Origin of the sequence: Brevundimonas sp. S1H14 (assembly GCF_047716865.1) — a bacterium.
GTDB classification, from domain to species: domain Bacteria; phylum Pseudomonadota; class Alphaproteobacteria; order Caulobacterales; family Caulobacteraceae; genus Brevundimonas; species Brevundimonas naejangsanensis.
On record NZ_CP136679.1, the window covers coordinates 1,439,832 to 2,339,627 of the forward strand.

General features: G+C 66.5%; 859 protein-coding genes, 19 tRNA genes, 1 other RNA gene, 3 pseudogenes and 1 riboswitch (2 of these 883 running past the window's edge). Of the genes and pseudogenes, 440 read left to right on the forward strand and 442 right to left on the reverse strand.

Annotated features, from left to right (window positions below; translation table 11 throughout):
- The 3 genes from RSD66_RS07065 to RSD66_RS07075 all read left to right on the forward strand — a co-directional run.
- On the forward strand, positions 1-662 hold the 3' portion of the coding sequence (locus RSD66_RS07065; protein ID WP_024353116.1) for a cytochrome c1. Its footprint begins 214 nt before the window's first position; only the last 662 of its 876 coding nucleotides appear in the window; its start codon lies beyond the left edge, outside the window; it ends in the stop codon at positions 660-662.
- Positions 663-807: 145 nt separating this feature from the next.
- Positions 808-2,457 carry a M28 family metallopeptidase gene (locus tag RSD66_RS07070; protein WP_415289447.1) on the forward strand — a complete coding sequence of 550 codons (1,650 nt, stop codon included), beginning with the start codon at positions 808-810 and terminating at the stop codon, positions 2,455-2,457.
- Between the two features lie 106 nt (positions 2,458-2,563).
- Positions 2,564-4,168, forward strand: coding sequence for a M28 family peptidase (locus tag RSD66_RS07075; protein ID WP_415289448.1), 1,605 nt, complete (start codon positions 2,564-2,566; stop codon positions 4,166-4,168).
- Between the two features lie 76 nt (positions 4,169-4,244).
- Here the strand turns inward: RSD66_RS07075 and RSD66_RS07080 are convergent, their stop codons facing one another.
- The 6 genes from RSD66_RS07080 to RSD66_RS07105 all read right to left on the reverse strand — a co-directional run bounded on the left by RSD66_RS07080 (position 4,245) and on the right by RSD66_RS07105 (position 11,248).
- Positions 4,245-5,516, reverse strand: a complete 1,272-nt coding sequence (locus RSD66_RS07080; RefSeq protein ID WP_415289449.1) for an O-acetylhomoserine aminocarboxypropyltransferase/cysteine synthase family protein — start codon at positions 5,514-5,516, stop codon at positions 4,245-4,247.
- Between the two features lie 130 nt (positions 5,517-5,646).
- Positions 5,647-6,744, reverse strand: coding sequence for a redox-regulated ATPase YchF (ychF, locus tag RSD66_RS07085; RefSeq protein ID WP_025978095.1), 1,098 nt, complete (start codon positions 6,742-6,744; stop codon positions 5,647-5,649).
- 73 nt (positions 6,745-6,817) lie between these two features.
- Positions 6,818-7,309, reverse strand: a complete 492-nt coding sequence (locus RSD66_RS07090) for a copper chaperone PCu(A)C (RefSeq protein ID WP_415289450.1) — start codon at positions 7,307-7,309, stop codon at positions 6,818-6,820.
- Positions 7,310-7,323: 14 nt separating this feature from the next.
- Positions 7,324-8,712, reverse strand: a complete 1,389-nt coding sequence (locus RSD66_RS07095) for a PepSY-associated TM helix domain-containing protein (RefSeq protein WP_415289451.1) — start codon at positions 8,710-8,712, stop codon at positions 7,324-7,326.
- Positions 8,712-10,781, reverse strand: a complete 2,070-nt coding sequence (locus RSD66_RS07100) for a TonB-dependent receptor family protein (protein WP_415289452.1) — start codon at positions 10,779-10,781, stop codon at positions 8,712-8,714. Before RSD66_RS07100 ends, RSD66_RS07095 begins: the two co-directional genes overlap by 1 nt.
- Before the next feature lie 80 nt (positions 10,782-10,861).
- On the reverse strand, positions 10,862-11,248 hold the full coding sequence (locus RSD66_RS07105; protein ID WP_415289453.1) for a DUF2946 family protein: 387 nt from the start codon (positions 11,246-11,248) through the stop codon (positions 10,862-10,864).
- A gap of 130 nt (positions 11,249-11,378) precedes the next feature.
- Between RSD66_RS07105 and RSD66_RS07110 the strand changes: the two genes are divergently transcribed.
- On the forward strand, positions 11,379-12,794 hold the full coding sequence (locus tag RSD66_RS07110) for a DUF4139 domain-containing protein (RefSeq protein WP_415289454.1): 1,416 nt from the start codon (positions 11,379-11,381) through the stop codon (positions 12,792-12,794).
- 3 nt (positions 12,795-12,797) lie between these two features.
- On the forward strand, positions 12,798-14,393 hold the full coding sequence (locus RSD66_RS07115; protein WP_415289455.1) for a DUF4139 domain-containing protein: 1,596 nt from the start codon (positions 12,798-12,800) through the stop codon (positions 14,391-14,393).
- A gap of 165 nt (positions 14,394-14,558) precedes the next feature.
- Here RSD66_RS07115 and pth read toward each other — a convergent pair whose 3' ends face one another.
- The 4 genes from pth to RSD66_RS07135 form a co-directional block, all read right to left on the reverse strand.
- Entirely contained in the window at positions 14,559-15,164 is a 606-nt protein-coding gene (gene pth, locus RSD66_RS07120; protein WP_119411740.1) for an aminoacyl-tRNA hydrolase, read from the reverse strand.
- A gap of 127 nt (positions 15,165-15,291) precedes the next feature.
- A complete protein-coding gene (locus RSD66_RS07125; RefSeq protein ID WP_119411741.1) occupies positions 15,292-15,909 on the reverse strand; it encodes a 50S ribosomal protein L25/general stress protein Ctc in 618 nt (205 codons plus the stop codon).
- A 150-nt stretch (positions 15,910-16,059) separates the two neighbouring features.
- Positions 16,060-17,124 carry a hypothetical protein gene (locus RSD66_RS07130; RefSeq protein WP_415289456.1) on the reverse strand — a complete coding sequence of 355 codons (1,065 nt, stop codon included), beginning with the start codon at positions 17,122-17,124 and terminating at the stop codon, positions 16,060-16,062.
- A 107-nt stretch (positions 17,125-17,231) separates the two neighbouring features.
- The gene (locus RSD66_RS07135) at positions 17,232-18,167 is read right to left on the reverse strand and encodes a ribose-phosphate pyrophosphokinase (protein ID WP_119411743.1); all 936 of its coding nucleotides are present in this window, start codon (positions 18,165-18,167) and stop codon (positions 17,232-17,234) included.
- Between the two features lie 211 nt (positions 18,168-18,378).
- Between RSD66_RS07135 and RSD66_RS07140 the strand changes: the two genes are divergently transcribed.
- Both RSD66_RS07140 and recN read left to right on the forward strand, forming a co-directional pair.
- A complete protein-coding gene (locus RSD66_RS07140; protein WP_415289457.1) occupies positions 18,379-19,260 on the forward strand; it encodes an outer membrane protein assembly factor BamD in 882 nt (293 codons plus the stop codon).
- A 95-nt stretch (positions 19,261-19,355) separates the two neighbouring features.
- The gene (gene recN, locus RSD66_RS07145) at positions 19,356-21,053 is read left to right on the forward strand and encodes a DNA repair protein RecN (RefSeq protein WP_415289458.1); all 1,698 of its coding nucleotides are present in this window, start codon (positions 19,356-19,358) and stop codon (positions 21,051-21,053) included.
- Here recN and RSD66_RS07150 read toward each other — a convergent pair.
- The 5 genes from RSD66_RS07150 to RSD66_RS07170 form a co-directional block, all read right to left on the reverse strand.
- Positions 21,010-21,837 carry a hypothetical protein gene (locus tag RSD66_RS07150; protein ID WP_415289459.1) on the reverse strand — a complete coding sequence of 276 codons (828 nt, stop codon included), beginning with the start codon at positions 21,835-21,837 and terminating at the stop codon, positions 21,010-21,012. The two genes, recN and RSD66_RS07150, sit on opposite strands and share 44 nt — an antisense overlap.
- 48 nt (positions 21,838-21,885) lie before the next feature.
- Complete coding sequence (locus RSD66_RS07155; RefSeq protein WP_415289460.1) at positions 21,886-22,806, reverse strand: cobalamin biosynthesis protein CbiG; 921 nt, start codon at positions 22,804-22,806, stop codon at positions 21,886-21,888.
- A gap of 75 nt (positions 22,807-22,881) precedes the next feature.
- The gene (locus RSD66_RS07160) at positions 22,882-23,424 is read right to left on the reverse strand and encodes a hypothetical protein (RefSeq protein WP_415289461.1); all 543 of its coding nucleotides are present in this window, start codon (positions 23,422-23,424) and stop codon (positions 22,882-22,884) included.
- Between the two features lie 3 nt (positions 23,425-23,427).
- On the reverse strand, positions 23,428-24,213 hold the full coding sequence (xth, locus tag RSD66_RS07165; RefSeq protein WP_415289462.1) for an exodeoxyribonuclease III: 786 nt from the start codon (positions 24,211-24,213) through the stop codon (positions 23,428-23,430).
- Positions 24,214-24,323: 110 nt separating this feature from the next.
- Entirely contained in the window at positions 24,324-25,232 is a 909-nt protein-coding gene (locus tag RSD66_RS07170; protein ID WP_415289463.1) for a hypothetical protein, read from the reverse strand.
- Positions 25,233-25,365: 133 nt separating this feature from the next.
- Between RSD66_RS07170 and RSD66_RS07175 the strand changes: the two genes are divergently transcribed.
- The 6 genes from RSD66_RS07175 to RSD66_RS07200 all read left to right on the forward strand — a co-directional run bounded on the left by RSD66_RS07175 (position 25,366) and on the right by RSD66_RS07200 (position 30,270).
- Positions 25,366-26,439, forward strand: coding sequence for an MBL fold metallo-hydrolase (locus tag RSD66_RS07175; RefSeq protein ID WP_415289464.1), 1,074 nt, complete (start codon positions 25,366-25,368; stop codon positions 26,437-26,439).
- Positions 26,436-27,209 (forward strand): enoyl-CoA hydratase, encoded by a 774-nt coding sequence (locus RSD66_RS07180; protein WP_024353093.1) that lies wholly within the window; start codon positions 26,436-26,438, stop codon positions 27,207-27,209. Before RSD66_RS07175 ends, RSD66_RS07180 begins: the two co-directional genes overlap by 4 nt.
- A 63-nt stretch (positions 27,210-27,272) precedes the next feature.
- A complete protein-coding gene (locus RSD66_RS07185) occupies positions 27,273-27,785 on the forward strand; it encodes a GNAT family N-acetyltransferase (protein ID WP_415289465.1) in 513 nt (170 codons plus the stop codon).
- 48 nt (positions 27,786-27,833) lie between these two features.
- The gene (locus tag RSD66_RS07190) at positions 27,834-28,394 is read left to right on the forward strand and encodes a DUF1285 domain-containing protein (RefSeq protein ID WP_415289466.1); all 561 of its coding nucleotides are present in this window, start codon (positions 27,834-27,836) and stop codon (positions 28,392-28,394) included.
- Entirely contained in the window at positions 28,391-29,065 is a 675-nt protein-coding gene (locus tag RSD66_RS07195) for a CoA pyrophosphatase (RefSeq protein WP_415289467.1), read from the forward strand. Before RSD66_RS07190 ends, RSD66_RS07195 begins: the two co-directional genes overlap by 4 nt.
- Positions 29,062-30,270, forward strand: coding sequence for a CCA tRNA nucleotidyltransferase (locus RSD66_RS07200; protein ID WP_415289468.1), 1,209 nt, complete (start codon positions 29,062-29,064; stop codon positions 30,268-30,270). Before RSD66_RS07195 ends, RSD66_RS07200 begins: the two co-directional genes overlap by 4 nt.
- On the opposite strand, the gene RSD66_RS07205 is transcribed toward RSD66_RS07200, so the two are convergent.
- Positions 30,251-31,201, reverse strand: a complete 951-nt coding sequence (locus RSD66_RS07205; RefSeq protein WP_415289469.1) for an endonuclease/exonuclease/phosphatase family protein — start codon at positions 31,199-31,201, stop codon at positions 30,251-30,253. The two genes, RSD66_RS07200 and RSD66_RS07205, sit on opposite strands and share 20 nt — an antisense overlap.
- Before the next feature lie 216 nt (positions 31,202-31,417).
- On the opposite strand from RSD66_RS07205, the gene RSD66_RS07210 reads away from it, so the two are divergent.
- From RSD66_RS07210 to ssb, 13 genes are all read left to right on the forward strand, one after another.
- Positions 31,418-32,905: a DUF2793 domain-containing protein gene (locus RSD66_RS07210; RefSeq protein WP_415289470.1), complete on the forward strand. Its 1,488-nt coding sequence runs from the start codon at positions 31,418-31,420 to the stop codon at positions 32,903-32,905.
- 4 nt (positions 32,906-32,909) lie between these two features.
- Positions 32,910-33,101: a hypothetical protein gene (locus RSD66_RS07215; protein WP_119411755.1), complete on the forward strand. Its 192-nt coding sequence runs from the start codon at positions 32,910-32,912 to the stop codon at positions 33,099-33,101.
- A complete protein-coding gene (locus tag RSD66_RS07220; RefSeq protein ID WP_415289471.1) occupies positions 33,098-33,355 on the forward strand; it encodes a hypothetical protein in 258 nt (85 codons plus the stop codon). The genes RSD66_RS07215 and RSD66_RS07220 overlap by 4 nt, the downstream gene beginning before the upstream one ends.
- Complete coding sequence (locus RSD66_RS07225; protein WP_415289472.1) at positions 33,352-33,735, forward strand: M15 family metallopeptidase; 384 nt, start codon at positions 33,352-33,354, stop codon at positions 33,733-33,735. The genes RSD66_RS07220 and RSD66_RS07225 overlap by 4 nt, the downstream gene beginning before the upstream one ends.
- Positions 33,732-34,154 carry a hypothetical protein gene (locus tag RSD66_RS07230; RefSeq protein ID WP_415289473.1) on the forward strand — a complete coding sequence of 141 codons (423 nt, stop codon included), beginning with the start codon at positions 33,732-33,734 and terminating at the stop codon, positions 34,152-34,154. The genes RSD66_RS07225 and RSD66_RS07230 overlap by 4 nt, the downstream gene beginning before the upstream one ends.
- 4 nt (positions 34,155-34,158) lie before the next feature.
- Positions 34,159-34,338 (forward strand): hypothetical protein, encoded by a 180-nt coding sequence (locus RSD66_RS07235; RefSeq protein ID WP_415289474.1) that lies wholly within the window; start codon positions 34,159-34,161, stop codon positions 34,336-34,338.
- Positions 34,339-34,597: 259 nt separating this feature from the next.
- A complete protein-coding gene (locus RSD66_RS07240; RefSeq protein WP_415289475.1) occupies positions 34,598-35,383 on the forward strand; it encodes a flagellin in 786 nt (261 codons plus the stop codon).
- A gap of 92 nt (positions 35,384-35,475) precedes the next feature.
- Positions 35,476-35,757 (forward strand): flagellar protein FlaG, encoded by a 282-nt coding sequence (locus RSD66_RS07245; RefSeq protein ID WP_415289476.1) that lies wholly within the window; start codon positions 35,476-35,478, stop codon positions 35,755-35,757.
- Positions 35,758-35,901: 144 nt separating this feature from the next.
- Positions 35,902-36,789, forward strand: coding sequence for a flagellin (locus tag RSD66_RS07250; RefSeq protein ID WP_415289477.1), 888 nt, complete (start codon positions 35,902-35,904; stop codon positions 36,787-36,789).
- Between the two features lie 249 nt (positions 36,790-37,038).
- A complete protein-coding gene (locus RSD66_RS07255; protein WP_415289478.1) occupies positions 37,039-39,750 on the forward strand; it encodes a transcriptional regulator in 2,712 nt (903 codons plus the stop codon).
- An 81-nt stretch (positions 39,751-39,831) separates the two neighbouring features.
- Positions 39,832-40,500 carry a hypothetical protein gene (locus RSD66_RS07260; RefSeq protein ID WP_119411763.1) on the forward strand — a complete coding sequence of 223 codons (669 nt, stop codon included), beginning with the start codon at positions 39,832-39,834 and terminating at the stop codon, positions 40,498-40,500.
- Between the two features lie 2 nt (positions 40,501-40,502).
- Positions 40,503-40,925 carry a hypothetical protein gene (locus tag RSD66_RS07265; protein WP_415289479.1) on the forward strand — a complete coding sequence of 141 codons (423 nt, stop codon included), beginning with the start codon at positions 40,503-40,505 and terminating at the stop codon, positions 40,923-40,925.
- Positions 40,926-41,016: 91 nt separating this feature from the next.
- A complete protein-coding gene (gene ssb / locus RSD66_RS07270) occupies positions 41,017-41,511 on the forward strand; it encodes a single-stranded DNA-binding protein (RefSeq protein ID WP_119411765.1) in 495 nt (164 codons plus the stop codon).
- 39 nt (positions 41,512-41,550) lie between these two features.
- On the opposite strand, the gene RSD66_RS07275 is transcribed toward ssb, so the two are convergent.
- Positions 41,551-42,120, reverse strand: coding sequence for a nucleoside 2-deoxyribosyltransferase domain-containing protein (locus RSD66_RS07275; RefSeq protein WP_415289480.1), 570 nt, complete (start codon positions 42,118-42,120; stop codon positions 41,551-41,553).
- A 62-nt stretch (positions 42,121-42,182) separates the two neighbouring features.
- Here RSD66_RS07275 and RSD66_RS07280 point away from each other — a divergent pair, with 62 nt between their 5' ends.
- Positions 42,183-43,142, forward strand: coding sequence for a DMT family transporter (locus RSD66_RS07280; RefSeq protein ID WP_051130203.1), 960 nt, complete (start codon positions 42,183-42,185; stop codon positions 43,140-43,142).
- 6 nt (positions 43,143-43,148) lie between these two features.
- On the opposite strand, the gene RSD66_RS07285 is transcribed toward RSD66_RS07280, so the two are convergent.
- Positions 43,149-43,760, reverse strand: coding sequence for a superoxide dismutase family protein (locus RSD66_RS07285; RefSeq protein ID WP_415289481.1), 612 nt, complete (start codon positions 43,758-43,760; stop codon positions 43,149-43,151).
- 156 nt (positions 43,761-43,916) lie between these two features.
- Here RSD66_RS07285 and gyrA point away from each other — a divergent pair, with 156 nt between their 5' ends.
- The 5 genes from gyrA to RSD66_RS07310 are packed head-to-tail and all read left to right on the forward strand — an operon-like array spanning position 43,917 to position 49,785.
- Positions 43,917-46,658, forward strand: coding sequence for a DNA gyrase subunit A (gyrA, locus tag RSD66_RS07290; protein ID WP_415289574.1), 2,742 nt, complete (start codon positions 43,917-43,919; stop codon positions 46,656-46,658).
- A 6-nt stretch (positions 46,659-46,664) separates the two neighbouring features.
- Positions 46,665-47,468 (forward strand): aminotransferase class IV, encoded by an 804-nt coding sequence (locus RSD66_RS07295; protein WP_415289482.1) that lies wholly within the window; start codon positions 46,665-46,667, stop codon positions 47,466-47,468.
- Positions 47,469-47,522: 54 nt separating this feature from the next.
- Positions 47,523-48,008, forward strand: coding sequence for a pantetheine-phosphate adenylyltransferase (gene coaD, locus RSD66_RS07300; protein WP_024353068.1), 486 nt, complete (start codon positions 47,523-47,525; stop codon positions 48,006-48,008).
- 26 nt (positions 48,009-48,034) lie between these two features.
- Positions 48,035-48,868 (forward strand): peptidylprolyl isomerase, encoded by an 834-nt coding sequence (locus RSD66_RS07305; RefSeq protein WP_415289575.1) that lies wholly within the window; start codon positions 48,035-48,037, stop codon positions 48,866-48,868.
- Between the two features lie 32 nt (positions 48,869-48,900).
- Positions 48,901-49,785 (forward strand): peptidylprolyl isomerase, encoded by an 885-nt coding sequence (locus tag RSD66_RS07310; protein WP_415289483.1) that lies wholly within the window; start codon positions 48,901-48,903, stop codon positions 49,783-49,785.
- Between the two features lie 7 nt (positions 49,786-49,792).
- Here the strand turns inward: RSD66_RS07310 and RSD66_RS07315 are convergent, their stop codons facing one another.
- Positions 49,793-50,902, reverse strand: a complete 1,110-nt coding sequence (locus RSD66_RS07315; RefSeq protein ID WP_024353065.1) for a Ppx/GppA phosphatase family protein — start codon at positions 50,900-50,902, stop codon at positions 49,793-49,795.
- Between the two features lie 201 nt (positions 50,903-51,103).
- On the opposite strand from RSD66_RS07315, the gene phhA reads away from it, so the two are divergent.
- The gene (gene phhA, locus RSD66_RS07320) at positions 51,104-51,979 is read left to right on the forward strand and encodes a phenylalanine 4-monooxygenase (protein WP_024353064.1); all 876 of its coding nucleotides are present in this window, start codon (positions 51,104-51,106) and stop codon (positions 51,977-51,979) included.
- Positions 51,980-52,343: 364 nt separating this feature from the next.
- On the opposite strand, the gene astB is transcribed toward phhA, so the two are convergent.
- The 4 genes from astB to RSD66_RS07340 all read right to left on the reverse strand — a co-directional run bounded on the left by astB (position 52,344) and on the right by RSD66_RS07340 (position 57,515).
- Complete coding sequence (gene astB / locus RSD66_RS07325; RefSeq protein WP_415289484.1) at positions 52,344-53,678, reverse strand: N-succinylarginine dihydrolase; 1,335 nt, start codon at positions 53,676-53,678, stop codon at positions 52,344-52,346.
- Entirely contained in the window at positions 53,675-55,093 is a 1,419-nt protein-coding gene (gene astD, locus RSD66_RS07330; RefSeq protein ID WP_415289485.1) for a succinylglutamate-semialdehyde dehydrogenase, read from the reverse strand. The genes astB and astD overlap by 4 nt, the downstream gene beginning before the upstream one ends.
- A 153-nt stretch (positions 55,094-55,246) precedes the next feature.
- The gene (locus RSD66_RS07335; RefSeq protein ID WP_415289486.1) at positions 55,247-56,254 is read right to left on the reverse strand and encodes an arginine N-succinyltransferase; all 1,008 of its coding nucleotides are present in this window, start codon (positions 56,252-56,254) and stop codon (positions 55,247-55,249) included.
- Between the two features lie 4 nt (positions 56,255-56,258).
- A complete protein-coding gene (locus tag RSD66_RS07340; RefSeq protein ID WP_415289487.1) occupies positions 56,259-57,515 on the reverse strand; it encodes a hydrolase in 1,257 nt (418 codons plus the stop codon).
- A gap of 117 nt (positions 57,516-57,632) precedes the next feature.
- Between RSD66_RS07340 and RSD66_RS07345 the strand changes: the two genes are divergently transcribed.
- From RSD66_RS07345 to RSD66_RS07355, 3 genes are all read left to right on the forward strand, one after another.
- Positions 57,633-58,091: a hypothetical protein gene (locus RSD66_RS07345; RefSeq protein ID WP_415289488.1), complete on the forward strand. Its 459-nt coding sequence runs from the start codon at positions 57,633-57,635 to the stop codon at positions 58,089-58,091.
- 26 nt (positions 58,092-58,117) lie between these two features.
- Positions 58,118-58,459: an ArsC/Spx/MgsR family protein gene (locus RSD66_RS07350; RefSeq protein WP_415289489.1), complete on the forward strand. Its 342-nt coding sequence runs from the start codon at positions 58,118-58,120 to the stop codon at positions 58,457-58,459.
- A 971-nt stretch (positions 58,460-59,430) separates the two neighbouring features.
- Positions 59,431-59,784: an ArsC family reductase gene (locus tag RSD66_RS07355; RefSeq protein WP_415289490.1), complete on the forward strand. Its 354-nt coding sequence runs from the start codon at positions 59,431-59,433 to the stop codon at positions 59,782-59,784.
- 3 nt (positions 59,785-59,787) lie between these two features.
- On the opposite strand, the gene RSD66_RS07360 is transcribed toward RSD66_RS07355, so the two are convergent.
- Positions 59,788-60,024, reverse strand: a complete 237-nt coding sequence (locus tag RSD66_RS07360; protein ID WP_415289491.1) for a DUF2188 domain-containing protein — start codon at positions 60,022-60,024, stop codon at positions 59,788-59,790.
- 191 nt (positions 60,025-60,215) lie between these two features.
- On the opposite strand from RSD66_RS07360, the gene RSD66_RS07365 reads away from it, so the two are divergent.
- From RSD66_RS07365 to RSD66_RS07395, 7 genes are all read left to right on the forward strand, one after another.
- Positions 60,216-60,599: a DUF6249 domain-containing protein gene (locus RSD66_RS07365; RefSeq protein WP_024353055.1), complete on the forward strand. Its 384-nt coding sequence runs from the start codon at positions 60,216-60,218 to the stop codon at positions 60,597-60,599.
- Positions 60,600-60,624: 25 nt separating this feature from the next.
- Positions 60,625-61,182 carry an RNA polymerase sigma factor gene (locus tag RSD66_RS07370; RefSeq protein WP_119411784.1) on the forward strand — a complete coding sequence of 186 codons (558 nt, stop codon included), beginning with the start codon at positions 60,625-60,627 and terminating at the stop codon, positions 61,180-61,182.
- Positions 61,172-61,594, forward strand: a complete 423-nt coding sequence (locus RSD66_RS07375; RefSeq protein WP_415289492.1) for a hypothetical protein — start codon at positions 61,172-61,174, stop codon at positions 61,592-61,594. The genes RSD66_RS07370 and RSD66_RS07375 overlap by 11 nt, the downstream gene beginning before the upstream one ends.
- A gap of 146 nt (positions 61,595-61,740) precedes the next feature.
- Complete coding sequence (locus tag RSD66_RS07380) at positions 61,741-62,520, forward strand: tetratricopeptide repeat protein (RefSeq protein ID WP_119411786.1); 780 nt, start codon at positions 61,741-61,743, stop codon at positions 62,518-62,520.
- A gap of 24 nt (positions 62,521-62,544) precedes the next feature.
- The gene (locus RSD66_RS07385; RefSeq protein WP_415289493.1) at positions 62,545-63,966 is read left to right on the forward strand and encodes a PQQ-binding-like beta-propeller repeat protein; all 1,422 of its coding nucleotides are present in this window, start codon (positions 62,545-62,547) and stop codon (positions 63,964-63,966) included.
- 31 nt (positions 63,967-63,997) lie between these two features.
- Positions 63,998-65,623 carry a ribosome biogenesis GTPase Der gene (gene der / locus RSD66_RS07390; protein WP_415289494.1) on the forward strand — a complete coding sequence of 542 codons (1,626 nt, stop codon included), beginning with the start codon at positions 63,998-64,000 and terminating at the stop codon, positions 65,621-65,623.
- 65 nt (positions 65,624-65,688) lie between these two features.
- The gene (locus RSD66_RS07395) at positions 65,689-66,036 is read left to right on the forward strand and encodes a hypothetical protein (RefSeq protein WP_415289495.1); all 348 of its coding nucleotides are present in this window, start codon (positions 65,689-65,691) and stop codon (positions 66,034-66,036) included.
- 23 nt (positions 66,037-66,059) lie between these two features.
- On the opposite strand, the gene RSD66_RS07400 is transcribed toward RSD66_RS07395, so the two are convergent.
- The 6 genes from RSD66_RS07400 to radA all read right to left on the reverse strand — a co-directional run bounded on the left by RSD66_RS07400 (position 66,060) and on the right by radA (position 72,117).
- Positions 66,060-67,355 (reverse strand): O-antigen ligase family protein, encoded by a 1,296-nt coding sequence (locus tag RSD66_RS07400; RefSeq protein ID WP_415289496.1) that lies wholly within the window; start codon positions 67,353-67,355, stop codon positions 66,060-66,062.
- A 37-nt stretch (positions 67,356-67,392) separates the two neighbouring features.
- A complete protein-coding gene (locus tag RSD66_RS07405) occupies positions 67,393-68,154 on the reverse strand; it encodes an SDR family NAD(P)-dependent oxidoreductase (protein ID WP_024353047.1) in 762 nt (253 codons plus the stop codon).
- 81 nt (positions 68,155-68,235) lie between these two features.
- Complete coding sequence (locus tag RSD66_RS07410; protein ID WP_119411790.1) at positions 68,236-68,577, reverse strand: VOC family protein; 342 nt, start codon at positions 68,575-68,577, stop codon at positions 68,236-68,238.
- Between the two features lie 6 nt (positions 68,578-68,583).
- A complete protein-coding gene (purF, locus tag RSD66_RS07415; RefSeq protein WP_415289497.1) occupies positions 68,584-70,089 on the reverse strand; it encodes an amidophosphoribosyltransferase in 1,506 nt (501 codons plus the stop codon).
- 81 nt (positions 70,090-70,170) lie between these two features.
- Positions 70,171-70,707 carry a CvpA family protein gene (locus tag RSD66_RS07420; RefSeq protein ID WP_119411791.1) on the reverse strand — a complete coding sequence of 179 codons (537 nt, stop codon included), beginning with the start codon at positions 70,705-70,707 and terminating at the stop codon, positions 70,171-70,173.
- A 36-nt stretch (positions 70,708-70,743) separates the two neighbouring features.
- The gene (gene radA, locus RSD66_RS07425; RefSeq protein WP_119411792.1) at positions 70,744-72,117 is read right to left on the reverse strand and encodes a DNA repair protein RadA; all 1,374 of its coding nucleotides are present in this window, start codon (positions 72,115-72,117) and stop codon (positions 70,744-70,746) included.
- A gap of 161 nt (positions 72,118-72,278) precedes the next feature.
- Between radA and RSD66_RS07430 the strand changes: the two genes are divergently transcribed.
- Positions 72,279-72,896: a Yip1 family protein gene (locus RSD66_RS07430; RefSeq protein ID WP_415289498.1), complete on the forward strand. Its 618-nt coding sequence runs from the start codon at positions 72,279-72,281 to the stop codon at positions 72,894-72,896.
- A gap of 46 nt (positions 72,897-72,942) precedes the next feature.
- Here the strand turns inward: RSD66_RS07430 and alr are convergent, their stop codons facing one another.
- The 8 genes from alr to rpsF all read right to left on the reverse strand — a co-directional run bounded on the left by alr (position 72,943) and on the right by rpsF (position 80,793).
- Positions 72,943-73,992: an alanine racemase gene (gene alr, locus RSD66_RS07435; RefSeq protein WP_415289499.1), complete on the reverse strand. Its 1,050-nt coding sequence runs from the start codon at positions 73,990-73,992 to the stop codon at positions 72,943-72,945.
- An 89-nt stretch (positions 73,993-74,081) separates the two neighbouring features.
- On the reverse strand, positions 74,082-75,584 hold the full coding sequence (locus RSD66_RS07440) for a replicative DNA helicase (RefSeq protein ID WP_415289500.1): 1,503 nt from the start codon (positions 75,582-75,584) through the stop codon (positions 74,082-74,084).
- Between the two features lie 120 nt (positions 75,585-75,704).
- Entirely contained in the window at positions 75,705-76,106 is a 402-nt protein-coding gene (locus RSD66_RS07445; protein WP_415289501.1) for a hypothetical protein, read from the reverse strand.
- 53 nt (positions 76,107-76,159) lie between these two features.
- Positions 76,160-76,531, reverse strand: coding sequence for a hypothetical protein (locus RSD66_RS07450; protein ID WP_415289502.1), 372 nt, complete (start codon positions 76,529-76,531; stop codon positions 76,160-76,162).
- 179 nt (positions 76,532-76,710) lie between these two features.
- A complete protein-coding gene (locus RSD66_RS07455; RefSeq protein ID WP_415289503.1) occupies positions 76,711-79,155 on the reverse strand; it encodes a TonB-dependent receptor plug domain-containing protein in 2,445 nt (814 codons plus the stop codon).
- Positions 79,156-79,542: 387 nt separating this feature from the next.
- Positions 79,543-80,127 (reverse strand): 50S ribosomal protein L9, encoded by a 585-nt coding sequence (rplI, locus tag RSD66_RS07460; protein WP_024353036.1) that lies wholly within the window; start codon positions 80,125-80,127, stop codon positions 79,543-79,545.
- A gap of 1 nt (position 80,128) precedes the next feature.
- The gene (gene rpsR, locus RSD66_RS07465; RefSeq protein WP_415289504.1) at positions 80,129-80,404 is read right to left on the reverse strand and encodes a 30S ribosomal protein S18; all 276 of its coding nucleotides are present in this window, start codon (positions 80,402-80,404) and stop codon (positions 80,129-80,131) included.
- 11 nt (positions 80,405-80,415) lie between these two features.
- A complete protein-coding gene (gene rpsF, locus RSD66_RS07470; protein WP_024353035.1) occupies positions 80,416-80,793 on the reverse strand; it encodes a 30S ribosomal protein S6 in 378 nt (125 codons plus the stop codon).
- A gap of 303 nt (positions 80,794-81,096) precedes the next feature.
- Here rpsF and RSD66_RS07475 point away from each other — a divergent pair, with 303 nt between their 5' ends.
- The 9 genes from RSD66_RS07475 to RSD66_RS07515 all read left to right on the forward strand — a co-directional run bounded on the left by RSD66_RS07475 (position 81,097) and on the right by RSD66_RS07515 (position 89,396).
- Positions 81,097-82,524 (forward strand): fibronectin type III domain-containing protein, encoded by a 1,428-nt coding sequence (locus RSD66_RS07475; RefSeq protein ID WP_415289505.1) that lies wholly within the window; start codon positions 81,097-81,099, stop codon positions 82,522-82,524.
- A gap of 83 nt (positions 82,525-82,607) precedes the next feature.
- Positions 82,608-83,552 carry an ACP S-malonyltransferase gene (fabD, locus tag RSD66_RS07480; protein WP_415289506.1) on the forward strand — a complete coding sequence of 315 codons (945 nt, stop codon included), beginning with the start codon at positions 82,608-82,610 and terminating at the stop codon, positions 83,550-83,552.
- Between the two features lie 107 nt (positions 83,553-83,659).
- Positions 83,660-84,400 (forward strand): 3-oxoacyl-[acyl-carrier-protein] reductase, encoded by a 741-nt coding sequence (fabG, locus tag RSD66_RS07485; protein WP_346522736.1) that lies wholly within the window; start codon positions 83,660-83,662, stop codon positions 84,398-84,400.
- 186 nt (positions 84,401-84,586) lie between these two features.
- A complete protein-coding gene (locus RSD66_RS07490; protein ID WP_003165440.1) occupies positions 84,587-84,826 on the forward strand; it encodes an acyl carrier protein in 240 nt (79 codons plus the stop codon).
- A gap of 118 nt (positions 84,827-84,944) precedes the next feature.
- Positions 84,945-86,225: a beta-ketoacyl-ACP synthase II gene (fabF, locus tag RSD66_RS07495; protein ID WP_415289507.1), complete on the forward strand. Its 1,281-nt coding sequence runs from the start codon at positions 84,945-84,947 to the stop codon at positions 86,223-86,225.
- A 1-nt stretch (position 86,226) separates the two neighbouring features.
- The gene (gene mltG, locus RSD66_RS07500; protein WP_415289508.1) at positions 86,227-87,423 is read left to right on the forward strand and encodes an endolytic transglycosylase MltG; all 1,197 of its coding nucleotides are present in this window, start codon (positions 86,227-86,229) and stop codon (positions 87,421-87,423) included.
- Positions 87,420-88,307, forward strand: coding sequence for a YicC/YloC family endoribonuclease (locus RSD66_RS07505; RefSeq protein WP_415289509.1), 888 nt, complete (start codon positions 87,420-87,422; stop codon positions 88,305-88,307). The genes mltG and RSD66_RS07505 overlap by 4 nt, the downstream gene beginning before the upstream one ends.
- Positions 88,297-88,938, forward strand: a complete 642-nt coding sequence (gene gmk / locus RSD66_RS07510) for a guanylate kinase (RefSeq protein ID WP_119411801.1) — start codon at positions 88,297-88,299, stop codon at positions 88,936-88,938. The genes RSD66_RS07505 and gmk overlap by 11 nt, the downstream gene beginning before the upstream one ends.
- Positions 88,939-88,943: 5 nt before the next feature.
- A complete protein-coding gene (locus RSD66_RS07515) occupies positions 88,944-89,396 on the forward strand; it encodes a nucleoside deaminase (RefSeq protein ID WP_415289510.1) in 453 nt (150 codons plus the stop codon).
- Here the strand turns inward: RSD66_RS07515 and RSD66_RS07520 are convergent.
- The 9 genes from RSD66_RS07520 to RSD66_RS07560 form a co-directional block, all read right to left on the reverse strand.
- Positions 89,393-90,439 carry a L,D-transpeptidase family protein gene (locus RSD66_RS07520; protein WP_415289511.1) on the reverse strand — a complete coding sequence of 349 codons (1,047 nt, stop codon included), beginning with the start codon at positions 90,437-90,439 and terminating at the stop codon, positions 89,393-89,395. The two genes, RSD66_RS07515 and RSD66_RS07520, sit on opposite strands and share 4 nt — an antisense overlap.
- Positions 90,440-90,475: 36 nt before the next feature.
- Complete coding sequence (locus RSD66_RS07525) at positions 90,476-91,633, reverse strand: pyridoxal phosphate-dependent aminotransferase (RefSeq protein ID WP_415289512.1); 1,158 nt, start codon at positions 91,631-91,633, stop codon at positions 90,476-90,478.
- Complete coding sequence (rsmA, locus tag RSD66_RS07530; RefSeq protein WP_253108192.1) at positions 91,630-92,436, reverse strand: 16S rRNA (adenine(1518)-N(6)/adenine(1519)-N(6))-dimethyltransferase RsmA; 807 nt, start codon at positions 92,434-92,436, stop codon at positions 91,630-91,632. Before rsmA ends, RSD66_RS07525 begins: the two co-directional genes overlap by 4 nt.
- Positions 92,433-92,864, reverse strand: a complete 432-nt coding sequence (locus RSD66_RS07535; protein ID WP_415289513.1) for a DUF559 domain-containing protein — start codon at positions 92,862-92,864, stop codon at positions 92,433-92,435. The genes rsmA and RSD66_RS07535 overlap by 4 nt, the downstream gene beginning before the upstream one ends.
- A 43-nt stretch (positions 92,865-92,907) precedes the next feature.
- The gene (gene pdxA / locus RSD66_RS07540; RefSeq protein WP_415289514.1) at positions 92,908-93,927 is read right to left on the reverse strand and encodes a 4-hydroxythreonine-4-phosphate dehydrogenase PdxA; all 1,020 of its coding nucleotides are present in this window, start codon (positions 93,925-93,927) and stop codon (positions 92,908-92,910) included.
- Positions 93,924-95,291, reverse strand: a complete 1,368-nt coding sequence (locus RSD66_RS07545; RefSeq protein WP_199683605.1) for a peptidylprolyl isomerase — start codon at positions 95,289-95,291, stop codon at positions 93,924-93,926. Before RSD66_RS07545 ends, pdxA begins: the two co-directional genes overlap by 4 nt.
- A gap of 102 nt (positions 95,292-95,393) precedes the next feature.
- Positions 95,394-97,886, reverse strand: a complete 2,493-nt coding sequence (locus tag RSD66_RS07550; protein WP_415289515.1) for an LPS-assembly protein LptD — start codon at positions 97,884-97,886, stop codon at positions 95,394-95,396.
- A 40-nt stretch (positions 97,887-97,926) separates the two neighbouring features.
- Positions 97,927-99,030 carry an LPS export ABC transporter permease LptG gene (gene lptG / locus RSD66_RS07555; protein WP_119411808.1) on the reverse strand — a complete coding sequence of 368 codons (1,104 nt, stop codon included), beginning with the start codon at positions 99,028-99,030 and terminating at the stop codon, positions 97,927-97,929.
- The gene (locus RSD66_RS07560) at positions 99,027-100,160 is read right to left on the reverse strand and encodes an LptF/LptG family permease (RefSeq protein ID WP_415289516.1); all 1,134 of its coding nucleotides are present in this window, start codon (positions 100,158-100,160) and stop codon (positions 99,027-99,029) included. Before RSD66_RS07560 ends, lptG begins: the two co-directional genes overlap by 4 nt.
- A 158-nt stretch (positions 100,161-100,318) precedes the next feature.
- Between RSD66_RS07560 and RSD66_RS07565 the strand changes: the two genes are divergently transcribed.
- The 4 genes from RSD66_RS07565 to RSD66_RS07580 are packed head-to-tail and all read left to right on the forward strand — an operon-like array spanning position 100,319 to position 102,957.
- On the forward strand, positions 100,319-101,794 hold the full coding sequence (locus tag RSD66_RS07565; protein ID WP_415289517.1) for a leucyl aminopeptidase: 1,476 nt from the start codon (positions 100,319-100,321) through the stop codon (positions 101,792-101,794).
- A gap of 25 nt (positions 101,795-101,819) precedes the next feature.
- Positions 101,820-102,281: a DNA polymerase III subunit chi gene (locus RSD66_RS07570; RefSeq protein ID WP_119411811.1), complete on the forward strand. Its 462-nt coding sequence runs from the start codon at positions 101,820-101,822 to the stop codon at positions 102,279-102,281.
- Positions 102,263-102,634, forward strand: coding sequence for a hypothetical protein (locus tag RSD66_RS07575; RefSeq protein WP_415289518.1), 372 nt, complete (start codon positions 102,263-102,265; stop codon positions 102,632-102,634). Before RSD66_RS07570 ends, RSD66_RS07575 begins: the two co-directional genes overlap by 19 nt.
- Positions 102,635-102,651: 17 nt before the next feature.
- Complete coding sequence (locus tag RSD66_RS07580; RefSeq protein WP_415289519.1) at positions 102,652-102,957, forward strand: hemolysin; 306 nt, start codon at positions 102,652-102,654, stop codon at positions 102,955-102,957.
- Between the two features lie 63 nt (positions 102,958-103,020).
- Here RSD66_RS07580 and RSD66_RS07585 read toward each other — a convergent pair whose 3' ends face one another.
- A complete protein-coding gene (locus tag RSD66_RS07585) occupies positions 103,021-103,266 on the reverse strand; it encodes a DUF2164 family protein (protein WP_415289520.1) in 246 nt (81 codons plus the stop codon).
- Complete coding sequence (locus RSD66_RS07590) at positions 103,266-105,152, reverse strand: ABC-F family ATP-binding cassette domain-containing protein (RefSeq protein WP_415289521.1); 1,887 nt, start codon at positions 105,150-105,152, stop codon at positions 103,266-103,268. Before RSD66_RS07590 ends, RSD66_RS07585 begins: the two co-directional genes overlap by 1 nt.
- Positions 105,153-105,255: 103 nt before the next feature.
- On the opposite strand from RSD66_RS07590, the gene ndk reads away from it, so the two are divergent.
- Positions 105,256-105,675, forward strand: coding sequence for a nucleoside-diphosphate kinase (gene ndk, locus RSD66_RS07595; RefSeq protein WP_024353012.1), 420 nt, complete (start codon positions 105,256-105,258; stop codon positions 105,673-105,675).
- A 186-nt stretch (positions 105,676-105,861) separates the two neighbouring features.
- A complete protein-coding gene (locus tag RSD66_RS07600; RefSeq protein ID WP_024353011.1) occupies positions 105,862-106,074 on the forward strand; it encodes a hypothetical protein in 213 nt (70 codons plus the stop codon).
- A gap of 81 nt (positions 106,075-106,155) precedes the next feature.
- Here the strand turns inward: RSD66_RS07600 and RSD66_RS07605 are convergent, their stop codons facing one another.
- Positions 106,156-108,213 (reverse strand): M13 family metallopeptidase, encoded by a 2,058-nt coding sequence (locus RSD66_RS07605; protein ID WP_415289522.1) that lies wholly within the window; start codon positions 108,211-108,213, stop codon positions 106,156-106,158.
- Between the two features lie 109 nt (positions 108,214-108,322).
- A complete protein-coding gene (gene purN, locus RSD66_RS07610) occupies positions 108,323-108,913 on the reverse strand; it encodes a phosphoribosylglycinamide formyltransferase (RefSeq protein ID WP_415289523.1) in 591 nt (196 codons plus the stop codon).
- 203 nt (positions 108,914-109,116) lie between these two features.
- Here purN and RSD66_RS07615 point away from each other — a divergent pair, with 203 nt between their 5' ends.
- Positions 109,117-110,709 carry a S10 family peptidase gene (locus RSD66_RS07615; protein ID WP_415289524.1) on the forward strand — a complete coding sequence of 531 codons (1,593 nt, stop codon included), beginning with the start codon at positions 109,117-109,119 and terminating at the stop codon, positions 110,707-110,709.
- A gap of 197 nt (positions 110,710-110,906) precedes the next feature.
- Here RSD66_RS07615 and purM read toward each other — a convergent pair whose 3' ends face one another.
- A complete protein-coding gene (gene purM / locus RSD66_RS07620) occupies positions 110,907-111,944 on the reverse strand; it encodes a phosphoribosylformylglycinamidine cyclo-ligase (RefSeq protein ID WP_024353007.1) in 1,038 nt (345 codons plus the stop codon).
- Positions 111,945-112,025: 81 nt separating this feature from the next.
- Here purM and rnd point away from each other — a divergent pair, with 81 nt between their 5' ends.
- Positions 112,026-113,180, forward strand: a complete 1,155-nt coding sequence (gene rnd, locus RSD66_RS07625; protein WP_024353006.1) for a ribonuclease D — start codon at positions 112,026-112,028, stop codon at positions 113,178-113,180.
- Positions 113,181-113,207: 27 nt separating this feature from the next.
- Here the strand turns inward: rnd and RSD66_RS07630 are convergent, their stop codons facing one another.
- The 3 genes from RSD66_RS07630 to RSD66_RS07640 form a co-directional block, all read right to left on the reverse strand.
- Positions 113,208-114,698 (reverse strand): Ppx/GppA family phosphatase, encoded by a 1,491-nt coding sequence (locus tag RSD66_RS07630; RefSeq protein WP_415289525.1) that lies wholly within the window; start codon positions 114,696-114,698, stop codon positions 113,208-113,210.
- Complete coding sequence (locus tag RSD66_RS07635; RefSeq protein ID WP_119411819.1) at positions 114,695-116,929, reverse strand: RNA degradosome polyphosphate kinase; 2,235 nt, start codon at positions 116,927-116,929, stop codon at positions 114,695-114,697. The genes RSD66_RS07630 and RSD66_RS07635 overlap by 4 nt, the downstream gene beginning before the upstream one ends.
- 221 nt (positions 116,930-117,150) lie before the next feature.
- Positions 117,151-117,810, reverse strand: coding sequence for a chromosomal replication initiator DnaA (locus tag RSD66_RS07640; protein ID WP_415289526.1), 660 nt, complete (start codon positions 117,808-117,810; stop codon positions 117,151-117,153).
- A 196-nt stretch (positions 117,811-118,006) separates the two neighbouring features.
- On the opposite strand from RSD66_RS07640, the gene aspS reads away from it, so the two are divergent.
- Positions 118,007-119,839 carry an aspartate--tRNA ligase gene (gene aspS / locus RSD66_RS07645; RefSeq protein WP_415289527.1) on the forward strand — a complete coding sequence of 611 codons (1,833 nt, stop codon included), beginning with the start codon at positions 118,007-118,009 and terminating at the stop codon, positions 119,837-119,839.
- A gap of 63 nt (positions 119,840-119,902) precedes the next feature.
- Here aspS and RSD66_RS07650 read toward each other — a convergent pair whose 3' ends face one another.
- From RSD66_RS07650 to RSD66_RS07660, 3 genes are all read right to left on the reverse strand, one after another.
- The gene (locus RSD66_RS07650; RefSeq protein WP_415289528.1) at positions 119,903-120,814 is read right to left on the reverse strand and encodes a pentapeptide repeat-containing protein; all 912 of its coding nucleotides are present in this window, start codon (positions 120,812-120,814) and stop codon (positions 119,903-119,905) included.
- 65 nt (positions 120,815-120,879) lie between these two features.
- Positions 120,880-121,374, reverse strand: a complete 495-nt coding sequence (locus RSD66_RS07655; protein WP_119411823.1) for a pentapeptide repeat-containing protein — start codon at positions 121,372-121,374, stop codon at positions 120,880-120,882.
- Positions 121,375-121,476: 102 nt separating this feature from the next.
- Positions 121,477-124,092: a TSCPD domain-containing protein gene (locus RSD66_RS07660; RefSeq protein ID WP_415289529.1), complete on the reverse strand. Its 2,616-nt coding sequence runs from the start codon at positions 124,090-124,092 to the stop codon at positions 121,477-121,479.
- Positions 124,093-124,311: 219 nt separating this feature from the next.
- On the opposite strand from RSD66_RS07660, the gene RSD66_RS07665 reads away from it, so the two are divergent.
- The gene (locus tag RSD66_RS07665; RefSeq protein WP_024352998.1) at positions 124,312-124,704 is read left to right on the forward strand and encodes an NADH:ubiquinone oxidoreductase subunit NDUFA12; all 393 of its coding nucleotides are present in this window, start codon (positions 124,312-124,314) and stop codon (positions 124,702-124,704) included.
- Complete coding sequence (locus tag RSD66_RS07670) at positions 124,701-125,399, forward strand: DUF2155 domain-containing protein (protein WP_346522761.1); 699 nt, start codon at positions 124,701-124,703, stop codon at positions 125,397-125,399. The genes RSD66_RS07665 and RSD66_RS07670 overlap by 4 nt, the downstream gene beginning before the upstream one ends.
- Here RSD66_RS07670 and aat read toward each other — a convergent pair.
- From aat to RSD66_RS07695, 5 genes are all read right to left on the reverse strand, one after another.
- Positions 125,366-126,061: a leucyl/phenylalanyl-tRNA--protein transferase gene (gene aat / locus RSD66_RS07675; protein ID WP_415289530.1), complete on the reverse strand. Its 696-nt coding sequence runs from the start codon at positions 126,059-126,061 to the stop codon at positions 125,366-125,368. The genes RSD66_RS07670 and aat overlap by 34 nt on opposite strands.
- A gap of 6 nt (positions 126,062-126,067) precedes the next feature.
- A complete protein-coding gene (accC, locus tag RSD66_RS07680) occupies positions 126,068-127,420 on the reverse strand; it encodes an acetyl-CoA carboxylase biotin carboxylase subunit (RefSeq protein WP_415289531.1) in 1,353 nt (450 codons plus the stop codon).
- A 5-nt stretch (positions 127,421-127,425) separates the two neighbouring features.
- On the reverse strand, positions 127,426-127,914 hold the full coding sequence (gene accB, locus RSD66_RS07685) for an acetyl-CoA carboxylase biotin carboxyl carrier protein (protein ID WP_415289532.1): 489 nt from the start codon (positions 127,912-127,914) through the stop codon (positions 127,426-127,428).
- Between the two features lie 40 nt (positions 127,915-127,954).
- Positions 127,955-128,410, reverse strand: coding sequence for a type II 3-dehydroquinate dehydratase (aroQ, locus tag RSD66_RS07690; protein WP_119411829.1), 456 nt, complete (start codon positions 128,408-128,410; stop codon positions 127,955-127,957).
- 179 nt (positions 128,411-128,589) lie between these two features.
- Complete coding sequence (locus RSD66_RS07695) at positions 128,590-129,165, reverse strand: hypothetical protein (protein WP_415289533.1); 576 nt, start codon at positions 129,163-129,165, stop codon at positions 128,590-128,592.
- A gap of 176 nt (positions 129,166-129,341) precedes the next feature.
- On the opposite strand from RSD66_RS07695, the gene thiS reads away from it, so the two are divergent.
- Together thiS and RSD66_RS07705 are read left to right on the forward strand one after the other, a co-directional pair.
- A complete protein-coding gene (thiS, locus tag RSD66_RS07700) occupies positions 129,342-129,539 on the forward strand; it encodes a sulfur carrier protein ThiS (protein WP_003168098.1) in 198 nt (65 codons plus the stop codon).
- Positions 129,540-129,730: 191 nt separating this feature from the next.
- A complete protein-coding gene (locus RSD66_RS07705; protein WP_415289534.1) occupies positions 129,731-130,519 on the forward strand; it encodes a thiazole synthase in 789 nt (262 codons plus the stop codon).
- Positions 130,520-130,544: 25 nt separating this feature from the next.
- On the opposite strand, the gene RSD66_RS07710 is transcribed toward RSD66_RS07705, so the two are convergent.
- Genes RSD66_RS07710 through RSD66_RS07720 form a run of 3 tightly spaced genes read right to left on the reverse strand, consistent with a single transcriptional unit; the run spans position 130,545 to position 135,580 of the window.
- A complete protein-coding gene (locus RSD66_RS07710; RefSeq protein WP_415289535.1) occupies positions 130,545-131,342 on the reverse strand; it encodes a thioredoxin domain-containing protein in 798 nt (265 codons plus the stop codon).
- A gap of 45 nt (positions 131,343-131,387) precedes the next feature.
- Positions 131,388-132,812, reverse strand: a complete 1,425-nt coding sequence (locus tag RSD66_RS07715) for a M48 family metalloprotease (RefSeq protein ID WP_415289536.1) — start codon at positions 132,810-132,812, stop codon at positions 131,388-131,390.
- A 53-nt stretch (positions 132,813-132,865) separates the two neighbouring features.
- Complete coding sequence (locus tag RSD66_RS07720; protein WP_415289537.1) at positions 132,866-135,580, reverse strand: Rne/Rng family ribonuclease; 2,715 nt, start codon at positions 135,578-135,580, stop codon at positions 132,866-132,868.
- Between the two features lie 449 nt (positions 135,581-136,029).
- Here RSD66_RS07720 and RSD66_RS07725 point away from each other — a divergent pair, with 449 nt between their 5' ends.
- Positions 136,030-137,238 (forward strand): N-acetylmuramoyl-L-alanine amidase family protein, encoded by a 1,209-nt coding sequence (locus tag RSD66_RS07725; protein WP_415289538.1) that lies wholly within the window; start codon positions 136,030-136,032, stop codon positions 137,236-137,238.
- A 4-nt stretch (positions 137,239-137,242) separates the two neighbouring features.
- On the opposite strand, the gene RSD66_RS07730 is transcribed toward RSD66_RS07725, so the two are convergent.
- Together RSD66_RS07730 and RSD66_RS07735 are read right to left on the reverse strand one after the other, a co-directional pair.
- Positions 137,243-137,887, reverse strand: coding sequence for a uracil-DNA glycosylase (locus tag RSD66_RS07730; protein WP_415289539.1), 645 nt, complete (start codon positions 137,885-137,887; stop codon positions 137,243-137,245).
- Positions 137,884-138,465: an NYN domain-containing protein gene (locus tag RSD66_RS07735; RefSeq protein ID WP_415289540.1), complete on the reverse strand. Its 582-nt coding sequence runs from the start codon at positions 138,463-138,465 to the stop codon at positions 137,884-137,886. Before RSD66_RS07735 ends, RSD66_RS07730 begins: the two co-directional genes overlap by 4 nt.
- Positions 138,466-138,487: 22 nt before the next feature.
- Here RSD66_RS07735 and folK point away from each other — a divergent pair, with 22 nt between their 5' ends.
- The 11 genes from folK (at position 138,488) to RSD66_RS07790 (ending at position 148,434) form a co-directional block, all read left to right on the forward strand.
- Complete coding sequence (gene folK, locus RSD66_RS07740; RefSeq protein ID WP_119411847.1) at positions 138,488-139,042, forward strand: 2-amino-4-hydroxy-6-hydroxymethyldihydropteridine diphosphokinase; 555 nt, start codon at positions 138,488-138,490, stop codon at positions 139,040-139,042.
- A 130-nt stretch (positions 139,043-139,172) separates the two neighbouring features.
- A complete protein-coding gene (rpoZ, locus tag RSD66_RS07745) occupies positions 139,173-139,532 on the forward strand; it encodes a DNA-directed RNA polymerase subunit omega (RefSeq protein ID WP_024352982.1) in 360 nt (119 codons plus the stop codon).
- Positions 139,533-139,702: 170 nt separating this feature from the next.
- Positions 139,703-141,856: a RelA/SpoT family protein gene (locus tag RSD66_RS07750; protein ID WP_169469179.1), complete on the forward strand. Its 2,154-nt coding sequence runs from the start codon at positions 139,703-139,705 to the stop codon at positions 141,854-141,856.
- Between the two features lie 36 nt (positions 141,857-141,892).
- A complete protein-coding gene (locus tag RSD66_RS07755; protein WP_415289541.1) occupies positions 141,893-142,672 on the forward strand; it encodes a TIGR00730 family Rossman fold protein in 780 nt (259 codons plus the stop codon).
- Between the two features lie 45 nt (positions 142,673-142,717).
- Positions 142,718-143,302 carry an orotate phosphoribosyltransferase gene (pyrE, locus tag RSD66_RS07760; RefSeq protein ID WP_024352979.1) on the forward strand — a complete coding sequence of 195 codons (585 nt, stop codon included), beginning with the start codon at positions 142,718-142,720 and terminating at the stop codon, positions 143,300-143,302.
- A gap of 15 nt (positions 143,303-143,317) precedes the next feature.
- The gene (locus RSD66_RS07765; protein WP_415289542.1) at positions 143,318-144,076 is read left to right on the forward strand and encodes a pyridoxine 5'-phosphate synthase; all 759 of its coding nucleotides are present in this window, start codon (positions 143,318-143,320) and stop codon (positions 144,074-144,076) included.
- Positions 144,073-144,474: a holo-ACP synthase gene (gene acpS / locus RSD66_RS07770; protein WP_415289543.1), complete on the forward strand. Its 402-nt coding sequence runs from the start codon at positions 144,073-144,075 to the stop codon at positions 144,472-144,474. Before RSD66_RS07765 ends, acpS begins: the two co-directional genes overlap by 4 nt.
- Positions 144,475-144,586: 112 nt before the next feature.
- Positions 144,587-145,513, forward strand: coding sequence for a signal peptidase I (gene lepB, locus RSD66_RS07775; protein WP_415289544.1), 927 nt, complete (start codon positions 144,587-144,589; stop codon positions 145,511-145,513).
- Entirely contained in the window at positions 145,513-146,229 is a 717-nt protein-coding gene (gene rnc / locus RSD66_RS07780; RefSeq protein WP_415289545.1) for a ribonuclease III, read from the forward strand. Before lepB ends, rnc begins: the two co-directional genes overlap by 1 nt.
- Positions 146,226-147,191 (forward strand): GTPase Era, encoded by a 966-nt coding sequence (gene era / locus RSD66_RS07785; RefSeq protein WP_415289546.1) that lies wholly within the window; start codon positions 146,226-146,228, stop codon positions 147,189-147,191. The genes rnc and era overlap by 4 nt, the downstream gene beginning before the upstream one ends.
- Positions 147,192-147,195: 4 nt before the next feature.
- Positions 147,196-148,434, forward strand: a complete 1,239-nt coding sequence (locus RSD66_RS07790) for a serine hydrolase domain-containing protein (RefSeq protein ID WP_415289547.1) — start codon at positions 147,196-147,198, stop codon at positions 148,432-148,434.
- 15 nt (positions 148,435-148,449) lie between these two features.
- Here RSD66_RS07790 and RSD66_RS07795 read toward each other — a convergent pair whose 3' ends face one another.
- Entirely contained in the window at positions 148,450-149,958 is a 1,509-nt protein-coding gene (locus RSD66_RS07795) for an acetyl-CoA hydrolase/transferase family protein (protein WP_415289548.1), read from the reverse strand.
- 194 nt (positions 149,959-150,152) lie between these two features.
- On the opposite strand from RSD66_RS07795, the gene RSD66_RS07800 reads away from it, so the two are divergent.
- Both RSD66_RS07800 and recO read left to right on the forward strand, forming a co-directional pair.
- Positions 150,153-150,608 (forward strand): nuclear transport factor 2 family protein, encoded by a 456-nt coding sequence (locus tag RSD66_RS07800; RefSeq protein WP_024352971.1) that lies wholly within the window; start codon positions 150,153-150,155, stop codon positions 150,606-150,608.
- Positions 150,608-151,339 (forward strand): DNA repair protein RecO, encoded by a 732-nt coding sequence (recO, locus tag RSD66_RS07805; protein ID WP_415289549.1) that lies wholly within the window; start codon positions 150,608-150,610, stop codon positions 151,337-151,339. The genes RSD66_RS07800 and recO overlap by 1 nt, the downstream gene beginning before the upstream one ends.
- A gap of 31 nt (positions 151,340-151,370) precedes the next feature.
- On the opposite strand, the gene RSD66_RS07810 is transcribed toward recO, so the two are convergent.
- On the reverse strand, positions 151,371-152,438 hold the full coding sequence (locus tag RSD66_RS07810) for an NAD(P)H-dependent flavin oxidoreductase (protein ID WP_415289550.1): 1,068 nt from the start codon (positions 152,436-152,438) through the stop codon (positions 151,371-151,373).
- Positions 152,439-152,541: 103 nt separating this feature from the next.
- Between RSD66_RS07810 and parC the strand changes: the two genes are divergently transcribed.
- The 3 genes from parC to RSD66_RS07825 all read left to right on the forward strand — a co-directional run bounded on the left by parC (position 152,542) and on the right by RSD66_RS07825 (position 156,630).
- Complete coding sequence (parC, locus tag RSD66_RS07815; RefSeq protein ID WP_415289551.1) at positions 152,542-154,755, forward strand: DNA topoisomerase IV subunit A; 2,214 nt, start codon at positions 152,542-152,544, stop codon at positions 154,753-154,755.
- Between the two features lie 270 nt (positions 154,756-155,025).
- The gene (locus RSD66_RS07820; protein ID WP_024352967.1) at positions 155,026-155,595 is read left to right on the forward strand and encodes a LemA family protein; all 570 of its coding nucleotides are present in this window, start codon (positions 155,026-155,028) and stop codon (positions 155,593-155,595) included.
- A 6-nt stretch (positions 155,596-155,601) separates the two neighbouring features.
- Positions 155,602-156,630, forward strand: coding sequence for a M48 family metallopeptidase (locus RSD66_RS07825; protein ID WP_415289552.1), 1,029 nt, complete (start codon positions 155,602-155,604; stop codon positions 156,628-156,630).
- Positions 156,631-156,658: 28 nt separating this feature from the next.
- Here RSD66_RS07825 and RSD66_RS07830 read toward each other — a convergent pair whose 3' ends face one another.
- On the reverse strand, positions 156,659-157,390 hold the full coding sequence (locus tag RSD66_RS07830) for an arginyltransferase (protein WP_346522779.1): 732 nt from the start codon (positions 157,388-157,390) through the stop codon (positions 156,659-156,661).
- Positions 157,391-157,523: 133 nt separating this feature from the next.
- Positions 157,524-158,426: a flagellar motor protein MotB gene (locus RSD66_RS07835; protein ID WP_024352964.1), complete on the reverse strand. Its 903-nt coding sequence runs from the start codon at positions 158,424-158,426 to the stop codon at positions 157,524-157,526.
- Positions 158,427-158,552: 126 nt separating this feature from the next.
- Here RSD66_RS07835 and RSD66_RS07840 point away from each other — a divergent pair, with 126 nt between their 5' ends.
- Positions 158,553-159,059 (forward strand): flavin reductase family protein, encoded by a 507-nt coding sequence (locus RSD66_RS07840; protein ID WP_003168128.1) that lies wholly within the window; start codon positions 158,553-158,555, stop codon positions 159,057-159,059.
- Between the two features lie 14 nt (positions 159,060-159,073).
- Here the strand turns inward: RSD66_RS07840 and hemB are convergent, their stop codons facing one another.
- On the reverse strand, positions 159,074-160,075 hold the full coding sequence (gene hemB / locus RSD66_RS07845; protein ID WP_415289553.1) for a porphobilinogen synthase: 1,002 nt from the start codon (positions 160,073-160,075) through the stop codon (positions 159,074-159,076).
- Positions 160,076-160,386: 311 nt separating this feature from the next.
- Here hemB and RSD66_RS07850 point away from each other — a divergent pair, with 311 nt between their 5' ends.
- The 8 genes from RSD66_RS07850 to RSD66_RS07885 all read left to right on the forward strand — a co-directional run bounded on the left by RSD66_RS07850 (position 160,387) and on the right by RSD66_RS07885 (position 167,722).
- Entirely contained in the window at positions 160,387-161,523 is a 1,137-nt protein-coding gene (locus RSD66_RS07850; protein WP_415289554.1) for an isobutyryl-CoA dehydrogenase, read from the forward strand.
- Positions 161,520-162,572: an enoyl-CoA hydratase/isomerase family protein gene (locus RSD66_RS07855; RefSeq protein ID WP_415289555.1), complete on the forward strand. Its 1,053-nt coding sequence runs from the start codon at positions 161,520-161,522 to the stop codon at positions 162,570-162,572. Before RSD66_RS07850 ends, RSD66_RS07855 begins: the two co-directional genes overlap by 4 nt.
- Positions 162,573-162,623: 51 nt before the next feature.
- A complete protein-coding gene (locus tag RSD66_RS07860) occupies positions 162,624-163,994 on the forward strand; it encodes a class II 3-deoxy-7-phosphoheptulonate synthase (RefSeq protein WP_346522785.1) in 1,371 nt (456 codons plus the stop codon).
- The gene (locus RSD66_RS07865; RefSeq protein ID WP_415287185.1) at positions 163,991-164,557 is read left to right on the forward strand and encodes a prephenate dehydratase domain-containing protein; all 567 of its coding nucleotides are present in this window, start codon (positions 163,991-163,993) and stop codon (positions 164,555-164,557) included. Before RSD66_RS07860 ends, RSD66_RS07865 begins: the two co-directional genes overlap by 4 nt.
- 311 nt (positions 164,558-164,868) lie before the next feature.
- Positions 164,869-165,630, forward strand: coding sequence for a chorismate mutase (locus RSD66_RS07870; RefSeq protein ID WP_415287186.1), 762 nt, complete (start codon positions 164,869-164,871; stop codon positions 165,628-165,630).
- A 48-nt stretch (positions 165,631-165,678) separates the two neighbouring features.
- The gene (locus tag RSD66_RS07875) at positions 165,679-166,314 is read left to right on the forward strand and encodes an SPOR domain-containing protein (RefSeq protein ID WP_415287188.1); all 636 of its coding nucleotides are present in this window, start codon (positions 165,679-165,681) and stop codon (positions 166,312-166,314) included.
- 120 nt (positions 166,315-166,434) lie between these two features.
- Complete coding sequence (locus RSD66_RS07880) at positions 166,435-167,268, forward strand: division plane positioning ATPase MipZ (RefSeq protein ID WP_024352955.1); 834 nt, start codon at positions 166,435-166,437, stop codon at positions 167,266-167,268.
- Positions 167,269-167,293: 25 nt separating this feature from the next.
- Entirely contained in the window at positions 167,294-167,722 is a 429-nt protein-coding gene (locus RSD66_RS07885) for a molecular chaperone DnaJ (protein ID WP_415287190.1), read from the forward strand.
- 11 nt (positions 167,723-167,733) lie between these two features.
- On the opposite strand, the gene RSD66_RS07890 is transcribed toward RSD66_RS07885, so the two are convergent.
- Positions 167,734-168,504, reverse strand: a complete 771-nt coding sequence (locus RSD66_RS07890; RefSeq protein ID WP_415287192.1) for a tRNA1(Val) (adenine(37)-N6)-methyltransferase — start codon at positions 168,502-168,504, stop codon at positions 167,734-167,736.
- 43 nt (positions 168,505-168,547) lie between these two features.
- On the opposite strand from RSD66_RS07890, the gene RSD66_RS07895 reads away from it, so the two are divergent.
- Together RSD66_RS07895 and RSD66_RS07900 are read left to right on the forward strand one after the other, a co-directional pair.
- Complete coding sequence (locus RSD66_RS07895; protein WP_119412398.1) at positions 168,548-169,621, forward strand: polyprenyl synthetase family protein; 1,074 nt, start codon at positions 168,548-168,550, stop codon at positions 169,619-169,621.
- Positions 169,621-170,034, forward strand: coding sequence for a hypothetical protein (locus RSD66_RS07900; RefSeq protein ID WP_024352951.1), 414 nt, complete (start codon positions 169,621-169,623; stop codon positions 170,032-170,034). The genes RSD66_RS07895 and RSD66_RS07900 overlap by 1 nt, the downstream gene beginning before the upstream one ends.
- A 4-nt stretch (positions 170,035-170,038) precedes the next feature.
- Here the strand turns inward: RSD66_RS07900 and RSD66_RS07905 are convergent, their stop codons facing one another.
- Complete coding sequence (locus RSD66_RS07905; RefSeq protein ID WP_024352950.1) at positions 170,039-171,244, reverse strand: pyridoxal phosphate-dependent aminotransferase; 1,206 nt, start codon at positions 171,242-171,244, stop codon at positions 170,039-170,041.
- A gap of 122 nt (positions 171,245-171,366) precedes the next feature.
- Between RSD66_RS07905 and RSD66_RS07910 the strand changes: the two genes are divergently transcribed.
- From RSD66_RS07910 to RSD66_RS07945, 8 genes are all read left to right on the forward strand, one after another.
- Complete coding sequence (locus RSD66_RS07910; protein ID WP_415287195.1) at positions 171,367-172,089, forward strand: TVP38/TMEM64 family protein; 723 nt, start codon at positions 171,367-171,369, stop codon at positions 172,087-172,089.
- 13 nt (positions 172,090-172,102) lie between these two features.
- Complete coding sequence (locus RSD66_RS07915) at positions 172,103-172,720, forward strand: glutathione S-transferase family protein (protein ID WP_119411869.1); 618 nt, start codon at positions 172,103-172,105, stop codon at positions 172,718-172,720.
- Between the two features lie 253 nt (positions 172,721-172,973).
- The gene (locus tag RSD66_RS07920) at positions 172,974-174,014 is read left to right on the forward strand and encodes a rod shape-determining protein (protein ID WP_003168146.1); all 1,041 of its coding nucleotides are present in this window, start codon (positions 172,974-172,976) and stop codon (positions 174,012-174,014) included.
- Positions 174,015-174,133: 119 nt separating this feature from the next.
- Positions 174,134-175,222 carry a rod shape-determining protein MreC gene (gene mreC, locus RSD66_RS07925; protein ID WP_415287198.1) on the forward strand — a complete coding sequence of 363 codons (1,089 nt, stop codon included), beginning with the start codon at positions 174,134-174,136 and terminating at the stop codon, positions 175,220-175,222.
- Positions 175,219-175,737 carry a hypothetical protein gene (locus RSD66_RS07930; RefSeq protein WP_415287200.1) on the forward strand — a complete coding sequence of 173 codons (519 nt, stop codon included), beginning with the start codon at positions 175,219-175,221 and terminating at the stop codon, positions 175,735-175,737. The genes mreC and RSD66_RS07930 overlap by 4 nt, the downstream gene beginning before the upstream one ends.
- On the forward strand, positions 175,734-177,737 hold the full coding sequence (mrdA, locus tag RSD66_RS07935; protein WP_119411872.1) for a penicillin-binding protein 2: 2,004 nt from the start codon (positions 175,734-175,736) through the stop codon (positions 177,735-177,737). Before RSD66_RS07930 ends, mrdA begins: the two co-directional genes overlap by 4 nt.
- Positions 177,734-178,891 (forward strand): rod shape-determining protein RodA, encoded by a 1,158-nt coding sequence (rodA, locus tag RSD66_RS07940; protein WP_119411873.1) that lies wholly within the window; start codon positions 177,734-177,736, stop codon positions 178,889-178,891. The genes mrdA and rodA overlap by 4 nt, the downstream gene beginning before the upstream one ends.
- Before the next feature lie 26 nt (positions 178,892-178,917).
- Complete coding sequence (locus RSD66_RS07945) at positions 178,918-179,409, forward strand: DUF6173 family protein (protein ID WP_415287202.1); 492 nt, start codon at positions 178,918-178,920, stop codon at positions 179,407-179,409.
- Positions 179,410-179,457: 48 nt separating this feature from the next.
- Here RSD66_RS07945 and pip read toward each other — a convergent pair whose 3' ends face one another.
- Together pip and RSD66_RS07955 are read right to left on the reverse strand one after the other, a co-directional pair.
- The gene (gene pip / locus RSD66_RS07950; protein ID WP_415287204.1) at positions 179,458-180,429 is read right to left on the reverse strand and encodes a prolyl aminopeptidase; all 972 of its coding nucleotides are present in this window, start codon (positions 180,427-180,429) and stop codon (positions 179,458-179,460) included.
- 24 nt (positions 180,430-180,453) lie between these two features.
- Positions 180,454-180,825, reverse strand: a complete 372-nt coding sequence (locus RSD66_RS07955) for a DUF423 domain-containing protein (RefSeq protein WP_415287206.1) — start codon at positions 180,823-180,825, stop codon at positions 180,454-180,456.
- Positions 180,826-180,872: 47 nt separating this feature from the next.
- Here RSD66_RS07955 and RSD66_RS07960 point away from each other — a divergent pair, with 47 nt between their 5' ends.
- Positions 180,873-182,042 carry an MFS transporter gene (locus RSD66_RS07960; RefSeq protein ID WP_415287207.1) on the forward strand — a complete coding sequence of 390 codons (1,170 nt, stop codon included), beginning with the start codon at positions 180,873-180,875 and terminating at the stop codon, positions 182,040-182,042.
- Here RSD66_RS07960 and RSD66_RS07965 read toward each other — a convergent pair.
- The 3 genes from RSD66_RS07965 to RSD66_RS07975 all read right to left on the reverse strand — a co-directional run bounded on the left by RSD66_RS07965 (position 182,028) and on the right by RSD66_RS07975 (position 185,643).
- A complete protein-coding gene (locus tag RSD66_RS07965; RefSeq protein ID WP_346523596.1) occupies positions 182,028-182,627 on the reverse strand; it encodes a hypothetical protein in 600 nt (199 codons plus the stop codon). The genes RSD66_RS07960 and RSD66_RS07965 overlap by 15 nt on opposite strands.
- 90 nt (positions 182,628-182,717) lie before the next feature.
- Entirely contained in the window at positions 182,718-185,306 is a 2,589-nt protein-coding gene (locus tag RSD66_RS07970) for a tipN (RefSeq protein ID WP_415287209.1), read from the reverse strand.
- A 145-nt stretch (positions 185,307-185,451) separates the two neighbouring features.
- The gene (locus RSD66_RS07975) at positions 185,452-185,643 is read right to left on the reverse strand and encodes a hypothetical protein (RefSeq protein ID WP_029673146.1); all 192 of its coding nucleotides are present in this window, start codon (positions 185,641-185,643) and stop codon (positions 185,452-185,454) included.
- A 153-nt stretch (positions 185,644-185,796) separates the two neighbouring features.
- Between RSD66_RS07975 and RSD66_RS07980 the strand changes: the two genes are divergently transcribed.
- Positions 185,797-187,275 carry a phospholipase D-like domain-containing protein gene (locus RSD66_RS07980; protein ID WP_415287211.1) on the forward strand — a complete coding sequence of 493 codons (1,479 nt, stop codon included), beginning with the start codon at positions 185,797-185,799 and terminating at the stop codon, positions 187,273-187,275.
- On the opposite strand, the gene RSD66_RS07985 is transcribed toward RSD66_RS07980, so the two are convergent.
- From RSD66_RS07985 to folD, 5 genes are all read right to left on the reverse strand, one after another.
- On the reverse strand, positions 187,260-188,018 hold the full coding sequence (locus RSD66_RS07985; protein WP_415287213.1) for an endonuclease/exonuclease/phosphatase family protein: 759 nt from the start codon (positions 188,016-188,018) through the stop codon (positions 187,260-187,262). The two genes, RSD66_RS07980 and RSD66_RS07985, sit on opposite strands and share 16 nt — an antisense overlap.
- 70 nt (positions 188,019-188,088) lie before the next feature.
- Positions 188,089-188,772, reverse strand: coding sequence for a TPM domain-containing protein (locus RSD66_RS07990; protein ID WP_415287215.1), 684 nt, complete (start codon positions 188,770-188,772; stop codon positions 188,089-188,091).
- The gene (locus tag RSD66_RS07995) at positions 188,772-189,632 is read right to left on the reverse strand and encodes a TPM domain-containing protein (RefSeq protein ID WP_415287217.1); all 861 of its coding nucleotides are present in this window, start codon (positions 189,630-189,632) and stop codon (positions 188,772-188,774) included. The genes RSD66_RS07990 and RSD66_RS07995 overlap by 1 nt, the downstream gene beginning before the upstream one ends.
- Before the next feature lie 7 nt (positions 189,633-189,639).
- Positions 189,640-190,326 carry a LemA family protein gene (locus tag RSD66_RS08000; RefSeq protein WP_024352932.1) on the reverse strand — a complete coding sequence of 229 codons (687 nt, stop codon included), beginning with the start codon at positions 190,324-190,326 and terminating at the stop codon, positions 189,640-189,642.
- Positions 190,327-190,423: 97 nt separating this feature from the next.
- Complete coding sequence (folD, locus tag RSD66_RS08005; RefSeq protein WP_415287219.1) at positions 190,424-191,347, reverse strand: bifunctional methylenetetrahydrofolate dehydrogenase/methenyltetrahydrofolate cyclohydrolase FolD; 924 nt, start codon at positions 191,345-191,347, stop codon at positions 190,424-190,426.
- 93 nt (positions 191,348-191,440) lie between these two features.
- Here folD and RSD66_RS08010 point away from each other — a divergent pair, with 93 nt between their 5' ends.
- From RSD66_RS08010 to RSD66_RS08020, 3 genes are read left to right on the forward strand one after another with little or no spacing between them, the layout of a single operon-like run.
- Positions 191,441-193,255: a PPC domain-containing protein gene (locus RSD66_RS08010; RefSeq protein ID WP_415287221.1), complete on the forward strand. Its 1,815-nt coding sequence runs from the start codon at positions 191,441-191,443 to the stop codon at positions 193,253-193,255.
- A gap of 35 nt (positions 193,256-193,290) precedes the next feature.
- Positions 193,291-194,304: a type 2 isopentenyl-diphosphate Delta-isomerase gene (fni, locus tag RSD66_RS08015; protein WP_199683673.1), complete on the forward strand. Its 1,014-nt coding sequence runs from the start codon at positions 193,291-193,293 to the stop codon at positions 194,302-194,304.
- A 50-nt stretch (positions 194,305-194,354) separates the two neighbouring features.
- Positions 194,355-195,116 carry a peptidase gene (locus tag RSD66_RS08020; RefSeq protein WP_415287223.1) on the forward strand — a complete coding sequence of 254 codons (762 nt, stop codon included), beginning with the start codon at positions 194,355-194,357 and terminating at the stop codon, positions 195,114-195,116.
- Positions 195,117-195,150: 34 nt separating this feature from the next.
- On the opposite strand, the gene RSD66_RS08025 is transcribed toward RSD66_RS08020, so the two are convergent.
- From RSD66_RS08025 to hutU, 3 genes are read right to left on the reverse strand one after another with little or no spacing between them, the layout of a single operon-like run.
- Positions 195,151-195,651 (reverse strand): hypothetical protein, encoded by a 501-nt coding sequence (locus RSD66_RS08025; protein WP_415287225.1) that lies wholly within the window; start codon positions 195,649-195,651, stop codon positions 195,151-195,153.
- Positions 195,652-195,707: 56 nt separating this feature from the next.
- Entirely contained in the window at positions 195,708-197,240 is a 1,533-nt protein-coding gene (hutH, locus tag RSD66_RS08030) for a histidine ammonia-lyase (RefSeq protein ID WP_415287227.1), read from the reverse strand.
- Between the two features lie 4 nt (positions 197,241-197,244).
- Positions 197,245-198,921, reverse strand: a complete 1,677-nt coding sequence (gene hutU / locus RSD66_RS08035) for a urocanate hydratase (protein ID WP_415287228.1) — start codon at positions 198,919-198,921, stop codon at positions 197,245-197,247.
- Between the two features lie 86 nt (positions 198,922-199,007).
- Between hutU and RSD66_RS08040 the strand changes: the two genes are divergently transcribed.
- From RSD66_RS08040 to RSD66_RS08065, 6 genes are all read left to right on the forward strand, one after another.
- On the forward strand, positions 199,008-199,709 hold the full coding sequence (locus RSD66_RS08040) for a UTRA domain-containing protein (RefSeq protein ID WP_415289576.1): 702 nt from the start codon (positions 199,008-199,010) through the stop codon (positions 199,707-199,709).
- Between the two features lie 20 nt (positions 199,710-199,729).
- Entirely contained in the window at positions 199,730-200,632 is a 903-nt protein-coding gene (locus RSD66_RS08045; RefSeq protein ID WP_415287230.1) for an agmatinase family protein, read from the forward strand.
- Positions 200,633-201,077: 445 nt separating this feature from the next.
- A complete protein-coding gene (gene hutI / locus RSD66_RS08050) occupies positions 201,078-202,295 on the forward strand; it encodes an imidazolonepropionase (RefSeq protein WP_415289577.1) in 1,218 nt (405 codons plus the stop codon).
- A 167-nt stretch (positions 202,296-202,462) separates the two neighbouring features.
- A complete protein-coding gene (locus RSD66_RS08055) occupies positions 202,463-205,840 on the forward strand; it encodes a class I SAM-dependent DNA methyltransferase (RefSeq protein ID WP_415287232.1) in 3,378 nt (1,125 codons plus the stop codon).
- Positions 205,841-205,977: 137 nt separating this feature from the next.
- The gene (locus RSD66_RS08060; RefSeq protein WP_415287234.1) at positions 205,978-208,731 is read left to right on the forward strand and encodes a valine--tRNA ligase; all 2,754 of its coding nucleotides are present in this window, start codon (positions 205,978-205,980) and stop codon (positions 208,729-208,731) included.
- A 4-nt stretch (positions 208,732-208,735) separates the two neighbouring features.
- Positions 208,736-209,461 (forward strand): TlyA family RNA methyltransferase, encoded by a 726-nt coding sequence (locus RSD66_RS08065; protein ID WP_415287235.1) that lies wholly within the window; start codon positions 208,736-208,738, stop codon positions 209,459-209,461.
- Positions 209,462-209,534: 73 nt separating this feature from the next.
- Here the strand turns inward: RSD66_RS08065 and RSD66_RS08070 are convergent, their stop codons facing one another.
- Positions 209,535-210,188, reverse strand: a complete 654-nt coding sequence (locus tag RSD66_RS08070) for a glycine zipper 2TM domain-containing protein (protein WP_415287236.1) — start codon at positions 210,186-210,188, stop codon at positions 209,535-209,537.
- Positions 210,189-210,345: 157 nt separating this feature from the next.
- On the opposite strand from RSD66_RS08070, the gene RSD66_RS08075 reads away from it, so the two are divergent.
- Positions 210,346-211,587: a class I SAM-dependent RNA methyltransferase gene (locus RSD66_RS08075; protein WP_415289578.1), complete on the forward strand. Its 1,242-nt coding sequence runs from the start codon at positions 210,346-210,348 to the stop codon at positions 211,585-211,587.
- Here the strand turns inward: RSD66_RS08075 and RSD66_RS08080 are convergent, their stop codons facing one another.
- The 4 genes from RSD66_RS08080 to RSD66_RS08095 all read right to left on the reverse strand — a co-directional run bounded on the left by RSD66_RS08080 (position 211,588) and on the right by RSD66_RS08095 (position 219,101).
- Positions 211,588-212,664, reverse strand: coding sequence for a PA0069 family radical SAM protein (locus RSD66_RS08080; protein ID WP_415287238.1), 1,077 nt, complete (start codon positions 212,662-212,664; stop codon positions 211,588-211,590).
- Positions 212,665-212,750: 86 nt separating this feature from the next.
- Complete coding sequence (locus tag RSD66_RS08085) at positions 212,751-216,989, reverse strand: translocation/assembly module TamB domain-containing protein (RefSeq protein WP_415287239.1); 4,239 nt, start codon at positions 216,987-216,989, stop codon at positions 212,751-212,753.
- Positions 216,986-218,773, reverse strand: a complete 1,788-nt coding sequence (locus RSD66_RS08090) for an autotransporter assembly complex protein TamA (RefSeq protein ID WP_415287240.1) — start codon at positions 218,771-218,773, stop codon at positions 216,986-216,988. Before RSD66_RS08090 ends, RSD66_RS08085 begins: the two co-directional genes overlap by 4 nt.
- Positions 218,774-218,828: 55 nt before the next feature.
- Positions 218,829-219,101 (reverse strand): hypothetical protein, encoded by a 273-nt coding sequence (locus RSD66_RS08095; RefSeq protein ID WP_024352914.1) that lies wholly within the window; start codon positions 219,099-219,101, stop codon positions 218,829-218,831.
- 240 nt (positions 219,102-219,341) lie between these two features.
- Between RSD66_RS08095 and RSD66_RS08100 the strand changes: the two genes are divergently transcribed.
- A tRNA-Lys gene (locus tag RSD66_RS08100) sits at positions 219,342-219,418 on the forward strand.
- 88 nt (positions 219,419-219,506) lie between these two features.
- On the opposite strand, the gene RSD66_RS08105 is transcribed toward RSD66_RS08100, so the two are convergent.
- The 4 genes from RSD66_RS08105 to RSD66_RS08120 are packed head-to-tail and all read right to left on the reverse strand — an operon-like array spanning position 219,507 to position 225,437.
- The gene (locus RSD66_RS08105) at positions 219,507-220,646 is read right to left on the reverse strand and encodes a hybrid sensor histidine kinase/response regulator (protein WP_346522819.1); all 1,140 of its coding nucleotides are present in this window, start codon (positions 220,644-220,646) and stop codon (positions 219,507-219,509) included.
- Positions 220,643-221,218, reverse strand: coding sequence for a chemotaxis protein CheB (locus RSD66_RS08110; protein WP_024352912.1), 576 nt, complete (start codon positions 221,216-221,218; stop codon positions 220,643-220,645). The genes RSD66_RS08105 and RSD66_RS08110 overlap by 4 nt, the downstream gene beginning before the upstream one ends.
- Entirely contained in the window at positions 221,215-222,039 is an 825-nt protein-coding gene (locus RSD66_RS08115) for a CheR family methyltransferase (RefSeq protein ID WP_024352911.1), read from the reverse strand. Before RSD66_RS08115 ends, RSD66_RS08110 begins: the two co-directional genes overlap by 4 nt.
- 8 nt (positions 222,040-222,047) lie before the next feature.
- On the reverse strand, positions 222,048-225,437 hold the full coding sequence (locus RSD66_RS08120) for a response regulator (protein WP_415289579.1): 3,390 nt from the start codon (positions 225,435-225,437) through the stop codon (positions 222,048-222,050).
- Positions 225,438-225,643: 206 nt separating this feature from the next.
- Here RSD66_RS08120 and RSD66_RS08125 point away from each other — a divergent pair, with 206 nt between their 5' ends.
- The gene (locus RSD66_RS08125) at positions 225,644-226,192 is read left to right on the forward strand and encodes a hypothetical protein (protein ID WP_024352909.1); all 549 of its coding nucleotides are present in this window, start codon (positions 225,644-225,646) and stop codon (positions 226,190-226,192) included.
- On the opposite strand, the gene tgt is transcribed toward RSD66_RS08125, so the two are convergent.
- The 4 genes from tgt to queA form a co-directional block, all read right to left on the reverse strand.
- Entirely contained in the window at positions 226,189-227,304 is a 1,116-nt protein-coding gene (tgt, locus tag RSD66_RS08130; RefSeq protein WP_415289580.1) for a tRNA guanosine(34) transglycosylase Tgt, read from the reverse strand. The genes RSD66_RS08125 and tgt overlap by 4 nt on opposite strands.
- 103 nt (positions 227,305-227,407) lie before the next feature.
- Positions 227,408-227,875 carry a hypothetical protein gene (locus RSD66_RS08135; RefSeq protein ID WP_415287241.1) on the reverse strand — a complete coding sequence of 156 codons (468 nt, stop codon included), beginning with the start codon at positions 227,873-227,875 and terminating at the stop codon, positions 227,408-227,410.
- Positions 227,872-228,288, reverse strand: coding sequence for a hypothetical protein (locus RSD66_RS08140; RefSeq protein WP_415287242.1), 417 nt, complete (start codon positions 228,286-228,288; stop codon positions 227,872-227,874). Before RSD66_RS08140 ends, RSD66_RS08135 begins: the two co-directional genes overlap by 4 nt.
- 23 nt (positions 228,289-228,311) lie before the next feature.
- On the reverse strand, positions 228,312-229,397 hold the full coding sequence (queA, locus tag RSD66_RS08145) for a tRNA preQ1(34) S-adenosylmethionine ribosyltransferase-isomerase QueA (protein WP_415289581.1): 1,086 nt from the start codon (positions 229,395-229,397) through the stop codon (positions 228,312-228,314).
- Positions 229,398-229,511: 114 nt separating this feature from the next.
- Between queA and RSD66_RS08150 the strand changes: the two genes are divergently transcribed.
- The 3 genes from RSD66_RS08150 (at position 229,512) to RSD66_RS08160 (ending at position 233,098) form a co-directional block, all read left to right on the forward strand.
- Positions 229,512-229,970, forward strand: coding sequence for a MaoC family dehydratase (locus RSD66_RS08150; RefSeq protein ID WP_415287244.1), 459 nt, complete (start codon positions 229,512-229,514; stop codon positions 229,968-229,970).
- 667 nt (positions 229,971-230,637) lie between these two features.
- On the forward strand, positions 230,638-232,320 hold the full coding sequence (locus RSD66_RS08155) for a lysine--tRNA ligase (RefSeq protein WP_415287245.1): 1,683 nt from the start codon (positions 230,638-230,640) through the stop codon (positions 232,318-232,320).
- A 298-nt stretch (positions 232,321-232,618) separates the two neighbouring features.
- Positions 232,619-233,098 (forward strand): SH3 domain-containing protein, encoded by a 480-nt coding sequence (locus tag RSD66_RS08160; RefSeq protein ID WP_003168192.1) that lies wholly within the window; start codon positions 232,619-232,621, stop codon positions 233,096-233,098.
- Between the two features lie 62 nt (positions 233,099-233,160).
- Here the strand turns inward: RSD66_RS08160 and RSD66_RS08165 are convergent, their stop codons facing one another.
- From RSD66_RS08165 to RSD66_RS08185, 5 genes are all read right to left on the reverse strand, one after another.
- On the reverse strand, positions 233,161-233,796 hold the full coding sequence (locus RSD66_RS08165) for a S24 family peptidase (RefSeq protein WP_415287246.1): 636 nt from the start codon (positions 233,794-233,796) through the stop codon (positions 233,161-233,163).
- Between the two features lie 41 nt (positions 233,797-233,837).
- Positions 233,838-234,272: a hypothetical protein gene (locus tag RSD66_RS08170; RefSeq protein WP_024352901.1), complete on the reverse strand. Its 435-nt coding sequence runs from the start codon at positions 234,270-234,272 to the stop codon at positions 233,838-233,840.
- Between the two features lie 89 nt (positions 234,273-234,361).
- On the reverse strand, positions 234,362-234,697 hold the full coding sequence (locus RSD66_RS08175; RefSeq protein WP_003168195.1) for a hypothetical protein: 336 nt from the start codon (positions 234,695-234,697) through the stop codon (positions 234,362-234,364).
- A gap of 115 nt (positions 234,698-234,812) precedes the next feature.
- Positions 234,813-235,217: a PaaI family thioesterase gene (locus RSD66_RS08180; protein WP_024352900.1), complete on the reverse strand. Its 405-nt coding sequence runs from the start codon at positions 235,215-235,217 to the stop codon at positions 234,813-234,815.
- Positions 235,214-235,693 carry a PaaI family thioesterase gene (locus tag RSD66_RS08185; RefSeq protein WP_415287247.1) on the reverse strand — a complete coding sequence of 160 codons (480 nt, stop codon included), beginning with the start codon at positions 235,691-235,693 and terminating at the stop codon, positions 235,214-235,216. The genes RSD66_RS08180 and RSD66_RS08185 overlap by 4 nt, the downstream gene beginning before the upstream one ends.
- Positions 235,694-235,765: 72 nt before the next feature.
- On the opposite strand from RSD66_RS08185, the gene RSD66_RS08190 reads away from it, so the two are divergent.
- On the forward strand, positions 235,766-236,803 hold the full coding sequence (locus RSD66_RS08190; RefSeq protein ID WP_415287248.1) for a ligase-associated DNA damage response exonuclease: 1,038 nt from the start codon (positions 235,766-235,768) through the stop codon (positions 236,801-236,803).
- Positions 236,804-236,810: 7 nt separating this feature from the next.
- On the opposite strand, the gene RSD66_RS08195 is transcribed toward RSD66_RS08190, so the two are convergent.
- Positions 236,811-238,397 (reverse strand): response regulator, encoded by a 1,587-nt coding sequence (locus RSD66_RS08195; protein ID WP_024352897.1) that lies wholly within the window; start codon positions 238,395-238,397, stop codon positions 236,811-236,813.
- Between the two features lie 199 nt (positions 238,398-238,596).
- Here RSD66_RS08195 and queC point away from each other — a divergent pair, with 199 nt between their 5' ends.
- Positions 238,597-239,313 (forward strand): 7-cyano-7-deazaguanine synthase QueC, encoded by a 717-nt coding sequence (gene queC, locus RSD66_RS08200; RefSeq protein WP_029673141.1) that lies wholly within the window; start codon positions 238,597-238,599, stop codon positions 239,311-239,313.
- Positions 239,310-239,945 carry a 7-carboxy-7-deazaguanine synthase gene (gene queE, locus RSD66_RS08205; protein WP_415287249.1) on the forward strand — a complete coding sequence of 212 codons (636 nt, stop codon included), beginning with the start codon at positions 239,310-239,312 and terminating at the stop codon, positions 239,943-239,945. The genes queC and queE overlap by 4 nt, the downstream gene beginning before the upstream one ends.
- Before the next feature lie 4 nt (positions 239,946-239,949).
- Here the strand turns inward: queE and RSD66_RS08210 are convergent, their stop codons facing one another.
- From RSD66_RS08210 to RSD66_RS08220, 3 genes are all read right to left on the reverse strand, one after another.
- Positions 239,950-240,216 carry a hypothetical protein gene (locus tag RSD66_RS08210; protein WP_415287251.1) on the reverse strand — a complete coding sequence of 89 codons (267 nt, stop codon included), beginning with the start codon at positions 240,214-240,216 and terminating at the stop codon, positions 239,950-239,952.
- 96 nt (positions 240,217-240,312) lie between these two features.
- Positions 240,313-241,269 (reverse strand): RcnB family protein, encoded by a 957-nt coding sequence (locus tag RSD66_RS08215; protein WP_415287253.1) that lies wholly within the window; start codon positions 241,267-241,269, stop codon positions 240,313-240,315.
- A 153-nt stretch (positions 241,270-241,422) separates the two neighbouring features.
- Positions 241,423-241,959: an RcnB family protein gene (locus RSD66_RS08220; RefSeq protein ID WP_024352891.1), complete on the reverse strand. Its 537-nt coding sequence runs from the start codon at positions 241,957-241,959 to the stop codon at positions 241,423-241,425.
- Between the two features lie 191 nt (positions 241,960-242,150).
- Here RSD66_RS08220 and RSD66_RS08225 point away from each other — a divergent pair, with 191 nt between their 5' ends.
- The 3 genes from RSD66_RS08225 to RSD66_RS08235 all read left to right on the forward strand — a co-directional run bounded on the left by RSD66_RS08225 (position 242,151) and on the right by RSD66_RS08235 (position 242,946).
- On the forward strand, positions 242,151-242,453 hold the full coding sequence (locus RSD66_RS08225; protein ID WP_003168207.1) for a hypothetical protein: 303 nt from the start codon (positions 242,151-242,153) through the stop codon (positions 242,451-242,453).
- Between the two features lie 92 nt (positions 242,454-242,545).
- Positions 242,546-242,851: an ETC complex I subunit gene (locus RSD66_RS08230; protein WP_415287255.1), complete on the forward strand. Its 306-nt coding sequence runs from the start codon at positions 242,546-242,548 to the stop codon at positions 242,849-242,851.
- 18 nt (positions 242,852-242,869) lie between these two features.
- A tRNA-Arg gene (locus tag RSD66_RS08235) sits at positions 242,870-242,946 on the forward strand.
- Here RSD66_RS08235 and metC read toward each other — a convergent pair.
- Positions 242,905-244,100: pseudogene (gene metC, locus RSD66_RS08240) on the reverse strand (cystathionine beta-lyase). The gene RSD66_RS08235 and the pseudogene metC sit on opposite strands and share 42 nt — an antisense overlap.
- A 247-nt stretch (positions 244,101-244,347) precedes the next feature.
- Here metC and RSD66_RS08245 point away from each other — a divergent pair.
- A complete protein-coding gene (locus RSD66_RS08245) occupies positions 244,348-246,558 on the forward strand; it encodes a TonB-dependent hemoglobin/transferrin/lactoferrin family receptor (RefSeq protein ID WP_415287256.1) in 2,211 nt (736 codons plus the stop codon).
- A gap of 62 nt (positions 246,559-246,620) precedes the next feature.
- Positions 246,621-247,592, forward strand: coding sequence for a DUF6607 family protein (locus RSD66_RS08250; protein WP_415287257.1), 972 nt, complete (start codon positions 246,621-246,623; stop codon positions 247,590-247,592).
- 165 nt (positions 247,593-247,757) lie between these two features.
- Here the strand turns inward: RSD66_RS08250 and RSD66_RS08255 are convergent, their stop codons facing one another.
- Both RSD66_RS08255 and RSD66_RS08260 read right to left on the reverse strand, forming a co-directional pair.
- Complete coding sequence (locus tag RSD66_RS08255) at positions 247,758-249,179, reverse strand: hypothetical protein (RefSeq protein ID WP_415287259.1); 1,422 nt, start codon at positions 249,177-249,179, stop codon at positions 247,758-247,760.
- Between the two features lie 18 nt (positions 249,180-249,197).
- Positions 249,198-251,306, reverse strand: coding sequence for a TonB-dependent receptor domain-containing protein (locus RSD66_RS08260; protein ID WP_233551804.1), 2,109 nt, complete (start codon positions 251,304-251,306; stop codon positions 249,198-249,200).
- Positions 251,307-251,575: 269 nt separating this feature from the next.
- Here RSD66_RS08260 and RSD66_RS08265 point away from each other — a divergent pair, with 269 nt between their 5' ends.
- Positions 251,576-252,484, forward strand: coding sequence for a LysR family transcriptional regulator (locus tag RSD66_RS08265; protein WP_415287260.1), 909 nt, complete (start codon positions 251,576-251,578; stop codon positions 252,482-252,484).
- A gap of 51 nt (positions 252,485-252,535) precedes the next feature.
- On the opposite strand, the gene RSD66_RS08270 is transcribed toward RSD66_RS08265, so the two are convergent.
- Both RSD66_RS08270 and RSD66_RS08275 read right to left on the reverse strand, forming a co-directional pair.
- Positions 252,536-253,870 carry a sigma-54-dependent transcriptional regulator gene (locus RSD66_RS08270; protein ID WP_415287261.1) on the reverse strand — a complete coding sequence of 445 codons (1,335 nt, stop codon included), beginning with the start codon at positions 253,868-253,870 and terminating at the stop codon, positions 252,536-252,538.
- Positions 253,867-255,624 (reverse strand): sensor histidine kinase, encoded by a 1,758-nt coding sequence (locus tag RSD66_RS08275; RefSeq protein ID WP_415287262.1) that lies wholly within the window; start codon positions 255,622-255,624, stop codon positions 253,867-253,869. Before RSD66_RS08275 ends, RSD66_RS08270 begins: the two co-directional genes overlap by 4 nt.
- 307 nt (positions 255,625-255,931) lie before the next feature.
- Here RSD66_RS08275 and RSD66_RS08280 point away from each other — a divergent pair, with 307 nt between their 5' ends.
- The 6 genes from RSD66_RS08280 to RSD66_RS08305 all read left to right on the forward strand — a co-directional run bounded on the left by RSD66_RS08280 (position 255,932) and on the right by RSD66_RS08305 (position 265,121).
- Positions 255,932-257,215: an MFS transporter gene (locus RSD66_RS08280; RefSeq protein WP_415287263.1), complete on the forward strand. Its 1,284-nt coding sequence runs from the start codon at positions 255,932-255,934 to the stop codon at positions 257,213-257,215.
- An 84-nt stretch (positions 257,216-257,299) separates the two neighbouring features.
- Entirely contained in the window at positions 257,300-259,837 is a 2,538-nt protein-coding gene (locus RSD66_RS08285) for a TonB-dependent receptor plug domain-containing protein (protein WP_415287264.1), read from the forward strand.
- Positions 259,838-259,901: 64 nt separating this feature from the next.
- Positions 259,902-262,064, forward strand: a complete 2,163-nt coding sequence (locus tag RSD66_RS08290; protein WP_415287265.1) for an acylase — start codon at positions 259,902-259,904, stop codon at positions 262,062-262,064.
- Between the two features lie 59 nt (positions 262,065-262,123).
- Entirely contained in the window at positions 262,124-263,590 is a 1,467-nt protein-coding gene (locus RSD66_RS08295) for a CRTAC1 family protein (protein WP_415287266.1), read from the forward strand.
- 77 nt (positions 263,591-263,667) lie between these two features.
- A complete protein-coding gene (locus RSD66_RS08300) occupies positions 263,668-264,390 on the forward strand; it encodes a cytochrome c oxidase assembly protein (protein WP_119411922.1) in 723 nt (240 codons plus the stop codon).
- Complete coding sequence (locus RSD66_RS08305) at positions 264,387-265,121, forward strand: cytochrome b (protein WP_415287267.1); 735 nt, start codon at positions 264,387-264,389, stop codon at positions 265,119-265,121. The genes RSD66_RS08300 and RSD66_RS08305 overlap by 4 nt, the downstream gene beginning before the upstream one ends.
- Here the strand turns inward: RSD66_RS08305 and RSD66_RS08310 are convergent.
- Positions 265,114-265,569, reverse strand: a pseudogene (locus tag RSD66_RS08310) (c-type cytochrome); the annotation flags it as partial. The gene RSD66_RS08305 and the pseudogene RSD66_RS08310 overlap by 8 nt on opposite strands.
- Before the next feature lie 239 nt (positions 265,570-265,808).
- On the opposite strand from RSD66_RS08310, the gene RSD66_RS08315 reads away from it, so the two are divergent.
- The 7 genes from RSD66_RS08315 to RSD66_RS08345 all read left to right on the forward strand — a co-directional run bounded on the left by RSD66_RS08315 (position 265,809) and on the right by RSD66_RS08345 (position 271,988).
- Complete coding sequence (locus tag RSD66_RS08315) at positions 265,809-266,162, forward strand: c-type cytochrome (protein WP_415287268.1); 354 nt, start codon at positions 265,809-265,811, stop codon at positions 266,160-266,162.
- Positions 266,152-267,102 carry a cytochrome c oxidase subunit II gene (gene coxB, locus RSD66_RS08320; RefSeq protein WP_415287269.1) on the forward strand — a complete coding sequence of 317 codons (951 nt, stop codon included), beginning with the start codon at positions 266,152-266,154 and terminating at the stop codon, positions 267,100-267,102. The genes RSD66_RS08315 and coxB overlap by 11 nt, the downstream gene beginning before the upstream one ends.
- Positions 267,099-269,645 (forward strand): cbb3-type cytochrome c oxidase subunit I, encoded by a 2,547-nt coding sequence (locus RSD66_RS08325; RefSeq protein ID WP_415287270.1) that lies wholly within the window; start codon positions 267,099-267,101, stop codon positions 269,643-269,645. Before coxB ends, RSD66_RS08325 begins: the two co-directional genes overlap by 4 nt.
- The gene (locus tag RSD66_RS08330) at positions 269,642-269,938 is read left to right on the forward strand and encodes a hypothetical protein (protein WP_415287271.1); all 297 of its coding nucleotides are present in this window, start codon (positions 269,642-269,644) and stop codon (positions 269,936-269,938) included. The genes RSD66_RS08325 and RSD66_RS08330 overlap by 4 nt, the downstream gene beginning before the upstream one ends.
- Before the next feature lie 96 nt (positions 269,939-270,034).
- Positions 270,035-270,259: a hypothetical protein gene (locus tag RSD66_RS08335; protein ID WP_003168221.1), complete on the forward strand. Its 225-nt coding sequence runs from the start codon at positions 270,035-270,037 to the stop codon at positions 270,257-270,259.
- Positions 270,256-270,672 carry a DUF2231 domain-containing protein gene (locus RSD66_RS08340; protein ID WP_415287272.1) on the forward strand — a complete coding sequence of 139 codons (417 nt, stop codon included), beginning with the start codon at positions 270,256-270,258 and terminating at the stop codon, positions 270,670-270,672. Before RSD66_RS08335 ends, RSD66_RS08340 begins: the two co-directional genes overlap by 4 nt.
- Positions 270,669-271,988 (forward strand): PQQ-dependent sugar dehydrogenase, encoded by a 1,320-nt coding sequence (locus RSD66_RS08345; RefSeq protein ID WP_415287274.1) that lies wholly within the window; start codon positions 270,669-270,671, stop codon positions 271,986-271,988. The genes RSD66_RS08340 and RSD66_RS08345 overlap by 4 nt, the downstream gene beginning before the upstream one ends.
- A 275-nt stretch (positions 271,989-272,263) precedes the next feature.
- Here RSD66_RS08345 and RSD66_RS08350 read toward each other — a convergent pair whose 3' ends face one another.
- The 3 genes from RSD66_RS08350 to RSD66_RS08360 all read right to left on the reverse strand — a co-directional run bounded on the left by RSD66_RS08350 (position 272,264) and on the right by RSD66_RS08360 (position 274,120).
- Positions 272,264-273,460 carry a DUF6880 family protein gene (locus RSD66_RS08350; RefSeq protein WP_415287275.1) on the reverse strand — a complete coding sequence of 399 codons (1,197 nt, stop codon included), beginning with the start codon at positions 273,458-273,460 and terminating at the stop codon, positions 272,264-272,266.
- A 91-nt stretch (positions 273,461-273,551) separates the two neighbouring features.
- The gene (locus RSD66_RS08355; protein WP_415287276.1) at positions 273,552-273,812 is read right to left on the reverse strand and encodes a helix-turn-helix transcriptional regulator; all 261 of its coding nucleotides are present in this window, start codon (positions 273,810-273,812) and stop codon (positions 273,552-273,554) included.
- Between the two features lie 233 nt (positions 273,813-274,045).
- Positions 274,046-274,120: transfer RNA gene (locus RSD66_RS08360), tRNA-Asn, on the reverse strand.
- 111 nt (positions 274,121-274,231) lie between these two features.
- Between RSD66_RS08360 and RSD66_RS08365 the strand changes: the two genes are divergently transcribed.
- Positions 274,232-275,047, forward strand: a complete 816-nt coding sequence (locus tag RSD66_RS08365; protein WP_415287277.1) for a TrmH family RNA methyltransferase — start codon at positions 274,232-274,234, stop codon at positions 275,045-275,047.
- Between the two features lie 49 nt (positions 275,048-275,096).
- On the opposite strand, the gene RSD66_RS08370 is transcribed toward RSD66_RS08365, so the two are convergent.
- Positions 275,097-275,170, reverse strand: a tRNA-Cys gene (locus tag RSD66_RS08370).
- A 131-nt stretch (positions 275,171-275,301) separates the two neighbouring features.
- Here RSD66_RS08370 and RSD66_RS08375 point away from each other — a divergent pair.
- The 3 genes from RSD66_RS08375 to RSD66_RS08385 all read left to right on the forward strand — a co-directional run bounded on the left by RSD66_RS08375 (position 275,302) and on the right by RSD66_RS08385 (position 278,381).
- Complete coding sequence (locus RSD66_RS08375) at positions 275,302-275,931, forward strand: protein-L-isoaspartate O-methyltransferase family protein (protein WP_024352868.1); 630 nt, start codon at positions 275,302-275,304, stop codon at positions 275,929-275,931.
- A gap of 136 nt (positions 275,932-276,067) precedes the next feature.
- Entirely contained in the window at positions 276,068-277,642 is a 1,575-nt protein-coding gene (locus RSD66_RS08380) for a TolC family outer membrane protein (protein WP_024352867.1), read from the forward strand.
- A 169-nt stretch (positions 277,643-277,811) separates the two neighbouring features.
- Positions 277,812-278,381, forward strand: coding sequence for a DUF2497 domain-containing protein (locus RSD66_RS08385; RefSeq protein WP_024352866.1), 570 nt, complete (start codon positions 277,812-277,814; stop codon positions 278,379-278,381).
- A gap of 35 nt (positions 278,382-278,416) precedes the next feature.
- Here the strand turns inward: RSD66_RS08385 and recG are convergent, their stop codons facing one another.
- Positions 278,417-280,507: an ATP-dependent DNA helicase RecG gene (recG, locus tag RSD66_RS08390; RefSeq protein WP_415287279.1), complete on the reverse strand. Its 2,091-nt coding sequence runs from the start codon at positions 280,505-280,507 to the stop codon at positions 278,417-278,419.
- 87 nt (positions 280,508-280,594) lie between these two features.
- Between recG and RSD66_RS08395 the strand changes: the two genes are divergently transcribed.
- Both RSD66_RS08395 and mfd read left to right on the forward strand, forming a co-directional pair.
- Positions 280,595-280,924 carry a succinate dehydrogenase assembly factor 2 gene (locus RSD66_RS08395; RefSeq protein ID WP_415287280.1) on the forward strand — a complete coding sequence of 110 codons (330 nt, stop codon included), beginning with the start codon at positions 280,595-280,597 and terminating at the stop codon, positions 280,922-280,924.
- The gene (mfd, locus tag RSD66_RS08400) at positions 280,924-284,373 is read left to right on the forward strand and encodes a transcription-repair coupling factor (protein WP_415287281.1); all 3,450 of its coding nucleotides are present in this window, start codon (positions 280,924-280,926) and stop codon (positions 284,371-284,373) included. The genes RSD66_RS08395 and mfd overlap by 1 nt, the downstream gene beginning before the upstream one ends.
- Here mfd and RSD66_RS08405 read toward each other — a convergent pair.
- Positions 284,370-286,646 (reverse strand): fused MFS/spermidine synthase, encoded by a 2,277-nt coding sequence (locus RSD66_RS08405; RefSeq protein ID WP_415287282.1) that lies wholly within the window; start codon positions 286,644-286,646, stop codon positions 284,370-284,372. The two genes, mfd and RSD66_RS08405, sit on opposite strands and share 4 nt — an antisense overlap.
- Positions 286,647-286,719: 73 nt before the next feature.
- Between RSD66_RS08405 and RSD66_RS08410 the strand changes: the two genes are divergently transcribed.
- Positions 286,720-287,214: a CinA family protein gene (locus RSD66_RS08410; protein WP_415287283.1), complete on the forward strand. Its 495-nt coding sequence runs from the start codon at positions 286,720-286,722 to the stop codon at positions 287,212-287,214.
- The gene (locus tag RSD66_RS08415) at positions 287,211-287,453 is read left to right on the forward strand and encodes a sulfurtransferase TusA family protein (RefSeq protein WP_415287284.1); all 243 of its coding nucleotides are present in this window, start codon (positions 287,211-287,213) and stop codon (positions 287,451-287,453) included. The genes RSD66_RS08410 and RSD66_RS08415 overlap by 4 nt, the downstream gene beginning before the upstream one ends.
- Here the strand turns inward: RSD66_RS08415 and RSD66_RS08420 are convergent.
- Positions 287,419-288,348 (reverse strand): YihY/virulence factor BrkB family protein, encoded by a 930-nt coding sequence (locus tag RSD66_RS08420; RefSeq protein ID WP_346522951.1) that lies wholly within the window; start codon positions 288,346-288,348, stop codon positions 287,419-287,421. The genes RSD66_RS08415 and RSD66_RS08420 overlap by 35 nt on opposite strands.
- A 181-nt stretch (positions 288,349-288,529) precedes the next feature.
- Here RSD66_RS08420 and RSD66_RS08425 point away from each other — a divergent pair, with 181 nt between their 5' ends.
- Positions 288,530-289,837, forward strand: a complete 1,308-nt coding sequence (locus RSD66_RS08425) for a diguanylate cyclase domain-containing protein (RefSeq protein ID WP_415287285.1) — start codon at positions 288,530-288,532, stop codon at positions 289,835-289,837.
- A 6-nt stretch (positions 289,838-289,843) separates the two neighbouring features.
- On the opposite strand, the gene RSD66_RS08430 is transcribed toward RSD66_RS08425, so the two are convergent.
- Positions 289,844-290,986 (reverse strand): bifunctional 2-C-methyl-D-erythritol 4-phosphate cytidylyltransferase/2-C-methyl-D-erythritol 2,4-cyclodiphosphate synthase, encoded by a 1,143-nt coding sequence (locus RSD66_RS08430; RefSeq protein WP_415287287.1) that lies wholly within the window; start codon positions 290,984-290,986, stop codon positions 289,844-289,846.
- 65 nt (positions 290,987-291,051) lie between these two features.
- On the opposite strand from RSD66_RS08430, the gene dusB reads away from it, so the two are divergent.
- The 7 genes from dusB to RSD66_RS08465 all read left to right on the forward strand — a co-directional run bounded on the left by dusB (position 291,052) and on the right by RSD66_RS08465 (position 299,933).
- On the forward strand, positions 291,052-292,101 hold the full coding sequence (gene dusB / locus RSD66_RS08435) for a tRNA dihydrouridine synthase DusB (RefSeq protein WP_415287288.1): 1,050 nt from the start codon (positions 291,052-291,054) through the stop codon (positions 292,099-292,101).
- Complete coding sequence (locus RSD66_RS08440; RefSeq protein ID WP_024352855.1) at positions 292,101-294,350, forward strand: sensor histidine kinase NtrY-like; 2,250 nt, start codon at positions 292,101-292,103, stop codon at positions 294,348-294,350. The genes dusB and RSD66_RS08440 overlap by 1 nt, the downstream gene beginning before the upstream one ends.
- Positions 294,351-294,360: 10 nt before the next feature.
- Positions 294,361-295,767, forward strand: coding sequence for a sigma-54-dependent transcriptional regulator (locus tag RSD66_RS08445; RefSeq protein ID WP_415287290.1), 1,407 nt, complete (start codon positions 294,361-294,363; stop codon positions 295,765-295,767).
- Positions 295,767-296,627, forward strand: a complete 861-nt coding sequence (locus tag RSD66_RS08450) for a D-amino-acid transaminase (protein ID WP_415287291.1) — start codon at positions 295,767-295,769, stop codon at positions 296,625-296,627. Before RSD66_RS08445 ends, RSD66_RS08450 begins: the two co-directional genes overlap by 1 nt.
- Before the next feature lie 110 nt (positions 296,628-296,737).
- Positions 296,738-296,983 (forward strand): RNA chaperone Hfq, encoded by a 246-nt coding sequence (hfq, locus tag RSD66_RS08455; RefSeq protein ID WP_003164861.1) that lies wholly within the window; start codon positions 296,738-296,740, stop codon positions 296,981-296,983.
- The gene (gene hflX, locus RSD66_RS08460) at positions 296,984-298,297 is read left to right on the forward strand and encodes a GTPase HflX (protein ID WP_415287292.1); all 1,314 of its coding nucleotides are present in this window, start codon (positions 296,984-296,986) and stop codon (positions 298,295-298,297) included.
- Positions 298,298-298,304: 7 nt separating this feature from the next.
- Positions 298,305-299,933: a Na+/H+ antiporter gene (locus RSD66_RS08465; protein ID WP_119411954.1), complete on the forward strand. Its 1,629-nt coding sequence runs from the start codon at positions 298,305-298,307 to the stop codon at positions 299,931-299,933.
- Position 299,934: 1 nt separating this feature from the next.
- Here the strand turns inward: RSD66_RS08465 and mazG are convergent, their stop codons facing one another.
- The gene (gene mazG / locus RSD66_RS08470) at positions 299,935-300,723 is read right to left on the reverse strand and encodes a nucleoside triphosphate pyrophosphohydrolase (protein ID WP_415287294.1); all 789 of its coding nucleotides are present in this window, start codon (positions 300,721-300,723) and stop codon (positions 299,935-299,937) included.
- A complete protein-coding gene (locus RSD66_RS08475) occupies positions 300,724-302,109 on the reverse strand; it encodes an MFS transporter (RefSeq protein ID WP_415287296.1) in 1,386 nt (461 codons plus the stop codon). It abuts the gene before it with no gap.
- Positions 302,110-302,228: 119 nt separating this feature from the next.
- Between RSD66_RS08475 and RSD66_RS08480 the strand changes: the two genes are divergently transcribed.
- From RSD66_RS08480 to ygiD, 3 genes are all read left to right on the forward strand, one after another.
- Complete coding sequence (locus tag RSD66_RS08480; RefSeq protein WP_415287297.1) at positions 302,229-303,086, forward strand: D-alanyl-D-alanine carboxypeptidase family protein; 858 nt, start codon at positions 302,229-302,231, stop codon at positions 303,084-303,086.
- The gene (locus RSD66_RS08485) at positions 303,083-303,547 is read left to right on the forward strand and encodes a hypothetical protein (RefSeq protein WP_415287298.1); all 465 of its coding nucleotides are present in this window, start codon (positions 303,083-303,085) and stop codon (positions 303,545-303,547) included. Before RSD66_RS08480 ends, RSD66_RS08485 begins: the two co-directional genes overlap by 4 nt.
- A 121-nt stretch (positions 303,548-303,668) precedes the next feature.
- Complete coding sequence (gene ygiD / locus RSD66_RS08490; RefSeq protein ID WP_415287299.1) at positions 303,669-304,424, forward strand: 4,5-DOPA dioxygenase extradiol; 756 nt, start codon at positions 303,669-303,671, stop codon at positions 304,422-304,424.
- Between the two features lie 21 nt (positions 304,425-304,445).
- On the opposite strand, the gene RSD66_RS08495 is transcribed toward ygiD, so the two are convergent.
- Both RSD66_RS08495 and RSD66_RS08500 read right to left on the reverse strand, forming a co-directional pair.
- A complete protein-coding gene (locus tag RSD66_RS08495; protein ID WP_415287300.1) occupies positions 304,446-304,859 on the reverse strand; it encodes a DoxX family protein in 414 nt (137 codons plus the stop codon).
- Between the two features lie 82 nt (positions 304,860-304,941).
- Positions 304,942-306,498, reverse strand: a complete 1,557-nt coding sequence (locus RSD66_RS08500) for an AMP-binding protein (RefSeq protein WP_415289582.1) — start codon at positions 306,496-306,498, stop codon at positions 304,942-304,944.
- A gap of 217 nt (positions 306,499-306,715) precedes the next feature.
- Between RSD66_RS08500 and lipA the strand changes: the two genes are divergently transcribed.
- The 16 genes from lipA (at position 306,716) to gcvA (ending at position 320,481) form a co-directional block, all read left to right on the forward strand.
- Positions 306,716-307,690 (forward strand): lipoyl synthase, encoded by a 975-nt coding sequence (lipA, locus tag RSD66_RS08505; RefSeq protein ID WP_024352843.1) that lies wholly within the window; start codon positions 306,716-306,718, stop codon positions 307,688-307,690.
- Positions 307,691-307,694: 4 nt separating this feature from the next.
- The gene (locus RSD66_RS08510) at positions 307,695-308,147 is read left to right on the forward strand and encodes a type II toxin-antitoxin system RatA family toxin (RefSeq protein ID WP_003169367.1); all 453 of its coding nucleotides are present in this window, start codon (positions 307,695-307,697) and stop codon (positions 308,145-308,147) included.
- 4 nt (positions 308,148-308,151) lie between these two features.
- Positions 308,152-309,273, forward strand: coding sequence for an NAD(P)/FAD-dependent oxidoreductase (locus RSD66_RS08515; RefSeq protein ID WP_415287301.1), 1,122 nt, complete (start codon positions 308,152-308,154; stop codon positions 309,271-309,273).
- 148 nt (positions 309,274-309,421) lie between these two features.
- Positions 309,422-309,604, forward strand: a complete 183-nt coding sequence (gene rpmF, locus RSD66_RS08520) for a 50S ribosomal protein L32 (RefSeq protein WP_024352840.1) — start codon at positions 309,422-309,424, stop codon at positions 309,602-309,604.
- Between the two features lie 112 nt (positions 309,605-309,716).
- Positions 309,717-310,322 (forward strand): hypothetical protein, encoded by a 606-nt coding sequence (locus RSD66_RS08525; protein ID WP_415287303.1) that lies wholly within the window; start codon positions 309,717-309,719, stop codon positions 310,320-310,322.
- An 82-nt stretch (positions 310,323-310,404) separates the two neighbouring features.
- Positions 310,405-311,682, forward strand: a complete 1,278-nt coding sequence (gene eno, locus RSD66_RS08530) for a phosphopyruvate hydratase (protein WP_003169372.1) — start codon at positions 310,405-310,407, stop codon at positions 311,680-311,682.
- 153 nt (positions 311,683-311,835) lie between these two features.
- Positions 311,836-312,156, forward strand: a complete 321-nt coding sequence (locus tag RSD66_RS08535) for an FtsB family cell division protein (protein WP_029673127.1) — start codon at positions 311,836-311,838, stop codon at positions 312,154-312,156.
- A gap of 113 nt (positions 312,157-312,269) precedes the next feature.
- Positions 312,270-313,298, forward strand: a complete 1,029-nt coding sequence (pdhA, locus tag RSD66_RS08540) for a pyruvate dehydrogenase (acetyl-transferring) E1 component subunit alpha (RefSeq protein ID WP_024352836.1) — start codon at positions 312,270-312,272, stop codon at positions 313,296-313,298.
- Between the two features lie 3 nt (positions 313,299-313,301).
- A complete protein-coding gene (locus tag RSD66_RS08545) occupies positions 313,302-314,657 on the forward strand; it encodes a pyruvate dehydrogenase complex E1 component subunit beta (protein WP_024352835.1) in 1,356 nt (451 codons plus the stop codon).
- Positions 314,654-314,971 (forward strand): DUF5076 domain-containing protein, encoded by a 318-nt coding sequence (locus tag RSD66_RS08550; RefSeq protein WP_024352834.1) that lies wholly within the window; start codon positions 314,654-314,656, stop codon positions 314,969-314,971. The genes RSD66_RS08545 and RSD66_RS08550 overlap by 4 nt, the downstream gene beginning before the upstream one ends.
- Positions 314,971-315,279, forward strand: a complete 309-nt coding sequence (locus tag RSD66_RS08555; protein WP_415287305.1) for a DUF5076 domain-containing protein — start codon at positions 314,971-314,973, stop codon at positions 315,277-315,279. Before RSD66_RS08550 ends, RSD66_RS08555 begins: the two co-directional genes overlap by 1 nt.
- Entirely contained in the window at positions 315,276-316,553 is a 1,278-nt protein-coding gene (locus RSD66_RS08560; protein ID WP_415287306.1) for a pyruvate dehydrogenase complex dihydrolipoamide acetyltransferase, read from the forward strand. Before RSD66_RS08555 ends, RSD66_RS08560 begins: the two co-directional genes overlap by 4 nt.
- A gap of 15 nt (positions 316,554-316,568) precedes the next feature.
- On the forward strand, positions 316,569-317,048 hold the full coding sequence (locus RSD66_RS08565; protein WP_024352831.1) for a glutathione peroxidase: 480 nt from the start codon (positions 316,569-316,571) through the stop codon (positions 317,046-317,048).
- 2 nt (positions 317,049-317,050) lie between these two features.
- Positions 317,051-318,457 (forward strand): dihydrolipoyl dehydrogenase, encoded by a 1,407-nt coding sequence (lpdA, locus tag RSD66_RS08570; RefSeq protein ID WP_415287308.1) that lies wholly within the window; start codon positions 317,051-317,053, stop codon positions 318,455-318,457.
- Positions 318,458-318,523: 66 nt separating this feature from the next.
- A complete protein-coding gene (locus tag RSD66_RS08575) occupies positions 318,524-319,525 on the forward strand; it encodes a cysteine synthase A (RefSeq protein WP_415287310.1) in 1,002 nt (333 codons plus the stop codon).
- On the forward strand, positions 319,525-320,481 hold the full coding sequence (gene gcvA / locus RSD66_RS08580; protein ID WP_346522972.1) for a transcriptional regulator GcvA: 957 nt from the start codon (positions 319,525-319,527) through the stop codon (positions 320,479-320,481). Before RSD66_RS08575 ends, gcvA begins: the two co-directional genes overlap by 1 nt.
- 104 nt (positions 320,482-320,585) lie before the next feature.
- Here the strand turns inward: gcvA and RSD66_RS08585 are convergent.
- The 3 genes from RSD66_RS08585 to RSD66_RS08595 all read right to left on the reverse strand — a co-directional run bounded on the left by RSD66_RS08585 (position 320,586) and on the right by RSD66_RS08595 (position 322,875).
- Positions 320,586-320,660 (reverse strand) — tRNA-Val (locus RSD66_RS08585).
- Between the two features lie 104 nt (positions 320,661-320,764).
- The gene (locus tag RSD66_RS08590; RefSeq protein WP_415287312.1) at positions 320,765-322,054 is read right to left on the reverse strand and encodes a dicarboxylate/amino acid:cation symporter; all 1,290 of its coding nucleotides are present in this window, start codon (positions 322,052-322,054) and stop codon (positions 320,765-320,767) included.
- A gap of 134 nt (positions 322,055-322,188) precedes the next feature.
- The gene (locus tag RSD66_RS08595; protein WP_415287314.1) at positions 322,189-322,875 is read right to left on the reverse strand and encodes an HAD-IA family hydrolase; all 687 of its coding nucleotides are present in this window, start codon (positions 322,873-322,875) and stop codon (positions 322,189-322,191) included.
- 75 nt (positions 322,876-322,950) lie between these two features.
- Here RSD66_RS08595 and glmU point away from each other — a divergent pair, with 75 nt between their 5' ends.
- Both glmU and rpiA read left to right on the forward strand, forming a co-directional pair.
- The gene (gene glmU / locus RSD66_RS08600; protein WP_415287316.1) at positions 322,951-324,321 is read left to right on the forward strand and encodes a bifunctional UDP-N-acetylglucosamine diphosphorylase/glucosamine-1-phosphate N-acetyltransferase GlmU; all 1,371 of its coding nucleotides are present in this window, start codon (positions 322,951-322,953) and stop codon (positions 324,319-324,321) included.
- Positions 324,318-325,001, forward strand: coding sequence for a ribose-5-phosphate isomerase RpiA (gene rpiA / locus RSD66_RS08605; RefSeq protein ID WP_415287318.1), 684 nt, complete (start codon positions 324,318-324,320; stop codon positions 324,999-325,001). The genes glmU and rpiA overlap by 4 nt, the downstream gene beginning before the upstream one ends.
- On the opposite strand, the gene RSD66_RS08610 is transcribed toward rpiA, so the two are convergent.
- A complete protein-coding gene (locus RSD66_RS08610) occupies positions 324,991-325,941 on the reverse strand; it encodes a hypothetical protein (protein ID WP_119411976.1) in 951 nt (316 codons plus the stop codon). The genes rpiA and RSD66_RS08610 overlap by 11 nt on opposite strands.
- A 240-nt stretch (positions 325,942-326,181) precedes the next feature.
- Between RSD66_RS08610 and gor the strand changes: the two genes are divergently transcribed.
- The 15 genes from gor to RSD66_RS08685 all read left to right on the forward strand — a co-directional run bounded on the left by gor (position 326,182) and on the right by RSD66_RS08685 (position 340,176).
- Positions 326,182-327,579, forward strand: a complete 1,398-nt coding sequence (gor, locus tag RSD66_RS08615) for a glutathione-disulfide reductase (protein WP_415287320.1) — start codon at positions 326,182-326,184, stop codon at positions 327,577-327,579.
- A gap of 95 nt (positions 327,580-327,674) precedes the next feature.
- Positions 327,675-328,418, forward strand: a complete 744-nt coding sequence (locus RSD66_RS08620; RefSeq protein ID WP_415287322.1) for a class I SAM-dependent methyltransferase — start codon at positions 327,675-327,677, stop codon at positions 328,416-328,418.
- 83 nt (positions 328,419-328,501) lie between these two features.
- The gene (mmsB, locus tag RSD66_RS08625; protein WP_415287323.1) at positions 328,502-329,398 is read left to right on the forward strand and encodes a 3-hydroxyisobutyrate dehydrogenase; all 897 of its coding nucleotides are present in this window, start codon (positions 328,502-328,504) and stop codon (positions 329,396-329,398) included.
- A 176-nt stretch (positions 329,399-329,574) separates the two neighbouring features.
- The gene (hemA, locus tag RSD66_RS08630; RefSeq protein WP_415287324.1) at positions 329,575-330,801 is read left to right on the forward strand and encodes a 5-aminolevulinate synthase; all 1,227 of its coding nucleotides are present in this window, start codon (positions 329,575-329,577) and stop codon (positions 330,799-330,801) included.
- Complete coding sequence (locus RSD66_RS08635) at positions 330,798-330,983, forward strand: DUF6898 family protein (RefSeq protein ID WP_415287325.1); 186 nt, start codon at positions 330,798-330,800, stop codon at positions 330,981-330,983. The genes hemA (RSD66_RS08630) and RSD66_RS08635 overlap by 4 nt, the downstream gene beginning before the upstream one ends.
- 79 nt (positions 330,984-331,062) lie before the next feature.
- Positions 331,063-332,346 (forward strand): serine hydroxymethyltransferase, encoded by a 1,284-nt coding sequence (gene glyA, locus RSD66_RS08640; RefSeq protein ID WP_415287326.1) that lies wholly within the window; start codon positions 331,063-331,065, stop codon positions 332,344-332,346.
- Positions 332,347-332,358: 12 nt separating this feature from the next.
- Entirely contained in the window at positions 332,359-332,832 is a 474-nt protein-coding gene (nrdR, locus tag RSD66_RS08645; protein WP_024352817.1) for a transcriptional regulator NrdR, read from the forward strand.
- The gene (locus tag RSD66_RS08650) at positions 332,832-333,611 is read left to right on the forward strand and encodes a RibD family protein (protein ID WP_415287328.1); all 780 of its coding nucleotides are present in this window, start codon (positions 332,832-332,834) and stop codon (positions 333,609-333,611) included. The genes nrdR and RSD66_RS08650 overlap by 1 nt, the downstream gene beginning before the upstream one ends.
- A 77-nt stretch (positions 333,612-333,688) precedes the next feature.
- Complete coding sequence (locus tag RSD66_RS08655) at positions 333,689-334,279, forward strand: riboflavin synthase (RefSeq protein ID WP_003169440.1); 591 nt, start codon at positions 333,689-333,691, stop codon at positions 334,277-334,279.
- Positions 334,276-335,412, forward strand: a complete 1,137-nt coding sequence (ribB, locus tag RSD66_RS08660; RefSeq protein WP_415287329.1) for a 3,4-dihydroxy-2-butanone-4-phosphate synthase — start codon at positions 334,276-334,278, stop codon at positions 335,410-335,412. Before RSD66_RS08655 ends, ribB begins: the two co-directional genes overlap by 4 nt.
- Positions 335,409-335,870: a 6,7-dimethyl-8-ribityllumazine synthase gene (ribH, locus tag RSD66_RS08665; protein WP_415287330.1), complete on the forward strand. Its 462-nt coding sequence runs from the start codon at positions 335,409-335,411 to the stop codon at positions 335,868-335,870. Before ribB ends, ribH begins: the two co-directional genes overlap by 4 nt.
- Positions 335,867-336,403, forward strand: a complete 537-nt coding sequence (gene nusB, locus RSD66_RS08670; protein WP_415287331.1) for a transcription antitermination factor NusB — start codon at positions 335,867-335,869, stop codon at positions 336,401-336,403. The genes ribH and nusB overlap by 4 nt, the downstream gene beginning before the upstream one ends.
- Positions 336,390-337,379 carry a thiamine-phosphate kinase gene (thiL, locus tag RSD66_RS08675; protein ID WP_415287332.1) on the forward strand — a complete coding sequence of 330 codons (990 nt, stop codon included), beginning with the start codon at positions 336,390-336,392 and terminating at the stop codon, positions 337,377-337,379. The genes nusB and thiL overlap by 14 nt, the downstream gene beginning before the upstream one ends.
- A 40-nt stretch (positions 337,380-337,419) precedes the next feature.
- On the forward strand, positions 337,420-337,842 hold the full coding sequence (locus RSD66_RS08680; RefSeq protein ID WP_415287333.1) for a hypothetical protein: 423 nt from the start codon (positions 337,420-337,422) through the stop codon (positions 337,840-337,842).
- Between the two features lie 183 nt (positions 337,843-338,025).
- Positions 338,026-340,176: a sodium-translocating pyrophosphatase gene (locus RSD66_RS08685; RefSeq protein ID WP_346522994.1), complete on the forward strand. Its 2,151-nt coding sequence runs from the start codon at positions 338,026-338,028 to the stop codon at positions 340,174-340,176.
- Positions 340,177-340,295: 119 nt separating this feature from the next.
- On the opposite strand, the gene bamE is transcribed toward RSD66_RS08685, so the two are convergent.
- Positions 340,296-340,775, reverse strand: coding sequence for an outer membrane protein assembly factor BamE domain-containing protein (gene bamE, locus RSD66_RS08690; RefSeq protein ID WP_003169448.1), 480 nt, complete (start codon positions 340,773-340,775; stop codon positions 340,296-340,298).
- A gap of 90 nt (positions 340,776-340,865) precedes the next feature.
- Between bamE and RSD66_RS08695 the strand changes: the two genes are divergently transcribed.
- From RSD66_RS08695 to RSD66_RS08725, 7 genes are all read left to right on the forward strand, one after another.
- Positions 340,866-341,393, forward strand: coding sequence for a ubiquinol-cytochrome C chaperone family protein (locus RSD66_RS08695; RefSeq protein ID WP_119411990.1), 528 nt, complete (start codon positions 340,866-340,868; stop codon positions 341,391-341,393).
- Complete coding sequence (locus tag RSD66_RS08700) at positions 341,390-341,923, forward strand: YceD family protein (protein ID WP_415287334.1); 534 nt, start codon at positions 341,390-341,392, stop codon at positions 341,921-341,923. Before RSD66_RS08695 ends, RSD66_RS08700 begins: the two co-directional genes overlap by 4 nt.
- Positions 341,924-342,020: 97 nt before the next feature.
- Positions 342,021-343,103 (forward strand): phosphate acyltransferase PlsX, encoded by a 1,083-nt coding sequence (gene plsX / locus RSD66_RS08705; RefSeq protein ID WP_415287335.1) that lies wholly within the window; start codon positions 342,021-342,023, stop codon positions 343,101-343,103.
- The gene (locus tag RSD66_RS08710) at positions 343,100-344,077 is read left to right on the forward strand and encodes a beta-ketoacyl-ACP synthase III (RefSeq protein WP_346522998.1); all 978 of its coding nucleotides are present in this window, start codon (positions 343,100-343,102) and stop codon (positions 344,075-344,077) included. Before plsX ends, RSD66_RS08710 begins: the two co-directional genes overlap by 4 nt.
- Before the next feature lie 68 nt (positions 344,078-344,145).
- Positions 344,146-344,454 (forward strand): integration host factor subunit alpha, encoded by a 309-nt coding sequence (locus tag RSD66_RS08715; protein WP_003169453.1) that lies wholly within the window; start codon positions 344,146-344,148, stop codon positions 344,452-344,454.
- Positions 344,455-344,459: 5 nt separating this feature from the next.
- Positions 344,460-344,876, forward strand: coding sequence for a MerR family transcriptional regulator (locus RSD66_RS08720; RefSeq protein ID WP_415287337.1), 417 nt, complete (start codon positions 344,460-344,462; stop codon positions 344,874-344,876).
- 72 nt (positions 344,877-344,948) lie between these two features.
- A tRNA-Pro gene (locus tag RSD66_RS08725) sits at positions 344,949-345,025 on the forward strand.
- A 93-nt stretch (positions 345,026-345,118) separates the two neighbouring features.
- Here RSD66_RS08725 and RSD66_RS08730 read toward each other — a convergent pair.
- From RSD66_RS08730 to RSD66_RS08750, 5 genes are all read right to left on the reverse strand, one after another.
- Complete coding sequence (locus RSD66_RS08730) at positions 345,119-348,145, reverse strand: DUF3857 domain-containing protein (protein ID WP_415287338.1); 3,027 nt, start codon at positions 348,143-348,145, stop codon at positions 345,119-345,121.
- 310 nt (positions 348,146-348,455) lie between these two features.
- The gene (locus RSD66_RS08735) at positions 348,456-349,466 is read right to left on the reverse strand and encodes a tyrosine-type recombinase/integrase (protein WP_415287339.1); all 1,011 of its coding nucleotides are present in this window, start codon (positions 349,464-349,466) and stop codon (positions 348,456-348,458) included.
- Between the two features lie 247 nt (positions 349,467-349,713).
- Complete coding sequence (locus RSD66_RS08740) at positions 349,714-350,976, reverse strand: hypothetical protein (RefSeq protein ID WP_415287340.1); 1,263 nt, start codon at positions 350,974-350,976, stop codon at positions 349,714-349,716.
- Positions 350,973-351,296 carry a hypothetical protein gene (locus RSD66_RS08745; protein ID WP_415287341.1) on the reverse strand — a complete coding sequence of 108 codons (324 nt, stop codon included), beginning with the start codon at positions 351,294-351,296 and terminating at the stop codon, positions 350,973-350,975. Before RSD66_RS08745 ends, RSD66_RS08740 begins: the two co-directional genes overlap by 4 nt.
- Entirely contained in the window at positions 351,286-355,782 is a 4,497-nt protein-coding gene (locus RSD66_RS08750) for a hypothetical protein (RefSeq protein ID WP_415287342.1), read from the reverse strand. Before RSD66_RS08750 ends, RSD66_RS08745 begins: the two co-directional genes overlap by 11 nt.
- Positions 355,783-355,916: 134 nt before the next feature.
- On the opposite strand from RSD66_RS08750, the gene RSD66_RS08755 reads away from it, so the two are divergent.
- Genes RSD66_RS08755 through RSD66_RS08770 form a run of 4 tightly spaced genes read left to right on the forward strand, consistent with a single transcriptional unit; the run spans position 355,917 to position 361,654 of the window.
- On the forward strand, positions 355,917-357,218 hold the full coding sequence (locus RSD66_RS08755) for a hypothetical protein (RefSeq protein WP_415287343.1): 1,302 nt from the start codon (positions 355,917-355,919) through the stop codon (positions 357,216-357,218).
- Positions 357,205-357,828 carry a hypothetical protein gene (locus RSD66_RS08760; protein ID WP_415287344.1) on the forward strand — a complete coding sequence of 208 codons (624 nt, stop codon included), beginning with the start codon at positions 357,205-357,207 and terminating at the stop codon, positions 357,826-357,828. Before RSD66_RS08755 ends, RSD66_RS08760 begins: the two co-directional genes overlap by 14 nt.
- A complete protein-coding gene (locus RSD66_RS08765) occupies positions 357,825-358,988 on the forward strand; it encodes an SIR2 family protein (RefSeq protein ID WP_415287345.1) in 1,164 nt (387 codons plus the stop codon). The genes RSD66_RS08760 and RSD66_RS08765 overlap by 4 nt, the downstream gene beginning before the upstream one ends.
- A complete protein-coding gene (locus RSD66_RS08770) occupies positions 358,985-361,654 on the forward strand; it encodes a hypothetical protein (protein WP_415287347.1) in 2,670 nt (889 codons plus the stop codon). The genes RSD66_RS08765 and RSD66_RS08770 overlap by 4 nt, the downstream gene beginning before the upstream one ends.
- An 8-nt stretch (positions 361,655-361,662) precedes the next feature.
- Here the strand turns inward: RSD66_RS08770 and RSD66_RS08775 are convergent, their stop codons facing one another.
- From RSD66_RS08775 to RSD66_RS08800, 6 genes are all read right to left on the reverse strand, one after another.
- Positions 361,663-363,030 (reverse strand): hypothetical protein, encoded by a 1,368-nt coding sequence (locus tag RSD66_RS08775; RefSeq protein WP_415287348.1) that lies wholly within the window; start codon positions 363,028-363,030, stop codon positions 361,663-361,665.
- Positions 363,031-363,390: 360 nt separating this feature from the next.
- Complete coding sequence (locus RSD66_RS08780; RefSeq protein ID WP_415287349.1) at positions 363,391-363,648, reverse strand: hypothetical protein; 258 nt, start codon at positions 363,646-363,648, stop codon at positions 363,391-363,393.
- 11 nt (positions 363,649-363,659) lie between these two features.
- Positions 363,660-364,049, reverse strand: coding sequence for a hypothetical protein (locus tag RSD66_RS08785; protein WP_415287350.1), 390 nt, complete (start codon positions 364,047-364,049; stop codon positions 363,660-363,662).
- Between the two features lie 39 nt (positions 364,050-364,088).
- Positions 364,089-365,126 carry a TniQ family protein gene (locus RSD66_RS08790; protein WP_415287351.1) on the reverse strand — a complete coding sequence of 346 codons (1,038 nt, stop codon included), beginning with the start codon at positions 365,124-365,126 and terminating at the stop codon, positions 364,089-364,091.
- A 45-nt stretch (positions 365,127-365,171) separates the two neighbouring features.
- The gene (locus tag RSD66_RS08795; protein ID WP_415287352.1) at positions 365,172-366,095 is read right to left on the reverse strand and encodes a TniB family NTP-binding protein; all 924 of its coding nucleotides are present in this window, start codon (positions 366,093-366,095) and stop codon (positions 365,172-365,174) included.
- The gene (locus tag RSD66_RS08800) at positions 366,092-367,780 is read right to left on the reverse strand and encodes a Mu transposase C-terminal domain-containing protein (RefSeq protein ID WP_415287354.1); all 1,689 of its coding nucleotides are present in this window, start codon (positions 367,778-367,780) and stop codon (positions 366,092-366,094) included. Before RSD66_RS08800 ends, RSD66_RS08795 begins: the two co-directional genes overlap by 4 nt.
- A 204-nt stretch (positions 367,781-367,984) precedes the next feature.
- Between RSD66_RS08800 and RSD66_RS08805 the strand changes: the two genes are divergently transcribed.
- Genes RSD66_RS08805 through RSD66_RS08815 form a run of 3 tightly spaced genes read left to right on the forward strand, consistent with a single transcriptional unit; the run spans position 367,985 to position 370,158 of the window.
- The gene (locus RSD66_RS08805) at positions 367,985-368,263 is read left to right on the forward strand and encodes a hypothetical protein (protein ID WP_415287355.1); all 279 of its coding nucleotides are present in this window, start codon (positions 367,985-367,987) and stop codon (positions 368,261-368,263) included.
- A 21-nt stretch (positions 368,264-368,284) separates the two neighbouring features.
- On the forward strand, positions 368,285-369,781 hold the full coding sequence (locus RSD66_RS08810) for a sensor histidine kinase (RefSeq protein ID WP_415287357.1): 1,497 nt from the start codon (positions 368,285-368,287) through the stop codon (positions 369,779-369,781).
- Complete coding sequence (locus RSD66_RS08815; protein ID WP_119411994.1) at positions 369,781-370,158, forward strand: response regulator; 378 nt, start codon at positions 369,781-369,783, stop codon at positions 370,156-370,158. Before RSD66_RS08810 ends, RSD66_RS08815 begins: the two co-directional genes overlap by 1 nt.
- A gap of 21 nt (positions 370,159-370,179) precedes the next feature.
- Here the strand turns inward: RSD66_RS08815 and RSD66_RS08820 are convergent, their stop codons facing one another.
- The 4 genes from RSD66_RS08820 to kdsA are packed head-to-tail and all read right to left on the reverse strand — an operon-like array spanning position 370,180 to position 374,697.
- Positions 370,180-371,280 carry a DUF3089 domain-containing protein gene (locus RSD66_RS08820; RefSeq protein WP_415287358.1) on the reverse strand — a complete coding sequence of 367 codons (1,101 nt, stop codon included), beginning with the start codon at positions 371,278-371,280 and terminating at the stop codon, positions 370,180-370,182.
- Positions 371,280-372,281, reverse strand: a complete 1,002-nt coding sequence (gene rfaD / locus RSD66_RS08825) for an ADP-glyceromanno-heptose 6-epimerase (RefSeq protein ID WP_415287359.1) — start codon at positions 372,279-372,281, stop codon at positions 371,280-371,282. Before rfaD ends, RSD66_RS08820 begins: the two co-directional genes overlap by 1 nt.
- 34 nt (positions 372,282-372,315) lie before the next feature.
- Complete coding sequence (gene rfaE2, locus RSD66_RS08830; RefSeq protein WP_415287360.1) at positions 372,316-373,776, reverse strand: D-glycero-beta-D-manno-heptose 1-phosphate adenylyltransferase; 1,461 nt, start codon at positions 373,774-373,776, stop codon at positions 372,316-372,318.
- 18 nt (positions 373,777-373,794) lie between these two features.
- A complete protein-coding gene (gene kdsA / locus RSD66_RS08835; RefSeq protein WP_415287362.1) occupies positions 373,795-374,697 on the reverse strand; it encodes a 3-deoxy-8-phosphooctulonate synthase in 903 nt (300 codons plus the stop codon).
- Positions 374,698-374,840: 143 nt separating this feature from the next.
- Between kdsA and sseA the strand changes: the two genes are divergently transcribed.
- On the forward strand, positions 374,841-375,671 hold the full coding sequence (gene sseA, locus RSD66_RS08840; RefSeq protein ID WP_415287363.1) for a 3-mercaptopyruvate sulfurtransferase: 831 nt from the start codon (positions 374,841-374,843) through the stop codon (positions 375,669-375,671).
- Here the strand turns inward: sseA and RSD66_RS08845 are convergent.
- Together RSD66_RS08845 and RSD66_RS08850 are read right to left on the reverse strand one after the other, a co-directional pair.
- Positions 375,668-376,987 (reverse strand): dicarboxylate/amino acid:cation symporter, encoded by a 1,320-nt coding sequence (locus RSD66_RS08845; RefSeq protein WP_415287364.1) that lies wholly within the window; start codon positions 376,985-376,987, stop codon positions 375,668-375,670. The genes sseA and RSD66_RS08845 overlap by 4 nt on opposite strands.
- Before the next feature lie 31 nt (positions 376,988-377,018).
- Complete coding sequence (locus tag RSD66_RS08850; protein ID WP_415287366.1) at positions 377,019-378,128, reverse strand: amino acid ABC transporter substrate-binding protein; 1,110 nt, start codon at positions 378,126-378,128, stop codon at positions 377,019-377,021.
- Positions 378,129-378,285: 157 nt separating this feature from the next.
- On the opposite strand from RSD66_RS08850, the gene RSD66_RS08855 reads away from it, so the two are divergent.
- Positions 378,286-378,906 (forward strand): TetR/AcrR family transcriptional regulator, encoded by a 621-nt coding sequence (locus RSD66_RS08855; protein ID WP_415287368.1) that lies wholly within the window; start codon positions 378,286-378,288, stop codon positions 378,904-378,906.
- Positions 378,907-379,018: 112 nt separating this feature from the next.
- On the opposite strand, the gene RSD66_RS08860 is transcribed toward RSD66_RS08855, so the two are convergent.
- Positions 379,019-379,819 (reverse strand): hypothetical protein, encoded by an 801-nt coding sequence (locus tag RSD66_RS08860; RefSeq protein WP_415287369.1) that lies wholly within the window; start codon positions 379,817-379,819, stop codon positions 379,019-379,021.
- 111 nt (positions 379,820-379,930) lie between these two features.
- Between RSD66_RS08860 and RSD66_RS08865 the strand changes: the two genes are divergently transcribed.
- Together RSD66_RS08865 and RSD66_RS08870 are read left to right on the forward strand one after the other, a co-directional pair.
- Positions 379,931-380,536, forward strand: coding sequence for a TIGR00730 family Rossman fold protein (locus RSD66_RS08865; RefSeq protein ID WP_024352770.1), 606 nt, complete (start codon positions 379,931-379,933; stop codon positions 380,534-380,536).
- A 115-nt stretch (positions 380,537-380,651) separates the two neighbouring features.
- Positions 380,652-380,945 (forward strand): CC_3452 family protein, encoded by a 294-nt coding sequence (locus RSD66_RS08870; protein ID WP_415287371.1) that lies wholly within the window; start codon positions 380,652-380,654, stop codon positions 380,943-380,945.
- A gap of 75 nt (positions 380,946-381,020) precedes the next feature.
- Here RSD66_RS08870 and gltX (RSD66_RS08875) read toward each other — a convergent pair whose 3' ends face one another.
- The 3 genes from gltX (RSD66_RS08875) to RSD66_RS08885 form a co-directional block, all read right to left on the reverse strand.
- Positions 381,021-382,355, reverse strand: coding sequence for a glutamate--tRNA ligase (gltX, locus tag RSD66_RS08875; RefSeq protein ID WP_415287372.1), 1,335 nt, complete (start codon positions 382,353-382,355; stop codon positions 381,021-381,023).
- Positions 382,356-382,436: 81 nt separating this feature from the next.
- Positions 382,437-382,871 (reverse strand): RNA polymerase-binding protein DksA, encoded by a 435-nt coding sequence (gene dksA, locus RSD66_RS08880; RefSeq protein WP_081650853.1) that lies wholly within the window; start codon positions 382,869-382,871, stop codon positions 382,437-382,439.
- A 187-nt stretch (positions 382,872-383,058) separates the two neighbouring features.
- Entirely contained in the window at positions 383,059-383,487 is a 429-nt protein-coding gene (locus tag RSD66_RS08885) for a flagellar assembly protein FliX (RefSeq protein WP_346523019.1), read from the reverse strand.
- 183 nt (positions 383,488-383,670) lie between these two features.
- On the opposite strand from RSD66_RS08885, the gene RSD66_RS08890 reads away from it, so the two are divergent.
- From RSD66_RS08890 to RSD66_RS08905, 4 genes are read left to right on the forward strand one after another with little or no spacing between them, the layout of a single operon-like run.
- Positions 383,671-384,789, forward strand: a complete 1,119-nt coding sequence (locus RSD66_RS08890) for a flagellar basal body P-ring protein FlgI (RefSeq protein ID WP_415287373.1) — start codon at positions 383,671-383,673, stop codon at positions 384,787-384,789.
- Positions 384,789-385,097, forward strand: a complete 309-nt coding sequence (locus tag RSD66_RS08895; protein WP_415287374.1) for a rod-binding protein — start codon at positions 384,789-384,791, stop codon at positions 385,095-385,097. The genes RSD66_RS08890 and RSD66_RS08895 overlap by 1 nt, the downstream gene beginning before the upstream one ends.
- Positions 385,094-385,534: a flagellar basal-body protein FlbY gene (locus tag RSD66_RS08900; RefSeq protein WP_415287375.1), complete on the forward strand. Its 441-nt coding sequence runs from the start codon at positions 385,094-385,096 to the stop codon at positions 385,532-385,534. The genes RSD66_RS08895 and RSD66_RS08900 overlap by 4 nt, the downstream gene beginning before the upstream one ends.
- A 48-nt stretch (positions 385,535-385,582) precedes the next feature.
- Positions 385,583-387,184, forward strand: coding sequence for an EAL domain-containing protein (locus RSD66_RS08905; protein ID WP_415287376.1), 1,602 nt, complete (start codon positions 385,583-385,585; stop codon positions 387,182-387,184).
- Here the strand turns inward: RSD66_RS08905 and RSD66_RS08910 are convergent.
- Together RSD66_RS08910 and RSD66_RS08915 are read right to left on the reverse strand one after the other, a co-directional pair.
- Positions 387,157-388,758, reverse strand: a complete 1,602-nt coding sequence (locus RSD66_RS08910; RefSeq protein ID WP_415287377.1) for an ABC-F family ATP-binding cassette domain-containing protein — start codon at positions 388,756-388,758, stop codon at positions 387,157-387,159. The genes RSD66_RS08905 and RSD66_RS08910 overlap by 28 nt on opposite strands.
- Complete coding sequence (locus RSD66_RS08915; protein ID WP_415287378.1) at positions 388,724-388,861, reverse strand: hypothetical protein; 138 nt, start codon at positions 388,859-388,861, stop codon at positions 388,724-388,726. The genes RSD66_RS08910 and RSD66_RS08915 overlap by 35 nt, the downstream gene beginning before the upstream one ends.
- 155 nt (positions 388,862-389,016) lie before the next feature.
- On the opposite strand from RSD66_RS08915, the gene RSD66_RS08920 reads away from it, so the two are divergent.
- Entirely contained in the window at positions 389,017-389,556 is a 540-nt protein-coding gene (locus tag RSD66_RS08920; RefSeq protein WP_415287379.1) for a group III truncated hemoglobin, read from the forward strand.
- Positions 389,557-389,652: 96 nt separating this feature from the next.
- Positions 389,653-392,592 (forward strand): excinuclease ABC subunit UvrA, encoded by a 2,940-nt coding sequence (gene uvrA, locus RSD66_RS08925; RefSeq protein ID WP_415287380.1) that lies wholly within the window; start codon positions 389,653-389,655, stop codon positions 392,590-392,592.
- 65 nt (positions 392,593-392,657) lie between these two features.
- On the opposite strand, the gene RSD66_RS08930 is transcribed toward uvrA, so the two are convergent.
- The gene (locus RSD66_RS08930) at positions 392,658-393,548 is read right to left on the reverse strand and encodes a hypothetical protein (RefSeq protein ID WP_415287381.1); all 891 of its coding nucleotides are present in this window, start codon (positions 393,546-393,548) and stop codon (positions 392,658-392,660) included.
- Between the two features lie 109 nt (positions 393,549-393,657).
- Between RSD66_RS08930 and trmFO the strand changes: the two genes are divergently transcribed.
- On the forward strand, positions 393,658-395,076 hold the full coding sequence (gene trmFO / locus RSD66_RS08935; RefSeq protein WP_415287382.1) for a methylenetetrahydrofolate--tRNA-(uracil(54)-C(5))-methyltransferase (FADH(2)-oxidizing) TrmFO: 1,419 nt from the start codon (positions 393,658-393,660) through the stop codon (positions 395,074-395,076).
- Here the strand turns inward: trmFO and RSD66_RS08940 are convergent.
- Positions 395,073-396,278, reverse strand: coding sequence for an MFS transporter (locus RSD66_RS08940; protein ID WP_415287383.1), 1,206 nt, complete (start codon positions 396,276-396,278; stop codon positions 395,073-395,075). The two genes, trmFO and RSD66_RS08940, sit on opposite strands and share 4 nt — an antisense overlap.
- Before the next feature lie 64 nt (positions 396,279-396,342).
- Here RSD66_RS08940 and RSD66_RS08945 point away from each other — a divergent pair, with 64 nt between their 5' ends.
- Complete coding sequence (locus RSD66_RS08945; RefSeq protein ID WP_415287384.1) at positions 396,343-396,834, forward strand: MarR family winged helix-turn-helix transcriptional regulator; 492 nt, start codon at positions 396,343-396,345, stop codon at positions 396,832-396,834.
- Here RSD66_RS08945 and RSD66_RS08950 read toward each other — a convergent pair.
- The 10 genes from RSD66_RS08950 to serS form a co-directional block, all read right to left on the reverse strand.
- A complete protein-coding gene (locus tag RSD66_RS08950) occupies positions 396,831-397,364 on the reverse strand; it encodes a rhodanese family protein (protein ID WP_415287385.1) in 534 nt (177 codons plus the stop codon). The two genes, RSD66_RS08945 and RSD66_RS08950, sit on opposite strands and share 4 nt — an antisense overlap.
- A 28-nt stretch (positions 397,365-397,392) precedes the next feature.
- Positions 397,393-397,710, reverse strand: coding sequence for an ArsR/SmtB family transcription factor (locus RSD66_RS08955; protein ID WP_415289583.1), 318 nt, complete (start codon positions 397,708-397,710; stop codon positions 397,393-397,395).
- A 66-nt stretch (positions 397,711-397,776) separates the two neighbouring features.
- Positions 397,777-398,403, reverse strand: coding sequence for a squalene/phytoene synthase family protein (locus RSD66_RS08960; protein ID WP_415287386.1), 627 nt, complete (start codon positions 398,401-398,403; stop codon positions 397,777-397,779).
- 104 nt (positions 398,404-398,507) lie between these two features.
- Entirely contained in the window at positions 398,508-399,500 is a 993-nt protein-coding gene (secF, locus tag RSD66_RS08965) for a protein translocase subunit SecF (RefSeq protein ID WP_024352751.1), read from the reverse strand.
- Complete coding sequence (gene secD / locus RSD66_RS08970; protein ID WP_024352750.1) at positions 399,500-401,098, reverse strand: protein translocase subunit SecD; 1,599 nt, start codon at positions 401,096-401,098, stop codon at positions 399,500-399,502. The genes secF and secD overlap by 1 nt, the downstream gene beginning before the upstream one ends.
- Before the next feature lie 48 nt (positions 401,099-401,146).
- The gene (yajC, locus tag RSD66_RS08975; RefSeq protein ID WP_029673113.1) at positions 401,147-401,461 is read right to left on the reverse strand and encodes a preprotein translocase subunit YajC; all 315 of its coding nucleotides are present in this window, start codon (positions 401,459-401,461) and stop codon (positions 401,147-401,149) included.
- A gap of 147 nt (positions 401,462-401,608) precedes the next feature.
- Positions 401,609-402,682: a peptidoglycan DD-metalloendopeptidase family protein gene (locus RSD66_RS08980; protein WP_415287387.1), complete on the reverse strand. Its 1,074-nt coding sequence runs from the start codon at positions 402,680-402,682 to the stop codon at positions 401,609-401,611.
- Positions 402,683-402,797: 115 nt separating this feature from the next.
- Positions 402,798-403,442, reverse strand: a complete 645-nt coding sequence (locus tag RSD66_RS08985) for a protein-L-isoaspartate(D-aspartate) O-methyltransferase (RefSeq protein ID WP_003167066.1) — start codon at positions 403,440-403,442, stop codon at positions 402,798-402,800.
- Positions 403,439-404,230, reverse strand: a complete 792-nt coding sequence (gene surE, locus RSD66_RS08990) for a 5'/3'-nucleotidase SurE (protein WP_415287389.1) — start codon at positions 404,228-404,230, stop codon at positions 403,439-403,441. Before surE ends, RSD66_RS08985 begins: the two co-directional genes overlap by 4 nt.
- 160 nt (positions 404,231-404,390) lie before the next feature.
- Positions 404,391-405,842, reverse strand: a complete 1,452-nt coding sequence (gene serS, locus RSD66_RS08995) for a serine--tRNA ligase (protein WP_415287391.1) — start codon at positions 405,840-405,842, stop codon at positions 404,391-404,393.
- A 171-nt stretch (positions 405,843-406,013) separates the two neighbouring features.
- Between serS and RSD66_RS09000 the strand changes: the two genes are divergently transcribed.
- Complete coding sequence (locus tag RSD66_RS09000; RefSeq protein WP_415287392.1) at positions 406,014-406,709, forward strand: pirin family protein; 696 nt, start codon at positions 406,014-406,016, stop codon at positions 406,707-406,709.
- A 53-nt stretch (positions 406,710-406,762) separates the two neighbouring features.
- Here the strand turns inward: RSD66_RS09000 and gatB are convergent, their stop codons facing one another.
- From gatB to gatC, 3 genes are read right to left on the reverse strand one after another with little or no spacing between them, the layout of a single operon-like run.
- Positions 406,763-408,256, reverse strand: coding sequence for an Asp-tRNA(Asn)/Glu-tRNA(Gln) amidotransferase subunit GatB (gene gatB / locus RSD66_RS09005; protein WP_415287393.1), 1,494 nt, complete (start codon positions 408,254-408,256; stop codon positions 406,763-406,765).
- Positions 408,257-408,258: 2 nt separating this feature from the next.
- On the reverse strand, positions 408,259-409,737 hold the full coding sequence (gatA, locus tag RSD66_RS09010) for an Asp-tRNA(Asn)/Glu-tRNA(Gln) amidotransferase subunit GatA (RefSeq protein WP_415287395.1): 1,479 nt from the start codon (positions 409,735-409,737) through the stop codon (positions 408,259-408,261).
- Positions 409,738-409,740: 3 nt separating this feature from the next.
- A complete protein-coding gene (gene gatC, locus RSD66_RS09015; protein WP_003167060.1) occupies positions 409,741-410,028 on the reverse strand; it encodes an Asp-tRNA(Asn)/Glu-tRNA(Gln) amidotransferase subunit GatC in 288 nt (95 codons plus the stop codon).
- Between the two features lie 171 nt (positions 410,029-410,199).
- Here gatC and RSD66_RS09020 point away from each other — a divergent pair, with 171 nt between their 5' ends.
- From RSD66_RS09020 to dprA, 7 genes are all read left to right on the forward strand, one after another.
- On the forward strand, positions 410,200-410,499 hold the full coding sequence (locus RSD66_RS09020; protein WP_119412422.1) for a DNA-binding protein: 300 nt from the start codon (positions 410,200-410,202) through the stop codon (positions 410,497-410,499).
- 200 nt (positions 410,500-410,699) lie between these two features.
- Positions 410,700-411,164: a Holliday junction resolvase RuvX gene (gene ruvX, locus RSD66_RS09025; RefSeq protein ID WP_415287396.1), complete on the forward strand. Its 465-nt coding sequence runs from the start codon at positions 410,700-410,702 to the stop codon at positions 411,162-411,164.
- A 1-nt stretch (position 411,165) separates the two neighbouring features.
- A complete protein-coding gene (locus RSD66_RS09030) occupies positions 411,166-412,089 on the forward strand; it encodes an AEC family transporter (RefSeq protein WP_415287397.1) in 924 nt (307 codons plus the stop codon).
- Positions 412,090-412,112: 23 nt separating this feature from the next.
- Positions 412,113-413,096: an aspartate carbamoyltransferase catalytic subunit gene (locus RSD66_RS09035; protein WP_415287398.1), complete on the forward strand. Its 984-nt coding sequence runs from the start codon at positions 412,113-412,115 to the stop codon at positions 413,094-413,096.
- Positions 413,093-414,406, forward strand: a complete 1,314-nt coding sequence (gene pyrC, locus RSD66_RS09040) for a dihydroorotase (RefSeq protein WP_415287399.1) — start codon at positions 413,093-413,095, stop codon at positions 414,404-414,406. The genes RSD66_RS09035 and pyrC overlap by 4 nt, the downstream gene beginning before the upstream one ends.
- 14 nt (positions 414,407-414,420) lie before the next feature.
- Positions 414,421-415,059 (forward strand): glycerol-3-phosphate 1-O-acyltransferase PlsY, encoded by a 639-nt coding sequence (gene plsY, locus RSD66_RS09045; protein WP_415287400.1) that lies wholly within the window; start codon positions 414,421-414,423, stop codon positions 415,057-415,059.
- Entirely contained in the window at positions 415,056-416,144 is a 1,089-nt protein-coding gene (dprA, locus tag RSD66_RS09050; protein ID WP_415287401.1) for a DNA-processing protein DprA, read from the forward strand. The genes plsY and dprA overlap by 4 nt, the downstream gene beginning before the upstream one ends.
- Here the strand turns inward: dprA and RSD66_RS09055 are convergent.
- The gene (locus RSD66_RS09055; RefSeq protein ID WP_119412029.1) at positions 416,141-416,326 is read right to left on the reverse strand and encodes a hypothetical protein; all 186 of its coding nucleotides are present in this window, start codon (positions 416,324-416,326) and stop codon (positions 416,141-416,143) included. The two genes, dprA and RSD66_RS09055, sit on opposite strands and share 4 nt — an antisense overlap.
- A gap of 152 nt (positions 416,327-416,478) precedes the next feature.
- Here RSD66_RS09055 and topA point away from each other — a divergent pair, with 152 nt between their 5' ends.
- Positions 416,479-419,112, forward strand: coding sequence for a type I DNA topoisomerase (gene topA / locus RSD66_RS09060; protein WP_415287402.1), 2,634 nt, complete (start codon positions 416,479-416,481; stop codon positions 419,110-419,112).
- Between the two features lie 94 nt (positions 419,113-419,206).
- On the opposite strand, the gene RSD66_RS09065 is transcribed toward topA, so the two are convergent.
- Entirely contained in the window at positions 419,207-419,578 is a 372-nt protein-coding gene (locus tag RSD66_RS09065) for a hypothetical protein (RefSeq protein ID WP_346523047.1), read from the reverse strand.
- A gap of 222 nt (positions 419,579-419,800) precedes the next feature.
- On the opposite strand from RSD66_RS09065, the gene RSD66_RS09070 reads away from it, so the two are divergent.
- The 3 genes from RSD66_RS09070 (at position 419,801) to RSD66_RS09080 (ending at position 423,268) form a co-directional block, all read left to right on the forward strand.
- Entirely contained in the window at positions 419,801-421,282 is a 1,482-nt protein-coding gene (locus tag RSD66_RS09070) for a DEAD/DEAH box helicase (protein WP_415287403.1), read from the forward strand.
- Between the two features lie 80 nt (positions 421,283-421,362).
- Complete coding sequence (locus tag RSD66_RS09075; protein ID WP_119412032.1) at positions 421,363-422,421, forward strand: GGDEF domain-containing protein; 1,059 nt, start codon at positions 421,363-421,365, stop codon at positions 422,419-422,421.
- A gap of 49 nt (positions 422,422-422,470) precedes the next feature.
- The gene (locus RSD66_RS09080) at positions 422,471-423,268 is read left to right on the forward strand and encodes a lysophospholipid acyltransferase family protein (protein ID WP_415287404.1); all 798 of its coding nucleotides are present in this window, start codon (positions 422,471-422,473) and stop codon (positions 423,266-423,268) included.
- Here RSD66_RS09080 and RSD66_RS09085 read toward each other — a convergent pair.
- From RSD66_RS09085 to RSD66_RS09135, 11 genes are read right to left on the reverse strand one after another with little or no spacing between them, the layout of a single operon-like run.
- A complete protein-coding gene (locus tag RSD66_RS09085; RefSeq protein ID WP_415287405.1) occupies positions 423,265-424,074 on the reverse strand; it encodes a MetQ/NlpA family ABC transporter substrate-binding protein in 810 nt (269 codons plus the stop codon). The two genes, RSD66_RS09080 and RSD66_RS09085, sit on opposite strands and share 4 nt — an antisense overlap.
- Before the next feature lie 19 nt (positions 424,075-424,093).
- Entirely contained in the window at positions 424,094-424,750 is a 657-nt protein-coding gene (locus RSD66_RS09090; RefSeq protein WP_024352729.1) for a methionine ABC transporter permease, read from the reverse strand.
- A complete protein-coding gene (locus RSD66_RS09095) occupies positions 424,750-425,739 on the reverse strand; it encodes a methionine ABC transporter ATP-binding protein (protein WP_415287406.1) in 990 nt (329 codons plus the stop codon). The genes RSD66_RS09090 and RSD66_RS09095 overlap by 1 nt, the downstream gene beginning before the upstream one ends.
- A 1-nt stretch (position 425,740) precedes the next feature.
- Positions 425,741-426,139 (reverse strand): HesB/IscA family protein, encoded by a 399-nt coding sequence (locus RSD66_RS09100; RefSeq protein ID WP_025977137.1) that lies wholly within the window; start codon positions 426,137-426,139, stop codon positions 425,741-425,743.
- 10 nt (positions 426,140-426,149) lie between these two features.
- Positions 426,150-426,551 carry an SUF system Fe-S cluster assembly protein gene (locus RSD66_RS09105; protein ID WP_346523054.1) on the reverse strand — a complete coding sequence of 134 codons (402 nt, stop codon included), beginning with the start codon at positions 426,549-426,551 and terminating at the stop codon, positions 426,150-426,152.
- Positions 426,552-426,556: 5 nt separating this feature from the next.
- Positions 426,557-427,810, reverse strand: a complete 1,254-nt coding sequence (locus RSD66_RS09110) for an aminotransferase class V-fold PLP-dependent enzyme (RefSeq protein WP_415287408.1) — start codon at positions 427,808-427,810, stop codon at positions 426,557-426,559.
- On the reverse strand, positions 427,789-428,811 hold the full coding sequence (gene sufD, locus RSD66_RS09115) for a Fe-S cluster assembly protein SufD (protein ID WP_415287410.1): 1,023 nt from the start codon (positions 428,809-428,811) through the stop codon (positions 427,789-427,791). The genes RSD66_RS09110 and sufD overlap by 22 nt, the downstream gene beginning before the upstream one ends.
- Entirely contained in the window at positions 428,808-429,557 is a 750-nt protein-coding gene (gene sufC / locus RSD66_RS09120; RefSeq protein ID WP_415287411.1) for a Fe-S cluster assembly ATPase SufC, read from the reverse strand. Before sufC ends, sufD begins: the two co-directional genes overlap by 4 nt.
- Before the next feature lie 20 nt (positions 429,558-429,577).
- Entirely contained in the window at positions 429,578-431,044 is a 1,467-nt protein-coding gene (gene sufB / locus RSD66_RS09125; protein WP_346523058.1) for a Fe-S cluster assembly protein SufB, read from the reverse strand.
- Between the two features lie 3 nt (positions 431,045-431,047).
- A complete protein-coding gene (locus RSD66_RS09130; RefSeq protein ID WP_415287412.1) occupies positions 431,048-432,184 on the reverse strand; it encodes a cysteine desulfurase family protein in 1,137 nt (378 codons plus the stop codon).
- Positions 432,181-432,639, reverse strand: coding sequence for an Rrf2 family transcriptional regulator (locus tag RSD66_RS09135; protein WP_415287413.1), 459 nt, complete (start codon positions 432,637-432,639; stop codon positions 432,181-432,183). Before RSD66_RS09135 ends, RSD66_RS09130 begins: the two co-directional genes overlap by 4 nt.
- A gap of 159 nt (positions 432,640-432,798) precedes the next feature.
- Here RSD66_RS09135 and RSD66_RS09140 point away from each other — a divergent pair, with 159 nt between their 5' ends.
- Complete coding sequence (locus tag RSD66_RS09140) at positions 432,799-433,449, forward strand: alpha/beta hydrolase (protein WP_003167032.1); 651 nt, start codon at positions 432,799-432,801, stop codon at positions 433,447-433,449.
- Between the two features lie 69 nt (positions 433,450-433,518).
- On the opposite strand, the gene RSD66_RS09145 is transcribed toward RSD66_RS09140, so the two are convergent.
- Both RSD66_RS09145 and RSD66_RS09150 read right to left on the reverse strand, forming a co-directional pair.
- Positions 433,519-434,475, reverse strand: coding sequence for a DMT family transporter (locus RSD66_RS09145; protein ID WP_415287415.1), 957 nt, complete (start codon positions 434,473-434,475; stop codon positions 433,519-433,521).
- Positions 434,475-435,614: an anhydro-N-acetylmuramic acid kinase gene (locus tag RSD66_RS09150; RefSeq protein ID WP_415287416.1), complete on the reverse strand. Its 1,140-nt coding sequence runs from the start codon at positions 435,612-435,614 to the stop codon at positions 434,475-434,477. The genes RSD66_RS09145 and RSD66_RS09150 overlap by 1 nt, the downstream gene beginning before the upstream one ends.
- A gap of 179 nt (positions 435,615-435,793) precedes the next feature.
- On the opposite strand from RSD66_RS09150, the gene tyrS reads away from it, so the two are divergent.
- From tyrS to RSD66_RS09165, 3 genes are all read left to right on the forward strand, one after another.
- On the forward strand, positions 435,794-437,074 hold the full coding sequence (tyrS, locus tag RSD66_RS09155) for a tyrosine--tRNA ligase (protein ID WP_415287417.1): 1,281 nt from the start codon (positions 435,794-435,796) through the stop codon (positions 437,072-437,074).
- Between the two features lie 10 nt (positions 437,075-437,084).
- Positions 437,085-437,552, forward strand: a complete 468-nt coding sequence (locus RSD66_RS09160) for a peroxiredoxin (RefSeq protein ID WP_415287418.1) — start codon at positions 437,085-437,087, stop codon at positions 437,550-437,552.
- Positions 437,553-437,685: 133 nt separating this feature from the next.
- Positions 437,686-438,249: a bactofilin family protein gene (locus RSD66_RS09165; protein ID WP_119412048.1), complete on the forward strand. Its 564-nt coding sequence runs from the start codon at positions 437,686-437,688 to the stop codon at positions 438,247-438,249.
- Positions 438,250-438,322: 73 nt separating this feature from the next.
- On the opposite strand, the gene prfB is transcribed toward RSD66_RS09165, so the two are convergent.
- The 4 genes from prfB to dapA all read right to left on the reverse strand — a co-directional run bounded on the left by prfB (position 438,323) and on the right by dapA (position 443,408).
- Positions 438,323-439,436 (reverse strand): peptide chain release factor 2 gene (prfB, locus tag RSD66_RS09170; RefSeq protein ID WP_415287420.1). Its coding sequence is split into 2 segments (ribosomal slippage): positions 438,323-439,366 and positions 439,368-439,436, totalling 1,113 coding nucleotides; the frame shifts between segments, so codons are not numbered across the junction.
- A 125-nt stretch (positions 439,437-439,561) separates the two neighbouring features.
- Positions 439,562-441,952, reverse strand: a complete 2,391-nt coding sequence (locus RSD66_RS09175) for a penicillin-binding protein 1A (RefSeq protein ID WP_415289584.1) — start codon at positions 441,950-441,952, stop codon at positions 439,562-439,564.
- A gap of 101 nt (positions 441,953-442,053) precedes the next feature.
- Positions 442,054-442,524 (reverse strand): SsrA-binding protein SmpB, encoded by a 471-nt coding sequence (gene smpB / locus RSD66_RS09180; protein ID WP_024352712.1) that lies wholly within the window; start codon positions 442,522-442,524, stop codon positions 442,054-442,056.
- A complete protein-coding gene (gene dapA / locus RSD66_RS09185) occupies positions 442,524-443,408 on the reverse strand; it encodes a 4-hydroxy-tetrahydrodipicolinate synthase (protein ID WP_415287421.1) in 885 nt (294 codons plus the stop codon). Before dapA ends, smpB begins: the two co-directional genes overlap by 1 nt.
- A gap of 114 nt (positions 443,409-443,522) precedes the next feature.
- On the opposite strand from dapA, the gene RSD66_RS09190 reads away from it, so the two are divergent.
- Positions 443,523-445,553: a transglycosylase SLT domain-containing protein gene (locus RSD66_RS09190; RefSeq protein ID WP_415287422.1), complete on the forward strand. Its 2,031-nt coding sequence runs from the start codon at positions 443,523-443,525 to the stop codon at positions 445,551-445,553.
- On the opposite strand, the gene RSD66_RS09195 is transcribed toward RSD66_RS09190, so the two are convergent.
- From RSD66_RS09195 to RSD66_RS09210, 4 genes are read right to left on the reverse strand one after another with little or no spacing between them, the layout of a single operon-like run.
- On the reverse strand, positions 445,544-446,311 hold the full coding sequence (locus RSD66_RS09195; protein WP_415287423.1) for an ABC transporter ATP-binding protein: 768 nt from the start codon (positions 446,309-446,311) through the stop codon (positions 445,544-445,546). The two genes, RSD66_RS09190 and RSD66_RS09195, sit on opposite strands and share 10 nt — an antisense overlap.
- Complete coding sequence (locus RSD66_RS09200) at positions 446,308-447,297, reverse strand: iron ABC transporter permease (protein ID WP_346523067.1); 990 nt, start codon at positions 447,295-447,297, stop codon at positions 446,308-446,310. The genes RSD66_RS09195 and RSD66_RS09200 overlap by 4 nt, the downstream gene beginning before the upstream one ends.
- The gene (locus tag RSD66_RS09205) at positions 447,294-448,091 is read right to left on the reverse strand and encodes an ABC transporter substrate-binding protein (protein ID WP_415287424.1); all 798 of its coding nucleotides are present in this window, start codon (positions 448,089-448,091) and stop codon (positions 447,294-447,296) included. The genes RSD66_RS09200 and RSD66_RS09205 overlap by 4 nt, the downstream gene beginning before the upstream one ends.
- On the reverse strand, positions 448,088-448,720 hold the full coding sequence (locus RSD66_RS09210) for a TetR/AcrR family transcriptional regulator (protein ID WP_024352706.1): 633 nt from the start codon (positions 448,718-448,720) through the stop codon (positions 448,088-448,090). The genes RSD66_RS09205 and RSD66_RS09210 overlap by 4 nt, the downstream gene beginning before the upstream one ends.
- A 123-nt stretch (positions 448,721-448,843) precedes the next feature.
- On the opposite strand from RSD66_RS09210, the gene RSD66_RS09215 reads away from it, so the two are divergent.
- From RSD66_RS09215 to RSD66_RS09225, 3 genes are read left to right on the forward strand one after another with little or no spacing between them, the layout of a single operon-like run.
- Entirely contained in the window at positions 448,844-450,244 is a 1,401-nt protein-coding gene (locus RSD66_RS09215; RefSeq protein WP_415287426.1) for a glycosyltransferase family 2 protein, read from the forward strand.
- 16 nt (positions 450,245-450,260) lie between these two features.
- On the forward strand, positions 450,261-451,157 hold the full coding sequence (locus RSD66_RS09220) for a class I SAM-dependent methyltransferase (RefSeq protein WP_415287427.1): 897 nt from the start codon (positions 450,261-450,263) through the stop codon (positions 451,155-451,157).
- A complete protein-coding gene (locus RSD66_RS09225; RefSeq protein WP_415287428.1) occupies positions 451,157-451,969 on the forward strand; it encodes a TrmH family RNA methyltransferase in 813 nt (270 codons plus the stop codon). The genes RSD66_RS09220 and RSD66_RS09225 overlap by 1 nt, the downstream gene beginning before the upstream one ends.
- Here RSD66_RS09225 and RSD66_RS09230 read toward each other — a convergent pair.
- A complete protein-coding gene (locus tag RSD66_RS09230) occupies positions 451,966-453,255 on the reverse strand; it encodes an MFS transporter (RefSeq protein WP_415287429.1) in 1,290 nt (429 codons plus the stop codon). The two genes, RSD66_RS09225 and RSD66_RS09230, sit on opposite strands and share 4 nt — an antisense overlap.
- Positions 453,256-453,321: 66 nt before the next feature.
- Positions 453,322-455,757, reverse strand: a complete 2,436-nt coding sequence (gene hrpB, locus RSD66_RS09235; RefSeq protein WP_415287431.1) for an ATP-dependent helicase HrpB — start codon at positions 455,755-455,757, stop codon at positions 453,322-453,324.
- Positions 455,758-455,912: 155 nt separating this feature from the next.
- Here hrpB and RSD66_RS09240 point away from each other — a divergent pair, with 155 nt between their 5' ends.
- Together RSD66_RS09240 and RSD66_RS09245 are read left to right on the forward strand one after the other, a co-directional pair.
- Positions 455,913-457,574 carry an amino acid permease gene (locus RSD66_RS09240; protein ID WP_024352700.1) on the forward strand — a complete coding sequence of 554 codons (1,662 nt, stop codon included), beginning with the start codon at positions 455,913-455,915 and terminating at the stop codon, positions 457,572-457,574.
- A 180-nt stretch (positions 457,575-457,754) separates the two neighbouring features.
- Positions 457,755-457,839: transfer RNA gene (locus RSD66_RS09245), tRNA-Leu, on the forward strand.
- Positions 457,840-457,844: 5 nt separating this feature from the next.
- Here the strand turns inward: RSD66_RS09245 and RSD66_RS09250 are convergent.
- Complete coding sequence (locus RSD66_RS09250; RefSeq protein WP_119412060.1) at positions 457,845-458,672, reverse strand: NAD(P)H-hydrate dehydratase; 828 nt, start codon at positions 458,670-458,672, stop codon at positions 457,845-457,847.
- Positions 458,673-458,790: 118 nt separating this feature from the next.
- On the opposite strand from RSD66_RS09250, the gene RSD66_RS09255 reads away from it, so the two are divergent.
- A complete protein-coding gene (locus RSD66_RS09255; RefSeq protein WP_003167003.1) occupies positions 458,791-459,129 on the forward strand; it encodes a P-II family nitrogen regulator in 339 nt (112 codons plus the stop codon).
- A 59-nt stretch (positions 459,130-459,188) separates the two neighbouring features.
- On the forward strand, positions 459,189-460,598 hold the full coding sequence (gene glnA, locus RSD66_RS09260) for a type I glutamate--ammonia ligase (protein WP_415287432.1): 1,410 nt from the start codon (positions 459,189-459,191) through the stop codon (positions 460,596-460,598).
- Between the two features lie 60 nt (positions 460,599-460,658).
- Here glnA and RSD66_RS09265 read toward each other — a convergent pair whose 3' ends face one another.
- Genes RSD66_RS09265 through RSD66_RS09280 form a run of 4 tightly spaced genes read right to left on the reverse strand, consistent with a single transcriptional unit; the run spans position 460,659 to position 463,043 of the window.
- Entirely contained in the window at positions 460,659-461,306 is a 648-nt protein-coding gene (locus RSD66_RS09265) for a CatB-related O-acetyltransferase (RefSeq protein WP_415287434.1), read from the reverse strand.
- A 53-nt stretch (positions 461,307-461,359) separates the two neighbouring features.
- Positions 461,360-462,247 carry a twin-arginine translocase subunit TatC gene (gene tatC, locus RSD66_RS09270; protein ID WP_346523074.1) on the reverse strand — a complete coding sequence of 296 codons (888 nt, stop codon included), beginning with the start codon at positions 462,245-462,247 and terminating at the stop codon, positions 461,360-461,362.
- A complete protein-coding gene (gene tatB, locus RSD66_RS09275) occupies positions 462,244-462,804 on the reverse strand; it encodes a Sec-independent protein translocase protein TatB (RefSeq protein ID WP_415287436.1) in 561 nt (186 codons plus the stop codon). Before tatB ends, tatC begins: the two co-directional genes overlap by 4 nt.
- 23 nt (positions 462,805-462,827) lie before the next feature.
- On the reverse strand, positions 462,828-463,043 hold the full coding sequence (locus tag RSD66_RS09280; protein WP_024352693.1) for a twin-arginine translocase TatA/TatE family subunit: 216 nt from the start codon (positions 463,041-463,043) through the stop codon (positions 462,828-462,830).
- Positions 463,044-463,158: 115 nt separating this feature from the next.
- Between RSD66_RS09280 and rnhA the strand changes: the two genes are divergently transcribed.
- Positions 463,159-463,611: a ribonuclease HI gene (gene rnhA / locus RSD66_RS09285; RefSeq protein WP_024352692.1), complete on the forward strand. Its 453-nt coding sequence runs from the start codon at positions 463,159-463,161 to the stop codon at positions 463,609-463,611.
- Here the strand turns inward: rnhA and RSD66_RS09290 are convergent.
- The 3 genes from RSD66_RS09290 to RSD66_RS09300 are packed head-to-tail and all read right to left on the reverse strand — an operon-like array spanning position 463,608 to position 465,585.
- Positions 463,608-464,066, reverse strand: coding sequence for an NfeD family protein (locus tag RSD66_RS09290; RefSeq protein WP_346523077.1), 459 nt, complete (start codon positions 464,064-464,066; stop codon positions 463,608-463,610). The genes rnhA and RSD66_RS09290 overlap by 4 nt on opposite strands.
- A 3-nt stretch (positions 464,067-464,069) precedes the next feature.
- Complete coding sequence (locus RSD66_RS09295) at positions 464,070-465,080, reverse strand: SPFH domain-containing protein (protein WP_415289585.1); 1,011 nt, start codon at positions 465,078-465,080, stop codon at positions 464,070-464,072.
- A gap of 52 nt (positions 465,081-465,132) precedes the next feature.
- Positions 465,133-465,585, reverse strand: coding sequence for an NUDIX hydrolase (locus RSD66_RS09300; RefSeq protein WP_415287438.1), 453 nt, complete (start codon positions 465,583-465,585; stop codon positions 465,133-465,135).
- A gap of 77 nt (positions 465,586-465,662) precedes the next feature.
- Here RSD66_RS09300 and RSD66_RS09305 point away from each other — a divergent pair, with 77 nt between their 5' ends.
- From RSD66_RS09305 to RSD66_RS09320, 4 genes are all read left to right on the forward strand, one after another.
- A complete protein-coding gene (locus tag RSD66_RS09305) occupies positions 465,663-467,066 on the forward strand; it encodes an FAD-binding oxidoreductase (protein WP_415287439.1) in 1,404 nt (467 codons plus the stop codon).
- Between the two features lie 95 nt (positions 467,067-467,161).
- Entirely contained in the window at positions 467,162-467,935 is a 774-nt protein-coding gene (gene yaaA, locus RSD66_RS09310; protein ID WP_346523627.1) for a peroxide stress protein YaaA, read from the forward strand.
- A 65-nt stretch (positions 467,936-468,000) separates the two neighbouring features.
- Positions 468,001-468,798, forward strand: coding sequence for a 3-hydroxybutyrate dehydrogenase (locus tag RSD66_RS09315; protein WP_415287440.1), 798 nt, complete (start codon positions 468,001-468,003; stop codon positions 468,796-468,798).
- 39 nt (positions 468,799-468,837) lie between these two features.
- Positions 468,838-469,863, forward strand: a complete 1,026-nt coding sequence (locus RSD66_RS09320; protein ID WP_415287441.1) for a patatin-like phospholipase family protein — start codon at positions 468,838-468,840, stop codon at positions 469,861-469,863.
- On the opposite strand, the gene RSD66_RS09325 is transcribed toward RSD66_RS09320, so the two are convergent.
- On the reverse strand, positions 469,860-470,798 hold the full coding sequence (locus RSD66_RS09325) for an L-threonylcarbamoyladenylate synthase (RefSeq protein ID WP_415287442.1): 939 nt from the start codon (positions 470,796-470,798) through the stop codon (positions 469,860-469,862). The two genes, RSD66_RS09320 and RSD66_RS09325, sit on opposite strands and share 4 nt — an antisense overlap.
- A 137-nt stretch (positions 470,799-470,935) precedes the next feature.
- On the opposite strand from RSD66_RS09325, the gene RSD66_RS09330 reads away from it, so the two are divergent.
- Positions 470,936-472,720, forward strand: coding sequence for an acyl-CoA dehydrogenase (locus tag RSD66_RS09330; protein WP_415287443.1), 1,785 nt, complete (start codon positions 470,936-470,938; stop codon positions 472,718-472,720).
- Between the two features lie 69 nt (positions 472,721-472,789).
- Positions 472,790-473,653, forward strand: coding sequence for a hypothetical protein (locus RSD66_RS09335; RefSeq protein WP_415287444.1), 864 nt, complete (start codon positions 472,790-472,792; stop codon positions 473,651-473,653).
- On the opposite strand, the gene RSD66_RS09340 is transcribed toward RSD66_RS09335, so the two are convergent.
- Entirely contained in the window at positions 473,638-474,441 is an 804-nt protein-coding gene (locus RSD66_RS09340; RefSeq protein WP_415287445.1) for a S1 family peptidase, read from the reverse strand. The genes RSD66_RS09335 and RSD66_RS09340 overlap by 16 nt on opposite strands.
- 72 nt (positions 474,442-474,513) lie before the next feature.
- On the opposite strand from RSD66_RS09340, the gene RSD66_RS09345 reads away from it, so the two are divergent.
- Together RSD66_RS09345 and RSD66_RS09350 are read left to right on the forward strand one after the other, a co-directional pair.
- Complete coding sequence (locus tag RSD66_RS09345; protein ID WP_415287446.1) at positions 474,514-476,691, forward strand: S9 family peptidase; 2,178 nt, start codon at positions 474,514-474,516, stop codon at positions 476,689-476,691.
- A 197-nt stretch (positions 476,692-476,888) separates the two neighbouring features.
- Positions 476,889-476,965 (forward strand) — tRNA-Asp (locus RSD66_RS09350).
- 229 nt (positions 476,966-477,194) lie between these two features.
- Here the strand turns inward: RSD66_RS09350 and RSD66_RS09355 are convergent.
- Complete coding sequence (locus RSD66_RS09355) at positions 477,195-480,380, reverse strand: TonB-dependent receptor domain-containing protein (protein ID WP_415287447.1); 3,186 nt, start codon at positions 480,378-480,380, stop codon at positions 477,195-477,197.
- A 286-nt stretch (positions 480,381-480,666) separates the two neighbouring features.
- Here RSD66_RS09355 and RSD66_RS09360 point away from each other — a divergent pair, with 286 nt between their 5' ends.
- Together RSD66_RS09360 and RSD66_RS09365 are read left to right on the forward strand one after the other, a co-directional pair.
- Positions 480,667-481,200, forward strand: a complete 534-nt coding sequence (locus RSD66_RS09360; RefSeq protein ID WP_415287448.1) for a hypothetical protein — start codon at positions 480,667-480,669, stop codon at positions 481,198-481,200.
- Between the two features lie 38 nt (positions 481,201-481,238).
- Positions 481,239-482,156, forward strand: a complete 918-nt coding sequence (locus RSD66_RS09365; RefSeq protein WP_415287449.1) for an MBL fold metallo-hydrolase — start codon at positions 481,239-481,241, stop codon at positions 482,154-482,156.
- On the opposite strand, the gene RSD66_RS09370 is transcribed toward RSD66_RS09365, so the two are convergent.
- Together RSD66_RS09370 and RSD66_RS09375 are read right to left on the reverse strand one after the other, a co-directional pair.
- On the reverse strand, positions 482,153-482,833 hold the full coding sequence (locus tag RSD66_RS09370) for a DUF1499 domain-containing protein (protein ID WP_415287450.1): 681 nt from the start codon (positions 482,831-482,833) through the stop codon (positions 482,153-482,155). The two genes, RSD66_RS09365 and RSD66_RS09370, sit on opposite strands and share 4 nt — an antisense overlap.
- Before the next feature lie 17 nt (positions 482,834-482,850).
- Positions 482,851-484,482, reverse strand: a complete 1,632-nt coding sequence (locus RSD66_RS09375) for a long-chain-fatty-acid--CoA ligase (protein WP_415287451.1) — start codon at positions 484,480-484,482, stop codon at positions 482,851-482,853.
- Between the two features lie 172 nt (positions 484,483-484,654).
- Between RSD66_RS09375 and udk the strand changes: the two genes are divergently transcribed.
- Both udk and RSD66_RS09385 read left to right on the forward strand, forming a co-directional pair.
- Positions 484,655-485,299, forward strand: coding sequence for a uridine kinase (gene udk, locus RSD66_RS09380; protein WP_415287452.1), 645 nt, complete (start codon positions 484,655-484,657; stop codon positions 485,297-485,299).
- An 83-nt stretch (positions 485,300-485,382) separates the two neighbouring features.
- A complete protein-coding gene (locus tag RSD66_RS09385) occupies positions 485,383-485,997 on the forward strand; it encodes a TetR/AcrR family transcriptional regulator C-terminal domain-containing protein (protein ID WP_415287453.1) in 615 nt (204 codons plus the stop codon).
- Positions 485,998-486,007: 10 nt separating this feature from the next.
- Here the strand turns inward: RSD66_RS09385 and pdxH are convergent, their stop codons facing one another.
- Positions 486,008-486,664 (reverse strand): pyridoxamine 5'-phosphate oxidase, encoded by a 657-nt coding sequence (gene pdxH, locus RSD66_RS09390; protein ID WP_415289586.1) that lies wholly within the window; start codon positions 486,662-486,664, stop codon positions 486,008-486,010.
- 163 nt (positions 486,665-486,827) lie between these two features.
- On the opposite strand from pdxH, the gene RSD66_RS09395 reads away from it, so the two are divergent.
- Positions 486,828-487,559, forward strand: a complete 732-nt coding sequence (locus RSD66_RS09395; protein WP_415287454.1) for a J domain-containing protein — start codon at positions 486,828-486,830, stop codon at positions 487,557-487,559.
- An 11-nt stretch (positions 487,560-487,570) separates the two neighbouring features.
- Entirely contained in the window at positions 487,571-488,656 is a 1,086-nt protein-coding gene (aroC, locus tag RSD66_RS09400) for a chorismate synthase (protein WP_415287455.1), read from the forward strand.
- A gap of 10 nt (positions 488,657-488,666) precedes the next feature.
- Here aroC and RSD66_RS09405 read toward each other — a convergent pair whose 3' ends face one another.
- Positions 488,667-489,971, reverse strand: coding sequence for a YceI family protein (locus RSD66_RS09405; RefSeq protein ID WP_415287457.1), 1,305 nt, complete (start codon positions 489,969-489,971; stop codon positions 488,667-488,669).
- Between the two features lie 74 nt (positions 489,972-490,045).
- Positions 490,046-490,750, reverse strand: a complete 705-nt coding sequence (locus tag RSD66_RS09410) for a YceI family protein (RefSeq protein WP_415287458.1) — start codon at positions 490,748-490,750, stop codon at positions 490,046-490,048.
- Positions 490,751-490,964: 214 nt separating this feature from the next.
- Here RSD66_RS09410 and mutL point away from each other — a divergent pair, with 214 nt between their 5' ends.
- Positions 490,965-492,887 carry a DNA mismatch repair endonuclease MutL gene (gene mutL, locus RSD66_RS09415; protein ID WP_415287459.1) on the forward strand — a complete coding sequence of 641 codons (1,923 nt, stop codon included), beginning with the start codon at positions 490,965-490,967 and terminating at the stop codon, positions 492,885-492,887.
- A gap of 36 nt (positions 492,888-492,923) precedes the next feature.
- Entirely contained in the window at positions 492,924-493,394 is a 471-nt protein-coding gene (locus RSD66_RS09420) for a low molecular weight protein-tyrosine-phosphatase (RefSeq protein WP_415287461.1), read from the forward strand.
- Here the strand turns inward: RSD66_RS09420 and RSD66_RS09425 are convergent.
- The gene (locus RSD66_RS09425; protein WP_415287463.1) at positions 493,384-494,400 is read right to left on the reverse strand and encodes a Kelch repeat-containing protein; all 1,017 of its coding nucleotides are present in this window, start codon (positions 494,398-494,400) and stop codon (positions 493,384-493,386) included. The two genes, RSD66_RS09420 and RSD66_RS09425, sit on opposite strands and share 11 nt — an antisense overlap.
- A gap of 189 nt (positions 494,401-494,589) precedes the next feature.
- On the opposite strand from RSD66_RS09425, the gene RSD66_RS09430 reads away from it, so the two are divergent.
- Positions 494,590-494,865: a YjhX family toxin gene (locus tag RSD66_RS09430; RefSeq protein ID WP_291782242.1), complete on the forward strand. Its 276-nt coding sequence runs from the start codon at positions 494,590-494,592 to the stop codon at positions 494,863-494,865.
- On the opposite strand, the gene rsmD is transcribed toward RSD66_RS09430, so the two are convergent.
- Entirely contained in the window at positions 494,848-495,423 is a 576-nt protein-coding gene (gene rsmD / locus RSD66_RS09435; RefSeq protein ID WP_415287466.1) for a 16S rRNA (guanine(966)-N(2))-methyltransferase RsmD, read from the reverse strand. The genes RSD66_RS09430 and rsmD overlap by 18 nt on opposite strands.
- Before the next feature lie 3 nt (positions 495,424-495,426).
- Positions 495,427-496,968 (reverse strand): pseudouridine synthase, encoded by a 1,542-nt coding sequence (locus RSD66_RS09440; protein ID WP_415287467.1) that lies wholly within the window; start codon positions 496,966-496,968, stop codon positions 495,427-495,429.
- 12 nt (positions 496,969-496,980) lie between these two features.
- Here RSD66_RS09440 and tadA point away from each other — a divergent pair, with 12 nt between their 5' ends.
- Together tadA and RSD66_RS09450 are read left to right on the forward strand one after the other, a co-directional pair.
- Positions 496,981-497,451, forward strand: a complete 471-nt coding sequence (gene tadA, locus RSD66_RS09445; RefSeq protein ID WP_373561200.1) for a tRNA adenosine(34) deaminase TadA — start codon at positions 496,981-496,983, stop codon at positions 497,449-497,451.
- Between the two features lie 31 nt (positions 497,452-497,482).
- A complete protein-coding gene (locus RSD66_RS09450) occupies positions 497,483-497,899 on the forward strand; it encodes an MliC family protein (protein ID WP_119412089.1) in 417 nt (138 codons plus the stop codon).
- On the opposite strand, the gene RSD66_RS09455 is transcribed toward RSD66_RS09450, so the two are convergent.
- From RSD66_RS09455 to RSD66_RS09465, 3 genes are read right to left on the reverse strand one after another with little or no spacing between them, the layout of a single operon-like run.
- A complete protein-coding gene (locus tag RSD66_RS09455; protein ID WP_415287468.1) occupies positions 497,896-498,483 on the reverse strand; it encodes a GNAT family N-acetyltransferase in 588 nt (195 codons plus the stop codon). The two genes, RSD66_RS09450 and RSD66_RS09455, sit on opposite strands and share 4 nt — an antisense overlap.
- Complete coding sequence (gene aroB, locus RSD66_RS09460; protein ID WP_415287469.1) at positions 498,480-499,598, reverse strand: 3-dehydroquinate synthase; 1,119 nt, start codon at positions 499,596-499,598, stop codon at positions 498,480-498,482. The genes RSD66_RS09455 and aroB overlap by 4 nt, the downstream gene beginning before the upstream one ends.
- A complete protein-coding gene (locus RSD66_RS09465; protein WP_415287471.1) occupies positions 499,595-500,164 on the reverse strand; it encodes a shikimate kinase in 570 nt (189 codons plus the stop codon). Before RSD66_RS09465 ends, aroB begins: the two co-directional genes overlap by 4 nt.
- A gap of 67 nt (positions 500,165-500,231) precedes the next feature.
- Here RSD66_RS09465 and RSD66_RS09470 point away from each other — a divergent pair, with 67 nt between their 5' ends.
- From RSD66_RS09470 to RSD66_RS09485, 4 genes are all read left to right on the forward strand, one after another.
- Complete coding sequence (locus RSD66_RS09470) at positions 500,232-501,134, forward strand: tyrosine recombinase (RefSeq protein WP_415287472.1); 903 nt, start codon at positions 500,232-500,234, stop codon at positions 501,132-501,134.
- Between the two features lie 85 nt (positions 501,135-501,219).
- A complete protein-coding gene (locus RSD66_RS09475) occupies positions 501,220-502,170 on the forward strand; it encodes an acetyl-CoA carboxylase carboxyltransferase subunit alpha (protein ID WP_415287473.1) in 951 nt (316 codons plus the stop codon).
- A gap of 96 nt (positions 502,171-502,266) precedes the next feature.
- Positions 502,267-502,842 carry a response regulator gene (locus RSD66_RS09480; RefSeq protein ID WP_024352655.1) on the forward strand — a complete coding sequence of 192 codons (576 nt, stop codon included), beginning with the start codon at positions 502,267-502,269 and terminating at the stop codon, positions 502,840-502,842.
- Positions 502,839-503,318 carry a hypothetical protein gene (locus RSD66_RS09485; RefSeq protein WP_024352654.1) on the forward strand — a complete coding sequence of 160 codons (480 nt, stop codon included), beginning with the start codon at positions 502,839-502,841 and terminating at the stop codon, positions 503,316-503,318. Before RSD66_RS09480 ends, RSD66_RS09485 begins: the two co-directional genes overlap by 4 nt.
- A gap of 7 nt (positions 503,319-503,325) precedes the next feature.
- Here RSD66_RS09485 and RSD66_RS09490 read toward each other — a convergent pair whose 3' ends face one another.
- From RSD66_RS09490 to RSD66_RS09515, 6 genes are all read right to left on the reverse strand, one after another.
- Positions 503,326-505,212 carry an ABCB family ABC transporter ATP-binding protein/permease gene (locus RSD66_RS09490; RefSeq protein WP_415287474.1) on the reverse strand — a complete coding sequence of 629 codons (1,887 nt, stop codon included), beginning with the start codon at positions 505,210-505,212 and terminating at the stop codon, positions 503,326-503,328.
- 50 nt (positions 505,213-505,262) lie between these two features.
- Entirely contained in the window at positions 505,263-506,279 is a 1,017-nt protein-coding gene (locus RSD66_RS09495; protein WP_415287476.1) for a threonine aldolase family protein, read from the reverse strand.
- A gap of 3 nt (positions 506,280-506,282) precedes the next feature.
- Entirely contained in the window at positions 506,283-507,263 is a 981-nt protein-coding gene (locus RSD66_RS09500; RefSeq protein ID WP_415287477.1) for a mechanosensitive ion channel family protein, read from the reverse strand.
- A gap of 43 nt (positions 507,264-507,306) precedes the next feature.
- Positions 507,307-509,001: a cisplatin damage response ATP-dependent DNA ligase gene (locus tag RSD66_RS09505; RefSeq protein WP_415287478.1), complete on the reverse strand. Its 1,695-nt coding sequence runs from the start codon at positions 508,999-509,001 to the stop codon at positions 507,307-507,309.
- 65 nt (positions 509,002-509,066) lie between these two features.
- Positions 509,067-510,872: a response regulator gene (locus tag RSD66_RS09510; protein ID WP_415287479.1), complete on the reverse strand. Its 1,806-nt coding sequence runs from the start codon at positions 510,870-510,872 to the stop codon at positions 509,067-509,069.
- 107 nt (positions 510,873-510,979) lie between these two features.
- A complete protein-coding gene (locus RSD66_RS09515; protein ID WP_415287481.1) occupies positions 510,980-511,279 on the reverse strand; it encodes a BolA family protein in 300 nt (99 codons plus the stop codon).
- Between the two features lie 44 nt (positions 511,280-511,323).
- On the opposite strand from RSD66_RS09515, the gene RSD66_RS09520 reads away from it, so the two are divergent.
- Complete coding sequence (locus tag RSD66_RS09520) at positions 511,324-511,992, forward strand: J domain-containing protein (RefSeq protein ID WP_024352647.1); 669 nt, start codon at positions 511,324-511,326, stop codon at positions 511,990-511,992.
- On the opposite strand, the gene RSD66_RS09525 is transcribed toward RSD66_RS09520, so the two are convergent.
- On the reverse strand, positions 511,952-512,224 hold the full coding sequence (locus RSD66_RS09525; RefSeq protein ID WP_024352646.1) for a hypothetical protein: 273 nt from the start codon (positions 512,222-512,224) through the stop codon (positions 511,952-511,954). The genes RSD66_RS09520 and RSD66_RS09525 overlap by 41 nt on opposite strands.
- 133 nt (positions 512,225-512,357) lie before the next feature.
- Here RSD66_RS09525 and RSD66_RS09530 point away from each other — a divergent pair, with 133 nt between their 5' ends.
- Both RSD66_RS09530 and cobS read left to right on the forward strand, forming a co-directional pair.
- The gene (locus RSD66_RS09530) at positions 512,358-512,786 is read left to right on the forward strand and encodes an organic hydroperoxide resistance protein (protein ID WP_025977218.1); all 429 of its coding nucleotides are present in this window, start codon (positions 512,358-512,360) and stop codon (positions 512,784-512,786) included.
- Between the two features lie 75 nt (positions 512,787-512,861).
- Positions 512,862-513,872: a cobaltochelatase subunit CobS gene (gene cobS / locus RSD66_RS09535; RefSeq protein WP_415287484.1), complete on the forward strand. Its 1,011-nt coding sequence runs from the start codon at positions 512,862-512,864 to the stop codon at positions 513,870-513,872.
- A 77-nt stretch (positions 513,873-513,949) separates the two neighbouring features.
- Here the strand turns inward: cobS and RSD66_RS09540 are convergent, their stop codons facing one another.
- Positions 513,950-515,005, reverse strand: a complete 1,056-nt coding sequence (locus RSD66_RS09540; protein WP_346523113.1) for a COX15/CtaA family protein — start codon at positions 515,003-515,005, stop codon at positions 513,950-513,952.
- 138 nt (positions 515,006-515,143) lie between these two features.
- Between RSD66_RS09540 and RSD66_RS09545 the strand changes: the two genes are divergently transcribed.
- Together RSD66_RS09545 and RSD66_RS09550 are read left to right on the forward strand one after the other, a co-directional pair.
- The gene (locus RSD66_RS09545; protein ID WP_025977221.1) at positions 515,144-515,395 is read left to right on the forward strand and encodes a hypothetical protein; all 252 of its coding nucleotides are present in this window, start codon (positions 515,144-515,146) and stop codon (positions 515,393-515,395) included.
- Positions 515,395-515,589, forward strand: a complete 195-nt coding sequence (locus RSD66_RS09550; RefSeq protein ID WP_415287485.1) for a DUF2842 domain-containing protein — start codon at positions 515,395-515,397, stop codon at positions 515,587-515,589. Before RSD66_RS09545 ends, RSD66_RS09550 begins: the two co-directional genes overlap by 1 nt.
- Before the next feature lie 46 nt (positions 515,590-515,635).
- Here the strand turns inward: RSD66_RS09550 and RSD66_RS09555 are convergent, their stop codons facing one another.
- The 7 genes from RSD66_RS09555 to RSD66_RS09585 all read right to left on the reverse strand — a co-directional run bounded on the left by RSD66_RS09555 (position 515,636) and on the right by RSD66_RS09585 (position 523,623).
- Complete coding sequence (locus RSD66_RS09555) at positions 515,636-517,585, reverse strand: TonB-dependent receptor plug domain-containing protein (RefSeq protein WP_415287487.1); 1,950 nt, start codon at positions 517,583-517,585, stop codon at positions 515,636-515,638.
- 131 nt (positions 517,586-517,716) lie between these two features.
- Positions 517,717-517,928: riboswitch (cobalamin riboswitch) on the reverse strand.
- Positions 517,929-518,057: 129 nt separating this feature from the next.
- A complete protein-coding gene (locus RSD66_RS09560) occupies positions 518,058-519,329 on the reverse strand; it encodes a dicarboxylate/amino acid:cation symporter (RefSeq protein WP_346523115.1) in 1,272 nt (423 codons plus the stop codon).
- 143 nt (positions 519,330-519,472) lie between these two features.
- Entirely contained in the window at positions 519,473-520,294 is an 822-nt protein-coding gene (locus RSD66_RS09565; RefSeq protein ID WP_119412106.1) for an MBL fold metallo-hydrolase, read from the reverse strand.
- On the reverse strand, positions 520,291-521,076 hold the full coding sequence (locus RSD66_RS09570; protein WP_415287488.1) for a TatD family hydrolase: 786 nt from the start codon (positions 521,074-521,076) through the stop codon (positions 520,291-520,293). Before RSD66_RS09570 ends, RSD66_RS09565 begins: the two co-directional genes overlap by 4 nt.
- 15 nt (positions 521,077-521,091) lie before the next feature.
- Entirely contained in the window at positions 521,092-522,072 is a 981-nt protein-coding gene (locus RSD66_RS09575; RefSeq protein ID WP_415287489.1) for a DNA polymerase III subunit delta', read from the reverse strand.
- A complete protein-coding gene (tmk, locus tag RSD66_RS09580; protein ID WP_119412108.1) occupies positions 522,069-522,695 on the reverse strand; it encodes a dTMP kinase in 627 nt (208 codons plus the stop codon). Before tmk ends, RSD66_RS09575 begins: the two co-directional genes overlap by 4 nt.
- A gap of 40 nt (positions 522,696-522,735) precedes the next feature.
- Entirely contained in the window at positions 522,736-523,623 is an 888-nt protein-coding gene (locus tag RSD66_RS09585) for a septal ring lytic transglycosylase RlpA family protein (RefSeq protein ID WP_415287491.1), read from the reverse strand.
- A gap of 140 nt (positions 523,624-523,763) precedes the next feature.
- Here RSD66_RS09585 and RSD66_RS09590 point away from each other — a divergent pair, with 140 nt between their 5' ends.
- Positions 523,764-524,696 carry a DMT family transporter gene (locus RSD66_RS09590; protein WP_119412110.1) on the forward strand — a complete coding sequence of 311 codons (933 nt, stop codon included), beginning with the start codon at positions 523,764-523,766 and terminating at the stop codon, positions 524,694-524,696.
- Positions 524,697-524,762: 66 nt separating this feature from the next.
- Positions 524,763-524,852 (forward strand) — tRNA-Ser (locus tag RSD66_RS09595).
- Positions 524,853-524,999: 147 nt separating this feature from the next.
- On the opposite strand, the gene RSD66_RS09600 is transcribed toward RSD66_RS09595, so the two are convergent.
- A complete protein-coding gene (locus RSD66_RS09600) occupies positions 525,000-526,505 on the reverse strand; it encodes a carboxylesterase/lipase family protein (protein ID WP_415287493.1) in 1,506 nt (501 codons plus the stop codon).
- 475 nt (positions 526,506-526,980) lie between these two features.
- On the opposite strand from RSD66_RS09600, the gene RSD66_RS09605 reads away from it, so the two are divergent.
- The 4 genes from RSD66_RS09605 (at position 526,981) to RSD66_RS09620 (ending at position 534,318) form a co-directional block, all read left to right on the forward strand.
- Complete coding sequence (locus RSD66_RS09605; RefSeq protein WP_415287494.1) at positions 526,981-528,384, forward strand: flavin monoamine oxidase family protein; 1,404 nt, start codon at positions 526,981-526,983, stop codon at positions 528,382-528,384.
- A gap of 22 nt (positions 528,385-528,406) precedes the next feature.
- Positions 528,407-530,764 (forward strand): TonB-dependent receptor, encoded by a 2,358-nt coding sequence (locus RSD66_RS09610; protein WP_415287495.1) that lies wholly within the window; start codon positions 528,407-528,409, stop codon positions 530,762-530,764.
- 225 nt (positions 530,765-530,989) lie between these two features.
- Complete coding sequence (locus RSD66_RS09615; protein WP_415287496.1) at positions 530,990-533,302, forward strand: TonB-dependent receptor; 2,313 nt, start codon at positions 530,990-530,992, stop codon at positions 533,300-533,302.
- A gap of 92 nt (positions 533,303-533,394) precedes the next feature.
- Complete coding sequence (locus RSD66_RS09620; RefSeq protein WP_415287498.1) at positions 533,395-534,318, forward strand: DUF1838 family protein; 924 nt, start codon at positions 533,395-533,397, stop codon at positions 534,316-534,318.
- A gap of 60 nt (positions 534,319-534,378) precedes the next feature.
- Here RSD66_RS09620 and RSD66_RS09625 read toward each other — a convergent pair whose 3' ends face one another.
- Complete coding sequence (locus RSD66_RS09625) at positions 534,379-534,819, reverse strand: hypothetical protein (RefSeq protein WP_415287500.1); 441 nt, start codon at positions 534,817-534,819, stop codon at positions 534,379-534,381.
- A gap of 100 nt (positions 534,820-534,919) precedes the next feature.
- On the opposite strand from RSD66_RS09625, the gene RSD66_RS09630 reads away from it, so the two are divergent.
- The gene (locus tag RSD66_RS09630) at positions 534,920-535,714 is read left to right on the forward strand and encodes an enoyl-CoA hydratase/isomerase family protein (protein ID WP_199683641.1); all 795 of its coding nucleotides are present in this window, start codon (positions 534,920-534,922) and stop codon (positions 535,712-535,714) included.
- Between the two features lie 4 nt (positions 535,715-535,718).
- On the opposite strand, the gene RSD66_RS09635 is transcribed toward RSD66_RS09630, so the two are convergent.
- The 4 genes from RSD66_RS09635 to RSD66_RS09650 are packed head-to-tail and all read right to left on the reverse strand — an operon-like array spanning position 535,719 to position 541,120.
- Positions 535,719-537,047, reverse strand: coding sequence for an amidase (locus tag RSD66_RS09635; protein WP_415287502.1), 1,329 nt, complete (start codon positions 537,045-537,047; stop codon positions 535,719-535,721).
- A gap of 13 nt (positions 537,048-537,060) precedes the next feature.
- Positions 537,061-538,455 carry a phenylacetate--CoA ligase family protein gene (locus RSD66_RS09640; RefSeq protein WP_415287504.1) on the reverse strand — a complete coding sequence of 465 codons (1,395 nt, stop codon included), beginning with the start codon at positions 538,453-538,455 and terminating at the stop codon, positions 537,061-537,063.
- On the reverse strand, positions 538,452-539,822 hold the full coding sequence (locus RSD66_RS09645; protein WP_415287506.1) for an MmgE/PrpD family protein: 1,371 nt from the start codon (positions 539,820-539,822) through the stop codon (positions 538,452-538,454). The genes RSD66_RS09640 and RSD66_RS09645 overlap by 4 nt, the downstream gene beginning before the upstream one ends.
- Positions 539,819-541,120, reverse strand: coding sequence for an MmgE/PrpD family protein (locus tag RSD66_RS09650; RefSeq protein ID WP_415287508.1), 1,302 nt, complete (start codon positions 541,118-541,120; stop codon positions 539,819-539,821). The genes RSD66_RS09645 and RSD66_RS09650 overlap by 4 nt, the downstream gene beginning before the upstream one ends.
- A 97-nt stretch (positions 541,121-541,217) precedes the next feature.
- Here RSD66_RS09650 and RSD66_RS09655 point away from each other — a divergent pair, with 97 nt between their 5' ends.
- A complete protein-coding gene (locus RSD66_RS09655; protein WP_024352621.1) occupies positions 541,218-541,934 on the forward strand; it encodes a GntR family transcriptional regulator in 717 nt (238 codons plus the stop codon).
- Positions 541,935-541,957: 23 nt separating this feature from the next.
- On the opposite strand, the gene RSD66_RS09660 is transcribed toward RSD66_RS09655, so the two are convergent.
- The 8 genes from RSD66_RS09660 to RSD66_RS09695 all read right to left on the reverse strand — a co-directional run bounded on the left by RSD66_RS09660 (position 541,958) and on the right by RSD66_RS09695 (position 548,869).
- Positions 541,958-543,067 (reverse strand): CaiB/BaiF CoA transferase family protein, encoded by a 1,110-nt coding sequence (locus tag RSD66_RS09660; RefSeq protein ID WP_415287511.1) that lies wholly within the window; start codon positions 543,065-543,067, stop codon positions 541,958-541,960.
- Positions 543,067-544,218 carry a CaiB/BaiF CoA transferase family protein gene (locus RSD66_RS09665; protein ID WP_415287513.1) on the reverse strand — a complete coding sequence of 384 codons (1,152 nt, stop codon included), beginning with the start codon at positions 544,216-544,218 and terminating at the stop codon, positions 543,067-543,069. The genes RSD66_RS09660 and RSD66_RS09665 overlap by 1 nt, the downstream gene beginning before the upstream one ends.
- Positions 544,218-545,405, reverse strand: a complete 1,188-nt coding sequence (locus tag RSD66_RS09670; protein ID WP_415287515.1) for an acyl-CoA dehydrogenase family protein — start codon at positions 545,403-545,405, stop codon at positions 544,218-544,220. Before RSD66_RS09670 ends, RSD66_RS09665 begins: the two co-directional genes overlap by 1 nt.
- Complete coding sequence (locus tag RSD66_RS09675) at positions 545,405-545,926, reverse strand: MaoC family dehydratase (RefSeq protein ID WP_119412123.1); 522 nt, start codon at positions 545,924-545,926, stop codon at positions 545,405-545,407. Before RSD66_RS09675 ends, RSD66_RS09670 begins: the two co-directional genes overlap by 1 nt.
- 10 nt (positions 545,927-545,936) lie before the next feature.
- Positions 545,937-546,740 (reverse strand): HpcH/HpaI aldolase/citrate lyase family protein, encoded by an 804-nt coding sequence (locus tag RSD66_RS09680; RefSeq protein WP_415287516.1) that lies wholly within the window; start codon positions 546,738-546,740, stop codon positions 545,937-545,939.
- Positions 546,741-546,810: 70 nt separating this feature from the next.
- On the reverse strand, positions 546,811-547,722 hold the full coding sequence (locus RSD66_RS09685; RefSeq protein ID WP_024352615.1) for a polysaccharide deacetylase family protein: 912 nt from the start codon (positions 547,720-547,722) through the stop codon (positions 546,811-546,813).
- Positions 547,722-548,558: an SDR family NAD(P)-dependent oxidoreductase gene (locus RSD66_RS09690; RefSeq protein WP_415287518.1), complete on the reverse strand. Its 837-nt coding sequence runs from the start codon at positions 548,556-548,558 to the stop codon at positions 547,722-547,724. Before RSD66_RS09690 ends, RSD66_RS09685 begins: the two co-directional genes overlap by 1 nt.
- Positions 548,558-548,869 carry an REDY-like protein HapK gene (locus tag RSD66_RS09695; RefSeq protein ID WP_024352613.1) on the reverse strand — a complete coding sequence of 104 codons (312 nt, stop codon included), beginning with the start codon at positions 548,867-548,869 and terminating at the stop codon, positions 548,558-548,560. The genes RSD66_RS09690 and RSD66_RS09695 overlap by 1 nt, the downstream gene beginning before the upstream one ends.
- A gap of 99 nt (positions 548,870-548,968) precedes the next feature.
- On the opposite strand from RSD66_RS09695, the gene RSD66_RS09700 reads away from it, so the two are divergent.
- Genes RSD66_RS09700 through RSD66_RS09710 form a run of 3 tightly spaced genes read left to right on the forward strand, consistent with a single transcriptional unit; the run spans position 548,969 to position 551,444 of the window.
- Complete coding sequence (locus tag RSD66_RS09700) at positions 548,969-550,195, forward strand: class I SAM-dependent methyltransferase (RefSeq protein ID WP_415287519.1); 1,227 nt, start codon at positions 548,969-548,971, stop codon at positions 550,193-550,195.
- Positions 550,192-550,557: a hypothetical protein gene (locus tag RSD66_RS09705; RefSeq protein ID WP_024352611.1), complete on the forward strand. Its 366-nt coding sequence runs from the start codon at positions 550,192-550,194 to the stop codon at positions 550,555-550,557. The genes RSD66_RS09700 and RSD66_RS09705 overlap by 4 nt, the downstream gene beginning before the upstream one ends.
- Positions 550,557-551,444 (forward strand): hypothetical protein, encoded by an 888-nt coding sequence (locus RSD66_RS09710; protein WP_415287521.1) that lies wholly within the window; start codon positions 550,557-550,559, stop codon positions 551,442-551,444. The genes RSD66_RS09705 and RSD66_RS09710 overlap by 1 nt, the downstream gene beginning before the upstream one ends.
- Here the strand turns inward: RSD66_RS09710 and RSD66_RS09715 are convergent.
- Both RSD66_RS09715 and RSD66_RS09720 read right to left on the reverse strand, forming a co-directional pair.
- Positions 551,435-552,691 carry an MFS transporter gene (locus RSD66_RS09715; RefSeq protein WP_415287523.1) on the reverse strand — a complete coding sequence of 419 codons (1,257 nt, stop codon included), beginning with the start codon at positions 552,689-552,691 and terminating at the stop codon, positions 551,435-551,437. The two genes, RSD66_RS09710 and RSD66_RS09715, sit on opposite strands and share 10 nt — an antisense overlap.
- A 52-nt stretch (positions 552,692-552,743) precedes the next feature.
- Entirely contained in the window at positions 552,744-553,790 is a 1,047-nt protein-coding gene (locus RSD66_RS09720; protein ID WP_415287524.1) for a nitrilase-related carbon-nitrogen hydrolase, read from the reverse strand.
- 88 nt (positions 553,791-553,878) lie between these two features.
- Between RSD66_RS09720 and RSD66_RS09725 the strand changes: the two genes are divergently transcribed.
- Both RSD66_RS09725 and RSD66_RS09730 read left to right on the forward strand, forming a co-directional pair.
- Entirely contained in the window at positions 553,879-554,682 is an 804-nt protein-coding gene (locus RSD66_RS09725) for a GntR family transcriptional regulator (RefSeq protein WP_051130192.1), read from the forward strand.
- A 59-nt stretch (positions 554,683-554,741) separates the two neighbouring features.
- Positions 554,742-556,211, forward strand: coding sequence for an aldehyde dehydrogenase family protein (locus tag RSD66_RS09730; protein WP_415287525.1), 1,470 nt, complete (start codon positions 554,742-554,744; stop codon positions 556,209-556,211).
- Positions 556,212-556,265: 54 nt separating this feature from the next.
- Here the strand turns inward: RSD66_RS09730 and RSD66_RS09735 are convergent, their stop codons facing one another.
- Entirely contained in the window at positions 556,266-557,027 is a 762-nt protein-coding gene (locus RSD66_RS09735; protein WP_415287526.1) for a FadR/GntR family transcriptional regulator, read from the reverse strand.
- 116 nt (positions 557,028-557,143) lie between these two features.
- On the opposite strand from RSD66_RS09735, the gene RSD66_RS09740 reads away from it, so the two are divergent.
- Both RSD66_RS09740 and RSD66_RS09745 read left to right on the forward strand, forming a co-directional pair.
- Entirely contained in the window at positions 557,144-558,892 is a 1,749-nt protein-coding gene (locus RSD66_RS09740) for an acyl-CoA dehydrogenase (RefSeq protein ID WP_415287527.1), read from the forward strand.
- Positions 558,893-558,928: 36 nt separating this feature from the next.
- Positions 558,929-560,107, forward strand: a complete 1,179-nt coding sequence (locus tag RSD66_RS09745; protein ID WP_415287528.1) for an acetyl-CoA C-acyltransferase family protein — start codon at positions 558,929-558,931, stop codon at positions 560,105-560,107.
- A gap of 48 nt (positions 560,108-560,155) precedes the next feature.
- Here the strand turns inward: RSD66_RS09745 and RSD66_RS09750 are convergent, their stop codons facing one another.
- The 7 genes from RSD66_RS09750 to RSD66_RS09780 form a co-directional block, all read right to left on the reverse strand.
- Positions 560,156-561,331 (reverse strand): acetyl-CoA C-acyltransferase, encoded by a 1,176-nt coding sequence (locus RSD66_RS09750; protein WP_415287529.1) that lies wholly within the window; start codon positions 561,329-561,331, stop codon positions 560,156-560,158.
- Entirely contained in the window at positions 561,328-562,212 is an 885-nt protein-coding gene (locus RSD66_RS09755; protein WP_119413482.1) for an SDR family NAD(P)-dependent oxidoreductase, read from the reverse strand. The genes RSD66_RS09750 and RSD66_RS09755 overlap by 4 nt, the downstream gene beginning before the upstream one ends.
- Before the next feature lie 37 nt (positions 562,213-562,249).
- A complete protein-coding gene (locus tag RSD66_RS09760; protein ID WP_415287531.1) occupies positions 562,250-563,845 on the reverse strand; it encodes an AMP-binding protein in 1,596 nt (531 codons plus the stop codon).
- Between the two features lie 70 nt (positions 563,846-563,915).
- A complete protein-coding gene (locus tag RSD66_RS09765) occupies positions 563,916-564,704 on the reverse strand; it encodes a TetR/AcrR family transcriptional regulator (RefSeq protein ID WP_415287532.1) in 789 nt (262 codons plus the stop codon).
- Between the two features lie 14 nt (positions 564,705-564,718).
- Positions 564,719-566,371 carry a carboxylesterase/lipase family protein gene (locus RSD66_RS09770; protein ID WP_415289587.1) on the reverse strand — a complete coding sequence of 551 codons (1,653 nt, stop codon included), beginning with the start codon at positions 566,369-566,371 and terminating at the stop codon, positions 564,719-564,721.
- On the reverse strand, positions 566,371-567,708 hold the full coding sequence (locus RSD66_RS09775) for a spinster family MFS transporter (RefSeq protein ID WP_415287534.1): 1,338 nt from the start codon (positions 567,706-567,708) through the stop codon (positions 566,371-566,373). The genes RSD66_RS09770 and RSD66_RS09775 overlap by 1 nt, the downstream gene beginning before the upstream one ends.
- 3 nt (positions 567,709-567,711) lie before the next feature.
- Positions 567,712-570,000, reverse strand: a complete 2,289-nt coding sequence (locus RSD66_RS09780) for a TonB-dependent receptor (RefSeq protein ID WP_415287535.1) — start codon at positions 569,998-570,000, stop codon at positions 567,712-567,714.
- A gap of 153 nt (positions 570,001-570,153) precedes the next feature.
- Between RSD66_RS09780 and RSD66_RS09785 the strand changes: the two genes are divergently transcribed.
- Together RSD66_RS09785 and RSD66_RS09790 are read left to right on the forward strand one after the other, a co-directional pair.
- The gene (locus tag RSD66_RS09785) at positions 570,154-570,921 is read left to right on the forward strand and encodes an SDR family NAD(P)-dependent oxidoreductase (RefSeq protein WP_415287537.1); all 768 of its coding nucleotides are present in this window, start codon (positions 570,154-570,156) and stop codon (positions 570,919-570,921) included.
- A gap of 183 nt (positions 570,922-571,104) precedes the next feature.
- Complete coding sequence (locus RSD66_RS09790) at positions 571,105-571,314, forward strand: DUF2945 domain-containing protein (RefSeq protein WP_346523158.1); 210 nt, start codon at positions 571,105-571,107, stop codon at positions 571,312-571,314.
- A gap of 16 nt (positions 571,315-571,330) precedes the next feature.
- Here the strand turns inward: RSD66_RS09790 and RSD66_RS09795 are convergent, their stop codons facing one another.
- The 4 genes from RSD66_RS09795 to tpiA all read right to left on the reverse strand — a co-directional run bounded on the left by RSD66_RS09795 (position 571,331) and on the right by tpiA (position 574,558).
- Complete coding sequence (locus RSD66_RS09795; protein WP_255413932.1) at positions 571,331-571,456, reverse strand: hypothetical protein; 126 nt, start codon at positions 571,454-571,456, stop codon at positions 571,331-571,333.
- A gap of 70 nt (positions 571,457-571,526) precedes the next feature.
- The gene (locus RSD66_RS09800; RefSeq protein ID WP_024352593.1) at positions 571,527-573,179 is read right to left on the reverse strand and encodes a CTP synthase; all 1,653 of its coding nucleotides are present in this window, start codon (positions 573,177-573,179) and stop codon (positions 571,527-571,529) included.
- 123 nt (positions 573,180-573,302) lie between these two features.
- Entirely contained in the window at positions 573,303-573,734 is a 432-nt protein-coding gene (gene secG / locus RSD66_RS09805; protein ID WP_415287539.1) for a preprotein translocase subunit SecG, read from the reverse strand.
- A 74-nt stretch (positions 573,735-573,808) separates the two neighbouring features.
- Complete coding sequence (gene tpiA, locus RSD66_RS09810) at positions 573,809-574,558, reverse strand: triose-phosphate isomerase (protein ID WP_415287540.1); 750 nt, start codon at positions 574,556-574,558, stop codon at positions 573,809-573,811.
- Positions 574,559-574,688: 130 nt separating this feature from the next.
- On the opposite strand from tpiA, the gene RSD66_RS09815 reads away from it, so the two are divergent.
- Both RSD66_RS09815 and trpE read left to right on the forward strand, forming a co-directional pair.
- The gene (locus RSD66_RS09815) at positions 574,689-576,593 is read left to right on the forward strand and encodes a peptidylprolyl isomerase (RefSeq protein ID WP_415287541.1); all 1,905 of its coding nucleotides are present in this window, start codon (positions 574,689-574,691) and stop codon (positions 576,591-576,593) included.
- Positions 576,593-578,110: an anthranilate synthase component I gene (gene trpE, locus RSD66_RS09820; RefSeq protein ID WP_415287542.1), complete on the forward strand. Its 1,518-nt coding sequence runs from the start codon at positions 576,593-576,595 to the stop codon at positions 578,108-578,110. Before RSD66_RS09815 ends, trpE begins: the two co-directional genes overlap by 1 nt.
- Here trpE and RSD66_RS09825 read toward each other — a convergent pair.
- Complete coding sequence (locus tag RSD66_RS09825) at positions 578,107-578,295, reverse strand: hypothetical protein (RefSeq protein WP_024352588.1); 189 nt, start codon at positions 578,293-578,295, stop codon at positions 578,107-578,109. The two genes, trpE and RSD66_RS09825, sit on opposite strands and share 4 nt — an antisense overlap.
- Before the next feature lie 124 nt (positions 578,296-578,419).
- Between RSD66_RS09825 and RSD66_RS09830 the strand changes: the two genes are divergently transcribed.
- Genes RSD66_RS09830 through trpC form a run of 3 tightly spaced genes read left to right on the forward strand, consistent with a single transcriptional unit; the run spans position 578,420 to position 580,847 of the window.
- The gene (locus tag RSD66_RS09830) at positions 578,420-579,010 is read left to right on the forward strand and encodes an anthranilate synthase component II (protein WP_415287543.1); all 591 of its coding nucleotides are present in this window, start codon (positions 578,420-578,422) and stop codon (positions 579,008-579,010) included.
- Positions 579,007-580,044, forward strand: coding sequence for an anthranilate phosphoribosyltransferase (gene trpD / locus RSD66_RS09835; RefSeq protein WP_415289588.1), 1,038 nt, complete (start codon positions 579,007-579,009; stop codon positions 580,042-580,044). The genes RSD66_RS09830 and trpD overlap by 4 nt, the downstream gene beginning before the upstream one ends.
- A complete protein-coding gene (gene trpC, locus RSD66_RS09840) occupies positions 580,044-580,847 on the forward strand; it encodes an indole-3-glycerol phosphate synthase TrpC (RefSeq protein ID WP_415287544.1) in 804 nt (267 codons plus the stop codon). Before trpD ends, trpC begins: the two co-directional genes overlap by 1 nt.
- A gap of 159 nt (positions 580,848-581,006) precedes the next feature.
- Here the strand turns inward: trpC and lpxB are convergent, their stop codons facing one another.
- The 18 genes from lpxB to RSD66_RS09930 all read right to left on the reverse strand — a co-directional run bounded on the left by lpxB (position 581,007) and on the right by RSD66_RS09930 (position 600,777).
- Positions 581,007-582,173, reverse strand: a complete 1,167-nt coding sequence (gene lpxB, locus RSD66_RS09845) for a lipid-A-disaccharide synthase (protein WP_415287545.1) — start codon at positions 582,171-582,173, stop codon at positions 581,007-581,009.
- Complete coding sequence (gene lpxI, locus RSD66_RS09850) at positions 582,170-583,009, reverse strand: UDP-2,3-diacylglucosamine diphosphatase (protein ID WP_415287546.1); 840 nt, start codon at positions 583,007-583,009, stop codon at positions 582,170-582,172. The genes lpxB and lpxI overlap by 4 nt, the downstream gene beginning before the upstream one ends.
- Positions 583,006-583,794, reverse strand: coding sequence for an acyl-ACP--UDP-N-acetylglucosamine O-acyltransferase (lpxA, locus tag RSD66_RS09855; protein WP_415287547.1), 789 nt, complete (start codon positions 583,792-583,794; stop codon positions 583,006-583,008). Before lpxA ends, lpxI begins: the two co-directional genes overlap by 4 nt.
- On the reverse strand, positions 583,791-584,255 hold the full coding sequence (gene fabZ / locus RSD66_RS09860) for a 3-hydroxyacyl-ACP dehydratase FabZ (RefSeq protein WP_024352581.1): 465 nt from the start codon (positions 584,253-584,255) through the stop codon (positions 583,791-583,793). The genes lpxA and fabZ overlap by 4 nt, the downstream gene beginning before the upstream one ends.
- The gene (gene lpxD, locus RSD66_RS09865; RefSeq protein ID WP_303683062.1) at positions 584,252-585,271 is read right to left on the reverse strand and encodes a UDP-3-O-(3-hydroxymyristoyl)glucosamine N-acyltransferase; all 1,020 of its coding nucleotides are present in this window, start codon (positions 585,269-585,271) and stop codon (positions 584,252-584,254) included. The genes fabZ and lpxD overlap by 4 nt, the downstream gene beginning before the upstream one ends.
- A gap of 8 nt (positions 585,272-585,279) precedes the next feature.
- Positions 585,280-585,864: an OmpH family outer membrane protein gene (locus tag RSD66_RS09870; RefSeq protein WP_024352579.1), complete on the reverse strand. Its 585-nt coding sequence runs from the start codon at positions 585,862-585,864 to the stop codon at positions 585,280-585,282.
- Positions 585,865-585,898: 34 nt separating this feature from the next.
- A complete protein-coding gene (bamA, locus tag RSD66_RS09875) occupies positions 585,899-588,277 on the reverse strand; it encodes an outer membrane protein assembly factor BamA (RefSeq protein WP_233551823.1) in 2,379 nt (792 codons plus the stop codon).
- A gap of 52 nt (positions 588,278-588,329) precedes the next feature.
- Entirely contained in the window at positions 588,330-589,556 is a 1,227-nt protein-coding gene (locus RSD66_RS09880) for a M50 family metallopeptidase (protein WP_415287550.1), read from the reverse strand.
- A 13-nt stretch (positions 589,557-589,569) separates the two neighbouring features.
- Positions 589,570-590,766, reverse strand: coding sequence for a 1-deoxy-D-xylulose-5-phosphate reductoisomerase (gene dxr / locus RSD66_RS09885; RefSeq protein ID WP_415287551.1), 1,197 nt, complete (start codon positions 590,764-590,766; stop codon positions 589,570-589,572).
- Complete coding sequence (locus RSD66_RS09890) at positions 590,763-591,581, reverse strand: phosphatidate cytidylyltransferase (protein WP_415287553.1); 819 nt, start codon at positions 591,579-591,581, stop codon at positions 590,763-590,765. The genes dxr and RSD66_RS09890 overlap by 4 nt, the downstream gene beginning before the upstream one ends.
- A gap of 1 nt (position 591,582) precedes the next feature.
- Positions 591,583-592,341 carry a polyprenyl diphosphate synthase gene (gene uppS, locus RSD66_RS09895; protein ID WP_024352574.1) on the reverse strand — a complete coding sequence of 253 codons (759 nt, stop codon included), beginning with the start codon at positions 592,339-592,341 and terminating at the stop codon, positions 591,583-591,585.
- Between the two features lie 34 nt (positions 592,342-592,375).
- Complete coding sequence (frr, locus tag RSD66_RS09900) at positions 592,376-592,933, reverse strand: ribosome recycling factor (protein ID WP_024352573.1); 558 nt, start codon at positions 592,931-592,933, stop codon at positions 592,376-592,378.
- Between the two features lie 40 nt (positions 592,934-592,973).
- Positions 592,974-593,711, reverse strand: a complete 738-nt coding sequence (pyrH, locus tag RSD66_RS09905) for a UMP kinase (RefSeq protein ID WP_024352572.1) — start codon at positions 593,709-593,711, stop codon at positions 592,974-592,976.
- A gap of 145 nt (positions 593,712-593,856) precedes the next feature.
- Positions 593,857-594,795, reverse strand: coding sequence for a translation elongation factor Ts (gene tsf / locus RSD66_RS09910; RefSeq protein ID WP_024352571.1), 939 nt, complete (start codon positions 594,793-594,795; stop codon positions 593,857-593,859).
- Positions 594,796-594,893: 98 nt separating this feature from the next.
- The gene (rpsB, locus tag RSD66_RS09915) at positions 594,894-595,784 is read right to left on the reverse strand and encodes a 30S ribosomal protein S2 (protein ID WP_415287554.1); all 891 of its coding nucleotides are present in this window, start codon (positions 595,782-595,784) and stop codon (positions 594,894-594,896) included.
- A gap of 227 nt (positions 595,785-596,011) precedes the next feature.
- On the reverse strand, positions 596,012-596,380 hold the full coding sequence (locus RSD66_RS09920) for a GFA family protein (RefSeq protein ID WP_415287555.1): 369 nt from the start codon (positions 596,378-596,380) through the stop codon (positions 596,012-596,014).
- Positions 596,377-599,832 carry a DNA polymerase III subunit alpha gene (gene dnaE / locus RSD66_RS09925; RefSeq protein ID WP_415289589.1) on the reverse strand — a complete coding sequence of 1,152 codons (3,456 nt, stop codon included), beginning with the start codon at positions 599,830-599,832 and terminating at the stop codon, positions 596,377-596,379. The genes RSD66_RS09920 and dnaE overlap by 4 nt, the downstream gene beginning before the upstream one ends.
- 231 nt (positions 599,833-600,063) lie before the next feature.
- Positions 600,064-600,777 carry a response regulator transcription factor gene (locus tag RSD66_RS09930; RefSeq protein ID WP_415287556.1) on the reverse strand — a complete coding sequence of 238 codons (714 nt, stop codon included), beginning with the start codon at positions 600,775-600,777 and terminating at the stop codon, positions 600,064-600,066.
- A gap of 45 nt (positions 600,778-600,822) precedes the next feature.
- On the opposite strand from RSD66_RS09930, the gene RSD66_RS09935 reads away from it, so the two are divergent.
- On the forward strand, positions 600,823-601,272 hold the full coding sequence (locus RSD66_RS09935; protein WP_415287557.1) for a hypothetical protein: 450 nt from the start codon (positions 600,823-600,825) through the stop codon (positions 601,270-601,272).
- On the opposite strand, the gene RSD66_RS09940 is transcribed toward RSD66_RS09935, so the two are convergent.
- The 4 genes from RSD66_RS09940 to RSD66_RS09955 are packed head-to-tail and all read right to left on the reverse strand — an operon-like array spanning position 601,269 to position 604,958.
- Entirely contained in the window at positions 601,269-601,982 is a 714-nt protein-coding gene (locus RSD66_RS09940) for an ABC transporter ATP-binding protein (protein ID WP_346523186.1), read from the reverse strand. The two genes, RSD66_RS09935 and RSD66_RS09940, sit on opposite strands and share 4 nt — an antisense overlap.
- A 22-nt stretch (positions 601,983-602,004) precedes the next feature.
- On the reverse strand, positions 602,005-603,318 hold the full coding sequence (locus RSD66_RS09945; RefSeq protein WP_415287558.1) for a lipoprotein-releasing ABC transporter permease subunit: 1,314 nt from the start codon (positions 603,316-603,318) through the stop codon (positions 602,005-602,007).
- On the reverse strand, positions 603,315-604,631 hold the full coding sequence (proS, locus tag RSD66_RS09950; RefSeq protein WP_415287559.1) for a proline--tRNA ligase: 1,317 nt from the start codon (positions 604,629-604,631) through the stop codon (positions 603,315-603,317). Before proS ends, RSD66_RS09945 begins: the two co-directional genes overlap by 4 nt.
- A gap of 60 nt (positions 604,632-604,691) precedes the next feature.
- The gene (locus RSD66_RS09955; RefSeq protein ID WP_346523192.1) at positions 604,692-604,958 is read right to left on the reverse strand and encodes a DUF1467 family protein; all 267 of its coding nucleotides are present in this window, start codon (positions 604,956-604,958) and stop codon (positions 604,692-604,694) included.
- A gap of 74 nt (positions 604,959-605,032) precedes the next feature.
- Here RSD66_RS09955 and RSD66_RS09960 point away from each other — a divergent pair, with 74 nt between their 5' ends.
- On the forward strand, positions 605,033-605,386 hold the full coding sequence (locus RSD66_RS09960; RefSeq protein WP_415287561.1) for a 5-carboxymethyl-2-hydroxymuconate Delta-isomerase: 354 nt from the start codon (positions 605,033-605,035) through the stop codon (positions 605,384-605,386).
- A gap of 172 nt (positions 605,387-605,558) precedes the next feature.
- On the opposite strand, the gene RSD66_RS09965 is transcribed toward RSD66_RS09960, so the two are convergent.
- The 21 genes from RSD66_RS09965 to RSD66_RS10065 form a co-directional block, all read right to left on the reverse strand.
- Positions 605,559-605,897: a DUF3088 family protein gene (locus RSD66_RS09965; RefSeq protein WP_415287562.1), complete on the reverse strand. Its 339-nt coding sequence runs from the start codon at positions 605,895-605,897 to the stop codon at positions 605,559-605,561.
- On the reverse strand, positions 605,897-607,573 hold the full coding sequence (locus RSD66_RS09970; protein ID WP_415287563.1) for a ribonuclease J: 1,677 nt from the start codon (positions 607,571-607,573) through the stop codon (positions 605,897-605,899). The genes RSD66_RS09965 and RSD66_RS09970 overlap by 1 nt, the downstream gene beginning before the upstream one ends.
- A 6-nt stretch (positions 607,574-607,579) precedes the next feature.
- Positions 607,580-608,374 carry a type III pantothenate kinase gene (locus RSD66_RS09975; RefSeq protein WP_415289590.1) on the reverse strand — a complete coding sequence of 265 codons (795 nt, stop codon included), beginning with the start codon at positions 608,372-608,374 and terminating at the stop codon, positions 607,580-607,582.
- Complete coding sequence (locus RSD66_RS09980) at positions 608,371-609,117, reverse strand: biotin--[acetyl-CoA-carboxylase] ligase (RefSeq protein WP_415287565.1); 747 nt, start codon at positions 609,115-609,117, stop codon at positions 608,371-608,373. Before RSD66_RS09980 ends, RSD66_RS09975 begins: the two co-directional genes overlap by 4 nt.
- 6 nt (positions 609,118-609,123) lie before the next feature.
- Positions 609,124-610,566 carry an NADH-quinone oxidoreductase subunit NuoN gene (gene nuoN, locus RSD66_RS09985; RefSeq protein WP_415287566.1) on the reverse strand — a complete coding sequence of 481 codons (1,443 nt, stop codon included), beginning with the start codon at positions 610,564-610,566 and terminating at the stop codon, positions 609,124-609,126.
- 7 nt (positions 610,567-610,573) lie between these two features.
- Positions 610,574-612,061: an NADH-quinone oxidoreductase subunit M gene (locus tag RSD66_RS09990; protein WP_415287567.1), complete on the reverse strand. Its 1,488-nt coding sequence runs from the start codon at positions 612,059-612,061 to the stop codon at positions 610,574-610,576.
- A 5-nt stretch (positions 612,062-612,066) separates the two neighbouring features.
- Entirely contained in the window at positions 612,067-614,145 is a 2,079-nt protein-coding gene (nuoL, locus tag RSD66_RS09995) for an NADH-quinone oxidoreductase subunit L (RefSeq protein WP_415289591.1), read from the reverse strand.
- A 14-nt stretch (positions 614,146-614,159) separates the two neighbouring features.
- On the reverse strand, positions 614,160-614,468 hold the full coding sequence (nuoK, locus tag RSD66_RS10000) for an NADH-quinone oxidoreductase subunit NuoK (RefSeq protein WP_003164596.1): 309 nt from the start codon (positions 614,466-614,468) through the stop codon (positions 614,160-614,162).
- Complete coding sequence (locus RSD66_RS10005) at positions 614,468-615,094, reverse strand: NADH-quinone oxidoreductase subunit J (RefSeq protein WP_415287569.1); 627 nt, start codon at positions 615,092-615,094, stop codon at positions 614,468-614,470. Before RSD66_RS10005 ends, nuoK begins: the two co-directional genes overlap by 1 nt.
- Before the next feature lie 114 nt (positions 615,095-615,208).
- Complete coding sequence (gene nuoI, locus RSD66_RS10010; RefSeq protein WP_003170180.1) at positions 615,209-615,700, reverse strand: NADH-quinone oxidoreductase subunit NuoI; 492 nt, start codon at positions 615,698-615,700, stop codon at positions 615,209-615,211.
- The gene (locus RSD66_RS10015) at positions 615,700-615,915 is read right to left on the reverse strand and encodes a hypothetical protein (RefSeq protein ID WP_415287570.1); all 216 of its coding nucleotides are present in this window, start codon (positions 615,913-615,915) and stop codon (positions 615,700-615,702) included. The genes nuoI and RSD66_RS10015 overlap by 1 nt, the downstream gene beginning before the upstream one ends.
- Complete coding sequence (locus tag RSD66_RS10020; RefSeq protein WP_415287572.1) at positions 615,912-616,139, reverse strand: hypothetical protein; 228 nt, start codon at positions 616,137-616,139, stop codon at positions 615,912-615,914. The genes RSD66_RS10015 and RSD66_RS10020 overlap by 4 nt, the downstream gene beginning before the upstream one ends.
- A complete protein-coding gene (nuoH, locus tag RSD66_RS10025; protein ID WP_119412171.1) occupies positions 616,139-617,215 on the reverse strand; it encodes an NADH-quinone oxidoreductase subunit NuoH in 1,077 nt (358 codons plus the stop codon). Before nuoH ends, RSD66_RS10020 begins: the two co-directional genes overlap by 1 nt.
- A 3-nt stretch (positions 617,216-617,218) precedes the next feature.
- Complete coding sequence (gene nuoG / locus RSD66_RS10030; RefSeq protein ID WP_415287574.1) at positions 617,219-619,264, reverse strand: NADH-quinone oxidoreductase subunit NuoG; 2,046 nt, start codon at positions 619,262-619,264, stop codon at positions 617,219-617,221.
- Positions 619,265-619,269: 5 nt separating this feature from the next.
- Positions 619,270-620,583: an NADH-quinone oxidoreductase subunit NuoF gene (gene nuoF, locus RSD66_RS10035; protein WP_119412173.1), complete on the reverse strand. Its 1,314-nt coding sequence runs from the start codon at positions 620,581-620,583 to the stop codon at positions 619,270-619,272.
- 6 nt (positions 620,584-620,589) lie between these two features.
- Positions 620,590-620,859, reverse strand: a complete 270-nt coding sequence (locus RSD66_RS10040; RefSeq protein ID WP_119412174.1) for a hypothetical protein — start codon at positions 620,857-620,859, stop codon at positions 620,590-620,592.
- Positions 620,859-621,533, reverse strand: coding sequence for an NADH-quinone oxidoreductase subunit NuoE (nuoE, locus tag RSD66_RS10045; protein WP_024352545.1), 675 nt, complete (start codon positions 621,531-621,533; stop codon positions 620,859-620,861). Before nuoE ends, RSD66_RS10040 begins: the two co-directional genes overlap by 1 nt.
- Positions 621,530-622,708 carry an NADH-quinone oxidoreductase subunit D gene (locus RSD66_RS10050; protein WP_233551885.1) on the reverse strand — a complete coding sequence of 393 codons (1,179 nt, stop codon included), beginning with the start codon at positions 622,706-622,708 and terminating at the stop codon, positions 621,530-621,532. Before RSD66_RS10050 ends, nuoE begins: the two co-directional genes overlap by 4 nt.
- 92 nt (positions 622,709-622,800) lie before the next feature.
- Complete coding sequence (locus tag RSD66_RS10055) at positions 622,801-623,424, reverse strand: NADH-quinone oxidoreductase subunit C (protein ID WP_024352543.1); 624 nt, start codon at positions 623,422-623,424, stop codon at positions 622,801-622,803.
- Positions 623,421-624,020: a NuoB/complex I 20 kDa subunit family protein gene (locus RSD66_RS10060; protein ID WP_119412176.1), complete on the reverse strand. Its 600-nt coding sequence runs from the start codon at positions 624,018-624,020 to the stop codon at positions 623,421-623,423. The genes RSD66_RS10055 and RSD66_RS10060 overlap by 4 nt, the downstream gene beginning before the upstream one ends.
- Positions 623,990-624,367 carry an NADH-quinone oxidoreductase subunit A gene (locus RSD66_RS10065; protein WP_003164585.1) on the reverse strand — a complete coding sequence of 126 codons (378 nt, stop codon included), beginning with the start codon at positions 624,365-624,367 and terminating at the stop codon, positions 623,990-623,992. The genes RSD66_RS10060 and RSD66_RS10065 overlap by 31 nt, the downstream gene beginning before the upstream one ends.
- A gap of 208 nt (positions 624,368-624,575) precedes the next feature.
- Between RSD66_RS10065 and RSD66_RS10070 the strand changes: the two genes are divergently transcribed.
- Positions 624,576-626,192 carry an AbgT family transporter gene (locus tag RSD66_RS10070; protein ID WP_024352542.1) on the forward strand — a complete coding sequence of 539 codons (1,617 nt, stop codon included), beginning with the start codon at positions 624,576-624,578 and terminating at the stop codon, positions 626,190-626,192.
- Between the two features lie 94 nt (positions 626,193-626,286).
- A tRNA-Asp gene (locus RSD66_RS10075) sits at positions 626,287-626,363 on the forward strand.
- 112 nt (positions 626,364-626,475) lie between these two features.
- Here RSD66_RS10075 and RSD66_RS10080 read toward each other — a convergent pair.
- Complete coding sequence (locus RSD66_RS10080) at positions 626,476-627,726, reverse strand: glycosyltransferase (protein WP_415287576.1); 1,251 nt, start codon at positions 627,724-627,726, stop codon at positions 626,476-626,478.
- Between the two features lie 313 nt (positions 627,727-628,039).
- Here RSD66_RS10080 and RSD66_RS10085 point away from each other — a divergent pair, with 313 nt between their 5' ends.
- From RSD66_RS10085 to lexA, 3 genes are all read left to right on the forward strand, one after another.
- On the forward strand, positions 628,040-631,321 hold the full coding sequence (locus RSD66_RS10085) for an autotransporter domain-containing protein (protein WP_415287577.1): 3,282 nt from the start codon (positions 628,040-628,042) through the stop codon (positions 631,319-631,321).
- 117 nt (positions 631,322-631,438) lie between these two features.
- On the forward strand, positions 631,439-633,526 hold the full coding sequence (locus RSD66_RS10090; protein WP_415287578.1) for a prolyl oligopeptidase family serine peptidase: 2,088 nt from the start codon (positions 631,439-631,441) through the stop codon (positions 633,524-633,526).
- A gap of 154 nt (positions 633,527-633,680) precedes the next feature.
- Positions 633,681-634,385: a transcriptional repressor LexA gene (gene lexA, locus RSD66_RS10095; protein ID WP_119412180.1), complete on the forward strand. Its 705-nt coding sequence runs from the start codon at positions 633,681-633,683 to the stop codon at positions 634,383-634,385.
- Between the two features lie 182 nt (positions 634,386-634,567).
- On the opposite strand, the gene RSD66_RS10100 is transcribed toward lexA, so the two are convergent.
- Both RSD66_RS10100 and RSD66_RS10105 read right to left on the reverse strand, forming a co-directional pair.
- The gene (locus RSD66_RS10100; protein ID WP_415287580.1) at positions 634,568-636,181 is read right to left on the reverse strand and encodes a ComEC/Rec2 family competence protein; all 1,614 of its coding nucleotides are present in this window, start codon (positions 636,179-636,181) and stop codon (positions 634,568-634,570) included.
- Positions 636,166-636,657, reverse strand: a complete 492-nt coding sequence (locus RSD66_RS10105; RefSeq protein WP_415287581.1) for a DUF4131 domain-containing protein — start codon at positions 636,655-636,657, stop codon at positions 636,166-636,168. The genes RSD66_RS10100 and RSD66_RS10105 overlap by 16 nt, the downstream gene beginning before the upstream one ends.
- A gap of 58 nt (positions 636,658-636,715) precedes the next feature.
- Here RSD66_RS10105 and gltX (RSD66_RS10110) point away from each other — a divergent pair, with 58 nt between their 5' ends.
- The 5 genes from gltX (RSD66_RS10110) (at position 636,716) to RSD66_RS10130 (ending at position 642,485) form a co-directional block, all read left to right on the forward strand.
- Complete coding sequence (gene gltX, locus RSD66_RS10110; protein WP_415287582.1) at positions 636,716-638,131, forward strand: glutamate--tRNA ligase; 1,416 nt, start codon at positions 636,716-636,718, stop codon at positions 638,129-638,131.
- 65 nt (positions 638,132-638,196) lie between these two features.
- Positions 638,197-639,498: a citrate synthase gene (gene gltA / locus RSD66_RS10115; RefSeq protein ID WP_025977401.1), complete on the forward strand. Its 1,302-nt coding sequence runs from the start codon at positions 638,197-638,199 to the stop codon at positions 639,496-639,498.
- Between the two features lie 137 nt (positions 639,499-639,635).
- Positions 639,636-640,025, forward strand: a complete 390-nt coding sequence (locus RSD66_RS10120; protein WP_346523224.1) for a cupin domain-containing protein — start codon at positions 639,636-639,638, stop codon at positions 640,023-640,025.
- 172 nt (positions 640,026-640,197) lie between these two features.
- Positions 640,198-641,448, forward strand: coding sequence for an acyl-CoA dehydrogenase family protein (locus tag RSD66_RS10125; RefSeq protein WP_415287583.1), 1,251 nt, complete (start codon positions 640,198-640,200; stop codon positions 641,446-641,448).
- On the forward strand, positions 641,445-642,485 hold the full coding sequence (locus RSD66_RS10130; RefSeq protein ID WP_415287585.1) for a phosphotransferase family protein: 1,041 nt from the start codon (positions 641,445-641,447) through the stop codon (positions 642,483-642,485). Before RSD66_RS10125 ends, RSD66_RS10130 begins: the two co-directional genes overlap by 4 nt.
- Here the strand turns inward: RSD66_RS10130 and RSD66_RS10135 are convergent.
- The 4 genes from RSD66_RS10135 to RSD66_RS10150 form a co-directional block, all read right to left on the reverse strand.
- The gene (locus tag RSD66_RS10135) at positions 642,482-642,844 is read right to left on the reverse strand and encodes a hypothetical protein (protein WP_415287587.1); all 363 of its coding nucleotides are present in this window, start codon (positions 642,842-642,844) and stop codon (positions 642,482-642,484) included. The genes RSD66_RS10130 and RSD66_RS10135 overlap by 4 nt on opposite strands.
- Before the next feature lie 26 nt (positions 642,845-642,870).
- The gene (locus RSD66_RS10140) at positions 642,871-643,692 is read right to left on the reverse strand and encodes a TIGR02587 family membrane protein (protein WP_415287588.1); all 822 of its coding nucleotides are present in this window, start codon (positions 643,690-643,692) and stop codon (positions 642,871-642,873) included.
- A 37-nt stretch (positions 643,693-643,729) separates the two neighbouring features.
- Complete coding sequence (locus RSD66_RS10145; RefSeq protein ID WP_415287589.1) at positions 643,730-644,005, reverse strand: SemiSWEET family sugar transporter; 276 nt, start codon at positions 644,003-644,005, stop codon at positions 643,730-643,732.
- Positions 644,006-644,107: 102 nt separating this feature from the next.
- The gene (locus RSD66_RS10150) at positions 644,108-644,713 is read right to left on the reverse strand and encodes a cysteine hydrolase family protein (protein WP_415287590.1); all 606 of its coding nucleotides are present in this window, start codon (positions 644,711-644,713) and stop codon (positions 644,108-644,110) included.
- A 60-nt stretch (positions 644,714-644,773) separates the two neighbouring features.
- Between RSD66_RS10150 and RSD66_RS10155 the strand changes: the two genes are divergently transcribed.
- Complete coding sequence (locus tag RSD66_RS10155) at positions 644,774-645,685, forward strand: nucleotidyltransferase family protein (RefSeq protein WP_245559386.1); 912 nt, start codon at positions 644,774-644,776, stop codon at positions 645,683-645,685.
- Positions 645,669-646,460 (forward strand): metallophosphoesterase family protein, encoded by a 792-nt coding sequence (locus RSD66_RS10160; RefSeq protein ID WP_415287592.1) that lies wholly within the window; start codon positions 645,669-645,671, stop codon positions 646,458-646,460. The genes RSD66_RS10155 and RSD66_RS10160 overlap by 17 nt, the downstream gene beginning before the upstream one ends.
- A 4-nt stretch (positions 646,461-646,464) precedes the next feature.
- Here the strand turns inward: RSD66_RS10160 and RSD66_RS10165 are convergent, their stop codons facing one another.
- Positions 646,465-647,358: an SDR family oxidoreductase gene (locus tag RSD66_RS10165; RefSeq protein ID WP_415287593.1), complete on the reverse strand. Its 894-nt coding sequence runs from the start codon at positions 647,356-647,358 to the stop codon at positions 646,465-646,467.
- 125 nt (positions 647,359-647,483) lie between these two features.
- Here RSD66_RS10165 and RSD66_RS10170 point away from each other — a divergent pair, with 125 nt between their 5' ends.
- The 5 genes from RSD66_RS10170 (at position 647,484) to RSD66_RS10190 (ending at position 650,144) form a co-directional block, all read left to right on the forward strand.
- Positions 647,484-648,584, forward strand: a complete 1,101-nt coding sequence (locus tag RSD66_RS10170) for a flavodoxin family protein (protein WP_415287594.1) — start codon at positions 647,484-647,486, stop codon at positions 648,582-648,584.
- Positions 648,585-648,602: 18 nt separating this feature from the next.
- Complete coding sequence (locus RSD66_RS10175; RefSeq protein WP_415287595.1) at positions 648,603-648,848, forward strand: hypothetical protein; 246 nt, start codon at positions 648,603-648,605, stop codon at positions 648,846-648,848.
- 125 nt (positions 648,849-648,973) lie between these two features.
- On the forward strand, positions 648,974-649,213 hold the full coding sequence (locus RSD66_RS10180) for a hypothetical protein (protein WP_415287596.1): 240 nt from the start codon (positions 648,974-648,976) through the stop codon (positions 649,211-649,213).
- Between the two features lie 24 nt (positions 649,214-649,237).
- Positions 649,238-649,825, forward strand: a complete 588-nt coding sequence (locus RSD66_RS10185) for a DUF4142 domain-containing protein (protein ID WP_415287597.1) — start codon at positions 649,238-649,240, stop codon at positions 649,823-649,825.
- 70 nt (positions 649,826-649,895) lie between these two features.
- The gene (locus RSD66_RS10190) at positions 649,896-650,144 is read left to right on the forward strand and encodes a hypothetical protein (RefSeq protein ID WP_415287598.1); all 249 of its coding nucleotides are present in this window, start codon (positions 649,896-649,898) and stop codon (positions 650,142-650,144) included.
- Here RSD66_RS10190 and RSD66_RS10195 read toward each other — a convergent pair.
- From RSD66_RS10195 to clpX, 4 genes are all read right to left on the reverse strand, one after another.
- Positions 650,139-650,215, reverse strand: a tRNA-Val gene (locus RSD66_RS10195). The genes RSD66_RS10190 and RSD66_RS10195 overlap by 6 nt on opposite strands.
- A 47-nt stretch (positions 650,216-650,262) precedes the next feature.
- Complete coding sequence (locus tag RSD66_RS10200) at positions 650,263-650,538, reverse strand: HU family DNA-binding protein (protein WP_415287599.1); 276 nt, start codon at positions 650,536-650,538, stop codon at positions 650,263-650,265.
- Positions 650,539-650,660: 122 nt separating this feature from the next.
- Positions 650,661-653,060: an endopeptidase La gene (gene lon, locus RSD66_RS10205; protein ID WP_415287601.1), complete on the reverse strand. Its 2,400-nt coding sequence runs from the start codon at positions 653,058-653,060 to the stop codon at positions 650,661-650,663.
- A gap of 274 nt (positions 653,061-653,334) precedes the next feature.
- The gene (gene clpX / locus RSD66_RS10210; protein ID WP_024354171.1) at positions 653,335-654,603 is read right to left on the reverse strand and encodes an ATP-dependent Clp protease ATP-binding subunit ClpX; all 1,269 of its coding nucleotides are present in this window, start codon (positions 654,601-654,603) and stop codon (positions 653,335-653,337) included.
- Between the two features lie 196 nt (positions 654,604-654,799).
- On the opposite strand from clpX, the gene RSD66_RS10215 reads away from it, so the two are divergent.
- Positions 654,800-655,447: an HAD-IB family hydrolase gene (locus tag RSD66_RS10215; RefSeq protein WP_415287602.1), complete on the forward strand. Its 648-nt coding sequence runs from the start codon at positions 654,800-654,802 to the stop codon at positions 655,445-655,447.
- A gap of 13 nt (positions 655,448-655,460) precedes the next feature.
- On the opposite strand, the gene RSD66_RS10220 is transcribed toward RSD66_RS10215, so the two are convergent.
- From RSD66_RS10220 to tig, 4 genes are all read right to left on the reverse strand, one after another.
- Positions 655,461-656,003, reverse strand: coding sequence for a cytochrome b (locus RSD66_RS10220; RefSeq protein WP_415287603.1), 543 nt, complete (start codon positions 656,001-656,003; stop codon positions 655,461-655,463).
- A gap of 101 nt (positions 656,004-656,104) precedes the next feature.
- Entirely contained in the window at positions 656,105-656,746 is a 642-nt protein-coding gene (locus RSD66_RS10225) for an ATP-dependent Clp protease proteolytic subunit (RefSeq protein ID WP_024354168.1), read from the reverse strand.
- 108 nt (positions 656,747-656,854) lie between these two features.
- Complete coding sequence (locus RSD66_RS10230; RefSeq protein WP_415287605.1) at positions 656,855-657,760, reverse strand: hypothetical protein; 906 nt, start codon at positions 657,758-657,760, stop codon at positions 656,855-656,857.
- Between the two features lie 120 nt (positions 657,761-657,880).
- On the reverse strand, positions 657,881-659,224 hold the full coding sequence (gene tig / locus RSD66_RS10235; RefSeq protein WP_415287607.1) for a trigger factor: 1,344 nt from the start codon (positions 659,222-659,224) through the stop codon (positions 657,881-657,883).
- Between the two features lie 172 nt (positions 659,225-659,396).
- Between tig and RSD66_RS10240 the strand changes: the two genes are divergently transcribed.
- On the forward strand, positions 659,397-660,110 hold the full coding sequence (locus tag RSD66_RS10240) for an MBL fold metallo-hydrolase (protein WP_415287608.1): 714 nt from the start codon (positions 659,397-659,399) through the stop codon (positions 660,108-660,110).
- A gap of 1 nt (position 660,111) precedes the next feature.
- Here RSD66_RS10240 and RSD66_RS10245 read toward each other — a convergent pair whose 3' ends face one another.
- Complete coding sequence (locus RSD66_RS10245) at positions 660,112-660,408, reverse strand: hypothetical protein (protein WP_415287610.1); 297 nt, start codon at positions 660,406-660,408, stop codon at positions 660,112-660,114.
- Between the two features lie 183 nt (positions 660,409-660,591).
- Here RSD66_RS10245 and RSD66_RS10250 point away from each other — a divergent pair, with 183 nt between their 5' ends.
- Positions 660,592-660,825: a general stress protein gene (locus RSD66_RS10250; protein WP_029673451.1), complete on the forward strand. Its 234-nt coding sequence runs from the start codon at positions 660,592-660,594 to the stop codon at positions 660,823-660,825.
- A 78-nt stretch (positions 660,826-660,903) separates the two neighbouring features.
- On the opposite strand, the gene egtB is transcribed toward RSD66_RS10250, so the two are convergent.
- Together egtB and RSD66_RS10260 are read right to left on the reverse strand one after the other, a co-directional pair.
- Positions 660,904-663,069 (reverse strand): ergothioneine biosynthesis protein EgtB, encoded by a 2,166-nt coding sequence (egtB, locus tag RSD66_RS10255; protein WP_415287611.1) that lies wholly within the window; start codon positions 663,067-663,069, stop codon positions 660,904-660,906.
- Positions 663,070-663,623: 554 nt separating this feature from the next.
- Positions 663,624-663,929: an SCP2 sterol-binding domain-containing protein gene (locus RSD66_RS10260; protein WP_415287613.1), complete on the reverse strand. Its 306-nt coding sequence runs from the start codon at positions 663,927-663,929 to the stop codon at positions 663,624-663,626.
- A 199-nt stretch (positions 663,930-664,128) separates the two neighbouring features.
- Here RSD66_RS10260 and RSD66_RS10265 point away from each other — a divergent pair, with 199 nt between their 5' ends.
- Positions 664,129-664,305 (forward strand): hypothetical protein, encoded by a 177-nt coding sequence (locus RSD66_RS10265; RefSeq protein ID WP_169469200.1) that lies wholly within the window; start codon positions 664,129-664,131, stop codon positions 664,303-664,305.
- Positions 664,306-664,338: 33 nt separating this feature from the next.
- Here RSD66_RS10265 and RSD66_RS10270 read toward each other — a convergent pair.
- Positions 664,339-664,430 (reverse strand) — tRNA-Ser (locus tag RSD66_RS10270).
- Between the two features lie 132 nt (positions 664,431-664,562).
- Between RSD66_RS10270 and RSD66_RS10275 the strand changes: the two genes are divergently transcribed.
- Genes RSD66_RS10275 through RSD66_RS10290 form a run of 4 tightly spaced genes read left to right on the forward strand, consistent with a single transcriptional unit; the run spans position 664,563 to position 669,446 of the window.
- Positions 664,563-666,116 (forward strand): exopolysaccharide biosynthesis polyprenyl glycosylphosphotransferase, encoded by a 1,554-nt coding sequence (locus RSD66_RS10275; RefSeq protein ID WP_415287614.1) that lies wholly within the window; start codon positions 664,563-664,565, stop codon positions 666,114-666,116.
- Positions 666,116-667,567 carry a lipopolysaccharide biosynthesis protein gene (locus RSD66_RS10280; RefSeq protein ID WP_119412217.1) on the forward strand — a complete coding sequence of 484 codons (1,452 nt, stop codon included), beginning with the start codon at positions 666,116-666,118 and terminating at the stop codon, positions 667,565-667,567. The genes RSD66_RS10275 and RSD66_RS10280 overlap by 1 nt, the downstream gene beginning before the upstream one ends.
- The gene (locus RSD66_RS10285) at positions 667,564-668,496 is read left to right on the forward strand and encodes a glycosyltransferase family 2 protein (protein WP_415287615.1); all 933 of its coding nucleotides are present in this window, start codon (positions 667,564-667,566) and stop codon (positions 668,494-668,496) included. The genes RSD66_RS10280 and RSD66_RS10285 overlap by 4 nt, the downstream gene beginning before the upstream one ends.
- Entirely contained in the window at positions 668,493-669,446 is a 954-nt protein-coding gene (locus RSD66_RS10290) for a glycosyltransferase (RefSeq protein ID WP_415287617.1), read from the forward strand. Before RSD66_RS10285 ends, RSD66_RS10290 begins: the two co-directional genes overlap by 4 nt.
- On the opposite strand, the gene RSD66_RS10295 is transcribed toward RSD66_RS10290, so the two are convergent.
- Together RSD66_RS10295 and RSD66_RS10300 are read right to left on the reverse strand one after the other, a co-directional pair.
- Positions 669,439-670,140, reverse strand: coding sequence for a hfsB (locus RSD66_RS10295; protein WP_415287618.1), 702 nt, complete (start codon positions 670,138-670,140; stop codon positions 669,439-669,441). The genes RSD66_RS10290 and RSD66_RS10295 overlap by 8 nt on opposite strands.
- Before the next feature lie 84 nt (positions 670,141-670,224).
- Positions 670,225-671,670, reverse strand: coding sequence for a GumC family protein (locus tag RSD66_RS10300; RefSeq protein ID WP_024354155.1), 1,446 nt, complete (start codon positions 671,668-671,670; stop codon positions 670,225-670,227).
- Between the two features lie 125 nt (positions 671,671-671,795).
- On the opposite strand from RSD66_RS10300, the gene RSD66_RS10305 reads away from it, so the two are divergent.
- Together RSD66_RS10305 and RSD66_RS10310 are read left to right on the forward strand one after the other, a co-directional pair.
- Positions 671,796-672,524 (forward strand): polysaccharide biosynthesis/export family protein, encoded by a 729-nt coding sequence (locus tag RSD66_RS10305; RefSeq protein WP_415287619.1) that lies wholly within the window; start codon positions 671,796-671,798, stop codon positions 672,522-672,524.
- A 190-nt stretch (positions 672,525-672,714) separates the two neighbouring features.
- Positions 672,715-673,113: a hypothetical protein gene (locus RSD66_RS10310; RefSeq protein ID WP_415287620.1), complete on the forward strand. Its 399-nt coding sequence runs from the start codon at positions 672,715-672,717 to the stop codon at positions 673,111-673,113.
- A 135-nt stretch (positions 673,114-673,248) separates the two neighbouring features.
- Here RSD66_RS10310 and RSD66_RS10315 read toward each other — a convergent pair.
- From RSD66_RS10315 to RSD66_RS10345, 7 genes are all read right to left on the reverse strand, one after another.
- Positions 673,249-673,325 (reverse strand) — tRNA-Pro (locus RSD66_RS10315).
- 68 nt (positions 673,326-673,393) lie between these two features.
- Positions 673,394-673,873 (reverse strand): DUF192 domain-containing protein, encoded by a 480-nt coding sequence (locus tag RSD66_RS10320; RefSeq protein WP_415287621.1) that lies wholly within the window; start codon positions 673,871-673,873, stop codon positions 673,394-673,396.
- Positions 673,874-673,894: 21 nt separating this feature from the next.
- Positions 673,895-674,434: a cold-shock protein gene (locus RSD66_RS10325; protein ID WP_303718325.1), complete on the reverse strand. Its 540-nt coding sequence runs from the start codon at positions 674,432-674,434 to the stop codon at positions 673,895-673,897.
- A 182-nt stretch (positions 674,435-674,616) separates the two neighbouring features.
- Positions 674,617-674,691, reverse strand: a tRNA-Glu gene (locus RSD66_RS10330).
- A 183-nt stretch (positions 674,692-674,874) separates the two neighbouring features.
- Positions 674,875-674,949 (reverse strand) — tRNA-Glu (locus tag RSD66_RS10335).
- 115 nt (positions 674,950-675,064) lie between these two features.
- Positions 675,065-676,867, reverse strand: a complete 1,803-nt coding sequence (gene recJ, locus RSD66_RS10340; RefSeq protein WP_415287622.1) for a single-stranded-DNA-specific exonuclease RecJ — start codon at positions 676,865-676,867, stop codon at positions 675,065-675,067.
- A gap of 182 nt (positions 676,868-677,049) precedes the next feature.
- A complete protein-coding gene (locus tag RSD66_RS10345) occupies positions 677,050-677,499 on the reverse strand; it encodes a hypothetical protein (RefSeq protein ID WP_346523272.1) in 450 nt (149 codons plus the stop codon).
- Positions 677,500-677,587: 88 nt separating this feature from the next.
- On the opposite strand from RSD66_RS10345, the gene phaC reads away from it, so the two are divergent.
- Positions 677,588-679,558, forward strand: coding sequence for a class I poly(R)-hydroxyalkanoic acid synthase (gene phaC / locus RSD66_RS10350; protein ID WP_415287623.1), 1,971 nt, complete (start codon positions 677,588-677,590; stop codon positions 679,556-679,558).
- On the forward strand, positions 679,555-679,932 hold the full coding sequence (locus RSD66_RS10355; protein ID WP_415287625.1) for a hypothetical protein: 378 nt from the start codon (positions 679,555-679,557) through the stop codon (positions 679,930-679,932). Before phaC ends, RSD66_RS10355 begins: the two co-directional genes overlap by 4 nt.
- Positions 679,933-679,951: 19 nt before the next feature.
- On the opposite strand, the gene argC is transcribed toward RSD66_RS10355, so the two are convergent.
- The 3 genes from argC to rplM form a co-directional block, all read right to left on the reverse strand.
- Positions 679,952-680,887 carry an N-acetyl-gamma-glutamyl-phosphate reductase gene (gene argC / locus RSD66_RS10360; protein WP_415287626.1) on the reverse strand — a complete coding sequence of 312 codons (936 nt, stop codon included), beginning with the start codon at positions 680,885-680,887 and terminating at the stop codon, positions 679,952-679,954.
- 106 nt (positions 680,888-680,993) lie between these two features.
- On the reverse strand, positions 680,994-681,482 hold the full coding sequence (gene rpsI, locus RSD66_RS10365) for a 30S ribosomal protein S9 (protein ID WP_024354145.1): 489 nt from the start codon (positions 681,480-681,482) through the stop codon (positions 680,994-680,996).
- Positions 681,483-681,484: 2 nt separating this feature from the next.
- The gene (gene rplM, locus RSD66_RS10370; protein WP_181409293.1) at positions 681,485-681,958 is read right to left on the reverse strand and encodes a 50S ribosomal protein L13; all 474 of its coding nucleotides are present in this window, start codon (positions 681,956-681,958) and stop codon (positions 681,485-681,487) included.
- A 278-nt stretch (positions 681,959-682,236) separates the two neighbouring features.
- Here rplM and RSD66_RS10375 point away from each other — a divergent pair, with 278 nt between their 5' ends.
- From RSD66_RS10375 to RSD66_RS10415, 9 genes are all read left to right on the forward strand, one after another.
- Positions 682,237-682,848: a TIGR02466 family protein gene (locus RSD66_RS10375; protein ID WP_415287628.1), complete on the forward strand. Its 612-nt coding sequence runs from the start codon at positions 682,237-682,239 to the stop codon at positions 682,846-682,848.
- Positions 682,849-682,932: 84 nt separating this feature from the next.
- Positions 682,933-683,862, forward strand: a complete 930-nt coding sequence (locus RSD66_RS10380; RefSeq protein ID WP_415287629.1) for an alpha/beta hydrolase — start codon at positions 682,933-682,935, stop codon at positions 683,860-683,862.
- A 113-nt stretch (positions 683,863-683,975) separates the two neighbouring features.
- Positions 683,976-685,643, forward strand: a complete 1,668-nt coding sequence (ettA, locus tag RSD66_RS10385; protein ID WP_024354141.1) for an energy-dependent translational throttle protein EttA — start codon at positions 683,976-683,978, stop codon at positions 685,641-685,643.
- Positions 685,644-685,862: 219 nt separating this feature from the next.
- Positions 685,863-686,792 (forward strand): 2-hydroxyacid dehydrogenase, encoded by a 930-nt coding sequence (locus RSD66_RS10390; RefSeq protein WP_415287630.1) that lies wholly within the window; start codon positions 685,863-685,865, stop codon positions 686,790-686,792.
- 136 nt (positions 686,793-686,928) lie between these two features.
- Positions 686,929-687,891, forward strand: a complete 963-nt coding sequence (locus tag RSD66_RS10395) for an ArsR/SmtB family transcription factor (RefSeq protein WP_415287631.1) — start codon at positions 686,929-686,931, stop codon at positions 687,889-687,891.
- Positions 687,891-688,838, forward strand: a complete 948-nt coding sequence (gene metF, locus RSD66_RS10400; protein WP_415287632.1) for a methylenetetrahydrofolate reductase [NAD(P)H] — start codon at positions 687,891-687,893, stop codon at positions 688,836-688,838. Before RSD66_RS10395 ends, metF begins: the two co-directional genes overlap by 1 nt.
- Positions 688,839-689,915 carry a homocysteine S-methyltransferase family protein gene (locus tag RSD66_RS10405; protein WP_415287633.1) on the forward strand — a complete coding sequence of 359 codons (1,077 nt, stop codon included), beginning with the start codon at positions 688,839-688,841 and terminating at the stop codon, positions 689,913-689,915. It abuts the gene before it with no gap.
- 138 nt (positions 689,916-690,053) lie between these two features.
- Entirely contained in the window at positions 690,054-692,768 is a 2,715-nt protein-coding gene (gene metH, locus RSD66_RS10410; protein ID WP_415287635.1) for a methionine synthase, read from the forward strand.
- An 87-nt stretch (positions 692,769-692,855) separates the two neighbouring features.
- The gene (locus tag RSD66_RS10415) at positions 692,856-694,007 is read left to right on the forward strand and encodes an amidohydrolase (protein WP_415287636.1); all 1,152 of its coding nucleotides are present in this window, start codon (positions 692,856-692,858) and stop codon (positions 694,005-694,007) included.
- 22 nt (positions 694,008-694,029) lie between these two features.
- Here RSD66_RS10415 and RSD66_RS10420 read toward each other — a convergent pair whose 3' ends face one another.
- Complete coding sequence (locus RSD66_RS10420; protein WP_415287637.1) at positions 694,030-694,443, reverse strand: metalloregulator ArsR/SmtB family transcription factor; 414 nt, start codon at positions 694,441-694,443, stop codon at positions 694,030-694,032.
- Positions 694,440-695,066, reverse strand: a complete 627-nt coding sequence (locus RSD66_RS10425; RefSeq protein ID WP_415287638.1) for a peroxiredoxin — start codon at positions 695,064-695,066, stop codon at positions 694,440-694,442. The genes RSD66_RS10420 and RSD66_RS10425 overlap by 4 nt, the downstream gene beginning before the upstream one ends.
- A 107-nt stretch (positions 695,067-695,173) precedes the next feature.
- On the opposite strand from RSD66_RS10425, the gene RSD66_RS10430 reads away from it, so the two are divergent.
- The 4 genes from RSD66_RS10430 to RSD66_RS10445 are packed head-to-tail and all read left to right on the forward strand — an operon-like array spanning position 695,174 to position 698,677.
- A complete protein-coding gene (locus RSD66_RS10430; RefSeq protein WP_415287640.1) occupies positions 695,174-696,130 on the forward strand; it encodes an MBL fold metallo-hydrolase in 957 nt (318 codons plus the stop codon).
- A 40-nt stretch (positions 696,131-696,170) separates the two neighbouring features.
- Entirely contained in the window at positions 696,171-696,584 is a 414-nt protein-coding gene (locus RSD66_RS10435) for a TIGR01244 family sulfur transferase (RefSeq protein WP_415287642.1), read from the forward strand.
- A gap of 3 nt (positions 696,585-696,587) precedes the next feature.
- On the forward strand, positions 696,588-697,883 hold the full coding sequence (locus RSD66_RS10440; protein ID WP_415287643.1) for an FAD/NAD(P)-binding oxidoreductase: 1,296 nt from the start codon (positions 696,588-696,590) through the stop codon (positions 697,881-697,883).
- Complete coding sequence (locus RSD66_RS10445) at positions 697,883-698,677, forward strand: sulfite exporter TauE/SafE family protein (protein WP_024354129.1); 795 nt, start codon at positions 697,883-697,885, stop codon at positions 698,675-698,677. Before RSD66_RS10440 ends, RSD66_RS10445 begins: the two co-directional genes overlap by 1 nt.
- 20 nt (positions 698,678-698,697) lie before the next feature.
- Here the strand turns inward: RSD66_RS10445 and hemA (RSD66_RS10450) are convergent, their stop codons facing one another.
- Positions 698,698-699,945, reverse strand: coding sequence for a 5-aminolevulinate synthase (gene hemA, locus RSD66_RS10450; RefSeq protein WP_415287645.1), 1,248 nt, complete (start codon positions 699,943-699,945; stop codon positions 698,698-698,700).
- Positions 699,946-700,074: 129 nt separating this feature from the next.
- Here hemA (RSD66_RS10450) and RSD66_RS10455 point away from each other — a divergent pair, with 129 nt between their 5' ends.
- The 3 genes from RSD66_RS10455 to RSD66_RS10465 are packed head-to-tail and all read left to right on the forward strand — an operon-like array spanning position 700,075 to position 703,657.
- On the forward strand, positions 700,075-701,631 hold the full coding sequence (locus RSD66_RS10455; protein WP_415287646.1) for a PLP-dependent aminotransferase family protein: 1,557 nt from the start codon (positions 700,075-700,077) through the stop codon (positions 701,629-701,631).
- 54 nt (positions 701,632-701,685) lie between these two features.
- Entirely contained in the window at positions 701,686-702,480 is a 795-nt protein-coding gene (locus RSD66_RS10460) for a YggS family pyridoxal phosphate-dependent enzyme (RefSeq protein ID WP_415287648.1), read from the forward strand.
- Between the two features lie 19 nt (positions 702,481-702,499).
- On the forward strand, positions 702,500-703,657 hold the full coding sequence (locus tag RSD66_RS10465) for a DegT/DnrJ/EryC1/StrS family aminotransferase (RefSeq protein ID WP_415287649.1): 1,158 nt from the start codon (positions 702,500-702,502) through the stop codon (positions 703,655-703,657).
- A 78-nt stretch (positions 703,658-703,735) separates the two neighbouring features.
- On the opposite strand, the gene pdxY is transcribed toward RSD66_RS10465, so the two are convergent.
- The 3 genes from pdxY to RSD66_RS10480 form a co-directional block, all read right to left on the reverse strand.
- Positions 703,736-704,536 carry a pyridoxal kinase gene (gene pdxY / locus RSD66_RS10470; protein WP_415287650.1) on the reverse strand — a complete coding sequence of 267 codons (801 nt, stop codon included), beginning with the start codon at positions 704,534-704,536 and terminating at the stop codon, positions 703,736-703,738.
- Positions 704,537-704,549: 13 nt separating this feature from the next.
- Entirely contained in the window at positions 704,550-705,818 is a 1,269-nt protein-coding gene (gene glyA, locus RSD66_RS10475; RefSeq protein ID WP_415287651.1) for a serine hydroxymethyltransferase, read from the reverse strand.
- A 108-nt stretch (positions 705,819-705,926) separates the two neighbouring features.
- Positions 705,927-706,163 (reverse strand): thioredoxin, encoded by a 237-nt coding sequence (locus tag RSD66_RS10480; protein ID WP_415287653.1) that lies wholly within the window; start codon positions 706,161-706,163, stop codon positions 705,927-705,929.
- Positions 706,164-706,280: 117 nt separating this feature from the next.
- Between RSD66_RS10480 and RSD66_RS10485 the strand changes: the two genes are divergently transcribed.
- Complete coding sequence (locus tag RSD66_RS10485) at positions 706,281-707,717, forward strand: PLP-dependent aminotransferase family protein (protein ID WP_415287654.1); 1,437 nt, start codon at positions 706,281-706,283, stop codon at positions 707,715-707,717.
- A 5-nt stretch (positions 707,718-707,722) separates the two neighbouring features.
- Here RSD66_RS10485 and RSD66_RS10490 read toward each other — a convergent pair whose 3' ends face one another.
- The 3 genes from RSD66_RS10490 to RSD66_RS10500 form a co-directional block, all read right to left on the reverse strand.
- Positions 707,723-708,208, reverse strand: coding sequence for a peroxiredoxin family protein (locus RSD66_RS10490; protein ID WP_415287655.1), 486 nt, complete (start codon positions 708,206-708,208; stop codon positions 707,723-707,725).
- Positions 708,209-708,290: 82 nt separating this feature from the next.
- Positions 708,291-708,364: transfer RNA gene (locus tag RSD66_RS10495), tRNA-Cys, on the reverse strand.
- 190 nt (positions 708,365-708,554) lie between these two features.
- Positions 708,555-708,628 (reverse strand) — tRNA-Gln (locus RSD66_RS10500).
- Positions 708,629-708,846: 218 nt separating this feature from the next.
- Between RSD66_RS10500 and RSD66_RS10505 the strand changes: the two genes are divergently transcribed.
- From RSD66_RS10505 to RSD66_RS10545, 9 genes are all read left to right on the forward strand, one after another.
- A tRNA-Pro gene (locus RSD66_RS10505) sits at positions 708,847-708,923 on the forward strand.
- 76 nt (positions 708,924-708,999) lie between these two features.
- Positions 709,000-709,548: a DUF924 family protein gene (locus RSD66_RS10510; protein ID WP_415287656.1), complete on the forward strand. Its 549-nt coding sequence runs from the start codon at positions 709,000-709,002 to the stop codon at positions 709,546-709,548.
- Positions 709,549-709,615: 67 nt separating this feature from the next.
- Positions 709,616-710,932, forward strand: a complete 1,317-nt coding sequence (locus RSD66_RS10515) for a hypothetical protein (protein ID WP_415287658.1) — start codon at positions 709,616-709,618, stop codon at positions 710,930-710,932.
- A 102-nt stretch (positions 710,933-711,034) separates the two neighbouring features.
- Positions 711,035-711,982 (forward strand): CsgG/HfaB family protein, encoded by a 948-nt coding sequence (locus RSD66_RS10520; protein ID WP_415287659.1) that lies wholly within the window; start codon positions 711,035-711,037, stop codon positions 711,980-711,982.
- Between the two features lie 114 nt (positions 711,983-712,096).
- A complete protein-coding gene (locus RSD66_RS10525) occupies positions 712,097-712,954 on the forward strand; it encodes a thymidylate synthase (protein ID WP_415287660.1) in 858 nt (285 codons plus the stop codon).
- 7 nt (positions 712,955-712,961) lie between these two features.
- On the forward strand, positions 712,962-713,261 hold the full coding sequence (locus tag RSD66_RS10530; RefSeq protein WP_003167209.1) for a hypothetical protein: 300 nt from the start codon (positions 712,962-712,964) through the stop codon (positions 713,259-713,261).
- Between the two features lie 91 nt (positions 713,262-713,352).
- Positions 713,353-714,024 (forward strand): aquaporin, encoded by a 672-nt coding sequence (locus tag RSD66_RS10535; RefSeq protein WP_415287662.1) that lies wholly within the window; start codon positions 713,353-713,355, stop codon positions 714,022-714,024.
- 55 nt (positions 714,025-714,079) lie between these two features.
- Positions 714,080-714,607, forward strand: coding sequence for a dihydrofolate reductase (locus RSD66_RS10540; RefSeq protein ID WP_415287663.1), 528 nt, complete (start codon positions 714,080-714,082; stop codon positions 714,605-714,607).
- A 15-nt stretch (positions 714,608-714,622) separates the two neighbouring features.
- Complete coding sequence (locus RSD66_RS10545; RefSeq protein ID WP_415287665.1) at positions 714,623-714,943, forward strand: YbjQ family protein; 321 nt, start codon at positions 714,623-714,625, stop codon at positions 714,941-714,943.
- Between the two features lie 2 nt (positions 714,944-714,945).
- Here the strand turns inward: RSD66_RS10545 and RSD66_RS10550 are convergent, their stop codons facing one another.
- Together RSD66_RS10550 and RSD66_RS10555 are read right to left on the reverse strand one after the other, a co-directional pair.
- Positions 714,946-715,368, reverse strand: a complete 423-nt coding sequence (locus RSD66_RS10550; RefSeq protein ID WP_029673443.1) for a universal stress protein — start codon at positions 715,366-715,368, stop codon at positions 714,946-714,948.
- 29 nt (positions 715,369-715,397) lie between these two features.
- Positions 715,398-716,468, reverse strand: coding sequence for an Mrp/NBP35 family ATP-binding protein (locus tag RSD66_RS10555; protein WP_415287666.1), 1,071 nt, complete (start codon positions 716,466-716,468; stop codon positions 715,398-715,400).
- Positions 716,469-716,555: 87 nt separating this feature from the next.
- Here RSD66_RS10555 and miaA point away from each other — a divergent pair, with 87 nt between their 5' ends.
- The 4 genes from miaA to RSD66_RS10575 all read left to right on the forward strand — a co-directional run bounded on the left by miaA (position 716,556) and on the right by RSD66_RS10575 (position 718,996).
- Positions 716,556-717,437, forward strand: a complete 882-nt coding sequence (miaA, locus tag RSD66_RS10560; protein WP_415287668.1) for a tRNA (adenosine(37)-N6)-dimethylallyltransferase MiaA — start codon at positions 716,556-716,558, stop codon at positions 717,435-717,437.
- Positions 717,438-717,450: 13 nt separating this feature from the next.
- Positions 717,451-717,818: a transfer-messenger RNA gene (ssrA, locus tag RSD66_RS10565) on the forward strand.
- Positions 717,819-717,917: 99 nt separating this feature from the next.
- Positions 717,918-718,415, forward strand: coding sequence for an SspB family protein (locus RSD66_RS10570; protein ID WP_415287669.1), 498 nt, complete (start codon positions 717,918-717,920; stop codon positions 718,413-718,415).
- An 80-nt stretch (positions 718,416-718,495) separates the two neighbouring features.
- Entirely contained in the window at positions 718,496-718,996 is a 501-nt protein-coding gene (locus RSD66_RS10575; RefSeq protein WP_415287670.1) for a hypothetical protein, read from the forward strand.
- 54 nt (positions 718,997-719,050) lie between these two features.
- On the opposite strand, the gene RSD66_RS10580 is transcribed toward RSD66_RS10575, so the two are convergent.
- Positions 719,051-719,401 carry a RusA family crossover junction endodeoxyribonuclease gene (locus RSD66_RS10580; RefSeq protein ID WP_024354096.1) on the reverse strand — a complete coding sequence of 117 codons (351 nt, stop codon included), beginning with the start codon at positions 719,399-719,401 and terminating at the stop codon, positions 719,051-719,053.
- A gap of 105 nt (positions 719,402-719,506) precedes the next feature.
- On the opposite strand from RSD66_RS10580, the gene fumC reads away from it, so the two are divergent.
- A complete protein-coding gene (fumC, locus tag RSD66_RS10585) occupies positions 719,507-720,898 on the forward strand; it encodes a class II fumarate hydratase (protein WP_415287672.1) in 1,392 nt (463 codons plus the stop codon).
- A 63-nt stretch (positions 720,899-720,961) separates the two neighbouring features.
- Here fumC and RSD66_RS10590 read toward each other — a convergent pair whose 3' ends face one another.
- Together RSD66_RS10590 and RSD66_RS10595 are read right to left on the reverse strand one after the other, a co-directional pair.
- Complete coding sequence (locus RSD66_RS10590) at positions 720,962-721,357, reverse strand: YccF domain-containing protein (RefSeq protein ID WP_303683724.1); 396 nt, start codon at positions 721,355-721,357, stop codon at positions 720,962-720,964.
- A 110-nt stretch (positions 721,358-721,467) separates the two neighbouring features.
- On the reverse strand, positions 721,468-721,701 hold the full coding sequence (locus RSD66_RS10595; protein ID WP_003167222.1) for a DUF2171 domain-containing protein: 234 nt from the start codon (positions 721,699-721,701) through the stop codon (positions 721,468-721,470).
- A 123-nt stretch (positions 721,702-721,824) separates the two neighbouring features.
- Between RSD66_RS10595 and RSD66_RS10600 the strand changes: the two genes are divergently transcribed.
- On the forward strand, positions 721,825-722,010 hold the full coding sequence (locus tag RSD66_RS10600; protein ID WP_415287674.1) for a DUF4169 family protein: 186 nt from the start codon (positions 721,825-721,827) through the stop codon (positions 722,008-722,010).
- On the opposite strand, the gene RSD66_RS10605 is transcribed toward RSD66_RS10600, so the two are convergent.
- Positions 722,007-722,951, reverse strand: a complete 945-nt coding sequence (locus RSD66_RS10605) for a DMT family transporter (RefSeq protein WP_415287675.1) — start codon at positions 722,949-722,951, stop codon at positions 722,007-722,009. The two genes, RSD66_RS10600 and RSD66_RS10605, sit on opposite strands and share 4 nt — an antisense overlap.
- Before the next feature lie 129 nt (positions 722,952-723,080).
- Here RSD66_RS10605 and RSD66_RS10610 point away from each other — a divergent pair, with 129 nt between their 5' ends.
- Genes RSD66_RS10610 through RSD66_RS10620 form a run of 3 tightly spaced genes read left to right on the forward strand, consistent with a single transcriptional unit; the run spans position 723,081 to position 724,468 of the window.
- Positions 723,081-723,497 (forward strand): YbaY family lipoprotein, encoded by a 417-nt coding sequence (locus RSD66_RS10610; protein ID WP_415287677.1) that lies wholly within the window; start codon positions 723,081-723,083, stop codon positions 723,495-723,497.
- A gap of 3 nt (positions 723,498-723,500) precedes the next feature.
- Complete coding sequence (locus RSD66_RS10615; RefSeq protein WP_024354090.1) at positions 723,501-723,740, forward strand: ribbon-helix-helix domain-containing protein; 240 nt, start codon at positions 723,501-723,503, stop codon at positions 723,738-723,740.
- On the forward strand, positions 723,737-724,468 hold the full coding sequence (locus tag RSD66_RS10620) for an SIMPL domain-containing protein (protein WP_415287679.1): 732 nt from the start codon (positions 723,737-723,739) through the stop codon (positions 724,466-724,468). The genes RSD66_RS10615 and RSD66_RS10620 overlap by 4 nt, the downstream gene beginning before the upstream one ends.
- A gap of 16 nt (positions 724,469-724,484) precedes the next feature.
- Here RSD66_RS10620 and RSD66_RS10625 read toward each other — a convergent pair whose 3' ends face one another.
- From RSD66_RS10625 to RSD66_RS10635, 3 genes are read right to left on the reverse strand one after another with little or no spacing between them, the layout of a single operon-like run.
- Complete coding sequence (locus tag RSD66_RS10625; protein WP_415287680.1) at positions 724,485-724,826, reverse strand: DUF488 domain-containing protein; 342 nt, start codon at positions 724,824-724,826, stop codon at positions 724,485-724,487.
- A gap of 10 nt (positions 724,827-724,836) precedes the next feature.
- Positions 724,837-725,142 carry a hypothetical protein gene (locus RSD66_RS10630; protein ID WP_415287681.1) on the reverse strand — a complete coding sequence of 102 codons (306 nt, stop codon included), beginning with the start codon at positions 725,140-725,142 and terminating at the stop codon, positions 724,837-724,839.
- 3 nt (positions 725,143-725,145) lie between these two features.
- Positions 725,146-725,331 (reverse strand): hypothetical protein, encoded by a 186-nt coding sequence (locus tag RSD66_RS10635; protein ID WP_119412266.1) that lies wholly within the window; start codon positions 725,329-725,331, stop codon positions 725,146-725,148.
- Positions 725,332-725,503: 172 nt separating this feature from the next.
- Between RSD66_RS10635 and RSD66_RS10640 the strand changes: the two genes are divergently transcribed.
- The 4 genes from RSD66_RS10640 to RSD66_RS10655 all read left to right on the forward strand — a co-directional run bounded on the left by RSD66_RS10640 (position 725,504) and on the right by RSD66_RS10655 (position 733,176).
- A complete protein-coding gene (locus RSD66_RS10640) occupies positions 725,504-727,840 on the forward strand; it encodes an ATP-dependent helicase (RefSeq protein WP_415287682.1) in 2,337 nt (778 codons plus the stop codon).
- Positions 727,837-729,084: an O-antigen ligase family protein gene (locus RSD66_RS10645; protein ID WP_415287684.1), complete on the forward strand. Its 1,248-nt coding sequence runs from the start codon at positions 727,837-727,839 to the stop codon at positions 729,082-729,084. Before RSD66_RS10640 ends, RSD66_RS10645 begins: the two co-directional genes overlap by 4 nt.
- A 68-nt stretch (positions 729,085-729,152) precedes the next feature.
- Positions 729,153-731,267, forward strand: coding sequence for a DNA topoisomerase IV subunit B (gene parE, locus RSD66_RS10650; RefSeq protein WP_415287685.1), 2,115 nt, complete (start codon positions 729,153-729,155; stop codon positions 731,265-731,267).
- A 91-nt stretch (positions 731,268-731,358) separates the two neighbouring features.
- Positions 731,359-733,176 carry a copper resistance system multicopper oxidase gene (locus RSD66_RS10655; RefSeq protein WP_415287687.1) on the forward strand — a complete coding sequence of 606 codons (1,818 nt, stop codon included), beginning with the start codon at positions 731,359-731,361 and terminating at the stop codon, positions 733,174-733,176.
- Positions 733,177-733,277: 101 nt separating this feature from the next.
- Here RSD66_RS10655 and RSD66_RS10660 read toward each other — a convergent pair whose 3' ends face one another.
- On the reverse strand, positions 733,278-733,433 hold the full coding sequence (locus RSD66_RS10660) for a hypothetical protein (protein WP_415287689.1): 156 nt from the start codon (positions 733,431-733,433) through the stop codon (positions 733,278-733,280).
- Positions 733,434-733,436: 3 nt separating this feature from the next.
- On the opposite strand from RSD66_RS10660, the gene RSD66_RS10665 reads away from it, so the two are divergent.
- On the forward strand, positions 733,437-734,357 hold the full coding sequence (locus tag RSD66_RS10665; protein WP_415287691.1) for a copper resistance protein B: 921 nt from the start codon (positions 733,437-733,439) through the stop codon (positions 734,355-734,357).
- An 18-nt stretch (positions 734,358-734,375) separates the two neighbouring features.
- Here RSD66_RS10665 and RSD66_RS10670 read toward each other — a convergent pair whose 3' ends face one another.
- The 8 genes from RSD66_RS10670 to RSD66_RS10705 form a co-directional block, all read right to left on the reverse strand.
- Complete coding sequence (locus tag RSD66_RS10670) at positions 734,376-734,954, reverse strand: helix-turn-helix transcriptional regulator (RefSeq protein WP_024354079.1); 579 nt, start codon at positions 734,952-734,954, stop codon at positions 734,376-734,378.
- 395 nt (positions 734,955-735,349) lie between these two features.
- The gene (locus RSD66_RS10675) at positions 735,350-736,231 is read right to left on the reverse strand and encodes a hypothetical protein (RefSeq protein ID WP_415287693.1); all 882 of its coding nucleotides are present in this window, start codon (positions 736,229-736,231) and stop codon (positions 735,350-735,352) included.
- A 16-nt stretch (positions 736,232-736,247) separates the two neighbouring features.
- The gene (locus RSD66_RS10680) at positions 736,248-738,863 is read right to left on the reverse strand and encodes a fimbria/pilus outer membrane usher protein (RefSeq protein ID WP_415287694.1); all 2,616 of its coding nucleotides are present in this window, start codon (positions 738,861-738,863) and stop codon (positions 736,248-736,250) included.
- Position 738,864: 1 nt separating this feature from the next.
- A complete protein-coding gene (locus RSD66_RS10685) occupies positions 738,865-739,602 on the reverse strand; it encodes a fimbria/pilus periplasmic chaperone (protein ID WP_119412274.1) in 738 nt (245 codons plus the stop codon).
- 69 nt (positions 739,603-739,671) lie between these two features.
- Complete coding sequence (locus tag RSD66_RS10690) at positions 739,672-740,262, reverse strand: hypothetical protein (RefSeq protein ID WP_346523357.1); 591 nt, start codon at positions 740,260-740,262, stop codon at positions 739,672-739,674.
- A gap of 174 nt (positions 740,263-740,436) precedes the next feature.
- A complete protein-coding gene (locus tag RSD66_RS10695; RefSeq protein WP_415287696.1) occupies positions 740,437-742,722 on the reverse strand; it encodes an ABC transporter permease in 2,286 nt (761 codons plus the stop codon).
- The gene (locus RSD66_RS10700) at positions 742,719-743,771 is read right to left on the reverse strand and encodes an HlyD family secretion protein (RefSeq protein WP_415287697.1); all 1,053 of its coding nucleotides are present in this window, start codon (positions 743,769-743,771) and stop codon (positions 742,719-742,721) included. The genes RSD66_RS10695 and RSD66_RS10700 overlap by 4 nt, the downstream gene beginning before the upstream one ends.
- Positions 743,768-745,291, reverse strand: coding sequence for a TolC family protein (locus tag RSD66_RS10705; protein WP_415287698.1), 1,524 nt, complete (start codon positions 745,289-745,291; stop codon positions 743,768-743,770). The genes RSD66_RS10700 and RSD66_RS10705 overlap by 4 nt, the downstream gene beginning before the upstream one ends.
- Positions 745,292-745,473: 182 nt before the next feature.
- Between RSD66_RS10705 and RSD66_RS10710 the strand changes: the two genes are divergently transcribed.
- Both RSD66_RS10710 and RSD66_RS10715 read left to right on the forward strand, forming a co-directional pair.
- Positions 745,474-747,150 (forward strand): FAD-binding dehydrogenase, encoded by a 1,677-nt coding sequence (locus RSD66_RS10710; RefSeq protein WP_415287699.1) that lies wholly within the window; start codon positions 745,474-745,476, stop codon positions 747,148-747,150.
- Positions 747,151-747,171: 21 nt separating this feature from the next.
- A complete protein-coding gene (locus tag RSD66_RS10715; protein WP_415287700.1) occupies positions 747,172-748,041 on the forward strand; it encodes a bile acid:sodium symporter family protein in 870 nt (289 codons plus the stop codon).
- A 6-nt stretch (positions 748,042-748,047) separates the two neighbouring features.
- On the opposite strand, the gene RSD66_RS10720 is transcribed toward RSD66_RS10715, so the two are convergent.
- The 9 genes from RSD66_RS10720 to RSD66_RS10760 all read right to left on the reverse strand — a co-directional run bounded on the left by RSD66_RS10720 (position 748,048) and on the right by RSD66_RS10760 (position 760,970).
- The gene (locus RSD66_RS10720) at positions 748,048-749,775 is read right to left on the reverse strand and encodes an AMP-binding protein (RefSeq protein WP_415287701.1); all 1,728 of its coding nucleotides are present in this window, start codon (positions 749,773-749,775) and stop codon (positions 748,048-748,050) included.
- A complete protein-coding gene (locus RSD66_RS10725) occupies positions 749,772-751,058 on the reverse strand; it encodes an acetyl-CoA C-acetyltransferase (RefSeq protein WP_415287702.1) in 1,287 nt (428 codons plus the stop codon). The genes RSD66_RS10720 and RSD66_RS10725 overlap by 4 nt, the downstream gene beginning before the upstream one ends.
- Entirely contained in the window at positions 751,052-751,939 is an 888-nt protein-coding gene (locus RSD66_RS10730) for a MaoC family dehydratase (protein ID WP_415287703.1), read from the reverse strand. Before RSD66_RS10730 ends, RSD66_RS10725 begins: the two co-directional genes overlap by 7 nt.
- Positions 751,936-753,264 (reverse strand): 3-oxoacyl-ACP reductase, encoded by a 1,329-nt coding sequence (locus tag RSD66_RS10735; protein WP_415287704.1) that lies wholly within the window; start codon positions 753,262-753,264, stop codon positions 751,936-751,938. The genes RSD66_RS10730 and RSD66_RS10735 overlap by 4 nt, the downstream gene beginning before the upstream one ends.
- Positions 753,264-755,756: an acyl-CoA dehydrogenase gene (locus RSD66_RS10740; RefSeq protein ID WP_415287706.1), complete on the reverse strand. Its 2,493-nt coding sequence runs from the start codon at positions 755,754-755,756 to the stop codon at positions 753,264-753,266. Before RSD66_RS10740 ends, RSD66_RS10735 begins: the two co-directional genes overlap by 1 nt.
- Before the next feature lie 75 nt (positions 755,757-755,831).
- The gene (locus RSD66_RS10745) at positions 755,832-756,281 is read right to left on the reverse strand and encodes a DUF2147 domain-containing protein (RefSeq protein WP_415287707.1); all 450 of its coding nucleotides are present in this window, start codon (positions 756,279-756,281) and stop codon (positions 755,832-755,834) included.
- The gene (locus tag RSD66_RS10750; protein ID WP_081650941.1) at positions 756,278-757,003 is read right to left on the reverse strand and encodes a Coq4 family protein; all 726 of its coding nucleotides are present in this window, start codon (positions 757,001-757,003) and stop codon (positions 756,278-756,280) included. The genes RSD66_RS10745 and RSD66_RS10750 overlap by 4 nt, the downstream gene beginning before the upstream one ends.
- A gap of 410 nt (positions 757,004-757,413) precedes the next feature.
- Positions 757,414-757,896, reverse strand: a complete 483-nt coding sequence (locus RSD66_RS10755) for a protein activator of alkane oxidation PraB (RefSeq protein ID WP_415287708.1) — start codon at positions 757,894-757,896, stop codon at positions 757,414-757,416.
- Between the two features lie 89 nt (positions 757,897-757,985).
- Positions 757,986-760,970 carry a TonB-dependent receptor gene (locus RSD66_RS10760; RefSeq protein WP_415287710.1) on the reverse strand — a complete coding sequence of 995 codons (2,985 nt, stop codon included), beginning with the start codon at positions 760,968-760,970 and terminating at the stop codon, positions 757,986-757,988.
- Positions 760,971-761,352: 382 nt separating this feature from the next.
- Between RSD66_RS10760 and RSD66_RS10765 the strand changes: the two are divergent.
- Positions 761,353-761,520 (forward strand): annotated as a pseudogene (locus tag RSD66_RS10765) (TetR family transcriptional regulator); the annotation flags it as partial.
- Between the two features lie 33 nt (positions 761,521-761,553).
- Entirely contained in the window at positions 761,554-761,961 is a 408-nt protein-coding gene (locus RSD66_RS10770) for a hypothetical protein (protein ID WP_415289617.1), read from the forward strand.
- 209 nt (positions 761,962-762,170) lie between these two features.
- On the opposite strand, the gene guaA is transcribed toward RSD66_RS10770, so the two are convergent.
- The 5 genes from guaA to guaB form a co-directional block, all read right to left on the reverse strand.
- Positions 762,171-763,733: a glutamine-hydrolyzing GMP synthase gene (guaA, locus tag RSD66_RS10775; RefSeq protein ID WP_415287711.1), complete on the reverse strand. Its 1,563-nt coding sequence runs from the start codon at positions 763,731-763,733 to the stop codon at positions 762,171-762,173.
- Positions 763,730-764,425 carry a 5'-methylthioadenosine/S-adenosylhomocysteine nucleosidase gene (locus RSD66_RS10780; RefSeq protein ID WP_415287712.1) on the reverse strand — a complete coding sequence of 232 codons (696 nt, stop codon included), beginning with the start codon at positions 764,423-764,425 and terminating at the stop codon, positions 763,730-763,732. Before RSD66_RS10780 ends, guaA begins: the two co-directional genes overlap by 4 nt.
- Positions 764,422-765,717 (reverse strand): RsmB/NOP family class I SAM-dependent RNA methyltransferase, encoded by a 1,296-nt coding sequence (locus tag RSD66_RS10785; protein WP_415287713.1) that lies wholly within the window; start codon positions 765,715-765,717, stop codon positions 764,422-764,424. The genes RSD66_RS10780 and RSD66_RS10785 overlap by 4 nt, the downstream gene beginning before the upstream one ends.
- 1 nt (position 765,718) lies before the next feature.
- On the reverse strand, positions 765,719-766,117 hold the full coding sequence (locus RSD66_RS10790) for an MAPEG family protein (protein WP_343829036.1): 399 nt from the start codon (positions 766,115-766,117) through the stop codon (positions 765,719-765,721).
- A gap of 65 nt (positions 766,118-766,182) precedes the next feature.
- A complete protein-coding gene (guaB, locus tag RSD66_RS10795; RefSeq protein WP_415287715.1) occupies positions 766,183-767,643 on the reverse strand; it encodes an IMP dehydrogenase in 1,461 nt (486 codons plus the stop codon).
- A gap of 128 nt (positions 767,644-767,771) precedes the next feature.
- On the opposite strand from guaB, the gene RSD66_RS10800 reads away from it, so the two are divergent.
- A complete protein-coding gene (locus tag RSD66_RS10800) occupies positions 767,772-768,332 on the forward strand; it encodes a DUF2061 domain-containing protein (protein ID WP_415287716.1) in 561 nt (186 codons plus the stop codon).
- Here RSD66_RS10800 and RSD66_RS10805 read toward each other — a convergent pair.
- Positions 768,329-769,051 (reverse strand): RlmE family RNA methyltransferase, encoded by a 723-nt coding sequence (locus RSD66_RS10805; protein ID WP_415287717.1) that lies wholly within the window; start codon positions 769,049-769,051, stop codon positions 768,329-768,331. The genes RSD66_RS10800 and RSD66_RS10805 overlap by 4 nt on opposite strands.
- An 80-nt stretch (positions 769,052-769,131) precedes the next feature.
- On the opposite strand from RSD66_RS10805, the gene RSD66_RS10810 reads away from it, so the two are divergent.
- Positions 769,132-769,596, forward strand: a complete 465-nt coding sequence (locus RSD66_RS10810) for a peptidylprolyl isomerase (protein WP_003167307.1) — start codon at positions 769,132-769,134, stop codon at positions 769,594-769,596.
- Between the two features lie 23 nt (positions 769,597-769,619).
- Here the strand turns inward: RSD66_RS10810 and RSD66_RS10815 are convergent, their stop codons facing one another.
- The 3 genes from RSD66_RS10815 to RSD66_RS10825 form a co-directional block, all read right to left on the reverse strand.
- Entirely contained in the window at positions 769,620-770,135 is a 516-nt protein-coding gene (locus RSD66_RS10815; protein WP_415287719.1) for a hypothetical protein, read from the reverse strand.
- Positions 770,132-770,755 carry a methyltransferase family protein gene (locus tag RSD66_RS10820; RefSeq protein WP_119412294.1) on the reverse strand — a complete coding sequence of 208 codons (624 nt, stop codon included), beginning with the start codon at positions 770,753-770,755 and terminating at the stop codon, positions 770,132-770,134. The genes RSD66_RS10815 and RSD66_RS10820 overlap by 4 nt, the downstream gene beginning before the upstream one ends.
- 89 nt (positions 770,756-770,844) lie before the next feature.
- Entirely contained in the window at positions 770,845-771,810 is a 966-nt protein-coding gene (locus RSD66_RS10825; protein ID WP_415287721.1) for a M28 family peptidase, read from the reverse strand.
- Between the two features lie 147 nt (positions 771,811-771,957).
- On the opposite strand from RSD66_RS10825, the gene ligA reads away from it, so the two are divergent.
- Positions 771,958-774,285, forward strand: a complete 2,328-nt coding sequence (gene ligA / locus RSD66_RS10830; RefSeq protein ID WP_415287723.1) for an NAD-dependent DNA ligase LigA — start codon at positions 771,958-771,960, stop codon at positions 774,283-774,285.
- Positions 774,286-774,408: 123 nt separating this feature from the next.
- A complete protein-coding gene (locus RSD66_RS10835) occupies positions 774,409-774,831 on the forward strand; it encodes a DUF2147 domain-containing protein (RefSeq protein WP_415287725.1) in 423 nt (140 codons plus the stop codon).
- A gap of 62 nt (positions 774,832-774,893) precedes the next feature.
- On the opposite strand, the gene RSD66_RS10840 is transcribed toward RSD66_RS10835, so the two are convergent.
- From RSD66_RS10840 to RSD66_RS10850, 3 genes are all read right to left on the reverse strand, one after another.
- Positions 774,894-775,877: an aldo/keto reductase gene (locus tag RSD66_RS10840; RefSeq protein ID WP_415287727.1), complete on the reverse strand. Its 984-nt coding sequence runs from the start codon at positions 775,875-775,877 to the stop codon at positions 774,894-774,896.
- Positions 775,878-775,950: 73 nt separating this feature from the next.
- A complete protein-coding gene (locus RSD66_RS10845) occupies positions 775,951-777,777 on the reverse strand; it encodes an aminopeptidase P family protein (RefSeq protein WP_415287729.1) in 1,827 nt (608 codons plus the stop codon).
- Positions 777,778-777,949: 172 nt separating this feature from the next.
- On the reverse strand, positions 777,950-778,816 hold the full coding sequence (locus RSD66_RS10850; RefSeq protein WP_415287731.1) for a 50S ribosomal protein L11 methyltransferase: 867 nt from the start codon (positions 778,814-778,816) through the stop codon (positions 777,950-777,952).
- 81 nt (positions 778,817-778,897) lie between these two features.
- Here RSD66_RS10850 and RSD66_RS10855 point away from each other — a divergent pair, with 81 nt between their 5' ends.
- Positions 778,898-779,518, forward strand: coding sequence for a hypothetical protein (locus RSD66_RS10855; protein ID WP_415287732.1), 621 nt, complete (start codon positions 778,898-778,900; stop codon positions 779,516-779,518).
- Between the two features lie 78 nt (positions 779,519-779,596).
- On the opposite strand, the gene RSD66_RS10860 is transcribed toward RSD66_RS10855, so the two are convergent.
- The 3 genes from RSD66_RS10860 to RSD66_RS10870 all read right to left on the reverse strand — a co-directional run bounded on the left by RSD66_RS10860 (position 779,597) and on the right by RSD66_RS10870 (position 781,406).
- Positions 779,597-779,806, reverse strand: a complete 210-nt coding sequence (locus tag RSD66_RS10860; protein ID WP_003167318.1) for a DUF3126 family protein — start codon at positions 779,804-779,806, stop codon at positions 779,597-779,599.
- A 121-nt stretch (positions 779,807-779,927) separates the two neighbouring features.
- Positions 779,928-780,749: a serine O-acetyltransferase gene (cysE, locus tag RSD66_RS10865; RefSeq protein WP_415287733.1), complete on the reverse strand. Its 822-nt coding sequence runs from the start codon at positions 780,747-780,749 to the stop codon at positions 779,928-779,930.
- Between the two features lie 27 nt (positions 780,750-780,776).
- Positions 780,777-781,406 carry an NUDIX domain-containing protein gene (locus tag RSD66_RS10870; protein WP_415287734.1) on the reverse strand — a complete coding sequence of 210 codons (630 nt, stop codon included), beginning with the start codon at positions 781,404-781,406 and terminating at the stop codon, positions 780,777-780,779.
- 45 nt (positions 781,407-781,451) lie between these two features.
- On the opposite strand from RSD66_RS10870, the gene RSD66_RS10875 reads away from it, so the two are divergent.
- On the forward strand, positions 781,452-782,054 hold the full coding sequence (locus RSD66_RS10875) for a nitroreductase (RefSeq protein WP_415287736.1): 603 nt from the start codon (positions 781,452-781,454) through the stop codon (positions 782,052-782,054).
- Positions 782,055-782,231: 177 nt separating this feature from the next.
- Here the strand turns inward: RSD66_RS10875 and RSD66_RS10880 are convergent, their stop codons facing one another.
- From RSD66_RS10880 to queF, 3 genes are all read right to left on the reverse strand, one after another.
- Positions 782,232-783,041 carry a DUF817 domain-containing protein gene (locus tag RSD66_RS10880; protein WP_415289592.1) on the reverse strand — a complete coding sequence of 270 codons (810 nt, stop codon included), beginning with the start codon at positions 783,039-783,041 and terminating at the stop codon, positions 782,232-782,234.
- Between the two features lie 78 nt (positions 783,042-783,119).
- On the reverse strand, positions 783,120-784,127 hold the full coding sequence (locus RSD66_RS10885; protein WP_415287738.1) for a DUF4062 domain-containing protein: 1,008 nt from the start codon (positions 784,125-784,127) through the stop codon (positions 783,120-783,122).
- 97 nt (positions 784,128-784,224) lie between these two features.
- A complete protein-coding gene (gene queF / locus RSD66_RS10890) occupies positions 784,225-784,686 on the reverse strand; it encodes a preQ(1) synthase (RefSeq protein ID WP_024353990.1) in 462 nt (153 codons plus the stop codon).
- Between the two features lie 392 nt (positions 784,687-785,078).
- Between queF and RSD66_RS10895 the strand changes: the two genes are divergently transcribed.
- From RSD66_RS10895 to RSD66_RS10910, 4 genes are all read left to right on the forward strand, one after another.
- Positions 785,079-786,005: an NAD(P)H-dependent flavin oxidoreductase gene (locus tag RSD66_RS10895; RefSeq protein WP_415287740.1), complete on the forward strand. Its 927-nt coding sequence runs from the start codon at positions 785,079-785,081 to the stop codon at positions 786,003-786,005.
- A 35-nt stretch (positions 786,006-786,040) separates the two neighbouring features.
- Positions 786,041-786,733 (forward strand): TorF family putative porin, encoded by a 693-nt coding sequence (locus tag RSD66_RS10900; protein WP_024353988.1) that lies wholly within the window; start codon positions 786,041-786,043, stop codon positions 786,731-786,733.
- A 61-nt stretch (positions 786,734-786,794) separates the two neighbouring features.
- Positions 786,795-787,001 carry a hypothetical protein gene (locus RSD66_RS10905; protein ID WP_003167328.1) on the forward strand — a complete coding sequence of 69 codons (207 nt, stop codon included), beginning with the start codon at positions 786,795-786,797 and terminating at the stop codon, positions 786,999-787,001.
- 168 nt (positions 787,002-787,169) lie between these two features.
- Positions 787,170-787,382: a cold-shock protein gene (locus RSD66_RS10910; RefSeq protein WP_003167329.1), complete on the forward strand. Its 213-nt coding sequence runs from the start codon at positions 787,170-787,172 to the stop codon at positions 787,380-787,382.
- An 85-nt stretch (positions 787,383-787,467) separates the two neighbouring features.
- Here RSD66_RS10910 and RSD66_RS10915 read toward each other — a convergent pair whose 3' ends face one another.
- From RSD66_RS10915 to RSD66_RS10925, 3 genes are read right to left on the reverse strand one after another with little or no spacing between them, the layout of a single operon-like run.
- Positions 787,468-788,694 (reverse strand): mechanosensitive ion channel family protein, encoded by a 1,227-nt coding sequence (locus RSD66_RS10915; protein WP_415287743.1) that lies wholly within the window; start codon positions 788,692-788,694, stop codon positions 787,468-787,470.
- 56 nt (positions 788,695-788,750) lie between these two features.
- Positions 788,751-789,914 carry a cystathionine gamma-synthase gene (locus RSD66_RS10920; protein WP_415287745.1) on the reverse strand — a complete coding sequence of 388 codons (1,164 nt, stop codon included), beginning with the start codon at positions 789,912-789,914 and terminating at the stop codon, positions 788,751-788,753.
- Positions 789,915-789,918: 4 nt separating this feature from the next.
- The gene (locus RSD66_RS10925) at positions 789,919-791,322 is read right to left on the reverse strand and encodes a pyridoxal-phosphate dependent enzyme (RefSeq protein ID WP_415287747.1); all 1,404 of its coding nucleotides are present in this window, start codon (positions 791,320-791,322) and stop codon (positions 789,919-789,921) included.
- Between the two features lie 111 nt (positions 791,323-791,433).
- Between RSD66_RS10925 and rnr the strand changes: the two genes are divergently transcribed.
- Complete coding sequence (gene rnr, locus RSD66_RS10930; RefSeq protein ID WP_415287748.1) at positions 791,434-793,749, forward strand: ribonuclease R; 2,316 nt, start codon at positions 791,434-791,436, stop codon at positions 793,747-793,749.
- A gap of 178 nt (positions 793,750-793,927) precedes the next feature.
- Positions 793,928-794,635, forward strand: a complete 708-nt coding sequence (locus RSD66_RS10935; RefSeq protein WP_415287749.1) for an NUDIX hydrolase — start codon at positions 793,928-793,930, stop codon at positions 794,633-794,635.
- An 18-nt stretch (positions 794,636-794,653) separates the two neighbouring features.
- Here RSD66_RS10935 and RSD66_RS10940 read toward each other — a convergent pair whose 3' ends face one another.
- The gene (locus RSD66_RS10940; protein ID WP_415287751.1) at positions 794,654-795,268 is read right to left on the reverse strand and encodes a hypothetical protein; all 615 of its coding nucleotides are present in this window, start codon (positions 795,266-795,268) and stop codon (positions 794,654-794,656) included.
- Between the two features lie 127 nt (positions 795,269-795,395).
- Here RSD66_RS10940 and rpmG point away from each other — a divergent pair, with 127 nt between their 5' ends.
- The gene (gene rpmG, locus RSD66_RS10945) at positions 795,396-795,563 is read left to right on the forward strand and encodes a 50S ribosomal protein L33 (protein WP_003164451.1); all 168 of its coding nucleotides are present in this window, start codon (positions 795,396-795,398) and stop codon (positions 795,561-795,563) included.
- A 92-nt stretch (positions 795,564-795,655) separates the two neighbouring features.
- On the opposite strand, the gene RSD66_RS10950 is transcribed toward rpmG, so the two are convergent.
- On the reverse strand, positions 795,656-797,017 hold the full coding sequence (locus RSD66_RS10950; protein WP_024353981.1) for a PleD family two-component system response regulator: 1,362 nt from the start codon (positions 797,015-797,017) through the stop codon (positions 795,656-795,658).
- Between the two features lie 3 nt (positions 797,018-797,020).
- Positions 797,021-797,386 (reverse strand): response regulator, encoded by a 366-nt coding sequence (locus RSD66_RS10955; RefSeq protein ID WP_003167338.1) that lies wholly within the window; start codon positions 797,384-797,386, stop codon positions 797,021-797,023.
- A gap of 123 nt (positions 797,387-797,509) precedes the next feature.
- Here RSD66_RS10955 and RSD66_RS10960 point away from each other — a divergent pair, with 123 nt between their 5' ends.
- From RSD66_RS10960 to RSD66_RS10975, 4 genes are all read left to right on the forward strand, one after another.
- Positions 797,510-798,784, forward strand: a complete 1,275-nt coding sequence (locus RSD66_RS10960; RefSeq protein ID WP_415287754.1) for a DNA polymerase IV — start codon at positions 797,510-797,512, stop codon at positions 798,782-798,784.
- 54 nt (positions 798,785-798,838) lie between these two features.
- Positions 798,839-799,297 carry a RidA family protein gene (locus RSD66_RS10965; RefSeq protein WP_415287756.1) on the forward strand — a complete coding sequence of 153 codons (459 nt, stop codon included), beginning with the start codon at positions 798,839-798,841 and terminating at the stop codon, positions 799,295-799,297.
- A 163-nt stretch (positions 799,298-799,460) separates the two neighbouring features.
- Positions 799,461-800,699, forward strand: a complete 1,239-nt coding sequence (locus RSD66_RS10970) for a GNAT family N-acetyltransferase (protein WP_415287757.1) — start codon at positions 799,461-799,463, stop codon at positions 800,697-800,699.
- A gap of 87 nt (positions 800,700-800,786) precedes the next feature.
- Positions 800,787-801,092, forward strand: coding sequence for a CsbD family protein (locus RSD66_RS10975; protein WP_024353977.1), 306 nt, complete (start codon positions 800,787-800,789; stop codon positions 801,090-801,092).
- 71 nt (positions 801,093-801,163) lie between these two features.
- Here RSD66_RS10975 and clpA read toward each other — a convergent pair whose 3' ends face one another.
- From clpA to RSD66_RS10990, 3 genes are all read right to left on the reverse strand, one after another.
- The gene (gene clpA, locus RSD66_RS10980) at positions 801,164-803,467 is read right to left on the reverse strand and encodes an ATP-dependent Clp protease ATP-binding subunit ClpA (protein WP_415287759.1); all 2,304 of its coding nucleotides are present in this window, start codon (positions 803,465-803,467) and stop codon (positions 801,164-801,166) included.
- 12 nt (positions 803,468-803,479) lie between these two features.
- Complete coding sequence (gene clpS, locus RSD66_RS10985; protein ID WP_003164443.1) at positions 803,480-803,809, reverse strand: ATP-dependent Clp protease adapter ClpS; 330 nt, start codon at positions 803,807-803,809, stop codon at positions 803,480-803,482.
- A gap of 171 nt (positions 803,810-803,980) precedes the next feature.
- Positions 803,981-804,451 carry a phasin family protein gene (locus RSD66_RS10990; RefSeq protein ID WP_415287761.1) on the reverse strand — a complete coding sequence of 157 codons (471 nt, stop codon included), beginning with the start codon at positions 804,449-804,451 and terminating at the stop codon, positions 803,981-803,983.
- A 264-nt stretch (positions 804,452-804,715) separates the two neighbouring features.
- Between RSD66_RS10990 and RSD66_RS10995 the strand changes: the two genes are divergently transcribed.
- Positions 804,716-806,122 carry a D-alanyl-D-alanine carboxypeptidase gene (locus tag RSD66_RS10995; protein WP_415287762.1) on the forward strand — a complete coding sequence of 469 codons (1,407 nt, stop codon included), beginning with the start codon at positions 804,716-804,718 and terminating at the stop codon, positions 806,120-806,122.
- 11 nt (positions 806,123-806,133) lie between these two features.
- Here RSD66_RS10995 and RSD66_RS11000 read toward each other — a convergent pair whose 3' ends face one another.
- A complete protein-coding gene (locus RSD66_RS11000; RefSeq protein ID WP_415287764.1) occupies positions 806,134-806,721 on the reverse strand; it encodes a DUF2239 family protein in 588 nt (195 codons plus the stop codon).
- Between the two features lie 72 nt (positions 806,722-806,793).
- On the reverse strand, positions 806,794-807,150 hold the full coding sequence (locus RSD66_RS11005; RefSeq protein WP_415287765.1) for a phage holin family protein: 357 nt from the start codon (positions 807,148-807,150) through the stop codon (positions 806,794-806,796).
- 113 nt (positions 807,151-807,263) lie between these two features.
- Here RSD66_RS11005 and RSD66_RS11010 point away from each other — a divergent pair, with 113 nt between their 5' ends.
- The gene (locus tag RSD66_RS11010; protein ID WP_119412321.1) at positions 807,264-807,701 is read left to right on the forward strand and encodes an HIT family protein; all 438 of its coding nucleotides are present in this window, start codon (positions 807,264-807,266) and stop codon (positions 807,699-807,701) included.
- 7 nt (positions 807,702-807,708) lie between these two features.
- Here RSD66_RS11010 and RSD66_RS11015 read toward each other — a convergent pair whose 3' ends face one another.
- The gene (locus tag RSD66_RS11015; RefSeq protein ID WP_415287766.1) at positions 807,709-808,059 is read right to left on the reverse strand and encodes a DMT family protein; all 351 of its coding nucleotides are present in this window, start codon (positions 808,057-808,059) and stop codon (positions 807,709-807,711) included.
- A gap of 51 nt (positions 808,060-808,110) precedes the next feature.
- Here RSD66_RS11015 and RSD66_RS11020 point away from each other — a divergent pair.
- The 3 genes from RSD66_RS11020 to RSD66_RS11030 all read left to right on the forward strand — a co-directional run bounded on the left by RSD66_RS11020 (position 808,111) and on the right by RSD66_RS11030 (position 809,447).
- Positions 808,111-808,186: transfer RNA gene (locus tag RSD66_RS11020), tRNA-Thr, on the forward strand.
- 19 nt (positions 808,187-808,205) lie between these two features.
- Positions 808,206-808,832 carry a TetR/AcrR family transcriptional regulator gene (locus RSD66_RS11025; RefSeq protein WP_024353970.1) on the forward strand — a complete coding sequence of 209 codons (627 nt, stop codon included), beginning with the start codon at positions 808,206-808,208 and terminating at the stop codon, positions 808,830-808,832.
- Positions 808,833-808,916: 84 nt separating this feature from the next.
- Positions 808,917-809,447, forward strand: coding sequence for a c-type cytochrome (locus RSD66_RS11030; RefSeq protein WP_119412451.1), 531 nt, complete (start codon positions 808,917-808,919; stop codon positions 809,445-809,447).
- 79 nt (positions 809,448-809,526) lie between these two features.
- Here RSD66_RS11030 and RSD66_RS11035 read toward each other — a convergent pair whose 3' ends face one another.
- The 4 genes from RSD66_RS11035 to RSD66_RS11050 all read right to left on the reverse strand — a co-directional run bounded on the left by RSD66_RS11035 (position 809,527) and on the right by RSD66_RS11050 (position 815,574).
- Entirely contained in the window at positions 809,527-812,763 is a 3,237-nt protein-coding gene (locus RSD66_RS11035; RefSeq protein ID WP_346523638.1) for an efflux RND transporter permease subunit, read from the reverse strand.
- Positions 812,763-813,908, reverse strand: a complete 1,146-nt coding sequence (locus RSD66_RS11040) for an efflux RND transporter periplasmic adaptor subunit (protein WP_415287769.1) — start codon at positions 813,906-813,908, stop codon at positions 812,763-812,765. The genes RSD66_RS11035 and RSD66_RS11040 overlap by 1 nt, the downstream gene beginning before the upstream one ends.
- A gap of 110 nt (positions 813,909-814,018) precedes the next feature.
- A complete protein-coding gene (locus RSD66_RS11045) occupies positions 814,019-814,807 on the reverse strand; it encodes a hypothetical protein (protein WP_415287771.1) in 789 nt (262 codons plus the stop codon).
- Positions 814,804-815,574: a class II aldolase/adducin family protein gene (locus tag RSD66_RS11050; protein WP_346523437.1), complete on the reverse strand. Its 771-nt coding sequence runs from the start codon at positions 815,572-815,574 to the stop codon at positions 814,804-814,806. The genes RSD66_RS11045 and RSD66_RS11050 overlap by 4 nt, the downstream gene beginning before the upstream one ends.
- A gap of 176 nt (positions 815,575-815,750) precedes the next feature.
- Here RSD66_RS11050 and RSD66_RS11055 point away from each other — a divergent pair, with 176 nt between their 5' ends.
- The 3 genes from RSD66_RS11055 to RSD66_RS11065 are packed head-to-tail and all read left to right on the forward strand — an operon-like array spanning position 815,751 to position 818,199.
- Positions 815,751-816,851: a DUF2336 domain-containing protein gene (locus RSD66_RS11055; protein WP_415287773.1), complete on the forward strand. Its 1,101-nt coding sequence runs from the start codon at positions 815,751-815,753 to the stop codon at positions 816,849-816,851.
- 31 nt (positions 816,852-816,882) lie between these two features.
- The gene (locus RSD66_RS11060) at positions 816,883-817,662 is read left to right on the forward strand and encodes an NAD kinase (protein ID WP_024353963.1); all 780 of its coding nucleotides are present in this window, start codon (positions 816,883-816,885) and stop codon (positions 817,660-817,662) included.
- A 60-nt stretch (positions 817,663-817,722) separates the two neighbouring features.
- The gene (locus tag RSD66_RS11065) at positions 817,723-818,199 is read left to right on the forward strand and encodes an Hpt domain-containing protein (protein WP_415287775.1); all 477 of its coding nucleotides are present in this window, start codon (positions 817,723-817,725) and stop codon (positions 818,197-818,199) included.
- Positions 818,200-818,250: 51 nt separating this feature from the next.
- Here the strand turns inward: RSD66_RS11065 and RSD66_RS11070 are convergent, their stop codons facing one another.
- Both RSD66_RS11070 and RSD66_RS11075 read right to left on the reverse strand, forming a co-directional pair.
- A complete protein-coding gene (locus RSD66_RS11070; protein ID WP_415287776.1) occupies positions 818,251-819,390 on the reverse strand; it encodes a DUF2336 domain-containing protein in 1,140 nt (379 codons plus the stop codon).
- 90 nt (positions 819,391-819,480) lie between these two features.
- The gene (locus RSD66_RS11075) at positions 819,481-820,278 is read right to left on the reverse strand and encodes a transglycosylase SLT domain-containing protein (protein ID WP_119412330.1); all 798 of its coding nucleotides are present in this window, start codon (positions 820,276-820,278) and stop codon (positions 819,481-819,483) included.
- Positions 820,279-820,428: 150 nt separating this feature from the next.
- Between RSD66_RS11075 and RSD66_RS11080 the strand changes: the two genes are divergently transcribed.
- A complete protein-coding gene (locus RSD66_RS11080) occupies positions 820,429-821,169 on the forward strand; it encodes an energy transducer TonB family protein (protein WP_415287777.1) in 741 nt (246 codons plus the stop codon).
- Here the strand turns inward: RSD66_RS11080 and RSD66_RS11085 are convergent.
- Both RSD66_RS11085 and RSD66_RS11090 read right to left on the reverse strand, forming a co-directional pair.
- Entirely contained in the window at positions 821,166-822,188 is a 1,023-nt protein-coding gene (locus tag RSD66_RS11085) for an NAD(P)/FAD-dependent oxidoreductase (protein WP_415287778.1), read from the reverse strand. The two genes, RSD66_RS11080 and RSD66_RS11085, sit on opposite strands and share 4 nt — an antisense overlap.
- Positions 822,189-822,240: 52 nt before the next feature.
- Positions 822,241-824,088, reverse strand: coding sequence for a phosphoenolpyruvate carboxykinase (GTP) (locus RSD66_RS11090; RefSeq protein ID WP_024353957.1), 1,848 nt, complete (start codon positions 824,086-824,088; stop codon positions 822,241-822,243).
- 209 nt (positions 824,089-824,297) lie between these two features.
- On the opposite strand from RSD66_RS11090, the gene RSD66_RS11095 reads away from it, so the two are divergent.
- Positions 824,298-824,933 carry a DUF938 domain-containing protein gene (locus RSD66_RS11095; RefSeq protein ID WP_415287779.1) on the forward strand — a complete coding sequence of 212 codons (636 nt, stop codon included), beginning with the start codon at positions 824,298-824,300 and terminating at the stop codon, positions 824,931-824,933.
- Here RSD66_RS11095 and RSD66_RS11100 read toward each other — a convergent pair.
- Positions 824,930-825,421, reverse strand: a complete 492-nt coding sequence (locus RSD66_RS11100; protein WP_233551859.1) for a hypothetical protein — start codon at positions 825,419-825,421, stop codon at positions 824,930-824,932. The genes RSD66_RS11095 and RSD66_RS11100 overlap by 4 nt on opposite strands.
- A 321-nt stretch (positions 825,422-825,742) precedes the next feature.
- Here RSD66_RS11100 and RSD66_RS11105 point away from each other — a divergent pair, with 321 nt between their 5' ends.
- The gene (locus RSD66_RS11105) at positions 825,743-826,501 is read left to right on the forward strand and encodes a pseudouridine synthase (protein ID WP_415287781.1); all 759 of its coding nucleotides are present in this window, start codon (positions 825,743-825,745) and stop codon (positions 826,499-826,501) included.
- 5 nt (positions 826,502-826,506) lie between these two features.
- Here the strand turns inward: RSD66_RS11105 and RSD66_RS11110 are convergent, their stop codons facing one another.
- From RSD66_RS11110 to crcB, 4 genes are read right to left on the reverse strand one after another with little or no spacing between them, the layout of a single operon-like run.
- Positions 826,507-827,268, reverse strand: coding sequence for an ATP12 family chaperone protein (locus tag RSD66_RS11110; RefSeq protein ID WP_415287782.1), 762 nt, complete (start codon positions 827,266-827,268; stop codon positions 826,507-826,509).
- A gap of 9 nt (positions 827,269-827,277) precedes the next feature.
- Entirely contained in the window at positions 827,278-827,952 is a 675-nt protein-coding gene (locus tag RSD66_RS11115; RefSeq protein ID WP_024353951.1) for an HAD-IA family hydrolase, read from the reverse strand.
- Positions 827,949-828,944 carry an RluA family pseudouridine synthase gene (locus RSD66_RS11120; RefSeq protein ID WP_415287783.1) on the reverse strand — a complete coding sequence of 332 codons (996 nt, stop codon included), beginning with the start codon at positions 828,942-828,944 and terminating at the stop codon, positions 827,949-827,951. The genes RSD66_RS11115 and RSD66_RS11120 overlap by 4 nt, the downstream gene beginning before the upstream one ends.
- The gene (gene crcB / locus RSD66_RS11125) at positions 828,941-829,339 is read right to left on the reverse strand and encodes a fluoride efflux transporter CrcB (protein ID WP_415287784.1); all 399 of its coding nucleotides are present in this window, start codon (positions 829,337-829,339) and stop codon (positions 828,941-828,943) included. The genes RSD66_RS11120 and crcB overlap by 4 nt, the downstream gene beginning before the upstream one ends.
- A 43-nt stretch (positions 829,340-829,382) precedes the next feature.
- On the opposite strand from crcB, the gene RSD66_RS11130 reads away from it, so the two are divergent.
- Positions 829,383-829,820: a DUF2214 family protein gene (locus RSD66_RS11130; protein WP_415287786.1), complete on the forward strand. Its 438-nt coding sequence runs from the start codon at positions 829,383-829,385 to the stop codon at positions 829,818-829,820.
- Positions 829,821-829,823: 3 nt separating this feature from the next.
- On the opposite strand, the gene RSD66_RS11135 is transcribed toward RSD66_RS11130, so the two are convergent.
- The 5 genes from RSD66_RS11135 to RSD66_RS11155 all read right to left on the reverse strand — a co-directional run bounded on the left by RSD66_RS11135 (position 829,824) and on the right by RSD66_RS11155 (position 833,552).
- On the reverse strand, positions 829,824-830,318 hold the full coding sequence (locus RSD66_RS11135) for a CC0125/CC1285 family lipoprotein (protein WP_024353947.1): 495 nt from the start codon (positions 830,316-830,318) through the stop codon (positions 829,824-829,826).
- Between the two features lie 78 nt (positions 830,319-830,396).
- Positions 830,397-831,122 (reverse strand): RluA family pseudouridine synthase, encoded by a 726-nt coding sequence (locus tag RSD66_RS11140; RefSeq protein ID WP_415287787.1) that lies wholly within the window; start codon positions 831,120-831,122, stop codon positions 830,397-830,399.
- Positions 831,123-831,182: 60 nt separating this feature from the next.
- Entirely contained in the window at positions 831,183-831,623 is a 441-nt protein-coding gene (locus tag RSD66_RS11145; RefSeq protein ID WP_233551861.1) for a hypothetical protein, read from the reverse strand.
- A 75-nt stretch (positions 831,624-831,698) separates the two neighbouring features.
- Positions 831,699-832,118, reverse strand: a complete 420-nt coding sequence (locus tag RSD66_RS11150) for a hypothetical protein (RefSeq protein ID WP_415287789.1) — start codon at positions 832,116-832,118, stop codon at positions 831,699-831,701.
- 123 nt (positions 832,119-832,241) lie between these two features.
- Positions 832,242-833,552: a replication-associated recombination protein A gene (locus RSD66_RS11155; RefSeq protein WP_415287791.1), complete on the reverse strand. Its 1,311-nt coding sequence runs from the start codon at positions 833,550-833,552 to the stop codon at positions 832,242-832,244.
- A 67-nt stretch (positions 833,553-833,619) separates the two neighbouring features.
- Between RSD66_RS11155 and RSD66_RS11160 the strand changes: the two genes are divergently transcribed.
- Positions 833,620-834,039 (forward strand): VOC family protein, encoded by a 420-nt coding sequence (locus tag RSD66_RS11160; protein WP_415287792.1) that lies wholly within the window; start codon positions 833,620-833,622, stop codon positions 834,037-834,039.
- Between the two features lie 202 nt (positions 834,040-834,241).
- Here RSD66_RS11160 and RSD66_RS11165 read toward each other — a convergent pair whose 3' ends face one another.
- From RSD66_RS11165 to RSD66_RS11175, 3 genes are all read right to left on the reverse strand, one after another.
- Positions 834,242-835,630, reverse strand: coding sequence for a Do family serine endopeptidase (locus tag RSD66_RS11165; protein ID WP_024353941.1), 1,389 nt, complete (start codon positions 835,628-835,630; stop codon positions 834,242-834,244).
- A 95-nt stretch (positions 835,631-835,725) separates the two neighbouring features.
- Positions 835,726-836,967, reverse strand: coding sequence for a TCR/Tet family MFS transporter (locus tag RSD66_RS11170; RefSeq protein WP_415287793.1), 1,242 nt, complete (start codon positions 836,965-836,967; stop codon positions 835,726-835,728).
- Between the two features lie 69 nt (positions 836,968-837,036).
- Positions 837,037-838,272: an ectonucleotide pyrophosphatase/phosphodiesterase gene (locus tag RSD66_RS11175; RefSeq protein ID WP_415287794.1), complete on the reverse strand. Its 1,236-nt coding sequence runs from the start codon at positions 838,270-838,272 to the stop codon at positions 837,037-837,039.
- A gap of 106 nt (positions 838,273-838,378) precedes the next feature.
- Between RSD66_RS11175 and RSD66_RS11180 the strand changes: the two genes are divergently transcribed.
- Both RSD66_RS11180 and RSD66_RS11185 read left to right on the forward strand, forming a co-directional pair.
- The gene (locus RSD66_RS11180) at positions 838,379-839,278 is read left to right on the forward strand and encodes an ABC transporter ATP-binding protein (protein WP_119412453.1); all 900 of its coding nucleotides are present in this window, start codon (positions 838,379-838,381) and stop codon (positions 839,276-839,278) included.
- The gene (locus RSD66_RS11185) at positions 839,275-840,138 is read left to right on the forward strand and encodes a hypothetical protein (RefSeq protein WP_415287795.1); all 864 of its coding nucleotides are present in this window, start codon (positions 839,275-839,277) and stop codon (positions 840,136-840,138) included. The genes RSD66_RS11180 and RSD66_RS11185 overlap by 4 nt, the downstream gene beginning before the upstream one ends.
- A 21-nt stretch (positions 840,139-840,159) precedes the next feature.
- Here RSD66_RS11185 and RSD66_RS11190 read toward each other — a convergent pair whose 3' ends face one another.
- Genes RSD66_RS11190 through RSD66_RS11200 form a run of 3 tightly spaced genes read right to left on the reverse strand, consistent with a single transcriptional unit; the run spans position 840,160 to position 842,145 of the window.
- Positions 840,160-840,633, reverse strand: a complete 474-nt coding sequence (locus RSD66_RS11190; protein WP_415287797.1) for a GNAT family N-acetyltransferase — start codon at positions 840,631-840,633, stop codon at positions 840,160-840,162.
- Positions 840,630-841,187 carry an NADPH-dependent FMN reductase gene (locus RSD66_RS11195; RefSeq protein WP_415287798.1) on the reverse strand — a complete coding sequence of 186 codons (558 nt, stop codon included), beginning with the start codon at positions 841,185-841,187 and terminating at the stop codon, positions 840,630-840,632. The genes RSD66_RS11190 and RSD66_RS11195 overlap by 4 nt, the downstream gene beginning before the upstream one ends.
- A 1-nt stretch (position 841,188) precedes the next feature.
- Complete coding sequence (locus RSD66_RS11200) at positions 841,189-842,145, reverse strand: LysR substrate-binding domain-containing protein (RefSeq protein WP_415287800.1); 957 nt, start codon at positions 842,143-842,145, stop codon at positions 841,189-841,191.
- 126 nt (positions 842,146-842,271) lie between these two features.
- Here RSD66_RS11200 and RSD66_RS11205 point away from each other — a divergent pair, with 126 nt between their 5' ends.
- From RSD66_RS11205 to RSD66_RS11215, 3 genes are read left to right on the forward strand one after another with little or no spacing between them, the layout of a single operon-like run.
- Positions 842,272-843,144: a pirin family protein gene (locus RSD66_RS11205; RefSeq protein ID WP_119412352.1), complete on the forward strand. Its 873-nt coding sequence runs from the start codon at positions 842,272-842,274 to the stop codon at positions 843,142-843,144.
- Positions 843,145-843,204: 60 nt separating this feature from the next.
- Positions 843,205-844,101 carry a pirin family protein gene (locus RSD66_RS11210; protein WP_415287802.1) on the forward strand — a complete coding sequence of 299 codons (897 nt, stop codon included), beginning with the start codon at positions 843,205-843,207 and terminating at the stop codon, positions 844,099-844,101.
- A 14-nt stretch (positions 844,102-844,115) separates the two neighbouring features.
- Positions 844,116-844,511 (forward strand): OsmC family protein, encoded by a 396-nt coding sequence (locus tag RSD66_RS11215; RefSeq protein ID WP_415287803.1) that lies wholly within the window; start codon positions 844,116-844,118, stop codon positions 844,509-844,511.
- A gap of 28 nt (positions 844,512-844,539) precedes the next feature.
- On the opposite strand, the gene RSD66_RS11220 is transcribed toward RSD66_RS11215, so the two are convergent.
- The 7 genes from RSD66_RS11220 to RSD66_RS11250 are packed head-to-tail and all read right to left on the reverse strand — an operon-like array spanning position 844,540 to position 855,044.
- On the reverse strand, positions 844,540-846,552 hold the full coding sequence (locus tag RSD66_RS11220; RefSeq protein WP_415287804.1) for a TonB-dependent receptor: 2,013 nt from the start codon (positions 846,550-846,552) through the stop codon (positions 844,540-844,542).
- Positions 846,553-846,587: 35 nt separating this feature from the next.
- Complete coding sequence (locus RSD66_RS11225; protein WP_415287805.1) at positions 846,588-847,358, reverse strand: 2,3-dihydro-2,3-dihydroxybenzoate dehydrogenase; 771 nt, start codon at positions 847,356-847,358, stop codon at positions 846,588-846,590.
- On the reverse strand, positions 847,355-851,245 hold the full coding sequence (locus RSD66_RS11230) for an amino acid adenylation domain-containing protein (RefSeq protein ID WP_415287806.1): 3,891 nt from the start codon (positions 851,243-851,245) through the stop codon (positions 847,355-847,357). The genes RSD66_RS11225 and RSD66_RS11230 overlap by 4 nt, the downstream gene beginning before the upstream one ends.
- A gap of 10 nt (positions 851,246-851,255) precedes the next feature.
- A complete protein-coding gene (locus RSD66_RS11235) occupies positions 851,256-851,519 on the reverse strand; it encodes a phosphopantetheine-binding protein (RefSeq protein WP_024353927.1) in 264 nt (87 codons plus the stop codon).
- Positions 851,516-852,163 carry an isochorismatase family protein gene (locus RSD66_RS11240; RefSeq protein WP_415287808.1) on the reverse strand — a complete coding sequence of 216 codons (648 nt, stop codon included), beginning with the start codon at positions 852,161-852,163 and terminating at the stop codon, positions 851,516-851,518. Before RSD66_RS11240 ends, RSD66_RS11235 begins: the two co-directional genes overlap by 4 nt.
- Positions 852,160-853,788 (reverse strand): (2,3-dihydroxybenzoyl)adenylate synthase, encoded by a 1,629-nt coding sequence (locus tag RSD66_RS11245; RefSeq protein WP_415287809.1) that lies wholly within the window; start codon positions 853,786-853,788, stop codon positions 852,160-852,162. The genes RSD66_RS11240 and RSD66_RS11245 overlap by 4 nt, the downstream gene beginning before the upstream one ends.
- On the reverse strand, positions 853,785-855,044 hold the full coding sequence (locus RSD66_RS11250) for an isochorismate synthase (RefSeq protein WP_415287810.1): 1,260 nt from the start codon (positions 855,042-855,044) through the stop codon (positions 853,785-853,787). The genes RSD66_RS11245 and RSD66_RS11250 overlap by 4 nt, the downstream gene beginning before the upstream one ends.
- Before the next feature lie 146 nt (positions 855,045-855,190).
- Here RSD66_RS11250 and RSD66_RS11255 point away from each other — a divergent pair, with 146 nt between their 5' ends.
- The 4 genes from RSD66_RS11255 to RSD66_RS11270 all read left to right on the forward strand — a co-directional run bounded on the left by RSD66_RS11255 (position 855,191) and on the right by RSD66_RS11270 (position 858,912).
- Positions 855,191-855,862 (forward strand): response regulator transcription factor, encoded by a 672-nt coding sequence (locus tag RSD66_RS11255; protein WP_081650917.1) that lies wholly within the window; start codon positions 855,191-855,193, stop codon positions 855,860-855,862.
- On the forward strand, positions 855,840-857,246 hold the full coding sequence (locus tag RSD66_RS11260) for a sensor histidine kinase (RefSeq protein WP_415287812.1): 1,407 nt from the start codon (positions 855,840-855,842) through the stop codon (positions 857,244-857,246). The genes RSD66_RS11255 and RSD66_RS11260 overlap by 23 nt, the downstream gene beginning before the upstream one ends.
- A 57-nt stretch (positions 857,247-857,303) precedes the next feature.
- The gene (locus RSD66_RS11265) at positions 857,304-858,512 is read left to right on the forward strand and encodes an MFS transporter (RefSeq protein ID WP_415287813.1); all 1,209 of its coding nucleotides are present in this window, start codon (positions 857,304-857,306) and stop codon (positions 858,510-858,512) included.
- Positions 858,513-858,591: 79 nt separating this feature from the next.
- Entirely contained in the window at positions 858,592-858,912 is a 321-nt protein-coding gene (locus RSD66_RS11270; protein WP_415287815.1) for a YdeI/OmpD-associated family protein, read from the forward strand.
- A 34-nt stretch (positions 858,913-858,946) separates the two neighbouring features.
- On the opposite strand, the gene RSD66_RS11275 is transcribed toward RSD66_RS11270, so the two are convergent.
- Entirely contained in the window at positions 858,947-860,743 is a 1,797-nt protein-coding gene (locus RSD66_RS11275; RefSeq protein ID WP_415287817.1) for a DUF885 domain-containing protein, read from the reverse strand.
- Between the two features lie 53 nt (positions 860,744-860,796).
- On the reverse strand, positions 860,797-863,262 hold the full coding sequence (locus tag RSD66_RS11280) for a zinc-dependent metalloprotease (protein WP_415287819.1): 2,466 nt from the start codon (positions 863,260-863,262) through the stop codon (positions 860,797-860,799).
- A gap of 236 nt (positions 863,263-863,498) precedes the next feature.
- Between RSD66_RS11280 and RSD66_RS11285 the strand changes: the two genes are divergently transcribed.
- Positions 863,499-863,672, forward strand: a complete 174-nt coding sequence (locus RSD66_RS11285; protein WP_024353917.1) for a DUF1328 family protein — start codon at positions 863,499-863,501, stop codon at positions 863,670-863,672.
- A gap of 47 nt (positions 863,673-863,719) precedes the next feature.
- Here the strand turns inward: RSD66_RS11285 and RSD66_RS11290 are convergent, their stop codons facing one another.
- Both RSD66_RS11290 and RSD66_RS11295 read right to left on the reverse strand, forming a co-directional pair.
- Positions 863,720-865,054, reverse strand: coding sequence for an ATP-binding protein (locus RSD66_RS11290; protein ID WP_415287820.1), 1,335 nt, complete (start codon positions 865,052-865,054; stop codon positions 863,720-863,722).
- Positions 865,051-865,704 carry a response regulator transcription factor gene (locus RSD66_RS11295; RefSeq protein ID WP_346523508.1) on the reverse strand — a complete coding sequence of 218 codons (654 nt, stop codon included), beginning with the start codon at positions 865,702-865,704 and terminating at the stop codon, positions 865,051-865,053. Before RSD66_RS11295 ends, RSD66_RS11290 begins: the two co-directional genes overlap by 4 nt.
- Positions 865,705-865,766: 62 nt before the next feature.
- Between RSD66_RS11295 and dsbD the strand changes: the two genes are divergently transcribed.
- From dsbD to RSD66_RS11350, 11 genes are all read left to right on the forward strand, one after another.
- Positions 865,767-867,737 carry a protein-disulfide reductase DsbD gene (gene dsbD / locus RSD66_RS11300; protein WP_415287822.1) on the forward strand — a complete coding sequence of 657 codons (1,971 nt, stop codon included), beginning with the start codon at positions 865,767-865,769 and terminating at the stop codon, positions 867,735-867,737.
- Positions 867,734-868,528 carry a prolipoprotein diacylglyceryl transferase family protein gene (locus RSD66_RS11305; RefSeq protein WP_415287824.1) on the forward strand — a complete coding sequence of 265 codons (795 nt, stop codon included), beginning with the start codon at positions 867,734-867,736 and terminating at the stop codon, positions 868,526-868,528. Before dsbD ends, RSD66_RS11305 begins: the two co-directional genes overlap by 4 nt.
- 137 nt (positions 868,529-868,665) lie before the next feature.
- Entirely contained in the window at positions 868,666-869,304 is a 639-nt protein-coding gene (locus RSD66_RS11310) for a DsbA family protein (RefSeq protein ID WP_415287825.1), read from the forward strand.
- Positions 869,305-869,432: 128 nt separating this feature from the next.
- Positions 869,433-869,570, forward strand: coding sequence for a hypothetical protein (locus RSD66_RS11315; protein WP_158584910.1), 138 nt, complete (start codon positions 869,433-869,435; stop codon positions 869,568-869,570).
- 100 nt (positions 869,571-869,670) lie between these two features.
- Positions 869,671-870,168 carry a GAF domain-containing protein gene (locus RSD66_RS11320; protein ID WP_415287827.1) on the forward strand — a complete coding sequence of 166 codons (498 nt, stop codon included), beginning with the start codon at positions 869,671-869,673 and terminating at the stop codon, positions 870,166-870,168.
- A 12-nt stretch (positions 870,169-870,180) separates the two neighbouring features.
- Complete coding sequence (locus tag RSD66_RS11325; protein ID WP_415287828.1) at positions 870,181-871,074, forward strand: ROK family protein; 894 nt, start codon at positions 870,181-870,183, stop codon at positions 871,072-871,074.
- 63 nt (positions 871,075-871,137) lie between these two features.
- Entirely contained in the window at positions 871,138-871,815 is a 678-nt protein-coding gene (locus RSD66_RS11330) for an SDR family NAD(P)-dependent oxidoreductase (protein WP_415287829.1), read from the forward strand.
- A complete protein-coding gene (locus RSD66_RS11335; protein WP_415287830.1) occupies positions 871,815-872,633 on the forward strand; it encodes an HpcH/HpaI aldolase/citrate lyase family protein in 819 nt (272 codons plus the stop codon). The genes RSD66_RS11330 and RSD66_RS11335 overlap by 1 nt, the downstream gene beginning before the upstream one ends.
- Before the next feature lie 213 nt (positions 872,634-872,846).
- A complete protein-coding gene (locus tag RSD66_RS11340) occupies positions 872,847-874,910 on the forward strand; it encodes a capsular polysaccharide biosynthesis protein (protein WP_415287831.1) in 2,064 nt (687 codons plus the stop codon).
- A gap of 149 nt (positions 874,911-875,059) precedes the next feature.
- A complete protein-coding gene (locus RSD66_RS11345) occupies positions 875,060-876,205 on the forward strand; it encodes a beta-ketoacyl-ACP synthase III (protein ID WP_415287832.1) in 1,146 nt (381 codons plus the stop codon).
- A 98-nt stretch (positions 876,206-876,303) separates the two neighbouring features.
- Entirely contained in the window at positions 876,304-876,570 is a 267-nt protein-coding gene (locus tag RSD66_RS11350) for a hypothetical protein (RefSeq protein WP_024353905.1), read from the forward strand.
- A 73-nt stretch (positions 876,571-876,643) separates the two neighbouring features.
- On the opposite strand, the gene RSD66_RS11355 is transcribed toward RSD66_RS11350, so the two are convergent.
- The 3 genes from RSD66_RS11355 to ppdK form a co-directional block, all read right to left on the reverse strand.
- Positions 876,644-877,171, reverse strand: a complete 528-nt coding sequence (locus RSD66_RS11355) for a porin family protein (protein ID WP_024353904.1) — start codon at positions 877,169-877,171, stop codon at positions 876,644-876,646.
- A 213-nt stretch (positions 877,172-877,384) separates the two neighbouring features.
- Positions 877,385-877,918 carry a porin family protein gene (locus tag RSD66_RS11360; protein WP_415287833.1) on the reverse strand — a complete coding sequence of 178 codons (534 nt, stop codon included), beginning with the start codon at positions 877,916-877,918 and terminating at the stop codon, positions 877,385-877,387.
- A gap of 220 nt (positions 877,919-878,138) precedes the next feature.
- A complete protein-coding gene (ppdK, locus tag RSD66_RS11365; protein ID WP_415287835.1) occupies positions 878,139-880,829 on the reverse strand; it encodes a pyruvate, phosphate dikinase in 2,691 nt (896 codons plus the stop codon).
- A gap of 225 nt (positions 880,830-881,054) precedes the next feature.
- On the opposite strand from ppdK, the gene RSD66_RS11370 reads away from it, so the two are divergent.
- From RSD66_RS11370 to pcaD, 16 genes are all read left to right on the forward strand, one after another.
- Positions 881,055-881,849, forward strand: coding sequence for a YgfZ/GcvT domain-containing protein (locus RSD66_RS11370; RefSeq protein WP_415287837.1), 795 nt, complete (start codon positions 881,055-881,057; stop codon positions 881,847-881,849).
- Between the two features lie 104 nt (positions 881,850-881,953).
- The gene (locus tag RSD66_RS11375; RefSeq protein WP_415287838.1) at positions 881,954-882,418 is read left to right on the forward strand and encodes a hypothetical protein; all 465 of its coding nucleotides are present in this window, start codon (positions 881,954-881,956) and stop codon (positions 882,416-882,418) included.
- Positions 882,415-882,615 carry a helix-turn-helix transcriptional regulator gene (locus RSD66_RS11380; RefSeq protein WP_415287840.1) on the forward strand — a complete coding sequence of 67 codons (201 nt, stop codon included), beginning with the start codon at positions 882,415-882,417 and terminating at the stop codon, positions 882,613-882,615. The genes RSD66_RS11375 and RSD66_RS11380 overlap by 4 nt, the downstream gene beginning before the upstream one ends.
- Positions 882,616-882,661: 46 nt before the next feature.
- Entirely contained in the window at positions 882,662-883,630 is a 969-nt protein-coding gene (locus RSD66_RS11385; protein ID WP_415287842.1) for a TraB/GumN family protein, read from the forward strand.
- A 166-nt stretch (positions 883,631-883,796) separates the two neighbouring features.
- On the forward strand, positions 883,797-884,435 hold the full coding sequence (locus RSD66_RS11390; RefSeq protein WP_415287843.1) for a DNA-3-methyladenine glycosylase I: 639 nt from the start codon (positions 883,797-883,799) through the stop codon (positions 884,433-884,435).
- A 105-nt stretch (positions 884,436-884,540) separates the two neighbouring features.
- Positions 884,541-884,852, forward strand: a complete 312-nt coding sequence (locus RSD66_RS11395; RefSeq protein WP_415287844.1) for a hypothetical protein — start codon at positions 884,541-884,543, stop codon at positions 884,850-884,852.
- A gap of 54 nt (positions 884,853-884,906) precedes the next feature.
- A complete protein-coding gene (locus tag RSD66_RS11400; RefSeq protein WP_415287845.1) occupies positions 884,907-886,172 on the forward strand; it encodes a TolC family protein in 1,266 nt (421 codons plus the stop codon).
- Positions 886,172-887,362: an efflux RND transporter periplasmic adaptor subunit gene (locus RSD66_RS11405; protein ID WP_415287846.1), complete on the forward strand. Its 1,191-nt coding sequence runs from the start codon at positions 886,172-886,174 to the stop codon at positions 887,360-887,362. Before RSD66_RS11400 ends, RSD66_RS11405 begins: the two co-directional genes overlap by 1 nt.
- A gap of 12 nt (positions 887,363-887,374) precedes the next feature.
- Positions 887,375-890,596, forward strand: a complete 3,222-nt coding sequence (locus RSD66_RS11410) for an efflux RND transporter permease subunit (protein WP_415287847.1) — start codon at positions 887,375-887,377, stop codon at positions 890,594-890,596.
- Between the two features lie 189 nt (positions 890,597-890,785).
- Positions 890,786-891,952, forward strand: a complete 1,167-nt coding sequence (locus tag RSD66_RS11415) for a muconate/chloromuconate family cycloisomerase (protein WP_415287848.1) — start codon at positions 890,786-890,788, stop codon at positions 891,950-891,952.
- A 4-nt stretch (positions 891,953-891,956) separates the two neighbouring features.
- Positions 891,957-892,247 (forward strand): muconolactone Delta-isomerase, encoded by a 291-nt coding sequence (gene catC, locus RSD66_RS11420; RefSeq protein WP_046654385.1) that lies wholly within the window; start codon positions 891,957-891,959, stop codon positions 892,245-892,247.
- Positions 892,248-892,285: 38 nt separating this feature from the next.
- On the forward strand, positions 892,286-893,179 hold the full coding sequence (locus RSD66_RS11425) for a dioxygenase (protein WP_415287850.1): 894 nt from the start codon (positions 892,286-892,288) through the stop codon (positions 893,177-893,179).
- An 18-nt stretch (positions 893,180-893,197) separates the two neighbouring features.
- On the forward strand, positions 893,198-893,911 hold the full coding sequence (locus RSD66_RS11430) for a CoA transferase subunit A (RefSeq protein WP_119412387.1): 714 nt from the start codon (positions 893,198-893,200) through the stop codon (positions 893,909-893,911).
- Positions 893,908-894,555, forward strand: coding sequence for a 3-oxoacid CoA-transferase subunit B (locus RSD66_RS11435; RefSeq protein ID WP_415287851.1), 648 nt, complete (start codon positions 893,908-893,910; stop codon positions 894,553-894,555). Before RSD66_RS11430 ends, RSD66_RS11435 begins: the two co-directional genes overlap by 4 nt.
- A gap of 49 nt (positions 894,556-894,604) precedes the next feature.
- A complete protein-coding gene (gene pcaF / locus RSD66_RS11440; RefSeq protein WP_415287853.1) occupies positions 894,605-895,807 on the forward strand; it encodes a 3-oxoadipyl-CoA thiolase in 1,203 nt (400 codons plus the stop codon).
- Positions 895,804-896,592 (forward strand): 3-oxoadipate enol-lactonase, encoded by a 789-nt coding sequence (pcaD, locus tag RSD66_RS11445; protein ID WP_415287855.1) that lies wholly within the window; start codon positions 895,804-895,806, stop codon positions 896,590-896,592. The genes pcaF and pcaD overlap by 4 nt, the downstream gene beginning before the upstream one ends.
- On the opposite strand, the gene RSD66_RS11450 is transcribed toward pcaD, so the two are convergent.
- Complete coding sequence (locus RSD66_RS11450) at positions 896,573-897,529, reverse strand: LysR family transcriptional regulator (RefSeq protein WP_119412391.1); 957 nt, start codon at positions 897,527-897,529, stop codon at positions 896,573-896,575. The two genes, pcaD and RSD66_RS11450, sit on opposite strands and share 20 nt — an antisense overlap.
- Positions 897,530-897,684: 155 nt before the next feature.
- Here RSD66_RS11450 and RSD66_RS11455 point away from each other — a divergent pair, with 155 nt between their 5' ends.
- The 4 genes in view from RSD66_RS11455 to RSD66_RS11470 are tightly spaced (at most 2 nt apart) and all read left to right on the forward strand, a layout consistent with a single transcriptional unit that may run on beyond the window.
- On the forward strand, positions 897,685-897,972 hold the full coding sequence (locus RSD66_RS11455; protein ID WP_415287857.1) for a phenol hydroxylase subunit: 288 nt from the start codon (positions 897,685-897,687) through the stop codon (positions 897,970-897,972).
- Positions 897,969-898,985, forward strand: coding sequence for a phenol hydroxylase (locus RSD66_RS11460; RefSeq protein WP_415287858.1), 1,017 nt, complete (start codon positions 897,969-897,971; stop codon positions 898,983-898,985). The genes RSD66_RS11455 and RSD66_RS11460 overlap by 4 nt, the downstream gene beginning before the upstream one ends.
- Positions 898,982-899,251, forward strand: coding sequence for an MmoB/DmpM family protein (locus RSD66_RS11465; RefSeq protein WP_024353882.1), 270 nt, complete (start codon positions 898,982-898,984; stop codon positions 899,249-899,251). The genes RSD66_RS11460 and RSD66_RS11465 overlap by 4 nt, the downstream gene beginning before the upstream one ends.
- Positions 899,252-899,253: 2 nt before the next feature.
- A protein-coding gene (locus RSD66_RS11470) for an aromatic/alkene/methane monooxygenase hydroxylase/oxygenase subunit alpha (RefSeq protein ID WP_415287859.1) crosses the window boundary here: on the forward strand, positions 899,254-899,796 show its 5' portion. It continues 984 nt past the right edge of the window; 543 of the gene's 1,527 nt are visible here — the first part of the coding sequence; the start codon lies at positions 899,254-899,256; its stop codon lies off the right edge, out of view.

Consider the following 899,796-nt stretch of genomic DNA (forward strand, 5'->3'; position numbering starts at 1 on the left):
CCTGCCACGGCATGGATATGGTGCACTTCCGCAACCTGGGCGATAAGCACGGCCCGTTCTGGAATCCGAAGTATCCGAACCCGAACGACAACCCGGTCGTGAAGGCGCTGGCCAAGGAAATCCAGGTCGGCGACATCGACTCGGAAACGGGCGAGGCCCTGATGCGCGACGCCACCACGGCCGACCGCTTCCCCAACCCCTATCCGAACCCGACGGCTGCGGCTGCGGCCAACGGCGGCGCCATGCCGCCGGACCTGTCGGTCATGGCCAAGGCGCGTCACGACGGCGCCAACTACATCTACTCGTTGCTGTCGGGCTATTCCGCTCCGCCGGCGGGTCTGAAGATGACCGAGACCCAGCACTACAACCCCTATATGGCCGGCGACATGACCCCGTTCTGGACCGGCAAGGGCGACGTGCCCAAGGGCGGCTTCATCGCCATGCCGCCGCCGCTGAGCGCCGGCCAGGTCACCTATGACGACGGCACCGAGGCGACGGTGGACCAGATGTCCAAGGACGTCGCCGCCTTCATCGCCTGGACCTCCGAGCCGAAGATGGTCGAGCGCAAGCAGATGGGCTTCGGCGTCATCATCTTCCTGCTGGCCTTCGCGGGCGTGACCTACGCCAGCTACCGCCGCATCTGGAAGGGCGTCGCCCACTAAGGCGCGATTGTCTGATCGAAACGAAAGAACCCGCCGGAGCGATCCGGCGGGTTTTTTCATGGCTGCTCAGCGCCTTTCGGCAGTCGACACCTGCGAGCGGGCTGACTACGGTCCCAGCATCGAATTCTCCGAGGGGTGAGCCTGTATGCGTATTTCATCTTCCATCGCCGTTCTGGCCTTTGCCGCCGCTCTGGGCGCGGCGGCCGCCGTACAGGCCCAGACCGCGCCGGCCTTCGACGCCGCGCGCATTTCCGAAGACATCCGCGTCCTGTCGGATGACAGCTTCGAGGGACGCGGCATCGCCACCCCGGCCGAGCAGAAGGTCATCGACTATCTGAGCCGCCAGTACGCCGCCGCTGGCTTCGCGCCGGGCGGTGAGAACGGCGGTTGGACCCAGGCGGTCGGGCTGAACCGTTTCGCCGTTTCCAACGTGGCGGGCCGGCTGAAGCTGGGCGACTGGAGCCAGTCGCTGACGCAGGGCCAGGAAGTCACCATGACGACGCGCCTGCCGGGCGCTGCGGTCGACCTGAAGGACAAGCCGCTGGTCTTCGTCGGCTATGGCATCAGTGCGCCCGAGCGTGATTGGAACGACTTCAAGACCGACGTGCGCGGCAAGGTCATCGTCGTCCTGGTCAATGACGCCGACTTTGAAGACCCGTCGCTGAACACCTTCGGCGGCGAGGCCATGACCTACTACGGCCGCTGGACCTACAAGTTCGAGGAAGCCGCGCGTCAGGGCGCTGCGGGCGTGCTGATCGTGCACGAGACCAAGCCCGCTTCCTACGGCTGGACCACGGTCGCCAACTCGTGGGGCGTGCCGCAGTTCGACATCGTGCGCGCTGATCCGGCGTCCGAACGCGTGGCGATGGAAGGTTGGATCCAGCGTGATCTGGCGGTCGATCTGTTCCGCCGCGCCGGGCTCGATTTCGAGCAGGAGAAGATCAAGGCGCGCAGCCGAGACTTCCAGCCGGTTGAGCTGAAGGGCGCGACGGTCGACGCCAGCTTCGACGTCGCCACCGACCGCATCGTCACCCACAACGTCGTGGCCAAGCTGGAAGGCTCGACCCATCCGGACGAGACCATCCTGTACACCGGCCACTGGGACCACATCGGCATGGGCGAGCCGGACGCCAACGGCGACCGCATCTTCAACGGCGCCATCGACAACGCATCGGGCACGGCCGGCCTTCTGGAACTGGCGCGTCAGTGGTCGGCCGGACCGAAGCCGGAACGCACCATCGTCATGATCAGCTTCACCGGCGAGGAAAGCGGCCTGCTGGGGTCGGAATTCTACGCCGCAAACCCGCTGTATCCGCTGGAGAAGACCGTCGGCGGCTTCAACCTGGACTCGGCCGCCGTGTTCGGCCGCATGAACAAGCTGGGCGTGACCGGCTATGGCCATTCGGAGCTGGACGAGCCGGTGATCGCGGCGGCGGCGGCGCAGGGACGCGGCTTCGTCGGCGATGCTGGGGCCGCAGCGGGCATCTACTTCCGCTCGGATCACTTCCCGCTGGCCAAGAAGGGCGTGCCGATGGCCTATCTGTCGTCGACCGGCGATTTCGTCGATGCGCCGATCGAGCCGCGTCAGGCCAAGGCCGCCGACTATCGCGCCAACCGCTACCACCAGGCGGCAGATGAGTGGGAGGCCGATTGGGACTACGCCGGCATGCTTCAGGACCTGGAAGTCATGTTCAAGGTCGGCCAGGACCTGGCTAACAGCCGTGACTGGCCCGAATGGAAGGCCGGTTCGGAGTTCGGCCCCGAGCGCGCCAAGAGCGCCGCTCAGCGCCGCTGATCCGTCTTTCGCGACGAACATGACGAAAATGTAAGGGGCGGCCTCGCAAGAGGCCGCCCTATGACTATCAAAACGGGCCTCGTGGGGGAGGCTGAAGGGAATCGCCATGCACCACCGCTTCATTCGCGGCGTCGCCGCCGCCGCCCTGCTGCTGGTTGCAGGCGCGGTCTCGGCCCAGGACTTTTCGGCCCAGCGCCTGTCGGATGAGATACGCATCATCAGCGCCGACGATTTCCAGGGCCGCTATCCGGGCACTGAGGGCGAGAAGAAGACGCTGGACTGGCTGCAGGCTCAGTATGAAGCCATGGGGATGGAGCCGGGCGGTCCTGACGGCCAATGGCTGCAGATCATCGACCTGAAGCGGCTGACGCCCAAGGGCCAGCCGACGCTGACCTGGTCTGGTGCGACGTCTCAGGGGCGAGCCCTGATCGCGGGCACGGACTTCACCCTGCGCGCGATGAACGATGCGGCGGCCGGTGAGGTGGCGAACGCACCCGTCGTCTTCGCCGGTTACGGGATCCATGCGCCCGAAAGGGGCTGGGACGACTATGGCGATCTGGATGTGACAGGGGCGGTCGTCCTGGTCGTGGCGGGCGAGCCTGACGGCGACCTGTTCAACGGCCCCTACGCCACCAACTATCAGTCCGCCGCCTACAAGGCCGACGAGGCCGAGCGGCGCGGCGCGGTCGCGGTTCTGACGATCATCGACGGCGACGCGGGCGCCGCTGCGTGGCGCCGCGAAACGGGCGGGGCGACGCGGACCCGTACCCTGACGCCCGGTTCGGCCGAACTGACGCTGAGCGGCGCCGTCAACCGTGATGCAGCCGCCGAAATGGGCGTGGATCTAGCGACGCTGAAGCCCCGGCTCCAGACCGGCGATTTCCGCGCCTTTCCGCTGGATGTGCGGATCACCGCCGCGGCCGAGGAGACGGTCGAAATCCTGCGCACCCACAATCTGCTGGCCCGCATCACCGGCAGCGAGCGCCCGAACGAGGTCATCATCTATTCGGCCCACTGGGACCATGTCGGCGTCAATGAGAATACCGCAGGCGACGACAAGATCTTCAACGGCGCCTGGGACAACGCCTCGGGCACCATCGGCGTGGTCGAAATGGCCCGTCAGTTGAAGGCCGCGCCGACGCCGAAACGCAGCATCGTCTTCGCCCATATGGCGGCGGAGGAAATGGGCCTGCTGGGCGCCTACGCCTATGTCGCCGATCCGGTCTATCCGCTGGAGACGACTGTAGCTGACATCAACATCGACATGCTGCCTCTCAGCGGCCCGACGAAGGACGTGCCGATCTTCGGCAAGGGGCAGAACAGCCTTGAGGACGACCTGCAGGCCCTGGCCGAGAAGGAGGGGCGTTATGTCTCCGACGACGGCCAGCCGGAGCAGAACTTCTATTATCGCTCGGACCACTTCCCCTTCGCCCGCGCCGGGGTCCCGGCCCTGATGCCGTGGCACGGCGTGGACTGGGTCGAGGGCGGACGCGAAGCGGGACTGGCGGCGTGGAAGGCCAAGTTCGGCGCCGACTATCACCGTCCCAGCGACGAATGGTCGGCGGACTGGGATCTGCGCTCAGCGGTCGAGAATCTGACTCTGCTGTATCGACTGGGTCTGGATCTGGCCAACGGCGACGAGTGGCCGACGTGGAAGCCGACGTCGGAGTTCGGCCAGGTCCGCGACCGCAGCGCGGCGGCGAGACGCTAGAGGCGGCTTAGGCGCAAGAAGAAAGACCCTCTGTCCATCGCCGGGCAGAGGGCCTTCTCATGTCAGCCTTTGACGGTCAGACCGCCGCCAGCGCCTGCTCCAGGTCGGCGATCAGGTCGTCGATGTGCTCGATGCCGACCGACAGACGGACGGTGTCCTCAGTCACGCCCGCCTTCTTCAGTTCATCGGGCGACAACTGGCGGTGGGTGGTCGAGGCTGGGTGGCAGACCAGCGACTTGGCGTCGCCGATGTTGACCAGTCGGGTGAACAGCTTGACCGCGTCCTGGAAGCGGGCGCCGGCCTCGCGGCCGCCCTTCACTCCGAAGGTCAGCAGACCCGAGGCCTTGCCGCCGAAATACTTCTGGATCAGGGCGTGATCCTTGTGCTCGGCCAGGCCCGCATAGTTGACCCAGTCGACCTTGGGGTGCGCCTTCAGCCACTGGGCGACGGCCGTGGCGTTCTCGACGTGGCGGTCCATGCGCAGGGCCAGCGTCTCCAGCCCCAGCAGGATCAGGAAGCTGTTGAACGGCGAGATGGCTGCGCCGGTGTTCCTCAACAGCACCGTACGCACCCGGCCGATGAAGGCCGCCGGGCCGAAGGCCTCGGTATAGACTACGCCGTGGTAGCTGACTTCCGGCTCGTTCAGGCGGCGGAAGCGTTCCTTGTGCTCGGCCCAGGGGAAGGTCCCGCCGTCGATGACGGCGCCGCCGATCGAGGTGCCGTGGCCGCCGATATATTTGGTCAGGGCGTGGACGACGATGTCGGCGCCATGCTCGATCGGCCGGGTCAGGTAGGGGGTCGGCACGGTGTTGTCGACGATCAGCGGCAGGCCTTGCGCGTGGGCGGCGTCGGCCAGGGCGGCGAAGTCCACCACATTGCCCAGCGGATTGCCGATGGATTCGCAGAAGACCGCCTTGGTCCGCTCATCCGTATTGGCCGCCACCGCCGCGATGTCGTCGGCGTCGATGAAGCGCACCTCGATGCCGTACTGGGGCAGGGTGTGGGCGAACAGGTTGTAGGTGCCGCCATACAGGGCGCCCGTGGCGATGATGTTGTCGCCGGCCTCGGCGATGGTCAGGATGGCATAGGTGATGGCCGCCATGCCCGAGGCCACGGTCAGGGCCGCGACCCCGCCCTCCAGCGCCGCCAGACGCTGCTCCAGCACGTCCGAGGTCGGGTTCATGATGCGGGTGTAGATGTTGCCCGCCACCTTCAGGTCGAACAGGTCGGCCCCGTGCTGGGTGTCGTCAAAGGCGTAGCTCGTGGTCTGATAGATGGGCACGGCCACCGATTTGGTGGTCGGATCGGGCGTATAGCCCGCGTGCACGGCGAGGGTGTCGAACTTCATGGCTTCCCTGGAGAATTTTCAGCGTCAGTCGGGCTGATTCATCCAGGGCTTCGGCGATACCCGCAAGGGCATAAGTTTTCAGCAATTCTATCAGGGCGGTCAGATTTTCTAACCGCCCTGAGAAAACGCCCTAGTTGTTGAACAGGAAATGCATCACATCCCCGTCCTTGACGATATAGGCCTTGCCTTCGGCGCGCATCTTGCCCGCTTCCTTGGCGCCCGCTTCGCCCTTCAGCGCGACATAGTCGTCGAAAGCGATGGTTTCGCCGCGGATGAAGCCCTTTTCGAAGTCGGTGTGGATCACGCCCGCCGCCTGCGGCGCGGTGGCGCCGACGGGGATGGTCCAGGCGCGCGCTTCCTTGGGGCCGACGGTGAAGTAGGTCTGCAGGCCCAGCAGTTTGTAGGCCTCGCGGATCAGGCGGTTCAGACCGGGCTCTTCCAGACCCAGGGTTTCGAGGAACTCTTTTTGCTCCTCGTCGTCCAGGACGGCGATTTCCGACTCGATCTGGGCCGAGATGACCACTGAGTTGGCGTTGTCCTCGGCGGCGCGCTTGGCGACCAGGTCGGACAGCTCATTGCCCTTGTCGGCCGAGCCTTCCTCGACGTTGGCGACGTAGAGGGCGGGCAGGGCGGTCAGCAGTTGCAGCATGTCCCAGGCCTTCTTGTCCTCCTTGGACACCTCGGCCAGACGCGCGGGCTTGCCGTCGCGCAGCTTTTCGAGCGCGGCGTCGATCAGCTTCAGGTTCAGCTGGGATTCCTTATCGCCGCCCTTGGCGCGCTTCTCGATCTGGACGCGGCGACGCTCCAGGCTCTCGAGGTCGGCCAGCATTAGCTCAGTCTCGATGATCTCGAGGTCCGAGATGGGGTCGATGCGGTTCTCGACGTGGGTAATGTCGTCATCGACGAAGCAGCGGGCGACGAAGGCGATGGCGTCGCAGTCGCGGATGTTGGCCAGGAACTGGTTGCCCAGGCCCTCGCCCTTCGACGCGCCGCGCACCAGGCCCGCCACGTCGACGAAGGTGATCCGCGCGGGGATGATCTCCTTGGACCCGGCGATGCCGGCCAGGACGTTCAGCCGCGGTTCCGGCACGGCCACGTCGCCGGTGTTCGGCTCGATGGTGCAGAACGGATAGTTGGCCGCTTGGGCCGCCGCCGTCTTGGTCAGGGCGTTGAACAGGGTGGACTTGCCGACGTTGGGCAAGCCGACGATCGCGACTTTCAGGGCCATGGTATTCCTCGTGAGCGCGAGCCTTTAGCCGGTTCGGGCCGGTTTGTCAGGCTCGCGCCGCCAAGAGAGCTTCTTACTCTTCCGAATCCACCACCGGGGGCTGCTTGATCGCCGCGTGGACGCTGATCGGACCGGCTTTTTCGAACGTCAGGGTGAAGGAGGCGATCCGGCCATCGACCAGAGGATCGCGCAGGCCCATCAGCATGATGTGGTTGCCGCCCGGCTTCAGCTCGACCGGCGTTCCGGCGGGCAGGGGCAGGCCGTCGTGCAGGTGGGCCATGCTCATGACGCCGTTCTCCATCTTCATCTCATGCACCTCGGCCGACTGGGCCAGAGCGGTCGAGACGCTGACCAGACGGTCGTCGGAACCCGCCGTCAGGGTCAGATAGCAGCCCCCGGCCTTGGCGCCGTTGGGCGTGGGGCGGCACCAGGCGTCGGCGACCTGGACCGTGCCGGGGGCGACCGTCGCGTCGACGACCTCGGCCGTTTTCTCGGCGGGCTGGCCGCAGGCGACGAGTGTGAGGGCGGCGGCCGACAGGGCGGTCAGGGCGAACAGACGTTTCATGTTGAAGCTCCTTATCAAGAGGCTGCGACGGGCTTGGACCCGGTGAACGCACGCACCGCTCGGTCGAGCAGCAGGGCGGCCACGAGGCTCAGTCCCGTCAAGGGATAGAGGATGGACAGGGGGATGACGATGCACAGCACGGCGATTCTTGCGCGCGAGCCGGGCGGAGCGGGCGGGGCGCCGGAATTGCGTCGCGACAGGCTGGGCGGGCGGCGCATCCACCACATGATCAGGCCGCTGATCGCCAGCAGCCAGACGGCGATGCAGCCGATCAGCATGACGATGCGGTTGATCCAGCCGTATTGCAGTCCCTGATGGACGGCGATGCCCCACTCAAAACTCTTGGCCATGACGCCGAACTGGCTCCAGCGCAGGTCGGCCTTCACCTCGCCGCTGACGCCGTCGACATAGAGGCTGCGGGCGTCCTCGGCCTTGCGGGTCTGGCGGGCGACGGTCCAGGCTAGATCGGAGGATTGGGGGATGCTGACGGTGAAGGGGCGCGGCAGGCCCTGTTCGTGGGTCGTCTGAAGCACGCGCGTCAGACTGGGAGCTGAGTGTGAGTGGCCATGCGCGTGGCTGTCGGCGGACAGGACTGCGTTCTCCAGCGTCCAACCCACGCCTGCCGGGGCGTCGTGAGGCTTGGCATGGCTCCAGGGGCTGGCGGCGGCGGGCGCGGGCGGGCGGCCCAGTCCGGTGCCGCGCATGACGCCCATGAACTGATCGCCCCAGACGGCCGACCACGGCATCCCCGTGGCCGCGAGGAAGATGATCACCCCGCCGACGTAGAAGCCGGTCAGGGCGTGGACATCGCGCCAGAAGGGACGTCGACGGGCGTCCGTCTCGCTGGGCTTCAGCACGGCGCCGGCGCGGCGGCGCGGCCACCACAGATAGAGGCCGGTGGCGCACAGGATGATGGCCCAGCCCGCGACGATCTCGACCAGAATGTTCAGCGCCGTGCCGATGGGGCCGCCGAACAGGCTGAGGGAGTGCAGCTTCTTGATCGTCTCGGTCACGCCGCCATAGGCGGTGACGCCGGTGACCGTGGCCGTATGCGGATCGACGAAGACGGTGCGCTGGGCGCCGTCGGGCCGGTCGACGCGCACGCGCACGGCCTGATCGGCGCGGTCAGGCACCAGCACATTCGCTGCCCGGCCTTCGCCCGCGCGGGCGGCGGCGGCCAGCCACTGATCGGGATCGGCCTGCTGAGCGCTGACCGGAACCTCGATCATGGAGCGATAGACGGCGTGGTCGATCTCGTCCTTGAACAGATAGAGGCCGCCCGTCAGCGTCAGCAGCATCAGGAACGGCATGACCAGCACTCCGGCGTAGAAGTGCCAGCGCCAGACGGTCCGATAGGCGCCGGACATCATGTCCGGCGCCTTGTTCTTGAGAGAGACGGTCATCAGTAGGCCAACCGCAGGCCGATGAAGACCGAACGGCCCTCGCCGGGGAAGAAGACGGCCGTCTGTGTTGTGCTGGCGTCCGTCACAGCCGAGAATTCGCCGACGTAGCGCTTGTCGGTCAGGTTGCGCGCGTCGATGTAGACTGAGGCGTTCGGGCCGATGTTGAAGCCGCCGGTCAGGCCCAGCACGACGTAGTCCGAAGCCTTCATGGTGTTGGCGTAGTCGACATAGGGGCTGGACAGCCGCCACTCGACCGACGGGGTGACGAAGACGCCCGTCGGATGGCGCCACGTCAGTTCGGCCCGGTATTGGTGCTCAGGCACGACCGGCAGGCGGTTGTCGCCCCAGCGCGCGTCGCCGTCGAAGCGGAAGTCGCTCCAGTTATAGACCTGACGCAGCATCAGCGACCCGTCCGCCAGTTCGACCGGCAGGGTCCAGTCCAGCCCGGCCTCGACGCCTTGGTGGATGGTCTTTTTGGCGTTGAAGGTGGCGGCGGGAATGTCGGGGCCGGTGATGAAGTTCAGCATCTCGCCCTCGATCCGGCTGCGATAGGCGACCAGATCCCAGGCCAGAGGCCCGCGACGGCCGCGCGTGCCGATCTCGCCGGTCCAGGCGTCCTGAACCTCGACCGGGGCGAAGCCGGCCAGCGGCGCCTGAACCAAGGCTCCATAGGTCGGCGGCTCGACCGAGCGGGTCAGGTTGGCGAAGACCTGGGCGCCGCTTTCCGCTTCCCACAACAGGCCGATGCGCGGCGAGAACCAGTCATAGGTCCGGCTGGCGTCATTGGCCGGGGTCATGCGGTCCAGATAGTCGCGCGTGGCGCGTCCCCAGGAACCACCCGCGACCAGGGCCAGTTGTTCGGTGACGAACAGCCGCCCCTCGGCGAAGACGTCCAGGCCGGAGGCGTTCTGACGCGCATCAGCCGTCTTGACGTCGCGCTGGCCCGCCAGGTTCACATAGCGCAGGGCCTCGACTTCTCCTTCGCGCCACGAGAAGCCGTAGAAGGCGTCGGCGCGCAGGCCGCCGACATTGCCGGTCCAGTCGATGCGGGCGAAGGCGCCGCGCGTCGTGCTGTCCTGATCCATCACCTGGAAGATCGGGTGATACAGCGACTTCTCCCAGCCCCAGATCGCGCCCTCGAACAGGGTGGATTCATTGAAGCGCCAGCGGGTCTGAAGCGTCAGCCGCTTGACCGTCAGGTCGCGGGCCTGATCGCCGGACAGGGCGCTGGCCGAGGCCATGCGCGGGGTCTCCAGCGCCTGTTTCAGGGTCAGGGAGCCGGGCATGTCCTGTTTGATGTCGGCGGCCTGAGCGATCAGGCGCACCTCGCGGTCTTCGCCGAACGAGCGGCCCGCATTGACCGTCAGGCGCCCCTGCGACTGCTGGCTGTGGTCGCGCCAGCCGTCGCCCTGCATCGCCGTGGCGGCGGCGTAGACATCCCAGTCGCCATAGGTCTCGGCGACGGCGCCGTGGGCGCGCGCGAAGCCGTAGCTGCCGCCCTCGACCTGCATCAGGGCGCGCTGGTTCGCCGTGCGGCCGGTGGGGGTGATCAGGTTGATCGCCCCGCCCAGCTGCGCTCCCCCGAAGCGCAGGGTGTTGGCGCCCTTCCACACCTCGACATAGCGGGCGCTGAGGGAGTCCACGCTCTGGAAGTCGGAAAAGCCGTCGGCGTCGGCGAAGGGCACGCCGTCCTGGGCGAACAGGACGCCGCGCTGGTGGAAGCCCTGGGCGATGCCCGACCCGCGAATGGACAGACGGCTTTCCTCGCCGAACCGCTTTTGCGCCAGAACGCCGGGGACATTGCGAAGAGTGTCGGAAAAGCCTTGGACGAAGCGGTCGGAGTAGCTTTCGGCCGACACCACGGCCACGGCGCCGGGGGTGCGGCTGAGACGGTCGCGGGCCTCCGCCACGACGGTCGGGTCTTCGGCGTTGCGGCGGCCGGTGACGATGATGCTGTCGACGACGGTGGGGCTGTCAGCGCCGGGCAGGTCGTAGGCGTGGGCAAGGGCGGGCGCCAGGCAGGCGCCGATCAGCAGGGCGCACGGCGCCGCAGCGGTCTTGAGAAACATGAAACTGAAGTCCTGAAAACAGAGGTGCAATCGCAGGCGTCGCTATTGGACGCGAGCGAGGCGGCAGGGGTTTCTGGTTTTCAGGCGTGAGGCGGCGCGCGCGACGGCGGACGCGGCGGAGCCCGGGCCGGGGGCGGCGGGCTGGCGATGAAGGGGGCGTAGACGACGGCCTGCGACAGACGCACGACCGGCGACGGCTCCGGCGCAGGAGGCGCAGGCAGGGCGGCCAGCAAGGGCATGATGCAGGCGGCGCATTTGGCGCCCATCTCGGCCTTGATCGGGCCGTCGACGCCGCCGGACTGGATGGTCTGGGGACCATCCGCTGAGCAGATGACGACGGGCTGGCCGGGCGTGGAGGCGGCCAGAGCCGCGAACGGCATCAGGCTGCCGATGACGATGGCGAACGTCGCGGCCAGGAAGGCCAGCGAGCGCCAGGTCGACCAGTTTTCTGCCTGAGAGCGGATCACGATGCAGGCCCCTTAAACCTTCCCATGCAGGGAAGCCAGACCATGCGGAGCGACCGACGGTCGCGCGGCGCCTCGACAATGCCGCTTTACCCGTGCCAGCGTGGCGGTCGAATAGCCATCGAGGATACGCATGATCCGCGCCATCGGACCCTTCGCTCTCGCCCTGCTTCTCGCGGCGCCCGCAAACGCGCAACAGGTGGAGGAGGGGCCGGGCGGTCCCGACCGCGTCTCACTGACGGTCTATAATCAGAACATCGCCCTGGTTGAGGACGTGCGGAACCTGAACGTGCCCGCCGGACGCTCTCGCCAGGAGTTTCCGGGCGTATCCGCCAGCATCCGGCCCGAGACGGTGGGGCTGTCGGGGCGCGGTTTGTCGGTGGTCGAGCAGAACTTCGACTATGACCTGCTGACGCCCGGCAAGCTGATGGAAAGCGCTGTCGGCAATGAGATCGGCATCGTCCGCACCAACCCCGGCTCGGGGGGGCAAACGACCGAGCGCGCGCGCGTGCTGGCGGCGAATCAAGGCGTGGTGCTGCAGATCGGCGACCGTATCGAGGTGCTGCGCGACGACGGCGTGCCGACGCGCGTCATCTTCGACCGGGTGCCGCAGAACCTGCGCCCCCGCCCGACGCTCAGCGTGACTCTGGACGCCGAAGGGGCAGGGCGGCGCGAGACGACCTTGTCCTATCTGACCAGCGGTCTGACGTGGAAGGCGGACTATGTCGCCCGTTTCGACGAGAAGGCGGGCAAGCTGGACCTGACCGGCTGGGTGACGCTGACGAACAACTCCGGCGCGACCTTCAGCAACGCCCAGACGCGGGTGGTGGCGGGCGACGTCAATCTGATCGGCAATCAGGGCGGCTATAATCCGCGCCAGCCGGTTCGCGGCGGCGGCGTGCGCGGCAATGGAACCCAGTCGGGCGGAGAAGGCGCTCTGGCCGACGTCTATGTCTATCCGCTTCCTGAGGCCGTCACCGTGGCCAACAATCAGACCAAGCAGGTCGGGCTGATCGACGCGGCCGGCGTGCCGGCGACCAAGCGTTATCTGCGGGTCATCAACGGCTTCTCCACCGCCGAACAGCCGATAGCGGCCGAGGTCGGGGTCATCTTCGCCAACGGATCAGGCGCCGCCGCGCGCGCCCTGCCTGCGGGCGTCATCCGCGTCTATGTGAAGGATGAGGCGGGCGAACCGCGCTTCATCGGCGAAAGCCAGGTCGATCACTCGCCCGCCGGGTCCGAGATCGTGGTGACGACCGGCGACGCCTTCGATGTGACGGTGCAGCCGCGTCTGGTGTCGTCCGAGCGGGTGTCCAAGCGGTTGGTCGACTATTTCCGCACCCGCTATGCGATGGAGTACACCGTCCGCAACGCCCGGCCCGAGGCGGTGACGGTCGAGGTGCGCCAGCGCGGTCTGGGCCGCGACACCGAACTGACGGACCAGAGCATCGAGGGCGAGATGCGCGATGCGCGCACCGTCGTCTGGCGCGTGCCGGTGCCCGCCAACGGCGAGACCAGGCTGACCGCGACCATCACGACGGGCGGCTGATCCATGCGCCGCCTTCTGGCGATCACCACGGCGTTGAGCCTTCTGGCCCCCACGGTTTGGGCCCAGACGGAAAGCGTGTCCGCGCGTCCCGACGGGGCGACGGTGGTCATCTATCGCGACCAGCCGGTCGATACGGTCGTCCTGATGGAACAGTCGCGGCAGTCGTGGAACCGGATGGACCGGCAGGGCCTGGCCCTGATCGTTGAGACGCGCACGGTCGATCTTCCCGCCGGGGAGGGGATCATCCGCTTTCGCGGACTGGCCACCGGCGTCGTGCCGCAGAGCGCGGTGCTGGAGGGGCTGCCCGCCCATGTGGTCGAGCGCAACGCCGACTTCGACCTGCTGTCGCCCGCTAGTCTGATGGAAAAGTCGGTGGGCGAGGTGGTGCGCGTCGTCCGTACCAACCCTGCGACCGGCGAACAGGTCGAGAAGGCGGCCGTCATCCGCGCGGGCGGCCAAGGGACGGTGCTGGAGATCGACGGCCAGTTCGAGGCGCTGGACTGCTCGGGCCAGACCGAGCGGGTCGTGTTCGACCGCGTGCCCGAGGGGCTGGGCGACCAACCGACCCTGTCGGTGCGCACGCGCGCCGAGCGGGCGGGGCGGCACACGGTGACGCTGGCCTATCTGACGACAGGGCTTCAGTGGTCGGCCGACTATGTGGCGCGTCTGGATCCGAGTGACGGCACGCTGGACCTGACCGGCTGGGTGACGCTGGCCAACTTCGGCGGCACGGGCTTCCCCGACGCGCCGGTGCAGGTGGTGGCGGGCACTCTGAGGAAGGATGCAGGCACCACGCCGGTCGAGCCTCTGGTCCGTTATCAGCAGAACCAGTGCTGGCCACAGGGGACGACGACGTTCGGATCGGGACAGTTCACGGGCTATGGCGGGGCTCCGCCGCCTCCGGCGCCTTCTGCTCCCATGCTGCGGATGGTCGCCAATGAGGCGATGGATGCAGTGGTTGTGACCGGAAGCCGGATCGCCCGGCAAGGCGAACTGGGCGACTACAAGATCTACACCCTGCCCGAACCGACGACCGTCGCGGCGCGCCAGACCAAGCAGGTGCGTTTCCTGGAGCGCGACAGCGTGGCCTATGAGCGGGTCTATCGCGCCGGACTGCTGGATCAGGACGAGGAATCCCGTCCGATGGGCGTGGTCCTGAAACTGCGCAATGAGGCGCGCGCCGGGCTCGGCGTGGCCCTGCCGGGCGGCTCGGTGGCGGTGATGCAGCCGGATGGCGCAGGCGGCGTGCTGCTGGCCGGTCAGGACCGGTTCGAGGACAAGGGCGTGGGCCTGCCGGTGCGGCTGCACTTCGGTCAGTCGCCGGATGTGCAGGTGCAGACGCGGCTGGTGAAGTCGGACAGCTCTCGACGGGGGGCGGTGACGACGCAGCGTTCCGAAATCGAGACTACGGTCACCAACGCCCGCTCGGAGGCGGTCACCGTGGAACTGGTCGCCAACGCCGCCATGCAACGCGGCTTCCGCATCCGCAGCCAGTCGGTGCGCAGTCGGATTGACGACACCGGCTATCCGGTGTGGACGCTGGCCGTGCCCGCGAACGGCGCGGCGACGCTGAAGGCGGCGTGGACGACGACGGATTGAGCTGTGTTTCTCCCTCCCCTTCATGGGTAGGGTGGTCGCGCAGCGACCGGGTGGGGAGGGCTAGGCGATCGACCCTCAGCGCCTGAATAGCCTCGCCGCCCCCACCCGACTTCGGCCTTACGGCCTCAGCCACCCTCCCCATGAAGGGGAGGGAGAGGCTTTGTACTACTCGCCCCTGGCCGCCTGTCTGGGGCTGAACTTCGGCGCGGGGGCCAGGCGCATGACTTCGCCCTGATAGCGCTCGTCGTCGCCGTTCACCGCGAAAGGCAGGGCGTCGGCGCAGGCTTGCAGCAGCGCATCCAGCCACGGCTTGTCGGCCTTATGGAAGTCGCCCAGGACGTGGTGCATGACCAACTGCGGCTCGCCGGGGTGGCCGATGCCCATGCGGGCTCGGCGGAAATCGGCGCCCAGGTGGCTGATCAGGCTGCGCACGCCGTTCTGGCCCGCTGCGCCGCCGCCCTGCTTCATGCGGAAGCGGCCGGGCGCCAGATCGATCTCGTCGTGGAAGACGATGACGTGCTCGGGCTTCACCTTGTAGAAACGCGCCGCCTCGCCCACGGCCCGGCCGCTCTCATTCATATAGGTCTGGGGCTTCATCAGCAGGACCTTGGTCCCATCGACCTCGCCGTCGGCGACGATCGACTGGAACTTGGCGCGCGACGGGCCGAAGCGCCAGCGGCTGGCGATCTCGTCCACGGCCATGAAGCCGATGTTGTGGCGGTTCTTTTCGTATTTGGCGCCGGGGTTGCCCAGGCCTGCGATGATGATCATGCGGTCCTCATGCCCCGAGGTTCAGACAAAGAAAAGCCCCGCCGGATGAACCCGGCGGGGCTGTGTCTTGTTGTTCAAACCCCTCAAGCAGCCCTGTGCCGCGCGCAGGGCGATAGGGGAGGAAACATCAGGCCTCTTCGGCTTCGGCTTCCGCGGTGGTGTCGCCGGCGTCCGACTGGCCAGCGGCCGAGTTCTTGATCGCGGCGATCATGAAGTCGCGGTCAGCGATGGTCGGCGCGGCGCCTTCCGGCAGCTGGATGTCCGAGATGCGGATGTTCTCGCCGATCTCGCGGCCCTTCAGGTCCACGACCAGTTCCGACGGGATGCGGTCGGCGCGGACCATGATCTCGACGGTGTGGCGCACGACTTCCAGCATGCCGCCCTGACGGGTGTAGGGGGCTTCGTCGGCGTTGACGAAGGCGACCGGGATTTCGATCTTGATCTCTTCCTTGGCGCCGACGCGCATCAGGTCGAAGTGCAGCGGGCGGTCGCTGACCGGGTCGAACTGGATGTCCTTGGCGATGACCGGCTGCGATTCCTTGCCATGCTTCAGGGTCACCAGGTGACCGATCAGCTTGCCGGTGTACAGCGACTTGCGGAACTCGCGTTCGTTCACGGAGATGGCCACCGGGGCCTTGTCGCCGCCGTACAGGACGCCGGGCACAGCGCCGTCGCGACGCGCGGCGCGGGCGCCGCCGGTGCCCACGTTCTCGCGGACATCAACGTTCAGAATGATCTCGGCCATCGGGCTCGCCTTCAATACAAGTAAACGCCTGCGCGGAACCGGGGCCCGCGCGGCGGGGTCATGAACCCTTCGAATTCAAGAGGGCGGGCTATTACACGGAACACGGGGCGGACGCAACCGTCCCGGCTCAGCCCGCAGCGATATTCAGCCTCAACCGTGCGGCGAAGGCGTCGGCGTCGACTGGTTCTGCGCCTGCGCCATCGGCGTGGGCGCGCCCGCAGGCGGCACAGCCACGGTGATGGTCGGCATGGGGCCTGTGTACTGGGCCGTGCACTGAGCCATGTCGCGCACGATGTGGCGACCGGCGCAGAAGATGTCCTCATAGTTCGGCTTGGCCGCCGCCAGACACTGGAACAGCATCAGCTTGGACATGCTGAGGCAGAACTCATTGTTCGATTCGGTCGTCAGGGCGTCGGTGTTCGCCTTGGCGTCCTCGCCCGCCGCGCCAAGCGCCGCCAGGGCCGCAATGGCCAGGGAGTTGACGATGGCCGGGGTGAAGGGCGCGCCGCGCTGTGCGGCGGACAGGTTCAGGCCCGAGCCGCTGTTGGCGGCGGCGAACAGGCGGGCGCTATCCTCGGCCGAGGGCAAGCGAGGCACGGCCGATAGGGATTTGGCGCTCTCCAGCCGACCGTTGCGGTCGGCGACAGGCTGGGTGGCCCAGCGGCGACGAGGGTCTGTGCGCTCCTGAATCGTATAGGCGTCCGTCTCGACCGCCTCGGCCAGGGCGGTCATGATTTCGGCGTCCTTGCCCATGGTGCTGGCGATCAGGCCTGCGGCTGATTCGGCGCCGGGCAGGGTGGCGGCGTAGGCGGGATCGGCAACGATTCGCGCCACCATCTGTTGGCGCTGGGCCGGATCAGCAGCGTACTGGCGAACGCCGGCGACATACTCGGGCGACTGCAGGGCCAGGATGGCGCCATAGGCGATCATGCCGCGCGACAGTTGGCCAGCCTCGACGGCGGCGCCCTTGCGCACAGCCGCCTGAATGGTCTCGGCGTCAGGGAAACCGGCCTGGATCGAGCGGACTTCGCGCACAAAGGCGACATAGACCGATGCGGCCTCGGCCACGCTCTGATTCAGCGCCAGCGCCGGAGGCGGCGGCGGGGGAGGAGGCGGCGGCGGGGCTTCCGGTTCCGGCGTCGAACAACTGGCCAGGACGGCGGCTGCGGCGACGGCGGCGACAGAGAGGCCGTGGCGCAAGAAGGCCTGGGTCATCGGCGGTCTTCCCTTGATTAAGCGATACGCACTTGGACAAGCGTCCGAGGCGCGCGCCGCCTCAGACTACAGGCCCTTATATCGCCGAGGGAATGGTTAGCCGAACCTTAATCGAACAGCTTGGAGACCGACTCTTCGTTGGCGATGCGCCGAATGGCCTCGCCCATCAACGGCGCCACGGACACGCGGCGGATCTTGGAGCAGTTCAAAACTTCGTCAGGCTGTTCGATGGAGTCGGTGATCACCAGTTCCTTCAGCGGGCCGTTGGTGACGCGATCCACCGCCGGACCGGACAGGACGCCGTGGCTGATATAGGCTGACACCTCGGTCGCGCCCCGGTCGATCAGCGCCTTGGCCGCATTCACCAGCGTACCGCCCGAATCGACGATGTCGTCGAACAGGATGCAGCGGCGCCCTTCGACGTCGCCGATGATGTTCATGACCTCGCTCTCGCCCGCCTTGGGGCGGCGCTTGTCGACGATGGCCAGGTCGGCGTCCAGGCGGCTGGCCAGGGTGCGGGCGCGCACCACGCCGCCGACGTCGGGCGAGACGATCATCAGATCATCGCCGCGCGGATAGTTTTCCTTGATGTCCTGCGCCAGCACGGGCGTGGCCACCAGATTGTCGGTGGGGATATCGAAAAAGCCCTGAATCTGGCCTGCGTGCAGGTCCATAGTCAGGACGCGGTCGGCGCCCGCGCGAGTGATCAGATTGGCGACCAGCTTGGCCGAGATCGGGGTGCGGCCCCCGGTCTTACGGTCCTGACGGGCGTAGCCGAAATAGGGCATGACGGCCGTGATCCGCTTGGCCGAGGCGCGCACCAGCGCGTCGGTCATGATCAGCATTTCCATCAGGTTGTCGTTGGCCGGATAGGAGGTCGACTGGATGATGAAGACATCCTCGCCGCGCACGTTTTCCTCGACGACGGCGAACACTTCATTGTCCGCGAAACGCTTCACCTGGGCCTTGGTCAGCGGCATGTCCAGATGGGAAGCAATGGCCTGGGCCAACGTCCGGTTCGAATTGCCTGCGAGCAGCTTCATTGACCGGTCATCCTTTCGCCGTCATCGCCCCGCCAATAGTCGCGGAGGCGTTTCTGGACGCGCTCTCTAGGCGGCGAACGGGGCGGCGTCCAGCCGTGTTCCGGACGTATCTTCGATTTCAGCCGATTGGCTTGGACGCGGGCGCTGTTATAGAGGACGCATCCTGCTAACGAGGGCGCGTGTCGCGTGTCCGCGTCCCGAAGGCATCTTGATGAGGTCGCACTTGCCTGCTTCGAACACTCGGCTCGCTTCGAAAACCCGGTCCGGCCTGATCCTGCTGACGGCGGCCGCCGCGGTCCTGACGGTCTCGGCCTGCTCGGGCACCAAGCCCCGCCAGCGCCTGGCTTATGAAGAGCGTCCGGTCGAGGCCCTGTACAACACGGGCTATCAGCGGCTGCAGTCCAGGCGCTGGATGGACGCCGTCGACTATTTCCAGGAAGTCGAACGCCAGCACCCCTATTCGGAATGGGCGCGCCGGGCGATCCTGATGCAGGTCTACGCCTATTATCAGAACAACGCCTATCAGGACGCGATCGCGGCGGCGGACCGCTTCATCGCCCTGTTCCCCGGCAATCCCTCGGCGGGCTACGCCTTCTACATGAAGGCCGTCTGCAACTTCGAGCAGATCGTCGATGTGGGCCGAGACCAGGGTTACGCCGAGGCCGCTCTGGCGGGCCTGCGCGATGTTGTGCGCCGCTATCCCGGTTCGACCTACGCCACCGATGCGCGGGTCAAGATCGACATGGTCAATGACCAGCTGGCCGGCAAGGAAATGGCCGTGGGCCGCTTCTATCAGCGCGCCAATCAGCCGCTGGGCGCCCTGAACCGCTATAAGGCGGTGATCAACAACGAGGCCTTCCAGCGCACCTCGCATACGCCCGAAGCGCTCTACCGTCTGGTTGAGGTCAATCTGAGTCTTGGTCTGACCGAGGAGGCGACGCGCAACGCCGCCGTCCTGGGCCACAACTATCCGGGCAGCCCCTGGTACGCCGAGGCTTACGCCTTGCTGAACGAGCGGGGGCAGGGCCTTGACGTCAAGCCTGAGGGCAAGCGCGAATCCTGGCTGCAACGCCTGATTCCCGGCGGCGCCTGATCCGGTCGCAGCAAAACAGGCGCGCGGTGATTAAGTCGCTGCGTTCCTGTTCTGTTTCCGGCTAGGATGCGGCGAAACCTAGAATCAGATCGTCCATGCTGACCACGCTCTCGATCCGCGACATCGTTCTTGTCGACGCCCTGGACCTGGAGGTCGAGGACGGCCTGACTGTGCTGACGGGCGAGACCGGTGCGGGCAAGTCCATCATCCTTGACGCATTGGGCCTGGCGCTGGGCGCCCGCTCCGACGCCGGACTGGTGCGCAACGGCGCCAAACAGGCCTCGGCCACGGCTGTTTTCACGGCGCCTGACGATGAAGCCCTGATCGCCCTGCTGTCCGAGCGCGGTTTCGAGGTCGCGCCGGGCGAAGACCTGATCCTGCGCCGGGTGGTGTCTGCCGACGGCCGCAGTCGCGCCTATGTCAACGACCAGCCTGCCGGGGTGACGGCTCTGCGCGAGATCGGCGCCCTGCTGGTCGAGGTGCACGGCCAGCATGAGACGGTCGGCCTGCTGGACTGGAAGACGCACCGCACCCTGCTCGACAATTATGGCGGGTTACAGCCGCAGCTGACGGGCGTGGCGGGGGCGGCCGAGCGTCTGAAAACGGCGCAGGCTCATCTGGACGAGCTTGAGGCGTCCGCAGCCGAGGCGGCGGCCAGGGCTGAGGAAATCGCTCTGAATCTGGCGGATCTGGACGCCCTGGACCCCAAGCCGGACGAAGAGACGGAACTGGCGGGCGAACGGGCCATCCTCGGCGCGGCGGAAAAGGCGGTCGCCGATCTGGCCGACGCGCGCAATCTGCTGGGCGGCGACAAGCTGAGCCAGCGTCTGGCTTCGGCCCTGCGCGCAGTGGAGCACGCGCGCCAGCGGGCGGTGCAGGCGGGCGCCGAGGGCGACAACCCCATCATCGTCAAACTGGCCCAGGCCGCCGAGGCGGTGGACCGGGCGCTGGTCGAGGCGACCGAGGCCGTGGCCTGCGTCGACACCGCCGCCGACGCCTTCGACTTCGAGCCGGGCCGTCTGGACAAGGCTGAGGAGCGGCTGTTCGCCCTGCGCGCCGCCGCACGCAAACTGAACACGACGGTCGAGGCTTTGCCGGCGCTGCGGGTGAAACTGCGCGAGCAACTGCGCCTGATCGAGGACGGCGAAGAGGCGCTGACCAAGGCCCGCCGCGACGTCGCCGTAGCGATCGAGGCCTATGATGTGGCGGCCATGCTGCTGACTTCGGCGCGGGAGGCGGCGGGGGATCGTCTGGTCGCTGCCGTCATGGACGAGCTTGGCCCGCTGAAGTTGGAGCGGGCGCGGTTCCGCGTGACGCTGGAGCCGGTCGAGGGGCGCCGTGGTCCGCTGGGCGTCGAGACGGTGCGGTTCGAGGTGGCGACCAACGCCGGGACCGCCTTCGGCCCGCTGGATACGGTGGCCTCGGGCGGGGAACTGGCGCGCTTTGCGCTGGCGATGAAGGCGGCGCTGGCCAGCCGCGAGGACCAGCGCCAGCCGGTGATGATCTTCGACGAGGTGGATCAGGGCGTCGGCGGCGCCGTGGCCGAGGCCGTCGGCGGGCGCCTGCAACGCCTGTCGCGCGGAGCGCAGGTGCTGGTGGTGACGCACAGTCCGCAGGTCGCGGCGCGGGGCCACGCCCACTGGAAGGTCCGCAAGGCCGACGTGGAGGGCCACACGCGGACCTCTATCGACGTACTGGAGGAAGGTCCGCGTCAGGAAGAGATCGCGCGGATGCTGTCGGGCGCCGAGATCACTGATGAAGCGCGGGCGGCGGCGAGAGTGCTGATCGGGTAGGGGCGATCACGTCCTCCCAATCCATGCTGTTGCAGACGACACTGGCAGAGCGGGCGACGCCCTGTTGGTGCAACTTCTGCGCGCGGGAAGGCTGTAGCGGGCCGCGGTTCAGGGCATCCTGAAAAGGAAGGACTTCAACGCCGCCCAGACAACTACGCGCCATTTTTTCTTCTACGACATAAGCGTGGGTTGAGGCTGAGGAGCCCTCCCAGACGCCATCCAGCGCGTCGGTCGTGGCGCGACCGGCCTGACGATATAGAAGCCAGCCTGGATGGATTGCATTTCGTCGGGCGAAGTCCAGTTGTAGCTCGGCGAGTTGGGACAAGGCCGCCACGACCAGTTCGGGTTCGCCTTCGTCACGCATTTCTTTGACCAGCATGGGGTCTGCGCCTCCATGAATCACGATCAGCGCGCCGGGTTCAACGATCAACTGACCCGCAAGGGGCAGGAAGTAGTTCGCGCATGAGGAACTGCATTCATTGCGAACGCGCATTGCGAGGCCATGTCCCTCGAAATGCTGCGCGATTGTGATCGCGGCTTCGACTGAGCCGCCTCTGCTGTCCAAAAGCAGCTCAGTCGTTGATGGCTGAAAGCGGGCCTTCACGCAGGCGGCCATCGCATCGTCGATCTCGCCCTGGATGACGAAAACGGTCGGCGAATCCTGGCGGCAATGTTCGTCGTCAGCGTGAGCGGTTGCTGGAAGCGCAGACGTCAGCGCTACCGCCATGAGGAGGCAGGTCCAGTGCATCATGAGGTTGATGATGAAAGGACGGTGTTCGTTCATATCCTGAAGTGAACACACAACGCCATCAGCCTCAATCGGCGGTGGAGGTCAGACCCCCAGGATCCAGCCTTCTTCGCTTTCGACCTGGGCGATCAGCGCGTCGTCAGCACTTGCAGGCGGTGCAAACGCCTTTTGCAGGTCGCCGGCGTCGTCCATGCGGGCGAAGGCTTCGGCGGCGGCGCGGACCTGGGCCTGGGTCTTGTATTCCTTGACGCCCTCGGCGTTCACGCCGCGCTTGGCTTCATAGAGGGCGGGCCAGACTTCGACGACGACGGCCGACAGGGGCGCGATGTCGGCCTCGGTCAGTTCGCGCCAGCCGGTGCCGAACGGCCAGACGGCCGCAGAGGCGCCCAGAGTGTCCAGCAGGCGGCGCAGCATGGGCACGCCGACCAGCGTCAGGCCGCCGATGGCGCCCGCGCCGTGCATCTGCCAGACGCTCTTGGGCGGCAGCTTGTCCTTGCGCGCGGCCAGTTCAGTGGCGCGGAACTCGGGGATGTCGGCGCCGGCGCCTTCGGGCGGCTTGGTCGTGGTCAGCCAGCGCTGGGCCTGGCTGGCGGGCGCGCCCCAGAAGGGCCAGGGCTCGTCCGTCATCAGGCGGTTCATCTTGGCCGCGACCTGATAGCGGTTGTTCGCGTTATCGGCCTTGTCGACGATGTTGGCGGCCAGGAACTTGCCCATCGCGTCCCACGGGCGGCCGTCCAGATTAAGTCGCGCGGCGGTTCCGGCCGGGAATCCGAAGTCGAAATCGAAGCCCACCAGTACGCGGTCGCCGCGCTTGCGGTGTTCGGCCAGCAGGTCGGCGATCAGCTTTTCGCCCTCGGCGCGCGTGGCGACGTTGTGCGTCTCGGCATAGAGTCGGAAGCGCACGTCGCGTTTGGCGACGCCGACCCACAGGGTCTGTTCGCCCAGCTTCTTGCCTTCGGCGGCGGTCCAGTTGGCGATGATGTAGGCGTCGAAAAGGCGGGCCACGGGGGCTCCTGAAGAAAGAAAGTAAAAAGCAGGACGAGGGGTTCTAGCCGTCCGGACTCAAGCCGTGAAGGGCGATCAGCGTTGCATCAGGGCTTCGACGTGCGACAACCAGCGGCGCCCCAGCCGCAGACCCTCGCCCGGCGAGCGGGCACCGCTGGTTTTTTCGGCCTCAGAGGCGGGCGCGGTGCGCGTGCCGTTCCACAGGGCCAACTCGAACTCGGCGTTGTGCGGGTCGCTGAAGATCAGCCGCAACACGACCAGTTCGGCGTCGGGCGCGTCCAGGTCGATTTCCTTGCGCATCTGGCCGCGCAGGACGCGGGCGACGACATGGCCGTCGACGATGATCTCTGCGCCCAGCACTTCTTCGAAGGCGTAGACAAGGCCCATTGCGCCCCGGTTCCACAGCACGACCAGTTGGCCGCCTTCGAGGTCCAGCCCGGCCGCGCGGCCTTCATGGGCCGACAGAGCCAGGGTGTCGGCCGGGGCGCCCAGCGCCTTCTTCATCGCCCGCCGCAGTCGCCGCTCGGACTCCATCCACCAGGAAAACAGCAGGACGCCGGTGGTCAGGAAGGCGGCGATCAGGGCGATCAGCAGAATAGCCCTGAACGTGTCGCCCATGGATCAGGCCTCCAGATCCAGATCGACCACGACAGGGACATGGTCGCTGGGCTTGTCCATGTCGCGCGCGTCGCGGTGCGTCTCGATGGCGCGGAAGCGGTCTGCGGCCTGAGGCGACAGCATGGCGAAGTCGATGCGGATGCCGTGGTCCCGACGCCAGGCTCCTGCCTGATAATCCCAGAAGGTGAAGGTTCCGGCGGGTTCGCGGCCCAGTTCGTGTGAATCGGCCAGGCCCAGCCATTTCAGCGCGCGGAAGGCCTCGCGGCTCTGCGGCTGGAACAGGGCGTCCTCGGCCCAGGCGGCGGGGTTCTTGGCGTCTTCGGCCTCGGGTATGACGTTGTAGTCGCCGCACAGGGCCAGCGGCTCTTCCAGCGCCAGCAGTTCGCGCGCGTGATTCTGCAACCGCTGGAACCACGCCAGCTTGTAGGTGAATTTTTCTGTCCCGATGGGATTGCCGTTGGGCAGGTAGATGGAGGCGACGCGGATCGGCCGGGGCGCCTCGATCAGGGCCTCGATATAGCGGGCCTGTTCGTCCGTGCCGTCGCCGGGCAGGCCGCGCCGCACGTCCGACAGCGGATACTTCGATAGCAGGGCGACGCCGTTGTAGCTCTTCTGGCCATGCGTCTCGACGTTGTAGCTCAGGTCCTCGAAGGCCTCGCGCGGGAACTTCTCGTCCACGCATTTGATCTCCTGGAAGCAGGCGACGTCGGGATTGGCGGCCTGAATCCACTCCAGCACCGTAGGCAGGCGGGCGTTGACCGAGTTCACGTTCCAGGTGGCGATGCGCATGGGACGCAAGGCTAAGGTGAGCCGCCCCTTTCGGGAAGAGGGGCGCCCAAAACAAAGACGCCGCCGGATCGCTCCGGCGGCGTCTGGAAACTTCAGTCTGATGCGAAGGATCAGCTGTTCGGCGTTGCGGCCGGAGGCGTGGTCGTCAGCTTGCAGCCGCCGCCGATCTGGGAGGCGGTTTCGCAAGGGTAGACCTGTTGCACGGCGTTCTCGGTGTTCACGCGGGCGATCAGGCCGTCGGCGCCGTTACAGGCGGCTTCATAGAAGGCGCCGTTGGCGTTCTTGCCCATGTAGCGGACCTGGGTCACGTCGCACGAAGCGGCGTCCGACCCGGCCAGCATGGCCTTGACCGTGGCGGCTTGCTCCTGCTCCGTGGTGAAGCGGCAGGTCGAACCGGCCGAGGCCAGTTCCAGGCAGTCCACGACTTCCCAGCCGGCGCCGCTCTTGTTGATCTGGGCGCCGTCGACGCCAGCGCAGCCGATTTCATAGACCACCGCGCCGCCTGGCTTGGCGCCGATGATGCGGCCCTCGTCGACCGTGCAGGTCAGACCGGCTTCCTGAGCGAAGGCGGTGAAGACGGCCATGGCGTTGTCGTTGGCTGGCAGGGTGCACTGCGAGCCGACATCGGCGTTGGGGTCGCGTGCGCGGGCCTGTTCGGCCGAGGAGGCGAGCACCATGCAGTCCGTGGCCTGCGGCGGGGTCGAGGTCAGCAGCAGGTAGCCGGGGCCGGTGGCGCACGACACTTCGTACAGCGACTCCTTGGCCGCGGACTGACCGAGCAGCTTGGACTCGGTCATCTGGCAGTTGGTGTTGGTCGCCGTCAGCACGGCCTGGGCGCCGGCTTGAATTTCTTCGGCGCTGGGCGGCTTGGGCTGGTTGCGCGGCTGGCGTTCGCGGTTGCGCGAAGTGCGGCTCTGCGCCTCGGTGACCCGGACGCCGTCCTGATCCTGGGCGGAGCGTTGGGCGAAGGCGGGCGAGGTCAGGCCGGAGATCAGGACCGCCGCGGTCACAGCGATCATAGTACGAGCATTACGGGACACGGGGGCGCTCCTTAAGAAAGTTGCATATCCCTGACCGCGCTGACGCCTCGGGTCAAGAATAGACGCGACCTGGAATCCGTCATAAGAACCATAGTTGCGATTGGAGACGGACTTGTCTGACGGCGAAACCCTTGCAGGAACCCGCACGGAGCGCGGTCTGACTTATCCCGCCCTGGCGATGCCCGCAGCGGGCGAAGCGACCGTCGTGGCGCCTGGCGTCCTGTGGTTGCGCCTGCCGCTGCCGATGGCGCTGAACCACATCAACCTCTACGCCATCGAAGATGGCGAGGGCTGGGCGGTCGTCGACGCCGGGCTGGCGACGGATGCGTCGCGCGACGGGTGGAACACGGCGTTGGAGGGCGTGCTGGGAGGGCGGCCGATCACCCGCGTCATCTGCACCCATATGCACCCGGATCACATCGGACTGGCGGGCTGGCTGTGCGAGCGGTTCGACGCGCCGCTGCTGATGTCGCGGACGGAGTATGTGACGGCGCGACTGCTGATCGGCGACGAGGCCCTGGGGCCTCCGGCGAGCGCTGAGGCCTTCTATCGGGCGGCTGGCTGGTCGGACGAGCAGGTGGCGCGCTGGCGCGACGGCTATGGCGGTTTCGGCCGCATGGTGCAGGACTTTCCGCGCGACTATCGTCGGGTGCAGGATGGCGAGGCGCTGATCATCGGCGACGACGAATGGCGCGTGGTGGTCGGCGAGGGCCACAGCCCTGAACACGTCTGTCTGTGGCGCGAGAAGGACGGCGTTTTCATCGCCGGCGATCAGATCCTGCCGCGCATTTCCTCCAACATCTCGATCTGGCCGACGGAGCCGCAGGCCGATCCGCTGGGCGACTGGCTCCGGTCGCTGGCGGCGCTGAAGGAACGGTTGCCGGGCGATCTGCTGGTGCTGCCGGCGCATGGGGAGCCGTTCTATGGCGTGACCCTGCGGCTGGAAGCGCTGATGCGCGGGCATGAGGTGGCGCTGAAGCGGCTGGAGAAGACGCTGCGGACGCCGTGCCGCGCCGTGGATGTGTTCGGCGCCCTTTTCGCGCGGCCGGTGGGCGACGCCGTGCTGGGCATGGCGACCGGCGAGGCGCTGGCGCACCTGAACTATCTTGAACGCCAGGGACGTGTCCGCCGCGAGCGGGACGGGGACGGCGTGGACTGGTGGAGCCTTTCGGAGACAGGCCAATGAGCGAACATATTCGGACCCATCTGGAGGGCGGCGTCCTGACGGTCGTCTTCGACCGCGCCGATAAGAAGAACGCCATCACGCAAGCGATGTATACGGCGCTGGCCGATGCGACGGAGAAGGCGAAAGCTGACGACGCCGTCCGAGTCATCCTGTTCCGAAGCGAGGGCGATTCCTTCTCGGCGGGCAACGATATCGCCGACTTCATTTCCCTGGGCCAGACCGAAGGCGATCTGGTCGAGATGGGGGTGTTCCGCTTCCTGAAGGCGCTGGCCGATCTGGACAAGCCCGCCGTGGCGGCGGTGCGCGGCCGGGCGGTGGGGATCGGCCTGACGCTGCTGCTGCACTGCGACATGGTGGTGGCGGCCGAAGACGCCCTGCTGTCCGTGCCGTTCGTCAATCTGGCGCTGGCGCCGGAGGCGGCTTCGTCGCTGTTGCTGCCGCGCGTGCTGGGGCATCAGCGGGCGTTTGAACTGTTCGCCCTGGGCGAGGCGATCGACGGCAAGACGGCGCTGGCCTGGGGGCTGGCCAACCGCGCGGTTCCGGCCGATCAGGTCGAGACGACGGCGGCGGATCTGGCGAGCAAGCTGGCGGCGCGGGCGCCCAACTCCATCCGCAAGACCAAGGCCCTGATGCGCGACGCCGAGGCCCTGTGGGGCGTGATGCAGATGGAAGCCAAGGCGTTCGGCTCTCAGATGCGCAGTCCCGAGGCGATGGAGGCCTTCATGGCCTTCAGCCAGAAGCGGGCTCCGGACTTCTCCAAACTGGGCTGATTTCCGGCGGTTTCGCCGAAGATCGCGATTGATTCGGCGGGCGTGGGGGACTAGGGGCCGCGCATGAACGCCGCGCCCGCCTCCGCCCCTTCAGACGACCCGCAGATCGCGGGGCCGATTACGCGTGAGACGACGGCCGATGCGGCGGCTGTCGACGCCCTGGTCATCGCCGCCTTCGGCCCCGGCCGCTTCGCCAAGACGGCCGAACGTCTGCGCGAGCGGGCGCCGCTGGCGGCCGGGTTCTGCCTGCATGAAGACGGCCGCCTGATCGGTTCGGTACGGTTGTGGTCGATCCTGACGGGCGAGGCGCGCTCGGTTTTTCTGGGGCCGATCGCCGTGGACAAGGCCAGCCGCAGCACCGGGCTGGGCGGCGAACTGGTGCGCGCCTGCATCGAAGAGGCGAGGGCGCTGGGGCTGGACGGCATTCTGCTGGTCGGCGATCCGCCCTATTTCTCGCGCTTCGGGTTTGAGCCGGCGCCGGACGCCGTGCTGCCGGGGCCGGTGGACCAGCGCCGGGTCATGTGGCTGCCTTTCACTGATGCGGCGCCGGTCGGAGCGGTGCGCCCCGACGCCTGAGCCGGGCGCGGCCTTCCTTTGGAGGGCGACGCATCCCATAGTTCAGACATGACGAACCCACCGACATCCTCGGGTCTGACAGGCGTGGCCGAGGCTGCCCGTCAGGCGCCGGGGCGAGGTCTGCCTCCAGTTCATCTGTGGCATCCTGAACATTGCGGCGAGATCGACATCCTGATCCGCGCCGACGGGGTGTGGATGCATGAAGGATCGCCCATTGGCCGGTCCGAGCTGGTGCGGCTGTTCTCGACGGTGCTGAGGAAGGATCCGGACGGCTATCACCTGGTCACGCCGGTCGAGAAGCTGAAGATCGCGGTCGAGGATCTGCCGTTCCGCGCCGTGGCCGTGCGCGAAGAGGGTGAGGCGCTGGTCTTCACCACGGATCAGGGCGACGAGGCCGCCGCCGGTCCCGACCACGCCATCGTCGTCGAGACGGACGCGGCGACCGGCGAGCCTGCGCCGCGTGTTCATGTGCGCGGCGATCTGTGGGCGCGGATCGCGCGGCCGGTCTTCTATGAGCTGGTCGAACGGGCGCAGGAGGCGGGCGGACGGCTGGCGGTGCGCTCGGGCGGGGTGACGTTTCCGCTGGGGCCGGAAGGGGCGGGGCTTTGACCTGTTCCGGCTTGAAGGCGCGGCTGCAACAGAAGCTGGACCCGGTATCGGCGTGGTCGCCGCAGCGTGGGGCGGTGCGGTCCGACTATGACCTGAACCCCGATTTCAGCCGTCCGAAGGTCAAGTTGAGACCGGCGGCGGTGCTGATCCCCATCATCGCGCGCGAGGACGGCCCCAGCGTCCTGCTGACGCGGCGATCCGACAGTCTGGCCAGCCATACGGGGCAGATCGCCTTTGCGGGCGGACGACTCGATCCGGGCGAGACGGCGCTGGACGCGGCTTTGCGTGAGGCGTGGGAGGAGATTGCGCTGGACCCGGCCGTGGTCGAGCCCTTGGGGCTGGGCGATCCGTATGAGACGGGCACCGGCTTTCTGGTGACGCCGGTGGTCGGCTGGCTGACGGCGCCGCCCGCTGTCACCCCGTCGCCCGCCGAGGTGGCCGAGGTGTTCGAGGCGCCGTGGGACTTCCTGATGGACCCGGTGAACCATCGCCGTGATTATTACGATCAGGAGAACGGGCCGCGCCGCTGGTTCTGGGCCATGCCTTATCGCGAGCGCTACATCTGGGGCGTGACGGCGGGCATTCTGAAGGGACTGTTCAACCGCCTCTATGGCGAGGAAGCCGCGCCGCATCAGGCCGCCGAGGCCGACGCGAGCGAGCGCGTGGGATGAGCCGCGTCCTTGAGGGGCAGGACTGGCTGACGGCCGACGCCACGCGTGCGGTGATGGCGGCTCTGGCGGCGGCGGGCGGGGCGGACTGCGCCCGCTTCGTCGGGGGCTGCGTGCGCAACGCCGTGCTGGGCGCGCCGATCGACGACGTGGACATCGCCACGGTCCTGATGCCCGAGGCGGTGGTCAGGGCGCTGAAGGCGGCGGGGCTGAAGAGCGTGCCGACCGGCATGGAGCACGGCACGGTCACGGCCATATCGGAGCGCCAGCCGTTCGAGATCACCACCCTGCGCCGCGATGTCTCGACGGACGGACGGCGCGCCACTGTCGCCTTCACCGACGACTGGGCCGAGGACGCGGCGCGGCGGGATTTCCGCCTGAACGCCCTCTATGCCGATGCGCAAGGCGTGATCCTCGACCCGACCGGGGCGGGCTATGACGACGCGCTGGCGGGAAGGATCGTCTTCGTCGGCGAGCCGGAACAGCGCATCGAAGAGGACTATCTGCGCATTCTGCGCTTCTATCGCTTCTTCGCCTGGTATGGGCGAGGCGCGCCGGATGCGGCTGCGGTGGCCGCCTGCGCCGCCCTGGCCGAAGGGGTCGAGCGGCTGTCGGCCGAGCGGGTGTCGAAGGAGATGCTCAAGCTGCTGGCCGCGCCCGATCCGCGTCCGGCGGTGCGGCTGATGCAGGATGCGGGGGTCCTGGGCCGTATCCTGCCGCCGTCTGATAGCCTGACGTTGTTCGAGGCGATGGTCGGGGTCAGCCCGGACCCGGTGCTGCGGCTGTCGGCCCTGTTGCCGGCGGACGTTGAGACGGTGCGCGCATCAGCGAACCGGCTGCGGCTCTCCAACGCCCAGAAGGACCGGCTGATCGCCGCCGCTAGAGCGCCGCTTGACCCGGATATTAGCGACGCGCGCGCGCGCGCCGTCATATGGCGCGAGGGGCGGCAAGCGTTCGAGGATCGCGTGATGCGCGCCTGGGCGGGGGGCGGCGAGGCGGCGAGGATGCAGGCGTTGCTGGCCCTCGCGGCCGACTGGACGCCGCCGAAGCTGCCGGTCGGCGGGCGTGATCTGGCGCGACTGGGTCTGAAGCCGGGGCCCGAGACAGGCCGCGTCCTGAAGGCCTTTGAAGACGGCTGGATCGCCGACGACTTCCCCGACCACGGTCATGAGGCGCGGCTGAAGGCGCTTATTGCGTCGCCCGCGTAAGCTCGACGATGACGGGACGGTGGTCCGAGCCGGTCCTGTCGCCCAGCCGCCGGTCGAGCAGGGCCAGATCGGGCGAGCGCCATACATGGTCGATGGTGACGCCCAGCGGCGAGGGCGCCACGGCGGGCCAGGTGCCGGGCCAGGCCGGGGCGGGGATCAGGCCGGATTGCGCCTTGATCTGACGGCCGATGCGGCCGCTGGAGACGCTGTTGAAGTCCCCCGCGATGACGACCGGCTCCGTCAGTCCGTGGTGCAGTCCGGCCAGCCGCTCGGCCTGACTGATCTGGCCGTAAGGATGCTGGAAGGGCCAGGGGCGGGTCATGTGGACGGCGATCAGATGGACCGGCCCCAGCGCCGTCTCGGCCTCGGCGACCAGGGCGGCCAGCCCCTGACCGTCGGCGTCGCGCACGCGGCGCAGCGGCCGTTTCGAGGCGATCACCGAGCGCGCTGCGCCGCTGGGCCGATCCTTGCGCGGGGTGGCGACGCGGTGGGGATAGGCCGCCAGAACCTCGTCCAGCCGGGCGTTGGGGCCGTCGCCGAGCTCGATCAGCATGACGATGTCGGCGTCTGCGGCGGCGATGGAGCGGGCGACCGCGTCCGCATCATTGTTCCGCGCCCACAGGTTGGCGGAATAGAGGGTGAGCGTTGCGGCGCCATCGGCAGGCGTCCCGCGCGGCGGCGTCCACTGCGGCCAGACGGCGACCAGCAGCAGTCCTGCGACGACCCCGCCCAGCGCCGCCATGTCCCACAGCCTCAGCAACAGGAAGACCTCGCACACCGCCACCGTCGCGATCAGGGCCGGAGCGGTGAACTGCGTCAGCAGATCAGGCAGCCGGTGGCCGATGCGGCTGAGCGCCGAGACGGCGACCAGGGCGGGCGGCGCCAGAACGGCCAGGGCGGTCAGGCGCGTCAGGGCCTGAAACAGGGTCATGCAGCAGATCGCGAACGGCGGGAGTGGGCTGATCCGGTTAGCCGCCGATCCGGGCGCTGTCGAGGCGGCCGTTCCGCGCGCAGAAACGGCGCGGCTATCGCGACCGAATACGCCGATGCCTGAAAATTCCCGGCTTTGGCGACGCCTCGATCCGATCGACGCGCCTGCATGGGGCGGCTGCACAGACTGACATCTCCTGATCCACGGAGACTGAACATGAGCATCGACGCCAGCGCGCGGCTGGGCCTGCCCTATCTGGCGGCCGGACAACTTCAGAAGCACGTCACCCTGAACGAGGCGCTGACCTTTCTGGACGCCCTGACCCAGACGGCGGTGGTCAGCCGGACGACGGCCATCCAACCCGCCGAGGCCTCGGACGGCGACCTCTACATCCTGCCGGAAGCGGCACAGGGTGATGACTGGTCGGGCCGGGCGGCGGGGGCGCTGATGCGTCATGAGCTGGGCGGCTGGACCGTGACGCCCACGCCGGATGGACATCTGGCCGTGGTGCTGGACAGCGAAGAGATCGTCGTGCGCCGTAATGGCGACTGGACGCCGCTTCAGACCGCGACGCCGGACGAACTGCAGCAGATCACCCGCCTGGGCGTGAACGCCACGGCGGACGCGACGAACGTAGTGACGGTGCGGGCGAACAAGGCCCTGTGGACCGCGCTGGAAAGCGAGAGCGGCGGCGACGGCGATCTGCGCTTCACCTTCAACAAGCAGACATCGGCGGACGTGCTGTCCCTGCTGTTCCAGAGCGGCTGGGGCGGCCGGGCCGAACTGGGCCTGATCGGCGACGACGACCTGCGGTTGAAGGTCAGCGCGGACGGCGGAACCTGGCGCGAGGTGCTGATGGCCGACCGGCACACCGGCCGCGCCTGGTTCGCCCGCGGCGCGACGCGGCGTGAGACGACGACCCTGACGACCGGCGGGCCCTGGTCGCCTCCTGAATGGGCGCGCTGGGTCGAAGCGGTCTGCGTCGGCGGCGGCGGAGGAGGCGGGGCCGGGCTGGCCGGTCCGGCCGGGACCAGCCGCCACGGCGGCGGCGGCGGCGGCGCGGGCGGGGTGATGAGCGCCCTTTGGCCTGTCGAGGCGCTAGGCGCCGGATTGAGCATCGTCGTCGGGGCAGGCGGGGGCGGTGGTTCCGGCTCGGCCGCTGCGGGCGAGCCGGGCGCCGATAGCCGCATCACACTGGGCGGCGTGACGCTGTTGACCGGCGAGGGCGGGCGCGGCGGGGCGGGCGGCGCGTCCGCGGCCGGGCTTGGCGGCGCCGGCGGCGGCGGCCTGATGGCATCCAATGGGGGCGGAGCCTCTTCGGTCACGGCGACGGGCATGGCGGGCCAGTCCGGCGCGCGGCCTGATGGACCGGGCGGCGGCGGCGGCGGAGGGGGCGTCGGCGCGGCGAATATCATCCAGTCGGGCGGCGCCGGGGGCGATGGCGGCCTGTTGTCGGTCAAGGCGACCGGCGGGGCGGGCGGCGCTGGCGTCGGAAACGCCGGACAGAACGCGCCTCTAAACGATCTGCACTGGGCGGGCGGCGGCGGCGCGGGGGGCGGCGCTCAGGCGTCCGGAGCCGGGCGTGCAGGGGGCGACGGGGGCCTTTACGGCGGCGGCGGCGGCGGGGGCGGCGCGGGCGTGACGGCGGCGGGCGCAGGCGGCGCGGGCGCGCCCGGCTTGGTCCGGCTGACGGCGATCGGGTGACGTCATGACCCAGCGCCTGCATCGCATCATTCAAACTGTGGAGCAGTGGGACGAGGCCGCGCCTCCTTTGCCTGAACTGCCGGACGAGGAGACCTGGTCCGCGCCTGACCGGCTCAGCGCCGACGACTGTTTCGACCATCTGGGCGCCGACTGGCGGGTCTCCGCCGCGCCCTTTGATCCGGAGGACGACCAATGATGACGCCCAAGGAACCGACGCATGATCTCGCTGAGGGCCGCTGGCTGTGGCGGCGGATCTATGTCTATGCGGCCAGCCTGGCCCTGTGGCTGTTGCTGCGGCTGGCGGTGAGCCGGGCTGAGGCCTCGGACCTGCCGCGTATTGCTGACGGCCTGATGGGACTGATCGCCCTGATGCTGTTGCTCTATCTGGTGGCGCCCAGCGCCCAGCAGATCGTCAATATGATGCGTCTGCGCGCGGGCGGGCGGCCATGAGCTTCCGGCTTTCGCAACGCTCGCGCGCCGCGCTGCAGGGGGTGCATCCCGACCTGGTGGCCGTGGTCGAGGCCGCCATCGAGCTGACGCCGGTGGATTTCATGGTCACCGAGGGCCTGCGCACGGCGGCGCGTCAGGCGGAGCTGGTGCGGGCAGGGGCCAGCCGGACGCTGAACTCGCGCCACCTGACCGGGCACGCCATTGATGTGGCCGCCTGGGTCGATGGGCAGGTCCGCTGGGACTGGCCGCTTTATCCGCGCATCGCCGAGGCCTTCAAGGCGGCGGCGAAAGGGCGGGGCGTGCGGTTGATTTGGGGAGGCGACTGGCCGCGTCTGCGCGACGGCCCGCATTACGAACTGGACCGGGGGGCCTATCCATGAGCGGCGGCGTTCTTCGCACCCTGACGCCGCTGGGCTGGCTGGCGGCGTTCGGCGTCGTCGTAGTTCTGATTCTGATCGTCGGGCGAGGACTCGGGGTGCGGTGGGATCCGCTGCATCTGCAGGCGCGCCGTCTTGAAACTGTTCAGCGCCGCGCGGATCAGGCCGAGGCCCTGGCGGCCGCCCGCGCCCTGGAGGCCGCCGCGCGCGGTCGCCAGCTCGAGGCTCTGGACGCCTTTCACCATCATGCCGAGGCCGTGGCGCGGGCGACCGCGACGGCTGAAACCCAAGCAAGGACCGCCGATGACGCCGATACGCCTCTGGACCCCGCTCGCGCTCAGCGCCTGCGTGATCATGACCGCGAACTGTGCCGCCTTGCCCCAGCCGTCGCCGGCTGCACCGCCGCGTCTGATCCTTCCTGACGCCGTGACGCGGCCCTGTGATCTGGCGGTGCTGCCCGAGGCGGCCACGACGGCGGATCTGGAGGAGGCCTATGTGCGGCGCGGCGGGCAGATCCTGACGTGCGATGCGGCGCGGCGACTGGCGGTTGAGACGCTTCAGGCCGAACGCGCCCTGATCGACGCATGGGTGCATTCCCGTCCGTGAGTTTGTCTTTTCGATAGGACAGCAGGCGGCATTTTTTGCCGATAAGCCCGGCACTTATTGCCGTCTACGCTCGCTGACGGCAGGAAGTGCCGGGCGTTCTGATATGGTTTCCAGAATCTAACATTGAAAAATCAATGCGCTGGCTTCTGGAACCAGCGACGCTCTGTTGGCCCGCCACTTGCGACCTGACCTTCCGAGCAGAAAGCTCCCGGCAGCCAAAATGGCGTCGGACATCGTCTGAAGACAAAGGACAGCCAAAATGGCTAACAGCATCAACACGAACGTTGGCGCCCTCGTTGCGCTGCAAAACCTGAACGCGACCAACCGTGACCTCAACGTCACGCAAAACCGCGTGAACACGGGCTTCAAGGTCGCCACCGCCAAAGACAACGGCGCGATCTTCGCCATCGCCACCAACCAACGCGCTGACATCGCCTCGCTGGACGCAGTCAAGAACTCCGTCTCGCGCGGTCAGTCGCTGGTGGATGTCGCCCTGGCGGCCGGCGACACCGTCGTCGAAGCCTTCAAGGAACTGAAGAGCATCGCCGTCGCCCTGGAAACCGTCGAGACCGGCAGCGCCGCCGAGACGGCCTATCAGGCTGACTATGACGCGCTGGTTGCAGAAATCGACTCGGCCATTGAAGGCGCGAAGTTCGACGGCATCAACCTGTTCGACGGCACGGTTACGACCGTGCGCACCGGCCTGGATTCGACCGCAACTTACGACGTGGGCTTTGCTGCTGCTGTCACCTCGGGCGTCACGGCCGCCACCTACGACTCCGCTGATGACATTCAGACGGCGATTGAGGGCTTCACCGCCAATCTGGCGACGCTGGGCACCCAGTCCAAGTCGCTGGGCCGTCAGAACGTCTTCGTCGGCAAGCTGCAGGACGCCCTGGAAGTCGGCGTCGACAACCTGGTGGCCGCCGACCTGGCCAAGGAAAGCGCTCGCCTGACGGCTCTGCAGACCAAGCAGCAGCTGGGTGTGCAGGCGCTGTCGATCGCGAACCAGTCCAGCTCGATCCTGCTGGGCCTGTTCCGCTAATCCGATGCGATTAGGAAGGGGGCGGGCCGTAAGGTTCGCCCCTTTCTCGTGTCGTTCGATACGGGAGGCGCGGCGCGTCCGCGCGAAAGGATATGGCTGACAATGTCGCGGGAGTGTCCAGCGTAACCTACCTCGATCGCGAGCCCCAGGGCGGCGCTATCGAGGCGCAGCAAGCTGTGCAGGGCGCGCAGAAAGATAGCGACGACGCAGGTCGTTACCGATTGACGATCGAGCGCGAGTCGACCGGCTACGTCTATAAGACCCTGGATCGGGTCACCGGGGAGGTGGTTCGCCAGTTCCCTCGTGAAGAAGTCCTGAAGCTGCGTCAGAGCCCGGCCTATGACGTTGGCAAGATCATCAAGACCGAGATCTGAGCGGCGGTCTGGGCGACGGAAGGCGGCTTGACGCCCCTCGGCGGCGCCGGGCGGCGTTAACAGGCGTTGCGGCGCCGTTAACCATACGCTCAGGAATCAGCGTCATTACTACTCGCCAGAATCGGATCTGAGGCGAGAACGGCCATGACCAACAGCGTAATCACCAATGCGTCGGCGCTTATCGCGCTTCAGAACCTGAACGCCACCAACTCCAAGTTGGCGGCGACCCAGAGCCGGGTGAACACCGGGCTGAAGGTCCAGGGCGCCAAGGACAACGCCGCCACCTGGGCCATCGCCCAGAACCAGCGCGCCGACATGAACGCGCTTGAATCGGTCAAGACCAGCCTGAACCGGGCGACCTCGGTCGCCGATGTGGCCCTGGCGGCTGGTCAGCAGATTTCAGATATCCTCGTCGAACTTCGTCAGAAGGCCACCGCGGCGGCCGACCCGTCGGCGTCGGACGCGACGCGCAAGGCCTACAACGATGAGTTTCAGTCGCTGCTGAAGTCCTTGCAGTCGTTTGCGGACAACGCCTCATTCGATGGCGAGAATATCCTGAACGGCAAGGTGAACGGCGTCAGGGCAGCGACGCCTGCCGATTTGACCCCGCTTAACTTCCTTGCGAATGCGGATGCGTCCGAAACCATCACCATGAACCGGCAGGACCTGTCGTTGCGCGGGCTTGGTCTAGCTGTCGCGGGCGCTGCGCCGACGGACCCGGACGTTATGCCTGAGCTGCTGACGCAGGCGGACGCTGAGGCTGCGCTGGCTCTGGTTGAAACCGCTTTGACCGGCGCCAGCGGCAAGCTCGCTGAACTGGGCGCTCAGTCCAAGCAGATCGAGAAGCACACCCTGTTCGTCACCAAGCTGATGGATTCGCTGGAAGTCGGCGTCGGCAATCTGGTGGACGCGGACATGGCGCGTGAAAGCGCACGTCTGCAGGCCTTGCAGGTGCAGCAGCAACTCGGCGCTCAGGCTCTGTCGATCGCCAACCAGGCGCCGCAGATCATCCTGTCGCTGTTCAAGGGCTGAAGCCGCTAACCCATTCGCCGGGTCGGCCCATAGCCCAGAGTGACGGGCGGGCGCCGGCGGCGCGGCGCGGGGCGGGGCATCAGGCCGTAAAGGCTCATCAGCCGCATTAAAAGCCAGCGTACGCGCGACATGAACATCTCCACATCAGGCTGCAGACAAGAGTGAACTGCGGCTGACGCGGGGCGGTTGCGTGCGGGGGTTAAACAATTCGTTACCGTGCCTGCGGCAAGCTGGCCTGCGGAGGCTTTCGTGGCGGTGATCAACAACAGCTATCTGCTGGGCCTTTACGGTCTCGCCGGAGGAGCGGGCGCCTCGTCGTCCGCGCAGTCCGCGCCCAAGCCGAAGACGCAACCGACCGCGCCGTGGACCTTGAGCGGCAAGGAAAAGCCCAGCCAGTCGGACCTTCTGCGTACGGCCTTGAGCGGGCGAAAGCTCGTCAACGAGGACAATGCCGTTCTTGACGTCAAGGGCGTCTCCTCAAGCGACTACCGCAAGATTTTCGCCCTGTATCAGGGGCTGACCATGCTTGAGGCCCTGACGAACCGCGCGGGCGAACGCGGGGTCACCCGTATGGAATCCGAGCAACTGTCTCGACGGTTCGCTTCCGGCATGACGGAGGTGATGGATTTCCTGAATTCCGCTCAGTTCGAAGGCGTGCGCGTGGTTCAGGGCGTCTCGGCCTCGCAGAGCCAGTCGACAGCGGCGGTGCCGCGCGACAATCCCAAATATCTGACCGGCCCGATTCACGACGGCGCCCTGACCGACGAGGTCGCGGCTTTCCAAGGCGACGTGCGTTTCGGCATCACGGTGAAGACCACGACCGGAAGCCAGACGGTCGATATCGACCTGGCTGAGATGGGGGCGACGCCGCGTACGATGGATGCGGTGGTGCAGCACATCAACGGCAAGCTGGAAGAGGCGGGCGTGCAGACCCGCATCCATCGGCAGACGATTGAGGCCGAGCCGCGCACGGTCAAGGCGGGCGACAAGACCATCACCCTTCCGGCCGGGCCGGCGCGCTGGGGGCTGACGGTCGCCGGCGTCTCGCTGGAGACGATCAGCTTCACCCCCGCCGAGGCGCGGGATTCGATTCAGGTCGTACAGGGGGCAGGCAGCAAGGGCGCCCATGAGGTGCTGAAGTTCGACCCGGACGGCAATCCGGTGGCGGGCTCCGGCGGCGGGTTCTGGGTCGAGGGCCGCAGCGGCGTCTCGTCCCTGCCGGACGGCGTCGAGACGGTGCGGGCCAGCGCGGCCGGGCCGGACGGTTCGATGTGGATTGTGGCCGATGTCAGCGCCGGCGCCTCGACCCAGCCGATCAAGGGGCAGGGCGACGTCGTTCTGATGAAGCTGGATTCGGCGGGCAATGTGGTCGTCAGTCGCGCTCTGGGCGCGGCGTCCAAGGCCAGCGGCTACGCCATCGCCGTGGATGCGGACGGGCGGGTGGCCGTGGCCGGATCGGTGATCGGCGCTCTTGTGCCCGGCGAGGCAGGCGCCTCCGCCACGACGGCCGACAGTTTCGTCACCGTCTTCGACGCTCAGGGGCGCGAACAGTGGACCCAGAGGCGCGGCGCCAAGGCCGAGGATGAAGCGACCGCCGTCTCCTTCGGCGCCGACGGGCGGGTCTATGTGGCGGGGCGGGCCAAGTCGGCCATGCCGGGGACCTTGGCCGTGGGCGGCTGGGACGGCTATGTTCAGGCCTTCAGCGAAAGTCAGGTCCACAGTCTGGCGCCGATTACGGCGACGGCGACAGGGGCGACCCAGTTCGGCACGGCCGGCGACGACAACGTCCAGGCCATGACTGTCGACGGCGACAATCTCTACACGGCGGGCGTCGAGAACGGCGCCTTTGTCGTGCGTCATTTCCGTATCGGCGCGACGGGCGCGCCCGAGCTTCTGAGCGTGCGTAATCTGGGCTCCTCTTCGGGCGGCGAGATCGCTGGCCTTGCGGTGGCGGACGGGCGGCTGATCATCTCGGGCGCGACCGGCAACGGCGCCCTGAATGCGGGTCAGGTCGCCAATGCTCATGCCGGAGGTCAGGACGCCTTTGTCGCTGTCCTGTCCACGGACCTGGCCGCCTCGGGCGCGGATCGGGTGACCTATTACGGCGGGGCGGGCGACGACACCGCCGCCGACGTCAAGGTGCACGACGGCAAGGTTTGGCTGACCGGCGTGTCGGATCGCGCCATCGGGGCCAAGGCCGAAGACCCCTCGCGCGGCTATCTGGCGCGACTGGACGTGCAGACGGGGCAGGTAGAGTGGAGCCAGACATGGACGGCGGCTGACGGCCAGGCCAAGCCCCTGGCCCTGACCGTGTCTTCGGGCGGCGCCAGCGTGCTGGATCGGTGGGGCATGCCGCAGGGCGAGATCAGCCAGAGCCAGTCCAAGACCCTGGTGGATGCGACGGCCGTCCGAGCGGGCGACCGGTTCTATGTGCAGAACCCTTTGACCGGCCGGAAGACGGCCGTGACGATCGACGCCAAGGACACGCTGCAGTCGCTGGCGCGCAAGATCGAAATGGCGTCGGGGCGTTATCTGAAGGTCACGATCAAGACCGACCGCGACTATGTGACCGGCATGGACGGCGACGCACGGGTGACCAGCGGCGGGGTCCAGCGCCTTTCCATCACCAGCGCCGACGGGAGGGCCGGAGCCGTTCTGACGCCGGGCGAGGCCGGGCGGGACGCCCTGGCGGGACTGGGCCTGACGCCCGGCTTCATCGGCAAGACACAGGACAAGAGCAAGACCTTCGGGATCGACCTGTCGCCCTTGCTGAACCTGTCCAGCGCAGAGGCCATCGCCAAGTCGCGGGATCAGGTGCAACTGGCGATCAAGGCCATGCGCGACGCCTATCGCGCCCTGGACCCGGCAAGCGACAAGCCCAAGGTGACAGGCCAGGCTCCGGCCTATCTGCAGGCGCAACTGGCCAACTATCAGGCTGCTCTGGCGAGACTCACAGGCTAAGCCGGGGTTGAGGGCGCTTTCGGTTGACGGCTGTGGGGCGCTCGGGGTTAGTGGGGCCTTCTTTGGCGCGTTGAGAGCTGCATGGCCCTTTCGAAAGACAATCGTACGGTTCTGATCGTCGGCGCGGGTCTGGCCGTCGTCGGCGCCGTGGCCGCCGCCCTGGTCTTCAGCGGCGGCAAGGGCGCGCCATCTGAGCCGCCGCCTGCGTCCAAGGGCGGACTGACCATCGACGTGGCCGAGGCCCCGACGCTGGAGCCGACCCGGGAACTGCGCTGCTTCGTGGACGGCCAGTTCGTCGGCCTGGCCACCCTGGCCGACTGCGCCAAGCGCAACGGCGTGGCCACCAGCGCCCTGGATGTGGGGCTGGACGCTTCCGGCTCGCTGGTCGCGGCGCCGACGGCCTCCTTCGCGCCGCCGCCGGAACTGCCTTCGACCCCGGCCGTCGAGATCGCCCCTGCGGGCCAGCCGGGCGCCGCCGAGGATACGCGCGCGGCGCCTTCTACCTCGGGCACGGCCTGCCTGCGCCACACCGGTTCGGAATGGCGCCAAGTGTCGGGCAATATGAGCCTGGCGGCCTGTGTCCAGGCTCTCTATTCGGGAACCTGCGTCGCGCCGGGCGAGGCGCGTTACGGGCGGTGGGGGGACACGACCCTGCGTCTGGTCCCGCGCCGCGTGGAGCAGTCGACCGACAACAACCGTTTCCGCACCCTGGCCCAGCAGGACCGCCAATGTCAGTTCCCGGAGCTGTGAGCATGAGCCGCGCTTCGATCACCCTGCTGGCGATTGTCGCGGTGTCTGCGGCTCTGAGCGCCTGCGCCAAGAAGGCGGAGGCGCCGGGCGGAACGGGCGTCTGCTACCACATGGGCCAGGACGCCGAGGGCGGGGGCGTGCGCTTCAACGTCGTCGCCCGCGACCAGCCGCAGATCGAATTCTGCGCAGCGCGACTCGAAGAGATGCGTCTGAAATTCCTGCGTCTGGGCGGCAGCAAGACCGAGATGGTCGGCGCCTATCAGGGGCAGTTCATCTTCATCGACCGCGCTGGGGTCAAGTTCGGCAAGAGCCTGGACGGCCCCCGGTTCTTCGCCCTGGCGCGCACCGGGGACGGCCGCCTGGCCATTCCCGGCGCGATTCAGCGCCAGATCGACGGAAGCCCGGTCGCGGTCGCTCCGAACTGATTTCAGCGCCCGGAATTGGGCGTGAACAAAACTGGAACATCTCGTCGAAATCCGCTAGGACTCGGCGCAAGAACATAAAAGGACATTCGTCATGGCGGGCAGCGTCAACAAGGTCATCCTCATCGGCAATCTGGGCCGCGATCCGGAAATCCGTTCGCTGAACAACGGCGACCGCGTCGCCAACCTGCGCATCGCCACCTCGGAAACCTGGCGCGACAAGTCGACCGGCGAGCGCAAGGAAAAGACCGAGTGGCACTCGGTGGTCATCTTCAACGACAACATCGTCAAAGTGGTCGAGAACTATCTGAAGAAGGGCTCGACCGTTTACATCGAAGGCTCGCTGCAGACCCGCAAATGGACCGATCAGCAGGGCGTCGAGAAATACACGACCGAGATCGTCATCCAGCGCTTCAACGGCCAGCTGACCATGCTGGGCGGCCGTGGCGATAGCCAGGGCGGCGGTGATCGCGGCGGCTACGGCGGCGGTCGCGACGACGACTATTCCTCGGGCTTCTCGACCGGCGGCGCCAACAAGCCCTCGGGTCCGAAGGAAAGCTACGACCTGAACGACGACATTCCGTTCTAAGGTTCGCCCCAGCCGGGGCGCGGCTTTTTTCATGGAGGGTCAGCGTGCGAAGCGGCCTTTCTCGGCGGCTTCGGTCAGGGCCTGACGGACGGCGGCGGTCAGTTCGTCCATGCTCTGCACCTGACGCACCCCATAGGCGCGGGCGGTGATGTCGACATTGCCCTTGCGCCAGAACCCTTCGGGAGCCAGCACGATCAGCTTTCCGCCGCGGGCGTGCAGGCCCATTTCCAGCAGGCTGATCGGGCTTTGCGTGCCGGGCGCGAAATACATGACGATGACGTCGGCGCTTTCCAGCGCGGCCAGCTCCCATTCGACCTGACGCAGGAATTCAGGCTCGTCCGCTTCGGGCCGCCAGGCGGGGTTCCAGTCGGGGCGGCGAGGATTCAGGACGGTGACGTCCATGTCGGACAAGGCCTGCGTCAGCGCCCCCTGCCAGTCGGGCGCGCCGCCCATGTCGATGCTGCCGCCCAGGAAGACGCGCGGACGGTCGTTGTCGATGGGCAGGGGCTGAGGCGAAACCACGACGGTCGGCTCGGCGCTCACAGGCGCAGCGCCGATGCAGACGGTCAGGACGGCGAGGGCGGACAACAGTAGGGCAGGGATCTTCATGGCGGCTTCTATAGCCGGTTCGCGGTCGTGGGGCATGACATGCGGCGGGGTAACCTGTGGTCATGCTTCGTGAGAGGCAAAACGTCGCGCCTTGTGGCAAGCATGGAGGCGTGTCCAGCTCCTCCTCCTCCTCCCCGCACGCGCTGACGCCGCTTGAAATCGCCGCCATCGTGGCCGTTCTGGTCATCTGGGGCGTGAACAACGCCGCCGCCAAGGTCGCCACCGAGATGCTGCCGCCGCTGATGACGGGCGCCTTGCGCTTTGCTATCGCCGCCGCCTGTCTGGTCTGGTTCGTGCGACCGCCGTTCCCGAACTGGAAAAGCCTGCTGATCATCGCCGTGGTGGGCGGCCCGATCCACTATGGGCTGATCTACCTGGCCTTCTGGCTGGCTCATGACGTTAGCCCGGTGACCATCGCCACCCAGTTGTGGATTCCCCTGACGTCCCTGTTCGCCTTCCTGATGCTGGGAGAGCGGATTTCGAGGATGGCCGCCGTCGGCTTGGTCATCGCCTTTGCAGGCGTGGCGTGGATGACGCTGGATCCCCACGCCCTGAACGACTGGAAGGCCATTCTGGTGGGCGCGCTGGGCGCATCGGCCTGGGCGTTGACGACGGTGATCGCGCGCCGGACGACCTCGATCCCGCCCTTGAAGATGCAGGGCCTGCTGGCCCTGATGGCATTTCCGGTGCTGACCCTGGGGTCGGCCCTGTTCGAGAACGGGCAGTGGGAAGCGGCCAAGGCCGCGACGCCGCTGGTATGGGGCACGCTGATCTGGGCGGGGGTGATTTCGTCCGTGTTCGCCACCAGCCTGATGTTCTGGCTGGTCCAGCGACGCGAGGCCGGGCGGGTGACGCCCTATCTGCTGGGCTCGCCCTTGGTGTCGATCATGATCGGCGGCCTGTTCATGGGCGACGTGCTGACGCCGCAGATCCTGACGGGTGTCGCCATCGCCTTGCTGGGCGTGGTCACGGTGGCCCTGGGGGAGCGCGGCCTTCGCGCCGGCGCCCCCGCCAAGGTTTAGGTCTGCTTACTGCGCCTTGATGACGGCGCAGGCCACGCGGTCGCCCGCGCCGCCGATCGGCTGGCTGGAGTGGTCGTCGGCGTTGGCGTGGATCACCAGGGCCGAGCCGTCGTCGTCCAGCAGCCACTGACCCGGACCGGCATCCGCCAGACGGGCGCGGGTGGTGAAGACTTCGGCATTCACGGCGCCCTTCGCGTCGGCGAAGACGTTGGGCAGGTCGCCGTCGTCAGGCCCGTCGGCGTTCAGCAGGCCGTGCGGCTTCTGGGGATCGCCGTGATTGATATGGGCGCCGGCCGAGGTGAAGGGAGCCTCGCACTGGCCCGTGGCGTGGATGTGGATGCCGTGCCAGCCGGGCGTCAGGCCCGTGGCCTCGACCTTGATCAGCAGGCCTGTGGCTCCCTGAGTCAGGGTCGCCTTGCCCGTTTCGGCGCCCTGGCCGTTGATGATGGCGACCTGCGCCGTTTGGCCCGGCGCAGCACGCTCGGCGGCCTCGGCCGGGGCTGCCGGCGGGGCCTCTGAAGCCGGCGGCGTCGCCGGGTTCTGGCTGCAGGCGGCCCCGGCGACGAGCACCACGGCGAGGGCGCTGGGAGCGATCAGTTTCGAAGCGGCTAAACGCATGGCTTTCCTGTCCTTTTCGGCATGGGGATTTCAGCGGCGTTTCTTTGCCACCACGGCCCCCGGATGATAGAAACCGGAACAGCGGATCACGTTCCGATTCCGGCCATTTAAAGCCTGATTTCCTTGACCGACGACAGTTACCAAAACGCCGCCCCGATGGCGCCGGGCGATATTTCGACCATCACCATCGAGGATGAGCTGAAGCGCTCCTACCTCGACTACGCCATGAGCGTGATCGTCAGCCGCGCTCTGCCGGACGCGCGCGACGGTCTGAAGCCTGTGCATCGCCGCATCCTGTACTCGATGCACGACCTGAACATGACGCCCGAGCGGTCGTACTCGAAGTGCGCCCGCGTGGTCGGCGACGTGCTGGGCCGCTTCCACCCGCACGGCGACGCCTCGGTCTACATGGCCCTGGTCCGGATGGCCCAGGACTTCTCGATGGGGCTGATGCTGGTCGACGGCCAGGGCAACTTCGGCTCGGTCGACGGCGATATGCCGGCCTCCATGCGTTACACCGAGGCCAAGATGGCCCCGGCCGCCGTGGCCCTGCTGACCGACATCGAGAAGGACACGGTCGATTTCCAGCCGAACTATGACGAGAAGGAGTTGGAGCCTGTCGTCCTGCCGGCGCGGATTCCGAACCTGCTGGTCAACGGCGCGGGCGGCATCGCCGTCGGCATGGCGACCAACATCCCGCCGCACAACCTGCGCGAAGTGATCGACGCCTCGGTCGCCCTGCTGGACGATCCGAACGTCTCGGACGACGCCCTGCTGGACATCGTGCCGGGTCCTGACTTCCCCACGGGCGGTGAGATCATGGGCCGCACGGCCCCGCGCAACGCCCTGCGCGACGGGCGCGGCTCGGTCATCGTGCGCGGCAAGGCCTCGGTCGAAGAGATCCGCAAGGATCGCGACGCCATCATCATCACCGAACTGCCGTTCCAGGTGAACAAGCAGACCCTGATCGAGCGCATCGCCGAAATGGTGCGCGAGAAGCGTCTGGAAGGCATCGCCGACGTCCGCGACGAGTCGGACCGCGCCGGGATGCGCATCGTCATCGAGCTGAAGCGCGACGCCTCGGGCGATGTGATCCTGAATCAGCTGTATCGCTATACGGCGCTGCAATCTTCGTTCGGCGTCAATATGCTGGCGCTGAACCACGGGCGACCCGAGCAGATGGGCCTGCGCGCCCTGCTGGAAGCCTTCCTCGAGTTCCGCGAGGAAGTGGTGGTCCGCCGCGTCAAGTTCGAGCTGGCCAAGGCTCGGGATCGGGGCCACGTCCTGGTCGGTCTGGCCGTCGCCGTCGCCAACATCGACGAGGTCATTCACATCATCCGCAGCTCGGCCGACCCCGCCGAGGCGCGCGAGCGGCTGCAGGCCAAGGCCTGGCCGGTCGGGGACATGATGGCCCTGGTCGAGCTGATCGCCGACCCGCGCACCGTGCTGGTTGAAGGCGGCAAGATCAGTCTGACCGACGAGCAGGCCCGCGCCATCCTGGCCCTGACGCTATCGCGTCTGACCGGCCTGGGCCGCGACGACATCTTCGGTGAGGCCCGCAGCCTGGCCGACACCATTCAGGGCCATCTGACCATCCTGTCGGACCGCAAGAACGTCCTGGCCATCATCCGCGAAGACCTGCTGTTGGTCAGGGCGCAGTTCGGCGTGGATCGCCGCACCCTCATCGGCGAAGGCGACGCCGAGATGGAGGACGAAGACCTGATCCCGCGCGAGGACATGGTCGTGACCGTCACCCACTCGGGCTACGTCAAGCGCGTCGCCTTGAACGCCTATCGGACCCAGCATCGCGGCGGCAAGGGCCGCAGCGGCATGTCGATGAAGGACGAAGACGCCATCACCGGCGTGTTCAGTGCTTCGACCCACACGCCGGTCCTGTTCTTCGCCACCAACGGCAAAGCCTATAAGCTGAAGACCTGGCGCCTGCCGCTGGGCAATCCGCAGTCGCGCGGCAAGGCCTTCGTCAACCTGCTGCCGATCGAGCCGGGCGACAGCATCATGAACGTGCTGCCGCTGCCCGAGGATGAGGCGACCTGGGGCGACTACGACATCATGTTCGCTACCCGCTCGGGCGACGTGCGCCGCAACAAGCTGAGCGACTTCGCCACAGTGAACCGCGCGGGCAAGATCGCCATGAAGCTGGAAGACGGCGACGGCATGGTCGGGGTCGGCTTGTGCACGGCCGAGGACGACGTGCTGCTGACGACCGCGCTGGGCCGGGCCATTCGCTTCAAGGCCGACGACGTGCGCGTGTTCAAGGGCCGCGATTCCACCGGCGTGCGGGGCATCCGCCTGCAGGACGGCGACACGGTCATCTCGATGGCGATCCTCGGTCGCGTCGATGCGACGCCGGAGGAACGCGCCGCCTACGTCAAACACGCCAACGCCATGCGCAAGGCGCTGTCCGGCGCCGATGCAGAGGACGAAGGCGTCACGGTCGAGGCGGACGAAGAGGATGCGGGTGACGCCGCCCTGTCCGTGGAGCGCATCGCCGAACTGGGCGCGGCCGAGCAGTTCATCCTGACGGTCACGGAAACCGGTTTCGGCAAGCGGTCCTCGGCCTATGAGTATCGTCGCACGGGTCGTGGCGGGCAGGGGCTGACGGCCCACGGCCTGGGCGGTCGTGCAGGCACGCGTCTGGCCGCCGCCTTCCCGGTCGAGGAGTCGGACGATCTGATGCTGGTCACCGACGGCGGCCAGATGATCCGCACTCCGGTCGGACAGGTCCGCATCGTCGGCCGCTCCAGCCAGGGCGTGACCATCTTCCGCACCGGCAAGGACGAGAAGGTCGTCTCGGTCGAACGTCTGGCCGATTCCGGCGGCGATGATGAAGACGGCGACGCGGGCGACGCCCCGGCGGTCGAGGGCGGCGAGGCCTGATCCTGTATGGCCGTCGCTCCTGAGCTCTGGATCGACGGCCGTCCTGCCGGGCTTGAGGATCTGGGCCATCAGGCCCTGATCAACTACGGCGCCCTGACCTCCTTCGTCGTGGAGCAGGGCGGCGTGCGCGGGCTGGACCGGCATCTGGACCGTCTGAACCGTTCGGCGCTGGAACTGTTCGGCGAGGCTGTCGCCGAGCAGCGCCTGCGCGAACAGATGCGGGCGGCTCTGGCCGGGCGGACTGGAGCCTGGCTACGCATCAGCCTGTTTTCCCGCGAACTGTCCCTGCGTCAGCCGGACTGGATCGGCGCGCCGCAGGTGATGATCAGCGTCTCGTCGCCGCCGTCGCCTCTGCCGCACGGCGTGCGTCTGCAAAGCCAGACCTATGGGCGCGAGGCGTCGCATCTGAAGCATGTCGCCACGATGGGCCTGCTCAGGGCGCGGCGCATGGCGCGGCTGGCAGGCTATGACGACGCCCTGTTCACGGACGCGGAAGGCCGGATTTGCGAAGGCTCGCTGTGGAATGTCGGCTTCATTCAGGGCGATACGGTCGTCTGGCCGGACGCGCCCATGCTGGACGGCGTGGCGCAGGCCCTGATCCGCGACGCGTTGGAGCGCGCCGGAGCGCCGCAGCGCAAGGCGGTGGTGAGGCTGACCGATCTGTCCCGCTTTGATGGGGCTTTTCTGTGCAACAGCGCTACGCCCGCAGCCGAGATCGCGGCCATCGACAACCATGTTTTCAGCGGCGCGGCTGATGCAGTGCAACAAATAGGCGCCCTTTGGCGATCACAGCCGCGTCAGAAAATCTAGGCCGTTCATTTCGCACCTGCTAAACGGACCCAAACGATGGGGAGGCCGCTGGCCATGCGTATCGGACTTTATCCGGGCACCTTCGATCCGGTTACCAACGGTCATCTCGATATTATCGGGCGGGCGGTCAAGCTGGTGGACCGTCTGGTCATCGGCGTGGCCCAGAACGACGACAAGGGCCCTCTCTTCTCGACCGCTGAGCGGGTCGAGATGATCAAGGCCGAGGTCGCGCGCTTCAACGCCGACATCGAGGTGCGGCCATTTTCCAGCCTGCTTATGCACTTCGCCGAGGAACTGAACGCCAGCGTTATCGTGCGCGGCCTGCGCGCGGTCGCCGATTTCGAGTATGAGTTCCAGATGACGGCGATGAATCAGCGCCTCAACAGCGACATAGAGACGGTGTTTCTGATGGCCGATCCGCGGCATCAGGCGATCGCCTCGCGACTGGTGAAGGAAATCGCCCGGCTGGACGGCCGGATCGACAGCTTCGTCAGCCCCGCGGTCGCCGCGAGCGTGTTGGCCAAGGTCAAGAAGGATTGAGGTCGGGTTTGAAGATCAAGTCTGTGATGGCGCTGGCGACGGCGACTGCCCTGCTGGCCGGAGCTGCGATGGCGCAGGCGACCAGCCAGTCTAGTGACTGGCGCACTGTGTCGCCCGAGAACCTGTGGGTGATCGACACGGCCAGGGGGCGCATCCTGGTGGAGCTGGAGCCGCGCGCGGCGCCGAACCACATCGAGCGCATCCGCACCCTGACCAGTCAGGGCTTTTATGACGGGCTGAAATTCCACCGCGTCATTCCCGACTTCATGGCCCAGACCGGCGACCCCAAGGGCACGGGCGAGGGCGGCAGCGAATTGCCGGACCTGAAGGGCGAGTTCACCTTCCGGCGCGGACGCGACAGCGGCTTCGCCCCGGTCGAGAACAGCGGGCCGGGCCTGCGCGGCGTCATGGGCTCCATTCCCATCGTGACCCAGCCGGACGCCCAGATGTTCGTGACGGCTGACTTCAAGACCTCGGCGCAAGGGTTGTTCTGTCCCGGCGTGGCGGGCATGGCGCGCGCCGGTTCCCCCGACAGCGCCAACAGCCAGTTTTTCCTGATGACCGGCCAGAACGATAATCTGAACGGCTCCTACACGGTCTTCGGACGCGTGCTTCAGGGGCTGGACGTGGTGAAGTCGCTCAAGAAGGGCAATGACGCCAGCGACGGCGCCGTCGGTCCTGATGCCGACGCGATGGGTCGCGTGCGTCTGGCCTCGGCCATGCCGGAGGCCGAGCGGCCGACGATGCGCGTGGCCGTGCCCGGTTCGGCGCCGTTCAACGCCGCCGTCGAGGCGGCGCGCGCTGAAAAAGGCGCCTCTTTCACTATCTGCGACGTTCAGCCGCCTGTGCAGGGCGGCTGAGCCGCGCGCCACGCTCGGGGAGGGGCGGGGACATGAAGCGGGGAGTTCACACTATCGGGGCGGCGTTGCTGGCCGCCATGCTGGCGAGTTCGGCCGCTGCTCAGGACGCTGCGGCGATTGCGGATGAGCAAGACCGGGCGGCGGCCATCGCCGCCCGCGACTGGCGCTCTGTGGCGCCGGACAATCTGCTGATCATCGACACCAACAAGGGCCGTATCCTGGTCGAGATGACGCCCGAGGCGGCGCCCGGCCATGTCGCCCGCATTCGCCTGCTGACCAAGGCGGGCTTCTATGACGGCATACCCTGGCATCGGGTCATCGACGGCTTCATGGCGCAGACCGGCGATCCGCTCGGCACCGGCGAGGGCCAGAGCTGGCATCCAGACCTGAAGGCCGAGTTCACCTTCCGCCGCGACGCCCAGACGCCTTTTGCTCCCGTGGCTGCGCCGGCGGGCGCGCTGATCGGCTTTATGCAGTCGCTGCCGGTCCAGACTCAGCCCGACGCCGTGATGGCGACGACGGCGGATCGCAAGGTTCACGCCTGGGGCCTGTATTGTCCGGGCGTGGCGGGCATGGCCCGCGACGATGCGCCCGACAGCGCCAACAGCCAGTTCTTCCTGATGCGCCAGCCCTATCCGGCGCTGGAGAAGCGTTACACCATCTGGGGCCGGGTCGTGTCGGGGCTGGATGTGGTGCGCGCCCTGAAGTTCAGCCCCAATCCGGACGGCATCGTCACGGACCCTGACCGGATGACGCGGGTGCGCGTGGCGGGCGACCTGGCGGAGGGCGAACGACCGTCCGTGCGTGTGCTGAGCACAGACAGCGCCCGTTTCCGCACCCTGGTCGAGAGGACCAGAGCAGCCAGAGGGGCGGACTTCTCGGCCTGCGACATCGAATTGCCGGTCGAGGTGGATTAGCCGCCGTCTATTCAGCGACGCCGCTGTTTCCGCCGCCGCGCTTGCGACGCCTGCGACGGCGCGGCTTCTGCTGCCGATCCTCGCGCATTTTCTGCAACAGAAGCCCTTCGCGCAGGCCGCGATCGGCGACGCGGACACGCTCGCACGGCCAGGCGCGCTGGACGGCCTCCAGAATAGCGGCCCCGGCCAGGACCAGATCGGCGCGGTCCGGCCCGATGCAGCTTTCCGCCGCCCGTCCTGCGGGGCCGAGCGCGATCAGGCGGTCGGCGGCTTTTTCGCAGTCGCCGCGCGTCATCCACAGGCCGTCGACCAGATCGCGCTGGTATCGCCTCAGCCCCAGATGAATCCCGGCCAGACTGGTGATGGCGCCCGAGGTGCCGACCATATGGCCGCGCCCCGCCTCGATACGGGCCAGGAATTCAGGACCCGGTCCGCCAGAGGCGATGGCGGCGCCGAAGTCCGCGACCATGGCCTCATACCATTCGCTGGTTCCGTCCTTGGGTTCAGGGTGGCGTTCGGCCAGACTTACGACGCCCAGCGGCGCCGACATCCACGCCACGGTTTCAATCCCGCGCGCGCCCTTCATCAGCCAGGACAGTTCCGTCGAGCCGCCGCCGACGTCGATCACCAGCACCGCCTCGGCGCGCGGATCGAACAGGTTCAGGCAGCCCGCGACCGACAGGGCGGCTTCCTCCGCCGGGTCGATGATCCGCAGGCGAAGGCCGGTGCCGCGCCGTACGCGCTCGACAAAGGCGGGGCCGTTTTCGGCCATGCGGCAGGCCTGGGTGGCGACGGCGGTCAGGCGCTTGGGATCAACGCCCTTGCGCACCAGACGCTCGGCGCACAGGGCCAGGGCGTCATAGGCCCGGTCCATCGCCCGGTCGTCCAGACGGCCGGTGCGCGACAGGCTTTCGCCCAGGCGCACGATGCGACTGAAGGAATCCACCACGCGAAATCCGTCACGCGCCGGACGCGCGATCAGCAGGCGGCAATTATTGGTCCCCAGGTCGAGCGCGCCGTACAGAGGGGCGTCTCGATCGATGCTCCCGCCGCTGCGGGAACGCCGAGGCAGGGACCGCGAGTCGCGCCGTTCAGGCGCGCCAGGGGTCTCCGGCATGGGCCGAGCTTTCATGTGGGCGGTCCGAAGCGGCGCCCGTCCCCGACAGGTTAGACCGCGACTCCCTGTCGCGCCAGTCCGTCGTCGCATGCGGTGACGAATGAGGCGGCTTGGTCCAGCGTTGCAACAGTCATGCGTGACGACTGCGAACCGCCGCGCTAATCTACCCCGAAAGGCCATCAGAGCCGTGAGGAGCGTTCCATGTCCGACTTCGAGCACGTTTTCGAGCAGCCGCCGGAAGGCGCCGCCGCCGACTGGACCATCCCCCAGAACTGGTCGGCCTATACCGAGGTCGAACACCAGACCTGGAACACCCTGTACGAGCGGCAGATGAAGATCCTGCCCGGTCGCGCCAGCGAAGCCTTCCTGCGCGGTCTGGACGCGCTGGACCTGAACGCGGGCGGCATCCCCGACTTCGACGTCATCAATCCGAAGCTTCAGGCCCTGACCGGCTGGACCGTGGTCTGCGTGCCGGGATTGGTGCCGGACGAGGTCTTCTTCGACCACCTGGCCAACCGCCGCTTCGTCTCGGGCCAGTTCATCCGCAAGCCGGATCAGCTGGATTACCTGCAGGAGCCGGACATTTTCCACGACGTGTTCGGCCATGTGCCGATGCTGACCGACCCCGACTTCGCCGCCTATATGGAGGCCTACGGCAAGGGCGGGCAGCGGGCGGCGTCGCTGGGGATGCTGCCGAACCTGGCGCGCCTGTACTGGTACACGGTCGAGTTCGGTCTGATGCAGGAGGCGGACGGCCTTCGCATCTATGGCGCGGGCATCGTGTCGTCGGCGACCGAGAGCGTCTTCAGCCTTGACGACCCCTCGCCGAACCGGCTGGGCTTCGACCTGGAGCGCGTGATGAAGACCCTGTACCGCATCGACGACTTCCAGCAGGTCTATTTCGTCATCGACAGCATCGAGGCGCTGAAAACGGTGACGCTGCAGGACTTCGGACCGGTCTATGAGCGGCTGAAGGGCGCCGAGGCCCTGCCGATCGAAGCTGTGCTGCCGACGGACAAGGTCTTCACGCAGGGCACTCAGGCCTACGCCAGGAAGGGCGGGCGGTTCGCGGCATAGACGGCGCATCTTCTCCCTCCCCTTTATGGGGAGGGTGGTCGCGTAGCGACCGGGTGGGGAGGGCCAGGTGATCCTGGGTTCAGCGCTTGAATAGCCAAGCCGCCCCCACCCGTTTTCGCCCTGCGGGCTCAACCACCCTCCCCATAAAGGGGAGGGAGAAAAACAGAGTCCAATTCGTCTGAATCGTCTGAAATCTCCTTCGCGGCGCGGGCGGGGAGGCGATGATGGCGCGCGGTGAAGGGCGGGCGGGCTAAGGCCTGCGGGACGCCCACAAAGCCCGTGCTTTTCAGGGATTGGGAGGCGGTGTTGCGATGGCTGCAGGCGCCTCTGTCGCCTCTTCCGTCTCCGATTGTGGGCTAAGGGCTTAAGTGCGCTGGAACGGGTAGAAGCCGCCGCCCAGGTCGAGGATCTGCGTCAGCTCGTCCAGCGCGCCGCGCGTCTCGTCCAGCAGGGCGGGGTCGGCCAGGTCGCGCGCCGTCAGGCTGTCGCGATACCAGCGGCGGCCCCAGTCGGACAGGCGGGCGTGCAGGGTGTCGGTCAGGCGCATGGCCGGGTTGGTCGCCGCCAGTTCGGCCTCGGTCAGGACGACGCGCAGACGCAGGCAGGCGGGGCCGCCGCCGTTGCGCATCGACTGGCGCACATCAACGTATTCGACATGGCCGATCGGGCCGTTGGAAGCGGCGAGGCTTTGCGCCACCGCATGACTGCGCGGGTTGTCTCGCGTTTCGGTCGGGCAGATCAGGGTCAGGCGGTCCTGGCCCGGAACCCGGATCAGCATGGAGTTGAACAGATAGGAGCTGATGGCGTCGGCCAGCGGCAGGTCGGCGGCCGAGACCTCGACGAACTGCGGCTCGAAGCCGACGGCGGCGGCGCGGATGGCGGCCTTGGTCGCGTCCGTGTTTTCGAAGGCCAACTCATGGAAGAAGAGGGTGTCCAGCGCCCCGACGCAGACCACGTCGTTGTGAAAGGTCCCGCCCGCGATGGCGGCCTTGCCCTGACGCGCCAGAACGGCGCCGGACGCTGCATGGCGGCGCATGATGGCCTCGGACGCTTCGCGCGTCTGGCGGGCGGGGAAGGGACCGTCCCAATGTTCCCAGGCCTCGCGGCCCCAGACCATCAGATTGACGCCCGCCTCGCCGTGATCGCGGCACAGGCGGACGTGGTTGGCTGCGCCTTCGTCCGCCAGATGGGCGACCGAGGGCAGGGCGTCATGAACGGCGAACCGGCTGGCGTCGGGGAAGAGGGCGTCCAGCGAACGCTTGGTCTGATCGTGCTCCAGACTGCGGTGCAGGTTGGTGATCAGGTTGGCGGGGGTGAAGTGGACGCGGCCGTCGGCGGCGTCGGCGCTGGGCGTCACCGTGGCGGCGTTGGCGGCCCACATGGGCGAGGCCGAACAGGCGGCGGCGGCGAAGGAGGGGGCGTCCTTCCACGCCCGCTCCAGCACCTGGGCGTCGGAACCGGTGAAGCCCAGCGACCGCAGGAAGGGAATGTTCGGCCGCTCATGCGGGGGGAGGACGAACTGGGGCAGGCCCAGGTCGGCCAGCAGTTTCATCTTGTCGAGGCCTTGCAGCACGGCCGCGCGCGGGTTCGACGCCTCGCCCTTGTTCAGGCTAGACGCCAGATTGCCCGGCGATAGCCCGGCGTAGGAGTGCGTCGGCCCGATCAGGCCGTCGGCGTTGGCTTCGACCGCGGAAGTCATGCGCGCAGGCCCTTGATCTCGCTTTCGATATTCTTGATCGCACCGGCTTCGAAGCTGGCGACCGGATAGGCGCAGTAGTCGGCGGCGTAGTAGGCGCTGGGGCGGTGGTTGCCGCTGGCGCCGAGGCCGCCAAAGGGCATGTCGCCCGCCGCGCCCGTGGTCGGACGGTTGAAGTTCACCACGCCCGCGCGGATGCGTTTGATGAAGCGGTCCCAGTTCTTCGCATCGTCGCTGACCAGACCGGCGGACAGGCCGTATCTGGTGGCGTTGGCGGCGGCGATGGCGGCGTCGAAGGTGGGGACGCGCAGCACCTGCAGGAAGGGGGCGAACATCTCTTCGTCCTCGACCGCGACGCCGGTGACGTCGATGATCGCAGGCTTCAAGAAGGCGCCCGGAAGGTTGTCGACGGGGCCAGAGGCGCGGATCACGCTCGCGCCCGCGTCGATGCGTTGTTGCAGGGCGGCCAGCGCAGCGGTCGCCGCCTTTTCCGAGATCAGCGGCCCGGCGTAGGGCTCGGGATCGCTGTCCCAGGGGGCGAAGTTCAGGCGATCCGACAGGGCGGCGACGGCCTCGACGATCGCGTCACCCGCTGCGCCCTCCGGCACGATCAGGCGGCGGGCGCAGGAGCAGCGCTGGCCGGTGGTGACGAAGGCGGACTGGACCACGATGCCCGCGACCGCTTCGGCGTCGGCGGCGTCCCACACGACCAGCGGATTGTTGCCGCCCAGCTCCAGCGCCAGGATGACGTGCGGATCGTCGGCGAACTTGCGGCGGAAGTGGGCGCCTGCCGCGCCCGAGCCGGTGAACATCAGGGCGTCGATCGGCTGATCCAGCAAGGCCGCGCCGGTCTCGCGCCCGCCCTGCACCATGTTGAACACGCCCTTGGGCAGGTCTGCGGCCTCGAGGCATTCGGCCATCAGCTGGCCGGTCAGGGGCGTTTCCTCGGACGGCTTGAACACCACTGTGTCGCCCGCCAGCAGGGCCGGAACGATGTGGCCGTTGGGCAGGTGGCCGGGGAAGTTGAACGGGCCGAGCACCGCCGAGACGCCGTGCGGGCGGTGGCGAAGGACGGCGCGGCCGAAGGCGGTGTCGTTCGACCGCTCGCCGGTGCGCTCGTCATAGGCGCGGATCGAGATGTCGACCTTGCCCTGCATGGAGGCCAGTTCGGTTTTCGTCTCCCACAGGGCCTTGCCGGTTTCTCTGGCGATGGCCTCGGCCATTTCGGGCGCGCGTTCTTTCAGGATGGCCTGATAACGTTTCACCGCGTCGATGCGATCACCGCGCGGGCGGTCGGCCCAGTCGGGGAAGGCGGCGCGGGCGGCCTCGACGGCGGCGCCGACCTGTTCTGCCGTGGCGGCTTCGCCTTCCCAGACGGTTTCGCCGGTGGCGGGGTTGGTGGAGGTGAAGTGGGTCATATCAGTATCCGCTCATCCCGGCGGACGCCGGGACCCAGTACTTTGGCCGCATCTGAGCGGCGGGACGAAAGGCCAAGTCAAGTCGGGAGGCGTTGTGCGCGGGGTTCTCACTGGGTCCCGGCGTCCGCCGGGATGAGCGGGAAATCCCGAGGATCACGACTTCACCCGCACCGTAGCGCCGTCCTTGATCTTCAGGGCGGCGGCGACATCGGGACTCATGCGGGCCAGATCGCCGTCGACCAGGACGCGGGCGCGGACGGCGCGGAAGGCGGCGACGCTGTCAGTCGAGACGAGGGAGGGCAGGTCGACCTCGACCTCGTTTTCGATGCACGCGGTCAGGACGCGGGCGTCGCGCACGGTGCGGATGTTGTCGCGGCCGCAGGCCACGGTCGGGCCGGCGTCGAAGATGTCGACCAGACCGTTGGGGCGGAAGCCTTCGCTTTCCAGCAGGGCCATGGCGGGCACGCCCTGGGGGTGGACCTTGCCGATCACGGCGCGGGCCGGTTCGGGCAGCAGGTCGATGTAGATGGGGTGGCGCGGGGCCAGGTCGAGGATGAACTGCTTGTCGGTCGAGCCGGTCATGCGATCGGCGTCGTCGAAGTCCATCGGGAAGAACTTGTGCGCCACATGGTCCCAGAAGGGGCAGTAGCCGTCGGGCGTGAAAACGCCGCGCAGTTCGGCCAGCACATTGTCCGCGAACAGCTCGGGCTGGGCGCCGATCAGCATATAACGCGACTGGCTGAGCAGACGCCCGGCGCCGCCCTTGCGCCGGTCGGCTTTCAGGAACAGGGAGCCGACCTCGGTCCAGCCGGTGCATTCGTTGACCAGCACCAGCGTCTGATGGTTCAGTTTCACGTTCAGGGACGGCGACTGGACGGTGTTGTTGACCACGCGGAAGCTGAAGAAGGGCCGCTTCAGCCCCACCGTCGCCTTGACCGAGCCGATGCCGTCGATGTCGCCCGTGTCGCCGTCTTCCAGCATCAGGGTGTACCAGGCCTCTTCGGGCGCGATCCTGCCTTCAAAGCTGGCCTTGCTGAGTTCCAGCCGCTCGCTCAGGACGTCGGCGTCCTCGGGCAGGCTGGTGAAGCCGGGGCCGGACAGGATGGCCAGTTCGAGCAGGTGATGGAGGTCGGCGGGACCGGCGGGGCGAACAACGAGCATGCGGTTACATCGTCTCCAGTCGGAGCTGTTTCAGTTTGAGGGCGTCGATCTCGCCCGAGGCGATCTTGCACAGGATCAGGGCGGATAACTGTGCCCGTTCGACGAAGCTGGCGGGCCAGGCGAATTCCTGATCCGAATGAATCTCGCCGCCGACGACGCCCAGGGTGTCGACGTTGGGCAGGCCCGCGGCGTGCAGGTTGTTGCCCTCGCAGACGCCGCCCGAGGGCTTCCAGGCGATGGTCTGGCCCAGCAGGTCGCCCGCGTCGCGCACGGCGTGGAACAGGGCGGTCTGGCTGGCGTCCATCGGCTTGGGCGCGCGGGTCATGCCGCCGTGCAGGTCCAGCGTCAGGCCGGAGAATGGCGGCTCGGCGGCGAGGGCGCGCACCGCCTCGTCGATCCATGTCGCGCTTTGGGCGTCCGGTACGCGGACGTTGAAGCGGACCACGGCGTTGTCGGCCACGACGTTCAGGGGGCCGCCGCCCGCGATCTTGGCGACATTGACGGTGACGCCCTCGCGCTGGCCGTTCAGGGCGTGCAGGCGGGCGGCGATGATGGCGGCGCCCGCGACGGCGTTGGCGCCCTCGTGGAAGGCGCGGCCCGCATGGGCGGCCTTGCCGGTGACGATCAGGTGGAAGTTGCCGCTGCCCTTGCGCTCGCCCGCCAGGGTGCCGTCGGACAGGGCGGGCTCATAGGTCAGGCCCACGTGGCCGCGCGCGCCCAGTTCCGCCAGCAGGGGGGCAGAGGCGGGAGAGCCGATCTCTTCGTCGGGGGACAGCAGGACGGTCCAGCCGACGCGGGCCTTGTCGGGATGGGTCTCGAAGGCTTCCAGCGCGGCCAGCATGACGCTGATCCCGCCCTTCATATCGGCGATGCCCGGTCCGTTCAGGGCTCCGTCGTCGCGCGTGATGACGCTCTGGAAGGCGCTGTCGGCGGGGAAGACGGTGTCGTAGTGGCCGGTCAGCACGACCTGAAGCGGCGCCTGGGGCCGGGCGGTGATCTTCAGGCAGTCGGCGTAGCTCTCGGCGATCACCGCGCCGCTGTCGGCGACGGTGGTCGAGCCCTGGGTCGGCACGCGCTCGACCGTGGCTGTGCCGAAAGCGGCGCGCGCTGTCGCCTCCAGAACGTCGAGAACCCGCGCCAGCCCTTCGGCGTGGCGGCTGCCTGAGTTGATGTCGGACCAGTCGATGGCGCGTTGAACAATGGCGTCGCCACGGGCCGCGACGTGGTCCAGCACGGCCTGATCCTGAGGTTCGATCCGCATGGCGGCGAGCCTAGACGTGCGCGGGAAAAAGGTGAAGGCGGGGCGATATCTCTCTCACGCCCTTGGGATTTCGGGCTTCGGCGGGATAGTTTCGCCGCCTCAGTCAGGGAGTCGCGCATGAACCGTCGGATCGCACCGCCTCAACCCTTCGCCCCGGTCGATTCGGCCGAGACGGCGGCGGCGCTGGCGCGCGGCAGCGCCATCGCCTTCTGGATCTGGGGCGCGGTCGGCCTGATGCAGGCGGCCCTGGTCTGGTTCATGGGAGCGCCCGAGCATGAAGCCATGCGCGGGACGACGGCGGGTTTCGCCGTCTTCTTCGCCGCCATCGCCTTTCTGTTGGGTCGGGTGCAGTGGCGGCGTCCGAACCGGCTGCTGCCCGGTTTCGGCATGGTGTGGGCGGTCTATGAGCTCAGCGCCCTGTCGGTCAGCCTGATGGTCGGCGCGCCGCTGGGCGCGGCGGGCATGCCGGGCTGGAGCTTCGGCGTGGCGGGCACCGCCATGATCCTGTGCCTGTTGCTGCACATCGGAGGCCTGCGCGGGGCGACGGCGCTGGCGAAAGACGGCCCCACGGCCTAGGTCAGGGGACAGACAGGAGTTCGCCCATGACCGTCACCCTATACCACAACCCGAAATGCTCGACCTCGCGCAAGGCGCTGGAGCTGCTGCGTGAACGCGGGATCGAGCCGACGGTGGTCGAGTATCTGAAGACCGGCTGGGACGCCGAAACGCTGAACCGTCTGGCGCGGGGGACGGGCGGCGGGCTGAAGGGCCTGCTGCGCAAGAAGGAGGCGAAAGCCGCCGAACTTCTGGCCGCCGATGCCGACGATGCGACGGTTCTCGCCGCCATGATCGAGAGCCCGGTCATTGTCGAGCGACCTATTGTGGAAACAGCGAAGGGCGCGGTGATCGGTCGGCCGCTGGAGGCGGTGCTGCAGGTGCTGTGAAGGCGCGAGTTGCTGAGTTTCAACTATAGGTGTGTTGTCGATATTGCCCAAGTTGTATTGTGCGTCTATCCAGTCATCAGAGATCGGTTGCCCGGAAACCGCCGTAGAGTTGGTCGTTCGCGATAACCGAAGTCAGCAATGGCATGTATCGCTTGGGGAGTTGGTCAGACGGCGTTGCTGTAGAGCGACATGGAACGGACGACGATGCGTTACTCTTTCAGTTAATTGAGAACGCCGAAAAGCTATCGATGTGAACCGCGCAATGGGTGAGAATCGGCCAATGCTATGACTCCCATAAGTGCAGCATCGCCACTGCCTTATGATAGATTGTTTCGAGCGCTGGAAGCTCATCATCCTTCAAATTGATTGTGAGCGCCAAGTCGTCAACGGCGAGTGTTGCCGAGCAAAGACCGGAGCGCCCTTTGAAGCAACTTACAAATGGAGCGTGTGTTCCGGAAGATGTATTCGGGCTGTAGGTCCAGTAGGTATCATCGCCAGCCTTGATCCACTCGTGGCCTTGCCATTCGATTGTATTCGGGCTGCAAATGGTTTTTGAAACGTATCCACCCCCATTAGCCCGTCGACATAGCTCTGTCCTGTCTTCAACTAGGACAAGTATATGTTGTCGCAAGTCATCTGCAGGGTTGAGGATGAATATGAACCCTTCGTCTTTCGGCTTAGGAAGGAAGAATGGAGTAGAACTCCTGGGAACTAGATTAGCGACGGGCACATTGTAGCGATGACCAGAGACACGCTGCTGTTCATTGGTGCAGCTGGCCAAAAGCAGAGCCGTCGCGCCTACAGCCAAACTGACAGCTAACGATTTTTGGCGAGCAGCACTCATAATCCAACAATAACGGCTCTCGGGAGAGACCGCTACGGTCGAAAGCGGACCTTCCACGCGCCCCCAAATTGACCCCTCCGCGCTTCGATGCCAGACCCCGGCTGTTCGTCACGCTTGGAGTTCGCCCATGACCCGCACCCTGTATGGCATCAAGGCCTGCGACACGATGAAGAAGGCGCGCGTCTGGCTGGATCAGAACGGCGTGGCCTATGATTTCCATGACTATAAAGCCGCAGGCGCGGATCGCGCCGATGTGGAGCGCTGGGTCACCGAGCATGGCTGGGAAAAGGTGCTGAACCGGGCGGGCACGACCTTCCGCAAGCTGTCCGACGCCGACAAGGCCGATATCGACGCCGCCAAGGCGGTTGAGCTGATGCTGGCCCAGCCGTCGATGATCAAGCGGCCGGTGCTGGATCTGGGCGACGGGCGGACGCTGCTGGGCTTCAAGCCGGACATCTACGCCGAGGCTCTGAAGGGCTGAGAGTCAGTCCTCGACGGCCGTGTCGGGGCGGTCGTGGCCGTCCGCGCGTTCGGTGATCCACTGGCCCGAGGCGTCTTCATACTCGATCCAGGAGGTGCGGTCCGGCACGCGTTGTTCGCGCGCCGCCGCCGAGGCGGCCGCCAGCGCCGCCGCGTGGCTGGGAAAGGTCTCGGAATAGCTGTCGCCCAGTTGATAGGCCCAGCCGCCGTCGTGCGGGACGATGCGATAGGTGATGTTCATTCGGCGTCTCCGAGGGGTCTGGCGACACCGTTGAACGCGGCCCGGAGCGTGTCGAGTCACGCTGTGGTGACGCATTACGAAGAGTTCATGCGCGCGACTGCATCCGTAGGCCATCATCGCCGCCTCTTGTGATCAGAAGGCCGCCATATCAGGTTCGGCCTAACCAGGTTTCACACTAGGGGCGACAACCCATGAACGGCTTTGAAATCCTCATCCCCCTGGCGCCCTTCCTCATGGTGGTCGCCATCGTCGCCATCCCCGCCTGGCTGAAGAGCCGCGACCGGCGCGAGATGCAGGCCACGCTGCGGGCGGCCATTGAAAAGGGCCAGCCCCTGCCGCCTGAAGTGATCGAGAGCATCAGCAAGGAAAACGCCAAGCCGCCGGCGACGGCCGCGCGCGATCTGCGCACCGGAGTCATCCTGGTGGCGGTGGCCGTCGGCATCGGCATCTTGGGCTATGCGGTCAGTTTCGCCGAGATGGACGCCTACTATCCCATCGTCGGGGTCGCCGCGATCCCGGGCATGATCGGTCTGGCGTTCATCATCCTGAGCTTCTTTAACAAGAACAAGGGTTAAGGCGGATCGGGGCAGGGAAGCCGTCATGGCCAAACCTTTACGCGATCTGCACGATGTCGAGCTGGCCGGGCTGGCGGCCGGGGGCGGCCGCCGCGAGTTCGGCGAGCTGGTTCGTCGGCATGGCTCGGCGGTGCGGGGCCTTCTGCGCCGCATGGGCGCCCAGCCGGCGCTGGCCGACGACGTGGCCCAGGACGCCTTTCTGCTGGCGTTCGAGAAATGCGCCGAGTTCAGGGGCGAGGGCACCTTCGCCGCCTGGATCAAGCGCATCGCCGCGCGCCTGTATCTGAAGCGTATCTCGAAGGAGGCGCGCTATGTGGCTGAAAGCGAAACGGAACATGTCGCGCCTGTGGTCGACAGCATCGGCCGCGTCGATCTGGACGAGGCGCTCAAGGGGCTCAGCGAGGCTGAACGCCTGTGCGTTTCCCTGTGCCACGGCGCGGGGCTGTCGCACCCGGAAATCGCCGCGGCCATGAATTTGCCGCTCGGAACGGTGAAATCTCATGTCAAGCGTGGTCTGGATAAACTTCGGGCCCGGCTCCAGCCGGGGCCGGTTGCACTCGGGAGCGCATCCCATGTCGGCTGATGAATTCGATCCTGCGATCGAGCGCCTGTTCGCCCAGGCGCCGCAGTTCCCCGATTCGGTCTTCTTTGAAGCCGATGTGGCGGAGCGGCTGAACAAGGCGTCGCGGTTCCGCTCAATGGCCCTTTCCGTGGCGGGGCTGGCGGGCGGCGTCATCGCCGTGCGCGAACTGCTGAACGTCAACTTCCATCTGGGTCCGAACAGCTTCACCGCCGAGGCGGGCGCGGGGTCGCTTGATTCGGCTGGCGCTCAGGGCGGGCTGGCGCTTCAGTCGCTGCTGGAGCGGTCAGGACTGGGCGATGCGGCGCTCAGCGCGATGGGCTCAATGGGCGGGATGCAGATGTTCTGGGCCACGGCCGGGGTGCTGGTCGCCCTGCTGGCGGCGGGGGCGGTGAAGCTGTCGCAACAGATCTGAGCGCCGTTTTCCCGCCCCAGTCCCGGCTTAGGGCTGGAAAAAGCCGTTTCGCGCCCAACGCCTGCGTTGCGGCGATGACGCCGAACCTCTAGGGTCGCGGCGTTTTTAATGTTCGGCCTTGGCTGCATTTTTTGGGGCGACGCTTCGTGGTTGATGTCTTCGAACAGGTCGAGGAGGAGCTTCGCTCCGAACGCTATCGGCGTCTGGCCCGCACCTGGCTGCCCGTTCTGGGCGGCGTTCTGGCGGTCGCCCTGGTCGCGGCGCTGGCCTGGTGGGGCTGGCAGTCCTATGTGAGCTCGCAGGCCGACAAGGCCTCGGCCGCCTATGAAAAGGGCGTCGAAGCCCTGCAGTCGGGCAAGTCGGCTGAAGCCGACGCCGCCTTCGCCGAGGCCGCCAAGGTCGGCGGCGGCTATAAGGTCCTGGCCCTGATGCAACAGGGCGGTCTGGCTCTGGCCGAGAAGAAGACGACTGAAGCCGTCGCCCTGTTCGACGAAGCCGCCAAGGCGACGCGCGATCCGATCCTGTCGGACATGGCCGCGCTGAAGGCCGCCTTCCTGGTGATGGACACCGGTTCGCTGGAAGACGTGCAGAAGCGTCTGGAGCCGCTGGCCGGCGACAAGCGCCCGCTGCAGCCGTTCGCCCAGGAAGCGCTGGCGATGGCGCAGCTGCAGCACGGCAAGACCGCCGAGGCGCGACAGGCCTTCGTCCAGCTGCAACTGGGGCAGGACGTGCCCGACCCGGTGCGTCAGCGCGCCCAGGCGGCCGTTCAGGCGATCGACACCGGCACGGCGGCCAGCCTGGCCGCCATCGTCAAGGCCGCTGCGGCCCTGCCGACGACCGCCGCGGCTGCCGCTGGGGCTCCGGCCGCGCCGGTCGCTGAGGCCGACGCCGCTCCCGCCGCTGCGGCTCCGGCCGCTCGCCCTTGATTTGACGCCTTCGGGACGATTCGCATGAACAAAACCCTGAAAGTCGCTCTGCTGTGCGGTCTGGCGATGACCGTCGCCTCCTGCGGCACCGTTCGCAAAGCCCTGCCGTTCGGTCTGGGCGGCGGCAAGGATCCGGTGGCGACCGCCAGCGAAGGTCAGCGGATTTCCATTCTTGAGTTCGAACAGCAGTTGACGCCTTCGGCCGCTCTGTCGGGCCGCGATTTCTTCCTGCCCGGCCCGCAGGCGGTCACTAGCTGGAGCCAGCCGGGCGGCAACGCCGAAAACGCCGTTGAACACGTTATCGCCGCGCCGGATTTCGCCGTCGCCTGGCGTCGTGACATCGGCGCGGGTTCGGGGCGCACCGATCAGGTGATGTCGCCGGTCGTCGCCGACGGCGGCAAGATCTTCGTACTGGACGGCGAGGCGGGCGTGACCGCCGTCGACGCCGGCACCGGTCAGGTGGCCTGGAAGGCCAGCGTCAAGGTCGAGGAAGTCGATCGCGGTCGTCGCATCCTGGGCGTCGGCTTTGGCCGCGGGGCGGGCGGCGGCGGCTTCGGCGGCGGTCTCGCCGTCAGCGACGGCAAGGTTTTCGTCTCGTCCGGCTATCGCGTGATGACGGCGTTCGACGCCAATACGGGCGCCGAGCTGTGGCGCACCCCGGTCGATCTGCCGATCCACGGCGCGCCGACGGTGTCGGGCCAGCGGGTCTATGTCGTCGACGTCGACAACCAGTTGATGGCCTTCAACGTGGCCAACGGGCAGCAGGACTGGTCCTATCGGGGCATCACCGAGCCGGCCCGCATCATGCGCGCCTCCAGCCCGGCGGTCAGCGGCGGTACGGTGGTGGCGCCCTTCTCCTCGGGCCAGATCGTGGCCCTGCAGGCCTCGAACGGCCAGCCGGTGTGGGAGCAGGTGCTGTCGCGCACCAGCCGCACCAGCGCCCTGTCGGAACTGCGCGACATCGCCGGTCGCCCGGTGGTCAGCCGCGGCCAGGTCTATGCCGTCAGCCAGTCGGGCGTGCTGCAGTCGATGGATCTGCGCAGCGGCCAGCCCAAGTGGTCCCTGCCGGTGGCGGGCGTGAACCAGCCCCTGCCGGTCGGCGACGTGCTCTATGTGGTGTCCAAGTCGGGCGAACTGACCGTGGTCAACCGCGAGACGGGGCAGGTCTACTGGACCCGCGACCTGAACGAGGGCCGGGTGCGCAAGGAAGGCGGCTTCCTGGGCTTCGGCAAGCGCACCGTGCGTCCGGTCTGGTCGGGTCCGATCCTGGCGTCCAACCGTCTGGTGCTGGTCAACTCGGACGGCGAGGCGGTGGCCTTCGATCCGAAGACCGGCGCGCAGACCGCCAGCCTGAAGCTGGGTTCGGCCGCCTATATCGCCCCGGCCGCCTATAACGGCACCCTGTATGTCCTGACCGACAAAGGTCAGCTGGTCAGCATCCGCTGACCTTTCCCCCGATTTAAGCTAGAAGGCCGACATGGCTCTGAAGGTCGCCATCGTCGGCCGCCCCAATGTGGGCAAGTCGACACTGTTCAATCGTCTCGTCGGCAAGCGCCTTGCGCTGGTCGATGATCGCCCCGGCGTGACCCGCGACCGCCGCTACGCCGACGGCGTGATCGGCGACATGGACCTGACCCTGATCGACACGGCGGGGTATGAGGACGTCACCGACGAAAGCCTGGAAGCCCGGATGCGCGAGCAGACCGAGGCGGCGATCGAGGACGCGGACCTGATCCTGTTCATGATGGACGCGCGCGAAGGCGTGACCTCGCTGGACCGCATCTTCGCCGATCGCCTGCGCAAGGTGCACAAGCCCATCGTCCTGCTGGCCAACAAGTCTGAAAGCCGCGAGAGCGGCGGCGGCGTGGGCGAGGCGCACGGCCTGGGCTTCGGCGAGCCGGTGCCGATCTCGGCCGAGCACGGCGAGGGCATGGCCGACCTGTATCAGGCGGTCGTGGCGGCGTCCGAAGACATCTTCATCGAGGAAGTCGACGAGCCTGAAAAGCCGATCCGCATCGCCGTCATCGGCCGTCCGAACGCGGGCAAGTCGACTCTGATCAACCGCCTGATCGGCGATGACCGCCTACTGACCGGCCCGGAAGCCGGGATCACGCGCGACTCCATCTCGGTGGACTGGGTCTGGGAAGGCCGCAACATCCGTCTGATCGACACCGCCGGGATGCGCCGCAAGGCCCGCGTCCAGGAGAAGCTGGAAAAGCTGTCGGTCGCCGACACCATACGCGCCATCACCTTCGCCGAGGTGGTGATCATGGTGATGGACAAGGACGACGCCTTCGACACCCAGGACCTGCAACTGGCCGATCTGGTCGAGCGGGAAGGGCGGGCGCTGGTCTATGTCGCCGCTAAATGGGATCTGGAGGAAGAGCCTCAGTCGCGTCTGGCCGAGCTGAAGCGTCTGGCCGACGACAAGCTGCCGCAGCTGCGCGGTTCGCCGTTTGTCGCCCTGTCGTCGTTCAACGGTCGGGGCGTCGAGCGTCTGATGCCCGCCGTGCTGGAGGCCTATGACACCTGGTCGGTCAAGGTGAAGACCAAGGACCTCAACGACTGGCTGTCCCTGGCGACCCAGAGGCACCCGCCGCCCGCCGTGGACGGCAAGCGCATCAAGCCCAAATACATCGCCCAGACCAAGGCGCGTCCTCCGACGTTCGTGCTGATGGCCAGCCGGGCCGAGGCGATGCCGGATCACTACAAGCGCTATCTGGTCAACTCGATCCGCGAGAGCTTCGACCTGCAGGGCACGCCCATCCGCCTGAACGTCAAGTCGGGCTCGGCCAACCCCTATGCCGCGGGCGGCGCCAAGTCGGGGCCGGAACGGTTCAAGGGCGACGCCAAGACGGCGCCGCGTCGGGTGATCAAGGCCGAGAAGGCCGAGAAGCTGTCCAACCTGCCCGGCAAGGCGCTGGAGCAGAAGGCCAAGGCCGGCATCAAGCCCAAGGTGAAGCCGCTGGGCGGGCTGAAGGCCAGCGCGTCCAAGAAGTCCGGCTCGAACGCCTTCGTCGGCAAGGGCGCGCGCGGCGGCGCCCGTCAGGTGTCGCGCTCGGGCCGCGTCCGCACGGGCCAGAAGGGCGGCGCCAAGCGCTAAGGCGCCGCTTCTTTTATGCGGGCTTCGCCAAGTCTGCGTCTGCAGGGTTGATGAAGGAGGGTTTTATGCTTGCAGCGGTTCTGATGCTGGCGCTCGTCGTCCAGGCCGGAGAAGCGGCGGCCGTAACAGCGGAGTGCCGGGCGCCCGAAGCGCCGCCGGTGATCCGCCCGGTCAAGCCCACGCGACCTGCGACGCCGTCATGTGTCGATGAGGCGCGGGCGCGGCATAACTGCCGTCCGGCGGCCTATGCGGCTTTCGAGCGTGAATTGGCGGCCTATGGCGAGGCCTTCAACGCCTATGTCGATACGCTGAACGACTATACGGCGGCCTTGGCCGACTATGCGGCGGCCGCCAACCGCTATTCGATATGCGAACGTAAGCTGGCTGGGCCAGAGGGTCTGATACAGGGCTGACGCCCCGTTCATTCCGTAACAGGCTACCTGCGCGATAGCCGTCTTGGCGCGGTTTGGTTCGGGGTCTCGGGCTCGTCGCCCAGGGCCAGCTTGAGCGCGATGGCGACGACGACCACCCAGCGCAGCTCATGCCAGTTCATGGCGATGCTCTCGGTCATCATGGTGATGGTGTAGGAGGTCATCATCGGCAGGACCAGCCATCCTGCCGGGCTGGTATAGGCGGCCCAGAAGGACTGCGCCCAGATCTGCAGCAGGAAGAGGGCGAACAGGATGACGCCGCCCAGACCCAGGGCGATGTAGAGCTCCAGCCAGCCGCTGTGGGCGTCGGCGGGAATGAAGTGGGCCTGATAGCCGATCCACGCCTTGGGGCCGGTGAAGCTGGGGTCGTCCCACACCGCGCCATAGCCGAAGCCGCGCCACGGGTGCTCGGACATCTGCTGCATGATGCCGGACCAGATTTCGGTCCGGCCGGTCAGGGTGGCGTCCTTGCCCAGCAGGGCGAAGAAGGTATCCGTCTCCATTGCGATCAGCAGGCCCGCGCCGATCACCACTACGACCGCCAGCCAGGTAGCGATGACGGCGCGCAGCGGACCGGATTTCACGATCGCTACAAAGCCCATGGCGGCCATCGACAGGAACAGCACCACAAGGGCGGTTTTCGATGTCGACAGGATGATGAGCATGACGGGCAGGATGGCGAGGCCGAACCAGAGCTTGCGTCGTTCCGGCGCCATCATGCCCGCGGCGATCATGAAGACGGCGGATTTCACCATGACGTTGCCGAGTGAGTTCTTTTCCAGCCACAGTCCGCGCCAGGCGCCGGGGAAGAGTTCCTGCATCCGGCCCATGTCGGGCAGCAACAGGCCCAACAGGAAGGAAATCACCGCCAGCACCGCCAGCGTCCCGGCTACGATTTCGGTCAGGCTTTTCCAGCTCCAGCGCGACGCCAGCGCCACGCCGGCCAGAGTAGTGAAGACCAGAGCGGGAATGCGCCGCGCCGTCAGGTCCGGCATGATCGACCAGAAATAGGTCGCGGCCGTCAGCAGCAGCAAGGCGATCAGCAGCGGCGAGCGCAGCATCCCCTTCAACGCGCGGCCGGGGCGCATACAGACCAGCACCAGCGCCAGCAGATAGGCCGGATAATAGAAGTTGCGCAGGAAGTCGGCCGATCGCGCGCCATAGCCGGTCAGCGGCGCGCTCCAGAAGCCGACATAGGTCAGGATCAGGCCGATCGAGGCGATGACCGCCACGATATCGGCCAGAGGGGCGGCGCGGATGAGCGGAAGCGAGGGACGCTTCTCCGCTGGGGCCAGGATCATCTGGTCTTCTGCGCCCGCTCCCCCGGACATCCGGGTGTCAGACCAGGGCGGCCGCCGACAGGCCCTGCTTCCATTCCTTGAAGCTGACCGTCAGGGGCGGGGTGAAGTCGGGGCGGGCCAGTTCGACCATCAGGGGGCCGATCTCCGAAGGATGAGGCAGGACTTCGGGATCTTCGCCCGGAAAGGCCTGAGCGCGCAATTGGGTCCGCATCCGGCCCGGATCGACGATGCAGGCGCGCACCGGCGTGCTTTCGATCTCGTCCGCCCAGCATTTGACCAGGGCTTCGGCGCCCGCCTTGGTCGCGGCGTACATGCCCCAGAAAGCGCGCGGCTGGCTGGCGACGCTGGTGGTCAGGTGGATGGCGCGACCGGCGTCGGAGGCGCGCAACAGAGGCTCCAGCGAGCGGATCAGGCGATAGACGCCGGTGAAGTTGATCTTCTCGACCTTGGCGAACTCGCGCGGCTCAGCGTGGGCGACCGGGGTCAGGCCCGATGGGCCCATTGTGGCGGCGGCCTGAACCCAGATGTCCAGCTTGCCGAACCGCTCGAACAGGGCGCCGCCCAGACGGTCGATGGCGCCGCCGTCCACGAGGTCGAACGGAACCAGGCTGGCGTGCTGGCCGGTGGCGGCGAAGATTTCGTCGTCCAGCTCCTCAAGCGCGCCCTGGGTGCGGGCGGCGGCGATGACATGGGCGCCGGCCTTGGCCAGGGCGAGGGCGGCCTCGCGGCCGATGCCGCGCGAGGCGCCGACGACCAGGGCGACGCGATTGGCGAGGGGGAGGGAAGCATTCTCGGACATGGCCCGCTGATAGCGCGGCCGGACGCAGGGTGGAAGGGCGCGACAGCTTCCCTCTCCCGCCGGGAGAGGGAAGCCTGATCTTCAGTAGCCCGGTGCGGGCTGCCACAGGCTGAAGCTGACCCCCTGGTCGTCGCTGACGACGGCGGACAGGCCTGACGGGCTTTCGGCGGGCACGGCGCATCGGCCGCCCAGTTCGACCACCCGGGCGCAGGCCGCCTCTATGTCGTCGACGCGGAAATAGAGGTTGGGGAAGGCCTTCTGCTCGCCCTTGGTGATGCCGAATGCAGGATCGGACTGGGCCACATGGGCGTAGGTCGGGCTGGACGAGGCGTCGTCGAAGCGCCAGCCGAACAGGCCCGCATAGAAGGCGCGGGCCTTGTCGACGTCAGGTGTGTCGAGCGTGAAGTAGCCGAGCTGGATCATCCAGCCTTAAGCGGTCACCAGCAGAGAAAGTTGCTTCCCGCGCGGATCGCGGCCGCCTTCCTCGATCTCGCGGTCCAGCAGGCGGGTCGGATAATCGCCGGTGAAGTAGTGGTCGGTGAACTGCGGGCTCGCCGGATCGCGCGGCCCGGCGCCGAGCGCGTCGTACAGGCCGTCGATGGACAGGAAGCCGAGCGAATCGACCTCGAGAACCGCGCGCATCTCTTCCATGCTGTGGGTGGCGGCCATCAGCTGCGAGCGCTCGGGCATGTCGATGCCGTAGAAGTCGGGGTAGAGGATCTGCGGGCTGGCCGAGCGCAGGTGCACCTCCCTGGCGCCCGCCGCGCGCACGGCGCGGACCAGTTTCAGCGAGGTCGTGCCGCGCACGATGGAGTCGTCGATCAGCACGACGCGCTTGCCTTCCAGGGCGGCGCGGTTGGGGCTGTGCTTCATCCGCACGCCCTTCTGACGGGCGCCCTGGCTGGGCTGGATGAAGGTGCGGCCCAGATAATGGCTGCGGATGATGCCCATCTCGTAGGGCAGGCCGCTTTCCTGCGCATAGCCGAGAGCGGCGGGGACGCCCGAGTCGGGCACCGGCACCACGACATCGGCCTCGACCACATGTTCGCGGGCCAGGCGACGGCCCATCTCCTTGCGGACCTCATAGACGGCGCGGCCGTTCACGACCGAGTCGGGGCGGGCGAAGTAGACGTACTCGAACAGGCAGGGACGGGCGGCGCGGGCGGCGAAGGGCTTGATCGACGTCAGGCCCTCGTCGTCGATGACCACGACCTCGCCGTGCTCGACATCGCGCACGAAGGTGGCGCCGATCAGGTCCAGCGCACAGGTCTCGGACGCCAGCACCCAGGCCTCGCCGACCTTGCCCAGCACCAGCGGGCGGATGCCCAGCGGGTCGCGTGCGCCGATCAGCTTCAGCCGGGTCTGAGCGATCAGGGCGTAGCCGCCCTCAATCCGGCTGAGGGCGTCGATGAAGCGATCGACGATCTTGGCCTTTCGGCTGCGGGCGATCAGGTGGAGGATGGCCTCGGAGTCCGACGTGGACTGGAAAATCGCACCTTCAGAGACAAGTTGCGCATGCAGGTATTTGAAATTCGTCAGATTTCCGTTGTGGGCGATGGCGATGCCGCCCTGGTCCAGATCGGCGAACATCGGCTGGATGTTGCGCAGGAAGCTGCCGCCTGCGGTCGAGTAACGGGTGTGGCCGATGGCGGCCGTGCCGGGCAGACGCTTGCTCAGCTCGGCATTACCGAAGGCGTCGCCGACCAGGCCCTGATGCCGCTCGGTATAGAAGAGTTCGTCGTGGACGCTGGCGATGCCGCAGGCTTCCTGCCCGCGATGCTGCAGGGCGTGCAGGCCCAGGGCGACGATGGACGAGGCTTCGTTTTTCGGCGCCCCCCAGACGCCGCAGACGCCGCATTCGAGGCGAAGCTGGTCATCGCCCGGCTCACGCCAATGCTCACGGTGAACGACGGGTTCGGCGATATGGTGGCGCATCGTCAGGCTCCGATGACCGGGGGAAGATAACTCAATGGGCGGCGACGCGCACGTAGTCTGCGAATGCGTCGGGGGCAAGGCTCATTGCGACGAAAACCCTTCGCGGACGGAAGAACCGACCACGGGCGTCAGGGCGTCGGCGCCCTTTCCAAGCGTGGGCAGCACGATCTGGATGGCGCGGGCGGCGCCTTCGCTGACGGGGGCTGTGGCGGCCTCGGAAAGCCAGCGCGGCGGGTTGTCCTGCATGGCGCCCATGATGATCAGGTGGACAGCGCCGATCAGGGCCAGGGCGCGAACCAGTCCGACAGCCAGACCCAGCGTCTGATCCAGCACGCCCAGGGCGTGGCCGCGCGCGCCCTGCGAAATGGCCGAGCCGATAAAGCGCAGGCCGAAATAGAGGATGACGAAGACCAGCCCCACGGCCAGCACCGACCCGGCCCAGTCGGGATCGACCAGAGAGCGCCCGACCGGCGCCGTCCACGGCAGGGTGATCAGAGCCAGCAGGGCCGCCAGCAGGAAGCTGAACAGGGCCGTGATCTCGCGCATGCCGCCCCGGAACCATCCGGCGGCGCCCGAGGCCAGCAGGGCCAGGATCACGAAGACGTCGTAGCCGGTCACGCGCTCTGCGGCCTCAAGGAGGATGGGGAACGCGCCCTAATAGCGGTTCTGGGAGATTCGCTCGACCGCGTCGGTCAGGCGGGTGACGACGGTCAGGGCGACGTCGCCCTTCTTCACCTTTCCATTGGCCTGTGGCGGGGCGAGGGCGCGCTCGAAGCCGAGCTTCTGGGCCTCGCGCAGGCGGGCCTCGGCGCGCCCGACGGCGCGGACCTCGCCCGACAGGCCGATCTCGCCGAAGACGACACAGCCCTGCGGCAGGGGCATGTCCAGCGCCGATGAGATCAGGGCGGCGGCGGCGGCCAGATCGGCGGCGGGCTCGTTGATCCGCATCCCGCCCGCGACGTTCAGATAGACGTCCTTGTCGCCGAACCCGAGGCCGCAGCGCGCCTCCAGCACCGCCAGCAGCATGGCGAGACGACCCGAGTCCCAGCCGACGACGGCGCGTCTTGGCGTGCCGTATGCAGAGGGCGCGACAAGAGCCTGAATTTCCACCAGAACAGGGCGCGAGCCCTCGATCCCGGCGAAGACGGCGGCGCCGGGCGCCCGGTCCTTGCCTTCGCCCAGGAACAGGGCGGAGGGGTTGGGCACTTCACGCAGGCCGGCGTCGCCCATCTCGAACACGCCAATCTCGTCGGTGGCGCCGAAACGGTTCTTGCCAGCGCGCAGGATGCGGAAGGGATAGCCGCGCTCGCCCTCGAAGCTGAGCACGGCGTCGACCATGTGTTCGACCACGCGCGGCCCGGCGATCTGGCCGTCCTTGGTGACGTGGCCGACCAGGACGATGGCCGGACCGCCGTTCTTGGCTAGCCGCACCAGTTCGGCGGCGCAGGCGCGCACCTGGGTGATGGAGCCCGGCCCGGCGTCGTGGGCGTCGCTCCATAGCGTCTGGATGGAGTCGATGATGACGATGTCGAACGGGTCGCGCTTCAGCGTCGTCAGTATGTCGCGCAGGGCGGTGGCGGAGGCCAGGGCCACGTCGGCGTCGGCCACGCCCATGCGTTTGGCGCGGGCGCGGATCTGCTCGATGGCTTCCTCGCCCGAGATATAGGCGACCCTGGCGCCGTTGCGCGCGGCCTTGGCCGTGACCTCCAGCAGCAGGGTCGACTTGCCGACGCCGGGGTCGCCGCCCAGCAGGATGGCCGAGCCGGGCACGACGCCGCCGCCGCAGACGCGGTCGAACTCGGTCACCCCGGTGACGATGCGCGGCGGCTCAGGCGTGTCGGATTGCAGCGTCTCGAACTGCACCCCGCGCCCGCGCGCGGTCGAGGCGGGCTTCATGGCGCCCGGAGGGGCGGCCTTGGACTCCTCGACCAGCACGTTCCACTCGCCGCAGGCCGAGCATTGCCCGGCCCATTTGGAATGAACCGCCCCGCAGGATTTGCAGACGAAGAGAAGAGAGTCGCGCGCCATAAGACAGACCTAGCAGATCAGACGGCCGAGGGCAGGCGGGTTGGATCAAGATGCGTCCGAAACTGTCATAGGGAGACTGCGGGGTTGCGCAGGCGTCCACACAGCCGTCATTCTGCCATGATAAGGCCGTGATCCGACTCAACCGCCCGGAAGGCAAACGAATGACCCTGGAAAATCCCCCCGCCGTCGATCCCTCGCTCGTCTCGCGGGTGAAGTTTATCCTGACGCGGCCCAAGTTCGAATGGCCGGTGATCGACGCCGAGAGCGCGACCATCAAGGGGCTGTTCACCAACTACGCCGTCATTCTGGCGGCCATTCCGGCGGTAGCGACCGTCGTGGGCCAGATCGCCTTCGGTCATCGCGGACTGGTCGGACCGGTGCTGGCGGGCGCGCTCAGCTATGTGCTGAGCCTGATCAGCGTCTACATCCTGGGCATGATCATCGATGCCCTGGCGCCGACCTTCGGCGGGACCAAGGACCGGGTGAAGGCGATGCAGGTCGCCGTCTATTCCATGACGCCCATGTGGGTGGCGGGCGTGCTGAACATCATCCCGACGCTGGGCTGGTTGGCGCTTCTGATCGGCTTTTACGGCTTCTATCTGATGTATCTGGGCCTGCCGGTGCTGATGAAGACGACGGCCGAAAAGGCGCTGGGCTACACCATCGTCGTGGTCGTGGCGGCCATCATCCTGTTGGCGATCGTCTGGTCGCTCGTCGCAGCGGTCATCGCCAGCTTCGTCATCGTCGGCGTGGGCGCGACGGCCTTCGCCCTGAGCTAAGTCTGAAGATGAAGGGTTGGGGCGGTGCGCCCCGGCCCTTTGCTATTCAGCCCTTGTAGACGCGCGGCACGCGTGGCGTGATCGAGGTCAGCAGTTCATAGCTGATGGTGCCTGCCGCCGTGGCCGCGTCGTCGATCAGGCGGTTGGCGCCGTAGATCTCGACCGGATCGCCCGCCTTGACGTCCAGGCCGGTTACGTCGACGGCCAGCACGTCCATAGACACCCGGCCGATGATCGGCCGCATCTCGCCTGCGATGAGGACCTGTCCCTTGGGGCTGTAGGAGCGCAGCACGCCGTCGGCGTAGCCGGCGCCGACGGTCGCCACGCGCATGGGTCTGTCGGCCTTGTGGCCCTGGGCATAGCCGACGGTTTCGCCTGCGGGCACGTCGCGCACCTGCACCGCCTGGGCGATCAGGCTGGCGACGGGGGCGATCTTTTCATGAGGACGACCTTCCGGGCCGCCGCCGTACAGGCAGATGCCGGGGCGCACCACGTCGAAGGCGAAGTCCGGCCCCAGGAAACAGCCGCCTGAGTTGGCCAGAGAACGCGTCACGCCCGGATAGCGCTGGACCGCCGCGGCGAAGGCGTCGCGCTGGGCCCGGTTCAGCGGGTTCGACGGTTCGTCGGCGCAGGCCAGGTGGGTCATCACCAGTTCGAGGCCCTCGAACGGTTCAGGCGCGTCCTCGGCGCGGAAACCCAGCCGGTTCATGCCGGTGTCCAGTTGCAGGGCGCAGGCGCTGCCGCCTGCCGCCTGCCAGGTCTGAAGCTGGGTCGGGTGGTTGATGACGGGCCGCAGGTTCGAGGCCTTGAGCATGGCCGCGCCATCGCCGTGGCAGCCGTCCAGAATATAGATGGCCGGCTCAGGCCCGATCGCCTCGCGCAGGCGCACGCCCTCGGCGGCGCGGGCGACGAAGAAGGTGCGGGCGCCTTCGGCCATCAACCGACGCGCCACGGCGGCGGCGCCCAGGCCGTAGCCGTCGGCCTTCACGACCGGATGGACCGGACGGCCCGTCACGGTCTCGAGGGTGCGATAGTTGCGGACGAGCGCGTCCAGATCGACGTTGAGGACAGCGGGAGCAAGGGCAGGGGAGGTCATGAAAAGGGTTATAGGCCGCTGCTCGGGCGGCGCTACCGGCTTTTATGTCCTAGCGACACGCGTGTGGCCCCGACCGGAGGGTGGAGCGTTTACTCCGGAATATCCGCATAGGCGCCGCCGTAGCGGCCGTCGTGGGCCAGGTTGCCGAAGCGGGTGGTGTTGGAATCGAACGCCAGCTTGACGATGCCGATGGGGCCGTGACGCTGCTTGCCGATGACCACCTCGGCCTGGTGCTGCAGGCGGTCCATGTCTTCCTGCCACTTCAGGTGTTCTTCGGTGCCTTCGCGCGGCTCGGCGCGGCCCAGGTAGTAGCTTTCGCGATAGACGAACATGACGCAGTCGGCGTCCTGCTCGATCGAGCCGGATTCCCGCAGGTCGGACAGTTGCGGCCGCTTGTCTTCGCGCTGCTCCACCTGACGCGACAGCTGCGACAGGGCGATGATGGGGACGTTCAGCTCCTTGGCGAGCGCCTTCAGGCCGCCGGTGATTTCGGAGACTTCCTGCACCCGGTTCTTCTGGCTGTTGTCGCCGGTGGTGACGAGCTGGAGGTAGTCGACCACGATCAGGTCCAGACCGTTTTCCATCCGCTTCAGCCGCCGCGCGCGCGCCGCCAGCTTGGAGATGGACAGGCCGCCGGTGGCGTCGATGTAGAGCGGGCTTTCGCCGATCTCGATGGCGGCGTCGCGAATCTTGCCGAAGTCCGAGGCGTCGATCTCGCCCTTGCGCAGCTTGTCCGAGGATACGCCCGAGGCGTCGGCCAGAATACGCATGGCCAGCTGTTCAGCGCTCATTTCCAGCGAGTAGAAGGCGACCACGCCGCCGTCGACGGTCTTGCGCCCGCCGTCCGGGGTCGGCTCCCATCGATAGTTGCGCGCGATGTTGAAGGCGATGTTGGTCGCCAGCGCCGTCTTGCCCATGGAGGGACGGCCCGCGAGGATCAGAAGGTCGGAGGGGTGCAGACCGCCCAGCTTCTGGTCCAGATCGTCCAGCCGGGTGGCCAGACCGGCCAGCTTGCCCTCGCGCTGATAGGCCTCGCCCGCCATTTCCACAGCGCCCGACAGGGCCTGTGAGAAGGACACGAAGCCCGACGACGGCTTGCCCGTCTCGGCCAGCGAATAAAGCGTCTGCTCGGCCTGTTCGATCTGCTCGTCGGCGGGCGTCTCGGGGTTGGGCGCCTCCTTGATGATCTCGCCGCCGATGCGGATCAGGTCGCGGCGCAGCGCCAGGTCATAGACGACGCGGGCGTAGTCGGGAGCGTTGGCGGCGGGCGGCGCCCGGTCCACCAGATCGGCCAGATAGCGCAGGCCGCCGAACTCCTGAAAGGCCGGGTCCTGCTTGAATCGCTCCATCAGGATGGTGGGCTCGGCCAGCAGGCCTTGACGGATGTGGTCCTCGATCGCGTCGAACAGCCGCTGGTGGAAGGGCTCGTAGAAATGGCTGCCGCGCAGTCGGTCCGACAGGCGTTCGAACACGGCGTTGTCGAACATCAGAGAGCCCAGCAGGGCCTGCTCCGCCTCCAGATTATGGGGCATGGACGACACCTGCACGGGGTCGTTGGCGGAATCATAGGGCAGGGGGGCGAAGGCGTTCATCGACATCATCAATAGCCATAGGCGCGCCCTGCGTCAGACGCGGGCGCGGTCGTCGTCGTGGACAGTCGCCTGCGCCTGTGGACGGGCGCGGAAAACCGCTGTCGGATCAGTGAGGGGCCGTCAGCTGCGGCAGGGGTAGCGTTCGACCATCCAGTCGCGCACGGCCTGGGTCACGGTGACGCGGCGCCGGGCCTCGGGCATGGTCTCGAACCGGGCGACGAGCGTCTCGGGGGTGATGCCGGTGCCGGAGGCGGGGATGCAGTGGGCCGGGCGGCGACCGGCCGAGACGGCTGAGGCCTGCTCGGACTTCACCGTGCTGACGGCGCCGGTGACCTCGCGGATCAGGCGACGGGTGTCCGGGCGCATCATGGCCACGGCGCGGTTGCGCGGGATGTTCTGACCGATGGTCAGAAACTGCTGGACGGTCATGTCGGACGACTGGGCCTGGGCGGTGGGAGCGGAGGCGAACAGCGTCACCGAAGCCAGAGGCGCGGCGATGAGGGCGAGAGCGAAACGCGACATGGGGAACTAAATGCTCTCGTGCAGCCGGCTTCGCAAGGTCTGGCGGTTCAGGGTCATGCGGGACACGGATGCGCCTCGGCCATCCATTCGCGCACCGCCTGGGTCACGGAGATGCCGCGCCGCTGGGGCGGGATGCTGCTGAAGCGGCCCAGAATCTCGCCGGTGTTCACGCTGACCTTATCCGGCACGCAGGTGGCCGGGCGACGACCGGCGGCGCGGGCGGCCGCCTGCTCGTCTCGGATTGTCCTGAACGCCGCCTTCATCTCGTTCATCAGCCGCCGCGTGTCTGACCGCAGAAGGGCGGTCGGATTGCGCGGGATGCGGTTGGCCGAGGTCAGGAACTCCTGAACCGACATGGCGGCGGCTGCGCCGGGCAGGGCCGACAGGGTCAGGGCGGCGACGACGGCGATTGCAGCGGCTTTCATGGCTTCCCTTTCGTGAGAGGAGGAGCCTAGCGCACGGCTTGCAGCGGAACCATGAGCGCCGAACGGCGTCGTGCATTAAGTTTTCGTCAGGCGCGGCGGCTGCGATGCACGCCGCGCCTGACGATGGAGGCGCGCTCAAGGGCCAGGGAGGAAGCCGTCAGACGCGCGCCCCGCAGCCGTCACCACTTCACCGCCAGTCGCCCGTAAACGAAGCGGCCGTTGAAGCCGTACGGCGAGAAGTTGGAGAAGGGGAAGGCGCCGGTCGTGTTGTTCTCCCGCAGGCTCTGGCGCGGATACTGATCCAGGATGTTGTCCGCGCCGATCGAGACGGTGACGCGATCATTGAAGCGGTAACGCGCCTCGACATCGGCCACCAGGGCGTCGCCCAGTTGCAGATCGGTGGCTTCGCTCGCGCCGGCGGCCAGAACGTCGCCATAGCCGGTCAGGCGGAATGTGCCGCCCAGACGCTGAGCCTCCCAATCCGTCTGGAAGACGACCTTCCACGGCGGCGTGCCTTCTTCAAAGCGGGTGACCGCCTGACGCCCGAACAGGGAGGTCGGCGTCGGCAGGATGCCGGTCTGCGTCATCGGCGTCTTGGTCACCTTGAAGTCGTTGACGTTGCCCGCGAGGGTGAAGTCCAGACGGTGACCGGCCGCGGTTTCGGCGCGGTAACGGGCCACAACGTCTAGGCCGGTCGTCTCGGTATCGACCCCGTTGATGAAGAAGCGCGCCGCCGTGGCGCCATAGGGCGTCAGCAGGTCGAAGATAGTCTTGGCGTTGCTGCCTGCGGCGGCGTTGGCGTCGCCGGTCAGGGTCTCGGACAGGATGATCCGGTCGTCGATGTCGATGCGATAGGCGTCGGCCGTCAGCTCGAACGGGCCATTGCGCACGACGAAGCCCAGCGAATAGTTGACCGAGGTTTCGGCTTCCAGCGCCGTGCCGCCCAGCGCCAGACCCACGTCGCTGATCGACGGATAGGTGCCGGTCTCATAGGGGATGTTGTTGATGTAGAGGACGGCGGTCTGGGTGTAATACTGTTGTTGCAGGCTGGGGGCGCGGAAGCCGGTCGAGACGGCGCCGCGGATGGCGAAGTGCGGGTTGAAGTCGTAGCGGCCCGCGATCTTGCCCGAGACGTTGTCGCCGAAGTCTGAATAGTTTTCGTAACGCAGAGCGCCCGATAGGGTCAGGTTCTCGATGACCTCGCCTTCCAGATCCAGATAGACGCCGACGTTGCTGCGATCCTCGTCGACTTCGTTGTTGGGCGTGAATCCGGTGAAGCCGCGCGAGCCCCAGTTCAGCGTCGTGCCGCCGGCCGTCAGGATGGGGCCCCGGGCATAGGAGGCTTCTTCGCCCGCGCCGATCTTGTAGGTTTCGCGGCGCGCTTCCAGACCGAAGGCAACGTTCAGCGGGCCGGCCCAGCCGAGATCGAACTGGCGCGAAGCGTCGGCGCCGAACACCAACTGGCTGTATTCCAGCGAACCGGCGTCGAACGACGTCTGGCCGTCGATCCCATAGGTTGGGTTCATCGTATTTTTGGCGCCGAAGTCGATCTTGTTCGAGCCGTATCCCAGGTTGACGTCGATATCCCAGCCGCCCGCCTGCCCACGGAGCCCGCCCGCGGCGGTCCAGTCGGTGGTGTCGGTCAGGATGTAGGGCAGATAGCCGTTCGGGTATTTGCGCCCCGAGCCGTAGTCCGGGTTCTGGGCGTTGTCCGTCGGAGTGCGATAGAAGGCGGCCGCCGAGGCGTCACGCTGCTGATAGCCGGCCCAACCATAGGCCTCCCAGCCATTGCCCAGCGGCAGGCCCGCGTTCAGATAGGCTGAGATGTCCTCCACCTCGGCGTCGCCCTGTCCGCCGGTGATCCGCCCCAGCGTCGGATTGATGTCGGAGCGGTTCGTGCTGTCGCGGTCGCGGTATTCCACCGAGGCGGTCAGAAAGCCGTCCTGGCCCAGGCCGAAGCCCTGCCAGGCAGAGACAGTGACGGTGTCGCCGTCGCGGATGTCGCCCTCGCGGCCATAGAAGCCGTTGAAGTCGGTGACATAGGAGCCGTAGGTCACGCTGGCGCCGCCGCCTTCGCGGGCTTCGCGCAGGCGCAGGTTGATGACCCCGGCGATGGCGTCAGACCCGTATTGAGCCGCGGCGCCGTCGCGCAGCACCTCGATCCGCTCGACGGCGGAAGAGGGGATGGCGTTGAGGTCGACCGCCGACGAGCCGCGACCGACCGAACCGTTCAGGTTGACCAGGGCGGTCTGGTGACGGCGCAGGCCGTTGACCAGGACCAGGGTCTGGTCCGGCCCCTGACCGCGCAGGGTGGCCGGGCGGATGGAGTCCGTGCCGTCGGTCGCCGACGGGCGGGGGAAGTTCAGGGCGGGAACTGTCGCCGCCAGCTGAGCCGCTAGTTCGGTCGTGCCGCGCTGTTCCAGCGCTTCGGCAGTGACGACATCGACAGGCGCGACCGTGTCCAGACGGGTGCGGTTGGCGACGCGGGTGCCGGTGACGACGATGTCGTCTACTGAGGTGGCGTTGTCGGGCGTGCTCTGGGCCTGGGCGGCGCCGGCGATCAGGAGGGCGGCGCCGGACGCGGCGGCCAGCAGGGCGGGGCGGCGGAACGAAACGATGGGCATGGGAGAGATCAGCTTTTCTGGTTGGACGCGGGGAAAGCGCCGCATACTGAAAGCGCGACGGTCCAAGCCTGCGTCGGTAAGGCTAACGAGAAGTTTCCGAGGGCCGAAATCAGTCACAATCGCGACAGGGAGCGGCCTGCGAACGCGGCTCCCAGGTCGGGCGGGACTGGACTGAAGACATGGCGGCTCCGGCGCGTCGAATGTGACGAGACGCGGCGATACTGCGGCGCGAAGACGGCGTCCGGTATCGAGATTACTTCACAGGTCAGTTAGAAAAGCTAAGGGTAGGCGACGGTTTCGTTCTGTCGGCAGGGCAAAGCCCGGGCAAAGAAAAAGGGGCGCTTCCTTGCGGAAGCGCCCATGGATCATCTCGCCGAAGCGACAGGATCAGGCTTCGTCGCCGAAGCCTTCCTGTTGGCCGGCGCCGCCTTCCAGCAGCTCCTGAGCGGCCTGATCAGCAGCTTGACGCTCGTCGTCGAACTGGCTGCGGATCACGTCCTCGCCCTTGGCCTGACGCTCGGCTTCGTCAGCCGAACGGGCGATGTTGATCTTGACCGTGGCCGAGACCTCGGGGTGCAGGCGGACCAGCACCTCGTGGACGCCCAGCGTCTTGATCGCCGTGTTCAGCACGACCTGCGAGCGCTCGACCTTGCCGCCTTCGGCGCGAACGGCCTCAGCGACGTCGCGGCCGGCGACCGAGCCGTACAGCTGGCCGGTTTCACCGGCCTGACGGATCATGATGTAGCTCTGACCGTCGATCTTGTCGGCGATCTTCTGCGACTCGGCCTTGTTCTTCTCGTTGCGCTGCTCGATGGCGGCGCGTTCGATTTCGAAGGCCTTCAGGTTGGCTTCCGTGGCCCGACGCGCCTTGTCGCGTGGCAGGAGGAAGTTACGGGCGAAGCCGTCCTTGACGGTGACGACGTCGCCGATGGCGCCGAGGTTCTCGACGCGTTCCAGCAGAACGACCTTCATCTTACTTCACCACGTACGGCAGGAGGGCCAGGTAGCGGGCGCGCTTGATGGCCTTGGCCAGTTCGCGTTGCTTCTTGGCGGAAACGGCGGTGATGCGCGAAGGCACGATCTTGCCGCGTTCGGAGACGTAACGCTGCAGCAGCTTCACGTCCTTGTAGTCGATCTTCGGCGCGTTGGCGCCCGAGAACGGGCAAACCTTGCGGCGACGATAGAAGGGGCGACGGGCCGGGCCGGAGCCGGCCGGAGCGCCCGGGATGGGGGCAGTCATATCGGTCATGATCCGGTTCCTTATTCCGAAGCCGCGGCGTCTTCGCCGCGCGGGGCGCTGCGGTCACGCTCGCGTTCGCGGCGGGCCAGCAGGGGCGACAGCTCCAGGTCGAGTTCCTCGACGCGGATGGTCAGCCAGCGCAGCACGTCTTCGTTGATCGACAGCTGGCGCTCGACTTCGGCCATGGCGGCCGGCGGGCAGTCGACGGCCATCAGCGAATAGTGAGCCTTGCGGTTCTTCTTGACCCGGTAGGTCAGGTTGCGCAGACCCCAGTACTCGATCTTGGCGACGGAGCCGCCGCCTTCTTCGATCAGAGCCTTGATGGTGTCGTTCAGCGCTTCGGCCTGTTGCGCCGAGATATCCTGGCGCGTCATGACCGTGTGCTCGTAAAGAGCCATGCGGTATTCTCCCTTGGCGGACATCGGCGCGAACGAACCGGGTGAGTTCGTCCACGATGGCTCCTGATGCGGCGGACGGGAGTTTCCCGGCCCTTTGACGTTCCGCAGCAGGACCGAAGCCCTGGAAAGGGCGCGCCTATACGGGAAAACCCCCGTCAGGGCAAGGCAGGGAGCGGGCCCAAGCCTGCGGCTTCGGTCGTGAGCGGCCTATTCCTCGCAGGAGTTTCACAAAAGTCCCGGCGAGCCGTCGCATTGGGCCGGTAGGCATCGCCCACGACCATATCGGGTTGGGGATCTATCGTCATGAAGTTGTCTGTCGCCTGCCAAGTCGCATTCTTGGCCGCCGCCCTGCTGGCCGGCGCGCCCTCTATGGCCCTGGCGGAGGCGGCGGCGAAGCCTGCGCCGCTGCACGCGCCGAACGGGCGCTGGGCGGCCAAGGGGTGGGCCGACCGCATCGTGCTGAGCCCCGCCGCCGACGCTGCGCGCGGCGCCGCCGTCGCCTGGCGCACCGATGTGCGCCAGACCGCCGCAGAGGCCCAGATCGCCGAGGAGATCGACGGCCCGCTGCTGGACTTCGCCGCCCGCACCGTGGCCGGGACCACGGCGCCGATCGAGAATGAGAACGGCCGCGCCCTCTATCATCAGGCGCGCTTTGACGGGCTGAAACCGGACACGCGCTATGTCTATCGCGTGCGCGCCGCCGACGGCTGGAGCGAGTGGCTGCCGTTCCGCACGGCGAAGGCTGAGTTCGCGCCGTTCCGCTTTATCTATCTGGGCGACACCCAGAACGACATTCTGGAGATCGGCTCGCGCGTGATCCGCTCGGCCTTCAAGGAGGCGGGACCGGCGGCGCTGGTCGTTCACGCGGGCGATCTGGTGGCGCAGCGCGAGGAAAAGGTTCACGACGACGAATGGGGCGAATGGACCGAGGCGGGCGGCCGCGCCTTCGCCATGACGCCGCAACTGCCCGCCAGCGGCAACCACGAATACGTCGACCACGTGCTGCCGAACGGCGAGGAATCGCGCGTTCTGGGCCCGCATTGGCCGCTGCAGTTCGCCCTGCCGGACAATGGCGCCGAGGGAGCGAAGGCGACCAGCTATTATGTCGACTATCAGGGCGTGCGCTTCATCGTGCTGGACGGCACGGCGGCGATCGATCTGGGGGCAGGGGAAAGCCAGACGCGCTGGCTGGACCGTGTGCTGGCCGATAGCTCGGCGCGCTGGAACGTCGCTCTGTTCCACCAGCCGATCTACACCTGCGCCCGGCCCGAGGACACCGAGGAGCTGAAGGCCGCCTGGAAGCCGATCTTCGACGCCCGCAACATCGATCTGGTGCTGCAGGGGCACGACCATTGCTACGGCCGCGTCTCCAACCCGGCCGGGGCCGAGGCCTCGCGCGCCGACAGCGCGGCGGGCCGCCCGCAGGGGCCGGTCTATGTGGTCTCGGTCACGGGGTCGAAGATGTACGGGCTGAACGACCGGGCCGACACGCAGCCGGTGCGCGCGGCCGAGAACACCGAACTGTATCAGCTGATCGACGTCGAGGCGGATCGCCTGTCGTTCCGCGCCTTCACGGCGACCGGCGGGCTGTATGACGCCTTCACGCTGGAGCGGCAGGCAGACGGGACGAAGCGTCTGGTCGAAACGGAAGAGACGTTGATGGCCCAGCGTCGCTGCAACGGCGCGGCGGGACCGGACGACCGTCCCTGCACGGCGCGCGGGAAGGACTGAACCGGCCCGCCGTCCTTCTTGCCGTAGGGGAGGGATTCGCCTAACCCTCGCGGCTTGATTCAACGGATGACGGACGATCCCGGATGAGCCTCGCGCTTCTCTTTCCCGGTCAGGGCAGCCAGTCGGTCGGCATGGGCGTCGCCCTGTCGGAGGCCTTCGCCAGCGCGCGCGACGTCTTCGCCGAGGTGGATGACGCCCTGAACCAGAAGCTGTTCGCCTTGATGCGCGAGGGGCCGGAAGATCAGCTGACCCTGACCGAGAACGCCCAGCCGGCCCTGATGGCCGTCTCGGTCGCCACAGCGCGGGTGTTGAAGGTCGAGTTCGGCGTCGATGTGACGCGGGCGGCCTTTGTCGCCGGTCACTCGCTGGGCGAATATTCGGCCCTGGCGGCGGCAGGCGCGATCAGCCTGTCGGACACCGCCCGTCTGTTGAAGCTGCGCGGTCAGGCCATGCAGCGCGCCGTGCCGGTGGGCAAGGGCGCGATGGCCTCGCTGATCGGGCCCAAGACCGATCTGGCGCTGGCTGAAGAGGCCGCCAAGGCCGGTTCGGCGGCGGGCGTCTGCGTCGTCGCTAACGATAACAACAAGGGCAACGTCGTCATCTCGGGCGATAAGGCCGCCGTGGATCTGGCCATCGAGAAAGCCAAGGAACTGGGCGCGCGCGCCATTCCGCTGAATGTTTCGGCGCCCTTCCACTGCCCGCTGATGCAGCCTGCTGCGGACGAGATGGCCGCGGCTTTGGCTGATGCGAAGATCGTGGCGCCGGTCGTGCCGGTGGTCGCCAACGTCACCGCCCGCCCGGAAACTGACGCCGAAGTCATCCGCCGCCTGCTGGTCGAACAGGTGACGGGCCGCGTGCGCTGGCGCGAGAGCATGGAGTGGATGGCGACTGAAGGCGGCGTGACCCGCTTCGTCGAGGTCGGCTCCGGCAAGGTGCTGACCGGCATGGCCAAGCGCATCGCTCCCGACGCCGAGGCGCTGGCGCTGAACACGGCGGAAGAGCTGGAAGCCTTCGCGAAAACCCTCTGAAGCCGCTCATCCCCGCGGAGGCGGGGACCCACTTCTTTGGGAACGAGATGCGGCGCTTGAAGCTAAAGCCTAGGTCCCCGCCTCCGCGGGGATGAGCGGAGATTTCAATGTTCAATCTTTCGGGAAAGACCGCCCTTGTGACCGGCGCCACCGGCGGCATCGGCGGGGCGATCGCCCGCGCCCTGCACGCGCAGGGGGCGACTGTCGTCCTGTCCGGCACGCGCGAAGCCGTGCTGGCCGATCTGGCCAAGGAGCTGGGCGAGCGGGCGCATTTCGCCGCCGCCAACCTGTCCGACGCGGACTCGGTCGACGGTCTGGTCGCGCGCGCTGAGGAAGCGGCGGGCGCGCCGCTGGACATCCTGGTCGCCAACGCGGGCATCACCAAGGACGGCCTGCTGATGCGGATGAAGGACGAGGACTTCCAGTCCGTCATCCAGATCAACCTCGAGAGCTATTTCCGCCTGACCCGCGCGGCGGTGAAGGGGATGATGAAGCGCCGTTCGGGCCGCATCATCGGCATCACCTCCGTGGTCGGCGTCACGGGCAACCCCGGCCAGACCAACTATTCCGCCTCCAAGGCAGGGATGATCGGCTTCTCCAAGTCGCTGGCCCAGGAAGTCGGCTCGCGCGGGATCACGGTCAACTGCATCGCGCCGGGCTTCATCGCCTCGCCGATGACCGACGTGCTGAACGACCAGCAGCGCGAGGCCATCCTGTCCAAGATTCCGGCCGGACGTCTGGGCGCGGGCGACGAAATCGCCTCGGCCGCCGTCTATCTGTCGTCGGATGAAGCGGCCTATGTCACCGGCCAGACGCTGCACGTTAACGGCGGCATGGCGATGATTTGATCGAAGCGTGAAGTGTCATCACGACGCGCAACAGACTATTTCCACTTCCGCACCCTGTGCTAAAGGGCACGGACGTCTTTCGGGGGTGAGTCTCATTGAGGCTTGATCCCGGCAGGCAGCCGTGACACGGCGAAACAACCCACGACCCGCCATCACGGCGATTTCAAACAGGCAAGAGAGACACTCATGTCCGACACCCTCGAACGCGTCCGCAAGATCGTGATCGACCACCTGGACGCCGATCCGGACAAGGTCACTGAGAAGGCTTCCTTCATCGACGACCTGGGCGCTGACTCGCTCGACAACGTCGAACTGGTCATGGCCTTCGAAGAAGAATTCGACGTCGAAATCCCGGATGACGCCGCTGAGCACATCCAGACCGTCGGCGACGCGGTGAAGTTCATCGACGAGAAGCTGGCCGCCTGATCCGGCTGCGATTCGTCGCACTTACCAGCTGATGGCCGCCGTGACGGACCCCTAGCGGGACCGTCCGGCGGCCATTAGTGTTTCTGGTTACGATTCTGACCAAGAAGGAGCGCGAACCATGCGCCGCGTCGTCATCACGGGCCTCGGCCTGGTTACGCCTCTGGGCACGGGCGTCGAGCACGTCTGGAAGGGCATTCTGGAAGGCCGCTCGGGCATCCGTCCGATCACCGCCTTCGACACCGAGGGCTACGGCTGCACCATCGCGGGCGAGGTGCCCAGCGTCGACGGGCGCGGCGGCGGCGAACCCGGTCAGCCCGGCGTCTTCGATCCTGATCAGGTCATGTCCGCCAAGGACCGCAAGCGCGTCGACGACTTCATCCTGTACGCCATCGCAGCGGCGGACGAGGCGTTGGCCGATGCGAACTGGAAGCCGGAAACGGAAGACGACAAGGAAGCGACCGGCGTCATGGTCGGTTCGGGCATCGGCGGCCTGGGCCCCATCGCGGACACGGCCATCATCCTGAAGGAACAGGGCGTCCGCCGCGTCAGCCCCTTCTTCATCCCCTCGGCCCTGATCAACCTGGCGTCGGGCCAGATTTCGATCCGCCACGGCCTGAAGGGTCCGAACCACTCGGTCGTCACCGCCTGCGCCACCGGCGCACACGCCATCGGCGACGCGGCCCGGATGATCGCCCTGGGCGACGCCGACGTCATGGTGGCGGGCGGGGCTGAGAGCTCGGTCGTGCCGATCGGCATCGCGGGCTTCCTGGCCTGCAAGGCCCTGTGCACCGCCTATAACGACACGCCGGAGAAGGCCTCGCGTCCCTATGATCGCGGCCATGCGGGCTTCGTCATGGGCGAAGGAGCCGGGATCATGGTGCTGGAGGAGTACGAACACGCTAAGGCGCGCGGCGCCAAGATCTACGCCGAGGTCGTCGGCTACGGCATGAGCGGCGACGCCTATCACATCACCGCTCCGTCGGAAGACGGCGACGGCGGCCTGCGGGCCATGAAGGCGGCGCTGAAGCGCGCCGGCATGCAGCCGTCCGATCTCGACTACGTCAACGCCCACGGCACCTCGACCATGGCCGACTGGATCGAGCTGAAGGCGGTCGAGCGTCTGGTCGGCGACCACGCCAAGGATCTGGCCGTGTCGTCCACCAAGTCGATGACGGGCCACCTGCTGGGCGCCGCCGGGGCGATCGAGAGCATCTTCTCGGTCCTGGCCATCCGCGATCAGATGGCGCCGCCGACCATCAATCTGGACGATCCGGAGATGGAGACGCCGATCGACCTGGTTCCGCACAAGGGCAAGGCTAGGAAGATCGATGTCGCCATGTCCAACAGCTTCGGTTTCGGCGGCACAAACGCCTCTGTGATCTTCAAGAAGGTCGACTGACTTGGCCAAGGCTCCGTCCCGCCGCACCCCCAAGGTTCGCATTCCCAAGTCGCGCGTTCCGAAAAAGGGAAGCGGGGGCGGAGGCGCAAAGTCCGGTCTCGGCGTCGGCCTGATCACGGCCGCCGGGACGCTGGGTCTGTTTCTGGTCGCCGCGCTGGTGGCGTTCTGGGCCGTCTACTGGGGGCCGGGGCCGAAGGCGGCGGAAGGGGAGGCGACCATCGTCACCCTGCCGTCCGGGGCGGGCGTTCCGGCCATTGCGGCCAATCTGAAATCGGCGGGGGTGATCCGCTCGACCGACCTGTTCCGCGCGGCGATCAGCCTGACCGGCGCCGACCGCAAGATCCGCGCGGGCGAATATGAGGTGCCGTCAGGCGCCTCTCTGGCGACGGTGGTGGGCCTGCTGGTCGACGGCAAGTCGGTGCGCCACTACGTGACCCTGCCTGAGGGCTGGTCCAGCGCCCAGGCCGTCGACATCCTCATGAAACAGCCGGTCCTGACCGGCGAGGTCGAGGTTCCGCCCGAGGGCAGCCTGTGGCCCGAGACCTATGAGATCACGCGCGGCGAAACCCGCGCCGCCGTCGTCGCCCGGATGCAGCGCGCTGCCAAGACCAAGCTGGAGACGCTGTGGGCCGCCCGCTCGCCCGCCACGGTGGTCACGACGCCGGAAGAGGCGGTCGTCCTGGCCTCCATCGTCGAGAAGGAGACGGGCATCGCCTCCGAACGGCCCGAGGTGGCGGCCGTCTTCACCAACCGCCTGCGTCTGGGGATGCGGCTGGAGAGCGACCCGACCATCGTCTACGGCGTGACCAAGGGGCGGCCGCTGGGGCGCGGCATCCTGCTGTCGGAGCTGCGCAAGCCGACGCCGTGGAACACCTATCTGATCGACGGCCTGCCGCCGACGCCCATCGCCAATCCGGGCGAAGAGGCGATCAAGGCCGTGCTGAACCCGCCGCGTTCGGAATACGTCTTCTTCGTCGCCGACGGCACGGGCGGCCACGTCTTCGCCCGCACCTATCAGGAGCATCTGCTCAACGTGGCCCGCTGGCGCGAGATCGAGCGCCGCAAGGCCGGTCTGACGGCGGGGGAAACCGCGCCGGAGACGTCGCCTGCGCCGATGACGGATGAAGCGGCTGGCCCGGCCATCGCCATTCCGCCGGGCGCCAAGGTCATTCGCGTGCCGACGGAGGCCGGACGATGAGCAACTCGATCTCGGGCATGACGGGCTTCGGCCGGGCCGACGGGACGCTGGACGGCTGGACCTGGACGGTCGAGGCGCGCTCGGTCAACGGCCGGTCGCTGGAGATGCGTTTTCGCGGCCCGCACGGCTTCGACAATCTGGAACGGCTGGCCAAGGCGGCGGCTCAGGCGCGGCTGAACCGCGGGCAGGTGACGCTGGGCCTTCAGGCTAAACGCGCCGAGGGAACCGAGCCCGCGCCACGCGTCAATGAGGCGGTGCTGGCGACCTATCTGCGGCTGGCGAACCAGTTGGCGGAGGAAGGAGCGACCCCGCCCTCGGCCGACGGCCTGCTGGCCCTGCGCGGCGTCATCGAGGTCGCCGAAGAGGACGAGGACACCGAAGGTCGCGCCGCCCTTGAGGCCGCCATGGCCGCCACGGTCGAACAGGCGCTGGATGCGCTGAAGGCGTCGCGTCAGCGCGAAGGCGAACAACTGACGCCGGTGATCCACGACTTCGTCGGGACCATCGAGGCTCTGGTCGCGCGCGCCGAACTAGAGGCGTCGGCTCAGGTCGAGGCCATCCGCGACCGCTTCACGCGCCGCATCAGCGAACTGGCGCCCGACGCGCCCGGGCTGGACGAGCGCGTCTTCCTTGAAGCCGCCGCCCTGGCGACCAAGGCCGATGTGCGCGAGGAGCTGGACCGGCTGACGGCTCACGTCGCTTCGGCCCGCGCACTGTTGCAGCAACCCCCCGCCGGTCGAAAACTCGACTTCCTGATGCAGGAATTCATGCGCGAGGCGAACACCCTCTGTTCGAAATCCGCTACGACCGCGCTCACCGGAATCGGCCTGGAGTTGAAGGCCGTCATCGAGCAGCTTCGAGAACAAGTTCAGAATGTCGAATAACCGCACCCCCCGCCGTGGCGTCCTGCTGATCGTGGCCAGTCCGTCGGGGGCCGGAAAGACCTCGCTGTGCCGCCGCCTGATGGCCGATCACAAGGGGCTGGAGCTGTCGGTTTCGATGACCACGCGCGACATTCGGCCGGGCGAGGTGGACGGGCGCGACTACAACTTCGTTTCGGTCGAGGAATTCCAGCGCCTGATCGACGCCGACGCCTTCCTGGAATGGGCCGATGTGCACGGCAACCGCTACGGCAGCCCGGCCGCCCCGGTCGAACGGGCGCTGGCCGAGGGGCGCGACGTCCTGTTCGACATCGACTGGCAGGGCGCCCGCGACGTGGCCGCCAAATGCCCCGGCGACGCCGTGCGGGTCTTCATCCTGCCGCCGAGCCTGGAAGAGCTGCGCCGCCGTCTGGTGACGCGTTCTCAGGACGCCGAGGACGTGATCGAGCGTCGCGTCGCTAACGCCAAGGGCGAGATCGAGCACTGCGACGAGTTCGACTATGTGCTGGTCAATGAGGACTTTGATCGGTCCTACGCCGAACTGGCGCACATCTATCACGCCGAGCGCAGCTGCCGTCGTCGCAACCTGTGGGTCGACGGCTATAAGGCGGCCCTGTTGAAGGAAGTGGTCTGACGCCCATGAACGAGGCCGAACACCGCCTCTGGCTGGCTCAGGCGATCGATCTGGCGCTGGAGAACGTCCGGGCGGGCGGTCGGCCGTTCGGGGCGGTGCTGGTCAAGGGCGGCTCGCTGGTCGCCAGCGGCGTCAACCGGATGCTGGCGACGAACGATCCCAGCTCACACGCCGAAATGGAGGCCCTGCGTCAGGCGGGGCCGGCGCTGGGCGGCGTCGACCTGTCGGGCGCGGTCCTCTACGCCAGCGGCCACCCGTGCCCCATGTGCCTGGCGGCGGCTGTGATGACGCGGGTCAGCGCCGTCTACTACGCCTTCAGCAATGCGGACGCCGAGCCTTACGGCTTCTCCAGCGCGGCGACCTATCAGGCGCTGGGCGTGACGCTGGACCCGCCGCCGTTGCCGTTGACGCAACTGGACGTGCCGGGGCGGACGGCGGCGGAGCTTTACGGCGCCTAGCGGAAGGTCACGCGCACGCCGGGCTTGACCTTGGAGGCCAGTTGCTCGGCGTCCCAGTTGGTCAGGCGGACGCAGCCGCTGGAGAAGGTCTTGCCGACCTTGGACGGGTCCGGCGTGCCGTGGATGCCGTAGGTGTCGCGCGACAGGTCGATCCAGACTGAGCCGACCGGATTGTTCGGCCCCGGCGGCACGATGACCTTGCGGTCGCCCCGGTCATAGCTGACCCGGTCCGGATCGTAAGTGTAGTTCGGCTCGGGCGCGACGCCGACGACGGTCAGTTCGCCCGAGGGCGCCGGGCGGGCCGAACTGCCGATGGTGGCCGGATAGAAGGCCAGGAGCTTGTCCGAGGCGTCATAGACCCGCACCGAGCGTTCGGCCTTGTCCACGACGATATGGGCGACCTCGGCCGCCAGGTCGGTCTGGGCGACGGCGGCCACGACGATGGTCTGACCCGCCTTGCCGAAGTCGACGCCGGGGTTGAGCGCCTGCAGCAGGCCTTCGGTCATGTGGAATTTCTCGGCCAGCATCTCCAGCGGCGTGGCGTAGCCGACCGTCTTCAGCTTGGCCATGTCCGCCAGACTGGCCGGAACCTGGCCGATGAAGGGGCCGCTGAGGTCGGCGGCGGTGATCGTGTAGTCGGTCAGGACGCGGCCGTCGTCGCCTGAGGTCAAGCGGCGGAATACCTCGGCGTCCAGCACTCCGTCCTGCGGCAGGCCGGCGGCTTTTTCGAAGGCGGCGATGGCCTGACGCGTGTTGTCCCCGCCCAGGCCGTCGATGACGCCGGGCGAGAAGTTGGCGCGGTCCAGCAGGATCTGCGCGCGCGCCGTGGCCGCGTCTGGCCGCGCGGGCTGGCCCTCGACGGGAACGGGGGCGGTTTCGAATACGGCGCTTTCGACCGCCTCACGCGTCAGAGCGGCGGGCGCCGGGGGCTGGGCGGCCGCCGGCGGCTGCTCCGGCCTGGGCGTTTCAGCCGGAGAGCCGCAGGCCGTCAGGGCAGCCGCGATGAAGGGCAGGGCAGAGGCGGCGAGGCGCGATTTCGACATGAAAGCTCCGAAGGTTCCGGGGCTTGTCGAACGCGCTTACGCGGTCTGCTGTTCCTGGGTCTCTTCGGTGCGGGCGGCGAAGAAGGGCTTAAGGCGGCTGAGCGCGTCCTCGATCTCGGGCGTCGAGACGGCGAAGCTGAAGCGGATGAAGCGGTGGCCGTTGACCGGATCGAAGTCGACGCCCGGCGCCGTGGCCACGCCCGTCTCGCGCACCAGCTTCTCGCAGAAGGCCATGCTGTCGTTGGTCAGGTGGCCGATGTCAGCATAGATGTAGAAGGCGCCGTCCGGCGGGGCGATCGAGCGCAGGCCCATGGCGGGTAGCGCCTTCAGCATCAGCTCGCGATTGGCGCGATAGACGTCGATGTTGGCTTCCAGCTCTTCTTCGCAGTCCATGGCGGCCAGACCTGCGAACTGGCTGAGCGTCGGCGGCGTCAGGAACATGTTGCCCATGCGCGCGCGGGCCTGCTGGACCTCTTCTTCCGGCAGGATCAGCCAGCCGAGGCGCCAGCCCGCCATGCTCCAGTATTTGGAGAAGCTGTTGACGATCATGGCCTTGTCGTCGAACTGCAACATGCAGGGCGTGTCGTGGCCGTAGGTGATGCCGTGATAGATCTCGTCCGAGATGATGCTGATGTTGCGCTCGCGGCAGACCTCGACGATGGCCTTCAGCTCGTTCTCGGCGATGACGGTGCCGGTCGGGTTGGCCGGGCTGGCGATGATGACGCCCTTGGGCGCCGGGTCCAGTTCGCGCAGGGCCTTGGCCGTCAGTTGGAAGCGCACGTCGGGGCCGCAGTCGATCTCCTGCGGGACGATGTGCAGGGCCTTCATCGTGTTGCGATAGGCGACGTAGCCGGGGCGGGCGATGGCGACGCAGTCGCCGGGGGCGAAGCGCATGTTCAGCGCCACCACCAGAGCGGGCGAGGCGCCGGCCGTCATGATGACGCGCTCGGGATCTATGACGACGCCGTAGCGGTCTTTATACAGCTTGGCCACGCGGGCGCGCAGCAGGGGGCTTTCCCAATAGCCGCCGGCCTCGGCGTCGATCACGCGGTGCGCCTCGGCCAGGGCGGGCGCAGGGGCGCCGGTCGAGGGCTGGCCGAACTCCATGTGGATGACCGACTGGCCCTTAGCCTTCATCTCATGGGCGATGCGGCTGATGGCGATGGCGCGGAAGGGTTCGATTTCTACTGTCATGTCAAAGCGTCGGCCAATCTGAGGAAGCCCGCCACGTCGATGGTCTCGGCGCGGGCGTCGGGTTCGATTCCAGCGGCTTCGCACAGGGCGGCGCCGCCGAGTTGTTTCAGGCTGGAGCGCAGCATCTTGCGACGCTGGCCGAAGGCGGCCGCCGTAACCCGTTCCAGCCGCTTCAGGCGGTCGGGGGCGGGGCGCTCGGCCAAGGGTATCAGATGCACCACAGCCGAGGCCACCTTGGGCGGCGGGGTGAAGGCGGCGGCGGGCAGGTGCATGACGATGCGCGCCTCGGCCACGGCCTGACTGATGACGGCCAGGCGGCCATAGGCGTCCTCGCCGGGCTGGGCCACCACGCGCTCGGCGACCTCCTTCTGGAACATCAGGGTGAGGGCGCAAGGGCTCCACGGCCCCGTCAGCCATTTGATCAGCAGCGGCGTGCCGACGTTGTAAGGCAGGTTGGAGACGAGGTGCGCCGGTCCCTCGACCAAGTCGGCTTCCTTCACCTTCAGGGCGTCGGCCTCGACGATGGTCAGGCGGCCCGAGCCATCGTCCAGTTCGGACAGCAGGGGGATGAAGCGGGGATCCTTCTCGACCAGCACCACCTTGCCCGCATCGCTTTCCAGCAGGGCGCGGGTCAGGCCGCCGGGGCCAGGGCCGACCTCGATGACGGCGCGGCCGTCGAACGGCCCGGCGTAGCGGACGATTTTTCGCGTGACGTTCAGGTCCAGCAGGAAGTGCTGGCCGAAGCTCTTCTTGGCCGACAGGCCGTGGGCGTCGAGCGTTTCACGCAGGGAGGGCAGAGTCATTCGCCCTTCTCTCCTCGGGGGAGAAGGTGGGCGGCGGAGCCGCTCGGATGAGGGGGCTGGGTCCGCATCTGCGCCGCACGAAGGCGGATCGCGTCCAGCAGGACGTTAGGGTCGGACAGGAAGGCCTCATTGCCCGATCTCAGCACCATGAATCCCGCCTGCTCCAGTCTGGCGTCACGTTCAGCATCCCGGGCGTCATGAAGCTTATGAACGCCGCCGTCCAGCTCTACGATGAGTCGAATTTTCATGCAGGCGAAGTCACAGATCACGCCGCAGACTGGCGTCTGACGACGAAACTTGAGGTTATCGAAGCGGCGGTCGCGGACAAGGCGCCAAAATATTTCCTCGGCGTGGGTCAGGGTTCGGCGTTGCCGACGGGCGCGCCTTGTCCGGTCTGGCGTTTGCCACATGGTTGGCCGCCCCCTCATCCGTCAGGCTGCGCCTGCCACCTTCTCCCCCGAGGGGAGAAGGCTATCGGCTGGCGCGGGCGGACGCCATCTCCGAAGCCAGGCGGACGGCGGCGATGAAGCTGTCGGCGCGGGCGACGCCCTTGCCGGCGATGTCGAAGCCGGTGCCGTGATCGGGAGAGGTGCGGACGATGGGCAGGCCGAGGGTGGCGTTGACCCCGCCCCAGAAGTCCAAGGTCTTCACCGGGATAAGCGCCTGATCGTGATAGAGGCAGACCACGGCGTCGTAGCGCGCCCGCGCCTCTTCGTGGAACAGGGTGTCGGCGGGCAGGGGATCGGTGATGTTCAGTCCCTCGGCACGCAGAGCCTCAGCAGCCGGGCGCAGGACGGTCACCTCCTGCAGGCCGATGGCGCCGCCTTCGCCCGCGTGCGGGTTGAGGGCGGCCATCGCCAGACGCGGGGCGGCGATGCCGAAGTCGCGCTTCATCGATTCGTGGACGACGCGAGCGACGCGGGCGACGCGCTCGCCTGTCACCAGTTCAGGCAGTTGGTCGATCGGCACATGGATGGTGACGAGGCAGGCGCGCAGATCTTTCGCCGTCAGCATCATTACAGGGCCGCGCGTGCCGCTGAAGGGGATGTCGGCGGTCAGTTCGGCGATGAACTCGGTGTGGCCGGGAAAGCGGAAGCCGGAGGCGTACATGGGCGCCTTGGCGATGGGCGCCGTCACCAGACCGCAGCCTTCGCCCGACAGCACCAGATCGACGCCGCGCTCGATCCAGTCGGCCACGGCGACGGCGTTGGCGGGGTCGGGCTGGCCGGGCGTTACGGGCGCGGGCGCCGGATGGTGCAGAACAGGGATGGCGCGGCCGAAGACGGTCGAGGCGTCCGAGGGGCTGAGCACGGCCTCGACCGGCTGGCCCTGCGCTTTCATCGTCTGCGCGTCGCCGACTACGACGAAGGGCGTGATCGGGGCCAGCGGGCCGGGCGGCGACGACAGCACCGACCAGGCGCGGGCGATGATCTCCGGCCCGACCCCGGCGGGGTCGCCCATCGTGACGATGAGCGGCCGGAGCATCGTCATTGCTTGATTTCGATCAGGGCGTCTTCGCGCAGATCGCGCAGGTAGCGGCGGCCCAGCATGGCGTAGTTCTGGTTCTGCAGACGGCTTTCGACCTGTTGCGCAGAGGGGGCTTCGGGGCCGCCCAGGCGACGGTCGCAGACGGCCAGCAGATGGACGCCCAGCGGGGTGCGCACTGCGGTGCTGATGGAGCCGACCTCGGCCGAGCGGGCGACCTGCTGGAACTGCGGCAGCAGATCCGCGACGTCGCTTTCGCCCAGATCAGCGCCCAGCAGGCCGGTTTCGGAGCGGGCGCGGGTCAGGATGTTGTCGCACGTTAGTTGGCCGCGCAGGGCGTCCAGGCGCTGGGTGGCGGCGGCGACCTGGGCCTCGTCGGCGGTCTCGGGCAGTTCGATCATGACCTGCTTCATCTTGACCATGCTGGTCGAGACGCCCGAGCGCTTGTCGCGCATGTAAAGGATGTAGACCCCGCCATCGACGGGAATGGGGTTCGACAGCTGGCCGACCTCAAGGGTGTCCATGACCGATTCCAGGGCGGGCTGGGTCGTGCCTTGGACGATCCAGCCGGCGTCGCCGCCGCGCGCGGCCGAAGGGGCGGCCGAGAATTGGCGCGCCACGGCCATGAAGGGGGCGCCCTGGATCATCTGCTGCACCAGTTGGCGGGCGCCGCTCATGGCTTCCTGCATCCCGCCGACACGAGCCGCTTCGAGGTAGATTTCGCCGACCAGATACTGGGGCTTGGTGGCCGATTCCGTCAGTTGGCGCATGGCCTGATCGACCTGGCTCTTGCTGACGCGGGCGCGGTCGCGGAAGCGGCCGCCGACCAGTTCGCGCCAGCCCACCTCGGTGCGGATCTGTTCGCGGAAGGCGGGAAGGGCGATGCCGCCCTGCTGCAGGAAGGTGAGGAAGGATTCAGGACTGGCGCCCGCCTGACGCGCCATGTCGGCGATTTCGCGATCGACCTCGTCGTCAGTGATCCTCAACTGGTCGAACTTGGCGATTTCCTGCGCCTGAAGGTGCTGTTCGATAAGGTCGTTCAGCGCCTGCTGCTGGATCGCGGCGATGTTCTCTTCGGTCGGCTGCAACTGGGACATGGCCATGACGACCAGCATACGCTGGCGCAGGTCGAAGCCCGTGATGATGCGGTCGTTGACCGTGGCGATGATGCCGTCGGCCATGCGGAACTGGGGCGCGGCGGTCGCGCGCTGTGGCGCTTCTTCCGCCGCGGGATTCAGAGCGCCGGCTGCGGGCGCCGTCTGAGCAGGCGCTGTCTGAGCAGGCGCCGTCTGGGCCCACGAAGGCTCCACGGCCGTCACGACCATAAGGGCGGCCAGGGCGGCTCCCATAGAGTAACGCTTCAAACGCATCGTCAGTCCTGATTCCCTAAAGCGGTCCCGACCCGGTGAGCGATGCTGTCCGCACCGCCGCGCAAGGGGATACATCCCCGTAAGCCGCAATCCACGCCATGCCTACCGCATATTGCCGCGATCATAGCCTGAACCTCCAAAAGTGGCGAGGTTAAGACGGATATAGACGCCCTCGGCCGGGCCGGTGGGGCGCACGCGGGTGTTGTCGCGACGCCAGCCCAGCTCGATGCGGAAACAGTCGTCGTCAAACAACAGGCCGACCTCCGAGCGGGTGATGATGTCGCGTTCCAGATCGGCGATGCCGGTCACCGCCACGCCCCAGTTGCCATAGACGAACTGGTGACCCGACAGCTGGACGAATTCGTAGTTGCGGTTCTCGGGTCCGTCCAGCGGATTGGAGCGGTCGACGATGTAGCTGACGCTGGCCAGGTTGCGGCGGCCCCAGCGGCCGTCGACCGTCGCTTCGGCCCGGCGGATCTCGCCCTTGCCGTCGATGGTCGCGTGGAACCAGCCGCGCATCCGGTCCGACGGATTGAAAGTCCCCTGAACGACCCAGTCCGAGGTGCGGCTGGCCAGTCCCGACGGGTCGTAGAGGCGGCTCGGATCATCCGGGATCGGCGTCAGATATTCGTCCTGGTCGTCGGCGCGCATGCTGCGGCCGATGAACAGGCTGGCCGAACGCACCTCGTCCCAGCGCAGGGTGGCGCGGGCGCCTGCCGTGAAGCGCAGGCCGCCCTCCAGCAGGTCGTAGCCGGGGAAGCGGTCCATGCGGAACAGGGACAGGTGGTCCAGCTCGGTGATCTGGCTGTCTTCGTTCGGGATGCGCGGGTCCAGGTCGGCCTTGTTGGAAATCGACAGCTGGGCCATCGGCTCAAGGATCAGGTCGGACGAGGCGCTGAGGGGGCGGTACAGCGGATAGCTGACGTCGATGCCAGCGCTGGTGCGGGCGCGCGTGTAGGTCTCGTTCTCGACGCCGAGGGCAGGCGGCAGATCATCGACCGAATAGACGTCGGCGCGCAGGTCCACGAAGGGCTCCCACCGCACGCCGATGGGCGAGGTCAGCACCCGGCGCCACTCGGCCTGGCCGGTGATGCGGCGGCTGTCGACGCCGGGCAGGCCGTCGGTCGGCCCGCCGGGAATCAGTTCGGGCGCCAGGGTCGGGAAGCCGACATAGGCGTCGCGCGTCAGCGCCACGGCCGAGCCGCGCAGGCGCAGGCGACCGCCCAGCACAGGGCCTTCAGGCTCCCAGCGCGCTTCGATCAGCGGCGCGACCAGCGGCAGGGTGTTGTCGTCTTCAAAGACGTTCAGGGCCGGGGTGATCGGGTTGAACTCGGCCACCCGCAGGCTCTGCAGGGTGAAGGCCGCGACCGACAGATAGGACCGCTCGGTCTGGCGCTCGGCGTAGATCTGGCTGATCAGGCGGCGGCTGTCGCCGTAGTAGAGGCCGTTGTCCTGATAGGCGTCGCGGATGTCATAGCGGTCGAACAGGGTCTTGTCCGAGACACGTTCGGCCGTGAAGCCCCAGCGCCACGGGCCGTCGGGATCGAACTTGCCGTGGGCCAGCAGATAGCTGCGGGTCGTCTTGTCGCCGAAACGGACGTTGCTTTCCGCCTGGCCGTCGCCGTCCAGATCAAAGTCGCCGAAGCTGCGGCCGTAGGTGGCGCCGCCGCGCGCGACGATCATCCCGTCGGTGAATCGCTTGCGCCACTGCAGGTTCAGCAGCGGGGCGACCTTGGTGTTGAACTGGGGGCTGACCAGCACGTCTTCAGAGGGCGAGATGACATGCAGATAGGGAATCTCCAGCGAGACCCCGCGTCCCGCCTGATAATCCCCCCACGGCACCAGGAAGCCTGACGCCCGGTCCACGGTCGGGTCGGGATGAGAGAAGGCGGGCAGGTAGAAGATCGGAACCCCGCCCAGCCGGAACACTACGTCGCGATACAGAATCGCGCGCAACTCTTCGTTCTGGACGGCCCTGGAGGCCTGGATGGAGACGCTGGGCGTCTTGGCCGCGCCGTCCACGGTGCAGATCGGGCAGGGGGTGAAGATGACGTTGTTCAGCTCGCTGACAGTCTCGGAGCGACGAACGGCGGTGGCGGCCATCAGGCTGGAGCCGTTGGACAGCCGAGTGGCCAGGTCGACGGCGACGCCCGCCTTGAGGTCGGAATCCAGTTCGATCCGCTGGGCGTGGACGACCGAACCGTCCGGCGCCGTCAGTTCGGCGTCGCCTGAAGCCGTGGCGACCTGGTTCTGGAGGTCATAGGTGAGGTCCTGAGCGCGCAGGCTGTGGTCCTGAAAGCGCGCCATGACCCGATCCTCGGCCGAGCCGTGGGCCGAGATGACGTCGCCCTGACGCTGAGCGGAATCGGCGTCCACGAAAACGGCGTCGGGCGTCAGGCCGTCGGCGCCGGGCGCGGCCTCGGTTGTGGTTTGGGGCGCGGGCTGCGCGGGAGCCTGAACCGGGACGGGCGCCGTCTGGGCCTGTGCGGCCGAGGCGAAGGCCAGGGATGAGAGGGGCGCGCCTATGACCAACGCCGCGCCGGTCAACAGCCGAAGGCGCAGGGCTCCCATACGGGGGAGGCGGCGATGGGTCATGCGGTGTCCACTCATTACCGGCCGGGCGGAAACCGCCCGATTAGCCGTCTTCGGTATAGATCAGCAAGGTAAAGGCGGCGAGAGCCGTCAATATGGGCGGCAGCCAGGCGGCGATGACCGGGGGCACCACTTCGGCCGAGCCCATGGCCGAGGAGAACTGGTTCAGGAAGAAGAAGGCGAAGCCCAGCACCACGGCCGCCACCGTCATCCGCGCCAGATCGCCCAGACGCATCAGCCGCAGGGAGAAGGCCGCAGCAAGGATCGACATGGCGCCGAAGACCAGCGGCGTGGCCAGCAACTGCTGCAACCGCAGGCGATAGGCAGTGGAGGCGAAGCCGGCGTCCTCGATGCGGCGAATCTGATTGGGCAGGGACCAGAAGGGCGTGGACTGCGGCCGGGCGAAGCGCTGGAACGCTTCCTTGTCGGCCAGGTTGGAGGGCAGGTCCAGGGTGGCGTAGCGGACCGCCCGCTGGCCTGTCTGCGCGCCGGAGGCGTCGGTCAGGCGCCAGCGCCCGGCGTTCAGGGTGGCCGTGGCCGCATCAACCCGTTCGGTGAAGACGCGATGGCCGCCCGAGGTCGTGGTGTAGATGAAGAAGGTCGCGTCCAGCAGGCGGCCGGTGGCCTGTTCCTGCCGTCCGCCGCGAATGATCATCTGGCGGTTCTCGTCGCCTTCCCGCAGCCAGACGGATTCGCGTGAATCGCCTCCGGGCGTCGAGCCGGAGATGCGGCCGCGCTCACGCTGCCAGACGCCGTCGCCCGCTGCGGCCATAGGGCCCAGAACGGTGACGGTCAGCGCGCCCAGCAGCACGGCGGCGCCCGCCGCGGGCAGGACGAAGCGCCAGGCCGACACGCCCGCCGCCCGCATGGCGATCAGTTCGCTGCGCCGGTTCAGGCTGACGAAGGCGCCCAGGGTGCCGAAGAGGAAGACGAAGGGCAGGAGCTGGAGGATGACCGAGGGCGATTTCATCAGCACCAGGCCGAAGATCCGCGCGCTGGACAGCTCGCCAGAAGAGTTCAGCCCGCGCGACACCTCGACAAAGTCGATCAGCATGACCAGGGCGGCGATCACGGCCAAGGCCACGCCCAGCGACTTCATCTGCTGGATCAGCACATAGCGTTCGATGCGGCCGAGACGAAGCTTCATGCGGTCCTCGCCTTCACGCGGGCCAGCGGCGACAAGGCGCGGCGACGGCGCGGTTTGAGCGCGCGGAACAGGATGCGCAGGGCCAGGGCCGTGGCGGCCAACGGCACGACGTATTGCAGGATGTTCAGGGCGCCGTTCCAGGCGCTGGCCGCGACCAGGCCGTAGCCGATGACGCGCAGGATCAGGAAGGCGCCCGCCGCCTTGGCGATGCGGCCGGTGTAGCCTGTCCGGCTGAAGGCGCCGCCCAGAATGGCCGCCAGCGCAAAGGCCATCGCCGCCAGGGCGTAGAAGGGCGAGGCCAGGCGCGAATGGCCCTCGGCCGCCAGCTCGCCGCGCGTTCCGGCGGTCTCAAGCAGGGCGGGCGTCGGGTCGAACAGGTCAGTCAGCCACAGATCCGACGGCTTGAAGCGGATGCGCTCGCTTGTCTGGGCGTAAGGCGACAGATCGAACACCTGCTGGTCGAACGACAGCTGGTTCAGCACCTCGCGCGAGGAATAGCGCTGCATCGACCCGTTCTGCATGGTCAGGACCGGCAGGCCGTCGACGCGGCCGAAACGAGCGGTTTCGGCGTCCCAGGTGGTGACCGTCTTGCCGTTGTCCAGATAGACGAAGAGGTTCTTCATCAGACCGTTCTGCTCGATCTGCTGGACGTAGACGGTCAGGCCGTCAGGCCCCTGGACGAACCGACCTTCCTCGACCAGCAGGGCGGCGAGGTCGGTGCGGATGGCGAAGGCCTGACGACGGCCCTCGCGCTGGGCCCAGGGCTGGACGAAGACGTTCACCAGCAGGGCGATGACGGTGACGATCAGGGCGATTTGCAGGGCGGGCCGGATCAGCGCCCAGCGGCTGACCCCGGCGGCGTAGGCGGCGGTCAGCTCCTGCTCGCGCTGCAGGCGGGTCAGGGCGATCAGGGCGCCGACGAAAAGGCCGATGGGCAGGATGACGGCGATCAACTGCGGCAGGGCCAGCAGAGTCAGCTTGACCATCACCCATACGCTTTGTCCGCGCTCGACGATGACTTCCAGCTGATCCAGGCTCTGGCTCAGCAGGCCGATACCGGCCAGCGCCGCGACCGCCGCCACGACGGGCAGGCCGATCTGGCGGAAAAGATACCTCTGGATCAGGGTCATAAGGCCGGAAAGGTCGTATAATCGGCTGCGAACGTGTTGCAGCCCAGGGCGATGCGAGCCATGTAATACACATCCGGCCGCCCCGACGAAACCGTCGCCGCGACCATGGCAAATTCAAGCGTGATCGGGACAGGTTTTTCCGGTCTGGAGTCAGTTTCATGAAAATCGAATTCGTCGCTTCGACCGGCGCCGCAGAAATTCTCGCCGTGCTGGTGAATGAAGGACGAGCCCTCGCCGGCGCCGGTGCGGCGCTGGATCAGGCGTCTTCGGGCGCTTTGACCAAGGCGATGAAGAACAGCCGCTTCAACGGCGCGTCCAACAGCAGCCTGAACGTGGCGGCCCCGGCCGGGATCGACGCGAACGCCGTGCTGCTGGTCGGTGCGGGCGCGGCGGACAAGCAGGATGATCTGGCGGTCGAAACCGCCGCCGCCGCCGCCTATCAGGCGACCAAGCTGTCGGGCGCCGAAGTCCTGACCATCGAGGCGTCGCACCTGTCGCCGGAACTGGCCGCCCGCGCCGGTTTCGCCGTTCGCCTGGCCGCCTATCGCTTCGCCAAATACTTGACCAAGCAGAAGGCCGACAAGATTCCGTCGGTGACGACGGTGCGTGTCGTGACGTCTGACGTCGCCGCCGCCGAGGCCGCCTTCGGCCCGCTGTCGGCCGTGGCCGACGCCGTGCTGTTCTCGCGCGATCTGGTGTCGGAACCCGCCAACATCCTGTACCCGGCCGAGTTCGCGCGCCGCGTGAAGGAACTGGAAGCTCTGGGCGCCAAGGTCGAGATCCTGGGCGAGGCCGAGATGGAGAAGCTGGGCATGGGCTCGCTGCTTGGCGTCGGCCAGGGCTCGGTGCGTGAAAGCCAGCTGGCCGTCATCCAGTGGAACGGCGGCAAGGACGGCGAGGCCCCCATCGCCTTCGTCGGCAAGGGCGTCTGCTTCGACACCGGCGGCATCAGCCTGAAGCCAGCCGACGGCATGGAAGAGATGAAGTGGGACATGGGCGGCGCCGCCGCCGTGGCCGGCCTGATGCACGCCCTGGCGGGTCGCAAGGCCAAGGTGAACGTCGTCGGCGTTCTGGGCTTGGTCGAGAACATGCCGGACGGAAACGCCCAGCGTCCGGGCGACGTGGTCACCTCCATGTCGGGCCAGACCATCGAAGTGCTGAACACCGACGCCGAGGGCCGCCTCGTTCTGGCCGACGCTCTCTGGTACACGCAGGACCGCTTCAAGCCGAAGTTCATGATCGACCTGGCTACCCTGACGGGCGCCATCATCATCTCGCTGGGCCTGGAATATGCGGGCGTCTTCACCAACAGCGACGAACTGGCCGCCAACATCGCCGACGCTGGTCCGAAGGTGGGCGAGAAGTCGTGGCGTATGCCGATCCCGGCCGAATACGATCGCCACATCGACAGCCCGATCGCCGATGTGAAGAACATGGGCAACGGCCGCGCCGGCGGCTCGATCACCGCCGCCCTGTTCCTGCAGCGCTTCACCAACGGCACGCCGTGGGCGCACATCGACATCGCCTCGACCGCCTGGGTCAAGGACTCCAAGAACCCGACCGTGCCGGACGGCGCCGTGGGTTATGGCGTGCGTCTGCTCGACCGCATGGTCGCGGATCACTACGAAGGCTGATCCCGTTTCAGGAAGGCAGGGCCGGGTGTCTGACGCCAAGCCGGAAATCTGGTTCTACCACCTGGAGCGGTCGACGCTGGACCAGGTGTTGCCGACCCTGCTGGAGCGCACGCTTCAGCGGGGCTGGCGCGCCCTTATCCGGGGCGCGACCTCGCATCGGCTCGACGATATCGACGAGCTGTTATGGACCTATCGCGACGACAGCTTCCTGCCTCACGGACGTGCCGACGGCGATCACGCCGCGCGCCAGCCTGTGCTTCTGTCCGAATCGGGCGAGAACCTGAATGGCGCTCAGGCGCTGTTCATCGTCGATGATTCAGAGCTTGGGGCCACGCAGGAGTTCGCACGTTGCTTCATCATCTTCGACGGTCGGGACGAGCAGGCGCTGAACCATGCGCGCGGGCGCTGGCGGACGCTGAAGGCGGACGGCGCCGACCTGGCCTATTGGAAACAGTCGGACGAAGGGCGTTGGGAAAAGGCGGCCTGATCGCCGTTGGGAGCGCCCTGGCTGTCGCGGCCTGCGCTGCGCCGCCGCCCGCCCGAACGACGGCCTATCCCGCCTATCCGGCCTCGACGCCTGCCGCCCCGGTGTCGCCGACCGAACGGCCCTATCTGTCCGAACCGGGCGTGCGCAACGTTTCGGGCGCTGCCATGTGCAAGGCCGATGAGTTTCAGTGGCTGATCGGGAAACCTCGCACTGAGATCCCCGTTCCGGTGGATGTGGTGAACCGTCGGGTCGCCTGTACGACCTGCCCGATCACCGAGGACTATTCGCCCTATCGGCTCAATATTTTCTACAACCAGCGCACGGGCCTGATCGAACAGGTCCGCTGCGGATGATCATGAGGGACGACGTTATGAAGTCATTTGTGACGCTGAGCGCCGCCGCAGGGTTTCTGGCGCTGGCGGCCTGTGCGCCGACGCAAGGGGGCGGGGCGACGACCGCGCCGGGCGGCGAGGCGACGCCGGTGGCCTGCAAGGCCAGCGACTATCAGGAGTACGTCGGCCGCAATCGCTCGACAATCCCGGCCGAAGCGCCGCGCGGGCGTATTTTCCGTGTCCTGTGCAGCAGTTGCGCGGCGACGATGGACTATCGCGAGAACCGCGTGACCTTCACCTATGACGACAAGACCAATGTCGTGACCCGCGTCAGCTGCGGGTAGGGTTCCTGGAATATCCGCTCATCCCGGGCGACCGCCGGGGTGAGCGGGAACCGGGCGGGGGACCTATCGCTCCAGTCCGTAGAGGGCGTCGGCGATGTCCTCGACCTTCTGGCGCACGACGGTTTCGGCGTCTCGCAGGCCGCGGTTGTAGAACAGGCGGCCGATGTCCCGGCCGATGAACTCGACCAGCATCTCGGCGGGCAGGCGGCCGACCTCGACCTCCAGCTCGTCGCGCAGATAGGTTTTCAGGCGGGCGGCCGCCTCCTGCATTTCGTCCTTGGTCAGCAGGGGCGGCGGGACCTTGCTCATCAAGACACCTCGGCCAGGGCTTCCTCGGCGGCGATCCAGTCAGCTTCGGCCTGATCCAGATCGGTCTGGGTCTTGGCGCGTGAGCGGGTCAGGCCTTCCAGCTTCTTCGGATCGTTGACGGCGGCGTTGGCCAGATCGTCGTCCAGACGCGCCAGGTCGGCGGTCAGTTGCGCCATCCGGTCCTCGGCCTTCTTCACGGCGTGACGCAGTGTCGAGGGCGAGGGGCCTTTCTTCTTCTCGGCCTTGGGCGCGGCGACGGGGGCGGGCGCCTCGGCGGCGACCTCCTCATGCTTGACCTGGCTGGGCTTCATGCCCGCCTGTTTGGCGCGGTCGAGAACGAACTTCTGATAGTCGTCCATGTCGCCGTCGAACGGCTTCACCGAGCCGTCGGCGGCCAGCCACAGGCGGTCGGCCACCAGCTCCATCAGCGAGCGGTCGTGGGTGATCAGGATGACCGCGCCGGTATACTCGTTCAGCGCGTCCAGCAGGGCGCGGCGGCTGTCGATGTCCAGGTGGTTGGTCGGTTCATCCAGGATCAGGATGTGCGGCGCGTCCATCGCCACCAGATTCAGCAGCAGGCGCGCGCGCTCGCCGCCGGACAGGGCGCCGACGGTGGTCTCCTGCTTCTCGAACGGCAGGCCGAACTGGGCCAGACGGCTGCGGCGGCTGCTCTCCGAGGCGTCCGGCATGGCGCGGCGGATGATCTCCAGCGGCGTATCGGTCGGGTCCATCGCCTCGATCTGGTGCTGGTGGAACCAGCCCACGCGCATCTTGCCGTCGCGATGGAACTCGCCCGTCTCGATGGTCAGGGCCTTGGCGATCAGCTTGGCGAAGGTCGACTTGCCCGCCCCGTTGACGCCCAGCAGGCCGATGCGGTCGTCCAGATCCATCCGCAGATTCAGGTTCTTCAGGATCGGCTTGCCCGGCTCATAGCCGACGTTGGCCTTCTCCAGCCGGATCAGCGGCGGGGGCAGGGGGCGTTCCGGCGAGGGCAGGGTGAAGGGGGCGACGCGCTCTTCAGGCGGCAGTTCGATGCGCTGCATCTTCTCCAGTCGCTTGACGCGCGACTGGGCCTGGGTGGCCTTGGACGCCTTGGCCTTGAAGCGGTCGATGAACTTCTGCAGGTGGGCGCGCTCGGCGTCCTGCTTGGCCTGGGTCGACGCCATCAGGCGCAGCTTTTCGGCCCGCGTCTTTTCGAAGGTGTCGTAGTTGCCGGTGTAGAGGTCCAGCTTGCGGTTGGACAGTTGCAGGATGTGGGTGCAGACGCCGTTCAGCAGTTCGCGGTCGTGGCTGATGATCAGGGCGGTGTGTGGATAGCGCTTCAGCCGCTGCTCCAGCCACAGGGCGCCTTCCAGGTCGAGGTAGTTGGTCGGTTCGTCCAGCAGCAGCATGTCCGGCTCGGCGAACAGGGCGGCGGCCAGGGCGACGCGCATCCGCCACCCGCCCGAGAACTCGGCCATCGGGCGCAGGATGTCGTCATGGCTGAAACCGAGACCGGCCAGGATTTCCGAGGCGCGGGCGGGGGCGCTGTCGGCGTCGATCTCGATCAGACGGCCCCAGATTTCGCCCATTTCCTCGGGCTCGGCGGTTTCCAGCCGGGTCAGCAGGTCGTGGCGCTCGACGTCGGCCTCAAGGATGGTGTCCAGCACGCTGACGGGCGTTGCGGGGTGTTCCTGATCGACCGAGCCGATGCGGGCGGTCTTGGGCAGGGAGATTTCGTCGCCGTTGGCGGCCAGCTCGCCCAGGATCAGCTTGAACAGGGTCGATTTGCCGATGCCGTTGCGGCCGACGAGCCCGACCTTGGAGCCTGGGGGGAGGCTGACGGAGGCGTCGTCCAGGAACTCGCGGCCCCAGGCGTTGTAGGTCAGGTTTTTGATCTGCAGCATGGGAACCGGAAAGAAAAAGGCTTACGCGCGGGGATATTGGAAAGATGTGCGGCGCTCGCTATAAGCCGCCGACCCTCAAACTCCCAAACAAGAAGTCACTCCCATGACCGAACGCACGTTCTCGATCATCAAGCCGGACGCCACCCGCCGCAACCTGACGGGCGCCATCAACGCCGTGATCGAAGGCGCCGGCCTGCGCATCGTCGGCCAGCGCCGCGTCAAGCTGACCGAAGCCCAAGCCAAGAAATTCTACGAAGTGCACGCCGAGCGTCCCTTCTACGGCGAACTGGTGTCGCAAATGATCGCCGAGCCGGTCGTCGTGCAGGTGCTGGAAGGCGATAACGCTGTCGCCAAGTACCGCGAAGTCATGGGCGCCACCAACCCGAACGACGCCGCCGAAGGCACCATCCGCAAGCTGTTCGCCCTGTCGATCGGCGAGAACTCGGTCCACGGTTCGGACTCGCTGGACAACGCCAAGATCGAGATCGAGCAGTTCTTCACGGACGCCGACATCGTCGGCTAAGGGGCTTTTCTGAGGGGCCGCGATCGTCGACCCTTCGGGAAGCTTTTTGTAAGCCGCGGTCAAAAGGCTCAGCCTTTTCGACCCGACGCGGCTTGTGACAATTCGGCCTGCTCCCGGAACCGGGGGCGGGCCGTTTCGTTTTTACGGTCACGCCGTCCCTCTCGAAGAAGAACAAGGATGACCGCCATGAAGACGATGCTGAAGCTTGCCCCGGTGCTGGGCCTGACGGCCCTGCTGGCCGCGTGCGGCACCACCACGGAACAACGCGCCGCCACGGGCGCCCTGGGCGGCGCGGTCGCCGGTCAGGCGATCGGCGGCAATACCGGCGCGACGGTCGCCGGCGCGGCCATCGGCGCCATCGGCGGCGCCGCCACCACGCCGAAAAAGCCGCACGAGTAAGGCTTTCGCCGCGCGATAAGAATAAGGGCGTCGGCCGCGAAGCCGACGCCCTTTCCTTTTGTCCGTCGCCGGACGCGCCGCTTACCAGATGCGGGCGCGCTTCTCAGGGGCGATGTATTCCGCCTGATCCGGGGTGACGCCGAAGGCGGCGTACCAGGCGTCGATGTTGCGCGGCGGGGTGGCGGCGCGGGCCATGCCGGGCGAGTGCGGGTCGGTGGTCAGCTGCTCTTTCAGAGCCTCTTCGCGCGACTTCTCGCGCCACACCTGAGCCCAGCCCAGGAAGACGCGCTGTTCGCCGGTCAGGCCGTCGATCACCGGGGCCGGTTGACCGTTCAGGCTGCGCTTATAGGCGTCCAGCGCCATCAGCAGGCCGCCCAGATCGGCGATGTTCTCGCCCATCGTCAGGTCGCCGTTGATGTGCATCCCCGGCACCGGCTCTTCGGCGGCGTAGATGGCACCGAGCGTCTTGGCGCGCTCTTCGAAGCGGGCGGCGTCCTCAGGCGTCCACCAGTCGCGCAGCACGCCGTTGGCGTCGGTCTTGCGGCCCTGATCATCGAAGCCATGGGTGATCTCGTGGCCGATCACCGCGCCGATGCCGCCGTAGTTGACCGCCGGATCGGCGTTCGGGTCGAAGAAGGGCGCCTGCAGAATGGCGGCGGGGAAGACGATCTCGTTGCGCGGCGGGTTGTAGTAGGCGTTCACCGTCTGGGGCGTCATGCCCCACTCCAGCGGATCGACCGGCTGGCCGATCTTGCCGCGGTTCCAGGCCCAGTCGAAGGCGGCGGCGCGCTCGACGTTGCCGTAGAGGTCGTCGGCCTTCAGCTCCAGACCATCATAGTCGCGCCACTTCTCAGGATAGCCGATCTTCACGCCGAACTTGGACATCTTCAGCAGGGCCTGCTCGCGCGTGGCCTCGCTCATCCAGTCCAGGGCCTTCAGGCGCTCGGTCATGGCGGCGCTGAGGTTGGCGACCAGCGTCTCCATCTGCGTCTTGGACGAAGCCGGGAAGTGCAGGCGGACATATTCCTGGCCCAGCACCTCGCCCAGCTGGCCGTCGACCAGAACCACGCCGCGATTCCAGCGCGGACGGTTTTCGGGTTGGCCGCGCAGGGTCTTGCCGCGGAACTCGAAGCGCGAGTCGACGAAGGCGTCGGACAGATAGGGGCTGGCCTGATCGACAGTCTGGAAGGCCTGCCAGGCTTTCAGCGTCTCGATCGGGGCATCAGCGAACACCTGGGCGATGCCGGGGATGGCGGTGTTCTCCATCAGCACTAGGGTTGGGACGTTCTCGACCTTGGAGGCCTGCAGGAAGGCGGCCCAGTCGAAGCCCGGTGCGAAGGTCGCCAGTTGCGCGGCCGGGGTCGGGTTGTAGATCTTGTCGATCTGACGACGCTCGACCGTGGTCCAGTGCTTCTCGGCCACCTTGGTCTCGAAGGCCAGGATGTCGGCGGCGGCCTCAGCCGGATTATCCCAGCCGGCAGCGGTCAGGGCGCGCGTGACATAGGCGACATAGGCTTCGCGCTGCGAGGCGAAGTCGGGCTTCAGATAATAGTCGCGGTCCGGCAGGCCTAGCCCGCCCTGACCCAGATAGGCCGAGTTGATGTTCGGGTCCTGCAGGTCCTCGAACACCGCCAGGCCGAACAGCGAGCCGCCGAATCCTTCATGGCTGGCGCCCATCAGGCGGGCCATGTCGCTATGGTTCGTCACGGCGCGGATGGCGGCCAGGTCGGCGGCCAGGGGCTGGGCGCCCAGTTGGTTGACGCGGGCCTCGTCCATGAAGCTGGCGTACAGGGCGCCGACTTTCTGGGCGTTGGCGTTGGTCGGATTGGCGGCGCTGGCCTCGATGATGGCGCGCAGCTGGGCCTGTGAATTCTCATACAGGACGTCGAACGGACCGAAGCGGGCCTTGTCGGACGGAATCTCGGTGTTCTTCAGATAGACGCCGTTGGCGTAGGCGTTGAAGTCGTCGCCCGGCTTCACCGTCAGGTCGCGGCCGTCCAGGTCGAAGCCCCAGGGCTTGATCTCGGGCGCGGTGGAGGCCGCCGCCGAGGCGTGGGCGTGCTGGGCCAAGGTCGGTTGAGCCGTGAAGGCGAGGGCGAGGGCCATGGCGGCGGCGCCCATCAGGCGGGTTTTCATCATCGGGTCTTTCCCAGTGGTGCAGACGTGCGCGATTGCGCCGTCAGGGCGGCGCATTCATGCTTGACGGCAAACTGCGCCCGCCTGCGACCGGCTGTCGCATTAAAAATCGTTAAGGTTTCGGAGCGTTCAGAAAATTCATCAGAATTCGGGGATAAAGCTGATGTTCCGCCGCCTTGACGCGCTCGGAGAGAATTTCAGCCGTGTCGCCGGGCAGAATGGGCACGCGCGCCTGGCCCAGAACGGGGCCCTCATCGACGCCTTCGGTGACGATATGAACGGTGCAGCCCGCCTCATGGTCCCCCGCTTCTATGGCGCGGGCGTGGGTGTTCAGGCCGGGATAGAGCGGCAGCAGCGACGGGTGGATGTTCAGCATCCGACCCGCCCAACCGCGCACCAGCCACGGCGTCAGCAGGCGCATGTAACCGGCCAGCGCCACGGCCTCGACGCCATGTTCGCGAAGGAGGGCGTCCACGGCGCGTTCGTGCGCCTCTCTATCCTTGCCGAAGGAGGCGTGTTCGACAGCGACGGCCTCGACCCCCAGCGCACGCGCCTTGTCCAGACCGGCGGCGTCCACGATGTTGGAGACCACCAGCACGACTTCATATGGCGCATCCGGCGCCTGTCCTGCCTCGATCAGGCTGACCATGTTCGAGCCGGTCCCGGAGATCAGGACGGCGACACGGGTTTTGGCGACGGACATGGGCGGCTCACGCGTGGAAGATGGCGTGACTGCCATGCGGCCCCGGAGGCGACTTAGCAAGAGGGACGGCAGGGTCGAGGGGAAGGGCGCAGCGCCGCCGAACCATTGTCGTTGAACTGACGCAAACTCCGTTGCTTCTTCGGAAACGGCGGCGTTAGCGTCCATGCGCCGGGGAGTCCGGCATCCAAGGGGGAGTATCCTATATGCGTCGTCTGTTGACCGCCGCCTGCGCCGCGGCCCTATTGGCCGCGCCGGCCGTTTCCATGGCTCAGGAAGCCGCGTCCAGCGGCGGCTCGGGGCCGGTCCGCTCGGCCTCTGATCGCCTGCGCAACGTCACCGCCGAACAGATCGAAAAGAACTGGGCGCGCGCCACCGCCGATGAATCGGAAGTGACCACCAGCCACTCGATCAACGCCCACGGCCGCACCCTGCGCTACAAGGCGACGGCGGGCACGCTGACGGTGCGTAACGATGCAGGCATGCCGACGGCCAGCCTGTTCTATGTGGCCTATACGCTGGACGGCCAGCCGGTCGGTCGCCGTCCGATCACCTATATGTTCAACGGCGGGCCGGGTTCGCCGACGGTGTGGCTGCACATGGGCGCCTTCGGCCCGATGCGGGTCCAGACCGATGAGCCGGTGGTGGAGCGCCCTGCGCCGTTCAACCTGGCGCCCAACGACATGACCCTGCTGGACAAGACCGACCTGGTCTTCATCGACATGGTCGGCGCCGGTTATTCGCGTCCGCTGGGCGAGACGCCGGGTTCGGCCTTCTGGGGCGTGGATCAGGATGCGGACACCTTCGCCCGCGCCATCATGCGCTACACGACCAAATTCGACCGCTGGTCCAGCCCGAAATACGTTCTGGGCGAAAGCTACGGCACCCTGCGCGCCGGCGCCCTGGTGCACCAGCTGGAAGATCGCGGCATGTCCCTGAATGGCGTGGTCCTGCTGTCGTCGATCATGAACTACGGCGTGCGCCAGCCGGGCTATCCGCAGAACTTCGTCACCCTGCTGCCGACCTATGCGGCGACGGCCTGGTATCACAACAAGATCCCGAACAAGCCCAGCCTGGAAGAACACGTCCAGCGCGCCCGCGAATTCGCCATCGGCCCCTATGCGGCGGCCCTGTCGAAGGGACACCTGATCTCGGACGCCGAGCGCGCCCAGATCGCCCAGCAGATGAGCGCCCTGATCGGCATCTCGCCGACGGTGCTGGATCAGGCCAACCTGCGCCTTGAGCTCAGCCCCTTCCGCAAGGAACTGCTGCGCGACCGTCGCCAGACCATCGGCCGTCTGGACATGCGCTATACCGGCATCGACGCCAACGCCGTCGGCGCCTCGCCCGAAGAAGACCCGTCGAGCAGCGCCATCACCGGCGCCTATTTCGGCATCTTCCGCGACTATATCGCCACGACGCTGAACTATCGGACCGATGTGGATTACCGCCAGTCGGCGCGCGGCCTGCCGGGCTTCAACTGGGACTGGAACCACCGTCCGCCGGTCGGCGGCCCGCAGACCACGCCGAACACGGCCGTCGACCTGGCCACCGCCATCCGCCGCAATCCGCACATGAAGGTGCTGGCGCTGAACGGCTATTACGACGCCGCCACGCCGTTCTTCGGCACGGAGTATGATCTGGCTCAGATGATGCTGGAGCCGCACCTGCGCCGGAACCTGGAGTTCACCTACTATGAAGGCGGCCACATGATGTACACGGCTCGCCCGGCGCTGGAGCAACTGCACGTCGACCTGTCGAAATTCTACGACGAGACGGTCAACGGCGGCCTGCGCTGATCCCGGCGACAGCCTGAAATGAAGAAGGCCCCGGTCAGTGCGACCGGGGCCCAATGAGAACCGCAAGCGCGGCGTCCTGAGCCAAAGCACTGGATCCCGGCGTCCGCCGGGATGAGCGGAGATGAAGGGGATCAGACCACAAAAAAGCCCCCGGCCGCGTTGGCCGGGGGCTTTTGTCTTGTCGGAATGGGGTGGCTTTACGCCGCCTGGAGCTGCCCGCAGACAAACGCCGTCTCGCCTGCGTTCAGCAGGGCGGCCAGAACCGGCTCGACGTTCTCGGGCGCGACGATCAGGATGAAGCCCACGCCGCAGTTGAAGGTGCGGCGCATCTCGTGGTCCGAAATCCCGCCCGTCTCGGCCAGCCATTGGAAGACGTCGGGCATGGGCCAGGCGTCCCAGTCGAAACTGGCCTCAAGGCCCTCGGCGATGCAGCGCGGCGGGTTTTCGATCAGACCGCCGCCCGTGATGTGGGCCGCGCCCTTGATCAGGTCGGCCTTCATCAGCGGCAGGACCGGCTTCACATAGATGCGGGTCGGCTCCATCAGGGCCTGGGCCAGCGACTGGTCCTTGGCGAAGGGAGCGTCGTCGCCCCAGGCCAGGCCGGACTTCTCGACCACCTTGCGGATCAGGGAATAGCCGTTCGAGTGCGGACCCGAGGAGGCCAGGCCGATAATGATGTCGCCCGGCTTCTGTTGGTCCAGATAGGGCAGGACCTTGCCGCGCTCGACGGCGCCGACCGAGAAACCGGCAAGATCATAGTCGCCGCCCGAATACATGCCCGGCATCTCGGCCGTCTCGCCGCCGACCAGGGCGCTGCCCGACTGGCGGCAGCCCTCGGCGATGCCGGCGACGACGCGGCGCGCGGCGTCCACGTCCAGCTTGCCCGTGGCGTAATAGTCCAGGAACATCAGCGGCTCGGCGCCCTGAGCCAGCAGGTCGTTGACGCACATGGCGACCAGGTCGACGCCCACGCCGTCGTGACGGCTGGTCTCGATGGCGATCTTCAGCTTGGTGCCGACGCCGTCGGTGGTGGTGACGATCAGCGGATCTTCAAAACCGGCGGCCTTCAGGTCGAACAGGGCGCCGAAACCGCCCAGCGAGGCCTCGGCGCCGGGGCGGCGCGTGGACTTCGCCAACGGCTTGATGGCGTCGACCAGCTGTTCTCCGGCGTCGATATCGACGCCCGCATCGGCGTAGGTCAGGCCGTTCTTTAGGGCCTCGGGGGTGTCGCTCATCGGTCACGGCTCGAAATCGGGGGCGAAAATTTGTCGCGGCGCTCTTGCCACGACGGCGTCGCGCGGGGCTATAGCATCGGAATGACGCCAATCACCACCAATGACGCGCTGATCGCCTTTTGCGAGCGTTTGGCCAAGGCCCCGTTCATCACCGTTGATACGGAATTCATGCGGGAAACCACCTACTGGCCCAAGCTGTGCCTGATTCAGGCTGCGGCTTCGCCCACGGACGCCGCCATCATCGATCCGATGGCGGAAGGGCTGGATCTGGAGCCCTTCCTCGACATCCTGCGGGACGAATCGATTCTGAAGGTTTTTCACGCCGCCCGGCAGGACGTTGAGATCTTCAACAAGCTGGGCGCCATGCCGCGTCCGCTGTTCGACACCCAGGTCGCCGCCATGGCCGCCGGCTTCGGCGATCAGGTCAGCTATGAGGCCCTGGTCCGCCAGATGCTGCGTCAGGAGCTGGACAAGGGCAGCCGCTTCACCGACTGGGCGCGCCGCCCGCTGTCGGAGGCGCAGCTGACCTATGCGCTGGGCGACGTGACGCACCTGTCGGCCCTGTATCCCAAACTGCGCGACCGGCTGCAGAAGGAAGGCCGTCTGGACTGGGTCATGTCGGAAATGGGCGCGGTCACGGACCCGGCGCTGTACGACACCTCGCCCGAGAACGCCTGGAAGCGGCTGAAGCCCAAGAAGTTCAACGCCAAATACCTGGCCGGTTTCGTCGCCACGGCCGTCTGGCGCGAGCGCGCGGCGCAGGAGCGCGATCAGCCGCGCGGCCGCATCCTGAAGGACGAGGCCATCGACGAGATTGCCGTCCAGACGCCGACCGACCCGGACGCCTTCAACCGCCTGCGTTCGGTGCCCAAGGGCTTCGGCGGCTCGCGTCTGGGGCTGGAGCTGGCGGCCGAACTGAAGCGCGTCCTGGCCGACCCGGAAGCCCATGCGCCCAAGCTGGAACGCCCGGCCAACAACCAGCCCGCGCCGCCCTCGGTGGTTGAACTGCTGAAGGTGCTGCTGAAGGCCAAGAGCGACAATGCGGGCGTGGCCGCCAAGCTGATCGCCACGGTCTCGGACCTCGAAAAGATCGCCTTGAACGACAATGCGGACATCGAGGCCATGAAGGGCTGGCGCCGCGAACTGTTCGGAGAAGACGCGCTGAAGCTGAAGAAGGGCGAGATCGCCCTGGTGCTGAACGGCGCCCGCGTCGAAGTAGTCGAGATCGAGGGCTGATCCACCCTCTCCCGGCGGGAGAGGGCTTTATATCTTCAGCGCCAGATCCATCGCTTCGGCCAGCGCCTTGGCCCGCCGTTTCGTCTGTTCGCCCAGCAGCATGTCGGCGTAGCCGTTGGCGGCGGTGACGCGCAGGGCGCCTTTCTCCACCGTGGCCGTGGCGTTGGCCAGCAGCTGCGGCGAGCGGCCCGACAGGTCGCAGGCCAGCCGCATGGCCAGCCCCAGGGCTCGCGCGCGTTTCTGCCCCTTTTCCGACAGTAGGCGGTCGACTGTTTCCGGCGCGGGCGTGCGCGCCTCGCCGCCATAGCGGGCGTTCATCGCCACGGCCATGAAGGCGCGCTCGGCGTGGGTCTGGCCGGGAATGGGCGACCACAGGACCTGATCGAACACCAGGCTGACGCGGTGGTCGGGGTGCAGGCGCGCGCCCAGGTCCGCCAGGCGGCAGACCGATGAGGTCAGCAGGGCGTCGCGTTCCTCGCCGAACACTTCGGGCAGGGCGGAGATCACGGATTGCAGCCAACCGTCGAGTGCGCGGGGCAGGGCGGGGTCCACGCCCTGGCGACCGCCCCATGCCGAACACCCGGCCAGCAGGGGATCGACCGCCCGCATGGCGGGGTCCATGCCGTGGTAAAGCAGTCCTTCGCGCACGCCCCAGGCTGAGAAGCAGACGGACGACAGCCGCAGCCGGTCAATCAGTCCCTCCAGCACCAGGGCGGCGTAGGGCAGGGTCTCGGCGCGGCGTTTGGACAGGCCGGGCAGCTTCTCGAGCGAGGCGCGGGACTGGCGCGCGACCAGCCGGGCCATGTCTCGGGCGTCGGCGGCGCTCATGGCGTATTGGTGGACGATGCGGATCGGATGCTCGACCATCGCCATATGCATCTGGGCCAAGCTGCGCCAGGCGCCGCCGACGGCGTAGAGCGTCGGCGTGGCGTAATGGTCCTCGATCGGCTCCAGCCGCTTGGCGATGCGGCCGCGCAGGCGGTCGGCGTCGAAGCCTCTGTCGTCCAGCAGGGCGAAGGGACCCAGCGGCAGGGTCACGCCCTTGCCGCGCGGACCATCCCCGATCCGTGTCAGCTCCAGACTGGCGCCGCCCATGTCGGCGGCCACGCCGCGCGCGCCGGGATCGCCCGCCAGAACGCCAAGCGCCGAATATTTCGCCTCCTCCTCGCCGCTGAGGACGCGGATGCGAAGCCCCGTCTCGGCGGCCACGCGCTCGCAGAATTCAGGGCCGTCTTCGGCCTGACGGACGGCGGCGGTGGCGGCGACCAGCACCTGATCGGGCTGGACGCCCTCGATCACGGCGGCGAAGCGGCGCAGCGCCGTCATGGCCATGACTACGCCCGGCTCGGACAGGCGCCGGGTGGCGGCCAGATCGCGGCCCAGACCGGCCAGCACCTTCTCGTTGAACATGGTCCAGACCGCGCGGCCCTCCAGCCGGTACAGCACAAGGCGCACCGAGTTGGAGCCGATGTCGATGACGGCGATCTGTTTAGATTCGTATTCGCGCTCGGGGCTCATGAGCGGCGCTTCCGCACCTTGAGACCCGGATAGGACAGGGCGCCGGGCAGGGTCTTCACCTTGCGGCCGCGCCCCGACAGGCTGGGGTTGGTCATGAAGTATTTGTGCGCTGAGAAGGGTCGTTCGGACCCGCTGGGGATCAGCCGTCGATAGGAGCCGTCGGGCTCCAGCACCCAGCTCTGGGCGTCGTCTTTCAGATTGGCGACCATGATCTGATCCAGCACCTGATCGTGGACGGTGGCGTTCAGGATCGGCGTCATCACCTCGACCCGGCGGTCCAGATTGCGCGGCATCCAGTCGGCCGAGGAGATATAGAGCCGCGCCCGGTTGCTGGGCAGGTCGTGGCCGTTGGCGAAAGCGACGATGCGGCTGTGCTCCAGGAAGCGGCCGACGATCGACTTGACCCGGATGTTTTCCGACAGGCCCGTCACGCCGGGGCGCAGGCAGCAGATGCCCCGGATGACCAGTTCGATGCGAACGCCCTGCTGGCTGGCGCGATAGAGGGCGTCGATGATCTCAGGGTCGACCAGGGCGTTCATCTTGGCCCAGATGGCGGCGGGCTTGCCCTTGGCGGCGGCCGACATCTCCTTGCTGATCATTTCGATCAGGCTGGTTTTCATGTTCAGCGGCGAGACGACCAGGGCCTCCAACTCGTCCGGCGCCGCATAGCCGGTGATGTAGTTGAACACCCGCGTGGCGTCGCGGCCCAGCGCCGGATCGCAGGTGAACAGGCTCAGGTCCGTGTAGATCTTGGCCGTGACCGGGTGATAGTTGCCGGTGCCGAAGTGGCAGTAGGTGCGCAGGGATTCGCCCTCGCGCCGCACGACTACGCTCATCTTGGCGTGGGTCTTGTACTCCACGAAGCCGAAGACGACGTGGACGCCCGCCCGCTCCATCTGGCGCGCCCAGCGCAGGTTGGCTTCCTCGTCAAAACGCGCCTTCAGCTCGACCAGGGCGGTGACGTTCTTGCCGTTCTCGGCCGCCTCGATCAGGGCGGCGACGATGGGGCTGTCCTTGGAGGTGCGGTAAAGCGTCTGCTTGATGGCGATGACGTGCGGGTCGCGCGCCGCCTGACGCAGGAACTGGACCACCACGTCGAAGCTCTCGAACGGGTGGTGGATCAGCATGTCCTTTTCGCGCACGGCCGCGAAGATGTCTCCGCCGTTGTCACGCACCCGCTCGGGGTAGCGCGGCTCATAGCCCTTGAACTTCAGGTCGGGATGGCCGCTGGGGATCAATTCGGACAGTTGGGCCAGTCCCAGCATGCCGTCGACCAGCACCACGTCCTGCGGCTGGGCATGAAGCTGGGCGATGATGAAGTCGCGCAGGTCGTCGGGCATGTCCGCCTGAATCTTGATGCGGACGACCGAACCCATGCGGCGCTGCTTCAGCGCCTCCTCGAATTCCATGACCAGGTCTTCGGCTTCTTCCTCGATCTCGATATCGGAATCGCGGATCAGGCGGAACAGGCCCTTTTCCAGGATCTCGCAGCCCGGAAACATGTGGTCGATGAACAGCAGCAGCAGGTTTTCCAGCGAGACGTAGCGCGTCCGCCCCGGCGTCGAACGCCCGTCCGTCGCCAGCGCCCAGAAGCGCCGCACCTGCGTCGGCACCGGCACCAGGGCGTAGAGGACGCGGTTGTCGCTGTTGCGCCTCAGCTTCAGCGCCAGCGAGAAGCCCAGGTTGGGCAGGAAGGGGAAGGGGTGCGCCGGGTCGATGGCCATCGGCGTCAAGACGGCGAACAGCTGGTTCAGGAACTCGGGCTCCAGACGCTCGCGCTCGGTCTTGGTGATGCGGGCGCGTTCGACGATTTCGATCCCGGCGGCCGCCATCTCCTTGCGCAGGACGCGCCACTGGCGCTGTTGTTCGGCCATCAGGCCGCCTGCTGCGGCATTGACCTGCTCCAGCTGCTCGGCGGGGGTCAGGCCGTCGGGCGAGACGACGCGGATGCGCTCGCGGAACTGCCCCTTCAGGCCCGCCACGCGGGTCATGAAGAACTCGTCCAGGTTGTTGGCCGAGATGGACAGGAAGCGCACTCGCTCCAGCAGGGGGTGGCCCTCGTTCGCGGCCTCTTCCAGCACGCGGCCGTTGAACGCCAGCCACGACAGCTCGCGGTTGATGAACCGCTCGGGCGAGGCCATCAGCGCCTCGGACAGCTCCAGCTGCGGTGCGCGCGAGGAGGGGACTTCCTCGCCGGTGGTGTCGACGGCGATGGGCGCGATATCGGTCATGATTCCGTTGTCGCGCGCGCCCGTGACGGCTGCAACCGCGATTGTGTCGCGGCGGGCGGGACTTTGGAACGCCACGTATAATTCCGCTCATCCCGGCGGACGCCGGGATCCAGTGAGAGCCTCAAACGCCCCGTTTAGAGACCAGCTCATTTATCCACGCTCGAGCTTGCAGCCAAAGCACTGGGTCCCGGCGTCCGCCGGGATGAGCGGGTAGGGGGGCCTTACTCACCGTCCAGCACTTGCCGCGCCAACACGCGCGTCACGGGCCGGTGTAGGGCGTCCAGGCGGTCGACCACGGCTTCGGCGGCTTCGGCCGAGCGGTCGATGCGGCGGACCAGATAGTCGATCAGTTCATCGGCCGGGGTGATGTTCCGGCTGGCGAAGGCGCGGCGCAGCATGGCGGCGAAGACCACATCATCGGGCGCTTCGATCCCCACGGTTCGGATGGCGTTCAGACGCGAGCGCAGGTCGGGCAGGTCCGTCGCCCACGACGCGGGCGGATCGCGCGACACCAAGAGCAGGGCCCCGCCGCCTGACTGGGTCAGGTTGATCAGGTGGAACAGGCTCTCGTCGTCGGCCTCCTGAGCGTCGTCCAGCAGGACGGGGCGGCCTTCCAGCTCCAGCGGGTCGACCAGGGCCGCCTCGGCCCCGTGCAGGGCGATAGCGCCGGTGCGCTCGACCCAGGCGGCGGCCAGATGGCTCTTTCCGCAACCCGCCGGGCCGAACAGGGCCAGGACGGCGCCGGGCGATTCCGGCCATGCGGCCAGGGTCGCCACGCCCGCTGCGTTCGCCACCGAGATCGCCAGATCCGAGGCGCGCTGGGGCGTCTCCTGCTGCAGGGGCAGGCGCAGTTGTCGGATTTCGGCGGCCGGGGCGTTCATAACGACTGGACCCTAGCCGGGCGGGGGCGCGGGCGTCTCTGTTGATAGGGCGGGATCACGGGGACAACCGGCCTCGCCCTGTGGATGGCGTATCATGGGCGTTTGAGGCGTCAGCCTTGACTTTCGGGGGCGATGATGGGCCTTTCCCCGCTCCTAATTCACGCTGTTCGACAGCCGTTTTCAGACGAAATCCGATATGCACGCCTATCGCACCCACACCTGCGGCGCCCTCCGTTCGACGGATGCGGGCGCGAATGTTCGTCTGTCGGGCTGGATCCACCGCAAGCGCGACCACGGCGGCCTGCTGTTCATCGACCTGCGCGACCACTACGGCCTGACCCAGCTGGTGCTGCACCCCGAGACGCCGGGCTTTGACGTGGTCGAGCGCTTGCGCGCCGAGAGCGTGATCAAGGTCGACGGCGAGGTGGTCCTGCGCGAAGGCTCGACCGTCAACGCCAACCTGCCGACCGGCGAGGTCGAGGTGCGCGTCCTGTCGGTGGAAGTCCTGTCTGAAGCCGCCGAACTGCCGATGCCGGTTTTCGGCGAGCAGGAGTACCCGGAAGAGATTCGCCTGAGCAACCGCTTCCTCGACCTGCGTCGTGAGCGTCTGCACCGGAACATCGTCCTGCGGTCGCGCGTGATCCAGTCGATCCGCACCCGCATGGTCGCCCAAGGCTTCCTTGAGTATCAGACGCCGATCCTGACGGCCTCGTCGCCGGAAGGCGCGCGCGATTTCCTGGTGCCGAGCCGGATGCATCCGGGCAAGTTCTACGCCCTGCCGCAGGCCCCGCAGCAGTTTAAGCAACTGCTGATGGTGTCGGGCTTCGACCGCTATTTCCAGATCGCGCCCTGCTTCCGCGACGAAGACCTGCGCGCCGACCGCTCGCTGGAATTCTACCAGCTCGACGTAGAAATGAGCTTCGTCACGCAGGAAGACGTCTTCCAGGCGATCGAGCCGCTGATGCACGGCCTGTTCACCGAGTTCGGCGAAGGCAAGCCGGTGTCGCCGATCGACGGGACGCACGTCTTCACCAACGACTTCGGCCAGACGATGGAGCACAAGGGCTTCGAGCGCCTGACGTTCGAGCAGTCGATGAAGTGGTACGGCTCGGACAAGCCGGACCTGCGCAACCCGATCAAGATGCAGGACGTGTCCGACCACTTCCGCGACGGCGGTTTCGGCCTGTTCGCCAAGATCCTGGGCGCCGACGAGAAGAACGCCGTCTGGGCCATCCCGGCGCCGACCGGCGGCAGCCGCGCCTTCTGCGACCGCATGAACTCCTGGGCGCAGGGCGAGGGCCAGCCGGGTCTGGGCTACATCTTCTGGTCCGACGACCAGCAGTCGTGGGGCGGCCCGATCGCCAAGAACCTGGGTCAGGAGCCGACCGAGGCTCTGATGTCTTCGCTGGGTCTGGGCAAGGGCGACGCGGCCTTCTTCGTCGCCGGTCAGCCGGGCGTCTTCGCCAAGTTCGCCGGTCTGGCCCGCACCCGCGTCGGCACGGAGCTGAAGCTGGTCGACGAGGACCAGTTCAAGTTCTGCTGGATCGTCGACTTCCCGATGTTCGAATGGTCGGAAGAAGAGAAGAAGGTCGACTTCAGCCACAACCCCTTCTCGATGCCGCAGGGCGGCATGGAGGCGCTGGAGACGCAGGACCCGCTGACCATCCGCGCCTATCAGTACGACATCGTCTGCAACGGCTATGAGCTGTGCTCGGGCGCGATCCGGAACCACAGGGCCGAGATCATGCTGAAGGCCTTCGAGATCGCGGGCTACGATTCCTCGGTGGTCGAAGAGCAGTTCGGCGGCATGCTGAACGCCTTCCGCTATGGCGCGCCGCCGCACGGCGGTCTGGCGCCGGGCATCGACCGTATCGTCATGCTGCTGGCGGGCGAACAGGCCATCCGCGAGGTCATCGCCTTCCCGCTGAACCAGCAGGGCCAGGACCTGCTGATGAGCGCCCCGGCCGAGGTCGAGGAGCGTCAGCTGAAGGAACTGTCGATCCGCACCCAGCTGCCGATCAAGGTCTGATCGGCGCTGCAGCGTCGAATTGGAAAAGGGAGGGGGCGCCCCCTCCCTTTTTGCATCCGGGCTTCAGTTGCCTGATGAAATGACCAGGTTGCGCTGACGCGGCGGAACAGGCGGGGCGGGCGGCGCCGGAGGGGCAGGCGGGGTGCGGATGACGCGCACGCCGCTGATACGGCAGTTGCGGGCGGTCATGTCGCCGGGCAGGCGGGTGGCGGCGTCGCCGCACGCCTCGGAGACCTGGTCGGCGCTGAGGCCGCGCGCGCGCGTCAGATCCAGACCGCGGATGTCCGTACGGCGCATAGAGGCGCCGCGAAAATCGGTGCGGGTGAAGTCGCCGCCGGACAGGCGCGCGCCGTCCAGATCAGCGTTGCGGAAGGAGGCGCTGCTGAAGTTGCCGCCCGTCAGGTTGGAGGCCTTGATGTCGGCGTTGCTGAAGTCGGCGCCGCTGGCGTTCACGTTGGCCAGGGTGGCGCCGAAAATCTCGGCGTCGTTGAGGCGGGCGCGGGTCAGGACGGCGCTGTTCATGTTCACGCCCTGAAGCTCGGCCCCGCTCAGATTGGCGCCGCTCAGGTCGACGCGGATCAGGACGGCGCCCGTCGCCTCGGCGCCCATCAACTGGACGCCGGTCATCTTGGCGTTGGTGAAGTTCGAGCCGACCATCTCAATGCCGCGCATGTCGGCCCGGCTGAAGTCCGCCCCTGTGAAGTTCGAGCCGACCAGTTCAGCGCCGCGCAGATTGGCGCCGACCAGGGTGGCCTGGGCGAAGTTGGCGCCGGTCAGGGTGGCGCCCGACAGGTCGCGGCCCGACAGTTCGCAACGCGTGCAGCTTCCACCCAGCGACACCATGCGGGCGACGTCGCGATCCTGGGCCCAGGTCATGTCCACGGCTCCGGCCGTGGCGGGGGCGGCCGCCATCAGTCCCGTGAGGGCTGAGGCGGCGAGGGCCAGACGGCGCAGGGGAGAAATCGAGCGTTTCATCACCCTTATTGAATGCGCCTTAGTCCGTAAAAACCCTACTTAAATCGCGGTAACGAAGGCGACGCTCAACAGGCGGGAATGCGTAGGCCAGAAGGCAGAACCGTGTTCTGGTCGCCGCAGGCCTGATTGAGCTGCGACTGCGTCAGGCCGCGCGCGCGCGCCATTTCGGCGCCCGACAGATTGGTCCCGTTCAGCTTGGCTCCGGTGAAGGAGGCCCCTTCCAGGAAGGTCCCCACGAAGCTGGCGTTGGTCAGGTCGGCGCCGTTGAAGTTCGAGCTGGACAGGACGGCGCCATAGGCCTCGACATCGCGCAGGTCAGAGCGGCTGAAGTTGGTGCGGTTCATCACCGACAGGCTGATGTCCGCCTGACGGATGCGGGCGCCGGACAGGTTCAGGCCGGTGCGCTCCATGCCGGAGAAGTCGCCCTGGAACAGGTTGCATCCGGGGCAGGAGGCGCCGCGACGCACCTGTGCGATCTGCGAGGCGTTCTGCGCCGAGGCGGGCAGGGCCGTCAGCGTCAGGCCGACGGCGGCGAGAAGGGCGATTGCGGGACGGATCATGTGAATGGCTCCAGGCTTTGGGCCTGTTGCAGCAAGAAGCGGGCCGCCGTTTCGGGACAGCCTGTCCCGCTTTGGGCGTCCCGTTTCAGCCCATGAACCTTGTTAGCCCTGAGCCTTGGGCGCCGCGCCGCAGGCGCCGCACACGGGCGTCCCGTTCCGGTCCGTCAGCATCAGGTCGCCGCACTCGGGGCAGGGACCAGCCTGTACGGACGGCGTCGTGCGCGCAGAGGGCTCTTTGCGGCCGAAAGGGGCGACGATCAGGTTGTCCGGCGCCGCGCCCCGGGCGAAGCCCTTGGAAATGAAGCGGGCGGCGGGTACGGGCTGGGGCGCTTCGGTCGGCCCCCCATCCATGCCGTCCAGATTGGCGGCCTCGGGCGTCACCTGCGCCAGTTCGCGCCGGTCCAGGTAGGAGACGCCCAGCTCGCGGAACACATAGTCGAGGATGGATGTCGCCGAGCGGATGGAGTCATTGCCCGTGACCCGCCCCGACGGCTCGAACCGGGTGAAGACGAAGGCGTCCACGAACTCGTCCAGCGGCACGCCGTACTGCAGGCCGATGGAGATGGCGATGGCGAAGTTGTTCATCATCGAGCGGAAGGCGGCGCCTTCCTTGTGCATGTCGATGAAGATCTCGCCCAGTTCGCCGTCTTCATACTCGCCGGTGTGGATATAGACCTTGTGGCCGCCGACCGAGGCCTTCTGGATATAGCCCTTGCGGCGGTCGGGCAGGCGACGGCGGGTGCGGTCGCGCTCGACCACCTTTTCGACCACGCGCTCGACGGTGCGGGGCGCGGGCTCGGGGGATGCTTCGCGGCGCGGGGCCTCGAGCTCGGGCAGGCGCAGGCGGAAATCGGCAGGGGCCTCGGCCCGGCGCAGCACGGCGGCGCGGCGACCGTCGAGCGCGGCGTCAGCGAGGGCGCGGGCCAGATCCAGCCGATCGGCGCGCCAGTCCAGCGTGACAGGGTGCAGGTCGGGGGCGTCGCTGAACGGCTCAATGGCGCGGCGCAGGCCGGCTTCCAGCGTCTCGCCGGATTGCGACAGCAGGGGCCGCAGGGCCTCAGGCGCGTCGGCCCAGTCGGACAGATCGGGACGGCCGAAGACGTAATCGGCCGCCGCCCGGATCGCCGCCTCGTCAAAGCCCAGACGCGGCAGCAGGGCCTCGCCCGGCGCCAGGGTCAGGCCGAGAACGTCGCCGATGAAACCCTCGTCCAGCACAGGCGGGGCGAAGGCGGCGGCGAAATCCTCGACGGAAGACAGGGCGCGCTCGATCCCCTCAAGCTCCAGATCGGTGAAGCCCAGTTCGCGCAGGCGGCCGTGGCTGACGCCCGGCGCCTCGGGCAGGGTGCGGCGGCCGAACAGATGGCGCTCCGCCGCCTCGACATCAGCGCCCGCGCGGGTCAGGGCTACGGCCAGGGCGGGGCGGAGGCGACGTTCGACCTCGCCGTCCGCCGTCTGCCAGACATCCGTCGCCGCGAAGGGCGAGGCGCCAAGGCGCAAGGTCAGTTCGGCGTCGTCGGCGAACAGGCTGATGGCCGCATGGCGGCGGCCGTGGGCGCGCAGAGCTTCGACCGGCTCGCCGCGTTCGGCCAGGGCGGCGAGGGTTTCGTCCTTCGCCGCCTCCCACTCCACGCAGGGGCCGAGCCGTGCGGCCAGATCGGCCGAGGCGGCGTTGGCGCAGCGCGCGACCTGTGCGGCCACGGCGGCGGCGGGGAGGGCGGGGGCTGCGGCGTCCTGCGACACGGCCCAGTCCGTCAGGCCGCCCAGACCAAGGGCGATGGGGCGTGCGGCGGCGCAGCAGCCCTGCGCGTCCAGCGTCAGGTCCAGCGCCGTAACCAGCAACTCGGTCAGAGCGGCCAACGCCGAGTCGAACGCTTGCGGGAAGGCGGCGGCCAGAGCGGGCAGGTTGATCGTCGCGCGTGCGGCCAGAGGCGTATCGGCCGCTGCGTCAGCGTCGGCGGGCGTGAAGACGGCGGCGACGGGGCCTGCCAGCGCCGCTTCGGCCACGGCCAGCGCCAGCGGCCCGCCGGCGGCGGCCGTGTCGGGTGACGCCAGCACGATCATCGGCGTCTGCGGGGCGACGACGGACGGCGCGGCTGTGCTCGACAGGCCCTCGCCCTTGATGGCGCGCAGGATGTCCGCATCGGCGGCGCCGCACTGGCGCGCGACATGGGCGGCGCGGGTCAGGGCGGGGTTGGAGGCGGGATCGGCGCAGGCGGCCGCGTCGCCTTCACACCGCGCCACGGCGTCGGCGACGTTGGCCAGCGCCTGAGCCAGGGCCTCGGCGGCCTGGCCGGCCAGCCGCTCGCGACGCCAGGCGGCGGCCTGATCGGCCAGACGGCGTTCGGCCTCCGGCTCGGACAGATCCAGACGAAGGGCGGTTGCGGGGGGCCTATCCGCATCGCTGACGGCGGCCAGACCCAGCAGGACCGCGCCCGTCAATTCCGCCTCGAATCGGGCGCACTCGGCGGCGTTGGCGAAGGCGCCGCCCTCGCGCCCTGCGACGGCGAGACGGGCCGCCCAATCGTGCACGGCGCCGTTCAGCGGCAGGTCGGGCTGGGGAGGGGATGATGCATCGGCCCAGTCCATCCACGCTTCGACCTGCACATCGGGCCAGGCCTCGGGCGCCAGCAGGCTCTCGACGGCGTCGGCGCGTTCGATCTCGCGCAGCGCGACGGGGACGGCGGCGGTCAGGGGAGCAAACAGGGGCTTGAAGCGCATCAGGCGTCTCCCACGCTGGAGGTGGAGCGTGTCCTGAAGACAACCTATCGGGCGATCATGACAGCGTTCAATAGATGTTGCGGCTATCGGGGGTGTTGCCCACAAGATGTTGAGGCGTTTCCCGTGCGCTCCGCGCTGGACGTAGGGCGTCGCGGTTTCTATGATCGGCCCGCGCCGCCGGATCTCCCCGGGGCGGTGGATTCGAGTGAGTTCGACGACGTGCTGAGCAAGATCTTCACCTGGTGGAACGGCGCCACGATCGGCACCCTGTTCACCGTTGGCAAACGCGGCCAGCAGGTCGGCACGGACGAGTTCGGCAATCGCTATTACGAATCCCGCGACACCGTCAGCTATGACGGCCGCAAGCGCCGCTGGGTCATCTATGACGGCTATGCCGAGGCGACCAAGGTGCCGCCGGAATGGCAGGGCTGGCTGCGCTACACCTATGACGAGACTCCGGCCGAGCGTCCGCTGCCGCGTCAGGCGTGGGAGAAAGATCACCTGCCGAACATGACGGGCACGCCGATGGCGCGTCGCCCGCAGGGCTCGCTGGCCGCCCTGGGCCAACGCCCGGCCGCCACCGGCGACTATCAGGCCTGGAGCCCGGAATGAGCCTTCGCCATGTCCTGCTGGCCGGGGTGGTCGTCGCGGGACTGGCGATATCGGGCGCCGGCGTGGCCAGCGTCCTGATGGACCTGCCGCAGGACGCGACGCCGGCTCCGGCCGATCCGATCGGCGACATGCTGCGCGACACCACCCGCACGCCGCTGCAGAATCCGCAGGGCCCGGCGACGCAGCCGCAGCAACCGGCGCCGTCCAACAGCCCGGCCATTGTGATGCCGACCGCGCCCGCCGCGACGCCGACGACGCCTGTCATCGTGGCTCAGGGCGAGGAAGTGGCGGTTCAGGAAGAAGCGCCGGACGAAATCCCGGTCGAAGAGGTCGCGCCTGCGCCCACGGAACCGGCCTCGCCGCCGGGCGTGCGTCAGCGCCGCCGCATCGCCGTCATCCAGGCGGTGGACAAGACTACTGCCGAGACCATGCGGTTCGAAGTCGAGGTGGGCGGCCGTCCGGTGCGGTTCGGCAGGACCCTTCTGTTCAAGGCCCGCGCCTGCGAGGTCTCGGCCTCCGACGAAATGACCGAGGACGCTATCGCCTATATGGAGGTCGGGGTTCAGCCGCGCGGTCTGGCGGCGCCGACCGAGGCGCGTCAGGTGTTCAAGGGCTGGATGTTCGCCTCATCGCCCAGCGTCAGCGGCCTGCAGCACCCAGTCTATGACGCCTGGGTGGTGGGCTGTAAGGCGTAGGCCACGGCGTCGGCCCCGCTTAGGGGCTCCGTAAAGGCGTCCATGTCGGGCGTGGCCTGCATGGCCCAGGGCAGCATCCGTAAGTAAGCCTCCTGCGGCGTTTCCACGGTGCCGAACTGGCCCAGATGTTCGGTCAGGAACTGGGTGTCCAGCAGCCGCCAGCCGCCCTTTTTCAGGCGCGCGACCAGATGGACCAGGGCGACCTTGGACGCGTCCGTCGCCCGGCTGAACATGCTCTCGCCGAAGAAGGCGCCGCCCAGCGTCACGCCGTAAAGGCCGCCGACCAGCGCCTCGTCCCGCCAGCACTCGATGCTGTGGGCGAAGCCGCGCTGATGCAGTTCGACATAGAGGCGACGGATCGGGGCGTTGATCCAGGTGTCCTCGCGGCCCGGCGCAGAGGCGGCGCAGGCGTCCAGCACGGCCGCGAAGGCCGTGTTGACCCGCACGTCGAACGGCTCGCCCCGCACGGTGCGGCGCAGGCGCGAGGGGATGTGAAAGCGATCCAGCGGTATCAGGCCGCGCTGGTCCGGCTCGACCAGAAAGACGCGCGGATCGTCGTGCGCCTCGGCCATCGGGAAGACGCCCCGCGCGTAGCAGGCGAGCAGCGCCTCCGGTCCGAAGACGTCAGAGGCGCCGCTCGCGCTGAAGCCGGGTTCGTCCAAGAGGGGTTAGGCCTTGGCCTTCTGCGCCGCCGCCCACTTCTCCAGCCAGTGGATGTCATAGTCGCCCGACAGGATGTCCGGCTCCTGCAACAGCTTCTGGAACAGGGGGATGGTGGTGTCGACGCCGCTGATGATCGTCTCGCCCAACGAACGCTTGAGACGGGCCAGCGCTTCCTCACGGTCGCGGCCGTGAACGATCAGCTTGCCGATCAGGCTGTCGTAATAGGGCGGGATCGAATAGCCGGCGTATATGGCGCTATCCAGACGCACGCCCAGACCGCCCGGCGCGTGGAACTCGGTGATCGTGCCCGGCGAGGGGGTGAAGGTGTCCGGGTTCTCGGCGTTGATCCGCACCTCGATGGCGTGGCCCTCGAAGGTGATGTCTTCCTGCTTGAACGACAGCGGCATACCCGCAGCGATGCGGATCTGTTCGCGCACCAGATCGACGCCGGTGATCATCTCAGTGACCGGATGCTCGACCTGCAGGCGGGTGTTCATCTCGATGAAGAAGAACTCGCCATCCTCCCACAGGAACTCGATGGTCCCGGCGCCCAGATAGCCGATGGCGGCGATGGCCTTGTTGACCGTCTCGCCGATCTTGATCCGGCCTTCAGCGGAAAGCGCGGGAGAGGGGGCCTCTTCCAGCACCTTCTGGTGACGGCGCTGCAGCGAGCAGTCGCGTTCGCCCAGGTGGACGACGTTGCCGTGGCTGTCGGCGATGACCTGGATCTCGATGTGGCGCGGCTTCTGGAGATAGCGCTCCATATAGACGGCGCCGTTGCCGAAGGCGGCCAGGGCCTCGGCCTGGGCCGTCTGCACGGCCTCGACCAGATCGTCGGCCGTCTGGGCCACCTTCATGCCGCGACCGCCGCCGCCGGCGGCCGCCTTGACGATCAGGGGGAAGCCGATGGCCTTGGACGCCTCGATGGCCTGTTCGACCGTCTCGACCTCGCCGTCAGAGCCGGGGACGACGGGAATGCCCGCCTCCTTCACCGCCTGCTTGGCGGTGATCTTGTCGCCCATGATCCGGATGTGGTCCGGCTTGGGACCGATAAAGGTCATGCCGTGGGCTTCGATGATCTCGGCGAAGCGGGCGTTCTCGGCCAGGAAGCCGTAGCCGGGGTGGATCGCCTGGGCGCCGGTGATTTCCGCCGCCGCGATGATCGAGGGGATGTTCAGATAGGACTTGGCCGCCGGCGCGGGGCCGATGCAGACGCTCTCATCGGCCAGACGCACCCACATGGCGCCGCGATCGGCCTCGGAGTGAACGGCGACGGTGGAGATTCCCATCTCCTTGCATGCGCGGTGGATGCGCAGCGCGATCTCGCCCCGGTTGGCGATCAGGACCTTGGTGAACATGGGGCTCAGGCTTCCAGAACGACCAGGGCTTCGCCGAACTCGACCGGTTGGGCGTCGCCCACCAGGATTTCAGCCACGACGCCGTCGCGCGGCGCCTGGATCGGGTTCATCGTCTTCATGGCTTCGACGATCAGCAGGGTCTGGCCCTTCTTGACCTTGTCGCCAGCCTTGATGAAGGGGTCCGAACCCGGCGCAGGCTGCAGATAGGCGGTCCCGACCATCGGCGACTTCACCTCTTCGCCCGAGCGGGCGACGATGGTGGTGGCGTCAGCGGCCATCGGCGCGGCAGGCGCGGCGGCCGGGGCAGCGTGAGCCACCGGCGCAGGGGCGGCGGCGTACTGGATCGGGGCGGCGGCGACGGTGACTTCGCGCTTGACCTTGATCTTCAGATCGCCGCGCTCGACCTCGATCTCGGTCAGATCGGTGTCGTTCAGGATGTCGGCCAGGCTGCGGACCAGTTCGGCGTCGATGTGCTTGTTCTTGTCGTCGGACATGGGGGTCTCTTCTACTTGATCTTCAGACGGCGCGCGGCGGTCAGCCCTTGGCCCCGGCGCGGCGCGCCAGGTCCAGAGCGGCCCGGACGGCCAATTCATAGCTGCGGGGGCCGAAGCCGGCGATCACGCCGGTCGCGGCCAGGGACACATAGGAGTGATGCCGAAACGCCTCGCGCGCGGCGGGGTTCGACAGGTGGCATTCGACCACGGGGATGCTCAGCGTCTTCAGCGCGTCCAGCAGGGCCACCGAGGTGTGGGTGAAGGCGGCCGGATTGATGACCAGGGCGTCAGCCTCAGTCCTGGCTTCCTGAATCCAGTCGACCAGCTGGCCTTCATGATTCGACTGACGGAAAACGACGCGGGCGCCGTCGGCCGCCGCCTCGCACATGGCCTGAACGTCGGCCAGCGTCTCGCGGCCATAGATATCCGGCTCCCGAACCCCCAGCAGGTTCAGGTTCGGCCCGTTCAGGACATACAGGGTGAGAGTTTCGGGCATTCGCTCGCAAAACAGGCGCGCCGCCGCGCGGAATCGAGCGCGCGTTGTAGCCCAGGTGGCGCGCGGCGCAAAGCGGGCGGGTGAAAAGGGTGACGTAGGGGGAGGGTGGCGACGGCGAGCGGACCTTCGCGAGCGTCGTTAGGGGGAAGTAGACACTTGCTCTAAAGAGGCTTACGCCGCTACCGGGGGCGCTCTCCTTGTGGCGCTGACACGACGATTAGTGCATCTGAACCCATCCGAGACAGGGAGAATATTCGGAACGACCGATTTCGTCGTGCGCGGTCCAGATCGGGCTGCTCGACGCTGGCCAAATGACCGTCAATCACGCGTGCGATATAGACGGCTACCGTCCGGCTTGAGTAGCGCGCGACCGGCTCTAGTGTCGTGCTTGCTTCGAATTCGGCCTTTAACAGATCGAAATCGCCGCCGCGACGTTGGACGCTACAGATTGACTCTACTACGCCACGCGTATTGACGGTCTGGGCCATGATGACGTCCATCGGGTCGGTAACGGAAACCCGGCTTACGAGATCATCGCGGCTTTCACTGGCGGCGAACATGGGCCGCCACTCTTCTTCATCGGCAAGTAAACTCCTGACGACTTCCGGCTGCGCCGCTGATAGTACACACACACGGTGATGACGCTCCACCAAACCTTCCGGTGTTTGGGCGGCACCTATTCCCGGAAGGGCGAGGACAAGCAGCGCAGTTACGGCGGCTGCACCCAAGCATGGCATGTTGTTGAACTGCGTCATCACGGCATTCGAACATTTCGGCTAGGTCGCTGCAACAGCTCTACCGATTGCCTAGTCCGCAACGGGTCGAAAGCGGCTGAGACCGTGGGTTTGATGTCCTGCGCCGGAACCCCCATTATCTGAAGTTTCCGAAAGAGGCTTTGCCTCTCCACTCTGCATCCCCTGGAGCGAACAGTTTGCGTATCGAAGTCAACGGCGAGGCGCGGGACACCGCAGCCACGACCATTTTGGGTCTGGTTCAGGAGTTGTCGCTGGACCCCAAGAAGGTGGCGGTCGAGCGCAATCTGGAGATCGTGCCGCGCTCGCTGCACGGCGAGACGGCGCTGGCCGAGGGCGACAGGATCGAACTGGTGCAGTTCGTGGGCGGCGGCTGAGGCCGCCCTATGCTCCGCTCATCCCGGCGGACGCCGGGATCCAGTTTTTTGGCGACAGATTCGCCCTCCAAAGGTTGCGCGTGAGGTTCTCACTGGATCCCGGCGTCCGCCGGGATGAGCGGGAGGAGGATAGCTCATCAATTCCCGCAACGGCGCTTCCCCCCGGCGGCGGGCGGCGCTAGGTCAGAAGCATGACTGACACCGCTCCCCGCACCGACAACTGGACCGTCGCCGGCCGCACCTTTAATTCGCGACTGATCGTGGGCACCGGCAAGTATCGCGACTATGCCCAGAACGCGGCGGCGGCCGAGGCGTCGGGCGCCGAGATGGTCACCGTGGCCGTGCGCCGGGTGAACCTGACCGATCCGAACCAGCCGGTGCTGACGGACTTCATCGACCCGAAGAAATACACCTATCTGCCGAACACGGCGGGCTGCTTCACCGGCGAGGACGCCGTGCGGACCCTGCGTCTGGCGCGCGAGGCCGGCGGCTGGACCCTAGTCAAGCTGGAGGTTCTGGCGGACCCCAAGACCCTGTTCCCGGACATGGAAGAGACGCTGCGGTCGCTGAAGCTGCTGACCGCCGAGGGCTTTGAGGTCATGGTCTATTGCACCGACGACCCGGTCTATGCGCGCAAGCTGGAGGATGCGGGCGCCGTGGCCATCATGCCGCTGGGCGCGCCGATCGGCTCGGGGCTGGGGGTGCAGAACCCGATCAATATCCGCCTGATCGTCGAGCAATCGAAGGTGCCGGTGCTGGTCGACGCGGGCGTCGGCACGGCCTCGGACGCCGCCATCGCGATGGAGTTGGGCTGCGACGGCGTGCTGATGAACACCGCCATCGCCGAGGCCCGCGATCCCCTGCTGATGGCCAGCGCCATGAAGCACGCGGTCATCGCCGGGCGCGAATCCTATCTGGCGGGACGGATGAAGAAGCGGTTTTACGCCGACCCGTCCTCGCCGCTGGCGGGGCTGATCTGAAGATGAAGCGGGGCTGACCGAAAGGTCAGCCCTTTTTCTTGGCCGCTTCGATCAGGGCGCCGACTTCGCGCGGGTCGATGCCGGGGCTGGCGACGCCGTTGATGAAGAAGGTCGGCGTGCCCTGCAGGCCCAGCGCCGCCGCCGCCGTGTGGATGTCGGTGACGTGGCGCGTCATCTCGGGGGTCGAGATGGCGGCGTTCGCCTTGGTCATGTCGACGCCGTTGTCGGCCAGGATGCGGTCGATGGCGGCGCGGTCCAGCGCGCGCTCGGCCATCAGGGCGTCATAGACGGCGAGGTATTTGCCCTGCTGATGCGCGGCCAGTGCGGCGCGCGCGGCGTATTGGGACGTCACGTCCTCGCCCCGGTCCAGGATCGGCCAGTCCTTGAAGACGAAGCGCACCTCCGGGTGGGCGGCCATCAGGGCGCGGTATTCGGGCGCGACCGCCTTGCAGCCCGGGCAGCGGAAGTCGAAGAACTCGATCACCGTCACCTTGGCGTTCTCGGGTCCGAAGGCCGGGTCGCGCGGATCGGCGGCCAGCAGGGTCGGATTGGCGGCGGCGGCGGCGTTGATGCTCTGAACGCGCGATTGGGATTCCGCCGTTTCACGTGCGGCCAGCACTTCGTCCAGCACCTGCGGGTTCTGGATCAGATAGGCCCGCACCCGCTCGCCGAAACCGCCGGTCAGATAGGGCGCCGCCGACAGCGCCAGGGCGACGGCCGACATGCCTGCGGCGGCCCAGCCCAGCGTCGTGCCCGACAGCCCCAGGCGCGCCTTCTTCGGCGTGGCGGTCGGGGTCGGTTCGGGGCGCGCGTCGTCAGTCATCAGCATCTCGTCTTATCAGGCAGTGCAGCAGGGGGCGGGAAGGGCTCACTCCCCGCCGGGCGGGATGACGCCGGAGCGGCTGCGCTGTTCGTTGCGGCGCTCGGCGTCGGTGATGTCCTTCTCGGTCGCGCCCGAGGCCAGGACGATGTCGGTGGCGCGGCGCCATTCGATGGAGTTGCGGTCCAGCATGTCGCGCGCGCGCATGGCGAACTGGGCCGCCTGTTCGGAACGGCGCAGGGCGAACCAGTATTCAGCCGAGGCCAGGCGCGCCTCGCCCTCCTTGCCCTGGCTGGAGTAGGCCTGGGACAGCAGGCGCCAGGCCAGGTTGTTGTCGCCTTCGAGCGCCAGGGCGCGCTTCAGCTGGTTTTCAGCCTCGGTCAGCCGGGCCGTGTCATTGGTTTCGATCAGGGCGTGGGCCAGGTTGATGCGCAGCAGGGGCGCGTCCGGCTTCAGCTCGACGGAGCGTTCATGGGCGCCGATGGCCTCGGCTGGCCGGCCTTCCTCGAACAGGATCTGACCCTTGAGCTCCCAGAAGTAGGGGTTTTCGGGCTGTTCAGTCAGCAGGACGTCGACCGCGTCCAGGGCCTTCTGCGTCTGGCCGTCGCGATACCAGGCGATGGCGCGGGCGTAGCGGGCGGGCAGGGAAGTGTCGCTGGACGGATAGTCGCGCAAGGTGGCGTTGGGCGCGTCCATGAAGGCGCTGATCTTGGCTACGACGAGGGCGTGTTCAGCCATGCGCTGCGGGCTGTCGCGCTTCTCATAGTTGGAGGCGGCTTCGACGGGGCGACGCAGGGCCTCGATCCGCTGTGACGACAGGGGGTGGCTGCGGAAATAGGGATAGCGCCGCTGATCCGAGAAGATTTCCTGCGAGCGGAAGTTCTCGAAGAACTCGACCATCCCGCGCCCGGATTCCCCGGCGCGTTCCAGAGCGCGGGCGCCGGTGATGTCGGCCTCGCCTTCCTGACTCTGCATATAGCGCAGGGCGCCGAGCGTGCCGAAATACTGGCTGGAGGCCAGCAGGGCAGCGCCCGCGTCCGGGGCGCCCGCTATCGCGGCCAGGGCGCCCAGCGCCATGGTCATGATCATCGGCTGCATCCCGGCGTTCTGGGCGCCGTCGCGCAGGGTGTGGCGGTTCTTGATGTGGCCGGCTTCGTGGGCGATCACGCCCAGAAGCTGATTGGGGCTCTTGGTCCGCAGGATAAGGCCGGTGTTCAACCCCATGATCCGCCCGCGCGTGGCGAAGGCGTTCAGGTCGTTGTCGTTGACCAGCAGGATTTCGACCTCGTTGGGGTCAAGGCCCATCGCGTCCAGCACCGGCTCGGACCAGTCATGGATGATGCCTTCGATCTCGGTGTCCCGGATCAGGCTCTGGGCCTGCGCGGATGCGGCCGAGGTCAGCACCGCAAGGGCGCCGACCCCGGCGGCCAGATAGCGCCGGAAGCGGGGTGCGGCGGGGGGCGTCCTGGTCATGAAGAACTCCAGAGCGATCGTCTCCCCGCAGCTTCCAGCCTAATCGTGTCCGATCAACGGCGCCACCAGCCGCGTTTCGGCTTGGCGGGCGGGGCGACGATCTGGTTCGGATCCTCGGCGATGATGGCGGCGATATCGACCTCAGGCGTCGGCGCCGGAACGGGTTCGGCCAGGACGACGGCTTCCTCGGCCAGCACCTCTTCGATCGCCTGCTCGATGCGGGCGGCCACGGCGGGCGTGACGTCCAGTTCAGCCGGAACCGGCGCCGGTTGTTCGGCTTCGACCTCGGCTTCGGGAGCGACCGCTTCGGTTTCAGCCGCAGGCGTTTCGGCCTGCTGTTCAGCGGCGACCTCGTTCAACTCCTCGGCGATGGCCGAGGTGACCTTGCGGCGCACGCGGCGACGCTTGGGCGCTTCAACGGGTTCCAGCGTCGGGGCGGCCTCGGGGGCGGCCTCGGTCGCGGTTTCGGGCGAGGCGTCGGCCGAAACGGCAGGCGTTTCGTCTTCGATCACCACGGCGATCGGCGTGTCGGGCGAGCCGACAGGAGGCAGGCCTTCGTTGACCGCGCGATCCTCGACCTTGGCGTCGTGCGTCACCTCGCCTCGGCTGCGACCACGACCGCGACGACGGCGCGAGCGGCCGTTGCGGCCTTCGCCCTCGTTCGCCTGTTCGGCGTGAACATCGCGCGGCTCGTCGCTGCGCTCGACATCATCCTCAGCGACGCGTTCGGCGCGCACCGGGGCCGGGTTGATCGGGTCGAACCAGACATAGGGGTCCTGCAGCGACGGCGTACGGCCGCGCACCCAGGTGAAGACGTCGCGTTCGCCTTCCTCGCGGACCCGGCGACCGCCGCGACGGCCCCGGCGACGGCGACCGCCGCGCCCGTCGTCATCGTCCTCTGCGGCGACGACTTCGGCTTCATCCTCCCGACGTCCGCCGCGACGGCGACGGCGGCGACGGCCGCCCCGGCCGTCATCGTCCTGTTCCTGACGCGCGCGGCCTTCGTCGTCGTCCTCGTCTTCAGAGTCTAGTTCGGCCTCGTCCTGATCGTCGCCGAAGTCTTCATCTTCGTCGTGATCCTCGTCTTCATCGGCGAAGGCGCTGTCGTCGAAGCCGTCGTCCAGGTCGGCCAGGTCGATGTGGCTTTCCGGCGCGACGAAGTCCTCATTGGTCTCGGTGCGCTCGATCGAGTGCTCGCCCTGGGCCAGGCTGTCGTCGATCTGGATGACGACGTTGAGGCCGCGCAGCTCCAGCAGGGACTGCAGATAGGCCCGCTTGTGGTTCAGAATATACAGCGCCACGGCGGTCGAGACGCGCAGGTTCACCGAACCCGCGCCGTTCTTGCCGGCCTCGATGTCGACGGCGCGCAGGGTGGTCAGGGCCGCCGATTCGGCCGAGCGGACGCGCCCGGCGCCCTGGCAGCATTCGCAGACTTCGGTCGCGCCCTCGATCACGCCCAGGCGGCGGCGCTGGCGGCTGATCTCCATCAGGCCGAACCCGGAGATGCGGCCCATCTGGATGCGGGCGCGGTCCTTGGCCAGCGCGTCCTTGAGGGCCTTCTCAACCGCGCGGTTGTTCTTGCCCTCGTCCATGTCGATGAAGTCGATGACGATCAGGCCGGCCAGGTCGCGCAGGCGCAGCTGGCGGGCGGCCTCGACGGCGGCTTCCATGTTGGTCTTGGTCGCGGTGGCCTCGACGTTGCGCTCCTTGGTGGCGCGGCCTGAGTTCACATCGATCGCGACCAGGGCCTCGGTCTGGTTGATGACCAGATAACCGCCCGACTTCAGCGGCACGACCGGCTGGTGGATCTGGGTCAGCACCTCTTCGATGCCGTTCGAGGCGAACAGCGGGCGCGAGCCCTGATAGAGGTGGATCTTCTTGGCCTGGGACGGCATCAGCACGCGCATGAAGTCGCGGGCCTGCTTGAAGCCCTCGACGCCCTCGACCTGAATGCCGTCGAAGTCCTTGTCGTACATGTCGCGCACGGCGCGGCGGACCAGGTTTTCTTCCTCGTAGATCATCGCCGGGGCGTTGGAGCCCAGCGTCGTCTCGCGGATCGTCGACCACAGGCGCAGCAGATATTCATAGTCGCGCTTGATCTCGGCGCGGGTGCGCTTGGCGCCCGCCGTGCGGATGATCAGGCCCATGCCCTGCGGCACCTTCAGCGCGGCGGCGGCGGCCTTCAGGCGGCGGCGGTCCGAGGTGTTGGTGATCTTGCGCGAAATGCCGCCGCCCTTGCCGGTGTTGGGCATCAGCACGCAGTAGCGGCCGGCCAGCGACAGCCAGGTGGTCAGGGCCGCGCCTTTGGCGCCGCGCTCGTCCTTGACGACCTGCACCAGCAGGATCTGACGGCGCTTGATGACGTCCTGAATCTTGTAGCGGCGCATCAGGCGACGCTTCAGGCGCTCCTCGTCGGCCAGGCCGCCGTCCGATTCGCCGTCGTCGCTTTCGCGGCCCAGATCGTCGTGATCGTCGTCATCGTCCGACTGCGCTTCGGCCATGATGGCTTCGCGGTCGGCGACCGGGATCTGATAATAGTCCGGGTGGATTTCGTTAAAGGCCAGGAAGCCGTGGCGGTTGCCGCCGTATTCGACGAAGGCGGCCTGCAGGCTGGGCTCTACGCGGGTGACCTTGGCGAGATAGATATTCCCGCGAAGCTGACGGCGCGCGCGGGATTCGAAATCGAATTCCTCAACCTGGCGGCCGTCCACGATCGCGACGCGCGTTTCTTCCGCGTGCGCCGCGTCGATCAACATGGTTTTTGACATGAAGGGTCTCTCTCAGGCGCGCCAGGCCGTGCGCCGCGAGTTCAATCGCGGGAATGGGGGCGGCTCGCCGAATGGAAATGGGGGCCGGGGCGCGCGTCATCCCCTCGCAGAAAGCGAGTGCGGCAAGGTCTTGCCGAAGAGGATCGCAGGCGTAGTGGCCCATAAGGTTGTCGGTCCTGGGTCCGAACGCGCCGATCAGGGCTGCATCCCGAACCCGTTCTCCGGATCGTCGGCCAGGCCGGGCGATCCTCGGAATAGGTGAAAGTCAACGCCGCGAGGAGGGCGCGCCCGGTCCCGCAGAACTGCGGGCGGCGCGATCAGTCGCATGCGGAACTCATAATAGGCACATGCGGCGGAAAATAAAAGAACCGCGACGGTAAGAGGTCTTAACGAAATCCTTAATCTGCAGCGGCATCATGCAGGGACAAACTACAGGGTAACTTCGGTTCATGGCCGGTCGGTGGCGTGACAATCTGGCCCTTTGGGGCGTCCGCGAATGGGCGATGACGGCCGTCGCCGTTCTCGTCGTATGCGCGGTCGTGCTGGCGGCCGGGCGTGGGCTGGCCTTCGGGCCGGACGGAGAAGTCATGCGACTGCGCTTCGGCGGCGACGCCCAGCGCACCCGCATCGTCGTCGATCTGGGCCGCAGTACGCGTGGTCAGGTGATCGAGGACGGGTCGTCCGGGCGGGTCATTCTGGCGCTGTCGGGCGTTCAGCCGGGACGGGGGCTGGACGGTTCAGGCTCGGGGTTGGTGCGCGGCTATGAGGTGTCGGCTTCGGGCTCTTCATCGCGCGTGCGTCTGGACCTCGCGCGCGGCGCTGAGATCGAGCGTCGTTTCCTGCTGCCGCCCGGCGACGGGGTGGACCACTATCGCTATGTCATCGACCTGAAGGCGACAGGCGCAGCCGCTGCGCCCGTCGTCGCCCCGCGCCGCGAGCAGGCCCGTGCTGAGAAGCCCCTGATCGTCATCGACGCGGGCCACGGCGGCCGCGATCCGGGCGCTCAAGGCCAGCATGTTCAGGAAAAGGCCGTCACCCTGGCCGCCGCTCAGGAGTTGAAGGCCGCGCTGGAGCGCACCGGCCGTTATCGCGTGCGGCTGACGCGCGACGGCGACATCTATGTGGCCCACGGTCGCCGGGTTCAGGTGGCGCGCGACGCGGGCGCGGACCTGTTCATCTCACTGCACGCCGACGCCGGTTCTGACCCGGCCCTGCGCGGCGCCAGCGTCTACACCCTGTCCGAACAGGGCGCCGGACGGGCCGTGCGCGAGTTCACCAAGGGCGAAGACTGGCAGCGTGATCTGCGCCTGCCGGGGCGCGACCCTTCAGTCGACCGCATCCTGCTGGACATGACCCAGCGCGCCACCCAGAACCGCTCGGCCCAGTTCGCGCGGGTGCTGCTGACCCATATCGAGGGCGACAACCACCCCCTGCTGCGCCGCAGCCACCGCGACGCGGGTCTGGCGGTGCTGCTGGCGCCTGACGTGCCCGCCGTGCTGCTGGAGATGGGCTTCATCACCAACTCGGAAGACGAGCGTGTCCTGACCGACGAACGCGCCCGCCGCCGCCTGATGCGCTCGGTCGCCGAGGGCATCGACCGCTATTTCCGCGAACCCGCCGCCCCGGTGATGGTCGCAGGCGAGATCGCCGGGGGCTGAGGCTTCAGGCGTCCAGCGCCGCCTTCGCCCGCCTGAAGATGTCCTCGAACATCTCGGCGGTCAGTCGGCCGGTGTTCGTGTTCAGCCGCGAGCAGTGATAGCTGTTGATCAGCGTATAGGCGCCGACCTTGCCCTCGACGCCGTGTCCCGCGGGAATGGCCGAGCCGGGATAGCCCAGCGTCCGCAGGATGCTGCGCCGGGACACGTCGCCCAGCGTCACGATCACCTTCAGCCGGGGCAGGGCGGCCAGCCGATCCACAAGGAAGGGGCGGCACGTGTTCTCTTCCGTCGCCGTCGGTTTGTTCTGAGGCGGGGCGCAGCGCACGGCGTTGGTGATCATGCAGTCGACCAGTCGCAGATCGTCGTCGCCGTCGGGATCGTAGCGACCTTCCGCGAAGCCGGTCTTCTTCAGCGTGTCGTACAGCAGCCAGCCTGCGTGATCCCCGGTGAAGGGGCGGCCGGTGCGGTTGGCGCCGGTGCGCCCCGGCGCCAGTCCCGCGATCAGCAGGCGCGCGTCCGGGTCGCCGAACGAAGGCGCAGGGCCGTTCCACCAGTCCGGGTTCTGGCGCGCGTTCTCGGCCCGATAGGCGACCAGACGCGGGCAGAGGGGACAGTCGCGGGGCGGCTCTGGGTTCAGCCGAGCGCTCACGCGCGGTCGTTCCGATCCAGGGTGCGGGTCACGCCCTGATTCATCGGGGCCTTGGGCTTGCCCACCTCATTGACGATGTCGGCCAGGTCGATGAAGGCGTCGGCCTGACGGCGCAGGTCGTCCGAGATCTGGGGCGGCTGGCTCTTGACCGTCGAGACGACGGTGACGCGCACGCCCTTGGCCTGCATGGCCTGCACCAGGCGGCGGAAGTCGCCGTCGCCGGAGAACAGCACGGCATGATCCAGGCGTGGGGCCAGTTCCAGCATGTCGACCGCGATCTCCATGTCCATATTGCCCTTGGTGCGGCTGTGGCCTTGAGCATCGACATAGCGTTTGACCGGCTTGGTCACGACGGTGAAACCGTTGTAGTCGAGCCAGTCGACCAGGGGCCGGATCGGCGAGAATTCCTCGCCCTCGATCACCGCTGTGTAATAATAGGCGCGGATCAGCCGGCCTTCGCCGGTGAAGCGCTGAGACAGTTTCTTGAAGTCCAGATCGCAGTTCAGGGCGCGGGCGGCCGAATAGAGATTGGCGCCGTCGATGAACAGGGCGATGCGGTCGTCGGGGTGGTCGGTCATGCAGAAAAATGAGTCCGTCGGAATGGTCGAGAAAATGAACGCCCGGAACGACGCGGCCGAAGCAGCCTTCGATCTGGACGACGCAGTCATCGTCGCCCTTGGCTGCAATGACAAGGGCGCATGGTCGTCCTGCATTGAGGCGCTGGAGGCAGGGCTGGCCCGGTTTCGCGCCGAGGGGGTGGATGTGCTGGCGCGGTCGTCCTGGTGGTCGTCGCAGGCCTGGCCCGATCCGACCGATCCGCCGTTCCTGAATGGGGTGGCGATCGTCAGCACCGCCCAGGACGCCCCTACTCTTATGCGGACGCTGGCGCGGATCGAGGATGTCTGCGGGCGGGTGCGCACCACGCGCAACGCGCCGCGCACGCTGGATCTGGATCTGATCGCCTATGGGCGGCTGAGCGGCGACCTCGACGGGCTGATCCTGCCGCATCCGCGCGCGGCCCAGCGGCTGTTCGTTATGGGGCCGCTGGCCGAGTTGGCGCCGGAGTGGAGGCATCCGCTCTGCGGCCGGATGGCGCGCGATCTGGCGGATGCAGCCGAGGTCGGGCGCGACGCCTTCCCCCTGCGGAGGGCTTGACGCGGGATGGTCTGTCGGGCGAGGGGAGGGGCGACGGACGCCGATCCGCCTCAATGACGCCTTCGCGGCGTTGCACAATCGGCTTTCAACCTATATTTTGTGCGGTTCTCCCTGCCGCCAGAGGATTTTCATGGCCCGCGTCACTGTCGAAGACTGCATCGAAAAGGTGCCGAACCGCTTTGGTCTGGTTCTGATGGCCGGCCACCGCGCCCGCAACATCGCCAACGGCGCCCCGCTGACGCTGGATCGCGACAACGACAAGAACCCTGTCGTCGCCCTGCGCGAACTGGCCGACGAGACCGTCGTGCCGGAAGAACTGCGCGAGAACATCATCACCACCCTGCAACGCGTCGATGAGCGCACCGAGGCCGAGGACGAAGCCGAAGTCGTGGCCCTGCTGGCCGAGCCGCAGCACATGAACATGGCCGAAGCCGAACTGATCCGCGCGCTGCAGAGCGACCGGGACGGGGGCCAGGAGGAGCGCTACTGACGACCGATCCGGTCACCAAGGTAGCCCGACGGGCGGCGCGGTCTCAAACAGACTCGCCGATGGACCCCGCCGCGAATCTGCAGGACAAGACATCGGCGTCGTCTCTTCCCGAGGCGGCGCCGAAGTCGTCTGAAGGCCCTGCATTGTCTGATACCAAGCGCGCACCGATCATGCGCCAGTTCGAACTGATCGAGGCGGTCAAGGCCTATGACCCGACCGCCGATGAGGCGCTGCTGAACCGCGCCTATGTCTATGCGATGAAGATGCACGGCTCGCAGCTGCGGGCCTCGGGCGATCCCTATTTCGCCCATCCGATCCAGGTCGCGGGCATTCTGACGGACTATCGGCTGGACACGGCGACCATCGTCACCGCCCTGCTGCACGACGTGGTGGAGGACACCTCGGCCACCCGCGACGACATTGCGGACATGTTCGGCGAGGAGATCGCCGTCCTGGTCGAGGGCGTGACCAAGCTGTCACGGCTGGAGCTTCAGGCCGAGCATACGCGCCAGGCCGAGAACCTGCGCAAATTCATCCTCGCCATTTCGCGCGACGTGCGGGTGCTGCTGGTCAAGCTGGCCGACCGCCTGCACAACATGCGTACCCTTCACTTCGTTAAGCCGGAGAAGCGCGAGCGCATCAGCCGCGAGACGCTGGAAGTCTACGCCCCGCTGGGCCGGTCGATCGGCATCCACTCCATCGCCGCCGAGCTGGAAGAACTCGCGTTCGAGCATCTGAACGCCACGGCCCGCGTCGCCATCCAGCGTCGTCTGGAAGCCCTGAAGCTCGAGAACGGCAGCGCCATCGAGGCCGTCTCGCCCGAGATCGAGCGCGTCCTGGCCGAAGCCGGGGTGCAGGCGCGGGTCAAGGGGCGGGAGAAGACGCCCTATTCCATCTGGCGCAAGCTGCAGCGCAAGACGGTCGGCTTTTCGTCCCTGTCGGACATTTACGGCTTCCGCGTCATCGTGGAGAGCGAGGACGACTGTTACCGCGCCCTGGGCGTCATTCACCGCGCCTGGCCGATGGTGCCGGAGCGGTTCAAGGACTTCATCTCGACGCCCAAGTCGAACAACTACCGCTCGTTGCATACGACGGTGGTCGGGCCGGGCGGTCTGCGCATCGAAATGCAGATCCGCACCGAGGCGATGGACCGGGTGGCCGAGGACGGGGTGGCGGCGCACTGGCGCTACAAGAATCAGTCCTATGGCTTCGACCGCGAGGCGATGGAGGCCGATGGCGGCCGCGACCCCCTGCTGAACCTGCGCCATCTGGTTCAGGTGATCGAGCACGGAGAGGGTGGCGAAGACTGGGTCGAGCACGCCAAGCTCGAAATGTATCTCGATCAGGTCTTCGTCTTCACGCCCAAGGGGACGCTGATTACCCTGCCGCGCGGCGGGATGCCGCTGGACTTCGCCTATGCCGTCCACACCGAGGTCGGCGACACGGCCGTCGGGGTCAAGATCAACGGCGAGCTGAAGCCCATGCGCACCGCGCTTCAGAACGGCGACGTGGTCGAGATCATCCGCGGGACCAAGCGTGAGATTCCGACCGACTGGCGCAGCCTGACGGTCACGGGCCGCGCCCGCTCGGCCATCCGCCGCCATATCCGTACTTCTGAACGCGAAGAGTTCGTGCGTCTGGGCAAGGCGACGCTGGAACAGACGCTGGAGCGGGCGGGCAAGTCGCTGGGCGAGGTCAAGCTGACCGAGGTCCTGAAGACCTTCGCCATGCCGTCCGAAGAGGACATGTTCGACGCCATCGGTCGCGGCCGCCTGACCGCGACGCGCGTGGCCGAGACCCTGTTCCCGGCGCTGAAGGGGCAACTGAAGGCCGGGCCGGAGCGCAAGCGCATCGGCGAGGAATCGCCGCGTCTGTTCGTGCGCGGCGGCGGGCTGACGCCCGGCGTCAGCATCCATTTCGGCCAGTGTTGCTCGCCGGTGCCGGGCGACCGCATCGTCGGTATTCTTGAGCCGGACAAGGGGCTGACGGTCCACACCATCGACTGCCAAAGCCTGGCCGAGTTCGCCGACGACGATTCCGTCTGGCAGGACCTGCAATGGACGCCGCAGGCCGAGCGCAGCGCGGTCGGGTCGGTCAAGCTGCACGCCACCCTGACCAATGCGCGCGGCGTGCTGGGGCAGGTGGCCTCCATCATCGGCGAGGCGGGCGGTAATATCCTGAACCTGTCGATGGCCCACAGGCAGCACGACTTCTATGACGTCGATATCGACGTGGAGGTCGAGGACGCCCGCCACGCCACCATGATCATTGCGGCGCTGAGGGCCAATCCTTACGTCGATACGGTCGATCGCGCGCGCGGCTGAGCCGCGCCGACGCCATCCATTTTCTCAAAGGTCGAAATGTCTCCCGAACAACAAAGACTCGCCAACGAAGCCCAGGTGGCTTCGCCCTCCTATCGTCTGGCCGCCCTGGATCAGGACTTCCTGCTGGGCGAATCGATGCGGGGCGTGCGCTTCCTGATGGAATATGAAAAGGCCGAGCAGGCGCTGAAGGCCTGGGGCGTGCGCTCGACCATCGTCGTCTTCGGCAGCGCCCGCGTGGGCGTCAACGGCGACGGCCGCCACGCCTATTGGTACGAACAGGCCCGTCAGTTCGGCCGCATCGCCTCTGAACGCGGCGGCGCCTTCCGGGGCGAGCCGGGCGAGGTGCGCGACAACGTCATCGCCACGGGCGGCGGGCCGGGCATCATGCAGGCCGCCAACCAGGGCGCGCACGAGGCGGGGGCGCCGTCGATCGGATTCAACGTCACCCTGCCGCACGAACAGTTCCCGAACCCCTGGTCGACGCCGGAGCTGACGTTCCAGTTCCACTACTTCGCCATGCGCAAGATGCACCTGGCCATGCGGGCCAATGCGCTGGTGGTCTTCCCCGGCGGTTTCGGCACCCTGGACGAGCTGTTTGAAATCCTGACCCTGCGCCAGACGGACAAGGCGCCGCCGATCCCCATCGTCCTGTTCGACGAGGCCTACTGGCGCTCGGTCGTCAACTTCGACGCCCTGATCGAACACGGCATGGTCAAGGCCTCGGACATGGATCTGTTCGCCTTCGCCGATGATGCCGAAACGGTGTGGGCCAAGCTGCTGGAAGGCGGGTTGAAGCCGGGCCAGGAGATCAAATAAAGCGCGGGTTGAGGGCGGCCGTCACAGGGTCTAAGGACGGCGTTCATGAACACTGAAGACGTCCTCAACGAATTCCGCGACGCCGGCGCCTTGCGCGAAGGCCATTTCGTCCTCTCGTCCGGCCTGCACAGCCCGGTCTTCCTGCAGAAGAACCTGGTCTTCATGGACGGCGCCCGCTGCGAGCGCCTGTGCAAGGCGCTGGCGGAAAAGATCGTCGCCACGGTCGGCCCGGTCGATGCGGCGATCTCGCCCGCCGTCGGCGGCATCATCCCCGGCTATGAGACAGCCAAGCACCTGAACGTCCGCTCCATGTACGTCGAGCGCGAGGGCGGCGAATTCAAACTGCGTCGCGGCTTCTCGGTCGAGCCGGGCGAGAAGATCGTCATGGTCGAGGACATCGTCACCACGGGGCTTTCTTCGCGCGAATGCATCGCCGCGATCCAGAAGGCGGGCGGCCATGTCGTCGCCGCCGCCTGCATCGTCGACCGCTCGGGCGGCAAGGTCGATGTGGGCGTGCCCCTGATCGCCCTCGCCTCGATGGAGGTCCCGGCCTATCCAGCCGACGCCCTGCCGCCGGAACTGGCCGCCCTGCCGGTCGAGGATCCGGGCAGCCGCCGATTGTCCAAGTAGAGAAGAGAGAACGGGATGAAGCGTCAGCGGGTTCGCCTGGGCGTCAATATCGACCACGTCGCCACGGTCCGTAACGCGCGCGGCGGCGCTCATCCTGATCCCGCCCGCGCGGCCGAGGCGGCGCTGGCGGCCGGAGCCGACGGCATCACCGCCCATCTGCGTGAGGATCGCCGTCACATCACCGACGCCGACATCGACGTGCTGACGGCCCTGTGCCGCCGCGCGGGCAAGCCGCTGAACTTCGAGATGGCGGTTACGGAAGAGATGCTGGCCATCGCCCTGCGCCACACGCCGCACGCCGCCTGTCTGGTGCCTGAACGCCGCGAGGAGGTCACGACCGAGGGCGGTCTGGCTGTGGCCGGTCATGAGGCCCGCATCGCCCCGGTGGTGAAGGCCCTGTCGGACGCCGGAATCCGCGTCAGCCTGTTCATCGAGCCGTCCGAGGACCAGGTCGAGGCCGCGGCCGCCGTCGGCGCCCAGGTGGTGGAGTTCCACACCGGCCGCTATTGCCTGCTGGGCGATCCGGCCGAGCGTGAAGCCGAGTTCGAGCGTATCGCCGCCGCCGCCGCCCAGGCCGATATTCTGGGGCTGGAGGTCCATGCGGGCCACGGTCTGAACTACGCTACGGCGGGGTCGATCCTGGCCATTCCCGAGATCGTTGAACTGAACATCGGCCACTTCCTGATCGGGGAGGCGGTCTTCGTCGGGTTGGACGCCGCCATCCGCCGGATGCGGGCGGCGATGGACGAGGCCACGCTCGGGGCCGGGTCGTGATTATCGGCGTCGGCGCCGATCTGTCGGACATCCGGCGCATTCAGGCGTCGCTGGACCGTTTCGGCGACCGTTTCAAACAGCGTGTCTTCACCGAGCTGGAGCGGACCCGTTCGGACCGGAAGGCCGACCCGGCGTGGAGCTACGCCAAGCGGTTCGCCGCTAAGGAAGCCTGCGCCAAGGCGCTGGGCACGGGGATGCGCTCTGACGTCTACTGGCGCGACATGGGGGTGGTGAACCTGCCGTCCGGGCAGCCGACCCTGGCGCTGACCGGCCACGCGGCCGAACATCTGGCCCGCCTGACGCCGCCGGATCATGAGGCGCGCATCCACCTGACCCTCAGCGACGAACATCCCTATGCGCTGGCCTTCGTGGTGATCGAGGCACTGCCCAGGGCCTGACGCCGCCGCGAAGGTTGCGGTTCCTTCATCATCCAAAGTCTTGCTCGCGGCGATTTCAGAGACTACGCCTCGACCTTCAAACCCCGCGTTCGGCGGGGGATTCGAGCAGACGATGAGCGACGACCCCAAGGCGAACGGCGCAGCGGCCGATCCAGCCCTCGATCCGGCAGACCAACGGCCGATCTGGAGCGACGACGGCGACGCGCCCTTCGACATGGGGGATGACCCCGAGGCGCTCGACAGCGAGACCCCGATCTATGCGCCCCGGCGCTCCAGGAAGGCCAAGCGAGTGAAGAAAGAAAAGTCCGCGAACAACGAAACGGTCGAGATCATCAAGACCGTCGTTTTCGCCCTGCTGATCGCGCTGGTGCTGCGGGTGCTGCTGTTCCAGCCCTTCACCATCCCCTCGGCCTCGATGGAGCCGAACCTGTACGAGGGCGACTACATCGTCGTGTCGAAGTGGTCGTACGGCTATTCCAAGCACTCGATCCCGTTCAGCCCGCCGGTGTTCAACGGCCGCATCCTGGGGCGCGAGCCTGCGCGCGGCGACATCGCCGTGTTCAAGCTGCCGCGCGACAACAAGACCGACTACATCAAGCGCGTGATCGGCCTGCCGGGCGACAAGGTGCAGATGATCGCCAACAGGCTCTACATCAACGGCGCGCCGGTTCAGGATGTGGTGGTCACTCGCGCCGAGATGGCGGACATGTTCGGCCCGCGCGCCGTGACCCAAGTGCGCGAGACCCTGCCGGGCGGCAAGAGCTTCATGACCCAGGACTTCGGCCCCGGCAACGAACTGGACGACACGCCCCTGTATGAGGTTCCGGCCGGCCACTACTTCATGATGGGCGACAACCGCGACAACTCCATCGACAGCCGTGTCGAGATGTCCTCTGGCGTGGGCATGGTTCCGGCCGAGAATCTGGTCGGCAAGGCCGAGATCATCATGTTCTCGTGGACGCCGGGCGCCTCGCTGTTCAACCCGGTCAGCTGGTTCGCCAATGTGCGCTTCAGCCGGTTCTTCAAGATCCTCGACTGATGGCGGGCGGACGCACGAATGTGCGCGCCGAGGCCGTGGCGGCCCTGCGTCGCCGTATGGGGCATGACTTCAAGGACGCCTCCCTGCTGGAGCATGCCCTGACGCACTCCAGCGTAGGCGAGGGCGCCGGGCCGCAGGTTCCAGCAGACAATGAGCGGCTGGAGTTCCTGGGCGACCGGGTGCTGGGTCTGCTGGTCGCGGACCGTCTGGTGCGCGACTTCCCGGCGGCGGACGAGGGGCAGCTTTCGGCCCGCCTGCACGCCCTGGTGGACAAGAGCGCCTGTGCCCGCGTGGGCGACCGGCTGGGCGTCGGCGACGCCCTTCGCCTGTCGCCGGGCGAGACCAAGACCGGCGGCCGCAGAAAGGCCGGAGTCATCGCCGATGCTGTTGAGGCGATCCTGGCGGCTGTCTATCGCGACGGCGGCCTGATCGCGGCTCAGGCCGTGTTCGAGCGCGCCTGGGCCGAAGAACTGGCTGCGCCCCCGGCGCCGGCCATCACCAATCCCAAGTCCGCCCTGCAGGAATGGGCGCAAGGCCAGGGCCGCCCGCTGCCGACCTATGCGGTGGTCCAGCGCACCGGCTCGGACCACGCGCCGACCTTTACGGTCGAGGCGACGGTGACAGGATATGAAGCCGCCCGAGCTCAAGGGCGTTCGCGACAGGAGGCGGAAAAGGCCGCAGCCATCGCTCTTTTGAAACGTGAAGGCGTGATTTGACCGAAACTCCCGAAACCACCGAGATCAGCAACCAGCACGCGGGTTTCGCCGCCATCATCGGCGCGCCCAATGCAGGCAAGTCGACGCTGGTGAACCGGTTGACGGGCTCCAAGGTCTCCATCGTCACCCAGAAGGTGCAGACCACGCGCTTTCCCGTGCGCGGCATCGCCATCAAGGGCGACGCCCAGATCGTGCTGGTGGACACGCCCGGCATCTTTACGCCGCGCGGTCGCTTGGACCGTGCGATGGTCGCCTCAGCCTGGGGCGGCGCGCAGGACGCCGATGTCGTCGTCCACCTGATCGACGCCCAGTCGCATATCGACGCCGAGGGCCGTGAAGGCACGCCTGCCGACCGTCGCTCGGCCGAAGACACCGAAACCATCATCGCCAACCTGCAGGCGACCGACACCAAGGTCATTCTGGCGCTGAACAAGATCGACGGGATGCGCCGGGACACCCTGTTGGCCCTGTCGCAGCGCCTGTTCGAGACGGGCGTCTATTCCGAGGTCTTCATGATCTCGGCGCTGAGCGGCGACGGTGTGGACGATCTGATGACGCGGTTGGCGATGGCCATGCCGGAAGGCCCGTGGCTGTACCCCGAAGACCAGTCGGCGGACGTGCCCCTGCGCGTTCTGGCCGCCGAGATCACGCGCGAGAAAGTCTATCTGCGCGTGCACGAGGAACTGCCCTATTCGGCGGCGGTCGAGACGACCAGCTTCGAGGACCGCGCCGACGGCTCGGCCCGCATTGAGCAGACCATCTATGTCGAGCGTGAAAGCCAGCGTCCGATCGTTCTGGGCAAGGGCGGCCAGACCCTGAAATGGATCGGTCAGAAGGCGCGCGAAGAGCTGATCGAGATCCTGGATCGGCCCGTTCACCTGTTTTTGACCGTCAAGGTCGATCCCAAATGGCAAGACTCAAAGGCATTGTACGCCCAGTTCGGCCTGGAGTTTGACGTCTAGTCTCGTGTTCATCGTTCCCAAGACCGCGGGCGGCAGGCCCTGGTTTCTCGGCTCGCTCGTCGCCGCCGGCCTGATATCGGCCGGGGCGGGCGCGTGGTTCCTCAACGCTGTCGCGCCGGAGACCCAGGCGGCGGTCGTCAACCAACCGGCTACGCCGAAGCGCCCGCCGGTCGAAGTGGTCGAGGCCCTGCCGCAGTTGAAGGAACGGCTGGATCACCTGGCTGCGGCCAAGCAGTTCACCGGCGCTGTCCTGGTGGCCAAAGGCGATCAGGTCTTGTTCCGCCAGGTCTACGGCAAGGCGAACTATGAGCAGGACACGCCGTTCGCACTGGACACCCGCTTCCGCCTGGCCTCGGTGTCCAAACAGTTCACCGCCGTCGCTGTCCTGAAGCTTCAGGATGAGGGCAAGCTGTCGGTTGACGATCCCGTCTGCAAATGGATCGAGCCGTGCCCCGCCGCATGGGAGCCGCTGCGCATCCATCACCTGCTGTCGCACACCTCGGGCATCCCGGACCTGATGGCTCAGGCCGAGTGGGGCCGTATTCGGGTCACCCATCGTACGCCGCAGGAGCTGACCGAGACCTCGGCCCGCTATGGCCTGCAGTTCGAACCGGGAACAAAGGTTCGCTACAACAACGCCGCCTTCAATCTGGCGGCTGAGATCGTGTCGAGGGCCAGCGGCCAGCCGTTCGAGACCTATCTGGAGCAGGCCATCCTCAAGCCCCAGGGCCTGAAGGACACCGGCTCCGACGTGAACGACGACGCCCAGGGCCTGGCCATGGGCTACGGCCTGTTCCCGGCGGGTCTGACGCCGCAGCCGATCGCCAACGTCAGCATCGTGGCGGGGGCAGGGGCGCTTTACTCGACGCTGGATGACATGCTGGCCTGGAACCGTGGCCTGCATCAGGGCCATGTGCTGAGCCAAAAGGCCTATGCCGACCTGATCGCCGACCACGCGCCCGACGACATGCCAGAGCGGCGCGGCCCGCACCGGGCCTATGGCTACGGGCTCTATGTCAGCGCTCTGGGCGAGCGGACTTCGGCGCCGTTCAGCGACCGCCAGATCTATCATACCGGCAGTTGGGCGGGTTTCCGCAACCTGGTGTCCTATCAGCCGGATCAGGAGGTGACGGTGGTGGTGCTGTCGAACAACTACCACCTGCGCGACCTGGTGCTTTTGCTCAATCAGCAGGCCATGGCCGAGGCTCTCGGTCGCCCGGTCCCGGCCGCGCTGGCCCGCTAGGGCGACGAAGGCCGATCAGGCCTTCATCGACCCCGTCTCGATATAGCGCTGGTGCCATGACAGCGCCTCGGTCAGCAGGTGCGGCGACTGCAGGCCGTATGAGCCTTCCAGCGCGCGGTCGTAATAGTCCTTCAGCGCTTCGCGATAGTCGGGGTGGGCGCAGTTGGCGATGATGACCCGCGCGCGTTGCTTGGGCGACAGGCCGCGCAGGTCGGCCAGACCCTGTTCCGTGACGATGACCTGCACGTCCTGGGTGATGTGGTCGACGTGGCTGGCCATGGGGACGATGGCCGAGATCTTGCCGCCCTTGGCCGTCGACGGCGTGACGAAGCAGGAGATGTAGGCGTTGCGCGCAAAGTCGCCCGAGCCGCCGATGCCGTTCTGGATGCGCGAGCCCATGACGTGGGTCGAGTTGACGTTGCCGTAGATGTCGGCCTCGATCAGGCCGTTCATGGCGATGCAACCCAGACGGCGGATGATCTCCGGGTGGTTCGAGATTTCCTGCGGGCGCAGGATGATCTTGCCGCGGAACTGCTCCATCCTGCTGTTCAGATCGGCGGCGGCCTCGGGGCTGAGCGAGAAGGCGGTGGCTGAGGCGACGGTCAGCTTGCCACTGTCCAGCAGGTCCAGCATCCCGTCCTGCAGCACCTCCGTATAGGCGGTCAGGTTCTCGAACGGACTGTCCTGAAGGCCGGCCAGCACGGCGTTGGCGACATTGCCCACGCCCGATTGCAGCGGCAGAAGATGGGCGGGCAGGCGGCCCAGCTTCACCTCGTGCTGCAGGAACTCGATCAGATGCCCGGCGATGGCCGTGGCGCTGGCGTCCGGCGCGGCGAAGGGCAGGTTGCGGTCGGGGCTGTCCGTCTCGACGATGGCGGCGATCTTGGACGGATCGACGCGGAAGACCGTCTCGCCGATCAGGTCGGTCGGCCTGGTCAGCGGGATCGGCACGCGCGCGGGCGGCAGGGCGGTGCCGTAGTAGATGTCATGCATCCCCTCCAGCGCCGCGTTCTGCCAGCTGTTGACCTCCAGGATGATGCGGTCAGCGCGATCCAGCCAGGTCTTGTTGTTGCCGATGGACGACGAGGGGATCAGCGCCCCGTCCTCACGGATGCCCGAGACTTCGACCACCGCCGTCTCCAGCGGGCCGAGGAAACCCTGCCAGGCCGCCGGCGCCACCTGCGACAGATGCATGTCAAGGTATTCCATCTCGCCTTTGTTGATCTTCTCGCGGGCGATGGGGTCGGAGTTGTAGGGCAGGCGGAACTCGATGCCGTCGGCCTTGGCCAGGGCGCCGTCCAGTTCCGGCCCGGTTGAGGCGCCGGTCCAGACCTTCAGCCGGAACGGATTGCCCGCCGCGTGCTCGGCCTCGATCCGCTCGGCCAGGGCCATCGGCACGACCTTGGGATAGCCCGAGCCGGTGAAGCCGCTCATGCCCACGGTCGAGTTCGCCGGGATCAGGGCGGCGGCGTCCTGGGCGGACATGATCTTCGACTTGAGGGCGGCGTTACGGACGCGGGACATCGCAAACCTGACGACTGGAGCCGGGAAGGGCTCGGAAAACGTAGCGGACATAGGCGCCGCATCACCCTGATTCCAATACGGCTTTGGTCGTAACAGTCTGTGATCACAAAGGCGTTAGCAGGCCGGGACGGATCCGGGATGCGACAAGGCGCGCCGTGCTTCCCCCGCTGACGGAACAGGACTAGAACAAAGCCATGATCACCGCCGCCCTGATGATGCTTCAACTGTCCGCCGCGTCCGCAGAGACTGCGCCTGTCGAGCAGACGCTGGACGCCATGCATGCCGCAGCCTCGGTCGCGGACGGCGAGGCCTATTTCGCGACCTTCACGCCGGACGCTCGCTTCATCGGCACCGACGCGGGCGAGCGGTGGAGCCTGCCGGAGTTCCGCGCCTACGCCACGCCCTACTTCTCGCAAGGGCGCGGATGGACCTATCGGCCGACAGCACGGACCGTGACCATCGCCCCCATCGACTGCCGCTGCGTCGCCTGGTTCGATGAGGTGCTGGATAATGACGCCTATGGGACCACGCGCGGTTCGGGCGTGCTGCGCCTGACCGACGACGGCTGGAAGATCGAGCAGTATGTCCTCAGCTTCGCCGTGCCGAACGACCGGGCGCGCGCCGTCGTCGACGCCATCAAGGCCGACTGATGGAGGTTCAGGACGACGCCTTCGTGCTATCGGCGCGGGCGCATGGCGATACGGGGGCGGTGGTCGACCTGCTGACCGAGCGGCACGGCCGCCGCGCCGCCTATGTCGCGGGCGGGGCGTCGCGCCGGATGCGGCCCTTCCTTCAGCCCGGCGCGCGGGTCGTGGCTGATCTGCGGTCGAGGACTTCGGATCAGTTGGGCTCGGCGCGGCTGGAGCCGGTGGGCGAAGGTCCGGCCGCCCTGTTCGACGACCCGCTGGCCCTGACCGGGCTGAGCGCCGCGGCAGCGGTGGCGCAGGGCGCCCTGCCGGAGCGGGAGCCGCACCCCGGCGCCTTCTACGCCTTCGAGGCGCTGATGGGGGCCTTCGCCGTGCCGGAGGTCTGGCCCGCCATCTTCGTGCGGTTCGAGGCCGGGTTGCTGGATGATCTGGGGTTTGGTCTCGACCTGTCGCGGTGCGCCTCCACGGGGTCGATGGACGATCTGGTCTGGGTCAGCCCCCGCACCGGCCGCGCCGTCAGCCGTGAGGCGGGCGCGCCCTATGCCGACAAACTGCTGACGCTGCCGCCCTTCATGCTGGGCGCGCAGGCCGGGCTGGGCGAGGGGGACGTGAAGGCGGGGCTGGAGTTGACGGGACATTTTCTTGAGCAGTTCGTCTTCCACGCCCTGAACCGGCCGCTGCCGCCCGCGCGCGTATGGATGATCGACAAACTGGGCGAGGCCGGGCGGCTATAACTGCCCCATGCCCGCTCATCCCGGTGGCGGGCTAGAGGCGGGACAGCCCCGCAATCGCCTCACGCGTTTCCCTTTCCAACATCGCGACCAGTTCAGCGGCAGGCAGGGTCCGGCCCAGCGGCGCGCCTTGACCGGCCCAGTGCGGGGCATAGCCGTTGTCGCCCTTGGCCCTGGCCGCCGCGTTCAGCGCCTTGCCGAGGTCGTAGGCATAGGGATAGGCGGCGATCTTCGTCTCATCGGCGCGGCGCATGAAGGCGTTCTCGACCCCGCGCGCCGGGCGGCCGGAGATGGCTGCGCTGATCCGCGTGCGCCCAGCCTGAGCCCCCGACAAGGCCGTCCGATAGGCGCCATCCGCCGCCGATTCCGGGCAGGATACGAAGGCCGTGCCCATCTGCGTCCCGGCCGCGCCCAGCGCCAGCGCCGCCGCGATCCCTGCGCCGTCCATGATCCCGCCCGCCGCGATGACCGGAACCGGCAGGTCGCGCGCCAGCAGGCGCGTCAGCGGCAAGGTCGCAAAGCGCGGATCGTCGGCCGGGTCGAAGACGCCGCGATGTCCGCCCGCCTCGACTCCTTGGGCGACCACCATGTCGAACCCGGCGGCGACAGCGGCGCGGCCTTCCTCGGGCGTGGTGGCGCTGGCGATCAGGACGCAGCCCGCCGCCTTCAGCGCCGCGATCTGGTCGGCGCGCGGCAGGCCGAAATGGACGCTGACCACGGCGGGTCTTTCCTCCACCAGCACGGCCAGCTTGGCGTCGTCGGTCAGGAAGCTCTGGTAGATGTCGTTGAGGCGTTCGGGCGGGGCCGCGCCGAACTCACTGAAGATCGGGCGCAGGCTGTCGATCCAGATGGCGTCCCGCGCCGGATCGGCCGCGATCGGCGTATGGCAGAACAGATTGACGTTGAACGGCCGGTCGGTCAGCGCCTTCGCCGCCCGGATGGCCTTCCGGCTCGCCTCGGCGTCTATGGCCCCCAGGGCGATGGAGCCCAGCGCCCCTGCGTTCGACACGGCGGCGGCCAGTTCAGCGGTCGAGGTTCCCGCCATCGGCGCCTGGATCAGGGGGAGGGTCAGGTCGAGGCGATCGGTCAGGGCGGTCTTCATCGGGGCTCCTTCGCGCGTTTCTGCACAGATAGGCGCTGACAATCCCGGCGTCAGGCCCCGGCTGCGCTAGACTTTCCTCGTCCGATCATTGATTCGAAGTCGCATGACCATCCACACCCCGACGCCCGACGGCGGCCGCATCGTCGAAGAACCGATGGGCGAGGCGCTGTCGCGCCGCTATCTGGCCTACGCCCTGTCGACCATCACCAACCGCGCGCTGCCCGACGTGCGCGACGGCTTCAAGCCGGTGCACCGGCGGATCATGTACGCCATGCACCAGATGCGGCTGAACCCGCAGGCGGCCGCGCGCAAATGCGCCAAGGTCGTTGGCGAGGTGATGGGCGGCTATCACCCGCACGGCGACGCCTCCATCTATGAGGCGCTGGTCCGCCTGGCTCAGGACTTCGCCCAGCGCTATCCGCTGGTGGACGGCCAAGGGAATTTCGGCAACATCGACGGCGATAGCGCAGCCGCCATGCGCTACACCGAGTGCAAGCTGACGCCCGCCGCCGTCCTGCTGCTGGACGGCATCGACCAGGACGCGGTCGACTTCCGCCCCACCTATGACGATCAGGACGAAGAGCCGGTGGTCCTGCCGGCGGGCTTCCCCAACCTGCTGGCCAACGGGTCGTCGGGCATCGCCGTGGGCATGGCGACCTCCATCCCGCCGCATAATGTGGGCGAACTGATCGACGCCTGCCAGTTGCTGCTGGAGCGGCCGGACGCCACGACCGTCGATTTGATGCAGATCGTGCCGGGACCGGACTTCCCAACCGGCGGCGTGTCGGTCGAGAGCCAGGCCGCCATTCTGGACGCCTATGAGACCGGTCGCGGCGGCGTGCGTCTGCGCGCCAAATGGGTCGAGGAAAAGCTCGATCGCGGCGCCTATCAGATCGTCATCACCGAGATGCCGTACCAGGTGCAGAAGTCGCGCCTGATCGAGGCCCTGGCCGACCTGATCGAGAACAAGAAGGCGCCCCTGCTGGGCGACGTGCGCGACGAGTCGGCGGAGGACATCCGCCTGATCCTCGAACCGAAGAATCGCACCATCGAGCCTGAAATGCTGATGGAAAGCCTGTTCAAGCTGTCCGATCTCGAGGTGCGCTTCCCCATCAACATGAACGTGCTGGACGCCACCGGCACGCCGCGCGTCATGGGGCTGAAGGACTGTCTGCGGGCCTTCCTGGATCACCGCCGGGTGGTGCTGAACCGCCGCAGCCAGTGGCGCATCGCCCGCGTGGAGAAGCGCCTGCACCTGTTGGAAGGCCTGCGTATCGTCTTCCTGAACCTGGACGAGGTCATCCGCATCGTCCGCGAGGAAGAGCAGCCCAAGGCGGCCCTGATCGCGACCTTCGGACTGAGCGAGCTTCAGGCCGACTTCATCCTCGACACCCGCCTGCGCCAGCTTGCCCGTCTCGAAGAGATGACGATCGAAAAGGAATTCAAGGAGCTGTCGGAAGAACTTGCAGCGTTGCAGGCGCTGACGTCTTCCGAGGCGAAACAGTGGAAGGCGATCGGCAAGGAACTGGAGGCCGTGCGCAAGGCGCTGATCTCGCCGCGCCGCACCTTGATCGGCGAGGCGGTCGACGCCTCGGCCTTCGTCGCGCCGGAGGCCTTCATTCCGCGCGAGGCCATTACTGTCATCCTGTCGGATCGCGGCTGGATCCGCGCCGCCAAGGGCAAGGTCGACGATCCCTCCGAGCTGAAGTTCAAGGAAGGCGACAAGCTGGGCTTCTTGGTTCCCGCCTATACGACAGACAAACTGTTGGTAGGGGCATCGGACGGGCGCATCTTCACCATCGGCGCCGACAAGCTGGCTTCCGGGCGCGGACATGGCGAGCCGCTGCGCCTGATGATCGACCTGGACGAGAAGGCCGACATCATCAACGTCGTGGCGCATGAGCCGGACGCGAAGCTGCTGATTGCCTCAAAGGCGGGCTACGGCTTCGTCGCGCCCGAGAACGACCTTCTGGCCCAGAAGCGCGGCGGCAAGCAGGTGTTGAACGGCGAGATGCTGGTCATGCTGCGCGTGCCCTCGAACCCGCAGGCCGACCACGTCGCCGTCATCGGCGAGAACATCAAAACGCTGGTCTTCCCCCTGGCCGACCTGCCCGAAATGGGCCGTGGCAAGGGCGTGAAGCTGCAGAACTACAAGCAGGGCGGCCTGGCCGATGTGGCGGTGTTTAACGCCGAGGCCGGGCCGGAATGGGTCGATGGCGGCGGCCGCCGCCGCAACTGGCCGGACTGGAAGGATTGGCTGGGCAAACGCGCCGGGGCGGGGCGGCAGGGTCCGAGGGGACTGCGAAAGTTCCGCTGATCCATCTTTTCTCCCTCCCCTTCATGGGGAGGGTGGTCGCGGAGCGACCGGGTGGGGAGGGCTTGGCAATCAGGGCGCGGCGCTTGAATGGCTCTGTCGCCCCCACCCGGCTTCGCCTTTCAGGCTCAGCCTCCCTCCCCATGAAGGGGAGGGAGAAGGCGCGCGCGTTTGCCTTCCTGTTGCGCGGGGAGAGGGAAGGGTGACGTCGAATTCATTGGGCGCGGCGGGGAAGTCCCCCCATATTCCGTCTGAAACTCTGGAGGAGGCTCAATGATCACCCTGATCATCATCGGCGTCATCGTCGCCATTCTGCTGTTCGTCGTGGTCGGCGCCTATAACCGGCTGGTGAAGCTGGATCAGACCGCCAACCAGTCGTTCGCTGACATCGATGTGCAGCTGAAGCAGCGTCAGGACCTGATCCCCAACCTTGTCGAGACGGTGAAGGGCTACGCCACGCACGAGCGCGGCACGCTGGACGCTGTGACACAGGCGCGCGCCGCCGCCGCGGGCGCTCGCACGGTTGATGAAAAGGTGCAGGCCGAGAACATGCTGACGGCGACGCTGGGGCGCCTGTTCGCTGTGTCCGAGGCCTATCCCGACCTGAAGGCCAACACCAACTTCCAGCAGTTGCAGATGGACCTGTCGGACATTGAGAACAAGCTGGCCGCCGCGCGTCGCTTCTTCAACAACGCCGTCAGCGAGTTCAACGCTGTTCGCCGCCAGTTCCCGACCGTCCTGTTCGCCGGGATGTTCGGCTTCGGCGCCGACAAGCCTTTCTTCGACGTGGGCGAGAGCGAGCGCGCCGGCCTGAACGCCGCGCCGCCGACGGTGAAGTTCTAAGCCCCAATGGCGGTTTTCGGTCAGGCCGTCGGCCTCAAGACCCATATCTGGCGGAACAACGCCCGGTCAGCGATCCTGCTGGCCGGGTTCCCGGTGCTGCTGGTCGGCATATTGTTCGGCGTTCAGGTGCTGATGATGGGGTTCGGCCTGCTGCCCAACTCGGGCGGGGATTTGGGGCAGGATTTGGCGCTGGCAGCTTCGATGCTGGGCTGGACCGTCCCCTTCGCCGCCATCGCTGCGGCGATCTGGTTCGTCATCGCCTATTTCGGCAACCAGATGATGATCGACGTCATGACGGGCGCGCGAAAGGTCGAGCGTCGGGTCGAGCCTGAACTCTACAACCTGCTGGAGAATCTGGCGATCTCGCGGGGGATGAAGACGCCCGCCCTGCGCATCATCGAGAGCCCGTCGCTGAACGCCTATGCGTCGGGCCTGCATGAGGGCAACTATAGCGTCACCGTCACGCGCGGCCTGATGCAGACCCTGAGCCGGGATGAGATGGAGTGCGTCCTGGCGCACGAACTGACGCACGTCATCAACAAGGACGTGCGGACCATGGTGATCGCCTCGATCTTTGCCGGCATCATCAGCGTGATCGCCGAACTGGTGTTCCGCAGCCTGTTCTACATGCGCGGCGGACGCGGGCGGGACAACAAGAACGCCATGCCGCTGATCCTGATCGGTCTGGCCATCGGGGTGATCGGCTTTGGGCTGGCCGCCGTCATCCGCATGACGCTGTCACGGACGCGCGAATATGTGGCCGACGCCGGGGCGGTGGAACTGACCAAGAACCCGGACGCCATGATCTCGGCGCTGAGAAAGGTGTCGGGCCAGTCGAAGATCGAGGCGCCGGACGAACTGCGCGGCATGTTCCTGGACAACACGGCCGAGAAGACGGGTTTTTCGGGCCTGTTCGCGACGCACCCGCCGATTGAGAAACGCATCGCGGCGCTGGTGCAGTTCGCTGGCGGCCGTGATGACGGCCCCTGGGGCGGGGTGTCCCAAGCCACGGGCACGGCGGTGCCGACGACGTAATTCCTTCTCTCCTTGTGGGAGAGGGGCCTTACAGCCGCTCCCAGCCCCAGGGGCGCAGAGCCTCCAGCGGGCGGAACTCGGCCTTGTAGTCCATCTTGGGCGAACCTTGGACCCAGTAGCCGAGGTAGACATAGGGCAGTTCCACCGTCTCGGCCTGTTGCAGGTGGTCCAGGATAGCAAAGCGGCCCAGACTGCGGCGCTCCATATCCGGGTCGAAGAAGCTGTAGACCATGGACAGCCCGTCATGCAGCAGGTCGGTCAGGCAGACGCCGACCAGACGGCCGGGCCCGTCGTCTTCGCTGGGCAGGCGGTATTCGATCAGATGGGTGCGAACAGCGGTGTCCTCGACCATGGAGACATAGTCGGACCAGCTCATGTCGCTCATTCCGCCCCCGGGGTGGCGGGTGTTCAGATAGCGTTGCAGCAGGTCGAACTGCTCCATCGTCGCCTCGGCCTCGACTAGGTCGCGCGACAGGTCGGCGTTGCGGGCAAGGATGCGGCGGCGTGAACGGGACATCTCAAACTCAGCCACCGGAATCCGCACCGAGACGCAGGCCGCGCAGGCCTCGCACGCCGGGCGATAGGCGATGTTCTGGCTGCGGCGGAACCCGGCCTGGGTCAGGGCGTCGTTGACGTCGGCGCCGTCGCTGAACGGCAGGTTGGCGAAGACCTTCCGCTCGAACTTGCCCGGCAGGTAAGGGCAGGGGGCGCTGGCCGTCATGAAGAATCGGAGCTGGCGCGAGAAGAAGTGCTGCGTCACGGCTGTCGCTCCGTGATGGTGTCAGCGCCCGCACAGGGGCTGGATGGGTACGCGCGGCTCATGTCCTGATTTGGCGCGCAACCAGCCGTTTTCGCAAGCCTTCTTCGCGCGGCGGGCTTATCGCCGCGCTTCCTCACAGGCTGGTGTCCGTGGGCAGGACCGGCGCCTCGCGCAGCAGGACGATGGCGATGCGGCGGTTGCCCGCCAGCGACGGATCGTCCGGATACAGCGGATCGGACCCCGCCTTGCCCGCGACGGAATAGACCCGGTCGGCGTTCACGCCCGCACCCTGCAGCGTCAGGCGCGAGGCGTCGGCGCGGGCCGAGGACAGGGGCCAGTCGCCGGGGCTGCTGGCGCGGCTGGAGCCGGCGACGGCGCTGGTATGGCCGGTGATGGAGATGCGGTTGGGCAGTTGGTTGATGACCTTTGCCACGGCACGCAGCAACAGTTGGGCGCGCGGGTTGGGGCGGGCCGAGCCGTTCTCGAACATCGAGCGGCCTTCCTGGTCGACCAGCTGGATGCGCAGGCCTTCGGGCGTCTGATCGATGATCAGCTGTTTCGACAGTTCGGCCAGTTCCGGCATGGACTGCATGGCCTGACGCAGGGATTCGGCGGCGCTGGCGAAGTCGGCGGCCTCGCGCCGGGCGATTTCGGCGCGCAGGGCGGCCTCGCTGGCCGAGGCCAGGTTGGAGTTCTGGCCTGCGTCCTGGGGGGCGTCGGGCGCGGCCGGGGCCAGTTGTTCGATGACGGCGTTGGAGCCGGCGCCCTTGGCTCCTTCGGAATCGCCCAGCGACGTGCCGCCAAGAATGCCGCCTGAGCCCGAGGTGGAGGCGGATACGCTGGCCGGGGCGAAGTATTCGGCGATGCCGCGTTTCTGTTCCGGGTCAGTCGTGTTGATCAGCCACATCAGCAGGAAGAAGGCCATCATGGCGGTGACGAAATCGGCATAGGCCACCTTCCACGCGCCGCCGTGGTGTCCGCCGCCGGAAACCTTTTTCACCTTCTTGATCAGGATCGGGCGATCATTCAGCGCCATGGGGCGGGGTCCGTCTTAACCGTGTTCGTTCGCCTTACATCCCATGCGGGGCTTAAGAAGCGGTTGCACGTGATGCAGCGCCCTTGTGCCCTTGCCGATGCGGGCCGCACGGCCTAGCTGAGGGCCATGTCCGACGCGTCCGCTTTTCCCGCCGCCGAATTCGATCCTCGCGCCTATCGCCGGGCGCTGGGCGGGTTTGCGACGGGGGTATGTGTGGTCACGGCCCATACGGTCGACGGGCCGATGGGGATCACGGTGAACAGCTTCACCTCCGTCTCGCTGGACCCGCCGCTGGTGCTGTGGTGCATGGACATCAAGTCCGACCGACATGACGCCTTCGCCGGGGCCGAGCGCTTCGCCGTTCATATGCTGCCGGTCGAGGACAAGGCCATGTCCGACCGTTTCGCCTGGGGGGTGTGCCGTCTGTCGGACGATGAGTTCGCGGTTGATGATCCCGAGCCGCCGCGCCTTCTGAACGCGGTGACGCGCTTGACCTGTCAGACCCATGACCGCATCGTCATGGGCGATCACCTGGTCATTGTCGGCCGGGTCGAGGCGTTCGACACGCGGCCGGGCGACGCTCTGACCTATTTCCGAGGCAAGTACGGCAAGGCGGTCGATCCGACCGCTTGATTCTGGATAAAGGCTTAGCCCATCATCCGCGCGGCTTGAGGCGCGAAATAGCTGATGACGCCGGACGCCCCCGCGCGCTTGAAAGCGTGCAGGCTTTCAAGGATGGCGCGGTCCGGGTCCAGCCAGCCGTTGGCGAAGGCGGCCTGCATCATCGCGTACTCGCCGGACACCTGATAGGCGAAGGTCGGAACCTTGAACGTCTGCGACACCAACTGGACGATATCCAGATAGGGCAGGCCCGGCTTGACGATCAGGGCGTCGGCGCCTTCCGACAGGTCCATCGCCACTTCGCGCAGGGCCTCCTCGGCGTTGGCGAAGTCCATCTGATAGGTCTTCTTGTCGCCGGTCAGCGACTTGGACGAACCGACCGCGTCGCGATACGGGCCATAGAAGGCCGAGGCGTATTTGGCCGCATAGCTGATGATCAGGGTGTCGCTCAGGCCGTTGGCCTCCAGCGCCTCGCGGATGGCCTGAACACGGCCGTCCATCATGTCGGACGGCGCCACGGCGTCGGCGCCTGCGTGGGCGTGGATGAAGGCCTGTTCGGCCAGTCGCTCCAGCGTCGGGTCATTGACGATACGGCCGTTCTCCAGAACGCCGTCGTGGCCGTGGTCGGTGTAGCAGTCCAGCGCCACGTCGGTCATGACGCCGATCTCGGGCGCGGCGTCCTTGATGGCGCGGATGCAGTCGGGGATCAGGCCGTCCGGGTCGGTGGCGGCGGTGGCGACATTATCCTTCAGCCCGTCGTTCACATTGGGGAAGAGGGCGACCATCGGAATGCCCAGATCGCGCGCCTCGACGGCGGCCTTGGCGGCCTCCCTGGGCGACAGGCGGAAGACGCCCGGCATGGAGGCGACCGGCTGGCGGTCTTCCGGGCCGTCATGGACGATCAGCGGCCAGATCAGATCGGCGGGCGTCAGCGTCGTCTCGGCGACCAGACGGCGCACCCACGGCTGCGAACGCAGGCGGCGAGGGCGGGCGTAGGGGAAGGCGGCGGGCTGGAAGGGGATGGTCATGATGCGCGGCTTAAAACAAAGCGCGGGGAGAGGCAAAAGACGAACTGTCCAAGCGGGCGAACACCCTTTCTCCCCGCTCATCCCGGCGGACGCCGGGACCCAGTGAAAGCCACGCGCGCATCGCTGACATTGGGGGCGCCATGGCATGAACTTGAATGGGTAGGTTTGAAGCCAAAGTACTGGATCCCGGCGTCCGCCGGGATGAGCGGAAATCTAGGTGGGAGCCGACAGCAAGGTGACGCGCGCGCCGCCAGCCGTTAGAAGCGCCCCGAACGCCCCGTCAGAGGGCAGGCTGTAATGCGGGAGCTTTCATGAACTTCGCCCTCACCGACGATCAACGCGCCATTCAGGACGCGGCCCGCGCCTTCGCCGAGGCCGAGCTGGCCCCGCACTCGGCCCGCTGGGACGAGGACAAGCATTTCCCGGTCGACGTGCTGAAGGCTGCCGCCGAGATGGGTTTCGCCGGCATTTATACGGGCGAGGAACACGGCGGCATGGGTCTGGGCCGGGTCGAGGCGGCGGTGATCTTTGAAGAACTGTCGCGCGGCGACGTGGCGACGGCGGCCTTCATCTCGATCCACAACATGGCGACGTGGATGATCGACAGCTTCGGCTCGGACGAGCTGCGGACGCGCTTCGTGCCGTCGCTGGTCGGGATGGAGAAGATCGCCAGCTACTGCCTGACTGAGCCCGGCTCGGGCTCGGACGCGGCGGCGCTGCGGACGACGGCGGTGCGCGATGGCGACCACTATGTGCTGAACGGCGCCAAGGCCTTCATTTCCGGCGCCGGGACGTCGGACGTCTATGTCGTCATGGTCCGCACGGGCGGCGAGGGCCCTAAGGGCATCTCGACCCTCGTGGTCGAGGCGGGGACGCCGGGCCTGTCTTTCGGCGCCAATGAGAAGAAGATGGGCTGGAACGCCCAGCCGACCGCCGTGGTCAGCTTCGACGACTGCCGGGTGCCGGTCGCCAATCTGGTGGGCGAGGAAGGCGCGGGTTTCAAATACGCCATGGCCGGTCTGGACGGCGGGCGCCTCAACATCGCCGCCTGCTCGCTGGGCGGGGCGCGTCTGGCGCTGGAGACGGCGCAAGAATACGTCGCCGGCCGCAAGCAGTTCGGTCAGGCCATCGGCCAGTTCCAGAACACCCAGTTCGAGCTGGCGGACATGGCCACGGATCTTGAGGCCGCCCGTCTGATGGTGCTTCGCGGCGCCTGGGCCATCGACACCGGCCACGCCGAAAAGACCAAGTGGTGCGCCATGGCCAAGCGCCTGACGACCGACGCCTGCTTCCAGATCGCCGATCAGGCGCTGCAGCTGCACGGCGGCTACGGCTATCTGAAGGACTATCCGCTGGAGCGGATCGTGCGCGACCTGCGCGTTCACCGCATTCTGGAAGGCACGAACGAGATCATGCGGGTGATCATCGCGCGGGAGCTGGCGAAATGAGCGAACTCGAAGTCATCACCCGTATCGAGAACGGCATCGGCCGCATCACCCTGAACCGGCCCAAGGCGATCCACGCCCTGAACCGGGCGATGTGCGAGGCGATGATCGAGGCGCTGCTGGCCTGGCGCGCGGACGACGCGGTTCAGTCGGTGCTGATCGACCACGCGGGCGAGCGCGGCTTCTGCGCCGGGGGCGACATCCGCATGATCGCCGAGAGCGGGGCGGGGGACGCGTCAGAAGCCAAGGCCTTCTTCAAGGCCGAGTATCAACTCAACCATCTGATGTTCGTCTATCCCAAGCCGATCACGGCGGTGGTGGACGGCATCGTCATGGGCGGCGGCGTGGGCATCAGCGAACCCGCCGACATCCGCATCGCCACCGAGCGCACCACCTACGCCATGCCTGAAACCGGCATCGGCCTGTTCCCCGACGTGGGCGGCGGCTGGTTCCTGCCGCGCCTGCCGGGCCAGACGGGAGTCTGGCTGGCCCTGACCGGCGCGCGGCTGAAGGCGGCGGATACGGTGGCCTTGGGCATTCACACTCATTACGTGCCGAGCGAGGCTATCGAGGGCCTGAAGGCCGATCTGCTGGCCGCGCCTGCCGATCCCAAGGCGGTCGCCCACCGCGTCGCCGGGGACGCTGGGCCTTCGCCGCTGGCGCCGCACCGCGAGGCCATTGACCGCCTGTTCGCCTTCGACACGGTCGAGGAGATCGTCGCCGCCCTTCAGGCCGACGGTTCGGAGTGGGCGTTGAAGCAACTGGACATCCTGAAAACCAAGTCGCCGCAGTCGCTGAAGGTCTCGCTGCGCCAGATCCGCACGGGGGCGACCCTGACCGACTTCGCCGACAACATGGCGATGGAATATGCGCTGGGCGGGCGCGTGGTGCAGACCCATGATTTCCAGGAGGGCGTCCGCGCCGTCATCGTCGACAAAGACAATGCGCCGAAGTGGTCGCCGGCCGAGCTTTCTTCGGTTTCCGACGCCCAGATCGAGGCCTTGTTCGCACCCTTGCCCGAGGGTGAGGCATGGAAACCGCTGATCGGGTAATTTTCTGCAAGGTTTGTTGTTCCAGATCGCTGAAAAGCCTATCTTGGCGGCATGAGTAAGCGCTGGACCCCCGAATCCTGGAGAAACAAGCCCGTTCTGCATATGCCGACGGACTATCCGGACGCCGCCGAACTGGCGCGCGTCGAAGACGAGCTGCGCGCGATGCCGCCCCTTGTCTTTGCGGGCGAGGCGCGCAAGCTCACCAGCCACCTGGCGCAGGTCGAGGCGGGCGACGCCTTCCTGCTGCAGGGCGGCGACTGCGCCGAGAGCTTCAAGGAGTTCTCGACCGACAACATCCGCGACACCTTCCGCCTGATCCTGCAGATGGCGGTGGTCCTGACCTTCGCCGGTCGCAAGCCGGTGGTGAAGGTGGGCCGTATCGCCGGTCAGTTCGCCAAGCCGCGCTCGTCGCCGGTTGAGGAGATCGGCGGGGTCGAGCTGCCGTCCTATCGCGGCGACATCATCAACGGCATGGGCTTCACCCCGGAAGAGCGCACGCCCGATCCGCAGCGCCTGATCCGCGCCTATAACCAGTCGGCCTCGACGTTGAACCTGCTGCGCGCCTTTGCGGGCGGGGGGTATGCGGACCTCTACAACATCCACCGCTGGACGCTGGGCTTCGCCGACGACGGCGCGGGCGCGGCTTACCGCGAGCTGGCCGACAAGATCACCGAGGCCCTGGCCTTCATGGAGGCGGTCGGCGTCACGCCCGAGACGCATCCCGACCTGTCGCGCGTCGAGGTCTTCACCAGCCACGAAGCCCTGCTGCTGAACGTCGAGAGCGCCCTGACGCGCCTGGACGGCTCGACCGGCGAATGGTTCGACACCTCGGCCCACATGCTGTGGATCGGCGAGCGCACCCGCCAACTGGACGGCGCCCACATCGAGTTCATGCGCGGCATCTCCAACCCCATCGGGGTCAAGTGCGGGCCGACCATGACGGCGGACGACCTGCTGCCGCTGATCGACGCCCTGAACCCGAACAACATCCCCGGCCGTCTGACGCTGATCGGCCGCTTCGGTCACGACAAGGCGGGCGACCGTCTGCCGGGCCTGATGCGGGCGGTGAAGGCGGCGGGCAAGCGCGTCATCTGGTCGATCGACCCGATGCACGGCAATACGCTGAAGGCCGGCAACGGCTACAAGACCCGTCCGTTCGATCGCGTCATGGGCGAGGTCCGCACCTTCATCGACGTGGCCGAGGCCGAGGGCGTCCACCCCGGCGGCGTCCACCTGGAAATGACCGGCCAGAACGTCACCGAATGCATCGGCGGCGCTCAGGCGGTGACCGAAGACGACCTGTCGAGCCGTTATCACACCCACTGCGACCCGCGCCTGAACGCGGATCAGGCGCTGGAGCTGGCCTTCCTGGTCGCCGAGCGCCTCAAGGCCGGGCGGCAGGCCCGGTCCGAGGCCGCATGACGTCAGACGACGAAACGCCCGGCCGCGTCGCCTATCAGGGCGCGCCGGGCGCCTTCAGCCACGAAGCCTGCCTGGACCTGCGCCCGTGGGACGAAGCGGTCGGCTTCGAGACCTTTCAGGGGGCGATCGACGCTGTCTTGACCGGCGACTGCCACTGCGCCCTGATCCCGGTCGAGAACTCGACCGTGGGCGTGGTCGAGCCCGCCGCTACGCTTGTTCGAGAGGCGGGACTGGTGGCGGTCAGCGACGCCTGGCGGCCGATCCGGCTGGCCCTGCTGGGCGTGCCCGAGGCGCGGCTGTCGGACGTGAAGACGGCCGAGAGCCACCCTGTGGCCCTGCAACAGTGCTCCAAGGCGCTGAAAGAGATGGCGATCGCGTCCGTCGAGGTGTTCGACACCGGGGGCGCGGCCGCTGCGGTGGCCGAGGCGGGCGACGTCTCGCGCGCCGCCGTCGCGCCCGCTCGCGCGGCTGAGGTCTATGGCCTGTCGGTTCTGCGCAACGATCTGCAGGATTTCAGCGACAACCGCACACGGTTTGTTCTCTTTACGGCTCCTGAGGCTTGACCGCGCATAAAATTTGCTGTTGTAAGGCCCGGTCGGATCAACCCTGATCCAGAAACCGGACCGGATTCATGTCCTCGCTGCGCGCACAAATGACCCTTGAAACCACCTCGCGCGCGGTGGCCGGCTTTTATTTTGGCTACGGCTATTACGGCTTTCGATACGCCGGCTGAGGCGTCGGGCTTCTAACCAAACCCTGACTGTCTCGCTGGCGACCGCTTCTCCCCAAGCGGCCAGTACGCGCGTTCACGCCTGACCTTCTGTCGGCGGGACGCGACCTCCCCATCGAAATCCCATGCTGAAAGCCATCTCCCATGTCGCAATCCGCCATCCAGCAAGTCTGGCCCGCCGAATCCGCTGAACTGAGCGCCGAACAGAAGGCGCTGGCCGCCCTGCGCGCCGAAATCGACAGCCTGGACGATCAGATCCTCGAGCTGTTCGAGCGCCGCCTGTCCGTCGCCGCCCAGGTGGGCAAGGCCAAGGACGCGCCGACCGGCCCCCACACCAAGCTGCGCCCCGATCGCGAGCAGGCCGTTCAGGCCCGCATCCTGAAGCAGTGCGAACCCGAAAACCGCGAAGCCGTCGAACACCTGTGGCGCGAGATCGTCGGCTGGGGTCTGGCGCGTCAGGGCCGTCTGCAGGTCCAAGTCTGGGCGCCGATCGATCCGTCCAAGGCCGTGGACGGCGCCCGCCTTCGTTTCGGCGCCGCCGCCGACATCAAGCTGGTCCTCGATCCGCAGGCGGCCCTGGCCCATGCGGCCGAGGGCAAGGGCGTGGCGGTCCTGTCCATCAGCGGCGATGATCCCTGGTGGATCGGCCTGCGTCGCGAGTGGTCGATGCTCAGCGTGTTCGACGGTTACGGCGGCGAGACGCCGACGTCTCTGGCCGTTGGCAAGATTGATCCGCCGGCCCTGCCCAAGGGCCGCCGCGTGGTGGTCACGGCGGGCGGCGATGCGGGCGACGGCTCGGGCGCGCGTCGCTGGGGCCTGAACACGCACCACGGCTGGACCTTGGCTCTGACCGACGCCGACGTGGCGCCGGGCGAGGTCGAGGGCGGCGTCGGCGCCATCGGCTGAATCGGCGCGTTAACTCCGTCTCAAAGCAGGGCGGGCGAGGGTGGCGTTATGATCCAGCCCGTCCTGCATCGACTGCCGCTTGCCGTCGCCCTTTCGGCGGCCGCCCTGGTGCTGGCGAGTTGCGGCGTGAACGAGCGCGATCCGCACCGTTTCGAGGCTCTGGCGCAGTCTGTCGCCGCCATCCCGGTATCGGCTGAAGCGGAGGGTCAGGCGGCGTCGGGAGCTGCATCCTCCACTCCGCGTCAGCGTGCAGCGCCGCTGAAGGTCGAGCTGATGACCCCGCACGAGCTGTGGGACGCGCGCGAAGGTCTGGTCGCCAAGGAAGGTCTGGGCAAGGTTCGTCGGACCTCTGCGGCCGCGCCCGCCGCAAGCGCCTATCCTGATTTCGAGGCCCCTGCGCCTGCCGTCCCGGCGGAACGACCATCGACGCCGACGGCGCGCCATGTGCAGCTCGGCGCCTTTTCCAGCGAGGAGGGCGCCCGGGCGGCGTGGTCGCGCCTGAGCCGCAGCACGGGCGGGGCGGCCCTGTCGGGGCTTCAGCCTGCCTATGAGGCGGTCGAGGTCGGCGGGCGCCGTCTGGTCCGGCTGAAGGTCGCCGCTACGGCTGAACAGGCGCAGATTCTGTGCCGCGATCTGGCGGCGTCGGACCCCTGGTGTGCGCGCTCCGGCGGCGCGGCGGCCTGATCGTCCACAGGCTCAGCTTAAGGTTTCGTTGACGATTGGCTCTCGCGGCCCGATCCTGCGCGGCATGGGCGGGCTGCGGACAGAGATGAGTCGCGCCTGCTGATCACAGTGGGATTTCACATGGCGCAGCCTCAGGTCATCGTCATCGGCAATGAAAAGGGCGGGGCGGGCAAGTCCACCCTGGCCATTCACATCGCCACCGGCCTTCTTCATGCCGGTCGCAAGGTCGCCATCATCGACCTGGACCTGCGCCAGCGCTCGCTGGAGCGTTTCTTCGCCAACCGCGCCGCCTGGACCAAGGCCAACGGCCATGTGCTGCCGCTGCCCATCGTTCCCGACATGGGCGACGGCAAGGTGCTGCATAAGGCGGATGAGGCCGAGCAGTTGTCGCGTTTCGAGGCGGCGTTCAGCTACGCCAAGTCGTCGGCGGATGTCATCCTGATCGATACGCCGGGCGGGGATACGCCGCTGTCGCGCGCCGCGCATGGCCGGGCTGATCAGATCGTCACTCCGATGAACGACAGCTTCGTCGACTTCGACCTGCTGGGCGAGGTGGACCCGGTGACGCTGGATCTGATCCGCCCCTCGATCTATTCGGAAAGCGTCTGGGAGGCGCGCAAGCACCGCGCCATCACCGAGGGCCGCCAGGTGACGATCGACTGGATCGTGGTCACCAACCGTCTGGCCGTGGCCGAGGCCCGCAACCGTCGCCGTCTGGCCTCGCGCATGGCCAAGCTGGCCAAACGGGTCGGCTTCCGCGTCGGGCCGGGTCTGCGCGACCGGGTCATCTATCGCGAACTCTTCCCCTTCGGCCTGACGGTGGCGGACCTGTCGAACGATATCCGCCCGGTGTCGGTGTCGCTGGCCCACGTGGCAGCGCGGCAGGAAATGCGCAATCTGATGCAGGCGCTGGGGCTGGACGACGCCATCGCGGCGATGGACGCGGCGGCCTGACTGCTTCATGGGCCGATAGAGCTTTATGGGATTGATCTGGCTGGGTCTGGCCGCCGTGGCCCTGTGGGCTCTGGTGCGGCTGGGCCGTCAGACCGAGCGCGCCCGGCGCGGTCACTGGCGCATCTCGGCGACGATACTGAGCGCGGCCCTGTTGGCCGGGGCGGTGCTGGCGGCGGCGCGCGGGGCGTGGCTGATCGGCGGCGGCATGGCGCTGGCCGGGGTCTGGCTGGCTGTGCAGTCGCGCGTCCGGCTCGCGGTGCCGAAGGTTCAGCCCTCAGAGCGGATGAGCGAAGCCGAGGCGCGGGCGATCCTGGGCGTAACGGCCGGGGCCGACGCGCAGACGGTGCAGGCCGCCTGGCGCCGCCTGATGGCGCGCGCCCATCCCGATCAGGGCGGGACCGAAGGCCTGGCCGCCCGCGTCAATGCAGCGCGTGATCGCCTGCTGAAGGGGTAGAGGCCCGGCGGTCAGAAGCCGAGTTCGGCCTCGCCGCGCAGAATGGCCTCGGCCTGTAGGGTGTGCTTGGCCCCCGCGCGGTCGTGTACGATCAACGGCGGCAGAAGGCGCAGCGGCGCCTTGCCCGTCTTGATGGCCTGAACCAGCACCCGTTTGGCGGGCTGATCGACGTAAGGCTGGATCGGGCGAATGGCGAACGAACCGGCCTTGGGCGCGAGCAGGGCAAGGATGTCGGCCAGCCGGTCGGCGCGGTGAATGATGACGATGCGTCCGCCCTCGCGCACCGCCTTCAGCAAAAAGCCGGTCCAGGCCGACAGGCCGTCGTCGGCCATCCAGGCGCCGCGCTTGCCCTCGGCGGGGGCGCGCAGGGCGCCGGGATCGTCGAAGAAGGGCGGATTGCTGATCGCCCAGTCGAACGGCGGCAGGTCCAGGGCGCGGAAGGCGTGGGCCACGTCGCCGTCCAATATGGTCGTGCGCGAGGCGGCCTGATTCAACTCTGCGTTCTGTCGGGCCAGGGCGGCGGCGGCGGCGTCGCGCTCCAGTCCGGTCAGCTGGGCCTCGGGCCGTCGCGCCGCGATCTGCATCAGCACCGCCCCGGCGCCGCAGCCGGCCTCGATCACCCGTTCGCCCGGTCGGGCGCCGACGGCGGCGGCCAGCAGAGCCGCGTCCAGACCGGCGCGATAGCCGCGCGCAGGCTGGCGCAGGCGTATGCGTCCGCCCAGCAGAGCGGATTCCGCAACATCGGCGGCGGTTGTAAGGGATGACTCGGCTTGACCCATCATGACGCCGCCACCATTGTGCGCCGCGTCGCGTCCGGGCAAGCGGATGCGTGTGAATTTCGGGCGAATCTCCCCCTTCGCCCCTGTGCTGAAAGAGATTTTCGTGGACGCAGCTCTCGCCGTCGCCTCCCGGCCCAAGGGCGATGTAGACGCCCTGGTTCGTCTGGCCAAGGACGACATGGCGGCGGTCGACGCCCTGATCATCGCGCGGATGCAGTCCGATGTGCCGGTGATCCCCCTGCTGGCCGAGCATCTGGTCTCGGCGGGCGGCAAGCGTCTGCGTCCCCTGCTGACGGTCGCTGCGGCGCGCGCGGCGGGCCAGACCGGCGACATCGAAGGCCCCAAGAAACTGGCCGCCTCGGTCGAGTTCATCCACACCGCCACCCTGCTGCATGACGACATCGTCGACGGCTCGGAAATGCGCCGGGGCAAGGTCGCGGCGCACCTGATTTGGGGCGCGGCCTCTTCGGTGCTGGTGGGCGACTTCCTGTTCGCGCGCGCGTTCGAGCTGATGGTCGAGACGGATTCGCTGCGTGCGCTCGGCATTCTGGCGCGGGCCTCGGCCGTGATCGCCGAGGGCGAAGTGCTGCAACTGACGCGCGCCCATGACCTGAATCTGGACCTAGACACCTATCTGCAGATCATCCGCGCCAAGACGGCCGAGCTGTTCGCCGCCGCCGCCGAGTCCGGCGCGGTCGGAGCGGGCGCCACGGATGAACAGGTCGCGGCCCTGCGTGACTACGGCATGGGTCTGGGCATCGCCTTCCAGTTGGCGGACGACGCCCTGGATTACGGCGGCGCGACCGAGACGCTGGGCAAGAACGCCGGCGACGACTTCAACGAGGGCAAGGCGACCCTGCCGCTGTTGCTGGCTGTTCAGCGGACCAAGGGAACCGAGGACCTGTTCTGGGACCGCGTCATCACCAAGGGCGACCGCAAGCCCGAGGATTTCGAGCGGGCGCGCCAGTTGATCGTCAGCAGCGGCGCCGTCGAAGCCACCCTGGATACGGCGACTGAATACGCCGACCGGGCCAAGGCCGCCTTGCAGGCGCTGCCCGCCGGGCCGTGGCGCTCGGCACTGGAGTCCCTGGCCGACTTCGCTGTCAGCCGGGCGACCTGATGCTGGCGGCGCTTCTTGTCGCCGGGCAACTGGGCGCGCAACAGCCGCCAAGTTTTACATTGAGGCCAGAGCCGGGCGACGCCCTGAGCGCGCAGCTGTTTCGTCTGGAGTCGGGCGATCCGGGCGGTCAGGCACGCGCTCTTCTGGGCGAGGACATGACGCGGGATGACGCGGCGCTGGCCGTGCGTTCCGTGCCGCCGTTGATCATGCTGTATCGCGAGGGAAGCCTGCCCGACGGCCCGATCGTGCTTTACGCAGGGCCCGAGGTTGAGGGTGAGCCGGACGCCGCCTGTCGCCTGTCACGCATTCCCGGCGGGGTGGTCGACAACTCGCGTCGCGCCATCGTCTGGTGCAGCGAGTTCATCCTGAAAACGGCGCCGACGTTGAACATTCCGCCGGCGCCGGTTCACTGAGAGCTTATTTCAGGCTGGCGCAGAAGCGCTGGATGCGGGTGCAGCCTTCTTCCAGCACCGCTTCCGACGTGGCGTAGCTGATGCGGAAATAGGGGCTGAGGCCGAAGGCCGCGCCCTGGACCACGGCCACGCCCTCGGCGTTCAGCAGCTCGGCGGTGAAGGTCTCGTCATTGTCGATGACCACGCCCGAAGGCGTCGTCTTGCCGATCAACTGCTCGATCGACGGATAGACGTAGAAGGCGCCTTCCGGCTTCGGACAACGAATGCCGTCGGCCTGATTCAGCATGGAGACGACCAGGTCGCGACGCTTCTCGAAGGCGGCGGCGCGCTCAGCCAGGAAGTCCTGCGGGCCGTTCAGGGCCTCGACAGCGGCCCACTGGCTGATGGAGGAGGGGTTGGAGGTCGTCTGGCTGGCGACCTTGCGCATCAGGTCGATCAGGGGCTTGGGGCCGCCTGCATAGCCGATGCGCCAGCCGGTCATGGCATAGGCCTTGGACACCCCGTTGCAGGTCAGGGTGCGGTCATACAGGTCCGGCGCGACCTGGGCGATGGTGACATAGTCGAAGTCGCCATAGACGAGGTGCTCATACATGTCGTCGGTCAGGATCCAGACCTGCGGATGCTTGCGCAGCACCTCGGCCAGGGCTTCCAGCTCAGCCCGGGTATAGGCGGCGCCGGTTGGGTTCGACGGGGAGTTGAGGATCAGCCACTTGGTCCTGGGCGTGATGGCCGCGTCCAGCACTTCGGGGCGCAGCTTGAAACCGTCGGCTTCCTCGCCGACCACGGTGACGGGCTCGCCGCCGGCCAGCAGCACCATGTCCGGGTAGGACACCCAGTAGGGCGCGGGCACGATCACCTCGTCGCCCGGATTCAGGGTGGCGACGAAGGCGTTGTAGATCACCGGCTTGCCGCCCGAGGCGACGTGGATCTGGTTGGTCTCGTAGGTCAGGTCGTTTTCGCGGGCGAACTTGGCGACGATCGCCGCCTTCAGTTCGGGCATGCCGTCGGCGTCGGTGTATTTCGTCTCGCCGCGCTTGATGGCTTCGATGGCCGCCGCCTTGACGTTGTCGGGCGTGTCGAAGTCCGGCTCGCCGGCGCCCAGGCCGATCACGTCGCGACCCTGACGTTTCAGCTCGCGCGCCTGGGCGGTCACGGCCAGGGTGGCCGAAGGCTTGACGCGGGCGAGGGAGGCGGACTGAAGGCTGGACATGGCTATCCTGTCTGGAGGATGTGAAGAGAGCCGGGGAGGCGAAGGCTTGATACGCAACCCCGCAGGGCCGCACAACGTTTGTGCGCGTCGCGGACGATCAAAAGGCGATTTGGGCGAAATCTATGCGGCGGGTCGTCGATTTTCTGCTGAATATGGAGGCCAGACGGTGGCGCACCCTGGCCGTGACCCTGCTGCTGCTGGCGGGAATCATCGCCCTGTTCGCTCTGGGCAAGACGCAGTTGGCGCTGGGGGCTGAGGATCGGCTGGAGCACTGGCTGGCGGGGTATCGCGCCGGGCCGTGGGGACTGGCGGCGGCGGTTGTTGTTTTCACCCTGTCGGCCTTCATCGGCGTGCCGCAGTTCCTGTTGATCGCCGCCTGCGTGGTGGCGTTCGGGCCGTGGTTCGGATTTCTCTATAGCTGGATCGCCACCATCGCCTCGGCGGCCGTGACCTATTGGCTGGGGCGCGGGCCGACCGCGCGGACGCTGGAGCGGTACGGCGGCGGGACGGTTGAGCGCATCCGCAGGTTCGTCGGCCGCAACGCCTTTTCGGCCAGCTTCATCATCCGCAATGTCCCGTCGGCGCCCTTCATCGTCGTGAACATGGCCTTCGGCGCCGTGCGCGCCTCATTCCCGGCCTATCTGGCGGGATGCGCGCTGGGCGTCCTGCCCAAGACGGCGCTGGTCGCCTTCTTCGGCGGATCCTTCATGGCGGCGGTCAGCGGCGACGGCGTCTGGACCTCGGTGATCCTTGCGGCGGTCGCCGCCGTCTGGCTTGTATTGATGCTGGCGGTGCGCGAGTGGGTGAAGCGCCGTGAGGCTGCGCGCGGCCTGTCAGTCGATTGATCGGAGAACGACCATGCTGAAGCTTTATTACTCCCCCGGCGCCTGCGCCATCGCCTCGCACATCGGTCTGGAAGAGGCGGGCGCGGATTATGAGATCGAGAAGATCGACCTGCGCGCCGGTCAGCAGCGGACGCCGGAATATCTGGCGATCAATCCGGCGGGCGTGACCCCGGCGCTTCAGACCTCCGAGGGCGTGATCACCCAGAACGCGGCCATCCTGGCCTATGTGGCGCAGACGCATCCGCAGGCCGGACTGGCCGATCTGAAAGACCCGTTCGAGTTCGCGCGGATGCAGGCCGTCAACGGCTGGCTGGCCTCGTCGCTGCATCCGGCCATCGGCAAGACGCTGTTCTCACGACCGGCGCTGGAAGGCGAGGCGAAGGAGGAGGCCGTGAAGATTGCGCTGGAGAAGTACGATCTGGCCGAGAACCATGTGCTGACCGGCCCCTGGGTCATGGGCGAAGATTATTCGATGGCGGACGGCTATCTGATGGTCTTCACGCGCTGGGCGCGTCAGGCGGGGCTGCTGGACAAGACCCGGTTCGCCAGGCTGAACGACCATCTTGACCGGGTGCAGGCGCGCCCGGCCGTACAGCGCGTGCTTGAGGCCGAAGGCATTCCGGCGGTCTGATCCGCGTGCGGCCCAAGCGGGGCTGGAAAGCTTGACTGGCAAGGCTTTCAAGCCTTGCCGTGACAAGCCTGTGATCGAGAAGCCATAGGCGCTTGCAATCCCCGCGGCATGAGGGCAAACGGGCCTGTAGTCGGCTCGGCGAAGACGGTCAGGACGGCTTTGCGGTTACGCGAAGCGGGGGTAGGGCGTCGCCACAGCGGACGAATGAAATTCACGCCCTTGCAGGCCCGAACTAAAGCGGTAACCGACGCCCATGCTTTCACCCCTCTTCGGCATGATTTCCAATGACATCGCGATGGATCTGGGGACGGCCAACACCCTGATCTATATGCGCGGCAAGGGGATCGTCCTGAACGAGCCGTCGGTCGTCGCCCTGCGCAACGTCGGCGGCCGCAAGATCGTCCACGCTGTCGGCCTTGAGGCCAAGCAGATGCTGGGCCGGACGCCCGGCCACATGGAAGCCATCCGCCCGATGCGCGACGGCGTCATCGCCGACTTCGAAGTCGCCGAAGAGATGATCAAGCACTTCATCCGCAAGGTTCACAACCGCAAGGGTTTCGTGAATCCGAAGATGATCGTCTGCGTCCCCTCGGGCGCCACGGCGGTTGAGCGCCGCGCCATTCACGACAGCTGCCTGAACGCCTCGGCGCGCCGTGTCGGCCTGCTGCCCGAGCCGATGGCCGCCGCGATCGGCGCCGGTCTGCCGATCCATGAGCCGACCGGCTCTATGGTCGTCGACATCGGCGGCGGCACGACCGAGGTGGCCGTGCTGTCGCTGTCGGGCGTGGTCTATTCGCGCTCGGTCCGCGTCGGCGGCGACATGATGGACGACGCCATCATCGCCTATATGCGCCGCAACCATAACCTTCTGATCGGCGAGACGACCGCCGAGCGCATCAAGAAGGACATCGGCACTGCCCGCGTCCCGGCCGACGGCGAAGGCCTGTCGATCGAGGTCAAGGGCCGCGACCTGATGCAGGGCGTGCCGCGCGAAGTGAAGATGAGCGAGCGCCAGGCGGCGGAAGCCCTGGCCGAGCCGGTGGCCCAGATCGTCGAAGCCGTGAAGGTCGCGCTGGAAGCCACGCCGCCGGAACTGGCCGCCGACATCGCCGACAAGGGCATCATGCTGACGGGCGGCGGCGCTCTGCTGCGTGGTCTGGACACCGAGATCCGCGACCACACGGGCCTGCCGGTTCAGGTGGCGGACGATCCGCTGTCGTGCGTCGCCATCGGCTGCGGCAAGGTGCTGGAGCACCCGTCGTGGATGAAGGGCGTGCTTGAGGCGTCGCTCTAACAGACTGACTGGCCGCCGGGGGCGCCGCAGACTGCTATAGGCCGCCCCCGACGGTTGTTTCACACGCGAAGGCGGGCCTCGGCCCGCTGATCCCTGAGCTCTAGCAGGAAGGGCTGGCCGTGGCGTTTCGCGACGGACCGTTCGAGAATCTGAAGGTGCCGCTGGCCTGGACGGCTGCGGTCATGGTTGTCGGCGGCATCGTCGCGGCGATCATGCTTCTGCTCGCCGATCGCCCGCCGCCGAGCGTGGATGATCTCCAGCCCGCACAGGCTGCGTTTGATACCGCCGCCGGAACGACGGGCGGGGTGTTGGCCGCTCCTGTGCGATGGACGGGCGACGCCGTCGACTTCGTCAAAGGCTATTTCTTCGCCGTCTCCGAGAACCGTCGCCTGCGCCGTGAACTGGCGGAGATGAGCGCATGGCGCGACGACGCCCTGGCGCTCAAGAACCTCAACGCACGCTATGAACAACTGCTGGGCCTGCAGACCGAACCGCCGATCGAGATGACGGCCGGGCGGGCCATTACTGATGCGCGCGGCCCCTTCGCGCGTTCGCGCCTGCTGAACGTGGGCGCCGCCAAGGGCGTGCGCGTGGGTAATCCGGTCCTGAGCGAGCACGGCCTGGTCGGCCGCATCGCGGGCGCCGCCGGCGGTTACAGCCGCATGGTTCTTCTGACCGATGTGGCTTCGCGTATTCCTGTGATGGTCGAACGCACCGACGCGCGCGCCATGCTGACCGGAGACGGCAGCCGCAGCCCGCGTCTGGACTATGTGCGTGGACAGGGCTCGGTGCAGGACGGCGACCGCATCCTGACCTCGGGCGACGGCGGCGGATTCCCGCGCGGCCTGCCGGTCGGCGTCGTGGCCAAGGGGGTCGACGGCTCCTGGCGTGTCAAGCTGTACAGCGACCGCACGGCCATCGACTATGTGCGCGTCCTGCTGTTCCAGGATTTCGGCCAGCTGGCTGATCAGAACGCGCTGAACGCACCGCCGTTGTCCAGCCTGAAGACGGCGCCGCCGCCGACCGCCGCCCAGGCCGCCGCCATTCAGGATGTGGCGACCCGCCGCGCCGCCGCCGTCAAGGCCGCCGCCGACCGTGTGCGCGCCGCCAACGCCGCCCCGCCGCCGGTTCCGGCCGCCCCGCCGCTCCCAGCCGCGACCCAGCCTGCCGCACCTGCGGCTGGAACGCCCGACGGGGGCCGCGAGTGAGACGGACGATCACCGTACGGATGGTCGGTCCGATGCAGTGGATCGGCTACCCGGCGCTGATCGCCGCAGCCGCGACCATTCTGTTCGCCATTCCGCTGCGCCTGTTCGGCCTGACCTTGCCTGAGCCGGTCTGGCCGATGGTGTTGGCCTTCGCCTGGCCGCTGATCCGGCCGTCGATGCTGGCGCCGGTCGTGCTGTTCGGTCTGGGACTGTTTCTGGACTTCTTCTGGGGCGGCAAGGCAGGGATGTGGGCGCTTAACCTGCTGCTGATCTATGGAGCCATTCTGCTGGCTTCGAAATATCTGGCGGGGCAGGCGACCATCGTCCTGTTCGCCCTCTATGTCGCCTCGACGGGGCTGGCGTTTGCGGTGGCCTATTTTGTGACGCGCGGCAGCCTTGGGAATGCGCCCAATCTGCTGGCTATCATGGGGCAGATGATCCCGACGTTGTTGCTCTTCCCTCTGGCCGGCTGGCTGATCGAGCGTTTCGACGACGCGGACGTGCGATTCCGATGAGCAGCGAACCGCATATCTTCTTTTCCGATGTGAACGAACGGCAGGGCTCCTTCCTGCGGCGCACCATGCTGATGGGCGGGGCGACGGCGCTGGGCGGTCTGGCCCTGGTCGGGCGGCTGGCGCACCTGCAGTTGTTCAAGTCCGAAGAGTTCGCCACCCTGGCGACCCGCAATCAGTTCAACTTCCGTCAGGTCCCGCCGCCGCGGGGCCTGATCAAGGACCGCAACGGCGTGGTCATCGCCGGCAACCGGCCCAGCTTCCGCGTGCTGGTCGTGCGCGATGAGACCAAGGATCTGGATCAGACGCTGGACCTGCTGGGCCAACTGCTGCCGGACACGCTGGAGCGGCGACGCACCATCATCCGCGAGGTCAACGCCGCGCCGCGCTTCTCGCCGGTTCCGGTCAAGAGCGACCTGACCTGGGAAGAGTTCTCCAAGGTCAACCTGCACGCGGCCGAGCTGCCCGGCGTCATGGCTGACATGAACGAGGCCCGCTACTATCCGCACGGCGGCGCCTACGCCCATGTGGTCGGCTATGTGGCCAAGGTCTCGGATCGCGACGTGAAGGCGATCCGCGACAAGGGCGAGCAGCCGCCCGCCATTCTGTTCAACCCCGGTTTCCGCATCGGCCGTCAGGGCATTGAGCGCTCGCTGGACCTGGATCTGCGCGGCGTCGAAGGCGGCAAGCGGGTCGAGGTCAACGCGCGGGGCCGCGTCGTGGCCGAGGACATCGCGGGTTCGCGTCCGGCGGTGCAGGGGTCAGAGATCGTGCTGACGCTGGACAACGACGTCCAGCAGCGGGCGCTGGAGGTCTTCGGCGAAGAGGCCGGCAGCATGGTGGTCATGGATGTGCGCAACGGCGACATCCTGGCGATGGTGTCTTCGCCGTCGTTCGATCCAAACCTGTTCGTGTCGGGGGTGCCGTCCAGGATCTATCGCGCCCTGGCCGACTATGAGCGCCGCCCCCTGCTGGACAAGGCGTTGAGCGGGACCTTCGCGCCGGGCTCGACCTTCAAGCCGGTCGTGGGGCTGGCGGCGATGAAGCGGGGGCTGGACCCGTCGCGGCGCATCTTCTGCGGCGGCAGCTTCTATCTGGGGCGGCGCTTCGCCTGTCTGGGGCGGCATGGCGCGTTGGATCTGCGCGGGGCCATCAAGGCGTCGTGCAACGTCTACTTCATGACGCTGGCGGCAGAGATGGGGCCGGACGCCATCGCGGAGACGGCGCGGGATCTGGGCTTTGGGCAGACATTCGATATCGGCATCGGCGGCCAGAAGGCCGGGTTGGTGCCGGACCGCGAGTGGCGCCGCAAGAATCCGGTGCGCGGCGATACGAAATGGTATCCGGGCGAGAATCCCAGCTATGGCATCGGCCAGGGCGCGCTGACGGTGAACGCCCTGCAACTGGCCGTTTATACGGCGCGGATCGCCAATGGCCGCAAGGCGGTGACGCCGCGCCTGATCAAGTCGATCGGCGGGGTCGAGCAGGGCGGCAGCGCCTTCGCCGACCTGCCCTATACGCCCGAGATGATTCAGGTGCTGCGCGACGGCATGGAGGCGGTGACGGCCGCCGGGGGCACGGGCTTCCGCAACAGTCAGCTGGGCTTGGGCACGGTCAAGATGGCGGGCAAGACCGGCACGGCCCAGGCGCGCAACTATGGCTCCGGGTCGCGCAAGGGGGCGGGCCGTCCGTGGGACCAGAAGGACCACAACCTTTTCGTCGCCTATGCGCCGACCGACAATCCGCGCTACGCCGTCTCGGTTATCGTCCAGCATGGCGGTCTGGGCGGGGGGACGGCCGGGGCACCGCGCGCGCGCGAAGCGATGAAGGTGGCCCTGCTCAAGGACCCCGAAATCCGCGCCCGCATCGAATCGGCCGGTTTCGAGGCTCAGGAGGACGCGGGCGTCCGCGAAGCTGAAGCCAGAGGCGAGCCCATCGACAACGGCGATGCCGATGCAGGCGCCGCCGTCGCCCCGCCGCCGTTGACGGAGCCCGGACAATGACCGCTTCCGCCCTGACCCGCCCCGGCGAACGCGATCGCCTGTCCACCAAGTTCGCAGAGCTGGACTGGCGCATCATCGGCCTGCTGTGCATTCTGGCCGGGATCGGCACGGCGATGCTCTATTCGATCGCGGGCGGCCACTGGCAGCCGTGGGCAGCCAAGCATCTGATCCGTTTCGGGGTTTTGTTGGCGGGCATGATCGCCCTGGCCATGGTCCACCCGAAGTGGTGGTTCCACGCGGCCTATCCCGTCTATGGCGTCCTGCTGTTCATGGTGATGCTGGTTGAGTTCACCCCGCTGGGGTACGTGGCGGGCGGCGCCAAGAACTGGCTCCACCTGGGCTTCATCCGCATCCAGCCGGCCGAGTTCGTCAAGATCGGCCTCGTGCTGGCCCTGGCGCGCTGGTATCATGGACATTCGGCTCAGGACGCGCGCTGGTCGTGGAAGCTGTTGTTTCCGGCCGGGATTATCGGCGTCCCCTTCATCCTGGTGGCCAAGCAGCCGGACCTCGGCTCGGCCATGATCATCGGCCTGACCGGGGGGGTGATGATGTTCATGGCGGGCTTGAGCTGGCGCGTGATCGGCGCAGGCGTCGCCGCCGCCGTGGCCGTCATCCCGCCTTTCGTGATGTTCGGCATGCACGATTATCAGCGTAACCGGGTTCTGACCTTCCTGAACCCTGAAGCCGACCCGTCGGGCACGGGCTACAACATCATCCAGTCCAAGATCGCCCTGGGTTCGGGCGGATTGATGGGCAAGGGCTATGGCCTGGGCAGTCAGAGCCAGCTGGAGTTCCTGCCGGAACGCCACACGGACTTTATCTTCTCGACGGTGTCGGAGGAGTTCGGCTTCATCGGCTCCTTCACCGTCATAGCCTGCTATGTGGCGCTGATCCTGATTTCGTTGCGGATCGCGGCGCTGTCGCACAGCCATTTCGGTCGTCTGAGCGCGGCGGGCATGACGGCCTTCGTGGCCCTGTTCATGCTCATCAACGGGGCGATGGTGATGGGGCTGGCGCCGGTCGTCGGCGTGCCCATGCCGATGCTGTCCTATGGCGGATCGTCGATGATGACGGTGATGGTCGGTTTCGGCCTGATCCTGTCGACGCGCGTGCACCGCTATGTCGAACTGCCGAAGGGACAGGGGCTGTTCTGACCGCTTGTGCGCGCTAGGTTTGCGGCATGATTGAAGAAACGCCCGAAATCCAAGCCGCCGTCGAAGCGCCCAAGGCCGACCCCGCCATGTTTTCGGACTGCGGCGATACGCCTTGTCCGCAGCCCGTGCTGGCCGACCCCCAGAATGAGGCGGCGGCTCTCGCCGAGGGCGTTCGGATGCGGGACAATCCGGCGGAATGGGCCTTTGTCCGCCTGTCCAAGCTGATCGAGGAATTCGAGGCCAATCTCGATAAGGACGAGGAGATCGGCGCGCGCGTCGTCGGCCTGCCGGGCGACGGCACGATGCAAATCGTGGACGTCGGCTTCTGGGGACCGGATCTGATCATGTTCTTCGGCCGTAACGCGGACGGCAAGCCTGTGCGCCTGATCCAGCACTACAGCCAGATCAATGTGGTGCTGAGCGCGGTGAAGAAGCCGGAAGAGCGCGAGGCGCGCCGCATCGGCTTCCAGCTCAACGAAATGGTTCAGAAGACCAGTCCGAAACCGGCGGGGGCCTAAGGTTAAGCGTCATCCCGGAAACGTCGGCCGCTGGGCCGGGATGACGGATTATAAGGCCGCCGCCCAGTCGGTGGCGCGGATCAGGCTGTCGATGATGCCCGGCTCGGTCGAGGCGTGGCCGGCGTCGCCGATGATGTCCAGCTTGGCCTCGGGCCAGGCGCGGTGCAGGGACCAGGCGCCCGAGATCGGCGTCACTACGTCAAAGCGCCCCTGCGCGATCCAGCAAGGGATGTGGCGGATGGTCCCGATGTTTTCGAGGATCCAGTTCTCGCTATCCATGAAGCCGCCATTGGTGAAATACCAGTTCTCGATCCGGGCGAAGGCCACGGCGAACTCGGGATCGGCGAACTTGTCCGGCTTGCCTGACGGCCCCTGGATGCTGACGGTCTCGCCTTCCCAGGTGGCCCAGGCGACGGCGCAGCGGTTGCGTTCCTCGATGTCGTCGCCGGTCAGGCGTTTGTAATAGGCGGCCATCAGGTCGCCGCGCTCGGCCTGCGGGATCGGGGCCAGGAAGCGCTCCCAGGCGTCCGGGAAGATCATCGAGGCGCCGTCCTGATAGAACCAGTGCAGTTCTTTCTTGGTGAGAAGGAAGATGCCGCGCAGCACCAGCGCCAGGCAGCGATCCGGGTGTTTGATGGCGTAGGTCATCGACAGGGTCGAACCCCACGACCCGCCGAACACGACCCATTTGTCGATGCCCAACTTCTCGCGCAGGCGCTCGATGTCGGCGACGAGGTCCCAGGTGGTGTTGTTTTCCAGCGAGGCGTTGGGCCGCGACAGGCCGCAGCCGCGCTGATCGAACATGACGATGCGGTATTTGGCCGGGTCGAAATAGCGGCGCATCCCCGGATTGACCGCCCCGCCGGGGCCGCCGTGCAGGACGATGACGGGCACGCCATGCGGATTGCCGCTTTCCTCGTAATAGATCTCGTGGACGCTGTCGGTCGGCATCCAGCCTGAGGCGTAGGCTTCGATCTCGGGATAGAGGTCACGGCGGGGCGTTTCGTTCACGGCAAACATGCTGGGACCCTGTTCTGCTTGAGATTAGGCGTTGTTGGGCGCGGACTTGAGGGCGGCGGCGACGACCAGGCACCAGGCCGCGATCATCATGACCCCGCCGATCGGGGCGACGGCCCCCATCACAGGCAGGCTGAGCAGGCCGATCATGGCCAGGGCCAGACAGAAGATCAGCCCCCCGGCGGCAGCCAGCCATCCGGCGAGGCGCGCCAGACGCCCGCCGCCGTTCCATAGAGCCAGCGCTACGGCTAAGGCCGCATGGACCATCTGATACTGGCCGCCCGTGGTCAGCAGGGTTTTGACAGCGGGCGCTGCGCCGTGGGCCGCGAAGGCCCCCAGCGCTACAGCCATGGCGCCGTTGAGCCCGGCGAAGACAAGAAGCTTGCGGTTGGACGTCATGGCTTATGTCTAGACCACAAATCGGGGGAAGTCTGCTATGGCGCGCCATGACGTCCGCCCCGCGCATGGCCCTGCAATACATCCTTCTGTTCGGCGCCAGCGGCGTGACTCTGCCGTTCGCGGGGCTGTGGTTCCGCGCTCAGGGACTGAGCGGAGCGCAGATCGGCGTCCTTTTGGCCATCCCCATGCTGGCGCGGGCGCTGACCGGGCCGCTGATCGCTGTCTGGGCCGACGGTTTCAGGCGCCGACGCACGCCGATCGCCCTGCTGGGGCTGGCGATGGCGGTCGGTTATGGCGGGGCGGGACTGGTGCACGGGATCGTCCTGTGGGCGGTCTTCTGGCTGATTGGAGCGACGGCGGCGGCCGCCTTGATCCCGCTCAGCGACGTGTTGACCCTCAAGGTCGCGGCGCGAGAGGGCTTTCCCTTCTCCCTGCCGCGCGGGTGTGGTTCGGCGGCTTTCGTCGTCGCCAATGTCGTGATGGGCTGGCTGCTGACGCGGATGTCGGCGGACGTCGTGATCATCTGGGCGGTGGCGGCGTCCTTGCTGATCGCCGTGACGGCGTGGCGCATCCTGCCGGACGAGCGGGTAGGCGACGACGGGCCGCTGTCGGGGTTCGAGCGGTTTCGCGGATTGGGGCGTCTGGCGGCGGACCCGGTGTTCATGACCGCCATCTTCGCCGTGGGCGCGGTGCAGGCGGCGCACGCCTTCTACTACGGCTTCTCCGCCATCCTGTGGCGGGCGCAGGGCGTGGCCGAGAGCATGACGGGCCTGCTGTGGGCCTTTTCCGTCCTGGTCGAGATCGGCTTCATGTGGGTGGTCGAGCCGTGGCGCCGCAGGCGGGGGATCGGGCCCTGGTTCATTCTGGCGCTGGGCGCGGGCGCGGCGGTGCTGCGCTGGACCGTCATGGCTTTTGCGCCGCCGCTGTGGCTGCTGTGGCCGTTGCAGACGCTGCACGCCCTGACGTTCGCGGCCACCTATCTGGCGGGCGTGCAGATCGTCGAGCGCCTGTGTCCGCCGGATAGCCATACGGCGGCGCAGACTTTGAGCTCGGCCCTTTCCGCCGGGGTGCTGATCGGCCTGGCGACCCTGGCCAGCGGGCCGCTGTACGACGCTTTTGGTTCGCGCGCCTATCTCGGCATGGCTGGACTGGCGCTGGTCGGCGGCGTGACGGGACTGCTGTTGGCGCGACGGTTGGGCGGCTCAGGCCGCGCTTGAGCGGGGCAGGGGCGTCAAATGACGCGCCATCGCCGAGGCGACGGCCTTGATGGCGGTGCGCATGGCCTCTTCGGTCGCGCCGTCGGGCGCGCGCAGCAGGCCGATGGAGGGTGAGTTCAGGCTGTCGGGCAGGTCGGCGAGGGCGCGGTATAGGATGTAGCTTCCCGCATCTTCCTCTGCGTCGGACGCGGCGATGGCCGGCAGGCCCGCAGCGGTCAGATCGCGCAGCATCTCGGCGATTGGGGCGGTGACGCGCGCAACGCCGGGGCCGGTCTCATCCAGTCGGCCGGCGCTGTCCAGACGCCGGTTTTCGGCCCGCATCTGAAGACGGAAGGGGCCGGGATGGCTGGTGCGGCCGATCAGCAGCAGGGCGGCGCAGTCCTGATCCTTCAGCGCGGCGATCAGGCGGTCGGCGAGAGCCGGGGCGTCGGTATCGCCTGGGATCGGCTGGGTGCGGGCGCCCGGCGGGCTCCAGGGCTCGCCGGACAGGTCTTCCACCAGATCCCAGGTCGGGTAATCCGGATTCCACACGCAGATGGCGAGGGCGGGGCGTCGATCAGGACGGGTGCGGGAATCCGTGTCCACCAAGGGGCGTGGCTCCTGTACGTCGGGATGGCGCTAGGCTCAGTGAGCGTGCCGGTAAAATCGTCGTGAGGTCAAGCCTGAGCCGATGCTTCAGCCCAGGTCGCCGACGGCGGCGTCCAGCAGCATGAAGGCGCGGCCTTCGTCCGTGGCCAGCCGCGCCTGAATGTCATGGGCGTCGCCGCGCTCGGCCTGAAGCCTCAGGCCGTGGGCGAAGGCGCGCACATAGGCCTCGGCGTCGGCGCGCAGGGCGTCGTCGCTCAGCACGCGGCGCGAGACGCTGCGGACGGCGGCGGGCGCCACCCTGCGGACGATCTGGCGGGCGCGCGACGGGTCATGGGCGGCGAAGGCCTGGGCCGTTTCCTCGATGCGTGGGCGCGGCAGCAGGGCGTTGGGGTCCACGCCCATGCGCCGAATGGCGTCGGTGATGCGCGAGGCCAGGGCGTCGATCTCTTCGGGCGAGCCGATTGGCGCCGCCGGGGCGTGCGATGCGGCGTCGGTCTGAGGACCGCCGTTGGGAGCGGACAGATCGTTCCAGTCCAGATCGGCGGCGGGCGCCTCGTGTCTGTGGGGCGGCGCGGGCGGCGTCGTATCACGCGGCGGCGGCGCCGGTCGGGCCTGCGGCGCGGCCGGGATCGCTTCAATGTCTCCCTCCGGCGCGTTCTGAGGGCGCAGCCGTCCGCGCAGGCTGTCATGCGGCCGTTCAGCGGGGCGCTCGGTCGGGGCGGGCTGGTTCAAGGGACGACGACGGCCGCCTTCGCCGGACACGGCGCCCATCAGGCGCACGGCCTCGGTCAGCATGTCGTAGTTGCGACGGACGCGCTCCTGGAAACCGCTTTCCAGGGCTTCGGTGTCCTCGGCCGCCTTACGGGAGGCGGCGCCCAGGGCGGTCAGGCCGTTTTCGACGGCGGCGCGGACCGAGTCCACACGGTTCTGGGCTTCCTGGGGCAGGCGGCTGGCGCGTTCGTCCATCTCGGACACGGCCTGTTCGACCTGGGTCAGGGCCTCGGTGACGCGGGTCAGGGTGGCATGAAGACTGTCGATCAGGCGCTCGCCCGTCTGGTCCACCATTTCAGCCGTCTGGCCGATGATGCGACGGGCGCCCTCGATGCGGGCCTCGGCGGCGGCGTCGGCCTGCTGGGCGGCGTCGAACAGGGATTCGCCCAGGCGGTCGGCGCGAATCTGCGCCTGCTCGATGGCCGTGTCGGCCGCCTGACGCTGGGCGTCGGCCGTGGCCTGCAGCGCCGCCAACGAACGGCGCGTCTCTTCGACCAGCAGGTCGCGGGATTCGGCGGACAGCGCCTCGAACCGGTCCAGCGCCAGCTTGGTGGCGTGGTCGAAGCCGTCGGCTTCACGTTGAGACAACTGCACCAGGGCCTGGAACTGATCGACCACGGCCTCGACCTGGGCCTTGATGGCGTTGGCCGCCTCTTCGCCCTTCAGATTCAGGTCGTCGGCGGCGGTGCGGGTCTGGGACAGGTGATCCAGAAGCTGGGCGCGCTGGCTCTCCACCTGGGCCGAGAAGTCTTCCTGATCGGTGCGCAGGGCATAGGCGGCGGTGACCAGGGCGGCGCGCTGTTGGCCCAGACCTTCCTCGACCGATTGAATCTGTTCAGCGACGCCGGAGCCGGCGGTTTCGAGACGCAGGGTCTGGCGGGCCAGGTCGTCGGCGGCGGCGCGGGCGGCGTCCTGCGCTTCATTGGCGGCGGCGGCCAGGTCGGCGGCGCGGGCGGCCAGGGCGGCTTCGGCCTCGCGCAACTGCGTTTGAGCCAGGTCGGAGGCGTCGGCCACCATGCGCGACTGGCGCTCGACCGTTTCGACCACGTTGGAGGCCTGGGTTTCCAGACGGCCGCTGAGGCCGTGCATCTGCTCCCGCTCGGCCGACATCTTTTCGGTCAGTTGGCGGGCCGTGCCGCCGGCGCGTTCGGCCGCCTCGTTCAGCAGGGCGGTTTCCTTGGCCAGGGCTTCGCGAAGTTGGGCCATGTCGTTACGCGCGCGTTCGGCGGCCTGTGCGGCCAGGTCGATATCGCCGCGCAGACTGGTCAGCACCTGACCGGCTTCGTTGGCGGCCAGGGCGGTCGGGCCGACCAGGGCGTTCGCCATTTCGCGGGCGCGGCGGGTCTCTTGCGCCAGACCGGCGCCCTGACGCACGGCGTGGGCCAGCAGGATCGACAGGCCGACCGGCGCCAGAAGGATCAGGCCGTAGACCGCCAGCCGCAGCGGATCCAGCTCCATCATCCCGGAGCCCAGCTCATAGGCGAACCAGGACGCCAGCCCGCCGATCCACAGGGCCGACGCCAGACCGGCGATCAGATAGGCGTGGTTGGCGCCGCCCTTGGCCGACTTGGCGCGAGGGGAGGGGGGAACGGTAAGGGGCGTTGATTCGACGGTGGCGGGCGGCGTGTCGGCCGACTCGCCCAGAATGGCCAGGGTGCGGGCTGCTTTTTCCGCCTCAGCCGCGCGCTGTTCGGCGATCGCCTGCTGTTCGGCCAGGCGGCGGCGCTGACGTTCGGACATCGGCCGTTCTGGGGCGGGGGCGGATTCAGGCAGCGGCGGATGCTCAGGCATCGGCTCGGGCGTGGCCGCATCAGCCTGGGCGTCGGACGCGATCACGGGGGCCTCGTCCTCAAGGGCGGGCTCGGAGTCGGTCAGGTTGAGCGGCGGCCGAGGGCGGGATTTCATGGGCGTCGATCTCGATTACTGGTCGCCTGGAGACGCGGGCGAGGTCGTGTGCGGAGCGACCCTAACGACTGTAACGAGAAGCGAAAAGGCTGGAGGGCGTATTATCCGGCCTGAAGCGGCGGCTTCACTAAGCCTAAGCTGTGGATCAGCAGGAGGTCGGGGCGTTGACCTGAATGTGGGTGGACGGGGCGTCGCCGCACTTCTTTTCGACTCGGTGGATCTCGCCATCCGACTTCTTCGTCGGGCTGAGATCGACGCCGAACTGCGACAGCGCGACTGCGGCGAGCAGTGCGATGAGGCCGATCACCATTTCGATCAGAGCTTGCATGGCGCGCATAATGACAGATCACGGTTCCGGCGACAATGCGGCGAAGTGAAGGAGCGTCGCCATTGACCGTGCTGATGCGAAAATGGAACGATCTGCAACCGCTCGACCTCTGCTGTAGAGGCCGCGCATCAAGCCGTCACGCGAATCGGCCATCGGAGGGTCATGGGGCCAGATCGTTCTTATGAAGCCAGTCTGATCGAGCCGGGTCCGGGCGTGTGGCGGTCTGCGCCCGCGCATCGTTTCGCGCCGCTGATGGAGAACAAAGCCTATTTCGACGCCCTGTCCTCGGCGCTGCACAAGGCGAAACGGTCGATCCTGATTCTGGGCTGGCAGTTCGATCCCCGCACGCGGCTCGATCCGGAGGGGCCGCTGACCGACCGCCGGGCCGAGATCGGTCATCAGTTGAAGGCTCTGGTGCGGCACAAGCCGGACCTGGACGTGCGCCTGCTGATCTGGCGCTCGCCCCTGCTGATCGCGGCGTCGCAGGGCTTCTATCCGCACAAGGCCCAGAGGTGGTTCCGCCGCCGGATCGTGGAGTTCCGGCTGGACGGGCCGGGTATTCTGGGCGCCTGCCATCATCAGAAGGTGGTGGTGATCGACAATCAGATCGCCTTCTGCGGCGGCGGCGACATCTCGACCGATCGCTGGGACACCGAGGAGCATTTCTCGGGCGATCCGCGCCGGTGCGAGCCGACCGGCGTCATTCCGGCGCCGCGGCATGAGGTGATGTGCGTGCTGGACGGACCGGCGGCGCAGAACCTGGGCGACCTGGCGCGCGAACGCTGGCGGCGGGCGACGGGCGAGGTGCTGGAAGCTTCGACGCCGCGCGACGGCGACGCCTGGCCCGATGGCGTCGAGCCGACGCTGCATGATGTTCCGGTCGCTATATCCCGCACGGAACCGCAGGTCCGGGGCCGACCTGAGGTGCGCGAGAATGAGGCCCTGCATCTGGAGGCCATCCGGCAGGCGCGGTCGCTGATCTATATGGAGAACCAGTATTTCACCTCGCCCCTGCTGGCGGCGGCGCTGGCCGAACGTCTGGCCGAGCCGGACGGGCCGGAGGTGGTGCTGGTCTCGACCGGGCGCAGCCCCAGCTGGTTCGACGGTCTGACGATGGATACGGCGCGGGCCGAGGTGCTGTATCGGCTGGAGCAGGCGGACCGCCATGACCGCTTCACCGCCTTCTATCCGGTGACGGACGAGGGCGAGCGGATCATTGTTCACGCCAAGATGACCATCATCGACGACAAGCTGCTGCGGATCGGCTCCAGCAATCTGAACAATCGCTCGATGGGGCTGGACACGGAATGCGACGTGGCCGTCGAGGCGCAGACGGATCAGCAGCGCGATGTGATCCGGCGCTTTCGTCGCCACTCGCTGGGCCATTTCATCGGCGTCTCGGGCGAGGCCTTCGCCGAGGCGGAAACCTTGCTGGGTTCGGTGGCGCAGGCGATCCAGACCTTTGGTCAGGCGCGGATGAAGCCGCTGGGCGCCGCAGAGCCGACGCGGGTCGAGCGGATGTTCGCCGAGTGGCAGTTCGGCGATCCGGTGTCGGCGACCGACGCCTGGCGGCCGTGGAAGCGGCTGAACCGCTCGCACCGCACCCGGCCCAGGTCCGAGGGCGGTCAGGCGCCGGGTTGATCCTTGGGCTGACCTTCGATCTCGAAGTCGATGATCAGGGGCAGATGGTCCGACGCGGCGCGCGCCAGAGGCGAGGACGGGGTGCGGGCGCCTGTCACGCGGATCTCGCGGCTGACGAAGCAGTGGTCGATGCGGATGGCCGGGAAGCTGGACGGAAAGGTCTTGATCGAGGGCTTGAGCCCTAAGCGTCGCTGGGCGTCGTCCAGCCGCCGCGTCAGGGCCTGATAGGGGCGGGTGATGGAGGTGGCGTTGAAGTCGCCGGTCAGAATGGTCGGTCCCTGACACATAGGATCGCCCAGCCATTCCTCGCCGATCAATGCGGCGACCTGTAGCCGTTGTTCGCGCGGGATCAGGCCCAGGTGGGTGTTCATGATGTTGACCACCGCCCCGTCGAAATCGACCGCAGACCACAAGGCGCCGCGCGGCTCCAGCCCCTTGATGCCGGGCAGGGTGGGCAGGGCGGCGGCGCGCACCAGCCGCTCGGGACGGTGGGTCAGGATGGCGTCGCCGTAGAGCTCGGCCTCGACCTTCATGGCGGGATGGAATTGCACGCTCATGGCCAGGTGTTGAGCGATGGCGCTGGCCTGATCGACATGCCCGGTGCGGGCGCGGCCGACATCCAGTTCCTGCAGGCAGACCACGTCAGGCTCATGCTCGGCGATGACATCGGCGATGCGGTTCACGTCCAGCTTCCGGTCGACGCCGACGCAGCGATGGACGTTGTAGGTCAGAAGTCTCGGCATGAATTCCTTGCCCGCGATCGCAGCGACTGTCGCGGCTCAATGCGGCGGTCGCGAGGCCCTGATAGCCAGACTAGATGACAACCAGTCTGTCGGGGATCTCGTTTTGATCAGCGGGCTTGGGCGGAAAGCGTTCCGCCAGCACCCCGCCGCACAGGTTGATGGCCTGTTCGAACCCCTCGACCGGGCGGTCATGACGCAGGGCTTTGGTCAAGGCGGCGACGGCGTCGGCCCAGACCTCGGGGCTGACGCAGGAATGGATGCCTTCGTCGGCCACCACCTCGACCTGATGATCAGCCAGGGCGGCGAAGATCAGGACGCCGGTGCGCGCCTCGGTGACGTGCAGGCCGTGGGCCAGGAATTGCTGCATGGCGGCGCGGCGGACGCGGGTGCGGCGCAGGGCGGCGGGCGTCAGCAGCCTGCGCACGGCCGGGATCAGCGACAGCAGGAAGACGGCGAGGAAGACGCCCGCCTGCACCAGCCCATAGGCCGCCAGGGCGCGCCCGATCTCGACTGAAGCGGCGGGCGCATGGGCGATCTCCCAGCCGCCGCCGAAAGCCAGCCAGTCGCCGCTGAAGCCGAACGGGAGCAACCCCAGCGGCAGCAGCAGGGCCGCAGCGGCCGCCCAGCCCAGGCTGACGTCGCGATAGGAGGACACCTGCCGCGCCACGACACAGAAGATTTCGCCCGACGTGTGCGCTTCGGCCTGAGCGATGGCCCTGGCGACGCGCGCGTGGTCGTCTGTCGTGAACTGCATCACCATCCCCCCGAGGCGCCGCCGCCGCCGAAGCCGCCGCCTCCACCGCCAAATCCGCCGCCGCCGCCGCCGAAACCGCCGCCGCCCCAGCCGCCGCCGCGCCCGCCGCGATTGCGGTCTTTCAAGGCTTCGCTGGCGGCCCAGATCAGGATTGGGGACAGGCCGTCGCCGCGTCCGCCGCGCCGTTTGCGACCGCCCGCAGCTGCGCCGACCATGCTGAAGAAGATAAAGGCGAAAACCAGCAGGATGATGATCGCCGGCAGCACCGGCTTGGTCGCCTCTGTCGCCGCGCTCTTGGCTGCTTCCGCCCGCGCCTGGGCCTCGGCCGGATCGGCGGTCAGTTGCGCGATGATGGAGTCGGTCCCGGCGATGATGCCTGCCGCATAATCGCCCTGACGAAAGGCCGGCAGGATGTCGTTGCGGATGATGAGCGAGGAATAGGCGTCGGTCAGCACGCCCTCCAGCCCATAGCCGACTTCGATCCGCACCTTGCGCTCGTTCGGCGCGACGATCAGCAGGGCGCCGCCGTCATTCTCCTTCTGGCCGATGCCCCAGTGACGGCCGAGCTGGTAGCCGAAGTCCTCGATCTCCTGATCCTGAAGCGAGAGCAGGGTGACGACGACCAACTGGTCGCCGGTCTGCTGTTCCAGCGTCGCCAGCTTGCCGGTCAGGGCCTGTTCCTGTTCTGGCGTCAGCAGCTGGGCGTCATCGACCACGCGGCCGGTCAGCGCCGGAAAACGGATTTCGGCGGCCAGGCTGGCGCCGGGCAGGGCGGTCAGCCACAGGGTGAGGGCCAGAATCAGCGCGGGGAGGAGGCCCCACGCCGCGCCTTCCCTCAGGGCGAGGGCGGAAGGGTTCATTTCAGGCTTACTGCGCCGCCGGGGCGGGCGGCGTCGAACCGGGCGCGGCGCCGGGCGTCGTCGCAGGCGCGCCGCCGCCGGGCTGGACGCCCAGGTCGAAGTTCACGTTGGGCGCCGACTGGGCCTCGGCCGTGGCGGTGAACAGCTGCATTGGCTTGGAGCCGCCGTGCAGGGTCTTGGCCCAGATCACGCTCGGGAAGGTGCGCAGGGTGGTGTTGTAGTCGCGCACGGCCTCATTGTAGTCGCGGCGCGCCACGGAGATGCGGTTCTCGGTGCCTTCCAGCTGCGATTGCAGGGTCAGGAAGTTCTGGTTGGCCTGAAGCTGGGGATAGGCCTCGACCGTCACCAGCAGCCGCGACAGGGCGCTGGAAAGCTCGCCCTGCGCCTGTTGATACTGCTGGAAGGCGGCGGCGTTATCGAGGTTGGAGGCGTCGATGTTGACGCTGGTGGCCTTGGCGCGGGCCTCGATCACCTGGGTCAGGGTGGTGCGTTCCTGAATGGCCGCGCCCTGAACGGTGGCGACCAGATTGGGCACCAGATCGGCGCGGCGCTGATACTGGCTCTGAACGTCGGCCCAGGCGGCTTCGGCGCGCTCCTGCTTGGTCGGAATGGTGTTGTAGCCGCAGGCGCTCACGGCCGGAGCCAGGACGACGACGGCGGCGACGGCCGCGATGCGAGGCGAAAATCCAGCCATGAAGAAGCTCCTGCGGGGCGGTCCTCATGACCGCTGATCGCTAAAGACTATCGGGGCCGAAAGGCTCCGCTTCAAGGCTGGATTTTTGACGCAGGCCTCAGCCGTTCAGGTCTTCCGGCTCGACGCCCGCCGCGCGGCAGGCGGCGGTGTAGGTGTTGGCCAGCAGGCAGGCGATGGTCATGGGGCCGACGCCGCCGGGGACGGGGGTGATGCGGCTCGCGACTTCAATCGCCTCGTTGAAGTCCACGTCGCCGACCACGCGGGTCTTGCCCTCGGCGGCCTTGACCGGATCGCGCGAGGGGACGCGGTTGATGCCCACGTCGATGACGGTCGCGCCCGGCTTGATCCAGTCGCCCTTGATCATTTCGGGGCGGCCGACGGCGGCCACCAGAACGTCGGCGGTGCGGCACAGGGCGGGCAGGTCGCGGGTGCGCGAGTGAGCGATGGTGACAGTGCAGCTTTCGCCCAGCAGCAGTTGCGCCATCGGCTTGCCGACGATGTTGGAGCGGCCGACGATGACGGCGTTCAGGCCCGACAGGTCGCCCAACTGGTCCTTCAGCAGCATCAGGCTGCCCAGCGGGGTGCAGGGGATCATGCCGGGCAGGCCGACGGCCAGACGTCCGGCGTTGACGACGTGGAAGCCGTCCACGTCCTTGTCCGGCGAGATGGCGTCCAGAACGGCGGACGAATCGATATGTTTGGGCAGGGGCAGCTGCACGAGGATGCCGTGGATGCCCGCATCGGCGTTCAGCGACGCGATCAGAGCCAGCAGTTCGTCCTGGGTCGTTTCGACCGGCAGGCGGTGGGTGTCGGACCGCATCCCGGCCTTCAGCGTCGTCTCGCCCTTGTTGCGGACATAAAGCTGGCTAGCGGGGTCTTCGCCGACGATGACGACGGCCAGACCGGGCTTGACGCCGTGGGCGGATTCCAGCCGGGCGGCGGCCGCTGCGACGCGCTCCACCAGGGTCTGTGAGAAGGCCTTGCCGTCGATCAGAGAGGCGCGGGCGGGTTCGACAGCCATATTTGGCTCCATCTGCCGGGAACTGGAAAGCGTGGCCGCGATTTACAGGCGCTGCGGTTCGGCGTCTATGATGACGCCAGCAAAGAGGTTTTTATGCGTTATTCCCTGTTCGCTGCGGCCAGCGCCGTCGCCCTCCTGTCCACCGGCGCGGCCTGGGCCCAGACGGCGGCTGACGCCCGACTGGGAGACGACATCCGGGGGCGGCTGGAAGAGGGCGACGCCCGCACGCGGGGCGGGGACGCCTATCGCTATGACGACTATCGGCTGAACCTGCGCGCTGGCCAGCGGCTGGAAGCCGAGATGACGGCGGATGATTTCGACGCCTATCTGGAAGTCTACGCCGAAGGCTCGATGCGACAGTCGCTGGCCAGCGACGACGACAGCGCGGGCAGCTTGAATGCGCGCCTGCGTTTCACTGCGCCGGAATCCGGGGTCTATATCGTGCGTGCGCGTACCTTCTCGGGGATGGAGACCGGCGATTATCGGCTGTCGCTGAAGGAGCGCGCCGCGCCGCGCTTGCCGCGTCCCGGCCGCGTCGCCATCGGTCGTGACGCCTCTGGCCGCCTGGGGGCCAACAGCGCCGAGGATGATGACGGCAATCGCTATGACGCCTACGCCTTCCGGGCTTCGGCGGGCGAGCGGGTGAGGATCGATCTGGAATCGGACGACTTCGACGCCTTTCTGCGCGTTGGCCGCATCGTCAACGGCGCCTTCGTGCAGATGGCCGAGAATGACGACGGCGGGTCCAGCCTGAACGCGCGACTGGTGTTCACGGCGCCTCAGGACGGAGAGTATCTGGTCCGCGCCACCTCCTATGACGGCTCGGCGCAGGGGACGTATCGACTGGCGCTGGAGCAGGGACCGCCCGCGCCGATCGCCACGCCGGTCTCGGTCGGCGATGAAGCGCGTGGGCGCCTGACGCCGGATAGCGCCAGCAGCGATTCCGGCGCTCCGGCGGATCTGTACCGCTTCAGCGGCCGGGCCGGACAGCGTTTGGCCATCACCATGAAGGCCGATGGGTTCGACACCTTCCTTGAACTGTTCGACGCCAATCACAACAGTCTGGCCAGCGACGACGACAGCGCCGGGGACCTGAACTCGCGGCTGACGCACATCCTGACTGAGGACGGCGACTATCTGATCGAGGCGCGCGCCTTCTCCAGCGGCGAGGGGCCCTATACGCTCAAGATCGAAGAGATCGCGCCGCCCCCGCCGCCGTCCGCCATCGCCTTCGGCCAGACCGTCGAGGGCGAGTTGGCGACCAGCGACGCCACCGATGATGACGGACGCCTGTATGACGCCTTCGTTTTCAGCGGGACCGAGGGCCAGCGCATTCAGGCCGTTATGCGGTCCGGCGACTTCGACGCCTATCTGCAACTGGGTCAGGACGAAGACGATTTCAGCGAGATCGCCAGCGACGACGACGGTCTGGGTCAGGGGACGGATGCGCGCCTGATCTTCACCCTGCCTGAGACCGGAGACTATGTGCTGCGCGCGCGTTCCTGGTCGCGCGACGCCAAGGGGCTGTATTCGCTGGAACTGACGGATCTGGGGGGAGAGCCTTCGCCGGGCAGCCTGCTGATCGGATCGACCGTGCGCGGCCGCCTGACCGAACGGGCCAGCATCACCGACGAAGGCGTCTTCTATGACGCCTATCACTTCAAGGCCAAGGCCGACGAAAAGCTGCGCTTCACCCTGATCGCCAGCAGTTTCGACGCGGTCGTCGAGGTCGGCGAGGAGAAGGACGGCGACTACTTCGAGCTGGACACGGATGACGACAGCCTGTCCGACACCCACGCTCGCCTGAGCTGGACCGCCCCGCGCGACGGGACCTATGTGCTGCGCGCCCGCAGCTTCAGCGCCAACTCGACCGGCGACTATGTGCTAATCACGGAGCGGCAGCCCTGAACGACGCCAGCGACACCGCCCCCTCGGCCCTGATCATGGGTCGTAAGGATCAGCATCTGGACGTGGTGCTGGCGGGCGGAGGACGTCATGCTGTCTCGGCGGGGTTCGACGACTGGCGCTTCGTGCACGAAGCCCTGCCGGACGTGGACCATGCCCGGATCGACCTGGGCGTCGACTTTCTGGGACGGCGGCTGAAGGCGCCCCTGCTGATCAGCGCCATGACCGGCGGGCCTGCCAGGGCCGAGGCGATCAACGCCCGCCTGGCCGAAGCGGCCCAGCATCTGGGCATCGCCCTGGCCGTCGGTTCGCAACGGGCGGCGCTGGAAGGCGGGGCGGCGGGCGGGCTGGACTTCGCGCTCAGGCTCAAGGCGCCGGACACGCCGATCCTGGCCAATATCGGCGCGGCTCAGCTGACGCGCGGCTTTGGTCGGGACGAGGCGCGCCGGGCGCTGGACATGATCGGCGCCGACGCCCTGGTCGTTCACCTGAACCCCCTTCAGGAGGCTTGCCAGCCTGAGGGAGATCGCGACTGGTGGGGCGTGGGCGCGGCGCTTCAGGCCCTGATCCGCGATCTGGACGCGCCGGTCATCGTCAAGGAGACAGGGGCGGGGATTTCCGCCGTCACGGCCCAGCGTCTGATGGCGATGGGGGCGGCGGGCGTGGATGTGGCCGGCGCCGGGGGCGCCAACTGGGGCCTGATCGAAGGCGAACGGGCGACCGATCCCGCAGACAAGGCCCATGCCCTGGCCTTCGCCGGCTGGGGCATACCGACGGCCCGCGCCCTGGCCGAGGCGCGCAACGCCCTGCCGGACGCCCTGCTGATCGGGTCGGGCGGCGTCCGGGACGGGGTGGATGCGGCCAAGGCGATCCGGCTGGGCGCTGACATGGTGGGCATGGCCTCGGGCGTGATTCAGGCCGCTACCGTCTCGACCGAGGCCGTCATTGAACAGTTTCAACTGGTCATAAGGCAGCTGCGTACCGTGTGTTTCTGCGTAAACGCTTCAAATTTAGCGGCGTTGAAACGAGTTCCGTTGCTTCCTGTCACATAAGCGGGGCATTTCCGCCCCTAGATTTTTGCGTCGCACCCAAGGAGATTCCCATGCGCGCTGTGTTGATGACGTCGGTTCTGGCGTCCTCGCTGATTCTGGCCGGCGCTGCGGCTGCCCAGAGCTCCATCCGGCCGGGGCAGACCGTCAACGGCAACTTCAGCGCCAAGGACGCGCGCATGGACGACGGTTCGCACTATCGTTGCTACGTCGTCCAGACCGAGGCCGGTCAGGCCTATACGGTGACCATGCGGTCGTCGGATTTCGACACCTATCTGATGGCCGGCGCCGGGACGGACTGCGACGAGACCTCGGTGACGAACGACGACGGGCCGGACATGGGCACCGACTCGCAGCTACGCTTCATCTCGAACGGCGGGAACTGGATCATCCGCGCCAATACGCTGAGCGAAGGCGAGACCGGGTCGTTCCGCCTGACCGTTTCGGAAGGCCAGCGCCTGCGGCCGACCACCCAGATCGTGCCGATCTCGGTCGGTGAAAGTCGTCAGGGCCGTCTGGAGTTCAGCGACCGCCAGGCCGACGACGGCTCCTTCTACGACTGCTATGCCCTGAACATCGGCAACCGAGGCAATGTGTCGATCCGGATGGATTCGGCGCAGTTCGACGCCTACCTCTCGCTGCACGAAGGGCCGCAGTGCGATGGCGAGAGCCTGGCCGCCGACGACGACAGCGGCGGCGGGACCAGCGCCATGATCACCGAGACCCTTCGTCCCGGCTCCTATTCTTTCCGCGCCAACAGCCTCAGTTCGGCGCAGGAAGGCGACTACACGGTTTCCGTCACCACCATGCGGTGATGCGCAAAAGGCCCCGGCGAAACCGGGGCCTTTTTTAATAGAACATCTCTTCGGCCGCCGGCCTGTTGTGGCGCTGGGGCCGCTCCTGCAGCGCCGACTGACGCGCGGCGCGTTCGGCGGCGTAGTCCGGCTGAGGCGCATCGAAACCGAAGCCGTAGTCGTCGCGTTCCAGCTCCGGCGCCGGTCGGGACGAGCGAGGCGGGCCGGGATCGGACGGCGTGTCGTAATAGGGCGGCTGCGACGGCTCCGGCGTCAGTTCCAGCCACGCGCTTTCGCCATAGGGTTCGTCGTCGCGGGGAGGGGGGGCGACGCGCTCCGCATCGTGCTCATAGCCGTCGCGCAGCTCGCCCACGGTCATGATGGAGCCGGGCGGCAGATCCGGTTCGACCGGTGGTACGACCTCGACGGTCACGCCGTACCCAGGGGCCCGCCCGCCGTGCGCGGCCGAGGTGGAGTTCCAGACGGCCCAGCCCGCCGCCCCCAGTCCGGTCAGAACCAGGGCGGCGGAGGCCAGAATGACGGCGCTTCTGCTCATGATCGGCGGCATCCTGCGTTCGTTTTGATTACGAAAGCGCTCAACCGCCGTGCAGTTCAAGCCGAAGGCAGCAGATCGCCGGCGAAGGCGCGATAGCGGCCAGCACGGACGCCCTCGGTCGCACGGGCGATATCCGGCGCGAAGTAGCGGTCTTCCGTATAGGCCTCGCAGGCCTCGCGCACGATGGCGTAGGTCTGCTCCAGTTCCGGCGAGGAGGTCAGCGGACGGCGGAACTCAATGCCTTGCGCCGCGGCCAGCAGTTCGATGCCCACGACGGTCGCCGTATTGGCGGCCATGTCCAGCAGGCGGCGGGCGCCGTGGGTGGCCATCGACACGTGGTCTTCCTGATTGGCGCTGGTCGGCACGGTGTCGATGACGCAGGGGTGGGCGACCATGCGGTTCTCGGCCACCAGGGCCGCCGCCGTCACCTGGGCGATCATGAAGCCCGAGTTCACGCCGCTGTCCTTGACCAGGAAGGCGGGCAGGTCGGTCATCTTGGGATCGACGAGGATCGAAGTGCGGCGTTCGGAGATATTGCCGATCTCGCACAGGACCATGGCGATCTGATCTGCTGCATAAGCAACGGGTTCAGCGTGGAAGTTGCCGCCCGAGATGACATCGCCGTCCTCGATGAAGACCAGCGGATTGTCGGTCACGGCGTTGGCTTCGCGCTCAAGCATGGCGGCGGCGTTGCGCAGCACGTCCAGCGTCGCGCCCATCACCTGCGGCTGACAGCGCAGGGAGTAGGGGTCCTGCACCTTGGTGCAGTCGTGACGATGGCTGTCGCGGATGGCGCTGCCGCTCAGCAGTTCGCGCAGACGACGGGCCACGTCGATCTGACCCGGCTGGCCGCGCAGGGCGTGGATGCGGTGGTCGAACGGCGCATCCGAACCCAGAAGCGCATCGACCGACAGGCCGCCGGCGGCGATGGCGGCGGCGAACACGTCTTCGGCCGCGAAAAGGCCATTCAGGGCCAGGGCCGTCGAACACTGGGTGCCGTTCAGCAGGGCCAGACCTTCCTTGGGGCCCAGTACGACCGGCTTCAGTCCAGCCTTGGCCAGAGCAGAAACAGCGTCCAGCACCTGACCCCGATAGCGGGCCTCGCTGACGCCGATCAGGACGCACGACATATGGGCCAGCGGCGCCAGATCGCCCGAGGCGCCGACCGAACCCTTGGATGGGATCAGCGGCAGGACCTCGGCGTTGACTATGCCGATCAGGGTCTCCAGCGTGTGACGACGTACGCCCGAGGCGCCCTTCGACAGGCTGGCGATCTTCAGCACCATCAGCAGGCGGGTGGTGTCTTCGCTCAGCGGCTCGCCGACGCCGCAGGCGTGGCTGAGCACCAGGTTCTTCTGAAGGGTTTCAAGGTCTTCCGCCGCAATGCTGGTGTTGGCCAGCAGGCCGAAGCCGGTGTTGATGCCATAGACAGTGCGGCCTTCGTCCAGGATGGCGGCGACGGTCGCCGCGCCCTTTTCGACATTGGCCCAGGCGGCGTCGGTCAGGCTGACCGTGACCGGACCGTTCAGGACCGAGCGAAGCTGGGCGAGGGTGAGCGGCGCGGCGCCGATTTCAATGGTGGTGGTCATAAGCTTACAGGTCCAGCGAGGGCAGGTTCAGGCCGTGTTCGCGCGCGGCGTCCTTGGCGATGTCGTATCCGGCGTCGGCGTGGCGCATGACGCCGGTGGCCGGGTCGTTCCACAGCACGCGTTCCAGACGTCTGGCGGCTTCTTCGGTGCCGTCGGCGACGATGACCACGCCTGAGTGCTGGCTATAGCCCATGCCGACCCCGCCGCCGTGATGCAGCGACACCCACGACGCGCCCGACGCCGTGTTCAGCAGGGCGTTCAGCAGAGGCCAGTCGGACACGGCGTCCGAGCCGTCCATCATGGCTTCGGTCTCGCGGTTCGGGCTGGCGACGGAGCCGCTGTCCAGGTGATCGCGGCCGATGACGATGGGGGCGCTCAGTTCGCCCGAAGCGACCATCTCGTTGAACATCAGGCCCGCGCGGTGACGGTCGCCCAGACCGATCCAGCAGATGCGCGCCGGCAGGCCCTGGAAGGCGATGCGCTCCCCCGCCATGTCCAGCCAGCGGTGCAGGCCCGCGTTGTCGGGGAACAGCTTCTTCATCGCCTCATCCGTCTTGCGGATGTCCTCGGGATCACCCGACAGAGCGGCCCAGCGGAACGGCCCGATGCCGCGGCAGAACAGCGGGCGGATATAGGCGGGCACGAAGCCGGGGAAGTCGAAGGCGTTCTCGACGCCTTCGTCAAAGGCGACCTGACGGATGTTGTTGCCATAGTCGGTCGTGGGGACGCCCATCTTCTGGAAGTCCAGCATGGCCTTGACGTGTGTGGCCATCGACGCGCGCGCAGCGGTCTCGACGGCGGCCGGGTCGCTGACGCGCTTTTCCTCCCACTCGGCGACGGTCCAGCCCGAGGGCAGGTAACCGTTGACCGGGTCGTGGGCGCTGGTCTGATCCGTCACCAGATCGGGGCGAACGCCGCGCTTGACCATTTCAGGTAGAAGATCAGCCGCATTGCCCAACAGGCCGATCGACAAGGGATTCTTGTCCCTGAACGACTGCTCCAGCAGAGCCAGCGCCTCGTCCAGCGTCTCGGCCATGACGTCGACATAGCGGGTGCGCAGGCGGAACTCGATGCGGCTGCGCTGGCACTCGATGGTGATGCAGGAGGCCCCGGCCATGGTCGCGGCCAGCGGCTGGGCGCCGCCCATGCCGCCCAGACCTGCCGTCAGAATCCACTTGCCCGACCAGTCGCCGCCATAGTGCTGGCGACCCGCTTCCATGAAGGTTTCATAGGTGCCCTGAACGATGCCCTGGGTGCCGATGTAGATCCACGATCCGGCGGTCATCTGGCCGTACATGGCCAGCCCCTTCTTATCGAGCTCGTTGAAATGGTCCCAGGTCGCCCATTTGGGCACCAGGTTGGAGTTCGCGATCAGCACGCGCGGGGCATCGACATGAGTGCGGAACACGCCGACCGGCTTGCCCGACTGGACCATCAGCGTCTCGTCGGCTTCCAGTTTCTTGAGTTGGTCGACGATGGTGTCGAACGCCTGCCAGTTGCGCGCCGCCTTGCCGATGCCGCCATAGACGACCAGATCCTCGGGGCGCTCGGCCACATCGGGGTCGAGATTGTTCATCAGCATCCGCATGGCGGCCTCGGCGGCCCAGGTTTTTGCGGTCTTTTCCGGCCCGCGCGGGCTGCGGATCACTCTGGTATTCTGGCGAGTGTTGGGCGTGGACATCGAATCCTCCATGCGGCTTCGGCCGTCGAATGTTGGGCTCAGTGTTATGTCTAGACATTAATGCGCGCAAGGGGCAGTTTCGCATGATGGATCAGGAGCCGCTTCATCGTCGCATCGCGAGCGACATCGAGCGCCGCATCGCCTCGGGCGAGTGGCGGCCGGGCTTCCGCATTCCGACCGAGGCTGAACTGACGACGGAGTACGGTTGCGCCCGCATGACGGTGTCGCGCGCCATGTCCGATCTGGCGTCTCGCGGGCTGGTGGTGCGCCGCCGCCGCGCCGGGACCGTAGTGGCCCATCCGCCGGTGCATTCCTCGGCTCTGGTCGCCATTCCCGACATTCAGTCCGAGGTCGAGGGGCGGGGGCTGGCCTATTCCCACCGCCTGCTGGGCCGGATCGTGCGCCCGGCCGGTGAGGACGAAGAGGGGTTGGGCGAGCGGCTGATCGAACTGCAGACGTTGCACCTGGCGGACGATCTGCCGTTCGTGTTCGAGCGGCGCCTGATCTCCCTGTCGGCGGCGCCGGAGGCGGAGACCGCCGACTTCACAATGCAGCCGCCGGGCGGCTGGCTGTTGGCTCACATGCCCTGGACCGAGGCCGAGCATCGCATCTCGGCGGTCGGCGCCGATCATGAGACGGCGGCGGGTCTGGGGCTGGCCGACGGCGCGCCCTGTCTGCGGCTTGAGCGTCGCACCTGGCGCGACGGTCAGGGCGTGACCTGGGCCTCACAGATTTTCCCCGGCGCGGCCTATGATCTGGTCGCGCGCTTTTCCCCCACTAAAAGTTAATTGGCTAAAGGATGATCCCCATGAGCGAACCGTCTGAAGCCCTGGGGTGGCGATCTGTCGGCGATCTGGTGGGCCATCATCCCGACGCGCGCGTCGCCCTGATCGGTGCGCCGCTGAACGAGCGGTCGCTGACGCCGGGCCGTTGCGATCTGGGACCGAAGGCCCTGCGAGGCGTGCTGCCGCGTTTGTCGACCTATGATGTCGAGACGGGCATGGAACTCGAGATCAAGGTCCACGACGCGGGCGATGTGGCGCTGAAAGCCGTCTCGCCTTTCGACGCCTTCGAGCCGGTGCGCGACGCGGTGGCGGCGCAGGCCCATCGCGACCTCACGATTCTGGTCGGCGGCAACAACGCCATCACCCGGCCGGGCGTTCACGCGCTGGGGCTCGCCAAGGGGCTTTCGAGCGTCGGCGTCCTGACGCTGGACGCCCATTTCGACCTGCGCGACACGGATCAGGGCCTGACCAACGGCAATCCGATCCAGGCTTTGCTGGACGACGGCATGGACGGTCATCGCATCAGCCAGGTCGGCCTCGCCCCCTTCGCCAACACCCGCCGCGCCCACGAAAAGGCGGAAGGCTCAGGCATCAGCGTCCGCACCGCGCGAGAGTGCCGCCAGCGCGGTCTGGCCAATATCGTGGTCGAGGAGTTGGAGCGCCTGTCGTCCCTGTGCGAGGTCATCTACGTCGACTTCGACATCGACGTCATTGACCGCAGCCAGTGGCCCGCCAGCCCCGGCGCGCGGCCGGGCGGAGTGTCGGTGCACGACTTCTTCGACGCCGCCCGCGCCATCGGCGCCTGCTCCAAGGTGCGCGCCGTCGACCTGACCGAATACGACCCCTCGCTGGAAGTCGGCGACCTCGGCTCCCTGACGGCGGGCCGCTGGTTCTGCGAAATCCTGGCTGGAGTGGCCGCGCGATGACAGGACGTTGGGCGGCGACCCTAGTTCTGCTGCTAGGATGTGTAGGCGTTGCTCCCGCTTGGTCCTGCTCGTACTTTGCGCCGACCTACGCCGAGAATCTGGACTTTCAGCAGGGTTTGTTGAGCGCTGCAGACGCCGTTTTCCTAGCTAGAGCCAAACCTGAAACGGAGGCTCGGAGCCAACTCCGCCCTGTGCTTTCCATTCAAGGAAGTACTCCTCCTAGGAAAAGTGTGGCCAATGTCAGTACCAATTGTGGTGAGACGCCTGCTGAGGGTGTTGTGATCGCTTTTGCCCGCCGCATTAGAGTTAGCGATATGCCTTTCGAACCTTGGCGTTGGGGGCGCTGGTACGTGATCAGCCATTTGACCCCTGCCGAGGTCGTTGATCCACAGATGGTTGAAGCTTTGAGACAGGCCGCTGGAAGGCTGGAAACTGACGAATGACACTGACTTACGATCGGCTCATCACGGACTGCCACGTCGCCGCAATGACGGAGGGCGGGGAGCCTTATGGGGCCATCGAGGACGCCGCCATCCTGATCAAGGATGGGCGCATCGTCTGGGTCGGCGCACGCGTGGACCTGCCTGTACACAAGGCTGTGGAAACCGACCGTCTGGGCGGGCGCTGGGTCACGCCTGGGCTGGTCGACTGCCACACCCATCTGGTCTTCGGCGGCGAACGCTCGGGTGAGTTCGAGCAGCGGCTGGAAGGCGCGACCTATGAAGAGATCGCGCGCGCCGGGGGCGGCATCGTCTCGTCTGTGCGGGCCACGCGCGAAGAGAGTGAGGATCAGCTCTACGCCTCGGCCCTGGCGCGGCTGGAGGGGCTGAAGGCCACAGGCGTCACCACCGTTGAGATCAAGTCCGGCTATGGTTTGGATCATGACAGCGAACTGAAGATGCTGCGTGTCGCGCGCCGCATCGGGCGCGAGGCCGGGGTGCGGGTGCGCACCTCCTATCTCGGCCTTCATGCCGTCCCACCGGAGCATAAGGCTGACCGCGCCGCCTATGTGGACAAGGCTGTGGATCAAATCCTGCCTGCCGCCCACGCCGAAGGACTGGTCGACGCGGTGGACGCCTATTGCGAACCCATCGCCTTCTCGGTCGAGGAGGTCAGCCGCCTGTTCGACAAGGCTGAGGAACTGGGCCTGCCGGTCAAGCTGCACGCCGACCAGTTGTCGGACGGCGGCGGGGCGGCGCTGGCCGCGCGCTATCAGGCCCTGTCGGCCGACCATATCGAGCACACGACCGAGGCGGGCGTGAAGGCGATGGCTGAGGCGGGCGTGGTGGCGGTGTTGCTGCCCGGCGCCTTCCTGATGCTGCGCGAGACGCAGGCGCCGCCGATCGCCCTGCTGCGCCAGCATGGCGCGCGCATGGCGGTGGCGACGGACTGCAACCCCGGCACTTCGCCGGTCGCGTCGATGACGGCGGCGATCAACCTGGCCTGCGTCCAGTTCCGCCTGACCCCGGAAGAGGCGCTGGCCGGGGTCACGCGTCATGCGGCCCGCGCGCTAGGGTTGCACGAAGAGATCGGCACGGTCGAGGCGGGCAAGGCCGCCGATCTGGCCGTGTGGGACATCAGCCGCCCGGCCGAACTGGCCTATTGGCTGGGCAAGCCGCTGCTGCACAGCCGCTATCTGGGCGGGGTCTCGTCCAGGGCCTGAGGCCGAAGATGAGTCGGCGCTAACTGCAGCCCAAAGGCCCATCGTCTTTCCAGCTCTTGACCTCCGGCAGCCCGCCGGAACGGCTAAGCACGCCTGCAATGCAAGGTTAAGTTGTTGTCATTAATATATTCGCGTTATGAGAGAGTTTCTCGAGGGAGGGACAATCTATGGACGTCGAGGCTTTCATTGCGCGCTGGAGCGAGGCGACGATTGGCGAAAGGGCGAACGGCCAGAGCTTCATCATCGAACTCTGCGCTGTCCTGGGCGTAGCAGCGCCGGGGCAGCAGGCGGTTGGGGACCGTGATTACTGTTTCGAGCGCGGGGTGAAATTCCACCTCGGGGAGGGGCGGGTCAGCAACAAATCCATCGACTGCTTCAAGCACGGCTCTTTCGTGATGGAGCTCAAGCTGTCGCCCCAACAGGCTGCGGGCGATGATATGGATCTGCGTCATTTGGCGGCCCTGTTGAATGGCCCCGGACGAAAGGCGCCGAAGGGCGGCGTGGAGGCCTTGAATCGCTTGATGGGCAAGGCGCGCGCTCAAGCTGAAAACTATGCGGCGGCCCTGCCGGCATGTCCGCCGTTCTTGATGATGGTCGATGTCGGCGCGGCCATTCACCTGTGGGCTGACTTCGAGCGGGCGGGGAGGGGCTATGCGCCGTTTCCAGATGTGAAGAGCAGCCGCATCGATCTGATGGATTTGCGTGATCCGGCGATCAGGGAACGTCTGCGAAAGGTGTGGGACGCCCCCCGCAGCCTTGACCCGCAACGTCCGGTGAATGCGGCGACGCAGGAGATTTCGGGCGTGTTGGGGCGCCTGGTGCGTTCGATGCGGGCTCGGGCGCTGCATAATCCATCGCAGGCGTTTCAGCCGATCACGGATCGTCGCATCTTCATGTTCGTGATGCAGTGCATCCTGGCGATGTACGCCGACAGCGTCGGTCTGATCCGTCACAAGGGCTTTCTGACGCTGCTGGAAAGCTATCGCGGCCATGCAGCCCGCTTTCACCTGAGCGCGGCGACCGTATTCCGCAGTCTGGCGCGCGGAGGTCACTGCGCCGCCTTGCGTCAGGACGTGCCCGCGTTCGGCAGCGGTCTGTTTCGCGAAGAGGTGGCGCTGCCGCTCAGCGAGGCTGATCTGGAGGTATTGATACGCGCCGCCGGCTGCGACTGGTCCGCCGTCGAGCCCGCTGTCTTCGGAAGCTTTCTGGAGCGTGCTCTGGAACCCGGCGATCGTAACGAACTCGGCGCGCATTACACGCCGAGAGCCTATGTGCAGCGCCTGGTGGATGCGACGATCATAGACCCGCTGCGCGCGGAGTGGGAGGCGGTGCGAGCCTGTGCTTTCAGCGATTACGCCCGGGGCGAAGCCGTGGCTGCACGAGCGGCGGTCCGGCGGTTCCAACGACGCCTATGCACGATCCGGGTGCTGGACCCCGCCTGCGGAACGGGCAACTTCCTCTATGTCGCCATGACCATGATGAAGGACTTAGAGAGGGACGTCCTCAGCGCCTTGCAGCAACTGGGAGGCGAGGTGACCGACGCGGCTGTGCGCCGCAAGATCAACCCGACCCAGTTCTGGGGCATTGAGAAATCCGACCACGCCGCCTCGATCGCTGAGGTCGTCATGTGGATCGGGTACCTGCAATGGCGCATCCGCAACGGAGAGGCGCCGTCCCAACTGGCCGCTACCGGTCAACTGGCTCCGAGACGGGGGCGCGACCGCATCATCCGGGCCGACGCCCTGCTCGTGTCGGCGGGTGAAGATCTGCATCGCGATGCGCGCGGCCGCCCGATCAGTCTGTGGCGGTTCAACCGGGAAACGGAGGTCGTGCACTATCGCCGGCCCCAGCCGACCCAATGGCCGGTCGCTCATTTCATCATCGGCAACCCGCCCTTCATCGCGGGCAAGAACCTTCGGCGCGAGCTGGGCGACGGCTATGTCGACGCCCTGTGGCATGTGCGGCAGGGGCGGTTCCGCTCGGCCGATCTGGTCATGGCGTGGTGGGATCGCGCCGCTGAAATCCTGACGGCGCCCAAGAGCCAGCTAAGGCGGTTCGGCTTCATCACCACCAATTCCATCACCCAGAACTTCTCGCGCCGCGTGCTGGAGCATCACCTGAACGGAGAGCCGCCCATGCGGCTGACCTTCGCCATTCCTGACCATCCCTGGAGCAAGGGCGAGGAACGTGGCGCCGAGGTGCGTATCGCCATGACTGTGGCCGAGCGCGGCGCCCCGAACGGCCAGGGACGCCTGCTTACGATCCGAGAGGAGCGTCCGGATGCAGGCGGCGAGATCGTCCTTCAGTTCGATGAAAAGCGGGGCGATATCGGCGCCGATCTGACCATAGGCGGCGGGGTGTCCTCCGCGCAGCCGTTGAGGGCGAACGCACTCCTGTGTTCGCCGGGCGTGAAGCTGCACGGGGCGGGCTTTATCGTTTCGGAGAGCGAGGCCGACGAACTGGCGCGCGATGGCGTGGATGCGCCGCCGATCCGGGCCTATCGGAACGGGCGCGATCTGGCGGCCCGCCCTCGCGGCGTGAAGGTGATCGACCTGTACGGCCTGGAGGAGGACGATGTCCGGCGCTTTTGGCCACGGGTCTTTCGGCGCCTGACGGACACGGTGAAGGTTGAGCGTGACCGGAACAGTCGGGCCGCCTATCGCGACAAATGGTGGGTGTTCGGCGAACCGCGAGGCGCCTTCCGCGACGCCTTGCGCGGGCTGCCCCGCTACATCGCCACGGTCGAGAAATCCAAGCACCGCTGGTTCCGCTTTCTGGATGCGGATGTTCTGCCTGACAACACGGTGGTGGCGGTCGCGTCGGATGATCCACGCGTTCTGGGCGTGCTGTCGTCCCGTGCGCATGGGCTGTGGGCGTTGGCGCAGGGCGGGCGCCTCGAGGACCGGCCCGTCTATAACAAGACCGCCTGTTTCGACACCTTCCCGTTCCCGTGTCTTGATGGGATGGCGGGCCTGGAGATCGGCGTGGCCGCCGAAGCCATCGAGGCCAAGCGTCAGGAGTTGATGGCTTTGGACGACGCCCTGACGATGACGGTGCTTTATAATGAGCGATGCTCGGGTCGGTTTGATAAACTGGATCGTCTGCACCGGGAGCTGGATGCGGCGGTTCATCGAGCCTATGGCTGGCCCTCGGGTATGACGGATGAGGCTATTCTGGCGGCCCTGCTGGCGTTGAACCAGGAGCGTGCGGATCAGGAGGCGAGAGGCGATGTCCGTTTCCTGCGACCCGCTTATCAGCAGGACCGGGTGAAACCGGTGGGCCCGCGTCGGGCGGTCGAGACATTGCGCCCGCAGGTCAGGGATATCCGTCCCCTGCCGGAGGCTCCGGAAGATCTGGCCGCAGAAGTCCTGGATGTTTTTCGGCTCGAGATGGGGCCGCTGTCGCTTGATGAACTGTCGGGCCGTTTCGCGGGGCCAAATGGCCGCCGCAAGATGGATCGCTTTGAGCAGATGCTGGCGATCCTGGCCGTGGCCGGGTCGCTTCTTAGGACGGACGAAGGCTGGTTCTCGCAGCGACGTCACTGATTTGACCTAGCCGTGGGCTGCGGCGATCATTAAGTCACTTAAGGGCGGTTCCGGCGGGACCGCCCTTTGCTTTACCGAAGAATTCCAGCCCCGATCAGCGGCGTATTCGCGCGACGCCGCGGGGAAACGAGATGACCATGCTTGAGAAGACGTTCGAACCCAAGGCCGCCGAGCCGCGCATCTACGCCCAGTGGGAGGACAGCGGCCTGTTCGTCCCGCGCGCGGCCAAGCCCACAGACGGCGCCGCCGACGCCTATTCGATCGTCATTCCGCCGCCGAACGTAACGGGCAGCCTGCACATCGGCCACGCCCTGAACAACACGCTTCAGGACATCCTGGCCCGTTATCACCGTATGAAGGGCAAGGCCGTCCTGTGGCTGCCGGGCACCGACCACGCGGGCATCGCCACCCAGATGGTGGTCGAGCGCAAGCTGGCGGCCGAGGGCAACATCGGCCGCCGGAACATGGGCCGCGACGCCTTCATCGAGAAGGTGTGGGAGTGGAAGGCCGAATCCGGCGGGACCATCGTGCGCCAACTGCGCCGTCTGGGCTCGTCGTGCGACTGGTCGCGCGAACGCTTTACCCTGGACGAGGGGCTGAACGCCGCCGTCCGCAAGGTCTTCGTGCAACTGCACAAGGACGGCCTGATCTATCGCGACAAGCGTCTGGTGAACTGGGACCCGCATTTCCAGACCGCCATCAGCGACCTTGAGGTCGAGCAGAAGGAGGTCGACGGCGCCTATTGGCACTTCGCTTATCGTCTGTCGGACGGCGTGACCTATCAGCACCCGGTCGCCTTCGACGAGGACGGCAAGGCGACGGAGTTCGAGACGCGCGACTTCATCGTCGTCGCCACGACCCGGCCGGAGACCATGCTGGGCGACACCGGCGTGGCCGTTCACCCGGAGGACGAGCGCTACAAGGGTCTGGTCGGCAGGTTCGTGACCCTGCCGATCACCGGCCGTCGCATTCCGATCGTCGCCGATGACTATGCCGATCCGACCAAAGGTTCTGGCGCGGTGAAGATCACGCCTGCCCACGATTTCAATGACTTCGGGGTCGGAAAGCGTGCAAGACTTGAAGCCCTGAACGTCATGGACGCCTTCGGTCGCATCACCGCCGCCGACACGCCGGACGTGCCCGCAGAATACGAGGGCATGGAGCGCTTCGCCGCTCGCAAGGCCGTCGTCGCCCGCGCCGAGGAAGAGGGCTGGCTGCGCGAGATCGAGAAGACCAGGCACATGGTCCCGCACGGCGACCGCTCTGGCGTCGTCATCGAGCCATGGATGACGGACCAGTGGTACGTCGACGCCAAGGTCATGGCCCAGCCTGCCCTGAAGGCGGTCGAGGACGGCGCGACCGTCTTCGAGCCGAAGTCCTATGAGAAGATCTACTTCGAATGGCTGCGCAACATCGAGCCGTGGTGCATTTCGCGCCAGTTGTGGTGGGGGCACCGCATCCCGGCCTGGTACGGCCCGAATGGCGAAATCTACGTCGCCGAAACGGAAGAGGACGCCCGCGAACAGGCACTGTCGGACTATGATTCCGAGGTCGTGCTGACCCAGGATGAGGACGTTCTGGACACCTGGTTCAGTTCCGCCCTGTGGCCCTTCTCGACCATGGGCTGGCCGGAGAAGACCGAAGATCTGGAGCGCTTCTATCCGACCAGCGATCTGGTTACGGCGGCGGACATCATCTTCTTCTGGGTCGCCCGGATGATGATGATGGGGATGCACTTCATGGACGGCGAAGTGCCGTTCAAGCGCGTCATCATCAATGGTCTGGTCCGCGACGAGAAGGGCCAGAAGATGTCGAAGTCCAAGGGCAACGTCATCGACCCGCTGAACATCATCGACGAACTGGGCGCCGACCCCCTGCGCTTCACCATGGCCATCCTGTCGGGCACGCGCGACATCAAGTTGTCGAAGCAGCGCATTGAAGGCTATCGCAATTTCGGCACCAAGCTGTGGAACGCCGCACGCTTCAGCCAGATGAACGAGGCGCGCCGTGTCGAGGGCTTCGACCCTGCGACCGTGCAGCAGACGATCAACCGCTGGATCCGCGGCGAACTGACCAAGGCCGAGCGCCAGGTGTCGGACGCCATCGAAGGCGGCCGTTTCGACGATGCGGCGGGCGCGCTTTACCGCTTCATCTGGAATGTCTTCTGCGACTGGTATCTGGAGCTGGCCAAACCCGTGTTCAACGGTTCGGACGAAGCCGCCAAGGCCGAGACGCGCGCCATGACCGCCTGGACCATCGACCAGACGCTGAAGCTGCTGCACCCGGTCATGCCCTACATCACCGAGGAGTTGTGGGGGGAACTGGGCAAGGAAGGCGCTGCCCGTGATTCTGGCCGCGACGGCCTGCTGATGGGCGAGACCTGGCCCGTGCTGCCGGACGCCTTTGTCGATGCCTCGGCCGAGGCCGAGATCGGCTGGCTGGTCGATCTGATCGGTGAGATCCGCGCTCTGCGGGCCGAGATGAACGTGCCGCCGTCGGCCAAACCGCCGCTGGCCTTCGTCGCCCCGGACGCCGCCACGGCTGAACGCATCGCGCGCCACCGCGACCTGATCCTGACCCTGGGCCGCGTGTCCGAGTTGGCCGTGGTCGAGGCCGCGCCGGCCGGGGCCGTGACCTTCGTTTCGGGCGGGGCGACGGTCGCCCTGTCGTTGGCGGGCATCATCGACCTCGCCGCCGAGCGCGCGCGCCTCGAGAAAGAAATCGCCGCCTTCGACGCTGACATCGGCCATGTGAACAAGAAGCTGGGCAACCCCAACTTCGTGTCGCGTGCGGCGGCGGAAGTCGTCGATGAACAGCGCGCCAAACTGGCTGAAGCGGAGGAGGGCAAGGCCCGCCTGCAGGCCGCGTTGAAGCGGCTGGAATCCCTGTAAGGGCGTGAGGATCGACCAGCTTCTTGTCGCGCGGGGCGTCTTTGACAGTCGCGCCCGCGCCCGCGCCGCCATTGAGGCGGGGTTGGTGAAAGCCGACAGCCGCACGGTCGCCAAGCCGTCGGAAAAGTTCGCCGAGGACGCCGTCATCCAGGCCGAGGCCGCCCATCGCTGGGTCGGACGCGGCGCGCTGAAGCTTGAGCGAGCGCTGGACCTGTGGCCGGTCGCGGTCGAGGGGCGGGTCGTGCTCGACGTCGGCGCCTCGACTGGCGGCTTCACCGAGGTCTGTCTGGATCGCGGCGCGGCTCGAATCTTCGCCGTCGATGTCGGCACGGGACAGCTTCACCCGACAGTCGCCGCCGATCCGCGCGTTGTGAATCTGGAAAAGACGGACGCCCGCGATCTGACGCCCGCCATCATCACTGATGCGCCGTCCCTGATCGTCTGCGACGCCAGCTTCATCAGTCTGGCGAAGGTATTGCCCGCCGCCCTTGATCTGGCGGCTTCGGGGGCGGACCTGATTACTCTGGTGAAGCCTCAATTCGAGGCGGAGGGCCCCAAGGCGGTCGGCAAGAAGGGCGTGGTCAAGGACCCCGAGGCGCATGCCGCAGCCGTGGCCCGCGTGCGCGACTGGCTGGAAGCTGGCGGCTGGAGCGTGCGTGAGGTCGCCGACAGTCCGATCACCGGCGGCGAGGGCAATGTCGAGTTCCTGCTCTGGGCGCAAAAGCCCTGAACTGAAACGATTTGAGGGCCGCCGGATCGCCGGCGGCCCTCTTCACATCGTCGATTGACAGGGGGGCTGAAACTTAATCGACGACGCGATAACGGCCCGATTGATCCATGCAGGTGCGCACGTAGCGCGTCTCCATGCGACCGTCGGGAAGACGAATGTTGCTCTCGGCCAGGCGGCACTGATCGGCGTCGCGGGGCGCAGAGGCGTAGGTGTCGGGATAGTCCCGATAGTAGTCATAGCTGTCGCGGCGGTCGTCATAACGACGGTCATAGGCGCGATTGTCATAGCTGCGGCTGTCGTAACCCCGGTTGTCATAACCATAGGCCGGCGGGACATACGTCCCCTGATAGCCGTAGTCGGCGTCGCGGCGAGCGCGGCTGTCGCAGGCGGCCGAGCTGTTGCCCACGCCTGCGCCGATCGCGGCGCCCAGAACCCCGCCCAGGGCGCTGCCTTCGGTACGGCGGCCGCGCGCGGCCATCTGGGACCCGGCGATGGCGCCGATGGCGGCGCCCAGAACACCGCCGGTCGTGGCGCGCTGACGTTGATCGCGGACGCAGGGGTCGTAATAGGGTCCCTGGCTGTAGCCGTTGGCGCCGTAACCATAGGCAGGCGGATAGTCGTAGCCGTAGCTCTGGGCCGAGGCGACGCCGGGCAGGGCGACGGCAGAGGCGCAGGCCAGGGCGGCGATGGCGGCGGCCGAGGCTTTTTTCGAGATGAGAGCGATCATCGTTTCTGTTCCTTCGACGGATGCCGCACCTGAACGGATCAGGCCGCCGTCTGTTGCAGCCATTGATAGGACGGCGAAGCTGAACGGCTTTTGAGCGCTTCGTTCATCTTCGTTCATGTTTCGATTTCCGCGCAGATGTCGCTAGAAGGCGCGCATGATGCAGACGCTGACCATCGCCCGCATGGGCCATCAGGGCGACGGGATCGCCGACACCGCCGACGGCCCGGTCTTCGTGCCGGGCGCCTTGCCGGGCGAGGTGGTCGCCGCCGAGGTCAAGGACGGCCGGGCCGAGCGCTTCGACCTGATCGAGGCCAGCCCTGATCGGCGCCCGATCCACTCGCAGACCTATGCCGAATGCGGCGTGGCGCCGCTGCAGCACTGGGCCGAGGAACCCTATCTGGCTTGGAAGCGCGAGGTGGTCATCCAGATGCTGGCGCGTGAGGGATTGGAGACTGAAGTCGAGGCGGCCGTGGCTACGCCGCTGGGCAGTCGTCGGCGCCTGGCGTTGCACGCGCGCAAGGCGCCGGACGGGCGGGTCATCCTCGGGTTCAAGGCGCGCAAGTCGTGGCGCGTGGTCGAACTGACCGACTGTCCATTGTCGGATCCGCAGCTGACTGCGGCTCTGCCCGCCCTGGCGAAAGTCGCCGCGCCCTTGCTGGGGCATCCGAAATCGGCGCCGACCCTGCATGTCACCCTGACCGATAGCGGTCTGGATGTTGACGTGACCGGCGTTGAGAAGCGGTCAGGCGGCCTGAACGGAGATCAACTGGCGCTGGCCATCGGGGCGGCGGCCGAAGCGGATCTGGCGCGGCTCAGTCTGGATGGCGACACGCTGGTCATGGCGCGCCAGCCGCGCGTGCGGTTCGGGCGCGCCTCTGTACCCCTGCCGCCGGGCGCCTTCCTGCAGGCGTCGCCCGATGCGGAAGCCGCGATGGTCGCGCGCGCGGTTGCGGCGGTGAAAGGGGCCAAGAAGGTCGCCGATCTGTTCTGTGGGGCCGGCACATTCACCTTCCCGCTGGCCGAGGTCGCGAGCGTGACCGCCGCCGATTCTGCTGCTTCTTCCATCGCCGCCCTGAAGGCAGGCGTGAGCACGGCTCAGGGTCTGAAGGGGATTGAGGCTCAGGCGCGCGATCTGTTCCGCCGTCCGTTGTCGCCTTATGACCTCAAGGGCTGCGAGGCTATCGTCATGGACCCGCCGCGCGCAGGCGCACTAGAGCAGACGCAGCAATTGCCGGGGACCAAGGCCTCAGTCATTGTCGGGGTGTCGTGCAATCCCCAGACTTTCGCCCGCGATGCGCGGGTGCTGGTCGACGCCGGTTTCCAGCTGGAGAACGTCACGCCGATTGATCAATTCATCTGGTCGACGCACATCGAACTGGTCGGCGTGTTCCGGCGCTGATCAGGACGCCAGATCGAACAGGTCCAGTTGAGGTCGGGCGTCTGCCGGGACGCGGAACTGGGTCACGTCCAGAGACTGCCGCGGGGCGTCCAGTCCATAGCGTTTGACCGCCGCTTTGAAGCGCGCGGCGATCAGCTCGGCGACCGGGCCGGTTCCCTTCATCCGTTGCGACCAGTCGGGATCATAGTCCTTGCCGCCGCGCGTCTGGCGGATCAGGGACATGACGCGCGCCGCGCGATCAGGGCGGGCGTCGGCCAGCCATTCGCGGAACAGGTCTTTGATCTCCAGCGGCAGGCGCAGGGTCACGTACATGGCCGAGGTCGCACCGGCCTTCTGAGCCGCCTCCAGCACCGCTTCCAGCTCATGATCATTCAGACCGGGGATGACGGGAGCGAAGCCGACGCCGACGGGACAGCCCGCGTCGGCCAGACGGCTGATCGCCTCCAGCCGTTTGGCAGGGGTTGACGCGCGCGGCTCCATCGCCCGCGCCAGCTTGCGGTCCAATGTGGTGATGGAGACGAAGGCGGAGGCCTGGCCTCTCCGTCCCATATCGCCCAGGATGTCGGCGTCGCGCGCGATCAGCACCGATTTGGTGATGATGCTGAAGGGATGGTTGAACCGTTGCATCACCTCAAGGATCGAGCGGGTAGAACATGTTTCGCGCTCGACCGGCTGATAGGGGTCGGTGTTGCCCCCTATGTGGATGCGCCGACAGACGTACCGGGGCTTTGAGAGTTCCTGTTCCAACAGACGCGCGGCGTCCGGCTTGAAGAAGATCCGGCTCTCGAAATCCAGGCCCGGGGATAGGCCCATCCAGGCATGGGACGGACGGGCGTAGCAGTAGATGCAGCCATGTTCGCAGCCCTTATAGGGGTTGATGGAGCGATCGAAGCCGACGTCGGGACTCGTATTTTTGGCGATGATGGTGCGGGCGCGTTCCGGGGACAGAGTCGTGCGAAGCGGAGGAACCGCCTCGTCCTGATCCGTCCAGCCGTCGTCATAAGCCTCGCGCCGATCGGCTTCATACCGACCCGAGGCGTTGGAGCGTGCGCCGCGTCCGTTGATCGCCTTACTCATGGCCGCAGGATGCGGGACCGATGAGAACAAATCAAGAACAAAAATAGCGCCGAGAGCCAGGCGCGTCGATCGCGCTCTTGCTCAGATCAGCGCCGTGCTGAGGCGTTAGGCCTGCGGTCGCGCCGGTCGCCGCCAGGGCGCGGGCCCTCGCGACGCCAGCGCACGGACAGGGAGGTGTCGCCTTCGCCGCCGAACTTGGAAGTTACGGCGAGGTTGCGGCGGACCTGCCACTCGACGCTGACCGCCGCCCCGCGTTCGGCGCCGCCGATGACCTCTAGATAGATGTCGTCGGTGATGTAGCGGCCGCCCGCGACGGTCAGGCTGGACGCTTCGCCGCTGAAGGACAGACGATCCAGCCCAGCCAGTTCGCGCAGGTTGCCGATCACGTCGAAGCCGCCGCCGCCCGCTAGTGAAGCGACCGCCGAAGCGAGTTGCGCCGCCTCGAAGGGGGACAGTTGGGCTGCGGATCGCCCGAACAGCACCTGCGACAGGATTTCGTCCTGGGGCAGGGCGGGGGTCGAGGTCAGTTCGATCTTGGGCGCTGCGGCCGTGCCGGTGACCTTGATCACGGCGGTCAGGGCAGGGTCCTCGCGGACGGCTTCAAGGTTGAGGCGGATCCGCGACGGGTCCGTCGACAGGGTGACGGAGCCGCGATCGTCAAAGACGAAACGCTTGCCCGCGAACTCATAGTCGCCGCGCACTACATTGGCCGTGCCGGACAACTGAGGATCGGCGATCGTGCCGCGTACCCGCGCATTGGCGGCGAGTTCGACGTTCAGACCGCGACCGCGCACATAGATTTCCCGTCCGGTCAGGTTCAGGTTCAGGCCGATCCTGGGACCGCCTCGCGCCTTCTGCTCGGTTTGAACGGGGTCGCCGCCGGGACGGTTGATCTCGACCACGTCCATTTTGACGATGCCGGTGGAGCCGGGCAGGTTCGGCGAAATCTCGGCGTCGTCGATGTTCAGGTCGCCGGTCAGTTGAATGTCGCCGTTCGCGCCGCGCACTGCTGTCAGGCGGCCGTTGGCGCGGGCCTTGGCGATGTCGTTGTCGATGATGCGGAAGCGCGTCAGTTCCAGCCGCAACGTCGAGGGCGATCCCTGACGCAGGCCGATATCGCCATTGCCGGAAACCTCGCCCTTCAGTCCGTCGGTGGCCTGAAACTGTTCGATCACGGCCTGGCTGTCGTTGAAACGGCTGGCGAGGGTCACATTCTCCAGGCGCAGACCCGAGGCGCTGTCGCGGAAGGCGCCCTGCGTCATGTCCAGTCGGCCGTTCAGTCGGGGCGCGTTCAGCGTGCCCGCCAGCGTGGCTTGGCCGTTCACCTGACCGGACAGCGATTGGGCGCCGCCCAGGAACAGGTCCCAGATCGGCTGGATCTGACCGCGAATAGCCACCTGACCCGACATGTCCCGGGTCCGGGCGATGGCCAGACGCAGCGGAGCGGCCGAGGTTTCGACCGGCAGGCTGACGTCGGCTGTCGCCTGAACGGCGGTTCCGTCATGGGCCTGGGCGCGCAGGCGCAGCACGTCGCCGGTCAGGTCGGCGTTCAGCGTGCCGTCGACCGCCAGACCCCGCGGCGCGTCGATGCTGCGTAGTTGTTTCAGGTCTACATTGGCCGAGCCGCGCAGGGTGTCGCCCTGTCCCTGCATCGAGATGCGGCCGGTCACCTGACCGCGCAGATCGGGAAGCAGCGAGCCCATTTCGACATTGGTCATGTCGGCTTGAATGGATGCGCCCTGCTTGTCCTGCTTCAGTTCGCCGGTCAGGACGCCGCCGCCGACGCCCAGGTCCAGCCGCGCTACGCGGCCGTCGCCGTTGATGGCGAAGACGGCGGGCGCACGGGTGGTGAAGGCGATCTCGCGCACACGGCCGCCGCCGCGCAGGGTCAGGCTCTGGGCCGGGCCCTGGCGGGAGTATTCGCCGGAACCGTTGAACTGGACCGGATTGGCGCCGCCCACATCGGCAGCCACGGTGAAGGGCAGGCGTTCCAGCGTGCCCTGGCCTTTCAGCGACAGATTTCGCAGGGTCCAGTCCTGACCCGTCAGGCGTACGTTGCGGCCGGTGATGTCCAGCACGGCGGTCTGATCGCCCGCGCCCTCGGTCAGGCGCACCCGGCCGTTGGCCTCGCCCGAGGCCAGGAAGGCGCCTTGGCGCGCGGTGAAGGTCAGATCGGCGCTGGAGGGGAAGTTGTTTGACAAAGCCACGTCGCCCTGAGCCGTGACGCCGCCTGCGTTCACATCGACATCCGACAGACGCAGACGCGGACCGCCCAGATAGAAGTTCCCCGAGGCGCGCGCCGGTCCGTAGTTCGAGCCGGAGGTCAGCACCACGCGGCCGTCCGAGGCGTCGGCGCCCTTGCGGAAGCTGAGGATCAGATCAGCCTTGGTCAGGATCAGCCCGCCCGCAGCCACCTTGTCGAAGGCGGCGCGCAGGTCGGCGCGCGGCTGGGCCAGGGTGCCGGTCAGGGCGCCGTCGCCCGACATGGCGCCGTCGATGGCGACCGGGCCGACGCCGAAGGGACCGCGTGCGTCCCAGTCCAGGGCAAGGCGCAGTTTGGAGCCCTCGATACGCCCCTTGGCGCCTGCGCGTCCGGCGGCGCCGGTCAGTTCGCCGGTGTTGATGGAGACGACGCCGTCGTTCAGCGACCCGGCCAGTTGCAGGCGCGGCGTCGCGCCCAGAAGACGATCCAGCTCTTCCATGCCGATGGCCATGCGAGAGCCGCGCCCGTCGAAGCTGAGGACCCAGGGCGCGCCGGTCCGAGCGGACGAAGCGCGGATCGGTCCGCCAAAGGCCCCGCGTGCGCCGGGCTGAATGCGCGACAGGTCGGTCAGTTCGGCGCGACCCGTAAAGTTGAGGCCGCCGTTCAGGCTGCGTCCGCCCGAGCCGGTCAGGGTCAGGCCCTGGCCACGCGCATCGACCTTCTTCAGCAGCATGGCGCCATCGGCCATGCGGGCGCCTTCCATTTGTATGTGCGGCGTCGCGCCCAACAGGGCGCCGATGATACCGGCCGAGGAACCGCCGACCGCCCGCACGTCGGTCGTCACGTCGATACGACCCTTGTTGGCGGCGATGTTGACCGGACCCGAGATGCGCGTGGCGCGATAGGAGGCGATGTCGGCGTTCAGCAGACTGGCCGAACCTTGCAGGCTCCATACCTGAGCGTCGCCCTTGAACACGCCGGTATAGGCGGCCGGACCGGCGACCGGGCTGCCGACCAGACGGCTGAGCGACGGCGTGGTCAGTTCCAGGTTGATGCCTTCCGGCGCGGTGTTGTCCGTCGTGCGGATCAGGCCGCGCGCGCTGGATTCAATGTTGTCGGCGTACAGGCGCCAGGCCACTCCCTGATAGCCCTCGCGTTTGGAGTCCGGCGTCATGGCGAAGCCGAAGCGGGCGGTGCGGCCGATGCGCTCGACGAACGGCTCCAGCAGGTCGGAGCCCGAGAAGTCGGCATAGCCCGAAACCTTGGCGCCGTTGTCGCCATAGGTCCCTTTGACCAGCAGGGGGCGGAATTGGCCGGTCTGCACGGCCACGTCGATGACCTCGCCGTTCACCACGGCGACAGCCGAGAAGGGCTGGTCAGGCGAATAGCCCAGCGAACCGGCGATCGGCCCGCCCTGGGCCTCATTGGCACGCAGGTTGACGCGCAGGTCTTCAGGCTTGTCGCCGAAGGCGGCGGCCAGGCGAAGGTAGTCGCCCTTGCGGTTCAGGCTGTAGGCGTTGACGTTGGCGGTCTTGACGCCCTTGCGCGGAATGGCGGCGTCGCCGCTCAGCGTCCAGCGGCCGTATTCCTTGGAGAAATCCTCCATCAATTCGACATTGGCGCTGAAGCGGTCGATGTCGATGGAGATGGCTTGCGGGCCGCCCGGCTCGGTGGGCGCCTCCAGTTCCGGGCGGCGCAGCAGACGGATCTGACCCGCGCTGATTTCGGTGGCGTGAAAACGCCGCGCCAGAAGGGGCCAATAGGACCAGTCGACGCGCACATCGGTCGCTTCGAGCCAGACGCCCTTTTCGTCGGTCACGGTGACGCGTTTCAGGCGGAAATCGCTGAACAGGTCGCCCTGCAGACCTTCGACGTTGATGCGACCGTAGCGGCTGATCTTCTTGCCGGCGACGAAGCTTGTGATCAGTTCACGGCCCGGATCGGAAACCAGATACATCCGCCCGCCGACGAGGGCGACGATGACCAGCGCCAGCAGGCCCGCAGAGACGACCCCGGCGATGAAGGCGGCCAGCTGAAGCCGGGTGCGTTTGCGCTTCGCCTTTTCGGCGGGCGTGTCGGCGACGTCTGCGCCCGTTTCGTGAGGCGGAGGAGTGTCGGTCAAAACGCCTGGCCGATGCTGATGTAGAGCTGGAATCCGGAATCGCCTTCGCGCTTGTTCAGCGGGAAGGCGACGTCGGCGCGGACGGGACCGAACGGCAGCTTGTAGCGGACGCCGACCCCTGCGCCGTAACGCATGTTGCTGAAGTTCGGCGTTTCCTGAAAGCCGACGGCGCCGCCGTCGACAAAGGCGACAGCCTGGAATTTCTCGCCGATATCGCGCCGCACCTCCAGCGAGGTTTCAAACAGCGACAGGCCGCCGCGCGGACGGTTGTCCGGCAGGCGCGGGTTGATGCTCTGATAGGAATAGCCGCGCACCGAGCCGCCGCCGCCGGAATAGAACAGACGGTCGGAGGGAACCGTCAGCTCTTCGCCGCCGATGATCGAGCCGATACGGGCGCGCCCGGCCAGAACTGTCTTCGCGCCGTCCTGCAACGGCAGATAGGCGCTGGCCTGTCCCTCGGTGCGCAGGAACATGACCGTGTCCTCGCCCGTCACTGCGGTCGGCTGGGCTGAAACGGACAGGCGGTAGCCGGTCGTGGGGTTCAGCGGATCGTTGGAGCGATCCATAAAGGCGCTGCCCCGCAGGGTGACGATCGCCAGGTCCCGGTCCAGGGTGATCGGCGTCTGCGTCAGGGGATCGAAGCGGTATTCCGTATATCGCCCGGCGTCCACGCCCAGGCCGTAGCTGAACCAGGACGTCTTGCCGAGGCGCTGGGACAGGTCCGCCGCCACCGTCAGGGCGCTGCGGTCATAGGCGTCGGTCTGTTCGTTGACGATGAAGGACGACAGTTTCAGCGTCCGACCCGCGCGCCGCCAGTGGGGCTGCGACCACTCGCCGCCGATGCGACTGTCGATGCTGGCGATCCGCGCCCCGTACCGCAGCGTGTCGGCGCGGCCGAAGCGGTTGTAGCGGGTGCGGAAGATATCGACGCCGACGCCCTCGTAGGTCGAATAGCTGGCGCCTGCCTCAAGCAGGCTGACCGGCCGATCGGCCAGGGTGACGACAACCGGCCTCAAGCCGTCCGGGCGCGTATCGTCCAGCGACGACAGGGCGACGCCCACGCCGTCATAGACGCCGGTGTCCAGCAGGCGGCGCTCCAGCTCGGCGACGTCTTCTGGATCGTAACGGTCGCCTTCTTGCCAGGGGACAAGGCTCTGAATCCAATCCAGCTTGGTCGGGCCGCGTGTCCGCAGTTGGATGCCGTCCAGCCGCACCAGTTCGCCGGACGCCACATTGAAGCCTGGCTCCACCAGAAAAGTCGCATGATCCACGACGACCCGGCGGGGCTGGGCGACGGCGTCTGCATAGCCGCGACGGGTCAGGTCGGCGATCAAGCGTCCCTCAGCCGCCAGCACGTCAGCCGCTCGGCCGGGCTCGCCGGGCTTCAGCTGGATGTTCTTGATAACCGCGGCGCTGGTGTCTGCGTCCGGGGCAGGCGCGCTCCAGTTGACCTTGGCGTCTCCCAGAACGAACCGGCGGCCGGGCGTGACCTCGACGATGGCGACAGGCGTTTCCTCGCCTTCGACCTGATCCTGGACCGTGGCCTGATAATAGCCTTCAGACCGCAACAGGGCCTGCGCCGATTCCAGCGCCGCCCGCGCGCGACGACGGGCTTCAAAGCGATTGGCCGGGGCGCCGTCGACCTGACCCACCGCCTGTTCCAGCTGTCGCTTCAAATCGGCGTCGATCTCGCCGCGAATCTGGGCCCTCGGCTCGGCAGTCGCCTGTGTGGCGAAGGCGCACAGGGCCGCGGTGGCTAGAAGGAGGGGGAGCCTCGACGTCAAATCTGAACCCTGTGTGTGGTTAACACGCCGCACTTAGCCGTCTGCGCCGATGGAATCAGTAAAACAGCGTATCGCTTTCAGGCTGCACCGTCTCCTCGGAGGAGCGATGGTCGGGCGGCAGGGCTTCGACAGGCGCGGTCGGCGGCGTGTCGGGGGCTTCTGCTGCTGTCGGGGCGGCGGCGTCCTCGGCGGCGGGGGTTTCGGGTTCAACGACCGGCGCCGGGGCAGGGGCCGGTTCGTGGCGAGGCTCCTCACAGGCCGCCAGCGCAGCCATGGCGCCCAGGGCGACGGCGCCGAGCAGCAGACGCTTCGGAATGAATTGGCTCATGGAGATTCCCCCTTTCAGGGGCTGGAAACGTGAAAAAGGGGACGGAGGTTCCCGCACGCCACGGTGTTGCGTGGAATCTCTGAACGCAATCTGAACCCGAACGAGCATTGCGCCGCCTCTCCAGACCCTTTCCAGCCTGGCATATCCGGGGTGTTTGTTTTCCAACAAATTTTCCGAAATATCGGCTTGCCGGATCAGAAACTCGACCGTATGTTCCGCGCCTCTTCGCAGACGCGATGTGCGCCCCTAGCTCAGTTGGTTAGAGCATCTGACTTTTAATCAGAGGGTCCCCGGTTCGAGCCCGGGGGGGCGTACCATTTTCCACTCAAAAATCAGTAGATGTTCAGGCTGGCCTGTCGGCCTCGTGACCTGAAACGGCGCCTTGGCGAGACGCCGGTCCATATGTCACGCGCTGAGCGGCAAACGCACCGTGAAGCAGCTGCCCAGACCAGGGCCTTCGCTGACGAGATCGATCGTGCCGTCGTGCAGTTCGACCAGCTGTTTGACCAGCGCCAGGCCGATGCCCAGGCCGTCGCGGGAGCGGTCGTCGGGGCCCTTCGACTGAGCGAACAGATCAAAGATCCGGTCTTTCAGATCAGCTGAGACGCCGATGCCATTGTCGGCGACATCAATCCGGATCTGATCCTGCTCGATGTCGACGGATAGGAGTATGCGGCCCTCGCGCGGAGTGTATTTGGCGGCGTTGGCGAGCAGGTTGCTGATCACCTGGGACAGACGGGTGAAGTCGCCCTTCAGCCACACCGGCTCGGGCGGCAGGGAGATCGTCAGTTCGTGCGATGCAGCCTCGATCCTTGGGCGGCTGGTGTCGATGGCGGAGTCGATGATGCTCTGCAGGCTCACACGTTCTTGTTTGAGGGAAATCTTGCCCTGATCGATTCTGGCGACGTCCAGAAGGTCTTCGATCAGACGCGAAAGGTGGTGGGCCTGCACCTCCATGCGGGCGTGAATCACAGCCTTGCGCTCTTCGTCCGACTGGCGTTGCAGCAACTGAAGTCCGGCGTGAATCGCCATGATGGGATTGCGCAGTTCATGGCCCAGCATGGCGATGAAGTCGTTCTTGCGCCGATCAGCCTCGCGCAGGGCGTTGGCGTAGGCCTCCAGTTCATTGCGCTGGGCGAGGCTTTCCATGCGCTGGCGATACAGGTCGATGAAGACCTTGGCCTTGCTGCGCAGAATGTCCGCCTCAATCGGCTTTTGGATGAAGTCCACCGCGCCCGCTTCATAGCCCCTGAAGCGGCGCTGAAGATCGGCGCTTCCGGCGGTGACAAAGATGATGGGGATGTGGCGGGCATTGACGTTGCCGCGCATGAATTCGGCCAGTTGAAAACCGTCCATGCCGGGCATCTGAACGTCGAGCAGCGCCAGGGCGACATCATGAACCAGCAACAACTCCAGCGCCTCGTCGCCCGAACGGGCCTTGAGGCAGACCACGCCTTCGCTTTTCAGCAGAGCTTCCAGCGCCAGCAGGTTCTCCTCAAGATCGTCGACCAGCAGGAGATGAATCGGCTGTTCCGTGCTGGTCATTCTCTTTCGAGACCTTTCAGATAGTCGGCGATGCGTTCGAGCGGCAGCACGAGCGCGGCGTTGCAGGCCTGACGAGCGGCCTGAGGCATGGTCCGGGCATAGGCGGCGGTCGGGTCCTGCACCAGGGCGACGCCGCCGGCGGCGTGCACCGCCTTGAGGCCGGCTGCTCCATCATTGTTGGCGCCGGTCAGGATGACGCCGATCAAACCTTCGCCATAGGCGTCCGCGGCGCTCTCGAACAGAACGTCGATGGAGGGACGTGAGTAGTTGATCGCTTCGTCGGATGACAGGGCCAAGTCCCCGTTTTCTTCAACCAGGAGATGGTAATCGGAGGGGGCGAAGTAGACCACGCCGGAGCGGACAGGCTCCTTGTCCTCAGCTTCCTTCACCTCAAGTCCGCATTGGGCCTCGAAAAGAGGCGCCAGAACATTGCTGCGGTCGGCCGGGACGTGAAGGACGATGAAGATCGGCCAGGGGAAATCGGCAGGCAGAGCGGGCAGGAGGGCGAGCAGAGCCTGAACGCCCCCGGCGGAGGCGCCGATCACCACGGCCCGGTCCGGCGCCGAACTCATGCCTCGCGTTTCCTGTATATTTTTTCCTCGGGAACAAACTCGGAAAAGGCCGCCGCGTGGCGGGAAAAACGCAGGCTTTCCTTCGACCCCACGCCGAGAAAGCCGTGTCGCGCCAGGGATTCCCTGAAAAGGCCGACGGCGCGGTCCTGAAGTCCTCGGTCGAAATAAATCATCACATTGCGGCAGGAGATCAGCTGCATTTCCGCAAAGACGGCGTCCGTGACCAGGCTGTGATCAGAGAAGACGACGTTGGCGCGCAGTGATTTGTCGAAGACGGCTCGCCCATAGTCCGCAGTGTAGTAGTCGGAGAGTGACGATCTCCCTCCTGATTTTTGATGGTTCTCGGTGAATTTGCGGATCCTATCCAGCGGATAGATCCCAGCCTCAGCAGCTCTTAGGGCGTCAGGGTTGATGTCCGTTGCGTAGAACAGCGTACGGTCGAACAGGCCTTCCTCGCGAAACAGGATAGCCATGGAATAGAGCTCTTCGCCGGCGCTGCAGCCCGCAATCCAGACCTTCAGCGACGGATAGGTGCGCAGGTGAGGCAGGACCTGTTCTCGCAGGGCGCGGAAATAGCCGGGGTCGCGGAACATTTCGCTGACTTGAACGGTCAGGAATCCGAGCAGGCGGGGAAGCATTTCGGGATCGTGCAGCACCCGTTCCTGAAGGGCTGTCAGGCTGGGCATGTTGAAATGGCTGCGCGCCTGCAGCAGACGGCGTTTGATCGACGCCCGCGCATAGTGGCGGAAGTCGTAATGGTAGCGTTGGTACAACGCCTCCAACAGCAGGCCGATCTCAATGTCTTCTGTCTGGTGGGGCATTTCGTGGCTCAGCGGGGCATCCAGACGCGCACCAGGGACAGCAGCTTGTCTACGTCCAGCGGCTTGGCCATATAGTCATTGGCCCCGGCCGCCATACAGCGTTCCTGATCGTCCGGCATGGCCTTGGCCGTCAGCATCAGCACCGGCAAGGTCTTCCAGCGCGGGTCTTTTCTCAGCTCGCGGGTCGCCGTCAGACCGTCCATGACCGGCATCATCACATCCATCAGCACCAGATCGACCGCCTGGGACGGATCGGTAGAAGACCGATCCAACGCCTCCAGCGCCTCCTTGCCGTTGCGGGCGATCTCGACCAGGGCGCCGCGCGGTTCGAGCACATTGGTCAGCGAATAGACGTTCCGCACGTCGTCCTCGACAATCAGAATGCGGCGGCCTTCCAGCACGGCGTCGCGGTTGCGGGCCTTGCGGATCATCTTCTGCTGCTCTGGCGGCAGTTCCGCCACGACCTGGTGCAGGAACAGGGAAACTTCGTCCAGAAGCCGTTCCGGCGATTTGGCGCCCTTGATGATGATGGAGCTGGAGTAGCGGCGCAGTTGTTGCTCATGATCGGGCGACAGGTCCCGGCCCGTATAGACGATGACCGGCGGGAAGCTGTGGCCGGTGTCGCGGCTGAGGGTCTCCAGAAGGGAGAAGCCCGAGGCGTCCGGCAGCGTCAGGTCCAGCACCATGCAGTCGAAAGTCTGGCTCTTGAGTTGCTCCAGACACTCTGCGGCGGTGCCGACGCCCACCGTTTCGACGTCGCCGGAGCTCAGCAGGCGGCTGACCGCATCGCGCTGAACCAGGTCGTCTTCGACGATAAGGACGCGCCGGACGGTGCGGGTCAGCTTTTCCTCCAGGTTGCGCAGGACCTCGGCGAGGTCCTCCCGCTTCACCGGCTTGATCAGATAGCCGATCGCGCCCAGCGAAAGGGCGGTCTGGCTGTGGTCCTCGCCCGAGACGACGTGAATGGGGATGTGGCGGGTGTCGTCGTCGCGCTTCAGTTCGTCCAGAACGGTAAGGCCGGACTGGTCGGGCAGGCCGATGTCCAGCACGACGGCGCTGGGGCGATGGCGTTTGGCCAGTTTCAGGGCTTCCTCAGCGGTGCCGGCCACAATGCACTGGAAGCCGAGTTCGCGCGACAGGTCGCGCACGATGGCGGCGAACCGGCCGTCGTCCTCGACCACGAGCAGCAGCCGCCTGTTTCCACCGAGGTTGTCCCGATCGTCCTCAACGTTCGCGGACACGGGGCGAGGCTCAGCCGACCTCGGGTTCGCCGCCGCTGGAGCTGGGGCGACGGGCGAGGCCGCGACCGCAGTCTCACGCGAGGCCACCCGTGCGGCGTCATAGGCGCGTGGCAGGACAAGGGTGAAGACGCTGCCTTCGCCGACATGGCTTTTCAGTTCGATCCGACCGCCCAGAAGCCGCGCCAGTTCGCGTGAGATCGACAGTCCCAGGCCTGTTCCCCCGTATTTGCGGCTGATGGTGCCGTCCGCCTGCTGGAAGGCCTCGAAGACGCCCTTCTGCTGGTCGGGGGAAATGCCGATGCCGGTGTCGGAGACGGCGAACGCGATCTCGTCGTCGGGCAGGGCGGATATGCCCAGTTTGACCAGGCCGCTTTCGGTGAATTTGAAGGCGTTGGACAGCAGGTTCTTGAGAATCTGCTCAAGCCGTTGACGGTCTGTCTCCATCAGATCGAGGTCCGTATCCACCTCGATCTCGAACGGCAGGCCGCGATCGTCGGCGATGGGCTGGAAGGTCTGGCGAATGTCTCCGGCCAGCCGCTGCATCGAGACGGCTTCCGGGCGCGCCTGGATGTGGCCGGCCTCGATCTTGGACAGATCCAGGATATCGTTGATCAGGGTCAGAAGGTCGTTCCCCGATGACTGGATGGTTCGGGCGTAGTTGACCTGTTCCTCTGACAAGCTCCCCTCGGGATTGTCCGCCAGCAGCTTGGACAGGATCAGCAGAGAGTTCAGCGGCGTCCGCAGTTCGTGGGACATATTGGCCAGGAAGTCGGACTTGTACTGGCTGGCCTGTTCCAGTTCGCGGGCCTTCAGCGTCAGGGCGGCGGCGCCGCGTTCCAGGTCATCGCGCTGTGTCTCCAGCATCTGCGCCTGTTCTTCCAGCTGGCTGTTGGTCTGTTCCAACTCGGCCTGCTGCTGTTCGAGGCGGAACTGGGATTCCTTGAGCGCCCGACCCTGTTCCTCCAACTCTTCGTTGGAGACGCGCAGTTCCTCGCTCTGGACCTGAAGCTCTTCGGCCTGACGCTGGGTTTCCTCCAGCATATTTTGCAATTGGGCGCGATAGCGGGCCGAGCGCAGGGCGGCGCCGATGGCGGGGCCTACCTCTTCGAGCAGGGTCGTCAACTGCTCGTCCGGAGCGTGCAGGAAGCCCAGTTCCAGCACCGCGTTGACGGCGCCGTCCGCCTGGGCCGGAGAGATGATCAGATGCCTGGGCTTATCGCGGCCCAGGGCCGATCCTATGGTCAGATAGCCGTCCGGCACGTCGGATACGCGCAGAGCCTGGCCATCAGCCGCGACCTGACCCAGCAGGCCTTCACGCAGGCCGAAACGATCTGGAATGGCCGCGTCGGACGGAACGCCCAGCGCGGCGATGCGGCGATATTGGCCGCCTTCGCCCTTGAACAGAGCGGCCGCCTGCACCCCGGCGTAGCGGCCGAGATAGGCAAGGATGCTGTCGCCCAACTGTTCAAGGGACTGATCGCCCATCATAGCTTCCGCCAGGCCCACCTGTCCCTTGTTCAGCCATTCCTGGCGCGCACGATCGCGCGCGCTGTGTCGGATCAGGTTGAAGATCACGATCGTCAGAACGGCGCCCAGCAGACCCGACAGGAGGCCGCTGCCCAGCGCCGTTCGATAGGCGGCGTTCATGGCGGCGATGCGCTGTTCGCGCACGCGCTGCTCTTCGGCGCGCATCAAGCCGATACGGGCGCGAACAGCGTCCATGACGCGCTTGCCTTCGTCCGTTCCCATCCGCGCCAGAGCAGCCTGCATCCCCTCGACCCGGCGGGTCTGGAGCGTTGCGTCCAGTTCGGTCATCTTGGCGTCGAGAAGGCGACGCAACTCAGTCAGATGGGCCTGCTGGCTCGGGTTGTCGCGCGTCAGATGCGCCAGGTCGCCCAGTCGCCGGTTCAGATCACCCGTCGCGGCCTCATAGGGCTGAAGATATCGGATGTCGCCGGTCAACAGATAGCCGCGCTGGCCCGTTTCGGCATCCTGCGCGGCGGACAGGATGTCTTCGACCGCGACGATCACCTCATGCGTATGGATGATCTGTTGATTATTGGTTCGCAACACCTCGACGTTACGCCAGGCCAGAACCCCGGTCCCGAGAAAGAACGCGAGAACCAGCGCCAGTCCTACCGTCGCAAGGCTTTCCATCTTCGAGCCCGCTGACGGACGGCTTGGCGGCTTCATCGTGTTGTGATCCCTGTGAACTCAGGCGCGCCCGCTCTCGGCGCGACTGAACATCACTACTACCCTACGATGGATTCGCCGCACAGGTTTTCCGCCATGTGACCCGGATGAAGGGTGGCTTCATTCCATCGACTTGGCTTGCGGTTGCATGTCGTGATTTAACACCGGCTATGCGCTCTTTGATTTTACCTGCTGTCGCGGTTTCCCTTGTCCTTTCCGGCTGTAACGCGGGGGCCTCCGCGCGCGGAGGAGCCGAGCAGGTCGGAGCCGGACTGGGCGACGCCGTCACCGCGCCGCTGGAAGACCTGAACCTGCGACGCGATGAAATCCCGACCATTCTGCTGCAGGCGGAAGCCAATCCCTATGACCTGCGCAACCTGAATAACTGCCGCACGATCGGGGCCGAGATCGCCCGTCTGGACGAGGCCTTGGGGCCTGACACGGACGCGCCGCCGTCGCAGGACGGTTCCTACATGAGCGAGCGGGCCGCCGATGCGGCGGCGGGGGCGACGCTTGATGCTGTTCGCGGGACGGTGACCGACTTCATCCCCGCCCGCAGTTGGGTGCGGCGCCTGACCGGCGCCGATGCGCACAGCAAGCACGTCCAGTCGGCGATTCAGGCCGGCCTGCGTCGCCGCTCCTTCCTGAAGGGCGTGGGAATGCAGCGAAACTGTGCGCCTCCGGCGGCCCCGGCCGGCTTCGTTCCGCGTCGAGGCTAGGCTTTCAGGTGCCGCGCGCGAAAGTCGCGGCGGAACTGTTCGAACCTGCCCTCGGCGATGGCCGCGCGCATGGCGGCCGTCAGCGCCTGGAAGAAGGCGATGTTGTGCCAGCTCAGCAGAATCTTGCCGAGGATCTCGTCGGCGCGGATCAGGTGATGCAGGTAAGCCTTTGAATAGTCCTGCGACGCGGGGCAGGGGACCTCTGCATCCAGCGGGTCCTGATCCTCGGCGAAGCGGGCGTTCTTGAGGTTCAGCGGGCCGTCCCAGGTCCAGGCCTGGCCGTGACGCCCGGCGCGCGTGGGCAGGACGCAGTCGAACATGTCCACGCCGCGATAGACCGCCTCGACCAGATCGATCGGCTTGCCGACGCCCATCAAATAGCGCGGCCGGTCCTTGGGTAGAAACTCGGGCGCATAATCCAGCACCTCGCACATGGCGTCATGGCCTTCGCCGACGGCCAGACCGCCGATGGCGTAGCCGTCGAAGCCGATCTCCTGCAGGCGTTCCGAGGACTCGCGGCGCAGGTTTTCAAACGTCGAGCCCTGCTGGATGCCGAACAGGGCTTGCGCATCCCGCGTCCCGAAGGCGGTCTTGGAGCGCTGGGCCCAGCGCGCCGACAACTCCATGCCCTCTCGGGCGCGCTGTTCCTCGGCGGGCCAGGCGACGCATTCGTCCAACTGCATGACGATGTCGGCGCCCAGACGGTCGGCCTGAATCTGAATCGAGCGTTCGGGCGTCAGGACGTGTTTGGAGCCGTCGATGTGGCTGGAGAAGGTGACGGCCTCCTCGGTCAGCTTGGAGATGCCCGACAGACTCATGACCTGGAAGCCGCCGGAGTCCGTCAGGATCGGCTTGTCCCAGCGCATGAAGTTATGCAGGCCGCCCAGACGCTCCATCCGCTCCGGCCCCGGCCGCAGCATCAGGTGATAGGTGTTGCCCAGAATGATGTCCGCGCCAGTCTGTTTGACCTGATCCAGGGTCATGGCTTTGACCGTGGCGGCGGTGCCGACGGGCATGAAGGCGGGGGTGCGGATGTCGCCGCGCGTGGTCTTCAGCACGCCGGTGCGGGCCCGACCTTCGGTGGCGGAAATTTCAAACGGGAAAGGCAACAGAGACTCCGCTCATGTCCGCAGGGCGGGCGATGTGAATTCGGGACTGCTCAAACACGGAACAGTCGGCTTGTCACCTCGCCTGCTTCATACGAGGGGTGAAGGGTCAGCGCAGACGTTCCAGCATTTGCGCCCGCTGCAGATCCTTGGGCCGCCCGAACAGGCGGCAGGTTTCGATCTGTTCTGTGATCGAAGGGGTGAAGACGGTGAAGTCCTCGACCGCGACCGGGATGCGCGTCGAAAAGGAGACGGGGGTCCATTCGCCGCCTGCCCGCACATCCATCGCCGCCATGACGTCCAGCGGAACAGGCGTTGTCAGAATCTGGCCGAACACCTGGGAACGGAACAGACCCTCGCCGGGATCATCGACCACCTGACCGTGCAGGCTTTCGATCAGGCGACGCGCGTCACGCGGGCTGCACATGATGTCGATGTCGGGCGCGCGCCAGTCGCGCAGGCCCCAAAGCATCATGGCGGCCCCGCCGAATACCCACCACGGGTCCTGAAGTTCGCGCGCCGCTGAGACGAGGATGTCCAGAGAGGCGGAGAAGTCGTCGGGCAGATCGTCAGTCATGCGTCCTTGGTGGAGGCTTGAGTGGGAGATTGAGGTCGTTTCGCTGTCAACTCAAACAAGCCCCAGATGAAGAGGGGTGCGGAAAGAAGACCGGAAAAAATAAAAACCAAAATCTGGTGGCGGCTGGAAAAATATGGAAGCCATCTTTCCAAAGCGAAGCATATGGCCGCATGCGGCCCAAAGAATAACAGCAGCCACCATCCATTCTTGCCGCGAGCTTTTAGTCGTTCATGGGCAAACGCTACGACGACGTAAATACAGACAAGTCCGATGAAGAGAGAGGCTGCCCCGTTGATCCAACCCGGTAAAATTCGAAGGCCGAATGCATAGCTTAAGGGAATGAGCGACAGCCAAGCGAGGGTTTTTTGCCACGCCTTTGAGAGCACTTTCTCTAGATCGATATTGAACGTCATAGCATGTCGGCCATCTTGCCTGTTTAATCGCGGAACAGCAGGCTCCCGTCGCCATAAGAATAGAAGCGGTAACCATTGTCGATGGCGTGGGCGTATGCGGCCTTCATCGTCTCCAGTCCGGCGAAGGCGCTGACCAGCATGAACAGCGTCGATTTCGGCAGGTGGAAGTTGGTCATCAGCACGTCGCAGGCGCGGAAGCGATAGCCCGGCGTGATGAAGATGGCCGTGTCGCCGTGGAAGGGCTGGACCACGCCGTTCTCGCTGGCAGCGCTCTCCAGCAGGCGAAGCGAGGTGGTGCCGACGCAGACGATGCGCCCGCCCGCCGCGCGCACGGCGTTCAGGGCGGCGGCGGTCTCGGCTGAGACCTCGCCCCACTCGGAGTGCATCCTGTGATCGGCGGTGTCATCCGCCTTGACCGGCAGGAAGGTGCCCGCCCCGACGTGCAGGGTCACGGCATGGGTCGTCACGCCGCGCGCCCGGATGGCGTCCAGCAGGGCGGGGGTGAAGTGCAGGCCCGCCGTCGGCGCCGCGACCGAGCCGTCATGCTCGGCGAAGACGGTCTGATAGTCCTTCAGATCCTGTTCGTCCTCGGCTCGCTTGGCCGCGATATAGGGGGGCAAAGGCATGACCCCGACCTCGCGGATGGCGTCGTCCAGCACAGGACCGGCCAGATCGAAGCGCAGGGTGACGAGACCGTCCTCGCCCTTGGCGGTGATCTCGGCGTCGACCTGGCCCAGGAAGCAGGCGTTGTCCTCCTCGCGCCCGAAGCGCACCCGGTCGCCGACCTTCAGCCGTTTGCCGGGCTTCATGAAGGCGCTCCACACATCGGGTGCGTCGCGGTGGTGCAGGGTGGCCTCGACCGGCACGGACAGGAGCTCGCCTTCCGGTCCGGTGCGATGGCGCACGCCCGACAGACGGGCCGGGATCACGCGGGTGTCGTTGAAGACCAGGGCGTCGCCAGGTTGCAGGAAATCGGGCAGGTCACGGATCATCCGGTCCTGAAGCTCGCCGCCCTTTACGATCAGCAGGCGAGCTGAGTCGCGCGGGTCGGCGGGGCGCAGGGCGATGCACGCCTCGGGCAGGTCGAAGTCGAAATCGGATGTCCGCATGGGGCGGGGAATGCTCACGCCCCGCCTTTGCGGTCAAGCGAGGCGCAGCCGAAAGTCGACTGGCGAAATTCGGCCCAGCCGCTATGTCAGGCGCAGCCAATGGGAGTTGAGTGCATGACCGACCGCTATCTGGACGACCTGACCGTCGGCGAAAGCTGGGACAGCGAACCCTTCACGATCACGGAGGATGAGATCATCGCATTCGCGACCGAGTTCGACCCCCAGCCCATGCATGTCGACAAGGCGGCGGCCGAGGCGGGACGGTTCGGCGGCCTGATCGCCAGCGGCTGGCACGTCTGCTCGCGCGTCATGCGCCAGTTCGTGAACGAAGCCTATTTCGGCAAGACGCCCCTGCTGGGCATGAATGTCGACGCCCTGTGGTGGGTGCGGCCGGTGCGCCCCGGCGACACCCTGACGGTGCGCCGCGAGATCATCGATATCCGCCCGTCGAAGAGCCAGCCCGATCGCGGCGTCGTGCGCACCAAGACGACGGTGATCAATCAGGACGGCGATCTGGCCATGAGCTTCGAGAACCAGATGCAACTGCCGAGGAACGCCGAAGCGCGACTCTGAATTTGGTTTGGCAAGGTGTGGTGGCTGATGCCGTGATGCGGCAGCTATCAATGGCTGGAGATGCCCGCACTTGGTTATTTCAGGCGAGACAACCCCAGTGACCGAGCGGCGCTTGCTCCATTCACTGTGGCGCTCGCTGGAAATCGAAGGTCATTACAGACCACGCGCGCGAGGAAATCCCAAGTTTGTTCAGGTTCTATAGGCTTGGCTGTTTCTATGGGGAACGAAACAATCCAGTCGCCATGCGGACCAAACGCATTGATTGATATCTGTTGATAGGTCCATGCCGAGCAATCGATCTTTAGTTCTGTCGTGTCTTGATCGATTGTCCCATTTGGGCTGGGGATGGCGTTTGCGTAAACTCGGTAATTTGTGACTAGAACGATATCGTCAGAGCGCGTGCGAGAATTCTCTACGATGAAATTTGCAGCTGTGCTGTTACCCGCGAACAAGGTGAAAGGGCCTTGGGGTAGTTGCCTGTTTGACGCCGTGGCGATTGAGGCGCCAGCCATAGCCACAAGGAAGGCCGCAAGGCTCGGAAACGTGAAGCGCATGGGGTGACTCTGCATTGGGGCTCTAAATCTTCGCTCCGCTGAATAGCTCAAGGCTATCAGAGTTTCCAATGAGGTCGTTGACCTTGCTCGCTCAAGGCGTCAAAGCCCGGTGCATGCTACAGAACCTCGAAACCCTGTCCCGTGAGGCCCGTTCGTGGCCGTTTGAGCAAGCGCGCAACCTGCTGGCCCACGTGCTCAAAAAACGGCTGTCTGACGCGGAGCGCGACGCCGCGAAACTGCTGATCGACGCGGGCAAGACGGACGAGGCTCTGGCGACTTTCGAGGCGCTGAACAAGCCGGTGATCCTGGAGACGGGTTATGGCCCGTCGGGTCTGCCGCACATGGGCACCTTCGGCGAGGTGGCGCGCACGACCATGGTGCGCAACGCGTTTCGCGCCCTGACTGGCGATCACTGGGCCACGCGCCTGATCGCCTTCAGCGACGACATGGACGGCCTGCGCAAGGTACCGGAGGGCATCCCCAACCCGGAGATGCTGCGCGAAGACCTGCATCTGCCGCTGACCAAGGTGCGCGATCCGTTCGGCACGCACGACAGCTTCGGCGCGCACAATAACGCCCGCCTGCGCGCCTTCCTCGACAGCTTCGGCTTCGATTATGAGTTCATGTCCTCGACCGAGACCTATCGGTCGGGTCGGTTCGATACGGCCCTGCTGACCATGCTGGAGCGTTTCGACAAGGTCATGGGCATCATGTTGCCGACCCTGGGCGAAGAGCGCCGGGCCACCTATTCGCCCTTCCTGCCCATCAGCCCGATCACCGGCCATGTGCTGCAGGTGCCGACGCTGGAACGCAACGTCGAGAAGGGCACGATCGTCTTCGTCGATCCCGCCAAGGGCGAGGATGGCGGCCGCACCGAGGTTCCCGTAACCGGCGGTCATGTGAAGCTGCAGTGGAAGCCCGACTGGGCCATGCGCTGGACGGCGCTGGATGTCGACTATGAGATGTCGGGCAAGGACCTGATCGAGAGCGTGCGCGAGTCGTCCAAGCTGTGCCGCGCCATCGGCGGCGTTCCGCCTGAGGGCTTCAACTACGAGCTCTTCCTCGACATCGAAGGGAAGAAGATCTCCAAGTCCAAGGGCAACGGCCTGACCATGGAGGACTGGCTGCGCTACGGCACGCCCGAGAGCCTGAGCTGGTACATGTTCCAGTCGCCGAAGTCGGCCAAGAGCCTGCACTTCAACGTCATTCCGCGCGCGACGGACGACTATCTGTCCTTCATCGAGCAGTACAAGACGCAGGAACCGGCCAAGCGGATGGACAACGCCGTGTGGCACATCCACTCGGGCCAGCCGCCTGAGAGCGCCTCGCCGGTGTCGTTCGCCCTGCTGCTGAATCTGGTCGGCGTGGCCAACGCCTCGACCAAGGACCAACTGTGGGCCTATTTCGCCAAATATCTGCCTGACGCCACGCCGGATAACGAGCCCGTGCTGGATCGGCTGATGGGCTATGCGCTGAACTATTACGAGGACTTCGTGAAGCCCTCGAAGACCTATCGTCTGCCCGACGACAAGGAGACGGCGGCGCTGCTCGATCTGGCGGAGCGTCTCAAGGCTCTGCCCGCTGATACCACTGACGGCGAGGTCATTCAGGGCGAGGTCTACGCCGTGGGCAAGGCGCATGAGTTCGAGCCGCTGCGGGCCTGGTTCCAGGCGCTGTATGAGGTGTTGCTGGGTGCGTCGCAGGGGCCGCGCTTCGGGTCGTTCGCGGCCATCTATGGCCTGCCGCAGACGATCGCCCTGCTTGAATCTGGTGCAAACGGCGAACTGGCCGCCTGACCCTGACCGTTATCCCGGCCGAAGCCGCAAGGCGTAGAGCCGGGACCGCCCGGAGCACGACGGGCAGCGTTTCCTGCGGTCCCGGATAACGGCTTCGCCGTTTCCGGGATGACGGCGGGGGGCGCCAACGGGCCTCAAGTAGCCCGAAGGGCGGTAGGCCCACTGATCATGGCCTCAAGCAGCGCGAAGGGCGGTAGGCCCCCTAAACATGAACACAACATAACGGCGAGGCAGGGGGAGCCTTCAGCTTCGCCGGTGCATTCTCTCTTCATCGACAACTCGATGACAGGAGAGACAGATGTCGAAGATGTTCAAGGCGGGTCTGGCCGCCACCGCCATGTTCGCCGCCCTGGGTTCCGCCGCCGTGCCGATGAGCGCCGCCGCCATGCCGCAGGCCAACGGCGTCACCAACTGCGACGCCCCCGGTGGTCGCCAGCAGGCGGGCGCCGCGATCGGCGCCGTTCTGGGCGGCCTGGCCGGCAGCCAGGTTTCCAAGAATGAGCGCGCGCTTGGCGCGGTGGTCGGCGCTGGCGCCGGCGCTGCGGCGGGCTCCTATATCGGCTGTAACCAGCAACGTGCGCGGTCGGCCAATCAGGCGGGCGCCAATTCCTACCGCGCGACCTCCAACCTGCGCATTCGCACGGGCCCGGGCGCCAACTATCGCCAGACCGGCAGCCTGTCGGCCGGTCAGCCCTTCACCGCCATCGGCTCGCAGGGCGAGTGGGTCCAGATCGCCGGCGGCGGTTGGGTGAACGCCCACTACGTCGCGCCGAACTGATCGATTTTCTCCCCCGCATCGATCAGAGCGAAGGCCGTCCCGAAAGGGGCGGCCTTTGTGCTTTACTGGCTGACCCAAAGGATACGCGCCATCCAGAGGAGCTGATCGCGCGCAATGGTGCGCGGCGGATACTCGGGGTTGATGGAGGCCAGGACGATGTCTCGCACGCCGAGCGCGGCGGCCTCTTTCGCCAGTGTTTCGCCGCTTCGGGTGCGCAAGGCCACGCGATCGCCCCGCCGAATGTCCGTGGCGTCCAGATCGACAATCACCCGGTCGCCGGGGCGATACAGGGGCGCCATCGAGTCGCCCTCGATCCGCAGACTGAACAGGCTGTCCTTCCGCGTCGGCAGATCCGTCTGCTCCCAGCCTTCAGCTAAGGGCAGGCCCGCGTCGTCGAAGAAGCCTTGGTCGCCTGCGCGCGCCAGGCCGAGCAGGGGGATGGGCAGGGTGCGCGGCCCGGCGTCGTCTGCCAGATCCGCGAACTCGCCCAGGCTGAGGCCCGTCGATTGCAATACGCGCATCAGGCTTTCGGTGGAGGGCCATCTCGGCCGCGTAGGCGCGCCGGGGCCAAACCGCTTTGACGGATTGAAGCTGGTGGGGTCCAGTCCTGCACGGCGCGCCAGTCCGGAGGCCGACAGGCCCTCACGGCGCGCCAGCGCATCAATCGCGTTCCATATCTGCGTGTGTGACAGGGGCATGTGCAACCCTATCATGCCAGGCTGAGTATAGGAATATTAGCCTATTCGGTATCCTGGCCGACGGCTCGACGCTCCTGCCAGGCCAAAAAGGCGCCGACGGCGATTGCGATCATGATGCCGTAGGCCGTCATGTTCAGCACGGTGTAGAAGGCGGAAACCGTCGGCTTCATCTTCATGAAAACCATGACATGGCTGGCGACGGTCAATAATTGAAGCGCACTGGCCCAGACGGGCCAGGAACGAGGCGACTTCCACACCAGTGCGACGAAAACGCCCAGAACAACCAGGTCAATCACGAACATCGGCCACTGGACGCCAGCATAGCCGATGTAGTTCTGGGTCAGGATCGATAAAAACCACGCCAGAAGCATCGTCGCAGCGCCGATCCGTTCGGGTTTCCCACCCTTGGCGAGCGCGAACAGCCCTATGGCGAGCATGATCGTCATGCCGATGTACTCGGACATGAAGCTGAACATGAAAAACCCCCTCCGCCGTGAGCGAAGGGGGTATCATGTCACCGAAGCGCGGAAAACGCATCCAACACTATGGCTTGGTTAGATTAAATTCACGCAACCCGCAGGTGGCCCATCGGGCGGTCGTCCCACTCGTCGGGCTTGGCCACGGGGCCGGCGGCGTAGACGCCGTAGCCCATGCGGCGATGGTCTTTGGCCATTTCGTTGTGGCTGGCGACGATGGCTTCGCGCGCGGCGCTGAGGGCGGCGATGGCTTCCATCGCCTTGGCTTGCGAAACCGTTCCCGCAACAGCGGACACGTTGAGCGCGGAACGGGCGCCGATCATCGACTGCACGAGGGCGGTCGCTTGCACGATCGCGTCGTCGATCGCCTTTTCAGCAGAGTGCAGATCGCCGGCGACGGCGGCGATGACTTCGTTGCGTTGCATAGCTTACCCCTCATCTAATGAACGATGGGCAATAGTTAACACGCGTTAACGACCTTCGGTAGTGTTTTGTTTACCATTTTTTACGTTGCAGGAGAGGCGCTGCCGAGATTCGGCTTCAGCCTGAGGTGGCTTCATCCAGCAGGAAGTGAGCGGTTAGACTGGCGATCGGCTGGGCATGGTTTTCCTGCCAGGCTTCGGCGATGACATAGGCCACCCGGCGTCCCGCGCGGTTGATGCGGGCGCGGGCGTACACGTCCACGGGCTTGCCGGACCGGAGATAGGCCACTGTTACATTGATCGGGCGCGGCAGGCGCAGGCCGGGATAGGTGAGGGCGACCTGAGCCATAGCCGTCATCTCCAGCAGGGCGGCCGTCGAACCGCCATGCAGGGCGGGCAGTAGCGGGTTGCCGATCAGCCTGTCGTCAAACGGCATGGTGACGGTGATTTCATCACCGTTCACCTGTGTCTGGAGGCCGAGAAAGCGGGCGTAGGGCAGGGTGTCCAGCAGGGCGGCGGTCATGCGGCGTCCTTGGCTCTACGGGGTTTCAGGTTGGCGCCGGTGCGGCTGTCGCCTTCGGCGCTGACCATATAGGCGGACTGGGCGGCCGCGACGGGGTCGGCAGGATCATCCTCGAACGCCCAGGCCCGCACGAAAGCCAGATTGCGCGTCAGGCGGTAACAGCGAGCCTCGGCCAGCAGGTCGCGTCCTGGCTGGGCGGCGCGCATGTAATCGACCCTGAGGTCCAGCGTCGCGATGGGCCGGAACGCATCCAGGGCCGCCCAGACCGCCAGGCCGCCCGCATGATCCAACAGGGTGGTGACCAGCCCGCCCGCCAGCACGCCCGTCTCGGGGTCGCCGACGAGATCGTCGCGATAGGGCACGCGCATCCGCACCCGATCACCCTCCAGCCCTTCATAGGCAAAGCCCAGGGCGTGGGTATGGGCGGCGCCTGAGGCCAGTTGCGGCAGCAGGGTGGTAAGGAACGATTCCGTCATCAAGGCGTCCTTTGTGAGCGTCGCCTTTGGTCGCCCGCCCGAGGTTGTCTTGTCCAGCCACACTGTGAACCGATGATGCGTCCTCAGGATCTTTTGCGGCCTACGCCGGCAGGTCTCTATTGCCCGCCCGGAGATTTCTATGTCGATCCGGTGCGTCCGGTGGACCGGGCGGTGATCACGCATGGGCATTCGGACCATGCGCGCGCCGGACATGGGGCGGTGCTGGCGACGCCTGAGACCCTGGCGATCATGGCGGTGCGGTACGGCGTGGATTTCGCCGGGCGGACGCAGGCGGCGGGCTATGGCGAAACGACAACCATCGGAGGCGTCGAGGTGCGACTGATCCCGGCCGGACATGTTCTGGGTTCGGCGCAGGCGGTCGTCAGTCAGAGCGGCCTGATCATGACGGTATCAGGCGACTATAAACGCCGCCGCGATCCGACCTGCGCTCCGTTTGAGGCGACGCCTTGCCATGTCTTCATTTCAGAGGCGACGTTTGGCCTGCCGGTCTTCGTTCATCCGCCGGACACAGAAGAGATTCAGCGGCTTGTGTCCTCTCTGGCGCAGTTTCCCGAGCGGGCGCACCTGGTCGGCGCCTATGCGCTGGGCAAGGCGCAGCGCATCATACGACTGTTGCGTGAAGCGGGTTGGGAACGGCCCATCTATGTCCACGGCGCGCTGGAGCGGCTGAATGACCTCTATCAGGCTTCAGGCGTCCCGCTAGGCCCGCTGGCGCCTGCAATGGGGCTGAAGGCCGGAGCCTTGGGCGGCGAGGTGGTCATTGCGCCGCCGTCGGCCATTCAGGATCGCTGGGCGCGCAGGTTCGCCGAGCCGATCGCGGCGTTTGCATCGGGCTGGATGGGCGTTCGCGCCCGCGCCCGGCAGCGCGGCGTCGAACTGCCGCTGGTGATTTCCGACCATGCCGACTGGCCAGAACTGACGCGGACGTTCGAAGAGATCGCGCCGGAAGAAGTCTGGATCACGCACGGCAGGGAGGAGGGCCTGCTGCGTTGGTGCGAACTGAAGGAGATGCGTGCGCGCGCCTTGCGTCTTGTCGGCTATGACGAAGAAGGCGAAGGCGAGCAGAACGTGCTGGAGGACGCCGGCTAAACCGGCATCAGGCGGCGCCGCGATCCTTGCGGGCGACGTTCTGCTCAGCGGGATCAAGGGCCGTGTTCATCGCCAGGCGCAGTCGTTCAGGCTTGATGGGTTTTTCGACCACGGCCGCCATTCCTGCCGCCAGATAGCCCTTGGCGTCGTCCGGATCGGCGTTGGCGGTGAGGGCGATGATGGGAATCTGGCTGGCGGGTCCTGCCAGGGCGCGGATTGCGCGCGTGGCGCCGACGCCGTCCAGGCGGGGCATCTTGATGTCCATCAGGATCAGATCGAACGGCCGTGTCTGCACGGCTTCGACAGCTTCCTGGCCGTCCTCGACAGTTTCCGAGGTGCAGCCGAACATCTCGCACAGGGCCTGGGCCACGACGCGGTTGGTCGCATTGTCGTCGGCGATGAGGATGTGCGGCTGGGCCTGCAGGTGCAGATGCTCCAGGTCCGCGATGTTGGATGGCGTTTCCTGCTCCATCAAGGCGATGGGAGCTTCGATTTCAAAGGCGAAGGTCGCGCCCCGACCGGCGTTGTGCTCCGCGCGCAGCTTGCCAGCCATGTATTGAACCAGACGGCGGCTGACCATCAGTCCCAGGTCGCCGTCCTGTTCGGCCGCGTCGTCGAACCGGGCCGGGTCGGCCGCGCCGTCGTCGCGGACGCGGGCCTCGATCACCACCTGATCGCCTCGAGCCTGAGCCTTCAGGCTGGCTTCGACCATGCCGTGACGCGCATTGCCCAGGGCGGCGCCGATCAGGTTGTTGAACACCTGCTTCAGGCGCTCGGCGTCCAGCATGGCCGCCAGTTCGGTGTCGCCCTCATACCCGACCATCAGGGTCACGCCATCCTGGGCGGCGCGCGGAGACCAATGGGTCTGAAGCTGGTCCATCAGGGTGCGTAGCGGCGTAGGCGCCGGAGACAACTGCAGCTCTCCCGCCTCGGCACGAGCCAGGTCCAGCGCGTCGTGCAGGTCGCCCAAGAGGTCTTCGGCCGATTCCATGATGGTGCGAGCGTGCGCCTTGGCCGCTTCATTCAGCGGCTGTCGATACAGGAGTTCCGCGACGGCGAGCACGCCGTTCATGGAGGTGCTCAGCTCGCGATTGAGCAGGCCCATGAAGCGGCTCTTCTCACGGGCGGCGGTCTGCATGGCGTGATCGGCGTCAACGGCGGCGCGGGCCTGTTCTGCCAGACGCTGGTTTTCATGCCTCTGCTGCTCGTTGACGGCGCGCAGCAGGGCCACGGCCGTACCGACGCCGCGATAGGCGCCGTTGCGGGTTACGATAAAGCCGCGCATCAGCGCGCCGGGACCGCTTTTCAGGATGATGTCGGCGAAGGCGTCGATGCGAACGCCCGCCTCGACCACCGCCGGTTCCGGGTCCATCAGGTGAGAGACCTCGCGCCCGCCGTACAGGCTGACGCCCAGCGGACCGGCCAGCTTCATCAGGAAGTCGCTGCGCTCGATCAGGCCGACCGGGCGGTCGCCGTCCACGACAGCAATCGCCAGGGTATCCGGCTCCCGCTCGAAACGCGCAAAGACCTCTCCTGTCTTGGCAGAAGGGGGGACGGGCTCCGCCCTGTCGGTCAGCACTTCGATGGTCGGCATTCGGCCGGACTCCTACTAAGGCGATTTTACATTCGCTTATGATTGTTTGCTGAACCGTTAAGCCGGGTCCGCAAAATTACGGCGGCTGGTTTGTTTTGCGGCGCGGGCGGGTCTGGTCTATGGTTCTTGACCACCCATCTTCCTGATCCTGGAACGTCTTCTGGATGCGCGCGGCCGACCGGCCGACCGCAGGTTTGTCATGAGCGAAATCGACCCCCACCCCACAACCTCCGCCCTGGTTCTCTTTTCCGGAGGGCAGGACAGCGCCACCTGTCTGGCCTGGGCGCTGGAGCGGTTTGATCGGGTGGAGACCGTCGGTTTCGACTATGGCCAGCGCCATGCGGTTGAGATGCAGGCGCGCCAGGCGGTGCGACGCGAGGTGATCAAGGCTCTGCCGCAATGGGCGGACAGACTGGGCGATGATCATGTGGTCGATCTGACGGGCTTCGGCGCCATCGGCGAGACGGCCATGACCACCGAGCGCGCCATTGAGGCCGACGCGCGCGGCCTGCCCAACACCTTCGTTCCGGGACGCAATCTGATCTTTCTGGTCGCGGCGGCGGCGCTGGCCGACCGACGCGGGCTGGAAGTATTGATCGGCGGCATGTGCGAGACGGACTATTCAGGCTATCCGGATTGTCGCAACGACACCATTCAGGCCACGGCCCGCGCCCTGTCACTGGGGCTGGACAAGTCGGTGCCGGTTGAGACGCCGCTGATGTTCCTGACCAAGGCGCAGACGTGGGAACTGGCCGAGCGGATCGGCGGCCGCGTTCTGGTCGAGGCGATCATCGAGTTCAGCCATACCTGCTATCTGGGCGACCGGACGCAGCGTCACGCCTGGGGGTATGGCTGCGGAGCCTGCCCGGCCTGCGAACTGCGCGCGGCGGGCTATGCCGAATGGGCGGCTGCATGACCTATTCGGCCAAGGAAGTCTTCCTGACGGTGCAGGGCGAGGGTGGGCAGGCGGGCCGCCCGGCGGTCTTCCTGCGCTTCGCCGGATGCAATCTGTGGAGCGGGCAGGAGCGGGATCGCGCTGCCGCCGTCTGCACCTTCTGCGACACCGATTTCGTCGGCGTGGACGGCGATGGCGGCGGCAAGTTCAAGACCGCTGACCTGATGGCCGATCATGTCGCGAGGATGTGGCGCGGTCGCGAGGGCGACCCCAAGCTGGCGGTCTGCACCGGCGGCGAGCCTTTGATGCAGTTGGACGCGCCACTGATCGACGCCCTGCACGCGCGGGGGTTCCAGATCGCCATCGAAAGCAACGGCACGCTGGCGGCGCCGGAGGGGATCGACTGGATCTGCATCAGCCCCAAGGCCGACGCATCCGTGGTTCAGACCACGGGTCAGGAACTGAAACTGGTCTTTCCTCAGCCGCTGGCCATGCCCGACCGGTTCGAGCACCTCGATTTCGAGCATTTCTGGCTTCAGCCTATGGACGGGCCCGATCAGGCCGCCAATACGGCGGCCGCCATTGAATACTGCCTGACTCATCCGAAATGGCGGCTCAGCGTTCAGACGCACAAATATATCGGGGTGCGGTAGGCCCTCAACAGTCCTTGCCGCGCTTCTGCCTCTGTTCGCAGCGGCGTTGTTCACGCTCCCATGCGCGCTGTTCGCGTTCGCGCTTGGCCCTGGTTTCCTCATCCGATGTGGTGACGGCGTCGAAGCCCGCGCCCACGGCGGCTCCCGTCACCTTGGCCGCGCCGCCGACCACAGCGGCCCCTGCGCCGACGACGGCGCCCGCGACGCAGCCCTGAAGCATCAGAGCTGTGGTCAGGCAGAGGGCGAGAATGGGCAGGGGCCTGATCATCATGGGAGCAGTCTGCCTACGCGGGCCGCGCATGTCAGCGTGTAAAAAAGAGAGACCCCGGAGATCGCTCTCCGGGGTCTCTTGCCAGGAGCCTGTCGCTTACCAGCTCCAGGCGTCGCGGACGACTTCGATGATGTAGCCGTCGTATTCGTCGATCAGATAGATCGCATTGTCGACATAGACCCACCGCGTCCCCGGAGGCGGATAGCCCAGGCCATAGGTGCGCCAGTCATTCACCTGATAGCGCCAGAAGATATCCGGCAGGTATTGGCCGACGTAATACTGGCGGTTCCAATAGGTGCGCGGCACGCTGTAGTAGCCGTAGCCCGGTGCGAAATAGAAGCCGACGCGCACGCCGCTCCAGCCTCGGAAGCGAGAGTCGTTTCGCCACCAGTCGCTGCGATGACGACGGTCCCAGTCACGGCGCCACTGGTCCCGGTTCCAGCGATTGTGGAACTCGCGATAGTCCCTGTCCCGGTTCCAGCCGGGACGATCCGGCCGGTGTGGACGGTTGGCGTCGGGGCGGCCAGGCCGGTTCCAGTCAGGACGGTTCGGCCGGTTGGAGTCCGGACGATTCGGGCGGTTCCAATCCGGACGGTCCGGACGATTTGCGCCGGGACGATTGGGGCGGTCTGGCCGATCGGGGCGCCCAGGCTGGTTCGGTTGATTCCAGTCGGGACGGTTCGGCCGGTCTGGGCGATCGGGACGCTGTCCTTCTGGACGATCCGGGCGGTTGGGTCGTTGATGATCGGGGCGCTCGCCGCCAGGCCGCTGCGGACGCTGGGCGTCCGGCCGCGCTTCAGGCCGAGATTGGTTGGGACGCGGCTGATCGGGACGAGGCTGGGCGTTCTGGCGCGGCGCTTCCTGGCGCTCTCGCGGCCTTATGGCCATGTCGCCGCGATCAGGTTGCGGCGCAGCGCGTCGTTCAGAGCGGCGTGGGCCGTCCTCGCGGGTCTGGGCGCGTTGAGGCCGTTCCTGGGCCAGGGCCGACAGAGGTGCTGCGGCGGGCACGAGGAAGGCGGAAACCGCCGCGAACATGAGAAGAGAACGTTTCATGGTCAGAATCCTCGCACGCCCAGATTGGGCGGCTTGATCGGAAAATAGACGCCGGGGCATGAACTGCGGCTGAACGAAGATCGCAGAGCGTTGTCATGAAAAAGCCCCGCAAGACAGACGCTTGCGGGGCCAGTCGACTGCACGAGCGCAGGTTTAATAGACGTTGTTCATCACGCTGGCGATCAGGCCGGTGGCGACCGCGATCATCAGGATGTCATTGCCGGCGTGGACGTAGCGGTAACCGCGCGGCGCCGGACGCAGGCCATAGAAATAGGGGTCGCTGACATAGTAGCTGCGATACGCTGGCGGCAGGTATCCGCCCGTGCGCCAGCGATAACCGTAATAACGCGGCTCGACCCGATAATAGCCGTGGCCCGGTGCATACCAATAGCCGTTGCGCGCGCCGCGATAATCGCGGAATTCGGGGCGTCCGCGCCACCAGTTGCGGTTGTCGCGGCTCCAGCGGTCCTGGCGGCGCTGATCCTGACGCCAGTCGCGATGATCCGAGCGGCGATCCTGGCGCCAGTCCCGGCGGTCGTCGCGGCGATCCTGACGCCAGTCGCGACGGTCGTCACGACGGTCCTGCCGCCACTCACGGCGATCATGACGATCCTGGGCCTGCGCCATCATGGGAGCGGCCGTGGTCGCCAGCGCCAGGGCGATGACGGCGGCCTTGGTCAGGCGGTTCATGTTAAACTCCATGCAAAGCGGCGAAACCCTGTCTGGGCCTAACTTCGGCGGCGGCGAATGAACGGCGTCTGAACCGGCCTGTTAGCCTCGCGTCTGCAAGGGCGGGCGCGTTAACGCTAATTTCAAACCGCGGGTATTTGAATGCGTGTCCGAGAGCGGCGCAGAACGTGCTTCTCAGGAGGAACCTAGCGATGAACGCCCATGATACGGCGCGCGAACAGACCGACTACGCGCCCTTGCCCCTGCCCACGCCGGATATGGACGGCGATGCGCTGTTCCGGTTGGGCCTGGCCTATTCGTCCGGCCTGGACGGATGTCCGATCGATCGGGTGTCGGCCCATATGATCTTCAATCTGGCGGCCATGAAGGGCTCGCTCGAGGCGAAGGGGTATCGCCGCGATCTCAGTCAGGAGATGGAGCACGACGAGATCGCTGAGGCCCAGCGCGCCGCGCGTCGCTGGATCGACGCCGGTTCATCGTCTCTGGCGGCCTGATTTCAAGCGGACTGAGACGGCTTCGGCGTCTGGACCGGGCGGCGACGGCGGGGTATGCACCCGGCAAGTTCTCCGTCCGAAGGATTCCGTCCATGCTCGCTCGCATCTATCGCCCGGCCAAGACCGCGATGCAGTCCGGCAAGGCCAAGACGTGCGACTGGCGTCTGGAGTTCGAGCCCGCCTCGGCCCGCACCATCGATCCTCTGATGGGCTGGACCAGCTCGACCGACATGAACGGCCAGGTCCGCCTGAGCTTCGACACCAAGGAAGAGGCGATCGAATACGCCGAACGCCACGGCATCGCCTTCCGCCTGCATGAGCCGAACGAGGCGCCGGTCATCATCAAGGCCTACGCCGACAACTTCGCGACCGATCGCAAGCAGTCCTGGACCCACTAAGGTCTGCCGCGGCCCCTGGCGCCCATAGCTCAACCGGATAGAGCACCCGCCTTCTAAGCGGACGGTTGCAGGTTCGAGTCCTGCTGGGCGCGCCACGCCGCCAATCCACGCGTCAGATCGGCGATCAGATCGGCGGGATCCTCCAACCCTATATGCAGGCGCAACAACTGGCCGGGCAGGTCGGGCGCGTGCTGCCGATACGCCAGCTGTGGGGTTTCGTGGGTGATAAGGCTCTCGAAGCCGCCCCAGGAATAGCCCATGCCGAACAGGCTGAGGGCGCGCATGAAGGCGTGGGCCGCCGCCTTTTCGCCGCCCTTCATGACCACGCCCATCAGGGAAGCCGCGCCGTCGAAATCCCTGCGCCAAAGCGTGTGCCCGACTGAGCCGGGCAGGGGCGGGTACAGGACGCGGGCCACCTCGGGCTGGTCCTGAAGCCATTGCGCGACGCGCAGGGCGGCGCGCGCCTGGGCCTCATAGCGCAGCGGCAGGGTGCGCAGCCCGCGCAGCGCCAGCCAGGCGTCGTCTGGCGAGACGTGCCAGCCCATGTCCTCGATGATGTTGTTGATGGCCCGGATGATCTCAGGCGCCTGCGCCGCCACGCCGCCCATCAGCAGGTCGGAATGGCCTCCCGCATACTTCGTCAGGGCCTGAACGCTGACATCCACGCCGTGGGCCAGCGGGCGGAAGGCCAGACCGGCCGCCCAGGTGTTGTCCATCACCGTCAGCACGCCACGCGCCCTGCAGGCCGCCGCTACGGCTGGCACGTCCATCATGTCGAAGGTGAGAGAGCCGGGCGCTTCGATCAGCAACACCCGCGTGCGCTCATTTGCCTGATCCATCACTTCCTCGACAGACGCCCCGGCCGGGTGAAAGCGCGCGGCGACGCCTCTGTCGGCCATATGGCGCGTCAGAAACCGCCGTGTGGGGCCATAGACGGCTTCGGTCGTCAGCACTTCGTCGCCGGGGCGAAGAAGGGCTGTGAGAGGCACGGTGACGGCCGCCAGGCCGGACGCGGAACCAGAAAGACCTCGCTCGCCCCCTCCAGGTCGGCCAGGGCCGCCCGCAGTTCACGCGCCGCGCTAGTCCCGTCCAGCCCATAGACGGGACCGTCTCTGGGATCCTGCATCGCCGCCGGGTCGTCGCTCAGCATGGTGGAGGCGCGTTCAATCGGCGGATTGACGGGACGGCGACCCAGACCGCGTCGCGTGGCGCCGGCGACCAGTCGCGTGCGGTCCGATAGCTTCGGCATATGACCTCCGGCGGATTGTGCTCCAGGCGTCAGAGTGGCGGTCGCCGACGCGTCGGGCAAGATTTCACCAGCCAGGAAAATGCTCTTTGGGCCTGGGCGAGGTCGCTCAGAAGTCTCAAGCCCGCTTTCGTTGTCGTTCGCGCGACAGTTGACCTTAGGCGGATGCAGGCGGGGGGCAGCAGTTTAAGATTGATTCTGATAATCGTTCGCACTAAAGGCGAGGACTCTTTCAAACAGGGTGCCGCCTATGCGTTCGCTATTGATGTTTTCCGCCGGACTCGCCGCCCTCGGGGCCGCCCTGCCGGCCAGCGCCGAGGGCGCGTTTGAGATCGACCTGAATCAACCGGTGCGGGTGGCTCCGGTCACGGTTGTCGGCACTCGCACCGAACGGCGCATCGACGAAGTCCCAGCCAGCATCAGCGTGATCACCGCCAAGGATATTGAGAACAACCTCGTAACGGACATCAAGGACCTGATCCGGTTTGAGCCGGGCGTCAGCGTTCCGACCAGTCCGGCCCGCTTTTCGGCCGCGCTGTCTGGCTCCGGTCGTGACGGCAATTCAGGCTTCACCATCCGCGGCATGGGCGGCAACCGCGTCTTGATCGTCCAGGACGGCGTGCGGGTGCCGGACGGCTTCGCCTTCGGCGCCCAGGCGGTCGGGCGGGGCGGCTATAATGACCTGGATCTGGTCAAGTCGGTCGAGATCCTGCGCGGTCCGGCTTCGGCTCTGTATGGCTCGGATGGCATCGCCGGGGCGGTCAGCTTCACCTCGAAGGACCCGACCGACTTCATCGAGGCGGGCCGCAGCTTCGGCGCCCGTGCGCGGGTCGGCTACAACTCCGCTGACGAGGGCTGGACCGAAGGCCTTGCCCTGGCCGGGCGCAGCGGCGCCCTTTCGGGTCTGCTGGCCTACACCCGCCGTGACGCACAAGAGACCGAGAACATGGCTGAGACCGGCGGCGTCGGCGCGGCCCGCACCCAGCCCAACCCTCAGGACTTCGCCTCCAACGCCGTGTTGGCCAAGCTGGTCTGGGATGTGAATGACCATCACACCCTGCGCCTGACCTACGACCATTTCGACCAGGACATGGAGGGCGAGGCGCTCAGCAGCTATTCCGCTTCCGTCACCGGCCTGAGCGCCCAGGACGAGACGCAGCGAGACCGCGTCAGCCTTGACTGGCGTTTCGACGACTTCCTGGGCCTCGATTCCGGCTCCGCCGCCGTCTTCTGGCAGGATGCCACGACGCGCCAGTTCACCTATGAGCAGCGTCCGACGCTGGGCGATCGCACCCGCGACGTGACCTTCGACAACGTCGTCTGGGGCCTGGCGGCGCAGGGTTCCAAGAGCTTCGGCGGCGAGGTTGTTCGTCACCGTGTCACCTTCGGCGCCGACTGGTCGCGCACCACCCAGGAAGGCATCCGCGACGGCACGGTCCCGCCGATGGGCGAGCCTTTCCCCGCCCGGCCTTTCCCCAAGACCGAGTTCGACCTGGCGGGCCTGTTCATCCAGGACGAGATTGATCTGCTGGGCGGCCGCCTCAGCATCATCCCGGCCCTGCGCTACGACTGGTATGAGCTGACGCCGCAGGCCGACGCCCTGTTCCCGGCCCCGGCCGAGGGGCAGAGCGACAGCCATCTGTCGCCCAAGATCGGCGCCATCTACTGGGCCGACGATCATTTCGGCGTCTTCGCCAACTACGCCCAGGGCTTCAAGGCGCCATCGCCGATGCAGGTGAACAACTTCTTCGCCAACCCGGTGTTCGGCTATGAGTCCATTCCGAACCCGGACCTGAAGCCCGAAACCAGCGAGAGCATCGAGGGCGGCTTCCGCTTCCGCAATCTGGAGGCCTTCGGCGGCGCCCTTTCGCTGCAGGCCACGGCCTTCCGCACGGAATACGACGACTTCATCAATCAGGTCGTGGTGAGCGGGACCGGCGTGCCGGGCGTCGATCCGCTGATCTATCAGTACGTCAACCTGACCAAGGTCGAGATCTGGGGCCTGGAAGCGCGCGGCGACATTCACTGGGACAACGGCTTCTCGACCATCGTCGCCGCCTCTTTCGCCGATGGCGAACAGGAGACGGAAGGCAAGCGCGGCGCCCTGACCAGCGTGGATCCGATCAAGCTGGTCGGCGGGCTGAACTACGCCGCTCCCTCGGGCGTCTGGGGCGGCAGCGCCACCGTCACCTGGTCGGACAGGAAGTCGAACCACGAATGCGGCGGCGGTCTGTGCTGGCCGGGCGAGCGCTTCACCCTGCTGGACGTCACCGCCTTCTGGAACGTGACCGAACGGGCCACTCTGCGCGCCGGCGCCTTCAACGTCTTTGACGAGAAATACGCCTGGTGGAGCGACGTGCGCGGCCTGAACAGCCCGGCCGTCGGCGCCCGACCGGCGACGCTGGACGCCTTTACCCAGCCCGGCCGCAACTTCGGCGTGTCTCTGAGCGTGCGCCTGTGAGCTCGACCATGCCCCGGAAGCGCCAGCTGAAACCCCGTCCTTCGCAAACCAATGGAGCCCCCATGCGCGCAATCTTGATCGCGGCCGCCCTTCTGACCGGCGCCCCGGCTGTGCAGGCGTTGCCCGCCTCGACGGCGACAGGCCAGACCCAGGCGCCCGCCAGCGCCTTTGAACAGGACCGTCAGGCCATCCTGGCCCAGGTCGGCGATTATCGCGTGCGTTTCGACATGCGCGAGACGGTCGGCCTGCAGGCGGACTATCAGCCGCTCGAGCCCAAGCGGTCCGGCGGCACCGAGATCGTGCGTGTCGTCTACGACACCGGCGATCGCATCAGCCTTCAGCACATCCTGGTCATGTATCACGAGGGCCAGACCATACTGGTCAAACACTGGCGTCAGGACTGGGCCTATCAGCCCGAGACCGTGCTGACCTACGCCGGACCGGACCAGTGGACCCTGACTCCTGTGTCGGCCGAAGAGCGTCGCGGCGCCTGGTCCCAGACTGTCTGGCAAACGGACGATTCGCCGCGCTATGGCGGCGTCGGACGTTGGAGCTACGACAATGGCATGACCGTGTGGACGTCCGGCCCGACCTGGCGGCCGCTGGCCCGTCGCGACGCCGTGCGTAACCCGGTCTATGACCGTTATCTTGGGACCAATCGCCACGTTATCCGTCCGGGCGGCTGGGTCCACATTCAGGACAACGTCAAGATGACGGGGCGTAACGGCGGTGTTCCTCAGGCCGTGGTTCAGGAAGACGTGGTCAACACCTACGACGCATCGACGGCCTTCGAGCCCAAGCCCGGCGACGACTATTGGGCCGCGACCAAAGACTACTGGGCTGAGGTCCGCGCCGCATGGGACGCAGTGATCGCACGTGAGGGAGGCGTCCATGTTCAGGAGGTCGCCGAAACCGGCGCCGTCACCAGCGCCCCTCTGATGGACCTAGCGGACCAGATCAACGCAGGGACATTGACCACCCAGGCTGCTGTAGAGCGCGCCCGCGCCCTGATCGCTGACGCAACCCAGCGCTAAACGGTCAGACGCTCCTCGCCATGGCAGTGAATGGCGAGGGGCGTCTCTTATTATCCGAGAGGCCCGTCGTAAGGGCCCGCACCACGCTTTTGAGACGGGAAGGGCCCTGGCAGTGATCGCCAGGGCCCTTCTTTTTAGTTCTCGCTTCGCGTCAGAGTTTCTTCATTAGCGCGCGGGGCGGATGCGCAGCACGGAGTCGTTTCCGTCCGTGGTCCAGCCGGACTTGACCGCGACGTAGACGTTGCCGCGACCGTCGGTCGAGACGTGGTTGGCCACCGGCGGGGCCGGCAGGTTGGCGACGATGCGGCCGTCGACGTCAGTGACTGTCACCGTGCCGGCGCCGAAGGTGCTGACGAAGGCGCGGCGCGACTTCGGCTCGAACACCACGTTCAGGGCGCCCGCGCCGACCGGGGTGTCGGCCACGACCGAACCGTCCGAACCGTTCAGCACCACCAGGTTGTCGGTGCCCTGGGCCGCGACGAAGATGCGGTCGGTCTGCGGATCGTGCGAAACGCCGATCACGCTGCGCGCGCCGGGCACGCGGAAGACGTTCAGCACGGTGTCGGCGGCGGCGTCGATGACGGCGACCTCATTGGTCGAGTTGGAGGCGACGTACAGGCGGCGCGCTTCGCGGTCATAGGAGACGCTGGCGGCTGAGAAAGTCTCGCCGCGCACGGTCGAGTCGATCTTGATGCGCTTGGCCACCGTCAGGGCGCCGGTGTCGAACACCACGACCTCGGGCTCGAAGGTGGCGCTGGCGTAGGCCTTGCCGTGCTCTTCGTCGATGACGACGTCGCGGGCGTGGTTGACCGTGCCCGGCTCGAACTGGCGCACCAGCGACAGGTCTGACTGGCGATAGACGGCCACCGTGTTCTGGCGGCTGTTCGAGACCCAGACGGTGTCGTTGGAGTCATCGACCCCGACGCCGTAGACGGCGAAGACTCCGCCGTCCTGGGGCTGGCCGTCGCGACCGGCGCGGCCCGGCGCGGCGGCCGGGGTGATGCGGGCTTCGACCGCCAGGGTGTCGGCGTTCAGGCGCAGCAGCTCCGACTGGCGCACCGGCGGACGGCCGACCGCCGAGGTGGCGAAGACGGCGTTGCGTTTGGCGCTGTAGGCGGTCTGGTACAGGCCGCGCGTCGGCTGGATGCTGGTGATCCGGTAGGCCGCCTCGTTCGACAGCGGCACGTTCGGCGAAATCTTCAGATTGGCCAGGACGGCGTTGTAGGGCGCCTGCGACACCGCCACGATCGGATGATTGCCCGGCTGGGCGTCGGCGGGCAGCGTCAGCCGCGCCTCGAAGCCGCCTTCGGCGTCAGCCGTGATCGGGCCGGTCGACAGCGGCGTCTGGCCGTATATCAGAGTGATGCTCTGACCCGGATGGAAGCCGCGGCCGGCAGCGACCACGGGGCCGCCCGGCAGGACGGGCTTGCCGCGCTCGCCCGAGGCGAAGCTGACCTGGCCGCCGTCCAGGCGCTCGGGCGCCGAGAACAGGGCCTGGGCCGAGACCGTCGCCGGAACTGCGACGGCCGATGCCGCCAGAAGGGCGCCGAGGGCGGCGCCGCGAAGGGATTTGCGTAGGTTAGTCATGATCGCAGTTTCTCCGGATCAGAAGCGGGTGGTCAGGCCAACGAAGAAGCGGCGGCCGGGCGAATAGTAGCCATCGCCGGCGGTGCCGCTGACCTTCTCGTTGAAGAGGTTGGAGACGCCGGCGCGCAGCGTCACCGTGTCGGACGCCTCATAGGCGGTCGTCAGGTCGAACTCGGTGCGGGCGTTGGTCAGGGTCGAGCCGCCGCTCAGCTGCTCGCCGGTGTACTGGGCCGACAGCATGACCCCCAGGCGATCCGTCGCCCGCCAGTCCAGCGAGGCGTAGCCCGACCATTCCGGCGTGGTGATCAGGCTGGCCCCGGTGTCGAGGTTCTTGGCCTCGATCATCCAGGTGGCGTTGCCGCGCAGGGTCAGATCATAGGGCAGGTTGGCCTGGCCGGTCAGTTCAAGGCCTTTGGTGCGGGCGCGCTGGACGTTCTCGTTCTTGGTCCACCAGCGGCCTTCGAAATAGCCCAGCGGCGCGTACTGGATCTTGTTTTCGAAGTCGGTGTGGAAATAGGTGGCGGCGAAGCTGTAGGCGGCGCCGTCATAGGCGAAGCCGAACTCATAGCTGGTGCTTTCCTCGGGCTTGAGGTTGGGGTTACCCGCCATCCAGCAGCCGCCCGAGGTGTAGATCAGCGGGTTGCCGTTCCCGTCCAGGATCGGGTTTCCGTTCTTGTCCCTGGCGACCATGCCGATCAGGCCCCGGCAGCCGTTGCCGCCGGAGTTTGTCGCCGCGCCGGCGCTGTTCTCCTTCAGGGACGGCGCGCGGAAGCCCTTGGAGACGCCCCCGCGCAGCGTCCAGGCCTCGGCCGGATGCCAGACCAGATAGGCGCGCGGACTGAAATGCTCGCCGTACTTGTCATGGCTGTCCAGACGACCGCCCAGCGTCAGCAGTAGATTCTCGCGCAGGGTGATCTGGTCCTCGGCGAAGATGGCCGCCGTGTCGCCTTTCAGCGTAGCGCCGGTGATGACGTTGCCGTCATAGTCGATCGGCACCGTACCGATGGTGTCGGTGTTGGTCAGCTCTTCCTGACGATACTGGGCGCCGAGGGCGAACTTGTGCAGCCAGACGAAATTCTTTTCGAAGTTCCACAGGCCGTCGACGATCCATTCCTCGAACTCGCCGGAGCCGCCGTACTCGCCCATCGCCTTGTTCTCGAAGGCGTTGCGATAGACGTCCAGACGCGTCTTGCCGAAGGACCATTCGCCCTCGTGGCTGGCGCGGAAATTGGTGCGCTCTGTCTCGGAGCCGAAAGCGCCCTGCGGCGTCAGCACGCCACTGCTGTTCGGCACCAACAGCTTGGGCGCCAGGGGCTCCTCCACCCCATAGTTCGCCTCGAACGAGAAGTTTTGGTTCTCGAACGGCGCCCAGTTCAGCACGCCGTTCAGGCTCTTGTTTACGACGCCGCCCGCGCCGTTGTTGCTCGAGATGTTCACCTCGTCCGGGTTGGTTCGGGCGTAGGTCGCGCCCAGGCGCAGGCCCAGGTTCTCGGCCAGCGGACCGGCCACGTTGACGCCCAGTTGATAGGCGTCGCCGCGTTCGGAATCCTCGGACCAGGTGTAGCTGGTGTTGGCCGATCCGCGCCACGTCGGGGCGATTTTGCGGGTGATGATATTGATGACCCCTCCCATGGCGTCGGAGCCATAGAGGGATGACATCGGCCCGCGCACGACCTCGATGCGCTCGATCATGTCGGGCGAGATCCAGTTCAGGTCCTGTCGGCCCAGGTCGGGGCGATAGCTGATGTCGCGCGAGTTGCCGACGCGGCGGCCGTCGACCAGCACCAGGGTGTAGTTGTCCGGCAGGCCGCGAATGGTGATCTTGGACATGGCTCCGGTGGGGCTGACGCCCCCGGTCACGCCAGGCAGACGGCCCAACAGTTCGCCCAGGCTCTGCACAGGCTGACGCTCGATCTCGTCGCGGGTGATGACGCTGACCGAGGCAGGGGCGTTGCGGACGTCCACAGCCGTGCCTGACGCCGTGACGATGACGTCGCTGACCGTGGTGGCCTGGGGATCGACGCCGGAGACGTCCGGCATGACGGTCTCGGCCAGAACCGGCGAGGCGGCGAGTAGGGTGGAGGTCATCAGGCCCAGCCCGATGCGGCGTTTTGATAGGTGCATCATGCGCCCCCAGAGGCGTGCGTTAGGCGGGCGCCAGGCGCCCGGGGAGGGGAGGAAAGCTCGACCGTGCGAGCGGCCCGCTCCTAATAATCATTCGCAATATTGTCTCAATGTCGGATTCGGCATGGGGCCTATTCGCCTCGTTGCATGAGGGGGCGGCCGTCGGCAGGTGGCTAAAACGGGTCGCGGACTGGGGTGCGTATGTGTTGCAATTAAGAGGCGTTCTTAATACAGCCGGGGGCGACGCGCGGGGCGTCATGCAGCGAGGCCATATGTCGGGGCGACTTCCCCACCGCGTCGATTTCACCCTGCTTCCGCACCTTCAGGTGCTGATCGAGCAGCGCAGCGTCTCGCGTGCGGCTGAGCGTCTGGGCATCGGCCAGCCGGCGATGAGCCGCATCCTGGCCCGGCTGCGCGATCAGTTCGACGATCCCCTGCTGGTGCGCGGTCCGCGCGGCATGATGCCGACGCCGCGCGCCGAGGCCCTGTCGGGCCCGCTGCGCGCCTGGCTGGAGGCGGGCGAGAGCCTGCTGCGCGACCCCAGCCTGGATCTCGGGCGGATGAAGCGGGTGTTCCGTCTAGCCTCCACCGATTTCGGGCTGCTCAGCGTCCTGACGCCCGCCATCGCCCGCATAGCGCAGGAGGCGACGGGGGTGGAACTGGACGTCGAGCCTTTGTCGGACACCAGTCTGCGGCGGCTCGAGGACGGTCGGCTGGATCTGGTGCTGACCGGCTGGAATCCCGAGGGCGCGGGGCTGAAGGCGCGCTGGCTGTTTCGTGAGACGCATCTGGGCCTGGCGCGCCGCGACCATCCTGTCTGCCAGACGAAGCCGACGCACGCCGAACTGCTGCGCTGGCCCCATGTCGTCCCTTCGGCGGGGGACGGCTTCGGCGACTGGGTGTCGGACGATCTGCCCGATATGGCCGAGCGTCGCGTCCTGGTGCGGGCCGAGAGCTTCGCCCTGGTCCCCTATCTGCTGCAGGCTAGCGAGGCGGTGGCCCTCCTGCCGCGCCGGGCAGCCGAGCGTTTCGCGGCGGCGCACGGCCTTGGCGTCTTCCCGGCGCCGCAGGAAATCCAGCCTTTCGACTACCACTTGGTGTGGCATGAACGCTCTGACGGCGACATGGGAACCCGATGGTTGGTCGAAGCTCTGTCAGCCGTGTTTTCAAAGTCCGATTGAGGCGGGAGAGAGACGCTCGGCACAACCGCAGCGTTGCGACGCGGGCGTAGCCTACCGATAGGCCGCAGGGTCGATGTTGAGGCGTTTGAACTTGCCGTAAAGGGTCTTTCTGGGCGTCCCCAATCTGGCGATGACCTCGGAGACGTTGCCTCCGGCCGCCTGTAAAGCTTCGCGGATCAGAGCCGCTTCGAAAGCATCCATGCGGTGGGTGAGGCTTTGAGGCGAGGACGCCGCGGCGGTTTCGATCTCCGGGGCGTTAACCAGGGTGCTGAGTGCGAAGTTGCGCAACTCCCGTACATTGCCGGGCCAGCTATGCTCCAGTAGGTGTTGGCGAATGGGGTCGGATATGGCGTAGGCGTCCGTCTCCTGAGCCTGTTTCCGGTCCGCCAGGAAATGCGCAAACAGTGGCAGGATATCCTCGCGTCTTTCACGCAGAGGGGGCATCCGAAGGCGCACCACGTTCAGTCGGTAGAACAGGTCGGAGCGGAAAGCGCCGTCACGCGCGGCGCTCTCCAGATCTCGCTTTGATGCGGCGATGACGCGAATGTCGACAGGGTAGGGCTCGCCTCCCGACATTAGCGTGCGTTCCTCGAGAACGCGCAGCAGCTTGACCTGGACGCCCGGGCTCATGCTGTCGATCTCGTCAAGGAACAGCGTGCCCTTGTCAGCGGCCTCGATGCGGCCGACCTGGGCGGTTCGCCGATAGCCTGAGCCGTCCAGCGTCTGGCCGAACAACTCCACCTCGGCGAAGTGATCGGGGATGGCGCCGCAGTTGACCGGCACGAAGCTCTTGCCGCGTCGCTTGCTGAGTCGGTGCAACGTCAGAGCCGCCAATTCCTTGCCCGTGCCGGTTTCGCCTTCGACGAGAACGTCCAGATCTGATGCGGCGATGCGGGCGATGGCCTCGCGCAGCGCGACCATCGCGGGGCTCTCTCCGATCAGCAGCGTGTTGGCGTGAGCGGCGGCTTCCGTCGCCGCCCGCAATGAGCGATGCGCCAGTGCGCGGGTCCGATAGTCCTGCGCCTGGTTCACGGCGGTGATCAGCCGCTCCATGGCGAACGGTTTCGTCAGGAAGTCGAAGGCGCCGTCCTGCAGCGCCTGGACCGCCATCGGCACATCGGCATGTCCGCTGATCAGGATGACCGGAATCTGGGAGTCGAGCGCGCGAATGCGTGAGAACAGCTCCAGCCCGTCCATGCCCGGCATGCGGATGTCGGAAACCACCACCCCGCGGAACTGGGGCGTCAGAGCGGCCAGCGCCTGGACGGCGTCAGGCAGGGCCTGAACAGTGATGGATTCAAGATCCAGCGCATCGACGATTGCGCGCCGCAGCTCGGCGTCATCTTCGATGAACAGCACCGAGGGAGGAGTTTCCGGAGTCGTCATGCGCGTCTCAATCGAACACGAAACGCAGCGCCGCCCAAGGGAGAAGCCGCAAGAGAAAGGGAGCCGCCGAACTCGCGGGCTATGTCTCGGGCGATGCCGAGGCCGAGACCCAATCCGGCGGGCTTACTGGTGACAAAAGGCGTGAAGAGGGATCCTTCCAGGTCGGGAGACACGCCGGGACCGTTGTCGGCGATAACAATCGAAACATCCTCGTCGCCGACCTCTATGACAATGGCGATGTTCGGGTCGGGGCGATCCTGCAAGGCGTCGGTCGCATTCTGGATCAGGTTGATGAAGATCTGTTCCAGCCGCATCTTGTCGGCGCTGACTCGCAGGGTCTTCACGGGCGGTGTCCAGTCCAGGCGCACGCCGGCCGTGCGTAAACGGTCTCCGATCAGCAGCAGGGCGCCGTCCAGCGCCTCGTTCAGGCTGACCTCGTCCATCAACGGGGTTCGCTTGCGTGAAAAGGACCGGAGTTCCGTCGTGATCCGCGCGACGCGGTCAGTCAGGTCGACAATGGACGCCAGATCGTCCTGAACCTTGGCGATGCTGCCGCGCTGAAGATAGCGCGCGCCGTTTTCGGCGAAGGCGCGGATCGCGGCGATGGGCTGGTTGATCTCGTGGGCGACGCCGGCCGTGACCTGTCCAATCAGGCCGAGGCGGTTGGCCTGCGCCAATTCTTCGCTGGCGGCGCGCCACCGGCGATCGGCCGCCAGGCGCCCCTGTGACTCCTCGCGCAGACGGCGATTGGCGTCCCGCAACTCGCTGGTGCGCGCATCGACTTCTTCTTCCAGAGCCTGACGGGCGCGAACCTGGGCCAGGCGGCCCATGTGTATGCGCCAATAGGCGGCGAAGGCCATGACGGCGGCGGCCAGGACGGCGAAGATGACCAGGCGCGCCTGGAGGTTGGCGCTTCTGTAGGCCGGCTCCAGCGAAGCTACGTGCAGCAGGGATGCGCCTTCGATGGCGGCAGCCGTTCGCGACGTGCGGAAGCGACCTTCGGCATCCGCCATGCTCAGGTCTCCGTCGCTATTCTGCATGAACCGGAGCGGCGACAGCGGCAGGGAAGCGAACTGAAGGGCGCTGCGGATGCCCTGATGATCTTCAGGCGTCAGCGGGCGTGTGGCGCGAAATCGCCAGGGGGCGTGGTCGGTGATGATGACGACGCCGCGGGGATCGACAACCAGGGTGTGCTCGGCCGTGCCGCTCCATTGCGCTTCCAGGTCGGCGAAATCTATTTTGACGACGATGACGCCCAGGGTTCGAGCGCCTTCGTCGATCCTGCGAGCGATGAAGAAGCCTGGTCGTCCGGTGACCGAGCCTACAGCGAACAGTTCGGCCTCCCCATTAGCCATGGCGTTGAGGAAGTAGGGCCGGTAGCTGAAATTCTGTCCTACGAAGCTGCCGGGCTGGTTCCAGTTGTTCGCCGCCAAAGTCAGGCCGTTCGGCGCGATGACATAGATGGCGGCCGCGTCGGTCCGCTCCGCCAGCAGCTCCAGTTTGCCGTTCAGGCGCGCCACGGCATCGGGTCGGGCGTCGCTGAGCACGGCGTGGACATCAGGGTATTCGCTCAGCACCAGGGGAAGCAGGCGGAATTTTTGCAGCGTGCCTGCTAACTGACGCGCGCGCTTGTCCGCCTGTTCGGCTGCTGCGGCGTCCGTCGTCAGCCGGGCCTGACGCGCCGCCCAATAAGCTCCGCCCCAGACGGCAAGTCCGCAGCCCAGGATGAGGCTGATCGCCACAAGCGTCAGCATGCGGTGTCGCGGCTGAAAAGCTTTTCGCACGGGACTGTGTGGTTTGCGGGACAAAGGCGGTCTCACATGGGTGCTTTTCGACACGCCTGAGCGGCGCCAGGTCGGAATAAAACAGGCATTAAAGTGAAGAAAAACATCGTGTTGTGAAGTTTTTGCGTGGCTGCGTTGCCGCCATGATCATCCCCATGACTATCATTATTCATCGAGCCGTCGCAGAGCGGTTGAAGGGTTTGGGGTGCGGATATGTCAGATTTGATGAGCCGGGATCACTTTGATTGCAAGAATAGATTCTCCCGGAGTTGGTGATATGTCTTCAATGACTAACGCGCGCCGCCTCAAGAACATCATAGGCGGCTCAACAGGTAATCTAGTCGAGTGGTTTGACTGGTATGCCTATGCGGCGTTCGCGCTCTATTTTGCGCCGATATTTTTCCCGAGTGATGATGGAACGGCCCAACTTCTAGGCGCTGCGGCTGTTTTTGCGGTCGGTTTCCTGATGCGGCCTATCGGCGCCTGGATCATGGGCGTCTACGCTGATCGTCGGGGCCGCAAGGCTGGCCTGACCCTGTCGGTCACCTTGATGTGCGCCGGTTCCTTGTTGATCGGCTGCACGCCGGGGTACGCGCAGATCGGCATCGCCGCGCCGGCGCTGCTGCTGGTCGCCCGGCTGTTGCAGGGCATCAGCGTTGGTGGAGAATACGGCTCTTCGGCCACCTATCTGTCCGAGATGGCGACGGCCAAGAACCGCGGCTTCTGGTCCAGTTTCCAGTATGTGACTCTGATCTCGGGCCAACTTCTGGCTCTGCTGTTGCTCATCGTCCTGCAGGCGGTGATGACGGATGAGGCGCTGGGCGCCTGGGGCTGGCGCATCCCCTTCTTCGTCGGGGCGGCTCTGGCCGTGGTCGTGTTCTGGCTGCGCCGGGGTCTGGATGAGACCAACGCCTTCAAGGCGGAAGACACCCGATCTGCGCCGAAATCCAGCGCCATGCTGCTGATCCTCAAGCACCCGAAGGAAGCCCTTCTGGTGATGGGACTGACGGCCGGCGGCACGCTCGCCTTCTATACGTACACCACCTATCTGCAGAAGTTCTTGGTCAACACCTCTGGCTTTTCCAAGGACGTGGCCACCCAGATCAGCGCTGCGGCCCTTCTGGTCTTTATGTTGCTGCAGCCCGTCGTCGGAGCCTTGTCGGACCGGATTGGACGACGGCCGGTGATGATCGCCTTCGGCGTGTTGGGCGTGCTCTTCACCGTGCCGATCATGTCGGCCCTGGCCACGGTGAACAGCGCGCCGGCGGCTTTCGCCCTGGCTCTTGCGGCCCTCGTGATCGTGTCCGGTTACACCGCCATCAACGCCGTGGTGAAGGCGGAACTGTTCCCGGCGCATGTGCGGGCCCTGGGCGTGGCCCTGCCTTACGCCATCGCCAACGCCCTGTTCGGCGGCACGGCCGAGTACGCCGCTCTGTGGTTCAAGTCGCAGAATAACGAGTTCGCATACTTCTGGTACGTGACGATCATGATCGGAATATCGCTCATCGTCTTCATATTCATGAGGGATACTAAACATAAGAGCATGATTACTCACGATTGAAATCAGTATCACCCAGCGTAATCACAAAAACCGGCTCGCGCAGCGAGGGGCTGTAACGCGATCCAGAGGGGGAGGGACTTAGCGATGACTAGAGATTTCAAAGGGGTTGGCCTGAAAGCGGCGAGCCTGGCGTCAGCCAGTCTGCTTAGCCTGACGGCGGGAGCGGCGCTGGCTCAGGAGCGCGCTCAGCCTGAAGCCGCCGAGGCGGCTCGGGTGGACGACATCATCGTCACCGGCGTGCGCGGAGCGCCGCGCACAGCGATCGAGAGCCCGACGCCCATCGACGTGTTCAACGCCGAGCAGTTGCAGCAGGGGGCCCAGACCGGCGTGTTCGAGTCGGTGCGTTACCTAGTGCCGTCCTTCAACCTGCCGGCGCGGTCGGGCGGCGGCAGCTCCACCGTCATCGCTACCGGAGCGCTGCGGGGCCTGAATCCGGATCAGACGCTGGTGCTGGTCAATGGGAAGCGTCGTCACCGCACGGCGCTGATCAACTCGGTTTCGACGCTCTACAACGGCTCGGTCGGGGTCGACCTGAACATGATCCCGTCCAGCGCCATCGCCAGGGTCGAGGTGCTGCGCGACGGGGCCGCCGCCCAGTATGGCTCGGACGCCGTGGCCGGCGTCATCAACGTCATGCTGAATTCCAGCGCCCAGGGCGGCAGCATTTCCGTCGCCCATGGTCGAAATTTCGACCGCAATGACGGCCGCTATGTGAACCTGGACGCCAATCTCGGCCTGGCGCTGGGCGAGGACGGCTTCCTGAACCTGTCGTACAGCTTCATGGATCGCGGCGCATCGAACCGAGCGGAGCGCATCGCCGATTCCGTGCGCCTGTATCCGCTGTTGCCCGACGGTTCGCGCGACCCGCGCGAAGCGATCATCGACCGGATGGTGACGACCAACTACGGCACCATGCCTCAGGTCTCCAACGTCTTCGGGGCGAACGCGGCCTATACGGTCAGCAACGAACTCGAGCTCTACGCCTTCGGCACCTATGGTCAGCGCAAGTCCGACCTGAGCTGGACGTGGCGGCCGCCGACCGACATCACTGTCCTGCCCGAGATCGCGCCGGACGGCCTGCGCACCCTGACCGTCATCAAGGACAAGGACTATGAAGCGGTCGCCGGTGCGCGGGGCTCGCTGGGCGGCTGGGATTGGGACCTGTCGACGGGCTACGGCTCGAATGTTTCGGACTGGGAGAACTACAGTCTGAACGCCAGTCTGGGGCCGAGCAGTCCACGTCATTTCTACGTCGGACAACTGGCTTCGGCCGAGTGGGTCAATGCGCTGGATGTGACGCGCGGCTTCACGCTCGAGAACGCGGGCGAGTTGCAGGTGTCCTTCGGTCTGCAGCACCGCTGGGAGAACTACACGATCAAGCAGGGGGACGAGGCGAGCTGGATCCAGGGCGATTACGTTCGCCCGCCGGGCCAGCCCTTCGCGGGCCAGCCCCTGCCTCCGGGCACGCAGTCCACGCCGGGCTTCCGTCCCGAGGACGAGGCTGACGTCAGCCGCAACAACTACAGCGTCTATGGCGAACTGGGCTGGAATCCGACCGAGCGATTCTATCTCGGCGGGGCTGTGCGCTACGAGAATTTCGACGACTCGGCCGGCGACACCACCATCTACAAGATCAGCAGCCGGTATGAGTTGAACGACTGGGCCGCTCTGCGCGCCTCATTCAACACGGGCTTCCGCGCTCCTAGCCTGGCGCAGCAGGCCTATTCGGCGACGACAAGCCAGTTGCGCGACATCCGGGGCACCGGGGTGGCCGAATCCCTGCGGTTGAAGAACTTCCAGGTCAACTCGCCGGAGGCCATCGCCTTGGGCGCCAAGCCCCTGACGCCGGAAATGTCGGAGAACCTGAGCGTGGGCTTCACGCTGACGCCCTTCTCGAACTTCGCTTTGACGTTTGACGCCTATCAGATCGACGTGGCTGACCGCATCGCCGTCACCACCACCTTCTCGCCGATCGATACGCGTCTGTCGGCGGACGGGGTGACGACAATCGGCGAGCAGCTTCAGGCCATCATGGTCGCCAATGGTCTGTCGCCGGATGTCAGCGGTCAGTACTATACCAACGCCATCGACACGCGGACACGCGGCTTCGATATCGTGGCGACCTACAAGTACGGCACAGTCGACTTCGGCGATTTCGATTTCAGCTTCGGTTATAATCAGAACGAAACCGAGATCACCGGCATCATCGACAATCCGCCGGAGCTGGCGGCGCTGGGCGATATCGTCATCTTCGACCGCAGCAAGCAGGCGGCGCTGACGGAATCCCTGCCGAAATCCAAGATCTCGCTCAACAGCGGCTGGGCGCTGGATCGGCTTAGCGCCAACCTGCGTCTGACGCGGTTCGGCGAATACACCACGCGGCACTCGTCCAATCCTGCATTGGACAACGACATTGACGCGGCGTGGATCACCGATCTGCAGGTCAACTACGATGTGACGGACGCCGTTCGCGTGACGCTCGGCGCCAACAACATCTTCAACGTTTACCCGACCAAGATTCAGGAGCCTTCGGCCAACCTGGGCAATGGGATGTACAGCGGGCTTGCGCCGTTCGGCTTCACCGGCGGATCCTGGTTCGTGCGCGCCGCCTACAAATGGTGATCAAGGGGAACGTCCGGAGGCGTCGCGCAGCGGCGTCTCTAGGTCGGGGTGAGAGGGGAAATCCATGCTGAGAGTTCTGCACCGGGCGACATCGGCCCTGGTTATGGCGACGGCGATCGGCCTTGCGCCCGGCGTCGCCTTTGCGCTGGCCGAGCCGACCTCGACGCCGCAGGCGCCGATTACGGCCTATAAGCCCAGGGCCAATGAGATCCTGTGGGACGGCTACGGCGTCCCCCATGTCTATGGAGTCGACGCGCCGTCGGTCTTCTACGGCTACGGCTGGGCCCAGGCGCGCAGCCACGGCGACAACATCCTGCGCCTGTATGGAGAAGCGCGGGGCAAGGGGGCCGAATACTGGGGCCCGGATTATGAACAGACGACCGTCTGGCTGCTGACCAACGGCGTGCCGGAGCGCGCCCGGCAGTGGTATGCGCAGCAGTCGCCTGATTTCCGCGCCAACCTCGACGCCTTCGCGGCGGGCATCAACGCCTATGCGGAACAGAACCCAGACGACATCTCGCCCGAGGTGCGGCAGGTGCTGCCGGTCTCCGGCGCCGACGTGGTGGCCCACGCCCACCGCCTGATGAACTTCCTCTACGTCGCATCGCCGGGCCGCACCCTGGGCGAGGGCGACCCGCCGGACCTGGCCGATCAGGGCTCCAACTCCTGGGCGGTGGCGCCAGGCAAGACGGCCAATGGGAACGCCCTGCTGCTGCAGAACCCGCACCTGTCCTGGACGACGGACTACTTCACCTACTACGAGGCGCATCTCGTCACGCCGGACTTTGAAATCTATGGCGCGACCCAGATCGGCCTGCCGGTCATCCGCTTCGCCTTCAACCAGCGCATGGGCATCACCAACACCGTCAACGGCATGTTGGGGGCCACAAACTATCGGCTGACGCTGCAGGACGGCGGCTATCTTTATGACGGTCAGGTGCGGCCGTTTGAGCGGCGTCAGGTTTCGTATCGCCTGCGTCAGGCGGACGGATCGACGATCGACAAGCCGCTGGAAATCCGCTCCAGCGTCCATGGCCCGGTCTTCGAGCGCGCGGACGGCACGGCCGTCGCCGTTCGGGTCGCCGGTCTGGATCGGCCGGGCATGCTCGAGCAGTATTTCGACATGATCACGGCGGACAGCTTCGACGACTACGAAGCCGCCATGGCGCGGATGCAGGTGCCGACCTTCAACATCGTCTACGCCGATCGCGAAGGGACCATCAACTACAGCTTCAACGGCGTGGCGCCCAAACGGGCCGAGGGCGACATCGCCTTCTGGCAGGGGCTCGTGCCGGGCGATTCCTCACGTTACCTGTGGACCGAGACGCACCCGCTGGATGACCTGCCGCGCGTCACCAATCCGCCGGGCGGCTTCGTGCAGAACTCGAACGACCCGCCGTGGACGCCGACCTGGCCCGTGACCTACACGCCCAAGGACTTCCCGTCTTATCTGGCGCCCCAGACGCCGCATTCCCTGCGCGCGCAACAAAGCGTGCGTCTGATGTCCGAGAACGACGACCTGACGCTGGAGCGCTTCATGGCGCTGCAGTTGAACCATCGCGCCGTCATGGCCGACCGCACCTTGCCGGATCTGATCCCGGCGGCCCTGATCGACCCCGATCCCGAGGTCCAGGCGGCGGCGCGCCTGCTGGCGGCGTGGGATCGCGAGTTCACCAGCGACAGCCGCGCCGCCCTGCTGTTCGAGGAATGGGCGCGTCTGTTCGCCGGTCAGTCTTTCGCCGGCCAGGCGGGTTTCGCCACGCCCTGGTCGCTGGATAAGCCTGTCAGCACGCCTTACGGCGTCCGCGATCCCAAGGCCGCCGTCGATCAATTGCGGACCGCTATCGCCAACACCAAGCGCAAATACGGCGCGAGCGACCGGCCGTTCGGCGATGCCTCACGCATGATCCTGAACGACGTGAATGTTCCGGGCGCCGCCGGCTACGGCAACCTGGGTTCCTTCCGGGTCTTCACCTGGTCCGATCCTGACGAAAACGGGATTCGCACGCCCAACCACGGCGAGACATGGGTGGCGATGATCGAGTTCTCCACACCGGTGCGGGCCTATGGCCTCATGAGCTACGGCAACTCGCGCCAGCCCGGCACGCCCCACTATAGCGATCAGATCGAACGTGTGTCGAAGGCCGATTTCCGCGAGCTGTTGCTGCGCCGAGAGCAGGTCGAGGCCGCGGTCCAGGAACGCACGCCCTTTAACTTCAAGCCATGAAAGGCCTGACCATGACACGACGGATCAGATATTCGGCGAGCGCGGCGTCATTGGCGCTGATGGTCGCCGCCTCTGGCGCGGTTGCAGGCGAGCCAGCCTTCACTGCGGTTCAGGTCGAGGGCTTTTCGGTCGCGGGCGCTCTGTCGAACGCCTGGGCCGACTTCGACAACGACGGCGACCTGGACCTGGCCGTCTCCTGGAAGAGCGGCGAAGTCCGTCTCTATCGCAACGACGGCGGAACCTTCGTCAACGTCGGCCCGGAGATGGGCCTGCCGACCTCGGGCATCGAAATCCGGGGGCTGAGCTGGGGCGATTTCGATGGCGACGGCTTTGTCGACCTGATGGGCGGATCGAACGTCATGGGCGATCGGGCGGCCAACCGCTCCTTTGTCTGGCGCAACGAAGACGGACTGCGTTTCGAGGAGCAGGCCGAGTCGCTGGGTCTTCTCGTTCCGGGGCGGATGAGCCGTCAGGCCAACTGGATCGACTACGACAACGACGGCGCGCTGGACTTCTATGCGGCGGACCGCGCAGGGCCGAACCAGCTCTTCCGCAATCAGAACGGCCGTTTCGTTCCGGTGATGGGGGAGGGCGGCGTCAACGACGTTCGCGCCACCGTCGGCGCCTGTTGGCTGGACTATGACCGCGACGGCGATCTGGACCTGTTCCTGGCCAACCAATCCGGCTCAACCGACGCCTTGTGGCGCAATGACGGGGGAAGTTTCGTCGATGTGGCGCCGGCCCTCGGCATGGATCAGGCCGGGCGGGATCGCAGCACGGGCGGCGTCGGTTGCGCGGTCGGCGACTATGACAACGACGGGAACCTCGACATCTTTGTCGCTGTCTATGGCGCGGACCTGCTGTACCGCAATAACGGCGACGGGACGTTTTCCGAAGTCGCGGCCCAGGCTGGGCTGGATCACGGCGGGCACGCCGTGGCGGCAGCCTGGGGCGACTATGACAATGACGGCTGGCTGGACCTCTTCGTCACCCATTATGAAGGCGAGCCGGGAAAGCAGATTCCTGTCAATCTGCTGTATCGCAATCTCGGGAACGGGCGGTTTGAGCAGATTCTGACCCGCGAGAGCCTGTTGAATGCGGGCGATCACGGCGTCGAATGGATCGATTACGATAACGACGGCGCCTTGGACCTGTCCCTCACCAAGGGATATGGCGAAGAAGGCGGTCACTTCCTGTTCCATAACGAACTGGCTGAGCCGGCGCGCTCTCGCAGCCTCAGCATTCTGGTTCTGGACGAAGGCGGGAAGCGCATTCCGCCCGGCGCAGAAGTGCGACTGTTCGATAGAGAGGGTAAAATCCTCGGCGCCCGTCAGGTGTCGACTGGCGGCGGCTACAACGCTCAAAGCGCTGTGCCTGTCCATTTCGGTCTGGCGCACATGCAGCCGGTTCGTGTCGAGGTCACCTACATGGGCAACCGGCAGGTGGTGATCGAGAATGTCAACCCCCGATCATATGCCGGACGGCGACTGATCGTGACGCCGGACGGCGCTCAGGAGAAACCGTAAGGCGTCGGCCCATTCACGTCACAGTCGCCTTGAAACCGAGCAGGTGAACCGTCGCAGCGCGCAGGCGTTGGCCCAAAATGGTCGATGCCGTCTGGACACCCTATTGCGGGCCTGCGCCCGATCCGGCCGAGGCGCTGGGGCGCTGGAACGGCGACCCGGTTCTCTGGGTCCTTCTGATGGCTGCGACGGTCGCGGGGCTGCTTCTGCTCCGCGGGCCTCAGAAGGGGCGATACACGGCCGCGATGGCTGTCCTGGCGATCGGCTTCATTTCGCCGCTGTGCGCGCTGAGTTCCGCGCTGTTCACGGCACGGACGCTGCATCATCTTCTGCTGGTGCTGGCGGCGGCGCCCTTGCTGGCCCTGTGCCTGCCCCGGTTGAAACGACCGCGTCTGGCGGCGGCCGTGGCGGTCCAGGCGGTGGTCTTCTGGGCCTGGCACGCGCCCGGACTCTACGCTCAGGCTCTATCGCATGATGGAGTTTATTGGCTGATGCAGGTCAGCATCCTGGGGAGCGCGGTCTGGTTCTGGGCGACGGTGCGCAGCGCCAAAGGCCATGCGGCCGTGGCGGCGCTGCTGGCGGCCATGCTGCTGATGGGGCTGCTGGGCGCCTTGATCGTGTTCGCGGCCCAACCGCTTTATACCCCGCATTTCGCCAGCACCCTGGCCTGGAACATGACGCCGCTGGAGGATCAGCAGGCGGCGGGGCTGATCATGTGGGCGCCGGCGGCGGCAGCCTATCTTCTCGTCGCCCTATGGCGTCTTAATGGCCTGCTGAAGCCGACGGGCGAGACGACGCCATGATCGACCGCTTGATCGCCCAGGCGCTGGAATGGGCCGCTGGTCATCATGATGAGGGACGCTATTCCCCCGTGGCCATCGGGTTTCACTGGGGCATGGCGGGTCTGGTGGCGTTCCAACTGGGCTGGGGCTGGTGGATGGGGCGGCTGCCGGTTGGCGGAGAGAAGGTCGCGGCCTATGAGGTTCACTTCGCCGTCGGCATCCTGATGCTGCTGCTGGTGATCGGTCGCCTGACCTGGCGGCTGGTCGCGCCGGATCTGATCAATGACGCGGACAAGCCGGGATGGGAGAGCACGGCGGCCCATATCACCCACTATGTGTTTTACCTTTGCCTGTTCGGACTGCCGCTGTCGGGATGGGCGATGGTTTCTGCGACGGCGCGGGACACCCAGCTGGCGGCGGCAGGCTTCATCCCTTGGCCTTTGTTGCCGATGCAGGATTTGTCGAACCGCCAACTATGGGCGATTGAGGCAGCGGCTGAGTGGATGCACTGGGGTCTGGTCCTGACCCTTCTGCTGATGATCCCGATCCATGCCGGGGCGGCGCTCAAGCACCATCTGATCGATCGGGACGACGTGTTTCACGCGATGCTGCCGGTCGTGCCGCAGCCGAAGCCGAAACGGACGCACTGGCAGAGGCGTTGGCGTGCGCTTGAGCGGCGGGTCGGGTCGACAGCCACTCGGCTATGGCGCGGGCTTCTTCTTCCGACAGATGCTGGACGGCGGCGGCCATGACGCCGCGGGGGTCGTTGCGCCTCTTGCCGGACTTCCAGCGGTCAATCTGCTCCAGAGTATAGGGGGCGGGCTGCCCGGCGACGATCGGTTGGCCTGCGCCCGCGCCTTGCCCTTCCGCTCCATGGCAGGCGGCGCAGGCGGTGATCCCGCGCGCCGCGTCGCCGCTAAGCCAGATCGGGGGCGGGGGACCGGCTGAGGCGTGCACGGCGGGCGCAGGCAGTCCAGCGTACCAGGCCGCCACGACGCGGCGGGCGTCGGGCGTGAGCCCGCGCGCAACTCGGGTCATGACGTCGTCGGGACGCAGGCCGCTGGCGTAGTCCTCCATCTGCTTCTGGAGGTAACCCTGTTCCAGACCCGCCAGGCGTGGCGTGGAAACGCCGTCGCCCTCTCCCTTCAGCCCATGACAGGCGAAGCAGGCGTTGGCTGGCCCGCCCGCCCCGCCGCCCATGGCGATGATTTCGCCCGAGGCCTGAAACGCGCGGTCAGTCGCGCCCGGACTCGTGTCGCAGGCGGCGAGGGTCAGTCCCAAAAGAGCGAGGGGCAGGGCGCGCACCTCGATCCAACACCGGCCTTGCGGCGCCGGTTCCGCCTCGGAACCCCTGGCCGTTCGATGGATTGGTTCTGGTGAAGCTGAAAGGGGCCGGATGCCGTCATGTCGCGACGATGGGGAAGATAGGGGCGGCGGTCTTGGCCGTCGGCCTGCTGGGCCTGCCCGCCTGCGCGGACAAGGGCGGGGCGTCGCGCGACCTGGCGGGCGCCGATGCGGCCGAGGGACTTCGCCTTGTCCGGACGCATGGGTGCGGCGCCTGCCACTCCATTCCCGGCGTGGCCTGGCCCGAGGGGCGGACCGGCGGATCGCTGGCGGGCGTGGCGGCGCGGCCGATGGTTGCAGGGCGCCTGCCGAACCAGCCTGCGGTCATGGCCGCCTTCGTGCGCGACGCGCCGTCGCTGCTGCCCGACACCGGCATGCCGCCCATGCGCCTCAGCGAAGCCGAAGCCCGCGACATAGCGGCCTATCTTTATACCCTCGATGACGACTGAGACGCCGGACATGCTGGGCGGCTGGCCACCGCCGGTGCTGGACCCCGCCGGGCCGTTCGCCGGGCCGGTGACGGTGGTCGCCTGGGTGCTGTTCGTCATGGGGGCGGTGGTGCTGGCCGTCGTCCTGATGGCGCTGGGCGTCGCCCTGTTCGGGCCGAGGAAGTGGAAACGTCGTGTGGGTGGCGAACGCCTGGTCTGGATCGGCGGTCTGGCTTTTCCGGTGGTCGTGCTGACGGGCCTGCTGATCTACGGCCTCAGCGTGACGGCGCGCGTGTCGGATGCGCCCCGCGACGGCGAGATGCGCGTGCGCGTCACCGGCGAGATGTGGTGGTGGCGCGTGGCCTATCTGGACGGCCAGGGCCGCGAAACGGTGCAGGACGCCAATGAGGTCCACATCCCCGTCGGCCGTCCGGTGGTGATCGAACTGGAGAGCGCCGACGTCATCCATAGCCTGTGGGTCCCGCGCCTGGGCAGCAAGACGGATATGATCCCCGGCCGCCGCAACTTCATGCGGCTGCAGGCTGACAGGCCGGGAGTCTACGCGGGGCAGTGCGCTGAGTATTGCGGCGGACCTCACGCCCTGATGGGCTTCGTCGTCGTCGCCCATGCCGAGGCTGACTTCGAGGCCTGGCGGGCCCGTCAGGCCGCATCGGCCGCGCCGTCCGTCCTGCCGGGGGCGGGGGTGTTCAGCGCCTCGGGCTGCGGCGCCTGCCACACCATACGCGGAACCGAGGCCAACGGGCTTGCCGGGCCGGACCTGACCCATGTCGGCTCGCGCCAGACGCTGGGCGCGGGCATCCTGCCCAACAATCAGGGGACGATGGCGGGGTGGATCGCCGACAGCCAGGGCATCAAGCCGGGCAACCGCATGCCGTCCTATCCGGTCCTGACCGGGCGCGAACTGCGCGATCTGGCCGCCTATCTGGACAGTCTGAAATGACGTCGGAAACCGGCTTCGACGTCCGCAAATACGATCGCTTTCCCACCGAGGGGCCGCGTCCGGACGGCGAGCTGGAGGAGCTGGAGGCCGCCTGGTGCGGTCCGCGTCGTCCCGGCGAGTGGATCACGGCGATCAACAACAACATCATCGGCGTCTACTACGTCGGCGCGGCCATGCTGTTCTTCGTGCTGGCGGGGGTGCTGGCGCTGCTGATGCGTACGCAGCTGGCCCTGCCGATGACCGGCTTCCTGCCACAGGAAACCTACAACCAGATCTTCACCATGCACGGCACGGTGATGATGTTCCTGTTCGCCGTGCCGGCGGTCGAGGCGCTGGGCGTGCTGCTGCTGCCGCAGATGCTGGGCGCGCGAGACCTGCCGTTTCCGCGTCTGGGGGCCTATGCCTTCTGGGCCTATCTGATCGGCGGCCTGGCCTTCTTCTGCTCCCTGTTCTTCGGCCTGGCGCCGGATGGGGGATGGTTCATGTATCCGCCGCTGACCGGGATAACCTACTCGCCGGGGATCAACGCCGACTTCTGGCTGCTGGGCATCGGCTTCATCGAGATATCAGCCATCGCGGGCGCGATCGAGATCATCGTCGGGGTGCTGAAGACGCGCGCGCCCGGCATGACGCTGGACAAGCTGCCGATCTTCGCCTGGGCCATGCTGATCTTCGCCTGCATGATCATCATCGCCTTTCCCTCGGTGATACTGGCGACGCTGCTGTTGGAGCTGGAACGAGCGCTGGGCTGGCCCTTCTTCGACCCGCTCAAGGGCGGCGACCCCATGCTGTGGCAGCACCTGTTCTGGTTCTTCGGCCACCCGGAAGTCTACATCATCTTCCTGCCGGCGGCGGGCGCCATGTCGACCATCATCCCGGCCATGGCGCGGACCAAGCTGGTGGGGCACCCCCTGGTGGTCATGGCCATGCTGGCGACCGGTTTCATCAGTTTCGGCGTGTGGGCGCACCACATGTTCACCACCGGCATGCCGCAGATCAGCATCAACTACTTCAGCGCCGCCTCAATGGCGGTCAGCGTGCCTGCAGGTGTGCAGGTCTTCGCCTGGATCGCCACCATAGCGGCGGGAAAGATGCGCTTCACCACGCCCGGCCTGTTCGCCGTCGGCGGTCTGGTCATCTTCGTCATGGGAGGGCTGACCGGGGTCATGGTCGCCATGGTGCCCTTCGACTGGCAGGCCCACGACAGCTACTTCATCGTCGCGCACCTGCACTACGTGCTGATCGGCGGCATGGTCTTTCCCATGTTCGCGGCCATCTATTACTGGCTGCCGATGTCCAGCGTCCGGCCGCTGAGCGAGCGCATGGGCAAATGGATCTTCTGGCTGATGTTCGCCGGTCACAACATCGCTTTCATGCCGATGCACCTGACGGGGCTGATGGGCATGCCGCGCCGGGTCTACACCTATCTGCCGGGACGCGGTTGGGACCTGCCCAATTTCATTTCGACCATAGGGGCTTTCCTGTTCGGTCTGGCGGTCCTGCTGTGGGTCATCGACATGATCCGCAACTTCCGCCCCTTCGGACCGCGCGAGGCGGGCAACATCCACGACGGCCCGGGCCTGGAATGGCTGCCCAGCGGCTATTATTCCGTGCGATCCGTCCCGGTGGTGAAAAGCCTCTATCCGCTGTGGGAGCAGAAGGGGTTGGCGAAGGAGGTGCGGGAGGGGCGCTGGTTCCTGCCCGGCGCGGCGGGAGGCGAGCGTCAGACCCTCGTGACCAGCCCCCTGAACGCAGAGCCGCAGTATGTCTTGCGTCTTCCGCGCCCGTCGCCCTGGCACGTCTTCAGCGCCGTGTTCACGGCGGGCTTCTTCCTCATTCTGACGATCCAGGCCTATGCAGTCGCCGTAGTCAGCGGGGTGCTGGCGATCTACTGCATCATGCGCTGGTGCTGGTTCCTGGACGCGCCGCACAATCGCAAGACGACCGATATCGGGGCGGGCGTTCGCGTGCCGAACTATGTCTCGGGCCCTTCCAGCCACGGCTGGTGGGCCATGGTGATCGTGTTGATCGTCGGCGGTATGGTCTGCCTGCTGGCGGGCTTCTCCTATGTCTTCCTGTGGAGCCGACGACCGGACCTGTGGCAGGCGTCGCCGGAGATGGCGTCCCTGATGCTGCATCTTGGCGCTCTGGCGCTGGCGGGGCTGTGCGCCGTCGCAGGGCCGCGCGTGTTGCGCCGGGCGGGGAGGGGAGCAGAGACCCTGGCGACGGCTCTTCTGGTCGTCAGCGCCGTCGGAGCCGCGGCGGCGGTCGGGTTGGAGCTTCGCGCCTGGTGGTTCGCCGGCCTGAAGCCTGACGCTACCAGTCAGGGCGCTGCGGTCTTCGCCCTTCTGGGCTGGGCAGGGGCTTTTGCGGCGATCGGGGCCTTGATGGGCCTCTACATCCTGTTGCGTCGAGCGTTCAGACGGCTGTCGGCCGACCGGCCGTCCACGGTCGACCTGATCAGCCTCTTCATGACTTATACGGCGGGGCAGGCGGCGATGGTCTTGCTGCTGATCCGGCTGTTTCCGGGCGGCGGATCGTGAAGCGCTGGCTGGCCATGACGGCGGGTCTGCTGATCTGGGCCGCGCACTTCCTGGGACTCTATCTGCTGGCCAGCGCCGCAGATGTCTGGTCCTCCACCGAGGCGGCCGGCGGCCGCTGGGTCGGGCTGGGTTTCAGTCTTCTGTGTCTGGCGCTGATCGCCGTTGCGGCCATCGTCATAGCGCGGCGCCCTGTCCCGGATGGACCGGGCCTGTGGGAGCGGCGCGTGGCCCTGACCGGCGCTTTCGTCGCCGCCGTCGGGGTGACATGGCAGACGGCGCCGCTGGCGTTCTGAGCAATCCAATCTGCGGCCCGTCGTTGACCTGCGTCATATCGCTCGGCCTCGGAACCGCATGGCTTCCGGCCGATTGGTTCAGACTGAGGAGGAGCCATGAACCAGACCCACGTCATCGAACGCGCCTTTGAAATCGCCGAGCAAGACCATGCCTGTCTCAAGGTCAGCGACGTGCGCGAGGCCCTTGCCCGGGAAGGCTATACGATCAGCGATCTGATGCATCTGGAAGGCTGGAGCATCCGCGAGCAACTGAGACGACGGATGAGGGCGCGTGGATCCCGCGTCGTCGGTCGCATCGAGTTCGCCGAGAGCCGGCCATGACCAGAGCAGCGGGCCCGGGCCGGGCCGTGCAGGCGCTGATCCTGAGCTTTCCGGTCGCCCTGTTCAGCCTCGGGACGGCGACGGATGCGGCCTATCTTCGGACTGCGGAGATGCAGTGGAGCAACTTCTCTTCCTGGGCGATTGTCGGCGGCCTGATGTTTGGCGGCGCCGCCTTCGTGTGGAGCCTGGTCGACCTGGCCCGGGGCCGTCGCGGCGGCTTGCGTCTTCTGTACAGCGGCGCTCTCGGCGCCCTGTGTGTTGTCGGCCTGACGAACGCCTTCAAGCATAGCCAGGACGGCTGGAGTTCCGTGGGCGCCTTTGGCTTCACCCTGTCCGTTCTATGCTGCGCGCTGGCGCTGAGCGCCGGATGGCTGCGCTACTCCGGGATGCTGGATGAGGAGGCGAGCCGATGATCCGCAGAAACATCCTTCTATGCGGCGTCTTGGGCGCGACCGTGGCTGTGGCCGCCTGCGGTGAAAGCGAAAAAGGCGTCAATGAAGTCGGGCCGAAGCCTGACTTGCCCGAGATTCGGGAAACCCTGCTGCCGCCGATGCGTATCGCCAAGCCTGTCGGATGGGGCGATGAAACGCCGCGCGCGCCCGAGGGCTTCGTGGTGACGGCCCTGGCTACGGACCTGCGTATTCCACGTCAGATGCTCGTCCTGCCTAACGGGGACATCCTCGTGGCCGAGGGGCGGGGCGGCGGCGCGCCGGCCTTGAGGCCCAAGGACGTCATCGCCGGGGTCATCAAGAAGCAGGGCAACACCAAGGTGAACGGCGGCGACCGCATCACCTTGCTGCGCGACGCCGATAACGACGGCCGCGCCGAAGTTCGCACAGTCTTCATAGGCGGTCTTAACGCCCCTTATGGCCTGGCCTATGTCGATGGCCGCATCTACGTGGCCGAGCAGGATGCTCTGGTCAGCTTCCCCTATGTCGAAGGGCAGACCCGGATCACGGCGCCGCCTGAAGAGGTGACGCGTCTACCGTCCGCGCTCAACCATCACTGGACCAAGGCTCTGACCGCCAGCGCAGACGGTTCGACACTCTATGTCGGCATCGGCTCCAACAGCAACGCCGGCGAGCGGGGCATGGCCGTGGAGGAGGAGCGGGCGGTCGTTTGGGCTGTCGACCGCTCCACAGGCGCGCGCCGAACCATCGCCCGCGGCATTCGCAATCCCACCGCTCTGGCGATTGAGCCGTCGAGCGCCGCCCTTTGGGCCGTGGTGAACGAAAGGGATGAAATCGGGCCGCAACTCGTTCCAGACTATCTGACCTCGGTTCGCGACGGCGCCTTCTACGGCTGGCCATACAGCTACTGGGGACAAAATCTCGACCCGCGCGTGCGGCCCCAGAAGCCCGAACTGGTCGCGACGGCGGTAAAGCCGGATTACGCCCTGGGAGCCCATGTGGCCGCCCTGGGACTGTCCTTCGCCCGCGACGGCGGCTTCGGCGGGGTCTTCACCGAAGGGGCCTTCATCGGACAGCACGGGAGCTGGAACCGGCAGGATCTGGCCGGGTACAAGGTTGCGTGGGTTCCGTTCTCGGGAGGCCGGCCAGCCGGCGAGCCCGTCGATTTTCTGACCGGGTTTCTGACGGACAATGGCGAGGCCCGCGGCCGTCCCGTGGGCGTTTGGTTTGATCCCCAGCACCGGATTCTGCTGGTGGCCGACGATCTGTCCAACACGGTGTGGCGTGTCGCTCCGGCCGGAATCTCTCCAGCGCGATAGATTCCATTCAGAAGATAAAGGTCGGCCAGATCACGACCCTGCAACTTGAGCCTGGCATCGCGACGGGCCGGTCTATGGGAGATCATAGGCGTCTCCTTTATCGCGCCCGGCGTCATGCGGTTTCGCCGGAAGGCGGCGTTGCGCTGGCGCGACGCTGGATCCGGCTCTGTCTATCGGCTTTCCGACGAGGCGCGGCGGGTTGGCGGCATTCGATCTCGCCGATGACAGCCCTGAGATAATCTATTATTTTCAGGGCATTATACTGAAAAACGAACCTAATTTGTGAGGATTTCGGCGGCTTCGGGATAGCGCTGGGCCAAGCGTGACGTCCAGTCACCCGCCTGGAGGCGGAGTTGCCGGGCTTCACGGGGACGCGCCAGGACGAGCGCCGCCGCCTCCCTGTGGGCGGGCCAGTCCATCAGCAGCCGCATGGCCGCCTCGAAGTCCGGATGGGTCGAGGCGTGGGCGAACGCCCGGTCCAGGGCCTCGACATCATCGAAGTCGGGCAGTCGTGAGAGGTAATCCCGAAGAACGGGTGCCGACAGGTCGCGCTCGAACAGGCTCCAGCGCAGATCCTGGGCCTCCTGGCGGTGTCCTTCGGCGTCGAGCACGTCGATGGAGGCGGCTTCCCAGGCGGAGGACAGGCGCGGGGCGCCGTCCGTCGGGTTGTGGCCGAAGGTCCAGCGACGATTGAGCGGTGAAGGGTTCAGGGCGCCTTCGAGGGCGGCGCGGGCTTCCGCAATGCGTCCCGCGGCGAGGAGACGGCGGGCGATGTCGGCGGCGATGTCGGGCGACCCGGCCTGCTCGGGCGTGACGAGCGAGAGCCAGAGGTCGAGGTCCTCCGCCTTATTCGCCAAGCGGCGAAGCAGGTTGCGGCCCGACGGGGTCTTTCCGGCCGAGGCGTCCAGGCTGTCGAGCAGCCGGCGCGCCGCACGAGGACCGAGGGCATCGCCGCCGGCGGAGATCCAGCGCGCGTAATCCTGCGGACGTCGGCGCAGAGCGTCGATCAGGTCGCGCAACGCCTGATCGTCGACGGTCTCGGCGAGAGCAAAGAGATCCGGCGCGGCGGCCTCGAAGGCGGCGGGCAGTTCCCCCTTGGTGTCCTTCACGCGGGCGGCCAGGCCAGGATAGAGGTCGAACCAGCGGATGAGAACGGCGAGCGCCTCGCCGGGAGCCTCGGGCGCCAGGCGTTCCACGATCATGTCGCGGTGCGTGTTCAGGTCGTCGATCAGTTCGCCGCGCTTGCGCCAGGATACACGTGTGCGGGCGACGGAGACGGCAGTGATGCGCTTGTCGATCTCAAGGGCGAGGAGGTCGGGACCGGCCTCGGCCGCCAGTTCAAGACGAAGACGGCGCTTGAGATTGGCGTTACCGGCGCCGGCCTCGATCAGCAGGTCCGCCAGGCGGGGGGCTCCGAGATGGACGAGGTTGGCTGCGGAAAGCCTGGTCGAGATCCGGGGGTGTCGCGCCATGAGGTCCTTTGGGAGGAGCGGGGTCGTCCAAGAGGCACCTATAGCACGGGCGCCAAGGACGATTTCGCCACCCCAGCAATACGCTAGCCGCTCAGTGTCGGGCGGGAGGCGCGCCTTCCCCACGCGGAGCTGCGGCATGAGGACCCAGGTGGGATTCGCTGGTCGATCGATGGAGGCCGCGATCGGCCCACTCGGCAAGGTCTTCCATATCGTAGACGACCCTGCCGCCAAGCTTCCGATAGACGGGGCCTGTGCCATAGGTGCGATGCTTTTCGAGCGTGCGGCCGGATAGTCCGAGATACCGACCCGCCTCAGGCGTGCGCAGAAATCGCTTCACCGGAAACTGTCCCATGATGCCCCCCTGAAAGGAGATCGATCATGCCTTGGAAGCGCCGGGGATCCGCCCCGCTACTTCATCACCGTAACGACGCGGTTGGGCTTCGCGCTCAAGACAATGTGAAGCGAGCGGGAACCTGGGACGATTTCGTCCAAAAGTACCGTTCTAAACGCCGTTCTAAACGGCCAAGCTAGAACGGAGGGCTCCGATCTCTTGGTCAGATTGTCTAGGGATTTCAATCCCCCGAGTGGCTCCGCGGGTAGGATTCGAACCTACGACCAGCCGATTAACAGTCGGCTGCTCTACCACTGAGCTACCGCGGAACATCCCCTCGGGGGAGGCCGGCGTATAGCAGCGCCTTTTCGATTCATGCAACGGGTAAAACGCAGAAATCGCCAAATTTTTTCGCAAAGCCCTGCGCTACAAGGGGCGGCATGACACCGAGCACTGTTTTCGATCCTGATGATCCCCGCGTCGTCGCCTTTCGCGATGTGAAGGAACGCGACCTGACCGGGCGGCAGGGGCTGTTCGTCGCCGAGGGAGAGGTGGTTCTGCGCGTCCTGGCGTCCGGGGCGTCGCTGTGTGCGCCGGTATCGGTTCTGATCGCCGAGAAGCGGCTGGAGGGGTTGAGAGACGTGCTGGAGCGTCTTCCAGCGGACGTGGCCGTCCATGTGGCGCCCCAAGCGGTTCTGAACGCTGTGGCGGGGTTTGATCTGCATCGGGGCATCCTCGCCCTTGGGCGCAAGCCGAATCCGGTCGACCCGGACGCTCTGCTGGACAGCCTGCCGGATCGAGCCGTCGTCGTGATGGCCTGCGGGATCGGCAATCACGACAACATGGGCGGCCTGTTTCGCAACGCCGCCGCTTTTGGCGCAGGGGCGGTGCTGCTGGATCGGACCTGCTGCGATCCGTTTTACCGCAAGGCGATCCGGGTGTCGGTCGGCGCGGTCCTGCGTACGCCTATGGCGACGGGGCTGGAGGCAGGAAGCATGATCGACCTGTTGCAGGGCAGGGGATTCGAAGTGCTGGCCCTGACGCCGTCGGCGGATCAGGCGCTGGCCGAACTGGCGCCCGCGCCGCGCACCGCGATTCTGTTGGGCAGCGAGGGGCCGGGCCTGCCGGGAGAGATCATCGCGCGCTGCCGCCCCGTCGGCATTCGCATGGCGGGCGGATTCGATTCGCTGAACGTGGCGGCGACCAGCGCCGTGGCCCTGCATCACGTGACAACGGCGAGGTTGGTGCACGGCTGAAAGCAAGAAAGCCGCCCCGAAGGACGGCTTTCTCGATGTTTCATCGCGATGGAGGCCTGACCGGGAATCGAACCCGGGTGCAAGGATTTGCAGTCCTCTGCGTCACCACTCCGCCATCAGGCCGCGGCCCCCATTTCCAGAGGCCCCGCCATCGCGAGGGCCGTCAGCTATCAGATCGGATTGTCCGCTGCAACGCACGGACCTATAAGCGCGTCACATTTCTTCGCCTAAGCCGACCTGAAGGACTTCGGATTATGGATTTCGCCGCCGCCCGCAAGGTGATGCTGGACTCGCAGGTCCGCGTGAACGACGTCACCGACCGCCAACTGCACGCCGCCATCGGCGCTGTGCAGCGCGAGCGATTCTGCGCCCCTGACCGCGCCTTCTCGGCCTATGCCGACGTCGAGCCGGAGATCGCGAACGGTCGCCGTCTGATGTTGCCGCGCGATGTGGCCAAGCTGTTGCAGGGACTGGACGCCCGTGCGGGCGAGAAGGCGCTGGCGATCGCGGCGCCCTACGCCGCCGCCGTGCTGGCGGACATGGGCCTGAAGGTGACGGCGCAGGAATCAGATGCGGCCGTGTTCGAGGTGGTCGGCGCGGCTCTGGCCGAGGCTGGAGTCGAGACGGCGGTCGCGCCGCTGAACCAGCCGCAAGGCGAAGGCTATGACCTGATCGTCAGCGAAGGCGCGGTGATCGAGCGTCCCGAATCCTGGATCGCGGCCCTGCGTCCCGGCGGCCGCTTGGCCGTGGTGGAGCGCGACGGCGCCAGCGGTGCGGCGGTTCTTTATGTGCGTGGTCGTGAAGGCGTGTCGCGCCGCGAACTGTTCGATGCGGCGCCTGACCTGCTGCCGGAAATGACGCCGGCGCCTGCTTTTGCGCTCTAGCGCCTCTTGTGCGACGGAACAGACGTTGCACTGCGTGAAAAAAACTTAACTGGCGTCGGGCGAGGCTAGCCGCCAACTACGCCGTTAGAAGGCACTACAGGCGCGCCGAACGGGGGCGTCAGGCAGGGACAGGTTCATGTTGAAACGCTCGCGCGCGCTCGCTTCGGTCGCACTGGTCGCATTGACGATGGGGGCGACGCCGGTTCTGGCCGAGTCGCTTCAGGAAGCGATCGGTCTGGCCTATCGGACGAATCCGTCCCTGCTGGCCCAGCGCGCCAATCAACGCGCCCTGGACGAATCCATTGTTCAGGCGCGCGCCGGGCTGCGGCCGACCATCAACGCCTCTGCGGGCGTTGATTACAGCCGCACGCGCACGGATCGCGTGACCACGACCATTCCCGGCCAGACCATCCCGATCGATACGAACGGCGACGGCGTGCCGGACGCCACGGGCACGCTGCCGGGCAGCACCACCACCAGCGGCGGCACGATCGAAAGCGACGGCGCCAGCGCCAGCGTCAGCCTGAGCCAGAACATCTGGACGGCAGGCCGGGTATCGCACGGCATTTCGGCTGCTGAGGCCAACGTCATGGCGGGCCGTGAAAACCTGCGTCAGGTCGAGCAGCAGGTGATGACTTCGGTCGTCCAGGCCTACGCCGATGTGGTGCGCGATCTGGAGATCCTGCGTATCCGCCAGGAGAACCTGCAGGTCCTGCGCCGCCAGCTGGACGAATCGAACGCCCGTTTTGAAGTGGGCGAGATCACCCGCACCGACGTGGCCCAGTCAGAAGCCCGTCTGGCGCAATCCGAATCCGACCTGGCCGGGGCTCAGGCGCAGTTGTCGGTCTCGCGCGCGGCCTACGCCGCCGTGGTGGGGCAGGCGCCGTCCAACCTTCAGGCCTTGCCGGTTCTGCCCGGGCTGCCTTCGGACTTCGATGCGGCGATGGATGTCGGCCTGGCTGAAAACCCCGGTGTTCTGGCCGCCCTCTACGCCCAGCAGGCGGCCGAGGCGAACGTGGCGGCCGCGCGCTCGGAGTATCTGCCTTCGGCGCGGCTGACGGCCTCTTACGGCGGGACCGCCAACGACCTGTCCGGCTTTGACCTGTCGGATCGCACCAGCTTCACCGCAGGGGCTTCGGTCTCGGTGCCGCTGTTCACGGGAGGGTTGAACCGGTCGCGCGTCGCACAGGCTCTGGAACGCGCCAACGCCGCCCAGATCAACGTTGAGGGCCAGCGCCGCACCGTGCTGCAATCGGTCAGCTCAGCCTACGCTCAGAGCGCTTCGGCCAAATCCAGCGTCGCCGCTGGCCAGGAAGGCGTACGCGCCGCCTCGGTCGCCGCCGAGGGCGTCCGCCAGGAAGCGCAGGTCGGCCTGCGCACCACGCTGGACGTGCTGAACGCCGAACTGGAACTGCGTAGCGCAGAGGTCGCCCTGGCCAGCGCGCGCCGCAATGAATACGTGGCTCAGGCTCAGTTGCTGGCGGCGATGGGGCGGTTGGGCGGTCCCAATCTGGATCCGGCCATCGACGCCTATGATCCGGCTGACAACTACAACGCCATCCGCAATCGCGGCGCCCTGCCGTGGGACGGCCTGCTGGAGACGCTGGATCGCGTCGCCGCGCCGGCTGTGACGCCCGCTGCGGACGCCGAAGACGCCCCAGTGGACCGCCAGTTGAAGGGCGAAGTCGTCCGCACAGCGCCGCAAGGCTGACGCTTCGTCGAAGCGGGCGCGTGAAAACGTCCGTTGATTCCGGCCGAGGTTGATGCGACGACAGGGCAGGGGCGAGGCGAGTCTGTACCAGCCGCGCCCGTTCGCCCTGCGCCGTTTCCGGCTCAACGGGTGATGACCGAGATCGAGCACCGAGGTTGAAGGCTCCGACATGACCGACCAGTCCGCTCAGGAACCCACGATGGAAGAAATCCTGGCGTCGATTCGCCGGATTATTTCTGAAGACGACGCCCCGGCTGAAACCGCCGCAGCGCCCGAGCCGGAACCTGCGCCCGAACCCGAACCTGAAGCGCCCCCGGCTATCGCCGCCGCTGAGGAAGATGTGCTTGAGCTGACCGAGCCTTATGAGGCCCCGGCCGCCGAGGCCATTGGCGATCTGGACGTCGCCGACGCAGCACCCTTCCCGGTCGAGGCGCCCGCTGTCGCACCCGAGCCTGCGCCGGTCGCCGTCGCGCCTGAGACGGACGCCCTGGTCGGCGAAACCGCCGCCGCCAGCGCCGCTTCGGCCTTCGCCGGTCTGGCCGCCAGCTTCCAGAAGCCCGAGCCTGCGCCGGTCGCCTCGGCCGCTGACATGAACTTCATGAGCGGCAATACGGTCGAGGCCATGGTCCGCGAGATGCTGCGCCCGATGCTGAAGGACTGGCTGGACGCCAACCTGCCCGCCATCGTCGAGGCGCAGGTCCGCAAGGAAGTCGAACGCATCGCCCGCAACGCAGGCTGATCGCTTTAAAGTCTCGCTGAGTTTTACGACGCCCCTCAGTCCGCTGAGGGGCGTTCGTTTTTCCAGTCGAACAGGGCTTCCAGCAGGCGCACGGCCTGACCGCGCTCGCTGGTCAGGTCGGGATCGCGGCCCAGTAGCAGGCGCGCATCGTCCGCCGCCGCCAGCAGCAGCGACCGATGCCGGATCGGATCGGCGAAGCGATAGGCCGGGAAACCGCTCTGCTTCAGGCCCAGCGGGTCGCCGCCGCCGCGCAGGCGGAAGTCTTCCTCGGCGATGACGAAGCCGTCCTCGGTGCGGCGCAGGGTCTCCAGCCGCTCCTTCGCCGTTTCGCCCAGGGCGCCGTCCTCGCCGCCATACAGCAGGATGCAGGAACTGGCCTTGGCGCCGCGTCCCACGCGCCCGCGCAACTGGTGAAGCTGGGCCAGACCGAAGCGGTCGGCGTGTTCGATCACCATGATGGAGGCGTTGGGCACGTCGACGCCGACCTCGACCACGGTCGTGGCGACCAGAACGGGCAGACGCCCCGCCGCGAACTGCGCCATCACGGCCTCGCGCTCGGCGCCCGGCATCTGGCCGTGGGCGAGGCCGACCTCGGTTCCCAGCAGTTTGCGCAGGTCTTCGGCCCGATCCTCGGCCGCGGCCAGGTCGATGGCTTCGGATTCGGCCACCAAAGGGCAGATCCAGTAGGCCTGGGCGCCGGCTTCGACGGCCGCCTTCAGCCGCTTCGCCACCTCGCCGATGCGCGCCAGCGGCAGGACAGCCGTGGTCACGGGCGTGCGGCCCGGCGGCTTCTCCATCAGGCGGCTGACTTCCAGTTCGCCGTATTGCGTCAGCTCCAGCGTGCGCGGGATCGGCGTGGCCGACATGGTCAGCAGGTGAACGCCGCCCAGAGCCGGGTCGCCCTTGGCCTGCAAGCGCTGACGCTCGCGCACCCCGAAGCGGTGCTGCTCGTCGATGACAGCCAGCGCCAGCCGGTGAAACTGCACCGCGTCCTGGAACAGGGCGTGGGTGCCGATGGCGACCTGAGCCTCGCCGGAGGCGAGCGCGGCCAGCTTGACGCGCCGTTCGGCCGGGGTGTCGCGGCCGGTCAGCAACAGGCTGGACACGCCCGCCTGATCCAGCAGGGACGACAGCTTGTCGTAATGCTGGCGCGCCAGAATCTCGGTCGGCGCCATCAGGGCGGCCTGAAAGCCGCTGCTGGCGGCATCGGCCAGAGCCAGCGCCGCGACGGCCGTCTTGCCGGAACCGACGTCGCCCTGGAGCAGCCGCCCCATCTGCTCGCCGGAACTCAGATCTGCGCGGATTTCGACGACGGCCTGTTTCTGCGCGCCGGTCAGGCTAAAGGGCAGGGCGGCCAGCAGGCGGGCGGAAGCTTCGCCCGGCGTGATGCGGGCGGCGGGCGTGATCTGGCGGGCGCGACGGCGGCGCGCCAAGGCCAACTGGTGCGCGAACAGTTCGTCATAGGCCAGACGCTGGCGCACCGGGGCGTCCGGCGTCAGATCGGCCTCGTTCGTCGGGGCGTGCAGGGCCTCCAGCGCCGGGCGCCAGCCGGCCCAGCGCCGCGCCGCCAGCCAGTTCGGTTCCTGCCACTCGGGAAGCTCGGGCGCGAGGGCCAGCGCGCCCTGCGCCAGTTTGCGGATCTGGCGTGAGGTCAGCCCCTGCGTCGCCGGATAGACGGGTTCGGACAGCGGAATCTCATCGGCCTTCTCGAGCGGGAGAATGTAGTCGGGGTGGGCGATCTGGACTTCGCTGTTGAAGCGCTCGACCTTGCCGGTCACCAACCGTCGCGAGCCACGCGGGGCGAGACTCTCGATATGGCGCGGCGATCCGGCGAACCAGATCAGATGGATGAAGCCGGTATCGTCGATGGCGCGCACCTTGATCGGCGCGCCGTGTTTGTGCGGCGGAATCAGGCGGTCGATCGTCACCTCGAAGACGCCGATCTCGCCGTCGACGGCCTCCATCGCCGTGGTGCGGCGCCGCTGGATCACGCCGCTGGGCGACAGGAACAGCACGTCGCGCACCAGCGGACCCGCCACCTTCTGCACCAGGGGCGCGCTGCGCGGCCCCACGCCTTTCAGCGTGGTGACGTCCGCGAACAGGGGAAAGAGAATCTCGGGCCTCATGATGACGCAGCATAGCTGGCGCAGCGGCGTCTGGAACGCTATCTGATCCGCCTCTTACCGAAGTGAACGGACAGGCAAGGAAACAGCGTGGCCGATATCGACGCACGTCCCGACGACGCCCAGAACACCGACGACCGCAAGACGCGCCTGGGGCGCCTGTCCTTCCGCGCCTGGCGCCGGGGCTTTCGCGAGGCCGACATGGTGCTGGGGCCGTTCACCGATCAGGTCGCGCCGACTCTGAACGACGACGAACTGACCGAACTCGAGACCCTGCTGGATGAAGAGGATCAATACCTCTACGCCTGGATCATCGAGCGCGAGCCGACCCCGCCTGAGTTCGACGGGCCGATGATCGCCCGCATCCGCGCCTTCATGCGCGAGCACGTTGCGGCTGAAGTCGCCAAGGGCATCGGCTGATGGACGGCGCGCCGGCGCGGGCCGACATGGAGTTGGGCGGCGCGCCTGAGGGACTGGACGCCCTGATCGTGGCTGATCGCATCAAGGCGCAGGGCGGGACCGCCCTGTTCGTGGCGCGCGATTATCAACGTACGGGAAACTTTATTCAGGCGTTTCGTTTCTTCGCCAAGGATGTTGAAGTTCTTGAATATCCGTCGTGGGACTGCCTGCCTTATGACCGGTTGAGCCCGACGGCTTCGGTCGCGGCCCAGCGCATGGCGACGCTGACCCGGCTGGCGACGCGAGATCCGGCGGACAGGACGCCTCTGCTGGTGGTCGCCACCGTCGCCGCCGCCGCCCAGCGCACGCCGCCGCGCGGTGCCGTGACCGGCGCTGGGTTCGCCGCCAAGGTCGGCGCCGATCTCGATACGGCCGCTCTGGAGCGCTATGTCGCCACGAACGGCTATATTCGGGCCTCGACCGTGTCCGAACGCGGCGAATACGCCATTCGAGGCGGGGTGATCGACGTCTTCCCGCCGGGGTTCGACGAGCCGGTGCGCCTCGACATGTTCGGCTCAGAACTGGAATCGATCCGCGCTTTCGATCCCGAGACCCAGCGCTCGACGCGCCAGCTGAAGGCGGTTTCGCTGTCGCCGGTGTCGGAGGTGCTGCTGGACGCCGACGCCATCTCGCGTTTCCGCAGCGGCTATCTGAACCTGTTCGGCGCGCCCGGCGACGAACCCATGTACGCCGCCGTCAGCGAGGGCGCGCGCCGTCAAGGCGTCGAGCACTGGTTGCCGTTGTTCTACGACCGACTGGATACGCTGTTCGACTATCTGCCGGACGCGTCGCCGGTCTTCCTCGACAGCCAGACGGAACAGGCGCGGGGCGAGCGCTGGAATCTGACCGTCGACGCCTATGAGGCGCGCAAGGAGGCCGCGCGCGGCAAGGGCGGGGCGGCCTATCGCGCCCTGCCGCCCGCTCGGCTCTATCTGGACGACAGCGACTGGAACAGCGCGCTGGCCGGTCGCGCCGTGCGCCGCCTGTCGCCGCTGGCCGCCGGTTCGGGCGAGGACGCCGGCGGCCGTCTGGGCCGCAGCTTCGCCGCCGAGCGGTCGCAGGACAGCGTGAACCTGTTCGCCGCCGTGGCCCAGCACGCCGAGGCTCTGAAGGCGCAGGGCAAGCGTGTGCTGTTCGCCTCGTGGTCCGAAGGCTCGGCCGAGCGTCTGGCCGCCATGCTTGGCGACCATGGCCTGACGCACGTCGTGGCGGTGCGCGACTGGGACGATGTGCGGGCCGCGCCCGAGGGCGTCTATCTGCGCGCGGTGCTGCCGGTCGAGCATGGTTTCGTCACCGACGATCTGGCCGTTATCTCCGAGACCGACATACTGGGCGACCGGCTGGCGCGGCCACGGCGCAAGCGGCGGGCGTCTAACTTCCTGGCCGAGGCCTCGGCCCTGACGGCAGGCGATCTGGTCGTCCACCTGGATCACGGCATCGGCCGCTATGAGGGCCTGCGGACGCTGGAGATTCAGGAGGCGCCGCGCGATTGTCTGGAGCTTCTCTATGCTGGTGAGAGCAAGCTCTATCTGCCGGTTGAAAACATTGACCTCCTGACCCGTTACGGCACGGATGCAGAAGGGGTTCAGCTGGATCGTCTGGGCGGCGCGGGCTGGCAGGCGCGCAAGGCCAAGGCCAAGGAGCGTCTGCGCGCCATGGCTGAGGGGCTGATCGCCCTGGCCGCCAAGCGGGCGCTGCGGGTGTCCGACGCCATCGCGCCGCCCGCGGGCCTGTTCGACGAGTTCTGCGCCCGCTTCCCCTATGAGGAGACGGACGATCAGCTGAACGCCATCGGCGACGTGCTGGAGGACCTGGGCAAGGGCACGCCGATGGATCGTCTGATCTGCGGCGACGTCGGCTTCGGCAAGACGGAAGTCGCCCTGCGCGCCGCCTTCGTCGTGGCCATGACGGGTCAGCAGGTCGCCATCGTCTGTCCGACGACCCTGCTGGCCCGCCAGCACTTCAAGACCTTCAGCGAGCGCTTCGCCGGCTGGCCGATCAAGGTGCGCCACCTGTCGCGCATGGTCACGGCCAAGGACGCAAACGAAACCCGCGCGGGTCTGAAGGACGGCAGTTTCGAGATCGTCGTCGGCACCCACGCCGTGCTGGCCGATCAGGTCGGCTTCAAGGATCTGGGCCTCGTCATCGTGGACGAGGAGCAGCACTTCGGCGTCAAGCACAAGGAGAAGCTGAAGTCCCTGCGGGCCGATGTTCACCTGCTGACGCTGACGGCGACGCCGATCCCGCGCACGCTGCAGATGGCGCTGTCGGGCATCCGCGAGATGTCGATCATCGCCACCCCGCCGGTCGACCGTCTGGCGGTCCGGACCTACGTCACGCCGTGGGATCCGGTGCTGGTGCGCGAGGCCCTGCTGCGCGAGAAATATCGCGGCGGTCAGGCCTATTACGTCGCGCCGCGCCTGAAGGACCTGCCCGACATCGAGCGGTTCCTGCGCGAACAGGTTCCAGAGGTGAAGTTCGTCGTCGGCCACGGCCAGATGAGCCCGACCCAGCTGGAGGCCGTCATGAGCGCCTTCTATGACGGCGAATATGACGTTCTGGTCTCGACCACCATCGTAGAGAGCGGCATCGACATTCCGACGGCCAACACCCTGGTCGTGCATCGCGCTGATATGTTCGGTCTGGCCCAGCTTCACCAGATCAGGGGTCGCATCGGTCGCTCCAAGGCGCGGGCCTTCGCCTATCTGACGACCGATCCGACCAAACCGCTGAGCCTGTCGGCCGAGCGGCGGCTGCAGGTGCTGCAGTCTCTGGATAATCTGGGCGCAGGCTTCCAACTGGCCAGCCACGATCTGGACCAGCGCGGCGGCGGCAATCTGCTGGGCGACGAACAGTCGGGCCATATCCGCGAGGTTGGCGTCGAACTGTATCAGCAGATGCTGGAAGACGCCGTCGCCGAGCTGCGGGAACAGGGCGAGACGGCCCCGGATCGCGGCTGGTCGCCGTCGATCAACGTCGGCGCGGCCGTATTGATTCCAGAGGATTACGTCCCGGACCTGAACGTACGCCTGAGCCTGTATCGCCGTCTGTCGGACGCCGAGAAGATGGAGGATCGCGAGGCCATGGCCGCCGAACTGATCGACCGGTTCGGCCCGCTGCCGGACGAGGCGCAGCAGCTTCTGCGGATCGTCGGCGTCAAGGCCAACTGCCGCACGGCCTGCATCGAGAAGATCGACATCGGGCCCAAGGGGGCGGTGCTGACCCTGCGCAACAACACCTTCCCCAATCCGATGGGTCTGGTGGGCCTGATCCAGAAGAACCACGCCTTCTGGAAGATCCGCCCCGATCAGAAGATCGTGGTGAAGGGCGACTGGCCCACGCCCGACGATCGCCTGAAGGTCGCCGAGCGCATCACCGCCGATCTGGCGCGGGTTGCGGGCGCGGCCTAGCCCGCACGCGCCTTCATGCTGCGAACCAGGGCGCCGAACAGGTTGACGTAGTCGTCGGTCCATGGGCGGACCTCGGTCGGCTCCAGCTTGCGCCAGCGGCCGTCGGCCTTGAAGTCGGTCAGACCTTCGGGCGTGGGCGAGATGGCCAGGGCTTCGGTTGAGGCCTCGGCCATCAGGGCGGCGTCGGGGTGCTCGATGTAGATCTGGTGCAGTTCGGCGGCGCCGAGTTCGCGCGCGGCGGCGACGGCGGGCAGGGTGATCTCCAGATTGCGGTTCGACAGATGCAGCACCACGACGCCTTTCGGCCTCAGCAGCCTGAGATAGCCCTCGATCGCCTCGCGGGTCAGCAGATGGGTCGGCACCGCGTCGGATGAAAAGGCGTCGATCACCAGCAGATCGTAGGAGCCGGGAGCCTCCTTGTTCAGCGTCAACCGCGCATCGCCCAGGACAGTGCGGATCGGACCATCGGCGCAGTTCGAGATGAAGGTGAACCACTTCGGGTCGCGCGACAGCCGGTCGACCATCGGATCGATCTCGAAGAAGGTCATCTGATCCGAGGCGCGCTTATAGGCCGCCATTGCGCCCGAACCCTGACCCACCACGCCGATAACGGCGCCGGGGCCGCGGGCCTGGATCAATTCGGCCGCCTGCCCGAGAGGCGTGGTCTCGGCATAGTACATGGTCGGGGCGCAGGCGAAGTCGGGGTTGCGCGCCTGGGCGCCGTGCAGGGTCGTGCCGTGCATCAGCACATGAACGTCGCCGCCCATCTTGGCGTCCGGCGTGACCGCCACACGCATGACGCCGAAGAAGCTGCGCTCGGACAGGCTCCAGTCGTAACCTCGGCCGATGTAGTGGGCCGACACCGTCATGGCGGCGACGACAGCGGTGAACATCAGCACGCGATCGCGGATCAGAAAGGCGCAGATGGCGGCGGCGCCGAGGATGATCTGCGCCGTCGCGGTCAGGCCGAAGTCGCTGAACACCGTGCGCAGCGATGCGTCATAGCGCATCATCTCGAACAGCAGCGGTACCGACACGGCGATCGTCAGGCCCGCTGTCATCAGCCAGACTTCATGCCTGGCGGGACGCGCGCCCAGCCACGGTCGCGCCAGACAGACCAGCACCATGACCAGCGGATATTCGAGCACGGTCTCGAACAGGGTCGGCGCCAGCAAGGCTGTGAAGGCCCCGCCCAGCACGCCGCCCAGCGACATCAGCAGGTAGAACTCGGTCAGCCGGTCCGGCGCCGGGCGTCGGGCGGCCAACTGCTGGTGGCACATCAGGGTCGTGAAGAAGAAGGCGGCCAGGTGCACGCCCAGCAGCATCAGCCAATGCCCGGTCGTCATGCCGACCAGGGCGGCGATCATGACGGTGAAGGTCGCCTGCAGGATCAGAGTGACGGGCAGCGATATCCACGGCCGGGTCTGGAAGGCGATGACGAAGGTCAGCAGATAGAGGGCCAGCGGCGCGACCCACAGAAAGGGGGCCGAGGCTACGTCTGTCGAAAGATGTGCAGTCACCCCCAGCATCAGGCTGGACGGCGCGGCGGCCAGCAGGATCAGGATGATCTTGCGCGACCACGGGATCGGCGGACTGCGATGGTCAGAAGCGGCGGTGCGGGCGGCGCCGAGACCGCGCGGCAGGATGATCGTCAGCAGCACGATCATGGCGGCGAAGGCGCCGTACCCGACTGTCCAGCCAAGTCTCTGCCCCGACAGGGACGCCAGCGGCTCGATCAGGACCGGATAGGCCAGAAGCGCCAGGAAGCTGCCCAGGTTGGAGGCGGCGTAAAGCACATAGGGGTTGGCTCCATCGGGCCGGCCGACGCGGGCGCGCGCATACCAGGCCTGAAGCAGGGGCGCCGTGGCTGAAAGAACGGCGAAAGGCGCGCCGACGGATAGAAACAGAGCCCCCAGAAGCCAGCCGACCGGCGCGGCCGGATCGGGATCCCCCAACGCCTCAGTAATGCTCAGCGGCAGGAAGACCGCCGCCGCCGCCAACAGCGTCAGATGCGTCACGGCCTGCCACCGCACCGACGGAATCCGTTGCAGCAGGTGGGCGTATAGATAGCCCGCCAGCAGCGCCGCCTGGAAGAAGACCATGGCGGTGTTCCACACCGATGGCGATCCGCCCAGCAGCGGCAGCACCAGCTTGGTCGCCATCGGCTGAACCAGGAAAACCAGACTGGCCGAGGTGAAGATGGCGACGGCGAAGGCGGCAGGTGTTATCGCGTCGATCCTGCGATGCGCCGGGGACAGGACGTGTTCGGTCATGCGCTGCTTTCGACCTGAAACGGGTGATTCCGCAGGTCGAGGCTAGGACGACTCGAGGATGGAGCGAATTCCCATGTTGCCGCAGGATATCGAGGAGACCGCTGAAAACGTGATCGGCCATGCGATCAGGGCCGGTCTGATGATCGCAACGGCCGAAAGCTGCACCGGCGGACTGGTGGCGAGCGCCCTGACGGCGATCGCAGGGTCTTCGGCCGTCGTGGATCGGGGCTTCGTCACCTACAGCAACGAGGCCAAGAGGGAGATGCTGGGCGTGCAGAAGGACGTGCTGGCGCGTTTCGGGGCGGTGTCGGAACCGACGGCGCGGGCCATGGCCGAGGGAGCGAAGGCGCATTCGCGGGCCCAGGTCGCGGTGTCCGTCACCGGGATCGCCGGGCCGGGCGGCGGATCGGACGACAAGCCGGTCGGCCTGGTTCACTTCGCCATCGCAGGGCCTGAAGGAACCGTGGCCCATGTCGAAAAGCGATTCGGCGCCATCGGGCGCGATCAGGTGCGTCTGGAAAGCGTGCGCGTCGCCCTGGGCCTGTTGCTGGACGCGGCGACGCAATGAGCGAGCCTGTCGTCATCGACGCGCGGGGTCACAGATGTCCGGTCCCCAGCCTGCGACTGCGCAAGGCGATGGAGGGCGCCTGTGCGGCCGCGCAATGGACGTTGCTGGCGACCGATCCGATGGCGCGTATCGACGTGCCCTTCCTGATGCAGGAAATGGGCGGCCGGGTCATTGGGATCGATGAGTCGGACGGCGTGCTTCAGATCACTGTCGAGAGCGGCGACGCTCGGACAGGCTGACGACCGTGTCGGAATAGGCCTCGGGCGGGGGCAGGGCGGCGCGCTTTTCCCAGTCGATCTCCAGTTCCGTGGCGAAGGCGCCGCCATAGAAGACGGCGTTGACGTTCCACGACAGCCAGATCAGCAACACCACCACAGCGCCGACCGAGCCGTAGGTCGCGCCCAGATGCACGATCTGCTCGACGTAGATGGTGCATAGCCACGAGAAGAAGCTGGACATGACCGTCGCGACCAGACCGCCGATGACCGCCGCCTTCCACGCGACGCGCTTGGCGTGCGCCATGGCGTAGCGATAGAGCATGGTCAGCCCCAGCCACAGGCCGAGCGCAGGCCACAAACCATCGAGCGGCATCGTCATCCAGCCGCCCGGTTGGTCGACATAGGCGTGCTCCATCAGGCGCGAGGTGACGACGGCGCCCGACACGACGGTGAACAGCACGAAAGCCGCAAGCGCGACCAGGAAGGCCAGCAGGTTGAATTTGAAAAAGCCGAGCGGCTTGGTTTCGTCGTGGATCAGATTCAGCCCCGCCAGCAGGGCCTTGAAGCCCCGATGCGCGGCATAGGCGCCGATGACCAGGGCGATTGCGCTCTGCAGCGATACGGTCCGCGCCGAGGCGTTCGCCAGCCGGTCGATCTCGTTCAGAAACAGGGTGCGCGCGGCCGAGGGAATGACGTCCGCCAGGGCTGCCGCCTGTTCGCTGACCTGTCCTATCGTCAGGACGGCCTTGTAGAAGCCGATCAGGATGGCGATGGCCGGGAACAGGGCCAGCAGGGCGAAAAAGGAAACCCCGCCGGTATAGAGCATGACGTCCCGGCCCCAGCTTCTGGCGAAGGCGCGGCCTGCGAGGCGCGCCGTGTGCATGGGCAGGTCCGCGAGCGGTAAGGGCTGGGTCAATCCAAGGCCTCGTCGTCGAACAAGCGGGGGGATTAACCCCATTCGGCGTGAAGTGGGAACCCCTGATCGGCGGTCCGGCGGTACGCGATCTTGCCCATTGCGGGTCGCGGCTGCGCCGGTATCATGTCCCAAGGCTCGGAAAAGGCAGCGGGGGCGGCCGGCCGAAGCCAGGAGATTCTGCTTGCATCCGAACCCGCGCGTGCTGGTTGTCGCCGACGCTGACGACTCTCTGGATTCCCTGTGCGAGGGGCTGGATCGGCTGGGATGGCGAACCCTGACCGCGCGCGATCTGGATGCGGCCATCCTGGCGTTGGAAGACCTGACGATCGACGCCGCCGTCGTGGATACGGCCCTGTTGGACGCTTCGGCGATTGCGCGGCTGCGATCGTCGACGGATGCGCGTTACCTGACGATTCTGGGCGTCGGGGCGCCGATGGGCGCCGGTCTCAATGGCTGCGATCTGACGCTTTCCAGGGCCCCGCATCCGGCGCAGGCCGCCATGCGGCTGGAACAGATGACCCGCGCGGCGGTGGCGGAGGAAGAGTTCGTTCTGCGTCAGGCCACGTTCGGCCAGCATGGCGTGGCCCTGGCGGCGCCAGACATGGAAGCGTCGCCGCTGAATATCCTGACCGCCGGGGCGGCGGACCGTCGATTCCTTGCGCTTTCGAACGCCCTGGTGGAACTGGGGGCCGAGGTGGTGGCGGCGCCGACGCCCTATACGGCCTTTGACTATCTGCATGAGCGTGCGTTCGACGGCGCCGTCCTCTGGGGCGATCGATCGCATGCGCCTGCCCTGGCGATCGCGGCGGGAATGCGCCGCAACACGCGCCTGTACCATATTCCGCTGACCCTCTATCTGCGGGACGAGGAGGCGGGCGAGGCCTTGGGCGACCTGTACCGGCGAGGGTTCGCCGACGTCGCCGACCCGACGACGCCGGAAGAGGACGCCGCGGCCCGTGTGGTGGCCCTGGCGCGCAATCACCGCCGGCAGCAGGGGCTTCGCCGTGCGCTCGACGCGGTGCGGGGCAGCGACCTGATGGATGAGGCGACGGGGCTGTTCAGCCGCGACCTGTTCGCCTCGCATTTGAGCCGGCTGGTGGACGGGGCTCGAGTTCGCTCGCGACCCTTGTCTGTCGGCGTGCTGCGCGTGGCGGGGCGCGAGGCTCTGGAAGCGTTGAGAGCGGGAGGCTGGCTGGAGAAGGCCATGCCTCAGGTCGGGGCCATGGTGTCCCGTCTGGTTCGTGTCGAAGACACCGCCGCCCGCCTGTCCAGCGAGACCTTCGCCCTTGCCTTGCCCGCTACCGACGAAGCCTCGGCCCGCCTCACGGCCGAGCGGATCGCGGCCGTCATCGCCTGCACGGCCTTTGACGCGGGCAAGGATCGCTCCCCGTTCGTGGTGGAGCTGGACGTCGGGGTGGCGCAGTTGAGCGCCGAAGATACGGCGTTGACCTTGTTGGAAAGGGCCGCCGCCGGACTGACTCGGGCCTGACCTCGATCAGCCGGGCAGTTCGACCGAGACGGCGGCCTGAGCGGCCAGGCCTTCGCCGCGCCCCGTGAAGCCGAGGCCTTCGCTGGTGGTCGCCTTTACGCTGATCGCGTCCAGCGGCAGGTTCAATAGTTCCGCCAGACGCTCGCGCATCGCCTGTCGATGAGGCTTCACCTTGGGCTGCTCGCAGATCAGGGTGACGTCCACGTTGACGATGCGCCCCCCGCGCGCCGCCACCCGCTCAGCCGCATAGACTAGGAAACGGTCCGAGGCGGCGCCCTTCCATTGCGGATCGCTGGGCGGGAAATGGTCGCCGATGTCGCCGTCGGCGATCGCGCCCAGAATGGCGTCGGTCAGGGCGTGCAGCCCCGCATCGGCGTCCGAATGGCCGATCAGGGTCTGGTCGTGCGGTATCTCGACCCCGCACAGCCAGACCGACGAACCGGGGCCCCAGCGATGGACATCGAATCCCTGTCCGATGCGAACGACAGTGCGGGGGGCGGCGAGCGCCTCGGCCATGGCGAAATCCTCAGGGTAGGTCAGTTTCAGAAGGCGTGGATCGCCGGGGATCAACCGGACGCGGCCGCCGGCGCGTTCGACGACGGCGGCTTCGTCGGTCGCCGTCTCATCGTTCGGCCATGCGGCATAGGCGTCGCGAATGGTCTTCAGACGGAAGGCCTGAGGCGTCTGGGCGCGCCAGAGGTGGTCGCGATCGACGCCTCCGACAATGAAATCGCTCTCGGCGCGACGCAGGCTGTCGGCGACGGCGAGCGCGGGCAGGGCGCCGTCAGCGTCCTTAAGGCCCTGCAGCAGGGCCTCTATGATGTCGGCGCTGAGGAACGGCCGGGCGGCGTCGTGGATCAGCATAGGCTCTGCGTCATCCGCCGTCAGCGCCGCCAGACCGGCCTGAACCGAGGCGGCCCGGGTCGCGCCGCCGGGCACGGCGCGCCAGCCGGACAGTCCGGCCAGAGCCGCCTGCGCCGTCGCTTCAGCGTCGGCGGCGATCACCACTACGACCTCACGCGCGCCAGCCTTCAGCAAAGCCTCGACCGACCAGGCGATGATCGGGCGTCCGGCGACGATGCGCCACTGCTTGGCGCCCCCGGCCCGCGAGCCCGAACCGGCGGCGACGACAATCGCTGAGAATCCCATGACGGCCTTCTAGGCGTCCCGGTTCCGCTTGACGAGAGGGGGCGCCTTCGGTGCTAAGGGGGCGTATGAAGACTGGCCTGCAAATTGGGGACGTAAGGATCGACGGACGGGTGCTGATGGCGCCCATGACCGGGATCACCGATCTACCGTTCCGGGTGCTGGCCTCGCAGTTGGGCGCCTCTTACGTGGCGACCGAAATGGTGGCGGCGGCCGAGTTGGCGCGCGCGCGGCCGGACGTGGTGCGCCGCGCCGCAGTGGGCGGAGGCTTGCCGCTGACGGTGATCCAACTGGTCGGCGGCGACGCCGAGGCCATGGCCGAGGGCGCGCGTATGGCGCAGAAGGCCGGCGCCGACATCATCGACCTGAACTTCGGCTGTCCCGCCAAGGAAGTCACCGGCGCCGCCTGCGGCTCGGCCCTGATGCGGACGCCGGATCAGGCGGCGCGGATCATGGAGGCGGTCGTTCAGGCCGTCAGTCGGCCGGTGACGGTCAAGATGCGGCTGGGATGGGACGACAACAGTCTCAACGCCGCCGATCTGGCGCGCCGGGCCGAGGCGCTGGGCGTGGCGGCTGTGACGGTGCACGGCCGCACCCGCAAGCAGTTCTACACTGGGATCGCCGACTGGGAAGCGGTGGCCGAGGTGAAGCAGGCGGTGGCCATTCCCGTCATCGTCAACGGCGACATCATCACCGCCGAACAGGCGCGCGAGGCCCTGGAACGATCCGGCGCCGACGCCCTGATGCTGGGGCGAGGCGTCTATGGCCGGCCGTGGCTGGCCGCACATCTGGAGCGCGCCCTGATCGACGGGACGCAACTGCGCGAGCCGGATCGGGAAGAGCGGCTCGCGATCGTCATCCGGCATCTGCGGGCGTCGGTTGACTTCTACGGCCTGCCGCTGGGGCTGAAGATGTTCCGCAAACATCTGGGCTGGTACATCGAACAGGCGCCCTGGCCGGCCGATCCGACCGAGCGACGGGCCGCCAAGGCGCGCCTGTGTAGGCTGGAGACGCCAGAGGAGGTCGAGGAGGCGCTGACGGCGTTGTGGCTCGATGTGAAGCATTCTCGCAACTTCGATGTTGAAAATAAGCCACAGGTGGTTGAAGCTATCGCTTGATGTCGAACCCCGCCGCCCCGGCTGATCACCATAACTCGGAGCTTTCGCTCTGGGGGCGATTGGCTGGCGGTCGGGCGCGCGCCCTGTTCGGCACAGCCTATGCGGTCGCTTTCATCGTTACGGCGGCGGCGATCTGGCTTGTCGCCATCGCGCCCGGCGCGACCGGCGGAGGCGATGCCCGCTCAGCGGCCAGTCAGGCCGTGCTGTTTATCCTGCTGGCCAATCTGGTCCTGATTTTCGGACTGGCCTTTGTGATCGGCGTTCGCGTGCTGCGCCTGTTCCGCAACCGCTACGACCCTGGGGCGCGGCTGCACCTGCGCTTCGTAACCCTGTTCTCGCTGGTTTCGGTCGTGCCCGCCGTGCTGATCGCCCTGGTGTTCGGCGTTCTGGTCAACCGCGGCGTCGATCAGTGGTTCAGCGCGAATGTGCAATCGGCTGTCAGGAACGGCGCTGAGATCGGTCGGGCCTATGTCGCCGATGTCGGCAGCGGGCTTGAGGCCGACATGGAGACCATGTCCACTGAACTGGGCGGAGTGCGCGGCCTGTTCGACAATCGCATCCAGTTTTCCCGCGCCCTGGCTCAGATCGGCGACTTCTTCGGCTATCCGGCGCTTTATATCCTCGACGAGAACGGCCGGGTGCTGGCCAGCGGCGAGCGGCCCGGCGCGCCGCCCTATGTCGCGCCGCCCCGCGAAGCCTTGGAGACGGTTGCGGGCGGCGAGGTGGCGCCCACCACGGTGACGGAGAATCCCGACACGGTTCGCGCCCTCTATCCGCTGCCTGACTATGGCGACGCCTATCTCTACGTCGTGCGCCCGCTGGCGCCGGGCCTGATCCAGCGGATGCGCAACGGCGAGGAATCCATCACCGCCTATCGCGAGGCGGAGGAAAGCCGCGCCCGCATCCAGGCGGCTTTCGCCCTCAGCTATCTCGAAACGGCCCTGCTGGTGCTGGTTGGCGCGGTGTGGCTGGCCATGTCGGCGGCCAGTTCGATCTCGGCGCCCATCGGTCGGCTGGTGAAGGCGGCCGACCAGGTGGCCGGCGGCGATCTGGACGCGAGGGTCGATAATGCTGAGGCGCCGGCAGAGCTGATCGTCCTGTCCGAAGCGTTCAACCGCATGACGCAGGACATCAAGACCCAGCAGGCCGCCTTGAAGACCGCGTCCGACGAGGCTCAGGCCCGAAGCCTGTTCATTGAAACCGTGCTGTCGGGCGTCAGTGCGGGCGTCATCGGCCTGGATCGCAAGCGCCGCATCTCGGCCATCAACGACAGCGCCAGCTATCTGTTGGGGCTGGACGCCGAACATGTGCAGGGACGGCGGCTGGCCGAGGTGGCACCAGAATTGGGCGAGCTATCCGAGCGCGGCGAGGCCCATATCGAAGAAGACATCGACATCGACCGCAACGGCGATGCCCTGCGCCTGCGGGTCCGTATCGAAGGCGGGCAGGGCGGCGAGATGGTGCTGACCTTCGACGACATCACGCGTCTGGTCACGGCCCAGCGTAACGCCGCCTGGCGTGATGTGGCGCGGCGCATCGCCCATGAGATCAAGAACCCGCTGACCCCGATCCAGCTGTCGGCCGAACGCTTGCGTCGCCGCTATCGCGAGCAGGTCGGCGATGATGTCGAAGTTTTCGACCGCTGCACCGAGACCATCATCCGTCAGGTCGGCGATATCGGACGGATGGTGGACGAATTTTCGTCCTTCGCGCGGATGCCCGCGCCTCGTTTCTCACGCGAGAACCCGGCTGAAATGCTGCGCGAGGCGGTGTTCGCCCAGCGCGTTGCGGCGGGCGATATCGGAGTCGATCTGATCGAGCCCCTGCCGGACGTCGCGATGCAGGCTGACGGTCGCATGGTTCGTCAGGCCCTCGCCAATATCCTGAAGAACGCAGGCGAGGCGGTGGCCGGTCGACGCGAGCGGGACGGGGTGACGGAGCCCGGTCTGGGGATCATCGCCCGTCTGACGGTCGAGGACGGTTTCGCTTCCTTCATCATCGAGGACGACGGTGTCGGCCTGCCGGCCAAGGACCGGGACCGGCTGACCGAACCCTATGTAACGACGCGCGAGAAGGGGACGGGCCTGGGCCTGGCCATCGTCAAGCGCATCTGTGAAGACCACGGCGGAGAGCTGAGGCTGGCCGACGCCGAAACCTTGTCAGGCGCGCGCGTGTGCCTGACCTTCCCCCTGAGCCAGGATCATAAGGCCGCCGCTCGCGCTTCCAGCGCGATGCGGACGGCGGAGTAAGAGAGGCGTCATGAAAAGCACCGGTGCCGACATTCTGGTCGTCGACGACGAAGCCGATATCCGCGAGCTGGTTTCCGGCCTGCTGGAGGACGAAGGCCACGCGGTCCGTACGGCCGCCAACTCGGACGAGGCCCTGGCCGCCATCAAGGCGCGCAAACCGTCGCTGGCGGTCCTGGACATATGGATGCAGGGCGGCGGGCTGGACGGCCTGGAACTGCTGGATGTCGTGCGCGAGCTGGATGAGGACCTGCCGGTCGTCATGATCTCGGGCCACGGCAATATTGAAACGGCGGTCAGCGCCCTGAAGCGCGGCGCCTATGACTTCATCGAAAAGCCGTTCAAGTCCGACCGGCTGGTGGTGGTGGTCGAGCGGGCGCTGGACGCGGCTTCTCTGAAGCGCGAGAACCGTCGCCTGCGCGCCCAGACGCTGACGCCCAGCGGCCTGATCGGCAAGTCTGTGGCGGCGCAGGCGCTGCGCAGCACCATCTCCAAGGTGGCGCCCGCCAACAGCCGCATCCTGATCGCGGGGCCTCCGGGCTCGGGCAAGGAACTGGTCGCGCGCCAGATCCACGACGCCAGCCCGCGCGCCCGGGCCGAGTTCGTGGCGATCTCGGCCGCCGGCATGACGCCCGAGCGCCTCGACGTCGAACTGTTCGGGGAAGAAGGCGGCGACGGTCGCCCCCGCAAGATCGGCGTCTTTGAACAGGCGCATAACGGCACCCTGTTCCTCGACGACGTGGCCGACATGCCCCGCGAGAGCCAGAGCCGTATCCTGCGTGTTCTGGTCGAGCAGCGGTTCCGCCGCGTCGGCGGCGAACAGGATGTTCAGGTCGACGTGCGGGTCATCAGTTCGACCTCGCGGGATCTGCGTCTGGAGATCAGCGAAGGGCGCTTCCGCGAGGACCTGTTCCACCGTCTGAACGTGGTGCCGATCCGCGTCCCGCCGCTGTCCGAACGTCGCGAGGATATCAGCGAACTCGTCGAGTATTTCGTCGATAGTCTTTCGGCGTCGCAGGGGCTGCCGCATCGCCGCATCGCCGATGACGCCCTGGCTGTGCTGCAGGTCCACCCGTGGCCCGGCAACGTTCGGCAACTGCGCAACAATGTCGAACGCCTGCTGATCCTGGCGACCGGGACGGCGGACGAGCCGATAACGGCGGACATGCTGCCGCAGGAGGTGGCGTCGTCCGCCAGCCCCGCCTCGCTCAGCGCCGATCGCATCATCGCCCTGCCGCTGCGTGAAGCCAGGGAGGTGTTCGAGCGGGAATATCTGTCGGCGCAGATCATGCGCTTCGGCGGCAATATCTCGCGCACGGCCGCCTTCATCGGCATGGAGCGGTCGGCGCTGCATCGCAAGCTTAAGTCGCTGGGCGTGTCGCCCGCACGCGGCGGAGACGAAGAAGGAGAGGGCGCCTGATGTCCAGGGTCGCCTATGTAAACGGCGTTTATCAGCCGCACGGTCAGGCCGTTGTCCACATCGAGGATCGCGGGTTTCAGTTCGCCGACGGCGTCTATGAGGTCTGGTCGGTGTTTGACGGTAAGCTGGCTGACTATCAGGGCCACCTGGGCCGGTTGGCGCGCAGCCTGACCGAGCTGCGCATCGACATTCCCATGTCGGCCCAGTCGCTGGGCATCGTCCTGCGTGAAACCATCCGCCGCAATCGGGTGCGCAACGGTCTGGTCTATGTCCAGATCACGCGCGGCACCGCCCCGCGCGACCACGCCTTCCCAAAGGATGTGGCGCCCAGCGTCATCGTCACCGCGAAGTCTGTCGACCTGAAGAAGGGCGAGGCCCTTGCCGCCAGGGGCGCCGCCGGGGTCACCCACCCAGACATGCGCTGGGGACGCTGCGACATCAAGACGGTCGGCCTTCTGCCCAACGCCCTGGCCAAGCAGGCGGCCCGTGAACGCGGCGCTTACGAAGCCATCCTGTTCGACGAAATGGGCATGGTGACCGAGGGCTCCTCGACCAACGCCTGGATCGTTGACGAGAACGGCAAGCTGAGGACCCGCGACACCCAGGCCAACATCCTGCGCGGCATCACCCGCGCGGCGATCCTGAAACTGGTGGAGGCGGAAGGCATCGAACTGGAAGAGCGCGCCTTCAGCGTCGAAGAGGCCAAGCGCGCGCGTGAAATCTTCGTCACGGCGGCCAGTTCTTTCGTCATGCCGATCGTGTCTCTGGACGGAACCCGCATCGGCGAGGGCAAGCCGGGCCCGGTGGCTGCCCGTTTGCGCGAGATTTATCTGGAACAGGCGCGCCGCGAGGCCATTTAAGCCGTTGCCGCACCGGCGGGGGCGTGGCTAAGGTCGCGAATGCGGGCGACGTCCCGCCTCGCGGCCATTCCGCCGTCGATGAAAAAGACCAAGAACAGGATCAACCTGCCATGTCGCAAGACAAACGACAGAACCTCCAGGACACCTTCCTGAACAGCGTCCGCAAGACAAAGACGCCGCTGACCATCTTCCTGGTGAACGGCGTCAAGCTTCAGGGCATCGTCACCTGGTTCGATAACTTCTGTGTGCTGCTGCGTCGCGATGGCCAATCGCAGCTGGTCTACAAGCACGCCATCTCGACCATCATGCCGTCCGCGCCCGTGCAACTGTACGAGCCCGACGCCGAAGAAGACTGATTGACCTCCAAACTCATTGACCACGCCGTCCCGCTGATCCGGGCCGTCGTCATCCATCCCGACCGTCGCGGCGACAATGCGCGCCATGCTTCCGAACGCCTGGAAGAAGCCGTGGGCCTGGCCCAGGCGCTGGACCTCGACGTCCGGGCGCAGGAGATCGTGCGCCTGCGATCCGTCACGCCCGCCACCCTGATTGGTCGGGGCAAGCTGGAAGAGATTTCAGCCCTGATCCTGGCCGCTGATGCCGAGGCGGTTGTCGTCGACGATCAACTGACCCCGGTGCAGCAGCGCAACCTTGAACGCTTCTGGGACATCAAGGTCATCGACCGCACCGGCTTGATCCTCGAGATCTTCGGCCGCCGCGCCCGCACGCGCGAAGGCCGTCTTCAGGTCGAGCTGGCGCGGCTGGAATATGAGCGCTCGCGCCTTGTCCGCACCTGGACCCACCTCGAGCGCCAGCGCGGCGGCACGGGCGGCGTCGGCGGCCCCGGCGAAACTCAGATCGAACTAGACCGGCGGATGATCGCCGACCGCATCGTCCGGTTGAAGGCCGAACTGGAAGAGGTGCGCCGCACGCGCGGCCTGCACCGCAAGGCGCGCAAACAGGTCCCGTTCCCGTCTGTCGCCCTCGTTGGTTACACCAATGCGGGCAAGTCGACGCTGTTCAATCGTCTGACCGGTGCCGAGGTCATGGCGAAGGATCTGCTGTTCGCGACTCTGGACACGACCCAGCGCACCATCCGTCTGCCGCAGGGGCGTCCGGCCATCATCGCCGATACCGTGGGTTTCGTCTCCGATCTGCCGCACGAACTGGTCGAGAGCTTCCGCGCCACGCTGGAGGAGGTCGGCGAGGCCGATCTGATCCTGCATGTGCGCGACATCGCCTCGCCCGACAGCGCCGCCCAGGCCAAGGACGTCGAGACCGTGCTGGAGCAGATACCGACGCCGGAAGGAAAGACGCGCCGCATCCTTGAGGTCTGGAACAAGATCGACCTGCTGGAACCCGAAACGCGGGAAGCCGTGGTCGGTCAGGCCGAACGTCTTGCGCGCGAGGGAACGGCCGTGGCTGTGTCTGCCTGGACAGGCGAGGGGATCGAGGCGCTCCGCGAAACCATCGCCGCCCTGATCGACGATGATCCCGAGACGCAGCTTACGGTCGAACCGCATCGCGGCGACCTGCTGGCGTGGCTCTACGCCAACGGCCGCGTGACGGGGCGCGAGACCGACGAGGACGGCCGGGTTCATCTGACGGTCCGTCTGCATCCCGCCGCGCTGGGGCGACTTGAACGGCTGTATCCGGATGTGATCGACTGATCCCGTCATGCATCTGATCGAGACCATCCTCTTCCTGTTGCTGGCCGTGGTGCTGTCGGGATGGGTGGCTCGCATCACGCGCATCGCCCTGCCTCTGGTGCAGATCGCGCTGGGCGCGGGGGTGGTGCTGATCACCGGCGAGTCAGTCGATCTGAAGCCGGATGTCTTCTTCCTGCTGTTCCTTCCGCCGCTGCTGTTCGTGGACGGTTGGCGCATCCCCAAGGAGGCGCTGTTCCGGGACCGGGTGGTGATCCTGGAGCTGGCTTTGGGGCTGGTGGTCTTCACCGTTCTGGGACTGGGCTTTCTGATCCACTGGATGATCCCGGCCATGCCGCTGGCCGTGGCCTTCGCCCTGGCGGCCATCCTGTCGCCAACGGACCCGATTGCGGTCCAGGCCATCGCTGGGCGGGCGCCGATCCCCAAGCGGCTGATGCACATCCTCGAAGGCGAGTCCCTGCTGAACGACGCCAGCGGCTTGACCTGCATGCGGATCGCCGTGCTGGCGGCGACGACCGGCGCCTTTTCTCTGACCAGCGCTTTTGGAACCTTCGCCTGGCTGGCTCTGGCGGGCGTGGCGGTCGGCATCGTCGTCACTCTCGCCATAGGACTGGTGAAGGCCTTCATCAGCCGTCGCTGGGGCGAAGATGTCGGCGGCCAGATTCTGATCAGCCTGCTGATGCCCTTCGCGGCCTATCTGGCGGCCGAAACCATCCATGCTTCCGGCATTCTGGCGGCGGTGGCGGCGGGCGTGACGATGAGCTTCACCGAACGTCAGGGCTCGGCCCTGGCCGCGACCCGCATTCGCCGCGCCGTGGTCTGGGACACGGTGCAATTCGTCGCCAACGGCCTGATCTTCGTCATCCTGGGCGAGCAGATGCCGTCCATCATGGCGCGCGCCGCCGAGGTGACACGCACAACCCAGCACAGCGAGTTATGGTGGCTGGCGGTCTATGTCTTCGCCATCGTCGCGGCGCTGGCGGTGTTGCGCTTCGTCTGGGTGTGGACCTCGCTGAAGCTGACCCTGTTCCGCCGCAAGGGTCGCGGCGCCCCGCCCAAGGTCGGTTTGAGGCTCGTGGCGGTCATGTCTCTGGCGGGCGTGCGCGGCGCCATCACCCTGGCCGGCATTCTCACCTTGCCTTTCTATCTGGGCGACGGGTCGCCGATGCCGGCGCGGAACCTGGCCATCTTTCTGGCGGCGGGCGTGATCATCGTCTCGCTGGTGCTGGCGACTATCGCCCTGCCGCGCCTGTTGAAGGGCGTCCAACTGCCGCCCGAGGATGATCATCAGGCCGAGGAAAATCGCTCTCGCGTCGCAGCCGCCTGGGCCGCTATCCGCGCCATCGAGGACGCCCAGCACGCGATGGCCGAGGGCAAGGCGGACCCCGACTTCTACACCGAAACCGCCACACGAGTGATGGAAGTCTATCGCCATCGCATCGACATGCGCGCCAGCATGGAGGCCGACGCCGTGGTCCAGGCCCGCCGCTCCGACGAGATTGAGCGCCGCTTGCGTCTGACGGGCCTCGCCGCAGAGCGAGAGGAACTGGTCCGCCTGGGCCGTCAGCGGCTGATCGACGAAGAGACGGCCCGCAAGCTGATCCGCGAGATCGACCTGCAGGAATTGCGCTACATCTAGCTTAGGCTCGCTCGGCCGCCTTCGCCGCGTCCCACAGGGCGTCCATTTCGGGCAGGTCGGACTGTTCCGGCGCGCGGCCATCTTTCTTCAACTCGGCTTCGATGAACTCGAAACGACGCACGAATTTGGCGTTGGCGGCGCGCAGGGCGTCTTCGGGCTCGACCTCCAGCTTGCGGGCCAGATTGGCGACGACGAACAGCAGGTCGCCCAGCTCTTCACGCGCCTTGTCCTTGTCGCCCGCCGCGATTTCGGCGCGCAGTTCCTCGACCTCTTCAGCCAGCTTGTCGAAGACCTCGTCGGTCGAGGGCCAGTCGAAGCCGACACGGCCTGCGCGCTTGGTCAGTTTGGCGGCGCGGGTCAGGGCGGGCAGGCCGACCGGCACATCGTCCAGCACGCCATGCTGTTTCTTGGCCTTGCGCTCGGCGGCCTTGATGTCTTCCCAGCGGGCCTTCTGGGCCGGGCCGGTGGCCTTGGCGGCTTCGTCGCCGAAGACGTGCGGATGGCGGCGGATCAGCTTGTCAGCCATGGCCTCGGCCACGTCTTCCAGCCGGAAATGCCCGGCTTCCTCGGCCATGCGCGAGTGGAAGACCACCTGGAACAGCAGGTCGCCCAGTTCGACCCTGAGCTCGTCCATGTCGCCGCGCTCGATGGCGTCGGCGACCTCATAGGCTTCCTCGATCGTATAGGGGGCGATGGTCTGAAAGGTCTGCTCCACGTCCCAGGGACAGCCGCCGTTCGGATCGCGCAGGCGAACCATGATGTCCTTCAGGCGGTCGACGGGATGGGTCATTCAGGCGTGTCCGGCGTCTCTTTGCGCCAGGGCGGCGCGGATTTCATCGTGCCTGCTCGCAGTCAGGGGATAGCCCTTCAGCACCCAGGCGGTGGCCGCCAATAGCAGGCCCGGCACGGCGATGAACAGGATCTGCAGGATCAACAGCGAGAAGTCGCTGTTCCCTTCCGGCCCCGGCAGAGCCTTGAACCCGACCAGCGGCAGAATGGCGTAAGGAAGCAGGGCGAAGACGTGACCCATCTTGGTCGTGGCCGACAGGATGGAGAACATCAGGCCGGTGCGGTCCACGCCCGTCTCTAGTCGCACCTCGTCGCCCGCATCCGCCATCATGGCCCGCAGCAGGAACAGGCCCGCTGCATAGGGCAGGCCGGCGATGAACATGGCGACTGCCGTCAGGGCGAAGTTCCCGCCAGGAACCAGGGTCGCGCCGACATAGAAGACGGCGAAGATCAGGCTGGCCACGGCCAGGGCGCGGTCCTTGCCGATCCGGGTCGCCAGCCAGGCCCAGATGGGCGCCCCGACCAGGCCCGCCATGAAGTAGATCAGCATGAACAGCGACGCCTGGGTGTGATCGTAACCCTTGATCTGGCCGAAGAAGAAGAACAGCAGCGACCCGGTGATGCCCGGCGCAATGCCCAGCAGCAGGTCGGCGATCAGCAGCTTGCGCACCGTCTTCATCCTGAACAGGGCCAGATAGGCGCGCGGCCCGCCGTGCGGCGCGGCGCCCGCGTTGACCGGCTCGGGCACGGCCACCATCGCCAGACCGATGGTCAGGGGCAGGGCGATGATGATGGCCCAGCCCATGATGCGTACGCCGTCGACGTAGTTCCCCAGGCCTGTCTTCACCACGATGGTCGGCAGGATCAGGATCAGGATCACGCCGATGATGTTGAACACCTGCCACCAGCCATAGACGCGGCTGCGTTGGTCGTACTGAGGCGCCAGCACGGCGGCCCAGCCCAACTGGCCCAGCGTTCCCATCGAGAAGCCGAGGTAGAGCACCAGCAGCCAGGCGAACAGGTAGACGGGCCCGGCGCCCGGCTGGACCATCACGAACATCATCAGCGCCGCCAGCATCAGGATGGGCGTCGCCACGGCCATCCATGGGCGATAGCGGCCCAGGCGCGTGCGCGTTCGGTCCATCCCCCAGCCGATAAAGGGGTCGAACAGAATGTCGATCAGCCGCACCGCCATGAAGACGGCGGCCACCATGCCCATCTCGATGCCGACATGGGTGGCGTAGAACTCCGGCAGGGTGACGGGCAGGGCGACGCCGAAAGCCGCCAGCGGCAGGCAGGGCCCTGAGAAGGCGGCCAGGATGGCGTTGGAGCGACGCGGCGCGTCGGGCGCAGCTGTGGCGGACGAAGGCGCGGCGGTTGCGGTCATGCGGTCACGGCCCGATCGCGGCGCGAGTCGGCCGCAACGGTCACCATGCAGGTTTTCGACGCAGGCGCGAAGACCGCGGAGGGCTTGCGGCGACTCTCAACCTGAGGCCTGCTGGGGTCATGTGGAAAGCGTCCGCCTTCGTTATCGCCGCCTTGGCCGCCGCCTTCGCCGGACAGGCTCACGCCGAGGCGCCGGAACCTGCCCCGACCGCCCAGATCTGCGACCGGCCGCCCGGCGCCTGGGACGATACGGCCGAGGCGAACGCCATCTCCTTATATGCGCTGGAATGGGTTCCGTTCGGGCTGTCGGAACTGGGCTGGGAAGCCTATGTGCCGCTGATCCAGCATGAGGTCGGCTCGCCCTGCGATCCGACATCGGCGGGGTTTGCTGAAGCCCTGGCGGCGTTCCAGGCGCGCTATGGGCTGACGGCCAGCGGACGGTTCGACCAGGCGACGTTTCAGGTGTTGCGCGGCCTGTGGCAGGAGCGGCGGCCCTTCGTCATGGCGCGGGTGAGGGGGGAATGCCCTGATCCGCCCCCCGTCGCCGACCTGGCCTATCTGACGACGGGCGAGGAACACGCTGAGCGTCTGACGCGCCTGCTGCGCCGCGACGTGCTGGAGGCCTATCGCGCGATGGCGGCGGCTGCCCGCGCCGAAGTTCCTGAGATCGCCGCTGAGCCGGAACTGTTGCGCGTTTTTTCTTCCTTCCGCGATCCGGAGGCCGACGCCGCCCGATGTGCACGTGACGGCAATTGCGACGGCCTGCGCCGCGCCGTCTGCTCGCCGCACCGTACCGGCACGGCGGTCGATCTGTATGTCGGCCACCTGCAGGGCATGGGCGTGGATTCCACCGATGTTCACAGCCGCCGCCACATGAGCCAGACCCCGACCTATCGCTGGCTGGTCAAGAATGCGGGGCGGTTCGGCTTCGTCCCCTATGTCTATGAGCCCTGGCATTGGGAGTGGGTCGGTAGATGATCCGCCCCTTGGCGCACGGCGAAGCGGCGCTGGCGCGCGAGGTGTTCGGGCGCGACCTGCGGCTGGACGATATCCGCTTTCTGGGCTCGCCCTGGCCATTTGATCGCGCCTTCGTGCCAGGGCGCTGGTTCGGACGTGACTGGATCGTCTGGCCCAGTGCGACGCTGGCGCCGGACCTGTCGCAGGCGCCGTTGAGAACGCAGGCGGTCTTCATCCATGAACTCGTTCACGTCTGGCAGGCGCAGAACGGCGTCAACCTGCTGACCAGCAAGCTGAAGGCGGGCGACGGGCCGGGCGCCTACGCCTATCCTGTCGATGACCGATGCGACTGGATCGGGCTGAATATCGAACAGCAGGCCATGGTGGTCGAGCACCGCTTCCTGCTGTCACGAGGCGCTCGGGTTCCCGCCGATCCAGCCTTTTATCAGCGTGTCTGTCCGATCGGACTGTCGGATTTTTGAGGCGAGAGTCTTGCGGACCTGCGTGAGAAGCCTAAATCAGTCACCAACACTGTTGCCAAATAGGCATCGTACTTCATTCTCATCGGAGCCGTGACGCCCAAGAAGCGGCACGGTTAAGGTCATGCGCCAGCCCGCACTCTTTTTTGGTCATGGTTCGCCCATGAACGCCCTTGGCGGTCCTTTTGTAGAGGCCTGGCGAACCTTGGGGCAGGACGTCGGCAAACCGAAAGGCGTTGTCATGGTTTCGGCTCACTGGGAGACGCAAGGTCTGGGCGTGACAGCGCAGGAGCAACCAGAAACTATCCATGATTTTGGAGGTTTTCCGGCTGAACTTCACGCCATGCAGTATCCGGCGCCGGGCTCTCCCGCCTTGGCGAGCCGCGTGGCGGAGCTGACCGGGGCCGCGCCCACGACCCAGTGGGGGCTCGACCACGGAACATGGTCTGTGCTGGCGCACGTCTGGCCCGACGCCGATGTGCCCGTGGTGCAACTGTCGCTGGATCGCACCATTGACGCCCGCGCCCATTATGAGCTGGCGAAGCGCCTGCGCCCCTTGCGGGACGAAGGCGTGATCGTCGCCGGTTCGGGCGACTTCGTGCACAATCTGCGGACGTGGAAGCGCGCGGGCGGTGAACCCTACGACTGGGCTGTCGATTTCAACGAGGCGGTGAAACGCGCCTTCATGGGGGGCGATCATGACGCCCTGATCGACTGGGTCCATCTGGCCGAGCAGGCGCAGCTCAGCGTCCCGACGGACGAGCACTATCTGCCGCTGCTTTATGTCGCCGCTCAGCAGGCGCCGGGCGAGCCCTTGAGCTTCTTCAATGATGTGATCGACGGCGGCTCGATCTCGATGACGGGCGTCCGGATCGGCTGACCGGACGCCGCGTCGCGGGTGTCAGCGGCGGCCGCCGCGCCGCAGGGCGTTGTCCAGAGACCACGGCCCCGGTCCGGCGAAGACCAGATACAGGAAGACGAAGCAGTAGAGGGCCGCCAGCTCCCCGCCGTTGTTGATGGGGTAGGGGTTTTGCGGCGCGTGAACCATCCAATAGGCCACGGCGGTGAAGCCGGACAGGATGAAGGCCGTCGGGCGGCTGAACAGGCCCAGCACCATCAGCACGCCGCCGACCAGTTCGATCGGTCCGGACCAGCCCGCCAGCGTCGACAGGTTAATGCCCTGGCCTCCTCCGCCCGGCGGGAAGCCGAGAATCTTCTGCGCGCCGTGCTGAAGCAGCAGCAGGCCGGAGACAATTCTGAGAAGGCTGAGGAAATGCGGTTCCCAGCCGGCCAGGGATGTCGAACGTCGAGCCATGAAGTCTCCTCGGTCGTGGCGTCCCGAGAGCGGGACCGAACCGTCGAGGTTATGACACTGGCCGAGAACGGCAAGCGCCTTGTCAGGCGCCCTTCAATTCATCCTCGACCCGCTTCTGGATCGTCACATAATCGGTTTTGCCGGTGCCCAGGACGGGAATGCTGTCGACCTTGATGATCCGTTTCGGCACGGCCAGTTCGGGCGCACCGTTTTCTCGGGCCCACTCCGTCAACTGAGCGGTCTCGGCTCCTGCAACGTCGGTGACCAGGACCAGGCGCTCGCCCTTCTTGCTGTCAGGGACGGCGACGACGGCGTGGTGGCCGGTCGGCCAGACGGCGCCCGCCATGCCTTCAACAGCCGTCAGGGACACCATCTCGCCGCCGATCTTGGCGAAGCGCTTCACCCGTCCAAGGATGGTGATGTAACCCTCGGCGTCGATGTCGACGATGTCGCCGGTGTCGTGCCAGCCGTCGGCCAGAGGCTCCAGATTGTCCGGATCGTTCGGCGAGATATAGCCTTCCATCACGTTCGGGCCGCGCAGGAACAGGCGGCCGCCGACCGCAATGCCCTCGACCGGCTCGATCCGGTATTCCATGCCCGGCAGGATCTGACCCACCGTGCCCGGCCGGTTGCGGTCGGGATGGTTCACGGCCACGACCGGCGCCGCTTCGGTGGCGCCGTAGCCTTCCAGCAGGGTCAGGCCGCCGAACTTGGCGTCGAAGGCGGCGCGGGTTTCTTCGCGGACCTTTTCGGCGCCCGCCACGGCGAACTTCAGGGTGGCGAAGTCGCCGGGCTCGGCCACGCGGGCGTACTGGTTCAGGAAGGTATCGGTGGCGAACAGGATCGACGCCTTCACCTGGGGCAGCAGGTCGGTGATCTGCTTGGCGTGCAGCGGCGAGGGATATTCAAACGCCTTCAACCCCTGCAGCAGCGGCAGGATGACCCCGCCCGTCAGGCCGAAGCAGTGGAAGGTCGGCAGCGGGTTGAACATCACCCAGTCGGGATCCAGGTCGATGTGGGCCGCCACCTGGCGCGCGTTGGCGACCAGGTTCTTCTGGCTCAGCACCACGCCCTTGGGCGCGCCGAAGCTGCCCGAGGTGAACAGGACCACGCCCGCCGAATCCGGGTCGGTCTTCACGCGAAAGCGCTTGGGCGCCATGCCCGCGCTGAGGCCGTACAGCTTGTCGGCCAGGCCGATGGTCTTGCGGATGTCGTCCAGCCAGACGATCTCGGAAACCTCGCTCAGGGCCTCCATCAGGTTGTCCAGCTTGGCCTGTGTCACGAAGCGCTTGGCCGACAGGATCTTCTTTACGCCCGCCGTCTTCAGGGCGGCCTTCAGATTGGCCTCGCCCGAGGTGAAGTTCAGCATGACCGGCACCCGGCCGAAGGCGTGCAGGGCGAAGAAGGTCACCACCACGCCCGCGCTGGACGGCAGCAGCACGCCGACGCGCTCGCCCGGCTGGGTCAGTCTGGCGATCTTGCGGCCCAGCACGAAGGCGGCGCGGATCAGGCCTGTATAGGTCAGGGGGTGGCGATCCTGGTCCTCCAGAATCTCCTTGTCGCCGTAGCGGGCGCGCGCATCGACCAGCGCGTCGAACAGGGTCTCTTCATAGACCTTGGGGTCCAGGGCTGCCCGCAGCAAGCACGTCCTCCTTCGGAGGGCTCTCAGACGGCCCTCTCGGTTACAAGAGGCCGGAACCTAGTGACGTAAGGTCGGCTTGAAAAGATGCGTAACGCTGCGTGAGGCTGTTCCGGCGTCGGACTGAAACGCAGTGTGCCTTGCGTTTGCACTACGGAAAGCCGACATAGCATCGGAAATCCGGCCGCCCTCGAAAACAGGATTCAGACCACCGACAATGGTCACGCTGATCGACACCTTGCAGAAGAAGCCATCCGAGCTTCGTCACCCGGAAAAGCAGAACCGGCCGGATTCGGTCGTGCTGAAAAAGCCGGACTGGCTGCGCGTAAAGGCGCCCGGCTCGGGCCAGTACAACGCGACCAAGGACATCGTTCGCTCCAAGGGGCTGGTGACGGTCTGTGAAGAGGCCGCCTGCCCGAACATCGGCGAGTGCTGGAGCCAGAAGCACGCCACCCTGATGATCATGGGCGACACCTGCACGCGGGCCTGCGCCTTTTGCAACGTCAAGACCGGCCTGCCGCAGCCGCTGGACCCGGAAGAGCCGGCCAAGGTCGGTCTGGCCGTGGCCCAGATGGGCCTGAACCACGTCGTCATCACCTCCGTGGACCGCGATGACGTGTCGGACGGCGGCGCCGCCCACTTCGCCGAGGTGGTGCGCCAGATCCGCCTGCAGGCGCCGAACACCACGGTCGAAATCCTGACGCCTGACTTCCTGCGCAAGGACGGCGCGGCCGAGGTGATGATCGACGCCACGCCCGACGTCTTCAACCACAACCTTGAGACGGTTCCGCGCCTGTATCTGAAGATACGGCCGGGCGCCCGCTACTTCCACTCCCTGCGCCTGCTGCAGATGGTCAAGGAGCGCGACCCCAACCAGTTCACCAAGTCCGGCATCATGGTCGGTCTGGGCGAGACCAAGGAAGAGGTCATGCAGGTGATGGACGACATGCGGTCCGCCGGCGTCGACTTCATCACCATCGGCCAGTACCTGCAGCCGACGCGCAAGCACGCCCCGATCGACCGCTTCGTCACGCCCGAAGAGTTCAAGGCCTATGAGGCGATCGCGCGGGCCAAGGGCTTCCTGATGGTGTCGTCCTCGCCGCTGACGCGCTCGTCGCACCACGCGGGCGACGACTTCGCCCGATTGAAGGCGGCGCGCGAGGCTCAGCTGTCGTCCCGGAACGGCCGCTGATCCTTTGGCCGTCCATCGCGTAACGCGCATTCTGCCCTATGCGCCGGAACAACTCGCCGCCCTGGTGGCGGACGTGCGCGCCTATCCCGACTTCGTGCCGTGGATCACCTCCATGCGCGTCTGGAACGTGCGCGACGAGGCGCCGGGCGTGCATCTGCTGGACGCAGAGGCCGGGGTCGGCTTCGCCTTCCTGACCGAGAAGTTCTCGACCTGGGTGCGCCATGACGTCCATGCGCCCAAGGTCGAGGTCGGCCTGATCCGCGGCCCGTTCAAACACCTGAAGAACCGCTGGGAGTTCCATCCGCACCCGCAGGGGACGCGACTGGAATTCTTTATCGACTTCGCCTTCAAGTCGCGCATGCTGGACATGATGCTTCAGGCGAACTTCGACCGGGCGGTCGACAAGCTGATCCAGTGTTTCGAGGGCCGCGCCAAGGCCCTCTACGGCAAGAGGTAGGACGATGGGCGCGCCTTTCGACTTCGATGCGACGGTCGTGGGCGCGGGGGCTGTGGGGCTGGCCTGCGGGCGGGCGCTGTCGCGGCGCGGCCTGACGGTGCTGGTGCTGGAGAAGGAGCCGCACATCGGCCAGGGCGTCTCCTCGCGCAATTCCGAGGTGATCCACGGCGGGCTCTATTATCCAACCGGCTCGCTGAAGGCGAAGTTCTGCGTCGAAGGGCGGCGCGCCCTCTATGACTTCCTGGAGAGCCGCAAGGTCAATCACTGGAAGTGCGGCAAGCTGGTCGTGGCGACCGAGGAAGCCGAGGTCGAACGCATCGAGGCCATCTTCCAGCAAGCCGTGATCAATGGCGTCGAAAACTTGGAGCACCTGACCGGCGCCCAGGCGCGGGCGCTGGAGCCCGAACTGAACGCCCACGCCGCCATCCTGTCGCCCGAGAGCGGCGTGTTCGACAGCCACGGCTACATGCTGGCGCTACAAGGCGAGATCGAGGACGCTGGCGGCGCGGTCGTCATCTCGGCGCCGTTCGAAGGGGCCGAAAGCCTGCCGGGCGGCGGCTTCTCGATCCGTGTGGGCGGGGAGGGGGCGATGACCGTGACCAGCCGTCTTCTGGTCACCGCGCCCGGCCTGTCGGCTCAGGAAGTCGCCGTGCGGATCGAGGGCTATCCGGCAGCGGATATTCCTGCGCGTCATCTGGGCAAGGGAATCTACTTCCGCCTGACGGGAGCGGCGCCGTTCAACCGTCTGATCTATCCGCCGCCGATTCCCGGCGCGCTGGGCACTCACTACCGCAAGGATCTGGGCGGGCAGGGCGTGTTCGGTCCCGATCTGGCCTACGTCGAGATCGAGGACTATTCCGTCGATCCGGCCAAGGCGGAAGAGTTCGCCCGCTACATCCGCCGCTTCTGGCCGGGCGTGACGGTCGAGCGGCTGACGCCCGACTACGCCGGCATCCGGCCCAAGCTGCACGGACCGGACGAGCCGCAACCGGACTTCCAGCTTCACGGCGCGGCGAATCACGGGCTGGAAGGGCTGATGGCGCTTTTCGGCATCGAAAGCCCCGGCTTGACCAGTTCGCTGGCCATCGGCGAGGCCGTGGCGCAAAGCCTGACGGCAAGGGTTTGACGGTCGGTAGGCCTGACGGCGTCGAGGCCCTTGAAATCGGTTGCGTCTTCATGCATAAGCCCGCCCTCGCGTGGCGGCTCTTATCGGGGGGCCGCCGCTGTTGTTTTCGCGTCTTCACCGGCGCACCGACTTAGAGATTGAGACGGACATGGCCGTTCCGAAGCGCAAAACCTCCCCCTCGCGTCGCAACATGCGTCGCGCTCATGACGCCCTGGGCGCCAACACCTATGTCGAAGACAAGGACACCGGCGAACTGCGTCGTCCGCACCACATCGACCTGAAGACCGGCATGTACAAAGGCCGTCAGGTCCTGACCCAGCAGGAAGACTAAGTCTTTCGGGTCTGACCGGCTTCGGCCGGACGAAAGTTTTGACGGCGCGCGATGACATCGCGCGCCGTTTTCGTGCGTTATGGACGGCGTGTGCAAGACAGGAGCGCCTTTCATGATCCGCAACGCCGTTCTCATTTCCGTCGCCCTGTTGGCCCTGACCGCCTGCAACGCTCCGGAAACCGCCAAAACACCTGAAGCCGAGCCTCCTGTTTCTACACCTGCGGCTCCGACAGCCGCAGCGGATGTTCTGACGCCTCAGGGCTATGGGCCGCTGCGAATTGGAATGTCTCAGGCCGAGGTGGACGCCGCTGTCGGCCCGCCTCCCGCCAACGTCGCGGACGCAGAACCTTCTGAGTGTCGCCAGTATCAGCCGCCGCGCGGCCCTAAGGGTGTGCTTGTGATGCTTGAGAAGGGCGTGCTCACACGGCTGACCGCCATCAGAGGGTCGGACGTGATGACCGAGGACGGCGTCGGCGTGGGCTTTGACGGCGAGCAGTTGAAGGCTCGCTACGGCTCCGTCGCTGAGGTGACGCCTCACAAATATCAGGATGCGCCGGCTGCCTACGTCACGATCTGGTCAGGCAAGACTTCCCCGTCGAGCGGCTATGCCACGGACCCCGCCGCGCGCGGCTTCAACTTCGAGATCGGTCAGGACGGCAAGGTCGCCTTCATCCACGCGGGCGGCCCCAGCATCCAGTATGTCGAGGGATGTTCCTGATCGCGGAGCGGCGGTTGGAGATTCCGCACGGTCGGGCTAAACGCCTCGAACAACTCCCACCATTCACTACAGAGTGTCTTTCATGACCGACATCGTCGACATCGTCGCCCGCCAGATTCTCGACAGCCGGGGCAATCCGACGGTTGAAGTGGACGTGATGCTGGAAGACGGCAGCTTCGGCCGCGCGGCGGTGCCATCGGGCGCTTCGACCGGCGCGCACGAAGCCGTTGAGCTGCGCGACGGCGACATGGACGTCTGGGGCGGCAAGGGCGTCGAGAAGGCGGTCGACGCCGTCAACGGCGAAATCTTCGACGCCCTGTCCGGCATGGACGCCGAGGACCAGCGCCGCATCGACGAGGCCCTGATCGAGCTGGACGGCACCGAGAACAAGTCCCGTCTGGGCGCCAACGCCATGCTGGGCGTCTCGCTGGCCGTGGCCAAGGCCAGCGCCATCTCGGCCGGTCTGCCGCTGCACCGCTACATCGGCGGCGTCTCGGCCCGCATCCTGCCGACGCCGATGATGAACATCATCAACGGCGGCGCCCACGCCGACAACCCGATCGACATCCAGGAGTTCATGATCATGCCGACGGGCGCCGAGAGCTTCTCGGAAGGCCTGCGCATGGGCGCCGAAATCTTCCACGCGCTGAAGAAGGCGCTGAAGGATGCCGGTCACAACACCAATGTCGGCGACGAGGGCGGCTTCGCCCCGAACCTGGCGTCGGCCGACGAAGCCCTGACCTTCATCACCAAGGCGGGTCAGGCGGCCGGCTATCTGGCGGGTGAGGACTTCCACCTGGCGCTCGACGTCGCCTCGACCGAGTTCTTCAAGAACGGCAAGTATGAGTTGACCGGCGAGGGCAAGTCCTTCGACGCTGAGGGCATGGTCAACTACCTGGCCGACCTGGTCGAGCGCTTCCCGATCGTCTCGATCGAGGACGGCTGCGCCGAAGACGACTTCGACGGCTGGAAGCTGCTGACGGACCGTCTGGGCGACCGGGTGCAACTGGTCGGCGACGACCTGTTCGTGACCAATCCGCGCCGTCTGGCCGCTGGCATTGGCGAAGGCCTGGCCAACTCCATCCTGATCAAGGTCAACCAGATCGGCACCCTGTCCGAAACGCTGGACGCCGTCGATATGGCCCACCGCGCGGGCTACACCGCCGTCATGTCGCACCGTTCGGGCGAGACCGAGGATTCGACCATCGCCGACCTGGCCGTGGCCACCAACTGCGGTCAGATCAAGACCGGCTCGCTGGCCCGCTCGGACCGGACGGCCAAGTACAACCAGCTGCTGCGCATCGAAGAGATGCTGGGCGACCAGGCCGCCTATTTCGGCGACGGCATGCTGCTGAAATAAGCTTCATCACGAAGATGTGCCGGGCGCCGCTTCCGAACCTCGGGGGCGGCGTTCGCAATTACGGCCAAGCTACGGTTCGTTAGGCATTTTCGGTCACTGATGGGCCACCGTGTTTGTGCGCGCTCAGAAGGAGCGTCCGTTGTGCCCGAGCAGATGAAGCCATACCTGCCGACCGTACTGTTGCTGCTGCTGATCGCCTATCTGGGCGTTCAGGCCCTGACGGGTGAGCGCGGCCTGCTAAGCGGCTCAGAACGCGATGCTTTATTGTCCAAGCGCCAGTCTCAGCTCACGCGTCTTAATGAGCAGCGTCAGGATCTGGAAGTGCGGGTCCGCTATCTGCGCACCGAGAGCCTTTCCAGGGATCTGCTGGAAGAGCGGGCGAGGGCGGTGATCGGCTTCGCCGACCCGCGCGACTACGTTGTTCGGCTGAACGGTCCCGCAGGACGCGCTCCTGAGGCGACCCGCGCCTCCTGAACTATTGTTACAGCGTAGCCGGTCGCTTTGCGTTTCGGGAACGAAGGCTGCTAAAGCCCCTTTCCGTAACGATAAGAGTCCCTGATACAGGGGTGTAAGCCGGGAGATGCCGGATGGCGAAAGCCGCCGCTCAGAAAAACTCGCCCAGCGCGGGCGACAAGATTCCGAACACGCCTCAGGCTTCCAAGGAAGACCTGCTGCGTTTCTATCGCGAGATGGTCCTGATCCGACGCTTTGAAGAGCGCGCGGGCCAACTCTACGGCATGGGCCTGATCGGGGGCTTCTGCCACCTGTACATCGGTCAGGAAGCCGTGGCCGTCGGCGTTCAGGAGAGCGTCAAGCAGGGCTACGACAAGATCATCACCGGCTATCGCGACCATGGCCACATGCTGGCTGCGGGCATGGATCCCAATGAGGTCATGGCCGAACTGACCGGCCGCATCGGCGGCTCGGCGCGCGGCAAGGGCGGGTCGATGCACATGTTCGACGTGCCGACCGGCTTCTACGGCGGCCACGGCATCGTCGGCGCCCAGGTGGCGCTGGGCACCGGCCTGGCCTTCGCGGGCAAGTATCGCGGCGACGACTCGGTCAGCTTCGTCTACTTCGGCGACGGCGCGGCCAACCAGGGTCAGGTCTACGAGAGCTTCAATATGGCCCAGCTGTGGAAGCTGCCGGCGATCTACATCATCGAGAACAACCAGTACGCCATGGGCACGAGCATCGAACGCTCGTCCTCGACGACGGAACTGTATCAGCGCGGCGCCAGCTTCGGCATTCCGGGCGAACAGGTCGACGGCATGGACGTGCTGGCTGTTCGCGACGCCGCCGCCCGCGCCGTGGCCCGCGCCCGCGCCGGAGAAGGCCCCTACATCCTTGAGGTGAAGACCTACCGCTATCGCGGCCACTCCATGTCCGATCCGGCCAAATACCGGACCAAGGAAGAGGTGGACGAGGTCAAGAAGACCCGCGACCCGATCGACCATATCAAGATGCTTCTGGCCGCCGCCAAGGCGACTGAGGACGAACTGAAGGCGATCGACAACGAAGTGAAGGCCATCGTGGCCGAAGCTGTGCAGTTCGCTCAAGAGAGCCCTGAGCCGGATCCGTCCGAGCTCTACACCGACGTCTACGTGGAGGCCTGATACGTGACGGACATTCTGATGCCGGCGCTGTCCCCCACGATGGAAGAGGGCACGCTGACGAAGTGGCACATCAAGGCTGGCGACGTCGTGTCAGCCGGTCAGGTGATCGCCGAGATCGAAACCGACAAGGCGACGATGGAAGTCGAAGCCGTCGATGAGGGCGAAGTCCTCGAAATCCTGGTGGCCGAGGGCTCCGAAGGCGTGAAGGTCAATACGCCGATCGCGCGTCTGGCCGGCGAAGACGGCGCTGCCGCGCCCGCACCCAAGGCCGAGGCTGCTGCGGCCGCCGCCCCCGAGGTCAAGGCTGAAGGCGCGCCTGCCGACGCCCCCGTGAAACCGAAGGTCGAACTGCGCGATCCTGAAATTCCGGCTGACGCCAAGCTGGTGAAGACGACCATCCGCGACGCCCTGCGCGACGCCATGGCCGAAGAAATGCGCCGCGACGAGAACGTCTTCCTGATGGGCGAGGAAGTCGCCCAGTATCAGGGAGCCTATAAGGTCAGCCGCGATCTGCTGCAGGAGTTCGGCGACCGCCGCGTGGTCGACACCCCGATCACCGAGCACGGCTTCGCCGGCCTGGGCGTCGGCGCGGCCTTCTCGGGCCTGAAGCCGATCGTGGAGTTCATGACGTGGAACTTCGCCATGCAGGCGATCGACCACATCATCAACTCGGCGGCCAAGACCCTGTACATGTCTGGCGGCCAGATGGGCTGTCCGATCGTGTTCCGCGGCCCCAACGGCGCCGCCGCCCGCGTGGCCGCCCAGCACAGCCAGGACTATTCGGCCTGGTACGCCCAGATCCCGGGCCTGAAGGTCGTGGCGCCCTATGACGCCGCCGACGCCAAGGGCCTGCTGAAGGCTGCGATCCGCGACCCGAACCCGATCGTCTTCCTCGAACACGAGATGATGTACGGCCTGGAGTTCGACGTTCCGGACGTCGAGGACTACGTCGTGCCGATCGGCAAGGCCAAGGTCCGCCGCGAAGGCACGGACGTCACCATCACGGCGCACAGCCGCATGGTCGGCTTCGCCCTGCAGGCGGCTGAAAAGCTGGCCGAGGAAGGCGTGTCGGTCGAGGTCGTGGACCTGCGCACCCTGCGTCCGCTGGATCACGAGACCATCGTTGAGAGCGTCAAGAAGACCAATCGTCTGGTCTCGGCCGAAGAGGGCTGGGGCCCGATGGGCGTCGGCGCCGAAGTGGTCGCCCGCGTGATCGAGCACGCCTTCGATTATCTGGACGCCCCGCCGCTGCGCGTGCACCAGGAAGACGTGCCGCTGCCCTACGCCGCCAACCTCGAAGCCTTGTCTCTGCCGGGCGTCGACAAGATCGTCGCCGCCGTAAAGAAGGTGATGGCGTGAGCGAGAACCCTGAATTTCAATTGACCATGCCGGAGAGCGTCGCCGCCGATCCGGAGGCTATCGAAATCCTGCGGATGTGGTGGTCGAAGAACGAGCCGGTCATGTCGGTGAAGCCGGCCTTCAACGACCCGATCAAATTCGGGGAACTGCTGGCCTATGCCGCGCGACATATGGCGCATGGTTATGCCGTGAGGCACGGTCATAACGAACGCGAAGCCTATAATCGCATCCTGCAAGGCCTGTCGGACGTAGTGAAGGCCGATAATGTGCGCACTGTCGCCGAGCCAATCCTGCAGCCGAAGGGGAGCGCCTGATGGACGCCGCCGCCCTGGAACAACGCGCTCTGCCGATCCCTGAAGGTCTGAACGCGCCCGAAGATCTGGTCATTGAATTGGCTCGCGTTTGGTGGAACGGCACGGGCCCCATCATGAACATTCGGCCCGCGCTGGCGGAGCCCGGCAACATCGGCGTCGTCTTGGCCGAACTGGCGTGGCACTACTCCCACGCCTATGCGGAGCATCATGGCTTTGATCAGCCGACGGCGTTCAAGGCCATCTCCGACAGCTGGGACAGGGCGCATGCCCAAGCCGCCTCCACCGTCAAGACGGAGACCGCTCAATGACCGATATCCTGATGCCCGCCCTGTCTCCGACGATGGAAGAGGGCGTGCTGGCCAAGTGGCATGTCAAGGTCGGCGACACCGTCTCTGCCGGCGATGTGATCGCTGAAATCGAGACCGACAAGGCGACGATGGAAGTCGAAGCCGTCGATGAAGGTGAAGTGCTCGAAATCCTGGTGCCGGAAGGCTCGGAGGGCGTGAAGGTCAATACGCCGATCGCCCGCCTGTCCGGCGACGCCGTGGCGCCCGCGCCCAAGAAGGCTGACGCTCCGGCCGAGGCCCCCAAGGCTGAAGCGCCGAAGACGGAAGCTCCCAAGGCTGAGGCTCCCAAGGCTGAAGCTGCTGCGGCCGCGCCGAAGTCCGACGACGGCGGACGCATCTTCGCCTCGCCGCTGGCGCGCCGTCTGGCCGCCCAGGCCGGTCTGGACCTGAAGGCCGTCAAGGGCACCGGCCCGCACGGCCGTATCGTCAAGCGCGACGTGGAAGCCGCGGGCAAGGGCGGCGCTCAACCGGCCGCCGCCGCTACGGCCGCGGCTTCGGCTGAGCCGCGCAAGGCTCTGTCGCTCGCTCAGATGGGCATCGCGGACGGAACCTACGACCTGATTCCGCTGGACGGCATGAAGAAGGCCGTCGCCCGCCGCATGGTGGACAGCGTTCAGAACGTGCCGCACTTCCCGCTGTTCATCGACGTCGAGATCGACCAGCTGATGGCCGTCCGCGCCAAGGTCAACAAGATGCTGGAGCCGCAGGGGATCAAGGTCTCCGTCAACGACTTCGTCATCAAGGCCGCTGCGCTTGCCCTGAAGATGGTGCCGGAGGCCAACGCCTCCTACACGCCCGAAGGCGTCGCCATGCACCACAACGCCGACGTTTCGATGGCGGTGGCGATCGACGGCGGCCTGATCACGCCGATCATCCGCAAGGCCGAAACCAAGGGCCTGGCCCAGATCGCGACCGAGTCCAAGGATCTGGCCAAGCGGGCGCGTGAGCGCAAGCTGAAGCCGGAAGAGTTCCAGGGCGGCACCTTCTCGGTGTCCAACCTGGGCATGTTCGGCATCAAGCAGTTCACCTCGATCATCAATGAGCCCCAGGGCTGCATCATGAGCGTGGGCGCCGGCGAACAACGCCCGGTCGTCAAGGACGGCCAACTGGCCGTGGCTACGGTCATGACCGTCACCCTGACCTGCGATCACCGCGTGGTCGACGGCGCGACGGGCGCTCGCTTCCTGCAGGCGTTCAAGCCGCTGATCGAAGATCCCGTGGCGATGTTGGCTTAAGGGGGCCGAGAGGTCATGGCATCCGTCTATGACTTCTCCGCCCGGGCCATCGATGGCGCGGACGTGTCGCTGGATCGCTTTCGCGGTCAGGCGCTGCTGATCGTCAATACGGCGTCGAAATGCGGCTTCACCGGCCAATACGCCGGGCTGGAGAAGCTGCATCGCGATCTGATTGACGCGCCGTTCGAAGTCCTGGGCTTTCCCTGCAATCAGTTCGGCCAGCAGGAGCCCGGCCGGGCGGCGGAAATCGCCGCCTTCTGCGCCAGCAGTTTCGACGTGACCTTCCCCTTGTTCGACAAGGTCGAGGTCAACGGGCCGGAACGCCACCCCCTGTACGCCTGGCTGACGGAGCAGAAGAGGGGCTTCCTCGGCTCGCGCGCCATCAAGTGGAACTTCACCAAGTTCCTGACCGACCGCGAAGGCCGCGTTGTCGCGCGTTATTCGCCCCAGACTGAACCTGAGGCCATCAAGGCCGACATTGAAAAGTTGATCTGATCATGGCTGCTGAATTTGATCTCGTCGTCATCGGCTCGGGCCCCGGCGGTTACGTCGCGGCCATCCGCGCCAGCCAACTGGGCCAGAAGGTCGCCATCGTCGAGCGCGAAAACCTGGGCGGCATCTGCCTGAACTGGGGCTGCATTCCCACCAAGGCCCTGCTGAAGTCGGGCGAGAAGTTCGAAAGCCTGTCGCATTTGAAGGACTATGGCCTGTCCGCCTCGGGCGCGTCGTTCGACTTCGACGCCATCATCCAGCGTTCGCGTGGCGTGGCCAAGCAACTGAATCAGGGCGTCGGCTTCCTGATGAAGAAGAACAAGATCGAGGTCATCGAGGGCGAAGCCAAGCTCGAGAAAGGCGCCGCCGCCCCCAAGGTCGTCGTGGCCCTGAAGGCCGGCGGCACGCGCGCCATCGAGGCCAAGACCGTCATGCTGGCCGTCGGCGCCCGCGCCCGCGCCCTGCCGCAGATCGGGCTTGAGGCCGACGGCGACAGGATCTGGGCCTATCGCGACGCCCTGGCGCCGAAGAAATTGCCCAAGACCTTCGTGGTCATCGGCTCAGGCGCCATCGGCATCGAGTTCGCCAGCTTCTACCGCGCTCTGGGCGCCGAGGTGACGGTCGTCGAAGCCGTCGACCGCATCATGCCGGTAGAGGACGAGGAGGTCTCCAAAGCCGCTCAGAAGGGCTTCGAAAAACGGGGCATCAAGTTCAAGCTCGGCGCCAAGGTGACGAAGGTCTCCAAGGATTCCAAGGGTGTGAAGGTCGATCTTGAAGTCAACGGCAAGGTCGAAAGCCTGGAAGCCGAGGTCTGCATCTCGGCCGTCGGCATCACCGCCAACACCGACGGCATCGGTCTGGAGGCGCTGGGCGTCGAACTGGACCGCGGCCACATCAAGACCGACAGCCACTGCCAGACCAATGTGAAGGGCCTGTACGCCATCGGCGACTGCGCCGGCGCGCCCTGGCTGGCGCACAAGGCCAGCCACGAAGGCATCCATGCCGCCGAACACATCGCCGGTTACAAGACGCCGAACGTCAACTCGCCCATCGCCGGCTGCACCTACGCCCAGCCGCAGGTCGCCTCGGTCGGGGTGACTGAGCAGGGCGCAAAGGCCGAGAAGCGCGAGGTCAAGATCGGCCGCTTCCCGTTCAAGGTGAACGGCAAGGCCATCGCGGCGGGCGAAACCGAAGGCTTCGTCAAGGTCATCTTCGACGCCAAGACCGGCGCCCTGATCGGCGCCCACATGATCGGCGCCGACGTCACCGAGATGATCCAGGGCTACGTCACCGCCATCACCATGGAAGCGACCGAGGAAGACATCCACGGCATCGTCTATCCGCACCCGACCATGTCAGAGGCCATGCACGAGGCCGCGCTCGACGCCTATGGACGCGTCATCCATATCTAAGGCCGGTTGTTAGAAAATCTGAACTGTGGCTAAGAGGGGCGTTCCTCCCCACGGTTCGGATTTTCCATGATTGTCGCGCCTGACGTCCTCGGCCTGATCGGCAACACGCCTCTGGTGCGCCTCAAGCGCGCCTCGGAGGCGACGGGCTGTGAAATTCTGGGCAAGGCCGAGTTTTTGAACGTCGGCGGCTCGATCAAGGATCGCGCCGCGCTCAGCATCATCCGGGCCGCGCGGGCGTCCGGCGCTCTCAGGCCCGGCGGGACAATTGTCGAAGGCACGGCCGGCAACACGGGCGTGGGCCTGGCGCTTGTGGGCGCGGCCCTGGGCCACCCCGTCGTCATCGTCATGCCGCGCACCCAGACCGAGGAAAAGAAGCGCGCCGTTCGCCTTCATGGCGCGGGCCTGATCGAGGTCGATCCGGCGCCCTTCGCCAGCCCCAATCATTTCGTCCACTTTTCGCGGCGTCTTGCAGAAGAACTGAACGAAAGCGAACCGAACGGCGCCTTCTATGCGGACCAGTTCGACAATCAGGCCAACCGCCTGGCCCACTATGAGGCCACCGGTCCGGAAATCTGGAAACAGACCGACGGTCGCGTCGACGCCTTCATCTGCGCCGTCGGTTCGGGCGGAACCCTTGCGGGCACGGCCGCCTATCTGCGCGAACGCAGGCCTGACGTGCGGATCGGACTGGCCGACGTGCCGGGCGCCTCGCTCTATAGCTGGTTCACCGATGGCGTGTTGAAAGGCGAGGGGACCTCCATCGCCGAGGGCATCGGCGTCAACCGCATCACGGGCAATCTACAAGGGCTGTCGGTGGATCACGCCTATCGTATCGAGGATGCTGAGTTCCTCCCGATTCTGTTCGACCTGGTGACAGAAGAAGGCCTGTCGCTTGGCCCATCCAGCGGCGTCAACATCGCCGGCGCCATCCGACTGGCCCGCGATCTTGGCCCAGGCCACACCATCGTGACGGTGCTGTGCGACTCTGGCCAGCGCTACGGCAGCAAGATCTATGACCCGGCCTTCCTGGCCGCTCGAAACCTGCCTAAGCCCCAGTGGATGAGCTGATGACGCGCCGCAAGACCCCGTCGGCCCCGGAAAGCCGCATCCCGCCGCTGAACGCGCTGAAGGCGTTCGAGGCGGCCGCCAGACGCCTCAACATCACGCGCGCGGCCGAGGAACTGTCCGTCACGCCCGGCGCCATCAGTCAGCAGATCCGCATCCTCGAGGAACACGCCGGAGCGCCTCTGTTTCACCGCGAGGGCCGTCAGATCGCGCTGACCGAGCTGGGCGCCGAGCTCTATCCTCTGCTGCGCGACGGCTTCGACTATCTGAAACGGGCAGGGGACCTGCTCTACCGGCCGGAACGTCGTCACGCCCTGTCGATCTCCGTCCCGCCGTCTTTCGCAGCCAAATGGCTGGCGCCCCGTATCGCGCGTTTCTCGGCCGCCCATCCCGAGATCGAGGTCTGGATGTCGGCCGACATGCGCCTCGCTGACGTCAGCGGCGGCCGGGTGGATGTCGCCGTGCGCTATGGCCGGGGCGACTATGCCGGCGTGCGATCCGAATATCTGTTGAACGCCGACGTCACGCCCGTCTGCGCGCCGGGCCTGATGGCGGGTCCAAAGCCGCTGCGGAAAGCGGCCGATCTGGCGCAGCATGTGTTGATCCACCTGAGGCCCAGCGAACTGGAAGAGCCGCGCCCGGACTGGAGCGCCTGGCTGAAAGCGCGCGGCTTGACCGACATCGACGATCAGGCCGGTCCGCGTTTCGATCAGACAGCCTTGGCGATCGAAGCGGCGGCTCACGGCCAGGGCGTCGCCTTGGCGCCTTATGCCTTCGTCGCTGACGACCTGGCGGCTGGCCGACTGGTCGCGCCGTTCGCCGACGGGGCCTTGACGACCGACTTCGCCTACCACCTCCTGATCAAACGCAGCGGCGCCACCACGGCCGCCCGCACCTTCGTCGCCTGGCTGAAGGAAGAAGTGCGTGCGGCGGCCGAGGCCGGGGTGGACGATCTGTAGCTGTCGCTACAAGCGCCAAAACCTCGTCGAGCGCGCCTACCGCCACGGTTCAACTGAACCAAGGCGCACTTGCCGCGCGATAGTTGATTTCATTAGGTGAAAAATGGTGGACGCGACAGGGATTGAACCTGTGACCCCCTCGGTGTGAACGAGGTGCTCTCCCGCTGAGCTACGCGTCCGCCTGGAACGGGGCGGTCAGTGACTGCGCCGTCGGGAGGCGGGGACATAGCCCGCGATTCCGACGACGGCAAGCCTCAAATCATCAAATAGCTGCGTCGCTTGTTCAGATTCCCGCCGCTCGCACGCCGTCGGGCGTTTCATCTTCCGGATCGCCGGGCAGCCAGGCCACGTGGCCGTTGTAGATGTCCTGATTGAGGATGCCTTCTTCCTTTGCAACCAAGACCGGCACGACCATCTGGCCGGTCACATTGGTGGCCGTGCGCATCATGTCGATGATGCGGTCGATGGCGATGATGTAGCCGACGCCTTCCAGCGGCAGCCCCGCCGTGGACAGCGTCAGGGTCAGCATGACGATGCTGGTGCCGGGCACGCCAGCCGTACCCAGCGACCCCAACACCGCCGTCAGGCCGATCAGGATGTATTGCGTCAGCGTCAGGTCGATCTGGAAATACTGGGCGATGAAGATGGAGGCGATGGCCGGATAGATGGCGCCGCACCCGTCCATCTTCACATTGGCGCCCAGAGGCACGGCGAAGGAGGCATAGGCCTGCGGCACGCCCAGCCGCTCGACCGTCTGGCGCAGGGTTACGGGCAGGGTGCCCAGCGACGACGAAGTGGCGAAGGCCGTCTGCATGGCCGCGCCTGCGCCGCGGAAGAAGCTGACGACCTTCAGTCCATGCAGCTTCAGCAGGCCCGAATAGACGACGAAGATGTGGAACAGACAGGCCGCATAGATGGCGAAGATGAACTTGCCCAGCGGCAGCAGCGCCTCCCAGCCATAGCCGCCTACGACCGAACCGATCAGGCCGAACACCCCGAACGGCGTCAACTGGATCACCCAGCGAGTGATGCGGAAGATCAGGGCCGCACTCTCATCCACCAGTCTGCGCGCGTTCTGCGCCCGGTCGCCCAGCGCCACCAGAGCCGCGCCAAGCAGCGCCGAGAAGAAGATGATCTGCAGCACCTTGCCCTCGGCCAGCGAGGCGAAGGGATTGGTCGGCACGACGCCCAGCAGAACCTGCAACGGCGAGGGGATCTCGCGCGCCTTCACCTCGCCCAGCGGCAGGTCGGACAGGCCGACGCCCGGATTGATGATGTGGCCGAACGCAAAGCCGACCAGCACGGCCAGCAGGGAGGTGACGGCGAACCACACGATGGTCCGCACGCCCAGCCGCACGGCGCCGACCCCCTCGCCCAGCTTGGCGATCGAACTGGCGATGGTGAACAACACCAGCGGCGCCACCACCATGCGGATCAGGTTCAGATAGACGTCGCCGATGGGCTGAAGCCAGACCACGGCCTGCTCGCGCAGGATCAGGCCGGCGATAATGCCCAGGGCGAAACCGGCGGCGGTGCGCTGCCACAGGGGAATGGCGAAGAAGCGACGAAGCATGACGACCCTTGGGGAGGAACAGGTCGACCTATGTGTTTCGCAGACGCGAAGACGGCAACAGCCTCAGGGGCGGATAGGGGGTAGAAGTTCTAAAGGCAGCAGGAGTTTTCCTTCTCCCGCAAGAGGAGATGGGTTCAGCCCATCACCCCCGCGAGCGCCTCATCGAACCCGTCGTAGTGGTCGATCATCACGGCGCCGCCCAACTCCGCATGCGGCACGTCGTTGTAGCCGAAGCTGACGGTGATGCAGGGCACGCCCGCGTCCCTGGCCGCCTTGGTGTCCGTCGTGCTGTCGCCGACCATGACGCAGCGCGCCGGATCGCCGCCCGCCTTGCGCACCGATTCGATGATGTGGGCGCCGCTGGGCTTGCGAGCCGACACCACGTCCGGGCCAGCGATGAAGGCGAAATGGCGCGTCAGCCCCAGCGCCTCGATCAGCGCGACCGACAGGTCGGTGCGCTTGTTGGTCGCCACGCACAGGATCGCTCCGCGCGCGCTCAACCGGTCCAGCGCCGCGACGCAGCCGTCGAACGGGCGGCTCTCATCGGCGATGTGAGCGAGGTAGACCTCGATGAAGCGCTCGAACAGGCCGGGTGCGTGGGCTTCGTCCCAGGCGGCGCCCGCCTCCATGAAGCCGTGGCGCAGCATGGCCATAGCGCCGTGCCCGACCAGATGCCGGGTCGAGGACATGGGCACGGGCGGCAGTTCATACTCCGCCAGCATCCGGTTCAGCGTGCCGATCAGATCCGGCGCCGAATCCACCAGGGTCCCGTCCAGATCGAAGGCGATGGTCCAGCCTTCCAGGTCGCGCTCAATGCTCACTCATCTGTCTCCCGGCTCGCGAAGACCCCGGCAATGGGCTAGATCGCAGACAACGACAAGCCGCCGGATCGATTCATGACCAGCCAACCTCATCCGCGAGCCGCCATCATCCTCGCAGCCGGTCAGGGCACGCGCATGAAGTCGCCCCTGCCCAAGGTGCTGCACCCGGTCGGCGCGCGGGCCATGCTGGATCACGCCATCGACGCGGCCGAGGCCTTGGGCTGCGAGCGCATCGTCGTCGTCGTCGGCTCTCACTCTCCGGAAGTCCGCGCCCACGTCGAGAAACGCCTCGGCGCCGACAGCATCGCCGTTCAGGATCCGCCGCTGGGCACCGGCCACGCGGTGCGCGCCGCCGAGGCCGTGCTGGGCGATTTCGTCGGCCACGTGGTCGTCACCTATGGCGATGTCCCCCTCCTGAAGGCCGCCGACATCGAGCCTGTCTTCGCAGACGCCGCTGATGGCGTGCATGAAGGCGTGACCGTCATCGGCTTCGAGGCCCGCGACCCCGGCGCATACGGCCGTCTGATCCTTCAGGGCGACAGCCTGCTGGCCATCACCGAGGCCAAGGAAGCCTCCGCCGAGGTTCTAGCCGTCACCGCCTGCAACTCGGGCGTCATGGCGGCGCCGGTCGGCCTGCTGTTTGACCTGCTGGCCGAGGTCACGAACGACAACGCCAAGGGCGAATACTACCTGACCGACGTGGTCGAGCTGGCCCGCAGGCGCGGCGCCCCGACCCGCGCCGTCTTCGCCGCCGAAGACTCCGTCATGGGCGTCAACGCACAAGGCGAACTGGCTCAGGCCGAGGCCCTGTTCCAAAAGACCCAGCGCGAGCATTTCCTGGCGCAGGGCGTGACCATGAGCGCCCCCGACACGGTCCACTTCGCATGGGACACAGACATCGGCGCAGGCACGACCATCGAACCCTTCGTCGTCTTCGGTCCCGGTGCCAGGGTGGACGAGGGCGCGCGCATCCGCAGCTTCAGCCACATCGAAGGCGCCAGGATCGCCACCGGCGCCGAGGTCGGTCCCTACGCCCGTCTGCGCCCCGGCGCGGACCTGGGGCAGGGCGTCAAGGTCGGCAACTTCGTCGAGGTCAAGAACGTCCGCATGGACGCGGGCGCCAAGGCCAATCATCTGGCCTATCTCGGCGACGGCGAGGTGGGGGCGAAAGCCAACATCGGCGCGGGGACCATCTTCTGCAACTACGACGGCTTCTTCAAACACCGCACCACAGTGGGCGAGGGGGCCTTCGTCGGCTCGAACTCTTCGCTGGTCGCTCCCGTGACCATCGGGGCGGGCGCCATGGTCGGCTCCGGCTCGGTCGTGACGAAGGATGTCGCGCCCGGCGACCTGGCCCTCGGCCGCGCCGAACAGACAACGAAGCCGGGCTGGGCGGCCCGCTTCATGGAAACCATGCGCGCGAAGAAGGCGGCGAAGACCAAATGAGCGACCTGCAGAAGAAGAACGCCGGCGAAGCCGCCGCCCAATACGTCGAGGCCGGCATGGTCGTCGGCCTGGGCACCGGCTCGACGGCCGCCTGGTTCGTGAAAGCCCTGGCGGCGCGCAACCTGCCGGACCTGCGCTGCGTCCCGACGTCCGAGCGCACCGCCGATCTGGCGCGCGAACTGGGCCTGACCCTGTCGACGCTGGAAGACACGCCGAAGATCGACCTGACGGTCGACGGCGCCGACGAGATCGGCCCCGGCCTGGCCCTCATCAAGGGCGGCGGCGCGGCCCTGCTGCGCGAGAAACTGGTGTGGGAGGCGTCCGCCCGCTGCATCTGCATCGCCGACGCGGCCAAGGTGGTTCCGGCGCTGGGAACCTTCCCCTTGCCGATCGAGGTCGTCGCCTTCGGCCACAAGACGACCGCCAACCGCATCGCCGACGTCTTGGCCGACCACGACATCGGCTCTCCCGCTCGCGTGCGCGAGGCCGAACGCGGCCTGATCCGCACCGACGGCGGCAACCTGATCTACGACGCCGCCTGCAAGCTGATCGCCGACCCGGCCCGCCTCGCCGCCGACCTGAAAAGCCTGACCGGCGTGGTCGAACACGGCCTGTTCCTCGACCTCACCGACCTGGCCGTCATCGGCACGGACGAGGGCGTGGAAACGCTCAATCCGTAGACGGCGCGGCCTCTTCGGCAAGGCGGGCGTGCGCGCGGCGGATCGAGGACTGGATCTCTGACTTGCCCGCCCGCACGTTCTGTCGGGTCCGCTGAGCACCGTACAGCCCGTCAAGATAGGCCTTGTCCCACTCGGTCAGATAGGGTGCGCTGTTCGGATCGTTGAAGACGTTCAGGATTGAGGCATAGGCGCTGGTGTCCGCTGTCGGGTCGATCTGCGCCAGCGACACCATGGCGATGTAATCCGCCAGTTGCACCGAGTTCACTGCGCCGATCTTGCTCACATCCACGACGATGATGGCGCGGAAGATGTTGTCGACGATCTGGGTCGTCAGCCGCGAAGCCGAAGACACGTTGATCACCGGAGCGGCGTCCATCGGGCTGGAGCAATCATTCATGCAATCTCCGGGTATCCGGACCGCGCGCTGGCCCGTTTCGGAATCGACCGGCATGCTGACCTGCCACCAGCGGACGGGGCGGCTGGTCTCCTGAAAATCTCTGAGGGCAGCAGCGCCGCGGTCCATGCCGGAGCCGCCCATGCGCAGGGCTCGACGGCGGCGTTCCACCAGCTCCTGTGCGAAGGCGTCGCCGTCAGCGGTCGCAATGATCAGCAGATTGGGCGTGCAGCCGGGGTCGCCTGCATTCAATCCAAGGTCTTCCGCCACAGTCGAAACGCGGTCCACCAGATATTGCGCGGCTTCACGGCGCAGATTGACGGCGCCCACGCAGACGCTGCGGTCCCATCGGGCGATGCCGCGCCCGCGATTGGGCGCTGCGACTTCGCTGACGAAGCTCTGGATCAGGTCGTCAAGGCGTCGGCCCGAGACCTGGATATCTTCCAGCCTAACCGCCTGATCCTCATGGGCGGGCGTGGCCGACTGGGCTGACTGAGCGGGCGGCGCGCTGGCGCTGAGCGCAAGAGCGAGAAGGGCTGCGATCATCACCTGGCCTCACGACATATTCTGACCCAGCCACAGTATTTCATAACCGCGTCTTGTGAAAGCGGGACGATGGCTGTCCGGCGCCCATCCGGGCTTCTTTGACAGGGGCCTGCCTCGCGCCTTGCCCCCTCGCATCCGGGCGCCTAAGTCGGGGTCAGCGCTGCGGTTCAACCGCGCGATTTCAGACGATTCAGACGAATTGGACTCTATTTTTTGGGTCCAGCCCAGCCGGAGCCCCCGATGAGCCAATACGACTACGACCTCTTCGTCATCGGCGCTGGTTCGGGAGGCGTGCGGGCGGCGCGGCTGACGGCCTTGGGCGGCAAGAAGGTCGCCATCGCCGAGGAGTATCGGGTCGGCGGCACCTGCGTCATTCGCGGCTGCGTGCCCAAGAAGTTCATGGTCATGGCCGCCGAGGTCAGCCATGCGCTTGAGATCGCCGAGGGCTACGGTTGGTCGTTCGCTGACGCCAAGTTCGACTGGCCGACCTTCCTGCAGGCCAAGGATGTCGAGATCGCCCGCCTGTCCGGCATCTACGCCGCCAATCTGGGCAAGGCGGGCGTAGACCTGCTGCACGGCCGCGCCGTGCTGAAGGACGCCCACACCGTCGAGGTCATCGGCAAGGACGGCGCTGAAAACCAGACGATCACGGCCGAGAAGATCCTGATCGCCACCGGCGGCCGTCCGTGGAAGCCGGACAGCCTGCCCGGCATCGAGCACGCCATCACCTCCGAAGAAGCCTTTCATCTGCCCGAACTGCCCAAGCGCGTCCTGGTGGTCGGTGGCGGCTATATCGCGGTGGAGTTCGCCGGAATCTTCGCGGGCCTGGGCGTCGAGACGACCCTGATCTATCGCGGCCCCAACATCCTGCGCGGCTTCGACGACGACGTGCGCGCCCATCTGGCGGGCGAGATCGAGAAGCGCGGCATCAAGGTCATCCTCGGCTGCCAGCATGAGTCGATCGAGAAGACCGACACGGGTCTGATCAACCACCTCGAAAACGGCATGAAGATCGAGACCGACGTGGTCATGTTCGCCACCGGCCGCGTGCCGTACGTCGAGGGTCTGGGGCTGGAAACCGCCGGGGTCGAGCTGAACGAGAACGGCGCGATCAAGGTCGATCAGTATTCCCAGACCACGGCCGACAACATCTGGGCGGTCGGCGACGTCACCGACCGGATGAACCTGACTCCCGTCGCCATCCGCGAGGGCGTGGCCTTCCACGAGACGGTGTTCAGGAACAACCCGCAGAGCTTCGACTATGAAGCCGTCGCCACCGCCGTCTTCAGCCAGCCGCCTGTCGGCACCGTTGGTCTGACCGAGGCCGAGGCCCGCCACGCCTGTCCGGGCGAGGTCGATGTCTACGTCACCCGTTTCCGCCCGATGAAATACGCCTTCACCGGCTCGGACGAGCGGGTGCTGATGAAGCTGGTGGTCGAGGCCGAAACCCAGCGCGTCGTCGGCTGCCACATCGTCGGCCCCGACAGCCCCGAGATGATCCAGCTGGCCGCCATCGCTGTGAAGGCGGGCCTGACCAAGGCCCAGTGGGACGCCACCTGCGCCGTCCACCCCACGATGGCCGAGGAGCTTGTCACCCTCAGAGAAAAGCAGGCGCCGGCAGCCATGACTGCGGGTTGATCATGCGCCGGGACGGCTTGCCAGCCGTCCCATCCGCGCGCCTTATGCCGTCCGAAGGCCCCGACCGGGGCAGCCGCAAGATCAAGGAGTTCGTCATGAAACCGCATCTGCTCGCCGCCGCCGTCGCCGCCGCCCTGCTCAGCGCCGCGCCTGTTTTGGCTCAGGACGCCGCCGCGCCTGCCTATCAGGCCGCCGTCTCCGACACCCTGCGTCCCGCCGATGAGGTCGAGCGCGACGCTCTGCGTCATCCCGCCGAGATGCTGGCCTTCGCCCAGGTGAAGCCGGGCTGGCGCATCGCCGACATCCGCCCCGGCGCGGGCTATTTCAGCCGCCTGTTCGCGCGCGTCGTGGGCGAGAGCGGCCACGTCTACGCCTTCGTGCCGAACCGCACGGCCGAGCGCGAGAACCCGCGCGCCGACGCCCTGGTCGCAGCCTATCCCAACATCAGCCGCGTCAACGGCGACCTGGACGCCATGAGCTTCGACCAGCCGCTGGATCTGGTCTTCATGAGCCAGGAATACCACGACTTCCACATCCCCCGTTTCGACGTGGATGTGGCCAAGATGAACGCCGACATCTTCAAGGCTTTGAAGCCCGGCGGGCTCTATGTCGTCATCGACCATCAGGCCGCGCCCGGCGCCGCCAACACCGTCGTCGAAACCCTGCACCGCATCGAAGGCGCCCAGCTGCGCAAAGAGGTCGAGGCGGCCGGCTTCGTCTTCGACGGCGAAAGCACGGCCGTCGCCAATCCGGCCGACGACCACAGCCTGAACGTCTTCGACGAGGCGATCCGGGGCAAGACCGACCAGTTCGTCTATCGCTTCCGCAAGCCGAACTGAGGCGTCTCGTCTCAAATTGGTGACTGGCGAAGCGGGTCGTGCGGCGCTAACCCTCGGCCAAAATCCATAAGGGAAACGCACAGATGACTCGCATCGCCTTCATCGGTCTGGGCAACATGGGCAGCGGAATGGCCGCGAACCAGGCCAAGGCCGGGCATGACGTCGCCGCCTTCGACCTGTCGCCCGCCGCGCTGGAACGCGCCGCCGAGGCTGGCTGCCGAACCGTCAGTTCGGTCGCCGAGGCTGTGAAGGACGCCGAGGTCGTCATCACCATGCTGCCCGCCGGGCCGCACGTCCTCAGCGTCTATTCCGAACAGATCATCGGCGCGGCGCCCTCCAGCGCGCTCCTGCTAGACTGCTCGACCATCGACGTGGAGACGGCGCGCAAGGTCGCGGGTCTGGCCAAGGAGGCGGGTTACGCCTTCGCCGACGCCCCCGTCTCCGGCGGCACGGCGGCGGCCGACGCGGGTTCTCTGGCCTTCATGGTTGGCTGCGACGAGGCCGACTTCGCCCGCGTCGAACCGGCGCTTGAGCCGATGAGCCGCATCACCATCCGCGCGGGCGACCACGGCGCCGGGCAGGCGGCCAAGATCTGCAACAACATGCTGCTGGGCATTTCGATGATCGGCACGTGCGAAGCCATCGCCCTGGCCGAAAAGCTGGGGCTCGAACCCGAGCGCTTCTTCGAGATCGCCTCCAAGTCCTCGGGCCAGTGCTGGAGCGTGACCAGCTATTATCCCTGGGCCGGTCCCGTGCCGACCGCGCCGTCGAACCGCGACTATGAAGGCGGCTTCGCTACGGCCATGATGCTGAAGGACCTCAAGCTGGCTCAGGACGCCGCCGCCAAGGCGGGCGCCACGACCCCGCTGGGCGCGCAGGCCGAGGCCCTCTACGCCCTGTTCAACGGGCTCGGCTACGGCGGCAAGGACTTCTCCGCCATGGTGCAGATGCTGCGCGGCCGCATCGATACGCTGAGCTGAGCCAAGCCCGCATCGGGTCGGGAGGTCCCGCAGGGCCGACGACCGCGGGAATAGCTGAAGCTGAGAACCGTTATCAATTAAGGGGTTGGGACGTTTTGTCCGGTTCCTGACATGGACAAGACAGGGCGGCGCGCGCAATTAGGCCGCAAAGCTGCATAAGCGAAAGAAGCGCCGCCTTGTTCGACTATAAGTCCGCCTTTCAGAACTCTGTGGATCAGGTCCGCAGCGAAGGCCGTTACCGTGTCTTCGCCGATCTGAAGCGGGTGCGCGGGCAATTTCCTCTTGCTCGCCGTCGCCGTGCGGACGGCACGCAGCAGGAGGTGGTGGTCTGGTGCTCCAACGACTACCTCGGCATGGGACAGCATCCGGCCGTGGTCGAGGCGATGAAGACCGCGATCGATCTCAGCGGCGCCGGGGCAGGGGGCACCCGCAACATCTCCGGCACCACACGCTCGGCGGTCGATCTGGAAGCCGAGCTGGCCAGCTGGCACCAGAAGGAAGCCGCCCTGCTGTTCACCTCGGGCTATGTGGCCAATGAGGCGACGCTGTCGACCCTGCAGAAGATCCTGCCCGGCCTGATCATCTTCTCGGACGCCCTGAACCACGCCTCGATGATTGCGGGCATCCGCAACGGCGGCGGCGAGCGTCACATCTTCCGCCACAACGACCTCGAACACCTCGAAGAACTGCTGGCCGCCGCGCCCGTCAACGCGCCCAAGCTGATCGCCTTCGAGAGCGTCTATTCGATGGACGGCGACATCGCTGATCTGGCGGGCACCATCGCCCTGGCCAAGAAATACGGCGCCCTGACCTATCTGGACGAAGTCCACGCCGTGGGCCTGTACGGCGCGACCGGCGCAGGCGTGGCCGAGCGCGACGGCGTGCTGGACGGCATCGACATCGTCGAATGCACCCTGGGCAAGGCCATCGGCGTCATGGGCGGCTACATCGCCGCCGACGCCGTGATCGTGGATGCGGTGCGCAGCTGGGCCTCGGGCTTCATCTTCACCACCAGCCTGCCGCCCGCCCTGACCGCCGGGGCGCTGGCTTCGGTTCGCCACCTGAAGGCGCACCCGGAACTGCGCGACGCCCATCAGGAGCGCGCCGCCACCCTGAAGCGCCGTCTGTCCGAGGCGGGCATCCCGGTCCTGCCCAGCGTCAGCCACATCGTGCCGGTCCATGTCGGCAATCCGGTTCACTGCAAGCTGATCTCGGACATGCTGCTGGAAGAACACGGCATCTACGTCCAGCCGATCAACTATCCGACCGTGCCCAAGGGGACCGAGCGCCTGCGCTTCACCCCTTCGCCTGACCATGACGACGCCATGATCGACAAGCTGGTCGATGCGATGGACAGGCTGTGGTCCCACTGTAACGTGGCGCGTCGTCCGGTCGCGGCATGACGACCGATGCTGACCTCGGCGAAGTCATCGTCGAGTTCGTCCGCAACGGCCCCTATGTGAAATGCTCCGCCGTCCACACGGCGACGGGCGTGGAGGTCTCCGCGATGGGCCCGGCCGCTGAACCGCGCGCGGTCGAACGGGTGGCTATCGCCAAACTGAAACGAGCGTTGTCACAGCGGTGACCCCCTAGATGTTGTGGTGTTCGGCGGCGCGGCCTAGAAGGGAGCGCCGTTTCAGCCTTCAGCCTCCGGGATGCCTCCAGTGACCGCCTTCACGCACGATTCCTATTTCACCAAGAGCCTCGCCGATGCTGATCCGGCGATCTTCAAGGGCATCCAGGGCGAGCTTGGCCGCCAGAAGGAGCAGATCGAGCTGATCGCTTCCGAGAACATCGTCTCTCAGGCGGTGCTGGACGCGCAGGGCTCGGTCCTGACCAACAAATACGCCGAGGGCTACCCGGGTCGTCGCTATTACGGCGGCTGTGAGTTCGTCGACGTCACCGAGGATCTGGCCCGCGAGCGCGCCAAGGAACTGTTCGGCGCCGCCCATGTGAACGTCCAGCCCCACTCGGGCGCTCAAGCCAACCAGGCCGTCTTCTTCTCCCTGCTGCAGCCGGGCGACACCTTCCTGGGCATGGACCTGGCCTGCGGCGGCCACCTGACCCACGGTTCGCCCGCCAACCAGTCGGGCAAGTGGTTCCGTCCCGTCACCTATAAGGTGAACGAAGACGACCATCTCATTGATTATGATCACGTCGCCGAAATGGCCCAGAAGGAGAAGCCCAAGCTGATCCTGGCCGGGGCCTCGGCCTACAGCCGCCACATCGACTTCAAGCGCTTCCGCGAGATCGCCGATTCGGTCGGCGCCTATCTGATGGTCGACATGGCTCACTATGCAGGCCTGATCGCGGGCGGGGCCTATCCCGACCCGATGCCCCACGCCCACGTCGTCACCACCACGACCCACAAGACCCTGCGCGGCCCGCGCGGCGGCATGATCCTGTCCAACGACCTGGATCTGGGCAAGAAGATCAACTCGGCCGTCTTCCCCGGTCTGCAGGGCGGCCCGCTGGAGCACGTCATCGCCGCCAAGGCCGTGGCCTTCGGCGAGGCGCTGAAGCCCGAGTTCAAGCTCTACGCCCAGCAGGTCGTCAAGAACGCCCAGGCCCTGGCCGGCGTCCTAGTCGAACGCGGCCTGGCCATTGTCTCGGGCGGCACCGACAGCCACCTGATGCTGGTCGATCTGCGTCCCAAGGGCGTGACCGGCAAGGCGACCGAGCATGAGCTCGAAAAGGCCCTGATGACCTGCAACAAGAACGGCGTGCCGTTCGACACCGCGCCCTTCACCGTCACCTCGGGCGTCCGCTTGGGCACCCCGGCGGGCACCACGCGCGGCTTCGGCGAGGAAGAGTTCAAGCAGATCGGCCATTGGATCGCCGACGTCGTCTCCTCGATGAACGGCGGCGACGAAGCCGATCCGGCCGTGGTCGCAGGCGTCGCAGCCCAGGTGCGCGAACTGACCGCGCGCTTCCCGATCTATCGCTAAGAGGTCCGCCGGATGAAGTGCCCCTTCTGCGGAAACGCCGACACCCAGGTGAAGGACAGCCGCCCGTCTGACGACGGCGCGGCCATCCGGCGCCGTCGGTCGTGCCCGCAGTGCAACGGGCGCTTCACCACCTTCGAGCGGGTGCAGCTGCGCGAACTGGTTATCCTGAAACGGAACGGCCGCCGCACCCCCTTCGACCGCGACAAGCTGGAACGCTCGCTGGGCATCGCGCTTCGCAAACGTCCGGTGCAGCCCGATCAGGTCGAGCTTCTGGTCAGCCGTATCGTGCGCCAGCTGGAAAGTCTGGGCGAGACCGAGATCCCGTCCAGCATCGTCGGCGACTTTATCATGAAGGCGCTGAAGTCGGTCGATGAGGTCGCCTACGTCCGCTACGCCTCTGTCTACAAGGACTTCCGCCACACCAGCGACTTCGCCAAATTCCTCGGCGACGAGGGTTTCGACGAGACCAAGTCCGGCCAGGACTGATGCGCCCCCGCGTCACCCTGAAGCTGGCGACGTCGCTGGACGGTCGCATCGCCACGGCCACGGGCGAAAGCCAGTGGATCACTGGCCCGGAAGCGCGCCTTCAGGGCCACCGCCTGCGCGCGACACATGACGCCATTCTGGTCGGCGTCGAGACGGTGCTGGCCGATGATCCCGAACTGACCATCCGGCTTCCTTCTGAATCCAGCATCTTTCCTTCTCCCCTCGGGGGAGAAGGTGGCTCGCGTAGCGAGACGGATGAGGGGGCTGTGTTCGCAAGCAAAACGGCTGACGATGAGGACGCATCTAACGTCCCCCTCATCCGAGCGGCTCCGCCGCCCACCTTCTCCCCCGAGGGGAGAAGGAATCCGTTGAGGGTCGTCCTCGACAGCCGCCTCCGCACGCCCGCGACGGCCAAGGTCGCATCCGGCAACACCCTGATCTTCACCACAGCCGCGCCCCACGCCATCGGCCACGCCGAAGTCGTCACCGTCGCCGCCATCGACCGCCGCCCAGCCATCCCCGCTGTCCTCGACGCGCTCGCCGCCCGCAATATCCGCTCCGTCCTGATCGAGGGCGGAGGCCGCGTCGCCGCCTCCTTCATCCAGGCGGGCGCAGTGGACGCCATCGAGTGGTTCCGCGCACCGATCCTGCTGGGCGGGGAGGGGCGGTCCTGCGTCGCCTCCCTGGCGCTTGCAAAGCTGGCCGACGCCCCCAAGTTCCGTCGTCTGGGCGTCGAGCCTGTCGGAGACGATTTGTGGGAACGCTACGCCCGCGCCTGACGCCTCCCCAGGCGCGATTTCAGACGAATTAGACTAATTAGACTCTGTTTTTTGGGTCCGGAGGGACCGGAGCTTTCATGTTCACCGGCATCGTCACCGACATCGGCCGCGTCCGCAGCGTCCGTGAAACCAACCGCGACCGTCGCTATGAGGTCGAGACCGTGTGGGACACGGCGGGCATCGACCTGGGCGCCTCCATCAGCCATGCGGGCTGCTGCCTGACCGTCACAGAAAAGGGCGAGGGTTGGTTCGCCGTCGAGGTGTCCGGCGAGACCCTGTCCAAGACCAAGCTGGGCGACTGGAGCGAGGGCAGCCGCATCAATCTGGAGCGCGCCGCCAAGCTGGGCGACGAACTGGGCGGCCATATCGTCTCGGGCCATGTCGACGGTCTGGGCGAGGTGATCTCCATCACGCCCGAGGGCGGATCGCACCGCATCGTGATCGAGGCGCCCGCGCCCCTGCACAGATTCATCGCCCCAAAGGGCTCAATCACGGTCGATGGGGTTTCCCTGACGGTGAATGGGGTGCATGAGCGCCGCTTCGACGTGAATATTATCCCGCACACGTGGGATGCGACCACCCTCGGCGGCCTGAAGGTCGGTGAAAAGGTCAATCTGGAGATCGACATGCTGGCGCGTTACCTCGCGCGGTGGCAGGAGACCGCATGATGAAACTGGCCGTCTACAATACCGACAGCCCGATCAGCTCGATCGAGGACATTATCGAGGACGCCCGCAACGGCCGCCCCTACATCCTGGTGGACGCCGAGGACCGCGAGAATGAGGGCGACATCGTCATTCCGGCCCAGTTCGCCACGCCGGACCAGATCAACTTCATGATCCGCTATGCGCGCGGCCTGGTCTGCCTGGCCATGACGGCCGAGCGCGCCAAGCAATTGCGCCTGCCGCCGATGGCCGCCGAGAACCGCGAGAGCATGGGAACGGCCTTCACCATTTCGATCGAAGCCAAGGAAGGCGTCACGACCGGCATTTCGGCCGCTGACCGCGCCCATACGGTTCAGGTGGCCGCCGACCCTTCGCGCACCGCCGACGACATCGTCTCGCCGGGCCACATCTTCCCGCTGGTCGCGCGCGACGGCGGCGTCCTGGTCCGCACCGGCCACACCGAGGCGGCCGTGGACATCAGCCGTATGGCCGGCCTGATTCCCGCCGGGGTGATCTGCGAGATCATCAAGGACGACGGCGAGATGGCGCGGATGCCCGACCTGATCGCCTTCGCCCAGTTGCACGGGCTGAAGATCGGCACCATCGCCGACCTGATCGCCTATCGCCGCCGCACCGAGCGCTTTGTCGAGCGCGTGATGGAGACGCCGTTCGAGAGCGTCCACGGCGGCGAATTCAAGCTGATCCTCTATCGCAACACCATCGAAGGCGCCGAGCACGTCGCCCTGGTGCGCGGCGATATCGACCCGGCCAAGCCGACCGTCGTGCGGATGCACCAGGTTGACTTCGCCGCCGACCTGCTGGGCCACGTCGAGGCTCGCCAGGACTATATTCCGAAGGCGATGCAGGCGCTGGCGGCCCAGGACGGGCCGGGCGTCGTCGTCTTCCTGCGCGATCCCGACCTGCATGGTCTGGCCGAACGCCTTGGCGGCGTGGCCAAGCCCGCAGCGGCGGATCGCTCGCTGAAAGCCTATGGCGTCGGGGCGCAGATTCTGCTCGACCTCGGCGTCAAGGATATGATCGTGATGAGTTCGACGCGGCCCAATCCGACGGCGCTTGAGGGCTATGGCCTGCGCATCGTCGGTTGGCGCGACATGGACGGAGAAGACCAATCTTGAACGACCCCACTCGCGTCCTCATCGTTGAGGCGCGCTTCTACGACGAACTGTCCGACGCCCTTCTGGAAGGGGCGAAGGACGCCCTGCGCGCGCAAGGCGTTCAATACGACGTCGTGACCGTGCCCGGCGCGCTGGAAGTTCCCACCGTGATCGCCATGGCCGAAGAGGCCGGCCGCTATCCGACGGCGCCGCGCTATGACGGCTATGTCGCCCTGGGCTGCATCATTCGCGGCGAGACCTATCACTTCGAGATCGTTTCAGATCAGTCGGCCGCCGGCATCCGCAATCTGGGCCTGAAGGGCGTGGCGATCGGCAACGGCATCCTGACGACCGAGGACGAGGAGCAGGCCTGGGCCCGCGCCCGCCTCAGCGAGGGCGACAAGGGCGGTTTCGCCGCCCGCGCCTGCCTGGACCTGATCACCATCCGCAAGCGCCTGCGCGGGGGGCTCGCCTCGTGACCGAACCGACCAGCGCCCCGGCGACCGTCGCCGAAGTCATGGCTCAACTGGCCGAGGCTGAAAAAGCCCGCGCCGAGCCGCAACTGACCAGCCGCCAGCGCCGCGCCCGCACGGTCGCCCGTCTGGCCGCCGTTCAGGCCCTGTATCAGATGGAGCTGGCGGGCGAGGGCGTCGACAGCGTCGTGCGCGAGTTCCGCAATCACCGATTCGACGCCGACATCGACGGCGCGCCTCTGGCTGAGGCGGACGAGGACTGGTTCTCCGACATCGTCCACGGCGTGGTCGAGGATCAGCGGGCCATTGACGAAGCGATCAAGGCGCGTCTGGCCTCCAACTGGCGTATGGAGCGTCTGGACGCCACCCTGCGCGCCCTGCTGCGCTGCGGCGCGTGGGAGTTGAAGCACAAGCCCGACGTCCCGCGTGAGATCGTGATCGACGAATATGTCGAGCTGGCCAAGGCCTTCTTCGACGATGCGGAGGCGAAGTTCGTGAACGCGGCGCTGGACGGCGTGGCGCGCGATGCCCGCGATTGACGTCGCAGGCGAATTCGAGACCATCCAGCGGCTGCTGAAGCCGTTGGCTCACCCGGAATGGGCGAGGGGGCTGGCCGACGACGTGGCCGCGCTGCCCTCGCGTCCGGGACACGACCTCATCCTTACCAAGGATGCGATCGTCGAGGGCGTTCACTTCCTGCCCGACGACCCTCTGGATACGGTGGCGCAGAAGCTGCTTCGCGTGAACCTGTCCGATCTGGCGGCCAAGGGGGCCGAGCCGTTCGGCTATCTGCTGGCCTGCTGCTGGTCCGAACGCTGCGGCTGGCCCGAGCGCGAGGCCTTCGTCGCCGGGCTGCGGCGCGATCAGGCCATTTTCGACATTTCCCTGCTGGGCGGCGACACGGTGAAGACGCCGGGACCGGCCAGTTTCTCGGCGACGATGATGGGTTGGGCGCCGTCAGGCGCGGCGGTCAGCCGGGCCGGGGCGCGGCCCGGCGATCTGGTCTTCGTCACCGGCACGATCGGCGACGGCTGGCTGGGCCTTCAGGCCGCCCAGGCGACCCTGACGCTGGAGCCTGAGCGCATGGACGCGCTGGAGGCCGCCTATCGCACCCCCATGCCGCGCGTGGAGTTCGCGCCCGTCGTTCTGGGCCTCGCCACGGCCAGCGCCGACGTCTCCGACGGCCTTCTGGCCGACGCCGCCCACATCGCCGAGGCCAGCGGCGTCTGTCTTGAGATCGATCTGGAGGTCCTGCCGATGTCGGCGGCGGCCCAGGCCTGGTTCGAAGGCCGCGTCGACCCCCAGGCGGCGCTGGAGTTGCTGGCCAGCGGCGGCGACGATTATGAGATCCTGCTGACCGTCCCGGCGGGCGCCGGGAACGCCCTGCGCCGCGAAGCCGAGCGCCGCCACCTGCGCCTGACCTGCATCGGCCGCGTCATCGAGGGCAGGGGGCTGTCCCCGCGCTATCTGGGCCAGGCCATCACCCCGACCCGCACCGGCTGGACTCACGGCTGAGCGCAACGGAATCCTAACCGGGCAGGGCCAGACTGAGTTCATGAACCGCCGCGCCCTGATCCTCGCCGTCGCTGGCGCCGCCCTGTCGGGACCGGCGCTCGCCTCGCCCTCAGCGGAAACGCCCGCCCAGCCCGCGAGCTTCAATCTGACCGGCGTGGGCCTGCCGATCATTGTGGGCGGCCGCGTCCGCAACTACGTCTTTGCAGAACTGAGACTGCATCTGGGTGAAGGCCAAACCCTGGACGCGGTAAGGGCCAAGGAGCCCTACCTGCGCGACGCCCTTGTCCGCGCCGGGCACCGGACCCCCTTCGTCCTCGCAGACGACTGGAATCAGTTGGACGCGGCAGCGCTGAGCGCCAGCCTGATCCGCTCGGCTGACAGCCTGATCGGCAAGGGCGCGATCTCCCGCGTCGAGGTCGTCAGCCAGGCCGCGCGCCGTCGCACGACCGTTCGCCCTCTCTGAACGCCCTAAAAGAGCGCTGTTGCGCCACGCCTCTGCTTTTGGCACGATTTAGCCGCAATTCCCGAGGGGCGTGAATTTGCGTCCGTAAGCGCACGGGGGGACCGGAAGGCGGCCGAGAGGCGACAACGCCCGTAGCGCAGCCCATGGAACCGCGCGTCTAGTTGCATAAGGCTTGGAAACGCCATGACGTCATATCTTTGGCTGGTCATTGCGGCTGGCGCTTTGGGGGTGCTTTACGGCGCCGTCCAGACCGCCGCCTTGATGAAGGCCGACAGTGGTAATGAACGGATGCGTGAGATCGCCGCGGCGATCCAGGAAGGGGCATCCGCCTATCTGAAGCGTCAGTACACAACGATTGGCATTGTAGGGGTCGTGATCTTGGTCGCGGCCTTTTTTCTCATCGGGATCTGGGCGGCGCTCGGCTTCCTGATCGGCGCGGTCCTGTCGGGCGCGGCGGGCTATGCGGGGATGCTGATCTCCGTGCGCGCCAACGTCCGCACGGCCCAGGCGGCGTCGCAGAGCCTATCCAAGGGGCTAGACCTGGCCTTTCGCTCGGGCGCCATCACCGGCATGTTCGTGGCGGGCGGCGCGCTTCTGGGCGTGTCCGGCTACTACGCCTTCATGACGCAGGGTCTCGGTCACGCCTCGACCAGTCGTGAGGTCATCGACGGCCTGGTGGCTCTGGGCTTCGGCGCCTCGCTGATCTCCATCTTCGCGCGACTGGGCGGCGGCATCTTCACCAAGGGGGCCGACGTCGGCGGCGACATGGTGGGCAAGGTCGAGGCCGGCATCCCTGAGGACGACCCCCGCAACGCCGCCACCATCGCGGACAATGTGGGCGACAACGTCGGCGACTGCGCCGGCATGGCCGCCGACCTGTTCGAGACCTATGCCGTCACCACGGTGGCGACCATGGTGCTGGCGGCCATCTTCTTCCGCAACCAGCCCTATGTCGACGTGCTGATGCTGTTGCCGCTGGCGATCTGCGGCGTCTGCATCGTGACCTCGATCATCGGCACCTTCTTCGTCCGTCTGGGCAAGAGCGGCAACATCATGGGAGCCCTGTATCAGGGGCTGATCGTCACAGGCGTCCTGTCGTTGGGCGCGGTCTGGTGGGTGATCAATCAGCTTCTGCCGGGGGCGGTCGAAACCTCAGGAGGCCTGCTGATCCAGCCGATGAACCTGTTCTGGGCGGGCGTCGTCGGCCTGCTGGTCACTGCGGCCATCGTGGTCATCACCGAATACTACACCGGCACGGGCTTCCGTCCGGTGAAGTCGGTGGCCAACGCCTCGGTCTCGGGGCACGGCACCAACGTGATCCAGGGCCTGGCCATGTCGCTGGAGTCCACCGCGTTGCCAGCCCTGACCATCATCGTCGGCATTGTCGCAGCCTTCCAGTTGGCGGGCCTGTTCGGCATCGCCATCGCCACCACGACCATGCTGGGCGTGGCGGGGATGATCGTTGCGCTGGACGCTTTCGGCCCGGTTACGGACAACGCGGGCGGCATCGCTGAGATGGCCGGCCTGCCGCCGGAAGTCCGTGTCTCGACCGACGCTCTGGACGCCGTGGGCAACACCACCAAGGCCGTGACCAAGGGCTACGCCATCGGTTCGGCGGGTCTGGGGGCGTTGGTCCTGTTCGCCGCCTATGTGGAGGACTTGAAGTTCTTTGCGGCCGAGGCTCAGCCGGGCAGCTTCTTCTACGGTCTGGGGGCGGTCGCGTTCGACCTGTCCAACCCCTACGTCGTGGTCGGCCTGTTGTTCGGCGGCTTGCTGCCCTTCCTGTTTGGAGGGCTGGCGATGACGGCCGTGGGGCGCGCCGCCGAGGCCGTGGTGGCCGAGGTCCGGCGTCAGTTCCGCGAGAACCCCGGCATCATGACGTTCGAGACCAAGCCGGAATACGGCCGAGCGGTCGACATCCTGACCAGCGCGGCTATCCGCGAGATGATCGTGCCGTCGCTGCTGCCGGTGCTGTCGCCGATCGTCCTGTTCGTGGTCATCCTGTTCATCCAGCCGGACAAGGCCAACGCCTTCGCAGCGCTGGGGGCGATGCTCATGGGGGTGATCGTGACGGGCCTGTTCGTCGCCATCTCGATGACCTCGGGCGGCGGCGCCTGGGACAACGCCAAGAAGGTGATCGAGGAAGGCTTCACCGACAAGAACGGCGTGGTCCACGGGAAGGGCTCGGAAGCGCACAAGGCCGCCGTTACCGGCGACACTGTGGGCGATCCCTATAAGGACACCTCCGGTCCCGCAGTGAACCCGATGATCAAGATCACCAACATCGTCGCGCTTCTGCTGCTGGCGGTGCTAGCGAGCGGCAAGATCGTCTGACGGCGTCACACCTTAACGACAGACGCCCCGGAGAGCGATCTCCGGGGCGTTATCTTTTTTGCGCCCTATGCTCGCGACGCGGTCGCTTGCGGCTTGAGGGCGACTGTATGCTGCGGCTGTTAATCCGGGCGGCGCTGGCCGGGAACGTCGTCCTCGGTGCGCGGCAGTTGGCCGCGGCCGACGTTGCCCAGCAGTTGTTCGAGAATGGTCAACTGGCGTCCGCGCGTGGGGGTCTCGCGGCGTTCCATCGCGATCTGGCGGCCGTCATCCAGCCCCAGATTACGCACCGAGGCGACCTTGCCGTCGGCCTCGTTGAAGGTGATCTCCGTCACCGTCCGCTGCGACACCTGCGGCTTGTTGTAGGTGTAGCGCTGCGTCGTCTGGGTCAGGTAGTACCAGACGTTCTCCGACTCGAAGGTCGAGGTGGTGGAGGGCGTGCCCAGCTTGGTCAGCACGGTTTCGCGCGTGTCGACGCCGGACTCGATATCCTGGGGTTTGACGTCCACGGCCTGAAAGCCCTGGGTGGCGACAACCGGCGCGCAGGCGCCGGCGGCGGCGGCGAGCGAGGCGGCGATGATGAGCGACGTAAAACGGGGCATCGGCGATGGGCCTCAAGAAATAAGGTCTTTGACCTAACCGTCGCTGCGTCCTAGTGCAACGGCGCGGCGGAAAAGGGGCCGTGAAATCCTATGTTCAAGACACTCTTCAAGCGCCAGACGCAAGATCGCCATGTCCAGGCCCTGTACGCCCTGGCCGTCGAACAGGCCCGCCAGCCTGATTTCTACACGCGGCTGGGCGTCGCGGACCGCATCGACGCGCGTTTTGAGCTCTACACCCTGCATGTGCTGCTGCTGTTCGTGCGGCTGAAGCAGGATGGCGAGCGCGGCGCGGACCTGTCCCAGAAGCTGTTCGACGCCTATGTGTCGGCGTTGGACAACGTGTTGCGCGAACTGGGCGTGGGCGATGTCTCGGTGGGCAAGAAGATGCGCAAGCTGGGCGAGGCCCTCTATGGCCGCATGAGCGCCTATGAAAAGGCGCTGAGGGCAGGGGATCACGAGGGGCTTCAGGCCTCGATCGCCCGCAATGTCTTTGAGAGCGAAGACGCCGCTGCAGGCGCCGCCCTGGCGCGCTACACGATTGATTCGCACGAACAGCTGGCCCGACAGTCGTCGGCTGCCGTGGAAAAGGCGCCGGACTGGGCGAAGATCGTGGCATGACCCTTCCGGCTCTTCCCTATAGCGATCCCATCCGCCTGCATCAGGTCGGCGTCTCCCTGACACGGCGGCTGGAGCCTGATGACGCTGCGCGGCAACGCATCGCGCGCGCGCTGGACCTGAAGTCGCTCGACCGATTCGTCGCCGATATGGAGATCCTGCCCACGGTGTCGGGGTGGCGCATGGACGGCCGGGTCCAGGCCGAGGCCATTCAGGCCTGCGTTCTGACGCTGGAGCCGCTGCCTGTCGCCATCGACGAACGATTCTCGATCAATCTGACTGAAACGGCGCCTGAGGTTCAGGCGAACGAGGAAGGCGAGATCGATCTGGAACTGGACGACGACTCCGCTGATCTGGTGGAAAATGGCCAGATCGATCTGGGCCAATACGCTGTCGAACAGTTGGCCCTGCACCTGGATCCCTATCCTCGCAAGGAAGGCGCGGTGTTCGAACAGCCGCCGGAGCCCGGTGAAATCTCGCCCTTCGGCGTGTTGAAAACGCTGAAGCCTGGCGGGCAAACCGACAAGAGTTGACCTAAGGTCGCTCAAGCCTCATCCACGGTGCGACATTTTCGTCCGATCGCCCTAAACTGAAGCGCCGCGGCAAGACGGCGACGGAGTCGATTTTCACTTGGCATCACCGATACTGATCTCGCTCGACGCCATGGGCGGGGACCATGGACCATCCGTCGTCGTCGGAGGCGTGAAGGACTACATCGCCCGTTACGGCGGCGAAGGCGTTCGTTTTCAACTGCATGGCGATGAGGCGGCCATTCGCGCGGAAGTCGCCCGCAACGGCCTTTCGGCTGATGTCTGCGAAATCCGCCACACGGACAAGGTCGTGGGCATGGACGAAAAGCCCGCCCAGGCCATGCGCCGGGGCAAGGGCTCCAGCCTGTGGAACGCCATTGAGGCGGTCAAGCTCGGGGAGGCGCAGGCTGCCGTGTCGGCCGGGAACACCGGCGCCCTGATGGCCATCTCCAAACTGTTGCTGCGCATGGCCGTGGATGGGCTGGAGCGGCCTGCCATCGTCGCCAGTTGGCCGACGAAAAGAGGCTTCACCGCCGTTCTGGACGTCGGCGCCAACATCGGCAGCGATGCGCGCCAACTGGTTGAGTTCGCCATCATGGGCGAGGCTTTCCAATCGGCCGTCCACGGCGTCGCCAAGCCCACGGTCGGGATTCTGAACGTCGGCTCTGAGGAAATGAAGGGCCATGATGAGGTGCGCGAGGCTCACGCCGTCCTGCGCACAGATGCGGTGCCGGTGAACTACACAGGCTTCGTCGAAGGCCACGACATCGCCGCCGGCACGGTGGACGTGGTGGTGACCGACGGCTTTACCGGCAATGTCGCGTTGAAGACGGCCGAGGGCACGGCGCGCTTCATTTCCGGCCTGCTCAAGGAGGCTCTGACCTCCGGCCCCATGGCCAAGATGGGCGCCCTGATCGCCATGCCCGCCCTGAAGAAAATGGCGCGCCGCATTGATCCCAGCAGCGTCAACGGCGGCCCCCTGCTGGGCCTGAACGGTATTGTGGTGAAGAGCCACGGCGGCGCCACAGCCGAGGGTTATGGAAACGCCATCCGTGTGGCTGTCGATCTGGCTCGCAGCGACTATCTGACGAAGGTCAGCGCCAATTTCGCGCGTCTGTCGGCCGTGCTGGATACGGCTGAGGCCGCGCCCGACGAAGAGCAAACAGGAGAGATCCAGTCGTGAGCGTTATCCGCAGCGTCGTCACCGGGGTCGGCTCCTTCCTGCCCGAACAGGTGGTCACCAACGCCGACCTGACCAAAATCGTCGACACCTCCGACGAGTGGATCGTCGAGCGCACCGGCATCCGTCAGCGCCACAAGGCTCGCGACGACGAACCGACCAGCGACCTGGCCGTCAAGGCCGCCGAGCGCGCCCTGGCCGACGCTGGCAAGACGGCGGCGGACGTCGACCTGATCATCGTCGCCACCACTACGCCGGACCAGACCTTCCCCGCGACCGCCGCCATCGTCCAGCGCAAGCTGGGTGCGCCGGTCGGCATCGCCTTCGACATTCAGGCGGTCTGCTCGGGTTTTGTCTACGCCATGAGCGTGGCCGACGGCTTTGTCGCGCGCGGTCAGGCCAAATGCGCCCTCGTCATCGGCGCTGAAGAAATGACCAAGCTGATGGACTGGACGGACCGCACCACCTGCGTCCTGTTCGGCGACGGCGCCGGCGCCTTCGTGCTGGAACCGGGAGAAGGGCAGGGGACCAAGGAGGATCGCGGCGTGCTGGGCTTCGCCCTGCGCTGCGAGGGCGCCAAGTCCGACATGCTCTATGTTGACGGCGGTCCGGCCACGACCGGCACGGTCGGCCATCTGCGGATGCTGGGCAACCAGGTCTTCCGTCACGCCGTAGTCAACATCGCCGAGGCCATCACCGCCGCCGCCGAGGTGGCGGGCGTGGACATCCCCGAAATCGACTGGTTCGTGCCGCACCAGGCCAACCAGCGCATCATCAAGGGCGTCGGCGATCGCCTGGGCCTGGATGAGGACAAGGTCGTCTCTACCGTCGCCATGCACGCCAACACCTCGGCCGCCTCCATCCCTCTGGCGATGGATGTCGCCATCCGGGACGGACGCATCAAGAAAGGCGATCTGGTGCTGGTCGAGGCCATGGGCGGCGGCCTGACGTGGGGCGCATGCGCCTTCCGATTCTAGATTTTCATTGAGGGCTTTGATTTTCATTCATTTTGCCCTTCAATGCCCCGCCATTGGAAAGCGGGGAGATGCCAGTGTCCCAGACCCTTACTCGGGCTGATCTGTGCGAGGCCGTTCACGAAGAGGTTGGCCTGTCGCGCCAGGAATGTTCCGGCATGGTCGAACGGACGCTTGAACTGATCGTTGAGTCGCTTGAAAGCGGCGAGACGGTCAAACTGTCTGGTTTCGGCGTCTTCCAGGTGCGCGAAAAGCGCGCGCGCATGGGGCGCAACCCCAAGACCGGCGAACCCGCCGCCATCAACCCCCGTCGCGTCATCAGCTTCCGGGCCTCTCAGATCATGAAGGGCCGGGTGCACGACGCCGTCGTAGAGACCTGAGTTCATTGGCCAAAAGCCCCAGCGCCTTCCGCACGATCTCCGAAGCCGCCGAAGAAGTCGGCGCGACTCAGCATGTTCTGCGCTTCTGGGAGACGAAGTTCGATTTCATCGTCCCGGTGAAGCGGGCGGGCGGACGGCGCTTCTATCGCCCGGATGATGTGATGGTGCTGAAGGCCGTTCGACGTTTGCTGCATGACGAGGGCCTGACCATTCGCGGCGTCCAGCGCCTGGTCAAGGATCAGGGCTTGGCGCGCGTGGCCGCCTATGGCGACCCGGGCGCAACGCTGGAAATTGATTCGGGCCTTTCACCTGCGCCGGACGCCCCAACCGTCTCGTCAGCACCTGATCATGAGCGATTGACGCGGGTTTTAGCCGAGTTGGAAGCGGCGCATGCGCGGCTTGAGGCGGTTCTGCGCCGATAGGGCGGAAGTTGTTGTCGATAATGCGTTTTAGGGTTTGCGGAGCGACAAACCCCCGTCTATACGGAGCGCCTTCGGAGCGTGGCGCAGCCTGGTAGCGCACTTGACTGGGGGTCAAGGGGTCGCAGGTTCGAATCCTGTCGCTCCGACCATTTCAGGCTTTGGCCTGATCTATGGTTTGACGGGCGGCTTCGCATCAGCGGGGCCGCCCGTTCCGTATCTGATGACCGTGATCCATCGGCGCCCTAATCGTCCAGGCGAACGCTCATCATGAGGCTGTCGTAGTCCTCGCTCGCTTTCGAGTCCGAGGCCGACGCCGCAGCCATAAACGCCTCTCCTTCAGAGGATCGCCCTGTAGTCTTGAGCATCTTGCCCAGACCGTATCTGGCCTTCGAACTCGAAGGATCCAGTTCCGTCGCCGTACGATAGGCGTCCAAGGCCTCGCCATTGCGATCCTGGAGGAAGAGTAGATATCCGCGCCTCATGTGAAGAGGGGCGTCGTCTCCCTTCCGCTCAATGGCCCGATCACACATTTCCAGTGCGAAATCGCGGCTATGCCGCATCAGGGACTGCGACACGCAGGCTTGAGCGGGGTCATCAAGGTTGATGCGGGTCAACTGCTTGAAGCGAGCCATATCGGCCGCCGCGCCCTTGCTATCCCCCTGCTGTTCACGAACAACGGCGCGATCAATCAGCAGGGCAGGGAAGTCGTTTTCGATCGCCAGGACGTCGGTGAGGATGGCCTCGGCCTTGGCGGGATCGGAGCCCTTGAGACTGGACGCCACAACCTGCGCCATGCCGATGAACATCTGAGCCTTGGCGTCTGGATGGCCGACAGCTTCGGCCATCAAGCCGGCCTGTTGGTAGGCCTCTGCGGCCCGCCCCATCCTGAGCAGTTGGTTCGCCAGAGCGACCTTGGCGCCATGATCCTCCGGCTTCATAGCGACGATCCGCTCCAGATCAGCCAAGGCGCGTGACGACTGTCCCATCCGCTCGTAAGCGGCGGCGCGACGATAGAGGGCATGCGTGTTTTCGGACCACGAGCGTAGGGCGCCCGTAAAGGCCAACACTGCTTCCAGGTCGTCCTCTTCTAGCTCGGCCAGCCGACCCTTCGCATGAAACAGGATGGTCTCATTAGGATCGGCGGCGTCGCTCGCCGCGATATCGGCGCGGGCTTTGTCCAGATCGTTCAACGCCAGATAGGCGAGGGCGCGATTGGCCAGGGCGTTGGCATGGGGTGTCGGAAAGCCCGCAATGGCCACATCGAACTGGGCGATGGCGGCGACATGGTCCCCCTCGTCAAGAAGAGCGTAGCCGCGACGCAGGGCCGTCTCCGGGGCGCCTTCCGGCGCTGCCGTCAGGGTTTCCCGGTCCGACGCCGTCAGGGTGTAGCTCCGCTTCACCCGCATGGTGGCCTTCAAGTCCTTGAAGCTGTCCATACCGGCCTGTTCAGCCGCGATTTCCGCCGCAGTGGCATAGGGGCGCAAGGTGATCGAGCCCCGATCCGTCTCCAGGCGGTTGCCGTTGCGTTGAACGGTGCGGAAATATCGGGTGGCGCCGGCCTCGACTTCATAGGGCTCGACCGACAGATCAACATCGTCTCGGCCTTCAGGCAGGATGACGGTCGTGCGGAATGAGGACGAACTCGGGAAGGACTTATGGTAATCGGCGTCCTTGAACCTCGTATTCTTATGCGGTTCAAAGCCTTTCCAGGTGACATGGGCCAGAGGGATGTCGACCGGCCCGTCCGTCCAGTCGAAGGCGACGCGCGCTGTGGCGCTGGCCACAAATTCATGGGTGTCTTCAAGGTACCGCCATTGGCTCTCGAGATCGGAAACCTGCCCATAATCCTTGAACAGATTGGTCCAGCGCTCGTCATACAGACGGGTCACCTCGGCGGCAGGCAATTGTGCAATCCCGGCCTGCATTTCCGTCGCTCTGTCGCTGCGACTGATATTAGTCACCGTAACGCGCGCGGGACTATGAACGCCGGCGGTGAGATCAATCTCGACATGGAGGGCGTTGATCGGGCGCGGCGGTAGTCTGAGCGGGATTTGCTCCAGGCGAGCCTGTTCCACGATGGGCAGGACGTACTCGTAAACCAGCGGAGCATCCGGCGTCAGGCTGCGGTCGCCGATACGCGCTCCGTCCATCAAATAGGTTTCGCCGCCGATGCGCGACTTTACGATCACATGATCGAATGCGCTGACCATCGGCAGATACTGATCGAGCGGCAGATTCTGTGAGGAAACGAGCACTGGGACCGCATCCACGCCCAGCTCTCTCAGCAAGGCGACCAGCAGAACCGTTTTACCTTTGCAGTCGCCCTGACGCCTTGCCCATACATCACTCGCCGAGTTTGGCAGCCAGCCGCCTTCGCCAAGCGTCAGGGCCATATAGCGGACTTCATCCTGCACCAGCCGCAGGGCAGCCAAGACGCGAGCTTCCGGAGTGGCGTGCTCGGACTTTATCCGCGCCAGATGCGCGGCCAGATCGGCCGCGTCGGGCAGGGCGCTGGCCTGATCATATGCAGTGCGGATATGATCCGTGATCGCGCTCCACTGCGGAGTGCTGCTGATCTGCCATGCATAGTTTGGAAGAGAGCGAGGCGCGATGGCGTCTGGATAGGCTTCTCCCTCGACGTCGGTGATGCGATGGGCAAGAAACTTGAATCCATTCCGCTCAGTCATCGCTGGAACGGCGGCATGACGCCCGGCGCGTGTCTGAACCTTCATGGACGCCGGCCAACTGACGGTGGTCTCGGCTAGATCAACGGGAAGCTGCGAAAAGGGATAGATCAGATTTTCCAGCGGGTTGTCGAACACATCGAACTGTGTCCGGAAAGAGTAGGCGAAGTCTATGGTGTCGCCGACGCGGATGTCAGGATTCACCAGGACGCCGGTCAGAACGCCATTGATCTGCAGCGATTGCTCAAGCGCCGCCTCGCGACGCAGAATGGTGAAATCAGCCTTGTCCAGGATGTCATGGGTTTCACCCGCGCGGATAATGCGCGCGTGGTGAACGGTCGGCGTCTGCAGGGCCGGGTTCCATTCCAGCGCTAGTTGCGAAGCCTGCTGCAACCCCAATGGCGCCAGCACCTTCAGCCGCATACGGACATAGGTTTCGCTATGGTCGCCAAAGGCCCGCACATGGCTTTCGACCACTTCATAGCGGATGTGTTGAGATGGATTGTCCGCCCGGTTCGATAGATGCGGCGCAATGCTGGGTATCCAGTCGGGCGCAGGCCCTCGAAGAATGACTTCGCCCGCCATGGCGGAAGAGCTCAACAGCCAAGCCGCACCAGCTAGAACCCATCTGTTTCTCAAAGCGTTCTTCCTGTCCGAATTTCACCGTAATCTAGGTAGCAGCCTAGCTGGCGTCGGAACAGGGCTGTAGCTCCAAGCTCATTCCTGAAGCCATATTTCGCATAATATATCTTAGACGTAATAGGGCTGCTCATAGTGTGTCGGTTTTCTGCCTGTAACGAACCACAATTGACCGCCGTTTCGATTGTTTTCCGAAATTGCACCAGAATTGATTTCCCAGCTGCTCCAGAAATTCTTCCGGGACCCTTCTCCAGTGTCACTCAATCCGTATGCGTTCGATGGCGTCCTGAGTGATCCGATCATTCCGACGATCATAAAGTTTGGTCGTTCTAGGACTCGAGTGATTAGCCATCTCCTGGGCCAGTTCGAGCGTGCCCTCGTTCAGCAGAAAGGTCGTGATGCCTGTTCCTCGAAACGAATGATTGCCTACCTTCTCAACCAAGCCCGCCGCCGCCGCTCGGCGCCGCACCATGGTATAGGCATCGTGTCGCGACAGTCGGCGCGTGGTGAGAAGACCGCTCCGTCCGCGTGAACTACGGAAAAGAGGTTCATTAGGCTCAGCGCGATGCCCGACCACATCAAGATAGGCGTCCAAGTGGTCTAACAGCTTATGGTGGATCGGTAGCTCGTGGATCTTGCCACGTTTTTCGTGGAGCCTGACCCATGATCGTCCAGCAGTCTGCACGAGGTCCTGAACATTCATCCCGACTGCCGCCGATACCCTTGCAAAACTATAAGTCATCAGGGCGATTAGCGCTCTGTCGCGGAGTTGCACCTGGGTTTCCGTAGGAATGCTTTCGATTAATCGCCTTGTCTGTTCTGGAGACAGGATCGGCGTCTTGCCTCGGGTCACCTCATGAGTCGGCCCTCGAACGGCATGTGCAGGATTGTTGTCCATAACGCCAGTGCGTACGAGCCAATCGAACAGGCTTCTAAGCGCCGCTAGGCGCAGCTTCACCGTGGGTGCGGCCACCCGCCTTCCGCATTCTTCTATATAGGCGGCGATATGGAGCGGTCGGATTTCGCGCAGCGACGTCAGGTTCGGGATATCACCCCACGTGAGGAAATCGCCAACGGATCGTAGGTATGCCGTCCTGGTGTTCGAGTTCCGGATGGTTGCGGCGAAAAATTCCAGAAAACGCTCGCCGGCGTCGTCCTGGGTGTCGGCCACAATAGCTGGAACCACCAACTGTGATTCATTCCGAACTGGTGGTCGGGCGAGCGAACTATTTTCAAGAACAGTGATGTCTGAAGGGTTAGTTTTCACTCAGTAGCCCCCTACTCTCCAGTTCGGCTATGATCATACATAAAGGACATTATGTGCGACAAAATCAACCGTGCTGCCTCACGCCTCATCGAAGGGCTCAGAACTCGCTCTGCACCACTTCTACGTCTACGGCCATACCTCGACCTGATCGGCTGGTCGCCAATGCGCCACTAGCGGACATCGGCTTCGGCGCCGAAACCGGAGCTTCCCCCTCCGTTCTTCTGCTGCAAAAGATCGCGGATCGGGGTCAGTAGTCCATGTTGGCGTGGCGCTCCCAATTGTGGCTCCAAGCGCTGAGGAATTGTTCCAGTTCCTGTTCAGTGCCAGCGACTGCGGTCCCGTAGTCCGCAATCGTCACCGCGTCGAAGGATGGATCGACACCGGCGTCCATCAGCCTATGTGGGCCAGCTAGCGGTCCTGCTGACAACAATTGATCCAGTTCGTCGAAGACGGCGCAGCATTCCGCGTGATCGTCCGCCTCAATCGGGATGACCGAAAACCGGATGCTATCGCCGAACCGGGTGAAGTTGGCCGGGATCGCGCCGATCGATGGCAGATGAAAGAAGAGCGAGCCCTTGTCGTTCTCGACCCCGCCGTGCGCGAAGGGATTGCGGATCCGCTCCTTGATGCGTCGCATCTTGCCGAAAAGCAGCTCGGTTTCCCGGTTACCACCTATGGGCAGGACCGCCTTCAGCTTATCGTCCCACTTCGCGGCCAGTATTTGGGTCAGTTCGCCTGGCGCTAGGGCGGTGCCCGTAAAGGCGCGCAGCAGCACCAGGCGATGTTCGAGCGCGCTGAAGTACGCGTCCACCATAGCCGTGGAGTGGAAAAACCCTTCGCGATTGGCGCTCCACGTGTGGTTAAGGAGGTCGGCGATGCCGAGATTCAGCTCTGCCAGATCGACCTTCTTCGACTTCTTGCCTTTCTTCGGCGTGTTGGGCTTTTTGTGCAGCGGTGGCTCAGAGGCCTTGGCGTAGGCCTTTTCAGCTCGTTCGCGGAAAAACCGGTAGCGGCTATCGAATTCGTCAAACCGGTTGGCGATCAGGACGTGGCCGCTCTCGACCTGAGCCTTGGCGTAAGGCTCGAGGAAGGCCTCGACGTCTTTCAGCGCGGAGTTTATCTGCCCGACGATCCTCGACGTCGGGACTGTCGCGTCTCCCGCCCGCAAAATGGTGAAGCCGAACTTCCGCAACTCGAACCCAATCTGCTCGCCCTTCACGCTACCGTAGACGCTCCACCTGACCTTTTCGCCGTGCCCACTCCACTTCCATCCCATGAGGTTCCGAAAGAGGAACAGGACCAATTCGGGGACCGGGAAGTCTGAGGAGTCAGGCCGCCCGCTCGACATCGACCAAGGGTCCAGTTCGTCGGGGAATTCGGCGGTGAAGCCCTCGAGCTTCTTGGCGACGCGCCGGCGTAGCGCCGCGAACGGGTCCGGCGCCTTCGCGGCCGGTTTGGAATCTGTTTTGGCTTTGGCCTTGGGTTTTGGCTTGATCGGCTTACTGGTCATCGTACTCCCGCGCCTTGCGTTCCGTCCGCCTCTAACTGAAGCTTCACATGGATGCGCCTGGCCTCCTTGTCGTCCCACGGCGGGTCCAGCACCCCGGCGAAGTCGAGCGGGCCGCGCGGAGAGAAGGCGCTGCCGTCCGACAGGCGCGGCAGGCCGTTGGCTTGAAGCGAGACCTCCGGCTCGGTCGTGGCCCGGGGCGCATCGCCCCTGTCGAGCGCTTCCCGGATCGCGGCTAGGATCTCGGCGAGCGCGGCGTCGGAGAGGGGCTCCAGGCAGGCCCGTGCGGCCTCGCTCGGGGGTGAAGCGCTCCTAATCGTCATCCTGGGCCTCCGGCCCGTAGAGATCAGCGAGTTGCTCCTCGGACGGCTCCACCCGGGTCAGATGACGCGTGACGCGGACGGCCCCCTCGTGGCGGTCGAACACCGTGGTGTGGACCCGACGACCGCCAAAGCCCTCGTGGTCGGCACCGTAGACATTCTTTTCGCCGACAACGACCCAGACGATATCCAAGCCCTCGCGCTCCAGCATGGCGTCGAAGGCCGCCTTCTCCACCAGGGCCGCGCTCGGCCCGTTCTCGGTCAGGGCGGGATCGAAAAAGACCGGACGGCCCTCGGCGTTCGAGAAGACGAAGCCCCGGGGATCCGTCAGGGTCAGGCTCAAGGCCGTCATCAGCCAGGGCGCCGGGGCCTGGGCCCGCACGTCCTCGTCGAGGCTGGCGTCATAGGTCAGCCGCTCGGCGGCGTATTCGAACACGGGCCTGCGGATCTCGGGCGGCTCCGTCGCGGGACTGGTCCTCACACGCCGGCCGCGCCCCCCCGGCCCGGCCATCCAGTCCGTCCAGCCCGTATAAGGCTGACGCCAGGCCAGTTCGCCCAGGAAGGCCTCGAGTTCGCCCTCATAGGCCGGAAGATCGTGAGAGCCAGTCCAGTGCTGTCCGCCCAGTGTCGCCAGCAGCCTGTCCTTGTCGTCGCGTCGCACCACCAAAGCGTCCACCCGCCCCCAAGTCTCCGGCTCGGCGGCCGCTTCGCCGTAATCCTCGTCGGTGCCCCGGGCGCGGACGAAGCTGTGAAGCACCACATGGTCGACGCCTTCGGGGCTAGTGACCTCCAGGATCCGGGCGTCGGAGACGAGGTCGTGGTCGCTGTCCAGCCAGGCCATGGCCTCGCCCGCCGGCTTGGCCTGAAGCCGGGGCGCGATGGGCGTCCACCAGGCCTCATCCCGGTCCTCGGCCATGCCCGCCGCCAGCAGGGACGGGTCGAGGTCTCGCAGACCGGTCGACCAGGCGCCGTCGTAGCGCCCGAGCGGCCCGTCCCGGCTCGGGCTCAGGCTCAGAGGTGCCAGATTATCGGCGGCCCGGGCCATGGCCTCATGCAGGGCCAGCCACTGGTACTTTTTGCCGATCCGTTCGACCGTATGGGTCATCCGGTCGTGGGTGATGACACCGCTGCGCTCGAAGGCCTCGAACCGCTCCGGCGTCCAGCCGAGGTCGTAAGCCCGTTTGGTGATCCAGCGCCGCACAGGCTCGATCTCCAGAAGTTCGAACGCTGCCCGGTCGCCATCAAATCCCGATCGCGAATAGAGGGCGGGGCCGGTGCGCCAGTCCTCCAGCTCGGCTGGTTCGAGATGGGCCTCGAAGGCGATCCTGGCGGTGCGGGCCACGCCGTTCGCCGCCTCCGCCCGGGCCTTCTCCTCCGCGGAGGGATTCCAGGAGGCGGGAATGGCCCGCGCCGCCAGGACCTCGGCCGCAAAATAGCCCACGAAGGCGTCCGCCGCCGGTCCGGGCAGAGTCTCCAGATCCCCGACGAACCGGTTCCAGAGGCCCTCGAGGTCCAGGCCGGCGTCGGCGACGGGCCTGCGGCTCCAGTGATGGAAGCGATAGGCGATGACATAGCGCCCGAAATCCCCGTGGTCGGAACAGGAGGAAAGGATTTCCCCCCAGGACCGGCCGCCCGCGCTTCGGCGATCGAACGGCGCCAGGTCCTCTTCGGAGACCGGTTCGAGCGGCCAGACCCCGTCGAACGGGCCGTGGACCCTCGCGAGATCGACCTCGTCGGGCAAGGCCCGATGGGCGGCGGCGTATTCGAGGATGCCCGCAGCGAAGTCCCGAAGCAGCAAATGGGTGGGCGGAGAGCCTGCGGCGAAGACCGCGCGCCAGACCCTCGCAGCCAGGCCTCGGATCGCTTCGGGGTCGGTCGTGGCCATCGCGGCTCCGTAGGCGGCCGCCAGCACCCGTTCCGGTACATAGAGGTCGTCGAGCGCGAGCGACTGTTCGACCAGCTCCGCGGCCAGGCCCAACCGGTGGGTCAAAAGGGCGGCCAGGGCCTTGGTCGCGCGATCGCGCACGGCGCGGTGGGAGGTCGAGAAGAGCCAGGACAGGGCGATCGCACCCAGCCGGATCCGCGCCGCGTCAGCTCCCCGACCTGCGCCCAGGCCCCAGGCGATCAGGGCCCGCGCCCCGCCGCGCCGAAGTCCCTCCGCGGCAATCCCCACCGACCAGAGGGCGTCGCGGTCCGGCATGGTCATGGCCGCGAGCCGGGTCTGGAGGTAGTCGGCGTTGAAGGGGTTGGCCGGCTCGGTGGCGACCTGCAGCAGGAGGGCGAGCTGTTCCTGGTCGGAGCCCACCAGCTCCAAGGTCCGCGGGGTGAAGGCGGCGGGGTCGCGCCAAAGCAGGCTCGCGCGGAACGCCCGTTCCAGGACGAAGAGGTCGGTGCCATCCGGCGCGACGTCGGGGAGCTCCAGGGCGTAGCGTTCGGGAAGCTGGATCGCGAGGGTCTCCAGGACCCCCGACCAATCCTCGCCTTGCGCCTGCAACAGCCGTCGACCGAGCGGTCCCGTCGAGAAGGCGGCCTGCGCCTCGGTCGCCGACAGGTCCCGGAGGAGCCGTTCGGCGATCATATGGTCGCTGAAGCGCTCGAAGGTGAAGCGCACGACCGAGGTCTCGCCGGCGCCGTAGTCGATCTCGGTGGAGAGGACTCCCTCCGATACGAACTGGTGCAGCAGACTGGCGTCCCGGCGCCCGTTCGAGGGCAGGAGGCCGTCGAAGACCGCGATGGCGCGATCGACCGGGAGCCGCCCGCCCGGGGCCGCGCCCAGGGCCTCGGCGAAGGCGCGGATGGCCCGCCGGGGAATGTCCTGTAGGGGATCGAGCTCCATCCGGGCCTCCAGCGTCGCGGCCACGGCGTCGGTGTAGAAGCGGAAGACGGCCGTCACCCCGCTGAGCCCGCGTGGAAACGCGGTCTCCCCGCGGCGGTCGAGGAGATCGCAGCAGGTCTTGAGGAACAGGGGATTGGACAATTCCGGACCCAGGTCTGGCCGACCGGGGCCATGCACGCCCCGTTTGTCCAGGTAGCGGACGGCCGCGTCCGTCGTCTCGAAGCCCGGATGGTCCAGTCTGGCCAGCCCCGGGATCGGCGCCCCGAGACCGACGGCGTGGAGATAGGCCGTGCGGCACGACAGGATCACGACGATCCGGGGCCGCCGGGCCACGGCCTCAAGGAAGCCCGCCAGCCGGCCGCGCCACAACCTGGGCCCCTCCCCTTCGTTGATCCCGTCGATCACGATTAGGACCGGACCGCCGGCGGCCTCGGCCGCGGCGTCGAGCGCGGCGAGGACGTCGTCGACCGTCTCGCCCGACAGGTCCCAGCCGTCGAGCAGGCCACGCCACGGATCGCCGATGGCTAGGCCGCCCCCCAGGGCGAGCAGGGTCGGATAGCCGGCCACCAGGCGGCGGCGGGCGAGGTCGGCCAGGACGTGGGATTTTCCACTTCCGGCCTCGCCCTCGAGCAGGAGCCGGTCGGCGTTGATCAGGCTCCAGGGGCCGTCGGCCAGGGCCTCGTCCACGGCCTCGAGCGCCGCCCTCACCTCGTAAAGGGGTTGTTTCCAGGGCTCCAGGACGGGATCGGCTTCCCGGGCCCAGATCCGGGCGACGAGGGGCGAAAGCGCCGCCAGGCTCGCCTCGACCCCGTCCGACCAGGCCCCGGTGGGAAGGGGTCGGCACCAGACGTCGATCGGGGCGAGGAGCCCGGTGACGAGCGCGCCGGCCTCGGCCTCCAGACGGCGCATCTGAGCCGGATCGAGACCGGGCGGATCGCCGAGTCGGCCCAGGGCGCCCAGGATGCGGCCGAGCCGCGCGCCCCAGGCCGCCGGCTCGGCGAGAAGCGCCGGATCCCGGATCACGCCGCGCAGGGCATCGGACACCTCCACATCGACATGGTTCTCGGGCTGGTAGCGTTCGTGCAGGTCGGCCAGAGGGCCGGCCATCCGGGCCTCGAACCAGGCGGGGGTCAGGACGGTGTCGTCGAACCAGTAGAGCCGCTTGCCGCGGTAGTCGGGCGCCTCCCGCGTCAGCCGGTCCACCAGGGAATGTCGGTCCCAGAGTCTGATCTTCAACGTCCGGTGATCGGCCAGGGCCGCCGCCTCGCGGGCCTGGCGCCAGCGCTCGTAGCGCTGCCGTTCGGTCAGGACGTTCGGCCGACGTCCGTCCCTCAAGTCGAACGGCAGGCAGACCACGAAGACGGTCAGGGCCGGGTGGGTCTCCAGGACGCGAGCCAGGGAGCGGTCGAGCTGGCGGATCTGGACGTCGCCCATCTCGAACACATATTTGGCCTGCCAGCCGGTCTCGGAGCCGTCGGGGTGCGTCCGGTAGCCCTCGACCCCGCCGTCAGCGCCCTCCCCTGTCCGGTGGAAAACCGAGCCGGGCGGAGCCGGATCGAGGTCCGCCAGCTGGCAGCACAATTCCTCGAAGGCCTTGTCGCGCCGCCCGTGCAGCGGGCGGATCCGGTCGAACTCCAGGATCGGATCAGGCACTCTGGACGCTCCCTCGTCAGTCGAAGGACAGGGCCTCCGGTCTCTCCTCGTCAGCGGGCGCCGACCGTCCCAGAACGCGTTCCGCCCGCACGCCGTCTCCCTGCTAGGTTGCAACCCAAGGGACATGATTCGCCATGACGATTCCATTGGTCAGTCGCGTCATACGCGACCTCGAGACCGCCGCCGACCGGATCGACCGGGAGAGCCTCACGCCGTGGCTGACGCATCTGGGCGGCGGGACGCCGCTCGCGCTCGCCCATCCCAGAATGGGGCCGATCACCATCGCCGGCGTGCGGTTTTCCGGCTCCGTGGTCCCCGTCTACGACCGCTATGTGACCCTGACGATCGACGACCTGATCTCGGCCCTGGCGGACAGGACCGAGGAGGCGCTCGCCGACTTGCCGCGTCCGGATCGGGAGCCGGCGGTCCGGCAGATCGTCGACGCCCTCGACGCGATCCGGACGCGGTTGATCGGCCGCGCCTCGGAGATCAAGGGCGTGCTCTCCGGCGCGCCCGGTCACGGCGGACCGCCCCGTCCCCTACGCGGCCGCATCGAATGGACCCCTTATGAAGGCCGGCTGCGTCACGCGCTGAGAGCGATCAGGATGAAGACCATGACCGAGCACAAGATTCCTTTGGCCTGGTTCCAGCGCTACGACGACCTCGTCGATCGGATGGCGGACGCCGCCCCGGGCGCCTTCGCGCAACGGGCCCGGCGACTGGCCGACCTGACGCGGGAGCCCGATTTCGCTGACGTCCGCGCCCTGCTCCTCGAGGGGGTCGATTTCGCCTGGTGGCTGGCCAGGGCCCGCAGCGACGAGGTGGAGCTCGGCGAGCCCTTCCCCTTCCCCGACGATCCCACGGCGGAGATCGGGGTCGCCCTGGCGCTGCTCGACCATCTCGCGGGCTCGGAAGAGGCGGCGTCCAGCATCGCCGACAATCATTATTCGGGTGCCTACGACAGCGAGGCCGCGGGCTGGCGACACCTGGTCGACCAGATCTACCGGCCGCAGGCCCGGGAGCTGTCCCACTATCTGCGGAGTCGGGGCTGGCTGGAGACGCCTCCGCCCCCGGCCCCGTCCACAGGAAACTCCATTGTGATTACCCGATCGGCCGGTGTGGTCGTGCAACAGGATGTCCGCGACGCCGCCCAGACCGCCCACGTCGCAGTCTCCGGCGCGGATGTCGCGCAAAAACTCGACACGGTCGTCGAGCTTCTGCGCCCCTTGCTGGAACCTTCGGTCCGGACGGAACTGGACGCCGAAGCGGCCACGATCCGGGCCCAGCTGCAGAAGCCCAGGCCCAACGCCGTCATCCTGCGAGAATGCGGAGCAACCCTTCGGTCCCTCGTCGAAAGCGTCGCGGCCAATGCCCTGACGCCGCCGGCCCTCGTCACGGCCGCCAGTCTTCTCTGGTCCGCCCTTGGCCAGGGGTGACCCTTCGCCGCTCGCCGATCTGGGCGTCCTGGCCGCCGCCGCGCCGCTGCGGCTGTGCTGGCCCAGCGCCCGGTCACCCGTGGACTGGCTTGAGTTCGACCACGCGGCGGACTGGGCGAGGTTCGTCGAACGGCTGCGGCCGCCGCCGGGTCTCCCCGAGGCGGTCGAGCGGAAGTTCCTGCGAGCCCAGGGCCTCTACCGGCTCGGATGGATCGATCGCGACCTAATCAAGGCGGGCGAACTCGCGGCTCTGATCGCACTTGAGCTCGCGGTGCGGGATCGGTACGGCCGTCTTACCGGAAGGAAGAAACCAGCCTTCGCGGACCTGCTAACCTATATGGTCGATGGCGACGGACTGACGGATGCGGCCCTGCCGGTCGTCGCGCGCTGCGGCGGCTCCGTGGTCGGTCAGGTCACCGGCGACATCAGTCCCCGCCTTTCGGATATTCGAAACGGCATGGCCCACGGCGACCCGTTCGAGGGCCCGCCGATAGGCGGCCTGCTGGAAGTCGTCCGCGACCTCATCGCCTATGCCTATCGCGACTATCTGGCGGAACGGGCGAGCGCCGCCCTCCCCGGGAGCGCCCCAGACAGGAGTCTCCCGACGTGAGCGACCGTCTCGTCTATCTCGGGCCGGACCTGCCCGGCATCCCCGAGGATCTGATGCTGGCCCGGGACCAGGGCAAGGTCCTGTTCCTGACCGGCGCCGGGGTGTCGACGCCGGCGCCGTCGAGCCTGCCGGATTTCCGTGGCTTGGTGGTCGACATCTACGCCCGACTGGACGGCGTTCTTGCGGACGCCATGCGGGCGTTCGCGGACGCCTCGCGGACGGCGGCCGGCGCGGCGATCGACTGGCGGCCCTTCGCTACGCCCCTGACACCCGGCCAGGCGACGGAGCTGAAGCTCTTCGCCCGCGGCGAATACGATGTGGTGCTCGGCATGCTCGAACAGAGGATCGCCGGCGGAATGCGGACGACGGCCCAGGAGGTTCTGGACGCCGCCCATGCGCCCAATACCCTGCACCGCTCCCTGAATATCCTGGCGCGACGGTTCGGGGATCCGCTGCTCGTCACGACCAATTTCGACGAACTGCATGAACGCGCGGCCGGGCGAACGCGGCCGCGCGCCTTCGATCTCGGGGGGTTGCCCCGCCCCAGCCGCCAGGCCGATTTCCACGGCGTGATTCATCTTCACGGCCGCCTGGGGTCGGACATCGCCCTGACCGATCAGGACCTCGGCGACCTCTATCTGCGGCGCCGTATCGCCTCCGACTTCATCTACGACGCCATCCGCATCTTCCGGCTCGTGATCATCGGCTACAGTCTGAACGACGCCCCGTTCCGCTATCTGCTCAACGCCGTCGCCGGGGACACCCGCCACTTCGGCGACCTGAAGGACCGCTACGCCTTCATTCCGCGCACGGGCGACGACCCGACCCTGGCGCTCGAATGGGCGGCGCGGTCCATCACCCCCATCTCCTACGACAGCGCCGACGGCCACCGCGCGCTTCAGCGCCTACTGGCGGCTTGGGCCGACAGCGTGCCCACCGACAAGGACCTCTGGGCCCGACGAAGGCTGCGCGCCATGTGCCGGAGCGCCCATGACGAGGCGAGCGAGGCGGATCGGTCGGTCTTCGGCTATGTGCTGCGGCGATCGGGCCGCGATCACCGCGCCGCGCTGGTCAGCTACATCGGCGGCGAACTTCGCGCGGGTCCCGACTGGCTGACGGCGGCCAACGCCGTCGTGCGCGAGCTGGAGGACGGGCGTTGAGCGGCCGGATTCTGCGCCGGCGCGTGCTCGATCGCCGCGAACAGGAGATTGTGATTAACACCCGCCGGTTCCTGGACCGGCGGATGGCCGATCCCGCGGTCCTCGTCTGGGCGGCCGGGCTCGGCCCGGACCTGCTGGCCGAACGCCGGGCCGTGCGCGAAAGCCTGGAGCTTCCTCGCCACGACATCCCCGAGCCTGTCCGCTCCGCCTGGCGGTGCGTCGTCGAGGCCTGGAGCAACGACACGGTCGACGGCGACCTGCGGGCGATCCAAATTCGCGAAGACGTCGCACGCGGGCTCGATCCCCGCTATCTCGTCGCCGAGATCGTTCGGATCGTCCATCCGCGCTTGTCGGTGGAGCTTTACGGACAATGGTCGCCTCGACCGAAGCCGGCGCGCGACGTCTCCGATCTCCTGCATTTTCGTCTGAGCGGCCAGGGCCGGGTTCGTCTGGCGGAGGTGGGTCTGGCCGCCTGCCGCGACCCCGCCGTGATCGGCGAACTCGTCGATCGCCTGGAGGCCGCCCTGGTCGACGCCCTGTCCTGGGCGACCCGGCTGGGATCCGGATCCATCTGGGCGGCCAACTATGTCGCGCGGGTCTATCCGCCGCCCGCCCCGGCACCGGGCGACGATGGAGCGCGCGACGGAGTCGGCGACGGCCAGGAGGACGAGGATCCCGACCGCTACAGGAGCGGCTATGCGCCGATTGCCCGCCTGTTCAGCGAGGCCCTGGACCGGCTGGCCGATATCGCGCCGGAGGCGGCGGCGGCCCGCGCCGCCCGGCTGCGCGCGCTGGACTGGCCCCTGACCCAGCGTCTCTGGGCGGCGGCGGCCCGGCACCCGGACATCGTTGCGCCCGACGCGATCGGCCCCTGGCTGGCAGCCCTGCCGGACGAGCGGTTCTGGGACGAGGACCGTTTCCCGGAGGTGCTGGAGATGCGCGCCGCGCGGTTCGCCGATCTGGACGCGCCGTCCCGGGCCGGACTCGAGACGAGGATCCGCCGCGGTCCACCCGCCGCTCTCTACCGACGCAGCCTGGACGCAAACGTCCGCCACAGGGTGCGCACCGAAGACGCCGTGCGCGAACTGTTGCGTCTGGCCAGCACGGGCGGCGAGCTCGCCGCGGCCTCCCGCCGGTGGCTGGAGGCACGTCCGGAAGCCGTTCGGGCCGTCGGCGAGGTGACGCGCCTGTCGCGCCTCTACGAGACGCTCAGATATGTCCCCAGCGAACCGACGCCGGCCTATGCCCTCGCGGACGGCCGCCCAGTCCTTGACCAGCTTCAGGTCGATCTTCGGGGCCGACTCTATACCGACAGCCGGGTGGCCTATGATTTCGTCGAGGCCAACGCGGACGCAATGCTCGCCCTCCTGATCGCCCAGTCCGATCATGATGCCTTCCCGCGGGTCTGGGCCGCCCTCGCCGCGGCCGACCGCGACGCCCGCGCCCAGGCGGACGGAGCGGGCGCGGCGACGTCGCGCCAGGAGAGTCTTCTCGCCGCCCTCGCGGGCCTGTCGACCCCGGCCCTTGCGGAAGCGGCCGACGGCGTCGCCGGCTGGCTCGACGCGACGCGAGGCGTGTTCGGCCGGGACGCGCGCTACCGCGACATCTGGCTGAGGACCTGGCCGGCGGCGGCGGCCCTGACCAATCTCCGCGCCGCGGAAAAGGAGACGGAGACCGACGAGCCGCCGGAAGAGCGTCTGGCGGCCAACGCGCTGAACTCTTCGGCCGGCCGGATGATGGCCGCCTTCATGACCCTGCTCCCGAACCTCGCCGAAGTTCCCGAGCCCTTCGGGGATCCGACCCTCCTCGCCATGCGCGAGGCGATCGTATCCGTGCGGGGCGAGGCGCGGCGTCAGGCCCTCTACCGCCTTCTGCTCGATCTGCCCTATTTGCGGCGAGCCGACCCGGCCTGGACGGATCTCGCGCTCCTCGCCCCCCTGCGCGGGGGACCGGACCAGGATCCGAGCCTGTGGGACGCTATCGCTAGGATCGGCCTGCTCGGCCCCGAGACCCTGGCGGTCATCGGGGCGGACATGGCGGCCATGGCCCAGTCCGGCCCTCTTTCGCCGGACGTGCGCGCCGGCCTAGCCGAACGCATCCTGCTCTCGGCGGCAATAGCCCTGGAGGATGACCAGCCCCCGTCCTTCGCTCAAGCCGAGGTCGAACAGATGTTGCGTCTGGGCGGCGACCGGGTCCGGGCGCGCGGGGCCGCCAGCCTGGCGCGCTGGCTGGCGGGCCGTCCCGACCGCGCCACGACCTACAGGGCCGCCGTCGCCCCCCTCATCCGGGAGTGGTGGCCCCGGGATCGCCTGACGCGATCCGCCGAACTGTCCGACGCTCTCGCCCCGCTTCCGGCCGCCGCCGGAGAGGCCTTTTCGGAGGCGGTGGCGGATATCGCCCACCTCCTGACGCCCTTCAGCGCCTGGTCCCTGTTCGAATACCGGCTCTGGGACCGGATGGATGACGAGGGCCGGATTCTCGCCATACCGCCCACGCCCGAGGCCTTCGCTGCCCTCCTCCAGCTGCTCGACCTGACCGTCGGACAGGACGAGGAGGCCGTGGTCCCGCACGATCTCGAACTGGCCCTGTCGGCGATCTCGGAACGGAGCCCTGCGCTGGCCTCAACACGCCCCTATCAGCGTCTGGCCAGCCTTGTCCGCCGCTAGGCCGCGTCTCAGTCGTCCTCGGCCCCGTCGATCTCGATGAGGTCGTCCACGTCCTCCCTGGACTTATAGGCGGCCCTCATCTCGTCCATCAGGGGAAACGGGAGTCTGGCGGTCAGGGTCTCGAGATCGACAAGCTCCGACACCTCAACCGCCTGCAGCGTCTTGTCCCACCGCCGGGTCTCGGTGACGGCGCCGCGCAGGTTTCCGGCGCGAAGGGTGACGGTGATCTCCACCACGCCTTCGGTCGGAGTCGGGACAAGGACGCCGCGATACTCATAGGTATCGCGGCTGCGGAAGTCCTCGCAGGTCGCGGCGAAGGCGGGGCTCCGCTCGGCGGGCTGGACGGGATCGAACGCGTGGCGGCCGACTTGGGACCCGATCCCGCGCCAGAGACCGGGTGCGACACCGAAGGGCGATCTCAGCTTGGGCGCGGGAGGGCCGTTCGGCGAGACGAAGATGAGGCGGTCGTTCAGCCATCCGTCGCTCGTGGCGATTTCGACCGTCAGATGTTCGGCCCGGATCAAACCGATGTTGGCGACCGTGACCACGAGCCGCCGCTGGTTGAAGAGCAGGCCCATCCGGTTGTGGAAATCGGCGGCGAAGGCCGGCAGGGCCGTGTCGTGGTAGGCGTCGAACCGATCGTCGTAAGTATGGTCGTGGTCTAGGCTGCGGATGCCGAGCACGCCGTCGCCGCGCTGGGACAGTGGGCGGGTGCGGGCCTGGAGCTTCCTGGTGAAGTCGCCGCGCGCCGTATCGTCCAGAGGGGCGACGCTCCAGAGCGAGAGCGAGTCGTCGGGACTGAGGCTGATGGAGATCTCGAAGGCGGGTTCGTCCCGCCGCAGATCCTGCACCTGCTGCTTGAGCCTCTGGATTTCCTTGTCCTTCGGCCCGGGCTCGATCGGGCGCAGCCAGTCGTCGGAGGCGCGGTGCACCGCCAGGCCATGGGCCCTGGCAAGGGCCAAGGGCTTGAGATCGTGGCTGACCAAGAGCCGCGCTCCGGGCGTCGTCGCGTTCAGCGCCTCGAGCACCACCCGAGTGTCGCCGTCATCGGGGTCCGCATCGGGCCAGGCGTCCCAGTCGATCCGCCCGTGCGCTGCGAACCCGAGTTCGACCCGCGGCGTGGCCTCGCGCACGACCACGGCCGCGCCTTCGGTTACGGCCGGCGTCAGGAGACGGTTGAAGGCACGGGCATGGGTGCCGAGCCGTCCGTCGCGCTTCTTGCCGTCGATTTCCTCGACGACCCGGGCGGTAACCCAGGCCCGGATCGGGCCCTCGGGGGACAGGTCCGGCCAAGGCAGATCCGCGAGCGCCCGCCCTTCCAGGATGATGTTGGAATCGAGACAGACGTCGATCCCGTCCGGCGGCGTCGACGCCATGGTGGCTCCCTGACCGGCGTAATCGCCGTTCGACGAATGTGGCGACCGGTCCGACGCCGGTCAACATCCTGACGCGCCGACACCAGCTACGCAGGCCAACTCCGATCAGCCGCTCTTGCCGAACCGCTGCGGCGGCGCCGGGTTGTGATAGACGCCGCAGTCCCTGAGTGAGGGACAGGGTCTCCCCCGGTTTGCCTCGCCATAACCGGCTGTTCCACGCCGCCTTTCGACTCTTCAGTTAGCGTTAGACTGACATCACGCTCTCAGTTCATGACCCGGCTTAAACGCGAGTCCTCACTCGCGAGCTAACAGATGGTCGCTTAGCGGACCTTGTTAACTTCTGCTATGAGTCAGGTCCGGTCATTCTAGATTCGCGCCATCCTCGCCGCCAACTGCACCGTCATCCTTCAGCAGTTTGAACTGGATGCGAAGGCCTGCCGCCTTGGTGGCCTCAAACACATCCTCTGCATATAGGACGCCGTCTTCGGGAAGCGTGATGGCTAAGAGTTCGCGAATGGATTGGTCAGCTTCTTTTGGATCATCATCGTAGCGGTCAAGGATCGCGTTGAGTTGCTCCGCAAGCGCTTCCTGGCTGTCTGGCTCGGACGATGTGATCATTGATTTCTCGCTCAAGCTGCAGTTTGTAAGGCCAGACGATCATGTGTCGGGTGATCTTCGCCGAAATGATGCAAGAGTGCCGTCACGACCACGTTCGTCGCGGTGAGGCAGCGGCGCTCTAACGCTTCCCGGAATTGATCGCTAAAGGTTGGCTCTAGCCATAAAGTCACCGGCGTAGCGCTCGTTGGTGGTGCACGTAGGAACGGCTCTCCTGGAAGACGTTCAATCAGATAGACTTGAAGCACTTCCTGGTAGAGATCATTCACCCGGCAACCCCGATCAATCGCCAGCTTGCGCATTCTCGTGTGCATCTCGCGCGGCAAGCGAACGCTGAGGGCTACCCTGCCCTCTTCGACATAGGTTGGTCTTTGAGCATTGGGGGCCATAGCGGAATCAGACATCTCGCTGGCGCTTTGATCAAGCCTTTTCGTATCCGGAGTCTAGGATGAGCCGCCCAGTAACGCCAACCTTGGCTCGATCGCGGCGCTCACAATCGACCTCAGCGAGGAAGACCAGCCTTTCGATACCCGACACACCTCCTCCATCTGAGTACGTGTCATAGCGCCTGAAGCGGCCAACCAGGCCGGGCCACGGTGCTCTCGTGCAGCGCCCGGTGGAGCCCACCAAATGGCCTCCCCAAGATCAGCGGTTGCGCAGGGTCGAAGAAGAAGGCGGGCACAAGCTGTCATCGCCCTCACACGAAGCCAACTTGGTGCTCTGCGAATGAAGCTTTCATCCCATCGGTCGATCCCCTTGCCGTAGACGTCGGGCATTCTGGCGCCGAGCAAAGCCCACGCAGGCGACGGACCGCGGCCCGCTCCGTCGCGTCTCACCAGCAACACCTGCGCAGCGAGAAAGATCGCTGCAGCCTTGAAACTCGAAGGATCTTGCTCCAGCCACAGAGGACCGGGGGATCGGTCAGAAACAACGCGGCGTATGGCGCGTTCGAAGGCCAAGGCCACCGGCGGCGCAGCCGACGCCGGTCTCGCTGCGCGGATTCGTCCATCGAGCCATCTCCGGTCATAGAGCCTGCGATGGGGGGTGATCGCGTCTTCGCTTTCCACGCTGTCGAGCAAACAACGATGCTCGCCGCAGGCCAGCCGCCAAAACCCGGCATTCCGTGCCCTGAGCACCACATGACCATAAACCTCCAAATCACGTCGTGCGCATAGGGGGCAAAAGGCATGGCATCCGGGAAACGCAGCTCCGTCAGATCGGGCGAAATCGGCGCGGGTTGTCCCAGGATAGCGTCTATCTAAAGTCATGGCTCGAAGTCGATCGATCGGCTGTGCGCTCCCCTCAGCTAGTAGCTTGAGCACTTCAATCGGCGGCGACCAATCGACGTCGATACGACCAACTAGACCTGATCCACACGTTTCTTGGCCCCAGGCGATCCGCTGAACCCACGACCCTAATGTTTCGTCGTCCACAGGAGAGGGCGCATAGCTGTAGCCGACTCGCCGCTGCCTACGCGCCATTGGATACACCCTCGCTCGATCTTGTTTGCATAGCGGACGGCAAGCTTAGCGACGGCGTTGGCGGCGTCTGACGATCGGACGCCCAATCGTAATCACAGGTGGCAAGCTGACGTCGGCTATGATGTCGGCCGCCGTTATCCTCTCCGCACCCGACTGGATGGCGCGCTTCGCCGCCCGGTTCAGTATCTTGACGACCGTATCGGTGATCCCCTCGCTCATCTCGTGGACACATTCCACCAAACTAAGATCGACGATGGTTTCGTGGCGCAGAGGTAGTGTCCGAAGGTATGCTTTGATGAAACCCGCGAATTCGGCGTCCGCCTTCCAAGGGACCAACTTCAGGTGCTCGAAACGCCGCTTGAGCTGGATGTCGCCGTCAATGAGGTCAGCCGCCTGATCGGTTCCAGTGTAGATAATCGGAACTTTCGTTTGATTGGAAAGCCATCGCGTGAGCCCGTAGAAATACAGGACATGCTCTCGACCCCACCCATGAAGCTGACCAACTTCTTCGCAAATGATGAGTCTTGTTCGCGCTCTGTCGATCAATCTCAGTAGCAGGGCGTATATGTCGGCACTGTGCCTCGGCAGTGGCATTAAATAGCCTAGCCCTTCAGCAATGGCCTTAGCGAACCAGCGCCGACTGGGCTCCGGCGGGTATTCCAGCAAAAGAATAGGCACTCTCAGTTCACCGCTAGCTCTAGACCGGCGCGGTGGGTGGCGATCAACCAGTGATGAAATGGCATGGGTTTTCCCGATGCCTGATGGCCCAATCAGAAGGCCGTTTGGCGGGCGCTGAATCTGAGCATGAGCGTAGAGTTCCTCCCCATACTGCTGCACCTGCCTCAAAGCCGGGGTTTCAATCAACTTGTCGCGGCCAATGAAAGCAAACCTTGCGGCTTCCGAGCCGTCCAAGACCTTGCGTGCGCCGGGGATCAAATGGGCGAAAGGGTCCACGTCGACTGAGTTCATTTCAGCCTCGTTGGAAAATCAGGAATTTGGAAGCCCAGTAACGTCTCATCAGCACGTGCTTCCGGTGGCGGCTCGCTGGAGGGCAGCTCGGCCGCGACATCGACAGACTCTTTCGGATGAAAATCCGACAGATCCAGGGGCGGCGACAATTCTTCGAGGTGTGATCCAGCTGCTCCGCGATCGTAGTCTTCCCCCAGAAAGAGAAGATACGGGGGAGCATTAGCTCTCTTCGCTTCTCGAATTTGCGCCAGAAGCAACGAATCTTTGGCTTCTTCAGCCGTTCGACGGCGCTCCTTATTGTAGATCCGCAGCTCATACAGATCTTTAGGTGCGTGCCGGTTGGTTGCTCTCGGGATGGTCAGGTATGGTCCATCCTCGATCGAGACATAGATCTCGCTCACATCGCGGGGGTTCCAATGGAATCGAACCTGTCGGCGGCCTTCGTAGATCGGCTTGGCGAGGTCTCCCGATCGAAACCAGCAATTTTCGAACTTGATGCCTCTCGTTTGAAGTTTTGAAATTCTGTGCGGCAGGAATTCAATGAATGTCCTGCGTTGATCCATGGCCTCCAATCGCCGGGTCGGATGGGTGCTTTGATATTGCCTCCATTTGTGAATTCGAGGGGGTTCCGAACCACCATATGTCTCGTTGTTGAACTCCATGAGCGCCAGCAATAACCGACGCTGCGCCTCCTCGAAGGGAAGTTCGGCATCCTTTTCTCCGCCGTGGCTTTTCAACATTTGCGCGTTGCTGAGCGTAGTGCCCGGCCACTCGTGAATATCAGAGTTCAGGGTTCTGAAAGCTCGCTCATGCGGAGATCGCGCTTCAGGCAATCCAGGCAGCCCGATCTGCAGATCGATGCCGTATCGATTACAGGACCATTTGAAGCTGTCGTTATCGAACTCTCCGGCACCATCGACCATTACGCATTCTGGAAGGCCACTACATTCCCATTCTCCAGGCACCCGATAGGTACGTAACAAGTCCGTTTTGTTCGTCACGATCATCGCCATGGCCATAGCCACGGTTTCTCGTCCGGGCGGAAATCTGGAAAGAAAGCCGGCGAGCATCACGCCCGTGAACAGGTCTGTAGCCGTCGTCAGTGTGGGCCGAACTTTCTCTTCAGGTCGCTCGATGCTCAGCACTTTCACGTCGGCTGGGGTGTGATCGATGATTACAAACTGAAGGGGCCTTTCAGCCTCCAGAGCACCTTTCTGGAGCATATGCAGGCGACGCCCCGCCCGACCGTGACGTTGCGAGGCGAAGTGCGCCGGATCACGTTTGTAAATGTCTAGAATTGCACGCCGTATGGTCGATTCTGATGGTTGCTCCGCTACCGGCGCTCCGATGATCTCGAAGTGAGACGCGAGATCGGCGCTCAGCTTCCGGTCATTTCGCTTTTTGCTTGCTCGTTCGTACGTCCAAGCCTCGATGATCCTCATCAATCGTGTCGAGATCCGAGTGCCAGGCTTCGGGCCTGTTTTCCCGGGCTTCCAGGCTTCGAATGTGTCGAAGACCTTCGCTCGCCTGATGTCGCCTTGATGGGTTTTCAAGGAGACATTCAAGGTCTGCTTCAGAACGCTTTCGGGCAGCGCGTAGCCACCGAATTCGCCAGCCGCTATCCGACGTGCAACGACAAATCGTCGTCTAAGCCGTTCTTCATAGGCGCTGGATGCGGAAGGCATGATTGGCGACTCCTATCGCCAATTAACAAACGCCTTTAGGCATGCCCGCGCTAGCAATGACCGATACCACAATTGCTACTTCAGGCCTGACGGTAGTAATTGTGAGCCAAATGATCCGTCCGAAATTCAGAAATTTCACAATTTCCTCATGGCGCGGGAAGCGAAGGGGATGACAATCAATCGCGACAAAGGCGGGAATCAATCATGGCCAGCTACATGTCGCTTGATTCTCCGTTGCCTGAGAGCCGCAGCATGAAGTCGTATGGCCTAAGCCAGCGCCCTTGTGATCATTCACTGGAAAATCCGGCGGAGGCAGTCCCCCAAGCGCTCAAGGTGGAGAACAATCGGTTTGATGAATCGGTGTCCGTGTTCATCCTTTTCCCCACGCCAGCCGCTGTCAACTTGACGCTTAAGGACGCTGGTCTTTACTGTTTCCCTGTTTCAACAGCGGGCCGTGCACCCTTTCCGCGCGCGTTGCGTTAGGGACGCAACAGGACGGGGGGCGTGTTGAAGACACTGGCCAAAACGATTGACCTGGTCGCGGCCTTCGACGCCTCGCCTAACCCCTATATGCTGCTGGACCGCGACCTGCGATTTGCAGGAATGAACCAAGCCTATCTGGACGTTACGCTCCGCAGGCGGGAGGAACTGATCGGCGTGCATGTGATGGATGTATTCGGCGCCGCGCCCCAAGGGCCAAGCCGCGACGCCAGCCAACGGCTTGAAACATCCTTCAAGAAAGTACTGGAAACGGGCGAAGCCGATCATCTGGCGTTGCTGCATTATCCGATCCGCACGCGGAGCCCCCACGGCGAAGCCGTGTTCGATGATCGCTACTGGAGTTGCACCCACACGCCGATCAAGAATGATCACGACGAGGTCACCCATATACTGCAGCACACCAGCGACGTCACCGAGCTGGTCAAGGCTCGGACATCAGATGAGGCCCCCCGCGACGCCCTGGAACAGATGCTGGGCGGTGGCGTCTTTCGTCGGGCGATGGAGGTAGAGGCGGACAATCAAAGGCTGGAGGCCGAGCGGCGCCAGCTCTCGGATGTTCTGTTGAACGCGCCGGGCTTTGTTGCGGTTCTGAACGGACCGGATCACGTCATCCAGTTCTGCAATGAGGCCTGCTATCGCCTTGTCAATCATAGAGACATTCTGGGCCAGACGGTCAAACAGGCCCTGCCCGAGCTGGGCGAACAGGGCCATCTCGACTTTCTCAACGACGTCTATGAGACCGGGGAACCGGTCATGGGCAGGCAGCGGGCGTTCAGCCTGCAGCATTCACCGGACGGTCCGGCGGACAATCGCTACATCGACTTCGCCTATCAGCCCATCCGGGACGAGAATGCGCGCGTGATCGGCGTCTTTGTTCAGGGGCATGACGTGACGGATGTCGTCATGGCCGCCGAACGGCAGAAGCTGATGATCGACGAGCTCAATCATCGCGTAAAGAACACCCTGGCCACCGTTCAATCCATCGCCATGCAGACGGCCCGCACCCACCAGGACCCCCGCTCGTTCGCCGAGGCCTTCGAAGCGCGGCTTATGGCCCTGTCCCACACCCACGATCTTCTCACGAAGAGCCACTGGGAGGGCGCCGATCTGCGCTCGGTGCTGGAACATGAGACGCGCGCGCACGGGGCAGGACGGCTGAGTCTGAACGGGCCGCTTGTCGCTCTTTCGCCAGCCAGAGCCCTGTCGCTGGGCATGATTTTCCATGAGCTGGCCACCAATGCCGCCAAATACGGCGCCCTGGCGCATGGCGATGGGCGGGTGACGGTCGACTGGCGCGTGATCAATCATTCTTCCCCCCAGTTGGAGATCATCTGGAGTGAAACCGCCGGTCAGACCGTGCAGAAACCAGAGCGGCGCGGTTTCGGCACTCGCTTGATCGAGCGCAATGTTCGGCATGACCTGCGCGGCGCTGTTGATATGAGTTACACAGGCCACGGCCTGAGCGCCCGATTCACCCTGCCGCTGGAGACAGACGCCTGATGACCGATATCTTTTCCGGTAGACGCGTGCTGATCGTGGAGGACGAGTCCCTGGTGGCCATGCTGCTTGAGACCATTCTGGCCGACCTTGGTTGCGATGTGGTCGGGCCGGAATCCAACATCGAGGACGGACTGAACGTCGCGTCAGGGACCTCTCCGCTCGATGCCGCCCTGCTGGACGTCAATGTCGCGGGGCAGGAGATATTTCCGGTCGCTGAGGCGTTGAAGGCCAGGGGCGTGCCGTTCGTGTTCTCGACCGGATATGGTGAGGCGGGCCTGCCGGAACACTGGCGCGGCAACCCCACGGTGCAGAAGCCCTTCACCGAAGGCGCCATCCGCGACGCCCTGATGACCGCCCTGAACATGCAGAGGGCCTGAGCGCCTTATCCTGACGCTCGCTTACGACGGATGCAGCGCTGACCATGCCGACAGACGGGCCAGCGCATCCGCCTCTATGTCGGCATAGAAGGGGTTGTAGGGCGGGATCTTGCGCTGTTCGGCCCAGGCGCCAGTCGGTCGGAAGGACTCTGAGCTCAGCCGTGATCGCCACAGGACGCCGTCGCGGCACTCTGCCGCTACGATACGGCGTTGCAGGGCGGGACGTACGCCCCACTCCAGATTGGTGGCGTTGGTGGCGCCGCGGCTTTCGCGCATTTCAGAGCGCGGGGCGCCTGCCGATCCCGTGACCGGATTGACGCAGGCCGAGGCCAGGCCGTCGAACGTCACCAGAGCCCCCCGGTCGTCCCACGTCAGGGCGCGACGCAGCGCGCGTCGAGCCTCGCTTTCATTGTTCTCCTCGAGCGAGCGCCAGGTCACGACACAGCCAGCCTGCTCGCGGCTGCTGCACAGGGGAATGGCGGTGAAACGAGGTGTCGGAGCCAGGTGCTCCATCAGATAGGCGGCGGCCAGACGCGACCGCAGGGCGGGATCGGGCGCGATCCGTTCATGCAGCAGGCGGTCGGCCAGTTCGGCCCCCTGCTCTACCCCGGCCAGGATGATGGGGCCGTCGGGGTGACGCTTCAGCCAGGCGTCAAATGCAACGGATATGTCCTGATAGGCGAAGGCGCGCGCCTCTCGGGCGTCTTCACGCAGGGTCAGGCGGGTGTAGAGGCTGGCTTGGCGATACAGGGGCGCGCTGACGTCTCCAGCCAGGGCCAGAGGCCCGGCGTAGTTGGGCAGGACCGCGCCGCGCAGCCCGGCCAGGGCGCGGGCGTCGTCAATGGCCCCGTTCCACTCCTTGCCGCCGTTATAGGTGGTGGAATGGACGAAGAAGACGTGGGCGGGCCCGGCCGCCGGCGTGCGGGCGTCCAGCAGGGCCCAGGCGTCAGCCTGCGCATAGTCGGGCTTGGCCGGCGGCTGATAGGTCTGGAACGGCACCTGAGGGTCGAGACCGGAACGCAGGATATCGCCGCGCCAGACGGCGACCGCCGCCGTCAGAATGAAGACGAGCGCAAAACCCGCGTAGCCGACCCACTGGCGCGCAGTCAGCCGGGGCAGCATCAGCGGTACGGGTCCGACTGGGCCAGGAAGTCCTGGACGTAGCGGCGGACGCCTTCCTCCAGCGGGGTCGACTGGCCGCCGTAGCCGAGGGCGCGGATGCGATCCATGCGGGCCTCGGTGAAGTACTGATAGCGGTCGCGGATCGTCTCCGGCATGTCCACATAGGCGATGGAGGCTTCCTTGCCCGCCGCCGCGAAAGTGGCCCGCGCCAGATCGGCAAAGGAACGCGCCTGACCCGATCCGGCGTTGAACACGCCCGAGATATCTTCGCGCTCCAGCAGCCACAGGATGATGTTCACCACGTCGTCGACGAAGACGAAGTCGCGCAACTGGCCGCCGTCGGGGTAGTTGGGGTTGTGCGAGCGGAACAGGCTGACCGTCTCGCCCGCCTGCACCTTGGGCCAGATCTGGGCGACGACCGACTTCATGCCGCCCTTGTGGCCCTCGTTCGGACCATAGACGTTGAAGAACTTCAGCCCGGCCCACTGGGGCGGCGCCTCGCCCCGATCCGCCTGACGCACGGCGTATTGGTCGAACAGGTATTTTGAATAGCCGTAGGCGTTTAGCGGACGCAGCGCATTCAGGCTCTCAGGATCGTCGCGATCCTCAAAGCCCGCCTCGCCGTCGCCGTAGGTGGCGGCCGAGGAGGCGTAGATCATCCGCACGTTACGCACAGCGCACCAGTCCCAGATGTCGCGCGACAGGCTGAAGTTGGTCCGCAGGATCAGGTCAGCGTCCGGCTCGGTCGTCGAGGAGATGGCGCCCATGTGGATCACCGCCTCGATACGGTCAGCGTGACGCTCCAGTTGGTCGAACAGCTCTTCGGGCGCCCACAGGTCGGCGATGGGGTGTTTGGCGATGTTCTTCCATTTGGCGAGATCGGCCGTCTCCAGCCGGTCGCAGACGACCACGTCCCAGGCGCCGCTCTCGCACAGGCGGGCGACGATGTTGGAGCCGATGAAGCCCGCGCCGCCCGTGACGACGATCATTCGCGGGGTCATTTTTGTTCCCCTACCGCTTCGCTGCTTGAGGGGCTCATGCCTTCTCTCCAGTCATCTTCTCGATGGTCTTCGTGGTGGAATATCCGTCGGCGAACTCAGCCAGACGAACCTCGCCGCCCCAGCTCTCGACCTCGGTGGCGCCGACCACCTTGTCCTTGGTGTAGTCCGAGCCCTTGATGAGGATGTCCGGCTTCAGACGCTCGATCAGGGCGATGGGGGTCGGATCGTCGAAGGCGGTGACGCGATCCACGCTGGCCAAGCCGCCGATGACGGCGGCGCGGCTGTCCAGATCGTTGACGGGGCGGCCCTCGCCCTTCAGGCGGCGCACCGAGGCGTCGGTGTTCAGCGCCACCACCAGCCGGTCGCACCAGCTGCGCGCCTGGGCCAGATAGGCGACGTGGCCGCGGTGTAGGATATCGAAGCAGCCGTTGGTGAAGCCGACCTTCAGGCCCTGACGCTTCCACGCCTCGACCTGATCGGCCAGTTCGTCCAGCGGCGTGACCTTGGACTGGGCCAGCGCTGCGTGCTGGCTCATCTCGGCCTCGATCAGTTCGGCCGGGGTGACGACGGCGGTGCCGCTCTTGCCCACCACCACGCCCGAGGCGAGGATGGCGAACTGCACCGCCTGCTCCAGCGTCGCGCCCGCGCCCAGCGCGAGGCCTAGCGCGGCGAGGCAGGTGTCCCCAGCGCCCGAGACGTCGAACACTTCACGCGCCCGACCGGGGAAGTGAGTGACCCCGCCGCCCCGTTTCGCCAGCGTCATGCCTTTGCCCGCGCGGGTGACGATGACGGCCTTGGCCGTGGTGGCGTCCAGCAGGGCGGCCAGGGCGGCCTCGACCTGTTCGTCGGTCTCGGTCGGCAGGCCGGTGGCGCCCGCCAGTTCGCTGGCGTTCGGCTTGATGACGTCGACCGCGCCGTAGCGGGCGAAGTCGCGGCCTTTGGGATCGACGATGACCGGCGCGCCGTATTCGGCCCCGGCCCACAACGCCGCCTGAACGGCGCCGTCGTCCACCACGCCCTTGGCGTAGTCGGACAGCAGGATGGCGCCCGCGCCGTGGAACACGGCCTTGTCAGCATAGCTGGAATGGAAGGCGGCCTCGTCGTCCAGACGCAGCAACTGCTGGCCGGCGGCGACGAAGCGCGTCTTGACGATGGTGGCGGCGCCTCCGGGGCGGATCAGGGCATCCTCGATCCGGTCCTCGGCCGCGATCAGATCGGCCAACTCGGCGCCCGCCGCGTCATCGCCCGCCACGGCGCCCAGACGGGCCTGACCGCCCAGAGCCGCGACGTTGCGGGCGACATTGCCTACGCCGCCGGGCATGGCCACGGTGCGGCGCGCGCGCAGGACAGGGATCGGCGCCTCGGGCGAGATGCGGCTGACCTCGCCATAGACATAGCGATCCAGCATCAGATCGCCGACGCAGGCGACCTTCAGGTCGCGCACGCGCTCCAGCAGGGACTGCAGGGCGCCGAGATCAAGAGAACGTTCAGCCATGACGCCGAACTAGCGGATTCACGCCGTCTTCGCCATCGGCCCCTTGTGGCCGAGCTTGATGGCCAGGTCGTCGAAGGCGATCAGTTCGGCGGCCAGGGCCTCGAACTGGCTCAACGGCACCATGTTGGGGCCGTCCGAGGGGGCGTTGTCCGGGTCTTCGTGCGTCTCCATGAAGACGGCGTCGACGCCGACCGAGACGGCGGCGCGGGCCAGCACCGGCACGAACTCGCGCTGGCCGCCAGACGACGTCCCCTGCCCGCCCGGCTGCTGGACGCTGTGGGTCGCGTCGAAGACGACGGGGCAGCCGATCTCGCGCAGGATCGGCAGGGCGCGCATATCGCTGACCAGGGTGTTGTAGCCGAAGCTGGCGCCGCGCTCGCAGGCCATGACGTTCGGGTTGCCCGCGCCCGTGACCTTGGCGATGACGTTCTTCATGTCCCACGGGGCCAGGAACTGACCCTTCTTGATGTTGATCGCCTTGCCCGTGGCGGCGGCGGCCAGCAGCAGGTCGGTCTGGCGCGACAGGAAGGCGGGGATCTGCAGCACGTCCACAGCCTCGGCCACGCCCGCGCACTGAGCCTCGGAGTGGACGTCGGTCAGGGTCGGAAGGCCGGTGACTTCACGGATTTCGGCGAAGATCGGCAGGGCGTCCTTCAGGCCGATGCCGCGCGCTGCGCTGGCGCTGGTGCGGTTCGCCTTGTCAAAGCTGGTCTTGTAGATGATGCCGAGGTTCAGCCGCTCGCCGATCTCCTTCAGCGCATGGGCGGTCTCCAGCGCGTGCTGGCGGCTTTCCATCTGGCAAGGGCCGGCGATGAAGACGATGCGGGCGCCGCCGCCGATGACGACGGGTTTCTTGAGGCCTTCGGACAGGGTGATGACGGCGTTCGGAGAGGTCACGGCGGCGCTTTCGACTGATTTCAACGGCGGGTCGCGAGCCTGTGCCGCGACTTTGAGTCGGACAGGTGGCGTCGCGGATACGTTTGCGCAACTTATCGGGCGACTCAGAGCCTGACCATCGCTCCTGAAAGCATGATTGTTTGGGCGATCATGATAATCATGGCGCCATGAACACGCCCCTGATCTCGACCGAAGCCCTCGCCGCGCAGATGACCAAGCCGGACCTGCGCATCATCGACGCCAGCTGGTGGCTGGATGGACGGGACGCGCACGCGGATTTCGAGCGCGAGCGGCTGCCGAGGGCCGTTTTTTTCGATCTGGACGCGGTGTCGGATCGGGAAAGCCCCTATCCGCACATGCTGCCCTCGCCGGACGCCTTCGCGGAGGCGATGGGAGCGATGGGCGTGTCGGAGAGCGACGACATCGTGGTCTATGACGCCCAAGGGCTGTTCTCGGCGGCGCGGGTCTGGTGGACGCTGCGGACGATGGGCGCTCAGCGCGTGCGCGTGCTGGATGGCGGCCTGCCGAAATGGAAGGCCGAGGGGCGACCGCTGGAAGGCGGTGAGGCGGAAGGACCTGTTCCTGCGCGGTTTGAGGCGCAGTTCGACGCCGACGCCGTAGCGGATTTCGATCAGGTCGGCGCCGCGCTGGCCGAGGGCCTTCAGGTTGTCGATGCGCGCGGGGCGGCCCGCTTTCGGGGCGAGACGGCCGAACCGCGTCCCGGCGTGCGCGCTGGCCATATGCCGGGGGCGTTGAACCTGCCATTCGCCAATCTGCTGAATGCGGACGGGACGCTGAAACACGGTCAGGCGCTGGAAGACGCCTTTCGCGCGGGGGGCGTCGATCTGAAGCGGCCTGTCATCACCAGCTGCGGCTCGGGCGTGACGGCGGCGATCCTGACGCTGGGGCTGGCCGTGCTGGGGCGGCCGTCGCGGCTCTATGACGGGTCGTGGGCCGAATGGGGCGCGCGGCCGGACGCGCCCCTCGCCGTCGGTTAGGCCGCGCCGGTCGCTAGCGGCGGCGCGTCCGGCTCGTCTTCGTCCTTTTCGCCGCGAGAAACGACCGTGGCGATGACCAGGTCGCCGGTGACGTTCAGCGACGTCCGGCACATATCCAGGAAGCGGTCGACGCCCAGGATCAGGCCGATGCCCTCCGGCGGCACGCCCACCATCGCCAGGATCATGGCGATCACCGGCAGACTGCCCGCCGGAACCCCTGCCGTGCCGACCCCGCCCAGAATACAGACCAGCATGACGATAACCTGCTGGCCCAGCGTCAGGTCGACGCCGAAGAACTGGGCCAGGAACAGCACCGTCACGCCTTCAAACAGGGCGGTGCCGTTCTGATTGGCGGTAGCGCCGACGGTCAGGACGAAGCGGGCGATCTTGCGCGGCAGGCCCAGCTCCTGCTCGGCGACGCGCAGCGACACCGGCAGACTGGCGTTCGAGGAGGCGGTGGAGAAGGACACCACCATCGCCTCACGGATGGAGCGGAAAAACTTCACCGGCGACATGCCGCCGATCAGCCAGACCACCAGCGGATAGACGACGAACATATGGATCGCCATCGCGCCCACGGCGACGGCCACGAAGGCGCCGAGCCGGATCAGCAGGTCCCAGCCGAACAGGGCTGCGAGGTTGAACATCAGGCACGCGATGGCGAAGGGGGCGATGCGGATGACGAGGTTGATGAGCTTCATCATCACCTCGAACAGGCCTTCGATCGTTTGTTGCAGACGGTCGGTGGCCGGGCTCTTGGCCATGACCAGGCCCACGCCGAAGAAGAGGGCGAAGACCATGACCGGCAGGATCTGATTCTCGGCCGCCGCCGTGAAGACGTTCGACGGGATCAGATCGAGGAAGAAGTCGCCCGCCTGAACCGAGGTCGGCGCATTGCCGATGATGGAGGCCGCTCCGGCGCGCCCCTGATCCAGAAGCTGCTGGGCCAGGAGCGGATCAACGCCATCGCCCGGCCTGAAGATATTGACCATGACCATGCCGATCAGCACGGCCATGGCCGAAATCACGACGGTGTAGATCAGGCTGCGCGATCCCGCGCGCCCCAGGGCCTTCAGATCGCCCATCTCGGCCACGCCGATGACCAGGGCCGAGAACAGCAGGGGCAGCACCAGCATGAACAGCAGGCGCAGGAATATCTGGCCTGCCGGTCCTGTAATGTTGGAGGTCAGCCACTGAACCCAGCCGACGTCGCCGCCGACGGTCAGATTGACGATGAGGCCGCCGATGAGGCCGACCAGAAATCCGATCAGCATCAGCATGTGAAGCGGCAGTCCGCGCTTGGCTGTAGTCTCCATCCGGTCCCTTCCCTGATCCCCCCTGCTTGGACTAGCGGACAGGAAGGCCGTAGATCAACCCGCTAGGTCGAGAGGACCATTGAGCATTCAGTCCCCGATCGAGATCAAGCGATGACTGTTCGCCCAGGTTTCGATTGAATATCTCGCCGTAATTTCCGCTCACTGTGATCGCATCCAGCGCCCATGTGCGCGGCAGATCGACGCTGGGCCCGAAATCACCTTCTACGCCAAGCAGGCGTCGGACCCTGGGGTCTGCAGAATTCTTGGCCAGATCAGCCGCATTGTCGCGGGTTACGCCCAGTTCCTCGGCCAGGATCAGAGCGTTCAGCGTCCAGCGGATCACCGCCAGCCACCGATCGTCGCCATTGCGCACGACCGGACCCAGCGGCTCCTTGGAGATCACGTCGGGCAGGATCATGTGCTGCTGAGGGTTGGGCAGGGTCGTGCGGGCGGCTGCCAGGGCCGAGATGTCGGCGGTGAAGGCGTCGCACGCCTCGCGCGCATAGGCCTGACGCGCCTCCCCTTCGGTGGCGACGACGACCGGACGGTATTCGATACCCCGACGACGGAAATAGTCTTCAACGTTCAACTCGGTCGTTGAGCCGGACTGGACGCAGATACGCGCACCGTTCAACTCGGCCGCGCTGGTCAGGTTTAGCGAGCGGCGGACCATGAAGCCCTGGCCGTCGTAGTAGTTGACACCGGCGAAGCTGAGGCCCGCCGCCGTGTCGCGGCTCATGGTCCAGGAGGTGTTGCGCCACAACACGTCCACGCGACCGGCGCGGACAGCCTCAAATCGCTGTTCCGTCGTCAGCGGCACGAAGCGCACCGCGTCCGGGTCGCCGAAGATGGCCGCCGCCGTAGCCCGGCAGAAATCGACATCGAAGCCCCGCCAGGCGCCCCGGTTGTCGGTATAGGCGAACCCCACCAGGCCTTCGTGCACGCCGCAGTTCAGGCGGCCGCGCTGGCGGATCGCCGCCAGAGTCGGACTTTCCTTGACGTCAGGCAGGGCGGTCGGAACGCGCGGAGTCGGTTCGCGCATGGCGTCGGCCTGCGGTTCGTCCTGTCGCCCGCAGGCGCCCAGAAGCACAAGCGCCGCCGCCAGTCCCGGTCCGATCCACTGCGCCTTCATGCCGTTCATCGCCTCTTACTCGTCCCGCCCTTAGTTAGGCCGCCCAGAAGGCGCACCGCAACCCGCGCGGGGGGACTAAAGCCGGGCCGGAGCCGCGATTCGCGAACCTTGCAGTCTGATCAGGCGGCCCGTAAGACAAATCATCGCATAAACCATATTTTCACCGATGCCCCCTTCCGTCGCAGACAAGCCTAGGCGCCGTCGCCGTTCGCCTGAAGAAGCACGTCGCGAGGCCCTGGCCTCGGCGCGCGATCTGTTGCTGGCTCGCGGGCCGAACGCCGTTACCTTGACATCTGTCGCAGGCGAGATCGGCGTCACCCATGCTAATCTGATCCACCATTTCGGATCTGCGGCCGGGCTGCAATCGGCGTTGATGGCCTCGATGACCGCTGATCTGAGCGATGCCCTGGATGCGGCGATCATCCGGTTGAGAACCGATGACGGCGCGCCGCTTGAGGTGGTCAACGCCGTATTCACCGCCTTCTCGACCGGCGGCGCCGGACGCCTCGCCGCCTGGATCGCCATGTCGGGGGATCTGTCTCATCTCGAACCTGTGCGGGCGGCGGTGCAGAACCTGGTCGCGGCCATCAAGGAAAAGATCGGGGCAAGCGGCGGACAGGCGGATGATATTATCGGCTCGGCCGTCCTCTTCATCGCCCTGAGCGCATTCGGCGACGCCCTGATCGGCGATCCTCTGCGCGATATGCTGGGACAGGACGACGACGCCGGACGCCAGGTCGTCGCTCGGCTGCTGGCGCGGCTGTTGGTCGATTACTCGGCCCCATGACGTCAAAAAGAGAGCCCGACGCCAGGCGCCGGGCTTGAAGTCATTCGGTGATGGTGGGTGTCCTCCGAAAAAGAAGACAATCCGTAGATCAACCGGTTTGGTTAATGTGGCGTTAACGTTCGGGCGATGCCGTAGAGCCTGGAATATCGGGAAACCAGCTGGTCTGGCGCGCGGCGTCCGACAGGGCGCGCGTGACCCTCCATCCCTGTCCTGCGCGTTCCGCCCGTCCCGTCGCGGGACCCGGTCCGGGATAGGCGTAACGCTCGCCCGCGACCTCGATCTGCACCGCCCGATCGCTGACTCGAGACAGGGGCGTGGTCCATAAGCCCGCTTCGTCCGCCACGGCGACGGCTGTTTCGCCTTCGCTCTTCACCTCGACGCGCTGGCCGGGCTTGGCGCGGCCGGATGCCAGCAAGGCGCGACCATCGCCGTCCACGGCGTCCAGAGCAGGACCGTCCGTCAGTCGACGGCTGGGGCCGCCATCAATCAGCAAGGCCGCTACGATGGCGCCGTCTCCGGCCAGAAAAAGCCGTTCCGGCCCAGGCGTCGGCGTCTGGCCAATCTGGATTTCCGGCGTCAGGACATGGCCGAGCGCTTCCCTGCCGACCGGCAGTTCAAAGCGCCCGTGCGAATCTGCGCCCGCAGCCATCGCCTCGCCCAGGGCGTTGCTGAGAATGACGCGCGCGCCCGGGGGCGCCTGACCGCTGACCACCACGCCGGAGCCTTGCCTCGAGCCTTGCAAAGTCACCTTGTCGATGTGCGGCGCGGCGGCCCAGTTTTCCTGATCCGCCTGTTTCGGCTCTTCAGGGGGCTGAGGCGGAGAGCCGCAACCGGCGACAGTCAGGCTAAGAAACGCCGCCAGAGTCAGCTTCTGTCCGCCTCGTCGCCACGCCGCCATAGCTCTCGCCCTCATCCTGTCGTCCTTCGCTCGTTCCATCCCGCCCCGCATCACTATAGGTTGCAGCCTCATCCGGGCCAGCCGGTTCGTGCTGGAGCTTAAACCGTAAAGGTCGTCAGACACTCCATGTCCCTGCCCCCCGTCAACATCGCCCCCTTCGAGGGTCGCTCCGTCTGCCTGTTCTGCGGCTCGTCCGACGGTACGGACCCCAAATATGTCGAGGCCGCAGCAGCTTTCGGCAAGGCGACGGCCGAGGCGGGCTGGCGCTTCGTTTATGGCGGCGGCGGCGTGGGGCTGATGGGCGCCTCGGCCCGCGCCGCCCATGCGGCAGGTGGTCGCGTCGTCGGCATCATGCCAGCCTTCCTGCGCAGCCGCGAGCGCCTGTTCGACGATGTGGAGACGATCGTCGTCACCTCCATGCATGAGCGCAAACAGCTGATGTATGACGAATCCGACGTCTTCGTCGTCGCGCCCGGCGGCGTCGGCACGCTGGAGGAAGTCGTGGAGCTGCTATCGTGGAAGCGGCTGGACCTGCACGCCAAGCCGGTCATCTTCCTGAATCTGGACGGCTTTTGGGACGGCTTCTTCACCCTGATCGAACACACGGTCGAAAAGGGCATGACGCCGCGCAGCTTCCTCGACGCCTATGTCAGCGTGGATTCGGTAGAGGGTGCGATCGAGGCCATGAAATCAGCGCAGGACACGCCCCACTTGCAACATGATCGCCGGTAAGTAAACGTGCGTCAGTAACGTCGGTCCGTCGGGCGAGAAGCTGGATTGACAGTTTTCTTGAACAACGGTCTATGGCGTTGCTGGGCGTGCGCCCTACCCTTATCGGAGACTGTCCATGCGTGCTCTTCTCGCCGCCGCCGTCCTGTTCGCGGCCGCTCCCGCCTTCGCTCAGGCGCCGGTTACCAGCGCCACCCTGGCTGACGCCGCCAGCGCGCCTTCGGGCCGCGTCATTGTCGACGGCGCGACCTGGCGTTGTGAAGGCGACGCCTGCACCGCCACGGGGGGCTCCAGCCAGCCGGCGACGCGCGCCTGCCGCCGCGCAGTCGCCAAGCTCGGCCCAGTGACCAGCTTCACCTACAAGGGCCAGAGCCTGAACGAAGAAGAGATCGCCGCCTGCAACGCGGGCTGATCCAGCTTCAATCATGAACGAAAAGGGCCGCCTTCACGACGAAGGCGGCCTTTCTTGTTTCCGTGAGGCGAAGCCTCAGGCGGCCTCGCCCTTGAGCCGCTGAACCAAGCGGTCTCGGCCGATCAGCGGGATCATGGCGGCCATGTCCGGCCCATGCGCCTGCCCGGTCAGGGCCAGACGCAGCGGCATGAACAGGCCCTTGCCCTTGGCGCCGGTCTTGTCCTTCACCGCCGAGGTCCAGGCCGACCAGGCGTCGGCGTCGATGGTGTCCGGCAGTAGTTCAAGAGCGGCGGCGGCGAAGGCGGCGTCTTCGATCACCGGCGTGATCGGCCCCGTGACGATCTTCGCCATATCGACGACATCGCCGAACCTGTTGAGGTTGCCCTTCACCGTGTTCCAGAAGATCTCGCCCAGATCGACGCCCAGAGCCTCCAGGCGCGGCTTGGCCTCGGCGTAGTCGATGGCGTGAACCGCCTGGGCGTTCAGACGGTCCAGATCGGCCGTGTCGTAGCGCGCGGGCGAGCGGCCCATCTTGGAGAAGGCGAAGGCGGCGCCGAGGTCTTCCAGCGAGGCGGCGACTTCCAGATTGTCGGAGGTGCCGATCTTGCCCAGGTGGCTGGTGATGGCGATCGGCTCATAGCCGTCGGCGCGCATGTCCATGATGGCCAGCGAACCCAAACGCTTTGACAGGGCCGTGCCGTCGGCGCCGACCAGCAGCGGCATGTGAGCAAAGCCGGGAACCTTGGCAGCCAGGGCCTCGAATATCTCGATCTGGGCGCCGGTGTTGGTGACGTGGTCCTCGCCCCGGATGATGTGGGTGATGTCCATGTCGATGTCATCGACGACCGATGGCAGAGTGTAGAGGAACAGGCCGTCCTCGCGGATCAGAACCGGGTCGGACATGGAGGCGGTATCCACCTCGGCGTGCCCGCGCGCCAGGTCTTCCCAGGCAACGCGCTTGCCTTCCAGTTTGAAGCGCCAGTGCGGACGGCGGCCCTCGGCCTCAAAGGCGGCCTTCTCGGCGTCGGTCAGCGACAGGGATGCGCGGTCATAGATCGGCGGCTGGCCGCGCGACAGCTGCACCTTGCGGCGGCGGTCCAGTTCGTCGGCCGTTTCATAGCAGGGGTAAAGACGCCCCGCCGCCTTCAGGCGCGCAGAGGCCTCTTCATAGCGGTCGAACCGCTTGGACTGGTTGTAACGCTCGTCCCAGGTCAGGCCCAACCAGGTCAGGTCGGCCTCGATGCCGTCCTCGTATTCCTGCGTCGAGCGGGCCAGGTCGGTGTCGTCGATACGCAGCACGAATGAACCGCCCTGCCCTTTCGCGAACAGCCAGTTCACTAAAGCCGTGCGGACATTGCCGACGTGCAGCTTACCCGTGGGAGACGGAGCGAAACGAACCTTGACGGACATGGGGGATCAACGACCTCGATAGGAAGGCGGCTTGGTCGCGCCGCCGTCCGCTCAAGTCAAGCCGAACCGCCCGTAAAGACGTCAGTCGTCGCGGTGGACGCGCTCGCGGCGTTCGTGCCGTTCCTGAGCCTCGACCGACAGGGTGGCCGTCGGGCGGGCCTCAAGGCGACCCAGGCCGATCGGTTCGCCGGTGTCTTCGCAATAGCCGTAGGAGCCGTCTTCGATCCGGCGCAGAGCCTCGTCGATCTTGGAAATCAGCTTGCGCTGACGGTCACGGGTCCGAAGTTCCAGCGCGCGATCCGATTCCGACGAGGCCCGGTCCACCAGGTCGGGGTGGTTTTCGGTCTCGGCTTTCAGATTGGTGACCGTACCCTTCGATTCGCGAAGGATATCGTCCTTCCATGCCAGGAGCTTGTTCTTGAAATAGGCGACCTGCCGCTCGTTCATGAACGGTTCGTCGTCCGTCGGCCGATAAACGGCCGTGTCCCCAGACACTACAGAGGCCAATGCGGTCATCGCACTCACACTCGTTTCTCTATCGCGCCCCCCTGCGGCGCATGGGCCGTATAGGCAAGGGCAAGAGTCGCGGCAATGGCGTTCGCGAGTCCGTGATATGGCTAAGCTGCATTGACGCTGGGGAAGTGTGGCGAATTATCCTCACAAAGCGCTCTTTGCCGGATAGTAGACTGAAGTTTCGTCGCCTTTAGGCGCGAATGCGGCTCATTTCCGCTTTGGCCAGCTCCACCGAGGCGCGCAGGTCGATCTGGTCCAGCACGGCGGTCAGGCCGGGCTCGGCCTCTTCGTCACGCTGTTCACGGATATCGCGTGCCAGACGGCTCAAAGCCGCCCCGCCGTCCTGACCGCCCAGCAGGGCCAGCTTCAGTTCGTCCAGACGGTCCAGCAGGCCGGAACCGCGACGGATGGCGCGGCGCCGACGCTCGGTCGGATCCTCAACGCCCTGCAGGGCCATCAGGGCTGCGGCGCCCGCCACGCCCGAGGCGGAAGATGTCGCGCCGGCCTGTGCTGAGGCGGCCGCGCCGCCCGTGCTCGGCAGGGCGAAACCGCCTGCGGCGCGCGCCGCAGGTCGGGCGGTCGGCGTTGAAGCGGCCCCCAAGGGTCCGGTGACCTTCATGCAAGACGTCTCCTTCTACGCCTCCACCTTGACGGCAGGGGCTGAACTCTTGGTTAACGGCTAGGCAAATCCTGCCCGCGGGCGCCGGAGAGAAAGCCGAAAATCATTGTAATTATTCATGTTTTCAAGCGGCACGATCCTCGCATGGTTAATGGCGAACGCTCACGCAGGGACGTCCGTCGCATGCAGAAGTTGCTTACCGCCCTTATCGCCCCGGCCGTTGCGGCCGTCGCCCTCACCGTTGCGCCCGGCGCGGCGGAGGCCCAGTCGCGCATCAAGGACATCGTCTCGATCGAGGGCGTCCGCTCGAACCAGCTGGTCGGCTATGGACTGGTGGTCGGGCTGAACGGCACCGGCGACAGCGTCCGCAACTCGCCCTTCACCCGCCAGTCGCTGGAGGGGATGATGGAGCGCCAGGGCGTCAACATCCGGGGCGCCAACCTGAACACCAAGAATGTGGCGGCGGTCATGGTCACGGCCGAACTGCCGCCTTTCGCCACGCCGGGCTCGCGACTGGACGTCAGCGTCTCGGCGATGGGCGACGCCAAGAGCCTGTTGGGAGGCACTCTGCTGGTCACAGCCCTGCAAGGCGCTGACGGCGAGGTCTACGCCGTGTCGCAGGGGGCGGTCCAGACCGGCGCGGTTTCGGCCTCGGGTTCGTCAGGGTCGTCGATCACGCGCGGCGTGCCCACGGCGGGCCGCATCGCCTCGGGCGGAGTGGTCGAGCGCGAGACCGGCTTTGACCTGGCGTCCATGCCCTCGGTGCGGCTGACCCTGCGCAATCCGGATTTCACCACGGCCCAGCGCATCGCCGCCGCCATCAACCAGACCTACCCCCAGACCGCCTTCGCCGAGAACGGCACGGTCGTCGCCATCCGCGCGCCCCAGAGCTTCGGCATGGCGGGCTTTCTGAGCCGGGTCGAGAATCTGCCGGTCCAGATCGATTCCCCGGCTCGCGTCATCATCGACGAGGTCAACGGCGTCATCGTCATGGGCGAGGCCGTGCGAATTTCCACCGTCGCCGTGGCGCAGGGGAATCTGACGGTGTCGGTGCAGGAAACGCCGATGGTCAGCCAGCCCGAACCGTTCAGCCGTGGCGGCCAGACTGTGGTGGTGCCGCAGTCGGATGTCAGCATCAGCGAAGAAACCGGCCGCCAGATGCGGCTGGTGGGCGGTTCCACCTCGCTCTCCACCCTGGTCAACGGCCTGAATGCCTTGGGCGTCAGCCCGCGCGACATGATCAGCATTCTGCAGGCCATCAAGGCCGCCGGCGCCCTCCAAGCCGAAATCGAGGTGATCTGATGAGCCCCTTCGTCGCCTCTCCAGACCTGTTGCGCGATCCCGCCTCGGCCCTGCCCGGCCAGCCGAAGAACCTCGAAGCCCTGCGCCGCACCGCCGAAGCCTTCGAGGCCAGTTTTCTGTCGCAGATGATGAAGCCGATGTTCGAGGGGCTGAGCACCGAAGCGCCCTTCGGCGGCGGCGCGGGCGAGGCTGCCTGGCGCGGCTTTCTGGTGGACGCGATGGCGCAGCAGACCGTCAAGGCCGGCGGCGTCGGCCTGGCCGACAGCGTTCTGGCCCAGATGATCAAGATGCAGGAGCAAGGCGCATGACCGCCGATGTCGAGACCGCCGCCCTGCGCGTACAGCATCTGACGCGTCTGACCCGCGACCTGACGGATCGACTGTCGCTGGAAATGGACGCCTTACGCGCCCACCGCGCCCAGGACCTGAACGAAGGCATGGCCCAGACTCAGGAGATGGCCAACCTCTATCGGCGTGAGTCCGCACAGGTAAAGGCCAATCCCGCCGCCATCGCCGCCGCGCCTGAGGCTGACCGCCGCGCCCTGATCCAGGCGACCGAGGCCTTTGAAACCGTCCTGGCCGAACACGCCGTGACCGTGGAAGCCGCGCGACAGGTTTCCGAAGGGCTGGTCCGCGCCATCGCCGCCGAGGTGGCGGGCGCCCGCGCGCAGGGCGTCGGCTATGGCGCCTCGGGTCAGGCCATGCAGGGCGACGGCCGCGCGGTGGCCCTGAACCGCACGGCCTGACGCTCGTACGTCGCCTTTCCTTAACAGCCCGCGTCCTATGGCTTCGGCATGACCCTGACCCCTCGCCTGCTCGGGCTGGCCTTCGCCGCCGCCGACGCCCTGATCGAAGTGGATCAGCAGGGGGTGGTGCGCTTTGCGCTGGGGTCCGGCCCAGTGGCGGGACAGCAGACGGCCGCATGGGTCGGCCACCCCTTCAGCGAGCGCCTGTCCATCAACAGCGCCGCCGCGCTGCAAGCCCTGCTGGATGGTTTGAACCCCGGACAGCGCAGCCCTGCAACCGAGGTTCTGGTGGATTGCGGCGACGGCCGGATGCGTCGGGCGACCCTGCGCGCCTTCGCCCTGCCCGACATCGCCCCGGCGCGGTCGTGCGCCCTGTCCTATGAGGGCGAGCCTTTCGCGGTCGGCGTGGAGCCTGTTCAGATCGGGGCTGCGCCGCCGGACGCCGAAGGGTTTCTGAACCATGCTCGCGCCAGCCTGTCGGGCGGCGACGCAGGCGCCCTGCAGCGGCTGGCCCTGGCCTTCATTGATGTGAACGGCCTGCAGGGCGTCGATGCGACCACGCTGGAACGGGTCCATAACCGCATAGGGGCCACCCTCAGCGCCGCCTCGCACGACGGCGCCAGCGCGGGCCGGCTGACCCCGGATCGCTACGCCCTGATCCGCAAGGCGGACGATCAACGCGACCTCGCCAACGAGATGCGGATGGCCGGGCAGGCGGAAGGTCTGGTTCTCTCGGCGGTCGCCAGTCAGGCCAGTCTGGGCGAAGACGCCGCCTCGGCCCTGCGCGCCATGCGTTTCGCTATTGAGGGCTGCCTGAAGGAAGGCGGTCTGGAACAGCCGGAACTGTCCTTCGCCGATTCCCTGCAACGGACGCTGAAGGATGCTGACCGCTTCCGCAGCATCGTGCGCGACCGGGAGTTCGCCCTCTACTATCAGCCGATCGTCGACCTGAAGACGCGGGCCGTGCACCATTTCGAGGCCCTGGCGCGGTTCGGCAAGGGATCGGGGCCCGCCGCCGCCATCCGCATGGCCGAGGAACTGGCCCTGATCGACGGCTTCGATCTGGTCGTGGCGGAAAAGGCCGTCCGACGGCTGCGCGAACCGGGCGGGGGCCTGTTGAAGATCGCCGTCAATGTGTCGGGCGCCTCACTGGCGAGCGACGCCTATGTCGCCGCCCTGATGAAGATGACCGTCTCGGCGCCCGAGGATCGTCGGCGCCTCATGGTCGAGGTGACGGAAACCGCCGCACTGGCCGATCTGGCCGCCGCCGACCGGCGTCTGGGCGCCCTGCGCAAGGCGGGGATCAAGGTCTGCATCGACGACTTCGGCGCCGGTTCGGCCTCCTTCGACTATCTGCGCGGCCTGTCGGTCGATGCGGTGAAGATCGACGGCGGTCTGGTGCGCGACATCGACATCGACGCCCGCACCCGCACCCTCGTCGCCCATTTGGTCGAGCTGTGCGGCTCGCTGGAGCTGGAGACCATCGCCGAGATGATCGAGACGGATCAGGTGGCCGACGCCCTGCGCGATCTGGGCGTCACCCACGGTCAGGGCTGGCTGTTCGGCCGCGCCGAGGCCGAGCCGCGCACTGTTCTGAACGCTCCTGCGATCCGTGGACGCCGTCAGGGCGTGGTCGAAGGCTGGAGCTGACCTGACTTCAGCATGATGGTGCGGTCAACGCGCAGGTTGTGAATGAAATCAGCGTCGTGGCTGACCACCACCAGAGCGCCGTCATAGGCCGACAGCGCCGCCTCCACCGCCTCGACGGACTCGATGTCCAAGTGGTTGGTGGGCTCGTCCAGCACCAGCAATTGCGGCGGCTGGGCGCCTGTCATGACGCAGGCCAGGGCCGCGCGCAGCCGCTCTCCGCCTGACAGCTCGCCGACGCGCCGATCCGCCTGCACATTGCGGAACAGAAAGCGCGCCAACGCCGCCCGCGCCCCATTCGGCGTCCCTTGCGGGTTCAGCCGCAGCCAGCCCTCGACGAGCGTTTCGTCAGGCCTCAGCATCGCCGCCTGCTGATCCAGCAGGGCGGCGCGCACTGGCCGTTCAATCGCCCCTGCTGATGGCTGAATCAGCCCCGCGATCAGCTTCAACAGGGTCGTCTTGCCTGCGCCATTGGGGCCGACGACGGCGAGGCGCTCAGGCCCCGTCAGACTCAGGCAGAGCGGTCCCAGCAGGCGTCGGTCGTCCTCGACGGTCACGACCGCCTCATTCAGATTCAGCACCAGCCGGCCCGCAGGCAGACCCGTCGCGGGCATGGCCAGCGCCAGTTGTCGCACCCGCTCGACCCGCTCGCGCGCCAGAGTCAGGTCAGCCTCGACCGCCTGACGCTTGCGTTCGGCCAGCCGCTGGCCGCGCGCGCCGGATTCCTCGGCGCGTTGGGCCTGGGCGTCGAGCAGAATCTTGGGATCGGAGCTGTTGGCGCGCGCCGCCTTGCCTGCCCTATCGCGCCGGGCCTGACGCTCCTGCGCCATCTGGGTTTCGCGTTGCACCCGGCCGACGGCGCGCTCAGCCTGTTCCAGCTCGCGTTCGGCCGCGGCCCGTTCGGCGTCGCGCCGCTCGATATACAGATCCCAGCCGCCGCCATGCACTCGCGCGCCCAGACTGGACAGTTCCACGATGCGATCCACGCGCCGCAACAGGGCGCGGTCGTGACTGACCAGCACCACCCCGCCCGGCCAGTCGGCCACGACATCGGCGATCATGGCGCGAGCTTCGGCGTCCAGATGGTTGGTCGGCTCGTCCAGAACCAGCAGGTCCGGCGCCGCCAGTTTCAGCCCCGCCAACCGCAAGCGCGTCTGCTCTCCGCCGCTTAGGTCCGCCGTGCGTCGGTCAAGCGCCAGATCGACCAGGCCGACCTCGGCCAGAGCCGTCTGCATCCGCTCTTCCAGCGTCCAGTCCGCCTCGGCCATGTCGTCCAGCGAGCCATCGCCCGCCAGTACGCGATGCAGAATCGCCAGAGGCTCTCTGACGCCCAGCGTATCGGCGATGGTCTCGCTGTCGGCAGGCGTCTGGGCCTGCGCCAGCCAGCCGATGGTTCCGACGCGCGCGACCGCGCCCTCGGCGGGCTCAGCCAGACCGGCGATCAGGCGCAGCAGCGTGGTCTTGCCCACGCCGTTACGACCCACAACGGCCGTGCGTTCGCGCCCGAAGGCGAGCGTCAGATTGTCGAAAAGGCCTCTGCCGTCAGGCGTGCGGACCGCGACGCCGTTGAGCGTCACGAGTGCGGATGCGGACCGGTTTGGGCTTGGGTTGAGTAAGGACATAGGCGAACGCGAGCAGCGGCATGGAAAGGGCGAAACCGATTTCCAGGGTGCTGATCATGATCGTCGTGCCTCCTCACTGATGCGTTGGCTGAGTGAAGGATGGGGACGGACGTTTCATAACGCAACCCTAAAACTGCGGCTCCGCTTTCATGTGCTGATGCGAGACGCCGCCTTGGACAATCCGCATCATGGCCTTTGCAGGCCTCGGTTCCTATGTTGCTCGGCATGGACACGCCCGAGCGCACCCTCGCCTTCCGCATCGACCGTCCCGCGCCGGACCGGGCCGAGGCCGCCGCCCGCCGCGACGCCGCCGTGGCCCGGATTCGCGCCGAGACCGGCATCGACGAGGCCATGATCGACGCTCTGGTCGAAGGCTTCTACGCCAAGGTGCGCGAGGATGACTTCATCGGTCCCATCTTCGCCGAGCGCATCGACGACTGGGGCCCGCACCTGGCGCAGATGAAGCTGTTCTGGTCGTCTGTCGCCCTGTCGACCGGCGTCTATCAGGGGCGGCCAATGCCCAAACACCTGCCCCTGCCGATCGACGCCCGCCACTTCGATCACTGGCTGAAGCTGTTCGAGGCGACCGCGCATGAGCTGTGCCCGCCCGTCGCCGCCGAACACTTCATCGTCCGCGCGCGCCGCATCGCCGAAAGTCTGGAACTTGGCGTCGCCAACGCCAACGGCGTGATGGTCGGCCCCGGCGAACGCTATCGGCGACCGGAAACGTCGTGGGCGCCCGCAGCAGACTAGAAGTTCTCATATTGTTCTTGCTGTTTTCGGCGAATTGATCCCCATATAGCGTCGTCGCCCCGGACCGTTCCGGGGTCTTCCGCGTTCCCGGATTCCATGACCGAAAAGCATAATTTCATTCGCGTTCGCGGCGCCCGCGAGCATAACCTCAAGGGCGTCGATCTCGACATTCCGCGCGAGCAGCTGGTGGTCATGACCGGCCTGTCGGGGTCGGGCAAATCCTCGCTGGCGTTCGACACCATCTATGCCGAGGGCCAGCGTCGCTATGTCGAGAGCCTGTCGGCCTATGCGCGCCAGTTCCTGGAGCTGATGGGCAAGCCGGACGTGGACCTGATCGAGGGCCTGTCCCCGGCCATCTCCATCGAACAGAAGACCACGTCGAAGAACCCGCGCTCGACGGTCGGCACCGTCACCGAAATCCACGACTACATGCGTCTGCTCTGGGCGCGCGTGGGCATTCCCTATTCGCCGGCCACCGGCCTGCCGATCGAGAGCCAGACCATCAGCCAGATGGTCGACAAGCTGACCGCCCTTCCCGACGGCGAGCGCATCCTGCTGTTGGCGCCGGTCGTTCGCGGCCGCAAGGGCGAGTACAAGAGGGAAATGGCCGAGTGGCAGCGTCAGGGCTTCCAGCGGCTGAAGATCGACGGCGAGTTCTACGCCATCGAGGACGCGCCCGCGCTCGACAAGAAGTTCAAGCACGACATCGATATCGTCGTGGACCGCATTGTAACTAAAGAAGGTCTTGAGGGCCGCTACGCCGACAGCATCCAGACAGCCCTGGGTCTGGCCGACGGCATCGCCACGGCGGAATGGGCGAATTCGCCCGAAGGCGAAGAGCCGCGTCGGATCGTTTTTTCCGAGAAGTTCGCCTGCCCTGTCTCGGGTTTCACCATCAGCGAGATCGAGCCGAGGCTGTTCTCGTTCAACAACCCCTTCGGCGCCTGCCCGGCCTGTGACGGCCTGGGGGTCAAGCTGGCCTTCGACGCCGACTTGGTGATCCCTGACCGCGACAAGACCCTGCACAAGGGCGCGGTGGCGCCGTGGGCGCGGGGTCCCTCGCCGCTCTATACGCAGACGCTGCAGTCGCTGGCCCTGCACTACGGCTTCTCGATGGACAAGGCGTGGCGCGATCTGCCGGAGAAGGCGCAGGCCGTCATCCTGCGCGGCTCGGGCGGCGACAAGATCAAGTTCGTCTATGACGACAACGCCCGCAAATACGAGGTCTCCAAGCCGTTCGAGGGCGTGCTGCCGAACCTTGAGCGGCGCTGGCGCGAGACCGACAGCGCCTGGGTGCGCGAGGAACTGGGCCGCTATCAGTCCGAAACGCCGTGCGAGGTCTGCGGCGGCAAGCGCCTGAAGCCTGAGGCTCTGGCGGTCAAGGTCGGCGGCGAGGACATCGCCGACATCTCCAACCTGTCGATCTCGAAGGCCTTCCTGTGGTTTTCGACGCTGGAAGACGCCCTGACCGAAAAGCAGATCGAGATCGCCCGGCGCATCCTCAAGGAAATTACCGACCGGCTGCGCTTTCTGAACAATGTCGGGCTGGACTATCTGAATCTGTCGCGCTCATCCGGCACCCTGTCGGGCGGCGAGAGCCAGCGCATCCGCCTGGCGTCGCAGATCGGATCGGGCCTGACCGGCGTCCTCTATGTTCTGGACGAACCGTCCATTGGCCTGCACCAGCGGGACAACACCCGCCTGCTGGACAGCCTGAAGGGGCTGCGTGATCTCGGCAACTCGGTGCTGGTCGTCGAGCATGACGAGGAAGCCATCCTGACGGCCGACTACGTCATCGACATGGGCCCGGCCGCCGGCGTCCACGGCGGCCAGGTCTGCGCCGAGGGCACGCCCACCGAGGTGATGGCCAACCCCAACTCCCTGACCGGCCAGTATCTGACCGGCGCGCGCGAAATCGAACTGCCGCCCGAAGGCCGCCGCCCCATCAACCGCAAGCGGATGCTGAAGGTCTCAGGCGCCACCGGCAACAACCTGAAGAACGTCACGGGCGAGATCCCGGTCGGCGTCTTCACCTGCATCACCGGCGTGTCGGGCGGCGGCAAGTCGACCTTCACCATCGAGACCCTGTACAAGGCGGCCGCACGGCGCCTGAACAATGCGTCCGACGCCCCCGCCCCCTTCGACAGGATCGAGGGACTGGAGCATTTCGACAAGGTCATCGACATCGACCAGTCGCCGATCGGCCGCACCCCGCGCTCGAACCCGGCCACCTACACCGGCGCCTTCGGGCCGATCCGCGACTGGTATGCGGGCCTCCCCGAGGCCAAGGCGCGCGGCTATGGTCCCGGCCGCTTCAGCTTCAACGTCAAGGGCGGCCGCTGCGAGGCCTGTCAGGGCGACGGCGTCATCAAGATCGAGATGCACTTCCTGCCCGACGTCTACGTCACCTGCGACGTCTGCAAGGGCAAGCGTTACAACCGCGAGACGCTAGAAATCGTCTTCAAAGGCAAGAGCATATCGGATGTTCTGGATATGACGGTTGAAGAGGCTGCGCGCTTCTTCACCGCCGTGCCATCGATCCGCGACAAGATGCTGACGCTGGAGCGCGTGGGTCTGGGCTACGTCAAGGTCGGCCAGCCCGCCACCACCCTGTCCGGCGGCGAAGCCCAGCGGGTCAAGCTGTCGAAGGAACTGTCCAAACGGGCGACGGGGAAGACGCTCTATATCCTCGACGAGCCGACGACCGGGCTGCACTTCGAGGACACGCGCAAGCTGCTGGAGGTGCTGCAGGAACTGGTCGAGAACGGCAACACCATCGTGGTGATCGAGCACAATCTCGACGTCATCAAGGTGGCCGACCACCTGCTGGACTTCGGCCCTGAAGGCGGCGACGGCGGGGGCGAGATCGTCGCTATCGGCACGCCGGAACAGGTCGCCGAGAACCCTGCGAGCTGGACCGGCCGCTATCTGAAGGAAGTGCTGGACCGGCACGAGGAACGTCGAAAGGGCCGCGTCGCCGCCCTGACAGTTGAGCCTGCGCCCGCCAAGCGCGCCAAGGCCCGCAAGAGCGCCTGAGCCCGACGAGAAACGCCGCGCCCCTTGCCGGAGCGCGGCGTTTCTAATTCAGGGATCGCCTGTGATCAGGCCCGCCGCTCGTCCTTCAGGCCGAGATAAGCCGACGAGAACGGGGCGTAGATGATGGCCGCCTGCGCCGCCGACAGCAGGGCGTTGACCACACCCCAGATCAGCAGGGCCGGCCAGAACCGGCCGACCAGCGCAACGACATTGGTCGTCTCGGCGCCGATCAGACTGTTCAGGCCGCCGAAGATCATATTCAGCGGGGCGATGATGATGGAGCCCAGAAGCCCCACCAGAATAGACATGACCCCAGCCAGGATCGCCATGCCCAACAGAGGCCAGAAACGGCCCTTGGTCATGGCCCAGCTTTCCTTGATGGCGATCTTCTCCTCGGCGAAGGTCATCGGCACGACCAGGCTGAGGCGCACGGCCAGCCAGATGGCGACCGCCACAAGCGCCAGACCTCCCAGCACAGCCGGGAGAACCAGCCAGGACGCACCTGTACCGGCAGCGAGACCCGCGAAAAGACCGATGATCAAGGCGCCGCCCATGGTGACGAAAAACATCAGCACCGCGACCAACAGGGTGGCTCCAAGGACTCGCAGTTCATCCCGGCCGAGACGCAGATAGCCGAAACGCTTGTCCTGCGGCTGGATGACCGAGCGCGCGACCGCCGTAGCGAGCACGGCGCTGAACAACAGAGACAGAGGCAAGGCCAGCCCCATCATGGCGCCGTAGGCCTGACCCAGCGTGGACAGGTCGCTCATCGACGGCGACGGGTTCTGCTCGACCTGTTCGGCCAGGCTGATGATGTTGATGAGGTTCCCACCCGCTACAGCGAAGAACACCACGAAGAAGGCGACATAGGCGCCCGCCCAGGCCAGGATGGCGAGCGGCGCCCGCCGGGCCAGACGGAAGCCCTCGAAGGCGGATTCGGTGGCGTTGAAACTCATGCTGGCTCCTCGATTCCCGATCAGCTTAACGCAGCCGCCGCCCGTGCGACAGCGCCGACCACGACAGGCGCCGCATGACAGGACCGCGTCGCGCGGCTAGAAGGCCGCCATGTCGAACGCGTCTCCCGCTCCCCGCCCCGCCCCCGCTCCTGTGCATGTCATCGGCGGAGGTCTCGCCGGTTCCGAAGCGACCTGGCAGATCGCCCAGGCGGGCGTGCCCGTCATCCTGCACGAAATGCGCCGGGACGAGCCGGAACAGGTGCGCACCGACGCCCACCACACGACGGGCCTGGCCGAACTGGTCTGCTCAAACTCCTTCCGCTCGGACGACTGGGAGTTCAACGCCGTTGGCCTGTTGCACGCCGAGATGCGGGCTCTGGACAGCCTGATCATGGCCTGCGGCGACGCCAATCAGGTGCCGGCGGGTGGCGCCCTGGCGGTTGATCGCGTCGCCTTTTCGGACGCGGTGACGGCCAGACTGGAAGCGCACCCGCTGGTGACCATCGTGCGCGAAGAGATCGCGGGCATTCCGCCGGAAGGCTGGGACAATGTGATCGTCGCCACCGGGCCGCTGACCTCGCCCGCCCTGGCCGAGGCGATCCTGAAGGCGACGGGCGAGGAGAGCCTCAGCTTCTTCGACGCCATCGCGCCGATCATTCACACCGACAGCATCGACTTCGACGTGGCCTGGCGCCAGTCGCGCTATGACAAGGAAGGCCCCAGCGGCGACAAGGCGGCCTACGTCAACTGTCCGATGGACAAGGCCCAGTACGAGGCCTTCATCGACGCCCTGCTGGACGGCCCCAAGGCCGACTTCAAGGAATGGGAGGACGTGCCCTATTTCGACGGCTGCCTGCCGATCGAAGTCATGGCCGAGCGCGGCCGCGAGACCCTGCGCCACGGTCCGATGAAGCCGGTCGGCCTGACCAACCAGCACAATCCGACGGTCAAGCCCTACGCCATCGTGCAACTGCGTCAGGACAATGCGCTGGGGACCCTGTTCAACATGGTCGGCTTCCAGACCAAGCTGAAATACGGCGCCCAGACCGACGTCTTCCGCATGATTCCCGGGCTTGAGAACGCCCAGTTCGCGCGTCTGGGCGGTCTGCACCGCAACACCTTCCTGAACAGCCCCAAGTTGCTGGACAAGCAGATGCGGCTGAAGGCCCTGCCGCGCCTGCGCTTCGCCGGTCAGGTGACGGGAGTGGAAGGCTATGTCGAGAGCGCGTCGATGGGTCTGCTCACCGGACGACTGGCCGCCGCCCAGGCGCTGGGCCGCGATCTGGCCCCGCCGCCGCCGGAAACGGCGATGGGCGCCCTGGTCGAACACATCACTGGCGGGCACATGGAAGGCTCGAAGTTCCAGCCGATGAATATCAACTACGGCCTGCTGCCGCCGCTGGAGGCGCCCAAGGTCGATGAGGACGGCAAGCGCATCCATCCCAAGGAGCGCGGCCGCGCCAAGAAGCGCCTGCAGAGCCTCCGCGCCATCGAGGCGCTGAAAGCCTGGCGCGACGCGGCGGCCTAACGCAGCTTGGCGCCGCCGGGGCGGAAGGTCAGGGTGATTGCGGCCATGACCAGAAGGCCCAGCCCCATCAGTATCCACGCCTGACTGAGATCCGACAGGCGGTCGCGCAGCAGCCCGGCCGCCAGCGGCGACAGGCTGGCGATGATGTAGCCGCCGCCCTGAACGAAGGCGAGCAGGTCGCCGGAGCGCACCGGGTCGTCGATCTGGTCCATCGCCAGGATCAGGGTCAGGGGAAAGACGGCGCCGATCCCCAGGCCCAGCAGCAGCATGACCGGGACCGCCAGACTAACCGGCGTCAGCACCAGTCCGGCCAGACCGATCAGCGCCAGGGCGACGGCCAGCAGCATCGGCCCGCGCCGGTCGGGAAAGCGCGCGATGAACAGCGACACCAGCACGCCCGCCAGCACCTCGGCCCCCGTCATGCCGCTGAGCAGGAAGCCCGCCGTCGCCCTCGCCTGCCCCATATCGACATAGTAGGGCGGCAACCAGGCCAGCACGAGCGTGTAGGCCGAGGTGCCCAGCCCCAGAATGGGGACTAGCGCCCAGGCGCGGGGCTGTTTCCAGAACGGGACCTCAGGATCGGTTCCTTCGGCCACGGCCAGGCGGTTCGGCTCTTCGGCGGCTGGGGTTCGCGAGGCGAGGATCCAGACGACGGCCGCCACAAGGGCCGGAACCGACCAGAGCGCCAGCGCCACGGCCCAGCCGAACGCCTCGGCGAAGCCCGCCGCCGTCGCCGCCGCCACGGCCGCGCCGCCCATGATGCCGGTCGTATAGACGCCCATGACCGTGCCGAACCGCGTCGGAAAGGCGCGCTTGATGACGACGGGCGCCAGGGCCTGAATGAGGGCCACGCCGACGCCGACCACCACGGCGCTGAGGATCAGGCCGCCGGCGCTGCTGAACGGCCAGCGGGCCAGACAGGCCAGAGCGATGAGAACGGCGCCGAGCAGAATGCCCATCCGCTCGCCCAGACGGCGCCGCAACGGTCGGATCGACAGGGCTCCGACGCCGATCATCGCCACCGGCAGGGTCGTCAGCAGGCTGGCCGTGGTCGAATCCATGCCCGTCATCGCCTCGATCAGGTCGAGCAGCGGCCCGACGGCCGCCATCGCCGGACGCAGGTTCAGCGCCAGGGCGAAGATGGCCGCGATCAACAACAGGCCCGCGCCGCGCGACGGCGGCGAGGCGTTCGACTGATCCATCCGAGGTGACTCCGACTGCGAGAGGCGATAGTATCTCTCCATCGAGTATCTTGATGTCAAGACAATGACCGATCGCGCCGCCCGCGCCGCCGCCCAATGGGCCGTTGCGCGCCCAGACCTGGACCTGCTGGCCATGGAGACGCTGGGGCGTCTGCATGAGGCCTCGATTCTGGTCACGCGCGAGCGGCAGGCGCCGCTGTATGCGCGCTATGGTCTGCAGCATGGCGAGTTCGATGTTCTGGCGACGCTGCGGCGTGCGCCCTCGCCCGACGGCCTGACGCCGACCGCGCTTTATGAGGCGACGATGATGTCGTCCGGCGGCATGACGGCGCGGCTGGACCGGTTGCAGAAATCCGACCTGATCGAGCGCACGCCGCACCCCGGCGACCGCCGCGCCTCACTGGTCAGACTGACGCCCAAGGGCTTGGATCTGATCGAGGCCATGATGCCGCTGCACATGGCGGAAAGTCAGGCCATGCTGGCCGACCTGTCGCGCGAGGAGCAGGCCGCGCTGGGCGCCCTGCTCGCCCGCCTGATTGCGACGGTCGAAGGTTAGGCCCGCTTCATCCGGCGGTTCCAGGGCATGACCGCCAGCAGGCGCGCCATGCCGCAGAAGCCGGTCGCCCCCGCCACGAACAGGCCCGCGCCGACAAAGGCGCTGATCCCCCAGAAACCGGGGTGGACCATGACGCCCAGCGCCCCGCCCAGCAGGATCAGCCCGCCCGCCGCCATCTGCACCTGACGCATCAGCTCCAGCGGCTGTTTGCGGTCGGCCACGACCGGCAGGCCCGCCTTCTTCCAGGCGTCCAGACCGCCCGCCAGAACGTGAGACGCGCCGTCGATGCGGGCGGCCAGTCGATCGCAGTTGCCGGCGGTGCGGTTGCCGCTGCGGCACATGAAGATGACGTCCTTGCCGGGCTTGAGGCCGAGATCGGCGCTTTCAAAGGCGGACAGGGGCGCGGTCACGGCGCCGGCGATGTGTTCGCGCGCATGTTCGTCAGGCTCGCGCACGTCGATCAGCACGGCCGCGCCTGCCTTCAGGCGAGCGGCGACATCGGCGGGGGAAAGGGAAACCAGTGGGTTCATCGTAAAATCCTTGAGGAAGCCGCGGCGCTCAATGCGCCTCAGGCGGGCAGAAGATCTCGGCCAGGACGGCGATCACCTTCAGGGCTGCGGGGTCGGCGATGCGATAGAAGACGGCGGTGCCGCTCTTGCGCGCGCTGACCAGACTGTCGTCGCGCAGGCGCGCCAGATGCTGGGACAACGCCGATTGAGACAGGCCGACCTGCAGGTCGGCGACCTGACGTTCGTCCTCGCCGATCTGGCACAGGATCATCAGGCGGTGCTCATTGGACAACGCCTTCAGCAGTCGCGAGGCGTCGCCCGCGCTGGCCTGAAAACGCTCCAGTCCCATAAGTTCGAGATCAACCATGGCCTGGATATATGCCATGATCCTAAATTAGCAATACCTAATATATAGACATGCCCAAAGCGCCGTTCAGATCCGGCCCCTCAGCACCGCCCAGAACAGACGCAGCCGCTTGAAGGGCTCCGGCTCGTCCGGCTTGATCAGGGCGGCGGGGGCCACAGCCGGGAAGGCGACGGCAGGCAGGGTTCGCAGAGACTTGTTCGCTTCGGAGCGGGAGGCCCGCACCTGATCGACCTGGCCGGTCTGGGCCAGTGCGCGCACGCGACCAGCGGCGGAGGCCGCCGCCTCATGCCCCTGCCCTGCCAGAATCCGCACCGCAGCCTGCATCGGCCCGACGTAGAAGGCCTCCAGATCGTGCGGCTCGCCATGCACCCGGCCGATGTGGGCCTCGATCAGGGCGTCGAACGGCGCGCGCTTCAGACCATGACGCGCGACCGCCGCCGTCAGCGCCTCCAGCACGGGATGGCCTAGACGCGGCGCGTCGGAGAAGACGCCGTCCATCTGTTCGGACCACCAAGCGTAGCGCATTTCGGCCAACAGCGGCTGGGTCACGCGCGTGGGAATGGCCATCAGTTCGGCCTCGAAGGCGTACAGGGCGATCAGGTCGGCGCGCGCCTGTTCATCGGCCACGAAGCGGCTGGCCAGCCAGCGGTCGAGGTCGGCGGAGCGAACCTGAGCGTCAAGATCAACAGTCATGGCGACGGCCCTTCGGCCATTGAGGCGGCGGCATCAAGTCCGGAATGCACACGGCCCGCCTTCCCTGCGGAAGACGGGCCGTGATCTGGAGCCGTCGACGCTGATTAGGGCCTGCTGGCCATGCCCAGCTTCACCGGCGTGGCGTCGGCCTTGCCACCGCCGCTGCGGTCCACGCCCCACAGCAGGATGATCGGCGCGCCCACATAGATGGACGAGAAGGTGCCGATGATCACGCCGAAGGCTAGGGTGATGGAGAAACCGCGCAGGGCCTCGCCGCCGAAAACGGCCAGGACGATCAGAACGATCACGGTCGTCACGCCGGTGATGATGGTCCGCGACAAGGTCTCGTTGATCGACAGGTCGATGACTTCACGCAGCGGCATGACCTTATACTTCCGCAGATTTTCGCGCAGGCGGTCGAAGACGACGACGGTGTCGTTCATCGAATAGCCGATGACCGTCAGCAGGGCCGCGACCAGGTTCAAGCTGAACTCCATGCGCAGGGCGACGATCAGGCCAAAGGTCAGGGCCACGTCGTGCAGCAACCCCGCTACGGCGCCGATGCCGAACTGCCACGGGAAGCGGAAGGCGATGTAGAGGAACATCAGCACCACAGCCACGACGAGGGCCAGGACGCCGTTGGTCAGCAGTTCGCCCGAGACCTTGGAGCCGACCACGCTGACGCCGGAATAGCCGACCTGGCCGACAGCGTCGCTGATGGCGGTTTCCACCTTCTCGACGACAGCAGACTGGTCCTGGTCCGAGGGCACCTGGAAGCGCACGATGGCGGTCGAGCCGTCGTCCACATTGGTGTCACGACGCGCGATGCCCTGCACCTGGACGTCGCCCAGATCCAGTCCGCTGACCGCGCCGCGCAGCTTGTCCAGTTCCAGCACCTGACCGGCGGGCTTGGCGACTTCCATCGAGGCGCCGCCCCGGAAGTCGATGCCCAGATTCAGACCCGGATAAAAGCAGCCGATGATCGCCGCCACTGTCAGGATTGCCGACAGGATGGCGAAACCCTTGGCGTATTTGACGAAATGAAAGTTCGTTTTGTGCGGCAGCAGTTTGATAAGAGGCCAACCGTTCATCGTCATTACTCCGCGATCGGCAGTTTCTTCGGCTTGGCGATCTTGAGCCAGTAGCCGAGCAGGACTTGGGCCGTCAGCACCGAAGAGAAGACGGAGGTGAAGACGCCGATGGTCAGGGTCCAGGCAAAGCCCCGAACGGGGCCTGCGCCGAACATGAACATGATGATGGCCGCCACAAGAGTGGTCAGGTTGGCGTCGATGATGGTGCCCATGGCGCGGCTGAAGCCTGCATCCATCGAGGCCACGACCGACCGCCCCTGACGCGCCTCGTCACGCATCCGCTCATAGATCAGCACGTTGGCGTCGACCGCCACGGCGAAGGTCAGGATCAGACCGGCGATGCCCGGCAGGGTCAGAGTCGCCTGGGTCAGCGACATGGCCGCGACGATCAGGATCCCGTTCAGGATTAGACCGATCACCGAGATCCCGCCGAACAGGAAGCCGTATGCCAGGATCATGAAGACCACGATGACGACGAAGCCCAGCGCGGTCGACAAGGCGCCCGCGGCCACGGCGTCGGCGCCCAGTTCGGCGGTGACGACGCGGCGTTCCTCGACGTTCAGCGGGGCCGGAAGGGCGCCGCCGTTCAACAGGTTCACCAGTTCCGACGCCGAGGCGATCGTGAAGCTGCCGGTGATCTGGCCGCTGCCGCCAGTGATGGCCGATTGGATGGTCGGGGCCGAGATCACCTTGCCGTCCAGGATGATGGCGAAGGGCTTGCCCAGGTTCTGGGCGGTCGCCTCGGCGAAGCGGCGGGCGCCCTGACCGTCGAACTGGAAGTCGATGGCGGGACGCTGGTTCTGATCCGAGCCGACGCCCGCGCGGGTCAGGTTTTCACCCGACACCAGGATGCGCTTCTTGACCAGATAAGGCGTGCCCTGATCGTCTGTCAGAAGTTCTGCGTCCGGCGGCACGCGGCCAGCCATGGCGTCGTTCAGACCCGTAGGCGAGGTGTCCACCATCTGGAAGGTCAACTGGGCCGTGCGGCCAACCAGACGCTCCAGCTCGGCCGGATCGCTCTGACCCGGCGCCTGGACGACGATACGGTCGGCGCCCTGACGGGTGATGGCGATTTCCTTGGTGCCCGAGCTGTCCAGACGACGGCGCACGACTTCGATCGACTGATCGACTGCGGTGGCTCCCATGCTGTTCAGGGCGGCCTCGGTGAAGGCGTAACGGATACGGCCTCCGCCCAGCTTGGTCGCCACGCGGTCGGGCTGACCGGTCGCGCCCATGCCCTGTTGAGCCATGGTCCGCAGGGTGTTGAAGGCCGTGTCATAGGCGGCGCCCTCGGCGACGGTGACGACGACCCCGCCCGGTTCGCGCTGCATGCCGACGATATTGACCTGGTCTTCGCGCAGGGAAACGCGAACGTCTTCCATCAGGTTGGAGACGCGCTTTTCGCGCATCTCGGGCACGTCGACCTCCAGCAGGAGGTAGGAGCCCCCCTGCAGGTCCAGGCCCAGGTTCAGGCCGTTGCTCGGCAGCCAGCTCGGCAGAGCCTCGCGCTGCGCCGGCGACAGCACGCTCGGGTAGGCCAGGAACAACCCGAGGACGAGCGATAGCGCGACCAGGGTGATCTTCCAGCGTGAAAGCTGAATCATGTCTCGGTTCTCTTCAGGGCCGGCGCGCGCCGCGCCGAGGCGAGGCTATCAGCCCTTGTCGTTGGCGGCGATGGCGGTGCGGTTGCGCACCTCGGCGATCATCGCCTTGACCACGCGGACATTCACGCCCTGCGAGATCTCGACCATGGCCTCAGCGTCCTCGACACGGGTGACCTTGCCGACCATGCCGTTGGACAGGACCACCTCGTCGCCACGCTTCACGCCGGCGATCAGGGCCTGATGGGCCTTCATCCGCTTTTGTTGCGGACGGATCATCAGGAAGTAGAACAGGACGAAGATCGCCAGGATCGGGGCGATGTTGATAAACAGGGCCATCAGGCCGCCGTCTTGGGCTGCAGTCATTAGGAAACTCCCCGACGCGGGCCGCGCCTTCATTGGGGGCCCTTCGAAATCAAGGCGCGGAAACTAGGGTGCGCCGGGCCGTTTTGCAACGCGACCTGATGACAAGAACGTCCGGACGCAGCCGCCCGGACGCCTCTTTTCACGTCATCAGCGCGGCAGGACCGTCAACGGGTCCAGCGCGACCGGATCATCGCCGCGCATCTGACGCACTTCATAGTGGATGGATGGGCGGCCGTCGCCGGCTGTCAGGCCCACGGTGCCGATCGCCTGTCCCGCCCGCACCTGCGCTCCGTCGCGCACGGTGGCCGAGCCCAGATGGCCGTAGACCGTGCGCCAGCCGTCGCGGTGAACGATCAGGACCGTCAGCCCCTGCCCCACGATATCATCGCCGACATAGGCCACGGTTCCGTCGGCCGAAGCCTTGACCTCGGTTCCGGCCGAGGCGCCGATGTTGATCCCGTTGTTGCGCTCGCCCATGCCGACCGGGCCGAAGCGACGCAGGATGTCGCCGCGCACCGGCCACTGAAGGGCCAGCGGCTGGCCGACTGGAGTCGAGGGTGCGACCGGCGCCGTGGCGGCAGGCGCGCGGGTCGGCGGCGGCAGGGGTGCGTTCCCGCTGGGCGGCGGAGGCGGCGGCGGAGCCATGCCGTTATTCGGCGTCCGGACGCCTACCGGCGAGGGGCCGGTGGCGTAGGGGTCGGAGCCCCCGTCCACGGCGCTGTCCGGCAGGATGATGCGTTGACCTGAGCTGATGGCGCCGCGCGGCCCCAGGCCGTTAAGGTCGATCAGAATCTGCACCGGCGTACGGAAACGGCGGCCCACGCCGGAAATCGTATCGCCCGGCTGGATGACATAGGTGGCGCCGGGCATCCCCGGATTGCCGGCTGTCGGCGGCGGCGTCACCGTGATCGGCGCGCCCGTCGACGGATAGGCCGGCCCGCCCGGAGGCGGCAGGCCGCCGCCCTCGATGCTGCCCGCCGGAGCGCGAGGGCCTTCCTCGATCGGCGGCTGTGCGGGCTGCTGCGGCTGAGCCGGTTGGCCCTGATAATAGGGATTGTTCGGATAGGCGCCCGGCTGCTGGCCCGGCTGTTGCGGATAGCCGCCCGGCGTCGTCGGCCGGGTCGAATAGCGCGGCTCGCTCGGATAGGTCGAACACGCCGTGACCGCCAGCGCCCCGCCGACGACCGCCGCCGCCCTGATCCAGCCTATAAAGCCGCTCATGCGTCTCTCCGTATTAACCATGCCCGCCGGTTTGCCCCGACCGATCAGAGAATCCAACCCGCTAACCCGCGCAAAAGTGGGGCGGAAAGGTTAATGGAGCGGTGAGATTTCGCCCCTAGCCCTCTTTCGCCGTCCCTTCGACCAGGGGAACGAAGCGGACCTCGCACAGGCTTTCGCGCTGAAAGCTGCCGTCCGGTTGGCCGGTGTAGCGGTTCAGCATCTGCACTGAGGTGCGGCCGACCGGGGCGACTAGAACGCCGCCCGGCTTGAGCTGTTTCAGCAGTTCCGTCGGCTCGTGCGGCGAGGCCGCCGTCACCATGATGCGGTCGAACGGCGCCTGTTCCGGCCAGCCCTGCCCGCCGTCTCCGTGGCGGGTGAAGACATTGTCGATGCCGAGGATTTTCAATCGGTTCTCGGCCTCGGTTAAGAGACTCTTGTAACGCTCGACCGAGTAGACGAAGCGCGCCATGCGGCTGAGCACCGCGCACTGATAGCCGCTGCCGGTGCCGATCTCAAGCACGCGGTGGCGCGGCTGGACGTCCAGCGCCTGGGTCATCAGGCCGACGATATAGGGCTGGCTGATCGTCTGGGCGCAGTCGATCGGCAGGGCCTGATCCTCCCACGCCTGATCGAGGAATTTCTCGTGGACGAAGACCGCGCGGTCGATGGATTCCATCGCCTTCAGAACCCGCGCGTCCGTCACCCCCTGACGCCGCAGCGACAGGATCAAGCGGCCCGCGCGGTCGTCCCTAAGACTCATTTTTCCTGCGGCCCCTTGGGGGGCGCGCCGCCCAGAACCTTCTTCAGGTCGTTGACCGACTGCATGTGCGTCAGGTCGATGTGCAGCGGCGTGACCGAGATGCGGCCCTCGTCCATCGCCCGCAGGTCGGTGCCGTCGGCGTGCTCCTGCGGCGCGCCGCGGAAGGCCATCCAGTAGTAGTCGCGGCCGCGCAGATCGGTGCGGCGGATGGCGTGCATCTCGCCGATATCGCGGAAGCCCTGGCGCGTCACCTCCACCGACTTGACCAGTTCCGGCGGTAGACGCGGGAAGTTGACGTTCATGACCACGCCCTCCCCCCATTTCTGCTCCAGCAGGCGGGCGACGATGCCTGGGCCGAAAGCTTCGGCCGTTTCCCAGTGCGCCACCACGTCATCGTGGAAACGCTCCAGCGACTGCGACAGGGCGATGGAGCGGATGCCGAAGGCCATGCCCTGAAGCGCGCCGGCCACCGTGCCGGAATAGCTGACGTCCTCGCCCACGTTGTGGCCGCGATTGACGCCCGACAGCACCAGATCAGGCCGAGCCGGCATGATGTCGTTGACGGCCAGGATGACGCAGTCGGTCGGCGTGCCAGTGACGGCGAACTGCTTGTCGCCCAGCTTGTTGACGCGCAGCGGCTCGGTCAGGGTGATGCCCCGCCCCTTGGCCGACTGCTCAGTCTGGGGCGCAACGACCCAGACATCGTCCGACAGGGTACGGGCGATCTTCTCGAGGCAGGCTAGGCCCTCGGCCTCGATGCCGTCGTCGTTGGTGAGGAGGATTCTCATGCGTCGTACTCGTATGCCTTCTCCCCTTGGGGGAGAAGGTGGGCGCCGCAGGCGCTCGGATGAGGGGTAGGTTTCAAGAAGCGGAGCGTCGAGAGCGCGGACGCCGCCCCCTCAACCGTCGTGCTCCGCACGCCACCTTCTCCCCCGAGGGGAGAAGGGCTCATGCAGCGCCTCCGACGACTTTCAACCCGCCCATATAGGGCTGCAGGGCGGCCGGAACCGCGATGGTCCCGTCCTCCTGCTGATAGTTTTCCATCACGGCGACCAGGGTGCGGCCGACGGCCAGACCCGAGCCGTTCAGGGTGTGCAGATACTCGGTCTTCTTCTCGCCTGCGCGCTTGAACCGGGCGTCCATGCGTCGGGCCTGGAAGTCGCCGCAGTTCGAGCAGGAGCTGATCTCGCGGTAGGTGTTCTGGCTGGGCAGCCAGACCTCGAGGTCGTAGGTCTTCTGCGCCGAGAAGCCCATGTCGCCCTTGCACAGCAGCACCTTGCGATAGGGCAGTTCCAGCGCCTGCAGCACCGCCTCGGCGCAACCGGTCATGCGTTCGTGCTCAGCCTCGGAATCCTCCGGGCGGCAGATGGAGACCATCTCGACCTTGGAAAACTGGTGCTGGCGGATCAGGCCGCGCGTATCGCGCCCCGCCGACCCGGCCTCGGCGCGGAAGCACGGCGTCAGCGCAGTCATGCGCATGGGCTGAGCGACCTCGTCCTCGGACAGGATCTGCTCGCGCACTAGGTTGGTCAGGGAGACTTCGGCAGTGGGGATGAGGTAGCGGACGGCCGCAGGTTGAGTAATACGATCAAACTCCTCCTGCCAAAGCCGTTTGCGTTCTTCGCTAACGATTAGACCGTGCTCCATACGCATGGCCTCAGGGTTACGTTTCGTCGCAGCCTCAATGGCCTCGCCGATCCACACCAGATCATTTCCAACTCTCGTGCGGGTCGCAAATAAGTCCTCTTCGAACTTCGGCAGTTGCCCCGTACCGAACATCGCCTCGTCTCGCACCAGCAACGGCGGATTCACTTCCTGATACCCGTGCTTGTCCGTTTGCATGTCCAGCATGAACTGGCCGATGGCGCGTTCCAGACGCGCCAGCGGGCCCTTCAGCACGGCGAAGCGCGAGCCGGACATCTTGGCGGCGGCCTCGAAGTCCAGCAGGCCCAAAGCCTCGCCCAGATCGGCGTGATCCTTGGCGAGGCCGGTCGTGCGGGGTTCGCCCCACTTCAGGACTTCGACGTTGTCGTTCTCGTCCTCGCCGTCCGGCACATCGGCGGCGGCCAGATTCTTCAGCCCGGCCAGCAGGTCGCGCAGTTCGGCGCCCTTGGCGGTTTCGACCTCGCCCGCCTCGGCGATCTCGCCCTTGAGGGCCTCGACCTCGGCCTTCAGGCGGTCGGCCTCGGCCATGTCCTTCTTGCCCATGGCGGCGCCGATGGCCTTGGAGGCGGCGTTGCGCTTGGCCAGGGCGTCCTGGCCGCGCGTCTGGGCGGCGCGCAGGTCGACGTCCAGCGTCAGAATGCGCGCGACGACCTCTGCGGCGTCATCCACGCCGCGCGACGACCAGCCCGCAACGAAGGCTTCGGGATTGTCGCGAATGGCTCGGATATCGTGCATGGCGTCGCTCTTTCGGCGCTCAAGGGAGGGAGAGCCGAAGGCTGTAGCGCTCCGCGCGGAGTCGGGCAAATGCTGAGGCGGGTTTCGACGCCCCCTTTTCGTAACAGTTATAGTTGCCTATATGGTTTTCCAACGGCGCGGCGCAGGCTGCGCATACTAGGAGAGCGCACAATGATCGACGTCAGACCCTTCAACACCCTCGGTGGCGCCAACCACGGCTGGCTGAACGCCAGGCATCACTTCTCGTTCGCCAACTACTATGATCCCAAGCGCATGGGCTGGGGGCGTCTGCGCGTCTGGAACGACGATGAGATCGCCGCGCAATCGGGCTTTCCGCCCCACCCGCACGCCGACATGGAAATCATCACCTATGTCCGCACCGGAGCGATCACGCACCAGGACTCGATGGGCAACACCGGCCGCACCGCGGCGGGCGACGTTCAGGTGATGAGCGCCGGGACCGGCGTGCGTCACGCCGAATACAATATGGAGAACGAGCTCACGACGCTGTTCCAGATCTGGATCGAGACGGATCGGCCGGGCGCCCAGCCGTCGTGGGGGCAGCGCGAGTTTCCCAAGAGCGACCGTTCGGGCCGTTTCACCGTCGTCGCCTCGGGCGATCCCGCGGACGAGGCGCTGACGATCAACGCCGACGCCAGGGTGCTGGCCGCCACGCTGAAGGCGGGCGAAAGCCTGTCCTATGATCTGGCCAGCGGCCGCCGCGCCTATCTGGTGCCCGCCGTGGGCCAGGTGGATGTCAACGGCACGACGCTGAACGCGCGCGACGGCGCGGGCATCATGGACGAACCGACGATCACCATCACGGCCAAGGAAGACGCCGAACTGGTGATGGTCGATAGTCTGTAATCCTGTCGAGGACGCTGATCCTGGGAGCGACGGCCCCAGGATCAGCCGCTGGATCAAAGCCCCAGCTTGGCCTTCAGGATGTCGTTGACCGCAGCCGGGTTGGCCTTGCCGCCGGTGGCCTTCATGACCTGGCCGACGAACCAGCCGATGGCCTGAGGTTTCTCGGCGACGGCGGCGGCCTTGTCGGGGTTGGCGGCGATGATCTCGTCCACCGCCTTCTCGATGGCGCCGGTGTCGGTGACCTGCTTCAGGCCGTGCTTCTCGACCACCTCGGCGGGCGAGCCTTCGCCGTTCCAGACGTGGTCGAAGACCTCCTTGGCGATCTTGGACGAGATGACGCTGGTCTCGATCAGTTCGACCAGTTGGGCCACGTGGGCGGCGGGCAGCGGGTTGTCGCTGAAATCCTTGCTATCCGCAGCCAGACGCGCCGAGACCTCGTTCGTCACCCAGTTGGAGACCAGCTTGGCGTCGCGGCCTTTCGCGGCGGCCTCGAAATAGTCGGCCTTGGCCTGTTCCGAAATCAGCACGCCCGCGTCGTATTGCGACAGGCCGTACTCGCCCATGAAGCGGCGGCGCTTGTCGTCCGGCAGTTCCGGCAGGCTGGCCTTGATCTCATCGATCCAGGCCTGTTCCAGCACCAGCGGCAGCAGGTCAGGGTCGGGGAAGTAGCGATAGTCCTGCGCCTCTTCCTTGGAGCGCATGGAACGGGTCTCACCCGCCGTCGCGTCATACAGGCGCGTTTCCTGAACGATCGAACCGCCGTCTTCGAGGATCTCGATCTGGCGGCGCGCCTCATACTGGATCGCCTGAGAAATGAAGCGGAAGCTGTTGACGTTCTTGATCTCGCAGCGCGTGCCCAGGAAGCTGAAGTCGCCCGTTTCCTTGAACTTGGCGTAGTTGCCTTCGCGGCAGACCGACACGTTCACGTCGGCGCGCAGATTGCCCTTCTCCATGTCGCCGTCGCAGGTGCCGAGGTAGATCAGGATGGTCCGGATCTTCTTGACGTAGGCGACCGCCTCTTCCGGCGTGCGGATGTCGGGGCGCGAGACGATCTCCATCAGCGCCGTGCCAGCCCGGTTCAGGTCGACGTAGGATTCAGTCGGCGACAGGTCGTGGATCAGCTTGCCCGCGTCCTGTTCCAGGTGCAGGCGCTCGATGCCGACGTTGAAGAAGCTGCCGTCCTCGGCCTCCACCTCGACCACGCCTTCGCCCACGATGGGGTGATACAGCTGGCTGATCTGATAGCCGGTCGGCAGGTCGGGATAGAAGTAGTTCTTGCGGTCGAACTGGCTCTTCAGATTGATCTGGGCGCGCAGGCCCAGGCCCGACTTCACCGCCTGCTCGACGCAATACTTGTTCAGTGTCGGCAGCATGCCGGGGAAGCCGGCGTCGATCAGCGACACCTGCTCGTTCGGCCCGGCGCCGAAGCCGACCGCCGCGCCCGAGAACAGCTTGGCGTTCGAGGCGACCTGGGCGTGGATCTCCAGACCCATGACGATTTCCCAAGCGCCCGTGCGGCCTTGGATCAGTTTGGAGTTCTCAGTCATGCTCACCACCAACGGTCCGGCTTGGCGACGAAGCCCGCCGCATCTTCGAGGGCGCCCGCGACCTGGAAGACGGTCGCCTCGTCCAGGGCCTTGCCGATGACCTGCAGGCCCAGCGGCAGCCCCTCGCTGTTCAGACCCGCGGGCACAGAAATGCCCGGCAGACCGGCCAGGTTGGTCGTCACCGTGAAGACGTCGTTCAGATACATCGTCAGGGGGTCGATCTGCTTGTCGCCGATGGCGAACGCGGCCGACGGAGTGGACGGCGTCAGGATGGCGTCCACCTTGCCCCAGACGTTGTCGAAGTCCTCGGCGATACGGCGACGCACCTTCAGCGCCTTGACGTAATAGGCGTCGTAGAAGCCCGCCGACAGCACATAGGCGCCGATGGTCAGGCGGCGCTGGACCTCCTTGCCGAAGCCCTCCGCGCGCGAGCCGGCGTAGAGGTCGTCCAGCGACGAGAAGTCTTCGGCGCGATGGCCGAAGCGCATGCCGTCATAGCGCGCCAGGTTGGACGACGCCTCGGCCGGGGCCACGATGTAGTAGGTCGGCAGGGCGTATTTGGTGTGCGGCAGGCTGATCTCGACGATCTCGCAACCGGCGGCCTTCAGCCAGGCGACGCCCTGTTCCCACAGCGCCTTGATCTCTTCGGACATGCCGTCGATCAGATATTCCGCCGGAACGCCGATACGCAGGCCCTTGACCGACTGGCCGACAGACTGAGTCCAGTCGGGGGTCGGGACGTCGAGGCTGGTCGAGTCCTTGGCATCAAACGAGCACATGGACTTCAGCAGCAGGGCCGCGTCCTTCACCGTCTTGGTGATCGGCCCGGCCTGATCCAGCGACGAGGCGAAGGCCACCATGCCGAAGCGGCTGGCGCGGCCGTAGGTCGGCTTGATGCCGACCGTGCCGGTGAAGGCGGCGGGCTGGCGGATCGAGCCGCCGGTATCCGAGGCCGTCGCGGCCAGACACAGGTCAGAAGCCACGGCCGAGGCCGAACCGCCCGACGAACCGCCCGGCGTCAGTTCAGCGTCCGAACCCTTGGCCTTCCACGGGTTCTTCACCGCACCGAAGGCCGAGGTTTCATTGGCCGAGCCCATCGCGAACTCGTCCATGTTCAGCTTGCCCAGCATGACCGCCCCGTCGCGCCACAGATTGGCGGTGACGGTCGATTCATACGGCGGCACGAAGCCGCGCAGCATGTTGGAGGCGGCGGTCGTCTGAACGCCTTCAGTGCAGAACAGATCCTTGACGCCCAGCGGCGCGCCTTCCAGCGCCCCGCCCTCGCCCTTGGCCAGACGGGCGTCAGACGCGCGCGCCTGTCCCAGCGCCTTGTCCGCCGTCACCTCGATATAGGCGTTCAGCGTCGGGTTCGAGGCCTTGATATTGGTCAGGAAGGCCTGGGTCAGCTCTTCCGACGAGAAGGTCCTGGCCTTCAGGCCGTCGACGGCGTCGGCCAGAGTCAGCTTGGTCAGATCGGTCATGACTTACTCCACGACCTTGGGCACGACGAAGAAGCCGTCGGCGGACTTGGGCGCGTTGGACAGGACGTCGGCGACCTTGTCGCCGTCCGTCACCACGTCATCGCGCAGGCGAAGCGGTTGAGACACGTTGGAGGTCATCGGCTCGACGCCCTGCACGTCCACCTCGTCCAGCTGTTCGATCCACTGCAGGATGCCGTTCAGCTCCTGGGCCAGCGGCTCCAGGCGGTCCTCGGGGGTCTTGATGCGGGCGAGATGCGCAACCTTGCGCACCGTCGCGGCGTCGATGGCCATGCGGCCCTCCAAAGCATGAAAGTCTGAGGGGGCGGGATTAGCGTTTCAACGCCGCTTCGACAAGGATCGGGCGCCGCCCTTTGTCCAGCTTGACCACGGCGACCAAAGGCCCCCTATCCTGACAGCGCGCCCGGCGCGAGTATGAAGACCTGCCTCAAGGAGACCAAAGCCATGAAGATCACCGGCCCCCAAGCCCGCGCCGCACGCGCCCTGGTGCAATGGCCGCGCGACCATGTGGCCCGCCTTTCGGGGCTGGCGGTCGACATCCTGGCCGACTTCGAGCGCGAGAACGTCGATCCGGGCGATGAGGCCCGCAGCCGCCTGCAGGCCGCGCTGGAGGAAGGCGGCGCCGTGTTTCTGAACGAAGAGGACGGCGGCCTGGGCGTGCGGCTGAAGTTCACCCGCAAGGAAGTCCGCTCGATCCGCAACATGGAGAATGAAGGCGGGCCGGTCGGGGATGACGACGTGTGAGTCACTCCCCCTCACCGCTCATCCCGGCGGACGCCGGGACCCAGTAAGAGCCACACGCACGCCGGTCCGCGACTATGGCGCAATGCGGTCAAGGTTTCTGCCTTGAAGCCAAAGCACTGGGTCCCGGCGTCCGCCGGGATGAGCGGAGGTAAAGGGCCGCGCGCTTTGACACGCGCCCCGTCTGGGCCTAACGCGCCCTCGTGCCTGTCCTTGACCTTTCCGAACTGTCCGCCGCCTGCCCGCCCAACACCCCGTGGCTGGGTCTGGATCTGGGCGAGAACACCATCGGCGTCAGCGTGTCTGACACCGGGCGCATCATCGCCAGCCCGCTGGAGCTGATCCGCAAGACCAAGTTCAGCCAGGACGCCGAACAGCTGTTCAAGATCATGGATGGCCGCAACGTGTCGGCCCTGATCATCGGCTTGCCGTTGAACATGGACGGGACCGAGGGGCCGCGCGCCCAGTCGTGCCGCGCCTTCGCCCGCAATCTGGAGCGGTTCCGGCCGGTCAACGTCGCCTTTCAGGACGAGCGGCTGTCGACCACGGCGGTCGAGCGGTTCCTGATCGACGAGCTGGACCTGACCCGCAAGCGCCGCGCCGATGTGGTGGACCGCACCGCCGCCGCCTGGATTCTGCAAGGCGCGCTGGACCGGCTGCGCCCCTGAGATGGCGGCCATTCTAGCCGGCGTCCTGCCGGTCTTCCTGCTGCTGGCGCTCGGCTATGGCCTGAAAAAGTCGGACTATCTGCCCGACGCCGCCTGGCGGCCGATCGAGAAGCTGGCCATCAATGTCCTTTATCCCGGCTTCCTGATCCCGGCGATCTGGAATGCGGACCTCTCGGGATCGGCCGCGGGCGCGGCGGGCGCCGCCGCCGTCACCGTATCCATCATCGTCTCGACCCTGACCCTGCTGTCAAAGCCCCTGCTGCCCCTCAGCGGCCCGGCCTACACCAGCGTCTTTCAGGGCATGATCCGCTGGAACAGTTTCGTTTTCCTGCCCGTCGTGCAGGCGACCTTCGGGCCGGAAGGCGTAGGCCTGGCCGCCGTGGTCATCGCCGCCATGATCCCGGTCAGCAACATCCTGAGCGTCATCGTCCTGGCCAAGTGGGGGGCGGACCAGCGCGGTGCCTCGCCCAAGGCCCTGTTCCGGGCGATGATGTCCAACCCCATCCTGCTGGCCTGTCTGCTGGGGCTGGCGCTGAACGTCTCAGGCGCGCCGCAGCCGCCGGGCGTGGCCGAGACGCTGCAACTGCTCGGATCAGCCGCCCTGCCGCTGGGCCTGATCGTGGCGGGCGCAGGTCTCAGCTTCCGCGAACTGGCGCGCACCCGCGTCACGGTCGGCGCCGTGGTGGTGGTCAAGATGATCGTGACGCCGCTGGCCATGTGGCAGCTGGCGCGCCTGTACGGCGGTGATGAACTGGCGCAGGGAATCGCCCTGCTATGCGGCGCCGCGCCCGGCGCCGCCTCGGCCTATGTGCTGGCGCGTCAGATGGGCGGCGACGCGCCGCTGATGGCCGGGATCATCGCGGCGACGACGGTATTCTCGGTCATCGGCATCCCTGCGGCCCTGCTGCTATTCCATCTGGCCTGAGTCCCGCCTATAGCGGCGTCTCAATGACCCACGCAGCGCCTGTCACCGATCTCATCAAGGAACGGCTGACGCCGTTTCCTCGCGACCACTTCCTCGCCGCCGGAGACCTCCATCCGCCGGCCGCCTTGGCCTTGCTGGACCTGGCCGACGCCTTCGTCGACTTCAACAGGCAGTCGGCCAAGGGCGTGGACCTGATGCGCGGCCAGACGGTCGTGAACCTCTTCTTCGAGAACTCGACGCGGACCAGTTCCTCGTTCGAGATCGCGGCCAAGCGTCTGGGCGCCGACGTGGTGACCATGCCGGTCGCCTCGTCCTCGGTGAAGAAGGGCGAGACGCTAATCGACACCGCCGTGACGCTGAACGCCATGAAGCCGGAGATTCTGGTCGTCCGCCATGCATCCTCGGGCGCGGTGGACCTGCTGTCGCAGAAGGTCGGTTGCGCCGTCGTCAACGCGGGCGATGGACGCCATGAACACCCGACGCAGGCCCTGCTGGACCTGCTGTCCATCCGCCGCGCTTTCGGCGACGTGGGCGGGCTGAGCATAGCCATCTGCGGCGACATCGCCCACAGCCGCGTGGCGCGCTCGAACGTCGCCCTGCTGCAGATGATGGGCGCGCGGGTGCGGTTGATCGGACCGCCGACGCTGGTGCCCGGCGACGCCGACCGCTGGGGCTGCGAGGTCTTCCACGACATGAAGGAGGGTCTGGCCGGTTGTGACGTGGTCATGATGCTGCGCCTTCAGCTGGAGCGGATGGCGGGCGCCCTGATCCCCTCGACGCGGGAGTATTTCCGTTTCTGGGGTCTGGACCGCGAGAAGCTGGCCTGGGCCGCGCCCGGCGCCAAGGTCATGCACCCCGGCCCCATGAACCGGGGCGTGGAGATCGATTCCGACGTGGCCGACGACCTGAGCGTCTCCCTGATCCAGGATCAGGTCGAGATGGGCGTCGCCGCCCGCATGGCCGTTCTGGCCGCCCTCGCCCACCGCCGCGCGGGAGGCGCCGCATGACCGCCGCTCAACAGCCCATCGCCCCCAAGGCTCTGGCCATTGTCAACGCCCGCCTGCTGGACCCGGCCAGCGACTATGACGGCCCCGGCGCCGTCCTGATCGAGAATGGCCGCATCGTCGAGGTCATCCACGGACAGGCGACCCAACGCCCCGAGGGCGTGCAGATCATCGACGCCGAAGGCCGCTGCCTGGCGCCCGGCCTGATCGACATTCGGGTCAAGACCGGCGAGCCGGGCAACGAACCCAAGGAGACGCTGAAGTCGGCCAGCCTGTCGGCGGCGGCGGGCGGCGTCACCACCATCATCGTCCAGCCGGACACCGATCCGGCCATCGACGACCCGGCCATGATCGACCACATCCAGCGGCGCGGCGCCGCGCTTGATCTGGTCCACGTCCGCGCGGCGGGCGCGGCCACGCAGGGCCGCGACGGCGAGCGCATGGCCGAGATCGGCCTGATGCACGAGGCGGGCGCCCTGTATTTCACCGACGGCGACCGGGTGATCCGCAACACCCGCACCCTGCAACGGGTGATGTCCTACGCCGCCTCGTTCAACGCCCTGATCGCCTGCCGTCCAACCGAGCCGTGGCTGTCGGAGGGCGCGGTCGCGACCTCAGGCGAACTGGCGACGCGGCTGGGCCTGTCGGGCGCGCCCGCCATCGCCGAGCGCATCCAGCTGGAGCGCGACCTGGCCCTGGTCGAACAGACCGGCGCCCGCTTCCTGATCGACCAGATTTCGACCGAAGGGGCGCTGGAGACGCTGGCCCGCGCCCGTGCGCGCGGGCTGGAGGTCGCGGCCTCGGCCTCGATCAACCATCTGTGCTTCAACGAGATCGACATCGGCGACTACCGCACCTTCTACCGCCTGGACCCGCCCTTGCGCGCCGAGAGCGACCGGCAGGCCTTGGTCGAGGCCGTGCGCGACGGCCTGATCGACGTCATCACCTCGGCCCACTGCCCCGAACCGGCCGAGAACAAGCGCCGTCCCTTCGCCGAGGCTGAGCCGGGCGCCGTGGGTCTTGAGACGCTGCTGCCCGCCGCCCTGACGCTGCACCACGAATACGGCGTGGACCTGCTGGACGTGCTGCGGCCGCTGACGCAGGGCCCGGCGGCCCTGCTGGGGCTGGAGGCTGGGGAGTTGTCGCAAGGGTCGCCCGCCGATCTGGTGCTGTTCGACGCCGGTGCGCCGGTGGTGATCGACGCCGCGACGCTGCGCTCCAAGTCGAAGAATTCGCCTTTTGACGGGCGGCGGCTGCAAGGCAAGGTCTTGCTCACCGTCGTTTCGGGCCGCATCGTCCACAACGCACGTTAAGGGGAGCGAATCACTTGCACGATCTGACGGGGCCGGCGCTCCTTACGCTCGGGCTTGTGGCTGTCGGCGGGTACCTGCTGGGCTCCATTCCGTTCGGCGTGGTCCTGACCCGCGCGGCGGGTGCGGGCGACGTGCGCAACATCGGCTCGGGCAATATCGGCGCGACCAACGTCCTGCGCACCGGGCGCAAGGATCTGGCCATCGCCACCCTGATCCTGGATGCGGGCAAGGGCGCGGTCGCCCTGCTGATCGCCCGGCACCTGCTGGGAACCGACGTCGCGGGCGCCATCGCCGGCGGCGCGGCCTTCCTGGGCCACTTGTTCCCCGTCTGGCTGGGTTTCAAGGGCGGCAAGGGGGTGGCGACCTTCTTCGGCCTGATCCTGGCCGCGTGCTGGCCGCTGGGCCTGCTGGCGGCGGCGACCTGGCTGATCACGGCCTTCGCCCTGCGCTATTCCTCCCTGTCGGCCCTGGTGGCGGCGGCGCTGACCCCGCTCTACGCCCTGCTGCCCCTCTCCGCGCTGGGCCTGCCCGCGCCCCAGCCCATATTCATCATGGCGGTCTTCACAGCCGTCCTGATCTTCACCCGCCACCATGAGAACATCGGCCGCCTGCTGAAAGGCGCCGAGCCCAAGATCGGGGCGAAGAAGGCGTGACGCCGCTGTCGGAGGCAGAGCGTTTCGCCCGCCTCCGGCTCGCCCGGACCGACCGCGTCGGCCCTGTGGCCTTTTCACAGTTGCTCCAGCGGTACGGCTCGGCCGAGCGCGCTCTGGACGCCCTGCCCGATCTGATCCGTAATCGGGGCCGCACCAGCTATTCCATCCCGGCGCCCGGAACCGTCGAGGCCGAACTGGAAGCAGGCGCCCGCATCGGCGCGCGGCTGATCCTGTGGGGCGAGGCCGCCTATCCCGAAGCCCTGGCGGTCGTCGATCCGCCCCCGCCTCTGCTGTGGATCCTTGGCGACGCGGCGTTGATGCAGCGCCCCTGCATGGCCATCGTCGGCGCGCGCATCGCCTCGGCGGGCGGCCAGCGGATCGCACGCGGACTGGCGCAACAACTGGGCGAAAGCGGCCATGTCGTCGTCTCGGGTTTGGCGCGCGGGGTCGATGCGGCGGCGCATCTTGGCGCGCTGGAGACCGGCACCGTGGCCGTTCTGGGCGGCGGCGTGGACGACATCTATCCGGCGGACAACGCCGACCTGTATCGCCAGATCGCCGAACGAGGCTGCATCGTCTCGGAAAGCCCTGTCGGCGCGCGGGCGCAGGCGCGCGACTTCCCGCGCCGCAACCGCATTATTTCAGGCCTGTCGCGCGGCGTGGTCGTCGTGGAGGCTGAAATCCGGTCCGGCTCTCTCATCACCGCCCGGCTGGCGGGCGAACAGGGCCGCGACGTGTTCGCCGTCCCCGGCTCGCCGCTGGACCCGCGCTCCAAAGGGCCGAACGAACTGCTGCGTCAGGGCGCCATCCTGTGTGAAGGGATCGAGGATATAGAGCGAGCCTTCGCCTCTCTGCGAACCCTGAGAGAGCCGCCCGCTGATTCGCCGTTCGACGCCGGGCGACCTGAACAGATCGATGACGAGGTGCTGGATCGGATAGAAGCCCTGCTGTCCCCTTCGCCGGTCAGCCGCGACGAACTGGCGCGCGCCGCCAGATTGTCGATTGCGGAAACAGCCGCCGCCCTGCTGGAGCTTGATCTCGCAGGGCGGGCGACCTTGCTGCCCGGCGGTATGGCCTCGACCTAGGCAGGGGCGGTGCGGCGAGCCATATCCGCCGCATTCTCAAGAATGCTGGCCAGCCTTTCATCCCCGTCCCAGCGGGCCATTCCGGCCAGTTCCATAGCCATGGCGGCCACATATTCACGAACCGGATAGTCCGTCAGATCAGGGCTTGGCGCCTGCCGGCGTCGCTGCGCTGTCTTGCTCATCGTCAACCCTCCCGAGAACGCCTCAGAGGAACACAACTTACAATGGTTTGCAAACTCGCGTTACCCGGAAAGGTTGCTCACTTGAAATGCGCCGATTGACTTCCGGCCGCGCCGCAACCACGTTCGCGCCCCCTTTTCCCCGATAGAGCGCCATGAATCTCGTCATCGTCGAGAGCCCCGCCAAGGCCAAGACCATCAATAAATACCTGGGCTCGGACTATAAGGTTCTGGCTTCATACGGCCACGTTCGCGACCTGCCGTCGAAGGACGGCTCGGTTCTGCCTGACGATGACTTCGCCATGCACTGGGAGGTCGACGCCAAGGCCTCCAAGCGCCTGTCCGAGATCGCCGAGGCCGCCAAGGCCGCCGACCGCGTCATCCTGGCCACCGACCCCGACCGCGAGGGAGAGGCGATCAGCTGGCACGTTCTGGAAATCCTGAACAAGAAGAAGGCGCTGAAGGACACGGACGTCCAGCGCGTCACCTTCAACGCCATCACCAAGTCGGCGGTGCTCGAGGCGATGGCCAACCCGCGCCAGCTGGATATGGAGCTGGTGGACGCCTATCTGGCGCGCCGGGCGCTGGACTATCTGGTGGGCTTCAACCTGTCGCCGGTGCTGTGGCGCAAGCTGCCAGGCGCTCGCTCGGCCGGGCGCGTCCAGTCGGTCGCCCTGCGCATCGTCGTCGACCGCGAGATGGAGATCGAGCGGTTCAAGGCGCAGGAATACTGGTCGGTCGAGGCCGACCTGATCGCGGACAGCCCGCCCTTCACCGCCCGTCTGGTCAAGCACGAAGGCAAGCGCGTCCAGCGTCTGGACATCGTGTCCGAAGCGATGGCGACAGCCGCGCGCGAGGCCGTCCACAGCGGCGACTTCACCATCAAGTCGGTCGAGAAGAAGCCGGCCAAGCGGTCCCCCGCCCCGCCCTTCACCACCTCGACCCTGCAACAGGAAGCCGCGCGCAAGCTGGGCTTCACCGCCCAGCGCACCATGCAGGCGGCGCAGAAGCTGTATGAGGGCGTGGACGACACCGGCGGCCTGATCACCTATATGCGTACGGACGGCGTCTATGTGACGCCCGAAGGCATCGCCCAGGCCCGCGAGGCCATCGGCCAGCGCTTCGGCCCCGCCTACATCCCGGCCGAGCCGCGCTACTACAAGACCAAGGCCAAGAACGCCCAGGAAGCGCACGAAGCCATTCGTCCGACCAACATCCTGCGCAGCCCCGACACCTTGCGGCTCGATAGCGATCTGCAGCGGCTGTATGAGCTGATCTGGAAGCGGATGATCGCCTCTCAGATGGAATCGGCGCGTCTGGACCGCACCACGGTCGAGATCGAAACGCCGGACGGCCAGACGGGCCTGCGCGCCACCGGCCAGGTTGTGGTCTTCGACGGCTTCATCGCCGCCTATGAAGAAGGCCGCGACGAGAAGCAGAAAGGCGCTGAGGACGACGAGGACGAAGGCGGCCGCCTGCCCGCGCTGAAAGAAGGCGCCAAGGCCAAGGTCGAGGCCATCCGCACCGATCAACACTTCACCGAGCCGCCGCCGCGATTCTCGGAAGCCACCCTGGTCAAGAAGCTGGAAGAGCTGGGGATCGGCCGCCCGTCGACCTACGCCTCGATCCTGACGACCCTGCGCGACCGCGAATACGTCCGCATGGACAAGAACCGCTTCTATCCCGAGGACAAGGGACGGCTGGTCACAGCCTTCCTGGAGCAGTTCTTCGCCAAGTGGGTCGAGTACGACTTCACCGCCGCGCTGGAGACCCAGCTGGACGAGGTGTCGGCGGGCGATCTGGACTGGAAGACCCTGCTGCGCCGCTTCTGGCAGGATTTCCACGCCGCGACCCAGGCCGCAGGCGAGCTGCGCACCACGGCGATTCTTGATCACCTGAACGAAGCGTTGGGTCCGCACATCTTCCCCGACAAGGGCGACGGCTCCGACCCGCGCCAGTGCCCCGTCTGCCATGAAGGCCAGCTCAGCCTGAAGACCAGCCGCTTCGGCGCCTTCATCGGCTGTTCGCGCTATCCGGAGTGCAAATACACCCGCCCCGTGGCTTCGCCTGACGCAGTCGACGGCGGAGCCGAGAGCGGCGATCGCGAACTGGGCGTCGATCCGGCGACCGGCCAGCCCGTGCACCTGAAGATCGGCCGTTTCGGTCCCTATGTCGAAACGACGCCGCCCGATGCGGAAAAGCCCAAGCGCTCGTCCCTGCCGAAGGGCTGGACCCCGGCGTCGATGGATCTTGCGAAGGCGCTGCGCCTGCTCAGCCTGCCGCGCGACGTGGGTCCGCACCCCGAAGACGGCAAGATGATCACCGCCAGCCTGGGCCGCTATGGCCCGTTCGTGGCGCACGCCGGCACCTACGCCAATGTCGCGGACATCGAGGAAGTGTTCGACGTCGGGCTGAACCGCGCCGTGGCCCTGCTGGCTGAAAAGCGCGCGGGTCGTGCGGGTCGCGCCTCGGCCGCCGCGCCGCTGAAGGAGCTGGGCGCCCACCCGGAAACGGGCGAGGCCGTTCAGGTCATGGCCGGGCGCTACGGCCCCTACGTCAAGTCGGGCAAGATCAACGCCACCCTGCCCAAGGGCACGGCGCCCGAAGACATGACGATGGAGGCCGCCCTGCCCCTGCTGGCCGCCAAGGCCGGCGCCGCGCCCAAGAAGAAGGCGCCCGCCAAGAAGGCGGCGGCGAAAAAGCCTGCTGCGAAGAAGGAGCCTGCGGCCAAGAAACCGGCCACTAAAAAGGCCCCCGCCAAGAAGGCCAAGGCTGCGGACGCCGATTAAGATCAAGCGCCCTCGTTCTCATGAACGGGGGCGTTTTTCTTGATGCCGCCCCAATACCCCTTAAGCCGCCGAACATTCTGAGCGGTTTTCCGGCTCAGCGCCCCGCGACTAGTTCATTACGGACGCGGCGCCCCAAAGGGTCGCGACCCGGCCAGCTCTCGCCCACTGAGGCTTCGATATAGGGGGTGCAGAAGCGCGAGATGATCATGCGCGGGCGAATCTCGTTCAGGCAGACCTTGTCGCCTTCGCGCGCCCACCGGGCGGTCAGGCGGCGTCCGTCAGAAAACAGGGCGCGATAGGCGCCGTCACGGTCGAACCAGTGCTTGACCCAATCGCCGTCGGGATAGTGGGAAACGACAGTATTTCCAAAGGCCGCCTGCATGGCGTCGACACTCCGTCCGCGATCCGACGCCTGGGCGCCAAGCGGCGCGGCAAGCATCAGCGCGATCAATACGGCAGCGCGCATTCGACATCCTTCTCCCGGTCCCCGAGCGGACCATACAGCCCGCGGCGCCGTTGCCAAGCGAGGCCGTTAGAACGGAAATACTTGACTGAGGTGTAGGGCTTTCCATATACCGCCCCAAGCTCGGAACAGGACTGGCGATGCGCGCCGCCCGCTCGCCCACGAGGGGCGGTTCCGTCAGCTAACGGCGTTTGCGAACGTTATCCTCCGTCCCTTCAGGACTGCATGACTGAGTTTTCCAAGCTGGGCCTTTCGCCCACGACCCTACAAGCGGTCGCCGATACCGGCTACACGACCGCCACCCCCATTCAGGAACAGGCCATTCCAGTGGCCCTGGCCGGACGCGATGTCCTCGGCATCGCCCAAACCGGCACCGGCAAGACGGCCGCCTTCACCCTGCCTATGGTCGACCGCCTGGCCTCCGGCCGCGCCCGCGCCCGCATGCCGCGCGCCCTGGTGCTGGCGCCGACCCGCGAACTGGCCGATCAGGTCGCCGAAAGCTTCGCCAAATACGCCAAAGGCACCAAGTTGAACTGGGTGCTGCTGATCGGCGGCGTCTCCATGGGCGACCAGGTCGCCGCCCTGAACAAGGGCGTGGACGTGCTGATCGCCACGCCGGGCCGCCTGCTGGACCTGTTCGACCGCGGCAAGATGCTGCTGACCGGCGTCGAGCTGATGGTGGTCGACGAGGCCGACCGGATGCTGGACATGGGCTTCATCCCGGACATCGAGCGCATCTTCAAGCTGACGCCGCCGCGTCGCCAGACCCTGTTCTTCTCGGCCACCATGCCGCCGGAGATCACCCGCCTGACGCAGCAGTTCCTCAAGGATCCGACCCGGATCGAGGCGTCGCGCCCGGCCACAACCGCCGACACCATCACCCAGCACATCACCCGCCTGCCGACCTCGGACCCCAAGGCCAAGCGCACCGCCCTGCGCGCCCTGGTCGAGCGCGGCGACGTGCAGAACGGCATCGTCTTCTGCAACCGCAAGTCGGAAGTCGACATCGTCGCCAAGTCTCTGCAGGTCCACGGCTTCGACGCCGCGCCGATTCACGGCGATCTGGACCAGTCGCTGCGGATGAAGACCCTGGCCGATTTCCGCAGCGGCGCACTCAAGCTGCTGGTCGCCTCGGACGTCGCCGCGCGCGGCCTGGACATCCCGGCCGTCAGCCACGTCTTCAACTATGACGTTCCGCACCACGCCGACGACTACGTCCACCGCATCGGCCGCACCGGCCGCGCCGGGCGTCTGGGCGAGGCCTTCATGATCGTGACGCCGTCCGACGACAAGTCATTGGACAAGGTGCTGAAGCTGATCAAGAAGGAGCCGGTCGAACTGCCGCTGGACGGCATCGACTTCGCCTCCATCAAGGACCGCCCGCGCGACGACAGCCGCTCAAGCCGCGGCCGTGGACGCGGCGAACGCAGCGAGCGCGGCAGCCGTTCGCGCCGTTCGGTCGAAGAAGCGCCCGTCGAAGCCGAAACCCTGATCGAAACAGCGCCGACGCCCGCGCCCGAAACCGAAGCGGCGCCTCAACGCGCACGCAGCCGCAAGAAAACCGAAACCAAAACGACGCCTGCCGCCCAGAAAACGCCTCAGAAGGCTAACCAGGCTGAAGGCCGCCAGCCCGCATCTCTCGCCGGAAATCCTTTCGGCGATGACGTCCCGGCCTTCCTGCGTCGCCCGGTGGTTCTGGCCGGATAAGGCCGGTCTGCGAACTTAACCCTGCGTTACAGAAGACCGGTATAGCTTTCCGGATCACGCAGCGCAGGGGCAGTTCAGGCATGACCACCCAGGTGGAAACCACGGTTCGCAGTCCGGAAGCCTATGCTCTGGCGCACCGCGCCGTGGACGCCATGCAGGCCGCCGCCGTGTGGCCGACGCCGTTGAACTTCGAACTGTGGCTGCACTACCTGGGCGACCCGGACGGAACGCTGGGGCAGGAAATTTCACGCCTTCTGGCGACAGGGGCGCCCTTCACCGATTCGACGGCGGAAATGCTGGCCGCCGAATTCCTGCCGCGTGGCCGCCTGTCCGAAGAAATCCGCGACGCCGGGGCCATGCTGAACAGGGAACTGGCAGCCGTGGCAGGCGCCATCGACAAGGCGCGCGAAAGCCAGGCCAGCTACGGGCACACCTTGGCTGACGCCGTCGATCGGATGGCCAGCGCAGGCGACGCCAACAGCCTTGGAGACATCGTGTCCTCACTAGCGGATGCGACCCGCCGCATCCGACGCCATACCGCCGCGCTGGAACGCCGCCTGGAATCCTCAAACCGCGAAGTGACCAAGCTGCGCGATCACATGGAGCAGGTGCGCCGCGACGCGATGACGGACGCCCTGACCAATCTGGCCAACCGCAAGGCGTTCGACGAACACCTGCTGCGGATGTGCGATGAAGCTGAAAGCGTGGGCGGCTCGATCGGGCTCGCGATCATCGACATCGACCATTTCAAGCGCTTCAACGACACCTGGGGGCACCAGACGGGCGATCAGGTGCTGCGCTATGTCGCCAGCGTCCTGGGCCGGGTGTCGCGAGCGCCGCGCATCGCCGCCCGCTATGGGGGCGAGGAGTTCGCCCTGATCTTCCCCGGCGAAACGGCGGGCGCCATCGAGGCCGCGCTGAACGCCATTCGTGAGGAAATCGCCTCCCGCGCCCTGCGCCGTCGCTCGACCAACGACGATCTGGGCGCCGTGACCATCTCCGTCGGCTTTGGTCTGCGCCGCCCTGGCGAAACCGCTAGCCAACTGCTGACGCGGGCGGACGAGGCGCTCTATGCCTCCAAGCGCAGCGGGCGCAACAAGGTGACCTCCGCCGCCGAGGCCGTATCCGACGCCGCCTGAGGCTTCACTTTAAGCTCGCCTCTGAACGGCAGGCTGGCATAGTCGCCTGATGCGAAGCCTGCTGTTCAACATCGCCTATTGGGCGCTTTCCATCACCTATGGCCTGGCCGCCGCCTTTGCGGCTCTGGCTCCGGGCCGCAAGGCCACGAGCTGGATCATCCGCCGCTATGTCCGGCGCATGGTGCAGGCCATGAGCCTGTTCGCGGGCATCCGCATCGAGACTCGCGGCAAAGAACGCCTGCCACAGGGCGCCTTCATCATCGCTTCAAAACACCAGAGCTGGGGCGACGGCTTCGCCACCTATGACCAGTTCGACGACGTGGCCTTCGTCACCGGCGACCATCTGGAGAAGTTCCCTCTGCTGGGAACGGTGCTCAAGAAGCTGGGCGCCATCGTCGTGAACAACTGCGGCGGCCACGCCGCCCGCGCTGCCCTCAAGGAACGCGCCGCCGACGCCAATCGCGAAGGCCGCAAGATCCTGATCTATCCGGAAGGCCATCTGGCGAAGGTCGGCGAGAAGTTCCGCTACCGCTCTGGCGTCTGGCACATGTACCGCGATTTCGACATGCCGGTCGTGCCGCTGGCAACCAATCTGGGCCTGTTCTGGCCGCTGGAGGAGTTCCGCAAGAACCCCGGCACGGCGACGCTTGAATTCCTCGAACCCATCCCGACCGGCCTGCCGAAGGCCGAGTTTCTGGAACGGCTGGAAGCCGCCGTGGAGGGCAAGACGGCCGAACTGATCGCCGAGGCGACCGCACAGCCGGTCACGCCCGCCGTTCTGGTCGAATCCAAGGAGGAATCCGCCAAGACCGCCGCAGCGGCCAAGGCGGTCAGCGCTGCAGCCTAGGCCGCCGGGATCACTGCGCCTTCATATTTCGTGGCGATGAAGTCCTTGATCGCCTGGCCGCGCAGGGCCTGGGCCAGGGCGTGGATGCGCGGGTCGTCCTGATTGTCCGGGCGGGCGACCAGATAGTTCACATAGGGACTGTCGGCGCCTTCCAGTTGCAGCGCGTCGGTCTTGGGCTTCAGACCGGCGTCGAGGGCGTAGTTGGTGTTGATCACCGCGCCGTCCACTTGAGGCAGGATGCGTGGAATGGTCGCGGCCTCGACCTCCTGGAACTTCAACCCCTTCGGATTGGTCGCGATGTCGCGCACTGTCTGCAGCGGGTTCTGCGGATCCTTGAGCGTGATCAGACCCGCCGCCTGCAACAGCAGCAGGGCGCGACCGGTGTTCGACGCATCGTTGGGAAGCACCACCTGGGCGCCGTTGGGCAGATCGGTCAACGCCTTGTGCTTGCGCGAATAGAGGCCCAGCGGCTCGACGTGAACGCCCGCCACAGTGATCAGGGTGGTGCCGCGCGCGGTGTTGAACTCGTCCAGATAGGGCTTGGTCTGGAAATAGTTCACATCCAACCGTTTTTCAGCCAGTTGCACGTTGGGCTGAACGTAGTCGTTGAAGACCTTGATCTCGATCGGCACGCCCTCGGCGGCCAGGATCGGCTTCACCTGCTCCAGGATTTCAGCGTGCGGCACGGCGGTGGCGCCGACCAGCAGGGGGGCGCCCTCGGCCCCCGCCTTCTTGTCCGCGCCCTGACCGCAGGCGGCGAGCGTCAGGACAGCAGCGGCGGACAGCAGCAGCGAACGGCGGATCATGGGGCAGGCTTTCGTAAAATCAGCGGTGCGAGACCTTAGCGACCAGACGGTCGCCGATCATCTGCAGAATTTGTACGAGAATCAGCAGCAGAACTACGGTCACGGCCATGACGTCGGTCTGGAAGCGCTGATAGCCGAAGCGGATGGCCAGGTCGCCCAGACCGCCCGCCCCCACCACGCCCGCCATGGCCGTGTAGCTGACCAGGGCGATGGCGGTGACGGTCGCGCCGGCGATGATGCCCGGCATGGCCTCAGGCAACAGGGCGCGCGTCACGATCTGGAAGGTTGAACCGCCCATGGCTTGGGTCGCCTCGACCACGCCCTTGTCGACCTCGCGCAGCGCCGTCTCGACCAGGCGCGCATAGAAGGGCGCGGCCCCGACCACCAGCGGCGGAATGGCCCCCGCCACGCCCAGCGAGGTGCCGACCAGCAGCACCGTCACCGGCAGCATGACGATCAGCAGGATGATGAAGGGCACCGAACGCAGCACATTGACGACGAAAGACAGGACGGCGTTCAGCACCGGATTGGCCGCCAGCCGCCCCTTGCCCGACAGATAGAGCAGCACGCCCAGCGGGACGCCCAGAATCACGGTCAACACCATCGATCCGCCCAGCATCAGCAGGGTGTCGATCGTCGCCTTGCCGATATCGGCCCAGTCCACATTGGCGAACATCAGACCGCCTCCACCACGACGCCGCGCGCGGCCAGTTGCGCCAGAGCCGCCTCGGCGTCGCCGCCGGTAAAGGCCACAGTCATCTGACCATAGGGCTCGCCCCGGATGCGACTGATGCGGCCCGACAGGATTGAATAGTCCACACCCGCCGTGCGCGCCACACGGCTCAATTCCGGCTCATAGGTCGAGGGGCCGCGGAAGGTCAGGCGGGCCATGCGCGCCCCTGCGGGCGCGACCGAGGCGTCGACCGCCTCCTCGCCCTCGGCCAGCATGGCGCGGGTCACGGCGTGCTGGGGATGCAGGAAGACGTCGGCCGTCGCGCCCTGCTCCACGATCCTGCCGTCCTTCAGCACCGCCACCCGGTCGCAGACGCGGCGCACCACCTCCATCTGGTGTGTGATCAGGACGATGGTAAGGCCCAGATCGCGGTTCAGCCCGTCCAGCAGGGTCAGGATGTCCTCGGTCGTTTCTGGGTCCAGCGCGCTGGTCGCCTCGTCGCACAGCAGGACGCTGGGGCCGCAGGCCAGGGCGCGGGCTATGCCGACGCGCTGCTTCTGGCCGCCTGAAAGCTGGGCCGGATGCTTCTTCGCATGATCGGCCAGACCCAGTTGGGCCAGCAGCTGCGCCGTGCGCGCCTTCACTTCGGCCTCAGGCCGCCCTTCCAGACGAAGGGGGAAGGCGACGTTGTCTTCGATCGTCTTAGCGTTCAGCAGGTTGAAGTGCTGGAAGATCATACCGATGCCGCGCCGCGCGGCGCGCAGTTCAGCGGGGTTCAGGGCGGTGATCTCCTGCCCGTCAACGAAGACCTTGCCGGCGTCCGGCGTCTCCAGTCGGTTGATGGCGCGGATCAGGGTCGACTTGCCCGCCCCCGAACGGCCCACCACGCCGAACACCTCGCCGCGCGCGACGTGCAGGTCGACGGCGTCCAGCGCCGTGCGGTCGCCCGCCGCGCTGCGATAGCGCCGGGTCACCCCCTCCAGTCGGATCATGTCAGTCGGCGTCCAGAGCAGCGGCGGGAATGATGGTGACGCTCTCGCCGCAGCCGCAGGCATCCGTCTCGTTCGGATTGCGGAAGATGAATTTCGAGGCCAGCTTCGTCACCTCATAATCGATCTCGGTGCCGATCAGGAACAGAACGGCCTTGGGCTCGATCAGGATGGTGACGCCCTTGTCTTCGACCACCTCGTCCAGCGGCTGGATCTCTTCGGCATAGGCGAAGGTGTATTCCTGCCCCGCGCAGCCGCTGTTCTTCACGCCGACCCGGAGGCCGACGTAATCCTTTTCGGCGTTGTCCATGATCTCGCGCACGCGCGCGGCGGCGGCGTCCGTCAGGGTCACCGCCTTGGGCCGGGGGCGTCGGGGCCGGGTCGTGGTCTGAAGCTCGGTCATCAGGGACTCCTCAGAACATGTTCAGGGCCAGCTTGGCCTCGTCGCTCATCTTGGAGGCGTCCCACGGCGGATCGAACACCAGATTGGCCTTGGCGCTGCGCACGCCGTCGACCTTCTTCACCGCATCCTCGACCCAGCCGGGCATTTCGCCGGCGACCGGGCAGCCCGGCGCCGTCAGCGTCATCTCGACCAGCACGTCGCGGTCGTCGGACACGTCGACCTTGTAGATCAGGCCCAGCTCATAGATATCGACCGGAATTTCCGGGTCATAGACGCTCTTCAGCGCCTCGATCAGGTCGTCCGTCAGCTTGTCCAGCTCGGCCTGAGACAGGGCGCTTTTCTGCGGCTCGTCCCAGCTGGCGGCGAAGGCGTCGCTGTCGCTGATCGCGTTGTCGGTCTTGGCGTCGTCCATACTCGTCACACGAAGAAGTTGCGCGCCTTGATCAGCGCGTCCACGAAGGCGTCTGTATCCTCCATGGTGTTATATAGGGCGAAGGAGGCGCGCGTGCTTGCGCTCACGCCCAGTCTTTTCGCCAGCGGCTCGGCGCAGTGCAGTCCGGCCCGGACGGCGACGCCGTAGCGGTCCATGATCTGAGCCACGTCATGGGCATGGGCGCCTTCAACGGCGAAGGTCAGCAAAGCGCCCTTCCCTTCCGCCTGCCCCAGAATCTGCAACCAGTCATGATCAGCCAGACGCTCGACGGCATGGCGATACAGGGCTTCCTCGTGCGCCTGAACAGCGGCCGGATCATACTGCGACAGCCAATCGATCGCCGCTCCCAGGCCAATGGCCTCCAGGATCGGCGGCGTCCCGGCTTCGAACCGATGCGGCGGTTTGGCGTAGGTCACCCGGTCCTTCTCGACCGTCTCGATCATCTCGCCGCCGCCCTGGTACGGCGGCAGGGCGTCCAGCGTCTCGGCCGTGCCGTACAGGACGCCGATGCCGGTGGGACCGAACAGCTTGTGGCCGGTCAGGACGTAGTAGTCGCAGCCGATGGCCTGAACGTCCGGCGCCGCGTGAACCGCGCCCTGGCAGCCGTCGATCAGCACCCGCGCCCCGGCCGCATGGGCCAGACGGGTGATCTCGGCGACCGGGTTGATGGTGCCCAGCACGTTAGACATGTGGGTGACGGCGACCAGCCTGGTCTTCGGCCCCAGCAGGGCGGCGAAGGCTTCCATGTCCAGCGAGCCGTCGTCCTTGATCGGCGCCCATTTCAGCACCGCCCCGCGCCGCTCGCGCAGGATGTGCCAGGGCACGATATTGGAGTGGTGCTCCATCTCGGTGATGATGATCTCGTCGCCCGGCTGGATCGACAGGCCGACGCCATTGGCGACCAGGTTGATCGCCTCAGTGCCGCCCTTGGTCCAGACGATGGTCTCGGCCGAAGGCGCGTTCAGGAAGCGGGCGACGATCTCGCGAGCGTGCTCATAGGCTTCCGTCGCTTCGTTCGACAGGGTGTGCAGACCGCGGTGAACGTTGGCGTAGCTGCCCTCCATCGACGCGACCAGGGCGTCGATCACTGCGCGCGGCTTCTGAGCCGAGGCGGCGCTGTCCAGATAGACCAGCGGCTTGCCGTTCACCTGGCGCGACAGGATCGGGAATTGCGCGCGGGCGGCATAGGGGTCGAACCCCGTCACAGATGCGTTGATCACAGGCGAGCCGTCAGCCATTCCCGCACCACCTCTCTGGCGCCTTCATGCTCGATGCGGTCGACGACCTCGATCAGGAAGGCCTGGGTCAGCAGGGCGCGGGCCTCGTCAGCCGAAATGCCGCGCTGCTGCATATAGAACAGGGCGCTTTCATCCAGCGTCCCGACGGTGGCGCCGTGGGCGCACTGAACCTCGTCGGCGTAGATGATCAGCTCGGGCTTCACGTCGATCTCGCCGCGCTCGGATGTGATCAGGCCGTGGTGCCCCATACGGGCGTCGGTGTCGTCAGCGCCCTTCTGGACCAGAATCTTGCCCTGGAAGACGCCACGCGCCTCGTCGCGGACGACGCCCTTGATCAGCTGGCTGGTCGTGCCGTTCGGCGCGATGTGGTCGATCACCGTGGTCAGGTCGGAATGACGTGCGCCGCCGAGCAGATAGAGGCCGTCCACACGAGCATCGGCGCCCTCGGCGCCGTGACGCAGGCGGGTCTCATGACGTTGCAGCTTGGCGCCCGTGGCGACGACGGTCTGGCGATAGCGGCCGCCGGCCTCCAGCTTGACCTCAGCCTCGGCCACCGAAATGGCGTCATCCGGTTCGTCGGTCAGGACGATGCGGGTCACCTCGGCGTCGGCGGCGACGTCGATCTCGACCTTGTTGTGGGCGACATAGGCCGAGCCCTTGCCCTCATGCGTCTCCAGAAGCAGCAGGCGCGCGCCGGGGCGGGCGACGATGCGCGCCGCCGCCGTATGACCGGTGCCCGTCGCATCCGAGATGAAGCGCAGGCGCAGCGTCTGATCGCCCGAGGCGATGTAGTCCTTCACCCCGACCGGGCGGCCGTTGGCGAAGACGACGGCGTCGCCGCCCAGATCATAGAACGGCCCCGGCGCGCCGACGACGGCCGTGCCGGACGGTTCAGGCGCTTCACGAAGAAAGCGCTTCAGGTCACTGTATTTCCATTCCTCGACCCGCCGCGAGGGGAAGGTCGCGACGTCGGTCAGGTCAAGCCGGGCGAGCGCCTTCATGCCGCCTCCGGCAGGAACTTGTCGTAGCCTTCCGCCTCCAGCTCATGCGCCAGCTCAGGCCCGCCCGAAGCGACGATGCGGCCGCCCGCCAGAACGTGCACGCGGTCCGGTTTGATATAGTCCAGCAGGCGCTGATAGTGGGTGATCACCAGCATCGACCGTTCCGGGCTGCGCATGGCGTTCACGCCGTCGGCGACAATGCGCAGGGCGTCGATGTCGAGGCCGGAGTCCGTTTCATCGAGGATCAGCAGCGACGGCTCGAACAGGGCCATCTGCAGGATCTCCATCCGCTTCTTCTCACCGCCAGAGAAGCCGACGTTCAGCGGCCGCTTCAGCATGTCGAAGTCCATCTTCAGCGACTGCGACGCCGCCTTGACCAGCTTCAGGAAGGCCGGGGCCGAAACTTCATCCTCGCCGCGCGCGCGCTTCTGGGCGTTCAGCGCCGTGCGGATGAAGGTCATGGCCGGAACGCCGGGAATCTCGATCGGATACTGGAACGACAGGAACAGGCCTGCCGCCGCGCGCTCGGCCGGATCAAGGTCCAACAGGTCCTGGCCGTTCCACGAGGCGGAACCGTCCGTCACCTCATAGCCGGGACGCCCGGACAGGCTGTAGCCCAGCGTCGACTTGCCCGCCCCGTTCGGCCCCATAATCGCATGAACTTCGCCCGCAGGCACATCGAGCGTCAGACCCTTGAGGATCGGCTTTTCGGCGACGGAGACGTGGAGATTATTGATCTTAAGCATTGTTTTCTTCTTCAACTCACTCAGCCGACTGAGCCTTCAAGGCTGATCGCCACCAGCTTCTGGGCCTCGACGGCGAACTCCATCGGCAGTTCCTGCAGGACGTCGCGAACGAAGCCGTTGACCAGCAGCGCCACCGCTTCTTCTTCCGACAGGCCGCGCTGCTGGGCGTAGAAAAGTTGGGCTTCGGACAGGCGGGTCGTGGTCGCCTCGTGCTCAAGCTGGGCCGAACCGTTGCGGACCTCGATGTAGGGGATGGTGTGGGCGCCGCACTCCTTGCCGATCAGCAGGCTGTCGCACTGGGTGAAGTTGCGCACCCCGGTCGCCTTGGGATGGATCGACACCAGGCCGCGATAGGTGGAGTCCGACTTACCCGCCGAGACCGTCTTGGCGATGATGCGGCTGCGGCTGTTCTTGCCCAGGTGTAGCATCTTGGTGCCGGTGTCGGCCTGCTGATGGCCGTTGGTGATGGCGATGGAATAGAACTCGCCCGAGCTTTCCTCGCCCTTCAGGATGCAGGACGGGTATTTCCAGGTGACGGCCGAGCCCGTTTCAACCTGCGTCCAGCTGACCTTGGAGCGATCGCCGCGGCAGTCGGCGCGCTTCGTCACGAAGTTGTAGATGCCGCCCTTGCCCTCGGCGTCGCCAGGGTACCAGTTCTGGACGGTCGAGTATTTCACCTCGGCGTCGTCCAGGGCGATGATCTCCACGACCGCTGCGTGGAGCTGGTTTTCATCGCGCATCGGCGCGGTGCAGCCCTCCAGATAGGAGACGTAGCTGCCCTTGTCAGCGATGATCAGGGTGCGCTCGAACTGGCCGGTCTGGCTGGCGTTGATGCGGAAATAGGTCGACAGCTCCATCGGGCAGCGCACGCCCGGCGGGATGTAAACGAAGGAGCCGTCGGAAAAGACCGCGCTGTTCAGGGCCGCGAAATAGTTGTCGCTGACCGGCACGACGGTGCCGAGGTACTGACGCACTAGATCAGGATATTCGCGCAAGGCCTCAGAAATCGGCATGAAAATCACGCCGTGCTTGGCCAGTTCCTCCTTGAAGGTGGTAACGACCGAGACGCTGTCGAACACGGCGTCGACGGCCACCTTGGGCGCGCCCTGGACGCCGGCCAGCACTTCCTGCTCCTTCAGCGGGATGCCCAACTTGGCATAGACGGCCAGCAGTTCGGGATCGACCTCATCCAGCGACTTGGGCCCCTCCTTCTTCACCGGCGCGGCGTAGTAGTAGAGGTCCTGATAGTCGACGGGCTCGTATTTCACAGCCGCCCAGGTCGGCTCTTCCATCGCCAGCCAGCGCTCATAGGCGGCGAGGCGCCATTCCAGCATCCACTCCGGCTCACCCTTCTTTTCGGAGATGAAGCGGACGATGTCGGCGTTCAGACCCTTGGGGGCGAACTCCTGCTCAACGTCGGTGGTGAAGCCGTATTTGTACCGCTCCAGTTCCGCGACCGTATCGATTGTTTCCTGAACGATAGCCATAGTTTACGCGACTTCCTTCACGCGTTCTTGCAAGCGCGCCTTATGCTTGTCCCAGGCCGCGACCCAGGCGTCCGCGAAGCGGGTCCAGTCGCCCTCGGTCGTGCCCCAGCCGCCGGAGACGCGCACGCCCCCGGTCGCCAGATGATGCAGGCCCATGGCGCTGATCGCCTTGGACGGCTTGACCTTGCCCGACGAACAGGCCGAACCGGCCGAGACCATGACCCCGACCAAATCGAGGGTGATCAGCTGCTGCGGGCTGTCCCAGCCCTCAACCGCCATGAACAGGGTGTTGGGCAGACGCTCGACCGCGCCGCCGATGATCGTTGCGCCCGCAGCCTTGACCTTGGCTTCAGCCGCGTCGCGCCAGCCGACGTGCGCCATGGCGGCGTCCAGATCGCGCGCGGCGCAATCAGCGGCGAGGCCGAAACCGGCGATGCCCGGCACGTTCTCGGTCCCGGCGCGCAGGCCGCGTTCCTGACCGGCGCCGTGCAGGATGCGGACGGCCGATACGCCGTCCTTGAGCACCAGTGCGCCCACGCCCTGCGGCCCGCCCAGCTTGTGCGCCGAGAGGGTCAGGCTATCGGCGCCCAGCGACTTCATGGTCACCGGGACCTTGCCCGCCGACTGAATGGCGTCGACGTGCAGCCAGCCGCCCGCTGCATGGACCAGCTTCGCCGCCTCGGCGATCGGCTGAATCACGCCGCTTTCGTTGTTGGCGTGATGGATGGCGACGACCGCGCGCCCCGGACGAGCCAGCGCCTCGGCCAGCCAGTTCAGATCAACCACGCCGTCCGTATCCACGGGCAGCACCTCGACCGGAACGCCGCTGATGGCGGCGGCTTCGGCCACGCACGGGTGCTCGGTCGCGCCGACGATCAGCCGCTTGCAGCCTGCCGCCAGAGCGCTGTGGATCGCCTGAGCGTTGGACTCAGTGCCGCCCGAAGAGAAAACGATCGCCGTCGGATCAGCCCCGACCAGATCGGCCACCTGAGCGCGAGCGGTCTCGACGCGCGCCCGCGCCCGGCGCCCGGCGGCGTGCACAGCCGATGGATTGCCGTTATCAGCCAAAGCCTTGGCCATGATCTCCTGAACCTCAGGACGAACCAGGCCGGAGGCGTTGTAGTCGAGATAGACGCTCATGCCGCGGCCTCCATAGAGCCGGAGCCGATGCGCGCCCGCCCTGTCCGCTTCTCGATCACGTCCGCGAGGCTGACCCCCGCCAGATAGCGATGGATCTCGGCGCCCAGATCTTCCCACAGGTCATGGGTTATGCAGCGGGCGCCGCCCGTCATACAGCCGCGCGGCGTGCCGTGGGCGGCGCAACGCGTGGCGCGGATCGGCTCATCGACCGCCAGAACAATGTCCGCCACGACCATCTCGCCCGCCTCTCGGGCCAGCCGATAACCGCCGCCCGGTCCACGCACGCTCTTGACCAGACCGCCCTTGCGCAGGCGCGCGAAAAGCTGCTCCAGATAGCTGAGCGAGATTTCCTGACGCGCCGCGATTTCAGCCAGGGAGACGGCCCGATCGGTCCCGTTTTTCGCCAGATCGGCCATCGCCATGACGGCGTAACGTCCCTTGGTCGACAGACGCATCCCAATACCTCAAAATTCTACCGCTTTTCAGGCTCGCTGTGCTAAGACCCCCGGCCTTGCTGGCGAGCGCATCGTGCAGGGGGGACTTAGAAAGTCCTACCTGTGTGGTCAAGTATTATCCGTTCGCGAAACCACTGTTGATCGTAGGGACCGCCATCCATGCCTGAAGTTATCCTGCCTGGCGCCTCCGGCCGCATCGAAGGCCGTTATTCTCCTGGCAAGCGTCCCGACGCGCCGATCGCCCTGATCCTGCACCCCCACCCCAAGGCGGGCGGGCACATGAACAACCCCGTCGCCCTGACGATGCACCAGTTGTTCGTCCAGCGCGGCTTCGCCACTCTGCGCTACAACAGCCGCGGCGTGGGCAAGTCGCAGGGCGAGTTCGACAGCGGCATCGGCGAACTGGCCGACGCGGCGACGGCCCTGGACTGGCTTCAGGCCAACAATCCCGCCGCCACCCAGACTTGGGTCGCCGGCTATCAGTTCGGCGCCTATATCGGGATGCAACTGCTGATGCGTCGCCCCGAGACCGACGGCTTCATCTCGGTATCGCCGCCGTCGAACATCTATGACTTCAGCTTCTTGGCCCCTTGCCCGGCTTCGGGCCTGTTCCTGCACGGCACGGCCGACACCGTAGTGCCGCCCGCCGATGTCGAGCGCGTGGTGAACAAGCTGCGCACCCAGAAGGGCATTGTCATCGACTACGAGCTGGAAGAAGGCGCGACCCACTTCTGGCAGGACCACATCGGCGCGGTCGAGCGCCGCGTCGGCGCCTACCTGGACAAGCGGCTGGAAGAAAAGCCCGCCTGATCCGCATAGCGATATCCTGATTGAAGCGGCGCCCTGTCTTCGGGGCGCCGTTTCTAATTGCGCCGATCGTCAGTGATCGTCTTCCGCAGCGGCCACGGCGGCAGGGCGATGGGCGCGAACGCACCAGACGACGCTGACGATCATCAGGATCATGGCGACTATCTCGATCACGGTCGGGCCGCGTTGTTCCCAGATGAAGCCGTAGATGAAGGCGAACAGGGTCTCGGACACGATCATCTGGCCCAGCATGGTCAGGGGCAGCAGGCGACTGGCCTGATTCCAGAACGCGTTGCCGATGACCGAGGCGAAGATCGCCACGCCCGCGCTGACGCCGATCAGACGCAGCCAGGCGTCGTCCGTCATGCCGCCCAGCATGAACAGGGACGGGATCACCAGCACCAGCGCCAGCGCGCCGGTGACCACGCCGGTCAACAGCGACCACTCATGCGGGGTGACGTCGGGCAGGCGGCCCATCCAGCGGCTGTTGCCGACGGCGAAGGCAGTCCAGGACAGCAGGGCCGCGAGGGCGCATCCCAGACCGATCAGCGTGGCCGCGCCGCTCTGCGCCGCTGCGCCGCCGCCATGACTGAGCGACTGCCACCCGATCAGCCCGACCGCGATCGCCGCCACGGCGATGGGCGGCGCGACGCGCGACAGCGGCGGCGAATCCTTGTCCCGCAACCCCCACAAGGCCACCACCACTGGCACCATGCCGACGATCAGGGCCGAGGCCGCGACGCCAGCGTAATGCACCCCGACCACCAGGAAGGCGAAATAGACCAGATTGCCCGCCAGACTCAGCCAGACCAGCGCGCCCCACGCCTTGCGTGTCAGGGCCGCCGTCACCCGCCGCCAGCGCGGCGCAATCAGCAGAACCGCGATCAGGCCATAAGCGAGGTAACGTCCCGCCGTCAGCAGCAGAGGCGAGGCCTCGGGTACGACCTTGGGGGCCAGGAAGACCAGCCCCCACAGAGCGCCCGCCGCTAGACCGCTGGCGACGCCCCAGAAACGCGATGACGCCGCCATTATTCCGCTCCCGGCTCGACGATCCGACCGCCGGTCATGGGCACCGAAACGCCTGTCGTACCGGGGAAGCTGATCGGCAGGCTCAGACGACAGCGGGCGGCCAGAAAGGCGAAGGCCTCGGCTTCGATGGAGTCCCCGCGCCAGCCCTTGTCCTCCGCCGTCGAGACGGGGAGGCCGACACGCTCGCGAATGGCGGCCAGCAGCACGGGGTTGTGACGACCGCCGCCGCAGACGACGATCTCCTTCGGTTGCTCCGAACAGCGGGCGACGCCTAGCGCCACGGCCTGCGCCGCGAAGGCGGTCAGGGTGGCGGCGGCGTCTTCCAGCGACAGATCCGCCACCGGGTCCAGCGAGAAGTCGAAACGGTCCAGCGACTTCGGGCCGCTCGCCGCGAAATAGGGATAGGCCAGATAGGCATCCAGCACGGGCTGATCGACGGCGCCCGCCGCCGCCAGACGACCGCCCTCGTCCATCCGCTTCTTCATGCGGGACTGGACCAGCAGATCGACCATGCCGTTGGCCGGGCCGGTGTCGAAGGCCTCCAACTCGCCGTCGGCGCGGATCAGGGTGATGTTACCGACCCCGCCGAGGTTCAGCACGGCGACCGGCCCCTCCATCCCCGCCTTGCGGACCAGCGCCGCGTGATAAACGGGCGCCAGCGGCGCGCCCTGCCCGCCCGCCGCCACGTCGGCGCTGCGGAAGTCAAAGGCGACGGGCGCTCCCAGCCCCTCGGCCACGCTGGCGGCGTCAATAAGCTGGACGGTGCGGCCTGGCTGCTCCGGCGTCGGCGCCTCGTGCAGCACTGTCTGGCCGTGGACGCCGACCAGATCCAGCGCGCTGGACTTGACTCCGTTCACCGCCATGAAGCCAAGCGCGGCGGCCAGATGGGCGTCGGCCACCGCCATGCGAGCGTCCTCAAAGCTGTCAGGCTCTTCCTCGTCGCGTTCCCAGTCGAAGGCGTCCTCGATGGCGTCCTCAATGACGGCGCGTGTTTCGCTGTCGAGCTTCATTTCGCCGGCGGGGCCGAAGGACAGGATGTCGTGGCCGTCCGTTTCGATCACCGCCATGTCCACGGCGTCGAGCGAGGTGCCGGTCATGAATCCGAGCACGCGCAGGGTCTTTTTCGGGGAGGTCGTCATGGCGGCTTGACTGCCACGTCAGGGGCGACGTAGCTAGCGCCCATGATCGCGCAACCGGCCCTTTTCGCCGCCTATTACTACGGCCTCTACTAGAGAGCGGCCGCGATCCTTGCCGCCCTTCCCTCGGCGGCATTATTCCTCGGAAGACGGCCGCCGGTTCTGATGCTACGGACCCGACCATGACCGAGCCCACGACCCAAATCGTTTCCGAAACCGCCTTCAAGTCGGACTTCCTGCGCCTAATGAAGGCGCGCGGCTATATCCACCAGATCACCCACCCGGTCGAACTGGACGAGGCGGCCGCATCCGGCGTGGTCACGGGCTATATCGGCTTTGACGCGACGGCGCCGTCGCTTCACGTGGGCCACCTGATCCAGATCATGCTGCTGCGCCGTCTTCAGCAGGCCGGACACAAGCCGATCGTCCTGATGGGCGGCGGCACGACCAAGGTCGGCGATCCGTCGTTCAAGGACACCCAACGCCCCCTGCTGACCGAGGAAAAGATCGCCGAGAACATCGCCGGCATCAAAGGCGTGTTCGAGAAATTCCTGACCTTCGGCGACGGCCCGACCGACGCCATCATGCTGGATAACGACGAGTGGCTGTCGCAGCTGGGCTACCTGCAGTTCCTGCGCGATTACGGGACCCACTTCACCATCAATCGGATGCTGAGCTTCGACTCGGTCAAGCTGCGCCTGGATCGCGAGCAGCCGCTGACCTTCCTCGAGTTCAACTACATGCTGATGCAGGCGACCGACTTTCTGGAGCTGAACCGTCGCTATGGCTGTTCGCTGCAGATGGGCGGCTCCGACCAGTGGGGCAACATCATCAACGGCGTCGAACTGACCCGTAAGGTGGACCACAAGGCCGCGTTCGGCCTGACCACGCCGCTGCTGTCCACCGCCTCGGGCCAGAAGATGGGCAAGACGGTCGGCGGCGCCGTGTGGCTGAACGCCGACGCCCTGTCGCCGTTCGACTACTGGCAGTACTGGCGCAACACCGAAGACGGCGACGTAGGCCGCTTCATGCGTCTGTTCACCGACCTGCCGCTGGATCAGATCGAGCGCTATGAGGCGCTTCAAGGCGCCGAGATCAACGACGCCAAGAAGGCGCTGGCCGACGCCACCACCTCCATGCTGCACGGCGCCGAGGCCGCACAGGCCGCCCGCGCCGCCGCCGAGGCCGCCTTCGAGAAGGGCCAGCTGTCGGCCGACCTGCCGACCGTCGAACTGCCGCGTGACGAGGTGATCGGCGCCATGATCGCCGCCGTCACGACCAAGGCGGGTCTCAGCGCCTCCAACGGCGAGGCGCGCCGTCTGGCCCAGGGCGGCGGCCTGCGCCTGAACGACGAGGTCGTCAACGACGGCGCCCGTCTGATCGAAGAAGCCGACCTGAACGCCGACGGCGTGCTGAAACTCGGCGCCGGCAAGAAGAAGCTGGTGCTGGTGCGGCCGGTTTAAGGAGAGCGCTGTGACCGACATCACCGAAAACACCCCCGCCCCCGCATTCGATCTGGCGACAAACGGCGACGGACGGGTGTCGCTGGACGGGCTCAAGGGCAAGAATATCGTGCTCTACTTCTATCCCAAGGCCGACACGCCCGGCTGCACGACCGAAGGGCAGGACTTCTCGGCCCTGATCGACCGGTTCGCGGCGGCGAACGCCGTGGTGATCGGCGTGTCGCGCGACACGGTGAAGAAGCTGGAGCGCTTCAAGGCCAAGCATGACCTGAAGGTCGTGCTCGGCTCGGACGAGGACGGCGTCGTCACCGAAGCCTGGGGCGTCTGGGTGCTGAAGAAGCTCTACGGCCGCGAATATATGGGCATTGAGCGCGCCACCTTCCTGATCGACGGCCAGGGCGTGGTCCGCCGCGCCTGGCGCAACGTCAAGGTCAAGGGCCACGCCGAAGAGGTTCTGGCCGCCGTCGAAGCGCTTTGATCGGCGAGCGGGGTTCGGAAGCCCCCGCTTGACCTCTCCGTCTCAGCCCGCACTAAGTGTCGCCAGGGATTGCATCCTCAGGGGCTGACATTGACCAGACGCCGATAATCGCGGCGTGACGCGGAGAGCATGAATGTTCAATAAGAACAAACCGTTCGACAACAACCCCTCTGGCGGAATGGGCATTCCCAAGCCGCCAGAGCCGGTCCAGCCCAAGCCGGAGCCCGCAGCGCCGATCGCCGCTGCGCCTGCGCGCGCGCCGGAGGCGGCGCGTCCCGCCGCCCGTTCCTCCAGCCTTTCGACTCTGTCGGCGGGCGTGAAGTATGAGGGCAACATCTCCGGCGCAGGCGAACTTCAGGTCGACGGCTCGCTGAAAGGCGACATCCGAGTGGTGCGCGTGGTGATCGGCGAAGGCGGCGCGGTCGAGGGCACGGTTCACGCCGACATCCTTGAGGTGCGCGGCCGCGTCTCGGGCGCCATCGTCGCCAAGCAGGTCAAGCTGTTCGCCACCTCGCGCGTCGAGGGCGACATCACCCAGGAGCAGTTGTCGATCGAACAGGGCGCCTGGTTCCAGGGCCGCTGCACCCAGGCCAAGCGCGACACGCCGGGCGCCAATATGCTGGAGACCCCTGCTCCGGCCGAAAAGCCTGCGCCCGCCAAGACGGACGCCAAGGTCGAGGCCAAGCCCGCAGCCTGATCGGCGCGAGTGCTGACAACGAGAAAGGGCGGCCCGCAAAGGCCGCCCTTTTTTTATGCACCGGTCAGGCGGGTCAGCCCTCGCGGGTTTCGCCCACGCGCGCCGCCAGAGCCGCGCCCATGAAGGCGTCCAGGTCGCCGTCCAGAACGCCTTGCGTGTCCGAGGTTTCGACCTCGGTCCGCAGGTCCTTCACCATCTGATACGGCTGCAGGACGTAGGATCGAATCTGGTGGCCCCAGCCGATGTCCGTCTTGGCGTCAGCCAGAGCCTGGGCCGCAGCCTCACGCTTCTGAAGTTCCAGTTCATACAGACGCGCGCGCAGCATCTTCCAGGCCTGGTCGCGGTTCTGGTGCTGCGAACGGCCCGCCTGACAGGCGACCACGGTGTTGGTCGGAATGTGGGTCAGGCGCACGGCCGAGTCCGTCTTGTTGACGTGCTGACCGCCTGCGCCCGAAGCGCGATAGGTGTCCGTGCGCACGTCCGACGGGTTGATCTCGATCTCGATGCTGTCATCCACGACGGGCGAGACCCCGACCGAGGCGAACGACGTGTGCCGCTTGGCCGCCGCATCATAGGGGCTGATGCGCACCAGACGGTGGACGCCCGATTCCGACTTCAGCCAGCCATAGGCGTTGGGGCCGGTGATCAGCAGGGTCGCCGATTTGATGCCGACCTGTTCGCCGGACTCTTCTTCCTGAAGCTCGACCTCATAGCCGTGCGAGCGCGCCCAGCGGCTGTACATCCGCAGCAGAATGCCCGCCCAGTCGTTGGACTCGGTGCCGCCAGCGCCGGAGTTGACCTCCAGATAGGCATCGTTGCCGTCCGCCTCGCCGGACAGCAGGGCTTCCAGTTCGGCGCGGGCGGCCCGGTCCTTGATGGACTTCAGCTGTTCACGCGCTTCTTCGAGGGTGGCTTCGTCGCCCTCCTCGTCCGCCATTTCGGCCAGCATGATCCCGTCTTCGAGACCCTGCTCCATTTCCTTGACGGCGTTGACCTGCACTTCCAGCCGCGAGCGTTCACGGCTGACGGCCTGGGCCTGTTCAGGATTGTCCCACAGCGTCGGATCCTCGACCCGCGCGTTCAGCTCATCGAGCTTTCTTAGAGCGACATCCCAGTCAAAGTCGCCTCCTGAGCAGAGCGACGCTCTGCTCGATGTCGGCCTTCATGGCCTCGACATCCGATCTCATCGCAAACTCCTGCGAACGGAAGTCCCCCGCAAACAGGACCGCGCGACGCGCGTCCGATAGGGGAAGGACAGGTGAAACGGCGCGCCTGAAAGCAGGCGCGCCGGGTGGTGGGCCTACCTAAAGCGTCAGTAAAGGCCGCTCAAGTCCTCGGCCGGCTCCTTCTTCGGCGGCGGCGGCGCAACCGGAGGCGGCGCGGTCGGCGTCGGGGTCTGGGAGCGGACCTCCTGCTCGCGACGGATGACGTCGTAGTAGTTCTGCGGCCCTTCGGGCTGGGCCGGCGGGGGCGCTTCTTCGCGCAGCTGACGCTCGGTGCCGGGGCGGAAGGCCTCTTCGATGCCGTTGACGGTGCGGAAGATGGCGTTTTTCGGCTTCACGAACGGCCGCGCAGGCCGCTCTTTCAGAGCGTCTTCCATGAAGTCGATGAAGATCGGCACGGCCGTCGAGGCCCCAGCTTCACCGCCGCCCAGCGAACGGTTGTCGTCAAAGCCGACGAAGACGCCGACCACGATGTCCGCTGAGAATCCGACAAACCAGGCCGAACGATATTCATTGGTGGTGCCCGTCTTGCCGCCGACCCACGGGCCCAGGCTGCGAGCACGGGCGCCGGTGCCGCGCTGGATCACGCCCTCCAGCATGGAGGTCATCTGATAGGCGGTGATGGGGTCGATCACCTGGGTTCCGCGATCCTGAAGGCGGGGCGATTCCTGACCGCTGAAGCCACGGCCGCAGTCCCGGCACTGGCGACGGTCGGCGCGGTGGATGGTCTGGCCGTTCCGGTCCTGCGCCAGTTCGATCAGATAGGGGTCGATCCGGCGACCGCCGTTGACGAAGGCGGCATAGGCGGCGGTGATGCGGTAAGGCGTGGTTTCCCCTGCCCCCAGCGACATGGCCAGGTTCGGCGACATGTCGTCCACGACGCCCATCTTCTTGGACAGATCGACGACGTTCTTCATGCCCACCGCCTGCGCCAGACGCACGGTCATGACGTTGCGCGACAGCTCCAGCCCGCGCCGCAGCGTCTGCGGGCCATAGAACTGGCGGCTGTAGTTCTGGGGCGTCCAGGCGCGGCCACCGGGGCCGCCGGGGAAGCTGATCGGCGCATCCAGCACGATCGAAGCCGGGGTGAAGTCGCCTTCCAGCGCGGCCGCATAGACGAAGGGCTTGTAGGCCGACCCCGGCTGTCGACGCGCCTGGGTGGCGCGGTTGAAGCTGGACAGGGCGTAGGAATAGCCGCCGACCATCGCCAGGACGCGGCCCGACTGCGGCTCGATCGCGACCAGGGCGCCGTTGACGGCCGGAACCTGCTTCAGGGCGAACTGGCCGTTCTGGCGTTCGACGAAGATCAGGTCGCCGCGCTTCAGCGGACGACGCCCGGCGTTGGACCAGCTGACATCGGCGGCGCGAAGCGCGCCCGCCTGATCGTCCTTGGCCGTGCGGACGCGGATTGAGCCTCCGCTGACGCTTTCGACGGCGGCCGCCTGCCACGAGCGGCGCTCGGGCGGGGTCGTGCGCTTCTGGGCCTCGGCCTGCCAGCCCTCGGCGAAGTCGGTCGTGCCCCAGGCGCCTCGCCAGCCGTGACGACGGTCGTAATCCTCAAGACCCCGCATCAGGGCGTCGCGCGCCGCCGACTGCAGCTGCGGATCAAGCGTCGTGCGCAGGTAGTAGCCGCCGCGATTGACCTCTTCCTGACCGAACAGGGCGATGGCGCGACGACGCGCCTCTTCCACAAAGAAGTCGGCGTCGGCGTACTCGGCCCGACGCGGCGCAGAACGGGTGTTCAGCGGACGGGCCAGCGCCGTCTTCAACTGTTCATCCGACAGCCATTTGTTATCGGCCATCTCGCCCAGCACCCAGTTCCGACGACCCAGCGCAGCCGCCGGATAGCGTTTCGGGTGGTAGTTGGTCGGCCCCTTGGGCAGGGCCGCCAGGAAGGCCGCCTCGTCCGGCGTCAGCTGATCCAGCGACTTGCCGAAATAGTTATAGGCCGCCGAGGCCACGCCATAGGAGCGATAGCCCAGGTAGATCTCGTTCAGATACAGTTCGAGGATCTGCTCCTTGGTCAGCGTCGCTTCCAGACGGCTGGAGAGGACGGCCTCCTTGAGCTTGCGGTTCAGGCTGGTCTCGCTGGTCAGCAGGACGTTCTTGGCCACCTGCTGGGTGATGGTCGAGCCGCCCTCCAGCCGCTTGCCCGACATGACGTTGAACACGTTCTTGAACATCGCCCGGCCGATGCCGGACACGTCGATGCCGCCGTGATTGAAGAAATTCTGATCCTCGGCCGCCAGGAAGGCGTGAACGACCGTCTGCGGCACCTGGTCATAGGTGACATATATGCGCCGCTGGTCCGAGAACTCGCCGATCAGGGTCCCGTCGCCGGCATAAACGCGCGTCGCCGTCGCGGGGCGATAGTCCGCCAGTTCAGACGCGTCCGGCATGTCGTGCAGGACCCAGGCGGCGTAGATGGCCACCACCACCCCGGCCAGGGCGATGGCGCCCAGCAGGGCCACGCCCGCCATGACGAACCAGCGTTCGGCTATCTTCACCACGAACTCCGCAAGACGCACCCCATCATCGCTCGTTTATCGCGCGTCGCGCGGCGCGCAAAGCGGAACCGCACTTATCCCTTGTCGCGCAGCAGACGCGCCTTGTCGCGCTGCCAGTCGCGCTCGGCCGCCGTCTCGCGTTTGTCGTGCAGTTTCTTGCCCTTGGCCAGGGCGATCTCCAGCTTCGCCTTGCCCGCCTCATTCAGATAGAGGCGTACAGGGACAATGGTGCGCCCTTCGCGCTGAACGGCGCCGATCAGCCTGTCGATCTGCTTGCGGTGCAGCAGCAGCTTCCGGTGACGGCGCGGCTCATGGTTGAAGCGGTTCGCCATCTTATAGGGCGGGATGTCGGCGTTGATCAGCACCATCTCGCGCCCCTCGGGAGAGACATAGCTCTCGGCGATATTGGCCCGGCCGTCGCGCAGGGCCTTGATCTCGGTGCCCCGCAGCTGGAGCCCGGCCTCGATATGATCTTCGAGGAAATAGTCGAAGCGCGCGCGGCGGTTCTCGGCGATCGTCTTCTGTTTGGGCGCGTCGGCGGCCATCAGGCGACTCCGGCGGCGGCCAGCGCCTTATCGATTGCGGGCTTAACGGCCTCAGCCGTCTGCGACAGCGGCAGGCGGACCTCTTCCGTGCACAGGCCCATCCTGGCCAGGGCGTATTTGGCGGGCGACGGCGAGTTGTCGAGGAACAGCGCCTTGTGCAGGCCGATCAGCCGTTCCTGCCACGAGCGCGCGGCGGCGAAGTCGCCGGCCTGAATGGCGTCATGCAGGGCGACCATCGCCTCAGGCGCCACGTTCGAGGTCACCGAGATGACGCCGACGCCGCCGTGCGCGGCATAGCCCAGATAGCTGGAATCATCACCCGAGATCAGGTCGAAGGCTCCGTCGATATTGGCGCGCATCCAGCTGGCCCTCGCCACATCGGCGCTGGCGTCCTTGATGCCGACGATGTTCGGATGCGCCGCCAGGGCCGCCACCGTCTCATTGGCCAGGTCCACTCCGGTGCGACCCGGCACGTTATAGAGCAGGATCGGCAGTTGAACGGCGTCGGCCACCGCCTCGAAATGCGCCTGCATCCCGGCCTGCGACGGACGGTTGTAATAGGGAGTCACGACCAGGGCGCCGTCGGCGCCGACCGTCTTGGCGAAACGGGTCAGTTCGATCGCCTTGTCGGTAGCCGACGAGCCCGCCCCGGCGATGACGCGGATGCGCCCGGCGGCGATCCTGATGCACTGTTCGACCACGCGCTTGTGCTCATCCAGATGCAGGGTGGCGCTCTCGCCTGTGGTGCCCATCGGCACGACGCCGTGAACCCCAGCGGCGATCTGGCGTTCCAACAGGCGCTCGAAAGCGGCCTCGTCCACGTTTCCGTCACGAAGAGGTGTGATCAGGGCGGTGATCACGCCCTTGAACAAGGGGGCGGTCATGGGAACAACATACCTGCGCGGAGAATGGGCGGCGGTCCGCCCGTCACTAATCGGCAAAGGGTAGGTTGCCCGCCGCCTGGCCGCAACCAAAGATGAATGAGGATCAGATATCTAATGATCGCGACGACCGTGGCCGCCGCCCTGGCGATACTGACTCCACCAGCTCAGGACGTCCTGAACAGCACGCCTGTCCCCTACTCCGCCAGCCAGGGCGGAATCATCAGCAGTCAGGACGCCGCCCTGGTTCAGCAGGGGCTGACGGCCGCGCGGGCGCGCGACGTGTTCGGCACGCAGGCCATCATGGCCCGGATTTCCGACCCCTCGGCGCGCAAACTGGTCGAATGGGCGCTGGTCGACACCTCAGACCGGCAGATGTCCTACAGCGATCTGGCGCTGGCGCAGACCGACCTGGCGAACTGGCCGCGCGGCGGATCGCGCAGGGCGGCGGGCGAACGGGCGCTGGACATGGCCGGCCAGTCGCCGGACGCCGTCATCGCCTTCTTCAACGGAACCGCCCCGACCACGGCCCAGGGCGCCATCGCCCTGGCCGGCGCGCTGGAACAGACGGGTCGCCGCCAGGAAGCCCAGGCGCTGATTCGCGACTGGTGGCGCACACAGAGCTTTGAAGAGGCCCAGCAAAGCCGAATCTATTCGCGCTGGAGCGGCTGGCTGACCAGCGACGACCATGCAGCGCGGCTGAACATGCTTCTGCTGGGCCCGCATGGCCCGGCGACGCGAGCGATGGTCGCCCTAGTTCCGGCCGACCGTCAGACCATCGCCAATACGGTGATGGCGCTGCGCACCGCCTACGCTCCCGACGCGATCGTCGGCGGTCTGTCGCCCTCGCAGGCCAACGACCCGGCCGTGGTGCTGGAGCGCGTGCGCCTGCTGCGCTCGGCCGGGCGCCAGTCGGAGGCCTTCCCGCTGCTGTCCGCCCTGCCCGCGGCGCCGTCACATACGGACGGTCAGAACACCCTATGGAGCGAACGCCGCAACTACTTCCTGGACGCCCTGCAACAGGGCAATGCGCGCGCCGCCTACGCCGCCATGAACGGCCACGGCTTCCCCTCGGGCGAGCGCAAGGTCGACGCCGAGTTCTTCGCCGGTTGGGTGGCCCTGACCAAACTCAACGATCCGGCCACGGCGGCCCAGCATTTCGAGGCCCTGCGCAACGCCTCCTCCACCCCGATCACGCAAGGGCGCGCCCTGTACTGGCTGGGGCGAGCGGCCGAGGCGCGCGGCGACCGCGAAGACGCCCAGCGCTGGTATCAGGCCGGCGCCGAGCACTGGCAGACCTTCTACGGCCAACTGGCGGCGGAAAAGGCCGGGGCGACGACCCTGACCCTGCCTGGCGAGCCGGCGCCGTCGCCGGAAGACGTCAACCGCTTCGAGGGCAATGAGGTGGTGCGGGCGACCCGCATCCTGGGCCAGATCGGTGAAAAGACCCTGATGCGGGTCTTCGCCTATCATCTGGATGACGAGCTCCCTTCCCCCTACGATCTGTCGCAGTTGTTCGACCTGATGCAGGGCTATGGCGACCAGTTCGGCTCGATGATGGTCGGGCGAGCGGCCAGCCAGCGCGGCTTCGTCATGCCCGAGCGGATGTATCCGATCCAGTTGCCGCAACAGGTTGCAGGCATGGCGCCGAACGAGTTCGCCCTGGCCATCACCCGTCAGGAATCCAGCTTCGATCCGCTGGCCCGTTCCCACGCGGACGCGCGCGGCATGATGCAGCTTCTGCCCGCGACGGCGCAGGGCGTGGCGCGCCGCATGGGCCGCTCGTTCAGCGCTGAACAGCTGTGGGACCCGGAGATCAACATGACGCTGGGCAGCTATCACCTGGGCGAACTGATGAACAACTTCGGCGGATCGCCGCTGCTGGCGGCCGTCGGCTACAACGCCGGGCCGGCGCGGCCGCCGCAATGGACCGCCCGTTGCGGCGACCCGCGTCAGGCCCAGGTCGATCCCATCGACTTCATCGAATGCGCCCCCTTCACCGAGACGCGCAACTACATGATGCGGGTGATGGAGAACATGCAGGTCTATCGCGCCCGCCTGAACGGCGGCTCGGCCCCGCTGACGCCGTCGGCGGACCTGGCGCGCGGCACGCCGCCGAACGCCGGACCGCGACCCTATCAGCCGTGAGGTGACAGACGACGGGCCGCCAGCCACGGCCCGTCCAACGCCTCCAGCCAGACAGCGTCGAGGTTGAAGACGGTCTTCAGAATGCCCGGCGACAGGGCCACGGTCGGCGCGCCTTCCGCCGCCGTGCGCCCCTGATCCAGCACCACGACCCGGTCGGCGAAACGCGCCGCCAGACTGAGGTCGTGCAGGCTGACCAGGACCCCGCGCCCTGCGGCGGCGCGCGCGCGCAACAGCTCCAGCACCAGAAGCTGGGCGTCCGGGTCCAGACCGGCGATCGGCTCATCAGCCGCCAGCAAAGGCGCGGGAACCGTCAGGGCGCGCGCCAAAAGCACGCGCGCCCGCTCGCCGCCCGACATCTCGGCCACGCCGCGATCGGCCAGATGGCCGACGCCGACCTCGTCCAGCGCGGCGCGGGCGCGCTCCACAGCCGCCTGTCCCTTCAGGAAGGGCGCGCCCAACGCCGCCACCTCCACTGCCGGGAGATTCCAGGCGATAGAGCGGTCCTGCGGCAGATAGGCCGCGCGTTCGCCCCGCTGGCGTTCCGACAGGCGCCGGGCCTCATCGCCGCCCAGCCGGGCCACCCCTTGCGTCAGCGGCGCCAGCCCGAGGGCGGCGCGCAAGGCCGTCGACTTGCCCGCCCCGTTGGGACCGCAAAGGGCCACGAGTTCGCCTGCCCGCACAGAGAAGCACGCGCCGTTCAGCACCTCGGCGCCGCCGATGCGGGCGTGGGCGTTTTCAAGCTCAAGCAAAACAGTCACAGCCGCCACTCCCGCGCCGCGCGCCAGGCGATCAGAGCGAACAGCGGCGCGCCCACAAGAGCGGTGAAGACCCCCAGCTTCAGTTCCTGATCCGTCGGCAGCATCCGCGCCATAAGATCGGCCACCACCAGCATCAGTCCGCCCGCCAGGGCCGAGGGCGCCAGCAGCCGCCCTGGATCGCCGCGCACCGCCGCTCGCACCAGATGCGGCGCGGCCAGTCCGACAAAACCAATGACGCCCGCCACGGCTACTGCGGAGCCCGCCGCCAGTGCCGATGCCGCCAGGGCCAGCACCCGCATCCGCCCCATCGACAGGCCGGACGCCCGCGCCGCCTCCTCGCCCAGCGTCAGCATCCTCAACCCCGGCGACGCCCCGCGCGCTAGAAAGGCTGCGATCAGAAGCGCAGGCGCCACCCAGGCGACATCGTTCCAACTGCGGTTCTCGACCGATCCCAGCAGCCAGTTCATCACCTCGGCCGAGGCGATCGGCGACGGCGACAGGTTGAAGATCAAGGCCGTGAGCGCGCCTGCGAAACTGGACAGGGCCACGCCGAACAGGATCAGCGCCTCGGGCGCCCGCACCCGCGCAGCCAGGACGATCAGCAGGCCTCCCCCGACCGCCGCGCCGAACAGAGCCGCGCTTTCCACAGCGCCGGGGATCGCCGCCAGCCCCAGCACAATGGCGGTCGCGGCGGCCAGGGCCGAGGTCGCAGACACCCCCAGCACCCCCGGCTCGGCCAGCGGATTACGCAGCAGTCCCTGCATCACCGCCCCGGCCAGGCCGAGCGCCGCGCCGACCAGCAGGGCGCAGACCGCACGCGGGGCGCGCACCAGCCACAGCACCTCGCCCGGCCCCGAAGCGGGGTCAGACAGCGCCTGGGCGTACTGCGCCGCGCTGAAAGCTGTTTCTCCTAGGGTCGTCGCCACTCCAAGCGCAGCCGCAAGGGCCAACCCCAGAGCGATATTCAGTCTCGTCGCGCCGGTCATTTCGCCTGCTCCGCCAGCAGAACCGCCGCATCCGCCGCGAACCAGGCGGGACAGGTCAGGGCCGCGCCGGGCAGGCTGGCCGCCGTGCGCTGCGCCGTCGCCCGGCGCATGACCGGATGGCGCCCTGCGCCGCGCCAATCCGACCGCGCCAGATCGAAGAACCCCTTCACATAGAGCGCCGGCGGCGTCAGCAGCACCCGCTCAAGCCCCAGCGGCTGATAACCGGGCTGTATCACTCCGTTGCGGAACCCGGCCGCGCGCAGGATGGCGTCCATCAACGAGCCCGGCCCGCTGGTGAAGCCGCTGGCCGTCACATAGACAGCCAACCGCCCTCGCCCGGCGCCCGACGCCTGTTCCAGCCGCGCCTCCATTTGGCGGATCAGGGCCTCGCCGCGCGCGCGGCGATCCAAGGCCGCCGCCACCTTGCGGATATTGGCCTTGATCCCCTCCATGTCCGACGCATCGTCGATGCCGACCGTCCGGACCCCGCGCCGGTCGAGCGCGTTCAAAAGCCGGGCGTCGCCGCCCCAGTACCGAACCGCCACATCGGGCTGGAAACCTGTCGCAGCCTCCAGCGTCGGACGAACCATCCGTCGCCCTTTCGCCGCCTGTCGCATCCAGGCGTCGGGATCGTCGGCGCGCGGCGACAGGGCGAGCTCCGCGTCAGGCGCGAGGGCCAGGACGAACTGATCGGCGCACTGATCCAACGCCATCACCCGCAGCGGCCGCGCCTGTGCGGCGGTAGCCAAGGCGGCTGTGATCAGGAGGACCAGCCCGCACAGACGCCGCCTCACAGGGCGGTCAATCCGTTGAACAGCACGTCCAGCTGGGTGCGGATCAACACGTCCCGCTCGGCCCAGTCGAAATAGGGCTTGGTGATCATCAGGGAGACCAGTCCGTGAACGCTGGCCCAAATCACCTGGGCCAGGACCCGCGCATCCCCGCGAAGCACGCCCTGCGCCACAGCATCCTCGACCACCTCCACGACAGCGGCGAACAGTTCGCCTCCCGCCTTCTGCGCGATGGTCTCGACGCCGTGGCGCGTCTCAATCGCCGGGGTCAGATAGGCCAGACGATAGGCGTTGGGGTGTTCAAAGCCGAAGGCCACATAGCCTTCCGCAATACGCCGCAGACGCGTCAGCGCCGGGGCCGTATCCGCCAGAATGCCCCGATTGCGTTCCGCCAACCTCTCAAAGGTATTGCGGCAGATCTCGTTGAGGATCTCGCCCTTGTCGGAGAAATGCATGTAAAGCGCGGTCGACGACAGCCCGACCTCATCGGCGATCTTGCGGATAGTGGCGCCGTCATAACCGCTTTCGACAAAAATGCGCTCGGCCGCCGTCAGGATTTCGGCGCGACGCTCGTGCCCGTCTCCCTTGGCCTTGCGGTTGGATCGCGACGCGGAAGTCGTAGAAACCGACAATCAACTGGCTCCCTGAACGAGGGACCTGAGTCCCGACGCGAGGTTAACTCGACCGGCCCCTCTAGCCAAACCCAAGCTTTGGGATATCAATGATATTAACATTGGTAAAACTAGGGGGCGTGCGTGGCGGGTTCTGAACAGCGATTGGCTGGGACGGCGCGCATCACCCTGACGCGTTCACAGGCTATAGCCATCGGCGTCTTCTCGACTTTAAGCTTGGCGGGCGCATGTCTTCTTCCACGCCTCGCCTCCTTCTACCTGATATCGGCCCAGGTCGGCTTTCTGGCGCTCGCGATATGGCGCCTCAGTTTGATCGTGGTTCAGGCCGAGGCGCCCCGTCCAAATCCGCCCGGCAGTTGGTCGCATGATGAATGGCCGCATTACACCATAGTGGCCGCCCTCTATCACGAGGCGCAGATACTGCCCCATCTGGTCGAGCGACTTGATGAGATCGATTATCCCAGAGACCGTCTGCAAGGCTTCCTCGCGCTGGAAGCCGACGATCACGCCACTATCGCAGCGGCGTCGCAGTTGAGCCTGCCCGACTGGTTGAGCGTGCTGGTGGTTCCGCCCGGCGCGCCGAAAACCAAACCGCGCGCCCTGAACTACGCCCTGGCGCGCGCAACCGGCGACTTCCTGACGATCTACGACGCCGAGGACGACCCCGATCCGCTGCAGTTGAAAGAAGCGGCGATGAAGTTTCGCGCCGAGGGCGAAGGCCTGGCCTGCGTTCAGGCTCCCTTACGCATCCGCAGTCGCCAGAAGAACAGCCCTCACCCCCTGCTCGATCGCCAGTTCGCCGCCGAATATGCCGCCCTGTTCGAGATCACCCTGCCCGCCATGGTCCAGCTCGGCCTGCCCTTTCCGCTGGGCGGCACAAGCAATCATTTCCGCGTTTCGGTGCTGAAGGCGCTGGGCGGATGGGACGCCTGGAACGTGACTGAAGACGCCGATCTGGGCTTCAGGATCTGGCGCTCGGGGCTTCGGCTGAGCGTCATCAGCCGCCCCACCTATGAGACGCCGCCCGGTCCGGTGCGTCTATGGCTGCCGCAGCGTACGCGCTGGCTCAAAGGCTATCTGCAGACGCTGGCGGTGCATACGCGCTGGACCGAGGGCATGGGCTGGCGCGGGTGGGCGGCGCTGATCCTGACCATCGGCGCTGGACTGGGGTCGGCGGCGGTTCACGCCGGCTGCATGGCCTGGGTCGCCGTGGTCTGCCTGATGTCGGCGATGGACCGGCAATTGCCGTCCCTTTCAGTTATGGGGTGGACGGTGCTGATCGTTGGAGTGGCCGCCGCCTGGATCACCAAACACCGCGGCGCACGGATCGCCGGCACGCCCTATGGCCCGCTCGATATGGCGGCCTCGCTTCCCTATTGGTTCCTTCTGAGCCTCGCCTTCATGCACGCCGCCGTCCGGTTGGCGCTGGAACCGCACCGCTGGGACAAGACCCCGCATCAGGACGATGTCGAGCCGATCAGCGTTCCTGATCCCTATCCCGACGCTGGACGAGCAGCGGCCTGAACGACTATCAGCGCGCATGGCTCCGGTTCTTTCCTCCTCGCCCGAAACCCTCGTCACGCACGGGTGGTCGGACTACGCCCTTCTGGACAGCGGCGACGGCCGCAAGCTGGAACGCTACGGCCGCTACACCGTCGTGCGTCCGGAACCGCAATGCTTCTGGAAAGCTCATGACGAGGCCGCCTTCGAGCGCGCCAACGCCATGTTCGACCCCCAGCAGGAAGAAGAGGATTCCGGCCGCTGGCGCTTCGACGCCCACGGCCCGATCGACGCCTTTCCGCTAAAGTGGCGCGACGTGCGTTTCATGGGGCGGTTCACCCCATTCCGGCACCTGGCCTTCTTCCCCGAACAGGCGGCCAACTGGGAATGGCTGGACGCCCGCGTCCGCACACTGAACCAGCCGAAAATTCTCAACCTGTTCGGCTATACCGGCGTGGCCAGCCTGGCCTGTTCGGCGGCGGGCGCGCACGTCACCCACGTCGACGCCTCCAAAAAGTCCGTGACCTACGCCCGCGAGAACGCTGAACTGTCCGGTCTGGCCGACCGCCCGATCCGCTGGATCGTCGAGGACGCCCGCAAATTCGTGGCGCGCGAGGTCCGTCGCGGCAGCAAATATGACGGCATCATCCTCGACCCTCCGAAATACGGACGCGGCGCCAATGGCGAGGTCTGGCGTCTGTTCGAGGACATGCCGGAACTGTTGAAAGACTGCGCCGCCCTGCTGTCGGACGAGGCTTCCTTCCTGTTGCTGAACGCCTATGCGGCGCGGATTTCCGGCCTGTCGCTGGCGCATATGATGGCCGAGGCGACCCATGATCGCGGAGGACGCATCGACTGGGGCGAACTGGCGCTGTCCGAAGACGGCGAGAGCGCCCGCGCCATCGGCCTGTCCTTCTTCGCCAGATGGAGCGCCTGATGTCCGAACGCCTCATCACCTCCCTGACCAACGACACCATCAAGGCTGTGCGCGCCCTGCACATGCGCAAGGAGCGCGAGGCGACGGGCCGCTTTCTGGCCGAGGGGCTGAAATTCATCGGCGAGGCGCTGGACCAGGGCCGCGCCCCGGTCATGCTGCTGGTCGGCCAGGACGCCCGGCCCCACCCCCTGCTGGACCGCGCCAAGGCCGAGACGATCAAAGCCGGGGGCCAGATCATCGTCGTCACCCACGCCATCCTCGAAAAGATCAGTCGTCGCGACAATCCGCAGACGGTGTTGGGCGTGTTCGAACAGGTCTATACGCCGCTGGACGCCATCCGGCCCGACGCCAAGCCCTGCTGGGTGGCGCTGGAGCAGGTGCGCGATCCCGGCAATCTGGGCACCATCATCCGCACGGCGGACTCGGCCGGATGCGGCGGCGTCATCCTGATCGGCGACTGCGTCGATCCCTTCTCGGTCGAGGCCGTGCGCGCGACCATGGGCTCGGTCTTCGCGGTCAGCATCAGCAGGGCCTCGCGCGAAGAGTTCCTGTCCTGGCGCGCCTCTTGGCCCGGCAGCGTCATCGGCACCCGCCTGGACGCCACGCACGGTTATCGCGACAGCCCGGTGCGCCACCCCGCCCTGATCATGATGGGTAACGAACAGGCGGGTCTGACCGACGAACTGGCCGCCGCCTGCGACCTGAACGTCAAGATCCCCATGCGCGGCCGGGCCGACAGCCTGAACCTGGCCATCGCCACGGGCATCATGGCCTATGCGGTGACGGATGCGGCCTACGGCTCCAGTCTCTAGGCCTCGCCTTCGGTCCTGATCCTGCCCATGCCGATCAGGGCCAGAACCGTCAGCAGAGCGGCGACCGTCAGATAGACGCCGACGGCCTGAAGCCCGTAATGGCCCGCCAGCCAGGTTGCGGCATAGGGCGCCAGCGATGCGCCCAGGATGCCCGCCAGGTTGAAGGTCATGGACGCGCCCGTATAACGCACCGTCGTCGGGAACGGTCGCGCCAGCGCCGCGCCCAGCGGGCCATAGGTGCAGCCCATCAGGCTGAAGCCGATGATGAAGAAGGCGACGACGCCGACCATGCCGCCGCTGCCGAATAGAGGCGCCAGCACAAGGCCGAACAAGGCAATGGCGATTGACGTGACCAGCAGCGTCCTTCCCTGCCCCCACTTGTCCGCCGCCAAGGCCGCCAGCGGAATGAACAGGCCGAAGAAGCAGACGCCCAGAAGCTGAATCGGCAGGAACTGATCACGCGTATAGCCCATGCTGGTCGTGCCCCATCCCAGAGCGAAGACGGTCATCAGATAGAAGAGGACGAACGTCGCCAGTCCCGCCAGCGTCCCGGTCAGCAAGGCGAACTTGTGGTGCGCGACGAGGGTCAGCGCCGGCGCCTGAACCCGCTCGGCCCGGTCGATGGCGCGCTTGAACTCGGGCGTCTCGGTGATCTTCAGCCGCATCCACAGGCCGACGATGACCAGCAGGGCGCTGGCGATGAAGGGAATGCGCCAACCCCAGGTCATGAACTGGCTCTCGCTCATCACCTGGCCCAGAACGATGAAGCTCAGGGTCGACAGGATGAAGCCGATCGGCGCGCCCAACTGCGGGAACATGCCGAACCAGGCCTTCTTGCCCGGCGGGGCGTTCTCGGTCGCCAGCAGCACCGCCCCGCCCCACTCGCCGCCCAGACCCAGACCCTGACCAAACCGGCACAGCGCCAGCAGCAGGGGCGCGATCACGCCAACCGAATGCCAGGTCGGCAACAGCCCGATGGCGATGGTCGACAGCCCCATGGTCATCAAGGCCGCCACCAGCGTCGCCTTGCGCCCCACCCGGTCGCCGAAATGGCCAAAAACGACCGCTCCGATGGGCCGAGCGAAGAAGGCGATGGAGAAGGTGGCGAACGAGGCCAGCATGGCCGTCATCCGGTCGCCGCCGGGGAAGAACAGATCCGGGAACACCAGCACCGCCGCCGTGGCGTAGATGTAGAAGTCGTAGAACTCGATCGTCGTGCCGATCAGGCTGGCGAACAGAACGCGTCGCTTGGAGGCGGACGGCGGTGAAACAGCGGCGTCGGTCACGCGAAATCCTTACGGTTGACGCACGATCATTGCGGCGCGCCGCCGTCAGGCGTCAAGCGGGCGCGATCAGGTTCCGCGCGGCTTGGCGCGGGTGGTGGCAGTCGCATTGGCCGGGTCTTCAGGCCAGGGATGGCGTGGATATCGACCGCGCATCTCGCTGCGGACCGCCGCCCATGACCCAGCCCAGAAACCCGGCAGATCCTTCGTCACCTGAACCGGCCGTCGCGCGGGCGACAGCAGGCTGAGCGTCAGGGGAACGCGCCCGCCGCCGACTGTCGGATGGGTCGTCACCCCGAACAGTTCCTGCACCCGGATTTCGACACGCGGTCCGCCCTCGGCCCCGTAGTCGATGCCCGCGCTGCCCAGCGGCGTTGTCAGGCGCGTCGGCGCCAGTTCATCCAGTTTGCGCTGCAAATCCCAGGGGATCAGGCCGCGCAGAGCCTCGGCTAGCCTGCCGTCGCTGATGTCGGCCAGCGATCGCGCTCCGTCGAGCAACGGCCACAGCCAATTCTCGCGCTCCGCCAGCAGACCCTCGTCCGAAACATCCGGCCAAGTCGCATCCAGCCCGTGCAGGAAGGCCAGCCGCGCCCGCAACGCGCCCGCCTGCTCGCCCCATTTGAGGGCGCTGAGGCCGCCCGCCATGATCTCGGACTTCAGCGCCGCCGTCATTGTGGTTCGGTCCGGCGCACCGACCACCTTTTCATCCAGCACCAGCGCCCCGATCCGTCGGATGCGGCGGATCACCGGCTTGCCGGAAGGCTCGCGCGCCAGCCGATCCTCGACCTCGATCAGATGCGCCAGATCAGCCTCCAGCGTCGTCGCATCCAAAGCCGCCGCCAGACGGATGCGGTCGCGGGCGTCCCCGCCGCCCAACTCAGCCACGGCCAGCCACGGCTCGCGCGCCAGATGGTCCGTCGGCTCGATAAAGGCGCCGCGTCCGGAGGCCAGCAGCACCTCGCCCGGTTTGCCCCTGGCGCGCGAGATGCGTTCGGGAAAAGCCTCGGCCAGCAGCAGCCCTGCATCGGCCTCGCCATCCCGCCCTCCGCCTGCGGCCCGCGCCCAGCGCTCGGCCAGCTTCATCGCGTCGCGGCCACGCGGCGAACGGTCCCGCGCCAGCCCCTTCAGCCGGTCGTGCAGGTCGACGCCGTTTCCGCCGAGGGCCGGCTCGCTGAGCACCGCCGCGATCTTCGCCCCGCCGAGCGCATCGCCCTGATCCGAAGCCACGGCCACCATGTGCGCCAGGCGCGGGGCCAGCGGGATGCGGGTCAGCTTCCGCCCATGCGGCGTCAGATCGCCCTTGGCGTCCAGCGCGCCCAAACGCGTCAGCACTCTGCGCGCCTCGGCCATCGCCCCGGACGGCGGGGGGTCCAGCAGAGCCAGCCCCTCGACCGACTTGGCCCCCCAGCGCGCCAGATCGAGGGCGAAGGCGGTCAGGTCCGCCTCCTGAATCTCGGGCCGTTGATGCGCGACCAGACCGCGGGTCTGTTCCTCGTCCCACAGACGGTAACAGACGCCCGGCTCCACACGGCCCGCGCGGCCTCGCCTCTGTTCGGCCGAAGAGCGGCTGACCTTGACTGTCGTCAGCCGGGTCAGGCCGCTGGACGGCTCGAAGCGCGGCACGCGCGACAGGCCGCCGTCGATCACCACGCGCACCCCCTCGATGGTCAGGCTTGTTTCGGCCACGGAGGTCGCCAGAACCACCTTGCGGCGGCCGGGCGCGGCGGGCTCGATGGCGCGGTCCTGCTCGGCCTTGTCCAGCGCGCCATAGAGGGCGACGACATCGACCGACGGATCACGCAACCGCTCGTTCAGACGTTGGACGGTGCGGTGAATCTCGCCCTGCCCCGGCAGGAAGGCCAGGATCGAACCGGTCTGGTCGTGCAGGGCCTGAACCACGGCCTTGGCCATGGCGTCCTCGAACCGCTCCACCGGGTTGCGGCCCAGATACCGTGTCTCGACCGGGAACATCCGCCCCTCGGCCTCGATCACCGGCGCGCCGTCCAGCAGGCGCGACACCCCCGCGATATCGAGCGTCGCAGACATGACCAGCAGGCGCAGGTCGTCGCGCAGCACCGCCTGACTGTCTCGCGCCAACGCCAGACCCAGATCAGCGTCCAGGCTGCGTTCGTGGAATTCATCGAACAGGACGGCGCCGACGCCCTCCAGTCCCGGGTCGTCGAGAATCATCCGGGTGAAGACGCCCTCGGTCACGACCTCGATTCGGGTGTCTGTGCCGATCCGGCTCTGCAGGCGCGTGCGATAACCGACGGTTTCTCCGGCCTTTTGGCCTAGACTGGCGGCCATGCGATCAGCGGCGGCGCGCGCGGCCAGTCGTCGTGGCTCCAGGACCAGAATCCTGCCGCCCGCCAGCCACGGCTGATCCAGCAGGACCAGAGGCACGACCGTGGTCTTGCCCGCGCCCGGCGGGGCCGCAAGGACGACCGCAGAGGTCTGGGCCAGGGCGGCCTTCAGCGGCTCCAGAACGGCGTAAATCGGCAACATAAAGCGGCTGTAGCGCCTTCGAAGGGGTTCACGAAAGCGTCGTCGGCGCGTCATCCCTCGTAAACCGCGTTGCGCGCACGGCCTCAGATGGCTAGCGTCCCCGCCCAAGAAGGCGACCCGGGAGGGGTCGTCGCATATGTTGGGGGCGCAACTGCATGTCTGCAGACGGCGTAAAGCCTGCCGGTAATCGGCTATTCCTTAAAAAATCCATCGCCCAAATTCAGAAGGAAGCCGCCAAGAGCGAGCTGAAGCGGACGCTTGGCCCGCTGAACCTGATGAGTCTGGGCATCGGCGCCATCATCGGCGCGGGCATCTTCGTGCTGACGGGTCAGGTGGCTTCGGCCCACGCCGGTCCGGCCATCATGTTCTCCTTCGTCATCGCCGGCATCGCCTGCGGCCTCGCGGGTCTGTGCTACGCCGAACTGGCGTCGACCATGCCGGTCTCGGGCTCGGCCTACACCTATGCCTATGGCACTCTGGGCGAGATCTTCGCCTGGATCATGGGCTGGCTGCTGGTGCTGGAATATGGCGTCGCGGCCTCGACCGTCGCCGTCGGCTGGTCCGGCTATGTGGTGTCGATCCTGAATGACTTCGGGATCAGCGCCAGTCTGTTCCCGACAATAAGTTACCCAGGCGGCGAAGGACCCCAGTGGGCCACCCCACTGATCCAATACGTCGCCTCGGGCGCTGACGCGGGCTTCCCGCTGACGGGCACCTTCAACCTTGTGGCGGCCGTCGGCATCGCCGCCGTCTGCGGCCTGCTGGTGCTGGGCGTGTCGGAATCGGCGAACATCAACAACGCCATCGTCGTCATCAAGATCATCGTCCTGCTGACCTTCATCGCCGTCGGCCTGCAGTACATCAACCCGGCCAACTGGGACCCCTTCATCCCGCCGCAAGGCGAAACCTGGGACCAGTTCGGGGTAGGCGGCATCTTCCGCGGCGCCTCGATCATCTTCTTCGCCTATGTCGGTTTTGAAGCGGTTTCGACCGCCGCCGCCGAGGCCAAGAACCCGTCGAAGGACGTGCCGATCGGCATCCTGGGCGCCCTGTTCGTCTGCACCCTGATCTACATGGTCGTGGCCGCCGTCATGACCGGCGTCGTTCCCTACCTGGAGTTGGCCTCGCCCGCCCCGATCGCCGTCGCCATCGACCGCATGGCCCTGACCTGGGCCGACATTCCGCTGGCCGGCGCGCCGGGCGGCAAGCTGAACATGATCGCCTTCCTGATCAAGATTGGCGCCATCACCGGCCTGTCCTCGGTCATGCTGGTGCTGTGCTACGGCCAGACGCGCATCTTCTACACGATGGCGCGCGACGGCCTGCTGCCCAAGGCGTTCGCCGTGGTGCACCCGAAGTTCCGCACCCCGTGGATCGGCACCATCCTGCTGGGCATCGTCATCGCCATCGCGGCGTCCTTCCTGCCCATCTCGATCCTGGGCGACCTGGTGTCGCTGGGCACGGCGACGGCCTTCGCCATCGTCTGCCTGTCGGTCATCGTGCTGCGCATCAAACACCCGGAGATGGAACGTCCGTTCCGCGTTCCGGGCGGCATGGTCACGGCCGTGCTGGGCATCCTGGCCTGTCTGACGCTGGCGTCGTTCAACTTCGTGCCGATGGTTCAGCACGCCATGAACGACAACCCGCTGCCGCTGACCATCCTGGGCGTCTACGCCGTGGTCGGCGCCTTGATCTACGGCCTGTACGGCTTCGCCCACTCGAAGCTGGCCAAGGGCATCGACATCACCGAAGACGTCAAACTGGAATCGGCGGTCGACGCCTTCGGTCACGGCGTCGACAACAAGAAGGACGACTGATCCCGATCAGTCGTTCCGCACACCGCGTCTACAAGTTGCGGCGGCCAAACGGCCTCAAGCAGCGCGAAGCGCGGTAGGCCAAAAAAAACAGAAAGGCCCCGGAGCGATCCGGGGCCTTTTTCATGTTCGGATGGGATTGCCGAAAGGGCCGCCCTCGCCTACAGCCTCGAACGAACCTATGCGGATGTGGCGGAACTGGTAGACGCACCAGATTTAGGTTCTGGCGCCGCGAGGCGTGGAGGTTCGAGTCCTCTCATCCGCACCAGGCTTTCAGCCGTTCAGCAAATCAGCCAGCACCGCCGGCAGCTGTTGCGGCAGATCCTCTGAGATCAGGCCCGGCCCGAAGCGCCGCGCGGCTTCCGAATGCATCCACACCGCTGCGCGCGCCGCATCGAAGCTGTCCATGTGTTGGGCGATCAGGCCGCCGATCAGGCCCGCCAGCACGTCCCCAGTGCCCGCCGTCGCCAGCCAGGGCGAACCGTCGCCGTTAACCGCCAGGCGGCCGTCCGGCGCCGCTATGACCGTCGCCGCGCCCTTCAGCACGACGATAGCTCCGGCCAGGCGCGCAGCCTCCTGCGCCGCGCCCTCTCGGCCCTGAGCCTCCAGCAGGCCGGGAAACAGCCGCTCGAACTCGCCTTCGTGCGGGGTCAGGACGTCGTCACGGTCCAGCCAGGCGAACAACTGCTCAGGTCGATCGCGAAACAGGGTCAGGGCGTCCGCATCGACCACCAGCGCCGCGCCCGTGCGGGCCAGAGCCGCCAGGTTCAGCGCCGTGCTTTCGATCAGTCCGGCGGCGGGGCCGATCACGATCGCGTCCATCGGATCGGCCAGGGCCTGAAGCTGCTCGGGCGTCGCGAAGCTGGCCAGCATGACCGCCTCCAGCGACGGGGCCAGAACCGGCGCCGCGTCCGGCGGGCAGAATACCTTGACCAGACCCGCGCCGACCCTGAGGCCCGCTCTTGCAGACAGGCGCGCCGCCCCGGTGGACAAGGCTCCGCCCGACACCACGCCCAGTCTGCCGCGCATGTGTTTGTGGCTGTCAGCGCCCGGCCGGGGCAGCAGATGGCGCCACTCAGAGGGACTGTTACCGAACTTCATGTGGATTTCCGTTCACGGATGGCCTTTGAGCACGAAAAACACTTGCCAAATTGTGCGATGCAATGTCCCTTTACCGCCCGAGCGTCGGACCAAACAAGGAGCCGGCTCGGGACTTGCCATGAAGAAGATCGAAGCCGTCATCAAGCCATTCAAGCTGGATGAAGTGAAGGATGCGCTCCAGGACATCGGGGTGCAGGGCATGACTGTGCTGGAGGCCAAGGGATATGGTCGCCAGAAGGGTCATTCGGAACTCTATCGCGGCGCCGAGTACGTCATCGACTTCCTGCCCAAGATCAAGATCGAGGTGGTGGTGGCCGATGACCTGGCCCCGGCCGTGGTTGAGACGATTCAAAACGCGGCCCGCACCGGCAAGATCGGGGACGGCAAAATCTTCATCACCAGCCTCGAAGACGTAATCCGTATCCGCACGGGCGAAACCGGCGCCCAGGCCATCTAGACCAACGGCCGCCTCTCGGGGCGGCCGATTTCAATTCCCAGTACAGGACCTCCTCCCCCATGAGCGCCGCCGAAAAGATCCTGCAGGAGATCAAGGATAAGGACGTCCAGTACGTCGATCTCCGTTTCACCGACACGCGCGGTCGGGTCCATCACGTCACCTTCGACATCGGCATGGTCGACGAGGAATTCCTCGAAGACGGCACCATGTTCGACGGCTCCTCGATCGCCGGATGGAAGACGATCAACGAGTCCGACATGCTGCTGAAGCCGGACCTGTCGAGCGCATTCATCGACCCCTTCTACCAGCAGACGACGCTGTTCATGTTCTGCGACGTGCTGAACCCGGACACGGCCGAGCCCTATAATCGCGACAGCCGCTCGATGGCCAAAAAGGCCCTGGCCTATGTCCAGTCGTCAGGCGTGGGCGATACCGTCTTCTTCGGCCCGGAAGCCGAGTTCTTCGTGTTCGACGACGTGCGCTGGAACACGGCGCCGCACGACACCCGCTACAGTTTCGACTCCACTGAACTGCCCGCCAACACCGGCGCCGAATACGCCGAAGGCAACCTGGGCCACCGCCCGGGGCCCAAGGGCGGCTACTTCCCGGTCAATCCGGTCGACTCGGGTCAGGACCTGCGTGGCGAAATGCTGGCGGTCATGAAGGATCTGGGGCTCAACCCTGAGAAGCACCACCACGAAGTGGCTCCCGCGCAGCACGAGCTGGGCCTGAAGTTCAGCGACCTGCTGACCATGGCCGACCGGCTGCAGCTGTATAAATACGTGATCCACAACGTAGCGCACGCCTACGGCAAGTCGGCCACCTTCATGGCCAAGCCGATGTTCGGCGACAACGGCTCGGGCATGCACGTCCACATGTCGATCTGGAAGGACGGCAAGCCTCAGTTCGCGGGCGACAAATACGCCGGCCTGTCGCAGGAATGCCTGTGGTATATCGGCGGCATCATCAAACACGCCAAGGCCATCAACGCCTTCGCCAACTCGACCACCAACTCCTACAAGCGTCTGGTGCCGGGCTATGAGGCGCCGGTGAAGCTGGCCTATTCGGCCAGCAACCGCTCGGCCTCCATCCGCATCCCGCACGTCACCTCGGCCAAGGCCAAGCGTCTGGAAGCGCGTTTCCCCGACCCGATGGGCAACCCCTATCTGACGTTCGTGGCCCTGCTGATGGCGGGGCTGGACGGGATCGAGAACCGCATCGACCCGGGCGCGGCCGCCGACAAGAACCTGTACGACCTGCCGCCTGAAGAGCGTCACTCGATCCCCGAGGTCGCCGGTTCTCTGCGTGAGGCCCTGGATGCGCTGGACGCCGACCGCTCTTTCCTCAAGAAGGGCGGCGTCATGGATGACGACTTCATCGACAGCTACATCACCCTAAAGCAGGAAGAAGTCGCCCGGCTGCAATTGCACCCGCACCCTGTCGAGTTCGACATGTATTACAGCTGCTGATCACAGGATCGGCTTGATACCGAAAGCCCCGGGCGGAGCATCGTCCGGGGCTTTTCTTATTCACGCGCGATCGTAGCGTTCGACCGCTCGGATCAATGCATCAGTGTCATCCGCGCACAATAGCGGCCGGAGCGCCTCGAACTTCTCCTCAGGCCAGCCGTAGATGTCGAGTGCGATCAGGGCCTCGATCACAGCGTCCGGAAACCGCTTGCGGATCGGCCTCGCCGGATTGCCCGCCACGATGGAATAAGGCGCCACATCCTTAGTGACGATGGCGCCAGAGGCGATCACTGCGCCCTCGCCGACCGTCAGGCCGGGCATGATCATGGCGCGCATACCAATCCAGACGCCGTCCTTGATGACCGTGTCGCCCTTGCCCTGATAGGCGTCCATAATGACCTCGGCGAAGGGATAAAGGCTGAACCAGTCCGTTCGGTGCGTGTGGTTGCCGCCCAGCAGGATCACCGCCTCTGCGCCGATGCAGACGCAATCGCCGATGAACAGTTGGTCGATCGGCCACTGCGGCGTCCACGCCTTGAGGCTGTACGCATCGCCATAGAGATAGCGGACGACGCTTTCCTCGAAGGAGCCGCTCCAGGCGTTGCTGTAGTAGCTGCGCCGGCCCTTGATGTGGATGTTCGGGTTGGCGACCGTCTCGTGCAGCAGCTCAACCTTGGACCAGTGCCGGTCCGGGGCGGTATGGGACATGAAGCGACCTCAAGATGCTTGTCAGCGTCCGGATCGCCTCACCGCTCCATGGATCAGGCCGCCAGTCCCTCGGCCTGATCGGCCTTCTTGCGGCGCAGCTCGATGATGCGGACGCACCAGATGGACACCTCGTAGAGCAGGACCATCGGCACGGCCAGCATCAGTTGGCTGATCGGATCGGGCGGCGTCACCACGGCGGCGACCACGACCACGGCGACGATGGCGTAGCGACGGCCCTTGGCCATCATCTGGCCGTTGATCAGGCCCGCAAGGCCCAGCAGGGTCATCACGACCGGCAACTGGAAGCACAGGCCGAAGGCGAGGATCAGCGCCGTCACCAGATTCAGATAGTCCGACACCTTGGGCAGCAGTTCGGCCGACACGCCCGCGCCGATGATCTGCTGGCTCAAGGAGAACCACATCACGAAGGGCAGCATGACGTAATAGACCAGCGCCGCCCCCAGCAGGAACAACAGAGGCGCCGCGATCAGGAAGGGCAGGAAGGCCCCCTTCTCGTTGCGATAGAGGCCCGGCGCGACGAAGCGATACAACTGCCAGGCCAGGATCGGGAAAGCCACGATCACGGCGCCCAACCCCGCCAGCTTCATCTTGGTGAACAGCATTTCTAGAGGCGCAGTGAAGATCAGGCGCACGCTGCTCTCATCCACGTCCGGCACAGGGATCAGCCCCGCCGTGCCCAGGATCAGGCTGAAGGGCGACACATGGCCCGCCCCTTCCGCCGCCTGGTGGAAGGCCGCCGACACCACATAGGGCTGGACCAGGAAAAGGTAGAGTTTGGCCGAGATGGCAAAACAGCCGATAAAGGCGATGACAAAAGCGACCACGCAGATCATCAGCCGCGAACGCAACTCGATCAGATGATCCATCAAGGGGGCGCGCGAGGCCTCGATTTCGGCCTCGTCGTGATCGGCGCGGCTCATGGGTCGACCTTCTTGGCGCGCGGGGTCTTGGCCTTGGCCGGCTTGGTGGCCTTGGGAACCGGCTTCCTGGCTGCGGCGGGCTTTGTCGTCGTCTTGGCCGCCGCCTTCTTCGGGCTGGCCTTGGCGACCGGTTCGACGGTCGGAGCGCTGTTGGCCGGCGCGGCGTCCGGCCATTCATCGACGCCCGTGGCTGTGGGCTGGGGATCAGGGTCCGCCAGCGCGGGTTCTACGGCAGGTTGTGGCGAGGGGGTCTCAAGCGGCGCTTCAAGCTCCTTGCGGATGTCCTTAAAGGCCTCGTCCGCATCGGCGCCGAGGGCGTACATGCCCTGCCCCGACCGCAGCGCCTCGACCTCCTTGCGCAGGTCGTCAAGTTCGGACTGACGCGCCATTTCATCGAAGCTGGCGCGGAACTCATTGGCCATGCCGCGCGCCTTGCCGACGAACTGGCCAACCTTGCGCATAAGCACAGGCAGGTCCTTGGGTCCCACCACAAGCAGGGCCACCAGACCGATGACAAGGATTTCGAACCCGCCGATTCCGGGGCCAAGACCACCCATGGTTCAGCGTCTTTCGGCGAAAATCAGCGGTTCAGTTCTTCTTTTTCGGCCTCGGTGCGCGGCAAGGCGCCCGGGGCGTCCTTGCCCTTGGCGTCCGTGTCGTCCTTCAGGCCGTCCTTGAAGGCGCGGATGCCCTTGGCCGCGTCGCCCATGATGCCGGACAGCTTCCCGCGGCCGCCGAAAAGGACCAGCACGACAACGACGACAATGGCCCAGTGCCAGATGCTCATGGAGCCCATGGCGATACCTCCTCAAGGGGCGGCCGCGCCCACACGCGCCCCACCGACTGATTGTTGTGCGTCATATAGGCTGAGTGATGGCGATGCGCCAAGGGAGGCTGTAGGCATCGCGACCATGAATCCTAACGATCACGTCATCATCCACACCGACGGCGCCTGCAAAGGCAACCCCGGCCCCGGCGGCTGGGGCGCCATTCTGCAAACCGGCGGCGGCCATGAAAAGGAACTCTGGGGCGGCGAGGCCCTGACCACCAACAACCGCATGGAGTTGATGGCGGCCATCATGGCGCTGGAGGCGCTGAAGCGTCCCTGCCGCGTCGATCTGCACACGGACAGCAAATACGTCATGCAGGGCGTGACCGAATGGATTCGCGGCTGGAAGGCCCGGGGCTGGAAGACCGCCGATAAGAAGCCGGTCAAGAATGAAGACCTGTGGCGGCGCCTGGACGAGGCCCGCAACCGTCACGAGGTCAAATGGCACTGGGTCAAGGGCCACGCCGGCCACGCCCTGAATGAGCGGGCCGACGGACTGGCCAATCGCGGCGTAGACGAGTTGCGGGGGCGTTAGACCGCCCGCACCTTCAAACGCGGACCGGACACCGATTCGACGATGACGCTTTCGCCTGCCAGAGGCGCGGCGCCCTCGATCTCAGCCGGCCATTCCGACCCCGACACGAATACGCGCCCGCGTCCATCGACAAAGGCTTCGACGACCCGAGCGCGCTCGCCGATCAGACGCACGTTGCGGTCGTTGATGTCCGGCTGATCCTTGGGATTCACGCGCTTGATCAAGCGGCGCGACATCACCGTCGATGCGACCGTCAACGCCGCAAAGACGCCGATTTCGATCGGGAGTCCCAACTGAGGCGCCAGGGCGGTCAGCAAGGCGGTCAGTCCCGCCGAGACCGCCGGCCACAACAGCCACTCGGTCGAGGCCGTCGCCTCGATCCCCAGCAGGACGACCCCGATCGCCAGCCATAGCCAGAACGGCTGCGACGCATGAAGCGAAACGATCCAGTCCATGACCTACTCCGTCGTCGGCACGGCGCCGCCGGATCGACGCGGCGAAACAGTGCGGCTGGGGGGCGTCGAAGCCGAGGAAGCCGCCGCGGCGCGAGACGGTTCGGGACGGATGTCCGACCGGCTCTGTTGCTGTTCCTTGGCCAAGCCTACCAGTTCGCCCAGGCCCGCGATGGTGCCCACCAGACCGCCCATTTCGGCGGGTACGATGACCGTCTTGGCCGTCGGGTTGCGGGCCAATTCACCGAACGCCTCGACATATTTCTGGGCCACGAAGTAGTTGATGGCGTTGACGTCGCCGCGCGCGATGGCTTCCGACACCATGGCCGTCGCCTTGGCCTCTGCTTCCGCCTCACGTTCACGGGCTTCAGCATCGCGGAACGCAGCTTCCTTGCGGCCCTCCGACTGCAGGATGGCGGACTGTTTGGCGCCCTCGGCGCGGGCGATGGCGGCCTGCTTTTCGCCTTCCGCCTCGGTGATGATGGCGCGGCGCTCTCGCTCCGCCTTCATCTGGCGGGCCATGGCGTTGGTGATGTCGACGGGCGGGGTCAGATCCTTGATCTCGATCCGATTGACCTTGACGCCCCACGGCTCGGTCGCCGCATCGATGACGGTCAGCAGGCGTGAATTGATGTTGTCGCGCTGGAACAGGACTTCGTCCAGATCCATGGAGCCGACCACGGTCCGCAGATTGGTCGAGCACAACTGGGTGATGGCGTATGGCAGATTCTCGACGCGATAGGCGGCGGCCGAAGCGTCCATGACCTGAATGAAGACGATGGCGTCGACCTTCACCATGGCGTTGTCCTTGGTGATGACCTCCTGCGTCGGGACGTCCAGCACCTGCTCCATCATGTTCATGCGGCGGCCGATGCGTTCTACGAACGGGGTCAGGATGTGGATGCCCGGCGTCAGGGTCTTCGTGTACTTGCCGAACCGCTCCACCGTGAACTCACGGCCCTGGGGCACGATCTTGATCACGCTGAACAGGAAGATGAGCGCGAAGATCGCGAACATCACAAAGAAAATCAGCGAAAAATTCATTAGGCCCTCCGATGTGGAGACCAGCTTATCCGCCGGACGCCTGCTGCGCCATCGAATCCGGTTCCCTCAACATGACATCACCGTCAGCCATCCGGCGCGCCGTGCGAATGATCCGCCGCGTTTCGTCCCAATCCACCTTGGCCAGCGCGGCCTCGAACGGGAAAAAGGCCGCTTCAGCCGCGTCATCGGCCGCCACGGGCTCGCCCGCGATCCAGCGCGCGGCGTAGTCGATCAGGACATAATGACGCCCTGCCTCTGGAAACAGGCCGTCCACCACGTCGACCAGACCGATCAGCTCGGCGTCGACGCCCGTTTCCTCACGCAGTTCGCGCAGGGCGGCGTCTGTCAGGCGCTCGCCTGGCTCCAGCCGTCCGCCCGGCAGGCTCCACTCGCCCACGCGCGGCGGCGTGCCGCGCCGGATCAGCAGGACTTCGTCGCCTTTCAGGCACACCACGCCCACGGCCGGCGTCGGAATCATGTTTTGCCCCCAAATTGACCGCCAGAAGGCATGGTTTTGCGCTTCCACCACGTCGCGCCTTTTGCCACAAGGCCGATATGACCCTCACCACGCCAGAATCCCTCGCTGAACTCAAGGCCGCCCTGCCCGGCGGCTGGACGCAGGACGCCGCCGAGATGGCGCCGTGGCTGACCGAATGGCGCGGCCGCTGGACCGGCGAGACGCCGCTGCTGCTGCAGCCGCGCACGACCGAGGACGTCGCCCGCGCCGTCGAGATCTGCGCCCGTCACGGCACCGCCATTGTAACCCAGGGCGGCGGCACCGGACTGGTCGGCGGCCAGATTCCCTATGGCGAGGTCCTGCTGTCCACACGCAAGCTGCGGACGGTGCGCGACGTGACGCCGCTGGACGACGCCATGACGGTCGAGGCGGGCGTGACCCTGCTGGAAGCGCAGCAACTGGCCAAGGAGAAGGACCGCTTCTTCCCGCTCAGCCTCGCGGCCGAGGGGTCGGCCACCATCGGCGGCGTGATCTCGACCAACGCAGGCGGCACGGCGGTCCTACGCTACGGCATGATGCGCGATCTGGTGCTCGGCATCGAGGCCGTCATGCCCGACGGTCAGGTGTTCAACGGCCTGAAGCGCCTGCGCAAGGACAACACCGGCTATGACCTGAAGCAGATGTTCATCGGCGCCGAGGGCACGCTGGGCGTCATCACGGCGGCCACGCTGAAGCTGTTCCCCATCATGCGCAGCCGCGCCACGGCCATCGTCGGACTGGAGAGCCACCACGACGCTGTCGTGCTGTTGGCCCGCGCCAAGGCCGAGACGGGCGGCGGCGTCGAGGCGTTCGAGCTGATGAAACGGCTGGGCATGAGCCTGGTCCTGAAGAACATCCCCGACACGCGCGAACCGCTGGAATCGACGCCGTCCTGGTATGTGCTGATCGAACTGGCCTCAGGCGAACCGAACGGCGCCGAGGCGGCGATGGAGCGCCTGCTGACCGCCGCCTTCGAGGAAGGTCTGATCGTCGACGCCGCCATCGCCCAGAACGACGCTCAGAAGGCCGAGTTCTGGCGTCTGCGCGAAGAGCATTCGGCCGCCCTCAAGCCCGAAGGCGGCGGCTGGAAACACGACGTCTCGGTTCCCGTCTCCCGAATCGCGGATTTCATCGACGAGGCCACGGCGGCGGTCGAGCAGTTCCATCCGGGTTGCCGCGTGTCGGTCTTCGGCCACGTCGGCGACGGCAATCTTCACTATGACGTGATCCCCGGCGTGGGCGAAGACGTCGCCGCCTTCATCGCACGCTGGACGGAGGGATCGCAGGTCGTGCACGATGTCGTGGCCCGTTACGACGGCTCCATTTCGGCTGAACACGGCCTGGGGCGGCTGAAAACCGACGAGGCACGACGTTACAAATCGCCTCTCGAAATCGCGACCATGCAGGCGATCCGGCAAGCCATCGACCCCCAGCGGATCATGAATCCGGCGGTCCTCTTCTGAGGACTTGCGACCGTCTGTGACGTTTCAGGCGGTTCAAAACCTCATGGAAGCGGCCTATGAGGCCCGCTCTTGAGACGCATACGGAGTCGATCGTCTTGCTGATCGTCCTGTCCCCGGCCAAAAAGCTGGACTTCAACCCGCCCGCCATCGACGCCCCCGTGACGCCAAGGCGATGCGCCGATGAGACGGCCGAACTGGCCAAGGTGACGCGCGAACTCAGCCGCGCGGACCTGCGCCGCCTGATGTCCATTTCCGATGCCCTGGCCGAGTTGAACTATCAACGCTTTCAGACCTTCGACAATGAGACGTCCGAGGGCGCGCTTCAGGCCGTTTTCGCCTTTGCGGGCGATGTCTATGACGGCCTGTCGGCCCGCACCCTGTCTGTCGACGATCTGAACTGGGCGCAGGATCACCTGCGCATCCTGTCGGGGTTCTATGGCCTGTTGCGGCCGCTGGACGCGATCCAGCCCTATCGGCTGGAGATGGGCGTACGGCTGAAAACCAAACGCGGCGCCACCCTCTATGATTTCTGGGGCGAGCGGATTTCTCTGCGCCTCAACGAAGACGCCGGAAAACTGCCCGAGCAGACGCTGGTGAATCTGGCCAGCCACGAATATTTCGGCGCAGTCGATGCGCGGGCGCTGAAGCTTCCGGTCGTGACGCCCCACTTCAAAGAGAAGAAGGACGGCGAGGCCCGCATCATCTCCTTCTACGCCAAGAAGGCGCGCGGCGGCATGGCCCGCTTCGCCATCGAGAACCGACTGGAGAAGGTCGAGGACCTGAAGGCCTTCGACCGCGACGGCTATCGCTTCGACAAGACTCTATCGACGGACACGGACTGGATATTCATCAGGGAAGGAAATTCCTGATCGCCAGATTGAACGACTGCGGTTAGGTTGCGTTGCAGCATCATCTTCCACGGGTTCTTTCTGTCATGTTCGCGATGAACGATCTCAAAGGCCGCGTCGCGGTCGTCACCGGCTCGACCTCGGGCATCGGGCTGGCGTTTGCGCGGGCTGTCGCCCTGTGCGGCGGCGACGTGATGCTGAACGGTCTGGGCGACGCCGACGCCATTGAGAAGACCCGCGCAGATCTGGCCGCCGAGACCGGCGTGCGCGTCCTCTATCACCCCGCGGACATGACCCAGCCGGATCAGATCGAGGACATGATCGCCACGGCCCATCGCGAACTGGGCCGCCTCGACATCCTAGTCAACAACGCCGGCATCCAGCACGTCGAGGCCGTCGAGAACTTCCCCGCCGATGCATGGGAGAAGATCATCGCCATCAACCTGTCCTCGACCTTCTACGCCACCAAGGCGGCGATCCCGATCATGAAGGCGCAGGGCCGCGGCCGGATCATCAACGTCGCCTCGGCTCACGGCCTGGTAGCCAGCCCGTTCAAGTCCGCCTATGTCGCCGCCAAGCATGGCGTGATCGGTTTCACCAAGACGGTGGCGCTGGAGCTGGCGCAGGACAACATCACCTGCAACGCCATCTGCCCCGGCTTCGTCGAGACCCCCATCGTCGCCAAGCAGATCCAGGATCAGGCCCGCACCCGCAACATGAGCGAGGAAGACGTGATGAAGAACGTCATCCTGGGCTCGCAGCCGACCAAGCGGTTCGTCACGACCGACGAACTGGCGGGAATCTTCCTCTATCTGGCGTCGGACCTCGGAGCCTCGGCCAACGGCGCCCACTTCTCCGTCGACGGCGGCTGGACGGCCCAATAGGTTTCATTCGGCCACAAGGGCCGCAAGGCGGAGAGTTTGATGGCGACCAAGCGCAAACCCGTCTGTCTGGCCCTGCAGGGCGGCGGCGCTCACGGCGCCTTTCAGTGGGGCGTGCTGGACCGGCTGCTTGAGGCCGATGTGCTGGAGGTGCGCGCCGTCACCGCCGCCTCGGCCGGAGCGATGAACGCCGCCGCCTTGATCTCCGGGCTGGAGCGCGGCGGGGCCGAGGGCGGGCGCGAGGCGCTGGACCGGCTATGGCGCGAGGTGAACCAGTCCGGCGGCCGCAACGTCTTCGGCGACAGCGCCGTCTGGTCCAAGGCCCTGACGCCCGACTGGCTGAAGGGCACGCCGATGTGGCAGGCGGGACAGACGCTGGCCCTGTCGATGAGCCCCTACTCCTTCAACCCCTTCAACCTGAACCCGCTGCGCCGGGTGCTAGAGAAAGCGGTGGATTTTGAGGCCCTGCGCGCCTCATCCATCCAGATGTTCGTATCGACGACGGCGGTGCGCGCGGGCCGATCCCGCATCTTCAAGTCCGACGAAATGGCGCCCGAGGTGCTGCTGGCCTCGGCCTGCCTGCCCCAGTTGTTTCAGGCGGTCGAGATCGAAGGCGAACCCTATTGGGACGGCGGCTATCTGGCCAATCCGGCGCTGTGGCCGCTGTTCTACACCGACACGCCGGACGATCTGCTGCTGCTGCCGCTCAATCCGTTCCAACGCGACGAGGCGCCGCGCGAGGCGGGCGACATCAACGACCGGCTGAACGAGATCGTCTTCAACGCCCCGCTGGTCGCCGAACTGCGCGCCGTCGCCTTCGTTCAGGACCTGATCGCCGAGGGCAAGCTGAAGCCTGGAGAAGACCGTCGGCGCGGCATCCGCATCCACGTCATCGAGGCGGACGAATGGCTGGGCGGCGAGTCCCTGCATTCCAAATTCGACACCGAGTGGACCTATCTGAACAAGCTGAAGCAGCACGGCCGGACGGCGGCCGAAGCCTGGCTCGACAACTGTCTGCCTAAGGTCGGCAAGGCCTCCAGCGTGGATGTTAAGGCGCGCTTTCTCTAGCCGACGAAACCCGCCGCGCGACGCAGGCGATCATTGATCGCCTCGCCCAGTCCCTTGGCCGGAATGGGCGACACCGCGATCCCGGAAGGCTTCATGCGATCCGCCTCCCGCAGCAGGCGGAACAGATTGGCCGCCGCCTCACGCAGGTCGCCAGTCGGGCTGAGGTTCCAACGCGGATCGCCGACGTCTGGACCGAACCCCAGCAGGATTTCGCCGTCCTCGACGCCTTCCGCCTCGATCCGCACCGGGGCGTCGGGCGCGTAATGCAGAGTCAGCCGACCGGGCGAGCGATGCCCCTGCCCGCCTTCATCCAGAGGCCCGACCACAGCCTGAAGTTCTTCGCGTGTGACAGAGCCCGGACGCAACAGGGACACCTTGCCGTCCAGCACCGAGACGACGGTGCTTTCCACGCCCACGGCGCATGCCCCGCCATCGACAGCGGCGCCCACGGCCTGACCCGTCTCCTCCAAGGCGTCAGCGAAGGTCGTCGGGCTGGGCCGTCCGGAACGGTTGGCCGAGGGCGCGACAACCGGCCCGCCGAAGGCGCCGATGACCGCCCGGGCGCGCGGATGAGCCGGGACGCGCACGGCCACGCTGTCCAGCCCGGCCCGCGCCAGATCGCACACCCGATCACGGTCCCGCACGGGCGCGACGATCGTCAGCGGACCTGGCCAGAAGGCTTCGGCCAGCGCCCGCGCCTTGGCTTCGAACACGGCGATGTCTTCGGCGTCTACGGCGTTGGCGACATGAGCGATCAGGGGATTGAAGCGCGGCCGCCCTTTGGCCTCAAAGATGCGCGCCACCGCCTGAGGATTGGAGGCGTCGGCCGCCAACCCATAGACCGTCTCAGTCGGCAGAATCACCAGACGTCCCGTCTTCAGCGCCTCAGCGGCGATTTCTGGGCTGTCGCCCCTGGCGGGTCGGTCGGCGGGCACGGTCGCTCTTTCCTTACGCGGCGTCAGCCGTTCAAACAGGCGCGTACAGTGCGCGGAAACTCGACCAAAGTCCAAGCAGGCTTGCGCCCAACAGCGCAGGGGCCGACAGAAGCGCAACGTCTTTCTGAGGATAACCGATGAGCTACCGCGCCCCCGTCCGTGACATCGCCTTCGCCCTCGACGCCGTGGCCGGGATCGGCCAGGTGGCGGCGACCGGCGCCTTTCCCGATTACGACGCCGATGTCGCCTCGGCCGTGCTGGACGCCGCCGGTCAGTTTTCCGAAGAGGTTCTGGCTCCGCTGAACCGCCCCGGCGACCTGGTGGGCGCCAAATACGCCAACGGCGCCGTGACGGCCGCTCCCGGTTTCGCCGACGCCTATCAGCAGTTTGCGGCGGGCGGCTGGACCAGCCTGACCGCCTCGGTCGAGGCGGGCGGACAGGCCCTGCCCAAGGCGCTGGAGCTGGCGGCCTATGAAACCGTCCACTCGGCCAACATGGCCTTCGGCCTGTGCCCCATGCTGTCGCTGGCCTCCATCGAGGCGCTGGAGCAGGTCGGCAACGAGCACCAGAAGGCGACCTATCTGCCCAAGCTGGTCAGCGGCGAATGGACTGGCGCAATGGTGCTGACCGAACCGCACGCCGGGTCCGACCTGGGCGCCCTGACGGCGACGGCGGTTCCCAACGGCGACGGAACCTACGCCCTGACCGGCCAGAAGATCTTCATCACCTGGGGCGACCACGACGCCACGGACAACATCGTCCATCTGGTGCTGGCCCGCCTGCCCGACGCGCCTGCGGGGCCGAAGGGCATCAGCCTGTTCCTGACGCCCAAATTCGCCGTCAACGCCGACGGCTCGCTGGGCGAGCGCAACGCCTTTCGCCCGGTCGGCGTCGAGCACAAGCTGGGCATCCACGCCTCGCCCACCTGCGTCATGAGCTATGAAGGCGCCCGCGCTGAACTGGTCGGTCAGCCGAACCAGGGCCTGGCCCATATGTTCGTCATGATGAACGCGGCCCGTCTGGCCGTCGGCGTCGAGGGCGTCGGCGTCGCCGAGCGCGCCTATCAGCACGCCCTGGCCTATGCGCTGGAGCGCCGTCAGGGCCGCAGCGTCTGGACCGGCGAGAAAGACGCGCCGATCTTCGACCACCCTGACGTGCGTCGGATGCTGTCGGTGATGAAGGCCAAGGTCGCCGCCGCCCGCGCCATCTGCCTGTCGACTGGCGTCGCCGCCGACCTGGCCCGCCACGCCAGCACCGAGGAAGAGCGCAAGGTCTGGAAGGGCCGCGAGGACCTGTTCACCCCCATCGCCAAGGCCTGGTCCACCGACATCGGCTGCGAGGTCGCCTCCCTGGGCGTTCAGGTCCACGGCGGCATGGGCTTCATCGAGGAAACCGGCGCAGCCCAATACTATCGCGACGCCCGCATCACTCCGATCTACGAAGGCACCAACGGGATCCAGGCGATGGATCTGGTCGGCCGCAAGCTGTCGATGGACAATGGCGAGTCGGCCAAGGCCCTGATCGCCGAGATGAAGACGACGCTTGCCCAGATCGACCGCCTCTATACCGGCAAGCCGGTCGAACGCTTCGCCACCGCCATCAAGGCGGTCGAGGACGCCACCTTGTGGCTGCTGGACGCCAAGTCGGACGCAGCCCGCGCCGCCGACGTGCTGGCCGGCGCTGACGCCTATCTGAAACTGATGGGCGACGTGGTCGGCGGCTGGATGCTGGCCAAGGGCGCCCTGGCGGCCAGGGCGAAACTGGACGCCAATGACGGCGACGCCGCCTGGCTGCAGGGAAAGCTGGACCTCTACGAAGTCTATGCAGCCAACGTCCTGGGCCACGTCTCCAGCCGTCTGGCCGCAGTCGGCCAAGGCGGGGAACTACTGCAACGGATGACGGTGGACGCGCTCGCGGGCTGATCCGATCGTCGAAGACTGTTCAAACGGCAAAGCCTCCTGCATCGTGCGGAGCAGGAGGCTTTTTTAAAGATGATCTTGCCAACTATAGCACTCGCGTCCGGCCTTGCTCTTGTTCAGTCTCCCGACAAAGCAGAGCAGCAGCCCGAAACGCCCCGCGTGGCCTGGTCTATTCCTCCGGCTCCAACCGAAGAGGATTTTCCTGAAGCTTTGCTGACCCTTAACCTGGCAGGAAAAGCGGTGGTGATGTGCGTAGCTGATGCCGACGGCTATGCGCGCGAATGCGTCGTAAACGCCCGCCCGTCCGGCCTTGGTCTGGAGCAACACGCTGTCGAGGTCGTCAAGCGCGGCCGCATCAAAGCCAATTGGCCCGGTGATACGCCTGAGAACCTGAGCTTTTCGGTAAGGCTGCCTTTCAGCTCTTACATGCCGCCGCCTCTACCTCCGACAGATCGCTGGACAGGGCCTTCCCCAACCTCGGAACAAATCGAACTGGCGACCCGAACCTCCGACGAGATTCGCGCGATACATAATGAGCCGTTGAGCGACGACATCATTCCCTTAGCGCTGGACGAGGCGCTCAGAACGGAAGTGGCGCCCGAACAGGCCGCCTTCATCCGCAGCCTCTATCAACGTTATGGCCTCTCCTCGCGAGAGGCCCATGCCCTGAACATCCGCATGATGGCCCGGATGATCGCCCTGACCGAAACGCCAAGGCCTATCGAGTTTGCTTATTATTCTGACGAGCCGGAGATACAGGAAATGATGCGTGATGCCGAAGCCGGCGAAGGCGTTCTCGCATCGACCTGGCGCATCCGGACGGCATACTGCGAACGTTTCGACTGCTCTGTGGAATACCCTGAAGAACCTGCAGCCCCCGATCATTGGCGGCTACGCGACGACGAGCCATTCACGCCGCCTCAATCCCCCGACTGATCCAGAAGGGCGATCGTCTCGCGCACATAGTCGGCATGGACCACAACGCCCAGGTCGATGCCCTGGCCGCCGCTCTGGACCTCCTGCACCAGCACTCCGGCGATGAAGGGATGGTCGAGAGCTGGCGCGCCCGGCACGCGCCGCGCCGCCGGAGTCCAGAAGACGGGTCCGCCGGAATTGCCCTGCGCCACCACGAAATCGAGCAGGAAGGTCGGGAAATGCCGGATCGGCGTCAGCGGCCATGAGCTGATCCGTCCCAGCCGCAGGATCGGGAAACCAGCCCGGTTGGCCGACAGTCCGTGCGGATAGCCCAGCGCCATCAGCTCATCCCCAGGCCCCATGCGCCAGCGGTCAAACGCCCCCGCATCGGCCAGCCAGCCCGCCGGGATCGCCGCCTGCGCAAAGGCGGGCGGCGCCGAGATCTGCATCACCGCCACGTCCCGTTCGGGGTGAGAGGTCCAGACTGGTTCGCCCGCCGTATCGCGGATGGTCAGGGTTTCCGGCGTGAATTTCCAGACGCCGTCCGCCTCGGCCGTCCGCCAGCCTATCCGCGCCTCACGCCCCGGCATGACGTCCAGCACATGGCGCGCGGTGACCAACAGGACGCGCGGCGTCCCATCCAGGCGCGGCGCCGAAATCAGGAAGCCCGTGCCGACCTTCCTCTGCCCGCCGTCGATGGACTGATCCAGTTGCACGGTGGCGTTGATGACCCCGACCGTCAGATCCCATTCGGGCGGCGCAGCGGCGACGACGGCCGGTTGTTCGGGCGGAAGATCCTGAATGACCATGACGCCATTTGACGCCGAGCGTCGCCGGGCACAAGGTCCGGCTCAAATCATACTCAGGGGGAAGCCCACGCCATGAACCGTCGCGAACTGATCGCCTCGACCGCCGCCGTCGGCGTGGTCGCCGCCTCCCCCGCCCTTGCCCGCCAGAGTACCGGAGCCTCGATGTCCAAACCCACGCCGCCCGTCGCCAAGAAGGTTCCTGTCCGCATCGAGCAGTTGGGCCGCGTCCGCGTCGATGACTATCAGTGGATGAAGGACGACAACTGGCAGGCCGTGCTGCGCGACCCGTCGCTGATCAAGGCCGACGTCAAGGAGCACCTGACGGCCGAGAACGCCTATCGCGAGGCCATGATGGCCTCGACCCTGCCGCTGCAGGCCACGATGTTCGAAGAGATGAAGGGCCGCATCAAGGAGGACGACAGTTCCGTCCCCGCCGCCGACGGCCCGTGGGAATACTACGTCCGCTACAACACCGGCGACCAGCACCCCCTTTATTGCCGCCGCCCGCGCGGCCAGAAGGACGGCGAGGTCATCCTGCTCGACTGCAACAAGCTGGCCGAGGGCAAGGCCTATTCCGAAGTCTCGGCGACCGAGCACAGCCCCGACCACGCTTTGTTCGGCTATGCCGAGGACGCGCAGGGGTCCGAGGTCTACAAGATCTATGTGAAGGATCTGGCCACCGGCGAAGTACTGCCTGACCCGATCGAATCGGCCAGCGCCAACTTCACCTTCTCGCCCGACAGCCAGTGGATCTTCTGGACCAACCGCGACGATAACGGTCGCCCGGACAAGATCTTCCGGCGCCCGGCGCGCGGCGGCGAGACCGCCCTGGTCAACGAGGAAACCGACGAGGGCATGTTCCAGGGCATCGGCCGCACCGCCGACGACGCCTTTATCGTCATCACCATCGGCAATCAGGAAACCTCGGAAAGCCGCATCATCTCGGCCGCCAACCCCACGGCGACGCCTGTGGTGGCCGAGCCGCGCCACGTCGGCCGCCTGTATGACCTGGACCACTGGGGCGACCGCTGGGTCATCCGCACCAACGCCGACGACGCCATCGACTTCAAGGTCATGGAGGCCCCGACCGCCTCGCCCGGCAAAGCCAACTGGAAGGATCTGATCCCGCACACGCCCGGCCGCTTCATCGAGGGCGTGGCCCTGGTGAAGGACTATCTGGGCCGCCAGGAACGCGCCGACGCCAATACCAAGATCGTCATCCGCGACCGAGCGGGCGCCGAACATGAGATCGCCGTGGACGAGCCCGCATACGCCCTGTCGCTGGGCGGGGCGTCGGAATTCGACACCACGGTCATGCGCTATGGCTACAACTCGCCGTCGACGCCGACCTCGACCTATGACTACGATCTGAAGACGCGCGAGCGCACCCTGCGCAAGGTTCAGGAAATCCCCTCGGGCCACAACCCGGCGGACTATGTGGTCGAACGGCTGAACGCCCCGGCCTCGGACGGTGAACTGGTGCCGGTGACGGTGCTGCGTCGCAAGGACACTCCGGTCGACGGGTCGGCTCCGCTGCTGCTCTACGGGTACGGCTCCTACGGCATTCCGATGGCGGCGAGCTTCTCGACCAACCGTCTGTCGCTGGTGGATCGCGGCTTCATCTACGCCATCGCCCATATTCGCGGCGGTTCGGACAAGGGCTGGAACTGGTTCCTGACAGCGCGCCGCTTCACCAAGAAGAACACCTTCACCGACTTCATCGCCGCCGCCGAGCACCTGATCGCGCAGAACTACACTAGGGCCGGAAACATCGTCGCCGAGGGCCGCTCTGCGGGGGGGCTGCTGATGGGCGCCATCACTAATATGCGGCCCGAACTCTGGGCCGGCGTGATCGGCGGCGTGCCCTTCGTCGACGTCATCAACACCATGAGCGACACCAGCCTGCCTCTGACGCCGCCGGAATGGCCTGAATGGGGCAACCCGCTGGAGGACGCAGCGGCCTATGACTACATCCTGTCCTACAGCCCCTACGACCAGATCGATGCCAAGCCCTATCCCGCCCTGCTGGCGACGGGCGGCCTGTCCGATCCGCGTGTGACCTATTGGGAGCCTGAGAAGTGGGTGGCGAAACTGCGTCCCGCCTCGACTTCCGGCAAGCCGGTGCTGCTGAAGATCAACATGGAAGCGGGCCACTTCGCCTCGTCAGGCCGGTTCGACTACCTGAAGGACATCGCCCACGATTACGCCTTCGCCGTCTGGGCTGTCGAAAAGGGCTGGGAGAAGGCCTGAGCCAGGCAGGCGCGCTGCATCAATGCGGGGGACGTCGGCGCGCGCGACGCCCCCGCCTCCACCAGAGCAGCGAGCCTCGGAAAACGTCGCTAACAACTGAATTCGCAGATTTTTATCAAAAAGCGCGACAATGCGCTTGACCGAAGCGACCACGCCCCGTATCCGCTCCTTCCTCTCCTCCTCGCAGGGAGAGCAACGCGGGTGTAGCTCAGTTGGTTAGAGTGCCGGCCTGTCACGCCGGAGGTCGCGGGTTCGAGCCCCGTCACTCGCGCCACTCCTCTCAAGGCTTTGAGGGAGTGGCGCACCGCCCTTCCCTCTTCTCCTGAAAATCAAAACCGACCCGCAGGCGCGCATAAGGGCCGCCTTGCGATTTCGTGTGCGGTATTCTCCCTGTTCCTCGTCCATGAGCGCCAGTTCCTAGGCTCTTCCCGGTTTACAACGCTCAAAGAAAAAAGGCGGCGAGCCCGAAAGCTCGCCGCCTCGCTTCAAATCTCCGTGGAGACTTAGAAGTTAGCCGTAACGCCGAAGAAGAAGTAACGGCCCATGGCGTTGTAGAGTTGCGGATAAGTGTTGTTGTTACCCGTCGTGCCAACCGAGTAGGACAGCGGAGGATCGGAGTCAAAGACGTTATTCACGCCCATGCGCACCGAGATATTGTCCCGCATCTGCCAGGTTCCAGCCAGATCGAAATAGTTCTGAGCATCCAGTTCTCGATCCAGGCGGCCTGCAGCAGCGTTGTTCAAGCTCCCGTCTGCACCCAGAACAGCAATTTCAGCCGGGCCATAATAACGCCAGGTGCCGTTGATATTCAGGCCATCGATCGGAGTTCCCCAGTCAACGCGCATACGATGGCGCCATTCCGGGTTCGGCACGCCGCACTGGTTGGCGTAGAAGCCCGCACAATCATACACCGAGTTGTCGAAGCCTAAGCCAGTATCGGTTTCGAGCTTCTCGATCCAGGTGCCGACCATGGAGAAGCCAAGCGTACCTGCCCGCTCCCAACCGAAGTCGGCCAGATCGACATTATAGTTGGCTGCGATATCGACGCCAGACGTCTTCAAGCCGCCAATGTTGGTATTGAGGTCGCGCACATTACCCGACCCGATCCACAACTGACCATTTGCGTTTCTTTGAATGTTATCGCAAGCGGCTTGTAGACCAGCCGTATAGCACGCATCAAGCGAGTTTTGCTCGCCGATAGAGGAGATCAGGTTATCGACCTTAATGTTGAAATAATCAACAGTCAGATTGAACCCTGGAAGGAATACAGGCGTAAAAACAACGCCTAGGGTCAGAGTATCTGACTCCTCCGGATTAAGATCAGCCGACCCACCTTGAAGAACATTATACTGACCCGCAGGGCTGCTCAACGCACCACTTTGCGACTGAGAGTCTGAGACCTGCCAAGGATTGTTACCGATACAAGATGCGGGAATGCTTCCATTAACGCCGCCTGCATCGTCATTCAGGTCATCACAAGGGTCGTTGTCCATATCGAACAGGTTGAAGCCCTGCGCGGTGAACAACTCAATGACATTTGGCGCCCGAACAGCACGCTGCATGCTGGCACGGAAGCGAACCGACGAAACCGGCGCCCAATCCGCGCCGAACTTCCAGGAATCAGTACCGCCGCCTAGCTCATACTCTGAGTGACGATACGCCAAGTCGACCGACAACTGATCAGCAAAAGCCATCCCTTCCGCGATCGGCACTTGGGCTTCGACAAAGACGTCATACACCTGATTGGCGCCGTTTAGACCCAAGGTCGGGCCGCCTTGGCCAGCCCCATCACCCGACGTGAACGAAACGTCAGGGGTCAGATCCAGGGCGTCACGGCGATACTCAGCACCAAACGCCGCCTGGACGCCTCGCGAAGCCCACGGCGTCTTCAAACCGTAAGCACCGAGATCCGCCGTCATAGAACCCGTCACAACCTGCTGGGTGGTCCACCCCGTCGCAACCAAGGGGACCTGCAGATAATTCAACGCCTCTTGGGTCACGCCACCTTCTTGGAAGATGTTATACGGGACGCACTCGGCATCGATGCCGGCTAACACAGACGAACACACCGGATTACCGGTAACCGGATCTGCTACAACATCCAGCGCTCGTGCTAGGCGCGTATTTGAGAACTCGTTGCGATAGATGTTGGTAAACTGCGAGCGAGAATACTGAATTGCAACATCGTAACTCCACGCATCATTGAGATCACCGCGAGCGCCCACCACGCCTCGATAGGCTTGATAGCGAATATCAGACTGGCGCCCGCCGCCCTCAACGTTACGACGACCGATAAACATCGGCACATAGTTCGGATCGTCGAGCAGACGGAAAGCATCAGGGTTTGTTGCGTCCGACAGTTCGGGCAGATCAGTCGCCGGATTGATCCAGACGAAGGTATCGTAGGCGGCTTGAGCCGCCGCCCCACAACCGATAGCCGCCGCCTGGACAGCATTCAGAAGCGGATTATCGCAGTTCACATATGAAGATCCATCCGTAGTGCGGAATCCACCTTTGAATTCGCCAAAGAAATTCCCGGACGGCGCAATCTGGGCGACTGTAGAATAGTCGCTAAACATCAATTGCGTATAAACTTCAATCTTGTCAGTAACGTCATAATGTCCGAACGCACCCAAGGTGTAGCGCTCATCTGGTCGCTGAAAATAGTTCAACGGCCCGAAGTTATAGGCATCCGCACCCGAGTAGTCTCGGAATCCGCCGTTACCAAGCGTCAAGTCGAAGCTCGGCATCGGGTTTACATCAACGCCGCCAATCTTGAATTCATTGCTCCCAAAATCGGAGAACAAACCTGGATAAGACGTGCCTGAACCCGCGCACTGGAAAGAGTCTGGCGTACCTGCTGCGGGGGCGCCAAGGGAGCAGGCCGAATAATCGTAATCCCGTCCAAGAACCTTATTGTTCTTCCGGTAGCCCGCATACAGCGTGATGTTGCCGCGATCATCAGGGGCATTGACGCCCATCAAGATATTTATCTCGCGGCTGAAGCCCGTATAGACGTTATCGTCTGGCATCATATATTGTGACGGGTTTCCAGCAGCTCGATCGGCTAGAACGTCGCGAACGTTACCTACGCCGTCATAATTATTATTATGCTGATTGAAACCATACTGCGCGTCGATTTCGATACCTTCGAAATTACGGCGCATGATGAAGTTCACCACGCCAGCGACGGCATCCGAGCCATAGACGGCTGAAGCCCCGCCGGTCAGAACTTCAACTCGCTCGACCATCTGACCAGGAATCTGGTTCAGGTCGGCTGCGTCATCCTGAGGCGAGCCATAGCCCATCCGCTTGCCGTCGATCAGCACCAGGGTGCGCGACGAGCCCAGGTTCCGCAGCGACACGGTCGCCGTACCCGAGGCGCCGTTGGCGACGGTAGAGTTCTGCGCGGCGAAGGCCTGCGGCAGCTGCGACACCAGGTCCTCGACGCGCGTCACGCCTTGAACGTCGATATCCTCGCCCGTCACCTGCGTCACCGGGCTGGTGGTGGTGAGGTTTGGTTGACGCAGGCGCGACCCCGTGACCACGATGTCGCTGACTTGGCTGGGTTGATCGGCCTGGGCGCCGGACGTGGTCTGGGCCATCGCCGGCGCGGCGAAGCCGGCCAAGGCGAGACCCGCGATCATCGTCGACGTCAGCAGACGCTCGCGTTTGATCTGAAGCTTCAAGGTTCATCCTCCTAAGTGGTGATCGACTCCGGTGAAGTCCCCCTCCACCCGTCGACCACGGATAACCTCGGACGGCATCCAGGCTGGACGTTCCGCCGATATCCAGACAGCAGGGTAGGCATGCGGATCGAATATAGGCCATGCAAATTACATGACAGTTACGATTGCGCCTCTCATATGTCGTAATTTCGCCACGCCATGACGGGCATGAATTTGAACGCGCTTAGGGCATGACGGACTTTTCCTTGTCAAAACTGAAATTTCGAATGGGGCTAAAATGCGACTAATGTTGACCCTTTGCGCCGCCACAATCAGCGCGTTCGTCCTCAGCAGCGACGTCGTGGCGCAAGTTCACACCATTGAGCGCTCAGCCATGCTGAGTGCGCTGTCGGAGTGCCGGGCGATGCCGGATGCAACGGCGCGCTTGGCCTGCTTTGATCGAACGGCGGACGCTTTGGATACGGCTGAACGCCAGGGCGAACTGGTGGTGATGGAGCGCCAGCAGATTCGCGAAGCGCGTCGTCAGTTATTCGGCTTCAGCGCTCCGGCTCTGCCCGCTCTTTTCAGCAGAGGCAGCGATGGAGAGCAGGGCGAATCCGATCTCGATTCGGTGGAAACGACCTTGCTGGGCGCGGGCCAGGATCATGAAGGGAAATGGACCTTCCGGCTGGCCGATGGCAGCGAATGGCGACAAATCGATTCCGCCCCGGTTCGTTTCCAAAATCGAAACGGGACAGAAGTGCGCGTCCGTCGCGCCGCTCTGGGCAGCTTTCTGCTGACTGCGGGAAAGAGCCGCGCCGTACGGGTGAAGAGGCAGTAGGTTGAACTTAAGGCTGACGGCGCGCAGAGAAGCTGGCCATGATCCCTTACGTTCGCCAGTTCGACTTCGCCTATGGACGGCGCGATCAGGTCTCGCCGTTGATCCAGCGCGTCATTGCGGACAACCCCGGGCCTTTCACCTTCACAGGCACGGGGACCTATATCATCGGCCGGGATAGGCCTGGCGCGGGCGTGGCGGTCATTGACCCTGGCCCGCTGGATGACGTTCACTTGGACGCCCTGCTGCGCGCGGTGGCCGGACGCACGGTCAGTCATGTGCTGGTCACTCATACGCACCGCGACCACGCCCCCCTCGCCCGTCCGTTCGCAGAAGCGGTCGGCGGCGCGCCGATCCTGGCCATGCAGCCGCCCGCGCGCACCATTCACGCCTCGGACAGCGGCCTGGATGAGGATGACGACGAGGATTTCCGTCCCGATATCGTCCTGACCGGCGCAGAACGGTTCGAGGGCGACGGCTGGACCCTGGAGGCGATGGCGACGCCCGGCCATGCCTCGAACCACATGGCCTTCATTCTAAGGGAAGAGAACGCCCTGTTCAGCGGCGACCATATCATGGGTTGGTCGACGAGCGTCGTGGCGCCGCCTGACGGTGACATGACGGCCTATATGCAAAGCCTCGACGCCGTGCTGGCGCGCGGCTTTTCGACCATCTGGCCCACGCATGGCCCGGCGATCACCCAGGTCGCGCCCTTCCTGAAGGCCTATCGCGCGCACCGATTGGAGCGGGAAGCCCAGATCATGGCCCGACTGGCGGCAGGCGACCGGACCATCGCGCAAATGGTGCCGATCCTCTACGCCGCCGTGGATGCACGCCTTTGGCCCGCCGCCAGCCTGTCGGTGCTGGGCCACCTGATCAAGCTGCTGAAGGAGGGACGCGTTCATGCCGAGCCTGAAGCCCAGCTTGGCGCCGACTGGCGGCTAACCGAAGGCGATTAGGGCGTCAGTTCGGCCGCCACCGCCTTGGCGAGGCGGCAGGCTTCATCACCAATTTTCAGCCTGTCTCGTCCGGCGACGCGCACATCTGTCCGGCCAGGGCGGATGCGAACGGTGACGTCGTGGGTGACGCCGAACCAGGCGCTCTGCTTACGCCCATCAACTCGGAAGGGAGACGTGCCGAACACGGTGAAGCCTGCCTTTTCAAGCGCCCAGGCGGCCGTTTCAGGCGCAACCTGCGTCGATGCAGGCTCAAGTCCCGCACAGGCCCGAGGATGGCTGTCGTCTGTGCCGGCGAGACGCCTTTCAGCCGCAAGGCCCCGAGCGAACGCGGGCGGCTCATTCACATCCGTGGTCACATCGCGCGGCGCGTCGGTGAAACGACGCTCCTGAAGCACATAGCCTGCGATCGTCGCGCCCGCGATCAGCAGGGCGGCGCCGGCGACACCCATGAGACGACGCTCGCGAAACGCCAGCAGGCAGGCGACCAGAGCCGCCGCCAGACCGAGGTAGGCCAGAATGCGTCCGACCGTGAGCGCCAGCACCCCCATGCCGAAGTCCGTGCTCCACAGCTCGCCTCGGGTTCCTGCGGACGCAACCAACAGCAGGCCCGGCGCCAGCAGCGTCGTTGCAAGAAGCAGCTTGGCGGGCGTGTTTCCCTTGGGGCGGGGCGTCGACATGGGGTCCTCCCTAGCAGTCAGCCAGCGGCGGGCAATTGATAGTCCTTCATCCGCTCTCTCAGGGTCTTCTTATCAATCTTGCCCGTGGCGCCCAGCGGAATGTCGTCCACGAAGACGACATCGTCAGGCATCCACCATTTGGCGATCTTGCCCTGCAGGAAGTCCAGATGCTCCTGCTTGTCCTCGGCCTCGCCCTCCTTGAGCTTGATTAACAGCACCGGCCGCTCGTCCCACTTCGGGTGCGCCGCGCCGATGACGGCGGCCAGGGCGACCTTCGGGTGGCCCACGGCGATGTTTTCGATGTCGATAGAGCTGATCCATTCGCCGCCAGACTTGATCACATCCTTGGCGCGGTCGGTGATCTGCATGAAGCCGTAGGCGTCCACGCTGGCGATGTCGCCCGTGTCGAAGAAGCCCTCGTGGTCCAGGATGTCCCCGCCCTCGCCCTTGAAATAGGCGCCAGCGATGGTCGGTCCCTTGACCATGACCCGGCCGAAGGTCTTGCCGTCATGGGGCATTTCCTGCCCGCCGTAATTCTTGATCTTCAGTTCGACGCCCAGCGGCGGCGTGCCCTGCTTCAGACGCCAGGCCATCTGCTCGTCATAGGGCTTGGCCTTCAGCTCAGGCGTCAGGTTAGCGATGGTGCCGATCGGCGACGTCTCGGTCATGCCCCAGGCGTGAACCACCTCGACGCCGAACTGGTCCTGGAAGCCTCGGATCAGGGCCTCAGGACAGGCGGACCCGCCGATCAGAACCTTGCGCAGGGTCGAAAACTTCAGCCCGTTCTCGACCATATGACCATACAGCCCCTGCCAGACCGTCGGCACAGCGGCCGAGAAGGTCACGCCTTCAGTCTCGATCAGTTCATAGACAGAGGCGCCGTCCATCTTGGCGCCCGGCATGACCAGCTTGGATCCGGCTGCCGGCCCGCCGAAGGCTATGCCCCAGGCATTGGCGTGAAACATCGGCACGATAGGCAGGATCACTTCGCTGGGCGTCGCCCCCATGACCGTCGATTGCAGGCCCAGCAGGGTATGGATGAAGTTCGAACGGTGCGAATACAGCACGCCCTTCGGATTGCCGGTCGTGCCCGAGGTGTAGCAGAGGCCGCAGGCGGTCTGCTCGTCAAAGCCGCCCCAGACCACGTCGCTGCTGACCTGCTCCAGAACGTTCTCATAGGCCTCGGCTTTCGGCAGCTTGGCCTGAGGCATGTGAGCGGCGTCGGTCATCACGATGACCCGCTCGACCGTCGGACAGTGCGGCAGGACGGCTTCGAGCAGCGGCACGAAGGTCAGGTCGGTGAAGATGACCCGATCTTCGGCATGGTTGATGATGTAAGCCAGTTGCTCGGGAAAAAGACGGGGGTTCAGGGTGTGGCAGACGGCGCCGATCCCCATGATCCCGTACCAGGTCTCCATGTGGTTGCCGGTGTTCCAGGCCAGGGTGGCCACACGATCTCCCGGCTTGATCCCCCAGGCCAGCAAGGCGTTCGAAACCCGGCGCGCGCGATCATGGATGGCGGCGTAGGTGGTGCGGACGATCGGCCCTTCGACCGAGCGGGTCACGACCTCGCGTCCCCCGTGCCAGTTCTTCGCGTGGTCCAGGATCTTGTCGACCGTCAACGGCCAGTCCTGCATCATACCCAGCATTCGGCATTTCCCTCGTATGTGCGCCTGATTGAAAGCAGCGCTTGTCGCCACGCTAAGACAGGTGAACCGCCACAGGCAACGTGACGCAAGGGAAGCCTGCCCGCGACAGATCGCCTTAAAACCGCCCACGCCGGGCTTGCCTTACAACGCGTCCGGAGGAAGTAGAGCGCCCATGACCATCTTGATCGCAATCACCGGCGGTTCGGGCTCGGGCAAGAGCACCCTAGCCGAAGCCCTTGTTTCCTCCCTGCCCGACGGCATAGCCACGCTGTTGCGGGAAGATTCCTACTATCTGGACGCCGCGTCCGTTCCCGGCTTCGACGCCGCGACGCATGATTTCGACGACGTGGCGGCGCGCGATCACAATCTGCTGATCGCCGATCTGGCTGCGCTCAAGAGCGGACAGGCCATAACGGCGCCCGTCTATTCCTTCATCCATCACGGGCGAGAGGCGCAGGGCGAACCGGTCAGCGCCACTGACGTGATCGTCGTCGAAGGCACGCACCTGCTATGCACGCCCGCCCTGGCGGCGCTGTTCGATATCAAGGTGTTCGTCGATACGCCTGCGGACATCCGCTTCATCCGACGGCTGCTGCGTGATCAGACTGAACGCGGCCGCACGGCGGAATCAGTCATTCAACAGTACCTCGGCACCGTCCGGCCCGGCCATGAACGGCTGACCGAGCCGTCGCGAGTCCACGCTGACTTCATCGTCGCCGACGCCACGGCGGCCGTGCGTCTGGAAGACCCCCAGGCCGTCGTGCGGCTGGCCGCGCCCGTCCTCGCCCACCCCCTGCTGGAGACCTGGCTGGCGTAACGACGGTCAGGCGTGACGTTTTACGATCCCGTTGCAATTGAGGCGACTTAAAGGCAATCTCCGGCGAAAGGCTGGTGAACGCCATGACGGCCCCTATCAACGCTATCGACGACCCTCGGCGCACGGCGCTGGTCCGGCAGGCGCGGCAGCATTTTATCACCGAAGGCTATGTCGGCACGCGGATGGAGCCGATCGCACGAGAGGCCGGCGTCTCGACCGCCACCCTTTATGCGATGTTCGAGAACAAGGCCGCCCTCTTTGCCGCGGTGATAGAAGAGGCGGCGGCCGACTTCACGGTCAGAATGTCAGCGGTCCAGAACTGCACCGGGTCGCCGCAAGAGCGTCTGCTGGGCTTCCTCACAACCTATGCCGACTTCATGAGCGACGCCTTCGTCCAGGCCATTTTCCGCCTGGTCATCACGGAACGGTCGCGATTTGAAGCCTTGGCCATCGCCTTTTTCGACAAGGCGAAGAACGATTTCGGCGGGCCGCTGATCGTCGCGCTGAACGAGATGGAGGCCAGCGGCGATCTGAAGCTGGAAAAGGCCTCCTGGGCGGCAGGGCAACTGATGGGAATGATCGAGCATCCCGTCTTTTTCGTGCCCATGGTCACGGGCGGCCAGGTCCGCGCCCAACGCGCAACGGCCGAGATCGCCGCCGACGCCGTGCGGACCTTCCTGTCACGCTATCAGGCCTGAGAGGCCGTTTTTACGGCCACAGGCGGCTGGTCGACCAGGTCTCCGCCACGCGATCGAACCGCAGCCGATCATGCAGGCGGAACGGACGGTCCCGCCAGAACTCGATCTGCTGAGGAAGAACGCGCCAGCCGGTCCAGCGGTCCGGACGCGGCACCTCCTCGCCTTCGAACCTCGCCGTCTGTTCGGCGACCCTCGCCTCCAGCGCATCGCGGCTGCTGAGAGGGCGAGACTGGTCTGAGGCCCAGGCGCCGATGCGGCTTTCCCGCGCCCGACTGGCGAAATAGGCGCTGGCCTCCTCGGCGCTGACGCGCTCGACCGCGCCGCGTACGCGGACCTGGCGTCGCAGGCTCTTCCAGTGAAACAGCAGGGCGGCCGCCGGATGGGCCCATAGCTGCTCACCCTTGGCGCTCTCCTGGTTGGAGAAGAAGGTGAAGCCCCGGGCATCGACGTTCTTCAACAGAACCATGCGGACGTCGGGCATGCCTTCTGCATCGACGGTGGCCAGCGCCATAGCGTTGGCGTCGTTCGGCTCGCTGCGCTTGGCCTCTTCCAGCCATTCGACGAACAGGCCGATCGGCTCATCACGATCAAAGATCGTGTCATCGGCGTTGGCCGCCAACTGGGCGGCGTAATCGTCTGCGGATGGGCTGGGCGGGATAACCGACATAGTCACTAACAAGGCTTCCTGAGGCCGCATAAAGGCGCGGGCCATCCCTGGCTGACATGGCTCCTGTGTCAATAGCCCAAAGCGTCGCCGCACACCCTGTTCCGCGTCGCCGCATCGGAAGACGGTTAACCTCGTCTTGACCATAGTCCCGCACGGTGGCGCCATGAACGCGCAGCCGTTTCTTTCCATGGCCGAGGCACGGATGCTGTTGCGGCTGCGCGGCCCCGCGGACGCCGATGGGCTGACGGCGGCGTTTCGCGCCGCTGTGAAGGCCGTTCACCCCGACCATCCCGATGGCGACGCCGAGCGGTTCAGAAGAACAGTCGCCGCCTACCGCCTGCTGCAGGCGCAACTCCCCGCCCTGCCCCCGCCTGTTCGCGTCGAAAGCCGAGCCGAGACGCCCCCTCCGGCGCGCCAGGTTCTCCCGTCTCTAATCGTGCTGACCCCCATGCAGGCGCTGAGCGGCGGAACCGTCTGCGTCAGGGCGTCAGGCCGCCAGCTGCTGGTGCATGTCCCGCCCGGCGTACGAACGGCGGATCGTATTCGCCTGAAGGGCGTGAAGGGATTGATCCCGGTCTTGATCCGCCCTGCAGATGGCCTGTCGGTGCTGGGCGCGGACCTGTTCATGGACTGGCCGATCGCCTCGCGACTGATGCGAGACGGCGGACGGATCGAGATCGACACCCACGCCGGGCGGCAACCGGCATGGCTGGTGCCGGACATGACCGCGCCGGTTCGCCTGCGCATGCCGGGCCTGGGCCTGCCCGCGCGTGGCCGGCGTCCCGCAGGCGACCTGTTCGTGAAGCTGATTCCGTCTGACGAACTGCCCTCAGCGGCCGAGGATATGCTGCTTCGTTTCACTCGGGTCTGGACGCCGCAGCGCATGGCGGCTTAAGCCTCGCCGTCATGTCGCACAACACCTTCGGCCATCTGTTCCGCATCACCACCTGGGGCGAAAGCCACGGCCCGGCCATCGGCTGCGTCGTCGACGGCTGCCCGCCGCTGATCCCGCTGACCGAAGCCGACATTCAGCCCTGGCTCGACCTGAGAAAGCCCGGCGGCAGCCGCTTCGTCACCCAGAGGCAGGAGGCCGACCAGGTCCGAATCCTGTCCGGCGTCTTCGATGACGGAAACGGCCCGGTCACGACCGGCACGCCGATCAGCCTGATGATCGAGAACACCGATCAGCGGTCCAAGGACTATGGCGAGATCGCCCGCGCCTTCCGCCCCGGCCACGCCGACTACGTTTATCAAAGCAAATACGGCGTGCGCGACCATCGCGGCGGCGGCCGTTCCTCCGCGCGCGAAACGGCCAGCCGCGTGGCGGCCGGCGCCGTCGCCCGCAAGGTGCTGGGAGAGAGCATCGGCATCCACGCGGGCGTGGTCCAGCTCGGCCCGCATCGCATCGCCGACGACGCCATCGACTTCGGCGCCGTCTACGACAACCCCCTGTTCGCTGCCTCGGCCGAGGTCGTGCCCGCCTGGGAAGAGTATCTGGACGGCGTGCGCAAGGCGGGCTCGTCCATCGGCGCCGTCGTGGCGCTGGAGGTCAAGGGCGTGCCCGCCGGTTGGGGCGCGCCCCTCTACGGCAAGCTGGACGCTGAGCTGGCTGCAGGCCTGATGTCCATCAACGCGGTCAAGGGCGTCGAGATCGGCGCCGGTTTCGGCGCAGCCGAGCTGTCGGGCGAGGACAATGCCGACGAAATGCGCCTGGGCGCGGACGGCCGGCCGGTTTTCCTGTCGAACAAGGCGGGCGGCGTACTGGGCGGCATTTCTTCGGGCCAGCCCCTTACCGCGCGAGTGGCGTTCAAGCCGACCTCCTCCATCCTGACCCTGCGCCAGTCGATCAACCGCGACGGCGCCGAAGTCGATCTGCGCACCAAGGGCCGTCACGACCCGTGCGTCGCTTTGCGCGGCGTGCCGGTGGTCGAGGCGATGGCCGCCATCGTCCTGGCCGACGCCATGCTGCGGCACCGGGCGCAGGTAGGCTGAACATAGAGGCCTACCCCGCCCGCGTCGCCTTCACCTTGATCTCGACGCCGATGGCCTTGGACACCCAGTCGCCGCCCGCGTCGGACATCATGCCCATGTTCAGCGCCGTGCGGTCCAGTTCCAGTCTGCCCGCGACCGTGGCCGCGCCGTTCGCCTCGTCAAAGGTGAAGGGCAGAACGACCGGAACCGTCGTCGTCTTGATCCGCAGGGTTCCCGTCGCCTCATAGCGGTTTCCGCCCAGCGCCTTGAACGCCGTCGCCTCAAAGCGCGCGGTCGGATAGGTCGACGTGTCGAACCATTCGGCGCCCGGCAGGCTGCCTTCCTGGGTCGCGTCGCCCGTCTTCGCCGAACCGGTCTGGACCGTCACTACGGCTTTCGAACCCGCCAGATCGGCCGGGTCGAACCAGACTTGCGCTTCCCACTGCTCGAACCGGCCGGTGAAGGCCTTGCCGGTGTGGGTTCCGGTGAACTGGATTGTCGAGGCGGCCTTGTCCACGGTCCAGGCAGGGGTCGTGCCCGGCGTCACGGCGGCGTCGACCGCAGGCGCCGCGACGGGCGCTGAGGCGACCGCCTGCCCTTCCGCCCTCGGCGCAGGCCTGGCCGCCAGACCGAAGGCGGCGCCGATCACCACCACAAAGGCCACGCCCGCCAGTCGCTCGGCCCAGCGGACCGCCAGCGTCGGCTCAGACGCGACGCCATGCGCGTCATCGCCATGCGGCAAAACGGGGATCATGTGCGACAGCACGCCATCGCGGTCGAAGAACTGGTGCTTCAGCGCCGCTCCGACGTGCAGGGCGACCAGAACGATCGCGCCCCAGGCCAGCTTGCTGTGCGCGCCCATGGCCATCCACGCCGTAGCGCGGCGGGCGGCTTCAGAAGCGTGCTCGATGAAGGGCAGGTGCGGAATGGTGAACAGGCCGAACCAGCTGGTGGCCACGGCCAGCGGCGTGTCCGTGGCCACGGCCCAGCCGGTCGAGACATAGATCCACCCCGTCAGCGGCAGGGCCAGCATCAGGGCGTAGAAGGCGGCGTGCGTCGCCCGCGCGGCGAACTGCTCCCACCCCTTCATGGCGCCCGGCAGAGCCGGGACCGGGTGCGTCAGCCGCCACACGATCCGCAGCACCGTCAGCGCCAGAATCAGAAAGCCGATCGACTTGTGAATCTGGAAAACGCGATAGGCCAGCGCCTGAGTGTCCGGCTGAGCAATGGCGTCGCTCATCCACCAGCCCATCGGGATCATCGACAGGATGGCGATCGCGATCAGCCAGTGCAGGGCGATGGCGACGGCGCTGTATCGGCTGGGGCGGCGGGTCATGAAAACTCTCGCGTCAGTCTGAGCATGAAGAGGGCGGGACCGAACGGCCCCGCCCCTTCGTCATGGTTCGCCTATCAGGCAGCCGGTGCGGCCGGAGCGGCTTCCTGAACGAACTCGGCGTCGAAGCGAATCGTCACCTCGTCGCCGACCGGGCCCAGCGGCATACCGAAGTCGGTGCGCTTGAACTTGCCTTCAGCCGCAAAGCCGATGGCCGGAACCGGCATGAAGGGGTGCTTTTCCAGATCGCCGTTGAAGGTGGCGTCCAGCGTCACCGGCTTTGTCACGCCCAGGAAGGTGAGGTCGCCCGTCACCTTGGCCGTGCGCGCGCCGGTCAGCTCGACCTTGGTGGACTTGAAGGTGATCTGCGGGAAGGCCGTGGCGTTCAGGAAGTTCTTGTTCTTGGCGATGTCCTCGCTCCAGCTCTTGAAGCCGGTGGCGGCGTGGGTGCCGACGTAGTCGCCCTGATAGTTGGCGTCGACCGAGGTCGGGTCGATGGTCGCCTCGACCGTGCTGTTAGCCAGGTTGGCGGTATCCAGCGTGATCTTGGCGTCGAACTTGTTGAAGCGCGCCGTGTAGTTCGAGATCGAGTTATGCGGCAACGACCACTGCAGCGAGGCGTGGGTCGGGTCCATCACATAGACGCCCGAGGTGGCCTTCAGCGCGACCGGAGCGGTCGAGGCGGCGTCGGTCGTCGGCGCGCCGGCGGGGTCGGCGGGCTGGCTGCAGGCGGCCAGCAGGGCGGCGGCCGAAACGGCGATCAGGGCGGCTTTGATCTTCATGGGGGAGAAAACCTCAATCAGGCGGTTGAAACGATAACTGGACAGAAGGTCCGCAAACAGGTCGTGTGTCAGCTCGGCCTCGCCGTCGCGACTGCAACAGTATAAGTTGCCATTGGCGCGCTTCAAGTCCCTGCATCACGAAAATCGTCATCCGGCTCACGAAAAAAGGATTGAGGTGCGTCCGGCGACGACGGCGCCTATCCTTGCGACTCACATGACCATCCGCCGTCTCCCCCCCGAAACCGTCAACCGCATCGCCGCAGGCGAGGTGGTCGAACGCCCGGCCAGCGCCATCAAGGAACTGGTCGAGAACGCCATCGACGCCGACGCCCGCAGCATCGAGATCCAGGCGGACGGCGGCGGCCTGACCCGCATCCTCATCGCCGACGACGGCAAGGGCATCCCGCGCGACGAACTGCCTGTCGCCATCGAACGCCACGCCACCTCGAAACTGGAGCCGGACGATGCAGGCGACGTGGACCTGCTGCGCATATTCACCCTCGGCTTCCGGGGCGAAGCCCTGCCCTCCATCGGCTCGGTCGCCCGGCTGAACATCACCACCCGCGCCCGGGCCGAGACGGGCCTGCCCCAGAACGACGCCTGGGCCGTCTCCGTCGAAGGCGGCGCCCAGCGCCCCCTGTCGCCCGCCGCCTTCCCGGGCCCGCACGGCGCGCGGGTCGAGGTGCGCGACCTGTTCTACGCCACCCCTGCCCGGCTGAAGTTCATGAAGTCCGAGCGGGCCGAGGCGATGGCCATCTCGGAAGAGATCAAGCGTCAGGCCATGGCGCACGAGGCCGTCGCCTTCACCCTGACGCTGGACGGCAAGACCACCCTGCGCCTGCCCGCCGAACACCCCGGCGACGAGGGGCGACTGAAGCGGCTTGGCGCCCTGCTGGGCCGCGATTTCGAGGCCAACGCCCTGCTGATCGACCAGGAGCGCGACGGCGTGCGCCTGTCCGGCTATGCGGGCCTGCCGACCTATTCGCGCGGCAATGCGGCGCACCAGTTCCTGTTCGTCAACGGCCGCCCGGTGCGCGATCGCCTGCTGCAGGGCGCGCTGCGCGGGGCCTACGCCGACTTCCTGGCGCGCGACCGGCATCCGGCGGCGGCTCTCTTCATCGACATCGACCCGCTGTATGTCGATGTGAACGTCCACCCGGCCAAGGCCGAGGTGCGCTTCCGCGATCCGGCGCTGGTTCGCGGCCTGATCGTCGGCGCCTTGCGCCACGCCCTGCACGCGGCGGGACATCGCGCCTCGACCACGGTCGCTGCAGACGCACTATCCGGTTTCCGCCCTCATACGGGCGAGGCGCTCTACAACCCAGCCGCGCCACAGTCGTTCAGCAACGCCGCGCCGGGCTGGAGCGGCTGGCAGGGCTGGTCACAGCCGGCCGCCGCCGCTCAGAATCTGCCGGGCCTCAACGAACGCTCCGCCCGCGTTGAACATACGTGGAGCGGTGAAGCCGCCGCTCCTAGCTTCCGCACCCTGAACGACATTCAGGCTGAACACGCAGGCCAGATCACGCCTGGCGCTTCGGTCCCGGTCGACCTGATCGATTATCCTTTGGGCGCCGCGCGGGCGCAGTTGCACGCCAACTACATCGTGGCCCAGACCCGCGACGGCCTCGTCATCGTCGACCAGCACGCCGCCCACGAACGCCTCGTCTATGAGCGGATGAAGGCCCAGATGGCCGATGGCGCCGTCACCCGCCAGGCCCTGCTGACACCCGAAGTGGTCGAACTGGACCCCGCCGAAGCCGAGCGCGTCGCCGCCAAGGCCGATGAACTGGCCGAAATGGGCCTGATCGTCGAAGCGTTCGGCGCGGGCGCGGTGCTGGTGCGCGAAACCCCAGCCCTGCTGGGCGACACCGACGTTCAGGGCCTGATCCGCGACATCGCCGACGACCTGTCCGAACACGGCGCCGCCCTGTCGCTGAAAGAGCGCATGGCCGAGGTCTGCGGCACCATGGCCTGTCACGGCTCGGTCCGCTCGGGCCGTGTCCTGTCGGCGCCCGAAATGAACGCCCTGCTGCGCCAGATGGAGGCCACGCCCCATTCCGGCCAGTGCAACCACGGCCGTCCGACCTATGTGGAGCTGAAGCTGCACGACCTCGAGAGGCTGTTCGGGCGGCGCTGATCTTTTCGTCGCCCTACCGCTTCGCTACTTGAGGGCATGGCTCCTTCCGTCCTCTTCGTCTGTCTCGGCAACATCTGTCGCTCGCCGCTGGCCGAGGCCGCCTTCCGCGAAAAAGCGCGTCGCCTGAAGCTGGATGTGATCGCCGATTCCGCAGGAACCGGCGGCTGGCACATCGGCGCTCCGCCCGACCCGCGCGCCCAGGCAGTCGCCCTGAGGAACGGCGTCGATATCTCGGCCCTGCGCGGTCGTCAGGTGAAGCCCGCCGACTTCCGCCGCTTCACCCATCTGGTGGCGATGGATCACGAGAATCTGGCGAACCTGCGCCGCCTCGCCCCGCCCGACGCCACGGCGAAACTGAGCCTGCTGCTGGACCATGTCGAGGGCCGCGCCGGTCAGGCCGTGGCCGACCCCTATTTCGGCGAGGACGACGGCTTCGACGTCACCTGGGCCGACGTCACGGCCGGTGCCCGCGCCCTGGCCGCCGAGCTCAGGCGTCTCAGAGGCTGAACGCCTCGACCAGACCGCTGGCCTTGCCGCCCGACGCGACTTCGCCGCCGCCGAGGGCGTAGACTGTTCCATCCACGCTGGCCGCCGCCAGACCGTGACGCGGGGTGCGCATGGCCGGTCCCGCCGTCCAGGCGTCGCGCGCCGGGTCATAGAGCCAGGTCTCGGCAAAGACCCCGCCGCTGCGCCCTTCGAACCATTCACCGCCGAAGGCGACTAGCCTTCCGCCCGCCTCGGCCATAGCCAGACCGCCGCCGACCTGCTTTCCGGTCGCGGGCGAGGCAGGGATCGGCGCCAGGGTGTCCCAGCGGTCGCTGGCGGGATCATAGCGGTCCAGCCGCCCGGTTCCGCCGCCGTCCACCGTGCGGCCGCCCGCCACGAACAACTTGCCATCCAGCACGGCGCCCGCCGCGCTGTTGCGGGCCATCGGCGCCGGACGCGCCGTCTCCCAGCGATTGGCGACGGCGTCGAAAACCAGATGGGTCGCCACGTCGCCCTGATCGTTCCATTGACCGTTCGCCTCGCCCTTGGGCGAGCGGCCGGTGATCAGGTGCACCCGATCGCCCGCAGACAGTCCGATCGTCTCGCACAGACGCTCGGGCATCTCACCCACCTGAGCCCAGACGCCCTGATCGATGGCCCATATATCCGTCATGGCCGTCCATTCGCCGCCATCGCGCCGATCATAGCCGCCGAAGGCCCAGACTCGTCCAGCCGCCGCTGCCAGCATCGGGTGATGGCGCGGTTGCGGCAGTCGCGGCCCCTCGCTCCAGCGGTCAGCCCTCACGTCATAAACGGCGGTTCGATCATTGATGTGCAATCCGCCTGCGGCCGCGCGGACCAAGCCCCCTGCGACCGTGATCCGCCCATCCAACGCGGCGCAGTAGATTTCCTGCGTCGGCCACGACATCGAGGCGCGCGGCGCCCAGCCCGTCTGCGCGAGAGATACGGAGGGCGCGGCCGCGACAGCGGCGCCGGCGGCCAGAAAGGTGCGACGGTGCAGGTTCATGGGGCCAGCCTAGCCGCGGCTGTCGTCCTGCGCTAGAAGTCCGCCCCCTTCCCCCAACGGGATCGACCATGTTTGAGATTGTAGCCACGGCATAGGCCCGGACGCTGATCGTCCCGAGGCCTTCTGAGCCCGCCCCGCGCAGCCTTGCGCCGGGCGCGTGTCTTCTCATGCCTTGGAAATCTCAATCCCATGAACCTGTCACGTGCGGAGCAACGCACGCTCCACGCCCTCGCCCAGGGCGGTCGCATCCTGCTGGAACGCGACGAACAGGGCCGCATCCTGGCCGCCCGCTGCTTCACCCGCGAAGGCTGGGTGCTGGACGGCTGCAACCTTGATCAATGGCGCAGCCTGAAGCGCAAGGGCGTCATCAAGTCCCGCAACGGCGGCCCCTATGTCGTCAACCGCGAGGGCCTCGGCCGCCTGCGCAGCCGGGCCGACAACCGGACCTCAGGCCGAGGCTTCTGACGCCCTGAGGAACAGGACGCGCGCGGCGCCGTAGTCGCGCGCGTCCAACCGCTCATAGCCGGGCGTGTCGATCTCGGGCTCGTCCGAGCCGCGCTCGAACACCACGATGGCGCCCGGCGCCAGCCAGCCGCCCTCCAGCAAGCGCGCCAGCGTCTGTTCCCCAAACCCCTTGGCGTAGGGCGGGTCGAGAAACGCCAGGGTGAACGCCTCGCCCGCCGAACCCGGACGCGGCCCCAGGTCAGTTGCGCTGCGCCGATGCACCCGGCACCGACCGAACAGACCATAGGCGTCCATATTCTCACGAATGGCGCCGCGCGCGCCGTCGTCCGTATCCACGAACAGGCAGAAGGCCGCACCGCGCGACAGAGCCTCGAACCCCAGCGCGCCCGAACCGGCGTACAGGTCGATCACCCGCGCCTCGTGCAGGCCCTCAGCCCAGGGGGCGTGCTCCAGCACGTTGAAGATCGCCTGACGCGCCCGATCCGAGGTCGGCCGGGTGTTTTGTCCCTCGGGCGTGACGATGGCGCGCCCCTTCAGGCTGCCCGCTACGATGCGCATGGATCAGCCGCGTCCGCGCGGGCCGCCGCGACCGCCGCCGCCCGAAGGCTTGCCGCCGAAGGGTCTGCCGCCAGAGGGCTTGCCCCCGAACGGCTTGCTTCCAAAAGGCCTGCCTTCGCCGCGAGGTCCGCCGGGCCGGTCGCCCGACCGCTCGCCAAAGCGGTCGTTGGGACGCGCGTCGGAACGCCCGCCTGCGCCGCCGGAACGGCCGAAAGGCTTATCGCCGGGCTTGCCGCCGGGGCGACCGCCCTTGGGCGGGCCGCGACGGTCGTCGATGAACTGGTCGGCGCGCGGTTCACGCGGCTTGAACGGGCGGCGCGGGCGGTCGTCGTTCCCGACGCCTTCCCCCTCGCCCGGACGGGCGCGCGGCTTGAAGCTCTTGGAATGCTCGAACCTGGGCTTGGCCTTGGCCCAGCCTTCTTTCTTGGCGGGTTTGCCGAACTCAGCGCCCTCCTCCGCAGCCGTCTCGGCGGCGCGTACGCGGCTGGGCTTGCGCGACGGGTCGGACATGGCTGAACCCGATTTGCCGCGTACGATCGGAGCGCCGGTGCGGCGGCCGGGCGTCGGAGCGGGCGTCTCGACCGTATTGCCGGTGGGCAGGTTCTCGGGGCGGATGTGCTCGGCCAGCATCTCGCGGATCACGCGCGGGCCGACTTCCTCGACCGCGCCGACCGGCAGGGTGCCGAGTTGGAACGGGCCATAGGCCAGGCGGATCAGGCGATTGACCGTCAGGCCGACGCTTTCCAGCACCTTACGGACTTCGCGGTTCTTGCCCTCGGTGATCTGGACGCTGAGCCACAGGTTGGCCGAAGACTTCTCGCCCTCGGCCTTTTCCTTGGCCTTGTCGATGGTGGCCTCGACCGGGCCATAGCGGACGCCGTCGACGACCACGCCGTCCTTCAGCTTGTCCAGCTGTTCCTGAGTGATGCGGCCGCGCGCACGGGCGCGGTACTGACGCACCAGAGCCGTGTCCGGCAGCTCCAGCGCCCGGCTCAGTTCACCGTCGTTGGTCAGCAGCAGCAGGCCCTCGGTCGCCAGATCCAGACGGCCGACAGAAATCACGCGCGGCATACCGCTGGGCAGGGCGTCGAACACATTGGGGCGGCCCGCCGGGTCGTTGTGGCTGGTGATCAGGCCCGCAGGCTTGTGATAGCGCCAGACGCGCGTGGCCTGGGCGGCGCCGATCGGCTTGCCGTCAACGGTGATCTTGTCGTCGCGCTTCACCAGCACGGCGGGCGTGGCCAGGATGCGGCCGTTCACCGCCACCTTGCCCAGACCGATCAGCCGTTCGACCTCGCGGCGCGAGGCGATGCCCGCGCGGGCCATGACCTTGGCGATTCGTTCGGTGCGTTCCGGCGCCTTGGCTTCGGGTGCAGGCTTGCCGCCGGAACGGCCCTCGGCGCGGTCGCGGGGCTTCCCGCCCGGCTTGCCGTCCTTGTCGAAGGGCTTTCGCGGACCCTTGTCGGCGAAATTACGGGGACCGCGCGCGCCGTCGTCTTGACGGGAGCGGGGCTTCTTGTCGTTGTCTTTGGGATGGCGATCCATGATGAGCGGTTCATGAGCATGGCGCTCGATCTGGCGCAAGCGGCGGCTGAGGCTGGCGAGGTGCCGGTCGGGGCCGTGATCGTGGACGAAAACACCGGCGAAGTGCTTGGGCGCGGGCAAAACGGGCCCATCACAGCCCATGATCCGACCGCCCATGCCGAGATCATCGCTCTGCGCGATGCGGCGGCGACGTTGCAGAATTATCGCCTTACGGACCTGACTCTCTATGTCACGCTGGAGCCGTGCGCCATGTGCGCGGGCGCCATCAGCCACGCCCGCATCGGCCGGGTGGTCTGGGGGGCCGACGATCCCAAGGGCGGCGCCGTGCTCCACGGCGGGCGTTTCTTCGACCAGCCGACCTGCCACTGGCGGCCGCAGACTGAGGGCGGCGTCATGGCCGACCCTGCGGCCGAGATGCTGCGCGGCTTCTTCCGTTCACGGCGGAAACCCCGGGCAGGAACGCCGGGCGACACCGGGCGTTGAAGCTCCAAGCTTGACCTTGAGAGGGCCTCCATTGCCGACCCGCATCCTATGGCCGACCGTCGCCGTTTCCGCCCTCGTTCTGTTGTCAGCCTGCGGGCAGGAGCCCCGCGAGGCGCCAACCGACAGCGATACGGTGCGCCAGCGGGCCGTCGAGGCCCAAACCGCCCGTCGCCGCACCGGCGCCGAGCTTCAGGACCGCGCCCTGAACCGCGTCGTCCATGCAGTCTACCTGTGCAACAACTCTGAGCGGCTTTCGGTCGATTTCGACAATCCGCGCCAGATGGCGACCGTGCGCAACTCCAACGGCGAAGCGGTCGATCTGTATCAGGAGCGCGCCGCCGACGGGATCTGGTATCGCGCCTCGGGTTATGAACTGCGCGGCAAGGGCGTCATGGCGACATGGAGCGCCGGCGACCGCGAACCGACCGAGTGCCGGGCGGTGGATTAGGCCAAGGCCGCCAGCCGCTCGTCCAGCCGCCGCCGCACCTCGGGCCAGTCGTCGTCCAGGATGGCGAACTGGGCCGTATCGCGCGCCCGGCCCGTCCAGGTGGTCTTGTGCTTGCGCAGCACGCCCTCGTGGGTCGCGCCCAGCTTGCGTATGGCCGCCTGACTGGCGGCGTTCAGGGCCTCAGTGATGATCTCGACCCGGATCGCCCCGTTCGAGAAGGCGTAGTCCAGCAACAGACGCTTGCAGGCCGGATTGATCGCGCCGCCGCGCGCCTCCGGCCGGTAGAAGGTCGAGCCGATCTCGCAGCGCCGGTGTTCGGGCCTGATCTCATAGAGGCTGGTTGTGCCGACGACAGCGCCGTCGCTGCGCCGCCGCACGGCGTAGGCGATGCGCGATCCCGTCGCCATCGCCTTCCTCGCCGCCTCCCACCAGCCGTCGAAATGCGGCCCATAGGCCGCCCCAACCATGCCGTTCCAGGCGTCGCGATCGCAATCCAGCGCCGCCCTCACATCATCCTTCAGAGCCTCGGTGAACGGCTCCAGCCGGACGAAGGCGTCTTCAAGGACAACGGGCGGCAGGTTCACGCCGCGCCCTCTCCGATCAGGAAGGCGCGCACCGCCTCGGCGTTCACATTCTTGTCGGTGAAGGCGTCGCCCACGGCCCGCGCCAGGATCAGCGTCAGGCGCCCGCCCTCGGCCTTCTTGTCCCCCGCCATCCGCCCGATCAGGGCGTCGGCGGCGAAGCGATGGTCGATGTCCGACAGCCGCGTCGGCAGGCCCGCCGCGCGGATGCCCGCCTCAGCGCGATCAGCCTCGGACACCGAACACAGACCCTGCTGCGCCGAATAGCGGAAGGCCATAGCACAGCCGAGCGCCACCGCCTCGCCATGTGTCAGGGTCTCGCCGAAAGCCAGTTCGGCCTCCAGGGCGTGACCGAATGTGTGGCCCAGGTTCAGCAGGGCGCGGCGGCCCGCCTCCTTCTCGTCCTCGCCGACGATCTGGGCCTTGATCTCGACCGAGCGGATCACCGCCCGTTCCAGAGCGTCAGGATCGCCCTTCGCTCCTGCTGCGCCCCCAGAAGGCGATGTGTCGCCCAGCCAGTCGAAGAAGGCCGCGTCGCAGATCAGGCCGTGCTTCAGCACCTCGGCCCAGCCCGAGCGCACCTGACGGACCGGCAAGGTGGCCAGCGCCTCGATGTCGGCCAGCACCCGACGCGGCTGGTGGAAGGCGCCGATCAGATTCTTGCCGCGCGGGGTATCGATCGCCGTCTTGCCGCCGACCGAGGAATCCACCTGAGCCAGCAGGGTCGTCGGAATTTGCACGAAATCGACTCCGCGCATGAACAGGGCCGCCGCCAGGCCGGCCAGATCGCCCACCACGCCGCCGCCCAGGGCGACGACCATGCTCTTTCGATCCAGCCCTTCGGCCAGCAGTCGATCCAGAACGGCCTCAAGCTGTTCAAACGACTTGGACGCCTCGCCCGCCGGAACCGTCACCAGCCCCGTCGCCAGCCCCGCCGCCGCCAGAGACGCGCGCACCGTTTCGCCGTGGATGGCCGCCACCGTCTCGTCGCTGACGATGAAGGCGCGCGTGGGCTTCAGCGCCGCGACCTCGGCGCCCGCCGCCTTCAGCAGGCCCCGCCCGACAACGACCTCATAGGAGGCGAAAGCGCCGCCTGCGACCGGGATCGTCGTCGTCATCGCTTGGTCTCCTGCCGCCCGAACCGGCGCAACTGTTTCAGAATGGCGTCCACGGCCTGACCGTGCGAGCCGCCGCCCACATCGACCGTCACATCGGCCTGTCCGTAGATGGGGTAGCGCGCCTTGGCCAACTCGTTCAGCGCAACCAGCGGATCGCGTCCGCGCAACAGGGGGCGCGTGTCGCGCCGGCCTACACGTTCGGCGATCACCTTCAGATCGGCCCGCATCCAGACGCTGACGGCGTGTTGCTTCATCAAGGCGCGCGTATCGGGGTTGAGCACCGCGCCGCCACCGGTCGCCAGCACGATCGGCGGCCCTTCCAGCAGCCGGCGCATCACCCGCGCCTCGCCCGCCCGGAACTCGGCCTCGCCGCGTGAGGCGAAGATTTCGCTGACGGTCATGCCCGCCGCTTCCTCGATTACCTGATCGCCGTCGGCGAACGGCAAGCCCAGCCGCGCGGCCAGACGGCGCCCCACAGTCGATTTCCCGACGCCCATCAGCCCCACCAGAGCTATGGTGCGGACCGAAGACAGCGGGAAGGAATCAGGCGAGGCGTCGGAAGGCATGGTCCGTATACCCTCTACACGAGACGCCGCCCGGCTCCACACCTCAGAAGAAACGACCTGACACGGCATGACACCGCAGATCGAAGCGTTCCTAGAGATGATGGCGGTCGAGCGCGACGCCTCGCCCCACACGCTGGCCGCCTATGGCCGGGACCTGGCGGACGCCGAGACCTGGCTGGGCGACGCCGGGGGCCTGATGGCTGCGCCGCAGGAGGCGCTGGAGGCGTGGTTCGTCGATCTGTCGCGGCGCGGGCTGTCGGCCGCCACCGCCGCACGCCGCCGCGCCTCGGTGAGGCAGTTCTATCGCTTCGCCCTGGGCGAGGGCTGGCGGACCGACGATCCCTCGCGCCGCCTCGATGCGCCCAAACAGGGCCGCAGCCTGCCCAAGACACTGAGCCGCGACGAGATCGAAGCCCTGCTGGCCGCCGCCGGCGCCGCAGACAGCGCGGCAGGGCTGCGCCTGATCGCCCTGGTCGAGATGGCCTACGCCTCGGGCCTGCGCGTCTCCGAGCTGTTGGCGCTCAAGGTCGAGGCCGTGCGGCGCGATCCGGCCTATCTGATCGTGCGCGGCAAGGGCGGCAAGGAACGGCTGGCGCCCCTCAACACCGCCGCGCGTGAGGCGATCAAGGCCTGGCTCGACGCCCGCGACGCCGCGCGCAAGCCGAACACGCCCGACAGCGCCTGGCTGTTTCCCTCCCACGGCAAAAGCGGCCATCTGACCCCGCGCCGCTTCGCCCAACTGCTGGATCAGGCGGCCATCACCGCGGGGATCGATCCGGCCCGCGTTAGCCCCCACGTCCTGCGCCACGCCTTCGCCACCCACCTGCTGGAAGGCGGCGCCGACCTGCGCGTGGTCCAGACCCTGCTGGGCCACGCCGACATCTCGACCACCCAGATCTATACCCACGTCGCCACTGACCGCCTGTCCCAAGTGGTTCACGCCAACCATCCTCTGGCGAAGGACGACTGAACCCGCGCTTGCTCCGAAGCGTTCCGCGCTCTAGGTTCCGCCGCCTTCCGTAGCGCAATGCGCGCTTCCTCCTCACGGACGCCTAATGGCCACGCACTATCTCGAATTCGAAAAGCCGATCGCCGAACTGGACGCCAAGATCGCCGAGTTGTCGCTGCTGGCGCCGACCAGCGGATCGTTCGAGACTGAGATCGCCGCCCTGCGCAAAAAGGCCGACGCCATGCGTACGAAGGCCTACGCCAACCTTGACCCGTGGATGCGCACCCAGGTCGCACGCCACCCGCAGCGTCCCCACTTCATCGACTACGTCGACGGCCTGTTCACCGACTTCGTGGAACTGCACGGCGACCGTCAATTCGGCGACGACCAAGCGATCCTGGGCGGTCTGGCGCGTTTCCGCGGCCAGCCGGTCGTGATCATGGGCCATGAAAAGGGCCACGACACCCAGACCCGCATCACCCACAACTTCGGCATGGCCCGCCCCGAAGGCTATCGCAAGGCCGTGCGCCTGATGGACATGGCCGAACAGTTCGGCCTGCCGGTCCTGACGTTTGTCGACACCGCCGGGGCCTATCCGGGTCTGGGCGCCGAGGAGCGCGGCCAGGCCGAGGCCATCGCCCGCTCGACCGAACGCGGCCTGACGCTGGGCGTGCCCTCCATCGCCACGGTGACGGGCGAAGGCGGTTCGGGCGGCGCTATCGCCATCGCCGCCGCCAGCCGGGTGCTGATGCTGGAGCACTCCATCTATTCGGTCATCTCGCCGGAAGGCGCAGCGGGCATCCTGTGGCGCGACGGCTCGCGGGCCAAGGACGCGGCCAACGCCATGAAGATCACGGCGCCGGACCTGATCGAGCTGAAGATCGTCGATCGCGTGATCCCCGAGCCGCTGGGCGGCGCCCACGCCGACCGCGAAAAGGCCATTCAGAACGTCGGTCAGGTTCTGGAAGAAGAACTGAAGGCCATGTCCGGCCTGTCGGCTGAACAGCTGAAGAGGCAGCGGGCCGACCGTTTCTACGCCATCGGCCGTCTAGGCTGATCGAACGCAGCGAGCCGTTGCAAGGCGGCTCCTCGGCGTCGAAGCTGCGCCGATGCGATTCGTCCAAGGTTCAGTGATGCGTGATTCGAGGCTCCCATGCGCGGCATGAATGGGGTCGGCGAAACCCTGCGCGAAAGCGCGGTCTTCAACTTCGATGGGGCGATGACGATGGTCGTCGACGATTCCCCCTTTGCGATGGAGTTGACGGCGCAGGCGCTGCTGGGTTTCGGCATCAAGGTGCGCCACACCTGCGCCGAAGCCGCCGAGGCCATCAAGATTCTGCAGACGCATCCGGTCGATCTGATCCTGGTCGACTGCGAAATGCCGGGCATGAGCGGCTATGAGTTCGTGCGCTGGCTACGTCGCTCGGGGTTGGAGCCGAACGCCTATGCGCCCGTCATCATGACCGCCGCCCACGTCCGCCGCTCCAAGGTGTCCGAAGCGCGCGACTGCGGGGCCAACTTCCTGATCACCAAGCCGTTCAGCGCCGGGGTGCTGCTGGAACGCATCGTCTGGGTGGCGAAGGATACGCGCCCCTTCCTAGAGGTCGGCGATTATTTCGGCCCGGACCGTCGCTTCAAAGAGGAACCCTGGCCCGGTCCCGAGCGTCGTTCCGAAGAGATTCGCAAAGCGCAATTCGAAGCCCAGCGCAGAGGCTCGATAGAATTATGACCGTCATCACGCACAATCGCCGTCGCTCGCGCCTGTCGACCCTGATCGACCAGCCCGGCGGCGTCAGCGTCGGCACCGCGCTGAAGCAGGCCCACGCCAATCTGGCCGAGTATGAGGCCCGCAGCCGAGAGGTTATCGAGGAACAGGTGTCCGCTCTGGCGGGGATGAAGCCTCCCCCCAGCCCTGAGCAAGCCTCCGCCGCGCTGGATCAGGCTTATGCTCGCGCCAGCGCCGTGATCGACGCGGCCGGACCGTTCGAGATGAAGGACATCTGCACCGCCGCCGCCAATCTGTGCGACCTGATCGACGCGGCGCCGGAAGATCAAAGCTTCGACTGGCGCATCGTCACCGTTCACGCCCAGGCGCTGCGCCTGCTGCTGACACTGCCGGCCGAGGCCAACGACGCCCGCGCCCAGGTGCTGGAGAGTCTCAAGGACGTGCTGAAGGCCAAGGTCCCCGGCGGCGCCAAGGGCTAAAGCCGGATCAGGTCTGAGGCGCCTGCGTCTTGGCGCCGCGCGTCTGCTTGCGCCACAGGGCCGCATATTCCCCGCCCTGACGCGCCACCAGCTCATGGTGCGCGCCACGCTCGACGATGCGGCCCGCCTTCAGCACCAGAATCTGATCGGCGTCGACCACGGTGGACAGCCTGTGCGCCACCACCAGGGTCGTGCGCCCTGCCCTCGCCTTGCGCAGCGTCTTCTGAATGGCGGCCTCGGTGCGGCTGTCGAGCGCGCTGGTCGCCTCGTCCAGGATCAGGATGCAGGGGTCGGCCAACAGGGCGCGGGCGATGCCGACGCGCTGGCGCTCGCCGCCTGACAGCTTCAGACCCCGCTCCCCGACGCGGGTCTCCATGCCTTCGGGCAGGCCGCGGATGAAGTCGGCCAGTTCGGCGCCCTCGGCTGCTGCCCAGATCGCCGCCTCGTCCGCATCAGGACGGGCGAAGGCGATGTTGGCGGCGATGGTGTCGTTGAACAGGGCCACGTCCTGCGGCACCAGGGCCACGGCGGAACGTAGCGACGCCTGGGTCAGGCCGCGCGCATCCCGACCGTCGATCAGCACAGCGCCTTCCTGCGGGTCCAGCAGACGCAAAGCCAGTTTGACGATCGTCGACTTACCGGCGCCGGACGGCCCCACCAGGGCGGTCGTCGTGCCAGCGGGCGTGACGAAGCTGACGTCATCCAGCCCCGCCGCCCGCGCGTCGTGCCGGAAGCCCACATGATCAAAGACGATCTCGGCGCCGCCACCGCTCTCAGGCCGGGTCAGGGCCACGGCGTCAGGGGCGTCCGCAACCTGCGGCGCCTGACGCGTAACCTTAAGCATCTCCTCCATGTCTATGAAGGACTGTCGGATTTCTCGATAGGCGAAGCCCAGGATGTTCAGCGGCGCATAGAGGGAGATCATGATCAGCACGGCGGCCGTCACATCGCCCGGTCCCATGCGCCCGGCCGCCGCCTCGAACCCGGCCATGACCGCCATGACGCCCAGGCCGACATTCATGATCAGGCCCTGAATCAGGTTCAGCGCCGCCAGCGAGGTGTTCGCCTTCAGCGAGGCCTGAACATAGGTCGACAGGGATCGGTCATAGGCCTCGGCCGCGCGGCCTTCGGCGCCGAACGACTTGACCGTCTCATAGTTCAGCAGGGCGTCCACCGACAGGCCCGCCGCCTCGCTGTCGGCGGCGTTCATGGCGCGCCGGTGCTCCAACCGCCAGTTGGCCATAGCGAAGGTGGTGACCGCATAGACCAGCACGACCGCCACCGCGACCGCGCCGAAGCGCCAGTCGTATTTGCCGCCCAGCACCGCCGCCGCCAGCGCCAGTTCCAGCACCGTCGGCCCCAGGTTGAACATCAGGATGCGCAGCAGGAAGTCGACGGCGCGCGATCCTCGGTCCATCACCCGCGACAGGGCGCCGGACCGCTTGGTCTGGTGAAAGTCGAGCGACAGGCTGAGGGCGTGGGCGAAGGTCTCGGCCGCCGTCTTGCGCTGGGCCGCCGCGCGCACGGGAGCGAACACTACGTCCGACAACTGCGGCGTCGCCGCCGACAGGAAGCGCACCAGGGCCCAGCCCACGGCGAAGGCGGCGAAGCCGAGCCCCACAGACGCCGCCGGTCCCTGATCCGCCGCCAGATGGTTGACCGCCGCGCCCAGCACCAGCGGGGCGAGCACGCCCAACCCCTTGCCCGCCAGCGTCAGCAGGATCGCGCCCGTCACGCGCCACGGCAGTTGAGGCGCGCCGGACCGCGCCACAACGCCGATCAGGCTCTTCAGCGCCTCCAGCGTCGGCGGCGCCTCCTGCTGAGAGACATCGACCCCAGCGTTCATGGCCTTGGTCGCGACATCGCCGCGCCGTCCCGAGCGTTCACCTCGCATCGCCGCGCTCCGCCGTCGTCATGCCATCGAGGCGGAACCGAACCGCCACCTCAGTTCAGGCTCGCCACGGCGTCGATGAGGGCATCAACCGCCGCTTCTTCGGTCGCCCAGGAACAGACGAAGCGCACCGAACCGTCGTCGAACTGATAGCAGGCCCAACCGGCGGCGTTCAGCGCGTGATGCGCCTCGTCCGACATCCGCACGAAAACCGCATTGGACTCTACCGGATGAGCGAGAACGAAAGACGTCCTGGCCTCGATGCCGTCGGCCAGGCGCTGGGCCATCAGATTGGCGTGCGCGCCGCCCGACAGCCAGTCGCCGCTTTCCAGCAGACCCAACAGCGGCGCCGCCAGCAGCCGGCCCTTGGACGCCGTCTGCCCAGCCTGTTTCAGCCGGTTGTCGATCCGCCGCGTCAGGCTCTTGTCGAAGATCACCAGCGCCTCGACGCAGTGGGCGCCCGCCTTGGCGCCGCCGAACGAGAGAATATCCACGCCGAGCCGCGCGATATCCTTCGGGTCAAAGCCCGCCGCCACGGCGTTGGCCAGCCGCGCCCCGTCCATATGGACGCCTAGCCCCGCCCGTTTGGACGGTTCGATCAGGTGGCGAAGCTCTTCCTCGGAATAGACGGCGCCGTACTCCGTCGCCTGGGTCAGGCTAAGCGCCGCAGCAGGCTGGCGGTGGCCGACGACAGGTTCTTCCAGAGCGGCGTGCAGCGCCGCTACGTCGACCTTGCCCGAATAGCCGGGCAGACCGATCAGGCCGACGCCTTGGCCGAAGAAGCCAGGCGCGCCGGTCTCATCGGTGCAGATATGGGCTGCGTGGTGCGCCAGCACCGCCTCATACGGGCGCGCCAGCATCGACAGGCCGATGGCGTTGGCCGCCGTGCCGCTGAACAGGAAACGCACCTCGGCGTCGGCGTCCAGCGTCTGACGGATCAGATCAGCGGCCCGCGCCGAAGTCTCATCCGCCCCATAGGCCCGCGTGAACCCCGTATTGGCCGCAATCAGGCTCTGCAGCGCCGAAGGCGCCATGCCCGCCGTATTGTCCGAGCCGAAATCAAAACGCACGGATCACTCTCCCCCTTGGCCCGACAGTCCGTCCTGAGCCGCATCATTCTGTAGCGGGGCCATGACAACCCGCGCAAACTTGGCGTCCTTCGCCGGCACCTCGACCTGGTGCGGGAAGGGAATCTCGATACCGGCCTCGTCCAGAGCCTCCTTGCCCGCCTGCATCAGGTCGGACTGGGTCTGCCACCAGTCGGCGTTGTTGACCCAGGCGTGCAGGGTGATCTGGACCGCGCTGTCCAACAGACCCGTGACGCCGGTCCACGGCGCCGGGTCCTTCAGGACCCTGTCGTTCACCTTGGCGACCGACGCCAGAACAGCACAGGCGTTCTTCAGGTTTTCACCGTAGCCCACGGTGAAGTTGATCTCGATGCGGCGCGTCCGCTGCCCCGTTACATTGACGATGACGTCGCTCAGCACTTTGGAATTCGGAATGACGATCTTGTGGTTGTTGGCGTTGGTCAGTTGGGTGGTGAACAGATCAAGCTTCTGCACCGTGCCGGAGGCGCCGCCCACGTCGATGGCCTCGCCCACGCGGTAAGGACGCAGGATCAGCAGCATCACCCCCGCCGCCACATTCGACAGCGTCCCCTGCAAGGCCAGGCCGACCGCCAGCGAGGCAGCGCCCAGAACGGCGATGATGGAGGTCGTCTGCACGCCCAGGCGCTGCAGTACGGCGATCATGCCGATGATGATGACCACCACCCGCACGATCTGCACCATGAAGGCCAGCACCGTGGGATCGCGCCTCACCAGCCGCGTCCGGCCCAAAATTTTCCGCGCCGCGCCCGAAGCCCAGCGGGCGGCGAGCAGGGTCAGGACGAAGATAATCGCCGCAATGGCCAGGTTGACAGCGAAATCGCCCAGCAGATCCATAGCCTTGGCCAGGATAGCGGCGTCCATGCTCAGCCTCTGCTCGCCGGCGGCCATCGCCTGAGCCAGAGGCTCGGACAGCACGACGGGACTATGCAGGAAATTCATGAGCATGAACCGGGTCTAACGCACGTGGAGCCGATTGGAACCCCGATGCTCAAGCTTTTTCACCTGCGCTGACCCGACCGCCGCCGCGCTCGATGGCGTCCAGCAGGTCGAGCACCGTCTCGAGCGTATCCGCCTCACGCGCGGGCTTGTCCCAGCGGATGCGGCTGACCCGGGGAAAGCGCATGGCGACGCCCGATTTGTGCCGCGTCGAGCGCTGAAGTCCCTCGAAGGCGATCTCCAGCACCAGGCCGAAATCCCGTTCGGCGCGGACCGCGCGAACGGGGCCGAACCGATCGGTGGTATGGTCGCGTACGAATTTGTCGATCTGTTTCAGTTCCTCGTCGGTGAAGCCGAAATAGGCCTTGCCGACCGGCGTCAGCACGCCCTCGTCGGTCCAGACGCCGAAGGTGTAGTCGGAGTAGAAGCCGGACCGCTTTCCGTGGCCCCGCTGGGCGTACATCAGCACTGCGTCGATGACGTGGGGGTCGCGCTTCCATTTGAACCAGGGCCCTTTCGGGCGCCCGGCGACATAGAGGCTGTCGCGGCGTTTCAGCATCAGACCTTCTGCAGCGGCGCCGACCGGCGGATCGGCCCGCAAAGCCGCCAGATCGTCCCAGGTCGCGTGGGTCAGCAGCGGCGACAGCGCCAACCGGTCGCCCGTATGCCCAGCCACCAGCCGTTCGAGCCGCTCTCGACGCTCGGTCAACGGCAGAGCGCGCACATCCTGCGCGCCGTCGGCAAGCAGATCGTAGGCCAGGATGGCCGCCGGATAGTCCTGCACCAATCGCGCGCTGGCCGTCTTGCGGTTCAGCCGCTGCTGCAAGTCGCCGAACGGAGCGACAGCGTCATCGCGCACGACGACCAGTTCGCCATCTACAGCGCCATAAAAGGCCAGGGCCTGAACCACATCGGGAAACGCCGCAGAAATGTCGTCGCCGGTGCGGGAGTAAAGCCGCGTCACCCCGCCTTCGCGCACCGCCTGAACCCGCACGCCGTCCCATTTCCACTCGGCCAGGAAGTCTGTCGGATCCAGACGGGCCATATCAATCGCTTCATCCAGAGCGGTCGCCAACATGACGGGACGGAAGCGGCCGGGAGCCTCGGCGCTGGGGCGCTCGCCCCGCCCTTCCAGCCAGGCGAACAGGTCGCCATAGGGCGCAGTAAGACCGTGCCAGACTTCTTCGATTTCGGCCACGTCGACTGGCGGCAGAACGGCGGCCTGTTCGCCGCCTTCCGGCGTCGGCGGCTGGCTGACGGCGTCAGGCCGCATCATGGCGGCGGCGGTGCGCGCCAGGCGCGCCGATACGCCGACGCGCAGACCGCCTGTGACCAGTTTCAACAACGCCCAGCGTCCCTTGGCCAGCGCGTTCAGCCAGCCTTCGATCAGACGGGGCGCTTCCTGTCGTCCTGCCCCCTGAAGCGCGTCCACGACCTCGCCCAGCGACGGCTCGCGGTTGGGGCGATGGTCGGGATCGGACGGCCAGATCAGGGCGACCGTCTCGGCCAGGTCGCCCACATAGTCGTAGGACCAGCCGAACAGAACAGGGTCGACCCGCGCCTCCGCCGCCTTACGGATCATCGCCGGTTTGGCTGCAGAGAACGCCAGGTCGCCGGTCAGCGCCGCCAGCGCCCAGCCGCGATCCGGATCCGGGGTGGCGCGGAGGTAGTCGCGCAGGAGAACCAGCTTCGCCTTGCGCGACGCGGTAAGCGACAGTCGATCAAGCAGTTCGGCGAAACGGCGCAACTCGGCTCCTGAGACTCGGGCGTAGCCTTATGCAACGCCGAACCTCGCAAGCGTTTCCGTAACCGTCAGGCGGCCTCGTTCTCGATAAGCACTTGCAGCGCGGGCCGACCGCCCTTGGCCTGGGCCATCAGGCTGGCCAGGCTGCGGAAATCAATCGGCTTGTTCAGATAGGCGTCGGCGCCCGCCGCCATGCCCGCCTCGTGATCCTCGTTCCGGGCCGAAGCCGACAGGACGACGATCGGCGTCTCAGCATTGACGCCGCCTTCGCGGATCAGACGGGTCGCCGTCAGACCATCCATGATCGGCATGTTCACGTCCATGATGATCAGATCAAAGGCCTGATGACGGGCGATATCGACCGCCTCCTGGCCGTTCTCCGCCGTCGTGGTGCGGCGTCCGGTCGAGCCCATCCACGCCTCAAGGATCATGCGGTTGACCGGGTGATCCTCCACGACCAGCACCTTCATGCCGTCCGGTTCGATGCTATCGGCATCCGCGTCGGCCTGAGCGGCCTCATCTTCCCAGCAGACGACCTCGCCCTCGGCAGCGAAGGTGAAGACCGAACCCGAGCCGACCTGAGACTGCACCGTAATGTCGCCGCCCATGATGTTGGCCAGGCGCCGCGAAATCGTCAGGCCCAGACCCGTGCCGCCGAAGCGTCGTGTCGACGAAGCGTCGATCTGGGTGAAGGGCTGGAACAACTGATCCATGTCGCCTTCTGAAATCCCTGCGCCGCTGTCGTGCACCGCGAACTCGAACGCCACGCGGCGCTCGGAGATACGGCGGCTTCGCGTCACAAAGCGGATTTCGCCGCTCTCAGTGAACTTCACCGCGTTGGACAGCAGGTTCTGCACCACCTGACAGACACGCAGGGGATCGCCGCGCACGACGGCAGGCGTATCGCCCTCAAACTCGGACACGAACCTCAGCCCCTTGGCCTCGGCCTGCGCCTCGAAGGGACCGACGATGCGGCGGTGAAGGTCGTCCAGCTGGATGTCGATGGACTCGAAATTCATCCGCCCCGCCTCGATCTTGGTCATGTCGAGGATGTCGTTCAGCAGGCTCAACAGATTGTCGCCGGAGTTGCGGATGATCGCCAGATATTCGCGCTGGGCGCCGTCCAGCCGCGTCGCGCTCAACAACTGGGCCGCGCCGAGCACCCCGTTCATCGGCGTGCGCAGTTCGTGAGAGATGACGCCCAGGAAGTTGGATTTGGCCTCATTGGCCGCGTTCGCCTTGTCCCGAGCCGCTTCCAGTTCTTCGATCAGATGAGCCTGATGCTCCTGGAAGGCGCGGATGCGTTCCTCGCGCAGCATGGTCATGGTCACGAGGACGAACAGGGAAGCCGCCGTGAACGGCGCCAACATGACGAAGGGCCAGAAGGCCGGATCGCCGATCAGGGTCACAGCAATGATGGCCGCCGCGACGCCATAGGGCGATGAAATCACGATGGCCTGTTTAGGCGAGCTGCGCAGCTGGGCGAACACGAGCACATAGCCCGAAATCAGCAGGGCGATGGCCAGTTCGCGGCCGAAAAGCGAGGGCGAGAACCACGCCATAAGCGGCGCCGCCGCCCAAGCCGCCGTGGTCACGGCGCCGACAATGGGGAACACCTTGCCCCAGCCTGCTTCAGCATTCTGACTGCGGCTGATCCGCTTTTCAACGACGCCGCGCAGAGCCCCTGCGGCGAGGGTGCCGGCGAACCACAACAGGCCATACAGCAGACCCACGGTCGCGATCAGCCCAACGGCCCAGCTGGTGATGATCAGATAGCGGAGATAGTGGGTCTGCAGGATGGCGGACAGGGCCTGGGCGGCGCTGCCGGCCTCCTGGCTCTCAAGCCCCTTCCCTATGCCTTCTGAACCCACCATGGCGACGCCCCCGCTCGCTGCAAATATTCTTCGGGAGCGGACGCTATGGCCAAATGTTCTAAGAGGATGTGAATGAGGAGAACTACGTAATCTCAAATCGGTGAATATCAGGTCCCGGCTTCGCCCGGCGTCTGAGCGCGGATCGACAGGGCGTGGACCGGGCCGTTGAGCTCGGCTTTCAGCGCGGTGTTGACCGCCCGCTGCCGCGCGACGCGATTCATGCCTTCAAAAGCCGCCGAAACGATCCGCAGCTGGAAATGACTTTCCCCGCCGTCCTGGGCGTCGATTCCCCCTTCGTGGTGGTGACCGGCGTGTTTCCAGCTGTCGTCCTCCAGCTCAATCACGCTCGGAGCGAAGGCCGCAGCCAGTTTTTCACGGATAATCGTCGCTACAGGGCCGTTCGACATGGTCATTCCTTGAAGCCGTCCAAATCAGCCCTACACTTCGGAGGATGTCTGCGTCTTTTCAATACAAGCCTCGCTTCACCGATATCCGCGTGAAGCCGCCCCGGCCCGAGGAGGAACAGGCCGAGGCCGATGTCCTGCACCTGAAGCCCGGCGAGAAACGCTGCGAGTGGCCTGACTGCTCGCGCCCGGCGACGGCCAAGGCGCCGAAGTCGCGCGAGCAGATCAATGAGTTCTACGATTTCTGTCAGGGCCACGCCGGGCAGTACAACAAGGGCTGGAACTTCTACGCCGGCATGAACGAGGGCCAGATTCGCGCGGCGCAGGAAAACGAAGCCATGACCGGCGGACGGCCGACCTGGCAGATGAAGGCCGGCCCCCAGACGCGCGAGGCGGCCGCCTTCGCCGCCAAGTTCGGCACGAACAACAACTCGGGCGCCGGTTCATGGCGCGACAGCTTCGGCCTGTTCGGACGCCGCACCCAGGACGCGCCGGTCGCCGAAGCCCCCGAACATCGCATGGGCAAACTGGAACGCGCCGCCCTGGCCGACCTGAACCTGGAGCCAGGCGCCGACAAGGCCGCTGTTAAAGCTCGCTATCATGAGCTGCTGAAACGCTTCCACCCGGACACCAACGGCGGCGACCGTGGAGCGGAGATGAAGCTTCAGAGCGTCATCAAGGCCTGGAAGACCTTGAAAAAGGCCGGTTACGCCTGATGGACCGAAGCAGGCCCGCGCCGCCGGGAGCGGCGTCGACACGCGTGACCTGCCCGCCCTGTTGTGAGGAGTCCCAGATTTCCGCGAAGACGTCGGCGCCGCTTTCGCCGCGCATCACCCGACGGGTCTCGCGGATCGCCTCAAGGAAGGTATCGGCCTCAAGCGCAAGCATTTGAGGCGTCCGGCCGGGCGCGTCGTACACATAGCAGAAGAACTGCGGCAGCGTGGTCATCTCAGCCCCTCCCCGATGGGAGCGATGCGGCAATTGTTAACATCACGCTGTGGATATTCCGAATCACAGAACCGTTGTTTCTGAGAGGCGTTGAGACAGCTTCAGCCCCTTCTCAGCCCACGGAGTCTGTCTCATGGAAATCCTGTACCGCGCCCACGCCACGGCTTCCGGCGGAGGCCGCGACGAGGGCCGCTCGGCCACCGACGACGGCAAGATCGACGTCCGCCTGTCCGTACCGACCGAGATGGGCGGCAAGGGCGGCGACGGAACCAACCCGGAGCAGCTTTTCGCCACCGGCTACGCCGCCTGCTACCTGGGCGCCCTGCGTCTGGTGTCAGGCAAGGCGGGAACACCTGTCGGGCCGGACACCAAGGTCGAGGCAGGCATAGGTTTCGGCAAGAACACCCGCGGCGAAGGCTTCAACCTGGATGTGACGCTGAAGGTTACGGACCACGGACTGGACGAGGCGGTTATCAACGACCTTATCCACAAGGCGCATCAGGTCTGCCCTTACTCCAACGCCACGCGCGGCAATGTCGAGGTCGCCCTTTCGGCGGAATAATCCGGCCGGCCCAGCGCGAATAATCAATCCGGCCCCTCGCGCGTGTTGAGCCGCGCGCGCGAGGGCGCTAGGTGGATGGCCATGACCTCTCCGCTCGACGCCTCCCCCGACCCGCTCGTCACGCTGGAACCGCATCGCAAGGTCACGCTGAAGGAGGCATTCGGCATCGACTCCGACATGGTCGTGCCCGCTTTCGAAACGCGCGACAGCCATGTGCCCGAGATCGACGACTCCTATCGTTTCGATCCGCAGACGACGCTCGCCATCTGCGCGGGCTTCGCCTACGACCGCCGCGTGATGGTCCAAGGTTATCACGGCACCGGCAAGTCGACCCACATCGAGCAGGTCGCGGCCCGCCTCAACTGGCCGATGGTGCGCGTCAATCTGGACGCCCACGTCAGCCGGATCGACCTGATCGGCAAGGACGCCATCGTCCTGAAGGACGGCAAGCAGATCACCGAGTTCCGCGAGGGCATCCTGCCCTGGTCGCTGCAACGCCCGGTCGCCCTGGTGTTCGATGAGTATGACGCAGGCCGCCCGGACGTGATGTTCGTCATCCAGCGCGTGCTGGAGGCGCAGGGACGCCTGACCCTGCTGGACCAGAACCGGGTCATCCGCCCGAACAAATGGTTCCGCCTGTTCGCCACCTCGAACACGGTCGGTCTAGGCGACACCACGGGCCTGTATCACGGCGCCCAGCAGATCAATCAGGCCCAGCTAGACCGCTGGAACATCGTCACCACGCTGAACTATCTCGACCATGACGTGGAAGCCGAGATCGTCGCCGCCAAGGCGCCCGAGTACGACACGCCGGACGGCCGCCGTCAGATCGCCGCCATGGTCCGGGTCGCCGACATGACGCGCAACGCCTTCATGAACGGCGACATCTCGACCGTGATGTCGCCCCGTACGGTCATCACCTGGGCCCAGAACGCCATCATCTTCGGCGGCGACCTGGCCCTGAGCTTCCGCCTGACCTTCCTGAACAAATGCGACGAGCTGGAACGGCCGACCATCGCCGAATTCTACCAGCGCGCCTTCGGCGAGGACCTGCCGGAATCCGCAACGCGGGTTAAGATCGGCTGACGCCATCGCCGATCGTTAAATGAAAAGGCCGCCCTCCGATCCGGAAGGCGGCCTTTTTGTTCAGCCGTGCTGACGGCTCAGCGCAGGCTGGACGCGAACATCCGCGGCCGCGAACGCCGCACCAGCCACAGGTTCACGGTCGCCGCCGCCAGCACCAGCGCCGCCACGGCCTGGTGCAGCACGCCCAGCGTCACCGGCACGGCGTGGATCAGGGTCATGACGCCCAGCCCCGCCTGGAACCACAGCGCGCCCGCAAAGACGACCGCGGCGACGCCCAGCCCGCCGTCCAGACGCCCGCGCAGGGCCTGGACCGCATAGAAGGTGCCGGCGAACAGCAGCACATAGGCGCCCATCCGATGGTTCAGTTGCACCAGTCCCTGATCATGCAGGAAGGCCAGCGCTCCCTGCCCCCATGCGATCGGCGGGAAGAAGGCTCCGTTCATCAGCGGCCAGTCCGTGTAGATCAGGCCCGCCTTGGCGCCCGCCACCAGACCGCCCAGCAGGCACTGGATGAAGACACCGCCCAGCAGCAGTCCCGCGCCCCAGGTCCAAGCCCGCGACGGGCGGTTGGCGTCCACGCCGGCCCATGCTTCCAGCCCCGTCCAGATCAGACCGGCGAAAATCAGGAAGGCCAGGCCCAGATGGGTCGCCAGCCGCTCCGGCGCCACATCGACGCGCTCGGCCAGACCGCTGGACACCATCCACCAACCGATCAGCCCCTGCAGGCCGCCCAGAGCCAGCAGCACGGCGCAGCGGCCGATCAGGCGGCGCGGGATCACCCGGAACGCAAGGAAGGCGACGAAGGGCAAGGCGAAGACGGCGCCGATCAGACGCCCCAGCAGCCGGTGCGCCCACTCCCACCAGAAAATGTACTGGAACTGCGCCATGCTCATGCCGGCGTTGACTTCCGTGTACTGGGGGATGGCCTTGTACTTGTCGAACGCTTCGACCCAGTCAGCGTGGTTCATCGGCGGCAGGGCGCCCATGATGGGCTTCCATTCCGTGATCGACAGACCCGATCCGGTCAGGCGCGTCGCCCCCCCGACCACGATCATGGCGAACACCAAGGTCGCGCAGAAAAACAGCCACAGCGCCACAGCGCGGCTGCGATCCAAATCCCCAATACGCTTCATTCGACGCCTGCCGTTCGCCCCGATATGCTTGCCGCCTCTTCACAGGCGGCGGAACCGAGGGATATGCCCCTCCCGCGTGGCAAGATCGAGTCGCTTTCTTCGCCAAAGCGTCGCACAGCAGTCAGGGAGCGCCGGTCGGTGCAATATATCGAGATCGCCATCGCCATTATCGGCGCCGTGGCCCTGGCGTGGATCGCCGACCTTCTAACGGGACGCCGAGGCATCGGGGCGGTCATCCTGGTCGCCCTGGTCAGCGCGGCCTGCGGCGCCTTTCTGGCCATTCGCGTCTTTGCGGTCGCCGCACTGACGGACTGGGAATGGCTGCTGTGGTCGCTGGTGACCACGGTCATCGGCCTGGCGGCCTTCTTCCTGTTCAGGAACAAGCGCTGATGCCGCCCCGCGCACGCCGGTTCGTCGCCACCGTGGCGGTGGTGTTCTTCCTGATCTTCTGGATCTGGGGCGCCGTGACTGTGCACGACCTGCTGCCCAAGGCCTGGTGGATCGATCTGATCTTCTTCACCGTGGCTGGGATCGGCTGGGGCGTGCCGCTTATTCCCCTGCTGCGATGGGCCGAACGGGAATAGAGGTTCGGCCGGACCGCCCCGATGTCAGGGCGGCCCGGCCTTCGTATCAGAAGCGAACGCGCACGCCGCCGAAGACCCCACGACCGGCCGTGCCGTAGCCCAGCACGGTCTGATATTCCTCGTCGAAGGCGTTCTCGATCCGGCCATAAACTTCCAGATTGTCGTCGATCGGATAGGAAGCTCGCAGGTCGACCAGGGTGAAGGCGTCGACCTTCACCGCGTTCTCCAGGTCATTGAACGACTCGCCGACGTAGCGAACGGACAGGCCGGTTTTCAGACCAAACGCCCAGTCGTAGTCCGCCGCCAGATTGGCCATGTGTTCAGGGCGGCGACGCAGGCGCTTGCCTTCGTTTTCGCCGACGGCGTTCTTGGCGTCCGTCCAGGTGTAGTTGGCGTTCAGGTGCAGGCGCTCGGTCACGTCGAAGCGGCCGATCAGTTCGACGCCCTTGGCCTCGGCCTTCTGGATGTTCTGATAGTAGCCGCCGTAGGGCTGGCTGCAAATCGGGTGAAGGTCGCCCGGCAGGCAGTTGGCGTAGTCGATCTCATTGTCGCTATCGCGCTGGAAATAGGTCGCCGAGACGACGGCGCGGTCGAACAGGCGCTGTTCGACGCCGATCTCCCAGCTGTCGGACTCTTCCGGCTGCAGGTCCAGGTTGCCGTATTCGCTGTAGAGCTCGTACAGGCCCGGCGCCCGGAAGCCCTGCCCCCAGCTGGCGCGCACCACGGTCGCGCCGTCGTTCAGCGACCAGGCCGCCGCAACCTGCCCCAGCAGATTGTCGCCATACTGAGCGTGACCGTCATAACGCAGCCCGCCGGTCAGGGTCAGGCCGTCCAGCACGGTCCACTGAACCTGACCATAAACGCTGTTCAGCTCAGCCTCGCCGCGCCCGTAGTCGGCGTTGGGATTCCAGTCGCCCAGCGAGCGGGACTTCATTTCCGACTTTTCGTGCTCGACGCCGAAGGTCGCGTTCAGCGTCTCGGTGACGGCGAAGGCGCCCTGATATTCCCAGCGCCGGTTCTGGCCTTCGGCGTCGAAGGTCAGGGTCTGGATTTTATTGTCCGGGTTGAAGTTGCGGCGATCCGTATCTGTGTGGGCATAGCCGATGCGGTTACGGAAACGGCCATCCAAAAGGTCGAAGTTCAGACCGGCGTAGGCGACCAGTTCCTGGGTCTTGCCGTAATCGCGGCTGTCGCCGTTCCAGGCGTCCAGATCCGCGCGTCCGCTGGACCATACCGAGCGCAGATCCACAGAGACGGCGTCGGTGATCTTCAGATTCAACCGACCTGACAGGCCGGTGTTGTCATAGCCGTCGTCCTCGGTCCCCGTGGCGTAGGCCGAATAGCCGTCGGTCGAATAACGGCTGGCCGCCAGGCGCCAGCTCAGGCGCTCATTGGCGCCGCCGACGCCGCCGCGGAAATAGGTCGTTCCGCGCGCGCCGGCCTCGGCGTCCAGGCTGCCCTGGAAGGCTTCCGTCGGCTCGGTCGTGACGATGTTCACCACGCCGCCGATGGCCTGGCTGCCCCACAGGGTCGACTGGGCGCCGCGCAGGACCTCGATACGCGCGGCGTCGCCAACCAGCAGGTTGCCGAAGTCGAAGCCGCCCTGGGTCGAGGACGGATCGTTCAGCTTGACCCCGTCGATCAGCACGACGGTGTGATGGCCTTCGGCGCCGCGAATACGCAGGCTGGTCACGGTGCCCGGCCCGCCGTTGCGGCTGTAATTGACGCTGGGCGTCTGCGCCAGAAGCTCGGCCACGGCCGTCGTCTGGCGCGCTTCGATGGCGGCCTGCGTCAGGACGGTGACGGAAGCTCCGACCCGCTCGATCGGCTGAGCTGAACGGTTGGCGGTGACGACCACGTCCTCGACGGCGGTCGCGCCGGCGCGGCCCGCCACGTCAGGGGCGGCCGCCTGTTGATCAGCGCCTTCCGCTGCATAGGAAGGGGCGGCGGCCAGAAGGCTGGCGGCGGCCAGGGCGGCGAATGCGGTCCGGTTCAATCCGGTTCTCCATATGACGACGCCGCGCCCGACCGACCCCGCCCTGACGAGCGAAGGCGGCCGCTGACGCGGCTGGTTTCAAGACTGTCGTCACACGAGTTGCCTCGACCGCCCGGCACATCCCGACCGCGCGGAGAACGACGGCGACAGGCAGGTCTCCTGGCTCGCGGATCAAGGCCGGTGCGCGTCGCCTTCCCAGTGGTCGATCAGGACGAAACCCTTCGAGCCGCCAGTGGCGTTTGACGCGCGGGCTAGCCGCTTACAGTTGCGGGAACAGCCGGAGTTTCACACTCCATTCCCTTTTAACCCCCCGTTCGGAGGGACCTGACGCGGTCGCCGCAGTAAGGCCGCTTGCCGCTGAGGTCAACCTGGCCGCCATGGCGGCAAAGCAGAGCGAAGAGGCGGCGCCCAGGAAAAAGGGGCGCGGAGATGATCTCTCCACGCCCCTGATCCTTGTTGAACGGAACCGAGGTCAGACCGCTGCGGGCTGCGCCTGTCCATCCGCGTCGTCCGGCTCGGGCATGTCGTCCAGTTCGCCCTCCCACTTGGCGACCACGGCCGCCGCGACCGAGTTGCCGACGACGTTGGTGGCCGAGCGCCCCATGTCCAGCAGGTGATCGACGCCCAGCACGATGGCGATCCACGCCTCTGGCAGGCCGAAGTAGGTCAGGGTGGCCATGATCACCACCAGCGAAGCGCGCGGAATGCCGGCAATGCCCTTTGACGTCACCATCAGCAGCAGCAGCATGAAGATCTGCTGCGACACGCTGAGATGCACGCCGTGGGCCTGCATGATGAACATGGTCCCGAAGGTGCAGTAGAGCATCGACCCGTCGAGATTGAACGAATAGCCCAGCGGCAGGACGAAGCTGACGATGCGGCGACGCACCCCCACCTTGGGCAGAGCCTCCAGGATGCGGGGATAGGCGGCCTCCGAACTGGCGGTCGAGAAGGCCAGCAGGGTCGGGGTGCGGATGGCCCGGAACAGCGGGACGACCCGCTTGCCCAGCACCACGGCGCCCGCCACGAACAGCAGACCCCACAGCGTCGCCATTGACCCGTAGAAGCCCAGCACGAACTTGGCGTAGGTGCCCAGCATCTCCAGCCCCTGCGTGGCGATGGTCGAAGCCAGGGCGGCGAAGATGGCGAAGGGCGCCAGCTTCATCACGAACTCGGTCACCTTAAGCATGATGCTGGCGGCCTGTTCGACCAGGTGCAGCACCGCCGGCGCCTTGTCGTCCAGGGCCGCGACCGCCGTGCCGACGAAGACCGAGAAGACCACGATCTGCAGGATCTCGTTCCTGGCCATGGCGTCGAAGATCGAGGTCGGCACCAGGTGGGCGATGAAGCCGTGCAGCGAGAAGGCGTCGGTCGAGGCCGCCGGGGCCGTCGCCGCCACCGCTTCCGGCAGGTGCATGTTCGCGCCCGGCTGCAGCAGTTGGACCATCACCAGACCCAGCACCAGCGAGACGATCGAAGCGCCGATGAACCAGGTCATGGTCTTCACGCCGATCCGCCCCACCGAGGCGGCGTCCTCCATATGGGCGATGCCCGCCACCAGGGTCGTGAACACCAGCGGCGCGATGATCATCTTGATCAGCCGCAGGAAGATGTCGGTGATGAGATTGAGGTTCGACGCCGCGGCCGAAGCCTGATCCGCCGTCAGAAAATGATTCAGGCCCCAGCCTGTCACAACGCCGAGGACCATCGCCCCGACGATGAGGTAAGCGAACATACGTTTCATACAGTCGTCCTGGTTCGCGGCGCAGAAACCCCCAACGCCGCCGTTACACCAATGGAGGGCCCCACCGCCCGCATCTCAGCCGCAGCGAATAGCCGATAAAACCTCTATGGCACATCACATATTTTTGCATGGACAGGCCTGCGTCACACCGCAGCCTGAGCCTCGTCCAGCAAAAGTCGGTCACGCCAACCGTCATAAGCGACATCGACATTGGCCGGAAGCTCTCGCTTCAATCGCTGATAGTCCAGATCGATATGCAGATTGGTTAGCACGGCCTGCTTCACGCCCGTCTGCGCGATCCAGTCCAGCGCCTTGTCGACATGGGCGTGGGTCGGATGAGGCGTATAACGAAGGGCGTCCAATATCCACAGGTCAGCCCCGCGCACTGCTTCCAGCGCCTCGTCATCAAGGTCGGACACGTCGCTGGAATAGACAACCCCGCCGATCCTGTAGCCGACCGATCGAATCGGGCCGTGCGCCTGGTCGAAGGTGACGACAGGCAGATCCCCTCCCGGCCCCGGCACGCTCCAGCGACAGCCGTGCGGCGGAAGCGGACGCGCCTCGACGATGGCCGGATAGCCGTGCTGGCTCTCGAAGATGTAGTCGAATCGTCGTGTCAGGGCCGCATGGGTCGGCTCATCCATCCAGGCCGGAATGCGTCCCCGCGCATGGGCGGCGAAGACCCGCAGATCGTCGATGCCGTGGGTCTGGTCCGCATGGTCGTGGGTATAGAGGACCCCGTCGATGCCCCGGACATCCGCCATCAGCATCTGCTGGCGGAAGTCAGGCGAGGTGTCGACGACCACGCTGGTCACGCCATCGGGACCATGAAGACGGGCCAGCATGGAACAGCGGGTGCGCCGGTTGCGCGGCTCGGCCGGATTGCAGTCTCCCCAGTCGCCGTCGCCGCGCGGCACCCCGCCCGACGAACCGCACCCCAGAATGACGATCTCCAGCTCTCTCATTCGGCGGGCCGGGGGATACGGTCGAACAGGTTGAAGAAGGCATCGGTCGTCAGGCGATCCGCCTGTTCCGGCGTCCATCCTCGAATCTCGGCCAGCTTGGCCAGCACCAGGCCGACATAGGCCGGCTCGTTGCGGCGGCCCCGATGCGGGATCGGCGCCAGATAGGGGCAGTCCGTCTCGACGATGATACGGTCTTCGGGCATCCGCCGGATCACCGCCCTCACCTCTTCGGCCGCCTTGAAGGTGGCGATGCCGGAAACAGAGAACCAGCCGTCCAATTCCATCGCTAGTTCAGCCAGCTCCATGCCGCTGGTGTAGCAGTGCATGAGGAATTTGAACGGCGCCCGCCCATGTTCTTCGCGCAGAATGTCGGCCATGACCTCATCCGCCTCACGGGTGTGGATGACCAGCGGCAGCCCGGTGCGGCGCGCCGCCTCGATATGCTGTCGGAACACCGCCGTCTGCACGTCGCGAGGGCTGAGATCGTAATGGAAGTCCAGTCCGCACTCCCCGATGCCGATGACGCGCGGACGCTGCGCCAGCTCGACCAGACGATCCGCCGTCAGGTCGGCGTAGTCCTTGGCCTCATGGGGATGCACCCCGACCGTGCACCAGATGTCGGCGTTGTTCATCGCCAGCGCGTGGGTCGCGTCAAAGGTCGACAGCTTGTCCGAAATCTCGACCATCAGCCGCACGCCCGCCTCTCTCGCGCGCGCGATCACGGCGTCGCGGTCTTCATCGAACTGGGGCGCGTGAAGATTGACGTGACTGTCGATGATCATTTCAGGTGAACGCCCTCATACCGATGCCTTGACGCGGGCGATGTCGGCCAGGGCCCCGGCCAGCACATCGCCCTTGTCCATATTCAGGCCCGCCGCGCGGTCTGGCAGTTCCGACAGCCGCCCCCACAGCTCAGCCCACAGGGCGCCCTCGCGGCCGCCAGTCTCGACCGCACGCCGCTTCACCGCCGCGATCAGCCGATCCATCAGGGCGTCGAACCGCGCCTGCCCTTCGACGCCGCGAAAGCCGTCAGCCACGGCCAGTTGCTCGGCGCGGTCCACAGCGCCGCCTTCGACCCAACTGCGCGCCAGACGATCCGTTTCGGACATTGCGCCGGACGCCAGATCCAGCGCGGCGCCCGGCGAGCCGCCAGCCATACGCGCCGCCTCATCCGCCTCCGACGGCGACACGCCGGTGCGGCCCTGGACCAGTTCCGCCAGACGGTTTTCGGGCCAGACCGGAAAGCTGAGACGGCGACACCGCGAGCGGATGGTCGCCAGCAAACGTCCCGGCGCGTGCGTCACCAGGAACAGGACGCCGCTTTCAGGCGGCTCCTCAAGAATCTTCAACAAGGCATTGGCGGCATTGACGTTCAGGTCGTCGGCAGCGTCGATGATCGCCACCCGATGCCGCGCCTGGGACGGGCTTTTGGCGAAGAACTCCGGCAGGTCGCGCGCCTGTTCGACCGAGATCGACTTCTTCTGCTTGCCGCCCTCGATCAGACGCTCAAGCACCAGCAGATCAGGGTGCGACTGGGCCGAAACCAGACGACTGACGGGGTCGTGCGGCGCGGCGCCGAGCGGCCCGCGCGAAAGATCCGGCGCCGCGCCCAGCAGACGCCGCGCGGCGCGGTAGGCGAAGCTGGCCTTGCCCGATCCCTCGACCCCGCACAGAAGCCAGGCGTGGTGCAGGCGGCCACGGTCCAGCGCGTCCAGAAAAGCCTCTTCGGCCTTGAGGTCGGCGATCAGATCAAACCGGTCGCGCGGATGCTCGCTCAAAGCAGCCGCGCCTCCACCACCGTCCAGAGGCGTTCGGACACCTCATCGACCTCGCCCGTCGCGTCGATGACGACACAGCGGTCGGGGTGGCGCTCAGCCACTTCCAGAAAGCCTTCGCGGAGTTTCTGATGGAAGGTTATGCCCTTGGATTCAAAGCGCGTCTCGAACAGCCCGCGACCGAAGGCGCGTTCCAGCCCCACATCCACCGGCAGGTCGAACACCAGGGTCAGGTCCGGTTGGTCGCCATCGACCACCGCAGCGTCCAGCGCCTCGATCAAGCTCTCGGGCGCGCCGCCGCCTGCGCCCTGATAGACGCGGCTCGAATCGGCGAAGCGGTCGCACACCACCCAATGTCCTGCTTCCAGTGCGGGGCGGATTGTGCGCTCCAGATGGTCGGACCGGGCGGCGTACATCAGCAGGGTCTCGGTGCGCGCGGACCAGCGGTCCGCCTCGCCCGAGACGGCGATATTGCGGATTTCCTCAGCCCCCGGCGAGCCCCCCGGCTCCCGCGTCTGGACCACGTCCAGCCCAGCGGCGCGCAGCCGCTCGACCAACAGGCGCGCCTGCGTGGTCTTGCCGGCGCCTTCGCCGCCTTCGAACGTGATGAATCTGCCTCGCTGCACCCGCGCACAATGGCGACCCGCGCGGCGGACGCAAGACCCGTCAGCCGCCTATCAACAGGGCGTCGCTGAAACCGCGCGCAATCACGGCCTGACGCGCGCGCTCAGCGGCCGTCGCATCGGGCCAGGGACCGACAACGACGCGAAACAGGGTCCGGCCGTCCCGGTCGAGGTTCTGGATAGAAGCGCGGTCGCCGAGGCGGCGGGCCACCCGATCCGCGCCGCGCCGATCCGAGTAGGCCCCAGCCTGCACCCAATAGGCGGCGGCAGGAGCGGCGTAAGACGGAACAGGCTGAGGCGCAGGCGCCTGAGCCGGCGCGGGTGGCGGCGCCGTCGCGACTTCATAATAAGGACGCGCTCCCGCCTCTCGGCTCGGCGCGGCGTCGTTGCGGGCAGGCGCCGCTTCTGCGCGCTGCATCGGCGTCCCGCCGCCCTGACGCGGGGCCCGGCCGACATAGCGGACCCGCACCTCGCCCACCCCCTGATTCAGCAGGCCCAGTTCCTCAGCCGCGCCGCGCGACAGATCGATGATCCTCCCGTCGACGAAGGGGCCGCGATCATTGACGCGCAGGATGACCCGACGCCCGTTCGCCCGGTTGGTGACCTCGACCAGACTGGGCAGCGGCAGGGTCTTGTGAGCCGCCGTCAGGCCGTTCATGTCGAAACGCTCGCCCGTCGAGGTCGAGCGGCCGTGGTGATAGGAGCCGTACCATGACGCCTGTCCCACCTCGTCATAGTTGGGCTGCTCCTTCGGGTGATACCAGCGGCCACGGACCTGGTAGGGCCGCATGGTCCCCGAAACGATCGGCGCGGGGTCGGTCACCACCGGCGGCTTCAGCGGCGCCTCGCGCCCTCCGCCCAGGCTGGCGCACGCCGCCAGGGTCGAAAAGGCGGCGGCGACCACCGCCGCTCTCAGGATCCGGGCCCACATGGTTTCGACGCACTCCGACCGACTGACAGGCCCTCCTTATGCGCCCGAACGGTTTCCGGTTTGGTTAACGTCGCGTTTGCGCCTATGAGCGCGGCTGAACGTCGCGCGTCTTCTTCCCTCCCCCCTCCCCGAAGCAGATCTTGGCCCCATCGCTGTATCAGACCCGTTCCGGGGTCTTCATTCTCGCCACCCTGTGCTGCGCCCTGTGGGGCAGCGCCTTCCCTGCGGTGAAGGGCGGCTACGCCCTGCTGCACATCGCCCAGGACGACATCGCCAGTCAGTTGGTTTTCGCCGGGTGGAGGTTCGCCCTGGCGGGACTGATCCTGCTGTTCGTCGCCGCCGCGCTGAAGAAGCCGGTGCTGAGGCTTGAGCGACGCCAGACGGCGCAGGTGGCCCTGCTGGGCCTGACGCAGACTGCGATCCAATACGTCTTCTTCTATATCGGCCTGGCGCATGCGACCGGCGTGAAGTCGTCGATCATGAACTCCACCAGCGTCTTCTTCAGCGTGGTCCTGGCTCACTATCTGTATGCCGACGACCGCCTCAACGGACGAAAGGCGCTCGGCTGCCTGATCGGTTTTCTGGGCGTCGTCGTCGTCAATCTGGGCGGGTCAGGCCTTGGGTTCGACTTCAGCCTGCTGGGCGAAGGCTTCATCGTCATCGCCGCCTTTGTTCTGGCGGCGGCCTCCATCTACGGCAAGCGCGTCTCGCGCCAGTTGGATCCGATGGTCATGACAGGCTGGCAGTTGTTCATCGGCGGCGCCGTACTGACCGGAGCCGGGTGGGCGGCGGGCGGCCATCTGGAGACGCTGAACGCCGCCTCAGGCGCGCTGTTGCTCTATCTGGCTCTGTTGTCATCGATCGCCTTCGCTGTCTGGAGCATACTGCTGAAACACCATCCAGTCGGCCTGATTGCGGCCTTCAACTTCCTGATCCCCGTCTTCGGCGTGACTCTGTCCGCCGCCTTCCTGGGCGAGTCGATGTTCAAATGGAGCTATCTGATCGCCCTGATCCTGGTCTGCGGCGGCATCTGGCTGGTCACCCGCTCCACACGCGCGGCGACCTCGGCCTGACCCGCGCTTTCCGCTTGGATCACGGACAGCTTTACGGCTATGCACGCGAGCGCGCCGAGTCGCGCTGGACAGGTGGCCGAGTGGTTTAAGGCAGCGGTCTTGAAAACCGCCGTAGGTGGAAGCCTACCGTGGGTTCGAATCCCACCCTGTCCGCCATCCGAGCAGATGCCGCCTTTCGAAGAATGAGGCCTACAGCCCTGAAGCCGCCTCGCTTTAGGCCGCCAGCTACATTCTCAAGCGCCCGGAACGAGAAGACTCACGCCTCCTCGTTCAAGCAAAGCTTACATCTCACCTGCGCCAAATCTAATAATCGTTCGCCGTGACAATCGCCTCATATCTTTCCAGATGATAACGAATCTGGGGATCGGACCGATAAGATTGAACGGATCGAGTTTGATCAATGATCAACACGCTTTCACCATCTAGCCGGTAGGCTGGCCAGTCCATCGAACCATTCCTGTTTGGATCGCCATTCTTTGCAAAGTTCGTCCAGTACTCGCCAAGGAGGTTGGAGATCGCGATATCGTCAGCGTCGCCCTGCCCCTCGCTGAACTGGCTGCCGAACACAAGAGGAACCTCATCGCCATGATTGGCGCCCGGCTGGCGACCCCGACGTTCGCTGGAAAGAAACGCGTAGCGATAGACATAGGCCGCCCGCCCCTGCCGGGCTGTCTCGGCGGCCAGGAATTGAGCGGGCGCGTGGAAAGCCGTGTCAGAGAACCACTTCTGCGCCAATTCCCGATCATCCAGCGAACCATAGACCGCACGCGCCTCGCTCGGGTCCTGCCCATGCAGGACGCTATCGAGCGGTAGCGGAAAGCGCGCCGCGACGCCCTCCTCCCAGCTCGTCGAGCCGATCATAAGGGCCGCCGGCTGATTGCGACCTTCGCGAAAGATGCGGCCGGGATTATCCGGCAAAACTCGACCGTCGATGACCGGGATCATGGCGTTCGCCATCTCAGTCTCTGTATAGGCGAGAACATCCTGCCAGGGCAGCGCTCTCAGGCCATCCGCTTCTTTATCCGCCGGAAGGCCCAGGGCCAGCGCCATTGCTGCGCCATCCGCTTCGAGAGACATAGCGGCCGGTGCGGAGCGAGAGAGATAGCGGGGATAGTCAATGCTGACATTGCCGCTCTGAGCGATGGCCTTGTGAAATTTTCCAGCAGACAGCGGCGACGCCATCAAGGCCGTCACTGCAACCGAGCCGGAAGACTGACCGAATATGGTGACATTGTCCGGATCACCCCCGAAGGTCGCGATGTTGGCCTGAACCCAATCCAGGGCCGCCATCATGTCCATCAATCCATAGTTAGCCAAAGGCTCATCGGATTGAGCCGCGGTAAGCGAAGGATGAGCAAAGAGCCCCAGGCGATCCAGGCGGTAGTTGATGGTCACGACCACAACGCCGCGTCGCGCCAGCGCGGAGCCATCGTAAAGAGCGCCTGAACCGAAACGTGCATTACCGCCGTGGATCCAAACCATCACCGGCGCCTTGGTCTGCGCATCCAGTTGCGGGCTGTAGACCGCCAGACTGAGGCAGTCTTCGTCCATGCCGAGCGCAGCGACCCTATTTCCCCTCGCAACCGACTGCGGACACGCGGGGCCGTGCCGCGAAGCATCGCGAACGCCGTCCCAGGGATAAGCCGGCGCAGGCGGACGCCAGCGCCCCTCGCCTGCCGTCGAGGCAGCGAAAGGAATTCCGCGAAAAATCGTGACGCCGTCCGCCATGACGCCTCGCAAAACGCCGCTGGACGTCGTCACCTCCGGCGCGCGCGGCGCGACCTCAGCGTGAACACTGTTCGTCGCCAAGAATATCGCCAAGGCCGCTAGGCCGCTCGAAACCCCGGCTCGCGTCAACATACAGACACCCCCGAACAAACCACCCTCCATTCACCGCCAGAAAACGAGAAAAACCTGCAAGACTATTATTTTCAGTATGCTTATATTTTAGGCTCCATGAGCATTTTCAATGACCAATACTTCACAACAGTATAAATGTTGTATTTTGCAGACAAACGAGAAAATTATCTTACATCCATCGGACGTAGACTACGTTGATATTCGATTTTGATTTTTGTCAACTTCCTTTATGCAATTTGTCTGGACAAAGTTTATTCGAGATGACCAAATGACACATCAATGAGTCATTTGGGGGGAAACGCCTCATGAGTGTCTTCAGCCGTGAGTGGGTTTTCGCTGATCGCGCCCAACGAAATGGCGGCATCGGATGGCGCCAAGCGAACGACCTTTCTGGAGGGCGCTCGTTCGTCCCGGAGGCGGCGCAATGACGCTGTCGCGTCGCCTCTTTCTTGCAGCAGGCAGCGCCAGCGTCGGCGCAGCTTCGATAAGGCCAGCAAAGGCGCGAAGCGAGCCGGTGCTGGACGCTGTCGTTATCGGAGCGGGTTTGAGCGGCTTGGCGGCCGCCAGAACCCTGGAATCCGCAGGGGCCCGCGTCGCAGTTCTGGAAGGCGCCTCCCGAGTCGGCGGCCGCCTGTTCACCCTTGATGACTTGCCCGGTCGGCCGGATGCCGGCGGCATCCAGATCGGCAGCAACTATCATCGCCTGATCGGTTTCGCCCGCGAACTGGGCGTGGAACTGGTCCCTGGCGGAGAGTTCGATCGAGCTGCGCTCTATCACGTGCGGGGCGAAACAGTGACGGCGGAGCATTGGCCGAATTCGCCAGCCAATCTTCTGGAGGGCGCTGAACGCAACCTTCCCCCGATCGCGCTCAGCGGCCTGTACGCCCGGCGCCTTCCCGGCCTGTCCAGTGTGGACTCTTGGCGAGGTGAAGAAGGCAGAAAACTCGATGTCGCCTATGATGCAGCTTTGAGAGCGGCGGGCGCCAGCGAGGAAGCTGTGCGCTTAATCGCAGCCAATCTCGATCGACACGGCATGGGCGCCTACTCAGCTCTGAATGGAGCCCGCTCAGCGACCTTCTATGCGTCAGCAGGCCCCCAGGCCTCGCTCAGCGTGGTCAGCGGCGGCTCTCAGCGCCTGCCCGAGGCCATGGCGGCCGCCATGACGGCTGAACCACGACTGGGCCAGCGCGTGACCGGCATCGAAGAGACTGCTCGCGGCGTCAAAATCCACATCGACGGAGGCGCCCCGCTCATCGCCAGGCAGGCCATCTGCACCATCCCCTTCGCCGCGCTTCGCGAAATCAGCGTGGAAGGCCCCTCGTTTCCGGCGATGCGAGACGTCATCGCCACCCTCCCCTACAGCCAGGCCAGCTTCGCCTATCTGTCGACCAGCGAGCCGTTCTGGAACCACGACGGTCTGCCCCGGATGATCTGGAGCGACAATCCGATGATCGGTCGCGTATTCGTCCTTGGCGATTCCCCCGCCATGCTCAAGGTATGGCTAAGCGGCGCGGACGCTCTTGCGGTGGACCGCATGCCGCCTGCGGACGCCGGGGCGGCCATCATCGCCCGATTGGAAGCTGTTCGCCCTTCGGCGCAAGGCAAGCTGAAGCTGGAACGTCTTTTCAGCTGGAGAAAAGACCCCCTGGCGCGCGGCGTCTATCACCATATCGGCGCCGGTCAGGCCGACATGCTGGCGCGTGCGGTCGTCGCTGAAGGTCAGCGTCTGCATTTCGCCGGTGAGCACATGGCCCGTTCGGCCACCGGCATGGAAGGGGCGCTGGAGTCCGGCGCCCGCGCCGCAGAGACAGTACTCGCCCAACTGTAAACGCCAATGAGTTGGGAGGCTCTTGGCGCTGTCGAAAGAAAACAAAAATACAAAGGAGGAGGAACCCATGAAGTACAAGGCCGCGCTGAGCATATCCGCCGCTGCATTCGCACTTCTTCCTATGACCGCCGCGGCTCAGACGAGCCAGACGGCGGCGCAGGACATCAACACTCAATTCGAAGTCGACGAGGTTGTCGTCACCGCGCGCAAGCAGGCTGAACGACTGTCGGACATTCCACTGGCGATCGCCGCCTTCGATGCGAACCGGATTCAGAATGAAGGCATTCAAGACCTCAACGATGTCGCTCGCCTTACGCCCGGCCTGAATTTCACGTCAGTGATCGGCGAGTTCGTGCCTACGCCCATCGTGCGAGGCGTGGCTCAGACGGATCTGTTCGGTTCCGACCCGAACGTCGCCATATTCATCGACGGCGTCTACACAGGCGCCCGCGAGGCCCTGAACTTCGCTCAGGCGGACATCGAGCGTATTGAAGTCGTCAAGGGACCGCAAAGCGCCCTCTATGGTCGCAACGCCTTCTCGGGCGCCATCAACATCATCTCCAAACGACCGTCTGACAGCTATTCAGGTCGGGCGGAGCTCACATACGGCACGCATGGTCGCCTGGCGGTCGTCGGCTCTGTATCGGCGCCGCTGATCAAAGACGTCCTGGCGGTCAAACTGACCGCGTCTCATAGCGAATACGAGGGCAGCCACCGCAACGTGACCGGCGGCCCCACGCTGGGCGGTTACACCTATCGCACTTTTCAGGGGACCACGCGCTTCACGCCGAACGCCGCAACCGAGATCATCGCCGGCCTCTACTATTCCGATGACAAGATCAGCCCCCCGGCGGTGTCCGGACTTAAGCCGAACTGCGAACCGTCAAGGGGCGTAAATCAGGCCTGGTGCGGCGTGCTGCCGACCCTGGACAAGAACGAGTTGAGTTCGCACCCCGACGCCTATGGTCAAACGCGCGAGACTCTCCGTGCATTCCTGGATGCGCGCGTCGATCTGGGCGATTGGCAACTTGGCTGGATTACGGGATACAACGATGTCGAGCTTAGCGCCCTGACAGATGCGGGCCGCGGCATCCAGCCCGTGTACATGTATCGCACCGCGACCGGCGCGATCCGCACCTTTGAGACCGACATCCTGCGCGAGGAAGGCACGCCTACCTTCCGCGAATTCAGCCAGGAAATTCGTCTGACCTCGCCCCAGCACGCCGCCGTGCGCGGCAGCATCGGCGCCTACTATTTTTCCGGCACGCAGGTCCGTCCGAACTTTGATGGCGTAATCACCGAACCCCTGCCTGCGGACTTTGCCGCCACCTTCCCGGTTCCAGGTCCCTGGGGCACCTTCTTCGACGGCGTCCACTTCGACAAGACCGTCGAGCGTGAGGTCAAAAACCTGTCGGCTTTCGGCTATCTGGAAGGCGATGTCACAGACAAGCTGACGCTGCGAGGCGAGCTGCGGTACGGATACGAACGGCAACACACGACCCGGCCCGCATCGAACATCGGCCAGCCCAGCGCGGCCATAGACAAAACGCTGAGCTTCCGCACCTGGACGCCGCGCGTCAGCCTTCAATACAAGCCCAACCGCGACCTGCTTCTCTACACTTCGGCCGCACGTGGCGCGAAGCCCGGCGGCTTCGACCTGAACGCGCCAACCGAGCAGTACGACCCTGAATACAATTGGACCTATGAGGTCGGCGCCAAGGCCAGCCTGCTGAACGCGCGCGTTGTTCTGGACCTCAACGCCTTCTTCATCGACTGGACGCAGATTCAGATTCCGGTTCTGGATCAGACCCAGGCGCCGCCGATCGCCGTGACCCGCAACCTCGGCGACGCAGAGTCCAAGGGCTTTGAAGCCCAGATCAATCTGCGCCCGACGCAAGAACTCAGCGCCAGCCTGGGCGTCTCCTATACCGACGCCACCTACAGCCACGCCATGAACGCCGGCTACGCCAATTTCCCGTCGTTCGGGCCTGACGGCGATGTCAGCGGTCAACGACTGCAGGCAGCTCCCAAGTGGCAACTCACTGGGTCGCTGGGTTACCGCAGGCCTGTGCTGAATGACTACACGGGCTTTTTCCACATCGACGCATCTTATCGGGCCGAGTCCTTTATGGACGCCACCAATCTGACAGTCATTCCCAGCCGCTCTCTGGTCAACGGCCGGTTCGGCATGGAAAACGAGCGCTTCCGCTTCGAGGCCTTCGTTGAAAACCTCTTTGATGACCGGCGGCCTACCTTCGCCTTCCGCGATGTGTTCCTGAATAACTATGTCGATGGCGCTTCGGTGGTCTTCCCGCCGCGCATCACGGTCTCCCATCCCAGAGGGCGTGAACTCGGCATCCGCACATCCATGCGTTTCTGAGAAATGGCGGCGCAACTTGCGACACCCCGGTTGCGCCGCCTCCTTCTCCAACGAGCCTCGTCACTTTCCTCATTTCAATTTTGGGATCGCCGCAACGCAAGTTTCCACTTGGCTATGCGTCAAAAATGATCGAACGTGTCAGCATAAGGCCTATTGGTATATCAATTAAAATGGCCGAAAATTAAGGGGAGATCGATGCTTCATTACCGGAATAAGTGCTTTCTGATGCTTTCGGCGGCCGCAGGCGTCCTGACGTTCGGCATGCCTGCTGCGGCTCAGGAGTCCGAACCATCCCGTCCGACCCAAAGCGGCGTCACGGCAGTGAGCGACATCCTGGTCACGGCCCGGCGGCGAGAGGAATCTCTGCAAGACACCCCTCTGGCCATCGCGGCGGTCACGTCGGAAGAGCTGAAATCGGCTCGAGTCGAACGTCTGGCGGATCTGGCCAAGATCGCCCCTGGTCTCAGCTTCACTCCCCTGTTCGGCGCCCAGAACCAGCTTCCCATCATTCGCGGCGCGGCCCAGACCTATGGTCAGTTGAACGTGGGCGTGTTCCTGGACGGGGTCTATCTGAGCGGCAAGGCCGGCGTCGATATCGAGATGGCCGACCTGGAACGCATCGAGGTCGTGCGCGGTCCCCAATCGGCCCTCTATGGCCAGAACACCTTCGCCGGCGCCATCAACTACATCAGCGCCCGGCCGTCGGCCGAGCTCAAGGGACATGTCGAAGGAACGGTCGGCGACAACGGACTGCGCAAGCTGACCGCGGGCGTCAGCGGCCCCATCACCGACACCCTGCGGTTCAGCGCCGGCGCCTACGGCCGTGAATTCGACGGCTGGTACGTCAGCGCCATCGATGGCGGCAAGGTGGATTACAGCCAGACCTATGGCGGAATGCTGACCCTGGATTACGCGCCGACGGATCGTTTCTCAGCCATCTTGCGCCTGACGGCCAGCGATGAGGACTCCGGTCAACCTGCATCCGAAGTCCAGCGCACAAACGCCTATCCCGGCGCGGTGGCCGGGGGCCCGGCCGGCACCATCCGCAACCAGTTGTATGAAGGCGAGATCCAGCCGCTGGGCCGGCGCATCAACGTCAATACCAAGCGGACCACTTTCGAGGTCGGCGACTATGGCACCCGCCAGGACACTTTCCGCGCCAGCCTGGATCTGAACTACGATTTCGACGGCGTCTCGCTGAAGTCGATCACCGCCTACGCCAAGCGCAACGCCGAGTTCACCTATGATGGCGACAACACCATCTGCGACCGCGCGGGCGGTTGTACGAACTTCGGCTATCCCTTCGCGCCGGGCAGCCTGATTCCGGTGGGCACGTCCGGCTTCGCCACCTCTTCAGCTGAAGAGACCTATACCGACTTCAGCCAGGAGTTGCGCCTGTCATCCAACGGCGACGGCCCTCTGAGCTGGCTGGTGGGAGCCTATTATTATGACGGCGACAGCAATGTAATCCAGCGCAGTCTGACCGCGGCGACGGCTGGCGCTTTCGGCTTCCCGAACATCGTCAACACCACCAAGAGCTGGTCGGTGTTCGGCTCGGCCTCCTACGCCTTTACCGACAAGCTGACGGCGACGCTGGAGGCGCGCTATCAGAAGGAAGAACAGACCTATCATCAGGCGCCGACCAGGGCCGGGAGCGACGCTGCGTCCCAGTTCCGCACGGACCTGGAAAAAGACTTCGAGTTCACCACGCCGCGCCTGATCTTCGACTACAAGATTCAGCCCGGCAAGATGATCTACGCCAGCGTGGCGCGCGGCGTGAAGACGGGCGGGTTCAACCCGAACCTCAACATCTTCCCGGACCAGCGCACCTTCGAGCCTGAAACCAGCTGGAACTATGAGGTGGGCGGCAAGTTCGACTGGATGGACCGTCGTCTGCGCACCAATGTCGCCGTGTTCCACACCGACTGGTCGGACCAGCAGGCGGCCTGCCAGAACCCGGCGTCCGCCTTCCCTAACGGCACAACCTCGACGCAGCGGACCTACACCTGCAACGTCGCCGAGGCGAAGGTGACGGGGCTGGAGATGGACGGGTCCTTCTACCTGAACGACTATCTCTCGATCGTGGGCAGCTATGCCTGGACCCGCGCGCGCTATGAGAAGTTCGCCGACGCCTCGCTGGACGGAACCCTGGCGGCGCTGGGCCTTCCAGCCTGGGATTTCGACGGGCGCCACCTGCCCTATGTGCCGGATCACAAGATCACCCTGTCGCCGCGCTTTGAAATGGCGGCCTGGGGCGACTATCGCTTCGAAGGGCGGCTGGATGTCCAGCACCAAAGCAAGACCTATGTCCGCGCCGACAACATGCAGTATTTCGGCGCCAAGACGACGGTCGATCTGCGCCTGGCCCTCAGGTCCGATGCTCTGAGCTATCAGTTCTTCATCAACAACCTGCTGGACGACGACACGCCGACGGCGGCCGTACGCTTCTATGATTCCACCAATTTTTCGGTGGCGTCGCCCCTGGTCACCGGCGCCGACCGACGCATGATGGGCGTCAGCCTGGGTTATCAGTTCTAAGACGCTTCAGCCCCGAGGCCGACAGGCCTCGGGGCTGAAGCCCCTGCGCCGCCGACCCCGCCGGCGAACCTCTCTGTTGTTCGGAGTCGACCTTGAAATCCTATCTGAAGACAACCGCCGCCGCCCTGATCGCCGCCTCGACGTGTTTTGGCGCTCAATCCGCTGCTGCGGCCGATCTTGACCTGAGCCAACCGCGCGATGTCCTGGCGGCGATGCGCAAGATCAACTGCTCGACGATCGACGCCAAGCCCCTTGTCTATCACTGGAGCGGGAACGTGTGGTCGCGGGTCGAGGGCGAGCCTGACCGGCTGATCTTCAAGGTCGAGGGGATGAATGTTCGCCATTGCGCCACGGTTCAGGATCCGGTTCGAGGTCAGGGCTTTCGTCTCGTCTCTCGCGAATTGATGCTGTTCCTCGACCCGGTCACCGGCGAAAAGATCGATCGCTGGAAGAACCCGTGGACGGGGGCTGAGGTCGCCGTGGCCCACGTCGCCAACGACCCCGTGAACCAGAGGCCGTTTTTCGAGCGCGACGCTGAAGGCGGCCCCCTAGCCTCCCCATTCCGCATCCAGGGCGAGCGCGTCTTCATGGCGGCGGAAATCCCGCTCTTCTACCCCAACCCCCTGGCGGGCGACTATCAGGACTATGTCGGCAATCAGTATCACGCGATGGAGATTTTCGACTTCGCCGCCGACCGCCGTACCTTGATCAGCAGCCGCACGGACACGGCGAACGCCATCCTTTCGTGGGTGCGTATCGCCCCGTGGATGCCCTTCATGAAGATGGGCAGCCGTCCGGGCCTGATGGTGTTCAACGCCATGTCGCAGCCCGTCGATGGCATTGAGGCCCTGCCGCCCGTGCTTCGCAACGCCATCGCCGCCGACTATCCGGCCTATGCCGCTCCGCCGCCGCTGGATGACGCCCGGCCCAACGCCACAAGCTGGACCGTGGCCCGCGAAGGCATCGACGCAGAGCGCCGCGCCTCGCCGCCCCCTGCCCGCTCGGCCGGTCACTGATCATGAGAAAGCCCTCGAAGAGCGATCTTCGAGGGCTTTGAGCATCATCAGACCGAGAAATCAGCCGACGCGCTTTTCCTTGATGCAGGTGCGCTTGATCAGTTCGTCGTTCTCGAACCAGTGCCAGGTGCGGGCGCGATCATTGCCGTCGGCGGAAAGCTGGATCATCTCGTAGAGATACGCATTCGGCATACCCTTGCGCTCCCAGCGCAGCATGATGGTCTGAGGGTCGGCTTCCCAGCAGTTGCCGATGATCCGTTCGTTGTCCCACCAGATCTTGCCGTCGCGATAAGTCGACGGGAAATGGATTTCCTCCGTTCGCCCGTCATCCCAGGTGTAGGTGTTGATCTGATAATATTCGGTGGCGCTCGGAAACTGGCACTGAAGGCGCGATTTGTGACGATCGATCACGTTATTATCGGTATCAACGTGAATATAGACGCCTTCCCAGACGCCTTCGTGGCGCGCCAGAAGGGGCATTTCCTTGCGGAGGTCGGCCATGGTGTTTCCCTCGGTATCTCATTGACGCTGTCGAACGCTCAGCGAATGATATAAAGATATACCCAATAAGACTTTTACGACAAGCCAGGAAGGTGATCCCTTGTCCCATTCTTTTGCCGACGGCGCCCTGCTGCTGAGCATCGCCGATGACGTGGCGCTGCTGACGCTCAACCGGCCGGACAAGCGCAACGCGCTGACGCAGGCGATGTGGCGCGCCCTGCCCCGCGCGATCGAGACGGTCGCGAATGATCCTGCGGCCAAGGTGCTGGCCGTCACAGGCGCGGGCGGCGCCTTTGCTGCAGGCGCGGACATCGGCGAGTTCGAAGCCGTCTACGCCACACGCGACAGCGCCGCCGCATACGCCGCCGAAATCGCCGAGGCGATGGAGGCGCTGGCTGATCTGTCCAAGCCGACGATCGCCGCCATTTCCGGTCCCTGCGTCGGCGGAGGTCTGGGCCTGGCCCTGTGCTGCGACATCCGCATGGCGTCGGACAAGGCGAAGCTGGGAATCACGCCCGGCAAGCTGGGTCTGATGTACAGCCTGGGCGACACCCGCCGACTGGTTGAGGCCGTTGGACCATCGACCGCGAAGGACATCCTTTACACCGGCCGTATCCTGTCCGCTCAGGAGGCCCTTAGCCTTCGACTGATCGACTCCGTCTGCTCGCCGGAGGATCTGGACGGCGCCGTCGCCGCCAAGGCGCAAGCCATAGCCTCGGCGTCGCAATGGTCCGCGCGGCGCACCAAGGCCGTTGTCCGGCGGATTCTCGATGGTCAGACCCAGGACGACGATACGACCCGCGCCTGGTTTCTGGACTCGCTGGAGGGCGAAGACTTCCGCGAGGGCCGCGACGCCTTCCTGCAGAAGCGGACGCCGACCTTCCCCTATCGGTAAAGCGTCAACCAGCGAAATCCGGCGGCGTCACGACCGGCGCCGCCAGTATGTCCGCCAGGCCGATCGCGTCAGCCTCGCTCCAGGCCATGACCTGAACGGACAGCGGCAGGCCATCCGCCATCCCCGCCGGAAACGCCGCCGCTGGCAGGCCCGCGACATTGGCAAGGGCAGTGAAGTCCGCCTGGCTGACCGGAACCGCCGCATCAAAGGGAAACGCCGGCTGAGGCGCTGTGGGCGACAGCAGGCCCGCATAGTCGGACAGCCGCCCCCTCAGGCGATGAGCCGTCGCCTCCAGCTCACGATAGGCCTTGGCCAGGCGCGGCGCCGACTGACGCGCGCCCCAGGCCAGACCGCCCGCGAACTCCTTTGAAAACCCTTCAGGACGTTCGGCCAGAGCCTGCTCGTGGACGACGTGGCCCTCGACTTCAGAGATCAACAGCCCCAGCCGACGCACGGCGCCGAAGTCATAGTCATCCAGACGGATCGTCTCGATCGCCAGTCCCAGGTCGCGGGCCAGCTGGACACGATCCGCAAAGGCGGAAATCACCTGCGGCTCCACCTCGACCTGGCCCGCGAAATCCAGAACGGCCCAGGGCGCGCCGCTCGGCGCCGCCCCAGCCTGCCCCTGCATCATCGCCTCGAAAACAAGGCGGCAGTCCAGCGCAGAGCGAGCATGGGGACCGACATTGTCCAGCGTCCACGACAGCGCCATGAGCCCCTCGGTCGAGACCCGCCCCCGTCCCGGCTTCAATCCGAAAATTCCGCAGTAGCCAGAGGGAATGCGGACGCTGCCCATAGTGTCTGTGCCCAGCGCCGCCGCACACAGACCCGCCGCCGCCGCCGCGCCCGAACCGCCTGACGAACCCCCGGGCGTGAAATCGAACCGATGCGGATTATGACAACGGCCGAAAGTCGGATTGTCGGTCGTGGCGCCCAGCGCCCCCTCATGCATGTTCAACACGCCCAGGATCACGGCGCCCGCCGCCTTCAGCCGCGCCACGCAGGCGGCGTCATGATCTGCAATCTGATCGCGATAGGCCTCTATGCCGGCGTGCAGCGGCAGGCCGACAGCCGCGATATTGGCCTTGATCGCGATCGGGACGCCGTCGAGGGGCGACAGGGGCCGCCCGGACGCCCAGCGCGCGCCGCTGGCCAGGGCCGCCGCCCGCGCGCCTTGTTCATCAACCGTCAGAAAGGCGTTGAGACGCGGGTTCAGCCGTTCGATCCGGCTGAGATAGACGTCGACCGCCTCCAAGGGCGTGACGGCGCGCTCCTGGAACAGCGCCGTCAGGCCTGCGACGCCCGCCTCGACCACCGGATTGGAAAAGGCCACGGCCGGCGCTCCCTTACTTCTTGAACCGTTCGTCGATCAGGCGGATCGGCTTCTGTCGCACGTCGATCTGGGTCAGGGCGGCGGTGGCGCCGGGCGCGACCAGTTCGATCTCCGGCTCGATGCCGATCTTGCGCTTCAGGATATCGCCAAACGCCTTCGCCGCCGCGGGCGACAGGTCGGTCGCCTCGGCCACGACGATGAAGCTGTCGCGATCCTGAGCGTCGCGGGTCGCGCGGCAGATGAACTCCTTGGCGAAGGCGGGGTGTTCATCCAGCATCGGCCCCACCCCTTGCGGGAAGATGTTGATGCCGCGGATCTTCACCATGTTGTCCGACCGGCCCATGAAGCCCTCGACCCGGCGGTATTCAACGCCGATGGAGGATTTGCCCGGCTTCCACTGCGTCACGTCGTGGGTGTTGAAGCGGATGATCGGATAGAGGTCGTCCTTGAACAGGCAGGTAGTGACCATGTCGCCGACCCCGCCGTCCTCGATCACCTTGCCGGTGTCGATGTCGCAGACCTCCAGATACTGGGCGTCCTCCTGGACATAGAGGCCGTCGCGGTCCGGTCCCTCGGCGGCGATCAGGCCAGTGTCGCCGACGCCGTACCAGTCGAAGCACTGGGCGCCGCCCCAGGCCTCGCCGATGGCCGCCTTGTCTTCACGGCCCATGTGGCCCGAGATCATCCGCACCGGAATGTCGCGTCCGGGTTCCAGCCCCATCTCGCGGGCCACAGTCGCCAGCTTCTTGATGTAGTCGGCGAAGCCCACGATCACCGTGGCGCCGAAGTTCTTCATGATCTCGACCTGCTGCACCGAGCGGGTCTCGACGCCCGTGCCCGCCGACAGGAAGACGGCGCTGGTCCAGTGGGTCACGGCCTCGCGCACATAGTGGCCACCGTTGATCATGCCGTGGCCGTAGACCGAGTGGACGATGTCATCGGGGCGCAGGCCCTGGAAGCGATAGAGGCGCGCCAGAAGGATGTTCTGCACCTCCCGGCTCTTGGGCCCGAACAGCAGGACCTGCGGCTTGCCCGTCGTGCCTGACGTGGTGTGCAGGATAACCGGCGGTCGCTGCTCATAACCCTCGAACCCTGCAAAATCGCCGAACGGCGGCTCCCGGTCCAAGCTGGCCATGATGTCCGACTTGTCGAAGATCGGCAGGCGCGGCAGGTCTTCCAGCGAGCGGATGTCGCCGCGCTCGATGCCCTTGTCGCCCCACAGGCGGCGATAGAAGTTCGTCTGCCAGGCCCGGTCGACGCAGCGCATGAAAAGCCGGTTCTGATGGGCCGTCAATTCGTCACGACTGACCGTCGTCGCATAGCGGGTGAAGGCGTCGCCGATGGGGTGGTCGGCCGTCAGGCCCTCGGGGGTCATGTCCTGCCAGTAGTGGCGATGCAGGTCGGTCATGCGTCTTCTCTCCCCGCAGCCAGGCGGAAAGCTCTGGCGGCGTCCTCTAACAACTCGAAATTGTCGATCAGCGCCGCCAACGGGGCGTGAACATGCGGCAGGCCGCCGAACCTCAGGCAGGCGGCCGCCTTGGCCATGTGCTGGTCACGGCTCAACGGCCAGTCGGGCGCCCCGAACTGGGCCTGAAGCAGCAGGCGCGCCTCCCGCCCGTCAGTGAAGCGGGCGACAGCCTCGGCAGGCGCAAAGGCGGCCGGGTCGGGATTGTCGTTCACGACCACTTCGATCCTGCGCGCCAGATCCAGCACGGCCGGATCGGCCAAGGAATCCTCTGAGAAATCATCCAGCCCGACAGGCCGCCCGCGCATCAGGGTCACAGCCGACAACCAGACGGCGCACAGGCGGGCATAGGCGACGCTCATGCCTTCCATCGCCGGGCGGCCGACCAAATAGTGGATGATCGGCGGCGCGCTGTAGGTCAGACGTTCCAGCGTCGCAGGCGTCAGACCGTGATCGCGCATCAACATCTCGGTCGCGACGATACAGCCCTGAGCCGCGCGGCCAGTGGGATAGGGCTTCCAGCTCACCTCGGCGATGCGGAAGCGGCGCCCCAGATCGGCCAGACCGGCGTCGAGATCGAAACGTCCCTCGAAAAGGGGCAGATAGCCGAACTTGCCGTCGATTGACTGCGCCGGTCCGGGCAACCCCGCGCGCGCCAAGTCCATCGCTGAAACGGCGTTGCGCGCCGCCTGTCCCATCTGCACGGGCAAGGTCGCCTTGCCCTCCACATGGGCCTGCATCGAACCCGAAGCGAACGAAAGAGCGTAGCCGAACGCGTCCAGCGCGACATGGCGCGGAGGCTGGGTCAAGCTGATCAAGGCCGCGACGCAGCCGAAAATTCCCGCCGTCGCCGGGCGGAAAAAGCGCAACGGATCAGACGCGGCGACGCCTAACGCCGCTGAAACATCCACCCCCGCGACCAGAGCCGTCAGCACAGCCTCGCCGGGATAGGGACCGGATCGCTCAACCTCTGCGAAAAGGGTCGCGACAATGGTCGCCAACGGATGCACGACCGCCGGTTCGTGGACGCAGTCGAACTCCTGACTGTGAATCTGAAAGGCGTTGACGAAGGCGGCCTGGGGCGCCGGCAACCGCTCGTCTGCCCGCCCGAGAATGGAACACCGGCCTCCTTCGCCCCAGGCTCGGGCGGCGGCCAGCACGGCGTCAGCAAATGGAGCATTGCGCCCCGCGACCCCGACGCACAGGCTGTCATGCAGGAATGTCTTGGCGGCGGCCTGAGCCGCAGCATCGACATCGTTCCATCGCAGGGTCAGAGCGTGGTCGATCAAACGCTCGCCTGGATTGGTCATCGCGCGCCCTCGCCCATCGCTGCAATCGCCCAAAGGTCTGTCAGGGTCGCGCCGTCGCCCAGGGCTAGGGCCGCCGCGATCAACTCATCGGCTTCCGCTTCAGCCAGGCCGCCCCAGGCGAACAAGGCGTGCGCCTTGGCGATCAGGGCCGGTTCATCCAGCGGCTTCTCGGGATCGCCCAGCGCATCGGGCGCCTCGGCGCTGACGACGACGCCGTCGGCCAGAACAGCCTGCGCGACAGCCCCGAAGCGGGCCGGATAGCGGGAGTCGCACCCTGCGTCCCGAGTCAGTTCGATCTGGGCGCGGAGCGCCGCCACAACGGGATCGGAGATGACGTCCATGGTGAAACGCGTCAGGGCGGCGTCGCCATACAGCCAGGCGACGGCCGCCGCGTGCTGCAACGAGAACTTGGCCTCGCCTGAGGTGCGCGGGGTCGGTCGATCGCAAAAGGTCAGGGCATCGCCATAGGCGCCGATCCGCAAGACCCGCAGGGATCGCCCTGCGGCCTGCTCGCGCAGGGCCAGAACCGCATCTATGGCCGCATGTGCGTGACGACAGGCGGCATGGGGCTTGAAGCTGACCTCATGGATCGCCCACGTCTCAGCGCCGTCCACAATGTCGTCGGGCGAGCCATCCGGGCACAGCCCGTGAAAAAAGCCGTGCGGCCCCTCGAATATCTCCTGCGGTCCGGTGTAGCCATCGCGCGCCAGAAAGGCCGACGCCAGTCCGTTGGCGGCCGCCCGCCCATTGTGCAGGGCCTTGGTGAAGACCGGCTCATGCCGCACCTGCCACAGACCGAAGGCCTGCTGTCCCGCATTGCCGAGAGCCCAGGCCGTCCGCAACGGATCAAGTCCCAGCACAGACGCCGCCCCGGCCGCCGCGCCGAAGCCTCCGCAACTGGCCGTGACATGGAACCGGCTGGCGTGGTGCGGTCCGACGGAGCGACCGACGCGGATCATGGCTTCATAGCCGCGCACTGCGGCGTCCAGAACCGCCGTCCCGTCGTCCACGCCCGCCGCATCCGCGGCCGCCAGAACGGCGGGAAAGATCACTGGCCCCGGATGCAGCAGACCACGCTTGTCCACGTCGTCCATTTCCAGCAGAGCGCCCGCCGGACCATTGGCCAGGGCCGCCGCCTGAGGACCGCAACGCCGCCCCCGGATCACATGGCACGGCCCCTCGCCTTCCAGCATGGCCAGACGACGCGGCTCAGCCGCGCCGGGCTCAGCCGAGCCTGCGATGGCGCAGGCCAGCCAGTCCAGCAGATGCAGCCTGGCTCTGGCGCGATCGGCGGCCATTGGCGGGTGCGCCAGACGTTCGGCCAGACGCAGGGATAAGCTTTCCCTTTGCCCGGACATAATGCCAAAAGATGATTCCGTCGCACGAAGGTCAGACATGAGCCAACCTCGCTACCGCCAACTGGCCGATTCCCTGAAAGCGGACATTGTTGCGGGCCGTTATCCCGTCGGCAGCCAGCTGCCGCCCGAATATGAGCTGTGCGAGCTGCACGACGTATCCCGCCATACCGCCCGCGACGCCCTGCGCCTGTTGCTGGAAGAAGGACTGGTCGAGCGCCGCCGGGGCGTCGGCACCACCGTTCTTCGTACGCGCGGCTCCCCAGCCTTTGTCCAGCCTCTGGGAGGCGTGACGGAGCTTATGCAGTACGCACGCGAAGCCCGCCTGGAAATCCGCAGCGCGGGACTGCGCCGTCTGGACGCCGACGAACAGAAGCGGCTGGACGTGAAGTCCGACGACGCCTGGCTCATCGTTTCCGGGCTGCGGCGCAACGAAGGCAAGCCGGTCGCCCTGTCCCAGATCTACGTCGCCCCCGCCTATGCAGACATCGCCACCCGACTGCGTGATTGGGACGGCGCCCTGCACGAACTGATCGCACAGGATTTCGGCGTCACAGTCCATCGGATCGAACAGGAGATCGTTGCCCTGCCGCTGGACGCCGAACAGGGACGCATCCTGAAGGCCGAGCGCGGCGGGGCCGCCCTGCAGACCCTTCGTCGCTACTATGACCGCGACGACGCCCTGATGCTGGCGTCGGATACGACCCACCCCGGCGCCCGCTTCGTCTACGCCATGAGCTACAGACGCGACGCCTGATCCACTAAGGCCGACACCGCCCTTCATCGCCAGAAAACCGCATCAGGCTTCGCAGGCTCGCCAGGCAGGCGCGCGTCGATGCGTGCCGGCTCATTCTGGAATCGCAGCGGCGTACCCACCACCTCATCGCCCTCAGCATCCACGCCGAACATGCCGCGCTGGGCTGTCGCGGGATCAGCGAAGGCTTCTTTCAGGGTACGAACCGGCGCGAAGCAGACGTCGCGCCCCTTGAACCAGTTCTCCCAATCCGCCCGCGTCCGGGCGATGAAGGTCTTGCGCAGAAAGGCCCGCAAGGGCTCCTGTTCCGGGCCGGGCGGCAGGGCCGCGACCGCGATCAGATCAGGCCGGTCCAGCGCCGTCAGCAGGTTCGTGGCGAACTTCAGCTCTGAGCCGCCCAGAACGATCCACTGACCATCGGCGCATTCATAGAGGTTGTAGAAGGCTGCGCCGCCCCAGGACCGCTCGTCCTTGGGATTGTGCGCCTGACCCGTCGCGAAAATGCGGCCCGTGACGTTGGGCGTCCAGGCCAGGGTGCTGTCGTACATGGAGACGTCGAGATAGTCCCCCTGCCCGGTCGTGCTCCGCCGCAGCAGGGCCATCAGCACGCCCGACAGGGCGGCCAGCGAAGAGAAGGCGTCGGCCACCGGCATATGCGGCATGGCGGGCTTGCCGTCCTGTCCTTCGTTGAGCGAGATGACGCCGGCCAGGGCCTGCACCGCGACATCATGCGCAGGCAGATCGCGATAGGCGCCATCCTGACCAAAGGCGCTGATGGCGCAATAGACGACGCCGGGATTATAGACGCGCACGGCGTCGTAGCCGACGCCCAGCCGATCAGCCACGCCGGGACGGAAAGCTTCGACGATCACATCCGCCTCGGCCGCCAAGGCGTGGAAGGCGGCCAGGCCTTCGGGCGTCTTCAGGTTAAGGCCGACGCTGCGCTTGCCGCGATGGGTATTGCGGAACCAGACCGAGGCGCCGTTCTTGACGTAGCCGATGTGGCGCGTCGGCTCGCCCTCGCCCGGCGGTTCTATCTTGATCACGTCGGCGCCGTGGTCCGCCATCATCAGCGTCAACATCGGTCCCGGCAGGAACAGGGACAGGTCCAGAACCTTGACGCCTTCCAGCTTCATCAGGCCGCGCCTTCATCCAGCAGTTCGGCGTTGTGCTCGCCCATCAACGGGGCGCGGACGCCCGACGCTCGCCTACCGTCGATCTTGATCGGACAGGCCAGCAGGTGCAGCCCCTCCGGCCGTTCCGGATGGTCGACCACATCGCGCATACCGACCTCGGCGACGTAAGGGTTGTCCAGCGCCTCCTTCAGCCCGCGCACGGGTGCGAAGGGGACCTGGCCGCCCAGAAGGGTCAGCCAGTCGTCGGTCGGCTTGGTCTGCATCACCGCGTCCAGCGCCTCAGTCAGGGCCTCGATGTTCGCCCGGCGGGTCGGGATGTCGGCGAAACGCGGGTCGGCTTTCAGGTCCGGACGCTCGACCACGGCGCAGAAGGCATCCCAGAATTTGGGCGTCTGGCACATCAGCATGGCCCAGCCGTCGGCCGTCCGAACCAGTTGCGACGGAGCGATGGAAGGATGAGCCGCGCGCGGCATCCGCTCGATCTCATAACCCTCGTTCATGGCCCAGGTCGCTGGATAGGAGGTCTGGTGCAGGGCCACGTCGAACAGGGACACGTCCACGTCGCAGCCCACGCCCGTCCGGCGCGCGCCCAGGATCGCCGAGACGACCCCCAGCGCAAAAACCGACCCGGTCATGAAATCGACCATCGACAGGCCGAACCGGATGGGAGGACCGTCCGGCTCGCCCGTCAGGCTCATGAACCCCGCCTCGGCCTGCATCAGATAGTCGTAGCCGGGCCAGGTCTTGCGCGAGTTGTCGCGACCGTAGGCCGACAGGTGGCCGCAGACGATCGACGGCTTGATCGCCTTCAGATCGTCATGGGTGATCTTCAGCTTGGCGGGCTGATCGCCGCGCAGGTTGTTGACCACGGCGTCGGCGGCGCCGACCAGGCGATCGAAGGCGGCCCGGCCCTCGGGCGTCTTCAGCTCGATCGTCACCGACTTCTTGCCGCGCGAAAAGGTCTGGAAGAAGTGGCTGTCGTTCTCGCCCAGGAAGAAGGGACCCGTGGCGCGACTGACGTCGCCGCCCATCGACACCGCCTCGATCTTGATGACCTCGGCGCCCAACTCGCTCAGGAGCTGGGTGCCGTAGGGGCCTGCGCCGTATTGTTCGACGGCGACGACGCGGACGCCTTCCAGAGGACGATTCATCAGACCTTGTTCCTGGCGATCAGTTGCTTGGCGATGATGATGCGCTGGATCTCGTTCGAGCCTTCGCCGATGCACATCAAGGGGGCGTCGCGATACAGGCGCTCGACCATGAACTCCTTGGAATAGCCGTAGGCGCCGTGGATGCGCATGGCCTCGGTGGCGACTTCCAGCGCCGTCTCGGAGGCGAAGAATTTGGCCATGCCGGCCTCCATGTCCACGCGCTCGCCACGGTCGTAGAGACGCGCCGCATCCTCGACCAGAAGCTCGGACGCGCGGACCTTGGTCGCCATCTCGCCCAGCTTGGTCTGGATGGCCTGGTGCTCGCAGATGGGCTTGCCCATCGTCTTGCGCTCCTGAGAATAGCGCACCGCCTCCTTCAGGGCGCGTCGGGCCACGCCGACGCCGCGCGCGGCGACGTTGATGCGGCCGATCTCCAGTCCGCCGGTGGCCATGAAGAAGCCCTGCCCCTCCTCGCCGCCGATCAGGCACAGTTCGGCGTCGCACTCATAGCCGTCAAAGGCGATCTCGCCGGTGTCGACGCCCTTGTAGCCCAGCTTGGGCAGTTTGCGGCCCGCCTGCACGCCCGGCAGAGGTGCGCGGGTTTCCGGGTCGATCTTGGGCGTGATCAACATGCTCATCCCCTTGTAGCGGGGGTTGGCGTCGGGATCGGTCTTCACCAGCAGGGCCAGACAGTGGCCGTTGACGACGTTGGTGATCCAGGTCTTGGCGCCGTTTACGACGTATCTGTCGCCCACGCGGCGGGCCGTGGTGCGGATGCCCTGAAGGTCGGTGCCCGCGTCCGGCTCGGTCAGGCCGAGGCAGCCGCGCAGTTCGCCCGCCGCGAACCTGGGCAGCCAATAATCCTTCTGCTTCCGGGTGCCGAACTTCTGCACGACGATGGCCATCATCAGGTGGGAGTTGAACACGCCCGTCAGGCTCATCCACTCTTCGCTGATCCGCGCCACAATGCGCGAATAGGTCGTCGCCGACAGGCCCAGCCCGCCGTACTCCGGATCGATCAGAGCGCCGAACAGGCCCAAGTCGATCATGTCCTGAACCAGTTCCGCCGGATACTCGTCGTCATGCTCCAGCTGCATGGCGACGGGGGCGACCTTCTGCTCCAGCCACTTGTCGATGGCGTCCAGGATGGCGCGTTCGTCGGCCTCGGTGATGTGGGATTCGCTCATCAGTAGTGGCCCACCTTGTCCTCGACGGCGTTGCCGCGCGCAGGAATCAGCAGGTTGCGCTTGAAGGTGCACACGACCTCGCCCCGCTGGTTCCTGCCGATGGTGTTGATGGTGACGATGCCCTGGCCAGGACGCGACTTGCTCTCGCGTTTCTCCAGCACCTCGCTCTCGCCGTAGATGGTGTCGCCGGCGAAGACGGGGGCGGTGAATTTGACCTCGTCCATGCCCAGGTTGGCGATGGCCTTCTGGCTGGTGTCGGTCACGCTCATGCCGATCAGCAGGGCCAGGGTATAGGGACTGACCACCAGGTTCTTCTTGAACTCCGAAGCGGCCGCGAACTCGGCGTCGAAATGCATCGGATGAGTGTTGAGCGTCAGCAGAGTGAACAGGTGATTGTCGTATTCCGTCACCGTTTTTCCGGGGCGGTGCTCATAGACGTCGCCGACGACGAAATCCTCGAAATAGCGGCCGAAGGTCTCGCGATAGCGTTGCGGGCCGACCTGTTTGACGTTCTGGACCATGATTGGACTCTCAGCTTCTTTTTGCGGTGTCGAGGACGCGCTCGGCGGCCCTCAGAATGGGAAGATCGATCAGCTTGCCGTTCAGCAGGGCCGGGCCGCCCTCGGCCGCCTTAAAAATCTCGATGACCTTGTTGGCGTGGTCGACCTGGGCCGGCGTGGGAGTCAGAGCCTCGTGCACGCCCTTGACCTGATCAGGATGGATGCAGGCGCGGCCGGTAAAGCCCATAGCCCGCACCCGGCGGGTGGCGGCGATCAGGCCGTCCGGATCGCGGACATCGAGGAAGGGCACGTCCAGAAGCTGCACCCCCGCCCGCGCGCAGGCTGCGACCAGCCGTCCGCGCGCATAGGCCAGAGCATCCCACTCCATGTCCGAACCGATATCGACCGAATAGTCGGCGCCGCCGAACAGCACCCCCTGAAGTCCCGGCGCGGCGGCGATGTCCCAGGCGTTCTTCAGGCCCTCGGCCGACTCGATCACGACCCAGAGCGGGGCCTGATCCGGCCCCAACTTCTGCGACAGCAAGGCGACCTGATCGGCGCTTTCAGCCTTCGGCAGCATGATCAGCGTCAGGCCTGAAACGCCCTTCAAGGCCTCGACGTCCGCCTCGAACCAGGGCGTCCCCACGCCGTTGATGCGCACCGCCGCCGGGCGCGTAGCGACGAAGGCCGCCGTCGCCGCCCTCGCCTCATCCTTGGACTGTGGCGGGGTGCCGTCTTCCAGGTCGATACAGGTTACGTCGGCGCCTGCCGCCAGCGCCTTTTCAAACCGCTCGGGTCTGGCGCCGGGAACGAAGAGAAGAGAACGGTGGATCATGGAACTCACACTTAATTGTCCGGACAACCTAGGAGGCAGAATTTGTCCGGTCAAACAGTTTCAAACGGCTTCAGACTGAAGGCGGCGGAACAGCGGCGGCGAAGGCGGCGGCGATCTCTTCGCGCGAGGCGATCCAGACATCCGACCGGGTCTTCACATGATCCAGAAAAGCCTTGAAGGCGCCGATGCGACCGGGGCGGCCGATGATCCGCAGATGCAGACCCAGGCTCATGTAGCGAGCCCCCAACTCATTCGCTTCGTCGTACAACTGGTCGAAAGTATCGATGGCGTAGGCCGTCCAGTTCTGGGGCGTCAGCGACGGCGCCAGCCAGAACTTCATGTCGTTGGAATCGATGGCGTAAGGCAGCACAACCATCGGCGACTTCGACCCGTCCGCCATCTCGACCAGATCCCAATAGGGGAAGTCGTCGGAGTAGTCGTCCATATGATAGGCGAACCCCTCCTCCACCAGCAGGCGCCGTGTGATGTCGGTATGGAGATAGCGCGACAGCCAGCCTGACGGACGCTTGCCGGTCGTCTGCACCAGCGAGTCGCGGCCCTTGCGGATATAGTCGCGCTCGGCCTCTTCCTTCATCCAGTACTGGTGCGCCCAACGCCAGCCGTGGCAGCAGACCTCGTCGCCGCGCGCGACAATAGCCTCGGCCAGCCAGGGCGCGCGTTCCAGCGCCAGGGCCGCTGCAGTCCAGGTCGCCTTGACCCCCGCACGGTCCAGTTCACGCAGCACGCGCGGCGCCCCGGCGCGGATGCCGTACTGATAGTTGCTCTCATTGCCGTGGACGCGCATCGCCCGCTTGGGCGAGGCTGACAGTTCATCGACGGGCTCCGGGCCACGGTCGCCGTCAAGAATATTCTGCTCGGCGCCTTCCTCGACATTGACGACGATGGATAGGGCCAGCTTGGCGCCGTTCGGCCAGGTGAAGCCTTCCGGCGCGAGGGCGGGCGTGGCGGGCGGGCGGTTCATTAATGCGGCTCCTCTCCGCCCGAGACGTTGAGGCTCTCGGCGGTGATGTAGGCGGCCTCCTCAGAGCAGAGGAAGGCGACGGCGTTGGCGGTGTCCTGGGTCAGACCGGGGCGCTGCATCGGGATGCGCGCGGCCATCTTCTGCAGATAGTCCTCGACCGAATCCGCCCCGGTAACCTTGGCGAAATACTCGTTCTGCCACGCGCCCAGTCCCGTCGTGACGTGGTTCGGGCAGACGTTGTTGACGGTGATCCCCAGCGGGCCCAGTTCGATGGCGGCCGAGCGCACAAGGCCGACAAGGCCATGCTTTGACGCTGTATAGGCCTGAGCATGAGGAAAGCCGGACTTGGCGGCCTGACTGGCGATGTTGACGATGCGGCCGCCTTTTTTCTGCGCCGCCATTACTCGGGCGGCCGCCTGAAGGCCGAAGAAGGCGCCGGTCAGATTGACGCCGATGACGGCGTTCCAGTCCTCAGGCGCCACCTCAAGCAAGGGCTTCATGATGTAGCCGATGCCGGCGTTATTGACCCAGATATCCAGGCCTCCGTGCGCCGAGATCGCATGGTCGGCCAGGGCCTGAACTTGAACCGGATCACGCACGTCGCAGGCGAAGGTCGAAGCCGCCCCGCCCAACGCGCGCAGATCGCCGGCGATGGCCTCCATCTCCTCGGTAGCCCCGATCATGGCGCCGGGCGTCGCGGCGTCGCGCGAGGCGCCGATATCGGAAATCACCACCGCCGCCCCCTCTGACGCCAGGCGGACGGCGATGGCCTCACCCAGACCGTGACGGCGGCCCGATCCGGTGACGACCGCAACCTTGCCGGTAAAGCGGCCCATCAGAGCCGCTCGGTCAGAACAAAGACGACATCGGCCATGCCCTGGAAGTCGCCGGCGATCTTCTGCATCAGCGGCGTGGCCACGTCCTGGCCGAACGCCTCCATGTCCGCCACGTCGATGATCTCGAAATAGGCATAGGGCGGCGGCGCATCCGAACCGAGAACGGCGGTAGAGCGAAACACCTCGAATCGCTCGATGGACGGAAGGCCCGTCACGGTCGGAATGTCCGTCGATCGCGCCCAGGCTTCATAGTCGGCGACCGACACCCCAGGCTTCAGATTGAAATAGGCGATGATCCGGGTGCCGGCCATCTGCGTCCTCCCCTATCAGGCGGCAGCCTTGCGCCGCCGCGTCAGATAAAGATATAAACATAGACCATTTGCTTGGGAAAGCCCGGAAGCGAGGTTTGCATGACCGCCTCCCCCTCCATCGCCAACGCCGGTCCGGCCCAGACCTATGACGGGCCGCCGGACTATCAGGCCGTCGGACGCCACGCCGTCTTTCCGGAAACGGACCACGACGAGGTCGCGCGGCTGAACTTTCTGGCGCAGATGAATCGGCACCTGTCGACCCGCGTGATGCCGTTCGTGAAGACGGCGTGGGAGCAGCGTGTAGAGCCGAATCTGGTCAAGACATCCGGACAACCGAAGTCGCGCCACGATGTCCGAAAGGCGCTGACCGCCGATCCCATGTTCCAGACCTGGTCCGCCCTTCGTCGCCTGACGATGGAGCAGCGTCAGCAGGCTGGTCGCTGGACTGCCGTGCGTCAGGCCGAAAGCCTGGCCGCCAGGGTCCGTGACCTGACCGAAGGCGATCCTCGGCTGCAACTGGACCCCGACCTGCCGATCCCGCGCTATGTTTCAGCGGTCGATCACCACTGCATGCCCGGCAGCTATCATTCGGAACTGTTCGAGGGCGATGTCAGCGTCGCCGCCAGCTATGATCACGGGATCTTCGCCACCACCGGCGGCATGCTGGGCCGCTATCTGGACGGCGGCGGTCAGGCCGTGGCCGCCTGGATGAAGAAGACCCATCCCGATTTCCAGCCGCGCCGCATCCTCGATATCGGCTGCACCCTGGGGCACAACATCGTGCCGATCGCCCAGGCCTTCCCCCAGGCGGAAGTGATCGCCATCGACGTGGGCGCCCCCATGCTGCGCTATGGGCTGGCGCGGGCCAAGTCGCTGGGCGTCGAGAACATCACCTTCGTTCAGGCTGACGGCTCGGATCTGTCGCGTTGGGGGGACGGCCATTTCGACTGGGTGCAGACAACCATGTTCCTGCACGAACTGTCCTACGCCTCGATGAAGGCGATCTTCGCCGAGAGCCATCGCGTCCTAGCGCCCGGCGGCTTCGTCCTGCACGTCGAACAGCCGCAGTACACGCCGGATATGTCGCTGTTCGAACAGGCGATGCGCGACTGGGACTGCTTCTACAACAACGAGCCCTTCTGGAGCACGCTGCACGAGATCGATCTGGACGGCTGGCTGGTCGAGGCGGGCTTTGCGCGCGATCGCCTGCTGCATGTCGGCGTGACCGCCGTGGTCGACCGTGAGTTGTTCCCCGACGCCGCAGACGACGACAGCGAAGATTTCGGCCGCAAGGCCGCCTGGCACGTCATCGGAGCCCGCAAATGAGCCTGCCTCTCGCCCTCGACGTCGCCTCGGCCAAGCCGGCAGGCAAACGCCCCTATTTCATGGAGCAGGAGGTCGAGCGAGTTCTGGGCATCGCCATGGCGGCGGTGCAGGAACTGGCCGTCGCCCGCCAGCGCATGGACACCCTGGAGCGGATACTGGAAGCCAAGGGCGTGATGACGCGCGACGAAATCAACGCCTTCCGTCCGGACGCCGATCAGGCCGCCGAACGAGGCCTGTGGATGCAGGAATACCTGGTGCGCGTCCTGCGCAACGTCCAACAGGAAGGCGAGGCCATCAAGGCCGACGCCAGGGGCGACATCCGATCCGAGGAAGTGGCCGCAGAGCTTTCGGAAGACGCCTGATGCAGATGCTACGCGCGGCGACCCTGACGACGCCCGACCCTCAGGGCGCCGCCCGCCGCTATGGCGAATGGCTGGGTTATGAAACGGTAGAGACCAGCTTCATCGAGGCTCCTCTGGCCGCCAGTTGGGGCGCGCCCGCCGTCGAAGGAAAACCTCAGGTCGTTTGCAGGCCGGAATCGGGCGCGCCGCTTTTCCTGCGTTTCGTCGAAGGAGAGGCGCCGCAGTCCTACCGCCCCTTGCGTTCCTTCGGCTGGGCGGCGACCGAGATCTGCGTCTCAGACGTTCTTGCCGTGCATGACCGGATGCAGCAGCCGGGCTGTCCGTTCGAAGTGGTCGGGCCGCCGCGCCGTCTGGACGGCATGCCCATGATCCACGCCATGCAGGTGCGCGGCCCGGATGGCGAGATCGTCTATCTGACGCAGATCGAGGACGACCCGCCGGGGATGCGCCTGCCGCGTGCGCGCAGCCTGATCGACCGGATCTTCATCATGGTCCTGGCCTGCTCGGACCTGGAAGCCTCCAAGAGCTGGATCGAAGCCGTCCTTGGCGCGAAGACGACGCCCACGATGACGATCACCTACACCATGCTGGCCAAGGCTTTTGACTTGCCGGTCGAGCGCAAGCACCCGATCGCTATGGCCCTGCATGACAGCGACGGCTTCCTGGAGTTGGATCAATACCCGGAAGCCGCCGTTCAGCGACCGCGTGGCCAGGGCAAGCTGTTTCCCGGCGTGGCCATGACCACCTTCGTCCATCCCGACCTGAAGGCCGTGGGTGCGCCGTGGTTTTGCGCCCCGAGCGTGCGTGAAGGCGCGATCTACGAAGGCAAGGCTGTCGGGACCGTGGTCGGCCCCGACGAAACCCTGATCGAGTTGGTTCAGGCCTGATCGAACCGGCGATAACGCCCCATCAGCAGCAGCAGCAGCACCGCCGAGATCAGCAGCAGCACCGCCGAGACGTGTAGAGGCCCCGCATAGGAACCGCTCTTGTCGAAGCCTGCGCCGAACACCACCGGCCCGAACCCGGCGCCCAGGGCGAAGAAGCCATAGAGGGCGCCATAGATGCCGCCATAGCCCTTCATTCCGAAATAGCGCGCGACCAGGAAGGCCATCAGGTCGTATTCCAGACCCGCCGCAAAACCGATGACGAAGATCGACAGCGCCGTCACCGTCACATCCGTTCCGCCCGCCGCCAGGTGCCAATAGGCCAGGGCGGGAATAGCCAGGAAGATAAAGGCCACGCCCGGCGCCCAGAAGCGGTCGATCAGCCAGCCGCCCAGGATACGCCCGATGATCACCGACAGGCCGATCAGCGAGGCCAGCCAGACGATGTCCGAGGCGCCGAAACCGGCCTGCCCCAGGATTTTCTCCATGTTCGGGATCGAGCCGCCGACGGCGAAGCTGACCAGCAGGAAGGCTGCGCCCAGCAGCCAGAAGCGCCATTCACGCAGGGTCTGGCCGAACGTCAGCCCCGGCGTGCTCTCGGACAAGGCCGCCTGACGAGCGCGCCGCTCGGCGACGCTTTCACCGGCGGCGGCGCCCTTGTCCTTGAACCAGAAATAACCGATCGGCAGCGCCAGGATCAGAGGCAGCGCGCCGATCGCCACATAGGCGCCGCGCCAACCGAACTCAGCCACCAGCCAGGCCGTCAGCGGCTTGACCAGGAAGCCGAACAGGCCGGTTCCCAACAACGCCACGCCCAGGGCCAGGCCCTTGCGCGCCTCGAACCAGTTATTGACGGCCCGCGTCCAGGTGATGGGCAGCGTCCCCGCCCCCGCCACGGCCATGACGGCCCAGGTGGCGTAGTAGAGGACCAGCGAGCCGTTCGACAGGGCGAAACCCATGAAGCTGAAGCCGAACAGCACGACCGAGATCAGCGCCACCAGTCGAACGCCGAACCGGTCCGCCAGCATCCCGACCACAGGCGCCGCCAGCAATACCGTCAAGGTCATGACCGTCAGCCCGGCCATGATCTGTCCGAAGCCCCAGCCAAAGGCCTGGGCCAGGTGGGGCGCCAGCGCGCCGGTCGTATAAAGGGGGACGGGCGACAGCCCCAATCCGATCCCCAGCATGGCGGCGACCACTACTGGCCACCCCTGGCGGAATTCGCCGTATCCGCTCGCCTTCTCGTTCATTTCGCCTCTTCCCTGTTTTTCTTTCGGCTTCTGCTTTGTCCGACGGGCGCTTCTAGACGGCGCCCTTGTCGACAAGTTTCTGGATCACCTTGCGTTGACGCTCGGCGTAGAATGGAGGCGTCGGCGTGATCGGCGCGCCTCCATCGTCCAGCAGGCTGTTGCGCGGCTGAATGTCGAAGCCTTCATAGGCCTCTCGCCATAATTCCATCGGCTGACGCGACAGGATGTTCGCCATGCCGGGACGACGACGGTAACGGCGCAGCCCTGCGATATCGATTTCGGCGTAGCCCGTCATGCTCTCGCCATAGCCCGCCTCGGCCAGCACCAGACCACGATAGTCGATGACCTTGGAACTGCCGTCGGTCGAGGCGCGCGGGATGGAAATGCCGTCGATGCCGGCGCTGTTGGCCGACACCACATAGGCCAGATTCTCGATCGCCCGCGCCTGTTTGGCGATGTTCTTGGGGCTGGGTATCGGCGAAGCCGCCTCGCTGGTCGGATGAATGATCACCTCGGCCCCGCGAAGAGCCAGGGCGCGCGCGATTTCGGGATACAGGATCTCTTCCGACGAAATGGCCGCCAGCCGCCCGATCTCGGTATCGGCGACCGGGAAGAGGGCGTCCTTGCCGTAGACCTCCACATAGCGGTCGTAGACGTCATAGGGGCTGGGCGCGAACATCGACACCAGACGCCGGTTGCGCAGCACCGTCTCGCCCGAGGGCGCGACGACGAACGAGGTCTGGAAATAGAGGCCGGGGAAATGCGGATCGCGCTCATAGGCGTTGCCGCCGATGAAGACGTCGGCCTCAGCCGCGATCCGGCCCAGGGCCTGATACTCCGAGCCGTCGATTTCCAGCGCCGCCTTTTCCGCCCAGAGCGCCGCCGGCTCGCCCATCGGGAAACCCGTCAGAAAATATTCCGGCAGAACCACCAGCCGCACATCGGCGCCGATAAACCGTTTGGAGCCCAGAATCTGCATCCGGATGCGCTCCAGAGAGCGGACCATGCGTTCGCGCGCTGTCTCGATCGTCTGATCCGCGTTCACGGCGTCGCAGACCGTCTGCAGGGCCAGGGCGATGTAGGGTTCGGGAATTGACATAGAAGTTTCAGACCAATCTGTCATATTGATATAATTAAGGGCGCGTCATGCGACGCCATGATCCTTTCAACCGCAAGAAAGCTTCACGATGACCGGCGACGCCTGGCCCTTCCCCTCTACGCCCCAGTTGGATGAGAGCCTGCCGACGCCGCTTTATCACCAGATCTATCTGGTGCTGCGCGAGCAGATCCGGTCGGGCGCCATTCCCGCCAACGCCCTGCTGCCTGGCGAGCAGCACATGGCCAAGATTTTCAACGTGTCTCGGATCACGGTGAAGCGCGCCCTGAACGAACTGGCCGCCGATGGCCTGCTGAACCGCCATCGCGGCCGGGGCACCATCGTCACCAACGCTGCAGCCGTGCCGGTGGTGAAGGGCTCGTTCGACAATCTGCTGGAAAGCCTGCGGATCATGGGACTGGAGACGGAGATCGAGGTGCTGGACGTCACCGACATGCCCGCCGACGCCCTGACGGCGGATGCCCTGGAGGTGCCTGTCGGGACGCGACTGCAGCGCGCCGTGCGGCGTCGCAAGCTGCAGGGAGAGCCTTTCTCGCACCTGGTGACGCACATTCCCGGCGAGATCGCCGACCGTTTCTCGGTCAGGGACATGGCCACGACCTCTCTGCTGGTTCTGCTGGAACGCAGCGGGGCGGCGGTGTTTGATGCGGAGCAGTCGATTACGGCGGTTGCTGCTGAGCCACAGGTGGCTTCCGCTCTGGGCGTGGCTCTGGGCGCGCCGCTGCTGAAGGTCGAGCGTGTCATGCGCGACGTGAACGGACGGCCGGTGCAGCTCATCCACTCCCACTATCGCTCTGACCGCTTTCAATATCACGTCAAGACCCACCGCAGAAAACCCCCCGCCGCCAATGAGGGCGGGAAAGCCGATAACTGACCCTTGCAATCCTGACACAGTTCAAATGATATAGGAATATGTCATTTGAAGGCGCAGCCATGAGCCGTATTCCCGAGGCCCAGAAGCCTTTTCCGCACCCAGCGACCGTCCTTGCCATCCGCAACCCAAGGACCGGCCATCGCGACGAAGTCATCCGTCAGGCTTCGTCCGAAGACGTACGAAAGATCGCTGAACGGCTGAGAGAAGGTCAGATTTCATGGGCGAAACTGGACTTTCCGGCCCGCCTTGAAACGCTCTCCCGTTTCGCCGAGGAACTGGCGCTGCGCCGCCCCGCCCTGACTCAGGCGCTTGAGGCTGACACTGGCCGACGTCGGATCGCGGGAATAGAGGCCGGCGTCATCGACGGCATGCTGGCGGGTGTACGCCACGCCGCTCAATCATTCGGACAAATGGAATGGCGACACGGCCTCGCCGCGCCGCATATCCGGCATACCAGCCAGTGGACGCCTTACGGCCTCGTCGGCGTCATCAGTCCCTGGAACTTCCCGTTCCTGCTGTCGATGATCGACGCCCTGCCCGCGCTCGCCGCGGGATGCGCCGTTTTGGTCAAGCCTTCTGAAGTAACGCCGCGCTTCGTCGGCCCGGTGATGGAAGCCGTCGCCGCGACGCCCGGCCTTGGCGAGGTGTTCGGCTTTGTTCTGGGCGGCGGCGAAACCGGTCAGGCCCTGGCGGCTCAGGTCGACTGCGTCTGCTTCACCGGTTCGGTGTCCACCGGCCGAAAGGTGGCCGTCCAGGCCGCTCAGCGCTTGATCCCAGCCTTTCTGGAGCTCGGCGGAAAAGATCCGATGATCGTCCTGGAGGGCTCAGATCTGGACGCCGCGACCGACGCGGCCCTGCGCGGCTGCGTCCTGTCCACCGGCCAGGCCTGCCAGTCCATCGAGCGCCTCTATGTGGCGCGAACCATCTACGACGGTTTTCTGGAGCACCTGGTCGCCAAAGCCGCCGCAGTACGGCTGAACCATCCGGACATCACGAGCGGCGACATCGGCCCGCTCATCTTCGAAAAGCAGGGCGCCGTGCTCCAGGCGCAAATCGACGACGCCAAGGCCAAGGGCGCCCGCGTCCTGACCGGCGGAACTGTCGAGACTCTCGGAGGCGGCCTATGGCTGCGTCCGACCGTCATCGCCGACGTCGATCACACAATGGACGTGATGCTTGAAGAAACGTTCGGGCCCCTTTTGCCTGTTATGGCGTTCGACGACGAGGACGACGCCGTGCACCTGGCAAACGACAGCGATTACGGCCTTTCCGGCGCCGTCTTCGCTCCTGATCTGGATAAGGCCGAAGAGATCGGGCGGCGCCTAGAAGTCGGCGCGATCAGCCTGAACGACGCCGCCCTGACCGCCCTTTTCCACGAAGCAGGCAAACAGAGCTTCAAAGCTTCCGGCCTCGGCCCGTCGCGCATGGGCGCCGACGGCCTCGGACGATTTCTGAGACGCAAGGCCCTGATCGCCAACACGGCCCGCCCGGCGCCGCTGGCGGCCTTTCGTGAGGAGCCGGACCGCTAGGATCTATGCTCTTGGGCAAGTCAGCGGCGGCATTGTCCGTCAGAGCAGCGCCGTCTAGCGGCCTGTCGACGGCTCGACCTTGGTGTCTACGGGCTGATCGAGGTCGATGCCCGCCAGATCATAGCCGCGACGGAAATCCATGATGTGACGCTCCATCCAGTCGCGCGCAGCGACGGCGTCGCGCTGGCGTAGCGCGCGCAGGATTTCCCGATGCGCCTCTAAGACGCGCGCGGGCGACAGGTCCGCCGTCCGAGGGTGGCGAAACAGTTTTTCCAGCGACGGATAGAACAACAGCGACACCGGCTCGCGCGACATCAGCAGCACCCGATTGCAGGCGGCCTCAGCGATCAGGGCGTGAAACTCAACGTCAAGGGCGATGATGGAGCGGCCCTCGGAAAGCGCAGTGTCCATAGCGGCGACATTGGCTTCCAGCCTTTCGATGACCGCCGCGTCGATCAAAGGCGCCGCCATTTCGACCGCCCAGACCTCCAGCCTCAACGCCACCTCCCACAACTCGCGGAAGGTCACGCCCTGCATCAGCAAGGCGCGCGAACCGCGCGGCGCCAGGTCTTCATGATGAGGCAAAACGGCGTGCAGGCGCCGTCCCGCTTCTCGCCGAACAAGGCCGCTCTGTTCCAGGGCGCGCATCCCTTCGCGAACCGTATGCCGCGTTACGCCGAACTGTCCAGCCAGTTCCGTTTCCGTCGGCAGGGGCGAGCCCATGGGAATCCGGCCGCTGAGAATTTCCTCCTCCAACGCCCGGTGAACCGCCTCATACGCCTTTGGGATCGTCAGGCGCTTCAGGTGATTTGCCATCTAGACTCTCTTTGTCCAACAATCCAACAATAGTTATCAGGCATCGACTGGTCCGCCAATGCGGGAGGATTGTTCGTGCCGGACCGCCATGACCGCAGCCTTGGAGCCCTGAACGCATGAGCCATCCCCTGATTGTCCGTCGCGACCTGGATTTCATGCTGCACGACTGGCTGAAGATGGAGACGCTGTTCCAGGCGCCCGCCTTCGCCGATCACGGCCGCGAGAGCGTCGACGCGGTGCTGGACCTGTCGGAAAACCTCGCCGTCGATCTGTTCCTGTCTCACTACAAGGCGGCCGATGCGGCTGAGCCTCGGCTGGAGGATGGGCGGGTGATCACCCTGCCCGCGATCAGGACCGCTCTGGAGCAATACGCCGAGCTTGGCCTGTTCTCGGCGGGCTTCGGCGAGGAACTGGGCGGACTGGGCCTGCCCTATCTGGCCTGTTCGGCGTCGTTCGCCTTATTCGCCGCCGCCAATATCGCCACGGCGGCCTATCCGATGCTGACGACAGCCAACGCTCGCCTGATCGCCGAGTTCGGCACGCCAGCTCAGACCGAGACCTTCGCCCTGCCCCAGATCACGGGCCGGTGGTTCGGCACCATGTGCCTGTCGGAGCCGCAGGCCGGCTCGAACCTGGCGGACGTGCGCACGCGCGCCGTGGCCGACGGCGAAGACGAGTTGGGCTCCCGCTATCGGCTGTCGGGCAACAAGATGTGGATTTCGGGCGGCGATCAGGACATCAGCGACAACATCGTCCATCTGGTGCTGGCCAAGATCCCGCTGGACGACGGCGCCCTGCCGGACGGCACCAAGGGGCTGTCGCTGTTCATCGTGCCCAAGGTTCTGCCGGACGGTCAGCGCAACGACATCAACGTGGCAGGCCTGAATCACAAGATGGGCTATCGCGGCACGGCCAATTGCCTGCTCAACTTCGGCGAGGGTGAAGGCGCTATCGGCTGGCGCATCGGCGAGCCGGGGCGCGGCCTGCAACAGATGTTCCTGATGATGAACGAGGCGCGCATCGGCGTCGGTCTGGGCGCCGCCGCCCTGGGCTATCGCGGCTATCGCCATGCGCTCGCCTATGCGCAGGAGCGCGTGCAGGGACAGCGCCCGGGTCAAGCCGGTTCGGTCGCCATCATCGAACACCCCGACGTTCGCCACATGCTGCTGACGCAGAAGGCCTATGCCGAGGGCGCGCTGGCGCTGTGCCTCTATTGCGCCAAGCTGGTCGACCAGCCAGACGATCCTGACGCCGCCGCCCTGCTGGGCCTGCTGACTCCGGTGGCCAAGACCTGGCCGTCGGAATACGGCCTGGCCGCCAACGACATCGCCATCCAGATTCATGGCGGCTATGGCTACACGCGCGATTTCGATGTGGAGCAGCTCTATCGCGACAACCGCCTGAACCCGATCCACGAGGGCACGACCGGCATCCAGGGTCTCGACCTGCTGGGCCGCAAGCTGTTGCGCGCGGACGGAGCCGGGCTTGCGGTGCTGGAACGCCGTCTAGGCGAAACCTGCGGTCAGGCGGCGCAGAGCGCCGATCTGGCCTACGCCGCCGACACCCTGCGCGCCGCCTGGCAAGACATCCTGCGCGCTCTTCGGGCGATCCAGAACCTGCCCGAAGCAACCCGGATGGACAATGCGACCGCCTTCCTGCGCGCGTTCGGCCATGTGGTCACGGCCTGGCTGTGGCTGGATCAGGCTAGGGCGGCCAGCCAGGCGCCCGCCGACGCCTTCCACGCCGGCAAGGTGACCGCCTGCCGCTATTTCTTCGAGTTCGAGCTTCCCAAGGTCGGGCCGTGGCTGGCCGCTGCCGTGTCAGCCAGCGACCTGACCGGCGCCATGCGCAACGACAGCTTCTGATCCCTCCTCCCCTCCTGCATCCTATCGAGATCGACCATGTCCGACGTCTTCATCGTCTCCGCTGTCCGCACCGCCATCGGCGCCTTCGGCGGCTCGCTCAAGAACCACGCCCCGACCGAACTGGGTGCGCTTGTGACGCGCGAGGCCATTGCGCGCTCGGGGCTCAATGCTGAACAGGTCGGCCATGTCGTCTTCGGCCAGGTGATCCCGACTGAGCCGAAAGACGCCTATCTGGCGCGTGTCGCTGCGGTGAACGGCGGCGTTCCGCACGCGACGCCCGCCATGACGGTGAACCGGCTGTGCGGCTCGGGCCTGCAGGCCATCGTCTCGGCGGCGCAGGCGATCCGGTTGGGCGATTGCCAGGTCGCGATCGGCGGCGGCGCCGAGGTCATGAGCCGCGCGCCCTTCCTGTCAACCGGCATGCGCTGGGGCCGCAAGATGGGCGATGAAGTCCTGATCGACGCGCTGAACGGCGCTCTGACCGATCCGTTCGGCGACATCCTGATGGGAGTCACGGCCGAAAACGTCGCCGAGCGTTACGGAATCAGCCGCGAGGACCAGGACCAACTCGCCGCGACCAGCCAGGCCCGCGCCGCCCACGCCATCGCCGAGGGCCGCTTCACCAGCCAGATCCTGCCCGTCCAGATCAAGGTGCGCGGCAAGCCTGCGGAATTCGCCGTCGACGAGCACGGCCGCGAAACCACGGTGGAAGATCTGGCCAAGCTGCGCCCCATCTTCCGCGCCGAGAACGGCACGGTCACGGCAGGCAACGCCTCGGGTATCAACGACGGCGCGGCCGCCGTCGTCCTGGCTGACGAGGCCACGGTCAAGGCGCAGGGGCTCAAGCCGATGGCCCGTCTGGTCGCCTATGCGCACCAGGGCGTCGATCCGGCCTATATGGGCATCGGCCCCGTGCCCGCGACCCGTACAGTTCTTGAGCGCGCCGGGCTGAGCGTCGCCGACCTGGACGTGATCGAGGCCAATGAGGCTTTCGCGGCCCAGGCCTGCGCCGTCAGCCGCGAACTGGGCTTCGACCCGGCGAAGGTCAATCCGAACGGCAGCGGCATCTCGCTCGGCCACCCGGTCGGCGCCACCGGCGCCATCATTACCACCAAGCTGCTGCATGAACTGGAGCGAGTCGGCGGCCGCTACGGCCTGGCGACCATGTGCATCGGCGGCGGCCAGGGCATCGCCGCCATCTTTGAACGGGTCTGATCAGCAGTTTCAAAGGGGACGGATGAACTCCATCCCCTTCGCCTGACCTTAAAGAACTTCGAACAGTCCCGCCGCGCCCATGCCGCCGCCCACGCACATGGTGACGACGACATAGCGGCCGCTGCGACGGCGGGCTTCGATCAGGGCGTGGCCGGTCATGCGGGCGCCGCTCATGCCGTAAGGGTGGCCGATGGAGATGGCGCCGCCGTTGACGTTCAGCCGCTCGTCCGGAATGCCGAGCTGATCGCGGCAATAGAGCACCTGAACCGCAAAGGCTTCGTTCAGCTCCCACAGGTCGATGTCGCTGACCTTGAGGTTGAAACGCTCCAGCAGGCGCGGCACGGCCACGACCGGGCCGATGCCCATCTCGTCCGGCGCGACGCCCGCTACAGCCATGCCGACATAGCGGCCCAGCGGTTGCAGGCCCCGGCGCTCGGCTTCCTTCGCTTCCATCAACACGCAGGCCGAGGCGCCGTCCGACAGTTGGCTGGCGTTGCCCGCCGTCACCGTGCCGTCAGGGAAGACGGTGCGCAGGGCGGCCAGCCCCTCGGCCGTGGTGTCGGCGCGGGCGCCCTCGTCCTGTTGCAGGGCGACGTCGCGCCAACTGACCTCGCCGGTCTGTTTGTCGACGACCTTCATGCGCGAGGCTAGAGGCACGATCTCATCGTTGAAACGACCCGCCGCCTGCGCCGTCGCCGTGCGCTGCTGAGACTGCAGGGCATAGGCGTCGCACGCCTCGCGCCCGATTCCATAACGCCGCGCCACCGTCTCGGCGGTGTCCAGCATGGACATATAGGCGTCCGGCTGATGCTGCAGGACCAGAGGGTCCGGCTCGATGCGGAGCTGTTCGGTCTGGACCATCGAGATGGACTCCACCCCGCCCGCCACCGCGATCTGCATCTGGTCGACGATGATCTGCTTGGCCGCAGTGGCGATGGTCATCAGGCCCGAAGAGCACTGGCGATCCATCGTCATGCCCGCGACCGAGACGGGGAAACCGGCCGCCAGGGCCGCGTTGCGGCCGATCGTCTGCTGCACGCCCTGCGGCAGGGAGCAGCCGATGATGCAATCCTCGATCTCGGCCGGATCGACGCCTGCCCGCTGAACGGCATGGCTCAGGGCGTGGGCGGCCAGAGTCGGAGACGGCGTAGCGTTGAAGGCGCCGCGATAGGCCCGCCCGATCGGGGTGCGGGCGGTCGAAACGATGACAGCGTCGCGCCTCATGCCGTCACCGGGCCTTCCACGCCCGCCGAGGCCATTTCCTGGGCCGCCTGCTGGAAGCCGAAGGCGGGCACCGCCTCGCCGGCGCGGTCGCTCGCCTCGCCCCAGCGCGCGATCAGCTGTTCGCCGGCGTCCTCGGCCCCGCCGATGCGCACGCCCTGCGTCAGGGTGATGTTGGACGTGGCGAAGTGGCCGGCGCCCGCGCACAGGATGGCGCGCGTCGGGGCGTCCTCGCTGACCAGGGCCAGCAGGCCGGGGCTGACCAGGGCCGGGTCCAGCGCCTTCAGCACCTCTTCGGACAGGATGCCCGCCGTCATCTGCGTCGCCGCCGTCGGGGCCAGGGCGTTGACCTTGATGTCATATTTGGCGCCTTCGATGGCCAGGGTCTGCATCAGCCCGACCTGGGCCAGCTTGGCCGCGCCGTAGTTGGCCTGGCCGAAGTTGCCGTACAGGCCCGACGAGGAGGTGGTCATGACGATGCGGCCATAGGTCTGGGCGCGCATGATCTCCCACACCGCCTTGGAGCAGATGGCGGCGCCCATCAGGTGCACGTCCACCACCAGTCGGAAGTCGTCCATCGTCATCTTGGCGAAGCTCTTGTCGCGCAGGATGCCGGCGTTGTTGACCAGGATGTCGATCCGGCCCCAGGCCTGCATCGCCGCATCGACCATCGCCTGGACCGCGTCCACATCGGTCACCGACCCGGCCGCCGCCATCGCCTGACCGCCCGCCGCCACAATCTCGTCGACCACGCCCTGCGCCGCCGCCTCGGCCAGATCATTGACCACGACCCGCGCGCCCTGCGAGGCCAGATACAGAGCGTGACAGCGGCCCAGACCCCCGCCCGAACCCGTCACGATCGCCACTCGGTCCTTCAGCAACATCCCTGCAAACTCCTGTCTCGAAACCAATAGAAACCGATCACCGTGCGCCGTATTCAGCGCGCAGCTTCAGCTTGTCGATCTTGCCGGTAGCGGCCAGCGGCATCCGCTCCAGCCGATAGACGGCGTCGGGGATCCACCATGACGCCACCCGCCCCTTCAGCGGCTCCAGCAGAGCCTCGTCGTCTTCAGGCGCTTCGGCCGAAACCTCCACCAACAGGATCGGACGCTCGCCCCATTTGGGGTCACTTTTGCCGATGACCGCCGCCAGCGCCACCCCCGGCAGGGCGCCGACGACGGCTTCGATCTCGGCCGGGTTGATCCATTCGCCGCCGGACTTGATCAGATCCTTGGCTCGGCCGGTGATGGTCAGGTTGCCCTCTTCGTCCAGTCGCGCCAGGTCGCCGGTGGCGAACCAGCCGTCCGCGTCGACGGCGTCTTGATCCTGACCGAAATAGCGACGCACGACGGCGGCGCCGCGAACCTTCAGATGGCCCTCGAAGCCGCGTTGTTCGGGCAAGGGCTGCCCCGCTTCATCCGTCAGCAACAGGTCGACCCCCACCGCGGGACGCCCCGAGACGCCCGCTGACCGACGCAGTTCCTGCGGCGAGGCGACCGTGCCGGAGGGCGACAGCTCGGTCATGCCCCAACTGGTCTGAACGATGACGCCCAGCCGCTTCTCGATCCGCTCCATCAAGGCTGGAGCCAGCGGCGCGCCGCCCATGATGATCCGTTCCAGCGACGGCAGCTCCAGCCCCGCCGCCTCGACGTGCTCCAGCAGGGACAGCCAGACGGTCGGCACGCCAACGCCCGCCGTGACGCCCTCGGCGATGACCAGACGCGCCAGACTGGCGCCGTCCAGCCGCCGCCCCGGCAGCACCAGCTTGGCCCCGACCGCCGCCGTAGCGAACGGGAGGCCCCAGGCGTTGGCGTGAAACATCGGCACCACGGCCAGCAGGCTGTCGCGACTGGTCACCGCCATGACGTCGGCCTGGAGTACGCGCAGCGTATGCAGGAAGCTGGAACGGTGGGTATAGGTCACGCCCTTGGGCGCCCCGGTCGTGCCCGAGGTGAAGCACAGCCCGCAGGGCGCGGTTTCGGGGAAGTCGCCCCACACGACCGGAGGATACGCCTCGGCCAGCAGCGGCTCCAGCGCGGCGACCTCGGCCCGGCCATGCGGCAGGGCGGAGATCGCCTCGGCCTGATCCAGCACCAGTATGCGCGAAAGCGGCGACAGGTCCGCAACACGGCTGGCCAGATCGATCAGGTCGGGACTGATGAACAGGATTTTCGCCTCGGACTGGGCCAGCATGGCGGCCAGCTGCTCGGCGGTCAGGCGCGGATTCAGCGTGTGGCAGACCGCGCCCATGCCCATGATGGCGAACCAGGCCTCGACATGGCCCTGAGTATTCCAGGCCAAAGTGGCGACCCGATCCCCCTGCCCCACGCCCCAGTGACGCAGAAGCGCGGAAATCTTCAGGCTGCGGCTGCGCAGGGCGGCATAGCCGATGCGCGCAACCGAGCCGTCGTCACGCGCCGTCGCCACCTCGGCGTTCGGCCGCCATTTGGCTGCGTGGTCCAGAAATTTGTCGAGGGTCAGGGGAAAGGACTGAACGTCCCCGTCGTTCATCATCATGGGTTGCGTATCCCTTCGGGCGCGCGTCGGCGCCGCTAACGCGAAACAGGAGGCGGTCAGGCAGCCGCCATCAATCGTCGGACAGAGCGCCGGTCATTGCGGCAAGGGCGGCGGCTTCGCGCGAACCGCCATCACCCTTGCAGACGGCCCCCTCGCAGATGGCCATGAAGCCGGCCGCCATGAAGCGGGCCATGCGGGTCTTCACCGCTTCAAAATCGTCGGAGTCGCACAGGCCGCCCGACAGGCGGTTGATCCGACCCGTCCGCGCCAGCGTCAGCATCAGGGCGCCGGTGACGAAGTGGTAGCCCCAGAAGATGTCTTCCTCGGCGCAGTCCGGCAGGGCCCGCTTCAACAACTCGATCAGCTTCAACACCACCGGATCGAAGTGGAAGTCCATCAGCTCGGCCCCATAGGGCGTGTTCGAGGACAGGGCGCCCAGTACGCCGTAGTTCTTCCAGTTCTCTCCGCCCTGGCTGTAGAGGTCCAGGTCCGTATCGAGGAAGGCGCGAAGGGCCGCCTCGACCGTCGGACGACCGCCCTCCGCCGCCGCCTCGCAGTCTTCCAGCGCCTTCATCCGCAGGGCGACGGTGACGCCCGCACGCCGAGCGATGACATCGTCGTAGAGCTTCTTCTTGTCGGTGAAATAGTAGTTCAGCAGGGTGTGGTGGACACCGACCCGCTGGGCCACATCCTTCAGCGTCACCCCGTACAGGCCGTGCACCGAGAACAGATACTCGGCCGCGTCGAGGATCTGCTCCATGGTTTCGGCGCGCTGCTCGACCTTGCTGCGCGGGCGGCGCGGCCGAGCCGCAGGCTTGCGGGGTGCGACAGGAGATTCCGGAGGGGCATCAGACGCCATGACGTTCTCTTTATTCACTGGCAGGCGGGCGTTTTCGGCGGCAAGGCGGGAGACAGGACCCCGAAGTTCCAGTTCCAGGCGATCCCCCCCGCCGCGCGGCGGCGGCAGACTACGGCTTCGTGGGTCTCGTACATGTCCGGCATCAGATGGTCCCGCACCACCGGAGTCTCCTCAAAGGCCATATAGAAGCGGCCCTCGCCATAGGCCGGCCAATCCGGCTGGTTCGGCGCAACAGGCGCGCCCGTCCGCGCGAAACTCGCCCAATAGGCCATCATGGCCTGAGACAGACCGCGTTCGCCTTCCGTCTCGGGAATAGCAGGCCAGCGCGGCGGCGTCCGATCAACATTGCCGAAGACATAGGGAATCTCGGATGCATGGAAGGCGTGCAGATCCGCCTCGTCCATCGCCGGATAGCCGTGGTCGAAGAAGTAGAGGAAACCGGGCTGGCCCGTGCGTTCCTGGCGGCGCGCCAGGCGCTCGGCGGTCCAGCCGTAGAGCCCGTCGCGCGGCGTCGCCAGCAGGCTCTCCTTCAGGTCCGAAGACGGATAGAGCTTCAGGAAGGCCTCGGCCAACGGGCCGTAGCTGGCGCGGATAGCCGCCTCATAGGCCTCGGCGTCCGCAGGCGGCGACGGCGGCAGCAGGAACCGCAGCGAGCGGATCTCGCCCTCGTTGAAGCCCGCCATCAGCGGCACGGGCGCCTGTTCGCCCCGGTCGAAGACCTCGACCAGCTGTTCCGGCAGGATCTTGCCGTCGATCGTGCCCCACGGGGCATAACCCTTGGCCAGAGACGCCGTCGTCAGTTCCTGAGCGTCCATGCCGCGAAGGTCCGCCAGGTTCTGACGTCCCAGCTGGGCCTGCAGCCAGACGCCCACCGTCTCTGCGGCCGGGTCGCCGTGGCGGGTGGAGCGCAGTTCCGGCGTCGAGATCATATAGGCGCTCTGGGCGATCGCCTTGTGGAACAGGCCGCGCGCCTCGGGCGAAGCCATCAGATACATGACGCTGAGCGCGCCGGCGGACTCTCCGGCGATGGTGACATTGCCCGGATCGCCCCCAAAGGCGGCGATGTTGCCCTTGATCCATTTCAGGGCCGCGACCTGGTCGAGCAGCCCATAGTTGCCGGAGATTTTCTGACGCGATTCAGCGCTCAGTTCGGGGTGCGCCAGATAGCCCAGCACCCCCAGCCGATAGTTGATCGACACCACCACCATGCCTTGGGCGGCGGCCATGCGGGCGCCGTCGTACATGGCCTCGTTCGAGGCGCCGGTGGTCAGGGCTCCGCCGTGGATCCAGACGAAGACCGGCGCAGCCTCGGCGCCCTGCGGCGCCCAGACGTTGAGGAACAGGCAATCCTCGCTCATCGTCGGCTCTTCGCCGGAATAGATGCTCTCGCCGCGCGCCACCGGCTGATGACAGGCGGCGCCGAACCGGGTCGCATCGCGCGTCCGGGTCCAGGGCGACATCTCGGCGGGCGGACGCCAGCGGCGCCAGCCCGTGGGCGGCAGGGCGTAAGGCACGCCCCGGAAAACGTCGACCCCGTCGACGGCCTCGCCCTGCAAAGGTCCAGCCGGAGCCTGGACCACCGGCCCTGCTTCCGCCCACGCAGGCGACTGAACAGCGACGCATCCGAGGGCGGCCAGGCCCGCCAGAATATGGACAGCAGCTTTCATCACGACACAGCCTCCTTTTGCGACTGGAGCCGGATTTTCCGCGCCAGACCGAGGAACATCACAATCGCCAACCCATAGAAGGGCAGCAGGCAGTAGAAGGCCATCTGCAGCGAGTTATCCGGATGGCTGGCCCGGAAGAAATCGCTGGCGGCGCCCAGGAACGTCGGCCCCAGCCCCAGACCGATCAGGTTCATCACCAACAGCAACAGGGCGCCGGCCAGGACCCGCTGATTGGGCCTCACCTCTTCCTGCACAAGCGTCACCGCCGGAGACAGATAAAAGTAGTTCAGCGCCATCGGCACGGACAGGAACAGCAGGGCGACACGCCAGTCCGACGCCCAGACGAAACCGGCGAAGAAGGGCGCGGCAACAATCAGTCCGACGGCGGGCAGATAGGCATAGGCGGTCTTGTAACGACGGCTAAGGCGATCGATCAGCCAGCCCGAACCGAAGATGCCCAGGCTGACGCTGACGCCCAGCAGCAGGGCGTACCACAGCGCGATCTCCTGCAGGGTCATGCCCTTTTCGCGCATCAGGAACAGGGTGGCGAAGTTCATCAGGGCATAGGTGACGAACTGGGTCGCCCCGCTGGCCAGAGCCATGCCCCGCAGCACCGGATTGGAGAAATACATCCGGCACGTCGCCATGAAGCCGGGCGCGGGCTCAGGCGCGGCGAGCGTCTGCACCGTTTCTTCAACAGCCTCGGCGGGTTCATCCAGCCCGCCCTTCCTGGGCTCGCGGACAAAAAACCAGACGATCAGGGCGGTGACTAGCCCGATGACGCCCACCCAGATGAAGGCGTCGCGCCAGGAATAGGCGGCGGCGACCGAGGCCCCGAACGCCACGCCCATGGCCGATCCGATCGGCGGCCCCAGGTTGAACAGCCCCAGAGCCGTGCCGCGCGTACCGGGCCGGAAATAGTCGGAGATGATGGCGTAAGACGGGGGCACGCCCCCCGCCTCGCCCACGCCCACCATCATGCGGGCGGTCGCCAGTTGCGGATAGTTCTGGGCGAATCCGCAGGCCGCCGTCGCCGCGCTCCACAGGGCGCAGGCCAGGGACAGCACCCTGACCCGATTGGTCCGATCCGCCAGCCACCCCACCGGAATAGCGAGGATGCAGTAGAACATCGCGAAATACAGGCCGCTGATCAGACCCAGTTGGCCGTCGGTGACGCCGAGTTCGTCCTGGATCGGCTTGGCCAGGATCGACAGCAGTTGCCGATCCAGAAAGTTCAGGACGTAGACAAAGCAGAGAAGCGCCAGAACGAACCAGGCGCGGGCTCCCGGACGCGCAGATTGCGCGCCCGGAACGGCCGAAGGAGTTGCGGCGGCCATCGATCAGAACTCATAGCCGACGCGCACACCGAACGTGCGCGGACGCTGACGACCATAACGCCCGTCGATGAAGGCTTCGGGGTGTACGTAGTTGATTGACCGGTCGTCGAACAGGTTCTCGACATAGGCCCCGACAGTGAACTGCGTGAAGGCGAAGGCGACGTTGGCGTTGACCACCGTATAGCTGTCGGTGTCGTCATAGGTCGGCAGCGGCACAAGCGGGCGACCTGGCGTGTTCGGGAAGGCGTTGGGGAAGCTGCCGACGTGCGACACCGCCACCGACGCATTGCCCATGACGCCCGCCATCGGCTGCCACTCATAGTTGACCCGCAGAGAGCCCGACGCCTTCGGCCCGGCCAGACGCGCACCCAGAACAGCGCCCGAGATGGCGGCCTCCTGCACGCTCAGATCATCGACCTTGGCCTCGTTCAACGAGCCGGTCAGGGCCACGGTCCAGCCGTCGGCCGGCAGGGCCACGACCGACACTTCCAGCCCCTTGCTGGTCGCGCCGCCGATGTTGGTCGCGAACTGGATGGAGTCGGACACGCGGTTGGCCTGGACCTGGATGTCGTTCCAGTCGACCCAGTACAGAGCCGCATCGGCATAGACCTTGCCCCCGAACCAGCGGCCCTTCACCCCGATCTCGTAGTTGATCAGATTGTCCGAGGTGGCGCCGGTGGGAATGACGATGTCATTGGGGTCGAGGTCGCTGACCGTCCCGCCCTGGGCGTTGATGATCGGCGGGCGGAACCCCGTAGAGATCGCCCCATAGGTCGTAATGGCCGGCGTCGGCCGCCAGGAAAGGCTCAGGCGATAGGACGGCCCGTCTTCCTTGGCCTTGACGCCCTCCACCGCAACATAAGGACCGGTCATGGTGATCGGCGTATCCGTAAAGCCGAAAAAGGCCCGGGTCAGATAGTCGGAGCCATAGCCGCCCGCCTCGGTGAAGCCCTGAGCGTCGGTCTTGCCGTAGCGCAGGCCGCCGGTCACCCATAGATCGTCCGTGAAGCGATAGGTGAGTTGGCCGAAGGCGGCGACTTCGTGGCTGATGAAGTGGGTGCCCATGCGCTGATAGTATTCGTCCGGCAGACCGGTCAGACCGCGCGCCGCGAGAAACTCGGGGGTCGAGCGATAGTTGTAGTCCACGTCCCGACGCTTGCGGAAATAGAAGCCGCCGACCGACCAGTCGATCTTGCCGCCCGGATCAGAGACCAGCCGCAGTTCCTGCACAAAGGTGCTGTCCCAGGCGTCCGCATCCAGGGCGAAGGGGAAGGCCTGGGCGTAAGAGCCCGCCAGATCGACGTAGAACAGCCCCTCATAATCCGAATAGGTCGATGAACTGGTCAGCCGCGCGCCGTCGAACTGGTATTCCAGCGTCGCGTTATAGTTCGTCATGTCGCTCTGGAAGCGGTCCGGACGGTCGGTCAGGCGGACGTATTCGCCGAGGTTCGGATTGGTCAGCGAGGAGTCGTGCGGATTGCTGATCTCGCGCGAGTACATCAGGCGGGCCGAGAAGCGGTCGGTCGGCTCCCACTTGAGGATGGCGCGGCCGCCGTACTGAACCAGGGTGTTGGCGTCTTCGATGCCGGTGCCGATGTTGTCGACCCAGCCCTCTTCATTGCGCGAGAAGCCGACGATGCGCAGAGCCAGTTCATCCTCGATCAGCGGCACGTTGACCATGGCGTTGTAACGCTGACGCAGACCGCCTTCGGCCATCACGCCCAGATCAACCAGCGCGGAAGCGTCGAAACCCGACGGATCCGGATCGTGAGTCAGAATGCGCAGCGCCCCCGCGAGCGACCCCGACCCGAACAGCGTCCCCTGCGGCCCGCGCAGGAACTCGATCCGCTCAACGTCATACAAGGTCGGGTCAAGAATGGTGGAGTTGCCGTTGGACGAGATCGGCAGTTCGTCCAGATAGATGGCGACGGTGCTTTGCAGATTGGCGCCATAGCCGTTCGTGGCGATGCCGCGCGCGGTGAAGTTGTTGAAGTTGGCCGAGGCCCGATTCAGCACGACGCCCGGCGTCGCCGTGGCCAGACCGTCATAGTTGACGATGCCGCGCTGCGTCAGCTCTTCCTGCGACAGGCTGGTGATGCTGACCGGCACGTCCTGAAGACGTTCGGCGCGGCGGGTCGCGGTGACGATCACGTCCTCGACCTGCGCGGTCGACTGGTCGCGGCCTTCCGCCTGCGACACGGCCGAAGATTGATCCTGCGCCCAGACCTGGCCTGGCGCCAGAACAGCGGCAGGCGCGAGCAGGCACGCCGAAGCGAGCAGTAAAGCCTTCATCAGATTTTCCCTCCCATGCGCCGTTTATTTCCGTCAGCGCTTGAGCCGGATTGGGACACGCATTAGCGCGGGAGTCAACATTCGCTCGCGTGATAGCGAATGTTATTGATATCGCCCTGAACTCCGGTGAAGCTTGGCTCAGAGGAGAACGCCATGACCATAAAATCACTAGAGAATCGCACTGCCTTCATCACCGGAGCGTCCAGCGGGCTGGGCCTGCGATTCGCTCATGTCCTGGCGCAGGCAGGCGCGCGCGTCGCCTTGGCGGCGCGTCGGACAGACCGGCTGGAAACGGAAGTCGCCGCCATCCGCGCCGCAGGCGGTCAGGCGGTTGCCGTCCCTCTGGACGTGGCGAACGCAGAAACGATCGGCGCCGCGATGGATACGGCGCAGGCCGCCCTCGGTCCCCTGTCCATTCTGGTGAACAACGCAGGCGTCGGCGGCGAAGGCGCGGCCCTATCCATGCCTCTGGACCGGCTGGACCAGACCTTCGACGTCAATGTCCGAGGCGTCTACATCGCCGCGCGCGAGGGCGCCCGCCGCATGATCGACAGCGGCGTAGCCGCACAGGGCGACGCGCGCATCGTCAACATCGCCTCGATCGCCGGATCGGTCCAACTGCCGGGCCTAACCGCCTATTGCGCCTCCAAGGCCGCCGTCGTGTCGATAACCAAGGGCATGGCGCGCGAATGGGCCCGGCGCCTGATCGCCGTCAACGCCATCGCGCCCGGCTATATCGAGACTGAGATCAACGCCGACTGGTTCGCCACCGAACAGGGCCAGGCTCAGATCAACGGCTTTCCCCGTCGACGCCTGATGGACGAAGACGCGCTGGATCAGGCCCTGATGCTTCTGGCGGGTCCTGCGGCGCGCTTCATCACGGGTTCGATCATCACTGTCGACGACGGCCAGTCGCTTTAGGGCCGACGCAGCGACGAGCAGTTCCCGCCATCGTGACTTCTATCCGCCGCAACCCATCATGGAGTTGACGGGTTCACTGAGCATGACTGGATTTGGCGGATATCTGCTTTCGGCGCTCGACGACCTGTTCAAGATGATCATCGGACACCGGCGCCTTCTATGACCTCTGGAGGCAGGGAGATAATGACGGAATTCTCGATCGGCGATCATGTCAGCTGGAATTCAGAAGCCGGCCGGGTGAGCGGTAAAATCATCCGCATCCATCGCCAGGACTTTGATTATAAAGGGCACAGGCGACATGCATCACACGACGCGCCCCAATACGAAATCGCCAGCGACAAGACCGACCATGTCGCGGCCCACAAAAAAGACGCCCTAACCAAGCTGTCCTGAGCCGTTGAGGCGCGTCTTAAACCCCGATCAGACGCAGCATCGTGCGCGCAACGGCAAAGGCCAGCACTACGCCCAGCGTCACGCTGATCGCGAACACCGCACGAAAGTGACGGTGCAGGAAGTAAAGGATGTTACCGGCCATCGACGTCGTTCCAGATCATTAACGACAGGTTGACACGAAAACCGGATAACGCCGCTACAATCGTCCGTGATCAGACCAGCCGGCTCTGCACCAGGGCCGCCGCGATGAAGCTGGCGAACAACGGGTGCGGGGCGAAGGGGCGGCTGCGGTATTCCGGGTGGTACTGCACGCCGATGAACCAGGGGTGATCCCGACGCTCGACCGTTTCGGGCAGGACGCCGTCGGGCGACATGCCGGCGAAGAACAGGCCGCCCTTCTCCTCCACCGCCTCGCGGTAGTTGATGTTCACCTCATAGCGGTGACGGTGGCGCTCATTGATGTCGGTCTGGCCGTAGATCTCCGCGATCTTGGAGCCCGCCGCCAGGGTCGAGGCGTAGGCGCCCAGACGCATGGTGCCGCCCAGGTCGCCGCCATGCTCGCGCTTGACGCGCTCATTGCCCTGAACCCATTCGGTCATCAGGCCGACCACGGGTTCATCGGCCGGGCCGAACTCGGTCGAGGTCGCCTTGGGGAAGCCCGCCAGGTTCCGCGCCGCCTCGATCACCGCCATCTGCATGCCGAAGCAGATGCCGAAATAGGGGATCTTCCGCTCGCGAGCGTAACGCGCCGCCTCGATCTTGCCCTCGGCCCCTCGCTCGCCGAAGCCACCGGGCACCAGGATGGCGTGGGCGCCTTCCAGACGCTCGGCGCAGGCCTGCGGGTCGCCCTCGAAGGTGTCGGCCTCGACCCAGTCGATATTGACCTTGGCGTTGTTGGCCACCCCGCCGTGCTGCAGGGCCTCGATCAACGACTTATAGGCGTCCTTCAGGACCGTGTATTTGCCGACCACGGCGATGTTGACCTCGCCGTCCGGGTGCAGGCGGCGGCGCACGATCTCGTTCCAGCCCGACAGTTCGGGCGCCGGGGCGTCGTCCATGCCGAAGTGGGCCAGCACCTGGGTGTCCAGACCCTCGCGGTGATAGTCCAGCGGCACGGCGTAGATGTCGGCCGAGTCCATCGCCTGAATGACGCTGTCGGGACGGACATTGCAGAACTGGGCGATCTTGCGCTTTTCATCGGCCGGGATCGGCTCTTCACAGCGGCACAGCAGGATGTCCGGCTGGATGCCGATGGAGCGCAGTTCCTTGACCGAGTGCTGCGTCGGCTTGGTCTTCATCTCGCCGGCGGTCTTGATGAAGGGCAGCAGGGTCAGGTGGACGAAGCACGACTGGCCGCGCGGCAAGTCCTGCTCCAGCTGGCGGATCGCCTCGAAGAAGGGCAGGCCCTCGATATCGCCGACCGTGCCGCCGATTTCGACGAGAACGAAGTCCACATCCTCGCCCGCATCCGTCTTGGCCGGGTTCAGGCAGAACTGCTTGATCTGGTCGGTGACGTGCGGAATCACCTGGACGGTCGCGCCCAGATAGTCGCCGCGACGCTCTTTCTCGATGATCGTCTGATAGATGCGGCCGGTCGTGATGTTGTCCGACTTGGCCGCCGAGACGCCGGTGAAGCGTTCATAGTGGCCCAGATCGAGGTCGGTCTCGGCGCCGTCGTCGGTCACGAAGACCTCGCCGTGCTGATAGGGGCTCATCGTGCCCGGATCGACGTTGAGATAAGGGTCCAGCTTACGCAGGCGGACCTTATAGCCACGCGCCTGCAGAAGAGCGCCGAGAGCGGCGGAAGCGAGGCCTTTTCCAAGAGAGGAAACCACGCCGCCGGTGATGAACACATAGCGAGCCATGGGCGGACACCTTACTCCATGATTCGTCCTGAGCGGAGAGGCTCTGAACAAATCCAACTGTTGATCAAAAGAAGAAAGCGCGCCTCGCGGCGCGCTTCCTCGAACTCGATGGCGACGTCGCCCTTACTGGGCGGGCGCGCCCTGACCGGCGGGCAGGCTGGCTTCCAGATCGTCCAGCGACGGCGCAGCCGGAGCGGCCGGCGTCGCCGGAGCGGCCGGCGTCGCCGGAGCGGCTTCAGGCGCCGGGGCCGTCTGCTCAGGTTGATCCAGGGCGATGGAGCCGACGGCGTCGGCGTCGATCACCGAACGCGACCCGCGCGCATAGTTGCCTGCGATCGTCAGGCCGATGGCGCAGACGAAGAAGGCAACCGCCAGAATCGACGTCACGCGGGTCAGAAGGTTGCCCGCGCCGCGCGCCGTCATGAAGCCCGACGGCCCGCCGCCCATGCCCAGGGCGCCGCCCTCGGAACGTTGCAGCAGGATCACGGCCGACAAAGAGACCGAGATGATGATCATCGCGACGAGCAGAATGGTCTGGAGCATGGCGTCATTCATGTGGGCGCAAAAGCGCGCCGATCAAGCGGCGGCCTCTAACACCGTTGAGGGTTTCGAGCAAACAGTCCGCGCGGTCAGGCCGCGCGGATGATGCCCAGAAAGTCTTCGGCCTTCAGCGAGGCGCCGCCGACCAGTGCGCCGCCGACCTCGGCCACGGCCAGAATTTCCTTGGCGTTCGACGGCTTGACCGAGCCGCCGTACAGGATCGGCGCGGCGCGGCCGCCCTCCCCCAGCTTGGCGACCATGGCCGCACGCACGGCCGCGTGGACTTCCTCGATCTGCTCCAGCGTCGGCGTCAGGCCGGTGCCGATGGCCCAGACCGGCTCATAAGCCACGGCGAAAGCCTTGCCCGCCAGCGAGGACGGCAGAGAACCGGCGACCTGACGGCTGACGACCTCGACCGCCTGCCCGGCTTCGCGCTCCTGAAGCGTCTCGCCGATGCAGATGATCGGCTCCAGACCGGCGGCCAGGGCGCCTTCGACCTTGGCGGCGACATCGGCGTCCGTCTCGCCGAATCCGGCGCGTCGCTCCGAGTGGCCGAGAATCACCAGACCGGCGCCCGCATCGCGAACCATCCCGGCCGAGACCGAGCCCGTATAGGCGCCCGACGCCTCGGCGTGGCAGTCCTGCCCGCCGATTTCGACAACGCCGCCCTTCAGCGTCTGCGCCATCCGATCGATCAGGGTGGCGGGCGGGCACAGGGCCACGCGGCAGGCCGCAGCCTGTTCCTTCAGCGCCTTTTCGAGGGCTTCAGCCTCAGCCAGGCTCACGCCCAGACCGTTCATTTTCCAGTTGCCGGCGACCAGCTTCACAGATTGTTTCATGCGGCCTGTCTAGTGGCGAGCGCGACAGAAGCCAAGATGTCGTCAGGCCTCACTTGCGGCGGCGGCCCCGCACCCCCTATACGCGACCCTTGGCGCCCCTTTGACGCCGGCCCTCGTCAGGTTCTTTTCGATGATCACGTACTTCCGAAACTTCGCCAAGTCGAAATGGGCCGCAGGCCTGTTCGCCCTGATCATCCTCAGCTTCCTGATCGTCGGGGCGCAATCCGACATCTTCGCCAATCTGGGGCCGCGCCACATCATCAGCGCCGGGGACCGCAGCGTCGATTCCAACCAGTTCCGCGCCGACTTCGAGCGCGTCCGCGCCAATCTTCAGGAGCAGGCTGGTCGTCCCGTCAGCTATGACGACATGGTCAAGGAGAACCTGCACCAGCAGTATCTCGACAGCCAGACCCAACGACTGGGCTTCCTGGATTGGGCCTACAAGGCCGGCATCCGTCCGGGCAAGGAGCTGATCCTGGCTCAGATCCGCAAGATTCCCGCCTTCTTCAACCAGATCACGGGCCAGTTCGACAAAGACCTGTACGCCCAGGCCCTCGCCCAGCAGAACCTGACGTCGGAAATGCTGGAAGACGACCTGCGCGACCAGTATGTCACCGCCCACGTCGGCTCGGCCGTCTTCGCCGGTCTGCAGGCGCCGCGCGTCTACGCCGCCCTGCTTGCGGGCCAGGCGCTGGAAACGCGCGACGGCCGCTGGTTCTCGGTCACTCAAGCCATGGCGGGCCGCGCCGGCGCTCCGACCGACGCGCAGTTGACCGCCTTTATGAAGGAAAACGAGGCGCGTCTGCGCAGCCCCGAGTTCCGCATGATCTCTCTGGTGCTGTTCTCGCCCGGCCCGAACGACGCCCCCCCGGCGATCACCGAAGAGCAGATCAAGGAACGTTATGAGTTCCGTAAGGCCGCCCTGGCCGAACCGGAAAAGCGCACCTTCGTCACCCTGACGGTCCCGACCAAGGAAGCCGCCGACAAGATCGCCGCCGACCTGCGCGCTGGTAAGAACCCCGCCGAGGTCGCCAAGGCCAACAACATTCAACTGGGCGACTACAAGGCCACGCCGCAGGCCGCCGTGGGCGACCCCGCCGTCGGCGCCGCCGTCTTCGCCCTGGCCGCCGATCAGGTGTCGGCGCCGATCCAGGGCCGTCTGGGCTTCACGGTCGCCAAGGTCGCCACGATCCAGGCCGGCGAGGCCGTGTCGCTGGAAACCGCCCGCGCCGCCGTGGTTCAGGAGCTTCAGGCCGAAGCGGTGAAGGCCGCGACCTACGCCAAGGTCGAACAGTTCGAGAAGGCGCGTCAGGAAGGCAAGAACCTGGCCGACGCCGCGACCGCCGCCAAGGCTCGCGTGATCCAGCTGCCGCCCTTCACCGAACAGGGCCAACTGCCGGACGGCCAGCCGATGAACGCCCCGCGTCAGGTTCTGGAAAGCGCCTACGCCCTGTCCAAGGGCGGCGAGAGCGACGTCATCGACGCCGGCGACGGCCAGTATTTCGCCGTCCGTCTGGACGAAATCCGCCCGTCGGCCCTGCCGACGCTGGACGAGGTGCGCGCGCCCCTGGGCCAGCAATGGACGATGCGGGAAAACGCCCGCCTGCTGTCGGCCAAGGCCGAAGAGCTGGCCGGTCGCGTCCGCGCCGGCGAAGACATCGCCAAGGTCGCCGCCGACGCAGGCGTCCAGTTGACGGTCCGCACCGCCGTCCAGCAAAGCCGCGAGTCGCAGGCTCAGGTCGGCGATGGCGTGCTGCGCGGTCTGTTCGGTCAGGCCAAGGGTCAGGTCTTCTCGGGCCAGCAGGCCCAGGACAGCTTCGTCGTCGGTCGTGTCGACGCCATCCACGCCGCTGATCCGGCTCTGGCGGCGCCGCTGGCCGAGCAGGCCCGTCCGCGCCTGACCGAGGAACTGGCCAACACGATGGCTGACCGCACCATCGCCGCCGCCGCCGCGCGCACCAAGTCGCGCAACGATCCGGCCCTGGCCCTTCAGGCCCTGGGCGTCGAGGCCCCCGCCGCTCCCGCCAAGAAGTAATGCAGCAAGAACGCGACGCCTTCATCGCCGGCCTGACGGCGGGCCGCCCCCAGGTTCTGGTCCGCCGCCTGATTGATGATCTGGAGACCCCCGTCTCGGCCTTCCTGAAGGTCGGGCACGGGCGGCGCTACGCCAGCCTGTTCGAGTCGGTCGAGGGCGGCGCCGTCAACGGCCGCTATTCCTTCGTCACCCTGTCTCCGGACGTGGTCTGGCGCTGCCGGGACGGCAAGGCCGAGATCGCGCGCGGCGCCGACGTCCTGTCGGAAACCTTCACGCCCGAAGACCGGTCCGCGCTGGAATCCCTGCGCGCCCTGATCGCGGCGACGAAGTTCGAGCTGCCCGCTGACCTGCCCCCCATGGCCGCCGGTCTGTTCGGGGTCTTCGGTTACGACATGGTGCGGCTGCTGGAGCCGCTGGGCCCGGCTAACCCCGACCCGCTGGACCTGTCCGACGCGGTGATGGCGCGTCCGGCGCTGGTAGCCATCTTCGATTCGGTGAAGCACGAGATCGTCCTGATCGCCGCCGCCTATCCCGACACGGTGACAGACCCGGCTCAGGCCTACGCCGCCGCCGAAGCCCGGCTGGAGGATTTCGAGGACCGCCTACGCGGTCCCCTGCCCATCCAGCGCGAGGTCGAGCCGGTTGCAGCGCCCGATTTCCACTCCGACGTGGACGAGGCCGCCTTCGGCCTCATGGTGGCCCGCGCCAAGGACTACATCGCCGCGGGCGACATCTTTCAGGTCGTGCTGGCGCACCGCTTCTCGGCGCCGTGGACCCAGGACCCGTTCGCCTTCTACCGGTCGCTGCGTCGCGGCAACCCGTCGCCCTATCTGTTCTTCCTCGACTATGTCGATTTCCAGCTGGCTGGATCCAGCCCGGAAATCCTGGTCCGACTGAAAGACGGGCGCGTCACCATTCGCCCACTGGCGGGCACCCGTCCGCGCGGCGCCACGCCCGAACAGGACAAGGCGCTGGAAGCCGAACTGCTGGCTGATCCCAAGGAACGGGCCGAGCATCTGATGCTGCTGGACCTGGGCCGTAACGACGTGGGCCGCGTCTCCAAGCCCGGTTCGGTCGAGGTCACGGAAAGCTTCGTGGTCGAGCGCTACAGCCAAGTCATGCACATCGTCTCCAACGTGAACGGCGACGCCGATCCCAAGCTGGACGCGGTGGACACCCTGCTGGCCGCCCTGCCCGCCGGCACCCTGTCGGGCGCGCCCAAGGTTCGGGCAATGGAGGTCATCGACGAGCTTGAGACCGAAAAGCGCGGAGTCGGCTACGGCGGCGGCGTCGGCTATATCTCGGCCAATGGCGAGGCGGACATCTGCATCGTCCTGCGCACCGCCATGTTCGCCAAGGGCCAGATCTTCGTTCAAGCGGGCGCAGGCGTCGTCGCCGACAGCGACCCGGCGGCTGAATTCGCCGAGACTCTGGCCAAGGCTCGCGCGCCGATGAAGGCCGCCGGCGAAGCTTGGCGTTTCACTGCGACCACGCGCGGCCAGGGTTCCGACGGCTAGGGATTGGAAACCATGGCAGCCTGGTCAAATGATATGCCTGGGCCCACGACCATGGTCCCGGCCAGAAGGACCGCCGTCGTCGCGGCGAAGGCCGCAGCCGCCAGCAGGCGCAGCGGCTTGGGTTGTTCGACGGGCGCCTCGTTCAACAGGGCGCGGGCGTCACGGATGCATTCTACAGGGGTCAAGACGGATTTCTTCCGATGGCGATGCCCCTCTATCGCCCGGACAGCTTAACGTCCGCTTTCAATCGGCCCGTTTGCCTTCCATGCTTGGGCCGCCCTGCCTCCCCGTCTTCAAGAAGCCTTCGCCATGATCCTCGTCGTCGATAACTACGACAGCTTCACCTACAACCTCGTCCACTACCTCGCGGAGTTGGGCGCGCAGACGCATGTTGTCCGCAATGACGACCTGACCGTCGAAGAGGCCTGGGCCCTTCAGCCCGAGGCCGTCCTGTTGTCGCCCGGTCCCTGCGCGCCGGATCAGGCGGGCATCTGCCTGTCGCTGATCGAAACGGCGGCCGAGACCATGCCCATCCTGGGCGTCTGCCTGGGCCACCAGTCGATCGGCCAAGCCTTCGGCGGCGAGGTGGTGCGCGCCAAGACCCTGATGCACGGCAAGACCTCGCCTATCCTGCACGAAGGGCGCGGCGTCTTCGGCGGCCTGCCCTCGCCCTTCACAGCGACGCGCTATCACTCGCTGGCCGTGCGCCGCGAGACCCTGCCCGACACGCTGGAGGTCACCGCCTGGACCGAGGACGGCGAGATCATGGGCCTGTCGCACCGCACGCGTCCGATTCACGGCGTCCAGTTTCACCCGGAATCCATAGCCACCGAACACGGCCACGCGATGATCGCCAACTTCCTCGATCTGGCGGGCGTCAAGCGATTGGCGAACATCTGATGGACAGCATCAAGCCCCTGCTGGCCAAGCTGGTCGACGGACAGGTGCTGACCCCGGACGAGGCCAAGCGCTTCTTCGCCGCCTGCCTGCGCGGCGAGCCGACCCCGTCACAGGTCGCCGCCGCCGTCACCGCCCTGCGCATCCGCGGCGAGACGGTGGACGAGATCGTCGCCTTCGCCAGCGCCATGCGCGACGCCGCGCGCTCGCTGGAGCACCCGTTCGATCAGGTGATCGACACCTGCGGCACCGGCGGCGACGGCCAGCACACCTATAATATCTCGACGGCGGCCTCTTTCGTTCTGGCGGGCGCAGGCCTGAAGGTCGCCAAGCACGGCAACCGCGCCATCAGCTCCAAGTCCGGCTCGTCCGACGTTCTGGCCGCGCTGGGCGTCAATCTGGACGCCACGCCCGCCCAGCAGGCGCGGGCGCTGGATCAGGCGGGCATCGCCTTCCTGTTCGCGCCGACCTATCACGGGGCCATGCGTCACGTCGGGCCGGTGCGCGGCGAGATCGGCTTCCGCACCGTGTTCAACCTGCTGGGGCCGTTGTGCAATCCGGCAGGCGCGACGCATCAGGTCATGGGCGTCTACGACCCTGCCCTGCTGGGGCCGCTGGCCGAGGTTCTGGGCCGACTGGGCGCCCGGCGCGCCTGGACCGTCAACGGTCAGGGCCTGGACGAACTGACCACCACAGGGCCGACTGAGGTGGCCGAGTGGAAGGATGGCGTCGTCCGCCGCTTCACCGTCACGCCCGCCGACGCCGGCCTGCCGCTGGCCACGCTGGACGACCTGCGCGGCGGCGACGCCGAGCATAATGCGGCGGCCCTGACCACCCTGCTGGCGGGCGAGCGCGGTCCCTATCGCGACATCGTCCTGCTGAACGCCGCAGCCGCCCTTGTAGTGGCCGGGCGGGCCGAGGACCTGAAATCGGGCGCCGAACTGGCCGCCGCCGTCATCGACGACGGCCGCGCCGCCGCCGCCCTGGCTGAACTGGTGCGCGTCTCCCACGCGCCGATCGAAGACGAGGACGCCTGATGAGCGACGTTCTGGACCGCATCGCCGCCTACAAGCGCGAGGATGTCGCCGCCCGCAAGGCCGCCGTTTCGCATGACGCCATCGAGGCGCGCGCGAAAGAGGCCTCGGCCCCGCGCGGCTTCCACGCCGCCCTGGCCAGCCGTTTCGCCGAAACCGGCCGCCCGGCCCTGATCGCCGAGATCAAGAAGGCCAGCCCGTCCAAGGGCCTGATCCGCGCCGACTTCGACCCGCCTGTTCTGGCGCAGGCCTATGAGCGCGGCGGCGCCTCCTGCCTGTCCGTCCTGACCGACGGGCCCAGCTTTCAGGGCGACGACGCCTATCTGGGCGCGGCGCGCACGGCGGTCGCCCTACCCTGCCTGCGCAAGGACTTTTTGGTCGATGCGTGGCAGGTGGCCGAGAGCCGGGCGCTGGGCGCCGACTGCATCCTGATCATCATGGACATGGTCGACGACGCCCTGGCTGCCGAGCTTCTGGGCGAGGCGACCCGCTGGGGCATGGACGCCCTCATCGAGACCCACGACGCCGAAGAAATGGCGCGCGCCGCCAGGCTGGTTCAAGGCCGCGACGACGCCCTGATCGGAATCAACAACCGCTCGCTGCGGACCTTCGAGGTCGATCTGGCGACGACCGAGCAACTGGCGGCGTTGAGCCCGGAGGACGCGCTTCTGGTGGCTGAAAGCGGCCTGTTCACGCCCGACGACGTGGCGCGTGTCGCCAAGGCCGGCGCCCGCGCCCTGCTGGTCGGCGAAAGCCTGATGCGTCAGGCGAACGTGGAAGCCGCGACTCGAGCCTTGCTGGCCTAAGTCCTCAAAAAACCGCTCATCCCGGCGGACGCCGGGACCCAGTGCTTTGGCCACAGTCACAGGCCTAGCCACGGTGACGCCCGCACAATCGGCCAGGAACTGCGCACTAGGTTCTTACTGGGTCCCGGCGTCCGCCGGGATGAGCGGGGTGTGAGGTGATCAAGCCGCCTTCGCCGCGATCACCCGCAGCACGGCGTCCGCCGCCAGTTCCGACGGATCCGGCCCGCCGCGCCCCATCAGGTCCAGCGCCTCGGTCTGACGGCGCGCCTGATCGGCCGCCGCCTCGGGATCGGTCAGTAGCCGCCCCACCGCCTTGGCAAGCGCCTGCGGCGTCGCCTCATGCTGGATGAACTCCGGCGCGATGGCCTCGTCGGCGGCGATGTTGAACAGGGTGATGTGCTTGGCCGTCACCAGCCGCTTTATCAGGACGTAGCTCAGCCCGTCGATCTTATAGGCGATGACCATCGGCGCGCCCGCCAGCGCCAGTTCGGTCGAGACCGTGCCGCTGGTGGCCAGAGCGGCGTTCGCGGCCTTCATGGCGTCGTACTTGTCGGCTTCCTGCACGGCATGGGCGCGGAACGGCCAGGCCGCGACCCGGCCCGCCACGTCAGCGGCCACCGTGCCCGCCGCGACGACGGCCACCTCCAGCCCCGGAATCTGCGCCTTCAGCTGTTTGACCGCCTGTTCATAGACGGGCGTCATGCGCGCGATCTCGCTGGGACGGCTGCCCGGCAGGACCAGCAGCAGCGGCGCATCCGCCGCAATGCCCCGCGCCGCGCGGAAACGGGCGCCGTCGGCCCCCGCCATGTCGACGTGCAGCGCCTGTGAGCCGACGACTGTCGTCGGCAGACCCGCCTTCTCGAACCACGGCGCGTCCAGCGCATAGAGGGCCAGCAGGTGATCCACCGCCCCCGCCAGCGTCTTAGCCCGGCCCGGCCGCGAGGCCCAGACCTGCGGCCCGACGTATTTGATCAGCGGCGTCTTCGGCGAGGCGGCGCGGATCGCCTGAGCCACGCGGATGGTGAAGCCCCAGCTGTCGATCAGCACCACGGCGTCCGCCTTCTCCGCCGCCGCCAGCGCCGCCGTCTCGGCCACGCGCTTCTTGACCCGGCCGTAGGCCTTCAGCCCCTCGATCCAGCCCAGGATCGACAGTTCGGCGATGTCGAAGGGGCTCTCGACGCCCTCAGCCGCCATCTTGGGACCGCCCACGCCGACGAAGACCACGTCCTTGCCCAACCGCGCCTTCAGCGCCCGCGCCAGCCCGGCGCCCAGCGCATCGCCCGAGGCCTCGGCCGCCACCAGCATGACCTTCAGCGGACGGCTCATCGCGGCTCTCCCCATACGAACAGGCCCAGACGATCGGCCGCCTCGACCAGACCTTCATGGTCGATGACGATCAGCCGCCCCTCGAACCCGCCGATCCCGGCCAGACCCGCAGCGGCGGCCAGTTCGACCGTCGTCGGTCCGATAACGGGCATGTCGACGCGCAGATCCTGTATCGGCTTGGGCGCCTTGCCCAGAGCGCCGCGCGCAAAGCCGGGCGAGCCGCGCAGATCGGCGGGCAGGCTGGCGACACGCCGCAGCATCTCGTCCGTGCCTTCCTGAGCCTCGACCGCCAGCACCAGTCCGTCGCAGACGACCGCGCCCTGACCAATATCCAGTTCACCTGATTTTTCAGCGACGTGCAGCGCCTTCTTAAGGTCCGCCAGTTGCTCCGCCGTCGGCGCCACGCGGCCCAGCGCACCCGCCGCCAGCATCTCTCCGCCCAGAATGTCGTCTGCCCCCTCAACGGCGAAGCCTTCATCCTCGAACACCGACAGGATCTTGCGCAGCAGGGCGTCATCGCCCTTGGACGCCGCCGCAATAATGCCGGGCAGCAGGGACGCGCCCTTCAGATCAGGCTTCAACGTCTTGAAATCCGGCCGGTTGACGTAGCCCGCCAGACAGACCGCGCGGCAGCCCTCGGCCCGCATGGCCTTCACGATCTTGCCGATCTCGGCCATGCCGAAGTCCTGCCCCGGCCAACGGTGCAGGTGGGCGTCGGCGAAGCCTTTCAGGCGGATGATGAAAACCTCTCGCCCCTCGGCCTCACAGCGCTGGGCGACGCGGATGGGCAGATCGCCCGAACCCGCGATCAGGGCCAGCTTGGGCGCGGTCGTCATTCCGCGCCCGGCAGACACAGCGGGCGCTTGCCGCCGTCACGGATGAAGGACGTGATCTCCATGATCTCGGGCAGGTCGGCATAGAATTGCTCGACCCGATCCAGGCGCTCGGCGAAGACGCCTTCGCCCTCGAACAGGTCGCGATAGGCAGCCAGCAAACGGCGCACCGCGTCCTTGCCGTAGCCTTTGCGCTTCAGCCCGATCAGGTTGAGGCCGTGCAGGCTGGCGTGATTGCCCCAGACCGAGGCGTAAGGGATCACGTCGCGCGTCACGGCGGCCAGACCGCCGACGATGGCGCCCTGCCCCACCCGGCCGTTCTGGTGCACGGCGCACAGGCCGCCGAGGAACACCTTGTCGCCGACATGGACGTGACCGCCCAAGGTGGCGTTGTTGGCCATTGTGACATTGTCGCCGACCACGCAGTCGTGGCCGACGTGGGCGCCGGTCATGAACAGGTTGTTCGAGCCGACGCGGGTGACGCCCGATCCCTGCGGCGTGCCCCGGTTGAAGGTGCAGTGCTCGCGGATCAGGTTGTTCTCGCCGATCTCCAGCCGCACCGGCTCGCCCTTATAGCCGCCGTGCTGCGGATCGCCGCCGATGACGGCGAAGGGGTGGATCGTCGTGTTCGCGCCGACGTTCGTGTCCTGCTGGATCACCACATGGCTGACCAGACGCACGCCGGAAGCCAGCGCCACGCCCGGCCCCACGGTGCAGAACGGGCCGATCTCGACCCCGTCCGCCAGGGTCGCCGAGGCGTCCACCACAGCGGTCGGGTGGATGGTCACTGGGCGGGCTCCGCCACGGTCACGACCATGGCCATGAACTCGGCCTCGGCGGCCAGCTTGCCGTCGATGAAAGTCTCGCCGCGGAACTTGTAGGCGTCGCCGCGCGCCTTGATGACCTTGACCTCCATGCGCAGTTGGTCGCCCGGCCGCGCGGGCTTGCGGAAGCGCACGCCGTCGATCGACATGAACATGATGACCTTGTCGGCCACCGCGACATCCAGCGACTTGGACATCAGCAGCGCGCCCGTCTGGGCCATGGCCTCGACGATCAGCACACCCGGCATGACCGGGTCGATCGGGAAGTGGCCGGGGAAGAAGGGCTCGTTGTGGGTGACGTTCTTGATGCCGACGATGGAGGTCGCCGCCACGAAGTCCTGCGCCTTGTCGACCAACAGGAAGGGATAGCGGTGCGGCAGGCGACGCATCACCTCGGCGTAATCGATCTTGTTGTCTTCGCTCATTCTTTCGATTCCTTCGCGCCCTTCTTCTGGGACGCCTGTTTGGACAGCCAGACCGTCTCGCGCAAGAACTGGCGCAAAGGCTTGGCGGGATAGCCGGACCAGATTTCGCCCGGCGGAATGTCGGCCAGGACGCCGCCGCCAGCCGCGACGCGCGCGCCTTCGCCGATGGTGATGTGGTCGCCCACGCCCGCCCGGCCGCCGAAGATGCAGTTGTCGCCGCTGGTGACCGAACCCGAGATGCCGGTGTGCGCCGCCATCAGGTTATTGCGGCCGATGACGCAGTTGTGGCCGATCATGACCAGATTATCGATCTTGGTGTTCTCGCCGATGACGGTGTCGTCATAGGCGCCTCGGTCGATGCAGGAGTTGGCCCCGACCGTCACCCCGTCCTGCAGGATGACGCGCCCGAGCTGAGGAATGTCCACCGGCCCGGCCTTGGACCCGGCGGCGCCGAAGCCCGCCTCTCCGATGCGCGCGCCGGCCAGCAGCTTCACCCGGTCGCCCAGCAGGGCGAAGCCGACAGTGACGCCAGCGCTGATCAGGCAGTCGCGGCCAATCTGGACGCCCGGTCCGATCACGGTGTTGGCGCCGATGCGGCTGCCGCGCCCGATGCGGACGCCTTCGCCCAGGATCGCGCCCGGCTCGACCACCACGGTGTCGTCCTCAGCGGCCTCGGCGACCGTAATGGCGCGGTCCAGACGGATCGGCCGGTGTAACAGGGCCGACGCCCGCGCCCAGGCGGCCTGAGCCTCGCCCGACACGATGACAGCGGCGTCAGCGGGCGCCGCATCCACGGCCGACGGCGGCACGATCACGCAACCCGCCTTGGTCTGCGCCAAGGCGGCGGCGAACTTGCGGTCGCCCAGAAACGCAATCGCGCCCCGGTCCGCACTGGACAGAGGCGCAACGGCCGAGATGACGACCTCGCCGCCCCGGACGACCTCCCCGCCGATGTGCTCGGCGAGGGCGGCGACCGTCAGGGGCGACAGGGTCTGAAAGAACCTCGGATCGGGCATGGCCCGTCTTACGACTGCGGCTGGGCCGGAACCGGCATGCGGTTGAAGCTCAGCGTCGGCAGCTGGGCGTTCAGACGCTGGATCACGGTGTCGGTGACGTCCATGGCCGGGTTCAGGATGAAGACGCTTTCGCGGTCGATCATGATGCCGCAGCCCTTCTCCTGATAGACGGCGACCAGCAGGGGCTCGATGGCTTCCGAGATCTTGCGGCGCTGTTCAGCCAGGGTGTAGCGCAGTTCATTCTCGCGCGTGGCTTCCAGTTGTTGGGCTTCCTGGATGCGTTGCTGCAGTTGCTGGCGGCGCTGGTTCATCTGGTCAGCCGGGATGGTCGCCTGACCCTGTTGCAAGGCCTGAGCCTCGGTCTGGATGGTGGTGGCGTAGGGCTGGATCTCGCCCTGAACTTCCTGCGCCAGCTGTTCCATGCGGGTCTGAACGGCCTGGCCGACAGTCGACTGGGCCAGAACGCGCTGGTTGAAATAGACGCAGACGCCGGGAATGACCGGGCCGGGGTTGGCCGGGCCCTGCGACTGGGCCAGGGCGGCCGAGGCGGTCAGCGAAGCGAGGGCGAAGGCGCCGATAGCGATGAGTTTCATAATCTAAGCCTTAGTGACGGCGGTCGGGCCGCAGTTAGAATTGGGTGGAGGTCGAGAAGCGGAACGTCTCGGTCTTGTCGTAGTCTTCGCGGGCCAGAACCTTGGACAGGTCGAAACGGATCGGCCCCATCGGCGAACGCCAGTGGATGCTGATGCCCGCCGCCGCGCGCAAGGCCAGGTCGTCGACGATGTTGGGGTTGCGAAGCCCCGTCGACGGGTCGACCAGATAACGGTCATCCAGCTTGCCGATCGTGCCGACGTCCGCGAACAGCGAGGTCTTGATGCCGTATTCATCGGGCAGCATGTTCGGCACGGTCAGTTCGACCGTACCGATGGCGTAGAAGTTGCCGCCCAAGGCGTCCGTCGTGGTCAGATCGCGCGAGCCCATGCCCGCTGTCTCAAAGCCGCGGAAGGTGTTGCCGCCCTTGAAGAAGCGGTCGTTGATCCGAATCGGATCACCGCTCCAGCCGCTGACATAACCCGTCTGGCCCTGGAAACTGACCACCCAGTTCGGACGGATGCCATAGTACCAGGAGGCGTCCGCCTCGGTCCTGATGTAGTTCACGTCGCCGCCGATGCCGGCAAAGTCCTGACGCAGGGAGGCCGTCCAGCCGCGCGTCGGGCGCACCGGATCGTTCAGGCGGTTGACCAGCAGGGTATAGCCCGCCGAGGAGTTCAGGAACGACCCTGCCTGATCGCACAAGGCCGACGAGCCGGCGCCGACGCCCCCGCAATAGCCGTACGGGATGACGACTTCATCGCTCTTCAGGAAGTAGCGGGCGCTGAAGCTGGCGTAGCCGTTCAGCGGATAGGTCACACGCACCCCGCCGCCCGTCGAGCGATAGTCATAGGACGAATATTTGCTGAGGTCGTAGCGGGTGTGGAACAGGTCGAAGCCCGCCCGCACGTCGCGTCCCAGGAACTTGGGCTCGGTGAAGCGGAAGTCGATCTGCTGGCGCAACGAACCCCACTCGGCGCGGGCCACGACGTTCTGGCCGCGACCGCGGAAGTTGCGCTCGGTGATGCCCAGGTTCAGCACAAAGGAGTCGACCGAGCTGAAGCCCGCCCCGACCGACAGCTCGCCGGTGGGCTGTTCTTCGACGGTCACGTTGACGACCGAGCGGTCCGGTGCGCTGCCGCGCGTCTCTTCGATCTTGACGTCCTTGAAGAAGCCCAGGGCGCGCAGGTTGTTGCGCGAACGCTCGACCAGCGAGCGGTTGAAGGCGTCGCCCTCGCCCACCATCAGTTCGCGACGGATGACGGTGTCCAGCGTGCGGGTGTTGCCGACCACATTGATGCGGTCGATGTAGACGCGCTGGCCTTCACGCACGTTGAAGGTGACGTTGACGGTATCGGTTTCAGGATCCGCGCGATAGGTCGGGTTGATCTCGACGAAGGCGTAGCCGGCCGAACCGGCGGCGAAGGTCAGGGTGTCGACCGCCGCCTGAATGCGATCGCTTTCATACAGATCGCCCTTGCGGATCGGCAGCAGCAACTGCAGGAAGTCGCCGTTCAGCCGGTCATTCTCGGTGACGACCTTGATCTCGCCGAAGTTGTAGCGGTCGCCCTCGTCCACCGTGACGGTGACGCCGAAGGCGCTGTTGTCCGGCTTCAGTTCAGCCACCGACGACAGGATGCGGAAGTCGTAATAGCCGCGGTTCGTATAGAATTTGCGCAGCTGTTCCCGGTCGTAATCCAGCCGGTTCGGATCGTAGTTGTCGTTGGAGCTGAACAGCCGCCACCATTTGGAGGTCTTCGTCACCATGACCCCGGCCAGGTCGCTGTCCGAAAATGCTCGATTGCCCAGGAAGGTGATGGCGGCGATGCCCGTCTCGGGGCCCTCGTCGATCTCGAACACCACGTCGACGCGGTTCTGATCCAGTTGGACGAGCTTGGGCGTCACCGTCGCCGAGATGCGGCCCGACAGGCGGTAAAGTTCGACGATCTTGCCGACGTCTTCCTGAACCCGGGCGCGGGTGTAGATGCCGCGCGGGCGGATCGTGACCTCGTCGCGCAGCTTCTTCTCAGCCAGCGCCTTGTTACCCTCAAACGTCACCTGGTTGATGATCGGGTTCTCGGCGATCTCGACGATCAGATCGCCGTTCGCCTGCAGGCCCAGTTGAACGTCGGCGAACAGGCCTGTGCGCGACAAGGTCCGCACCGCCACGTCGATGGTCACGGCGTCGATGGTGTCGCCCGGCTGAATCGGCAGATAGGACAGGACCGTCGTCTGGTCGATCCGCTCGTTGCCACGCACAACGATGCGGTTCACCACGGCGCGATCGGCCTGGGGCGGCGCTTCCTGAACCACGACGTTGGGCGTCTGTTGGGCCAGCGCAGGGCTCGCGAGGCCGGCGGCGAAGGTCAGGGCCAGGGCGCTGACCCCGAGAATGCGGCCACGGGTCTGGGTCATGAGGCGACTGTCGTTTTGATTCATGCGGGTACCATCGGGGGCTGGCGTCGGCTCACGAGACGAGCCCGCCGAGGAATTTGAAGAGATTGAGCTTCTGCAGATCGTTCCAGGTCGCGAACAACATCAAACTCGCCAGCAAAGCAAGACCGACCCGGTACCCCGCTTCCTGCACCCTGGCCGCCATCGGACGGCGCGCCACGGCTTCATAAGCGTAGAACAGCAGGTGCCCCCCATCCAGAACGGGAATGGGCATCAGATTTAAAAAGCCGATTCCGACCGAAAGTATGGCCGCGAAGCTCGTCAGCGTCAGCAACAGATTGCGAACAATGGCCCAGGGCTCGGGATTGGCCGCCACGGCGGCGTTGGTCAGGGCGCCCGAAGCCTTGGCGATGCCCAGCGGCCCACTGAACTGATCGCCCGACTCGCGGCCCGTGAAGATGCGGCCGATATAGGTCAGGGTCGTATTCAGGATGGCGCCCGTCTCGCGCACGCCCTGCCCCACAGCTGCGATCGGGCCGTAACGGACATGACGAATCTCGTCGCGGGTCGAACCCAGGGCCAGACCGATGCGGCCGACGGTGACGCGACCCGCGATGCGATCAGTCTCTACCCGGCGCTCAGGCGTAGCGGTCAGTTGCACCGGCTGATCGCCGCGCTCGACGGTGAAGCGCACCGGATCTCCGCTGCTCAGGGCCACAATGCGCGTCACCTCGCCGCCATCGGCAATCAGCTTGCCGTTGACGTGAGTGATCAGGTCGCCTTGCTGGAAGCCGGCGGCGGCGGCGGGCGATCCCGCCTGCACCTGCATCACCCGCGCCGGGCGAAGCTCGACGCCGACCAGGCTGAACAGCAGGGTGAAGATGAAGATGGCCAGGACGAAGTTGGCGAACGGGCCGCCCGCCACGACCAGGGCACGCTGCCACAATGGCTTGAAATACAGATAGTCGCGCTCGGCGCCCGGCCCGTGCTTGGCCGTCAACGCCTGGCGCATGGCCTCAAGACCGGCGCGATCAGGCACGCCCGTCGCGTCCAGGTCGCCGGAGAACTTGACGTAGCCGCCCAGCGGCAGCCAGCCCACGCGCCATTCGACGCCGTGTTTGTCAGTGCGTTTGAAGATGGCGCGGCCAAAGCCGATGGCGAAGCGATCCATCTTCACGCCAAAGGCGCGCGCGGTCAGGAAATGCCCCAGTTCGTGCACCGTCACAACCAGCGTCAGGACGAGCAGAAACGGCACGACATAGGTCAGAATCTGGCTGATCACGCCTATCATGCCGCTCATCTCTCCTGCGCCCTCAGGCCGCCATGTTCAGCGAGGCGATGACGTCGCCCGCAATCCGCCGCGCCTGCGCATCGACGGCCAGAGCCGCGTCGCAGGCATCGTCCGAACCGCAAGACACGCCCGCGCTGGTCGCCTTCTCAAGGGTGTCGGCGACGACTGCGGCAATATTGAGAAAGCCCAGCCTTCGGTCAAGAAACGCCAGAGCCGCCACTTCGTTGGCTGCATTGAAGACGATCGGCGATGCGCCGCCTGCGGCCAAGGCTTCGCGCGCCAGCCTCAGGGCCGGAAAGCGCGCCTCGTCGGGAGCCTCGAACGTCAGCCGCCCCAGCGACGCCAGGTCCAGCTTGGGCGCAGGCCAGGCCAGCCGATCCGGCCAGGACAGGGCGCAGGCGATCGGCGTCCTCATGTCCGGCGGCCCCATCTGGGCCAGGGTCGAACCGTCCACATATTCCACAAGGCTGTGGATTATCGATTCCGGGTGCACCACCACATCAACCCGCTCGCCGGGCATGTCGAACAGATAGGCGGCCTCGATCAGTTCCAGCCCCTTGTTGGCCATGGTGGCGCTGTCGACTGAGATCTTGGCGCCCATGCTCCAGTTCGGATGGGCGACCGCCTGTTCGGGCGTAATCCGCGTCATGGCGGCGCGCGGCAAGGTGCGGAATGGCCCGCCGGACGCGGTCAGCACCAGCTTGGACACGCGTTCGGGCGCCTCAAAGGGGAAGACCTGAAAGATGGCGGAATGCTCGGAATCAACCGGGATCAACTGGCCGCCGCTGCGCCGGACCCGCTCGATTAACGTCGGACCACAACAGACCAGGCTCTCCTTATTGGCCAGGGCGAGGGTCGCGCCCGTCCCCGCCGCCGCCCAGGCCGACCGTAGGCCCGCCGCCCCGACGATGGAGGCCATGATCCAGTCGGCTGGCCGCGTGGCCGCCTCGACAATGGCGTCAGGACCGGCCGCCGTTTCGATCCCTGTTCCCGTCAGAGCTTCGCGCAGTTCATTCAGCCGCGCGGGATCGGCTGTCACAGCGATGCGCGGGCGCCAGCGGCGCGCCTGCTCGACCAGCCGGGCGATATTGGCGCCGCCGGTCAGAGCTTCGACCTCGAACTGCGCAGAGCCCGCGCCTTGCGCCTGCTCCATCAGGTCCAGCGTCGACGAGCCGACCGACCCCGTCGAGCCCAGAACCGTCACGCGCCGCGCGATCACGCCGCCCGCTCCAGCATGAGGACGATCAGGCGCCCGGCGGCGACCACGACCACGGCGAACATCAGGCCGTCGACGCGGTCAAGCAGGCCGCCGTGGCCCGGAATCAGATTGCCCGCGTCCTTGACCCCGAAACGCCGCTTCAGCGCCGACTCCCACAGATCGCCGCCCATGGTGGCCAGGGCGGCGGCCAGGCCCAGCACCCCGCCCCAGACGGCGGTCAGCATCCCCATGTCCAGCCAGCCCGCCATCGCGGCGCCGGCGATCATCCCGGCGGTCAGCCCGCCGATGAAGCCGGACCATGTCTTGTTCGGCGAAAAGCGCGGCCACAGCTTGGGGCCGCCGACGAAGCTGCCGACCAGATAGGCCAGAATGTCCGCCGACCATGCCACGGCGAAGACCAGCACCGTCCAGTACAGCCCCTGCACCTCATGCAGGTCGCGCAGCCAGATCAGCAGGACGCAGGGCCAGCCGAGATACAGCACGCCATAGGCCGTATCGAGCGCCGACTCGCCGCGCGTTCGGGCGAACAGACCCGCCGCCAGCGCTCCGAACACCATAAGCACCAGGGCCAGCGAAATCTGGCCGACGTGGGCGGCGATCACCGCCACGACCAGGGCCAGGGCCACGCCGATACCGATCGGTCGCCATAGGCTGGGCGCGCACATCCGCGCCCATTCAAACGCCAGCAGCACCGCGCCCGCCACCACCAGGGCGCAGAACCAGTCGCCGCCGGCCCAGGTCGCCAGAACCGCCGCCGGCGCCAGTACGACCGCAGAGGCGGCGCGCAGGGCGATGTCGCGAGGCTTCAACGCCATATCAGACCGCCGCCTCGCCATAAGCCGTATCCATGACCTCGCGCCCGCCATAGCGACGCTGGCGACAGGCGAACTGGGCGATGGCCTCGGCCAGGGCTTCAGCGCCGTAGTCCGGCCACAGGATGTCCTGGAAAACCATCTCGGCGTAGGCCGCCTCCCACAACAGGAAGTTGGACAGACGCTGCTCGCCCGAGGTCCGCACGATCAGATCGACCGGCGGCGCCCCGGCCGTCGACAGTCCAGCGCCCAGCGCCTCTTCGTCGACGACGATGTCCTCGCCCGCGCGGGCGCGATCGACCAGCCGCTGGGCCGCATCGGCCAAATCCGCGCGGCCGCCATAGTTGAAGGCCACCTGCAGCAGGAATTTGTCGTTGTGGGCCGTCTGCGCCTCGGCCCGCGCGACGATGCCGGCGATGTCCTCAGGCAGGCCCTTGCGGCGCCCCAGCACCTTGACCCGCACGCCCGCAGCCTCCAGCCGCTTCAGATCACTGCCGACGAAGGCGCGCACCAGCCCCATGAGGTCGGACACCTCGTCGGCCGGACGGCTCCAGTTCTCGGTCGAGAAGCCGAACACCGTCAGGCACTGCACGCCCAATTCAGGCGCGGCCTTGATGGTCCGGCGCAGCGCCTGGACCCCCTCGCGGTGACCTACGGCGCGCGGAAGGCCCCGTCGCTGCGCCCAGCGGCCGTTGCCGTCCATGATCAGGGCGACGTGACGAGGCCCCTTTGCAGGCGCCGTGGCGACGGGCTCGGCCGACATATGAGACCTTCCTTGGACAGACCTGACGCGGGCGTCAGACCTGCATGATCTCGACTTCCTTGGCCTTCAAGGTCTCGTCGATGCGCTTGATGGCGGCGTCAGTGTCCTTCTGGACCTCAGCTTCCATCTTCTTCTGTTCATCCTGGCTGATATCGCCGGCCTTTTCAGCCTTCTTCAGCTCGTCGTTGGCGTCGCGGCGCACGTTGCGCACAGCGATCTTCTTGTCCTCGGCGTATTTGGCGGCCAGCTTGGCGAGGTCCTTACGGCGCTCTTCGGTCAGCGGCGGGATCGGAATACGCAGGTTCTGGCCGTCGACGATCGGGTTCAGGCCCAGGCCCGCGGAGCGGATCGCCTTCTCGACCGAGACCACCATGCCCTTGTCCCAGACGCTGACCGAGATCATGCGCGGTTCCGGCACGCTGATGGCGGCGACGGCGGTCAGCGGCGAGGTCGCGCCATAGGCTTCGACGACGACCGGCTCCAGCAGGCCCGCGTTGGCGCGGCCCGTGCGCAGGCCCGCATAGTCATCCTTCAGCGAGGAGACCGACTTTTCCATCCGGTCACGAAAGGTTTTGAGATCGGGTTTGGCCATGACGAATGTCCTTGGTCCTGTCGTTGAATAGCGAAGCCGCTCAGGCGGGCTTGTTGGTGATGACGGTATAGGTCCCCTGCCCCGTCAAGGTCTTGTGCAGCGAACCTTCCTCGCGAATCGAGAAGACCACGATCGGAATGCCGCTGTCGCGCATCAGGGCGATGGCCGAGGCGTCCATGACCCGCAGGTCCTTGGCCAGGACATCCTGATAGGTCAGCGTTTCATAGCGGGTGGCCGTCGGGTCCTTCTTCGGATCGGCCGTGTAGACGCCATCAACGCTGGTGCCCTTTAGCAGGGCGTCGCAGCCCATCTCGGCCGCCCGCAGCGCGGCGCCGGAGTCCGTGGTGAAGAAGGGCGCGCCCACGCCGGCGGCGAAGATCACCACCCGGCCCTTTTCAAGGTGACGCAGCGCGCGGCGACGGATGTAGGGCTCGGCGATCGCGGCCATCGGAATGGCGCTCTGAACCCGCGTATCTACGCCGATCTTCTCCAGCGCGCCCTGCATGGCCAGGGCGTTCATGATGGTGGCCAGCATGCCCATGTAGTCGGCGTTGGCGCGGTCCATGCCCTCGGCCGCCTTGGACAGGCCACGGAAGATATTGCCCCCGCCGATGACCAGACAGATTTCGACGCCCTGACGCGCCACAGCGGCGACGGCGGCGGCGACCACATCCACCGTCTTCATGTCGATGCCATAGGGCTGATCGCCCATCAGGACCTCGCCCGAGACCTTCAGCAGGACGCGCTTGTAACGAAACTCAGAGGGGGCGTCGGGCATGATCAGGGGTCCGTGGATACAGGGGTTAGCATCCGCGCGAAGTGAATCGGCGGCTCATCATAGACGAAGGGCGCGTCAGCCTTCAAAGCCGAACGCGCCCAAACGCATAATTCTCCCTCCCCTTCGCGGGGAGGGAGAGGTCTTCTTAGTTGCCGCCGGTCATCGAGGCGACTTCCGACGCGAAGTCCGGAGCGTCGGATTTCTCGACGCCTTCGCCCAGGGCCATGCGGACGAAACCGGCCAGCTTCAGCTCAGAGCCCAGTTCTTTGCCGGTGTTGGCGACCAGTTGTTCAATGGTCACGTCCGGGTCCATGACGAACGGCTGCTTGGTCAGCACCACGTCCTTCTGGAACTTGGCGATCTGGCCCGACACGATCTTCTCGATCATGTTTTCCGGGCGGCCTTCTTCCTTGGCCTTCTCGATCAGGACAGTGCGCTCCTTCTCGATCGCAGCCGGGTCCAGGTCCGAGGTGTCCAGCGCCAGCGGAGCCGTGGCGGCCACGTGCATGGCGATCTTGCGGCCCACTTCGCGCAGGGCTTCCTTGTCGCCGGCGCCTTCCAGGGCGACCAGCACGCCGATGCGGCCGACGCCCGGCGAAACGGCGTTGTGCACGTAGGTCGCGATCGCGCCTTCGCCAACCGACAGACGAGCCGCGCGACGCAGCTGCATGTTCTCGCCGATGGTGGCGATCAGGTTGGTGACTTCGGCCTCGACGGTCTTGCCGTTTTCCAGCGTCGCGCCGTGGATGGCTTCGACGCCGTCGTGGTGCAGGCCCAGTTGAGCGAATTCCTTGGCGGCCGACTGGAACAGGTCGTTACGGGCCACGAAGTCGGTTTCGGCGTTGAACTCGATGGCCGAGGCGACTTCGCCCTTGCCGTCTTCGCGCACGGCGACGGCCACCAGGCCTTCGGCGGCGACGCGGTCGGCCTTCTTGGCGGCCTTGGACAGGCCCTTGGCGCGCAGCCAGTCGATGGCCGCTTCGATGTCGCCGTTGTTCTCAACCAGCGCCTTCTTGCAGTCCATCATGCCGACGCCCGAACGCTCGCGAAGCTCCTTCACGAGGGCGGCAGTGATCTCGGCCATGTCTTTCTCCTGAAATTCAAAATGGGCGGCCGGACTGGATAGCCCGGCCGCATGTCAAGTTGACGTCACTCCGGCGCTCTAGGCCCCGGACGTCGATCTCAGCCCTCGACCTTCTCAGCCTCGACGACCTCGGCAGTCTCAACCGCAGGGGTTTCGACGGCAGCAGCATCGGCCGCGACCAGTTCTTCAGCCACGCCTTCCGTGCCGGCCGGAGCCGGGTCGGCGGCCACGGGGGCCGGAGCTTCGCGCAGCATGGGCTCAACCGGAGCTTCCGAAGCGCCCAGGTCGATGCCTTGGGCGACGGCGCCGGCGGCCAGGCCGTCCAGGACGGCGTCGGCGATCAGGTCGCAGTAGGTCTGGATGGCGCGGGCGGCGTCATCGTTGCCCGGCACCGGATAGGTGATGCCGTCCGGGTCCGAGTTGGTGTCCAAGATGGCGATGATCGGGATGTTCAGCTTGCGGGCTTCCTGGATCGCGATCGATTCCTTGTTGGTGTCGATCACGAACATGATGTCCGGCACCGAACCCATGTCCTTGATGCCGCCCAGCGACAGTTCCAGACGGTCCTTCTCGCGCTGCAGGGTCAGCAGTTCCTTCTTGTTCCGGCCTTCGCCGGTTTGAAGGATGGTTTCCAGTTCGCGCAGGCGCTGGATCGAGTTCGAGACGGTGCGCCAGTTGGTCAGGGTGCCGCCCAGCCAGCGATTGTTCATATAGTACTGGGCGCAGCGCGTGGCGGCCTGCGCGACCGGATCGGCGGCCTGACGCTTGGTGCCGACGAACAGCACGCGACCGCCCTTGGCGGCCACATCGCGGACGGCGACCAGAGCCTGGTGCAGCAGCGGCATCGTCTGCGACAGGTCGATGATGTGGATGTTCGAGCGCGAGCCGAAGATGTAGCGGTCCATCTTCGGGTTCCAGCGGTGCGTCTGGTGACCGAAGTGAGCGCCGGCTTCCAGCAGGGTACGCATCGAGAATTCAGGCAGAGCCATGATCGTGTTTTCCTTTTTCCGATCAAACCTAGCGTGGGCGGTTAAAAGGATCGGCTGATCCCTCGGAACGGTGCAGGCCGGGATGTCTCCCCGGACCGCGCCACGCCCACGTGCGAAGTGCGCCGCGCATATAGGCGAAAGGCCTGAAAAACACAAGCGGCCGAACAACATGGCCGCAACAGGCGCGCGAGCCCGATGTCATCCCGCGAGCCGACGCTCCGGCCGGATCAGAAGCTGCGACCGTCCACGCGCTGCGCCGTCCAGGTCCACGGCTCGATATCGGTCAGGGTGCGGATGTTGATCGCAGCCACCTCGCTTCCGTCCAGCGCTACGCCGTAACCGAACGGCTGCACTCCGCAGGTCTTGCAGAAGCGATGGTCGATCTTGTGCTGATTGAAGAAATAGGAGGTCGTCTCCCCCTCCCCCTTCGTCAGTCGAAAGGCCGAACGCGGCGCAAAGGCCAGAACGAACCCCTTGCGGTAGCAATGGGAGCAGTTGCATTCGACCAGTCCGTCCAGACCGACATCGACCTCAAACGCCACCGCGCCGCAGTGGCAAGACCCAGCATGGGTCTTTACGCTCGTCTCGCTCATCATGCATCCTCCAGCATCACCACCCCCGGCGCCGACTTCAACGCGCCGCGCAGCGCCGCGTCCAGCCGGTATCGTCCGGGCAGTTTGATCTCCACTTCAGTGCGGCCGCCCAGCGTCGCCTGCAGCCAGACCTCCCCGCCCTTGCCCTGTGCCCGCGCCCGGTCCAGCCGCGCTTTCAGCGCCTCGGCGTCGGCCGACTGCGCCGACAGGATGACCCGCAATCCGATCTGGGCGTCGTCCAGCAACACGTCCATGCGGCTGGCGTCGTCGCCGAAGAAGCGCACCTCCCCGTCCGCCGCCTTGGCCCGCACCCTGACCAGAACCGAGGTCCCGACCTCCAGAACCTCGCGGCAACGCCGAAGCTGTTCGGGCGGAAACAGGCACTCAAACTCTCCCGTCGGGTCCGAGAAGGTGACGAAGGCGAACTTCTCGCCGGTGCGGGCGCTGGCTCGCTCCTGACGACGACGCACCACCCCGGCCATCTGGAAGGCTTCATGCCCTGCCTCAGCCAGCCCCTGCGCCTCGGCCACGAAGGTCACCCGCTTGCGCTTCAAGGCGGGCGTCAGTTCTTCCAGCGGGTGGCCGGACAGGTAGAAGCCGACAGCGTAGAGTTCCTGGTCCAGCTTGTCCGGCCCGGCCCATTGCTCGACGCTCTTCAGGCGCGGACGCGCGGCCCCTGCCTGATCAGCGCCGAACAGGCTCACCTGAGCCGAGGCGCGTTCAGCCGCCACGCTCTGGCAATAGGCGATCAGGACGTCAGCCTGTTCGAACAACTGACGGCGGTTAGGATGAATGCTGTCGAAGGCGCCCGCCCGCGCCAGTCCTTCCAGCGCACGCTTGTTGACGGCCTTGGGATCGACCCGCTCCAGGAAGTCGAAAATATCGGCGAACGGCCCGCCCGTCTCGCGCACCTCGACGACGTGGCGCATCGCCTCCAGACCCACGTTGCGGATGGCGCCGAGCGCATAAAGCACGCTGCCCTGCCCGTCTTTCCATGCCACATCAAAGTCGGCCGAGGAGCGGTTGATGTCGGGCGCCAGCACCGGCACTTCGAACCGTCGGCAGTCCTGATAAAAGACCGCCAGCTTGTCCGTGTTCGACAGGTCCAGGCTCATGGAGGCAGCGAAGAACTCGACCGGATGATTGGCCTTCAACCAGCCCGTCTGGAACGAGATCAGCGCATAAGCGGCCGCGTGCGACTTGTTGAAGCCATAGCCTGCGAACTTGGCCACCAGGTCGAAGATGGAGCCGGACTGGCTCTCCGGCACCCCCTTCTCGGACGCGCCCTTGACGAAGCGGAGGCGCTGGAAGTCCATCTCCTCCTTCTTCTTCTTGCCCATCGCCCGACGCAGCAGGTCGGCCTCGCCCAGGCTGTAGCCAGCCAGGATCTGGGCGATCTTCATCACCTGTTCCTGATAGATGATGACGCCGTAGGTCTCGGTCAGCACCTCCTTCAGGCTGGGGTGCAGATAGTCGACCTCGGCCCGGCCGAACTTCCGGTCGATATAGGTGTCGATCATCTCCATCGGCCCCGGCCGGTAGAGGGAGATCAGGGCGGTGATCTCCTCGATCGAGCCGCAGCGCATCTTGCGCAAGGTGTCGCGCATGCCTTGGGATTCCAGCTGGAACACCCCGACCGTCTGGCCTGAGGCCATCAGTTCATAGGTCTTGGGATCGTCCAGCGGCAGCAGGCCCCAGTCCTGAGCTGCGCCGCGCCGCTCCAGATAGCCCTTGGCCCGGTCCAGAACCGTCAGGGTCTTCAGGCCCAGGAAGTCGAACTTCACCAGACCCGCAGGCTCGACCCACTTCATGTTGAACTGGCTGGCCGGGATGGTGGAGCGCGGGTCCTGATACAGCGGCACCAGTTCCGTCAGCGGCCGGTCGCCGATGACGATGCCCGCTGCGTGGGTCGAGGCGTTGCGGTACAGCCCCTCAAGCTCCAGCGCCGTCTCCAGCAGCGCCTTGACCGAGGCCTCGGCATCGCGCGCCTCGCGCAGGCGCGGCTCCAGATCAATGGCCTGGGCCAGTGTCACCGGGTTGGCGGGGTTGGCCGGCACCATCTTGGCCAGACGGTCCACCTGGCCCAGCGGCATCTGCAGCACGCGGCCCACATCGCGCAGCACGGCCCGCGCCTGCAAGGTGCCGAAAGTGATGATCTGGGCCACCCGATCCTTGCCGTAATGGTCCTGAACGTAGTCGATGACCTCTTCGCGCCGCTCCTGACAGAAATCGATATCGAAGTCGGGCATCGATACGCGTTCGGGGTTCAGGAAGCGCTCGAACAGCAGGCCGAACCGCAAGGGATCCAGATCAGTGATGGTCAGCGACCAGGCCACCAGTGAGCCCGCGCCCGACCCCCGTCCCGGCCCCACCGGGATGTCATGCAGCTTGGCCCATTTGATGAAGTCCGACACGATCAGGAAGTAGCCGGGGAAGCCCATCTGCTGGATGATCCCGACCTCCCACTCGAGACGGTTCCAGTAGTCCTCCTCGGGCGCATAGGCCTTGTTCTTCTCCAGCCGCGCCCTCAGCCCCTCGCGCGCCTGGTGCGCCAGTTCGTCGGCCTCGGAACGGCCCGCGCCCGTATCAAAGCGCGGCAGGATGGGCTTGTGCGTCTTGACCAGGAAGGCGCAGCGGCGGGCGATCTGAACGGTGCTATCACAGGCCTCGGGCAGGTCGGAGAACAGCTCTCGCATCGCCTCGGCCGACTTGAACCAGTGCTCGCCTGTAACCCGGCGGCGATCTTCCTGGCCCGTAAAGGCGCCATCGGAGATGCAGAGCAAGGCGTCGTGCGACTTCGCCTGCGCCGCCTTGGCGTAATAGACGTCATTGGTCGCAACCAGCGGGACATCGTGGGCGTAGGCCCATTCGACCAGCCCTCCCTCGGCCACCGTCTCGCTGGACAGGCCGTGGCGCTGAAGCTCGACATAGAAGCGATCGCCGAAGACCCGCTTCATCTCGGCCAGGGCGACGGCGGCTTCCGCCGGTTTCTTCTGCACGAACAAAGGATCAACGGGACCATCAGGCCCGCCAGACAGCAGGATCAGCCCCTCGGACTTATCCACAACCTGTCCCCAGGGCACCCCCGGCTCGGCCATCTCGCCCGCGTCAAGGTAGGCGGCCGAAGACAGGGCGCACAGGTTGAGCCAGCCCTGCTCGTTCTGAGCGATCAGAACGACCGTGGGAGTCTTGGCCCAGCGCTGGGCGACCTGCCCACCAATGTCGAGCACGGGCAGGGCGCAGGCGACGATGGGCTGAACGGCCGCATCTCTGGCCGTCTGGCTGAACTCAAGCGCGCCGAACAGGTTGGCGCGGTCGGCCATGCCGACCGCCGGCATTCCCGCGTCAGCCGCCATCTTGCCGATCTTGCCGGCCTTGATCGCCCCTTCCAGCAGGGAATAGGCGCTGCGGACCCGCAGGTGGACGAAACCCTGACTGTTCACCGCATCCGACAAAAGAAAACTCCGCATCGCAGCGTCGTTCAAACGACGCTTCATCATCATGCAGGGAGTCGCCCCTTAACTGGGCGCGGTCATGTCACCAGGAAGGCCGCCTGCCAGACCATCCAGACGAAGCCGCCGCAAGACGCAAGCGACAGCAGATCCCTCACCCAACGCGCCATTGATTTTATCCCCAGATCAAATGTTGCTTATTTGTTCTAAGTTTCCCCTTTGTTCTCGTCAACCTCAATTCGCGAGGAAGCCGAGACGGGTCAGCGCCGACGCCAGGGCGGCCGAGTTGGGGGACTGGGTCTTGCGCAGCAGGCTGGCGCGGAAAAATTCCACCGTGCGCGGGCTGAGCTCCAAGTTCTGGGCGATCTGCTTGGTCGTCAGGCCCTCGACCAGCATTTCGGCGACCTGTCGTTCGCGACGTGTGAATGTCAGTTCTTCACGCGGCGCCGTCGCAGCCAGCGCGGTCATGCCCCGTCGCAGGGCGCGCACCAACTCATCAATCGTCGCAGGCTTGGGCAGGACGTCGTCAACGCCCAAGCGCATGGCGTCGACGGTCGTTCGCACGTCCACAAAGGCGCTGACGATAATGACCGCGTGCCGGTTCAGCGCGCAGAAGGCCGCCACCAGATCCAGCCCCTCGACCCCCGGCATCTTCAGGTCGGCGATAATGCAGGTCGGCTCCGCGTCGGAGGCCCACATCAGGGCGTCGAGCGGTTCGTGAAAACCGACAACGGAAAAGCCCGCCTCACGCACCGCCAGAAGCGTCAGTTCCAGCAGCGCTCGATCGTCGTCGATGATGGCGACTTCGGTGATGGGACGCCCTGCTTTGTTCGTGATCTGATCATTTCGATTACCGACGGCGCTATCAAGCATCATACATTTGAAAATACGCAAGCTTTCCCACGTGAAAACCTCGTATTCCCACGCAGTTGATCCGCTTCTTCTCATCGCCGATCGATGTCTCGGTCACGCTACGAGACGGGAAGGTTCGACGTGCTGCAAAGCGCTGTTTTTCTAGCCCGCCCGGCCTGCGGCTTCATTGACAGCGCACGCTGGCCCGCGCTGACCGATATGCGCCGCGACCAAGCCCGCAGCCTGAATCTCGCCGGCGTCATGGTCACGGTCAATGACGTCATCATCTACGCAATGGAAGGCGGCCCGGCGGCGCTGGATGATTTCCTCCGCCTGCTGACCGTCAGTCCCTGTCAGGCCGTGACGCACGAAGCCTGGCGAGAGACCATTCGTTTCCGCGTTCAGCGCGTGCTGGCCCTGTCGCAACCGGTTCTGATGTCCGAAGAGATTCTGGCCCTGCAGCAGGCTCTTCGTCCTGACGCCCCCGCCTATGGCGATATCCCGCCGCTGCTCGGCGCGGCCGCCATGCGATGGGTGATGCAGCCCTATCGGAGCGCGCTCAAGCCCACGAACAGGCTTGTCATCTCCTAATAGGTCTGACTTTCGGCGGCGCGCTGTTCCAGATGGCCGTCCTTGAGGGCGAAGACGCGGTCCATGTGGCCGGCCAGTTCCATGTTGTGCGTGGCGATCAGGGCGGCGACGCCTGTGGTCTTGGCCAGTTCACGCAGCGCCTCGAACACAGCCTGGCTGGTGACGGGGTCCAGATTGCCGGTCGGCTCGTCCGCCAGCAGCAGGCGCGGGCTGTTGGCCAGGGCGCGGGCGATGGCGACGCGCTGCTGTTCGCCGCCCGACAGTTGCGCCGGCTGGTGCGTGATACGCTGGCCGAGGCCGAGCGCGGTCAGTTGCTCGGTCGCGCGGCGACGCGCCTCCCCTTCCCGCACGCCCGCAATCCGCATGGGCAGGGCGACATTGTCCAGAGCATCAAATTCCGGCAGCAGATGGTGGAATTGATAGACGAAACCAATTCGATGCAGCCGCAGACGGGTACGCGCCCTCTCGTCCAGCCCGCCCACATCTTCGCCGTCAATCAGCACCTGGCCGCTGGTCGGCCGCTCCAGCAGGCCCGCCGCGTGCAGCAGGCTGGACTTGCCCGAGCCGGATGGTCCGATCAGGCCGACGACCTCGCCCGGCATGACCTCCAGGTCGACGCCCTTGAGCACCGTCAACCCGCCCTGAGCCGTCGGATAGGTACGCGTCACCCCGCGCAGCGACAGGATGGCGCCGTTGGTTTCCGTCGCCACAGTCGGCTTCTTCTTCAGCAGCCTATTCAAAGCGCAGGGCCTCCACCGGATCGATGCGCGACGCGGTCCACGACGGCGGCAGGCTGGCCAGGCAGCTCATGAAAAAGGAGAAGACGGTCACCCCGACCACGTCCCACAGATCGACCTTGGCCGGGACGGAATCGAGCATATAGACCTCGGCGTTGAACAGCTGGACGCCCAGCAGTCCCTCCAGGAAATGCTGGATCGCGCCGATGTTCCAGCAGAACAGCAGGCCCAGCACCAGACCCGCGATCGTGCCGCCGATGCCGATGGCTGCGCCCGAAATGAAGAATATGCGCAGGATGGACGACTGGCTGGCGCCCACGGTCCGCAGGATGGCGATGTCGCGCGTCTTGTTCTTCACCAGCATGACGATGCCGCTGATGATGTTCATCGCGGCGATGGCGACCACCATCCCCAGGATGATGCTCATGGCCGTGCGTTCGACCTGAAGCGCGCCCCAGATCGCGGCCTGGCGGTTGCGCCAGTCGGTGACCGCATTGCCCGGCCCGGCGGCGCGCTGAACCGGCGTCAGCAGGCTCTCGACCTTGTCCGGCTCGGCCACCTTCATCTCGATGATGTCCCAGACGCCATCCTTGCCGAAGAAGAGCTGAGCCTGCTCCAGTGGCATGAAGATGAAGGCCCGGTCGTAATCCGCTGCGCCCGACGTATAGACGCCGCCTACGATATAGGTCTTCTCCAGCCCGCCCAGATTGCCGAAGGCGCTGTCAGCGCCGGTGGGACTATAGAGCGAGATAGGATCGCCTTCGCGCAGCCCCGCTTCTTCGGCCAGCGTCTTGCCGATCAGGATGTGATCGCCGCCGTATTCGCCCTTGCCGAACTGCTCGCGCGCCTCGGGGCTCAGGCTTTCAAAGACGAACTTCATCGAGGACAGGTCCTGAGGCCTTACGCCGCGCACCATGCCGCCGGTCGCCAGATTGCCCGCGCGGAACATGGCGGCGCTTTCGGTCAGAGGCGTCACGGATACGACGCCCGGTACGTCGCCGATCCGCTTCAGCGCCGCGTCGCGATCAGGCGCATAGAGCACAGGCCCCTGTACATACATATGACCGTTGAACGACAGGATACGGTCCATCAGGGTGCCGCGAAAGCCCGCCATGATGCTCATGACGCTGATCAGCACGGCGACGGCCAGCATGATGCCGATGAAGCTGATCATGGCGATCAGCGCCACCCCGCCCTGTTTCCGCTTGGCGCGCAGATAGCGGAGCGCCAGCCCGATCTCCCAGCTGGAAAACGGGCCGGACCCTTTCGATGCGGGCGGCGGAGCGGCAGCCGTCGCGGCGTCGGTCATTTCCTGAGCAGCTCCAGGGCGGCGTCCAGCGACAGGCTCTGCTTCTCGCCGGTGGCGCGACGCTTCAGTTCGACAACGCCCTCGGCCAGGCCTTTGGGTCCGATGGTCAGCTGCCACGGCACGCCGATCAGATCGGCGGTGGCGAACTTGCCGCCCGGACGCTCGTCCGTGTCGTCGTAGAGCACGTCCTTGCCCGCCGCTTCCAGCCTGGCCACGGCCTCTTCGCACGCGGCCGAGACGGCCTCATCGCTGGGGCGCAGATTGATCACCACCACGTCGAACGGGGCGACCGAGTCCGGCCAGATGATGCCGCCAGCGTCGTGGCTGGCTTCGATGATGGCGCCCAGCAGGCGCGAGACGCCGACGCCGTAGCTGCCCATGTGGACCGGCGCGTCCTTGCCGTCCGGCCCCTGGACATTGGCCTTCATCGCCGCCGAATATTTGGTGCCGAAATAGAAGATGTGGCCGACTTCGATGCCGCGCGCCGACAGGCGGTCGCCCTCGGCGGTCTGGGTCTCGAACTGAGCCGCGTCGTGCATTTCCTCGGTCGCGGCGTACAGAGCGGTGCGCTCGTTGAACACGCCTTCCAGTTGCTCGACGCTGAGATCGTGGCCCGGCGGAGCCATCTCGACCAGCTTGCGATCGCAGAAGACCTCGCTCTCGCCGGTCTCGGCCAGGACGATGAACTCGTGGCTCAGGTCGCCGCCGATGGGGCCGGTGTCGGCGCGCATCGGAACCGCCTTCAGTCCCAGGCGGGCGAAGGTGTTCAGATAGGCCGCGAACATCCGCTTATAGGCGACGCGCGCGGAGGCCTCGTCGATATCGAAGGAATAGGCGTCCTTCATCAGGAACTCGCGGCCGCGCATGACGCCGAAGCGCGGACGGCGCTCGTCGCGGAACTTCCACTGGATGTGGAAGAGGTTCAGCGGCAGGGATTTGTACGACTTCACGAAGCCGCGGAAGATGTCGGTGACCATCTCCTCATTGGTCGGCCCGTACAGCAGCTCGCGCTCGTGGCGGTCGGTGATGCGCAGCATCTCCGGGCCATAGGCGTCGTAGCGGCCGCTCTCGCGCCACAGGTCGGCCAGCTGCAGTGTCGGCATCAGCAGTTCGACGGCTCCGGCCTTGACCTGCTCCTCACGCACGATGTTCTCGATCTTGCGCAGCACCCGCAGGCCCAACGGCAGCCAGGCGTAGATGCCGGCGGCCTCCTGCTTGATCATGCCCGCGCGCAGCATCAGCTGATGCGACACGATCTGGGCGTCGGAGGGGGCTTCTTTCAGGATCGGCAGGAAGTAGCGCGACAGGCGCATGGGAGGATTCTCGGCAAATTCAGTCAGGCCCGAGGTTTAACCGGGCAAGGGGGACGAAAGCTAGAGCGCGTTCGCGTGGGTGATATCGGGAACAGGGGTCCAGCCGACCCAGACGAAGGCGACGATCACCAGCCAGACGATGATGGACACCCAGGTCGTGGTGATGAACTTCTTCTTCAGGTTCGGGTTCTTCGGCGCGCCCCACTGGGTGCCGTCCGTCGGCGGATCCTTGACCTGATCAGACATCCCCAGCGGCAGAATGGCGAACAGGACGATCCACCACACCGTCAGGAAAGTGGCGATCAGAGTGAAGGGGCCAAGGGGCATCGTCTCTAAAGTCCGTTCATCGCAATCATCGTCGCGGAGCGATAAGGAGGGGCTCCGCAACAAGGACGCCCTGAATGCCACAGATTACGCTGGAACACTCCACCCATTTCGACGCGACCGACTGGCGCGCCCTGGCGCTGGAGATTCATCGCCTCTGTGTCGACACGGTCGCCGCGACCCTGCCCGCCTGCAAGACCCGCATCGTCCGCTGCGAAAACCTGATCATCGCCGACGGCGCCCCGGAGCAGGCCATGGTCCACTGCGACCTGCGCATCCTCAGCGGCCGCACCCAGGAACAGAAGACTGCGCTGGGCGAAGCGGTGCAGGCGGCCCTGCTGGCGGGCGTCTCGCCCTATGACGGCCCGCGCCAGATCTCGGTCGAAATCGGAAACCTGGACCGCGACAACTATCGCAAGGTCACACTTTAAAACCCTCTCCTGATGGGAGAGGGCTTGAGCGCCCGAGAGCGAAGCGATCGGTTGCGCGAAAGGGTGAGGGTTCCGCAGTCAGCCGTTGTGCAACGGCTTTCGCCGACTTCGGCCGGGAACCCTCATCCGGCCCTTCGGGCCACCTTCTCCCACCGGGAGAAGGGAACATCGGTTACGGATGCGGCCGACCGATCCCGTAGCGCGCCGCCCAGTAGGGTAGGATGTCGTCGTCCTGAAGGAAGCGCGCGCCCGTTTCCTCGCTGACCTGGGCATCCGGCCAGTCGAACTCGCCGTCCAGCACCAGCAGGGGGCAGCTCTGGTTCGCCTCCCCCACCTCGGCGATTACGGCCGGGCGCGGACGCGGGTGATCCAGATAGGTCACGGTCAGGTGCTCGCGCAGGCGCGGATACAGGCCCAAAACGCCTTCGATCCGCGCGCCGGGCGGGCAGAACCACGGCCCGCCCTGATCGTCGAACCAGTCGGCGTTCAGCAGATACAGCCGATCCACCATCAGAGCCTCAGCACCACGGTTTCGACGATCGGACGACGGTCCCAGATCTGCTGGCTGGCCTTCTTCAGCGTCCGGCTGACGGCCTGTTCAATGACCATCTCGTCTTCCAGCGCCTCCCCCTTCAGGCCGCGCACCGTGTTCTCGACGCGCTCGGCCATGTCGTCCAGAACATCGCCCAGCGGACGGTCCGCGTCGCCGGGCAGGCCGATGCCGCGCACGTCGATGTCGCTGGCGATCCGGCCGCGCTTGTCCAGAGCGAAGCTGACGATCAGGATGCCGTTGCTGGCGGCGTGCTTACGCTCGCGCAGGGCCTCGCCGCCCTCCTCGACCAGCATGCCGCCGTCGACGAACAGACGGCCCGAGGGCACTTCGTCGATGATGGCCGCCGGTCCGGGCGCCAGGCGCACCATGTCGCCGTTGCGCGGCGTCACCGTCTCGGGCACCTGCATGTCCTTGGCCAGATTGCCGTGCTCGATCAGGTGACGGCGCATGCCATGGGTCGGCACCGCGATCTGCGGCCGGGCCCACTGATACATCTGGCGCAGTTCGTCACGGCACGGGTGGCCCGAGACGTGGATGCCGGGATGGTCCTTCTCAGTGTAGATGCGCACCCCGCGCTCGGCCATCTTGTCCTGCAGACGGCCAATGGCCAGTTCGTTGCCGGGGATGACACGCGACGAGAAGATGCAGTGATCCCCCTGCCCCAGCTTGATGAAGGGATGCGTCCCTTCGGCCACGCGAGAGAGGGCGGCGCGCGCCTCGCCCTGGCTGCCGGTGCACAGGTACAGAATCTCGTCCGCCGGCCAGATTTTGGCCTCCTGCTCCGACAGGAAGGGCTTCAGGTCGTTCAACATGCCGACCGACTTGGCGGCGGCGGTGATGCGGTGCATCGAGCGACCGGCCAGCGCCACACGGCGCCCGGCGGCCTCGGCGGCGCGGATCACGCTGTCCATACGCGCGACGTTGGAGGCGAAGCAGCCGACCGCGACCCGGCCCTTCAAACCGCTGATCAGCTCGGCCAGCTTGACCTTCACCTCACCCTCGGACCCGGCGACGCCGTCGACGAAGACGTTGGTGGAATCGCACACCATCGCCAGGACGCCTTCGTCGCCCAGCTTCTGGATGAACTCGACGTCGGTGCGTTCGCCCACGACCGGATCGTTGTCGATCTTCCAGTCGCCGGTGTGCAGCACCGTGCCCAGAGGCGTCTTGATGGCCAGGCCGTTCGGCTCGGCGATCGAGTGGGTGATGGTGACGTAGGTCACCTCGAACGGGCCCAGATCCACGGTCGAACCCAGCGGCGCCTCGATCAATTCGACATCTTCATAGATGCCGGCGTCACGCAGCTTCTCGCGGATCAGGAAGGCGGTGAAAGGCGTGGCGTACAGAGGCGCCTGGATGCGCGGCCACAGCCAGCCCAGGGCGCCGATGTGATCCTCGTGCGCGTGCGTCAGCACGATGCCCAGAATGTTCTCGCCTTCCAGGAAGGTCGGATCGGGCACGATCACGTCCACGCCCGGCGTGGACTGATCGCCAAAGGTCACGCCGACGTCGACGATGATCCATTTGCGATCATGCGCCGGGCCGAAGCCATAGGCGTTCAGGTTCATTCCGACCTCGTTCGAGCCGCCCAGCGGCAGGAAGACGAGTTCGTCGTTTTGATTTTTCTTAGTCATACGGCCTTACAGATGGGAGTTCCGCCGCCAGATTTCGAGTAGGCCGCGGATGGTCAGGTCCGGATCGAACCGGTCGATAGAGTCAGTTGCGCCCTCGAACAGTGAGGCGACGCCGCCGGTGCCGATAACCGTCATGGGCTTGCCCCACTCGGCCTTGATACGGTCCACCAGCCCTTCGATCAGGGCGATATAGCCCCAGAAGACGCCTGATTGCATGGAGGTGACGGTGTCGCGCCCGATCACGCTGTCCGGGCGCTGGATGGCGATGCGCGGCAGCTTGGCCGCCGCCTCGTGCAGGGCCTGAAGCGACAGATTGATGCCCGGCGCAATCAAACCGCCTTCAAAGGCGCCCATGCCCTGCCCGTTGGCGCCGGAAATGATATCGAACGTCGTGGCGGTGCCGCTGTCGATCAGCAGCAGGTCGCCCTCGTAAACCTGCAAGGCGCCGATGGCGTTGACCAGACGGTCGGCTCCGGCCTCGCTGGGCTTATGGATACGCACCTCGATGCCCAGTTCGACGTTCTCGCCGATCACCAGAGGCTCGACGCTCAGATACCGCCGCGCCAGATTGCGCAGGTTGAAGATCGACTGCGGCACCACGCTGGAGATGATGCAGCCGTCCATATCGGCCATCGTCAGGCCATGCCCGCGCATCTCGAACAACTGATGCAGCCAGACGGCGTATTCATCGGCCGTGCGCATGGGATCGGTGGCCGTGCGCCACTGGAAGATCCACTCCTGACCGTCATGGACGGCGAACAGGGTGTTGGTGTTGCCTTGCTCGATCGCCAGCAGCATCAGGCGGCCTCTCCGAAGAAGACGTCGCCCGCAGAGATCACTCGCAGGTTTCCGTCCGGCAGTTTCAGACGCAGGGCGCCGTCGGCCTCGACGCCGTCGGCGATCCCGCTCAGGGTTTCGTGACTCAGCCGCGCCGTGCACGATCCGAACAGGCCCGGCGTCCGCGCGACCCAGGCGTCCAGCACGGGCTGAAAGCCCAGACGCGTCCAGCGTTCCAGCCAGGCATCAAAGGTTTCGGCCAACGCCCCGGCCCCCTCCTCCATCGACGGCGCAGCGGCCACGTCGTGACGCAGGTGCTCGGCGATGCAGGTGGTCGGGCGCTCGGTCCCTTCGGGCGCATGGGACAGGTTCACGCCGATGCCGACGGCCAACCACAGGCCGCCAGACGGCGCAGGACCAGATTCGATCAGGATGCCCGACGACTTGCGCCCATCCAGCAGCACGTCATTGGGCCATTTGATGCTGACCAGCGCGGGCGGAACATAGCGGTCCAGAAGATCGGCCACCGCCAGGGCGGCGGCGAAGGTCAGTTGCGCCGCCTCGGCCGGAGTGCGGTTCAGCGTCAGCAGCAGGGTCGCGGCCAGATTGCCGTCCCGGCTGTCCCAGGCGCGGCCGCGACGGCCCCGCCCGGCCGTCTGACGCCGGGCTGCAATCCACAGCGGCCCGGCCTCGCCCGCCTCGGCGCGGCGACGCGCCTCGGCGTTGGTGGAGTCGGTCTCTTCGAGGATCAGGACCGGAGCCGCCAAGGCCCCTTATCCGATCCCGACGCCCGCGGCCGCCGCGCGCGTCAGCGGCTCCAGCCAGGTCAGGGCGATCAGCAGCACCGGGAAGCTGAAGGCCGCAGCCGCCCAGCCGATCCACTGGGCGCTGACCGGCGCCTTGTCCGTGGTCACGTCGAACTCCGGCGTGTCGAACCAGATCACCTTGATGATGCGCAGATAGTAGAAGGCTGCGACGACCGAGGCCACCAGACCCGCAGCGCCCGCCATCCAGTAACCGGCGTCGGCGGCCGCGCCGAAGACGTAAAACTTGCCCCAGAAGCCCGACATCGGCGGAATGCCCACGGCCGACAGCGACAGGATCGTCAGGGCGACGGCCGTCAGCGGACGATCCTTCTTCAGGCCCGCCAGGTCGGCGATCTTGCGGATCGGACGGCCATTGCGGCTCAGCGACAGCAGGATGGCGAAGAAGCCGATCTGATCCACGACATACAGGGTCATGAACATCAGGGTCGCCTGAACGCCGACATGCGTGCCCGCCGCCACGCCCAGCAGGGCGTAGCCGATGTTGATGATCGAGGAATAGGCCAGCAGGCGCTGGATGTCCTTCTGCATCAGGCCGCCGAAGGCGCCGACAGCAAAGCTGATCAGCGAGATCAGGATCACGACCTGGGCCCACTGAGCATGGGCCAGGCCGAAGCCTTCGACCAGCACGCGGATGATCAGCACCATGGCCGCCACCTTGGGCGCGGTCGAGAACAGGGCCACGACCGGCGTCGGGGCGCCTTCATAGACGTCGGGCGTCCACATGTGGAACGGCGCGGCCGAAACTTTGAACGCCAGACCGCAGATCAGGAAGACCAGGCCGAAGATCAGGCCCGGCCCCGGGTTGGCGCTGGCAAAGGCAGCGATGTCGACGAAGCGCATCGACCCGGCGAAACCGTAGATCAGGCTCGCGCCGTAAAGCAGCAGGCCCGACGACAGGGCGCCCAGGACGAAATATTTCAGACCCGCTTCCGAGGCCTTCAGGTCGTCGCGGCGATAGGCGGCCAGAACATAGAGGGCCAGCGAGTGCATCTCGATGCCGATGTAGAGCGAGATCAGATCGCCTGACGAGGCCATCATCCCCATGCCGACGGAGGCCAGCACGATCAGGATCGGATATTCGAACTTGGCGATGTTGTTGCGGTGCATCCAGCTGTCGCCCAGCACCACGGCCACAGCGGCGGACAGGAAGATCACCGCCTTGCCGTAAACGGCCAGCGGGTCAGCCACATAGGCCCCGTTGAAAGCCGAACCCAGCGGGCCGACGACAGCCAACGCCGTCGCCGCCAGCAGCAGCAGAACCGACAGGCCTGAAACCAGGCGCGTCGACTTCTCGCCGGAGAAGGCGCCGACCATGAGCAGCACCAGACCGCCGACCGCAAGGGTCAGTTCGGGAGCCGAGAGATGAAGGGCGGAAGACAGATCAGTCATTATGCTCTCACCCGCCGATGGCTGCGCGATAGGCGGTCGTCAGGGCCTCAACGCTTGGCCCGGTGTAGTCCAGAACGGCGTTGGGATAGAGGCCCAGCCAGATGGTGCCGACAATCAGGGGCACGAAGATCAACAGTTCGCGCTTGTCGATGTCGGTGATGTTTTCCAGCGCCGGGTTGGTGATCGGGCCGTACATGACGTTACGGAACAGCGTCAGCGCATAGACCGCCGAGAGGATCACGCCCGAGGCGGCGATCAGGGCCGTCCAGGTCGAGACCTGATAGGCGCCCGTCATCGTCAGCACTTCGCCGATGAAACCCGAGGTGCCCGGCAGGCCGACGTTGGCCATGGTGAACATCAGGAAGATGGCCGCATACCACGGCATCCGCGCCGTCAGGCCGCCGTAGAGGGCGATCTCACGCGTATGCATCCGGTCATAGACCACGCCGACGCACAGGAAGAGCGCGCCCGAGATCAGGCCGTGGCTCAGCATCTGGAAGACAGCGCCCTGAACGCCGGTGTCGTTGCCGGCGAAGATCCCCATGGTCACGAAGCCCATGTGGGCGACCGACGAATAGGCGATCAGCTTCTTGATGTCCGTCTGACGGAAGGCGACCAGCGAGGTGTAGACGATGGCGATGACCGACAGCGTCAGCACCAGAGGCGTGAACATCTGCGACGCCAGCGGGAACATCGGAATGTTGAACAGGATGAAACCGTAGCCGCCCAGCTTCAACAGGATGCCGGCCAGGATGACCGACCCCGCCGTCGGCGCCTGAACGTGGGCGTCGGGCAGCCAGGTATGCACCGGCCACATCGGCATCTTCACCGCGAAGGAGGCGAAGAAGGCCAGCCACAGGATCGGCTGCACCGAGGCGTCGAAAGCGTACTGCTTCAGCTCCGGAATGCTGGTGGTGCCCGTCGTGTGGGCCATCCACAGCATGGCCAGCAGCATCAGGACCGACCCGAGCAGGGTGTACAGGAAGAATTTGTACGCCGCGTAGATCCGGTTGGCGCCGCCCCAGATGCCGATGATCAGGTACATCGGGACCAGGGTGCCTTCGAAGAAGATGTAGAAGAGGAACAGGTCCAGCGAAGTGAACACCCCGATGACCAGCGTCTCCAGGATCAGGAAGGCGATCATGTATTCGACGACGCGCGTCTGGATCGACTTCCAGCTGGCCACGATACAGATCGGCAGCAGGAAGGCCGTCAGCAGGACGAACAGGATGGAGACGCCGTCCACGCCCAGGTGATAGCTGGCGCCCGCGAACCAGGCGTGGTTCTCGACGAACTGATAGGCCGCGTTCGACGGATCGAACTGCGCGACCAGCACGACGGACACCGCCAGCACCACCATTGTGGTGACCAGGGCGATCCAGCGGGCGGCCGGGGCCGCGGCGTCCTGACCGCCCTTATTCAGCAGGCGCGCGACCAGGATCGCGGCCGCGCCGAGAAGCGGCAGGAAGGTGACGATGCTCAGAATGTGAGGCACGAGGCTCAGGCTCCCCACGTGAAGATGGCGAAGGCAAGGAACGCAGCCACGCCGATCAGCATCACGAATGCATAGAAGTAGACGAAACCGGACTGGAACCGGGACAGCCAGCCGCCCGACTTCAGCGAAGCCCAGGCCGCGCCGTTCGGGCCGAGGCCGTCGATGATCTTCACGTCGCCGATCTTCCAGAAGAAGTCGCCGACCGCCTTGGCGCCCTTCACGAAGACGGCGTCATACAGCTCATCGAAGAACCACTTGTTGTAGAGGAAGGTCCACAGCGGGCCCTTGCGGTCGGCCATTTCCTTGGCCGCGCCTTCCTTCACGACATACAGCCAGTAGGCGATGGCCGTGCCCAGCAGCGTCACGATCAGCGGCGCCCACTTCACCCAGGTCGGGACGTTGTGGCTCTCGTGCAGGACGTGGTTGTCGCCGCCGACGAAGATGGCGCCGCGCCAGAACTCGGCCTCATGATGGCCGATGAACTGCGGGGCGAAGATCATGCCCGCGGCCACCGCGCCGACCGAAAGCAGCAGCAGCGGCAGCACCATGACCCACGGGCTCTCGTGCGGCTTCAGCGGACCGTGGTGATGGTCGTCGTGCGCATGATCGTCGCCGTCCAGCGGTTCCGAATGGGTTTCGATCTGAGCGTGCGAGGCGTGATCGTCCGCGTGATGGGCGTGCGCGCCCTCCTCTTCCTTCCAAACCGGCTTGTTGTGGAAGGTCATGAACACCAGACGCCAGGAATAATAGGCCGTCAGCAGGGCTGCCGAGATGCCGATGACGAAGGCGAACATGCCTGCGGCCGAGTGGCCGGTCGTCGCCGCGGCATAGGCGCTCTCGAGGATGGAGTCCTTGGAGTAGAAGCCCGCGAAGCCGCCGACGCCGGGCATGCCCAGGCCGGTGATGGCGATGGTGCCGATCATCATGGTCGCATAGGTGACGGGCAGCAGCTTCCACAGGCCGCCCATCTTCCGCATGTCCTGCTCGTGGTGCATGCCGTGGATCACCGAACCGGCGCCCAGGAACAGCAGGGCCTTGAAGAAGGCGTGCGTGAACAGGTGGAACATGGCGGGCTGATAGGCGCCGACGCCCGCCGCGAAGAACATGTAGCCCAGCTGCGAACAGGTCGAATAGGCGATCACCCGCTTGATGTCGTTCTGCATCATGCCGACGGTCGCGGCGAAGATGGCGGTGATCCCGCCGATGATGGCGATGAACTGCGACGCGACGGGCGCATGCTCATACAGCGGCGACAGCAGGCAGACCATGAAGACGCCCGCGGTGACCATGGTGGCCGCGTGGATCAGGGCCGACACCGGGGTCGGGCCTTCCATCGCGTCCGGCAGCCAGGTGTGCAGGAAGAACTGCGCCGACTTGCCCATGGCGCCGACGAACAGCAGCAGACCGGCCAGGTCCAGCGCCGACCAGGTGTAGCCCAGGAAGTCCCAGCCCGTGCCGACCTTGCCGGCGATCATAGGGAACAGCTTGGCGAACTCGATCGTGCCGAACATCCAGAAGACGGTCATCATGCCGAGCAGGAAGCCGAAGTCGCCGACCCGGTTGACGACGAAGGCCTTGATCGCCGCCGAAGACGCCGAGGCCTTCTTGTACCAGAAGCCGATCAGCAGATAGGACGCCAGGCCCACGCCTTCCCAGCCGAAGAACATCTGGACGAAGTCGGCGGCCGTCACCAGCGCCAGCATCATGAAGGTGAACAGCGACAGATAGGCGAAGAAGCGGGGACGGCTGTCGTCCTCCTTCATGTAGCCCCAGGAATAGAGGTGAACCAGCGACGAGACGCTGGTCACGACGATCAGCATGACCGCCGACATGGCGTCGATGCGGATCGACCAGTTCGACTGGAAGTCGCCGACGTGGATGAACGGCGCGATGTGCACGGTGAAGGCTTCCAGCCCGCCCCAGGTCCACTGGCTGAACACGATCCAGGAGACCGCGCACGAGAAGAACAGCAGGCCCGTGGTCACGGCCTGAGACGGAATGTCGCCGATCCGGCGACCGAAGAAGCCGGCGATCATGGCCCCCAGCAGGGGGGCGAAGACGCCGAGAGTGACGAGAGTCTGGATAGTCACGGTTCCGATCAGCCCTTCATCACGGAGGCGTCGTCGACCGCGATGTCGCCGCGGTTACGGAAGAAGGTCACGAGAATGGCCAGGCCGACGGCGGCCTCGGCCGCGGCGACGGTCAGGACGAACATGGCCATCAACTGACCCGACACGTCGTTCAGGTGGGTCGAGAAGGCCACGAAGTTGATGTTCACCGCGAGCAGGATCATCTCGACCGACATCAGGATGATGATGACGTTCTTGCGGTTCACGAAGATGCCGAAGACGCCGATGGTGAACAGCATGGCGGCGACCGCCAGATAGTGCTGGAGCGAGATATCCATCACAGAAGCTCCTCGGGGGTAACGCCCTGGCCCGTGGTCACGGACTTGACCTCGACGGCCTTGGCGCGTTCGCGGTTGGCCTGAGCCGACAGGTCCTGGCGATGCACGCCCGGACGGTGACGCAGGGTCAGGACGATGGCGCCGATCATGGCGATCAGCAGGACCACGCCCGCCGCCTGGAAGAAGTAGACGTAGTCGGTATAGAGCACGCGGCCGATCGTCTCGATGTTGGTGACGTCAGGTCCGGCCGGAACCGGCGAGGCGGCGTCGCGGGCGGCTCCGCCCTGCACGACGCTGATCGACACCATGATCATCTCGGCCAGCAGGACGCCCGCCACAATGCCCGCCAGCGGCAGGTAGCGCGCGTAACCCTCGCGCAGCTTCACGAAGTCGACGTCAAGCATCATGACGACGAACAGGAACAGCACCGCCACGGCGCCGACGTAGACGACCACCAGCAGCATCGCCAGGAACTCGGCGCTCAGCAGCACGAACAGACCGGCCGCCGAGAAGAAGGTCAGGATCAGCCAGAGAACGGAGTGCACGGGGTTGCGCGCGGTCACCACCAGAAGGGCGGAAACCACGGCGACCGTCGCCAGAAGATAGAAGGCCAGGCCTTGCAACATGTGCGGGACGACGCCCCTCTTCAAAACCAATGGCCCGGATGGAAATCCCGGACCCTTCCAGAAATCGGCCCCGGCCCGGAGGTCAGGGTCAGCGTGGCGGAATCGCCGCTCCGTTTAGCGATACGGAGCGTCGAGTTCCAGATTCTTCGCGATCAGACGCTCCCAGCGGTCGCCGTTGTCCAGCAGGCGCGCCTTGTCATAGAGCAGTTCTTCGCGGGTCTCGGTGGCGAACTCGCTGTTCGGTCCCTCGACGATGGCGTCCACCGGGCAGGCCTCCTGGCACAGACCGCAGTAGATGCATTTGACCATGTCGATGTCGTAGCGCGTCGTGCGGCGGCTGCCGTCGGCGCGCGGTTCGGCCTCGATGGTGATGGCCTGGGCGGGGCAGATGGCCTCGCACAGCTTGCAGGCGATGCAGCGTTCTTCGCCGTTCGGATAGCGGCGCAGCGCGTGTTCGCCACGGAAACGCGGCGACTGCGGGTTGCGCTCGAACGGATAGTTCACCGTGGCCTTCGGCTTGGCCATGTACTTCAGCGACAGGCCGACAGCGCCGAACACGTCGGTCAGCATCGCGCCCTTGGCCGCCTGAACGATACGGGTCAGCATTACGATTTCACTCCGGCGCACTCGCGTTGATAGCGGGCGCTTTCCTTGTCGAGGGTCTGGCACAGGCGCTGGCGTTCCGCCTCGCGCCGTTCAACTTCCTGCACCTTACGTTCCCACTGATAGACCGACACGGGCTCGGCCTCATAGGGCGCGCAGGCCGACGCCAGCATGGGCGCGGCCAGGGCGAACATCAGGGCTGCGGCTTTCGTCTTCATCCGCCGATCCGGCGTTCGCAGCCGTCCCTGTTGAAGCGCGGATCGTCCCGCGACAGACGTTGGCAATAAGCACGCTTGTCCGCCTCCTCTCCCCGCTCGCGGTCCAGCCGCTCGAGACGCGCGGACGCAGTCTCGGGCGCGGCCGGATCCATCGGCTTGAAGGTGCAGGCCGACAGGCCGGCGTCGAGCGCCAGCGCGATCAGGAATGTGGCGTAACCGCCCATCAGCCGCCCACCGCGAAGACGCGCCACGCCGCCACGAAGACCACGGCGACCAGCGAGGCCGGCAGGAAGATCTTCCAGCCCAGACGCATCAGCTGGTCATAGCGATAGCGAGGCACGAAGGCCTTCACCAGGGCGATCATGAAGAACCAGAAGACCACCTTCACGGCGAAGACCGCCAGGTAGAACAGGTTGGCGACGAAGGCCGGAACGCTGTTCAGGAAGTCGGTGGGGAAGCCCGGATTCCACCCGCCGCAGAACAGCAGGGTGATCATGGCGCACATGAAGACGATGTTGGCGTACTCGCCGATCATGAACAGCAGATAGGGGGTCGAGGAATATTCGACCTGATAACCGGCCACCAGTTCCGACTCCGCTTCGGGCAGGTCGAACGGCGGGCGGTTCGTCTCGGCCAGGGCCGAGATGAAGAAAACGATGGTCATCGGCAGCATGACGATGATGGTCGGCAGGGTTTCGAGGCCGCCGCCGAAGGCGTTCCAGTTCCAGATCCAACCCTGTTGCTGGGTCACGATCTCGGTCAGGTTCATCGTCCCGGCCAGCAGGATGACGTTGATGATGATGAGGCCCATCGAGACTTCATAGGACACCATCTGCGCCGCCGAACGCAGCGAGCCCAGGAACGGATACTTCGAGTTCGAAGCCCACCCGCCCATGATGATGCCGTACACCCCCAGCGAGCTGATCGCGAGGATGTACAGGATGCCGACGTTCAGGTCCGACACCACCCAGCCCGGCGCGAACGGGATCACCGCCCAGGCGATGAAGGCCAGCACGAAGCTGATCAGCGGGGCCAGAATGAAGACCACCTTGTCCGACCCGGCCGGGACGACGATCTCCTTCAACACGAACTTGAAGAAGTCGGCGAAGGATTGCAGCAGGCCGAAGGGACCGACCACGTTCGGACCCTTGCGCAGCTGAACGGCCGCCCAGATCTTGCGGTCAGCCAGCAGCAGGAAGGCCAGGGAGATCAGGATGCCGACCACGACCAGCAGGATTCCGCCCAGAGTGGCGAGGGTCCAGCCGACGGGAGTGGCCCAGAAGGAAGTCGCAGCGTCCATGTCTTACTCCGCCGCCAGGGCGACCGGCGCCGTCCGCTCAGCGGACAGTTGGGCCATGGTTTCACTGGCGCGCGCGATCGGGTTGGTCAGGTAGGGATCGGCGATGACGGAGACGAAGGCGACGTCGCCCAGGTCTCCCTTGGCGCCCAGCTTGGCGACGTCGAACGTCGCGGCGGGGGCCAGATAGTCGATGCGGCCGAAGGTCGGATGGTCGCCCATCAGCTTCGTCCGCAGTTGCTCAAGGGTGTCGAACGGCAGCTTGGCGCCCACACGCTCGGACAGGGCGCGGATGATGGCCCAGTCGTCCTTGGCCTCGCCCTTCGGGAAGACCACGCGTTCGGCCATCTGCACCCGGCCTTCGGTGTTGACGTACAGGCCCGACTTCTCGGTGTAGGCCGCGCCCGGCAGGATCACGTCCGCGCCGTGCGCGCCGCGATCGCCGTGCGAGCCCAGATAGACGCGGAAAGCGCCCGATGCGTCAGCGTTCACCTCATCGGCGCCCAACAGGAACAGCACGTCCAGCGCGCCCGGCTTCAGCATGGCGGCCACATCCAGACCGCCCTCGCCCGGCAGGAAGCCCATGTCCAGCCCGCCGACGCGCGCGGCGGCGGCGTGCAGGACGTTGAAGCCGTTCCAGCCGTCCTTGACGACGCCGACCTTCTTGGCCAGCGCGCCCAGGGCGTTCAGCACGGCCGGGCCGGTCTCGCCGGTCAGGGCGCCCGCGCCGACGATGATCGCCGGACGCTCGGCCTTGGTCAGGAAGTCGGTCGCCGCCTTGGGCAGCTTGCCGACGGTCTTCGAACCGGCGCCGAGGTAGTTGTAATCATAGGTCAGGTCAGCCTGCGGGCCGATGACGCCGACTTCGACGCCGCCCTTCAGCCAGGTCTTGCGGATGCGCGCGTTCAGCAGCGGCGCTTCCGTGCGCGGATTGGCGCCGACGATCAGAATGGCGTCAGCGTTTTCAATGCCTTGCAGGCCGGAGTTAAACAGCCAGCCCTCGCGAGCCTCGCCGCCCAGCGCCGCGCCGTCCTGACGGCAGTCGGTGTTGGCCGAGCCCAGCGCGCGGAACAGATCCAGCGTCGCCTTCATCGACTCGGCGTCCTGCAGGTCGCCGGCGATGACGCCGATGCGATCAGCCGATGCGGCCTTGATCTTGTCGGCCACGACCGACAGAGCCTCGTCCCAAGACGCCGGACGCAGTTTGCCGTTCTCACGCACCCACGGGCGGTCCAGACGACGCGCCTGCAGGCCGTCGACGGCGTAGCGGCTCTTGTCCGACAGCCATTCCTCGTTGATGCCCTCGTTCACGCGCGGCAGCACGCGCATGACCTCGGCGCCGCGCGAGTCGGCGCGGATGTTCGAGCCGAGCGCGTCCATCACGTCGATGGTCTCGGTCTTCTTCAACTCCCACGGGCGGTAGTGGTACTGCCACGGGCGGTGCGTCAGGGCGCCCACCGGGCACAGGTCGTTGACGTTGCCCGACAGTTCGCTGTCAATGTTCTTTTCCAGATAGGTCGTGATCTCGGCGCTTTCGCCGCGCGAGATCATGCCGATGTCCGGGACGCCGGCCACTTCGGTGATGAAGCGAACGCAACGCGTGCACTGGATGCAGCGCGTCATGAACGTCTTGACCGTGGGGCCCATGTTCTTTTCTTCGACCGCGCGCTTGTTCTCGCCGTAGCGCGAACCGTCGCGGCCATAGCCCACGGCCTGATCCTGCAGGTCGCACTCGCCGCCCTGGTCGCAGATCGGGCAGTCCAGCGGGTGGTTGATGAGCAGGAACTCCATGACCCCTTCGCGGGCCTTCTTCACCATCGGCGTGTCGGTGAAGATTTCCTGGCCGTCGGCGGCCGGCAGCGCGCACGATGCCTGCGGCTTCGGCGGTCCAGGCTTCACCTCGACCAGGCACATGCGGCAGTTGCCGGCGATAGACAGGCGCTCGTGGTAGCAGAAGCGCGGGATTTCCTGCCCGGCGCGCTCGGCGACCTGCAGCACGGTCATGCCCGGTTCGAACTCGACTTCAACGCCGTTGACCTTGGCGATAGGCATTACGATTACTCCGCCGCGATCGCGTGGCCGGCGAAGTTCGCGCGGCGGCTGCGGTAGGTGTGGATGCGCTCTTCGATCTCGTGACGGAAGTGCCGGATCAGGCCCTGAACGGGCCAGGCGGCGGCGTCGCCGAGGGCGCAGATGGTGTGGCCTTCGACCTGACCGGCCACGTCGAGCAGCAGGTCGATCTCTGACGGGTCGGCGTCGCCGATCGCCATACGCTCCAGCACGCGCCACATCCAGCCGGTGCCTTCACGGCACGGCGTGCACTGGCCGCAGCTCTCGTGCTTGAAGAAGTAGCTGATGCGGGCGATCGCCTTCACGATGTCGGTGGACTGGTCCATGACGGTCACGCCGGCGGTGCCCAGCGACGAGCGATGCTCGCGCATGGAGTCGAAGTCCATCAGGGCGACTTCGGCCTGTTCGCGCGTGATGACGGGGCAGGACGCGCCGCCCGGAATGATGGCCTTCAGGTTTTCCCAGCCGCCGCGCACGCCGCCGCCGTGATCCTCGATCAACTGGCGCAGCGGGATCGACATGGCCTCTTCGACCACGCAGGGCGTGTTCACGTGGCCCGACAGCGACATCAGCTTGGTGCCAGCGTTGTTCGGACGACCGAAGCTGGCGAACCAGTCAGCGCCGCGACGCAGGATGGTGCCGACCACGGCGATCGACTCGACGTTGTTCACGGTCGTCGGGCAGCCGTACAGACCGGCTCCAGCAGGGAACGGAGGCTTCAGGCGCGGCTGGCCCTTCTTGCCTTCCAGCGATTCCAGCAGAGCCGTCTCCTCGCCGCAGATATAGGCCCCGGCGCCGTGGTGGATATAGACGTGGAAGTCCCAGCCGTGGACGTTGTCGTCACCGATCAGCCTGGCCTCATAGGCCTGCTTGACGGCGGCTTCCATGCGCTCGCGCTCGAGGATGTATTCGCCGCGCAGGTATATGTAGCAGGCGTGGGCCTTCATCGCGAAGGAGGCGATCAGGGCTCCTTCGATCAGCAGGTGCGGATCATGACGCATGATCTCGCGGTCCTTGCAGGTCGCGGGCTCGGACTCATCTGCGTTGATGACCAGGTAGTGAGGGCGATCCTTCACTTCCTTGGGCATGAAGGACCACTTCAGCCCGGTCGAGAAACCGGCGCCGCCGCGCCCGCGCAGGCCCGAGTTCTTTACGTTGTTGATGATCCAGTCGCCGCCAAGGTCCAGCATGTCCTTGGTGGCGTTCCACGCGCCGCGCTTCTTCGCACCTTCAAGGCCCCAGTCGTGGAAGCCGTAGAGGTTGGTGAAGATCCGATCCTTGTCTTGGAGGATGCCGACCATGATCCCTTAAAGTCCTTCCGCCATGCGGCGTTTATGGTGGCGGGTGCGCTGGAAGACGGCGTAGATCACCAGCACCCATCCGATAGCCAACAGGCCATAGGCCGCCATCACCGCGTTGTCAGTCAGGCCGAAACGGCCGTCGCGCGCGAACATAACCAATGCGGCCGCGACCACGATGCAGGCCAGGCCAGCCCAACGCTGGCGCCAGCCCACGCGACGCAGCTCGGCCCGATAGGCCGCCCTGCCCGCTTCTGTCTCGAGGTCCGGCCGCGCCATCAGACCGGCGCCTTTTCAGCGACAGGCTCAGAGTTCGGCAGTTTCTTGATCTTCTTGGCGGCCGAGCCGTCATACAGCGCCGGATCCGTCAGCACGCGCGCGCCGCCTACCGGCTCAGACGTGTGACGACCGACATAGCTGCCCGCCTTCGGCGTCTTGCCCGCAGCGAAATCATCGATGATCTGGGCCATGTTTTCCGGCGTCAGATCTTCGTAATAGAGGTCGTTGATCTGGGCCACCGGCGCGTTCGAGCAGGCGCCGATGCATTCGACTTCCTGCCAGGTAAAGCGGCCGTCAGCGGACAGTTCGTCCTTGGGACCGATCTTCTCGCGGCACACGCGCATCAGCTCATTGGAGCCGCGCAGCATGCACTGCGTCGTGCCGCAGACCTGGATCAGCGCGGCCGTACCGACCGGCGTCAACTGGAACATGGTGTAGAAGGTCGCGACCTCCAGCACCCGGATATAGGCCATGCCCAGCAAGTCGCCGATGGCGCGCAGCGACGGCTCGGACACCCAGCCTTCCTGCTTCTGGACCAGCCACAGGATCGGGATCACGGCCGACTGGCGACGCGATTCCGGGTACTTCTTGATCCACCACTGAGCCTTTTCCATCGTCTCCTTCGAAAACTCGAAAGAGGACGGTTGCTCCTTGGCGAGACGACGAACGCTCATCGGTCCACTTCTCCGAACACCATGTCGAGCGAGCCGAGGATGGCGGACACGTCCGCCAGCATGTGGCCGCGGTTCATCCAGTCCATCGCCTGCAGGTGACGGAAGCCGGGGGCCGACAGCTTGACGCGGTAGGGTTTGTTGGTGCCGTCCGACACCAGATAGACGCCGAACTCGCCCTTCGGCGCCTCGACGGCCGCATAGACCTCGCCTTCCGGGGTGCGGAAGCCCTCGGTGTAGAGCTTGAAGTGGTGGATCAGCGCTTCCATCGAACGCTTCATCTCACCGCGACGCGGCGGGGCGACCTTGTGGTCTTCGGTCAGGACCGGCTCGCCGGGGCAGTTGCGCAGCTTGTGGATGCACTGCTCCATGATGCGCACCGACTGGCGCATCTCTTCGACGCGGCACAGATAGCGGTCCCAGCAGTCGCCGTTCTTGCCGACAGCGATGTCGAACTCCATGTCGGCGTAGCAGTCGTACGGCTGGGCCTTGCGCAGGTCCCAGGCGATGTCCGAACCGCGCAGCATGACGCCCGAGAAGCCCCACGCCAGGGCGTTCTCCTTGGACACCACGCCGATGTCGACATTGCGCTGTTTGAAGATGCGGTTCTCGGTGACCAGGCTTTCGATGTCGTTCAGCGCGGCCGGGAACTCGGCGCACCAGCGGCCGATGTCGTCGATCAGCTCGGGCGTCAGGTCCTGGTGGACGCCGCCCGGGCGGAAGTAGTTGGCGTGCAGGCGCGCACCGCAGGCGCGCTCGTAGAAGACCATCAGCTTCTCGCGCTCTTCATGGCCCCACAGCGGCGGGGTCAGGGCACCCACGTCCATGGCCTGCATGGTCGCATTCAGAAGGTGGTTCAGGATGCGGCCCATCTCCGAGTACAGGACCCGGATCAGTTGGCCGCGATACGGCACGTCGATCTCAAGCAGGCGCTCGATGGCCAAGCAGAAGGCGTGCTCCTGGTTCATCGGCGAGACGTAGTCCAGCCGGTCCAGATAGGGGATGTTCTGGAGGTAGGTGCGCGCCTCCATCAGCTTCTCGGTGCCGCGGTGCAGCAGGCCGATGTGCGGATCGACGCGCGTGACCAGCTCGCCGTCCAGCTCCAGCACCAGACGCAGCACGCCGTGCGCGGCCGGGTGCTGCGGGCCGAAGTTGATGGTGAACTTGCGGTCGTCCATCGCCCGTGCGTGCGGGGTCAGGCCGTCTTCATAATCCTCGAACGGGTCGATGGCCGAACCGAGCGGCGCGGGCATGTTCTTGACGTCGGCCATTACTGCGCTCCCGCCTTTTCATCGCCCGGAAGGACGGTCGGGTAGTCGGCGCCTTCCCACGGAGACAGGAAGTCGAAGTTGCGGAATTCCTGCGTCAGCTTCACCGGCTCATAGACGATGCGCTTCTGCTCTTCGTCGTAGCGGACCTCGACGTAGCCCGTCATCGGGAAGTCCTTGCGCAGCGGGTGCCCCTGGAAGCCGTAGTCGGTCAGGATGCGGCGCATGTCCGGATGATCCGAAAAGATCATGCCGTACATGTCGAAGGCTTCACGCTCGAACCAGCCCGCCGACGGATAGACAGAGGTCACGCTGGGGACCGGCTGCACTTCGTCGGTCGACACCTTGACGCGAACACGCGCCGCGCGGGTCAGCGACAGCAGATGATAGACGACTTCGAAGCGCTCGGCGCGATCAGGATAGTCCGCGCCGCAGACATCCATGCACTGCTGGAAACCGAACTGATCGCGCAGAGCCGTCATGATCTCGACGATCTTCTCGCGCGGGGCGATCAGGGTCAGTTCGCCATAGGCCACCACAGCCTCGACGCCGAGCGCCGCGACCATTTCCGTGCCCAGAGGCGTAAGAGCGGATTCACGTTCCGCAACGCGCACCAGTTCGCTCATCGCTCGATGGTCCCCGTGCGGCGGATCTTCTTCTGCAGTTGCAGGATGCCGTACAGCAGGGCCTCGGCGGTCGGCGGGCAGCCCGGAACATAGACGTCCACCGGCACCACGCGGTCGCAGCCGCGCACGACGCTGTAGCTGTAGTGATAGTAGCCGCCGCCGTTGGCGCACGACCCCATCGAGATGACGTAGCGCGGGTCCGGCATCTGGTCGTAGACCTTGCGCAGGGCCGGAGCCATCTTGTTGGTCAGCGTCCCGGCGACGATCATCAGGTCCGACTGGCGCGGCGAACCGCGCGGCGCGGTGCCGAAACGCTCCAGGTCGAAGCGCGGCATCGACAGGTGGATCATCTCCACGGCGCAGCAGGCCAGACCGAACGACATCCACATCAGCGAACCCGTGCGCGCCCAGGTGATGACGTCGTCCAGCGAGGTCGTCAGGAAGCCGCGCTCACCCAGTTCCGTATTGACGGACTCGAAGAACTTGTCGTGGATCTTGGGATCATAGCCCTCGACGGTCGAACGCGCAGCCGAACCTGCGGGGACCAGAGGACTGGAGGGGGCGATCACTGCCATTCCAGTGCTCCCTTCTTCCATTCGTAGATGAAGCCGACCGTCAGGACGCCCAGGAAGACCATCATCGACCAGAAGGCGAAGACCATGCCGCCGTGCGACAGGTCGAACATCGACACCGCCCACGGGAACAGGAAGGCGATTTCCAGGTCGAAGATGATGAAGAGGATCGACACCAGATAGAAGCGCACGTCGAACTTCATGCGCGCGTCGTCAAAGGCGTTGAAGCCGCACTCATAAGCCGAGAGCTTCTCGGTATCGGGGTTCTTGGGAGCCAGCACCCAGGCCGCCAGCATGAAGCCGGCGCCGAGCACGATGGCGATGCCCAGGAAAACGACGATCGGAAGATATTCTAGAAGAAATTCGTTCATTCGAGCTGCCTCGCCCGCCGGGAGGTAGGGGGCGGATTCGGGGCTTCTTAGACCCAACCTCGCCAGGGTTCAAACCCATGTCGGCAAAGGTTTTTTATTGCGAATGGTTCGCAGTTTTTTGCGCGATTTGCCGCAGCCCTCCCGATTGCTTCCTATGCCGGTGATCCGCGAAATGCACTGTCGCCCATAGATAGCCCAGAGCCTGCGCATGAACCTGGCCGCCCGCCTGCTGAACTCCGTCGAACGCATCGGCAATCGGCTACCAGATCCTGTCTTTCTATTCCTATGGCTGATCCTGGGTCTGGTGGTCCTGAGTCTGGTCGGGGCTGGCCTGGGCTGGTCTGCGGTCAATCCGGTGACCGGCGAGGTGCTGCAGGCGCAAAGCCTGTTGTCGCCCGCCAATCTGGAGCGGCTGTTCATCGGCATGCCGCGCACCCTGGCCGACTTTCCGCCGTTGGGGATCGTCATCACCATCATCTACGGCGCTTCGGTGGCCGAGCGGACAGGCCTGTTCTCGACGGCGATCCGTGGCGCGCTGCTGAACGCGCCGCGCTTCATCCTGACGCCGATCGTGGTGATCACCGGCATGGTGTCGCACCATGCGTCGGACGCCTCCTATGTCGTGGTGATTCCTCTGGCGGCCGTCATCTTCGCCGCTGCGGGCCGCCATCCGCTGGCGGGCCTGGCCGCTGGCTTCGCCGCCGTGTCGGGCGGCTATGCGGGCAATCTGTTCCCCGGCGCCAGCGACGCCCTGATCCTGGGCATCACCGAGCCGGCGGCCCATCTGATCGATCCGTCCTACGCCGTCAGCATCGCGGGCAACTGGTTCTTCATCGTCGGGGTGGTGATCGTCTTCACCCCCATCGTCTGGTTCCTGACCGACCGGGTGATCGAGCCGCGCCTGGGCGCCTGGATTCCGCATGACGCCGCCCCAGTCGCCGCCGAGGAGAAGACCCCTCTCACCGCCGCCGAGAAGCGCGGACTGGGCTGGGCGGGCCTGACCATACTGGCCATGATCGCCGTCTGGGCCGCCGTGACCTTCCTGCCCGGCTCGCCCTTCATGGACGCCGACGCCGAGCCGGAGCAGCGCTTCAATCCTCTGTACCGCTCGCTGGTGGCCTTCTTCGCCCTGACCTTCTTCATGGCGGGCGCGGCTTTCGGCGCGGGGTCCGGCTCGATCAAGAGCCACCATGACCTGGTGCGGATGATGCGCGAGGGGATCAGCCAACTGGCGCCCTATATCGTCCTGGCCTTCTTCGCCGCCCACTTCGTCGCCATGTTCAACTGGTCCGGCCTGGGGCCGATCCTGGCGGTCAACGCGGCCGCCTCCTTACGCGAACTGGCCCTGCCGACGCCCGTGCTGCTGATCATGGTCGTGCTGGTGTCCTGCATCTTCGACCTGTTCATCGGCTCGGCCTCGGCCAAGTGGTCGGCGCTCGCGCCCATCGTCGTGCCCATGTTCATGCTGCTGGGCATCAGCCCCGAGATGACGACCGCCGCCTATCGCATGGGTGATTCCGTCACCAACATCGCCACCCCGCTGATGAGCTACTTCCCGCTGATCCTGACCTTCGCCCAGCGCTGGGATCCCAGATTCGGCCTGGGATCGCTGATGGCGACCATGCTGCCCTACGCCGGAGCCTTCCTGATCGCGGGCCTGATCATGGTCGCGTCCTGGGTGGCGCTGGATCTGCCGCTGGGACCGGGCGTAGGCGTCCACTACGAACCGCCGCCGCCCGCCACGGCGTCGCAACTGCCTGCGGACGGCGGAATCGCCGGTCCCGCCGCCCCGCCTCAGGCCGCCGCAGCCGCTCCGACAAGATGATTTGATTTATCCACAGCCAGGTCGCTTGACCTTCGGCGCAGCCCCGCCTAAACGACGCCCCTCGCCGGGGCGCACAGTCGCTTCGGATGGGAACGCGGGTGTAGCTCAGTTGGTTAGAGTGCCGGCCTGTCACGCCGGAGGTCGCGGGTTCGAGCCCCGTCACTCGCGCCACTCCTCTCAACACTTTGAGGGAGTGGCGCACCGCCCTTCCCTCTTCTCCTGAAAATCAAAACCGACCCGCAGGCGCCGTTTTCGCACGCCCGCAGTTCATCGGTCCCCAAGCCTAGTTGAGCGGCAGCCTCTCTCGCGGCGTGACGAAGGCGGCCTTCCCGGTCAGTTCGCCGTACAACATGGTCAGATCCTCGAACACGCGGTTCCAGGCGAACTGCTCGACCGCCTTGACCCGCGCCGCCGCGCCCAGCGCCTCTACGTCGCGCGCGAACAACGCCTCAATGGCTGCGGCGTAGTCGACCGGATCGGCCGAGGCCGCCAGTTGCCCCACGCCGTCATCGACCGTCTCGGCCACGCCGCCCGCGTTAACGCCGACCACGGCCCGGCCGCAGGCCATCGCCTCCAGCACGATCAGGCCGAACGGCTCCTTGTCATTGGCGTGCACGAAGGCGTCGCAGCTGGCGATAATGCGGGCCACGGCGCGCGGGTCCTTTTCATACGGCAGGGAGATCACGCGATCTTCCGGCGGCATTCCGGCGCCCGCGCCGACCAGCACCAGATGATAGGGCGCGCCCAGACGCTGGACCGCGTCGATCAGCACGCCGACGTTCTTCTCCTTGGCCGGACGCCCGGCGAAGCACAGCAGACGGGCGTCTGCGCCCAGGCCCAGCTTCTTCAACAGCCAGTCGCGATCGCGACGATCCGGATGGAAGGTATCGACCTCCACGCCCAGCGGGCGCACGACGATGCCGCCGACCCCGGCCTCTTCCAGCCGCCTGGCAATGAAGCGGCTGGGGGAGACGACGCGATCGAACTGAGAGAACAGCTTGGCCCAGCGTTTCTCGACCGGCTTCTTGGCCCATTCGCCGAAATGCAGCGCCGCCAGACTCGCCGGATCCGAATGACAGAAACCCACGACCGGGCAACCGACCCTCTGGCCCGCCTCCAGCGCGCCCTGCCCCGGCGTATAGGGATCGCCCGCCTCGATAAGCGCGGGATTCAGCGACGATACCCATGCGCCCCAACGGCGCACCGAACCGGGCCAGCGATAACCGTCCCCGAACGGCAGCTTGGGGGCCTGCAGCCGCACCACGCCGTCGCCGCTGGCCCTGTAACCGGCGCCGGGCACGACGAGGCTGTGCGCCACATCGGGGCGATTGTCCGCCAGCCACGCCTTTTTGGACAGAAGATAACGCTTCACCCCGCCCGAGCGCGGCGCGAACAGCATCGTGGTGTCCACCAGCCGGGGCCGATCCTCGGCCGCGCAGGCCTTTAACGCCCGAAGGGTCGCCGCAACCTCATCATCCAGGCCAGGAAAGAGGCGCAGTTCGCTTTCCTGGACGTCGATCGGGCTGACGCTCATGCCTGGGGCCTTTCCGCTGAACTTCTTCACGTTAACGCCAAGGCTCCGACTTTGGATGCGGGACGGTGCAAATCAGCATCATGCAGATTTTCCGCCCTATATTCGTCCCCGGCTACGCTGCAAGCCACAAGCGCACAAGGCTGCGCTTGTATCCCGGCTGCGCCATGGTTTTCATCTGCCGTTCAGCTTCAGCCCCCTAACGCGAGGTCTTGCAATCGCCTCAAATTCAAGAAACTTGGGGCATGTAGGTGCTGACCCTGTTAGGAGGGGCGCCTCAATCCTTGCGCGTGCGACCACGAGGGGTTTCCTACCGATGCGTATTCTGCTCGCGACCGCTGTAGCGATCGCTCCCCTGATGGTTGCAGCCGGCGCCCAGGCCGAACAGGTCATCTCAAACGGCCGCACCACGCCGATCAGCACCTCGACCGCCAATAACGGCGCGCGCGACGACGTACGCATCGCCAGCGGCGGCTCCATCACGGTCACGTCCGGCACGGCCGTGACGCTGGATTCCAGCAACAGCGTCAAGCTCGACGCCGGCTCCAAGATCGACATGCTGAAGGCGGCCGACGGCGCCACAGGCATCCTGGCCAATGGCGGCAACACCGGCGACATCACCATCGGCGGCGCCATCACCATCACCGATGCGATCGACGAGTATAAGGACGAAGACAAGGACGGCGACCTGGACGGTCCCTTCGCCGAAGGGAATAACCGCTATGGCGTGCGCGTCACCGGCGATTCCCCCCTGACAGGCAACATCCGGATCGAGAACTCCGGTTCAATCCGCGTTGAGGGCAACAATTCCGCCGGTCTGTCGGTCGAAGCGCCCCTGACCGGCAACATCTTCAGCATGGGCCAGATCAACGTCATCGGCGACAACGGCTATGGCGTGCGCACGACCGGCGATGTCAGCGGCGACGTCACCCTGCTGGGCGGCATCGGCGTGGTCGGCGAGAACTCGACCGGCGTCGCCATCGACGGCGATGTCGGCGGCCAGGTCAAGATTCAGGGCGCCGTCACCTCTACCGGCTATCGCTACACCACGGCCCCGCCGTCCAAGCCCACGACGGGCGAGCCGTGGCCCGGCCAAGCCTATCTCGAAAACCTGGACGAGGACGACCTGCTGCAGGGCGGCCCGGCCGTGCGAATCGCAGGCGATGTCGGCAAGGGCGTCGTGTTCGACACCGCCCCTTCCTACGGTCCCGGCGGAATCGACGGCGACGACGACGGCGACGGCGTCAAGAACGGCGACGAGGACGACGACGGCGACGGCAAGATCAACCGCGAAGACGATGACCGCGACGGCGACGGCATCCCCGACGCCCAGGAAACGACCGCCACCATCCGCTCGTTCGGCGGCGCAGCGGCGGTGCTGGTGGGTTCAACCGACAAGGCGATCACCCTGGGCGCGGCCGGCACAGGCGATTCCGCCTATGGCCTGATCAACCGCGGCTCCATCGAAGCGGCCGGCGTCTACAAGGACGTCGACGCCAAGGCCGTGCAGATCGGCGGTACGGGCCAGGACGTGACGGTCGCCGGAGGTTTCCGTAACGAAGGCACCATCGTCTCATCGGCCGTATCCGCGAACAGCAGCACCGTGCTGGTCGGCAGCGGCGCTTCGCTGCCTACCATCTTCAACAGCGGCGCCATTCAGGGCTCCATCGCCACCTCCGACGCCGACACGGCCAGCGGCGTCCTGATCCAAAACGGCGCCAACGTCGGTTCGATCTCGAACTCGGGCAACATCGCCGTGGCGGTGAACGGGTCCAAGGGTTCCGCCGTGGCCATTCGCGACGAATCCGGCACGCTTTCCACAATCGACAACACCGGTCGCATCATCGCCGTCGTCACGCCCGAGAAAGATGTCGAGAAGACGGGGTCCGCCATCGCCGTGGACGTCAGCGCCAATACGACCGGCGTGACCTTCGTTCAGGACGGCGTCGTCGTACCGGACCACAAATTGCCTGACGCTGACGGCGACGGGGTGCCGGACGCCAATGAACCGGCGATCGTCGGCGACATCCGCTTCGGCTCAGGCGCTGACGTGCTGGATGTCCGCAACGGCACGGTGAGCGGCGACATCTCGTTCGGGACCGGAGCCGACCGCCTGTCGATCAGCGGCGGCGCCGTGGTGAAAGGCAAGCTGTCGAACGACGACGGCCAGCTCGACATCGACATTTCCAAGGGGGTCCTGGACGCTCAGCAGACTACGAGCCTGGATATCTCCAGCCTCAACGTCGGCGAAGACGGCAAGCTGATCGTGACCCTGGATGAGGCGACGGCCGACGAGTTCCGATACAATGTCAGCGGCTCGGCCGACCTGGCGGGCGCCAGCAGCCTTGGCGTCCGCTTCAACTCCCTAATTGACGCTGAAGGCACGACCACCTTCAAGGTGATCAAGGCGGGTGACCTGAACGCTGGCGATCTGACGTCCGAAGAACTGCAATCAAACTCGCCCTACGCCTTCGTCGTCGAAATCGGCGACGTGACCGCGAACGAACTGTCGATCGACGCCCGCAGGATCACGGCCGACGAGGCCAAGATGATCAACTCGGAAGCCGCCGCCTACGACGTGCTCTACGCCGGTCTGGCCGATAATGAGATCATCCGCGCGGCTCTGCTCAACCAGACGGATCGCGAAGGCTTCTTCCACATCTATCAGCAACTGCTGCCCGAGCACTCGGGCGGGCCGCTGCTGTCGCTGGCCAGCGGCGTCGACGCTGTGACCCGCGCCCTGACCGGCCGCAACGCCGCCGCCGCTCCGGGCGAAACCAGCGCCTGGGTGCAGGAGATCAACTTCTACGCCGACAAGGACAAGACCGACACCTACGGCTTCCGCTCGGAAGGATTCGGTCTGGCGGGCGGCGTCGAGCGCGGCACCTCAATGGGCGCCTTCGGCGTGACGGCCGCCTTCACCTCATCCGATCTGGAAGACCCGGAATCGGCCGCTGAAGAAGTGCTGTCGGCCAATCTGCTGGAACTGGGCCTCTACTGGCGCGCCCAGGGGCAGTACTGGACGACCTGGGCGCGTGCGGCGGGCGGTTACGCCTCCTTCAGCGCGACGCGCAAGCTGGTCGCCGAAGGCGTCAACCTGAAGAACGAATCCGACTGGCACGGCTTCACCCTGGCCGCAGCGGGCGGCGCTTCGTACGAGCGTCACTTCGGCCGCCTGAATGTCCGTCCCGAAGCCTATGTCGAATATTTCTCGCTGAGCGAGGACGCCCGTTCCGAACGCGGCGGCGGCGACGGCTTCGATCTGGATATCGACGAGCGCGACGGCCACATGTTCTCGGGCGTGGCGGCCGTCAACATCGGCTACGGCTTCGGCAAGGACGGGTGGATCCGCCCGGAAGTCCGCCTGGGCTGGCGTCAGAACTTCTCGGTCGACGCCGGGACCACCATCGCCCGCTTCGCCTCAGGCGGCGACGCCTTCACCCTGACGCCCGCCAGCATCGAAGGCGGCGGTCCGATCCTGGGCTTCCGTCTCAACGTCGGCAACGACCTGGGGATGCTGGCCATCACCGGCGACGCCGAACTGCTGGAAGACTACGTCCGCTACACCCTGCTGCTGCGGGCCAGCTTCAAGTTCTGATTCTTCTTCGGGATTCGGATCAAAACGGGCCGTCGGATTCGTTCCGGCGGCCTTTTCCGTATCTTGTCGTCGCCTCGCGTCTTCCTATGATCCCTGTCAGTTCAGAGGGGGATTCATATGAACAAGTTCGCCTGGGCCGCCTGCGCCCTGATCCTTAGCGCCCATGCGCCGGCGCTGGCGCAAACTGCGCCCGCTGTTGCTCAGGCCGCCCTGCCCTCTGCCGACCGCGGCCTGTTCACCGCCCAGGACCTGTTCGGCATGGAGGTCGCCTCGGACGCCCAGATCAGCCCCGACGGCAGCCGGATCGCCTATGTCCGCCAGACGGCCGACATCATGACCGATCAGATGCGTCCGACCATCTGGCTGATCGACGTAAAGACGGGCCAACACACGCCGCTGATCGCTTCGGCCGGTTCCCACCGCCAGCCGCGCTGGTCGCCCGACGGAACGCGCTTGTCCTACATCTCGAACGCCGAGGGCGGCGCGCCGCAACTGTTCGTGCGCTGGATGGCGTCGGGTGAAGCGGTCCGCGTCACCAACCTGCCCAACACCCCGTCCAGCATCAGCTGGTCGCCCAACGGCGAGCAGTTGGCCTATTCGGTCCTGGTTCCCGGCGACAAGCCCAAGATCGGCTCGCCGCTGCCCAAGCCCGAAGGCGCCAAATGGGCCCCGCCGCTGGAGATTATCGACACCGTCTCGTACCGCTCGGACGGTCAGGGCTATCTCAAGCCCGGTTTCCGCCATGTCTTCGTCGTCGGCGCCCAGGGCGGCGGCGCGCGCCAACTGACTCACGGCGACTTCAACCACGGCGGCGGCCTGTCCTGGTCGGCTGATTCCCGCATCCTCTATCTCAGCGCCAACCGTCGACCCGACTGGCAGCGCGAAGCCGCCGACAGCGAAGTCTTCGCCCTGGACGTGCAGACCGGCGGCCTGACAGCCCTGACCAGCCGCGCCGGGCCGGACAACTCGCCCGTCGCCTCACCCGACGGACGCCGCATCGCCTATCTCGGCTATGACGACCAGCGGATGGGCTATCATAACACCCGCCTCTATGTGATGGACGCCGACGGCTCGAACAGCCGCGTGCTGACGCCGAACCTGGACCGCTCGGTCAAATCGCCCGTGTGGAGCCGCGACGGCCGCTCGGTCTATGTCGCCTATGACGATCAGGGGCGCACCAAGGTCGCCCGCGTCTCGCTGGACGGCGCCGTCACCACCCTGATCGAAGACCTGACGGGCGACGATTTCGGTCGTCCCTACACCGGCGGCGATTTCACCGTGGCCGACGACGGCGCCATCGCCTTTACGCGCGGCACGCCGATGCGTCCGGCCGATGTCCACCTCCTGAAGGGCGGCCGCAGCACTCAGCTGACCCGCCTGAACGCGGACTTCCTCAGCGCCCGCCGCCTGGGCGAGGTGCGCCGCATTCAGGTCGCCTCGTCTCACGACCAGCGCGCGGTCGAAAGCTGGCTGACCCTGCCGGCCGACTACGTCGAGGGCCAGAGCTATCCGCTGGTGCTGGAAATCCACGGCGGCCCGTTCGCCGCCTATGGCCCGCACTTCGCCACCGACAACCAGCTGTTCGCAGCTGCGGGCTACGCCGTTCTTTCGGTCAACCCGCGCGGCTCGACCTCCTATGGGGACGAGTTCGCCAACCTGATCCACCACAACTATCCGTCGAACGACTATGACGACCTGATCAGCAGCGTCGACGCCGTCATCGCTCAAGGCGTCGCCGATCCCCACCGCCTGTTCGTCACCGGCGGCTCGGGCGGCGGCGTGCTGACCAGTTGGATCGTCGGCAAGACCGACCGCTTCAAGGCCGCCGTGGTCCAGAAGCCCGTCATCGACTGGGCCAGCTTCGTGCTGACGGCCGACAACCCGGCCTTCTTCGCCCGCTACTGGTTCGGTGAATATCCGTGGGAGAACCCGGAGGCCTACTGGCGCCGGTCGCCGCTGTCGCTGGTCGGCAACGTCAAGACCCCGACCATGGTCGTCGTCGGCGACGAGGACTACCGCACCCCGGTCAGCGAGTCGGAGCAGTACTACACCGCCCTGCAACTGCGCGGCGTGCCCACGGCCCTGGTGAAGATCCCCGGCGTCGGCCACAGCCTGGCCGTCCGTCCGTCCCAGAACGCCGCGCGCATGAACGCCATGATCGAATGGTTCGAGCGCTATAAGGACGGCGCCCCGACCGCTCGCTAACGTCAGCACAGCACGGACCGAAACCCGCGCCCGCCGTCGAACGGCAGGCGCGGGTTTTTGCTTTGAGAGCCTTAAGCGTGGCGTTAGTTGACTTTTAACCAGAACACTTACAGAACATCACCAACGGTTCACGCCTTGTTCTGGATTCGCCGCCATGCTCACGAAGAAACAGCACGAACTCCTGATGTTCATTCATGAGCGCATTCGGGAAACGGGCGTGTCGCCCTCCTTCGACGAGATGAAGGAGGCGCTGGACCTGGCGTCCAAGTCGGGCATCCACCGCCTGATCACGGCGCTTGAGGAACGCGGCTTCATCCGCCGTCTGGCCCACCGCGCTCGCGCGCTGGAAGTCGTGAAGCTGCCGGAACAGGCGACGACCGCCGCCCCCTCAAAAGGCCGCGCCCCGTTTAAGCCCGACGTCATCCAGGGCGGCGGCCTGGGCCCGCGACCGGCCGTCGCCGAGGCCGCCAACGATGTCCGCGACCTGCCCCTGTTGGGCAAGATCGCCGCTGGCACCCCCATCGCCGCCATCCAGCACGAACGCGAGCGCCTGCCGGTCCCTGAGGCCATGCTGGGCGCGGGCGAGCATTATCTGCTCGAGATCGAAGGCGATTCCATGATCGAGGCCGGCATCCTCGACGGCGACACCGTCATTATCAAACGCGTCGAAAACGCCTCCTCCGGCGAGATCGTGGTCGCCTTGGTCGAGGGTGAGGAAGCCACGCTGAAACGCCTGCGCAAGAAGGGCCAATCCATCGCGCTGGAACCCGCCAACAGCGCCTATGAGACCCGCATCTTCGGCCCCGATCAGGTCGAGGTTCAGGGCAAGCTGGTCGGCCTGCTGCGCCGATATCACTGAGGACGGGGCAGAGGCCCCACGCGCGCCTTCTTTCCGCTCATCCCGGCCCGCTCATCCCGGCGGACGCCGGGACCCAGTGCTTTGGCCGCAAGCGGGGCCGTTTGATTGTCCGCCGGCCTCCCCTGGCCAGCGACAGCACATATGGCTCTTACTGGATCTCGGCGTCCGCCGGGATGAGCGGGTTAAGAGGGAGGCCCGTTCCACGGTCGCCGTCCCCGCACCTCAGCCGCCCACAAGGCGCGCCATCCGCCTGCCTCTTCCCGCCACAGCTCCACCGAACCGCCGCGCGCGTAGTCGGCGCCGTCCAACACCAACCGCCCTTCGCATGACGAAGGCAGGGTTGCGATCACGGCGCGCACGCTGACAACCTGCGCGCTACGGCACATCTGATCCAACTGCTCGGCCGTCGGCGCCGCCTTGCCCCACCACAGCGCCAGCGGCCCCGTTTCGCCGTCCCGCGCACAGAATGAACGCTTGCAGGTCCAGCCCTCGGGCGACCGCGCGACCGGCTCCAGCCCTCGTCTCCGGGACCACAGATCGATGGCGAACCTGCGAACCGCAGGCCGCACCACAACCGCCTCGCTTTCCAGCCGATAGGCCGCATTCGCTCCACCATCGCCGATCCAGATATCCGGCGGCGCCGCGCGCGGCCAGATCAGCACAGCGGCCGCAAAAGGCAGCCCCAGCAACCGCCACCATCCGCGCCACAGGCACATGAACAATATGCCCAGAAAGGCGACCGGCAGGGCCGCCGCAGGGGCGCTGGGAATCGCCTTCACTGCGCCGGGCAGATTGGCCGCCCAGTGTCCGATCGCCAGCATGGCGTCCACCGACTGACCCGCCACCCACAGGAAGGGCGCGCCCAGCCCCAGCGGCTCCAGCGCCGCGCCTAGCGCCAAGGCAGGCATCATGACGAAATCCGCCAGCGGCGCTGTCGCCATATTGGCGAGCAGCCCATAGACGGCCGTGCGATTGAAATGCTGCATGGCGAACGGCCCGGTCGCCATCCCCGCCACCAGGCTGGCGGCGCAGGCAGCCATCAGCCAGCTTGCAAACCTTTGAACGGCGGCGATCGGCCAGGGAACGGACAGTTCGCGGATGCGACGCGGCCAGACCTCGACCAGGGCGACCAGAGCCGCCGTCGCCGCGAACGACATCTGGAACCCCGGCGTCACGACGGCCTCGGGCCGTAGCAACAGGACGACAAAGGCCGCTGCCGACAGCGCCCGCATGGTCACGGCCTGCCGATCCGTCAGTATCGCCAGAAAGGCGATCGACGCCGTAATCGCGGCGCGTTCGGCCGGCGGCGGCGCGCCCGAGATGACCAGATAGGTCCCGACCGCGATCAACCCCGCAATCGCCGCCGCCTTCTTGCCCGACACACGCAACGCCAGCCACGGCCACGCCGCAACCAGAAGGCGGGCCGCAAAGAAGACAAAGCCGCCCACGACCGCCATATGCAGACCCGAGATCGACAGGATATGCGCCAGCCCGGAATCCCGCATGGCGTCCAGATCCGGATCCTGAATCCATGTCTCGTGACCGGTCGTCATGGCCGCCGCCACCCCGCCGGTCCGCTCGCCCAGACGCGCCACGATCCTTTCAGCCAGGGCATAGCGAGCCGCATTGACCTTCATCGTCGCCCTGACCCGCCACGGCGGCGGGGCGAGAGCCGCCGGACGCGTCGGGCCCAGGGCGAACAGGGTCCCGCCCATCCCCTTGAAATAGGCGTTGCGGCCGAAATCGTAGGCTCCGGGACTGGCGGGCGGCGGCGGCGGGTTCAGGATGCCGAACACCCGGATCGGCGCGCCGGGCGGCGGGGCGCCCCCTTCACCGTCACGCGCAGCCGCTCGGGCGTCTGCTCAGGCGCCAGACCCCGCACGCGCACAGGCGCCACCACCACGCGCGCCCCATTCTGGCCGGACGAGTCCACGTCTATGACCCAGCCCTCGACCTGGGTCGGCGCCATGTTCGCAGGCGCGATCGGGGCCGCCACAGCGTCTGTTCTCAGCTTGGCCACCGCCAGTCCGCCCGCGAAACAGGCCAGCATCAGCAGGATCAGGGTCGCCCAGCGCGGCGCGCCTCTGGCCCGACCGACGATCCAGGCTCCGAAGAACACGGCGGCCCCCAGCACCAGAGGCCAGGTCGTCGGCTCGTCCTTCAGTGTGAAATAGGCCCCGCATCCGGCGCCGAAGCAGACGGACGACCACAGCGGCCAGCGTTCGGCCTGCACCCGTGCATCTGCGATCAGACTGGCAAATAACCGGGCCATAAGGGTTCGCTTCCCCACGGGCGGGCGTATAAGACCCTGCCCTATGGATGCTGCCTCTATGACCTCCCCCTCGTCGACCGTCGTCACCCGCTTCGCCCCCTCGCCCACAGGCTACCTGCATATCGGCGGGGCGAGAACTGCGTTATTCAATTGGCTGTACGCCAAGGGGCGCGGCGGCAAATTCCTGGTCCGTATCGAGGACACCGACCGCGAGCGTTCGACGGATGAGGCGGTGAAGGCCATCTTCGACGGCCTGTCCTGGCTCGAACTGTTCGGCGACGAAGAGCCTGTCTTCCAGTTCGCTCGCGCCGACCGTCACCGCGAGGTGATCAACGAGTTGCTGGCGACGGGTCACGCCTATCGCGACTTCCTGACGGCCGACGAGACTACGGCCCTGCGCGACCAGGCCAAGGCCGAGGGTCGCGACTTCGTCTCGCCCTGGCGCGACCGCGAGCCCAGCGTCGATGATCTGGCCAAGCCGCACACGGTGCGCTTCCGCCGCCCGTTGGATCAGGCCGTCATGGTCGACGACGCCGTGCAGGGGACGGTGCGCTGGGAATCGGCGTCGCTGGACGACCTTGTCATCCTGCGCTCGGACGGGGCGCCGACCTATAATCTGGCGGTGGTGGTGGACGACCACGACATGGGCGTGACCCACGTCATCCGCGGCGACGACCATCTGAACAACGCGGCCCGTCAGAGCCTGATCTACGACGCCCTCGGCTGGACGCGGCCGACCTTCGCCCACATCCCCCTGATCCACGGTCCGGACGGCGCCAAGCTGTCCAAGCGCCACGGCGCCCAGGCCGTGCACGAATACGCTGACATGGGTTATCTGCCCGAAGCCATGCGCAACTATCTTGCCCGCCTGGGCTGGGCGCATGGCGATGATGAACTGTTCAGCGACGGGCAGGCGCTGGAATGGTTCGACCTAGCCGGCGTCAACAAGGCCCCCGCACGGCTGGACTTCGACAAGCTGGCCCACGTCAACGCCCACTGGCTGCGGCTGGCGGACGACGACCGTCTGGCCAAACTGACGCTCGACGCTCACCTGGCACGCGGCCGTGTTCTGGAACCGGACGACGAGGAACGGCTTCTACGGGCCATGCCTTTCGTCAAGGATCGCGCCAAGACCATCCCCGAGCTGGCGGATCAAACGGCATTCGTGTTGCAGGCGCGTCCACTCGCGCTCAACGAGAAATCGGCCGGTTTGCTGCAAGGCGAAAGCCGGCAGAGAATCTCACGACTGCGTGAACGTCTCAATCTTTTCCAGAGCTGGGACGTCTTCGCCCTTGAAGCCGAACTTAAGGCCTTTGCGGAGGAAGAAGGCGTAGGCTTCGGAAAAATAGGACCTTCCATGCGCGCAGCCTTGACGGGCGGTTCGGCCTCGCCCGATATCGCGCGAACTCTTTGCGCTCTCGGGCATAACGAAAGTCTCGGACGCTTGGATGATGCGCTGCAACAGACTAAGTGATCACCCATAACCAACTCAGGCCGACCGCCTCCCCGCGCCGGTCCAAGGAAGAACAAGGGGCCTAGATGACTGAACAAGCGAAACCCGCCGGCTCGGCGACCCTGTCCTACCAGGACAAGACCGTAGAGCTCCCCGTCCTTTCCGGCTCGACCGGCCCGGACGTCATCGATATCCGCAAGCTGTACGGCGGCACCGGCGCCTTCACCTTCGACCCCGGCTTCACCTCCACGGCGGCCTGCGAATCGGCCCTGACCTATATCGACGGCGACGCCGGCGTGCTGCTGCACCGCGGCTATCCGATCGACCAGTTGGCCTCGAAGTCCAACTTCCTGGAAGTTTGTCACCTGCTGCTGCACGGCGAATTGCCGAACGCCGCCGAATACGAAGAATTCGAGCAATGCGTCACGCGGCACACCATGCTGCACGCCCAGTTCGACCGCTTCTTCGAAGGCTTCCGCCGCGACGCCCATCCGATGGCGATCATGGTCGGCACTGTCGGCGCCCTGTCGGCATTCTATCACGACAGCCTGGACATCCATGATCCGGTGCAGCGCAACATCTCGGCCATCCGCCTGATCGCCAAGATGCCGACGATCGCGGCCCGAGCCTATAAGTACCACATCGGCCAGCCCTTCATCTCGCCGCGTAACGACCTGTCGTACGCCGAGAACTTCCTGCGCATGTGCTTCGCCGTGCCGGCCGAGGACTATCACGTCGATCCGGCCCTGGTGCGCGCGATGGACCGCATCTTCATCCTGCACGCCGACCACGAGCAGAACGCCTCAACCTCGACCGTCCGTCTGGCCGGTTCGTCGGGCGCCAACCCCTTCGCCTGTATCGCCGCCGGCATCGCCTGCCTGTGGGGCCCGTCGCATGGGGGCGCCAACGAAGAGGCGCTGAACATGCTGAAGGAAATCGGCACCCCTGACCGCATTCCCGAGTTCATCGAGGGCGTGAAGGCGCGCAAGTACAAGTTGATGGGCTTCGGCCACCGCGTGTACAAGAACTACGACCCGCGCGCCAAGGTCATGCAGCAGTCGGCCTATGAAGTGCTGGCCGCCACGGGTCGCGAGAACGATCCGCTGTTCCAGGTCGCCAAGGAACTGGAAGCCGTCGCCCTGCAGGACGAGTATTTCACCTCGCGCAAGCTGTTCCCGAACGTCGACTTCTATTCGGGCATCACCCTGTCGGCGATGGGCTTCCCGACCACCATGTTCACCGTGCTGTTCGCCCTGGCGCGCACCGTGGGCTGGATCGCCCAGTGGCAGGAAATGATGGCCGATCCGTCGCAGAAGATCGGTCGCCCGCGTCAGCTTTACACCGGCCCGACCGAGCGCGATTACGTCCCGCTGGCCCAGCGCGGCTAAGCGATCAAAAGCGTGAGACTGCACAAACGCCGGGGCGAAAGCTCCGGCGTTTTTTCTTGGTTTTGCGAAAGATCAAGACCCGGCCGCCTCAGGCGGGTTAAGTGTCGAACTCTCCCAGTTCTTCACGAGGATCCGCCATGCAAGGCTATCTTGACGACATCGAACGGGCCACGCTCGACAATGACGACTACCGCCGCGTGCTCTACACCGGCCGTCACCTGCAACTGGTGCTGATGACGCTCCAGCCGGGCGAAGAGATCGGCGAAGAGGTCCATGAGGGCCACGACCAGTTCTTCCGCATCGAACAGGGCGAAGGACAGATCGTCATCGACGGGCAATCACGCCCCGCGCAGGCCGAGTCCGGCATCATTGTTCCGGCCGGCGCCCGCCACAACCTGATCAACACCGGCTCCGAGCCGCTGAAGCTCTACACCCTCTATGGCCCGCCGGAGCATCGCCACGACGTGGTTCACCCGACCAAGGCCGACGAGTCCGAAGAACATTTCGACGGCAAGACCTCGGAATAGGCTCAGGCGACCAGCGCGCTCTCCCACGCCAGGCGGGAGCGCGCCCTCTGCCTTCGAACCCCGCCAGCGATTTCAAATGACGAACGGTCTGGCATGGCGAAGCCTGTCGAGAATCTTCGACCGGTTGAAAAGCCGACTCGGTATCGTGGCCTGATCCAAGGAGAGCTAAGCGATGGATTTCACCCTGACGGAACGCGAGCGTTCGTTTCAGGCGCGCGTCCGGGCCTTCATGGCCGAAAAGGTGCGCCCGCGCGTCGCCGCCGTCCACGCCGAAATCGCTGAAGGCGACCGCTGGGCCGCGCCCCTGCCCTCGATCGAGGCGCTGAAGGTCGAGGCGCGCGCCGCAGGGCTGTGGAACCTGTTCATGCCGCCCGCGCCCGAAGGCATGGCCGAACCGGACGATTTCGAGTTCACGGGCGAGCGGCTGACCAACCTGGAATACGCCCTGTGCGCCGAGGAAATGGGCCGCATCGACTGGGCCAGCGAGGTCTTCAACTGCTCGGCGCCCGACACGGGCAATATGGAGGTGCTGCACCGCTACGGCACGCCTGCGCACAAGGCGCAGTGGCTGACGCCGCTGATGAACGGCGAGATCCGCTCGGCCTTCCTGATGACCGAACCGGCCGTCGCCTCGTCCGACGCCACCAATATCCAGACGCAGATCCGTCGCGACGGCGACCACTATGTCATCAACGGCCACAAATGGTGGTCGTCCGGGGCGGGCGATCCGCGCTGCCGCATCGCCATCGTCATGGGCAAGACCGACCCGGACGAGAAGACCTATCGCCAGCAGTCTATGATCCTGGTGCCGATGGATGCGCCCGGCGTGAAGATCGAGCGGCCGCTGAGCGTCTATGGCTATGACCACGCCCCGCACGGCCATATGGAGGTCAGCCTGACCGACGTGCGTGTGCCGGTCGAGAACATCCTGCTGGGCGAGGGTCGCGGTTTCGAGATCGCCCAGGGCCGTCTAGGCCCCGGCCGCATCCACCACTGTATGCGCACCATCGGTGCGGCCGAAGAGGCGCTGGAGGCGATGGCGCGCCGCCTGATGTCGCGCGTCGCCTTCGGCAAGCGGATCGGCGAGCATTCGGTCTGGGAAGAACGCGTCGCCCGCGCCCGCATCGACATCGAGATGACGCGCCTGCTGTGCCTCAAGGCGGCCGACATGATGGACCGCGCAGGCAATAAGGCGGCCAAGGACGAGATCGCCATGATCAAGGTGCAGGCGCCGATGATGGCCCTGCGCATCATCGACGACGCCATTCAGGCGCACGGCGGCGGCGGCGTGTCTCAGGACTTCGAACTGGCGGCGGCCTGGGCGGGCATCCGCACCCTGCGCTTCGCCGACGGCCCGGACGAGGTCCACGCCCGCGCCATCGCCCGGTCCGAGTTCGCCCGCCACGCTGAGGCGGCCCGATGAGCGATCTGGACGTCGCGCGTCTGGGACAGTGGCTGGCGGGCGTCCTGCCCGCCGCGCCCGCCGACATCCGCCTGGAAAAATTCCCCGGCGGCCAGTCGAACCCGACCTATCGGATGACTATCGACGGCCGGGACTATGTTCTGCGTCGCCGCCCATTCGGCCCCCTGCTGCCCTCGGCCCATGCGGTCGAGCGCGAATACAGGCTGATCAGCGCCCTGCATCCGACCGGCTTTCCCGTGCCCGCACCGCTGGCCCTGTGTCAGGACGACGCCGTCATCGGCTCGGCCTTCTATGTGATGGAACTGGTCGAGGGCCGCACCTTCTGGAACGGCGCCCTGCCCGACCTGTCGCCGTCTGAGCGCCGCGCCGCCTATGAGGCCATGGTCGACACGCTGGCCCGCCTGCACAGCGTCGATCCGGTCGCCGCCGGGCTGGAGGACTTCGGCCGCCCCGGCAACTATTTCGAGCGCCAGGTCGCCCGCTGGACCAAACAGTACCGCGCCGCCCAGACCGACGACCTGCCCGAGGTCGAGCGTCTGATCGACTTCCTACCGCGCACGGCGCCGGAACAGACGCGCACCGCCATCATCCACGGCGACTATCGCATCGACAACCTGATCTACGCCCCCGACTCCATGACCATCCGCGCCGTGCTGGACTGGGAGTTGGCGACTCTGGGCGACCCGCTGGCGGACTTCGCCTATATGGCCATGAACTGGATCCTGCCCGCCGACGGCCGCGCCGGGCTGAACGGTCTGGATCTTGAGGCTGCAGGCATTCCGTCGCTGGACGACATGGCCCGGCGGTATTGCGCCGCCACCGGCCGCGACGCCCTGCCGGACCTGCACTGGCACTTCGCCTTCAACCTGTTCCGCCTGATCGGCATCATTCAGGGGGTGAAGAAGCGGATGCTGTCGGGCAACGCCTCCAGCGCCAAGGCCGCCGACGCCGTGGCCATGCTGCCTGCCCTCACCACCGCCGCCTGGCGCGAGGCCCGCCTCGCGGGCGCCGCGACTGAAGGACAAGCCGCCTGCTAAGGCTCGGACCAACCCAGCACGCGCAGACGCGGCTCAGGCTTCTGCGCACCTGAGAAGACCAAGCTGACCTTCTTCTCTCCCCGTCCCGGCACATAGTCCAGCGACACGCCGGACCGTTCATCGCCAAACTGGCCCTCGATATCCACGGCAGCGGCGGCAAGGTCGCCATGATTGGCGACAACGATGTCGACCACCCATCCGCCCGCCGAGGGCCGAATATCATCGCGCGTGATCGTCAGGTCCGCCGGCGACGGTTTGGAAAAGGCCGCAGAAGCGAGAACGGCCACGGCCCCGAACAGAACGACACACCCCGCGACGGCGCAGCCGGCCTGCAGCCGCGACACGGACTTCTTATCCATCTGCTCTTTCCCTCGGCGCGCCATGGTCACACCAACAGCCGGGCCGCAGCCGCGCCGACAGACGCCGGAAAGGCCAGGATAACCGTATTGGCGGCCAGCGACTGAACGCCGTGGCCGTCTGCTCCTCCGAACACCCAAAGCATGGCCAGGCTGGATAGCAGGCACAGGGCGTAGCCCGGCAGGGTGAAGTCGAGGAAGGCCCGCAGCGGCGTCTCCGCCTCTTCCTGCCCCGCGAATCCGGCTTCAAACACGATAAGGTGCAGCAGGATAACCGACACCGCCAACACCCCCAGAGCGCCCAAAGGAGTGGTGAGATAGGCGATCAGCCGCATCTCCTCCGTAGGAGCCAGGTTCAGGGCGAAATAGAGCGCCCCTGCCAGCATGAGAAACAGTTCGCCCGGATAAGAGGCTTGGTCCTCCTCGCCCTCGTTCGGATCGCCGGACAGCTGGCGTCGCGCCGCCAAGGCGCCAAGCGCGGCCGGCACCGCTTGCAAGGAGACCTGCCCCACGGCGGATGCCGGCGAACTCCCATCCAGAACATTGAACATCAACAGAAGCGCGGTGGCGGTGATGAATCCCACGGCCAGAGCGACCAGGGTGTCCAACGCATTGTTCACCAGGCCTCGTCGCCCCGAGAACCCGGCGTAATGCGCCAACCCGAACAGCACCGGCAGCGCCGCCAACAAGAAGAGCAGACGCCGCACCGGCTCAGCAGCAAAGCCGAGCGCCCACATCTCCATGGTCATCAGCAGGGGCAGGCTGAACAGCAGCGCGCCGCCGAACGCCCGGCCCAGGTCCCGTATATAGGCGCCGTCTTGCGCCTTCCCGATATCCTGCAGCGAGTTCATGCCCATCCAACGCCGGCGTCTGACTTCCGCTCCCGCGTCACTGGGCGCCTCTGTCTCCAAAGCGCCACTTCATGATCAGAACGGCCGACGCCATGACCAGAGCGCAGGCGTTGGCGAAGGTCACAGGCCACGCCTGAGTCATGACGCCATAGATCGTCCAGAGGATGAAGCAGCTGACGGTCAAGGAATAGGTCTTGAGGCTGACCGCGGACGCATCGCGCTCCTTCCAGATCTTGTATGCCTGCGGCGCAAAACTGGTGATGGAGCAGATCGCCGCCGCCGTGCCTATGGTGTTCGCTAGCGGGTCATTCATGACCGGCCAACGCCAGGCCTGCGCCGCCGTTCCGAAAGCGCGCTTCCGGAAACAGCCGCCAATCACGCCCAGGCGAACCGGCAGATGAGACCCTCAGGCGAACTAGACCCAGGCGTCCAAGACTTCATCGCACTCCGCCGTCTCGATCTGCTGGCCGAACCGGTCATGATAAAGGCCGAGCAAGGCGTCGTGCGACTGGTCCGACGAACTGCACAGGGCGTCGGAAACCACCACCACCCGCAAGCCCAGATCCACAGCGCCGAGCACGGTCGCAAGCACGCACACGTCGGTCTCCGCCCCCGTCACCACCAGGGTGTCCACATGACCGGCCGCAAGGGCCCTCGCCAGACCGGTATCTACCCATGGCGAATAATGCGCCTTGTCCAAGACCCTGGCGGGCGGGGTGAAGCCTTGAAGCTCAGGCAGAAGCTGCACCTTGTCCTCACCCAAATTCTCGAGCGTGATCGACGACCATCGCTCCCAGTAGCGCCGCCACGCGCCCCGCCCCTCACTAAGCGAACGCGCGGGAATGAACCGAGTGAAGCAGGTCCGGTCTGCCTTACGCTCGCACAGACGTTCGACAATGGGCAGAACGCGCGGCATCCACGGCGTGCGCCAGGCGGTGTCTTCAGCAAAGAGCCGTTGCATGTCCACGCACAGGTGGACGGCGTTGGCCGGGATGCGGCCGAAATGAATGCCAGAAGCCATACTGGGGCAAACCTCAGATTTTCCCAAGCGGTTCCACCGGTCGCGAACAGGCATGCGCCCATGGAGCAGCCTGCCTGCCAACGCGGCCAGAGCGTCGCCGACGGCGAGGCGAGCGCGTGGTCGGCCCGACGAGCGGCGGAACCGGGCTTCGACCTGCGCCGTTTTCCTGCCCTGCTCAGGAACCCCGACACCATGTCTGATACGGTCGCCGAACCCGCCTTTGAACCGCCTCCCGAGGCGCAGGCCTTCTATGAGGAGGCGTTGGGCCTGCTGAAGGAATCGGGCGTGCCCTTCCTGCTGTCGGGGACCTACGCCGTCACCGCCTATACGGGCATTCGACGTCCGACCAAGGACCTGGACGTCTTCTGCAAGCCCGGCGACTACCCCCGTATCCTGTCCTTCTTCCAGGCGCGCGGCTATCGCACCGACGTCGAGGACGAGCGCTGGATCGCCAAGGTCTGGAAAGACGATAAACACTTCTTCGACGTCATCTTCGCCATGTCGAACGGCACGATCGCCGTGTCAGACAGCTGGTTCGGCCCCGACCGCATCACCGTCTACGGTCATGAGGTCACGATCACCCCGCCGACAGCCCTGATCCTGTCGAAGGTTTTTATCCAGGACCGCTATCGCTACGACGGCGCCGACGTAAACCACGTCATCCTGAAGCAGGCGGACGCCATCGACTGGAAGTCGTTGCTGGATCAGATGGACCTCTATTGGGAGGTGTTGATGGCGCACTTGCTCAACTTCCGCTTCGCCTATCCGACCGAGCGCGGCCTGGTGCCCGGCTGGTTGATGACCGAGTTGATCGGCCGCCTGCAAGCTCAGGTCGATCTTCCGCCGCCGCGCGTGAAGGTCTGCCGCGGCCGCCTGTTCAGCCCGCGCGACTACATCGCCGACATCTCCGAGTGGGGCTTCGGCGACGTCGTCGGCAAAGGCCTGGAGGAACGCCATGACCCCGTCGCCTGAAACCGCCCCCGCCCCCGCTGAAGGCCAGACGCCTCAGCCGGGCATGGAGGCCGGACCTAAGAAGAAGCTGCGCGTCGCCGCCGTCGGCGACCTGCATGTCGGCGAGACCTCGCATCGCGCCTATCGCGACCTGTTCGATCGGGTGCATGAAGACGCCGACGTGCTGTGCCTGTGCGGCGACCTGGTCAATTTCGGCAAGACGGTCGAGGTGGAGAACCTGCTGGAAGACCTGCGCGCCTGCCGCATCCCCATGGTCGGCGTTCTGGGTAATCACGAGCACGAGTGCGGTCAGCCCCTGGAAATCACCCGCATGCTGAGCGAAGCCGGGGTCAAAATGCTGGCCGGCGAGGCCTATGAGATCGACGGCGTCGGCTTCGCCGGCGGCAAGGGCTTCGTCGGGGGCTTCGGTCGCTACATGCTCAGTTCCTTCGGCGAGGCCTCGATCAAGACTTTCGTCAATGAAGCGGTGGAAGACGCCAACCTTATCGAGAATTCGATCCGCACCCTGCGCACCGAACGAAGCGTCGTGCTGCTCCACTACGCCCCGGTTGTGGACACGGTGATCGGCGAGCCGCCCGAGATTCACGCCTTCCTCGGCTCGTCACGCCTGGCCGAGGTCGTCGACCGCTATGAGAACGTTAAGCTGGTGCTGCATGGTCACGCCCATCGCGGGGCGCCGGAAGGCCGCACGGCGCGCGGCGTTCCGGTCTACAACGTCGCCCTGCCCGTGCTGCGGACGCTGGGCGACACCCCCTATCGCGTGTTCGAGGTCTGAAAGCTCAGGCGATCCCGGCGCCGCCGGTGACGCCCCAGACCTCGCCCGTGACGAAGCTGGCCTCCTGCGAGGCAAGCAGCACATAGATCGGTGCGATCTCTACCGGCTGGCCCGGTCGGCCGAACGCGCTGTGGGCGCCGAACTGTTCGACCTTTTCCTGAGGCTGGCCGCCGCTGGGCTGCAGCACCGTCCAGAAAGGGCCTGGCGCCACGGCGTTCACGCGAACGCCCTTTTCGATCAACTGCTTGGCGAGGGCCTTGGTGTAGGTGACGATCCCGCCCTTGGTGGTGGCGTAGTCCAGCAGAATGTCCGACGGCTCATAGGCCTGGATCGAGGCGGTGGTGATGACCGCCGCGCCCGGCGGCAGGTGGGGCGTCGCCGCCTGACACAGCCAGTGCAGGGCATAGAGATTGGTCTTCATCGTGGCGTCGAAATCATCGGTCGAAACCTCGCCCACATCCTCGCGGAACTGCTGGCGTCCGGCATTGACCACCAGGATGTCCAGCCCGCCGAAGGCCTCCAGCGTGCGCTCCACCATGGTCGCATTCCACGCCTCATCGCGCACGTCGCCGGGCAAGGCCAGCGCCTTGACGCCCTCGGCCTCGACCAGGGCGATCACCTCGCGCGCATCGGCTTCCTCTGAAGGAAGATATGAGATCGCAACGTCGGCGCCCTCACGAGCGTAGGCGATGGCGACCGCACGGCCTATGCCGGAATCAGCGCCGGTGATCAGGGCGCGTCGCCCCCTCAGCCGCCCGTGGCCGCGATAGGTCTCTTCCCCATGATCGGGCTGCGGCTCCATCTTGGCGACCAAGCCGGGGGCCGACTGGGGCTGGCGCGGAAAGGGAGGCCGCGGATACTGATTTCGGGGATCTTGCATGGTGATGCGGTCGGGCATGACGGCTCCTCTGAACGACTGAAGGTCGCCATTCTAAGTCGTGCCCGCTGCGGGCGTTCCCGGCGCAAGGATGGAACGGCGGGATCGGAAGCGACGTTTCCGGCAAAGCCAAGCCGGAGGCCTCCATGCCCGATTCCGTCGCCCCGCCTCCTGCCGTCCCCGAGCCGCGCAAAGGCATGCCCAGCCCCGAACTGGATCGCGCGACCTTCAAGGCGCGCTTTCGCAGCCGGTTCGCTGACCCCGCCTTCGACTCTTTGCGAGAGGAGATCGATCGCTTGGCCGCCACAGCCTGGGACGGATATATCTCGGGCCGCAAAGCGCCGCTGACGCAGGCCGCCGGCCAGGGTTTTGCTGATCCCGAATATGAGCTGGCTCTCGACTGGGTGTACGCCCACGCCGCCGTCCGCGCCGCCCAGGCCTGTCACGACGATGCGTCGGCGCCTTTACGCATCCTCATCATCAACGCTTCCAGCCGATCGGAACACACCTGCCCCGGAGAAATGTCCAAGAGCTGGCGCCTGGTCCAGATAGCGCTTGAGGTCTTTGAGCGCACCCCCGAGATAGAGGGCGAAATTCTCGACCTGTCGCGGCTGGCATCGGAGTACGGCCGCGAAATCCACCCTTGCAAGGCGTGCTTCTCGACGGCGGCCGCTCTCTGTCACTGGCCGTGCAGCTGCTATCCCAACTACAGCCTGGGCCAGGTCCACGACTGGATGAACGACATCTATCCCATGTGGGTCCGGGCGCACGGGGTGCTGATCGTCACGCCGGTGAACTGGTATCACGCCTCCAGCCCATTCAAGCTGATGATGGACCGGTTGGTCTGCGCCGACGGCGGCAACCCGGACCCCACGTCGACACAGGGCAAGACCGTCGCCCTGGCCAAGGCCCTGGAGCTTGCCGATTGGCCCTATCCGCGTCACCTGGCCGGCCGGCGTTTCGCCCTGGTGGTTCATGGCGACGTAGAAGGAGCGGAGAACGTGCGCCGGTCGCTGTCTGACTGGCTTATATCGATGAAGTTGTCGCCGGCCGGACCCGATGCGGAGATCGACCGCTATATCGGCTACTGGGAGCCTTACGCGACCAGTCACGAGGCCTTGGACCATGACGAGACCATCCAGGACGAGGTGCGTTTGGCGGCGGAAGAGTTAGTTCGCGCCGTTATCGCCGGACGGGAAGACGGCGGCCCTGTGGAACCCTCTCGCCGCCCGCCGCGACAGAAATAGGCGAACCACCGGCGCCGTATGGAACAGGCCGTATGCCTGTCGCTTCTCCTCAGAACGAAAGGAACCGCCTTGCCTCTCGCCAACAAGCAAAAGCCGCCCATTTTGCAGCGCCCGCGGCGATTGCTGATGGTCGTCGGCGCTCTCCTGGCGCTGCTGCTGATCGTTTATCTGGCGACCGCCGCTACCGGCTTTCTGCGCACCCAAAGCAAGGTTCCTGACCCGCAGATGACCGGAGGCGAAGCGCCGCTGGAGCGCGCCATGTAGCGACCGCCAAGCTTGACCGTTTGGAACGGGCTCGCGCTTTCGCTGCTTAACCTCCTGTCACAGGGAGGAAATAATGACCGAGCATCGCTCACGACTGCGCCGTCCCTTCATACAGGGAGCCCGCCATGCGCTTCTATGAAGTGGTGGTCGGCAGCGACAGCGGACCGCAGCGGCATTTGCGCGTGGCTTCGCCCACCGACGCCCAGGCCGCCGACGCCGCCGCTCCCTTGATGCGCGCGCATGAGGCCATTCTGTCCATTCGAGAAAGCCCTGACGACGGGTTGCAGCAGGCCGACGCGCCGCCGCCCAAGACTCAGGCTGAAGAGATGGTGCCCGGCACACCGGGCATGGCCGCTAAGTCCTGAAAATTATCCAAGGAGAAATCGATCATGATCAAGCAAACCGTCGCCGTTCTGGCTGTATCCACTGCCGCCCTGACCCTGGCCGCCTGCAATCAGCAGCAAGCCTCTGAAGCTATCGACAAGGCCCAAGACGCCGTCTCCGAGCCAGTGGGTCAGACCTCGGCCGCGACCATGGGGTCCAATATGGTCAGCGCCTACGTCCCCAACGCGGCGATGGGCGACATGTATGAGATTCAAGCAGCTGACATCGCCCTCGAGCGCTCGCAGAACGCTCAGGTCAAGGAGTTGGCCCAAATGATCAAGGCCGATCACACCGCCGCCTTCGCCGCGCTGAAAACGGCGGCAGGGCAGGCGGCGCCGGACACGACCCTGCCGACGGAACTGGACCAGCGCCGCAAGGGCCTGATCGACAACCTCCGCTCGGCCTCGGCGGCGAACTTCGACAAGACCTACGTCGACCAACAAGTCGCCGCCCATGAAGAAGCCGTCACCCTGCATCGCGGCTTCTCGAACAACACGGACGTGCCCGCCCTCGCGGAACACGCCCGCACGGTATTGCCCAAGATCGAGGCGCACCTGGAGCGCGCCAAGCAGTTGCAATCCAGCCTCGGTTGACGCCAGCCGCGAGGATTTGCTGAGGGAGGGGCGGTCTAAAGACCGCCCCCAAAGGATACGGCGGCGCTGGATGGGCCTGCTGGCCGCCGCCCAGTCGGTCGAACCTCATGACATCACCCGCTACGGCACGCTCACAAACGCGGGGCTGAAGTGCTGGGACGAAGGCTGCCATCATCGCCGACGCGACGGTCAACGCCGAAGCGTTGCAGCCGACAGCCTGAGCCAGCTTGGGCTCGCCGCCTCCGCCCGGCGGCCGGGCGAACGCCCGCGCGCGACAATGGCCGCGGCGACAAGATCGGACAATGGCGATGGATGGTAGGCGGCGACGGGTTCGAACCGCCGACCCCCTCGGTGTAAACGAGGTGCTCTGACCAGCTGAGCTAGCCGCCCACATCAAATCGACTCAACGTCGGGAACAGCTTCATGCCCTGTGGCGGTCAGCCGTTCAAGGCGCTTTTCAAGCCTTCGCCGGGACGAAAGCGCGCGGTGCGCGAGGCGGGACGAGCGATCTCCTGGCCGGTCTGGGGGTTGCGCGCCACGCCTGCCTTGCGCTCGGCCGCGACGAAGCTGCCGAAGCCGACCAGACGCACCACCCGCCCCTCGACAAGCGAAGCCGTCACCTGATCGGTGAAAGCCTCCAGCGCCAGCTTGGCCTGGTCGCGGCTGATGCCCGCCGCCTGAGCCATGCAGCCGATCAGTTCAGTCTTGGTCATGTCGAAACCTCCCCTCGCGAACGAAGGCGGAACTTAAGCGGCTGTCGGCGCACAGGTCAAAAAAGAGGCGGCTCAGGTCGCCCCGAGCCGCCTCTCTTCACTTCATCAGGCCAAGACCCGCATCAGTGGCTGATGCTGGTCCCTTCGCCCGCCGTCGGCGCGGGCGGCGTCGGAGTCATGGGTTCGGCCGCCTCGTCCCATTCGACAGGGGCCGGCGTGCCGGTCAAGGCCCACTTTAGCGCCTCGTCGGCGGTAGAGATCGGCACGATCTCCAAGGCCGCCTTGACGTTTTCCGGCACCTCTTCGAGGTCCTTCTCGTTCTCCTGCGGGATCAGCACGGTCTTCACGCCCGAGCGCAGGGCCGCCAGCAGCTTTTCCTTAAGGCCGCCGATAGCCGTGACCCGCCCGCGCAGGGTGATCTCGCCGGTCATGGCGATGTCCTTGCGGATCGGAATGCCGGTCAGAACCGAGACCATGGCCACCGTCATGGCCACGCCCGCCGAGGGGCCGTCCTTGGGCGTGGCGCCGTCGGGGACGTGGACGTGGATGTCGGTCTTCTCGAACACCGGCGGCTTGACGCCGATGCTGAGGGCGCGGCTGCGGACGTAGGATGCCGCCGCCGAGATCGACTCCTTCATGACGTCCTTCAGGTTGCCGGTCACGGTCATGCGGCCGCGGCCCGGCATCTTCAGGGCCTCGATGGTCAGGATGTCGCCGCCGAACTCGGTCCAGGCCAGGCCGGTGACGATGCCGACCTGATCTTCCGCGTCCGTCTCGCCATAGCGGAACTTCTTCACGCCCGCGTATTCGGCCAGCTTGGCCGCATCCACGGTGATCGAGGCGGCCTTGGTCCTGGCCATCTCGCGCACCGCCTTGCGGGCCAGGCCGCCCAGGGCGCGTTCCAGCGAACGCACGCCTGCTTCACGCGTGTAGTAGCGGATCAGGTCGCGGATCGTGTCGTCAGGGACGATCAGCTCGCCCTCCTTCAGGCCGTGGTCCTTGAGCTGTTTGGGCAGGACGTGGCGGCGGGCGATCTCGACCTTCTCATCCTCGGTGTAGCCGGAGACGCGGATGATCTCCATGCGGTCCAGCAGGGGCTGGGGCATGTTCAGGCTGTTGGCCGTGGTGACGAACATCACCGGCGACAGGTCGTAGTCGACCTCCAGATAGTGGTCGCCGAAGGTCGAGTTCTGGGCCGGGTCCAGCACTTCCAGCAGCGCCGAGGACGGGTCGCCGCGCCAGTCGGCGCCCAGCTTGTCGATCTCGTCCAGCAGGACGAAGGCGTTGGTGGTCTTGGCCTTCTTCATCGACTGGATGATCTTGCCGGGCATGGAGCCGATGTAGGTCCGGCGGTGGCCGCGGATCTCGGCCTCATCGCGCACGCCGCCCAGCGACATACGGACGTATTCACGCCCCGTCGCCTTGGCGATGGACTGGGCCAGCGAGGTCTTACCGACGCCGGGAGGCCCGACCAGGCACAGGATCGGCCCCTTCAGGCTGCCGGTGCGCGCCTGAACGGCCAGATACTCGATGATCCGTTCCTTGACCTTCTCCAGGCCGTAGTGATCCTCTTCGAGGATGTCCTCGGCCTTCTGCAGATCGATGGGCTTGGGGCGGGTCTTGGACCACGGGATCGACAGCAGCCAGTCGAGATAGTTGCGCACAACGGTCGATTCCGCCGACATCGGCGACATGTTACGCAGCTTCTTCAGCTCCGCCTCGGCCTTGATGCGGGCTTCCTTGGACAGGCGCGTCTTCTTGATGCGCTTTTCCAGCTCAAGCAGTTCGTCGCGAGCGTCGTCGGTCTCGCCCAACTCGCGCTGGATCGCCTTCATCTGCTCGTTCAGATAGTACTCGCGCTGGGTCTTCTCCATCTGCCGTTTCACGCGGCTGCGGATTTTCTTCTCGACCTGAAGGACGCTGATCTCGCCTTCCATCATGCCGTAGACCTTCTCCAGCCGCGCCGGGATGACGACGGTTTCGAGCAGGGCCTGCTTGTCGGCGATCTTGACCGACAGATGGGCGGCGACCGAGTCCGCCAGCTTGGACGGGTCGGTGATCTGAGGAATGGCGCTGAGGGCCTCGGGCGGGACCTTCTTGTTCAGCTTCACATAGTTTTCGAACTGTTCGATCACGGCGCGCAGCAGGGCTTCGCTCTGCGACGGATCGCCGGCCTCGTCGTCGATCTCGACGGCTTCGGCTTCGTAGTAGTCCTCACGGTCGGTGAAACGGGTCAGTCGCGCGCGCGACTTGCCCTCGACCAGCACCTTCACCGTGCCGTCGGGCAGCTTCAGCAGTTGCAGCACAGAGGCCAGAACGCCGGTCGAATAGATGGCGTCCGTCGCGGGGTCGTCGTCGACCGAGTTCATCTGGGTGGCGAGCAGGATCTGCTTCTCGCCCTTCATGATCTCGTCGAGGGCGCGCACGGACTTTTCGCGGCCGACAAACAGCGGCACGACCATGTGCGGAAAGACGACGATGTCTCTCAGCGGCAGGACAGGGAGGATTTTGCTCTCGGTCATGATGCGTACTTTCCGGGGCCTTCGTGAATCTCCGGCCCGCCGAACCGGTCTGATTTGGCGCTACTGCCTCTTCATCCCGACTCGACCCGCTGTTTTCAGCGGCTTTCGTGTGAGTATGTGGTTCTGTCTGGACGCGGTTCAAGCGTGGCGGGCCTGCAGCCCACAGAAGCGTGAAAAAGCGTGTGATTTCAGACGGCCGCCTGGATCATCTCTGAAACGATGAAGGGGCGGCCCATGGCGAGCCGCCCCTTTTCGCTTGGATCAGACCGTGGCGTCAGGCGGCGCCGTCGGCCGTTTTCTTCTTGGTTTCCGAATAGATCAGCAGCGGCTGGGCCTTGCCATCGATCACCTCGGCGTTGACCACGACCTCTTCGACGCCCTCGAAGGTGGGCAGTTCGAACATCGTCTCCAGCAGCACGCCCTCCAGAATGGAGCGCAGGCCGCGGGCGCCGGTCTTGCGGGTGATCGCTTTCTTCGCCACCGCCGACAGAGCGTCGTCGGTGAAGGTCAGGGTGACGTTCTCCATCTCGAACAGTCGCTTGTACTGCTTGACCAGAGCGTTCTTCGGCTCGGTCAGGATGGTGATCAGCGCCGCCTCGTCCAGGTCTTCCAGCGTCGCCAGGACCGGCAGACGGCCGATGAACTCGGGGATCAGGCCGAAGCGCATCAGGTCGTCCGGCTCGACGCCCTTGAGGATTTCGCCGGTGCGACGCTCGTCGATCTCCTTGACCTTGGCGCCGAAGCCGATGGAGGCCCCTGCACCACGCGCCGAGATCACCTTTTCAAGGCCGGCGAAGGCGCCGCCGACGATGAACAGGATGTTGGCGGTATCGACCTGCAGGAACTCCTGCTGCGGATGCTTGCGGCCGCCCTGCGGAGGCACGGAGGCGACGGTGCCTTCCATGATCTTCAGCAGGGCCTGCTGCACGCCCTCGCCCGACACGTCGCGGGTGATCGACGGGTTGTCCGACTTGCGGGAGATCTTGTCGATTTCGTCAATGTAGACGATGCCGCGCTGGGCCCGCTCGACATTGTAGTCCGACGCCTGAAGCAGCTTCAGGATGATGTTCTCGACATCCTCGCCCACATAACCGGCTTCGGTCAGGGTCGTGGCGTCGGCCATGGTGAACGGCACGTCGATGATGCGCGCCAGCGTCTGGGCCAGAAGCGTCTTGCCCGAGCCGGTCGGCCCGATCAACATGATGTTCGACTTCGCCAGTTCGACGTCGTTGTTCTTCGTCGCGTGGTTCAGGCGCTTGTAGTGGTTGTGAACGGCGACGCTCAGCACCTTCTTGGCGTGGGCCTGGCCGATCACATAATCGTCGAGGACGTCGCGAATCTCCTTGGGCGTAGGCACGCCGTCCTTGGAGGTCTTGAAGGCGATCTTGTGCTCTTCGCGGATGATGTCCATGCACAGTTCGACGCATTCATCGCAGATGAAAACGGTCGGTCCGGCGATCAGTTTGCGGACTTCATGCTGGCTCTTGCCGCAGAACGAGCAGTAGAGCGTGCTTTTGGCGTCTGTGCCGGCGGCTTTGGTCATAGACCCTTCTCACTATCCGCAATCCGCCCCGACATTGGGACGAAAGGCGCTTCCTTCGCGATCGATCCGAGGAATCTATCATCGAAGGTCTTCAAAAAATGACAATCACCCATCACACGTTCCGCCACAACCCCGTTGCGGCGCTGCAACGCGCTTCGGGGAACGGACAGGACAGATAATATGGGGATCACGGCTAATGTCTGACATGGGAAGCGAAAAAGGCTTTCACCAGTCCCCTGCCCCCGGACAACCCATCGTCGCCTTCGATTTCGACGGCACGCTGACGATTCGCGACAGCTTCACCAGTTTCCTGAAATGGCGGGCCGGGCCGGTACGCTGGCTGACCGGGCTGGTTCAGATGGTCCCAGCAGTGTTCGCCTATCTGGGCGATCGCGACCGGGGCCGGATCAAGGTCGCCTCGGTGCGCGAATTCCTGATGGACGCCGACCGCAAGTCGCTGGAGGCCGAGGCCGAGCGCTTCGCCGCCGAGATCTGGCCGCGCTTCATGCGTCCGGACGCCCTGTCGACCTGGGAGGACTGGGGCCGTCGCGGCGCCCACCGCGTCATCGTCACAGCCTCGCCCGAGACAACCGTCGCCCCCTTCGCCCGCAGGCTGGGCGCCGAGAACCTGATCGGCACCCGGTTGGCCTTCGACGGCCAGGATCGCGTGGCGGGAAGCTTCGTCGGCGGCAACTGTCGGGGCGAGGAGAAGATGAGCCGCCTTCGCGCCGTCTACGGCCCGGACATGAAGCTGGCCGCCGCCTATGGCGACACTTCGGGCGACGCCGAGATGATCGCGGCGGCCGATGAAAAAGGCTACCGCGTGTTCACCGGCCGCCCCTGACCGACACTTCACTCTAGCCGATCATCCGCCGGGTCGTCCCATCCTTCCAGATGAAGCGATGGACCAGCACCATCAGAATATGGCCCGCAATCGCGGCCAGCAGCACCCAGGCCAGCAGGCCATGCACGGCGTTGGCCGGGGCGGTCATCCACGACACCTCGGCCCAGCCGCCGTCGATCAGGCGCACCCCGAACACATCCAGCGGCTTGCCCGATCCATACTGCCGCAGCAGCGCCAGAGCCGGGACGATCAGCATTAGGGCGTAGAGCGCCAGATGCCCGACCTTGGCGGCCAGACCCCAAAAACCGCCGCCATGCGCCGGGCGCGCCTTCATATTGTACAGGCCCCAAAGCGCCCGCAGCACGATCAGGGTCAACAGAATGACGCCGATCCCCTTGTGCGTGCCAACCCAGAAGGCGGTGATCGGCGCCTTGCCGACGATCAGCTTGATCGCCATACCCGCGAACTGCCACGCCAGCAGCAGGGCCATCGCCCAGTGCAGGACGCGCGTCACGGCGCCATATCGGAATCCGTCGTCTCTCCACTGCATCATCATGAATCGCCCCCTTGCTGACAACGAATCTCAAACACGATTCGAGGCGGAATCCGTCGCCAGATCCCGCCTCGCAAATTGTCGCAGCCCGAGCGCGTTTAGACTTAGGGAGCCTTCACGCCGTCGTCGTCGGCCTGGGTGCGCTTGTCATAGACGTGGTCGACGATGCCCCAGGCCTTGGCTTCCTCAGCCGTCATGAAGTGGTCGCGGTCCAGAGTGCGCTCGACCTCTTCATAGGTGCGCCCGGTGTGCTGGACGTAGATCTCGTTCAGACGTCGCTTGGTGGCGATGATGTCTTCGGCGTGGCGCTCGATGTCCGAAGCCGTGCCGCGGAAACCGCCCGAAGGCTGGTGCACCATGACGCGCGCGTTCGGCAGGGCGACGCGCTGGCCCGCTTCGCCGGCCGTCAGGATCAGCGAGCCCGCCGACGCGGCCATGCCCATGACCACGGTCGAGACCGGCGACTTGATGTATTGCATGGTGTCGTAGATCGCGAGCGCCGACGTCACCTGACCGCCGGGGCTGTTGATGTACATGCTGATTTCCTTCTTCGGGTTCTCCGATTCCAGGAACAGCAGCTGGGCGCAGATCAGCGAGGCCATGCCGTCCTCGAACGGGCCGGTCAGGAAGATGATCCGCTCGCGCAGCAGGCGCGAGAAGATGTCGAACGACCGTTCGCCGCGGCTGGATTGCTCCACCACCATCGGCACCAGGTTGTTGGAGATGTAGTCGATCGGATCGCGCATGAAGGCCTTCTCGAATTCAGGAGGGTCGCACGACTCATGGAACGCGCGCCTGTCTCCTACGATATCGCGTCGCTGGCCCGCCGGCGCAAGGCTCCCTTGCGCTCGACCTTATTGGCGCTGCGCGTTCCGCTCCGCTCGTCGGAGGTCGCGCACGATCGAAGAGGCATGATTGTATCGGTCGATGCGCTCCGAGAACGCCCCGTATAGCGAAGCGAGGTAGGCCTTATCCCAGCCCGACAAGCCCTCGTCCCTACCCGTTTCGTGGAAAAGATTCAGCACCGTATCGAACCGACCCGTGCCGCCCTCGGGGTCAACTTGCGCCAACACCACCATCGCCAGATAATCCCCTAAAAGGGGAAGTTCAGTCCCCTCGACCTTGGCGATATCGACGATGACGATCACCTTGCTTAACACGTCCGTGATAGGTCGCCCCTTGTTCGCCAGCCCCTCGCCCGGCACGTAAATCGGGTCGACGTCGCCCGGCATCCGGATGGCCCGCTGCCCCGATATGCCGATGACCGGCATGCTGACGTGCCACCAGCGCACCGGCCAGTCGCTGTTCTGGAAGGCGTCCAACGCTTTCTGGCCTCGGTCCAGTTGGCTGGTCCAGCGCACGCGGAACGCATCGGCGTCGTGCTCCACCAGACCCCGCGCCAAGCCTGGAGCGTCGTCCGTGAAGACAATGATGACATTGGGCTGGCAGCCCGGCTCTCGTATGCGCACGTCGTAGCTGCTCGCCACCGTGGCGATGTGGTCGATCAGCGGGCGCGCGACGCTCTGCGACAGGTTGGCGACGCCGAGGCATATCGGCCCGCGCCATCGCGCCAGACCGCGCTTGGGCGGCGGCGCCGCCAGTTCCGCCACAAACGCCTCAGCCTCATCCTGCAGGCGTCGGCTGGATACGACCACATCCTCGACCCGGACGGGATCTTCCTGCGCCGACGGCGAGCCCGCAGCTTGCACCGGCGTGCCGGAAATCAGTGCTGACGCCATCAGGGTTGCTAGGCTCAGCATAGTCGTCTCCATGTCGAAATCCCGACAAAACGCCGATATCCTACCGTCTCCGCTCTTCCATGCAAAGAGGGGCGGCCCATGCGGACCGCCCCTCAACAACGCTCGTCAGGAAAGAAGAGCTTACGCCTCGTCTTCTTCCTTCATCAGCTCTTCCTTGGTGATGGCTTCGTCCTTCACCTCGGCGACCGAGACGATCAGGTCGACGACCTTCTCTTCATAGATCGGGGCGCGCAGCTGGGCTGCGGCGTTCGGGTTCTGGCGGTAGAAGTCCAGCACCATCTTTTCCTGACCCGGATAGTTGCGGGCTTCGGCCATGATGGCGTTCGACAGTTCCTGATCCGTCACGCCGACGTTGTTGGCGCGGCCGATCTCGGCCAGGACCAGACCCAGGCGCACGCGGCGCTCGGCGATCTTCTTGTACTCGGCCTTCAGTTCGTCTTCCGACTTCTTGGCGTCTTCTTCCGGCAGCTGGCCGGCGTCCTTGTCGGCCGACACCTGGGCCCAGATGCCTTCGAACTCGGCGTCCACCATCTTCGGCGGCAGGGCGAAGTCGTGGCCTTCGTCCAGCAGGTCCAGCAGGGCGCGCTTCAGCTTGAAGCGGGTGGCGCCGGCGTATTGCTGGTTCAGGTTGGACTTCAGCAGTTCCTTCAGCTGGTCCAGCGACTCCAGGCCGATGCGCTTGGCGAACTCGTCGTCGATCTTGGATTCGACCTCGGCCTTGATGGCCTTGACCGTGACGTCGAAGGTCGCGGCCTTACCGGCCAGGTGCTTGGCCTGGTATTCTTCCGGGAAGGTCACTTCGATGGTCTTTTCTTCACCGACCTTGGCGCCCTTCAGCTGCTCTTCAAAGCCGGGGATGAAGCGGCCCGAGCCGATCACCAGGTCCGCGTCGGTGGCGGCGCCGCCGTCGAAGGCTTCGCCGTCGATCTTGCCCAGGAAGTCGATGGTCAGTTGGTCGCCGTCGGCGGCCTTGACCGTCTTGCCCTTCTTGTCCTCGTAGGACTTGGCCTGCGAGGCCAGTTCCTTCAGCGCCTCGTCCAGGTCCTCTTCCGAGGCCTCATAGGTCGGGCGGGTCAACTTCAGGGTCTTGGGGTCGACCGGAGTGAATTCCGGCATGACTTCCAGCGACATTTCATAGGCCAGGTCTTCCTGACCGGCGATGACCTTGTCCATGTCGGAGGTCAGGTTCATCTCGGCCGGAGCGGCCGGACGCAGGTTCAGCTCTTCCAGAGCGCCCTGGCTGGTCTCGTTCAGCGAGGCGTTGATGATTTCGCCCATGAAGTCACGGCCGAAGGTCTTCTTGACGTACGAGGCCGGCACCTTGCCCGGACGGAAGCCCTTGAGCTTCATCTGGGGGGCCACTTCCTTGATGCGGGCTTCGAGCTTTTCATTCAGCTCGGCGACGGGAATGGTCACCGCAATCACGCGGCTGAGGCCTTCGTTCGACTTTTCGACGACTTGCATGGTCGGATATCTGACGCTCTGTGGCGACGCCGCAAAGGCGCGCGGTGGATAAAGCAACAGGGCCGCCCCTTTCGGGAGCGGCGCCTCGGAGCCCGCCCTTATGTCGAGAAGGGGCTGAAACGTCAACGCGACGCGGTTCCTTTGTGGTCATCGGGCCGCTATCTGAGGGCGCATGAGCCAGTCGTCAGCCTCTTCCGCAGCCCCCATCGGCGTCTTCATCACGCCCGTGACCCCGCTTCAGCAGAACTGCACCACCGTCTGGTGCACGAAGACCAACAAGGCCGCCGTCATTGATCCAGGCGGCTCGGTCGACGCCATTCTGGGCGAGGTCGCGCGGCGCGGACTGACGCTGGACGCGATCTGGATCACCCACGGCCACCTGGACCACGCCGGCGCCGCCGCCGAGATGCAGGAGAAGACCGGCCTGGACATCGTCGGCCCGCACCTTGAGGACCAGTTCTGGATCGACCTGATTCCCACCCAGGGCCAGAAGTACGGCCTGCCCGAGGCCCGCACCTTCACCCCGACGCGCTGGCTGGACGACGGCGACGTTCTGACGCTGGGCGAGACGACGTGGGAGGTCTTCCACTGCCCCGGACACACGCCCGGCCACGTGATCTTCTTCAACCGCCAGGCCCGTTTCGCCCAGGTCGGCGACGTTCTGTTCCAGGGTTCGGTCGGTCGCACCGACTTCCCGCGCAGCGACCATCAGGCCCTGCTGAGCGCAATCACCACAAAGCTGTGGCCGCTGGGCGACGACGTAACCTTCGTGCCGGGCCACGGGCCGCATTCGACGTTCGGAGCCGAGCGACGCAGCAACCCCTTCGTCTCGGATCGGGCCATGCAGGCGGTGCCGATTGCGCGCCCGGCCTCCGGCCCAGCCTGATTCAGCGCGCGGCCAGCAGGCCGATCAACACGCCTATCCCGAGGGCATAGAGCGTCATCCGGATCGGCTCGTCGCGAATCGCCTCGCAGGCCTCGGAGCCGCGATGGCGCGCCCAGTCGCGCACCTCGGCCGCATCCTCGCGAACGGCCTGACGCAGCGGGCGCGGCCGCGTCCCTGCGGCCAGAATCTCATCGGCCGCACCGTCCAGACGGTCGCCAAGGGTGGAGCGGCCTTCGGTGATGTCCTCCGGCGACGGCGCGCCGTCAGCATTGGTGAAGGGGTCGCTGGAAACCGGCATGAACTGAGCTCCTGAATGCTGCACTCCGAGCCTCGATGAACCCGCCGAAATCCGTGCGGTTCCGTCTTATCGCGCCTTGACGAGCCTGGCCGCCGAACAGGGTTTTAATCCTTTCTCGGAACCTCCGCGCCGGGGCCGGGTTCTCTTGCGCAAGCGCCACCGTCTACGAAAGGAACATCTGAAATGGCCGAAGGTCAGCCCACTCGCGGCTCCGGTGTTTCCAAGCGAGGTTTCGCCTCGATGGATCCGGAACGTCAGCGCGAAATCGCCCGCAAGGGCGGCGCCAGCGTCCCCAGCGAGAAGCGCAGCTTCTCTCAGGATCGCTCTCTCGCAGCCCAGGCCGGGCGCAAGGGCGGCGAAGCCTCCCACGGGGCGCGCAACAAGGCCGCTCAGGATCCGGCGACGCCGAAGCGCTGATCCCAGCGACACAGTTTCAGACTTTAGAGACGGCGCGGGAAACCTCGCCGTTTTTCTTTGCCCGACATCCGCCGAGGACTAGCTGGCCAGCAGCGCCAGGGCCACGCGCGGCGCGTCGCTGACTTCGAACGCCTCGACACGCCAGCCGGCCGCCGCGGCCAGAGCGCGCACGCGGGCCTCGTCGAACTTGCGCGAGCTTTCGGTGTGGATCGTCTCGCCCTGCGCAAACCGGAAGACCAGCTTGCCCAGCCTCACCGTCATGGGGCGCAGGGCCTCCAGGTGCATCTCCATACGCGCCTCGGCCTCGTTCCAGACCGCCCGATGGGCGAAGGCGTCCAGATCAAAGTCCGTCCCCAGATCGCGGTTGGCCCGCGCCAGCACGTTCAGGTTGAAGCGGGCGGTCACGCCTTGCGCGTCGTCATAGGCGGGGATCAGGATCGACGGCTCCTTGATCAGATCGACGCCCAGAATGAACAGAGCGTCCGGCCCCAGCATGTCGCGCGCGCCGCGCAACAGGGCCTCGGCGACCTCTGACGTCAGATTGCCGATGGTCGAACCCGGGAAAAAACCGACGCGACGCCCCTGCCCCGCTTCAAGCGGCAGGACGCCGAGATGTTCGAAATCGCCGACCAGCGGCAGGACCTTCAGCGCGGGATAGGCCTGCCTCAAACGCGCGGCCGCGTCTTCCAGCGCTGTGGGACTGATGTCGATGGGGACGTAGGCCGCCAGATCGGACGCGGCGTCCAGCACGATCCGGGTCTTCTCGCTGGCGCCCGAGCCCAGTTCGACCAGGACGGCGTCAGCGCCGAACCGCCCCGCCCACAGCGGCGCGACCCGCCGCAGCAGCGCGGCTTCCTGTCGGGTCGGATAATATTCCGGCAGGCGCGTGATGGCCTCGAACAGGTCCGACCCCCGCGCGTCATAGAACCATTTGGGCGGCAGGCTCTTGGGCCGCGCCGCCAGACCTGAGACGAGATCGCGACGAAAGGCCTCATGCTCGTCGTCACCCTCGCCCTGACGCATCGCCTCATCGGCGTCCGACGCCAGCCGCACGCCGGTGAAGGCCCAGCGCTGGTCCGGATAGAAGAAGTTGCGATAGGTCGGCCGCGCATGGCCCGGCGCCGTGGCGAAGGCGCCGCCGCGCAGCACCATCTGATTGGCCATGAACTTGCCGTTGTACTCAGCCGCCGTGCCTTCGGTCGGGCGAAAGCCGGGGTAAGGGCCATAGGCGCTGGAGGTCCATTGCCATGCCTCAGTGTCCAGATTGGAGAAGGCCTCGGGCCGACTGCGAGCCGCGTGCTCCCATTCCGCCTCGGTCGGCAGGCGCCGCCCCGACCACCGCGCGAAGGCGTCGGCCTCATAGAAGCTGACATGACGCACCGGCGCCGCCGGATCGACCGGCCGCCGCCCCGCCAACGTCATCACCGTCCAGCCGTCGTCTTCCTCACGCCTCCAGTAGAGCGGGGCCGTCCACCCCTGCGCCTGAACCGTCGCCCAGCCGTCGCTCAGCCACAGATCGGCCCGTGCGTAGCCGCCGTCGTTGATGAAGGCCAACCACTCGCTGTTGGCGACCAGGTCGGCGGCCAGATCGAACGGCTCCAGCCAGACGCGATGGGCGGGCCGCTCATTGTCGAAGGCGAAACTCTCAGCGGCGTCGCCGATCTCAACCAGCCCGCCATCGAAAGTCCGCCACCCGTCGTGCGACGACTGCAGCGGCGCGCAGCGCGGCTCCTCGCCAAAGGCGGCCGGATCCAGCGGCGAGCGCGACATCAGATGCAGCATATCCATCAGGAAAAGCTCCTGATGCTGCTGTTCGTGGTTCAGCCCCAACTCAAAGAGATATCGCTCCAGCTCGCTGAATGGCGCCGAGGCGTCGGCGAGGCGCGCCTCCATTCGCCGATCGACCTCCTCCCGATAGGCCATGACCTCAGCCCGCGAAGGGCGCGTCATCAGCCCCCGTTCGGCGCGACCGATCCGCTCGCCCAGAGCATCATAATAGGAGTTGAAAACCCGCCTCAGCCTCGGGTCGATCGGCCGATAGCCCGGCCGTTCAAGCAGCATCGCCTCAAAGAACCAGCTTACATGGCCGAGATGCCATTTGCCGGGACTGGTCTCAGCCATCGACTGAGCCTGCAGGTCTTCATCCGACAGGGATGCAGCCAGTATTGGCAACACGCTACGCGTCCGCCGATAGCGTTCAAGGTCGCAGTCGGGGGCGGTCGCCCTATGCTGCATGCTGCCCATGAAGCCGTTTCGCCCCCATGCTGATTTCGTCGGTCGCCACCTTCTCGAAATGCAGGCCACGCGCAGGCGGTTCCGTCAGTCGTGATCCGGCCCTGGCGTGGGCTGACGGCCGCGACGACGCACACAGGGAAGAAGGTCATCGACCGCCGGCGCCGCCGGGAATGCAATAGCGCTCCATGACGCCAAAATAATAATGGCCGCGACAGCGGCGCCGAAGGAACAGCGCCCTTCTGAAAGGGTTTAATTCCCAGTTTCAGGAGAGTCCGTAATGATGACTCCGCAACACCCCTCGTTCCCTCAAAGCCCCCGTCCGGCCAAGCGCGGCCTCATGGACTGGCTGTTCGGCCGCCCGCCTGCCCCGCCCAGCAAATCAAGCACGAACCTTTATCTGGGCGACATCGTCGATGGAGACTTCAGTTCGCCCTCCGTCCATCACCATCATAAAAATCCGCCTGATCAGGCGCGATAGCCAGAGTTGCGACAGCCCCGCACAAATGAAAACGGCGCGGCCCCGTCGGAGCTGCGCCGTTGATCATCAGACCTTAAGCCCGTCGTCAGCCCTTGAGCAGCGGCGCCAGCTTCTGGGCGATCATCATGTCGCCGGCGATTTTCAGCTTGCCCTGCATGAAGGCCATCATCGGATCCAGGCGACCTTCGGCCAGGGCGACGAAATCGTCCCACTTGATCGAGACTGTGGCGTCGGCCGGCTTGTCGTCGTTGCTGACGGTGTTCGGAGCCGAGGAGCCGTCGATGAAGATCTTGCCGTCATCGCCGAAGTCCAGCTTCACGGTCTTGCCCAGACCCGAGTTTTCGCCGACGGCGGCGCGGATCTTGTCGGTGGCGAGGGCCAGATCGGCCATATGCGTCTCTCCCGTTGAGAAGTTGAGCCACAGGCCTAACCCGCGCGCCGCGCGGCGCCAAGATCACCCTAGGGAAGCTCGCCCCCGAATGCATTCCAAGGTGTGGGTTCCATCACATATGGCTCAGGTTACATGAGTTTGCGTTCGCGCCCGGCGGGACGGCCTAAAAGCAAAGAGTCTGCGTAACAAGGACTCCTCAATGACCCGCCTACTCACTCCCGAGGAAGTTCGCCTCGATCAACTGTGGCGCGAGCGTTTTGGCCAGCCTCTGCCCATGATCGGCGCGCCCGAAGTCGCGCGTCGCATCCTGCGCCAGCACGGCGTCGCCGTGCGCCGCCCTACCGACGCCAAAGCCGCTCCCTCCAAGGAAGGCTAAGGCTGCGTCATCATTTGTGAAGGTGAATGGTTCTGGCGGAGACGGAGGGATTCGAACCCTCGGTACCCCTTACAGGGTACGACGATTTAGCAAACCGTTGCCTTCAGCCACTCGGCCACGTCTCCGGCAGGCCGCGTGGATAGCGAGTCGCGCGACGCTTCGCAATGCGGAACTGACACCCTTTGTGTTAACCCGGCATAAGAGTGGCATGTGAGAGGGGATTATCGTCCCATTTTGCTCGATTTCGGGAAAGAGAATTGGCCATCACCCCTGCTGACACCCTGGCATCCGCGACGGATGGCGCGCGCGCATCTCGCGCCGCGACGACCGAATCGCGCGCCGCGGCGCCGACAGGGCCGACCGGGCGGACGCGGCGCGGGCCGCTGCGCCCAGAAGTCTGGCTGAACACCCGTCAACGCGCGGCCGCGCGGCGGCGCGTCTTCTATTTCCGAGGCATGGACATCGTCGCCTCTTCCTTCCTGTGCTTCATGGCCATCGACCGGCTGAACCCAGGCGGTTTGACGAAGGTCACCCTGCTCCAGGCCCTGCCGATCCTGATCGGCGCACTGGTCACCCTGGGCCTGATGCGCTCGCTGGGCCTGTATCGTTTTGACAGCAGCCGGGCGCCGGCGCGCCATCTGGCGGGGGTCGCTGTCGTGGCCGCCCTGGGCGGAGCCATCGCCTGCGCGCTGGGGCTGGTCCTGCCCGGCGAAACGCCCGTGGCCGAATACGGCTGGTGGGCGATTGCGTCCACGGTGGTGGTGACCGGCCTGCACACCATCTGGCGGATGCTGGTGGCTCAATGGAGAAACCGCGGCGACCTGACTCCCAATGTCGTCGTGGTCGGCGCCACGCGTCATGCCGAATCCCTGATCCGCGAGGCGCTGGATCGGCGCGACCTGAACATTCTGGGCGTCTTCGACGACCGCCTGGCCCGTACGCCTGACGCCCTGGCTGGAGTGCCGGTTCTGGGCGGCGCCGACGCCCTGCTGGACCATCGACTGACGCCCTATATCGACCGCGTCATCCTGGCCATCGACCCCAAGGCCGAAGAGCGGGTTCGCGCCCTGACGCGCCGGCTGGAAGTCCTGCCTATCCCGCTGACGCTTCTGGTCGACCCCAAGGGCGCCGCCCAACGCAATGAAGCGCTGGAGAAGCTGGCCTCGGCCTCCCTGCCCCTGCTGGGCGGCGCAGTGGACGGCGAGCGGCGCGCGTTCAACAAGCGGATCCTCGACATCATCCTGTCGGCGCTGGCTCTGGTCGCGCTCAGCCCGGTTCTGTTCCTGATCGGCCTGGCCGTGCGGCTGGACAGCAAGGGCCCGGCCCTGTTCCGCCAGCGCCGCCACGGCTTCAACCAGGAAGAGATCGTAGTGTGGAAGTTCCGCACCATGCGTCAGGAAGCCTCCGACGCCACCGCCAGCCGCCAGGTGACCGCCGGCGACGACCGCGTGACGCGCCTTGGCAGGTTTCTGCGCGCCACCAGTCTGGATGAACTGCCGCAGTTGGTGAATGTGCTGCGCGGCGAGATGTCGCTGGTGGGGCCGCGTCCGCACGCCATCGGCATGAAGACCGGAGACGCCGAGTCGGCGCGTCTGGTCGCTGAATACGCTCACCGTCACCGCATCAAGCCGGGCATGACCGGCTGGGCCGCCATTCAAGGCTCGCGCGGGCCGCTGCATACGGCCGACGAGGTGCGCCGCCGCGTGCAGCTCGATATCGAATACATCGAGCGCCAGTCCTTCTGGCTGGATCTGTGGATCATCGCCGTGACCGTTCCCGTTCTCCTGGGCGACCGGATGGCTGTCCGCTGATGTTCTGGCGAGGGGTTTTCGGCTACCTGCCGGCCAATATCGTGCAAGGCGTGGTCGGGTTTCTGACCATCATCATCTTTACGCGCCTGCTGTCGCCCGAGGACTTCGGCCGCTACGCCCTGGCCTATTCGGTGCTGACCCTGGCTCATGTGGCGACGTTCAGCTGGCTGGAAGCCTCAATGGCCCGCTTCTGGGCGGCGCAATCCGATGAAGCGCAGATGGCCGGACATTTCGCCAGCCTGTATCGCGCCGCCTTTCTGATCACCGCCGTCTTCGTGCCCGTCGTCGGCCTGCTGGTGTGGCTGTGGCCAATGCCGGACAGTTTCCGCCTGCCCCTGGCGGTGGCGTTGGCGGGCGTGCCGGTGCGCTGCTTCCTGAAGCTGGCGCAGGAACGGTTCCGCGCGGCGGGGAATGTCGGCCCTGCCGCCGCGATCGATATCTGGAGCGCGGTCGCCGGACTAATCTTCGGCGTCGGCCTGGCCCTGCTGGGGCTGGGGGCTGAGGCCCCGCTGGCGGGTATGCTGCTGGCGCCGCTGGCCGCCCTGCCCTTCATCCTTCCCGCCGAACTGCGCGAGGCCAGGCGCGGACGGCTGGATCGCCAAAGGCTGAAAGCCTACGCCGTCTATGGCTATCCCATCGCCGTCGGTCTGGGGCTGACCGTGGTGCTGGCCTCGACGGACCGCTTCCTGCTGGCCCTGTTCATGAACGAGGCGGCGGTCGGCGCCTATCACGCCGCCTACAGCATCGCCAACCGGACGCTGGACGTGATGTTCGTCTGGCTGGGCGCTGCGGGCGCTCCCGCCCTCGTCATGGCGCTGGAGCGCGGCGGGCGCGCAGACCTTCAGGCCGCCGCGCGAGAACAAGCCTCGACCCTGGTGCTGATCGGCCTGCCCGCCGCCGTGGGCGTAGCCCTGGTCGCGCGGCCGCTGGCCGAGTTCATGATCGGCGAAGACCTGCGCACGGTCGCCGCCTCCGTCACGCCGTGGGTCGCGCTGGGCGCCTTCCTGTCGGGCATGACGACCTATTATTTCGGACAGGCTTTCACGCTGGGCCGCCGCACCGGCTGGCTGTTGCTCGCCATGAGCATTCCGGCGGGCAGCAACATCATCCTGAATATCCTGTTGATCCCGCGCTTCGGCGTCATGGGCGCGGCCTGGGCGACAGCGATCAGCTTTGCACTGGGCCTGAGCGCCTCCATGACCATCGGCCGCCGCATCCTGCCGCTGCCCGTGCCGTGGAACGCGCTGGCGCGCTGCGGCCTGGCGGCCGCCGTCATGGCCGCCGCCGTGCTGTTGCTGCCGCCGATCGGAGGTTTCGCGGAACTCATGATGGACGCCGCCGTAGGCGTAGCCGTGTACGGCGTCGTCGCCTACGCCCTGAACGCCGCGGGCGTGCGCGACCTGCTGCGTCGCCTGCGCGGCTTCCTGCAGGCGCGAAAGGCGGCGGCATGAGCGTCTCGGTTCACGACAACACGGCATGGGCGGCGGCGACGCCCGTCCTGTCGGTGCTGATGCCCTTCCTGCGCGACGATCCGTCAGTGCTGCTGCGGATGCTGGACCGCGAGGCTCATGCCGTCGCAGAGCGCGCCGAGTTGATCATTCTCGACGACGGCACAGCGGACCCGGCCCTGACCGCGCGCCTCACCGCCCTGATCAACGCCCTGTCCCTGCCTGCCCGACTGATCACCCTGAACGCCAACGAGGGGCGCTCAAAAGGGCGCAACCGCCTGGCCGAGGCCGCGCGCGGCCGCTTCCTGCTGTTCCTGGACAGCGACATGCGCCCCGATCATCCGCGCTTCCTCAGCGACTGGGTCGATCTGGCCATAAAGGATGACCCGGCCGTGGCGTTCGGCGGGTTCTCCCTGCTTCAGGCGCCGACCGACGCGCGCTTCGCCGTCCATCGGCAGATGGCCGCGCGCTCCGACTGCATCTCCGCCGATCAGAGGGCGCTGCAGCCGGAAAAATACGTCTTCACCTCCAACCTTCTGGTGCGCCGGGACGTGTTCGACACCGAGAGCTTCGACGCCGGTTTCAGCGGCTGGGGCTGGGAGGACGTCGAATGGGCCATGCGCGTCTCGCGCCGGTTCACGGTCACGCACATCGACAATCCGGCCACCCACATGGGTCTGGACACGGTCGAGGCCCTCGCCGCCAAATATGAGCAATCGGCGCCCAACTTCGCCCGTGTGGCCGCCCGCCACCCTGACTTCGTCGCCGCCTATCCCAGCTATCGCGTGGCGAAGAAGCTGAAGGCCGTGCCCGGTCTGCGTCTGATCCGGCCGCTGTTCAAACAGGCGGCGCGCATCGGCCTGCTGCCCCCCGCCGTACGCGGCCTCAGCCTGCGGCTGTATCGCGCCGCCCTCTATGCAGAGGCGATATGAGCAGCCCTGACGTCGCCGTCGTCATTCCGACCCTGCGTCGCCCGGATGAGCTGACCCGCGCCCTGCGCTCGGTCTTTGCGCAACAGGGCGCCGAGAGCCGCCTGCGCGAAATCGTCGTCGCCGACAACGACCCCGAGGCCAGCGCCCGCGCGACGGTCGAGGCGTTGAAGGGCGAATCGCCGGTCCCGCTGATCTGGACCCACGCGCCCCGCCCCGGCGTCGCCACCGCGCGCAACACAGGCCTTTCCGCCACGCAGGCGCCGCTGATCGCCTTTCTCGACGATGACGAGGCCGCCAGCCCCGGCTGGTTGGCCGCCCTGTTGCGCGGTCAGGCAGCGACCGGCGCCGACGCCGTGTTCGGCCCGATCCGGGGGCGCGTGCCAGAAGAAACCGGCTGGGCGACGTCCTATCTGGAAAGCTTCTTCGGTCGCGAAGGACCTGAAGGCGATCAGTTGATCGACGAGCCCTACGGCTGCGGCAACTCTCTTCTGGTGCGCGCCACCGCCCTGCCCGGCGAAGCGCCCTTCCACGTCGGATCGGATCAGATCGGCGGAGAGGACGATGTCCTGTTCGCCGCCTTGAAGGCGCGCGGCGGCCGGTTCGGCTGGGTGGCCGACGCCTGGGTGGACGAGTTCGCTCCCCCGCATCGGGCCACCCTGCGCTACGCCCTGACCCGCGCCTTCGCCTATGGTCAGGGCCCCAGTCAGACAGCCGCCGAAGCGCGCGACTGGTTGGGCGTAGGCCGTTGGATGGCCATCGGCGTGGTCCAGACGCTGGTCTGGGGCGCAGCAGCCCTCGCCCTGACCATTATGGGCCGCGCCAGCCGCGCCCAGATGGCCGACCGCGCCGCGCGCGGTCTAGGCAAGATCATGTGGATGAAGGGGTTCGAGCCGCGCTTCTATGGCCAGAGCGAGCTGGACCGCCTGAACCGGTTGAGCCGGTCTAGCTGAAGAACCGCTTCAGCAGTTTGGGCGGACTCCAGGTCGAGCGGTTCATCACCAGACCCGCGACACGGCCCCCGGCGGCGTCGATCTCCTCGCGCAGGGCGGCAGGCGCGGCCGCGCCAGTGCTGTCCGCCGCCACCACCATCACCGTTGAGTCCGCCAGCGGCGCCAGCGTCAGGGCCATGTCGCTACGGTCCGCCGCCGGGGCGTCGATCACCACGGTGTCGGCATGCGCCCGCAGCCGGGTCCAATAGCGCGGATCATCGACCGCCTCGACCCGCTGGCCTGCACGCAGCAGCTCCATATGGAAGCGGGTGACATACAGCCGCCCTCCCAGACAGGCCTTGGCCGTCAGGATGCGTCCCGGCGCAGCGGGCTTGCCGTCACGGCCACGCAACGGCGGCGACACGGCGTAGAAGGCCGATCCGTCCGGCGACGCCCGCACAGACGACCCCAGGCGCCCGAACCGGTCCGGCTCGGCGGCGATCTGATCCATCTGTCCCTGCTGCGACAGGTCGCCGTCGATCAGCCAAACCGGACGGCGTCCACGCACGGCGGCCATACGGGCGAACTCTCGCGCCACCGTCGAGACGCCTTCGCCCGATGTCGCGGCGGCGAACAGGATCACGCGGCCGCGATGCGCCGGGGCCGGCCCCAGCGCAGCCCACAGGCCAGCCATCTCTGTCGTCAGATCGACCATGCGAATCGGTTACGCGCGCGCCATTTGGCGCAACCTAGCACGAGCCGTCCGCCGGTCATCGCCGCGTACCAGCGTCATACGCGCTCAGGCGCTCTTGGCCGGCGCCACGGCCAGCACCGGCGCATTGAGGGTACGGCTCAGGGTCGCGGGCATGGCGAATCCCGGCCGCAGCAGCACCCGCAGCAGGCCGACGCACAGGGCGGTGAAGCCGGCGAACAGGAAGACGGCGATCATCAGCGGCGCCTTCAGGCTCTTGCCCTTCGACGGCGGCTGGGCGCGCTCGATGACCGTGACGTTGTCGGCGCCCGCCTTGACCAGTTCATTGTCGGCGCGGCTCTGGGTTTCGCGCTGCTGGAACTCGCGGATCGAGGCGGTCAGCACCTCGCGGTTGCCCGCCAGTGTCGAGTTGCGCGACTCCAGTTCGGTCAGGCGCGACTGACGCGCGCGCAGGTCCGACAGTTGCCGATCCAGCACGGCCAACCGCGCCGCCAGCGAGTCCCTCTCGGCCTGAGCGTTGATGCGGGTGGTCTCCAGCTCGACCCAGATCGGGTTCGGTCCCGTGCGGACCTCCTTGGCGCCGACCGCCGTGCCGGTGCCGACATAGGTCTGAAGCTGGGCGATCTTGGCGTCGATCTCGCGCACCGGCTGGGCGTCGGCCTGATAGCGGGCCAGCAGGCTCTCACGCTCGGTGCGCAGTTGTAGGATCAGGTCCTGAGCCGAGACGTTCAGATCCTTGTACAGGGCCACCTCCGACGGTGTCCGCGACAACTGGCTGACGAGGGTCGACAGGCGCTGCGACGCCTGTTGCAGTTGAGCCTGAACGCCCATCCGCTCGGTGAAGATCGACTGATAGGTGCTGGCGACCGTCGCCCGAGCCGTGGCGAAATCGCCGATGTTATTGGTGCGCAGGAAGTCTTCATAAGCGCGGTCAGCGTCGCCCAGCTCATCTTCGAACGTCTGGCGCTGAGTGCGGATCGCCGCCGTCGCGCGGTCCTGGAAGACCTCGCGGCGATAGGTCAGATACTGGTCAATGACCGTGTTCAGGACCCGCGCCGACTTGGCCGGATCATCGCTCTTGTAGCTCAGGCCGATCACCGGGCTCAGCGGCGTCACCTCGACGCCCAGACCGCTGGCGACCGCGCGAACCGCCGAGGCCTCGCGGCGGGCCGGATCAGCGGGCGGGGGCGCATCGGGGCTCTGGAAGCTCTCGACGCCCAGGGCGCGCACCACGCGACGCTTGACCTCCAGACTGTTCAGAATGGCGGCTTCGGACTGAGCCACCTCGGCGGCCGAAGGGGGCATAGCCCGCTCGCCCAGACCGACGCGCGGCTGGTAGACATATTCCTGGCCCACGCCGACAAACAGGCTGGCTCCAGCCGTGTAGGTCTTCTTCATCGTCATCACGACAGCAGCGCCGATGCCGAAGAGCACCGCAAAGATGACGATCATCAACAGCAGCTCCCGGAACAGCAGGGCCACGACGTCCATGACGCCGTACCGGGGACGAGTTGCTGTGACGTGCGAACGCATACGGGCCGGATTATCCACCAGTGTCAGACCGGGACACCTTGAAGCGTTGGCGTTAACCGGCCGTTACCCATAAGGCGTCAACTTGGAGGAACTTCAGTTTCGCAATCGATCGGACCCGGCCGCTCATGGACTTTGATCGCCGCCTGCTTCTTCTGGCGCTGGGCGCTGGCCTGACCGGCTGCGCGGCCGGCGGTCGCAACGGCGGGTCAGCCGCCCTGCCCCGGCCCCAGACGGTGGCGGACCTGCCGCGTGACCTGCCCTTTGCGCCGTGGACCGATATCGAACCTGAATACCGCCTCTACGCCGGAGACGAGATCGAGGTCGCCCTGCCCACCGCGACCGAACTGACTCGCCAGTTGAAGATCGGCCCGGATGGACGGGTCTCGCTGCCGCTCGTCGGACATGTGACCGCCGCCGAGCGCAGCCTGTCGGAGCTTGAGGGCGACATCTCGGCCGGTTACGCCCCTCACCTGCTGCGCCCCGAGGTCGAGGTGACGCTGCGCCAGGCCGGTCCGCTCAAGGTCTGGATCGACGGCGAGGTCCGCAATCCCGGCATGTTCGACATGCCCGGCCAGATCGACGCCTATCAGGCCCTGATCATGGCGGGCGGCGCCCTGCCGACCTCCAACGCCCGCAACTGCGCCCTGATCCGACGCGGACCGGGCGATCTGCGCATGCTGAAAGTGCTGGACCTGCGCGCGCCGCGCGGCGAAATTCTACCCTTACGTCGCGGCGACATCATCTTCGTTCCGCGCTCGACGCTTGGCGAACTGGCAGCCTTCTTCACCCAGTTCCGCGCCGCCCTGCCGATCGGCTTCTCCTACGCCATCAACGGCGGCTACGCCTCGACGTAATGTGGGTCAGAGCGATGCGGCGATAAGTGAAGCCGCGTCATCGTCCCTATGGATCGCGAAGCCCGTCTTACAGGCCCGAGCGAACTTCGCTTCACAACCCTTTGCGGACATTCACTTCGGGTCGATACTGTCGGGTGGAATGATCAGACACACGACTGCCATCACTGCAATCCTATGGACCGCTGGATGTGTGAGCGAACCTGTCGTCGCGCGAGTCGAAAGTGTTGCTCATTCAAGTAGAAACGTGATGATAACGCTCGACGTTTCCGATCGCTTATTCGACATGCTCCAAGGCCGCGATTTCTTCAGTCGCGCCTCGATTGAGCTGGTTAACCCGGGCACGCAAGTTAGAATTTTGGCGGACGAACCGATATCAAGCACGGCGACTGAAGAGAAAGACAAACGCGTTGTTGCCCACTTCCAGTGTCCTGCAACCCCGAACCGCCCAGAAGCACTCATTCTAAATGGGGCCTCTAGCTATGAGGTAGAGGTCACTTGGAACGCCCACATGTTTATCGGCTCGCGAGGAGCTTTGCGGGTGCGGCTGCCAGACAAGTTACTATGCGAGACCGCAGGCAACGTCGGCTAACTACCCATAGCTGAAGTTGAAAGGGTCTGTTTTGGGGAAACCAAAACCAGCGCCGATCGAGAAAACCGATTGAGAGTCAGCGCTTGCGCGCGTGGACGCGTGTAAAACTCATCCAGCCCAAAAGGGCTTAAACCGTGGTCGGGGCGAGAGGATTCGAACCTCCGACCCTCTGGTCCCAAACCAGATGCGCTACCAGGCTGCGCCACACCCCGGACCGACGGAGCGCTCTCATGGCACGTCGGCGGCGACGCCGCAACGGCCTAAGCGGCGCCTTAGTCGGTCAAGGGCGAAAGAAAGGGTGTTTCACCGTGTCGCCCGGCTTGGCGCCGATCTCGTCCGCCCGTCCCGCACGCAGTTCCAGCACCCCGTTGGCTGCGCCGTTCGAGGGAATGGGCGCCTCTGAGTTCGGCGTCGTGTGGCTGGCGATGGAGACGATGCGGCCGCGCGGATCGATGTAGAGGATGTCCAGCGAACTGGGCGTGTTCTTCATCCAGAAGCTCTGCTCGGACGCCGCCGGAAACTGGAACAGCATTCCGCGATCGTCTTCCAGCGGCGGGCGGAACATCAGGCCGCGCGCGCGCTCGGCGTCGTCGTCCGCGATTTCCACCATGAATTTGTGCTCGCCCGTCGATGTAACGATGGACAGGGCCTCAAGCGGTTGCCCTGCGCCATCCATCGGCCCGGTGCGCGCGCAGGCCGAAGCCGTCACGGCGATCCCCAGGGCCGCCCCCAGAGCCAAACGGCGAGTAAGGTTCATCATCATCGTCCCTTACGGACGAACTCAGCCGCCCGGTCTGATATCAGCCACCACGAGGCCCTTGGGACCTTCGGCGAAGCGAACGCTGACCGGATCGCCCGGCAGCAGGTCGTCCAGGCCGCAGCGTCGCAGCGTCTCGACGTGAACGAAGATATCGCCATCCTGGCCGTCACGCACCACGAATCCATAGCCCTTGGTGCGATTGAACCATTTGACCACAGCCGCTTCCAACGGCGTGTCAGCAGAGAAAGCCTGACCAATGGACGAGGGCCGGATGCTTTCCCGGCGCGTCACAGGCGCCGCCACGGCCGCATCCAGATCAATGACCGTCACAACCTGCCAGCCCTTGGTCCGCTTGGCGCATTCGCAGGTGATGGCCGCGCCCTCACCCGCCAGTTCGTGCCCGGCCTGGCGCAGGCTGGTGACATGAAGCAGGACATCACGAGATTCAGTCAGAGCCGGATCGTCAGGAACGATGAAGCCGTATCCCTTGCCCGCGTCAAACCATTTGACCGTGCCCGCGACCTTTACGGTCTCAAGCGTATCGCTCTCTTCGAAACTCATCACCTAACACCCCCGCCCGAACACACCGGGACAGTCACCATAACACGGGTACACCAAGATTGGCAATCTCGCTGCCCATTTTACGCCACATTATTGTCAAGAACGCAAGGCGGCGCGCAACTGCGCGTTGCAATGACGCGCTGAAGGATTTTGACGATGTCGGGGGGAGATAAAACTCCGCGTGGCAGTCCCTAGGGGAATCGAACCCCTCTTTTCAGGTTGAAAACCTGACGTCCTAACCGATAGACGAAGGGACCGCTGCGCGGAGGAGCGGCCTGATAGCCGTCCCTTTTCGACGACGCAAGAGGCTGCTGCGCGCTTTTTCAAAAAAACGGCAAGTCGACCGTCCGGCGCGGATCGGCGCGTACGAAACAAGTACGCAGACGCGCGAAATCACGGCGGTGAAACAGCTTGAATTGTCAGGGGAGATAAACTCCGCGTGGCAGTCCCTAGGGGAATCGAACCCCTCTTTCCAGGTTGAAAACCTGGCGTCCTAACCGATAGACGAAGGGACCGCTGCGCGGAGGACCGTGTAGATAGCCGCCGATTCCGCCTATGGCAAGCTCGGCGAAGCGGATTTATGCGACTTTTTCAAAGACCTGCGTCGTTTCACGGCCAAGGCTGACGGTTTCAGACCATGCGCGGATCGGCGACGTCCTCGATCTCGAACTGCACGCCGCGACGGCCGTTCCAATCGTCGGCTTTCAAGCGGCCCGCCAGGTTCAACCCGCCCTGCCCCGCCAGCAGCGCCTTGCCCATCGGCAGATCGGCGCAGCGCCAAGCGATGGCCCGCACCGAGGCGCCGTCCGGCCCGACCAGACGGCACCGAACATGGCCGCCGTTCATGGCGACCGGCTCGCGCGCCTGCACCCCTTCCAGCGCGAACAGGGATTCGGGGTTGGCGGGACCATAGGGCGCCAGTTGCTCGAACGCATCGAACAGATCGCGGGTGGCGGCGCGCGGATCGATCAGGGCGTCGATCTCGACCCAGTCCTGAGCCACCGCCTCAACGCGTTCGGCCGACAGGCGGTCGTTGAGGAAGGCGCGCAGTTCGTCGATGCGGTCGGCCGCGATCGTCAGCCCCGCCGCCATGGCGTGACCGCCGCCCGCGATCAGCAGCCCCTCGTTCCACGCCGCCTGCACCGCTCGGCCCAGATTCATGCCCGGCTGTGACCGACCCGAGCCCTTGCCCACGCCGTTGATGGCGTCGACGCCGATGACGATGACCGGCTTCCTCCAGCGTTCGCGCAGGCGCCCGGCGACAATGCCGACCACGCCGGGGTGCCAGTCTTCGCCGCTGACAACTACGGCGGCGCTGTCGTCGGCATGGGCGCCCGTCGCCTCGACGCGGCGGACAGCCTGTTCCGTGACTTCGGCCTCGACCTCGCGTCGGGCCAGGTTCAGGGCGTCCAGCTCCTGCGCCAGCATGCGCGCTTCATCGGGATCATCGGTAGACAACAGGCGCGCGCCCAGATCCGACTTGCCGATCCGACCGCCCGCATTGATACGCGGTCCTAGGATGAAGCCCGCGTGGTTGGTCTTGGCCGGTCCCGGCTCGGCGCCCGCAGCCGCCAGCAGGGCGCGCAGACCCGGATTGCGCCAGTGCGACATGACCCCCAGCCCCAGACTGGTCAGGGCGCGGTTGAAGCCGGTCAGGCCCGTCACGTCGCAGATGGCGCCCATGGCGGTCAAATCCAGCCATTGACGGATATCAGGCTCGGCCCTGTCCTCAAAAAGACCGCGCCCGCGCGCCTCGCGGTTCAGCGCCGCCAGCAGGACGAAGACCACGCCCGCCGCCGCCAGATTGCCCTGCCCCGAGCCGCAGCCCGGCCGGTTCGGATTGACCACAGCGAGGCAGGCGGGCGGTTCTTCGCGCATCATGTGGTGGTCGATGACCACGACCTTCAGGCCGATGGCCGCCGCATGGGCCACCGCCTCATTGGCCGCCGCGCCGCAGTCGACGGTAATGACCAGATCGGCGCCGCGCGCCTTCAGCGTGTCAAAGGCCCGCGCGCTGGGGCCGTAACCCTCGGTCAGGCGATCCGGCACATAGATCGGCAGGTCGGCGCCCAGCGCCCGGAACCAGCGGACCAGCAGGGCCGCGCTGGACGCCCCGTCCACATCGTAATCGGCGAAGACGTGGATGCTGGCGTCGCCCTGCAAGGCATCGACGATCGCGGCGGCTGCGGCGTCCATGTCCATGAAGCTGGACGGATCGGGAAACAGCGCCTTCAGCGTCGGTTTCAGGAAGTCTGCGCCCTGATCCGCCGCCACGCCGCGCGCCGACAGGGCGCGGGCCATCACCTCGTCCAGCCCCAGCGCCTGCATATGGGCGCGGGTCGTCGCCGCTTCGGCCGGACGCTGCCGCCACGCCCGCCCCGACAGAGAGCGGCTGACGCCCAGAAAGGCGGACGCGCCGTAACCGTCCGCCATCAGAAGGTCCGTCCGACGAAAAAAGCGGCGATGAAGACAGAACGGGCCATGCGGACCTTTGCAGCAGATTCGAGCGACGGCCCTGCGGCCGAAGCGTTCAGGATCGCGGGATTCGAGACTGGACGCGATCTGCGCGCCTCATGCCTCCTAAATCGCGGCTGCGTCCAAGGCGGTCGTGCGCCTCAGAAACGCGGGCGGTCGATAGGCGGCGGCGGCGTGGCGCGCCGGCGCAACTCCTCGGCGTAGGCTTCGACCTCCTGCGCCGTCTTCAGCGTCTGGGGCGACATCTGGCTGGCGTCCAGGCGACGATTGATCTCGGCGAGAAACGCGGCTGGGTCGCTGTTCAGCGTCCAGTCGATACGGGCCATCTCGGCCGTCAGAGCAGCGCTGCGGCCTTGCAGGCGTCCCACATCGGCGGCGATTTCAGTCGGCGGCGGCAAGGGCGTACTGCTGCGCGGGAAATCGGCCCAGCGCGGATATTGGCGATTCTCGTCCACCAATTGCTGGATGCGGGGCGCCAACGGCGAGGTCGGGTCGGTTTTCGGCTCGAAAGCCCCGACGCAGCCGCCCAAAATCAGCGCTGAACCGAGGGTCGCCCCCCAGGCCGCCGTCCATCCCGTCTTTTTCAGCATAAGCGCGTTCATTTCCGTTACTGACATATGCCATCATCGCGTCGGGAGGAAGGCGCGCGCATTCGCTCGTCCCCAACGGAGATTCGCCATGGCCAAGCGCCCGACCAAGGCCCCGCTCCAGCAGACAGCGCCCGCCGAGGCGCCCGCGCCGCGCAAGGCTGGCCGCCCGACCTCAGCCAAGCCGCGCGCCAGGAAGGCCGCTGCACCGCCTGAACAGCCGCAACCGGCGCCCGCCCCGGAACCGACGCCGCAGGACGAAGCCCCCTCCTCCGCGCCCGACTTCATGGCCTTCAGCACCGAACAGCGTCAGCAGTTGGAAACCCTGTCGTTGAACCTCGCCAAGGCGGCGATGATGGCTCAGACGGCGGTGGCCGAGGCGGCTCTATCGCAGGCCGACCGTCCCGCCGCCCTGTCGCCCGACCCGTTCAATGTGGCCCCGGCCATGTCCTCGGTCATGACCAGTCTGGCCGCCCGCCCCGAAAAGCTGTTTCAGGCCCAGGCCGACCTGTTCGGCCGCTATATGGAGCTGTGGTCGACCACGACCCGCCGGGCGATGGGTGAGACGGTCGACAGCCCCGCCCCGTCCGACAAGCGGTTCCGCGACCCGGCGTGGTCCGAGAACCCCATGTTCGACATGATGCGCCAGTCCTATCTGGCCACCTCGGACTGGATGAACAGCCTGGTCTCCAGCGTCGAGGATGTGGACCCGCGCGTGAAACGCCGCGCCGAGTTCTTCACCCGCCTGCTGACCGACGCCTTCTCGCCCGCCAACTTCCTGGCGTCGAACCCTGTGGCGCTGAAGGCCTTGGCCGAGACCAGCGGCGAATCCCTGGTGCGCGGGATGCAGAACTTCGCCGCCGATCTGGAGCGCGGCGCCGGGTCGCTGAAGATCAGTCAGGCCGATTATGGCCGCTTCGTCCTGGGCGAAAACGTCGCCACGGCGCCGGGTCAGGTCGTCTGGCGCGACGAGCTGTTCGAGCTGATCCAGTACGACGCCGCGACGGATCAGCAGCACGCCATTCCGCTGCTGATCTTCCCGCCGTGGATCAACAAATTCTACATCATGGACCTGCAGCCGGCGAATTCCCTGATCCGCTGGCTGAGCGCGCAGGGCTTCACCGTCTTCGTCTGCTCGTGGGTCAACCCGGACCGCGACAAGGCTGAGTTCGGCCTCGACGACTATATGAAGAAGGGCGTCTATCGCGCCGTCGAGAAGACGCTGGAGCAGACCGACCAGAAACATCTGAACGCCGTCGGCTACTGCATCGGCGGCACCATGCTGGGCGCCACCCTGGCGCACATGGCGGCCAAGGGGGACGACCGCGTCGCCTCCGCCACCTTCTTCGCGGCCCAGCACGACTTCGCCGAGGCGGGCGACCTGCTGCTGTTCACCGACGAGCACTGGCTGGCCGAGATCGAGCGGCTGATGGACGAGGCGGGCGGCGTCCTGCCCGGCACGGCGATGGCCGACACCTTCAACGCCTTGCGCGCCAATGACCTGATCTGGTCCTTCTTCGTGTCCAACTATCTGATGGGCAAGGCGCCGCCCGCCTTCGACCTTCTGGCGTGGAACGCCGACCAGACGCGGATGCCCAAGCGGCTTCACCTGCAATACCTGCGCCTGATGTACGGCCAGAACGCCCTGGCGAAGGGCGAACTGAAGATCGACGGCGAGGCCATCGACCTGTCGAAGGTCCGCATCCCCCTCTACTTCCAGGCCAGCCGCGAGGACCACATCGCACCGATGAACTCGGTCTATCGCTCGGCGCGGCTGTTCGGCGGGCCGGTGACCTATACGCTGGCCGGATCGGGCCACATCGCCGGGGTCATCAACCCGCCGTCTGCCAACAAGTATCAGCACTGGGTCAACGCCGCCCTTCCCGAAACCCTTGAGGAATGGCAAGCGGAGGCGCAGTTGCATCCAGGCAGTTGGTGGTCGCACTGGGCGGACTGGCTGGGCGCGAAGTCGGGCGAGAAAATCTCTGCTCGCGATCCTGAAACCGGGCCGCTGAAGCCTATCGAACCGGCGCCCGGCGCCTATGTGAAAGTGAAGTCTTGAAGCGTATCGAGCCCAACCTGCTGCTGGCCGTCGCCACGGCCATTCCGCTGATCCTGCTGATCGCCACGGCGACCCTGTTCGGCGCGCCGGGCCAACTGATCAAATATCTGGTGATCGCTCTCGTCGTGCCCGCGGCTTTCGTGCCGCTGAACGGCATGATGGCCAGGCGGATGGGAATGCAGCGTCCGCCGATGATCCATCCTCACGCCGCCTCGACCGCCGTCTGGGCCAGCCTGTTTCCGGCGCTGATCATCCTGGCGGCGGGCGTGCCGCTGGTCTTCCCCGGACACGATTACGGCCTGCTGATCATCATCGCCGCCGTCTTCTTCGGCGGGACGGTGGAGTCAGCGGTCAAGGCTGCGCGGGCGCACTGATCGTGCGCCCCGGCCGGCCTCACTTGAGGCCGGTCGCCTCGTCCAGACCCAGCATGATGTTCAGGTTCTGGACCGCCGCGCCCGAAGCGCCCTTGCCCAGATTGTCCAGCAGGGCGACCAGACGCGCCTGCTCCCCGCCTCGATCGCCGAAGACGTGCAGGCGCATACGGTTGGTGCCGTTCAGGCCCTCAGGCTCTATGCCGGTCATGGCTTCGGTCTCGTCGATCTCGGCCACCTCGACGAAACGCTGCCCCTCATAAGCTTCGACCAAAGCGCCGTGCAGCCGCTCGACCGAAGGCGTTTCAGGCAGGGCCGACAGGTGCAGCGGGACCTCGACCAGCATCCCCTGACGATAATTCCCCACGGCTGGTGAGAACAGCACCGGACGTGACAGGCCCGCGTGCTTCGTCATCTCCGGCACATGCTTGTGCTTCAGCGTCAGGCCATAGGCGCGGAAGGCGGTCGAGGCGCCCTCAGCCTCGAACTCCGCAATCATGGCCTTGCCGCCGCCGGAGTAGCCGGACACCGCATTGATCGTGACGGGCCAGTCAGTCGGGACCAGTCCCGCCCTCACCAAGGGCCGCATCAGGCCGATGAAGCCGGTCGGATAGCAGCCGGGGTTCGACACCCGCGTCGAGGCGGCGATGGCTGCGCGCTGGTCCGCATCCATCTCCGCGAAGCCATAGGTCCAGCCGTCCGCCACGCGATAGGCGGTCGAGGCGTCGATGACCCGCACCTTGGGATTCTCGATCATCGATACGGCCTCGCGGGCCGCATCGTCAGGCAGGCACAGGATGACCGCATCGGCGCTGTTCAGCGCCTCGCGCCGCGCCTCGACATCGCGTCGGCGGTCGCCCAGCAGCATCAGTTCCAGATCGCCGCGCGCCTCCAGACGCTCGCGGATCTCCAGCCCCGTGGTCCCGGCCTCGCCGTCGATGAAGATGGTGTGGGTCATCTCATGCTCCCGAAATGCCCCTTCCGTTGCGGGAAAAGGGCAAAAGAAAAAGGCGCCTCGGGTTTCCCCGAAGCGCCCTTTGTATTCCCAGTCGCGGGTTCGCGACTTAGCGCTTCGAGAACTGGAAGGACTTGCGCGCCTTGGCGCGGCCGTACTTCTTACGCTCGACGACGCGGCTGTCGCGGGTCAGGAAGCCGTGCGGCTTCAGAACCTTGCGCAGTTCCGGCTCGTAGTGGGTCAGGGCGTGCGACAGGCCGTGGCGGATGGCGCCGGCCTGGCCCGACAGGCCCGAGCCCTCGACGGTGCAGATCACGTCGTACTGGGTGGCGCGGTCCGAGACGTTCAGCGGCTGGGCGACCATCATCTGCAGCACGGGGCGAGCGAAATACGCAGCCACGTCCTTGCCGTTCACGGTGATCTTGCCGGTGCCGCGCTTCACCCACACGCGGGCGATGGCGTTCTTGCGCTTGCCGGTCGAGTACGAGCGGCCGAGGGCGTCGATCTTCGGCTCGCGGACGATTTCCTCGGCAGCAGCAGTGCCCAGGCCCTTCAGGGCGTCAAAGCCGGCGGCGGTGTCTTGAGTCACGTCGGTCATGCTCAGGCGCTCCGGGTGTTCTTGGACGACATCGACTTGAAGTCGATGGTCGTGGGCTGTTGGGCTTCGTGTTCGTGAGCCGCGCCGGCGAACAGGCGCAGGTGGGTCATCTGCTTGCGAGCCAGCGGCGACTCCTTGGGCAGCATGCGCTCAACGGCCTTCTCGAGCACGCGCTCGGGGAAACGACCGCCCAGAACCTTCTCCGGGGTGGTTTCCTTGATGCCGCCGGGGTGGCCGGTGTGGCGATAGTAGACCTTGTCGGTGTTCTTCTTGCCGGTGAACACCACCTTGTCGACGTTGGTGACGACGACGTAGTCGCCGCAGTCAACGTGCGGGGTGTAGGTCGGCAGGTGCTTGCCGCGCAGGCGGTTGGCGATGAAGGTCGCGAGGCGGCCCACCACGACGCCTTCGGCGTCGATGTGGATCCACTTCTTCTCGACCTCGGCCGGCTTCAGCGAAGCCGTAGTGCTCTTCAGCATGATGAGGGTCCTGGAAGACGAAAAACGCGGCTCGATCCGGACGGATTGAGCGGAGGCCGTGCTGATAGAGGGTCCACACGCAGAGGTCAACGCCGCTCGCGACACCAATAACACACCAAATCATTGAAAAATATCGACTATTTGTTAATGGTATTAAAATACCCGATCCATTTGGCGCAAAACACGTGGGCCAAAGACCGGAAAACGCCGCTCAACCCTCCCGGCGCGACGGTTTTCATCTTCTCGCACGAATCCAGACGCGGTAATCGCGGGCCATGCCCTCTCGCTCCCTGTTCCCGACCCAGGTGTATGACGCCTCCCTCGTCTCGGCGCGCGGCTGGAGCGAACTGCACGAGGAGTTGCTGGACCTGTGCCTGGTCATGGCTGAGGAGGACGAGGCCGGGATCGAATGGTGCCGGGCCAACCACTATCCGGGCTATACCTCCTATGGCTCGATCAACGACCTGCCTCAGCGGTTTCCCGAGTTCGCCGAGTTGAAGAAGCTGCTGGACAAGCATGCGGCGCTCTTCGCCCAGAGCCTGCATTTCGATCTGGCGAAAAAGCTGCGGCTCGACAATCTGTGGGTCAATGTCCTGATGCCCGGCGGCGGGCATACAGGCCATATCCACCCACACGCCGTGCTGTCCGGCACTCTTTATATCCACGTGCCCGACGGCGCCTCCTCGCTGAAGATCGAAGACCCGCGCCTGGCCATGATGATGGCCCGTCCCGGCCTGACCGCCGAAGCGAGCGAAGCGGAACAGCCCTTCGTCTATCTGAAGCCGGCGCCCGGCACGGTGCTGATGTGGGAAAGCTGGCTGCGTCACGAAGTGCCCGCCAACCGCGCCGAAGAACAGCGCATCTCCATCAGCTTCAACTACGCCTGAGGCCGACGAGGACCGATATACGCCCTTCCGCCGCCGCATTTCTCGCGAAACCTGCGTCAGCGGCCAAGCTTTGGAGGGGAATGGATGCGGGTTTTCAACACGGCGGCGACGATCGCCATGTTTGCAACAGGCGCACTTCTGTTGGGTGCGTGCGGCGAGAAGGCGGACGCCGTGACCGCGACCTCGAACGCCTCTGCGAGCGCTGATGGCGCGCCCTATGTGTTGCAGGGCACCCAGGTCTGGAGCGTGCCGGACCCCGTATCCGGTCGGAACTATCAGGTCTTCGTCAGCTTGCCAGCCAGCTATGAGGCCGAGCCGAACCGCCGCTATCCGGTCCTCTATGTCACAGACGCCGATTACGCCTTTCCCATCATTCGCCAGATCGCCCGTCGGGTTAATCTGGAGGGGCCAGTGGTGCAGGACTTCATCCTGGTCGGCCTGTCCTACGCCGAGGGCGACAAGGGCGCCGAAAGCCGCCGCCGCGACTACACGCCGACGCCCAATGGGCCGAACAATTCCGCCGGAGACATTCACGGCGGCGGTGCGGCCTATCAGACCTATCTGAAGTCACAGGCCCTGCCGTTCATCGAGCAGAAATTCCGCGCCGATCCCGCACAACGCGTGCTGTTGGGGCATTCCTATGGCGGCCTGTTGGGCGCCCAGATCCTGTTCAGCGATCCGGCGATGTTCAGCGGCTACGTCCTGGGGAGTCCGTCGCTGTGGTACGATAAACGTCATATGCTCGGGGTCGAAGCCGACTATGCCCGCACCCATGATGATCTGAAGGCGCAGGTCTTCATGTATGTCGGCGGCTATGAGGTTCCCGGCTCTGACCGCCGCAACACCAGCGGCGCCGATCTGGTGGCTGATATGAAGACGCTGCAGGGCAATCTGCTGTCTCGCAACTATCCGGGTCTGAAGGTCAGTTCGATCGTGCTGGAAGACGAGGATCACCTGACGGTCGCTCCGATCGGCTTCACACGCGCACTGGAAGCGGTCTTGCCAGCGCGCTGAAGACCGCCATTGAAAAGCCGCGCCCCTGTCCGAAGATTTGCCCAAAGCCTTCGGGGTCGCTACATCCTCCGGCAACTTCCCATCCGCACTGAATCAAAGGCGCGACGCGACGCATGGCGCAACAATATATCTTCCAGATGCAGGGCCTGACCAAGGCCTATCCCGGCGGCAAGAAGGTCTTCGAGAACATCTGGCTCAGCTTCTACAACGACGCCAAGATCGGCGTCGTCGGGGTCAACGGCTCGGGTAAGTCGACCCTGCTGAAGATCATGGCCGGCCTGGACCACGAGTTTCAGGGCGAGGCCCGCGCCGCCGACGGCGTCAAGCGCGGCTATCTTGAACAGGAGCCTCAGCTCGATCCGGCTCTGAACGTTCGCCAGAACGTCGAGGCCTGGTGCGAAGAGAAGCAGTGGGTCAACCGCTTCAACGAAGTCGCCAACGAGCTGGGCGAAAACTACACCGACGAACTGATGGAGGAGATGACCGCCCTCCAGGAGAAGATCGACGCCGGCGACGTCTGGGACATCGACAGCCGCATCGATCAGGCCATGGGCGCCCTGCGCTGCCCGCCGGACGACTGGGAAGTCACCAATCTGTCGGGCGGTGAAAAGCGCCGCGTGGCCCTGGCCCGCCTGCTGCTGTCCAAGCCCGACATGCTGCTGCTCGACGAACCGACCAACCACCTGGACGCCGAGTCGGTGGCCTGGCTGCAGCACCACCTGGAGAACTTCCCCGGCTGCGTCATCCTGGTGACCCACGACCGCTACTTCCTGGATCTGGTGACCAAGTGGACGCTGGAACTGGACCGCGGCAAGGGCCACCCCCACGAGGGCAACTATTCCTCGTGGCTGGAAGCCAAGACCAAGCGCGTCGTGCAGGAGCAGTCGGAATCCGAAGCCCGCCAGCGCGCCCTCACCCGCGAGCTGGAATGGGTCCGCTCGGGCGCGAAGGCCCGCCAGGCCAAGTCCAAGGCCCGTCTGGCCGCCTACGAGAAGATGGTCGCCGAGCAGGAGAGCTCCGCCAAGGCTCAGTCCTTCGCCGCCATCCAGATCCCGCCTGGCCCGCGTCTGGGCAACGTCGTTCTGGAAGTGACCGGCCTGAAGAAGGCCTATGGCGACAAGGTTCTGTTTGACGACCTGAACTTCAAGCTGCCGCCCAACGGCATCGTCGGCGTCATCGGCCCCAACGGCGCCGGCAAGTCGACCATGTTCAAGCTGATCACCGGCCAGGAACAGCCCGATGGCGGCACGATCAAGGTGGGCGAAACGGTCAAGCTGGCCTATGTCGACCAGTCGCGCGACGACCTGAAGCCGGACGACACCATCTGGCAGGCCATTTCGGGCGGCACCGACGTGATGATGGTCGGCAAGCGCGAGATCAACACGCGTGCTTACGTCGGCTCGTTCAACTTCAAGGGCGGCGACCAGCAGAAGAAGGTCGGCCAACTGTCAGGCGGTGAGCGTAACCGCGTCCACCTGGCCAAGACCCTGGCCACCGGCGGCAACCTGATCCTGCTCGACGAACCGACCAACGACCTGGACATCGAAACCCTGCAGAACCTCGAAGAGGCGCTGGAAGAATTCGCCGGCTGCGCCGTGGTCATCAGCCACGACCGCTGGTTCCTGGACCGTCTGGCCACCCACATCCTGGCCTTTGAAGGCGACGGCCACGTCGAATGGTTCGAGGGCAACTTCGAAGCCTATGAACAGGACAAGATGCGCCGCCTGGGCGCGGACAGCATCATTCCCAAGCGCATCCAGCACCAGAAGTTCGGTCGCTGATCCAGTGCACAGACTGACAAGCGGCCCTCCGAGCAATCGGGGGGCCGTTTTTCTATGCCCTTCCCGCTCATCCCGGCGGACGCCGGGATCCAGTAAGAGCCCAAGTCACCAAGGGTCCAACATCGTTTCTGTCGCCAAAGCACTGGGTCCCGGCGTCCGCCGGGATGAGCGGTGAATGAGAAAGCTGGCGCTCCAGCGAAAGCGGGCTAGTCTGCCTCCATGACCCAGCGTCCCGCCGTCCTGATCATGCAGCGGCATCTGGCCCCGCTGAGCGCCTTCCTGGAAGGCGCCTACGATGTCTATCGCTTCTGGGAAGGGCCGCCGATCGAGGCGGCAGACGACATTCGCGCCCTGATCGTCGCGGGCGAGTTCGAGTTGGACAAGGCGCTGATCGAACGCCTGCCCAATCTGTCGCTGATCGCCTGCTTCACGGCTGGATATGACGGCATTGATGTCGAGTGGTGCCGCGCGCGCGGCCTGCCCGTCACCCATGCGCCCGGCGTGAACCACGAGGACGTGGCCGACCACGCCATCGGCCTGATCCTGGCCGCGCGTCGACAGATCGCCGAGGGCGACCGCACCATCCGCGCGGGCGAATGGAAATTGTCCACGCGCAGCATCACCACTTCGCTGGGCGGTCAGCGATTGGGGATCGTCGGCCTGGGCCATATCGGCGAAGCCGTCGCGCGCCGCGCCGAGGTCATGCGCATGGATATCCGCTGGTGGGCGCCGCGCGCCAAGGAAGCCGCGTGGCCTCGCGCCGACAGCCTGATCGAACTGGCGCGCGGCTCCGACATCCTCGTCGTCGCCTGCCGGGCGGACGAGAACAACCGGGGCCTGATCTCGGCCGAGGCGATCGAGGCGCTTGGACCGACGGGCCTGCTGGTCAACGTCGCGCGCGGACAGTTGGTCGATGAAGACTCCGTCATCGCCGCGCTGAAAGACGGCCGTCTGGGCGGCGCAGCCCTCGACGTCTTCGCCGAGGAACCGACCGAGGCCGCGCGGTGGGCGGGCGTGCCCAACACCGTCCTGACGCCTCACACCGGCGGCGCCACGACCGAAGCGGTGCAGGGGATGCTGATGCTGCTTCTACAGAATCTCTCGGCCCACTTTGCGGACGAGCCGCTGAAAACGCCTGTCGCAGACTGAAATTCGGCCCTCTCGGGGCTGTCTGCCCTCCATTCCAGACGCGCAAAGAACGATCCGTGCCTGCAATGCGCGGATAGAAGACGCACGCGACCAGATTTTGCTTGCATAAGCGTATAAGGATATCTTTATACGACCTATGACACTGACTGCTGACCAGACCGTTGAAGCCCTGCGCGCCGCCGGCGAACCGACTCGCCTGCGCGTCCTGTCACTGCTGGCTGCCGAAGAGCTGTCGGTGATGGAGTTGTCGCGCGTTCTGGACCAGAGCCAGCCGCGTGTCTCGCGCCATCTGAAGCTGATGGCCGACGCCGGTCTGATCGAGCGGTTCCCCGATGGCGCGCGCGTCTTCTACCGCCTGTCGCACGACGCCCTGTCGCGGCGCCTGGTCGACACCGTGCTGGATCTGCTGGACGACGGCGAGGGCGAGGCCGACCATCGCCGTCTGGACGAGGTGCGCAAGGAGCGCGCCATCGACGCCGCCCGCTACTTCGAGCAGATCGCGCCCCAGTGGGACCAGATGCGCAGCCTCTATGTCTGCGAAAGCGCGGTCGAGGCCGCGGTCGAGCGCGCGGCCGGGTCAGGCCCGTTCGAGCGCGTGGTCGATCTGGGCACCGGCTCGGGCCGGATGCTGACCCTGTTCGGCAAGAAGGCGAAGATGTCGGTCGGCCTCGACCTGTCGCAGAATATGCTGAACATCGCCCGCGCCAATGTCTCCAAGGCCGGGCTGGACAAGGTCGAGTTGCGCCACGGCGACATCTTCTCGACCCGCCTGCCGCACGAAAGCGCCGATCTGGTGATCGTCCACCAGGTGCTGCACTACCTCGCCGATCCGGCCGCCGCGATGGCCGAGGCCGCGCGTCTGGTCATGCCGGGCGGCAAGCTGCTGATCGTCGACTTCGCCCCCCATAAATTCGAGCACCTTCGCGAGGCGCATCAGCACCGCCGTCTGGGCTTCCCCGACGCCGAAATCCGGGAATGGCTGACCGAGGCGGGTCTCACGCCCTCGGCGCCCATCGCCCTGCCGCCCGACACGGAAGGCCTGACCGTTCACATCTGGACCGGCGAACGCGCCGCGAGCCCCGTCCGAAAGACCGCCTGATGGCCCCCTCCTCTCTCGCCGAAGCCCGCGCCCTGCTGCTGTCGCCGCTGGGTCCGGTGGCGCGCGCCGGATCGAACCGCAACGCCGTCAACGTCTCCTTCGAGTTCTTTCCGCCCAAGACCGACGCGGCCGAGGCCAATCTATGGTCGGCCATCCGGCGGCTGGAGCCTCTGAACCCGGCCTTCGTCTCCGTCACCTATGGGGCGGGCGGCTCAACGCGCGAGCGGACCCACCGCACGGTCCAGCGCATCATCAGCGAGACCACCCTGCGACCGGCCGCCCACCTGACCTGCGTCGAGGCCAGCCGCGCCGAGGTCGACGAGGTCATTGAAGGCTACAAGGTTATCGGCGTCGATCACATCGTCGCCCTGCGAGGCGACCCGCCCGGCGCGGCTGGCATCGGCGGCGCCTATACGCCCCGCGCCGACGGCTACGCCAACGCCACCGAACTGACCGCCGCCCTCAGCCGCATCGGTGGGTTCGAGGTTACGGTCGGCGCCTATCCGGAAAAGCACCCGGAAAGCCCCTCCATCGACCACGACATCGAGGTGCTGAAGGCCAAGGTGGATGCAGGCGCCACGCGCGCCGTGACCCAGTTCTTCTTCGACATCGAGGCCTTCCTGCGTTTCCGTGACCGGGTGCGGGCGGCGGGCGTGACCATACCCCTGATCCCCGGCGTCATGCCGGTATCCAACTTCGCGGGGCTGAAGCGGATGACGGCGGCGTGCGGCGCCGCCCTACCCGACTGGCTGGCGGGCCATTTCGACGGGCTGGATGATGACCCGGAGACGCGCAAGCTTCTGGCCGCCTCCATCGCCGCCGAGACCTGCGCCCGTCTTCAGGAAGAGGGCTTTTCGGACTTCCACTTCTACACCCTGAATCGGGCCGAGCTGGTCTATGCGATCTGTCGCGTTCTGGGCGTGCGCGAAACCAAGGCAGTTGCGTAGATGACTTCCCCCCTCACCCGCACTGAACGGATCGCCGCCCTGCACGCGGCGGCGAAGGAGCGCATTCTGGTGCTGGACGGCAGCTGGGGCGTGATGATCCAGCGCCGCGACCTGACGGAAGAGGATTTCCGCGGCGAGCGTTTCCGCAACCACAACCACCCGCAGAAGGGCAACAACGACCTGTTGATCCTGACGCGGCCCGACATCATCGCCGACCTGCACGATGTCTATTACGCCGCCGGGGCCGATATTTCGGAGACCAACACCTTCTCCTCGACCACCATCGCCCAGGCCGACTATGGGCTGGAGGACGCGGTCTATGACCTGAACTATGAAGGCGCCCGCATCGCGCGCGAGGTCGCCGACTGCTGGACGCAGAAAGAGCCGCACAAGCCCCGCTTCGTCGCCGGCGCCATCGGCCCGACCAACCGCACCCTGTCGCTGAGCCCCGACGTCAACGACCCCGGCTATCGCGCCGTCACCTATGACGAGGTTTATGAGGCCTATAAGCAGCAGGCCCGCGCCCTGCACCACGGCGGCGTCGACATCTTCCTGATCGAGACGGTGTTCGACACCCTGAACTGCAAGGCCGCGATCAAGGCGATCAAGGATCTGGAGGACGAGGGACTGGAGCCCCTGCCCCTGTGGATCTCGGGCACCATCACCGACCGTTCGGGCCGCACGCTGAGCGGCCAGACGGCCGAGGCCTTCTGGAACTCGATCCGCCACGCCAGACCGTTCGCCGTCGGCTTCAACTGCGCCCTGGGCGCCGAACTGATGCGGCCGCACATCGCCGAGCTGAGCCGCGTCGCCGACACCCTGGTCAGCGCCTATCCCAACGCGGGCCTGCCCAACGCCATGGGTCAGTATGACGAACAGCCGCACGAGACGGCTCACTTCCTCGAGGAATGGGCGCAGTCGGGCCTGGTCAACATCGTCGGCGGCTGCTGCGGCACCACCCCCGACCACATCCGCCACGTCGCCGAAGAGGTCGCAGGCGTGACCCCACGCGCCGTGCCGGAGCGCCCCACAGCCCTGCGGCTGTCGGGTCTGGAACCGTTTGAGCTGGTGTCGTGACGACCCACTGTTCCTTCCTTCTCCCCTCGGGGGAGAAGGTGGGCCGCGCCAGCGGCTCGGATGAGGGGGCGGCCGGATGCGCGCTCATCCTCGGCCAGTCAGCCTGCGGAACCCTACCCCTCATCCGTCATGCTTTGCATGACACCTTCTCCCCCAAGGGGAGAAGGACTGCCTGCGGTCAATAAGATGCGTCCTGTCTTCATCAATGTCGGCGAGCGGACCAACGTCACCGGCTCGGCCAAGTTCAAGAAACTGATCATAGCGGGCGACTATCCCGCGGCCCTGTCGGTCGCGCGCCAGCAGGTCGAGGCGGGCGCCCAGGTCATCGACGTCAACATGGACGAGGGCCTACTGGACGGCCCCGCCGCCATGCGCACCTTCCTGAACCTGATCGCGGCCGAGCCCGACATCGCCCGCGTGCCGATCATGATCGACAGTTCCAAATGGGAGGTGATCGAGGCGGGCCTGAAGTGCGTTCAGGGCAAGCCGATCGTCAACTCGATCTCAATGAAGGAGGGCGAAGACGCCTTCCGCCACCACGCCGTCCAGTGCCTGCGTTACGGCGCCGCCGTGGTGGTCATGGCCTTTGACGAGGTGGGTCAGGCCGACACCGCCGCGCGCAAGATCGAGATCTGCACCCGCGCCTACGACATTCTGGTCAACGAGGTCGGCTTCCCGCCCGAGGACATCATCTTCGACCCCAACATCTTCGCCGTGGCGACGGGGATCGAGGAACACGACAACTACGCCGTCGACTTCATCGAGGCGACGCGGGTCATCAAGCAGACCCTGCCCCACGCCCGCGTCTCGGGCGGGGTGTCGAACGTCTCGTTCAGCTTCCGCGGCAATGAGCCGGTGCGGCGGGCGATCCACAGCGTCTTCCTGTATCACGCCATCAACGCCGGGCTGGACATGGGCATCGTCAATGCGGGCGACCTGCCCGTCTATGACGACATCGACGCAGAACTGCGTGAAGCCGTCGAGGACGTGATCCTGAACCGGCCGCAACGGACAAACGTGTCCAATACCGAGCGGCTGGTGGACATGGCGCCCCGCTACAAGGGCGAGAAGGGCGCGGCCAAGGTCGTGGACCTGAAATGGCGCGACGCCTCGGTCGCCAAGCGCATCGAACACGCCCTCGTCCACGGCATCACCGACTACATCGTAGAAGATACCGAAGAAGCCCGTCAGGCGTCCGAACGCCCGCTGCACGTCATCGAAGGCCCGCTGATGGACGGGATGAACGTGGTTGGCGACCTGTTCGGCTCGGGGCGGATGTTCCTGCCGCAGGTGGTGAAGTCGGCGCGCGTGATGAAGCAGGCCGTCGCCCACCTTGAACCCTTCATGGAGGCCGAAAAGGCCGGTCAGGAGCGGCAGGCGGCGGGCAAGATCCTGATGGCCACGGTCAAGGGCGATGTGCATGACATCGGCAAGAACATCGTCGGCGTCGTGCTTCAATGTAACAACTACGAGGTCGTCGATCTGGGCGTCATGGTCCCGGCCGACCGCATCCTGGACGCCGCCATCGAGCACAAGGTCGACATCGTCGGCCTGTCGGGCCTGATCACGCCTTCGCTGGACGAAATGACCTTTGTCGCCGCCGAAATGGAGCGGCGCGGCTTCGACATCCCCCTGCTGATCGGGGGCGCCACGACCAGCCGCACCCATACGGCGGTGAAGATCGAGCCGAAGTACCGCAAGGGCTCGACCACCTATGTCATTGACGCCAGCCGCGCCGTCGGCGTGGTGTCGGGCCTGCTGTCCCCGACCGACAAGGCCAAGAACGAGGCGGCCACCCGCGAGGAATACGTCCGCATCCGCGAGCAATATGCCCGTGGGCAGGAGGTGAAGGCCCGCGCCGCCATCGAACAGGCGCGCGACAACCGCTGGCGGCCGGATGAGGGCCAGACGCCCGCCCCCGCGCCCTCCTTCCTCGGCGTGCGCGCCTATGAGGCGTGGGACCTGCAGGATCTGGCCGACCACATCGACTGGACGCCCTTCTTCGCCAGTTGGGAGCTGATCGGTCGCTATCCGCTGATCCTGGAGGACGAGATCGTCGGCGAGGCGGCGCAGGATCTGTTCCGCGACGCGCAGGCCATGCTGAAGCGTATCGTCGCCGAGAAATGGTACACGGCCAAGGGCGTCATCGGCTTCTGGCCCGCCAATGCGCGCGGCGACGACGTGGTGGTCTGGACCGACGAGACCCGCACCACCGAGGCCGCCCGCTTCCACACCCTGCGCCAGCAGATCAAGAAGTCGAACGGCAAGCCCAATCTGGCCCTGTCGGACTTCGTGGCCGAGGAGGGCGCCGACTATCTGGGCGCCTTCGCCGTCACCGCCGGCCATGGCGAGCTGGAGAAGGCCGCCGAGTTCAAGGCGGCGGGCGACGACTATTCCGCCATCATGGCCACCGCCCTGGCCGACCGTCTGGCCGAGGCCTTCGCCGAGCGGCTGCACAAGGAAGTGCGCACCCAGCTATGGGGCTACGCCGCCGACGAACAGACCTCGGTTCAGGATCTGATCGAGGAGAAGTATCAGGGCATCCGCCCCGCCCCCGGCTATCCGGCCCAACCCGACCACACGGAAAAGGCGACCCTGTTCCGCCTGCTGGACGCCGGGACCAACGCCGGGATGGAGTTGACGGAAAGCTTCGCCATGTCGCCCCCGGCCTCGGTCAGCGGCCTGTATTTCGGCCATCCGGGCAGCCACTATTTCGGCGTCGGCAAGATCGACCGCGATCAGGTCGAGGACTACGCGACCCGCAAGGGCTGGGACGTGCAGACGGCTGAACGCTGGCTGGCGCCGATCCTGAACTACGATCCGGCCGCCATCGGGCGAGACGCCGCCGCCTGATCCCGAGACCTGGGGCCGCCATGTCCCCGACAGCGCGGGGGTGCTAAGGGTCAGGGCGTCGTCTTTTTCGCCGGATGTCTGAGACCTATGAAGCCCCTGCCCGCCCTCGCCGCCCTCGCCTCGGACATGACCGCCTGGCGCCGGGACTTCCACGCCCACCCCGAGCTTTCGGGCGAGGAAAGCCGCACGGCGAAGATCGTCTTCGACGCCCTTAAGGACATGGGTCTGTCGCCTGAAGGCGGCATCGGCGGCGCGGGCGTGGTGGCGGTGGTTCAAGGACGCGAGCCCGGCCCGTCCATCGGCCTGCGCGCCGACATGGACGCCCTGCCCATGAACGACGACAGCGGCGCCGAGCACGCCTCGACCAAGCCCGGCGTCTCGCACGCCTGCGGCCACGACGGCCACACAGCGACCCTGCTGGGCGTCGCCCGCTACCTGACGGCCAATCCGCCTGCGCGCGGCCGAGTGGTGCTGATCTTCCAGCCCGCCGAAGAGAACGGTCTGGGCGCCAAGGCCATGATCGACGACGGCCTGTTCGACCGCTATCCGTGCGATGAAATCTACGCCTATCACAACATGCCCCTGCTGCCGTTCGGCGAGGCGGCGGTGCGTCCGGGCGCGACCCTGAACGGCTACAAGATCTGGGAGATCGACATTCAGGGCGTCGGCGGCCACGGCGCCGCTCCGCACAAGACCAGGGACCCCCTGCAGGCCGCCGTCCGCGTCGCCTCGGAAATCTCGTCCATCATCGGCCGTCACGTCGATCCGATGGAGCCGGCCCTGTTCACCGTCACCAAGCTTCAGGCGGGCGCGTCGCACAACGTCGTGCCGCACGAAGCCAGCCTGGCGGGCACCCTGCGCGCCACCTCGCCCGAGGTGATCGAAACCATGTGGAGCCAGCTTCAGGCCATCTGCGACGGCGTCGGCCGCATGACCGGCTGCACCCTCACTGTGACCGAAATCGCCGGGGTGCCCCCCTGCATCAACGCCCCGGCCCAGGCCGCCATCGCCGCAGACGCCTGCGCCTCCGTGCTGGGCGCGGACAAGGTGCTGCGCGATCTGAAGCCTTATCCCTTCACCGACGACTTCGCCTATATGCTGCAGCACGCGCCGGGGGCCTATATGTTCTTCGGCCAGGGCGGACCGATGGTCCACCAGACGGTCTATGACTTCAACGACGCCGTCCTGCCCGTCGCCTCGTCGATCTTTGCCCGCATCGTCGAGGACCGCCTGAGCTGAGACCAGGGCAGCAAGAAGCGCATCAGGCGCGCGGAGGAAGGATCCGGGCGAACCGGGCCGCGTCGCCTGCAGGCCGCGTCGGCTCCGGCGCAGGCGCCTGATGCAGTCTTTCGGCCAGGGCCGCCGGGTCCTGGCAGAAGATCTCGAACAGCATGGCCATCACCCCCTCGGTCCGCTCGTCGGCGAGGGAGTAGTAGATGGAGCGGGATTCCCGCCGGGTCTTCACCAGACCCGACTGGCGCAGTTCGGCCAGTTGCTGCGACAGGCCCGGCTGACGCAGGCCCAGCTCCTGTTCCAGCTGGCCTACCGAACGCTCCTCCTGCGCGATATGGCACAGGATCAGCAGGCGGTTGGCGTTGGCCAGTTGCCGCAAAAGTTCGGCCGCCTCGGGCGCGACGGCCTTCAACCGCTCCAGATCGACGTCGCCGCGCGTCATTTCGGCCCCGGCCGATAATACCAAGCGTCATCGCCCGCCACCACGTCGCCGAAGTCGATCGGCGCCGCCTGAAGCAGGGCCACGCCCGGAGTCCAGCCTTCGGGCGCCGAGGCCCCTTCCCGATCCGCCGCCTGCAGGGCCGTGATCAGCCGCAGCAATTCCTCGACCGAGCGGCCGACATTCATCGGATACCAGCTGATGGCGCGCACCACCCCGGTCGGGTCGATGACGAAGGTGGCGCGCACCGAGGCGCTGTCCGGCGCCGCCGGGTCGATCATCCCATAGGCCTGGGCGATGACCATTGAGGGGTCCTCGATGATCGGGAACTCCACCGTCACGTCGAAGCGGTCGCGGATGTCCTTCAGCCAGGCCAGGTGAGAATAGAGACTGTCGACCGACAGGCCCAGCAGTTCGCAGCCGATCGCCGTGAAGTCCGCCTGACGCCGGGCCAGGGCGATGAACTCGCTGGTGCAGACCGGGGTGAAGTCCGCTGGATGTGAGAAGAAGGCCAGCCAGCGCCCGCGATAGTCGCTCAGCCGACGCTGGCCGCGCGTCGTGCGGGCGGCGAAATCCGGCGCCGCCTCATTGATCCGCAGAGGCCGCAGCAAAGGCGTGTCCGTCATCGAGTCGGTTTCCATGCCATAGGGCTACGCGCCGCCGAGGCGCAGCGCACCTTGAAAACAATTACTTGCATATAATATGTAAATATCTAATTGCTTGATCCAGATCAATGCGGAGAGACGCCGTGACCGACGCCCCCATCGACCCCGCCCGTGACCATGCGAGGGAATTGATCGAAGCCGCCCTGACGAACGAGGCCCAGCGGCCCGTCGTCGAATCCTTCTTCGACCCCGCCACCTTCACCGTCAGCCATGTGGTGCGCGACCCCGGCTCGAACGCCTGCGCCATCATCGACAGCGTGCTGGATTACGATCAGGCGGCGGGCCGCACCTCAACCGCCTCGGCCGACGCCCTGATCGCCTATGTCGAGGCCGAGGACCTTGAGGTCCAGTGGCTGCTGGAGACCCACGCCCACGCCGACCACCTGTCGGCCGCGCCCTATCTGCAAGAGCGCCTCGGCGGCCGTCTGGCCATCGGCCGCGACATCATCAAGGTGCAGGACGTCTTCGGCAAAGTCTTCAACGAGGGGACCGAATTCCGCCGCGACGGCAGCCAGTTCGACCAGTTGTTCGACGACGGCGATCGTTTCGCCATCGGCGGGCTTCAGGCTACGGTCCTGCACGTGCCCGGCCACACCCCGGCCTGTCTGGCCTATGTGGTCGGCGACGCCGTCTTCCCCGGCGACACCCTGTTCATGCCCGATTACGGCACGGCGCGCTGCGACTTCCCAGGCGGCGATGCGCGGACGCTGTATCGCTCGATCCAGCGGCTGCTGTCCCTGCCCCCGGCGTCGCGCGTCTTCCTGTGCCACGACTACAAGGCTCCGCCCGCCCGCACCGAATTCGCGTGGGAAACGACCATCGGCGCCCAGCGCGAGGGCAATATCCATGTCCGCGACGGCGTCAGCGAGGATGAGTTCGTCGCCATGCGCACCGCCCGCGACGCCACCCTGTCCATGCCGCGCCTGATCCTGCCCTCGGTTCAGGTCAATATGAACGGCGGACGCATGCCCGAGCCGGAAGACAACGGCGTCCGCTACCTGAAAGTGCCCATCAACGCGCTCTAATTCCGCGCACCCCTTTTTCCTCAAGCCAGAGAACCGCCCCATGGACATCCGCACCCTGGAAGACCGCCTGCACGTCTCGCCGCAGATCCTGCCTGAGGAGGTCCCCACGGCGGCCGCCCAGGGCTACCGCGCCATCATCTCCAACCGCCCCGACGCCGAAGAGCCGGGCCAGCCGATGACCGAGGACATCCGCGCCGCCGCCGAGGCCGCGGGCCTGCCCTTCATCCACATCCCCATTCGCGGCGGAGCCATGACGCCCGACGACATCGCCCGCTTCAAAGCCGCGCTGGCCGAACTGCCCCAGCCCATCCTCGGCTACTGCCGCTCGGGCACCCGCACCACCTTCCTGTGGGCCCTGTCGCAGGCGGGCGAACGCCCGGCCGAAGAGATCGTCGCCCTTGCCGCCGCGGCCGGTTACGACGTCTCGCCGCTCGGCCCGCGTCTGGAGGGCTGAGGCATGACCCATGCCCAAGCTTCCGAGACCTGCCCCGAGACCTGCGATGTCCTGATCGTCGGCGGGGGCGCCGCCGGGATCGCCACGGCGGCCAGCCTGCTGCGCCGCCGCCCCGGCCTTGACGTGGTGATCGTCGAGCCGTCCGAGCGCCACTATTATCAGCCCGGCTGGACGCTGGTCGGCGCCGGCGTCTTCACGCCCGAGCGCACCATGCGCGAGACCTGCCGCCTGATCCCCAAGGGCGCCCGCTGGATCAAGGACAGCGTCGTCGACTTCGCGCCCGAGGCCGACCAGGTGCGCCTGTCGGACGGCCGCCGCATCGGCTATCGCGCCCTGGTCGCCGCGCCGGGCATCAAGCTGGACTGGGACGCCATCCCCGGCCTGAATGAGACGCTGGGCCGCAACGGCGTGACCTCCAACTACCGCTTCGATCTGGCGCCCTATACCTGGAAGCTGGTGCAGGAGCTTAAGGGCGGCCGCGCCCTGTTCACCCAGCCGCCCATGCCGATCAAATGCGCGGGCGCGCCCCAGAAGGCCCTGTATCTTTCGGCCGACCACTGGCAACGCACCGGCGCCCTTCAGAACGTGGACATCGAATTCCACAACGCCGGGGCCGTGCTGTTCGGGGTCAAGGACTATGTCCCCGCCCTGATGAAATACATCGAGCGTTACGGCGTCGACCTGCGTTTCAACTCGCGCCTGACCGCCATCGACGGCGAGGCTCGCAAGGCCACCTTCGCCGTCACCGACGCCGACGGCGCCGTCAGCGAAGTCATCCGCGACTTCGACATGATCCACGTCTGCCCGCCGCAGACCGCGCCCGACTTCATCCGCAACAGCCCCCTGGCCGCCGACAGCGGCTGGATCGACGTCGATCAGTCGACGCTGCACCACAACCGCCTCGACAACGTCTTCGGTCTGGGCGACGCCTGCTCGGCGCCCAACGCCAAGACCGCCGCCGCCGCCCGCAAACAGGCGCCGGTCGTGGCCGAGAACGTCATCTCCATGCTGGACGGCAAGGCGCTGAAGGCGGTCTACGACGGCTATGGCTCCTGCCCCCTGACGGTCGAGCGCGGCAAGATCGTGCTGGCCGAGTTCGGCTATGGCGGCAAGCTGCTGCCCAGCTTCCCGTCATGGATGCTGGACGGGCGCCAGCCGACGCGCCGCGCCTGGCACCTGAAGGCGCAGGCCCTGCCGGAAATCTACTGGGTCGGGATGCTGAAGGGCCGCGAGTGGCTTTGCGCTCCCGACTGTGTCGAGCCGGGCGTCGCCCCGCGCGCACAAAAGAACGCCGCGTGATGGGCGAGCCGCTCAGCCTGCTGCAATACGGACTGGGCGCCGGGGCGGGGTCGCTGGTCGGCTTCACCCTGGGCCTGGTGGGCGGGGGCGGCTCGATCCTGGCCGTGCCGCTGATCGTCTATCTGGTGGGGGTGAAAGACCCCCATTTGGCCATCGGCACCAGCGCCTTCGCGGTAGCCGCCAACGCCTTCGCCAATCTGCTTAACCACGCCCGCCACGGATCGGTGAAATGGAAGATCGCCCTGCTGTTCGCGGCGGCGGGCGTGGTCGGGGCGGCGCTGGGTTCCAGCCTGGGTAAGGCGGTGGACGGGCAGAAGCTGCTGGCCCTGTTCGCAGTGCTGATGCTGGTCGTCGGCGCCCTGATGCTGCGCGGCCGCTCGGCGGCGGGCGACCCGCATGTGACCCTGACCGCGCGCAATGCGCCCAAGCTGGTCGGCACGGGGACGGCGACGGGGATGCTGTCGGGCTTCTTCGGCATCGGCGGCGGTTTCCTGATCGTGCCCAGCCTGATGGGTTCGACCGGCATGCCCATCTATTACGCCGTCGGCTCGTCGCTGGTCGGCGTCACCGCCTTCGGCCTGACCACCGCCTTCAACTATGCGCTGGCGGGATGGGTGAACTGGGCGCTGGCGGCGGTCTTCATCGGCGGGGGCGTTCTGGGCGGGTTGGCAGGCGCGCGGCTGGCCAAGACCATGTCCAGCCGCAAAGGCCTGCTGAACACCGTCTTCGCAGGCCTGATCTTCGTCGTGGCCCTCTACATGCTGTATCAGAGCGCGCAGGTCTTGATGGCGTAGACCACGGCGAGAGCCCTTCGTCAGGCAGGCTCCAACTGACGCATCCCCATCGCAGAGCAGCGTCGCCACTCGGCGTTGTCGCGCCAGATTTCGGCCAGCGCCTCCAGCAGCTGTTCTTCGTCCTCGTCGGCATGAAGAGGCGTGGGTGTGACCCTGAGGCGCTCGGTCCCGCGCGCAACCGTCGGATAGTTGATCGGCTGGATATAGACGCCGAAATCCTCCATCAGCCGGTCGGTCACGCGCCTAGCCGTCGCCGCATCACCGATCATCACCGGCAAGATGTGGCTGGGGCTGGGCATGACCGGCAGGCCGATCCTGACCATGCTTTCGCAGATGGACCTGGCCCGCGCGGCCAGGGCGCGCCGGGGTCCGCCGTCGGCCTTCAGGTGTTTCAGCGCAGCGCGCACCCCGGCCACGACCGACGGCGGCAGGGCGGTGCTGAAGATGAAGCCCGGCGCATGGCTGCGGACAAAATCGACCGCATCCGCATCGCCCGCCAAATAGCCGCCCATCGCGCCGAATCCCTTGCTGAGCGTGCCCTGGATCATGCTGATCCGGTGCGACTGGCCGTCGCGCTCGGCCACGCCCGCGCCCCGCTCGCCGTACAGGCCCACGGCGTGGACCTCGTCCAGATAGGTGAAGGCGCCGTGGCGTTCGGCGACATCGCAGATCGCCGCGATCGGGGCGAAGTCGCCATCCATCGAATAGCAGCTCTCGAAACAGACCAGCTTGGGCCGGTAGCGGCAGACGCTGTCCATTTGGCGCTCCAGATCGCGCCAGTCGTTGTGCGCGAACACCCGCCGCTCCGCCCCCGAACGCCGCATCCCCTCGATCATGGAGGCGTGGTTGAGGGCGTCGGAGAAGATCACCGCGCCGGGCAGGCGCTTGCCCAGCGTCGACAGGGCCGCATCGTTGGCCGCATATCCGGAGGTGAACAGCAGGGCCGCATCCTTGCCGTGCAGGTCCGCCAACTCGCGCTCCAGCTGGACATGCTCATGGCTGGTGCCGGAAATGTTTCGGGTTCCGCCCGCCCCCGCGCCGTATTTGTCGATCGCCTGACGCGCGGCCGCCAGCACTTCGGGGTGGACGCCCATCGACAGATAGTCGTTGGAGCACCAGACGACGATCACGCGGTCCCTGCGATGGTCCCAGGCATAGGGGCCGCCGGTCGACAGCCGCTCCAGATCAGCGAACACCCGATACCGCCCTTCGTCGCGCAGGGCGTCCAGGTCGCTGCGAAAAAAGGTCGCGAAGTCAAAAGCACTCATGATCGTCCGTCCGTCAGCCTTCCATGAAGGGTCGGACAGGAGGCGACATTGCCATCGCGCCGACGGCGTGAGACCTAGCCCCCCATTGGCCCGATCAATCCGGCCACTTTTGATGGATGTAGCAGACCAATGTTCAAGCGCGCCCAGCTGGATTCGGTGCAGACCTTCATGGATCACCCGGCCCAGGCCGGTCTGCCCCTGCACACCCGGATCCAGCGCGCGGTGCGCCAGCTGATCATCGACCGTTCGCTGACGGCGGGGCGCCCCCTGCCCTCCTCACGCACCCTGGCGCGGTCGCTGGGCGTCTCGCGCGACACGGTCGAGACCGCCTATGCCCAGTTGCACGCCGAAGGCTTCATCGAGCGGCGGGTCGGCAGCGGCAGCTTCGTCTGTGAACTGACGGAACTGGGCCTGAAACGCGGCGTCCTGCGACCCTCGGCCCGCCGCACCCCCGCGGGCGCGTCTCAGGCGCGCCTCAGCCGACGCGGCGCGGCGATGGCTCAGGCGGGCAGCGCGCGCGATCCCTTCACACCCCTGGCCTTCTCGCCCGGCGTGCCCGAGACCCGCCTCTTCCCCTTCGCCCAGTGGGAGCGGCTGCACCGGCAGGTGCTGCGCGAAGAAGGCGCCAAGGCCCTGGCCCACGGCGACCCGCAGGGCGACCCGCGCCTTCGTCAGGCCATCGCCGACTATGTGAACCTTGAGCGCGGCGCGCGCGCGACGCCTGACCGGGTTCTGGTGCTGACCAGCACCCAGCAGGCCCTGACCCTGTGCGCCCAGGTGCTGATGGACCCCGGCGACGGCGTCTTCATCGAGGACCCCGCCTATTCAGGCGCCAGCAGGGCCTTTGAAGCGGCGGGCCTGAAACGCCTGCCCATCCCCGTCGATCATCAGGGCCTGCGCACCGACGACATTCTGGCGGCGCCGACTTCGGCGCGCGCCGCCTTCGTCACGCCCTCGCACCAGTTCCCGACCGGCCGCACCCTGTCGCTGGAGCGCCGCCTGGCCCTGATCCAATGGGCGGCGCAGGCCGACGCCTGGATCATCGAGGACGATTACGACAGCGAGTTTCACTATACCGGCCGCCCCACGGCCTGCGTGCAGGGGCTCGATCCGCACGACCGCACCCTCTACCTCGGCACCTTCACCAAATCCCTCTTCCCCGGCCTGAGGCTGGCCTATCTGGTGCTTCCCCAGACGCTGGTGGAGCCGATGGTCACGGCGCGCAGCCTGATGGACGGCCACACCGCCTCCATCGCCCAACTCACCCTCGCCCGCTTCATCGAGGACGGGCGGTTCGGCGCCTATGTCCGCACCATGCGCGGCGTCTATGCGGAACGGCTGGAGGCTCTCGACGCCGCCATCAAGGCCAGCCTTGGCCATGTAGTGATGCTGGACCGGCCCGCAGGCGGGCTTCAGGCGCCGTGCTTCCTGATCAACGGCCATGCCGAGGCCGAGACCCTGGTTCAGGCCCGGCGCGCAGGCGTTCACCTGACCGGCCTGTCCAGCCTTCACGCCGATGGTCAGGGCCGCCCCGGTTGGCTGATGGGTTTCGCCGCCTCCACGCCCAAAGAGATTCAAGCCGCCGTCGGTCGGCTGGTCAGCCTCTTCCCGCGTGATCGGCGCTTACAAAGCGGTCTGCTTCACGGATCGAATGTGGAGGGCCTGACCCGCCAATCGGGCCTATAGTTTGCGGATGCGGCTCACCTCTCCGGCGCGCCGCCGTTCCCTTGTATCGGGAGGATGCATCCCTTGCCCCAGGCCTCAGTCGCCTCCGCCTTATCGCCCGCCGACCTACAACGTTTCGGACCCAATCCGCGTGAGAGCTTCGCCGCCAATCTGGCGCTGGTTCATCGCCGCATCGCAGTCGCCTGCGAACAGGCGGGCCGCCCGTTCGACAGCGTCCGCCTGCTGCCTGTCACCAAGACGGTGCCAGCCGATATTCTGCGCCTGGCGTGGAGCGCCGGCGTCACCGATTTCGCCGAAAACAAGCTGCAGGAAGCCCGCGACAAGGCCGAAAATCTCGCTGACCTGGCGATACGCTGGCACATCGTCGGCCACCTGCAATCGAACAAGGTGAAATACCTCACCCGATTGGCCGACGAGTTCCACGCCCTCGACAGTCTGAAACTGGCCGACATCCTGAACCGCCGTCTTGAGGCCGACGACCGGGACATGAACGTCTATGTCCAGGTCAACACCTCGGGCGAGCAGAGCAAGTTCGGCCTGCACCCCGACGACGCAATGGACTTCATCGAACGGCTGGAAGCCTTTCCGCGCCTGAAGCCGCAGGGCCTGATGACGCTGGCCGTCTTCAGCGACGATCCGGATCGGGTGCGCCCATGCTTCACCCTGCTGCGCCGTCTGCGCGATCAGGCGCAGCGGCTTCATCCCCGGATGACCGGCCTGTCGATGGGCATGTCCGGCGACTACGAACTGGCGGTCCGCGAGGGCGCCACCGTGGTCCGCGTCGGCCAGGCCATTTTCGGCCCCCGTCCTACCCCCAACGCCCATTACTGGCCAGGCCTGGCCGAGTGACACGATCGGATCTCCCGCGTTGACCCTTCCTTTTATCGACCTTCAATCCCAACGCCTTCGCATCGGCGCCGACATTGACGCCGCCCTTCTTGAGGTGGCGCGCAGCGGCCAGTACATCATGGGCCCGGCGGTCGCCGCCCTGGAGCGCGCCCTGTGCGAGTTCGGCCGGGCCCCGCACGCCCTGTCCTGCTCCAACGGCACCGACGCCCTGGTCCTGCTGATGATGGCCTGGGACATCGGGCCGGGCGACGCCGTCTTCTGCCCGGCCTTCACCTTCGCCGCCACGGCCGAGATCGTGGCCCTGGCCGGGGCTGTTCCTGTCTTCGTCGACATCTGTCCGGACACCTGGACACTCGACCCGCAGGCCCTGCGCGCCGCCGTAGATCAGGTCGAACGCGAAGGCCGACTGCGCCCGCGCGCCGTCATCGCCGTGGACCTGTTCGGCCAGCCCGCCGACTATCCGGCCCTTGCCGCCGTCGCCGCCGAACACGGCCTGAAGCTGATCGCGGATTCAGCGCAAGGTTTCGGCTGCACCCTGGATGGACGCCACCCGATCCATTGGGCCGACGTCTCCACCCTCAGCTTCTTTCCAGCCAAGCCTCTGGGCGCCTATGGCGACGGCGGGGCCATCCTGCTGAAGGACGAGACCCTGCTGGATCATCTGATATCCCTGCGGGTGCATGGACAGGCCACCGCCGCCGACGCCGCCGCGTGCGGGTTCGAGCACGATCCGAAATATCTGAATCTCAGGCTCGGCATGAACGGGCGCCTGGACACCCTTCAGGCCGCCGTCCTCGTCGAAAAGCTCAAGATTTTCGAGGACGAGATCGAGCGGCGCAACCGTATCGCCGACCGCTACACCCAGGCCTTGCAGCCCCATGTCGCCGCCGTCCCCCGCGTGATCCCCGGCGGCCGTTCGGTCTGGGCGCAATACACCATCGAACATGACGACCGCGCCGGTCTGGCCGCCGCCCTGAAGGCCAAGGGCATTCCCACGGCGGTCTATTATCCCATCCCGCTTCACCGCCAGCCCGCCTACAGCAGCCATCCGGTCGGCGTAGGCGGACTGGCGGTGACCGAGGCCAAGGCCGAGCGCGTGATCAGCCTGCCGATGAGCGCCTATCTGGATGAAGCCGTTCAGGACCGCATCATTGAGGCTGTCATCGCTTACAACTAAGCCCGGCCCAATCAGGAAAAGCCCGGCCGTTGATGCAACGGCCGGGCTTCTTATTCCTCATGGACGCCTGACAGGCGGTCAATCGCCGATGATGCGCATCTCGAACGCGCCCGCATCCAGCGTTCGCCTGAGAACGCGCTGAACGTCTCTGGTAGCGCGCTCGGCGGCGTCCGCCAACGACGCGCCCTTCAACAACCACGTCGTCATGAAGGCGGTGAACAGATCGCCCGTGCCGCTGGGCCGAATGGGCAGGCGCGGGATGGAGGTCCGGTGCGCCTTGCCGCCCTCCAGCGCCACGGTTTCGACCTCGCCGTCGCGGGTGTCGACCAGAACGCAGCCCGTGACCACGACGCGGCCCGTTCCACGACGGCTCAACTGATCCGCAGCGGCGCGCAGACCTTCGACCGTATCGGGCCTTTCGCCGACCAGCCGTCCCAGTTCGAACTGGTTCGGCGTCACGATGTCGGCTATCGGCGTTAGCTCATCTCGGAACCGTTCGATCAGCCCGTCTTCGACAAAGACGCCTAGGTCGTCATCGCCGATCACCGGATCGCAGATCAGCACGAAATCAGGATTCAGCCGCCGCGCCCGGCGCAGGAAGTCCACGACCACCGACGCATTGCCCACCGAACCCATATAGCCGGTGAGGATCGCCGCCGCCTGCTGCGGCAACTGCCTTTCCTCGACGCCCAGCAGCAGGTCGGCCACCAGGTCCGCCTCCAGCACCCGCCCTCTCATGGTCGGATAGTGGGGATGGTTCGACAGCAGGGTCGTGGGGACGGCCGCCACCTCGAAACCGGCGGCCTGAAGAGGATAGACCGCCGCGCTGTTGCCGACGTGGCCGTGAACCACTTGGCTCTGGATCGAGATGACCTGCATCACGCCTCCTGCATCAGGCGACCGCCGCGCCTGGAGCGGTCAGGGGATAGGCGCGCGTCAGGTCTGCGACCTGCGCCCTGATCTCGCTGCTGTCGGACCGTCCGTCGCGCACGCCGCGAAGGATGGAGAGGATCAACCCGCCAACGGTCCGGAACGCCGCCGCATCGAACCCCCTGGAGGTCGACGACGGCGAGCCCAGCCGCAGGCCTGACGTAATCATGGGCGACGCCGTATCAAAGGGGACGGAGTTCTTGTTGGCGATCAGATGGTGGGCTTCCAGAGCCTCCACCGCCTGTTTTCCGGTCACGCCAAAGGGACGCAGATCGACCAGCACCAGGTGGCAGTCCGTGCCGCCCGAAACCAGCCGCAGGCCGCCTTCCGCCAAAGTCTCGCCCAGAACCCGGGCGTTCTCGATCACCGCGCGCGAATAGTCCACGAACGAGGGCTGCTGCGCCTCATGGAAGGCGGCGGCCTTGCCGGCGATGACGTGCATCAGCGGCCCGCCCTGAGTGCCGGGAAACACCGCCTTGTCGATCCGGCGCGCCAGTTCGGGATCGTTGCACAGGACCAGCCCGCCGCGCGGCCCGCGCAGGGTCTTGTGCGTGGTCGAGGTCGTCACATGCGCATGGGGCGTCGGATTGGGATACAGCCCCGCCGCGATTAGACCGGCGTAATGCGCCACATCCGCCACCAGCCAGGCCCCGACCTTGTCGGCGATCTGACGCATGCGGGCGAAGTCGATGCGCCGGGGATAGGCCGACCCGCCCGCATAGATCAGTTTCGGCCGATCCTGCAGAACGCGCCGCTCCATGTCGTCATAGTCGATCAGATCATCTTCTTCGCGCACCCGATAGGCGCTGACGTCGAACCACTGGCCCGACAGGCTGACCGGCGAGCCGTGGGTCAGGTGCCCGCCGCAGGCGAGGTCCAGCCCCATGATCCGATCGCCCGGTTTGATCAGGGCGAACAGCACCGCCAGATTGGCGTTCACGCCAGAATGCGGCTGGACGTTGGCGTAATCGACGTCGAACAGGGCGCAGGCCCGGTCAATGGCCAGCTTCTCGGCGATATCGACCGCTTCACAACCGCCATAGTAGCGCCGCCCCGGATAACCCTCGGCGTATTTATTGGTCAGGACCGAGCCCTGCGCCTGACGCACAGCCGCGCTGACGATGTTCTCCGAGGCGATCAATTCGATGCTGTCCTGCTGGCGCTGCTGCTCCAGCGTCAGGGCGTACGCCAGGTCAGGGTCCAGAACCCGTGTTGCAAGGTCGGAGTGCATGTCTTCACCTCAGATCATGTAAAAAAGAGGCGGGCTGGAACTATGGGAGGGTTCCGGCCCGCCATGCGGCCTTCCAAGAGGGGGGGTGTCGGGAAGGCCGACTGGAGTTCAGCTGAGCGCCGAAAGATCAGCGCCGTGATTGATGTGATAGACGGCGCCCTCCATGACGATGACCGGCACGGACTTGACGCCGATCGCCTCCGCCTCGGGAAGGCGCTCGGGCGTTTCGCCCAGATGGACGACTTCTACCGCATAGACCGCCGGGTCCAGCGCGCCCACAAAGCGGCGCTGGGCGTCGACGCAGACAGAACAACCGGCATGATAGAAAACGGCATTCTTGGCCACGGGCCTGTCCTTTTCAAAAGGTCCGACAGCAGAGTTGCTGTGCTGGGGTGGTCGTGGGATACCCACATCACGGCCTAGCGATAAGGGCCGCTTTGACGAAGCGAGATAGGCCGGATCATGGGACGCAGCGCCGTGGTCATCGAGTTGATTGAGGACAGCTCCAAGGCCCTGTTCATCAATCTGGCGGGCTCGATCATCCGCGAAATCGAACGCGGTCGGCTCAAGCCTGGCGATCGCCTGCCGGGCACACGGGCGCTCGCCCAGTCGCTCGGCGTTCATCGCAACACCATCGACGCCGCCTATCAGGAGCTCATCCTTCAGGGCTGGCTGGTCGCCGAAGCCTCGCGCGGCACCTTTGTCGCCCGGGACCTGCCGGATCTGGGCGTCCGGACCTGGGGGCCGCCCAGAAAGTCCCAGACCTCGCCTCTTGCTTCTCGCGCTGCCCTGACGCCCCTCAGGTTCTCCGACGGCGCGCCCGACGCGCGGCTTATGCCGGGGGTGGAGCTGGCGCGCGCCTTTCGCCGGGCGGTGTCGGCGGCCGGGCTGAAGAGGCTGACAGGATACGGCGACCCACGCGGCGCCCCGCCTCTCCGCTCCGCCCTGGCGCGCTATCTGGAGGCAGAACGCGGCCTGACGATCGACGCAGACGACCTGCTGGTGACTCGAGGCAGCCAGATGGCGCTGTTTCTGGTGGCCGGCGCCGCCCTGCAACCGGGCGAAGCGATCGCGGTCGAGGACCCCGGCTATCCCTTGGCCTGGAAGGCGTTCCGCGCGGCCGGAGCCCGCGTTGTCAGCGCTCCGGTGGACGCGCAGGGGCTGGATATCGATCGCTTCGAGCAACTTCTGGATCAGGAGCCAGGCGTTCGCGCTGTCTATGTGACGCCGCATCATCAGTACCCGACGACTGTGACCCTTGGCGCCGGACGTCGGCTTCGGCTGCTCGAAATAGCGCGTCGTCGCGGTCTGATCTTGGTCGAGGACGACTATGACCACGAATACCGCTTCGAGGGACGTCCGGTCCTGCCTCTGGCCGCGCGGGCCCAGGCTGACGATCGGGTGGTCCACATCGGGTCGGTGTCCAAACTGCTCGCCCCGGCTTTAAGGATCGGCTACGCGACCGGCCATACCGACCTGCTCGCCAGGATGACAGACCTGCGCGAAGCCATTGATCGACAAGGCGACATTCCGCTCGAACACGCCTTGGCCAAGCTGATCGACGAAGGCGACTTGGGCCGCCACGCCCGCAAGGCCAGGAAGATCTACGAACATCGCCGCGACCTTCTGGCCGCAGAGATCACCGCCCAACTCGGCGACGCCGTCGCCTTCGACAGCCCCGCCGGAGGCCTGGCCCTCTGGCTGAAGGTCGCCCCCTCTATAGACGCTGCGGCCTGGGCCGAGGCGGCCGAGCGCGCAGGTCTTCTGCTGTCTCATGGCGGACAGCTTCGCCTTGATCAAAGCCGTCCGGCGAACGCCTTCCGCCTGGGCTTCGCCAGCCTGGACGACGCCGAATTGAGGCGCGCCGTCAAACTTCTGCGGGCGGCGCGACCCGCCTGAGACGACTAAGGTTCAGCCGGTTTCAGAAGCAGGGCCATGATCTCGGCGCCCAGACGCATATCCGACACCGGCCCGAAATGGCGCGCCCTCAGACGCCCCTGGCGATCGACCAGCACCAGGCTGGGCGTGCCCTGCAAATTATAGGCGGTCATGGTCTTCGGCGTCATCACGCGGCCGTCGGACTGCGCGTCGACAGCGACAGGAAACCTGCACCCCTGCTCCGTCAGCCAGCGGGACAGAGCCGCTTCGTCTGTCTGCTGTTTATGGTGTTCGAACACGCTGTGCACGCCCATGACCACCACTTCGCCAGAGGTGAACGTCTCCACGACGCGCCGGGCCTGCGGCATCGCATAGTGGGAACAGCCAGGGCACAGCCGCTGGAAAAACACCAAGCACGCCACCTTCCCGCGCAGGTCTTCCAGCACGACAGGCGATGAGGTGTTGAGCCAGGCGGACGCCTCCACCGGGGGCGCGGGCCGCAAACGCGACATGATCTTCTCCTCAGCGGCCTCAGATCAGATTGGATGCAACAGGGATCAACACGCCTCACGCTTCAGCTCTACGGGGCGCGCATGGAGGCCGGACCTGGAATCGAACCAGGCTGGACGGATTTGCACTCCGCCGCGTAACCGCTCCGCCATCCGGCCCCTGAAGCGCATTGGATTGACTAACAGCGCCCCAAACCGAGCGCCTCATCCGGTTTCAAAGTCCCGGCTGGGCCGGTCGCACCGGCAACCCGGGCAGCAGACCGCCCACGACTATCGCGCGCAACGAAGCATTTGATATGAAAGCTGAACCTCAAAGGGGGCGCTTGATGCGCTCTACCCCTTCGGACGGTGGCTGGGGAACTAGGACTCGAACCTAGAATGACGGTACCAAAAACCGTAGTGTTACCATTACACCATTCCCCAGCGGTCCGGTGTTCCCCGCCGCCGCAGTGCGTCGCGGCGAGGAGCGGTCAGATACGCCAAGGTTTCGGGGGATGCAACACCTGAAAAGGAAAGAATTTTCATCGACCCAAGAGTTTTTTCCGGAGGCTCATTTACCCGCTTGCGAGGGCCCGTCGGCATGGCTATAAGCCCCCTCCTCGACGCAAGCGGCGGCCCACGGATCGCCTGATTGCGAAAGTCGGAGTGTGGCTCAGTCTGGTAGAGCACCGCGTTCGGGACGCGGGGGTCGCAGGTTCGAATCCTGCCACTCCGACCATTTCTTCCTTTAACATTGCGAACGCCGGGCCACCGCAAGGTCGTGCCTTTTGGCGCGCTGCTGCTAGGCTGGCCGCATGACCCAGCTTCAGACCCCCGCCGAAGTCATCGCCTTCTGGACCGACGCCGGACCCGAAAAATGGTTCGCCAAGGACGCCGCCTTCGATCGCGCCTTCACTGAGCGGTGCAGCGATACCCACTTCGCCGCCGCCGCCCGCCGGCTGGATCATTGGCTTGAGACGCCTGACGCCGCCCTGGCTCTGATCATCCTGCTGGACCAGTTGCCGCGAAACGCCTTTCGCGACACCGCCCATATGTTCGCAACCGATCCCCTGGCCGTCGCCTTCGCCAAGGAAGCGATTCAGCGCGGGCATGATCGCGAGGTCGCGCCTGAGCTGCGCCCCTTCATCCTGATGCCGCTGATGCACTCTGAATCGTTGGAGGATCAGGAACAACTGCTGACGCTGCTGGATGAGGCGACCGAAGCGCAGACCTACAAGTTCGCCGTGATTCACCGCGACATCATCGCCCGCTTCGGACGCTTCCCGCACAGAAACGACTGCCTGGGACGCGCGACCTCCCCAGAGGAAGCGGCCTTCCTGAACTCAGGCGGCTTTTCGGGCTAACACTGATTGCTTTGCTGCAACGGCAAAGCTAAAGGCGGGCCGGTTCTCCACAATCGGCCGGTTCATAATGTCTCGTTTCGCGCTCGTCCTGATGGCTACCTCGGCCCTGTTCGTCGTCTCGGTCTCCCCGGCTGACGCTCAAATTTTCGGCCGGCGGAACAATGCAGAAACGACCCAGGTCATCAATGAGGCCCCTCGCTGCAGCCAGAACCTCGGAACCGTAGCGATCGCCGAAACCCAAGGCGTCCTATTCGACCAGATGGGTCTGGGAGCCCCGACGGAACTGCTGCGCACCGTGATCCGCGATTCCGGCTGCTTCACCCTGATCGAGCGCGGGCCGGGCATGGATCTGGTCGAGCGCGAGCGCAACCTGGGCGGCGCCGCGCGCATCCGCACGGCCGACTTCGTCCTGGTCGCCGAACTCGCGAACCCCATTGAATCGACCGACAGCGATCGTAGGTCAGGACTGCTTGGCTCGCTGGCGGCGGTCGGCGGGCGCGCCCTGCTCACGGCTGGCCTGGCCGCAGCCACGGGCGGCGATCTGGGCGGAGGTTTGGGCGGAGGCGTCGGCGGTCTGGGCGGCTTGGGCGCCGAGGCCGGGCTTAATCCCTTGCAGCTGCAGGCCATGAACGCCGCCATGAACATGGCCGGCAGCGCTCTGAACGGTCAGCAGGGCGGCCAAGCTGCTCCGGCCCAGGCGCTGAACGCCAATACAGTCGAGCGAATTCGCGACCTGAAAAAGGACATCGGTCGCGGCAAGGAGGACGCCCAGATCGTCTTTTCGCTGGCCAGCGTGCCTCTGGCTGAAACCGTCGGCAGCACGCGCGCCGTGGCCAATAAAGATGATTTGCGCGGCCTTCGCATCCGCGACAACCACTTCGGCGGCCGCGTCGGCGCTGGCTATGAGAGGCAGGATGAGGGCAAGGTGATCGCCTTGGCCCTGGTGCGCGGATACGCCGATCTGGTGACCAGCCTTGGCGGCACGGGCGACCAGACCCCGAAAGTCACGCTCGCCAACCGCGAGGCTGTTCGCGCCGCCGCCGCCGAGCGTGACGCCGAAGCCGCCCGCAAAGCCGAGGCGGAACGTCGCGAACAGGAGCGCCTTGACCGCGCGCGCGAAGAGGAACGCCGCCGGCTGCGCGAAGAAATCCGGCAGGAAGAAGAAGCTCGTCGCCGCGCCGACGCAGCCCCGAACATGGCCAGCCGTCGACTGGCCCTGCCGACTGTGCTGCGCACGGCCCCCAACGGCGACGCCATCCGGCCCCTTGCCCCTGACGCTACCGTGTTCCCGACCGGAAAGTCCGACGGCCAATGGGTAGAGGTACTGGACTCTGACGACAACATCGGATGGCTACAGCAGGAACGCCTGACCGCCGGTCAATAAACAAGGTTCCTTTAGCTCGACCGTATTGCTACGGCGTTTCCGCCCGCCGCGTGTCGGCGCCCAAGGGCCGTGAAGCTTGATAGCAAACCAGGAGATCACGTTTTGAAGACCTGTCTTATCGCCCCGGCCCTCGCCGTCCTGATTACCGCCTCGGCGATGCCGACCGCATCGGCGGCTCAGGCCGGGCGCAGCGGCGCGCAGCGCGCGCAGGACGCCCAGATGGCCCAGATCCCGCGCTGCCGCGCCAGCCTCGGCTCGATCACCATCGCCGACGGACAATCCGACTACTGGCGTGAGCTGCAGCTTTCGCCGCCGCAAAGCCTTCTGCGCGTCGTGATCCAGCGTTCGGGCTGCTTCACCCTGGTTGATCGCGGCGCCGGCATGAACGTCGCTCAACGCGAACGCGAGATGGCCTCGGGCGGCGACCTGCAGCGCGGCTCCAACGTCGGCGGCGGCCAGGTGCGCGCGGCCGACTATGTGCTGGTCGGCGAAATCGCCAGCCAGAACGCCAACAGCGGCGGCAACGCCCTGGCCGGTCTGGCCGGCGCGGCGCTGGGCGGCCGTGCAGGCGCCCTCGTCGGCGGTCTGCGCACGCGCAACATGGAAGCCAATACGGTCCTGTCGCTGACCAACGTCCGCACCTCGGAAACCGAGCTGGTGACCGAAGGTTACGCCTCCAAACGCGACATGAGCTGGGGCGCGGGCGCCGCAGGCTTCGGCGCGGGCGCCCTGGGCGGCGGCAGCTATGAAAACACCGAGATCGGCCGCATCGTGGCCCAGTCCTTCATCCAGGCCTACACCGACATGGTGACCCAGATGGGCGGCTTGGAAGGCGGTTCGGCGGCCCAGGCCGCTCCGATCCAGAGCTATACGGTCCAGGAAGCCTCGACTCTGCGTTCGGCGCCCAGCGGCGGCTCGGTCGTCCGCGCCTTGCCGGTCGGCCTGCGCCTCTACCCCACCGGCAACCGCGACGGCGCCTGGTGGGAAGTCATGGACGACAACGACAATGTCGGCTGGGTCCAGAACGAACGCCTCGCGCCCGGCAAGTAAGAGCGCGTTGAAACAAGGAGCGCCCGCCGAGCGATCGGCGGGCGTTTTCTTTTTTCTGTGAGCAAGAGAATCAGGCCCCTGCCCTCCAAAGAGAATCAGCGGCATCCTCATGGCATGAACGCCGCCGTCCAGATCGCAGACCTGCAAGCCCGCACGGCGGCCGCGCCCGCCGACCATCCCGAGTGGCAGTATCTGAATCTGCTGCGGGACATCCTCGACAACGGCGTGCGGCGCGACGACCGCACCGGTACGGGGACGCTGGGCGTCTTCGGGCGTCAGATGCGCTTCGACCTGTCCAGGGGCTTCCCCCTGCTGACGACGAAGAAGCTGCATACGCGGTCGATCTTCATCGAACTGCTGTGGTTCCTGCGCGGCGAGACCAATATCGCCTGGCTCAAGGACAACGGCGTCAGCATCTGGGACGAGTGGGCCGACGCCGAGGGCGACCTCGGCCCCGTCTATGGCAAACAGTGGCGCTCCTGGGCCGCCCCGAACGGTTCGAGCATCGACCAGATCGCCAGACTGGTTCACGGACTGAAGACCAATCCCAACAGCCGCCGCCACATCGTCAGCGCCTGGAACCCGGCCGACGTGGACGACATGGCCCTGCCGCCCTGTCACTGCCTGTTCCAGTTCTTCGTCGCGGATGGAAGGCTGAGCTGCCAGCTGTATCAACGCTCGGCCGACGTCTTTCTGGGCGTGCCCTTCAACATCGCCTCCTACGCCCTGCTGACCCATATGCTGGCCAGGGTCGTGGGGCTGGAGCCGGGCGACTTCGTCCACACCTTCGGCGACGCCCACCTGTATCTGAACCACCTGGAGCAGGCCGAGCTGCAGCTAAGCCGCGCCCCCCTCCCCCTGCCGACCCTGACGGTGGCGGACAAGGACGACCTGTTCGGCTTTGAGCTGTCGGACTTCGTGCTGAACGACTACCAATCCTGGCCGCACATCAAGGCCGCCGTCGCCGTCTGACCCCCGCATGAAGCTGACCGACCTCCAAGCGGATGTGCTGCGCATCTCCGACATCTACGCGCGCGAGCACGCCATCGACCGCGACCGCGACTGGGCCCTGCTGAAGTTGCAGGAAGAGCTGGGCGAACTGACTGCCGAGCATCTGCGTCTGACCCAACGGGCGCGCGGCGCCGCCGATGCTCAGGCCCTCGCCGATGAGGCGGCGGACGTATTGGGCATGCTGCTGATCTACTGCGACCGCGCCGGCGTCGACCTGAACGCTGCGATGCAGCGCAAATGGCTGAGCTGGCTCAAGACCGAAACGTAAACTCGCGTAACGGCGACTGGTGAAATTTCGGGTTTAGGCGCAACCTCCCCCCGATCCGCTCTCAGGCGGTGACTGGAAACGGGAGGGTTCCATGATCAAGAAGTTCGCCGCCGAACTGATCGGCACGCTGGTTCTGGTGCTGTTCGGGTGCGGCGCAGCCGTGCTGGGCGGGTTCGATCACGTCGGGCAGTTGGGCATCGCCCTGGCCTTCGGCTTCGCCATCATCGCCATGGCTTACGGCATCGGGCCGATCTCGGGTTGCCACGTCAATCCGGCCGTCAGCCTGGGCGCCTTCGTCGCCGGGCGCATGGGCGCCAAGGACATGGTCCTCTACTGGATCGCCCAGTTCATCGGCGCGATCATCGGCGCCGCCATCATCGGCATGATCGCCAAGACCGGCTTCGCCAGCCTGGGCCAGAACGGTTTCGACGCCGGATCGCCCGGCGGATACGGCCTGCAGGCGGCGCTGACGTTCGAGATCGTCGCCACCGCCATCTTCCTGATCGCCATTCTGGGCGTGACCGGCGTCAAGGACCACGGCGCCTTCGCGGGCGTGGCCATAGGCATCACCCTGGCGGTCATCCACATCGTCGGCATTCAGGTGACCGGCGTTTCGGTCAACCCGGCGCGCAGCTTCGGCCCGGCGCTGCTGGCTGGGGGTCAGGCCCTGAGCCAGGTCTGGGTCTTCTTCGTCGCTCCGGCCATCGGCGCGGTGATCGGTGGTCTGTTCTTCCGCTTGAAACTGCTCGAGCCGGACGCCTAACTCCTACGAACGGGAGCGGCGTCGCGTCGCTCCCGATTCGCTCCGGAGAACCGCCTTGGCCCTGCCCCATATCGCCCTCGTCGTCGCCCGCGCCAGGAATGGCGTCATCGGCCGGGACGGCGACCTGCCCTGGCGGCTGCGCTCGGACCTGCAGCGCTTCAAGGCGGTGACGATGGGCAAGCCCTGCATCATGGGCCGCAAGACCTGGGAGAGCCTTCCCTTACGCCCCCTGCCCGGACGGCTGAACATCGTCCTGACCAAGGATGAATCCTACGCCGAGGCGGGCCTGGCCAAGGGCGCCGTCGTCTGTTCGACGCTGGACGAAGGCCTGTCCATCGCCCGCGAACAGGCGGCCGACGACGGCGTGGACGAGGTCTGCGTCATCGGGGGCACGGCCATATTCGCCGCCGCCCTGCCGCGCGCCAGACGCCTGTACATCACCGAGGTCGAGGCCGAGCCTGAAGGCGACGCCGTCTTCCCGGCGTTTGACGAAACCGCCTTCGTCCGCACAGCGTTTGAACAGCATGAGGCGGGCGAAAAGGACGACCACGCCTTCGCCTTCACCGTTCTGGACCGCCGCTGAACCTCAGGAGTTCTCATGATCGTCGCCACCACCAATGACCTGGCCGGTCATCGCATCGTGCGCCAGCTGGGCGTGGTGCGCGGCATCACCGTGCGCTCGCGCAACCTCGTCTCTGACGCCATCGGCGGGGTCCAGTCGATGATCGGCGGCAAGGTCGGCGCCTATGTCAAACTGGCCGAGGCCGCGCGCCAGGAAGCCTATGACGACCTGATCGCCCATGCGCAGGAACGGGGCGCCAACGCCATCCTGGCCATGCGCTACGACGCCAATGAGATCATGCCCGGCGTGACCGAGGTCCTGGCCTACGGCACCGCCGTGGTGGTCGAGCCCGCTTAAGCCTACCGCGCGATGGTCACGCTGACCGGCGCACGGGCGGCGACGGCCTTGGCGGTGGAGCCCATCAGCCAGTTCACCAGCCCTTTGCGGTCGCCCGTGCCCACCACGATGTGATCCGCGCCCAGCGCGACGGCCGCCGCGATCAGGGCGTCGGCCACGTCATGCCCCTCGGTCGTGACCGCCTCAACCGACGGACAGTGACGCCGCGCCTCGGTCATCGACCGCATCAGAATGGCGTCCTGCTCCTCGGCCTTCCAGGCGCGAATATCCGGGTGGCCGCTGGCCGAGCTGAGCGGATTGACCGCCACCAGAGCCAGTCGGGCGTGTTTCGCCCTGGCGAACTGCGCCGCGATGCGCACGGCGCTCTCAGCATGCGCGCTGCCGTCAATGCCGCAGACGACCACCGATTGTTCCTGCTCAGCCATCATGGCCTCCTTTCTAAAGACCCAGCGACCTAAAAACCCAAGGACTGGGCGACCTTCGCGGCGATCTGCCTGAAACGCTCGGACGCCGGATGCTGCGGGTCAACGGCGACCAATGGCCGCCCCGCGTCGCCCGCCCGCCGCAGCGCCCCGTCCAGCGGCAGATCGCCCAGATAGGGCGCGCCCAGACGCGCGGCCTCGGCTTCGGCGCCGCCGGTTCCGAACACCTCGCCGCTCATGTTCTCGACCAAGCCTAGCGTGGGGACGCCGACCTTGTCGAACAGGGTGTGCGCCCGGCGCGCGTCGGCCAGGGCCACCTCCTGCGGCGTCGAGACGATGACCGCCCCGTCCAGCGGCGTCTTCTGGATCAGGGTCAGTTGCACGTCGCCGGTGCCGGGCGGCAGGTCGATGACCAGAACATCCAGCGGCTGCTCTTCCGTTCCCCAGCGCGTCTGGGTCAGCATCTGATTGATGGCCTGCGACGCCATCGGCCCGCGCCAGATCATGGCGTCCTCGGCCTTGGTCAGCAGGCCGACCGACATGGCCTTCAGCCCATGCGCCACGTGCGGAACCATCGCCCCGTCCTCATAGGCGGGCTGGCCCGAGATCCCCAACATGGTCGGCAGCGACGGGCCATAGACATCCGCATCCAGCACCCCGACCGACAAACCACGAGCCGCCAAGGCCGCCGCCAGATTGACCGAGACCGTCGACTTGCCGACCCCGCCCTTGCCGCTCGCCACGGCCAGAACGCGCTTCACATGGGCCGGGCGCTCGGTCGGCACCGGCGCCTTGGGGCGCCCCTGATCTGTCGCCGCCTTCGACAGTCCGGCCGTACGGCGCGCCGGCGCGGCGGTCACGGCCTCGGCGGTCAGGACGACCGACACCCGCTCCATGCCCGGCATAGCCTTCAGCGCCGCCTCGGCCGCATCGCGCACCGGGGCGTAAAGCGCCGTCTCCCTGGCGGGAACTTCCATGACGAAGCCCGCACGCCCGTCGATCACCACCAGTCCCTGCACCAGCCCGGCGGTCGCCAGCCCCTGCCCCGACCTGGGGTCGGTCACGGCGTCGAGGACAGCGAGGACGGCGGCGCGGTCAGTCACGATGAAGACTCCTTCAAGACCCGACGGACTTGCCGGGCCAGTGACAGGCGTTCTATCGCCCTAAGCGTCCGTTCGCGAGTTGATCCTTTGTCCCAACCCCTCATCACACTGATCGCCGGCCCCACCGCTTCGGGCAAGTCGCGGCTGGCGATGCAGCGCGCGCGCGAAACGGGCGCCGTCATCATCAACGCCGACAGCCAGCAGCTTTACGCCGACCTACGCGTGCTCAGCGCCCGACCGCCGGTCGAGGACGAGGCCGAGATTCTGCACCGCCTCTACGGCGTCGCCGACGCCGCCGATGCCTGGTCCGTCGGGCGCTGGAGTCGGGCGGTGATGGCCCTGCTGGCCGAACTGGCCGCCGAGGGCCGCCCGGCCCTGCTGGTCGGAGGGACGGGCCTCTACTTCAACGCCCTGACCAAGGGGCTGGCCGAAATCCCGCCTGTCCAGGCCGACATCCGCGACGCTGTTCAGGCCGAGTTCGACGCCGAGGGCGAGGCCGCCTTCCGCCGCCGCCTGGCCGAGGTCGACCCCGTCGCCGAGGCCGCCATCTTCCCCGCAGACCGCCAGCGGCTGGTCCGCGCCTTCAGCGTGCATCGCGCCAGCGGCCGCGCGCTCAGCGACTGGAAAGCCGACACCCGCCCCCTGCTGGCGCCCGATAGCTATGACGCCCTTGTCGTGGAGCCAGAACGCGATCGTCTCTACGTCTCATGCGACGTGCGTGTGGATGCCATGATGGCCCACGGCGCTCTGGACGAGGTGCGCGCCCTTGTCGCCCGCGACCTGACCCCTGACCTACCCGCCATGAAGGCCGTCGGCGTGCGCGAACTCGCGGCCCATCTGGCGGGCGAACTGTCGCTGGACGACGCCGTCGCGGCCGTGAAGCAAGCCACCCGCAACTACGCCAAGCGTCAGTTAACCTGGTTCCGCAACCAGCAGCGAGACTGGCCCCGCTTCGCTGGTTTCGCCTGATCTTCTGCGCCAGCCTCTTGGAAGCCGAGGCCGCCCATACTATATTGATCCTGCTCGGGTTCGCCCGGGCTATGGCGATAAACGCGCCTGTAATAAGCGGACCGGACCCGGGTGCGAATCCCGGCGGCTCCACCAACTTCTTCCCCGCGTTATCGGCGGAGGCAGCATGGGGCCGACTAGCATCGACGGACGTGTAAAGAGGATTGCTTTCGCTCGTCCTGGCCCACCGTATCGGGCCTTTATCTAACTGCGAACGATAACTTCGCTGGAGAAGTCCGCCTCGCCGCGTAATGCGGTTCGGTTGATTTCGAACTTAAACTCCTAGGGGTTCAGATCCTTAGGCGGGGCCCGGGGGGCGCCTGGCAACAGAAGCCCCCCACTCTTCTGAAATCGAAATTCCTCGCCCGGCGGCGACTCTGCGTCTTCCGTCGCCTGCGCTTGGCGGGTAACAGTCACGCGTTCCCCTGTTTTGAGGCGCTGATGACGGATCAAACTCCCCCTGTCGACGAGATGCACTATGAGCAACTCGCCCAGGACGCCCTGCGCGGCGTGATCCGCCTGGCGCTGGAGCGGGCGGCCATGCCCGAGGGCATCCCCGGCGCCCACCACTTCTACATCACCTTCAAGACCCGCGCGGCGGGCGTTAGCGTCCCGCCCGACGTCCTGGCCAAATATCCGGACGAGATGACGGTGGTGCTGCAGCACCAGTACTGGGATCTGGCGGTCGAGCCTGACCTGTTCTCGGTGATGCTGAAGTTCGGCGGCGCGCCCAAGGTGCTGACCGTGCCCTACAGCGCCGTGGTCCGTTTCTACGATCCCAGCGTGCAGTTCCTGCTGCAGTTCGACGAGCCGGAAATCATCGAGGCCGAGATCGCGCCCCTGTCGCCGCCCGCACGTGACCCGGACGCCGTGGCCCCGCCGCCGTCCGACGACGACGGCCCCAAGGTCGTTTCCCTGGACCAATTCCGCAAAAAATAACGTCGCCGCGTTCGAGGGCGCGCAACCTTTGTCGGCAGGCAAGCATTGCCGTGACCTCCCCCATGCAAGCGAGGTCATTGATGCGCCTGTCTCTCATCTCCGTCGCCGCCGCGGCCCTGACGCTGGCCGCCTGCAACCAGCCGGAAACGACGCCGCCCGCCGAGACGCCCGCCGCCCCGATTGAAATCGCTCCCGCCCCGACCGACGCCGCCCCCACGGCGACAGCGGACTGGAGCGCTCTGAACGCTCAGGTCGGCCAATATCCGAACGAAACCAAACTGCTCGAAGACAGCCCGATCACGGCTGACCTGAAGGCGCTGCTGGGCGCCAAGTTCGACGTTCTGGCGACCAATATGCAGACCCAGGCCCCGCTCCAGAAAGACGGCGCCGTCCTGTTCACCTCGGGCAACAAGCAGCATGAGGGCGGCGTCAACGCGGCCTATCTGCTGATCGTCCCGGCGACCAGGGCGCTGGAAGTCGGCCTGTGGGAAGGCGGCAAGCTGACCACCTACAAGACGCCCGGCTCGAATTTGGCCAAGCCCAAGGACGTGCAGACGATGATCTCCAACGCAGCGGGCTGATGCGCCGCTGCTGATCACCGAATACTGGAATAGGGGTCGCGCCCGGCGCGGCCCCTATTTTCGTGGGAAGACCCTTATGCTGATCCGCTCGCGCTCGCCTTCGCGACGCTCGACCAGCAGGCGGGCGACCTGGCTATCGTCGTGGAACAGATAGCCCTTGATGGCGTCCAGCAGGGCCTTGGCCAGGTTGTCCAGATCCATCCACGGCGGATCGCCGACGTGTTCCATCACGATCTCGACGACGTAATCTCCCCAGGAGGGGCGTGACGCCCACTCCTTGCGCATGAACTCATAGACCAGAGGCTTATAGTATTTGGCCTGGGTGGTCAGGCCGTCGATGGTGATTTCGACCGCCTCGCCCTGCTCGCGCGCTCTGACCTTTCCGGTTCCGATCCAGCCGTCCACGCGCCGTCCGCCTTTCGTGATCAGCGGCTCGCCTTGCTCCGCCGCGCCTGCGTGCTACACCGCCCGGCATCTTCCCGCCACGCCTGAGAGACGAGTCCCGCGCACATGAGCAAAGTTCGTATCGAAACCGACACCTTCGGCCCCATCGAAGTCGCCGCCGACCGCTATTGGGGCGCGCAAGCCCAGCGTTCGCTCGGCAATTTCAAGATCGGCTGGGAAAAGATGCCTCTGCCGATCGTGCGCGCGCTCGGCGTCGTCAAGCGCGCCGCCGCCGAGACCAACCGCGACCTGGGCAAGCTGGACGCCAAACTGGCAGACGCCATCATCGCCGCCGCCAATGAAGTGATCGAGGGCAAGTTGAACGACCACTTCCCGCTGGTCGTCTGGCAGACGGGCTCGGGCACCCAGTCGAACATGAACGCCAATGAGGTGATTTCGAACCGCGCCATCGAGATGCTGGGCGGCGAGATGGGCTCCAAGAAGCCGGTCCACCCCAACGACCACGTCAACATGAGCCAGTCGTCCAACGACACCTATCCGACGGCCATGCACGTCGCCTGCGCCGAGCAGGTGGTCAACGACCTGATCCCCGCCCTGAAGCACCTGCACGCCGCGCTGGACGCCAAGGCCAAGGCCTGGGCCCACATCATCAAGATTGGCCGCACCCATACCCAGGACGCCACGCCTCTGACGCTGGGTCAGGAGTTCGGCGGCTATGCTCACCAGGTCGCCATGGGCATCGAGCGCATTGAACTGACCCTGCCGCGCCTGATGGAGCTGGCGCAGGGCGGCACCGCCGTCGGCACTGGCCTGAACGCGCCCGTGGGCTTTGCGGAGAAGGTCGCCGAGAACATCGGCAAGATCACCGGCCTGCCCTTCACCACGGCGCCGAACAAGTTCGAGGCCCTGGCCGCCCACGACGCCATGGTCTTCACCCACGGCGCGATCAACACCGTCGCCGCCTCGCTGTTCAAGATCGCCAACGACATCCGCTTCCTGGGCTCGGGCCCGCGCGCCGGTCTGGGCGAGCTGTCGCTGCCGGAAAACGAGCCGGGCTCGTCCATCATGCCGGGCAAGGTCAACCCGACCCAGAGCGAAGCCCTGACCCAGGTCTGCGCCCAGGTGTTCGGCAACAACGCCGCCCTGTCGTTCGCCGGTTCGCAAGGCCACTTCGAGCTGAACGTCTACAACCCGGTGATGGCCTACAACTTCCTGCAGTCGGTGCGTCTGGTCGCCGATGCAGCGATCAGCTTCACCGACAACTGCGTCGTCGGCATCGAGCCGCGCGAGGACAACATCAAGCACGGCCTTGAAAACAGCCTGATGCTGGTCACCGCCCTGAACGCCAAGCTGGGCTATGACACCTGCGCCAAGATCGCCAAGACGGCGCACAAGAACGGCACCACCCTGCGCCAGGAAGCCGTCGGCGGCGGCTATCTGACCGACGCCGAGTTCGACGAATACGTCCGCCCTGAAAAGATGATCGCGCCGCAGTAAGCCGCGCTCATCGCCAGATATGAAGACGCCGGCCGGGTTCGCCCCGGCCGGCGTTTTTCATGTTCAGCCCTTGTCGCGGATGGTCCGCCCGACCGGCGCCAGCGACAGCCGCGCCAGCTCGACATTCTTCAACGCGAAGGGAATGCCGATCAGGCTGACGAACTGCGGCACGGCGATCAGGATATGCGCCAGGGCGATGTACCAGCCCGCCAGCACCAGCCAGATCACGTTCAGCCCCACGCCCAGACAGCCTGCGCCCAGATCGGCCGGGTTCGGATCGCGCCAGACGATCTCGCGCCCGAACGGCCAGAAGGAATAGCTGGCGATCCGCCACGCCGAGAACGCCCACGGCAGGCCGACCACCGTCAGCGCCAGCAGCAGTCCGCCGAACAGCCAGGCCAGGCCCGAGGCGAAACCGCCCAGGAATAACCACAGCAGGTTCAGGATCAGTCGGATCAAATCAATCGCCCCTTCGCGTTGCTCTCCCCTTCATATGGCGAAAGGCCCCGCTGATTACAGCGGGGCCTCTGATGAAATCGCGGTAAGGCGACGCCAGAGCGAAATCCAGTCTAGTGCTTCTCGGTCCAGCGCGCCTTGGCCTCGTCCTTGCTCAGGTTGAGATGGACATGCTCGTCGACACGGGACACCCAGCTGACCGGGATCATATGGTGTTTCAGACCCGAACCCAGATCCAGTTTGGCGAGCTCGATCTGATCGCCCTTTACGTGATCCACCCGACCGACGTGGCCGCCGTCGGAACCGACGACTTCCTGATGTTCCTTGATCATCGAGGCGTTTATCATGGTCTACTCCAATGGCTGTGAGGACCGTAAGACAACGGGCCTGCCCGCCATGGGTTCACCGCCAAGCCTGTTGTGGGAGTTCACAATGTCGATGGTCCATCCCCCGATGCCGGAGCGCGCCTGATGGGCGAGATCGTCAATCTGAACCGGGCGCGCAAGGCTCGCGCCAAGGCTGACGCCAAACGCACGGCCGAGGCCAATCGCCTGACCTTCGGCCGCACCAAGGCCGAGCGCCTGACCACGCGGGCGGAACGCGAACGCGACGCCGCCCAGTTGGACGGCCACAAGCGGGACAAGCCCGACGCCTAGGCCGCCGATCGTTTCGGCGCGCGGATCAGGAACAACTGCCCCGCCAGCACCAGGGCCAGACCGACCAGAGCCAGAACGCCGAAGCGTGCCCCCTCGAACATGACCGACACCAGCATCGCGATCGGCGGCGTCAGGGCCGAGATGTAGCTGGCCAGCGCATAGCCCCTCGCTCTGGCGATGGTGAAGTACAGGCCGAAGGCGATCACCGAGCCGAACACCGCCAGATACAGCAGGGAAACGACATAGGCCGGGCTCCAGGCGACCGACCAGGATACGCCGGTGATCAAGGCGTACAGCGCCAGCGTCCCCGTGCCGTAGGCCATCGCCCATGCGGTCGACGGCAGCACCTGCGAGCCCGCCTGCTGGCCGCGCCAGGCGAACCAGTTGCCGAAGGCCGAGGCGACGACGGCGATGACGGCGAAGCTGACGCCCGCCACGGCGTGAACGCCCAGCCCCGCGCCCATGACCTCGCCCGCAGACAGAACCCCGACTCCCGCCACGCCCAGCCCCGCCCCCAGCCAGGCGGCAGGCGCCGCCTTCTGGCCCGAGGCGACGCGGAACAGGATCAGGTTCAGGAAGGCCAGGGCGGCGAAGATCACCGCCACCACCGCCGAGGCGATCTTCTCCTCCGAGGCGTAGACGAAGGCGTAGCTGATGGCGAAGGAGAACAGCCCCTGCCCCAGCGCCGCCAGATGCTGAGCGCGCGTCAGGGCCAGCCGCCCGCCCGTCGCCTTGACGATCAAGGCCAGCAGAGCCGAAGCGATGCCGAAGCGCAGCACCACCGACACCACTGGATCGACCGCCCCAAGCTGGAAGGTGATGGCGTACCAGGTCGTCCCCCAGATCAGGGCGCAGACCCCCACCCCGCCGAAGGCCAGCATGGCGGGCGAACGGGCAATCGACGATCCGCCTTCCGGCGATGGAGCTTCAGACTGAGACACGCGGCGGACTCGACAGGACCAAACGAGAAATCGCGATAGCACCGCTTCAGCCTCACGTCTCTCGACCTTTGCAGCCATATGTGAGGCTCATGCGTTCTGCTAAGCTGCCCCTTCACAACGGAGACGCTGATGCGCTCTTTCCTCGCCCCGCTCGTCATGATTCCGGCCCTGATGACGGCCGCCTGCGCCACCCTGCCGGAGGCCTCCCAGGACATGACCGACGTCAGCGTCAGCGCGACCTATCGTGAACGCATCATGCTGCCGCCGGGCCATACCCTCACGGTCAGGATCGAGGACGTCAGTCGTGCGGATGCTCCGTCGCTCGTGATCGCCGAAGCGCGCCAGCCGCTGGATGGCCGCGCTCCGCCCTACGCCGTCACCCTGTCGGTGCCGAACGACAGGATCGACAGCCGCATGGAATACGCCGCACGCGCGGAAATTCGTGATGCATCGGGCGCCCTGCGCTTCACGACGGACACGCGCCATTCGGTGCTGACCCGCGGCGCGCCGAACAGCGCCGACATCGTCATGGTGGGCGTGCGCTAAGCCTTGAGCGGTCTGATCAAGCGATCCGTGCTGCTGTCAGGCCACGCCACCTCGGTGGCGCTGGAACCTGAATTCTGGGCCGTTCTGGACGCCATCGGGACGGAGCTTTCGCTTAGCCGCGCCGGCCTGATGATCCGCATCGACGCCTGGCGAGGCCGTCGTCCGCTGGCGTCTTCCTGTCGCCTTCTGGCCCTCCAGTGGGCCGGAGGGGACCGCAGCTTTGCAGAGGAAAAAACCTCATGAACGACAACCGCATCGACACCGCTCGCCTGATCCCGGCCGCTGTCTTCGGCGGACTGGTGGCTGTCGGCCTGATCGGCGGCGGCGCCTTGATCGGACAGGGCGTGATCAACGCCCGCGCGGGCGACCGCTCCGTCACCGTGCGCGGCCTTGCGGAAAAGGACGTGAAGGCCGACCTGGCCGTCCTGCCCATCCGCTTCACCACCTCGGGCGACGTCCTGTCAGAGGTTCAAAGCCGCATCGACGGCGACCTGGCCATCGTGCGCCAGTTCCTGAAGGCGCAGGGCTATCCTGACGACGCCGTGGATCTGGGCCAGTTGGGCGTCGCCGACACCCGATCGCGCGAATATATGAGCCAGACCGGCGGGCCGCGCTTCATCCTGACCCAGACCGTCATCGTGCGCACCACGGACGTGGACCGGGTCCAGACCACCACGCGCAATCTGAACGATCTGGTGCGTCAGGGCGTGGTGCTGCAGGACTTCAACGGCCCGTCCTATATCTTCACCAAGCTGAACGACGTGCGTCCCGCCATGATCGCCGAGGCCACCGCCGCCGCCCGCAGCGGCGCCGAACAGTTCGCCAAGGATTCCGGCGCGCCTCTCGGCCCCATCAAGACAGCGGGGCAAGGCTCGTTCGAAATCCTGTCGCGCGACGGCACGGGCGACGAGGCCAGCACGCCGAACAAGAAGGTGCGCGTCGTCACGACGATCAGCTATCGGCTGAAATAGGCGCGTCTCCGCCCGTTCAGACCTGGGCTAGATAATCCGCCAACACCACGGCGTCGTTGTGCGCTTCATCTTTCGCGCCATAGACGAGCGTCGCCGGACCATCGGCGAGCGCGGCTCTCAACTCGGACACGGCGTCGCCATTGGCCTTGAGCTCCGCGCGATAGCGCCGCTGAAACTCCTCCCATTTCTCCGGGTCATGGCCGAACCATTTCCGCAGTTCGGTGCTGGGCGCGATTTCCTTCAGCCACAAATCGACGCTGGCCTTATCCTTGCTCAGCCCGCGCGGCCACAGACGGTCGACCAGAATGCGCGTCCCATCCGTCTTCGCGGGAGCCTCATAGACGCGTTTCAGGACCACCTTCACAGCGTCAGGCCTTGGGTTCAGGCGCGGCCACCTGGGGCGGCTCGCTCGGCCGGGGCAGTTCCGGCGGCGCCGGGCGGTCCGGAACCTCGGGAAGGCGCGGCGTCGGCACGGTGATGTCGACGTTCAGGTCCGGCGTTTCCGGCACAGGCGCCCGTCCTCCGGCGAAGACCAACCAGGCGATGACAACTACAGCGACCAGAAGCCCGCCGACAAGGAAAGCCAGGCCCGTCCCGCCGCCTTTTCGCGCCGGAGCGTTATTGATCGTCGTCTGATGCACGACCCGTTCGGGCGGAATATCGGGATCAGTCATGGCTCACTCACCGCCCGGCGCAGCCGGGGCCGAGACCTCAGGCAACTTGACCTCGACATCGACCTTTTTGGCGTCCGGCGCGCCGCCTCGTCCCAACAGGAACCAGGCCAGGATCGCCACCACCACGACCAGACCCCCCACGATGAAGGCCAGACCGGCGTTGCCGCCGCCGCTTGAGTTTTCCGCCATCAGGCATCCCTTCCCTCTGTAGTCCCCGTCAGTTGGGAAAACGACGCTCTGGCTGCACGGTTCCTTTCGCTGAGGCCGCGAAGGGGACTGACTTTGGCCGCTGTGCTGCTTATGTTCTCCCCTTCAGATTCCGACGGGGCGACGCCCCAGACGCTGCCGAGTACCCGCCCCTGTGACCGACCTGCCCGCTCCCCGCATTTCCGACCTCGCCCGCGCCCAGAGTCCTGAAGGCGCGGCGTCCGACTATCTGGCGGGCCTGAACCCCGAACAGCGCGAGGCGGTGGAGACGACCGAGGGGCCGGTGCTGGTGCTGGCGGGCGCCGGGACGGGCAAGACGCGCGTCCTGACCACGCGACTGGCGCACATTCTGGCGACCGGCCGGGCCAAACCGTGGGAACTGCTGGTCGTCACCTTCACCAACAAGGCCGCGCGCGAGATGCGCGAGCGGATCGGTCATCTGATCGGCCCGTCGTCCGAGGGGCTGCGCTGGCTGGGCACCTTCCACTCGGTCGCGGCGCAGATTCTGCGTCGCCATGCGGAACTGGTCGGGCTGAAGTCCAGCTTCACCATCCTGGACACCGACGATCAGGAACGGCTGCTGAAACAGCTTCTGGAAGCCGCCAACATCGACACCAAGCGGTTCACGCCCAAGTCGCTGGCCCATATGATCGACCACTGGAAGAACCGCGGCTGGACGCCCGACAAGCTGCCGCCGGGCGAGGATTTCGCCAACGGCAAGGGTCCGGCCCTCTACGCCGCCTATCAGGCGCGGCTGGCGACGCTGAACGCCTGCGACTTCGGCGATCTGCTGCTGCACAACATCACCATCATGTCAAAACATGCTGATCTGGCAGAAGAATATCGCCGCCGGTTTCGCTACATCCTGGTGGACGAATATCAGGACACCAACGTCGCCCAGTATCTGTGGCTGCGGCTGCTGACGTCCTCGACCGGCAATGTCTGCTGCGTCGGCGACGACGATCAGTCGATCTATGGCTGGCGCGGGGCTGAGGTGGACAACATCCTGCGGTTCGAGCGCGACTTCCCCGGCGCCAAGGTCATCCGGCTGGAGCGCAACTATCGCTCGACCAAGCACATTCTGGGCGCGGCCTCGGCCCTGATCGCGGCCAATCAGGACCGGCTGGGCAAGACCCTGTGGACCGAGGACGACAGCGGCGACAAGGTCCGCGTGCGCGGCGTCTGGGACGGCGAGGCGGAGGCCCGCCTGATCGCCGATGAGATCGAAACCGCACGCAAGCAAGGCATGAATTACAAGGACATGGCCGTTCTTGTTCGCGCGTCATTCCAGATGCGGGCGTTTGAAGAACGCTTCCTGATGCTGGCCATTCCCTATGTCGTCATCGGCGGGCCGCGCTTCTTCGAGCGGGCGGAAATCCGCGACGCCCACGCTTACTTGCGCCTGATCCAGTCAGAGGACGACGACCTAGCCTTTGAGCGCATCGTCAACGTCCCCAAGCGCGGCATCGGCGACACCAGCGTCCAGAAGATCCTGCACATCGCGCGTGAGAACGGCGTCTCGGCCATGCGGGCGGTGCGTCACCTGATCACGACGGATGAACTGCAAGCCCGCACCCGCACGCCGCTGGCCAACTTCGTGCGCGATCTGGACCGCTGGCGCGACCTGATGGCGATGGGCACGCCGCACTGGCAGGTGACGGAGACCCTGCTGGACGAGAGCGGCTATACCGCCATGCAGAAGGCCGACCGCACCAGCGGCCAGACCCGGTTGGACAATCTGAAGGAACTGACCCAGTCGATGCAGTCGTTCGAGACGCTGCAGGCCTATCTGGAGCACGTCTCACTGGTCATGGATCTGGAGCGTCGCGACGAAAACGCCGATGGCTCCGGATCGGTGCAGATCATGACGCTGCACGGCGCCAAGGGGCTGGAGTTCCCGCTGGTCTTCCTGCCGGGCTGGGAAGAAGGCGTCTTCCCCAGCCAGCGCAGCATCGACGAGAAGGGCGTGAAGGGCTTGGAGGAGGAACGCCGCCTGGCCTACGTCGGCGTCACCCGCGCCAAGCAGGATGCGCGCATCAGCTTCGCCGCCAACCGCATGGTCTATGGCCGCTGGACCTCGCAGCTGCCCAGCCGCTTCGTCGATGAACTGCCGATCGCCCACGTCGAGCCGCAGTCGGACACCGGCTATTACGGCGCCTCGACCGGCATGAAGGAGGCCAAGAGCCGCTGGGACGACGCCCCTTCCTTCGGCGGCAGCTATTCCAGCCCCGGCTGGAAACGCGCCCAGACCTATACCGCGAACCAGACGCCCAAGCCCGCCTACGCCCGCCGCGCCGTGATCGAGGGCGAAGGCCGCCTGATCGCCACGGCCGATCCCAAGGCGGCGTCCGGCTGGTCCCGCGGCGATCGCGTTTTCCACCAGAAGTTCGGCTATGGTCAGGTCCGCGCGGTGGAGGGCAACAAGCTGGTCGTGAGCTTCGATAAGGCGGGCGAGAAGAAGGTCATCGACACCTTCGTGGAGAAGGCGTGACAGGGGCCCTCGCCCATTCACGTCACGATCCCGATGCGCCCACCCTGTGGGAGCAGGCGGCAGCCGGGCTGATCCTGGCCCTGTTGTCCGGCGCCCTGCTGGGCCCGATCTTCTCGCCCCACCAGGAAGAGACGCCGGTGCTGCGGCTGATCTGGCCGCCGATCTATCTGGTGATCCTGGGGTTGGCCGCATTTCGCGCGCGGCGCATGGCGGCGGCCTGGCCCGCCTTCATTCCCCTGCTGCTGATGACGGTTCTGGCGTTGGCGTCCAGCCTGTGGTCCCAGGTGCCTGAGGTGACCGAGCGACGCGTGCTGGCCCTGGTCCTGACCGGGGTGTTCGCCGTCTATCTCGGCGCGGTCTTTCGCGGGATCGCCCTGCCCCGGATGCTGACCGCCGCCTTTCTGGTCCTGGGCGTCGGCAGTCTGATCTCCGTCTTCGCCTTTCCCGGCTTCGGCGTGCACGCCGACGTCAACGCCGGGATGTGGCGCGGCCTGTGGTATGAAAAGAACCAGTTGGGCATGGTCATGGCCGTGGGCCTGATCTCGGCCGCCGCCCTGCTGGCCGCTCAGGAGCAGAAGGCCGATCGGAACCTGGCGCTGATCGCGCTGGGCGTCTGCGCCCTGGCTTTGTTGGGATCGCAATCCAAGACCGCCCTCATCATGGCCATGCTGGGCGCCGGGCTGGTGGTCCTGTGTCTGGCGATCCGGCGGATGGGGCCGGTGTTCGGCGTCATCGCCGTCTGGTGTCTGGGCGTCGCCCTGTTCGGCGGCCTGTGGATCTGGAGCGAGTTCTCGGTCGAGATTCTGGCCCTGTTCGGCAAGGATCCCAGCCTTACGGGCCGGACCGAAATTTGGGACGCCATCGGCCGGATGACCGAGCGCAAACCCTGGCTTGGCTATGGCTACAGCGCCTTCTGGCTACCGCACGCCGAGCCGATGGAATGGATCCGCCATGAGACGGGCTGGCGCGTGCCGTCCGCTCACCAGGGCTGGCTGGACCTGCGCGCCGAACTGGGCTGGACGGGCGTCGGCCTGGTCGGCGCCGTCGTCGCCGTGACCTCGGCCGCCGTCCTGATCCGCCTGCCCGGCCTGGGGCGGCAGGAGGGCTACTGGAGCCTGGCCTATCTGGCCGCCTTCCTTCTGCTCAGCCTGTCGGAGAGCGTGCTGATGCGGCACCAGGACCTGCCCTGGACCCTGTTCGTGGCCCTGATGACCCGCAACCTGATCGTCAACAGGGATGAATGAGGCGACGCTTGCCCCCGCTCTCTGCGAAGCCTACCAGACCCTGCCCCGAATCGCCGCAAAATGCCCTGATGGACGATCTGTTTTCCAAGCTCGACGACGCCGAACCGACCAAGCCCGCCGCTCCCACTGCGGCGCCCGCTCCTGCGGCGAAGCCCCCGGCGGCCCCTCTAGCGGCCATGCAGGCGGCGCCTGCGCCGGTGCATGAGTCCAAGGTCGAGCTGACGTCCCACGCCAGCACGGCGACGGCGGCCGCCACCGGCTATTCCGCCTCCTCGATCGAGGTGCTGGAGGGCCTGGAGCCCGTCCGCAAACGCCCCGGCATGTATATCGGCGGCACCGACGAGCGCGCCCTGCACCACCTGTTCGCCGAAGTGCTCGACAACGCGATGGACGAAGCCGTCGCCAAGCACGCCAAACTGATCACCGTCGATCTGGACGCCGACGGCTATCTGTCGGTGCGCGATGACGGGCGCGGCATTCCGGTCGATCCGCACCCGCGCCATCCGGGCAAGTCGGCGCTGGAAGTCGTCATGACGGTGCTGCACTCGGGCGGCAAATTCTCGGGCAAGGCCTATGAGACCTCGGGCGGCCTGCACGGCGTCGGCGTCTCGGTCGTCAACGCCCTGTCGGAAAGCCTGGACGTCACCGTCTGGCGCGACGGCTTCGAATGGCGCCAGTCCTTCAGCCGGGGCCTGTCGCAAGGCCCGATCCAGCAGGTCGGCCCGTCGAAGAAGAAGGGCACCCTGATCCGGTTCAAGCCGGACGAACAGATTTTCGGCGTCGGCGCGACCTTCAAGCCCGCCCGCCTGTTCCGCATGACGCGGGCCAAGGCCTATCTGTTCCGTGGCGTCGAAATCCGCTGGACCTGCGCCCCGGAGCGCATCACCGACCAGACGCCTGCTCAGGCGACCCTGCACTTCCCCGGCGGTCTGGCCGACGCCCTGGCCGAGCGCGTGGGCGAGATCGAGACCGTCACCCCAGTCTTCGCCGGGCGCGTCGAGCGCAAGGGCGAGGCCGGCGCGCTGGAATGGGCCGTCACCTGGTCGCCCATCGGCTTCGGCGACGCCGACAGCTTCGTCGCCTCCTACTGCAACACCGTCTCGACGCCCGACGGCGGCACGCACGAGGCCGGTTTCCGCGCGGCCCTGGTCAAGGGGCTGAAGGCCTATGGCGAGCTGATCAACGAGAAGCGCGCCGCCCAGATCACGGCCGAGGACGTCATCGCCAATGCGGGCGCCCTGATCTCCATCTTCATCCGCAACCCGGAATTCCAAGGCCAGACCAAGGACCGCCTGTCCTCGCCCGAGGGCGCGCGTCTGGCCGAACAACTGCTGCGCGACCCCTTCGACCACTGGCTGACCGAAAGCCCGAAACAGGCCAATGCCCTGCTCGGCTTCGTCGTCGACCGCGCCGAGGATCGCCTGCGCCGCCGCAAGGACAAGGAAGTCCAGCGCGCCGCCGCCACGCGCAAGCTGCGCCTGCCTGGCAAGCTGTCGGACTGTTCGCGTCAGGCCGCCGAGGGCACTGAACTGTTCATCGTCGAGGGCGACTCGGCCGGCGGCTCGGCCAAGCAGGCGCGCGACCGCACGACCCAGGCCATCCTGCCCCTGCGCGGCAAGATCCTGAACGTCGCGTCGGCCACGGCGGACAAGCTGCGCGCCAACGTCGAACTGACCGACCTGATGCTGGCGCTGGGCGTTCAGGCGGGCAGCCGCTTCAGCGTCGACGACCTGCGCTATGAGCGCGTGGTCATCATGACCGACGCCGACGTCGACGGCGCCCACATCGCGGCCCTGCTGATCACCTTCTTCTACCGCTCCATGCCGGACCTGATCCGTCAGGGGCGGCTCTATATGGCCCTGCCCCCGCTCTACCGGATTTCGGCCGGGGCGCTGTCGGAATACGCCCGCGACGACGACCACCGCGACGAGCTTCTGGCCACCGTATTCAAGGGCAAGAAAACCGAGATCGGCCGGTTCAAGGGTCTGGGCGAGATGATGGCCTCTCAGTTGAAAGAGACCACCATGGATCCGAAAAAGCGGACCCTGGCCCGCGTCTCCCTGCCCGACAGCGAGGAGGAGATCGAGGATCTGGTCGAGCGCCTGATGGGCCGCAAGGCCGAGGCCCGCTATCACTTCATCCAGGAAAACGCCCGCTTCGCCGTCGCCGACCTGGACGTCTGACCCGGCCCTTCCCGCGACAACTGCGCACGCTTGACCTTCCCCTTGTGGGAAGGCTCACAAACCGCGTCTGATTTCACGGGAAAGACGACGCATGGCCATCATCGGAACCGACCGGCGCAGCCTTCTGCGCGGCGCGGCTGGGGGTCTGGGCCTGCTGGCGGCGCAGGGGCTGGTTCCGGCCTGGGCGCGCAGCGGCACGACGGGACTGCGCGCCGACCTGCCGACCCTGCATGGCCCCGACGTGGCCTTGAGCGTCGGCCGTTCGCCCTTCACCGTCGGCGGGCGCACGGGTCATGCCGTGACCGTCAACGGCACGCTTCCGGCCCCGCTGATCCGCCTGCGCGAGGGACAGAACGTCCGCCTGTCGGTGACCAATCATCTGGACGAGGACACCTCGATCCACTGGCATGGCCTGCTGCTGCCGTTCCAGATGGACGGCGTGCCGGGCATCAGCTTCCCCGGCATCAAGCCGCACGAAACCTTCGTCTATGAGTTCCCGGTCAGGCAGTCGGGCACCTACTGGTATCACAGCCATTCCGGCCTGCAGGAAGCCATTGGCCATTTCGGCCCCATGATCATCGATCCGGCGGGAGCCGACCCGGTCGCCTATGACCGCGAACACGTCCTGGTCCTGTCGGACTGGAGCTTCCTGCATCCGCACGACATCCTCGACAAGCTGAAGAAGAGCCCCGGCTACTTCAACCAGCAGAAGACCACCCTGGCCGGACTGCTGGACGGGTCGGACCGCATGAGTCTGTCCGAGCGCCGCATGTGGGGCCAGATGCGGATGGATCCGCGCGATATTCTGGACGTCAACGGCACGACCTACACCTATCTGGTCAACGGCCACGGCCCCGACGAGAACTGGACCGGCCTGTTCCAACCGGGCGAGCGAGTGCGCCTGCGCATCATCAACGCCTCGGCCATGTCGATCTTCAACGTCCGCATCCCCGGCTTGGCCATGACCGTGGTTCAGGCTGACGGCGAACACGTTCAGCCGGTCGAGGTCGATGAGTTCCAGATCTCGGTCGCCGAGACCTATGACGTCATTGTCCGCCCGCAGGAAGACCGCGCCTACACCATCGTCTCCGAAGCCATCGACCGCTCGGGCATGGGCCGCGCCACCCTGGCGCCGCGCCTGGGCATGACGGCCGAGGTCCCGCCGCTGCGCCAGGTTCCGAACCTGACCATGAAGGACATGGGCATGGGCGGCATGAATCACGGCGGGATGGATCACGGCGAGATGGATCACGGCGACATGAACCATGGCGGAGCGGCCGGGATGGACCACTCAGGCCACGGCGCCGTCGCTGAGGCTGCTGCCGCCGCGCCGATGGATCACGGCGACATGAAGATGCGCGACCCGAACAACGCCCCGGCCGACATGGCGGTCGGCGTCGGCGTGGACATGATCTCGCCCAGCCCATCCAACCGTCTGGCCGACCGGCCGCAGGGGCTGGAAGACGTCGACCACCGCGTGCTCGTCTACGCCGACCTGCGCGCCCTGACGCCCAACAGGGACGCTCGCGCGCCCTCGCGCACGATGGAAATCCACCTGACCGGCAATATGGAGCGGTTCATGTGGGGCTTCGACGGCCGCAAATTCTCGGAGGTGGTCGAACCGATCCGCTTCGAGCTGAACGAGCGGGTGCGGGTGACGCTGGTCAACGACACCATGATGGCCCATCCCATCCACCTGCACGGCCACTTCTTCGAACTGGTCAACGGCCACGACGGCCACCAGCCGCTGAAGCACACGGTCAACGTCGCCCCCGGCGGCAAGGTCACTTTCGACCTGACGGCCGACGCGCCCGGCGACTGGGCCTTCCACTGCCACCTGCTGATGCACATGCATGCGGGCATGTTCAACGTCGTCACCGTGCGCCCGCTGGATGGAGCCGCCTCGTGAAGCCGCTAGCGCTCTCTCTGGCCCTCGCGCCCCTGATGCTGGCCGCTGGCGGCCCCGCCCTGGCGCAGAGCCACGCCGGTCATGCTGGGCACGCTGGTCATTCAAGCCAAGTCCCGGCGGCGTCCGCCCCGGCCGCCGCCCCAGCAGGCCACGGCATGGCTCCGGCTCAAAAACCGCAAGCCGATCCGCACGCCGGTCACGACATGGGCGGTCACGCTGGACACGGCGCCGCTCCGGCTGATCCCCATGCGGGTCATGACATGGCGCCTGCTCAAAATGCGCAGGCCGACCCGCACGCCGGTCACGACATGGGCGGTCACGCCGGGCATGACGCTGTCCAACCCCCCGATCCTCATGCCGGCCATGACATGGGCGCCATGCGCGGCGGACCGAACATCCCGACCAGCGTGGACGCTGTCGGCGGCCGCCTGGTCGAGACCCCGCCTCCGGCCGCCGCTCGCACTGCCCCGGCCCATGCCGCCGATCTGCTGTACGATCCCGCCGTCATGGCGGCGGCGCGCAAACAGCTTCTGGCCGAGAACGGCGACATCCGCTCGACGGCCGTCTTCATCGACGCCCTCGAGGCCGGGTTCGGAGACAGCGCCGACAGCTACCGTTGGAGCGCCCAGGGCTGGACCGGCGGCGACATCAACCGCTTCTGGTGGAAGACTGAGGGCGAAGGCGAGATCGACGGCAAGCTGCACGACGTCGAGGTCCAGGCCCTCTACAGCCGCGCCATCGCCCCCTTCTGGGACGTGCAGGCGGGCGTGCGCCAGGATTTCCGCCTGTATGGCGAGGATACGACCCACCTGACCGTCGGCGTCCACGGCGTGGCTCCCTACTGGTTCGAGATGGGGGCCGTCGCCTTCCTGTCGACCGAGGGCGACCTGACCGCCCGCGTCGAGGCCGAGTACGATCAGCGCATTACCCAGAAATGGATACTGCAACCCGCGCTCGAACTGGCGCTGTCGGCCAGCGACATCCCGGAACTGGAAATCGGCTCGGGCGTCACTTCAGTTACGGCGGGCCTGCGCCTGCGCTACGAGATCCGCAAGGAGTTCGCTCCCTACGTCGGCCTCGAATGGAGCCGTTCGCTGGGAGACACCGCCGACTACGCCAGGGCTCGCGGCCATGACCCCGAGGACACACGCCTCGTCGTCGGCGTCAAAGCCTGGTTCTGAGCCGTCTCAGCAGGCGGGTCAGCTCATCTGAAAGCTGAGCCGTAGGGCGCCGTTGATGCCCCTGACGCCCATGCGCATGCAGATCGAACGCAGGTGCGCCCGCACGGTATGGATCGACATGTCCAGCTTGCGGCCGATGTCCTTGGGCGTGGCGCCCGCGGTCAAGTGCAGCAGCACCGCCGTCTCGGCGCGGGTCAGGCCGAAGACCGCCCCCAGAGCCGTGATCTTGGCCAGATCCAGCGGTTTGACCGGCTGCGCCGTAGCGAACACCCGGCACGGCGCCTCGGGCGTCGTCATCAGATCCAGGATGCACCATTCGTCGTCGCCGGTGCGGAAAAGGATGCGTCCGCTCGTCCGATTTCCATGGGCCAGATCCCGCAACAGCGCGTCTAGCTCCGCCCGACTGCGATGCGCCGCACAGATGAACAGGCCGCGCGACCCCACCATGCCGCAATCGGCCAAGGCCCGCGCCTTGGCGTTGGTGCGCAGGACCCGGCCTTCCGTGTCGAGAATAAAACGGGCTGTATCGTCAGCCTCAAACCAGGCGTCGGCTTCCGGAAGATCACGAGGCGCTGAAGGAGAGTAGAACGTCCGCATATCGGCAAAAGTCGTCGCGGGTCGGCTTATCAACAACCCGTCCACAGGGCTCGCCGTGTCCGATCCAAGCGTTGTCGTGGTCTGCTCTCCCATCATCGCCCTAACCTCCCGCACGCCCGGCCCTACTGACCCATCAGCTCCGCGAAGCTGAACAGCGCATCCTCAGCAATCTCATTCTTGGACGCATAACAGCGAGTTTCAAGCTTCAAAATGAGAAACCGATATTTTAATAAGCTCTGCCTTAAAGATTCTACCTAGAGAACATCATCAACTTAGCTCAAGTCAAAATTTACGATGACTTTGATGCCACAACGAACACAGAACCTGATACCAAGAACACAACCTTTCTGGCACGAAATTTATTATGACCATTTAAAGTCCCAAAATGGGTCAGTCTACTTCGGGGAGATGTCTATGGTCAGAACATCCGCATAGCGGCCCTCCATAGCCCCGGCGACCGGACCCAGAACGAAGGTCATCGGAATGGAAATACCGGCCAGGGTCCGCGGCGGATCAATCTGTTTTGTCCACAGGGCCGACAGATCAACATCATCGCCATCCAGTTCGACCGTATAGGGCAAGGTCGGGGCGTTAGGCGCCTCTTCCACCCGATGCATGACGCCGCCATGCTGGGAGGCGATCGACACCGTCGCCAGGGTGTTGGCCCGGACCTGAAGGAATATCCGCCGCGTGACCCCGGCGATCGCCTCGCCGAAATCCACGACCTCGACGCTGGAGCCCGTGCCGAAAGCGCCCGCCGCCCCGGCCAGATTCAGTTGCGCTCTCGGCGTCGCCTGAAGGATCAGCCGCACCGGGATCGGCGCTCCGATCGGTTCGCCATCCGCCGTCTTCATCACCAGACGCAGGTTCACGCCGTATTCGCCGGCGTCCGCGACCGCTCCCTGCACCACAGCAGCGTCGAACTGCGCCTGCCCCTTGGCGCCTGCGGGAAGCTGATACTGAAACACGGCTGTCTGCACGTCGGCCATCTGCACGCCCGACGCCTCACGCGGTCGGAACTGCACGCCCACATTGCCCAGGACCACGCTGGTGACTTCAAGGCCGATGTCGTCGGTGAACGACATCCGCACATCGCAGGCGGCCTCGCCCCGGTTCTCCAGGCCGACGTCCAGCGCGCCGGATGACGGTCCGATGGCGAAGGGATTGTACTCGATCCGCACCGTCTGCGGTCCGTCCCGCACCGCCAGATCGCACGCCTGAGCCGATACGCTCGACGCCAGGGCTGCGGCCGCCAACAGGCCCGCTGTCCCGATCATCAGCCGCAGCCGCGCCTTATGACACAGGGCCGGGGGTTTTGATTTCTCCCACATCGCTTACTCCTTCCGCGTTGTCCGGGATGACGAATTCCCCCACTGTCCGCCCCTTGATCACCAGTCGATAGCGTCCGGGGGCCAGGCCGTCGGCGATGAACCGCCCATTGCGATTGGTGAAGAAGGGTTTGCCCTGCGCTTCGTCCTGAGCCTCGGCCGCCACGATCAGGCCGCCCATCAGGGCGACCGGCCCCTCGGGGGAGATCAGATAGCCGCGCGCCGTGTGCGAAGCGTCGCTGCCGACGACGAAACGATAGCCGTTGCCGAAACCAGGGAATGCCGAGATCACGCCGGAGCCCAGGTCATAGCCTTCCGGCAGGGGGTCGACCTCCAGCTCATAGCGCCGCACGCCATAGCCGCGATCGACGCCCGCCAGCGCCGGGCCGAACCAGCCGCTGTTGGCGACCGGATAGCCGCTGGAGTCCGTCAGGCTGACGCGCGCGCCTTTCAACGTCGGGTGGCCGGTGGCGATGACGAAACCTTCGCGCGCCGAGCGTCCGATGCCGAAGGCGCCGTCCGCATAGCCGATCATGGTCGAGACCCGCCACAACGACTCCTGCCGCGTCTGTCCGTCGGTCAGGTTGGAGACGAGCCGATTGGAGACGATCTCCGCATCGAAGCGGTTGTTGATGTAGCGCAGGTCGCCCGCGATGGTCTGCTGCGTCCCGTCCTCAGAGAAGCGCAGATCGCCGCTCAGATCGTTCAACCGACCTGTAGCGGCCCGCGAAATGCCCACCTCGCGCAGGTCGTTCTGGGTGTCGTACCGGGCCACGCCGCTCCACCGCCCCCCGAAACGAGTGGTCAGGTTGATGCCGAACCGCGTGTCGTCGCGGCCGTCCAGGGCGGTCGTGCGTTGCACCGTCATATTGACGCCGAAACGACGGAAGGTGCGGCCGAAGTTCAGGTTCAGATCGGTTCGATCCCGCTCGCCCCGCCCCTTCACATAGGCCGCACCGAACCCCAGCGTATAGGCGCGGAACCGCAACAACGCCTGACCGGCCGCACGCCACTGCTCACGGTTGAAGGCTGTGTTCTCAAAGACATTCTGAAAATAACGGCTGGTCGCCTGTACCGACGCCACAAGGCGAAGATCCACCTCTCGCCCGAACGTCGTCTCGCGCAGATAGTCGATCGAGGCGATATAGCCCTGCTCGTCGGTGTCGCCGTTATGACTGACGGCGGCGCTCGCCTGGACCAGTCCGAGGCGGCTGCCCCACACGGCCAGACCGCCGGCCTGGGCGCGCCCCTGAGCCAATTGAGCGTTGGCCCCGAGAGTCAGCACGTCGCTGATCCCCTTGCGGACAAAGCCCGACGCGGCCAGCGACGAGCCGTATTCCAGCGATCCGCCCTCCTCCAGCACGCCCGCCGACACGCCGAAGTCCACTACGCCGGGGTCCAGCAGTCCCGCGCCGCCGAACAGATCGAACACGGCGATCTCTCTTTGACCCGTATTGTCCTCGATCAGCAGCCGAACGGTGTTGGCGCCCTGGCCGAACGGAAAGTCGCCCAGCGAATAAGGCCCGGCGTCCAGCCGCAACCGCTCGATGATCACTCCATTGACCTCAACCACCACCAGGGCGGGGCGATCCAGCACGAACTGCCGCCGTCCGGCCGGACGCACGTTCTGAAAGGGCCGAATGGTCGAATAGGCGCGCGCCGCCGACAGGCCCAGAAACCGTCGCGATCCCTGAAAGCTCTCGACTGGCGGAGCGAACTCGCCCGCGGTCAACCGCACCGCCGACTGGAACAGGTCCTTGGTCAGTCGGATTTCACGGCGGCGCCAACGCTCATCGGATGATGCGCCGTCATAGTCGACGCCCGCCGTCAGCGTCACGCCGTCGAAGCCGCCGAAATTGGCGAACATGTCGATCCCGCCCGAGAGCGGCGCGAACCGGCTTTCGGTGTGGGAATACTGCTGCGCCATCGTGATATTGGCGCCGGCCGCGAAGTTGGAGGGCTGGTCAAAGGCCGCCGGATCGACCAGCTCATTGCGATTGAAGCTGACATCGCGACGCGCCCGCGCCCCGGCCGAGAGTTCGGCCACAAAGGTCAGCGCCAGAGGATCAAAACTCAGGGAAAAGCCTTCGTCTCGCAGGTCCGCCATGTTGACGCGTTTCTGCGACGCAATGATCGTCTTCAGCCGATCGCGCTGGGCGGGCGCCAGACTGGGGCCCAGAAGGTCCATCAGCGCCTGCGCGTCGACCACACCCTCGCCCTGTAGATCCACCTCCCCCGCCAGATCGCCCAGATAGCGGCCATCAAGGGTCAACGGCCCCTGGATGGGACTCAGCACCGGGTTGGGCCGGGCGGACGGCGTCTGATCCTGAGGTCCGCCGGCCACCGCGTCGAGCGCGGGGGGAACACTCGACGCGGCGCCGGCGGCGAGCAGGACGTCAGGGGCGCCTCGCTCGACCGGGACTACGGCGGCGGCGCCGTAGGTGACTTCGGAATAGTTGGGCGCCGTGCGGATGACCTCATCTCCCGCGAACGGCGTTTCAGCATTGCTCGCCGACGCGACGCTGCCGCCCAGACAGGCCGCAGCGCCGAGGCGCCGCCAGATCCGATTGGAGCCGGGCATCTCACAGCAGCACGATCGAGGCGGTCACATCGCCGCTGGCGCCTGCCGCCAACGCCGCAGGGATACGCATATTACGCGTGGCGCCGCCCGCCATCACGCTGACCTCGCCGACATCAACCTCGGCGGCAGGAATCTCATGCGCCTTGCCGTCCGCCGTCTTGAGCGTGAAACGCGCCTCGCGCAGGTGAGCGAACCCGTCGCCCGTATTGCGCGCTGTCAGCAGGATGTCGCCATTCGCCGCGCGAGAAGCGGAGGTCACCTCGACCGCCGCCCTGGCGCTGGCCGGCGCCACAAAAACATAGGTATTGATCGTGAAGGCCAGTTTGACGTCAGCGCCCGCTTCGTCCTCGCCGGTGACCGCCTGCATGTCGATCGGCAATTGCGCCGCCCGCACAAGGTACATCCGGCCCTGCGGCGCGCTGTCGCCCAGATAGCGCACCTGCACCACCTGCTCGCGATTGGGCGGAATGACGGACTGGACCGGAAAGACCCCGATGTCGTCGTCTTCTGGAACTAGGCTGCGGGCGCCGTTTTCATCGACCTGCATCCGATAGACTTCGATCTCCACGGTGGCCGGCGCCGTGGCCGTATTGCGCACGGTCAGTCGGTAGCTGGATCCGCTTCCTGAAGGCGTGATCTTGGCCACCATCGGCGAGACATCCATGGCGCGCGTACCGGACGCCGGCGTCATGGCCATCATCAGGCAGAGCACTGAAGCTGCGACGACTTGAAATCTCATGACTGCATCTCCCCTGCAGTAATGTGAAAAGAAAACGGGGAGCCTTGCGGGCTCCCCGTTCTGGCTCGATCAAGCCGGGTTCAGCGAGAAGGTGAAGACCTCCGTATAGGTGCCGGCCGGAGCCGACGCCGCGCCCGGACCGGACGGCGCAGCCGCGCAGCCCGACGAACCGGGGGTCGTGTCGCCCTGAGTGCCGCCGACGCCGGGGCCGCCCGGAACGTTGTAGCAAAGGTTCAGGAACAGATCGGCGAAGATGCCGTCGGCCAGAGCCTGGCTATAGCCGCCCGAGTCGGTGACCACCGCCGGGCTGCCCGGCCAGGTGTCCTGAGCCGGGAAGCCCAGGCTCGGCACTTGCTGGACGACCAGGTCCCAGTCGTAGTTGATCAACACGCCATCGGCCGACTTGAAGTCGCCGTTCTGGGCGCTGGACGTCAGCTTGGCGCCGGTCGGAGCGTTACACGACATCCGCAGGGTCGTGACTTTCTGGCGCGCGCCATTGGCCACGGCGACATTGCCGCCAGCCACGTTGGCCAGGCCGATGCCGCAGAAGTTGGTCACGCTGGTGCTGACCGTCACATTGGTCTGAGCACTGGAAACACCAGGCAGAGCCAGCAGGGCTGCTGCGGCGGTGGCGGCCGCAGTCATCATCAAAGTACGCATCTTCGCCTCCGGGAATGGGTTGTTTAACGAGACCCCAGACTGTCGATTCCGATGTCTGGACTTGCGGCTGATCGCCACAATCTCGCCATTTACAACCTGTCCCGAAGACCAACATCCCCAAGGTTGCTACTCATCTTGGACTAGTCAATTTTAACTAATCATTCACCACTATGACTACGCCGCGCTGCTGCGCGGAGGACCGAGCAGCAGCCACAGGGCGCCGAAGATCACCGCCAGCGCAGCGAGCCCCACCGCCTGCGGAGCGACCTCCCCCAGACCAGCGCCCATCGCGTTCATCGGCACGAAGGCCTGGACGGCGGCGGTCGACGGCGACAGATGGGCCAACCAGACCAGCAGCTTGGGCATCATGAAATGCGGCCAGGCCGCACCCGTCAGAAAGAACAGAGGCGCCGAGGTTCCGACCAGCACCTGAAGCACCCGCTCGTGACGATCGAACAAGCCGCCCAGCAGCAGCCCCAGCGCTGAGACCCCGGCCGCGAACACCGGCGACAGCAGGATGACCCCGCCCAGATCGCCGCCGCGCGGATAGTCCTGCACCCAGAAGACGAAACCGAAATAGAACAGGCAGGACGCCGTGCCGATCGCCGTCAGCGCCAGCCACAGGCCCAGTCTCGCACTGCGTCGCATGGGGGCCGCGCCGGTCTCGCGGCGCAGGGCGGCAATGACGCCGGCGCCCAGCAGCAAGGTCTGCTGCAGGATGATCAGACTGACCGCCGGCACCGCGTAATCGCCATACCCTTCCGTCGGATTGAACAGGGACTCCTGCTTCAGCGTCGGCGCCAGTTTTGCCGCGCGTGCGGCCTGAGGCAGGCCCTCCAGCCGCGTCTCGGCGACGTGGGCGGCGGCAGCCGCGACCGCCTTGCCAACAGAGGTGACCCGGACCAGATAGCCGCCGTTCAGCCAGACGGCGACGCCGCTGGGGGCTCCGCGCGCCAGATCGCTCTCAAACCGGTCAGGCAGGATGACGACGCCGTCCACCACCCCTCGCCGCATCAGGTCGGACGCCTCGGCGGTCGAAGGGATCACGGCGGCGACCTCGACCGCGTGGGAGGCGTTGAGGTCTTCGACCAGGGCGCGGGTCAGGGCGCTCTGCGTCGGCGTCACCACGGCGACCGGCAGGCCCGTCGCCGCCTGCCCGGCATAGGCGGCCGGATAGTAGAAGGCGTACAGGACCACAGCCAGGATCAGCAGGCTGCTGACCGGCCGGGCGCGCGGCAGATTGCGGAATGTGGCGATGAAAGTAGCGCCCACGCCCTGTTCCGGCAGGGGAAAGGCCAGCGCCTCGGCCTTGGGCGCGCGGCGGGCGCGCAGGCCGATCAGCACGGCGGCCAGGATCAGGGCGATCACGGTAACGACGCTCAGGATCGTCAGATCGCGCCAGGCCCCGCCGGGCGCTGCTCCGGTCACCATCTGGCCGGTCTGCAGCCGAAGATAGTGGGTGTAGGGCAGGATATCGCTCCAGATTCGGGCGAACCGCGGCCCGTGATCCAGCGGCAGGGTTCCGTTCGAGAAGGCGATGGCCGCGCCCGAATAGATGGCAGTGCCCGAGAATGCCATGTCGACCTCCCCCAGCAGGGCGACCAGCAGGGCCGACAGGGCGACGCTGACCGCCATCAGGGCGACCACGCCCAGCATCAGCAAGGGCAAGGACCCCGCCACGCCCCAGCCCCTGATCCCGCACAGCCAGCCGATCCAGGCCAGCCCCCACAGGGTGAAGATGACGAAATGCGGGATCAGCGTCCCGATCAGGGCCGCCGTCGTCCGTCCCCCGGTCTGGGCCTTGAACGCCTGGAACGAGCCGCCCTGCATCAGCCGTCCGACCGCCAGCACCGCCGAACAGGCCGCCAGCAGGTGCAGCACGCCGGGCGCCAGCAGGCCGCCGAGGAACAGCTCGAAGCTCAGCTGCGGATTGCCGATGATCGACACCTGGACGGCGGGCGGCTCCAGCGCCGTGGCGGGCAGGCCCATCTGGCGCGCGCGCTCCTCCAGTCGTGGCGCAGCAGCCGAGGCGATGGCCGACGACTGGCCCAGAGCCGACAGGGCGCCCACGGTCTGGAAGGCGCCGTTGAACGACACCGTCACCTGCTCCGGACGACGGAAGGCGCCTTCGCTGAAGCCCGAGGGAAAGTGAGCGATGCTGTAGACCTCGCCGCGCCGCATCAGGGCTACGGCCTCATCCACCGTCGCCGGGGCGTGGGCCACCCGCAGGCCGGGGCTGGCCTCCATGTTGCGGATCGCCGCACGGCTGAAGGCCGAGTTGTCCTGATCCACCACGGCGACCGGGGCCTGACGGATCACGCCGGGCGCCAGCATGGCCGCGATCACCGCCAGCAGGATCAGCGGCAGGCCGAAGGCGACGAAGGCGTCCCACGGCCGGGTCGCCAGCCGCCGCGCCTCGTCCTGAACGGCCGCAAGAAAGACGGCCGCCCCGCCCTTCATCGCGCCGACCAGTCGAACAGGACGCTCATGCCCGGCCGCAGGCCCTCGATCGGCCGGACAGGCTTGGCCTTCACCTGGAAGCTGCGGACATCATAACCGCTGGACTGCCGGGTCGAGCGCCATGTGGCGAACTCGCCCTGCGGGCTGATGGCGGTGACGCGGAAAGCCGCGCCCTTTACGCCCAGCGCGGGTACGTCCCCGCGCACGGTCGCGCCGATCTTCAGCTCGCGGAACTGGTCCTCGCGCACGCTGAAAGCGACCCACGGATCAGACGTGTCGACGATGGTTAACACCGGCACCCCCGTCAGCACCAGCTCGCCGACATTGGCGAAGCGTTCCGACACCTCGCCGCCATGCGGAGCGGTCAGACGGGTCTCGCCCTGCAGGCTTTCGACCTCGGCGACGGCGGCGCGGGCGCCGCTGACGTTGGCGTCGGCGACCGACTTCTCCTGCGGACGGGTTCCGGCCTGCGCCTTCAGATACTGCTGGCGCGCGGCCTCGGACTGAGACGCCGTTGCGGCGCGGGCGGCCACCGCCTCGTCGCGGCGCTGGGCGGAAATGACGCCCTCGGCGAACAGGTTTTCGGCCCGGCGCGCGGTCTGATCGGCCAGACGGGCCGTCGCCTGTGACGCGCGCCAGATGGACTCGACCGTCTGCACGTCCTCGGCGCGGGCGCCCTCGCGGCTCATGGACTGGATGGCCTGCGTCGACTGCAGCAGGGCCCGCGCCTGAGCATCCTTGGCCTCGACCTCGGGGCTGCTCATCAGCGCCAGCTCCTGGCCAGCCGTCACCTGATCGCCTTCCGCCGCCATAAAGCGTTCGACGCGGCTGGGCACCTTGGTGGCGACGGTGAAGGTCTCGGCCTCGACCATGCCCTGCACCTGATCCGGCGCCGGACGGGCGGCCAGGAACAGACCCACGACGATGAAGATCAGCAACAGCGCCACCCCCGCCGCGACTATCAACGGCAGAAGCGGACGGCGCTGCTTCGGCGGCGGCGCCTCGGCGGGTTTGGGCGGCGTATAGGCCGATGAAGGCGTCTCGCTCATGGGGCGCTGATCCGGTCGTCGCGTTGCAGATAATCGTTCAGGGTCTGGCCGTTGCCCGACGTCGCCAACAGCGCCGCCAGGCTCAGATCGTATTCATAGGCCGCAGCCGCCCGTTGCAGGCGCGCGGTTCCCAACAGGTTGCGGGCGTCGATCACCGACGCGGCCGTCGCCTCGCCCTCGCGGAAGCCGACCTCCTGCACGCGCAGGTTCTCGCGCGCGGCCTCCAGACTGCTGTCCATGCTCAGGAATTGCCGCCGGGCCAGATCGACCTGATTATAGGCGCGCGTGACCATCAGCCGGGCGTCGTCGCGGGCCTTGCGCTCCATCTGAGACGCCGCCGAGGCCTGGGCGCGCGCGGCGCCGAGCAGCCGTCGCCGGTCCACCGAAGACATCAGGGTGTAGCGGGCGCCCAGGCCAAAAGCCCAGTCAGGCTCGGTCGGCAGGGAATCATCGGGGTTCATGTTGTAGGTCCCGAAGGCGAACACCGACGGCTTCAGTCGCGAGGCCGCCAGATCAGCCCCCGCCTCGGCCAGATCGCGCCCCGCCTGCGCCTGAATGACCCGCGCGTTCGACTGCCCCGCGCTGTCCAGAAACAGGTCGGCCGGCCCTACCGGACCGCGATTGACGAACAGCGGCGTGGTCGGCGTCGCCCCGTCCTCAAGGTCCGTCACGCGCGCCAGCGAGGCGACGGCGTTTTCATGCTCCAGCTCGGCGCGGTTGACCTGGCGCTGAGCGGCGTCGCGCGCCACCTCGACCTGAAGCGTCTGGGCGCGGCTGAGGAAACCCTCGCTCTCCATACGGCGCGCGTTGTTCAGATGCAGATCAAAGCCGTCGCGCGTATCGATGGCGATCTTCAGCGCCTCGGCCGCCAGCACCTGGCCGAAATAGGCCTGGGCCAGACCCATGCCTTCCAGATCGACGGCTTCCCGACGCTTGGCTTCGGCCAGATCAAGATTGGCCTCCGCCGCCCGACGCAGGGCCGGAATGGCGCCGCCGGTATAGATGGGCTGAAGCGCCGTCACCGTCGGGCGAAACGTCGTATCGTCCACCTGCAGCCGTATGTCGTGCGGCAGGGCGGCGAAAATCTCCGGCAGAGCCGCCTGCAGCCTCCGCTCCACGACGCCCAGAACATCGCCCGGCACGCCGGGCAGACCTGAAATCAGACCCGGAATGGCCGCGCTGATGTCGGACTGCGCCCGGTCCAGCGGCTCGCCCAGCGACAGGTCGAACGTCTTGCGATAGCGGATCAGCTGAGCGTCCAGCGACACCGTCGGTCGGTTCAGGCCGTCTGCCGCGCGCGCCTGAGCCTCCGCCGCCTCCACCGCATAACCCGCGGCCCGGTTCAGGCTGGACGTCGAACGCAGCCGCGCCTCAGCCTCTGCATAGCTCAACGGGGTGCGGGACGCTTCGGCGTTTCGGGGCGCAGATGCGGTCAGTTGCGCCTGCGGCTCCGCCTCCTGGCTGCTCGCCATCGGCCCCGCAGCCAGCGCGACGCACAGCCCGACCCCACTGATCATCATCGCTTCACCCCGTATCACGTCCGACCCCAACGATCCTGACGCGCCGCCGTTGCGTCAAGCAAGCAGGGGAGCGGGCTGCTGCGAGACGAAACAGCCTAGCTGCTGTTGCTCTCGACCCTAGACAGTACTAACTTCAATGTCAGTACTATATTCAACCGCCTCTCAACCGAAATGGAGCATTCATGGACGCCGATGTCATCGTCGTAGGCGCCGGTCTCGCTGGTCTGGCGGCCTGTCATGAGCTGGTGACGGCGGGCCAGCGCGTCGCCCTGATCGATCAGGAGAATGCAGGCAATCTAGGCGGTCAGGCCTACTGGTCGTTCGGCGGATTATTCCTGGTCGACTCGCCTGAACAGCGGCGTCTGGGCGTGCGAGACAGCCTCGACCTGGCCTGGCGTGACTGGCAGGGCAGCGCCGGATGGGACCGACTTGAAGGGCCGGGCGCCGAAGATGAATGGGCTGCGCGATGGGGCCGGGCCTATGTCGAGTTCGCCGCCGGCGAGAAGCGCAGCTGGCTGCGGCAGCTCGGCGTGAAGCTGACTCCGATGGTCGGGTGGGCCGAGCGCGGCGGCGGGACCGCCTTCGGCCACGGCAATTCCGTGCCCCGCTTTCATGTCGCCTGGGGAACCGGCACCGGGGTGTCCGAGCCGTTCGCCGACAGGGCCAGGGATGCGGCGAAACAAAATAGACTGACGTTTCATCACCGACGTCGCGTCGATCATCTGCTGGTAGAGGGCGGCCGCGTCGTCGGCGTCAGCGGCGCGGTCCTGGCCCCGGATGATGCGCCGCGCGGGGCGCCGACGAACCGCACCGTCATCGGCGACTTCACCCTGAAGGCGCCCGCAGTGATCCTGGCGACCGGCGGCATAGGCGGCAATCACGAACTGGTCCGGCGATACTGGCCTGAACGGCTGGGCGCGCCGCCGCGCGAAATGATCACCGGCGTCCCCGCCTATGTCGACGGCCGGATGCTGGACATCGCCGCTGAGGCCGGGGCCCGCCTCGTGAACCGAGACCGCATGTGGCACTATGTCGAAGGGGTGCGGAACTGGGCGCCGATCTGGCCCCGGCACGCCATCCGCATCCTGCCCGGCCCCTCGCCTCTGTGGTTCGACGCCCTGGGTCGGCGCCTGCCCCATCCCGCCCTGCCCGGCTATGACACCATGGCGACGCTGAAACACCTGCGCACTACGCCCGATCTGGCGGCGTACGACCATTCCTGGTTCATCGTCACCGAGACGATGCTGGCCAAGGAATTCGCTCTGTCGGGATCGGAACAGAACGCCGACATCACCAACCGCAATCTTCTCGGCGTCCTGCGTTCGCGTCTGGGCAAGGGCGCGCCGAAGGAGGTGGCCGCCTTCCGCGACAAGGGCGCCGACTTCGTCGTCGCTGATGATCTGGAGACGCTGGTGGCGAAGATGAACGGACTCACCGAGCAACCGCTGCTCGACCCGGCCCTGATCCGCCGCCAGATCGAGGATCGCGACGCCCAGATGGACAATCCCTACGCCAAGGACGTTCAGGTTCAGGGCATTCACAACAGCCGACGCTACAAAGGCGACCGCTGGGCGCGCACCTCGGCGCCGCACAAGGTGCTGGATCCGCAGGCGGGGCCGCTGATCGGCGTCAAGCTGCACGTGCTGACGCGAAAGTCGCTGGGCGGACTTCAGACGGACCTGTCCAGCCGCGTCTTGACGCCCGACGGCGCTGTGCTGGAAGGTCTCTATGCTGCAGGCGAAGCCGCTGGTTTCGGCGGCGGCGGCCTGCATGGTTACAACGCTCTGGAAGGCACCTTCCTGGGCGGATGCATCTTCTCCGGGCGAGCGGCGGGACGGGCGCTCTCCGGGCGGAACTGACGACAACAGGGGGAATGACCTATGGGCTCGCCGTTGACCCTGATCGGGCTGCCGATCGCGCTGGGCATCATCATGTTCGGCCTGGGCCTGAGCTTGACGCCATCCGATTTCGTCCGGGTGGGCCGACAGCCGAAGGCGGCGGCTGTAGCGCTGGCCTGTCAGTTGCTTCTGCTGCCGGCGATCTGCTTCGCCCTGGTGCTTGCGTTCCGGCTGCCGCCGATCCTGGCGGTCGGCATGATGCTGCTGGCGGCCTCGCCCGGCGGGACAACGGCCAACCTCTATAGCCACCTGTTCCGCGGCGATGTGGCCCTGAACATCAGTCTGACGGCGATCAACTCCGTCATCGCCGTCGTGACCCTGCCGGTCATCGTCAACCTGGCCGTGGCCTATTTCCAGCCCGGCGACATGAAGGTCGGCCTGCAACTGACCAAGACCCTCGAGGTCTTCATGATCGTGCTGGTTCCCGTGGCTCTGGGGATGCTGGTGCGCGGCCTGAAACCCGGCTTCGCCCAGGCGATGGACAGGCCGGTGCGTATCGCCTCCATCCTGATCCTGACGCTGGTGATCCTGGGCGCAGCAGCGTCCAGCCTGGATGTGCTGCTCGCCAACTTCCAGGCCCTGGCGGGGATCGTCATCCTGTTCTGCCTGTTCAGCCTGGGCATAGGTTTCGCCGTGCCCCGCCTGCTGAAGATCGAACGCCCGCAGGCCATCGCCAGCGCCTTCGAGGTCGGGCTGCACAACGCCACCCTCGCCATCGTCATCGCCCAATCGGTGCTGCGCAGCCCGGAGATGACCCTGCCCGGCGCCGTCTATGGCGTGCTGATGTTCCCGCTGGCGGCGGCGTTCGGCCTGCTGATCACCCGCAAGCGCGCAGCAGCCGTCGCACGCTGAACGAGATCAGCCGCGCAGTTCGCGACGCAGCACCTTGCCCACCGCCGTCTTGGGCAGGGGTTCGCTGCGGAACTCGACGATGCGCGGCACCTTGTAGCCGGTCAGTTGCGCGCGGCTGTGAGCGATCAGCATCTCGGTCGTCAGCTCAGGCGATCGCGGCACCACGACGATCTTGATCCGCTCTCCCTGCGCCGCATCCGGCACGCCGACGGCGGCGACCTCCTCGACCAGAGGATGGCTGGCGACCACATCCTCGATCTCGCCCGGATAGACGTTGAAGCCGGACACCAGGATCATGTCCTTGATCCGATCCACCAGACGCACGCGCCCATCCGCCTGCATCACCCCGACGTCGCCGGTCGCCAGCCAGCCGTCGTCCGACAGCACCCTGGCCGTCTCGTCAGGCCGTTTCCAATAGCCCAGCATCACCTGGGGACCGCGCACATGCAGTTCGCCCTCTTCGCCGATCCCGGCCCAGCTCCCGTCCTCGCGGCGCATGCGAACCTCCGTCGAGGGCACCGGCAGGCCCACCGTTCCGTCGAAGCCCATCCCTTCCGGATGCTCCAGATCGACGCGCCCGATACAGACCACCGGCGACGTCTCCGTCAGGCCATAGCCGTCGATCAGCGGCGCGCCCGTCACCGCCTGCCATTCCTCCGCGACGACCCTCTGCGTCGCCATGCCTCCGGCGATGGTCAGCTTCAGATCCGAGAAATCGCGCTCTCGAAACGCCCGGCTCTTCATCAGGCTGACGAATAGGGTGTTCAGCCCGGTCATGCCGACGAAACGCTCCTTGCGCAGGATCCATTCCACCCGCTTGGCGTCGCGCGGATTGGCGATCAGGATGTTGCGCCCGCCCGCCCCGGTGAACATCATCAGGTTCGCGGTCAGCGAGAAGATATGGTAAAGCGGCAGCATGGTGACATTGCCCAGAGGCCGTGTCTGATCAATCTGATCCAGCAGCCAGACCCGCCCCTGAATCGTGTTGGCCAGGATGTTGCGATGGGTCAGCATCGCCCCCTTCGCCACGCCTGACGTGCCCCCCGTATATTGCAGGAAGGCGATGTCTTCAGGACTGATCTGCACCGGCTGCAACGTCAGTCGCCGGGCCTGTCCCATCACGCGCGTCCACCGATGCGAGCCCGGCAGATGATAGGCCGGAACCATCTTCTGCACGTGACGCATCAGGGCGCTGACGGCGACGCCCTTCAGTCCGCCCATCATGTCGCCCATGGCGGTAACGACGACGTGCCGAAGATCGGTTCCTTCGCGCGCCTGCTCCACTGTGGCGGCGAACATGTCCATGACCACCAGGACGACCGCCCCGCTGTCCTTCAGCTGATGGTTCAATTCACGCGGGGTGTAGAGCGGATTGACGTTGACCACCACCGCGCCCGCGAACAGCACCCCGAACAGGGCCGCCGGATATTGCAGGCAGTTGGGCATCATCAGGGCCACCCGTTCGCCCGGCTGAACCCCGACCGACTGAAGCCATGCGCCAAACGCCTTGGCCGCCTTCAGCATGTCGCCATAGGTCACGGCGGACCCCAGACTGACGAAGCCGGGACGGTCGGCGAACTTCAACGCATCCGCCTCGAACAGCTGGGGGACCGAGGCCCAGCGCGCCAACTCATCCTCGATGCAGACGGGCACGCCCTTGCGATAGGACTTCGTCCAGAAACGCTCGGCCCACAGCTGGTCCATCTCCGCAGCGTGATCCGTCACAGCGCTCATTTCTCGACCACTGCGACAACGCCCTGCCCGCCCGCCGCGCAGATGGAGATAAGCCCGCGCCCGCCGCCATTGCGGTCGATCATGGCGGCCAGATTGGCCAGGATGCGCCCGCCGGTCGCCGCGAACGGGTGCCCCGCCGCCAGCGAGCCGCCGTTGACGTTCAGCCTGGCACGGTCGATCGAACCCGGCGCGGCATCCAGCCCCAGCCTTGTGCGAGCGTAGTCCTCATCCTCCCAGGCCCTGAGCGTGCACAGCACCTGAGCGGCGAAGGCCTCGTGAATCTCATAAAAATCAAAATCCTGGAGCGTCAGGCCCAGCCGCGCCAACATGCGCGGAACCGCATAGGCGGGCGCCATCAACAGCCCTTCGTCCCCCCCGACGAAATCAACCGCCGCCGCCTCGCCGGTCCGCAGATAGGCCTGAATCGGCACCCCCCGCGCCTTGGCCCAGTCCTCGCTCGCCAGCAGCACGGTCGAGGCGCCATCCGTCAGGGGCGTGGAATTGGCCGCCGTCAGGGTGCCGTTCTCGCGGTCGAACACCGGCTTCATCGTCGCCAGCTTCGCCGGATCAATATCCGGCCGCAGGTTGTTGTCCCGCCTCAGCCCCCGATAGGGAATGACCACGTCGTCGAACAGACCCGCTTCCCAGGCGGCGGCGGCGTTGCGGTGACTGGCGACGGCCAGGGCGTCCTGATCCTCACGCGCGATGTTCCAGCGCTTGGCCATCAGTTCGCAGTGTTCGCCCATCGACAGGCCGGTGCGGGGTTCAGCGTTGCGCGGCGGCTCCGGTTTGAACGGGGCGGTCAGGCCTGCGCCCAACAGCGCCTTGATCCGACCGCCGGTCGTCTTCTCCCGGTTCGCCGCCAGCAGGGCCTTTCGGAACCGTTCGTTCAGAGCAATGGGCGCGTCCGACGTCGTGTCCACCCCGCCCGCGATCCCGACCTCGATCTGGCCCAGCGCGATCTTGTTGGCGACCAGGATGGCGGCCTCCAGCCCGGTGCCGCAGGCCTGAGACACGTCATAGGCCGGGGTGTCTGCGCCGATGGTCGTGCCCAGCACGCTTTCGCGGGTCAGGGCGATGTCGCGAGACAGCTTAAGCACCGCGCCCGCCGCCACCTCGCCCAGGCGCTGACCGTGCAGGTCGAAACGGTCGGTCAATCCCTGCAAGGCGGCGGTCAGCATGTCCTGGTTGGACGCCTCGGCATAGGCGGTGTTGGACCGCGCAAAGGGAATGCGGACGCCGCCGATAATGGCGACTCGACTCGGCGCAGGTGCGGTCAGCATGGGGCTTCATCCCTGGATGAAAGGGTCAAACGACCCCGCGTATGGATGCGCGATCCAACAGCGTCGCGCACTTCAAAATGGCGTTCACGGCCGCATGATCCAGCGTAAAACGCCGCCTTTCCGGGCAGGAACAGCGGCGCGCGAAAGGCGACCTCGACCTCGGCGACCTTCAAGGGTTGCGGCGGCGACAGGGCGGCGATGGCTCGCGCCTTGCTCCACATCCCGTGGGCGATCGCGCGGCGAAAACCGAACAGCCGCGCCCCCAACGCCGAAGTGTGGATGGGATTGGCGTCGCCGGAAACACGTGCGTAGCGACGGCCCAGGTCTTCAGAAAGCCTCCATGTCTCGCTTTGCGCGCCCGCTTCGTCGCTCGCCAGAACCGGCGCCGGTTCGCCCGATCCGGGCCGACCGACGCGCATGTAGAGGCTGGAGCCTTCCCACACGGTCTCCCCGTCGCGAACCGCCGTCGTCTCCAGCGTGAAGGCCTGTCCCTTGTCGTGGGCTACGAATCGTCCCGCCCGGACCCTCAACCTCAGCCGGTCGCCAAGGCCCAACCGCGCGTGCTGACGGATATGGTTGTGCAGGTGCACCAGACCGACCGCCGGATAGGGAAAGTCCGCCCCCAACAGAATCCGCATCTGCAGAGGAAAGGCCAGAACGTGGGGCCAGGTGATCGGCACGCCCTGCTCGGGCGCAAAGCCGCACACGCCGGCATAGGCGTCGACCGCCGTCGCCTCCAACACCACCTCACGTTCAAGCACGCGGCGCGGCAGCACCGGGTCAGACGGCGCTTTGCGTATCAGACCATGCAGGGCGCCGCCGACCACCGCCAGCCCTGACAGAGGAGCGTCGAACCGCTGGACCGCGCCGTCCACGATCATGCGCCCAGCAGGCTCTGGCCGCAGACGCGCACCACCTGCCCGTTGACGCCGCCCGATTCAGGATGCGCCAGCCAGGCGATCGTCTCGGCCACATCGACCGGGCTGCCCCCCTGCCCCATGCTGTTCATCCGGCGCCCTGCTTCGCGAATGGCGAAGGGGATGGCCGCGGTCATCCGGGTCTCGATGAAACCGGGCGCCACGGCGTTGACGGTCAGGCCGCTTGAAGCCGACTGCGATGCTAGGCGACGGACGGCCCCGATCCACGCCGCCTTGGACAGGGCGTAATTGGTCTGCCCCATGTTGCCGGCGACGCCGCTTAATGAGGATACGGCGACGATGCGGCCATTACGGCGCACTCCCCCGCCCTCGATCAGCGTCTGGGTGATCGCCAGCGGCGCCGACAGGTTGACCGCCATGACGCTGTCCCACTCGGCGGGTTCCATGCGGGCTATGGTGCGGTCACGGGTGATCCCGGCATTATGGATCACCACGTCGTAGCCGCCCCGCTTACGCGCATCGGCGAGCAGGGTCGCGGCCGCGTCAGACGCCGTGATGTCCAGCGCCAGGCTGTCGACGCCCAGTTCTTCCGACAGGGCGAAGAGGCCGTCCGCCGCCCCGGCCACATCCAGCGCCGTAACCTGGGCCCCCTCACTCGCGAACAGGCGGGTGATGGCTTCCCCGATCCCGCGCGAGGTGCCGGTGACCAGCACCTTTCGTCCTGAGTGGCCGGCTCCGGCTTCGCCTGTCTCGACCGGCGCGGCCACCCGGATCGACTGCCCCGAAACATAGGCCGAGCGCGGCGACAACAGAAACGCCAGCGTGCTTTCGGCGGCCGCCTCCGCGCCCGGCGTCACATAGAGCATATGGACGCCGATGTTGCGCCGAACCTCCTTGGCCAGTGAGCGGACGAAGCCCTCAAGCCCGCGCTGCACCGCCTCGCCTTCAGCATCTGCCATCAACTCGGGCGGGGCGCCGATCACAACGATGCGGCCATGTTCGGCTACCGAACGAACAGCCTGATGGAAGAAACCATACAGGCCCTTCGCCGCCTGGACGCGCGCGCAGTCCGAAGCGTCGAACACCAATGCGCCATAGCGCGCATCCGGCGACCATTCGGCATGAAGCCCATGCCCCGACGCCTGCATCAACCCCGCCAGAACGGCCGCCATGGGGCCGTCGCCGCTGGCCCCCAACAGACACGGGCCGACGATCCCCGCCCCCGCCTCTGCGCGACGTTGCAGCGGCGCCGGGCGCGGCAGGCCCAGGGCTCCCGTCACCCAACCGCCCACGCCCGAGTTGACGAAATTCAGATAGCGATCGCTCATCAGGCCGCCTTCTTTTTCGTCTTGGCGGGCGCCGTGTCCGTCGGCCGTCTCGCCAGACCAGCCGCGATATCGAAGTCCGGCGCGAAGTCGTCCACCTGGATCGCCTGATCGGCATGGGCGGCGAAACGACCGATCAACTCGCGCTCCTGCGTGGTGATCAGGCCCTTGCCTTGCGCTTCCACAGCCCAGTCATCCAGCAGGGTCAGATTCTGCGGCGCCCTTGCAATCACGCCTCCGCGCACGGCGTCCTTCAGCCGCCGCTCAATGGCTTCGACCTGCGGATAGAGATCAAAGGCGGCGAGCGTCACGGCGATGGGATCGACCTCCACCCGCGCCGTCCACGACCCGGCGATCAGACGGTCGCGCGCCGGGCCGTGGGTCTGAATCAGGGCGGCGACAGCGGCGGCGCAACGGTCGTCCGGTTCGGGCGCCTTCAGCCCGAACGGCGCCCCGATCAGCTTCAGGAACAGGGCTGCGCCCCGGCTTGGGTGATTGGCCAGCAGGCTGCGCCAGGCAGCGCCGGCTCGCGCCAGAGCGTCCTGCGCCGCCCAATGGACGAAAGGCAGGTCCTCCGCTGGACGGCCTTCATCCTCAAACCGCTTCAGCACGCTGCTGAGAATGAAGAGCTGAGACAGGATGTCGCCCAGACGCCCCGTCAGCGCGCCCTTTCTCTTCAAGGCGCCGCCCACGGTCGCCATCGACAGGTCCGAAGCCAGCGCCAGCAGGGTCGAGAGCCGCGTCGCGGCGCGATAATAGCGCTTCAACTGCGGCGCCGCGTCGCGAGGCGCCCCGATCAGGACGCCGCCCGTCAGGCCAAAGGTCAGCGCTCGCGCCATATTGCGGAACAGAAAACCGACATAGCCGAACAGGGCGGCGTCGAACGGCTTCAGCTCGCCCGCCTCCGCCGTCCGCATCAAGGTCAGGACATAGGGGTGGCAGCGGATCGCCCCCTGACCATAGATGATCAGGGTGCGGGTCATGATGTTGGCGCCCTCTACCGTGATGGCGATCGGCACCTGCTGATAGGCGCGCGCCAGATAGTTGCCAGGCCCCATACAGACGCCCTTGCCGCCAATCACGTCCATGGCGTCGTTGATGACGATGCGCGCGCGTTCGGTGACGTGATATTTGGCGATGGCCGAGACCACCGACGGCTTCTCGCCCTGGTCCAGCGCCGCCGCCGCCAGACGCCGGACGGCGTCGGTCGCATACAGATGGCCCGCCATCCGAGCCAAAGCCTCCTGCACGCCCTCAAAGGCGCCGATCGGCTGGTTGAACTGACGTCGGATGGCGACGTAGGCGCCGACCATCCCTACGGCCAGCTTGGACATGCCGACATTGGACGACGGCAGGGAGATAGCCCGGCCCGCCGCCAGACATTCCATCAACATGCGCCAGCCCGCCCCGACCTGAGCGCGCCCGCCGATCACCATCTCCATCGGCACAAAGACGTCGTCGCCCGTCGTCGGCCCGTTCTGGAAGACGGCGTTAAGCGGCCAATGCCGCCGCCCGATGTTCACGCCGGGATGATCACGCGGGATCAGAACACAGGTGATGCCCGGCTCGGCCTCGTCGCCCAATAGACCGTCAGGATCAACCGCGCGGAACGCCAGACCCAGCACGGTCGCGACCGGCGCCAGCGTAATGTAGCGCTTGCGCCAGCTGATGCGGAAACCCAGCGTCTCTTCGCCGTTCCACATCTGCTTGCAGACCACGCCCGTGTCCGTGATCGCGGCGGCGTCAGATCCCGCATAGGGGTTGGTCAGGGCGAAACAGGGAATCTCCTCCCCCCGCGCCAGACGCGGCAGATAATGGTCTTTCTGTTCTTCCGTGCCGTAGTGCAGCAGCAGCTCGGCCGGTCCCAGGGAGTTTGGCACCATCACCGACACCGCCGCCGCTGAACAGCGGGTCGACAGCTTCTGGATCACCTGACTGTGGGCATAGGCCGAGAACCCAAGCCCGCCGTATGCCTTGGGCACGATCATGCCCAGAAAGCCCTTGTCCTTGGCGTAGGCCCAGGCTTCAGGCGATAGATCCTGCCAGACCGAAGTGGTCTCCCAATCATTGGCGAGGTCGCACAGGTGCTCGGTTTCAACGTCCAGGAACCGCTGCTCCTCGGCTGTCAGGCTGGGTGAAGGCGTCGACAACAGCCGCCGCCAGTCGGGCCTGCCCGCAAAAAGCTCAGCGTCCCACCAGACATTGCCCGCCTCGACCGCCGCCTGTTCGGTGGCGCTCATGCGCGGCATGATCTGTCGAAAAGCCCCCATCGCCGGACGGGACAGCAAGGCCCTTCGCAGGGGCCTGAGCATCAGCAGCGCCAGGATCGGAACTGCTATCGCAGCCATGACGCCCGCCGTCGATGACGAGACGATCCCCAGCTTCCATCCCGCCAGAATCCACAGTCCGGCCAGCAAGGCCCACAACGCCATGCGGGCTTGATGAAAGGTCAGGATGAAACCAGCGCCCAAAGCGGCGCAGATCCATATCAACATGGTCGATCCCCCGCCGTCGCTGGCGCCGCCAGCCCTCCGGCCTATTCAAGCTTCAATCGAAAATCGTCGCCCGCCTCAGCGCAGGCGAGTCCAGGTCTGGGTGCGGCACAAAAGCGGAGCGGTGCAGGCCTGAACCGTCAGCCGGTCAGGCTCAGCCAGGGTCAGCCTGCCTGTAGCCGCGCTCTGGCCGCTTTCCGGGTCATACAGAGGGCCGCCGCTCCACGTCTGCGGCCCGCCTGAAAAGTCCTGCAGCACCACCAGTCCCTTGATCGGTCGGTCACGCAGCGCGGATCTACGGTTCCGCACATCACGCTGATCCGGATTGGCGCGCAGGGCGGCGGCGTCGACCAACCGCCCACACAACCTCGCCCCGCACCGCTCGATCGCCACCACGCCATTCTGCGCCGTCGTACGCCAGCGCCCCACAATGGCGTCGTCGTGCTGCGCCGTTGACGGCCCGGCGGCCAAGCCTAGGCCCGTCGTCAGGGCCAGGCCCGTCGCCCACACCCACGATCGCCGCCTCATCCCTTCCCGCCCAGATAGGCGTTGCGGACCGCCGGAGGCACCCGATCATAAATGGTCGGAGGCGAGATTTTCAACCGCCGCCGCGCTTCATCCAACGGCTCGGCCAGAAGCCGCTCGTAATCCTCGCCCGGCAGCCAGGCCGCGCGCTGTCCATTGCGCCAGGCCTGAAACACCGCCCGCCCGCAAGGAAAGCCGGTTCGGGCGCGCATGAACTGCACCGCCACGCCGCCGGCGATCAGGCCAAATCCGGCGCTGCGGGTCTGCGGCAGGGAAAAGGCCACAACGCACGCCTCGCCTAGGGCGTCTGAATGATAGCCGGTCAGCACATGCCAGATGTCATGAACATCACGCAGACGGCGCGCGTACCACGCACGCGGATGCGCCGCCTCAATCTCGGTGTCGGCCACCTTGCGGCTATCCTCCGCCAGGCCATAGGCGGTGAAGTTCTGCGGCTCGACAAAGGCGCGGTAGGCGGCCCCGACGGTGCCCGGCCCAAACCGCCCCAACCAGTCGCGATCCTGGAGGTAATCCGACAACTCCAGACGCTCATAGGCCTGCTGCCCGCCCATCGGCGTGTCCAGCATCCGCCGATAGCCCCAGTCCGGCGAGCGCCCCGACAGGGCGTTCATGATCTCGAACACCTGGCGCGTGTCGTCCTTGTCCGCCACCAGGCCGCGAAACGCCCGGATAGCCCGTACGGGCTGCACACGGCGGCTCGTCACATGCGTCGGCTGGCGAACGCCTCGATCCGCAGCATAAGGCGCCGCGAACATCGCTGAACCTGTTTGCACTGGCTCACTCCTCTATCGGAGATTAAATGACACTACCTACACTAATGTCATTTACAGCAATGTCAATTGCAAAAGACTATCAAGGCCACCCTGGATCGCCCTAGCCCGGCGCTGGGCGCCACAACGGAGGGAGACACAGCTATTTTCGAGCGAAAGGCGATGCAGGGTGATGGAGCCCGACATGCAAGCAATGTCGGCGATATTCTGCTCCATATATCGAGGCGCCAGCGCACAGACAGAGTCGAGACCAACTCCGCACGGCGCCTCAAACAAGAAGTTGAGGCCGTTTCTAAGTTAGATAAATCCCCTCGCAGGATTTGATCCTGCGAGGGGCCGCATCATTAGCTGATGGTACGAGCCGGAGTAATCTTGACCGAGCCATTGACGATCTTGCAAGGCGGATCGCCTGCATTTACCGGAGGAAGCGGGTTATTGTTAAAGGTAATGGTAGAAGTCGCGTTGTTCCAGTCCGCGTCAAACGTACCATAACAGGGCTTGTTTAGAACCGTATTAGCGCCAATCGTAACTCTAACCTTATTTGTTACGCCCGGAATTACGTCAAAAGACCATGCGCCATAGGGCTTAACTAGGCTAAGTGGGCCACAATAAAGAATATTTCCTGGAGAAAATGAACCACTCAGCGTTCCCCCAGAAGAGGTATTGCTACCAGTTCCAGAAACATTACAGTTTGCCGTAACTGATTGCTCCATCGTTACGTTTCCAGAAAATGTAAACGAACCGGTCGGAGACATCGTCTGCGCACCAGCACCCGAAGCGGCGCCGATAGCGAGAACGGAAGCGATAGTAAAAACAATCTTCTTCATAGTTTTTCCTTCCTTTGTTCCATAGCCCTCAAAAGAGAGCAGTAAATACTAACACCGATGCAAACAAAATCTACAAAATTATCGCACCATCAAAACTTTTTAGAAACTGAAATCGCCATCAACCTCGGATCCAAGGTAAACACGTTTGTGGTTAGTCCAGTATCATCACTATTTGTAAATGCGTCGGTTATCGGAGTCTTATCGAAGACATTCTTCACGTAGAACTGAACGGAAAGACCACTAACCACGTTTTCGGCAGTTACTGAAATGTTGGTATTATCCCATGACTTCAGCTTGTCATACTCGGTATTATAGATACGGAAATAGCTTTCGCCCTGCCAATAATAGTCTGCACGGAATGTAATATCCCAGCCATTAACAGGAAGCGTGTACTGAGTGCCTACATTCGCTGTCCAATTCGGCGAATTCGGCAATTCATTCCCGCTCAGATCTGCGTCAAAGCCGCGACCATAATTGGGAGCCTCCGTAACCCCGTCATAGGTAAAGCCAAAGAAGGCCCACATAGGTAAAATCGTGTCGAACTCGGGATTGAAGCTGCCGTAGCGCGCCGATCCGGAGCAGAGCGCCTGAAGCGCCTGTCCGGTCGTGGTCCCATCAAAACCGAAATTCAGGATGGTCTCGACGTGCTTGGTCGGCGCAATACAGTTGGAGGGCACCTGCACCCAGGGCCGTAACAGGGTCCAGTCTGCATTGCCCTGGGTGCGGTTCATCACATCGATGGACTTCTCACCATCAGCGACCCGCGTGTTCAGATAGCCGACGTTAGCGTCGATACGCCAGGCGGGCGTCGGATAGAAAGCGCCTTCCAATTCAATACCCCATATCCGTGCATCGAAATTCTCATTCAATGAGATCCGATCAACGATTTGGGAGACCTGGTAATCGCTATAATCATAATAGAAGGCCGTCGCATTGAGGCGCATCCGGCCGTCCATGAAACTATTCTTGGTCCCGACCTCAAAGGCGTTGATATATTCAGGAGCGAATTCAGACGCGAGAGGCTGATACTGGATGACTTCTGGATTGATATCAACGCGCGGAGGATTGGTGCCGCCACCCTTGTATCCTCGTGAATATGAAGCATAGACCAGCGTATCGTCTGAGAAAGCCACGTTCGGTTTCCAGTCCACGACAAACCGACCCGTCACCGCATCCCAGCTTTGCTTCACATCGGGTAAGGCCGGATAGCCGCGATTGACATAACCGCCAGACGATAAGCCAGGCGTTCCATCCGGTGACGCCCCGAGCAATAGCTGGCTGGGATAGGGCGTCGTGGTCTTGCGATCATCCGTATATCGCAGACCTGCAGTAACTCTGACCGTGTCCGCGACATCCCAATAGGCTTCGCCGAACACGCCTAGCGAGCGCGTACGCACTACATTTCGGCTACGGAAATAATTATGCCCATCGCCTTCAAGTTCGGAAAGCGGATAATATTCAACATATACACACTCACGCCACGAAGGAGCCGATGGATCTCCACATGGGATGGTATCCAGAAAACCAGATGAAAGCTTTTGATTATAGAAATATTCTCCGATAAAGGAGAACAGATTATTGAAAACATAGTAATTATCTTCTGATTTGAAATCGAGATAATTGGCGCCAAGACTGAAATTAAACCTCCCATCCCACGAAGATTGAAGGCGGAACTCCTGAGTAAACTGCTTATTGTCGGACTGGCTGACATCCACCGACAGGATGGACGATGAAGGACCCAGTTGCGGATCCGTGTAAATCCCGCCTGGCGCCGCAGGGCTTGGCGGAAGCGCCGGACCGCCCGGCCACGAACTGCGAACTATAGAAGAATCAGCAAAAATGTCGTTACTGACATATCTGCTATAATCTTGGGTAGAGTAATAGTCATCCTTAGCAAAGGCGGTTTGCGAATGGAAAGTCAGCCCATTATTAAATTCATATCGCCAATTCAACTGAACAACATCATTCTCAGCTCTGAATTTTGGATCGTATGCGGTTGATATTTCGCGCAGATCCTTAGACTGCGTCACCCCCGCATACGGGTCAGTCAGGTAGTAGAATGCGGATGCGGGAATAAATTCATCAGGATCATAGCCGTAGCTCATCAACGCGCCCATGAAGACATGACTGAACGCCCCACCGTTAGGCGTCCCATAGGCTGCGTCGTCGAACAGACTTGACGCCATACACCCCTGGCTCATCCGGTTCCGGGTGAAACTGTCCGTGACAGTGAAGGATCCGACCTGCGTAGGCCCCTCGTCCTTGGTGCATAGTTGCTTGCCCGTACGGGACCTCCGGTCATCTTCACCGAAATGTTCCCAAATCAGATTGGCGCTGAACCGGTCGGTCGGTTCCCAAGCCGCCGACAGACGTGTCGAGTACAGGTCACGATCATTGACGCGCGTTTCGTTGAACGTGTTGTAATCAAACCCCTCACGCTTCGTCAGTGACCCTGCACCTCGTATCCAGAAGGTATCCGTTACAGGAATGTTGACCATCATCTGGCCGCGCATGGAGTTATAATTTCCCGCTTCGGCCTTCATCATCGCGTCGAAGTTGGGGCCAGGCAGATTGGGGATCATGTTGACGACGCCACCCGTGGCGTTGCGCCCATACAAAGTCCCTTGCGGGCCTCGCAGGACCTCCACACGATTAACGTCTAGATATTCCTGCTCGAACAGTCGGTTACGTATCAACGGCGTATTGTTGAAGCTGACAGCCACCGCTGGATCCGATGAAGCTGAAATCGCTTTGGTGCCAACCCCCCGTATGGAAAAGTTATACATACTGAAATTGGACTTGGAAAAACTGACGTTGGGGACAGCCCGCACGAGTTCAGAACCGCCGTCGATCTTCATGGCGTCCAGGGTCTCGGCTGAGAGCGCCGTAACAGCGATCGGGACATCCTGAATGGATTGTTCACGCTTCTGGGCCGTGACGATGATGTCGCCAACCGACGTTGCGTCCTGGGAAGGCGCTGCATCCTGAGCCAGCGCAGGGCCGGCGGCTACAACTAGAGCGAAAGCCGACGCGGTGACAGCCAGACGCGCGCGATTACAGGCCGCTGAAGCCATGAAAACCCTCCCCTGCACGGCCCTGCTCCCCAGCTGGACCGAATGCTTCCTCCCGCCTTTATGTAGAGCTGACGACGAGGCGGATGCGCCGAAAGCCGACGCTATCGATCCATCTATTCATACCCATGTCAACAGCTTATTTACATTGATGTCCGGTAAATTTCCCGGCGGGTTTCGTCCTACTGCTCCATAGAACTCGAAAATAGGCGGCGCATCAGACACCCGCGGGCCGGCGTTAACCAACGGTTTCGCGAACCCTACCCTCGACCTTACGATCATCCGACAGCCGAGAGACCTCGCCAACGGCTTGCGGTTGCTCCGGACGGCCCGTAAGAGACTGCTATCTACATGAATGTCACTTTTATAAGCATCGACTGGAAAAATGGAAAAGCCGCGCCGCCGTCGCCGTTCGCCTGAGGAAGCTCGTCGTGAGGCTCTGGCGTCAGCACGGATTCTCTTGCTTTCGGGGGGGCCTAACGCCGTCACACTGGCCGCCGTTGCAGCTGAAATCGGCGTAACCCATGCAAACCTGATCCACCATTTCGGCTCAGCGGCCGGCCTCCAGTCAGCTCTGATGGGGTCGATGGTGGCTGATCTCAGCGACGCCCTGGACGCCGCCGTCGACCGATTACGCACCGATGAAGGGGCGCCGTTGGAGCTGATCAACGCCGTCTTCGACGCCTTCTCGGCCGGGGGCGCGGGACGCCTGGCGGCTTGGATCGCCTTATCCGGCGACCTGTCGCACCTCGAACCCGTGCGCGAAGCCGTTCAAAGCCTCGTCGTCGCCATCCAGGAGAAGCTGGGCCTAGGCGTAGACCTTCCTGACGAGACTGTTGGCTCGGCTGTCCTCTTCATCGCACTGGGCGCATTTGGCGATGCCCTGATAGGCGCTCCCCTTCGAGGCATGCTTGGTCAATCCGAGGACGCCAGTCGCAGGGTCACGGCCAGTTTGCTGCCGACTTTCCTCGCCATGCGCCCGCGCACCGCCTAGTGCGCGCGCAGCGCCTTTGGGCGTGCTCCCACAAGCGATCGCTTGATCCCGAAGCCGTTCACCGACTTCGGCGAGCATTCCACCAAAGGGTCGGCGTCACAAAAGCGAGACCCTCCGAAAGGCTTCGAAGGGTCTCGTCAAATCCACTTTTGTTCAGTGACTATCGGCGCTTTCGGAAGTGACTTCGAAAGGGCGCCATAAGGCGTGAATCACTCCCACTCGATCGTCCCTGGCGGCTTGGAGGTCACGTCGTAGACGACGCGGTTGACGCCGCGGACTTCGTTGATGATGCGCGTGGCGGTCTTGGCCAGCACATCCCACGGGAACTGATAGAAATCAGCCGTCATGCCGTCGGTCGAGGTGACCGCGCGCAGGGCCAGCACCTTTTCATAGGTGCGGGCGTCGCCCTGGACGCCGACGGTCTTGACCGGCAGCAGAACGGCGAAGGCCTGCCAGATGTCGTCGTACAGGCCCGCCTTGCGGATCTCATCCAGATAGATGGCGTCCGCGTCCTGCAGCGTGGCGACAGCCTCCGGCGTGATCTCGCCGGGGATGCGAATGGCCAGGCCCGGTCCGGGGAAGGGGTGGCGACCGACGAAGGCGTCGGTCAGGCCCAGCTCGCGACCTAGCGCGCGGACCTCGTCCTTGAACAGTTCGCGCAGCGGCTCGACCAGCTTCAGCTTCATGAAGTCCGGCAGGCCGCCGACGTTGTGGTGGCTCTTGATGACGTGCGAGGGGCCGCCGGTCGGGGACACGCTCTCGATCACGTCGGGATAGAGGGTGCCCTGGGCCAGGAAGGCGGCGCCTTCGATCTTGTTCGCCTCGCGGTCGAACACCTCGATGAAGACGCGGCCGATGGTCTTGCGCTTGGTTTCCGGGTCCGAAATCCCGGCCAGTTCGCCGAGGAATTCCTTCGACGCGTCAACATGCACCAGCGGGATGTTGTAGTGCTCGCGGAACAGGGTCGTGACCTGATCGGCCTCGCCCTTGCGCATCAGGCCGGTGTCGACGAAGACGCAGGTCAGCTGGTCGCCGATGGCCTCGTGGATCAGCACGGCGGCGACCGATGAGTCGACCCCGCCCGACAGGCCGCAGATGACCTTGGCGTCGCCGACCTGTTCACGAATCTTGGCGATCTGCTCGTCGCGATAGGCGGCCATGGTCCAGTCGCCGGTCAGGCCCGCCACGCCGTGGGTGAAGTTCTTCAGCAGCTGGGCGCCGCGCGGGGTGTGCACCACCTCGGGGTGGAACTGCACGCCGTAGATCTTGCGCGTCTCATCGGCGATGGCGGCGAAGGGCGCGCCTTCCGAGGTGGCGATGACGTGGAAGCCCTCCGGCAGGGCCGTCACGCGGTCGCCGTGGCTCATCCACACCGGCTCGCGATGGTCGATGGCGCCGATGCCCGCGAACAGAGGGCTGTCCCTGGTGATGACGATCTCGGCGCGGCCGAACTCGGCGTGGTGGCCGCTCTCGACCTTGCCGCCCAGCTCGGCGCAGATCAGCTGTTCGCCGTAGCAGATGCCCAGGATCGGCGCGCCATAGTCGAAGACGGCGCGGTCGACGCGCGGGCTGTCGGCGTCAGTCGTCGAATTGGGGCCGCCCGACAGGATGATGGCCTGCGGCTGCATCGCCGCCAAAGCTTCACCCGCCTTGTTGAACGGATGGATTTCGCAATAGACGCCGGCCTCGCGCAGGCGGCGCGCGATCAGCTGCGTCACCTGACTGCCGAAATCGACGATGAGCACCTTCTGGTGTTGGGTCGGCTGGGTCATGAGGTCGAATCCGGGGCGAGCGATTGCGCGAGGGTTTGGCCCTGAAGGGCCAGAATTTCAAGGGCGGAGAGGCCGTGATCCGTCAGCACCGCGATCAGGCTGTCCACGGCCTGGGCCAGGTTCTCGTCCACCAGATGCAGGGTCGAGGTCCAGTCATGCAGGCCGGTCAACTCGGCCTTGCCGTCCGACACGCCGCGCAGGGCGACGAGAGGCAGGCCGAAGTTCTGGGCCGCGCGCACCAGCGCCCACGTCTCCATGTCCACCATCTCGGCGTCGATGGCGTCATAGGCGGCGCCCGAGACGACGTTGCCGCCGGTCGACAGGCGCGCGCTTGGCACGCCGGGGATGGGGCACGGCAGTGGCAGAACGGCGGGCATGTCGAGCAACGGCGTCACGCCCTTCTCGAACCCCAGGGCGCTGGCGTCCATGTCGCGATAGGCCACGGACGACGCCTGATAGACTGCCGCATGATCCAGAACGCGCGACCCGCACGAGCCCAGCGACAGGATCAGATCCGGCGTCTCTCCCCTCGCCTCCAGCCGCGCCAGAGCCGCCGTCAGCGCCACAGCCCCCTCGACCGGCCCGATGCCGGTCATCAGCGGGTCGATGCGGGCGCGCAGGTGTTCGCCGTATTCCGCAGGCGCCGCCATCACCGGCAGGACGGTGACGGCGCCGTAGCGTTCCAGTCTCACGAAGCGCGCTCGTACAGGGCGATGAAGAAGCCGTCCGTGCCGGTCGCGGCGGGCGACAGACGCAGGCGGTTTCCTTGCGCCAGCGCGGTCAGGCGTTCGCGCCCCGCCTCGGTCAGGTCCGCGCTATGCGCCGCATCGGCGACAGGGACGGGCTTGAAGTCCGAATGCGCGGCCTCAAAGGCGGCTGCCGTGGCCTCGTTCTCGGCGCCCAGCACCGAGCAGGTGACATAGGCCAGACGCCCGCCCGGCCGCACCAGCTTGGTCGCCTGCCCCAGAATGCGCAGTTGCAGCGCATGCAGGCGCGCGACTTCCTCTGCCGTCAGGCGCCAGCTGTCCTCCGGCCGACGCCGCCAGGCGCCCGAGCCCGAGCAGGGCGCGTCGACGAACACCACGTCAGCCTGACCGTTCAGGTCCTCGACCCCGCCGCCATTGGTGCCCAGCAGGCGCAGGTCGGCCTCGACGCCCGCGCGGGCCAGTCGCGGCTTCACATTGTCCAGCCGCTTGGCCGAGACGTCGCAGGCGATCAGCGCGCCCTGCCCCTGCATGGCCTGCACCAGACCCAGCGTCTTGCCGCCGCCGCCCGCGCAGTAATCCACCACCGTCGCGCCGGGGAAGGCGCCGGACAGCCAGCCGACAACCTGGCTGGCCTCGTCCTGAATCTCGAAATGACCGTTCTGGAAACCGTCCAGCGGCTGCACGTTCGGCGCGGGCTCCGCGTCCAGACGCAGGCCCCAGCCCGACAGCTCCGTGCGCTGGGGCGACAGACCGGCGTCGCGTAGTTCGGCCTCGACCTCTTCCATCGTGGCGCGCAGACCGTTGACCCGCAGGTCGACCGGAGCGCGACCGCTCAGGGCTTCAACCTCTTCACGCCAGCGGTCGCCGTGGACCGCCTTCAGGTCCGCCGTCACGAAGTCCGGCAGGGCGACCTCGGCCAGATCGGCCGCGTCCTCGTGCGCCGCGATGCGGCCGCGTTCGTGCTTGGACAGGGGACGCGGGCCATAGCCTTCGCCGTTGTAGAGGCCTTCGATCTCCTCCAGCGTCGCGCCGTCCAGCAGCGACAGGGCGCCGACGATCAAGGCGCGTCCGTCCTGACGCCCGCCCATGAAGGCCGACAGACGGCCCCGCGCGCGCAGCACCTGATACACGCGCTCGGCGATGGCGCGGCGGTCGCCTGAACCGGCATAGCGGTTCTGCTGGCTCCAGGCCTTGAGCACGGCGTCCGCGGGCTGACGGCCCTGCGAAATGCTGTCGATGATGGCGGCGGCGGCGGCCAGACGGGCGGCTGGGGTCAAATCAGACTCGGATGAAAAGGGCCAGAAGGCACAGCGCCAGTCCCGCGAGCGAGACCAGCCAGACCAGCGACCGGATATAGGGAACGCCCAGGGCGTACAGCGGGATATAGGCGACGCGCGCCCAGAAGTAGAGGGCCGCGCCCCACGCCGTCAGCGCGCCGGTCCGATCGGCGACCTGGGCGATCAGCACGGCGCCGATGAACAGCGGCAGGGTCTCGAACAGATTGGCCTGCGCCCGCTCCAGTCGTCCCACGACAGGGCTTTTAGCCTCAGGCGTCTTGTCCCGCGCTCCGGCGTTCCAAGACAGGCCGAACTCGCGCGTCCGAGCGAAGGCGGGCAGGAAGACCTGCACCAGGGCCAGCACCAGCGTCGCCGCCAGATAGGTCAGTTCAGTTGTCACGCCCGTCTCCTGTTCTACTCGCCCAAAACAAAACCGCTCCCGGCCGGGGCCGGGAGCGGATCAGGTCAGCCCTGACGATAGTTGGGCGCCTCGCGCGTGATCATCACGTCGTGGACGTGGCTTTCACGAAGGCCCGCATTGGTGATGCGGACAAAGCGCGCGCGCTCCTGGAAGTCCGCGATGGTGGCGCCGCCCACATAGCCCATCGAGGCGCGCAGCCCCCCGACCAGTTGGTGCACCACGGGGGCGATCGGCCCCTTATAGGCGGTCTGGCCCTCGATGCCCTCGGGGACCAGCTTCTCGGACGAGACTTCCTTCTGGAAGTAGCGGTCGGCCGAGCCGCGCGCCATGGCGCCCACCGAGCCCATGCCGCGATACGACTTGTAGGACCGACCCTGGTACAGGAAGACCTCGCCGGGGCTTTCGTCCGTGCCTGCGAACATCGAGCCCATCATGGCGACATTGGCGCCCGCCGCGATGGCCTTGGCCAGATCGCCCGAGAACTTGATGCCGCCGTCGGCGATGACCGAAGCGCCCGTGCCTTCCGCCGCGCGGGCGGCGTCGACGATGGCCGTCAACTGCGGCACGCCCACGCCCGCAACGATGCGGGTGGTGCAGATGGAACCCGGCCCGATGCCGACCTTCACCGCATCGGCGCCCGCGTCGATCAGGGCGCGGGTGGCGTCATAGGTGGCGACGTTGCCGGCGATGATCTGGACGCGGTTGTTCTCGCGCTTGATCCGCTCGACCACCTGGGCGACCGAGGCCGAGTGGCCGTGGGCGGTGTCGATCACCACCACGTCCGCACCCGCATCGGCCAGCGCCATCGCCCGCTCGAAGCCGGCGTCGCCGACGGTCGAGGCGGCGCCGACGCGCAGACGGCCCTGCTCGTCCTTGCAGGCGTTAGGGAAGGCCTGCGCCTTCTGAATATCCTTCATCGTGATCAGGCCGACGGCGCGATAGGCGTCGTCCACCACGATGACCCGCTCGATCTTGCGGGTGCGCAGCAGCTCGCGCGCCGCCTCGCGCCCGGCCGAACCTTCGCGCAGGGTGATCAGCTCGCCGGTCGTCATCAGATCGGCGGCCTTGAGGTTCAGGTCCGTCTCGAAGCGCATGTCGCGGTTGGTCAGCATCCCGACCAGTTTGCCGCTCTTCGGATCGACCACGGGGAAGCCGGTGATCTTCTTGCGCTCGACGATCTGGAGCACTTCGCCCAGCGTCGTGTCAGGGGCGACCGTGACCGGGTTCACCACCATGCCGCTTTCATAGCGTTTGACGGCGCGGACCTCTTCGGCCTGCTCGTCTATCGTCATGTTCCGGTGCAGCACGCCCAGGCCGCCGGCCTGCGCCATGGCGATGGCCAGACGGCTTTCCGTCACCGTGTCCATGGCGGACGACAACAGCGGGATGTTCAGTTTGATTTCGCGCGTCAGCTGGGTCGAGACATCGACATCAGCGGGCATGACCTCGGACGGACCGGGTTCGAGCAAAACGTCATCGAAGGTTAGGCCTTCGCGTATCTCCATTTGGAGCCTCCATTTTGCGGGCCGCGTATAGCCCCCGTTGGCGGGGAACCGCAACCCCAAGCCCGCGCTATCGTGCATATAAGAGGAATTGCCTTGAAACGGACGGCGAAGGGCCGCATTCCCCGACAATGGTTCGCATCTTGATCAACACGGCGCGACAGCTCGCTCTCAAGATCGCGAGCTATGGCGTGATGCACCTGATCGTGGCCATCCTGGTGGCCTTCGCCCTGACGCGCGACTGGCGGCTGGCGCTGGCGGTCGGCGTGGTCGAGCCGATCGTCCAGACCGTCGCCTATTCCATCCACGACCGCGTCTGGCACCGGGTCGAGCGGCGCAAGATGCTGTCCGGCGTCGAGGAAACGGCCGAGGCCTTCACCGCCCGCCTGGAGGTCATGGACGCGCATGAGCAGAACCGCGCCCACAACCATCATGGCCACAGCCACGCCCTGCCCCGCAACCTGAAGCAGGTGGCGCTCAAGACCGTCACCTATGGCGTGATGCACTTCACCGTGGCGGTGCTGGTGGCCTTCGCCCTGACGCGCGACATCCGCATCGCCCTGGCCATCGGCACGATCGAGCCGCTGGTGCAGACGGTCTTCTTCACCCTGCACGACCGCATCTGGACGCGCGCCGAAGCAAGGAAAGCCGCCCGGCGCGCCGCCTCTCAGGCGGACGGCGCGTCCGCCTAACGCTTGTTCAGCGCCACCAGGAAGACCTCGGCGCTGCCCTTGCGGCTCGATTCCGGCTTCACATACTTCACCGTCTCGAACTCCTCGCGCAGGCGCGTCAGCACCCCGCCGGCGTCGCCGCCCTGGAAGTTCTTCGACACGAAATTCCCACCCGGCCTCAGCGTGCGGATGGCGAAATCGGCCGCGATCTCGATCAGGGCGATGATCTTCAGGTGGTCCGTCTGACGGTGGCCGATCGTGTTGTGCGCCATGTCCGACAGCACCAGATCAGGCGGTCCGCCGATGGCGTCCAGCATCTGCTGATCCACGCCCGGATCGGTGAAGTCCGCCTGAATCAGGGTCGCGCCCGGAATCGGCTCGATCATCAGCAGGTCCACGCCCGCCACCGCCGCCGCACCACGATCCAGCGCCACCTGCACCCAGCCGCCCGGCGCGGCGCCCAGGTCGATGACCCGCGAGCCGCGCTTGATCAGACGGTACCTGTCGTCGATCTCCATCAGCTTGAAGGCCGCGCGGCTGCGCCAGCCCTCGGCGCGCGCACGGTCGGACCATTCGTCCGACAGTTGGCGTTTGATCCACGCCTGGCTGGACAGGGACTTCTTGTCGGCCGTCTTGATCTTCTGGCCGACCTTGCGGCCCGAGGCCGTGCCGCCCGTAGGCAGACGCACCATTCGGCGGCGTTCCTGCGGCTTGTCGGCGGGCTTTTCGTCTTCACTCATGCTTCCCACATAGCCCTGACGGCGTTCAGCCGCTATGACCCGCGCACAATTCCGGCTCGCATAACCTCAAGGAGCGCCCGATGGCCGACCAAACCCTGACCTTCACCCTGGACACCGGCGACGGCGAAGACCGCAACGTCGTCATCAAGCTGCGCGACGACCTGGCGCCCAACCACGTCAAGCAGATCACCGACCTGGCCAAGGAAGGCTTCTACGACGGCGTGGTCTTCCACCGCGTGATTCCGGGCTTCATGGCCCAGGGCGGCGACCCGACGGGCACCGGCACCTCGGGTTCGTCCAAACCGAACCTGAAGCAGGAATTCTCGAAGGAGCCGCACGTCCGCGGCGTCTGCTCGATGGCCCGCACCGCCAACCCGGACAGCGCCAACTCGCAGTTCTTCATCTGCTTCGACGACGCCCGCTTCCTCGACGGCCAGTATACCGTCTGGGGCGAAGTGATCGAAGGCATGGAACACGTCGACGCCCTGCCCAAGGGCGAGCCCCCGCGCGCGCCGGGCAAGATCGTCAAGGCGACCGTCGCCTAAGGATCGGTATAAGCGGCGGGGGATCAGTCCCCCGCCCACCACCGCATCGACACCCCGTCGAAGGTCCGGTCCCCGACCTTCAGCCGTCCTTTCAGGACCACGCCCTGATCGCCCAGATTGCGCCGCGCCGTCGCCAGCGCATCCTGATCCAGCGCCCCTTCGAACGACACCGCGCCCAGCTCGCGCGACGACGCCTCAAAGCGCACACGGTCCTCGGTCACCTCATAGGCCGTCGGAATCAGCCGCGTGCGCCGCTTACTGTCCCCCGCCTCGAACTCCATCATGATCGGGGCGAAACCCGCCGTACGCGCGCCGTCGCGCCAGGCGATGAAGTCGGGAACCTGTCCCATGAACAGGTGATGCAGCCGCCAGTCCCCGACCTGCACCGCCGTCGTGGGGATGTAGTAGCCGGACACGTCCTCCGGCAGGTCGTGCCTGAAGGCCGTCGCCGAGGGCGCCTTGTCTGGCGCCGCCCCCCGATCACAGGCCGCCGCCATCAGGGCCAGAGCCCCGGCCAACAGGATCGGCAGCGCCCTCAAGGCAGATGCACCAGAGCCGACAGCCAGCCCATGTCCTGAAGATGCTCGACCGACTCGAACAGCGGCACGGCCAGCAGGAAGACCAGACCGTCACGCAGCGTCGTCAGGAAGAACTGCGGCCGCACCTCCAGGCTGTCGGCGTCGCGCCATTTGGAGAAGTCCGGTCCGAACCGCGGCGTCCGCGCGCAATAGTCCGCATAGGTCTGGCCGAAGGCGCCCGCCAGCCAGGCCTCCTCGCGCTTCACCGTGGCGTAGAAGACCGCCACCGTCAGCAGCAGGAAGACGGTCGCCAGCGTCACGCTGCCCGTCTGCGCCCCCACGCCGAACGCCCCCATGAAGCTGAACACATACAGCGGGTTGCGGCTGATCGAATAGGGACCGCGATCGACGATCTCGGCCTTCTTGCGTCCGCCGATATAGAGGGAGCACCAGGCCCGCCCGACGATGCAGACGACGATCAGGCCCAGGCCGAACGCTTCCAGCCCTTCGTGCAGCATGGTCTCGCCGCCGATGGACCGGCTCACGAAGGCCAGTCCGACCACTCCGATCAATCCGACCAGAAGCGCCGCCTTGCGCAGTTTCTGCACCCGTTGGAGGTCAAACCCTTGCGTCGCCGACATCTATATTTCCTCGACTGATGAGGGTGCGACAGAACGCCGCTCTGACGGCGGATTCAAGGCCTATCTTTGCAAGTGTTTTGCGACAGCCGTCATTGATCCAGCCACCGGTCCAGCGCCCGGAACCCGCCGATCGCCAATTCCGTCGAGTCCTGGAACACCGCCGGATTGACCTTCTCGAAGTCGTCGCTGGGGCGGTGGTAATCCGGGTGATAATTCACGCCGAAATAGAGGAACGGCAGGCCCGCGCGGTGGAAGGCGGCGTGGTCTGACGCCTCGACCCAGTTGTCGGCGCCCTTGTCCTCGGGCGTGTCCTTGCCGAAGGCGAAGGCGACGTTCCGGCGCGCCGGAACCTGATCCAGCACCGGGCGGAAATAGGGATGCTGATACGTCCCCGTCACCCACAGCTTGCCGTCGCTGTCGGCCCTCGCCGTCATGTCGAAATTCAGGTTCATCGAAATCGCATGCAGCGGCACCGGCGGCGCCTCGACGAAATGCTTGGCGCCCAGCAGCCCCCGCTCCTCGCCGTCCAGCGCCACGATCAGCACGCTGTGCTCGGGCGGGTCAGCCTTCAGCCGTCTGGCCAGTTCCAGCATGGTCGCCACGCCCGAGGCGTTGTCGTCCGCCCCGTTGAAGATCTGGCCGTCGTTGACGCCGACGTGGTCATAGTGGGCCGTCACCACGATGTATTTGTCGGCCACGCGCGTGCCGGGGATGACGCCGATGATGTTGGTCCCGTTGTAGGTCTTGGTCCCCTCGCGCGTGCGGCCCAGCATCTCCCACGGCTGAAGACGGCCCATCGGCGAAGGCTGAACGCCCAGCGCCTCCAACCGCCCGACGATGTAGTCGCGCGCCTTGGCCCCGCCCTCGGACCCGGTGTCGCGCCCCTGCATGTCGTCCGCCGACAGGATGCGCAGGTCGTCCATCAACTGGGCGTAATCGCCCGACGGCGCCGCCTCAACAGTGGGCGTCTCGACCACAGGCGAGGTCGTCGTCTCACAGGCGGCCAGCGTCAGGGCGGCGGCGATCACGAACAGGCTGGCGAGGACAGGACGCATGGAGGGCTCCGGCAGGAATCTTTTGAGGCGCGACGCTAGCGGCCCCCGGCCGCCGCGTCAGATTACGTTTCTGTCATGCCGCGTCTGCCATCAAGGTCGGGGGATGGTAAGGAACCGTTCCGCCTTTGCCGACTTCCTGCGATTCTCATGTCCGATCTCTTCACGCCTGTCGAAACCCTGACCGAAGCCCAGGCGCGCGAAGAGCTGGATCGCCTGTCGGCCGAACTGGCGCGCCATGACGCCCTCTACTACGCCGACGCCGCGCCCGAGATTTCCGACGCCGACTATGACGACCTGAAGCGCCGCGCCCTGGCCATCGAGGCCGCCTTCCCGGCCCTCTCCAGCCCCGTCTCCCCGTCCCAGCGCATCGGCGCCCCCGTCTCCAGCCAGTTCGCCGAGGTCCGCCACGGCGTGCCCATGCTGTCGCTGGACAACGCCTTCGACGACGACGAGGTGCGCGACTTCGTCGCCCGCATCGCCCGCTTCCTGAAGCTGCCGGGCGACGAGCCCATCGCCTTCGTCGCCGAACCCAAGATCGACGGCCTCTCGGCCAGCCTGCGCTATGAAAAGGGCGTTCTGGTTCAGGGCGCCACGCGCGGCGACGGCAGGACCGGCGAGGACGTAACCGCCAACCTGCGCACGCTGGCCAGCATCCCCCAGACCCTGACCGGCTCCGGCTGGCCCGACGTCATCGAGATCCGCGGCGAAGTCTACGCCCCCAACGCCGCCTTCGACGCCTTCAACGCGGCGGCCGAGGCTGAAGGCAAGCGCACCTACGCCAACCCGCGCAACTTCGCCGCCGGGTCGCTGCGCCAGAAAGACCCGAAGATCACGGCCCAGCGCCCCCTGACCTTCTTCGCCTACGCCTGGGGCGAGACCTCCGCCCCCTTCGCCGAGACGCAACACGGCGCGCTGGAGGCCTTCCGCAGTTGGGGCTTTCAGGTCAACGACCGCTCGGCCCGCGTCGAGGGCGCCGAAGGGCTGATCGGCGTCTATCAATCGCTGGAGGCCGACCGCAGCCGCCTCGGCTACGACATCGACGGCGTGGTCTATAAGGTCGACCGGCTGGACTGGCAGCAGCGCCTCGGCTTCATCGCTCGCAGCCCCCGCTGGGCCATCGCCCACAAATTCCCGGCGCAGCAGGCGACGACCGTTCTGGAAGGCATCGACATCCAGGTCGGCCGCACCGGCTCCCTGACCCCCGTCGCCCGCCTGCACCCCGTCACCGTCGGCGGCGTCGTGGTCCGCAACGCCACCCTGCACAACGAAGACGAGATCGCCCGCAAGGACGTGCGCATCGGCGACACCGTCGTCCTGCAACGCGCCGGCGACGTCATCCCCCAGATCGTCGGCGTGGTCGATACGCTGCGTCCCGAGGGCGCCGCTCCTTACGTCTTCCCCACAGTCTGTCCCGTGTGCGGCTCCGAAGCCGTGCGCGAGGGAGATGAGGTCAAGCGCCGCTGCACCGGCGGCCTGATCTGCGACGCCCAGATCGTCGAACGCCTCAAGCACTTCGTCAGCCGCCGCGCCTTCGACATTGAAGGGCTTGGCGAGAAGCAGTTGATCGCCTTCCACGCGCGCGGCTGGATCAAGGAGCCCGCCGACATTTTTCGCCTGGCTCGCGACGAGGAGAAGCTGGCCCTGCTGCGCGCCGAGGACGGCTATGGCGAGACCAGCGTCCGCAACCTGATCGCCGGGATCGACGCGCGGCGCGTCATCTCCCTCGACCGCCTGATCTTCGGCCTCGGCGTGCGCGAGATCGGCGAGCAGACCTCGCTGGTCCTGTCGCGCGCCTTCGGCAGCTGGGCCGCCTTCCGTGAAGCCTGCATGGCCGCCGCAAACGGCCTCGCCAGCGACGACTGGAAAACGCTGGCCGCGACCCACGCCATCTCCACCCGCGTTCTGGGCCTGATGGCCGAGGCGCAGCCGCCCGCCGACGATCCGTGGCCCGAGGCGCCCATGGATCAGAAGATCGCCCTCGCCTTCCCCGGCATGGCCGCCCCCGCCCGCCGTTCGCTGGCGGAGATCTCGGACGGCTGGACCGACCTGACCCGCTGGGCCGCCGTCGCGCGCAATGAAGGCCCCTCGGACATGCTGAACCAGATCGCGGGCGTCTCCGGCGTCGGCCCGGTCGCCGCCGAGGCGCTGGCCCACTTCTTCCACGAACCGCACAACCTTCAGGTCGTCGAGGCCCTGCTGGCCGAGCTCGAGCGCGTCGAGGACGTCGCCGCCCCCACGACCGACAGCCCCGTGGCGGGCAAGACGGTCGTCTTCACCGGCTCGCTGGAACGCTTCACCCGCGACGAGGCCAAGGCCCGCGCCGAAAGCCTCGGCGCCAAGGTCTCGGGCTCAGTGTCGAAAAAGACCGACTACGTCGTCGCCGGCCCCGGCGCCGGGTCCAAGCTGAAAGATGCGGAAAAGCATGGCGTTAGCGTCCTCAGCGAGGACGAATGGCTGACGCTGATCGGCGGCTAACTTGACCTAAGGTCATGTAATCCTTGATGTAACTTCATAAGTTCGGCCTTGTTTCCGACGGAAACCCGGATCAACCTCCCTCCCAAGGGATCGCCTCAACGATCCGTCAGAAGGAAAACGCCGATGAAGACCCCCGTCCTGACGGCGCTCGCCGTCGCCGCCCTCGCCCTCGCTTCTCCGGCCCTCGCCAGCGACCCCACCGGTCTGTGGCAGACCCCGACCAACGGCGGTCAGGTCCGCATTGAACGCTGCGGCCAGGCCCTGTGCGGCGTCCTCGTCACCTCCAGCCACATCCGCGCCAACCCCGAGGTGAAGGATCAGCGCAACAAGGACGAGTCCATGCGCGACCGTCCCTTACGCGGCCTGCGGATGCTGTCGGGCTTCACCGGCGGCCCGACCGAATGGCGCGGCGGCTCGGTCTACAACCCGGAGGACGGCGGCACCTATCGCGGCACCATCACCCTGACCAACGACAATACGCTGCGCCTGCGCGGCTGCATCGTCGCCCCCCTGTGCAAGACCCAGACCTGGACTCGCGTGCAGTAAGCCTTCGCACACGCCCGAATGAAAGACGCCTCCCCCGCGATCGCGAGGGAGGCGTTTTCACATCAGCGGTTCAGCGAACTCATGCCGCCGTGCGCATACCGCTCGCCCGCCGCCGCCCCGCGCGGGAAGACGGCCTCGATCCGCGCCAGATCATCCGGCGTAAGCACGATGTCCGCCGCCGCCGCGTTCTGCTCCAGCGTCGAGATGCGACGCGTGCCGGGGATAGGAACCAGATCCTCTCCCTGCGCCAGCACCCAGGCCAGAGCCAGTTGCGCCGCCGTCACGCCCTTGTCCGCCGCAATGGCGCCGACCGCATCGACCAGATCGAGGTTCTTCTGAAAGTTGTCGCCCGCAAAGCGCGGATTGGTACGGCGGAAGTCGTCGGGCGCCAGGTCGTCGATCGACTTGATCTCGCCTGACAGGAAACCCCGGCCCAGCGGGCTGTAGGGCACGAAGCCGATGCCCAGTTCGCGCACCACGCCCAGCAGTTCGTCCTCCGGGTCGCGGCTCCACAGCGAATATTCGGTCTGAAGCGCCGTAATCGGATGCTCGGCGTGGGCCTTGCGGATCGTGGCAGGCGCCGCCTCGGACAGGCCCAGGAAGCGGACCTTGCCCTCCTTCACCAGTTCGCCCATCGCCCCGACCGTCTCCTCGATCGGCGTATTGGGGTCGATGCGGTGCTGGTAATAGAGGTCGATATGATCGACGCCGAGGCGGCTCAGGCTGCCCTCGACCGCGCGGCGCACATTGGCGGGCGAACCGTCAGTGATCGCCGAGCCGTCCGGCTGGCGGTTGATGCCGAACTTGGTGGCGATGAAAGCCTCGTCCCGGCGCCCCTGCAGCGCCTTGCCCAGCAGGACTTCATTGGTGTGGGGGCCGTACATCTCGGCCGTGTCGAACAGGGTGACGCCCAGGTCGAGCGCGCGGTGGATCACCGCGATGGATTGGGCCTCGTCGGCGCCGCCGTAAAAGGCGCTCATGCCCATGCAGCCCAGACCGACGGCCGAGACCTCAGGGCCGTTACGGCCCAGCTTGCGCATCTTCATCCGCGCATTCCTTCTGATGTGAGGGGGTCGGCGGCGCATCCGCCGACACTCTTCAGATGGGCGCCGTATGGCCTTATTTCAAGAGGGCGGTCTGCGCCTTCAGCCACTCCAGCGCCGCCTCGTCCTTCTGCACGCCGTCAGCCAGCAGAGGCCCGACCTTGGCCAGAACCTCGGCGTGATAGGCGTCGACATAGGCCCGCTCGTCCGCCGTCAGCAGCGAAACGTCGATCAGGCGGCGGTCCAGCGGCGCCAGCGTCAGTTGCTCAAATCCATGCATCGGCCGCTCGCCGCCCGGCACCTGGGCCGGGGCCGTGACGACCTGCAGCGTCTCGATGCGGATGCCCCACTCGCCCTCACGGTAATAGCCCGGCTCGTTCGACAGGATCATGCCGGTCAGCAGCGGCTGGTCCGTGCCCCATCCGGCGATGCGCTGCGGCCCTTCGTGAACGCCCAGATACGACCCCACGCCGTGGCCCGTGCCGTGATCGAAGTCGAAGCCCGCGTTCCACAGCGGCTGGCGCGCAATGGCGTCCAGCTGACGCCCGCTCGTCCCGGCCGGGAAGCGGATCACCGCCATGGCGATGTGGCCCTTCAGCACAAGCGTGAACATCCGGCGCTGATCGGCCGTGCCCTCGCCGATGGCCATGGTGCGGGTCACGTCCGTGGTCCCGTCCAGATACTGGCCGCCGCCGTCCACCAGCAGCAGCGAACCCGCCTCCATCGGCCGGATCTTGGCCCCGACCGGCTTGTAGTGCGGCAGGGCGCCGTTCGGCCCGACCCCGGCGATGGTGTCGAAGGACAGGTCCTTCAACATGCCGGTCGCCTCGCGGAAACCCTCCAGCGCCTCGACCACCGCCCGCTCGTCCGGCAGTTCCTTCTGCGCGACCGTATCGACCCAGTGCAGGAAGCGTGTCAGGGCGGCGCCATCGCGGATATGGGCCTGACGGCTGCCCTCGATCTCGACGTCGTTCTTCTGCGCGCGCGGCAGGGCGCAGGGGTCCATGCCGCGAACGATGCTTGCGCCCGCCGCTTCCAGTCGGTCGAAATACCAGGCCGAGGACACGGCCGGATCGATCATCACCCGGCGCCCCGACAGAGCGTCCAGCGCGCCCGGCAGCGCCTCGGGCGCCTCCAGCGTCACGGCGTCGCCCAGCCAGCCGGGCAGTTCGTTCGTCACCTTGGCCGGATCAAGGAAGACGCTGGCTGTCCCGTCCGTCTTCACCACCGCCTGACCCAGCGGCAGCGGCGTGCGGATCACGTCGCCGCCGCGAATATTGAACAGCCAGGCCAGCGACGACGGCGCCGTCAGCACGGCGGCCTCGGCTCCGGCCTCAGCGATGGCCTTGCCGATGCGGGCGCGCTTGGACGCAGCGTCCTCGCCGGCATAGCGGTCCTCATGCGGGACCACCGGCGCCTGCGGCTGGGCCGGGCGCGCATCGCCCCAGGCCAGGTCGATCGGATTGGGCTCGACCGCCTTCAGCGTCGCCCCGGCCTTCTCGACGGCGGCGCGCAGGCTCGCCAGCGCATCGGGGCTGTGCAGGCGCGGATCATAGCCGATGACCGAGCCAGACGGCACGGCCGCCAGCCAGTCGGCCAGCTTGTTCAGCGGCTGCCGCTCGAACAGGGCCTCGTCCGTCTGCGCCTTGGCCTGCACCGTATAGCGGCCGTCGACGAAGACCGCCGCCCTATCCTTCAGCACGACGCCCGCCCCGGCCGAGCCGGTGAAACCGCTGACCCACGCCAGCCGCTCATTGGCGTCGGGCAGGTATTCGTTCTGATGCTCGTCCTCGTGCGGGACCAGCAGGCCGTCGAGGCCCTGCTTGGCCATCTCGGCGCGGAGCAGAGGCAGGTGCTTGGCCCCGAAGGAGGGATCGGTGGTTTCGTCGAATGTCTGGCGCATGAATGCATCCGTATCATCTCCCTCCCCTTCATGGGGAGGGTGGTCGCGCAGCGACCGGGTGGGGAGGGCTAGGAGACACAGGTGCAGCGCTTGATCAGTCGAAGCGCCCCCACCCGGCTTCGGCTACGCCTCAGCCACCCTCCCCAGAACGGGGAGGGAGAAGGTCGCGCCTCTACTTCTTCCGCAGTTGCAGCGCGCTCCACGCGTCGTGATGGATCGTCTGCTCCACTACGAAACCCAGCGGCAGATAGGCCTCCAGAATCCGCTCTTCCTGCGTCCGCAGCAAGCCCGACAGGATCGCGACCCCGCCCGACTTCAGCGCCCCGGCGATCTCAGGCGCCAGGAACACCAGCGGCGCGGCCAGAATGTTGGCGAACACCAGATCATAGGGCGCGTGCTGCGCAATCCGCGCATCGCTCAGACCATCGGCGAAATAAAAGTCGCATTTGGCGTCGTTGATCGCGGCGTTCTCATTGGCGATCCGGGCCGAGGGCTCGTCGATGTCGGTGCCGACGGCGATGGGCGAACCGGTCTTGGCCGCTGCAATCGCCAGCACGCCCGTGCCGCAGCCGACGTCCAGCACCTTCTCGAAGGTCTCGGTCTTCAGCAGATTGTCGAAGGCCTCCAGACAGCCGACCGTCGTGCCGTGGTGGCCGGTGCCGAAGGCGGCGCCCGCGTCGATCTTCAGATTGACCCGGCCCTCGGGAATCTTGCCCTGATCATGGGCGCCGTAGACGAAGAAACGTCCCGCCTCGACCGGCGGCAGGCCCGACAGGCTCATGGCCAGCCAGTCGGCGTCGGCCAGCTTCTCGACCACGACCTCCAGCCCCGGCGTGGCGCGCAGGATCTCGGCGATGCCTTCGGCCTCTTCCTCGCTGGTCGGGAAGGCGTCGATGCGCCAGATTTCCTGGTCCTCATCCTCTTCCAGGATGGAATAGGTGGCGCCTTCCAGCAGGGGGTTGGCGTCGATGGCGGCGGCGGCGGCTTCGGCCGGGGCGCGGTCGCCGCGCGCGATCACCTGAACTGCGGATTCGGACATTTCTTAAACACCGTTATAATGACGAATCGCCAGTACGGGCTTGGTTCTCACGCCCGTGTCCAACGAGGGGTCGGGGAGTTCATGGCCAAAGCACCGTCTGAGACGAAACCTGCCGCGAAAGCGGCCTCCGCCGCTTCCAAGCCGAAACCGGCGGCAAAGTCGAGCGCAACAGCGACAAAAGCTGACGCCAAGCCCAAGACCGTAAAGGCGGCCGCCGCGACGAAGGCTCCCGCCAAGACCGCCGCAGCAAAGCCCGCGACCAAGGCGGCGGCCAAGCCTGCAGCGACCAAGCCTGCAGCGACCAAGGCCGCCACCAAGACGACGAAGGCTCCGGCGAAGGCCGCTGCGGCGAAGCCCGCCGCCGCCAAGGCCGCCCCGGCCAAGAAACCCGCTGCCAAATCAACGACAGCCAAGCCTGCGGCGACCAAGGCCGCCGCACCGAAGAAACCCGCCGCGTCCAAGACGGCCGCCGCCGCTCCGGTCGAGACGCCGGTCGCCGCTTCCCTGGCGCCCGCGCCTGTGGCGCCGGCCGAGACCAGGCCTGCGCCCAAGCCCGAGCCGGTCGTCGCGACCGCGCCCGTCGCCGCCGAGCCGCCGGTTCAGGCCGCCGCGCCCGCCCCTGCCGCCGAGCCGGTAACGCCCGTCGAAACGCCCGCCCCCGAAAAGAAGAAGGGCTTCTTCGCCCGCCTGTTCGGCTGGTGATCCGACGCTGATCGCCAATAGAAAAGGCCGGAGAGGACGCCCTCTCCGGCCTTTTTCAATTCGCGTCTTCCGCAGGCGTCAGGCCGGCGGCAGGTCTTCCGCCAGGATCGCCATTTCGAACATGTAGGAACCGGCTTCGTCTTCATCCTCGAACACCACGCCGATGAACTCGTCGTCGACATAGACTTCGGCGGAATCGGCGACCTTGCGGCCCTTCACCTTGATGCCGCCGTGGTTGAAGGTGCGCTTCAGGTGCGTCTCGACGCGCTTCAGATCGTTCTCGGTCACGGGGTCAGCCTCGTTTTGGCGCCGAAGCGCATATCGTTGGGCGCGGACCCTAGAGAAGCCGTCCCGCCTTGGGAAGCCCGAGGGGAAGCATGCGCTTCAGGCGTCCACAGGCGACGCCCCCTCAGATCACGAAGTCATAGACGATGTCGGACAGCGTATGGTCCATCGTCCGCGCGGGCGTGGCGTCGGTCGGGCAGTTGACCAGCCGCGCGGGCACCCCCGCCACGGTGCAGCCCGCCGGCACCGGCTTCAGCACCACCGAGCCCGACGCCACCTTGGCGTAGTCGCCGACGGTGATGTTGCCCAGCACCTTGGCCCCGGCGCCCAGCAGGACGCCGCGCCCGATCTTCGGATGGCGGTCGCCGCGCTCGGCCCCCGTTCCGCCCAGCGTCACAGCGTGCAGCATCGACACCTCGTCGCCGATCACCGCCGTCTCGCCGATGACGATGCCCGTGCCGTGGTCCAGAAAAACGCCCGAGCCGATCCGCGCCGCCGGGTGGATGTCCAGCTGGAACAGCTCCGAGATCCGGCTCTGGAAGTGAAACGCCAGGGTGTCGCGGTCCTGCTCCCACAGCCAGTGCGCCACGCGCCAGGCCTGCAGCGCCTGGAACCCCTTGAAATACATGAAGGGCTGCAACAGCGAGCGGATCGCCGGATCGCGTTCCTGCACCGCCTTCAGGTCCGCCTCGGCGGCGGCCACAATGCCCGGATCGGCGGCGAAGGCCGACAGGGCCACCTCGCGCACCGTCATGGCCCCCAGCTCCGCATCGCCCAGCTTGCGCGCGATCTGGAAGCTCAGCGCCCCGGCGAAATCATCGTGCGCCAGCACCACGGCGTTCAGCTGCGACGCCAGACGCGGCTCCTCGCGCGCAGCGTCCTCGGCTGCGGCGCGCAACTGCGCCCACAGGTCCGGCTGTTGCGGCACGACTTCCAGCTTGGCCATCAGGCTTCCTTAAACTTCGGCTCGACCCTACGCACCCAGCATGGAACGCGCCAGCGCGGCGGGCAGTTCGCCCTCCCGCGCCATATGGTAGGCCCGATAGGCCGTCGCCACCGTCAGGCTGTCGCGCACCGCGCCGCGCGCGATCTCCGCCATCAGGTCGCCGAAGGGCACGCGCGCCGACAGAAAGACCTCCGTCGGGTCCGGCGCCTTGTCCGTGGCTTCCAGCCCCCAGGCCACCCAGGTCATCGCCCGCTCGTCGGTGATGGAGTTGGACAGGTCCACGTCCAGCGCCGCACGCCAGTGCTGGGCCGTCAGCCCCGCCTCCTCGGCCAGTTCGCGCTTCACGGCCTCGAAGGGGTCTTCCCCCTCCGGCGCCCCGCCCTCAGGCATCTCCCACGAATAGCGCATCAGGGCGAAGCGGTGCTGCCCGACCAGACTGACCGTCCCGTCGTCATGCAGCGGCAGCACCCCCGTCCCCACATTCTTGGGCCGCATGACCATGTAATCGGCATCGGCCCCCGTCGGCGCCACAGCCGGATGGCGCGTCACCCGCATCCACGGCGTGTCGATCAGAACGCTCGTCCCCAGACTGCGCCACGGCGGCGTTTCGGGCAGGCCTTCGGCCCAGCGAGGCTTGATGTCGCGGATCTTGCTCATGCCCCTGCTATGGCGCCGCGCGCCTCGAAAGCCTAGCTATCGGCCATGAGCCAGTCAGACCTGTCTTCCCCCCTGCCCCTGCCCGTCCGTTCGCAAGAGCTGCTGTCGCGGCTTGCCGTGCGCCGCTCGGCCTCGGCCCAACTGCTGACCCTGCCCGGCCCTACGGACGCCGAGGTCGAGCAGATGCTTCTGCTGGGCGCCCGCACCCCCGACCACGGCAAGCTGTTCCCCTGGCGCTTCGTCATCCTTGGCCCGCGCAGCCGCGCCGAGCTGTCCGAGGCCCTCGCCGCGCTTGGCGAAACCCAGAACCGCACCGGCAAGGAGATCGCCTCCCTGGCCAAACTGGCCAATCCGCCGCTGACCATTCTGGTCGTCTCGACCCCTATCGAAGGCCACAAGGTCCCGGTGTGGGAGCAGCAACTGTCCGCCGGCGCCGTCTGCATGAACCTTGAGCACGCGGCCAACGCCCTGGGCTATTCGGCCAGTTGGATCACCGACTGGTATTCCTACGACCCCGCCGCCGTCACCCTGTTCGGCGTCGAGGACGGCGAGAGCATCGCCGGCTTCATCCACATCGGCTCCCTGTCCGAACCCTCGCTCGAGCGCCCCCGCCCCAACCTGGAGCACAAGGTGACCGCGCGGCCGTAAAGCCCTTCTCCCCTTGAGGGAGAAGGTGGCTCGCGCAGCGAGACGGATGAGGGGTGTCAGCACCCCGGCATCCGGTCGTGGCATACGGTTGAAGCAAAAAGCGGCAAACGCCCCGCCGATACCCCTCATCCGAGCGCCTCCGGCGCCCACTTTCTCCCACAAGGGGAGAAGGCCGCCCTACCTCGCCTCCTCCTCCGGCCGGTGCACCAACGACACCAGCACCACCGAGATGATCATCAACAAAAACCACGCCCCCAGCTTGTTCAGGCTGACCATCTCCCATCCGCCCTCCTGCCCCGGATAGACCCACGCCCGCGCGAACGTCCCCAGGTTCTCCGCGAACCAGATGAACAGCGCCACCAGCCCATAGCCCAGCAGCAGCGGCATCGACCGCCGCGTCCGGTCGGCGGTGAACCAGAACCACCCCCGCGCGAACAGCAGCCCCGTCGCCGCAAACAGCGCCAGTCGGATGTCCGGCAGCCAGTGGTGCGCAAAGAAGTTGACGTAGATCGCCGCCGCCAGCACCCACGTCGTCCACAGCGGCGGATAGTTCCGCACCCGGATATGGAAGATGCGCTGCACCCGCGCGATGTAGCTGCCCACCGCCGCATACATGAAGCCCGAGAACAGCGGCACGGCGCCGATCCTCAGCACCGACTCTTCCGGATAGATCCACGACCCATGATAGGTCTTGAACAGCTCCATGACCGTCCCGGCGACATGGAACAGGAAGATGACCCGCGCCTCCTCCCAGCTCTCCAGCTTCAGGGCCAGCATCCCCGCCTGTATCCCCAGCGCCCCCAGCACCAGAAAGTCATAGCGCGCCAGCGGCGCCTCATCCGGCCAGAACAGAAACGTCCCCAGGATCAGCGCCAGCATCGCCCCGCCGAACAGACACGCCCACCCCTGCTTCAGCCCGAACCACAGGAACTCATAGGCGTAACGGCGAAGGCGCGAGCGGTCGGCCCACGCCTCGGCGTGCGTCATCAAACGACGGCCCCAGACTTCGAGCGGGAGGCGGGAGGATGAAGATGTCGACATCACCGTTCAGCCATTCGAAAACATCTAGTCTTTCGTAAGCTTCCTCACAGCCAAACCCTCTATGAGGACCGTCCGCCCCAACGACGTAAGGCTCATGAATTCAGCATACTTGCCTTCAAGCGTCTTTGAGACTTTCGTCGCTATCAACCCCAAAGCTTCTAGCTGAATTTTTATTCGAATTTTATCAGTTTCATCTATAGAATACACAGATGAACCATCAAGATCTTTAAGAGCCATACGCACGCCAATAGAGATCACAGCATCTGTTCTTGCCAAATCCAACTGAGCACCCACCCCAAGAAAAATCTTTCGCCAGGAAATTTTCTTGGTGGCGTCCAGAAAGGTGCCCGGCCTACGTAAAGATCTACATTTGTATCGAATTTCAAAATCGTCATCTAAACCAGCAAGATCTTCGATTTTTGACACAATTTGCGCAGTAGTCGCGCTCTCGCCAATCTTCCTTTTTAGGGCTGCGTTTTCTTCGAGAAGCCTATTAGATTGCTCTATGGTTTCTTGAGATGCAATTGCGTCACCTCGAATCCAACCAGTTCTAGGAAAATCGCTGAAGGCGTGCATCAGCGCCTTGAGCACCGCCAACTCCAATGATTGTTGGTCACGCCACCCCCTGACCAACCGGCCCGTCATTACCTTTTCACGGAAAGCCGCGAGGGCAAGCCTGGCAGCATGATTGGCTTCCGATTTTCGGACAGCGAGACCATCCACATCGTCGTGGACAAACGCCAGCACCACAGTCCCAGTCTGTACGGCGTAGTCGTACTCTCGCTCAGTGTAGCTTACGCCACCCTCGTCCATGGAGCCATATCGACCGCCCAAGATAAGGACGTAATAATCGCATTCATCTATAATTTTCTTTATATAATCTAACTGATCCACATCCGCCGCAGGGAACAACTCCATGCCCGCCGGAATGTGTTTCATATCAAGAATATGCCGTATAACAGCTTGCCGCTCCTCCTTTAGATCGACAAATGTTGACGACACAAATACTTGGTATTTTTTCTGACTACTCATTCTCGCGCCCCCGAACCCGAATCGCCAGCCAGGCGCATGTTTAGGGAGCGTCCCCCTCAACCTTATAGTGGTCAAGCTTGGTGAGGGGGCCGCCCCCTCACCCCCGCCCGCGATACCCCGCCACGCCCTGATCGGGCAGCCACACGCCCTCCAGCGGCGCGCCCGTCTGCCAGAAGACGTCGATGGGGATGCCGCCGCGCGGATACCAGTAGCCGCCGATGCGCAGCCATTTCGGTTGCAGCAGCTCGGCCAGGCGCTTGCCGATGGCGACGGTGCAGTCCTCGTGGAAGGCGCCGTGGTTGCGGAAACTGGTCAGGTACAGCTTCAGGCTCTTGCTCTCGACCAGCCAGTCGCCCGGCACATAGTCGATGACGATGTGGGCGAAGTCGGGCTGGCCCGTCACCGGGCACAGGCTGGTGAACTCCGGCGCGGTGAAGCGCGCCACATAAAGCGTGTCGGCGTGGGGATTGGGCACGCGCTCCAGCACCGCCTCTTCCGGGTTCGTCGGGGCGGCGGTCTGGACGCCGAGCTGGCTGAGGCTGTCGGTATAGTGGGTCATGCCCGCCATTTAGGCCTTCGCCCCGCCAAAGAAAACGCCGCCCCGCCGCAATCGGCCATCCCCCCGCCGCGCCTGTGCTAGACTGCCCCCCGGCCGAGGGCACGGCGGAGGGCGATTTCAGACGATTCAGACGAATTGGACTCTCTTTTTTCCCCTTCTCCCCTTGTGGGAGAAGGTGGGCGCCGGAGGCGCTCGGATGAGGGGTGTCGGCGCAAGGTTCGCTGTTCTGCGCCTCAACCGTGCGATCATCGGACGCGAGGGCGCTCACACCCCTCATCCGTCAGGCTCCGCCTGCCACCTTCTCCCTCAAGGAGAGAAGGGCGCTGGAACGCATTGCCTTCCCTGACGACAGCCGGTTAGCGTAGCCAAAAGCAACTCAGGAGAGACGACCCGTGGCCATTCCCGCTTCCCTCCAGTCCGGCCTGAAACTGCCGGTGATCGCCTCGCCCATGTTCCTGGTGTCGGGGCCGGATCTGGTGGTCGAGGCCTGTAATGCGGGCGTGATCGGCACCTTCCCCTCGCTGAACCAGCGCACGACCGAGGGCTATCGGGAGTGGCTGCACGAGATCAAGTCGCGCCTGACGCCCAACGCCGCCCCGTTCGGCGTCAACCACATCGTCCACCCGACCAATCCGCGCCTGATGGCCGACATGATGGTCTCGGTCGAGGAGAAGGTGCCGCTGATCATCACCTCGCTGGGCGCCGTGCGCGACGTGGTGGATGCGGTGCACGGCTATGGCGGCGTGGTCTTCCACGACATCGCCAATGTGCGCCACGCGCGCAAGGCGGCCGAGGCGGGCGTCGACGGCCTGATCCTGGTCGCCAACGGAGCTGGCGGGCATGCGGGCGTGGTGAACCCCTTCGCCCTGATCAACGAGGTCCGCAGCTTCTACGACGGGACCATCATCCTGGCGGGCGCCCTCTCGACCGGGCAGGACGTGGCGGCGGCGCTGATGATGGGTGCCGACTTCGCCTATATGGGCACCCGCTTCATCGCCACGACCGAAAGCGCGGCCCAGCCCCACTACAAGGATCTGATCGTCCAGTCGGGCTCGGCCGACATCACCTATACGCCCGCCGTCTCGGGCATTCCGGCCAACTTCCTGACGCCCTCGCTGGTCGAAAACAGGATCGACCCCAAGTCCCTGCCCGAGCACAAGCTGGACATGGGCGAAGAGGCCAAGGCGTGGAAGACAATCTGGTCGGCCGGTCAGGGCTCGGGCGCCATCCACGACGTGCCGACCACGGCCCAGCTTGTCGCTCGGCTGACGGACGAGTTTTCGCAGGCCTGTGATAAATTCGACAAGAAGCGCCTCTAGGAAGCGGCCTCGACACTCCCCTGACGAGGCCGACCATGCGCATCCTGACGACCGCCCTTTTGGCGACCGCCCCGCTCCTGATCCTGGCCTCGGCGGCTCAGGCGCAAGAGCTTCCCGGCCGCTGGAGCTTCAGCGCGGGCGCCGCCAGCGACAACCGCTCCAAGGACGCCTCCAAGTCCGACGGCGATCCCTTCGTCTGGGGCGCGGCGGAATGGGAAAGCGAAAGCGGCCTCTTCTATGTCAGCCCCGCCTTTGAAACGATCAAAAGCGGCGGCTCGGAGCTGGAGTTGGAACTGGCCGGCGGCGTGCGTCCGCAATGGGCCGGCTTCGACTTCGACCTGAACGTCGCGCACAAGTGGCGGGTCGACGCCGACCCCGGCTATGACGATAAGTCGTGGGAGTTCACGGCCGACATGAAGCGCTCGATCGGCCCGGCCAGCGCGCGCCTGCGGCTGCAACACTCGCCCGACGGCGCTGGTTCGGTGAAGGCCTGGACCTGGGTCGCGGTGCGCGGCGGCTGGGACTTTACCGACAAGCTGAACGTCTCGGCCGAGGTCGGCCGTCGCGAGCAGGACAACAGCGTCGACTACACCGGCTACAACATCGGCGCGACCTACGCCCTGACGTCCAATCTTGAGGCCGAACTGCGCTGGCACGGCACGAACGCCAAGGTTCCGGGCGAACAGTACGCCGACGCCCTGGTCGCCGGGATCAGCGTCTATTTCTGACCAGAGGCCTGCGTCTCAGGCGCCTGTTTCACCTTTGGCGGAAAAAGCCTAGGCTGACGCCATGACTTTTCGACCGACGACTTTGGAACGTGCGTACCAACTGGCCCAAAGCGGCGCCTGCCGAACCGTAGGCGATGTAAAACAGGCCCTGAAGACCGAGGGGTATGAGCGGATTCAGGACGCGCTGTACGGCTCGACCATCACCTCGGCCCTGCGCAAGCTGTGTCAGGAGAACTGGATTTCGCCGCCGGAAACGGCCGAGCCCTGAACCCCACCCCTTGCATTAGGGCGATGGAGGGTCCACCCTAGTGAGGTCGATCTCTCTGCGTAACGCTCTGCCTTCTGCCCCGCGCACCGAGGTCTAAGCCGATCCATACAGACCCGACAGGCCATCAGGGACGTTCTCTGAGGCCAACTTCTAGCGGAGGTCCTGAAAATGGCTACCGGCACTGTAAAATGGTTCAACTCCACCAAGGGCTACGGCTTCATCCAGCCGGATGACGGCGGCAAGGACGTCTTCGTCCACATCTCGGCCGTCGAAGCAGCCGGCCTGCGCGGCCTGGACGAAAACCAAAAGGTTTCCTACGAAATCGAGCGCGACCGTCGCTCGGGCAAGGAATCGGCTGGTCAACTGAAGACCGAAGGCTGATCCAGCCCTCTCGCCGCTCCGTCTGCAACGACGGGCGGCGATGACAGGATTGAAGCGCGCAGAGGGCGACCTCTGCGCGCTTTTCTTATGAGGATTTCAGCTGGACGAAGTCCGCGCCGGTGGGCGACTGAAACAGGCGCAGACCGAACTCAGGCAGGATCGCCAGCAGGTGGTCGAAGATGTCGCCCTGGATCGCCTCATACTCGGCCCAGGCCGTGGTGGCGGTGAAGGCGTAGATCTCCAGCGGCAGCCCCGTCTCTGTCGGCTGCAACTGACGCACCAGCAGGGTCATGTCCTGACGGATGCCGGGGTGGTTCTCCAGATAGTTCTGCACATAGGCGCGGAAGGCGCCGATGTTGGTCGAGCGGCGCATATTGACCGGGTCGCGCCCCGCCGCGACCAGTTTGGCGTTCCAGTCGGCCATCTCAGCGCTCTTGTCGGCCAGATAGTCGTCGATCAGCAGAAATCGCCGCATCCGGTCACGCTCGTCCTCGGCCAGGAAGCGCGCGCTGGTCTGGTCGATCAGCAGGGCGCGCTTGATACGACGCCCGCCGCTTTCCTGCATCCCGCGCCAGTTACGGTAGGACTCGCTGATCAGCCGCCAGGTCGGGATGGTGGTGATCGTCTTGTCCCAGTTCTGGACCTTCACCGTGTGCAGGGCGATGTCGATGACGTCGCCATCGGCGTTGACCTGGGGCATCTCAATCCAGTCGCCAACGCGCAGCATGTCGTTGGAGTTCAGCTGAACCGAGGCCACGAGCGACAGTATGGTGTCCTTGAACACCAGCATCAGCACCGCCGCCAGGGCGCCGAGGCCCGACAGCAGCAGCAAGGGCGACCGGTCGATCAGGGCCGCGATCACCAGTATGGTGGCGATGGCGTAGATGACGATCTTCAGGACCTGAAGATAGCCCTTGATGCTGCGTCGATGGGCGCGCGGCGAGCGGGCGTAGATGGCGTTGGCCATGTCCAGACCGGCGCCTATGCCGATGGCCACGGCCACGATCATGAAGGCCCCGGCCACGTTCTGGATCAGGGTGACGACGCCGGGCGCCAGATGCGGCACGCCGCTGATCCCCTGATGGATGATGATGGCGGGCACGACACGGGTGAAACTGCGCACCACGGGCTGCAACAGGGTGTCGAGATCATGCACCGCTCGCCCGACGACTTTCAGGATCAGTCGGGTCAGGATGCGGCGGACCACAAAGTCCGCGATGAAGGCAAGAAGGGCGAGAAGACAGAGCCCGATCAGCATCTCCGCGATCGGAAACTCCGCCAGGCGAATACGCATGGCGTCGAAATCAAACATGACCCCAGCCTAGGCAGGCCCGCCGGGGATTTGAACCCCCGGCGCCTCAATCAGCCTCAGCCGATAGCCTGATCCAGGTCGGCGATCAGGTCGTCGATGTCCTCGACGCCGACCGACAGGCGGATCAGATTGTCGGTGACGCCGCCCGCCTCGCGCACCTCTTTCGGCACGGATGCGTGGGTCATGATGGCCGGGTGGTTCACCAGACTTTCGACGCCGCCCAGCGATTCCGCCAGGGTGAAGACCTGCACCCGTTCCAGCACCCGCTTGGTCCGCTCCAGGTCGCCGTCGATCAGCATGGTGACCATGCCGCCGAAGCGGCCGTTCATCTGGCGCGCAGCCAGTTCGTGCTGCGGGTGGCTGACCAGACCCGGATACAGCACCTTGGCGACGCCCTTTCGGTCTTCCAGCCAACGCGCCACGGCCAGGGCGTTCTCATTGTGCGCCTTCATCCGCAGACCCAACGTCTTCAGGCCTCGGTTGGCCAGGAAGGCGTCGAACGGTCCCATGATCCCGCCCACCGAGTTCTGCAGGAACTTCAGCTGAGCCGCCATCTCGGCGTCCTTGGCCACCAGAACCCCGCCGACGATGTCGGAGTGGCCGTTCAGATATTTGGTCGCCGAGTGCATGACCACGTCGGCGCCCAGCGTCAGCGGCTGCTGGCTCCACGGCGTGGCGAAGGTGTTGTCGACCACCAGGATCAGCTTGTTCGCCTTGGCGATCTTCGACAGGGCCTCGATGTCGGCCAGTTTCATCAGCGGGTTGGTCGGTGTCTCCACCCACAGCATCCGCGTCTTGTCGGTGATCGCGGCCTCGACAGCCGCCAGGTCGGTCAGGTCCACATAGCTGAAGTCCAGCCCCATCGACCGGCGCCGCACCCGCTCGAACAGCCGCCATGAGCCGCCATAAAGATCGTCGCCGGTGATGATGTGCGACCCGGCGTCCAGCAGCTCCAGCGCCGTCGAGGTCGCCGCCATGCCCGAGCCGAAGCCGAAGGCCTGAACCCCGCCCTCCAGATCGGCGATGCAGGCCTCGAACGCCTCGCGCGTCGGGTTCTTGCCGCGGGCGTATTCATAGCCCTTGTTCACGCCGGGGCTTTCCTGCGCATAGGTCGAGGTGGCGTAGATCGGCGTCATCACCGCGCCCGTGGTCGGGTCCGGCCGCTGGCCCGCATGGATGGCGCGGGTCGAGAAGCCCTGGCGGTTCTTCAGTTCAGACATGGGCTTACCGGTTCAGGCTGAGGTGGTTGATCAGGTCGGTGCGGGTGATCAGGCCGACGAAGCTCTCGCCGTCCAGCACGATGGCCACGCGGTCGCGGTCAAAGACCGGGATCAGGGCGTCCAGCGATTCCGTCACCTGCAGCGTGTCCAGATCGCGCGTCATGGCCGAGGCGACCGGCTTGGCGAAGCGTTCCTGACGGGTGATGTCGTCGGTGTTCATGATGTGGACGATGTCGCTTTCGTCCAGAATGCCGACCAGACGGCCGTCCTGAATGACCGGCAGCTGCGACAGCCCGTCGCCGCGCATCCGCTTGAAGGCGGTGTCCAGCGTATCTTCCGGCCCGATCACCACCACGTCGCCGGCGGCGTATTTGCGGTTGATCAGGTCCGACAGGTCGCCGTGCAATTCGCGCTCCGCCAGCCCCTGATCGGCCAGCCAGGCGTCGTTGTAGACCTTGGACAGATATTTGGCGCCGGTGTCGCAGACGAAGGTCACGACCCGCTTCGGCTCGGTCTGCTCGCGGCACCAGCGCAGGGCCGTGGCGATCAGGGTGCCCGAGGATGACCCCGCCAGAATGCCTTCCTTCAACAACAGCTCGCGCACCGTGGCGATCGCCTCGGCGTCGGGGATGGAATAGGCGACGTCGATCAGATCTGGATCGGTCGTCTCAGGCATGAAGTTCTGGCCGATGCCCTCGACCGTATAGCTGCCGTCCGGCCCAGCGACGCCCTCATTGATCAGTCCCGCCAGCGCCGATCCCACCGGGTCAGCCAGAATGATCTTGGCCTTGGAGCCCTGCGCCTTGAAGTAGCGCGCGTTGCCGGTAATCGTCCCGCCTGAGCCGATGCCGGCGACGAAGGCGTCGATATCGCCGTCCATCTGCTCGAAGATTTCCGGGCCGGTCGTCTTGAAGTGGGCCTCGGAGTTGGCGTCGTTGGCGAACTGATTGACGAAATAGCCGCCCGGAATCTGCTGGGCCAGACGCTCGGCCATGTCGGTGTAATATTCAGGATGGCCATGCGGCACGTCCGAGCGGGTCAGGCGCACATCGGCGCCCATCGCTCGCAGGTGCTGGATCTTCTCCTTCGACATCTTGTCGGGGATGACCAGCAGGACCTTATAGCCCTTCTGCTTGCCGACAAGGGTCAGGGCCAAGCCGGTGTTGCCCGCCGTCGCCTCGACGATGGTGCCGCCGGGTTTCAGCCAGCCCGCCTTCTCCGCCGCCTCGATCATCGACAGGGCGATACGGTCCTTGATGGAGCCGCCGGGGTTCTGGCTCTCCAGCTTCAGGAAAAGGCGGCAGGGGCCGGTGTCGATCCGAGTCACCTCGACCATCGGCGTCTTGCCGATCAGGTCCAGCAGGCTCTTGGCCGGACGGCTGAGAACAGGGGCGTCGGTCATCGACATGAGAGCAGGCTCCGTTGCACGGGTGACTTGTGAAGCTGGGCGTCCGCCCCTTCGCGGTCAACTCCTGCAAGTTTTCACCCTTTCGCCGAGAAGCGCGTTAGAAAGGGCGCAATGGTCAAGACACCCAAACGCCCCGCAGCGGGCCTGCCCGACAAAGAATCCCTCATCGCCTTCCTTCGTGAGGCCGGTGAAGCCGAAAAGGCCGACATCGCGCGCGCCTTCGGCCTTAAGGGCGCCGAGCGGCGCCAGATGCGCGACATGCTGAAGGAGCTGGAGGCCGAGGGCCGTCTCAGCAAACGCGGCCGCAAGGGCTTTTCCGAGGTCGGCGCCCTGCCCCCGGTCGGCGTCGCCGACGTGGTGGACCGCGACGCCGACGGCGAGCTTTACGTCCAACTGGTCAAGGGCGGAGAGGATGCACCGCGCGCCGTCCTGATGCCTGATCGCGAGGGTCGCGGCCCCGCGCCCGGCATGGGCGACCGCCTATTGGTCAAGTTCAGCCAGGGCGTCGACGGCTGGGAGGCCCGACTGGTCAAACGGCTGGACACCGGCGGCAACCGCGTGTTGGGCGTCATCCGCAAGGGCGGGCGCGAGACGCGGGTCGAGCCGGTCGACAAGCGCTCCAAGGATGTTCTGCTGGTCCCGCAGGCACAGGCTGCCGATCTGCGCGACGGCGATCTGGTTCTGGCCGCAGTCGAGAAGGGCGAGCATCGCTACGGCCCCAAGCGCGGCAAGATTCTTGAGAACATCGGGCGCGAGGACGACCCGCGCGCCGCCTCCATCATCGCCATCCACGCCCACGGGGTGCCGACCGGCTTCTCCGAGGCCGTGGAACGCGAGGCCGAGGATCAGGCTGTCCCGACGCTGAAGGGGCGCGAGGACCTGCGCCACGTCCCCTTCATCACCATCGATCCCGCCGATGCGCGCGACCATGACGACGCCGTCTATGCCGAGCGTGACGAAGACCCGGCCAATGCGGGCGGCTGGATCGTCTGGGTCGCCATCGCCGACGTCGCCGCCTATGTGCGTCCGAACACGGCGCTGGACCGCGAGGCGCGGGCCAAGGGCAACTCGACCTACTTCCCCGACCGCGTCGAGCCGATGCTGCCCGAAGTCCTGTCCAACGGCCTGTGCAGCCTGAAGCAGGGCGAGAACCGCGCCTGCATGGCCGTGCGCATGGTCTTCGACAAGGACGGCAGGAAGACCGGGCACAAGTTCACGCGCGGCCTGATGCGCAGCCACGCCAAACTGTCCTACGAACAGGCGCAATCGGCCATCGACGGCCTGCTGGACGACGCCACCGGGCCGATCATGGAGGCGATCCTCTATCCACTGTGGAACGCCTATCGCACCATGCTGAAGGGCCGCGAGCGCCGCAGCCCTCTGGCTATCGAAAGCCCCGAGCGCCGCATCATCATGTCGCCCGACGGCGGCATCGCCGGTATCGAGCCGCGCAAGTCGCTGGAAGCTCACCGCCTGATCGAAGAAATGATGATCCAGGCCAACGTCTGCGCCGCCGAGACGCTGGAGAAGACGCACACGCCGCTGATCTATCGCGTCCACGACACGCCCAGCCAGGAGAAGATCTTCAACCTGGCCGACTTCCTGCACACCATCGGCAAGCCGTGGAACAAGGGCGAGGCGCCGAACACCAAGCGCTTCAACAAGCTGCTGGAAGAGACCCGCGACACCCCGCACGCCGAGGTCGTCAACGAAGTCGTCCTGCGCACCCAGATGCAGGCCATCTACTCGCCGGACAATGTAGGCCACTTCGGTCTGCACCTGGACCGCTACGCCCACTTCACCTCGCCCATCCGGCGCTATTCGGACCTGATCGTCCATCGCGGGCTGATCCGGGGGCTGAAACTGGGGTCGGACGGCCTGACCGACCGCGAGATCGCCGAACTGGGCGGCATCGCCGAACACGTCACCGAGACCGAGCGCCGCTCGATGGCGGCCGAGCGCGACGCCATGGACCGCTACATCGCCGCCTTCCTTGAAGAGCACGTCGGCGCGACCTTCAGCGGACGGATCACCGGCGTGACCCGCTTCGGCCTATTCATCCGGCTGGACGAGACGGGCGCAGACGGTCTGGTCCCGGTCTCGACGCTCGGCGACGAATACTTCACCCACGACGACCGCGCCCACGCCCTGGTCGGCGAGCGGTCGGGCAAGCGCTTCCCGCTGGGCCGCCGGGTCGAGGTGCGGTTGATGGAGGCCACGCCCGTCACCGGCGGTCTGGTGCTGGAGATGCTGTCCGAACCAGACCCGCGCGACCCCAACGCCCCGGCGCCGCGCTATGGGATGCGCGGAAGAGGCGGCGACGGCCCTCCCAAGCGCGGCAAGGGCCGTCCGGGCGGTCCCAAACCCCGCAACGGCGCCAAGCCTTCCGGCGGCCTGAAAGGCGTCAGAAAGGGCAAGCGGCGGTGAGGAATATCACGTCCCTTCTCCCCTCGAGGGAGAAGGTGGGCGCCGAAGGTGCTCGGATGAGGGGGCTGTATCCGCACGCAGGACGACAGACGTTGAGGGCGCGGCAAGCGTCCCCCTCATCCGTCTCGCTGCGCGAGCCACCTTCTCCCCCGGCGGGGAGAAGGCAGGAGTTTTTGCCATGACCCCCACCCCATTCGACGCAGCCCAGGACCTCGCCGATGCGCCGCGCACCGGGGGCGCCCAGCGCCCCAAGGACGCCGCCACCCTGATCCTGACGCGCGACGCCAAGCGCCCCGAGGTGCTGATGGGCCGACGCGCGCCGGGCCATGTCTTCATGGCCTCGAAGTGGGTGTTTCCGGGCGGACGCATCGAGCGCGCCGACTTCACCGCCGCCTCGAAAGGCCCCCTGTCGCCCGACGCTGCGCGCCGGCTGGAGACGGAAATGCCTGCCCGCCGCGCCCGCGCCCTGGCCCTGGCCGCCGTGCGCGAGACCTTTGAAGAGACGGGGCTGATCCTGGGCCGAGCGGCGCCCACCGCCTCAGTCGCCGGGCCGTGGCGGGAGTATCGTCAGGCGGGCGCCCTGCCCGATCTGTCGGTGCTGTCCTATGTGGCGCGGGCCATCACCCCGCCGGGCCGACCGCGCCGTTTCGACGCGCGCTTCTTCATGGCCCCGGTCGAGGCTCTGCGCGATCCGGACCGTATCGAAGGCTCGGGCGAACTGGACGAGATCGCCTGGATTCCTCTGGACGAGGCGCAGAACCTCGACCTGCCCGCCATCACCCGCTTCGTGCTGGGCGAGGTGGCCGAGCGGCTGGAGACGCCTCAACGCCCCCTGCCCTTCGTGCACATGGTGCGCGGCCGCCACGTCATCGACTATCAGGACTGACGCGGCGGCCTTAAGGTCTTATTCGGCGACCGGCTTCGTCAGGTCGAAATCAACCTGGAAGTGGCGGTTCGGGCGGCGCAGTTCATAGGTGAAGGTCTTGTCAAGATGGACCTCCATCGCCCAGACGTTGGTCGTCGAGACCGAGGCGTCGTTGGCGTTGAACAGGTCGATGGATTCCTGATCGACCGGGAACTCCTGACGCTCTGCCGTGCCTTCGTTCGCCGTGTCGCCGCCGTACCAGTGCAGCGGGTCGGTCTTGCCGTCCGGCTGGCGGTGATCGTGCTTCAGGCGCAGGCCCGAATCGGTGCGCGTCACCACCCAGGTGCGCGAGCGGTCTTCGCCGACCCAGAAGGGGATGCGAATCTCGTCCGCCGAACAGTCGCGCACGTGCATCAGCAGGCGTTTGCCGGCGAAGTCGGAATCGGCGGCCTCGTTGGTGACGACCTTGCCCTCGAATCGCTGGCCGCACAGGGCGGTCAGATTGGCGAAGAAGGCGTCCTGCGCCGTGGCTGGGGCCTCAGCAGTCGCAGCCGCCGGGACGGCAGGCTCGGACGAACAGGCGGAAAGGGCCAGACCGGCGGCGATAACGGCGGCGGACAGGGCGTGGGCGGGCTTGAAGCAGGGCTTTTTCATGGCGAAACACTAGCGTCTGTATGGCCAGGCTCAACGCGACATCGAAGCCGTTGACTTTGAGCCCGTCCTGAGTATGTTCCGCGCCTCTTATTTCAAGCGGCTTTCGCCGTCGCAGAGGTTAATTCCGATGGCCAAACCGGCTTCCATCAAGATCCGCCTGAACTCCACCGCCGACACCGGCTTCTTCTACGTCACCAAGAAGAACGCCCGTACGATGACCGAGAAGATGGTCGTCAAGAAGTACGACCCGGTCGTCCGCAAGCACGTCGAGTTCAAGGAAGGCAAGATCAAGTAAGGGTCTCGCCCTCCGCTTGAATCTGCAAGAATCGAAACGCCCGGTCGCAGGACCGGGCGTTTTTCTTTGACCGTTTATCGGAAAGCGTCGCGTCAGGCGGCGCGGGCGACGACGCGGTTGCGCCCCTGAGCCTTGGCCTCATAGACGCCCTCGTCCGCCCGCTTGAGCAGGGCCTCGGGCGTGTCCTCCATGCCCAGGCTGGCCGCCACGCCGACCGAAACGGTCACGCCCAGCACATCGCCTCCGCTGATACGGAAGGGGGCCGCCCCCACGTCGCGGCGAATACGTTCGGCGATGCGATGGGCGTCTTCCAGCGTCGTGCCCGGCATGACCACCACGAACTCCTCGCCGCCGAAACGACAGGGCAGATCGACCGCGCGCACATTGGTCGCCAGCCGTACCGAAAACTCGCGCAGCACCTCGTCGCCGACGTCATGACCAAAGGTGTCGTTCACGGCCTTGAAGTGGTCGATGTCCAGCACCAGCACCGCCACCGGGTCCCCGCCCCGCGCGGCGCGCGCGACCAGAGCTTGCAACTGGCTGGTCATGTAGCGGCGATTGTGCAGACCCGTCAGCGGGTCGGTGATCGCCATCTCCAGATTATGGTCCAGCTTGTCGCGCAGGAAGTCGCCGTACCGCTTGCGCTTCACCTGGGTGCGGACCCGCGCCGACATCTCTTCAGGATCGACGGGGCGGGCCAGGATGTCATGCGCGCCCAGATCCAGCGCCTTCAGCAGACGCGGCCGATCATGGGTGTCGATCAGCGCCAGTATGGGAATGCGTCGCGTCATCTCCTTGGAGCGCAACTGGGCGATCAGGCGCAGGCCGTCGAAGCCTTCGGACGACACATTGACGATGACCAGATCGACCGGTCCCCGCGCCGCGTCCAGAGCGTCGGCCAGGGTGTCCGCAATCATCGGGCGATGCTCGATCGACAGCTCCCGCGCTATCATCTCGGCTTGAAGTTCATTGTCGTCGACGACCAGAACCCGACCGCCCGAGCCCTTCAGACGGCCGACGCCGCCTGCGTCCATGCCCAAACGGCGGCTGCTTTCCTCGCGTTCACGCAGCTCATCCATGACCATCTTCAGGCGCGTCAGGCTCTTGACCCGCGCCATCAGGATCACATCGTCCAGCGGCTTGGACAGGAAGTCGTCAGCGCCCGCTTCCAGTCCCCGGATGCGGTCATGACGCCCGTCCAGGGCCGTCACCAGCACCACCGGGATATGACGCGTCTCCTCGGCGGCCTTGAGCCTACGGCAGGTCTCGAACCCGTCCATGCCGGGCATCATGACGTCCAGCAGGATCAGGTCGGGCTGTTCATCCCGGGCGATGCGCAGGCACGAGGTCCCGTCGCCGCAGGTCAGGGCGTCATAGTATTCAAGGGTCAGCTTGGCTTCGAGCAGACGGACATTCGCCTCTACGTCGTCGACCACCAGAATTCGCGCACTCATCCCCTACCCCAGGTGCTTTCGCACCGTTTCAAGGAAGGAAATGACAGAGATCGGCTTGGAGATGTAGGCCTCGCAGCCCCCCTGACGAATCCGTTCCTCATCACCCTTCATGGCGAAGGCTGTAACGGCGATGACGGGTATATGGTTCAGCTCTTCATCATCCTTGAGCCATTTGGTCACCTCGAGCCCGGAAATCTCCGGCAGCTGGATATCCATCAGGATCAGATCAGGGCGATGCTCGCGCGCAATCGCCAGCGCCTGCAGCCCTTCGCGGGTCTGCAGCACTTCGTACCCCTGAGAATCGAGCAGATCATGAAAAAGCTTCATGTTCAGCTCGTTATCCTCGACGATGAGGATCTTCTTGGACATCCGCCACCCGGCCGTTGCGCCTCTTGTTCATTCGCTTTCGCGTCGGGCTGTTACGCCTTCTTGGGTGCACTGTGGCGGCGTCAGTCTTAAGTTGACGTGAAGCTGAGGAAACGGAGTTCCTGTTTGGCCATCACGGCCCTTTGCCGCGACTGTCTGTGGACCGGAGACCGCAAGGTCGTGCGGTGCCCGTCGTGCGCCTCGCGCCGGGTGATCGCCCACGACGAACTGAGCGATCTTCACATCGCCCACCTGGACTGCGACGCCTTCTACGCCTCGGTCGAAAAGCGCGACCGACCCGAACTGCGCGACAGGCCCGTGATCGTCGGCGGCGGCAAGCGCGGCGTGGTCTCCACCGCCTGCTATGTAGCGCGGCTGTACGGCGTCGGCTCGGCCATGCCGATGTTCAAGGCGCTGAAGGCCTGTCCGGACGCCGTGGTCATCAAGCCGGACTTCACCAAATACAAAGCCGAGAGCGCACGCATCTTCGGCGCCGTCCAGCGCCTGACGCCGCTGGTTCAGACCCTATCGCTGGACGAGGCCTGGATCGACCTGAAGGGCACAGAGCGGCTGAATGGCGGGCCGCCCGCCTTCCAGCTGGCGCGCCTGCAGAAATGGATCGAGGATGAGACAGGGCTGAGCGTCTCCATCGGCCTGGCGCCCAATCGCTTCCTGGCCAAGATCGCGTCCGAACTGGACAAGCCGCGCGGCTTCTCCGTCATCGGCGCGGCCGAGGCGCAAGGCCTGCTGGCCCCGCGCCCCGTGACCACCCTGCCCGGCGTCGGGCCGGTGTTCGGGCGCACCCTGCGTTCGGACGGTTTCGCCACCATCGGCGATCTGGCCGCCGCCGAGGTGAAGGATCTGGTCCGGCGCTATGGCGAGACGGGCCTGCGGCTGCACGACCTCAGCCACGCCCGCGACAGCCGCCCGGTGAACCCCGACCACGACCGGCGCGGCATGAGCGCCGAGACCACCTTCAACGACGACCTGACCACCGCCGAGGCGCTGGAGGCCGAACTGTGGCCCCTGTGCGAGAAGCTGGCGGCCAAGGCGCGACGCGACGGCGTGGCCAGCCGGGTCCTGGTGCTGAAACTGCGCAAGACGGACTTCAAGATCGTCACCCGCCGCATCACCCTGGCCGAGCCCGTGCAGACGGCGCGCGCCCTGTTCGCCGCCGGTCGCGACCTGCTGAAGCCGGAACTGGGCGTGCCCTATCGATTGATCGGCATCGGCATGGCCGATATCGCCGACGCCCAGGATGTCCCCGCCGGGTTGTTCGCCACCGCCGAAGCCCGCGCCCTGAAGACCGAGACCGCCATCGACGCCCTGCGCGACAAGTTTGGGGCAGGCGCTGTCGTCGCCGGGCGCGCTCTGAAACGTCCCAACGAACGCCCCGGATGACGCGGCCGCCGCGCCGCGCTAAACCCCCTGCACCCTTTCATACGGAGTCGCCCCATGAGCATCCACGCCCGCATCGCTGAACTCGGCATCACCCTGCCCGAGCCCGCCAAGCCGGTCGCCAGCTATGTCTCCTACGTCCGCTCGGGCGAGCAGATCTTCATCTCGGGCCAGCTGTCCAATGACGCCTCGGGCGGCATCAAGGGCACGGTCGGCGTGGATGTGACCCCGGAGCAGGCCGCCGAGGCCGCCCGCCTGTGCGGCGTCAACCTGCTGGCTCAGATCAACGCCGCCGTCGACGGCGACCTGGATCGCGTGATCCGCATCGTCAAGCTGGGCGGCTTCGTTCAGGCCGGACCGGACTTCGAGGCCATCCCCGCGGTCATCAACGGCTGCTCGGACCTGATGGTCCAGGTCTTCGGCGACGCCGGCAAGCACTCGCGCTCGGCCGTCGGCGTCTACAAGCTGCCGCTCGGCTTCGCCGTCGAAGTGGACGCTGTCATCGAGGTGAAGTGACACCTGTGAACGTCAGCCTTCTCCCCTCGGGGGAGAAGGTGGGCGGCGGAGCCGCTCGGATGAGGGGGACGCTGGCTTCGCCCTTATCCGCCGCCTGCGCGGACACCGCCCCCTCATCCGGCCCTGACGGGCCACCTTCTCCCCCGAGGGGAGAAGGGTAAAAGTGTCCGGCTTCACACTTCAGGTGCACGACAGGATCGCCGCGATAGGCCGGGACGCGTGGGACGCCTGCGCGGCCCCGACCGGCGATCCCTTCGTCTCCTATGACTTCCTTGACGCCTGCGAGGCGTCCGGCAGCGCCGTCCCGTCTGAAGGCTGGGCGGCGCGCCACCTGTCACTGCACGATGAGGACGGCGCCGTGATCGGCGTTATGCCCCTTTATCTGAAGGGCCACAGCCAGGGCGAATACGTCTTCGATCACAGCTGGGCCGACGCCTATCAGCGCGCGGGCGGGCGCTATTATCCCAAGCTGCTGGGGGCTGTGCCGTTTACGCCGGCAACCGGGCCGCGCTTTTTGGCGCGCCCCACCGTCACCCCGGAAGCCGCGCAGCGGCTATCCGGGGCCGCTCAAGACGCCGACGTCAGTGCCCCTGGAGTTCACGGCTCTACGCTGCGCTCCGGCCGGGATGACGCGATCAGGTCAGCCCTACTGCAAGGCGCGCTGACGTTGACTCAACGGCTGGGCGTCTCGTCCCTGCACGTCAACTTCCCGACCGAGCCGGAATGGCGCGCCATGATCGAGGCGGGCCTGCTGCCGCGCCGGGACATCCAGTTCATCTGGCGCAACGACGGCTATCAGAGCTTCGACGACTTCCTCGGCGCCCTGTCTTCCAGTCGGCGCAAGACCATCCGGCGCGAGCGGCGCGAGGCGCAGGCCAATCTCGATATCCGCGTCCTGACGGGCGTTGCAATCACACAGGCGCATTGGGACGCCTTCTTCGCCTTCTACATGGACACCGGAGACCGAAAGTGGGGGCGGCCCTATCTGACGCGCGACTTCTTCGCCCGCGTGGGGGCGAGCATGGCCGACCGCATCGCCCTGGTCATGGCGTTCGAAGACGAGACGCCCGTGGCGGGGGCGCTGAACTTCATCGGACGGGACGCCCTATACGGCCGCCAGTGGGGGACGCTGGTCGACCGGCCCTTCCTGCATTTCGAGCTGTGCTATTATCAGGCGATCGAATTCGCCATCGCGCGAGGGCTGTCGCGGGTCGAGGCGGGGGCGCAGGGGGATCACAAGATCGCGCGCGGCTACCTGCCCTCCCCGGTCTATTCGGCGCATTTCATCGCCGATCCGGCGCTGCGCGATCCCGTCGCCCGCTATCTGGAGCAGGAACGCCCGGCTGTGGAGGCGGAGATGCACGCCATGACTGCGGAGCTGTCTCCCTATCGCCATCGCTGACATGCGGTCGCACCTGATAAAACGCCGGAACCTCGACCTTGGCTGCGCGCTTTGAGGGAGAGTTTCACTCCCCAACAGGTAAGAAGAATGGCTAATCAACGTATCGAAGGCGCTGTCGAAGAGTTTGAAGGCAAGGCCCAGCGCGGCCTGGGTCGTCTGGCGGGCGACAGCAAGCTTCAGGTCGACGGCGCCATCAAGGAAGCCGGCGGCCGCGCCAAGAACGCCTATGGCCGCGTCATCGACGGCCTGGACGGCATGGTCGACAAGGCCCCGGCCGACCTGCGCGCGCCCGCTCGCAAGGGTCTGGACTTCGCCCGTGAAAAGCCTCTGCTGACGGTCGGCATCATCGCCGGCGCGGCAGCCGTGCTCAGCGCCCTGGGCCGCAAGCGCTAAGACGGCGACTCCCGATATGAAAAAGGCCCGGACGGCGACGTCCGGGCCTTTCTCTTTGCGCCTGATCGAAATCAGGCGGTCTCTTCTTCAGCCTCCTTCACCGCTGCGCCCTTGGCCGGGGTGATGTCGAAGGCGATCTTGCCGTCCTTCAGCTCGACCTTGACGTGGCCGCCGCGGGTCAGGCGGCCGAACAGGATGTCGTCGGCCAGCGGCTTCTTGATGTGCTCCTGAATGACGCGGGCCAAGGGCCTTGCGCCATACAGTTCGTCGAAACCGTTCTTGGCCAGCCAGTCGGTCGCCTCGTCGGTCAGTTCGATGGTGATGTTGCGGTCCGCCAGCTGGGCTTCCAGCTGCAGCACGAACTTGGTCACGACCGAGCGGATCGTCTCGGCGCCCAGCGGCTTGAAGGCCACGATGGCGTCCAGACGGTTGCGGAACTCAGGCGCGAACAGGCGCTGGATGGCCTTTTCGTCCTCGCCCTCGACCTTGCCCCGGCCGAAGCCGATGGCCGCGCGCGCGTTATCGGCGGCGCCCGCGTTGGTGGTCATGATCAGGATGACGTTCCTGAAATCAACCTTCTTGCCCACGGCGTCGGTCAGCGTCCCGTTGTCCATCACCTGCAGCAGGATGTTGTAGACGTCGGGGTGCGCCTTCTCGATCTCGTCCAGCAACACGACAGAGTGCGGGTGCTGGTCGACGGCGTCGGTCAGCAGGCCGCCCTGATCATGGCCGACATAGCCCGGAGGCGCGCCGATCAGGCGGCTGACCGTGTGGCGCTCCATGTATTCGGACATGTCGAAGCGCTGCATCTCGATGCCGAGGGTGGCCGCGAGTTGCTTGGCCACTTCGGTCTTGCCGACGCCGGTCGGACCGCTGAACAGGAAGGTGCCGATAGGCTTGTTCGGGTCGCGCAGACCCGCCCGCGCCAGCTTCATCGCCGACGACACCTGGTCAATCGCCTGCTCCTGACCAAAGACGGCGCGCTTCAGATCGGTCTCCAGCTCACGCAGGGATTCCGTGTCCGACTTCGACACCGACTTGGGCGGGATGCGGGCCATCTTGGCGATGACGGCCTCGACCTCCTTCTGGCCGATGACCTTCTTGCGCTTCGATTCCGGCAGCAGCATCTGCGACGCCCCCGCCTCGTCGATCACGTCGATGGCCTTGTCCGGCAGCTTGCGGTCGGTGATGTAGCGCGCCGACAGATCGACCGCCGTGCGGATGGCCGAGTCGGTGAAACGCAGCTTGTGGTGCGTCTCGTAGGTCGTCTTCAGGCCCTTGAGGATCTTCACCGTGTCCTCGATCGTCGGCTCATTGACGTCGATCTTCTGGAAGCGGCGGACCAGGGCGCGGTCCTTCTCGAAGTGCTGGCGATATTCCTTGTAGGTGGTCGAGCCCATGCAGCGCAGGCTGCCGGACGCCAGGGCAGGCTTCAGCAGGTTCGACGCATCCATCGCCCCGCCCGAGGTCGCGCCCGCGCCGATCACCGTGTGAATCTCGTCGATGAACAGGACGGCGTTGTCGTGGCTCTCCAGTTCCTTGACGACCTGTTTCAGTCGTTCCTCGAAGTCGCCGCGATAGCGGGTGCCCGCCAGCAGCGAGCCCATGTCGAGGCTGTAGATCGTCGCGTCCTTCAGGACTTCCGGCACCTCGCCGTTGACGATCTTGCGCGCCAGACCTTCGGCGATGGCGGTCTTGCCGACGCCGGGGTCGCCGACCAGCAGCGGGTTGTTCTTGGTGCGGCGGCACAGGATCTGGATCGAGCGCTCGACCTCGGCCTGACGCCCGATCAAGGGGTCGATCTTGCCGTTGCGGGCCTTCTCGTTCAGGTCGATGCAATAGGCTTCCAGCGCCTCGCCGCCCTGTTTGACGACCGAGCCGTCCTCGGCCTCTTCGGGGCTGGCGCCGCGCACCGAGCGGGCTTCATTGGCCCCGGCCTTCTTGGCGATGCCGTGGGCGATGAAGTTGACCGCGTCGTAGCGCGTCATGTCCTGCTCCTGCAGGAAATAGGCGGCGTGGCTTTCGCGTTCGGAGAAGATGGCGACCAGGACGTTGGCGCCGGTCACTTCCTCGCGGCCGGACGACTGGACATGGATGACCGCGCGCTGGATCACGCGCTGGAAGCCCGCCGTCGGCTTGGCGTCGTCGCCGTCGGCCGTGGCCAGGGCGGCCAGGTCTGTGTCGACATAGGAGCCGAGCGCAGCCTTCAGCGCGCCCAGATCGACGTTGCAGGCCGTCATCACGGCCGAGGCGTCCGGATCGTCGATCAGGGCCAGCAGCAGGTGTTCAAGCGTGGCGTATTCGTGCCGACGCTCGTTGGCGTAGTGGACCGCGCGGTGCAGGGTCTCTTCGAGAGGACGGGAAAACGAAGGCATGGCAGGTTCCTCTCAGTCCTTTTCCATCGTGCATTGCAGGGGGTGCTGGTGGCGTCGCGCCGTCTCGACCACCTGGGCGACCTTGGTTTCGGCCACTTCGTAGGTGAAGACGCCGCAGACCCCGACGCCATGCTGGTGCACGTGAAGCATGATGCGGGTCGCGTCCTCGCGGCTCTTCTGGAAGAACCGCTCCAGCACGTAGATGACGAACTCCATGGGGGTGTAGTCGTCATTCAGGATCAGCACCCGATAGAGCGAGGGGCGCTGAAGTTTCGGCTTTGTCTCGGTGACGACGGCGGCGCCTGCGCCTCCGCCCTGTTCACCTGGCCGTCTGTTAGGCATTCGTGGTCCGTATTCGGGGAGTGTCGAGGGATCAGATAGGGAATGATGGCCTGATTTGTAGAGGCGTCCAGCCCCACAGACGCTCGCGCACGCCCAGTTGATGCCTGAACGTGAAAAGGCCCCGGCGTTTCCACCGGGGCCCTTCCGAAGTTCTGGACCTGAAGGTCGCGCTTAGCGAGCGGCTTGGAACTGCTCGACGGCAGCCGAAACGCGCTCGTTGATCGGCTTGAAGCTGTCCTTGACCGAGGCGGTCATGGTCTCGGTCGCCTTGCCGAACTCGGCCAGATAGGCCTCGGCGGCCGACTTGGCCCAGTTGGTCTGCAGTTCGAACAGTTCCTGCATCGAGCGGGCCTGCGAGAACGACTGGGCGGCGGCGACGCCGTCTTCCCAGGACTTCTTGCTGTAGGCCATAGCCTGTTGCGACAGGGCCTCGGCGCCCTTCTGGGCAGCGGCGGCGGATTCCACCACGGCTTCCAGGTTCTTCTTGCCGTGCGCGTTGATCTCGCTCAGCGAGGCGACGGACTTGTCGACGCCTTCGCGGAACACCTTGGCGCCGGCGGCCTGGATGGATTCTGCCTGGGCCTTGGCCTTGGCGGTGGTTTGTTCAACGGTCTTCTTCACGGTCTCAGCGGCGTCAGCCATAGGGAGTCTCCTGAAGCGAAAGGTTTCATGCGACAGGCGGAGCCCATCGCGACAACGGCGATATGGTGCACCTGCGAAAAGACTTCAAGTGAAATTTGTGCAACGCACAATATAATCGCTGATCACCTGACGCGGAGCCGCTCGATCACAAGTCTGTTGACGCGCCGTTAACCCTCTCGAAACCGGGCGAGCCGATGTTAGCGTTTGTAACGTGCGTGATCGCAGCCGTCTTCGCGCCACAGTGACGAGGCTAGTAGCTTGCCCATGAACGCCATCTTCCGCCGTCGTTTCCTGGCCGCCCTGGTCCTGGGGGGAATTGTCCTGACGCCAACGGTCGGCGTCGCCCCGCCGGAAGCCCAATCGACCGATAGCCGATACGCCGCCATCGTGGTGGACGCCGCCTCCGGCGAGGTGCTGTTTTCGCGCTTCGCCGACGCCCGGCGCTTTCCGGCCTCCATCACCAAGGTCATGACCCTGTATCTGACGTTCGAGGCGCTGGAATCGGGCAAGGCCAAACTGGACGACAATCTGACCGTCTCGCCGCGTGCGGCCTCTCAGCCGCCGTCGAAGCTGGGCCTGGCGGCAGGCCAGACGATCAGCCTGGACGACGCCATGCGCGCCACCGCCGTCCGCAGCGCCAACGACATGGCCATGGTCATCGCCGAACACATCGGCGGCTCCGAAGGCCGTTTCACCCAGATGATGACGGAAAAGGCTCGCGAGCTGGGAATGGAGCACACGCGCTTCACCACCGCCAACGGCCTTCCCGACACGCGCCAGGCGACCACGGCGCGCGACCTGTCGATCCTCAGCCGCGCGGTGATGCGCGACTATCCGCAATACTATCGCTACCTCGGCCTGCACGACTGGTTCTACAAGGGCCGCGACTACCGCAACACCAACGGCCTGCTGGCCACCGGGCGCGGCTATGACGGCATCAAGACCGGCTTCACCAACGCCTCGGGGTATAATCTGGCGGCGTCTTCGGTGCGCGACGGCAAGCGGATCATCACCATCGTCATGGGCGGGCGTTCGACCGCCAGCCGCAACGCCCACGTCGCCGAACTGATGGACACCGGCTTCGAGGTCCAGCGTCGCCGGGGTCAGGGAGAGAACATCCAGCTGGCTCAGGCCTTCTTTGAACAGCGCGGCTATGGCGTCAGCAGCGATCCTGCGCCCGTCGCCTACGCCTCCCTGTCCGACGAGGATGGAGAAGGCGTCGGCTCCTCGACCGAAGTGGCCTACGTCTCCGGCCCGCCGCCGCGCAGCCTGCCGACCGAGGTGACCCCGCCGCCGTCGGCCCGCCGCGCCGAGAACCGCCCGCCCGAAAGCCTGACCGCCGCGCTGAACGGCGGATCAGCCGCGGCGCCTACGCCCCCTGCCCGCACGACCCGCAACCCGCCCGCCCGCGCCGCCGCCCCGGCCCCGGCTCCGGCCGGTCGCTGGACCGTCCAGGTCGGCGCCTTCCGCGAAGAGGCCGTGGCCCGCGACTGGCTGAACAACGTCAGCCGTCGCTTCTCCAGCCAGTTCTCGAACGCCCAGCGTGACGTGCAGACCGCGAACGGCTGGTATCGTTCGCGCTTCACCGGCATGACCCAGCAGGCGGCCGAGGCCGCGTGCGAGGCTCTGTCGGAACGCCGCGTCACCTGCATGGTGGTCCGCCCCAGCTAGGCGAGGCGGAGCTAGCGTCCCTGCCCGTTGCGCCATCCCGGCTCCGCCAGACGCCGGGCGTAGTCGCGCACGCCGACGGGCCACGTCTCTGTTCGAGCGTCGAACGCCGTCCAGTCGCCTGCGAACAGCATCCGCACGGCCTCTTCATAGTCCGGCAGGTCGCCCGCCACGGCGGTCATGAAGCGATAGGCCGCCTCGCGGCTGCGACGCATCCGGTCAGGCCCCTCGGCCTCGCGCAGGGCGGCTTCGACCAGCTTGCGCAGGGCCACCGACGCCCCGCCGGGCTGAGACGCCAGCCAGTCCCAATGACGCGGCAACAGCGTCACTTCACGCGGCGTGACGCCCAGCTTCGGCCGCCCCGGCCCCCGCTTCTCAGGCCCCCGCTTCTCAGGCTCAGGCTGCGTCTGCTCCTGCGGCAGGCGCGCCAGCACAGCCGGCAGGTCTCCGCGCAGATCCAGATCAATCGGCCGGGCGTCCTCGTCTCTGAAAACGAGAACTGTCCGTCCAGCGTCATGTGCGGCCTTGGCCGCTGCGGCGACCTGCGCCAGGGGCCCTGCCGCAATCATCGTGTGGCCATCAAAGGCCGTGCATAGAGTCATGATCCGTCCTCACTCGTTGAGGCAGGATTTACCCGGATAATATTAGGCCGTCAATATTACCCGGATAAATTATTAGGCCCGATCAGCCATGCCTCCGAACAGGGCTCCGGCGATCCAGCTGACGACGCCGGTGACGATCGCCGCCCCGATCCCCGCCCACAGGCCGGTGACGACGAAGCCGCCCAGGAACATGGCCGTCAGACCGATCATGGCCGCGTTCACCACCAGCAGAAACAGGCCGAAGGTGACGATGGTCAGCGGCAGGGTCAGGATCACCATCAGCGGCCGCACGAAGGCGTTGACCACGCCCAGAATGACCGCCGCCGCGACCAGCGATCCGCTGGAAGTGAACTCCACCCCCGGCACCAGTTTGGCCGAAGCCCACAGGCCGATCGCCGTGACCACGGCCTGAACGATGAAACCCAGCATGACGCCTCCGTTGGTTGAACCTTGACCATATAAGCGCATATCGCGGCGATCCGCTCCGTGCGTCCATCAGGATCGCCTGCTAGGCTGGCCGCCCTATCCCGAAGGAGACCTCCATGAGCCTTCACGGCGCCTATGACCCGGACAACATCTTCGCCAAGATCCTGCGCGGCGACATGCCCAGCGTGAAGGTGTGGGAGGACGACGACGTCCTGGCCTTCATGGACGTGTTTCCCCAGTCCGAGGGCCACGTCCTGATCGTGTCCAAGACCTCGACCGCCCGCAACATCCTGGAGATCGAGCCCGAGGCGCTGGCCAGGCTGACCGCCGCCGTGCAGCGCACCGCCCGCGCCGTCGAGAAGGCGCTAAAGCCTGAAGGCCTCAGTCTGATGCAGTTCAACGGCGATGCCGGGGGGCAGACGGTCTTCCATCTGCATTTCCACATCGTGCCGCGCTGGTCCGACCGCCCGATGAAGGGCCACGGCCACGCCCCGATGGCCGACGCCGAACAGCTGAAAACTCTGGCCGAGAAGATCGCCGCCGCGCTCGACTGAGCATCTCTTATAGCGGCCCTTTGAAGATGAAGAAGGCCCCGCCGGCGATCAGGGCGAAGCCGATCAGGTGGTTCACCGTCAGCTTCTCGCCTAGATAGAGCACCGAGAAGATCGCGAAGACCAGCAGGGTGATCACCTCCTGCAAGGTCTTCAGCTCGGCCGCCGAATAGACCTGATGGCCGATGCGGTTGGCGGGTACGGCCAGCCAGTATTCGAAGAAGGCGATGCCCCAGCTGATCAGGACCACGATCCACAGCGGCTTGGCCCCGAATTTCAGATGGCCGTACCAGGCGAAGGTCATGAAGACGTTCGACAGGGCCAGCATGACGATGGGCGCGAGATAGGGCAGCGACGGCATTCAATCAGTGTGCTTGCGTCAAAGAGATTCCGCCAGCATAAGGCGGGCCACGCCGGTTTAGCTCAGCTGGTAGAGCAGCGGTTTTGTAAACCGAAGGTCGCGGGTTCGATTCCTGCAACCGGCACCACTCTCGCGGCCGCCTCCCCATGTCCGAGACGACCAACAAACTGGGTCACAGGATCCGAACGCGCGGCGCGCGCACCCGCCGCGCCCTGCTGGACGCCCTGCGCGCCCTGCTGAACACCAAACATCTGGGCGAGATCCGTTCCGCCGACGTGGCGATGGCCGCGGGCGTATCGGCGCCGACCTTCTACACCTACTTCGCCTCGGTCGAGGAAGGCCTGCAACTGCTGTGCGAAGAGGCGGGCGAGGATTTTCAGCGGTTGGCGGCCCACATTCACGCCGACTGGTCGGGCGACCGGGCCTTCGAGGCCGCGCGGGCCTATGTGCTTGAAGTGCTGAACCTCTGGAACGACCACGGGCCTGTGCTTCGCGTCGAGCATATGCTGGCCGACATGGGCGAGCCCGCCTTCGCCGAAAGCCGCATCCGGCGTCTGCGTCGCCTTCACCTGGCGCTGGAGCGTCGCATCGCCCAGGCGCACGCCAACGGCCTGCACCCCGAAGGCCTGAATCCTCGTCTGGCCTCCTATGAGACGGCGAACCTGGTGGAGTCCGTCGCCGCCGGTTTCGACCTGATGCGCCGCGCCGACACGCCCGAAGCCATCATCGAAACCACCGCCCATGTCGTGGTGAAGCTGACGACCGGCCGCTGACGACCGCCGCGAGCCTTGGACAAGCTGTCCATTGCGACGGCGCCTTCATGGGGTAAAGCATGACCGTTGGCCAAGGAGTGCGTCATGTCCCGTCTTTCGTCCTTCCCTTCGATCCGCAGCATGGCGGCCCCGGCTGCGGCGCTGAGCGCCGTCCTGATGCTGGCGGCCTGCGGCCAGAACGACGCCGCGCCCGCCGCCGACAGCGCGCCGCAAGCACCCAAGACGCCGACGCCCACCGAAGCCGAAAAGATCGCCCTGCTGGCCGCCCTGCCCGCGCCGTATAACGAGGGAGACCTCGATAACGGCCGTCGCGCCTTCGCACGCTGCCGCTCGTGCCACACCATCACGCCGGGCGGGCCGAACATGACGGGGCCGAACCTCTATGGCGTCTTCGGCAGCAAGGCCGGGGCGAAGGAAAAGTACAGCTATTCCCACGCCCTGCGCACGGCGGACTTCACCTGGGACGCCGAGACGCTGGATCACTGGCTGCAGAACCCGCGCACCTTCCTGCCCGGCAACAAGATGAGCTTCGCAGGCCTGCCCGACGCCACGGACCGCCGCGACGTCATCGCCTTCCTGAAGGTCGAGACGGGATTCAAGCCGCAGGGCGAGTGAGCCGGCACAGGCAGATAAGCAAAAAGGGCGGCGGGCCATATGGTCCGCCGCCCTTACCATTTTCGAAGACCAGAGCGTTCTATTCCGCCGGGCTCATGTCCGGCTCGAGGCCCTCGCGCTTCTCCTGCGCCTCCCATTCCTCGATCTTCCGGGCGGTGTATTCCGGCGACTTGGTGAAGCGCGCCAAGACGCCATAGATCACCGGCACCACGAACAGGGTCAGCACCGTGGCGAACATGGCGCCGGTGAAGATCACCACGCCGATGGTCTGACGGCTGCCCGCCCCCGCCCCTTGCCACAGCACCAGCGGCAAGGCGCCGAAGGCGGTGGCGATCGAGGTCATGATGATCGGGCGCAGACGCAAGCTGGAGGACTCAATGATGGCCTCGCGGATGGTTCGCCCCTGATCGCGCAGCTGGTTGGCGAACTCGACGATCAGAATGCCGTTCTTAGCTGCGACGCCGATCAGGATGATCAGGCCGATCTGGCTGTAGATGTTCAGGCTGGAGCCCGCCATCAGCAGGCCGAACAGGCCGCCCGCCGCCGCCAGAGGCACGGTCAGCATGATGACCGCCGGGGTGATCCAGCTCTCGAACTGGGCCGCCAGCACCAGGAAGACCAGCAGCAGAGCCAGGGCGAAGGCCCAGCCCACAGCGCTGCCTGCCTCCTGCTGGTCGCGGGCGGCGCCGCCCCAGCGGATGTTGGTCACGCCCTGCGGCTGCTTGGCGGCCTCGGTCATCAGGAACTGAACAGCGTCATCGATGGTCGTGCCGGGGTTCAGGTCGGCCTGCAGGGTGATGGCGCGCTGGCGATCCAGACGGCGACGATCAGGCGTGTCGCCCGAGGTCTTGGTCGTGACCACCGCCGACAGCGGCACCAGCTGCGCCGTGCCGGTCGAGACATACAGCGCCTCAAGGTCCGAAACCTCGCGGCGGCTGTCGCGGTCGGTCTGCAGGATGACGTCATATTCCTGGCCGCCCTTGATGTAGGTCGTGGCGCGGCGCGAACCAAACATGGTCTCCAGCGTGCGGCCGATCTGCTGTGACGACACGCCTAGCGCCGCCGCCTTCTGCGGATCGACGTCGACCAGCAGGCGCGGCGCGTTCGGTTCATAGTTCAAACGCGGACGCGAGAAGCCTGGGTTCTCCTGCGCCGCCGCCAGGATAGGCTGCAGCCAGTTGTAGATGGCGCTGTATTCAGCTCCAGTGACGATCATCTCGATCGAGTTGGAGTTGCCGCCGCCGCGTTGGAAGGCGCCCGGCGTCGAGGCGTTGACCTGAGCGCCGGTCTGATTGCGCAGCTTGGCGTTCAACTCCTGGGCGATCTGATCCGCCGAACGATCGCGCTCGGACCAATCGGCCAGATTCAGGACCGCGCTGCCCGAACTGAAGCCCGAACCGCCGAAGCCCGGCGACGAGATCATGAAGTTAGCCGCCTCGCCATTCTGGCGATACTCGGCCAGGATCGGTTCCAGCCCCAGCATGATCTCGCGCGTGTAATCAAAGCCCGTGCCTTCCGGCCCGGCGATGCGCAGCGTCACGCGGCCCCGGTCCTCGTTCGGCACCAGTTCATTAGGCAGATGCAGGAAGATGCCGGTCGCCCCCGCCGCCACCAGGACGATCAGGGCAGCCACGCCCCCGACCGCGACACGGCGGCCAAGCAGGGCGTCCAAAGACGCGGCGTAGGACCGCTTCAGCGCGTCCATGCCTGCATCCACGCGCCGAGCGACCCAGCCGCCGGTATGCGCCGGCTTCAGAATCTTCGACGCCAGCATCGGCGACAGGCTCAGCGCCAGGAAGGCCGAGAAGGCCACGGCCGCAGCAATAGCGGCCGCCAGTTCGACGAACAAACGCCCGACATAGCCCGGCAGGAACAGCAGCGGCGCGAACACCGACAACAGCACGACGGTCGTAGCTACGACGGCGAAGAAGACCTGACGCGCTCCGCGCTCGGCCGCGACCAGCGGCGGCTCGCCGTGATCCAGACGGCGCTGAATGTTCTCGACCACGACGATGGCGTCGTCGACCACCAGGCCGATCGCCAGCACCAGGGCCAGCAGGGTCAGCAGGTTCAACGAGAAACCAAGTGGCGCCAGGACGATGAAGGTCGCAAGGAGGCAGATCGGAGCCACCACCGACGGAATGATCGCCGCCCGCAGACTGCCCAGGAAGATGAAGTTGACCAGGGCCACCAGAGCCATCGAGATGCCGATGGTCACCCACACTTCGTCAATGGCGTGGGAGGTGAAGACCGAGTTGTCCGAGCCGACTTCCAGCGTCGTGCCGGGCGGCAGGCTGTGGCGCATCTCCTCCATCAGGGCGCGGGCCCCCTTGGAGATTTCCAGGTCGTTGGACTGGGCCTGGCGGGTGACGGCCAGACCGATCTGGTCCAGCCCATTGCCGCGGAACAGGCGCCGCGCCTCAGCCGGGGCTTCCTCGATCCGGGCGATGTCGCCCAGACGGGTGACATAGGCGGCGTTGCCGATCAGGGCGCCGGTGACGCCATTGGTCATGGCCGCCGACGCTGCGCCCAAGGTGCCGGACGCCTGCGCCCCCGTGGCGGTCGAGGCCGAGCCGCGCGTGCCGATCGGCAGTTGAGCGAAATCCGCCGGATCGGCGTAGTTGCGCGCCACGCGGACGGTATAGTCTTTCTGCGCCGACTCCAGCGAGCCCGCAGGCAGTTCGACGTTCTGATTGTTGAGAGCGGTCTCGACGTCAGTGACGGTCAGACCGCGCGCCGCCATCGCCCCCGCGTCCAGCCAGATGCGCATGGCGTAGCGCTGCTCGCCGAAGATATTGACCTGGGCCACGCCCGGCACGGTGGCGAAGCGGTCCACCAGATAGCGACGGGCGTAGTCGGTCAGTTCCAGACGGTCCATCGTGGTCGACCGCAGGAACATGATCAGGATAGGCTGGCTATCGGAATCGGCCTTGGCCACTTCGGGCGGATCCGCCTGATCCGGCAGACGGCCCAGCACGCGCGAGATGCGGTCGCGCACGTCGTTGGCGGCGTCGTCGATATTGCGATCCAGCGAAAACTCGATGTTGACGTTGGATCGGCCGTCGCGACTGGTCGAATTGATGCGTTTGACGCCCTGAATCCCGGCGATCTGCTGTTCGATCGGCTCGGTGATCCGGCTCTCGATCACCTCAGCCGAGGCGCCCGCGTAGCTGGTGCTGACCGAGACGATCGGCGGGTCCACGTCCGGCAGTTCGCGCACCGGCAGGAAGAAGAAGGCCGCCAGGCCGATGACGCACAGGACGATCGCCGCCACCGCCGCAAAGACGGGGCGCCGGACCGAAACATCGGACAGCATCATGGGCGAGCCGCCTGCGTCGCGCGAGCGCCGCCCTTGCTGGGAGCACGCCCTTGGGCGGCTTCACCCTCGACGCTGACAGGAGCGCCGGGCTGAATGCGGTTCAGGCCCGAAGCGACGATGTGGTCGTTGTTGGCCAGCCCCGAAACAATCTCGACATAGCCGCCCTCGACGGCGCCCGTCTGGACCTCGACACGCTGGGCGGTTGCGCCCGTCTCGCCGCGCGCGATGCGATAGACGAAGGCGCCCTGCCCTTCGTACTGAACGGCGGCCTCGGGCACGGCCAGGCTCTGGCGGCGGCCTTGATGAACGGCGACGCGCATCATCATTCCGGGGCGGATACGGTTGCCGGGATTGGGGAATTCAGCGCGGGCGATGATTGCGCGGGTCTGTTCGTTGACGCGCGTGTCCAGCAGGGCGATGCGACCGTTGAACTCTTCTCCGGGGAAGGCGTCCGTCGTCGCCGTCAGCGGCGCGCCCACCGGCAGCACGCCCAGATAGCGCTCCGGCAGGGGGAAATCGACGCGCACGCCGCTGATGTCGTCCAGAGTGGTGATGACCGAACCCGGCGAGATCAGGGTCCCCGGCGTCACCGAGGTCAGCCCCAGCACCCCGGCGAAGGGCGCGCGCAGGATGCGGTCGCCGCGACGGGACTCAGCCGCCGCCACGCCGGCCTGCGCCGTCTTCAGGGCGGTTTCCGCCGTCTCGGCCATGACGCGCGGCGCCACGCCGCGCTCGGCGAGGATGCGATAGCGGTCATACTCGCGCTGGGCGTTCTCCAACTGGGCGCGGGTGCGGATCAGGTCCGCGTCTTCCTCACGCGCCTGCAACTCGACCAGGGGCGTGCCCGCCGCCACGGCCTGCCCATCGGCGAACATGACCTGGGTCACCAACTGGGTCGTATTGGAGGTGATGTTGACCGAGCGGCGCCCCCGCGCCACGCCCAGAACGCGGATCTGATCGGCAAACTCACGGCGTTGGGCCACCACCTCGGCGACCACCTGGCCCCGTCCGGCGCCGGGCCCGCGCGGACCCTTGCCATCGCCTGCGCCGCCGTCGCTGAAGGCGATCTTGAAGACCGCTGCGACGACCATCAGCCCCAACAGACAGGCCGCGCCGATAATGAAAAAGTGGCGTTTGAACACGCGACGCAGTCTCCCCGACAACAAGCGTTATCGCTTAACGGGTCATCGCCGTTACGCAAATAACGTATCTGTAACGAGACTACTCTCTGATTCCGTCGCGGAAATTCGCTTTAAAAGCGCCGCCAGATTCCGATTACGGGCCCCTGTCCCGCAGGAGTTTCACGGCCTGCGACCGCCGTTCGCCAACCGGCCTGCAGGCTCCAGTCGCCGAGTCGCCGCACGACCGAGCTTTCCAACGTCAGCCAGCGGGGCCCGCCGTCGTCCGCCGCTCCGGCATAGGCCTGACCCAACAACAGCCAGTCCGGCGCGAGATACAGGCCCGCCGTCAGGTCCAGCCGCGTCTCGTCATTGAGGCCCGCGCGCCAGAGCCTCGCCGCCTGCGCCTCGATAAAGCCGCCCTGCCCGTCGGCTCCCAGGCCGCGCCCGGCCATCACGCGCGCCTCCCAGTCATGATCGCCGGCTCCAGGCGGCGCATAGCCGGCGTTACGCCCCTCGCCGCCATGCGCGTAGCCGACATAGAGGGCCGCAGCGTTGCGCGTATCGCGATAGGCCTGCCAGCGCACGCCGATCTCAATCGGGCCGCGCCCCTGATAGTCGACGAAGGCGTCGCGCCCCTCCTGCCATTCGCTCTTCATCTGCAGGGTGAAACGGTCGTCCAGTCCATATTCCGCAAAGATGGAAAGAGCGCGGTCGAGGCGGTCGTGCGACAGGTCAACCCGCTCTCCGTCGGGCGAAAAGGCCTGATCCGCGCGGACGGTCTCATATTTGACGATCGCCTGCCCCTGTCCCTTCGGCAGGTTCCAGGCGCCCGCATGGGCGGGGCAGCCGACTGCAAGCCAAGCCAGACCGACCAGAAGGCCGATCGGGCCGCGCCTCAATCCGCCCCTCAGCGGCCTCACGCGTCGTAGCCGGGCGATTTTCGCTGGAGCTGACGCAGGGCGCCGGGCCATGCCAGGGACGAGACAAAGCCGATGCCGCGCCCCTGCTCCTTGGTCTCAGCCTGAGCCGCATCCGGGGCGATCAGAACATTGTCCCGCCCCGCCGAAAGGGCGGCGACCTGCTGGGCGCAGGCGCGTTCCAGAAAGAAGATGCCGACCCAGGCCTGCGCCGCCGTATTTCCGACCGCCATCGTGCCGTGATTGCGCAGCAGCATCAGCGACCTGTCGCCCAGGTCCGCGACCAGACGCTCGCGCTCGTCATGGTTCAGCGCCAGGCCTTCATAGCCGTGGTAGGCCACCTGATGCTGCAACAGGCAGGCGTTCTGGCTGATGGGCAGCAGGCCGTCCTTCTGGGCCGCCACCCCGACGCCGTTCACCGTGTGCAGGTGGATGACGAAATGCGCGTCCTCGCGCGCCGCATGGACGGCCGAGTGGATGGTGAAACCTGCCGGATTGATGAAGCTGTCAGTCTCTTGAACAATATTGCCGTCCAGATCGACCTTCACCAGGCAAGAGGCTGTAATCTCGTCGAAATACCAGCCGTAGGGATTGATCAGAAAATGCGTTTCCGGCCCCGGAACACGCGCCGAGATATGGGTGAAGATCATGTCGTCCCACCCGTGCAGCGCCGCCAGCCGATACAGGGCCGCCAGTTCGACGCGCGTGCGCCACTCGTCTTCTGAAACCCGCCCCTTCAGCGAGGGCGCCCCGCTCATTCCATCCGCCATGATCACTCCCCTGATCAGCGTTCAGGTGAACGTCCCCCCGGCAGGCGTCGGCGTCAAGACGCAAGGCTCCGCTTTCCCAAGACTTCGTTAACCCTGTTTTCACAGCCCCTCTTCAAGGTGCCTTTCGCCTCAGGGGCAGGCAGTTTTTCCGCGAGGGCGACGTGGAACCCACCAATGTGACTCGCAACGAACCGCAGACGCACGGCGCCACGCCCGCCCCCCTGCCTTTGGACAGCCTTGAACAACTGGTCGACCTGGCGAAGGGACAACCGCCGGAGCGTCAGCATGGCCTGCTGATCGGCGTGGCGGACCTGTATCGCTCGACCGGAGGGCGTGATCGCGCGCCCCAGGCGCTCGGCGACGCCTTCATCGCCCTGGTCCGCGTGGTTGAGGCGGATATCCGTCAGGCCCTCTCGGAGCGACTGGCGGATGCGGATTGGGCGCCGGTCGCCCTGGTGCGGATGCTGGCGGCCGACGCCATAGAAATCGCCCGCCCGGTCATCGCCGCCAGCCCCCTGCTGCAGGACAACGACCTTTTGACCCTGCTGGCCGAGGCGTCGCTGGATCATCGCATCCAGGTCGCCCTGAGACCCGGCCTCGGCGCCGCCGTGGCCCGCGCCATCATCAGGGCCGACGACCCGACTGTGCTGACGGCCCTCGCCTCGAACCGCACGGCGGCGTTGTGTGTGGAAAGCATGAGCCGACTGGTCAGCCGGTCGCGGGAACTGGCCGCCCTGCGCGCGCCGCTGGCCCGCCACCCCCAGATGACGCCGGAACTGGGCGCGCGCCTGTATCAATGGGTGGGCGAGGCCCTGCGCCAAGCCATCACGGAACGCTTCACCCTCGATCCAGCGCGGCTGGCCGAGGCGGCGCAGGCCGTTGCACAGGAAACCGCGCCCGCCGATGTGGCCGCCGCCCGCCTGACAGCCAAGCTTCAGGCCTCAGACCAGCTTCGCCCCGCCACCCTGATCCGCGCCCTGCGTGAAGACCGGCTGGAGGTCTTCATCCATGCCCTGAGCCGCCTGGCCCGGCTGGACCTGGATCAGGTGCGACGCGCCCTGCGGGCCGACACCACCCGCCCGTTGTTGCTGGCCTGCAGCGCTGCGGGGCTGGATCGCGCCGCCTTCCCGGCGGTCCTGAGCGAGGTGCGGCGCATGAATAACGGCTTTCCGCATGATCCTGACGGCGGCGACTGGCGTCTGGCGCATCGTTCGGCGGCCCAGGCTGCCTCTGAATTCCAGTTGCTGATGGCGCCCGAGGACGGTCATCCCGTTTGACAGGCGGCCTCTGCTCCGCTTGCCTAGGCTGGTGAGCCAGCCTTTCCGCCCCACCGCCGTCACCTTCCTCGCCAGCGACCGGCCCGAGGCCGAAGAAGCGCGCCTGCGGCTAACGGAACGCTATGGATCCGTCCCCATAACCGAGGCCGAGGTGATCGTGGCCCTGGGCGGCGACGGCTTCATGCTGGAAACCCTGCACAACAATCTGCGATTACAGACGCCGGTTTACGGGATGAATCGCGGCTCGGTCGGCTTCCTGATGAACGATTATGAGGAAGACGACCTGCTGGATCGCTTGGTCCAGGCCGACCGCACCATGTTGCATCCCCTGCAGATGGACGCCTGGACCGAGAGCGGTCAGGTCCACAGCGGCCTGGCGATCAATGAGGTCTCGCTGCTGCGCCAGACGCGCCAGAGCGCAAAGCTGCGCATCAGCATCAACGACAAGGTGCGCCTTGAAGAATTGACCTGCGACGGCTGCCTCGTGGCGACGCCGGCCGGGTCGACCGCCTATAATCTGTCAGCACACGGCCCGATCATTCCCCTGGATGCGCCCAGCCTGGCCTTGACCCCGATCAGCGCCTTCCGCCCCCGGCGCTGGCGCGGCGCGCTGCTGTCGCATACGGCCCGCGTCCGCTTCGAGGTGCTGGAGGCCGACAAACGCCCCGTCAGCGCCACCGCCGACAACTTCGAGGTCCGGCGCGTCACACAGGTGGAGGTGCGCGAACGCCGCGACATCACCCTGACCATGCTGTTCGACGCGGGCCGCTCCTATGAGGAGCGTGTTATGGCTGAGCAGTTCTCTTCCTGAGCGTCATGATTTTTTAGAACTCTCCGGGCACATTGGATTTTACAGTTCAGGAGTCCGCCCGTGAGCAATTCGTCCAACGTCTTTCGTCCGCCCAACGCCCTGCGCGCCAAGGTGGGCGGCGGTTTCGGCGGCATCGACGCCAACGCCATCGCCAAGGCGGAAGAGGCGCTGAAAGCCATGTCGGCCCAGTTCGGTCAGTGGCTTCAGGACGAACTGACCAAGCTGGATCAGGCCCAGGCTGACATCCGCGCCAAGGGCTATACGGCCGAAACGGCCGAGGCTCTGTATTTCCGCGCCCATGACCTCAAGGGCCTCGGCGCGACCTATCAATATCCGCTGGTGACACGCATCGCCGGGTCCCTGTGCCGGATACTGGACGACGTCGACAAGCGGATGCAGGCGCCCCTGCCCCTCGTGGACGCCCATATCGACGCCATCAAGGCCGTGGTGCGCGACGAAATCCAAACCGACGAACACCCGGTGGGGCGCGATCTGGCCGAGACGCTGGAAGCACGCGTGGCCGAGCATCTCGGCTGAGGCCTTAGTTTCGTAGATAATGAAGGGGCGTTCTGCGGGACGCCCCCTTTTCTATGCCGCGCCGGCCGCTGCCTGCATCTCGGGCGCCGGGCGATCCAGCCGCTCCATCAGATAGGCCAGATCTTCGCGGGCGGCGTCGGGACGCTGGCTGAGGAAACGCTCGAGCATCCGCTGGCGGAACCGCTCGCCCGAGGTGTCGCCTCCCTCGGCCTGAAGCGCGCGCCAGGTGTCCACGCCCGCGCGAAACGCCTGGAACAGACGCGGCGGCATCCCTGCCCGGTCATACAGAGCCTTGAACCCCAACGGCCCCGCATCGTGCACCATCAGCCAGGCGCGGTGATGCGGCGTCCCGGCCAGTTCGGCCAGGGCGTGCTCCAGCAACCCCATCTGCCCGCGCGCCAGCGCCCTCAGCAGCAGGGACGGCGTCAGTGCCTTGCGTCCATACAGGCGTGCGACGAAGGCGGGCAGGTCGGGCGCCGTCCGCGCCTGATCAATCAGATCGACGGTCGCCCGTTCGCGCGCAAAATCGGCGAACTGAATGGCGGTCTCCGGCGCCAGGGCGTGCTGGGTGATCAGATGCTCGCGCGCCGCATCTGCGGCCAACCCCACCAGGCGCTCAGTCACCGACAGCGGCAGAACCTGGCGATAGGCCAGAGCCGACACGACATCGGGCGCATGGCCGAAACGATCGACCACCACGCCGAGCGCGTCTTCGGACAGATCGGCGTTGTCGTTGGCGGCCAGAGCCAGCACCGCCTCCTGCCGTCCCTCGGCGGCCAGGACGGTCGCCACATCGCGCGGCACCTGCGGACGCGAGGCCACAGCGGCCTGACGCAGCGCGCAACCGGCGCGGACGATCTCGATCAGATCGTCGTCGGAAAAGACAGGCGAGCAGTTGATGACCGGCAGGGCCACGCTGTCCACATCGGCCGCCAGGCGGCGCGCCACATCGCGCGGCATCAGGCTTGAGGCCTTCAGCGTCACAGCCAGGGCGCGGCGCACCAGTTCAGCCGCATCGACGGCCAGCACTGTGAGAATCTTCTGCGCCGCCGCCCGTTCGGCCTCGTCCAGCGTCATGCGGTCGATGCTGCGCAAAAGCTTGTGCGCCGCCGCCGCCCGATCGTCCTCGACGTCGGACTTGATCAGGCGCCGTATGTCGCTTTCCGTCAGGCGGGCCCGGTAGGCGGTCATGGATGAGGCTCAGGGCGGCGAAGAATCAATCGTCACCCATAGCGTTACATAGTTAAGGCCCCGTTAGGAATAACGGCCGAACAAAGGTCTTCAGACCGACCTGTCCGGCGGCGGTCCATAGGCGCCGCCGAAGCCTCCGCCCGTCCCCTGTCCGTCCTGCCCCAGCAGCAGGGCCAGCAGGCCTTGATCCTGCTTCAGACGATCCAGTCGCGCGGCCAGCGCGCGCTCCTTGTCGCCCAGTTCGGGTCCAGCCTTGACGGCGCCGACGCCTGCGGCAGGCGCGACCTCGCCCGCCGTGCGCTGCAGATTGGCGTGCACCTCGGCCACCGATACGGCCCGCCCGTTGCGGTAGAAAATCGAGCGGTTGGCCGAAGCGGCTTCCGGGAACAGGGCCGCGGCGCTGGACTGGGGCCGCATCTGCATGGCCTCCATCAGCTTGGCCGCGCCCGCCGGGCCAAGGAAATGCGCGGCGTAAAGCTCGCCTCCGTTGGGCTCGCGCCCCGTGCGGCCGCGCAGATAGGCGGCGTTGGAGGCCGTCAGTTCGCCCGCCATGGTCGAGGCCGCCTGTGGATCGAAGCGCAAGTCCAGCACCACATTGCGGGCCGAGCCCCGCACCTGCCAGCGCCCGTCGCCGCCTTGATAGATCAGGTCCGCATACTGGCCGTAGCCATGCTTGGCGCCGTGCCGCTTCACCGTGCCCAGCCAGGTCTGCTCAATGAACTGGAACAGACCCGAGGCCGAAGACGTCGGCGCCCGCGCATTGGGGTTCATCGCGCTTTCGCGACGCGCGGTCTTCATCAGAAAGTCGAAGTCCACGCCGGTCGAGGTCGAGGCGCGCCGAATGGCCGCCTCCACGCCGCCGGATGATGGAATCGCTTTCACGGTCATGTGTGAACGGTCGCTAACCTAGGTAAACCAAACCTTAACGCAGCAGCGTCGCCGTTAACAATTCGAAGCGCCACAATAAGGCCGCAAGCAAAGCGCGAACTTCGTTCCGTGGGGCGCTGGGGAGGGCCCGCGACAGGAGGCGCGTAAGTCATGATGATGCGTATCGCCGGGGGCCACGGCGTGGTCAGCCCCCTCGACTTCCAACAACGCCGGAAGCCGCTGTCCCCCTTGATGTGGGCGATGATCGGCGCCTCGGCTCTGGTCCACGTGGGCGCCGGAGTCTGGCTGTATCAGCAACGGTTTGAACTGACCGAAGCCCCGCCCGCGCCGACGGAGCCGCCGCCCACGATCGTCGATCTGATCCGGCCGCCCTTGCCGCCCAAACCCCAGACGCCGCCCCAGGCCTCGCCCGCGCCGACGCCGCCGATCCACCGGCCGACGCAGGTCACGCCCAGCGATGTCGCGCCCCTGGAGGTCCCGGTCGCCCCCGTCGTCAGCCATGACGCCGGGCCAGCCATCAACATCACGGCGCCGGCAGCCGAACCTTCGACCGGCACGGCGGTCACGCCCGAACCGCCCAAGCCCATGCCGGTGATCACCCAGCCGGACTGGGTGCGAAAGCCGACAGCAGATCAGTTGATGCGGGCCTATCCGTCCGCTGCCGAAGCGCGCGGCATCGGCGGAGTGGCGGAGTTGTCCTGCCTGGTGCGGGTGGACGGCGGCCTGACCGGTTGTTCGGTCACCTCCGAAACGCCGGGCAATCAGGGCTTCGGCCGGGCGGCGCTCAGCCTGAGCCGCTACTTCCGCCTCAGCCCGCGCACGGTCGACGGACAGGCGGTCGACGGCGCCCGCGTCACCATGGCGATCCGCTTCACCCCGCCGACGGACTAAAGGAACCGCGAAGGATGGAGGGCCGGCTCGGCGACGGGCCGGCCCTCTGTCGCATCGGCGACAACGGCCCCGATCAGAGGCCCCAGCAACCAGCCGTTGCGGCGCGGCCCCAGCGCGACATGCAGGCCCGGCGCAATCTGCCCCGCCATCGGCAGGCCGTCCGGCGTTGTCCCCCGCACCCCTGCGCGCCAGTCGATCGTCAGCGTGCGCGGCGCCTGCCCCAACGCCTTCCATGCCGCCGCCAGCATGGCTTCACAGCGCGCAGCGTCGGGGATCAAGGACCGCTCGCCCGGCTCCATCGTCGCCCCGATCACGCTGCCCTCGCCCATCGGCGCGACATAGGCGCCCGGCCCGCGCATCACGTGGTAGACCAGCTTCTCCTGCACCAGACCGATCTGACCGCGAATGGGGGTGATGCAGGCGACCGCTGCGCGCGCTTCGGGCGGCAGGCCGTCCAGAGCCGGATCGGCGCCGGTGGCCAGAATCAGATGCTCCGCTCGTAAGGCGCCCGCCGTCGTCTCGACCCGCCAGCCCTGAGCGTCCAGCAACGCATGCAGGGCCCGCGCCTTGATCACCGTCAGTCCCTGCGCCAGCGCCGCTAGCGCCTGAGGCGGATCGACCTTGGCGTCCTCGCGCGTGGTCAGGCGGGCCGAGGCGTCGTCGTAGTCATGCTGAAAACCCAGCGCCGCCATCCGCCCAGCCAGTTCGGCGACATTTCCCCCGCGCCACTCGGCCATGTCGCCATACAGGCGCACGCCCGTCGCTTCGGCGAAGTCAGGCCACAGGTCGCGCGCACGGCGCAGCACTCCAGCCGCCTCAGGCGACAGATCGTCGATGGCGCATTCCATGGCGGGCGCGATCATGCCCGCCGCCACGGCCGAGGCGTTGACGCCGCCCGGATCGACCACCGCCACGCGGCGTCCGTGTCGTCTCAGCTCCGCCGCCGCGCACAGGCCCAGGGCGCCCGCGCCGATGATCAGGGCGTCGAAGGAAGGTTCGGGAGAATTGAAATGGGGCACGGGATGTCCTTCGACCTCCCGCGCCCCGATTTCAACCGTTCAGGACGGTCTTTTACTCGGCCGCCAGCTTGGCCGCCCGCGCCTCTTCCAGACGCTTGGTCAGGGCGGCGTGCTGACCCCACAGCGCCTTGGGCAGGCGATCGCCGAACTTCTCGTAAAAGGCGGGGATCAGGGCGGCTTCCTCGGTCCAGACATCGGCATCGACGTCCAGCAGGATCTGCAGATCGGCGTCGGTCAGCGTCAGGCCCGACAGGTCCAGCGCAGCCTTTGACGGCACGCGGCCGACCGGAGTGTCCACGGCCTCGGCCTGGCCTTCCAGACGCTCGACGATCCACTTCAGCACGCGGGCGTTGTCGCCGAAGCCCGGCCACACGAACTTGCCGTCCTCGTTCTTGCGGAACCAGTTGACGAAGTAGAGACGCGGCAGCTTGGCCGCATCCGTCGTGCGCTGGGCCATCGACAGCCAGTGGCCGAAATAATCGCCCATGTTGTAGCCGCAGAACGGCAGCATGGCGAAGGGATCGCGGCGCAGTTCGCCGACCTTGTTCTCGGCGGCGGCGGTGCCTTCGGAGGCCACGGTCGAGCCCATGAAGACGCCGTGCTCCCAGTCATAGGCTTCCGTCACCAGCGGCACGGCCGAGGCGCGACGGCCGCCGAACAGGATGGCGTCGATCGGCACGCCCGCCGGGTCTTCCCACTCAGGCGCGATCGACGGGCACTGACCGGCCCAGACGGCGAAGCGCGAGTTCGGGTGGGCCGCAGGCTCGCCCGATGCCGGATCGTGCGGCTGACCCTTCCAGTTGGTCAGGCCTTCCGGCGCTTCCTTGGTCAGGCCTTCCCACCAGACGTCGCCATCGGCAGTCAGGGCGACGTTGGTGAAGATGGTGTCGCGCGTCAGGGTTTCGAGCGCATTCTTGTTGGTGTTGCGGCTGGTGCCCGGCGCCACGCCGAAGAAGCCCGCTTCCGGGTTCACGGCGTACAGGCGGCCGTCTTCGCCGAAGCGCATCCAGGCGATGTCGTCGCCCACCGTCTCGGCCTTCCAGCCGTCCAGCGCCGGTTGCAGCATGGCCAGGTTGGTCTTGCCGCAGGCCGACGGGAAGGCGGCGGCCACATACTTCGACACGCCTTCGGGGCTGGTCAGCTTGAGGATCAGCATGTGTTCGGCCAGCCACCCCTCGTCGCGGGCCATGATCGAGGCGATGCGCAGGGCGTAGCACTTCTTGCCCAGCAGGGCGTTGCCGCCGTAGCCCGAGCCGTAGGACCAGATTTCGCGGGTTTCGGGGAAGTGGACGATCCACTTGTCATCATTGCAGGGCCAGGCCACGTCGGCCTGACCTTCGGCCAGCGGCGCGCCCAGGGTGTGCACGGCCGGGACGAAGACGCCGTCGGCGCCCAGCATGTCCAGCGCGCCCTTGCCCATGCGGGTCATGACGCCCATCGACACGGCGACATAGCCGCTGTCGGTGATCTCGACGCCCAGGGCGGAGATCTTGGAGCCCAGCGGACCCATGCAGAACGGAACGACATACATCGTCCGGCCCTTCATGCAGCCGTCGAACAGGCCATCCAGACGGGCGCGCATCTCAACCGGGTCGGACCAGTTGTTGGTCGGGCCGGCGTCGGCTTCGTCCTGCGAGCAGATGAAGGTGCGGCTTTCGACGCGGGCCACGTCCTTGGGGTCCGAGGCGGCGTAATAGCAACCGGGGCGCTTGGCCTGATCCAGTTCCTTCAACGTGCCCTTGGCGATCAGGTCGGCCACGATGGCCGACTTCTCGGCGTCCGAGCCGTCGCACCAGTGAACACGGTCCGGCTTGGTCAGGGCGGCGATCTGCTCCACCCAGGCGACAAGGCCCTTGTGTTCGGTCGGCGCCGGAAGGAGTCCGGGAATCGATTGCGTCACGTCTTGCTCTCCTGAAGCTGCGCGCGCCGATCTGTCGTCGCCGTCACGCAATAAGCTGATCACGCTGTGTTACGCGGGCAATGAACCCGACGGGACATAAGGTCAACCGCTGCACGTTTCATTCCCCCGTTATCCGGGCCAGGCCGCCCGCGCGCACAATTAAATCGTCAGAGCGCGCCCCAAGGGCTATCTCCTTCGGCGTGAAGACGATGGATTCTGCAATATTGACATCGGCCGGCGCTCCTGACGCGCTGATTTCGCCGGCAGCCGAACGCAACAGCGCGGCCATACTCGACGTTCTGCGCGCCCATCTGCCCGCTCAAGGCCGGGTGCTGGAGATCGCCGCCGGATCGGGTCAGCACGCCGCCGCCTTCGCCGCCGCCCTGCCCGGCCTGGACTGGACGCCCAGCGACCCCAGCCCGCAGGCCCGCGCCAGCATCGAGGCGTGGCGGACGCATATAGGCGTCGCAAACCTGCGCCCTGCACAGGCCGTCGACATGCTGGACGACGCCAGTTGGCCGTCAGAGCCACTGAACGCCATCGTCTGCATCAACATGATCCACATCAGCCCGTGGACGGCGGCCGAAGGCCTGATGCAGCTGGCCGAGCGGTCGCTAATGCGCCCCGGCGGCCTGCTGTACCTCTACGGCCCCTATCGCGAAGCGGAGGTACCGCTGGCCCCGTCCAACGCCGCCTTCGACGACAGCCTGAAGGCGCGCGATCCGGCATGGGGCCTGCGCGACCGGGGCGAGGTCGAGACGCTCGCCCGGTCGCATGGCCTGGCCCTGACGCTGCGGCGAGCCATGCCCGCCAACAACCTGAGCCTGATCTTCCGCCGCGTTTAGATGGCGGCGACCACGGCCGTCAGTTCGGCGCGATCGTTCAGCAGGGCGACCTTGCCGTCGCGGAAAGCGGCGCCCGGCGCATCGGCCGCTTCGCCGAAGATTTCGGCCGTCAGGGCCACGCCGTCGGCGAACGCCAGAACCGGCAGCCCCTGCGCCTTGGCCAGATTCACCAGCGCCTTGACCTGGACCAGTCCAGCCTCGTCCGCCATGCCGCCGGGAACCACCACGCCCTGGACCCGGCCGCCGGTGATGTCGTCGGCCGTCGCCGTGGCCAGAACCGTCAAGCCGCCCGAAACCAGACTGCCCTCGCCGGTCGAGATCGGAGCCAGCGACACGCCTTCAAAGCGGAGGGCGGTCTCCATGTCGCCCAGTTCGCCGAAATCCATGCCCTTGCGCATGATCAGGCCGAAGCGCAGGCGGGTCGGCGCGGGGCGGTTGCCGTATTGGCGGGAACGAGGGGCGGTCGCGGTCTTGCGTTGAGCGTACAAAACGTCTCCTTCGAAGGTTATCGATCAATATTCGCGGACAGTTCCTAGAAACCGTCGCGCCCTGCGTGTCGAAATTCAGTCAGACACGGCAAACGTCGCGATCCGAATCGATCGGAGGCGAACGTATCAAAATCATCAGGGTGACTGCTGATATAGGCTTATGATGCTCAAGGTCAACTTGGCGACGAAAACGTGACTTGAAACACAAAGGCGGAAAATCTGAACGTTGGCGCGTGGCGGCCAGCCTTGCCTGCCAGCCTTGCCTGAACGCCCAGCCCCGCCCTACACAGCCGATCGCATCGCAGAGAGTTCAGTCAGCTCATGGCCTTCGTCCGCACCTATGACGGCGCAGAACCCGTCCGCATCAACAAATGGCTGGGCCAGACCGGCGTCTGCTCGCGCCGCGAGGCCGAGGGGCTGATCGCCGAGGGCCTGGTCAGCATCGACGGCGAGGTGGTGCGCGACGCGGGCCGCAAGATCGAGCCGGGCCAGACCCTGACCCTGAACGACAAGGGCGAAGCGGCGCTGGCGGCGGGCGTGGCCATCCTGCTGCACAAGCCGGTCGGCTATGTCTCGGGCCAGCCCGAGCCGGGCAAGATTCCCGCCGCGCGCCTGCTGACCACGGCCAACCGGGTCGGCGACGGCGAGACGCCCGCCCGCGACGCCTCCCTGCCTCCGGTCGGGCGGCTGGACGAGGATTCGCGCGGCCTGCTGCTGCTGTCATCGGACGGGGTGGTGGCCAAGGCGGTGATCGGACCACAGTCGGACCTCGACAAGGAATATCTGGTCCGCGTCGCCGGCGCCGTGACCGAAGCAAAGCTGTCCCAACTGCGCCACGGACTGGAGTTGGACGGCCGCCAGTTGAAGCCAGCCCGCGTCACCCAGATGGAGCCCCAGCGCCTGCGATTCCTGCTGCGCGAGGGCCGCAACCGCCAGATCCGCCGCATGTGCGAACTGGTCGGGCTGGAGGTCGTCGACCTCTATCGCATCCGCATCGGTCCGGTGAAGCTGGGCGACCTGCCCGAAGGCCGCTGGCGGATGCTGACGGCCGACGAGCGCGCGGCTCTGCTGAAGGGCTGAGCGCCTCAGCGTAGCGCCTCAAACCACCGCTGCAGTAAGGCCGCCTCGGCGCGGTGAGCAGCGGTGCGGGCAGCCGCCTCCTCGTCCACGCCCCAACGCTCCTCAGTAAAGGCTTCGTCCAGACGCGACAGGTCCAGCGCCGCCTCGCCCGCCAGCGCCCCGCGCTGCACAGCCAGCCCCAGCACTGCCGACCCGAACAGCGGCACGGCCGTCGCCAGCCCGGTCAGGGCGAAGTCGTCCATCGCCAGCGCCAACGCCTCGACCCGCGCCAGAGCCTGCGGAGCCTGCGGGCGGTGGATGATGCCCTCTACCGTATGCAGTTCGACGCCCAGCTCACGCGCGGCCCAGTCGCGCCACGGGCCCCACTCCGTCTGCTGGCGCTCGATCAGCCCCGACGGCGTCTCGGCCAGATAGCAGAGCACGTCCGACCCGGCGTAACGCGCGATCTCTTCAGCCACCGGCCCGCGGGTCCGGCTGACCCGGTCAATGGCGGTCGAGGCCAGGCGGGTGGCGGGCATGGTGGCGGGCATCAGGTGCTCGCCCTGTGCGTTCCATTCGTCCGCCACCAGCCGCGCGGCGGCCTCGGTCGGCAGGACGATGGCGTTTCCGGCAGGCGTCTTGGGCGCACGACCGTCCAGCAGGACGATCCAGCCGCCGTCGCGGGCCTCGGCGTTGGCGCTCTTCCAGAAGCGCTTGATGCGCTCCTCGGATTCTCGAAAGCCCTTCTGGGCGGCGACGTTGGGGTCCAGCGAGGGAATATGGGTCATGACGGACTTCTAGGCGAACAGCTTGGTCGAGGCGAACCGATCCAGCGCCGCCTCCAGGTCAGGAAAATCAACGGCGATATGCAGAGCGCCCGCGTCGGCCTGCTCCTCAACCGTATGGAAGCCCCAGCCGACCCCCAGCGGGTGCACCCCCGCCGCCACGGCCATCGCGATGTCGTGGCTGGTGTCGCCGATCATGGTCGTAGAGGCCGCATCCGCGCCGCAGGCGGTCATGGCGGCGCGCAGCATGGCCGGGTCCGGCTTGCCCGGCCCGTCCTCGGCGCAGTGGCTGGACAGGAAAAGGTCGCTCCATTCGGGCCGCGCCAGGTTGCGGGCGACGCCGCGCCGGTTCTGACCCGTCGCCAGCGACAGCCGCCAGCCGTCGCGCTTCAACCGCCGCAGGGTGTCCATCACGCCGGGATAGAGCGGCTCCTCATGACCCGCCTCATACATGGCCCGGAAACTGGCCTGAAAGGCGGCGACGAAATCCGCCAGTTCAGCGTCCGTCAGCGACGGCTCAAGCACATGCAGGGCGTGATGCAGGCTGAGGCCCACGATCTGACGCACCCGATCGTATTCCGGCTCGGGCAGGCCCAGCACCTGCGCCGCCTCGCAGGCCGCGCGATAGATGGAGGCCCGGCTGTCGACCAGCGTGCCGTCGATATCGAAAACGGCGAGCGGCCTCATCGCATCCGCCGCACGCCCTCGAAGGGATCCTCGTCGGCCTCGTCCTCGGAGAAGCCGAAGTGGTTGAAGCCGGCCTTCATCTCGGGGCTCAGCGGCGCCTCGACGATCAGCTTGCCGCCGCCGGGGTGGTCCAGCTCGATGCGGCGGGCGTGAAGCTGCAGCTTCAGCGGGCCGGACAGTTCGCGGGACCTGTCGTCGCCGTATTTGGGATCGCCCAGGATGGGATGGCCGATGGCCGCCATGTGGGCGCGCAACTGGTGCGTCCGGCCGGTAAAGGGGCGCAGCGCCATCCAGGCGGCGCGGTGGGCGGCGCGGCTGATCGTGGCAAAGGCCGTTTCGGCCGGTTCGCCCTTGGGGTCCTTGGGCTCGGCCGGGCGCATCATCTCGAAGTCGTTGATGCCCGTCTTCTTCAGAGCCATGTCGATCTGGCCCGCCGAAGGCTTGGGGTTGCCGATGACGATGGCCCAGTAAGTCTTTTTCGCCTGACGACGGGCGAAGGCGCCCGCCAGGCGCTTGGCCGCTTCCGGCCCCTTGCCCAGCAGCAGGACGCCCGAGGTGTCGCGGTCCAGACGGTGAACCAGGCGCGGGCGCTCCATCCCCTCGCCCCAGGCCGACAGCAGGCGATCGACGTGCTTGGTCGTCTTGGTGCCGCCCTGCACGGCCAGACCGTGCGGCTTGTTCAGGGCGATGACCATGTGATCTTCATAAAGCACCAGCGACTTGGCGTAGGCGATGTCGCGCTCGGTCAGTTCATGCAGGTCGCCGGGCTTGCGCGGATTGGCGTCCGGCAGCGGCGGCACGCGCACGGCGGCGCCCGCGGTCAGGCGATCCTGCGGCTTGACGCGCGAGCCGTCAACGCGGATCTGGCCGCTGCGGGCCATCTTCTCGACCTGGATATGGGTCAGGTGCGGCCAGCGTCGCTTGAACCAGCGATCCAGGCGGATGTCGTCTTCATCCTCGGCGACATAGAGGGTCTGGACTTCGCGGCTCATGCGCCCACTCCGGTAAACAGTTTGCGCGCGATCATCAGGCCGACGAACAGGGCGGCGATGGCGAGAACCACCGAACCCGCCGCATAAACCAAAGCCGGGACGATTTCACGGCGTTCGATCATCAGGGCCGTTTCCAGTGAGAAGGCGGAAAAGGTCGTGAAGCCGCCCAACACGCCGACGGCGGCGAACAGGCGAATGCTCTCCTGTCCCGCCCCCGCCTTAAGCGCCAGCCAGCCGGCCAGCAGTCCCATCAGCAGGCCGCCCGCGACATTGACGGTCAGCGTCGCCCACGGCCAGGCCGCGCCCGGCGCCAGGCGACCTGCCGCCAGGCCCAGACCATAGCGCGCCATCGCCCCCAGGCCGCCGCCGATCGCCACCAGCAAGAAACGTGTCATGCTGGCGGCATATACTGTTCCGACCCCATTTGCGAAGGCCGCCATGCACGACCTTGTCCTCGCCATCCTGCATCACCTGCTGTTCCTGGGCCTGATCGTCATGCTGGCGTCAGAGCTGGCGCTGCTGCGCACCCCCGAACCGCCGGTGAAGCGACTGGCCAGACTGGACGCGGGCTATGGGGTCACAGCCCTGCTGATCGTTCTGGTCGGGGTGGGACGGGTGATGGGCGGCAAGGGCTGGGCCTTCTATGAAGCCAACCCCTTCTTCTGGGCCAAGATCGCGACCTTCGCCCTGATCGGCCTGATCTCGATCCGGCCGACGTTGCTGATCCTGAAATGGCGCAAGGCAGGGAAGACCGCCCCCGGCTATATTCCACCACAGGCCGAACTGACCGCCGCCCGGCGCGCTATCGGGCTGGAGATTCTGCTGCTGATCCCGCTGCTGGCCTTCGCGGCCGCGATGGCGCGCTGGCTCTTCTAGGACTTACAGGCGCGGACGAATCGCGTCCTGCACCCCGCGCGCGTCATAGGCTTCCCGGCGATCCGGGCGCTGGCCGCGCCCCATAACGACCTCCAGCGTCGTCGAGGTCGGCTGTGGTCCGCTGAGGTCGAAGCCGAGGCCCACGCCGACGCCCGAGGTCGACCATCCGCCGTAACGGCCGGAACTGGCGCCCACCGACACGCTGGGACGCACGCCGCCCGCGCTGTCGGGACGACCGTCGATCCAGCGCTGCGTCACCTCGAACCAGTCGTAGCCCTGCTCGACCGTCAGTTGGGCGGCGCGGAACAGGGCCATGTCCGCCACCGGACCGGGCGCGCCCACGCCCTTGTAAGTCACGCGGAAGCGGTCGCGCTCGATCTGTTGTTCGGAATAGCCCTGCCCGTTCGGCCCCATCTGCTGGCCATAGGGCGCCAGGCTGGCGCAGGCGGTCAAGGCCAGGGTCGAGGCGGCGATCGTGACGATGGCAAGGCGTTTCATGCGCGTGTCTCCCACGCCCGAACAGCGCGCGGGCGAGCCGGATTGTTCCGCCATGAAGCTGAACAGGGGATGAAGCGCCTAAAGCCCCCCTGCGTCGCGCAGGGCGACGAAATCTTCCGGCTCCGGCGCCTCGACCGTCACGCGCCCGCCGTCCGGGTGGGGAAAGCTCAGCTTCGCCGCGTGCAGCATCAGGCGCGGCGCCGCGCGCCCGGCGAAGGTCAGGGCGCCGCCATAGCGGACGTCGCCGACCAGAGGACGCCCGATGGAGGCCATGTGGACCCGAAGCTGGTGCATCCGTCCCGTCTCCGGCGACAGTTCGACCACCGCCCCGTCCTGACTGGAGGCCAGGGTGCGATAGCCGCTGGCGGCCCCCTGCGCGCCCGGCGCATCGAAATCCACGACCCGCATATAGCTTTCACGGCCGATCTCCTCGCGACGCAGGGCAGAGGTGATGCGACCGGACTTGGGCTCCGGGGCGGCCGCGACCAGCGCCAGATAGGTCTTCTGGAACTTGCGCATCTGCATCGCCTTGCCGAAGAAACCGGCGGCGGGCTTGGTCTTGGCGGCCAGAATGACGCCAGACGTGTCGCGATCCAGCCGATGCACCAGCTCGGGCCGCTTGCCGTTGGATCGGGCGAAAGCCCACAGCAAGTCGTCCAGCGTATGCGCCTGAATGCGGCCGCCCTGACTGGACAGGCCCGAGGGCTTGTTGAAGGCGATCAGATGCGCGTCTTCATGCACCACCCAGGAACGGACGGCGGCGATCTCTTCTTCGGTCAGGGAAACAGGCTGGCGGGTCTTCACCCGCCGAGCCTTTAGCGGAGCAGACGGCGCTTCGCCATGCCTCTCAGGAGATCAGGCCCCTCAGCGGATCAGACCCTTGCGGCGCGCCCAGTGGGCATAGGCGATCTGGATGACGAAGACGGCGGCGACCGCCACGACAGAGGCCAGCCCCGCAGCACCCAACACCTCGCGCCCATTGCTCAGCGCCAGCACATAGACCGAGTGCGCCAGCATGGCGATCAGGCCCGCGACGAAGGCGTTGAACGCCAGCTTGCGCCGCAGCAACAGCATCAGCGCCCCCAGCAGACCGCACCACACCGCCACGCCGAAGGCCACGTCCGTCCACATCGGCGCCGAGCGCAGATAGAAGACCTGCTCCATTGTCAGAGCGCTCCAATAGGCCTGCGCGCCGGTCACCTTCTGGTACCATTGCCAGACACCGACGCCGTTCCAGAGCACCGAGGCCACAGCGATGGCCCACAGGTGCCACGGCGCCGTCGAGCGCTTTGAAATATCGACCATCATTCTTCCCCCAGAGCCTTGAGCGCCGAAAACTACGCCGAAATAGGCCGCCGCAACAAGGGCTTCGGCCGCGCCTCAGACGATCACGCGGCACCGACCCATCCAGGCGCAATAGGCGGTCTGGGCGATCAGGACAGCGATGATGACCAGGCCGAACGCCACGCCGACCGGCCCCATGATCTCGCGCCCATTGCTCATGAAATGGATGTAGGCCGTGTCCGCCAGCATGGCGATGAGCGCCACGGCGAACACCAGCGTCGCCTGTCGCCGTCGCAACAGCAGCAGCACCGCCGCCAGCAGCCCGCCCCAGAAGGCGATCCCGACCGCGACATCGGTCCACAGAGGCACGGCGCGCAGATAGGCGGCCTCGGCCGGGGTCATGCCGGCCCAATAGGCTGGATCACCCGTCACCTGCAGCATCCACTGCCAGACGAAAAGCGCATTCCACAGGAAGGACAGCACGCCGACCAGCCACACATGCCAGGGCGTCGACATACGTCGCACAACATCGACCATAGCCGCCTCCGCAGTTGGGAGGTTCAGCTTACGCTCCTAAGATACGCACAACAATGAACGCTGTTCACCGACCGCCGAAGGCATTGCGCGGGCGGTAGACGCCTATGCCTTGTCCGCCTGCATCCGCGCCCGCATCGCCGCCCAGCGTTCCAGGCGCGCCTTGACCTTCTCTTCGTGGCCCTCCCCTTTGGGTTTGTAAAAGGTGCGGCGCTCCATCTCGTCAGGGAAGAAGTCGGCGCCGGAGAAGCCCTCGGGCGTGTCGGGGTCGTATTGGTAGCCCTTGCCGTAGCCCAGCGACTTCATCAGCCTGGTCGGGGCGTTGCGGATATGGGCGGGCGGCATCAGGGAGCCGGTCTCGTGAGCGGCGCGCTTGGCCGCCTTAAAGGCTTCATAGACCCCGACCGACTTCGGCGCCGTGGCCAGGTGGACGACCGCCTGGGCCAGAGCCAGCTCCCCCTCGGGCGAGCCGAGGAAGTCGTAGGTATCCTTGGCCGCATTGGCGACCAGGATGGACAGGGGGTCGGCCTGACCGATGTCCTCGACCGCCATGCGCACGATCCGCCGCGCCAGATACAGGGGGTCCTCGCCCCCGTTCAGCATCCGCGCCAGCCAGTAGAGCGCCGCGTCCGGGTCCGACCCGCGCACCGACTTATGCAGGGCGGAGATGAGGTTGTAGTGCTCTTCGCGCGACTTGTCGTAGGCGGGTGCGCGTTTCTGCAGCACGCCCGCCAGGGCCTGCACGTCCAGCGGCTCGACGTCCGTCAGATCGAACAGCACCTCGGACATGGTCAGCAGATAGCGGCCATCGCCGTCCGCCAGCGCCAGCATGGCCTGCCGCGCCTCTGGCGTCAGCGGCAGGGACTTGCCCATCAGCGCCTCGGCCCGGTCCAGCAACAGATCCAGCGAGGCGTCGTCCAGCCGCTTCAGCACATAGACCTGGCTGCGCGACAGCAGGGCGCCGTTCAGCTCGAAGCTGGGGTTCTCGGTCGTGGCGCCGACCAGGGTGACGATCCCCTCCTCCACGAAGGGCAGAAAACCGTCCTGCTGGGCGCGGTTGAAGCGGTGGATCTCGTCCACGAACAGCAGGGTCTGCTGCCCCGCCGCCCGACGCATCCGCGCGGCTTCAAATGCTTTTTTCAGGTCGGCGACGCCTGAGAAGACGGCGCTGATCGACTGGTATTCATAGCCCGCCGCCTTCGCCAACAGGCGGGCGATCGTCGTCTTGCCCGTGCCCGGCGGACCCCACAGGATCATGGAGCCGAGGCGCCCGGCCTCGATCATGCGACGGATCGGCCCGCCTTCGCCCAACAGGTGGTCCTGACCCACCACCTGATCGAGCGCCTGCGGGCGCAGACGGTCGGCGAGCGGCGCGTCGGGAGGATGAATGCCGGAAGCTTCGAACAAATCAGTCATGGAACGCTCTAGATAGGCGTTCGTTCGGGCGACTGCACCCGCTACAACGCCTCCAAGGAGGAATCGCATGACAGAACCCAAGGCTGAACAGGGACCGCGCGGCGGGGTGACGCCCCATCTGACCATTCCCTCGCGTGGCGCCGCCGCAGCGATCGAATTCTACGCCCGCGCCTTCGGGGCCGAGGAAGTCATGCGGATGCCCGCCGAGGACGGCGAACGTCTGCTGCACGCCCATCTGCGCATCAATGGCGGCAGCCTCATGCTGGCTGACGAATTCCCAGAATGGACCGGCGAGGCCGACATCAAGCCGGTCGGCGTCAGCCTGCATCTTCAGGTCGACGACGCCGACGAATGGTGGGGCCGCGCCCTGGTCAACGGCGCGATTCCGGTCATGCCGCTGGAGGACCAGTTCTGGGGCGACCGCTACGGCCAGGTCCGCGATCCGTTCGGACACCTGTGGAGCATCGGCGGACCGCAGAAGGGGTAAGACCCCGCCGCCGTCAGCGTCAGAACACGCGCGCGCCTCTCCCTCCCCTTCATGGGGAGGGAGGCTGAGGCCGCAGGCCGAAGACGGGTGGGGGCGGCTAGGCTAATCAAGCGCCGCGCCCTCATCACCGAGCCCTCCCCACCCGGTCGCTTCGCGACCACCCTCCCCATGAAGGGGAGGGAGAAACGCGGTGTCGGTTTCCTTACGGCAAGCGGCCCGTCAAACGGCGGCCGCCGCGAACGATGGTCAATTCCGAGCCCCGCTGCGCGCGGCCGAGGGCCGAGACCGAGGTCACGGCACGGCCGTCCACCTGCACCACCAGATCGTTGGGACGCAGACCGATGCGGGCCGGGACGCTGTTACGCTGCAAGCCCGTCACCACCACGCCGCTGGTAAAGGGATCGCCGCCCAGACGGTCGGCCAGCGCAGGGTTCAGCGCCACGCCCTGAAGTCCGGCCAGCGCCCCCTGCCCCACGACCGTACCCTGTCCCGGATCAGCATCGCCCGGCAGGGTCGAGACGCGGGCGTTCAGCGTCTGGGTCCGGCCGTCGCGCAGCACCGTGACGGCGACGGAAGCGTTGGGCGACTTGGTGCCGACACGGAAGTTCAGGCCGCCCTGGTCATTGACCTCTGCGCCGTCGATGGCGGTGATCACATCGCCCTGCTGGATACCTGCGCGCGCGCCCGGCCCGCCGGCGTAGACGTCGGTGACCATCAACCCTTGCGGCCGCTCAAGGCCCAGACTGCGGGCGATGTCGGCGCTGACCGTATCGCCCTTGACCCCCAACCAGGCGCGCTCGACCGCTTTGGCGCCGCCGACAGCCGAATCCACCACCCGCTTGACCATGGCCGCAGGCACGGCGAAGCCGACGCCGCTGGACGAGCCCGAGCGCGAGAAGATGGCCGTATTGATGCCGATCAGTTCGCCGTCCATATCGACCAGGGCGCCGCCCGAGTTGCCCGGATTGATCGGCGCGTCAGTCTGGATGAAGGAGCCGGAATCGCTGATGCCCGTCTCGGTGCGGTTCAGGGCCGAGATGATGCCGTTGGTCACCGTCTGGCCGACGCCGAACGGGTTGCCGATGGCCAGCACGAGATCGCCGACCTGCTGCTGTTCCTGATCGTCGATCCGCAGGACCGGCAGGTCGCCGTCCAGGTTCTCGAGTTGCAGCACGGCGATGTCGGACCGCTCGTCCGCCAGCAGCACCTTGGCCGGATATTCGCGCCGGTCGTTCAGGGTGACGCGGATCTCCTGCATGTTCTGGATGACGTGATTGTTGGTCACGACGATCCCGTCCGGACGCACGATCACGCCCGAACCGATGGAGCCGGTCACGCGCGACTGCGGCCCGCCCCCGAACAGTTCAAAGAAGGGATCGCGCACGCGCTGGACGCCTCGCGCCGAAATATTCACCACGGCGGGGGCGGCCTCGCGCACCACGGGGGCGAAGCTGGTCTTCAGCGAACCGGCGTCGCGCGGGGCGACGCGGGGCTGTTCGGCGAAGACGCCTTCCTGCGCCTTGGTGGGCTGCGGCTGGCCGCAGGCGGACAGGATCAGGGCGGCGGCGATGGCCAGTCTGGAAGTCTTCATCTCGTCCCGGTTCTACAAGCTTGGGCGTTGCATCCATTCCGCCTCGGCTTTTCGACAGGATCAAGGCCGTCGTTCGATCCGGGGCGCGGCGGCGATCAAACGGACGTGACCTCGTCCCGTTCCGCCCGGCGCGCGGTCAGGAAGCCGATCAACGCCCCGAGCGCCAGCACGACGGAGGCCAGATAGAAGGCCAGCCCCGGATTGGGCCCCAACATCCCCTCGCCCACCGACACCGAATAGATCCAGCCGAAGAACAGGGGCGAGGCCACGCCGGCGATGGAGGCGACGCTCATGTTGGCGCCCTGCAGCTGGCCCTGTTCGCTCTCGCCGACGCGGCGGGTCATCAGGGACTGAAGCGTCGGCATGGCGAGGCCCCACAGGGCGTTGGGGAACATGGCGACGATGAAGGCGACGCCCGTCGGCGCCCAGCCCATCAGTGCGATGCCCACAGCCCCGCCGCACAGGCCGAAGATCATGGTCGCTCGGTCCCCGAACCGCTTGGACGCCGGGCCGACCAGCACGCCCTGAACGATCATGTCCAGCACCCCGACCATGGCCAGCAAGGCCCCGACCTGCCACGGCCCCCAGCCGTAACGCAGCCCGGCGTAAAGGACGAAGACCGCCGAAAACACGTGGTGGGCGAAATAGAGCAGGAAGTTCACGACCGCGAGGCCCGCCAGCTCGGCGTGACGCTTCAGCAGGATCATGGCGCCGATCGGATTGGCGCGGCGCCAGCTGAAAGGCATCCGCTTCTCGGGCGCCAGGCTCTCCGGCAGGATGAACAGGCCGTACAGGAAGGCCAAGCCCGATAGGGCCCCTGCCACCCAGAAGGGCACGCGCGGTCCGAACTCGCCCAGGAAGCCGCCCAGCACCGGCCCCAGCACGAATCCGCCCGAGAAGGCCGCGCCGATCAGCCCATAGGCGCGGGCGCGTTTTTCCGGCTCGGTGATGTCGGCCATATAGGCGTAGATGGTGGTGAAGCTGGACGAGGTGACGCCCGCCACGAGTCGCCCGACCGCCAGCCACCACAAGTTCGGCGCCAGCGCCATCAAGACATAATCCGCCGCCAGCCCGGCGCAGCTGATCAGGATGACCGGGCGGCGCCCGTACTGATCCGACAGCGAGCCGATCACCGGCGAGGCCAGGAACTGCATCCCCGCCCACAGGGCCACAAACACGCCATTCAGCAGGCCTGCCCGCGCGTTCGACCCGACAAACTCCTCGATCAGATGCGGCAGGACCGGAATGACGATCCCCATCGCCACGATGTCCAGCACCGCCGTCACAAGGATGAAGGCGATCGCCGCACGGCGGACCTTGGGGATATGCAGGGACATGGATGCTCGCGGAGGTGGAGCGCCGTTCTACTCTGCTGCCCTTTTCCAGCCCATACCTCGATCAGTCGCTCAGCGCTGCGTCACCGGAAGCGTATCGTTCGGGTCACCGTCGCCCCGCGGTGCCGTCACGCCCAGCAGGCGGGCCAGGAAAGGCTGGACGTCGACGCTGTCCAGGTTCTGCAGCCGCCGCCCTGCAATCACGCCCGGACCGTGGGCGATGAAGATCGCCTGCATCTCGGGGGCGGCGTTGTCATAGCCGTGGGCGCCGCCGGACCGGGTGACCGGGCGCGCCTTAGTCGCCAGCAGCCAGCCCGGCTCGGACGCGCAGACGATGGCCGAGACGCGCGGGTTCGAGCCCAGCGCCAGCCGCGCCGGAATCTCGCTCTTGCGCCAGCAGTCCAGATGAGGGCGCGAGCCCAGCAGCGCCTGCTCCACCTCGGCCTCACGGCCCTCGACCGGATTGAGGAAGGCGACTGCGCCCGAATAGACGATCTGCACGGCAGCCGGATCAATGATGTCGTCCAGCACGGTGACGCGGTCCGGCGAGGTCGCCGCCATGCCGTGATCCGACACCACCACCAGCACGGTGTTGTCATACAGACCCCGCGCCTTCAGTCCCTCCACCAGACGCCCGATGGAGGCGTCGACCGAGCGCATCGCTTCCAGCGTCTGCGGCGCATCCGGGCCGTGGTTGTGACCCATGGTGTCGACGATATCGAAATAGAGGGTGGTCAGGACCGGGCGCTGGGCGGCGGGCAGGTCCATCCAGGCCAGCACCTGATCGACGCGGATGTCGCCCGGCATCGACTGGTCGAAAGGCATCCAATAGCTGGGACGCACCCCGCGAATGTCAGCTTCGGAGCCCGGCCAGAACATGGTGGCCGTCTTCACGCCCTGCCGCTCGGCCGAGACCCAGATCGGCTCGCCCTGATCCCACCAGCGGCGGTCGGTGACCGCCTGCTTGTTGCTAAGCGAGAAGCGGCCCAGTTCGGCGTCGACCATATTGTTGCCGACGATGCCGTGATGATCGGGATGCAGGCCGGTGACGAGTGTGTAGTGATTAGGGAAGGTCACGCTGGGGAAGGACGGCTTCATCGGCCCCGACGCCCCCTCGGCCGCCAGCTGCGCCAGCACCGGCGTCGCCCCGCGCTCCAGATAGTCCGCGCGGAAACCGTCGATGGAGATCAGGATGACGTTCGGCGCCTGAGCCGTTTCGACCGGCGACGGGGGCGGCGTAGTGGCGCAGGCAGCGACGGCCAGCGTCAGGACGGCGGCGCGCGCCAGGCCGAACAGACGATCAAACATGAGGAACTCCCGGAAACCGACTTTCTCGCGAATATTGCCTAAGCTTAATCCACAACAGACAGAAGACGGCTTGCCGGTTTTTCAACTCCGGGCCACGCTCCCATCCATGACCAGCGTTATCGAAACGAACGGCCTGACCAAGACCTATGGCGCGGTGCGCGCCCTTGACGGCCTCAGTCTCAGCATACCGCGCGGCGGGGTCTATGGCGTGCTGGGGCCGAACGGCGCTGGAAAGTCGACGCTATTTCGCATCCTGCTGGGCCTGATCCGGCCCACGGCGGGCGAGGTGCGGGTCATGGGCCAGCCGACCGGCGATCCGGCTGTGACCCGTCGCATGGGCTCGATGATCGAGACGCCGCGCTATCCGCCCTATCTTACCGCGCGCCAGGCCCTGCGCTGGCTGGCGCTGGCGCACGGAATGGGCGCTGACGCAGAGACCGACCGCTGGCTGGATCGGGTCGGCCTGTCCGAGGCGGCCGACCGCAAGGTGCGCGGCTTCTCGGTCGGCATGATGCAACGGCTGGGCGTCGCCGCCGCCCTGATGACCCGGCCCGATCTGGTCATCCTCGACGAACCGACCAGCGGCATGGACCCGCCCGGCATCCAGGAAATGCGCGCCCTGATCCGCAGTCTGGCCGACGACGACGGAGTGACCATCATCCTGGCCAGCCACCAGCTTCTGGAGGTCCAGCGCGTGTGCGACCGCGTCGCCATCCTGAACCGGGGCAAGCTGGCGGCCGAGGGCAGGGTCAGCGACCTGACCGCGTCGGGCGAGCGTCTGCGCCTTTCCGCCACGCCCCTGGCCAAGGTCATGGCCGTGCTGGGCGAGCGGGGCAGCGTTCAGGACGACGCCGTCATGGCCGCCGTTCCCCGCGCCGAGGCCCCTGCCCTGCTGCGCGCCCTGATCGAACAGGGCGTGGACATCGACGAGGCCCGCTGGGTCGGCGCCGATCTGGAAAGCGTCTTCATGACCGAAACCTCTTCCGCCGAGGGAGGCCGCCCATGATGCTGGCCGACGCCATCCGCGCCGAAACCTGGCGCCTGCTGCAGAACCGCACGGCGGTGTTCTGGAGCGTCGTTTTCGTGCCTCTGATCTCGCTGGCGCTGGCGACCGCAAGCTTCCTGTTCATTCGGTCCAAGATGGACGGGGCGATGCAGACCCTGCCGGTTGAACTGAAACTGACCGCCAGCGCCGTCGATCTGGGCCAGTCGCTGGTCGATGCGGCGGGCGGTCTGGCCAACCCCGGCGTGCTGGCCTTCCTGTTGATCGGCGCGGCTACCGTCTTCGCCGGCGACTACCGCTGGGAGACCTGGCGGTTGATCACGGCGCGCAACACCCGGCCGAACCTGATCATGGGCAAGGTAGGCGCGGTCAAGCTGATGACCCTGACCGGGTTGATCCTGCTGTTGATCGCCGGCATGGGCGCCGAAGTCGCCAAGGGCGTGATCTTCGGGCGCAGCTTCGCCTTCGGCTTCGGCGGCGAACAGGCGCAGGCGTTCGGCCTGCTGGCGCTGCTGTCCTATGTGCGGGTGGTGCAGTTCCTGTTGCTTGGCCTGCTGGCGGCGACAGTGACGCGATCCCTGCTGGCGGCGCTGTTCGTGCCTCTGGTCATCGGCGTCGGCCAGTTCTTCCTGGCCAAGCTGAGCCCCCTGTTCGGCTGGCAGATGGGCGACTGGGCGACGATGCTGCTGTTGCCCGGCGACGCCTTCGAAGTGCTGAAGGTTCTGATCAAGGGCGGCATGGAAGCGGCCCTTGTCCCCACAGGCGCCGTCTGGCGCGCCATCACGGGACTGGCGCTATGGAGCTTCGGCCCCTTCCTTCTGGCCCTGGCGTGGTTCCAGCGACAGGACCTGTCGAAGGAGTAGGCGCCAAGGATGAGCGCTGGTTCAGGCCAGCCCCTTCTCCATGAAGACGTCAGCCCGGACATAGGGCGTGTCGCGTGGCGGCAGGCGGACGAAGCCGACGCTGTCATAGAGCGCCAGAGCCGGGCCGAGCGTCGAACTGGTCTCCAGATAGAGGCGATGCGCCCCCGCCTCGCGGGCCGCCGCCTCGCAGGCGTCCAGCAGGCGCCGCGACAGCCCCTGACCCCGCGCGGACGGCGCAATGGTCATCTTGGCGACCTCATAGCCGCCGTCGTCCATCGCCATCAGGGCGCAGCAGCCGACGGCCTGCCCCGCCTGCTCGACAAAGAAGATGCGCCCGCCCGGCCTCAGGATCTGGCCTTCAGGATCGCCCAGCACCTTGCGGTCCTTGGCTTCGATCGCGAAGCCGCCCTCGGCCAGCCAGGCTTCGTTCAGGGTGCGCCAGGCGTCGCGATGGTCCGGGCGATAGGCGACAATGACGAAGGCTTCCCCGCTCATGCCGAAGCCCCCCGACAGTGGTCCGCAAAACCGGCGACGAAGGCAGTCAACCGTCGGCGCGTATCCGCGTCGATCAGACGGCCCTCGGCGTCAAAGGCGTCGCCCGCGCGTGTGACCATCACCCTTGCCCCGAACCACGGCGCCGCGCCCAGGGTGCGCAACACCGGCAGCCAGGCGGCCTGGCTCATCAGCGTCCCGAACGGTCCGGGCGAGGCGCCCAGCACCGCCACCGGCCGCCCGCCGAACACCCGACCGATGTCTGAACTGGGCCGACTCAGCCAGTCGATGGCGTTCTTGAACGGTCCGGGGATGGAGTTGTTGTATTCCGGCGTGAACAGCATCAACCCGTCGCAACCGGCGATCAGATCCTTCAGCGCCACCACGGCCTCGGGCAGGCCCTGCTCGGCCTCCAGGTCGCCGTCATAAAGAGGGATGCCGTGGATGGTCGCGGCGATCAGCTCCACATCTGCGGGCGCCGTCTCCTGCGCCGCGCGCAGCAGGGCGCTGTTGTAAGAGGCCGCCCGCAGGCTGCCCGACAGTCCGACCAGACGCATTTCAGTCCTTCGTCTCCGCTAGCGTCGCCGTATCGGGCGACGACAGCCTTTCGCCGTGAATTTGCTGCTCGGCGCAACCCTCGACCAGAAAATCCAGCAGCATGCGCACCGAAGGCAGCAGCCCCCGCCGCGACGGGAAGACCGCGTGAACGATCCACTTCTTCGGCCGCCAGTCCGGCAAGAGGTCGATCAGCCGCCCCGCCTCCAGGTCGCGCATCACCGCCACGCTGGGCAGCAGACCCACGCCCAGGCCGTTCAAGGCGCCTTCGTGCAGCATGTGCAGGTCGTCGGTGACCAGACGCGGCGCATGACGCACTGACGCCGTCATGCCTTCCTTATGATGCAGGGCCCAAACATGATCGCGATGCGCCGGGCCGAAATCCACGCTGGGCCAGCCTGCCAGATCGGCCGGACCGGTCGGCGCTCCCATGCGGGCGATCAGGTCCGGGCTGGCGACCAGGCGATGCACGCTTTCGTCCAGTTTACGCATGACCAGATCGGTCTGCTCCAGCGGCGGCTCGCGCACGCGGATGGCCAGATCAAACCCTTCGCCGATGACGTCCACCCGACGGCTGGTGCTGTGAAGCTGCACCTCCAGCTCGGGATACAGGGCCATGAAGCGCACGATCAGCCCGCTCATCTGATAGGTCAGCAAGCCCGGCGCGCAGGCGACGCGGATCGTGCCGCACGGCTCGGACCGGGCGCCGTCGATCAGGGCCTGCGCCGCCTCGGCCTCGACCAGCATGGCGAGGCAGTGCTGGTAATAGGCCTGACCGATCTCGGTGACGGAAAACTTGCGCGACGAGCGCTGGATCAGCCGCGTGCCCAGTTGGTCTTCCAGCGCGGCGATGCGGCGGCTCAGCTTGGATTTCTGCATCCCCAGCGCCCGCGCCGCCGGGGCGAAGCCGAGGTGATCCACCACCTGCACGAAGTAATAAAGGTCGTTGAGGTCTCTCATCGTCCTATTGATAGGACGCAGCGAGGCGATTTCGCAATCTGTCCCTGTCGGCGTTCCAGCGTCATAAAGTCTTCAACGCGATCGGCCCTGCCCCCAGCGGCCGATCCAACGAATGGAGACAAGACCATGAAGAAGGTTCTGGGCCGTTACGGCAACGACCGCGGCCATTGGGTCGGCGACGGCTTCCCCGTCCGTTCGCTGTTTTCCTACAACGCCGTGGGCAAACAGGTCAGCCCCTTCCTGCTGCTCGACTACGCCGGTCCCTACAACTTCGAGCCGACGACCGAGCGGCGCGGCGTGGGCCAGCATCCGCACCGCGGCTTCGAGACCGTGACCATCGTCTATGATGGCGAGGTCGAGCATCGCGACTCGACCGGCCAGGGCGGAATCATCGGCCCCGGCGACGTCCAGTGGATGACGGCGGGCGGCGGCATCCTGCACGAGGAGTTCCATTCTCCGGCCTTCTCGCGCACCGGCGGCCCCTTCCGCATGGTTCAGCTGTGGGTCAACCTGCCCGCCAAGGACAAGATGACCCGTCCCGGCTACCAATCGATCCTGAACGCCGACATTCCGACCGTTTCCCTGCCCGACAATGCGGGGACCGCGCGGATCATCGCCGGCGCGATGGAGGGCTCGAAAGGCCCGGCCACGACCTTCACTCCCATCAATGTGTGGGACGTGCGGCTGAACCGGGACGCCGAGACGACGCTGGATCTGCCCGAAGGCCACACGGCCATGGTGGTGGTTCTGTCGGGTCATGTCACCGTCAACGGCGACCAGCCCGCGGGCGCCGCCGAGGCCCTGCTGCTGGACCGTCAGGGCGCCGGCGTGACCCTGAGCGCCGATGCGGACACGACCCTGCTGATCCTGACCGGAGAGCCGATCGACGAGCCCATCGTCGGCTACGGCCCCTTCGTGATGAACAGCGAGGACGAAATCCGCACCGCCATCACGGACTTCAACAGCGGCCGCTTCGGCGACATCCCCGCCGCAGCGTGACACACTGAGCAACAGGCGGCCCGGCCATCGCCGGGCCGCCGCCCTTTCAAGGAGGCCCCCATGATCGAACTCATCATCGACCAGCGCCGCAAGGACCTCGGCGGCTTTGAAGTCGGCCGCGTCCTGCCCTACGCCAAGCGCCGCATGGTCGGCCCGTTCGTCTTCTTCGACCACATGGGCCCGGTCGACATGCCCGCCGGTATTCCCAAGACGGTCGACGTGCGCCCGCACCCGCACATCGGCATCTCGACGCTGACCTATCTGTTCGACGGCGAGATCACCCACCGCGACAGTCTGGGCGTCCAACAGGACATCCGCCCGGCCGAGGTCAACTGGATGACCGCCGGCAGCGGCGTCACCCACTCCGAACGCTTCGAGCGGGCGCGGATGGAGGGCCTGCGTCTTGAAGGCATCCAGGCCTGGATCGCCCTGCCCAATGGGCAGGAAGAGATCGATCCGTCCTTCCAGCACGTCGTGCCCGGCGACCTGCCGACCTGGATCGAGAACGGCGTCAAAGGCCGTCTGGTCGCGGGTGAAACGATGGGCATGAAGGCCGGCGTCAGCACCTTCTCTCCCCTGCACTATATGCATCTGGAGCTTGAGCCCGGCGCCCGGTTCCAGACCCCGAGCGACCATGCCGAAAGCGCCGTCTACGTCGTTCAGGGGCTGGTCGAGATCGACGACAGCAGGCCCGTAGGCCACGGCCAGATGGCGGTGCTGTCCAAGGGATCGCCATCGGTCATCCACGCCCTGCAGCCGACCACCGTCATGGTGCTGGGCGGCGAGCCGGTAGGCGAGCGTTTCATCGAGTGGAACTTCGTTTCCTCGTCGCAGGACCGGATCGAACAGGCCAAGGCCGACTGGCGCGCCGGGCGCATGAAGCTGCCCGACATGGACGATCAGGAGTTCATCCCCCTGCCGCCGGACCGCACGCCGCCTCCCCCGCCCATGTCCTGATCGGAGTCGTCATCATGGCTATCGCACACGCCAACATCGGCGCCGCCCGCTATCGGACCGCCATCCGGACGGGCGGCGACCTGCAACACCAGTTGATCGCCGACGAGCCGCAAAGGCTGAACGGAGACGATCAGGGACCTGCGCCTTTCGACCTGCTGATCTCGGCGTTGGGGGCCTGCACGGCCATCACGCTGAAGATGTACGCCGAGCGGAAGGACTGGCCGCTGGAAGCGCTCGACGTTCAGCTGGAATATCTCGGCGGCGAAAATCCGCCCCGGATCGAGCGAGTCCTGACGCCTGTCGGTCCGCTGGATGACGCCCAGCGCGCGCGCCTGGCCGATGTGGCCGAGCGCACGCCGGTGACCCTGGCGATCAAGAACGGCGTCCCGGTCAATACAAGGCTGGCGTAAGGCCCCACCGCCGCTGGACCCTGCGCCCTCAGTAAGTCCAGCGGACGCCCAGCCGCAGCGTGCGCGGCGGGCCGTAGCCCTCGACGCCGGTTCCAGTCTCGGACACCTCGACCGCTTCGTCGAACAGGTTGTCGGCGGCTGCCCAGATCATGGCGGCGGGGGTCATCCGCCATTCGGCGCGGGCGTCCACCACTACCGCAGCGCCCAGAACGCGGCTGTTCAGGTCGTCTTCAAATCGCTTGCTCTCATAGCGGGCCTGGGCCGCCAGGGTCAGGCGTTCGCCGGCGCGCCAGTCCAGCCCGGCCGTGGCGCTCCAGATCGGCGCCTGGGCCGGACGCAGGCCCGTCAGCTGCGGCGCCGCCGAACCGCCGTCCATGCGGGCGTCGGTGACGGAAACGGCGCCGTCCAGACTCAGACCGCCGGGCAGGCTGCGGCGCGCCGTGAGTTCGATCCCTGTCGCTTCGATGGTCCCGGCGTTGTGACGCTGACGCAGCACGCCGCCGGCCGGAACAAAGCCTGCGCGCGGGAAGGTTCCCGGCCCCTCACCGATGGTCACATTGACTATGGCGTCCTCGATCCGGTTCCAGAACAGGGTCGCGCCGAAGGCCGCGATCGGCCCCTCATAGGCCAGCCCCGCCTCCACGCCCTGAAGGGTCTCGGGAACCAGGGCGGCGTTGGCCTCGGTCAGGTCGTTGCCGACCCGGAACGGGCGGTGCAGTTCGTTCAGCGTCGCCGGGCGGAAGCCGGAATAGGCCGCCGCCCGCCCCGCCCAGCCGCCGCCGAGGAAGCGCCGCGCCGCCAGACGCGCGCTGACCACCTCGCCCGAGCGGTCGGGATCGGCCTCGTCCAGGGTCGCCGTTCCATTGGCCCGATCACGCTCCAGACGGCGGCCGTTCTCATTCTTCCAGCTGTCCAGACGCAGGCCCCCGGCCACCAGCCACAGGTCGTTGCGCCACGATGCCTCGCCGTAGAGGCCCGCCACTGCAGTCTCGCCGCCCGCGATGCGGTCGCGGGTGAAGGCGCCGTCCATGAAGCGGAAGCGTTCGCGGGTCTCGCCCTCGTTGAAGCGGGCGTCGGCGCCCAGCTCCCATTCCAGCCGTCCGCCCGCCACGTCGCGCGAGGCGCGGCGCAGCGCGGCGTTGACGCCCCAGCCGGTTGCGGGCGTCTCATACTGATCATTGGCGGGCGTGGTCGCGTTGCGGTCCGCCGCCACCGCGACGGAGGTATTGGCGAAATCGCTTTCGCGTCGCCAGGCCTGCAGTCGCCAGCCATAGTCGCCGTCCTGCGGCCGCTTCGCCGCCGTGGCCGACAGCAGGTGGCCGCTGGCGCTGGACCGCGCCCCCATGAGGCCCGAGCCGCGCTCTTCGTCATAGGCCGAGGCGCGCAGCGACAGACTGGCCTCGCCCAGCGGCGCGTCCAGCCGCAGCGCAGCCGCCTTGCTCGTCAGATCCAGCGGAGTATCCGCCGTCCCGGCCGCCGCGCCGCGTACGGGCGTATAGCCGTCGCTGGTCTCATAAAGGGCCGAGCCCGTCAGGCGCAGAGGGCCGGCGTCGAGCCCGCCCGCCCCGGCCAGCCGCGCCCCGCCCCTTTCGGCGATCGAGGCGTCCAGCACCCCGCCGCGTTCTCGCTCGCGCAGTTGGATGACCCCGGTCAAGGCGCCCGCGCCATAGGGACCGGCCCCCGCGCCGCGCACGATATCGAGGCTTTCCAGAGCCTCAGTCGGCAGTTGCGACCACAGGACCCAGCCGCCGAACGGATCATTCAGCGGCACGCCGTCCAGAGTCACCAACGTCCGCCCCGCCCCTGACGGCGCGATGGCGCGCAGGGATATCCCCTGCGTCGTCGGATTGGCGGACAGGCTGGTGGTGCGTCTGAACAGGGAGACTGCAGGCACGCTGGCCAGCGCCTCGTCCAGCCGCATCGACCGATCGAGCGCAAGCCCATCCAGCCGCACGACCGAAAAGGCCGCCTCCCCCGCCGCCGGCGGCAGACGCGCCGCTGTGACCACGACTTCGTCAACGACCGTCGGCTGTATGTCCAAAACCCAAACGCCCCCGTAAAAAACCGGCCTCGGCGTCAGGCGCGCAGGGTCGCTCCGCCGTCGACGTAGAGGTCCGTCATGGTGATGTGCGCCGCACGATCCGACAACAGGAAGACCACGGCCTCGGCGATGTCTTCCGGCGTCGCCAGCTTCTGCAACGGAATCCCGGCCTTAAAGGTTTCCGGCGAACCGGCGATGACGCGGGCGGCGCCGTCCTCATCGGCCCACATGCCGGTCTGCATCGGCGTCAGGGTCGAGCCGGGGGCGACGATGTTGCAGCGGACACCCTTGGGCCCCAGTTCGAGCCCCAGACAGCGGGTGAACATGGTCGCCGCCGCCTTGGACGCGGCATAGGCCGCCATCGCATGACGCGGCACGCCCGCCGCGTTGGAGCTGACGGTGACGAAGGCGCCCTTGCCTCTTTCGCCCATCCGGCGCGACACTTCACGACCCAGGTGGAAAGGCCCATCCGTATTGACCGCGAACACACGGCGCCACTCGGCGTCGGAGGTCTGATCCACCGTCACATTGGACAGGACGCCCGCCACGCTGGCCACGAAGTCGATCGGGCCGTCCTCGGCCTCGATGCGGGCGAACAGGGCCTCGACCGCCGCGCCGTCGGACACGTCGAGCGACTCGACCCGCACGCCGTTCAGGAAGGCCAGACCCGACAGGGCCGTGGACGGCAGGTCGGTGGCGACCACGCGCGCGCCCTCCTCGACCAGCAAGCGCACCACGGCGGCGCCAATGCCGCCGCCCGCGCCCGTGACCAGGGCCAGACGGCCGGACAGTCCGCTGTCTCTCATCGTGCGATCTCCTCGAAGGCGGTCATGCGGGCGTCGAGCGCAGGGGCGATCAAGGCCGTCGCCGCCGGGCCGGTCAGTTGCGGGTGCAGGAAGGGAACCTCGACCACGTCCAGATCGGGCGAGTAAGGCCGCCACAGGCCCGGCGTCAGGTCGCGATCCTTGTGATCCAGCGCCGCGCGGACGTGGGTGGTGCGGCGGCCGAACGGCTTGTGATGATGCTCCCGCACCAGACGGTTGGTGTCCAGCACCACGCGGATCACCCCGTCCAGCGCCGCCTCGGGCAGACCGCCCAGCGCGCTGTCGCCCGCCTTCAGGAAGGCGAGGATGGCCGCACGGCTGCGCAGTTCGGGATACTGGGTCGGGTCGTATCCGGCGATGGCCAGAAGCGCGCGCATGGCGTCGATGGGGTCGGGCTCAGGTTCGGCGCGCCAGCACTCGGCCGGATAGGAGTCCAGCATGGCCATCAACCCGACCTTGACGCCGCGCCGCTCCAGCTCGACCGCCGCCGCCTGTGCAATGATGCCGCCGACGGACCAGCCTGCGATGTGGACCGGGCCGGGCGCGCCCAAGGCCAGAATATGATCGACATAGACGGACGCCAGCGCCTCGATGCCGTCCGGCAGGGCGTTCTGCGGGTCCAGCGCGGGCGACTGCACGCCCCACACCGTGCGGCGCGGCGACAGGGCGCGCGCCAGGGTGCGATAGCCCCACGACAGCCCCCCCGCCGGGTGGATCAGGAACAGCGGCGGCAGGGCCGCATCGCCCTCGGCCAGTCGGATCAGCACGCCCAGCCCGTTGTCGAAGTCCAGCGCCTCAGCGTCGATCAGGGCGGCCAGTTCGGCCACGCGCGGCCGGTCGAACAGAGCGCCCAGCCCCGGATCGCGCCCCAGCCGCTCGCGGATGAGCATCATCAGATGCACCGCCAGCAGGGAGTCGCCGCCCAGCGTGAAGAAGTCGTCATCGGCGCCCGCCGGTTCGGCCCTGCCCAGCGTCTCGGCGAACAGTTCGGCGATGATTGTCTCGGTCGGCGTCTCGGCCGCCCGGCCCGCAGCGGCCTCGAACACCGGGGCGGGCAGCGCCTTGCGGTCCAGCTTGCCGTTGGAGGTCGTGGGCAGGGCGTCCAGCGCCACGATGGCGGCGGGCACCATATAGTCGGGCAGGCGCGCGGCCAGCTTGGCCTTCAGAGCGGCGGGATCATAACCCTCGGCCGGAACCAGATAGGCGACCAGACGGCGCTCGCCGGGACGGTCTTCGCGCGCCAGCACCACCGTCTCACGCGCCAGACCGCTGGCGATGACGGCGGCTTCGATCTCGCCCAGTTCGATGCGCAGGCCGCGGATCTTCACCTGATGGTCGCTGCGGCCCAGATAGACTACCGCCCCGTCCGCCCGCCTGCGCGCCACGTCGCCGGTGCGATACAGGCGCTGACCCGGATGGTGCGGATCGGGGATGAAGCGGTCCTCGGTCAGGTCGGGCCGGTTCAGATAGCCGCGCGCCAGTTGGACCCCGCCCAGATGCAGATGGCCGCCCATGCCGGGCGCCACGGGGCGCAGCCGCTCGTCCAGAATGACCAGCCGCGTGTTCCACACCGGCCAGCCGATCGGCATGGGGCGGGACGTATCTTCCGGCCCGGCGGCCCAATAGCTGACATCCACCGCCGCCTCGGTCGGGCCGTAGAGGTTGTGCAGTTCGGCGCTCACCGTCTGGTGGAAACGGTCGCGCAGTTCGGCGGGCAACTCCTCGCCGCTGCAGAAGACGTGGGCGACCGCGATGCCCTTCGCCGCCGGATCGGCCAGAAAGGCCGACAGCATGGAGGGGACGAAGTGCAGGTCGGTGACCGCATGGCGGCGGATCAGCCCGGCGATGGCGGCCGGATCGCGGTGCGCGCCGGGCGGGGCCACGACCAGTTCGCCGCCCGAGATCAGCGCCAGGAAGAACTCCCACACCGACACGTCGAAGGTGGCGGGCGTCTTCTGCAGGATGCGGGTCTGGGCGCCGATGCCGTACTCGGCCTGCATCCACAGCAGGCGATTGACGATGGCGCGATGCTCGACCAGCACCCCCTTGGGATCGCCGGTCGACCCCGAGGTATAGATGACATAGGCGGCGTCCTCGCCCGCTTGCGCCACCGCAGGCGCAGCCCCGTCCAGCGGCCAGTCGGCGGGCGCCAGCAGCGCCTCGCCGAAGGCGCCGCCGATGTCTTCATGGGCCAGAACGACGCTCGGCCCGGCGGCGCGGACGATGGCGGCGATGCGCTCGGCCGGATGCTCCAGATCGAGCGGCAGATAGGCGCCGCCTGCGCGCAGCGTCGCGACGAGGGCGATCACCAACTCAAGCGAGCGCCGCAGGGCCACGGCCACGAGGCTCTCGCGCCCCACGCCGCGCGCCGCCAGCGCCGAGGCCAGCGCCGCCGTGCGGCGGTCCAGCTCGGCGTAGGTCAGGGTCTGCTCGCCGAAGGTCAGCGCCGGGGCGTCCGGCGTCGCCTTCATCGCCGCCTCCAGCAGGGCGGTCAGCGTCGTGTCGGGGACCGGGTGGGCGGTGTCGTTGAAGGCTTCGAGTTCGCGCGCGGCCTCGCTCGGCGTGGCGATGGGAACCTCGCCCAGCGTTTCGGCGTCCAGCGCGTTCGTCAGAAAGGCGGCCAGACGCTCTGCGTGGGCGGCGGCCTCTTCCAGCGTGTAGAGGTCGGGGTTGGCGTCGACTTCCAGCGTCAGGGCCGGGGCCGCGTCGCCGCGGAAGGTGAAGCTGATGTCGTCCACTGGGCCGGTGCCCAGCACCTTCAGCGTCGTGTCCAGCCCCGCGAAGCGCGGCGGCAGGTCGAACGGCAGGACGTTGACCAGCGGCCCATACAGACGCCGCGCCCCGCCGATCAGGCCCAGGTCGCGCCGCAGCTGCTCGCTGCGGTAACGGCCATGGCGGCGGGTCTTGATCAGGGCCTTGGAGGCCAGGATCAACTGCTCGTCCAGCGGTGCGTCCTCGTCCAGCGTCAGGCGCAGCGGCGGAACATTCATGATCATGGCGGGCGTGCGCGCCGAGGCGCTGCCCATGCGGCCCATCCACGGCACGCCGATCACCGCCTCTTCGGCGCCCGAGAAACGGCGGACATAGGCGGCGCCGATGGCGGTCAGCACGTCGGGCCATGACAGGCGCCCGGCGTCGGCGCGGGCGCGCAGGCGGGCCGTGACCTCAGACGTCAGGGCGCGTTCGATGCGGTGGAAGCGGTGTGCGGTCGTCGCCTTGCCGGGCGCCAGGGAGGCGACCTCGGGCGCGTCGCCCATGATCTCGCGCCACCAGGCGGCGTCGGCCGTGCGCTTGTCCGAGGCGCGATAGGCGGCGTCTTCTTCCCACACCTTGGCGATGGGGTTGAAGACCGGACCGGGCGCCGGGCCGCCGCGCGCGGCGTTGTAAAGTTCGGCTGTGCGGCTGGTCAGCAGGGCCATGCCGAAGCCGTCGGTGGCCAAGTGGTGAACGCGCAGGCTCCACAGGAAGCGTTGCGGCCCCATCAAGAACAGGATGTTGGCGGCCAGCGGGTCGCGGGTCGGGTCCAGCGGCGTCTCGTGATCGCGGCGCATGGCGGCCATGGCCTCGGCGACCGGGTCGCCGGCGGCGGACACGTCGACGATCTGAAGCAAAGGCTGATGGGTCGGGTCGAGGGTCTGGAACACCTCGCCGCCTCGCTCGACAAAACGCAGCGACAGGGCCTCGGCCTCGGCGGCGGTCCGATCGACAGCGGCGCGGAAGGCCTCGACGTCCAGATCGCCCCGGATGTCGAGATAGTGGGCCGTGTTGAAGATCGGGTTGGCCGGGTCCAGCCTCTGGGCGAACCACAGGCCGGATTGGGCTTCCGTCAGCGGGTATTCCAGCGCCGCCGCCATGCGTCCGTCGTCCATGATACTGGCGTCAGGCGTCGTGACCGGCGGCGCGCAGGCGCGCCTGAACCACGCTCCACCAGCCTGCGAGCGTCGTGTGTTCGGCCAGTTCGCTGAACTCCAGCGGCACAGCCTCGCTCCACGCCAGAGACAGGTTGAGGGCGCGCAAGGAGTCGACGCCCAGATCCATCAGATTGTCGTCGTCCAGAATGGAGTCCGGCGTTTCGTGCAGCACGGCGGCGACATCGGCGCGCATCCGTTCCAGCGTCAGATCCTGCGGGGTCAGCTTGGTCATTTCAGTCGTTCCAGAACGCGCGCCGTCGAAAGTGCCACGGCGCAGGTGTCGGCGGCCCAGGCCACCGCGCCCATATGCTTGTCGCGCGAGAAGTCGCCAAGCGCATCGGCGACGAAGAAGGGTTCGATGTCCCGCTGAAACGCCTCGGCCGCCGTCAGCTGGCAGCCGATGTGGGCGTAGACGCCGCAGACGATCAGCTGATCCCGCCCGCGCACGCGCATCAGCGTCTCGAGGTTGCTGCGCTGGAAGGCGCTGTAGCGGTGCTTGACCAGAGGGAAGTCGCCCGGCGCCGGGGCCAGTTCGGGCAGGATCTCTTCATGCTCGGGCGCGCTGCCCATGCCCGGTCCCCACAGGTCGGCCTGCAGGCCCCGGTCGCGGCGATCCTGATCGCCGTGCTGGGCGGTGTAGAAGACGGGAACGCCCGCCGCCCGCGCCGCCGCGATCAGCCCGGCGATGTTGGCGATCAGGCCCGGCAGAGGCTCGGCGCCCGGCGCATAGGGGCGCATGAAATAGCGCTGCATATCGTGAACCAGCAGGGCGGCGCGATCACGCTGCAACGTCCACTGGGCGCGCGAGGCGGGGATCTCCGCCTCGGTCGGCAGGGCGTAGGCCGGGACGGTGGGCAGGCCTTTGGAGACGCTCACGCCTTGCCCTCTTCTTCCAGAATGCGCTGGCGAAGCGCCGCGCGCAGTTCGCGGCGGCTGACCTTGCCCACGGCGGTGACGGCGAAGTCGTCGACGAAGACGATCTGGTCCGGCACCTTGAAGTCGGCGATGTCGCGCTTGCGCATCCAGGCCTTCAGCTCGACGCCGCGGGGCGGTGCGCCGTTGGGGATGATGAAGGCGCAGATACGTTCGCCCAGATAGTCGTCGGGCACCGACACCACGGCCGCGTCGAACACGGATGGGTGGGCCAGCAGGTGATCCTCGACCTCCTCGGCCGAAATCTTTTCGCCCGCGCGGTTGATGTGGTCGGTGGCCCGGCCCATGACCACGAGGTAGCCCTCGGGCGTGCGCCGCACCACGTCGCCGGTGCGGTAGAAGCCGTCGTCGGTGAAGGACCGCTCATTGGCCGCCGGTTCGTTGTGATAGGCGCGGATCGTATAGGGCCCGCGCGTCAGCAGATTGCCCGGTTCGCCCTCGGCCACGGGCGCGCCCGCGTCGTCGACGATCAGGATTTCGTCGTCGGGGCTGATGGGTCGCCCTTGCGTCTCGACGATCAGGCTCTCGGGGTCGTCCAGCCGGGTGTAGTTGACCAGACCCTCGGCCATGCCGAACACCTGTTGCAGGGTGCAGCCCAGTTCGGTGCGCACGCGCCGCGCGGCCTCGGGCAGGAATTTCGCCCCGCCGACCAGCAGCACCTGAAGGCTGGACAGGTCGTAGGTCTTCTTCGCCGCCGCCTGCATCCACAACAGGGCCAGAGGAGGCACCAGTCCGGTGATCGTCACCCCCTCGCGCGCGATCAGAGGGAAGCAGACGTCCGGCGACGGCGATGGCGCCATCACCACCGTCGCCCCGACATAGAGAGCGCCCAGATAGCCGGGCGAGCTCATCGGGAAGTTATGCGCCGCCGGCAGGGCCGTCAGATAGACGCTCTCCGGCTCCAGCGCCGAGATGTCGGCGCTTTCGCGCACGCTGTAGAGATAGTCGTCGTGGGTGCGCGGGATCAGCTTGGACAGGCCGGTCGAGCCGCCCGAAATCTGCAGGAAGGCCACATCGGACGGATCGGCGTCCTGCGTCGGCAGAGACGCCGGATCGGCGCGGAAACCATCGAAGGATGCGAACTCCTCGGCCTCGCCCACCACGACCACATGGCGCAGGTCCGGAACCTCGGCCTGAACGGCGCGGGCCAGGGCGCGGTAGTCGAAGCCTTCATGCCGGTCGGCCACGACATAGGCGGCGGCTTCCGAACGTTTCAGGAAGTGAACGATCTCGGTCGAGCGGTGCGCGGGCAGCGCATAGACGGGGATCAGCTTCGCCCGGAACAGGCCGAAGATCACGCTGAGGAACTCGGGCAGGTTCGGCAGTTGCACCACCACCCGGTCGCCCGGCTTCAGCCCCAGCGCCAGGAAACCGGCGGCGGCCGTCTCGGCCTTTTCCAGCAGTTCGCCATAGGTCCAGCGCTTGTCCAAGCCGACCACGGCGACAGCGTCGCCCTGCGCCTCGGCGCGGCTGCGCAGCAGTTGAGAGAAGGTCTCGCCGCGCCAATAGCCCTTGGCCCGATAACGCGCCGCCATGTCGTCCGGCCAGATCTGTTGCAGGGGAATCATACGCTTGCCTCATCCACGCCCAGTGCGCGCAGGACGGCCTGGAACTTACCTGACGTCTCGTCCGCCTCGGCGGCGGGGTCGGAGCCTTCGACAATGCCCGCCCCGGCATAGAGACGCGCCTGATCGCCGCACGTCTCGGCGCAGCGCAGCGAGACGTACCACGCGCCATCGCCGAAAGCGTTGGTCCAGCCCACGGCCCCGGCATAGAAGCCCCGGTCATAGCCTTCAAGCGCGTGGATTATCTTAGCCGCCTGATCGCGCGGGGAGCCGCAAACGGCGGGCGTCGGATGCAGCAGGGCGGCAAGTTCGGCGGCGGAGGTTTCATCAGGGCGATGCAGCCGCCCCTCGATACGGGTGCCCAGGTGCCACATGGTCCGCGTCGACACGAGCGCCGGTCCCGGCGGCGCGCGCAGGTCGCTGCAGTAGGGCGCCAGCAGGTCCATGATGGCCTCGACCACCAGGGCGTGCTCGCGGCGGTCCTTGTCGGACGCCAGCAGACTCTGCGCCGCCGCCTCGTCCTGCACCACGTCGGTGCTGCGGCGAGCTGATCCGGCCAGAGGGTGAGAGAAGACGACCGGGCCGCGCTTGGACGCCAGCAGTTCGGGCGTGGCGCCGACCAGACGGCGCATGGCCCCGCCCTGCCCTGTTTTTTGGCCTTCACCAAGCGGTGTCAGGAAGCGTGCGGCGGTCGGGTCGGCTTTCAGGTCGCGCCACAGGGCGAAGGGGTCGATCGCGCCGTCGCCCTGAACCTTCAGGCTGCGCGACAGCACCACCTTGTCGACCGGCTCGGCGCCGCCTTGCGAGGCGCGCATGGCCTCAAGCGCCTGCGTCACAGCCGCCTCATAGGCCGCGCGCGACGGCTCGGGCGTCAGGGCGCGGATCGACGGATGAGACGCGCTTGAAGGCATATCCCAGATGCGGTTGGCCGCGCGCTCGGGCAGGAACAGGCAGTCGTCGGCTTTGCGGTCGAACGGCAAGGCGCCGACCAGCAGGCGCGGTGACGGCTCATCGGTTTCCGGCGCGACGGGCAGGTCAGCGAAGAAGCGGCGCACCCGCGCGCCCAGCGTCGCCGCCGGTCCCGGCGTCAGGCGCTGCTTCAGACCCGTGGTGAAGAGCCGCAGCTCCGGCGTGGTCAGTCCAAAAGCCCAGTCCATGTCGTCCTTCGGCGCGGCGACCTCTTGCCGTTCGGATGCGCCGCCGCCGATCTGAACCGACAGATCGGGCGCGCCCCAGAATTCCGCTACTCTCGACTCCATGCTGGTCCCTGCCGCACTCAAGCTGTTGCATATCATTCGCAACAACCGGCCTATAGCGGAGCAACCTTCGCGTTGTCTTGCGGCGAGATTAATTCCAAGCCGGTCTGGTCGTTTCGCTGCAGAGGTTTAGAAGGGCGCTCATGCGAATGCTTGTCATTGACGATGATGCCCGAACCCGCGCCTTCGTGGCCGAAGGCCTGCGCCAGCAAGGGCATACGGTCGATGAGGCGAACGACGGCGAGACGGGTCTGCACATGGCGATGGAGGGCGAGTACGACGCCATCGTCGCCGACCGCATGATGCCCGGCCTGCCCGGCCTGGAAGCGGTGCAGGCCATGCGCGCGAGCGGCCTGAAAACGCCTGTGCTGATGCTGACGGCGCTGGGCTCGGTCGACGACCGGGTGGCGGGGCTGAACGCGGGCGCCGACGACTATCTGGTCAAGCCCTTCGCCTTCAGCGAACTGAGCGCGCGCCTTCAGGCGCTGGTCCGCCGCCCGCCGCTGGCCGAGGCGACGACGCGGCATCGGGTGGCCGACCTGGAGGTCGACGTGGCCGCCCACCGGGCGACCCGCGCGGGCAAGCCGCTGGACCTGACCCCGCACGAGTTCAAACTGCTGGAGCGGCTGGCCCGCAACGCCGGGCACGCCGTGACGCGCACCATGCTGCTGGAAAGCCTGTGGGGCTTCCACTTCGACCCGCGCGCCAATCTGATCGACGCCCACATCAGCCGCCTGCGGGCCAAGGTCGATCGTGGCTTCGATCAGGAGCTGATCCACACCATCCGGGGGGTGGGCTATGTCCTCAAGGCTCCGGACTGAGCCGAAACGTCCGTCGGTCTGGTCCACGGCCAGCCTGCGCTACGCCGCCGCCTTCTCGGTCCTGTTCGGCCTGGGCGCGGCGGTGATGATCGCGGGCGTGGACTACGGCCTGATGCGCTTCGCCGAGGCCGAGGTCCGCGACGGGCTGAACCATCAGATGGACGTCATGCGCGCCGACGCCAACCGGCACGGCACGGCCCAGCTGGTGCAGGAGTTGAACGCTGAAGCCCGCAACCGCGACGCCCGGCGCTATCTGCTGCTGGTCGAGGCGCCGGACGGCAGCACCTTCTCCAACGGCCTGACGCGGCTGGCGGTCAATGAGACCGGCTTCCGCCGCAACCTGCCCAATAAGGCGCGCCCGGCCCGCTGGCCCGACCAGACGCCTAACATGCTGGCGCTGAGCGCGCGGGCGTCCGACGGCGGCCTGCTGGCGGTCGGACGCGACATCCAGCATCTGGACGAACTGCGCGGCGGCATCCGCCGCTATGCTCTGATGAGCGGGATCGCCCTGATCCTGCTGGCGCTGGCTGGCGGCTGGTTCGCCGGACGGCTGTTCCTGCGGCGGCTGGAGGACGTCAACCAGGCGGTCGGCCGCATCATCGCCGGTCAGGATTCGGCCCGCCTGCCCGCTGTCGGCCTGGGGCGGGAGTTCAACGAACTATCAGCCAACCTCAACCGGATGCTGGACCGGCAGGAGGCGGCGCTGACGACGCTGAAGACCCTGTCCGAGGGCGTGGCCCACGAACTGCGCGCGCCTCTGAACCGGGTCCGCAACCGGCTGGAGGATCTGGCCGCCAATCTGAATGACGCCCAAGCGCGTGAAGCCGCCGTCGAACGCGCGCTTGAGGAAACGGATCAGGTCAGCGCCCTGTTCGAGGCCCTGCTGACGCTGGCGCGGATCGAAAGCGGCGACGCCGCCCTGAAGACCGAACCGCTGGACCTCGCCGTCCTGACCGGCGCCGTGGCAGACATCTACAGCCCCTTTGTCGAAGAAGCGGGCGGGCGTCTGGCCGCCACCCTCGCCCCGGCCGGAACGGTCGAGGCCGACCCCGCTCTGCTGCAACAGGCCCTGGCCAATCTGATCGAGAACGCCGTCTTCCACGGCGGCGGCCAGGTCGCGGTCTCAACGTCCAGCGCAGACGGCAGGGCGGTCGTCCGCGTCGCCGACCACGGCCCCGGCGTGCCGGACGCCGAGCGCGAAAAGGTGCTGCGCCGCTTCTATCGCCTGGATCAGGGCGAGAGCAGCCACGCCTCGGGCGCAGGGCTGGGTCTGGCGATGGTGGCCGCTGTCGCGCGGGCGCACGGCGGCGACCTGCGGCTGGAGGACAATCAGCCGGGTCTGGCGGTGGAGCTGGCCCTGCCCGCCACAATGGCCAAGCCCTAGTTGCAATTGGTTCTCAATTAGCCGATCAAGCCGCTCCATCCCGTTCAGGAGCGTCTCATGACTTCCGCCACCACGACCGTCGCAGCCCCCGGCGGCGCCTTCAGCCTGAAGCCGCTGCTGTTCACGGCGGGCGTCGGCAGCCTGTCGATGATGGCCTTCGTCGCCGTGGTCGGGCCGATGGCGCGGTTGTTGGGGCTTCAGCCCTGGCACGTCGGGGCGGCGGTGACGGCGGCGGGCGTGGCCTGGATGCTGATGGCCCGTTTCTGGGGCGTGCGCAGCGATCAGATCGGACGGCGCAAGGTTCTGCTGATCGCCCTGGCCGGATTCGCCGTCAGCTATGCGGCGCTGGGCCTGTTCATGAACGCGGCCCTGGCGCTGATCCCGGCAGCGATCGTCAGCTTTCTGGGCATGACGGCGGCGCGCACCGCCGCCGGAGCCTTCTACGCCGCCGTGCCTCCGGTCTGCGCCGCCGTGGTGGCCGACCATACGCCCCCGGCCGAGCGCGCCCGCGCGATGGGCGCCGTCGGCGCCGCCAGCGCCCTGGGCATGGTCGTCGGGCCGGGCGCCGCGGGCCTGCTGGCCGGATGGAGCCTCAGCGCCGCCCTGATGATCATCTCCGCCCTGCCCGTTCTGGCCTTCATCGCCGTGTGGCGCTTCCTGCCGGCCGACGCGCCGCATGAGACGCGCAAGAAGTCGATGCTGAAGCTCTCCGACGTTCGCATCCGCCGCGCCGTCGTCACCGCATTCTGCGCCATGTGCGGCGTGGTCGTGTGTCAGGTGGTGGTCGGCTTCCTGGCGCTGGACCGCTTCGGCCTGTCGCCCAATGAAGCGGCGCGCACGGCGGGCGTCGCCCTGGCCGTGGTCGGCGTGGTTCTGTTCGCCTCGCAGATAGTGCTGCGCCGGTTAAGCTGGGCGCCTTCGCGCTTCATTCGTATCGGCGCAGGCATCGCCGCTGTCGGCTTCATCGGCGCCGTCTTCGCCGCTACGCCGGTGCAGCTATGGATCGCCTATGGCGTCATCGCGGCGGGTATGGGCTGGGTCTATCCCTCGCAGTCGGCCCTCGCCGCCAACGCCGTCGAAGCCCATGAGCAAGGCGCCGCCGCCGGAGCCGTGGGCGCTGCGCAGGGTCTGGGCGCCGTCCTGGGCCCGCTGGCGGGAACCCTGGCCTATCAGGCGGCGCACGGCGCGCCTTACGCCGTATCGGCCGGTCTGATCCTCATCGCCGCCCTCTGGCCTGCGACCCGCCTCAAGGTCCACGAGGTCTGACGCCGAATATTGTCGCCGGGATCGGTTTGCCTCTTATATTCCGAGGATGCTGACAGATCAGCCGAACTCAGGAGGCCCCATGTCAGACGGCTTTCCGCACGGAACCGTGCATCAGGCGGCTGCGGATCTTCAGGACGCCCTGAAGATGGACGCCGAGATTTTCGACCTGTGGCGAAACCTGACGCCGCTGGGTCGCAATGAGTTCATCTGCTGGGTTGATGACGCCAAACAACCGGCGACGCGCCAGCGACGCATCGGGCGGACCGTAGAGGAACTGCGGGAAGGCAAGCGCCGCCCCTGCTGCTGGGCGGGCTGCATCCATCGCACCGACAAGGCGCCGAGCCGATGGCAACAGGCCGTCCTGATCGACCAAAAAAGCAAGGGCGCGTCCAAGCCCTGACGCGCCCTCGCCTGCTCTCATCTGTCGCCCGTATTTATTGAGCGCCGCCCGCCTTGGCCGTCTCAGCGGGTTTGCCGCCGCGCGCGATGAAGGCGCGCATATGCTCCTCCAGCGTGTTCAGCGGCACCGAGCCCAAAGCCAGGATTTCGTCGTGGAACGGGCGCGGATCGAAACGCTCGCCCAGGGCGGCCTCGGCCTCGCCGCGCAGACGGCGGATGGTCAGCTCGCCCAGCTTGTAGGACAGGGCCTGACCAGGCCAGCTGATGTAGCGGTCCACCTCGGTCTCGACCTCGTGGCGCGACAGGGCGGTGTGACCCGCCAGATAGTCGATGGCCTGTTCGCGCGACCAGCCCTTCAGGTGCACGCCGGTGTCGATCACCAGACGCGCCGCGCGCCACATCTCATAGCTGAGGCGGCCGAAGTTCTCATAGGGCGTGCGATAGATGCCCATCTCGACGCCCAGCCATTCCGTATAGAGGCCCCAGCCCTCGCCATAGCCTGAGAAGTAGGTGTGGCGACGAAAGGTCGGCCCCGCGTCCTGCTCCTCGGCCAGCGCCATCTGGAAGCTGTGGCCCGGCGCGCATTCATGCAGGGTCAGGGCCGGGATGTTGTACAGGGGACGGCTCGGCAGGTTGTGGGTGTTCATCTGGCAGGCTTCCAGCCCGCCGCGTCCCGCCGTGTAAAAGGGGGCCAGCGCCTCAGGCACCTGAATGATGGTGTAGCGACGGCGCGGCAGCTTGCCGATCAGCTTGCCGATCTCGCCATCGGCCCGCACCGCGACCCAGGCCGACACCATCATCAGCTCGTCCGGCGTCTTGGCGTAGAACTGCGGATCGGTGCGCAGGAAATGCAGGAACTCGTCGAACGAGCCGGTGAAGCCCGCGTCGGCCATCGTCTGGCGCATCTCGGCCTGGATGCGGGCGACCTCGGCCAGGCCGATCTGGTGGATCTCCTCGCCGCTCAGATCCAGCGTCGTATATTTGCGGACCTGGGATTCGTAGAAGGCGACGCCGTCAGGCATGTCGCGGGCCGCCAGCGTGGTGCGGGCGCGCGGCTGGTATTCCTTCAGATAGAAGTCCAGCAGCGACCGATAGGCCGGGATCACCGCCTCATTGATGACAGTCGCGGCCTCGGCGCGCAGGCGCGCCTGGTCGGACGCCGAAACGGTCGAAGGCATCTGGCGGAAGGCCGCGTAGAAGGCGTTGGCCTCGGCTGTGTCGGTGATGAAGTTGGTGATCGAGGCCTCACGGCCTTCCAGCGTCACGCGCGGCACGCTGAAACCGCGCGCCAGGCCATCGCGCATATTGGCCTTCTGCTGATCGAAATAGCGCGGGATGTCGCGCATCCTCGAGATAAAGGCGCTGTAGTCCTCGGCGGTGCGCAGGCTGCGGGCCTGATCCAGATAGGTCCAGAAGGAGCTGTCGCTGTTGAACGGCATCTCCCACTGGCGGGCCTGACCGTCGATCAGGGCATGCTCCAGATTGGTGCGGAAGACGGCGGCGTTGATGCGGTCCTCGTCCGACAGCTCATCCAGCGAAATGCCGTCCAGTTGCTGCAACAGTCCGCGCACATAGGCCAGACGCTGCTGCTGGGCGGCCGGGCTGACGTCCGCCAGACGATCCGCCGGGCCGTATTCGCCGTCGGCGCCTTTGACCCGGCCGGTGCGGGCCATGCCGGCCTCGGTTTCCGCCTCATAGAGCGCCTTCAGCCGCGCCCCGGCCTGCTGCATCTGCGCCACGGACGGAGACGCCTCGGCGGCGAACGCCGCCGCCGGGACCGACGCGACCAAAAGAGACGAAACGGCGCAGGCCGTCAGCAGCAGGGTTCTCATGATACTGTTCCTATTCTTACCAGCACGGGCGTCGGCCGAAGCCTAAGCCAGCGTCAATGCCACTCGCCGCCGCCGATCGGCGCGCCCGGCGGAACCGGCTGGGCGACCGGAAGGGTCGCGCTGAGCGCCTTCAGCCCCTCGACCGGCCCTGTCAGGGCTTCGGCCAGATAGGCGCATTGCGCCGTCTCCAGCCGATCGCCACGGCAGCGTTTCAACTGTTCGCCGAAGCGGCGGGCGCTGTCGCGCACCACGCCCTGAGCGGTCGATGACAGGTCCTTGCCCTGCATAAGGGCCGACAGATGGGCGGCGTAGCGGGCCCGGGCCACGCGGCGCAGTTCGGCCTGTCGCGGGCTGAGAACGGCGCCCGGACCGACGGCCGACGCCACCCGATCCAGCGTCTCGACCAGGCCCAGCTGGCCCGGATCGCGGCGCTGCTGTTCGATCAGACGATTCAGCCGCTCGGGCGCCAGCAGGGTCTCGAACACCACCTCGGTCGCCGCAGCCGCCGCCGAGGACGGGTCGAACACAGCGTCGGTCTTGCCCTCGAACAGTTCGATCTGGGTCTGGCGGTCCGGATTGCCCGACTGGACCGAGGACAGCAGGTCGATCAGGTCGTCCCTGAGGTCCAGTTCGGCCGGAGACAGCGCCTGCATCAGGGCCTCCAGCGCCGCGCGCTGCTTGTCGGCGGGCACGACCTCGGCCCGCTCATGCCCGGCTCCGCTGACGGCGTAGCTGTAGTCGACGCCGCCGATCTGACGCCCGACCGCCGTGGTCTGATAGCGGTGATACAGATAGATCGGCACAATGACCCGGCGCAGGTCCGCCGCCGGCGCGCCCGCCGGCAGATTGCCCAGGCCGAAACGCGACAGGGCGATGCGGCGAACCGCCAGAGTGTTGGCGAACTCCGCCACCGGATCTTCGCCGTTGTCCCACATGGCGCCATAGGGCTGAAGGCTGCCCAGAGGTCGGGTGTCGTTGTCGCCGACGAAACGATAGCCCTTTCCTTGCGCCTCTGCCGCCAGAGCCAGACGACGCGCCTGCGGGTCCTGACCCGGCGTATCGCCATACAGCCAGTCGATGGCGTAGCGGTCCCAGGCGCCGACGCCGGTCGTATAGGCCTGGCTGAAGTCCATCCGGTCGCCGTCGGCGATCACCCAGGGCGCGGGATAGTCCATGACCGAGGCCCGCCCTTCATAGGTCGAGGCGGCGAAGTTGTGGGCCAGGCCGATGGAGTGGCCGATTTCATGCGCCGACAGGTGACGCAGGCGGTGATAGGCTAGGCGGTCCGGGTCGTCCTCGGCGCCCGTCCCGGCGCGGGCGGCGCCGACCAGCCCCTCGATGATCATCTTGTCCTGGCGGTCGCGCAGCGAGCCCAGTTGCACCACGCCGCGCACGATCTCGCCAGTGCGCGGATCGCTGACCGTGCTGCCGGTCGACCAGCCGCGCGTCTCGCGGTGGACCCAGGCGATGATGCTGTAGCGGGCGTCCATCGGATGCGCGCCCTCGGGCAGCAGCTCGACCCGGAAGGCGTTCTGATACCCCGCCTCTTCAAAGGCCTGCGCCCACCAGTTGCCGCCCTCGATCAGGGCTTCGCGGATGGCGACCGGCGCGGCCCGGTCGACGTAGAAGACGATCGGCTTCTTGACCGGCGAGCGGGCGGCCGACGGATCGGTCTTCTCCAGCCGGAAGCGGCGCGCCATCCGCTTCATCACCGGCTGATCCAGAGGCGCGGCGAAATCCACCGCCATCGCCTGGCTGATGCTGCCGCCGCGCGGATCGTGCGGCACAGTCTGGAAGCCGTCGTCCGGCAGGCGGATGAAGGAGTGCTGGACCGTCAGGGTGACGGCGCGCGAATCCGGCGCGATGCGCGACAGCTCGCCGCCCGGCTCGTCGCTGATGAAGGTCTGGACCGTCTGAAGTTCGACGTTGTCGGGGAAGACCAGGGTCTGATCCAGCGCCAGATGCCCCAGATCCTGCGCCGGCTTGAACGAACCGAGGCTGGCCCGCTTCAGTCGCCCGGCGATATTGACCGCATCGCGGGTCAAGAAGCCGGACAGATCGACGACCACCGAGCCGTCTGCGCCCGTCTCGATCACATCCGTCGCCCAGACGGTCGAGGGGGCGAAGGAGGCGGCGACCGCCCTCTGCTCGTCGTCGCTGGCGTCAAAGGCGCGGAAGCGGTGATTCTCGAACCGGGCGAACACCCGGCCGCCGACCTTGTGAAAGGCTACGATCTGCGTCTGGCCCAGACCGGATCGGTCCAGCCCGGCGTTATCCATGCCCAGCCCCGCCGACAGGCCCGGCTGATACAGGTAGCGGCCGATCACGCCCTCGGCGTCCGGTGGCGACAGACGCGCCAGAACCCGCCCCTTCTCGCGATCCAGCCGCACGCCGAACAGTCCGTCCTGCCAGGCGGCTGTGGCCGCCGCCGTCGCGGGCGCAGACTGCGCTGTCGCCTGAGCCGACGCCCCGAGCATCACCAGACCGGCGACGCTCGCCAGCAGAACCTTGCGTAACATTTCCCCCTCCGACCGCTTGAACTGCCGCGTTCAGAACACTGAACGCCTGCAAGCGCAAGCCGGCCAGACCTTATGATCGAATAATGTATCTGAACATTTCACATGCAGGCCGCTTTGCGAAGTCGGAGGCTCAGCCTTCCGTTCGCTCGATATTCCGGCTCTTTCCGCCGAACGGCAAAGGCGCGCGGAACCGTCAGCCACGCCTGTCGTTGCGCCTGGGTACGAAGGAGAACGACATGATTAAATGGGCTATCATTTTCGCCATCATCGCCGTTGTCGCCGGCCTGCTCGGCTTCGGCGGGATTGCGGGCGCCGCAGCGGGCATCGCCAAATTCCTGGCTGTTCTGGCGCTGATCATCTTCGCGATCTTTCTGGTGCTCGGCTTCACGGTGGCGAAGAAGGTCACCTAAAGCGAACCTGCGCCGCCCTGTTCGCTGAACAGGGCGGCCGCATCCGCTCAACTATCGTCGGATACGCTCCCTGACAGGCGCCGCCTTACGGCCAGCCCATGCAACTCCACCCGCAGTCCGCCCATCGCAGACGGCGCGAACCGGACAGCGCCTCCATGCGCCTTCACCGCGGAGACCACGATCGACAGCCCCAGGCCGCTGCCGCCGCCGGGGCTGCCCGACGGCCGGAAGAATCGCTGTCCCAACCGTTCCAGATCGGCTGTGGTGACGCCCGGCCCGTCATCATCGACGGCGATGACGGCGAACGGTCCCTCGCCCTGTACCGACAGGCTGATGCGGCTGCGGGCGAACTGCCGCGCATTGGCCAGCAGATTGGCCGCCACAAGGCTGAAGCGATCAGGATCAGCGAAGACCTCGACGTCAGCGTCCGGCAACTGAAGCCGCGGCTCCGCCCCAAGAGCCTCAAAGTGAGCGGCGAGACCCGTCCACCGCTTTTCACGATCATCGATGGCGGTTACGTCTTCGCGTGCGAGGGCCAGCAGTCCGGTGACCAGACGCGCGGTTCGGTCGACCGAGACCTGTATCTGCTCCAGCGCATGTCGGCGCGTCTGTTCGTCGCCGGTCGCGGCGGCGATCTGGGCCTGGATACGCAGCCCCGCCAACGGCGTGCGCAGTTCGTGCGCGGCGGCGGCGGTGAACTCCGTCTCCCGCAACCGGGCCGCGCGCACCCTGTCCATCAAGGCGTCCAGAGACTGCACAAAGGGCTGGAGATCAGACCCGCCGGGCGCCACGCCGATCGGCGACAGGTCGTCGGCGTCCCGTTCGGTCAGAATGCGGGTCATCTGACGAATTGGCCGCAGCCCGGCCCCCACCGACCACCAGATCAGCACGCCCAATGCAGCCAGCCCCAAAACCGCCGGACCGAGCAGGCCTGTGACGACGCTGCTGATCAGATGTTCGCGGATCGTCAGACTGTCTCCGACCATCACGCGATAGCCGTCGTCAGGCATGTGCACGGTGTAGACGCGCCACCGCTCGCCTTCGATAACCCGCTCTGAAAAGCCGTCTTCGTCCGGCGCCAGACTCTCGGCCGGAGCGTTCTGTGAACGCGCGATGAGTTCGCCGTTCACCGTCCATATCTGACACGACAGCTGACGCTCATAGGCCGGAACAGGCCCCGGCAGGACCGGATTCACCACCGGCGTCATCTCGCCCGTGCGCATCAGGGACGACACCATGCGCGCCGATTCCATCAGCCGCCGGTCCAGCACGCGCTGGACCTCATGCCGGGTATGGATCTCCACCCAGACCACCGCTGCGCCCCACACCAGAGCGGTCACAAGGGCCAGAATGCCGAACAGCCTGATCCGAATGGAGGTCATTGCAGGGTGTATCCCACGCCGCGCACCGTGCGGATGAAGGCGGAACCCAGTTTGGCCCGCAGGTGGTGGACGTGAACCTCGACCGCGTTGGAGCCTATCTCCTCCTGCCAGCCATAGAGACGCTCTTCCAGCTGGTTACGCGATTGCACGGCCGACGGCCGTTCCATCAGGGCCTCCAGGATGGCGAACTCGCGACGCGACAGCGGCAGATCCTGTTCGCCGCGCCAGGCCAGCCGCGCCTTCGGGTCCAGAGTAATGTCCTTATGCGTCAGGGCCGGGCGAGACCGCCCGAGCAGCCGACGCCGCACCGCCCGCAGCCGCGCCGCCAGTTCATCAAGATCGAACGGCTTGCCCACATAGTCGTCGGCGCCCGCGTCCAGACCGCCGATCCGGTCCCGGCTTTCGTCGCGAGCCGACAGAATGACCACCCCGACGTCCATGTCGCGCTCCCGCACGAAACGCAGCACCTGAAGGCCGTCGCCATCGGGCAGATTGAGGTCCAGGACGACGGCGTCGAACGCCGAGCTTTCAAGGGCGGCCAGGGCGTCCTCGATGCGGGTCATGGCCTCGACCGTCCAGCCGCACGCCGTCAGGCCGACCTGAAGGCCGTCCGAAAGCACCGGATCATCTTCCACAATGAGCAGTCTCATGCCTTATGCCTTCCGCCGCCCGGCTTAAGCCTGACTTAAGCTCTTACGCCGACCCCGGAAGCATGAAGATCATTTCCTGGCGCCTTCTGGCGATCCTGTTCGCCCTGATGCTGGCCGTCCCCGCCGTCGGCCGCGCCCAGTCCTTCCCGGCGCTGGACCAGTCCTTCCTGTCTCCGGACCAGGCCTTCACGCTCAAGGTCGCGCGCGAGACCAACGGCGACCTGGCCTTCCGCTGGACCATCGCGCCGGGGCATTACCTCTATCGGGATCACACCGTCGCTGCCGCGCCAGGCGCCGAGGACACCCTCAGCCTGCAACTGCAGCCCGGCGAGAAGAAGGACGACCCCGGCTTCGGCGTCGTCGACATCTGGCGCACAGCCGGACAGGCGCGCCTGTCGGCGGCGACGCTGGAGCGCGCTGGCGCCCCTGGATCGATCAACATCACCTATCAAGGGTGCAAGGAAGACTCGATCTGCTATCCGCCGACCACGCGGACCGTCGCGGTTCCAGCCCTGCCCCGTGCCGCGCTAGCCGCCGTCGCGCCGACCCTGAAGGCGCCGCCCGCGCCTGAAAGCCTGTCAGCATCTGAAACCCTGTCAGCGCCTGAACCTCAACCGGCGCCTGAGCCTGAAGCCCTGCCTGAATCTGAAGCCGTCGACGCCACGGATGCAGCCGCCTCAGCTTCCGACGCTTCGTCGATCCCCCCCGCCGTTCGACTGGACCAGAACGCAGGCTTCGTCGACCGGCTGGCGGATCAGGGGGGCTTCGCCTGGGTCCTGCTGGCCTTCTTCGGTTTCGGCGTGCTGCTGGCCTTCACCCCTTGCGTCTTCCCCATGTATCCGATCCTGGCCGGCGTGATCGGAAGGGGCGTCGATGGACGCGGGACCCGGCGCGGGCTGGTGCTTTCCACGGCCTATGTCCTGGGACTGGCCACGGCCTTCGGCCTGCTGGGCGTCGCCGCCGCCTGGTCGGGTCAGAACCTGCAGATGGCGCTTCAGTCCGTGTGGGCCGTCGGCGCCCTGTCGATCATCTTCCTGGTGTTGGCCGCTTCCATGTTCGGCGGCTTCGAACTGCAGTTGCCGTCCGCCTGGACCAGCCGTCTTTCGCGCGACAACGGGACCGGGCGGCGCTCCGTCGGCTCGGCCGCCGGGCTGGGCTTCGCCTCGGCCCTGATCGTCGGCCCATGCGTGACCGCGCCGCTGGCGGGCGCCCTGCTCTACATCGCCCAGACCGGCGACGTCGGCCTTGGCGCGGCGGCTCTGTTCGCCCTGGGGCTGGGCAAGGGCGTGCCCCTGATCATCTTCGGCACGGCCGGCGCCCGCTTCCTGCCCAAGGCCGGGGCGTGGATGGATCGGGTGAAGACTTTGTTCGGCTTCATCTTCCTGGGCATGGCCTGGTGGCTGGCGAGCCGTATTCTGCCGCCGACCGTCGTGCTGGCGCTGGGCGCGATCCTGGCTCTGGCCGCCGCCGCCGCCCTTGGCCTGTTCAGCGGCCCCGCGACCAGCCGTATGGCCAGCCTCGCCCGCGCCGCCGGACTGGCCGTCGCCGCCTGGGGGATCCTGCTTCTGATCGGCCTCGGCATGGGCGCCGCCGATCCCTGGCGTCCGCTGGCCCCGCTCGCATCCCCCTCGGCGCCCGGCGTCGCCGGGCCGGGCGCGGCGCCTGTCCCCGCTGCCGTGGTCATTGACCCCGCCGGGCTGGAGCGCGCCATCGGCGACGCAGCCGCCCGCTCACGCCCGACGATGATCTATTTCACAGCCGACTGGTGCGTCATCTGTCGGCAGATGGACCGGGAAGTCTTCGCCGACGGCCGGGTCGTCGCCGCCCTGCAGAACGCCGATCTGATCAAGGTCGATGTGACGAACAACACGCCGGAAACCCGCCAGCTGATGGAAACCTATGGCGTGGTCGGCCCGCCGACGCTGATCTTCCTGTCCCCTGCATCACAGGAGCCTGCGTCCACCCGCCTGGTCGGCAAGACCACTGTGAGCAAGGTGCTGGCCTCGCTCGACAGCGCACAGACCGCCCGATGAACGCGCTTGAGCTTGGCCCCCTCGTCCTGTCCGGCGAGCGACTTTCCATCATCATCGGCATCTTCGTCTTCGTCGTCGGCTCGGGCTTTCTGGCCAGCCGGGTGAGCATCCGCTTCAACGCGTGGAGCACCTTCGTCGTCTTCGGCGGCGTTCTGGTCGCCCGTCTGGGCTATGTCGTCGCCAACTGGCCGCACTTTCAGGCTGACCCGTTGCGCGCCGTCGCCGTCTGGCAGGGCGGTTTCGCCTGGCTCTGGGTCATCCCGGTCGTCGCGCTGGCGACCGCAGTGCTGCTCAAAACCGCCAAGGAACGCGCCTGGGCTCTGGCGCCCGTCGCCGTCAGCGCCCTGGCCTGGATCGCAGCGCATCAGCTGGCGTCCGCGACCGAGCCCCTGCCCCCCGCCGAAATCACCCTGGCGCAGCTGGACGGCGCTCCCCTCGACATGGCAGCGCCATCCGATCGCCCGACCGTGATCAACGTCTGGGCCAGCTGGTGCCCGCCCTGCCGCCGCGAGATGCCCGCCCTGGCCTCCGCCCAGAAGGCCAATCCCGACGTGCGCTTCCTGTTCGTCAATCAGGGCGAGGGCGAAGCAACCGTACGGACCTATCTGGCGCGCGAGGGCCTGACGCTGGAGCACGTCCTGCTTGACCCGCACATGGACCTGCCGCGCCACTACGGCACGGTCGGTCTGCCCATCACCTTCTTCCTTGGAAGCGACGGGCGGCTGGCCAAGGCGCATCTGGGCGAAATCGGGCCTGAGCGTATCGCCGCCGAAATCGCGCGGCTGGACTGAAACGGAAAATCCCCGCCCCGTCTGCGTCTTAAGCCTGACTTAAGACCGGGCGTGGACGAAGCTCACACCTTTGAGGCGCGCGCCTCGCCGAGATCATGGCCGTAGATGGCCGTCATAACACCCGGAGAAGTCTGATCATGAACAAGCCCGCGCTCGCCCTGATGCTGGCCGCAACGATGAGCCTGGCGGCCTGCGGTCCGGCCGACGCCGCGCAGGACATGCCCATGATCGCAGAGGTCGGCTTCAGCGACCTGCTGAAGAATCCGGCGACGCCCTTCATCGGCGCCGAACAGGCCGACATCACCATCATCGGCTTCATGGATTACAACTGCCCCTACTGCAAAATGATGATCCCGGAGCTCAACGGCCTGATGGAAGCCGATCCGAAGGTGCGGGTGCTGTACAAGGAATGGCCTATCTTCGGCCCGGTGTCCGAGAACCTGGCGCGCATCGCCTTGGCCGCCGGCTATCAGGACAAATACCACGCAGTGCACAACGCCTTCATGAGCGCGCCGGATCGCATCCAGACCAATCAGAAGGCGCGTCAACTGGCGACCGAAGCCGGTGTCGACATTGAGCAGTTGGACCGCGACCTGGCGGCCCATCGCGAGGACATCGACGCCGTCCTGCTGCTCAACAGCCGAGAGGCCGCCGCCCTCGCCCTCAACGGCACGCCGGCCTTCGTCATCAACGGCAATCTGATCCCCGGCGGAATGCCACAGGCCCAGCTGGAGGCCGTGATCGCCCGCATTCGCTCCGGTCAGCCGCTGCGCTGATTCAGCAGGTGAGCGTCTCTAGAAAAGGCTAAAGGTCGGCGCGGCGCGGACGACGCTATGTGTCTCGCCGATCCCCGCTCCGCTGCGGTCAGCGGAACCTCAGTAAGCACAGCGCCGTTCCCTAAAGCATGAACCTTGGCCTTTTCTTCTTCGGCGTCCTGATGCTGGCGGTTCTTCTGACCGGGCTGGATCGCGCCATCACCGGCCCCCGGCGCGCTGCGGACAAGGATCAGGACGGCGAACCCGACGGCCCGCCAGAAGACTGACGCCCCACCTTTCGATCCGGCGACAAAGGACTATGTTGCCGACACGCTGCGGCTCTATCGCGGCGCGTTAAACCTGTCCCGATTTCGCTGAGCCCGCTTCATGTCCTACGTCGCCCGTGACGACCGCCCCGCCGACAAGGCCGAACGCTATGCCGAGGTCGGGGCCGAGATTCTGGCCGTGCTGGAGGGCGAGCCCAACCTGACGGCGCGCATGGCCACCGTCGCCTCCATGCTGGCCGACGCCTTCCCCGCCTTCTTCTGGACCGGCTTCTACGTCGTTGATGCGGCCAAGGGCGATGAACTGGTGGTCGGCCCCTATCAGGGCACGCTGGGCTGCCTGCGCATTCCGTTCGGACGCGGCGTCTGCGGCGCGGCGGCGAAGACGCGCGAGACGCAGGTGGTCGAGGACGTCCACGCCTTCCCCGGCCATATCGCCTGCGACAGCCGCTCGGCCAGCGAGATCGTGGTTCCGGTGCTGGACGCGGCAGGCGACCTGATCGCCGTGCTGGACGTGGACGCAACAGAAAAGGCCGCCTTCGACGCCGTGGATGCGGCGGCGTTGGAACGGCTGATGGCCAAGGTGTTCGGCGCGGGGTGAGACCTCAAAACCATGCGTATAGGAATCGACTTCGGCGGCACCAAGATCGAGGCGGCGGCGCTGGATGCATCCGGCGCCTTCATCGCGCGCATACGCGAGCCGAACCCCGGAACCTATGACGCCGCGATCAGCCTCGTCGCCGACCTGATCGCACGGGTCGAGGCCGAGGTCGGCCCTGCACAATCGGTCGGACTGGCCATTCCCGGCTCGCTCTCACCGCGCACCGGCCTGATCCGCAACGCCAACTCAATATATCTGAACGGCCGCTGCTTCGGCGATGATCTGGAGGCCACGCTGGGCCGCCCAGTGCGGCTGGCGAACGACGCCAACTGCCTGGCCCTGTCAGAATCCGCCGACGGCGCGGGCGCGGGCGCCGCCAGCCTGTTCGGCGTCATCCTGGGCACCGGCTGCGGCGGCGGACTGGTCATCGACGGCAAGCTCGTCGAGGGCGCGCACGGCGTCGCCGCCGAGATAGGCCACATCTCCCTGCCCTGGCCCTCGGCGGACGAGGCGCCCGGCCCTGCCTGCTGGTGCGGCCTGCATGGCTGTCTCGAGACCTGGGTGTCCGGCACCGGCTTCCAGCGCGATCATGAAGCCGCGACCGGTCGGGCGCGGACGGCGCAGGCCATCGTGGATGTCGCACGCGCTGGCGATGTGCAGGCGGTGGCCGCGCTGGATCGCTACATCGACCGACTGGGGCGCGCGCTGGCGATGGTCGTCAACCTGGCCGACCCGGAGGTCTTTGTGCTGGGCGGCGGAATGTCGAACGTGGACGAGCTTTACGACCGCCTGCCGCAGGTCGTGGCGCGCCATGTCTTCTCCGACCATCGGGACGGGCGGATCGTCCCGGCCAAGTGGGGCGATTCCTCGGGCGTGCGCGGCGCCGCGCGACTGTGGGACGCCTGATCTCCAATTGATCGGGGCACGCGCCCCGCTATGGTCCGCGACGAACCGACAGGAGCAGGAAGCATGAGCCAGAGAGTCGTGGTGATCACCGGCGGATACGGCGCCCTTGGCCGGGCAGTCGTCGAGGCGGCGCAGGCGCGCGGCCTGTCGGTCGCCGTCATCGGCCGCACCCCGCCGCGCGAGCCGAACCCCGATGTGTTCGAGATCGACGGCGTCGACCTGACCGACGCGGCCCAGGCCAGGAACGCAATCGATGCCGTCGCCGCCCATTACGGCCGTCTGGACGCCCTGCTGAACATCGCGGGCGGCTTCGTGTGGAGCCCTATCGAGGGCGACGACGACGAGTTCGACCGGATGCACGCCCTCAACGTGAAGACGACGCTGAACGCCAGCCGCGCCGCCCTGTCCCATCTGAAGGCTTCGCTCGAGGGCCGTATCGTCAACATCGGCGCCAACGGCGCGATCAAGGCCGGGCACGGCATGGGCGCCTATGCGGCATCGAAAGCCGGGGTCCACCGCCTGACTGAGGCTCTGGCCGAAGAGCTGAAGTCGACCTCGGTGACGGTCAATGCTGTCCTGCCCTCCATCATCGACACCGCCGCCAACCGCGCCGATATGCCCGACGCCGACCCGAAGACGTGGGTCGCGCCCGCCGATCTGGCCGCCGTCATCCTGTTCCTCGCCTCGCCCGAGGCGCGGGCGATGACGGGCGCCCTGATCCCAGTCACGGGCAAGGTCTGATGCGCGCGCGCAGCGTCCTCTACCTGCCCGCCTCGAATGCGCGGGCGGTCGAGAAGGCCCGCACCCTGCCCTGCGACGTGGCGGTGCTGGACCTGGAGGACGCCGTCGCGCCCGAGATGAAGGCGGACGCCCGTGCAGCCGCCGTCGCGGCGGCGCATGAAGGCGGCTTCGGCCCGCGCCTGGGCGTGCGGATCAACGCTTTGGACACGCCCTGGGGCGCCGACGACCTGAAAGCCCTGCACGACACCCCCGTCGGCCTGATCGTCGCGCCCAAGGTCGAGAGCGCCGCGACCGTCCGCGCCCTGTCGGAGGGCATGCGCCCCGGCGTCACCCTGTGGGCCATGATCGAGACGCCGCGCGCCCTGGCGCACCTGCGCGCCATCGCCGAGGCGGGCGGGGCCTTGAGCGGCCTGATGCTGGGCGTCAACGACCTGGCCAAGGATCTGAAGACCGGCCCCGCGCCCGACCGAGAACCGCTGAAGCCGTGGCTGGCGGCGGTCGTGGCCCACGCCCGCGCCAACGGCCTGAGCGTCATCGACGGCGTGTTCAACCGCATCAAGGACGAGGCCGGATTCGCCGCCGAATGCGCGCAAGGCAGGCTGTATGGCTTCGACGGCAAGAGCCTGATCCATCCCTCCCAGATCGAGAGGGCGAACGCCGCGTTCGGCCCATCGGCGGATGAGATCAAATGGGCCCGCAAGGTCGTCGCCGCCTTCGCCGCGCCCGAGGCCGAGGGGCTGGGCGTCCTCCGCGTCGAGGGCGAGATGGTGGAGCGGCTGCACCTGCAACAGGCGCAGGATTTGCTGGCCGACCACTGACCCTTCTCCCCTTGTGGGAGAAGGTGGGCGCCGGAGGCGCTCGGATGAGGGGTGTCGGCGCGACGGCGGATGATTGGCAGTCCGCGCTGAGCACATTTCGGATAGGGCTCGCTGACACCCCTCATCCGTCAGGCTCCGCCTGCCACCTTCTCCCACAAGGGGAGAAGGAAGCATGGGGTGGCGCCCTGACTCGACAAACCGTAGACAACCCCCATGACCGCACCGCTGCCGCCCCTGTCGAAAACCCGCGCCTGGGTCTGTGCGCCGGGGGTGTTGAAGGCGCCGTTCCTGTCCGCCTTTCTGCCCGATCACGACCTGTCCGCCCTGCCCGGATCGTCGATCGAGGCCGTCCTCGGCTGGGGCATGAAGCCGACGGCGGAAGCGGGCCGACGCTGGGCGGCGAAGCACGGCAAACCCTATGTGGCGCTGGAGGACGGCTTCCTGCGCTCGGTCGGGATCGGCGAGAGCGGAGCGACCAGCCTCAGCCTGATCGTCGACGATCTGGGCGTCTATTACGACGCGACCCGGCCCAGTCGGCTGGAGCATCTGATCGACACAGCCCCAGACTGGTGCGACGCCGCCATGCGGACCCGGGCGCGCGGCCTGATCGACCGCATCGTCGCCTCGGGCGTGTCCAAGACCAATATGGGCGGGCCGCTGGATGCAGACCTGCTGAAACCGGGCCGCCGGGTGCTGATCGTGGACCAGACCTTCGGTGACGCCTCCATCGCCTATGGACTGGCGACCGAGACCAGCTTCTCGGAGATGCTGGCGACCGCCCGGCGCGACGAGCCGGACGCCCAGTTGATCGTCAAGCGCCACCCCGCCGTGGCGGCGGGACGCAAGCAGGGCTGCATCCCGGCGGACCAGCTTCAGGGCGTCACCCTGATCGACACCGACGTGTGGCCTGCCGACCTGCTAGCGGCAGTAGACGCGGTCTATGTCGTGACTTCGGCGCTGGGGTTCGAGGCGCTGTTGAGGGGTCTGCCTGTGCGCTGCTTCGGCGCGCCCTTCTATTCCGGCTGGGGGCTGACGACGGATGCGGTTCAGACCGGACGACGCGGCGTGGCGCGTGATCTGGAGCAGGTCGCGGCGGCGGCGCTGATCGCCTACACCCGCTATGTCGATCCCGTCACCGGCCAGCGATGCGAGGCGGAACAGGCGCTGGAGCGGCTGATCGCCCTGCGCGACCGGGCCGACCGGCTTGCGGGCGACTGGGCCGCCGTCGGCTTCGCCCCGGCCAAGCGGCCGCCGGTGCGCCGCCTGCTGAACTCGCCCAAGGGCCGCGTCCGTTATTTCTGGCGCTCATCCGCCGCCGTCGCCCATGCACGGGCGACGGACGGCAAGCTGATCTGGTGGGCCGGCAAGGAGACGCCGCAGATTCGCGCCGCCGCCGACGCCTTCGAAGGGCCCGTCGTGCGCATGGAGGACGGCTTCATCCGTTCGCGCGGGCTGGGGTCCGACTTCTTCGGCGCCCTGTCGGTCGCGCTGGATGATCAGGGCGTCTATTACGACCCGACCCGCCCCAGCCGTCTGGAAAGCCTGATCGAGGCGGGCGAGCCGTCGCCCGATCAGGCGGCGCGGGCCGAGGCGCTTCGCGCCCGCGTAGTCGAGGCGGGCCTGTCGAAATACAATCTGAAAGGCGCGGGCGTCCCGGCGCACTGGCCGACAGACAAGCCCATCCTGCTGGTCGTGGGCCAGGTCGAGAACGACCGCTCGATCATGATGGGCTGCGGGCCGGACCTTCGCACCAACTCGGGTCTGGTGAAGGCGGCGCGGGCTGATCATCCCGACGCCTTCCTGATCTATCGCAACCACCCGGACGTGACTGCGGGCAACCGACCCGGCCTGCTGGACCATGCGGCGATGGAGGAGGTCGACGCCTCGGCCGACGATCTGGACATCGTGGACTGTCTGAACGCCTGCGACCGATTGGCGACCCTGACCTCCCTGACCGGATTCGAGGCCCTGATGCGAGGCAAGTCGGTCAGCGTCTATGGTCGCCCCTTCTATGCCGGATGGGGCCTGACCGACGATCGCCTGACGTTTGAGCGCCGCACCCGCCGCGCCAGTCTGCAGAGCGTCATCCACGCCGCCCTGATCGGCTATCCGGTCTATGTCACGCCGGACGGCTGGCCGTGCGAGGCCGAGGATCTGGTCGAGGCCCTGATCGCTGCGCGCGACCATCCCCTGCCCGCCCCGCCGCGCGGCCGGATCAATCGCTGGTGGCGGGGCATAAAGGCCAGTCTCGACCGCAGCCTTCCCCCGGCTTATTGAGGAAGTTCGTCATCGCAACGGACTGAGTCCGGCCCGCGAGGCGCCCGAACTTCGCCGCGAGGCGCCGACATAAGGCTTGTCGAGCGCCGGGGACTCCATGTTCCCTCATGCAGCGAGGCGCCGCGCGCCGAGCGTCAGGGAACCATACAGTGCAAAAAGCCGTCATCTCCGCCACCGGCCTGTTCACGCCGGAACAGTCGATCTCGAACGAGGAGCTGGTCGGCGCCTACAACGCGTGGGCGGAAGGTTGGAACGCCGCCAACGCGCAAGCCATCGCCGCCGGAGAGATCGAGGCCAAGACGCCCTCGTCCGAAGCCTTCATCGAAAAGGCCTCGGGCATCAAGGCGCGCTACGTCATGGACAAGTCAGGCATCATCGACCCCGAGCGGATGCTGCCGCACCTGCCCGCGCGCGGCGACGACGAACTGTCGATCCTGGCCGAAATGGCGGTGAAGGCCGCGCAAGACGCCATCAAGGCCTGGGGCAAGCCGGTCAGCGAGATCGGCGCCGTCATCTGCGCCGCGTCGAACATGCAGCGTCCCTACCCCGCCATGGCCATTGAGGTGCAGCAGGCGCTGGGGATCGAGGGCTTCGCCTTCGACATGAACGTTGCGTGCAGCTCGGCTACCTTCGGCATCAAGACGGCAGCGGACTTCGTGGCCTCGGGCTCGGTCAAGGCCGTGCTGATGGTGAACCCGGAAATCTGCTCGGCGCACCTGAACTTCAAGGATCGCGACAGCCACTTCATCTTCGGCGACGTCGCCACGGCCGTCATCATCGAGGCCGAGGATCAGGCCGGGCCGGGCGGCTGGGACATTCTGGGCACGAAGCTGCAGACCAGCTTCTCGAACAACATCCGCAACAATTTCGGCTTTCTGAACCGCGCCGCCCTGCCGACCGACGGGCATGAGCCCGTCTCGTCCGACGGCCTGAGCGACAAGATGTTCGTCCAGCAGGGTCGCAAGGTGTTCAAGGAGGTGGTGCCGATGGTGTCGGAGATGATCCTGGACCACGCCGCCGAACTGAGCCTGGACCCGCACGGACTGAAGCGTCTGTGGCTGCACCAGGCCAACATCAACATGAACACCCTGATCGGCAGGAAGGTGCTGGGTCGCGAGCCTGAGCCTGGCGAGAACGTCATCATCCTGGACGACTACGCCAACACCTCCTCGGCCGGATCGATCATCGCCTTCCATCTGCACCACGAGGGCTTCGCGCCGGGCGAAACGGGTCTGATCTGCAGCTTCGGCGCAGGTTATTCGGCGGGCACGGTTTTTGTGCAAAAGCGCCCCTGATTCAGTCGTTCGGGAATCATTATTTCCGGCGGCGCTTGCACTGTTCGGAAAATTTTGCAAACCGTAACGCGTCGAGAAACAGGGGGGACGATGCCCGAATGACTCAGACAGCTTTGCCTTGGGCTGAAAAACTCAGTGATCCGCTGGCGCACGACGTGGCCACGGTGTTGCAACGCATGGGCGGTTCCGCCCATCAGGATATAGTCATCAACTGCGTCGCGGCGTTGAAGCGCCAACGCGGCGAGTCGGTGACTCAGGACCTCAAGATGAAGATCATCGAGGTGTTTGAACGTTATCGCGACTTCTTCATCCGTCCCTTCGGCGAAGGGTCCCTGCGCTGGGCTCTGGCGCCCGACGTCGCCTGACCCATAAGGTTTCAGTCAACGAAAAAGGCCCGCTCCGATGGAGCGGGCCTTCGTCATTTCAGACTATCCGCGTTTAGAAGCGACGGATGTAGCTGACCGAATAGGCGTCAGCCTCGCCGCGGTCGTCGCGGAAGTCACGACGGGTCCAGTCGGCACGGACGCCGTTCACGCCGTCCAGATAGTAGTTGGCGCCGACGCCATAGTTCCAGCTGTCGCCGCCGACCTTGGTCTCGGCGCCCGCCAGTTCCTGCTTCAGCTCAGTGTGGCCGTAGCCGCCGCGAGCGAACAGCTCCAGCTTGTCGCCGATCGGGTACTTGCCGACGACATAACCGGCGGCGTCCCACTCATGCTTGATCTGGCCATCGACGCCGGCGACGGTGATGTCCTTATCCTTGACCCCTACCCCGACTTCCGTCTCGACGGCGAGGTAGCGGTTCAGGTCGACGCCCAGGCGCCCGCTGACGGCGCCGGTCTGGGCTGCGTCGCCTTCCATATGCGTGTAACCCAGCGATCCATAACCGCGCGGCTCAGGATTCGATTGAGCAAACGCCGGAACGGCAAGAACAGACATAGCAGCGGCGGCGAGAAGAACGTTACGCATTATTTCATACTCCTTAGATGATGTGACTTCTGTGATCACATGCCCCATCCAACACAGGGATAAATGGGTAGGCAGGACCTATAGTTCCATGCCGAATATCAAAGACATAGCCCTGTGATGCAATAACGACACATACAGTGTTACATCTAGATCTCAAAAAAAGAAGGGCGCGCTCCGCCGAGAAGCGCGCCCGATCCGTTCGCCTAAGTCGGCTTAGAAGCGACGGACGTAGTTGACCGAATAAACATCCACCTCGCCGCCATCGTCGGTGAATTCACGGCGGGTCCAATCGCCGCGCAGGCCGTTCTGAGCGTCGAAGTAGTAGTTGGCGCCGACGCCGTAATTCCAGCTTTCACCGTCGGCCTTGCTCTCAAAACCGGCCAGTTCGCCCTTGATGCGGGTCGTGCCGTAACCGCCGCGCGCAAACAGTTCAAAGTTGGGCGTAACCGGCAGCGTCCCGACCCCATAGGCGGCCAGATCGTAGTCGTGCTTGATCTTGCCCTTGGCGCCGGCGACGGTGAAGTCGTCGTCCTTCACCCCGATCGAGCCCTCGCCCTCAACGCCGAAATAAGGGTTGAACTTGGCGCCCAGACGACCGGTCACCGCGCCCAGGTCCCCATCTGAATGGTCCAGTTGCGAATAGCCGAGCGTACCATAATAGGTGGGGCCGCCCGGCTGCACGACCTGGGCCGCAGCCGGCAGGGCGAATACAGACAGCGCGGCGGCGGCGAGAATAACATTACGCATGAGCTTCAATCACTCCTTATTGCGATGAGCAGGACTGGCCTGACCACCTTGCGGAGAAACAAAGCTCGCACGCCCGCAGACGTTCCTTATGCTTCATGAAGAAGTCGATGACTGTGCAATCGGAAGCACACACGACGTTCCTTCAAGAGCGACTATTATAAGACAAGAAAAAGGCGACCCTTTCGGATCGCCCTTTCCTTATCGATTTTGAGAGCCGACCTTAACGGTCCTTCTCGCGCTCTACGCCCGAGCGGGCGGCCAGCGCCGCCTGCGCCGCCGCCAGACGGGCGATCGGCACGCGGTAGGGCGAGCAGGAGACGTAGTCCAGCCCCACCTCTTCGCAGAAGGCGATAGACGACGGGTCGCCGCCATGCTCGCCGCAGATGCCCATCTTCATGCCCGGCTTGGCCGCGCGACCGCGCTCCTCGGCGATGCGGATCAGGTCGCCTACGCCGTTCTGGTCCAAACGAACGAAGGGGTCGTTCTCGAAGATGCCCTTGTCCAGATAGACCTGCAGGAAGCGGCCGGAATCGTCGCGGCTGATGCCGAAAGTCGTCTGGGTCAGGTCGTTGGTGCCGAAGCTGAAGAACTCGGCGTGCTCGGCCAGATCGGCGGCGCGCAGAGCGGCGCGCGGCAGTTCGACCATGGTGCCGACCAGATAGTCCACGCTGTCGCCCGCCTTGACAAAGACGGCCTTGGCCGTGCGGTCGGTCAGCTCGCGCAGATATTTCATCTCCAGGCCCAGGGCGACCAGCGGGTGCATGATCTCCGGGATCGGGGCGACGCCGGTGGACGCCTTCACCTGCAGCGCCGCCTCAAGGATGGCGCGGACCTGCATTTCATAGATTTCCGGATAGGCCACGCCCAGGCGACAGCCGCGATGGCCCAGCATGGGGTTGGTTTCCTGAAGCTCCCTGGCCCGACGCTTCAGCTTGGCCGCGTCCAGCCCCTGATGCGCGGCCAGGGCGTCGATTTCAGCCTCGGTGTGCGGGATGAACTCGTGCAGCGGCGGGTCCAGCAGACGCACGGTCACCGGCAGACCGCTCATGATCGCGAAGAGTTCGATAAAATCGGCCTTCTGGAACGGCGCGATCTTGGCCAGGGCGGCGCGACGGCCCGCCTCATCATCGGCCAGGATCATCTCGCGCACCGCCGCAATGCGGTCGTCGTCAAAGAACATGTGCTCGGTGCGCGACAGGCCGATGCCCTCGGCGCCGAAGCCGCGCGCGGTCTTGGCGTCCAGGGCGGTCTCGGCGTTGGCGCGGACCTTCAGGCGCCGGATGCCGTCGGCCCAGCCCATCAGCGTCTGGAAATCGCCCGTCAGCTCCGGCTCGATCATGGCCACGGCGCCGTCCAGCACCTCGCCCTTGCCGCCGTCGATGGTGATGACCTCGCCGGCCTTGAAGGTACGGCCGCGCGCGGTGAAGGTCCCCGCCTTCTCATCGATCGAGATTTCGCCCGCGCCCGAGACGCAGGGGCGCCCCATGCCGCGCGCCACCACCGCCGCGTGGCTGGTCATGCCGCCGCGCGCCGTGACGATGCCGCGCGCCGCGTGCATGCCGTGGATGTCTTCAGGGCTGGTCTCGTCGCGGACCAGGATGACGGCGTCGCCCTGCTGGCCCAGACGTTCGGCCTCGTCGGCGTCGAAGACGATCTTGCCGGTCGCTGCCCCCGGCGAGGCGGGCAGGCCCGCCGCCACCACGGTGCGCGCCGCCTTGGGGTCCAGCGTCGGGTGCAGCAGTTGGTCCAGCGCCGCCGGTTCGACGCGGCTGACCGCCTCGTCCTGAGAGATGACGCCTTCCGAAGCCAGATCCACGGCGATCTTCAGCGCCGACTTGGCCGTGCGCTTGCCGTTGCGGGTCTGCAGCATCCACAGACGGCCCTGTTCGACAGTGAACTCGATGTCCTGCATGTCGCGGTAGTGGCTTTCCAGCCGCCCCACCACGTCGACGAACTGGGCGAAGACCTCAGGCATGGCCTCTTCCATCGAAGGAGCCGTTTCGCCCATCTCCTCGCGGCCCGCCTTGGTCAGCGACTGCGGCGTGCGGATGCCGGCCACCACGTCCTCGCCCTGGGCGTTGATCAGGAACTCGCCGTACAGCTTGTTCTCGCCCGTCGAGGGGTTGCGGGTGAAGGCGACGCCGGTGGCCGAGGTCTCGCCCATATTGCCGAACACCATCGACTGGACGTTGACGGCCGTGCCCCAGCTTTCGGGGATGTCGTGCATGCGGCGATAGAATTTCGCCCGGTCGTTCATCCAGCTTTCGAACACGGCGCCGACGGCGCCCCACAGCTGGGCCTGGGGATCCTGCGGGAAGGGCTTGCCCAACTCACGCTCGACCAGGGCCTTGTAGTCCGCGACCACCTTTTCCCAGTTCTCGGCGGTCAGTTCAGTGTCGACCGAGACGCCCAGACGATCCTTGTGGTCGTCCAGCACCTCTTCGAAATAGTCGTGGCCCAGACCCAGCACCACATTGGAGTACATGGTGATGAAGCGGCGGTAGGAATCGAAGGCGAAGCGGCGGTCGCCCGACAGCTTGGCCAGACCCTCGACCGTCTGGTCGTTCAGGCCCAGGTTCAGCACCGTGTCCATCATGCCCGGCATGGAGGCGCGGGCGCCCGAGCGCACCGAGACCAGCAGGGGGTTGGCGGCGTCGCCGAAGGTCTTGCCCACCACGCCCTCGACGTGGGCCAGGGCCGCCTTGACCTGATCGGTCAGGTCGGTCGGATAGGTCTCTTCATTGGCGTAATACCAGGTGCAGACCTCGGTCGTGATGGTGAACCCCGGCGGCACCGGCAGGCCGAGGGACGACATCTCGGCCAGGTTCGCCCCCTTGCCGCCGAGAAGATTCTTCATCGAAGCGTCGCCGTCAGCGGATCCGCCGCCAAAGCCGTACACCCACTTGGTCATTTCGCAGTTCCTGAACCGTGGTCTGACTGCGGGTCCCAGCCCCGCATATGTAGAAGGGTGCGGGTATATTCTGAGTCCCGCCTTACGGACGCCCTCACTAGCGCGCTGCACCTGCGAAGGCGAGGCTGCAGTTGCAACAATCCGTGAGGGGATGTTTCGTCCGGCAGAACCGGGGCGCAGCGTGACGCACTGGAGGAAGCGGTCGAGGCCGCCTATCTAGGCCTTATGCCTATCGCCCGCCTCGACAGTCGCGCCCTGATCCGCATCAACGGCCCCGACGCCCGCCCTTTCCTGCATAACCTGCTCACCCAGAACGTGGAGACGCTGCAGCCCGGCGAACTGCGCTTCGGCGCCCTGCTTTCGCCGCCGGGACGCCTGATGTTCGACCTGTTCATCTGGGGCGAGGAGGATGGCGTCATTCTGGATGTGGCGGCCGACCGGCGCGACGCCCTGCTCCAGCGTCTGTCGATGTACAGGCTGCGCTCCAGCGTAAATGTGATGGCGATTCCCGACGCTGTCTTCGTCGCCTGGGGCGCCGACAGGCCGGACGGCTTTGTCGATGATCCTCGCTTGCCGGCGCTGGGCGGCCGCCGCTGGGGAGATCAGAGCGAGACCGACGCGACAGAGGCCGACTGGCAGGCGCACCGCCTGACGCTGGGCGTGCCCGATCCCACAGCCGACACGCTGCAGGACAAGACCTATCCGATCGAGGCGGACTTCGACCTGCTGAACGGCATCGACTTTCACAAGGGCTGCTTCATCGGTCAGGAGACGACCTCGCGGATGAAGCGGCGCGGCACGATCAAAAACCGCATGATGGCCATCACCTTCGACGGCCCCGCCCCCGAACGCGGCGCCGAGGTGCTGAACGGCGACCTGCGGGCGGGCGAAGTCATGACCGGCGCCGAGGGGCGCGCCATCGCCCTGATGCGCTTGGACCGCATGGAAGGCGACCTGACCGTCGAGGGCCGCTCCGTGCGGGTCGCGAAGCCCGACTGGATCCCTGATTTTCAAGGCTGAATTCGAAAGAACGGAAAATCTGCTTGTCGCGATGTAAAAGTCGCTTGACGTAAGCGCGACCCCGTTGGTAAAGCTCACTTGTCAACACGACAGGGGAGCTTGTCATGAATACCCAGATCACCACCGCAGGCGAAGCCGCCGCCCGTAACAAGAAGAAGATAGACGACCTGACCGTCGTTCTGTGCGCCCTGACCGTGGTCGGAGTCAGCGCCACCGCCGCCACGCCCTTCTGGCCCGACGCCTGGGGCCGCGCGCCGTCGATCGGCGTTGTCGTCCTGGCCGCCGGACTGGCCGTCTTCACCGCCCTGCACACTCTCTATTGGTGGCGCGCCCTGGATGAGGCCGCCAAAGAGGCGCACAAATGGGCCTGGTGGTGGGGCGGCAATCTGGGCCTGGTCGTCGGCGGCGCGGCCATCGTCATCGCCGCCCTCGCAGGCGTGAATTTGCTGCCCGCCGCCGTGCCGCACACCGATGCTGCCCTGATCGCCCTGGGCGTCTTCGCCGTCTTCGCGGCCCAGGCCGTCGGCTATGGCCTCGCCTGGTGCGGCTGGTGGATCGCCCGTCGATGACCAGCGCCTTCGTCAATCGCCTGAAGGTCTTCCGCGCAGAACGCGACTGGACCCGGGCCGATCTGGCCGAGCGCCTGGGCGTCTCGCGCCAGACCATCCAGGCGCTGGAGAAGGGCCGCTACGACCCTTCCCTGCCCCTCGCCTTCCGCATTTCCCGCCTCTTCGGCCAGCCGATCGAAGCCATCTTCATCGCCTGATCTGATCTCGCCTTAAACAAAATTTCTAAAATTCAAGGACTTCTCAATGACCATCGCACACCGCATGGGCCAAACGGCCAACTGTGTCTCGCGCTTCGCCGCCGGACTGCTGGCCGCCCTGGCCGCCTCCGCCGCCCTCGCCGCCGCCCCCGGCGTCGCCCACGCCGAAGCCCCCGGCTCGGTTTCCGCGGCGCCCATCCCCCGCGCCGAGGGCGCCGGCCCGCCACTGTGGGTGGTCAGAGACGCGGACTCCACCGTCTATCTGTTCGGCACGGTCCATGTGCTGCGTCCCGGCACGGCCTGGGGCTCAGACAAGGTCGACGCCGCCTTCGCCAGCGCGTCCGACATCTGGGTCGAGATCGCCGATCAGGACGATCAGGCCGTGGTCATGCCGGTGATCCAGCAGCATGGCGTCGATCCGTCCCGCCCCCTGTCGTCCATCCTGTCGGCCGCAGACTTCGCCGCCTTCGACAAGGTCGCTCAGGCCAATGGCGCGTCAGGCGCGGCGCTGGACGCCTATCGTCCGTGGCTGGCGGCCTTCATGATCTCCATGTCGGGCCCGACCAACGCGGGCTATCGGTCCGAGGCGGGCGTCGACAAGACGTTGATGGATCGCGCCAGGGCGCAGGGCAAGGCGCTGCACGGCTTTGAAACCGCCGACATCCAGGTCCGCCTGATCGCGGGCATGAGCGAAGAGGCTCAGGTCGCCTATCTGAACAACTATGTCCGCAACGCAGACGGCATCGTCACCAATCTGGATGATACCGTCGCCGCCTGGCTGAAGGGCGACGCCGCCGAGGCGGGCCGCCTGAACCGCGTCAACACCCGCGACATTCATGAAGACATCCACCGCGCCGCCCTGATCGAGCGCAACGCCGACTGGACCAACCAGATCGAGACGATGATGCAGGGCGCAGGCACCGCCTTCGTCGCCGTCGGCGCCGCCCACCTGATGGATCAGGACAGCGTGATCGACATGCTGACGGCGAAGGGCTTCACGGTCGAGCGGCTGTAAGCTTCGCGTTCGGCGCATTGAGGGGCCCGGCGTCGTCGCCGGGCCTTTTTGCAGGCCCGCTCCCATCCCCGTCATCCTCCGGCAAGCCTCGAAGCGGAGCGAGACCGCAGGATAACGGGGATGATTGTTCACTTGCGCCGTCAGAACATTCCCGCAACCTCGCACCATGACCGAATCCGAAAAGGCTGAAGGCCGCTGCGGCTGGTGCGGGACAACGGACCCGCTCTACATCGCCTATCACGACACCGAATGGGGCGTGCCCGAATACGACCCTTGCGCCCTGTGGGAAAAGCTGGTTCTGGACGGCTTTCAGGCCGGGCTGGCCTGGATCACCATCCTGAGAAAGCGCGAGGGAATGCGCGACGCCTTCGACGGGTTCGATCCCGAGATCATCGCCCGCTATGGAGAGGCCGACCGCGCGCGCCTGCTGGCCGACCCCCGCATCATCCGCTCAGGCGCCAAGGTCGACGCCGCCATCAACGGCGCCCGCATCTGGCTGGACATGCGCGACAACGGCGAGGACTTTTCGGCCTGGCTGTGGTCCTTCGTCGGCGGCCGGCCGCGGGTGAATCAGTGGAGAGATTTCCGCGACGCCCCGACCCAGACGCCAGAAAGCGTCGCCATGGCCAAAGCCTTGAAGGCGCGTGGTTTCAAGTTCTGCGGCCCGGTCATCGTCTACGCCTTTCAGCAGGCGGTCGGTATGGTGAACGATCACCAGACCACCTGCTTCCGACACGCACAGATCAACGACGCACACGGACAAAAACATCAATCGGCAGGACGTGACCGTGGATCTGGTGACTGACGATCGCATCGCAACAACCCGAACCTTATAACAGATTGCTTTCGATTTCGGCCGCCCCTACCTAAACCTGCAATGGCTTGGTCGATGACGACATTGGCGAGACTGTTGGCCGCGCTGACTCTGGTCGTCGCGGCGTTCGCCATTGCGCCCATCGCCGACGCCGCCGCCTGCGGGCCCGAACCGCTGGCCGCCCACCAGGTGATCGACCACGACCCTTCGGCCGGGGATCATGACGGCTCAGGCGGCGAACCCGGCCTGTGCGCCCACGGCCATTGCCATCACACCGCCAGCGAACGGCATCCCTCGCGCGATTTCGTTCTCATCGGTCTGCCGGCCCATGTCGAACATGGCCGCCCGCTGAACGATCGTCTGGCTTCCTGCGCGCCCGAAGGCCTGAAGCGCCCTCCCAGAGCCTGAGCTGAGATTCGCGCAGTCGTGCGCGCTCCTGTTCAGTAATTCTGGAAATCAAACATGTTATCGCTGCATCGTCGTCGATCGCGCCTCGCGATCGGCTGCGCGCTCGGCTGCGCGCTCGTCTTGCTGGGCGCGGCGTCGGCCGCCCCGTCGTGGGCCGACCCCGCTCCGACCTATGCCGAGCTTGTCGCTCGCCTCGACCAGACGCCCGCTTCCGCAGAAGCCGCCGCCCTTGTCGACGCCGCCGAGGCGCGTGTCCGCCAGGCCCGCGTCCGCCCCAACCCCAGTCTGGACCTGAGCGCCGAGAACGTCGCCGGGTCCGGCCCTTATAACGGCTTTGGAGGCGGCGATTTCAGCCTGTCCTTCAGCCAGGATCTTGAACTGTGGGGTCGACGTCCGGCCAGGGTGAACGCCGCCCGCGCCGATGCGGGCGCGGCGTCTCTGAGACGCGACCTCGCCCTGATCGATACGGCCGGCCGGCTGGCCCTGATTTATGCCGAAGCCGAAGCGGCCCAGCGTCGCGCGGCCCTGGCCGAAGAGGCGCTGAGCCTGTCCGTGGCCGACGCCCGCGCGGCGCTGGCCCTGGTCGAGGAAGGGCGAGAGCCTCTTCTGCGCGGCATACAGGCCGAGAGCGAGGCCGCCGCCGCCCGCGCCGCGTTGGACGAGGCCAAAGCCGAGCGTGACGCCGCCTTCGCCCGGCTGAGCGCCGTCGCCATGCTGCCGACCCCCGCGACCTCGATCAATGCCGGACTGCTGGATGCATCGGCGACCCGGTTGTCCCTCTCCGACCGCGAAGCGCCCACGGTGCGCGTGGCTGAGGCCGAGGCGACGGCGGCCGAGCGCCGCATCGACATCGAGCGTATCAACGGCCGCCCCGATGTCACCGCCCGCGTGGGCGTGACCCGCTTCGGCGCCGAGGACCAGACGGCCCTGACCTTCGGCCTCAGCCTGCCCTTGCCGCTATTCGACCGGAACCGGGGGAACATCGACGCGGCCCGCGCCGAACACCGGGCCGCCGAGGCCCGCGTCATGCAGGCGCGTCAGGACGCCGGAGCCGACCGGGCCGCCGCGGTGGCGCGTCTGGCGTCGTCCGCCAGCCGCGTGTCAGCCGCCGATGCAGGCGTGAGCGCGGCCGAGGAGGCCTATCGCCTGTCGCGCATCGGCGCAGAGGCGGGACGCATCTCGCAACTGGAGCTGCGCACCGGACGCGCGGCTCTGATCAACGCCCGATCCGCCGCTGTCGACGCCCGCATGGCGCGTGTCCGCGCCGAGATCGACCTGGCGCGCCTGGAAGGCCGCCTCCCCTTTGAAGGAAGTCGCTGATGCGCAATACCTTGTCGAAGAAAGAAGCCCTGCTCGTCGGCGTCGCCGCTGTTCTCATGCTGGGGATCGGCGGGCTGACGCTGTCTCTCGTCCGGCATGACCCGCCCAGCGCCGTCGCGGCTGTCAAGGAAGCCGGGCCCGAAGGCGAAACCACGGGCGAAACCGCCGAAACGCCCAAGGGCGTGATTGAACTGACCGCCGAACAGCTTCAGGCGGCGGGCATTTCCGTCGTCTCCGTCTCGCGCGGCGGGGGCGGCGAAACGCGCCTGTCCGGTCGGGTTGAGGCCATGGTGGACGCGCGCGCCGCCGTCGGCGCCGTGGTTGGCGGCACGGTCGAACGGGTGCTGGTCGCGCCGGGCCAGGCGGTCCGCGCAGGCCAGCCTCTGGTCAGTCTGATCAGCGGCGACGGCGCTGCCTTACGCGCAGAGATCGACGCGGCCTCGGCCGCCGCCACCGCCGCGCGTCAGGCGCATCAGCGCAACCGCAATCTGGCCGATCAGGGCGTCGTCGCCCGTCAGGAGGTCGAGGCCTCGCAGGCTCAGGCCGCCAGCGCCGAGGCCATGGCCCGCGCCGCGCGGGCGCGGGCGACGGCGGCGGGCTCGCCCAACGCCTCGGGCCGGATGAGCATCGTCAGCCCCATCGCGGGCGTCGTCACCAATGTTCAGGTCGGCCCCGGCGGCTTCGTCGGTCAGGGCGCGGTCGTGGCCGAAGTGACCAATCCGGCGCGGGTCGAGCTGGTCTTCAACGCTCCGCCGCAGCTGGCGGCCCAGGTGCGCCTCGGCTCGCACGTGCGCGTCACGGGACCGCAAGGCGAGTTCGACGCCCTCGTCACCGGCGTCGCCGCCGACGCCGGATTACAGGACAGCGGCGCGACCGTGATCCGCGCCCGGCCCGAAAGCGGCCGCCTGCCCCCCGCCGGATCGCCCGTCACCGGAGCTGTCGTCACCGAAGGCCAGTCCGGCGGCGCCCTGACCGTGCCGTCCGAGGCGGTGCAGACGGTCGACGGCGCCACGGTGGTCTTCGTTCAGACCGGCCAAGGCTTCCGCGCCCAGCCCGTGCTGGCCGGCCGGCAGGCCGGGGGCTCTACCGAAATCCTGCGCGGCCTGACCGGGACCGAAAAGGTCGCGGCGGCCAACGCCTTCCTGCTCAAGGCCGAACTGGCCAAGGGCGAAGCCGAGCACGGCCATTAAGGGAGGGCGATCATGTTCAAAGCGATCATCGAGGCGTCCGTCCGTTTCCGCTGGTTCGTCATCCTGGCCACGACGCTGGTCGCGGCCTGGGGCCTGTTCCAGCTGACCAAGCTGCCGATCGACGCCGTTCCGGACATCACCAACCGACAGGTGCAGATCAACACCGTGGCCCCGGCCCTGGCCCCCGAACAGATGGAGCGTCAGGTCACCTACCCGCTGGAAACAGCGATGGCGGGCATTCCGGGGATACAGAGCACCCGCTCCCTGACCCGCAACGGCTTCAGCCAGGTGACGGTCATCTTCAGCGACGCCACCGACATCTACTTCGCCCGTCAGCAGGTGGCCGAACGGATGGCGCAGGCGCGCGAGAATCTGCCCGAGGGCGTCGAACCGGCCCTGTCGCCCATCACCACCGGCCTGGGCGAAGTCCTGATGTGGACGGTCGATCTGACGCCTTTCGACGCCAGGACGGCGCGCGCGGGCCGTCCCGGCTGGCAACCCGACGGCGCCTATCTGACGCCCGAAGGCGAGCGGTTGGATACGCCGCAGGCGCGAGCCACCTACCTGCGCACCGTTCAGGACTGGATCATCGCGCCCCGGATGCGGACGGCGCCCGGTCTGGCGGGCGTCGATGTCAACGGCGGCTATGTGAAGGAATACGCCGTCCGGCCCGATCCGGCGCGGCTGGCGGGTTACGGCCTCAGCCTGAACGATCTGATCCAGGCGCTGGACCGCGCCAACACGCAAGCGGGCGCGGGCTATATCCAGCGTGCGGGCGAGGCCCTGACCGTGCGCACCGACGCCCTGGCCCAGACGGTCGAGGATCTGGCCCAGGCGCCCGTGGTCAACCGCAACGGCCTGGTCGTTCGGGTCGCCGATGTGGCCGTGGTCGAGATCGGCCAGGCGCCGCGTCTGGGCGGGGCCAGCCGCGACGGCCACGAGGCGGTGATCGGCACCGCTCTGATGCTGGCGGGCGAGAACAGCCGCACCGTGGCCCAGGCCGCCGCCGAACGGCTGGAGCAGATCAGCGCCAGCCTGCCGCCCGACATCGTCGCCGAGCCGGTGCTGAACCGCAGCGCCCTGGTCAACTCCACCATCAAGACGGTGGCCAAGAACCTGACCGAAGGCGCCCTGCTGGTCATCGTCGTGCTGTTCCTGTTGCTGGGGAACATCCGCGCTGCGACGATCACGGCCCTGATGATCCCGATCAGCTTCCTGTTCGCGGTCATCGGCATGAACCGCTTCGGCATCAGCGGAAACCTGATGAGTCTGGGGGCGCTGGACTTCGGCCTGCTGGTCGACGGCGCCGTGGTGGTGGTCGAGAACACCCTGCTGCGTCTGGGCCAGAAGCGCGCCGATCTGGGCCGCGCCCTGACCCGCAATGAACGCCTTGGCGTCGCCGCCTCCGCCGCCCGCCAGATGGTCAAGCCCGCCGCCTTCGGCCAGCTTATAATCCTTCTGGTCTTCACGCCCCTGCTGATGCTGGAAGGCGTCGAGGGCAAGACCTTTATCCCCATGGGCGCCACGGTCATGCTGGCCCTGGTCGGCGCCTTCATCTTCTCCTTCACCTTCGTCCCGGCCATGGCCGCCCTGCTGGTCAAGGAGCCCAAGACGGTCCACGTCGACGAGAACGGCGAGGCCGAGGAGCATGAGACCTTCCTGCTGCGCCACGCGCGCCGCTGGATCGAACCGGCCATCCGCGCCGCCGTCTCGCATCCCAAAACGGTGCTGGCCTCGGCCTTCGGCGCCCTGCTGATCGGCGCCCTGGCCTTCACCCTGCTGGGGCGCGAGTTCATCCCCACGCTGGACGAAGGCGACATCGCCATGCAGGCGCTGCGCGTGCCCTCGGCCTCGCTGGAGCAGTCCCTCGCCATGCAGATGGCGCTGGAACGGACCATCAAGGCCCAGCCCGAGGTGAAGACCGTCTTCTCGCGCACCGGCACGGCCGAGGCGGCGGTGGACCCCATGCCGCCCAACATCTCCGACGCCGTCATCGTGCTGAAGAAACGCAAGGAATGGCCCGATCCGCGCCTGTCGAAGGAAGAGCTGATCGACCGCATCGAGAAGGCCGCCTCAAGCCAGCTGGGCAACGCCTTCGAGTTCAGCCAGCCCATTGAACTGCGCTTCAACGAGTTGATCTCGGGCGTCCGCACCGATCTGGCGGTCATGGTCTATGGCGACGACTTCGCCCAGCTTCAGAAGACGGCGGATCAGGTCGCCAACGCTCTGCGCGACACGCCCGGTTCGGCCGACGTGCGGGTGGAGCAGGCGTCCGGCCTGCCGACCCTGACGGTCAGCGTCGACCGCTTCGCCGCCGCCAACTACGGCCTGTCGGCGGCGGATGTGTCCGAAGCCGTCTCGGCGGCCATCGGCGGCGCGGAGGCCGGTCAGATCTTCGAGGGCGACCGCCGCTTCGACGTGGTGGTCCGCCTGTCCGACGCCGAGCGCAACGACCCCGCCGCCCTGAACGCCCTGCCCGTCACCACGGCCAGCGGCGCAGCCATCCCCCTGTCCTCGGTCGCCCGCATTCAGGTGAAGGAGGGCCAGAACCAGATCAGCCGCAACGACGGCAGCCGCCGCATGGTGGTTCAGGCCAATGTGCGCGGCCGCGATCTGGGCGGCTTCGTCGCCGACGCCCAGAAGCAGGTCGACCAGCAGGTCAGCCTGCCCGCAGGCTATTCGCTCAAATGGGGCGGCCAGTTCGAGAACCTGAAGCGGGCCGAACAGCGACTGGGACTGGTCATTCCGGTCGTCTTCGTCCTGATCGGCATCCTGTTGTTCATGGCGCTGGGGTCGTTCGCGGAGGCGGGGCTGGTGTTCGCCTGCGTGCCGCTGGCGCTGGTCGGCGGGGCGCTGTCGCTGTTGCTGAGGGGGATGCCCTTCTCCGTCTCGGCGGCGGTCGGCTTCATCGCCGTGTCCGGCGTCGCCACCCTGAACGGACTGGTGCTGATGCAGGCCATCCGAGAGCGGTTGCAGACAGGGCAGACGCCGCGCGACGCCGCCCTGTTCGGCGCCTTCAGTCGTCTGAGGGCGGTGCTGACCACGGCCCTGGTCGCCATCGTCGGCTTCATTCCCATGGCCATCGCCACCGGGGCCGGGGCTGAGGTTCAGAAGCCGCTGGCCACCGTGGTCATCGGCGGCCTGTTGAGCGCCACCGCCCTGACATTGCTTGTGCTGCCGACTTTCGCGGCCAGGGCCGTGAAACGTCGTCAGCCGGAGGATGTCGAACACTGATCAAGGAGCTCCGCCACGCGGCCCGCACGTCGGCCCATCGCGATATCAACCTCGCGCATGGGTCGGCGCCGCGTGGCGCCTCGCATTCGACTTGATGCCGATTTGATATCAAATACGAACAAAACGGCATTTTAGATCATCACAGACGCGCCCTAGGCTGACCTCCACTGAAGGATGCGGAGACGACAGGTGCAGGGATCAGCCATTCAGGTCGTGGAGACAATCATCCTCGACGTGCCCACGATCCGACCGCATGTCCTCTCCGTAGCGACCATGCAGTCGCAGACGATCGTTCTGGTTCGCCTGCGCTGCGCCGATGGGATCGAGGGCGTCGGCGAAGGCACCACCATCGGCGGCCTGAACTACGGCGGCGAGAGTCCTGAAGGCATCAAGCTGGCGATCGACGCCTATTTCGCCCCCCTGCTGGTCGGCGCCGATTCCACCCGCCCGGCGGTGATCATGGAGCGCCTGCGCCGCTCGATCATCGACAACCGCTTCGCCAAAAACGCCGTCGAGACCGCCCTGCTGGACATTCAGGGCAAGCGTCTGGGCGTGCCGGTCAGCGAGCTTCTGGGCGGACGCGTCCGCGACCGCCTGCCGGTGCTGTGGACCCTGGCCAGCGGCGACACCGCTCAGGACATCGCCGAGGCTGAAAGCATGGTGGCCTCGGGTCGCCACACCGCCTTCAAGCTGAAGATCGGCAAGCGGCCGGTGCAGGAAGACGTGGCCCACGTCGCAGCCATCAAACGCGCCCTGGGCGACCGCGCCAGCATCCGCGTCGACGTCAATCAGGCCTGGAGCGAGGCCGCCGCCAAACGCGCCCTGCCCCTGCTGGCCGAGGCGGGCGTCGATCTGGTCGAACAGCCAGTCCGCGCCCATGCGACAGCGGGCATGGCCCGGCTGACGGCGATGGGCCTGGTCCCCATCATGGCCGACGAAGCCTTGCACGGACCCGAGAGCGGCTACGCCCTTGCATGCAGCCAGTCGGCTGATGTCTTTGCGCTCAAGATCGCCCAGGCGGGCGGCCTGACCGAGTGCAAACGGCTGGCGGGCGTCGCCCAGTCGGCGGGAGTGGCCCTTTACGGCGGCACCATGCTCGAAGGCCCGGTCGGCACCATCGCCTCAGCCCAGCTTTTCGCCACCCTGCCCGAGATCGAGTTCGGCACCGAACTGTTCGCCCCCCTGCTGCTGACCGAAGAACTGCTGGCTGAGCCGCTGCACTACGCCGACGGCTGCCTGACGGTGCCGGACGGGCCGGGCCTCGGCCTTCAACTGAACGAGGACGCCGTCGCGGCGCTTCGTCGGGACCGAGGCGCCCGAACCTCGGTCGTCACGCCCAAACTGGTAGCGGGGTAAGCCGATGCTGTTTCATGTCACGATGGATGTGCGCATTCCGCACGACGCCGATCCGGCCAAAATCGACCGGCTGAAGGCCGAGGAAAAGGCCCGCGCCCAGGATCTGCAGCGTCAGGGAATCTGGCGTCATCTGTGGCGTGTCGCCGGCCGTTACAGCAACGTCAGCGTCTTCGACGTCGCCGACGCCCAGACGCTGCACGACCTTCTCAGCACCCTGCCGCTGTTTCCCTACATGGACGTCCAGGTCACCGCCCTGTGCCGCCATCCGTCGTCGATCCACGAGGACGATCGTTAAAGAGCCCATCAGGGCCGAACATACTGGAGAGGAAGACCATGACCGAAGATTTCGTCGCCACACCCGAGATTCAACAGCTTCTGGACCGCGCCAGCGGCCTGACCGTCGAGGGCGGCGATCCCCGTCTGAAATCCATTACGCGAGACGTGGTCGAGGCCCTGATGCGCGTCATCGTCAAGCATGACGTCAGCGAGGACGAGTTCTGGGGCGCGATCAAATTCTTCCAGGACGGCGCCCAGGAGTTCGGCCTGATCGTGCCGGGTTCGGGTCTTGAGCACTTCATGGATCTGTTCCTGGACGCCAAGGACGCCGAGGCGGGCCGCACCGGCGGCACCCCGCGCACCATCGAAGGCCCCCTCTATGTCGAGGGCGCGCCGCTGGTCGAAGGCGAAAACATCAACCTGACCGACGACGCCGACGACACCGACACCCTCTATATGACCGGGAACATCGTCGGCCCGGACGGCGAGGCGCCCGCCGACGCCATCCTTCACGTCTGGCACGCCAATTCGAAGGGATTCTATTCCCACTTCGACCCGACCGGCGAACAGACGCCGTTCAACAACCGTCGCCGCATCAAGGTCGGCGCGGACGGCCGCTACTATTTCAGCTCCAAGATCCCCAGCGGCTATTCGGTGCCGCCGAACGGCGCGACCGACCGGATGCTGAAGGCCATCGGCCGCCACGGCAACCGCCCGGCCCACGTCCACTTCTTCGTCGAGGCGCCCGGCTATCGTTCGCTGACGACCCAGATCAACTTCGGCGATGATCCGTTCGCGGCCGACGACTTCGCCTTCGCCACCCGCGACGGCCTGCTGCCGGTGCCGCAACGTCAGGGCGACAGCGCCTATGTCGCCTTCGACTTCACCCTGCAGCGCGCTGCGGACGAAGGCGACCAGCACCTGTCCGGCCGCGCCCGCGCGGCGGCCTGATCGAGAGACCTGAGGTTCGTGTCCAAGATTTTCGCCTCTCCCCGAGCCGCGCTTGAGGGCCTGTTGTTTGACGGCATGACCATCATGTCCGGCGGCTTCGGGCTCTCGGGCAACCCCGAGAGCCTGATCCCCGAGATCCGGGCTTCCGGGGTCGGCGGGCTGACCGTAATCTCCAACAATGCAGGCGCCGACGGCTTCGGCCTGTGGATGCTGCTGGAGAGCCGTCAGGTGAAGAAGATGATCTCCAGCTACGTCGGCGAGAACAAGCTGTTCGAGCAGCAGTATCTGTCCGGCGAACTGGAACTGGAACTGAACCCTCAGGGCACCCTGGCCGAACGCATCCGGGCGGGGGGCGCAGGCATCCCCGCCTTCTATACCCGCACTGGCGTCGGCACCGTCGTCGCCGAGGGCAAGCCCGTCGAGACCTTCGAGGGCGATGATTATGTGCGCGAGACCTGGCTGCGCGCCGACCTGTCGATCATCAAGGCCTGGCGGGCCGATCCGGCCGGGAACCTGATGTTCCGCAAGACGGCGCGCAACTTCAATCCGAACATGGCGACGGCCGGAAAGACCACCGTGGTCGAGGTCGAGGAGATCGTCCCCGAAGGCGCCCTCGATCCCGACGCCATCCACACGCCGGGCATCTATGTCGACCGCATCGTCCTCTCGACCATCAATGAAAAGCGCATCGAGAAGCTGACGACGCGTCCGCGCGAGGAGGCGTCGGCATGAGCTGGACCCGTGACGAGATGGCCGCCCGCGCCGGGCAGGAACTTCGCGACGGCTACTATGTGAATCTGGGCATCGGCATACCGACGCTGGTCGCCAACCATGTGCCGGAGGGCGTCCGCGTCACGCTGCAAAGCGAAAACGGCCTACTCGGCATCGGCCCCTTCCCCTTCGAGGGCGAGGCGGACCCCGACCTGATCAACGCCGGAAAGCAGACCGTGACCGTGCTGCCGACCTCCAGCTTCTTCTCCTCGGCCGACAGCTTCGCCATGATCCGGGGCGGCCATATCGACATGGCCGTGCTGGGGGCGATGGAGGTCGCCGCCAACGGCGATCTGGCCAACTGGACCATCCCCGGCAAGATGGTGAAGGGCATGGGCGGCGCCATGGATCTGGTCGCCGGGGTCAAGCGCATCGTCGTGGTGATGGATCACGTCGCTAAGGACGGCTCGCCCAAGATTCTGGAGCAATGCGCCCTGCCCCTGACCGGGCAGAAGGTCGTGGACCTGATCATCACCGATTTGGGCGTTATCGCCGTGGATCGGAAACAGGGCGGGCTGACGCTGATCGAGACCGCCCCCGGCGTCACCGTCGAGGAGATCACGGCCAAGACCGGCGCGCCGCTGGCCATCGCGGCGACGGCATGAGCGCCCTCAAGAAGAGAGCCGCCGCGCGGCGAGCGATAGGGCAAGCCCAATGACCCAAGCCTTCATCTGCGACGCCATCCGCACGCCTGTCGGGCGGCTGAACAGCGGGCTGTCGGCGGTGCGCGCCGACGATCTGGCGGCGATCCCGTTGCGGGCGCTGGCCGAACGCAACCCTGCGCTGGACTGGGGCGCCGTGGAGGACGTCATCCTGGGCTGCGCCAACCAGTCGGGCGAGGACAACCGCAACGTGGCGCGCATGGCCGTGCTGCTGGCGGGCCTGCCCGAGACCGTGCCCGGCTCGACCATCAACCGCCTGTGCGGGTCCGGCCTCAACGCCGTGGGTCTGGCGGCTCAGGCCATCCGCGCGGGCGAGGCTGAGCTGATGATCGCCGGCGGCGCCGAGAGCATGACCCGCGCCCCTTATGTGATGGGCAAGGCCGCGACCGCCTTCGACCGCGCCCAGACGATCGAAGACACGACGATGGGCTGGCGCTTCATCAACCCGGCCCTGCGCGCCGCCTATGGCGTGGACACCATGCCCCAGACAGCCGAGAACGTCGCCGAACAGTGGGCCATCACCCGCGAGGCGCAGGACGCCTTCGCCCTGGACAGCCAGACCAAGGCCGCCGCCGCTCTCGCCTCGGGCCGGTTCGACGCCGAGATCGTTCCCGTCTCCGTGCCGCAACGGCGCGGCGACCCCGTCGTCTTCGCCGTGGACGAACATCCGCGCGCCACCTCCCTCGACGCCCTCGCCAGGCTGAAGCCGGTCGTGCGGCCGGACGGCACGGTGACGGCGGGCAACGCCTCGGGCCTCAATGACGGCGCGGCGGCGATGATCGTCGCCTCCGAGGCCGCCGCCCGCGCCCATGGCCTGACGCCCCGCGGCCGCGTGGTCGCCATGGCCGCGTCCGGCGTGGCGCCGCGCATCATGGGCGTCGGCCCGGTCGAGACGACGCGCAAGCTGTTCGCCCGCACTGGCCTCGGCATGGCCGACATGGACGTCATCGAACTGAACGAGGCCTTCGCCGCGCAGGCGCTGGCCGTGCTGCAGGACCTTCAGGTCGATCCGCGCGATCCGCGTCTGAACCCCAACGGCGGCGCCATCGCCCTGGGCCATCCCTTGGGGATGTCGGGCGCCCGCATCGTCATGACAGCGGTGGAGCAGCTTCACCGCACCGGCGGCCGCTACGCCCTTTGCACCATGTGCATCGGCGTCGGTCAGGGCATCGGCATGATCGTGGAGCGGGTATGAGCGTGCAACACATCACCACCGGCGACGGCTGCCGTCTGGCCTGGCGCTTCGACGGGCCGAAAGACGCGCCGGTGCTGCTACTGTCCAACTCGCTGGGCACCCGCATGGAGATGTGGGACGCTCAGATGGCCGCCTTCTCCGCGCAATACCGGGTGCTGCGCTATGACAGCCGGGGGCACGGGGCCTCGGACGCGCCTACGGGCGCCTATGGTCTCGACCGGCTGGGCCGCGATGTGGTCGAGCTGCTGGACGCGCTGGGACTTGAGCGCGTCGCCTTCTGCGGCCTGTCGCTGGGCGGCATGGTCGGCCAGTGGATGGGGGTGCGTGCGCCCGAACGGCTGGAGCGGCTGGTGCTGGCCAACACCTCGGCCTTCATGGGACCGCCCTCGGCGTGGGATGCGCGCATCGCCAGCGCACTGTCGCAAGGGATGGCGCCGCTGGCGGCAGCCTCGGTCGCCCGCTGGTTCACGCCGGTCTTCGCCGCCCGCGCGCCCGATCCGGTCGCTGTCATCGAGGCCGGACTGCTGGCGACCTCGCCGCAGGGCTACGCCGGATGCTGCGCCGCCATTCGCGACATGGACCTGCGGCGACTGGGCGGACTGATTACGACGCCGACGCTGGTCATCTCGGGCGACGCCGATCCGGCCACCCCGCCCGACCACGCCGCCGCCCTGGTGAAGGCTATCCCCGAGGCCCAGTTGAAGGTGCTGGACGGCGCCCACCTGTCGAACGTCGAACAGCCCGAGGCTTTCGCAGGGGCCGTGCTCAGCTTCCTCGCGGCCTGATCTGGCTGCGGGTGCGCTCGCGCACCAGGGCGCAGAAGCCGCCCAGCACCGAGGACCGATTGTCGCGCAGATAGGCCAGGCTCAGTTGCGTCTCCCGCTCCTCGCCCAGCAGGGGGCGATAGGCGACGCCGTGCAGTTGGGCTTCCGAGGTCGATTCCGGAACGAGCGACACCCCCGCCCCCACCGACACTAGCGACAGGGCGGTCTGAATCTCCAGCGTCTCCTGGGCAATCTCGGGGGTGAAGCCCTCCGCGCGGCACAGGTCCAGCACATGGTCGGCGAAGCTGGGCCGAGGCTGGCGCGGGTAGAGGATGAAGGGCCGCACCGCCAGATCGGCCAAGGCGATATGGCTCTGTTCGGCCAGGATGTCGGTGTCCGGCAGGGCCACGATCAGCGGCTCGCGCTGGACCACCTCACTGACGATGTCGGGATCCTGAATGCCCGGCCGGGCGAAGGCCACGTCGATAGAGCGGTCGCGCAGCGCCACCCTCAGCTCCGCCGTGTTCATGGCGTGCAGCACCAGTTCGACCTCGGGGTACTGTTCGCGATAGGCGTTGAAGACGCCCGGCAGGATCGAAAAGGTCGCTGAGCCGACGAAGCCCACCTGGATCACCCCGACCAGTCCCTCGGCCGCACGGCGCGCCACGCGCACGGCGTCGGCCACGCGCGCCTGAATGTCGCGAGCGCGCGGCAACAGGGCCTCGCCCGCCGGGGTCAGTTGAATGGCGCTGCGGCTCCGGTCGAACAATTGGGCGCCGATGGCGTTCTCAAGACTGGCGATCTGACGGCTGAGGGCCGGCTGGGCGATGTAGAGCCGCTCGGCCGCCCGGCCGAAATGGAGTTCCTCGGCCACGGCAAGAAAATAGCGCAAACGCCGCACATCGACGCCCGAAAGGACGGCGCGCGGCAAAGGTTCCGGCTTGGGCGAGCGTTTCATTCCAACATCAGAGCCTGACGCTGGCCCGCATGGCAATAACCAAAAGGCATCAGGCCCTGCCCTTTTTGTATTGGCCCATTATCAGACCCTCGGACAGTCTTCGTTCCAGGGACCAAACAACGAGCCGTAAAAACGGCCCAACCCAGGAAACGACCATGACAGCGGCGCCCAGCCCGATCACGCGACCCTGCCCGGTTCCGGGCGATCGCCCCAAGCTCCAGACCGTCGTCCGCAACGTGACGGACAACGGCATCGTGGAGTTCGACTTCATCTACGGCGACCCCGACCTGAGCGTCGAACTGGTCCTGCCGGTCGCCGCCTTCCGGGAGTTCTGCCTGGAGAACGGCTGTCTGGTGACCGCCGCCGATCCCGCCGCCAGCCACGCCGTGCTGCGCCTCGTCAAAAACGGCGCCGCCCTCGAACCTGTTGGAGCGTCACAATGAACATCGACCTGAAAGCCGAGGCGATCACGCCGCGGCGCCACACCTTCTCGCACATTGCCCGGCGCTTCGGCGTCGACAAGCCCGCCTCGCGTTATGACGAGGCGACCTATGACGTGCAGCCGATGGTCAACTTCCACTATCGGCCGACCTATTCGCCCGAGTTCGAGCTGTATGATGCGCGTCGCACCCGCATCGTGATGAACGACTGGTACGTCTTCCGCGACCCGCGCCAGTTCTACTACGCCTCCTACAACATCAGCCGCGCGGCCATGCAGCAGTCGTTCGACGACGCCGTGAACTTCGTCGAGAAGCGCGACCTGATCGCCAGCGTCGATCCGGTCTGGCGCGACCTGTTCGCCGCCTGGCTGCTGCCGCTGCGCCATGTCGAATGGGCGGCGAACATGAACTGTCAGTTGATCGCCGACTGGGGCTTCGGAACGCAGATCACCTCGGCGGCGGCCTTCTGCGGGGCCGACCGTCTGGGCATCGCTCAGGTCATTTCGCGCATCGGCCTGCTGCTGGGTCAGGGTACGGAAAGCGCTCTGAAGGACGCCAAGACCCAATGGCTGGAGGCCGACGTCTGGCAGCCCCTGCGTCGTCTGGTCGAGGACCAGCTGGTCGTCCATGACTGGTTCGAACTCTATGTCGCCCAGTTGATCGTACTGGACGGCTACATCTATCCGCTGGCGACGGGCGCCTTCGACCGGGCGGGCGCGGCGCACAATGGGGCGCCTCTGTCGATGATGACCGGCTTCCTGGGCGACTGGTACGCCGACAACAGCCGCTGGACCGACGCCATCATCAAGGCCGCAGCGGCTGAATCCGACGCCAACCGCATCGTTCTGGGCGAGTGGTTCGAGCGCTGGTCCGCCCGCGCCGAAGACGCCGTCCGTCCCATCGGAGCAATGGTGCTGGGCGCCGAGGGCGACGCCGCCGTCGATGCAGCAGGCGCGCGTCTGCGCGAACGGATGATCGCCCTGAACGCCCTCGAAGCCCGGGAGATGGCGGCATGATCAAGCCCGTTTCCATCAGCATTCAGAACACCCAGGACGGCTTCGCCATCGTCGAGGCCATACTAGCCGACAACCCCGAGGCCACCAGCAACCCCCTGCCCGCCATGACCAAGGTCGACTGTCCCGGTCGTCTGGTCATCCGCGCCGATAGCGTTTCCGAGCGCCTCGGCCGTGAATGGGACCCTCAGGAAATCCACCTCAGCGTCATCTCCCTGTCCGGCTCTGTGGACGAAGACGACGGCTCTCTGATCATCTTCTGGAGATAGGCATGACCCCGCGCAAAATGAGCCTGAAGCAGAAATACGGTGCCTATACGCGAGGTCTGGACTGGAAGCCGACCTATCAACGCGAAGACGACGTCTTCCCCTTCGCCACATATGAAGGGATCAAGATCCACGACTGGGACGCCTGGGAAGATCCCTTCAAGCTGACCATGGACGCCTATTGGAAGTTCCAGGCAGAGAAGGAGCGCAAGCTCTACGCCGTCATCGACTCCATGGCGCAGAACAACGGCCAGTTGGGCATCACCGACGCCCGCTATCTGAATGCGGTCAAGCTGTTCATCCAGGGGGTGACGCCGCTGGAGTATCAGGCCCACCGGCACTTCGCCCACCTGGCCCGCCACCTGCCGGGCGCCGGCCTGCGCGTGGCGGCCCAGATGCAGTCGATCGATGAACTGCGTCACTGCCAGACGCAGATCCACACCATCAGCCACTACAACAAGTATTTCGACGGCATCCACGACTTCACCCACATGCATGACCGCCTGTGGTATCTGTCGGTGCCCAAGTCCTTCTTCGACGACGCGACC

Excerpts from the sequence above, each read along its gene's own strand:
- RSD66_RS07070 (WP_415289447.1), top strand. The coding sequence starts at position 808 with ATGCGTATTTCATCTTCCATCGCCGTTCTGGCCTTTGCCGCCGCTCTG.
- RSD66_RS07075 (WP_415289448.1), top strand. The coding sequence starts at position 2,564 with ATGCACCACCGCTTCATTCGCGGCGTCGCCGCCGCCGCCCTGCTGCTG.
- RSD66_RS07080 (WP_415289449.1), bottom strand. The coding sequence starts at position 5,516 with ATGAAGTTCGACACCCTCGCCGTGCACGCGGGCTATACGCCCGATCCG.
- ychF (WP_025978095.1), bottom strand. The coding sequence starts at position 6,744 with ATGGCCCTGAAAGTCGCGATCGTCGGCTTGCCCAACGTCGGCAAGTCC.
- RSD66_RS07090 (WP_415289450.1), bottom strand. The coding sequence starts at position 7,309 with ATGAAACGTCTGTTCGCCCTGACCGCCCTGTCGGCCGCCGCCCTCACA.
- RSD66_RS07095 (WP_415289451.1), bottom strand. The coding sequence starts at position 8,712 with ATGACCGTCTCTCTCAAGAACAAGGCGCCGGACATGATGTCCGGCGCC.
- RSD66_RS07100 (WP_415289452.1), bottom strand. The coding sequence starts at position 10,781 with ATGTTTCTCAAGACCGCTGCGGCGCCGTGCGCCCTGCTGATCGGCGCC.
- RSD66_RS07110 (WP_415289454.1), top strand. The coding sequence starts at position 11,379 with ATGATCCGCGCCATCGGACCCTTCGCTCTCGCCCTGCTTCTCGCGGCG.
- RSD66_RS07115 (WP_415289455.1), top strand. The coding sequence starts at position 12,798 with ATGCGCCGCCTTCTGGCGATCACCACGGCGTTGAGCCTTCTGGCCCCC.
- pth (WP_119411740.1), bottom strand. The coding sequence starts at position 15,164 with ATGATCATCATCGCAGGCCTGGGCAACCCCGGCGCCAAATACGAAAAG.
- RSD66_RS07125 (WP_119411741.1), bottom strand. The coding sequence starts at position 15,909 with ATGGCCGAGATCATTCTGAACGTTGATGTCCGCGAGAACGTGGGCACC.
- RSD66_RS07130 (WP_415289456.1), bottom strand. The coding sequence starts at position 17,124 with ATGACCCAGGCCTTCTTGCGCCACGGCCTCTCTGTCGCCGCCGTCGCC.
- RSD66_RS07135 (WP_119411743.1), bottom strand. The coding sequence starts at position 18,167 with ATGAAGCTGCTCGCAGGCAATTCGAACCGGACGTTGGCCCAGGCCATT.
- RSD66_RS07140 (WP_415289457.1), top strand. The coding sequence starts at position 18,379 with ATGAGGTCGCACTTGCCTGCTTCGAACACTCGGCTCGCTTCGAAAACC.
- recN (WP_415289458.1), top strand. The coding sequence starts at position 19,356 with ATGCTGACCACGCTCTCGATCCGCGACATCGTTCTTGTCGACGCCCTG.
- RSD66_RS07150 (WP_415289459.1), bottom strand. The coding sequence starts at position 21,837 with ATGAACGAACACCGTCCTTTCATCATCAACCTCATGATGCACTGGACC.
- RSD66_RS07160 (WP_415289461.1), bottom strand. The coding sequence starts at position 23,424 with ATGGGCGACACGTTCAGGGCTATTCTGCTGATCGCCCTGATCGCCGCC.
- xth (WP_415289462.1), bottom strand. The coding sequence starts at position 24,213 with ATGCGCATCGCCACCTGGAACGTGAACTCGGTCAACGCCCGCCTGCCT.
- RSD66_RS07170 (WP_415289463.1), bottom strand. The coding sequence starts at position 25,232 with ATGATCGCTGTGACCGCGGCGGTCCTGATCTCCGGCCTGACCTCGCCC.
- RSD66_RS07180 (WP_024353093.1), top strand. The coding sequence starts at position 26,436 with ATGAGCGAACATATTCGGACCCATCTGGAGGGCGGCGTCCTGACGGTC.
- RSD66_RS07185 (WP_415289465.1), top strand. The coding sequence starts at position 27,273 with ATGAACGCCGCGCCCGCCTCCGCCCCTTCAGACGACCCGCAGATCGCG.
- RSD66_RS07190 (WP_415289466.1), top strand. The coding sequence starts at position 27,834 with ATGACGAACCCACCGACATCCTCGGGTCTGACAGGCGTGGCCGAGGCT.
- RSD66_RS07200 (WP_415289468.1), top strand. The coding sequence starts at position 29,062 with ATGAGCCGCGTCCTTGAGGGGCAGGACTGGCTGACGGCCGACGCCACG.
- RSD66_RS07205 (WP_415289469.1), bottom strand. The coding sequence starts at position 31,201 with ATGACCCTGTTTCAGGCCCTGACGCGCCTGACCGCCCTGGCCGTTCTG.
- RSD66_RS07210 (WP_415289470.1), top strand. The coding sequence starts at position 31,418 with ATGAGCATCGACGCCAGCGCGCGGCTGGGCCTGCCCTATCTGGCGGCC.
- RSD66_RS07215 (WP_119411755.1), top strand. The coding sequence starts at position 32,910 with ATGACCCAGCGCCTGCATCGCATCATTCAAACTGTGGAGCAGTGGGAC.
- RSD66_RS07220 (WP_415289471.1), top strand. The coding sequence starts at position 33,098 with ATGATGACGCCCAAGGAACCGACGCATGATCTCGCTGAGGGCCGCTGG.
- RSD66_RS07225 (WP_415289472.1), top strand. The coding sequence starts at position 33,352 with ATGAGCTTCCGGCTTTCGCAACGCTCGCGCGCCGCGCTGCAGGGGGTG.
- RSD66_RS07230 (WP_415289473.1), top strand. The coding sequence starts at position 33,732 with ATGAGCGGCGGCGTTCTTCGCACCCTGACGCCGCTGGGCTGGCTGGCG.
- RSD66_RS07240 (WP_415289475.1), top strand. The coding sequence starts at position 34,598 with ATGGCTAACAGCATCAACACGAACGTTGGCGCCCTCGTTGCGCTGCAA.
- RSD66_RS07245 (WP_415289476.1), top strand. The coding sequence starts at position 35,476 with ATGGCTGACAATGTCGCGGGAGTGTCCAGCGTAACCTACCTCGATCGC.
- RSD66_RS07250 (WP_415289477.1), top strand. The coding sequence starts at position 35,902 with ATGACCAACAGCGTAATCACCAATGCGTCGGCGCTTATCGCGCTTCAG.
- RSD66_RS07260 (WP_119411763.1), top strand. The coding sequence starts at position 39,832 with ATGGCCCTTTCGAAAGACAATCGTACGGTTCTGATCGTCGGCGCGGGT.
- RSD66_RS07265 (WP_415289479.1), top strand. The coding sequence starts at position 40,503 with ATGAGCCGCGCTTCGATCACCCTGCTGGCGATTGTCGCGGTGTCTGCG.
- ssb (WP_119411765.1), top strand. The coding sequence starts at position 41,017 with ATGGCGGGCAGCGTCAACAAGGTCATCCTCATCGGCAATCTGGGCCGC.
- RSD66_RS07275 (WP_415289480.1), bottom strand. The coding sequence starts at position 42,120 with ATGAAGATCCCTGCCCTACTGTTGTCCGCCCTCGCCGTCCTGACCGTC.
- RSD66_RS07280 (WP_051130203.1), top strand. The coding sequence starts at position 42,183 with ATGCTTCGTGAGAGGCAAAACGTCGCGCCTTGTGGCAAGCATGGAGGC.
- RSD66_RS07285 (WP_415289481.1), bottom strand. The coding sequence starts at position 43,760 with ATGCGTTTAGCCGCTTCGAAACTGATCGCTCCCAGCGCCCTCGCCGTG.
- gyrA (WP_415289574.1), top strand. The coding sequence starts at position 43,917 with ATGGCGCCGGGCGATATTTCGACCATCACCATCGAGGATGAGCTGAAG.
- RSD66_RS07295 (WP_415289482.1), top strand. The coding sequence starts at position 46,665 with ATGGCCGTCGCTCCTGAGCTCTGGATCGACGGCCGTCCTGCCGGGCTT.
- coaD (WP_024353068.1), top strand. The coding sequence starts at position 47,523 with ATGCGTATCGGACTTTATCCGGGCACCTTCGATCCGGTTACCAACGGT.
- RSD66_RS07305 (WP_415289575.1), top strand. The coding sequence starts at position 48,035 with ATGGCGCTGGCGACGGCGACTGCCCTGCTGGCCGGAGCTGCGATGGCG.
- RSD66_RS07310 (WP_415289483.1), top strand. The coding sequence starts at position 48,901 with ATGAAGCGGGGAGTTCACACTATCGGGGCGGCGTTGCTGGCCGCCATG.
- RSD66_RS07315 (WP_024353065.1), bottom strand. The coding sequence starts at position 50,902 with ATGCCGGAGACCCCTGGCGCGCCTGAACGGCGCGACTCGCGGTCCCTG.
- phhA (WP_024353064.1), top strand. The coding sequence starts at position 51,104 with ATGTCCGACTTCGAGCACGTTTTCGAGCAGCCGCCGGAAGGCGCCGCC.
- astB (WP_415289484.1), bottom strand. The coding sequence starts at position 53,678 with ATGACTTCCGCGGTCGAAGCCAACGCCGACGGCCTGATCGGGCCGACG.
- astD (WP_415289485.1), bottom strand. The coding sequence starts at position 55,093 with ATGACCCACTTCACCTCCACCAACCCCGCCACCGGCGAAACCGTCTGG.
- RSD66_RS07335 (WP_415289486.1), bottom strand. The coding sequence starts at position 56,254 with ATGCTCGTTGTTCGCCCCGCCGGTCCCGCCGACCTCCATCACCTGCTC.
- RSD66_RS07340 (WP_415289487.1), bottom strand. The coding sequence starts at position 57,515 with ATGCGGATCGAACCTCAGGATCAGGCCGTGCTGGACCACGTCGCGGCC.
- RSD66_RS07345 (WP_415289488.1), top strand. The coding sequence starts at position 57,633 with ATGAACCGTCGGATCGCACCGCCTCAACCCTTCGCCCCGGTCGATTCG.
- RSD66_RS07350 (WP_415289489.1), top strand. The coding sequence starts at position 58,118 with ATGACCGTCACCCTATACCACAACCCGAAATGCTCGACCTCGCGCAAG.
- RSD66_RS07355 (WP_415289490.1), top strand. The coding sequence starts at position 59,431 with ATGACCCGCACCCTGTATGGCATCAAGGCCTGCGACACGATGAAGAAG.
- RSD66_RS07360 (WP_415289491.1), bottom strand. The coding sequence starts at position 60,024 with ATGAACATCACCTATCGCATCGTCCCGCACGACGGCGGCTGGGCCTAT.
- RSD66_RS07365 (WP_024353055.1), top strand. The coding sequence starts at position 60,216 with ATGAACGGCTTTGAAATCCTCATCCCCCTGGCGCCCTTCCTCATGGTG.
- RSD66_RS07370 (WP_119411784.1), top strand. The coding sequence starts at position 60,625 with ATGGCCAAACCTTTACGCGATCTGCACGATGTCGAGCTGGCCGGGCTG.
- RSD66_RS07375 (WP_415289492.1), top strand. The coding sequence starts at position 61,172 with ATGTCGGCTGATGAATTCGATCCTGCGATCGAGCGCCTGTTCGCCCAG.
- RSD66_RS07385 (WP_415289493.1), top strand. The coding sequence starts at position 62,545 with ATGAACAAAACCCTGAAAGTCGCTCTGCTGTGCGGTCTGGCGATGACC.
- der (WP_415289494.1), top strand. The coding sequence starts at position 63,998 with ATGGCTCTGAAGGTCGCCATCGTCGGCCGCCCCAATGTGGGCAAGTCG.
- RSD66_RS07395 (WP_415289495.1), top strand. The coding sequence starts at position 65,689 with ATGCTTGCAGCGGTTCTGATGCTGGCGCTCGTCGTCCAGGCCGGAGAA.
- RSD66_RS07400 (WP_415289496.1), bottom strand. The coding sequence starts at position 67,355 with ATGATCCTGGCCCCAGCGGAGAAGCGTCCCTCGCTTCCGCTCATCCGC.
- RSD66_RS07405 (WP_024353047.1), bottom strand. The coding sequence starts at position 68,154 with ATGTCCGAGAATGCTTCCCTCCCCCTCGCCAATCGCGTCGCCCTGGTC.
- RSD66_RS07410 (WP_119411790.1), bottom strand. The coding sequence starts at position 68,577 with ATGATCCAGCTCGGCTACTTCACGCTCGACACACCTGACGTCGACAAG.
- purF (WP_415289497.1), bottom strand. The coding sequence starts at position 70,089 with ATGCGCCACCATATCGCCGAACCCGTCGTTCACCGTGAGCATTGGCGT.
- radA (WP_119411792.1), bottom strand. The coding sequence starts at position 72,117 with ATGGCGCGCGACTCTCTTCTCTTCGTCTGCAAATCCTGCGGGGCGGTT.
- RSD66_RS07430 (WP_415289498.1), top strand. The coding sequence starts at position 72,279 with ATGACCCTGGAAAATCCCCCCGCCGTCGATCCCTCGCTCGTCTCGCGG.
- alr (WP_415289499.1), bottom strand. The coding sequence starts at position 73,992 with ATGACCTCCCCTGCCCTTGCTCCCGCTGTCCTCAACGTCGATCTGGAC.
- RSD66_RS07440 (WP_415289500.1), bottom strand. The coding sequence starts at position 75,584 with ATGAACGCCTTCGCCCCCCTGCCCTATGATTCCGCCAACGACCCCGTG.
- RSD66_RS07445 (WP_415289501.1), bottom strand. The coding sequence starts at position 76,106 with ATGTCGCGTTTCGCTCTCGCCCTCATCGCCGCGCCTCTGGCTTCGGTG.
- RSD66_RS07450 (WP_415289502.1), bottom strand. The coding sequence starts at position 76,531 with ATGAAAGCCGCTGCAATCGCCGTCGTCGCCGCCCTGACCCTGTCGGCC.
- RSD66_RS07455 (WP_415289503.1), bottom strand. The coding sequence starts at position 79,155 with ATGCCCATCGTTTCGTTCCGCCGCCCCGCCCTGCTGGCCGCCGCGTCC.
- rplI (WP_024353036.1), bottom strand. The coding sequence starts at position 80,127 with ATGAAGGTCGTTCTGCTGGAACGCGTCGAGAACCTCGGCGCCATCGGC.
- rpsR (WP_415289504.1), bottom strand. The coding sequence starts at position 80,404 with ATGACCGATATGACTGCCCCCATCCCGGGCGCTCCGGCCGGCTCCGGC.
- rpsF (WP_024353035.1), bottom strand. The coding sequence starts at position 80,793 with ATGGCTCTTTACGAGCACACGGTCATGACGCGCCAGGATATCTCGGCG.
- RSD66_RS07475 (WP_415289505.1), top strand. The coding sequence starts at position 81,097 with ATGAAGTTGTCTGTCGCCTGCCAAGTCGCATTCTTGGCCGCCGCCCTG.
- fabD (WP_415289506.1), top strand. The coding sequence starts at position 82,608 with ATGAGCCTCGCGCTTCTCTTTCCCGGTCAGGGCAGCCAGTCGGTCGGC.
- fabG (WP_346522736.1), top strand. The coding sequence starts at position 83,660 with ATGTTCAATCTTTCGGGAAAGACCGCCCTTGTGACCGGCGCCACCGGC.
- RSD66_RS07490 (WP_003165440.1), top strand. The coding sequence starts at position 84,587 with ATGTCCGACACCCTCGAACGCGTCCGCAAGATCGTGATCGACCACCTG.
- fabF (WP_415289507.1), top strand. The coding sequence starts at position 84,945 with ATGCGCCGCGTCGTCATCACGGGCCTCGGCCTGGTTACGCCTCTGGGC.
- RSD66_RS07505 (WP_415289509.1), top strand. The coding sequence starts at position 87,420 with ATGAGCAACTCGATCTCGGGCATGACGGGCTTCGGCCGGGCCGACGGG.
- gmk (WP_119411801.1), top strand. The coding sequence starts at position 88,297 with ATGTCGAATAACCGCACCCCCCGCCGTGGCGTCCTGCTGATCGTGGCC.
- RSD66_RS07515 (WP_415289510.1), top strand. The coding sequence starts at position 88,944 with ATGAACGAGGCCGAACACCGCCTCTGGCTGGCTCAGGCGATCGATCTG.
- RSD66_RS07520 (WP_415289511.1), bottom strand. The coding sequence starts at position 90,439 with ATGTCGAAATCGCGCCTCGCCGCCTCTGCCCTGCCCTTCATCGCGGCT.
- RSD66_RS07525 (WP_415289512.1), bottom strand. The coding sequence starts at position 91,633 with ATGACAGTAGAAATCGAACCCTTCCGCGCCATCGCCATCAGCCGCATC.
- rsmA (WP_253108192.1), bottom strand. The coding sequence starts at position 92,436 with ATGACTCTGCCCTCCCTGCGTGAAACGCTCGACGCCCACGGCCTGTCG.
- RSD66_RS07535 (WP_415289513.1), bottom strand. The coding sequence starts at position 92,864 with ATGAGGGGGCGGCCAACCATGTGGCAAACGCCAGACCGGACAAGGCGC.
- pdxA (WP_415289514.1), bottom strand. The coding sequence starts at position 93,927 with ATGACGATGCTCCGGCCGCTCATCGTCACGATGGGCGACCCCGCCGGG.
- RSD66_RS07545 (WP_199683605.1), bottom strand. The coding sequence starts at position 95,291 with ATGCGTTTGAAGCGTTACTCTATGGGAGCCGCCCTGGCCGCCCTTATG.
- RSD66_RS07550 (WP_415289515.1), bottom strand. The coding sequence starts at position 97,886 with ATGACCCATCGCCGCCTCCCCCGTATGGGAGCCCTGCGCCTTCGGCTG.
- lptG (WP_119411808.1), bottom strand. The coding sequence starts at position 99,030 with ATGAAGCTTCGTCTCGGCCGCATCGAACGCTATGTGCTGATCCAGCAG.
- RSD66_RS07560 (WP_415289516.1), bottom strand. The coding sequence starts at position 100,160 with ATGACCCTGATCCAGAGGTATCTTTTCCGCCAGATCGGCCTGCCCGTC.
- RSD66_RS07565 (WP_415289517.1), top strand. The coding sequence starts at position 100,319 with ATGAAAATCGAATTCGTCGCTTCGACCGGCGCCGCAGAAATTCTCGCC.
- RSD66_RS07580 (WP_415289519.1), top strand. The coding sequence starts at position 102,652 with ATGAAGTCATTTGTGACGCTGAGCGCCGCCGCAGGGTTTCTGGCGCTG.
- RSD66_RS07585 (WP_415289520.1), bottom strand. The coding sequence starts at position 103,266 with ATGAGCAAGGTCCCGCCGCCCCTGCTGACCAAGGACGAAATGCAGGAG.
- RSD66_RS07590 (WP_415289521.1), bottom strand. The coding sequence starts at position 105,152 with ATGCTGCAGATCAAAAACCTGACCTACAACGCCTGGGGCCGCGAGTTC.
- ndk (WP_024353012.1), top strand. The coding sequence starts at position 105,256 with ATGACCGAACGCACGTTCTCGATCATCAAGCCGGACGCCACCCGCCGC.
- RSD66_RS07600 (WP_024353011.1), top strand. The coding sequence starts at position 105,862 with ATGAAGACGATGCTGAAGCTTGCCCCGGTGCTGGGCCTGACGGCCCTG.
- RSD66_RS07605 (WP_415289522.1), bottom strand. The coding sequence starts at position 108,213 with ATGATGAAAACCCGCCTGATGGGCGCCGCCGCCATGGCCCTCGCCCTC.
- purN (WP_415289523.1), bottom strand. The coding sequence starts at position 108,913 with ATGTCCGTCGCCAAAACCCGTGTCGCCGTCCTGATCTCCGGGACCGGC.
- RSD66_RS07615 (WP_415289524.1), top strand. The coding sequence starts at position 109,117 with ATGCGTCGTCTGTTGACCGCCGCCTGCGCCGCGGCCCTATTGGCCGCG.
- purM (WP_024353007.1), bottom strand. The coding sequence starts at position 111,944 with ATGAGCGACACCCCCGAGGCCCTAAAGAACGGCCTGACCTACGCCGAT.
- rnd (WP_024353006.1), top strand. The coding sequence starts at position 112,026 with ATGACGCCAATCACCACCAATGACGCGCTGATCGCCTTTTGCGAGCGT.
- RSD66_RS07630 (WP_415289525.1), bottom strand. The coding sequence starts at position 114,698 with ATGAGCCCCGAGCGCGAATACGAATCTAAACAGATCGCCGTCATCGAC.
- RSD66_RS07635 (WP_119411819.1), bottom strand. The coding sequence starts at position 116,929 with ATGACCGATATCGCGCCCATCGCCGTCGACACCACCGGCGAGGAAGTC.
- RSD66_RS07640 (WP_415289526.1), bottom strand. The coding sequence starts at position 117,810 with ATGAACGCCCCGGCCGCCGAAATCCGACAACTGCGCCTGCCCCTGCAG.
- aspS (WP_415289527.1), top strand. The coding sequence starts at position 118,007 with ATGCACGCCTATCGCACCCACACCTGCGGCGCCCTCCGTTCGACGGAT.
- RSD66_RS07650 (WP_415289528.1), bottom strand. The coding sequence starts at position 120,814 with ATGAAACGCTCGATTTCTCCCCTGCGCCGTCTGGCCCTCGCCGCCTCA.
- RSD66_RS07655 (WP_119411823.1), bottom strand. The coding sequence starts at position 121,374 with ATGATCCGTCCCGCAATCGCCCTTCTCGCCGCCGTCGGCCTGACGCTG.
- RSD66_RS07660 (WP_415289529.1), bottom strand. The coding sequence starts at position 124,092 with ATGCGCTTCAAGCCCCTGTTTGCTCCCCTGACCGCCGCCGTCCCCGTC.
- RSD66_RS07670 (WP_346522761.1), top strand. The coding sequence starts at position 124,701 with ATGAGCCTTCGCCATGTCCTGCTGGCCGGGGTGGTCGTCGCGGGACTG.
- accC (WP_415289531.1), bottom strand. The coding sequence starts at position 127,420 with ATGTTCACCAAGGTCCTGATCGCCAACCGGGGCGAGATCGCGCTGCGC.
- accB (WP_415289532.1), bottom strand. The coding sequence starts at position 127,914 with ATGTCCGACGACAAGAACAAGCACATCGACGCCGAACTGGTCCGCAGC.
- aroQ (WP_119411829.1), bottom strand. The coding sequence starts at position 128,410 with ATGCCCGAAACTCTCACCCTGTATGTCCTGAACGGGCCGAACCTGAAC.
- RSD66_RS07695 (WP_415289533.1), bottom strand. The coding sequence starts at position 129,165 with ATGACGCAGTTCAACAACATGCCATGCTTGGGTGCAGCCGCCGTAACT.
- RSD66_RS07705 (WP_415289534.1), top strand. The coding sequence starts at position 129,731 with ATGACTGACACCGCTCCCCGCACCGACAACTGGACCGTCGCCGGCCGC.
- RSD66_RS07710 (WP_415289535.1), bottom strand. The coding sequence starts at position 131,342 with ATGACTGACGACGCGCGCCCCGAACCGACCCCGACCGCCACGCCGAAG.
- RSD66_RS07715 (WP_415289536.1), bottom strand. The coding sequence starts at position 132,812 with ATGACCAGGACGCCCCCCGCCGCACCCCGCTTCCGGCGCTATCTGGCC.
- RSD66_RS07720 (WP_415289537.1), bottom strand. The coding sequence starts at position 135,580 with ATGTCAAAAACCATGTTGATCGACGCGGCGCACGCGGAAGAAACGCGC.
- RSD66_RS07725 (WP_415289538.1), top strand. The coding sequence starts at position 136,030 with ATGGCCGGTCGGTGGCGTGACAATCTGGCCCTTTGGGGCGTCCGCGAA.
- RSD66_RS07735 (WP_415289540.1), bottom strand. The coding sequence starts at position 138,465 with ATGACCGACCACCCCGACGACCGCATCGCCCTGTTCATCGACGGCGCC.
- folK (WP_119411847.1), top strand. The coding sequence starts at position 138,488 with ATGGTCGAGAAAATGAACGCCCGGAACGACGCGGCCGAAGCAGCCTTC.
- rpoZ (WP_024352982.1), top strand. The coding sequence starts at position 139,173 with ATGGCCCGCGTCACTGTCGAAGACTGCATCGAAAAGGTGCCGAACCGC.
- RSD66_RS07750 (WP_169469179.1), top strand. The coding sequence starts at position 139,703 with ATGCGCCAGTTCGAACTGATCGAGGCGGTCAAGGCCTATGACCCGACC.
- RSD66_RS07755 (WP_415289541.1), top strand. The coding sequence starts at position 141,893 with ATGTCTCCCGAACAACAAAGACTCGCCAACGAAGCCCAGGTGGCTTCG.
- pyrE (WP_024352979.1), top strand. The coding sequence starts at position 142,718 with ATGAACACTGAAGACGTCCTCAACGAATTCCGCGACGCCGGCGCCTTG.
- RSD66_RS07765 (WP_415289542.1), top strand. The coding sequence starts at position 143,318 with ATGAAGCGTCAGCGGGTTCGCCTGGGCGTCAATATCGACCACGTCGCC.
- lepB (WP_415289544.1), top strand. The coding sequence starts at position 144,587 with ATGAGCGACGACCCCAAGGCGAACGGCGCAGCGGCCGATCCAGCCCTC.
- rnc (WP_415289545.1), top strand. The coding sequence starts at position 145,513 with ATGGCGGGCGGACGCACGAATGTGCGCGCCGAGGCCGTGGCGGCCCTG.
- RSD66_RS07795 (WP_415289548.1), bottom strand. The coding sequence starts at position 149,958 with ATGTCCCGCGTCCGTAACGCCGCCCTCAAGTCGAAGATCATGTCCGCC.
- RSD66_RS07800 (WP_024352971.1), top strand. The coding sequence starts at position 150,153 with ATGATCACCGCCGCCCTGATGATGCTTCAACTGTCCGCCGCGTCCGCA.
- recO (WP_415289549.1), top strand. The coding sequence starts at position 150,608 with ATGGAGGTTCAGGACGACGCCTTCGTGCTATCGGCGCGGGCGCATGGC.
- RSD66_RS07810 (WP_415289550.1), bottom strand. The coding sequence starts at position 152,438 with ATGAAGACCGCCCTGACCGATCGCCTCGACCTGACCCTCCCCCTGATC.
- parC (WP_415289551.1), top strand. The coding sequence starts at position 152,542 with ATGACCATCCACACCCCGACGCCCGACGGCGGCCGCATCGTCGAAGAA.
- RSD66_RS07820 (WP_024352967.1), top strand. The coding sequence starts at position 155,026 with ATGATCACCCTGATCATCATCGGCGTCATCGTCGCCATTCTGCTGTTC.
- RSD66_RS07825 (WP_415289552.1), top strand. The coding sequence starts at position 155,602 with ATGGCGGTTTTCGGTCAGGCCGTCGGCCTCAAGACCCATATCTGGCGG.
- RSD66_RS07835 (WP_024352964.1), bottom strand. The coding sequence starts at position 158,426 with ATGGCGCTGAATGATCGCCCGATCCTGATCAAGAAGGTGAAAAAGGTT.
- RSD66_RS07840 (WP_003168128.1), top strand. The coding sequence starts at position 158,553 with ATGTCCGACGCGTCCGCTTTTCCCGCCGCCGAATTCGATCCTCGCGCC.
- hemB (WP_415289553.1), bottom strand. The coding sequence starts at position 160,075 with ATGACCATCCCCTTCCAGCCCGCCGCCTTCCCCTACGCCCGCCCTCGC.
- RSD66_RS07850 (WP_415289554.1), top strand. The coding sequence starts at position 160,387 with ATGAACTTCGCCCTCACCGACGATCAACGCGCCATTCAGGACGCGGCC.
- RSD66_RS07855 (WP_415289555.1), top strand. The coding sequence starts at position 161,520 with ATGAGCGAACTCGAAGTCATCACCCGTATCGAGAACGGCATCGGCCGC.
- RSD66_RS07860 (WP_346522785.1), top strand. The coding sequence starts at position 162,624 with ATGAGTAAGCGCTGGACCCCCGAATCCTGGAGAAACAAGCCCGTTCTG.
- RSD66_RS07865 (WP_415287185.1), top strand. The coding sequence starts at position 163,991 with ATGACGTCAGACGACGAAACGCCCGGCCGCGTCGCCTATCAGGGCGCG.
- RSD66_RS07870 (WP_415287186.1), top strand. The coding sequence starts at position 164,869 with ATGTCGCAATCCGCCATCCAGCAAGTCTGGCCCGCCGAATCCGCTGAA.
- RSD66_RS07875 (WP_415287188.1), top strand. The coding sequence starts at position 165,679 with ATGATCCAGCCCGTCCTGCATCGACTGCCGCTTGCCGTCGCCCTTTCG.
- RSD66_RS07880 (WP_024352955.1), top strand. The coding sequence starts at position 166,435 with ATGGCGCAGCCTCAGGTCATCGTCATCGGCAATGAAAAGGGCGGGGCG.
- RSD66_RS07885 (WP_415287190.1), top strand. The coding sequence starts at position 167,294 with ATGGGATTGATCTGGCTGGGTCTGGCCGCCGTGGCCCTGTGGGCTCTG.
- RSD66_RS07890 (WP_415287192.1), bottom strand. The coding sequence starts at position 168,504 with ATGATGGGTCAAGCCGAGTCATCCCTTACAACCGCCGCCGATGTTGCG.
- RSD66_RS07895 (WP_119412398.1), top strand. The coding sequence starts at position 168,548 with ATGCGTGTGAATTTCGGGCGAATCTCCCCCTTCGCCCCTGTGCTGAAA.
- RSD66_RS07900 (WP_024352951.1), top strand. The coding sequence starts at position 169,621 with ATGCTGGCGGCGCTTCTTGTCGCCGGGCAACTGGGCGCGCAACAGCCG.
- RSD66_RS07905 (WP_024352950.1), bottom strand. The coding sequence starts at position 171,244 with ATGTCCAGCCTTCAGTCCGCCTCCCTCGCCCGCGTCAAGCCTTCGGCC.
- RSD66_RS07910 (WP_415287195.1), top strand. The coding sequence starts at position 171,367 with ATGCGGCGGGTCGTCGATTTTCTGCTGAATATGGAGGCCAGACGGTGG.
- RSD66_RS07915 (WP_119411869.1), top strand. The coding sequence starts at position 172,103 with ATGCTGAAGCTTTATTACTCCCCCGGCGCCTGCGCCATCGCCTCGCAC.
- RSD66_RS07920 (WP_003168146.1), top strand. The coding sequence starts at position 172,974 with ATGCTTTCACCCCTCTTCGGCATGATTTCCAATGACATCGCGATGGAT.
- mrdA (WP_119411872.1), top strand. The coding sequence starts at position 175,734 with ATGAGCAGCGAACCGCATATCTTCTTTTCCGATGTGAACGAACGGCAG.
- rodA (WP_119411873.1), top strand. The coding sequence starts at position 177,734 with ATGACCGCTTCCGCCCTGACCCGCCCCGGCGAACGCGATCGCCTGTCC.
- RSD66_RS07945 (WP_415287202.1), top strand. The coding sequence starts at position 178,918 with ATGATTGAAGAAACGCCCGAAATCCAAGCCGCCGTCGAAGCGCCCAAG.
- pip (WP_415287204.1), bottom strand. The coding sequence starts at position 180,429 with ATGTTTGCCGTGAACGAAACGCCCCGCCGTGACCTCTATCCCGAGATC.
- RSD66_RS07955 (WP_415287206.1), bottom strand. The coding sequence starts at position 180,825 with ATGACGTCCAACCGCAAGCTTCTTGTCTTCGCCGGGCTCAACGGCGCC.
- RSD66_RS07960 (WP_415287207.1), top strand. The coding sequence starts at position 180,873 with ATGACGTCCGCCCCGCGCATGGCCCTGCAATACATCCTTCTGTTCGGC.
- RSD66_RS07970 (WP_415287209.1), bottom strand. The coding sequence starts at position 185,306 with ATGAAATCCCGCCCTCGGCCGCCGCTCAACCTGACCGACTCCGAGCCC.
- RSD66_RS07975 (WP_029673146.1), bottom strand. The coding sequence starts at position 185,643 with ATGCGCGCCATGCAAGCTCTGATCGAAATGGTGATCGGCCTCATCGCA.
- RSD66_RS07980 (WP_415287211.1), top strand. The coding sequence starts at position 185,797 with ATGGGGCCAGATCGTTCTTATGAAGCCAGTCTGATCGAGCCGGGTCCG.
- RSD66_RS07985 (WP_415287213.1), bottom strand. The coding sequence starts at position 188,018 with ATGCCGAGACTTCTGACCTACAACGTCCATCGCTGCGTCGGCGTCGAC.
- RSD66_RS07990 (WP_415287215.1), bottom strand. The coding sequence starts at position 188,772 with ATGCAGTTCACGACAGACGACCACGCGCGCGTCGCCAGGGCCATCGCT.
- RSD66_RS07995 (WP_415287217.1), bottom strand. The coding sequence starts at position 189,632 with ATGAACCCTTCCGCCCTCGCCCTGAGGGAAGGCGCGGCGTGGGGCCTC.
- RSD66_RS08000 (WP_024352932.1), bottom strand. The coding sequence starts at position 190,326 with ATGGCTGGATTTTCGCCTCGCATCGCGGCCGTCGCCGCCGTCGTCGTC.
- folD (WP_415287219.1), bottom strand. The coding sequence starts at position 191,347 with ATGGCTGTCGAACCCGCCCGCGCCTCTCTGATCGACGGCAAGGCCTTC.
- RSD66_RS08010 (WP_415287221.1), top strand. The coding sequence starts at position 191,441 with ATGCGTTATTCCCTGTTCGCTGCGGCCAGCGCCGTCGCCCTCCTGTCC.
- fni (WP_199683673.1), top strand. The coding sequence starts at position 193,291 with ATGGGTCGTAAGGATCAGCATCTGGACGTGGTGCTGGCGGGCGGAGGA.
- RSD66_RS08020 (WP_415287223.1), top strand. The coding sequence starts at position 194,355 with ATGCGCGCTGTGTTGATGACGTCGGTTCTGGCGTCCTCGCTGATTCTG.
- RSD66_RS08025 (WP_415287225.1), bottom strand. The coding sequence starts at position 195,651 with ATGAGCAGAAGCGCCGTCATTCTGGCCTCCGCCGCCCTGGTTCTGACC.
- hutH (WP_415287227.1), bottom strand. The coding sequence starts at position 197,240 with ATGACCACCACCATTGAAATCGGCGCCGCGCCGCTCACCCTCGCCCAG.
- hutU (WP_415287228.1), bottom strand. The coding sequence starts at position 198,921 with ATGTCCACGCCCAACACTCGCCAGAATACCAGAGTGATCCGCAGCCCG.
- RSD66_RS08040 (WP_415289576.1), top strand. The coding sequence starts at position 199,008 with ATGGATCAGGAGCCGCTTCATCGTCGCATCGCGAGCGACATCGAGCGC.
- RSD66_RS08045 (WP_415287230.1), top strand. The coding sequence starts at position 199,730 with ATGAGCGAACCGTCTGAAGCCCTGGGGTGGCGATCTGTCGGCGATCTG.
- RSD66_RS08055 (WP_415287232.1), top strand. The coding sequence starts at position 202,463 with ATGGACGTCGAGGCTTTCATTGCGCGCTGGAGCGAGGCGACGATTGGC.
- RSD66_RS08060 (WP_415287234.1), top strand. The coding sequence starts at position 205,978 with ATGCTTGAGAAGACGTTCGAACCCAAGGCCGCCGAGCCGCGCATCTAC.
- RSD66_RS08070 (WP_415287236.1), bottom strand. The coding sequence starts at position 210,188 with ATGATCGCTCTCATCTCGAAAAAAGCCTCGGCCGCCGCCATCGCCGCC.
- RSD66_RS08075 (WP_415289578.1), top strand. The coding sequence starts at position 210,346 with ATGCAGACGCTGACCATCGCCCGCATGGGCCATCAGGGCGACGGGATC.
- RSD66_RS08080 (WP_415287238.1), bottom strand. The coding sequence starts at position 212,664 with ATGAGTAAGGCGATCAACGGACGCGGCGCACGCTCCAACGCCTCGGGT.
- RSD66_RS08095 (WP_024352914.1), bottom strand. The coding sequence starts at position 219,101 with ATGAGCCAATTCATTCCGAAGCGTCTGCTGCTCGGCGCCGTCGCCCTG.
- RSD66_RS08105 (WP_346522819.1), bottom strand. The coding sequence starts at position 220,646 with ATGACCAGCACGGAACAGCCGATTCATCTCCTGCTGGTCGACGATCTT.
- RSD66_RS08110 (WP_024352912.1), bottom strand. The coding sequence starts at position 221,218 with ATGAGTTCGGCGCCGGACCGGGCCGTGGTGATCGGCGCCTCCGCCGGG.
- RSD66_RS08115 (WP_024352911.1), bottom strand. The coding sequence starts at position 222,039 with ATGCCCCACCAGACAGAAGACATTGAGATCGGCCTGCTGTTGGAGGCG.
- RSD66_RS08120 (WP_415289579.1), bottom strand. The coding sequence starts at position 225,437 with ATGGAAAGCCTTGCGACGGTAGGACTGGCGCTGGTTCTCGCGTTCTTT.
- RSD66_RS08125 (WP_024352909.1), top strand. The coding sequence starts at position 225,644 with ATGCGCTCTTTGATTTTACCTGCTGTCGCGGTTTCCCTTGTCCTTTCC.
- RSD66_RS08135 (WP_415287241.1), bottom strand. The coding sequence starts at position 227,875 with ATGACTGACGATCTGCCCGACGACTTCTCCGCCTCTCTGGACATCCTC.
- RSD66_RS08140 (WP_415287242.1), bottom strand. The coding sequence starts at position 228,288 with ATGACGTTCAATATCGATCTAGAGAAAGTGCTCTCAAAGGCGTGGCAA.
- queA (WP_415289581.1), bottom strand. The coding sequence starts at position 229,397 with ATGCGGACATCCGATTTCGACTTCGACCTGCCCGAGGCGTGCATCGCC.
- RSD66_RS08150 (WP_415287244.1), top strand. The coding sequence starts at position 229,512 with ATGACCGACCGCTATCTGGACGACCTGACCGTCGGCGAAAGCTGGGAC.
- RSD66_RS08155 (WP_415287245.1), top strand. The coding sequence starts at position 230,638 with ATGCTACAGAACCTCGAAACCCTGTCCCGTGAGGCCCGTTCGTGGCCG.
- RSD66_RS08160 (WP_003168192.1), top strand. The coding sequence starts at position 232,619 with ATGTCGAAGATGTTCAAGGCGGGTCTGGCCGCCACCGCCATGTTCGCC.
- RSD66_RS08165 (WP_415287246.1), bottom strand. The coding sequence starts at position 233,796 with ATGCCCCTGTCACACACGCAGATATGGAACGCGATTGATGCGCTGGCG.
- RSD66_RS08170 (WP_024352901.1), bottom strand. The coding sequence starts at position 234,272 with ATGTTCAGCTTCATGTCCGAGTACATCGGCATGACGATCATGCTCGCC.
- RSD66_RS08175 (WP_003168195.1), bottom strand. The coding sequence starts at position 234,697 with ATGCAACGCAACGAAGTCATCGCCGCCGTCGCCGGCGATCTGCACTCT.
- RSD66_RS08180 (WP_024352900.1), bottom strand. The coding sequence starts at position 235,217 with ATGACCGCCGCCCTGCTGGACACCCTGCCCTACGCCCGCTTTCTCGGC.
- RSD66_RS08185 (WP_415287247.1), bottom strand. The coding sequence starts at position 235,693 with ATGACGGAATCGTTCCTTACCACCCTGCTGCCGCAACTGGCCTCAGGC.
- RSD66_RS08190 (WP_415287248.1), top strand. The coding sequence starts at position 235,766 with ATGATGCGTCCTCAGGATCTTTTGCGGCCTACGCCGGCAGGTCTCTAT.
- RSD66_RS08195 (WP_024352897.1), bottom strand. The coding sequence starts at position 238,397 with ATGCCGACCATCGAAGTGCTGACCGACAGGGCGGAGCCCGTCCCCCCT.
- queC (WP_029673141.1), top strand. The coding sequence starts at position 238,597 with ATGAGCGAAATCGACCCCCACCCCACAACCTCCGCCCTGGTTCTCTTT.
- queE (WP_415287249.1), top strand. The coding sequence starts at position 239,310 with ATGACCTATTCGGCCAAGGAAGTCTTCCTGACGGTGCAGGGCGAGGGT.
- RSD66_RS08210 (WP_415287251.1), bottom strand. The coding sequence starts at position 240,216 with ATGATGATCAGGCCCCTGCCCATTCTCGCCCTCTGCCTGACCACAGCT.
- RSD66_RS08215 (WP_415287253.1), bottom strand. The coding sequence starts at position 241,269 with ATGAAACGTTCTCTTCTCATGTTCGCGGCGGTTTCCGCCTTCCTCGTG.
- RSD66_RS08220 (WP_024352891.1), bottom strand. The coding sequence starts at position 241,959 with ATGAACCGCCTGACCAAGGCCGCCGTCATCGCCCTGGCGCTGGCGACC.
- RSD66_RS08225 (WP_003168207.1), top strand. The coding sequence starts at position 242,151 with ATGAACGCCCATGATACGGCGCGCGAACAGACCGACTACGCGCCCTTG.
- RSD66_RS08230 (WP_415287255.1), top strand. The coding sequence starts at position 242,546 with ATGCTCGCTCGCATCTATCGCCCGGCCAAGACCGCGATGCAGTCCGGC.
- RSD66_RS08245 (WP_415287256.1), top strand. The coding sequence starts at position 244,348 with ATGCGTTCGCTATTGATGTTTTCCGCCGGACTCGCCGCCCTCGGGGCC.
- RSD66_RS08250 (WP_415287257.1), top strand. The coding sequence starts at position 246,621 with ATGCGCGCAATCTTGATCGCGGCCGCCCTTCTGACCGGCGCCCCGGCT.
- RSD66_RS08255 (WP_415287259.1), bottom strand. The coding sequence starts at position 249,179 with ATGACTAACCTACGCAAATCCCTTCGCGGCGCCGCCCTCGGCGCCCTT.
- RSD66_RS08260 (WP_233551804.1), bottom strand. The coding sequence starts at position 251,306 with ATGATGCACCTATCAAAACGCCGCATCGGGCTGGGCCTGATGACCTCC.
- RSD66_RS08265 (WP_415287260.1), top strand. The coding sequence starts at position 251,576 with ATGTCGGGGCGACTTCCCCACCGCGTCGATTTCACCCTGCTTCCGCAC.
- RSD66_RS08270 (WP_415287261.1), bottom strand. The coding sequence starts at position 253,870 with ATGACGACTCCGGAAACTCCTCCCTCGGTGCTGTTCATCGAAGATGAC.
- RSD66_RS08275 (WP_415287262.1), bottom strand. The coding sequence starts at position 255,624 with ATGCTGACGCTTGTGGCGATCAGCCTCATCCTGGGCTGCGGACTTGCC.
- RSD66_RS08280 (WP_415287263.1), top strand. The coding sequence starts at position 255,932 with ATGTCTTCAATGACTAACGCGCGCCGCCTCAAGAACATCATAGGCGGC.
- RSD66_RS08285 (WP_415287264.1), top strand. The coding sequence starts at position 257,300 with ATGACTAGAGATTTCAAAGGGGTTGGCCTGAAAGCGGCGAGCCTGGCG.
- RSD66_RS08290 (WP_415287265.1), top strand. The coding sequence starts at position 259,902 with ATGCTGAGAGTTCTGCACCGGGCGACATCGGCCCTGGTTATGGCGACG.
- RSD66_RS08295 (WP_415287266.1), top strand. The coding sequence starts at position 262,124 with ATGGTCGCCGCCTCTGGCGCGGTTGCAGGCGAGCCAGCCTTCACTGCG.
- RSD66_RS08300 (WP_119411922.1), top strand. The coding sequence starts at position 263,668 with ATGGTCGATGCCGTCTGGACACCCTATTGCGGGCCTGCGCCCGATCCG.
- RSD66_RS08305 (WP_415287267.1), top strand. The coding sequence starts at position 264,387 with ATGATCGACCGCTTGATCGCCCAGGCGCTGGAATGGGCCGCTGGTCAT.
- coxB (WP_415287269.1), top strand. The coding sequence starts at position 266,152 with ATGACGACTGAGACGCCGGACATGCTGGGCGGCTGGCCACCGCCGGTG.
- RSD66_RS08325 (WP_415287270.1), top strand. The coding sequence starts at position 267,099 with ATGACGTCGGAAACCGGCTTCGACGTCCGCAAATACGATCGCTTTCCC.
- RSD66_RS08335 (WP_003168221.1), top strand. The coding sequence starts at position 270,035 with ATGAACCAGACCCACGTCATCGAACGCGCCTTTGAAATCGCCGAGCAA.
- RSD66_RS08340 (WP_415287272.1), top strand. The coding sequence starts at position 270,256 with ATGACCAGAGCAGCGGGCCCGGGCCGGGCCGTGCAGGCGCTGATCCTG.
- RSD66_RS08345 (WP_415287274.1), top strand. The coding sequence starts at position 270,669 with ATGATCCGCAGAAACATCCTTCTATGCGGCGTCTTGGGCGCGACCGTG.
- RSD66_RS08350 (WP_415287275.1), bottom strand. The coding sequence starts at position 273,460 with ATGGCGCGACACCCCCGGATCTCGACCAGGCTTTCCGCAGCCAACCTC.
- RSD66_RS08355 (WP_415287276.1), bottom strand. The coding sequence starts at position 273,812 with ATGGGACAGTTTCCGGTGAAGCGATTTCTGCGCACGCCTGAGGCGGGT.
- RSD66_RS08365 (WP_415287277.1), top strand. The coding sequence starts at position 274,232 with ATGACACCGAGCACTGTTTTCGATCCTGATGATCCCCGCGTCGTCGCC.
- RSD66_RS08375 (WP_024352868.1), top strand. The coding sequence starts at position 275,302 with ATGGATTTCGCCGCCGCCCGCAAGGTGATGCTGGACTCGCAGGTCCGC.
- RSD66_RS08380 (WP_024352867.1), top strand. The coding sequence starts at position 276,068 with ATGTTGAAACGCTCGCGCGCGCTCGCTTCGGTCGCACTGGTCGCATTG.
- RSD66_RS08385 (WP_024352866.1), top strand. The coding sequence starts at position 277,812 with ATGACCGACCAGTCCGCTCAGGAACCCACGATGGAAGAAATCCTGGCG.
- recG (WP_415287279.1), bottom strand. The coding sequence starts at position 280,507 with ATGAGGCCCGAGATTCTCTTTCCCCTGTTCGCGGACGTCACCACGCTG.
- mfd (WP_415287281.1), top strand. The coding sequence starts at position 280,924 with ATGGACGGCGCGCCGGCGCGGGCCGACATGGAGTTGGGCGGCGCGCCT.
- RSD66_RS08405 (WP_415287282.1), bottom strand. The coding sequence starts at position 286,646 with ATGACCGAACACGTCCTGTCCCCGGCGCATCGCAGGATCGACGCGATA.
- RSD66_RS08410 (WP_415287283.1), top strand. The coding sequence starts at position 286,720 with ATGTTGCCGCAGGATATCGAGGAGACCGCTGAAAACGTGATCGGCCAT.
- RSD66_RS08415 (WP_415287284.1), top strand. The coding sequence starts at position 287,211 with ATGAGCGAGCCTGTCGTCATCGACGCGCGGGGTCACAGATGTCCGGTC.
- RSD66_RS08430 (WP_415287287.1), bottom strand. The coding sequence starts at position 290,986 with ATGGGATTCTCAGCGATTGTCGTCGCCGCCGGTTCGGGCTCGCGGGCC.
- dusB (WP_415287288.1), top strand. The coding sequence starts at position 291,052 with ATGAAGACTGGCCTGCAAATTGGGGACGTAAGGATCGACGGACGGGTG.
- RSD66_RS08440 (WP_024352855.1), top strand. The coding sequence starts at position 292,101 with ATGTCGAACCCCGCCGCCCCGGCTGATCACCATAACTCGGAGCTTTCG.
- RSD66_RS08445 (WP_415287290.1), top strand. The coding sequence starts at position 294,361 with ATGAAAAGCACCGGTGCCGACATTCTGGTCGTCGACGACGAAGCCGAT.
- RSD66_RS08450 (WP_415287291.1), top strand. The coding sequence starts at position 295,767 with ATGTCCAGGGTCGCCTATGTAAACGGCGTTTATCAGCCGCACGGTCAG.
- hfq (WP_003164861.1), top strand. The coding sequence starts at position 296,738 with ATGTCGCAAGACAAACGACAGAACCTCCAGGACACCTTCCTGAACAGC.
- RSD66_RS08465 (WP_119411954.1), top strand. The coding sequence starts at position 298,305 with ATGCATCTGATCGAGACCATCCTCTTCCTGTTGCTGGCCGTGGTGCTG.
- mazG (WP_415287294.1), bottom strand. The coding sequence starts at position 300,723 with ATGACCCATCCCGTCGACCGCCTGAAGGACATCATGGTTCGCCTGCGC.
- RSD66_RS08475 (WP_415287296.1), bottom strand. The coding sequence starts at position 302,109 with ATGACCGCAACCGCCGCGCCTTCGTCCGCCACAGCTGCGCCCGACGCG.
- RSD66_RS08480 (WP_415287297.1), top strand. The coding sequence starts at position 302,229 with ATGTGGAAAGCGTCCGCCTTCGTTATCGCCGCCTTGGCCGCCGCCTTC.
- RSD66_RS08485 (WP_415287298.1), top strand. The coding sequence starts at position 303,083 with ATGATCCGCCCCTTGGCGCACGGCGAAGCGGCGCTGGCGCGCGAGGTG.
- ygiD (WP_415287299.1), top strand. The coding sequence starts at position 303,669 with ATGCGCCAGCCCGCACTCTTTTTTGGTCATGGTTCGCCCATGAACGCC.
- RSD66_RS08495 (WP_415287300.1), bottom strand. The coding sequence starts at position 304,859 with ATGGCTCGACGTTCGACATCCCTGGCCGGCTGGGAACCGCATTTCCTC.
- lipA (WP_024352843.1), top strand. The coding sequence starts at position 306,716 with ATGGTCACGCTGATCGACACCTTGCAGAAGAAGCCATCCGAGCTTCGT.
- RSD66_RS08515 (WP_415287301.1), top strand. The coding sequence starts at position 308,152 with ATGGGCGCGCCTTTCGACTTCGATGCGACGGTCGTGGGCGCGGGGGCT.
- rpmF (WP_024352840.1), top strand. The coding sequence starts at position 309,422 with ATGGCCGTTCCGAAGCGCAAAACCTCCCCCTCGCGTCGCAACATGCGT.
- RSD66_RS08525 (WP_415287303.1), top strand. The coding sequence starts at position 309,717 with ATGATCCGCAACGCCGTTCTCATTTCCGTCGCCCTGTTGGCCCTGACC.
- eno (WP_003169372.1), top strand. The coding sequence starts at position 310,405 with ATGACCGACATCGTCGACATCGTCGCCCGCCAGATTCTCGACAGCCGG.
- RSD66_RS08535 (WP_029673127.1), top strand. The coding sequence starts at position 311,836 with ATGAAGCCATACCTGCCGACCGTACTGTTGCTGCTGCTGATCGCCTAT.
- pdhA (WP_024352836.1), top strand. The coding sequence starts at position 312,270 with ATGGCGAAAGCCGCCGCTCAGAAAAACTCGCCCAGCGCGGGCGACAAG.
- RSD66_RS08555 (WP_415287305.1), top strand. The coding sequence starts at position 314,971 with ATGGACGCCGCCGCCCTGGAACAACGCGCTCTGCCGATCCCTGAAGGT.
- RSD66_RS08560 (WP_415287306.1), top strand. The coding sequence starts at position 315,276 with ATGACCGATATCCTGATGCCCGCCCTGTCTCCGACGATGGAAGAGGGC.
- RSD66_RS08565 (WP_024352831.1), top strand. The coding sequence starts at position 316,569 with ATGGCATCCGTCTATGACTTCTCCGCCCGGGCCATCGATGGCGCGGAC.
- lpdA (WP_415287308.1), top strand. The coding sequence starts at position 317,051 with ATGGCTGCTGAATTTGATCTCGTCGTCATCGGCTCGGGCCCCGGCGGT.
- RSD66_RS08575 (WP_415287310.1), top strand. The coding sequence starts at position 318,524 with ATGATTGTCGCGCCTGACGTCCTCGGCCTGATCGGCAACACGCCTCTG.
- gcvA (WP_346522972.1), top strand. The coding sequence starts at position 319,525 with ATGACGCGCCGCAAGACCCCGTCGGCCCCGGAAAGCCGCATCCCGCCG.
- RSD66_RS08590 (WP_415287312.1), bottom strand. The coding sequence starts at position 322,054 with ATGCTTCGTCGCTTCTTCGCCATTCCCCTGTGGCAGCGCACCGCCGCC.
- glmU (WP_415287316.1), top strand. The coding sequence starts at position 322,951 with ATGACCAGCCAACCTCATCCGCGAGCCGCCATCATCCTCGCAGCCGGT.
- rpiA (WP_415287318.1), top strand. The coding sequence starts at position 324,318 with ATGAGCGACCTGCAGAAGAAGAACGCCGGCGAAGCCGCCGCCCAATAC.
- RSD66_RS08610 (WP_119411976.1), bottom strand. The coding sequence starts at position 325,941 with ATGATCGCAGCCCTTCTCGCTCTTGCGCTCAGCGCCAGCGCGCCGCCC.
- gor (WP_415287320.1), top strand. The coding sequence starts at position 326,182 with ATGAGCCAATACGACTACGACCTCTTCGTCATCGGCGCTGGTTCGGGA.
- RSD66_RS08620 (WP_415287322.1), top strand. The coding sequence starts at position 327,675 with ATGAAACCGCATCTGCTCGCCGCCGCCGTCGCCGCCGCCCTGCTCAGC.
- mmsB (WP_415287323.1), top strand. The coding sequence starts at position 328,502 with ATGACTCGCATCGCCTTCATCGGTCTGGGCAACATGGGCAGCGGAATG.
- RSD66_RS08635 (WP_415287325.1), top strand. The coding sequence starts at position 330,798 with ATGACGACCGATGCTGACCTCGGCGAAGTCATCGTCGAGTTCGTCCGC.
- nrdR (WP_024352817.1), top strand. The coding sequence starts at position 332,359 with ATGAAGTGCCCCTTCTGCGGAAACGCCGACACCCAGGTGAAGGACAGC.
- RSD66_RS08650 (WP_415287328.1), top strand. The coding sequence starts at position 332,832 with ATGCGCCCCCGCGTCACCCTGAAGCTGGCGACGTCGCTGGACGGTCGC.
- RSD66_RS08655 (WP_003169440.1), top strand. The coding sequence starts at position 333,689 with ATGTTCACCGGCATCGTCACCGACATCGGCCGCGTCCGCAGCGTCCGT.
- ribB (WP_415287329.1), top strand. The coding sequence starts at position 334,276 with ATGATGAAACTGGCCGTCTACAATACCGACAGCCCGATCAGCTCGATC.
- thiL (WP_415287332.1), top strand. The coding sequence starts at position 336,390 with ATGCCCGCGATTGACGTCGCAGGCGAATTCGAGACCATCCAGCGGCTG.
- RSD66_RS08680 (WP_415287333.1), top strand. The coding sequence starts at position 337,420 with ATGAACCGCCGCGCCCTGATCCTCGCCGTCGCTGGCGCCGCCCTGTCG.
- RSD66_RS08685 (WP_346522994.1), top strand. The coding sequence starts at position 338,026 with ATGACGTCATATCTTTGGCTGGTCATTGCGGCTGGCGCTTTGGGGGTG.
- bamE (WP_003169448.1), bottom strand. The coding sequence starts at position 340,775 with ATGCCCCGTTTTACGTCGCTCATCATCGCCGCCTCGCTCGCCGCCGCC.
- RSD66_RS08695 (WP_119411990.1), top strand. The coding sequence starts at position 340,866 with ATGTTCAAGACACTCTTCAAGCGCCAGACGCAAGATCGCCATGTCCAG.
- RSD66_RS08700 (WP_415287334.1), top strand. The coding sequence starts at position 341,390 with ATGACCCTTCCGGCTCTTCCCTATAGCGATCCCATCCGCCTGCATCAG.
- RSD66_RS08715 (WP_003169453.1), top strand. The coding sequence starts at position 344,146 with ATGCCAGTGTCCCAGACCCTTACTCGGGCTGATCTGTGCGAGGCCGTT.
- RSD66_RS08730 (WP_415287338.1), bottom strand. The coding sequence starts at position 348,145 with ATGGCGGGCGAAGTCATTCTTCGAGGGCCTGCGCCCGACTGGATACCC.
- RSD66_RS08740 (WP_415287340.1), bottom strand. The coding sequence starts at position 350,976 with ATGACCAGTAAGCCGATCAAGCCAAAACCCAAGGCCAAAGCCAAAACA.
- RSD66_RS08745 (WP_415287341.1), bottom strand. The coding sequence starts at position 351,296 with ATGACGATTAGGAGCGCTTCACCCCCGAGCGAGGCCGCACGGGCCTGC.
- RSD66_RS08755 (WP_415287343.1), top strand. The coding sequence starts at position 355,917 with ATGACGATTCCATTGGTCAGTCGCGTCATACGCGACCTCGAGACCGCC.
- RSD66_RS08775 (WP_415287348.1), bottom strand. The coding sequence starts at position 363,030 with ATGGCGTCGACGCCGCCGGACGGGATCGACGTCTGTCTCGATTCCAAC.
- RSD66_RS08780 (WP_415287349.1), bottom strand. The coding sequence starts at position 363,648 with ATGATCACATCGTCCGAGCCAGACAGCCAGGAAGCGCTTGCGGAGCAA.
- RSD66_RS08785 (WP_415287350.1), bottom strand. The coding sequence starts at position 364,049 with ATGTCTGATTCCGCTATGGCCCCCAATGCTCAAAGACCAACCTATGTC.
- RSD66_RS08790 (WP_415287351.1), bottom strand. The coding sequence starts at position 365,126 with ATGGCGCGTAGGCAGCGGCGAGTCGGCTACAGCTATGCGCCCTCTCCT.
- RSD66_RS08795 (WP_415287352.1), bottom strand. The coding sequence starts at position 366,095 with ATGAACTCAGTCGACGTGGACCCTTTCGCCCATTTGATCCCCGGCGCA.
- RSD66_RS08800 (WP_415287354.1), bottom strand. The coding sequence starts at position 367,780 with ATGCCTTCCGCATCCAGCGCCTATGAAGAACGGCTTAGACGACGATTT.
- RSD66_RS08805 (WP_415287355.1), top strand. The coding sequence starts at position 367,985 with ATGGCCAGCTACATGTCGCTTGATTCTCCGTTGCCTGAGAGCCGCAGC.
- RSD66_RS08815 (WP_119411994.1), top strand. The coding sequence starts at position 369,781 with ATGACCGATATCTTTTCCGGTAGACGCGTGCTGATCGTGGAGGACGAG.
- RSD66_RS08820 (WP_415287358.1), bottom strand. The coding sequence starts at position 371,280 with ATGCTGCCCCGGCTGACTGCGCGCCAGTGGGTCGGCTACGCGGGTTTT.
- rfaD (WP_415287359.1), bottom strand. The coding sequence starts at position 372,281 with ATGACCCCGCGAATGATCGTCGTCACGGGCGGCGCGGGCTTCATCGGC.
- rfaE2 (WP_415287360.1), bottom strand. The coding sequence starts at position 373,776 with ATGGCTGAACGTTCTCTTGATCTCGGCGCCCTGCAGTCCCTGCTGGAG.
- sseA (WP_415287363.1), top strand. The coding sequence starts at position 374,841 with ATGAACACGCCCCTGATCTCGACCGAAGCCCTCGCCGCGCAGATGACC.
- RSD66_RS08845 (WP_415287364.1), bottom strand. The coding sequence starts at position 376,987 with ATGGAGACTACAGCCAAGCGCGGACTGCCGCTTCACATGCTGATGCTG.
- RSD66_RS08850 (WP_415287366.1), bottom strand. The coding sequence starts at position 378,128 with ATGAACGGCATGAAGGCGCAGTGGATCGGACCGGGACTGGCGGCGGCG.
- RSD66_RS08855 (WP_415287368.1), top strand. The coding sequence starts at position 378,286 with ATGCCCCCTTCCGTCGCAGACAAGCCTAGGCGCCGTCGCCGTTCGCCT.
- RSD66_RS08860 (WP_415287369.1), bottom strand. The coding sequence starts at position 379,819 with ATGAGGGCGAGAGCTATGGCGGCGTGGCGACGAGGCGGACAGAAGCTG.
- RSD66_RS08865 (WP_024352770.1), top strand. The coding sequence starts at position 379,931 with ATGTCCCTGCCCCCCGTCAACATCGCCCCCTTCGAGGGTCGCTCCGTC.
- RSD66_RS08870 (WP_415287371.1), top strand. The coding sequence starts at position 380,652 with ATGCGTGCTCTTCTCGCCGCCGCCGTCCTGTTCGCGGCCGCTCCCGCC.
- gltX (WP_415287372.1), bottom strand. The coding sequence starts at position 382,355 with ATGTCCGTCAAGGTTCGTTTCGCTCCGTCTCCCACGGGTAAGCTGCAC.
- dksA (WP_081650853.1), bottom strand. The coding sequence starts at position 382,871 with ATGACCGCATTGGCCTCTGTAGTGTCTGGGGACACGGCCGTTTATCGG.
- RSD66_RS08885 (WP_346523019.1), bottom strand. The coding sequence starts at position 383,487 with ATGAAGGTCACCGGACCCTTGGGGGCCGCTTCAACGCCGACCGCCCGA.
- RSD66_RS08890 (WP_415287373.1), top strand. The coding sequence starts at position 383,671 with ATGCAGAAGTTGCTTACCGCCCTTATCGCCCCGGCCGTTGCGGCCGTC.
- RSD66_RS08895 (WP_415287374.1), top strand. The coding sequence starts at position 384,789 with ATGAGCCCCTTCGTCGCCTCTCCAGACCTGTTGCGCGATCCCGCCTCG.
- RSD66_RS08900 (WP_415287375.1), top strand. The coding sequence starts at position 385,094 with ATGACCGCCGATGTCGAGACCGCCGCCCTGCGCGTACAGCATCTGACG.
- RSD66_RS08905 (WP_415287376.1), top strand. The coding sequence starts at position 385,583 with ATGACCCTGACCCCTCGCCTGCTCGGGCTGGCCTTCGCCGCCGCCGAC.
- RSD66_RS08915 (WP_415287378.1), bottom strand. The coding sequence starts at position 388,861 with ATGATCAGCACCCTGGAAATCGGTTTCGCCCTTTCCATGCCGCTGCTC.
- RSD66_RS08920 (WP_415287379.1), top strand. The coding sequence starts at position 389,017 with ATGTTGCTCGGCATGGACACGCCCGAGCGCACCCTCGCCTTCCGCATC.
- uvrA (WP_415287380.1), top strand. The coding sequence starts at position 389,653 with ATGACCGAAAAGCATAATTTCATTCGCGTTCGCGGCGCCCGCGAGCAT.
- RSD66_RS08930 (WP_415287381.1), bottom strand. The coding sequence starts at position 393,548 with ATGAGTTTCAACGCCACCGAATCCGCCTTCGAGGGCTTCCGTCTGGCC.
- trmFO (WP_415287382.1), top strand. The coding sequence starts at position 393,658 with ATGTCGAACGCGTCTCCCGCTCCCCGCCCCGCCCCCGCTCCTGTGCAT.
- RSD66_RS08940 (WP_415287383.1), bottom strand. The coding sequence starts at position 396,278 with ATGGATCAGTCGAACGCCTCGCCGCCGTCGCGCGGCGCGGGCCTGTTG.
- RSD66_RS08945 (WP_415287384.1), top strand. The coding sequence starts at position 396,343 with ATGACCGATCGCGCCGCCCGCGCCGCCGCCCAATGGGCCGTTGCGCGC.
- RSD66_RS08950 (WP_415287385.1), bottom strand. The coding sequence starts at position 397,364 with ATGAACCCACTGGTTTCCCTTTCCCCCGCCGATGTCGCCGCTCGCCTG.
- RSD66_RS08955 (WP_415289583.1), bottom strand. The coding sequence starts at position 397,710 with ATGGTTGATCTCGAACTTATGGGACTGGAGCGTTTTCAGGCCAGCGCG.
- RSD66_RS08960 (WP_415287386.1), bottom strand. The coding sequence starts at position 398,403 with ATGACTGTTGATCTTGACGCTCAGGTTCGCTCCGCCGACCTCGACCGC.
- secF (WP_024352751.1), bottom strand. The coding sequence starts at position 399,500 with ATGACGATGAACGGTTGGCCTCTTATCAAACTGCTGCCGCACAAAACG.
- secD (WP_024352750.1), bottom strand. The coding sequence starts at position 401,098 with ATGATTCAGCTTTCACGCTGGAAGATCACCCTGGTCGCGCTATCGCTC.
- yajC (WP_029673113.1), bottom strand. The coding sequence starts at position 401,461 with ATGACTGCAGCCCAAGACGGCGGCCTGATGGCCCTGTTTATCAACATC.
- RSD66_RS08980 (WP_415287387.1), bottom strand. The coding sequence starts at position 402,682 with ATGAGCGGCTTTATAGGCTGGATCAGGGCGGCGGCGGTCGTCGGCGGG.
- RSD66_RS08985 (WP_003167066.1), bottom strand. The coding sequence starts at position 403,442 with ATGAGTCTTAGGGACGACCGCGCGGGCCGCTTGATCCTGTCGCTGCGG.
- surE (WP_415287389.1), bottom strand. The coding sequence starts at position 404,230 with ATGAGAATCCTCCTCACCAACGACGACGGCATCGAGGCCGAGGGCCTA.
- serS (WP_415287391.1), bottom strand. The coding sequence starts at position 405,842 with ATGCACGATATCCGAGCCATTCGCGACAATCCCGAAGCCTTCGTTGCG.
- RSD66_RS09000 (WP_415287392.1), top strand. The coding sequence starts at position 406,014 with ATGATCGACGTCAGACCCTTCAACACCCTCGGTGGCGCCAACCACGGC.
- gatB (WP_415287393.1), bottom strand. The coding sequence starts at position 408,256 with ATGACTGAGAACTCCAAACTGATCCAAGGCCGCACGGGCGCTTGGGAA.
- gatA (WP_415287395.1), bottom strand. The coding sequence starts at position 409,737 with ATGACCGATCTGACCAAGCTGACTCTGGCCGACGCCGTCGACGGCCTG.
- gatC (WP_003167060.1), bottom strand. The coding sequence starts at position 410,028 with ATGGCCATCGACGCCGCGACGGTGCGCAAGGTTGCGCATCTCGCCCGC.
- RSD66_RS09020 (WP_119412422.1), top strand. The coding sequence starts at position 410,200 with ATGAAGATCACCGGCCCCCAAGCCCGCGCCGCACGCGCCCTGGTGCAA.
- RSD66_RS09030 (WP_415287397.1), top strand. The coding sequence starts at position 411,166 with ATGGCGGCCATTCTAGCCGGCGTCCTGCCGGTCTTCCTGCTGCTGGCG.
- RSD66_RS09035 (WP_415287398.1), top strand. The coding sequence starts at position 412,113 with ATGACCCACGCAGCGCCTGTCACCGATCTCATCAAGGAACGGCTGACG.
- pyrC (WP_415287399.1), top strand. The coding sequence starts at position 413,093 with ATGACCGCCGCTCAACAGCCCATCGCCCCCAAGGCTCTGGCCATTGTC.
- RSD66_RS09055 (WP_119412029.1), bottom strand. The coding sequence starts at position 416,326 with ATGAGCAAGACAGCGCAGCGACGCCGGCAGGCGCCAAGCCCTGATCTG.
- topA (WP_415287402.1), top strand. The coding sequence starts at position 416,479 with ATGAATCTCGTCATCGTCGAGAGCCCCGCCAAGGCCAAGACCATCAAT.
- RSD66_RS09065 (WP_346523047.1), bottom strand. The coding sequence starts at position 419,578 with ATGCGCGCTGCCGTATTGATCGCGCTGATGCTTGCCGCGCCGCTTGGC.
- RSD66_RS09070 (WP_415287403.1), top strand. The coding sequence starts at position 419,801 with ATGACTGAGTTTTCCAAGCTGGGCCTTTCGCCCACGACCCTACAAGCG.
- RSD66_RS09075 (WP_119412032.1), top strand. The coding sequence starts at position 421,363 with ATGACCACCCAGGTGGAAACCACGGTTCGCAGTCCGGAAGCCTATGCT.
- RSD66_RS09080 (WP_415287404.1), top strand. The coding sequence starts at position 422,471 with ATGCGAAGCCTGCTGTTCAACATCGCCTATTGGGCGCTTTCCATCACC.
- RSD66_RS09085 (WP_415287405.1), bottom strand. The coding sequence starts at position 424,074 with ATGATCCGCCGTTCGCTGCTGCTGTCCGCCGCTGCTGTCCTGACGCTC.
- RSD66_RS09090 (WP_024352729.1), bottom strand. The coding sequence starts at position 424,750 with ATGTTCGCCAATGTGGACTGGGCCGATATCGGCAAGGCGACGATCGAC.
- RSD66_RS09095 (WP_415287406.1), bottom strand. The coding sequence starts at position 425,739 with ATGATCCGACTGGAGGGGGTGACCCGGCGCTATCGCAGCGCGGCGGGC.
- RSD66_RS09100 (WP_025977137.1), bottom strand. The coding sequence starts at position 426,139 with ATGACCGAGCTTCAGACCACGACCCGGCCCCGACGCCCCCGGCCCAAG.
- RSD66_RS09105 (WP_346523054.1), bottom strand. The coding sequence starts at position 426,551 with ATGGACGACGCCAAGACCGACAACGCGATCAGCGACAGCGACGCCTTC.
- RSD66_RS09110 (WP_415287408.1), bottom strand. The coding sequence starts at position 427,810 with ATGGCTGACGGCTCGCCTGTGATCAACGCATCTGTGACGGGGTTCGAC.
- sufD (WP_415287410.1), bottom strand. The coding sequence starts at position 428,811 with ATGAAGGCGCTCGCCCGGCTTGACCTGACCGACGTCGCGACCTTCCCC.
- sufC (WP_415287411.1), bottom strand. The coding sequence starts at position 429,557 with ATGCTTAAGATCAATAATCTCCACGTCTCCGTCGCCGAAAAGCCGATC.
- sufB (WP_346523058.1), bottom strand. The coding sequence starts at position 431,044 with ATGGCTATCGTTCAGGAAACAATCGATACGGTCGCGGAACTGGAGCGG.
- RSD66_RS09130 (WP_415287412.1), bottom strand. The coding sequence starts at position 432,184 with ATGAGCGTCTATCTCGACTACAACGCCTCCGGCCTGGTTCGTCCTGAG.
- RSD66_RS09135 (WP_415287413.1), bottom strand. The coding sequence starts at position 432,639 with ATGCGTCTGTCGACCAAGGGACGTTACGCCGTCATGGCGATGGCCGAT.
- RSD66_RS09140 (WP_003167032.1), top strand. The coding sequence starts at position 432,799 with ATGCCTGAAGTTATCCTGCCTGGCGCCTCCGGCCGCATCGAAGGCCGT.
- RSD66_RS09145 (WP_415287415.1), bottom strand. The coding sequence starts at position 434,475 with ATGGCGGCGTCATCGCGTTTCTGGGGCGTCGCCAGCGGTCTAGCGGCG.
- RSD66_RS09150 (WP_415287416.1), bottom strand. The coding sequence starts at position 435,614 with ATGACGACCTCCCCGAAAAAGACCCTGCGCGTGCTCGGATTCATGACC.
- tyrS (WP_415287417.1), top strand. The coding sequence starts at position 435,794 with ATGACCGAGCCCACGACCCAAATCGTTTCCGAAACCGCCTTCAAGTCG.
- RSD66_RS09165 (WP_119412048.1), top strand. The coding sequence starts at position 437,686 with ATGTTCAATAAGAACAAACCGTTCGACAACAACCCCTCTGGCGGAATG.
- RSD66_RS09175 (WP_415289584.1), bottom strand. The coding sequence starts at position 441,952 with ATGGCGGGCGTGGCCCTGCTGGGCGCCATCGCCCTGGCCGGGGTGGTG.
- smpB (WP_024352712.1), bottom strand. The coding sequence starts at position 442,524 with ATGGCCGCCGACGCGCCCAAACAGAAGACGATCGCCGAGAACCGCCGC.
- dapA (WP_415287421.1), bottom strand. The coding sequence starts at position 443,408 with ATGACCGCCCCCTTGTTCAAGGGCGTGATCACCGCCCTGATCACACCT.
- RSD66_RS09190 (WP_415287422.1), top strand. The coding sequence starts at position 443,523 with ATGATCGCGACGACCGTGGCCGCCGCCCTGGCGATACTGACTCCACCA.
- RSD66_RS09200 (WP_346523067.1), bottom strand. The coding sequence starts at position 447,297 with ATGACCGGCGCGACGAGACTGAATATCGCTCTGGGGTTGGCCCTTGCG.
- RSD66_RS09220 (WP_415287427.1), top strand. The coding sequence starts at position 450,261 with ATGGCTCCGGTTCTTTCCTCCTCGCCCGAAACCCTCGTCACGCACGGG.
- RSD66_RS09225 (WP_415287428.1), top strand. The coding sequence starts at position 451,157 with ATGTCCGAACGCCTCATCACCTCCCTGACCAACGACACCATCAAGGCT.
- hrpB (WP_415287431.1), bottom strand. The coding sequence starts at position 455,757 with ATGTTGCCGATTTACGCCGTTCTGGAGCCGCTGAAGGCCGCCCTGGCC.
- RSD66_RS09240 (WP_024352700.1), top strand. The coding sequence starts at position 455,913 with ATGTCTGCAGACGGCGTAAAGCCTGCCGGTAATCGGCTATTCCTTAAA.
- RSD66_RS09250 (WP_119412060.1), bottom strand. The coding sequence starts at position 458,672 with ATGAAGTTCGGTAACAGTCCCTCTGAGTGGCGCCATCTGCTGCCCCGG.
- RSD66_RS09255 (WP_003167003.1), top strand. The coding sequence starts at position 458,791 with ATGAAGAAGATCGAAGCCGTCATCAAGCCATTCAAGCTGGATGAAGTG.
- glnA (WP_415287432.1), top strand. The coding sequence starts at position 459,189 with ATGAGCGCCGCCGAAAAGATCCTGCAGGAGATCAAGGATAAGGACGTC.
- RSD66_RS09265 (WP_415287434.1), bottom strand. The coding sequence starts at position 461,306 with ATGTCCCATACCGCCCCGGACCGGCACTGGTCCAAGGTTGAGCTGCTG.
- tatC (WP_346523074.1), bottom strand. The coding sequence starts at position 462,247 with ATGAGCCGCGCCGATCACGACGAGGCCGAAATCGAGGCCTCGCGCGCC.
- tatB (WP_415287436.1), bottom strand. The coding sequence starts at position 462,804 with ATGGGTGGTCTTGGCCCCGGAATCGGCGGGTTCGAAATCCTTGTCATC.
- RSD66_RS09280 (WP_024352693.1), bottom strand. The coding sequence starts at position 463,043 with ATGGGCTCCATGAGCATCTGGCACTGGGCCATTGTCGTCGTTGTCGTG.
- rnhA (WP_024352692.1), top strand. The coding sequence starts at position 463,159 with ATGAATCCTAACGATCACGTCATCATCCACACCGACGGCGCCTGCAAA.
- RSD66_RS09290 (WP_346523077.1), bottom strand. The coding sequence starts at position 464,066 with ATGGACTGGATCGTTTCGCTTCATGCGTCGCAGCCGTTCTGGCTATGG.
- RSD66_RS09295 (WP_415289585.1), bottom strand. The coding sequence starts at position 465,080 with ATGTTCGCGATCTTCGCGCTCATCTTCCTGTTCAGCGTGATCAAGATC.
- RSD66_RS09300 (WP_415287438.1), bottom strand. The coding sequence starts at position 465,585 with ATGATTCCGACGCCGGCCGTGGGCGTGGTGTGCCTGAAAGGCGACGAA.
- RSD66_RS09305 (WP_415287439.1), top strand. The coding sequence starts at position 465,663 with ATGACCCTCACCACGCCAGAATCCCTCGCTGAACTCAAGGCCGCCCTG.
- RSD66_RS09315 (WP_415287440.1), top strand. The coding sequence starts at position 468,001 with ATGTTCGCGATGAACGATCTCAAAGGCCGCGTCGCGGTCGTCACCGGC.
- RSD66_RS09320 (WP_415287441.1), top strand. The coding sequence starts at position 468,838 with ATGGCGACCAAGCGCAAACCCGTCTGTCTGGCCCTGCAGGGCGGCGGC.
- RSD66_RS09330 (WP_415287443.1), top strand. The coding sequence starts at position 470,936 with ATGAGCTACCGCGCCCCCGTCCGTGACATCGCCTTCGCCCTCGACGCC.
- RSD66_RS09335 (WP_415287444.1), top strand. The coding sequence starts at position 472,790 with ATGATCTTGCCAACTATAGCACTCGCGTCCGGCCTTGCTCTTGTTCAG.
- RSD66_RS09340 (WP_415287445.1), bottom strand. The coding sequence starts at position 474,441 with ATGGTCATTCAGGATCTTCCGCCCGAACAACCGGCCGTCGTCGCCGCT.
- RSD66_RS09345 (WP_415287446.1), top strand. The coding sequence starts at position 474,514 with ATGAACCGTCGCGAACTGATCGCCTCGACCGCCGCCGTCGGCGTGGTC.
- RSD66_RS09360 (WP_415287448.1), top strand. The coding sequence starts at position 480,667 with ATGTTGACCCTTTGCGCCGCCACAATCAGCGCGTTCGTCCTCAGCAGC.
- RSD66_RS09365 (WP_415287449.1), top strand. The coding sequence starts at position 481,239 with ATGATCCCTTACGTTCGCCAGTTCGACTTCGCCTATGGACGGCGCGAT.
- RSD66_RS09370 (WP_415287450.1), bottom strand. The coding sequence starts at position 482,833 with ATGTCGACGCCCCGCCCCAAGGGAAACACGCCCGCCAAGCTGCTTCTT.
- RSD66_RS09375 (WP_415287451.1), bottom strand. The coding sequence starts at position 484,482 with ATGCTGGGTATGATGCAGGACTGGCCGTTGACGGTCGACAAGATCCTG.
- udk (WP_415287452.1), top strand. The coding sequence starts at position 484,655 with ATGACCATCTTGATCGCAATCACCGGCGGTTCGGGCTCGGGCAAGAGC.
- RSD66_RS09385 (WP_415287453.1), top strand. The coding sequence starts at position 485,383 with ATGACGGCCCCTATCAACGCTATCGACGACCCTCGGCGCACGGCGCTG.
- pdxH (WP_415289586.1), bottom strand. The coding sequence starts at position 486,664 with ATGTCGGTTATCCCGCCCAGCCCATCCGCAGACGATTACGCCGCCCAG.
- RSD66_RS09395 (WP_415287454.1), top strand. The coding sequence starts at position 486,828 with ATGAACGCGCAGCCGTTTCTTTCCATGGCCGAGGCACGGATGCTGTTG.
- aroC (WP_415287455.1), top strand. The coding sequence starts at position 487,571 with ATGTCGCACAACACCTTCGGCCATCTGTTCCGCATCACCACCTGGGGC.
- RSD66_RS09405 (WP_415287457.1), bottom strand. The coding sequence starts at position 489,971 with ATGACCCGCCGCCCCAGCCGATACAGCGCCGTCGCCATCGCCCTGCAC.
- RSD66_RS09410 (WP_415287458.1), bottom strand. The coding sequence starts at position 490,750 with ATGAAGATCAAAGCCGCCCTGATCGCCGTTTCGGCCGCCGCCCTGCTG.
- mutL (WP_415287459.1), top strand. The coding sequence starts at position 490,965 with ATGACCATCCGCCGTCTCCCCCCCGAAACCGTCAACCGCATCGCCGCA.
- RSD66_RS09420 (WP_415287461.1), top strand. The coding sequence starts at position 492,924 with ATGGCTCCTTCCGTCCTCTTCGTCTGTCTCGGCAACATCTGTCGCTCG.
- RSD66_RS09425 (WP_415287463.1), bottom strand. The coding sequence starts at position 494,400 with ATGAACCTGCACCGTCGCACCTTTCTGGCCGCCGGCGCCGCTGTCGCG.
- RSD66_RS09430 (WP_291782242.1), top strand. The coding sequence starts at position 494,590 with ATGAACCTGTCACGTGCGGAGCAACGCACGCTCCACGCCCTCGCCCAG.
- rsmD (WP_415287466.1), bottom strand. The coding sequence starts at position 495,423 with ATGCGCATCGTAGCGGGCAGCCTGAAGGGGCGCGCCATCGTCACGCCC.
- RSD66_RS09440 (WP_415287467.1), bottom strand. The coding sequence starts at position 496,968 with ATGGATCGCCATCCCAAAGACAACGACAAGAAGCCCCGCTCCCGTCAA.
- tadA (WP_373561200.1), top strand. The coding sequence starts at position 496,981 with ATGAGCATGGCGCTCGATCTGGCGCAAGCGGCGGCTGAGGCTGGCGAG.
- aroB (WP_415287469.1), bottom strand. The coding sequence starts at position 499,598 with ATGACGACGACGATCCCGGTCGCAGGCGGCGCTTTCGCCTCCTATGAG.
- RSD66_RS09465 (WP_415287471.1), bottom strand. The coding sequence starts at position 500,164 with ATGCCTTCCGACGCCTCGCCTGATTCCTTCCCGCTGTCTTCGGTCCGC.
- RSD66_RS09470 (WP_415287472.1), top strand. The coding sequence starts at position 500,232 with ATGACACCGCAGATCGAAGCGTTCCTAGAGATGATGGCGGTCGAGCGC.
- RSD66_RS09475 (WP_415287473.1), top strand. The coding sequence starts at position 501,220 with ATGGCCACGCACTATCTCGAATTCGAAAAGCCGATCGCCGAACTGGAC.
- RSD66_RS09480 (WP_024352655.1), top strand. The coding sequence starts at position 502,267 with ATGCGCGGCATGAATGGGGTCGGCGAAACCCTGCGCGAAAGCGCGGTC.
- RSD66_RS09485 (WP_024352654.1), top strand. The coding sequence starts at position 502,839 with ATGACCGTCATCACGCACAATCGCCGTCGCTCGCGCCTGTCGACCCTG.
- RSD66_RS09490 (WP_415287474.1), bottom strand. The coding sequence starts at position 505,212 with ATGCGAGGTGAACGCTCGGGACGGCGCGGCGATGTCGCGACCAAGGCC.
- RSD66_RS09500 (WP_415287477.1), bottom strand. The coding sequence starts at position 507,263 with ATGCTCATGAATTTCCTGCATAGTCCCGTCGTGCTGTCCGAGCCTCTG.
- RSD66_RS09510 (WP_415287479.1), bottom strand. The coding sequence starts at position 510,872 with ATGGTGGGTTCAGAAGGCATAGGGAAGGGGCTTGAGAGCCAGGAGGCC.
- RSD66_RS09515 (WP_415287481.1), bottom strand. The coding sequence starts at position 511,279 with ATGTCGAACGGCCCTGTAGCGACGATTATCCGTGAAAAACTGGCTGCG.
- RSD66_RS09520 (WP_024352647.1), top strand. The coding sequence starts at position 511,324 with ATGTCTGCGTCTTTTCAATACAAGCCTCGCTTCACCGATATCCGCGTG.
- RSD66_RS09525 (WP_024352646.1), bottom strand. The coding sequence starts at position 512,224 with ATGACCACGCTGCCGCAGTTCTTCTGCTATGTGTACGACGCGCCCGGC.
- RSD66_RS09530 (WP_025977218.1), top strand. The coding sequence starts at position 512,358 with ATGGAAATCCTGTACCGCGCCCACGCCACGGCTTCCGGCGGAGGCCGC.
- cobS (WP_415287484.1), top strand. The coding sequence starts at position 512,862 with ATGGCCATGACCTCTCCGCTCGACGCCTCCCCCGACCCGCTCGTCACG.
- RSD66_RS09540 (WP_346523113.1), bottom strand. The coding sequence starts at position 515,005 with ATGAAGCGTATTGGGGATTTGGATCGCAGCCGCGCTGTGGCGCTGTGG.
- RSD66_RS09550 (WP_415287485.1), top strand. The coding sequence starts at position 515,395 with ATGCCGCCCCGCGCACGCCGGTTCGTCGCCACCGTGGCGGTGGTGTTC.
- RSD66_RS09560 (WP_346523115.1), bottom strand. The coding sequence starts at position 519,329 with ATGAAACGTATGTTCGCTTACCTCATCGTCGGGGCGATGGTCCTCGGC.
- RSD66_RS09565 (WP_119412106.1), bottom strand. The coding sequence starts at position 520,294 with ATGAGAGAGCTGGAGATCGTCATTCTGGGGTGCGGTTCGTCGGGCGGG.
- RSD66_RS09570 (WP_415287488.1), bottom strand. The coding sequence starts at position 521,076 with ATGATCATCGACAGTCACGTCAATCTTCACGCGCCCCAGTTCGATGAA.
- RSD66_RS09585 (WP_415287491.1), bottom strand. The coding sequence starts at position 523,623 with ATGTGGGCCCGGATCCTGAGAGCGGCGGTGGTCGCCGCCGCCTTTTCG.
- RSD66_RS09605 (WP_415287494.1), top strand. The coding sequence starts at position 526,981 with ATGACGCTGTCGCGTCGCCTCTTTCTTGCAGCAGGCAGCGCCAGCGTC.
- RSD66_RS09615 (WP_415287496.1), top strand. The coding sequence starts at position 530,990 with ATGCTTTCGGCGGCCGCAGGCGTCCTGACGTTCGGCATGCCTGCTGCG.
- RSD66_RS09625 (WP_415287500.1), bottom strand. The coding sequence starts at position 534,819 with ATGGCCGACCTCCGCAAGGAAATGCCCCTTCTGGCGCGCCACGAAGGC.
- RSD66_RS09640 (WP_415287504.1), bottom strand. The coding sequence starts at position 538,455 with ATGACCGACCTGCATCGCCACTACTGGCAGGACATGACCCCCGAGGGC.
- RSD66_RS09645 (WP_415287506.1), bottom strand. The coding sequence starts at position 539,822 with ATGACCAATCCAGGCGAGCGTTTGATCGACCACGCTCTGACCCTGCGA.
- RSD66_RS09650 (WP_415287508.1), bottom strand. The coding sequence starts at position 541,120 with ATGGCCGCCGATCGCGCCAGAGCCAGGCTGCATCTGCTGGACTGGCTG.
- RSD66_RS09655 (WP_024352621.1), top strand. The coding sequence starts at position 541,218 with ATGAGCCAACCTCGCTACCGCCAACTGGCCGATTCCCTGAAAGCGGAC.
- RSD66_RS09660 (WP_415287511.1), bottom strand. The coding sequence starts at position 543,067 with ATGAAGCTGGAAGGCGTCAAGGTTCTGGACCTGTCCCTGTTCCTGCCG.
- RSD66_RS09665 (WP_415287513.1), bottom strand. The coding sequence starts at position 544,218 with ATGAATCGTCCTCTGGAAGGCGTCCGCGTCGTCGCCGTCGAACAATAC.
- RSD66_RS09670 (WP_415287515.1), bottom strand. The coding sequence starts at position 545,405 with ATGAGCGAATCCCACATCACCGAGGCCGACGAACGCGCCATCCTGGAC.
- RSD66_RS09675 (WP_119412123.1), bottom strand. The coding sequence starts at position 545,926 with ATGGTCCAGAACGTCAAACAGGTCGGCCCGCAACGCTATCGCGAGACC.
- RSD66_RS09680 (WP_415287516.1), bottom strand. The coding sequence starts at position 546,740 with ATGATCCACCGTTCTCTTCTCTTCGTTCCCGGCGCCAGACCCGAGCGG.
- RSD66_RS09685 (WP_024352615.1), bottom strand. The coding sequence starts at position 547,722 with ATGAACCGCCCGCCCGCCACGCCCGCCCTCGCGCCGGAAGGCTTCACC.
- RSD66_RS09690 (WP_415287518.1), bottom strand. The coding sequence starts at position 548,558 with ATGGGCCGCTTTACCGGCAAGGTTGCGGTCGTCACCGGATCGGGCCGC.
- RSD66_RS09695 (WP_024352613.1), bottom strand. The coding sequence starts at position 548,869 with ATGGCCGGCACCCGGATCATCGCCTATTTCAATCTGAAGCCTGGGGTG.
- RSD66_RS09700 (WP_415287519.1), top strand. The coding sequence starts at position 548,969 with ATGACCGCCTCCCCCTCCATCGCCAACGCCGGTCCGGCCCAGACCTAT.
- RSD66_RS09705 (WP_024352611.1), top strand. The coding sequence starts at position 550,192 with ATGAGCCTGCCTCTCGCCCTCGACGTCGCCTCGGCCAAGCCGGCAGGC.
- RSD66_RS09710 (WP_415287521.1), top strand. The coding sequence starts at position 550,557 with ATGCAGATGCTACGCGCGGCGACCCTGACGACGCCCGACCCTCAGGGC.
- RSD66_RS09715 (WP_415287523.1), bottom strand. The coding sequence starts at position 552,691 with ATGAACGAGAAGGCGAGCGGATACGGCGAATTCCGCCAGGGGTGGCCA.
- RSD66_RS09720 (WP_415287524.1), bottom strand. The coding sequence starts at position 553,790 with ATGTCAATTCCCGAACCCTACATCGCCCTGGCCCTGCAGACGGTCTGC.
- RSD66_RS09725 (WP_051130192.1), top strand. The coding sequence starts at position 553,879 with ATGACCGGCGACGCCTGGCCCTTCCCCTCTACGCCCCAGTTGGATGAG.
- RSD66_RS09730 (WP_415287525.1), top strand. The coding sequence starts at position 554,742 with ATGAGCCGTATTCCCGAGGCCCAGAAGCCTTTTCCGCACCCAGCGACC.
- RSD66_RS09735 (WP_415287526.1), bottom strand. The coding sequence starts at position 557,027 with ATGGCAAATCACCTGAAGCGCCTGACGATCCCAAAGGCGTATGAGGCG.
- RSD66_RS09740 (WP_415287527.1), top strand. The coding sequence starts at position 557,144 with ATGAGCCATCCCCTGATTGTCCGTCGCGACCTGGATTTCATGCTGCAC.
- RSD66_RS09745 (WP_415287528.1), top strand. The coding sequence starts at position 558,929 with ATGTCCGACGTCTTCATCGTCTCCGCTGTCCGCACCGCCATCGGCGCC.
- RSD66_RS09750 (WP_415287529.1), bottom strand. The coding sequence starts at position 561,331 with ATGAGGCGCGACGCTGTCATCGTTTCGACCGCCCGCACCCCGATCGGG.
- RSD66_RS09755 (WP_119413482.1), bottom strand. The coding sequence starts at position 562,212 with ATGTTGCTGAAGGACCGAGTGGCGATCGTGACGGGTTCGGGCGGGGGT.
- RSD66_RS09760 (WP_415287531.1), bottom strand. The coding sequence starts at position 563,845 with ATGATGATGAACGACGGGGACGTTCAGTCCTTTCCCCTGACCCTCGAC.
- RSD66_RS09765 (WP_415287532.1), bottom strand. The coding sequence starts at position 564,704 with ATGGCGTCTGATGCCCCTCCGGAATCTCCTGTCGCACCCCGCAAGCCT.
- RSD66_RS09770 (WP_415289587.1), bottom strand. The coding sequence starts at position 566,371 with ATGAAAGCTGCTGTCCATATTCTGGCGGGCCTGGCCGCCCTCGGATGC.
- RSD66_RS09775 (WP_415287534.1), bottom strand. The coding sequence starts at position 567,708 with ATGGCCGCCGCAACTCCTTCGGCCGTTCCGGGCGCGCAATCTGCGCGT.
- RSD66_RS09780 (WP_415287535.1), bottom strand. The coding sequence starts at position 570,000 with ATGAAGGCTTTACTGCTCGCTTCGGCGTGCCTGCTCGCGCCTGCCGCT.
- RSD66_RS09785 (WP_415287537.1), top strand. The coding sequence starts at position 570,154 with ATGACCATAAAATCACTAGAGAATCGCACTGCCTTCATCACCGGAGCG.
- RSD66_RS09790 (WP_346523158.1), top strand. The coding sequence starts at position 571,105 with ATGACGGAATTCTCGATCGGCGATCATGTCAGCTGGAATTCAGAAGCC.
- RSD66_RS09795 (WP_255413932.1), bottom strand. The coding sequence starts at position 571,456 with ATGGCCGGTAACATCCTTTACTTCCTGCACCGTCACTTTCGTGCGGTG.
- RSD66_RS09800 (WP_024352593.1), bottom strand. The coding sequence starts at position 573,179 with ATGGCTCGCTATGTGTTCATCACCGGCGGCGTGGTTTCCTCTCTTGGA.
- secG (WP_415287539.1), bottom strand. The coding sequence starts at position 573,734 with ATGAATGACGCCATGCTCCAGACCATTCTGCTCGTCGCGATGATCATC.
- tpiA (WP_415287540.1), bottom strand. The coding sequence starts at position 574,558 with ATGAAACAATCTGTGAAGCTGGTCGCCGGCAACTGGAAAATGAACGGT.
- RSD66_RS09815 (WP_415287541.1), top strand. The coding sequence starts at position 574,689 with ATGATCACGTACTTCCGAAACTTCGCCAAGTCGAAATGGGCCGCAGGC.
- trpE (WP_415287542.1), top strand. The coding sequence starts at position 576,593 with ATGCAGCAAGAACGCGACGCCTTCATCGCCGGCCTGACGGCGGGCCGC.
- RSD66_RS09830 (WP_415287543.1), top strand. The coding sequence starts at position 578,420 with ATGATCCTCGTCGTCGATAACTACGACAGCTTCACCTACAACCTCGTC.
- trpC (WP_415287544.1), top strand. The coding sequence starts at position 580,044 with ATGAGCGACGTTCTGGACCGCATCGCCGCCTACAAGCGCGAGGATGTC.
- lpxB (WP_415287545.1), bottom strand. The coding sequence starts at position 582,173 with ATGAGCCGTCCGCTGAAGGTCATGCTGGTGGCGGCCGAGGCCTCGGGC.
- lpxI (WP_415287546.1), bottom strand. The coding sequence starts at position 583,009 with ATGACGACCGCGCCCAAGCTGGCCCTGATCGCGGGTTCGGGCGATCTG.
- fabZ (WP_024352581.1), bottom strand. The coding sequence starts at position 584,255 with ATGAGCGAAGACAACAAGATCGATTACGCCGAGGTGATGCGTCGCCTG.
- lpxD (WP_303683062.1), bottom strand. The coding sequence starts at position 585,271 with ATGCCCGATCCGAGGTTCTTTCAGACCCTGTCGCCCCTGACGGTCGCC.
- RSD66_RS09870 (WP_024352579.1), bottom strand. The coding sequence starts at position 585,864 with ATGAAACTCATCGCTATCGGCGCCTTCGCCCTCGCTTCGCTGACCGCC.
- bamA (WP_233551823.1), bottom strand. The coding sequence starts at position 588,277 with ATGACCCAGACCCGTGGCCGCATTCTCGGGGTCAGCGCCCTGGCCCTG.
- RSD66_RS09880 (WP_415287550.1), bottom strand. The coding sequence starts at position 589,556 with ATGAGCGGCATGATAGGCGTGATCAGCCAGATTCTGACCTATGTCGTG.
- RSD66_RS09890 (WP_415287553.1), bottom strand. The coding sequence starts at position 591,581 with ATGGCGTTGAAGCCTCGCGACATCGCCCTGCGCGCCGCCTCTGCGGTC.
- uppS (WP_024352574.1), bottom strand. The coding sequence starts at position 592,341 with ATGTCGGCCGAGCCCGTCGCCACGGCGCCTGCAAAGGGGCCTCGTCAC.
- frr (WP_024352573.1), bottom strand. The coding sequence starts at position 592,933 with ATGGCCAAACCCGATCTCAAAACCTTTCGTGACCGGATGGAAAAGTCG.
- pyrH (WP_024352572.1), bottom strand. The coding sequence starts at position 593,711 with ATGCCCGACGCCCCCTCTGAGTTTCGTTACAAGCGCGTCCTGCTGAAG.
- tsf (WP_024352571.1), bottom strand. The coding sequence starts at position 594,795 with ATGGCCGAGATCACTGCCGCCCTCGTGAAGGAGCTTCGCGAGCGTTCG.
- rpsB (WP_415287554.1), bottom strand. The coding sequence starts at position 595,784 with ATGGCTCTGCCTGAATTCTCGATGCGTACCCTGCTGGAAGCCGGCGCT.
- RSD66_RS09920 (WP_415287555.1), bottom strand. The coding sequence starts at position 596,380 with ATGATGAGCGAGACGAGCGTAAAGACCCATGCTGGGTCTTGCCACTGC.
- RSD66_RS09930 (WP_415287556.1), bottom strand. The coding sequence starts at position 600,777 with ATGAGAAGAAGCGGATCAACTGCGTGGGAATACGAGGTTTTCACGTGG.
- RSD66_RS09945 (WP_415287558.1), bottom strand. The coding sequence starts at position 603,318 with ATGACCGACGCCGCGACGGCTGCCGCTCCGCCGCCCGCATCGAAAGGG.
- proS (WP_415287559.1), bottom strand. The coding sequence starts at position 604,631 with ATGCGCCTGTCGCGCTACTTCCTGCCGATCCTGAAAGAAGCCCCCTCC.
- RSD66_RS09955 (WP_346523192.1), bottom strand. The coding sequence starts at position 604,958 with ATGCCCCTTGGCCCCTTCACTCTGATCGCCACTTTCCTGACGGTGTGG.
- RSD66_RS09960 (WP_415287561.1), top strand. The coding sequence starts at position 605,033 with ATGCCACAGATTACGCTGGAACACTCCACCCATTTCGACGCGACCGAC.
- RSD66_RS09965 (WP_415287562.1), bottom strand. The coding sequence starts at position 605,897 with ATGGTGGATCGGCTGTATCTGCTGAACGCCGACTGGTTCGACGATCAG.
- RSD66_RS09970 (WP_415287563.1), bottom strand. The coding sequence starts at position 607,573 with ATGACTAAGAAAAATCAAAACGACGAACTCGTCTTCCTGCCGCTGGGC.
- nuoN (WP_415287566.1), bottom strand. The coding sequence starts at position 610,566 with ATGACTGATCTGTCTTCCGCCCTTCATCTCTCGGCTCCCGAACTGACC.
- nuoK (WP_003164596.1), bottom strand. The coding sequence starts at position 614,468 with ATGGATATCTCGCTCCAGCACTATCTGGCGGTCGCCGCCATGCTGTTC.
- RSD66_RS10005 (WP_415287569.1), bottom strand. The coding sequence starts at position 615,094 with ATGTTGCAAGGCCTGGCCTTCTATCTTCTGGCGACGGTCGCCGTGGTT.
- nuoI (WP_003170180.1), bottom strand. The coding sequence starts at position 615,700 with ATGCTGACCCGTATCGTTCAGGCGGCCAAGGGCGCGATGCTGACCGAC.
- RSD66_RS10015 (WP_415287570.1), bottom strand. The coding sequence starts at position 615,915 with ATGAAGACGAAAGCCGCAGCCCTGATGTTCGCCCTGGCCGCGCCCATG.
- RSD66_RS10020 (WP_415287572.1), bottom strand. The coding sequence starts at position 616,139 with ATGGGCGGTTACGCCACATTCCTGATCGCGCTGGCGCTCGACGCCGGC.
- nuoH (WP_119412171.1), bottom strand. The coding sequence starts at position 617,215 with ATGGACGCTGCGACTTCCTTCTGGGCCACTCCCGTCGGCTGGACCCTC.
- nuoG (WP_415287574.1), bottom strand. The coding sequence starts at position 619,264 with ATGCCTATCGCCAAGGTCAACGGCGTTGAAGTCGAGTTCGAACCGGGC.
- nuoF (WP_119412173.1), bottom strand. The coding sequence starts at position 620,583 with ATGGTCGGCATCCTCCAAGACAAGGATCGGATCTTCACCAACCTCTAC.
- RSD66_RS10040 (WP_119412174.1), bottom strand. The coding sequence starts at position 620,859 with ATGGCGCGGCCGGACCTCGAGACAGAAGCGGGCAGGGCGGCCTATCGG.
- nuoE (WP_024352545.1), bottom strand. The coding sequence starts at position 621,533 with ATGAGCGTTCGTCGTCTCGCCAAGGAGCAACCGTCCTCTTTCGAGTTT.
- RSD66_RS10050 (WP_233551885.1), bottom strand. The coding sequence starts at position 622,708 with ATGGACGACCGCAAGTTCACCATCAACTTCGGCCCGCAGCACCCGGCC.
- RSD66_RS10055 (WP_024352543.1), bottom strand. The coding sequence starts at position 623,424 with ATGAGCGAACTGGTGCGCGTTGCGGAACGTGAATCCGCTCTTACGCCT.
- RSD66_RS10060 (WP_119412176.1), bottom strand. The coding sequence starts at position 624,020 with ATGGAAGAAGGGAGCACTGGAATGGCAGTGATCGCCCCCTCCAGTCCT.
- RSD66_RS10065 (WP_003164585.1), bottom strand. The coding sequence starts at position 624,367 with ATGAACGAATTTCTTCTAGAATATCTTCCGATCGTCGTTTTCCTGGGC.
- RSD66_RS10070 (WP_024352542.1), top strand. The coding sequence starts at position 624,576 with ATGAACCTGGCCGCCCGCCTGCTGAACTCCGTCGAACGCATCGGCAAT.
- RSD66_RS10080 (WP_415287576.1), bottom strand. The coding sequence starts at position 627,726 with ATGAGCGTCAGCCCGATCGACGTCCAGGAAAGCGAACTGCGCCTCTTT.
- RSD66_RS10085 (WP_415287577.1), top strand. The coding sequence starts at position 628,040 with ATGCGTATTCTGCTCGCGACCGCTGTAGCGATCGCTCCCCTGATGGTT.
- RSD66_RS10090 (WP_415287578.1), top strand. The coding sequence starts at position 631,439 with ATGAACAAGTTCGCCTGGGCCGCCTGCGCCCTGATCCTTAGCGCCCAT.
- lexA (WP_119412180.1), top strand. The coding sequence starts at position 633,681 with ATGCTCACGAAGAAACAGCACGAACTCCTGATGTTCATTCATGAGCGC.
- RSD66_RS10105 (WP_415287581.1), bottom strand. The coding sequence starts at position 636,657 with ATGGCCCGGTTATTTGCCAGTCTGATCGCAGATGCACGGGTGCAGGCC.
- gltX (WP_415287582.1), top strand. The coding sequence starts at position 636,716 with ATGACCTCCCCCTCGTCGACCGTCGTCACCCGCTTCGCCCCCTCGCCC.
- gltA (WP_025977401.1), top strand. The coding sequence starts at position 638,197 with ATGACTGAACAAGCGAAACCCGCCGGCTCGGCGACCCTGTCCTACCAG.
- RSD66_RS10120 (WP_346523224.1), top strand. The coding sequence starts at position 639,636 with ATGCAAGGCTATCTTGACGACATCGAACGGGCCACGCTCGACAATGAC.
- RSD66_RS10125 (WP_415287583.1), top strand. The coding sequence starts at position 640,198 with ATGGATTTCACCCTGACGGAACGCGAGCGTTCGTTTCAGGCGCGCGTC.
- RSD66_RS10130 (WP_415287585.1), top strand. The coding sequence starts at position 641,445 with ATGAGCGATCTGGACGTCGCGCGTCTGGGACAGTGGCTGGCGGGCGTC.
- RSD66_RS10135 (WP_415287587.1), bottom strand. The coding sequence starts at position 642,844 with ATGGATAAGAAGTCCGTGTCGCGGCTGCAGGCCGGCTGCGCCGTCGCG.
- RSD66_RS10140 (WP_415287588.1), bottom strand. The coding sequence starts at position 643,692 with ATGAACTCGCTGCAGGATATCGGGAAGGCGCAAGACGGCGCCTATATA.
- RSD66_RS10145 (WP_415287589.1), bottom strand. The coding sequence starts at position 644,005 with ATGAATGACCCGCTAGCGAACACCATAGGCACGGCGGCGGCGATCTGC.
- RSD66_RS10150 (WP_415287590.1), bottom strand. The coding sequence starts at position 644,713 with ATGGCTTCTGGCATTCATTTCGGCCGCATCCCGGCCAACGCCGTCCAC.
- RSD66_RS10155 (WP_245559386.1), top strand. The coding sequence starts at position 644,774 with ATGGAGCAGCCTGCCTGCCAACGCGGCCAGAGCGTCGCCGACGGCGAG.
- RSD66_RS10160 (WP_415287592.1), top strand. The coding sequence starts at position 645,669 with ATGACCCCGTCGCCTGAAACCGCCCCCGCCCCCGCTGAAGGCCAGACG.
- RSD66_RS10165 (WP_415287593.1), bottom strand. The coding sequence starts at position 647,358 with ATGCCCGACCGCATCACCATGCAAGATCCCCGAAATCAGTATCCGCGG.
- RSD66_RS10170 (WP_415287594.1), top strand. The coding sequence starts at position 647,484 with ATGCCCGATTCCGTCGCCCCGCCTCCTGCCGTCCCCGAGCCGCGCAAA.
- RSD66_RS10175 (WP_415287595.1), top strand. The coding sequence starts at position 648,603 with ATGGAACAGGCCGTATGCCTGTCGCTTCTCCTCAGAACGAAAGGAACC.
- RSD66_RS10180 (WP_415287596.1), top strand. The coding sequence starts at position 648,974 with ATGCGCTTCTATGAAGTGGTGGTCGGCAGCGACAGCGGACCGCAGCGG.
- RSD66_RS10185 (WP_415287597.1), top strand. The coding sequence starts at position 649,238 with ATGATCAAGCAAACCGTCGCCGTTCTGGCTGTATCCACTGCCGCCCTG.
- RSD66_RS10190 (WP_415287598.1), top strand. The coding sequence starts at position 649,896 with ATGGGCCTGCTGGCCGCCGCCCAGTCGGTCGAACCTCATGACATCACC.
- RSD66_RS10200 (WP_415287599.1), bottom strand. The coding sequence starts at position 650,538 with ATGACCAAGACTGAACTGATCGGCTGCATGGCTCAGGCGGCGGGCATC.
- lon (WP_415287601.1), bottom strand. The coding sequence starts at position 653,060 with ATGACCGAGAGCAAAATCCTCCCTGTCCTGCCGCTGAGAGACATCGTC.
- clpX (WP_024354171.1), bottom strand. The coding sequence starts at position 654,603 with ATGACCAAAGCCGCCGGCACAGACGCCAAAAGCACGCTCTACTGCTCG.
- RSD66_RS10215 (WP_415287602.1), top strand. The coding sequence starts at position 654,800 with ATGTCTGACATGGGAAGCGAAAAAGGCTTTCACCAGTCCCCTGCCCCC.
- RSD66_RS10220 (WP_415287603.1), bottom strand. The coding sequence starts at position 656,003 with ATGATGATGCAGTGGAGAGACGACGGATTCCGATATGGCGCCGTGACG.
- RSD66_RS10225 (WP_024354168.1), bottom strand. The coding sequence starts at position 656,746 with ATGCGCGATCCGATCGACTACATCTCCAACAACCTGGTGCCGATGGTG.
- RSD66_RS10230 (WP_415287605.1), bottom strand. The coding sequence starts at position 657,760 with ATGCTGAGCCTAGCAACCCTGATGGCGTCAGCACTGATTTCCGGCACG.
- tig (WP_415287607.1), bottom strand. The coding sequence starts at position 659,224 with ATGCAAGTCGTCGAAAAGTCGAACGAAGGCCTCAGCCGCGTGATTGCG.
- RSD66_RS10240 (WP_415287608.1), top strand. The coding sequence starts at position 659,397 with ATGAGCCAGTCGTCAGCCTCTTCCGCAGCCCCCATCGGCGTCTTCATC.
- RSD66_RS10245 (WP_415287610.1), bottom strand. The coding sequence starts at position 660,408 with ATGCCGGTTTCCAGCGACCCCTTCACCAATGCTGACGGCGCGCCGTCG.
- RSD66_RS10250 (WP_029673451.1), top strand. The coding sequence starts at position 660,592 with ATGGCCGAAGGTCAGCCCACTCGCGGCTCCGGTGTTTCCAAGCGAGGT.
- egtB (WP_415287611.1), bottom strand. The coding sequence starts at position 663,069 with ATGGGCAGCATGCAGCATAGGGCGACCGCCCCCGACTGCGACCTTGAA.
- RSD66_RS10260 (WP_415287613.1), bottom strand. The coding sequence starts at position 663,929 with ATGGCCGATCTGGCCCTCGCCACCGACAAGATCCGCGCCGCCGTCGGC.
- RSD66_RS10265 (WP_169469200.1), top strand. The coding sequence starts at position 664,129 with ATGACCCGCCTACTCACTCCCGAGGAAGTTCGCCTCGATCAACTGTGG.
- RSD66_RS10280 (WP_119412217.1), top strand. The coding sequence starts at position 666,116 with ATGTTCTGGCGAGGGGTTTTCGGCTACCTGCCGGCCAATATCGTGCAA.
- RSD66_RS10285 (WP_415287615.1), top strand. The coding sequence starts at position 667,564 with ATGAGCGTCTCGGTTCACGACAACACGGCATGGGCGGCGGCGACGCCC.
- RSD66_RS10290 (WP_415287617.1), top strand. The coding sequence starts at position 668,493 with ATGAGCAGCCCTGACGTCGCCGTCGTCATTCCGACCCTGCGTCGCCCG.
- RSD66_RS10295 (WP_415287618.1), bottom strand. The coding sequence starts at position 670,140 with ATGGTCGATCTGACGACAGAGATGGCTGGCCTGTGGGCTGCGCTGGGG.
- RSD66_RS10300 (WP_024354155.1), bottom strand. The coding sequence starts at position 671,670 with ATGCGTTCGCACGTCACAGCAACTCGTCCCCGGTACGGCGTCATGGAC.
- RSD66_RS10305 (WP_415287619.1), top strand. The coding sequence starts at position 671,796 with ATGGACTTTGATCGCCGCCTGCTTCTTCTGGCGCTGGGCGCTGGCCTG.
- RSD66_RS10320 (WP_415287621.1), bottom strand. The coding sequence starts at position 673,873 with ATGATGAACCTTACTCGCCGTTTGGCTCTGGGGGCGGCCCTGGGGATC.
- RSD66_RS10325 (WP_303718325.1), bottom strand. The coding sequence starts at position 674,434 with ATGAGTTTCGAAGAGAGCGATACGCTTGAGACCGTAAAGGTCGCGGGC.
- recJ (WP_415287622.1), bottom strand. The coding sequence starts at position 676,867 with ATGGCGGACGGTTACGGCGCGTCCGCCTTTCTGGGCGTCAGCCGCTCT.
- RSD66_RS10345 (WP_346523272.1), bottom strand. The coding sequence starts at position 677,499 with ATGCTGAAAAAGACGGGATGGACGGCGGCCTGGGGGGCGACCCTCGGT.
- phaC (WP_415287623.1), top strand. The coding sequence starts at position 677,588 with ATGGCCAAGCGCCCGACCAAGGCCCCGCTCCAGCAGACAGCGCCCGCC.
- argC (WP_415287626.1), bottom strand. The coding sequence starts at position 680,887 with ATGACCCACACCATCTTCATCGACGGCGAGGCCGGGACCACGGGGCTG.
- rpsI (WP_024354145.1), bottom strand. The coding sequence starts at position 681,482 with ATGACCGACGTGACTCAAGACACCGCCGCCGGCTTTGACGCCCTGAAG.
- RSD66_RS10375 (WP_415287628.1), top strand. The coding sequence starts at position 682,237 with ATGCCCTCTCGCTCCCTGTTCCCGACCCAGGTGTATGACGCCTCCCTC.
- RSD66_RS10380 (WP_415287629.1), top strand. The coding sequence starts at position 682,933 with ATGCGGGTTTTCAACACGGCGGCGACGATCGCCATGTTTGCAACAGGC.
- ettA (WP_024354141.1), top strand. The coding sequence starts at position 683,976 with ATGGCGCAACAATATATCTTCCAGATGCAGGGCCTGACCAAGGCCTAT.
- RSD66_RS10390 (WP_415287630.1), top strand. The coding sequence starts at position 685,863 with ATGACCCAGCGTCCCGCCGTCCTGATCATGCAGCGGCATCTGGCCCCG.
- RSD66_RS10395 (WP_415287631.1), top strand. The coding sequence starts at position 686,929 with ATGACACTGACTGCTGACCAGACCGTTGAAGCCCTGCGCGCCGCCGGC.
- metF (WP_415287632.1), top strand. The coding sequence starts at position 687,891 with ATGGCCCCCTCCTCTCTCGCCGAAGCCCGCGCCCTGCTGCTGTCGCCG.
- RSD66_RS10405 (WP_415287633.1), top strand. The coding sequence starts at position 688,839 with ATGACTTCCCCCCTCACCCGCACTGAACGGATCGCCGCCCTGCACGCG.
- metH (WP_415287635.1), top strand. The coding sequence starts at position 690,054 with ATGACACCTTCTCCCCCAAGGGGAGAAGGACTGCCTGCGGTCAATAAG.
- RSD66_RS10415 (WP_415287636.1), top strand. The coding sequence starts at position 692,856 with ATGAAGCCCCTGCCCGCCCTCGCCGCCCTCGCCTCGGACATGACCGCC.
- RSD66_RS10420 (WP_415287637.1), bottom strand. The coding sequence starts at position 694,443 with ATGACGCGCGGCGACGTCGATCTGGAGCGGTTGAAGGCCGTCGCGCCC.
- RSD66_RS10425 (WP_415287638.1), bottom strand. The coding sequence starts at position 695,066 with ATGACGGACACGCCTTTGCTGCGGCCTCTGCGGATCAATGAGGCGGCG.
- RSD66_RS10430 (WP_415287640.1), top strand. The coding sequence starts at position 695,174 with ATGCGGAGAGACGCCGTGACCGACGCCCCCATCGACCCCGCCCGTGAC.
- RSD66_RS10435 (WP_415287642.1), top strand. The coding sequence starts at position 696,171 with ATGGACATCCGCACCCTGGAAGACCGCCTGCACGTCTCGCCGCAGATC.
- RSD66_RS10440 (WP_415287643.1), top strand. The coding sequence starts at position 696,588 with ATGACCCATGCCCAAGCTTCCGAGACCTGCCCCGAGACCTGCGATGTC.
- RSD66_RS10445 (WP_024354129.1), top strand. The coding sequence starts at position 697,883 with ATGGGCGAGCCGCTCAGCCTGCTGCAATACGGACTGGGCGCCGGGGCG.
- hemA (WP_415287645.1), bottom strand. The coding sequence starts at position 699,945 with ATGAGTGCTTTTGACTTCGCGACCTTTTTTCGCAGCGACCTGGACGCC.
- RSD66_RS10455 (WP_415287646.1), top strand. The coding sequence starts at position 700,075 with ATGTTCAAGCGCGCCCAGCTGGATTCGGTGCAGACCTTCATGGATCAC.
- RSD66_RS10460 (WP_415287648.1), top strand. The coding sequence starts at position 701,686 with ATGCATCCCTTGCCCCAGGCCTCAGTCGCCTCCGCCTTATCGCCCGCC.
- pdxY (WP_415287650.1), bottom strand. The coding sequence starts at position 704,536 with ATGCAGGTCATCTCGATCCAGAGCCAAGTGGTTCACGGCCACGTCGGC.
- glyA (WP_415287651.1), bottom strand. The coding sequence starts at position 705,818 with ATGCACTCCGACCTTGCAACACGGGTTCTGGACCCTGACCTGGCGTAC.
- RSD66_RS10485 (WP_415287654.1), top strand. The coding sequence starts at position 706,281 with ATGGGACGCAGCGCCGTGGTCATCGAGTTGATTGAGGACAGCTCCAAG.
- RSD66_RS10490 (WP_415287655.1), bottom strand. The coding sequence starts at position 708,208 with ATGTCGCGTTTGCGGCCCGCGCCCCCGGTGGAGGCGTCCGCCTGGCTC.
- RSD66_RS10510 (WP_415287656.1), top strand. The coding sequence starts at position 709,000 with ATGACCCAGCTTCAGACCCCCGCCGAAGTCATCGCCTTCTGGACCGAC.
- RSD66_RS10515 (WP_415287658.1), top strand. The coding sequence starts at position 709,616 with ATGTCTCGTTTCGCGCTCGTCCTGATGGCTACCTCGGCCCTGTTCGTC.
- RSD66_RS10525 (WP_415287660.1), top strand. The coding sequence starts at position 712,097 with ATGAACGCCGCCGTCCAGATCGCAGACCTGCAAGCCCGCACGGCGGCC.
- RSD66_RS10530 (WP_003167209.1), top strand. The coding sequence starts at position 712,962 with ATGAAGCTGACCGACCTCCAAGCGGATGTGCTGCGCATCTCCGACATC.
- RSD66_RS10535 (WP_415287662.1), top strand. The coding sequence starts at position 713,353 with ATGATCAAGAAGTTCGCCGCCGAACTGATCGGCACGCTGGTTCTGGTG.
- RSD66_RS10545 (WP_415287665.1), top strand. The coding sequence starts at position 714,623 with ATGATCGTCGCCACCACCAATGACCTGGCCGGTCATCGCATCGTGCGC.
- RSD66_RS10550 (WP_029673443.1), bottom strand. The coding sequence starts at position 715,368 with ATGGCTGAGCAGGAACAATCGGTGGTCGTCTGCGGCATTGACGGCAGC.
- RSD66_RS10570 (WP_415287669.1), top strand. The coding sequence starts at position 717,918 with ATGACGGATCAAACTCCCCCTGTCGACGAGATGCACTATGAGCAACTC.
- RSD66_RS10575 (WP_415287670.1), top strand. The coding sequence starts at position 718,496 with ATGCGCCTGTCTCTCATCTCCGTCGCCGCCGCGGCCCTGACGCTGGCC.
- fumC (WP_415287672.1), top strand. The coding sequence starts at position 719,507 with ATGAGCAAAGTTCGTATCGAAACCGACACCTTCGGCCCCATCGAAGTC.
- RSD66_RS10595 (WP_003167222.1), bottom strand. The coding sequence starts at position 721,701 with ATGATAAACGCCTCGATGATCAAGGAACATCAGGAAGTCGTCGGTTCC.
- RSD66_RS10600 (WP_415287674.1), top strand. The coding sequence starts at position 721,825 with ATGGGCGAGATCGTCAATCTGAACCGGGCGCGCAAGGCTCGCGCCAAG.
- RSD66_RS10610 (WP_415287677.1), top strand. The coding sequence starts at position 723,081 with ATGCGCTCTTTCCTCGCCCCGCTCGTCATGATTCCGGCCCTGATGACG.
- RSD66_RS10620 (WP_415287679.1), top strand. The coding sequence starts at position 723,737 with ATGAACGACAACCGCATCGACACCGCTCGCCTGATCCCGGCCGCTGTC.
- RSD66_RS10630 (WP_415287681.1), bottom strand. The coding sequence starts at position 725,142 with ATGACTGATCCCGATATTCCGCCCGAACGGGTCGTGCATCAGACGACG.
- RSD66_RS10635 (WP_119412266.1), bottom strand. The coding sequence starts at position 725,331 with ATGGCGGAAAACTCAAGCGGCGGCGGCAACGCCGGTCTGGCCTTCATC.
- parE (WP_415287685.1), top strand. The coding sequence starts at position 729,153 with ATGGACGATCTGTTTTCCAAGCTCGACGACGCCGAACCGACCAAGCCC.
- RSD66_RS10655 (WP_415287687.1), top strand. The coding sequence starts at position 731,359 with ATGGCCATCATCGGAACCGACCGGCGCAGCCTTCTGCGCGGCGCGGCT.
- RSD66_RS10660 (WP_415287689.1), bottom strand. The coding sequence starts at position 733,433 with ATGACCCGCATGGGGATCAGCCGGAGCGGCGCCGTGTCCAGCGTGACC.
- RSD66_RS10665 (WP_415287691.1), top strand. The coding sequence starts at position 733,437 with ATGGCGCCTGCTCAAAATGCGCAGGCCGACCCGCACGCCGGTCACGAC.
- RSD66_RS10670 (WP_024354079.1), bottom strand. The coding sequence starts at position 734,954 with ATGCGGACGTTCTACTCTCCTTCAGCGCCTCGTGATCTTCCGGAAGCC.
- RSD66_RS10675 (WP_415287693.1), bottom strand. The coding sequence starts at position 736,231 with ATGATCGGGACAGCGGGCCTGTTGGCGGCCGCAGCCCTGGCGTCGAGC.
- RSD66_RS10680 (WP_415287694.1), bottom strand. The coding sequence starts at position 738,863 with ATGCCCGGCTCCAATCGGATCTGGCGGCGCCTCGGCGCTGCGGCCTGT.
- RSD66_RS10685 (WP_119412274.1), bottom strand. The coding sequence starts at position 739,602 with ATGAGATTTCAAGTCGTCGCAGCTTCAGTGCTCTGCCTGATGATGGCC.
- RSD66_RS10690 (WP_346523357.1), bottom strand. The coding sequence starts at position 740,262 with ATGCGTACTTTGATGATGACTGCGGCCGCCACCGCCGCAGCAGCCCTG.
- RSD66_RS10695 (WP_415287696.1), bottom strand. The coding sequence starts at position 742,722 with ATGAAGGGCGGGGCGGCCGTCTTTCTTGCGGCCGTTCAGGACGAGGCG.
- RSD66_RS10700 (WP_415287697.1), bottom strand. The coding sequence starts at position 743,771 with ATGAGCGAGACGCCTTCATCGGCCTATACGCCGCCCAAACCCGCCGAG.
- RSD66_RS10705 (WP_415287698.1), bottom strand. The coding sequence starts at position 745,291 with ATGATGATCAGTGGGGTCGGGCTGTGCGTCGCGCTGGCTGCGGGGCCG.
- RSD66_RS10710 (WP_415287699.1), top strand. The coding sequence starts at position 745,474 with ATGGACGCCGATGTCATCGTCGTAGGCGCCGGTCTCGCTGGTCTGGCG.
- RSD66_RS10715 (WP_415287700.1), top strand. The coding sequence starts at position 747,172 with ATGGGCTCGCCGTTGACCCTGATCGGGCTGCCGATCGCGCTGGGCATC.
- RSD66_RS10720 (WP_415287701.1), bottom strand. The coding sequence starts at position 749,775 with ATGAGCGCTGTGACGGATCACGCTGCGGAGATGGACCAGCTGTGGGCC.
- RSD66_RS10725 (WP_415287702.1), bottom strand. The coding sequence starts at position 751,058 with ATGCTGACCGCACCTGCGCCGAGTCGAGTCGCCATTATCGGCGGCGTC.
- RSD66_RS10730 (WP_415287703.1), bottom strand. The coding sequence starts at position 751,939 with ATGATCGTGGACGGCGCGGTCCAGCGGTTCGACGCTCCTCTGTCAGGG.
- RSD66_RS10735 (WP_415287704.1), bottom strand. The coding sequence starts at position 753,264 with ATGAGCGATCGCTATCTGAATTTCGTCAACTCGGGCGTGGGCGGTTGG.
- RSD66_RS10740 (WP_415287706.1), bottom strand. The coding sequence starts at position 755,756 with ATGTTGATATGGATCTGCGCCGCTTTGGGCGCTGGTTTCATCCTGACC.
- RSD66_RS10745 (WP_415287707.1), bottom strand. The coding sequence starts at position 756,281 with ATGAGGCGGCGATCGTGGGTGTGGGCGACGGGCCTGGCCCTGACGACG.
- RSD66_RS10755 (WP_415287708.1), bottom strand. The coding sequence starts at position 757,896 with ATGAAGAAGATTGTTTTTACTATCGCTTCCGTTCTCGCTATCGGCGCC.
- RSD66_RS10760 (WP_415287710.1), bottom strand. The coding sequence starts at position 760,970 with ATGGCTTCAGCGGCCTGTAATCGCGCGCGTCTGGCTGTCACCGCGTCG.
- RSD66_RS10770 (WP_415289617.1), top strand. The coding sequence starts at position 761,554 with ATGGTGGCTGATCTCAGCGACGCCCTGGACGCCGCCGTCGACCGATTA.
- guaA (WP_415287711.1), bottom strand. The coding sequence starts at position 763,733 with ATGACCCAGCCGACCCAACACCAGAAGGTGCTCATCGTCGATTTCGGC.
- guaB (WP_415287715.1), bottom strand. The coding sequence starts at position 767,643 with ATGGAGATACGCGAAGGCCTAACCTTCGATGACGTTTTGCTCGAACCC.
- RSD66_RS10800 (WP_415287716.1), top strand. The coding sequence starts at position 767,772 with ATGGTTCGCATCTTGATCAACACGGCGCGACAGCTCGCTCTCAAGATC.
- RSD66_RS10805 (WP_415287717.1), bottom strand. The coding sequence starts at position 769,051 with ATGAGTGAAGACGAAAAGCCCGCCGACAAGCCGCAGGAACGCCGCCGA.
- RSD66_RS10810 (WP_003167307.1), top strand. The coding sequence starts at position 769,132 with ATGGCCGACCAAACCCTGACCTTCACCCTGGACACCGGCGACGGCGAA.
- RSD66_RS10820 (WP_119412294.1), bottom strand. The coding sequence starts at position 770,755 with ATGTCGGCGACGCAAGGGTTTGACCTCCAACGGGTGCAGAAACTGCGC.
- RSD66_RS10825 (WP_415287721.1), bottom strand. The coding sequence starts at position 771,810 with ATGCGTCCTGTCCTCGCCAGCCTGTTCGTGATCGCCGCCGCCCTGACG.
- ligA (WP_415287723.1), top strand. The coding sequence starts at position 771,958 with ATGTCCGATCTCTTCACGCCTGTCGAAACCCTGACCGAAGCCCAGGCG.
- RSD66_RS10835 (WP_415287725.1), top strand. The coding sequence starts at position 774,409 with ATGAAGACCCCCGTCCTGACGGCGCTCGCCGTCGCCGCCCTCGCCCTC.
- RSD66_RS10840 (WP_415287727.1), bottom strand. The coding sequence starts at position 775,877 with ATGAAGATGCGCAAGCTGGGCCGTAACGGCCCTGAGGTCTCGGCCGTC.
- RSD66_RS10845 (WP_415287729.1), bottom strand. The coding sequence starts at position 777,777 with ATGCGCCAGACATTCGACGAAACCACCGATCCCTCCTTCGGGGCCAAG.
- RSD66_RS10850 (WP_415287731.1), bottom strand. The coding sequence starts at position 778,816 with ATGTCCGAATCCGCAGTTCAGGTGATCGCGCGCGGCGACCGCGCCCCG.
- RSD66_RS10855 (WP_415287732.1), top strand. The coding sequence starts at position 778,898 with ATGGCCAAAGCACCGTCTGAGACGAAACCTGCCGCGAAAGCGGCCTCC.
- cysE (WP_415287733.1), bottom strand. The coding sequence starts at position 780,749 with ATGGCCAAGCTGGAAGTCGTGCCGCAACAGCCGGACCTGTGGGCGCAG.
- RSD66_RS10870 (WP_415287734.1), bottom strand. The coding sequence starts at position 781,406 with ATGAGCAAGATCCGCGACATCAAGCCTCGCTGGGCCGAAGGCCTGCCC.
- RSD66_RS10875 (WP_415287736.1), top strand. The coding sequence starts at position 781,452 with ATGAGCCAGTCAGACCTGTCTTCCCCCCTGCCCCTGCCCGTCCGTTCG.
- RSD66_RS10880 (WP_415289592.1), bottom strand. The coding sequence starts at position 783,041 with ATGACGCACGCCGAGGCGTGGGCCGACCGCTCGCGCCTTCGCCGTTAC.
- RSD66_RS10885 (WP_415287738.1), bottom strand. The coding sequence starts at position 784,127 with ATGAGTAGTCAGAAAAAATACCAAGTATTTGTGTCGTCAACATTTGTC.
- queF (WP_024353990.1), bottom strand. The coding sequence starts at position 784,686 with ATGACCCACTATACCGACAGCCTCAGCCAGCTCGGCGTCCAGACCGCC.
- RSD66_RS10900 (WP_024353988.1), top strand. The coding sequence starts at position 786,041 with ATGCGCATCCTGACGACCGCCCTTTTGGCGACCGCCCCGCTCCTGATC.
- RSD66_RS10905 (WP_003167328.1), top strand. The coding sequence starts at position 786,795 with ATGACTTTTCGACCGACGACTTTGGAACGTGCGTACCAACTGGCCCAA.
- RSD66_RS10910 (WP_003167329.1), top strand. The coding sequence starts at position 787,170 with ATGGCTACCGGCACTGTAAAATGGTTCAACTCCACCAAGGGCTACGGC.
- RSD66_RS10915 (WP_415287743.1), bottom strand. The coding sequence starts at position 788,694 with ATGTTTGATTTCGACGCCATGCGTATTCGCCTGGCGGAGTTTCCGATC.
- RSD66_RS10920 (WP_415287745.1), bottom strand. The coding sequence starts at position 789,914 with ATGTCTGAACTGAAGAACCGCCAGGGCTTCTCGACCCGCGCCATCCAT.
- RSD66_RS10925 (WP_415287747.1), bottom strand. The coding sequence starts at position 791,322 with ATGTCGATGACCGACGCCCCTGTTCTCAGCCGTCCGGCCAAGAGCCTG.
- rnr (WP_415287748.1), top strand. The coding sequence starts at position 791,434 with ATGGTCAAGACACCCAAACGCCCCGCAGCGGGCCTGCCCGACAAAGAA.
- RSD66_RS10935 (WP_415287749.1), top strand. The coding sequence starts at position 793,928 with ATGACCCCCACCCCATTCGACGCAGCCCAGGACCTCGCCGATGCGCCG.
- RSD66_RS10940 (WP_415287751.1), bottom strand. The coding sequence starts at position 795,268 with ATGAAAAAGCCCTGCTTCAAGCCCGCCCACGCCCTGTCCGCCGCCGTT.
- rpmG (WP_003164451.1), top strand. The coding sequence starts at position 795,396 with ATGGCCAAACCGGCTTCCATCAAGATCCGCCTGAACTCCACCGCCGAC.
- RSD66_RS10950 (WP_024353981.1), bottom strand. The coding sequence starts at position 797,017 with ATGAGTGCGCGAATTCTGGTGGTCGACGACGTAGAGGCGAATGTCCGT.
- RSD66_RS10955 (WP_003167338.1), bottom strand. The coding sequence starts at position 797,386 with ATGTCCAAGAAGATCCTCATCGTCGAGGATAACGAGCTGAACATGAAG.
- RSD66_RS10965 (WP_415287756.1), top strand. The coding sequence starts at position 798,839 with ATGAGCATCCACGCCCGCATCGCTGAACTCGGCATCACCCTGCCCGAG.
- RSD66_RS10975 (WP_024353977.1), top strand. The coding sequence starts at position 800,787 with ATGGCTAATCAACGTATCGAAGGCGCTGTCGAAGAGTTTGAAGGCAAG.
- clpA (WP_415287759.1), bottom strand. The coding sequence starts at position 803,467 with ATGCCTTCGTTTTCCCGTCCTCTCGAAGAGACCCTGCACCGCGCGGTC.
- clpS (WP_003164443.1), bottom strand. The coding sequence starts at position 803,809 with ATGCCTAACAGACGGCCAGGTGAACAGGGCGGAGGCGCAGGCGCCGCC.
- RSD66_RS10990 (WP_415287761.1), bottom strand. The coding sequence starts at position 804,451 with ATGGCTGACGCCGCTGAGACCGTGAAGAAGACCGTTGAACAAACCACC.
- RSD66_RS10995 (WP_415287762.1), top strand. The coding sequence starts at position 804,716 with ATGAACGCCATCTTCCGCCGTCGTTTCCTGGCCGCCCTGGTCCTGGGG.
- RSD66_RS11000 (WP_415287764.1), bottom strand. The coding sequence starts at position 806,721 with ATGACTCTATGCACGGCCTTTGATGGCCACACGATGATTGCGGCAGGG.
- RSD66_RS11005 (WP_415287765.1), bottom strand. The coding sequence starts at position 807,150 with ATGCTGGGTTTCATCGTTCAGGCCGTGGTCACGGCGATCGGCCTGTGG.
- RSD66_RS11010 (WP_119412321.1), top strand. The coding sequence starts at position 807,264 with ATGAGCCTTCACGGCGCCTATGACCCGGACAACATCTTCGCCAAGATC.
- RSD66_RS11015 (WP_415287766.1), bottom strand. The coding sequence starts at position 808,059 with ATGCCGTCGCTGCCCTATCTCGCGCCCATCGTCATGCTGGCCCTGTCG.
- RSD66_RS11025 (WP_024353970.1), top strand. The coding sequence starts at position 808,206 with ATGTCCGAGACGACCAACAAACTGGGTCACAGGATCCGAACGCGCGGC.
- RSD66_RS11030 (WP_119412451.1), top strand. The coding sequence starts at position 808,917 with ATGTCCCGTCTTTCGTCCTTCCCTTCGATCCGCAGCATGGCGGCCCCG.
- RSD66_RS11035 (WP_346523638.1), bottom strand. The coding sequence starts at position 812,763 with ATGCTGTCCGATGTTTCGGTCCGGCGCCCCGTCTTTGCGGCGGTGGCG.
- RSD66_RS11050 (WP_346523437.1), bottom strand. The coding sequence starts at position 815,574 with ATGGCGGATGGAATGAGCGGGGCGCCCTCGCTGAAGGGGCGGGTTTCA.
- RSD66_RS11070 (WP_415287776.1), bottom strand. The coding sequence starts at position 819,390 with ATGACCGCCTACCGGGCCCGCCTGACGGAAAGCGACATACGGCGCCTG.
- RSD66_RS11075 (WP_119412330.1), bottom strand. The coding sequence starts at position 820,278 with ATGACCGTGAAAGCGATTCCATCATCCGGCGGCGTGGAGGCGGCCATT.
- RSD66_RS11080 (WP_415287777.1), top strand. The coding sequence starts at position 820,429 with ATGATGATGCGTATCGCCGGGGGCCACGGCGTGGTCAGCCCCCTCGAC.
- RSD66_RS11095 (WP_415287779.1), top strand. The coding sequence starts at position 824,298 with ATGGATTCTGCAATATTGACATCGGCCGGCGCTCCTGACGCGCTGATT.
- RSD66_RS11105 (WP_415287781.1), top strand. The coding sequence starts at position 825,743 with ATGGCCTTCGTCCGCACCTATGACGGCGCAGAACCCGTCCGCATCAAC.
- RSD66_RS11110 (WP_415287782.1), bottom strand. The coding sequence starts at position 827,268 with ATGACCCATATTCCCTCGCTGGACCCCAACGTCGCCGCCCAGAAGGGC.
- RSD66_RS11115 (WP_024353951.1), bottom strand. The coding sequence starts at position 827,952 with ATGAGGCCGCTCGCCGTTTTCGATATCGACGGCACGCTGGTCGACAGC.
- RSD66_RS11120 (WP_415287783.1), bottom strand. The coding sequence starts at position 828,944 with ATGAGCCGCGAAGTCCAGACCCTCTATGTCGCCGAGGATGAAGACGAC.
- crcB (WP_415287784.1), bottom strand. The coding sequence starts at position 829,339 with ATGACACGTTTCTTGCTGGTGGCGATCGGCGGCGGCCTGGGGGCGATG.
- RSD66_RS11130 (WP_415287786.1), top strand. The coding sequence starts at position 829,383 with ATGCACGACCTTGTCCTCGCCATCCTGCATCACCTGCTGTTCCTGGGC.
- RSD66_RS11135 (WP_024353947.1), bottom strand. The coding sequence starts at position 830,318 with ATGAAACGCCTTGCCATCGTCACGATCGCCGCCTCGACCCTGGCCTTG.
- RSD66_RS11145 (WP_233551861.1), bottom strand. The coding sequence starts at position 831,623 with ATGGTCGATATTTCAAAGCGCTCGACGGCGCCGTGGCACCTGTGGGCC.
- RSD66_RS11150 (WP_415287789.1), bottom strand. The coding sequence starts at position 832,118 with ATGTCGACGCCCTGGCATGTGTGGCTGGTCGGCGTGCTGTCCTTCCTG.
- RSD66_RS11155 (WP_415287791.1), bottom strand. The coding sequence starts at position 833,552 with ATGACTGATTTGTTCGAAGCTTCCGGCATTCATCCTCCCGACGCGCCG.
- RSD66_RS11160 (WP_415287792.1), top strand. The coding sequence starts at position 833,620 with ATGACAGAACCCAAGGCTGAACAGGGACCGCGCGGCGGGGTGACGCCC.
- RSD66_RS11165 (WP_024353941.1), bottom strand. The coding sequence starts at position 835,630 with ATGAAGACTTCCAGACTGGCCATCGCCGCCGCCCTGATCCTGTCCGCC.
- RSD66_RS11170 (WP_415287793.1), bottom strand. The coding sequence starts at position 836,967 with ATGTCCCTGCATATCCCCAAGGTCCGCCGTGCGGCGATCGCCTTCATC.
- RSD66_RS11175 (WP_415287794.1), bottom strand. The coding sequence starts at position 838,272 with ATGTTTGATCGTCTGTTCGGCCTGGCGCGCGCCGCCGTCCTGACGCTG.
- RSD66_RS11180 (WP_119412453.1), top strand. The coding sequence starts at position 838,379 with ATGACCAGCGTTATCGAAACGAACGGCCTGACCAAGACCTATGGCGCG.
- RSD66_RS11185 (WP_415287795.1), top strand. The coding sequence starts at position 839,275 with ATGATGCTGGCCGACGCCATCCGCGCCGAAACCTGGCGCCTGCTGCAG.
- RSD66_RS11190 (WP_415287797.1), bottom strand. The coding sequence starts at position 840,633 with ATGAGCGGGGAAGCCTTCGTCATTGTCGCCTATCGCCCGGACCATCGC.
- RSD66_RS11195 (WP_415287798.1), bottom strand. The coding sequence starts at position 841,187 with ATGCGTCTGGTCGGACTGTCGGGCAGCCTGCGGGCGGCCTCTTACAAC.
- RSD66_RS11200 (WP_415287800.1), bottom strand. The coding sequence starts at position 842,145 with ATGAGAGACCTCAACGACCTTTATTACTTCGTGCAGGTGGTGGATCAC.
- RSD66_RS11205 (WP_119412352.1), top strand. The coding sequence starts at position 842,272 with ATGAAGAAGGTTCTGGGCCGTTACGGCAACGACCGCGGCCATTGGGTC.
- RSD66_RS11210 (WP_415287802.1), top strand. The coding sequence starts at position 843,205 with ATGATCGAACTCATCATCGACCAGCGCCGCAAGGACCTCGGCGGCTTT.
- RSD66_RS11215 (WP_415287803.1), top strand. The coding sequence starts at position 844,116 with ATGGCTATCGCACACGCCAACATCGGCGCCGCCCGCTATCGGACCGCC.
- RSD66_RS11225 (WP_415287805.1), bottom strand. The coding sequence starts at position 847,358 with ATGAGAGACAGCGGACTGTCCGGCCGTCTGGCCCTGGTCACGGGCGCG.
- RSD66_RS11230 (WP_415287806.1), bottom strand. The coding sequence starts at position 851,245 with ATGGACGACGGACGCATGGCGGCGGCGCTGGAATACCCGCTGACGGAA.
- RSD66_RS11235 (WP_024353927.1), bottom strand. The coding sequence starts at position 851,519 with ATGACCAAGCTGACCCCGCAGGATCTGACGCTGGAACGGATGCGCGCC.
- RSD66_RS11245 (WP_415287809.1), bottom strand. The coding sequence starts at position 853,788 with ATGATTCCCCTGCAACAGATCTGGCCGGACGACATGGCGGCGCGTTAT.
- RSD66_RS11250 (WP_415287810.1), bottom strand. The coding sequence starts at position 855,044 with ATGGAGTCGAGAGTAGCGGAATTCTGGGGCGCGCCCGATCTGTCGGTT.
- RSD66_RS11255 (WP_081650917.1), top strand. The coding sequence starts at position 855,191 with ATGCTTGTCATTGACGATGATGCCCGAACCCGCGCCTTCGTGGCCGAA.
- RSD66_RS11260 (WP_415287812.1), top strand. The coding sequence starts at position 855,840 with ATGTCCTCAAGGCTCCGGACTGAGCCGAAACGTCCGTCGGTCTGGTCC.
- RSD66_RS11265 (WP_415287813.1), top strand. The coding sequence starts at position 857,304 with ATGACTTCCGCCACCACGACCGTCGCAGCCCCCGGCGGCGCCTTCAGC.
- RSD66_RS11270 (WP_415287815.1), top strand. The coding sequence starts at position 858,592 with ATGTCAGACGGCTTTCCGCACGGAACCGTGCATCAGGCGGCTGCGGAT.
- RSD66_RS11275 (WP_415287817.1), bottom strand. The coding sequence starts at position 860,743 with ATGAGAACCCTGCTGCTGACGGCCTGCGCCGTTTCGTCTCTTTTGGTC.
- RSD66_RS11280 (WP_415287819.1), bottom strand. The coding sequence starts at position 863,262 with ATGTTACGCAAGGTTCTGCTGGCGAGCGTCGCCGGTCTGGTGATGCTC.
- RSD66_RS11285 (WP_024353917.1), top strand. The coding sequence starts at position 863,499 with ATGATTAAATGGGCTATCATTTTCGCCATCATCGCCGTTGTCGCCGGC.
- RSD66_RS11290 (WP_415287820.1), bottom strand. The coding sequence starts at position 865,054 with ATGACCTCCATTCGGATCAGGCTGTTCGGCATTCTGGCCCTTGTGACC.
- RSD66_RS11295 (WP_346523508.1), bottom strand. The coding sequence starts at position 865,704 with ATGAGACTGCTCATTGTGGAAGATGATCCGGTGCTTTCGGACGGCCTT.
- dsbD (WP_415287822.1), top strand. The coding sequence starts at position 865,767 with ATGAAGATCATTTCCTGGCGCCTTCTGGCGATCCTGTTCGCCCTGATG.
- RSD66_RS11305 (WP_415287824.1), top strand. The coding sequence starts at position 867,734 with ATGAACGCGCTTGAGCTTGGCCCCCTCGTCCTGTCCGGCGAGCGACTT.
- RSD66_RS11310 (WP_415287825.1), top strand. The coding sequence starts at position 868,666 with ATGAACAAGCCCGCGCTCGCCCTGATGCTGGCCGCAACGATGAGCCTG.
- RSD66_RS11315 (WP_158584910.1), top strand. The coding sequence starts at position 869,433 with ATGAACCTTGGCCTTTTCTTCTTCGGCGTCCTGATGCTGGCGGTTCTT.
- RSD66_RS11320 (WP_415287827.1), top strand. The coding sequence starts at position 869,671 with ATGTCCTACGTCGCCCGTGACGACCGCCCCGCCGACAAGGCCGAACGC.
- RSD66_RS11325 (WP_415287828.1), top strand. The coding sequence starts at position 870,181 with ATGCGTATAGGAATCGACTTCGGCGGCACCAAGATCGAGGCGGCGGCG.
- RSD66_RS11330 (WP_415287829.1), top strand. The coding sequence starts at position 871,138 with ATGAGCCAGAGAGTCGTGGTGATCACCGGCGGATACGGCGCCCTTGGC.
- RSD66_RS11335 (WP_415287830.1), top strand. The coding sequence starts at position 871,815 with ATGCGCGCGCGCAGCGTCCTCTACCTGCCCGCCTCGAATGCGCGGGCG.
- RSD66_RS11340 (WP_415287831.1), top strand. The coding sequence starts at position 872,847 with ATGACCGCACCGCTGCCGCCCCTGTCGAAAACCCGCGCCTGGGTCTGT.
- RSD66_RS11350 (WP_024353905.1), top strand. The coding sequence starts at position 876,304 with ATGACTCAGACAGCTTTGCCTTGGGCTGAAAAACTCAGTGATCCGCTG.
- RSD66_RS11355 (WP_024353904.1), bottom strand. The coding sequence starts at position 877,171 with ATGCGTAACGTTCTTCTCGCCGCCGCTGCTATGTCTGTTCTTGCCGTT.
- RSD66_RS11360 (WP_415287833.1), bottom strand. The coding sequence starts at position 877,918 with ATGCGTAATGTTATTCTCGCCGCCGCCGCGCTGTCTGTATTCGCCCTG.
- ppdK (WP_415287835.1), bottom strand. The coding sequence starts at position 880,829 with ATGACCAAGTGGGTGTACGGCTTTGGCGGCGGATCCGCTGACGGCGAC.
- RSD66_RS11370 (WP_415287837.1), top strand. The coding sequence starts at position 881,055 with ATGCCTATCGCCCGCCTCGACAGTCGCGCCCTGATCCGCATCAACGGC.
- RSD66_RS11375 (WP_415287838.1), top strand. The coding sequence starts at position 881,954 with ATGAATACCCAGATCACCACCGCAGGCGAAGCCGCCGCCCGTAACAAG.
- RSD66_RS11380 (WP_415287840.1), top strand. The coding sequence starts at position 882,415 with ATGACCAGCGCCTTCGTCAATCGCCTGAAGGTCTTCCGCGCAGAACGC.
- RSD66_RS11385 (WP_415287842.1), top strand. The coding sequence starts at position 882,662 with ATGACCATCGCACACCGCATGGGCCAAACGGCCAACTGTGTCTCGCGC.
- RSD66_RS11390 (WP_415287843.1), top strand. The coding sequence starts at position 883,797 with ATGACCGAATCCGAAAAGGCTGAAGGCCGCTGCGGCTGGTGCGGGACA.
- RSD66_RS11400 (WP_415287845.1), top strand. The coding sequence starts at position 884,907 with ATGTTATCGCTGCATCGTCGTCGATCGCGCCTCGCGATCGGCTGCGCG.
- RSD66_RS11405 (WP_415287846.1), top strand. The coding sequence starts at position 886,172 with ATGCGCAATACCTTGTCGAAGAAAGAAGCCCTGCTCGTCGGCGTCGCC.
- RSD66_RS11410 (WP_415287847.1), top strand. The coding sequence starts at position 887,375 with ATGTTCAAAGCGATCATCGAGGCGTCCGTCCGTTTCCGCTGGTTCGTC.
- catC (WP_046654385.1), top strand. The coding sequence starts at position 891,957 with ATGCTGTTTCATGTCACGATGGATGTGCGCATTCCGCACGACGCCGAT.
- RSD66_RS11425 (WP_415287850.1), top strand. The coding sequence starts at position 892,286 with ATGACCGAAGATTTCGTCGCCACACCCGAGATTCAACAGCTTCTGGAC.
- RSD66_RS11435 (WP_415287851.1), top strand. The coding sequence starts at position 893,908 with ATGAGCTGGACCCGTGACGAGATGGCCGCCCGCGCCGGGCAGGAACTT.
- pcaF (WP_415287853.1), top strand. The coding sequence starts at position 894,605 with ATGACCCAAGCCTTCATCTGCGACGCCATCCGCACGCCTGTCGGGCGG.
- pcaD (WP_415287855.1), top strand. The coding sequence starts at position 895,804 with ATGAGCGTGCAACACATCACCACCGGCGACGGCTGCCGTCTGGCCTGG.
- RSD66_RS11450 (WP_119412391.1), bottom strand. The coding sequence starts at position 897,529 with ATGAAACGCTCGCCCAAGCCGGAACCTTTGCCGCGCGCCGTCCTTTCG.
- RSD66_RS11455 (WP_415287857.1), top strand. The coding sequence starts at position 897,685 with ATGACAGCGGCGCCCAGCCCGATCACGCGACCCTGCCCGGTTCCGGGC.
- RSD66_RS11460 (WP_415287858.1), top strand. The coding sequence starts at position 897,969 with ATGAACATCGACCTGAAAGCCGAGGCGATCACGCCGCGGCGCCACACC.
- RSD66_RS11465 (WP_024353882.1), top strand. The coding sequence starts at position 898,982 with ATGATCAAGCCCGTTTCCATCAGCATTCAGAACACCCAGGACGGCTTC.